At 65.4% G+C, this 892,696-nt stretch carries 834 protein-coding genes, 2 tRNA genes, 4 pseudogenes and 2 riboswitches (1 of these 842 running past the window's edge); of the genes and pseudogenes, 495 read left to right on the top strand and 345 right to left on the bottom strand.

Annotated elements, in window-relative coordinates; translation table 11 throughout:
- From ACZ48C_RS23550 to ACZ48C_RS23540, 3 genes are all read right to left on the bottom strand, one after another.
- Window positions 1-1,010, bottom strand: partial view of an RHE_PE00001 family protein gene (locus ACZ48C_RS23550; protein ID WP_464783171.1) — the 5' portion only. 118 nt of this gene lie to the left of the window's left edge; 1,010 of the gene's 1,128 nt are visible here — the first part of the coding sequence; it begins with the start codon at window positions 1,008-1,010; the stop codon falls past the left edge of the window.
- A gap of 446 nt (window positions 1,011-1,456) precedes the next feature.
- On the bottom strand, window positions 1,457-3,898 hold the full coding sequence (locus ACZ48C_RS23545; RefSeq protein ID WP_464783938.1) for a GcvT family protein: 2,442 nt from the start codon (window positions 3,896-3,898) through the stop codon (window positions 1,457-1,459).
- The gene (locus tag ACZ48C_RS23540) at window positions 3,895-4,803 is read right to left on the bottom strand and encodes a phosphotransferase (RefSeq protein ID WP_464783170.1); all 909 of its coding nucleotides are present in this window, start codon (window positions 4,801-4,803) and stop codon (window positions 3,895-3,897) included. The genes ACZ48C_RS23545 and ACZ48C_RS23540 overlap by 4 nt, the downstream gene beginning before the upstream one ends.
- Before the next feature lie 225 nt (window positions 4,804-5,028).
- On the opposite strand from ACZ48C_RS23540, the gene ACZ48C_RS23535 reads away from it, so the two are divergent.
- Complete coding sequence (locus ACZ48C_RS23535) at window positions 5,029-5,790, top strand: DeoR/GlpR family DNA-binding transcription regulator (RefSeq protein ID WP_119255416.1); 762 nt, start codon at window positions 5,029-5,031, stop codon at window positions 5,788-5,790.
- 42 nt (window positions 5,791-5,832) lie between these two features.
- Here ACZ48C_RS23535 and ACZ48C_RS23530 read toward each other — a convergent pair whose 3' ends face one another.
- Complete coding sequence (locus ACZ48C_RS23530; RefSeq protein ID WP_464783169.1) at window positions 5,833-6,333, bottom strand: heme-degrading domain-containing protein; 501 nt, start codon at window positions 6,331-6,333, stop codon at window positions 5,833-5,835.
- Between the two features lie 132 nt (window positions 6,334-6,465).
- On the opposite strand from ACZ48C_RS23530, the gene ACZ48C_RS23525 reads away from it, so the two are divergent.
- On the top strand, window positions 6,466-7,047 hold the full coding sequence (locus ACZ48C_RS23525) for a LysE family translocator (RefSeq protein ID WP_464783168.1): 582 nt from the start codon (window positions 6,466-6,468) through the stop codon (window positions 7,045-7,047).
- Here the strand turns inward: ACZ48C_RS23525 and ACZ48C_RS23520 are convergent, their stop codons facing one another.
- From ACZ48C_RS23520 to ACZ48C_RS23500, 5 genes are all read right to left on the bottom strand, one after another.
- Window positions 7,048-7,335, bottom strand: coding sequence for a DUF6074 family protein (locus ACZ48C_RS23520; protein WP_318913199.1), 288 nt, complete (start codon window positions 7,333-7,335; stop codon window positions 7,048-7,050). It lies immediately after the preceding gene.
- Between the two features lie 89 nt (window positions 7,336-7,424).
- Entirely contained in the window at window positions 7,425-8,747 is a 1,323-nt protein-coding gene (gene repC / locus ACZ48C_RS23515) for a plasmid replication protein RepC (protein ID WP_464783167.1), read from the bottom strand.
- A gap of 156 nt (window positions 8,748-8,903) precedes the next feature.
- Entirely contained in the window at window positions 8,904-9,929 is a 1,026-nt protein-coding gene (gene repB, locus ACZ48C_RS23510) for a plasmid partitioning protein RepB (RefSeq protein ID WP_464783166.1), read from the bottom strand.
- A gap of 2 nt (window positions 9,930-9,931) precedes the next feature.
- Window positions 9,932-11,134: a plasmid partitioning protein RepA gene (gene repA / locus ACZ48C_RS23505; protein ID WP_409529971.1), complete on the bottom strand. Its 1,203-nt coding sequence runs from the start codon at window positions 11,132-11,134 to the stop codon at window positions 9,932-9,934.
- Between the two features lie 263 nt (window positions 11,135-11,397).
- Entirely contained in the window at window positions 11,398-12,021 is a 624-nt protein-coding gene (locus tag ACZ48C_RS23500) for a hypothetical protein (RefSeq protein ID WP_464783937.1), read from the bottom strand.
- Window positions 12,022-12,184: 163 nt separating this feature from the next.
- On the opposite strand from ACZ48C_RS23500, the gene ACZ48C_RS23495 reads away from it, so the two are divergent.
- The 3 genes from ACZ48C_RS23495 (at window position 12,185) to ACZ48C_RS23485 (ending at window position 14,711) form a co-directional block, all read left to right on the top strand.
- A complete protein-coding gene (locus ACZ48C_RS23495; RefSeq protein WP_464783165.1) occupies window positions 12,185-12,574 on the top strand; it encodes a RidA family protein in 390 nt (129 codons plus the stop codon).
- Window positions 12,575-12,712: 138 nt separating this feature from the next.
- A complete protein-coding gene (locus ACZ48C_RS23490; RefSeq protein WP_318913193.1) occupies window positions 12,713-13,255 on the top strand; it encodes a flavin reductase family protein in 543 nt (180 codons plus the stop codon).
- A gap of 139 nt (window positions 13,256-13,394) precedes the next feature.
- Entirely contained in the window at window positions 13,395-14,711 is a 1,317-nt protein-coding gene (locus tag ACZ48C_RS23485; protein ID WP_464783164.1) for a replication-associated recombination protein A, read from the top strand.
- Between the two features lie 4 nt (window positions 14,712-14,715).
- Here ACZ48C_RS23485 and ACZ48C_RS23480 read toward each other — a convergent pair whose 3' ends face one another.
- Window positions 14,716-15,312, bottom strand: a complete 597-nt coding sequence (locus tag ACZ48C_RS23480) for a CDP-alcohol phosphatidyltransferase family protein (RefSeq protein WP_464783163.1) — start codon at window positions 15,310-15,312, stop codon at window positions 14,716-14,718.
- Window positions 15,313-15,434: 122 nt separating this feature from the next.
- On the opposite strand from ACZ48C_RS23480, the gene ACZ48C_RS23475 reads away from it, so the two are divergent.
- From ACZ48C_RS23475 to speB, 6 genes are all read left to right on the top strand, one after another.
- Window positions 15,435-17,171 carry a bifunctional alpha/beta hydrolase/class I SAM-dependent methyltransferase gene (locus ACZ48C_RS23475; protein ID WP_464783162.1) on the top strand — a complete coding sequence of 579 codons (1,737 nt, stop codon included), beginning with the start codon at window positions 15,435-15,437 and terminating at the stop codon, window positions 17,169-17,171.
- A gap of 7 nt (window positions 17,172-17,178) precedes the next feature.
- On the top strand, window positions 17,179-18,513 hold the full coding sequence (locus ACZ48C_RS23470) for a phosphatase PAP2/dual specificity phosphatase family protein (protein WP_464783161.1): 1,335 nt from the start codon (window positions 17,179-17,181) through the stop codon (window positions 18,511-18,513).
- A complete protein-coding gene (locus ACZ48C_RS23465) occupies window positions 18,510-18,941 on the top strand; it encodes a hypothetical protein (RefSeq protein WP_464783160.1) in 432 nt (143 codons plus the stop codon). Before ACZ48C_RS23470 ends, ACZ48C_RS23465 begins: the two co-directional genes overlap by 4 nt.
- Window positions 18,938-19,594, top strand: coding sequence for a lysophospholipid acyltransferase family protein (locus ACZ48C_RS23460; protein WP_464783159.1), 657 nt, complete (start codon window positions 18,938-18,940; stop codon window positions 19,592-19,594). Before ACZ48C_RS23465 ends, ACZ48C_RS23460 begins: the two co-directional genes overlap by 4 nt.
- The gene (locus tag ACZ48C_RS23455; RefSeq protein WP_119255402.1) at window positions 19,591-20,523 is read left to right on the top strand and encodes a phosphatidate cytidylyltransferase; all 933 of its coding nucleotides are present in this window, start codon (window positions 19,591-19,593) and stop codon (window positions 20,521-20,523) included. The genes ACZ48C_RS23460 and ACZ48C_RS23455 overlap by 4 nt, the downstream gene beginning before the upstream one ends.
- Window positions 20,524-20,700: 177 nt before the next feature.
- Window positions 20,701-21,654, top strand: a complete 954-nt coding sequence (speB, locus tag ACZ48C_RS23450; RefSeq protein ID WP_464783158.1) for an agmatinase — start codon at window positions 20,701-20,703, stop codon at window positions 21,652-21,654.
- A gap of 68 nt (window positions 21,655-21,722) precedes the next feature.
- Here the strand turns inward: speB and ACZ48C_RS23445 are convergent, their stop codons facing one another.
- The 10 genes from ACZ48C_RS23445 to ACZ48C_RS23400 all read right to left on the bottom strand — a co-directional run bounded on the left by ACZ48C_RS23445 (window position 21,723) and on the right by ACZ48C_RS23400 (window position 33,027).
- The gene (locus ACZ48C_RS23445) at window positions 21,723-22,487 is read right to left on the bottom strand and encodes an ABC transporter ATP-binding protein (protein WP_119255400.1); all 765 of its coding nucleotides are present in this window, start codon (window positions 22,485-22,487) and stop codon (window positions 21,723-21,725) included.
- Window positions 22,484-23,524, bottom strand: coding sequence for a FecCD family ABC transporter permease (locus tag ACZ48C_RS23440; RefSeq protein WP_464783157.1), 1,041 nt, complete (start codon window positions 23,522-23,524; stop codon window positions 22,484-22,486). The genes ACZ48C_RS23445 and ACZ48C_RS23440 overlap by 4 nt, the downstream gene beginning before the upstream one ends.
- Window positions 23,521-24,537 carry an ABC transporter substrate-binding protein gene (locus ACZ48C_RS23435; protein ID WP_464783156.1) on the bottom strand — a complete coding sequence of 339 codons (1,017 nt, stop codon included), beginning with the start codon at window positions 24,535-24,537 and terminating at the stop codon, window positions 23,521-23,523. Before ACZ48C_RS23435 ends, ACZ48C_RS23440 begins: the two co-directional genes overlap by 4 nt.
- Before the next feature lie 165 nt (window positions 24,538-24,702).
- Window positions 24,703-24,951: riboswitch (cobalamin riboswitch) on the bottom strand.
- Between the two features lie 51 nt (window positions 24,952-25,002).
- Window positions 25,003-26,796, bottom strand: a complete 1,794-nt coding sequence (locus ACZ48C_RS23430) for an ABC transporter ATP-binding protein (RefSeq protein WP_464783155.1) — start codon at window positions 26,794-26,796, stop codon at window positions 25,003-25,005.
- Window positions 26,797-26,848: 52 nt separating this feature from the next.
- Window positions 26,849-27,793 carry an acetamidase/formamidase family protein gene (locus ACZ48C_RS23425; RefSeq protein WP_464783980.1) on the bottom strand — a complete coding sequence of 315 codons (945 nt, stop codon included), beginning with the start codon at window positions 27,791-27,793 and terminating at the stop codon, window positions 26,849-26,851.
- Window positions 27,783-29,408 carry an ABC transporter substrate-binding protein gene (locus ACZ48C_RS23420; protein WP_464783154.1) on the bottom strand — a complete coding sequence of 542 codons (1,626 nt, stop codon included), beginning with the start codon at window positions 29,406-29,408 and terminating at the stop codon, window positions 27,783-27,785. Before ACZ48C_RS23420 ends, ACZ48C_RS23425 begins: the two co-directional genes overlap by 11 nt.
- A 29-nt stretch (window positions 29,409-29,437) precedes the next feature.
- Window positions 29,438-30,358 (bottom strand): ABC transporter permease, encoded by a 921-nt coding sequence (locus tag ACZ48C_RS23415; RefSeq protein ID WP_464783153.1) that lies wholly within the window; start codon window positions 30,356-30,358, stop codon window positions 29,438-29,440.
- Complete coding sequence (locus tag ACZ48C_RS23410; RefSeq protein WP_464783152.1) at window positions 30,358-31,251, bottom strand: ABC transporter permease; 894 nt, start codon at window positions 31,249-31,251, stop codon at window positions 30,358-30,360. Before ACZ48C_RS23410 ends, ACZ48C_RS23415 begins: the two co-directional genes overlap by 1 nt.
- Window positions 31,238-31,861, bottom strand: a complete 624-nt coding sequence (locus ACZ48C_RS23405) for an ANTAR domain-containing response regulator (RefSeq protein ID WP_119255395.1) — start codon at window positions 31,859-31,861, stop codon at window positions 31,238-31,240. Before ACZ48C_RS23405 ends, ACZ48C_RS23410 begins: the two co-directional genes overlap by 14 nt.
- Window positions 31,858-33,027: a transporter substrate-binding domain-containing protein gene (locus tag ACZ48C_RS23400; protein WP_464783151.1), complete on the bottom strand. Its 1,170-nt coding sequence runs from the start codon at window positions 33,025-33,027 to the stop codon at window positions 31,858-31,860. The genes ACZ48C_RS23405 and ACZ48C_RS23400 overlap by 4 nt, the downstream gene beginning before the upstream one ends.
- A gap of 294 nt (window positions 33,028-33,321) precedes the next feature.
- Between ACZ48C_RS23400 and ACZ48C_RS23395 the strand changes: the two genes are divergently transcribed.
- Together ACZ48C_RS23395 and ACZ48C_RS23390 are read left to right on the top strand one after the other, a co-directional pair.
- Window positions 33,322-34,536, top strand: coding sequence for a M24 family metallopeptidase (locus ACZ48C_RS23395; RefSeq protein ID WP_464783979.1), 1,215 nt, complete (start codon window positions 33,322-33,324; stop codon window positions 34,534-34,536).
- Between the two features lie 68 nt (window positions 34,537-34,604).
- A complete protein-coding gene (locus ACZ48C_RS23390) occupies window positions 34,605-35,480 on the top strand; it encodes a LysR family transcriptional regulator (protein WP_119255393.1) in 876 nt (291 codons plus the stop codon).
- A gap of 17 nt (window positions 35,481-35,497) precedes the next feature.
- Here the strand turns inward: ACZ48C_RS23390 and ACZ48C_RS23385 are convergent, their stop codons facing one another.
- From ACZ48C_RS23385 to ACZ48C_RS23370, 4 genes are read right to left on the bottom strand one after another with little or no spacing between them, the layout of a single operon-like run.
- Entirely contained in the window at window positions 35,498-36,307 is an 810-nt protein-coding gene (locus tag ACZ48C_RS23385; protein ID WP_415215352.1) for an ABC transporter permease, read from the bottom strand.
- A 5-nt stretch (window positions 36,308-36,312) separates the two neighbouring features.
- Window positions 36,313-37,560, bottom strand: coding sequence for an ABC transporter permease (locus tag ACZ48C_RS23380; protein WP_464783150.1), 1,248 nt, complete (start codon window positions 37,558-37,560; stop codon window positions 36,313-36,315).
- A 2-nt stretch (window positions 37,561-37,562) separates the two neighbouring features.
- Window positions 37,563-38,699 carry an ABC transporter ATP-binding protein gene (locus tag ACZ48C_RS23375; protein WP_464783149.1) on the bottom strand — a complete coding sequence of 379 codons (1,137 nt, stop codon included), beginning with the start codon at window positions 38,697-38,699 and terminating at the stop codon, window positions 37,563-37,565.
- Between the two features lie 11 nt (window positions 38,700-38,710).
- Window positions 38,711-39,754 carry an ABC transporter substrate-binding protein gene (locus tag ACZ48C_RS23370; protein WP_464783148.1) on the bottom strand — a complete coding sequence of 348 codons (1,044 nt, stop codon included), beginning with the start codon at window positions 39,752-39,754 and terminating at the stop codon, window positions 38,711-38,713.
- A gap of 221 nt (window positions 39,755-39,975) precedes the next feature.
- On the opposite strand from ACZ48C_RS23370, the gene ACZ48C_RS23365 reads away from it, so the two are divergent.
- From ACZ48C_RS23365 to ACZ48C_RS23355, 3 genes are all read left to right on the top strand, one after another.
- On the top strand, window positions 39,976-40,491 hold the full coding sequence (locus ACZ48C_RS23365) for an RNA polymerase sigma factor (protein ID WP_464783147.1): 516 nt from the start codon (window positions 39,976-39,978) through the stop codon (window positions 40,489-40,491).
- A 141-nt stretch (window positions 40,492-40,632) separates the two neighbouring features.
- Entirely contained in the window at window positions 40,633-41,652 is a 1,020-nt protein-coding gene (locus ACZ48C_RS23360) for a FecR family protein (protein WP_464783146.1), read from the top strand.
- Window positions 41,653-41,759: 107 nt separating this feature from the next.
- Window positions 41,760-45,035 carry a TonB-dependent receptor domain-containing protein gene (locus ACZ48C_RS23355; protein ID WP_464783145.1) on the top strand — a complete coding sequence of 1,092 codons (3,276 nt, stop codon included), beginning with the start codon at window positions 41,760-41,762 and terminating at the stop codon, window positions 45,033-45,035.
- Between the two features lie 34 nt (window positions 45,036-45,069).
- On the opposite strand, the gene ACZ48C_RS23350 is transcribed toward ACZ48C_RS23355, so the two are convergent.
- Window positions 45,070-45,225, bottom strand: coding sequence for a hypothetical protein (locus tag ACZ48C_RS23350; RefSeq protein ID WP_162911266.1), 156 nt, complete (start codon window positions 45,223-45,225; stop codon window positions 45,070-45,072).
- 98 nt (window positions 45,226-45,323) lie between these two features.
- Between ACZ48C_RS23350 and ACZ48C_RS23345 the strand changes: the two genes are divergently transcribed.
- The 6 genes from ACZ48C_RS23345 (at window position 45,324) to ACZ48C_RS23320 (ending at window position 50,923) form a co-directional block, all read left to right on the top strand.
- Window positions 45,324-45,884, top strand: a complete 561-nt coding sequence (locus tag ACZ48C_RS23345) for a cytochrome c oxidase subunit 3 (RefSeq protein ID WP_464783144.1) — start codon at window positions 45,324-45,326, stop codon at window positions 45,882-45,884.
- 10 nt (window positions 45,885-45,894) lie between these two features.
- Window positions 45,895-46,170 carry a cytochrome C oxidase subunit IV family protein gene (locus ACZ48C_RS23340; RefSeq protein WP_318913158.1) on the top strand — a complete coding sequence of 92 codons (276 nt, stop codon included), beginning with the start codon at window positions 45,895-45,897 and terminating at the stop codon, window positions 46,168-46,170.
- A gap of 155 nt (window positions 46,171-46,325) precedes the next feature.
- The gene (locus ACZ48C_RS23335) at window positions 46,326-46,778 is read left to right on the top strand and encodes a c-type cytochrome (RefSeq protein ID WP_119255383.1); all 453 of its coding nucleotides are present in this window, start codon (window positions 46,326-46,328) and stop codon (window positions 46,776-46,778) included.
- Between the two features lie 24 nt (window positions 46,779-46,802).
- The gene (locus ACZ48C_RS23330) at window positions 46,803-48,149 is read left to right on the top strand and encodes a cbb3-type cytochrome c oxidase subunit I (protein ID WP_464783143.1); all 1,347 of its coding nucleotides are present in this window, start codon (window positions 46,803-46,805) and stop codon (window positions 48,147-48,149) included.
- Between the two features lie 64 nt (window positions 48,150-48,213).
- A complete protein-coding gene (locus tag ACZ48C_RS23325) occupies window positions 48,214-49,017 on the top strand; it encodes an AAA family ATPase (RefSeq protein ID WP_464783142.1) in 804 nt (267 codons plus the stop codon).
- 7 nt (window positions 49,018-49,024) lie between these two features.
- Entirely contained in the window at window positions 49,025-50,923 is a 1,899-nt protein-coding gene (locus ACZ48C_RS23320) for a nitric oxide reductase activation protein NorD (protein ID WP_464783141.1), read from the top strand.
- A gap of 60 nt (window positions 50,924-50,983) precedes the next feature.
- Here the strand turns inward: ACZ48C_RS23320 and hemN are convergent, their stop codons facing one another.
- Entirely contained in the window at window positions 50,984-52,336 is a 1,353-nt protein-coding gene (gene hemN / locus ACZ48C_RS23315; protein WP_464783140.1) for an oxygen-independent coproporphyrinogen III oxidase, read from the bottom strand.
- A gap of 227 nt (window positions 52,337-52,563) precedes the next feature.
- On the opposite strand from hemN, the gene ACZ48C_RS23310 reads away from it, so the two are divergent.
- The 4 genes from ACZ48C_RS23310 to ACZ48C_RS23295 are packed head-to-tail and all read left to right on the top strand — an operon-like array spanning window position 52,564 to window position 55,054.
- Window positions 52,564-52,842 carry a DUF2249 domain-containing protein gene (locus ACZ48C_RS23310; RefSeq protein WP_119255378.1) on the top strand — a complete coding sequence of 93 codons (279 nt, stop codon included), beginning with the start codon at window positions 52,564-52,566 and terminating at the stop codon, window positions 52,840-52,842.
- A gap of 26 nt (window positions 52,843-52,868) precedes the next feature.
- On the top strand, window positions 52,869-54,221 hold the full coding sequence (locus ACZ48C_RS23305) for a hypothetical protein (protein WP_464783139.1): 1,353 nt from the start codon (window positions 52,869-52,871) through the stop codon (window positions 54,219-54,221).
- A gap of 3 nt (window positions 54,222-54,224) precedes the next feature.
- Complete coding sequence (locus ACZ48C_RS23300) at window positions 54,225-54,755, top strand: DUF2249 domain-containing protein (protein WP_464783138.1); 531 nt, start codon at window positions 54,225-54,227, stop codon at window positions 54,753-54,755.
- Window positions 54,756-54,760: 5 nt separating this feature from the next.
- On the top strand, window positions 54,761-55,054 hold the full coding sequence (locus ACZ48C_RS23295; protein ID WP_119255375.1) for a metal-sulfur cluster assembly factor: 294 nt from the start codon (window positions 54,761-54,763) through the stop codon (window positions 55,052-55,054).
- 39 nt (window positions 55,055-55,093) lie between these two features.
- Here the strand turns inward: ACZ48C_RS23295 and ACZ48C_RS23290 are convergent, their stop codons facing one another.
- A complete protein-coding gene (locus tag ACZ48C_RS23290) occupies window positions 55,094-56,308 on the bottom strand; it encodes an NnrS family protein (protein ID WP_464783137.1) in 1,215 nt (404 codons plus the stop codon).
- A 213-nt stretch (window positions 56,309-56,521) separates the two neighbouring features.
- Here ACZ48C_RS23290 and nirK point away from each other — a divergent pair, with 213 nt between their 5' ends.
- The 11 genes from nirK to ACZ48C_RS23235 all read left to right on the top strand — a co-directional run bounded on the left by nirK (window position 56,522) and on the right by ACZ48C_RS23235 (window position 65,899).
- Window positions 56,522-57,661, top strand: a complete 1,140-nt coding sequence (nirK, locus tag ACZ48C_RS23285) for a copper-containing nitrite reductase (RefSeq protein ID WP_318913144.1) — start codon at window positions 56,522-56,524, stop codon at window positions 57,659-57,661.
- 124 nt (window positions 57,662-57,785) lie between these two features.
- Window positions 57,786-58,694: an SUMF1/EgtB/PvdO family nonheme iron enzyme gene (locus ACZ48C_RS23280; protein WP_464783136.1), complete on the top strand. Its 909-nt coding sequence runs from the start codon at window positions 57,786-57,788 to the stop codon at window positions 58,692-58,694.
- A gap of 76 nt (window positions 58,695-58,770) precedes the next feature.
- The gene (locus ACZ48C_RS23275) at window positions 58,771-59,466 is read left to right on the top strand and encodes a Crp/Fnr family transcriptional regulator (RefSeq protein WP_119255371.1); all 696 of its coding nucleotides are present in this window, start codon (window positions 58,771-58,773) and stop codon (window positions 59,464-59,466) included.
- A 258-nt stretch (window positions 59,467-59,724) separates the two neighbouring features.
- Window positions 59,725-59,892 (top strand): periplasmic nitrate reductase, NapE protein, encoded by a 168-nt coding sequence (gene napE, locus ACZ48C_RS23270; RefSeq protein ID WP_413251205.1) that lies wholly within the window; start codon window positions 59,725-59,727, stop codon window positions 59,890-59,892.
- 11 nt (window positions 59,893-59,903) lie between these two features.
- Complete coding sequence (napF, locus tag ACZ48C_RS23265; RefSeq protein WP_464783135.1) at window positions 59,904-60,404, top strand: ferredoxin-type protein NapF; 501 nt, start codon at window positions 59,904-59,906, stop codon at window positions 60,402-60,404.
- The gene (locus ACZ48C_RS23260; RefSeq protein ID WP_464783134.1) at window positions 60,397-60,681 is read left to right on the top strand and encodes a chaperone NapD; all 285 of its coding nucleotides are present in this window, start codon (window positions 60,397-60,399) and stop codon (window positions 60,679-60,681) included. The genes napF and ACZ48C_RS23260 overlap by 8 nt, the downstream gene beginning before the upstream one ends.
- Window positions 60,656-63,160, top strand: a complete 2,505-nt coding sequence (napA, locus tag ACZ48C_RS23255) for a periplasmic nitrate reductase subunit alpha (RefSeq protein ID WP_464783133.1) — start codon at window positions 60,656-60,658, stop codon at window positions 63,158-63,160. Before ACZ48C_RS23260 ends, napA begins: the two co-directional genes overlap by 26 nt.
- Window positions 63,130-63,621: a nitrate reductase cytochrome c-type subunit gene (locus ACZ48C_RS23250; protein ID WP_119255367.1), complete on the top strand. Its 492-nt coding sequence runs from the start codon at window positions 63,130-63,132 to the stop codon at window positions 63,619-63,621. Before napA ends, ACZ48C_RS23250 begins: the two co-directional genes overlap by 31 nt.
- Before the next feature lie 2 nt (window positions 63,622-63,623).
- Window positions 63,624-64,328, top strand: coding sequence for a cytochrome c3 family protein (locus ACZ48C_RS23245; protein WP_119255366.1), 705 nt, complete (start codon window positions 63,624-63,626; stop codon window positions 64,326-64,328).
- 162 nt (window positions 64,329-64,490) lie between these two features.
- Window positions 64,491-65,435: an MYG1 family protein gene (locus ACZ48C_RS23240; protein ID WP_464783132.1), complete on the top strand. Its 945-nt coding sequence runs from the start codon at window positions 64,491-64,493 to the stop codon at window positions 65,433-65,435.
- Window positions 65,436-65,749: 314 nt separating this feature from the next.
- Window positions 65,750-65,899, top strand: coding sequence for a hypothetical protein (locus ACZ48C_RS23235; protein ID WP_162911265.1), 150 nt, complete (start codon window positions 65,750-65,752; stop codon window positions 65,897-65,899).
- 41 nt (window positions 65,900-65,940) lie between these two features.
- Here ACZ48C_RS23235 and ACZ48C_RS23230 read toward each other — a convergent pair whose 3' ends face one another.
- The 8 genes from ACZ48C_RS23230 to ACZ48C_RS23195 all read right to left on the bottom strand — a co-directional run bounded on the left by ACZ48C_RS23230 (window position 65,941) and on the right by ACZ48C_RS23195 (window position 73,746).
- A complete protein-coding gene (locus ACZ48C_RS23230; RefSeq protein ID WP_245424755.1) occupies window positions 65,941-66,228 on the bottom strand; it encodes a DUF6522 family protein in 288 nt (95 codons plus the stop codon).
- A gap of 31 nt (window positions 66,229-66,259) precedes the next feature.
- Window positions 66,260-66,706: an Rrf2 family transcriptional regulator gene (locus ACZ48C_RS23225; protein WP_464783131.1), complete on the bottom strand. Its 447-nt coding sequence runs from the start codon at window positions 66,704-66,706 to the stop codon at window positions 66,260-66,262.
- Between the two features lie 130 nt (window positions 66,707-66,836).
- The gene (locus ACZ48C_RS23220; RefSeq protein ID WP_464783130.1) at window positions 66,837-68,129 is read right to left on the bottom strand and encodes an amidohydrolase family protein; all 1,293 of its coding nucleotides are present in this window, start codon (window positions 68,127-68,129) and stop codon (window positions 66,837-66,839) included.
- On the bottom strand, window positions 68,126-69,067 hold the full coding sequence (locus tag ACZ48C_RS23215; RefSeq protein ID WP_415214781.1) for an ABC transporter permease: 942 nt from the start codon (window positions 69,065-69,067) through the stop codon (window positions 68,126-68,128). The genes ACZ48C_RS23220 and ACZ48C_RS23215 overlap by 4 nt, the downstream gene beginning before the upstream one ends.
- 1 nt (window position 69,068) lies before the next feature.
- Window positions 69,069-70,118 carry an ABC transporter permease gene (locus ACZ48C_RS23210; RefSeq protein ID WP_464783129.1) on the bottom strand — a complete coding sequence of 350 codons (1,050 nt, stop codon included), beginning with the start codon at window positions 70,116-70,118 and terminating at the stop codon, window positions 69,069-69,071.
- On the bottom strand, window positions 70,108-71,637 hold the full coding sequence (locus tag ACZ48C_RS23205; protein WP_464783128.1) for an ABC transporter ATP-binding protein: 1,530 nt from the start codon (window positions 71,635-71,637) through the stop codon (window positions 70,108-70,110). The genes ACZ48C_RS23210 and ACZ48C_RS23205 overlap by 11 nt, the downstream gene beginning before the upstream one ends.
- An 82-nt stretch (window positions 71,638-71,719) precedes the next feature.
- On the bottom strand, window positions 71,720-72,736 hold the full coding sequence (locus ACZ48C_RS23200) for a BMP family protein (protein WP_464783127.1): 1,017 nt from the start codon (window positions 72,734-72,736) through the stop codon (window positions 71,720-71,722).
- A gap of 131 nt (window positions 72,737-72,867) precedes the next feature.
- The gene (locus ACZ48C_RS23195; RefSeq protein WP_162911264.1) at window positions 72,868-73,746 is read right to left on the bottom strand and encodes a LysR family transcriptional regulator; all 879 of its coding nucleotides are present in this window, start codon (window positions 73,744-73,746) and stop codon (window positions 72,868-72,870) included.
- A gap of 130 nt (window positions 73,747-73,876) precedes the next feature.
- Between ACZ48C_RS23195 and ACZ48C_RS23190 the strand changes: the two genes are divergently transcribed.
- From ACZ48C_RS23190 to ACZ48C_RS23100, 19 genes are all read left to right on the top strand, one after another.
- A complete protein-coding gene (locus ACZ48C_RS23190; protein WP_464783126.1) occupies window positions 73,877-74,731 on the top strand; it encodes a branched-chain amino acid aminotransferase in 855 nt (284 codons plus the stop codon).
- Window positions 74,732-74,751: 20 nt separating this feature from the next.
- The gene (locus ACZ48C_RS23185) at window positions 74,752-75,162 is read left to right on the top strand and encodes a carboxymuconolactone decarboxylase family protein (protein WP_313191991.1); all 411 of its coding nucleotides are present in this window, start codon (window positions 74,752-74,754) and stop codon (window positions 75,160-75,162) included.
- Window positions 75,163-75,165: 3 nt separating this feature from the next.
- Entirely contained in the window at window positions 75,166-76,164 is a 999-nt protein-coding gene (locus ACZ48C_RS23180; RefSeq protein WP_464783125.1) for a quinone oxidoreductase family protein, read from the top strand.
- A gap of 193 nt (window positions 76,165-76,357) precedes the next feature.
- The gene (locus ACZ48C_RS23175) at window positions 76,358-77,287 is read left to right on the top strand and encodes an ABC transporter permease (protein ID WP_464783978.1); all 930 of its coding nucleotides are present in this window, start codon (window positions 76,358-76,360) and stop codon (window positions 77,285-77,287) included.
- Window positions 77,288-77,428: 141 nt separating this feature from the next.
- Window positions 77,429-78,457, top strand: coding sequence for a sugar ABC transporter substrate-binding protein (locus ACZ48C_RS23170; RefSeq protein ID WP_464783124.1), 1,029 nt, complete (start codon window positions 77,429-77,431; stop codon window positions 78,455-78,457).
- Between the two features lie 61 nt (window positions 78,458-78,518).
- Window positions 78,519-80,642, top strand: a complete 2,124-nt coding sequence (locus ACZ48C_RS23165; protein WP_464783123.1) for an ABC transporter permease — start codon at window positions 78,519-78,521, stop codon at window positions 80,640-80,642.
- On the top strand, window positions 80,639-81,706 hold the full coding sequence (locus ACZ48C_RS23160; protein WP_464783122.1) for an SMP-30/gluconolactonase/LRE family protein: 1,068 nt from the start codon (window positions 80,639-80,641) through the stop codon (window positions 81,704-81,706). The genes ACZ48C_RS23165 and ACZ48C_RS23160 overlap by 4 nt, the downstream gene beginning before the upstream one ends.
- Window positions 81,703-83,190 carry a sugar ABC transporter ATP-binding protein gene (locus ACZ48C_RS23155; protein WP_464783121.1) on the top strand — a complete coding sequence of 496 codons (1,488 nt, stop codon included), beginning with the start codon at window positions 81,703-81,705 and terminating at the stop codon, window positions 83,188-83,190. Before ACZ48C_RS23160 ends, ACZ48C_RS23155 begins: the two co-directional genes overlap by 4 nt.
- 161 nt (window positions 83,191-83,351) lie before the next feature.
- Window positions 83,352-84,347, top strand: a complete 996-nt coding sequence (locus tag ACZ48C_RS23150; RefSeq protein WP_464783120.1) for a LacI family DNA-binding transcriptional regulator — start codon at window positions 83,352-83,354, stop codon at window positions 84,345-84,347.
- Between the two features lie 283 nt (window positions 84,348-84,630).
- Window positions 84,631-85,620: a BMP family lipoprotein gene (locus ACZ48C_RS23145; protein WP_464783119.1), complete on the top strand. Its 990-nt coding sequence runs from the start codon at window positions 84,631-84,633 to the stop codon at window positions 85,618-85,620.
- A gap of 57 nt (window positions 85,621-85,677) precedes the next feature.
- Window positions 85,678-87,219, top strand: coding sequence for an ABC transporter ATP-binding protein (locus ACZ48C_RS23140; protein WP_464783118.1), 1,542 nt, complete (start codon window positions 85,678-85,680; stop codon window positions 87,217-87,219).
- Between the two features lie 55 nt (window positions 87,220-87,274).
- The gene (locus ACZ48C_RS23135; protein ID WP_464783977.1) at window positions 87,275-88,324 is read left to right on the top strand and encodes an ABC transporter permease; all 1,050 of its coding nucleotides are present in this window, start codon (window positions 87,275-87,277) and stop codon (window positions 88,322-88,324) included.
- Window positions 88,325-88,327: 3 nt separating this feature from the next.
- Window positions 88,328-89,302, top strand: a complete 975-nt coding sequence (locus ACZ48C_RS23130; protein WP_119255346.1) for an ABC transporter permease — start codon at window positions 88,328-88,330, stop codon at window positions 89,300-89,302.
- Window positions 89,303-90,229 carry a nucleoside hydrolase gene (locus ACZ48C_RS23125; protein WP_119255345.1) on the top strand — a complete coding sequence of 309 codons (927 nt, stop codon included), beginning with the start codon at window positions 89,303-89,305 and terminating at the stop codon, window positions 90,227-90,229. It abuts the gene before it with no gap.
- 200 nt (window positions 90,230-90,429) lie between these two features.
- Complete coding sequence (bcsN, locus tag ACZ48C_RS23120) at window positions 90,430-91,320, top strand: cellulose biosynthesis protein BcsN (protein WP_464783117.1); 891 nt, start codon at window positions 90,430-90,432, stop codon at window positions 91,318-91,320.
- Between the two features lie 84 nt (window positions 91,321-91,404).
- Window positions 91,405-93,570 carry a UDP-forming cellulose synthase catalytic subunit gene (bcsA, locus tag ACZ48C_RS23115; RefSeq protein ID WP_464783116.1) on the top strand — a complete coding sequence of 722 codons (2,166 nt, stop codon included), beginning with the start codon at window positions 91,405-91,407 and terminating at the stop codon, window positions 93,568-93,570.
- Window positions 93,570-95,957 carry a cellulose biosynthesis cyclic di-GMP-binding regulatory protein BcsB gene (locus ACZ48C_RS23110; protein ID WP_464783115.1) on the top strand — a complete coding sequence of 796 codons (2,388 nt, stop codon included), beginning with the start codon at window positions 93,570-93,572 and terminating at the stop codon, window positions 95,955-95,957. The genes bcsA and ACZ48C_RS23110 overlap by 1 nt, the downstream gene beginning before the upstream one ends.
- Window positions 95,958-96,114: 157 nt before the next feature.
- On the top strand, window positions 96,115-98,253 hold the full coding sequence (locus ACZ48C_RS23105; protein ID WP_464783114.1) for a cellulose synthase: 2,139 nt from the start codon (window positions 96,115-96,117) through the stop codon (window positions 98,251-98,253).
- A 221-nt stretch (window positions 98,254-98,474) separates the two neighbouring features.
- Entirely contained in the window at window positions 98,475-99,491 is a 1,017-nt protein-coding gene (locus ACZ48C_RS23100; RefSeq protein WP_464783113.1) for a glycoside hydrolase family 6 protein, read from the top strand.
- A gap of 9 nt (window positions 99,492-99,500) precedes the next feature.
- Here ACZ48C_RS23100 and ACZ48C_RS23095 read toward each other — a convergent pair whose 3' ends face one another.
- A complete protein-coding gene (locus ACZ48C_RS23095) occupies window positions 99,501-100,517 on the bottom strand; it encodes a helix-turn-helix domain-containing protein (protein ID WP_464783112.1) in 1,017 nt (338 codons plus the stop codon).
- Between the two features lie 139 nt (window positions 100,518-100,656).
- Here ACZ48C_RS23095 and ACZ48C_RS23090 point away from each other — a divergent pair, with 139 nt between their 5' ends.
- From ACZ48C_RS23090 to ACZ48C_RS23070, 5 genes are read left to right on the top strand one after another with little or no spacing between them, the layout of a single operon-like run.
- Window positions 100,657-101,517: a sugar phosphate isomerase/epimerase family protein gene (locus tag ACZ48C_RS23090; RefSeq protein ID WP_464783111.1), complete on the top strand. Its 861-nt coding sequence runs from the start codon at window positions 100,657-100,659 to the stop codon at window positions 101,515-101,517.
- Window positions 101,514-103,031, top strand: a complete 1,518-nt coding sequence (locus tag ACZ48C_RS23085; protein WP_464783110.1) for a sugar ABC transporter ATP-binding protein — start codon at window positions 101,514-101,516, stop codon at window positions 103,029-103,031. Before ACZ48C_RS23090 ends, ACZ48C_RS23085 begins: the two co-directional genes overlap by 4 nt.
- Window positions 103,028-104,005: an ABC transporter permease gene (locus ACZ48C_RS23080; protein WP_464783109.1), complete on the top strand. Its 978-nt coding sequence runs from the start codon at window positions 103,028-103,030 to the stop codon at window positions 104,003-104,005. The genes ACZ48C_RS23085 and ACZ48C_RS23080 overlap by 4 nt, the downstream gene beginning before the upstream one ends.
- Window positions 104,002-104,985: an ABC transporter permease gene (locus ACZ48C_RS23075; protein ID WP_464783108.1), complete on the top strand. Its 984-nt coding sequence runs from the start codon at window positions 104,002-104,004 to the stop codon at window positions 104,983-104,985. Before ACZ48C_RS23080 ends, ACZ48C_RS23075 begins: the two co-directional genes overlap by 4 nt.
- A gap of 51 nt (window positions 104,986-105,036) precedes the next feature.
- Window positions 105,037-106,167, top strand: coding sequence for a substrate-binding domain-containing protein (locus ACZ48C_RS23070; protein WP_464783107.1), 1,131 nt, complete (start codon window positions 105,037-105,039; stop codon window positions 106,165-106,167).
- 136 nt (window positions 106,168-106,303) lie between these two features.
- Here the strand turns inward: ACZ48C_RS23070 and ACZ48C_RS23065 are convergent, their stop codons facing one another.
- A complete protein-coding gene (locus tag ACZ48C_RS23065; protein WP_464783106.1) occupies window positions 106,304-107,248 on the bottom strand; it encodes a threonine ammonia-lyase in 945 nt (314 codons plus the stop codon).
- Window positions 107,249-107,304: 56 nt separating this feature from the next.
- Complete coding sequence (locus tag ACZ48C_RS23060; RefSeq protein ID WP_162911260.1) at window positions 107,305-108,060, bottom strand: IclR family transcriptional regulator; 756 nt, start codon at window positions 108,058-108,060, stop codon at window positions 107,305-107,307.
- Between the two features lie 188 nt (window positions 108,061-108,248).
- Between ACZ48C_RS23060 and ACZ48C_RS23055 the strand changes: the two genes are divergently transcribed.
- The 7 genes from ACZ48C_RS23055 to ACZ48C_RS23025 all read left to right on the top strand — a co-directional run bounded on the left by ACZ48C_RS23055 (window position 108,249) and on the right by ACZ48C_RS23025 (window position 113,494).
- Window positions 108,249-109,070 carry a transporter substrate-binding domain-containing protein gene (locus ACZ48C_RS23055; protein ID WP_119255332.1) on the top strand — a complete coding sequence of 274 codons (822 nt, stop codon included), beginning with the start codon at window positions 108,249-108,251 and terminating at the stop codon, window positions 109,068-109,070.
- A 58-nt stretch (window positions 109,071-109,128) separates the two neighbouring features.
- Window positions 109,129-109,791 (top strand): amino acid ABC transporter permease, encoded by a 663-nt coding sequence (locus ACZ48C_RS23050; RefSeq protein ID WP_119255331.1) that lies wholly within the window; start codon window positions 109,129-109,131, stop codon window positions 109,789-109,791.
- A gap of 4 nt (window positions 109,792-109,795) precedes the next feature.
- The gene (locus ACZ48C_RS23045) at window positions 109,796-110,449 is read left to right on the top strand and encodes an amino acid ABC transporter permease (protein ID WP_318913094.1); all 654 of its coding nucleotides are present in this window, start codon (window positions 109,796-109,798) and stop codon (window positions 110,447-110,449) included.
- Window positions 110,450-110,471: 22 nt separating this feature from the next.
- A complete protein-coding gene (locus ACZ48C_RS23040; protein ID WP_464783105.1) occupies window positions 110,472-111,227 on the top strand; it encodes an amino acid ABC transporter ATP-binding protein in 756 nt (251 codons plus the stop codon).
- A 14-nt stretch (window positions 111,228-111,241) separates the two neighbouring features.
- Entirely contained in the window at window positions 111,242-111,706 is a 465-nt protein-coding gene (locus ACZ48C_RS23035; RefSeq protein ID WP_119255328.1) for a RidA family protein, read from the top strand.
- 23 nt (window positions 111,707-111,729) lie between these two features.
- On the top strand, window positions 111,730-113,022 hold the full coding sequence (locus ACZ48C_RS23030; protein WP_464783104.1) for an amino acid deaminase: 1,293 nt from the start codon (window positions 111,730-111,732) through the stop codon (window positions 113,020-113,022).
- Between the two features lie 133 nt (window positions 113,023-113,155).
- Complete coding sequence (locus ACZ48C_RS23025) at window positions 113,156-113,494, top strand: RidA family protein (RefSeq protein WP_119255326.1); 339 nt, start codon at window positions 113,156-113,158, stop codon at window positions 113,492-113,494.
- Between the two features lie 59 nt (window positions 113,495-113,553).
- Here the strand turns inward: ACZ48C_RS23025 and nadE are convergent, their stop codons facing one another.
- The 5 genes from nadE to ACZ48C_RS23000 are packed head-to-tail and all read right to left on the bottom strand — an operon-like array spanning window position 113,554 to window position 119,388.
- A complete protein-coding gene (gene nadE, locus ACZ48C_RS23020) occupies window positions 113,554-114,534 on the bottom strand; it encodes an NAD(+) synthase (RefSeq protein ID WP_464783103.1) in 981 nt (326 codons plus the stop codon).
- Window positions 114,531-116,051 carry a class I adenylate-forming enzyme family protein gene (locus ACZ48C_RS23015; RefSeq protein WP_464783102.1) on the bottom strand — a complete coding sequence of 507 codons (1,521 nt, stop codon included), beginning with the start codon at window positions 116,049-116,051 and terminating at the stop codon, window positions 114,531-114,533. The genes nadE and ACZ48C_RS23015 overlap by 4 nt, the downstream gene beginning before the upstream one ends.
- A 15-nt stretch (window positions 116,052-116,066) precedes the next feature.
- Window positions 116,067-116,321 carry an acyl carrier protein gene (locus ACZ48C_RS23010; protein ID WP_464783101.1) on the bottom strand — a complete coding sequence of 85 codons (255 nt, stop codon included), beginning with the start codon at window positions 116,319-116,321 and terminating at the stop codon, window positions 116,067-116,069.
- A gap of 2 nt (window positions 116,322-116,323) precedes the next feature.
- Window positions 116,324-118,273 carry an asparagine synthase (glutamine-hydrolyzing) gene (asnB, locus tag ACZ48C_RS23005; protein WP_464783100.1) on the bottom strand — a complete coding sequence of 650 codons (1,950 nt, stop codon included), beginning with the start codon at window positions 118,271-118,273 and terminating at the stop codon, window positions 116,324-116,326.
- Window positions 118,274-118,278: 5 nt separating this feature from the next.
- Window positions 118,279-119,388, bottom strand: a complete 1,110-nt coding sequence (locus ACZ48C_RS23000; RefSeq protein WP_464783099.1) for a hypothetical protein — start codon at window positions 119,386-119,388, stop codon at window positions 118,279-118,281.
- 376 nt (window positions 119,389-119,764) lie between these two features.
- Between ACZ48C_RS23000 and ACZ48C_RS22995 the strand changes: the two genes are divergently transcribed.
- The gene (locus ACZ48C_RS22995) at window positions 119,765-120,163 is read left to right on the top strand and encodes a hypothetical protein (protein WP_245424754.1); all 399 of its coding nucleotides are present in this window, start codon (window positions 119,765-119,767) and stop codon (window positions 120,161-120,163) included.
- Window positions 120,164-120,182: 19 nt separating this feature from the next.
- Here ACZ48C_RS22995 and ACZ48C_RS22990 read toward each other — a convergent pair whose 3' ends face one another.
- From ACZ48C_RS22990 to ACZ48C_RS22965, 6 genes are all read right to left on the bottom strand, one after another.
- Entirely contained in the window at window positions 120,183-120,629 is a 447-nt protein-coding gene (locus tag ACZ48C_RS22990) for a VOC family protein (protein ID WP_454634648.1), read from the bottom strand.
- A gap of 220 nt (window positions 120,630-120,849) precedes the next feature.
- Window positions 120,850-122,370 carry a DegQ family serine endoprotease gene (locus ACZ48C_RS22985; RefSeq protein WP_464783098.1) on the bottom strand — a complete coding sequence of 507 codons (1,521 nt, stop codon included), beginning with the start codon at window positions 122,368-122,370 and terminating at the stop codon, window positions 120,850-120,852.
- Between the two features lie 215 nt (window positions 122,371-122,585).
- Window positions 122,586-122,987, bottom strand: coding sequence for a hypothetical protein (locus ACZ48C_RS22980; protein ID WP_318913081.1), 402 nt, complete (start codon window positions 122,985-122,987; stop codon window positions 122,586-122,588).
- A gap of 322 nt (window positions 122,988-123,309) precedes the next feature.
- A complete protein-coding gene (locus ACZ48C_RS22975) occupies window positions 123,310-124,677 on the bottom strand; it encodes an AcvB/VirJ family lysyl-phosphatidylglycerol hydrolase (RefSeq protein WP_464783097.1) in 1,368 nt (455 codons plus the stop codon).
- The gene (mprF, locus tag ACZ48C_RS22970; RefSeq protein WP_464783096.1) at window positions 124,674-127,271 is read right to left on the bottom strand and encodes a bifunctional lysylphosphatidylglycerol flippase/synthetase MprF; all 2,598 of its coding nucleotides are present in this window, start codon (window positions 127,269-127,271) and stop codon (window positions 124,674-124,676) included. The genes ACZ48C_RS22975 and mprF overlap by 4 nt, the downstream gene beginning before the upstream one ends.
- Window positions 127,272-127,427: 156 nt before the next feature.
- Window positions 127,428-128,174, bottom strand: a complete 747-nt coding sequence (locus ACZ48C_RS22965) for an SDR family NAD(P)-dependent oxidoreductase (protein ID WP_464783095.1) — start codon at window positions 128,172-128,174, stop codon at window positions 127,428-127,430.
- A 115-nt stretch (window positions 128,175-128,289) separates the two neighbouring features.
- Here ACZ48C_RS22965 and ACZ48C_RS22960 point away from each other — a divergent pair, with 115 nt between their 5' ends.
- Window positions 128,290-129,324, top strand: a complete 1,035-nt coding sequence (locus ACZ48C_RS22960; RefSeq protein ID WP_464783976.1) for an aldo/keto reductase — start codon at window positions 128,290-128,292, stop codon at window positions 129,322-129,324.
- 33 nt (window positions 129,325-129,357) lie between these two features.
- Here the strand turns inward: ACZ48C_RS22960 and ACZ48C_RS22955 are convergent, their stop codons facing one another.
- The 3 genes from ACZ48C_RS22955 to ACZ48C_RS22945 form a co-directional block, all read right to left on the bottom strand.
- A complete protein-coding gene (locus ACZ48C_RS22955) occupies window positions 129,358-130,869 on the bottom strand; it encodes a UxaA family hydrolase (RefSeq protein ID WP_464783094.1) in 1,512 nt (503 codons plus the stop codon).
- A 171-nt stretch (window positions 130,870-131,040) separates the two neighbouring features.
- Window positions 131,041-131,370 carry an L-rhamnose mutarotase gene (locus ACZ48C_RS22950; RefSeq protein WP_415214845.1) on the bottom strand — a complete coding sequence of 110 codons (330 nt, stop codon included), beginning with the start codon at window positions 131,368-131,370 and terminating at the stop codon, window positions 131,041-131,043.
- Between the two features lie 116 nt (window positions 131,371-131,486).
- Window positions 131,487-132,080 carry a GntR family transcriptional regulator gene (locus tag ACZ48C_RS22945; RefSeq protein WP_464783093.1) on the bottom strand — a complete coding sequence of 198 codons (594 nt, stop codon included), beginning with the start codon at window positions 132,078-132,080 and terminating at the stop codon, window positions 131,487-131,489.
- A gap of 226 nt (window positions 132,081-132,306) precedes the next feature.
- Between ACZ48C_RS22945 and ACZ48C_RS22940 the strand changes: the two genes are divergently transcribed.
- The 24 genes from ACZ48C_RS22940 (at window position 132,307) to ACZ48C_RS22825 (ending at window position 159,668) form a co-directional block, all read left to right on the top strand.
- Complete coding sequence (locus ACZ48C_RS22940) at window positions 132,307-133,137, top strand: amidohydrolase family protein (RefSeq protein ID WP_454634561.1); 831 nt, start codon at window positions 132,307-132,309, stop codon at window positions 133,135-133,137.
- Window positions 133,138-133,290: 153 nt separating this feature from the next.
- Window positions 133,291-134,808: a sugar ABC transporter ATP-binding protein gene (locus ACZ48C_RS22935; RefSeq protein ID WP_464783092.1), complete on the top strand. Its 1,518-nt coding sequence runs from the start codon at window positions 133,291-133,293 to the stop codon at window positions 134,806-134,808.
- Window positions 134,805-135,803 carry an ABC transporter permease gene (locus ACZ48C_RS22930; protein WP_464783091.1) on the top strand — a complete coding sequence of 333 codons (999 nt, stop codon included), beginning with the start codon at window positions 134,805-134,807 and terminating at the stop codon, window positions 135,801-135,803. The genes ACZ48C_RS22935 and ACZ48C_RS22930 overlap by 4 nt, the downstream gene beginning before the upstream one ends.
- Window positions 135,803-136,768, top strand: coding sequence for an ABC transporter permease (locus ACZ48C_RS22925; RefSeq protein ID WP_464783090.1), 966 nt, complete (start codon window positions 135,803-135,805; stop codon window positions 136,766-136,768). Before ACZ48C_RS22930 ends, ACZ48C_RS22925 begins: the two co-directional genes overlap by 1 nt.
- A 29-nt stretch (window positions 136,769-136,797) precedes the next feature.
- Window positions 136,798-137,736 (top strand): sugar ABC transporter substrate-binding protein, encoded by a 939-nt coding sequence (locus ACZ48C_RS22920; RefSeq protein WP_119255474.1) that lies wholly within the window; start codon window positions 136,798-136,800, stop codon window positions 137,734-137,736.
- Window positions 137,737-137,934: 198 nt separating this feature from the next.
- Entirely contained in the window at window positions 137,935-139,182 is a 1,248-nt protein-coding gene (locus ACZ48C_RS22915) for an ABC transporter substrate-binding protein (protein ID WP_119255309.1), read from the top strand.
- A 73-nt stretch (window positions 139,183-139,255) separates the two neighbouring features.
- Window positions 139,256-140,389: an iron-containing alcohol dehydrogenase gene (locus ACZ48C_RS22910; RefSeq protein ID WP_464783089.1), complete on the top strand. Its 1,134-nt coding sequence runs from the start codon at window positions 139,256-139,258 to the stop codon at window positions 140,387-140,389.
- Between the two features lie 289 nt (window positions 140,390-140,678).
- Complete coding sequence (locus ACZ48C_RS22905; RefSeq protein ID WP_119255307.1) at window positions 140,679-141,533, top strand: helix-turn-helix domain-containing protein; 855 nt, start codon at window positions 140,679-140,681, stop codon at window positions 141,531-141,533.
- Between the two features lie 194 nt (window positions 141,534-141,727).
- A complete protein-coding gene (locus ACZ48C_RS22900; protein ID WP_119255306.1) occupies window positions 141,728-142,741 on the top strand; it encodes a branched-chain amino acid ABC transporter permease in 1,014 nt (337 codons plus the stop codon).
- Window positions 142,741-143,826, top strand: coding sequence for a branched-chain amino acid ABC transporter permease (locus ACZ48C_RS22895; protein WP_464783088.1), 1,086 nt, complete (start codon window positions 142,741-142,743; stop codon window positions 143,824-143,826). Before ACZ48C_RS22900 ends, ACZ48C_RS22895 begins: the two co-directional genes overlap by 1 nt.
- Window positions 143,826-144,617 carry an ABC transporter ATP-binding protein gene (locus tag ACZ48C_RS22890; RefSeq protein ID WP_318913067.1) on the top strand — a complete coding sequence of 264 codons (792 nt, stop codon included), beginning with the start codon at window positions 143,826-143,828 and terminating at the stop codon, window positions 144,615-144,617. Before ACZ48C_RS22895 ends, ACZ48C_RS22890 begins: the two co-directional genes overlap by 1 nt.
- On the top strand, window positions 144,610-146,796 hold the full coding sequence (locus ACZ48C_RS22885) for a Tm-1-like ATP-binding domain-containing protein (RefSeq protein WP_464783087.1): 2,187 nt from the start codon (window positions 144,610-144,612) through the stop codon (window positions 146,794-146,796). The genes ACZ48C_RS22890 and ACZ48C_RS22885 overlap by 8 nt, the downstream gene beginning before the upstream one ends.
- A gap of 2 nt (window positions 146,797-146,798) precedes the next feature.
- Complete coding sequence (locus ACZ48C_RS22880; RefSeq protein ID WP_464783086.1) at window positions 146,799-147,629, top strand: phosphoenolpyruvate hydrolase family protein; 831 nt, start codon at window positions 146,799-146,801, stop codon at window positions 147,627-147,629.
- Between the two features lie 37 nt (window positions 147,630-147,666).
- On the top strand, window positions 147,667-150,297 hold the full coding sequence (locus ACZ48C_RS22875; RefSeq protein WP_464783085.1) for a flotillin family protein: 2,631 nt from the start codon (window positions 147,667-147,669) through the stop codon (window positions 150,295-150,297).
- 12 nt (window positions 150,298-150,309) lie between these two features.
- Window positions 150,310-150,750, top strand: a complete 441-nt coding sequence (locus ACZ48C_RS22870; RefSeq protein WP_464783084.1) for an SRPBCC family protein — start codon at window positions 150,310-150,312, stop codon at window positions 150,748-150,750.
- A gap of 3 nt (window positions 150,751-150,753) precedes the next feature.
- Entirely contained in the window at window positions 150,754-151,212 is a 459-nt protein-coding gene (locus tag ACZ48C_RS22865; RefSeq protein ID WP_318913062.1) for an SRPBCC family protein, read from the top strand.
- Between the two features lie 16 nt (window positions 151,213-151,228).
- The gene (locus ACZ48C_RS22860) at window positions 151,229-152,041 is read left to right on the top strand and encodes an FAD binding domain-containing protein (RefSeq protein ID WP_464783083.1); all 813 of its coding nucleotides are present in this window, start codon (window positions 151,229-151,231) and stop codon (window positions 152,039-152,041) included.
- A gap of 3 nt (window positions 152,042-152,044) precedes the next feature.
- Window positions 152,045-152,530, top strand: coding sequence for a (2Fe-2S)-binding protein (locus tag ACZ48C_RS22855; protein WP_119255297.1), 486 nt, complete (start codon window positions 152,045-152,047; stop codon window positions 152,528-152,530).
- Window positions 152,531-152,540: 10 nt separating this feature from the next.
- The gene (locus tag ACZ48C_RS22850; protein ID WP_464783082.1) at window positions 152,541-154,178 is read left to right on the top strand and encodes a xanthine dehydrogenase family protein molybdopterin-binding subunit; all 1,638 of its coding nucleotides are present in this window, start codon (window positions 152,541-152,543) and stop codon (window positions 154,176-154,178) included.
- A 1-nt stretch (window position 154,179) separates the two neighbouring features.
- Window positions 154,180-155,202 (top strand): xanthine dehydrogenase family protein molybdopterin-binding subunit, encoded by a 1,023-nt coding sequence (locus ACZ48C_RS22845; protein ID WP_119255295.1) that lies wholly within the window; start codon window positions 154,180-154,182, stop codon window positions 155,200-155,202.
- An 8-nt stretch (window positions 155,203-155,210) separates the two neighbouring features.
- Window positions 155,211-156,092: an AAA family ATPase gene (locus ACZ48C_RS22840; RefSeq protein ID WP_464783081.1), complete on the top strand. Its 882-nt coding sequence runs from the start codon at window positions 155,211-155,213 to the stop codon at window positions 156,090-156,092.
- Window positions 156,089-157,198, top strand: coding sequence for a vWA domain-containing protein (locus ACZ48C_RS22835; RefSeq protein WP_464783080.1), 1,110 nt, complete (start codon window positions 156,089-156,091; stop codon window positions 157,196-157,198). The genes ACZ48C_RS22840 and ACZ48C_RS22835 overlap by 4 nt, the downstream gene beginning before the upstream one ends.
- Window positions 157,195-158,079, top strand: coding sequence for an amidohydrolase family protein (locus ACZ48C_RS22830; RefSeq protein WP_464783079.1), 885 nt, complete (start codon window positions 157,195-157,197; stop codon window positions 158,077-158,079). Before ACZ48C_RS22835 ends, ACZ48C_RS22830 begins: the two co-directional genes overlap by 4 nt.
- Before the next feature lie 23 nt (window positions 158,080-158,102).
- The gene (locus ACZ48C_RS22825) at window positions 158,103-159,668 is read left to right on the top strand and encodes an isochorismatase family protein (RefSeq protein WP_464783078.1); all 1,566 of its coding nucleotides are present in this window, start codon (window positions 158,103-158,105) and stop codon (window positions 159,666-159,668) included.
- Here ACZ48C_RS22825 and ACZ48C_RS22820 read toward each other — a convergent pair.
- From ACZ48C_RS22820 to ACZ48C_RS22810, 3 genes are all read right to left on the bottom strand, one after another.
- Window positions 159,665-160,336, bottom strand: coding sequence for a hypothetical protein (locus tag ACZ48C_RS22820; protein WP_464783077.1), 672 nt, complete (start codon window positions 160,334-160,336; stop codon window positions 159,665-159,667). The two genes, ACZ48C_RS22825 and ACZ48C_RS22820, sit on opposite strands and share 4 nt — an antisense overlap.
- Before the next feature lie 350 nt (window positions 160,337-160,686).
- Window positions 160,687-161,061 carry a hypothetical protein gene (locus ACZ48C_RS22815; protein ID WP_119255289.1) on the bottom strand — a complete coding sequence of 125 codons (375 nt, stop codon included), beginning with the start codon at window positions 161,059-161,061 and terminating at the stop codon, window positions 160,687-160,689.
- Window positions 161,062-161,147: 86 nt separating this feature from the next.
- The gene (locus tag ACZ48C_RS22810) at window positions 161,148-161,735 is read right to left on the bottom strand and encodes an undecaprenyl-diphosphatase (protein ID WP_454634596.1); all 588 of its coding nucleotides are present in this window, start codon (window positions 161,733-161,735) and stop codon (window positions 161,148-161,150) included.
- A 203-nt stretch (window positions 161,736-161,938) separates the two neighbouring features.
- Here ACZ48C_RS22810 and ACZ48C_RS22805 point away from each other — a divergent pair, with 203 nt between their 5' ends.
- The 5 genes from ACZ48C_RS22805 (at window position 161,939) to ACZ48C_RS22785 (ending at window position 165,173) form a co-directional block, all read left to right on the top strand.
- A complete protein-coding gene (locus ACZ48C_RS22805) occupies window positions 161,939-162,991 on the top strand; it encodes a D-alanyl-D-alanine carboxypeptidase family protein (RefSeq protein ID WP_119255287.1) in 1,053 nt (350 codons plus the stop codon).
- Window positions 162,992-163,139: 148 nt separating this feature from the next.
- The gene (locus tag ACZ48C_RS22800) at window positions 163,140-163,616 is read left to right on the top strand and encodes a hypothetical protein (protein WP_464783076.1); all 477 of its coding nucleotides are present in this window, start codon (window positions 163,140-163,142) and stop codon (window positions 163,614-163,616) included.
- 148 nt (window positions 163,617-163,764) lie between these two features.
- Window positions 163,765-164,505 carry an AzlC family ABC transporter permease gene (locus tag ACZ48C_RS22795; protein ID WP_464783975.1) on the top strand — a complete coding sequence of 247 codons (741 nt, stop codon included), beginning with the start codon at window positions 163,765-163,767 and terminating at the stop codon, window positions 164,503-164,505.
- Window positions 164,502-164,816, top strand: coding sequence for an AzlD domain-containing protein (locus ACZ48C_RS22790; protein WP_119255284.1), 315 nt, complete (start codon window positions 164,502-164,504; stop codon window positions 164,814-164,816). Before ACZ48C_RS22795 ends, ACZ48C_RS22790 begins: the two co-directional genes overlap by 4 nt.
- Window positions 164,817-164,912: 96 nt before the next feature.
- Complete coding sequence (locus ACZ48C_RS22785) at window positions 164,913-165,173, top strand: DUF982 domain-containing protein (protein ID WP_318913049.1); 261 nt, start codon at window positions 164,913-164,915, stop codon at window positions 165,171-165,173.
- 18 nt (window positions 165,174-165,191) lie between these two features.
- Here the strand turns inward: ACZ48C_RS22785 and ACZ48C_RS22780 are convergent, their stop codons facing one another.
- Both ACZ48C_RS22780 and ACZ48C_RS22775 read right to left on the bottom strand, forming a co-directional pair.
- Window positions 165,192-165,422, bottom strand: a complete 231-nt coding sequence (locus tag ACZ48C_RS22780) for a hypothetical protein (RefSeq protein WP_318913048.1) — start codon at window positions 165,420-165,422, stop codon at window positions 165,192-165,194.
- A 100-nt stretch (window positions 165,423-165,522) separates the two neighbouring features.
- Window positions 165,523-165,738 (bottom strand): hypothetical protein, encoded by a 216-nt coding sequence (locus ACZ48C_RS22775; RefSeq protein ID WP_119255281.1) that lies wholly within the window; start codon window positions 165,736-165,738, stop codon window positions 165,523-165,525.
- Window positions 165,739-165,942: 204 nt separating this feature from the next.
- On the opposite strand from ACZ48C_RS22775, the gene ACZ48C_RS22770 reads away from it, so the two are divergent.
- A complete protein-coding gene (locus ACZ48C_RS22770) occupies window positions 165,943-166,266 on the top strand; it encodes a hypothetical protein (protein WP_424549284.1) in 324 nt (107 codons plus the stop codon).
- 21 nt (window positions 166,267-166,287) lie between these two features.
- On the opposite strand, the gene ACZ48C_RS22765 is transcribed toward ACZ48C_RS22770, so the two are convergent.
- The 3 genes from ACZ48C_RS22765 to ACZ48C_RS22755 form a co-directional block, all read right to left on the bottom strand.
- Complete coding sequence (locus ACZ48C_RS22765; protein WP_464783974.1) at window positions 166,288-168,015, bottom strand: chloride channel protein; 1,728 nt, start codon at window positions 168,013-168,015, stop codon at window positions 166,288-166,290.
- Between the two features lie 270 nt (window positions 168,016-168,285).
- Window positions 168,286-168,606: a 2Fe-2S iron-sulfur cluster-binding protein gene (locus ACZ48C_RS22760; RefSeq protein WP_119255279.1), complete on the bottom strand. Its 321-nt coding sequence runs from the start codon at window positions 168,604-168,606 to the stop codon at window positions 168,286-168,288.
- Window positions 168,607-168,632: 26 nt separating this feature from the next.
- Complete coding sequence (locus ACZ48C_RS22755; protein WP_464783075.1) at window positions 168,633-169,877, bottom strand: cytochrome P450; 1,245 nt, start codon at window positions 169,875-169,877, stop codon at window positions 168,633-168,635.
- Window positions 169,878-170,041: 164 nt separating this feature from the next.
- Between ACZ48C_RS22755 and ACZ48C_RS22750 the strand changes: the two genes are divergently transcribed.
- Window positions 170,042-170,935 carry a helix-turn-helix domain-containing protein gene (locus ACZ48C_RS22750; protein WP_464783074.1) on the top strand — a complete coding sequence of 298 codons (894 nt, stop codon included), beginning with the start codon at window positions 170,042-170,044 and terminating at the stop codon, window positions 170,933-170,935.
- Between the two features lie 40 nt (window positions 170,936-170,975).
- On the opposite strand, the gene ACZ48C_RS22745 is transcribed toward ACZ48C_RS22750, so the two are convergent.
- Both ACZ48C_RS22745 and ACZ48C_RS22740 read right to left on the bottom strand, forming a co-directional pair.
- Window positions 170,976-172,010, bottom strand: coding sequence for an ABC transporter ATP-binding protein (locus tag ACZ48C_RS22745; protein WP_119255276.1), 1,035 nt, complete (start codon window positions 172,008-172,010; stop codon window positions 170,976-170,978).
- Window positions 172,007-173,575: an ABC transporter permease gene (locus tag ACZ48C_RS22740; RefSeq protein WP_464783073.1), complete on the bottom strand. Its 1,569-nt coding sequence runs from the start codon at window positions 173,573-173,575 to the stop codon at window positions 172,007-172,009. Before ACZ48C_RS22740 ends, ACZ48C_RS22745 begins: the two co-directional genes overlap by 4 nt.
- Before the next feature lie 222 nt (window positions 173,576-173,797).
- Between ACZ48C_RS22740 and ACZ48C_RS22735 the strand changes: the two genes are divergently transcribed.
- Window positions 173,798-174,802 (top strand): iron ABC transporter substrate-binding protein, encoded by a 1,005-nt coding sequence (locus ACZ48C_RS22735; RefSeq protein WP_318913042.1) that lies wholly within the window; start codon window positions 173,798-173,800, stop codon window positions 174,800-174,802.
- A 182-nt stretch (window positions 174,803-174,984) separates the two neighbouring features.
- Complete coding sequence (locus ACZ48C_RS22730; RefSeq protein ID WP_464783072.1) at window positions 174,985-176,931, top strand: HAMP domain-containing methyl-accepting chemotaxis protein; 1,947 nt, start codon at window positions 174,985-174,987, stop codon at window positions 176,929-176,931.
- 86 nt (window positions 176,932-177,017) lie between these two features.
- On the opposite strand, the gene ACZ48C_RS22725 is transcribed toward ACZ48C_RS22730, so the two are convergent.
- Entirely contained in the window at window positions 177,018-178,040 is a 1,023-nt protein-coding gene (locus ACZ48C_RS22725) for an LLM class flavin-dependent oxidoreductase (protein ID WP_464783071.1), read from the bottom strand.
- A gap of 41 nt (window positions 178,041-178,081) precedes the next feature.
- Between ACZ48C_RS22725 and ACZ48C_RS22720 the strand changes: the two genes are divergently transcribed.
- Window positions 178,082-178,354 carry a hypothetical protein gene (locus ACZ48C_RS22720; RefSeq protein ID WP_464783070.1) on the top strand — a complete coding sequence of 91 codons (273 nt, stop codon included), beginning with the start codon at window positions 178,082-178,084 and terminating at the stop codon, window positions 178,352-178,354.
- On the opposite strand, the gene ACZ48C_RS22715 is transcribed toward ACZ48C_RS22720, so the two are convergent.
- Both ACZ48C_RS22715 and ACZ48C_RS22710 read right to left on the bottom strand, forming a co-directional pair.
- On the bottom strand, window positions 178,333-180,426 hold the full coding sequence (locus ACZ48C_RS22715; RefSeq protein WP_464783069.1) for an oxidoreductase: 2,094 nt from the start codon (window positions 180,424-180,426) through the stop codon (window positions 178,333-178,335). The two genes, ACZ48C_RS22720 and ACZ48C_RS22715, sit on opposite strands and share 22 nt — an antisense overlap.
- A 181-nt stretch (window positions 180,427-180,607) precedes the next feature.
- Complete coding sequence (locus tag ACZ48C_RS22710; protein ID WP_464783068.1) at window positions 180,608-181,504, bottom strand: bestrophin family protein; 897 nt, start codon at window positions 181,502-181,504, stop codon at window positions 180,608-180,610.
- A 202-nt stretch (window positions 181,505-181,706) separates the two neighbouring features.
- On the opposite strand from ACZ48C_RS22710, the gene ACZ48C_RS22705 reads away from it, so the two are divergent.
- The 3 genes from ACZ48C_RS22705 to ACZ48C_RS22695 all read left to right on the top strand — a co-directional run bounded on the left by ACZ48C_RS22705 (window position 181,707) and on the right by ACZ48C_RS22695 (window position 183,813).
- Window positions 181,707-182,609, top strand: a complete 903-nt coding sequence (locus tag ACZ48C_RS22705) for a J domain-containing protein (protein WP_318913037.1) — start codon at window positions 181,707-181,709, stop codon at window positions 182,607-182,609.
- A 2-nt stretch (window positions 182,610-182,611) separates the two neighbouring features.
- Window positions 182,612-182,893 (top strand): chaperone modulator CbpM, encoded by a 282-nt coding sequence (locus ACZ48C_RS22700; RefSeq protein WP_245424752.1) that lies wholly within the window; start codon window positions 182,612-182,614, stop codon window positions 182,891-182,893.
- Between the two features lie 65 nt (window positions 182,894-182,958).
- Window positions 182,959-183,813, top strand: a complete 855-nt coding sequence (locus tag ACZ48C_RS22695) for a LysR family transcriptional regulator (protein ID WP_464783067.1) — start codon at window positions 182,959-182,961, stop codon at window positions 183,811-183,813.
- On the opposite strand, the gene ACZ48C_RS22690 is transcribed toward ACZ48C_RS22695, so the two are convergent.
- Entirely contained in the window at window positions 183,810-185,156 is a 1,347-nt protein-coding gene (locus ACZ48C_RS22690; protein WP_464783066.1) for an amidase, read from the bottom strand. The two genes, ACZ48C_RS22695 and ACZ48C_RS22690, sit on opposite strands and share 4 nt — an antisense overlap.
- Window positions 185,157-185,315: 159 nt before the next feature.
- Between ACZ48C_RS22690 and ACZ48C_RS22685 the strand changes: the two are divergent.
- From ACZ48C_RS22685 to ACZ48C_RS22655, 7 genes and pseudogenes are all read left to right on the top strand, one after another.
- A pseudogene (locus tag ACZ48C_RS22685) lies at window positions 185,316-185,612 on the top strand (hypothetical protein); the annotation flags it as partial.
- Between the two features lie 639 nt (window positions 185,613-186,251).
- A complete protein-coding gene (locus ACZ48C_RS22680; RefSeq protein WP_464783065.1) occupies window positions 186,252-187,016 on the top strand; it encodes an amino acid ABC transporter ATP-binding protein in 765 nt (254 codons plus the stop codon).
- Window positions 187,013-187,657 (top strand): amino acid ABC transporter permease, encoded by a 645-nt coding sequence (locus ACZ48C_RS22675; protein WP_119255265.1) that lies wholly within the window; start codon window positions 187,013-187,015, stop codon window positions 187,655-187,657. The genes ACZ48C_RS22680 and ACZ48C_RS22675 overlap by 4 nt, the downstream gene beginning before the upstream one ends.
- The gene (locus tag ACZ48C_RS22670) at window positions 187,657-188,319 is read left to right on the top strand and encodes an amino acid ABC transporter permease (RefSeq protein ID WP_464783064.1); all 663 of its coding nucleotides are present in this window, start codon (window positions 187,657-187,659) and stop codon (window positions 188,317-188,319) included. The genes ACZ48C_RS22675 and ACZ48C_RS22670 overlap by 1 nt, the downstream gene beginning before the upstream one ends.
- Before the next feature lie 23 nt (window positions 188,320-188,342).
- Window positions 188,343-189,182, top strand: coding sequence for a substrate-binding periplasmic protein (locus ACZ48C_RS22665; protein WP_318913033.1), 840 nt, complete (start codon window positions 188,343-188,345; stop codon window positions 189,180-189,182).
- Between the two features lie 64 nt (window positions 189,183-189,246).
- A complete protein-coding gene (locus ACZ48C_RS22660; RefSeq protein WP_454634632.1) occupies window positions 189,247-189,981 on the top strand; it encodes an aspartate/glutamate racemase family protein in 735 nt (244 codons plus the stop codon).
- A 26-nt stretch (window positions 189,982-190,007) separates the two neighbouring features.
- Window positions 190,008-191,147: an aldo/keto reductase gene (locus tag ACZ48C_RS22655; RefSeq protein ID WP_464783063.1), complete on the top strand. Its 1,140-nt coding sequence runs from the start codon at window positions 190,008-190,010 to the stop codon at window positions 191,145-191,147.
- 3 nt (window positions 191,148-191,150) lie between these two features.
- On the opposite strand, the gene ACZ48C_RS22650 is transcribed toward ACZ48C_RS22655, so the two are convergent.
- On the bottom strand, window positions 191,151-192,074 hold the full coding sequence (locus ACZ48C_RS22650) for a LysR substrate-binding domain-containing protein (protein WP_454634636.1): 924 nt from the start codon (window positions 192,072-192,074) through the stop codon (window positions 191,151-191,153).
- A gap of 94 nt (window positions 192,075-192,168) precedes the next feature.
- On the opposite strand from ACZ48C_RS22650, the gene ACZ48C_RS22645 reads away from it, so the two are divergent.
- From ACZ48C_RS22645 to ACZ48C_RS22635, 3 genes are read left to right on the top strand one after another with little or no spacing between them, the layout of a single operon-like run.
- On the top strand, window positions 192,169-194,610 hold the full coding sequence (locus ACZ48C_RS22645; RefSeq protein WP_464783062.1) for a GcvT family protein: 2,442 nt from the start codon (window positions 192,169-192,171) through the stop codon (window positions 194,608-194,610).
- Between the two features lie 22 nt (window positions 194,611-194,632).
- On the top strand, window positions 194,633-195,382 hold the full coding sequence (locus ACZ48C_RS22640) for an electron transfer flavoprotein subunit beta/FixA family protein (RefSeq protein WP_464783061.1): 750 nt from the start codon (window positions 194,633-194,635) through the stop codon (window positions 195,380-195,382).
- A gap of 23 nt (window positions 195,383-195,405) precedes the next feature.
- Entirely contained in the window at window positions 195,406-196,335 is a 930-nt protein-coding gene (locus tag ACZ48C_RS22635) for an electron transfer flavoprotein subunit alpha/FixB family protein (protein WP_464783060.1), read from the top strand.
- Between the two features lie 208 nt (window positions 196,336-196,543).
- On the opposite strand, the gene ACZ48C_RS22630 is transcribed toward ACZ48C_RS22635, so the two are convergent.
- The gene (locus ACZ48C_RS22630; RefSeq protein WP_464783059.1) at window positions 196,544-197,002 is read right to left on the bottom strand and encodes an Lrp/AsnC family transcriptional regulator; all 459 of its coding nucleotides are present in this window, start codon (window positions 197,000-197,002) and stop codon (window positions 196,544-196,546) included.
- A gap of 121 nt (window positions 197,003-197,123) precedes the next feature.
- Between ACZ48C_RS22630 and ACZ48C_RS22625 the strand changes: the two genes are divergently transcribed.
- Entirely contained in the window at window positions 197,124-198,407 is a 1,284-nt protein-coding gene (locus tag ACZ48C_RS22625) for a cystathionine gamma-synthase family protein (RefSeq protein WP_464783058.1), read from the top strand.
- Between the two features lie 58 nt (window positions 198,408-198,465).
- On the opposite strand, the gene ACZ48C_RS22620 is transcribed toward ACZ48C_RS22625, so the two are convergent.
- Both ACZ48C_RS22620 and ACZ48C_RS22615 read right to left on the bottom strand, forming a co-directional pair.
- Window positions 198,466-199,506, bottom strand: coding sequence for a glutamine synthetase beta-grasp domain-containing protein (locus ACZ48C_RS22620; protein ID WP_464783057.1), 1,041 nt, complete (start codon window positions 199,504-199,506; stop codon window positions 198,466-198,468).
- 234 nt (window positions 199,507-199,740) lie between these two features.
- Entirely contained in the window at window positions 199,741-200,562 is an 822-nt protein-coding gene (locus tag ACZ48C_RS22615) for an AraC family ligand binding domain-containing protein (protein WP_464783056.1), read from the bottom strand.
- Window positions 200,563-200,627: 65 nt separating this feature from the next.
- Here ACZ48C_RS22615 and ACZ48C_RS22610 point away from each other — a divergent pair, with 65 nt between their 5' ends.
- Complete coding sequence (locus ACZ48C_RS22610; protein ID WP_464783055.1) at window positions 200,628-201,575, top strand: DMT family transporter; 948 nt, start codon at window positions 200,628-200,630, stop codon at window positions 201,573-201,575.
- A gap of 12 nt (window positions 201,576-201,587) precedes the next feature.
- Here ACZ48C_RS22610 and ACZ48C_RS22605 read toward each other — a convergent pair whose 3' ends face one another.
- Window positions 201,588-202,481 (bottom strand): phosphotransferase, encoded by an 894-nt coding sequence (locus ACZ48C_RS22605; RefSeq protein ID WP_464783054.1) that lies wholly within the window; start codon window positions 202,479-202,481, stop codon window positions 201,588-201,590.
- A gap of 8 nt (window positions 202,482-202,489) precedes the next feature.
- Window positions 202,490-203,476 (bottom strand): bile acid:sodium symporter family protein, encoded by a 987-nt coding sequence (locus ACZ48C_RS22600; protein WP_464783053.1) that lies wholly within the window; start codon window positions 203,474-203,476, stop codon window positions 202,490-202,492.
- A gap of 89 nt (window positions 203,477-203,565) precedes the next feature.
- Here ACZ48C_RS22600 and ACZ48C_RS22595 point away from each other — a divergent pair, with 89 nt between their 5' ends.
- From ACZ48C_RS22595 to ACZ48C_RS22575, 5 genes are all read left to right on the top strand, one after another.
- Window positions 203,566-204,459 carry a LysR family transcriptional regulator gene (locus ACZ48C_RS22595; RefSeq protein ID WP_464783052.1) on the top strand — a complete coding sequence of 298 codons (894 nt, stop codon included), beginning with the start codon at window positions 203,566-203,568 and terminating at the stop codon, window positions 204,457-204,459.
- A 201-nt stretch (window positions 204,460-204,660) separates the two neighbouring features.
- Window positions 204,661-205,770, top strand: a complete 1,110-nt coding sequence (locus tag ACZ48C_RS22590) for a phytanoyl-CoA dioxygenase family protein (protein ID WP_318913020.1) — start codon at window positions 204,661-204,663, stop codon at window positions 205,768-205,770.
- A gap of 85 nt (window positions 205,771-205,855) precedes the next feature.
- On the top strand, window positions 205,856-206,800 hold the full coding sequence (locus tag ACZ48C_RS22585; protein WP_119255253.1) for a sugar ABC transporter substrate-binding protein: 945 nt from the start codon (window positions 205,856-205,858) through the stop codon (window positions 206,798-206,800).
- Window positions 206,801-206,871: 71 nt separating this feature from the next.
- Entirely contained in the window at window positions 206,872-207,993 is a 1,122-nt protein-coding gene (locus tag ACZ48C_RS22580) for an ABC transporter permease (protein ID WP_318913019.1), read from the top strand.
- Window positions 207,993-208,769 (top strand): ATP-binding cassette domain-containing protein, encoded by a 777-nt coding sequence (locus ACZ48C_RS22575; RefSeq protein ID WP_464783051.1) that lies wholly within the window; start codon window positions 207,993-207,995, stop codon window positions 208,767-208,769. The genes ACZ48C_RS22580 and ACZ48C_RS22575 overlap by 1 nt, the downstream gene beginning before the upstream one ends.
- A 180-nt stretch (window positions 208,770-208,949) precedes the next feature.
- Here the strand turns inward: ACZ48C_RS22575 and iolE are convergent, their stop codons facing one another.
- Entirely contained in the window at window positions 208,950-209,849 is a 900-nt protein-coding gene (iolE, locus tag ACZ48C_RS22570) for a myo-inosose-2 dehydratase (RefSeq protein WP_464783050.1), read from the bottom strand.
- 152 nt (window positions 209,850-210,001) lie between these two features.
- Here iolE and ACZ48C_RS22565 point away from each other — a divergent pair, with 152 nt between their 5' ends.
- The 9 genes from ACZ48C_RS22565 (at window position 210,002) to ACZ48C_RS22525 (ending at window position 220,225) form a co-directional block, all read left to right on the top strand.
- Window positions 210,002-211,117, top strand: coding sequence for a Gfo/Idh/MocA family protein (locus ACZ48C_RS22565; protein WP_464783049.1), 1,116 nt, complete (start codon window positions 210,002-210,004; stop codon window positions 211,115-211,117).
- Window positions 211,118-211,134: 17 nt separating this feature from the next.
- On the top strand, window positions 211,135-212,109 hold the full coding sequence (locus ACZ48C_RS22560; protein ID WP_464783048.1) for a Gfo/Idh/MocA family protein: 975 nt from the start codon (window positions 211,135-211,137) through the stop codon (window positions 212,107-212,109).
- Window positions 212,110-212,237: 128 nt separating this feature from the next.
- A complete protein-coding gene (locus tag ACZ48C_RS22555) occupies window positions 212,238-213,674 on the top strand; it encodes an NAD-dependent succinate-semialdehyde dehydrogenase (protein WP_464783047.1) in 1,437 nt (478 codons plus the stop codon).
- An 11-nt stretch (window positions 213,675-213,685) separates the two neighbouring features.
- Window positions 213,686-214,501 carry an HpcH/HpaI aldolase family protein gene (locus ACZ48C_RS22550; protein WP_464783046.1) on the top strand — a complete coding sequence of 272 codons (816 nt, stop codon included), beginning with the start codon at window positions 213,686-213,688 and terminating at the stop codon, window positions 214,499-214,501.
- Window positions 214,502-215,491, top strand: coding sequence for a hydroxyacid dehydrogenase (locus ACZ48C_RS22545; protein ID WP_464783045.1), 990 nt, complete (start codon window positions 214,502-214,504; stop codon window positions 215,489-215,491). It begins immediately after the preceding gene.
- A gap of 2 nt (window positions 215,492-215,493) precedes the next feature.
- Complete coding sequence (locus tag ACZ48C_RS22540) at window positions 215,494-217,002, top strand: sugar ABC transporter ATP-binding protein (protein WP_464783044.1); 1,509 nt, start codon at window positions 215,494-215,496, stop codon at window positions 217,000-217,002.
- A 5-nt stretch (window positions 217,003-217,007) separates the two neighbouring features.
- Window positions 217,008-218,015, top strand: a complete 1,008-nt coding sequence (locus ACZ48C_RS22535; protein WP_318914371.1) for an ABC transporter permease — start codon at window positions 217,008-217,010, stop codon at window positions 218,013-218,015.
- A gap of 38 nt (window positions 218,016-218,053) precedes the next feature.
- Complete coding sequence (locus tag ACZ48C_RS22530) at window positions 218,054-219,001, top strand: substrate-binding domain-containing protein (RefSeq protein ID WP_318913009.1); 948 nt, start codon at window positions 218,054-218,056, stop codon at window positions 218,999-219,001.
- 312 nt (window positions 219,002-219,313) lie between these two features.
- Window positions 219,314-220,225: a MurR/RpiR family transcriptional regulator gene (locus ACZ48C_RS22525; RefSeq protein ID WP_119255241.1), complete on the top strand. Its 912-nt coding sequence runs from the start codon at window positions 219,314-219,316 to the stop codon at window positions 220,223-220,225.
- 9 nt (window positions 220,226-220,234) lie between these two features.
- Here the strand turns inward: ACZ48C_RS22525 and iolG are convergent, their stop codons facing one another.
- A complete protein-coding gene (gene iolG, locus ACZ48C_RS22520; protein WP_464783043.1) occupies window positions 220,235-221,236 on the bottom strand; it encodes an inositol 2-dehydrogenase in 1,002 nt (333 codons plus the stop codon).
- 99 nt (window positions 221,237-221,335) lie between these two features.
- Here iolG and ACZ48C_RS22515 point away from each other — a divergent pair, with 99 nt between their 5' ends.
- Window positions 221,336-222,526 (top strand): Gfo/Idh/MocA family protein, encoded by a 1,191-nt coding sequence (locus ACZ48C_RS22515; protein WP_464783042.1) that lies wholly within the window; start codon window positions 221,336-221,338, stop codon window positions 222,524-222,526.
- A gap of 90 nt (window positions 222,527-222,616) precedes the next feature.
- Window positions 222,617-224,458 carry a 3D-(3,5/4)-trihydroxycyclohexane-1,2-dione acylhydrolase (decyclizing) gene (gene iolD, locus ACZ48C_RS22510; RefSeq protein WP_464783041.1) on the top strand — a complete coding sequence of 614 codons (1,842 nt, stop codon included), beginning with the start codon at window positions 222,617-222,619 and terminating at the stop codon, window positions 224,456-224,458.
- Between the two features lie 33 nt (window positions 224,459-224,491).
- Here the strand turns inward: iolD and ACZ48C_RS22505 are convergent, their stop codons facing one another.
- The 7 genes from ACZ48C_RS22505 to ACZ48C_RS22475 are packed head-to-tail and all read right to left on the bottom strand — an operon-like array spanning window position 224,492 to window position 232,566.
- Complete coding sequence (locus ACZ48C_RS22505; RefSeq protein WP_464783040.1) at window positions 224,492-225,490, bottom strand: ABC transporter ATP-binding protein; 999 nt, start codon at window positions 225,488-225,490, stop codon at window positions 224,492-224,494.
- Complete coding sequence (locus ACZ48C_RS22500) at window positions 225,487-226,446, bottom strand: ABC transporter ATP-binding protein (RefSeq protein WP_464783039.1); 960 nt, start codon at window positions 226,444-226,446, stop codon at window positions 225,487-225,489. Before ACZ48C_RS22500 ends, ACZ48C_RS22505 begins: the two co-directional genes overlap by 4 nt.
- Complete coding sequence (locus ACZ48C_RS22495; RefSeq protein WP_119255236.1) at window positions 226,443-227,414, bottom strand: ABC transporter permease; 972 nt, start codon at window positions 227,412-227,414, stop codon at window positions 226,443-226,445. Before ACZ48C_RS22495 ends, ACZ48C_RS22500 begins: the two co-directional genes overlap by 4 nt.
- Entirely contained in the window at window positions 227,414-228,430 is a 1,017-nt protein-coding gene (locus tag ACZ48C_RS22490; protein ID WP_119255235.1) for an ABC transporter permease, read from the bottom strand. The genes ACZ48C_RS22495 and ACZ48C_RS22490 overlap by 1 nt, the downstream gene beginning before the upstream one ends.
- A 20-nt stretch (window positions 228,431-228,450) precedes the next feature.
- Window positions 228,451-230,112: an ABC transporter substrate-binding protein gene (locus tag ACZ48C_RS22485; protein ID WP_119255234.1), complete on the bottom strand. Its 1,662-nt coding sequence runs from the start codon at window positions 230,110-230,112 to the stop codon at window positions 228,451-228,453.
- A 14-nt stretch (window positions 230,113-230,126) separates the two neighbouring features.
- Window positions 230,127-231,032, bottom strand: a complete 906-nt coding sequence (locus tag ACZ48C_RS22480; RefSeq protein ID WP_464783038.1) for a proline iminopeptidase-family hydrolase — start codon at window positions 231,030-231,032, stop codon at window positions 230,127-230,129.
- 28 nt (window positions 231,033-231,060) lie between these two features.
- Window positions 231,061-232,566 (bottom strand): leucyl aminopeptidase, encoded by a 1,506-nt coding sequence (locus ACZ48C_RS22475; RefSeq protein WP_464783037.1) that lies wholly within the window; start codon window positions 232,564-232,566, stop codon window positions 231,061-231,063.
- Between the two features lie 272 nt (window positions 232,567-232,838).
- On the opposite strand from ACZ48C_RS22475, the gene ACZ48C_RS22470 reads away from it, so the two are divergent.
- Window positions 232,839-233,741: a LysR family transcriptional regulator gene (locus tag ACZ48C_RS22470; RefSeq protein WP_119255469.1), complete on the top strand. Its 903-nt coding sequence runs from the start codon at window positions 232,839-232,841 to the stop codon at window positions 233,739-233,741.
- Window positions 233,742-233,747: 6 nt separating this feature from the next.
- On the opposite strand, the gene ACZ48C_RS22465 is transcribed toward ACZ48C_RS22470, so the two are convergent.
- Window positions 233,748-234,953 (bottom strand): ROK family transcriptional regulator, encoded by a 1,206-nt coding sequence (locus ACZ48C_RS22465; RefSeq protein ID WP_464783036.1) that lies wholly within the window; start codon window positions 234,951-234,953, stop codon window positions 233,748-233,750.
- 141 nt (window positions 234,954-235,094) lie between these two features.
- Here ACZ48C_RS22465 and ACZ48C_RS22460 point away from each other — a divergent pair, with 141 nt between their 5' ends.
- The 6 genes from ACZ48C_RS22460 to ACZ48C_RS22435 all read left to right on the top strand — a co-directional run bounded on the left by ACZ48C_RS22460 (window position 235,095) and on the right by ACZ48C_RS22435 (window position 241,133).
- Window positions 235,095-236,333, top strand: coding sequence for an extracellular solute-binding protein (locus ACZ48C_RS22460; RefSeq protein ID WP_119255231.1), 1,239 nt, complete (start codon window positions 235,095-235,097; stop codon window positions 236,331-236,333).
- Between the two features lie 66 nt (window positions 236,334-236,399).
- A complete protein-coding gene (locus tag ACZ48C_RS22455) occupies window positions 236,400-237,284 on the top strand; it encodes a carbohydrate ABC transporter permease (RefSeq protein ID WP_119255230.1) in 885 nt (294 codons plus the stop codon).
- Entirely contained in the window at window positions 237,284-238,129 is an 846-nt protein-coding gene (locus tag ACZ48C_RS22450; RefSeq protein ID WP_119255229.1) for a carbohydrate ABC transporter permease, read from the top strand. Before ACZ48C_RS22455 ends, ACZ48C_RS22450 begins: the two co-directional genes overlap by 1 nt.
- A complete protein-coding gene (locus ACZ48C_RS22445; RefSeq protein ID WP_464783035.1) occupies window positions 238,126-239,148 on the top strand; it encodes an SIS domain-containing protein in 1,023 nt (340 codons plus the stop codon). The genes ACZ48C_RS22450 and ACZ48C_RS22445 overlap by 4 nt, the downstream gene beginning before the upstream one ends.
- A complete protein-coding gene (locus tag ACZ48C_RS22440; protein ID WP_464783034.1) occupies window positions 239,149-240,072 on the top strand; it encodes a PfkB family carbohydrate kinase in 924 nt (307 codons plus the stop codon). It begins immediately after the preceding gene.
- Entirely contained in the window at window positions 240,069-241,133 is a 1,065-nt protein-coding gene (locus ACZ48C_RS22435) for an ABC transporter ATP-binding protein (protein WP_464783033.1), read from the top strand. Before ACZ48C_RS22440 ends, ACZ48C_RS22435 begins: the two co-directional genes overlap by 4 nt.
- Before the next feature lie 11 nt (window positions 241,134-241,144).
- On the opposite strand, the gene ACZ48C_RS22430 is transcribed toward ACZ48C_RS22435, so the two are convergent.
- From ACZ48C_RS22430 to ACZ48C_RS22420, 3 genes are all read right to left on the bottom strand, one after another.
- Window positions 241,145-241,522, bottom strand: coding sequence for a hypothetical protein (locus ACZ48C_RS22430; RefSeq protein WP_318912996.1), 378 nt, complete (start codon window positions 241,520-241,522; stop codon window positions 241,145-241,147).
- A gap of 11 nt (window positions 241,523-241,533) precedes the next feature.
- A complete protein-coding gene (yghU, locus tag ACZ48C_RS22425; protein WP_464783032.1) occupies window positions 241,534-242,439 on the bottom strand; it encodes a glutathione-dependent disulfide-bond oxidoreductase in 906 nt (301 codons plus the stop codon).
- Between the two features lie 186 nt (window positions 242,440-242,625).
- Window positions 242,626-244,077, bottom strand: a complete 1,452-nt coding sequence (locus ACZ48C_RS22420; RefSeq protein WP_318912994.1) for an NCS1 family nucleobase:cation symporter-1 — start codon at window positions 244,075-244,077, stop codon at window positions 242,626-242,628.
- A gap of 536 nt (window positions 244,078-244,613) precedes the next feature.
- Between ACZ48C_RS22420 and ACZ48C_RS22415 the strand changes: the two genes are divergently transcribed.
- Both ACZ48C_RS22415 and ACZ48C_RS22410 read left to right on the top strand, forming a co-directional pair.
- On the top strand, window positions 244,614-244,961 hold the full coding sequence (locus ACZ48C_RS22415) for a YidB family protein (protein WP_119255223.1): 348 nt from the start codon (window positions 244,614-244,616) through the stop codon (window positions 244,959-244,961).
- Between the two features lie 46 nt (window positions 244,962-245,007).
- Window positions 245,008-245,463: a hypothetical protein gene (locus tag ACZ48C_RS22410; protein ID WP_464783031.1), complete on the top strand. Its 456-nt coding sequence runs from the start codon at window positions 245,008-245,010 to the stop codon at window positions 245,461-245,463.
- Between the two features lie 75 nt (window positions 245,464-245,538).
- On the opposite strand, the gene ACZ48C_RS22405 is transcribed toward ACZ48C_RS22410, so the two are convergent.
- The 5 genes from ACZ48C_RS22405 to ACZ48C_RS22385 form a co-directional block, all read right to left on the bottom strand.
- Window positions 245,539-246,078: a GNAT family N-acetyltransferase gene (locus ACZ48C_RS22405; RefSeq protein ID WP_464783030.1), complete on the bottom strand. Its 540-nt coding sequence runs from the start codon at window positions 246,076-246,078 to the stop codon at window positions 245,539-245,541.
- A 99-nt stretch (window positions 246,079-246,177) separates the two neighbouring features.
- Window positions 246,178-247,347, bottom strand: coding sequence for an FMNH2-dependent alkanesulfonate monooxygenase (ssuD, locus tag ACZ48C_RS22400; protein ID WP_464783029.1), 1,170 nt, complete (start codon window positions 247,345-247,347; stop codon window positions 246,178-246,180).
- Between the two features lie 97 nt (window positions 247,348-247,444).
- Window positions 247,445-248,545, bottom strand: a complete 1,101-nt coding sequence (locus ACZ48C_RS22395) for an amino acid ABC transporter permease (RefSeq protein ID WP_464783028.1) — start codon at window positions 248,543-248,545, stop codon at window positions 247,445-247,447.
- The gene (locus tag ACZ48C_RS22390; RefSeq protein ID WP_464783027.1) at window positions 248,542-249,726 is read right to left on the bottom strand and encodes an amino acid ABC transporter permease; all 1,185 of its coding nucleotides are present in this window, start codon (window positions 249,724-249,726) and stop codon (window positions 248,542-248,544) included. The genes ACZ48C_RS22395 and ACZ48C_RS22390 overlap by 4 nt, the downstream gene beginning before the upstream one ends.
- 113 nt (window positions 249,727-249,839) lie before the next feature.
- A complete protein-coding gene (locus ACZ48C_RS22385; RefSeq protein ID WP_464783026.1) occupies window positions 249,840-250,871 on the bottom strand; it encodes an amino acid ABC transporter substrate-binding protein in 1,032 nt (343 codons plus the stop codon).
- A gap of 350 nt (window positions 250,872-251,221) precedes the next feature.
- On the opposite strand from ACZ48C_RS22385, the gene ACZ48C_RS22380 reads away from it, so the two are divergent.
- From ACZ48C_RS22380 to ACZ48C_RS22345, 8 genes are all read left to right on the top strand, one after another.
- Window positions 251,222-251,887: a hypothetical protein gene (locus ACZ48C_RS22380; protein WP_464783025.1), complete on the top strand. Its 666-nt coding sequence runs from the start codon at window positions 251,222-251,224 to the stop codon at window positions 251,885-251,887.
- Window positions 251,888-252,089: 202 nt separating this feature from the next.
- Complete coding sequence (locus ACZ48C_RS22375; protein WP_464783024.1) at window positions 252,090-253,124, top strand: ABC transporter substrate-binding protein; 1,035 nt, start codon at window positions 252,090-252,092, stop codon at window positions 253,122-253,124.
- Window positions 253,125-253,129: 5 nt separating this feature from the next.
- Window positions 253,130-254,131 (top strand): ABC transporter permease, encoded by a 1,002-nt coding sequence (locus ACZ48C_RS22370; RefSeq protein ID WP_464783023.1) that lies wholly within the window; start codon window positions 253,130-253,132, stop codon window positions 254,129-254,131.
- Window positions 254,131-254,919: an ABC transporter ATP-binding protein gene (locus ACZ48C_RS22365; protein WP_464783022.1), complete on the top strand. Its 789-nt coding sequence runs from the start codon at window positions 254,131-254,133 to the stop codon at window positions 254,917-254,919. Before ACZ48C_RS22370 ends, ACZ48C_RS22365 begins: the two co-directional genes overlap by 1 nt.
- A complete protein-coding gene (locus ACZ48C_RS22360) occupies window positions 254,909-255,238 on the top strand; it encodes a hypothetical protein (protein WP_464783021.1) in 330 nt (109 codons plus the stop codon). The genes ACZ48C_RS22365 and ACZ48C_RS22360 overlap by 11 nt, the downstream gene beginning before the upstream one ends.
- Window positions 255,235-256,596 carry an O-acetylhomoserine aminocarboxypropyltransferase/cysteine synthase family protein gene (locus ACZ48C_RS22355; RefSeq protein ID WP_464783020.1) on the top strand — a complete coding sequence of 454 codons (1,362 nt, stop codon included), beginning with the start codon at window positions 255,235-255,237 and terminating at the stop codon, window positions 256,594-256,596. Before ACZ48C_RS22360 ends, ACZ48C_RS22355 begins: the two co-directional genes overlap by 4 nt.
- Before the next feature lie 253 nt (window positions 256,597-256,849).
- Window positions 256,850-257,890 carry an isopenicillin N synthase family dioxygenase gene (locus ACZ48C_RS22350; RefSeq protein WP_464783019.1) on the top strand — a complete coding sequence of 347 codons (1,041 nt, stop codon included), beginning with the start codon at window positions 256,850-256,852 and terminating at the stop codon, window positions 257,888-257,890.
- A gap of 25 nt (window positions 257,891-257,915) precedes the next feature.
- On the top strand, window positions 257,916-259,130 hold the full coding sequence (locus ACZ48C_RS22345) for an SfnB family sulfur acquisition oxidoreductase (RefSeq protein ID WP_464783018.1): 1,215 nt from the start codon (window positions 257,916-257,918) through the stop codon (window positions 259,128-259,130).
- Between the two features lie 195 nt (window positions 259,131-259,325).
- Here ACZ48C_RS22345 and ACZ48C_RS22340 read toward each other — a convergent pair whose 3' ends face one another.
- Entirely contained in the window at window positions 259,326-260,537 is a 1,212-nt protein-coding gene (locus tag ACZ48C_RS22340; RefSeq protein WP_464783017.1) for an acyl-CoA dehydrogenase family protein, read from the bottom strand.
- 239 nt (window positions 260,538-260,776) lie between these two features.
- Here ACZ48C_RS22340 and ACZ48C_RS22335 point away from each other — a divergent pair, with 239 nt between their 5' ends.
- Together ACZ48C_RS22335 and ACZ48C_RS22330 are read left to right on the top strand one after the other, a co-directional pair.
- On the top strand, window positions 260,777-262,192 hold the full coding sequence (locus tag ACZ48C_RS22335; protein WP_464783016.1) for an LLM class flavin-dependent oxidoreductase: 1,416 nt from the start codon (window positions 260,777-260,779) through the stop codon (window positions 262,190-262,192).
- Between the two features lies 1 nt (window position 262,193).
- Window positions 262,194-263,618, top strand: a complete 1,425-nt coding sequence (locus tag ACZ48C_RS22330; RefSeq protein ID WP_464783015.1) for an FAD/NAD(P)-binding protein — start codon at window positions 262,194-262,196, stop codon at window positions 263,616-263,618.
- 84 nt (window positions 263,619-263,702) lie between these two features.
- Here ACZ48C_RS22330 and ACZ48C_RS22325 read toward each other — a convergent pair whose 3' ends face one another.
- The 5 genes from ACZ48C_RS22325 to ACZ48C_RS22305 form a co-directional block, all read right to left on the bottom strand.
- Window positions 263,703-265,025: a D-serine ammonia-lyase gene (locus ACZ48C_RS22325; RefSeq protein WP_464783014.1), complete on the bottom strand. Its 1,323-nt coding sequence runs from the start codon at window positions 265,023-265,025 to the stop codon at window positions 263,703-263,705.
- 71 nt (window positions 265,026-265,096) lie between these two features.
- A complete protein-coding gene (locus ACZ48C_RS22320) occupies window positions 265,097-265,477 on the bottom strand; it encodes a RidA family protein (protein WP_464783013.1) in 381 nt (126 codons plus the stop codon).
- Between the two features lie 29 nt (window positions 265,478-265,506).
- A complete protein-coding gene (purU, locus tag ACZ48C_RS22315) occupies window positions 265,507-266,403 on the bottom strand; it encodes a formyltetrahydrofolate deformylase (protein WP_119255205.1) in 897 nt (298 codons plus the stop codon).
- A 20-nt stretch (window positions 266,404-266,423) separates the two neighbouring features.
- The gene (folD, locus tag ACZ48C_RS22310; protein ID WP_318912977.1) at window positions 266,424-267,317 is read right to left on the bottom strand and encodes a bifunctional methylenetetrahydrofolate dehydrogenase/methenyltetrahydrofolate cyclohydrolase FolD; all 894 of its coding nucleotides are present in this window, start codon (window positions 267,315-267,317) and stop codon (window positions 266,424-266,426) included.
- A 96-nt stretch (window positions 267,318-267,413) separates the two neighbouring features.
- Entirely contained in the window at window positions 267,414-268,691 is a 1,278-nt protein-coding gene (locus ACZ48C_RS22305) for a serine hydroxymethyltransferase (protein WP_119255203.1), read from the bottom strand.
- A gap of 132 nt (window positions 268,692-268,823) precedes the next feature.
- On the opposite strand from ACZ48C_RS22305, the gene ACZ48C_RS22300 reads away from it, so the two are divergent.
- The 5 genes from ACZ48C_RS22300 to ACZ48C_RS22280 all read left to right on the top strand — a co-directional run bounded on the left by ACZ48C_RS22300 (window position 268,824) and on the right by ACZ48C_RS22280 (window position 274,266).
- Window positions 268,824-269,792: a LysR family transcriptional regulator gene (locus tag ACZ48C_RS22300; RefSeq protein WP_119255202.1), complete on the top strand. Its 969-nt coding sequence runs from the start codon at window positions 268,824-268,826 to the stop codon at window positions 269,790-269,792.
- 253 nt (window positions 269,793-270,045) lie between these two features.
- Window positions 270,046-271,077: a transporter substrate-binding domain-containing protein gene (locus ACZ48C_RS22295; RefSeq protein ID WP_119255201.1), complete on the top strand. Its 1,032-nt coding sequence runs from the start codon at window positions 270,046-270,048 to the stop codon at window positions 271,075-271,077.
- A gap of 65 nt (window positions 271,078-271,142) precedes the next feature.
- Entirely contained in the window at window positions 271,143-272,351 is a 1,209-nt protein-coding gene (locus tag ACZ48C_RS22290) for an ABC transporter permease subunit (protein WP_464783012.1), read from the top strand.
- Window positions 272,348-273,478: an amino acid ABC transporter permease gene (locus tag ACZ48C_RS22285; protein ID WP_464783011.1), complete on the top strand. Its 1,131-nt coding sequence runs from the start codon at window positions 272,348-272,350 to the stop codon at window positions 273,476-273,478. Before ACZ48C_RS22290 ends, ACZ48C_RS22285 begins: the two co-directional genes overlap by 4 nt.
- Window positions 273,479-273,507: 29 nt before the next feature.
- Window positions 273,508-274,266, top strand: a complete 759-nt coding sequence (locus tag ACZ48C_RS22280; protein ID WP_119255464.1) for an amino acid ABC transporter ATP-binding protein — start codon at window positions 273,508-273,510, stop codon at window positions 274,264-274,266.
- 72 nt (window positions 274,267-274,338) lie between these two features.
- Here the strand turns inward: ACZ48C_RS22280 and ACZ48C_RS22275 are convergent, their stop codons facing one another.
- Genes ACZ48C_RS22275 through ACZ48C_RS22240 form a run of 8 tightly spaced genes read right to left on the bottom strand, consistent with a single transcriptional unit; the run spans window position 274,339 to window position 282,697 of the window.
- Window positions 274,339-275,121, bottom strand: coding sequence for an ABC transporter ATP-binding protein (locus ACZ48C_RS22275; RefSeq protein WP_464783010.1), 783 nt, complete (start codon window positions 275,119-275,121; stop codon window positions 274,339-274,341).
- Window positions 275,118-276,071 carry an ABC transporter ATP-binding protein gene (locus ACZ48C_RS22270; RefSeq protein WP_464783009.1) on the bottom strand — a complete coding sequence of 318 codons (954 nt, stop codon included), beginning with the start codon at window positions 276,069-276,071 and terminating at the stop codon, window positions 275,118-275,120. Before ACZ48C_RS22270 ends, ACZ48C_RS22275 begins: the two co-directional genes overlap by 4 nt.
- Window positions 276,058-276,897 (bottom strand): ABC transporter permease, encoded by an 840-nt coding sequence (locus ACZ48C_RS22265; RefSeq protein ID WP_464783008.1) that lies wholly within the window; start codon window positions 276,895-276,897, stop codon window positions 276,058-276,060. Before ACZ48C_RS22265 ends, ACZ48C_RS22270 begins: the two co-directional genes overlap by 14 nt.
- Window positions 276,894-277,916 carry an ABC transporter permease gene (locus ACZ48C_RS22260; RefSeq protein ID WP_464783007.1) on the bottom strand — a complete coding sequence of 341 codons (1,023 nt, stop codon included), beginning with the start codon at window positions 277,914-277,916 and terminating at the stop codon, window positions 276,894-276,896. Before ACZ48C_RS22260 ends, ACZ48C_RS22265 begins: the two co-directional genes overlap by 4 nt.
- A gap of 16 nt (window positions 277,917-277,932) precedes the next feature.
- Window positions 277,933-279,495, bottom strand: coding sequence for an ABC transporter substrate-binding protein (locus tag ACZ48C_RS22255; protein WP_464783006.1), 1,563 nt, complete (start codon window positions 279,493-279,495; stop codon window positions 277,933-277,935).
- A 32-nt stretch (window positions 279,496-279,527) separates the two neighbouring features.
- Window positions 279,528-280,649 carry a DUF917 domain-containing protein gene (locus tag ACZ48C_RS22250; protein ID WP_464783005.1) on the bottom strand — a complete coding sequence of 374 codons (1,122 nt, stop codon included), beginning with the start codon at window positions 280,647-280,649 and terminating at the stop codon, window positions 279,528-279,530.
- Window positions 280,646-282,190: a hydantoinase/oxoprolinase N-terminal domain-containing protein gene (locus ACZ48C_RS22245; protein ID WP_464783004.1), complete on the bottom strand. Its 1,545-nt coding sequence runs from the start codon at window positions 282,188-282,190 to the stop codon at window positions 280,646-280,648. The genes ACZ48C_RS22250 and ACZ48C_RS22245 overlap by 4 nt, the downstream gene beginning before the upstream one ends.
- A gap of 3 nt (window positions 282,191-282,193) precedes the next feature.
- Window positions 282,194-282,697, bottom strand: coding sequence for an Lrp/AsnC family transcriptional regulator (locus ACZ48C_RS22240; protein ID WP_162911254.1), 504 nt, complete (start codon window positions 282,695-282,697; stop codon window positions 282,194-282,196).
- Window positions 282,698-282,931: 234 nt separating this feature from the next.
- Between ACZ48C_RS22240 and ACZ48C_RS22235 the strand changes: the two genes are divergently transcribed.
- The 4 genes from ACZ48C_RS22235 to ACZ48C_RS22220 all read left to right on the top strand — a co-directional run bounded on the left by ACZ48C_RS22235 (window position 282,932) and on the right by ACZ48C_RS22220 (window position 287,342).
- Window positions 282,932-284,494 carry a D-aminopeptidase gene (locus ACZ48C_RS22235; protein WP_464783003.1) on the top strand — a complete coding sequence of 521 codons (1,563 nt, stop codon included), beginning with the start codon at window positions 282,932-282,934 and terminating at the stop codon, window positions 284,492-284,494.
- 135 nt (window positions 284,495-284,629) lie between these two features.
- Entirely contained in the window at window positions 284,630-285,481 is an 852-nt protein-coding gene (locus tag ACZ48C_RS22230; RefSeq protein WP_464783002.1) for a D-amino-acid transaminase, read from the top strand.
- 26 nt (window positions 285,482-285,507) lie between these two features.
- Entirely contained in the window at window positions 285,508-286,545 is a 1,038-nt protein-coding gene (locus tag ACZ48C_RS22225) for a DmpA family aminopeptidase (protein ID WP_464783001.1), read from the top strand.
- Complete coding sequence (locus tag ACZ48C_RS22220) at window positions 286,542-287,342, top strand: M55 family metallopeptidase (protein WP_464783000.1); 801 nt, start codon at window positions 286,542-286,544, stop codon at window positions 287,340-287,342. The genes ACZ48C_RS22225 and ACZ48C_RS22220 overlap by 4 nt, the downstream gene beginning before the upstream one ends.
- Here ACZ48C_RS22220 and ACZ48C_RS22215 read toward each other — a convergent pair whose 3' ends face one another.
- The gene (locus tag ACZ48C_RS22215) at window positions 287,343-288,278 is read right to left on the bottom strand and encodes a LysR family transcriptional regulator (protein WP_464783973.1); all 936 of its coding nucleotides are present in this window, start codon (window positions 288,276-288,278) and stop codon (window positions 287,343-287,345) included.
- 242 nt (window positions 288,279-288,520) lie between these two features.
- Between ACZ48C_RS22215 and ACZ48C_RS22210 the strand changes: the two genes are divergently transcribed.
- The 10 genes from ACZ48C_RS22210 (at window position 288,521) to yjfF (ending at window position 300,264) form a co-directional block, all read left to right on the top strand.
- Window positions 288,521-290,146, top strand: coding sequence for an amidohydrolase (locus ACZ48C_RS22210; RefSeq protein ID WP_464782999.1), 1,626 nt, complete (start codon window positions 288,521-288,523; stop codon window positions 290,144-290,146).
- Between the two features lie 56 nt (window positions 290,147-290,202).
- Window positions 290,203-291,795, top strand: a complete 1,593-nt coding sequence (locus tag ACZ48C_RS22205; RefSeq protein ID WP_464782998.1) for an ABC transporter substrate-binding protein — start codon at window positions 290,203-290,205, stop codon at window positions 291,793-291,795.
- A gap of 85 nt (window positions 291,796-291,880) precedes the next feature.
- Window positions 291,881-292,816, top strand: coding sequence for an ABC transporter permease (locus ACZ48C_RS22200; RefSeq protein ID WP_318912960.1), 936 nt, complete (start codon window positions 291,881-291,883; stop codon window positions 292,814-292,816).
- A 5-nt stretch (window positions 292,817-292,821) separates the two neighbouring features.
- Window positions 292,822-293,643: an ABC transporter permease gene (locus ACZ48C_RS22195; protein WP_313193876.1), complete on the top strand. Its 822-nt coding sequence runs from the start codon at window positions 292,822-292,824 to the stop codon at window positions 293,641-293,643.
- Complete coding sequence (locus tag ACZ48C_RS22190; RefSeq protein WP_464782997.1) at window positions 293,640-294,551, top strand: ABC transporter ATP-binding protein; 912 nt, start codon at window positions 293,640-293,642, stop codon at window positions 294,549-294,551. Before ACZ48C_RS22195 ends, ACZ48C_RS22190 begins: the two co-directional genes overlap by 4 nt.
- On the top strand, window positions 294,548-295,513 hold the full coding sequence (locus tag ACZ48C_RS22185) for an ATP-binding cassette domain-containing protein (RefSeq protein WP_464782996.1): 966 nt from the start codon (window positions 294,548-294,550) through the stop codon (window positions 295,511-295,513). Before ACZ48C_RS22190 ends, ACZ48C_RS22185 begins: the two co-directional genes overlap by 4 nt.
- 189 nt (window positions 295,514-295,702) lie before the next feature.
- Window positions 295,703-296,665, top strand: a complete 963-nt coding sequence (gene ytfQ / locus ACZ48C_RS22180; RefSeq protein ID WP_464782995.1) for a galactofuranose ABC transporter, galactofuranose-binding protein YtfQ — start codon at window positions 295,703-295,705, stop codon at window positions 296,663-296,665.
- A 94-nt stretch (window positions 296,666-296,759) separates the two neighbouring features.
- Window positions 296,760-298,277 (top strand): galactofuranose ABC transporter, ATP-binding protein YtfR, encoded by a 1,518-nt coding sequence (gene ytfR / locus ACZ48C_RS22175; protein ID WP_464782994.1) that lies wholly within the window; start codon window positions 296,760-296,762, stop codon window positions 298,275-298,277.
- Window positions 298,274-299,299, top strand: a complete 1,026-nt coding sequence (locus ACZ48C_RS22170) for an ABC transporter permease (RefSeq protein ID WP_464782993.1) — start codon at window positions 298,274-298,276, stop codon at window positions 299,297-299,299. The genes ytfR and ACZ48C_RS22170 overlap by 4 nt, the downstream gene beginning before the upstream one ends.
- On the top strand, window positions 299,296-300,264 hold the full coding sequence (gene yjfF, locus ACZ48C_RS22165) for a galactofuranose ABC transporter, permease protein YjfF (protein WP_464782992.1): 969 nt from the start codon (window positions 299,296-299,298) through the stop codon (window positions 300,262-300,264). Before ACZ48C_RS22170 ends, yjfF begins: the two co-directional genes overlap by 4 nt.
- A 10-nt stretch (window positions 300,265-300,274) precedes the next feature.
- Here yjfF and ACZ48C_RS22160 read toward each other — a convergent pair whose 3' ends face one another.
- Together ACZ48C_RS22160 and ACZ48C_RS22155 are read right to left on the bottom strand one after the other, a co-directional pair.
- A complete protein-coding gene (locus tag ACZ48C_RS22160) occupies window positions 300,275-301,591 on the bottom strand; it encodes an aspartate aminotransferase family protein (protein WP_464782991.1) in 1,317 nt (438 codons plus the stop codon).
- Window positions 301,592-301,595: 4 nt separating this feature from the next.
- Window positions 301,596-302,654: a phosphotransferase gene (locus tag ACZ48C_RS22155; protein WP_464782990.1), complete on the bottom strand. Its 1,059-nt coding sequence runs from the start codon at window positions 302,652-302,654 to the stop codon at window positions 301,596-301,598.
- A gap of 186 nt (window positions 302,655-302,840) precedes the next feature.
- On the opposite strand from ACZ48C_RS22155, the gene ACZ48C_RS22150 reads away from it, so the two are divergent.
- The 6 genes from ACZ48C_RS22150 (at window position 302,841) to ACZ48C_RS22125 (ending at window position 308,696) form a co-directional block, all read left to right on the top strand.
- Window positions 302,841-303,509, top strand: a complete 669-nt coding sequence (locus ACZ48C_RS22150) for a GntR family transcriptional regulator (RefSeq protein WP_460928027.1) — start codon at window positions 302,841-302,843, stop codon at window positions 303,507-303,509.
- Between the two features lie 79 nt (window positions 303,510-303,588).
- Window positions 303,589-304,329 carry an SDR family NAD(P)-dependent oxidoreductase gene (locus ACZ48C_RS22145; protein ID WP_162911252.1) on the top strand — a complete coding sequence of 247 codons (741 nt, stop codon included), beginning with the start codon at window positions 303,589-303,591 and terminating at the stop codon, window positions 304,327-304,329.
- A 216-nt stretch (window positions 304,330-304,545) separates the two neighbouring features.
- A complete protein-coding gene (locus tag ACZ48C_RS22140) occupies window positions 304,546-305,586 on the top strand; it encodes an ABC transporter substrate-binding protein (RefSeq protein WP_464783972.1) in 1,041 nt (346 codons plus the stop codon).
- Window positions 305,587-305,653: 67 nt separating this feature from the next.
- A complete protein-coding gene (locus ACZ48C_RS22135; RefSeq protein ID WP_119255175.1) occupies window positions 305,654-306,736 on the top strand; it encodes an ABC transporter ATP-binding protein in 1,083 nt (360 codons plus the stop codon).
- On the top strand, window positions 306,733-307,911 hold the full coding sequence (locus ACZ48C_RS22130; protein WP_464782989.1) for an ABC transporter permease: 1,179 nt from the start codon (window positions 306,733-306,735) through the stop codon (window positions 307,909-307,911). Before ACZ48C_RS22135 ends, ACZ48C_RS22130 begins: the two co-directional genes overlap by 4 nt.
- Window positions 307,912-307,913: 2 nt before the next feature.
- The gene (locus tag ACZ48C_RS22125) at window positions 307,914-308,696 is read left to right on the top strand and encodes an ABC transporter permease (protein ID WP_119255173.1); all 783 of its coding nucleotides are present in this window, start codon (window positions 307,914-307,916) and stop codon (window positions 308,694-308,696) included.
- A 10-nt stretch (window positions 308,697-308,706) separates the two neighbouring features.
- Here ACZ48C_RS22125 and ACZ48C_RS22120 read toward each other — a convergent pair whose 3' ends face one another.
- The 9 genes from ACZ48C_RS22120 to ACZ48C_RS22080 form a co-directional block, all read right to left on the bottom strand.
- On the bottom strand, window positions 308,707-311,049 hold the full coding sequence (locus ACZ48C_RS22120; protein WP_464782988.1) for a polysaccharide biosynthesis tyrosine autokinase: 2,343 nt from the start codon (window positions 311,047-311,049) through the stop codon (window positions 308,707-308,709).
- Window positions 311,050-311,134: 85 nt separating this feature from the next.
- Complete coding sequence (locus tag ACZ48C_RS22115) at window positions 311,135-312,040, bottom strand: UTP--glucose-1-phosphate uridylyltransferase (protein WP_454632867.1); 906 nt, start codon at window positions 312,038-312,040, stop codon at window positions 311,135-311,137.
- Window positions 312,041-312,044: 4 nt separating this feature from the next.
- Window positions 312,045-313,025 carry a glycosyltransferase family 2 protein gene (locus tag ACZ48C_RS22110; RefSeq protein WP_464782987.1) on the bottom strand — a complete coding sequence of 327 codons (981 nt, stop codon included), beginning with the start codon at window positions 313,023-313,025 and terminating at the stop codon, window positions 312,045-312,047.
- Window positions 313,022-313,945, bottom strand: a complete 924-nt coding sequence (locus ACZ48C_RS22105) for a glycosyltransferase family 2 protein (RefSeq protein WP_464782986.1) — start codon at window positions 313,943-313,945, stop codon at window positions 313,022-313,024. Before ACZ48C_RS22105 ends, ACZ48C_RS22110 begins: the two co-directional genes overlap by 4 nt.
- A complete protein-coding gene (locus ACZ48C_RS22100; protein WP_464782985.1) occupies window positions 313,942-314,940 on the bottom strand; it encodes a glycosyltransferase family 2 protein in 999 nt (332 codons plus the stop codon). Before ACZ48C_RS22100 ends, ACZ48C_RS22105 begins: the two co-directional genes overlap by 4 nt.
- Window positions 314,930-316,132 (bottom strand): glycosyltransferase family protein, encoded by a 1,203-nt coding sequence (locus ACZ48C_RS22095; RefSeq protein ID WP_464782984.1) that lies wholly within the window; start codon window positions 316,130-316,132, stop codon window positions 314,930-314,932. Before ACZ48C_RS22095 ends, ACZ48C_RS22100 begins: the two co-directional genes overlap by 11 nt.
- 13 nt (window positions 316,133-316,145) lie before the next feature.
- Complete coding sequence (exoK, locus tag ACZ48C_RS22090) at window positions 316,146-316,931, bottom strand: endo-1,3-1,4-beta-glycanase ExoK (protein WP_464782983.1); 786 nt, start codon at window positions 316,929-316,931, stop codon at window positions 316,146-316,148.
- Window positions 316,932-316,933: 2 nt separating this feature from the next.
- Window positions 316,934-318,064 (bottom strand): acyltransferase family protein, encoded by a 1,131-nt coding sequence (locus ACZ48C_RS22085; RefSeq protein ID WP_464782982.1) that lies wholly within the window; start codon window positions 318,062-318,064, stop codon window positions 316,934-316,936.
- A 361-nt stretch (window positions 318,065-318,425) separates the two neighbouring features.
- A complete protein-coding gene (locus tag ACZ48C_RS22080) occupies window positions 318,426-319,904 on the bottom strand; it encodes a lipopolysaccharide biosynthesis protein (RefSeq protein WP_464782981.1) in 1,479 nt (492 codons plus the stop codon).
- 122 nt (window positions 319,905-320,026) lie between these two features.
- Between ACZ48C_RS22080 and ACZ48C_RS22075 the strand changes: the two genes are divergently transcribed.
- Both ACZ48C_RS22075 and ACZ48C_RS22070 read left to right on the top strand, forming a co-directional pair.
- Complete coding sequence (locus tag ACZ48C_RS22075; RefSeq protein ID WP_464782980.1) at window positions 320,027-320,986, top strand: glycosyltransferase family 2 protein; 960 nt, start codon at window positions 320,027-320,029, stop codon at window positions 320,984-320,986.
- A gap of 17 nt (window positions 320,987-321,003) precedes the next feature.
- Window positions 321,004-321,930, top strand: coding sequence for a polysaccharide pyruvyl transferase family protein (locus ACZ48C_RS22070; RefSeq protein ID WP_464782979.1), 927 nt, complete (start codon window positions 321,004-321,006; stop codon window positions 321,928-321,930).
- Window positions 321,931-322,037: 107 nt separating this feature from the next.
- Here ACZ48C_RS22070 and ACZ48C_RS22065 read toward each other — a convergent pair whose 3' ends face one another.
- Both ACZ48C_RS22065 and ACZ48C_RS22060 read right to left on the bottom strand, forming a co-directional pair.
- The gene (locus ACZ48C_RS22065; protein WP_464782978.1) at window positions 322,038-323,024 is read right to left on the bottom strand and encodes a glycosyltransferase family 2 protein; all 987 of its coding nucleotides are present in this window, start codon (window positions 323,022-323,024) and stop codon (window positions 322,038-322,040) included.
- A gap of 82 nt (window positions 323,025-323,106) precedes the next feature.
- Window positions 323,107-323,400, bottom strand: a complete 294-nt coding sequence (locus ACZ48C_RS22060; protein WP_464782977.1) for an exopolysaccharide production repressor protein — start codon at window positions 323,398-323,400, stop codon at window positions 323,107-323,109.
- A gap of 699 nt (window positions 323,401-324,099) precedes the next feature.
- Between ACZ48C_RS22060 and ACZ48C_RS22055 the strand changes: the two genes are divergently transcribed.
- The 4 genes from ACZ48C_RS22055 to ACZ48C_RS22040 are packed head-to-tail and all read left to right on the top strand — an operon-like array spanning window position 324,100 to window position 328,324.
- Window positions 324,100-324,777, top strand: a complete 678-nt coding sequence (locus tag ACZ48C_RS22055) for a sugar transferase (RefSeq protein ID WP_464782976.1) — start codon at window positions 324,100-324,102, stop codon at window positions 324,775-324,777.
- Window positions 324,778-324,791: 14 nt separating this feature from the next.
- Window positions 324,792-326,024 (top strand): polysaccharide biosynthesis/export family protein, encoded by a 1,233-nt coding sequence (locus ACZ48C_RS22050; RefSeq protein WP_464782975.1) that lies wholly within the window; start codon window positions 324,792-324,794, stop codon window positions 326,022-326,024.
- Between the two features lie 15 nt (window positions 326,025-326,039).
- Complete coding sequence (locus ACZ48C_RS22045) at window positions 326,040-327,299, top strand: O-antigen ligase family protein (RefSeq protein WP_464782974.1); 1,260 nt, start codon at window positions 326,040-326,042, stop codon at window positions 327,297-327,299.
- Window positions 327,296-328,324, top strand: a complete 1,029-nt coding sequence (locus ACZ48C_RS22040) for an acyltransferase family protein (protein ID WP_464782973.1) — start codon at window positions 327,296-327,298, stop codon at window positions 328,322-328,324. The genes ACZ48C_RS22045 and ACZ48C_RS22040 overlap by 4 nt, the downstream gene beginning before the upstream one ends.
- Before the next feature lie 6 nt (window positions 328,325-328,330).
- Here ACZ48C_RS22040 and ACZ48C_RS22035 read toward each other — a convergent pair whose 3' ends face one another.
- The gene (locus ACZ48C_RS22035; RefSeq protein ID WP_313193845.1) at window positions 328,331-329,029 is read right to left on the bottom strand and encodes an LrgB family protein; all 699 of its coding nucleotides are present in this window, start codon (window positions 329,027-329,029) and stop codon (window positions 328,331-328,333) included.
- Window positions 329,022-329,396 (bottom strand): CidA/LrgA family protein, encoded by a 375-nt coding sequence (locus tag ACZ48C_RS22030; protein WP_464782972.1) that lies wholly within the window; start codon window positions 329,394-329,396, stop codon window positions 329,022-329,024. Before ACZ48C_RS22030 ends, ACZ48C_RS22035 begins: the two co-directional genes overlap by 8 nt.
- Before the next feature lie 164 nt (window positions 329,397-329,560).
- Between ACZ48C_RS22030 and ACZ48C_RS22025 the strand changes: the two genes are divergently transcribed.
- A complete protein-coding gene (locus tag ACZ48C_RS22025; RefSeq protein WP_464782971.1) occupies window positions 329,561-331,180 on the top strand; it encodes a dihydroxyacetone kinase subunit DhaK in 1,620 nt (539 codons plus the stop codon).
- A 9-nt stretch (window positions 331,181-331,189) separates the two neighbouring features.
- On the opposite strand, the gene ACZ48C_RS22020 is transcribed toward ACZ48C_RS22025, so the two are convergent.
- The 5 genes from ACZ48C_RS22020 to ACZ48C_RS22000 form a co-directional block, all read right to left on the bottom strand.
- Window positions 331,190-331,843: a glutathione S-transferase family protein gene (locus ACZ48C_RS22020; protein WP_464782970.1), complete on the bottom strand. Its 654-nt coding sequence runs from the start codon at window positions 331,841-331,843 to the stop codon at window positions 331,190-331,192.
- Between the two features lie 75 nt (window positions 331,844-331,918).
- A complete protein-coding gene (locus ACZ48C_RS22015) occupies window positions 331,919-333,037 on the bottom strand; it encodes an ABC transporter permease (RefSeq protein ID WP_464782969.1) in 1,119 nt (372 codons plus the stop codon).
- Window positions 333,037-334,182, bottom strand: a complete 1,146-nt coding sequence (locus tag ACZ48C_RS22010) for an ABC transporter permease (RefSeq protein ID WP_464782968.1) — start codon at window positions 334,180-334,182, stop codon at window positions 333,037-333,039. The genes ACZ48C_RS22015 and ACZ48C_RS22010 overlap by 1 nt, the downstream gene beginning before the upstream one ends.
- On the bottom strand, window positions 334,179-335,942 hold the full coding sequence (locus ACZ48C_RS22005) for an ATP-binding cassette domain-containing protein (RefSeq protein ID WP_464782967.1): 1,764 nt from the start codon (window positions 335,940-335,942) through the stop codon (window positions 334,179-334,181). Before ACZ48C_RS22005 ends, ACZ48C_RS22010 begins: the two co-directional genes overlap by 4 nt.
- A gap of 6 nt (window positions 335,943-335,948) precedes the next feature.
- Complete coding sequence (locus ACZ48C_RS22000) at window positions 335,949-336,929, bottom strand: HlyD family secretion protein (protein WP_464782966.1); 981 nt, start codon at window positions 336,927-336,929, stop codon at window positions 335,949-335,951.
- Window positions 336,930-337,044: 115 nt separating this feature from the next.
- Between ACZ48C_RS22000 and ACZ48C_RS21995 the strand changes: the two genes are divergently transcribed.
- Entirely contained in the window at window positions 337,045-337,722 is a 678-nt protein-coding gene (locus ACZ48C_RS21995; protein WP_464782965.1) for a CerR family C-terminal domain-containing protein, read from the top strand.
- Between the two features lie 86 nt (window positions 337,723-337,808).
- Window positions 337,809-339,107 carry an alpha/beta fold hydrolase gene (locus tag ACZ48C_RS21990; protein WP_464782964.1) on the top strand — a complete coding sequence of 433 codons (1,299 nt, stop codon included), beginning with the start codon at window positions 337,809-337,811 and terminating at the stop codon, window positions 339,105-339,107.
- 9 nt (window positions 339,108-339,116) lie between these two features.
- Here ACZ48C_RS21990 and ACZ48C_RS21985 read toward each other — a convergent pair whose 3' ends face one another.
- Together ACZ48C_RS21985 and ACZ48C_RS21980 are read right to left on the bottom strand one after the other, a co-directional pair.
- Window positions 339,117-339,647 carry a hypothetical protein gene (locus tag ACZ48C_RS21985; protein ID WP_464782963.1) on the bottom strand — a complete coding sequence of 177 codons (531 nt, stop codon included), beginning with the start codon at window positions 339,645-339,647 and terminating at the stop codon, window positions 339,117-339,119.
- A 316-nt stretch (window positions 339,648-339,963) separates the two neighbouring features.
- Entirely contained in the window at window positions 339,964-340,857 is an 894-nt protein-coding gene (locus ACZ48C_RS21980; RefSeq protein ID WP_464782962.1) for a DMT family transporter, read from the bottom strand.
- A gap of 243 nt (window positions 340,858-341,100) precedes the next feature.
- Between ACZ48C_RS21980 and ACZ48C_RS21975 the strand changes: the two genes are divergently transcribed.
- Window positions 341,101-342,633, top strand: a complete 1,533-nt coding sequence (locus tag ACZ48C_RS21975; RefSeq protein ID WP_464782961.1) for a phospholipase D-like domain-containing protein — start codon at window positions 341,101-341,103, stop codon at window positions 342,631-342,633.
- Here the strand turns inward: ACZ48C_RS21975 and ACZ48C_RS21970 are convergent.
- Window positions 342,531-343,463: a lysylphosphatidylglycerol synthase domain-containing protein gene (locus tag ACZ48C_RS21970; protein ID WP_464782960.1), complete on the bottom strand. Its 933-nt coding sequence runs from the start codon at window positions 343,461-343,463 to the stop codon at window positions 342,531-342,533. The genes ACZ48C_RS21975 and ACZ48C_RS21970 overlap by 103 nt on opposite strands.
- Before the next feature lie 81 nt (window positions 343,464-343,544).
- On the opposite strand from ACZ48C_RS21970, the gene ACZ48C_RS21965 reads away from it, so the two are divergent.
- Window positions 343,545-344,270: an endonuclease/exonuclease/phosphatase family protein gene (locus ACZ48C_RS21965; protein WP_464782959.1), complete on the top strand. Its 726-nt coding sequence runs from the start codon at window positions 343,545-343,547 to the stop codon at window positions 344,268-344,270.
- A gap of 11 nt (window positions 344,271-344,281) precedes the next feature.
- Here the strand turns inward: ACZ48C_RS21965 and ACZ48C_RS21960 are convergent, their stop codons facing one another.
- On the bottom strand, window positions 344,282-345,061 hold the full coding sequence (locus ACZ48C_RS21960; protein ID WP_245424761.1) for a helix-turn-helix transcriptional regulator: 780 nt from the start codon (window positions 345,059-345,061) through the stop codon (window positions 344,282-344,284).
- Window positions 345,062-345,393: 332 nt separating this feature from the next.
- Between ACZ48C_RS21960 and ACZ48C_RS21955 the strand changes: the two genes are divergently transcribed.
- The 6 genes from ACZ48C_RS21955 to ACZ48C_RS21930 are packed head-to-tail and all read left to right on the top strand — an operon-like array spanning window position 345,394 to window position 351,320.
- Window positions 345,394-347,367, top strand: a complete 1,974-nt coding sequence (locus ACZ48C_RS21955) for a TonB-dependent receptor domain-containing protein (protein ID WP_464782958.1) — start codon at window positions 345,394-345,396, stop codon at window positions 347,365-347,367.
- A gap of 57 nt (window positions 347,368-347,424) precedes the next feature.
- Window positions 347,425-347,721, top strand: coding sequence for a DUF2218 domain-containing protein (locus tag ACZ48C_RS21950; RefSeq protein ID WP_318912917.1), 297 nt, complete (start codon window positions 347,425-347,427; stop codon window positions 347,719-347,721).
- Window positions 347,722-347,754: 33 nt separating this feature from the next.
- A complete protein-coding gene (locus ACZ48C_RS21945; RefSeq protein ID WP_464782957.1) occupies window positions 347,755-348,657 on the top strand; it encodes a siderophore ABC transporter substrate-binding protein in 903 nt (300 codons plus the stop codon).
- Complete coding sequence (locus ACZ48C_RS21940; protein ID WP_464782956.1) at window positions 348,657-349,631, top strand: ABC transporter permease; 975 nt, start codon at window positions 348,657-348,659, stop codon at window positions 349,629-349,631. The genes ACZ48C_RS21945 and ACZ48C_RS21940 overlap by 1 nt, the downstream gene beginning before the upstream one ends.
- On the top strand, window positions 349,624-350,565 hold the full coding sequence (locus tag ACZ48C_RS21935) for an iron chelate uptake ABC transporter family permease subunit (RefSeq protein WP_464782955.1): 942 nt from the start codon (window positions 349,624-349,626) through the stop codon (window positions 350,563-350,565). Before ACZ48C_RS21940 ends, ACZ48C_RS21935 begins: the two co-directional genes overlap by 8 nt.
- Complete coding sequence (locus ACZ48C_RS21930; protein WP_464782954.1) at window positions 350,562-351,320, top strand: iron ABC transporter ATP-binding protein; 759 nt, start codon at window positions 350,562-350,564, stop codon at window positions 351,318-351,320. The genes ACZ48C_RS21935 and ACZ48C_RS21930 overlap by 4 nt, the downstream gene beginning before the upstream one ends.
- Window positions 351,321-351,344: 24 nt before the next feature.
- Here ACZ48C_RS21930 and ACZ48C_RS21925 read toward each other — a convergent pair whose 3' ends face one another.
- Complete coding sequence (locus ACZ48C_RS21925; protein WP_119255139.1) at window positions 351,345-352,133, bottom strand: IclR family transcriptional regulator; 789 nt, start codon at window positions 352,131-352,133, stop codon at window positions 351,345-351,347.
- 121 nt (window positions 352,134-352,254) lie between these two features.
- Between ACZ48C_RS21925 and ACZ48C_RS21920 the strand changes: the two genes are divergently transcribed.
- The 7 genes from ACZ48C_RS21920 to ACZ48C_RS21890 all read left to right on the top strand — a co-directional run bounded on the left by ACZ48C_RS21920 (window position 352,255) and on the right by ACZ48C_RS21890 (window position 359,960).
- A complete protein-coding gene (locus tag ACZ48C_RS21920; RefSeq protein WP_119255138.1) occupies window positions 352,255-352,992 on the top strand; it encodes an SDR family oxidoreductase in 738 nt (245 codons plus the stop codon).
- Between the two features lie 24 nt (window positions 352,993-353,016).
- Window positions 353,017-354,522: a sugar ABC transporter ATP-binding protein gene (locus ACZ48C_RS21915; RefSeq protein ID WP_119255137.1), complete on the top strand. Its 1,506-nt coding sequence runs from the start codon at window positions 353,017-353,019 to the stop codon at window positions 354,520-354,522.
- A gap of 16 nt (window positions 354,523-354,538) precedes the next feature.
- The gene (locus ACZ48C_RS21910; RefSeq protein WP_119255136.1) at window positions 354,539-355,516 is read left to right on the top strand and encodes an ABC transporter permease; all 978 of its coding nucleotides are present in this window, start codon (window positions 354,539-354,541) and stop codon (window positions 355,514-355,516) included.
- 66 nt (window positions 355,517-355,582) lie between these two features.
- Window positions 355,583-356,527 carry an ABC transporter substrate-binding protein gene (locus ACZ48C_RS21905; RefSeq protein ID WP_424549033.1) on the top strand — a complete coding sequence of 315 codons (945 nt, stop codon included), beginning with the start codon at window positions 355,583-355,585 and terminating at the stop codon, window positions 356,525-356,527.
- A 110-nt stretch (window positions 356,528-356,637) separates the two neighbouring features.
- Window positions 356,638-357,912, top strand: coding sequence for an L-fuconate dehydratase (locus ACZ48C_RS21900; RefSeq protein WP_464782953.1), 1,275 nt, complete (start codon window positions 356,638-356,640; stop codon window positions 357,910-357,912).
- Window positions 357,912-358,703: an L-fucose dehydrogenase gene (locus tag ACZ48C_RS21895; RefSeq protein ID WP_464782952.1), complete on the top strand. Its 792-nt coding sequence runs from the start codon at window positions 357,912-357,914 to the stop codon at window positions 358,701-358,703. The genes ACZ48C_RS21900 and ACZ48C_RS21895 overlap by 1 nt, the downstream gene beginning before the upstream one ends.
- A 108-nt stretch (window positions 358,704-358,811) precedes the next feature.
- Entirely contained in the window at window positions 358,812-359,960 is a 1,149-nt protein-coding gene (locus ACZ48C_RS21890; RefSeq protein ID WP_464782951.1) for an alpha-hydroxy acid oxidase, read from the top strand.
- 84 nt (window positions 359,961-360,044) lie between these two features.
- On the opposite strand, the gene ACZ48C_RS21885 is transcribed toward ACZ48C_RS21890, so the two are convergent.
- Both ACZ48C_RS21885 and rocF read right to left on the bottom strand, forming a co-directional pair.
- Window positions 360,045-361,106, bottom strand: coding sequence for an ornithine cyclodeaminase (locus ACZ48C_RS21885; protein ID WP_464782950.1), 1,062 nt, complete (start codon window positions 361,104-361,106; stop codon window positions 360,045-360,047).
- Between the two features lie 26 nt (window positions 361,107-361,132).
- Window positions 361,133-362,053, bottom strand: a complete 921-nt coding sequence (gene rocF, locus ACZ48C_RS21880) for an arginase (protein ID WP_464782949.1) — start codon at window positions 362,051-362,053, stop codon at window positions 361,133-361,135.
- 119 nt (window positions 362,054-362,172) lie between these two features.
- Here rocF and ACZ48C_RS21875 point away from each other — a divergent pair, with 119 nt between their 5' ends.
- The 4 genes from ACZ48C_RS21875 (at window position 362,173) to ACZ48C_RS21860 (ending at window position 365,097) form a co-directional block, all read left to right on the top strand.
- Window positions 362,173-362,610: an Lrp/AsnC family transcriptional regulator gene (locus tag ACZ48C_RS21875; protein WP_119255129.1), complete on the top strand. Its 438-nt coding sequence runs from the start codon at window positions 362,173-362,175 to the stop codon at window positions 362,608-362,610.
- 104 nt (window positions 362,611-362,714) lie between these two features.
- Window positions 362,715-362,882 (top strand): hypothetical protein, encoded by a 168-nt coding sequence (locus ACZ48C_RS21870; RefSeq protein ID WP_424549038.1) that lies wholly within the window; start codon window positions 362,715-362,717, stop codon window positions 362,880-362,882.
- 94 nt (window positions 362,883-362,976) lie between these two features.
- Window positions 362,977-364,212, top strand: a complete 1,236-nt coding sequence (locus tag ACZ48C_RS21865; RefSeq protein ID WP_464782948.1) for a cysteine desulfurase-like protein — start codon at window positions 362,977-362,979, stop codon at window positions 364,210-364,212.
- A gap of 63 nt (window positions 364,213-364,275) precedes the next feature.
- Window positions 364,276-365,097, top strand: a complete 822-nt coding sequence (locus ACZ48C_RS21860) for a helix-turn-helix transcriptional regulator (RefSeq protein ID WP_119255127.1) — start codon at window positions 364,276-364,278, stop codon at window positions 365,095-365,097.
- 64 nt (window positions 365,098-365,161) lie between these two features.
- Here ACZ48C_RS21860 and ACZ48C_RS21855 read toward each other — a convergent pair whose 3' ends face one another.
- Window positions 365,162-366,274, bottom strand: coding sequence for an aminotransferase class I/II-fold pyridoxal phosphate-dependent enzyme (locus ACZ48C_RS21855; RefSeq protein WP_464782947.1), 1,113 nt, complete (start codon window positions 366,272-366,274; stop codon window positions 365,162-365,164).
- Between the two features lie 188 nt (window positions 366,275-366,462).
- Here ACZ48C_RS21855 and ACZ48C_RS21850 point away from each other — a divergent pair, with 188 nt between their 5' ends.
- The 5 genes from ACZ48C_RS21850 to ACZ48C_RS21830 are packed head-to-tail and all read left to right on the top strand — an operon-like array spanning window position 366,463 to window position 370,247.
- Window positions 366,463-367,275 carry a transporter substrate-binding domain-containing protein gene (locus ACZ48C_RS21850; protein WP_464782946.1) on the top strand — a complete coding sequence of 271 codons (813 nt, stop codon included), beginning with the start codon at window positions 366,463-366,465 and terminating at the stop codon, window positions 367,273-367,275.
- Window positions 367,276-367,332: 57 nt separating this feature from the next.
- Window positions 367,333-368,028, top strand: a complete 696-nt coding sequence (locus tag ACZ48C_RS21845; RefSeq protein WP_119255124.1) for an ABC transporter permease — start codon at window positions 367,333-367,335, stop codon at window positions 368,026-368,028.
- Window positions 368,025-368,717, top strand: coding sequence for an ABC transporter permease (locus ACZ48C_RS21840; protein WP_424549042.1), 693 nt, complete (start codon window positions 368,025-368,027; stop codon window positions 368,715-368,717). Before ACZ48C_RS21845 ends, ACZ48C_RS21840 begins: the two co-directional genes overlap by 4 nt.
- 4 nt (window positions 368,718-368,721) lie before the next feature.
- Window positions 368,722-369,459: an amino acid ABC transporter ATP-binding protein gene (locus ACZ48C_RS21835; RefSeq protein WP_318912900.1), complete on the top strand. Its 738-nt coding sequence runs from the start codon at window positions 368,722-368,724 to the stop codon at window positions 369,457-369,459.
- Window positions 369,460-369,467: 8 nt separating this feature from the next.
- Window positions 369,468-370,247: an inositol monophosphatase family protein gene (locus tag ACZ48C_RS21830; protein WP_464782945.1), complete on the top strand. Its 780-nt coding sequence runs from the start codon at window positions 369,468-369,470 to the stop codon at window positions 370,245-370,247.
- 2 nt (window positions 370,248-370,249) lie between these two features.
- Here ACZ48C_RS21830 and ACZ48C_RS21825 read toward each other — a convergent pair whose 3' ends face one another.
- Window positions 370,250-371,110, bottom strand: coding sequence for a MurR/RpiR family transcriptional regulator (locus ACZ48C_RS21825; protein ID WP_464782944.1), 861 nt, complete (start codon window positions 371,108-371,110; stop codon window positions 370,250-370,252).
- Between the two features lie 347 nt (window positions 371,111-371,457).
- Between ACZ48C_RS21825 and ACZ48C_RS21820 the strand changes: the two genes are divergently transcribed.
- The 4 genes from ACZ48C_RS21820 to ACZ48C_RS21805 all read left to right on the top strand — a co-directional run bounded on the left by ACZ48C_RS21820 (window position 371,458) and on the right by ACZ48C_RS21805 (window position 375,731).
- A complete protein-coding gene (locus ACZ48C_RS21820; RefSeq protein WP_464782943.1) occupies window positions 371,458-372,807 on the top strand; it encodes an MFS transporter in 1,350 nt (449 codons plus the stop codon).
- Window positions 372,808-372,878: 71 nt separating this feature from the next.
- The gene (locus tag ACZ48C_RS21815; RefSeq protein WP_464782942.1) at window positions 372,879-373,919 is read left to right on the top strand and encodes a DUF6282 family protein; all 1,041 of its coding nucleotides are present in this window, start codon (window positions 372,879-372,881) and stop codon (window positions 373,917-373,919) included.
- An 87-nt stretch (window positions 373,920-374,006) separates the two neighbouring features.
- Window positions 374,007-374,675 carry an aspartate/glutamate racemase family protein gene (locus ACZ48C_RS21810; RefSeq protein WP_464782941.1) on the top strand — a complete coding sequence of 223 codons (669 nt, stop codon included), beginning with the start codon at window positions 374,007-374,009 and terminating at the stop codon, window positions 374,673-374,675.
- 156 nt (window positions 374,676-374,831) lie between these two features.
- Complete coding sequence (locus ACZ48C_RS21805; protein WP_464782940.1) at window positions 374,832-375,731, top strand: homocysteine S-methyltransferase family protein; 900 nt, start codon at window positions 374,832-374,834, stop codon at window positions 375,729-375,731.
- A gap of 20 nt (window positions 375,732-375,751) precedes the next feature.
- Here ACZ48C_RS21805 and ACZ48C_RS21800 read toward each other — a convergent pair whose 3' ends face one another.
- The 3 genes from ACZ48C_RS21800 to ACZ48C_RS21790 all read right to left on the bottom strand — a co-directional run bounded on the left by ACZ48C_RS21800 (window position 375,752) and on the right by ACZ48C_RS21790 (window position 377,375).
- Window positions 375,752-376,084 carry a cupredoxin domain-containing protein gene (locus ACZ48C_RS21800; protein WP_464782939.1) on the bottom strand — a complete coding sequence of 111 codons (333 nt, stop codon included), beginning with the start codon at window positions 376,082-376,084 and terminating at the stop codon, window positions 375,752-375,754.
- A complete protein-coding gene (locus tag ACZ48C_RS21795) occupies window positions 376,081-376,602 on the bottom strand; it encodes a DUF4142 domain-containing protein (RefSeq protein WP_464782938.1) in 522 nt (173 codons plus the stop codon). Before ACZ48C_RS21795 ends, ACZ48C_RS21800 begins: the two co-directional genes overlap by 4 nt.
- Before the next feature lie 83 nt (window positions 376,603-376,685).
- Complete coding sequence (locus tag ACZ48C_RS21790; RefSeq protein WP_464782937.1) at window positions 376,686-377,375, bottom strand: RNA polymerase sigma factor; 690 nt, start codon at window positions 377,373-377,375, stop codon at window positions 376,686-376,688.
- A gap of 213 nt (window positions 377,376-377,588) precedes the next feature.
- Between ACZ48C_RS21790 and ACZ48C_RS21785 the strand changes: the two genes are divergently transcribed.
- Window positions 377,589-377,879 (top strand): hypothetical protein, encoded by a 291-nt coding sequence (locus tag ACZ48C_RS21785; protein ID WP_245424742.1) that lies wholly within the window; start codon window positions 377,589-377,591, stop codon window positions 377,877-377,879.
- A gap of 37 nt (window positions 377,880-377,916) precedes the next feature.
- Here the strand turns inward: ACZ48C_RS21785 and ACZ48C_RS21780 are convergent, their stop codons facing one another.
- Window positions 377,917-379,734 carry a chloride channel protein gene (locus ACZ48C_RS21780; protein WP_464782936.1) on the bottom strand — a complete coding sequence of 606 codons (1,818 nt, stop codon included), beginning with the start codon at window positions 379,732-379,734 and terminating at the stop codon, window positions 377,917-377,919.
- A gap of 193 nt (window positions 379,735-379,927) precedes the next feature.
- Here ACZ48C_RS21780 and ACZ48C_RS21775 point away from each other — a divergent pair, with 193 nt between their 5' ends.
- Window positions 379,928-380,347: a MarR family winged helix-turn-helix transcriptional regulator gene (locus ACZ48C_RS21775; RefSeq protein WP_318912892.1), complete on the top strand. Its 420-nt coding sequence runs from the start codon at window positions 379,928-379,930 to the stop codon at window positions 380,345-380,347.
- Window positions 380,348-380,468: 121 nt separating this feature from the next.
- Here ACZ48C_RS21775 and ACZ48C_RS21770 read toward each other — a convergent pair whose 3' ends face one another.
- Entirely contained in the window at window positions 380,469-382,157 is a 1,689-nt protein-coding gene (locus tag ACZ48C_RS21770; RefSeq protein ID WP_464782935.1) for a sensor domain-containing diguanylate cyclase, read from the bottom strand.
- Between the two features lie 464 nt (window positions 382,158-382,621).
- Between ACZ48C_RS21770 and kdpF the strand changes: the two genes are divergently transcribed.
- Genes kdpF through ACZ48C_RS21735 form a run of 7 tightly spaced genes read left to right on the top strand, consistent with a single transcriptional unit; the run spans window position 382,622 to window position 390,705 of the window.
- A complete protein-coding gene (kdpF, locus tag ACZ48C_RS21765; RefSeq protein ID WP_119255110.1) occupies window positions 382,622-382,711 on the top strand; it encodes a K(+)-transporting ATPase subunit F in 90 nt (29 codons plus the stop codon).
- Window positions 382,712-382,747: 36 nt separating this feature from the next.
- Window positions 382,748-384,451 (top strand): potassium-transporting ATPase subunit KdpA, encoded by a 1,704-nt coding sequence (gene kdpA / locus ACZ48C_RS21760; protein WP_464782934.1) that lies wholly within the window; start codon window positions 382,748-382,750, stop codon window positions 384,449-384,451.
- Window positions 384,452-384,460: 9 nt separating this feature from the next.
- Entirely contained in the window at window positions 384,461-384,607 is a 147-nt protein-coding gene (locus ACZ48C_RS21755) for a hypothetical protein (RefSeq protein WP_162911249.1), read from the top strand.
- A gap of 29 nt (window positions 384,608-384,636) precedes the next feature.
- A complete protein-coding gene (gene kdpB / locus ACZ48C_RS21750) occupies window positions 384,637-386,685 on the top strand; it encodes a potassium-transporting ATPase subunit KdpB (protein WP_424549056.1) in 2,049 nt (682 codons plus the stop codon).
- 11 nt (window positions 386,686-386,696) lie between these two features.
- Window positions 386,697-387,263, top strand: a complete 567-nt coding sequence (gene kdpC, locus ACZ48C_RS21745; RefSeq protein ID WP_464782933.1) for a potassium-transporting ATPase subunit KdpC — start codon at window positions 386,697-386,699, stop codon at window positions 387,261-387,263.
- 47 nt (window positions 387,264-387,310) lie between these two features.
- Window positions 387,311-390,016, top strand: a complete 2,706-nt coding sequence (locus ACZ48C_RS21740; protein WP_464782932.1) for a DUF4118 domain-containing protein — start codon at window positions 387,311-387,313, stop codon at window positions 390,014-390,016.
- Entirely contained in the window at window positions 390,013-390,705 is a 693-nt protein-coding gene (locus tag ACZ48C_RS21735) for a response regulator transcription factor (protein WP_424549059.1), read from the top strand. Before ACZ48C_RS21740 ends, ACZ48C_RS21735 begins: the two co-directional genes overlap by 4 nt.
- Before the next feature lie 87 nt (window positions 390,706-390,792).
- Here the strand turns inward: ACZ48C_RS21735 and ACZ48C_RS21730 are convergent, their stop codons facing one another.
- Together ACZ48C_RS21730 and ACZ48C_RS21725 are read right to left on the bottom strand one after the other, a co-directional pair.
- Window positions 390,793-392,139 carry a sigma-54-dependent transcriptional regulator gene (locus ACZ48C_RS21730; protein ID WP_464782931.1) on the bottom strand — a complete coding sequence of 449 codons (1,347 nt, stop codon included), beginning with the start codon at window positions 392,137-392,139 and terminating at the stop codon, window positions 390,793-390,795.
- On the bottom strand, window positions 392,136-393,974 hold the full coding sequence (locus tag ACZ48C_RS21725) for a sensor histidine kinase (RefSeq protein ID WP_464782930.1): 1,839 nt from the start codon (window positions 393,972-393,974) through the stop codon (window positions 392,136-392,138). Before ACZ48C_RS21725 ends, ACZ48C_RS21730 begins: the two co-directional genes overlap by 4 nt.
- A gap of 223 nt (window positions 393,975-394,197) precedes the next feature.
- On the opposite strand from ACZ48C_RS21725, the gene ACZ48C_RS21720 reads away from it, so the two are divergent.
- From ACZ48C_RS21720 to ACZ48C_RS21705, 4 genes are all read left to right on the top strand, one after another.
- Complete coding sequence (locus tag ACZ48C_RS21720; protein ID WP_413251171.1) at window positions 394,198-395,529, top strand: dicarboxylate/amino acid:cation symporter; 1,332 nt, start codon at window positions 394,198-394,200, stop codon at window positions 395,527-395,529.
- Between the two features lie 285 nt (window positions 395,530-395,814).
- The gene (locus ACZ48C_RS21715) at window positions 395,815-397,113 is read left to right on the top strand and encodes a TadE/TadG family type IV pilus assembly protein (protein ID WP_119255103.1); all 1,299 of its coding nucleotides are present in this window, start codon (window positions 395,815-395,817) and stop codon (window positions 397,111-397,113) included.
- A gap of 233 nt (window positions 397,114-397,346) precedes the next feature.
- Window positions 397,347-398,594, top strand: coding sequence for a sensor domain-containing diguanylate cyclase (locus ACZ48C_RS21710; protein WP_464782929.1), 1,248 nt, complete (start codon window positions 397,347-397,349; stop codon window positions 398,592-398,594).
- 193 nt (window positions 398,595-398,787) lie between these two features.
- Window positions 398,788-399,579: a hypothetical protein gene (locus ACZ48C_RS21705; protein WP_464782928.1), complete on the top strand. Its 792-nt coding sequence runs from the start codon at window positions 398,788-398,790 to the stop codon at window positions 399,577-399,579.
- An 8-nt stretch (window positions 399,580-399,587) separates the two neighbouring features.
- Here the strand turns inward: ACZ48C_RS21705 and ACZ48C_RS21700 are convergent, their stop codons facing one another.
- A complete protein-coding gene (locus ACZ48C_RS21700; protein WP_464782927.1) occupies window positions 399,588-400,361 on the bottom strand; it encodes an AraC family transcriptional regulator in 774 nt (257 codons plus the stop codon).
- A gap of 305 nt (window positions 400,362-400,666) precedes the next feature.
- Here ACZ48C_RS21700 and leuA point away from each other — a divergent pair, with 305 nt between their 5' ends.
- The 8 genes from leuA to ACZ48C_RS21660 all read left to right on the top strand — a co-directional run bounded on the left by leuA (window position 400,667) and on the right by ACZ48C_RS21660 (window position 406,948).
- Window positions 400,667-402,349: a 2-isopropylmalate synthase gene (gene leuA, locus ACZ48C_RS21695; RefSeq protein ID WP_464782926.1), complete on the top strand. Its 1,683-nt coding sequence runs from the start codon at window positions 400,667-400,669 to the stop codon at window positions 402,347-402,349.
- 241 nt (window positions 402,350-402,590) lie between these two features.
- Complete coding sequence (locus ACZ48C_RS21690) at window positions 402,591-402,845, top strand: DUF2171 domain-containing protein (RefSeq protein ID WP_205536168.1); 255 nt, start codon at window positions 402,591-402,593, stop codon at window positions 402,843-402,845.
- Between the two features lie 59 nt (window positions 402,846-402,904).
- Window positions 402,905-403,099 carry a hypothetical protein gene (locus ACZ48C_RS21685; RefSeq protein WP_454632990.1) on the top strand — a complete coding sequence of 65 codons (195 nt, stop codon included), beginning with the start codon at window positions 402,905-402,907 and terminating at the stop codon, window positions 403,097-403,099.
- Between the two features lie 52 nt (window positions 403,100-403,151).
- Window positions 403,152-404,204 (top strand): Dyp-type peroxidase, encoded by a 1,053-nt coding sequence (locus ACZ48C_RS21680; protein ID WP_318912875.1) that lies wholly within the window; start codon window positions 403,152-403,154, stop codon window positions 404,202-404,204.
- A complete protein-coding gene (locus ACZ48C_RS21675) occupies window positions 404,197-404,997 on the top strand; it encodes a family 1 encapsulin nanocompartment shell protein (RefSeq protein WP_463619866.1) in 801 nt (266 codons plus the stop codon). The genes ACZ48C_RS21680 and ACZ48C_RS21675 overlap by 8 nt, the downstream gene beginning before the upstream one ends.
- A gap of 20 nt (window positions 404,998-405,017) precedes the next feature.
- Window positions 405,018-406,301, top strand: a complete 1,284-nt coding sequence (locus tag ACZ48C_RS21670) for an NAD(P)/FAD-dependent oxidoreductase (RefSeq protein ID WP_464782925.1) — start codon at window positions 405,018-405,020, stop codon at window positions 406,299-406,301.
- Complete coding sequence (locus ACZ48C_RS21665) at window positions 406,298-406,507, top strand: hypervirulence associated TUDOR domain-containing protein (RefSeq protein WP_464782924.1); 210 nt, start codon at window positions 406,298-406,300, stop codon at window positions 406,505-406,507. The genes ACZ48C_RS21670 and ACZ48C_RS21665 overlap by 4 nt, the downstream gene beginning before the upstream one ends.
- Window positions 406,508-406,546: 39 nt before the next feature.
- Entirely contained in the window at window positions 406,547-406,948 is a 402-nt protein-coding gene (locus ACZ48C_RS21660) for a GNAT family N-acetyltransferase (RefSeq protein WP_464782923.1), read from the top strand.
- A gap of 28 nt (window positions 406,949-406,976) precedes the next feature.
- Here the strand turns inward: ACZ48C_RS21660 and ACZ48C_RS21655 are convergent, their stop codons facing one another.
- Complete coding sequence (locus ACZ48C_RS21655; protein WP_119255091.1) at window positions 406,977-407,576, bottom strand: helix-turn-helix domain-containing protein; 600 nt, start codon at window positions 407,574-407,576, stop codon at window positions 406,977-406,979.
- A gap of 279 nt (window positions 407,577-407,855) precedes the next feature.
- On the opposite strand from ACZ48C_RS21655, the gene ACZ48C_RS21650 reads away from it, so the two are divergent.
- From ACZ48C_RS21650 to ACZ48C_RS21625, 6 genes are all read left to right on the top strand, one after another.
- Window positions 407,856-408,209: a cupin domain-containing protein gene (locus tag ACZ48C_RS21650; protein ID WP_464782922.1), complete on the top strand. Its 354-nt coding sequence runs from the start codon at window positions 407,856-407,858 to the stop codon at window positions 408,207-408,209.
- A gap of 35 nt (window positions 408,210-408,244) precedes the next feature.
- Window positions 408,245-410,203 carry an oxidoreductase gene (locus ACZ48C_RS21645; RefSeq protein WP_464782921.1) on the top strand — a complete coding sequence of 653 codons (1,959 nt, stop codon included), beginning with the start codon at window positions 408,245-408,247 and terminating at the stop codon, window positions 410,201-410,203.
- A 97-nt stretch (window positions 410,204-410,300) separates the two neighbouring features.
- Window positions 410,301-411,443: an ABC transporter substrate-binding protein gene (locus ACZ48C_RS21640; protein ID WP_464782920.1), complete on the top strand. Its 1,143-nt coding sequence runs from the start codon at window positions 410,301-410,303 to the stop codon at window positions 411,441-411,443.
- 62 nt (window positions 411,444-411,505) lie between these two features.
- Complete coding sequence (locus ACZ48C_RS21635; RefSeq protein WP_464782919.1) at window positions 411,506-412,549, top strand: ABC transporter ATP-binding protein; 1,044 nt, start codon at window positions 411,506-411,508, stop codon at window positions 412,547-412,549.
- A 53-nt stretch (window positions 412,550-412,602) separates the two neighbouring features.
- On the top strand, window positions 412,603-413,448 hold the full coding sequence (locus ACZ48C_RS21630; protein ID WP_464782918.1) for an ABC transporter permease: 846 nt from the start codon (window positions 412,603-412,605) through the stop codon (window positions 413,446-413,448).
- A 67-nt stretch (window positions 413,449-413,515) separates the two neighbouring features.
- Window positions 413,516-414,310, top strand: a complete 795-nt coding sequence (locus ACZ48C_RS21625; protein ID WP_464782917.1) for an ABC transporter permease — start codon at window positions 413,516-413,518, stop codon at window positions 414,308-414,310.
- Window positions 414,311-414,351: 41 nt separating this feature from the next.
- On the opposite strand, the gene ACZ48C_RS21620 is transcribed toward ACZ48C_RS21625, so the two are convergent.
- The 5 genes from ACZ48C_RS21620 to ACZ48C_RS21600 all read right to left on the bottom strand — a co-directional run bounded on the left by ACZ48C_RS21620 (window position 414,352) and on the right by ACZ48C_RS21600 (window position 416,525).
- Entirely contained in the window at window positions 414,352-414,735 is a 384-nt protein-coding gene (locus tag ACZ48C_RS21620) for a DUF6180 family protein (protein ID WP_318912866.1), read from the bottom strand.
- 43 nt (window positions 414,736-414,778) lie between these two features.
- A complete protein-coding gene (locus ACZ48C_RS21615) occupies window positions 414,779-415,006 on the bottom strand; it encodes a hypothetical protein (RefSeq protein WP_318912865.1) in 228 nt (75 codons plus the stop codon).
- 1 nt (window position 415,007) lies between these two features.
- Window positions 415,008-415,643: an OmpA family protein gene (locus tag ACZ48C_RS21610; RefSeq protein WP_464782916.1), complete on the bottom strand. Its 636-nt coding sequence runs from the start codon at window positions 415,641-415,643 to the stop codon at window positions 415,008-415,010.
- Window positions 415,640-416,089: a hypothetical protein gene (locus ACZ48C_RS21605; protein ID WP_464782915.1), complete on the bottom strand. Its 450-nt coding sequence runs from the start codon at window positions 416,087-416,089 to the stop codon at window positions 415,640-415,642. Before ACZ48C_RS21605 ends, ACZ48C_RS21610 begins: the two co-directional genes overlap by 4 nt.
- Before the next feature lie 184 nt (window positions 416,090-416,273).
- Window positions 416,274-416,525, bottom strand: a complete 252-nt coding sequence (locus tag ACZ48C_RS21600; RefSeq protein WP_464782914.1) for a DUF3176 domain-containing protein — start codon at window positions 416,523-416,525, stop codon at window positions 416,274-416,276.
- A 107-nt stretch (window positions 416,526-416,632) separates the two neighbouring features.
- Between ACZ48C_RS21600 and ACZ48C_RS21595 the strand changes: the two genes are divergently transcribed.
- Window positions 416,633-418,024, top strand: coding sequence for an allantoate amidohydrolase (locus ACZ48C_RS21595; protein WP_464782913.1), 1,392 nt, complete (start codon window positions 416,633-416,635; stop codon window positions 418,022-418,024).
- A 17-nt stretch (window positions 418,025-418,041) separates the two neighbouring features.
- Here the strand turns inward: ACZ48C_RS21595 and ACZ48C_RS21590 are convergent, their stop codons facing one another.
- The 17 genes from ACZ48C_RS21590 to ACZ48C_RS21510 all read right to left on the bottom strand — a co-directional run bounded on the left by ACZ48C_RS21590 (window position 418,042) and on the right by ACZ48C_RS21510 (window position 438,940).
- Window positions 418,042-418,677: a response regulator transcription factor gene (locus ACZ48C_RS21590; RefSeq protein WP_464782912.1), complete on the bottom strand. Its 636-nt coding sequence runs from the start codon at window positions 418,675-418,677 to the stop codon at window positions 418,042-418,044.
- Window positions 418,674-419,744, bottom strand: coding sequence for a sensor histidine kinase (locus ACZ48C_RS21585; protein ID WP_464782911.1), 1,071 nt, complete (start codon window positions 419,742-419,744; stop codon window positions 418,674-418,676). The genes ACZ48C_RS21590 and ACZ48C_RS21585 overlap by 4 nt, the downstream gene beginning before the upstream one ends.
- A 65-nt stretch (window positions 419,745-419,809) precedes the next feature.
- Window positions 419,810-420,526 carry an MgtC/SapB family protein gene (locus ACZ48C_RS21580; protein WP_119255076.1) on the bottom strand — a complete coding sequence of 239 codons (717 nt, stop codon included), beginning with the start codon at window positions 420,524-420,526 and terminating at the stop codon, window positions 419,810-419,812.
- A 393-nt stretch (window positions 420,527-420,919) separates the two neighbouring features.
- Entirely contained in the window at window positions 420,920-423,634 is a 2,715-nt protein-coding gene (mgtA, locus tag ACZ48C_RS21575) for a magnesium-translocating P-type ATPase (RefSeq protein WP_464783971.1), read from the bottom strand.
- Between the two features lie 175 nt (window positions 423,635-423,809).
- Entirely contained in the window at window positions 423,810-424,061 is a 252-nt protein-coding gene (locus ACZ48C_RS21570; protein ID WP_464782910.1) for a hypothetical protein, read from the bottom strand.
- A gap of 449 nt (window positions 424,062-424,510) precedes the next feature.
- Entirely contained in the window at window positions 424,511-425,545 is a 1,035-nt protein-coding gene (locus tag ACZ48C_RS21565; RefSeq protein ID WP_464782909.1) for a quaternary amine ABC transporter ATP-binding protein, read from the bottom strand.
- Window positions 425,538-427,520 carry an ABC transporter permease gene (locus ACZ48C_RS21560; RefSeq protein ID WP_464782908.1) on the bottom strand — a complete coding sequence of 661 codons (1,983 nt, stop codon included), beginning with the start codon at window positions 427,518-427,520 and terminating at the stop codon, window positions 425,538-425,540. Before ACZ48C_RS21560 ends, ACZ48C_RS21565 begins: the two co-directional genes overlap by 8 nt.
- 63 nt (window positions 427,521-427,583) lie before the next feature.
- Entirely contained in the window at window positions 427,584-428,540 is a 957-nt protein-coding gene (locus ACZ48C_RS21555; RefSeq protein WP_162911241.1) for an ABC transporter substrate-binding protein, read from the bottom strand.
- A 29-nt stretch (window positions 428,541-428,569) separates the two neighbouring features.
- On the bottom strand, window positions 428,570-429,376 hold the full coding sequence (locus ACZ48C_RS21550; RefSeq protein ID WP_119255070.1) for an SDR family NAD(P)-dependent oxidoreductase: 807 nt from the start codon (window positions 429,374-429,376) through the stop codon (window positions 428,570-428,572).
- A gap of 144 nt (window positions 429,377-429,520) precedes the next feature.
- Complete coding sequence (locus tag ACZ48C_RS21545; RefSeq protein ID WP_245424740.1) at window positions 429,521-430,225, bottom strand: FadR/GntR family transcriptional regulator; 705 nt, start codon at window positions 430,223-430,225, stop codon at window positions 429,521-429,523.
- A 3-nt stretch (window positions 430,226-430,228) separates the two neighbouring features.
- The gene (locus ACZ48C_RS21540; protein WP_119255069.1) at window positions 430,229-430,993 is read right to left on the bottom strand and encodes an SDR family NAD(P)-dependent oxidoreductase; all 765 of its coding nucleotides are present in this window, start codon (window positions 430,991-430,993) and stop codon (window positions 430,229-430,231) included.
- Window positions 430,994-431,059: 66 nt separating this feature from the next.
- On the bottom strand, window positions 431,060-431,830 hold the full coding sequence (locus tag ACZ48C_RS21535) for an SDR family oxidoreductase (RefSeq protein ID WP_464782907.1): 771 nt from the start codon (window positions 431,828-431,830) through the stop codon (window positions 431,060-431,062).
- A 66-nt stretch (window positions 431,831-431,896) separates the two neighbouring features.
- Entirely contained in the window at window positions 431,897-433,483 is a 1,587-nt protein-coding gene (locus tag ACZ48C_RS21530) for an ABC transporter substrate-binding protein (RefSeq protein ID WP_119255068.1), read from the bottom strand.
- Between the two features lie 250 nt (window positions 433,484-433,733).
- Window positions 433,734-434,795, bottom strand: a complete 1,062-nt coding sequence (locus tag ACZ48C_RS21525) for a GlxA family transcriptional regulator (protein WP_464782906.1) — start codon at window positions 434,793-434,795, stop codon at window positions 433,734-433,736.
- A gap of 14 nt (window positions 434,796-434,809) precedes the next feature.
- Window positions 434,810-436,843, bottom strand: a complete 2,034-nt coding sequence (locus ACZ48C_RS21520; RefSeq protein WP_464782905.1) for an ABC transporter permease — start codon at window positions 436,841-436,843, stop codon at window positions 434,810-434,812.
- A gap of 65 nt (window positions 436,844-436,908) precedes the next feature.
- On the bottom strand, window positions 436,909-437,967 hold the full coding sequence (locus tag ACZ48C_RS21515) for a quaternary amine ABC transporter ATP-binding protein (RefSeq protein ID WP_119255066.1): 1,059 nt from the start codon (window positions 437,965-437,967) through the stop codon (window positions 436,909-436,911).
- Between the two features lie 10 nt (window positions 437,968-437,977).
- Entirely contained in the window at window positions 437,978-438,940 is a 963-nt protein-coding gene (locus ACZ48C_RS21510; protein WP_205536158.1) for an ABC transporter substrate-binding protein, read from the bottom strand.
- A 104-nt stretch (window positions 438,941-439,044) separates the two neighbouring features.
- On the opposite strand from ACZ48C_RS21510, the gene ACZ48C_RS21505 reads away from it, so the two are divergent.
- The 13 genes from ACZ48C_RS21505 (at window position 439,045) to ACZ48C_RS21445 (ending at window position 451,270) form a co-directional block, all read left to right on the top strand.
- The gene (locus tag ACZ48C_RS21505) at window positions 439,045-440,055 is read left to right on the top strand and encodes a GlxA family transcriptional regulator (RefSeq protein WP_119255065.1); all 1,011 of its coding nucleotides are present in this window, start codon (window positions 439,045-439,047) and stop codon (window positions 440,053-440,055) included.
- Window positions 440,056-440,174: 119 nt separating this feature from the next.
- Window positions 440,175-441,314, top strand: a complete 1,140-nt coding sequence (locus tag ACZ48C_RS21500) for an aromatic ring-hydroxylating oxygenase subunit alpha (RefSeq protein WP_424549092.1) — start codon at window positions 440,175-440,177, stop codon at window positions 441,312-441,314.
- Window positions 441,315-441,340: 26 nt separating this feature from the next.
- Window positions 441,341-442,141, top strand: coding sequence for an SDR family NAD(P)-dependent oxidoreductase (locus ACZ48C_RS21495; protein ID WP_464782904.1), 801 nt, complete (start codon window positions 441,341-441,343; stop codon window positions 442,139-442,141).
- A 1-nt stretch (window position 442,142) separates the two neighbouring features.
- Window positions 442,143-443,075 (top strand): 3,5-dioxohexanoate:acetyl-CoA acetone transferase, encoded by a 933-nt coding sequence (kce, locus tag ACZ48C_RS21490; protein WP_119255063.1) that lies wholly within the window; start codon window positions 442,143-442,145, stop codon window positions 443,073-443,075.
- Complete coding sequence (locus ACZ48C_RS21485; RefSeq protein ID WP_464782903.1) at window positions 443,075-444,496, top strand: aminobutyraldehyde dehydrogenase; 1,422 nt, start codon at window positions 443,075-443,077, stop codon at window positions 444,494-444,496. The genes kce and ACZ48C_RS21485 overlap by 1 nt, the downstream gene beginning before the upstream one ends.
- Before the next feature lie 12 nt (window positions 444,497-444,508).
- Window positions 444,509-445,261, top strand: a complete 753-nt coding sequence (locus tag ACZ48C_RS21480) for an SDR family NAD(P)-dependent oxidoreductase (RefSeq protein WP_464782902.1) — start codon at window positions 444,509-444,511, stop codon at window positions 445,259-445,261.
- Window positions 445,261-446,196 (top strand): 3-hydroxyacyl-CoA dehydrogenase NAD-binding domain-containing protein, encoded by a 936-nt coding sequence (locus tag ACZ48C_RS21475; protein WP_464782901.1) that lies wholly within the window; start codon window positions 445,261-445,263, stop codon window positions 446,194-446,196. Before ACZ48C_RS21480 ends, ACZ48C_RS21475 begins: the two co-directional genes overlap by 1 nt.
- A gap of 18 nt (window positions 446,197-446,214) precedes the next feature.
- Window positions 446,215-447,450: an NAD(P)/FAD-dependent oxidoreductase gene (locus tag ACZ48C_RS21470; RefSeq protein ID WP_464782900.1), complete on the top strand. Its 1,236-nt coding sequence runs from the start codon at window positions 446,215-446,217 to the stop codon at window positions 447,448-447,450.
- Window positions 447,451-447,507: 57 nt separating this feature from the next.
- Entirely contained in the window at window positions 447,508-447,828 is a 321-nt protein-coding gene (locus ACZ48C_RS21465) for a 2Fe-2S iron-sulfur cluster-binding protein (RefSeq protein WP_454633049.1), read from the top strand.
- Between the two features lie 114 nt (window positions 447,829-447,942).
- Complete coding sequence (locus ACZ48C_RS21460) at window positions 447,943-448,623, top strand: response regulator (protein ID WP_464782899.1); 681 nt, start codon at window positions 447,943-447,945, stop codon at window positions 448,621-448,623.
- A complete protein-coding gene (locus ACZ48C_RS21455; protein WP_464782898.1) occupies window positions 448,592-450,001 on the top strand; it encodes a sensor histidine kinase in 1,410 nt (469 codons plus the stop codon). Before ACZ48C_RS21460 ends, ACZ48C_RS21455 begins: the two co-directional genes overlap by 32 nt.
- Window positions 450,002-450,087: 86 nt before the next feature.
- On the top strand, window positions 450,088-450,720 hold the full coding sequence (locus tag ACZ48C_RS21450) for a YfdX family protein (protein WP_454633055.1): 633 nt from the start codon (window positions 450,088-450,090) through the stop codon (window positions 450,718-450,720).
- Window positions 450,721-450,907: 187 nt separating this feature from the next.
- On the top strand, window positions 450,908-451,270 hold the full coding sequence (locus ACZ48C_RS21445) for a hypothetical protein (RefSeq protein ID WP_318912839.1): 363 nt from the start codon (window positions 450,908-450,910) through the stop codon (window positions 451,268-451,270).
- 137 nt (window positions 451,271-451,407) lie between these two features.
- Here ACZ48C_RS21445 and ACZ48C_RS21440 read toward each other — a convergent pair whose 3' ends face one another.
- Together ACZ48C_RS21440 and ACZ48C_RS21435 are read right to left on the bottom strand one after the other, a co-directional pair.
- The gene (locus ACZ48C_RS21440; RefSeq protein ID WP_464782897.1) at window positions 451,408-451,719 is read right to left on the bottom strand and encodes a hypothetical protein; all 312 of its coding nucleotides are present in this window, start codon (window positions 451,717-451,719) and stop codon (window positions 451,408-451,410) included.
- A gap of 34 nt (window positions 451,720-451,753) precedes the next feature.
- The gene (locus ACZ48C_RS21435) at window positions 451,754-452,599 is read right to left on the bottom strand and encodes a GntR family transcriptional regulator (protein ID WP_464782896.1); all 846 of its coding nucleotides are present in this window, start codon (window positions 452,597-452,599) and stop codon (window positions 451,754-451,756) included.
- Window positions 452,600-452,956: 357 nt separating this feature from the next.
- Here ACZ48C_RS21435 and ACZ48C_RS21430 point away from each other — a divergent pair, with 357 nt between their 5' ends.
- The 7 genes from ACZ48C_RS21430 to ACZ48C_RS21400 all read left to right on the top strand — a co-directional run bounded on the left by ACZ48C_RS21430 (window position 452,957) and on the right by ACZ48C_RS21400 (window position 459,736).
- Window positions 452,957-453,775, top strand: coding sequence for an ABC transporter substrate-binding protein (locus tag ACZ48C_RS21430; RefSeq protein ID WP_119255052.1), 819 nt, complete (start codon window positions 452,957-452,959; stop codon window positions 453,773-453,775).
- A 95-nt stretch (window positions 453,776-453,870) separates the two neighbouring features.
- Window positions 453,871-454,587, top strand: coding sequence for an amino acid ABC transporter permease (locus tag ACZ48C_RS21425; protein ID WP_119255051.1), 717 nt, complete (start codon window positions 453,871-453,873; stop codon window positions 454,585-454,587).
- A gap of 9 nt (window positions 454,588-454,596) precedes the next feature.
- Complete coding sequence (locus tag ACZ48C_RS21420; RefSeq protein ID WP_318912838.1) at window positions 454,597-455,337, top strand: amino acid ABC transporter ATP-binding protein; 741 nt, start codon at window positions 454,597-454,599, stop codon at window positions 455,335-455,337.
- Window positions 455,338-455,365: 28 nt separating this feature from the next.
- Complete coding sequence (locus tag ACZ48C_RS21415; protein ID WP_464782895.1) at window positions 455,366-456,523, top strand: M20 family metallopeptidase; 1,158 nt, start codon at window positions 455,366-455,368, stop codon at window positions 456,521-456,523.
- Between the two features lie 2 nt (window positions 456,524-456,525).
- Window positions 456,526-457,617: a mandelate racemase/muconate lactonizing enzyme family protein gene (locus ACZ48C_RS21410; protein WP_464782894.1), complete on the top strand. Its 1,092-nt coding sequence runs from the start codon at window positions 456,526-456,528 to the stop codon at window positions 457,615-457,617.
- A 1-nt stretch (window position 457,618) separates the two neighbouring features.
- On the top strand, window positions 457,619-458,791 hold the full coding sequence (locus ACZ48C_RS21405) for a M24 family metallopeptidase (protein ID WP_464782893.1): 1,173 nt from the start codon (window positions 457,619-457,621) through the stop codon (window positions 458,789-458,791).
- A gap of 21 nt (window positions 458,792-458,812) precedes the next feature.
- Window positions 458,813-459,736, top strand: coding sequence for a dihydrodipicolinate synthase family protein (locus ACZ48C_RS21400; protein WP_464782892.1), 924 nt, complete (start codon window positions 458,813-458,815; stop codon window positions 459,734-459,736).
- 60 nt (window positions 459,737-459,796) lie between these two features.
- Here ACZ48C_RS21400 and ACZ48C_RS21395 read toward each other — a convergent pair whose 3' ends face one another.
- A complete protein-coding gene (locus ACZ48C_RS21395; protein WP_464782891.1) occupies window positions 459,797-460,996 on the bottom strand; it encodes a pyridoxal phosphate-dependent aminotransferase in 1,200 nt (399 codons plus the stop codon).
- A gap of 165 nt (window positions 460,997-461,161) precedes the next feature.
- On the opposite strand from ACZ48C_RS21395, the gene ACZ48C_RS21390 reads away from it, so the two are divergent.
- The 6 genes from ACZ48C_RS21390 to ACZ48C_RS21365 all read left to right on the top strand — a co-directional run bounded on the left by ACZ48C_RS21390 (window position 461,162) and on the right by ACZ48C_RS21365 (window position 467,529).
- Window positions 461,162-462,316 carry a glutamine amidotransferase-related protein gene (locus ACZ48C_RS21390; protein ID WP_464782890.1) on the top strand — a complete coding sequence of 385 codons (1,155 nt, stop codon included), beginning with the start codon at window positions 461,162-461,164 and terminating at the stop codon, window positions 462,314-462,316.
- A gap of 12 nt (window positions 462,317-462,328) precedes the next feature.
- Entirely contained in the window at window positions 462,329-463,114 is a 786-nt protein-coding gene (locus tag ACZ48C_RS21385; RefSeq protein ID WP_464782889.1) for an SDR family oxidoreductase, read from the top strand.
- Window positions 463,115-463,125: 11 nt separating this feature from the next.
- Window positions 463,126-463,818, top strand: a complete 693-nt coding sequence (locus ACZ48C_RS21380) for a fumarylacetoacetate hydrolase family protein (RefSeq protein ID WP_464782888.1) — start codon at window positions 463,126-463,128, stop codon at window positions 463,816-463,818.
- Window positions 463,819-464,111: 293 nt separating this feature from the next.
- Complete coding sequence (locus ACZ48C_RS21375) at window positions 464,112-465,038, top strand: hypothetical protein (RefSeq protein ID WP_464782887.1); 927 nt, start codon at window positions 464,112-464,114, stop codon at window positions 465,036-465,038.
- 123 nt (window positions 465,039-465,161) lie between these two features.
- Window positions 465,162-466,295 (top strand): GGDEF domain-containing protein, encoded by a 1,134-nt coding sequence (locus ACZ48C_RS21370; protein WP_119255040.1) that lies wholly within the window; start codon window positions 465,162-465,164, stop codon window positions 466,293-466,295.
- A gap of 226 nt (window positions 466,296-466,521) precedes the next feature.
- Entirely contained in the window at window positions 466,522-467,529 is a 1,008-nt protein-coding gene (locus ACZ48C_RS21365) for an Ldh family oxidoreductase (protein ID WP_464782886.1), read from the top strand.
- A 188-nt stretch (window positions 467,530-467,717) separates the two neighbouring features.
- On the opposite strand, the gene ACZ48C_RS21360 is transcribed toward ACZ48C_RS21365, so the two are convergent.
- Entirely contained in the window at window positions 467,718-468,650 is a 933-nt protein-coding gene (locus ACZ48C_RS21360; protein WP_464782885.1) for an arginase family protein, read from the bottom strand.
- 107 nt (window positions 468,651-468,757) lie between these two features.
- Here ACZ48C_RS21360 and ACZ48C_RS21355 point away from each other — a divergent pair.
- The 4 genes and pseudogenes from ACZ48C_RS21355 (at window position 468,758) to ACZ48C_RS21340 (ending at window position 471,656) form a co-directional block, all read left to right on the top strand.
- Window positions 468,758-469,420 (top strand): annotated as a pseudogene (locus ACZ48C_RS21355) (FMN-binding negative transcriptional regulator).
- A gap of 31 nt (window positions 469,421-469,451) precedes the next feature.
- Complete coding sequence (locus ACZ48C_RS21350) at window positions 469,452-469,661, top strand: hypothetical protein (RefSeq protein ID WP_464782884.1); 210 nt, start codon at window positions 469,452-469,454, stop codon at window positions 469,659-469,661.
- A 322-nt stretch (window positions 469,662-469,983) separates the two neighbouring features.
- Window positions 469,984-470,454: a MarR family winged helix-turn-helix transcriptional regulator gene (locus ACZ48C_RS21345; RefSeq protein ID WP_464782883.1), complete on the top strand. Its 471-nt coding sequence runs from the start codon at window positions 469,984-469,986 to the stop codon at window positions 470,452-470,454.
- The gene (locus ACZ48C_RS21340; RefSeq protein WP_464782882.1) at window positions 470,451-471,656 is read left to right on the top strand and encodes a multidrug effflux MFS transporter; all 1,206 of its coding nucleotides are present in this window, start codon (window positions 470,451-470,453) and stop codon (window positions 471,654-471,656) included. Before ACZ48C_RS21345 ends, ACZ48C_RS21340 begins: the two co-directional genes overlap by 4 nt.
- Before the next feature lie 60 nt (window positions 471,657-471,716).
- Here ACZ48C_RS21340 and ACZ48C_RS21335 read toward each other — a convergent pair whose 3' ends face one another.
- From ACZ48C_RS21335 to ACZ48C_RS21325, 3 genes are read right to left on the bottom strand one after another with little or no spacing between them, the layout of a single operon-like run.
- A complete protein-coding gene (locus tag ACZ48C_RS21335; protein ID WP_464782881.1) occupies window positions 471,717-472,838 on the bottom strand; it encodes a tyramine oxidase subunit B in 1,122 nt (373 codons plus the stop codon).
- Window positions 472,839-472,860: 22 nt separating this feature from the next.
- Window positions 472,861-474,135 (bottom strand): phosphopyruvate hydratase, encoded by a 1,275-nt coding sequence (eno, locus tag ACZ48C_RS21330; RefSeq protein ID WP_464783970.1) that lies wholly within the window; start codon window positions 474,133-474,135, stop codon window positions 472,861-472,863.
- Window positions 474,136-474,137: 2 nt separating this feature from the next.
- Window positions 474,138-475,547 (bottom strand): glycerate kinase type-2 family protein, encoded by a 1,410-nt coding sequence (locus ACZ48C_RS21325; protein ID WP_464782880.1) that lies wholly within the window; start codon window positions 475,545-475,547, stop codon window positions 474,138-474,140.
- A gap of 314 nt (window positions 475,548-475,861) precedes the next feature.
- Between ACZ48C_RS21325 and ACZ48C_RS21320 the strand changes: the two genes are divergently transcribed.
- Both ACZ48C_RS21320 and ACZ48C_RS21315 read left to right on the top strand, forming a co-directional pair.
- Complete coding sequence (locus ACZ48C_RS21320; protein WP_318912815.1) at window positions 475,862-476,983, top strand: branched-chain amino acid ABC transporter substrate-binding protein; 1,122 nt, start codon at window positions 475,862-475,864, stop codon at window positions 476,981-476,983.
- 106 nt (window positions 476,984-477,089) lie between these two features.
- On the top strand, window positions 477,090-477,791 hold the full coding sequence (locus ACZ48C_RS21315) for a GntR family transcriptional regulator (protein WP_464782879.1): 702 nt from the start codon (window positions 477,090-477,092) through the stop codon (window positions 477,789-477,791).
- Window positions 477,792-477,900: 109 nt separating this feature from the next.
- Here ACZ48C_RS21315 and ACZ48C_RS21310 read toward each other — a convergent pair whose 3' ends face one another.
- Window positions 477,901-478,785, bottom strand: coding sequence for a sugar phosphate isomerase/epimerase family protein (locus tag ACZ48C_RS21310; protein ID WP_464782878.1), 885 nt, complete (start codon window positions 478,783-478,785; stop codon window positions 477,901-477,903).
- Between the two features lie 23 nt (window positions 478,786-478,808).
- Window positions 478,809-479,756 carry a Gfo/Idh/MocA family protein gene (locus tag ACZ48C_RS21305; protein WP_464782877.1) on the bottom strand — a complete coding sequence of 316 codons (948 nt, stop codon included), beginning with the start codon at window positions 479,754-479,756 and terminating at the stop codon, window positions 478,809-478,811.
- A gap of 163 nt (window positions 479,757-479,919) precedes the next feature.
- Here ACZ48C_RS21305 and ACZ48C_RS21300 point away from each other — a divergent pair, with 163 nt between their 5' ends.
- Window positions 479,920-480,747 (top strand): helix-turn-helix transcriptional regulator, encoded by an 828-nt coding sequence (locus ACZ48C_RS21300; protein WP_119255026.1) that lies wholly within the window; start codon window positions 479,920-479,922, stop codon window positions 480,745-480,747.
- Window positions 480,748-480,760: 13 nt separating this feature from the next.
- Here ACZ48C_RS21300 and ACZ48C_RS21295 read toward each other — a convergent pair whose 3' ends face one another.
- Complete coding sequence (locus tag ACZ48C_RS21295) at window positions 480,761-481,384, bottom strand: hypothetical protein (RefSeq protein ID WP_464782876.1); 624 nt, start codon at window positions 481,382-481,384, stop codon at window positions 480,761-480,763.
- Window positions 481,385-481,836: 452 nt separating this feature from the next.
- On the opposite strand from ACZ48C_RS21295, the gene ACZ48C_RS21290 reads away from it, so the two are divergent.
- The 11 genes from ACZ48C_RS21290 to ACZ48C_RS21240 all read left to right on the top strand — a co-directional run bounded on the left by ACZ48C_RS21290 (window position 481,837) and on the right by ACZ48C_RS21240 (window position 494,949).
- Window positions 481,837-483,639: a thiamine pyrophosphate-binding protein gene (locus tag ACZ48C_RS21290; protein WP_464782875.1), complete on the top strand. Its 1,803-nt coding sequence runs from the start codon at window positions 481,837-481,839 to the stop codon at window positions 483,637-483,639.
- Between the two features lie 95 nt (window positions 483,640-483,734).
- The gene (hisD, locus tag ACZ48C_RS21285; RefSeq protein ID WP_464782874.1) at window positions 483,735-485,048 is read left to right on the top strand and encodes a histidinol dehydrogenase; all 1,314 of its coding nucleotides are present in this window, start codon (window positions 483,735-483,737) and stop codon (window positions 485,046-485,048) included.
- 59 nt (window positions 485,049-485,107) lie between these two features.
- A complete protein-coding gene (locus ACZ48C_RS21280; RefSeq protein ID WP_464782873.1) occupies window positions 485,108-486,355 on the top strand; it encodes an ABC transporter substrate-binding protein in 1,248 nt (415 codons plus the stop codon).
- A 66-nt stretch (window positions 486,356-486,421) separates the two neighbouring features.
- On the top strand, window positions 486,422-487,315 hold the full coding sequence (locus ACZ48C_RS21275) for a carbohydrate ABC transporter permease (RefSeq protein WP_119255021.1): 894 nt from the start codon (window positions 486,422-486,424) through the stop codon (window positions 487,313-487,315).
- Window positions 487,308-488,183, top strand: coding sequence for a carbohydrate ABC transporter permease (locus ACZ48C_RS21270; RefSeq protein ID WP_318912807.1), 876 nt, complete (start codon window positions 487,308-487,310; stop codon window positions 488,181-488,183). The genes ACZ48C_RS21275 and ACZ48C_RS21270 overlap by 8 nt, the downstream gene beginning before the upstream one ends.
- A gap of 4 nt (window positions 488,184-488,187) precedes the next feature.
- On the top strand, window positions 488,188-489,285 hold the full coding sequence (locus tag ACZ48C_RS21265) for an ABC transporter ATP-binding protein (protein ID WP_464782872.1): 1,098 nt from the start codon (window positions 488,188-488,190) through the stop codon (window positions 489,283-489,285).
- A 9-nt stretch (window positions 489,286-489,294) separates the two neighbouring features.
- Complete coding sequence (locus ACZ48C_RS21260; protein ID WP_464782871.1) at window positions 489,295-490,797, top strand: GMC oxidoreductase; 1,503 nt, start codon at window positions 489,295-489,297, stop codon at window positions 490,795-490,797.
- Between the two features lie 66 nt (window positions 490,798-490,863).
- Window positions 490,864-492,444: a GMC family oxidoreductase gene (locus tag ACZ48C_RS21255; RefSeq protein WP_464783969.1), complete on the top strand. Its 1,581-nt coding sequence runs from the start codon at window positions 490,864-490,866 to the stop codon at window positions 492,442-492,444.
- A gap of 81 nt (window positions 492,445-492,525) precedes the next feature.
- A complete protein-coding gene (locus tag ACZ48C_RS21250; protein ID WP_464782870.1) occupies window positions 492,526-493,149 on the top strand; it encodes an HAD-IA family hydrolase in 624 nt (207 codons plus the stop codon).
- On the top strand, window positions 493,146-493,928 hold the full coding sequence (locus ACZ48C_RS21245) for a DeoR/GlpR family DNA-binding transcription regulator (protein ID WP_464782869.1): 783 nt from the start codon (window positions 493,146-493,148) through the stop codon (window positions 493,926-493,928). The genes ACZ48C_RS21250 and ACZ48C_RS21245 overlap by 4 nt, the downstream gene beginning before the upstream one ends.
- 16 nt (window positions 493,929-493,944) lie before the next feature.
- Window positions 493,945-494,949 (top strand): glycoside hydrolase family 3 N-terminal domain-containing protein, encoded by a 1,005-nt coding sequence (locus ACZ48C_RS21240; RefSeq protein ID WP_464782868.1) that lies wholly within the window; start codon window positions 493,945-493,947, stop codon window positions 494,947-494,949.
- A gap of 19 nt (window positions 494,950-494,968) precedes the next feature.
- On the opposite strand, the gene ACZ48C_RS21235 is transcribed toward ACZ48C_RS21240, so the two are convergent.
- From ACZ48C_RS21235 to ACZ48C_RS21195, 9 genes are all read right to left on the bottom strand, one after another.
- Window positions 494,969-495,388, bottom strand: coding sequence for a GlcG/HbpS family heme-binding protein (locus ACZ48C_RS21235; protein ID WP_119255014.1), 420 nt, complete (start codon window positions 495,386-495,388; stop codon window positions 494,969-494,971).
- Window positions 495,389-495,411: 23 nt separating this feature from the next.
- Window positions 495,412-495,726: an NIPSNAP family protein gene (locus ACZ48C_RS21230; RefSeq protein ID WP_119255013.1), complete on the bottom strand. Its 315-nt coding sequence runs from the start codon at window positions 495,724-495,726 to the stop codon at window positions 495,412-495,414.
- A 36-nt stretch (window positions 495,727-495,762) separates the two neighbouring features.
- Entirely contained in the window at window positions 495,763-496,515 is a 753-nt protein-coding gene (locus ACZ48C_RS21225; protein WP_318912802.1) for an SDR family oxidoreductase, read from the bottom strand.
- A gap of 9 nt (window positions 496,516-496,524) precedes the next feature.
- Window positions 496,525-497,325 carry an aspartate dehydrogenase gene (locus ACZ48C_RS21220; RefSeq protein WP_464782867.1) on the bottom strand — a complete coding sequence of 267 codons (801 nt, stop codon included), beginning with the start codon at window positions 497,323-497,325 and terminating at the stop codon, window positions 496,525-496,527.
- Entirely contained in the window at window positions 497,315-498,082 is a 768-nt protein-coding gene (locus ACZ48C_RS21215) for an alpha/beta fold hydrolase (protein ID WP_464782866.1), read from the bottom strand. Before ACZ48C_RS21215 ends, ACZ48C_RS21220 begins: the two co-directional genes overlap by 11 nt.
- A 48-nt stretch (window positions 498,083-498,130) precedes the next feature.
- Window positions 498,131-498,646, bottom strand: a complete 516-nt coding sequence (locus tag ACZ48C_RS21210; protein WP_464782865.1) for a cupin domain-containing protein — start codon at window positions 498,644-498,646, stop codon at window positions 498,131-498,133.
- A gap of 11 nt (window positions 498,647-498,657) precedes the next feature.
- Window positions 498,658-500,316 (bottom strand): choline dehydrogenase, encoded by a 1,659-nt coding sequence (locus ACZ48C_RS21205; protein ID WP_464783968.1) that lies wholly within the window; start codon window positions 500,314-500,316, stop codon window positions 498,658-498,660.
- Between the two features lie 96 nt (window positions 500,317-500,412).
- Window positions 500,413-501,447, bottom strand: a complete 1,035-nt coding sequence (locus ACZ48C_RS21200; RefSeq protein WP_464782864.1) for a proline racemase family protein — start codon at window positions 501,445-501,447, stop codon at window positions 500,413-500,415.
- Window positions 501,448-501,558: 111 nt separating this feature from the next.
- The gene (locus ACZ48C_RS21195) at window positions 501,559-502,605 is read right to left on the bottom strand and encodes a LacI family DNA-binding transcriptional regulator (RefSeq protein ID WP_162911237.1); all 1,047 of its coding nucleotides are present in this window, start codon (window positions 502,603-502,605) and stop codon (window positions 501,559-501,561) included.
- Window positions 502,606-502,799: 194 nt separating this feature from the next.
- Here ACZ48C_RS21195 and ACZ48C_RS21190 point away from each other — a divergent pair, with 194 nt between their 5' ends.
- From ACZ48C_RS21190 to ACZ48C_RS21135, 12 genes are all read left to right on the top strand, one after another.
- Window positions 502,800-504,101, top strand: coding sequence for an ABC transporter substrate-binding protein (locus tag ACZ48C_RS21190; protein WP_119255006.1), 1,302 nt, complete (start codon window positions 502,800-502,802; stop codon window positions 504,099-504,101).
- 60 nt (window positions 504,102-504,161) lie between these two features.
- Window positions 504,162-505,109 (top strand): carbohydrate ABC transporter permease, encoded by a 948-nt coding sequence (locus ACZ48C_RS21185; protein WP_464782863.1) that lies wholly within the window; start codon window positions 504,162-504,164, stop codon window positions 505,107-505,109.
- A gap of 11 nt (window positions 505,110-505,120) precedes the next feature.
- Window positions 505,121-505,960: a carbohydrate ABC transporter permease gene (locus ACZ48C_RS21180; RefSeq protein ID WP_119255004.1), complete on the top strand. Its 840-nt coding sequence runs from the start codon at window positions 505,121-505,123 to the stop codon at window positions 505,958-505,960.
- Window positions 505,961-505,972: 12 nt separating this feature from the next.
- Window positions 505,973-507,058, top strand: a complete 1,086-nt coding sequence (locus ACZ48C_RS21175) for an ABC transporter ATP-binding protein (RefSeq protein ID WP_464782862.1) — start codon at window positions 505,973-505,975, stop codon at window positions 507,056-507,058.
- A 35-nt stretch (window positions 507,059-507,093) separates the two neighbouring features.
- Entirely contained in the window at window positions 507,094-508,575 is a 1,482-nt protein-coding gene (locus tag ACZ48C_RS21170; protein WP_464782861.1) for an aldehyde dehydrogenase family protein, read from the top strand.
- 122 nt (window positions 508,576-508,697) lie between these two features.
- Window positions 508,698-510,143 carry an aspartate ammonia-lyase gene (locus tag ACZ48C_RS21165; protein ID WP_464782860.1) on the top strand — a complete coding sequence of 482 codons (1,446 nt, stop codon included), beginning with the start codon at window positions 508,698-508,700 and terminating at the stop codon, window positions 510,141-510,143.
- A gap of 2 nt (window positions 510,144-510,145) precedes the next feature.
- Window positions 510,146-510,805 (top strand): HAD family hydrolase, encoded by a 660-nt coding sequence (locus ACZ48C_RS21160; protein WP_464782859.1) that lies wholly within the window; start codon window positions 510,146-510,148, stop codon window positions 510,803-510,805.
- Between the two features lie 27 nt (window positions 510,806-510,832).
- Window positions 510,833-512,014 carry an MFS transporter gene (locus ACZ48C_RS21155; protein ID WP_464782858.1) on the top strand — a complete coding sequence of 394 codons (1,182 nt, stop codon included), beginning with the start codon at window positions 510,833-510,835 and terminating at the stop codon, window positions 512,012-512,014.
- Between the two features lie 149 nt (window positions 512,015-512,163).
- Window positions 512,164-513,771, top strand: a complete 1,608-nt coding sequence (locus tag ACZ48C_RS21150; protein WP_464782857.1) for a GMC family oxidoreductase — start codon at window positions 512,164-512,166, stop codon at window positions 513,769-513,771.
- A gap of 348 nt (window positions 513,772-514,119) precedes the next feature.
- Window positions 514,120-515,193, top strand: coding sequence for a sugar ABC transporter substrate-binding protein (locus ACZ48C_RS21145; RefSeq protein WP_464782856.1), 1,074 nt, complete (start codon window positions 514,120-514,122; stop codon window positions 515,191-515,193).
- Window positions 515,194-515,256: 63 nt separating this feature from the next.
- Entirely contained in the window at window positions 515,257-516,057 is an 801-nt protein-coding gene (locus ACZ48C_RS21140) for an ATP-binding cassette domain-containing protein (protein ID WP_464782855.1), read from the top strand.
- A gap of 55 nt (window positions 516,058-516,112) precedes the next feature.
- A complete protein-coding gene (locus ACZ48C_RS21135; protein WP_464782854.1) occupies window positions 516,113-517,273 on the top strand; it encodes a sugar ABC transporter permease in 1,161 nt (386 codons plus the stop codon).
- Window positions 517,274-517,391: 118 nt separating this feature from the next.
- Here the strand turns inward: ACZ48C_RS21135 and ACZ48C_RS21130 are convergent, their stop codons facing one another.
- Window positions 517,392-518,357, bottom strand: coding sequence for a LysR family transcriptional regulator (locus tag ACZ48C_RS21130; protein ID WP_424549149.1), 966 nt, complete (start codon window positions 518,355-518,357; stop codon window positions 517,392-517,394).
- Window positions 518,358-518,473: 116 nt separating this feature from the next.
- Here ACZ48C_RS21130 and ACZ48C_RS21125 point away from each other — a divergent pair, with 116 nt between their 5' ends.
- Together ACZ48C_RS21125 and ACZ48C_RS21120 are read left to right on the top strand one after the other, a co-directional pair.
- Window positions 518,474-519,460, top strand: coding sequence for an amidohydrolase family protein (locus ACZ48C_RS21125; RefSeq protein ID WP_464782853.1), 987 nt, complete (start codon window positions 518,474-518,476; stop codon window positions 519,458-519,460).
- An 8-nt stretch (window positions 519,461-519,468) separates the two neighbouring features.
- Window positions 519,469-520,692, top strand: coding sequence for a metal-dependent hydrolase family protein (locus ACZ48C_RS21120; protein ID WP_119254992.1), 1,224 nt, complete (start codon window positions 519,469-519,471; stop codon window positions 520,690-520,692).
- Between the two features lie 200 nt (window positions 520,693-520,892).
- Here the strand turns inward: ACZ48C_RS21120 and ACZ48C_RS21115 are convergent, their stop codons facing one another.
- The 5 genes from ACZ48C_RS21115 to hutC form a co-directional block, all read right to left on the bottom strand.
- Window positions 520,893-521,138: a MoaD/ThiS family protein gene (locus tag ACZ48C_RS21115; RefSeq protein WP_424549152.1), complete on the bottom strand. Its 246-nt coding sequence runs from the start codon at window positions 521,136-521,138 to the stop codon at window positions 520,893-520,895.
- A gap of 9 nt (window positions 521,139-521,147) precedes the next feature.
- Complete coding sequence (locus tag ACZ48C_RS21110; RefSeq protein ID WP_464783967.1) at window positions 521,148-523,400, bottom strand: xanthine dehydrogenase family protein molybdopterin-binding subunit; 2,253 nt, start codon at window positions 523,398-523,400, stop codon at window positions 521,148-521,150.
- A 2-nt stretch (window positions 523,401-523,402) separates the two neighbouring features.
- Window positions 523,403-523,879: a (2Fe-2S)-binding protein gene (locus tag ACZ48C_RS21105; RefSeq protein WP_119254990.1), complete on the bottom strand. Its 477-nt coding sequence runs from the start codon at window positions 523,877-523,879 to the stop codon at window positions 523,403-523,405.
- Window positions 523,879-524,739 (bottom strand): FAD binding domain-containing protein, encoded by an 861-nt coding sequence (locus ACZ48C_RS21100; protein ID WP_464782852.1) that lies wholly within the window; start codon window positions 524,737-524,739, stop codon window positions 523,879-523,881. The genes ACZ48C_RS21105 and ACZ48C_RS21100 overlap by 1 nt, the downstream gene beginning before the upstream one ends.
- A gap of 308 nt (window positions 524,740-525,047) precedes the next feature.
- On the bottom strand, window positions 525,048-525,803 hold the full coding sequence (hutC, locus tag ACZ48C_RS21095; protein ID WP_454636388.1) for a histidine utilization repressor: 756 nt from the start codon (window positions 525,801-525,803) through the stop codon (window positions 525,048-525,050).
- Window positions 525,804-525,977: 174 nt separating this feature from the next.
- Here hutC and ACZ48C_RS21090 point away from each other — a divergent pair, with 174 nt between their 5' ends.
- The 5 genes from ACZ48C_RS21090 to ACZ48C_RS21070 all read left to right on the top strand — a co-directional run bounded on the left by ACZ48C_RS21090 (window position 525,978) and on the right by ACZ48C_RS21070 (window position 530,619).
- Window positions 525,978-526,820 carry a transporter substrate-binding domain-containing protein gene (locus tag ACZ48C_RS21090; RefSeq protein ID WP_119254987.1) on the top strand — a complete coding sequence of 281 codons (843 nt, stop codon included), beginning with the start codon at window positions 525,978-525,980 and terminating at the stop codon, window positions 526,818-526,820.
- A 91-nt stretch (window positions 526,821-526,911) separates the two neighbouring features.
- A complete protein-coding gene (locus tag ACZ48C_RS21085) occupies window positions 526,912-527,637 on the top strand; it encodes an ABC transporter permease (RefSeq protein WP_119254986.1) in 726 nt (241 codons plus the stop codon).
- A complete protein-coding gene (locus ACZ48C_RS21080) occupies window positions 527,637-528,344 on the top strand; it encodes an ABC transporter permease (RefSeq protein WP_464782851.1) in 708 nt (235 codons plus the stop codon). Before ACZ48C_RS21085 ends, ACZ48C_RS21080 begins: the two co-directional genes overlap by 1 nt.
- A gap of 14 nt (window positions 528,345-528,358) precedes the next feature.
- The gene (locus tag ACZ48C_RS21075) at window positions 528,359-529,135 is read left to right on the top strand and encodes an ABC transporter ATP-binding protein (protein ID WP_119254984.1); all 777 of its coding nucleotides are present in this window, start codon (window positions 528,359-528,361) and stop codon (window positions 529,133-529,135) included.
- A complete protein-coding gene (locus ACZ48C_RS21070; RefSeq protein WP_464782850.1) occupies window positions 529,132-530,619 on the top strand; it encodes an HAL/PAL/TAL family ammonia-lyase in 1,488 nt (495 codons plus the stop codon). Before ACZ48C_RS21075 ends, ACZ48C_RS21070 begins: the two co-directional genes overlap by 4 nt.
- A gap of 159 nt (window positions 530,620-530,778) precedes the next feature.
- On the opposite strand, the gene ACZ48C_RS21065 is transcribed toward ACZ48C_RS21070, so the two are convergent.
- A complete protein-coding gene (locus ACZ48C_RS21065; protein ID WP_318914361.1) occupies window positions 530,779-531,651 on the bottom strand; it encodes a LysR family transcriptional regulator in 873 nt (290 codons plus the stop codon).
- A 122-nt stretch (window positions 531,652-531,773) separates the two neighbouring features.
- Here ACZ48C_RS21065 and ACZ48C_RS21060 point away from each other — a divergent pair, with 122 nt between their 5' ends.
- From ACZ48C_RS21060 to ACZ48C_RS21025, 8 genes are all read left to right on the top strand, one after another.
- A complete protein-coding gene (locus tag ACZ48C_RS21060) occupies window positions 531,774-532,547 on the top strand; it encodes a maleate cis-trans isomerase family protein (RefSeq protein WP_424549155.1) in 774 nt (257 codons plus the stop codon).
- Between the two features lie 34 nt (window positions 532,548-532,581).
- Complete coding sequence (locus ACZ48C_RS21055) at window positions 532,582-533,112, top strand: L-2-amino-thiazoline-4-carboxylic acid hydrolase (RefSeq protein ID WP_119254980.1); 531 nt, start codon at window positions 532,582-532,584, stop codon at window positions 533,110-533,112.
- Window positions 533,109-534,347: a M20 family metallo-hydrolase gene (locus tag ACZ48C_RS21050; protein ID WP_464782849.1), complete on the top strand. Its 1,239-nt coding sequence runs from the start codon at window positions 533,109-533,111 to the stop codon at window positions 534,345-534,347. The genes ACZ48C_RS21055 and ACZ48C_RS21050 overlap by 4 nt, the downstream gene beginning before the upstream one ends.
- A 2-nt stretch (window positions 534,348-534,349) precedes the next feature.
- Window positions 534,350-534,763 carry a Rid family detoxifying hydrolase gene (locus ACZ48C_RS21045; protein ID WP_464782848.1) on the top strand — a complete coding sequence of 138 codons (414 nt, stop codon included), beginning with the start codon at window positions 534,350-534,352 and terminating at the stop codon, window positions 534,761-534,763.
- A gap of 90 nt (window positions 534,764-534,853) precedes the next feature.
- Window positions 534,854-535,888: a PLP-dependent cysteine synthase family protein gene (locus ACZ48C_RS21040; protein ID WP_464783966.1), complete on the top strand. Its 1,035-nt coding sequence runs from the start codon at window positions 534,854-534,856 to the stop codon at window positions 535,886-535,888.
- Window positions 535,889-536,117: 229 nt separating this feature from the next.
- The gene (locus tag ACZ48C_RS21035) at window positions 536,118-537,092 is read left to right on the top strand and encodes an ABC transporter substrate-binding protein (protein ID WP_162911274.1); all 975 of its coding nucleotides are present in this window, start codon (window positions 536,118-536,120) and stop codon (window positions 537,090-537,092) included.
- 11 nt (window positions 537,093-537,103) lie between these two features.
- Window positions 537,104-537,970 (top strand): ABC transporter permease, encoded by an 867-nt coding sequence (locus tag ACZ48C_RS21030; protein WP_464782847.1) that lies wholly within the window; start codon window positions 537,104-537,106, stop codon window positions 537,968-537,970.
- Window positions 537,971-537,978: 8 nt separating this feature from the next.
- Complete coding sequence (locus tag ACZ48C_RS21025) at window positions 537,979-538,752, top strand: ABC transporter ATP-binding protein (protein ID WP_464782846.1); 774 nt, start codon at window positions 537,979-537,981, stop codon at window positions 538,750-538,752.
- A 190-nt stretch (window positions 538,753-538,942) separates the two neighbouring features.
- Here the strand turns inward: ACZ48C_RS21025 and ACZ48C_RS21020 are convergent, their stop codons facing one another.
- The 6 genes from ACZ48C_RS21020 to ACZ48C_RS20995 all read right to left on the bottom strand — a co-directional run bounded on the left by ACZ48C_RS21020 (window position 538,943) and on the right by ACZ48C_RS20995 (window position 547,131).
- Window positions 538,943-540,373, bottom strand: coding sequence for an aldehyde dehydrogenase family protein (locus ACZ48C_RS21020; RefSeq protein WP_464782845.1), 1,431 nt, complete (start codon window positions 540,371-540,373; stop codon window positions 538,943-538,945).
- Between the two features lie 22 nt (window positions 540,374-540,395).
- Window positions 540,396-541,355: an ornithine cyclodeaminase family protein gene (locus ACZ48C_RS21015; RefSeq protein ID WP_464782844.1), complete on the bottom strand. Its 960-nt coding sequence runs from the start codon at window positions 541,353-541,355 to the stop codon at window positions 540,396-540,398.
- On the bottom strand, window positions 541,346-542,881 hold the full coding sequence (locus tag ACZ48C_RS21010; protein WP_464782843.1) for an FAD-dependent oxidoreductase: 1,536 nt from the start codon (window positions 542,879-542,881) through the stop codon (window positions 541,346-541,348). The genes ACZ48C_RS21015 and ACZ48C_RS21010 overlap by 10 nt, the downstream gene beginning before the upstream one ends.
- Before the next feature lie 17 nt (window positions 542,882-542,898).
- Entirely contained in the window at window positions 542,899-544,962 is a 2,064-nt protein-coding gene (locus ACZ48C_RS21005; protein ID WP_464782842.1) for an oxidoreductase, read from the bottom strand.
- Between the two features lie 68 nt (window positions 544,963-545,030).
- On the bottom strand, window positions 545,031-546,431 hold the full coding sequence (locus ACZ48C_RS21000; RefSeq protein WP_464782841.1) for an aminotransferase: 1,401 nt from the start codon (window positions 546,429-546,431) through the stop codon (window positions 545,031-545,033).
- A gap of 91 nt (window positions 546,432-546,522) precedes the next feature.
- Entirely contained in the window at window positions 546,523-547,131 is a 609-nt protein-coding gene (locus ACZ48C_RS20995) for a TetR family transcriptional regulator C-terminal domain-containing protein (RefSeq protein ID WP_464782840.1), read from the bottom strand.
- 319 nt (window positions 547,132-547,450) lie between these two features.
- On the opposite strand from ACZ48C_RS20995, the gene ACZ48C_RS20990 reads away from it, so the two are divergent.
- The 5 genes from ACZ48C_RS20990 to ACZ48C_RS20970 all read left to right on the top strand — a co-directional run bounded on the left by ACZ48C_RS20990 (window position 547,451) and on the right by ACZ48C_RS20970 (window position 553,487).
- Entirely contained in the window at window positions 547,451-549,040 is a 1,590-nt protein-coding gene (locus ACZ48C_RS20990) for an ABC transporter substrate-binding protein (RefSeq protein ID WP_464782839.1), read from the top strand.
- 146 nt (window positions 549,041-549,186) lie between these two features.
- Complete coding sequence (locus ACZ48C_RS20985) at window positions 549,187-550,107, top strand: ABC transporter permease (protein WP_464782838.1); 921 nt, start codon at window positions 549,187-549,189, stop codon at window positions 550,105-550,107.
- 8 nt (window positions 550,108-550,115) lie between these two features.
- Window positions 550,116-551,009, top strand: coding sequence for an ABC transporter permease (locus ACZ48C_RS20980; RefSeq protein WP_318912767.1), 894 nt, complete (start codon window positions 550,116-550,118; stop codon window positions 551,007-551,009).
- On the top strand, window positions 550,999-552,642 hold the full coding sequence (locus ACZ48C_RS20975; protein ID WP_464782837.1) for an ABC transporter ATP-binding protein: 1,644 nt from the start codon (window positions 550,999-551,001) through the stop codon (window positions 552,640-552,642). Before ACZ48C_RS20980 ends, ACZ48C_RS20975 begins: the two co-directional genes overlap by 11 nt.
- 59 nt (window positions 552,643-552,701) lie before the next feature.
- Complete coding sequence (locus ACZ48C_RS20970; protein ID WP_464782836.1) at window positions 552,702-553,487, top strand: transporter substrate-binding domain-containing protein; 786 nt, start codon at window positions 552,702-552,704, stop codon at window positions 553,485-553,487.
- Window positions 553,488-553,564: 77 nt separating this feature from the next.
- On the opposite strand, the gene ACZ48C_RS20965 is transcribed toward ACZ48C_RS20970, so the two are convergent.
- The 5 genes from ACZ48C_RS20965 to ACZ48C_RS20945 are packed head-to-tail and all read right to left on the bottom strand — an operon-like array spanning window position 553,565 to window position 558,645.
- Window positions 553,565-554,875, bottom strand: a complete 1,311-nt coding sequence (locus ACZ48C_RS20965; protein ID WP_464782835.1) for an aspartate aminotransferase family protein — start codon at window positions 554,873-554,875, stop codon at window positions 553,565-553,567.
- Window positions 554,872-555,693 carry an N-formylglutamate amidohydrolase gene (locus tag ACZ48C_RS20960; protein WP_464782834.1) on the bottom strand — a complete coding sequence of 274 codons (822 nt, stop codon included), beginning with the start codon at window positions 555,691-555,693 and terminating at the stop codon, window positions 554,872-554,874. The genes ACZ48C_RS20965 and ACZ48C_RS20960 overlap by 4 nt, the downstream gene beginning before the upstream one ends.
- A gap of 14 nt (window positions 555,694-555,707) precedes the next feature.
- Complete coding sequence (locus ACZ48C_RS20955) at window positions 555,708-557,054, bottom strand: glutamine synthetase family protein (RefSeq protein ID WP_464782833.1); 1,347 nt, start codon at window positions 557,052-557,054, stop codon at window positions 555,708-555,710.
- Between the two features lie 22 nt (window positions 557,055-557,076).
- Window positions 557,077-557,739 carry a cysteine hydrolase family protein gene (locus ACZ48C_RS20950; protein WP_464782832.1) on the bottom strand — a complete coding sequence of 221 codons (663 nt, stop codon included), beginning with the start codon at window positions 557,737-557,739 and terminating at the stop codon, window positions 557,077-557,079.
- A gap of 24 nt (window positions 557,740-557,763) precedes the next feature.
- On the bottom strand, window positions 557,764-558,645 hold the full coding sequence (locus tag ACZ48C_RS20945) for a MurR/RpiR family transcriptional regulator (RefSeq protein WP_318912761.1): 882 nt from the start codon (window positions 558,643-558,645) through the stop codon (window positions 557,764-557,766).
- 168 nt (window positions 558,646-558,813) lie between these two features.
- Here ACZ48C_RS20945 and ACZ48C_RS20940 point away from each other — a divergent pair, with 168 nt between their 5' ends.
- From ACZ48C_RS20940 to ACZ48C_RS20925, 4 genes are all read left to right on the top strand, one after another.
- Window positions 558,814-560,685 carry a branched-chain amino acid ABC transporter ATP-binding protein/permease gene (locus ACZ48C_RS20940; RefSeq protein ID WP_464782831.1) on the top strand — a complete coding sequence of 624 codons (1,872 nt, stop codon included), beginning with the start codon at window positions 558,814-558,816 and terminating at the stop codon, window positions 560,683-560,685.
- Window positions 560,686-560,703: 18 nt separating this feature from the next.
- Window positions 560,704-561,858 (top strand): ABC transporter substrate-binding protein, encoded by a 1,155-nt coding sequence (locus tag ACZ48C_RS20935; protein WP_464782830.1) that lies wholly within the window; start codon window positions 560,704-560,706, stop codon window positions 561,856-561,858.
- A gap of 87 nt (window positions 561,859-561,945) precedes the next feature.
- On the top strand, window positions 561,946-562,680 hold the full coding sequence (locus ACZ48C_RS20930) for an ABC transporter ATP-binding protein (RefSeq protein ID WP_464782829.1): 735 nt from the start codon (window positions 561,946-561,948) through the stop codon (window positions 562,678-562,680).
- Window positions 562,681-562,702: 22 nt separating this feature from the next.
- Complete coding sequence (locus tag ACZ48C_RS20925) at window positions 562,703-563,590, top strand: branched-chain amino acid ABC transporter permease (protein WP_318912757.1); 888 nt, start codon at window positions 562,703-562,705, stop codon at window positions 563,588-563,590.
- A gap of 83 nt (window positions 563,591-563,673) precedes the next feature.
- Here the strand turns inward: ACZ48C_RS20925 and ACZ48C_RS20920 are convergent, their stop codons facing one another.
- Window positions 563,674-563,988: a twin-arginine translocation signal domain-containing protein gene (locus ACZ48C_RS20920; protein ID WP_119255507.1), complete on the bottom strand. Its 315-nt coding sequence runs from the start codon at window positions 563,986-563,988 to the stop codon at window positions 563,674-563,676.
- Between the two features lie 254 nt (window positions 563,989-564,242).
- Here ACZ48C_RS20920 and ACZ48C_RS20915 point away from each other — a divergent pair, with 254 nt between their 5' ends.
- Window positions 564,243-565,406 (top strand): MFS transporter, encoded by a 1,164-nt coding sequence (locus ACZ48C_RS20915; RefSeq protein WP_464782828.1) that lies wholly within the window; start codon window positions 564,243-564,245, stop codon window positions 565,404-565,406.
- A 99-nt stretch (window positions 565,407-565,505) separates the two neighbouring features.
- Here ACZ48C_RS20915 and ACZ48C_RS20910 read toward each other — a convergent pair whose 3' ends face one another.
- The 3 genes from ACZ48C_RS20910 to ACZ48C_RS20900 all read right to left on the bottom strand — a co-directional run bounded on the left by ACZ48C_RS20910 (window position 565,506) and on the right by ACZ48C_RS20900 (window position 570,843).
- Complete coding sequence (locus ACZ48C_RS20910) at window positions 565,506-568,691, bottom strand: efflux RND transporter permease subunit (protein ID WP_424548060.1); 3,186 nt, start codon at window positions 568,689-568,691, stop codon at window positions 565,506-565,508.
- A gap of 115 nt (window positions 568,692-568,806) precedes the next feature.
- Complete coding sequence (locus tag ACZ48C_RS20905; protein ID WP_119255510.1) at window positions 568,807-569,997, bottom strand: efflux RND transporter periplasmic adaptor subunit; 1,191 nt, start codon at window positions 569,995-569,997, stop codon at window positions 568,807-568,809.
- 51 nt (window positions 569,998-570,048) lie between these two features.
- Window positions 570,049-570,843: an alpha/beta hydrolase fold domain-containing protein gene (locus ACZ48C_RS20900; protein ID WP_119255511.1), complete on the bottom strand. Its 795-nt coding sequence runs from the start codon at window positions 570,841-570,843 to the stop codon at window positions 570,049-570,051.
- A 144-nt stretch (window positions 570,844-570,987) separates the two neighbouring features.
- On the opposite strand from ACZ48C_RS20900, the gene ACZ48C_RS20895 reads away from it, so the two are divergent.
- Both ACZ48C_RS20895 and ACZ48C_RS20890 read left to right on the top strand, forming a co-directional pair.
- Complete coding sequence (locus ACZ48C_RS20895) at window positions 570,988-571,911, top strand: LysR family transcriptional regulator (RefSeq protein ID WP_464782827.1); 924 nt, start codon at window positions 570,988-570,990, stop codon at window positions 571,909-571,911.
- A gap of 132 nt (window positions 571,912-572,043) precedes the next feature.
- Window positions 572,044-573,360: an MFS transporter gene (locus ACZ48C_RS20890; protein WP_464782826.1), complete on the top strand. Its 1,317-nt coding sequence runs from the start codon at window positions 572,044-572,046 to the stop codon at window positions 573,358-573,360.
- A gap of 93 nt (window positions 573,361-573,453) precedes the next feature.
- Here the strand turns inward: ACZ48C_RS20890 and ACZ48C_RS20885 are convergent, their stop codons facing one another.
- From ACZ48C_RS20885 to ACZ48C_RS20875, 3 genes are all read right to left on the bottom strand, one after another.
- The gene (locus tag ACZ48C_RS20885) at window positions 573,454-574,827 is read right to left on the bottom strand and encodes an aminotransferase (protein WP_464783936.1); all 1,374 of its coding nucleotides are present in this window, start codon (window positions 574,825-574,827) and stop codon (window positions 573,454-573,456) included.
- Window positions 574,828-574,838: 11 nt separating this feature from the next.
- Window positions 574,839-576,335, bottom strand: coding sequence for an NAD-dependent succinate-semialdehyde dehydrogenase (locus tag ACZ48C_RS20880; protein WP_464783935.1), 1,497 nt, complete (start codon window positions 576,333-576,335; stop codon window positions 574,839-574,841).
- Between the two features lie 117 nt (window positions 576,336-576,452).
- On the bottom strand, window positions 576,453-576,941 hold the full coding sequence (locus ACZ48C_RS20875) for an Lrp/AsnC family transcriptional regulator (RefSeq protein ID WP_119255516.1): 489 nt from the start codon (window positions 576,939-576,941) through the stop codon (window positions 576,453-576,455).
- 102 nt (window positions 576,942-577,043) lie between these two features.
- Here ACZ48C_RS20875 and ehuR (ACZ48C_RS20870) point away from each other — a divergent pair, with 102 nt between their 5' ends.
- The 21 genes and pseudogenes from ehuR (ACZ48C_RS20870) to ACZ48C_RS20770 form a co-directional block, all read left to right on the top strand.
- The gene (ehuR, locus tag ACZ48C_RS20870) at window positions 577,044-578,429 is read left to right on the top strand and encodes a MocR-like ectoine utilization transcription factor EhuR (RefSeq protein ID WP_464783934.1); all 1,386 of its coding nucleotides are present in this window, start codon (window positions 577,044-577,046) and stop codon (window positions 578,427-578,429) included.
- Window positions 578,430-578,551: 122 nt separating this feature from the next.
- The gene (gene ehuA, locus ACZ48C_RS20865; protein WP_454636223.1) at window positions 578,552-579,337 is read left to right on the top strand and encodes an ectoine/hydroxyectoine ABC transporter ATP-binding protein EhuA; all 786 of its coding nucleotides are present in this window, start codon (window positions 578,552-578,554) and stop codon (window positions 579,335-579,337) included.
- 67 nt (window positions 579,338-579,404) lie between these two features.
- The gene (ehuB, locus tag ACZ48C_RS20860; protein ID WP_454636221.1) at window positions 579,405-580,256 is read left to right on the top strand and encodes an ectoine/hydroxyectoine ABC transporter substrate-binding protein EhuB; all 852 of its coding nucleotides are present in this window, start codon (window positions 579,405-579,407) and stop codon (window positions 580,254-580,256) included.
- A 199-nt stretch (window positions 580,257-580,455) separates the two neighbouring features.
- Window positions 580,456-581,115, top strand: coding sequence for an ectoine/hydroxyectoine ABC transporter permease subunit EhuC (gene ehuC / locus ACZ48C_RS20855; RefSeq protein ID WP_464783933.1), 660 nt, complete (start codon window positions 580,456-580,458; stop codon window positions 581,113-581,115).
- Window positions 581,116-581,117: 2 nt separating this feature from the next.
- On the top strand, window positions 581,118-581,780 hold the full coding sequence (gene ehuD / locus ACZ48C_RS20850) for an ectoine/hydroxyectoine ABC transporter permease subunit EhuD (RefSeq protein WP_318912747.1): 663 nt from the start codon (window positions 581,118-581,120) through the stop codon (window positions 581,778-581,780).
- Complete coding sequence (gene eutA / locus ACZ48C_RS20845) at window positions 581,780-582,562, top strand: ectoine utilization protein EutA (protein ID WP_464783932.1); 783 nt, start codon at window positions 581,780-581,782, stop codon at window positions 582,560-582,562. Before ehuD ends, eutA (ACZ48C_RS20845) begins: the two co-directional genes overlap by 1 nt.
- Entirely contained in the window at window positions 582,559-583,560 is a 1,002-nt protein-coding gene (gene eutB / locus ACZ48C_RS20840) for a hydroxyectoine utilization dehydratase EutB (RefSeq protein ID WP_464783931.1), read from the top strand. The genes eutA (ACZ48C_RS20845) and eutB overlap by 4 nt, the downstream gene beginning before the upstream one ends.
- Window positions 583,557-584,549, top strand: a complete 993-nt coding sequence (gene eutC, locus ACZ48C_RS20835; protein WP_464783930.1) for an ectoine utilization protein EutC — start codon at window positions 583,557-583,559, stop codon at window positions 584,547-584,549. The genes eutB and eutC overlap by 4 nt, the downstream gene beginning before the upstream one ends.
- Before the next feature lie 34 nt (window positions 584,550-584,583).
- Window positions 584,584-585,765: an ectoine hydrolase DoeA gene (gene doeA, locus ACZ48C_RS20830; RefSeq protein WP_313192510.1), complete on the top strand. Its 1,182-nt coding sequence runs from the start codon at window positions 584,584-584,586 to the stop codon at window positions 585,763-585,765.
- A 3-nt stretch (window positions 585,766-585,768) separates the two neighbouring features.
- Window positions 585,769-586,773, top strand: a complete 1,005-nt coding sequence (doeB, locus tag ACZ48C_RS20825) for a N(2)-acetyl-L-2,4-diaminobutanoate deacetylase DoeB (protein WP_464783929.1) — start codon at window positions 585,769-585,771, stop codon at window positions 586,771-586,773.
- Between the two features lie 509 nt (window positions 586,774-587,282).
- Window positions 587,283-587,798 carry a sigma-70 family RNA polymerase sigma factor gene (locus ACZ48C_RS20820; protein ID WP_464783928.1) on the top strand — a complete coding sequence of 172 codons (516 nt, stop codon included), beginning with the start codon at window positions 587,283-587,285 and terminating at the stop codon, window positions 587,796-587,798.
- Window positions 587,799-587,874: 76 nt separating this feature from the next.
- Window positions 587,875-588,837 carry a FecR family protein gene (locus ACZ48C_RS20815; RefSeq protein WP_464783927.1) on the top strand — a complete coding sequence of 321 codons (963 nt, stop codon included), beginning with the start codon at window positions 587,875-587,877 and terminating at the stop codon, window positions 588,835-588,837.
- 145 nt (window positions 588,838-588,982) lie between these two features.
- A complete protein-coding gene (locus ACZ48C_RS20810; protein WP_464783926.1) occupies window positions 588,983-591,421 on the top strand; it encodes a TonB-dependent siderophore receptor in 2,439 nt (812 codons plus the stop codon).
- Window positions 591,422-591,505: 84 nt separating this feature from the next.
- Window positions 591,506-592,468 (top strand): iron-siderophore ABC transporter substrate-binding protein, encoded by a 963-nt coding sequence (locus ACZ48C_RS20805; RefSeq protein WP_464783925.1) that lies wholly within the window; start codon window positions 591,506-591,508, stop codon window positions 592,466-592,468.
- Between the two features lies 1 nt (window position 592,469).
- Window positions 592,470-593,183 (top strand): siderophore-interacting protein, encoded by a 714-nt coding sequence (locus ACZ48C_RS20800; RefSeq protein ID WP_464783924.1) that lies wholly within the window; start codon window positions 592,470-592,472, stop codon window positions 593,181-593,183.
- Entirely contained in the window at window positions 593,180-594,217 is a 1,038-nt protein-coding gene (locus tag ACZ48C_RS20795; protein ID WP_464783923.1) for a FecCD family ABC transporter permease, read from the top strand. Before ACZ48C_RS20800 ends, ACZ48C_RS20795 begins: the two co-directional genes overlap by 4 nt.
- On the top strand, window positions 594,214-595,257 hold the full coding sequence (locus ACZ48C_RS20790; RefSeq protein WP_464783922.1) for a FecCD family ABC transporter permease: 1,044 nt from the start codon (window positions 594,214-594,216) through the stop codon (window positions 595,255-595,257). The genes ACZ48C_RS20795 and ACZ48C_RS20790 overlap by 4 nt, the downstream gene beginning before the upstream one ends.
- Window positions 595,258-595,388: 131 nt before the next feature.
- Window positions 595,389-595,856, top strand: a pseudogene (locus tag ACZ48C_RS20785) (iron chelate uptake ABC transporter family permease subunit); the annotation flags it as partial.
- A complete protein-coding gene (locus ACZ48C_RS20780) occupies window positions 595,853-596,725 on the top strand; it encodes an ABC transporter ATP-binding protein (RefSeq protein ID WP_464783921.1) in 873 nt (290 codons plus the stop codon). The pseudogene ACZ48C_RS20785 and the gene ACZ48C_RS20780, both read left to right, overlap by 4 nt.
- Entirely contained in the window at window positions 596,722-598,449 is a 1,728-nt protein-coding gene (locus tag ACZ48C_RS20775) for an ABC transporter ATP-binding protein (RefSeq protein WP_464783920.1), read from the top strand. Before ACZ48C_RS20780 ends, ACZ48C_RS20775 begins: the two co-directional genes overlap by 4 nt.
- A gap of 24 nt (window positions 598,450-598,473) precedes the next feature.
- Window positions 598,474-598,587: pseudogene (locus ACZ48C_RS20770) on the top strand (type II toxin-antitoxin system RelB/DinJ family antitoxin); the annotation flags it as partial.
- Between the two features lie 122 nt (window positions 598,588-598,709).
- On the opposite strand, the gene ACZ48C_RS20765 reads toward ACZ48C_RS20770, so the two are convergent.
- Both ACZ48C_RS20765 and ACZ48C_RS20760 read right to left on the bottom strand, forming a co-directional pair.
- Complete coding sequence (locus tag ACZ48C_RS20765; protein WP_464783919.1) at window positions 598,710-599,645, bottom strand: LysR substrate-binding domain-containing protein; 936 nt, start codon at window positions 599,643-599,645, stop codon at window positions 598,710-598,712.
- Window positions 599,646-599,676: 31 nt separating this feature from the next.
- The gene (locus ACZ48C_RS20760) at window positions 599,677-600,585 is read right to left on the bottom strand and encodes a LysR substrate-binding domain-containing protein (protein ID WP_245424713.1); all 909 of its coding nucleotides are present in this window, start codon (window positions 600,583-600,585) and stop codon (window positions 599,677-599,679) included.
- Window positions 600,586-600,693: 108 nt separating this feature from the next.
- Here ACZ48C_RS20760 and ACZ48C_RS20755 point away from each other — a divergent pair, with 108 nt between their 5' ends.
- The 8 genes from ACZ48C_RS20755 to ACZ48C_RS20720 all read left to right on the top strand — a co-directional run bounded on the left by ACZ48C_RS20755 (window position 600,694) and on the right by ACZ48C_RS20720 (window position 607,452).
- Window positions 600,694-601,368, top strand: a complete 675-nt coding sequence (locus ACZ48C_RS20755; protein ID WP_464783918.1) for a cysteine hydrolase family protein — start codon at window positions 600,694-600,696, stop codon at window positions 601,366-601,368.
- Window positions 601,365-601,667, top strand: a complete 303-nt coding sequence (locus ACZ48C_RS20750; protein WP_464783917.1) for a GYD domain-containing protein — start codon at window positions 601,365-601,367, stop codon at window positions 601,665-601,667. Before ACZ48C_RS20755 ends, ACZ48C_RS20750 begins: the two co-directional genes overlap by 4 nt.
- Window positions 601,668-601,814: 147 nt before the next feature.
- Window positions 601,815-602,627 carry a transporter substrate-binding domain-containing protein gene (locus ACZ48C_RS20745; protein ID WP_464783916.1) on the top strand — a complete coding sequence of 271 codons (813 nt, stop codon included), beginning with the start codon at window positions 601,815-601,817 and terminating at the stop codon, window positions 602,625-602,627.
- A 16-nt stretch (window positions 602,628-602,643) separates the two neighbouring features.
- Entirely contained in the window at window positions 602,644-603,321 is a 678-nt protein-coding gene (locus ACZ48C_RS20740) for an amino acid ABC transporter permease (RefSeq protein WP_119254812.1), read from the top strand.
- 24 nt (window positions 603,322-603,345) lie between these two features.
- The gene (locus tag ACZ48C_RS20735) at window positions 603,346-604,086 is read left to right on the top strand and encodes an amino acid ABC transporter ATP-binding protein (protein ID WP_454633559.1); all 741 of its coding nucleotides are present in this window, start codon (window positions 603,346-603,348) and stop codon (window positions 604,084-604,086) included.
- 8 nt (window positions 604,087-604,094) lie between these two features.
- Complete coding sequence (locus tag ACZ48C_RS20730; protein ID WP_464783915.1) at window positions 604,095-604,820, top strand: MBL fold metallo-hydrolase; 726 nt, start codon at window positions 604,095-604,097, stop codon at window positions 604,818-604,820.
- 891 nt (window positions 604,821-605,711) lie between these two features.
- Complete coding sequence (locus ACZ48C_RS20725) at window positions 605,712-605,975, top strand: hypothetical protein (protein WP_464783914.1); 264 nt, start codon at window positions 605,712-605,714, stop codon at window positions 605,973-605,975.
- On the top strand, window positions 605,956-607,452 hold the full coding sequence (locus ACZ48C_RS20720; protein WP_464783913.1) for an AAA family ATPase: 1,497 nt from the start codon (window positions 605,956-605,958) through the stop codon (window positions 607,450-607,452). Before ACZ48C_RS20725 ends, ACZ48C_RS20720 begins: the two co-directional genes overlap by 20 nt.
- Before the next feature lie 260 nt (window positions 607,453-607,712).
- On the opposite strand, the gene ACZ48C_RS20715 is transcribed toward ACZ48C_RS20720, so the two are convergent.
- The 3 genes from ACZ48C_RS20715 to ACZ48C_RS20705 all read right to left on the bottom strand — a co-directional run bounded on the left by ACZ48C_RS20715 (window position 607,713) and on the right by ACZ48C_RS20705 (window position 609,478).
- Window positions 607,713-607,895, bottom strand: a complete 183-nt coding sequence (locus ACZ48C_RS20715; RefSeq protein ID WP_173988085.1) for a YegP family protein — start codon at window positions 607,893-607,895, stop codon at window positions 607,713-607,715.
- 205 nt (window positions 607,896-608,100) lie between these two features.
- Window positions 608,101-608,607 carry a TIR domain-containing protein gene (locus tag ACZ48C_RS20710; protein ID WP_464783912.1) on the bottom strand — a complete coding sequence of 169 codons (507 nt, stop codon included), beginning with the start codon at window positions 608,605-608,607 and terminating at the stop codon, window positions 608,101-608,103.
- 4 nt (window positions 608,608-608,611) lie between these two features.
- Entirely contained in the window at window positions 608,612-609,478 is an 867-nt protein-coding gene (locus ACZ48C_RS20705; protein ID WP_464783911.1) for a DUF4231 domain-containing protein, read from the bottom strand.
- A gap of 243 nt (window positions 609,479-609,721) precedes the next feature.
- Between ACZ48C_RS20705 and ACZ48C_RS20700 the strand changes: the two genes are divergently transcribed.
- The 12 genes from ACZ48C_RS20700 to ACZ48C_RS20645 all read left to right on the top strand — a co-directional run bounded on the left by ACZ48C_RS20700 (window position 609,722) and on the right by ACZ48C_RS20645 (window position 617,033).
- On the top strand, window positions 609,722-610,990 hold the full coding sequence (locus ACZ48C_RS20700; protein WP_464783910.1) for a hypothetical protein: 1,269 nt from the start codon (window positions 609,722-609,724) through the stop codon (window positions 610,988-610,990).
- A gap of 115 nt (window positions 610,991-611,105) precedes the next feature.
- Window positions 611,106-611,498, top strand: a complete 393-nt coding sequence (locus ACZ48C_RS20695; protein ID WP_464783909.1) for a MerR family transcriptional regulator — start codon at window positions 611,106-611,108, stop codon at window positions 611,496-611,498.
- Window positions 611,495-611,983: an ATP-dependent Clp protease proteolytic subunit gene (locus tag ACZ48C_RS20690; RefSeq protein WP_464783908.1), complete on the top strand. Its 489-nt coding sequence runs from the start codon at window positions 611,495-611,497 to the stop codon at window positions 611,981-611,983. Before ACZ48C_RS20695 ends, ACZ48C_RS20690 begins: the two co-directional genes overlap by 4 nt.
- Window positions 611,980-612,171: a hypothetical protein gene (locus ACZ48C_RS20685; RefSeq protein ID WP_464783907.1), complete on the top strand. Its 192-nt coding sequence runs from the start codon at window positions 611,980-611,982 to the stop codon at window positions 612,169-612,171. The genes ACZ48C_RS20690 and ACZ48C_RS20685 overlap by 4 nt, the downstream gene beginning before the upstream one ends.
- The gene (locus ACZ48C_RS20680; RefSeq protein WP_464783906.1) at window positions 612,168-612,452 is read left to right on the top strand and encodes a hypothetical protein; all 285 of its coding nucleotides are present in this window, start codon (window positions 612,168-612,170) and stop codon (window positions 612,450-612,452) included. Before ACZ48C_RS20685 ends, ACZ48C_RS20680 begins: the two co-directional genes overlap by 4 nt.
- Window positions 612,453-612,657: 205 nt before the next feature.
- A complete protein-coding gene (locus ACZ48C_RS20675) occupies window positions 612,658-612,942 on the top strand; it encodes an HNH endonuclease family protein (protein WP_464783905.1) in 285 nt (94 codons plus the stop codon).
- 144 nt (window positions 612,943-613,086) lie between these two features.
- On the top strand, window positions 613,087-613,422 hold the full coding sequence (locus tag ACZ48C_RS20670; RefSeq protein ID WP_464783904.1) for a P27 family phage terminase small subunit: 336 nt from the start codon (window positions 613,087-613,089) through the stop codon (window positions 613,420-613,422).
- Window positions 613,423-613,557: 135 nt separating this feature from the next.
- Entirely contained in the window at window positions 613,558-613,935 is a 378-nt protein-coding gene (locus ACZ48C_RS20665) for a hypothetical protein (RefSeq protein WP_464783903.1), read from the top strand.
- 60 nt (window positions 613,936-613,995) lie between these two features.
- On the top strand, window positions 613,996-615,309 hold the full coding sequence (locus ACZ48C_RS20660; protein ID WP_464783902.1) for a tape measure protein: 1,314 nt from the start codon (window positions 613,996-613,998) through the stop codon (window positions 615,307-615,309).
- A complete protein-coding gene (locus ACZ48C_RS20655) occupies window positions 615,310-615,978 on the top strand; it encodes a hypothetical protein (protein ID WP_464783901.1) in 669 nt (222 codons plus the stop codon). It abuts the gene before it with no gap.
- The gene (locus ACZ48C_RS20650) at window positions 615,975-616,193 is read left to right on the top strand and encodes a hypothetical protein (RefSeq protein WP_464783900.1); all 219 of its coding nucleotides are present in this window, start codon (window positions 615,975-615,977) and stop codon (window positions 616,191-616,193) included. Before ACZ48C_RS20655 ends, ACZ48C_RS20650 begins: the two co-directional genes overlap by 4 nt.
- Before the next feature lie 63 nt (window positions 616,194-616,256).
- A complete protein-coding gene (locus ACZ48C_RS20645; protein ID WP_160787624.1) occupies window positions 616,257-617,033 on the top strand; it encodes a phosphoribosyltransferase in 777 nt (258 codons plus the stop codon).
- A 257-nt stretch (window positions 617,034-617,290) separates the two neighbouring features.
- On the opposite strand, the gene ACZ48C_RS20640 is transcribed toward ACZ48C_RS20645, so the two are convergent.
- Window positions 617,291-617,455 carry a hypothetical protein gene (locus ACZ48C_RS20640; RefSeq protein WP_170299580.1) on the bottom strand — a complete coding sequence of 55 codons (165 nt, stop codon included), beginning with the start codon at window positions 617,453-617,455 and terminating at the stop codon, window positions 617,291-617,293.
- A gap of 138 nt (window positions 617,456-617,593) precedes the next feature.
- Here ACZ48C_RS20640 and ACZ48C_RS20635 point away from each other — a divergent pair, with 138 nt between their 5' ends.
- From ACZ48C_RS20635 to ACZ48C_RS20620, 4 genes are all read left to right on the top strand, one after another.
- Entirely contained in the window at window positions 617,594-617,893 is a 300-nt protein-coding gene (locus ACZ48C_RS20635) for a hypothetical protein (RefSeq protein ID WP_464783899.1), read from the top strand.
- Window positions 617,890-618,081, top strand: a complete 192-nt coding sequence (locus ACZ48C_RS20630) for a hypothetical protein (RefSeq protein WP_464783898.1) — start codon at window positions 617,890-617,892, stop codon at window positions 618,079-618,081. Before ACZ48C_RS20635 ends, ACZ48C_RS20630 begins: the two co-directional genes overlap by 4 nt.
- Window positions 618,078-618,353, top strand: coding sequence for a hypothetical protein (locus ACZ48C_RS20625; protein ID WP_464783897.1), 276 nt, complete (start codon window positions 618,078-618,080; stop codon window positions 618,351-618,353). Before ACZ48C_RS20630 ends, ACZ48C_RS20625 begins: the two co-directional genes overlap by 4 nt.
- A 6-nt stretch (window positions 618,354-618,359) precedes the next feature.
- Window positions 618,360-618,437: transfer RNA gene (locus tag ACZ48C_RS20620), tRNA-OTHER, on the top strand.
- Between the two features lie 92 nt (window positions 618,438-618,529).
- Here the strand turns inward: ACZ48C_RS20620 and ACZ48C_RS20615 are convergent.
- Entirely contained in the window at window positions 618,530-619,156 is a 627-nt protein-coding gene (locus tag ACZ48C_RS20615) for a hypothetical protein (protein WP_313194480.1), read from the bottom strand.
- A 190-nt stretch (window positions 619,157-619,346) separates the two neighbouring features.
- Between ACZ48C_RS20615 and ACZ48C_RS20610 the strand changes: the two genes are divergently transcribed.
- From ACZ48C_RS20610 to ACZ48C_RS20600, 3 genes are all read left to right on the top strand, one after another.
- Window positions 619,347-619,661 carry a hypothetical protein gene (locus ACZ48C_RS20610; RefSeq protein ID WP_464783896.1) on the top strand — a complete coding sequence of 105 codons (315 nt, stop codon included), beginning with the start codon at window positions 619,347-619,349 and terminating at the stop codon, window positions 619,659-619,661.
- Window positions 619,662-619,681: 20 nt separating this feature from the next.
- Window positions 619,682-619,933: a hypothetical protein gene (locus ACZ48C_RS20605; protein ID WP_464783895.1), complete on the top strand. Its 252-nt coding sequence runs from the start codon at window positions 619,682-619,684 to the stop codon at window positions 619,931-619,933.
- A 199-nt stretch (window positions 619,934-620,132) separates the two neighbouring features.
- The gene (locus ACZ48C_RS20600; RefSeq protein WP_464783894.1) at window positions 620,133-621,242 is read left to right on the top strand and encodes an integrase; all 1,110 of its coding nucleotides are present in this window, start codon (window positions 620,133-620,135) and stop codon (window positions 621,240-621,242) included.
- A gap of 85 nt (window positions 621,243-621,327) precedes the next feature.
- On the opposite strand, the gene ACZ48C_RS20595 is transcribed toward ACZ48C_RS20600, so the two are convergent.
- Window positions 621,328-621,404: transfer RNA gene (locus ACZ48C_RS20595), tRNA-Pro, on the bottom strand.
- A gap of 159 nt (window positions 621,405-621,563) precedes the next feature.
- On the opposite strand from ACZ48C_RS20595, the gene ACZ48C_RS20590 reads away from it, so the two are divergent.
- On the top strand, window positions 621,564-622,070 hold the full coding sequence (locus tag ACZ48C_RS20590) for an MgtC/SapB family protein (protein WP_454631649.1): 507 nt from the start codon (window positions 621,564-621,566) through the stop codon (window positions 622,068-622,070).
- Between the two features lie 312 nt (window positions 622,071-622,382).
- On the opposite strand, the gene cysN is transcribed toward ACZ48C_RS20590, so the two are convergent.
- The 9 genes from cysN to betI all read right to left on the bottom strand — a co-directional run bounded on the left by cysN (window position 622,383) and on the right by betI (window position 632,111).
- On the bottom strand, window positions 622,383-623,870 hold the full coding sequence (gene cysN, locus ACZ48C_RS20585; RefSeq protein WP_464783893.1) for a sulfate adenylyltransferase subunit CysN: 1,488 nt from the start codon (window positions 623,868-623,870) through the stop codon (window positions 622,383-622,385).
- A gap of 1 nt (window position 623,871) precedes the next feature.
- Window positions 623,872-624,825: a sulfate adenylyltransferase subunit CysD gene (cysD, locus tag ACZ48C_RS20580; RefSeq protein ID WP_318912719.1), complete on the bottom strand. Its 954-nt coding sequence runs from the start codon at window positions 624,823-624,825 to the stop codon at window positions 623,872-623,874.
- Between the two features lie 46 nt (window positions 624,826-624,871).
- Window positions 624,872-625,624, bottom strand: coding sequence for a phosphoadenylyl-sulfate reductase (locus ACZ48C_RS20575; RefSeq protein ID WP_464783892.1), 753 nt, complete (start codon window positions 625,622-625,624; stop codon window positions 624,872-624,874).
- A gap of 201 nt (window positions 625,625-625,825) precedes the next feature.
- A complete protein-coding gene (locus tag ACZ48C_RS20570; RefSeq protein WP_464783891.1) occupies window positions 625,826-626,185 on the bottom strand; it encodes an HVO_A0114 family putative DNA-binding protein in 360 nt (119 codons plus the stop codon).
- Window positions 626,160-626,414, bottom strand: coding sequence for a toxin-antitoxin system TumE family protein (locus ACZ48C_RS20565; protein WP_464783890.1), 255 nt, complete (start codon window positions 626,412-626,414; stop codon window positions 626,160-626,162). Before ACZ48C_RS20565 ends, ACZ48C_RS20570 begins: the two co-directional genes overlap by 26 nt.
- Window positions 626,415-626,583: 169 nt before the next feature.
- A complete protein-coding gene (betA, locus tag ACZ48C_RS20560) occupies window positions 626,584-628,236 on the bottom strand; it encodes a choline dehydrogenase (protein WP_464783889.1) in 1,653 nt (550 codons plus the stop codon).
- Window positions 628,237-628,442: 206 nt separating this feature from the next.
- A complete protein-coding gene (betB, locus tag ACZ48C_RS20555) occupies window positions 628,443-629,906 on the bottom strand; it encodes a betaine-aldehyde dehydrogenase (protein ID WP_464783888.1) in 1,464 nt (487 codons plus the stop codon).
- A gap of 1 nt (window position 629,907) precedes the next feature.
- Window positions 629,908-631,437, bottom strand: coding sequence for a choline-sulfatase (gene betC / locus ACZ48C_RS20550; RefSeq protein ID WP_464783887.1), 1,530 nt, complete (start codon window positions 631,435-631,437; stop codon window positions 629,908-629,910).
- Window positions 631,438-631,475: 38 nt separating this feature from the next.
- Window positions 631,476-632,111, bottom strand: a complete 636-nt coding sequence (gene betI / locus ACZ48C_RS20545; RefSeq protein WP_464783886.1) for a transcriptional regulator BetI — start codon at window positions 632,109-632,111, stop codon at window positions 631,476-631,478.
- Between the two features lie 151 nt (window positions 632,112-632,262).
- Here betI and ACZ48C_RS20540 point away from each other — a divergent pair, with 151 nt between their 5' ends.
- The 5 genes from ACZ48C_RS20540 (at window position 632,263) to ACZ48C_RS20520 (ending at window position 636,870) form a co-directional block, all read left to right on the top strand.
- The gene (locus ACZ48C_RS20540; RefSeq protein ID WP_119255537.1) at window positions 632,263-632,811 is read left to right on the top strand and encodes an HdeD family acid-resistance protein; all 549 of its coding nucleotides are present in this window, start codon (window positions 632,263-632,265) and stop codon (window positions 632,809-632,811) included.
- Between the two features lie 62 nt (window positions 632,812-632,873).
- Window positions 632,874-632,937, top strand: a riboswitch (Fluoride riboswitch).
- A 99-nt stretch (window positions 632,938-633,036) separates the two neighbouring features.
- Window positions 633,037-633,426, top strand: a complete 390-nt coding sequence (gene crcB, locus ACZ48C_RS20535) for a fluoride efflux transporter CrcB (RefSeq protein WP_318912711.1) — start codon at window positions 633,037-633,039, stop codon at window positions 633,424-633,426.
- Entirely contained in the window at window positions 633,423-633,860 is a 438-nt protein-coding gene (locus ACZ48C_RS20530) for an EamA family transporter (protein WP_464783885.1), read from the top strand. Before crcB ends, ACZ48C_RS20530 begins: the two co-directional genes overlap by 4 nt.
- A gap of 122 nt (window positions 633,861-633,982) precedes the next feature.
- Complete coding sequence (locus ACZ48C_RS20525; RefSeq protein ID WP_464783884.1) at window positions 633,983-635,773, top strand: EAL domain-containing protein; 1,791 nt, start codon at window positions 633,983-633,985, stop codon at window positions 635,771-635,773.
- Between the two features lie 95 nt (window positions 635,774-635,868).
- Window positions 635,869-636,870, top strand: coding sequence for an NAD(P)H-quinone oxidoreductase (locus ACZ48C_RS20520; RefSeq protein ID WP_464783883.1), 1,002 nt, complete (start codon window positions 635,869-635,871; stop codon window positions 636,868-636,870).
- 6 nt (window positions 636,871-636,876) lie between these two features.
- Here ACZ48C_RS20520 and ACZ48C_RS20515 read toward each other — a convergent pair whose 3' ends face one another.
- Entirely contained in the window at window positions 636,877-638,301 is a 1,425-nt protein-coding gene (locus ACZ48C_RS20515; RefSeq protein WP_464783882.1) for an MFS transporter, read from the bottom strand.
- Between the two features lie 106 nt (window positions 638,302-638,407).
- A complete protein-coding gene (locus tag ACZ48C_RS20510; protein WP_424548103.1) occupies window positions 638,408-638,866 on the bottom strand; it encodes a carboxymuconolactone decarboxylase family protein in 459 nt (152 codons plus the stop codon).
- Between the two features lie 108 nt (window positions 638,867-638,974).
- Between ACZ48C_RS20510 and ACZ48C_RS20505 the strand changes: the two genes are divergently transcribed.
- Window positions 638,975-639,838, top strand: a complete 864-nt coding sequence (locus ACZ48C_RS20505; protein WP_318912705.1) for a sigma-70 family RNA polymerase sigma factor — start codon at window positions 638,975-638,977, stop codon at window positions 639,836-639,838.
- An 18-nt stretch (window positions 639,839-639,856) separates the two neighbouring features.
- Here ACZ48C_RS20505 and ACZ48C_RS20500 read toward each other — a convergent pair whose 3' ends face one another.
- On the bottom strand, window positions 639,857-640,282 hold the full coding sequence (locus ACZ48C_RS20500) for a GFA family protein (RefSeq protein ID WP_464783881.1): 426 nt from the start codon (window positions 640,280-640,282) through the stop codon (window positions 639,857-639,859).
- A 74-nt stretch (window positions 640,283-640,356) separates the two neighbouring features.
- Complete coding sequence (locus tag ACZ48C_RS20495) at window positions 640,357-641,094, bottom strand: DUF3750 domain-containing protein (RefSeq protein ID WP_464783880.1); 738 nt, start codon at window positions 641,092-641,094, stop codon at window positions 640,357-640,359.
- Window positions 641,095-641,175: 81 nt separating this feature from the next.
- Between ACZ48C_RS20495 and ACZ48C_RS20490 the strand changes: the two genes are divergently transcribed.
- Window positions 641,176-642,183, top strand: coding sequence for an asparaginase (locus ACZ48C_RS20490; RefSeq protein ID WP_464783879.1), 1,008 nt, complete (start codon window positions 641,176-641,178; stop codon window positions 642,181-642,183).
- Here ACZ48C_RS20490 and ACZ48C_RS20485 read toward each other — a convergent pair whose 3' ends face one another.
- Entirely contained in the window at window positions 642,184-642,939 is a 756-nt protein-coding gene (locus ACZ48C_RS20485; protein ID WP_464783878.1) for a DeoR/GlpR family DNA-binding transcription regulator, read from the bottom strand.
- A 101-nt stretch (window positions 642,940-643,040) separates the two neighbouring features.
- On the opposite strand from ACZ48C_RS20485, the gene ACZ48C_RS20480 reads away from it, so the two are divergent.
- Together ACZ48C_RS20480 and ACZ48C_RS20475 are read left to right on the top strand one after the other, a co-directional pair.
- Window positions 643,041-643,406, top strand: coding sequence for a DUF4406 domain-containing protein (locus ACZ48C_RS20480; RefSeq protein WP_464783877.1), 366 nt, complete (start codon window positions 643,041-643,043; stop codon window positions 643,404-643,406).
- Between the two features lie 109 nt (window positions 643,407-643,515).
- Window positions 643,516-643,911, top strand: coding sequence for a VOC family protein (locus tag ACZ48C_RS20475; protein WP_464783876.1), 396 nt, complete (start codon window positions 643,516-643,518; stop codon window positions 643,909-643,911).
- Between the two features lie 12 nt (window positions 643,912-643,923).
- Here ACZ48C_RS20475 and ACZ48C_RS20470 read toward each other — a convergent pair whose 3' ends face one another.
- Together ACZ48C_RS20470 and ACZ48C_RS20465 are read right to left on the bottom strand one after the other, a co-directional pair.
- Window positions 643,924-644,268, bottom strand: coding sequence for an MmcQ/YjbR family DNA-binding protein (locus tag ACZ48C_RS20470; RefSeq protein ID WP_424548109.1), 345 nt, complete (start codon window positions 644,266-644,268; stop codon window positions 643,924-643,926).
- 53 nt (window positions 644,269-644,321) lie between these two features.
- A complete protein-coding gene (locus ACZ48C_RS20465; RefSeq protein ID WP_464783875.1) occupies window positions 644,322-644,519 on the bottom strand; it encodes a hypothetical protein in 198 nt (65 codons plus the stop codon).
- A 103-nt stretch (window positions 644,520-644,622) separates the two neighbouring features.
- Here ACZ48C_RS20465 and ACZ48C_RS20460 point away from each other — a divergent pair, with 103 nt between their 5' ends.
- On the top strand, window positions 644,623-645,564 hold the full coding sequence (locus ACZ48C_RS20460; RefSeq protein WP_464783874.1) for a LysR substrate-binding domain-containing protein: 942 nt from the start codon (window positions 644,623-644,625) through the stop codon (window positions 645,562-645,564).
- Here the strand turns inward: ACZ48C_RS20460 and ACZ48C_RS20455 are convergent.
- Complete coding sequence (locus ACZ48C_RS20455; protein WP_464783873.1) at window positions 645,524-646,183, bottom strand: glutathione S-transferase family protein; 660 nt, start codon at window positions 646,181-646,183, stop codon at window positions 645,524-645,526. The two genes, ACZ48C_RS20460 and ACZ48C_RS20455, sit on opposite strands and share 41 nt — an antisense overlap.
- A 216-nt stretch (window positions 646,184-646,399) precedes the next feature.
- Between ACZ48C_RS20455 and ACZ48C_RS20450 the strand changes: the two genes are divergently transcribed.
- Together ACZ48C_RS20450 and ACZ48C_RS20445 are read left to right on the top strand one after the other, a co-directional pair.
- Entirely contained in the window at window positions 646,400-646,771 is a 372-nt protein-coding gene (locus tag ACZ48C_RS20450; RefSeq protein WP_464783872.1) for a hypothetical protein, read from the top strand.
- A gap of 107 nt (window positions 646,772-646,878) precedes the next feature.
- Window positions 646,879-647,379, top strand: a complete 501-nt coding sequence (locus ACZ48C_RS20445) for a copper chaperone PCu(A)C (protein ID WP_464783871.1) — start codon at window positions 646,879-646,881, stop codon at window positions 647,377-647,379.
- Window positions 647,380-647,474: 95 nt separating this feature from the next.
- On the opposite strand, the gene ACZ48C_RS20440 is transcribed toward ACZ48C_RS20445, so the two are convergent.
- Window positions 647,475-648,845 carry a TIGR03808 family TAT-translocated repetitive protein gene (locus ACZ48C_RS20440; protein ID WP_464783870.1) on the bottom strand — a complete coding sequence of 457 codons (1,371 nt, stop codon included), beginning with the start codon at window positions 648,843-648,845 and terminating at the stop codon, window positions 647,475-647,477.
- Window positions 648,846-649,077: 232 nt separating this feature from the next.
- Between ACZ48C_RS20440 and ACZ48C_RS20435 the strand changes: the two genes are divergently transcribed.
- The 4 genes from ACZ48C_RS20435 to ACZ48C_RS20420 all read left to right on the top strand — a co-directional run bounded on the left by ACZ48C_RS20435 (window position 649,078) and on the right by ACZ48C_RS20420 (window position 654,762).
- Window positions 649,078-651,378 (top strand): putative bifunctional diguanylate cyclase/phosphodiesterase, encoded by a 2,301-nt coding sequence (locus ACZ48C_RS20435; RefSeq protein ID WP_464783869.1) that lies wholly within the window; start codon window positions 649,078-649,080, stop codon window positions 651,376-651,378.
- 63 nt (window positions 651,379-651,441) lie between these two features.
- Entirely contained in the window at window positions 651,442-651,888 is a 447-nt protein-coding gene (locus ACZ48C_RS20430) for a MarR family winged helix-turn-helix transcriptional regulator (protein ID WP_464783868.1), read from the top strand.
- A 50-nt stretch (window positions 651,889-651,938) separates the two neighbouring features.
- A complete protein-coding gene (locus tag ACZ48C_RS20425) occupies window positions 651,939-652,949 on the top strand; it encodes a ligase-associated DNA damage response exonuclease (protein ID WP_464783867.1) in 1,011 nt (336 codons plus the stop codon).
- Between the two features lie 187 nt (window positions 652,950-653,136).
- Window positions 653,137-654,762: a cisplatin damage response ATP-dependent DNA ligase gene (locus tag ACZ48C_RS20420; protein ID WP_464783866.1), complete on the top strand. Its 1,626-nt coding sequence runs from the start codon at window positions 653,137-653,139 to the stop codon at window positions 654,760-654,762.
- On the opposite strand, the gene ACZ48C_RS20415 is transcribed toward ACZ48C_RS20420, so the two are convergent.
- From ACZ48C_RS20415 to ACZ48C_RS20400, 4 genes are all read right to left on the bottom strand, one after another.
- The gene (locus ACZ48C_RS20415; protein WP_119255559.1) at window positions 654,759-655,133 is read right to left on the bottom strand and encodes a hypothetical protein; all 375 of its coding nucleotides are present in this window, start codon (window positions 655,131-655,133) and stop codon (window positions 654,759-654,761) included. The two genes, ACZ48C_RS20420 and ACZ48C_RS20415, sit on opposite strands and share 4 nt — an antisense overlap.
- Window position 655,134: 1 nt before the next feature.
- Entirely contained in the window at window positions 655,135-656,094 is a 960-nt protein-coding gene (locus tag ACZ48C_RS20410; protein WP_464783865.1) for a glutathione S-transferase family protein, read from the bottom strand.
- 321 nt (window positions 656,095-656,415) lie between these two features.
- On the bottom strand, window positions 656,416-658,545 hold the full coding sequence (scpA, locus tag ACZ48C_RS20405) for a methylmalonyl-CoA mutase (protein ID WP_464783864.1): 2,130 nt from the start codon (window positions 658,543-658,545) through the stop codon (window positions 656,416-656,418).
- A 205-nt stretch (window positions 658,546-658,750) separates the two neighbouring features.
- Entirely contained in the window at window positions 658,751-660,148 is a 1,398-nt protein-coding gene (locus ACZ48C_RS20400) for a methylmalonyl-CoA mutase family protein (RefSeq protein ID WP_464783863.1), read from the bottom strand.
- Window positions 660,149-660,382: 234 nt separating this feature from the next.
- Between ACZ48C_RS20400 and ACZ48C_RS20395 the strand changes: the two genes are divergently transcribed.
- Window positions 660,383-661,159, top strand: a complete 777-nt coding sequence (locus tag ACZ48C_RS20395) for a L,D-transpeptidase (RefSeq protein WP_119255564.1) — start codon at window positions 660,383-660,385, stop codon at window positions 661,157-661,159.
- Window positions 661,160-661,341: 182 nt separating this feature from the next.
- Here ACZ48C_RS20395 and purN read toward each other — a convergent pair whose 3' ends face one another.
- From purN to putA, 3 genes are all read right to left on the bottom strand, one after another.
- Complete coding sequence (gene purN / locus ACZ48C_RS20390) at window positions 661,342-662,007, bottom strand: phosphoribosylglycinamide formyltransferase (RefSeq protein WP_464783862.1); 666 nt, start codon at window positions 662,005-662,007, stop codon at window positions 661,342-661,344.
- Window positions 662,004-663,077, bottom strand: a complete 1,074-nt coding sequence (gene purM / locus ACZ48C_RS20385; RefSeq protein ID WP_464783861.1) for a phosphoribosylformylglycinamidine cyclo-ligase — start codon at window positions 663,075-663,077, stop codon at window positions 662,004-662,006. Before purM ends, purN begins: the two co-directional genes overlap by 4 nt.
- Before the next feature lie 391 nt (window positions 663,078-663,468).
- Complete coding sequence (gene putA / locus ACZ48C_RS20380) at window positions 663,469-667,131, bottom strand: trifunctional transcriptional regulator/proline dehydrogenase/L-glutamate gamma-semialdehyde dehydrogenase (RefSeq protein ID WP_464783860.1); 3,663 nt, start codon at window positions 667,129-667,131, stop codon at window positions 663,469-663,471.
- Between the two features lie 168 nt (window positions 667,132-667,299).
- Between putA and ACZ48C_RS20375 the strand changes: the two genes are divergently transcribed.
- Together ACZ48C_RS20375 and ACZ48C_RS20370 are read left to right on the top strand one after the other, a co-directional pair.
- Complete coding sequence (locus tag ACZ48C_RS20375) at window positions 667,300-667,740, top strand: Lrp/AsnC family transcriptional regulator (RefSeq protein WP_415212407.1); 441 nt, start codon at window positions 667,300-667,302, stop codon at window positions 667,738-667,740.
- A 222-nt stretch (window positions 667,741-667,962) separates the two neighbouring features.
- A complete protein-coding gene (locus ACZ48C_RS20370) occupies window positions 667,963-668,154 on the top strand; it encodes a DUF3008 family protein (RefSeq protein ID WP_119255569.1) in 192 nt (63 codons plus the stop codon).
- 98 nt (window positions 668,155-668,252) lie between these two features.
- Here ACZ48C_RS20370 and ACZ48C_RS20365 read toward each other — a convergent pair whose 3' ends face one another.
- Window positions 668,253-668,558 carry a hypothetical protein gene (locus ACZ48C_RS20365; protein ID WP_119255570.1) on the bottom strand — a complete coding sequence of 102 codons (306 nt, stop codon included), beginning with the start codon at window positions 668,556-668,558 and terminating at the stop codon, window positions 668,253-668,255.
- A 114-nt stretch (window positions 668,559-668,672) separates the two neighbouring features.
- Window positions 668,673-669,266, bottom strand: a complete 594-nt coding sequence (locus ACZ48C_RS20360; protein ID WP_464783859.1) for a dihydrofolate reductase family protein — start codon at window positions 669,264-669,266, stop codon at window positions 668,673-668,675.
- 370 nt (window positions 669,267-669,636) lie between these two features.
- Between ACZ48C_RS20360 and ACZ48C_RS20355 the strand changes: the two genes are divergently transcribed.
- The gene (locus ACZ48C_RS20355; RefSeq protein WP_464783858.1) at window positions 669,637-670,098 is read left to right on the top strand and encodes a DUF1810 domain-containing protein; all 462 of its coding nucleotides are present in this window, start codon (window positions 669,637-669,639) and stop codon (window positions 670,096-670,098) included.
- Window positions 670,098-670,658 carry a DUF488 domain-containing protein gene (locus tag ACZ48C_RS20350; RefSeq protein WP_464783857.1) on the top strand — a complete coding sequence of 187 codons (561 nt, stop codon included), beginning with the start codon at window positions 670,098-670,100 and terminating at the stop codon, window positions 670,656-670,658. Before ACZ48C_RS20355 ends, ACZ48C_RS20350 begins: the two co-directional genes overlap by 1 nt.
- Window positions 670,659-670,702: 44 nt before the next feature.
- Here the strand turns inward: ACZ48C_RS20350 and ACZ48C_RS20345 are convergent, their stop codons facing one another.
- Entirely contained in the window at window positions 670,703-671,161 is a 459-nt protein-coding gene (locus tag ACZ48C_RS20345) for a MarR family winged helix-turn-helix transcriptional regulator (RefSeq protein ID WP_464783856.1), read from the bottom strand.
- Window positions 671,162-671,242: 81 nt separating this feature from the next.
- Here ACZ48C_RS20345 and hmgA point away from each other — a divergent pair, with 81 nt between their 5' ends.
- Window positions 671,243-672,571 (top strand): homogentisate 1,2-dioxygenase, encoded by a 1,329-nt coding sequence (hmgA, locus tag ACZ48C_RS20340; protein WP_464783855.1) that lies wholly within the window; start codon window positions 671,243-671,245, stop codon window positions 672,569-672,571.
- Window positions 672,572-672,573: 2 nt separating this feature from the next.
- On the opposite strand, the gene ACZ48C_RS20335 is transcribed toward hmgA, so the two are convergent.
- Entirely contained in the window at window positions 672,574-673,134 is a 561-nt protein-coding gene (locus ACZ48C_RS20335; RefSeq protein ID WP_464783854.1) for a DUF2585 domain-containing protein, read from the bottom strand.
- Between the two features lie 113 nt (window positions 673,135-673,247).
- Between ACZ48C_RS20335 and ACZ48C_RS20330 the strand changes: the two genes are divergently transcribed.
- The 4 genes from ACZ48C_RS20330 to ACZ48C_RS20315 are packed head-to-tail and all read left to right on the top strand — an operon-like array spanning window position 673,248 to window position 675,609.
- Entirely contained in the window at window positions 673,248-674,264 is a 1,017-nt protein-coding gene (locus ACZ48C_RS20330) for a fumarylacetoacetate hydrolase family protein (protein WP_464783853.1), read from the top strand.
- A gap of 4 nt (window positions 674,265-674,268) precedes the next feature.
- Window positions 674,269-674,913: a maleylacetoacetate isomerase gene (maiA, locus tag ACZ48C_RS20325; RefSeq protein ID WP_464783852.1), complete on the top strand. Its 645-nt coding sequence runs from the start codon at window positions 674,269-674,271 to the stop codon at window positions 674,911-674,913.
- Window positions 674,914-674,970: 57 nt separating this feature from the next.
- Window positions 674,971-675,210 carry a type II toxin-antitoxin system VapB family antitoxin gene (locus ACZ48C_RS20320; RefSeq protein ID WP_119255579.1) on the top strand — a complete coding sequence of 80 codons (240 nt, stop codon included), beginning with the start codon at window positions 674,971-674,973 and terminating at the stop codon, window positions 675,208-675,210.
- A 3-nt stretch (window positions 675,211-675,213) separates the two neighbouring features.
- Window positions 675,214-675,609 (top strand): type II toxin-antitoxin system VapC family toxin, encoded by a 396-nt coding sequence (locus tag ACZ48C_RS20315; protein WP_464783851.1) that lies wholly within the window; start codon window positions 675,214-675,216, stop codon window positions 675,607-675,609.
- 35 nt (window positions 675,610-675,644) lie between these two features.
- Here ACZ48C_RS20315 and ACZ48C_RS20310 read toward each other — a convergent pair whose 3' ends face one another.
- Window positions 675,645-677,126: an NAD-dependent succinate-semialdehyde dehydrogenase gene (locus ACZ48C_RS20310; protein WP_464783850.1), complete on the bottom strand. Its 1,482-nt coding sequence runs from the start codon at window positions 677,124-677,126 to the stop codon at window positions 675,645-675,647.
- Window positions 677,127-677,222: 96 nt separating this feature from the next.
- Window positions 677,223-678,500 carry a 4-aminobutyrate--2-oxoglutarate transaminase gene (locus ACZ48C_RS20305; RefSeq protein WP_464783849.1) on the bottom strand — a complete coding sequence of 426 codons (1,278 nt, stop codon included), beginning with the start codon at window positions 678,498-678,500 and terminating at the stop codon, window positions 677,223-677,225.
- 202 nt (window positions 678,501-678,702) lie between these two features.
- Between ACZ48C_RS20305 and ACZ48C_RS20300 the strand changes: the two genes are divergently transcribed.
- The gene (locus tag ACZ48C_RS20300) at window positions 678,703-679,518 is read left to right on the top strand and encodes a MerR family transcriptional regulator (RefSeq protein WP_464783848.1); all 816 of its coding nucleotides are present in this window, start codon (window positions 678,703-678,705) and stop codon (window positions 679,516-679,518) included.
- Between the two features lie 3 nt (window positions 679,519-679,521).
- Here ACZ48C_RS20300 and ACZ48C_RS20295 read toward each other — a convergent pair whose 3' ends face one another.
- Window positions 679,522-679,830 (bottom strand): ribbon-helix-helix domain-containing protein, encoded by a 309-nt coding sequence (locus ACZ48C_RS20295; protein ID WP_119255584.1) that lies wholly within the window; start codon window positions 679,828-679,830, stop codon window positions 679,522-679,524.
- A 212-nt stretch (window positions 679,831-680,042) separates the two neighbouring features.
- Between ACZ48C_RS20295 and ACZ48C_RS20290 the strand changes: the two genes are divergently transcribed.
- The 3 genes from ACZ48C_RS20290 to ACZ48C_RS20280 all read left to right on the top strand — a co-directional run bounded on the left by ACZ48C_RS20290 (window position 680,043) and on the right by ACZ48C_RS20280 (window position 682,680).
- Window positions 680,043-680,438 (top strand): VOC family protein, encoded by a 396-nt coding sequence (locus ACZ48C_RS20290; RefSeq protein WP_119255585.1) that lies wholly within the window; start codon window positions 680,043-680,045, stop codon window positions 680,436-680,438.
- Window positions 680,439-680,494: 56 nt separating this feature from the next.
- Window positions 680,495-681,025, top strand: a complete 531-nt coding sequence (locus tag ACZ48C_RS20285; protein ID WP_464783847.1) for a gluconate 2-dehydrogenase subunit 3 family protein — start codon at window positions 680,495-680,497, stop codon at window positions 681,023-681,025.
- An 83-nt stretch (window positions 681,026-681,108) separates the two neighbouring features.
- Window positions 681,109-682,680 (top strand): GMC family oxidoreductase, encoded by a 1,572-nt coding sequence (locus tag ACZ48C_RS20280; protein WP_119255587.1) that lies wholly within the window; start codon window positions 681,109-681,111, stop codon window positions 682,678-682,680.
- A 112-nt stretch (window positions 682,681-682,792) separates the two neighbouring features.
- Here ACZ48C_RS20280 and ACZ48C_RS20275 read toward each other — a convergent pair whose 3' ends face one another.
- Window positions 682,793-683,695 carry a DMT family transporter gene (locus ACZ48C_RS20275; protein WP_119255588.1) on the bottom strand — a complete coding sequence of 301 codons (903 nt, stop codon included), beginning with the start codon at window positions 683,693-683,695 and terminating at the stop codon, window positions 682,793-682,795.
- A gap of 153 nt (window positions 683,696-683,848) precedes the next feature.
- Between ACZ48C_RS20275 and ACZ48C_RS20270 the strand changes: the two genes are divergently transcribed.
- Entirely contained in the window at window positions 683,849-685,630 is a 1,782-nt protein-coding gene (locus tag ACZ48C_RS20270) for an IlvD/Edd family dehydratase (protein WP_464783846.1), read from the top strand.
- Window positions 685,631-685,636: 6 nt separating this feature from the next.
- Here ACZ48C_RS20270 and ACZ48C_RS20265 read toward each other — a convergent pair whose 3' ends face one another.
- Window positions 685,637-686,515: a DMT family transporter gene (locus tag ACZ48C_RS20265; RefSeq protein ID WP_464783845.1), complete on the bottom strand. Its 879-nt coding sequence runs from the start codon at window positions 686,513-686,515 to the stop codon at window positions 685,637-685,639.
- Between the two features lie 247 nt (window positions 686,516-686,762).
- Between ACZ48C_RS20265 and ACZ48C_RS20260 the strand changes: the two genes are divergently transcribed.
- Complete coding sequence (locus tag ACZ48C_RS20260) at window positions 686,763-686,924, top strand: hypothetical protein (RefSeq protein ID WP_424548141.1); 162 nt, start codon at window positions 686,763-686,765, stop codon at window positions 686,922-686,924.
- Window positions 686,925-686,930: 6 nt separating this feature from the next.
- Here the strand turns inward: ACZ48C_RS20260 and ACZ48C_RS20255 are convergent, their stop codons facing one another.
- On the bottom strand, window positions 686,931-687,605 hold the full coding sequence (locus tag ACZ48C_RS20255) for an AprI/Inh family metalloprotease inhibitor (RefSeq protein ID WP_464783844.1): 675 nt from the start codon (window positions 687,603-687,605) through the stop codon (window positions 686,931-686,933).
- A gap of 158 nt (window positions 687,606-687,763) precedes the next feature.
- On the opposite strand from ACZ48C_RS20255, the gene ACZ48C_RS20250 reads away from it, so the two are divergent.
- Window positions 687,764-687,940, top strand: coding sequence for a hypothetical protein (locus ACZ48C_RS20250; protein ID WP_464783843.1), 177 nt, complete (start codon window positions 687,764-687,766; stop codon window positions 687,938-687,940).
- Window positions 687,941-687,992: 52 nt separating this feature from the next.
- On the opposite strand, the gene katG is transcribed toward ACZ48C_RS20250, so the two are convergent.
- On the bottom strand, window positions 687,993-690,167 hold the full coding sequence (gene katG / locus ACZ48C_RS20245; protein ID WP_464783842.1) for a catalase/peroxidase HPI: 2,175 nt from the start codon (window positions 690,165-690,167) through the stop codon (window positions 687,993-687,995).
- Window positions 690,168-690,332: 165 nt separating this feature from the next.
- Between katG and ACZ48C_RS20240 the strand changes: the two genes are divergently transcribed.
- Both ACZ48C_RS20240 and ACZ48C_RS20235 read left to right on the top strand, forming a co-directional pair.
- Complete coding sequence (locus ACZ48C_RS20240; RefSeq protein WP_464783841.1) at window positions 690,333-691,244, top strand: hydrogen peroxide-inducible genes activator; 912 nt, start codon at window positions 690,333-690,335, stop codon at window positions 691,242-691,244.
- A gap of 66 nt (window positions 691,245-691,310) precedes the next feature.
- Window positions 691,311-692,237, top strand: coding sequence for an aldose 1-epimerase (locus tag ACZ48C_RS20235; RefSeq protein ID WP_464783840.1), 927 nt, complete (start codon window positions 691,311-691,313; stop codon window positions 692,235-692,237).
- 44 nt (window positions 692,238-692,281) lie between these two features.
- Here the strand turns inward: ACZ48C_RS20235 and araH are convergent, their stop codons facing one another.
- The 3 genes from araH to ACZ48C_RS20220 form a co-directional block, all read right to left on the bottom strand.
- A complete protein-coding gene (gene araH, locus ACZ48C_RS20230) occupies window positions 692,282-693,232 on the bottom strand; it encodes an L-arabinose ABC transporter permease AraH (protein WP_464783839.1) in 951 nt (316 codons plus the stop codon).
- The gene (gene araG / locus ACZ48C_RS20225; protein ID WP_464783838.1) at window positions 693,229-694,761 is read right to left on the bottom strand and encodes an L-arabinose ABC transporter ATP-binding protein AraG; all 1,533 of its coding nucleotides are present in this window, start codon (window positions 694,759-694,761) and stop codon (window positions 693,229-693,231) included. The genes araH and araG overlap by 4 nt, the downstream gene beginning before the upstream one ends.
- A 62-nt stretch (window positions 694,762-694,823) precedes the next feature.
- Window positions 694,824-695,807 carry an arabinose ABC transporter substrate-binding protein gene (locus tag ACZ48C_RS20220; RefSeq protein WP_424548148.1) on the bottom strand — a complete coding sequence of 328 codons (984 nt, stop codon included), beginning with the start codon at window positions 695,805-695,807 and terminating at the stop codon, window positions 694,824-694,826.
- 220 nt (window positions 695,808-696,027) lie between these two features.
- On the opposite strand from ACZ48C_RS20220, the gene ACZ48C_RS20215 reads away from it, so the two are divergent.
- Together ACZ48C_RS20215 and ACZ48C_RS20210 are read left to right on the top strand one after the other, a co-directional pair.
- Complete coding sequence (locus tag ACZ48C_RS20215) at window positions 696,028-696,765, top strand: FadR/GntR family transcriptional regulator (RefSeq protein WP_413251204.1); 738 nt, start codon at window positions 696,028-696,030, stop codon at window positions 696,763-696,765.
- 11 nt (window positions 696,766-696,776) lie between these two features.
- Window positions 696,777-697,553, top strand: coding sequence for an SDR family oxidoreductase (locus ACZ48C_RS20210; RefSeq protein WP_464783837.1), 777 nt, complete (start codon window positions 696,777-696,779; stop codon window positions 697,551-697,553).
- Window positions 697,554-697,587: 34 nt separating this feature from the next.
- Here ACZ48C_RS20210 and ACZ48C_RS20205 read toward each other — a convergent pair whose 3' ends face one another.
- From ACZ48C_RS20205 to ACZ48C_RS20190, 4 genes are read right to left on the bottom strand one after another with little or no spacing between them, the layout of a single operon-like run.
- Complete coding sequence (locus ACZ48C_RS20205; protein WP_464783836.1) at window positions 697,588-697,848, bottom strand: hypothetical protein; 261 nt, start codon at window positions 697,846-697,848, stop codon at window positions 697,588-697,590.
- 5 nt (window positions 697,849-697,853) lie between these two features.
- Window positions 697,854-698,192, bottom strand: coding sequence for a hypothetical protein (locus ACZ48C_RS20200; RefSeq protein ID WP_464783835.1), 339 nt, complete (start codon window positions 698,190-698,192; stop codon window positions 697,854-697,856).
- A 31-nt stretch (window positions 698,193-698,223) separates the two neighbouring features.
- Window positions 698,224-698,718: a hypothetical protein gene (locus tag ACZ48C_RS20195; RefSeq protein WP_464783834.1), complete on the bottom strand. Its 495-nt coding sequence runs from the start codon at window positions 698,716-698,718 to the stop codon at window positions 698,224-698,226.
- 33 nt (window positions 698,719-698,751) lie between these two features.
- On the bottom strand, window positions 698,752-699,330 hold the full coding sequence (locus ACZ48C_RS20190; protein WP_464783965.1) for a LysE family translocator: 579 nt from the start codon (window positions 699,328-699,330) through the stop codon (window positions 698,752-698,754).
- A 143-nt stretch (window positions 699,331-699,473) separates the two neighbouring features.
- Between ACZ48C_RS20190 and ACZ48C_RS20185 the strand changes: the two genes are divergently transcribed.
- Window positions 699,474-700,355, top strand: a complete 882-nt coding sequence (locus ACZ48C_RS20185; RefSeq protein WP_464783833.1) for a LysR family transcriptional regulator — start codon at window positions 699,474-699,476, stop codon at window positions 700,353-700,355.
- A 65-nt stretch (window positions 700,356-700,420) separates the two neighbouring features.
- Window positions 700,421-702,289, top strand: a complete 1,869-nt coding sequence (locus tag ACZ48C_RS20180; RefSeq protein ID WP_464783832.1) for an FUSC family protein — start codon at window positions 700,421-700,423, stop codon at window positions 702,287-702,289.
- Window positions 702,290-702,299: 10 nt separating this feature from the next.
- Here ACZ48C_RS20180 and ACZ48C_RS20175 read toward each other — a convergent pair whose 3' ends face one another.
- The 5 genes from ACZ48C_RS20175 to lsrA form a co-directional block, all read right to left on the bottom strand.
- Window positions 702,300-703,553 carry a class II aldolase/adducin family protein gene (locus ACZ48C_RS20175; protein WP_464783831.1) on the bottom strand — a complete coding sequence of 418 codons (1,254 nt, stop codon included), beginning with the start codon at window positions 703,551-703,553 and terminating at the stop codon, window positions 702,300-702,302.
- A 65-nt stretch (window positions 703,554-703,618) separates the two neighbouring features.
- Window positions 703,619-704,593: an autoinducer 2 ABC transporter substrate-binding protein LsrB gene (gene lsrB, locus ACZ48C_RS20170; protein WP_464783964.1), complete on the bottom strand. Its 975-nt coding sequence runs from the start codon at window positions 704,591-704,593 to the stop codon at window positions 703,619-703,621.
- 59 nt (window positions 704,594-704,652) lie between these two features.
- Complete coding sequence (locus tag ACZ48C_RS20165; protein WP_464783830.1) at window positions 704,653-705,666, bottom strand: ABC transporter permease subunit; 1,014 nt, start codon at window positions 705,664-705,666, stop codon at window positions 704,653-704,655.
- Window positions 705,663-706,694, bottom strand: a complete 1,032-nt coding sequence (locus tag ACZ48C_RS20160; RefSeq protein ID WP_464783829.1) for an ABC transporter permease subunit — start codon at window positions 706,692-706,694, stop codon at window positions 705,663-705,665. Before ACZ48C_RS20160 ends, ACZ48C_RS20165 begins: the two co-directional genes overlap by 4 nt.
- On the bottom strand, window positions 706,687-708,189 hold the full coding sequence (gene lsrA / locus ACZ48C_RS20155) for an autoinducer 2 ABC transporter ATP-binding protein LsrA (RefSeq protein WP_464783828.1): 1,503 nt from the start codon (window positions 708,187-708,189) through the stop codon (window positions 706,687-706,689). Before lsrA ends, ACZ48C_RS20160 begins: the two co-directional genes overlap by 8 nt.
- Before the next feature lie 240 nt (window positions 708,190-708,429).
- Here lsrA and ACZ48C_RS20150 point away from each other — a divergent pair, with 240 nt between their 5' ends.
- From ACZ48C_RS20150 to ACZ48C_RS20140, 3 genes are read left to right on the top strand one after another with little or no spacing between them, the layout of a single operon-like run.
- Window positions 708,430-709,377, top strand: a complete 948-nt coding sequence (locus ACZ48C_RS20150) for a sugar-binding transcriptional regulator (RefSeq protein WP_306031906.1) — start codon at window positions 708,430-708,432, stop codon at window positions 709,375-709,377.
- 4 nt (window positions 709,378-709,381) lie between these two features.
- A complete protein-coding gene (gene lsrK, locus ACZ48C_RS20145; protein WP_464783827.1) occupies window positions 709,382-710,944 on the top strand; it encodes an autoinducer-2 kinase in 1,563 nt (520 codons plus the stop codon).
- A gap of 37 nt (window positions 710,945-710,981) precedes the next feature.
- Window positions 710,982-711,287 (top strand): antibiotic biosynthesis monooxygenase, encoded by a 306-nt coding sequence (locus tag ACZ48C_RS20140; protein WP_313194238.1) that lies wholly within the window; start codon window positions 710,982-710,984, stop codon window positions 711,285-711,287.
- A gap of 57 nt (window positions 711,288-711,344) precedes the next feature.
- On the opposite strand, the gene ACZ48C_RS20135 is transcribed toward ACZ48C_RS20140, so the two are convergent.
- The 3 genes from ACZ48C_RS20135 to ACZ48C_RS20125 all read right to left on the bottom strand — a co-directional run bounded on the left by ACZ48C_RS20135 (window position 711,345) and on the right by ACZ48C_RS20125 (window position 714,139).
- A complete protein-coding gene (locus ACZ48C_RS20135; RefSeq protein ID WP_119255613.1) occupies window positions 711,345-712,214 on the bottom strand; it encodes a DMT family transporter in 870 nt (289 codons plus the stop codon).
- 87 nt (window positions 712,215-712,301) lie between these two features.
- Complete coding sequence (locus ACZ48C_RS20130) at window positions 712,302-713,669, bottom strand: pyridoxamine 5'-phosphate oxidase family protein (protein WP_464783826.1); 1,368 nt, start codon at window positions 713,667-713,669, stop codon at window positions 712,302-712,304.
- The gene (locus ACZ48C_RS20125) at window positions 713,669-714,139 is read right to left on the bottom strand and encodes a pyridoxamine 5'-phosphate oxidase family protein (protein WP_454631505.1); all 471 of its coding nucleotides are present in this window, start codon (window positions 714,137-714,139) and stop codon (window positions 713,669-713,671) included. The genes ACZ48C_RS20130 and ACZ48C_RS20125 overlap by 1 nt, the downstream gene beginning before the upstream one ends.
- A gap of 278 nt (window positions 714,140-714,417) precedes the next feature.
- Between ACZ48C_RS20125 and ACZ48C_RS20120 the strand changes: the two genes are divergently transcribed.
- Genes ACZ48C_RS20120 through ACZ48C_RS20110 form a run of 3 tightly spaced genes read left to right on the top strand, consistent with a single transcriptional unit; the run spans window position 714,418 to window position 716,434 of the window.
- Complete coding sequence (locus tag ACZ48C_RS20120) at window positions 714,418-714,879, top strand: cupin domain-containing protein (protein ID WP_318912646.1); 462 nt, start codon at window positions 714,418-714,420, stop codon at window positions 714,877-714,879.
- Window positions 714,880-714,936: 57 nt separating this feature from the next.
- Window positions 714,937-715,782, top strand: a complete 846-nt coding sequence (locus ACZ48C_RS20115) for an arylamine N-acetyltransferase family protein (protein WP_464783825.1) — start codon at window positions 714,937-714,939, stop codon at window positions 715,780-715,782.
- A gap of 37 nt (window positions 715,783-715,819) precedes the next feature.
- Window positions 715,820-716,434: a YceI family protein gene (locus ACZ48C_RS20110; RefSeq protein WP_424548164.1), complete on the top strand. Its 615-nt coding sequence runs from the start codon at window positions 715,820-715,822 to the stop codon at window positions 716,432-716,434.
- 17 nt (window positions 716,435-716,451) lie between these two features.
- Here the strand turns inward: ACZ48C_RS20110 and ACZ48C_RS20105 are convergent, their stop codons facing one another.
- The 4 genes from ACZ48C_RS20105 to ACZ48C_RS20090 all read right to left on the bottom strand — a co-directional run bounded on the left by ACZ48C_RS20105 (window position 716,452) and on the right by ACZ48C_RS20090 (window position 725,282).
- A complete protein-coding gene (locus tag ACZ48C_RS20105; protein WP_464783824.1) occupies window positions 716,452-719,595 on the bottom strand; it encodes an efflux RND transporter permease subunit in 3,144 nt (1,047 codons plus the stop codon).
- Window positions 719,596-719,608: 13 nt separating this feature from the next.
- Entirely contained in the window at window positions 719,609-720,781 is a 1,173-nt protein-coding gene (locus tag ACZ48C_RS20100; RefSeq protein WP_464783823.1) for an efflux RND transporter periplasmic adaptor subunit, read from the bottom strand.
- Between the two features lie 349 nt (window positions 720,782-721,130).
- Window positions 721,131-722,141, bottom strand: coding sequence for an amino acid ABC transporter substrate-binding protein (locus ACZ48C_RS20095; protein ID WP_464783822.1), 1,011 nt, complete (start codon window positions 722,139-722,141; stop codon window positions 721,131-721,133).
- A gap of 90 nt (window positions 722,142-722,231) precedes the next feature.
- Window positions 722,232-725,282: an aminotransferase class III-fold pyridoxal phosphate-dependent enzyme gene (locus tag ACZ48C_RS20090; RefSeq protein WP_464783821.1), complete on the bottom strand. Its 3,051-nt coding sequence runs from the start codon at window positions 725,280-725,282 to the stop codon at window positions 722,232-722,234.
- 128 nt (window positions 725,283-725,410) lie between these two features.
- On the opposite strand from ACZ48C_RS20090, the gene ACZ48C_RS20085 reads away from it, so the two are divergent.
- Complete coding sequence (locus ACZ48C_RS20085) at window positions 725,411-725,845, top strand: Lrp/AsnC family transcriptional regulator (protein ID WP_119255621.1); 435 nt, start codon at window positions 725,411-725,413, stop codon at window positions 725,843-725,845.
- Window positions 725,846-725,909: 64 nt separating this feature from the next.
- Here the strand turns inward: ACZ48C_RS20085 and ACZ48C_RS20080 are convergent, their stop codons facing one another.
- The 6 genes from ACZ48C_RS20080 to proV form a co-directional block, all read right to left on the bottom strand.
- Entirely contained in the window at window positions 725,910-726,692 is a 783-nt protein-coding gene (locus ACZ48C_RS20080; protein ID WP_464783820.1) for a pyrroline-5-carboxylate reductase, read from the bottom strand.
- An 84-nt stretch (window positions 726,693-726,776) separates the two neighbouring features.
- Window positions 726,777-727,340 (bottom strand): cysteine hydrolase family protein, encoded by a 564-nt coding sequence (locus ACZ48C_RS20075; protein ID WP_464783963.1) that lies wholly within the window; start codon window positions 727,338-727,340, stop codon window positions 726,777-726,779.
- Between the two features lie 78 nt (window positions 727,341-727,418).
- A complete protein-coding gene (locus tag ACZ48C_RS20070) occupies window positions 727,419-728,081 on the bottom strand; it encodes a DUF6766 family protein (protein ID WP_464783819.1) in 663 nt (220 codons plus the stop codon).
- A gap of 149 nt (window positions 728,082-728,230) precedes the next feature.
- Window positions 728,231-729,106, bottom strand: coding sequence for a glycine betaine ABC transporter substrate-binding protein (locus ACZ48C_RS20065; RefSeq protein WP_119255624.1), 876 nt, complete (start codon window positions 729,104-729,106; stop codon window positions 728,231-728,233).
- Between the two features lie 52 nt (window positions 729,107-729,158).
- Entirely contained in the window at window positions 729,159-730,043 is an 885-nt protein-coding gene (locus tag ACZ48C_RS20060) for an ABC transporter permease (RefSeq protein ID WP_464783818.1), read from the bottom strand.
- A 24-nt stretch (window positions 730,044-730,067) separates the two neighbouring features.
- Complete coding sequence (gene proV, locus ACZ48C_RS20055) at window positions 730,068-731,300, bottom strand: glycine betaine/L-proline ABC transporter ATP-binding protein ProV (RefSeq protein ID WP_318912636.1); 1,233 nt, start codon at window positions 731,298-731,300, stop codon at window positions 730,068-730,070.
- A gap of 348 nt (window positions 731,301-731,648) precedes the next feature.
- Between proV and ACZ48C_RS20050 the strand changes: the two genes are divergently transcribed.
- Window positions 731,649-733,415 carry an ABC transporter ATP-binding protein/permease gene (locus tag ACZ48C_RS20050; protein ID WP_464783817.1) on the top strand — a complete coding sequence of 589 codons (1,767 nt, stop codon included), beginning with the start codon at window positions 731,649-731,651 and terminating at the stop codon, window positions 733,413-733,415.
- Window positions 733,416-733,423: 8 nt separating this feature from the next.
- Here ACZ48C_RS20050 and ACZ48C_RS20045 read toward each other — a convergent pair whose 3' ends face one another.
- Complete coding sequence (locus ACZ48C_RS20045; RefSeq protein WP_464783816.1) at window positions 733,424-734,929, bottom strand: mercuric reductase; 1,506 nt, start codon at window positions 734,927-734,929, stop codon at window positions 733,424-733,426.
- A 2-nt stretch (window positions 734,930-734,931) separates the two neighbouring features.
- Entirely contained in the window at window positions 734,932-736,218 is a 1,287-nt protein-coding gene (locus ACZ48C_RS20040) for a glucoamylase family protein (RefSeq protein WP_464783815.1), read from the bottom strand.
- A gap of 225 nt (window positions 736,219-736,443) precedes the next feature.
- On the opposite strand from ACZ48C_RS20040, the gene ACZ48C_RS20035 reads away from it, so the two are divergent.
- The gene (locus ACZ48C_RS20035) at window positions 736,444-737,046 is read left to right on the top strand and encodes a hypothetical protein (RefSeq protein ID WP_464783814.1); all 603 of its coding nucleotides are present in this window, start codon (window positions 736,444-736,446) and stop codon (window positions 737,044-737,046) included.
- A 20-nt stretch (window positions 737,047-737,066) separates the two neighbouring features.
- Here the strand turns inward: ACZ48C_RS20035 and ACZ48C_RS20030 are convergent, their stop codons facing one another.
- From ACZ48C_RS20030 to ACZ48C_RS20000, 7 genes are all read right to left on the bottom strand, one after another.
- Window positions 737,067-738,119, bottom strand: coding sequence for a diguanylate cyclase domain-containing protein (locus ACZ48C_RS20030; RefSeq protein WP_464783813.1), 1,053 nt, complete (start codon window positions 738,117-738,119; stop codon window positions 737,067-737,069).
- A 91-nt stretch (window positions 738,120-738,210) separates the two neighbouring features.
- Window positions 738,211-738,897, bottom strand: a complete 687-nt coding sequence (locus ACZ48C_RS20025) for an ABC transporter permease (RefSeq protein ID WP_464783812.1) — start codon at window positions 738,895-738,897, stop codon at window positions 738,211-738,213.
- 3 nt (window positions 738,898-738,900) lie between these two features.
- Entirely contained in the window at window positions 738,901-739,608 is a 708-nt protein-coding gene (locus ACZ48C_RS20020; protein WP_119255632.1) for an ABC transporter permease, read from the bottom strand.
- Window positions 739,609-739,682: 74 nt separating this feature from the next.
- Complete coding sequence (locus ACZ48C_RS20015; RefSeq protein WP_413251166.1) at window positions 739,683-740,486, bottom strand: transporter substrate-binding domain-containing protein; 804 nt, start codon at window positions 740,484-740,486, stop codon at window positions 739,683-739,685.
- Between the two features lie 43 nt (window positions 740,487-740,529).
- On the bottom strand, window positions 740,530-742,485 hold the full coding sequence (locus tag ACZ48C_RS20010) for a DUF2817 domain-containing protein (RefSeq protein WP_464783811.1): 1,956 nt from the start codon (window positions 742,483-742,485) through the stop codon (window positions 740,530-740,532).
- 158 nt (window positions 742,486-742,643) lie between these two features.
- A complete protein-coding gene (locus ACZ48C_RS20005) occupies window positions 742,644-743,750 on the bottom strand; it encodes a 2Fe-2S iron-sulfur cluster-binding protein (protein WP_464783810.1) in 1,107 nt (368 codons plus the stop codon).
- 13 nt (window positions 743,751-743,763) lie between these two features.
- Window positions 743,764-744,810, bottom strand: coding sequence for an aromatic ring-hydroxylating dioxygenase subunit alpha (locus tag ACZ48C_RS20000; RefSeq protein ID WP_464783809.1), 1,047 nt, complete (start codon window positions 744,808-744,810; stop codon window positions 743,764-743,766).
- A gap of 120 nt (window positions 744,811-744,930) precedes the next feature.
- On the opposite strand from ACZ48C_RS20000, the gene ACZ48C_RS19995 reads away from it, so the two are divergent.
- Entirely contained in the window at window positions 744,931-745,875 is a 945-nt protein-coding gene (locus ACZ48C_RS19995) for a LysR family transcriptional regulator (protein ID WP_318912627.1), read from the top strand.
- On the opposite strand, the gene ACZ48C_RS19990 is transcribed toward ACZ48C_RS19995, so the two are convergent.
- Window positions 745,868-746,944, bottom strand: coding sequence for an ABC transporter ATP-binding protein (locus ACZ48C_RS19990; RefSeq protein WP_464783808.1), 1,077 nt, complete (start codon window positions 746,942-746,944; stop codon window positions 745,868-745,870). The genes ACZ48C_RS19995 and ACZ48C_RS19990 overlap by 8 nt on opposite strands.
- Before the next feature lie 101 nt (window positions 746,945-747,045).
- Here ACZ48C_RS19990 and ACZ48C_RS19985 point away from each other — a divergent pair, with 101 nt between their 5' ends.
- The 8 genes from ACZ48C_RS19985 to ACZ48C_RS19950 all read left to right on the top strand — a co-directional run bounded on the left by ACZ48C_RS19985 (window position 747,046) and on the right by ACZ48C_RS19950 (window position 754,812).
- Window positions 747,046-747,732: a GntR family transcriptional regulator gene (locus ACZ48C_RS19985; RefSeq protein WP_464783807.1), complete on the top strand. Its 687-nt coding sequence runs from the start codon at window positions 747,046-747,048 to the stop codon at window positions 747,730-747,732.
- On the top strand, window positions 747,729-748,709 hold the full coding sequence (locus ACZ48C_RS19980) for an alpha/beta hydrolase (protein ID WP_464783806.1): 981 nt from the start codon (window positions 747,729-747,731) through the stop codon (window positions 748,707-748,709). Before ACZ48C_RS19985 ends, ACZ48C_RS19980 begins: the two co-directional genes overlap by 4 nt.
- Window positions 748,710-748,733: 24 nt before the next feature.
- Window positions 748,734-749,936: an ABC transporter substrate-binding protein gene (locus ACZ48C_RS19975; RefSeq protein WP_464783805.1), complete on the top strand. Its 1,203-nt coding sequence runs from the start codon at window positions 748,734-748,736 to the stop codon at window positions 749,934-749,936.
- Window positions 749,937-750,043: 107 nt separating this feature from the next.
- The gene (locus tag ACZ48C_RS19970; protein WP_119255641.1) at window positions 750,044-750,967 is read left to right on the top strand and encodes a carbohydrate ABC transporter permease; all 924 of its coding nucleotides are present in this window, start codon (window positions 750,044-750,046) and stop codon (window positions 750,965-750,967) included.
- Window positions 750,964-751,797, top strand: coding sequence for a carbohydrate ABC transporter permease (locus tag ACZ48C_RS19965; RefSeq protein ID WP_119255642.1), 834 nt, complete (start codon window positions 750,964-750,966; stop codon window positions 751,795-751,797). Before ACZ48C_RS19970 ends, ACZ48C_RS19965 begins: the two co-directional genes overlap by 4 nt.
- Window positions 751,798-751,820: 23 nt before the next feature.
- Window positions 751,821-752,702 (top strand): sugar phosphate isomerase/epimerase family protein, encoded by an 882-nt coding sequence (locus tag ACZ48C_RS19960; protein WP_464783804.1) that lies wholly within the window; start codon window positions 751,821-751,823, stop codon window positions 752,700-752,702.
- A complete protein-coding gene (locus tag ACZ48C_RS19955; RefSeq protein ID WP_464783803.1) occupies window positions 752,699-753,694 on the top strand; it encodes a Gfo/Idh/MocA family protein in 996 nt (331 codons plus the stop codon). Before ACZ48C_RS19960 ends, ACZ48C_RS19955 begins: the two co-directional genes overlap by 4 nt.
- A gap of 14 nt (window positions 753,695-753,708) precedes the next feature.
- Window positions 753,709-754,812, top strand: coding sequence for a mannitol dehydrogenase family protein (locus ACZ48C_RS19950; RefSeq protein ID WP_464783802.1), 1,104 nt, complete (start codon window positions 753,709-753,711; stop codon window positions 754,810-754,812).
- A 56-nt stretch (window positions 754,813-754,868) separates the two neighbouring features.
- Here ACZ48C_RS19950 and ACZ48C_RS19945 read toward each other — a convergent pair whose 3' ends face one another.
- Window positions 754,869-755,678: a class I SAM-dependent methyltransferase gene (locus ACZ48C_RS19945; RefSeq protein ID WP_464783801.1), complete on the bottom strand. Its 810-nt coding sequence runs from the start codon at window positions 755,676-755,678 to the stop codon at window positions 754,869-754,871.
- A 145-nt stretch (window positions 755,679-755,823) separates the two neighbouring features.
- On the opposite strand from ACZ48C_RS19945, the gene ACZ48C_RS19940 reads away from it, so the two are divergent.
- Complete coding sequence (locus ACZ48C_RS19940) at window positions 755,824-756,510, top strand: response regulator transcription factor (RefSeq protein ID WP_464783800.1); 687 nt, start codon at window positions 755,824-755,826, stop codon at window positions 756,508-756,510.
- Here the strand turns inward: ACZ48C_RS19940 and ACZ48C_RS19935 are convergent.
- Genes ACZ48C_RS19935 through ACZ48C_RS19920 form a run of 4 tightly spaced genes read right to left on the bottom strand, consistent with a single transcriptional unit; the run spans window position 756,489 to window position 762,559 of the window.
- Window positions 756,489-758,276, bottom strand: a complete 1,788-nt coding sequence (locus tag ACZ48C_RS19935; RefSeq protein ID WP_464783799.1) for a hypothetical protein — start codon at window positions 758,274-758,276, stop codon at window positions 756,489-756,491. The genes ACZ48C_RS19940 and ACZ48C_RS19935 overlap by 22 nt on opposite strands.
- Complete coding sequence (locus tag ACZ48C_RS19930) at window positions 758,273-760,738, bottom strand: phosphotransferase (RefSeq protein WP_464783798.1); 2,466 nt, start codon at window positions 760,736-760,738, stop codon at window positions 758,273-758,275. Before ACZ48C_RS19930 ends, ACZ48C_RS19935 begins: the two co-directional genes overlap by 4 nt.
- Entirely contained in the window at window positions 760,651-761,493 is an 843-nt protein-coding gene (locus ACZ48C_RS19925) for a glycoside hydrolase family 16 protein (protein ID WP_464783797.1), read from the bottom strand. Before ACZ48C_RS19925 ends, ACZ48C_RS19930 begins: the two co-directional genes overlap by 88 nt.
- Window positions 761,483-762,559, bottom strand: a complete 1,077-nt coding sequence (locus ACZ48C_RS19920; RefSeq protein WP_464783796.1) for a GNAT family N-acetyltransferase — start codon at window positions 762,557-762,559, stop codon at window positions 761,483-761,485. The genes ACZ48C_RS19925 and ACZ48C_RS19920 overlap by 11 nt, the downstream gene beginning before the upstream one ends.
- Window positions 762,560-762,711: 152 nt before the next feature.
- On the opposite strand from ACZ48C_RS19920, the gene ACZ48C_RS19915 reads away from it, so the two are divergent.
- Entirely contained in the window at window positions 762,712-763,719 is a 1,008-nt protein-coding gene (locus ACZ48C_RS19915; protein WP_464783795.1) for a POTRA domain-containing protein, read from the top strand.
- On the opposite strand, the gene ACZ48C_RS19910 is transcribed toward ACZ48C_RS19915, so the two are convergent.
- A complete protein-coding gene (locus ACZ48C_RS19910; RefSeq protein WP_464783794.1) occupies window positions 763,699-763,908 on the bottom strand; it encodes a hypothetical protein in 210 nt (69 codons plus the stop codon). The two genes, ACZ48C_RS19915 and ACZ48C_RS19910, sit on opposite strands and share 21 nt — an antisense overlap.
- 291 nt (window positions 763,909-764,199) lie before the next feature.
- Between ACZ48C_RS19910 and ACZ48C_RS19905 the strand changes: the two genes are divergently transcribed.
- From ACZ48C_RS19905 to ACZ48C_RS19880, 6 genes are all read left to right on the top strand, one after another.
- Entirely contained in the window at window positions 764,200-764,991 is a 792-nt protein-coding gene (locus tag ACZ48C_RS19905; RefSeq protein ID WP_119255654.1) for a glycosyltransferase family 2 protein, read from the top strand.
- A 6-nt stretch (window positions 764,992-764,997) separates the two neighbouring features.
- Window positions 764,998-765,948, top strand: a complete 951-nt coding sequence (locus ACZ48C_RS19900) for a glycosyltransferase family 2 protein (RefSeq protein WP_464783793.1) — start codon at window positions 764,998-765,000, stop codon at window positions 765,946-765,948.
- Window positions 765,945-767,159 carry a glycosyltransferase family 2 protein gene (locus tag ACZ48C_RS19895; protein WP_464783792.1) on the top strand — a complete coding sequence of 405 codons (1,215 nt, stop codon included), beginning with the start codon at window positions 765,945-765,947 and terminating at the stop codon, window positions 767,157-767,159. The genes ACZ48C_RS19900 and ACZ48C_RS19895 overlap by 4 nt, the downstream gene beginning before the upstream one ends.
- A 1-nt stretch (window position 767,160) precedes the next feature.
- Complete coding sequence (locus ACZ48C_RS19890) at window positions 767,161-767,988, top strand: polysaccharide deacetylase family protein (protein ID WP_464783791.1); 828 nt, start codon at window positions 767,161-767,163, stop codon at window positions 767,986-767,988.
- Window positions 767,988-772,298, top strand: coding sequence for a tetratricopeptide repeat protein (locus ACZ48C_RS19885; RefSeq protein ID WP_464783790.1), 4,311 nt, complete (start codon window positions 767,988-767,990; stop codon window positions 772,296-772,298). The genes ACZ48C_RS19890 and ACZ48C_RS19885 overlap by 1 nt, the downstream gene beginning before the upstream one ends.
- A gap of 253 nt (window positions 772,299-772,551) precedes the next feature.
- Window positions 772,552-773,268: a response regulator transcription factor gene (locus tag ACZ48C_RS19880; protein WP_454631435.1), complete on the top strand. Its 717-nt coding sequence runs from the start codon at window positions 772,552-772,554 to the stop codon at window positions 773,266-773,268.
- A gap of 462 nt (window positions 773,269-773,730) precedes the next feature.
- On the opposite strand, the gene ACZ48C_RS19875 is transcribed toward ACZ48C_RS19880, so the two are convergent.
- Window positions 773,731-774,687: a LysR family transcriptional regulator gene (locus ACZ48C_RS19875; protein WP_464783789.1), complete on the bottom strand. Its 957-nt coding sequence runs from the start codon at window positions 774,685-774,687 to the stop codon at window positions 773,731-773,733.
- Window positions 774,688-774,804: 117 nt separating this feature from the next.
- Between ACZ48C_RS19875 and ACZ48C_RS19870 the strand changes: the two genes are divergently transcribed.
- The 3 genes from ACZ48C_RS19870 to ade all read left to right on the top strand — a co-directional run bounded on the left by ACZ48C_RS19870 (window position 774,805) and on the right by ade (window position 779,907).
- Window positions 774,805-776,607, top strand: coding sequence for an adenine deaminase (locus ACZ48C_RS19870; RefSeq protein WP_464783788.1), 1,803 nt, complete (start codon window positions 774,805-774,807; stop codon window positions 776,605-776,607).
- A 48-nt stretch (window positions 776,608-776,655) separates the two neighbouring features.
- Window positions 776,656-778,053: an NCS2 family permease gene (locus ACZ48C_RS19865; RefSeq protein WP_318912605.1), complete on the top strand. Its 1,398-nt coding sequence runs from the start codon at window positions 776,656-776,658 to the stop codon at window positions 778,051-778,053.
- Between the two features lie 66 nt (window positions 778,054-778,119).
- On the top strand, window positions 778,120-779,907 hold the full coding sequence (ade, locus tag ACZ48C_RS19860) for an adenine deaminase (RefSeq protein WP_464783787.1): 1,788 nt from the start codon (window positions 778,120-778,122) through the stop codon (window positions 779,905-779,907).
- Between the two features lie 67 nt (window positions 779,908-779,974).
- Here ade and ACZ48C_RS19855 read toward each other — a convergent pair whose 3' ends face one another.
- A complete protein-coding gene (locus ACZ48C_RS19855; protein WP_464783786.1) occupies window positions 779,975-782,077 on the bottom strand; it encodes a methyl-accepting chemotaxis protein in 2,103 nt (700 codons plus the stop codon).
- A 303-nt stretch (window positions 782,078-782,380) separates the two neighbouring features.
- On the opposite strand from ACZ48C_RS19855, the gene ACZ48C_RS19850 reads away from it, so the two are divergent.
- Together ACZ48C_RS19850 and ACZ48C_RS19845 are read left to right on the top strand one after the other, a co-directional pair.
- Window positions 782,381-783,292 (top strand): agmatinase, encoded by a 912-nt coding sequence (locus ACZ48C_RS19850; RefSeq protein WP_464783785.1) that lies wholly within the window; start codon window positions 782,381-782,383, stop codon window positions 783,290-783,292.
- A 149-nt stretch (window positions 783,293-783,441) separates the two neighbouring features.
- Complete coding sequence (locus ACZ48C_RS19845; RefSeq protein WP_464783784.1) at window positions 783,442-784,539, top strand: branched-chain amino acid aminotransferase; 1,098 nt, start codon at window positions 783,442-783,444, stop codon at window positions 784,537-784,539.
- Window positions 784,540-784,622: 83 nt separating this feature from the next.
- Here ACZ48C_RS19845 and ACZ48C_RS19840 read toward each other — a convergent pair whose 3' ends face one another.
- The 4 genes from ACZ48C_RS19840 to ACZ48C_RS19825 all read right to left on the bottom strand — a co-directional run bounded on the left by ACZ48C_RS19840 (window position 784,623) and on the right by ACZ48C_RS19825 (window position 787,525).
- On the bottom strand, window positions 784,623-785,498 hold the full coding sequence (locus ACZ48C_RS19840) for a helix-turn-helix transcriptional regulator (protein WP_464783783.1): 876 nt from the start codon (window positions 785,496-785,498) through the stop codon (window positions 784,623-784,625).
- A gap of 36 nt (window positions 785,499-785,534) precedes the next feature.
- Window positions 785,535-786,290: an SDR family NAD(P)-dependent oxidoreductase gene (locus ACZ48C_RS19835; RefSeq protein WP_119255668.1), complete on the bottom strand. Its 756-nt coding sequence runs from the start codon at window positions 786,288-786,290 to the stop codon at window positions 785,535-785,537.
- Window positions 786,268-786,753: a 2,4'-dihydroxyacetophenone dioxygenase family protein gene (locus tag ACZ48C_RS19830; RefSeq protein WP_464783962.1), complete on the bottom strand. Its 486-nt coding sequence runs from the start codon at window positions 786,751-786,753 to the stop codon at window positions 786,268-786,270. The genes ACZ48C_RS19835 and ACZ48C_RS19830 overlap by 23 nt, the downstream gene beginning before the upstream one ends.
- A 64-nt stretch (window positions 786,754-786,817) precedes the next feature.
- Window positions 786,818-787,525 carry a FadR/GntR family transcriptional regulator gene (locus tag ACZ48C_RS19825; protein ID WP_454631419.1) on the bottom strand — a complete coding sequence of 236 codons (708 nt, stop codon included), beginning with the start codon at window positions 787,523-787,525 and terminating at the stop codon, window positions 786,818-786,820.
- A gap of 242 nt (window positions 787,526-787,767) precedes the next feature.
- On the opposite strand from ACZ48C_RS19825, the gene ACZ48C_RS19820 reads away from it, so the two are divergent.
- The 4 genes from ACZ48C_RS19820 to ACZ48C_RS19805 all read left to right on the top strand — a co-directional run bounded on the left by ACZ48C_RS19820 (window position 787,768) and on the right by ACZ48C_RS19805 (window position 791,298).
- On the top strand, window positions 787,768-788,547 hold the full coding sequence (locus ACZ48C_RS19820; protein WP_318912597.1) for an ABC transporter substrate-binding protein: 780 nt from the start codon (window positions 787,768-787,770) through the stop codon (window positions 788,545-788,547).
- Between the two features lie 70 nt (window positions 788,548-788,617).
- Window positions 788,618-789,286 (top strand): amino acid ABC transporter permease, encoded by a 669-nt coding sequence (locus ACZ48C_RS19815; protein ID WP_119255672.1) that lies wholly within the window; start codon window positions 788,618-788,620, stop codon window positions 789,284-789,286.
- A 35-nt stretch (window positions 789,287-789,321) separates the two neighbouring features.
- A complete protein-coding gene (locus ACZ48C_RS19810; protein WP_424548205.1) occupies window positions 789,322-790,095 on the top strand; it encodes an amino acid ABC transporter ATP-binding protein in 774 nt (257 codons plus the stop codon).
- 30 nt (window positions 790,096-790,125) lie between these two features.
- Window positions 790,126-791,298 (top strand): pyridoxal phosphate-dependent aminotransferase, encoded by a 1,173-nt coding sequence (locus ACZ48C_RS19805; protein WP_318912595.1) that lies wholly within the window; start codon window positions 790,126-790,128, stop codon window positions 791,296-791,298.
- 43 nt (window positions 791,299-791,341) lie between these two features.
- Here the strand turns inward: ACZ48C_RS19805 and ACZ48C_RS19800 are convergent, their stop codons facing one another.
- On the bottom strand, window positions 791,342-791,989 hold the full coding sequence (locus tag ACZ48C_RS19800; protein ID WP_464783782.1) for a class I SAM-dependent methyltransferase: 648 nt from the start codon (window positions 791,987-791,989) through the stop codon (window positions 791,342-791,344).
- Entirely contained in the window at window positions 791,986-793,260 is a 1,275-nt protein-coding gene (locus ACZ48C_RS19795) for a BtaA family protein (RefSeq protein WP_464783781.1), read from the bottom strand. The genes ACZ48C_RS19800 and ACZ48C_RS19795 overlap by 4 nt, the downstream gene beginning before the upstream one ends.
- Before the next feature lie 249 nt (window positions 793,261-793,509).
- On the opposite strand from ACZ48C_RS19795, the gene ACZ48C_RS19790 reads away from it, so the two are divergent.
- The gene (locus ACZ48C_RS19790) at window positions 793,510-794,007 is read left to right on the top strand and encodes a hypothetical protein (RefSeq protein WP_464783780.1); all 498 of its coding nucleotides are present in this window, start codon (window positions 793,510-793,512) and stop codon (window positions 794,005-794,007) included.
- 6 nt (window positions 794,008-794,013) lie between these two features.
- Here ACZ48C_RS19790 and ACZ48C_RS19785 read toward each other — a convergent pair whose 3' ends face one another.
- From ACZ48C_RS19785 to ACZ48C_RS19765, 5 genes are all read right to left on the bottom strand, one after another.
- Complete coding sequence (locus tag ACZ48C_RS19785) at window positions 794,014-794,976, bottom strand: GGDEF domain-containing protein (protein ID WP_464783779.1); 963 nt, start codon at window positions 794,974-794,976, stop codon at window positions 794,014-794,016.
- A gap of 193 nt (window positions 794,977-795,169) precedes the next feature.
- Complete coding sequence (derI, locus tag ACZ48C_RS19780; RefSeq protein WP_119255678.1) at window positions 795,170-795,628, bottom strand: D-erythrulose-4-phosphate isomerase; 459 nt, start codon at window positions 795,626-795,628, stop codon at window positions 795,170-795,172.
- Window positions 795,629-795,641: 13 nt separating this feature from the next.
- Window positions 795,642-796,412: a triose-phosphate isomerase gene (locus tag ACZ48C_RS19775; protein ID WP_464783778.1), complete on the bottom strand. Its 771-nt coding sequence runs from the start codon at window positions 796,410-796,412 to the stop codon at window positions 795,642-795,644.
- On the bottom strand, window positions 796,409-797,185 hold the full coding sequence (locus tag ACZ48C_RS19770) for a DeoR/GlpR family DNA-binding transcription regulator (protein WP_464783777.1): 777 nt from the start codon (window positions 797,183-797,185) through the stop codon (window positions 796,409-796,411). Before ACZ48C_RS19770 ends, ACZ48C_RS19775 begins: the two co-directional genes overlap by 4 nt.
- Before the next feature lie 77 nt (window positions 797,186-797,262).
- On the bottom strand, window positions 797,263-798,207 hold the full coding sequence (locus ACZ48C_RS19765; RefSeq protein ID WP_424548212.1) for a sugar-binding transcriptional regulator: 945 nt from the start codon (window positions 798,205-798,207) through the stop codon (window positions 797,263-797,265).
- Here ACZ48C_RS19765 and ACZ48C_RS19760 point away from each other — a divergent pair.
- Window positions 798,197-798,346: a hypothetical protein gene (locus tag ACZ48C_RS19760; protein WP_464783776.1), complete on the top strand. Its 150-nt coding sequence runs from the start codon at window positions 798,197-798,199 to the stop codon at window positions 798,344-798,346. The two genes, ACZ48C_RS19765 and ACZ48C_RS19760, sit on opposite strands and share 11 nt — an antisense overlap.
- A 15-nt stretch (window positions 798,347-798,361) precedes the next feature.
- Here the strand turns inward: ACZ48C_RS19760 and ACZ48C_RS19755 are convergent, their stop codons facing one another.
- The 3 genes from ACZ48C_RS19755 to ACZ48C_RS19745 are packed head-to-tail and all read right to left on the bottom strand — an operon-like array spanning window position 798,362 to window position 802,417.
- Complete coding sequence (locus ACZ48C_RS19755) at window positions 798,362-799,297, bottom strand: sugar phosphate isomerase/epimerase family protein (RefSeq protein WP_464783775.1); 936 nt, start codon at window positions 799,295-799,297, stop codon at window positions 798,362-798,364.
- Between the two features lie 8 nt (window positions 799,298-799,305).
- Window positions 799,306-800,817 (bottom strand): glycerol-3-phosphate dehydrogenase, encoded by a 1,512-nt coding sequence (locus ACZ48C_RS19750; protein ID WP_464783774.1) that lies wholly within the window; start codon window positions 800,815-800,817, stop codon window positions 799,306-799,308.
- Window positions 800,818-800,866: 49 nt separating this feature from the next.
- Window positions 800,867-802,417, bottom strand: a complete 1,551-nt coding sequence (locus tag ACZ48C_RS19745) for an FGGY family carbohydrate kinase (protein ID WP_464783773.1) — start codon at window positions 802,415-802,417, stop codon at window positions 800,867-800,869.
- 642 nt (window positions 802,418-803,059) lie between these two features.
- Between ACZ48C_RS19745 and ACZ48C_RS19740 the strand changes: the two genes are divergently transcribed.
- The 16 genes from ACZ48C_RS19740 (at window position 803,060) to apnL (ending at window position 821,944) form a co-directional block, all read left to right on the top strand.
- Window positions 803,060-803,197 (top strand): hypothetical protein, encoded by a 138-nt coding sequence (locus ACZ48C_RS19740; RefSeq protein ID WP_162911287.1) that lies wholly within the window; start codon window positions 803,060-803,062, stop codon window positions 803,195-803,197.
- Entirely contained in the window at window positions 803,190-803,840 is a 651-nt protein-coding gene (locus ACZ48C_RS19735; RefSeq protein ID WP_464783772.1) for a DUF2291 family protein, read from the top strand. Before ACZ48C_RS19740 ends, ACZ48C_RS19735 begins: the two co-directional genes overlap by 8 nt.
- Entirely contained in the window at window positions 803,837-805,378 is a 1,542-nt protein-coding gene (locus ACZ48C_RS19730; protein WP_464783771.1) for a sugar ABC transporter ATP-binding protein, read from the top strand. Before ACZ48C_RS19735 ends, ACZ48C_RS19730 begins: the two co-directional genes overlap by 4 nt.
- 13 nt (window positions 805,379-805,391) lie before the next feature.
- Complete coding sequence (locus ACZ48C_RS19725) at window positions 805,392-806,432, top strand: ABC transporter permease (RefSeq protein ID WP_318912583.1); 1,041 nt, start codon at window positions 805,392-805,394, stop codon at window positions 806,430-806,432.
- A 119-nt stretch (window positions 806,433-806,551) separates the two neighbouring features.
- Window positions 806,552-807,499 (top strand): D-ribose ABC transporter substrate-binding protein, encoded by a 948-nt coding sequence (locus tag ACZ48C_RS19720; RefSeq protein WP_424548219.1) that lies wholly within the window; start codon window positions 806,552-806,554, stop codon window positions 807,497-807,499.
- 118 nt (window positions 807,500-807,617) lie between these two features.
- Window positions 807,618-808,472: a DeoR/GlpR family DNA-binding transcription regulator gene (locus tag ACZ48C_RS19715; RefSeq protein ID WP_464783770.1), complete on the top strand. Its 855-nt coding sequence runs from the start codon at window positions 807,618-807,620 to the stop codon at window positions 808,470-808,472.
- Window positions 808,473-808,541: 69 nt separating this feature from the next.
- Entirely contained in the window at window positions 808,542-810,068 is a 1,527-nt protein-coding gene (locus ACZ48C_RS19710) for an FGGY-family carbohydrate kinase (protein ID WP_464783769.1), read from the top strand.
- Between the two features lie 11 nt (window positions 810,069-810,079).
- Window positions 810,080-811,753 (top strand): glycerol-3-phosphate dehydrogenase/oxidase, encoded by a 1,674-nt coding sequence (locus ACZ48C_RS19705; protein WP_464783768.1) that lies wholly within the window; start codon window positions 810,080-810,082, stop codon window positions 811,751-811,753.
- 87 nt (window positions 811,754-811,840) lie between these two features.
- A complete protein-coding gene (locus ACZ48C_RS19700; protein ID WP_464783767.1) occupies window positions 811,841-813,541 on the top strand; it encodes a dihydroxyacetone kinase family protein in 1,701 nt (566 codons plus the stop codon).
- Between the two features lie 306 nt (window positions 813,542-813,847).
- The gene (locus ACZ48C_RS19695; protein WP_318912578.1) at window positions 813,848-814,675 is read left to right on the top strand and encodes a phosphogluconate dehydrogenase C-terminal domain-containing protein; all 828 of its coding nucleotides are present in this window, start codon (window positions 813,848-813,850) and stop codon (window positions 814,673-814,675) included.
- Window positions 814,676-814,791: 116 nt separating this feature from the next.
- On the top strand, window positions 814,792-815,733 hold the full coding sequence (locus ACZ48C_RS19690) for a substrate-binding domain-containing protein (protein ID WP_464783766.1): 942 nt from the start codon (window positions 814,792-814,794) through the stop codon (window positions 815,731-815,733).
- Between the two features lie 66 nt (window positions 815,734-815,799).
- Complete coding sequence (locus ACZ48C_RS19685) at window positions 815,800-816,435, top strand: DUF2291 family protein (RefSeq protein ID WP_464783765.1); 636 nt, start codon at window positions 815,800-815,802, stop codon at window positions 816,433-816,435.
- A 1-nt stretch (window position 816,436) separates the two neighbouring features.
- Entirely contained in the window at window positions 816,437-817,981 is a 1,545-nt protein-coding gene (locus tag ACZ48C_RS19680) for a sugar ABC transporter ATP-binding protein (RefSeq protein WP_464783764.1), read from the top strand.
- Window positions 817,981-819,045 carry an ABC transporter permease gene (locus ACZ48C_RS19675; protein ID WP_119255697.1) on the top strand — a complete coding sequence of 355 codons (1,065 nt, stop codon included), beginning with the start codon at window positions 817,981-817,983 and terminating at the stop codon, window positions 819,043-819,045. Before ACZ48C_RS19680 ends, ACZ48C_RS19675 begins: the two co-directional genes overlap by 1 nt.
- 2 nt (window positions 819,046-819,047) lie before the next feature.
- Window positions 819,048-820,082: a Gfo/Idh/MocA family protein gene (locus ACZ48C_RS19670; protein WP_464783763.1), complete on the top strand. Its 1,035-nt coding sequence runs from the start codon at window positions 819,048-819,050 to the stop codon at window positions 820,080-820,082.
- Entirely contained in the window at window positions 820,079-821,944 is a 1,866-nt protein-coding gene (apnL, locus tag ACZ48C_RS19665) for a D-apionate lactonase (RefSeq protein WP_464783762.1), read from the top strand. Before ACZ48C_RS19670 ends, apnL begins: the two co-directional genes overlap by 4 nt.
- On the opposite strand, the gene ACZ48C_RS19660 is transcribed toward apnL, so the two are convergent.
- Window positions 821,941-822,657 carry a transcriptional regulator NanR gene (locus ACZ48C_RS19660; RefSeq protein ID WP_464783761.1) on the bottom strand — a complete coding sequence of 239 codons (717 nt, stop codon included), beginning with the start codon at window positions 822,655-822,657 and terminating at the stop codon, window positions 821,941-821,943. The genes apnL and ACZ48C_RS19660 overlap by 4 nt on opposite strands.
- Window positions 822,658-822,806: 149 nt before the next feature.
- Here ACZ48C_RS19660 and oiaX point away from each other — a divergent pair, with 149 nt between their 5' ends.
- The 3 genes from oiaX to ACZ48C_RS19645 all read left to right on the top strand — a co-directional run bounded on the left by oiaX (window position 822,807) and on the right by ACZ48C_RS19645 (window position 825,634).
- Window positions 822,807-824,063 (top strand): 3-oxo-isoapionate-4-phosphate decarboxylase OiaX, encoded by a 1,257-nt coding sequence (oiaX, locus tag ACZ48C_RS19655; RefSeq protein WP_464783760.1) that lies wholly within the window; start codon window positions 822,807-822,809, stop codon window positions 824,061-824,063.
- Between the two features lie 3 nt (window positions 824,064-824,066).
- Window positions 824,067-825,362, top strand: coding sequence for a four-carbon acid sugar kinase family protein (locus tag ACZ48C_RS19650; protein WP_464783759.1), 1,296 nt, complete (start codon window positions 824,067-824,069; stop codon window positions 825,360-825,362).
- A gap of 74 nt (window positions 825,363-825,436) precedes the next feature.
- Window positions 825,437-825,634: a hypothetical protein gene (locus tag ACZ48C_RS19645; RefSeq protein WP_464783758.1), complete on the top strand. Its 198-nt coding sequence runs from the start codon at window positions 825,437-825,439 to the stop codon at window positions 825,632-825,634.
- A gap of 57 nt (window positions 825,635-825,691) precedes the next feature.
- Here ACZ48C_RS19645 and ACZ48C_RS19640 read toward each other — a convergent pair whose 3' ends face one another.
- The 3 genes from ACZ48C_RS19640 to ACZ48C_RS19630 all read right to left on the bottom strand — a co-directional run bounded on the left by ACZ48C_RS19640 (window position 825,692) and on the right by ACZ48C_RS19630 (window position 828,076).
- Window positions 825,692-826,066, bottom strand: a complete 375-nt coding sequence (locus tag ACZ48C_RS19640; protein ID WP_464783757.1) for a GFA family protein — start codon at window positions 826,064-826,066, stop codon at window positions 825,692-825,694.
- A 93-nt stretch (window positions 826,067-826,159) separates the two neighbouring features.
- Window positions 826,160-826,738, bottom strand: coding sequence for an LOG family protein (locus tag ACZ48C_RS19635; RefSeq protein WP_464783756.1), 579 nt, complete (start codon window positions 826,736-826,738; stop codon window positions 826,160-826,162).
- A 24-nt stretch (window positions 826,739-826,762) separates the two neighbouring features.
- The gene (locus ACZ48C_RS19630) at window positions 826,763-828,076 is read right to left on the bottom strand and encodes an MFS transporter (protein ID WP_464783755.1); all 1,314 of its coding nucleotides are present in this window, start codon (window positions 828,074-828,076) and stop codon (window positions 826,763-826,765) included.
- A 339-nt stretch (window positions 828,077-828,415) separates the two neighbouring features.
- Between ACZ48C_RS19630 and ACZ48C_RS19625 the strand changes: the two genes are divergently transcribed.
- The 3 genes from ACZ48C_RS19625 to ACZ48C_RS19615 are packed head-to-tail and all read left to right on the top strand — an operon-like array spanning window position 828,416 to window position 831,627.
- Window positions 828,416-828,874: a MarR family winged helix-turn-helix transcriptional regulator gene (locus ACZ48C_RS19625; protein ID WP_318912564.1), complete on the top strand. Its 459-nt coding sequence runs from the start codon at window positions 828,416-828,418 to the stop codon at window positions 828,872-828,874.
- Complete coding sequence (locus tag ACZ48C_RS19620; protein ID WP_464783754.1) at window positions 828,867-830,090, top strand: HlyD family secretion protein; 1,224 nt, start codon at window positions 828,867-828,869, stop codon at window positions 830,088-830,090. The genes ACZ48C_RS19625 and ACZ48C_RS19620 overlap by 8 nt, the downstream gene beginning before the upstream one ends.
- On the top strand, window positions 830,083-831,627 hold the full coding sequence (locus ACZ48C_RS19615; protein WP_464783753.1) for a DHA2 family efflux MFS transporter permease subunit: 1,545 nt from the start codon (window positions 830,083-830,085) through the stop codon (window positions 831,625-831,627). Before ACZ48C_RS19620 ends, ACZ48C_RS19615 begins: the two co-directional genes overlap by 8 nt.
- Before the next feature lie 15 nt (window positions 831,628-831,642).
- Here the strand turns inward: ACZ48C_RS19615 and ACZ48C_RS19610 are convergent, their stop codons facing one another.
- The 8 genes from ACZ48C_RS19610 to ACZ48C_RS19575 all read right to left on the bottom strand — a co-directional run bounded on the left by ACZ48C_RS19610 (window position 831,643) and on the right by ACZ48C_RS19575 (window position 840,744).
- Complete coding sequence (locus ACZ48C_RS19610; RefSeq protein WP_464783752.1) at window positions 831,643-832,863, bottom strand: hydantoinase/carbamoylase family amidase; 1,221 nt, start codon at window positions 832,861-832,863, stop codon at window positions 831,643-831,645.
- A complete protein-coding gene (locus ACZ48C_RS19605; RefSeq protein WP_464783751.1) occupies window positions 832,860-834,071 on the bottom strand; it encodes a diaminopropionate ammonia-lyase in 1,212 nt (403 codons plus the stop codon). The genes ACZ48C_RS19610 and ACZ48C_RS19605 overlap by 4 nt, the downstream gene beginning before the upstream one ends.
- Window positions 834,072-834,210: 139 nt before the next feature.
- Window positions 834,211-834,699, bottom strand: coding sequence for an Lrp/AsnC family transcriptional regulator (locus tag ACZ48C_RS19600; protein ID WP_119255939.1), 489 nt, complete (start codon window positions 834,697-834,699; stop codon window positions 834,211-834,213).
- A gap of 112 nt (window positions 834,700-834,811) precedes the next feature.
- Window positions 834,812-836,008 (bottom strand): M20 metallopeptidase family protein, encoded by a 1,197-nt coding sequence (locus ACZ48C_RS19595; protein ID WP_464783750.1) that lies wholly within the window; start codon window positions 836,006-836,008, stop codon window positions 834,812-834,814.
- The gene (locus ACZ48C_RS19590) at window positions 835,995-837,173 is read right to left on the bottom strand and encodes a M24 family metallopeptidase (RefSeq protein WP_464783749.1); all 1,179 of its coding nucleotides are present in this window, start codon (window positions 837,171-837,173) and stop codon (window positions 835,995-835,997) included. The genes ACZ48C_RS19595 and ACZ48C_RS19590 overlap by 14 nt, the downstream gene beginning before the upstream one ends.
- A 26-nt stretch (window positions 837,174-837,199) precedes the next feature.
- Window positions 837,200-837,961 carry an ectoine utilization protein EutA gene (eutA, locus tag ACZ48C_RS19585; protein ID WP_464783748.1) on the bottom strand — a complete coding sequence of 254 codons (762 nt, stop codon included), beginning with the start codon at window positions 837,959-837,961 and terminating at the stop codon, window positions 837,200-837,202.
- 81 nt (window positions 837,962-838,042) lie between these two features.
- Entirely contained in the window at window positions 838,043-839,425 is a 1,383-nt protein-coding gene (gene ehuR / locus ACZ48C_RS19580; protein WP_464783747.1) for a MocR-like ectoine utilization transcription factor EhuR, read from the bottom strand.
- 38 nt (window positions 839,426-839,463) lie between these two features.
- Complete coding sequence (locus tag ACZ48C_RS19575; RefSeq protein ID WP_464783746.1) at window positions 839,464-840,744, bottom strand: ArgE/DapE family deacylase; 1,281 nt, start codon at window positions 840,742-840,744, stop codon at window positions 839,464-839,466.
- Between the two features lie 156 nt (window positions 840,745-840,900).
- On the opposite strand from ACZ48C_RS19575, the gene ACZ48C_RS19570 reads away from it, so the two are divergent.
- The gene (locus ACZ48C_RS19570; RefSeq protein ID WP_464783745.1) at window positions 840,901-841,410 is read left to right on the top strand and encodes an NUDIX hydrolase; all 510 of its coding nucleotides are present in this window, start codon (window positions 840,901-840,903) and stop codon (window positions 841,408-841,410) included.
- Window positions 841,411-841,447: 37 nt separating this feature from the next.
- Here ACZ48C_RS19570 and ACZ48C_RS19565 read toward each other — a convergent pair whose 3' ends face one another.
- The 3 genes from ACZ48C_RS19565 to ACZ48C_RS19555 are packed head-to-tail and all read right to left on the bottom strand — an operon-like array spanning window position 841,448 to window position 844,979.
- Window positions 841,448-842,032 (bottom strand): tyrosine phosphatase family protein, encoded by a 585-nt coding sequence (locus tag ACZ48C_RS19565; protein ID WP_464783744.1) that lies wholly within the window; start codon window positions 842,030-842,032, stop codon window positions 841,448-841,450.
- A 56-nt stretch (window positions 842,033-842,088) separates the two neighbouring features.
- A complete protein-coding gene (locus tag ACZ48C_RS19560) occupies window positions 842,089-844,221 on the bottom strand; it encodes an ATP-binding protein (RefSeq protein WP_464783743.1) in 2,133 nt (710 codons plus the stop codon).
- Window positions 844,218-844,979, bottom strand: coding sequence for a response regulator transcription factor (locus ACZ48C_RS19555; RefSeq protein WP_464783961.1), 762 nt, complete (start codon window positions 844,977-844,979; stop codon window positions 844,218-844,220). The genes ACZ48C_RS19560 and ACZ48C_RS19555 overlap by 4 nt, the downstream gene beginning before the upstream one ends.
- Window positions 844,980-845,176: 197 nt before the next feature.
- Here ACZ48C_RS19555 and ACZ48C_RS19550 point away from each other — a divergent pair, with 197 nt between their 5' ends.
- The 18 genes from ACZ48C_RS19550 to ACZ48C_RS19465 all read left to right on the top strand — a co-directional run bounded on the left by ACZ48C_RS19550 (window position 845,177) and on the right by ACZ48C_RS19465 (window position 866,489).
- Window positions 845,177-846,199, top strand: a complete 1,023-nt coding sequence (locus ACZ48C_RS19550; RefSeq protein ID WP_464783742.1) for an ABC transporter substrate-binding protein — start codon at window positions 845,177-845,179, stop codon at window positions 846,197-846,199.
- A gap of 119 nt (window positions 846,200-846,318) precedes the next feature.
- Window positions 846,319-847,347: an ABC transporter substrate-binding protein gene (locus tag ACZ48C_RS19545; RefSeq protein ID WP_119255722.1), complete on the top strand. Its 1,029-nt coding sequence runs from the start codon at window positions 846,319-846,321 to the stop codon at window positions 847,345-847,347.
- Between the two features lie 69 nt (window positions 847,348-847,416).
- Window positions 847,417-849,639 carry an ABC transporter permease gene (locus tag ACZ48C_RS19540; protein WP_464783741.1) on the top strand — a complete coding sequence of 741 codons (2,223 nt, stop codon included), beginning with the start codon at window positions 847,417-847,419 and terminating at the stop codon, window positions 849,637-849,639.
- Window positions 849,636-850,697 carry an ABC transporter ATP-binding protein gene (locus ACZ48C_RS19535; protein WP_424548248.1) on the top strand — a complete coding sequence of 354 codons (1,062 nt, stop codon included), beginning with the start codon at window positions 849,636-849,638 and terminating at the stop codon, window positions 850,695-850,697. Before ACZ48C_RS19540 ends, ACZ48C_RS19535 begins: the two co-directional genes overlap by 4 nt.
- A gap of 22 nt (window positions 850,698-850,719) precedes the next feature.
- Window positions 850,720-851,520, top strand: coding sequence for an inositol monophosphatase family protein (locus tag ACZ48C_RS19530; RefSeq protein ID WP_464783740.1), 801 nt, complete (start codon window positions 850,720-850,722; stop codon window positions 851,518-851,520).
- A gap of 32 nt (window positions 851,521-851,552) precedes the next feature.
- Window positions 851,553-853,205 carry a metallophosphoesterase family protein gene (locus ACZ48C_RS19525; protein WP_464783739.1) on the top strand — a complete coding sequence of 551 codons (1,653 nt, stop codon included), beginning with the start codon at window positions 851,553-851,555 and terminating at the stop codon, window positions 853,203-853,205.
- 197 nt (window positions 853,206-853,402) lie between these two features.
- Entirely contained in the window at window positions 853,403-854,017 is a 615-nt protein-coding gene (locus ACZ48C_RS19520) for a TerC family protein (RefSeq protein ID WP_318912545.1), read from the top strand.
- Between the two features lie 223 nt (window positions 854,018-854,240).
- Complete coding sequence (locus ACZ48C_RS19515; RefSeq protein ID WP_464783738.1) at window positions 854,241-855,890, top strand: ABC transporter substrate-binding protein; 1,650 nt, start codon at window positions 854,241-854,243, stop codon at window positions 855,888-855,890.
- 24 nt (window positions 855,891-855,914) lie between these two features.
- A complete protein-coding gene (locus ACZ48C_RS19510) occupies window positions 855,915-856,976 on the top strand; it encodes an ABC transporter permease (RefSeq protein ID WP_464783960.1) in 1,062 nt (353 codons plus the stop codon).
- The gene (nikC, locus tag ACZ48C_RS19505; RefSeq protein ID WP_464783737.1) at window positions 856,973-857,890 is read left to right on the top strand and encodes a nickel transporter permease; all 918 of its coding nucleotides are present in this window, start codon (window positions 856,973-856,975) and stop codon (window positions 857,888-857,890) included. The genes ACZ48C_RS19510 and nikC overlap by 4 nt, the downstream gene beginning before the upstream one ends.
- On the top strand, window positions 857,887-858,720 hold the full coding sequence (locus ACZ48C_RS19500; protein ID WP_464783736.1) for an ABC transporter ATP-binding protein: 834 nt from the start codon (window positions 857,887-857,889) through the stop codon (window positions 858,718-858,720). The genes nikC and ACZ48C_RS19500 overlap by 4 nt, the downstream gene beginning before the upstream one ends.
- The gene (locus ACZ48C_RS19495; RefSeq protein WP_464783735.1) at window positions 858,717-859,466 is read left to right on the top strand and encodes an ABC transporter ATP-binding protein; all 750 of its coding nucleotides are present in this window, start codon (window positions 858,717-858,719) and stop codon (window positions 859,464-859,466) included. Before ACZ48C_RS19500 ends, ACZ48C_RS19495 begins: the two co-directional genes overlap by 4 nt.
- Before the next feature lie 83 nt (window positions 859,467-859,549).
- Window positions 859,550-860,221 (top strand): TetR/AcrR family transcriptional regulator, encoded by a 672-nt coding sequence (locus ACZ48C_RS19490; RefSeq protein ID WP_464783734.1) that lies wholly within the window; start codon window positions 859,550-859,552, stop codon window positions 860,219-860,221.
- Between the two features lie 217 nt (window positions 860,222-860,438).
- Complete coding sequence (locus tag ACZ48C_RS19485) at window positions 860,439-861,692, top strand: sarcosine oxidase subunit beta family protein (protein WP_464783733.1); 1,254 nt, start codon at window positions 860,439-860,441, stop codon at window positions 861,690-861,692.
- A 9-nt stretch (window positions 861,693-861,701) separates the two neighbouring features.
- A complete protein-coding gene (locus ACZ48C_RS19480) occupies window positions 861,702-861,986 on the top strand; it encodes a sarcosine oxidase subunit delta (protein ID WP_464783732.1) in 285 nt (94 codons plus the stop codon).
- The gene (locus tag ACZ48C_RS19475) at window positions 861,967-864,774 is read left to right on the top strand and encodes a 2Fe-2S iron-sulfur cluster-binding protein (RefSeq protein ID WP_464783731.1); all 2,808 of its coding nucleotides are present in this window, start codon (window positions 861,967-861,969) and stop codon (window positions 864,772-864,774) included. The genes ACZ48C_RS19480 and ACZ48C_RS19475 overlap by 20 nt, the downstream gene beginning before the upstream one ends.
- Window positions 864,767-865,309 (top strand): hypothetical protein, encoded by a 543-nt coding sequence (locus tag ACZ48C_RS19470; RefSeq protein ID WP_464783730.1) that lies wholly within the window; start codon window positions 864,767-864,769, stop codon window positions 865,307-865,309. Before ACZ48C_RS19475 ends, ACZ48C_RS19470 begins: the two co-directional genes overlap by 8 nt.
- A 64-nt stretch (window positions 865,310-865,373) precedes the next feature.
- Complete coding sequence (locus ACZ48C_RS19465; protein ID WP_318912534.1) at window positions 865,374-866,489, top strand: branched-chain amino acid ABC transporter substrate-binding protein; 1,116 nt, start codon at window positions 865,374-865,376, stop codon at window positions 866,487-866,489.
- A 76-nt stretch (window positions 866,490-866,565) separates the two neighbouring features.
- Here the strand turns inward: ACZ48C_RS19465 and ACZ48C_RS19460 are convergent, their stop codons facing one another.
- On the bottom strand, window positions 866,566-867,816 hold the full coding sequence (locus tag ACZ48C_RS19460) for a D-amino acid dehydrogenase (RefSeq protein WP_119255737.1): 1,251 nt from the start codon (window positions 867,814-867,816) through the stop codon (window positions 866,566-866,568).
- A gap of 83 nt (window positions 867,817-867,899) precedes the next feature.
- Entirely contained in the window at window positions 867,900-869,033 is a 1,134-nt protein-coding gene (alr, locus tag ACZ48C_RS19455; protein WP_464783729.1) for an alanine racemase, read from the bottom strand.
- A 125-nt stretch (window positions 869,034-869,158) separates the two neighbouring features.
- Between alr and ACZ48C_RS19450 the strand changes: the two genes are divergently transcribed.
- On the top strand, window positions 869,159-869,632 hold the full coding sequence (locus ACZ48C_RS19450; protein WP_119255739.1) for an Lrp/AsnC family transcriptional regulator: 474 nt from the start codon (window positions 869,159-869,161) through the stop codon (window positions 869,630-869,632).
- 9 nt (window positions 869,633-869,641) lie between these two features.
- On the opposite strand, the gene ACZ48C_RS19445 is transcribed toward ACZ48C_RS19450, so the two are convergent.
- A complete protein-coding gene (locus ACZ48C_RS19445) occupies window positions 869,642-871,048 on the bottom strand; it encodes a pyridoxal phosphate-dependent decarboxylase family protein (protein WP_464783728.1) in 1,407 nt (468 codons plus the stop codon).
- A 170-nt stretch (window positions 871,049-871,218) separates the two neighbouring features.
- Here ACZ48C_RS19445 and ACZ48C_RS19440 point away from each other — a divergent pair, with 170 nt between their 5' ends.
- Window positions 871,219-871,809, top strand: a complete 591-nt coding sequence (locus ACZ48C_RS19440; protein WP_119255741.1) for a YqaA family protein — start codon at window positions 871,219-871,221, stop codon at window positions 871,807-871,809.
- Here the strand turns inward: ACZ48C_RS19440 and ACZ48C_RS19435 are convergent.
- From ACZ48C_RS19435 to ACZ48C_RS19355, 17 genes are all read right to left on the bottom strand, one after another.
- On the bottom strand, window positions 871,791-872,441 hold the full coding sequence (locus tag ACZ48C_RS19435; RefSeq protein ID WP_464783727.1) for a 4'-phosphopantetheinyl transferase family protein: 651 nt from the start codon (window positions 872,439-872,441) through the stop codon (window positions 871,791-871,793). The genes ACZ48C_RS19440 and ACZ48C_RS19435 overlap by 19 nt on opposite strands.
- A complete protein-coding gene (locus tag ACZ48C_RS19430) occupies window positions 872,438-876,433 on the bottom strand; it encodes a Pls/PosA family non-ribosomal peptide synthetase (protein ID WP_464783959.1) in 3,996 nt (1,331 codons plus the stop codon). The genes ACZ48C_RS19435 and ACZ48C_RS19430 overlap by 4 nt, the downstream gene beginning before the upstream one ends.
- A gap of 275 nt (window positions 876,434-876,708) precedes the next feature.
- Window positions 876,709-877,965, bottom strand: coding sequence for an ABC transporter permease (locus ACZ48C_RS19425; protein ID WP_464783726.1), 1,257 nt, complete (start codon window positions 877,963-877,965; stop codon window positions 876,709-876,711).
- Window positions 877,962-878,648, bottom strand: a complete 687-nt coding sequence (locus ACZ48C_RS19420) for an ABC transporter ATP-binding protein (protein ID WP_464783725.1) — start codon at window positions 878,646-878,648, stop codon at window positions 877,962-877,964. Before ACZ48C_RS19420 ends, ACZ48C_RS19425 begins: the two co-directional genes overlap by 4 nt.
- Window positions 878,649-878,651: 3 nt before the next feature.
- Window positions 878,652-879,116 (bottom strand): hypothetical protein, encoded by a 465-nt coding sequence (locus ACZ48C_RS19415; RefSeq protein ID WP_464783724.1) that lies wholly within the window; start codon window positions 879,114-879,116, stop codon window positions 878,652-878,654.
- 139 nt (window positions 879,117-879,255) lie between these two features.
- Window positions 879,256-881,010 (bottom strand): alkaline phosphatase, encoded by a 1,755-nt coding sequence (locus ACZ48C_RS19410; protein WP_464783723.1) that lies wholly within the window; start codon window positions 881,008-881,010, stop codon window positions 879,256-879,258.
- Between the two features lie 95 nt (window positions 881,011-881,105).
- Complete coding sequence (locus ACZ48C_RS19405) at window positions 881,106-881,927, bottom strand: carbohydrate ABC transporter permease (RefSeq protein WP_119255748.1); 822 nt, start codon at window positions 881,925-881,927, stop codon at window positions 881,106-881,108.
- Window positions 881,924-882,811 carry a carbohydrate ABC transporter permease gene (locus ACZ48C_RS19400; protein WP_464783722.1) on the bottom strand — a complete coding sequence of 296 codons (888 nt, stop codon included), beginning with the start codon at window positions 882,809-882,811 and terminating at the stop codon, window positions 881,924-881,926. Before ACZ48C_RS19400 ends, ACZ48C_RS19405 begins: the two co-directional genes overlap by 4 nt.
- Window positions 882,812-882,987: 176 nt before the next feature.
- On the bottom strand, window positions 882,988-884,316 hold the full coding sequence (locus ACZ48C_RS19395; RefSeq protein WP_464783721.1) for an extracellular solute-binding protein: 1,329 nt from the start codon (window positions 884,314-884,316) through the stop codon (window positions 882,988-882,990).
- Window positions 884,313-885,188 (bottom strand): ROK family protein, encoded by an 876-nt coding sequence (locus ACZ48C_RS19390; protein ID WP_464783720.1) that lies wholly within the window; start codon window positions 885,186-885,188, stop codon window positions 884,313-884,315. Before ACZ48C_RS19390 ends, ACZ48C_RS19395 begins: the two co-directional genes overlap by 4 nt.
- 3 nt (window positions 885,189-885,191) lie before the next feature.
- On the bottom strand, window positions 885,192-885,875 hold the full coding sequence (locus ACZ48C_RS19385; RefSeq protein WP_464783719.1) for an N-acetylmannosamine-6-phosphate 2-epimerase: 684 nt from the start codon (window positions 885,873-885,875) through the stop codon (window positions 885,192-885,194).
- 102 nt (window positions 885,876-885,977) lie between these two features.
- Window positions 885,978-886,724 carry a GntR family transcriptional regulator gene (locus ACZ48C_RS19380; RefSeq protein WP_454631297.1) on the bottom strand — a complete coding sequence of 249 codons (747 nt, stop codon included), beginning with the start codon at window positions 886,722-886,724 and terminating at the stop codon, window positions 885,978-885,980.
- Between the two features lie 146 nt (window positions 886,725-886,870).
- On the bottom strand, window positions 886,871-888,502 hold the full coding sequence (locus tag ACZ48C_RS19375; protein WP_464783718.1) for an FGGY-family carbohydrate kinase: 1,632 nt from the start codon (window positions 888,500-888,502) through the stop codon (window positions 886,871-886,873).
- A gap of 64 nt (window positions 888,503-888,566) precedes the next feature.
- Window positions 888,567-889,295: an SDR family oxidoreductase gene (locus tag ACZ48C_RS19370; RefSeq protein ID WP_464783717.1), complete on the bottom strand. Its 729-nt coding sequence runs from the start codon at window positions 889,293-889,295 to the stop codon at window positions 888,567-888,569.
- Window positions 889,296-889,320: 25 nt separating this feature from the next.
- Window positions 889,321-890,571, bottom strand: coding sequence for a sugar ABC transporter permease (locus ACZ48C_RS19365; protein ID WP_464783716.1), 1,251 nt, complete (start codon window positions 890,569-890,571; stop codon window positions 889,321-889,323).
- Window positions 890,568-891,389, bottom strand: coding sequence for an ATP-binding cassette domain-containing protein (locus tag ACZ48C_RS19360; protein WP_119255756.1), 822 nt, complete (start codon window positions 891,387-891,389; stop codon window positions 890,568-890,570). The genes ACZ48C_RS19365 and ACZ48C_RS19360 overlap by 4 nt, the downstream gene beginning before the upstream one ends.
- A gap of 73 nt (window positions 891,390-891,462) precedes the next feature.
- Window positions 891,463-892,509: an ABC transporter substrate-binding protein gene (locus ACZ48C_RS19355; RefSeq protein ID WP_464783715.1), complete on the bottom strand. Its 1,047-nt coding sequence runs from the start codon at window positions 892,507-892,509 to the stop codon at window positions 891,463-891,465.
- Window positions 892,510-892,696: the final 187 nt, after the last annotated feature.

Below are 892,696 nucleotides of genomic sequence, written 5' to 3'. Positions count from 1 at the left end.
GCCGAAACCATCGGCCGTGCCAGGACCAGATCGATGAGGCCGGGCAGGTTCGAAGACGTCCGCCGCCCGACGAGCTTGCGCTCCATCATGGTGCGCGCCAGCGTCAACCGGTCATGCTCCTTCAGCCCCAGTTCCGCGGCCGCGCCAAGGGCATGCAGCATGGCCGAGATCCTGATGTCACGATCGGCGTGCCGGCGCCGATCGACAGGAATGCTCTTCAGGCCGAGATTGAAGGCCGCGAGATGGGTGCCGGTGGTAAGTGCGGCCTGGCGCAATATGCTGCCGGCAAGCTGCCGGCCGAGCCAGGCCCCATGCTGCAGGACGCCGAGAACATTCCACGCATCGAGGGCGAGCACCGCCTGCAGCACTGGCGGCAAATTGCCGATCTCGGCCAGCACGGCACGCCATTCCTCCAGACGCGCATCCTCATCCCAATCCGCCTCGTAGACGAGCGCCTCCCGCTCGCGCACGCGACCGGAAGCCTTCGTCTCCGCCATCATCGCCTCCGACCGCGCCAGCAAGGCATCGATCGCCGCAAGCTCGCGGGCCAACGGATCCGACATATCCTCGCCGACATCGTCGCTCCCCTGCGCCACCGCCACAGCATCCGCCGCCCCTCCCCCGCCGTCACGGACTGACTGGCCGCCATCAACCCCACCCGCCCTGCAAAGGTTGTTCAGGCCTTGCGCCGACAAGGCCCAATCGGCTGGCTGCGCGGCGATACGGCGCCGGGTTCTGAGGACGTCGGACGCAATGGTCAATTCATGGGTGGGAGCGCGAACGTCATGCGCCGCATCATGCAGGACGAGATCCTCGAGATGGACGAGCTCACCATCGATCCAGAGCGATGCGCAGGCATCCGTGAAATGCATGCGCTCGATCCATCCCTGACCGACAGGGGAGCGGGCAACCCGCTCATCGAGGCGCGCCAGCGCCACTTCCGCGTAAGAAAGCGGCTGAAGCAGGCGTTGGATAGGCAATTTCGCAAGATCGTAACGCATTGAATTCATGGTAAACGATTTTCCAAACGAACGCTATGTGGGCGATAACGTTCACCACATGAGGTTTCGCTGAGAAGAGGACCAGGAATAATGAGAGGGGATACTCGGATCTCGGCGTGCAGTGGCCGTTCCCGTCGGTGAGACCGTGTAAATTCACACGCTCCGACTCACCTCGTTCCGCTAATGACACCATAGAGACGTTTACGAACGATTGATAGACTTCCGTCCATATAAGGGTTTGCGAGATCGTCGATATGCCCGGCCATCAGGCACCTCATGGAGCGCTATCGGTTCGCCACCAGAGGCAAAGCACTGAATAGTCCAGTTGCTTTCTATAGTAGCGAGCAAGGATGATCAGCGGTAGCGCTGCCGCCAACGGTGCCTGCCCTCCCCTGCTCGTCATCCCACCGGAAGGGCAGATCTGGTCGCCTGGAACAAACGGCCATTCATCATCCTCAACTTCTCACCCGCAGGCCCAGCGGATCGTACAGCGGCTCCAAGTGAATGGTCGCAGGTGTGCGCTCCATCGCGACGACGAGCTCGTAAACGCCGTCTTTCAGGAAGGCATCGTCCACGCCTTCCGAACGGCAGACATAGCCGTAGCCGATGCCCTTGCCGATCGTATCGCCATATCCCCCACTCGTGAGATATCCCACCGGCTCACCGTTTCGCAGGATCGTCTCGCGGCCGAGAAGGAGGATGTTCGGGTCGTCAACCGTAAAGCCGACGAAGGCCTTTCTTTGCGGTTGCCCCTTTGCGGCCTCAAGCGCAGAGCGGCCGAGAAAGTCTCCCTTCTCGCGCAACTTCACCGCCCAGCCGAGACCGGCCTCGAAGGGCGTATCGTTCGGCGTGATATCCGCTCCCCAAGCCCGATATCCTTTTTCGAGACGCAGCGATTCAAGCGCGCGATAGCCGACAGGCCGGATATCGGATGACATCCCCGTCTTCATCAGCACGTCGAAGACATCGCTCAAAGCGTCCATCGGCATGTGCAACTCCCATCCGAGTTCCCCGACATAGGTGATGCGCAATGCACGAACGGAATGACCGGCTATCGCAATCTCCCGCACATGGCCGAAGGGAAAACCGGCATTGGACACATCCGCATCCGTAACCGCCGCAAGCACCGTCCGCGCCTTCGGCCCCATCAGTGAGAGCACGCCATACTCTTCCGTCACATCATGGAGCGTGACATCTGAGCCTGCTGGAATATGGTCCGCTATCCAGCCAAGATCATGCGTGCGAAAGCCGGTGCCTGTCACAATATAGAACGCGTCTTCCGACAGTCGCGCAATTGTCAGGTCCGCGGCAATGCCGCCGCGGCTGTTGAGAAGCTGCGTATAGGTGATGCGGCCTGCCGGCCTTGAAATGTCATTGGCGCAAATCCAGTCGAGGGCCTTCACGGCATCCGGCCCCCTCATCTCATATTTGGCAAAGGACGACTGATCGAAAATACCGACCGCTTCGCGCACGTGCCGATGCTCCGAGTTTACGGCGGTAAACCAATTCTGCCGGCCCATGGAATAGACGTCTTTCGCCGCCATCCCCTTCGGCGCAAACCAGTTCGGCCGCTCCCAACCGAGCTTCGAGCCAAAGACTGCGCCCTGCCCTTTCAAGCGATCATAGAGCGGCGAGACGATACGCGGGCGGCCGCTCTCGTATTCCTCATGCGGATAGGCGATCGCATAGTGCTTCCCATAGGCTCCCAGCGTGCGGTCGAGCACCCATTGCCGATCCCTGTGCAGGTCGCTGAACCGGCGGATATCGACGGACCAGAGATCGAGCGGCGCCTCCCCGTCGACGATCCACTGGGCCAGCACCCACCCTGCCCCGCCGCCGGAGGCGATGCCGAAAGCGTTGAAACCCGCCCCGACGAACATGTTCCGGCATTCCGGCGCAGCCCCCAGAATGAAGTTGCCGTCGGGCGTGAAGCTCTCCGCGCCGTTGATCATCTGCCTGACGCCGACATTCCCCAGCGCCGGCACCCGGGCGATCGCCTCGACCATATGCTGTTCGAAATGATCGTAGTCGTCATCGAACAGCCGAAAGGCCCAATCGGCCGGCACGTCGCCGGTCGTCCAGGCCTGTGGGTTCGGCTCGTAGCCGCCCATGACCAGGCCGCCGACTTCCTCCTTGAAATAGGTACGCCGGTCCGGATCGCGCACCGTGGGCGCATCCACGGCGAGCCCCGGAAGCCGCTCGGTGATGATATATTGGTGCCTCACCGGTTGGAGAGGCACATTGACGCCCGCCATCGCCCCGACCTGCCGTGCCCATTGACCCGCGCAGTTGACCACCGTCTCGCAGGCAACATCCCCCATCGTCGTGCGCACCTTGTGGATTCGCCCATCCTGCAGATCGAAGCCGGTGACGCGCACGTGCTCGAAGAGCTTCGCGCCATGCATGCGGGCGCCCTTGGCAAGCGACTGCGTGATATCGGATGGGCTCGCCTGCCCATCCGTCGGCAGGAAGCTTGCGCCCACGAGGTCGCCGACCTCCATCAAAGGCCAGAGGGCTTTCACGTCTTCCGGCGACAGCAGATGCATGTCCATGCCGAAGCTTCCCGCCGTCGTGGCAAGGCGGCGGAACTCCGTCCAGCGATCCCGGTTCGTTGCGAGCCGAAGGCAGCCCGTCATCTTCCAGCCGGTCGCAACGCCGGTCTGGTGTTCGAGATCCTTGTAGAGATCGACCGAATATTTCAGCACACGGGTGATCGAAGCCGACGAGCGCAACTGGCCGACAAGACCGGCGGCATGCCAGGTGGAGCCGGAGGTCAGGGCCTCCTGCTCCAGAAGAATGACATCCGCCTTATGGTCGCGCGCGAGATGAAAGGCCGTCGAGCAGCCGATGATGCCGCCACCAATGATGACGATAGCGGCATGGGAAGGCAGGGTCATTTGAGGCGTTTCCCGTAGGTCGTTCGGTAGTGATCGAGCGCCTCTTCGAGGCGGACAAGATTGCTTGCCGCATGGCCGGCATAATCCGCACCGGGCACGGCAAGATGCAGTTCGGACACCATCGCCCACATGGATTCGCGCAGAAGCGAGGCGCATTGCATGGCAGCATGCGCACGCCGCATTTCGAAGGAAGGCCGAGAGCCGGAATAAACGGTCAGAAAATCCTCGGCGATGTCTGCGGGCAACTCGGCATTGGATGTGACGCCGGCAAGATCGAACATGGCCGTCGAGAAGCCGGCATATTCGAAATCGATCAGCCAAAGACGCTCCCCATCATCGAGGATATTGGCGGGAAGGAGGTCGTTGTGGCCGAAGACGATAGGCAGCGGAAGCTGTGCCGCCTCCAGTTCCTCGGCCAGTTCGAGATAGGCCGATACCTGCCGAAGCATACGGCTGCCGCCAATCCTCAGCGTTCGGGCATAGTCCCGCACCACATGAAAGGGCCAGAACAGGAAAGCCGCGCCCTCGACCTCCCTTGGCATGATGATATGAAAGCGGTGCAGGAGGTCAGCAATCCGGCGATAATCGCTGGCCACGTCACCGGCGCAGAGCGGTCGAGCGCCCAGATAGGCTGAGACCATAACGCCTTGTGCGGAATAGAGAATTTCCGGTCCGAATCCTGCGGCGTGCGCTGCCCGCGCCGTCATGAGCTCTCGGTCGCGATAGACATGATGGAACGGATAGTCCCGCCCGAACCGAACGACGTGCCGCCGTGCCTGATCAGCCACCAAATAGCTCTCATTGCTGATGCCGCCGGGAAGGCGCGAAATTTCTATGGATCCGCGCCAGCAGGGCAGGGCGCGAATTCGCTCCTCAACGACGCGGTCGAGCCCGTCGCCTTCCATCGATGCTCCTCCCGCGGATCGGCTGGTTGCGAGGCCCCTCTCACCGCGGCCGAAGTCCCTTGCCGGCTCTTTCGCCTTATTAGCGCAATGTCATGCTCTCCCTGGGTCGCTGTCAATCGGGCGCGTGTGGTTTTTTATGTTTTTATGACTGATTATGCGGCTTTTCTTGCAAGCAGGTCCGTAAAAGCTTATGAAAATAGGCGTACTCTGCGGAATCCCACGAATATGAACTACTCCAAGCGTCACAGTGACATTCTTCGCCTTCTCCAGCAGGACGGAACGGTGTCCATTTCCGACTTGGCAAGAAGGCTCGATGTCTCGCTGGAAACCGTTCGCCGCGATATCAAGCCGCTGACGAGCAGCGGAACGGTCGTGAAGATGCACGGCGCCGTGGCATTGCCCTCCATCCTCGGCGAGGCGCCGTTCGAAAAGCGCATGCGGGAGAACAGCGATGCAAAGAAGGCGATCGCCGTCGCCATGGCCGCGACGATCCGCGACGGCGACTCGATCATGCTCGATACGGGCACGACGACCAGTTACCTCGCCCGCGAACTGCTCGGCCACCGCCGCCTGACCGTCGTGACCAATTCCTCGGATATCGCGCGCACGCTGTCCACCATCAACGATAACCGCGTCTATATGGCGGGCGGCGAGCTGCGGAGCGACAACGGCGCGGCCTTCGGCGTCTCGGCAATCGAATTCATCAGCCACTTCACCGTGGGCCATGCGGTCATAACGACGGGCGCGATCGATGCGGAAATCGGCGTGATGGATTACGATCTGGAAGAGGCCGAGTTCGCCAGAGCCGTCGTTTCCCGCGGCAAGCGGGCCGTGGTCATTACCGATCATACCAAATTCGGCCGACAGGGCCTCGTCCGGGTCTGCGAATTCGGCGCGCTTACCGAGCTCTTCACCGATCGGATACCGCCACGCGATATCGGTTCGGCGCTCAAAACGGCCGGCGTCACCGTGGTTCTCGCGAGCTGAGTTTACCGCCGTAAACGACAGCGCCGGCGTTCTTCGCCGAGCCTATTCCGGAAGGCGGGCATCGCCCAGATCGATATTCAGGAAGGATGCCATGGCATCGGCGACGATCGCATGGTCGATGCGCTCCGGCACGCCTGAGACGGTCACCGATCCGACGCAGCCCAGCTCGGCAACGAAAAGCGGAACGCTGCCGCCGTGGGTGGCGAAATCGGCATAGGAGAGATTGCGCGCCTCGACCTGGTCCCGGCCGGAAAGCGCAAGGCGCCTGCCGACGAGATAGGAAGCGCTCCATAGGCGCAGTACCGTGTTGCGCTTGCGGCGGATCCATTCGGCATTGTCGGTCGTGGTGCCGGGCAGGGCCACATGAAAGAGCGTCCGGTCCCTGAGCGAGATGTCGATCGCCACGCCCGCGCCGCGGGCAAGCGCCACCTCGCGCACCCGGTTGCCGAGCGCCCATGCGTCCGCCGGGCCGAAGCTGGTAAAACGCAGCAGGCGTTCCTGTTCCTCCAGCCGCCGGATATCCTCTGCAATCGCTTCGGTCATGACCATCTCCTTCGAATACGCTGACGATTCCTATCGGGAGTTTCCCGCAAGAGGAAGAGGCATTGACGGAGATCAAGCTTGCCTTGCGCGGATACGATAGAGTAGGGGCTAAAGCATAGCCATGGAGCTTCCATGCCCGACGGTCTTTTCGTTCCCGCCATCCTCGCGCTGCTCTTCACGCCGGGGCCAACCAATACCCTGCTGACTGTCGGCGCCGCTGCGCGGGGCTGGCGCGCGAGCCTTCCTCTTCTTCTTGGCGAGCTCTGTGGTTATCTTGCTGTCGTCATCCCTTTGACGACTGTTGCCGCGCCTCTTTTCAATGAGCATCCACCGCTCGCCACGAGCCTTCGCGTTCTCGCTGCATGCTGGGTGCTGTTTCTGGCGATCCGGCTGTGGCGCGTTTCAGCGGCAAAAGCGACTGAAGGGCCAACGTCTGCGGTCACGGTTCGCCAGGTTTTCCTAACGACGATGCTCAATCCGAAAGCACCGATCATCGCACTCGCGATCATGCCGACCGGGAATCTCATGGAGATCGCGCCGGCACTCGGTCTCTTCAGCCTTCTCGTCCTTTGCGCGGGAGCAAGCTTCCTGGCATTGGGGAGTATCGCCGGGCGGGCACCGATCGTTTCGCCACGCCTCGTCTATCGCGTGGCGGCCATCTTCCTGGTCGTCTTTTCGGTCGGGCTTGCCGGCAGCGCGTCAGGCATGCTCTGATCAGACATCCTCGGCGTGATGCATGCGAAAGAGTTCCTGCTGCACCTCGTCCTGAAAGGCCAGGACGGCGGTGCGCGCCTGGTTTTCGCTCGAACCGAGCTTGCGCAGTTCTTCCGCCAGCTCCCGGCACACCCTTATCCAGTAGAGGCGCGCATCTTCTCCCTGAAGCCCGTCCAGCTCGCCGGCACAATGGCGGATCTGGGCTGTCCGGCGTTCGGCCGGAAACGGAACGACGGTATCGGTGGCGATGGAACGGCGGCGCGGCTGGACCGAGGCGAGTGGCGGCATTGATTCGGGCTTCCTTTTCGTCCACCCATGATTAGGAACCCTATGGTTAACATGCCGTTTCCAAAGTGGATTTGCCGCCTCACTCTGCATCAGCCCGCCTGTTTCGCCGGCACTCCGCCCGTTCGCAGAAGGGCCATCAGCATCGGTCCGAGGGAGAATTCCCGCCGTTCCGCCTTACGGGTGAGATCGCGGAGATAGCCGCCGGCCGAGTTGATATGGCCAGAGCGCTCGAGGATGCAGGCAATCACGGTCGCCGCATTTTCCGGCCCGAGCGCCTGGCAGGCCTCCTCATAGGCGGAAGGGCTGACCGCCAGCATCGAGCGCACCACGACGGCGGCCGTCATCAGATCGCGCCAGCTCGAAATGCTGCCGCCCGGTCCGAACGGCACGATTTCGGGGCAAGCCTGCAGAACGAGCCCAAGCGGGAAGGGCTTTGGAGGTTGCAACCGCGCAGAATCGCCTGGGAGTGGTGCACGCTGGCTGGTTGGCTGCATGCCTTCTCGGCTGGCTTCCCGCTCGCCGGCTCTTGCCGGCTCTTTCATGCTCGTCTGATGCGACAGCGACGGCTCCACGCCAAAATTGTCCTCCCGCTTCCTTCCAAAGCGATGTTCAGAATCAGAAATAGATTCGGATTGTGAATTCTGTTTGTGCCGCTCAATATGACCGGCATTGCCAGCCGTATTTTGCAAAATAATCTGCTGTTCCAGATATTTGAGGATTTCCGTCCGCAAGGTTTCGAGTGCGTCGAGGATCGGCTCCAGGATTTCCGTCGTGGCGACGCGTGGCAAGGCGTCCACTTGCCGGCGATATTCCGCTTCGTACTGCGTCCAGTCGCCGGCAAGGCCGTCTTCCAGCGCCGTGCCGATCAGCTTCGTGATGTCGCGGCGCACCAGTGTCACGCGCTCGCGCAGACGCTGAAGCAACAGACGCTCGGCGGTGACCTCGGCGGCCAGCGTTTCGATCTCTCTTGCCCGGGCAAGGAGGGGTGCGAGCGAGAAGCCGAATGCTTCGCCGATCATGCCATGCCGGTCGCGGCGGACGTAGCGTTTGCCGTTCGGGCTGTCCCTGCGGGAGAGGAGACCGGCTTCCACGAGCGCGGCAAGATGCCGGCGCAGCGTGGTTTCCGCCATGCCATGCGTGCGCAGCGAGAGCTGGGCATTCGATGGGAACACCACCAGCCCGTCGCTGCCGTTAAGATCGGTCTTCGGATAAAAGCTCATCAGCGCGTTCAGCACCGAAAGCGAACGGTCGCTGATGCCGAGCTTCGGCCGTGCCTCGCAAAGCGAGCGATATAGCTTCCATTTGTCGACGCTGGCTTCCGGCGCGATCTTTTTCGCGATCGCCTGGCTTGCCAACATGCCGAGCGTCATTGTCCGCCGCCCGAAAGGCGTCGTAATGCCGTCCATCTCCATGTCTCTTCACCTTTCAGCAGGCAAAAGAGACCCCATCACCGAAACCGGTGCCGAAAAGGCTTGACTGTGATTCGGGGAAGTGCGATTCTCAGGCTGCTAAACGATGAGAAGGGCTTCCGCGACGGTAACGTTGAGGGGGCCTTTTTCTTTTGCGGATCAATCTCCTGATTTCTGTTTGTTTTCCGTGCGATACGCCTCGTAGAGGCGATCCAGATTACGGGTGATGTAAGCGCCGAAGGCCGCGGCTTCCGCCGCCTTCAGGGCAATCGTGTATTGCCGGCCGTTCGTCTTGATCGAGGCTTCCACAGCGCCATCCTTGCGATGCCAGGTGGCCGGTGCCAGCTTTGCGGCGGCTGGCGTCTCATGGCGCGCGAGATGGCTGTTGAGAAGGTTGAAGCGTTCCTCCGGCGGGCGGGTCCGGATGCGTTCGCGCGCCAGGAACTCCACGGCCTTGTCTTCATTGGCAGGATCGTCGAAACGCGTCGCCAGCTCGTGCCAGCGGTCGCGGCCGATGGAAAGGGCAGGGCCGATGCCGGCGCGCACGCCTTTCGGAATGCGGTTCACGACCGAAAGCATCTTCGAAACGGTCGTCTTGTCGGCGCTGAGAGCCGACATGATCGTCTCGCGATCGAAGCCGCGCGTCTCCAGTTCCCCGGCAAAGGTCGCCCGCTCGAGGAAGGAAAGATCTGCGCGCGCGCTGTTCTCCTGGCCCTGGGCGATGACATGGTCGCGGTCGGTCAGCGACTTGACGATGGCACGCACCGGCCGGCCGAGCAGCCGGGCGGCTTTGGCGCGGCGGTGACCGAAGGCGATCTGGTAGGTGCCGTCCTTCGTGGGATGCGGGCGCACGAGGATCGGCGAATCCTGGCCGCGCACGCGCATCGCCTCGACGAGTTCCTGGAATTCCTGATCGGAATGAACCAGGCGGTCGGAAATGAAGGATTCCTCGATCTGGTCGGGCTCAAGCTCGATGACGACCTCGCCGGCGGCAAGCTTCGCCTCGATTTCCTTTGCCGCATCGGCCTTGGCCGCGAGTGCGTCGATGCTCCGCGTGACCGCCCCCAGCGCGCCGATGCCCTTGTAGGTGATCGGCGGGCGCGGTTCTTCCTGTCCCGGATTGGACGAATCCGCCGGCTCGGCCGACGGGTTCATCAGGTTGGACAGAACGTTCTTGCGCGCCATGATCAACGCCCCCATGCCTTGTGAATGAGATCGACGATCTCCGAATTGACCGCTTCCATGGATTCGAGAGCCCGGTCGTAGGTGGCCCGTGTGAACTGGCTGCGCTCGACCTCGTAGAGCGTCTGGTTGGTGAGCGCCGCATCGGCGATGGCGACGCTTCGCACCATCGTGCTGGTCAGCACATGCTGCTTGAAAAGCGAGCGCATGAAGGCGACCATCTGCGTCTGCGGGCCGTCGGCCGGATCGTAGCGGGTGACGAGATAGCGCAGCCAGTCGAGGTTCATGTTGCCGCCCGCGCTTTTCAGTGTGTTCAGCACCTCGCCCAGCATCTGCAGGAACTGGCACATGGACATGACGTCGAGCATCTGGGGATGCACGGTGATCAGCACCGCCGTCGCGCCGCAGATCGCGCTCATCGTCAGGAAGCCGAGCTGCGGGGGGCAGTCGATCACCACCACGTCGTAGTCGTCGGCGACCGAGGACAGCGCCTCGTCCAGCCGGGCGAAGAAGATGCGACCGTAATCGCCGCTGTTGCCCTGCGCGAGGATGCGCGGCGTGTCGTGCTCGAACTCCATCAGTTCGAGATTGCCCGGCACGATGTCGAGGCCGGGGAAGTTGGTCTTGCGGATGATCTCCTTCAGCGGCCGGCGCTGGTCGTCGTAGCGGATGGCGCCATAAAGGGTCTCGTTCTCGTCGACGTCGAATTCCGGCTGGAAGCCGTGGATGGCCGAAAGGCTCGCCTGCGGGTCGAGATCGACGGCAAGGACGCGGTGGCCGGTCAGGGCGAGATGCTGCGCCAGATGCGCGGTCGTCGTCGTCTTGCCGGAGCCGCCCTTGAAGTTCACCACGGCGATGACCTGCAGATGCTCGGCACCGCGCCGGCGCGGCACGTAGCGCTGGCCGCGGCTGTTCTGCTCGAGATATTCGCGCATCTCCTGCAGCTGCTGGGCCGTATAGGACCGGCGGCCGGAAGGGGTGACCTGCGGCAGGGGACCCTTGGATTCCAGCGACAGGTTGCGCAGGTAGCCGCTGGTGACGCCGAGGAAATGCGCAGCCTCGCTCAGCTGGAACTGGCGCAGGCCCTTTCGCGCGACGGGCGGGAACATTTCCAGCCGGTGCTGCTTCAGCTTGTCTGAAAGCTCATGGGCCTGTCCGATGATCAGCTGATCGACCTCGGAAATTGCCTGTCCAAACGTTGCGGCCATATTCATGTCACGGATCTCAAGGTGCGATTTCAAGCCCATATGAGGGATTAAACCGCATCTAGAACCGATTCTGATGTAAGAGCAAGGCATTATGTTCGGCGGGAAAGCGCGCCTCACGGGGCCACGAACCGCCTTCCACGTTGATCTTCCGCGGGATTCCCCACAAAGTTGCCTTATTTCCCGTCGTGGAATGGCGCGGCGTATAACGGGACTTTGTAACAGGTTATCGCCCTCTGCGGCCTGAAGACACCTGTTGGAAGGCTTTACCCACCGCTTGTTGTGCGAATCGCGGGATGGAACACGGGCCGATATCCGGCGCCAAGAACCCTGAGCGTGGAGGGTGGCGTCAGAAGCCAGTCGGCGCACTGAAGCTTGCGGGGCGGATCGTATCCCGCCTCCGTCCAGCGATGGGCAAGACCCGCGTGCAATGTAAAGGCATCCTCTCCGACGACGACCATCGCGCCATCCGGTAGGTCCGCGACAGGGGCGGGGATCGGATGCAGCCGCTTCCTGCGCCGCTCCAGACGTTCGCCGTGCAGCACGGCATCCATGTCGGCGGCCGTCGGGAGCGCCTGCCTGCCGGCCCATAGCTTCCGGAACCGCTCGGCGGCTTCCCTCCGGCAGAAGAAGCAGGGCCTGTGGCCGGCAGCGAGGGCCACGGCCTCGTCCAGGAAAAAGAGCTCGGTCCAGCTTCGCCCGCCCATCACCGTGCGGCGGCGGCCCTGGAATTCGCAGGCACAGATCAGCCAGGCCTTGCCGGCCCATCGCCGGCCGAGCAGCGTTCTCGTCGCAGGATCGTGGAGGATGCCGCGATTGCCCGTGAAGAGGCCCCGCTGGGCGATGGCGACGATATCTCCGAAGGGCGTGACGCGGTTTTGCAGCGGCATGGTTTCGCACTTGAGTTGGAGCGCAGGCATTCTCCTATAAGGGCAGGCTAGCCGTCGGCGGGTGCAAACGCCACCCGCTTCGAGGGGACCGAATGGTTTTCGGTTGACGGCAGGCGGCAAAGCCGGTGGTTCTCTGACGAAAGACAGTGAAGGAGAATCAGTCATGGCCCATGGCACTGCCCCTTTTTTCATCGAGGATACGGACGAGAGCGAGATTTCCTCGGACGTCGCCGGCCTCGGCAATCTCCTGATGACGACGCATATCCCGCTGCGGGCCGATGGCTCCATCGAGACGGGCGACATCCGGACGCAGAGCATCGCGACGCTGGAAAGCCTCAAGGCTTCGCTGCAGAAGGCGGGCAGCGCGCTCGCCGACGTGATCCACCTGACGATCTACCTCACGGACATGGCCGACCGCCCGGCCTTCAACGAGGTCTATTGCAGCTATTTCAAAAAACCCTATCCCGTCCGCTGCGCCGTCGGTGTCAGCGCCCTTGCCGATCCCGGCATGAAGGTTGAGGTGACGGCCATGGCCGCGCGGCGGACCGCCTAGAGATATCCGCACGCATCGGGAAAGGCATTCGGCTACATATTTTCTATAAAAATAGTAGATTTAGAAAAGCCATGCCTGCTGCGCTCCATGGCCCTCTGCTATCCCTTGCCGCATGAGGCCTCCAGCGGAGCGGGAAGCATGAATGCGCATATCGAAACCACGCTTTTCAACATCGGCGGTGCCGCTCCGTCCGGGCAGCCCGTCGATGCCGACAGCCTGAAGGCCGCCTTGCGCACGCTCGGCGGCGGCGTCAGCATCATCACGGCAGGGGAGGGGGAGAACCGCACGGGCGCCACCGTCACATCGGCGACGGCGCTCTCCGTCGAGCCGGCGCGCATGCTCGTCTCCCTCAACCGCACCTCTTCCACCTGGCCCATCGTCGAACGCCATGGCCATTTCGGCATCAACATCGTCGGCGCGGATCATGAGGAGCTTGCCAACCAGTTCGCCGGGCGCGGCGGCCTGCGCGGCCCCGATCGCTACCGCGGCGCAGAATGGACGACCGCCGTCAGCGGCGCACCGCTTCTCCTCGGCGCCGTTGCCGCCATCGACTGCACCGTCGAGGAAGCCATCGAGCGGCACAGCCACGTGATCGTCATCGGCAAGGTGCAGGGTATCCGCACCGGCACCGGCCATTCGCTGCTCTACCAGGATGGCCGCTATCACGCCGTTCCCCGCTAGGGATTGATGGCCGTAGGCACCGTGGCGCACGATTGGCTTTGACCCTGCCCGTTCCGACCGGTAGACGAACGTCTTCCGGTCGCATGCGGTTTCCCGCATACCCGGCCGGAAAGGACAGCGCCTTTCGACGGGGAGTTCCATGACCGATCTTTTCGATGCCGCACCGCGCACCGGTTCCATGCCGCTCGCCGCCGAACTGCGCCCGGCGACGCTGGACGACGTGATCGGCCAGGAGAAGGTCATCGGCCCCGGCACCATGCTGCGCCGGCGCATCGCTGCCGGACGGCTCGGCAGCATCATCCTTTACGGGCCGCCGGGGCTCGGCAAGACGTCGATCGCCCGCGCCATCGGCAACATGCTCGGCAAGAATTTTCGCCCGCTGCATGCCGCCCACAACAATGTCGCGGACATCCGCAAGATCGCCGACGAGGCGCGCATGCGCCCCACCCTGCTTTTCGCCGACGAGGTGCATCGCTTCAGCGCGACGCAGCAGGACCACCTGCTGGCGCTTTGCGAAGAGGGCGTCGCCGATTTCATCGGCGCGACCACGGGCAATCCCTATCATACGCTGACGCCCGCTCTCATTTCCCGCTCCACCATCCTGAAGCTCGAACCGCTCGCCATCGAGGAGATGGAAGACGTGGTCCGGCGCGGTCTCCATCACCTTGCCGCGCGCGGCATCGAGGTGACGCTGGAGCCGGCATTGCTGCGCCGCATCGCGGGTCGTTCCGGCGGCGACGCCCGCCGGGCGCTGACCGTTCTGGAAAGCCTTGCGGTCGGCCACGCGCCCGGCGAGCCTGTCGTGATCACGGAAGCCATGGTCGAGGAGGCCTATGCGGCCGCGCCCGTCAACCATGACCGCTCGGGCGATGCGCATTACGACGTGGTGTCGGCCTTCGTGAAATCGATGCGCGGCTCGGATCCCGATGCGACGCTCTACTGGCTCGCCCGGCTGATCCACGGCGGCGAGGATCCGCGCTATATCGCCCGGCGGATCATGATCCATGCCTCCGAGGATGTCGGACTTGCCGACAATACCGCGCTGCAGACCGCCGTCGCCGCGCTGCATGCCGTTGAAAAGATCGGTTATCCCGAGGCGCAGATCATCCTGGCCCACGCGGCGCTGCATGTCGCCCGCGCCCCCAAGTCCAACTCCGCCTGCCGCGGCATTTCGCTGGCGCTCGCCCATGTGGCGAGCGAGGCGCCGTCTGCCGTGCCGCTGCATCTGCGCGATGCGCATTACAAGGGCGCGGCGGCGCTCGGCCATGTCGGCTATGCTTTTCCCCATGACGACGGGCGCGGCTGGAGCGAGCAGGTCTATGCGCCGGACGTGCCGCGTGGCGCCTTCTACCAGAGCGATGCACGCGATGCCGCCACCTTCGAGCGGCGGGCGGACGAGCATTGGGAGCAGGTGATGGGGCGGTCGGCACCGCGCCGCTTCGGCGAAAAGCGCTGACGGCTCAGCTTCCGGCAAGGCCCGCGCGCACGCGGTTGACCACGGTCCAGACGAGCAGCACGCAGGCCATCGGCTGGATATGCCATGTCCAGGCCGGCAGCGTGCCGAAGGCGGCGACGAGGGCACCCAGCGCCCCGAAAAGCAGCGCGCGGTCGCTCTTGCCCATCGGCCCTTCGTAGTTGCGCCCGCTGCCATGGGCGACGCCGAGAACGCCGGCGAACTCCGTCAGGGTCGCGAGGAACACGATGGCCGCCATCCAGGGCAGCGAGAAGGGGGCGATCAGCGCGAAGGGCACATAGAGCGCGGCATCGGAAACGACATCGGCGATCTCGTTGAGATAGCCGCCGAGCGCGCTCTTCTGGCCGTGCTCGCGCGCCAGCATGCCGTCGATGGCGTTGAACGCCATGCGCAGGAACATCCAGACCGGCACGAGCGCGAAGAGCGCCGGTTCGGGCCGGGCAAGCAGCAGCGCGCCGATCCCCACCGAGACGACGGTGGCGACGAGCGTCACCTGATTGGCGGTGAGCCCCATGGCCGCCAGCCGTCCCACCAGTGGACGAAGCAGGCTCTGGAAGGATGATTTCAGTTTATAGATCGACATGAAAGCGAAAATCCGCTCGATTGCTTCGATTGAAAAGAAAGCGCAATCGACGAGAAATCAACTGCGAATATGGGACCTCATCCGTATAGGGGAGGACGATATCAGTGCAAGGGGATGACGGCATGATCGAAAAGGCGTTTGCGAGCCATGATGGCGTGGAGCTGTTCTATCGCGTCTGGCCCGCCCGCTCCGGCACCGCCAGGGGCGCGATCGTGCTTCTGCATCGCGGCCACGAACATGGCGGCCGGGTCGCGCATATCGCCGAAGAACTCGGCCTCGACGATTTCACTTTCTATGCCTGGGATGCGCGCGGGCATGGCCGCTCGCCCGGCGAGCGGGGCCATTCCCCGTCCTTCGCCCATTCGGTGCGAGACCTCGACTGCTTCGTGCGCCATGTAAGCGAGACGGACGGCTTTGCCATGGAGGATATCGCCGTCGTCGCCCAGAGCGTCGGCGCCGTCCTGGCCGCGACCTGGGTGCACGACTACGCGCCGGGTATCCGCGCGCTGGTGCTCGCTTCGCCCGCCTTTGACGTGAAGCTCTACGTGCCCTTCGCGAAGGAGGGCATCGCGCTCTGGCAGAAGCTGAAGGGCACGTTCTTCGTCAATTCCTATGTCAAGGCGCGCTTCCTGACGCACGATCCCGAGCGGATCGCCTCTTTCGAAGCCGATCCGCTGATAACCCGTCCCATCGCCTCCAACATCCTGCTGGAACTCTACGAGGCGGCGGACCGGGTGGTGGCCGATGCCCGCGCGATCACGGTGCCGACGCAGCTTCTCGTTTCGGGCAGCGATTTCGTCGTGCGCCACGCGCCGCAGCACCGCTTCTTCGAAAATCTCGGCTCGACGATCAAGGAACGCCACGTGCTGCCCGGCTTCTATCACGACACGCTCGGCGAGCGGGACCGGGCGAAGGCGCTGGAAAAGCTGCGCACCTTCATCCTCGCCCGCTTCGCCGCGCCGCCGGTCGTCGCGGATCTCCGGCAGGCCCATCTTTCCGGCCATACGCGCGACGAGGCGGATCGCCTGGCAACGCCGCTTTCGCCCTTCTCCCCGCGCGGCCTCTACTGGGCGATGACGCGCGCCTCGATCCGGCTGGGCGCCCTCTTTTCCAAGGGGATGGCGACCGGCGTTCGCACCGGCTTCGATTCCGGCTCCACGCTGGACTATGTCTATGAAAACGAACCGCGCGGCCTAGGCCCCGGCGGGCGGCTGGTCGACAGGCAATTCCTCGAGGCCATCGGCTGGCGGGGCATCCGGCAGCGGAAGATCCATCTGGAGGAACTGATCGCAAAGGCGCTTTCGCGCCTTGCGGCGGAAGGAAGGCCGCTGCGCGTCCTCGACATCGCCGCCGGTCACGGCCGCTACGTGCTGGATGCCGTCGCGGCCTCGGATGCGAAGCCGGAGAGCATCCGCCTGCAGGATTATTCGCCGATCAACGTGGAGAAAGGCTCGGTGCTGATCGCCGAACGGGGCCTTCAGGACATCGCCGCCTTCCACCGCGCCGACGCCTTCGACACGGAGGGGCTTGCCGCCATCGTGCCGAAGCCGACGCTCGCCATCGTCTCCGGCCTCTATGAACTCTTCCCGGACAATGCCCTGATCGAAGCCTCGCTTGCCGGCCTCGCGCGGGCGATGGAGCCGGGAGCGCTGCTCGTCTATACCGGCCAGCCCTGGCATCCGCAGCTCGAGATGATCGCCCGTGCGCTCACCTCGCATCGCGGCGGCGAGGCCTGGATCATGCGCCGGCGCACCCAGCAGGAGATGGACCAGCTCGTGGCCGCCGCCGGCTTCCGCAAGATCGAGCAGCGCATCGACAAGTGGGGCATCTTCACCGTGTCGCTCGCCGAGCGCATCTGAGGATCGCATGGGAGAGGGTATCGCATCCGTTCCATCGAGCGGCCGCCGCGCGGTTTTCCGGGCAGCGGCGCTCTGGCTCGCCGTCCTCGCGCCGTTCTTCTATCTCACCTACGGCACCGCCAACTGGCTTGCCTCGCTGAGGACGGATGTGCCGAATCTCGCCTTCGGCTGGGAAGGGCGCATTCCCTTCATCGCCTGGACCATCGTTCCCTACTGGTCGATCAATGCCTTCTATGCGCTCTCGCTCTTCGTCAACGACAGTCCGGAAGAGGTCGGGCGTCTCGCGCGCCGCTATCTCACCGCGCAGCTCGTCGCCGTCGCCTGCTTCGTCACCTTCCCGTTGCAGGCGATCTTCCAGCGGCCGGAAACGCATGGCCTGCCGGGCTTCATGTTCGATGTGCTCGGCAGTTTCGACAAACCGTTCAATCAGGCGCCTTCCCTGCATATCGCCCTGCTCGTCATCATCTGGGACCATTGGCGCACGCGGCTTGCCGGGGGTTGGCGTGCCGCATGGCATGTCTGGTGCTTCCTTATCGGTATCTCGGTGCTGACCACATGGCAGCACCATGTCATCGACATTCCGACAGGCGCGCTGCTCGGCTTCCTCGCGCTCTGGCTCTTCCCGGCCGGGCAATCCTCGCCGCTTGCCGGCTTCCGCCTGACGAAGGACGCCAAGGCCCGGCGGCTTGCGGTCTGCTACGGTTCGGGTGCGGCGATCCTGCTTGCCCTTACCGTTCCGGCAACGCGTGGTTCCGGCACCGGCCTCCTCCTTCTCTGGCCGGCGCTCGCGCTCGCTCTTGTCGCCGTCGGCTATGCCGGTGCCGGGGAACGGGTCTTCCAGAAGGGGGCCGATGGCGCGATCAGCCTTGCCGGCCGCTGGCTGTTGCTGCCCTACCGGCTCGGGGTGCGGCTGAATATCCGCTGGTGGACGCGGCATCTTGCACCCGCGGCTGAAATCGCCGACGGCGTCCTCCTCGGCCGCATGCCTGCGCGCGGCGAACTCGGGGCCTGTGCTACGGTCGTCGACATGACGGCGGAACTGCCGGGCCTGAAGGTGCCCGGCCTTGCCTGGCATGCCTTCCCCTCGCTCGACCTGTTGCCCGTTCCCGCCGCGCGCATCCGCGAGGCCGCGGTGGCGGTTGAAGCGGCGCGCCGGCACGGCCCCGTTCTCATCTGCTGCGCCCTCGGCTTCCAGCGCAGCGCCATGGTTGCCGCCTGCTGGCTGCTGCGGTCGGGGCATGCGGGAAGTGCCGCGGCCGCCGTGGCGCAGATCGAGGCATCCGGCCGGCCGGTCCGTCTGGACGTCGGGGCCTATGCGGCCATCGAGGAGGCAGCGCGATGACCGCGTGGAGCAGCATGGCGGAAGGCGCCAGCCGCCGGCTGCGGCGCAATGGCCTCACCGGCGGGCTCATCGCCTTGCTGGTCCTTGCGCTCGCGCCGCCGACCGCGGGGGCCGAGGGCTTTGCGGGGCCGCTCGCCTGGTGGCTGCTGCTGGCCTTCTGCCTCCTGCCGCTCGCCTTCTCGGTCCATCTTCTCTTCGATGCCGCGCTCTTCCGGCTCGCCGCCTCGCATGGCGAGGAGACGACGGGACTTGCCGCGGTGGATGACGTACTGGCGCGAATGGGGCTTCGCGCAAGGGACGGTGTGGTGCGCACCATGCCGGAACGCCTTGCCGGATGCCGCCGGCTTCTCTGGCTGCAACGCATTTCGCTCGCCATCGGCGTGACGCTCTATGCCGTTCTGCTGCTCGACTCTGTGGTGGGAACATGAGATACGGCAAGGCATCGCTGCTGCAGAAAGCGTCGAGCGCGGCGCTCGCGGGCCTTTCGCGCGCCGTCACCGGCGTCCGGCCGATCTGGGCGGGCGTGAAGCCGAACGGCCCGCAGCGCATCTATTTCGCCAATCACGCAAGCCACGGCGATTTCATCCTGGTTTCCACCTGCCTCAATCCCGCCGAGCGCTGCCGAACGGCCGCGGTCGCCGGCGCGGATTACTGGAAGGCGGATGCCGTCCGCCGCTTCATCGCGCAAAAGCTGCTGCGCACCGTGCTCGTCGAGCGCAACTGGGTGGAGCGCACGGCCGATCCCCTTGCCGTCATGCTCGCGGCGCTCGATGCGGGCGAATCCTTGATCTTCTTTCCCGAGGGCACGCGCAACATGACGGAGGAACCGCTGCTGCGCTTCCGCTCCGGCCTCTACAATCTCGCGGCCGCCCGGCCGGATGCCGAGCTCGTGCCCTGCTGGATCGAGAACATGTCGCGCGTCCTGCCGAAGGGCGCGCTGCTGCCGGTGCCGCTGCTCTGTCGCGTCGTCTTCGGCGAACCCGTCAGGCTGGAGGCGGGGGAGGACCGGAAGGTCTTCCTCGACCGCGCCCGCGCCGCCCTTCTTGCCCTTGCGCCCCGAAAGGATGGAAATCGCCCATGAGCGACGACACCACGCGCCTCTTCCTCGGCCTCGTCGCCGTCCTCACCACGGCAAGCCTCGTTGCCGGCGTCCTTTCCTGGCGCAGCACGCGGCCGCTGCCGGCAACGCTCGACAACCTCAACGCCCGCATCAAGGCCTGGTGGATCATGGTCGCAGGTATCAGCGCCGCCTTTCTGTTCGGCCCCGGCGGGGTGATCCTGCTCTTCGCCTTCGTCTCCTTCGCGGCGCTGCGCGAATATGTGACGCTCACCAACACCCGCCACGCCGACCGCTGGACGCTGCTCGGCATGTTCCTGATCGTCATCCCGGTCCAGTACTACCTGATCTGGATCGACTGGTACGGGCTCTACTCGATCTTCGTTCCCGTCTATTGCTTCCTCGCCATGCCGGCGCTGACGGCGATCCGCGGCGACACGTCCCGCTTCCTGGAGCGGGTCAGCGAGCAGCAATGGGGCATCATGCTCTCGGTCTATTGCATCAGCCACGTGCCGGCGCTGGTGACGCTGCCCATTCCCGGCAACGAGGGCAGGGGGCTTCTCCTGATCGCCTTCCTGATCGCGACGGTGCAGGGCAGCGACGTGCTGCAATATATCTTCGGCAAGCTCTTCGGCCGCCACAAGGTCGCGCCGAATATCTCGCCTTCCAAGACCTGGGAAGGCCTGATCGGCGGCATCGCCAGCGCGTCGCTCCTGGGGGCCGGGCTCTACTGGCTGACGCCCTTCTCGCCGCTGGAGGCGGGCGTGCTGGCCGGCCTTGCCTGCATCATGGGCTTCTTCGGCGGGCTTGTCGCCTCGGCGATCAAGCGCGACCGCGGCGTCAAGGACTGGGGCCACATGATCGAGGGGCACGGCGGCATGCTCGACCGCGCCGACAGCCTGGTCTTCGCCGCCCCGGTCTTCTTCCATATCGTGCGTTATGCCTGGACGTAGCGAGTATCCTGCATCGGATATGCGCAGAATGGTGCACAATGCGCCGGTGCCTGCCTGATTCTCTCCCGCCGGTGAATAATCGAAAAGGGGTATTCCGGGCGCCCGGGCAAGTTTCGTAAAGTGATGTTCAGGATGGGGCAAACGACAGAAACAGGCTGCCCCGCCGGAGGAAGATAGATGACGACCAAGACGTTCAACCAGCCGCTCGGCGGCAACGAGATGCCGCGCTTCGGCGGTCCCGCCACCATGATGCGCCTGCCGACGCAGCTGACGACGGAAGGGCTCGACGCCTGCTTCGTCGGCATCCCCATGGATATCGGCACCTCGAACCGGCCGGGCACGCGCTTCGGGCCGCGCCAGATCCGCACCGAGAGCTGCATGATCCGCCCCTACAACATGGCGACGCGCGCCGCGCCCTTCGACAGCCTGCAGGTCGCCGATATCGGCGATGTGGCGATCGACACGTTCAACCTGCCGAAATGCGTCGACATCATCACCGATGCCTACCGCGACATCATCAGGGACGGCTGCAAGCCGCTGACGCTCGGCGGCGACCATACGCTCTCCTATCCGATCCTGCGCGCCATGGCCGAGAAATACGGCCCCGTCGGCCTCATCCATGTCGATGCCCATGCCGATATCAACGAGCACATGTTCGGTGAACCCATCGCCCATGGCACGCCCTTCCGCCGCGCCGTCGAGGCCGGCGTGCTCGACACCAGCCGCTGCATCCAGATCGGCGTGCGCGGCACCGGCTATGCGGCGGACGATTTCGACTGGCCGCGCGAGCAGGGCTTCCGCGTCGTGCAGGTGGAGGAGTGCTGGCACAAGTCGCTCACCCCGCTGATGGAGGAGGTGCGCGCGCAGATGGGCGACCGTCCCGTCTATCTCTCCTTCGATATCGACAGCCTCGACCCTTCGATCGCGCCCGGCACCGGCACGCCGGAAATCGCCGGCCTCAACACGATCCAGGCGCTGGAGATCATCCGCGGCTGCTGGGGCCTCAACCTCGTCGGCTGCGACCTCGTCGAGGTCTCGCCGCCCTATGATCCGTCCGGCAACACGGCGATCACCGCGGCGAACCTGCTGTTCGAAATGCTCTGCGTCCTGCCGGGCGTGCAGAGGCGATAGCCCGTCCGTCGTCCGAATACCCGGAGTGCCGAACGATCGTCGGCACTCCGGAAGGGCGACGCCGTCCTTCAGTCCATCGCGTACTGGATATTGTACCGGCCATGGACCGCCGACCGTTCGATATGGGCCCGGACGCCGAAGACGCGCGCGATCAGCTCTTCCGTCAAAACCGCCTGCGGCGTTCCCGCAGCGACGATCCTGCCCTTGTCGAGCACGGCGAGGCTGTCGCAGAACATCGCTGCGAGATTGAGGTCGTGCATGGCGATGATGCAGGTGATGCCGAGCTTCGATACCAGGGAGAGGATGTCGAGCTGGTGCTGGATGTCGAGGTGGTTCGTCGGCTCGTCGAGCAGCAGCTCGCTCGGCGTCTGCGCAAGCGCCCTTGCGATGTGAACCCGCTGGCGCTCGCCGCCGGAAAGGGTTTGCCAGAGCTGGCCGGCCCGGTGGCTCATGTCGACCCGTTCGAGTGCAATGTCCACCGCCGCATCCCCTTCGGGCGTCCATGAGGACAGAAGGCCGCGATGGGGCGTGCGTCCGAGCTGGACGATGTCGCGCACCGTCAGCGGGATATCGGTCGTCGACTGCTGCTCCACGAAGGCGACGCGGCGGGCAAGGCCGGCGCGCGAGAGGGTGGAGACGTCGTCTCCGCCCAGCCGGATCACCCCGCTCTCGACGCGGCGCAAGCGGCAGATCAGGCGCAGAAGGCTGGATTTGCCCGAGCCGTTCGGCCCCAGCAGGCCGAGCACCTTGCCCTGCGTCACCGAGAGCGTGACCCCGTCGATGATCAGGGTGTTCCCGGCCGAATAGGATACGTCTTCGATGGAGATGCTCATGCGCTTTTCCGGACGCGATAGAGGATGACGGCGAAGGCCGGCGCGCCGAACAGCGCCGTGACCACCCCGATGGGCAGGATCTGCTGCGGGATGATGATGCGCGAGACGATGTCGGCTGCGACCACGAAGATCGCGCCGCCGAGCGCGGTCGCCGGAAGGAGGCGGCCATGCGAGGGCCCGACGAGGAAGCGGGCGGCATGCGGGATGACGAGCCCGACGAAACCGACCGAGCCGACCATGCTGACGACGGCCGCGGTCATGATCGCCGTGACGGCGAAGAGGACGATCTGGGTCCTGCGCACGGCAATCCCGAGCGATGCCGCGGCATCCGTCCCGAAAGCGAAGGCATCGAGGGCGCGGGCGTGGAACAGGCAGGCGGCAAACCCGGCAAGCGTGATCGGCACCGAGAGGTAGACATCGGGCCAGCGCACGCCGCTCATCGAGCCGAGAAGCCAGAACAGCACGCCGCGGGCCTGCTCCGCATTCGCCGACGTCGTGACGATGTAGGAGGTCAGCGCATTGAAGAGCTGCGAGCCGGCGACGCCGCACAGGATGATCCGCTCGCTCGACCCGCCCGTGCCCGAGGCAAGGATGCCTACCAGCAGGAAGGCGACCAGCGCGCCGGCGAAAGCGCCGCCGGAAAGCGAGAGGACGCCGTAGCCGAGGCCGAGGATCATCACGCAGACGGCGCCGGTCGACGCGCCGGCCGATATGCCGAGCACATAGGGCTCGGCCAGCGGGTTGCGAAGCAATGCCTGGAGGATGGCGCCGCACAGCGCGAGCGAGGCCCCCGCGCTGGCCGCCACCAGCGCCCGGCTGAGACGATAGTCCCAGATGACGCCCTCATGGATGCGATTGAGCTCGAACGCCGTTGCGAAAAGCCGGTTCGACACGGCCCTTGCGGTCGTGGAAACGGGAATCGCGATCTCGCCGATGGAGACCGCGAGGCCGATCATGAGGGCAAGGAGAAGGCTGGCGGCGATGGCGAGTGCCGCAAGCACCCACCACCGATACCGCCACGAAGCGGTAATCCTCACTGCGCGAGGCCGAAGGCCTTGATGCCGTTCGCCAGCGTCTCGATGCCGTCGATCGTGCGGATCGTCGGGTTCATCGACTGGGCGTCCATCATCACGAAGTGCTTGTTCCTGACGGCATCGAGTTCCCTGGTGACGGGATCGTTTTCGAGGAAGTCGATCTTCACCTTCGGATCGTCCGCGGCATAGCGGCGGCGGTCCATGGTCGCGAGCACGATGACGGCGGGATTTGCCTGCGCGATCGTCTCCCAGCCGACCAGCGGCCATTCCTCCTCGGTCGTCACGACATTCTTCGCGCCGATGGTCTTGAGGATATAGGCCGGCGCGCTGTTCTTGCCGGCGATGAAGGCATCGCCATTGACTTCCTTGCTGGAGAACCAGAACACGACGGGCAGGTTCTTGCCGGCCGCGCCGGCGATGGACGCCACGGCATCCGCCTCGCGCTTCTTCAACTCGGCGATCAGCGCGTCGCCCCGGTCCTTCACGTCGAAGATCTCGGAGAGTTCGGCGATTTCCCGATAGACAAGGTCCATGGTGAACAGCGTCTCGCGCACGCCGTCTCCGCCGTCCGTGTTGATCTTGGCGACGCAATCGGCCGGCGCGATATAGGTCGCGATGCCGAGATCGGCGAATTGCTCGCGCTTGCCGACGGAGCCCTGCGCGCCGACATGCCATTCGAATTCCGCGGCCACCAGATCGGGTTCCTGCCCGACCACGGCCTCGAAGCTCGGATCGTTGTCCGCCAGCCTTTTGATCCTGCTATTGGCCTCGGCATATTGCGGCAGCACCGGCCCGACCCAGACCGCCGTTCCCGCGACCTTGTCGGCAAGGCCGAGCGAGAAAAGCACCTCGGTCATGCCCTGGCCGATGGAGACGATCTTCTTCGGCGCTTTCTCGAAGGTGACCTGCCGGCCGCAATTTTCGAGCGTCAGCGGATATTGGGTGGCGGCGAAAGCCGCGCCGGCAAGGCCGGTAAGGCCGAGGGCGAAGGTGATGGTTGCGATTGTCTGGCGCATGGGAGCCTCGATCTCGGGGAGGGCGGCAATACGGCGCGGCGGTGCGCGACGGATTGCTCACGCCTCGTGGACGGGAAAAGCCCAATCGAGGCGGATGAAGGCCGTATATCGGCGAAGGCTCAGGTCAAACATGTCTGCTCCCTTCCAGGCATCCCCGCCCGGCTGATTGGATCGTGTTCGACGGCAGGTCTCCTGGCTCGCGGATATCTGTCGATCACCTGCCTTCCCGCGACATCCGCAGTGGCATGGCCCTTGGCCCGGAAAAGGCCTTGCCGGCCCTTCCCGTGATGATCGGCAATCCGCTTACAGTTGCGGGGGCAGCCACGGTCTTGGTCCCTGTTGGGTCGTCCGCACCGTGTTCCCTATTAATCCCGTCGGAGCCTTCCTCCGGGAACCGTCGGGCCCAATTAGGACGCCGGTCCGCACGGCGTCAAGTGGCGTCCTGCCCGATCTCTATCCCGGGTCTCAGGCGACCTTCGCCTCCTGCCAGACCACGTGCCCGTTCCCGACCTCCCTGCGGATGGAGAGGGGCGGGGCGTAGTCGAGCGGCTTGACGGGGCTGGGCAGCTCGCCCTCGTTCGGGATGAAAAGGCGGCGTTCGCGGTCGGCGTCGGCAATGGGCACCGCATCCATCAGCTTGCGCGTATAGTCGTGCTGCGGGTTCTCGAACACCTGGGCGCGCGTGCCCATCTCGACGAAGCGGCCGGCATACATCACGGCGACGCGATGGCTGATCTGTTCCACCACCGCCATGTCGTGGCTGATGAACAGGTAGGAGATGCCGGTCTCGTTCTGGATGTCCTGCAACAGGTCGAGCACCTGCGCCTGGATGGAGACGTCGAGCGCCGCGACGCTCTCGTCGGCGACGATCAGTTTCGGCGACAGCGACAGGGCGCGGGCGATGCAGATGCGCTGGCGCTGACCGCCGGAAAATTCGTGCGGATAGCGTCGCATCTGCTCGGCGGACAGGCCGACGCGGCGGAAGAGATATTCGACGCGGTCCTTCAACTCGCTTCCCGAGGCGACGCCGTGGATGACGAGCGGCTCGGCAACGAGGTCGCCCACCCGCATGCGCGGGTCGAGCGAAGCATAGGGATCCTGGAAGATCATCTGGATGTCGCGCAGCACCGGCCGCATGGCCGCGCGGCTGAGCCCCTGCGTGCTTTTCCCGCCGATGCGGATGCCGCCGCTCCACGGCACGAGGTTGAGCAGCGCCTTCCCGGTCGTGGATTTGCCGCAGCCGGATTCGCCGACGAGCGAAAGCGTCTCGCCGCGCCCGACGGTGAAGGACACGCCCTCCACCGCATGGACGCGCCGCACCGGCCGCTGCAGGATGCCGCCCTTGATGTCGAAGCGGACGACGAGGTTGTCGACTTCGAGCACGGGCGCTGCCTTCTCCGCCTCTTCCTCTGCCTTGGCCTGCGCGGGCGCGCGCTTGGGCCTGTCCGTCCCGGTCATCTCGCCGAGCCGCGGCACGGCGGCGAGCAGCTTGCGCGTATAGTCGTCCTTCGGATGGTGGAAGACTTCGCGCAGCGGGCCGTGCTCCACGTCCTTGCCCTTGTTCATGACGAGCACATGGTCGGCCATTTCCGCCACCACGCCCATGTCGTGGGTGATGAGGATCACGGAGACGCCGTTTTCGGCCTGGAGCTTGCGGATGAGAGCGAGGATCTGCGCCTGCACCGTCACGTCGAGCGCGGTGGTCGGCTCGTCCGCGATCAGGATTTCCGGCTTCTGCGCGAGCGCCATCGCGATCATCACGCGCTGGCGCATGCCGCCCGACAGTTCATGCGGATATTGCAGCAGGCGGCGCGCGGCATCGGAAATCTGCACCTCGTCGAGCAGTTCCTTGCAGCGCTGCGCCATCGCCGCGCCCGAAAGGCCCGACCTCGATCCGACGGCCTCGGCCAGTTGCCGCCCGATGGTCAGGACGGGATTGAGCGAGGTCATCGGCTCCTGGAAGATCATGCCGATATGGCGGCCGCGCACGCCGCGCATCTGTCCTTCGTCGAGTTTCAGGATATCGCGGCCGTTCATGATGGCCGAGCCGCCGGCCACCCGCGCGAGGTTCTTCGGCAGCAATTGCATCAGCGACAGCACGGTCATCGACTTGCCCGAGCCGCTTTCCCCCGCGATGCACAGCGTTTCTCCGCGTTTGAGGTCGAAGGACAGCCGGTCGACGACGGTGCGCGCACCGTCGGGTGTTGCGACCTGCGTCACCAGATCCCTGACCTGCAAGAGCGGAGAAGCCGTATTCATGTCCATGCTTTCTGGATTGTGGGAGGGGCGGCCGGAGCCGCCCCCCGCATGCCTATTCGAAGACCGAGCGCGGGAAGTAGAAGGATACGACCCAGTTCGGCTGGTCGACGATCTCGCTGATGCGCAGGTCGCCGCAGACCGAGCAGAGCATGTAGGCGTCCACCGGGTTGAGGTTCTGCGTCTGGCAGAGGAGGTCGATCATGTTGGAGAGGGCCGCCTTCGCGCCGTCCCACAGGTCCGGGCCGATGCCGGTGGTGACCTCGTATCCCTTGGCATCGAGATGACGGGTCACGGGGCCGGGCGTGGTGAAGCGCGGCATCTTCAGCGGCGTGTCCCGGATGAGGTCGAGCGTCAGCGCGACATTCATCTGGCTTTCGATCGCCGTGCCGCAGACCTCGCCGTCGCCCTGCGCGGCGTGTGTGTCGCCGATGGAGAACAGCGCGCCCTCCACCTCGACCGGCAGGTAGAGCGTGGTCCCGGCGGCAATGTCCCGGATGTCGAGATTGCCGCCGACGCGCCGCGGCGGCACGACGGAATGCAGGCCCTTCTCGGCCGGCGCGACGCCGATGGTGCCGGCAAACGGCTTCAGCGGCACGCGCGCATGCTGGCCGAACAGCGCCGGCTCCAGCGTGGAGGGATTGTAGTTCCACAGCGCCAGCGCCGGCTCCTTGAAATCGTCGGCGAGCAGGCCGAAGCCGGGAATGTTGGCCGTCCAGCCGAAGCCCGATGGCTCGAACTCATGGATGATGACCTTCAGCACGTCGCCGGGCCTGGCCCCATCCACGAAGATGGGGCCGCTGACCGGATTGACCCTGGAGAAATCCATCGTCGACACGTCCGCGACGGTGCTGCCGGGATGATAGTGCCCGGCGCCGCTGTCGAGGCATTCGAATTTCAGCGTCGAGCCCGGAGCCACCGTCTCTGCCGGCTGGAAAGAATTGTCCCAGCCGAAGTGATGGTGCCGGCCATGGATGGTGTACTGGCAGTTATTGCACATCTTTTGCATAGACCTCGTCGTAATTGACCGGGATGTGAACGGGATCGACGAAGATCGCATCCGGGCCGCCGAGGCGCTCGGAGCGCACGGAGAAGCGTTCCTCGTTGAAGATCGGCGCCCAGGGCGCGTCGTCCATGATCTTCAGGTAGATGTCGCGCCACAGCGCCTCGCGCTCCGCCTTTTTGGCGGGGTCGACCATCGCGTCGGCTTCCTGCGCCTTCTTGTCGAGCTCCTCGTTGCAGTACCACGACCAGTTCCAGCCGCCCTGGACCGCGCCGCCGCAGCCGAGGATCGGACCGTAGAAGTTGGACGGGTCCGGGAAGTCGGCGATCCAGCCCATGCCGCCGGACCAGACCATCGGTGCACCGTCCGGCTCGCCGCCGGCCGCGATGACGTTGGCCTGCGCCAGCGACTTGATCGACGCCTTGATGCCGATGGCGGCGAGGTCCTGCTGGATGGCCTGCGCGATGCGCGGCTGCGGATCGGTGTTGGCGACGAACAGCTCGGTCTCGAAGCCGTCCGGAACGCCGGCCTCGGCGAGCAGCGCCTTGGCCTTTTCCGGATCGTAGGGATAGCCCTTGTAGTCTTCCGCATAGCCCGGCATGGAGCGCGGCAGCGGCTGGTTGGCCGGCAGGGCGCGGCCGTTGATGATGCGGACGATGCGGTCCTTGTTGATGGCCATGTTGACGGCCTGGCGCACCTTCACATTGTCGAAGGGCTTGATCTTCACGTTCATGGTGACGTAGCCGGTATGCAGCTGGCCGCCCTGGATGATCAGCTCCTTGAGCTTCGGATCCTGCGTCGCCTCGATGAACTTGGCCGGCGGAATGCCGTCGCCGGGAATGTCGATCTCGCCGTTCTGCAGGCGCAGCAGCGCGACGACCGGCTCCTGGCCGACCTCGAAGTTGATCTGGTCGAGCTTGGGCAGTTCGGGATTGTAATAATCCTTGAAGCGCTCGAAGACGATGCGCTGGCCGAGCGTCCATTCGGCCATCTTGAAGGCGCCGGAGCCGACCGGATGCTTGCCGAAGTCGGCGCCGTATTTCTCGACCTCCTCCTTCGGGACCACATGGGCGAAGTTCAGCGCCAGCACATGCAGGAAGGTCGCGTCGGGACGGCTCAGCTCGAACTTGATCGTATAGGGATCGGTCACGGTGATGCCGGAAAGATGGTCGGCCTTGCCGGCGGATGCTTCCTCGAAGCCGGCGATGGAGCCGAAGAAGCCGGCGCCGGGGCTCTGCGTCGCCGGGTTCACCACGCGCTCGATGGAATACTTGACGTCGTCGGCGGTCAGTTCGCGGCCGTTGTGGAACTTCACGCCCTTGCGCAGGGTGAAGACGAAGGTCTTGCCGTCCTCGGAGATCGTGTAGTCCTCGGCGATTTCCTTGCGCAGGTTGGTGGTGCCCGGCTCGTAGTCCATGAGGCCGTCGAACAGCGACTTGATCATCGACCAGTTCTGCCAGTCGTAGCCGATGGCCGGGTCGAGCGTGGAGACGTCGTCCTTGTAGGTGACGATCATCGAACCGCCCTGCTTGACGGTTTCGGCCATTGCGCCGAGCGGGGCGGCAAGACCAAGCGCAAGCACGGATGCGGCTGCGAGAAGTGTTTTTTTCATGTCTGTCCCTTTCTCTCTGGAGTGTTTTTTCACCGCAGCTTGATGCGCGGGTCGATCAGCGGAGTGATGAGGTCCGCAAGAAGGTTGCCGAGAACGATGGCGAAGGCGGAAACGATGGTGACGCCCATGATGATGGGAATGTCGACGCGCTGGATGGCCTGCCAGGCGAGCTGGCCGATGCCCGGCCAGCCGAACACGCTTTCCACCACCACGATGCCCGACATGAACAGGCCGATATCGATGCCGATCATGGCGATGATCGGCAGGATGGCGTTGGGCATGGCGTGGCGGAAGAGGATCGTCCAGCGGGCGAGGCCCTTGGCGCGGGCAGTGCGGATATAGTCCTGGCGCAGCACGTCGAGGAGCGACGAGCGCATCATGCGCGAATACCAGCCCGCACCGAGCAGGCCGAGCGTCAGCGACGGCAGGACCATGTGCTGGAACGTGCCGTATCCGCCGATCGGGAACCAGCCGAGCTTCACCGCGAAGACGTAGAGCATCAGGATGCCGATGACGAATTGCGGCGCGGAGACGCCGACGAAGGAAAAGATCATCAGCGCGTTGTCCGTGCGGCTGCCGCGCCTTGTGGCGGCGACGACGCCCATGGTGAGGCCGATGACGAGCTCGCTGACGATCGCCCCGGCCATGAGCAGGAGGCTTGCCGGAAGGCGCGACCAGATGAGCGAGGCGACCTCCGTCTTCTGGAGATAGGAGCGCCCGAGATCGCCCTGCACGAGGCCCTTCAGATAGCGCAGATACTGCTCGTAGAAGGGCAGGTTCAGCCCGAGCTGCTCGCGGATGTTCTCCACGGTCTGCGTCGTGGCGCTGCGACCGGCGATCTGGCGCGCCGGATCGGCCGGCACCAGATAGAGCAGGATGAAGGTCACGAAGCTGATGCCGATCAGGATCATCAGCGTCTGGAGCAGCCGGCGGGCGATATAGGCGGGCATCAGTGGTGTCCCTGCTGGGTCGGGTCGAGCACGTCGCGCAGGGCATCGCCGACCAGGTTGAAGGCCAGCGCCAGCAGCAGGATCGCCGCGCCGGGAATGAAGACCAGCCAGGGCGCGCTGGTGAAATAGGTCTGGTTCTCGAAGATGATGTTGCCCCAGGAAGGGGTCGGCGGCTGCACGCCGATGCCGAGGAAGGACAGCGTCGCCTCCAGCAATACCGTGGTGGCGATGCCGAGCGTCGCCCAGACGATCATGGTCGAGAAGAGATGCGGCAGGATATGCTTGAGGATGATGCGCGGCGCGCCCGCACCCATCGCCCGTTCGGCCTCGATGAAGTCGCGCTCGGAGAGCGAGCGGGTCTCCGTGTAGAGCACGCGGGCGATCTGCACCCAGTTGACCATGGCGATCACCATGGCGACGATCCACAGGCTCGGCTTGAAGATGGCGGCCAGCACGATGGCGAGCAAGAGGGCCGGAAAGGCCATCATCAGGTCGGTGAAGCGCATCAGAACGGTCTCGACCCAGCCGCGGAAATAGCCGGCGCAGATGCCGACCGCCGAGCCGATCAGGACGGCGATGCCGTTCGCCACCACGCCGATGATCAGCGAGGTCTGCGCGCCGTAGATCAGGCGCGAGAACAGGTCGCGGCCGACGAGGTCGGTGCCGAACCAGAACTTGCCGTCGGGCGGCAGCGGCGCGCCTTCCAGCGTCAGCCCGTCGAAGAACTGCTCGTTCGGATCGAAGGGCACGATCCACGGCGCGAAGAGCGCCGCCACGACCGTCAGGACGATGACGAAGAGGCCGAATACCGCCAGCCGCCGGCGCAGGATGCGGGCGAACACGCCGCGCTCGGCCTTTTTCCGGTTGCCGGGAAGGGTATCAAGCGCGCTCACGGTCGGGTCCTGCCTGCTGTTCGTTCAGGAAGCGCCGCGCCATGGCCTCGACGCTGACGCGCTCGGTCATCGCGGCAAGGCGCAGCTTCTGGTAGGCCTGCCTGGGGGACATGTTTTCCGCCAGCATCAGGATCGCGGTCGCCTGCGCCACCGCCTCGCGCTGGTCGAGGCTGTCGCGCAGCGCGCCGATCTCCGTCGCCAGCGCATGCCGCCGATGGAAGTTATGCATGGCGATGACCAGCGCGCTGTAGACGCCGGCGCTGCCGATCGGCTTGATGAGCTGCGCATCCGCGCCTTGGCGCAGCGCCCAGTCGATGCGCCCGGGCGCTTCGGAACCGATCAGCGCCACGGTCGGCACCGGCGCCTGCTGCGGCTGCCAGGGGAATTGCCCATCATAGCCCATGTCGACATCGAAGAAGACGATGTTGAAGGGGGAGATGTCGGCATTCTCCGGCACGTCCGGCCAGCACTCCACCGCCTCGACGCCGATGCGCTGCAATTGCTGCGTGATGGCGTCCACATTGGCATGGCGTCGGTGGACGATCAGCGCCGTCCAGTTTTCGAAGGCGCCCCAGGAGGGGAAGGCGAGGGATCGGTCGGTCTTGGTCATTTGACGAGCCTCAGGAAGCCGGGCTGCTGGCCCTCGTTCATGCTGGACTTCAGATGGGTCCGGGCCATGAAGGGGTCCGGCTGGATGGCGCTTTCCGCCAGGTGCACGATATCGAACCCGCCGTCATTGCGCGCCCGCCCGATATGGGCCGGCAGGGCGATATGGTTGGTGCGGGCGTCGACGATGATATCGCCGAGCGGCGTGCTTGTCGCATGCGTCTTGCAGGAGGCAAGCACCGGCTCGATGGCGTCCGTGCCGGCGCGGGCGATCCCGTCCGCGATCAGCAGGATGCTGGAATAGCTCTGGGCGAAGAAGGCCGAGATCCCGCTGCCGGAGTCGTCGCCTTGCGCCTTTTCGAGAAAGGCCCGGTTCGCCTCCCCGGGAAGCGACCGGAAATAACAGCTCACGGTGAAGTTTCCTTCCGCGTCCCCGCCCACTCTTTCCAGCTCGCTTTCGTAGAAATTGCAGCTGAGCACCGGCCGCGCGGTGGCGCGGAAATCGGGGTCGCGCCGGCCGAGGTCGGCATAGGCCTTCAGGAAGGCATAGGAGGATTCGCCGATCAGGTTGTTGAGGATGAAATCCGGCCTCCTGACCTCGATCTCGCGGATGAGATGGCCGATATCCGTGTCGCCGATGGCGACGGCGCGCTCGCTGAGCACCTCGCCGTCCGCCGCATGCAGCATCTCGCGCGCGAGACGGTTGGTTTCCCAGCCCCAGATATAGTTCGAACCGAGCAGGATCGCCCGCTTGCCGAAGCGCGGCATGATGAAGTCGATCAGCGGAACCAGATGCTGGTTGGCGCAGGCCGCGATATAGACGACGCGATCGCTCGCCTCGAAGCCTTCGTAGACGCAAGGGTACCACAGCACCGCATCGCGCTTCTCGACGATCGGAATGACCTCCTTGCGGCTCCACGACGTCGTGCATCCGACGACATGGCGCACGCCATGGCCGGTGACGAGATCGTCGCACAGCGCCGCATAGCGGTCGATATTGCCGCCCGGGTCGGCGGCGACGGGCTTCAGCGCGAACGGCAGGTCCTGCGCATTGACGGCCTCTATCGCGGCGATCGCGCCGCGATAGCCCTCGTATCCCAGCCGCCCGTAGGGACCGGACTGGGAGAACAGCACTCCCACGGAGATGATCTTCTTGCCGCTCGCGACCATGCCTGGAAACCAAACAAAAAAGCCCCGCCGGAACGATCGGTTCCGGAGGGGCCCAAGTGCCAATTAGAATTTTCCGGAAATTACCGAGTTCGTGGCGGATTTGTCAACTTGTTTCCGCCGGCCGCCGCTTTGGGGAATTTCCTTGCGTGCGTGTCGCAGGCGCCGCGGCGCGTTCCTTATGAGGGCATTGGAACTTCTAATTTTCCAGAACCCGTGAAGGTTCCTACCCTGATCCCCGTCAAACAGCGCGTTGGCGCGGAGAAGGAGCTTCACATGAACATGTTTGCGCGGGGGATGCCCAACCAGCTTCTGCGGCTGCAGGAGATGCACAATGGCAGGAAGGTACAGCCGACCTTCTCGGCGGGCGAGATGGAGCGGCGGCAGAATGCGATGCGCCGCATTCTGGAGGAACTGAAGCTCGATGCGGCGATCCTGACCTCGTATCACAACATCTGCTACTTCTCCGATTTCCTTTATTGCTCCTTCGGCCGGCGCTACGCCTTCGTCATCACGCCGGAAAAGGCCACCTCCGTTTCCGCCGGCATCGATGCCGGCCAGCCCTGGCGCCGCACCTTCGGCGACAACATCACCTATACGGACTGGCAGCGCGAAAACTTCTTCCATGCCCTGCAGACGCTCCTGCCGAAGGCTTCGCGTATCGGCATCGAGTTCGACCAGGTCGATCTCGAGCTGCGCCGCCTGCTGGAAGAGGCCTTCCCGAATGTCGAATTCGTCGACATCGGTTCGCCGACCATGTGGCTGCGCACGATCAAGTCGGACGAGGAGATCGCCCTCATCAAGGAAGGCGCAAGGACCGCCGACATCGGCGGGGCCGCCGTCGCGAAGGCGGTGCGCGAGGGCGTGCCGGAATACGAGGTGGCGCTCGCCGGCACGCAGGCCATGGTCCGCCATATCGCGAGCCGCTTCCCCCATGCCGAGCTGATGGATACCTGGGTCTGGTTCCAGTCGGGCATCAACACCGACGGGGCGCACAATCCGGTGACCTCGCGCCGCGTCGAGAAGGGCGACATCCTGTCGCTCAACTGCTTCCCGATGATCGCCGGCTACTATACGGCGCTGGAGCGCACGCTGTTCCTCGACCATGCCAGCGACGAGCACCTGCGCATCTGGGAGATCAACTGCGCGGTGCACCGTCGGGGCCTCGAACTGCTCAAGCCCGGCGCGCGCTGCGGCGACGTGGCGGCCGAGCTCAACGAGATCTACCGCGACCACGGCCTGCTCGGCTACCGCTCCTTCGGCTACGGCCATTCCTTCGGCGTGCTCTCGCATTATTACGGCCGCGAGGCGGGCGTGGAGCTGCGCGAGGACATCAACACGGTGCTCCAGCCGGGCATGGTGGTCTCCATGGAGCCGATGCTGACCATTCCGGACGGCATGCCGGGGGCCGGCGGCTACCGCGAGCACGACATCCTGGTGATGACCGAAGCCGGCAGCGAGAACATCACGGGCTTCCCCTTCGGTCCGGAGCATAATATCCTCCCCGCCTGACCCGTCCGCGGGCAACTTGGAACGGGCCGTCCGATCGGCCCGTTTCCTTTTGGAAGCGGTGCCGCCCCGTGAGAAACATCCCGACCGACCTTCTTCGCACCTTCCTGGCGGTCATCGACCTGCGCAGCCACACGCGCGCCGCCGAACAGCTCGGCCGCACCCAGCCGGCCATCAGCCTGCAGATGAAGAAGCTGCAGGAACTGCTCAACGTTTCCCTCTTCGCCAAGGATGCCAGCGCCCAGCCGACCGAGGCGGGCGAGCTTGTCGCGAGCTATGCCCGGCAGATGCTGGCGCTCAACGACGAGATGGTGCTGCGCCTGTCGCGGCGCGACCAGCACGGCAAGATCCGCCTCGGCATTCCCAACGACTATGCCGATCATTTCCTGCCGAAGCTGATGCCGCGCCTTGCGCGCAGCGGCCACGACTTCCGCTTCGAGGTCGTCTGCGACCTCTCCCATGTCCTGCTGCAGGGCCTGCGCAACGGGCTCTACGACCTCGTCGTGGCGATGACGCCGGACGGGCCGGCGGAAGGCGCGTTCATGACCTGGAAGGAGCCGCTCGCCTGGGTCGGCGACAGCCCGACCTCGCTCGTCACCGACGGCGGCGGCAACCTGCGCATCGTCTGCTATCCGGAAGGCTGTCTCTACAGGCGGGCGATGCTGACGGCGCTGCAGCGCGACGGGCGCGGCTACGATCTCGTCTATACCAGCCCCAGCCTTTCCGGCCTCGAGGCGGCGGTCGGCTCCGGCTTCGGCAACACGGTCCTCGCCCGCCGCATCCTGCCGTCGAAGCTTGCAACGCTCGACGACGCCCTCGGCCTGCCAAGGCTCACGGACGTCGTCGTCGGTATCTATCTGAGCTCGGACCGCAAGCGCTCCGCGGTGGCGGAGAGTTTTGCGGCGCATTTCGCGGATGCGTTCCTCGCCGAGACGCGGGACGGCTGAGGGCAAACCCGCCGCGATCAGGCCCGCCGCACCCGGCGGATGAGGCTCAAGGCCAGGAACAGCGCGATGGAGACGGTGGTGAGCAGGCTCGCCGCCGCCATGATCGTCGGGTTGATCTGGTCGCGGATGCCCGAGAACATCTGCACCGGCAGGGTGCGCTGTTCGGCGCCCGTCAGGAAGAGGGCGACGATCACCTCGTCGAAGGAGACGGCGAAGGCGAGCAGCGCGCCGGAGACGATACCGGGCAGGATCAGCGGCAGCGTGACGGCGAAGAAGACGCTGACGGGTCCCGCGCCGAGGCTTGCGCCGGCCCGCGAGAGGTTGGCGTCATAGGTGGAAAGCGCCGACAGCACCGTGACGACGACGAAGGGAATCGAGAGCGCCGCATGGGCGAGCACCAGCCCGGTGCGCGTATTGGTAAGCCCCAGCGAGCCGAAGAACATGTAGGCCCCGACGGCGACGATGACGACGGGCATGATCATCGGCGAGATCATCAGCGCCATGACCGCCTTTCGCGCCGGAAAGCCCGGCCGGCTGATGCCAAGCGCTGCGAGCGTGCCGAGCAGCGTGGCGAGCGCCGTGCTGCAGGCGGCCGCGACGAGGCTGTTGAAGAGGCTCTGCGTCCAGCGCGCGTTCTCGAAGAAATCCGCATACCAGCGCCAGGAATAGTCCTGGATCGGGAAGGTGAAGAACGGGTCCTTCGAGACGGAAAGCGGGAAGACGACGAAGAGCGGCCCGATCAGGAAGACGAGCACGGCGAAGGCGAAGGCGACGACGGCGAGGCGGCAGAGCCGTTCGCCGCGGGTTGCGTAAGCGGGAAGCCACATTGTTCTCATCCAAGCTTGATGCGCTCCGCGCCGACGAGGCGCAGGAACAGGAGATAGATGGAAAGCGTCATGACGAGGAGCAGGCAGGCGAGCGCGGCGGCCATGCCCCAGTTCAGGTCGCGGTTGATGTAGGTGGCGATGAAGTTGGACATCATCTGGTCGCGCGGGCCGCCGACGAGGGCCGGCGTGATGTAGTAGCCGAGCGACAGGATGAAGGTCATCAGGCAGCCAGCGGCGACACCCGGCAGCGTCTGGGGCGCATAGACCCGCCAGAAGGCGAAGAAGGGCGGTGCGCCGAGCGAGCGCGCCGCCCGCATCTGACCCTCCGGAATGGACTTCATGACGCTGAGGATCGGCAGGATCGTGAAGGGAAGCTGGATATGCGTCATCGCCGTGACGGTGCCGAAGCGGGTCAGCATGAGCTGGAGCTTTTCCGTGGTGAGGCCGAGCGCCAGGAGGATCTGGTTGATCACCCCGTCCGTCTGCAGCAGCACGACCCAGGCGGTGGTGCGCACCAGAAGCGACGTCCAGAGCGGCAGCAGCACGAGGAGCAGCAGGAATCCGGCGATGCGCGACGGCGCCAGCGAGATGACATAGGCCGTGGGAAAGCCGAGGACGAGCGTCGCGGCGGTCACGAGGGCCGCGATCCAGAGCGTGCGCCCGAGAATGTCGAGGAACACCGCTTGGCTCGCCTCCACCCGCTCGATGCCGCCGGAGGCGTCCTGCGCGAGGTCGACGGATGTCAGCAGGTAATAGGGCGTGACGGCGCTGCCGTTGCGCTTGATGATCGCCCAGAGGTCGGGACTGGCCCAGACCGGATCGAGCGCCGCAAATTGCGGGGCGAGGGCGCCATCCTTGAGATTGCCGAGGTGGCGGACCACGGACATGATGCGGCTGCGCATGCCGGCGCTTTCGTAGTTCAGCCGCTTGCCGAGCGATGCGGCGGTGTTGTCCTCCTTCGCGCGGGCAAGGTCGGCGGCAAGCGCGGCGAAGGCCTCTTCGCCCGGCATGGCGCTCCCGTCCCAGCCGTCGAGCGCGGCGACGGTCTGCGGCAGGACGCTGCGGACCTCCGGGTTGCGCACGGCGGTGGTGAGGAAGAGGCCGATCGGCGCGGCGAAGGTGACGACGAGGAAGAGGAGCGCCGGCAGCGCGAGCGCGAATGCGCGAAGGCGGTTCGGCCGCTCGGCCCGGCGCAGGGCCGCGCCGAGGCTGCCCGACGTAGGCGGAATGGCAAGGGACATGGTCTCGGTCATGGCTACCTCGTCAGCGTTCGGCAATCGGCGGCGAAACAGGCCATGCCGATGCGGCTTCCCGGCAGGATCGCCGCGCCCTCGGCGGCCGGCACGGAAGCGACGAGCCGCTCGCTGCCGAAGGCCTCCAGTGTCAGCCGCACCCGATCTCCGAGGAAGGTCCTGTCGAGGACGCGGGCGGGGATACGGTTTTCGGCAGTTTTTCGGTCTGGACTGTCGAGGCCCAGCCGTTCGGGGCGGAGCGAGACCGTGAGGTCCGCGCGCGCCTGGCCGGACGGCCCGGTCGTGAAGAGCCGCGTTCCGTCCGGCATCCGCACGACGCCGAGACCGTTCTCCGTCCCGGCGAATTCGCAGGCAAGCGTGTTGTTGTCGCCGATGAAACCGGCGACGAAGCGGTTTTCCGGCCGGTCGTAGAGCGTCATCGGGTCGGAGAGCTGCTGGATGCGGCCTTCGTGGAAGACCGCGATGCGGTCCGACATGGTGAGCGCTTCCGACTGGTCGTGCGTCACATAGACCATGGTGATGCCGAGCTGCTGCTGGATCCGCCTGATCTCGACCTGCATATGCTCGCGCAATTGCTTGTCGAGCGCGCCGAGCGGCTCGTCCATCAGGATCAACTTCGGCTTGAACACCATGGCGCGGGCGAGCGCGACGCGCTGCTGCTGCCCGCCGGAAAGCTGCACCGGACGGCGTTCGCCAAGGCCGGTGAGCTTGACCATGGAAAGCGCTTCCTCGACCCGGCGCTTTGCCTCCGCTCCCCTGATGCCGCGATAGCGCAATGGAAAGCCGACATTCTCGGCCACCGTCATATGCGGGAAGAGCGCATAGTTCTGGAAGACGAAGCCGATGTCGCGGCGCTCCGGCGGCAGGCGTTCCACGGCCTGCCCTTCGAGCAGGATGCGCCCGCTGGTCGGCTGCTCGAAGCCGCCGAGCATCATCAGCGTCGTCGTCTTGCCGGAGCCGGAAGGACCGAGCATGGTGAGGAATTCGCCCCGCCGCACCGCAAGGTTCAGGTCCTCGACGACGAGCGTGCGCCCGTCATAGGTCTTCTGCACGCGCTCGAAAGCGACCATGGTCTCGCTGGCTGTCGTGATCGGCGGCGCCTCGTCGAGGCGCCCCCTTTCCATCGTCATCGTGTTCATCCGCGCGCTCCTCAGTTGGAAAGCCAGGTGGTGAAGCGCTTGCGGATCTCGTCGCCATGGTCCGCCCAGAAGGCGTTGTCGAGCGTCAGGGAGGTCGTCAGGTTCTGCGGGCTGGTCGGCAGGTTCCTGGCATCGTCGGAGGCCACCTCCGCGGCGGCCGTCGTGCGGACGGGGCCGTAGGGAATGTATTTCGCGATGCCGGCCAGCACCTTCGGCTCGACGGCGAAATGGATGAAGGCGAGCGAGCTCTCCATGTCCTTCGCGCCCTTCGGGATGACCCAGTAGTTGGAATCGAGGATCTGGTTGTCCCAGACGATGCCGAAATGGCGGCCTTCCTTGTTGGCGTTGAAGATGCGCCCGTTCCATGCCGTCGTCATGGTCACCTCGCCCGAGGCGAGGAGCTGCGGGGCCTGCGCGCCCGCTTCCCACCAGACGATCTCCTTCTTGATCGTGTCGAGCTTGGCGAAGGCGCGGTCGAGGCCCTCGGGCGTGGCGAGCGTCGCATAGACGTCCTGCGGGGCGACGCCGTCGGCCAGCAGCGCGAATTCCAGATTGGTCGCCGGGTTCTTCCACAGACCGCGCTTGCCGGGGAAATTTGCAAGATCGAAGAGATCGGCCAGCTTCGTCGGCGGCTTGGCCAGCTTGTCCTCGTCATAGGAAAGGATCGTCGCATAGACGATCGTGCCGACGCCGCAGTCCGACGTCGTGCCGGCGAGCCAGTCCGATTTCGGCCCGATCTTCTCCCAGTCGATCGTTTCGAAAATGCCCTCGTCGCAGCCCTGGAGCAGCGTCGGGGCGTCGACGTCGACGACGTCGATGGTCGTGTTGCCGCTGTCGATCATCGCCTTGATCTTGGCGATCTCGCCGCCGTATTCCTGCTCGGAGACGGGCCTTCCGGTCTCCTCGGCATAGGCGGTGAACACCGCCTTTCGCTGGGCTTCCTGATAGGCGCCGCCGAAACTCATGACGGAAAGCGGCTCGGCGGCCATCGTCGTGCCGAGCGCGAGGCCATAGGCAAGCGTCGTCGCTGCCAGGAACATGCGTGTTCTGAACATGGAAATTCCTCTCTGGAGACAGATCTGATGTACCCGTCACAGCGCCCGTCTTGTTTGCGGGCTATGGGGAAAGCCTATGTTGCGACATGCCGCGGCGCAAATAAGTTGCTGTCATGGGAACATGAGTGCCGCTTATCGGGGCGCGCGCATAAATATGAACTTGAAAGTCATGTTTTTGCTGTCTAGTAGTCGCCCACTTCCGGACTGGTAGCAGGCAGAGCGTGGCCGCTGATCTTGAAAGCATCTATCTCGGCATGCGCCGGTCGCTGATGGCGACGGCCCTCAGGGTCGTCCGCGATCCGCAGATCGCCGAGGACCTTGCCCAGGAAAGCTACCTGCGCGTGCGGCGTGCCATGGAAAAGGGGTCGGTTGAGCATGTGGAGGCGTTCCTCCATCGCACCGCCCACAACCTCGCCCTCGATTACCTGCGCAAGAACAGGACGCGTGGCCATGTCGAAACCATGGATGCCGCGGACCCCTCGGCGCTGGACGTGGCGGACGCCACGCCTTCGGCCGAGGAGCGGATGATCCAGGCCGACCGGCTCCGGCATGTCGAGGACCTGCTCACGCAACTGCCGGACCGGGCGCGGCGCGTCTGGCTCCTCAGCAGGGTGGAAGGATGGTCCTATCCCCGGATCGCTGAGCATCTCGGCGTGTCCCCGAACACCGTCTTCAATGACGTCAAGCTCGTCATGGGCAGTCTGCGGGACCTTTTCAGCCGCCTTGATCGAGGATGAGACCGTGTTGAAGCAAAGCCCCGGCACAGGAAGCCTGCCCGCGACGCACCCCGGACATCGTCTCTGTCCGAGGGTTCGTTGTGAGATCGTGCGGGCTGAAACGTCATCCTGTGGAAGGCCGTGCCAAACGAAGAAGAAGGGATGGGCGCTTTGAGCCTGGAGAAACCCGACCGGAACGTTCCGGGCATCGAGCCGGCAGATGCGGGGTCCGTCGCGGACCAGGCGCTGGACTGGTTCGTCCGCCTGCAGGGGGCCGAGGATCCGGCCGAGCTGGCGGCATTCGGCCGCTGGCGCGGCGAGAGCGCGCAGAACGAGCGGGCCTATGCCGAACTTCTGCGGATCTGGAACCTGCCGGAGGTCGCCGCCGCCTCGCAGAACCTCGCGCGGGCGCAGGGCACGCAGGGTCGCCGGCCCGCTCCCGCAAGCCGCCGGCCGGCACACCGGCCATGGATGAGGACCGTGGCGGCCATGGCCGCCTGTATCGCTCTCGTCGTCGGCGTGCTGGAATATCCCGCGCTCCTGATCCGCTGGCAGGCGGATTACCTGACGGCCGCCGGCGAGCAGAAGGATGTCACTCTGCCGGACGGCTCGCGGATGCTGCTGAACACGGCAAGCGCGGTCGCGCTCGACTTCGAAGACGGCCGGCGCGACGTGCGCGTGCTGGACGGCGAGGCGTGGTTCGACGTCAGGCACGACCCCGCCCACCCCTTCAGGGTCGCCGGGCGCTATGGCGAGGCCGAGGTGAAGGGAACGTCCTTCGCCGTCCGCTCCGGCGATGAAGGCGACCGCGTCGTTCTGGAGCGCGGACGGGTCGACGTCGCCCGCCTGCCGGATCGTGGGCAGGGCGTGGAACTCCGGCCCGGCGAGATGATCGAGGTGGAGGAGGATGCGCTTTCCCCCGTCCGTCCGGCCGACCCCGCGCGCGACCTTGCATGGCGCGAGGGTCGGGTGATCTTCTATTCCAAGCCGTTCGGCGCGGTGATCCGCGAGCTCTCCCGCTATTACGGCGGGCGGGTCATCACGCTGAACGATCGCGCTGTGAATGCGCTGGTCAGCGGCAACTATCGCCTGGACGAAGCCGAGAATGCGATCCGCAGCCTGGCGGAAGTCGTCGGGGCGAAATGGACCCGCCTTCCGGGTGGCGTCATAATCCTTCGATAAATTCTCAAGTTTTTTTGTGAGATCGCCCGGCGGCTTACGTCGAATGGGTATTGGCGGCGGCAGGGGATGCCGCCGCCGCATCCGACGACGTTTGAAGGGGCAGGGAAATGGCGAAAGCCGGCGGTATCGACAAGAGGCATGGCAGCAGGACGACCCGTTGGGCGCTTCTGGCGTCGACGGTATTGGCGAGCGTTGCGATGACGCCCGCCGAGGCGGTCGCCCAGCAGAAGACGAGCCGCGTCTCCATGGAGACCAGGGGCGTCGCCTTCTCCATCCCGGCCCAGCCCCTGCCCGATGCGCTCGATGCCTTCATTCGCGCGGCCGGCTGGCAGGTCGGCTATTCCGCAAGCGCGCTTGCCGGCAAGCGCTCGCAGGCGGTTTCGGGGCAGATGCCGCCCGCCGCGGCGCTGCGGCGGCTGATCGCCGGCAGCGGCCTCTCGGTGCGCATGACCGGTCCGACGACCGCGGCGCTGGTCGATCTTCAGGCGACGGGTACCATCGACGGAGCGGCGGCCGATGCGGACGGATCGACGGTGCTCGAGGCCATCACGATCGACGGCGCCCGCACCGGCAACGGTGCCGACGATCCCTATGTCGCATCGGATTCGAGCGCCTATATCACCGGCGACCAGATCGAGCGCTATCACGGGGCGAGCCCCGCCGATATCCTGAAGGGCGCGCCGGGCGTCTATTCGGGCCAGAGCCGCGCCAGCGGCGGCATCGACGCGAACATCCGCGGCCTGCAGGGCCAGGGCCGCGTTCCCGTCACCGTCGACGGCGCGCAGAATTCGACTGCGATGTACCGGGGCTATCAGGGCATTGCCAATTCGACCTTCATCGATCCCGATTTCATCGGCGGCGTCGCCGTCGAGAAGGGACCGAGCACCAGCGCGACCGGCGCCGGCGCCATCGGCGGCATGGTCAGCATGCGCACGCTGAACGCCGACGACATCATCCCGGAAGGCGAGAATTTCGGCGCGCGCATGAAGATCGAGGGCAGCAGCAACACGACCTCGCCCTGGACGTCCCTGTCGAAGCGCCACCTGGCGCTCTCCGGTGAACGGGACACAGCTGGCTATCTCTGGACGCTGCCGGGAAGCAAGGTGGACCGTCCCGGCCTCTTCGACATCAATTCGGGCTCGGCGAGCCTCGTCCTCGCCGGACGGAGCGAGAATGTCGATATCCTCGGCGGCTTTTCGCGCCGCGTTTCCGGCAATTACCACGCGGGCAGGAACGGCAGCGGCGCGCCGAGCCCGGCGGCATGCGATGATGCCGCCGGCCGCGATTGCGCGCTCGACTGGTACGAGAAGGGCCTGTCGATCTATCTTCCGGGCGAGGAGGTCCTGAACACCTCGCAGGACATCTATTCCGGCCTGCTGAAAGGAACGTTTCGCTTCGGCGACGACCATACGCTGGAACTCGGCTATTCGCTCTACGACAGCACCTTCGGCGAGCAATATGCCACGGAACTGGCGACCGACAGCGACTCGACCTACCAGCGCAATCCCTCCCATATCCGCGTCGATACCCTGACCAGCCGCTACCACTGGGACCCTGAAAGCGACCTCGTCGATCTCAAGTGGAACCTGTGGGGAAGCTGGCTCGACGAGGAGACGCAGGCGGTCGACGGCACGATCACCAAGGAATCGCAGATGCGGGGCACGGACCTGTCGAACACCTCGCGCTTCCAGACGTCCTTCGGCGACATCTCCCTGCAATACGGCCTGTCCTATCTCCACGAGGAGACGCGGCCGCTGGATGTCGGGGGAAATGTCGCGCCGCGGAACGGCGAGCGTTGGGAGGCCTCGGCCTTCACCAATGCGGGCTGGCAGGCGCTCGACTGGCTCAAGCTCGACGGCGGCCTGCGCTACCATCGCTTCGAATCCCGCAACAATGCTCCGGGAAACACCGACCCGGTCCAGACGGACGATGCGCTCGACTATTCGAGCACCCTGACCGTGACGCCGCTCGAAGGCTGGAACGTCTATGGCAGCTACAAGAACGCCGCGCGCCTGCCGTCCCTGTTCGAATCGGCCGGCGGCTTCGCCACGGTCGTCGATCCGAACCTGCGGCCCGAAACCTCGAAAACCTGGGAATTCGGCACGAATCTCACCCGGGAAGGCGTCTTCGACGGCGATGACAGCCTGCGGCTGAAGGTCGGCTATTTCGACAGCACGATCGACGACTACATCAACCGGACGCGGGTCAACAGCACGACCATGCGGATCCGCAATATCGAGCAGGCGAAGTTCTCGGGCGTCGATCTTTCCGCCCGCTACGAGCGCGGCGGCTTCACCGCCGAGCTGGGCGGCTCCTACTACACCAATGTCGAATATTGCGTGACCGTCGCGACTTGCGCGAATTCCTCGCTAGCGAGCGACTATGCCACGAACTACGTTCCGCCGGAATATCAGGTGAACCTGACGCTGACGCAGACCATGCTGGACGAGCGGCTTTCGCTGAGCAGCCGGTTTTCCCATATCGGGCCGCGCGCCGCCGGCGCCCAGGCTCCGGGGCAGGGCGGCGCCAGCCTCATCGCGCAGATTCCGTGGAAGCCCTATACCATCGTCGACGTATGGGCGTCCTACAAGCTGACCGACTATGCGACGCTCAGCCTTGCGGTCGAGAACCTCACGGACGTCTATTATGTCGAGCCGCTGAGCCTGACGCGGGTTCCCTCGCCGGGACGGACGATCCGCGTCAGCCTGACGACCGATCTTTCCGCATCCTCCCTCGAAGGCGCGCTCGGCCTCGACGATGCCGACACCTATGACTGGACCGGTTTCCATGCCGGTCTTCATGCCGGCACGGGGCTGACCAGCTTCCAGATGGCCGATTTCTCCCAGAACGGCATGAACCCGCAGAACTACAGCTTCGGGGACACGTCCGGTTACGCCGCCGGTTTCCAGATGGGCTACGACTACCAGCTCGCCAACAATGTCGTCCTCGGCATCGGCGGCGAGTTCTCCTGGTCGAACACCCACAAGGACATGGTCATCACCGGGATACAGGGCGGGGAGGTCGATACCAACTGGTTCGCCGGCGTGCACGGGCGCATCGGTTATGCCATCGGCGACATCCTGATCTTCGGCAAGGCGGGCTATGCCGTGGCGGACATGGACGGCAAATACAAGCGCGCCCGGCGCATCGCCGGCGAGCTCGTCTGGTCCGAGGCCTCCGACAGCAGCCGCTTCTCCGGCTGGACGGCGGGTGGCGGCATCGAATATGCGCTTTCCGACAAGGTCACCGTCACGGGCGAATACAGCTTCGCCAACCTGACGCATGGCAGCTTCGAGACGCCGGAGCTCAACGGCGTCGCCTATCGATGGAAGGGCAAGCCGCGCATGGACCAGATCAAGCTGGGCGTGAACTACCGGTTCTAGGCGCAGTGAGGCCGCAGCCTGGAAGCTGCGGCCCCTACTGGCCGAAGAACAGCACCGCCGCGATGACCACCGAGGCACCGACGGCCGAAAGCGTTCCTGCCCCCTGAAGCACGCCCATGCGGTAGAGCATGAGGGCAAAGCCGATAATCACCGGGGCCGCGACCATCAGGCCGAACTGCGCGTCGCTCATGAAACCATCCTTTTCTGCCGCCACCATGCCGCGTTCCGCCGGGTCCATCTTTGTGCCTGCGCAAAGAAGGCCGAGGCCCGGCTTGCTAGGGAAAGGCCATGACGGCAGCGAATGATCTCGGCACGGCGGCAACGAAGGTGGAGAGCGGGGAAGCGGATTCCCTGCTTTTATGGATTCTGGTCTGGAGCGAACTCGCCGTCTTCGGGGCGCTGCTCGTCGCCTTCATGGTGTTGACGGTGCTCGATCCGCAAGGGGCGGCGCTGTTTCGCGCCCATCTTCATCCCGGGCTTGCGGCCGCCAACACCATCATACTCGTGCTGAGCGGCTGGCAGGCGGCGCTGGCGGTTCGGCTCAGCGCCGGGGATAGGGCGGCCCGCCGTCCCCTCGTCCTGGCGGCGCTGCTCGGCTTCGCCTTCGCCGCGGTGAAGGCCTTCGAATATAGGCTCGAAGTGAAGGCGGGCGTCGGCGGTCTCGGCACGCTTGCCGAACTCTATTTCCTCGTCACCGGCTTCCACCTGCTGCATGTCGTCTTCGGCGCGGCGGTCCTGCTTCTCGTCGCCCGGCGGCCGTCGCGCGGCAATGTCGTGATGATCGCGACGCTCTGGCACGCGATCGATCTCGTCTGGCTGGTCATGTTCCCCATCATCTATCTGACCTGAGGATTTTCCGATGACCCGACAGGCTCGCGAACAGTTTATCGCCACCCTCGCCATGCTGCTGACGCTCGCCGCCGGCGGCGCCTTCGTCGGCGGGCTTTCGGGCGGGCTGCTGGTGCCGGTCGCGGCCGTGCTCGTCATGGCCTATGCGAAGGGCCGCCTCGTCATCCTCGATTTCATGGAACTGCGGGCAAACCGCGGCTTCATGCGCTCGGCGCTGCTCGCCTGGCCGGCGACGCTGCTGTCCCTCGCGCTCGTGCGCGCCCTCGCCATCAACCTGATCGGCTGACGAACCGCCCCGGTCTTTGCCTATTCGCAAAGAAGGCTTTTCTCCCGCGGCTAGAACCGGAGACGTCCCGCAGGCCGGCGAGGGGATCGCCGGCAACCGATCGGCGGGGTTTTGGCGCCGGGCCTCTCGGGTTCGGCAAGGGAAAGGACCAGGGGATGGCAGAGCGCCTAACCAAGACCGGGGCCCGCAACGTCTTCTATGGCGGGTCCATCTTCTTCTTCACGATCTTCGTGGGGCTTACGGCCCACTCGCACTATTACATGCGCACCACCTCCACGGACGAGGCGACGCTCTCCGACAGCGTCACCCGCGGCAAGCACGTGTGGGAAAAGAACGCCTGTATCAACTGCCACACATTGCTCGGCGAAGGCGCCTATTTCGCGCCCGAGCTCGGCAATGTGTGGAAGCGCTACGGCGGCGCGGAGGACCCGGAGGGTGCGCGCGAGGCCTTCAAGGCCTGGATGGCCGCCCAGCCGAGCGGCGCGGAGGGCCGGCGGCAGATGCCGCAGTTCAACCTCACCGAACAGGAACTCAACGATCTTGCCGACTTCCTCGAATGGACGAGCAGGATCAAGACCCAGAACTGGCCGCCGAACGATGCCGGCTGAGCGACAGGCCTGAGGAGAAAAGACATGAAATATCAAACGCAGAAGGTCGCCATGCTGTATTTCTACGGCGCGCTCGGCCTGTTCCTCGCCCAGGTGGCCTTCGGGGTCCTCGCCGGCACGATCTACGTGCTGCCGAACACGCTCTCCGAGCTCCTGCCCTTCAACATCGTGCGCATGATTCACACCAATGCGCTCGTCGTCTGGCTGCTCATGGGCTTCATGGGCGCGACCTATTACATGATCCCGGAGGAGACCGAGACGGAGCTGTTCAGCCCGAAGCTCGCCGTCCTCCAGTTCTGGCTGTTCTTCGTGGCGGCGGGGCTGACAGTTGTCGGCTACATGTTCCGCATCCATGAGGGGCGCGAATTCCTCGAGCAGACCTTCATCGCCAAGGTCGGCATCGTCGTCGTCGTACTGATGTTCCTCTTCAACATCACCATGACCGCGCTGAAGGGCCGCAAGACCACGGTCATCAACATCCTGCTCTTCGGCCTGTGGGGCCTTGCGCTCTTCTTCCTCTTCGCCTTCTACAACCCGGCGAACCTCGCGCTCGACAAGATGTACTGGTGGTACGTGATCCACCTGTGGGTCGAGGGCGTCTGGGAGCTGATCATGGCCTCCGTGCTCGCCTTCCTGATGATCAAGATCAACGGCATCGACCGCGAGGTCGTGGAAAAGTGGCTCTACGTCATCGTCGGCCTCGCCCTCTTCTCGGGCATCCTCGGCACCGGCCACCACTATTACTGGATCGGCGCGCCGGGCTACTGGCAGTGGATCGGCTCGCTGTTCTCGACGCTGGAAGTGGCGCCCTTCTTCACCATGGTCATCTTCACCTTCGTGATGACCTGGAAAGCCGGCCGCAACCATCCGAACAAGGCGGCGCTGCTCTGGTCGATCGGCTGCTCGGTCATGGCCTTCTTCGGCGCGGGCGTCTGGGGCTTCCTGCACACGCTGTCGTCGGTGAACTACTACAGCCACGGCACGCAGGTCACCGCCGCGCACGGGCACCTCGCCTTCTTCGGCGCCTATGTGATGCTGAATCTCGCCATGATGGCCTATGCCATCCCCGAGATCCGCGGCCGCCAGCCCTACAACCAGTGGCTCTCGATCGCCTCGTTCTGGATCATGTGCACGGCCATGTCGGTGATGACCTTCGCGCTCACCTTCGCGGGCGTCGTGCAGATCCACCTCCAGCGCGTGCTCGGCGAAAGCTTCATGGACGTGCAGGACCAGCTCTCGCTGTTCTACTGGGTCCGCCTCGGCTCGGGCGCCGTCGTCCTCGTCTCGGCGCTGATGTTCATCTGGGCGGTGCTGGTGCCCGGCCGCGAGCGTGCCGACAGCCTCACCCGGATGGTCCAGCCGGCCGAGTGAGCGCTGGCCGGCCCCGTCATCCCGCGGGGCCGGCACATTTTCCTCTATGAATCTGGAGACCGACATGAACGTGATGCTCAAGGCCGCGCGCGCCGACATCCCCGCCTACAGCCCCTCGGGCAACGAATGCGCCCTGTTCGAGACCGCCTGGACGCGCCAGCTTCCGCTGCTCCTGAAAGGCCCGACGGGCTGCGGCAAGACCCGCTTCGTCAGCCATATGGCTGCAAGGCTCGGCCTGCCGCTCTCCACCGTCTCCTGCCATGACGATCTTTCGGCTGCCGACCTCACCGGCCGCTATCTGCTCAAGGGCGGCGATACCGTCTGGGTCGACGGCCCGCTGACCCGCGCCGTGCGCGAGGGGGGCGTCTGCTATCTCGACGAGATCGTCGAGGCCCGCAAGGACGTCGCCGTCGTGCTCCATCCGCTCACCGACGACCGCCGCATCCTGCCGCTGGAGCGCACCGGCGAGGTACTGGATGCCCCCGCCGGCTTCATGCTCGTCGTCTCCTACAATCCCGGCTACCAGAACCTCCTGAAGGCGCTGAAGCCCTCCACGCGCCAGCGCTTTGTCGCCATCGAGTTCGACTTCCTGCCGAAGGCGGCCGAGATCGCCGTCGTCGCCACCGAAAGCGGGCTGGACGAGGCGCGCGTCGCCCCGCTCGTCGCGCTCGCCCACCGGCTGCGCGCCCTCAAGGGCCACGATCTGGAGGAGGGCGTCTCCACGCGCCTTCTCGTCTATTGCGCCTGCCTCATCGACAGCGGCATGACGATGCGCGAGGCGGTGCGCGCCGCGATGATCGAACCGCTCACCGACGAGCCGGACGTGCGGGCCGCACTTCTCGAAATCGCCGATGCGATGATCCGCTGAGGCCGCCATGCTGGATTTCCTGGAGCTGGAGGAAACCGTCGGCCGGGCCTGGCACAGGCTCGTCGGCAACACCGCCACATGGCAACGCCATCCGGACCATGCCGTCCGGCTGGAGGAGGTCCGGCCCGTGCTCGCCGTCTGCTTCCGCGGCTTCGGCGGGGAGGGCGCGGTGCAGATCGCGCCGGCGCGCGGGCGCACCTCGACGCACCGCCTGCGGCTGCGCCAGCGCGTGGGGCTCGGCGAGGAGAAGCTGGTGCAGCCCGGCCGCGACCACGCGACGCTGATGCTGCCCGGCGAGATCGCCCTCTTCGCCGACCGCGGCCTCAACCGCGGCCTCTATGTCTGGCTCGCCGCCGCCATGGCCGTCATGCCTCTGGACCAGGTGACGCATGCCGACCCGCTCCAGCGCGACCTTGCGATCCTGGCGCGGGCGGAGGCGACGGCGAAGGCGGTGCTTGCCGCCTTTCCGGGCCTTGCCCGGCGCTATTGCCGGCTTTGCGCCGCGACGCTTGCAGCGCGCCGAAGCCGGCCGCTGCCGTCCATCGAACGCCATGTCGAGAACCGCATCCTCGGCCTGCTGAAGAAGGGCGCGGGGCTTGCCGACGACACGCTGCCGGTCATCTTCCCCCACCGTGCCCCGCCCGGCTACCTGCCCATGCTGCCGGTGCCGCTCTGGCCGGATGCGCTCGCCCGCGAGGACGGCGAGGGAAGGGGAGAGGACGACCAGCCGGCAAGCGGCGGCGATCCACAGGCCGCCGAGACCGGCCGGCATGTGGCTGAGCGCGAGAAGGCGGAGAACCGCAAGAGCGAGCGCAGCCCCTTCATTCTCAACCGCTTCGAGAAGATCCTCGCCATGGCCGAGATGGTCAATGTCGACCGCCCCGGCGACGACAGCGACGACCATGACGCCTCGGCCGCCGACGAGCTGGACGACATGACGCTCGGCGAGCGCAAGGGAAGGCCCGCCGCCCGCTTCCACTTCGACCTCGACCTGCCGCCGGAGGCGCTCGACCGCACCCGGCTGACCGGCGAACATACCTATCCCGAATGGGACTACCGCACGGCGACCTACCTGCCGGACCATTGCCGCGTGCTCGCCTCGCCTGCGCCGGACACCGCCGCCGTGCCGGAGGCCGGTGCCGATACCAGGAGCCTCATCCGCCGCGTGCGCCGGCAGTTCGAGGTGCTGCGGCCGCGGCACGAGATGCTGCGCGCACAACTCGACGGGGCGGAACTCGACCTCGACGCCGTGGTCAGGGCGCGCAGCGACCTTGCCGCCGGCGGGCAGGGCAGCGACCGGATCCACCTGATGAGCCGGCCGCAGGCGCACGACCTCGCCGTCACCATCCTCGTCGACGTGTCGCTCTCCACCGACGCCTGGTTCGACAACCGGCGGGTGCTGGATGTCGAGAAGGAGGCGCTGACGGTGCTCGCCCACGGCCTTGCCGCCTGCGGCGACCGTCACTCGATCCTCACCTTCACCTCGCGCCGCCGCTCCTGGGTGCGCGTCGAGACGGTGAAGGATTTCGGCGAGCCGATGGGCCATGGCGTGGAGGCGCGCATCGCGGCGCTGAAGCCGGGCTTCTATACCCGCATCGGCCCGGCGATCCGCCATGCGGCGGCAAAGCTCCGCGAGCAACCGAACCGCCGGAAGCTCCTCCTCGTCCTCACTGACGGCAAGCCGAACGACGTGGACCACTACGAGGGCCGCTTCGCGCTGGAGGACAGCCGCCGCGCCGTCACGGAGGCGCGCCGTACCGGCGTCAGCGTGTTCGGGGTGACGGTCGACCGGGAGGCGCAGGCCTATGTGCCGGCCATGTTCGGCCGCAACGGCTATGCCATCGTCAGCAATATCGCCAGGCTGCCCGCGGCGCTGCCGGCGATCTATCGCGGTCTTGTGGGATAGAGGACGCAGGACCAGCGCGGAAAGGCCCGGCATGCCGCACCATGCCGGGCCTTTCTCGTTTCAGGCGGCCTTGCTGTGGGTGCGGGCGGACTGGTCGATATAGGCGTCGAAGGCCGCCGCGACGGCGCGGATGATGAAGCGATGGTCCTGCCGCACGGTGACCGTGCCGCCGCGGATGTCGACCGCCCCGTCCTGTTCGAGCGCCGCCAGCCGGCCATTTCCCTCGATAAGCGCCGCCGCATCGAAGCCGTGCCGGCCGGCGATGGTGCCGACATCGGCGCGGAAATCGCACATCAGCCGCTCGATGATCTCGGCGCGCAGCCGGTCCTCCGGCGTGATGCGGTAGCCCTTGACGGTCGCGAGCCGGCCGGAGGCGATGCGCTGGGCGTAGAGCCCCGGTGGCACCTCGTTCTGCACATAGCCTTCCGGCGTGCGGCCGATGGACGAGGCGCCGAAGCCGATCAGCGTCGTGCAGGCATCCGTCGTGTAGCCCTGGAAATTGCGATGCAGCCGGCCGCGCCTTGCCGCAAGCGCGAGGCTGTCGGCCGGCAGGGCGTAATGGTCGAGGCCGATGCGGACATAGCCGGCCGCGGCAAGCGTCTCGGCGATGGCCTCGGCCTGCTCGGCGCGCATCGCCGCATCCGGCAGGGCGCGCTCGTCGATCAGCCGCTGGTGCTTCTTGAAGGAGGGGATATGCGCGTAGCCGAAGACGGCGAAGCGCTCCGGCCGCATGGCGACCGCCGCCCGCGCCGTCTCGATGCAGGAGGCCACCGTCTGGTGCGGCAGGCCGTAGATGAGGTCGAAATTGATGCCGCCGATGCCGGCTTTGCGCAGCCGCTGAACGGCGTCCAGCGTCTGCGCCTCGCTCTGGATGCGGTTGATCGCCTTCTGCACGACGGGATCGAAGCTCTGCACGCCGAGGCTGGCGCGGGTGACGCCGGCTTCGCCGAGCGCATCGGCCATGTCGGGCGTCAGCGTGCGCGGGTCGATCTCCACGGCGATCTCCATGCCGGCCGTGAAGGCGAAGCGGGCACGCATCAGGCCGATCAGGTCGCGGAATTCCTCCGGCTGCATGATCGTCGGTGTGCCGCCGCCGAAATGGACGTGGCGAATCCTCGGCCGGTTGCCGACCCTGTCGGAGACGAGGCCGATCTCCTTTCGCAGCATGTCGATATAGTCGAGGATCGGCTCGTCGCGCTGGGTGATGGTGGTGTGACAGCCGCAGTACCAGCACATCGACCGGCAGAAGGGAATGTGCAGGTAGAGCGAGGCATCGGTGCCCGGCGCGATGCCGGAGAGCCAGTCGCCATAGGTGCCCGCGCCGACCGCCGGCGAGAAGGCGGGAGCCGTCGGATAGCTCGTATAGCGTGGCAGCCGCGCCTCGCCGTATTTTTCGATCAGGGCCTGTTGCATGGCGCTTTCCTTGTCCGGTTCATCGATTGACGAAAGCCTAGGAGCCGGCGCGCGGGGCTTCTTTGCGAAAAGCCAAGCAAGACGCCATCGCCCCGGCAAACCGGGAATTGTTTGCGCATGGTCAAAGTGGCGGGACGGGCGCGGCGCTAGCCTTGGCCGGTTCCGTTCGGGTCGGGCCGTGCCCTTGCGGAACGCAAACCGGAGCGGCCGGGACGGAACACCCGAACATGTCAGACCTTCAGGAAAAGCCCCTCATCGATGTCCGCACGGTCCCGCCGCGCGAGCGCCATCCGCGCATCTTCGGCATGCTCGGCGCGCTGCTTCCCGGCAAGTCGATGCTGATCACCAGCGACCACGATCCGCGCCCGCTGCATTACCAACTCGAGACGAATTTCCCCGGCCAGTTCGGCTGGGACTATCTGGAGCAGGGGCCGGAGGTCTGGCGCGTCGAGATCGACCGGCTGGAAGACGGCGGCTGCGACTGCTGCTGCGGCTCCGATCACTGAGCCTTCCGCGGCGAGGAGGAACCAAGATGCCGGGCGCCACGCTTTCCCGCTGGACCATGTCCTACTTCGCCGTCGCCTGCCTGATGCTCCTTGCGGGGCAGGGGCTGATGGCCTTGGGCTACGGCTATCCGGCCGCCGCCATCGGCGCGCCGGAAACGCTGGTCCTCGTCCATGTCCTCGCCATCGGCTGGCTGAGCCTGCTGATGGCGGGCGCGCTCCTGCAATTCGTGCCGGTGCTCATCGCCCGGCCGCTGGTCGGCGGCCGGTTCGCGGCCCCGGCGCTGGCGCTCGTCGCCGGCGGCCTCGGCCTGCTGGTCGCCGGCTTCGTCGCGCTTTCCGGCCTCGTCGACCTGCCGCTCCTTCTCCTGCCGGCCGGCGGCGGGCTGCTGCTCCTCGGTTTCGGCCTCGTCGTCGCCATCCTCGCGGCGACGCTCCACGCGGCGCGGCCCCTTCCGCTGCCCGCCCGCTTCGTCGCCCTGGGGCTCGCCGCGCTCACGGCGACGGTCCTCGTCGGCGCGGCCTTCACTCTCGCCCTTTCCGGCATCGTCGAGGCCGAGCCCGTCGCCCGGCTGGTCGCCGACGGCCTGGGGCTGCATGCGGCGCTCGGGCTCGGCGGCTGGCTCAGCATCACCGCCGTCGGCGTCAGCTATCGTCTCCTCGCCATGTTCCTGCTCGCGCCGGAAACCGAGCGGCGGACGAGCCATGCGGCCTGGTGGGCGACGGCACTGGCGACCGGCCTCATCGCGGCCTGCCTTCCGCTCGTGCTTCTCGCCCTTTCCGGCGCGGGCCTGCTCTTCGCCGCGGCGCTCCTCCTGTCGCTGGCAGCGGCGCTGCTCTATGGCGGCGATGTCCTGCATCTCTACCGCGCGCGCAGGCGCAAGCAGGCGGAGCTGAACATCCGCGCGACCTTTCCGGCCTTCGCCGCGCTCGCCGTCTGCGTCCTCCTCGTCAACATCCCCACCGTGCGGGAAGGGGACGGCGTCGCGGCGCTCGTCTATCTCTTCGTCTTCGGCTGGCTGACGGGGCTGGGGCTTGCCCAGCTCTACAAGATCGTCGCCTTCCTCACTTGGCTGGAAGCCTATGGGCCGGTTCTCGGCCGCGCGCCGGTGCCGCGGGTGCAGGATCTTGTCGAGGAGGGCCGCGCGCGTATTCTCTTCCTGATATACTACGGTGCGGTGGCCGCCGCCGCGCTGGCGCTTCTTATGGGTGCGGCGGGCGCCTTCCGCACCATCGTGTGCCTGCAGCTTCTCGCGACGCTGGCCCTGATGCGCGAATTCATCCGCACGCGCCGCCTCGCCATCGTGCCGGCGGCGCTGCGCGCGCCGGACGGCGCGGTGCGGCCGCACCTTTTCCTGCCCCTTTCCCTCTCAAGGAGATGACCGATGCCCGATGTTTTAACCGAGATCGCACCGAAAGTCCTCGACGTGCGGCCGATCCTCCAGAACGGCGGCGAGCCGTTCCAGGAGATCATGCAGGCGGTGCGGGAGCTCGCCCCGGGGCAGGGGCTGAAGCTCGTCGCCCCCTTCCGTCCGCAGCCGCTCTTCCGCGTCATGGAGGGCCGCGGCTTCGATCATGAGGCCCGCGAGATCGCGGACGGTCATTGGGAAGTGCTGTTCACGCCGCAGTCGGCCGCATCGGTCGAAACCTCGGCCGATGCCGGCAATCCCGAGACCTGGCCCGATCCCTCCCTCCATCTCGACCTCTCGGACCTCGATCCGCCGGAACCGATGGTGTGCCTCCTCGCTGCCGCGGAGAAGCTGGAGGCGGGCGAGGTGCTCTTCGCGCTGCTCTCGCGCGAGCCGGTGTTCCTGTTCCCCGAGCTCGTCAAGCGCGGCCACCAGTGGGCCGGCAATTTCGACGAGGCCGGCACCGCCTACCGCATCCTCGTGCGGGCCGGCCGGCCGAAGGGGTGAGCGCGATGGAAGACGAGGAAAAGGCCGCGCTCGCGGACGATATCCGCAATGCGCTGCGCATGATCATCGACCCGGAGATCGGCCGAAACATCGTCGATCTCGGCCTGATCTACGATGTCGCGGTGGAGGAGGGCGGCGTGGTCCGTATCACCATGACCACGACGACGCGTGGCTGCCCGGCGAGCGGTTATCTGAAGGAAGCGGTGGGCAATTGCGTCTGGCATGTGCCGGGCGTGGAATATGCCGAGGTGCATATGACCTACGAGCCGCCCTGGACGCCGGACATGATGGACGCATGAACGAGAGACGGCCCGGAGATATCCGGGCCGTTTTCGCCTTCAGAGCGGCGTGCGCCGCTTGCGCGCGAGGATCGGCGCAAATTCGAACGAGAAGAGGCCGAAGGCGATGATCCAGAGCAGGCCGGCGATGGCATAGATCGTGGCGCTCGCATCGGGCAGGATCTCGCCGAGCGGGCGCACCAGCGCGCAGAGGATCAAGGCCGCATAGGCGGCGATCGTCAGGCGCGAGGCCGTCAGCGCATGGCCGGTATGGCCGAGGCTCGCCCGCGTCATCACCGCCAGCATCATGCAGGCGACTCCGCCGACCGAAAGAAGATGCAACACCGATCGCTCCTCCAGGAGGCCGAGCGCGCTGACGCCGATGGCGGCAAGGCCGAGCGGGATGAAGGCATAGGCGGCGTGCAGCACGAGCAGCAGCTTTTCCGGCGCCACCGTCCATCCGCGCCAGCGGTAGAGGCGGACGGCATGCAGGAGGGCGGCGGCAGGGCCGAGCACCGCCGTGACGGGATGGTCCGGCGCGGCCGCCCAGGCGGCGAGCGCCGCCACGCCGGCGAGAATGGCGACGGTGTCGTAGCGGTTGTACGGCACGGGAAAATCCGTGCGGCCGAACTTGTTCAGCCAGTTGCGCGTGAAGCTCGGCACGATGCGGCCACCGACGATCATCACCAGCACGATATAGGCCGAAACGGCAAGGCGCAGCGCCATGTGGTCATGGCCGCCCGCGATCACCGCGACATGGAAGATGCCGTTGGCGAGCGACAGCGCCAGCAGGCCGCCCAGCACCTTCAGGTCCTTCCACTTGCGGCCCGCCACCACTTCGCGCGTGCAGATGGCGAGCAGCACGGGAAGGAACAGCCCGTCGATCACGGCGGCGGCCACCACGCCGATCCCGTCCGTGGCAAGCAGCGCGAGGCGTCCGGCGCACCAGAGGGCGAAGAGGCCGCCGAGCGGCCAGCCCGACACCGGCAGGCGCCCCGTCCAGTTCGGCACGGCCGTCAGCAGGAAGCCGGCGAGCACGGCGGAGGCAAAGCCGAAGAGCATTTCATGCGCATGCCAGTTGGCCGCGCCATAGCCGCCGGCAAGGTCGATCCGCCCGGAGATCGCCGCGATCCACAAGGCCATCGCCACGATGGCCCAGAGGCCGCCGCCGAGGAAGAAGGGCCGGAAACCGTAGGAAAACAGCACCGGCCCCGTGCGGGAAAGGCCGCGCGGGACGGCGCGGCTGACGCGCGCGGCGGGTTGGCTTGCAGTCATGATCGCTGCTCCTTTGCAAATGACCGGTCCCTTCTAGGGCAGGCGCGGTGCCGCTTCTTTGCGAGATGGCAAAGAGCAAATCGGCGCCTGCCAAAATGCCGCAGCAACCTGAAGGGGTAATTTGAGCCAACACAAAGAGGACGGCGCGAATGCTCCTAGAACAGAAGGGACAGGGCGATACACCGCCTCGTCCTTTGAAAAGGAGATAAGGCAATGACTGAGCAGCTTCAGATGACTCGCCGCACGATCCTGGGCGGAGCCGCCTTTGCGGGCGTCCTGACGCCGATCATTGCGGCCTCGATGGCGCATGCCGAGGGCGGCGCGGCGGAAGCCGGCAAGGCCGCACCGGCCGACATCGCCAGGCTGGAGCGGGTGAAGGTCGAGCTGGTCAAGCCGCCCTTCGTCCACGCCCATAGCCAGAAGGCCGAAGGCGGACCCAAGATCTACGAATTCACCATGACGATCGAGGAAAAGAAGATGATCCTCGACGACAAGGGCACGGAAGTCCATGCCATGACCTTCAACGGCTCGGTCCCCGGCCCGCTGATGGTGGTGCACCAGGGCGACTATGTCGAGCTGACGCTCATCAACCCAGAGACGAACGAGCTGCAGCACAATATCGACTTCCATTCGGCCACCGGCGCCCTCGGCGGCGGCGCGCTGACCGTGGTCAACCCGGGCGAGCGGACGGTGCTGCGCTTCAAGGCCACCAAGGCTGGCGTCTTCGTCTACCATTGCGCACCTCCCGGAATGGTGCCCTGGCACGTCACCTCGGGCATGAACGGCGCCATCATGGTGCTGCCGCGCGAGGGCCTGACGGACGGGCACGGCAAGGAGCTGACCTACGACCGCGTCTACTATGTCGGCGAGCAGGACTTCTACGTGCCCCGCGACGAAGCGGGGAACTACAAGAAGTACGACAGCGTCGGCGAGGCCTATGACGACACGCTGAAGGTCATGCGCACGCTGACCCCGAGCCACATCGTATTCAACGGCGCGGTCGGGGCCCTCACCGGCGAGAACGCCCTGAAGGCCGAAGTGGGCGAGAAGGTGCTGATCGTGCATTCGCAGGCCAACCGTGACACCCGTCCGCACCTTATCGGCGGCCATGGCGACTATGTCTGGTCGACCGGCAAGTTCCGCAACGTGCCGGATGTCGACCAGGAGACCTGGTTCATTCCGGGCGGCACGGCGGGCGCGGCCTTCTATACCTTCGAGCAGCCGGGCATCTACGCCTATGTCAACCACAACCTGATCGAAGCCTTCGAGCTCGGCGCGGCCGCGCATTTCACGGTCACGGGCGAGTGGAACGACGACCTGATGACCTCGGTCACGCCGCCGAACGGCGTCTGACGCTCCCCGGTGCGCCCGTCCTTCGGCGGGCGCATCCTTCCGGGCCGCCGCCGGCGGTCCGGTTCCCCATCGGCGCCGTCCCGGACGCCGAACGATCGTCCGGGCACGGTGCAAGGAGGCCATCATGGCTGCATTGACATCGGGCACATCCTGGACGTCGCTCACCCTTCCCGCCCTCTTGCTCGCTGCCCTCGCCGGGGCGCTCGCGGTCAAGACCGACCTCGTCGGCGGCGCGCCGGTTGGCCATGTGCTGGACGAGCCGCTGACGGTGGAGATCGCCCCGCGCAGCTTCACCTATCGCGAGAGCGGCGAGTTCTACCGCGCCGGCTATGCCGTCGACGGGCCGCAGAAGACCGTCACGGCAAGCCGTGCGCTCACCATCATGAAATACCAGGTCACGGCCGCCGATTACGGGCGCTGCGTGGCGGACGGCGCCTGCGCGGCGGCCGAGCCCGGCTTCGCCCCGAAGGACGCCGCCGACACGCCCGCGACCGGCGTCAGCTATGACGACGCGGCCGCCTATGCCGCCTGGCTCAGCGCGCGCACCGGCGAGATCTGGACGCTGCCGAGCGACCGGGACCTCGCCTTCGCCGCCGGGGAACGCTTCCCCGACGATGCGCTTGGCGTCGATATCGACAGCACCAATCCGGCGGACCGCTGGCTGGCGGACTATCGCCGCGAGACGGCGCGCAAGGCCTCGCGCGATCCCGTTCCCCAGCCGCTCGGCCGCTTCGGCGAGAACGAATACGGCCTTGCCGATTTCGCCGGCAATGTCTGGGAATGGACGGCGACCTGCAACCGCCGCGTCAATCTCGACAAAGCGGGCGAGGTGCTGAACGACACCTCCTCCTGCGGCATCTATGTCGCCAGCGGCAAGCACCGCGCGGCGATGAGTTCCTTCGTGCGCAATCCCAAGGGCGGCGGCTGCGCCGTCGGCGTGCCGCCGGACAATGTGGGGTTCCGGCTCGTCAAGGATACCCGCTGGTACGCGCCGCTCCTCGCCGCATTCCGGGCGCGCGGCATCCCGCTCTGAACTTCCGGCGGGCGGCAAGGCGTGATAGAAGCCGGTAACCTTCACGCCGATGACGGCACGCGAGAGGAACGCGACCTTGAAAATCGACCGGACCGTCGTCCGCTCGCTCGCCCTATTCGAGAGGATGAGCGACGAGGATCTCGACAGGCTTCTCGCCCATGCGACCGCGCGCCGCGTGGCGCAGGGCGATGCCGTCTTCGAGCAGGGCCAGCAGGCGGCGAGCTTCTTCCTCCTCCTGCATGGCCGGCTCAAGGTGACGCAGGTGACGGAGGACGGCCAGCAGATCATCGTGCGCGTCGTCCATCCCGGCGATCTCTTCGGCTTCGCCAAGGCCCTGCAGCGGGCGGACTATCCCGGCACCGCGCGGGCGGCGACGGAAAGCGTGATCCTCGGCTGGCCGACGGACCTCTGGCCGCATTTCGTCGAGCAGAATCCCCGCCTTGCCGTCACCGCCATGCAGACGATCGGCCAGCGGCTGGAAGAGGCCCATACCCGCATCCGCGAAATGTCGACGCAGGAGGTGGAGCGCCGCGTCGCCCATGCCGTGCTGCGGCTCTCGCAACAGGCCGGGAGGAAGGAAGCGGATGGCGTGCGCATCGATTTCCCGATCTCGCGGCAGGACATCGCCGAGATGACCGGCACGACGCTGCACACCGTTTCGCGCATCCTGAGCGCCTGGGAGTCCCGCGGCCTCGTCGAGGGCGGCCGGCAGAAATTGCTGATCCGTGATCTGCCCGGCCTTTCATCGCTTGCCGACGGCGCGCGCGACTGAATTGCCCCGATGCGGGTGTATCAAGCTTAAAATTATCGAAGCACATCCGGTTGTGATGCTCTTGCATGGCAATTTAGTAAATCTGTAAACATCAGATCGTTGTATTTTTGCAAATATATCGACAGTTGATATTTATCAATTATAGCAAGACGATGCCGTATAATTGATTATACTTCCTTTTCCGCCTGCGAGTGCTATACTTTACTCAGTGCTCTTGTCGCGGAGGAACGAGGCTTGTCCGAAGTCACGACAGAACATCTGTCGCCGGAGGCTGGAAAGCCGAGCCGGCGCCGTGAATTGATCACCTTCTTCATTCTTGCCTTCGGCATCTGGCCCATCGTCGCGGTGGGGGTGGTCGGCGGCTACGGCTTCCTCGTCTGGATGTTCCAGATCGTCTACGGGCCGCCCGGCCCGCCCGGGCACTGAGGAGCGTCGCGATGAAGCGGGAGGCCTTGTCGAGACGCGATTTCCTGAGCGGCGGGAAGCGGAGCGAAGCCGCCTGCATCCGGCCGCCCGGCATCGTGGAAGACGCGCTTGCTGCCTGCACCGGCTGCGGCCAATGCGTCGAGCATTGTCCGGCCAGCATTATCAGCCTGGCCGATGGCCTGCCGGCGCTCGATTTCACTCTCGGCGAATGCACCTTCTGCGGCGCCTGCGCGGAGCACTGTCCCGAGCCGGTCTTCACGACCGGCCATATTCACCGCTTCGACCACACCGTTTCCTTCGCCGCCACCTGCCTGTCGTTCCAGCGGATCGACTGTCAGGCCTGTCGCGACGTCTGTCCGACGGCGGCGATCCGCTTCCGCCCGGTGCGCGGCGGGCCTTTCGTGCCGGACCTTCTCGCGAGCGCCTGCACCGGCTGCGGCGCCTGCATTTCCGTCTGTCCCGTCGGTGCGGTCGCAGCCGTGCCGCTGAATGCGGAGGCCGTCCATGCCTGAGGCGCGGCGCCATCACATTTCGAGCGCGGTGATCGCCGCCAAGCCCGGCTGCCTCGACAGCGTCCTTGCGGCCCTTGCGGGCTTCGAGAATGTCGAGGTGCACGGCGCGGACAAGGGCAAGATCGTCGTGGTGATCGAAGGGCCGAGCACCGGCGTACTCGGCGATACGCTCATGCGCATCTCCCTCATCGACGGCGTGATCGCCGCCAACATGGTTTTCGAACAGATCTATACGGAAGAGGACGAGGCCGATGGGCAGCGAACTGACGCGGCGTGACATCCTGAAGGCGCAGGCGGCGGGTGTCGCGGCAGCAGCAGCCGGCATCGCGCTGCCCGCCGCCGCCCAGCCCGTGCCGGGCGGCGTGAGCGCGCTGGAGATCAAGTGGGACAAGGCGCCCTGCCGCTTCTGCGGCACGGGCTGCGGCGTCATGGTGGGCGTCAAGGAAGGCAAGGTCGTCGCCACGCATGGCGACATGCAGGCCGAGGTCAACCGTGGCCTCAATTGCATCAAGGGGTACTTCCTCTCCAAGATCATGTATGGCGCCGACCGCCTGACGACGCCGCTCCTGCGCAAGCGGAACGGCGCCTATGCCAAGGACGGCGAGTTCGAGCCCATCACCTGGGAAGAGGCCTTCGACGTGATGGCCGAACAGGCCAAGAAGGTGCTGAAGGAGAAGGGTCCGACCGCGCTCGGCATGTTCGGCTCCGGCCAGTGGACGATCTTCGAGGGCTATGCTGCGACCAAGCTGATGCGCGCCGGCTTCCGCTCGAACAATCTCGATCCGAACGCCCGCCATTGCATGGCCTCGGCCGCCTACGCCTTCATGCGCACCTTCGGCATGGACGAGCCGATGGGCTGCTATGACGATTTCGAGCATGCCGACGCCTTCGTGCTCTGGGGCTCGAACATGGCGGAGATGCACCCGATCCTCTGGACACGCATCGCCGACCGGCGGCTCGGCAACGAGCATGTGCGCGTGGCGGTGCTCTCCACCTTCACCCATCGCAGCATGGACCTTGCGGATATCCCCATGGTCTTCAAGCCGGGCACCGACCTCGTCATCCTCAACTACATCGCCAATCACATCATCCAGTCCGGCCGGGTGAACGAGGATTTCGTCAAGAACCACACGAAATTCGTGCGCGGCGTCACCGATATCGGCTACGGCCTCAGGCCCGACGATCCGAAGGAAACGAAGGCGGCGAATGCCGCCGATCCCGCCAGGACCGAAGCGATCGACTTCGAGGCCTTCAAGGCGCATGTCGCCGAATACACGCTGGAAAAGGCCGTTGAGATGACCGGCGTCGAGGCCGGCTTCCTCAAGCAGCTCGCCGAGCTCTATGCCGACCCGGACCGCAAGGTCATGTCGCTCTGGACCATGGGCTTCAACCAGCATGTGCGCGGCGTCTGGGCGAACCAGATGGTCTATAACCTGCATCTTCTGACAGGCAAGATTTCCGAGCCCGGCAACAGTCCGTTCTCGCTGACCGGCCAGCCGTCCGCCTGCGGCACGGCGCGCGAGGTCGGCACCTTCGCCCATCGCCTGCCGGCCGACATGACCGTGACGAACCCGGAGCATCGCAAGCATGCGGAGGAAATCTGGCGCATCCCGCATGGCATCATTCCGGAAAAACCGGGCTATCACGCGGTTGAGCAGGACCGGATGCTGAAGGACGGCAAGCTCAATTTCTACTGGGTGCAGGTCAACAACAACGTCCAGGCCGGGCCCAACACCGCGAACGAGACCTATCAGGGTTATCGCAACCCGGAGAATTTCATCGTCGTCTCGGATGCCTATCCGACGATCACGGCGATGAGCGCCGACCTCGTGCTGCCGGCGGCCATGTGGGTGGAGAAGGAAGGGGCCTATGGCAATGCCGAGCGGCGCACCCATGTCTGGCACCAGCTCGTGCAGGCGCCCGGCGAGGCGCGCTCCGATCTCTGGCAGCTCGTCGAGTTCTCCAAGCGCTTCACCACGGACGAGGTCTGGCCGGCGGAGATTCTCGCCGCCAATCCCCAATACAAGGGCAAGACGCTCTATCAGGTGCTCTATGCCGAAAGCGACGTCGCGAAATTCCCCATCGACGAGGTGAAGCCGGACCACGACAACAACGAGGCGCAGCATTTCGGCTTCTACATTCAGAAGGGTCTCTTCGAGGAATATGCCACCTTCGGCCGCGGCCATGGCCATGACCTTGCGCCCTATGACACCTATCACGAGGTCCGCGGCCTGCGCTGGCCCGTCGTCGACGGCAAGGAAACGCTGTGGCGCTACCGCGAGGGTTACGACCCCTATGTGAAACCTGGCGAAGGGGTGAAGTTCTACGGCAACAAGGACGGCAAGGCGGCGATCATCGCCGTGCCCTACGAACCGCCGGCCGAATCCCCGGATGACGAATACGACACCTGGCTCGTCACCGGCCGCGTGCTGGAGCATTGGCATTCCGGCTCGATGACCATGCGTGTGCCGGAGCTCTTCAAGGCCTTCCCCGGCGCGCGCTGCTTCATGAATGCGGACGATGCCCGCAAGCGCGGCCTCAACCAGGGCTCCGAGATACGCATCGTCTCGCGGCGTGGCGAGATCCGCTCGCGCGTCGAGACGCGCGGGCGCAACCGCATGCCGCCCGGCGTGATCTTCGTGCCGTGGTTCGATGCCAGCCAGCTCATCAACAAGGTCACGCTCGACGCCACCGATCCCATCTCGAAACAGACGGATTTCAAGAAATGCGCAGTCAAGATCGAACCCGTCGCCTGACCCCTTCCCCAGGGTGGGTTTTCGCTGCCATCGGCGCAGCCGTCATCGCCACGAGCGCCATGGCGCAGATGGTGCCGCAGCTGTCCGGCCCGGATGGCGACAAGATGCAGACCCTTCCGGCCGATCCGCTGCCGAAATGGGTCATCGACGATGTCCGGCGCATGCGCGCCTATCCCGAGCAGCCGCCGATCATCCCCCATTCGATTGACGGCTACCAGCTCTCGGTCAATGCCAACCGCTGTCTCTCCTGCCACAAGCGCGAGTTCTCGCAGGATGCCGGTGCGCCGATGATCAGCATCACCCATTACATGACCCGCGAGGGTCAGATGCTCGCCGACGTCTCGCCGCGCCGCTATTTCTGCACCGCCTGCCATGTGCCGCAGGCCGACCGCAAGCCGCTCGTCGGCAACACGTTCAAGGACATGAGCGAGCTGGGTGTCACGCAGGCGGGAAGTGAATGATGATGGCGCGCATCAAGGCAATCCTGCTCTGGGTATGGACCCTTTTGACGACGCCGGCGGCAACGCTCAGCCTCGCCTTCCTGACACTCGGCGGTTTCGTCGGCGGCGTCATGTTCTGGGGCGCATTCAACACGGCGTTGGAACTGACCAACACGGAAAAGTTCTGCACCTCCTGTCACGAGATGCGGGACAATGTCTATCAGGAGCTGACTAACACGGTGCACTTCACCAACCGCTCCGGGGTGCGCGCTTCCTGTCCGGATTGTCATGTGCCACACCAGTGGACCGATAAGATCGCCCGCAAGATGCAGGCGTCCAAGGAGGTCTGGGGCAAGATCTTCGGAACGATCAACACGCGCGAGAAATTCCTCGACAAGCGCCTGGAGCTTGCCAAGCACGAATGGGCGCGCCTCAAGGCGAATGACAGCCTTGAATGCCGCAACTGTCATTCCGCCGTCGCGATGGATTTCACCAAGCAGACCCAGCGCGCCGCCGACATCCACGCGAAATATCTGCTGACCGGCAAGGCGACCTGTATCGACTGCCACAAGGGGATCGCGCACGAGCTTCCCAACATGGAAGGGGTCGATCCCGGCTGGAAGATGCCGAAGGACCTCGAGGGCCGGGAACTGCCGGCCGCCTCGAACGATGCCATTGGCGATCTGCGCCGCGCCGTCGCCAGCGCGCATGGCATGATGACGTATTGAAGGTCGCCTCGGAGATGGCGGAACCTGCGCCCGGCAGGGCGAAGGCGTCGACGTGTTCGCGTAAGACCGTGATGCGGACGGCTCGCCCCCTTGAAACCGCGATGGCCAACGGGTATCCGACCCCTTGATCCGAAACGCAGAACCATCGACAGGTTGACCGGCATGGCCCCCGACTTTCTCGTAACCCATTCCGGCGGCTTTCATGCGGACGAGCTGCTGTCGAGCGTGATCCTGACGCGTCTGTTCCCCGCTGCCCGCCTCGTTCGCAGCCGGGCGCCCGAATGGATTACGCCGGGTCCGGACAGGGTCGTCTATGATGTCGGCGGCGCCTATGATTCGGATGCCGGGATTTTCGATCATCACCAGCGCGGCGCGCCGCTGCGCGACGATGGCCAGCCGTTCAGCTCGTTCGGGCTGATCTGGCGCCGGTTCGGCCGGGACTTCCTGAAGGACCTCGGCATTCCCGCGTCCGATATCGACGCCCTCCATGCGGGCTTCGACCTCGATTTCGTGCTGCCGGTCGACCTCATGGATAACGGCGCGCTCAGCCCCTCGGCGGCCGGCGCCCTGAGCAAGCTGACCCTGCCGGTCCTTCTGGAAACGCTCAAGCCGGTCTTCGACGACCGGGCGCCGGATGCGGACGACCGGGCTTTTCACGCCGCGCTTTCGATCGCGCGCAGCTTCGTCGAGGCGACCATAGGGCAGGCGGCCGCGAAACTGCGTGCCGAGGCCATCGTCCTCGGGGCGATCGCAGCGGCCGGCGATGGGCGCGTGCTTGAGCTGCCGATGGGAATGCCCTTCCGGCCTGCCATCGTGAAGGCGGGTGCCGACCATCTCCTCTTCGTCGTCCATCCGCGCGATACCGATTGGTGCCTGACGGGCATCCGGCGGTCGAGCGACGGCTTCGAGCTGCGGGCCGATCTTCCGGCGGCCTGGGCCGGCCTGACCGGCGAGGCCCTTGCCGCGGCTTGCGGCGTTGCCGGCGCAACCTTCTGCCACAACGGCCGTTTCATCGCCGCGGCGAAGACCCGGGAGGCTGCGCTTGAAATGGCGAGGATCGCGGTCGCAGCCGCGGTGCAGGAAGATGGGGTTCTCGCCGCGACGTAAGGGCGGCGCCCGTGACATTTGCCGCCCATCGTACCGAGCGGTGGCCGTGTGGGACGTGCATCCGGGTATTTCTACAAGGCTTGAAGCGTTTGCGGATGGAATGCCGCACGGACGCTGCTGAAGCCATGGCTTGCCGGTCACGGAGCCAGATGAGGCAAGCGTGACCGGCCTTCCGCACGCTCCGCTGGCCACCGTTCACCTCTATTCCCCATTCATCGTTCCCAGCGCGCATCGCGGCAGCGAACGGCGCTATTTTGTCGCGTCGCTGGCTGTGTTAAAGTGGTATATTATTTACCTCATTAATAGGAGCGGCCATGGATCAGAACGAAATCCGCAAGCCTCTGGTGTTCTCCGGCGAGAATGTCAGCGGCAGAGATGTCGAGGGAAGCAGCCTTGTGCCGATGCTTGTCGTCGGCCTGATCCTGATCGCGATCGGCTATGCGGCCGTGATGATCTTCGTCTAGGTCGTCAGCATGCGTGGTGCGCGGCTCCACGCAGAGGCCGGCTACCGCTGGGGCGCAGGGCCTGAAGTTGACAGGACGTCGAGGTGCTGTGCGCCGATCGTGCCGTCGGCTTCCACCACGGCCTGCCAGCGCCGGTTTCCGCAGCGCACCGAAAGCCGCCACCGGCCGGCATCCTCTCCCTCGCCGCGCTCGACGCGCGATACGACGAGACCCCGGCGCATGTAGTCGCGAAAAGTCTGCGTCGGCCAGCCGAACCGTTCGGCCAACATGTCCGCCGGTAGCAGGAACTGTCCATCTACATCTCGATTGAGAACGAACGGCGCGGTCATGGGCGCATCTCCACTGGTATCGTCGTTCCCATCATGCCGCCTGGATATCGATGCCGAGCAGCGGGCGAAGCAGGGCCCGGTCCAGCACGATGTCCGCCAGCGTGTATTTGTCGAGAACGGCCAGGAAGGCGCCGAGCGCCTCGTGCAGCATGCCCTTCAGCCGGCAGGCCGGCGAGATGACACAGCGACCGCCTCCGGCCTGCATGCATTCGGCGAGCGAGAATTCCTCCTCCGTCGCCCGCACCAATGCCCCGATGCCGATGTCTTCCGGCTTCTTGCCGAGACGAATGCCGCCGCTACGGCCACGCACGGTTTCGACAAGGTCGAGATCGCGCAGCGTCTGCGCCACTTTGAGGAGGTGGTTGCGCGACAACCCGTAGGCCTCCGCCACGTCGTTGACGGTGCAGACACCGTCCCGCCGGCTGGCGAGATAGATCAGCATGCGCAAGGCATAGTCGGTATGAAGCGTCATCCGCATCGGTATCGTCCGAAGCCGCGGCCGGCATTGAAGTATCTGTCACGCCACTTTTAACGCAACGGCTGCCCCGTTGAAAGAGCAATAGGGTCGCAGCACCGGACCGGTCCGGGTCCGGCGCGCTCCCGTCCCTTTACTGCGCCTGCGGCGGCACGACATGGCGGCGGTTGATGCTCGACGGGCGTCCCTTGATGGAAAGGGCGGTGTCGCGCTTTTCGCGTTCGGCCACGACCTTGCCCTTCGCGACGACACACAGGCGCTCGGCCCGCAGGCGCACCGCCTCGATGGGGTTGCCCGCGTCGAGCACCACGAGGCTCGCCGTCTTGCCGACCTCCAGCCCGAGATGATCGAGCCCCATGATGGCGGCATTGACCTTGGTGACCATGTCGAAGCAGGTGCGCATGTCGGCTGGCGAGGACATCTGCGCGACGTGCAGGCCCATGAAGGCGACGTCGAGCATGTCCGCGGTGCCGAGCGAATACCAGGGATCGAGCACGCAGTCCTGACCCCAGCCGACGCGGATGCCGTGTTTCAGCATTTCCGGCACGCGGGTCATGCCGCGGCGCTTGGGATAGGTATCGTGCCGGCCCTGCAGCATGATGTTGATCAGCGGGTTGGGGATGGCCGAAACCCCGGCCTCGGCGATCAGCGGCAGCAATTTGGAGACGTAGTAGTTGTCCATCGAATGCATGGACGTCAGGTGGGAGCCGGCCACGCGGCCCTGCAGGCCGAGCCGCTGGGTCTCGTAGGCGAGCTGCTCGATATGGCGGGACAGCGGGTCGTCCGTCTCGTCGCAATGCAGGTCGACCATCAGGCCGCGTTCGGCGGCGATCTCGCAAAGCTCGGTGACGGAACGCCTGCCATCGTCCATGGTGCGCTCGAAATGCGGAATGCCGCCGACGATGTCGACGCCGAGGTCGAGCGCGCGGATGGTGTTTTCGCGTGCGTTGGGAGAGCGGTAGAGGCCGTCCTGCGGGAAGGCGACGAGCTGGAGGTCGATATAGGGCGCGATCTCCTTCTTGACCTCGAGCAACGCCTCGACCGCGAGAAGCCGGTCGTCGCAGGTATCGACATGGGTGCGGATGGCGAGCAGGCCCATCGAGACGGCCCAGTCGCAATAGGCGAGCGCCCGCTCCTTGACGGCTTCATGGGTGAGGAGCGGCTTCAGCTCGCCCCAGAGCGCGATGCCTTCGAGCAGCGTGCCGGAGGCATTGATGCGCGGCAGGCCGTAGGACAGCGTCGCATCCATGTGGAAATGCGGGTCGATGAAGGGCTGGCTGACGAGGTTGCCGGTGGCATCGACCACGCGGCCGGCCGCCGCTTCGAGGCGTGGCTCGATGGCGGCGATCTTCTCGCCCTTGATGCCGATATCGGCGACGGTTCCATCGGGCAGCGTACCGCCCTTCACGATCAGGTCGAAACTCATCTTTCGCCTTTCTGGTAGGGGATCATCAAAGCTTTGGGATAGGTGGCGCGGCGCGCGACCAGGATCAGCGCCAGGATCGACAGCGCATAGGGCATCATCAGGAAGACCTGATAGGGCACGATGCCGCCGGATATCTGCTGCAGACGGACCTGGTAGGCATCGAAGGCGGCGAACAGGATGGCGCCGATCAGCGCCTTGCCCGGCCGCCAGGAGCCGAAGACGACGAGCGCGATGCAGATCCAGCCCCGGCCGTTGATCATCTGGAAGAAGAAGGAATTGAAGGCCGAGGTGGTGAGGAAGGCGCCGCCGAGCGCCATCAGCGCGCTGCCGGCGACGACCGCGCCCATGCGGATGCCGGTCACCGAAATGCCCTGTGCCTCGACGGCCGAAGGATTTTCGCCGGCCGCCCTGACGGCAAGGCCGACCGGCGTCCGGTAGAGGGTCCAGGCGACGACCGCGACCGAGAGGAAGGCGAGATAGGTCAGCGGCGTCTGCGTGAACAGCGCCTCGCCGATCACGGGGATCTTCGACAGGCCCGGGACGGGCCACGGCTGGAACGGCTCGATCTTCGGCGGCGACGTTACCTCCGGCAGGAGGAGGCGGTAGGTGAAATAGGTGAGGCTGGTGGCCAGCAGCGTCACGCCGATGCCGACGACATGCTGCGACAGGCCGAGCGGCACGGTGAGCGTGGCATGCAGCAGGCCGAACAGCGCGCCGACGAGGGCGGCGACCACAAGCCCCGTCCAGAGATCGCCGCCGGCATAGACGGTGAACCAGCCGGCGAAGGCACCCGCCGTCATGATGCCCTCGATGCCGAGATTGAGGACGCCCGCGCGTTCGCAGATCAATTCGCCCATGGTGGCGAAGATCAGCGGCGAGGCGATGCGGATGGCGGCGACCCAGAAGGAGGCGGAAAAGAGGATGTCCAGCGCGTCCATGTCACCTCCACCTGATCTTGAAGCGGGTCAGAAGGATCGCGACCACCATCGTCAGCAGCGATGTGGCGACCATCACGTCGGCGATGTAGCTCGGCACCTTGGCCGCGCGGCTCATGGCATCCGCGCCGACGAAGATGCCAGCGACGAAGATGGCGGAGGCGACGACGCCCAGGGGATTGAGCATGGCGAGCATCGCCACGACGATGCCGGTGTAGCCGTAGCCGGGCGAGAGGTCGAGCGTCAGGTTGCCCTTGAGTCCCGACACTTCCGAAAAGCCGGCAAGGGCCGCAAGGCCGCCCGAAAGCAGTGCCGTCTTCATCAGCACGCGGTTGACCGGGATGCCGACGAAGCGCGCGCCCTCGGCATTGTGCCCGACGGCGCGCATCTCGTAGCCGAGCAGGGTCTTCTTCGTGATCACCCAGACGACGGCCGCGGCCGCGATGGCGATGACGAAGCCGTAGTGCAGGCGCTTGCCCTGGATGAGGCGCGGCAACTGCGCCTCGGCGATGACCTTCTGCGATTGCGGCCAGCCGAGCCCCATCGGATCCTTCAGCACGCCGTCGAGCAGCATCGAGACGAAGAGGAGCACGATGAAATTGAGCAGCAGCGTCGTGACCACCTCGTCGACGCCGAACCGCGTCTTCAACACGGCCGGACCGAGCAGGATGAGGGCGCCGGCCGCCATGGCGGCAATCATCAGCACGGGGATCAGGATGAAGGAGGGCAGCGGCAACGCCCCGGTTCCGAGCGCCACGGTGACGATGCCGCCCATATAGAGCTGGGCCTCGGCGCCGATGTTCCACAGCCGCGCGCGAAAGGCGACGGCGATGGCAAGGCCGGTGAAGATCAGCGGCGTCGCGCGCGTCAGGGTCTCCATCAGCGCGAATTGCGAACCGGCGGCGCCCTTGGCGACGAGATAGAAGACCGACAGCGGCGACGCGCCGGCGGTGAGGACGAGGATCGACGTCAGCACCAGCGTCGTGACGATCGCCGCCAGCGGGAACAACAGGGTGACCGCCAAGGACGGCGCGGGTTTCGGCTCAAGCCGCATGATCGCTGTGCTCCCCGCTATGACCCGCCATCAGTTCCCCCAGTTCCCGGATGCTTCGTTCGCCGCGCGCGGACGGCGCGGAAAGACGCCCCGCCGACATGACGGTGATCCGGTCGGACAGCGCCAGGATTTCCTCGAGGTCCTCCGAGATCAGCAGGATCGCCGCGCCCCGGTCGCGCGCCGCCAGCAGCATGCGATGGACATAGGCGACGGCGCCGACATCGAGACCGCGGGTCGGCTGGCTGGCAAGGATGACCGCGGGATCGGGATCGAGCGCCCTGCCGAGAATGAGCTTCTGCATGTTGCCGCCCGAGAGCAGGCGGATGCGCGCCTCCGGCGACGGGCATTTGACGTCGTAGTCGGCGATGATCTTCTCGGCGAAGCGGCGGGCGGCTTTCCAGTCGAGGAAGCCCATGCGGCTGAAGCGCGGACTGTCATAGTGCTCGGCGATCACGTTTTCCGTGACGCTCATGTCGCCGATGGTGCCGACAGCATGGCGATCCTCGGGAATGCGGGCGATGCCGTGGGCAAGCGCGGTTCGCGGCGACCAGTCGGCGACCTCCCGGTCGGCGATGGAGATGCGGCCGCCGGTCGGGCGCCGGATGCCGGAGAGCAGGGCGGCAAGCGCCGCCTGGCCATTGCCCGATACGCCGGCAAGGCCGGTGATCTCGCCGGCCGTGAGGGTGAGCGACACGTCGGCAAGCCCGGCCCCGTTGTGCGGGGCGGTGGAGACGCGGTCGAGCGTGAGCAGCGGCGCGCCGAGTCTCACCGGGCTGACCTCCGCCGGCTTCACCTCCTGGCCGACCATCAGGGCGGCGAGTTCCCTGCGGTCGGTCGCGGCCGTCTCGCGCTCGCCGACCAGCTTGCCGGCGCGCAGCACCAGCACGCGGTCGCTGACCGCCATGACCTCCTGAAGCTTGTGCGAGATGAAGATGATCGACAGGCCCTTGGCGACGAGCAGCTTCAGCGTGCGGAACAGGGCCTCGGTCTCGGCGGGCGTCAGCACCGCCGTCGGTTCGTCGAGGATCAGGATCCGGGCATCGCGGTAGAGCGCCTTCAGGATTTCCACCCGCTGGCGCTCGCCGACCGAAAGGGTGGCGACGGTGGCGGCGGGATCGACGGCAAGGCCGAAGTCGGCGGACAGTTCCTCGATGCGCCGGCGCGCGGCGGACCTGTCGAGCCGCGGGCGCCACAGGCTTTGCGTGCCGAGCGCGATATTCTCCTGCACCGTCATGTTGTCGGCGAGCGTGAAGTGCTGGTGCACCATGCCGATGCCGGCATTAAGCGCTGCGCGCGGATCGCCCGGCGGCAGGGGCGTGCCGAAGGCCTCGACGGTTCCCTCGTCGGCGACATAGTGGCCGAAGAGGATGTTCATCAGCGTCGTCTTGCCGGCGCCGTTCTCGCCGAGAAGGGCAATGACCTCGCCGCGCTTCAGCTCGAAGGAGATCGCATCGTTGGCCCTCAGCGGACCGAAACGCTTGCTGATGCCGGAAAGGCGGAGGACAGGGGTACTGGACACGGCGATACGGACCGAAGAGAACGGTGGGAGGGAATCGCTCGCCCGGGAAGGGCCGCGGTGCGGCCGTCCCGGGCGAAGGCACTTAGCTGGATTTCGGCTCGCTGTCGTCGACCGCGACGGTGAAGGAACCGTCCTTGATCGCCTTTTCCTTCTCCGCGATCTTCGCCTTGATCTCGTCGGGAACCTTGCCTTCGAAGGTGCCGAGCGGCGCGAGCGAACAGCCGCCGTTCTTCATGAAGGAATAGACGCCGTAGTCGTCGGCCTTGAAGGTGCCGGCCTTCACTTCGGCGATCGCCTTGTCGAGGGTCGGCTCGAAGTGCCACAGCGCCGAGGCGGCGACGGTGTCGGGATAGTCGGCCTGCGTGTCGATGACGTTGCCGATGGCAAGCACCTTCTTCTCCTTGGCCGCGTCGGAAACGCCGAAGCGCTCGGCATAGAGCAGGTCGGCGCCGCCGTCGATCTGGGCGAAGGCGGTTTCCTTGGCCTTGGGCGGATCGAACCACGAGCCGATGAAGGCGACCTGGAACTTAGCGTCGGGCGCCACTTCCTTCACGCCCGCCATGAAGGCGTTCATCAGGCGGTTGACCTCCGGGATCGGGTAGCCGCCGACCATGCCGATGTTCTTCGACTTGGTCAGCGCGCCGGCGACGAGGCCGGAAAGATAGGAGGCGTCCTGGATATAGTTGTCGAAGACCGAGAAGTTCGGCAGGTCCGGATCGGGCTTGAAGCTCGAACCCATCAGGAAGGCGACGTCGGGATAGTCACGGGCGACGGCGCGCGCGGCATCCTCGACGCCGAAGACCTCGCCGAGGATGAGTTTGTGCCCGGCCTCGCAATATTCGCGCATGACGCGTTCATAATCGTTGTTGGCGGTGTTTTCCGAATAGACATATTCGATCTCGCCGCGGTCCTTGGCGGCATTCGCGGCCTTGTGGATGCGGCTTACCCATTGCTGCTCGACCGGAACGGTAAAGACCGCCGCGACCTTGATCGGCTCGGCCGCGAAGAGGCGGCTTGGCAAGCCCGCCGCCGCCACGAGCGCGGATGCGCCGGCGGCCTGGATCAGCCGGCGTCTGGAAATGCCGAAATTGCTTTGCATGAACGTCCCCTCTGGTTGATTGCGCGTTTTTGAAATGCGTCTTTTACCGTTTGGTCAATGTAGGGGAAATTCGAAATGGCAGCAATCGGTTGCAGCGGAAGTTCACAGCCGAGACAGCGCCGTCGTGGCGCTCAGGCGGAAGGCAGGAGCCGGTCGCGCAGATAGGCGATGAAGCGCTGGCCGTAGCCGGGGAGCGGCACCGAGGACGGCCAGATCGCCGACATCTCGAAGTCGAGCGGCTTGCCGCGGTGCAGGATGTCGTAGGCGACCAGCCCTTCCACGGGGCCGGTGCCGAGATGGGGCACGACCGCGACGCCGCCGCTGCTGCGGGCAATCGCCAGCAGCGTATGGGGCGAGGAGGATTCCAGCGTCGGCTGCGCGAGGCAGCTTTCCGCCTGGCAGGCGGTTTCGAGCAGCTCGCGGGTGAAATGCCTTCGATTGAGCAGCAGCAGCGGCTGGCGGCAGAGCTGCGCCAGCGTGATGGTCCGGGTCTCGCAGGCGAAGACCGAGGGGAGCGAGAAGGCGCGCACGCGCATCGCGCCGATATCGACGCGGCTGAAGCGGTCGGGCCGCGCGAAATGGCGGGCGTTGATCGCCAGATGCAGCTCGTTGTCGTCGAGCCGGCGGGCAAGCTCCGCGCCGCCGCCTTCCTCCAGCCTTATGTCGATATTGGGATTGTCCTGCTTCCAGGCGGGCAGCACCTCGCTCATATGGCGCTCGATCACCTGGGAGCAGGCGCCGACGCGCAGCAGGCCGCATTCGCCCTCGCGCATCTCGGCGACCGCGTCATGGAGGCGCTTGCTGGCGGCAAGGACGGCCTGCGCGTCGATCAGCAGCCGGTCGCCCTGCACCGAGAGGCGCAAGTTGCGGCCGCTGCGCTGGAAGAGCGTCAGCCCGAGCTCCTGCTCGAGCCGCTGGATCTGCCGCGACAGGGCGGGCTGAGTGAGGTTCAGCCGCTCGGCCGCCGAGGTGACGCTGCCGAGCTGGGCGGTCGTCACGAAACTTTTCAACAGCCGCTCGTCCACCGTCCGTCTCCCGCCAATTCATGCCGATCCTGCATGCATCGCCGAGGGATATTTGCATTGGACGCATGAAGCAAGCTGTGCGTAGGGTGCGGGACCATTAAAATCGAGGTTTCCGATGTCGCAAGCGCCTTCCGTCCGGACGTGGTACGAGAACCAATGGCACGCGGGCGACGTGCGTATTCTCGGCGCCGGCTCGCATGCGACATGGCTCGGCTCGCTGGTGTTCGACGGCGCGCGCCGCTTCGAGGGCGTGATCCCCGATCTCGACCTCCATGCGGAGCGGGTCAACGCATCCGCCCGCGCGCTCGGCCTCCTGCCAACGCTCACCGCCGCGCAGATCATGGAGCGCGTGCAGGAGGGGCTGGCGCATTTCCCGCCCGACGCCGCCGTCTATATCCGCCCCATGTACTGGGCGGAGGAGAGCGATGCGAGCGTCGTCGCGCCCGATCCCGCATCGACGGCCTTCGCCCTCTGCCTGGAGGAGCGGCCGATGGCCGTGCCCGGCGGCTTCACCATCACGACGACCCGTTTCCGTCGTCCGACGCTGGAGACCATGCCGGTCAACGCCAAGGCCGCCTGCCTCTATCCCAACAATGCCCGCATGCTGGCCGAGGCGCGCGCCAGGGGCTTCGGCAATGCGCTGGTCTGCGACACGCTCGGCAATGTGGCGGAGCTCGCGACCTCGAACGTGTTCATGGCCAAGGACGGCGAGGTGTTCACGCCGGTGCCGAACGGCACGTTCCTCGACGGCATCACCCGCCAGCGGGTGATCGGCCTGCTGCGCGCGGACGGCGTTGCGGTGCACGAGAAGACGCTGACGGTCGAGGATTTCCGGGCGGCCGACGAGATCTTCAGCACCGGCAATATTTCCAAGGTCATGCCGGTCCTCGGCTTCGACGACCGCACCTTCGATTATGGCCCGCTCGCCCGCCGGGCGCGGCAGCTTTACTGGGATTGGGCGCATAGCTGACGCCCGAAAGGAGACTTGCCATGAGTACCGTTCGCCTGTGGACCGACGCCGAAGCCGAAGCGAACCCGCGCGTCAAGGCGGTGTTCGACGACATCCGCGCCACCCGCAAGTCCGATTTCGTCAACAATGTCTGGCGGGCGCTCGCCAACCAGCCGGACACGCTGGAGCGCATCTGGTCCGGCCTGAAGGACGTCATGGTCAAGCCCGGCGCGCTCGATCCGGTGGTCAAGGAAATGCTCTATATTGCCGTGTCGGTCGCCAATGGCTGCAGCTATTGCGTCCATTCCCACACGGCGGCGGCCAAGGCCAAGGGCATGACCGAGGACCAGCACGCCGAGCTTCTGGCAGTGATCGGCATGGCCTCGCAGACCAATGCCCTGCTCAACGCGCTGCAACTGCCGATCGATCCGCAGTTCCTGGTCGAGAGCTGAGACATGGCCGCGATCAAGGCAGGCGCGGTCATCGCGCGCCAACCCGGTGGGCCGGACGTCCTGGAATGGACGGAGCTTGCGGTGGAAACGCCCGGCCCCGGCGAGGTGCTGATCCGCCAGGAAGCGGCGGGGCTCAACTTCATCGACACCTATTACCGCTCCGGGCTCTATCCCTGGCCGGGTGACGTGCTCGTGCCGGGCGCGGAGGCGGCGGGCACGGTGGTCGCGCTCGGCCCCGGCGTCGAGACGCTTTCGGTCGGCCAGCGCGTCGCCTATCTGGAGCGCACCGGCGCCTATCGCGAGATGCGCGTCATGCCTGCCGACAGGCTGGTCCCGCTGCCGGACGGGATCGACGCGGCGCTGGCCGCCTCGGTCCTGCTCAAGGGGCTGACGGCGCAGGTGCTGGTGTCCACCGCCGCGCCCGTTCAGGCGGGACAGACGGTTCTTGTCCACGCCGCCGCCGGCGGGGTCGGGCTGCTGCTCGGGCAATGGATCGCCGCCCTCGGCGCGCGCGCAATCGGCACGGCCGGCTCGCCGGAAAAGGCCGAGCTGGCTTTGGCGCACGGATATGACGCCGTGATCGAATACCGCCGCGAGGACTTTGCCGCCCGGGTGGCGGATCTCACCGACGGCGCCCTGTGCCACACGGTCTTCGACGCGGTGGGCAAGGATACCTGGCGCGGCTCGCTCGCCTGCCTGCGCCCGCACGGCCGTTTCGTGAGCTTCGGCCAGGCATCCGGGCCGATCGAAGGCTTCCGCATCTCCGATCTGGCGGCGGGGTCCAGGTCGGCCATCCGGCCCGTCGTCTTCGATTATCTGACGAGCGCCGAAGAGCGCCGCGAGCGCAGCGCCGCGTTGTTCTCGCGGCTTGTCTCGGGAAGCCTTCGCGCCGGTGCGGCGTCCAGCTTGCCGCTGCGTGCGGCGGCGGAAGCGCATCGCGCGCTCGAAGGGCGCGCGACGACCGGATCGACGATCTTGACGATGGATGGATTTTCCGCGTGACGCCCCGTTCCCGCAAAAACCTGTCCGATTCAGTATATAAAAGAAAATCTATAGATATTGTCGGTAGTTAGCTCCGGCAGTATCACCTTAATCCGCGGGCGTGCCCGATCCGAATGCTCTAGACGGAAATCATCAGGTGCCAGCTAGCCGACCCCTGTTCAGGATATTCACGCAGGAAACCATCGTTCTCCTGATGGCGGTGGTGCTGTTCGTCGGTTTTGCCGTGGCGCTTGACGGGTTCACCGCGCCGGCGAACCTCCTCAACATCGTGCGCAGCGTCTCCGTGCTGGGCATCCTCGCCGCCGGCATGGGCATCGTCGTCATCGGGCGCGGCATCGATCTGTCCATGGTCTCGATCATGGCGGTGACGGTCGCCATCCAGCTTCAGCTGTTGCAGGCGGGCTGGTCGCTCTGGTCGGCGAGCGCGCTCGTCGCGGCGATTACCGTCGGGCTCGGCGCGATGAACGGCTTCATGGTGGCCTATGCCGGCGTCTCGGCGCTGTTCGCCACGCTGGCGTCGAGCGCCTTCGTCTTCGGCTTCGTCCGCTCGCAGATCCTCTCGCAGGACGTCATCTACATTCCCGAGACGGCCGAAACGCTGCTCTGGCTCGGCAAGGCCCGCATCCTCGGCCTGCCGCTCGACGTCGTCGTCTTCCTCGCCGTCGTGGCGGTGGCGCTGGTGCTGCTGCGCTGGTCGCGGCCGGGCCGGTTCCTCTACCTGATGGGCGACAATTTCCAGGCCGCGCGCACCATGGGCATCCCCGTGCGCCCGCTGATCGTCGTCTCCTTCGTCGCAAGCGCGCTCCTTGCCTGGCTCGCCGGCATGGCAAGCGCCGTCAGCCTGCAAAGCATGAACACGCGGCTCGTCAATTCGGCCCTGCTCTACGACGTGGTGCTGGTCGTGGTGATCGGCGGCATCGGGCTTTCCGGCGGCAAGGGCGGCATGCGCAATGTGGTCGTGGGGGCGCTGCTGATCGGCATCCTGCTCAACGGCATGACCATCCTCAACCTGCCGAACATCCACCAGAATCTCATCAAGGCGCTGATCCTGCTCGGCGCGATCATCCTCGATGGGCAACTCAACCCCCGCGACGAGCAGACCAGTCAGCAGGGCGACATCTAGAGCATTTCCAGCAAAAGTGCGTAGCGGTTTTGCGTTCGGAAATGCGGAAGAACTCTGGGCGGAGGGCCGCGTGGCCCGATGCCCGTGAACAATGGCAACAATCGCGGCCCGGAGAGGGGCGCATCCTAGCGGAGGCATGACATGAGCAATCTGAGAAAGACACTCCGGCGCGTCGTCCTGGCGGGGGCCTGCCTTGCGGGCGCCGCCATCGGCGCACAGGCGCAGGAAACCAATCCCGGCCCCGAGGCCTATCGCTCGGCGCTGGAAGGCAAGCGCGTGGTGATGGTGCCCATGACCATGGGCTTCGACCTGGCGCAGGGCTGGAACCACTTCATCGGCGAGGAAGTCAAGCAGTTCGGCGGCATCTGGGAAACGCGCGATCCCAACTGGAGCGTCGATGCCGGCGCGCAGGCGATCACCGACCTGATCTCCTCGGCCGAAAAGCCCGACGTGCTGATCGTCCAGACGCCGGACCTCAACTCCTATTCGCGCCTCTTCAAGCGCGCGCAGGAAGCCGGCATCTTCGTCGTACAGCTCGACAACCCGTCGAACTACGCCTCCGACGTCTTCGCCGGCTCGGACTGGAAGCGTCTCGGCGAGCTGGAGACGCAGGCCGTCATCGACCATTGCGGCGAGAATTCCTCCAAGAAGATCGCCGTCATCCAGGGCGACCAGGTGAATTCGTCGAGCCTGGACCAGTGGGCCGGCGTGCAGGCCGTGCTGGAGCGCAATCCGGGCTGGACGGTCGCGGGCACCGCGGATTCCAACTGGGATGCGACGACGGCGCGCAATGCCGCCGCCACCATCCTCCAGCAGCATCCGGACGTCTGCGGCATCGTCGATTTCTGGGATGCGACGGCGCAGGGCACCGCCTCGGCGATCCGCGACGCCGGCCTCAAGGACAAGATTCTCCTCGCCACGACGGGCTCGGGCGAGGCGATCGATTGCAAGCTCATCGAGGACGGCACCTTCGGCGCCATCGTGACGAGCGAGCTGCCGCGCCAGTCGCAGGACGTCGTGGCCGCCATCAAGATCCTGCTCCAGAGCGGCATCAAGCCGGGCGACAGCAAGAACTATCTCTATACGCATGAGATCGCCCGTTCGAAGAAGGATCTGGCGCCGGATACGTGCTGGAGCCAGGCCGCCATCGAGGCCGCCGCCAAGAAGTAATGAAGACAGGGAGGAGGCCGGCCAGCGGCCCGCCTCCTCCGCCCCCATGGAACCGGCCCGAATGACGCTTCGTGAAAGACTGACCCGCCTGCGCTACAACAAGGTGCCCGATCACCTGCTGGGCGAAATCCTGTCAAAAAGCTGGGCCGACAATCTCGTGCCCTTCGCCTTCCTCGTCGTGGTGGTGGCCGCCTTCGGCATTCTCCTGCCGGGCTTCTTCGCGCCGTCGAGCCTTCTCGACACCACCCGCCAGCTCGGCGAATTCCTGATCGTCGTGCTCGGCCTCACGGTCGTCATCATCGGCGGCGGCATCGATCTTTCCGTCGGCTCCATCTTCGCGCTGGGCGCCTTCGCGACCCTCGCCGTCATCTATATCGCCGAGGGGCCGGTGTGGCTGGCCTTCCTCGCCGCGCTCGGGGCCGGCGCGTTGTTCGGCGCGCTCAACGGTTTTCTTGTCGGCTATCTGCGCCTGCGCGCCTTCCTGACCACGCTGGTCACGCTCATCATCGGCCGCTCGATCTACGACATCCTGATCACCACATGGGGTGCCCGCATCCAGAGCTCGCCGGTATTCAACGACACGTTCGACCATATCGGCATGGGCGCCGTCTGGGGCCAGCCGATCAGCGCGCTGATCGCGCTCGCCTTCGCGCTGATCGCCCATCTGGTGATGAGCCGGTCCCGCATCGGCTGGCACTTTACCGCCGTCGGCGGCGCGCGCCGTTCGGCCTTCAATGTCGGCATCAACGTGCGTCGCACGATCTTCCTCACCTATGTCATTTCGGGGGCCGCCTGCGGCCTCGCCGGCTTCCTCTTCGCCGCGCGCCTTTCGGGCGTCGGGCCGGGAACGGGGCTTGGGCTGGAGCTTGCCGCCCTCACCGCCGCCGTCGTCGGCGGCAACAGCCTTGGCGGCGGGCGCGGCTCCATCGCCAAGGGGCTGATGGGCGCCATCGTCGTGCTGCTCATCACCAACGGCCTCATCCGCATGGGCGCGGGCACCGGCACCAGCCAGCTCATCGTCGGGCTGCTGCTGGCGGCCGCCATCGTTCTCGATGTGCGCTGGCTGAAGAACCGCCACAAGGTGCTGTCGGAAGTCTATGTCGCCCCGCTGCACCATGCCATGCAGCCCGCCCAGTCGGCGCTGCCGGGTTCCGGCACCGCCTATGCTTTGAACGATGCGCTGGCCTCGGCCGAGCCCATCGCGCTCGGCACGGTGGAGGGGCCGGAGGACGTGATCCTCGACGCCGACGACAATCTCTATGCCGGCACGCGCCACGGCGAGATCGTGCGCTGGTTCGCGCCGGACTATACCCGCTCCGAGGTATTCGCCCATATCGGCGGCTTTCCGCTCGGCCTCGCCATGGCCCGCGACGGGCAGATCGTCTCCTGCGTCGGCGCCATGGGGCTCTACGGCGTGGCGAAGGACGGCGAGGTGCGCGAGCTCTCCACCGAAACGCGCCGCTCGCTGTTTTCCGTCGTCGACGATGCGCGCCTGCGCGATCCCAACGACTGCGACATCGGCCCGGACGGGCGCATCTGGTTCACCGATTCCACCACGCGCTACGATGCCCATGACTGGGCGCTGGATTCCATCGAGAGCCGGCCGACCGGCCGCCTCCTCGTCCACGACCCGAAGACCGGCAGGACGCGCACGGTGCTGAAGAACCTGCGCTATGCCAACGGCGTCTGCCTTTCCCATGACGGCCAGTCGCTGCTGATCGCCGAAAGCTGGGCCTGCTCGGTGCATCGCTACTGGATCGCCGGGCCGAAGGAAGGCCAGCTCGAAACGGTGATCCGCGACATGCCCGGCTATCCCGACAACATCAACCGCGCCTCGGACGGCACCTACTGGATGGCATGGCTCGGCATGCGCACGCCGAGCTTCGACCTGGCGCTCCGCCACCCCGCCATGCGCAAGCGCATGACGCGCAACCTGCCGCAGGACGACTGGCTCTTCCCGAACATCAACACCGGCGGCGTGGTGAAATTCGACGAGACGGGCGCCATCGTCGCCACCCTCGGCGATCTCGGCGGCGCGGCCCATCCGATGGTCACCTCCATGCGCGAGCACAAGGGCTGGCTCTATATCGGCGGCATCCTCAACAACCGCATCGGCCGCATCCGCCTGCCGGGTGCCGATCCGGACTGGACGAGCTGGAATTCCTACTGGGGAGACAGGGCATGACGCTTCTCGACCGCCTGCTCGACCCGTTCCGCGGCGAAGCCGTCACCATCCCGCCCTATGACGGCGCGTGGAAACCGAATACGCAACTGGAAACGGCGGCGCACGTTGCCGCTCTGCCGGAAGTCGACAATCTTGTTGAGGATAGCGAGGGAACGATCTGGCTGACCGGCGGCCCCGTGCTCTACCGGCTGGAGGACGGGAAGGCCAAACCGGCCGAGACCTTCGCCGCGCCCATCACCGCGCTTTCGGCCCTGCCGGGCGGCGGGCTCGTGGTGGCGCTGGCCGATGGCGGCCTGATCCTTCGCCGCGATGGCGCAAGCCGGGATCTGCGCCCGGCCTTTCCCGCCGCCGTCTCGGCGACGGCGCTGCTGGCGAACGATGATGGCACTTTGCTGGTCGCGCAGGGCTCGGCCAGCCACGCCGCCACGCAATGGGTGCCGGCGCTGATGCGCAAGCGCCGCGACGGCGCCGTCTGGCGGCTCGACCTTGCCGGCGGCACGGCGGAGCGGATCGCGGGCGGGCTCGCCTTCCCGACCGGGCTGGCGCGCGACGAGGCCGGCGCGCCGGTGGTAGCCGAGGCCTTCGCCCATCGGCTCGTCGCCCTCGGCGGCCGGCCGCGTACCGTCCTCGACCGCATCCCCGGCTATCCGGGCCGGCTTTCGCCGGCGCAGGGCGGCGGCTGGTGGCTGCCGGTCTTCGCCCCGCGCAACCGGCTGATCGAGCTCGTGCTGCGCGAGGATCGTTTCCGCGCCGACATGATCGCCACCGTGCCCCAGGATTACTGGATCGCCCCCGCTCTGCGCTCGGGCGAGAGCTTCCTGGAGCCTCTGCAGCGCGGCGGGGTGCGCACGATGGGTGTGCGCAAGCCCTGGGCGCCGGCGCGGTCCTATGGCCTCGTCGCCCGGCTGGACGCGGCGTTCCGCCCGCTCGCCAGCCTGCATTCGCGCGCCGACGGCCAGCGCCACGGCGCGGTCTCTGTGCTGGACCTGCCGCAGGCGCGGCTGGTCGCGCTGAAAGGGGCGGGCGAGATCGTCGATATCCCGAGCCGGGAGGCCCAGCCATGACAGCAATCCTCGAAGCGCGCGCGCTGACCAAGGCCTTCCACGGCAATGTCGCGGTGGATGCGGTGGATTTCACGCTCGAGGCGGGCGAGGTCCATGCGCTGCTCGGCGAGAACGGGGCGGGCAAGTCCACCTTCAGCAAGCTCCTGGCCGGCGTCTATCCGCCCGAGGGCGGCGAGATCCTCTATCAGGGGGAGCCGTTGCGGGCCGAAGGGCCGGCGGAGGCGTTGCGCCGCGGCATCGCCATGGTCTATCAGGAAACCAGCCTCGTGCCCTCGATGACCGTGGCGCAGAACCTGTTCCTTGGCCATGAAAAGGTGTTCAACCGCCTGCGCGGCATCACCATCGCGGCGCAGCAGTTCCTGCAATCGCTGAACTTCACCGTGGACCCGACGGCGCTGGTCTCCAGCCTCGGCGCGGCCAAGCGGCAGATGGTCGAGATCGCCCGCGCGGTGCGGCTGAATGCCAAGGTCATCATCTTCGACGAGCCGACGGCGACGCTGACGCCCGAGGAGCGGCGGCACTTCTTCTCGCTGATCGACCGCCTGCGCGCCCGGGGCGTCGCCATCATCTTCATCACCCACGCGCTGGAAGAGGCGCTGCAGATGTCCGACCGCATCACCGTCATGCGCGACGGCAGGAAGGTGCTGACGGAAAAGGCCGGCGACCTGACGCAGGCGCGCATCGTGCAGGCGATGGTCGGCCGCGAGCTCGCCACCGAGTTTGCGCCGCGCACCCGCACGCGGCCGGCCGGACAGCGTGTGCTTTCGGTCGAGGACGTCTCGATGGGCGCGCTCGTCCGCAACACGTCCTTCTCGGTCTTCGCCGGGCAGGTGACGGGCCTTTTCGGCCTCGTCGGCTCCGGCCGCACCGAGACGGCCAAGATCGTCGCCGGCGTCTTCAAGCGCGACTTCCTGCGCGGCGGCGCCATCGAGTACGAAGGCCGTCCCGTGCGCTATGCCACGCCCGGTCCGGCGGTCGCCGACGGCATCGTTTATGTGACCGAGGACCGCAAGCTCGAAGGCTTCTTCGAGAACATGTCGATCGCCGAAAACCTCTATGCCGGGCTGCTGGCGGCCGGGCAGAACCGCTTCCCCTTCGTCTCCATGGCGGAGATGAAGGCGCTGGCGGAGGAATGGACCGACAGGCTCGCCATCCGCTCCATCGGCGGGGAGGCGCGCGTTGTCGAGCTTTCCGGCGGCAACCAGCAGAAGGTGGTGATCGGCAAGGCGCTGATCCAGAAGCCGCGGCTCATCATCTTCGACGAGCCGACGCGGGGCGTGGATGTCGGCGCGGTCGCCGAGATCCACGCACTCATCCAGCGGCTGGCCGACGAAGGGCTGGCCGTGGTGGTGATTTCCTCCTACCTGCCGGAAATCCTCTCCCTCTCCGACCGTATCCTCGTCGCAAGGCAGGGCCGGGTGGTGGAGGAATTCTCGCCCATCGACGCGTCGAGCGAGAGCATCATGTACGCCGCGGTGCACTGAACGGCGCGACGCGCCGTCAGGGCACCGCGTCCTTCCCGCCATCTCGCCGCTGGCCCGGCCGCATGGCGAGCCTGCTATGGACATTCGTGTCGGCGGCAAGCTAGACGACACGAACCAATGCGCCGATAACAGGAGCATCGGGCAGGCAATGGTGGGGTTTCGTGGCGGTTACGATCAAGGATATTGCGAGACGGGCCGGGGTCTCGACCGCGACGGTGTCGAAGGTCCTGAACCGGAAGGATTCGGTGATCGGGGACGAGACGCGGCAGAAGGTTCTGTCGCTCGCCCGTGAACTGAACTACACGCCGAATTCGCTGGCGCGCTCGCTCGTCACGCGCAAGTCGCATGTCATCGGCATCATCGTTCCCGATATCCTCAATCCCTATTTCACGGAGCTGGTGCGCGCCTGCGACGACGCCGCGCGCCTGCGCGGCTACACGACCCTCGTCTGCAATTCCGAGGGCATAGCGGAGATCGAGACGGCGCACCTCACCTCCTTCGGGGGGCACCGCGTGGATGGCGTCCTGCTCGCCGCCAGCGACGTCATTCCCGACACGGAGCTTCTCGATGCCCTGCGCATCCCCGTCGTCTGCATGGACCGGGAGATCGGCCCGGTGGCGCAGCTCGTCGCGACGGTCGATACCGACTATCGCAGCGGCGCCTTCCAGGCGACGCGCCATCTGATCGAAAAGGGCCATACCCGCATCGCCTTCCTCAGCGGTGCGCCGCATCGCTCGAACACGCAGATCCGCCTTTCCGGATACAGGGACGCGCTCGCCGAAGCCGGCATTCCCTTCGATCCCGAGCTGGTGCGCTGCAAGGAATTCCAGCACAGGTTCGGCCATCAGGCCACGCTGGACCTCATCGACAGCACCGATTTCACGGCGATCTGCTGCATGAACGACATGCTGGCCATCGGCGCGATGGTCGCCCTGCGCGAGCGCGGCCGGCGCGTGCCGGAGGATTGCGCGGTGATCGGCTTCGACAACATTTACCTCTCTCCGCTGCTGGAGCATCCGCTCTCGACCGTGGACCGGCGCATCGCCCATTCCGGCCGCGTAGCGACGAATGCCCTCATCGATTTCCTCGAGGATCCTGACCGCAAGGGCGAGGCCATCACCATCATGCCCACGGTGGTCAGCCGCACCACGACCTGACGGAGCGGGATGCTTCCGATGGCGTTCAAGTGCCCGTGTCATGGCACCTATGAAATTGTCTCACATCCACATTCAGGCACCGTTATTTAGCCCGCGCTACGAGAGGCCTTGACGGGATGGCTTTCGCCAAAGTACACGTTTACCTTCGCTTAGGTACACGTTTAACTAACGCGGAAACGGTCGGTTTTCTGTTGACAGCGAACAGCCCGACCGTCATATGTATAGACATTAAGATCGGTCTCGCCGGCGCTGCATGCCCCGGCATCCAGGGAGGGGAATGACAATGCTGAAACATCTGATGGTGACGGTCGCCTTGGCGGCGATGACGGCGGGCGCGGCGGCGGCCGATTTCAACCCGGCGATCGTCTACGGAACGAGCGGCAAGTTCGACAAGTCGTTCAACGAGATGGCCTATACGGGCGCGGAAAAGTTCAAGGCGGACACCGGCTCCAGCTACCGCGATTTCGAGGCGCAGGCCGATTCCCAGGCGGAGCAGGGCATCCGCAACTTTGCCAGCCGCGGCTTCAGCCCGGTCATCGTCACGAATTTCGGCTACAAGGACCAGCTCGCCAAGGTCGCCAAGGAATTCCCCGACATCGACTTCGTGATGCTCGATGACGTGGTCGACCTTCCCAATGTCCGCTCCGTCACCTTCAAGGAAGAGCAGGGCTCCTACGTGGTCGGCCTCATCGCGGCGCTCTCCTCCAAGAGCAAGGCCGTCGGCTTCATCGGCGGCATGGATATCCCGATCATCCGCAAGTTCGGCTGTGGTTTTGCACAGGGCGCGGCGGCCGGCGGCGCGACCAACATCATCCGCAACATGACGGGCACGACGAACGCCGCCTTCAACGACCCGGTCAAGGGCGGCGAGATCGCGGCCTCCCAGATGGGCCAGGGCGCGGACGTCATCTTCGCCGCGGCCGGCGGCACGGGCATTGGCGTCCTCCAGAAGGTCGCGGATGCCGGCAAGTTCGCCATCGGCGTCGATTCCAACCAGAACTACATGCATCCGGGCGTCATGCTGACCTCGATGGTCAAGCGCGTCGACGTTGCGGTCTACAATGCGCTGAAGGATGCCAAGGAAGGCCACTTCACCGGCGGCGTGCAGTCGCTCGGCCTTGCCGAGAACGGCGTCGACTGGGCGCTGGACGAGCATAACCGCAGCCTGATCACCCCCGAGGTTGAGGCGGCCGCCAGGAAGGCGAAGGACGAGATCGCCGCCGGCACCCTTAAGGTCCATGACTACATGTCGGACGACAAGTGCCCCCTCTGAGGAACGGTGGGCAGGCGTTAAGGCGCCTGCCCTTCCAAGCATAGTCTGGAGGAGGCCATGGCAGCAGAAATCGGCTCCGCGCGGCATGTGCTGGAGCTTTCCGGCATCAACAAGGGCTTCGGCCCAGTCGTCGCCAACAAGGACGTGAACCTCTCGGTCAAGGCCGGCAGCATCCACGGCATCGTCGGCGAGAACGGCGCCGGCAAATCGACCCTGATGTCCATTCTCTATGGCTTCTATCAGGCCGATTCCGGCACGATCCGCATCGACGGAAGGGAGGTCGGGATTCCCGACAGCCGCGCGGCGATCGCCCATGGCATCGGCATGGTCCACCAGCACTTCAAGCTGGTCGAGAACTTCACCGTTCTGGAAAATATCATCCTCGGCGCGGAAGAGGGGGCGTTCCTCTCCTCCAGCCGGCGCAAGGCCCGTCTCGAGCTTCAGCGCCTTGCGAAGGAATACGAGCTGCAGGTCGATCTGGAGGCGGTCACGGAAGACCTGCCGGTCGGCGTCCAGCAGCGCGTGGAAATCCTCAAGGCGCTCTATCGCCAGGCGCGCATCCTCATCCTCGACGAGCCGACGGGCGTGCTGACGCCGAGCGAAGCCGATCACCTGTTCCGCATCCTCCGGCGCCTGCGCGACGAGGGCAAGAGCGTCATCCTCATCACGCACAAGCTGCGCGAGATCATGGACGCGACGGACACGGTGTCGGTCATGCGGCGCGGCGAACTGATCGCCACCGCCTCGACGGCGTCGATGACGAAGGAAAGCCTTGCCGAGCTCATGGTCGGCCGGCGGGTGCTGCTGCGCGTCGACAAGTCGCCCTCGCAACCGGGCGAAGTCGTCTTCGACGTGAAGGGGCTGAACGTGCGCGACCAGCGCGGCGTGCGCATGGTCAAGGACGTCTCACTGTCCGTTCGCGCCGGCGAGATCGTCGGCATCGCCGGGGTCGCCGGCAACGGCCAGACCGAGCTTCTCGAGGCGCTGGCGGGAAACCGCGTGCCGGACTCCGGCACGGTCCGCCTCAACGGCGAGGAGATCGCCGCCGACCCGTTCAGGCGCCGCGCGGCAGGGGTCGCCCATGTGCCGGAGGACCGGCACGCCATCGGTCTCATCCTGTCCTTCCCGCTGCGGGAAAATGCCAGCCTCGGCTATCACCGCCGGCCGGAATTCGGCACGAGCCCGATGCTGAAGCGCTCCCAGCTCCAGCACTATGCGCAGGACTATATTTCCGACTACGACATCCGCCCGCCCAATCCCGATCTGCGCACCTCGCTCTTTTCCGGCGGCAACCAGCAGAAGATCGTGCTGGCGCGCGAGATCGAGCACGATCCCGAAATGCTGCTGGTCGGCCAGCCGACGCGCGGCGTCGATATCGGCGCCATCGAATTCATCCATCGACGGCTGATCGAGTTGCGCGACCAGAACAAGGCGATCCTCCTCGTTTCGGTGGAGCTCGACGAGATCAGGGCGCTCTCCGACCGCATCCTCGTCATGTTCGACGGCGCGATCGTCGGGGAGGCGAGCCCGGATGCCTCGGAGCGGGAACTGGGCCTGCTCATGGCCGGCGTCACGCAAGAAGATCAGGGGAGAGGCTAAGGTGGCCAGCTTTCTCAACATAAGGCAGATCGTCGATTTCGCGATCCTGCCGCTCATGAATGTCGCCGTCGCGCTCCTGATCTCGGGGCTGGTGGTGCTCTTCGTCGGCCAGAACCCGCTGGAGGCGGTGGGCTATCTCGTCAGCGGCGCGCTGGGCTCGGGCGAGGGGATCGGCTTCACGCTCTACTTCGCCACCAGTTTCATGTTCACGGGGCTGGCGGTCGCGGTGGCGTCGCATGCCGGCCTCTTCACGATCGGTGCGGAAGGGCAGGCCTATCTCGGCGGCCTCGGCATCGCGCTCGTGTGCCTGGCGCTCGACAAGATCGTTCCCTGGTACGTGACGCTCGTACCCGCGGCGATGGCCGGCATGCTGTTCGGCGCGGCCTGGGCCTTCATTCCGGCCTATCTGCAGGCGAGGCGCGGCAGCCATCTCGTCATCACGACGATCATGTTCAACTTCATCGCCTCGTCGGTCATGATCTACGTGCTCGTCAACCTGATCAAGGAACCGGGCAGCATGGCGCCGCAGACGCGCCTCTTCGATGCCGGCGGCCTCGTGCCGAAGCTCGGCGAGATCCTGCCCGTCGATATCGGCACGGCGCCGCTCAATATCAGCCTGTTCATCGCCATCGCGGCCGCCGTCTTCGTCTGGGTCCTCATCTGGAAGACCAAGCTCGGCTTCGAGATCCGCGCGACGGGCGCCAATCCCGCGGCGGCGCGCAATGCCGGCATCGGCTACGTCAAGATCACCATCGTCTGCATGCTGATCTCGGGCGCGCTGGCGGGCCTTGCCGGCGTCAACATCTTGATGGGGGACCTCGGCAAGCTGCAGCTCGATTTCCCGGCCGGCATCGGCCTGGTCGGGGTGGCGGTCGCCCTCATGGGGCGCGGCCATCCGGTCGGCATCGCGGTCGCCTCGGTCCTCTTCGGCGTCCTCTACCAGGGCGGCGCGGAAATCTCCTTCTGGATGCCGAACATCACGCGGGAGCTGATCATGCTCATCCAGGGGCTGGTCATCCTCTTCGCCGGGGCGCTCAGCCTGATGTTCCGGAGCTCGGTTTATTCACTGGTCGATCTCTTCCGCTTCTCGAAACGGGAGGCCTGAGCGATGCAGGAATTTCTCACCACAGTCATCCTCCTGCTGAGCTCGACGCTCCGCCTGTCGGTGCCGCTCGTCCTGTGCGGGCTTGCCGGCCTCTTCTCCGAGCGCTCCGGCGTCTGGGATATCGGCCTCGAAGGCAAGATGCTGTTTGCGGCCTTCGCCGCGGCGGCGGCCGCCTACCAGTTCGATTCCGCCTGGGTCGGCCTCGTCTTCGCAATCCTCGTCGCCGTCCTTCTCAGCCTCATCCACGGCTTCGCCTCGGTGACGCATCAGGGCAACCAGATCATCTCCGGCGTGGCGATCAACTTCATCTCGTCGGGCCTGACGGTGCTCCTCGCGGTGGGCTGGTTCGCGCTCGGCGGCAGGACGCCGCAGCTCCAGCCGGAGGCGCGCTTTCCCACGGTGATTTTGCCCTTCGCCGAGGAGATGCGTTCGGTTCCGGTCCTCGGGGCGATCTATGCCGACCTCATTTCCGGTTACAACATCCTCGTCTACGTCGCCTTCGCCGCCGTGCCGGTAACGTGGTGGGTCTTCCACCACACGCGGTTCGGCCTCCGCCTTCGCGCCGTCGGCGAAAACCCCGCCGCGGTCGATACGGCCGGCATCTCCGTGGACTGGCTGCGCTACCGCGCGCTGCTCTGCGGGGCGATCCTCTGCGGCATCGCCGGGGCCTATCTCTCGATCGCCCAGTCGGCGGGCTTCGTGCGGGAAATGTCCGCCGGCAAGGGCTACATGGCGCTGGCGGCGCTGATCTTCGCCAAGTGGCGGCCGGTTCCCGTCCTCTTCGCCTGCCTTCTCTTCGGCTTCCTCGAAGCCCTGTCGATCCGCTTCCAGGCCTTCGATTTCGGGCTGGGGCCGGCGCTTTCCACCCAGATCGTCCAGTCTCTCCCCTATGTCCTCACGGTGGTTCTGCTGGCCGGCTTCATGGGCCGCGCCATTCCCCCGAAGGCCGGCGGCATACCCTATACGAAAGAGCGTTGAATGACCGAACGTATTATCATCGATTGTGATCCCGGCGTCGACGACGCCGCCGCCATCCTGCTCGCCTTCGGGTCGAGCGAGGTCGAGATCCTCGGCATCACCGCTGTCGCCGGCAATATCCCGCTCGAAAAGACGGAGGCGAATGCGCGGCTGATCTGCGAGCTCGCCAACCGGACGGATATTCCCGTCTTCCAGGGCTGCGGCCGTCCGCTGCTCTATCCCGAACGCGCCGGCGTCACCGTGCACGGTGAAGACGGGCTCGGCGATATCGGCCTGCCGAAGCCGGCCTCCGCGCCGGCCGAACGCTCTGCCGTCCAGTTCATCATCGACCAGGTGCGTGCCGCGCCAGGCGAGGTGACCCTTGCGGTGCTCGGCCCCATGACCAATATCGCGGTCGCCCTCTCGATCGATCCCGGCATCGCGCCGCTGATCCGGCGCATCGTCTTCATGGGCGGCGCGGCCTTCTGCCCGGGCAACATCAAGGAGCGGGCGGAGTTCAATTTCTATTTCGATCCCCATGCCGCCCAGGCGGTCGTGGCCTCCGGCGTTCCCATGGTGATGTTCGGCCTCGACGTCACCCACAAGGCGATCATCACGCAGGAGCGGACGGCGCGGCTGAAGCGCCTCGGCAGGGTCGGCGGCATCATCGCCGACATGCTGAACGCCTATGGTGCGGGCGATCCCTGCCTGCACGATCCCTGCGTCATCGCCTATCTGATCGAGCCGGAAATCTTCTCCGGCGTCGAAGGCTTCGTCGAGGTCGATTGCGTTTCGCCCCTCGCCATAGGCCAGAGCGTCGTCAGCGTCACCAAGCGGGAGCTGGCCGGCCGTGCGCCGAACTGCCTGGTCATGACCGATGTCGATCACGACCGGCTGTTCGCCCTCCTCGAAGAGCGCTACGCCCGCGTGGAGCTGGAAGCCGCATAGGCTGCGGTTCGAGGCCGAGCCGCCCTCCCGAAGCGGCCGGTCTGTTCCGTCTTGCCTGCAATTCGCCGGCCGGGTTGATCAATCGGCGCGCATATCGGGGGATTCCTATTTGCCGGCAGGCGAACTATGACTTTGCCATGGAAGATTCGGCGAAGATTCGTTTTTCACGTCGCGGCGGACCGCTCCTTGGCAAAGCCGCCGTGTTGGCGGTGGTCACGGTGATGGCGGCGGCGGGATGTACGACGCGCCCCGGCGTGGGTGTCGCCACGATGTCGGCAATCGTTCCGGCTTCGAGCGCACTGGTCCTGCCTGCACCGGGCACCTATTCCATCGTCAGCGTCGTCCAGCGGCAATATACCAATGCCGTCGAACAGCAGGTCGCCCTGTCGACATCCGCGACGACCTCCGGGCAGAATTTCCTGAGCATCCAGGCCTTCGGCCCGGCTCAGACGGTCGCGATGCCCGCTGGCACGCTCGCCTTCAAGCCCGTTCGGCATTCGGCGATCCGGGCGGAGATCCGCACCTATTTTCCCGGCCGCAGCCTTCCGATCTCCAGCAACTTCGTGCGCAACGGCTACGGGCCGTTCGGCTATGCCTACGGCCGTGGCGCGGGCGACGACGGGTGCCTCTACGGCTGGCAGCAGATCCGGTCGGACGTTGCCGACCGCGACAGGATGCGCGACCTCGGCATGATCCAGATTCGCCTGCGCGTCTGCCAGGCGGGGGCTTCGGAAAAGGATCTGGTCGAGATGATGTATGGCTACACCATCGTCGGCGGCTTTTCCGGCGCGACATGGAATCCCTACGGCACTCCCGCTTCCGTCGATAGTCAGGTCGGCGGCGGGGAGCCGCTGCGTGTTCCTTTCGAGGAGCGCAAGGTGCCTGTCGCGGCCCGCACGCAGCAGCGCGTGCCGGCGACCCATCGGGCCGAGGAGAGCACGCCCGTTCGCAAGGTTGAGGCGACCGATACCAGTAATGGCGTGATCGTTCCTTCTCCGACGGGTGGGACGGCGGCATCGGAAAGCGAGGCCGTCGTGGTGCCGTCGCCCGTCTGCGTGACCGGCGCTGCGGGTTCGGCGACCTGCAAGTGACGCAAGGCATTTGCGCCTAATTTTTCCTTAAGGATATGGCGGATAAGGTCTTCCCGTACGCGCTATGACGGCGAAGGACGGTGCATGAGATATACCGGTACGATCATGCTGTGGGCACTCGTGTCCGCGCTCGTGATCCTCGTAATCACACTACCCATCAATCTGCAGACGCAGCTTATCGCCAGCATTGCCGTGGTCACGTTCATGGCGGTGATCAAGGTGCTGCGCGCCGAGGGCATCTGGCGACTCATCGCGCTCGCCTTCGGCACCGCCGTGGTGCTGCGCTATGTCTACTGGCGCACGACGAGCACCCTGCCGCCGCTAAACCAGCTCGAGAACTTCATTCCCGGCTTCCTGCTCTACCTTGCGGAAATGTACAGCGTGCTGATGCTGGCGCTCAGCCTCTTCGTCGTCGCGATGCCGCTGCCGCCGCGCAAGAGCCGCATGGCCGATGAGGGCCGGCTCCCCTCCGTCGACGTCTTCGTGCCCAGCTACAACGAGGATGCCGCGCTCCTCGCCAACACGCTCGCCGCCGCCAAGGCGATGGACTATCCCGCCGACCGGTTCACGGTATGGCTGCTCGACGACGGCGGCACGGAGCAGAAGCGCAATGCCACGGCGGTCGTCGAGGGCCAGGGTGCGCAGGCCCGGCACCGCGAGTTGCAGGCGCTCTGCCAGGATCTCGGCGTCAACTATCTCACCCGCGCCCGCAACGAGCATGCGAAGGCCGGCAACCTCAACAACGGCATGCAGCATTCGACCGGCGAGCTCATCGCCGTCTTCGACGCGGACCACGCTCCGGCGCGCGATTTCCTGCGTGAAACGGTCGGCTATTTCGGCGACGATCCCAAGCTCTTCCTCGTCCAGACCCCGCACTTCTTCCTGAATCCCGACCCGCTGGAGCGGAACCTGCGCACCTTCGAGACGATGCCGAGCGAGAACGAGATGTTCTACGGCATCATCCAGCGCGGCCTCGACAAGTGGAATGCCGCCTTCTTCTGCGGCTCGGCGGCGGTGCTGCGGCGCACGGCGCTCAACGAGGCGGGCGGTTTCAGCGGCCTATCGATTACCGAGGACTGCGAGACGGCGCTGGCGCTCCACTCGCGGGGCTGGAACAGTGTCTATGTCGACAAGCCGCTGATCGCCGGCCTGCAGCCCGCCACCTTCGCCAGCTTCATCGGCCAGCGCAGCCGCTGGGCGCAGGGCATGATGCAGATCCTGCGCTTCCGCTTCCCGCTCTTCAAGAGCGGGCTCTCGGTGCCGCAGCGCCTCTGCTACATGTCCTCGACGCTGTTCTGGCTGTTCCCGTTCCCGCGCACGATCTTCCTCTTCGCGCCGCTCTTCTATCTCTTCTTCGACCTGGAGATATTCACCGCCTCCGGCGGCGAGTTCCTCGGCTATACGCTGGCCTACATGCTCGTGAACCTGATGATGCAGAACTATCTCTACGGCTCGTTCCGCTGGCCGTGGATATCCGAGCTCTACGAATATGTGCAGAGCGTGCATTTGCTGCCGGCCGTCGTCTCCGTGATGCTCAACCCGACCAGGCCGACATTCAAGGTCACGGCGAAAGACGAATCGATCAAGGTGGCGCGGCTATCGGAGATCAGCCGGCCGTTCTTCGTGATCTTCGCCGTGCTGTTCATCGCCTTCCTGATGAGCGTCTACCGCTTCTATTCGGAACCCTACAAGGCGGACGTCACCTTCGTCGTCGGCGGCTGGAACCTGCTCAACCTCGTCATCGCCGGGTGCGCGCTCGGCGTCGTGTCCGAGCGCAGTGAACGGGCGGCGAGCCGCCGCGTGACCATCAACCGCCGCTGCGTCTTCTCCTATGACGGACGGGAATATCCGGGGACGCTGGAGAACGTCTCGGCCAACGGCGCGCGCATGCAGGTCTTCGGGCTGGAGGAGGAGCTGGCTCCCGGTGCCCACGCGGCGCTCCGCTTCACGCCCTATGGGAGCGAGCATCAGGAAACGCTCCCCATCGACATCCGCAACACGGAGAACCTCGGCAGTGTCGTCGCCGTCGGCTGCCGCTTCATGCCGGAGGAGGCAAGGCACCATTCCCTCGTCGCCGACCTGATCTTCGCCAACTCGAACCAGTGGAGCGATTTCCAGGTCTCGCGCCGCTACAATCCCGGCCTCGTGCGCGGATCGCTCTGGTTCCTCGGCATCGCGCTCTACCAGACCAGCCGCGGCCTGATCTATCTCATGCGCAACTTCACGGGCGGCAGGAAGGAGGCGTCGTGATGGCTTATCGCAAAACCGCTGCTTCCTTCGGTCTTGCCCTCGTCCTTTCGGCTTCCGCGGCTTTCGCGCAGGAGCAGGCGACCCCTTTCGACATGTCCGGCGAGCGCGGCCCCGCTGTCGAAAAGCCCAGGGCGATAGAGGAGGAAAAGCCTGCCACGCAGACGCCTGCTACCGAGACGCCTCTTGCCGAGACGCCGGTGACGCAGACAGGCGAACCGGAAAAGAAGGCAGCGACGGCCGATCCCGCCGCGCGGCGCTACATCATTCCGGCGGAGACCCTGCTTCTGGAAGGGGAGATGGCAAGCCGCTCCTTTCCGGTCTTCCTGACCAAGGAGCAGGCCACCGGCGCGGATGCTATCAGCATCGGATATTCCAACGCGGTGGTGGTCGCGCCGGAAGCCTCGAAATTCACGGTCGTCATCAACGACGTGCCGGTGAAAGAAATGCCGGTCCAGTCGCCCGAGGGCACGACGGATATGCGTCTGGCGCTGCCGCCCGGCCTGCTGCGGCCGGGCGTCAACCGCGTGACCTTCAGCGTCGCGCAGCGTCACCGTACCGACTGCACGATCCAGTCGACCTATGACCTGTGGACGGCCGTCGATCCCGCGCGCACGTTCCTGACCCTGCCGGCGGACAAGGGCGGCGCCCTGCTGACGACCGACGACATCGCCGCCGTGGGCCTCGGACCGACGGGCCGGACGAAGTTCCGCATGGTCGTGCCGGAGATGGGCCAGCCCGCCGCCACGAACGCCCTGATGCGTCTCAGCCAGGGGCTGGCGCTGATGGCGAAGATGCCGAACCAGACCTTCGATATCGTCAACACCCTGCCCGAAAAGGCCGAGGCGGGCGAATTGACCGTGCTCGTCGGCACCGCCGGAGACCTCTCGCCGCTGCTGCCCGCCCTGCCGGCCTCGGCGCAGACGGCGGCGCTCGCGACCTTCGTCGATGCGCCCGGCGGGCGGAAGGTCTTCGTGCTGAGCGGGCCGAGCTGGCCTTCGATCGAGGGGGCGGTGGAGGGCGTCGTCTCGCCCGTCGACCGTCCGCTCGGCGTCACGCGCGAGGCGCTCAGCGTGCGCCAGCGCAATGCCGCGGAAATGCCGCTCGTCACGGGCGAGGCGGCGTTGACCTTCTCCTCGCTCGGCGTTCCCACCAGCGAGTTCAGCGGCCGGCGTTTCCGCACCGGTTTCGACATCGGCATACCGTCGGACTTCTATGCCGACGCCTATGGCGAGGCGACGCTGATGCTCGATGCCGCCTATTCCTCCGAGGTACTGCCGGGCAGCCATATCGACATCTATGTCAACGGCAATATCGCCTCCACCGTGCCGATCACCAACAGCGGCGGCGGAATCTTCCGGCATCTGCCGATCCGCGTGACCATGCGCCACTTCCGACCCGGCCCGAACCGCATCGACGTCGAGACGATCCTGCGGACGCAGGCGGATGCGGTCTGCGCGCCGGGGGCCAGCGCCCTGCCGGAGCCGCGCTTCGCGCTGTTCGACACGTCCGAGCTGCGCATGCCGCGCTTTGCCCGCATGGCGCAGCTTCCGAATCTCGATGCGCTTTCCGGCACCGGCTTCCCCTATAACGGTTTGACCGATCCGATTGCGCTCTATCTCGACCGGCTGGATGGCGATACGCTTTCGGCGGGCGCGACCTTCCTCGGCAAGGTGGCGGTCGCGAGCGGCCGGGTGCTGCAGATTCGGCCGGAAGCCTCGGCGCTCGCCATCGGGGAGCGCAACGCGATCCTCGTCGGCACGATTTCGCAGCTTCCCCCGCTCGTGCTCGCCCAGACACATATTGCCGGCGAGAGCGCATCGTCCTGGGGTGCGGCGGCCGGCGGCGGACAGCAGCGCGCGACGCAGGATGCTTTCAACGAATGGCAGTCGCGCGTGCGAACCGGCTCCTGGCGCGGGCAGATCACCGCCTTCGAGGAATGGCTGCACAGCACCTTCGACATATCCTTCTCCTCCCTGCGCCTCCTGCCGGGTCCCGAACAGGAGATTCTTCCCGATGCCAGCGCAGGCTTCCTTGTCGCGCAGGGCGACAGCCCGGAACAGACCGGCGCATGGACGGTGCTCGCGGCACCGACGGGAGACGCCCTGCGGACCGGAATGGATGCTCTCGCACAAGACACGCGCTGGCAGCAGCTCGGCGGCTATGCGAGCCTGGAAAGCAAAGACGGGAAGGAGCTGCTCGACGTTCGTCCGGTCAATCGCGCCCGTTTCGTCACCACGCAACCCTGGACATTTTCCAACATGCGTCTGGTGGCGGCCAACTGGCTTTCCTCAAACATCCTTGCCTATGCGGTGGCGTTCTGCGGTCTGTCGATCCTGCTCGGTATTGCCACATCGGCACTGCTCAACCGCTTCGGGCGCGGCTCGTGACCGTCCGTTTACCCATGGTTAACCATATCGCGGTTTTATCGCAGGTGGTTGGCTCATCTTGGGGGATACGGGTCCGTATTCCTGCGTTCAAGGCGCATGGTGTCGTCGCGGTCCAAGCCGGAGCCTGATGTCGAACGCGTACCGAAGGAAAATCGGGATGAAGTCGATCCTTATGGCGCTCGTCCTCGTCTCTGCCGGGGCTGCCAGCGTCGCCGGCCTCTCCTTCGGCGTGTCGGGCGACGCGGCCAAGGGTTTGCCCAATGCCGGCGGCACGGGAATGCTCCAGCCCGGCAAGCAGTCCCGCGTGGAAGTCGCGCAGGTCGGGCAGGGCGGTCAGACCCCGCAGCCGGCCGGCACCTCGGACGTTGCGGCAGACAAGCCTGCCGTCGACGAAAGCGCGCTTCGCTATTTTGCCGCGCGGGGCGATACAGCCCGCCTCAATGCCGAGATCGCGCGCCTTCGCACGCTCTATCCCACCTGGATCCCGCCGGAAAACCCGCTCGCGGTGCCGGTGAACGAGGACAGGCAGCTCGAGGAGATGTGGGCGCTCTACAGCCGCTCCCGTTATGCCGACGTCCGGGCCGCCATCGCCAAGCGGCAGAAGGAAGACCCGCAATGGGTTCCGCCGGCCGATCTCGTCGACCGGCTGGACGTCGCGGAAAAGCGCGCTGCGCTCGTCGCCGCCTCGAATGCCGGCAACAGTGAGGAGGTGGTGCGCCTCGGCGCCGAGACCCCGAGCCTTCTCACCTGCAGCGATGCCGACGTGCTCTGGCGCGTCGCGGACGCCTTCGCCAAGACCGGCCGGCCGCAGCGGGCGCGGGATGCCTATGGCTACATGCTCGATAATTGCGCGGACGCGGCCGTCCGACTCGCCACGGTGCAGAAGGCCTCCACCGTGCTCGGCTACGGCGACATGCAGGACCTGCTTGCCCGCGAGCGCAAGGGCGCCGACGGAACCATGGAATTCGATGCGCTGCGGCCGGATCTCGCCCGCCGCTTCGTGGGCGAGGGCGCCGAAGACCCGAAGATCGCCGTGGCGCCGGCCTATCTGAAGATCGTCGAGAAGCTCTCGACGGATCAGGGGCTTGCCTCGGACGCCCTGCTGCTCGGCTGGTATCACCTGCGCCGCGACGAGAATGCCGTGGCGGAGCCTTTCTTCCGCAAGGCGCGCACCATCGAGGATTCCGCCTCCGCCTCGCAGGGGCTCGCCCTCATCCTCCTCGCCCGCAAGATGCCGGCGGAGGCGGAGGAGGCGATGTATCCCTGGCGGACGACCTCCGATCAGGCGATGGAGACCTATCTCGCCGCCACCGCCAACCTCCTGGCGCTCGATCCGCCGCCGAAGCTGGACGGCAAGGTCCTTGGCCGCATCGCGGCCGTCACCATCGAGCAAAAGTACTCCGAGACGGGCGAGCAGTTCGGTTGGTATGCGCTCGCCATGAACCAGCCGAAAACGGCGGAGGAATGGTTCGCGCAGGTGCTGCAATGGAAGGCGGATTACGAGCCCGCCGCCTATGGCCTTGGCGTCGCCCGTTTGCGGCTCGAGGATCGCACGGGCCTCGAAGCCGTCAGGCAGGCCTGGGGCGCCCGGTCCGAGCGCATCGCGCGGCTTGGCGAACGGAATGCCGATGACGAGGTGGTCCGCAGGGGCGGGCGGAAGGCCGTGCCGGTCGAGCGTAAGGTGGTTTCGGACCGCATCGCCGAGGAGCGTGCGCAGCCGGTGGAGGAAGTCGCCCTGCGGCCGCAACGCGTAAAGCGCACCGCGCGCCGCGTGGCGGGCGTCGCCAATTGCCGCACCGCGAGCGATCCGGCCGGCCTGTCGCCAGCCGGCGCGCTCTCGCTCGGCTGGTGCCTGATGGAGATCAACCGGCCGCTGGAGGCGGCGCAGGCCTTCGAGGCCGCGCTGGCGGGCAGCGGGCAGGTGCGTGGCGACGCGGCCTATGGCCAGAGCCTTGCCTATCTTCGCGCGGGCCTGACGAGCGATGCCGCCGTTGCCGCTACAAGGGCGAAGCTCGATGGCCGCCGCGGCGCCGAGCTGCAGGCCGCGATCCTGTCCGACCGGGCCGTCAGCAGCTTCCGCGCGGCGCGCTATCGCGAAACCATCGTGTACCTCGACCAGCGCAAGCAGGTCGTGGCCGAGCCGGCGGACCTGATGGTGCTGCGCGCCTACGCCTACAAGAATCTCGGCCTGCGTGCCGATGCCCTGCGCCTCTTCGAGGCCCTCGGCGAGACCGGCCGGCAGGACGCCATCCGCGCGCTGGCCGAAATGCGCGACGAGCGAGACCGGCGCCCATGAGCCCGGTTGGCAGCGCCAGTTCGCGATGGAGAAGGATTGTCGCGGCGGTGCTTGCGGCGGCTTGCGTTGCCACGGCGGGAGTTTCCGCGGCCTTTTCGCAGGACGCGGAAAAACTCTTTGTCAACGACAGGAGCGGCGCTCGCGTTGCGGCCGGGACGCTGGAAGGGCAGGCGAAGGCGGATGCTCTCGCCCTGTTGCGTATCCCCTCCGCAACGTGGTTCATGGAGGGCTCCCCAAAGGAAACGAAGGCGGCTGTCGCCGATATCGTGAAGCGGGCTTCCGCCGAACAGGCGATCCCGGTTCTCGTCGCCTACAACATTCCTCACCGGGACTGCGCGCTCTATTCCGCGGGCGGCGCGAAGAACACGGCCGACTACATCCAGTGGATCAAGGCTTTCGCCGCGGGGATCGGCAGCCGCAAGGCGATTGTGATCCTTGAGCCGGACGGCCTCGGCGTCATCCCGTTCAACAGGAACGTCGCCGGTGACCTGGAGCCCTGCCAGCCGGAAAAGGCCGACCCCGCCCATGCGGCGGCGGAGCGCTTCGCGCAGTTGAGCCGGGCAGTGGAGATCCTCAAGGCCTTGCCGGGTACCCGGCTCTATCTCGACGGCACCGGCAGCAACTGGCTTTCGCCGGGCGACGCCGTCGACCGCCTGATCAGGGCGGATATCGGCAGGGCGGACGGGTTCTTCCTCAATGTCTCGAATTTCGAGAGCGACGAGCGGGTCACGAGGTTCGCGGCGTGGCTGAGCGACTGCCTCGCCCTCGTCACGGCAGGTAGCCTTGAAGCAAAAAACTGCCCCAGCCAGTTCCACCCCGCGACCTTCGACAACGTGACGACCTGGGCGGAAACGGACGAAGCCTATGACCGCGCCTTCGCGGAAGCCGGGCTGGCGCGCGACCCGGCCGGGCAGAAACATGCGATCATCGACACCAGCCGCAACGGCGCGGGTTCATGGAAAGCGCCCGACGGCAAATACGAGGATGCCGAAGCGTGGTGCAACCCGCCGGAACGGGGCCTCGGCCGGCGTCCGACGCTTAAGACGGGCGATCCCTATATCGACGGCTTCCTCTGGATAAAGGTCCCCGGCGAATCGGACGGCCCCTGCCATCGCGGCACATCCGGACCGGCCGATCCCGCTCGCGGGATCGTGGCGCCGGCGGCCGGCGGCTGGTTCCCCGAGCAGGCGCGCGAGCTCATCCGCTTCGCCAATCCGCCTTTCGACGCTGGCAAGTGAGCGGCTTGCCTACCTGTAGCTGCTCGGGGAGTGGCCGTAGCGCTTCTTGAAGGCGTTGGAGAAATACTGGCTCGAATTGAAGCCGCAGCTCAGCGCGATCTCGGTGACGCTGGTGTTGCGCGGCTCCTGCAGGAGGCGCGAGGCGTGCTCCAGCCGCAGGTGCTGGAGATACTGGCGCGGCGCCATGTTGGTGAGCTTCTTGCAATAGTCGGAAAAGCGGGTGCGAGAGAGCCCGCATTCCTCGGCCATGCCTTCCAGCGACCAGTCCTCCTCCAGCGCATGGGCGAGCCGCCGCAGGAAGATCGCGACGGTGTGCTGCGAGGTGGAAAGATCGGGGTCGAGCGTCGGCGCCTGCTCGCCCATCCGGTCGATCAGGCTCAGCATCATGGCGTTGATCGCCACTTTGAGGCGCGTCTCGCCGTCCTCCGGGCTGCGCTCGAGCAGGATGGAGGGAATGGCCTCGAAGGCGCGGCAGAGCTCGGCGCCGCCGTCCCAGACTGGCTGGTTGTTCTGCGTCAGGATATCGCCGAGCCGCGCCGCCTCGTCCCTGGAGAAGACGAGCCAGTCCGGCCAGTCGGGCGTCTCGCTCGGCCGGCGCAGGCCCGCATCGAGGATGATCCACAAGAGCCGGCTCGGGCCGACATTCGGATTGCCGATGGAGTGGAGCTGCCAGGGGCGGATGACGATGAACTGGCCCTGCTTCATCGCATAGCTCCGCTCGTCCACGACGAGGTCGAGACTGCCGCGGGCGAGATAGGCGATCTTGAAGCCCTCGTTGCAATGCCGGCCGAGCCCCCAGGACTGGCCGTGGCGCGCATCCCAGAAGCCGACGGTGCGGATGCCCGGCAGGCGCTCGCCGAGCGAGGTGCCGGGATAGCTGCCGCGCGTCCAGGCGTGAAGCTCGACCTCGCCGCGCCGGGCGGCGGCCTGCAATTCCTTGCAGTTGTCGGCATACATGACGGAGTCCGGTTGGCGGAAGACCGAGGGCCGGCAATCGGCCGGCGAAATCACCGCATGTCTGTTCACGTCGCGCCTCCCAACACAAAATGACTTAAGAAATTTACCACTGTTGTCGTCCGCAAGAATTGCCGAGTCAAGCCTGCCATTGTGGCCCATGTCGCGCAGGCCGATGGGAGAGGCCGGCGCGGCGAAGGGGAGGATATCAGTGAAAGTCGCATTCAACCTGCTCGTCATCGGCGCGGATATCGGCCTGCAGCACGCGCGCCAGCTCGAACGGCTGAAGGCGCTCGGCTACGACGCGGTGGAGGTTCCTGTCTTCTCCGGCAAGCAGGAGCACTATGCGGCGCTCGGCCGGCTCCTTGCCGATATCGGCCTGACGGCCGGCGCGGCCGCCGTCGCGACGCCCGAGGCCAATCCGGTCAGCCCCGATCCGGCGGTGCGCGCGAAAGCGCGCGACCACCATCGCTGGATCGTCGACTGCACGGCGGCGATGGGCGGCGAGATCGTCGCGGGGCCCCTCCATTCGCCCGTCGGCGTCTTCACCGGCTTCGGGCCGACGCCGGAGGAAACGGGGCGCTGCGTGGAGGCGATGCGCGCGATGGCGGAATATGCGGCGCCGGCGGGCGTGCGCATTTCGGCGGAAGCGGTCAACCGTTTCGAATGCTACATGATGTCGACCATCGCTCAGGCATCGGCCATTTACCGCGCCGTCAACCATCCCAATTACGGTTACATGTTCGACACGTTTCACGCCAATATCGAGGAAAAGGATCCGCCGGCGACCTTTGAGCGCTATCACGGCGAGATCAACCATTTCCATGTCTCGGAAAACGATCGCGGCGTTCCCGGCTCCGGCCATGTGCCCTTCGCGGCGCATTTCGACGCGCTGCGCCGCTGCAACTACGACGGCTGGCTGACCGTCGAATCCTTCGGCCGCGCCCTGCCGGAGCTTGCCGGCGCGACGCGGGTCTGGCGCGATCTCTTCGACGATCTCGACGGCCTCTTCTCCGAGAGCGTCGCCTTCATCCGCCGCGAATGGGCGGCGGCGGGAGAGCGGCTGGCATGACGGCTGTTCCCGCCCTCGGCATGTCCGGCATCAGCAAGGTCTTTCCGGGCGTACGCGCGCTCGACGGCGTCGATTTCCACTGCCTGCCCGGCGAGGTCCATGCGATCTGCGGCGAGAACGGCGCTGGCAAGTCGACGCTGATGAAGATACTCGGCGGCAGCTACCGGCCGGATGCCGGCGAGATCCGCCTCGACGGCAGGGCCGTGCAATTCACCCATCCCCGGCAGGCGGCGGAAGCGGGCATCTCGATCATCCATCAGGAGCTCAGCCTGCTGCCGCACCGCACGGTGGCGGAGAACATCTTCATGGGGCGCGAGATCGCCCGGCGCGGCATCCTCGACAAGGCGGCGATGCGGGAGAAGGCGGCGGCGCTCCTTCGCCGCATCGGCGCGAAGGTCGATCCGCAGGTACTTGTTTCCTCGCTCTCCATCGCCACGCAGCAGCTCGTGGAAATCGCCAAGGCGCTTCTCCTCGATGCGCGCATCCTCGTCATGGACGAGCCGACGGCGGCGCTGGACGAGCGCGACAGCCGCGCGCTGCTTGCGTTGGTGCAAACCCTCAAGGGCGAGGGCGTCTCGATCGTCTACATCTCCCACCGCATGCCGGAGGTCACGGCGATCGCCGACCGCATCACCGTCCTCAAGGACGGCAGGAAGATCTGGACGAGGCCGCGCGAGGCCGCCCCCATCGGCGAGATCGTGAGGGCGATGGTCGGCCGCGATCTCAAGGATTTCTATCCCGCGCCGCCGGTCTCCGCGCCGGGCGCCGTCCTCCTTGCCGTCGAGGGCGGGGCGAATGCGGCGCTGCGCGACATCGCCCTCAGCGTGCGGGCCGGTGAGATCGTCGGCGTCGCGGGCCTCGAAGATTCCGGCAAGGGTGCGCTGGCGCAGGCGCTGGTCGGCGACGCGCCGTTCTCCGGCGGCGCGGTCGCGCTGCGCGGCAGGCCGGTCGCCCTTCGCACGCCCCGGCAGGCGACGGCCGCCGGCATCGGCTACCTGCCGGGCGACCGCAAGCGCGAGGGGCTCGCGCTGCGCCAGTCCGTGCGCGACAATGCGCTCCTGACCCTGCGCTCCATGGCCGGCCTCTTCACGCGGCCCGAGCGCGGCGCCTTCGCGCCTTCCGCCATCGACGAACGGTTGCGCGGCATGGACGTGCGGGCCGGGGATTTCGGCCAGGAGGTCGGCACGCTCTCCGGCGGCAACCAGCAGAAGGCGATCATCGTGCGCTGGCTGGCGCAGGCATCCGACATCCTCGTCTTCGTCGAGCCGACCCGCGGCATCGACATCGCGGCCAAAGCGGCGATCTACGAGACGATGCGCGGCTTCGCCGATTCCGGCCGCGGCATCGTCGTCGTCTCCTCCGACATGCCCGAGCTGATCGGCATCGCCGACCGCATCCTCGTCATGCATCAGGGCCGCCTGTCCGGCGAACTGCCGAGGGGCGCGAGCGAGGAGGACGTCATGCATCTCGCCCTCGGCCTTGCGGATGGGCCGCAAGCGGAGGCACGCGCATGACGACGGATATCGTGAAACCGAAGCCGGCCGCCGCGGGCCTCTCCATTGCGGTACTGCTGGCCGGCCTCTCCATCGGCTTCTTCATCGTGGTCGCGCTTGCGACCGGCGAGACCGCGCAGCTCGGCGGGCAGGGCATCGTCGGCCTCCTCCAGCGCATGGTGGCCCTCGGGCTGGTCGCGGTCGGCCAGACCTTCGTGATCCTCGTCGGGTCGATCGATCTTTCGGTCGCCGCGCTCATCAGCGCCGTCGCCGTCCTCGCCTCGCATATCATGCAGGGCGATCCGGCGATGATCCTGCCGGCCATCGTGATCTGCCTCGGGCTCTGCCTCGTGGTCGGCCTCGTCAACGGTGCGCTCGTCGCCTATGGCGGCATCAATCCGCTGATCGCGACGCTTGGCACGGGGCTCGTCATCCAGGGCGTGCTTGCCGCCTCGTTCGGCATGCTGCAGGGCGCGGTGGCGCGGGAATTCCAGGTCGTCGCCTATGGCGGCGTGCTGGGCGTGCCCTATTCCATCCTGCTGCTCGCCGCCCTCTCGCTCGCCGCCGCCTTCGTGCTCGACCGCACGCTGTTCGGCGCGCGCATCTATGCCGTCGGCGGCAATCCGGACGGGGCGCGGCTCGCCGGCATCCGGACGGAGCGCGTCACGCTGTCCGCCCACGTGGTCGCCAGCCTGTTTGCCGGCGCATCCGGGCTTTACCTTGCCGCCCGGCTGCAATCCGGCACGCCCTGGATCGGCCGCGACGGCATCTACGACCTCGAATCCATCGCCGTGACGGTCATCGGCGGCACGATCCTTGCCGGCGGCAAGGGCGGCGTCGCCGGCACGCTGGCGGGCGTCCTGCTCTTCGCCAGCCTCGATGCGGGCTTCAACATGCTCGGCATCGACGCCTTCCTCAAGCAGGTGCTGCGCGGAGCCATCGTCGTTGCCGCCGTCGCCATCCACGCCGTCCGCTCGAAGGGGCATGTCGCATGAGCCCCGTCCCGCAGCCCCCTTCCTCCCTTCGCCGCCCGGCACGCATCGCGGTCAATGCCGGCCTCGTGATCTTTCTCGCGCTCTATGCGGGCATCGCCTTCCTCCAGCCGAACTATCTGGAGCCTGGCCTCTTCATGAATTTCCTGCGGCGCGCCGCGCCGCTCGTCATCCTTGCCTGCGGGCAGCTCTACGTCATCCTGACGGGCGGCTTCGATCTCTCCATGGGAGCGGTCGCGACGCTGGTCGTGCTCGCCGCCTCTATCCTGATCAACGGCGATCCGGAGACGACCTGGGCGGTCATCGGCGCGCTCTATGTCATGGGCATCGCCGTCGGCCTCGTGAACGGCCTCGTCGTCGCCTTCCTCAAGGTGCCCTCGATCATCGCGACGCTCGGCGCGATGCTCTCCGTCAACGGGCTGGCGCTCGCCTGGTCAGGCGGGGCGGCGCGCGGCGACCTGCCGGACAATTTCCGCAATCTCGGCCGTCTGGTCTGGCGCGACGTTCCCCTCGTAGGCTCGTTGCCGCTCGCGGCCATCGTCCTTGCCGGTTTTGTGGCGCTCGCCTGGTGGGGTCTCAATGGCACCGTCTACGGCAAGCGGGCGCTCGCCGTCGGCGACAATCCGCGGGCGGCGGAGCTGGCCGGAACGCCGGTCGCCGCAACGCGCATCCTCGCCTTCGTGGTCTCCGCGGTCTCGGCGGTGACGGCCGGCATCCTGATCGGCGGCTTTTCCGGCGTCTCCGTCAATGCCGGCGAGGGGCTGGAGCTGCAGGCCATCGCCGCCTGCGTCATCGGCGGCGCGCAGCTTCTCGGCGGGCGCGGCTCCATCTGGAGCGCGGTGTTCGGGGCGCTCAGCCTCTTCGCGCTCTTTACCCTGCTCAATCTCATCGGCCTGCCGCAGGCGCTGCGTGACAGCATCCAGGGCCTGATCCTGATCGCCGCGGTGGGCGCCAGCGTGTGGCGTGGCCGGCGGCGGACCTGACCGGACATAGCATCAACCGCCGGCGTGGCCGGCATTCTGGAGGAGGAAGACATGACACTGAGGACACTTCTGGCGACGACCGTCGCGCTCACATTCGCCGGTCAGGCGCTGGCGCAGGACTTCAACGACCCGGCCGAGTTCAAGAAGCAGCGCGAGCAGCTTTCGATGACGCCGCAGGGACCGGAAGGCCAGCCCTGGGCGCAGCATCTCGGCGATGGCATGGTCGACACGGCGAAATACAGGAAGGATGGCCAGGTCACGCTCTGCTTCTCCAATGCCGGCGTCTTCAACCCCTGGCGCGTCGTCGGCCTCAACAACCTCAATGCCGAGGCCGAGCTGCACAAGGACCGCCTCAAGGAGCTGATCGTCGTCGATGCCGAGGGCAAGGACGACAAGCAGATCTCCGATATCGAGGCCCTCGTCAGCGGCGGCAAGTGCGATGCGCTGATCGTCTCGCCGAACACGACGGCGGCGCTCACTCCGGCGGTGGAAGCGGCCTGCGGCAAGCTCCCGGTCGTCGTCTTCGACCGCGGCGTCAATACGAGCTGCCCGGTGACCTATATCCACCCCGTCGGCGGCTACGGCTTCGGCATCACCTCGGGCGAGTTCATCGCCAGCAAGCTGAAGAAGGGCGACAACGTGCTGGCGCTGCGCATCATGCCGGGCGTCGACGTGCTGGAGACCCGCTATTCGGCCGCCAAGAACATCTTCGACGAGGCCGGCATCAACGTGATCGGCTCGGAATTCACCGGCAGCGACCGGGCGAAGACCAAGTCCGTCGTCGAGGACTACATCAACCGCGGCGAGAAGATCGACGCGGTCTGGATGGATGCCGGCGATACCGCGACGGCGGCGCTCGAAGCCTTCGAGGATGCGGGCCTTCCCTATCCGGTCATCAGCGGCGAGGACCAGCAGGACTTCCTGCGCAAGTGGCAGTCGGAGAAGCTGACGGCGATCGGCCCGTCCTACCCGACCTACCAGTGGCGCACGGCCGTCATCGCGGCCCTCGACGTGCTGGACGGCAAGCAGGTTCCCGGCCCCGAATGGGTGCTGCCGCAGCCGGCGATCACCGAGGACGTTCTGGCGAACTATGTCGATGAGCGCATGCCGCCGCTGCACTACAGCCTCTGCGGCTGCCAGGAACTGCCGGGCTACCCGGAACGCTGGGGCGGCAAGAAGTAGGCAAGGCATGGACGGGAGGGCGAATCTCGCCCTCTCGTCGGACCTGACCTGAGGCGCGTTCTGATGCCGCCTCGCGATGCACCAGCCCCTCAAGCGGGGCTGGTGCCCGTGTTTCCATTCCTGCGTTGCGCGGATGTCAGGATGTCAGCGCGTCCGGGCCGGCGCCGCAGACGATCGCGCAAATCTTCTCGCCGGGCTTCACGGCGACACGTCCCTGCTGCAGGGCTGCGATGGCGGCGGCACCGCTGAGGTCGGCGGCAAGGCCCATTTCGAACCAGAGCCATTTTGCGGCGGCGGCCATCTCCGCGTCCTCCACGAGCACGATCCCGTCGACATTCTTGCGGACGATGTCGAAGATGCGGGGATCCGTATGCGAGCACGACATGGTCGCGACCGAGGTGGTTGCGCGGCCGATATCGATGTTGCGTCCGGCCTCCAGCGAGCGCAGCAGGGTGGGCGAGCCGGTGGCGGCGATGCCGATGATGCGGACATGCGGGGCGATGCTCTTGATGGCGGTCGACACGCCGCTGATCAGCCCGCCGCCGCCGATCGCGACGAGAACGGTGTCGACATCGGCGATCTGCTCCAGGATTTCGAGCCCCACCGTGCCCTGTCCGGCGACGACGAGGGGATCGGCGAAGGGGTGGAAATAAGCTGCACCCGTCCGCTCGCAGAAGGCGAGCGCCGCCTCGTTGGCTTCCTGCCATGCGGTGCCGACGATCACGGTGTCCGCGCCCCATTCGCGCAGCTTGGCGATCTTGGCGGGCGTCGCATTTTCCGGCAGGAAGATCGTGGTCTTGACGCCGGCCAGATGGCCGGCACGCGCGGTGGCGAGGCCGTGGTTGCCCCCGGAAGCGGCCACGATGCCGCCCGCCAGCTGCTCGCGCGGCGTGGTCCGCAGCCGGTTGGTCGCCCCGCGCGCCTTGAACGAACCCGTCACCTGGAGAAGTTCCAGCTTGAGCACGGGTTCGACACCGCCGGGAAGCGCGGTCTTCAACTGGTCCGCGCGGATGACGGGCGTCCGGCGAATGCCGTCCGCGATACGGTCCCTGGCGGCGCGGATATCGTCTAGTGCGATCATGGCTGTCTCCGGAAATCATGGGAGCGGGGACGGGCGGCCGGAACCGGCCGCGCGCCTCACGCGCTCGTTGCGAGAATGGAAGCGGGATACTGGCTGAGGCGGCGCTGGCTTTCGCGGAGCGCCGCGACCAGTGTCTCCTCACGCGCCGCGTCGATGGCGACCGGCACGACGAAGCAGAGGGTCGCGATATTCTGCCCGAAGGTCGAGCGGATCGGCACGGCGATGCATTTCGTGAACGTATCGAGGATGCCCGACGTCACGCAGAGGCCCTGCGCGTCGGCCGAGCGCACCTCGTCATAGAACACGTCGAGCGAAAGCTTGACGCCGTTCGGCAGATCGAAGTCCTCGGGCGGAACCAGCGCGCCGACTTCCTCGCGCGACATATGCGCGACAAGCAGCCTGCCGGATGCCGTCCACGGCACGGGCAGGGTGAAGCCGGGCTTCGTCTCCATGCGCAGCAGGCTGTTGCCCGGCATGGAATGGACGATGGCATAGCGGTTCTTGATGAGCGTGCAGAGTTCGGCCGTCTCGCCCGTGGCGCGGCCGAGCCGGTTCACCTCTTCCGCACCGAGGCCGATGATCGGATTCTGCCGGGCATAGGCGGCGCCGTAGAAATAGGACGCCAGTCCGAAGAAGACCTCGCCGGTGCCGGGGTTGACTTCGAGTATCCCGGCGCCGGCGAGGGACCCGATCACCTCATAGATCGACGAGCGCGGCGCGTTGAGCCGCGCGGCGATCTGCCCGACCTGCGTCGGCACGCCGATTTCCCGCAGGACTTCCAGAATCTCGACCACACGGTCGATTCCACGCATCCGCGAACCGGAGCTTTGCGCGGCCTTTGCCAAGTCGTCTTCCTCTTCTGCTGGCCGATTTGGGTTTCTTTAAACATGGTTCGGCGGGAGCGTAAAGGGCTTGTCAGTTGTCCGCAATTGCAATAACGATAACGGTATATGCAACATGTGTCTGAAATATCGGACACTCTATCACAAGGGAGGTCGTGATGGGCATTTTCTCTCAGCTTCGCCGCTTGGCTGGCTGCGCAGTTCTTTCATTGGGAGTGGTGGCAGGGCTTGCCGCGCCGGCAAGTGCGGAGTCGATCCTCGACCGCGTGGTGGCCGACAACAAGATCAAGGTCGGCGTCATGCTGAACGTCCCGCCTTTCGGCATGAAGTCGATCAGCGGCGAGCCTGAAGGTTTCGACGTCGATGTCGCAAAGCTCGTCGCCGAGAAGCTGGGCGTCGAGCTCGAGATCGTCGACACGACGTCGGTGGACCGCATCCCGAACCTTCGTTCGGGCAAGGTGGATCTCATCGTCGGAACGTTCACCGGCACGCCCGAGCGGGCCAAGGTGGTCTCGTTCAGCGATCCCTACGTCACCGCCTTGCTGGCCGCCTTTGCCGTGAAGGCCGACAGCGGGATCGAATCGGCCGCCGATCTCGGCTCCAAGCGCATCGCCGTGACCAAGGGCACAACGCAGGACCTGATGGTCGCGCCGGAATTCCCCGATGCCGAAATCATGCGGTTCGATACCGAGGCCGCCGCCCTCTTCGCGCTGGCGCAGGGCCAGGTCGATGCGTTCATCTGCGACGGCAATGTGCTGAACTACCAGGCGACCATCGACAAGAGCATGAAGGTCATCGTCGACGACAAGTTCAGCAAGCTGGTCGAATACCAGCGCCTCGGCGTGCCGCGCGGCGATCAGGAATGGCTCAACTGGGTCAACATGTTCGTCTTCGATCTCAATGCGACCGGCAAGAGCTACGAGCTCTACAGGAAGTGGTTCAACGCCGACATGCCGGCGCCGCTCAATCCCCGCTACTGACATTTGAGGCCGCTGCCCGCCATATCGCGGGCAGCGGCGATCGATCGAGAGGATTGCCATGGCGTTCCATTGGGCGGCCATCCCCCGCTTCATTCCCCAACTGCTGGCGGGTGCCCAGCTCACCTTGCTCATTACCCTGGTCGCCATGCTCATCGGCATCGTGATCGGCGTGGCTATGGCGGCCGGCCGCGTCAGCCGGTTCCGGCTTCTGCGGATGCTGGCCGGGCTCTATGTGGAATTCGTCCGCAATACGCCGGCGCTCCTGCAGATATTCATCCTGTTCTTCGGCATGCCGAGCCTCGGCTTGCGCATGTCCGCCACCACCGCCGGCAGCATAGCGCTCGGCCTCAATGCCGGCGCCTATCTTGCCGAGATCTTCCGCGCGGGCCTTGCCGGCGTGCCGCCGGGAAGCCGCGAGGCGGCAGTGGCTCTCGCCTTCAACAGGCTGCAGACCCTCGTCTACATCACCGCGCCGCTGGCCATGCGCGCGGCCTGGCCGGCCTTCTGCAATCTCTTCATTTCCATCCTGCTCGCATCCTCGCTTCTGTCGGCCATCTCGGTCTATGAGCTGACCGGCATTACGAACGACATCAGCACCAAGACGTTCCTGACATTCGAGGTCTACAGCGTGGCTGCCCTCTTCTATGTCGCGCTCAATGTCGGCGTGTCGCTGCTGCTCGCCCTTGCCGGCAGGCTGCTGTTCCCGCCGCAATCGAGGTGATGCGATGAATTTCTCTCTGGTCTGGGAAGCACGCTGGCTCATCCTCGACAGTTTCGTCGTCACGCTCTACCTGTCCGCCTCCGCGGTGGTCGGGGGGACGGTTGTCGGGATGATCGTCGCGCTGCTGCGGCAATTCGGTCTGCGCCCGCTGAACCTTCTGCTGCGCGCCTATGTCGAGCTGTTCCGCGGAACGCCGCTGCTGATGCAGCTCTTCTTCATCTATTTCGGCCTGCCGCTGGTCAACGTCTCGGTCGACCGCTTCTGGGCGGCCTTCATCGCCTTGACGTGCTTTACCAGCGCCTATGTCGCCGAGGTGTTCCGCTCCGGCATCGAGGCCATCCCGCGCGGACAGTCGGAAGCGGCGACGGCGCTCGGCATGGGCTTCTTCCACCGGTTCTTCTGGATCATCGCGCCCCAGGCATTGCGGGTGTCGCTGCCGCCCCTGATCGGGGTCTATGTCTCGGTGATCAAGGACACCTCGCTTGCGACGGTGGTCGGCTACAACGAACTGACGCGCCGGGCGATGGAGCTGATGCTGCGCTTCGGCCATCCCCTCGAATTCTTCATTACCGTGGCCCTGCTCTATTTCGCGATCTGCTACCCGATCTCGAAGCTCAGCGAGCGGCTCGAACGCAAGCTGACGCCGAGCGCCCGGTGAGCCGCAGGAAAGGATCTGTCCGATGATCGAAGTGAATGGCGTATCCAAGTCCTACGGCAGGCTCGAGGTCCTGAAGGACATCTCGTTGCAGGTCGAGGCGGGGCAGGTCGTGGCGATCGTCGGCCCCAGCGGCTCGGGCAAGAGCACGTTCCTGCGCATGCTCAATGGCCTCGAGAGCTTCAGCGGAGGCTCGGTCAAGATCGACGGGCACGACCTTTCCCTGCCGCGCGAGCTGCATCAGGTGCGCAAGGAGGTCGGCATGGTGTTCCAGCAGTTCAACCTCTTCCCGCATCTGACGGTGGGCCGCAACGTGACCATCGCGCAGCGGCTGGTCCTGAAGGAGAGCAAGGCCGCCGCCGAGGAGCGGGCACGCCGCCTTCTCGCACGCGTCGGCCTCCAGGAAAAATGGGCCTCCTATCCGAGCCAGCTTTCCGGCGGACAGCAGCAGCGGGTGGCGATCGCGCGGGCACTGGCGATGGAGCCGAAGGTCATGCTCTTCGACGAGGCGACCTCCGCGCTCGATCCGGAGCTTGTCGGCGAGGTGCTGGACGTCATGCGCTCGCTGGCGGCTGACGGCATGACCATGCTCGTCGTCACCCACGAGATGGGTTTCGCGCGCAACGTGGCCGACCGCGTCCTCTTCATGGATGCCGGCCGGATCGCCGCTGACGGGCCGCCCGCCCTTATTCTCGACAAACCAAAAGATGAGCGGCTGATCCAGTTTCTTCGCCGTATCGGAAATCACGAACGGCCGGATCACGCGGTGCAGCCGGTCTGAATGAAAGCAGGACGATGTCTTTGAAAAATGCACACCAGTCTTCCGGGGCGGACGAGGCGGCCCTGGTTCCCGTCAGCCCGGGCGGAACATACAGGACCGTTCGCCGCGCGGGCGGGACGGTCTATCTCTCGGGGCAGGGGCCCATGAAGAGCGACGGAACGTTCCACGCCGGCAAGGTCGGAACCGATATCGATATCCCGGAAGCCTACCAGCACGCGCGTCTGGTGGCCCGCCAGATGCTGGCGACGATGGAGGATGCCGGCTTCGATCTCGAGCGTATCGAGGTCGTCAAGGTTTTCGGCATGGTGAATGCCGCCCCCCGTTTTGAGGAGCACCCGGCGGTCATCAACGGCTGCTCCGACTATCTCGTCGAACGGCTGGGCGAGCGTGGCGAACATGCCCGCTCGGCCGTTGGGATGGGCTCGCTGCCGCACAACATGACGGTCGAGATCGAGGCGATCTTCCGCCTTCTCGATTGAACGCACGCATTGGAGGTCTCGCCATGAACCGCAATCACGCCCATCCCCTTCTCGATCATCGCACGAAGGGCATTCCAGGAGGGACCGAACCCTTTCCGCTGGAATCCATCGCGGACAAGAACTGGAATGTCTTGCGCGGCGACCTGCCCTTGCCGCTCGCCATCCTGCACGAGCCGGCCATCGCCAACAACGAGCGATGGATGCGGGAATTCTGCGAGAAGGCGAATGTCTCGCTCGCGCCGCACGGCAAGACGACGATGTGCCCGCAGCTTTTCCGCCGCCAGCTCGATGGCGGCGCCTGGGCGATAACCCTTTCGACCGCCCACCAGGTGCAGGTTGCCCGCGATTTCGGCGTCAATCGCATCCTCGTCGCCAACCAGATCGTCGATCCCCGCTTCCTCGATTTCGTCATGCGGGAGCTGGATGGCGATCCGGGCTTTGATTTTCTTTGCCTGATCGATTCCGAGGAAGGCGCCCATTTCGCCGGCCACCACATCCGGGGCCTCGGGTCCCGGCGCCGGCTGGGCGTCATGATCGAGATCGGCGCGATGGGCGGCCGCACGGGCGCGCGCGATCCGGCGCGCATACGGGCGATAGCGGACGTCATCGGGGGCTACGACAGGGAGCTGGAACTGCGCGGCATCGAATCCTTCGAAGGAATCTTCGGCGGGCGGCCGGACGATAATCTCGGAAAGGTCCGCGCCCTGATGGAGTTGACCACGGCCGCCGCGCGCGACCTCGATGCCCGCGGCGCATTCACAGGAGAAGAAATCGTCCTGTCCGCCGGCGGATCGGCCTATTACGACATCGTGGTGGAGCACCTTGGCGCGCTGAAGCTGTCACGGCCGACCCGGGTCGTGACCCGTTCCGGCTGCTATATCACGCACGACGCTCTGATGTACCGCGAGCATTTCGCTTCGCTGCAGGCGCGCTCGGAGCGCGTGCGCGCCGTCCCCGGCGAGCTGCGGCCCTCGCTCCAGGTCGTCACCCGGGTACAGTCCATGCCGGAAAAGGGGCTGGCGTTCCTGACGGGCGGCAAGCGCGATCTGTCCTTCGACGTGCACCTGCCGGCGCCCAGCCTCTGGTTCCGGCCCGGCGAGCATCAGGCGCCGGTCGGGCTCGGCGCGGGGCACGAGATTTTCACCCTGGCGGACCAGCATGCCTTCATGCGGGTGCCGGACGACACTCCGCTGCGGGTGGGCGACATGGTGTTCCTCGACATTTCCCATCCCTGCACGACCTTCGACAAATGGGACGTGCTCTACGGTGTCGACGGGAACCACGATGTGAAGACGGCCTACAAGACCTATTTCTGACCGGCTCGGCACGTTGCGCTCCGCCAGGGTTTCGGGCATTGATGCCGCGCTGCCCCGGATGGCGGACGAGAACGCATCGTTTCATCCGCCGGTCCTCGGCAAAACCGTTCTTTGACCAACAGGGAGAATTTCCATGATCAAGCGTATCAAGCCCGGCCAGCGCTTCTGCGGCGCCGTCGTCGTCAACGGCGTCGTCACCACGGCCGGCGTGACCGGCGCGGGCGCCGACACCGTCGCGCAGACCCGCGACATCCTGGCCCAGATCGACGCCCTGCTCGCCGAGGCCGGCACCTCCAAGGCCAAGCTGATCAGCGCCAGCATCTGGCTCCGCGACATCGCCCATTTTGGCCAGATGAACACGGTCTGGGACGAGTGGGTCGACAAGGACAACCTGCCGGTCCGCGCCACCGTGGAAGCCCGCCTTGCCGCGCCGGAACTGCTGGTCGAGATCCAGGTGACCGCGCTGGTCTGAGCCGGTTCACGGATAATGCAGGAAGGCCGGGACGCGTGAGGCGGTCCCGGCCTTTTTCGTCAGGAAATGATCAGCGGCTGGCTGTGCAGGTAGCGCGCGACCTTGCGCTTGGCCGCGATGTCGGCCCAGACCAGTTCGACGTCGCTCGCCTTGAGCCCCGTCGCCTCTGCGATCGCATCGGCGGGCACGGCATTTTCGAGACCGTAGAGGCAGATGTCCATCTTGTCGTAGGGCAGGGCGAAGTAGAATTCCTCCTGCGTCTGCGGCAGTGAATAGGTATCCGTGGTCGGCGGGCGGGAGAGGATTTCGGCCGGCACGCCGAGATGGGCGGCGAGCTGGTAGACCTGCGATTTGTAGAGATGGGCGATCGGCTTGATGTCGGCCGCTCCGTCGCCGTTCTTGACGAAGAAGCCCTGGTCGTATTCCAGCCGGTTCGGCGTGCCGAGCACGGCGAAGTTCAGCCTGTCGGCATGGTAGTATTCGAGCTGCTTGCGGGTGCGCTGCTTCATGTTCGTCGCCGCGACGATGCCGAGATAGGCGCCGGCGCCGAGGCGCACCTTGCGCGTCTCGCCCTGCGGCGAGCGGACGACCAGCGAGGAGATGTTGTAGCCGCCCGTCGTCATCGGATTGTCGAAGACGATCTTGGAGGCCCAGCCGGTTCCATATTCCGGCACCGCCTCGCGAATGAAGGCATCGCGCCGCTCGTAGCACCCCATCGCCGCGAGCGCCGGCCCGATATCCTCAACGACGCTGTCGATGCCGAAGGTTTCCGCCACGCTCCGCCCGAGCCGCAGGCTCTCCGGGTCGGAATCGTTTTCCGGCATGAAGAGCGCGAAGACGTTCTTCGCGCCGAGCGCCCGCACGGCCAGCGCCGCCGAGACAGAGGAATCGATGCCGCCCGAAAGGCCGAGCACGAGGCCGCGCTTGCGCAGGTCGAGGCGCAGCCGTTCGCGCATCCATCCCGTAATGCGCTCCACCTCCGCTTCGGGATCGAGCACCAGCGGGGCGAAGGCGGGTCTGTGGGATGTCTGTGCGGTCATGCGTTCGATCCTGTGATGGGGGCGGGTTCGGCGGCAAGCCTGCGGCTTGCCTTGCCGGAATCGGTTCTAGGCAGCGACTGCCGGAATTCGACGATCTTCGGGACCATGTGGTCCTCGAGGTTCTGCGCGCAGAAGCGCATGACGTCCCGTTCGGTGAGGGCCGTATCCGAGGCGACGACGAGTGCCTTGACGGCCTGCCCGAGAACGTCGTGGGGAACGCCGATGACGAGGGCTTCGGCAATGCCGGGCATGCGGTGCAGCACGTCTTCCACCGCCTTGGGCGCGACCTTCTCGCCGCGGGACTTGATGATGTCGTCAGTGCGCGAGACGAAGGTGAGGTAGCCGTCCGCATCCGCGGTGAAGAGGTCGCCGGTATGGAGGCGCATCGCGCCGGTCCGCGGATCCGGGCGCAACGCCTTGCTGGTCGCCGCCTCGTTCCGCCAGTAGCCGCGCATCACGTTCGCGCCGGTGACGACCAGTTCGCCGACGGTGCCGGGCGGAACGGCAACGCCTGCCTCGTCCACGACCTCGGTCCGCACGCCGGGAATGGCGATGCCGACCGAGCCGCGACGGGCCTCGATCTCCCCGGGCGGCAGATAGGCGATGCGGGTGCACTCGGTCTGGCCGTACATGCAGAAGACGCGGACATGCGGCAGGAAGGCGCGCAGCCAGTCGAGATGGGCCGGCGGCAGCGGCGCGGCGGCGCTGGTGATGTAGCGAAGGCCCGCAAAGAGCGAAGGATCGAGATCCCGCGCCTGCATCATCATCGCGGCCATGGCCGGCACCAGGGCGAACCCGGTGACGCGCTCGTCGCGGATCCTCTCGAAGACCGCCTGCGGAAAGGCGAAGGATTTCTCGATCACCAGCGTCGCGCCCGTCAGCATCGCGGTCACGAGCTGGTTGAGCCCGTAGCCGAAGGACATCGGCAGGACGACGAGGAGCGTGTCGGCGGCGGTGTTTTCGAGATAGAAGGCGATGGAGCGGGCCGCGGCATCCATGTTGTCATGGGCGAGCATCACGCCCTTCGGCACGCCGGTCGAGCCCGACGTATAGATCAATGTGGCAAGGTCGCTGTCCGGTAGGTCTTCCGCGGGCAATGGCGCGGCGTTCAGGCCGGCCTCGAAGCTGCCCGCCTCTCCCGTCGCGAGGCGCGGCGTATCGGCAAGCTCCGCGACACCTGCGACGAGCCGTTCGAGCCGCGCCTCGGTTATCACGAGGGCGGGTGTGCAGTCGGCGGCGATCTGCGAAAGGCGGGGGGCCTTCGTCGACGGATTGACCGGGCAGATGACGGCGCCCGCCAGCCAGGTGGCGAGGACGGCGACAGCGGCCTGCCAGCCATTGTCGAGCAGGATGAGGACACGGTCGCCGCGAGCGACACCGCCGGCCCGGAGCGTCGTTGCCATGCGGGCGGAAAGATCGAGGAAGCGGTGGTAGCTCAGCCGCAGGTCGCCCGCGACGATGGCGGTCTTCGCCCCGTCCCGTGCGGCCCTCTGCCGGAGATATTGCTCGATCCGCATGGCCCGTTTCCGCCGTCAGGCCGCTTGCTTGCGCGAGATGAAGCCGGCGATCCGCTCGATCGTGTCGAGATTGGCCGGCACGATGTCCGCGTCCGCGACCTTGATGGCGAAGCGCTCCTCGAGGAAGCCGACCAGTTCGAGGATGCCGGTGGAATCGATCAGGTCGTTGTCGATCAGCGACAGATCGGCCGGCAGCGGGTGGCTCTCGTCGCCGAACAGGAAGTTCTCGACGATGAAGGCGCGGATCGTGGCTTGGGTTTCTGCGGTCATTCTCAGCTTCTTCCGATGCTCGATAGGGGTTGTGACGATTGCGCGGCCGTGCCGTCGCGCAGGAGTTGGGTCGACAGGATGCCGATGAAGGCAGCGTTGTCGCGAAAGCCCGTGGCCTCGCCCTTGAGAACCTTTTCCTTCAGCTTGCCGACCGCCTGCCCATTGAACAGCCCGGCTTCAGTGAGCCGTTCCGGCGCGAGCACGGTGTCGAGGACCTTCGCCGCGCCGGCAAAGGCTTCTGCATCGGGCGCGCGGTAGGGCTGCTTGGCACGGTCGATGATCCGGGCCGGCACGAGGCCGCGGGCGACCTCCTTGAGGATGTGTTTTTCGCGAAGCCCGCGCAGCTTCGCATCGGGCGCAAGCCCGGCGGCGAAGGACACGACCCGCGGATCGAGGAAGGGGAAGCGCCCCTCGACGGCATTCGCCATCATCACCCGGTCGCCCTGGCTGGAGAGAAGATAGCCGGGCAGGAAGAAGGCGGTTTCCAGATATTGCGCCTGATGCAGTGGATGCCAGCGGGAGAAGTCGGGCGGCAGCTGCGCGGCAAGGTCCGCCGCCGCATCGTAGTCGCCGATGGCCTCCTTGAGGGCGGCGGAAAAGAACAGCTTCGCCGCGGCGGTGGAGCGGAAGCGCGGCCGGTGGGAATAAAGCGGATCGTCGAGCGCCTCGGAGCCGAAGGCGAAGAAGCGGGCGAGATAGTCCGGCGTCTGCTGCTTCAGGCCCGGCAGGTAGGGATAGAGCCGCTGGAAGAGGCGGGTGCGCCGGGCGGATTGCGGCATGCGGCCGCAAAAGCGCCGGACGCGGGCTTCCCGGAAAATGTCGTATCCGGCGAAGATCTCGTCCGCGCCTTCGCCGGTCAGCACGACCTTCATGCCACGCTCGCGCACGCGCGCCGAGAGCAGGTGGAGCGGGACGGGCGCCGTGCGCAGGATGGGGCAGCCGATATGCCGCATGGCATCGGGCATCCGTGCGGCGATTTCGGCGGAAGAGCATTCGACGCTGTCCGCCTCGGCGTCGAGCGTCGCGGCCATCTCCCGCTGCCAGTCGCGCTCGTCATGTTCGGCGCTGCGGAAGGTCAGCGAGAAGGTCCTGAGGCCGTGCGTCACCGTCCGCGCCGCGAGCGCGGCAACGAGGGAGGAGTCGAGGCCGCCGGAGAGATAGGCGCCCACGGGCACGTCGGCGCGCAGGCGGATGCGCGTGGCATCCTCCAGCAGCGCGCGCAGCTCCTCCGCCTGCTCCTCCATCCGGCGCGGCGGGGGCGTGTCGTTTCGGTCGGGATAGGAAAGCTGCCACCAGGGCCGGATCGTGCGCTCGCCGTCCTTCACGATCATCATGTGGCCGGGCGGGAGTTCCCATATGCCGCGATAGGCCGTGCGCGGCGGAATGGGGCACCAGAGCGTGAAGATCTGGTCGAGCGCCACCGGGTCGATCTCGGCCGTCATGCCCGGCAGGGCGAGGAGCGCGCCCGGCTCGGAGGCGAAGAATAGCGTGCCCTCATGTTCGGTATGGAACAGCGGCCGCACGCCCATGCGGTCGCGGGCGAGAACCAGCGTGCGGGTTGCGGCATCGTGCAGCGCGAAAGCGAAGTCGCCGTTGAAATCCGCAAGGCATTCGAGGCCCTTCTGCGCATAGGCGGCGAGCAGAACCTCCGTATCCGAGGCAGTGCGGAAACGATGGCCGCGCGCCTTCAGGTCCTCGCGCAGCTCCACATAGTTGAAGATCTCGCCGTTGAAGGAGACGGCGAGCCTGCCGTCCTCGCTGGTCATCGGCTGTGCGCCGTCCTGAAGGCCGACGATGGAAAGGCGGGTATGGGCAAGGCCCGTCTCGCCGCGCAGGAGCGTTCCCTCGGCGTCCGGCCCGCGGTGCCTGAGCGCCGCCACCATGCGGCCGAGGCATTCCGCCGCCCGGTCCGGGGCGATAGCATTGCCGTGATATCCCGCTATCCCGCACATCGCCGCTACTCGAAACGATCGCCGATGAGGCGCGTCCAGCCTTCTCCGACAAGGCCGTTGATGAAGGCCTTTCCGGCCGTCATGGCTTCGAGGAGCGCGGGGTCGCGGGTGTGGACGATCGTTGCGGCGCCGTGGACGAAGGCGCATTTCTTGCCGACCATCGCCGGCAGAAGGGGCGGCAGGGTACGGCCGCGGATGGCAACGAGGCCCCGCTCATAGGCATTGCGGATGAGGCAGTCGATCACCACGGATTCCTGCCCGGGCGCCGCGAGAAGCTGCACCGTGCGGCCGACGCCGCCGGCATTGCCGTAATAGAGATAGGCGCCGACCACGGCTCCCGAGCGGGCCTTGACCAGGTGCTGGACGCGTTCGCCATGGAACGCCTTGCGCCTGGCATGGCGCAGCATGGCTTCCAGCACCGGCGGCTCCCAGCGCGGGCGCAGGGCGAAGGCCTGGGCGAATTTCAGGAAAGCTGCGATGAACGCGTCGTCGCTCGCCGGGACAGCGACGAAGCTGTCCGCCTTGCCGGGAAGCGGTCTGTAGTGAAACCAGACAGGCTTCTCGCGGCGTCGGCACAGGACGGCATCGGCAAGCCGGGCAAGCGGCCTTGCCGCCCGCGCGAAGGGCAGACGTCCCGCCACCGCCTCCAGCGCGAATGCGGAGGGTTTCAGGATCCGCAGCCATTCCAGGCTGTAGGGACCGAGAACGCTCGCCCGCGCGCCGCGCCACATCTCCGTCGATATCTCGTTCGCGGTTTCGCTGAAGGAAAGGTCCTGCGGGCCGGAGAGAACCTCGCGCAGCAGGCGTGCGCCGGCAAAGGGATCGGGGTCCCTGTCGTCGCTGACGAAGGAGCCGCAATTGGCCGCCAGCAGGCGGCGCCCTTCGAATTCCATTTCCACCGGCAGGACGCCGAGGAAAGCCGCGACCGTGCCATCGTCGCGGACATGCACGCGTGAGGTCAGGCCGGTGCGAAGGCTTTCGTCATTGAGGAAAAGCGTGCCGAGATAGGATTTCAGGTCGGCGCTTGCCGGGGCGTCGGTCTTGCGCAGCAGGCGCTGGAAAAGGTCCGCGACCGTCCCGATGTCCCCCGCCTCAAATGATCGTACGCTCGACATTGCAATCCACCCGGAGGTCGTCCCGTCCGGTTCCCCGCAGACGGCAGACGCCACGAGCCTGCTTACGGGAGACGGATGAAGAAAAGGTCAAGGAACGACGGTGTCGGCCCGGCAAGGGCGGGTTCCGAGGCGTTGCGGGCGCTCGAAAGCTGTTTATCGTAAAGACTGTTCTAATGTCCGGGGAGCCGCAGGGCTATCGCATATGGAGTTCGACGCTGCCGTTCCTCCATTGAATTGGGGCAACGGCTTTCTTCATATCCGATTGCCGTCCGGGAAACGGGGAACCATGCGGCATGCCGCCACTTGCGCCTTGTTTTGGCGCGATTCCCCGCACAAAAGGCTGTTACTCTCACCCGAATGCTTTAGAACACGAGCGATGTTGACCCGCCTTATTCGTATCGGCGCCTGGCTTGGCCTTGCCGCCATCCTCTTCGTGACGGTCTCGCCGATCGGCTATCGGCCGCATGACGTGGTTTCCACCGATTTCGACCGGGCAGCCGCCTATGCGGTCCTGTCGGGACTGTTCGTCTTCGCCTATCCGCGCCACCGCCTTGCAGTCGCCGCGCTGGTGGTGCTGGTGGCGGTCGGGGCGGAGCTGTTCCAGTTCGTCTCACCGACACGGCACCCGCACCTTGCCGACGCGGCGGTGAAGGCCGCGGGCGGCATCGGCGGATTGTTCGCGGGCAGCCTGCTGCATTCCGGCATGGCGCAATTGTTTTCCGGTGCAAGCAAAAAGCCGATGGCTCCTGCAGAGGAGCGCCGCTCCGTCTCCTGACCGGCGCTTCCGGTTTCCCTCAACCCTGCGGCGGCCGCCAGTCAGCGGAGGGGATGGTGTTGATCATCCAGGGCACGCCGAACCGGTCGACCAGCGAACCGAAGCCGGGTGACCAGAATGTCTCGCCGAAGGGCATGGCGGGCCGGCCGCCCTCGCAGAGCTGATCGTACCAGCGCTTCGCCTCCGTCTTGTCTGTGGTGTGCAGCGTGACGTCGAAACCGTTCTTGGGCTTTTCGATGTTCGGCGCCCAGGCGGCATCCATGTCCGCGCCCATCAGCGCCTGATCGCCGACCTCCAGCCAGCAATGCATCAGCCAGTCCTTGTATTTCGGATCGCTGATCGGCATGCCGGGCGGTCCCTCGCCATAGGGAAAGGCGGCGGTGATCCTGCCGCCCAGAACTCTGGCATAGAACTCGAATGCCTCCCGGCACTGTCCCTGAAAACTCAGGCTGGTCACGATCTTCATGGTCGGCTCCTCCTTCTCCTCGTTGCCCGCATGCTGCTGCATGGGGTGGGTCCGCCAATGAATTGATATCAACGTAAATGGTGCGGCAAGTCAACCCGCGGCCGGTCTGTCTCTCATTTGCCGCAACGCCGGCGATGCGACGGGCGGATGCGGCCTCCGCCAAAACGCCGATGCCGCCCGATGATCACCGGGCGGCACCGCATGTGGTAAGAAGCGTCCGTCAGCCGGCGGCGAAGGGCACGGTGACGAAGGTCTGTGCATCCTGGCGCTGGACGAGCAGGAGCACGGCCTTGCGGCCGGCCTTGCCGGCCTGCGCGACGGCGGCCTTCGCTTCCCGGGCGGAATGGACGGACTTCTGGTTGACCGAGAGAATGACGTCGCCCGGCTGGAGGCCGGCATCGGCGGCCGGCTTGTCCGGGTTGACGCCTTCGACGATCGCGCCCGTCTCGCTTTCCGGCAGGCCGAGCGAATCGCGCACGTCCGGCGTCAGGTCGCCGAGCTGGACGCCGAGGGTCGGTACGCCCTGAGCGCCGGGAAGGCTGGGCTGGCTGCCGGTATCAGCGCTTGCCTGCTTGTCCGTATCGTCATTGTTGCCGACCGTGATCGACAGGTCCTTGTTGCCGCCGTCGCGCCAGACCGTCAGGCTTTCCTTCGCGCCGGGCGAAAGATCGGCCACCATGCGCGACAGTTCGTGCGGCGAGTTCACCGCCTTGCCGGCCAGCGCCGTAATGACGTCGCCCGACTTTATGCCGGCCTTGGCGGCGGGGGTGCCGTCATCGACCCGGGCCACGAGGGCGCCGACCGGCTTGGCAAGACCGATGGCATCGGCGATGTCGGAAGTCACGGGCTGGATCTGCACGCCGATGAAGCCATGCGCGATGGAGCCGTCCTTCATCAGCTTGGCCACGATGCCCTGAGCCTGGTCGGAAGGAATGGCGAAGCCGACGCCGACGCTGCCGCCGTTCGGCGAATAGATCGCGGTGTTGATGCCGACCACCTTGCCGTCAAGGCCGACGAGCGGGCCGCCGGAATTGCCGTGATTGATCGGCGCGTCGATCTGGATGAAGTCGTCATAGGGCCCGCTGTGCAGGTCGCGGCCGCGGGCCGAGACGATGCCGGCCGTCACCGTCGTACCGATGCCGAAGGGGTTGCCGATGGCGAGGATCGGGTCGCCCGCCCGCAGCTTGTCGGAATCGCCCCAGCCGATGGTGGCGAGCGGCTTGCCGCTGTCGATCTTGATCACAGCAAGGTCGGACTTCGAATCCGTGCCGACGAGCTTGGCCGGCAATTCCGTGCCGTCGTCGAGCGCCACCTTGATCGTGGTCGCCTTGTCGATGACGTGGTTGTTGGTGACGATATAGCCGTCGCTGGTCAGCACGAAGCCGGAGCCGAGTGCTGCGGCCCGTTCGGCCGGGCGCTGCTGCGGCAAGGGAATCTGGCGTTCGCCGAAGAAGTCGCGGAACTGCTGGTCGAAGGGTGAATCGCCGCCGAACGGCGAGGCCCCGTCCTGCGAGGACGTGTTCTCCACCTTCAGCGTCGTCATGATGGTGACGACGGCCGGCTTGTCGGCCGCCACGATCGGCGCGAAGGAGCCCTGGGTGAGGGCGGCATTGAAGGTTTCCGGCGGCGCTGCTGCATGGGCGGGCCTGGCGCCGGCAAGGCTGGAGGCTGCCACCGGCACCACCAGCAGGGCAACGCCGAGAAGCGCTGCGACACGATGCTTTTCAAGAATCCTGGTCATGGTCGTCTTCCTTTTGTCAGCGCCGCAATGCCCGTGGTGCCGGCATCTGGCGCGCGAAACCGACGGCAGCGAGGGCGGCCGGTTGCGTGTTCATGGGTTCGGGATTTTCAGAGGGGCGGAGCGCCAGCGTGACGCCCGGCCCGCTCCTTGGCCGCGGCCGAGAGGGGCGGCGGCCGGCTATCCGGCGGGCCGAATGTCGCCCGCCGGCAGAAGGGTCAGCTCATCCGGACGATATCGCGATCGAGTTTGTGGATATCCTGCTGCAGGTGCTGGTAGCTCGCCCGCGGGAGGCCGCCGCCGTGCATGTCGGCAACCGTCATCGCGCGGCTGCGAATGGCACCGACCTCGCCTTCCAGCCGGCGATAGGCGCTGGCCGAAAGCCTGTGCATGGCTTCATCCTGGCGGATGGACTGCTGCGCGGAGCCGAGTTCGCCCAGCACCCGATCGAGGCGGACATGGCGAACCATGAGGGGCATGCCGGGCCGGGTGTCGTTCATGCTCGGCGTTCCGGGATGATGACCCTCGTGGTGGGATGAAGGGTTTGCGGCAAGGGCGCCGCCGGCGGCGAGCGAAAGAACGAAGGTTGCGACTGTGATGGTTTTGAGTGTCGAGCGCATGATGCGTCTCCTGAATGGTGGGGAAAGACATGTCCTTCCCGCCGGCTGTCCGATGTCGTCGCGTCGTGGGTTCCATCTCCCACCGGCGGCATCCAGCCTGACATCATCTATAGGCCCGCCGGACCGCCAGGGTCATGTTACAATTAAATAAAGTTCCGATGGGCCGATTTGCCAAATTATTGCCCGGATCGGCGAGATCGCCTTGAGTGCCAGGTGATTTTTATTTTAATAAATCAGCGGCTTGAAAGAAATCGGCGGGATCGCGCAGTACCGCACGATCCCGCCGAACATGACAGGGCTGTAATTTTCGCGGCAACGCCACCTATTTCGCAAGACGCTGCTTGAGGCCGGCGATGATGCGTTCGGCCAGCGCGTCGTAGTCTCCGTCGAAATGGTGGCCGCCGTCGATGCTGATCGATTCCACGCCGGAGGCCTTCAGCGTCGGGCAGGGATCGTCGTCCTCGTCCGCGCCGTAGATGCACTGCACGCGCTTGGGATCGATCTTGGCGATGTCCTTGACCGGATCCCCGCCTGCTCCTTCGCCGGCGACGCCGAGCCAGCCGGACACGGAAATCTCGTAATCCACCTGATGCGACAGCGCCATGAGCGTGAGCTGCGGCACGCGCGCCTTGTCTTCCGGCGAAAGCAGGTTGTAGGTGGCGGGCAGGATGTCGGCGCCGAAGGAATAGCCGATGAGCAGGACGTGCTCCACGTTCCATTCGTTGCGGAAGGCCTCGATGATGCGCGCCAGATCGTCCGCCGTTTCCTGCGGCTTGCGCTCGGACCAGAAGTAGCGCAGCGAATCCACCCCGACGACCGGAATACCGCGCTGCTGCAGCGCGCCCGCCACCTGCTTGTCGATATCGCGCCAGCCGCCGTCGCCGGAATAGACCACGGCCATCGTGTCATAGGCGGGCTTGGCCTTGAGGATATCGAGCGGCAGGCCGAGCGGGGAATCCGTGTCGCCGGCCGCATCCATCCGGTCGGCGAGCGCCTGCGCCAGCGCATCCGCCGGCGCGCCGTCCGCATCGCGTATGTCGATATCGTCATGGGCGGCCTTGAGCGCCGCGACATGGTCGCGGCCGTCCTTCGGCGCCTTGTCGGTGAGAAGCACGGTGACGGCGGCGGGAAGCGGCCCGTCGGTCAGGCCGTAGATCGTGCGGCCGTTCGCCTTGGTCTTGGAGGCGGGCGTGCAGAGAACCTTGTCGAGCGGGATCCCGGCTTCGGGATCGACCACCACGGCCTCGTCGATGGTGGCCGCGGGGCTCTGCGCGATCATGGCGAGCGCCAGCGCGCCGCCCTCGCCGATGCCCGCAAGGACAGGCGGGTTGTAGCTCGTCGCGCCGCCCGCGCGCTGCACCTGGTGGGCGAGCGATTCGACGTCGGAGATCATGTAGACGCAGTCGCCGTCGTCGGCCGCGAGGGTCTTCATATAGGCGGGGAAATCGATGCCGACGACGGCCGCGCCCTTCTCCACAAGGGCGGCCGCCTGCTTCTCCTCGTCGTCGCCCCACCCGGCGGCGCCGGAAATCAGGAAGACGCTCGCGTCCGGTGCGCCATCCGGCATGAAGATGTGGCCGGGCGGGATCATGCCGGTCGTGAACGTGCGGGGTGCATCCTGCGCCGCAGCAGCCAGCGGCAGGAGGCTGGCGATGAGGCCGGCCGCTGCAAGAGAATGAAGTAGGCTCATTTGGCAATCACTCCTTTGACGCCGCCGCCGATGAGGAAGGTCACGTCCATCAGCGCCAAGGCCGCCCCCGTGCCGTTCGTCACCGCAAGATAGCGCGGTTCCCAGCGGGGATGGAACTTGGATTTGAAGGCGCGCAGGCCCTTGAAATTGTAGAAGCGCTCGCCGTGCTCGAAGAGCGTGCCGCCGACCCGGTCCCAGACGGGAGCGGCCTCGCGCCGCGCCATGCCGGAAAGCGGCGCCATGCCGAGGTTGAACTGCCGGTAGCCTTCGCCGCGCAGATAGTCGAGGATGCTGGCGAAAAGGAAATCCATCGTGCCCTTGGGCGCGTCGGGCGCAAAGCGCATGAGGTCGACGGTCGCTTCCGCCCTGGTGTCCGTCACCATCAGCGTGGCGAAGGCGACGATGCGATCCTCGATCCGCACGACGGCGACCGGCTGGGAAAGCACGTAGCCTTCCTCGAAGGCACCGAGGGAGAAGGTCTTCTCCTTGGCATTGTGGTGGGCGAGCCAGCTGTCGGAGACCGCCCGCAGCTCCGGCAGGACGGCGGCGACCTCGTCGGGCCGGGCGACGGAGAAGGCGAGCCCGTCGCGCGCGCCGCGGCTGTAGGACTGCCGCAGGTTGGCGAAACGGCTTCCCTTCATCTCGAAACTGGCAAGATCGATGATCGCAAGCTCGCCGAGCTTGAAGGCCCTGAGCCCCACATCGGCACAGGCTGCAAGCAGCGCGGGGGAGATCTGGTAGAAGGCAGCCCGCCCGCCGCCGGCCCGCGCCGCGCCGACGAACTGCCAGACCAGTTCGGCGAATTCGTCCTCGACCCCGACGGGGTCGGCGAACGCGATCCATGAGCGGCCATGGATGCCGTACATGATGAAGGACCGGCCGGACGCGGAAAAGAGCAGCCGCTTGTCGCCGGTGCGCACGAGATTGGCGTCGGCCATGTCCTGCGTCATCGTGATCGCGACCGCCTGTTCCAGCTCGGCGGCGGTGGCACCTTCCGTGCGGAAATGCGCCGGCCGCAGCAGGCTGAACAGGGCCAGCGCCGAGGCGGCGATGGCAAGGGCGAGGAGGGCGCGCAGGCCGCGCGGCGCTTCTTCCGAAAATTCGAACTGCCACCAGAGCTCGTGCGCATATTCCGTATCGCGGTAGACGAAGAGCAAGATGACGAAGGCGGTGGCGAGGATGACGCCGATCGCGGCCAGCCAGGAGGGGCCGAGGGCCTGGCGTAGCAGCGAGCTGTGCCGGTCGAAGGCGCGGGCATTGGCGATGAGCGCGACGATGAAAAGCGCAAGCAGCCCCGCCTCCACGACGGCGATGCCCTTGAGGAAGGCGAAGGCGAAGGCGACGCATGCGCCGCCGAGCGCCACCAGCCACGCCCCGTCCAGCCGCTGGCCGAGGCCGCGGGCGGCGACGATCAGCAGCAGGCCGAGCAGGCTCGACAGGAAATGCGCCCCTTCGACGATCGGGAGCGGCAGGTAGTTGGAGAGGAAATCGAGATTGGAATCGGGCGTCGGAACGACGCTCGAGAAGATCAGCATGGTGCCGAGCACCAGCGACAGGGTGGCGATCAGCGTGGGGGCGAGCTTGCCTGCGAGCTGTGCCGCTTCCGCGACGCCCGGCCTCAGCACGAAATGCCGCGTCTCGGTGATCAGCAGCAGGACGGTGGCGAGCAGCAATGGCAGGATATAGTAGATCAGCCGGTAGAGCACGAGGCTGCCGAGGAGCTGGTCGATGCCGATCGCGTTGGAAAGGCCCGCCATGATGACGGCCTCGAACACGCCGAGGCCGGCCGGGACATGGCTGAGCACGCCGAAGCCGATGGCCACCGCATAGACCGCAAGGAAGGTCGGCCAGCCGACATGGGTATCCGGCAGGAGGACATAAAGCACGGATGCGGCGGCGGCGATGTCGAGCGCCGAAACGAGGAACTGCCGCGACGTCGTGCGGCTGTCCGGCAGGCGCAGGGTCAGGCCCTTGAAGGAAAGGACATGGCCGTTGCGGCCGATATAGAAAACCGTGACGAGCGCGACGAGGATGACGACGGAAATGGCGCGCAGCCAGAGCGCGTCGATGCCGAGGATACCGGCGACGCGCGGGGCGACGGCAAGAGTCGCAAGCGCGCTGACCGAAAGAAGGCCGAGGCCGAAGGACAGCGTGACGAAGGCGATGATGCGCGCGATGTCGCCCGGCAGGAGGCCGAGGCGGGAATAGGCGCGGAAGCGGATCGCGCCGCCGCTGAGCGGCCCGAAGCCCACCGTGTTGCCGACGGCATAGGCCATGAAGGCCGTTACGGCGATGGCCGGAAACGGCTTCCTGCGGCCGATGTAATCCAGCGCGTTGGAATCGTAGAAGATCAGCGCGAGGAAGCTGAGCCCGGTGAAGAGCGCCGCAAGCGCGATGGCGCTCCACGACGTCGCGGAAAGCGCCGCCAGAACCTCGTCGTAACGCACCTCGGCCGTCAGCCGGTAGACCCCGACCGCCACCAGCGCGAAGACCAGGAGGCTCGCCAGGCCGAGAATGTAGAGCCTGTATGTCAGAAACGACCGGACGAGCCAGGATGCCCGATCCTCGGTGATCACGCTATTTTCGTCTGACATGAATGCGACCCGTGCTGCAGCAACGGGCGCATGTTATCCGCAGATGTGGCAAATATCGGACATATTTTGCGGAACGCAGAAGAAGAATGTGTACCGCCTTCCGGCGACGCGAGCGTGCGTCGCCGGAGCCTGTGATTTCAGACCCGGAGCGGGCGGTCAGTAGGTGGTTCGCCCGCCGGAAAGGTCGAAGGTCGCGGCGGTGGTGAAGCTGTTTTCCTTGGAAAGCAGCCAGGCGACCATGGAGGCAGCCTCGTCGACCTCGAGGAAGCGGCCGCGCGGGATGCGCGAGCGCATGTATTCGATGAATTCCGGGGTGAGCTGTTCGAGGATGCGCGTCTGCGCGGTCGCCGGGGTGATGCAGTTTACGGCGATGTCGTAGCCGGCGAGTTCCTTGCCGAGCGACTTGGTGAGCCCCATGACCGCGGCCTTGGAGGCCGAATAGGCGGCCGCGTTCGGATTGCCCTCCTTGCCGGCGACGGAGGCGATGTTGACGATGCGGCCGTAGTTGCGCTCCTTCATGCCGGGCACGAGGGCGCGGTTGACGTAGAAGGTGCCGTTGACGTTGATGTCGATGATCTTCTTCCACATGGCGATGTCGTAGGTGTCGAGCGGCGCGGCGGCGCCGGCGATCCCCGCCGAATTGACGAGCAGCGAGGCGGGAGCGGCAATCTCTTCGGTCCGCCGCCGGGCCGCGTCGACCTGCTCCCCGTCGGAAATGTCGACGACGGCGGTCGTTGCCGCGCCGCCGAGCGTCTCGCGCGCCGAGGCCAGCAGGCTTTCGTCGATATCCCAGAGCGTGACGGTGGCGCCGGAGGCGACGATGCGCTTGGCCATGGCGAAGCCAAGCCCCTGCGCCCCGCCCGTCACCACTGCGTGCTGGCCTGAAAGATCGATCTGGTTCATGGCTTCCTCCGGTTGCGTTCTCCTCCGGCGCGGTGCGCCGCTTGATCTGATCTATTATATTAGTGTAACAATCGCAACAAGGGTGGCGGCGATTTTCGCGCCGCCGCAGGAGGAGATTTGCATGCGGGCAAGCGAGACGAGGACGGTCGGGCGCACGGGACTGACGGTGACGGCCCTCGGCATGGGCACGGCGGCGATGGGCGGGCTTTACGCGCCGGTTTCTGCGGAGGCGTCGCTGGAGGCTCTCGAAGCGGCCTGGCAGGCGGGCATCCGCTATTTCGACAGCGCCCCGATGTATGGCCTCGGCCGGTCGGAGCATCTGCTCGGCCATTTCCTGCGCGAGAAGGCCGGTCCCGATGTTTCCTTCACGGTCAGCACGAAGGTCGGCCGGCTGATGGCGCGCGAGCGGCCGGGACGCGACCTGCCGCCGGCACCGCCGAAGAACGCGCTCGATTCCGGCTGGCACAACGGCCTGCCGTTCCGCGAGGTCTTCGACTATTCCTATGACGCCATCATGCGCAGCTTCGACGACAGCGGCCAGCGCACCGGCCTCGAACGGCTCGACCTTCTTTTCGTGCACGACATCGGCAGCGTCACCCATGGGGATGCGCAGGCGGCGCATTGGTCGGCGCTGACGAAGGGCGGTGGCTTCCGCGCGCTGGAGGAACTGAAGGCGGCGGGACTTATCGGCGGCTTCGGCCTCGGGGTGAACGAGGCGGCCGTCGTGCTCGATGCGATGAACGAAACCGCCCTCGACTGCACGCTGCTCGCCGGCCGCCATACGCTTCTGGAGCAGAATGCGCTCGACCTTTTGGAGAAGGCCCGGCAGGCGGGCATGGGCATCATGATCGGCGGCGTGTTCAATTCCGGCATCCTCGCCGCCGGCCCCGGCGGCCACCGCAGGTTCAATTATCAGGACGTGCCCGAGGCGGTCGCACGGCGGGTGGACGCGTTGACGGCGGCCTGCGCGCGCTTCGGCGTGCCGCTTTCGGCCGCCGCCATCCAGTATCCGCTGCGCCATCCCGCCGTGACCGCGGTGCTGATCGGCCCGCGCGATGCCGGGCAGGTCCGGCAGAACGTGCAATGGTTCGAGCAGGATGTGCCGGCGGAGCTCTGGCAGACGCTGGAGCGGGAAGGACTTGTCGCCTGAAGGCCGTGGCCCCGTTGCGGGGCCGCGCCGGTCCTACATCGTCGCGCCGATGTTCCAGGGCACGAATTCGAGGTCGCCATAGCCGAGTTCTTCGGATCGCGTGCGTTCGCCGGAGGCGGTCCGGAGGATGAGGTCGAAGATCTGCCGTCCCTTTTCCTCCAGCGAAACGCCGTTCAGGACGTCGCCGCAGTCGATGTCCATGTCCTCCCGCATCTGCTCGTAGATGTAGGAATTTGAGGCGAGCTTGATGGAGGGCGTCGGCTTGCAGCCGAAGGCGGAGCCCCGGCCGGTGGTGAAACAGAGGATATTGGCGCCGCCCGCGACCTGCCCGGTCGCAGACACCGGATCGTAGCCGGGCGTATCCATGAAGACGAGGCCCTTCGCATCGACCGTGTCGGCATATTCGAAGACGGCGCGCAGGTTCGTCGAGCCGCCCTTCGCGGCCGCGCCGAGCGATTTTTCCAGGATCGTCGTAAGGCCGCCGAGCTTGTTGCCGGGGGAGGGATTGTTGTTCATCTCCATATTGTGGCGGGCGGTGTAGTCCTCCCACCAGCGGATCCGCTCGATGAGCTTCTCGCCGACGGCGCGGCTTTCCGCGCGGCGGGTGAGAAGATGTTCGGCACCGTAGATTTCCGGCGTCTCCGACAGGATGGCCGTGCCGCCCTGCTCGACGAGGAGGTCGACGGCCGCGCCGAGCGCCGGATTGGCGGTGATGCCCGAATAGCCATCGGAACCGCCGCACTGGAGGGCGAGCATCAGCTCGGAGGCAGGCGCGGGCGTGCGTTTGTGGGCATTCACCACCGGCAGCATTTCCTGGATCGCCCGGACGCCGGCTTCCACCGTCTTGCGCGTGCCGCCCGTCTCCTGGATGGTCAGGGTGCGGAAGGTGATATTCTCCTCGACGCCATAGGTCTTCATCCAGCGGGGGATCTGGAAGACCTCGCAGCCGAGGCCGACCATCAGCACGCCGCCGACATTGGGATTGGTGGCAAAGCCCCATTGCGTCTTCTTGAGCAGGTCATGCGCCTCGCCGTTGACGTCGAGGCCGCATCCCGTGCCGTGCACCAGCGAGATGACCCCGTCGACATTCGGATAGTCCTTGAGGATGCCGGACTTGTTGATCTCCTCCGCGATGAAGCGGGCGGCGCTCGCCGAACAGTTTACCGATGTCAACACGGCGACGTAATTGCGCGTGCCGACCTTTCCATCGGCGCGGCGATAGCCGAGGAACGTCGCGCGCTCCGCCTCCGGTAGCACGTTTGTCTCCCTCAGCCCCTCGCCGAACATGTAGTTCCGCTCGAAGGTGTGGATATAGACATTGTGCTCGTGCACCCAGTCGCCGGGCGCGATGGACTCGCGGGCAAAGCCGATGACCTGGCCGTATTTGACGATCGGCTGGTCCTTGCCGATCGCCGTCATCGCCATCTTGTGACCGCGCGGGATGCGCGCGGTCGCGGAGATCGCGCCCGCAAGATCGCCCGGATTGAAGGGATCGGTCACGAGGACGATGTTGTCGGCGGCGGAAAGCTGGATGAAACGGGCCATGGCATGCTCGGGCGGGGTTCGCGCAGGGCGTTCCGCGGAAGGTTGTGATATTTGAATACTAATATAACAGTGGCCGTGCGGTCAAGCGCGCCCGCGCCCATCATCGTGCGGGCATGGATTGCCATGCGTTTCGGAAGGGCTGCCGGCGTGGCCGCCGGTCAGGCGCACCGGTCAATCGTGATGGAAGACTTCCACCATCTGCGCCCACCATTCGCCGTCCTTGCGGGTGGCGAGAGGCTGCTGCAGCGGATCGCAGATCTCCCACCATTTCTGCATGGCGGGCGAGCGGGCCATTTCGGCGGCGTCGGCCGCAAAATCGCTGCCGTGATATTCCCAATAGGCGAAGAGCAGGTTTTCCGGCTCGCGCAGGAAGATCGAGTAATTGCGGATATTGGCCGCGCTGATGACCGCGAGCACATCCGGCCAGACGGCCGCGTGCAGCGCCTTGTATTCGTCGATCACCTCGGGTTTCAGCCCGATGCAAAGGCCCATTCGCTGCATGTCAGTCTCCGTGGGATGGGGATAGCCGCTCAGCCGAAGGCATTGTTGGCGACGGCGACTTCCAGCGTGTTGCGCAGCGAGGTGTTGAGGTGCTCGCGCATGGCATTGGCCGCCGCCTAGCTGTCGTGGCGCTGCAGCGCCTTGAGGATCGCCTGGTGCTGCTGGATCGTCTGCTCGCCATAGCCCGGCTTGGGAATGGCGAGATAGCGGCCGCGGTCCATCTGCGCCTTGGATATGTCGACCGCCCGCCAGAGCATGTGGAAGCCGTTCACCTCGGCGATGGTGCGGTGGAAGGCGTCATCGAGCTGGATGGCGTCGCTGTAGCGGCCGCGGGCGATCGCCGTGCGATGCGCCGCGATATTGTCTTCCAGCGCCTCGGCCTGCGCCTGCGTCAGCTTTTCGGCGGCCCGCCGCGCGCTTTCCATCTCCAGCGCGTTGCGGATGACATAGGCCTCCTCGATGTCGCGGATGCTGATGCGCGCGACGAAGGTGCCCGTCTGGGCGAAGACGTTGACGAGGCCCTCGTCGCTGATGCGCTTGACGGCCTCGCGCACCGGCGTGCGGGAAACGCCGAGCGTCTGGGCGATGGCCATCTCGTTGATCGCCTCGCCCGGCTTCATCTGGCCGCTGACAATCAGGCTGCGAACCTTGTGATAGATCTGGTCGCGCAGCGGAAGGGATCGGTTGAGGTTGGATGCGTCGATGTCCATGGCCGCCGTTAATTTATAAAAGCCTGTTGAACCAAAGCACCTGGAATAACAGGATGTCAATGAAGGGGTGTCAGTGTCCGGTGGACGTACCCCGCGGTCTGATTTATTCCTGTCCCGGACGTGCCTGCGCGAGAATCCGCATTGCGGATACCGGCCGTATAATACTAGTGTTACGCATAAAAGCCAATATGGATACCCGAGGCAACCGGGTACGGGAGGAAGCCGGATGATCGTCGATGCGCATCACCACCTGTGGCAGGTCGGCCGCGGGGATTATCACTGGATGTCGCCGGACATGCCGGTGCTGGCGCGCGACTATCTTGCCGACGACCTGCGTCCCGTTCTCCGGCGGGCCGGCGTCGACCGCACCGTCGTCGTCCAGGCGGCGCAGACGGAAGCGGAGACCGATTTCCTGCTTTCGCTCGCGGCGGAAACGGATTTCATCGCCGGTGTCGTCGGCTGGCTGGATTTCGAGGATGCCGCCTTTCCCGCCAAGCTCGAAGCGCTGATGCGCCGGCCGAAATTCGTCGGGCTGCGGCCGATGCTGCAAGACCATGCGGACGACGGCTACGTCCTGCGCCCGGCCGTGCTCGACAATATCCGCCATCTCGCCGCGGCGGGCGCCGCCTTCGACATTCTCACCTTTCCGCGCCATCTGCCCATCATCCTGCGCATGCTCGATGCCGTGCCGGACGTGCGGGCAGTCGTCGACCATCTGTCGAAGCCGCCGGTGGCGAGCGGCAGGCTGGAGGGCTGGGCGGAGGACATGGCCCGGATCGCCGCCCATCCGGGCCTTCGTTGCAAGGTTTCCGGGCTCGTTACCGAGGCCGCTCATGAAGGCTGGGCGCCGGGCGATCTGACGCCCTATGTCCGGCATGTCTTCGATGTCTTCGGTGCCGACAGGCTGATGTTCGGCAGCGACTGGCCGGTCTGCCTGCTCGCCGCCTCCTATGCGGAAGTCCTGAACGCCGCCCGCGGCATTCTCGATCCCCTGCTCGACGCGGACGGCATGGCCCAAGTGTTCGGCGGCAATGCCGTGAGCTTCTACCGCCTCTGAGCCGCCCCGGCGATTGCCGCGCGCTCGACCCGAACCATGGCTCCATGGATATGCGGAACGACGCTTGCGAGGTCTGTTATATTAGTGTAATAGGACAACGCCGGTAAGGGGAGAGACATCGACAGCGATGCGCGCCGGCAAGGGGAGAGAGGAATGCCTTCGGCCGCGAGCGCACTGCACATGAGGGGGATCGGCAAGGTCTTTCCGGGTGTGAAGGCCCTGTCCGGCGTGGACCTCGCCGTCCGCTTCGGCACGGTGCATGCCATCGTCGGCGAGAACGGCGCCGGCAAGTCGACCCTGATGAAGATCCTCAGCGGCGCCTACGCCCCGACCACCGGCACCATCGAGGTCGCCGGCACGGAGGTGCGCATGAAGCGCCCGGCCGACGCCCAGAAGCTCGGCATCCGCATGGTGCACCAGGAACTGAACCTCGTTCCCGACCTCACGGTCGCCGAGAACATCTTCCTCGGCCGCATGCCGAAGCGGCTCGGCTTCTTCGACCGCGGCGGCATGGTGCGCCGCGCCGCCGCCATCCTCGCGGAGCTCGGCGCCGCCATCGACCCGCAGCAGCGCCTCGGCGACCTGTCGATCAGCCAGCAGCAGCTTGTGGAGATCGCGAAAGCCTATGCCGCCGAGCCGCGCATCATCGTGCTCGACGAGCCGACCTCCAGCCTCAGCGAGCACGAGACGGCGGCGCTCTTCCGCATCCTGCGCAAGATGCGCGATGCCGGCATCGCCATCATCTATATCAGCCATCGCCTCAAGGAGGTGCTGGACATTGCCGACGAGGTGACGGTGCTGCGCGACGGCGCGATGATCGAGACCCGGGCCGCCAGCGGCATCACCGCCGCCGAGATGATCCGCCTCATGGTCGGCCGCGAGGTGAGCAACGTCTTCCCGAAGACCCCATCCACCATCGGCAGGGAAGTGCTCCGGGTGCGCGGCATCGGGGACGGCGAGCGCTTCCACGCCATCAGCTTCGACGTGCGCGCCGGCGAGATCCTCGGCCTCACCGGCCTCGTCGGCGCCGGCCGCACTGAGGTCGCCCGCGCCATCTTCGGCCTTGCGCCGCTGACGGTTGGCACGGTCGAGATCGACGGCGCGCCGGTGATGATCGGCTCGCCCGCGGCGGCCGCCCGCGCCGGCATCGCCTATGTGCCCGAGGACCGCAAGGGCGACGGCATCATGCCCGCCATGACGGTGCGCGAGAATATCAGCCTGCCGGTGCTGCGCCGGCTCGCCAACCGTTTCGGCCGCGTGCGGCGCGGTGCCGAGCGCGAGCTTGCCGGCACCTATGTGCGCAAGTTCTCCATCGTGCCGCCGGATGGCGAGCGGCGCATCGGCCTACTCTCCGGCGGCAACCAGCAGAAGGCGGTGATCAGCCGCTGGCTTGCCACCGATCCGAAGGTGCTGATCCTCGACGAGCCGACGCGCGGCGTCGATGTCGGCGCCAAGGCGGAGATTCACGGCATCATCGGCCAGCTCGTCGCCAACGGCATGGCCGTGGTGATGATCTCCTCCGAGCTGCCGGAAATCATGGGCGTATGCGACCGCGTGGTCGTCATGCGCGACGGGCGCGCCTCGGTGCCGCTCGCCCGCGAGGGCCTGACGGAGGAGCGCATCATGGCGCTCGCCACGGGCGAGGAAAGTGCAGAAGGGGAGGCCGCATGACGGACATCGCCGCCATGGGACAGACAACGAAGGACGCCGCGCGCTTCAGCCAGGGCAGCCGCATGGTCGGCATGCTCTCGCGCGCGGGCCTCACGCTCGCCATCCTCGCCGTCATCCTCTACGGCTCGCTCGCCAATCCGGTCTTCTTCACGGCCGGCAATTTCGTGAACGTGCTGATGTCCATGTCCATCGTCGGCATCGTCGTCGTCGGCATGACCTTCGTGCTGGTCGTCGGCGGCATGGCGGACCTTTCTGTGCCGGCGACCATCGCCTGCGGCGCGATCCTGTCGCTTGCCCTCCAGCCCTATATCGGCCCGGTTCCGGCCTTTGCCGTCGCGGTGTTGCTGGCGGGGCTCACCGGCCTCGTCAACGGCGTGCTTGTCGGCTATGTCGGCATCAATCCCATCATCGCCACGCTCGGCATGGGCGCCATCGTGCTCGGCATCGTGCAGGCCGCCGTCGGCGGCGTCATCGTCTACGGCACGGATCCGAGCTCGGCGGATTTCGTCAAGAGCCGCATTCTCGGCGTGCCGATGATCGCCGTTATCTTCATCGCCATCGCAATCCTCGGCAATTTCGTGCTGTCGCGCACCTTCTGGGGCCGCTGGACCATCGCCACGGGCGGCAATTACAGCGCCGCGCAAGCGAGCGCCGTGCCGGTGCGGGCCGTCCGGGCCGGCGCCTTCGTCATCACCGCCTTCGCCGCGGGCTTCAGCGGCGGCCTGCTCGGCCTGACGCTGCAGAGCGCCCGCCCGCTCGTCGGCCAGGGCTACGAGTTCAGTGCCATCACGGCGGTCGTCGTCGGCGGGGTGTCGATCATGGGCGGCTTCGGCTCCATTCCGCGCGCCATGGCCGGCCTCGTCTTCGTGCAGCTCCTGACCAATGTCATGGTGCTTCAGGGCGTGCGCACGCCGATCCAGGGCTTCGTCCTCGGCCTCCTGATCGCCGGCGCCGTCGCGCTCGACATCGCGCTGCGCAAGCGGGGTGTCGCCTGATGCCCGCCTTCGTCGCCACGCTCCTGCGCTACCGCGTCGCCGTCATCCTCTGTCTGACGCTCGCCGCCGCCACGCTCATCGTTCCCGGCTTTGCCAGCCTTACCACGCTCAGCCTCGGCCTCGACCGCGGCTCGACCATCGGCCTCATCGCCATCGGCCTGACGGTCCTCCTCATCGCCGGCCAGATCGACCTTTCCGTCGGCTCGGTTTTCGCCGTTTCCGGCATCGTCGGGATCATGCTCCAGCCGGCGCTCGGCATGGGATGGGCGGCGCTCGCGGGCGTGCTGGCGGGCACCGCCGCCGGCGTGGTCAACGGCTTCCTCGTCGTGGCGCTGCGCATCAATTCGCTGGTGGCGACGCTCGCCACCATGCTGATCTTCCGCTCGGTCGCGCACTGGATGACGGCAAGCCAGCCGATCCCCGGCAACGACATCATGTTCTCGATCACGCTCAGCGAGATCTATCTCGAAGTCTTCACCGTCCGCAGCGGCCTGTTCCTGGTCTCGATCCTCGCCCTCCATGTCTGGCTGACGCGCACCGTCGCCGGCCGCAACCTCTTCGCCGTCGGCTCCAACGCGCTTTCGGCAGAGGCAAGCGGTATCTCGGCGGGCCGCATCATGTTCCTGTCCTTCGTCTTCGCAAGCACCCTTGCCGGTGTCGCGGGCGTCCTGCAGAGCCTTGCCACCAATACGGGCTCGCCGGTCTACGGCTCCGAGCTCACCGTCGCGGTCATCGCCGCCGTCGTCGTCGGCGGAACGCGGCTGGAGGGCGGGCGCGGCTCGGCGCTCGGCACGCTCGGCGGCGTCCTCACCATCGCCGCGCTGACGACGGCGATGGAGTTTCAGTCGGTCCCCGCCTACATGCAGCAGGTCGCCTCCGGGCTGATCCTCATCCTGCTCGTCGTCCTCGACCGAACCGTTCGCACCGGCCGGCGCAAGCCTGCCGCGGCCCCCGCCCATGCCTGAGAATTTTCCAATCGATGAAGGAGGAAAACATGATTGGTAAGACTGCACGCTTGCCCGCCGCCGTGGCGGCCATACTGCTCGCCTCGACGGCCTTCGCCAGCGCCAAGACGGTCTGTTACGTCACGGCCGCCGATTCCCACGCCTATGCGACGCCGGCCAATGTCGCGCTCAACGATCGCGCCAAGGAGCTCGGCATCGAGATCCTGAGCCTCAGCCAGAACTTCGACGTGCAGACCGGCACGGAGCAGGTCAGCACCTGCATCGCCCGCAAGGCCGACGGCATCATTCTCTGGCCGCTCGATCCGCAGGCCTATATCCCCGCGCTCGCCCGCGCCAAGCAGGCGAACATTCCGGCGATCCTCATCAACTCGCCGATGGCCGAGCAGGCGAACGACTTCATCAAGTCCTTCACCGGCCCGGACGTCTACGAGGAGGGCAAGCTTGCCGCCGATTCGCTGAGCGAGGCGATGAAGGGCGAGGGCGCCGTCGTCGTCATCGCCGGCCAGGCCGGCAACGGCACGACCATCGGCCGCGTCGGCGGCTTCGTCGACCGCCTGAAGGAGATCGGCAGCAAGATCGAGGTGCTGGAGACCGTCAATGCCGACTTCGACCAGCAGAAGGCGCTCGTCGCCAGCCGCGACCTGATCACCCGATTCGGCGATAAGATCACCGGCGTCTACGCAAACGACGACACCATGGCGCGCGGCTTCATCGACGCCTGGAAGGAAGCCAATTCCGGCAAGCCGACGCCGCCGATCGTCGGCATCAACGGCCAGCGCGACGCCTTCGATTCCATCCGCTCGGGCGAGATGTACTCGACCATCGTCCAGTCGCCGGTCGAAGACGGCAAGCTCGCCATCGAGACCATGGCGGAGATCCTCGACGGCAAGGAGGTCAAGGCCCGCCTGCCGATCCCGCTGACGGTCGTCACCAAGGCCAATGTCGAGACCGTCCAGCCGGCCTTCTGACGGCTGAAGAGCTTTCACGAGCCGCAGGGCGCCGCGCGCGCCTTGCGGCTTTTCCATGTCCGCAAGCCGGGCCGCGGGCCGAATATCAGACTGAAAGATATACGGACGCACTCAAGGAAATCAGGCTTTCCGCCGTCTCCCCTAGTCTGCCAGGGCTATCAACCCCGTCGAGGAGGACGGGACAGGGAGGAGTGGCCAATGAAAACGTACTTGCTGACGAGCGTGGCGCTCGGCGCCTTGCTCTTTGCAGGCTCGGCCGTCGCCGAGGACTTGAAGATCGGGGTTCTCGCGACTCTGGAAGGAACCTATACCGTCCTCGGCGAGGATGCCATGCGCGGCGTCGAGGTGGCGCTCAAGGAAATGCCGACCGTCGGCGGCAAGACGGTGAAGACCGTCGTCGCCTCGACCGACACGACGCCGGAAAGCGCCGTGCGCGCGGCCCGCAAGCTGGTGGACCAGGACGGCGTGACCGTCATCGTCGGCCCGCTTTCCGGATCCGAAGGCATCGCGCTGCGCGACTTTGCCAAGCAGAACCCGAACGTCACGGTCGTCAACGGCCTTTCCGGCGCGCAGGAAGCCACGATGGTCGATCCGGCCGCGAATTTCTACCGCTTCAACATGGACGGCGCCCAGTGGGGCGCGGGTCTCGGCAAGTATGTCTTCGAGACCAAGGGCTGGAAGAATGTCGCCTCGGTCGCGGAAGACTATTCCTTCGGCTACACCAACTTCATGGGCTTTGCCCTCGGCTTCTGCCAGGCTGGCGGCCAGATTTCGGAGCGCCAGTGGGTGCCGCTCGGCACCAAGGACTTCTCCTCGATCATCGCGGCGCTGCCCGATGACGTCGATGCCATCTATGTCGGCCTCGGCGGCGCCGATGCCGTCAACTTCCTGAACCAGTACCAGCAGGCCGGCGGCAGCGCCCACCTCATCGGCGGCACGATCATGGTGGACGGCACCGTGCTCAATGCCAAGGGCGATGCGAAGAAGGCGCTGATCGGCACGCCTTCCGGCGGTCCGCAGGCGGACGATTCCACCGATCCGAACTGGACGAAGTTCGTGAAGGCCTATCAGGACGCCTTCCCGGCCGACAAGCGTTTCCCATCGCCCTCGCTGTTCGCGACGGGCTACTACAATTCCACCATCGCGACGCTGAAGGCGCTCGATCAGGTCAAGGGCGACATTTCCGGCGACCAGGCGGCCTTCCGCGATGCGCTCGCCAAGATGGAACTGGATGCGCCGAACGGCCATTTCAAGCTCGACGCCAACCGCCAGGCGATCGGCACGAACTTCATCAGCGAGGTCACGGAAGGGCCGGACGGCAACCTGATGAACAAGCTGGTCATGACCGTGCCGGACGTCAACCAGACGCTCGGGCTTTCGGAAGAATCCTTCAAGAAGATCGGCCTGCCTTCGCGCGACGCGCCGGAGTGCAAGACGTCCTACTGATCGCTTTACGGAAGGCCGGGTTCGCGCCCGGCCTTTCCGCAATCGGCGCCTCGAAGCGGAAGGGGAGGCTGGCTTGTCGCTGATCACTTACCTCAACCGGGTGCATTTCGCCGATGACATTCTCGAGGAAGCGCTTGCCGTCGAAGCCCGCTCCCTTGCGATCCGTCGCCCCCTGATCGTCACCGACCGCGGCCTTGCCGCCAGCGGCCATCTCGACCGGCTGCTCGACGCCTTCGACACGGAAACCGCACCGGTGATATACGCCGAAACGCCGGCGAACCCGACGGAGGCCGCATGCCGGGCTGCGGCCGTGGCCTATCGAAACCACGATTGCGACAGCCTGATCGGCTTCGGCGGCGGCTCCTCCATCGACCTTGCCAAGGCGGTTGCCCTAGCCGTCAGCCATGACGGGCCGCTCATCAGCTATGCGGCGGTGGAGGGCGGCGTCTCGCGCATCCAGAACATCCTGCCGCCGGTCATAGCCATTCCGACCACCGCCGGGACCGGATCGGAAGTCGGCCGCGGCGCCCTCATTGTCTTCGATGACGGCCGCAAGCTCGGCCTCATCAGTCCCTACCTCATCCCGAAGGTGGCGATCTGCGATCCGACGCTGACGCTGACGCTTCCGCCGGAACTGACGGCGGCGACGGGCATGGATGCCATCACCCATTGCGTGGAGACCTATATCGCCACTGCCTATAATCCGCCCGCCGACGGCATCGCGCTCGACGGGTTGCGGCGCGCGGCGGCCAATATCGAGCGGGCAGTCGAGGAGGGGCGGGATCTTGATTCCCGCAGGGAGATGATGGCCGCGGCGCTCAACGGCGCGCTCGCCTTCCAGAAGGGGCTCGGCGGCGTCCATGCGATGAGCCACGCCCTCGGCGGGCTGAAACAGCCGAACCTGCACCACGGCACGCTCAACGCCGTGCTGCTGCCCCACGTGCTCGCCTTCAATGCGCCGGCGGCGGGGCATCGCTATCCGGCGCTCCGCGAGGCGATCGGCATTCCGGCCGGACGCGATCTCGCGGCGGCCTTTTCAAGGATCAGCAATGGCCTCGGCCTGCCCTCGCGGCTCGGTGAAATGGGCCTCGACCGTAGCGCTCTGGAGCTTGCCGCACCGCTTGCGGAGCGGGATCACACCAACGGAACGAACCCCCGGCGGGCGACCTCGCGGGACTATCTGGCGATGCTGACGGACGCTCTCTAGCGCGACCGGTCCCGAAGAGCCGCCGAAAGGTCCGATTCCATACCTTTTAGTCTCATTTTCCGGCTTGTGCGGCTTGCAAAACCAGCATTCTCGCGGATTTAATCGCTTCCGAGCCGGTCGCGTCCGACGACTTGTTCCGGGAGGAGACTGCATCGGGCGTTCATCCGGAACATCGCCGCAGACGCGATGGCCGACTGTCTGCTCATCGCATTCGGCCAGGCGGAAAACTGCCGGCCACACAGCTCTTGGAAGCCCCGGCTCTCGCAGAAAACAACTGCGGGGGGAGGAGATGAGTACTGCTCTAGCCGTCTATCACGGCCCGTTCGGCCGTGCGGCGCTGTATAATATCAATCGCCCCATGGCGACGCATGCGCATCGGGAAGGCCATCTCACGTTTCATGTCCAGGGCACGCCGTCCGTCGTGACGGCGTCCGGCCTCGAATGTCGCATCGACGCGGGCACCGGCGGAACGGTCAATCCCTGGCAGCCGCACAGCTTCAATCCGGGCGATCCGGAACACGGCACGTTGTTCCTCGTGCTCTATATCAAGCCGCTCTGGTTTCTCGAGGTCGGCCGCACGGCGCAGGGTGCGCTGCGCTTCGGGCGCGACCGCATCGCCATCACGCCGCAGATCCACCGGCTGGTAAAGCTGGTCTCGGCGCTTTTGCTCGAGGACATCCATTCCGATCTCTTCGACGGCTATCTCTATGAGCTGACGCGCCTTTGTTACGACCAGACCTGGCAATGGTCGCCGGACGTCTCGCCGCTGGAAGGCGAGACCGTTGTGCCCGTCCAGCAGCAATGGTCCGGCATCCGCGATTTCCGGGTGCGCAACTCCATGCGGCTGATGAGCGAACGGCTGAGCGACGAGGTCGTGCTCGATACGATCGCCCGCGATGCCGGGCTTTCCCGTCCGCATTTCTACAAGCTCTTCCGCGAGAATGCCGGCATCACGCCCAATGTCTATCTCAACACGCTGAAGATGGAGACGGCGATCGACAGCCTGACGCTCACCCAGAAGCCGATCACCACCATCGGCCTCGACCTCGGCTTCGCCTCGCAGGCGAGTTTCACGCGCTTCTTCACCGCCAATGTCGGCATCCCTCCGACGGACTACCGGCGCGCCGCCTTCGTCGGTCAGTGAAGATCGCGCGGAGCGGCGCGTTTTAGCCGATCATCCGCGATGGGAGCATACTCAAAGGTACGTGGTTTCGCGCACGCTCCGGCTAGTCTCGTGACATCAACGACGTCATGAAGCATGGGAGGATGCCGCTTGACTGCTCGGTTTGGCTGCATGCAGCGATGGCCGTTCGCCGCGCCCCCTGCCGGGGGGCGGAGATGATCGCCTATTACAATCGCCATCCGGTCTGGTCGCTCGTCGTCTTCCTCGTCGCTGCCTTCTTCGTCTGGGCTATCTTCGCCGCCTGGCCGCCGGGGCTGGAGGCTGTACTCGGCAAAAAGAAGGTCTTCCTCAACGCCATCTTCAACGGCATAACGCTGGGCGGGCTCTATTTCCTCGTCGCCAGCGGCTTCACGCTGATCTTCGGGCTGATGAAGAACGTCAATCTCGCCCATGGCTCACTCTACATGCTGGGTGGCTATATCGGCTACGGCGTCGCGCTTGCCACCGGCTTCTGGCTCCTGTCCTTCGTCGTCGCCTTCGTCGTCGTCGCGCTCGTCGGCATCGTCCTGCAATACGCCGTCTTCCGTCGCATGGAGGGCGAGGACCTGCGCCAGACGCTGGTGACGATCGGCATTTCCATCGTCCTTGCCGACCTCATGCTGTGGATCATGGGCGGCAACACGTTCCAGATCCTGGCGCCGGAATGGCTGGGCGGGCCGGTGCGCCTGCCGCTGGTCACCGCCGTAAAAAGTTCGGGCGAGCCGGTCTACATGACCTATCCAATCGTGCGCCTCGTCATCTTCCTCGCCTCGGTGGTGATCGGCGTGCTGATGTGGCTGGCGCTCAACCGCACGCGCATCGGCATGCTGGTGCGCGCCGGCGTCGACGACCGCGACATGCTGTCGGCGACCGGCGTGCGCATCCAGCGCGTCTTCGTGCTGGTCTTCGCCTTCGGCGCGGGCCTTGCGGGCATGGCGGGCGTCGTCGGCGGCACGTTCCAGTCGGTCGCGCCGGGGGAGGATACGCGCTTTCTGCTCGCGTCCCTCGTGGTCGTCATCGTCGGCGGCATGGGCTCCATTCCGGGCGCTGCGCTCGGTGCGCTGATCATCGGCCTCGCCGAGCAGGTCGGCTCCGTCTACTTCCCCACCTATTCGGTGGTGCTGACCTTCCTGATCATGGTCGTCGTGCTGGCCTTCCGGCCGCAAGGCCTTTTCGGGAGGACCCGCTGATGGCGCCCATCGACCAGTTCGTCAGCCGCACCGATGCGGCAGGCCGTCCCCACCGGCAACCGGCTTTGTCGGGGCCCGCCAACATTCCCTGGCGCTACTGGTGCGTCGGCTTCATCCTCGTCCTGATGCCGGTCGTCGCCAACAGCTTCGTGCTGTTCCAGATCTTCGGCTGGGCCTTCATCCTCGGCATGGTCGGGCTGTCGCTGATGTTCCTCGGCGGCTATGGCGGCATGGTCAGCCTGTCGCAGATGGCCGTCGCGGGGCTCGCCGCCTACATGGTGGCCGTGTTCGGCACGTCCGGCGTGCCGCAGGTGAGCCTCGGCTGGCCCTGGTGGCTGGCCGTGCCTGCCGCCCTCGTGATCGCCGTCGCCTTCGGTAGTATCGTCGGTGCGCTCGCCGTGCGGACGGAGGGCATCTACACGATCATGATCACGCTGGCGATCGCCACCGCCTTCTTCTACTTCGTCCGCCAGAACTACACGATCTTCAACGGCTTCAACGGTTTCAACCAGGTTCTGCCGCCGCAGTTCTTCGGCGTCGACTGGCGCCAGCCGGTGCCGATCTACTACCTGACGCTCGGCTTTGCGACGCTTGCCTTTTTCCTCGTCGTCTATGTGTCGCGCGCGCCGTTCGGCCTTGCCCTGCAGGGTGTGCGGGACAATCCGCGCCGCATGGCCGCGCTCGGCTACAATGTCACCGCCCACCGCATCGCGGCCTATGCCTTCGCCAGCTTCATCGCCGCCGTCGCCGGCATCCTGCTCGTCTGGCTGAACGCCCAGGTCTCGCCCGGAACGGTGGCGATCGGCCCGGCGATCGATATCCTCGTCATCGCGGTCATCGGCGGCATGCGCCATCCGGTCGGGCCGTTCATCGGCGCGCTCATCTTCGTGACGATCCGCACCTTCGCGCTGGACATTCTCGTCTCCCTGGGCATTCCCGGCGAGCGCTTCCAGCTCCTCGTCGGGCTGACGTTCCTCGCAATCGTCTTCTGGTCGCCGGATGGCATTCTCGGCCTCTGGCCGCGCTTCCGCCAATGGCTGACCTCGGCGTCATCGCTGACGGGCGACAGGGGAGGCAAGCCCTGATGGCCGCCAGCGTCGCAGAACGTCTCTCCGCGGCCGGCACGGCCAATGCGCTGGAACTGCGTGGCGTCACCCGCATGTTCGGCGCGCTCGCCGCGCTCACCGACATATCCCTGACAGTGCGGCCGGGCGAGCGGCGCGCCGTGCTCGGCTCCAACGGCGCGGGCAAGACGACGCTCTTCAACTGCATCACCGGCGATTTCCTGCCGACGTCCGGCACGATCCGGCTCTTCGGCGAGGACGTGACGGGTTTTCCCGCCTACGAGCGTATCCGCCGGGGCCTGCGCCGCACCTACCAGATCTCTCTGCTCTTCACCGGCCTCAGCGTGATCGACAACATCTATCTCGCCTGTGCCGGCGTCTCGCGCGGCCGCTTCTCGATGATCCGCCCGCGCCGCAGCGATGCACTGGTGCAATCGGCCGAGCAGCTCGCCGCCGCCGTCCACCTCTTCGATGTCCGGGAAACGAAGGTCGCCGAGCTCTCTTACGGCCAGCAGCGCCAGCTCGAAATCGCGCTGGCGCTTGCCGGCGCGCCGCGCTTCATCCTCTTCGACGAGCCGGCCGCCGGCCTCTCGCCGACCGAGCGGCAGGAACTGGTCGAGATACTGACCGGCCTGCCGTCCCATATCGGCTATATCGTCATCGAGCACGACATGGATGTGGCCCTCCGCGTCAGCGAGAGCGTGACGATGATGCACAACGGCCGCATCTTCAAGGAGGGCCGGCCGAGCGAGATCGAGAGCGATCCGGAAGTGCAGGCCCTCTATCTCGGCGGGGGTCTCGGCCATGGCTGACCGCAACCGCACCGCCGCCCCGACGCTCGATATCCGGGGGCTCAACGTCTATTACGGTTCTTCCCACGCCCTGCAGGGCGTCGACCTGACGCTGCCGGGCGGCGTGCTCTCGGTCGTCGGCCGCAACGGCATGGGCAAGACGACGCTCTGCAAGGCGATCATGGGCCTCGTGCCGTCCTCCGGCGGGTCCATCCGCTTCAACGGGCAGGAGCTGCGCGGCCGCAACCCCGCCGACATTGCCCGCCTCGGGATCGGCTACGTGCCGCAGGGCCGGCGGCTCTGGCGCTCGCTGACGGTCGACGAGCACCTGAAGCTGGTCGGCTCGAACAAGGGCGCCTGGACCGTCGAGCGCATCTATTCGACCTTCCCGCGCCTTGCCGAACGCAAGGGCAATGGTGGCGCCCAGCTTTCCGGCGGCGAGCAGCAGATGCTCGCCATCGCCCGCGCCTTGCTCCTCAATCCGAAGCTGCTCGTCATGGACGAGCCGACGGAGGGCCTTGCGCCGGTGATCGTCGCGCAGGTCGCCGAAATGCTGGTGCGCCTCGGCGAGGAAGGCGACATCGACGTGCTCGTCATCGAGCAGAATATCGGCGTTGCCACCCGCGTCGCGGAAAAGGTGGCGATCATGGTCAACGGCCGCATCAACCGCGTGGCGGATGCGGCGCAGCTCGTCGGCGACCGGGACCTCCAGCAACGCCTGCTCGGCGTTGGCCGCCACGGCCATGACGCCGAGCCCGCCGAAAGCCCGGCGTCGGAGGAAGCGGCGCCGCGCGCGCCCGCGAAGCAGCGCAAGCTCTACATGTCCAATCCGGTGACGCCGACGCGCTGGTCGCAGCCGGTGCCGGTGCGGGTCCTCGAACAGTCCGCCCGGCTCGTCAGCGACGGGCCGCTCGCGCCGGCGGACGCGGCGGAACTGCGGCCGCTGAGCCCGGCCGGCGAGCCGGTGGTGCTGGTGGCCGGCACGCTGGATACCAAGGGCGAGGAGCTGCGTTTCATCCGTGATCTCCTGAAGGCCGAGGGGCTGGCGGTGCGCCTTGCCGATCTTTCCACCTCCGGCCGTCATTCCGGCGCGGATATTCCCGCCCACCAGATCGCGGCCTTCCACCCGCGCGGCGCCAGCGGCGTCTTCACCGAGGATCGCGGCACCTCCGTCGCCGGCATGACGCTCGCCTTTGAGCGCTGGGTGAAGAGCCGGGGCGAGATCGTCGGCGTCATCAGCGCCGCCGGCTCCGGCGGAACGGCGATGGCTACGCCCGCCATGCGCGCGCTGCCGGTCGGCATTCCCAAGGTGATGATCTCGACGGTCGCCTCGAGCGACGTGCGCAAATATGTCGGCGCATCCGATATCGTCATGATGCATTCGGTGGCGGATGTGCAGGGCCTGAACTCGATCACGCGGACGATCCTCGCCAACGGCGCCCACGCGCTGGCCGGAATGGTGAAGCCGCGTCTTGCCGAGGCCCGCAAGCCGGTGCCGGCCGATGTACGGCCCGCGATCGGGCTCACCATGTTCGGCGTCACCACGCCGGCCGTCCAGCAGATCACGGCGCAGTTGAAGGACGACTACGATTGCCTCGTCTTCCATGCCACGGGCATCGGCGGGCAATCGATGGAAAGCCTCGTCGACAGCGGGCTGATCGCCGGCGTCCTCGACATCACGACGACGGAGATCTGCGACATGGTCGCCGGCGGCATCTTCCCGGCAGGCCCGGACCGCTTCGGCGCGATGATCCGCAGGCGCATGCCTTATATCGGCTCGGTCGGCGCGCTCGACATGGTCAATTTTGGCCCGCCCGAGACGGTGCCGGAAAAGTACCGCGGGCGGCTTTTCTACAAGCACAATCCGCAGGTCACGCTCATGCGCACCAGCGTCGCCGAGAATGTCGAGATGGCGCGCTTCATCGGCGCGCGGCTCAACGAGATGGAAGCACCGGTGCGCTTCTACCTGCCGGAGGGCGGCGTTTCCGCGCTCGACAGGCTGGGCCAGCCCTTCCACGACAAAGCGGCGGACGAGGCGCTGTTCCGCACGCTGGAGGAGACGGTGCGGCAGACGGCGAACCGCCAGCTCATCCGCATGCCCTACAACATCAACGACGCGGCCTTCGCCGACGAGATCGTGCGCGCCTTCCGCGCCCTTCACGGCACGAGCCGACCGCGTGCCAGCAAGACGAGGAGATGACCATGGCCATCGCGCGCAGCGCCATCCTTGAGAAGTTCCGCGGCATGATCGACCGTGGCGAGCCGATCATCGGCGGCGGCGCGGGCACCGGCCTTTCGGCGAAATGCGAGGAGGCCGGCGGCATCGACCTCATCGTCATCTACAATTCCGGCCGCTACCGCATGGCTGGCCGCGGTTCGCTCGCCGGGCTTCTCGCCTATGGCGACGCCAACGGCATCGTTATGGACATGGCCTCCGAAGTCCTGCCGGTGGTCAGCCGCACGCCCGTCCTTGCCGGCGTCAATGGCACGGATCCGTTCCGGCTGATGGACGTCTTCCTGCCGGAGCTGAAGCGCATCGGCTTTTCCGGCGTGCAGAACTTTCCGACGGTCGGGCTGATCGACGGTACCTTCCGCGCCAATCTGGAAGAAACGGGCATGTCCTACGGGCTGGAGGTCGACATGATCGCCAAGGCCCGCGAGCTCGACATGCTGACGACGCCCTATGTTTTCAACGAGGACGAAGCGGCAGCCATGGCGGCGGCGGGGGCCGACATCGTCGTCTGCCATATGGGGCTGACGACGGGCGGCTCCATCGGCGCGGAGACGGCGCTCAGGCTTTCCGAATGTCCGGCACTGGTCAACCGCTGGGCCGAGGCGGCGCTGAAGGTCAACAGCGACGTGATGATCCTCGTCCATGGCGGGCCGGTGGCAACGCCCGAGGACGCCGAATTCATCCTGAAGAACACGGACAATTGCCACGGCTTCTACGGCGCCTCCTCCATGGAGCGGCTGCCGGTAGAGGTGGCGCTTACCGAACAGACCCGCGCATTCAAGAAGATAAGGGGACGCTGAGCATGGTTTCGGCGCTGCGTTTCATGGGAGGACAGTCATGACTGGGCAAATGATCGGCCAGCTCATCCTTTGGCTCATTCTGGCGGTCATCGTCATCGCCATCGTCTATGTGGTGATGAACTGGCTCTACCGCCGCTCCACCAAGGAAATCGCCTTCGTCAGGACGGGTTTTCTCGGCGAGAAGGTGGTGATCGACGGCGGCGCTTTCGTCTGGCCGATCATCCACGACATCACGCCGGTCAACATGAACACGCTGCCGCTGGAGATCGCCCGCAACAGGGACAGCGCGCTGATCACCAAGGACCGGATGCGGGTCGATGTGGAGGCGGAATTCTATGTCCGCGTCCGGCCCTCCAGGGACGCCGTGTCGATCGCCGCCTCCACGCTCGGCCGCCGCACGCTGGAAGCGGAGAACCTGCATTCGCTCCTCTCGGGCAAGTTCGAATCCGCCCTTCGCGCCGTCTCGGCCGAGATGGCCATGGACGAAATCCACGAGCAGCGCGCCGAATTCGTGCGCCGCGTGAACGAACTGGCGCAGGAGGGGCTTTCCAAGAACGGCCTCGAGCTCGAATCCGTCGCCATCAAGGATATCGACCAGACGGAGCTGCAATATTTCAACCCGTCCAACCGCTTCGATGCGGAGGGTCTCACCTCGCTCATCCAGGTCATCGAGACGCGCCGCAAGCTGCGCAACGATATCGAGCAGGATTCGATCATCCAGATCCGGGCCCGCAATCTGGAAGCCGAAAAGCAGTCGCTGGAGATCGAACGGGCGAGCGAGGAGGCCCGGCTGGAGCAGGAGCGCGACGTCGAGTTCCGCCGCGCCCAGCAGCGCGCGCAGCTCACCCGCGAGCGCGCCGAGCGCGAGACGGAGGCCGAGAGCGCCCAGATTCAGGCCCGCGAGGCCATCGAGAAGAATCGCATCGCCAATGAGCATTCCATCGCCGAGGCGCGCATCGCCGCCGAGCGCGAAATCCGCCAGCGCGAGATCGAGCGCCAGCGCAGTGTCGAGACGGCGGAGATTGTGCTGCGCGAGGAAATCGAGAAGGCGCGTATCCTTCAGGAGCGCTCCGTCGCCGAGGCGCGCATCGCCAACGAGGGCGACACGCAGGCACGGGAAATCGAACGGCAGGCCGCCATCCAGCGCGCCGAGATCTCCGCGCGCGAAGCGACCGAGCGTGCCCGCATCGAGCAGGAGCGCAAGGTCGCCGAGGCCCGCATCCGCAAGGACGAGGAGACCAAGGCGCAGGAGATTTCCAGCCAGCGCGCCATCGAGGAGGCGGAGATCGCCGCCGCCCAGGCGACGGAAGCCGCCCGTATCGCACAGGAAAAGCAGATCGCCAGCGAGCGCATCGCCTCCGACGAGGATGTGCGCCAGCGGGAAATCCTGCGCACCAGGACGGTGTCTGCCGCCGAGATCGTCGCGAACGAGGAGGTCGAGAAGGCCCGCATCGAGCAGCAGGCGCGGCTGGAGGCCGGGCGCATCGCGTCCGACCAGGACGTGCGCAACCGCCAGATCGAGCGCGACAAGGCGCTGGAAGAGGCCGAGATCAAGCGCCGCGAGGCCATCGAGCGCGAGCGGATCGTGACGGAACTGGCGCTGGAGAAGGAGCGCATCGCTTCGGCCGCCGCCCGTGAGGTCTCCGATATCGTGCGCAAGCGCGAGATCGAGGAGGCGGAGGAGACCCGTGTCATCAAGCTCGCCGTGCGCAAGTCCGAGCGCGCCGATGCCGACGCCAGGGTCCGTCAGGCCGAGATCAGCGCCAAGCTGGAGGTCGAGACCGCCGAGATCGCCCGCGACCGGGCCATCGAAGCGGCGCGCCTCGAGCGCCGCCGCGCCATAGAACAACTGGAAATCGCCCGCACGCAGGCCCTGCAGGAAGCGGAGATCGCGTCGCGCGAAGAGGTCGAGCGCAGCCGAATCGCCTCCGAGCGCGGCCTCGACGAGGCCCGCATCGGCCAGGAGCGCGATCGCCGCAAGCTGGAGGTCGAGCGCGAGCGCGAGATCGAGAACGCCCTGATGGAAAAGGCCATCGCGATCTACAAGAAGTCGCTCGACGAATCCGCCGCCCGCGCGGAAGCGGACCTCGCCCGTGCCCGCGCCGCCGAAGCGGAGGAGCAGATCCGCACCACCCGCGAGACCGAAGAGGCCAAGCGCCGCAAGAATGTCGACCTCGTCATGGCCGAGAAGCTGGCGCAGGAAAAGCGCATCGCCGCCGAAGCCGAAAAGGTGCGCCGCGCCGTCGAGGCCGAGGCGCAGAAGCTGCTCAACGAGGCGGAGAATGTGCTCTCCGACGAGGCCCGCTACTCGATCTTCCGGCAGAAGCTGCTGGAACATGCCGAGGGCATCGTGGCGGCCTCCGTCAAGCCACTGGAGAAGATCAACGACATCCGCATCATGTCGCTCGGCGGCATGGGCGGGGCGAACGGCGATGCCGGCACGCTGCGCAGCCCCACCGACGAGGTGATCGAATCGGCCCTGCGCTACCGCGTGCAGGCGCCGCTGATCGACAATCTCCTCTCCGACATCGGCATCGAGGGCGGCTCGCTCGCCAAGATGGGCGGGCTCATCCGGGAGGCCTCCGACATGCAGCGTATCGCCAAGGATACGGCGCCCAAGGCGGGCGGCGGCAAGCCGGCCGGCCCGGCCTCCGACGGCAAGAAGTAAGGGGCGCCCGACATGGCAAGAGTGTTCGTTTCCAGCGTCATCGACGCCCCGGCCGCCAAGGTCTGGGAGCGCGTGCGCGACTTCAACGGCCTGCCGCGCTGGCACCCGCGCATCCGCGACAGCCGCATCGAGAACGGTGAGCCTTCCGACAGGATCGGCTGCGTGCGCGACTTTCATCTGCAGAACGGCGACCGCATCCGCGAGAAGCTGCTCGGGCTTTCCGACTACGACATGTTCTGCACTTACGCGATCCTCGAAAGCCCGATGCCGCTGACGAACTATGTCGCCAATCTCCGGCTGACGCCGGTGACGGACGGCGAGCGGACATTCGCCGAATGGACCGCCGAATTCGACTGCGAGCCGGAGGTGGCGGAAGACCTCGTCAACGGCATTGGCACCAATGTCTTCCTGGGCGGCTTCGATGCGCTGAAGCGTCATTTCGGGAGCCGCTGAGCGATGGTGAAGATCGTCAAGAGCACCGTTCTGGAGGCGCCCGTCGAGGCGGTCTGGGAGGTCCTGCGCGATTTCAATGGCCATGACCGCTGGCACCCGGCCGTCGCCGACAGCCAGATCGAGCGCGGGCAGCCGTTCGACCGTGTCGGCTGCGTCCGCCGCTTCCATCTGGCGGACGGTTCCGAGCTGCGTGAACAGCTCCTGACGCTCTCCGACATGGACATGGCCTTCAGCTATTGCCTGCTGGATACGCCGGTGCCGCTGCTCAACTACGTCGCCCATGTGCGGCTGACGCCGGTGACGGATGGCGACCTGACCTTCTGGGAATGGCAATCGCGCTTCGACACGCCGGCGGGCGAGGAGGCAGCGCTTGCCGCGATGGTCGGCGAAGGCATTTACGAAACGGGTTTCGCAGCGGTGCGCCGGCACATGGGCCTCGCCGCCCGCGCGGCGGATGCATGACGGGAGGAGCGGACAGATGCCGGTCAGTGTGAGGACATTCCAGGGCGCCGAGGAGGCCGAGCGCGCGCTCGCCGCCAGCCGGACGGCGCGCTATTTCGGCGGCGGCACGCTCGTCATGCGGGCGGTCAATGCCGGCGACCAGGCCTTCGATACGATCGTGCGCGCCACCGATCCGCGCCTCAGGCAGATCCAGATGCAGGGCGACAGCGTGGTGATCGGCGCCGGCGTGACGATGGCCCAGATCATCGCCAGCCGCGACGCGGCCTTCCTCGCGCCCGTCGCGAAGGTCATCGGCGGGCCGGCCATTCGTACCGTCGCGACGGTCGGCGGCAATCTCTTTGCCGCCTCCCCCTATGGCGACTTCGCCGCCGCGCTGCTGGCGCTCGACGCCAAAGTGGTGCCGGTGGGCGGTACGCCCGTGCCGATAGGCGATTTCCTCGATGCGCGCGACCGCGAGCCGCGCCGCCTCGTGCTCTCGGTGATCGTGCCGCGCCCGCGCGATTCGCGCGCTTTCCGCTTCGTCAAGGTGAGCCGCGTGAAGCCGAAGGGTGTCGCGGTCCTGTCCATCGCCGCGCTGCTTCCGACGAATGGCGGGCGGGTTTCCGGCGCGCGCGTCGCCTATGGCGCCATGGGCGGTCGTCCGGTGCGGGCGCTGGCCGTCGAGCAGGCACTCGAAGGCCGCACGCTCGACGAGCAGGGCATCGCGCCCGCGCTTTCCGCCGCCACCGACGGCATCAATCCGCAGACCGATGCGCTCGCCTCGGAATGGTACCGCCGCCAGGTGGCGCCGGTTCATCTGAAGCGGCTTCTGCTCGACCAGAGGAGGTAAGTCATGACCAGGAAACCCCTCCAGTTCCAGCTCAACGGTTCCGGAAAGGCGATCTTCGTCGAGGAGGGCCAGAACCTGCTCGAGGCGCTGCGGCGCGGCGTCGGCGATCTGTCGCCGAAATATGGCTGCGGGCAGGGCACCTGCGGCACCTGCACGGTGCTCATCGACGGCGAGCCGCACCTTTCCTGCCTGACGCTCGCCGAAACCGTCGAGAACCGCGCGATAGAGACGACCGCAGGCCTCGCCATGGGGCCGCAGCTTCATCCGCTGCAGCAGGCCTTCATGGATGGCTTCGCCGCCCAGTGCGGCTATTGCACGCCCGGCATGCTGATGGCCGCCAAGGCGCTGCTCGACCGCAATCCGTCTCCCACGCGGGAGGAGGTCGTCGAGGCTATCTCGGGAAACATCTGCCGCTGCACCGGCTACGAGCCGATCATCGCGGCCATCCTGGCCGCCGCCGCATCCGGCGGCGGGCGGCGCTACGCGTGAGGGGCCGGCCATGATCGAATTTCGCAAGGAATATTTCGCCGACGAGCGCGACGATACGCTCAACGAGATCGGCAAGTCGACGCAGCGCCAGGACATGCTCGGCCATGTGACCGGCCGATCCCCCTTCTTCGACGATCACCTGTTCGACGGGCTGCTGCACCTGAAATGCCTGCGCTCGCCGCACCATCATGCGCGCATCCGCTCGGTCGACACGTCCGAGGCCGAACGCATGCCGGGCGTCAGGCGCATCATCCGCGCCCGGGACGTGCCGCACAACCTCAACACCCTGCTCAGCCTCATGGGCTTCGGCCTCGACGACGAGCCGATGCTGGCCGACAAGAAGGTCGCCTATGTCGGCGAGCCGGTCGTCGCCGTGGTGGCGGAAAGCGAGCGGCAGGCCTATGACGCCATCGCGAAGATCCGCGTCGATTACGACGTGCTGCCCCATGTGCTCGATGTCGAGGAGGCGCTGAAACCGGGCGCGCCTTCGGTCAATCCGACCTATCCCGCCAATACCTTCACCTATCACGAGAAATACGATCACCAGAAGCTGCGTTTCGGCGACGTGGAGGCGGCGCTCCGGCAGGCGGACCATGTCGTCGAAGGCCGCTACCAGATGTCGCCCATCGAGCAGGCGCCGACGGAGACCTGCGGCGCCATCGCCGCGCCCGAGACCAACAACCGCTATGTCGTCTATACCTCGACGCAGGCGCTGTTCTTCTCGCTCGGCACGGCGGCGAAGATCCTGAAGCTCTCGTCAAACCGCATGCATTTCATCGGCGGCACCGTGGGCGGCGGTTTCGGCGGCAAGGTGGATTCCATCCATGAGCCGATGGCCATCCTCGGCTGCATGCTGACGGGACGGCCGGTCAAGTTCATCTGGAATCGCGAGGAGGAGATGCAGGTCGGTGCCCCGCGCGGGGCGGAGCGCTGGTACATCACCGACGGGGTGATGAACGACGGCCGCATCGTCGCCCGCAAGTTCACCGGCTATTTCGACAGCGGCGCCTATACGCGCCTTTCGAGCTACGCGATCATCAAGAGCGTCGGCCACCTGCCGGGGCCCTATACGATCCCGAATGTCTCGGCGGATGTCTACTGCGTCTTCACCAACCGCACGCCGGCCACCGCCATGCGCGGCTTCGGCATCACGGGCGTGGATTTCGCCATCGAGACCCACATGGACAAGGTCGCCCACCGGGTGAAGATGAACCCGATCGAGCTGCGACTGAAGAACGCCTATCTCGACGGGGACATGAAGGCCCACCGGCGGCTCGCCAAGAACACCGCCCTCGTCGAATGCTGCCAGGTCGTGGCGGAAAAGGCGAAATGGTCGATCGGCCCGGAATATCGCGCCATGTCCTCGCTGAAGGGCGGTGGTGGCGAGCGGGCAGCGATCCCGCACACGATCATCGACAATCGCGGCCTTGCCAGACCGGCCTCCGGCCTCGGCAGCTACCAGCCGCCGCCGGCGCCGGGCTACACACCCGCGCTGGCCTATACGCCGCCGTCCCACAACCCGGAGCCGCAACCCGTCCGGCCCTACGAGCCGGCACAGGCCGCCCCGCCGCCCGCTGCTCCGTCGCCAACGACGACCCGGCCGGCCGGCAACCGCTTCTCGTCCATTTCCGGCCTCAGGAGGCGCTGACATGACGATCCATCGCGGACGCGGCTTTGCCGCCATCAATTACCCGATCGGCATGAATCTCGGCGGCGACCCGTCGCAGGCGCTCGTCCATTCCAACCCGGACGGCAAGTTCATGGTCGCGCTCTCCTCCATCGATCTCGGGCAGGGCATGAAGTCGGTGACGCGCCAGATCGCCGCCGAAACGCTCGGCATTCCCGTGGAGGACGTCTATGTCGATACGGCCGATTCCGATACCGGCCCGCATTGCATGGGGTCTTTCGCCTCGCGCGGCACGCACCGCGTCGGCAATGCGGTGATCGCCGCGGCCACCGAGGCGCGCGCCGTGATGATGGAGGCGGCGGCCGAGGAACTGGAGGTCAATGCCGAGGATCTCGTGACCGACGGCAAGGGCAATATCCATGTGAAGGGCGCCCCGTCGAAGTCGATCACCACGGCGGCCGCCTGCAATGCCGCCCAGTTCAAGCAGGGCAAGACCGTGTCCGGCCGCGGCATCTTCCTCGTACCGCTGTCGGATGTCGATCCGGAAACGGGCGAGATGACGCCGGTCACCTGCTTTGCCCATGCCGCGATGATCGTCGATATCGATGTCGACGACGAGACGGGCGAGGTGAATGTCGTGGAGATGAACAGTTGCTACGAGGTCGGCCGGGCGCTCAATCCGCGGCTGGTGGAGCAGCAGCTCGTCGGCGGCGCCTGGATGGGCATGAGCCACACGCTCTGGGAGACCACGGAGCCCTATTATCCCGACCGCAGCCATGGCCCGGTGGACTTCAACGACTATGTCATGCCCGGCCCCGGCGATATCGCGCCGCACCACATATCCGTGCTGGAGCGGCCGGCGCCCGATGGCCCGTTCGGCGGCAAGGGACCGGGGGAAATGTGCGCCAATCCCGTGCTGCCGGCCGTCACCAACGCCGTCTTCAACGCCGTCGGCGTGCGCATCGACGATCTTCCGATCACGCCGGAAAAGATCCTGCGGGCGCTCGCCGCGCAGGGCGGCGCGCGCCCGCAGCCGAAATGGTGAGGTAGGCCGTGCCCGTCACCCGCTCCATCGTCGGCATCGACAGCCCGGAAAAGCTCGCCTCCGCCCTGACGGCGGCGCAGTACCTTGCCGACGACGGTCTTTCGACGGCGGGGTATCTGGCGCTGGCGCTCGGCAAGCCCCTGCTGCTCGAAGGCGCGCCGGGCGTCGGCAAGACGGAGGCGGCCAAGGCTATCGCCTCGGTGCTCGGCCGCAGCCTCATCCGCCTGCAATGCTACGAGGGCATCGATTCCGCCGCGGCGCTCTACGAATGGAACTATCCCCGCCAGATGCTGGCGATCCGTCAGGCCGGCGACACCTATGTCAACATCTATTCGGATGAGTTCCTCATCAACCGGCCCATGCTGGAGGCGCTGACGAGCCCGCGCGACGCCGTGCTGCTCATCGATGAAATCGACCGCTCGGACCATGAATTCGAGGCTTTCCTGCTGGAATTCCTCTCCGATTTCTCCATCTCCATTCCCGAGCGCGGCACGGTGCGCGCCGAACACCGCCCCGTCGTCATCCTTACTTCCAACCGCACGCGGGATCTGCACGAGGCGCTGCGCCGCCGCTGCGTCTATCACTGGATCGGCTATCCGGATGCGGTCCGCGAGGCGGAGATCGTGATGATGCGGGCCAGCGCCGTCGCGCGCAGCACCGCCGAAGCGGTCGTCGCCGCGGTCGGGCGGCTGCGGCAGGAGCCGCTCGCCAAGCCTCCGGGCGTCGCCGAGACCGTGGAATGGGCGGAAGCCGCCACGCTGCTCCATTCGCAGGGCGCGCCCTGGCCCGCCGCCTTCAGGCGGGCGATCGGTGTCGCCCTCAAGGATCAGGACGATCTCGCCTTCACCGCGCCGCGGCTCGACACGCTGATTTCGGGAGCGGCGGCATGAGCGGCGGGGACCTGCCGCGCGCCGCGCGTCCCTTCGTCGAGTTCTCGACGCTCCTGCGCGAGAATGCCTTCATGGTGGCGCCGGAGCAGACGGAAATGTTCATCGCCGCCGTCGGCCTGCTCGGCCCCCGGCAGATGGGCGACATCCACAAGGCGGGGCTTGCCACGCTCGCCCCGCCACCGGAGCGACGGGAGGATTTCGACGCGCTCTTCCGTCTGCATTTCCTCGGCCAGTCGATCGCGGCCGGCGAGAAGGCGGAGGACGACGAGGAGCTGCAGGCCTTCGACGAGCGCGAGGGCGAGATGGAGCCGCCGGAGGCCGACGAGATCAACGAGGCCGGCGAGCAGGCGACGGGCAGCGAGGTGCTGACGCTCCGGCAGTTCGCCGACCTTGCGGAGAACGAAGCGTTGCGGCGCTTTCGCAAGCAGGCGGCAAGCCGCCTGCCGCGGCGCCTGACGCAGCGCCGCGCGCCGGCAAAATCGGGCGATCGCTGGAACATGCGCAAGCTCATGCGCGACGCCGTCAAGCGCGACGGCGAGGTGATGCGCCTTCCACAGATGGCGCGCAAGACGCGCCAGCGCCGCATCCTGCTCCTCATCGATGTTTCCGGCTCGATGAAGCAGCAGACGGAAGCCCATATGCGCTTCGCCCATGCGCTCGCCGCCGTCTCGGATCATGTGGAAATCTTCACTCTCGGCACGCGGCTCACCCGCGTGACCCGTGCGCTGGGGCTCAGGCGGCAGGAGCAGGCGCTCGCGAACGCTGCGACGCTCGTTGCCGACTGGGACGGCGGCACGCGGCTCGGCGATGCGCTCGCCGCCTTTCTCTCGGTGCCGCGCTTTGCGGGCTTTTCGCGCGGCGCGCTGGTCATCGTTCTTTCCGACGGGCTTGAGCGCGGCGATCCGGAGCGGCTGGTGGAGGCGGTGCGGGCGCTTTCCCGCCGCGCCTGGAAGCTCGCATGGCTGACGCCGCTTGCCGGCGACAGCGGATATGTTCCGCAGACCGCCGCGATCTCGGCCATCGCGCCGATCCTCGACCGGCTGGGCAACGGCTCCGGCACTGCCGCGATCTGCGAGGAAATCCTGACGATAGCGAGGGCAGCATGATGAAGATCGTCGACGCACATCACCATATCTGGCGCCAGCGCGACCTGCCCTGGTTGATGGGTCCGATGCAGCCGCGCATTTTCGGGCCCTACGAGGCGATCCGGCGCGACTATCCCATCGAGGAATTCCTCGCAGATATCGAAGGCCGGGGTGTTACGAAATCCGTCTATGTGCAGGCCAACTGGGCGAGGGACCGCTTCGAGGACGAAGTCGCCTGGGTGCAGGGCGAGGGGGAGCGCACCGGCTGGCCGCACGCCATCGTCGGCTATTGCGACATGACGGTGGAGGACGCCCGCCCCGCGCTCGACCGGCTGGCGAAATATTCCCGCATGCGCGGCATCCGCCAGCAGTTCCACTGGCATCGCAATCCGCTCTACCGCTTCGCTTCCGGCCCGGATCTCTGCCGCGATGCCAATGTCCGGCGCAATGTCGCGCGGCTTGCCGATTACGGCTGGAGTTTCGACCTGCAGGTCTTCGCCCCGCAGATGAAGGGAGCGGCGGAGCTTGCCCGCGCCTGCCCGAACGTGACCTTCGTGCTGCAGCATTCCGGCATGCCCGAGGACATGGGCACGGAAGGCTATGCCACCTGGAAATCCGAATTGCAGGCGCTTGCCCGCGAGCAGAACGTCGTCAGCAAGCTTTCGGCCTATGGCACCTTCATTCACCGCAACGATACGGGGCACATCGCCCGCATCCTCGCCGACACGGTCGGCATTTTCGGCGCCAGTCGCTGCCTCTTCGGCTCCAACTTCCCCATCGAGAAGCTCTGGACGGACTACGGCGCGCTGCTCGGCGCTTTCCAGATCGCGGCATCTAGCCTCGACGAGACCGCGCGGCAGGCGGTTTTCCACGACACGGCAAGCCGTGTCTACAAGCTCTGATCGAGCCTCGGGGAGGGCGCGCGATGGTTCATGAAGCACTCGATCCCGCCTTCGAGCGGCTGATCGATCCGCAGGCGGCGTTTACGCGCGCCGGTACCGGCTTCATCTTCACCGAAGGTCCGGTCTGGCATCCGCTGGACCATTACCTGCTCTTTTCCGACATGCCCGGCGACGTGCGGCGTCGGCTCGACCGCTCCGGCGTGCGCGAGGTGGCGCGGCCCTCCAACAAGGGCAACGGCATGACCTACGATGCCGCGCTCAATCTCGTCGTCTGCGAACACGCGACCTCCAGCGTCGCGCGGATCGGCCCGGACGGGCGCCGGGAGGTACTGGCCTCGCATTTCGAGGGGCGGGAACTGAATTCGCCCAACGATCTCTGCATCCGCTCGGATGGTTCGATCTATTTCACCGATCCGTGGTACGGCCGCATGGCGGGCTTCGGCGTCGAGCGCCCGCGCGAGCTCGGCTGGCAGGGCGTGTTCCGCATTCCGCCGGGCGCGACAAGCCGCGAGCCGCAGCTCGTCACCAGCCGCTATCTTTTCTCCCAGCCCAACGGCCTCTGCTTCTCGCCGGATGAGTGCCTTCTCTATATCAACGACACCGAGCAGGCGAATATCCGTGTCTTCGACGTGCGGCCGGACGGCTCGCTTTCGGAAGGGCGGATGTTCGCGACCGGCATTCGCGATCCCGGCAGGCCGGGTCTCCCGGATGGGATGAAATGCGATGCCGAGGGTAATGTCTGGGTGACGGCGCCCGGCGGGCTCTGGATCTATAATCCGGGCGGCAGGCTTGTCGGCAAGGTCGCGATCCCGGAGGAGGCCGCCAACATGCACTGGGGCGGGCCGGACTGGCGCACGCTCCATGTCTGCGCCACCACCTCCGTCTACACGATCGAAACGCGGGTCGGGCCGCGCAGGGAGCCGTTCATGGCCGCAACAGCAGCAAGCATGCGCACCGATGCGGGATCAGGGGCGGCCTCTTCCGGCGCGGTACTCGATCCGGCGCGCTGCGCGCTGATCATCCAGGATATGCAGAACGACGTGGTGATCGAGGGCGGGGCCTTTGCCGGTTCCGGCGCGCCGCAGCATTGCCGCGAGCAGAACGCCATCGGCAACATCGCGCGGCTGGCGGACCATTGCCGCGCGCTCGGCGTGCCGGTCATCCATGTCTGGTTCGTCGTGGAACCGGGGGCGGCGGGCCTGACGCTCAATGCGCCGCTCTTCGAGGGGGTCGTGGAGAGCAACGCGCTGGTGCGCGGCAGCTGGGGCGTGGCGCCGGTCGACGGGCTCGAGGCGAAACCGGGCGATCATGTCGTGGAGAAGATGCGGATGAGCGCCTGGGAGGGCACGCGCCTCGAGACGATCCTGAAGGCGCAGCAGCGCGACATGGTCATCGTCACCGGGGCATGGACCAACATGTCCATCGAGCACACCGCCCGCACCGGTGCGGATAAGGGCTATATCATGATCGTGCCGGAGGATTGCTGCTCGACGATGAATGCCGACTGGCACAACGCCGCGATCAACTACGCCCTCCAGAACGTATCGGCTGTCACCCGGTCGGCCGACGTGATCGATGCCCTGCGCTAGCCTGTACGTTCAAGGCTCGCCTTCCAGCATCTCCATGATGTCCGCCCCGGCGCCGGCCGCCGTCGCGTCGGCCTTGCCGGCGGCATCGAGGAATTCCTGCTGCGAGGCGACCGTATAGTTGCAGCCGACGAACATCGTCTTCGGGGTCCCCGTTTCCGCGGGTGCCCCAGCATCATGGCGAGCGCGTTGTCCGTCGGGGCGAAGGCGCCGAGCATCGGGCCGCTTTCGGGGTCGGCGAAGCGGTAATATTGCTCGGTCATTTTTATCGGCGCGCGCTTCATGCCCTTTGCCTCGATCAGCGTCCGCGCCGCGTCATAGGTGTCCTCGATCACCACCCATTCCTGCAGGAAGGAGATGCGGGTGACGGGCTTGCCGAACACCGCGACGGGCTCGGCAAGCTCGAAGGTTTCCAGACCCAGCATTCCCTCATGGCCGTTGTCGGGGACCGGCTTCAGCCATGCCGGCAGGTTCCCGCTCATGAAGAGCACCATTCCGGTTTCGCCCAGCGCCTCGCGCGGCGCCCTGCATTCGGCAAGGGCCGATAATGTCTCGGGCGTCAGCTCGAATGCGGCGGCATCCGGCTGCGCCTCCTCGGCGTAGGCGGGTACTTGTCCCGCCATCTGGCACAGGATGGCAAGGGCGGCGCATAGCGGGAGCGTGGATTTCATGGCATTCACGATCGTTGTTTCCTTCCGCGCCCGACGGCGATGGAGCCGCGGCAGGCATGCGCGCGCTATATTTCAGAAAAATGCGTGCGGTTCCAGCTGATCGATGGGACAGGCGGAGGATATGTCTCGTGGGTTCGGGCGAGGGCGCAAAAAAATGGGCCGTCGGAAACCGCGGCCCATGAGATGTGGAGATCTGAACCTCCAGAGGGGAACAGCTGCTGCGGCGGTACTGGGAGGAGAAAAGGCCGCCATATGCATCAGCTGTCCTGAATATGTTTGAATTCCGGTGACATGACAAGCATTGGTTGTGCATTTCACCTATGCAAGGATTGCAATGCAACGGGCCGGGTTCACGGTGATTTCTGCGCACGTTTCAGGAGGATCTGCAATTCATCGAAGCGCCGCTTGCGGTCGCCGTCGTCCTCTTGGGCGGAATAGCAGGTCCGCGAGACGCAGAAGCGGCGCAACGTATAGGGGTGTTCCGCCTTGTCGAATTCGCATTCGAACTCGTCGGTCATTTCCGATTTCTGCTGGTCGGCCCGCTGGGAATAGGTGAAGCGCACGCCGGGCGGCTTCAGTTCAGGGAAGGACTGCACCACGCCGATATTGAGCGTGTCCGTCATGAAGAAGTTCTTGGCGATGTCGGTGCATGTCGCCTGAAGCTCCGGGCTCTGGGCATAGGCTGGCGAGGCGAAGACGAGAGCAGCACCGACAATCCACTTCATTCTTTCCTCCCTTGCACGGCGACCGAGCGAACCGGACTATCGCGAAATTCCACACGGGCGGATTTGTTCCGCGAAGAGTGCCGGCCTCAGGGCCGCATCCTTCTGGCAAGGGGGCGGAGCGCAAGCGCCTGCAGGTGCTCCAGCACGGAAAGGATCGCCTTGCCGTGCCGGTCCATGATCCAGAGCGAGGCCATGGCGAGGGGAACGGCGAGGATCGCCGCGCCGAGCATGTCGAGCGGATAGTGCACGCCGATATAGATGCGCGACCATGCTACCAGGAGGCCGAGCCCCGCCGCCCACCAGGCCGCGCTGCGCCGCCGTATCATGAACAGCAGCGCCGCGGAGACCGCGAAGGCAAGACCGTGATTGCTCGGGAAGGAGCCGTTCGGCCGGTGCTCGACCAGCGCATGTCCGACGCCGGCCATGAAGGGGCGCGGCCGGAAGGCGACGAGCCCGATGAGATAGCTCAGCACGATCGCCAGCAGGAAGGCGAGAACGAGGGCGACGGCCGTCAGCCGGTTGCGCCGGCCGCCCGCGATCCACAGCCAGGCGAGATAAAGCGGAATGACCAGAATGACGAACTTCGCGATGAAGATCGCGAGCCACGCGACAACCGTATTCGGCGTTGTGCCGGCATTCAGGAGCAGAAACAGATCGGTATCGAAATCGAGCATGAAGGGCCTGTCAGATGCATGTCACTCCGCGCCTTGGGCCCGGATCGTGGCGGCATCATGCCGCCCGGAGGAAAAGGCTGTGGAGAACGCGGAGGCGAACGTGAGCGGGTAGCCCGGGGCACCCGCGACATCTTTACCGACCTAAATGCTTGTCTTCCGGCCGCGCCTCGTGGCATTAGGGGCCTTCCTCCGGAGACTGGCGCATGATCAAGACCCCGACGGCCGGACGGCCATGGACACGACTGGCGTTCATCGCATCCCTTCTGCTCGCGGCCCCGGCGCATGCCACGCCCGTGCTCGTGGTGGATGCCGGGAACCATCAGGTGCTCTATCAGGAAGAGGCGGGCGCGCCCTGGTATCCCGCCTCGACGACCAAGCTCATGACCGCCTTCGTGGTGTTCGAGGCCATCCGGGCCGGCGAGGTGAATCTTGCCACCCCCGTCACCATGACCCGCAATGCGACGAAGCAGGCGTTCCTGGAATCCGGCCTCACCCTCGGGCGGACCATGACGTTGGAAGACGCGCTCTTCGCCATGCTGACCGCCTCGGCCAACGACGTCGCCGTGGCGCTTGCCGAAGCGGTGGTGCCCGACGAGAAGGCCTTCGTCCAGCGCATGAACGATGCGGCCGCGCGCCTCGGCATGACCGGCACGCATTTTTCCAACCCGAACGGGCTTTTCGACAAGACCAACTATACGACCGCGCGCGACCTCGCGCTGCTGGGACTGGAAGTGGACCGGGCCTTTCCCGAATATAGCCGCTTCTTCCAGGCGGCTGCGGTGACGATCGACGGCAAGGAGATCAAGTCGAACAACCTGCTGCTGACGCGTTTCAGCGGCACGATCGGCATGAAGACCGGCTTTCTCTGTGCCTCCGGCCGGAATTATGTCGGACTCGCCACGCGCAACGGAAAGCGCGTCATGGTCGTCATGATGGGGGCGACGACCGAGCGCGAGCGCAACGAACGTTCGGCGCAATATCTGACGCAGGCCTTCGACGGGCGCCTTGCGAGCGGCGCGGGGCGCCTTGAGGACCTGAAGAACCGGGGCGATCTGCAGCCGGAGGACATGCGCATCCGCCTGTGCACCGACAAGAGCGCGGCCTATGAGGCAAGCCGGGATGCGCTTTACCCCATGGGCCTGCCGGGCCACGAGAGCTATCTGAAGGACGAGATTCCCGGTGAGGTCCGTGCGATCAGGACCTGGGCCAACGACAATCTCAAGGATGTGCCGGTTCCCGCCCGGCGTCCGTCTTAGGGCGTTTCCGCTTTCCAAGTCGCGAAAACGCTCTAACTCTTTGTTCTACCGCATCTGCGAACGCAAAACCGCTTCGCGCTTTTGCTGGAAATACTCTAGGCGCGGTTTGCCGGCCCGCCATGCCCGGCCGCGAAAGAGGAGGATCGCCATGATCAGATACCTTTCGGTTGCCGCCGTCGTTCTTGCTGCTGCCCATGCCGTAGCCGCCGACCCCGCCTACCGTGACGACCGCTCCGATGCGGCTTCGCTCGTCAGGTCGCTCTACAACGCCATCGACCGGAAGGAATATGCCCGGGCCTGGGACTATTTCGGCGACCGCAAGCCGGCGGCGGACTTTGCGGCCTTCGCTGAAGGCTATGCCGGCACCGAGGCCGTCGACGTGGCGCTCGGCGCTGTCAGCGAGGAGGGCGCTGCCGGCAGCGTCTATTTTCAGGTTCCCCTCGCCATCCGCGCCCATCGCGCGGACGGCAAGGAAGAGGTCTTCGCGGGTTGCTACGTGGTGCGACAGGTGAATCCCGCGATCCAGGAGCCGCCCTTCCGTCCGCTGCAGATCGAGAAGGGCAGCCTGAAGCCGGCCGCCGCGGGCAGCCTCGACGAGGCCGTGCCGGCGGAATGCCGGGAGTAGCTTTCATGTGAAGAGCCGGTGGTTGGTGGAACGGGTCGTCAGCCCGTGACACCCTTCCCTCGGATCGCTATATCTGCGCTCCGGTCGTGCAGGCCGAAATTCCCGCCCCGCCGCAACAGGCGGGTCAACGAACAGACACTTGAGTGACATGCCAGAACAGAACATCACGGCAGCCGGTGCGCGCTCCGCATTCATCGAGGGCGTCATCGCCTGCGGGCCGACGATCCTCGGCTATTGGAGCATCGGCTTCGCCTCCGGCGCCATCGGCGCGATCTCGGGTTTCAGCACGGGCGAGATCCTGCTGCTTTCCGCCCTGCTCTATGCGGGCTCCGCGCAGTTCCTCTTCTATTCCCTCTGGACGGCGGGGGCGGGGCCGTCGGCGGTCGTGCTGGCGGTGCTGCTCGTCAATATCCGCTACCTGCTGATGAGTTCCTATCTCGCGCGCTTCTTCTCGGGCGCCTCGACCATGCAGAAATTCGTCAGCGGCGTGCTGCTGACCGACGAGACCTTCGGCGTCGCCACGCAGTTCGCGACGGGACGCGGGGCGCTGCCCTATCGCTGGATGCTCGGGCTCAACGTGGCGGCCTATGTAAACTGGATCGTCGCCAATTTCATGGGTGCCCTGTTCGCGGCGGTCATCCCCGCCGGCATCTCGCATGGCCTCGGTTTCAGCCTGACGGCCATGTTCATCGGGCTGCTGGCGCTCAACTATTTCGGCAGCGCCCGGAAGCGGCTGGAGATCGTGGCGATGGTCACGTCGGCCGCCGCCGTGCTGGCGACGATGCGCGTCCTCGACGTCAATGTCTCCGTCCTGGTCGCGACGGCCCTGGCCGCGACGATCTGCGCGACCGCGCTGCAAATCCACGAACGCCGGGGGATGCCGTCATGACAGGCTCCTTCCTGCTGACCGTCGCGATCTGCGCGGCGATCACCATCTGCATCCGCGCCCTGCCCATCGTCTTCCTGGCCGGCGCAAGACTGCCGGCCTTCGCCATGGCCTGGCTCGGCTTCATCCCCTCCAGCATCATGATCGCGATCGTGACGCTGGAACTGGTGAAATATGCCGGCGAGGATGGCGGAACGGCCGCGACGGTGGCGGCTGCCGTGGGCTGCACGGTGGTGGCGTTCCTGACGCGCAGCCTCTTTGCGACCGTGCTCGTCGGCGTGATCCTCTATCTCGGCGTGATGCTGATACCCTGAGCGGGCCTCGATCCCGGCCCATCATATGCCCGATAGCGCGGAATTTTCTGGAACCTAAAGTAGCATCCCTGCATTGATAGCGCAGGAGGCAAGACCATGGATACGTCCTTGCTCATAGACTGGCCGGCCGGCGTCGCGATCAACCTGGAAGCCCTGGGTGGACCCTTCATGGTGGGGTCGACGCGGGAAGCCGCTATCCTCCTGACGGACTGCTGGCCCATCGATCATGGCCGCGCCTTCATTCATGCGCTGGAAGTCTGTGCGGACGCCCTGGAAGAGGAGGCGCAGGATGAAGACGTCCGCCGCGCCTTCGTGGAGGCGGCGGAAGAAGCGCATATCCTCATGCACTTGCAGTAGGGGGAAAGGGCTGCCGTCTCAGGAGGCCTCGCGGGAGTAGAACATCCGCGCGGACGCCTCGATGATGGAGCGGTGCTTGCGCGCGTCGAAGGAGACGGCCGGAAAGGTCTCGAACAGATATTTCGCAAATTCCACCTTGGTCTCGTCCGTCTGGTCGAACCATGGCTGCGAGGTCACTTCGGTGAATATCTGCTGCAATGCACCCAGTTCATCCGGTTCAAACGTGCCTTTTGAATAAATATCACCCATAACGTCCACCCGTCGTCGTGTCCGCTGATCTGGGCATCGGACCGCCGGTGTTCAAGGTGCAGGCACCGCCGGTCCTTTCAAAAAATCGAGAGAGGGGCGGCTACCATTCGCTGTCGGGATCGGCGAGGAAGGAGGGGATTTTTGCATCCTCGCCCGCTGCTGCATAGAGCAGCTCGATGCAGCGCCGGCGCTCCTCCTCGATGCCTTCGACGATCATCTGCACCGGGTCCTTCTGCCCGCGGGCAAGATGGCGTGCCGCGATGCTCCATGCCGCGCGCTCGGTGCTGGATGTGAAGATGCCCGATTTGTCGTACACGCATTTCTCCTGCCATTTCATTGGCCGCGGAAGATGCGCCAGCGTCCTTGCGCGAACGTTGCGGCGCTCCGGCGTCTCTCTCCCGGCTTCATGAAAAATTCGCGGCAAGCGGGTAAAGGTGTCTTGTTTTTGTTCATATAAGCGCTAACTTTTATAAACGATGAACCGGTTGCGCCGCGTATTTTCGCGCATCCGAGGTGCCCCATGAAAAGCATTCCGGACGTCATTGCCGAATTGAGCCGCGCTGCGGCCGAAGTTCCCACGCTCTCGGAGGGAGAAAAGCTCCGCCTCCTGGGACGCGCCTATATCACGATCCATGAAGGCTGGGAGGCGCTCGGCCAGTCCGACTACCTCCAGGAATCGGCCGAGGCCGTCGATCTCATCCAGGCGGGAAGGGTGCCGTTGCATCTTTACGACGACGAGATGCAGGCGATCCTGCTGGAAGCCGTCAAGGTGATCCGGCAGATCGAGGCCGCGCTGGAGGCAAGGGACGCGACGCGGCCCGAGCATGCTCTTGCCGATCGCTAGGCCGAGGCGTTTTCTCTTCCCTCACAGCTCGCCGGAGATTTCGCGGCGGTTGCGGTCGAGTTCCTCGCTGTAGCGACGCAGCGTATGGCTTTCCGTGAGAAGGCCGATCACGCGCTGGCCGATCATGTCGCTGACCACCGCGAGCGCTTCGCTCTCGGTCTGGTCGAAGAGGGCGACGGCCTGCCGGGCGTTCATGGTGGGAAGGAGCACGTCGCTGCGGTGGCGCGCGACGTCCCGCACCAGCACGCCGCCATCCTTGGCCTCCACCAGATCGGCATGGACTTCCGGCACAAGCACCAGCCCTGCATATTTCCCGGCCTCGTCGACGAGGATGACGCGCTGCGTCGAGCCGATGGGGAAGCGCGCGCGGAACTCCTCGAGCGGCATGGCGGCGTCTGCGGTGCGCACGTCGGCGCGCATCAGCTTGTCGACCGTGAGGTTGCGGATCCAGCCGACATCGTGCGCGCTGCGGATCGTCTCGCCGCGCAGGTGGAATCGCCAGGTGGCGAAGGAGTAGCCGAACAGCGTGCGCACGATGAAGGACGAGGTGATGACGGCGGCCAGCACCAGCGCGGTCATCGGAAAGTCGCCCGTCACCTCCAGTGCCAGGAAGGTCATGGTCAGCGGCCCGCCGATGACGGCGACCGCAAGCGCGCTCATGCCGACCACGGCGTAGCTTGCCGGCGCCAGCGAGGCATGGCCGAGATAGGGCGCGGCGAAGGCGAAGAGCTTGCCGATCAGCGCGCCCATGAAGAGCGAGGCGAAGAACAGGCCGCCGCGAAAGCCCGAGCCGATCGAGACGGCCGATGCCACCGCCTTGAGGAGGAACAGGCCGAGAAGGCCGAGGATCGTCACGTTCGTCTCGAGATTGAGGTGGAGCGCGCCGTGGCCGCCGGAAAGCACCTGCGGGCTGATCATGGCCAGCAGGCCGACGATGATCCCGCCGATCGCCGGGCGCACATAGCCGGGAATGGCGCTCTTGCGGGCGGTCTCCTCGACCAGCGCGACGCCCTGCATGAGCAGGATGCCGACGCCGCCGCAGATGGCGCCGAGCAGGAGGGCCGGCACATAGTCCGCCGGCAGCACCGAGCCGACGCTGCCGACATCGATGCCGGCATCGCTCGGCGAAAGCAGGCGGGCGACGAGATTGGCGACGAGCGCGGAAACGACCACCGGTGTCAGCGAGAGGATGGTATAGGCGCCGATGATCAGCTCGAAGGCATAGAAGGCGCCGGTCAGCGGGGCGTTGAAGGCGGCGGCGATGGCGCCCGCCGCGCCGCACCCGACGAGGATGCGCATGTCCGAGCGGCGCAGTTTCAGTTTGCTGCCGAATTTCGAGGCGAAGCCGGCGGCGACCTGCGTATAGCCGGCTTCCAGGCCCACCGAGGCGCCGAAGCCGTTGGAAATGAGGTTCTGCACCGCGACGACGAGACTGTCGGTCAGCGACAGCCGGCCGCCATGCAGGGCATTGGCCTCGATCGGGTCGACCAGCGGCCGCTTGCGCCAGCGGGCGAGCAGCAGCAGGAGAATGCCGAGCAGGATGCCGCCGGCAATGGGCGCGACGAGCAGCAGGATGGGATTTTCGACGGCCGCGCCGCTGAGGCGCTGGTCAGGGGCAAGGCCGAAGATCGTCGAATGCATCGTTCGCGCGATAAGGGTCATGGCGGCGACGGAAAGACCGGCGGCGATGCCGACCAGCACACCGGCGATGACGAGGCCGAATTCGCTTCGCCGCGGCAGCGTGCGCATCAGTTCCAGGCTGAGGAACCGGTAGAGCACCGAGGGGCGCAACTGCCGCAGCCGCTTGCGCAGGCCGAAATGGCGAATCGTATGCTGTTTCATCGTCCTTCCGGCCGAGCGTGCGACGGTCCTTGTTCCCGTGGTGCGGGATGATCGGTAAGGGGATTTAATCCCGCCTGCCCGTCTGTCAAAGGCAAATTTGGTCGCAACCCGCCGAATATCGCCAATTCGGCGGCAGGAAGGGATGGGAGGCGGGCAGGGCGGGCCTGCCCGACCGGGTCAATACTGCGAGGGCGGCAGGCGCACGACGAGGCCGTCCAGCGCCGCGGACATCTTCACCTGACAGCTCAGGCGGCTCTGCGGCGTCGGGTTGGAGACGCATTCCAGCATTGCCTCCTCGAAGTCGTCGGGCGGCGAAAGCCGGTCCAGCCAATCCTCGTCGATGTAGCAATGACAGGTGCCGCAGGCGCAGGCTCCGCCGCATTCGGCGGCGATGGCATCGACGCCGTTGCTGACGGCCGCCGACATGACGCTCTGGCCATCCTCGACGCTCGCCTCGATGGTGCTGCCGTCATTGCCGATGAAACTGATCTTGAGCATGGGATTTCCGTGATTTTGGGAATGGGTCAGGCAGGCTTGAAGGCGATCTTCAGCGCCCCGGGGCCGCGGACCGAAAGGCCGGTCTTGTATTGCGGCTCGACTTCGGCGAGCGAGATTGTCTCCAGGCGCTTGAGCAGGGTGGTGAAGATCACCTCCATGTCGAGCCGCGCCAGATGGTTGCCGAGACAGAAATGCGCGCCGCCGCCGAAGGCAAGGTGCCTGTTGGGATTGCGGGCGATGTTGAAAGTATCGGCGTCCGCGCCGAAGGCGTCCGGATCGCGGTTCGCCGCGCCGTAGAGCAGGCCGAACTTCGTGCCGCGGGCAAACGGCCGGCCACCGATCTGACAGTCCGCCGTCGCATAGCGATGGAAGAAGGGCAGCGGCGATTCGAAGCGGAACATTTCCTGAATCGCGGTCTGGATGACGCCCGGCTCCTGGCGAAGGCGCTGCATCTGGTCGGGATAGCGCAGCAATGCGTGCATGCCCGAGCCCAGCACATCGATGGTCGAGCCGTGGCCGGCCATGAGGATCAGCATGCAGGTGGAGACCAGCTCGTCCTCGTTGAGGTGCCCGGCATCCTGCGCCGCCATCAGGCGGGTGATCATGTCGTCCTCAGGGGCGGCCCGGCGGGCGGCCATCAGCTTCAGGAGATAGTGGTAGAATTCGGTGGTCGCCTTTTCGGCGGCGGCCTTGCGCGCGTCGGAACGGTCGATGTCGAAGAAACGCACGACGTTTTCCGACCAGACGCGCAGCTGCGGACAGTCCTCGTCCGGCACGCCGAGCACGCGGCCGATGATATGGCCGGGCACATGCGCGGCGAGGTCCTCGACGAAATCGATCTCGCCGCGGTCGATCAGGCCGTCGACGAGCCGGTCGACGAAGTCCTGGATCATGCCGCGCTGGCGGGCGATGAAGGCGGGCGTGAACTCGCGGAAGACCTGCTTGCGCAGGCGATCGTGCACCGCACCGTCGCTGTCGAGCATGGAGAACTGCACGAAGCGGGAATGGTGCGGCATGTCATGCCAGTTCTGCGCCCGCTGCTGTTCCTCGATCTCTTCCGGCGACATGAAGAATTCCGCCGAGCGCACCATGGCATTGTCGCGGGCGATGGCCGCGACGTCGTCGAAGCGGGTGACCAGCCAGATGTCGAAATCGGCGAAGTAGACCGGTTCGCCGCGGGCGCGCAGCGCCGCATAGGCCGGGTAGGGATTCTGGGCGAAGGCGGTGGAAAGCGGCTGAAAATCCATGTCAGCCTGGAGCGGCGCGGTCATGTCCATCAAGTCTCCGAAAACATCGCCTGCCGGCGGAAGCACGCCAAACTAGAGGATTTAGCCGGCGAGGGAATGCATCGCAGGCGCAGGATGATGGATAAAACTCGCATGGACGGTCGCGGCGTGATAGTCCGCTTTCCGAGCGACATGCGAAGGCGACAGAGATGCCCGACAAGGACCCCGACAACAGGGACAATGCCATCTTCTTCCAGACGCCGGGGCGGCACGCGGCCGCCTATCCCTATCGGATCCTCGTCGGCGGCCACACCTATTTCACGCCGGCCGACCCGCCGGTCGCCCGCCGCTTCCATCACCAGACCCTGATCTGCACGCTTTCCGGCCTCGGGGAGATCCGGGTCGGCGGCGCGGTGAGCATGGCGGCGCCCGGCAGCGTCGCCTGGCTGGATACGGCTCTCGCCTACCGCCACGGCTGCCACCCGCAGGCGCGGCACTGGCACTATGTTTGGCTCGGCTGCGAGGGTGCGGCCCTGGAGCGCGTCTTCCATCTGCTGCAGGTCGGCAGGGCGCCGCTTTTCGAACCGGGTGGGACCGCCGGTGCCCGCCCGCTCTTCGAGGCGGCGGTCGAGGCGCTACGCACCCGGCCTGCGGCGGCGGAAGCGGTGTCGAACGCGTTCGTGGCGCAGATCGTCGCGCTGCTGGCGGCGCAGCGCGGGGAGGAGGGGGAGGACGACGGCGACCGTATCGGCCTTGCCATCCAGGCCATGCGGGGGGACCTTGCCCGCGGCTGGAGCGTCGAGGCGCTCGCTTCCATCGCGGACCTCAGCCCGTCGCAGCTTCACCGCCGCTTCCGCCGCCTGACCGGCACGACGCCGATGGACTGGCTGCGGCACGAGCGGATGAACCACGCCAAGGGGCTGCTGACCCGCACGGCGGAGAAGGTCGCCGCCGTCGCGCTCGCCTGCGGCTATGCCGATCCATACCATTTCAGCCGTGACTTCTCCCGCACCGTCGGCATTGCTCCCAGCGCCTTTCGCGAAGGCCACGGCCTGCCGGTGCCCGCAAAGCCGGCGGCGGGAAATGCAATAGGGCGGCGATAGTGGTAGCCGGCTGGCCCGGTTGCCTGCGCGGCAGTGCCCGTCAGGCGAAGACGTGCGCCTTGCCGGCGACGTCGAGGCGCACGAGGTTTCCGGGCGAGGGCAGGGCGACGCTGGAGGTTTTCAGCACGATGGGCGGCAGGGCGGTGTCGGCGAGCGCCACCGATATGGTGCAGACCGCGCCGCCGAATTGCACGTCCACCACGCGTCCGCCGTTCTGCGGCGTTGCGCCGTCCACGGCGACGCGGATCTGTTCCGGCCGCAGCATGATTTCCGCCTTGCCGGCATGGTCGCCGTCGACCGCCACGCGTCCGAGCGCGCAATCGGCAAATCCGTTCTTGATGATGGCCGGCAACAGCACGGCGTCGCCGAGGAAGAGCGCCGTCTCGCGGTCGCGCGGCTGGTGATAGATTGCCTGCGGGGGGCCGGCCTGAACCAGCCGCCCTTCGCGCAGCACCGCCACCTGGTCGGCGAAGGACAGCGCCTCGGTCTGGTCGTGGGTGACGAGGATGGCGGTGATGCCGGCGGCCTGCAGCACGCGCGCCACGGCCTTGCGCATGTTCTCGCGCAGGCTGGTGTCGAGGGCGGAGAAGGGCTCGTCCAGCAGCATCAGCTTCGGCCGGCGGCCGAGCGCACGGGCGAGCGCCACGCGCTGCTGCTGCCCCCCGGAAAGCTGGTGCGGACGGCGGGTCGCCATCGCGGCTTCAAGTTCCACCATCTCCAGCAGGCTTTCCACCCGCTTCTCCCGGTCGGGCGCGCCGCGCTCGAAGCCGAAGGCGATGTTGTCGGCGACGCTGAGATGGGGGAACAGCGCGCCGTCCTGCGAGACGATGCCGATGCCGCGCTTGTGCGCCGGCACGCCCGCCGGCCCGTCGGCCAGCAGCGCGCCGTCGAAGCGCACCCGGCCCGTATCGGGAAGCTCGAAGCCGGCGATGATGCGCAGCAGCGTCGTCTTGCCCGAGCCGGAGGGGCCGACCACCGCCGTACGGCTGCCGGTGGCCACCGAAAGGTTCACCCCGTCCAGCGCCCGCACCGGCCCGTAGCGCCGGCTGATGTTTTCCAGATCGAGCAGCGTCATTGGCCGGCCGTCCTTTTCGACTGGGCATGGAGGAGAAGGGTGAGCGGCAGGGAAAGCACGACCATCATCACGGCATAGGGCGCGGCCGCGACATAATCGATCTCGCTCGTCAGCGACCAGAAGCGGGTGGCGAGCGTCTCGACGCCGATGGGCGAAAGCATGAGCGTCGCCGTCAGCTCGTTGACGATGCCGAGCGCGACGAGCGCGATGCCGGCAGCGGCCCCCGGCGCGGCAAGCCGCAGCGTGATCTGCCGCACCGCCTGTCCCGGCGTGCGCCCGAGCGCCATGGCCGCGCGTTCCAGCTCCACCGGAGCCTGCGCGATGCTGGCCCTGAGGCCCACCATGGCACGCGGCAGGAAGAGCAGGATATAGCCGGCGAGCAGCATGGCGAAGGTCTGGTAGAGCGGCAACAGGTAGCGCACGGTGAGGGAGGCGAGCGCCAGCGCCACGACGACGCCGGGCAGCGAGCCGACATAGTAGTGGCAGGCCTCCAGCACCCGTTGCAGCCGGCCGGGCGCGCGCACCGAAAGCCAGGCCATGGGAAAGGCGGCGACGGTGGCGAGGACGCCGCCGGCGAGCGCCAGCACGATGGTCTGGAGCACGGCCTGCGCCACGCCGCCGGTCCAGATGCCGAGCCCGCCGACCCAGAGCCAGCGGCAGAGCGTTGCGAGCGGCACGCCGAGCGTGAGCACGGCAAGGCCCAGCGGCAGGAGCATGACGGGCAGCCGCAGCCGGCCGAGGCGGCGCCGATCGTTCGGCCGCGCCGTGCCGGCGCCGACGCGCGCATAGCGCTCGTTGCCGCGCAGCAGCACTTCGAGGCCGAGCAGCAGCAGGCAGCACGTCACCAGAACGCCGCCGATCATGTTGGCGGCGGGGCTGTTATAGGAGGACTGGAACTGATCGACGATGGCCGTGGCGAGCGTATCGAAGCGGATCATGGCGAAGAGGCCGTATTCCGACAGCAGATGCAGCGCGATCAGCAGCGAGCCGCCGCAGATGGGGATGCGAAGCTGCGGCAGCACCACGCGGAAGAAGACAGCGGTCGGGGCGAGCCCCAAAGAGGCCGCGGCATCTTCCACGGCCGGGTCGAGCCGCCGCAGCGCGGCGGCGACCGGCAGGTAGAGAAAGGGGAAATAGGCAATGACGGCGACGAAGACGCCGCTTGCCAGCCCCCGCATGCCCGGCACGAGGCTGACCCAGGCGTAGCTGTGCACGAAGGCCGGCACCGCGAGCGGCGTCACGGCGAGCCAGGCCCACAGGCGCGGGAAGGGAATATCGGTGCGCTCCGTCAGCCAGGCCATGCCGACGGCAACCGCGATCGATAGCGGAATGGTGAGAAGCTCCAGATAGACCGTGCTGAGCACCAGCTCGCCGACGCGCGGTCGGAAGACCAGCGTCTTCACCGTCTCCCAGCCGACATCGTAGGTAACGAGCGCGATGAAACCGAGCGGCACGAGGCTGACCAGCGCGACCAGCATGGCGAGCACCACGACAGGAGCATAGGGAATGCGGGCCGTCCGCCGCCTTGTGGGCACCGGCCAGGCGCTATCGAGGGTTTCTGCCATATTCTGCTGCAACAAGGCCGTGCCTTCATGCCATCACGAGGAGCCGGTCCCCATTGCGCGGCAATGGCGGCCTGCCCCTGCCCTAAGGATTTCTTGAGTAAAACGCAATGGTTTCTGGTGCCGCAGGCCGCATTCGGCTATTGGAAGGGCGCAATTGCCGGCGCCGGAGTTGCAGACCCGCCTCCGCCGCCCGCGCAGCCACGATCCACGAAGGAGACTGTCATGAACCAATCGATCCGGGTAACATTCGCGGCGCTATCGCTTGCAACGGCGATGCTGGCGTCGGGCGCCCGCGCGCAGGAAGCCGATGAACTCGTCGTCTACAATGCCCAGCACGAAGCGCTCGGCAATGCCTGGATCGAGGCGTTCACCAAGGAGACCGGCATCAAGGTCGTCGTGCGCAAGGGCAGCGACATGCAGCTCGCCAACCTGATCCTGGAAGAGGGCGACCTGTCGCCGGCCGACATCTTCCTGACGGAGAATTCTCCGGCGATGGTGCTGCTCGACGAATCCGGCCGCTTCGCGCCGGTCGACAAGGAAACGCTCGATCAGGTGCCCGCGGAATACCGCCCGGCGGACGGCATGTGGACGGGTATCGCCGCCCGCTCGACGGTCTTCGCCTATGACAAGACCAAGCTGGCCGAGGACAAGCTGCCGAAATCCATGATGGACCTCGCCGATCCCGCCTGGAAGGGCCGCTGGGGCGCTTCTCCGGCCGGCGCGGACTTCCAGGCGATCGTCGGCGCGCTCCTGCAGTTGAAGGGCGAGGAGGCGACGGCCGGCTGGCTCAAGGCCATGAAGGAAAACGCCACGCCCTACAAGGGCAACAGCGTCGCCATGAAGGCCGTCAATGCCGGCGAGATCGAGGGCGCGGTCATCTATCACTATTACTGGTTCGGCGATCAGGCGAAGACCGGCGAGAACAGCAATAATGTCGCGCTGCATTACTTCAAGAACCAGGATCCGGGCGCCTTCGTCAGCATTTCGGGCGGTGGCGTGCTGAAGTCCGGCAAGCACCAGAAGGAAGCACAGGCCTTCCTCAAGTGGATCACCGGCAAGGGCGGTCAGGCCATCCTGCGTGACGGCACGTCCTATGAATATGCGATCGCCGGCGAGTCCAATCCCAAGCTGGTGCCGCTGAAGGACCTCGACGCCCCCAAGGTCGAGGCCTCGACGCTCGACAACAAGAAGGTCGTCGAACTGATGACCGCCGCCGGCCTGTTTTGAGCGGCCGTGCTGCGCGCTCCAAGGCGGGCGCGCAGCACAACCTGCGGCTTGCCCTGCCAAGGCGGGGAGGCTGCATTGGCGGTTGATTGAAAGTTTGCTGAAAAACAATCGCCGATTTAATTACTTTTTTAGGAACTACCCGGAAAAAGAGTGGTACGTGCCACTCTACTACGAGCAGTTCCATGAAAAATATCCCGATCATTGGCAAATTCATCGTCATCATGGCGATTTTCGGCGCCTTTTCGCTCGCCGTCGCCATTTATGGCAGTCTCCAGGTCAAGCATATCGACGACGCGAATACCGCTCTGCTCGACAATGAATCCAAGGCGGCGCTGATGATGGCGCGCGCCAACCGCGCGTTGCAGGCTGCACGCGGCTCCATTGGCGACCTGATGATCGCCCGCAATCCGGAACGCAACGCCGCCGCCCTCGCCGAATTGCAGGGCGACAAGGCCAAATTCGAGGAATTCATGGGCAAGGCGATGGCCGCCATGCCCGGAAATGCCGCGCTGGGCCGCCTCAGGGACGAAGGCACACGCCTCCTCAACGATATCTGCGGCCCCGCCATCGCGCTTGCCGGCGCAGCGACCGTCAGCGCGGATATAGTCAAGTCGCAGGACGTCTTCACGGCGGATTGCCAGCCGCAGTTCGGGGCCCTGGCGGATCGCTTCACGGAGGAAACCAACCTCGTCGTCGATGAGGCGGACCGCAAGAGCCTCGACCTCGAAATCATGACCGCCTCGACGGTGAAGACCATGCTCGCCTCGGTCTTCATCGGCCTCTTCGCCGTCATCGGCCTCGGCTATGTCGCGATCCGCGGCTGGCTGGTGCTGCCGATCCGCAAGTTGGAAGCCACGATGACGGTTCTGGCCGGCGGCGATCTCACGGTTGCCATCGAAGGCAGCGACCGCGGGGACGAGGTCGGCGCCATGGCCAAGGCCGTCCAGGTCTTCAAGGACGAGGGGCTGCGGGCGCGCCAGCTTTCCCGCGATGCGGATGCCGCCCGCGAGGCGCGCGAGGCCGACCGCCTGCGCACCGCCGAGATCGACCGCCAGCGTGCCGAGGCCATGGCGGCGGCGACCGCGGGTCTTGCCTCCGGCCTGACACGTCTCTCGTCCGGCGACCTGACGGTGGCGCTCGCCAATCCCTTCGCCGAGGAATTCGAAGGTCTTCGCCGCGATTTCAACGCGGCCGTCACGCAGCTTCGCGAGACGCTCGGTGCCGTTGCCGCGGCGACCGCCGCCATCGATTCCGGCTCGCGCGAACTTTCCGGCAGCGCCGACGACCTTTCCAAGCGCACCGAGCAGCAGGCCGCCTCGCTGGAGGAGACCGCCGCCGCGCTCGACCAGATCACCGTCAACGTCTCCAGCTCCTCCAGCCGCACGGAGGAAGCCCGCGCCATGGCGGTGGCCGCGAACGAATCCGCCCGCCAGTCGGCAGGGGTGATGACCAAGGCGGTCGACGCCATGCAGCGGATCGAGGAATCCTCCTCGCAGATTTCCAACATCATCGGCGTCATCGACGATATCGCCTTCCAGACCAATCTTCTCGCCCTCAACGCGGGCGTCGAGGCGGCGCGTGCCGGGGAAGCCGGAAAGGGCTTTGCCGTCGTCGCGCAGGAGGTGCGCGAGCTGGCGCAGCGCTCGGCCAAGGCGGCGAAGGAGATCAAGGACCTCATCCGGCATTCGGAGGAAGAGGTGCAGAGCGGCGTGCGGCTCGTCAGCGCCACGGGCGAGGCGCTTGCCGGTATCGAGGAGCGTGTCGCCGCCATCAACAGCCAGCTTGACGCCATCGCCACCTCCGCCAGGGAGCAGTCGGTCGGCCTCTCGCAGGTCAATGTGGCGGTCAACCAGATGGACCAGGTCACGCAGCAGAACGCGGCCATGGTGGAGGAAGCCAATGCCGCCAGCAGCTCGCTGGCGACGGAAGCCGACCGCCTTCGCCACCTGATCGCCCGCTTCCAGCTCGGCGACACACGGGACGCCGCGCCGTTGGCCGCCCGTCCCGTGCCGGTGGCCGCTTCCACGCGTCCCGCGCCCTCGCCGGCCCGGCGCATGGTGAACAAGCTGATGTCCACCTTCGGCGGACAGGCGACGGCCAACAGGCAGGACGACTGGGAAGAGTTCTGAGGCCGGCTGGGAATAGAACGCGCTGAACGCTGAATTACCGAGGCATCGCCCCTTCAAGGGGGCGATGCCATTTCGTCTGCGCCGGTTTAACGCCAGCCGAGGGCCGGGGCGACGTGCTTCAGGATGGCCTCGATGACATGCGCGTTGTATTCGACGCCGAGCTGGTTCGGCACGGTGAGGAGCAGCGTATCGGCCTCGCTGATCGCCTCGTCGGCGGCAAGCTGCTCGATCAGCCGGTCCGGCTCGTCGGCATAGGAACGGCCGAAGATCGCCCGCGTCTTGTCGTCGATGAAGCCGACGGAATCCTGCTCCTTGCCGCCGCGGCCGAAATAGGCCCGGTCCCGGTCGTTGACGAGGGCGAAGATGCTGCGGCTGACCGAAACGCGCGGGCTGCGCGCATGGCCGGCTTCCTTCCAGGCCTCGCGATAAGCGCGGATCTGCGCGGCCTGCTGGACGTGGAAGGGCTCGCCCGTCTCGTCGTCCTTCAGCGTGGAGCTTTGCAGGTTCATGCCGAGCTTGGCGGCCCAGGCGGCGGTGGCGTTGGAGCCGGCGCCCCACCAGATGCGCTCGCGCAGCCCCTCGGAATGCGGCTCGAGGCGCAGGAGCCCGGGCGGGTTGGGAAACATCGGCCGCGGGTTAGGCTGGGCAAAGCCTTCGCCCTTCAGCACGTCGAGGAAGACTTCCGCATGGCGGCGACCCATGTCGGCATCGCTCATGCCTTCCTGCGGCTCGTAGCCGAAGTAGCGCCAGCCGTCGATGACCTGTTCAGGCGAGCCGCGGCTGATGCCGAGCTGCAGGCGGCCCTGCGAGATGAGATCGGCCGCGCCGGCGTCCTCGGCCATGTAGAGCGGGTTCTCATAGCGCATGTCGATGACGGCCGTGCCGATCTCGATCTTCTTCGTGCGCGCGCCGACGGCTGCGAGCAGCGGGAAGGGCGAGGCGAGCTGGCGCGCGAAATGATGCACCCGGAAATAGGCGCCGTCCGCGCCGAGCTCCTCGGCCGCCACGGCAAGGTCGATCGACTGCAGCAGCGTATCGCCGGCCGAGCGGGTTTCGGACTGGGGGGAGGGAGTCCAGTGACCGAAGGAAAGGAAACCGATTTTCTTCATGGATATCTGCCTCGACGCGAAGCGTCCGTTGGGAGGAAACGTTGTCCCGCAAGATGGGTGATCGTGCCACGGTTGAAAAGAGCGATGGAGAGAACGGTGCGTTCACGGTTTGCGACCGCATCTGCCGACGCGAAAATGGCCCGCCGCGCCTGCATGTTCGCGTGCTGCGGCCCCTTGCCGGGGTAGAGCCATGGGATTTGAAGGGAAGCCGTTTTCCCACCGCCTTCTCCCCGAGGGGAGAAGGCAAGAGCGGCGACGTCGAAGCCGCACACCCGCGGATTTCGCCGAACGCCTACGATGCGTGGCGTTCGTAGAGCCGTGCGATGTCCTCGCGCCGGAACGGGACCGCATCGCGGTCGGGCTCCGTCTGGTAGCTGCGGGCATATTGGTGGCCGGAATAGACGGCGGCGGCGATGAGGCCGGGGGCGAGGCAGTCGCCGAGGCGGGTGATGCTGCGGATGCCGGCATCGGCCCATTCGGCCTCGCGGGCCTTCAATTCCAGCCAGAGCGTTTCGTCCGGCAGGCGGGCGGTGACGGGCACGAGCGTCGCGCAGTCGATGGTCTCGATCCGGTCGCTGTAAATGCAGGCAAGGTCCAGCCGGTCCTTCGTGCGGCCGGCGAGCGCCTTTGCCGTGACGATGCGAACGCCCACCTCGATGAGGCGCTTCTGTACCCGGCCCTGTTCCAGCGTGTGCTGGCTCCAGGGGGAGACCTGGGATTCGGGCGTGACGAACGTCACCCCGCGTCCGGCCCTGGCGAGCAGTTCCGCCAGCACGCTGCCCATGTAGAAACAGTCGTCGTCGAAGACCACCACGGGGCCATCGGCGGATACGGCCTCAGCGCCCGCCGAGAGAATGGCGTCGGGCGAGACGACGGCGCCTTCCGCAAGGAAGGCGAGCGGCCGGCGATGGGTGCGGCCCGCGCCGTCCGTGCGCCAGCGCGCGCCGGTGGCGATGGCGACATGGGGGATGCCGTATTGCAGCACGTCCTCGGCGGAAAGCGGGCTGTGCAGATAGAGTTCGGCATTGGGGCGGACGCTCAGCTGGCCGACGCGCCAGTCGCGCACGCGGCCCCAGGTGGCAAGGCCCGGCAGGCGGCATTCGCGCCCCACCCGGCCGCCCCATTCGCCGCCGCCTTCGGCCAGCAGCACATCGACGCCGCGCTGGGCGAGCGCCCGCGCCGCCTCCAGCCCCGCCGGCCCGCCGCCGATGACGAGGGCGGGCTCGGGCGTTGCCGCCGCCGGGATGATCTCCGGGTGCCAGCCCTTGCGCCATTCCTCGCCGATGGTCGGGTTCTGCGTGCAGCGCATCGGCACGTTGGTATTGTCGCCGGAGGTGCAGATGTTGCAGCCGATGCATTCGCGGATGTCGTCGATGCGCCCCTCCTCGATCTTCCTGGGCAGGTAGGGATCGGCGATGGAGGGGCGGGCGGCGCCGATGAAATCGAGGATGCCCTGGCGGATCGCCCGTACCATGCTGTCCGGCGAGGTATAGCGCCCGACGCCGACCACCGGCTTGGTGGTGACGGACTTGACGAAGCGGATATAGGGCTCCTGGAAACCTTCCTCGGAGAAGCGGGCCGTCTGGCTGTCGTTCGACCAGCCGGAGAGGTTGACGTCCCAGAGGTCGGGAAGCTCGGCAAGCGCGGTGACGATATCCCTGCCCTCGCCCTCGCAGGTGATGCCCGAGGGGCCGAGCAGTTCGTCGACGGCAAGGCGGATGGCGAGCGCGCAGCTGTCGCCGACGGCCTCGCGCGTGTCGTCGATGATTTCGCGGAAGAGCCGGAGCCGGTTCTCGAAGGAGCCGCCATATTCGTCCGTGCGGTCGTTGTGGCGGCGCGAGAGGAAGTGCTGTAGCACGCTCATGTCGTGGCCGGCATAAAGATAGACGATGTCGAAGCCGGCCTTTTTCGCGCGCAGGGCCGCGTTGCGGTACCAGCGGCGCATGTCGGCGATGTCGGTCTTGTCCATGGCGCGCGCCTGCACGGGATCGAGACAGTCGCTGATGACATGGGAGGGGGCGAGCGGGATCATCCGGCTGAAGCGGTTGGCGACATGCAGGCCGTTGTGCACGAGCTGGATGGCGGCAAGGCTGCCATGGGCGTGGATGCTGTCGGTGACGGCGGCAAGGGCCGGCAGGTCGCCCTCGTCCCACAGCCGTGCCTCGTTGGCCGGCGTCAGGTCGGAGGTCGGGTGGATCTCCGCCTCCTGCGTGGAGACGACCGCCCAGCCACCCTCGGCCTTCATGCCGCGCAACTCGGCTTCCGCATTGGGATAGCGGTAGCCCATGCCGGAACAGTGCGGCACCTGGTAGAAACGGTTGCGCGCCGTGACCGGGCCGATCCTGACGGGTTCGAAGAGAATATCGAAGCGGGGGTCTCGCGACATGTCATGCCATCCTGAAGCGATTTGCTCCGCGCGCCACGCGGATGAGGCCACCATATCGGGAATGCCGGGACAGGCAAGAGAATTGTTATACGGATGTATAATACAGGCGCGTAGTCAGGCGGCTCGTTGCAGGAGTGCCGCCCCTCCGGGTTAAGCGACTGGGATTTTACGCTTTTCCGGCTCAGTCCAGCACATGGTTCCGCGGCTGGACGGGCTCGGGCAGCTCCGCTTCACCGAGCAGGGAAAGCATGTCGCGCTCCACCGTGCGCAGCATGGCACCGAGCGGCAGGGCGTTCGGCTCGAGGCCGAACGGGTCCTCGAGTTGGTGGCCGAGCGCTTCGAGGCCGAAGAAGGTATAGGCGACGAGCAGCACGGGCAGCAGCGTCCACCAGTCCAGCGAACCGGCCAGCGCGAAGGGCAGGGTGATGCAGAAGATCAGCGCCGTGCGGTGCAGCAGCAGCGAATAGGCGAAGGGCACCGGCGTCATCGCGATCCGCTCGCAGCCGCCCTGCACCCGGGCGAGCGCCGAAAGCTGGGTTTCCAGCACCGAATAGTGGATCGCGTCGATGCGGTGCGTCTGCATCAGCGTGATGCAGTGCCGGCCGATGCGGTCGAGCACCTCGTTCGTCGGATTGGGGCTGTTGTCGCGCGGGGCCGTGTCGGACCAGCGGGCGATCGCGGCGGCTTCGTCCTCGCTGCGCAGCCGGGCGGCAAGGCCGGCGGCGAAGGCGCAGACATGGGTGAGCAGGAAACGCCGGTCGTCCTCGCCCAGAAGCGCGGTCTGCCGGGCGAAGGAACGGGCGGCGATAATCAGGTCGCCCCAGAGCATGCGGCCTTCCCACCAGCGGGCATAGCAGGCATTGTTGCGGAAGCTCATGAAGACGGAGAGCGCGATGCCCGTCAGCGTGAAGGGAATGGCGCTGATCTTGACGAAGATGCCGGGATGGTGCTGGGCGGCGAAGACGGCGACGATGCTCAGCACCGCGACGGCAACGAGATGCCAGGCGATCCGCGGCAGGATCGAGCCGTTGATGGTGAAGAGAATGTCTTTGAAGCTCGGCTTCGAGCGCAGGATCATGGGCTTCTCTGCTGCGGCGGGCGATGCGGACCGATCCGGCTCGCCGGCCTTTTCTTTCACCTTGCCTGGCGGGTGGCAAGCCTTCGGGCAATGGTTGCGGCCGAGGTAGTGAGAAAAAGACCAGGAGGCGGGCGCGATGCGTTGCCGAGCGCGCATTGCGGCCCAATATAGAGAGCAAGTTCAATCCATTCCGGAGCCCGTCGTGAGAAATCCCTATGAGGTTCTCGGCGTGCCGTCCACGGCGACGGCGGCCGAGATACAGAGCGCCTATCGCAAGCTCGCCAAGAAGCTGCACCCGGACCTCAATCCGGGCGACAAGGCGGCGGAGGAGAAGTTCAAGGAGGTCGCCGCTGCCTATGACCTGCTGGGCGACGCCGACAAGCGCAAGCGCTTCGACGCCGGCGAGATCGACGCGTCCGGCGCCGAGCGCCCGCCGCGCCAGGACTATTACCGCAACTATGCCGGCGGGCAGGCGGAGCATCCCTATGCGGATGCCTCGGGCTTTGCCGACTTCATGGACGGCGACGACATCTTCGCCGATCTCCTGCGCCGCGGCCAGAAGGCGCGGGCGAACCGTCGCGGCGAGGATCGGCATTACCATCTGGAGATCGGCTTTGCCGATTCCATCGCCGGTGCCACGAGACGCATCACCCTGCCGGACGGCGGCACGCTGGACGTGAAGATCCCGCCGGGCCTCGTCAGCGGCCAGACGATCCGCCTCAAGGGCAAGGGGGCGCCGGGTCTCGGCACGGGCGGGCCGGGCGATGCCTTGATCGAGGTGGAGGTGCTGGCCGATCCGCGCTTTTCCCGCGAGGGCGACGACATTACCATCGAACTGCCCGTTTCCCTGAGCGAGGCGGTGCTCGGCGGGCGTGTCCATGTTCCCACGGCGACCGGCGCGGTGACGATGACGGTGCCGAAGGGCTCCAACACCGGCACGACGCTGCGGCTGAAGGGCAAGGGCGCGCCGAAGCGCGGCGGCGGCTTCGGCGACCAGTTCGTCAAGCTGAAGGTGGTGCTGCCGAGCCCGCCCGATGCCGAGCTCGAGGCCTTCGTGGCCGGCTGGGCAAAGGGGCAGGCGTTCAATCCGCGTGAGGAGGCCTGATCATGGCGATGAGCAAGGACGAGTTCCTCAAGACCTCCGGCCTGAAGGTGACGGTGCTGGAACTGTGGATCGAGCAGGAATGGCTTCTGCCGGAAAGGACGCCGTCGGGCCTGAGCTTTTCGGAAATCGATGTCGCCCGGGCGCGGCTGATCGGCGAGCTGCAATCCGGCATCGGGGCGAACGAGGCCGGCATCGACGTCATCCTTCATCTGATGGACCAGCTGCACGGCATGCGCCGGGCGCTTGCCGAACTGCGGCGCGAAATGCAGCGACCGAAGGATTAAAGGGCAAGCCCTGCCGCGCCGAATGCGCTATAGCTGCAAGAAAATTGCATCGAGCGGGGCTTTCCATGGATATCGATCGGGCGCGCACCTTTCTTGAGATCGTCCATACGGGCAGTTTCCTCAAGGCCTCGGAGCGGCTGCACATCACCCAGACCACGGTGAGCGCACGCATCCGCACGCTGGAGGAGGCGCTCGGGCGCAAGCTCTTCGTCCGGACCCGCAACGGCGCGGCGCTGACGGCGGCGGGGCGGGAATTCGAACGCTTCGCGCAGTCCTTCGTGCAGGTGTGGGAGCGGGCGCGCCAGCAGCTCACTGTTCCGCCGGGCCGCACGTCCGTCGTCGCGGTCGGCGGCGAGGTCAGCCTGTGGAACCCGTTGCTGCTCGACTGGCTGGTCTGGATGAAGGGGAACTGTCCCGAGATCGCCATTCACGCGGCGGTCGGCGTTCCCGACCAGCTTCTGGAGCAGTTACGTACCGGCGTGCTCGACATCGCCGTGCTCTATGCGCCCAAGCTGATGCCGGGCTTCAAGGTGGAGCTGATCGAGGAAGAGGAACTTGTCCTCGTGCGCAAGGCTGGCGAGGCCGGCGAGCCGGACTATGTGCATGTCGACTGGGGATCGCAGTTCGCCGGGCAGGGTGGCTATGGGCTTGCCGGCTTTGCCGAGCCGGCGTTGCAGGTGGGCTTCGGGCCGCTCGCCCTTCATTACATCCTGCGCGCCGGCGGCATGGGCTATTTCCGCAAGGGAACGGTGGCGCGCCATCTTGCGTCCGGCGAGCTCGAACGCGTCGAGGGCGCGCCCGAATTCACCTATCCCGCCTATGCCGTCTATCCCGAAGCGGCGGCGGGGCGGCGGGACGTGGAGGATGCGCTGCGCGGCCTCAAGCAGATCGCGCATCAGGGGGATGGGCCGCGGCTCTAGCGCCGCAATGCCGCCTCCACCGCCCGCGCATTGGCAAGGAGCGTGGCGTCCTTGCCGCCGGCGGCGGCGAGCATGAGGCCGACGGGGGCCTCTCCCTCGGCATGGACCGGCAGCGAGATGGCGCAGCCGTCCAGCATGTTGATCAGCGCCGGGTTGCGCAGCAGTGTGAGGTTGGTCTTCACGAAGAGATCGTTGTCGGCTTCCAGCGCGCCGATGGCCGGGGCGACCATCGGCACGGTCGGCATGGCGAGGACGTCATAGGCCGAGATCGCGCGGTTCGTCGCCTCGATATAGGCGCGGCGCAGGTGCAGCATATCGATATAGTCCGCCGCCGTCTGTTCGCGGGCGCGCAGGATGCGGGCCCGCACGCGCTGGTCGTAGGCCTCGCCGTGTTCCTCGAGGAGGTCGCGGTGCCAGGCGAGCGCCTCCGGGGCCGGAAAGCCGCCCCTGGCGTTGATCTGGCCGACCATCTCGAATTCCTTCAGCGCGATCTCGCTCACCACCGCACCGGCATCGGCAAGGCGCTTGAGGGCCGCCTCGAAGGTTCTCGCCACATGCGGCTCGATGCCGTCGAAGACGACGGATTGCGGCACGGTGATGCGCAGGCCAGCGACGCTCCGCTGGCTTTCCTGATCAAGCGAGGTGCCGCTCAGGATCTCGTGGAGGCTTGCGCAGCAATCGACGCTGTTTGCCAGCGGGCCGATGGAATCGAGCGTGAAGGAGAGCGGAAGCGCGCCGGCAAGCGGCACCGTGCTGGCGGTCGGCTTGTAGCCGACGATGCCGCAGAGCGCGGCGGGGATGCGGCAGGAGCCGCCGGTATCCGAGCCGATGGCGGCCGCCGCCATGCCGTCCGCCACGCTGACGGCGGCGCCGGAGGAGGAGCCGCCTGGAATGCGGCCGGTCGCCCGGTCGTAGGGATTGGCCGGCGTGCCGTAATGCGGGTTGATGCCGACGCCGGAAAAGGCGAATTCGGTCATGTTGTTGCGGCCGACGACGATGAAGCCGGCGGCCTTGAGGCGGGCGATGGCGGGCGCATCGCTCGTCGCAGGCGCGGCATCGGCCAGCACCGTGGAACCTGCCGGAGTCGGCTCGCCGGCAAGGTCGAACAGGTCCTTCACGGCGATGGGAATGCCGGCGAAGCGCGAGGGGGCGAGGCCGGCCCTGCGCAGTTCGTCGGCGGCCTTCGCCGCGATGCGGGCCTTTTCGGCATGGACCTTCACGAAGGCGCGTGCGCCTTCTCCCGCCGGCTCGGCGATGCGCGCCAGCGACTCCTCGATGAGCTGCGCGGCGGTGACCTTGCCCGCCGCAAGGTCCCTCGCAAGGTCGTTCAGTGTTGCGCGCATTGCTTTTCTCCCGCCATGGCCGAATCAGACCGGATCAAAATAGTGGATTTCACGCGGCGCGCAGCCCTTCTTGACGCGAAAGAGTCATCCATGCGCCGCCTCTTGCAATCGGTCTTGAAGGCGGCAAAGTATCCGGGCGAAACCCGGAGGGAGTTCTCCATGCACAAGCCGATTCTTACTGCCGTTCTCGTGGCCGCGGGAGCGTTGTTCGCCTCTGCCGCGGAGGCAAAGGTTCCTTTCTTCAACGCCGCGTGTCCGGGCCGGGTGAGCGTGCATGCCGATGAAGGAGGGCCGGTCTTCATCAATGGCCGGGAGGCCCGGCTGAAGCGCTTCAACAACAATTACTACGAGGCCCGCCTCGGCCGGCTGACCATTTCCGTCTCCGTCAATCGCGACGGCAGCCCCGATGTCTCCTATACGGGGCCGGGCGGGGCGAACGGCGTGTGCCGCGTCAAGGGCGACCGCGCCGCGCAGATGCAGGACGAGGACGGCGGCGGCTATGGGGAAAGCCGGCCACGCCGGCGCTCCGATGGCGTCGCGCTCGGTATGATGCCGGCCTATTGCCGCGGCGAAGTCTCCGCGCAGTTCCGCGTCCGGCCATCGCGCATCACGACGAACCGGCCCTTCATGAGCGGCCGGGGCTATGTCGTGCAGGGCAATTATCCTGACGGCAAGGGCACGGCTTTCTTCAATTGCTGGTTCGACAAGGGCGGCAATTTCGTCTCGATCAACTGAGACCTGCCATTCGCGGTGCCGGAGGCCGGAGGCTTCCGGCAATCCGCCGCCTGACGCCGTGCTTTGCCGGCGCCATTCCCCATGATCAACGGCATAACTTCAGGTTTGGCGGGTGTGCAATTTTTTCTGCCTGCTCAGCATGTGTCAGAGTGTTAACATCCGTTGAAATAACAAGGGAACACGGCCGAAACGGATCATCCGGCGGCCATTTGCACGAAAGAGCGGTTCGGAGGCGACCAGCCCGTCAGGCTGGCGCGCGGAGGCCGCTTTATGGGGGGACATGATGGTCTGCTTGAAGCCATCCTTTATCTTCGAAGCGAAGGTCGGCCGCGTTGCGGACGGAGCGGGGCATAACCTGAAATGATGCCAGCCTCCGACAACGTGCTCATTCGCCTCAAATCCCTCAGCAAGCATTACGGCAGCCATACGGTTCTCGACGGCATCGATCTGGAGGTGCGCTCCGGCGAGGTGCTCGCCATCATCGGGCCGAGCGGCTCGGGCAAGAGCACGCTCCTGCGCTGCATCAACTATCTCGAACCGCCGGACGGCGGCACCATCTCCATCGGCTCCATGACGATCGACGCTGCGCGGCCGGTGGGGCGGCCGGAGCTGTCGGGCCTGCGCCGCCGAGTCGGCATGGTGTTCCAGTCCTTCAACCTCTTCCCGCACATGTCGGTGCTGCGCAACGTCAGCCTCGCGCAGGAGCGAACGCTCGGCCGCAGCCGGGCAGAGGCCGACGAGCGCTCCATGCAGCTCCTCAAGCGTGTCGGCCTTGCCGACAAGGCAGGGCAGTTTCCCGTGCGGTGTTCCGGCGGCCAGCAGCAGCGCATCGCCATCGCCCGTGCGCTCGCCCTCGATCCGGAGATCATGCTGTTCGACGAACCGACCTCGGCGCTCGACCCGGAGCTTGGCCTGGAAGTCCTCGCCGTCATGCGGGAGCTTGCCGAAAGCGGCATGACGATGATCGTCGTCACCCACGAGATGGGCTTTGCCGAGAACGTCTCCGACACGGTCATGATCATGGCCGACGGCAACATCATCGAGAAGGGGCCGTCCAAGGACGTCATGCGCAATCCGCGGGAGGAGCGCACGAAGCGCTTCCTGCGCGCGGTGCACGACCGATGAACGCGGCGGACTTCGTGCCGCTGCTGCGGGGCCTCGTCTGGACCGTCGCGCTCACCGGCGGGGCGTTCCTCATCGGCGCCGTGCTCGGCGTTCCCCTGCTCGCCGCGCGGCAGAGCCGGCTCTGGCCGGTCCGCTTCCTCGCCATGACCGTCATCCAGATCGTGCGCGCCATCCCGCCGATCCTCTGGCTCTTCATCATCTTCTTCGGTCTCGGCATGAGCGTCATGCCGATCAATCCCTTCAATGCCGCGCTGATGGGCCTCGGGCTGATTGCGGCGGCGAACATGGCGGAAATCTACCGCGGCGCCGTCGCCTCCATCCATCACGGCCAGTGGGAAGCCTCCGCCGCGCTCGATCTCGGCCGCTGGTCGACCTTCCGCGACATCGTCGCGCCGCAGGCCTTCCGCGTCGCGCTGCCGTCGGCCGCAAGCTATCTCATCGGCCTCATGAAGGAGACCGCGGTTGCCTCGACCATCGGCGTGGCCGAGCTTGCCTATCAGGGCAACCAGCTCTCGCAGCTCACCTTCCGGGGGCTGGAGGTCTTCGCGCTGGTCGGCCTGTTCTACGTGCTGCTGAGCCTGCCCATCGCCTGGCTCTCGCGCGTTGCCGATGGTTATCTCCGGGCAAAGGTGGCACGCTGATGTTTCCGACCCAAGACGAAATCGCCGCCTGGCTGCCCGACCTTCTGGGCGGCCTTTCCATCAGCCTTCAGGTGACGGCCCTCAGCCTGCTGATCGGCATTCCCTTCGGCCTTCTCCTGGCGCTCGGCGTTCTGGCAAAGAGCCGCCTCCTGAAGGGGCTCAGCCTCTTCCTGGTCGAGGTCGGCCGCGGCGCGCCGGCGCTGGTGCTGCTGCAGTTCATCTATTTCGGCCTGCCGACGACCGGGCTGACGCTCGGCTCCTTCTCGGCCGCGGTGATCGCGCTTGCCTGGAACACCGGCGCCTATACCAGCGAGATCATCCGCGCCAGCCTGCAATCGGTCGCCCACGGCCAGCGGGAGGCGGCCGAAGCGCTCGGCCTCAACCGGTTCGACGAGCTGCGCTACGTGCTGCTGCCGCAGGGCCTGCGGGTCGCGCTGCCGGCGCTGCTCGGCTTCTCGATCCTGATCTTCCAGGGCACGTCGCTCTGCTTCACCATCGCACTGCCGGAACTGGTGAGCCGGGCCTATGAGATCGGCTCGACCACCTTCCGCTACTTCCCGGCGCTTCTCGCCGCGGGTGTGCTCTATGCCGCCATTTCCATTCCCGCCGCGCTTCTCGTCAATCACGTCGAAAGGCGCGCCGGCCTCTACGCGCAACGTTGAAACCAAGCTGAAAGGACACCTGCATGCCGAAAATCACGACCACCACGCAGTTCCTCCTTGCCGGCATCGCCGGTCTGGCCCTTTCGGCCGGGATCGCCTCTGCCGAGGATTGCACGCCGAAGCACCAGTTCTCCACCATCGAGGCCGGCACGCTGACGGTCGCCGTCACCACCTTCGTTCCCCATTCCTTCGTCGACGACAGCGGTAACATGAAGGGCATCGATGGCGATATCGCCGCCGAATTCGCCAAGCGCGAATGCCTGAAGGTCAAGGCCATCGCGGTCGATCCGGCCGCGGCGATCCAGTATGTGCTCTCCGGTCAGGCCGACATCACCACCGGCGACTGGTACCGCACGGCCGAGCGCGCCAAGGTCATGAGCCTTTCCGCCCCGCTCTATACCGACCAGATGGGCATCTATTCGAAGGAAGGCTTCAAGAACGTCTCCGACCTCGAAGGCAAGCAGGTCGGCACGGTGCAGGGTTATCTCTGGGTCGCCGACCTCAAGGCCATGCTGGGCGGCTCGCTGAAGCTCTACCCGAACTCGGTCAACATGCAGCAGGACCTGTCCTCCGGCCGCATCGATGTGGCGGTGGACGGCTATTCGACCGGCGTCGTCGCGGCGCAGAAGGGCGCGCTGGGTGACGTCAAGGTCAATGTCGCCGCGCCGGACGACCGCGTGAAGGCGACCAAGGAAGCCGCGCAGGCGGCCTTCCCCTATGCGCTGAGCGCCAAGGAATTCGGTGTCGCCCTCGACGCCGCGATCACCGACATGCATGCGGACGGCACGATCGTGACCATCCTCAAGTCCTACGGCCTTGACGGCACTGCCGCCGAGACCGGCGCGCCACGCCTCGTCGAGTAGGCTATAAAGCGGGGGAGCGCGGCTCCCCCGTCCTTCCTGAAATGATTATCTGGAGACACCAACGATGACTGTCTACACGGTCACGCGGCGGACGCAGTCGTGGTACGGCGAGCAGATCGGCATCCTCATCCTCGACGCGGCCTATCCTTGCGTGCCGGGAAATGTCGGCAATGCGACCACCTATGATTATCCGGTGCGGTTCCAGGAGGTGCGCGGCGCCTCGATCGACCGGCTGCTGAACCAGCGCGACCCGGCCCTCAAGGAGGTCTTCGTGGAGGCGGCGGTCGAATTGCAGAACCGCGGCGTCAAGGCGATCACCGGGGCCTGTGGCTTCATGGCCTATTTCCAGGAGGAAGTGGCGGCGGCCGTCGACATTCCCGTCTTCCTCTCCAGCCTCATGCAGATCCCCTTCATGCATGCGCTCTGCGGCGGGCGCGTCGGCGTCATCACCGCCAATGCCTCCCGGCTGACCCGCCGACACTTTTCCGCCTGCAATGTCGGGGATCACGTGCCGCTCGCCATTGCCGGCATGGAGGAGCAGACGGAGTTCCGCGAGGCGATCCTCGAAGAGCGCGGCACGCTGGATTCGGCGGCCATCGAGCGCGAGGTGACGGAGGTCGCCCGCCGTCTCGTCGAGGAGAATCCCGATGTCCGGTCGATCCTGCTCGAATGCAGCGACCTGCCGCCCTATGCCCATGCGGTCCAGGCGGCGACCGGCCGGCCGGTCTTCGACTTCATCACCATGATCAATTATGTGCAGCAGAGCACGGCGCGCCGCCCCTATATGGGCAGCATGTAGCTTCACGTAAGACGATAGGACCGACAATGTCGCTCGACCATTATTATCTCCTCGGCCGTTCCGGATTGCGGGTCAGCCGCCTCGCGCTCGGCACCATGACCTTCGGCAATGCCGGCATCCGCGGCATCGGCGGCTCCTGGGGCAGCGACGAGGCGAGCGCCCGCGCCATCTTCAACCGCTATGTCGAAGCCGGCGGCAATTTCATCGATACGGCCGATTCCTATGCGGGCGGCATGAGCGAGAGCCTTGTCGGCAGCTTCGTCGCCGAGGCGGGCCTGCGCGACCATGTCGTCATCGCCACCAAGTTTTCCAACAACCTTGCGCCCGGCAACCCGAATGCCGGCGGCAACGGGCGCAAGAACATCATGCGCGCCGTCGATGCCTCGCTGAAGCGGCTGAAGACGGACTATATCGACCTCTATCTGCTGCACACCTGGGACCGCATGACCCCGGTGGAGGAGGTGATGCGCACGCTCGACGATCTCGTGCGGGCGGGCAAGATCCGCCACGCGGGCCTCTCCGACGTGCCCGGCTGGTATGCGGCGCGGGCACAGACCTGGGCGGAGGCCCATGCGCTCTCCCAACCCATCAGCCTGCAGCTTCCCTATTCGCTGGTGGAACGCAGCATCGAACATGAATTCGTGCCGCTGGCCGAAACGCTCGGCCTTGGCATCACCGCCTGGAGCCCGCTCGCCATGGGCCTGCTTTCGGGGAAATACCGCTCGGGCGCGAAGGAGGGACGGCTCGCGCTCGATTCCTCCGGCAGCGGCCTCGGCCTCTTCACCGAGCGCAATGTGCGCATCGTCGCGGCTCTGGAGGCGGTGGCCGCCGAGGCGGAGCGCAGCATGGCGCAGGTCGCGCTCAACTGGGTGGTGAACCGTCCGGGTGTTGCCGCCGCCATCGTCGGCGCAAGCAGGCTCGAGCAGCTTGACGACAATCTCGCCGCGCTCGATTTCGACCTGACCGCCAGCCAGCGCGCCGCGCTCGATGCGGCCAGCGCCATCGAGGCACCCTATCCCTACAGCCTCTTTGCCGACGACTATCAGGCCGGCATCCTCAACACCGGCAGCGCGGTCGGCGAGAAGCCGCGGAGCTATCGCTCCGACACGTTCCTGCCGAAGGTGACGGACTATGTGTTCGGCCAGCCGAAGGATCGCAAGGCCTGAATTTCAGACCGGCACGTCCGCGTCGGCATCCTGCTCGATCAGCCAGTCACGGAAGAGTTCCGTTCCCCGCTTCGGCGGGCGCTGGGCGGGCATGACGATGTGGATCGCGTGTCCTGAGCGATAGGATTCCCTCAGCGGGAAGACCAACCGCCCGGCCTCTATGTGATCGCGCACCAGATGCTTCCAGCCGAGCGCGATGCCCTGGCCGAGCACCGCCGCCTCGATGGAGCCGAGCGCGTCGGTGAAGACGAAATCCTGCTTCAGCCGCGCCACGGGAACCGCATGCCGTTCCAGCCATTCGCGCCAGGCGAGGCGGGTGCGGTGCCGCTCCTCGAAATTCAGCAGCGTATGCTGAAGGAGGTCGGCGGGCTCGCGGATCGGCGCGTGCTCCTTCAGGTAATCCGGGCTGCACACCGGCAGAACCTCTTCCGTCACGAAGCGCCAGGAATGGATGCCCGGCCACTTGCCGTTGCCGAGGCGGGCGGAAAGGTCGATATCCTCTTCCACAAGGTCCTGGTCGTCGCGGCTGCTTTCCTCGATGCGCAGCGATACGTCCGGGTGCTTGGCCTTGAAGTCCTTCAGCCGGGGCAGCAGCCATAGCTGCACGAAGGAGGCGGAGAAGGACACGCGCACCACGTCGTTGGAATGCTTCTGCTGCAGCGAGGAAATGACCATGTGCAGATGGTCGAAGGCCTCCTGCGTTTCCTTGTAGAGCCGCTGGCCCTCCGCCGTCAGTTCCAGCCGCGTGTGGTCGCGTCGGAAGAGCTTCAGCCCGGTCGCTTCCTCCAGCAGGCGGATCGTCTTGCTGACGGCCGGCTGGCTGACATTCAGCTCCTGCGCGGCCGCGGTGAAGCTGCGCCTGCGGGCGGCGGCCTCGAAGCAGAAGAGGTAGTTGGCGGACGGGACGAGGGAGCGGAGTCTGTGCATAATCTGAGGTTATGCCCCCTGGCAATTTTTAGCAAGATTACAGTGCGAAGGGGCGTTTGTAGGTTGGTGAAAACCAATTCGAGGGAACCTCTCCATGCAAACTCATGCTCGCGCCGTCGTCATCGGCGGCGGTTGCGTCGGCGCCGCCATACTCTACGGTCTCACCAAGCGCGGCTGGACGGATGTCGCGCTTCTGGAGCGCACGCAGCTCACCGCCGGTTCCACCTGGCACGCCGCCGGCCTCATTCCGTCCTATGCCCGCAGCATCAATATCGGCCGCATGATCGCCAAGACCATCGAGATCTACGAGGGTCTCGAGGCCGAGACCGGCCAGCATGTCGGCTGGCACAAATGCGGGCAGCTGCGCATCGCCAATACGCGCGACCGCCTTGACGAATACAAGAGCTACATGAGCGTCGCCGCCGTGCAGGGCATCCGTGCCGAACTCGTGACGCCGAAGGAGGCGCGCGAACTCTGGCCGCTCCTCGAGAACAACAAGGACATGCTGGCCGCCCTCTACCATCCCGATGACGGCCATATCGCACCCGCCGACGTCACCCAGGCCATGGCCAAGGGCGCGCGCGACCGCGGCGCGAAGATCTACCTCAACACCGAGGTGAAGGGCTTCGAGCGCCTTGCCGGCGGCGAATGGAAGATCATCACCAACAATGGCGAGATCATCTGCGAGCACATCATCTCGGCGACCGGCAACTATGCCCGCCAGACGGGCGCAATGCTCGGCCTCGAGATCCCGGCCATCCCGATCCTGCACCAGTACTGGATCACCGATGCCGTTCCCGAGATCATCGAGCGCAAGCGTCAGGGCCTGCCGGAAATGCCGATCCTGCGTGACGAGGGCTTCGAAGGCTACCTTCGCGAAGAGGGCGACGGGCTGATGTTCGGCCCCTACGAGAAGACCGAGCACCTGAAGCTCTTCGCCGAGAACGGCGTGCCGGAGTGGTTCGGCGCCGATCTCGTGGAAGAGGATTTCGACGCGGTGGCCTGGAACTGGGAAGCCGCGATGGAAATGGTTCCGGCGCTCGGCCGCGTCGGCATCAAGGCCAATGTCCGCGGCCCCTTCCAGATGACCGCCGACGAGCTGCCGCTGGTCGGCCCCGCCTGGGGACTGGAGAATGTGTGGATCGCCGAGGGCGTGCCGGGCGGCATCCTGTGGGGCGGCGCCATCGGCTACTATCTCTCCGAGCGCATCGTCGAGGGTGCCAACAGCCTCGATACGTCCGAGCTCGACCCGCGCCGCTTCGGCGACTACGCCAACAAGGAGTGGACGCGCCAGAAGGTGCGCGAAAGCTGGGGCACCCATGCCGAGTTGCATTTCCCCGGCCAGGACATGCCCGCCGCCCGCCCGCAGAAGACCGCTCCGTCCTACGATATCCTGTCGCAGCGCGGCGCCGTCTGGGGCGTCCTCAACGGCTGGGAAGTGCCGAACTGGTTCGCGCCTGATGGCGTCGAGGCCAAGGATCAGTATAGCTGGCGCTGGACGCAGAAGGGCCATTACGTCGCCGAGGAGGTGAAGGCGGTGCGCAATGCCGTCGGCCTCGTCGAGATGACCCCGATGACCAAGTACGAGGTTTCCGGCCCCGGTGCCGAAGCCTGGCTCGACGGCATCCTCGCCAACCGCCTGCCGAAGGCGGGCCGCGTCAATCTCAGCCATCACCTGACGAAGAACGGCGGCGTGCAGGCAGAGTATGTGGTGGCTCACCTTGAAGATGGCAGCTTCTACCTGATCTCGACGCCGCGTGCCGAGCGCTGGAATTTCGACGATCTGTCGAAGCAGCTGCCGAAGGATGGCAGCGTGCAGCTTCGCAACGTCACCAACGAGCGCGGCTGCTTCACCGTCGTCGGCCCGAAGGCCCGCGAGGTGCTGCAGGGCCTCACCGAGATGGACCTTTCCAACGAGGCCTTCCCGTGGTTCGGCGTGAAGTCCGGCACGGTCGGCCTTGCGAGCGATGTGCGCATGCTGCGCGTCAACTACGAAGGCGAACTCGGCTGGGAGCTTTACCATCCGCTGCCTTACCAGCGGCAGCTTCTGCAGGCGATCCTCGCTGCAGGCGAGCCGCACGGCCTGCGCCTCGTCGGCTATCACGCGCTGGAATCGCTACGCCTCGAAAAGTCGTACCGTGCCATGTATCGTGACATGAACCCGGAACTGACGGCCTGGGAAAGCAGCCTCGACCGCTTCATTCGCCTCGACAAGGGCGATTTCATCGGCAAGGCGGCGCTGGTGCGCCAGCAGCAGGAAGGCGTGAAGCAGCGCTCGGTGACGATCGCCATCGACACGGAGGATGCAAGCTCCCTGATCCACGAGGGCGTCTATCACGAAGGCAAGCTCGTCGGGCGCATCACGTCAGGCAGCTATGCCTATACGGTCGGCCACGACATCGCCTTCGCGCTGCTGCCGGTCGAGCTCGGAACGCCCGGAACGGAGCTGGAAGTGCCGATCCTCGGCGAGCGGCGCAAGGCCCGCGTGATCGCGGAATCGCCCTACGACCCGGAAGCCCTGCGCGGCCGCATGTAACGAACCGAGGAAGAATTGCACCATGAAGATCCTGGTCCCAGTCAAGCGTGTTGTTGACTACAACGTAAAGATCCGTGTGAAGTCGGATGGCTCGGGTGTCGAGCTTGCCAATGTGAAGATGTCGATGAACCCGTTCGACGAGATCTCGGTCGAGGAGGCCCTGCGCCTGAAGGAAGCGGGCAAGGCGGAGGAAGTGGTGGTCGTGTCGATCGGTCCTGCGAAGGCCGAAGAGACGCTGCGCACCGCGCTCGCCATGGGCGCCGACCGCGCCGTGCTGGTCGAGACGGAAGACGCCGTCGAGCCGCTGGCGGTTGCCAAGATCCTCAAGGGCGTTGCCGAGGCCGAACAGCCGGGCCTGATCATCGTCGGCAAGCAGGCGATCGACGACGATTCGAACCAGACCGGCCAGATGCTCTCGGCCCTGCTCGGCTGGGCACAGGCGACGTTCGCCTCCAAGGTCGAGATCGGTTCCGGCTCGGCGCAGGTGACACGCGAAGTCGACGGCGGTCTGCAGACAATCGAGGTCAAGCTTCCGGCGGTGGTCACCACCGACCTTCGCCTCAACGAGCCGCGTTATGCCTCGCTGCCGAATATCATGAAGGCGAAGAAGAAGCCGCTCGACAAGAAGTCGCCGGCCGATTTCGGCGTCGATACGAGCCCGCGCCTGAAGGTGCTGAAGACCGAGGAACCGTCGGGCCGCAAGGCGGGCGTCAAGGTCAAGACGGTCGCCGAGCTGGTCGAAAAGCTCAAGACCGAAGCCGGCGTGCTCTAAAGCAGGAAAGGGAGAACTAAACCATGGCCATTCTTCTTCTGGCAGACCACGACAGCGCTCACCTTTCCGACCAGACCGCCAAGGCGCTGACGGCAGCCTCCAGGATCGGCTCGGACGTGCATGTGCTCGTCGCCGGCAGCAATGCCAAGGCCGCGGCCGATGCGGCTGCAAAGCTCTCGGGCGTCTCCAAGGTCCTGCTTGCCGACGATGCCAGCCTCGGCAACAATCTTGCCGAACCGCTGGCCGCGCTCATCGTGTCGCTCGCCGGCAACTATGACGCCATCGTCTCGGCTGCCACCTCGGTCGGCAAGAACGTGCTGCCGCGCGTTGCCGCCCTGCTCGATGTCGCGCAGGTCTCGGAGATCGTCGAGGTCGTCTCGGCCGACACGTTCAAGCGTCCGATCTATGCGGGCAATGCCATCCAGACGGTTCAGTCCACCGATGCGAAGAAAGTGATCACCGTTCGCACGGCGTCCTTCGCCGCAGCCGGTGAAGGCGGAAGCGCAGCCATCGAGACCATCTCGGCTGCAGCGAACCCGGGCCTGTCCACCCATGTCAAGGATGCGCTGTCGTCGTCCGACCGCCCGGAGCTGACGTCCGCCAGGATCATCATCTCGGGCGGTCGTGCACTGGGCTCGTCTGAAAAATTCCAGGAAGTGATCCTGCCTGTCGCCGACAAGCTCGGTGCTGCCGTCGGTGCGTCCCGCGCGGCCGTCGATGCGGGTTATGCGCCGAACGACTGGCAGGTCGGGCAGACGGGCAAGGTGGTCGCGCCGCAGCTCTACATCGCCTGCGGCATCTCCGGCGCCATCCAGCATCTCGCCGGCATGAAGGACAGCAAGGTCATCGTCGCGATCAACAAGGACGAGGAGGCGCCGATCTTCCAGGTCGCAGACTACGGCCTCGTCGGCGATCTCTTCGAAATCCTCCCGGAGCTTGAGAAGGCGATGTAGTGGCAAGGGGCGCTCCAACGCGCCCCCAGCTTTTTTGACAAACCTTGCTTCGCCACCGTCATCATCCTCGGCCTTGGGCCGGGGATCTGTTCTCTTCAAGGTTTATGGATGTCCGTGCCAAGCCCGGGCATGACGAAGGAGAGGCTTTTGGACTGTGCCACGAGACCTCTCGTTCTCCTTCGAATCGAATATCTGCCGTCGGCCTTGCCTAGAACCGCCGCGCCTTGATCGTGTTCATCACGAAGCTGCTCTCGATGGTGTCGACGCATTTCAGCTTGGCGATCTTGTCCTTGATGAAGCGCTCGTAATGGTCGAGGCCGGCGCTCATGACGGTGAGCACGTAATCCCGCGCGCCGGTGACGAGCTGGCACTCGATCACCTCGTCCCAGCCCTTCACGGCCTTCTCGAACATGCGGATCTCGTCCTCGTGCTGGCGGCTGAGGCGGATCGAGGCGATGGCGGTCATCGTCCAGCCTTCGACCGCCGGGTCGATGATGGCGGCATAGCCGCGGATGATGCCGGTCTCCTCCAGCCGCCGCAGCCGGCGCAGGCAGGCCGAGGCGGAAAGGCCGACCCGCTCGGCCAGCTCGTTGTTGGCGATGCGGGCGTCGGCCGCCAACTCCTTCAGAATGCGGCGGTCGATGCCGTCGGCAATTTTCTGCGCCATTTTCCAGAAATCTCCGCAGGATATTGCTTTCAGAAACAGCAAGGCGCTGGAAATAGCAAGAATGCGCCACGGGATTTGATATAATTTGCCGTCAAGACCTTCACCGCCAAGGGAGAGCTCCATGACCGCGCCGCATCCGCCCCGAACCCATATCGGCAACCACGCCCTGCATCCCGAGACGCAGATGCTGAACTACGGCTACGATCCCGAACTCTCCGAGGGCGCGGTCAAGCCGCCGGTCTTCCTGACCTCCACCTTCGTCTTCCGCACGGCCGAGGACGGGCGCGATTTCTTCGATTACGTTTCCGGCCGCAAGGAGCCGCCGGAGGGCAGGGGCGCAGGCCTCGTCTATTCCCGCTTCAACCATCCCAACAGCGAGATCGTCGAGGACCGCCTTGCCGTCTACGAGCGCACGGAAAGCTGCGCGCTGTTCTCCTCCGGCATGTCGGCCATCGCCACGACGCTGCTCGCCTTCGTGCGGCCGGGCGATGCGGTGCTGCATTCGCAGCCGCTCTATGGCGGCAGCGAGACGCTGCTCGGCCGGACCTTCCGCGATCTCGGCGTTACGGCGGTGGGCTTTGCCGACGGCGTCAGCGAGGCGTCGGTGACGGCCGCCGCCGAGGCGGCCATGCAGAAGGGCCGCGTTTCCGTCATCCTCGTCGAGACGCCGGCCAACCCCACCAACAGTCTCGTCGACATCCCGATGATCCGGCGCATCGCCGAGACGATCGGCGAGCGGCAGGGCCACCGGCCCGTCGTCGCCTGCGACAACACGCTGCTCGGCCCGGTCTACCAGCGGCCCATCGAGCATGGCGCGGATATCTCGCTCTATTCGCTGACGAAATATGTCGGCGGTCATTCTGACCTCATCGCCGGCGCGGCGCTCGGGGGCAAGGCGGTCATGAAGCCGGTCAAGGCACTGCGCGGGGCCATCGGCACGCAGCTCGACCCGCATTCCTGCTGGATGCTCGGGCGCTCGCTGGAAACGCTGCAGATCCGCATGGAGCGGGCGAACGGCAATGCGGCCGCCGTCGCGGAGTTCCTGCGTAGCCATCCGAAGGTCGAGGGCATCCATTACCTGCCCTTCAGCGATCCGGGCTCGGCGACGGCCCGCGTCTTCGCCGCCCAGTGCAGCGGCGCTGGCTCGACCTTTTCCTTCGACATCAAAGGCGGCCAGCCGGCCTCGTTCCGCTTCCTCAACGCGCTGAAGATCTTCAAACTCGCCGTCAGCCTCGGCGGAACGGAATCGCTGGCCTCCCATCCCGCGACGATGACCCATTCGGGCATTCCCGCCGACGTGCGCGAGCGCATCGGCGTGCTCGAATCGACCATTCGCCTGTCCATCGGCATCGAGCATCCCGACGACCTGATCGCCGACCTGACCCTGGCCCTGGATCAGGCCTGATAAAAAAGGCCGCCACGTCCGGAGACGGGGCGGCCACGGGAAGCGCAAGCCGGAAGGATCAGGCCGCTTCGCGGCTTTCCACGTCCGTCGGGACGGTGGAGATGGTCTTCAGGATCTGCGAGGCGATCTGGTAGGGGTCGCCCTGCGAGTTCGGGCGGCGGTCTTCCAGATAGCCGCGATAGCCGTTGTTGACGAAGCTGTGCGGCACGCGGATCGAGGCGCCGCGGTCGGCAACGCCGTAGCTGAACTGGTGGATCGAGGCCGTCTCGTGCTTGCCGGTCAGGCGCATATGGTTGTCCGGGCCGTAGACGGCGATATGGTCGGCGCGCGCTTCGGCGAAGGCCGCCATCAGGTCCTCGAAATAGGCCTTGCCGCCGATCTCGCGCATGTAGCTGGTGGAGAAGTTGGCGTGCATGCCCGAGCCGTTCCAGTCGGTGTCGCCGAGCGGCTTGCAGTGGTATTCAACGTCGATGCCGTATTTCTCCGTCAGGCGCTGGAGCAGGTAGCGGGCGAGCCAGATCTCGTCGGCGGCCTTGCGGGAGCCCTTGCCGAAGACCTGGAATTCCCACTGGCCCTTGGCGACTTCGGCATTGATGCCTTCATGGTTGATGCCGGCGGCAAGGCAGATGTCGAGATGCTCCTCGACGATCTTGCGGGCGATGTCGCCGACATTGCTGTAGCCGACGCCGGTATAATAGGGGCCTTGCGGCGCTGGGAAGCCGGCATCCGGGAAGCCGAGCGGGCGACCGTTCTTGAAGAAGAAATATTCCTGCTCGAAACCGAACCAGGCGCTTTCGTCGTCGAGGATCGGCGCGCGGGTGTTGGACGGATGCGGCGTCTTGCCGTCCGGCATCATGACTTCGCAGAGAACGAGCACGCCATTCTTGCGCTCCGGATCGGGATAGACGGCGACGGGCTTGAGCACGCAATCGGAGCTGTTGCCTTCGGCCTGCATCGTCGAGGAACCGTCGAAGCCCCAGAGCGGAAGCTCTTCCAGCGTCGGGAAGGCGTCGAACGCCTTGACGAGGGTCTTGCCGCGCAGGTTCGGCGTGGGCTTGTAGCCATCGAGCCAGATATATTCGAGCTTGTACTTGGTCATTTCGTTCTCTCACGTCACGCTGGTTTGCCGGGACGCCGGGCCTTGGGATCGGCCCGGCAGCCGATGCCAATGAGAAAGCAGGAAGCGTGCCAGTTCGAAATTTGGTGACGGAAGGCCCGGAAAAAGCGCTTCTTTCCGCCCACGCGAAGCCGCAACGGCGCGAGGACGCGCATGGAAGAAGCGGTTTGCACAAAAAACAGGCGGTTCGTGACGGGCTTTGAGGCAGGCGGCCGTTCAGCGGGCAGAGGCCCGGTAATCGTCCGGCGTCATCCCCGTCATCCGCTTGAACATGGCGATGAAGGAGGAGGCGTTGCTGTAGCCCAGCGCCGCTGAGATGCGCTCCACCGTCTCGCCCGCCTCCAGCATCGGCATGGCCTTGACGACGCGCAGCCGCTGCTTCCATTCGGCAAACGGCATGCCGAGGTCGCGCAGGCAGCGGCGGATCAGCGTCCGCTCGGCAGCGCCGGCCAGCCGTGCATGTTCGGCGAGGGAACGGTTGTCGGCCGGGTCCTTCTGGAGATGGGCGAGTACCCGCTCGAGGACCGGGTCGATGGACCAGGGCAGATAGGTGCCGACCTTCGGCGCGGCAGCCACCAGGTCGACGACCACTTCCAGGAAGCGCAGATGCGCGGGAGAACCATGGTCCGCATCGCCCTCTTCGCGCAGGTGTTCCAGCATCGCCCGCAGCAGGGGGCTGACCTCCAGTGCCGTGGTTTCCCGCGGCAGGGCGGCGCAGAGGGCCGGTGCGACATAGAGCGAGCAATGCACGGCAGCGTGCCGGTTGAGGCCGCGATGCTCGACATCGGGCGGCAGCCACACGGCATATTGCGGCGGGGCGAGGTAATGCGCGTCGTTGAGGCTCACCTCCATCATGCCGCTATAGGAATAGACGAACTCGCCCCAGGGATGGCTGTGCCGGGGATAGGTGGCGTTGTCCGGCATCTGCGCCGAACGGAAGTAGAGCGGATGGGGAAGCGCATCGCGGAAGGGCACGTCGCGGAAATGCGCGATGCCGTCCGGCTTGCCGCCTGTCAGGATTCCGATACCGACTGTCATGAGATCATTATATCATTCATTCCTGCCAGATGCTATTGCGGCCGCGGACAATCGGAGCGACGATCTTGGACAGCCGCAAATCCATCGACATCACGGCCGTCGGCCTCATGGTCGGCATCTGCCTCATCTGGGCCCTGCAGCCGATCGGCCTGAAATCGACCGCCGTCTTCGCCGCGCCCGTGCTGCAGATCGGCCTTCGCTCCGGCATCGCGGCCCTGTGCGTCCTCGCCATCGTGAAGCTCAAGGGGCAGAGGATGGAGTTCTTCGGCGGGACGGCGGGGCTCGGGGCGCTCGCAGGGCTGCTGTTCGCCATGGAGTTCTTCATGGTCGGCGAGGCCCTGAAGCATACTTCCGCCTCCCATGTCGTCGTCTTCCTCTATACGGCCCCGATCTTCGCGGCCCTCGGCCTGCACTGGAAGCTGCCGTCCGAGCGGCTTGCGGCGGTGCAATGGGTTGGCATCGCGGTTGCGGCGGCGGGCATCGCCTTCGCCTTCCTCGCGCCGCAGGGCGGCGGGGAAGCGGCCGGCGGCCTTGGCGCCATGCTGTGGGGCGACGGGCTGGCGCTTCTGGGCGGCGCGGCCTGGGGCCTGACGACAGTCCTCATCCGCACGACGCGGCTGAGCGCGATCCCCGCGACCCATGTGTTGTTCTACCAGCTCGCGACCGCCTTCGTCATCCTGACGGGCGCGGCGGTGGCCGGCGGGGAGGCGGCCTTCGTTCCCGCGCGGCCGCTGCTGCTCAACATCGCCTTCCAGGCGCTTGCGGTGTCCTTCCTCAGCTTTCTGACCTGGTTCTGGTTGCTGACGAAATACCGCGCCTCGCAGCTCGGCGTCTTTTCCTTCATGACGCCGGTCTTCGGCGTCGTCCTCGGCATCCTTTTGCTCGGCGAGCCGCTGACGCCGGAATTTTCCATCGGCACGGCGGGCGTGCTCGTCGGCATCATGATCGTCAGCGCCTATCCGTGGATCGGCCAGCGCCGTGCCGGCCGCAGCGCGCAAGCCGGATCGTCCTGACCCTGAAAAGCCTCAGAGGTCGGCGTCGTCGAGCAGGCGGGCAAGCGTGCTCCGGCCGAGCGCGGCCATCGCCGGATGGCTGAGGCGGTAATACCACACCAGCCCCATGGCCTGCTGGAAGGCCCAGGCCGCACCGCGCTTCCATTCGACGTCGCCGCAGCGGAGGCGGGCGCGGATCAGCCCGCGACGCTCCCGGTCGAAGAGATGCCAGGCCGCGACGAGGTCGAGCGCGGGATCGGCCGGCCCGAAGCCGCCGGTGTCGAGCACGCCGGCAAGAGCCTCGCCGCGCACCAGGAGGTTGGTGGGAATGAGGTCGCCATGCGTCATGCAGTCAGGGCCTGCGGCGGGCAGGAGGCGCAGCCGGTGCCACAGGGCGCGAAGGCGCGGCACGTCGAGGAGGCCCTCGCTTTTCTCGAAGCACGTTTCCATCCAGCCGTCGTGGTCGGGCAGATGGCCGCCGCGCCCCGGGCCGGCAAAGCGCCGGCCTTGCGTGCCCACGCGGCGAAGGCGTGCGATCAGGGTGGCGATGTCTCCGGCGAAGGCGGCGGAGGCGGCAAGCCCGTCGGGCGTCGCGACCTCGCCCTCCAGCCAGCTCTGCAGCGACCAGGGCAACGGGTAGTGCGGCCCCGGCGCGCCGATGCCGAGCGGGCGCGGCGCGGGGAATGGCGAATGCGCGGCGAAGGCGGCCATGGCTTCCGCCTCGCGGCGCAGCATCGCCTCGCAGGCCGCCGGCTCGGCGGCGCGCAACGGGAACCGCGCAGCCGCATGCGCCCCGATCCGGAAGATGGCGTTCACCGTGCCGGCGGCGGCGAGCGGGACCACCGGCGCGTCGCGGTAGCGCGGGAACTGTGCCCGGATCATCGCGCCTGCGACCGTGGCGTCTATCTGAAGCTGGTCGTCATGCATCGCTTCGGTCAGGCCGCGGCCGCGCCGGCCTCGGCGGCCTTGCGCCGGTCGGCATAGAGGCGGGCGAGCCAGGCGCAGACCATGAGCTGGATCTGGTGGAACAGCATCAGCGGCAGGACGATGGCGCCGATGGACTGGCCGGCGAAGATGACGCTCGCCATCGGCACGCCGCTGGCAAGGCTCTTCTTGGAGCCGCAGAAGACGGCGGTGATGCCATCCTCGCGGCGGAAGCCGAGCAGCTTCCCGCCGATGCTGGTGATGACGAGCACGGCGGCGAGCAGCAGGCAGTCGACGAGGATGAGGAGCGCGAGGTCCTGCGCCGCCAGCCGGTGCCAGATGCCCTCCGTCACCGCCTCGGAGAAGGCGAGATAGACGACCATCAGGATCGAGCCGCGGTCGAAGGGGGTGAGCAGCGACTTCTTCGAGCGCACCCAGTTGCCGATGAAGGGCTGCAGAAGCTGGCCGGCGACGAAGGGCAGGAAGAGCTGCAGCATGATCTTCCAGACCATGTCGAAGGAGACGCCGACATGCCCGCCGGCCGAAAAGAGCAGGGCGACGAGGGCCGGCGTCAGGAAGATGCCGAGGATGTTGGAGGTCGAGGCGGCGCAGATAGCGGCCGGCACGTTGCCGCCGGCAATCGAGGTGAAGGCGATGGAGGACTGCACCGTCGAGGGCAGCACGCACAGGAAGAGGATGCCGAGATAGATCGGCTCGTCGATCAGCCAGGGCGAGAACAGCCCGAGCCCGAGCCCGAGCAGCGGGAAGACCGCGAAGGTCATGACGAGGATGAAGAGCTGTAGGCGCCAGTGCAGGAAGCCGGCGATCACCACATCCGTCGACAGGCGCGCGCCGTGCAGGAAGAACAGGAGCGCGATCGCCACATTGGTGGCGACGGAGAACCATTGCGCCGGCACGCCGGAGATCGGCAGCAGCGAAGCGAGGGCGACGGCCCCGATCAGGAGCCAGGTGAACGTATCGGGAAGAAGGCGCTTCATGTCTTTCGGCAATGTTGGTCTCGACAGGCCTTGCAGTTTAGCTATCCTGATTTGCGATGCAATCGATAACGCTTATCGAGGTTCGTGATATGCTTGATCTCGTGCAGCTCCGCAGCTTCGTCATGGTGGCCCAGACGCGCAGTTTCACCCTCTCCGCCGAGCGGCTGGGCCTCGGCCAGTCGACGGTCAGCCAGCACCTGCAGCGGCTGGAGCGCGGGCTCGGCCGGCGGCTGATCGACCGCGATACCCACGCCGTCCGTCTCACCGCCGACGGCGAAGCCCTGCTTCCCCATGCCCGCCAGCTTCTGGCGCTGGAGCGCCAGGCATCCGTGCAGTTCGACACGTTCGCGCCGCGCGGCCCCTTTCGCCTTGGCATCTCGGAAGATCTCGTGAGCGGGCAGTTGCCGGGGCTTCTGGAGGATTTCATCGCGGACTATCCGTCGGTGGACCTCCAGCTTTCCGTCGCGCTCTCCAAGACGCTCGCCGAGATGCAGGATCGCGGTGAACTCGACCTTGTCATGGCCAAGCGGCGGATCGGCGAACGGCGGGGCGATGCGATCCTGCGCGAGCCGCTGGTATGGCTTGCCGGCGATCCCGAGGCGATGCTCGCCAAGCCGGCGCTTCCGCTGATCGTCTTCCCGCCGCCGAGCCTCACGCGCCTCTTGCTGATGGAGGCGCTGGAGCGCAGCGGAATGCCCTGGCGGATCGTCTGCTCCTGCCAGAGCCTCAGCGGTCTGACGGCGGCGGCGCGCGCCGGGATGGGCGTGCTGGTCCAGCCGCGCAGCCTCGCGCCGGCAGGCCTTCGCGAGATTGCGCCACCGCTTCTGCCGGCGCTGGAGGATGTGGAATTCGTGCTGGTTACAGCACGCTCGGCCGACCACGCCACCGTCTCGGCCTTTTCCCGCAAGGTGCGCGAGCGTTTCGGCAAGGGGTTCGCCGGTCTCGCACCGGCGGAAGCGGGGCGGGGGGACGAGATTTTCTGACGTCGCCGTCGCTGGCGCGGAAACCTGCGCCGGTCATGCCTTATGTGTTGACACCGGCAAAATTTCACAATTAATATTGCAGACAGTTGATGGCTGCAATTTTTGATCTGTGCATGCGGCCCGCGCGGCCTTGGAGGGGCGGTGCGGGACCGATGGATGCTGCCGTCGGACGATCTTCGGACATCGGACAGGAGGATTTCGATGAATGATATTGCAACGGTTGTCGACCTTGCGCAATTCCGGCGCCAGGTGGAAACCGAGACGACGATGGCGATGTGCCCGACGGCGATCGCCATCGAGAAGAACATCCCCATCTATGACGGCGCTGCCGTCAACGACGGCATCGCCGCGGAATGGGCCTCGGTCATCGGCGAGGGGCCGGGCGTCTTCGTCGTCAAGCGTGCCTTCACCGATCCCGGCGCCATCGACGCGGCGAGCGAGGTATTCCGCGCAATCATCGCCGACGAGCGGGCGGCCGGCACGGCGGCGGGCGACCACTTCGCCAAGGCCGGCGCCAACGACCGCATCTGGAACAGCCTGCAGAAGCTGTGCCTGCGCGATCCCGCCGTCTATGCCCGCTACATGGCCAATCCGGTGATCGACATCGCCTGCCGCGCCTGGCTCGGCCCGGGCTACCAGATCGCCACCCAGGTCAATCAGGTGCGCCCCGGCGGCAAGGCGCAGGCCCCGCACCGCGACTATCATCTCGGCTTCATGAAGCCCGAGCAGATGGCGGAATATCCCGCCCATATCCACGCGACCGGCCCGACGCTGATCCTGCAGGGGGGCGTCGCCCATTGCGACATGCCGGTGGAGAGCGGCACGACGAAGCTGCTGCCGCATTCGCAGCGCTACCTGCCGGGCTATATCGCCGCCACGCGCCCGGAATTCCGTGACTATTTCGAGGAGCACTGCGTCCAGCTTCCGCTGGAAAAGGGCGATGCCATCTTCTTCAGCCCGGCGCTCTTCCACGCCGCCGGCGAGAACCGCACGAGCGACGTCGTGCGCATGGTCAACCTCATCCAGACGGCTTCTGCTTTCGCGCGCCACATGGAAAGCCTTGACCGCACGGCGATGGCGCGCGCAGTCTATCCGCACCTGGCGGCCCTTTCTCCGGCGGGGCGGCGGGCGGTGATCGCGGCGACGGCGGACGGTTATCCGTTCCCGACCAATCTCGACACCGACCCGCCGCTGGGCGGCCTTGCGCCGGAAAGCCAGCAGGATCTGCTCGCCCGCGCCGTCGCGGAGGGCTGGGACCAGGCGCGGCTCGATGCCGCTCTCGATGCACAGGGCGCCAAGCGCGCGGCCTGAGCGGACTTAATAAGAAACAGAGGGTTACCCGCAAAGGCTTCGGGCGGGGAGCGAACAGGAAGCCAACTTCGGGAGGAAGTCACATATGAAGAAGATTCTGCAATCGCTGGCGCTCGGCGCGCTTCTGGCCACGACCGCGCTTGCCGGCGCGGCCCATGCCGATGGCGAGAAGTTTGTCTGGATCAGCCATGGACCGGACAGCGACAGCTGGTTCAACGTCATCAAGAACGCCATCAAGGTCACGAACGAGCAGATGCATGTCGAGACCGAATACCGCAACCCGCCGACGGGCGACCTTGCCGACATGGCGCGCATCGTCCAGCAGAGCTCGGCGGCCGGCGTCGACGGCATTATCGTCACCATCGCCGACTACAACGTGCTCGAAGGGCCGATCAAGGACGCCGTCGCCAAGGGCATCCCGGTCGTCACCGTCAATTCCGGCACGGTCGAGGAAAGCCAGAAGCTCGGCGCGCTGCTGCATGTCGGCCAGCCGGAATACGAGGCGGGGCTCGGTGCCGGCAAGCGTGCCAAGGAAGCGGGCGTCAAGAGCTTCGTGTGCGTGAACCACTACATCACCAACCCGGCCTCCGTGGAGCGCTGCCGCGGCTTTGCCGACGGCATCGGCGTCGAACTCGGCAACCAGATGATCGATTCCGGCATCGACCCGTCGGAAGTGCAGAACAAGGTGAAAGCCTATCTGACGGCCAACAAGGACACCGGCGCGATCCTCACGCTCGGCCCGAACTCGGCCGAGCCCTCGATCCGCGCGGTCAAGGAGATGGGCCTCGACGGCGACATCTATTTCGGCACCTTCGACCTCTCCTCCGAGATCTCGGCGGCGATCAAGGACGGCACGATCAACTTCGCCATCGACCAGCAGCCCTTCCTCCAGGGCTCGATCCCGATCCAGGTGCTGACGAACTACGTCCGCTACGGCGTCGCCCCGGCCAACTCGATCTTCACGGGTCCGGGCTTCGTGACCAAGGACAACATCGCGCTCGTCGAGTCGCTGGCGGGCCAGTACCGCTGACCTGACGGTCCGTCGGGGCGCGCCGGTCGACGGCGCGCCCCGAACGATTTTCGAGGGAGGAGAATGCATTCATGACGGACGTCATTAACGGCGCGTCGAAGGACGAGCGCATCAAGCCCGTCTCGCCGCTTCGGCGCGCGCTGATCCGGCCCGAGCTCGGCGGCATCTGCGGCACCATCCTGGTCTTCCTGCTGTTCGCCATCGTCGCCGGCGACAGCGGCATGTTCGCCGCCGAGGGGGTGATGAACTGGACCGTGGTCTCGGCACAGTTCATGGTCATCGCGGTCGGCGCCTGCCTTCTGATGATCGCGGGCGAGTTCGACCTTTCCACCGGCTCGATGATCGGCTTTTCCGGTGTGATGATGGCGATCCTCTCCGTCCATCTCGGCGTGCCGCTGTGGCTTTCCATCATTGCCACCTTCGTCTTCTGCGTCTTCATCGGCGCGGTGAACGGCTGGCTGGTCATCCGCACGGGGCTGCCGTCCTTCATCGTCACGCTCGCCTTCCTCTATATCCTGCGCGGCCTGACGATCTGGGGCTCGGTCTACTTCACCCGCCAGACGATCATCGGCGGCGTCGGCGAAAAAGCGGCCGGCGACTGGCTGGCGCCGCTCTTCGGCGGCAAGATCCTGACCGGCCTCTTTTCCTGGATGGGCGAGGCGGGCTGGATCGCCACCTTCACCCGCGGCAACCGCGCCGGCCAGCCCGTCATCGACGGCGTCCCGATGCTCGTCGTCTGGGCCATCGTGCTCGTCGTCTTCGGCCACTGGCTGCTCACCCGCACCAAGTTCGGTAACTGGATCTTCGCCTCGGGCGGCGACCCGCTCGCCGCGCGCTATGTCGGCGTGCCGGTCAACCGGGTGAAGATCCTGATGTTCATGTTCTCGGCCTTCTGCGCCTGCGTCTTCGCCACCTGCCAGGTGATGGAGTTCGGCTCGGCGGCGGCCGACCGCGGCCTCCTCAAGGAGTTCGAGGCGATCATCTGCGTGGTCATCGGCGGGGCGCTCCTGACGGGCGGCTACGGCTCCGTCATCGGCGCGGCACTCGGGGCCATCATCTTCGGCGTGGTGCAGCAGGGCCTGTTCTTCGCCAATGCCGAAAGCTCGCTGTTCCGCGTCTTTCTCGGCGTCATCCTGCTCACGGCGGTGATCATGAACACCTATATCCGCCGCATCATCACGGGAGAACGCTGATGACCGCCATCGTGGAGATGAGGAACATCCAGAAGCACTTCGGCCATGTCATCGCGCTGGCCGGCGTCTCCTTCGACATCCGGCCGGGTGAGTGCCATTGCCTGCTCGGCGACAACGGGGCCGGCAAGTCGACCTTCATCAAGATCATGTCCGGCGTCTACAAGCCGAGCGACGGCGAAGTGCTGGTGGAGGGCACGCCGACGCCCTTCCACAGCCCGCGCGACGCCATGGCCGCGGGTATCGCCACGGTCTATCAGGACCTCGCCATGATCCCGCTGATGAGCGTCAGCCGCAATTTCTGGATGGGGCGCGAGCCGGAGCGGGGCATCTGGCCGTTCAAGACCTTCGATACGTCGAAGGCCGACGAGATCACCGTGACGGAGATGCGCAAGATGGGCATCAACCTGCGCGGGCCGGACCAGGCCGTCGGCACGCTCTCGGGCGGCGAGCGGCAGACCGTCGCCATCGCGCGGGCGGTCTATTTCGGCGCCAAGGTGCTGATCCTCGACGAGCCCACCTCGGCGCTCGGCGTGCGCCAGACGGCCAATGTCCTCAGCACCATCGACCGCGTGCGCAAGCAGGGCATCGGCGTCGTCTTCATCACGCACAACGTCCGCCACGCGCTCGCCGTCGGCGACCGCTTCACCGTGCTCAACCGGGGCCAGACGCTGGGCACGGCCGAGCGCAGCACGGTGGACGCCGCCGCCCTGCAGGACATGATGGCGGGCGGGCAGGAGCTCGCCTTGCTGGAAAGCTCGCTCGGCGGCACGATCTGAAACGAGGAAAGGCGTGGCGGACGATTTGCCCGGCACGCCTTGTCGAATGTTCGGGGGCTGCGGCCCCTCCCCGTTCTCCCACGTCATCCCGGACCTGAGCCGGGATCCACGCGACACCTCCCGGCGTGGATGGCCGGCCCTCAGGTCAAACCGAGGGCCGGCCGTGACGGCGGAGGGAGCTTAGCGGACCACCTCGTAACCGGCGGCCGCCATGACGCGCAGGAGTTCCTTATGGCCGATCTTCGCCATGTCGAGCGGCGGGTTGTGGGCGGGGTCCTGCTCGGCCTCGACGACGAACCAGCCCTCGTAGCCGTGGGAGGCGAGGCGCTTGACGATGGCCTCGAAGTCGAGGCTGCCGTCGCCGGGGACGGTGAAGGCGCCCTTGATCACCGCGTCGAGGAAGCTCTCCTTCGTGCGGTCGAGCGCCGCGATGACGGGCAGGCGGACGTCCTTGGTGTGGACATGGCTGATACGCTTGTGGTGTCTGTCGATGACGCGCAGCACGTCGCCGCCGGCAAAGGCCATGTGGCCGGCGTCGAAGAGCAGCGGCAGGCCCTCGCCGGAATGCTTCATCAGGAGATCGAGCTCTTCCTCGGTCTCGATGGGCGCGGCCATGTGGTGGTGGTAGGAGATCGGCATGCCCTGATCGGCGCACCATTCGCCGAAGGCGGTCATCTTGCGACCATAGGCGCGGATCTCGTCCTCGGAGAGCCGGCGCTTGGTGGAGAGCGGCGCGTTGCGGTCGCCCTGGATGGTACCGGCCGTCTCGCCATAGACGATGCAGGGCGCGCCGACCGCCTTGAACAGCGCCATCTGCGCGGCGATCCGGTCCTTCTCCGCCTCGATGTCGCCGTCGAGCAGGAGGCCGGAGAACCAGCCGCCGCAGACCTGGATGCCATGTTTTTCGAGGATGGGGCGCAGCACGGCCGCGTCCATCGGAAAGCGCCGGCCGGTCTCCATGCCGGTGAAGCCGGCCTCTGCGGCTTCGGCAAGGCAGCCTTCCAGCGAGATGTCGCTGCTGATTTCCGGCAGGTCGTCGTTCCACCATGCAATGGGGGCAATGCCAAGTCTGGCTTTCATGTTCGGGCTCCGGGCTCGCGGAAAACGGGAATGCCGGCCGCCTCCCGGCCCGACAGGACGGTCATACAAAACAAATATTGACATTTCAATCTTATTGCAAAGATAATTGCATTTACCGGCCGGAGGAGGCCGCATATCCGAGGATCAGCAGAATGAAGAAGACGCTCCGCCTTGGCCTCATCGGGTCGGGTTTCATGGGCAAGACGCATGTGTTCGGCTTTGCCGCCGCCGCGCGGGTGTTCGACCTGCCTTACGAGGTGGAACTGACGGCCATCGCCGACGTGACGATGGCGCAGGCCGAGGCCGCCCGCGCCGCGCTCGGCTTCCGGCGCGCCACCGACGACTGGCGCAGCCTCGTCGCCGACCCGGAGATCAACCTCATCGACATCACCGCGCCGAACGCGCTGCACAAGGAGATGGCGCTTGCCGCCATCGCCGCTGGCAAGCACGTCTATTGCGAAAAGCCGCTCGCACCGCTTTCCACTGACGCGCGCGAGATGGCGGAGGCGGCGGAGAAAGCAGGCATCAAGACGCAGGTCGGCTTCAACTATCTGTGCAATCCCATGCTCGCCCTTGCGAAGGAGATGATCGCCGGCGGCGAGCTCGGCGAGATCCGCGGCTATCGCGGCCTCCATGCCGAGGACTACATGGCCGATGCCGGCGCGCCCTTCACCTTCCGGCACGATCCGGCGGGCGGCGGGGCGCTCGCCGATATCGGCAGCCATGCGCTGGCGACCGCCGAATATCTGCTCGGCCCGATCACCCGCGTCATGGGCGATTGCGTGACGATGATCCCGCAGCGGCCGGACGGCAGGGGCGGCACGCGCACGGTCGAGACCGACGATGTCGGCCGCGCCTTCCTGCGCTTCGCGAATGGCGCCAGCGGCTCCGTCGAGGGCAACTGGATCGCCACCGGCCGCAAGATGCAGCACGATTTCGAGGTCTACGGCACGAAGGGCGCGCTCGCCTTCTCGCAGGAGCGTTTCAACGAGCTGCATTTCTATTCGACGGCGGATGCCAGGGGCCGCCAGGGCTTCCGCCGCATCGAGGCGGGGCCGGACCATGTGCCCTATGGCCGCTTCTGCGTGGCGCCCGGCCACCAGCTCGGCTTCAATGACCTGAAGGCCATCGAGGTTGCAGGCTATCTGGAGGCGATCGCCGGCCTCAGGCCCGAGCCGTTCAATTTCCGCGCGGGCCTGCGCATCCAGACATTGGTCGAGACGATCCAGAAATCCGCCCGCGCCGGAAGCTGGCTGGTGGTGGACTGAGCGAGGGAGGAAGAACCATGAGAAGCATCGGTATCGGCGTCATCGGGGCGGGCGTGATGGGCGCGGAACATGCGCGCATCATCGCCCGCGAGGTCTCCGGCGCGCATCTTGCCGCTGTCGCCGATGCGGACCCGGGAAGGGCCGAGGCGGCGGCGCATGGTGGCCGGGCGATGACGGACCCCGAGGCCCTCATCGCCGATCCTTCGGTCGCGGCCGTGCTGATCGCCTCGCCCGATGCCACGCACCAGCGGCTGGTGCTGGCGGCGATCGCTGCGGGCAAGCCGGTGCTCTGCGAAAAACCGCTCGCCGCCAGCACGCAGGAGTGCCTGGAGATCGTCGCGGCCGAGGCGCGCGCCGGCCGCCCGCTGGTGCAGACCGGCTTCATGCGCCGCTTCGATCCCGCCTATCGCGAGATGAAGGCGGCCATCGACGGCGGTGCGCTCGGGGGCGTGCAGATCCTCCATTGCCAGCACCGCAATCTCGCCGCGCCCGCCTGGTTCACCGGCGCGATGGCCGTCACCAATTCGCTGGTGCACGAGATCGACGTCTGCCGCTGGCTGCTGTCGACGGAATACAGCGCCGTCACCGTCATTCCGTCTCCCGAGGGCGATCCCGCGCTCTTCGTCTTCGAGACGGAGGCCGGCGGCCTCGTTTCCGTCGAGGTCTTCATGAACGCCGCCTATGGCTACCATGTCCATGCGGAGGCCGTCTGCGCGAAGGGCACGGTCGGCCTGGCGCATCCCGCACCGATCCGTACCCGCCGCGACGGCGCGGAGGAGGGGGCTTTCCCGGAAAACTGGATTCCGCGCTTCCGCGATGCCTATCGCATCCAGGACCAGGCCTGGGTCGACGGCATCCACGCCGGCACGCCGCCCGCGGACGGCTCGACCGCCTGGGACGGTCTCGTTGCCACCTGCCTTGCCGACCAGATCGTCGCGGCGATGGAAACGCGCCGGCGCACCCCGCTCACGCTGCCCGAAAAGCCGCACTGAACGGGCCGCCCGGCGCATGATGTGTTGCGGATTGCTCTTGACTTGCAATAATAATTGCTATTCTTCTGATCATGGAAATATGAGTGCGGATGCGGCCTTGGGGCCGTGACCCGCATGGAGGAGATGACATGTACGGCTCATACGGTTTGTTCATTGACGGCGCCTGGTCGGGGCCGGCAAAGGGGGCTTCCACCGAGATCACCGATCCCGGCAACGGCGCGGTGCTGGGCACGGTGCCCGCCGCGAGCGTCGAGGATACGGAGCGCGCCATATCGGTCGCGAACCGCGCCTTCCGGAGCTGGAAGGCGACACCTGCCTGGACGCGCGCCGACCTCCTGCACAAGGCCGCCGATGTCATGGCTGCCCGGGCGGCGGAAGCGGCCCGCCAGATCACGCTGGAGACCGGCAAGCCGCTCGCCCAGTCGGGCCGCGAATGGAGCCTCGCCGTTGACCAGTTCCGCTGGTACGCCGAGGAAGCCCGCCGCATCTACGGCCGTATCGTCGAGAGCCGCGCGCCGGGCGGCCGGCTGGAAGTCTCGCACGAGCCGGTCGGCGTTGTTGCCGCCTTCACGGCCTGGAACTTTCCTGCCGCGCTGATCGCCCGCAAGGTCGCGCCCGCCCTTGCCGCCGGCTGCTCGGTTATCGTGCGGCCCTCCGTCGAGGTGCCGGGCGTGGCGATGATCCTGTTCGACTGCCTGCGCGAGGCGGGCCTTCCGCCCGGCGTTGCCAATCTCCTCACCGGCCCGACCGCCAATACCTACAAGCCGATCATGGCCTCGCCCCTGGTGCGCAAGGTCTCGCTGACCGGCTCCACCCGCGTCGGCCAGCAGATGATCCGCGACAGCGCCGAGACGGTGAAGCGCGTCAGCATGGAACTCGGCGGCAATGCGCCGATGATCGTCTTCGACGATGCCGATCTCGACAGGGCGCTCGATCTCGCCGTGCCGACGAAATACGCCAATGCCGGCCAGGTCTGCGTCACGCCGGACCGCTTCTACGTGCACGAGGCGCTGCACGACCGTTTCGCCGAGGGCTTTGCCGCCCGCGCCCGGGCGCTGAAGCTCGGCCATGGCCTCGACGAGGCGACGCAGATGGGCCCGCTCATCAACGAGCGCCGCATCGCCGCCATCGAGGAGATCGTCGCCGATGCGCGCGACCGGGGCGGAAAGATCCTCGCCGGCGGTCGCCGCCCGGCGGAGATGAATGCCGGCTTCTACTTCGAGCCGACCGTCATCACCGGCCTTCCCGACGACGCCAAGGCCATCGCCGAGGAGAATTTCGGCCCCATCGCCGCGATAACGCCCTTCTCGAAGGTGGACGAGGTCTTCGAGCGCGCCAATGCCTCGGAAATGGGCCTGTCGGCCTATGTCTTCACCCGCGATGCGGGCCGCGCCCGCGAGGCGGCGGCGCGGCTGGAGGCCGGCATGGTCGGCGTGAACAGTTTTGCGCTGGCGGCGGCCGAGGCGCCCTTCGGCGGCATCAAGGCCAGCGGCATGGGCCGCGAGGGCGGCACCGAGGGCATCCTCGACTATTCCAACGTCAAGCTCGCGCAGATGACGGTCTGAGGGAGGCATCCATGATCAGGAACGGTGTCAAGCAGCGCTGGGCGGAAGGCAGGCCGGTGCTCAACGGCTGGCTCTCCATCGCCAATTCCTTCAGCGCGGAGATCATGGCCGCGCAGGGCTACGACAGCGTCACCATCGACATGCAGCACGGCATCGTCGGTTATGACGGTGCGGTGCCGATGCTGCAAGCGATGCGGGCGAGCGGCGTGACGCCGCTGGTGCGCGTGCCCTGGCTCGACCCCGCCGACATCATGAAGGCGCTGGACGCCGGGGCCTACGGCGTCATCTGCCCGATGATCAACACCCGCGCCGAGGCCGAGCGGCTGGTCTCCTATGTGCGCTATCCGCCCGCCGGCGTGCGCAGCTTCGGCCCGAGCCGGGCGCTCTTTTCCGCCGGCCCCGGCTATGCGGCGGAAGCCGACGACGAGATCATCTGCCTCGCCATGATCGAGACGGCGCAGGCCTATGAGAACCTTGAGGATATCCTCGCGACCCCAGGCCTCGACGGCGTCTATATCGGCCCCGCCGACCTGACGCTCGGGTTGCAGGGCAAGAAATATGCGCCGGGCTTCGACCGCCGCGAGCCCGAGATAATCGAGGCGATCAAGACCATCCTCCACGCCGCCCACAAGACGGGCAAGCGCGCCGCGCTGCATAACGGCACGCCAGACTATGCCGCCGAGGCGGTGAGCTGGGGCTTCGATTTCGTGACCGTTTCCAACGACGTGCGCCTGCTTGCCGGCGCAGCCGAATCCAGCGTTCGAAAGTTTCGCGAGCTGACGCAGGAAGTCGTTCCGGCAAACAAGATCGACACGGGAGGATACTGAATGCCGAGGGTTCTCGTCGCGGGCAAGATCCACGCCGACGGCCTCGCCGTCCTTCATGCCGCGCCCGGGGTGACGGTGGATTATGTCGAGGAGGTCTCGGCGGCGAGCTACGAGCCGTTCCTGCCGGCCGCCGATGCGCTGCTCATCCGCACCCAGCCGCTGCCGGCCGCGTTCGTCGAGAAGGCGCCCCGGCTCGGCATCGTCTCCCGCCACGGCGTCGGCTACGATTCCGTCGATGTCGCGGCGCTGAATGCCCGGGGCATTCCGCTCGCCGTCGTCGGCGACGTCAATTCGCGCGCCGTCGCCGAGCATGCCGTTATGCTGATGCTGGCCGCCGCGCGGCGCACCGTGCTTTTCGACCGCAAGATGCGCGCCGGCGACTGGAACTACCGCAACAGCCTCGACGCGGACGAGCTCGACGGGCGCACGCTCCTCATCGTCGGCTTCGGGCGCATCGGCCGGCGGCTGGCGCAGATCGCGGCGGCGCTCGGCATGGCGGTCATCGCCTATGACAGGTTCCAGGACGCCGCCGAGATCGCGGCGGCGGGCGTCACCCCGGTCGGCGACCTCATGGACGGGCTGAAGCGCGCCGACGTCGTCTCGCTGCATGTGCCAAAATCCGGCGCCGAACCGCTGATCGGCGCGGCGGAGCTTGCCGCCATGAAACGCTCGGCCGTCCTCGTCAACACGGCGCGCGGCGGGCTGATCGACGAGGCGGCGCTGCTTGCCGCGCTGAACGAGGGCCGCCTTGCCGCCGCCGGCCTCGACGTGTTCGACGTCGAGCCGCCGGCTGCGGGCGACCCGATGCTCGCCTGCGAGCGCGTCGTGCTCTCGCCGCACAATGCGGGCCTGACGGAAGCCTGCGCGCGCCGCATGGCGATTTCGGCGGCGACGAACATCGTCGACTATTTCAAGGGCACGCTCGATCCGGCGCTGGTCGTCAACCGCTCCGAGATCGCCGCGCAGCGCCTTTCGGCCGTCGGAGCCTGACCATGGCGCTCCTGACCTTCCGCCAGATCGAGAAATCCTACGGCGTCGTGCCGGTCCTCAAGGGCCTCGAGCTTGCCGTCGAGCCGGGCGAGGTTCTCGCCCTCGTCGGGGAGAATGGCGCCGGCAAGTCGACGCTCATGCGCATCGCCGCCGGCCTTGCCGCCCCTTCGGCCGGCACCATGCTGCTCGACGGCGCGCCTGCGCCTACGACGCTGCACGAGGCCGAGCGCGCCGGCATCGTCATGGTGCACCAGGAGTTCTGCCTCGCCCCGCACCTGACGGTGGCGGAGAACGTCTTCCTCGGCCGCGAGCTGACGCGCGGCCTCTTCACCGACCGTAAGGCGATGGAGGTGAAGGCGCGTGCGCTTCTCGCCGAACTCGGCTCGACCGCTCCCGTGCGGGCACGGCTTCGCGACCTGCCGGTCTCCGACTGGCAGATGATCGAGCTTGCGAAAGCCTTCGCCCGCCAGCCGAAGCTCATCCTGATGGACGAGCCGACCGCCGTCCTCTCCGCCACCGAGGCCGGCAATCTCTTTACCCGCATCCGCGCCTTCCGCAGGAGCGGCGGCTCGGTGATCTTCACCTCGCACCGCCTCGACGAGGTCAAGGCCATCGCCGATCGCGTCGCGGTGCTGCGCGACGGACAGATCGTGCGGGTGGAGAAGACGAGCGCCATTTCCGAGAACGAGATGGCCGAGGCCATGGTCGGCCGGCCGCTGGCGGAGATCTATCCGTCCCGTCGTGGCGCGGCGCCGCGCAAGGCGTTCCTCAGCGTTACCGGCCTGTCCGCGCCGGGCGCCGTCGAGGATGCCTCGCTCGATATCCGCGAGGGCGAGGTGCTCGGCATTTCCGGCCTCGTCGGTTCGGGCCGCACGGAGCTCTTCGAGGCGCTGCTCGGCCTTCGCCCGGCGAAATGCCGCTCCTTCGTGCTGCGCGGCAGGGAACGCCGGCTGCCGGCGGCGCGCGAGGCCTGGGCGCTGAAGCTCGCCTATCTGACGGAAGACCGCAAGGGCAAGGGCCTGCTGCTGGCCAAGCCGCTCGACCAGAACGTCGCGCTGACAAGGGGCGCCATCGCTGGGGCCGCATGGATCGACCGGCGGGCCGAGCGGCGCGATCTGGAGGCGGCGGTCGAGCGCTACGACATCCGCGCCGGCCGGCTGGACGTGACGGCGGGGGCGCTCAGCGGCGGCAACCAGCAGAAGGTGCTGATCGCCAAGACGCTCGGCGTCGAGCCGGACCTCGTCGTCTTCGACGAACCGACGCGCGGCGTCGATATCGGCGCCAAGCAGCAGATCTACGAGATCATCGCGGGGCTCGCCGCCGAGGGCAAGGCCATCGTCGTCATCTCCTCGGAGATGCAGGAGATCGTCGGCCTTTCCGACCGGGTACTCGTCATGCGCCGCGGGCGCATCGCCGGCGAGCTCTCCGGCGACGCCATCACCGAGAACGACATCATCCGATTTGCCATGGGCCTTGAAGAGGCAAGTCCACAGGAGGAGGCAAGCCATTGACTGACATGACCGCAACGACCGCGGGCGTCGCCGCTGCGTCGCCCGGGCGCTCCCTCGTGCGCCTTCTGGAGGCCGCCGGCCCGCTTCTCGCCCTCATCCTCTTGATGATCGTCGGCTCGCTGATGAGCGACAGCTTCCTCGGCGCGGAGAACCTTTCCAACGTCTTCACCCGCAGCGCCATCATCGGCATCATCGCGGTCGGGGCGACCTTCGTCATCACGGCGGGCGGGCTCGACCTTTCCGTCGGCTCGCTCTCGGCGCTCGTCGCGGGCATGACGATCATGTTCATGAACGCGGCCGCCGCCACGCTCGGCGACGGCTGGCTGCTCGTTGCCGCCGGCATCGCCTTCTCGCTCGCCATCGGCGCCTTCGCGGGCTTCATCAACGGTTTCATGATCGTCAAGGGCCGGGTGGAGGCCTTCATCGTCACGCTCGGTGCCATGGGCATCTTCCGCTCGGTCATCACCTGGCTTGCGGACGGCGGCTCGATCTCGCTCGACTTCTCGCTGCGCGATGCGGCCCGGCCGATCTATTACGGTCAGGTCCTCGGCATCGCCGTGCCGATCATCGTGCTCGCGGTCATCGCCGTCATCGGCGAGCTGACGCTGCGGCGCATGCGCTTCGGCCGGCATGTCGCGGCCATCGGCTCGAACCGGCACGTCGCCTTCTATTCGGCGATCCCCGTCAGCCGCGTGCGCATCCTCACCTATGTCATCCAGGGCCTCTGCGTATCCGTCGCCACGGTCATCTACGTGCCGCGCCTCGGCGCGGCCACGCCCTCGACGGGCCTCATGTGGGAGCTGGAGGCGATCGCCGCGGTCATCATCGGCGGCACGGCGCTTTCCGGCGGCTTCGGGCGCATCTGGGGCACCATCGTCGGCGTGCTGATCCTCGGTTTCATCAGCAATATCCTCAACCTCACGGGCTTCATCAGCCCCTATCTCAACGGCGCATTCCAGGGCGCGATCATCATCATCGCCGTCCTCCTGCAGCGCGACCGCGCGCAGGGCTGACGCCACGACCTTTTTCACTTCAACAGGGAGACGAGTGAATGTTCAACAGACTGAAAACCTTCATCGCCGCGGGTGCGGTCGCCGTCGCGGGCCTTGCCTCGCCGGCGCTTGCCGCCGATGCCGTGATCGGCATTTCCATTCCGGCCGCCACGCACGGCTGGACGGGCGGCCTCAACTACCACACCAAGCGCACCATCGACCGGATGAAAGAGGCCTTCCCGAACATCGATTTCGTGCTGGCGACATCGTCGAGCGCCACCCAGCAGGTCAACGACATCGAGGACCTGATGGCGCGCAACATCAACGCGCTCGTCGTGCTGCCCTTCGAATCCGACCCGCTGACCGAGCCGGTCAAGGCCGCCAAGGCCAAGGGCGTCTTCATCGCCACCGTCGACCGCGGCCTTGCGGAAGAGGGCATCGAGGACCTCTATGTCGGCGGCGACAACCCGCAATACGGCAAGGCGGCGGCCGAATACTTCAAGAAGAAGTTCCCCGACGGCGGCAAGATCGTCGTGATGCGCGGCATCCCGACAGCCATCGACAATATCCGCATCGAGGCCTTCAACGAGGCGCTGAAGGGCACCAAGATCGAGGTGCTCGACATGCAATACGCCAACTGGAACCCGGACAAGGGCTTCGAGGTGATGCAGGATTATCTCCAGCGCTTCCCGCAGATCGACGGCGTCTGGGCCGGCGATGACGACGCGGCGCTCGGCGCCATCGAGGCGATCAAGCAGGCCGACCGCAAGAATGTCGCCGTGCTCGGCGGCTCGGGCATGAACAAGGTCATCAAGCTGGTGCAGGACGGCCACGACATGGTCGATGCCGACATCTTCTACCCGCCGACGCTGATCATCCCGGCCATCGAGCTCGTCACGATGAAATATGCGACCCAGGCCCCGATCAACGGCCGCTACGTGCTCGGCAGCCCGCTGATCACCAAGGACAACGCCGCGGAATACTACTTCCCCGACGCGCCTTACTGACCGGTGTGGGGCGTCGCCCCTCATCCGGCCTGCCGGCCACCTTCTCCCCGCAAGCGGGGAGAAGGAGATGTGCCGGACCGTTTTCCCCATCAATGACCGTTGGTGGGGCAAGTCCCCTCTCCCCGCTTGCGGGGAGAGGGTTAGGGTGAGGGGCAACCGCGCATGAACGGCCGCCCTCTTCGAGCCGGTAGGCCGAAGCACGCCCGCACCGTCCGCAGACCGAACGTTGCAGACTTTGCTTTTATGCAATACTGCACATGAAACCGGCGCCGGAGCCTTCCGGCCGGCAAGAGGATATTCGGGAGTAGGCGCATGCCGAGGGTAAAGCAGTCCGACCAGCCGCCGCCGAAGACGGCGAATTACGAGACCTTCGTCAACCTCGTCACGCAAGCCTATCCGAACCTTTCCGACCGCTTCCAGCAGGTCGCCCGCTTCGTCACGCAGAATCCGAACATCGTCGCCATGCAGTCGATCAATGCGATTGCCGAACAGTGCGGCGCCCATCCCTCCATCCTCGTGCGCTTCGCGCAGCATTTCGGCTTTTCCGGCTTCAAGCAGCTCCAGTCGGTGTTCCAGAGCCGGCTTTCGACGGCGGCGCCCGGCTATCGCGAGCGCATCAGCGCGCTCGACGTCGACCTCGAGAAGACCAAGCGCAAGGGCAATCTCGGCTTCCTGCACGATCTCGTGGTGCGTGACATCGCGACCCTGCAGGAGCTTCTCAACACCACGACGGAAGAGAACCTGACGCGGACGGCCCGCACGCTGAAGAACGCCGACACGATCTTCATCGCCGGCCAGCTCCGCTCCGAGCCCATCGCCAAGTTCCTGCGCTACGTGCTTTCCATGCTGCAATGCCGCGTCATCCTGCTCGATCCGGCCGGCGGGCTCGCCTCCGAGATGGCGAAGGTCATGGGCAAGAAGGACGTGCTCGTCGCCATCGCTTTCCGGCACTATGCGAAGGAGGTGGTGACCATCGCCGATGTCGCGGCGGAGAACGGCACGCCGATCGTGGCGATCACCGACAGCCAGCTCTCGCCGCTCGCCAAGAATGCCACGGTGCTCTTCACCATCCCCGAGGACGAATATTCCTTCTCGCGCTCGCTCGCCGCGCCCATGTGCCTGACGCAGGCCATCGCCGTCGCGCTCGCCGCGCTGCTGCAGGAGGACAAGAAGGGCTCGCCCGAGATCCCGACGGTCACGGGCAAGCAGCGGCGCAAGGGCTGAGGGGACGCCTCAGCCTGTGATCTCCGCGACGTTGACGAAGCGCCCCTCGGCGCGCGAGCGGATGGCGGCCTCGGCGAGAACCAGCGCCTTCTCGCCGTCGTCGAAGGTGACGTCCGGCGTGCGGTTCTCCGCGACGCAGCGCAGGAAGGATTGCAGGCCGAGCTCGAAGGCCTCGACATAGCGCTCGATGAAGAAGTCGAGATAGGGTTCGCCCGCGCCGGTCGAGGATGCATTGAAGCGCTCGACCTGATGGGCGCGGCGGTTGCCGGAGATCAGCATGCCCTTCGAGCCGAACAGCTCGACGCGCTGGTCGTAGCCATAGGCGGCCGCGCGGGAATTGTTGATGTGGCAGAGCCTGCCGCTCGCGGTGCGCATGACGATCATCGTGGAATCGACGTCGTTCAGTTCCGCGAGCGTCGGATCGACCAGCGCGCTGCCGGTGGCGAAGACCTCGACCGGCTCCTCGCCGAGCATGAAGCGGGCAAGGTCGAAGTCGTGGATCGTCATGTCGCGGAAGATGCCGCCGGAGACCTTGAGATAGTCGCGCGGGGCAAGGCCGGGATCGCGCGAGGTGATGATGACCTGCTGGAGGTCGCCGATCTCTCCTGCCCGGGCCGCATCCCGGGCGGCGCGGTGGCCGGGATCGAAGCGGCGGTTGAAGCCGATCTGCACGGGGCGCGTAAAGCCGGCGAGCGCCTTGCGGCAGGCGACGACGCGGGCGAGCGAGAGGTCGATGGGCTTTTCGCAGAACACCGCCTTGCCGGCCCTGGCGGAGGCCTCGATGAGGTCGGCATGGGTCGGCGTCGAGGTGGCGATCAGCACGGCGTCGGCAAGCGCGATGGCTTCCTCCGCGCTTGCGGCGACGGTGCAGCCGTGGCGGCGGCCCGTCTCCTCGGCGGCGGCGGTCACGGGGTCGAAGACCGCGGCCAGTTCCGCGCCTTCGGCGCGCACGATGGTTGCCGCATGCATCTTGCCGATGCGTCCGCAGCCGAGCAGTGCAATCCTCGTCATCGGTTCTCCTCCGTTTGCAAAATTCGTTGCGTTTTTGATATTCTCTCAATATTAATTCTGCAAGCCCGTTTTCGGGCAGAGGAGACGAGGGAGGCGATCATGGCAGGCAATTCGGACAAGGCGGCGTTTCCGCAGGCGGAGCGGCGCTTGCGGCTGGGTGTCGTCGGCGGCGGGCAGGGCAGTTTCATCGGCAAGGTGCATGCGCGTGGCGCGCGGCTTTCCAACCGCTGGGACGTGGTGGCGGGGGCGCTGTCGTCGCGCCCGCAGGTCGCGAAGGAATCGGGCCGCGAATGGCTGTTCGACGAGGACCGCGCCTATACCGACTACCGCGTGATGGCCGAGCGCGAGGCGGCGCGGCCGGACGGCATCGACGCCGTCGCCATCGCCACGCCGAACAATTCGCACCACGCCATTGCCGTCGCCTTCATGGAAAAGGGCATCGACGTCATCAGCGACAAGCCGCTGACGACGACGCTTGGCGACGCGCTCGACCTCGTGCGCCGGCAGAAGGAGACGGGCCTCGTCTTCGCCGTCACCTATGCCTATGCCTCCTCCGCCATGGTGCGGCAGGCGCGGCAGATGATCCGCGAGGGCGCGCTCGGGACGCTCAAGCAGGTCCATGTCGAATATTTCCAGGAATGGGCGCTGACGCCGCCGAAGGATGGCGGGGCGGGCGCGCAATGGCGCGTCGATCCCGCCATCGTCGGCCCCACCTTCACGACGGGCGATATCGGCACCCATTGCCACCATCTCGGCGCCTTCGTCTGCGGCCGGCCGGTGACGTCGGTGCGGGCGGAGTTCCACACGCTCGGCCCGGAAAAGCCGCTGGAGGACACCGCCTTCATGCATGTGCGCTACGAGGGCGACATTCCCGGCACGATCATGATCTCGCAGGTGGCGCCCGGCGCCCATTGCGGCCTGCGCATCCGCGCCTTCGGCGACAAGGCGAGTCTCGAATGGAACCAGGAGGAGCCGGAAGTGCTGCATTTCCGCCGCTTCGGCGAGCCGGCCCGCCTGCTGACGCGCGGCGAGGGCGCGGGCATCGGCATCCATGCCGCCCGCTTCGTGCACATGCCGCGGGGTCATCCCGAGGCGCTGAGCGACGCCTGGGGCAACCTCTATGAGGAATTCGCCATCGCCGTCGAGGCGCGCCGACTTGGCCGGACGCTGCCCGAGGGGCTGCTGGACTATCCGACGGTGACGGACGGCGCGCTCGGCGTTAAGTTCATCGAGGCCGCGCTGGCGTCCAGCCGGTCGGGCGACTGGGCGGATTGCCGGCTCCCGGCGTGAATTGCAACGAGTATTGCAAAATAAATTAGTATGAAATAAAAGTTTCTCGATAGGAGCCGGCGCCGGAAGGCCGGCTCAGGGAGGTTTACCATGTCCACCATCCGCCTGACCATGGCGCAAGCCCTGGTGCGTTATCTCTGCAACCAGTTCACCGAGATCGACGGCAAGCGCGAGCCGCTGTTTCCCGGCGTCTTCGCCATTTTCGGCCACGGCAACGTTACCTGCCTTTCCGAGGCGCTGGAAGCGGTGAAGGATACGCTGCCGACCTGGCGCGGCCAGAACGAGCAGTCCATGGCGCTCGCCGCCATCGGCTTCGCCAAGGCGACGCGCCGCCGCCAGATCATGGTGGCGACCAGCTCCATCGGCCCCGGCGCGCTGAACATGGTGACGGCGGCGGGCGTGGCGCATACCAATCGCCTGCCGGTGCTGCTTCTGGCCGGCGACAGCTTCGTCAACCGCCGGCCCGACCCGGTCATGCAGCAGGTCGAGCATTTCGGCAATCCGACGATCACCGTCAACGACGCCTTCAAGGTCGTGACGCGCTACTGGGACCGCATCACCCATCCCGAGCAGATCATCGCCTCGCTGCCGCAGGCGCTCGCCGTCATGCTGGACCCGGCCGATTGCGGCCCGGCCTTCATCGGCCTGCCGCAGGACGTGCAGGAGATCGCCTGGGACTATCCGGAAAGCTTCTTTGCGCCGACCGTCCACAAGGCCCCGCGCTCGCGGCCGGACCGCGACAGCCTCGCCGAGGCCGTTCGCGTGCTGAAGGCCGCCAAGCGTCCGCTGATCATCTCCGGCGGCGGCGTGCGCTATTCCGGCGCCGAGGCGGCGCTCGCGGCCTTCGCGGAAAAGCACGGCATCCCGCTCTGCGAGACCATCGCCGGCAAGGGCACCGTCACCCATGACCATCCGGCTCATGTCGGCCCCATCGGCATCGTCGGCTCGACCTCGGCCAATGCGCTGGCCGGCGAGGCCGATGTGGTGCTGGCCGTCGGCACGCGCCTCATGGACTTCACCACCGGCTCGTGGACGGCGTTTTCGCCGGATGCCCGCTTCGTCTCGATCAATGCGGCGCGCTGGGATGCGAACAAGCACCGCGCCGTTGCCGTCGTCGGTGATGCGCTGGAGACGGTGAGCGAGCTCGAAGCCGCCATCGGCGAGTACAGGGCGGATAGCGGCTGGACGGAAAAGGGCCGGCAGGAATTCGCCAAATGGAATGCCGCGCTCGACGGCTACCAGAAGCCGACCAACGCGCCGGTGCCGACCTATGCCCAGGTCGTCGGCATCGTCAATTCCAAAGCGAGGGAGCGCGACCTCCTCATCACCGCCGCCGGCGGCCTGCCGGGCGAGGTGATGAAGAACTGGCGCGTCAAGGCGCCGAACACCTTCGACTGCGAGTTCGGCTTCTCCTGCATGGGCTACGAGATCGCCGCCGGCTGGGGCGCGGCCATGGCCGACCCGACCCGCACGCCCATCGTCATGATCGGCGACGGCACCTACATGATGATGAACTCGGACATCTACTCGACCGTGCTTTCCGGCCACAAGATGATCCTCATCGTCTGCGACAATGGCGGCTATGCTGTCATCAACCGCCTGCAGAACGCCAAGGGCACGCCGGGCTTCAACAACCTGATCAAGGATTGCCGCGTCAAGGAGCCCTTCGCCGTCGACTTCGCCAAGCATGCCGAGGCGATGGGCGCGCTGACGCGCCATGTCGAGAGCCTTGCCGATCTCGGCGATGCGGTCGAATGGGCGCAGACCACGGATCGCACCACGGTCATCACCATCGTTTCCGATGCCTTCACCTGGACGCCGGGCGATGCCTGGTGGGATGTCGGCGTGCCGCAGGTGAGCGCACGGTCCGAAGTCAACGCCGCCGCCGCCGACCAGCAGGCCGGCCGCAAGAAGCAGCGCGTCGGCGTCTGACGCCGAGACGGCCGCCGGCGAAGGCCGGCGGCCTCAGATCGTCGGGAAGTGGCAGGCGACCTTGCGACCGCCCTCATAGGCCGTCGGCTCGGGCCGCTCCGTGCGGCAGCGGTCCTGCGCGATCGGGCAGCGCGGGTGGAAGCGGCAGCCGGAGGGCGGGTTGAGCGGGCTCGGCACGTCGCCGGTCAGGAGAATGCGCCGGCGCGATCCGCCGGGCGTCGTCTCCACCACCGGTACGGCCGAGATCAGCGCTTGGCTATAGGGATGGGCGGGTGCGGAGAACACCGCTTCCGCCGGACCTTCCTCGACGACCGATCCCAGATACATCACCGCGATGCGCGTCGAGACCTGACGCACCACGGACAGGTCGTGGGCGATGAAGATATAGGTGAGGTTCAGCTTCTCCTGCAGGTCGGCGAGCAGGTTGACGATCTGCGCCTGCACCGACACGTCGAGCGCCGAGACGGGCTCGTCCAGCACCACGAGGTCCGGATTGAGCGCGATGGCCCGCGCGATGCCGACGCGCTGGCGCTGGCCGCCGGAAAATTCGTGCGGATAGCGCGTGACATGGTCCGGCAGGAGGCCGACGATGTCGAAGAGTTCGGCGACGCGCCGGTTGATCTCGGCGGCCGAGAGCTTCGTGTGGATGCGCAGCGGCTCGGCGACGAGGTCGCCGACGCGGCGGCGTGGATTGAGCGAGGCGGACGGGTCCTGGAACACCATCTGCAGGCGGCGGCGCATCGGCCGCAGCGCGTTCAGCGACCTGCCCGTGATGTCCTCGCCCTCGAAGAACAGCTTGCCGTCGGTGATGTCGTAGAGCCGCACGAGACAGCGCGCGAGCGTTGACTTGCCGCATCCCGATTCGCCGACGAGACCCAGCGTCTCGCCGCGCCGCACCGTCAGCGAGACATTGTCGACGGCATGGACGGTGCGCCGGCCTTCCGCCGAAAAGCGGCTGCCGATCGAAAAGCGCTTCATCAGCGCGCGGGTTTCGAGGATGGGGCCTTCGGTTTTCGTCATCGTGTCGCTCATGCTTGCGCCTCGCGGAGGCAGGCGGCGGCGTGGGGGCCGCTTCCAAGGGCCGGCTTTTCCGCCGTGCAGGCCGCAAAGCGCACCGGACAGCGCGGCCCGAAGGCACAGCCCTGCGGCAGGCGCAGCAGCGAGGGCGGCGAGCCCGGAATGGCCGGCAGGCGATGGGGCTTGTCGCCGGTCAGCGGCGGGATCGAGCCGAGCAGCGCGCGGGTATAGGGATGGCGCGGATCGGAGAACAGCGCCGCGCGGCTGCCGCGTTCCACCACCCGGCCCGCATACATGACCATCACCCGGTCGGCGAGCTCGGAGACCACGCCCATGTCGTGCGTGATGAAGACGACCGCCGAATTGTGCGTGGACCGCAGCTTGCGCACGAGGTCGAGGATGCCGGCCTGCACGGTGACGTCGAGCGCCGTCGTCGGCTCGTCCGCCACCAGCAGCGCCGGATTGCAGGAGAGCGCCATGGCGATGACCGCCCGCTGGCGCATGCCGCCGGAAAGCTGGTGCGGATAGCGCGACATGGCCTCGCGCGGATTGGGGAAGTTCACTTCCGCCAGCAGTTCCTCCACCTGGGTGAGCGCCTTGGCCTTGCTGATGTTCCGGTGGGCGCGGATCTGCTCGGCGATCTGCCAGCCGATCGTGTAGACGGGCGTCAGCGCCGTCATCGGATCCTGGAAGATCATGGCGATCTCGTTGCCGCGCAGGCGCCGGAGCTCGCGGGCCGGAAGGCCGATCAGCTCGCGGCCCTTGTAGCGGATCGAGCCTTCGATCGTGGCGTTGGGATCGGTGATGAGGCCCATCACCGCCAGGAGCGAGACGGTCTTGCCGGAGCCGGATTCGCCGACGACGCCGAGGATCTCGCCCTCGTCGAGGTCGAAGGAGACGCCGTCGATGGCCCGCACCAGGCCGTCTTCGGTGCGGAACGATACCCTGAGGTCGCGCACGGAGAGCATCATGACGTCCTCACACGGGGATCGAGAAGGATATAGACGAAGTCGACCACCGCATTGGCAATGACGACGAACATCGAGGCATACATCACCGTCGCCATGATCATCGGCAGGTCGAGGTTCTGCATCGCGTCATAGGTGAGCTTGCCGATGCCGTTGAGGCCGAAGACCACCTCGGTCAGCAGCGCCGAGCCGCCGACGAGCGCGCCGAAATCGAGGCCGAACAGGGTGACGAAGGCGATCAGCGAGGTGCGCAGGGCATGGCGCAGCAGGATGCGCGTCTCCGACAGGCCCTTGGCCCGCGCGGTGCGAATGAAGTCCTCCTGCATGGATTCGATGATCGCGGCGCGCAGCACGCGACCGTAGATGCCGATATAGAGCACGGCAAGCGTGATCCATGGGATGACCAGCGTCAGGAACCAGCCCTTCGGGTCGCTCATCAGCGGCTTGTAGCCGAGCGGCGGCACCCAGGAGAACAGCCAGGTATCGTGATAGCGGCTCTGGGTGATGAGGTTCATCACCTCGCCGAGCCAGTAGACGGGCATGGAGATGCCGATGAGGCCGAGCGCCATCAGGAGCTTGTCCAGCCAGCTGTCGCGCGTGGCGGCCGCCACGATGCCGATGATGACGGAGATCACCACCCACAGGATCGCCGCGCCGAAGACCAGCGACAGCGTGACGGGGATGGCGTCGAGCACGGCCGGCACGACCTTCCAGCCGCGGTTGACGAAGGAGGTGAGGTCGCCGGTGACGAAGATCTTCTGCATCATCAGCCCGTACTGGACATAGAGCGGGCGGTCGAAGCCGAAGGAGTGGCGCACGGCCTCCAGCACCTCGGGCGAGGCGTTGCGGCCCGCGATGCGCGCGGCGGGATCGGAGCCGGGCGTTGCGAAGAAGATCAGGAAGACGATCACGGAAATGCCGAACATGACGAACAGCATCTGACCGAAGCGGCGCAGGATGGCGTAGATCATCAGGTGCGCCCCAGCTGGACCTTCGAGCGCGGGTCGAGCGCATCGCGCAGACCGTCGCCGAAGACGTTGAGGACCATGACGGACAGCGCGATGGCGATGCCGGGCGCGAGCGCCACGAGCGGGCGCGTATAGAGCAGCGCCTGTCCGTCCTGGATGATCGTGCCCCAGCTTGCCGCCGGCGGCTGCACGCCGATGGACAGGAAGGACAGCGCCGATTCCGTCAGCATGTTCAGCGCCATCATCAGCGGCACGAAGACGATGAGGGTCGTCGTGATGTTCGGCTGGATGTCGCGCAGGAGAATGCGCCAGCCCGGAACGCCGAGATTGATGGCGGCGAGCACGAATTCGCTGTTGCGCAGCGAGAGCACCTGGCCGCGGATGGGCCGGGCCACATAGGGCACATAGACGATGCCGATGATGATGACCGGCAGCCAGAGACTGCCGGATTCGATGAGGATCGGGCCGATGGAAATGCCCTGCGCGATCGTCACGATGGAGAGCGAGATTGCGAGCAGGTAGATCGGAAACGCCCAGAGGACGTCGAGCAGGCGCGACAGCACCGTGTCGGTGAGCCCGCCGAAATAGCCGGCCGTCAGGCCCGCCGCCGTGCCGATGATCAGCGTGAAGATGGTAGCGGCCCCCGCGATCATCAGGGAGTTGAGCCCGCCGTAGAGCAGGCGGGCCATGACGTCGCGGCCCTGGTTGTCCGAGCCGAGGAAGTAGTTGCCGAGTTCCCAGGTCGGGCCGATCGGCGTGTAGCCGAGCCCGAGGCCTTCCGTCGAAGGCTCCATCACCGGAACCTCCACGCCGTCGACGTGGATGACCGCGTCGAGCGTCGACGTGAACGGATCGACACCCGCCCAGCGCGCATAGAGCGGCGCGCTGAGACAGGCGAGGACGATGATGAGGAAGACGCTAAGGGACGCCATCGCGGCCCTGTTGCGCCTCAGCCGCGCGAAAGCGAGGGCCCATGGCCCCCGCGTCCGGCGCTGCACGGCAACGGCTTCATTCGACACGCAAACCCCTCCGCCGGGTCTTACTGTACCCAGGACTGGGTGATCATCCAGTTGAACTGGGGGTTGAACTGGAAGTTGCCGAGGCGCTTGCTGACGAAGTCGAGGCGCTTGGGCGTGAAGAGGCCGACGGCCGGCGCCTGGTCGGTGACTTCATGGTCGATCTCGGCCCAGAGCGCGTCTGCCGCGGCCTGGTCGGTCACGCCGAGGTCGAGCGCCTTCTGCATCTTGGCATCGATCGCCTCGTCGCAGAAGCCTGCAATGTTGATCGAGGCGTCCGAACCTTCGCGGAACGAGGCGCAGCCGAACAGGATGTGCAGGAAGTCGGAAGCGGCCGGATAGTCCTTGTACCACTGGGTCACCGACATCTGCACCTTGTTGTTGGTGTTCTGGATATAGGTGAACTGGATGTTGGCGGAGATCGGCTTCACGTCGGCGACATAGCCGATGCTCGTCAGGACGCTCTGCAGGTAGACGCCGATCGAACGCGAGACCGCGGTATCCTCGACGATGATCGTGACCTTCTGGCCCTTGGTGCCGGATTCCTCGACAAGCTGCTTGGCCTTTTCGAGATCGGGAGCCGACCACTTGGCGCCCGGGTCCTTCGTATAGGGGCAATAGTCGACATGGCCGGGGAAGTCCGGCGGCAGGACCTGGCAGACCGGGGAGGCGAGAACCTTGCCGCCGAAGAGCTTGACCAGCGTGTTGCGGTCGATTGCGAAGGCCACCGCCTGGCGGGCCTTGATGTTGTCAAAGGGCGCAAGGCGCGTGTTGAGCGGCGCATACCACCAGGCCGAAAGCGGCGCGATGTGGAGCTGGTCCTTGTACTTGGTGCCGAGTTCGCCAAGGCGGTCGCTCGGCAGCGCGTCGAACATCCAGTCCGCCTCGCCGTTCTGGATCGCCGTCACGGCGGCTTCTTCCGAAAGGCCGAAGTCGTACTGCACCACGTCCGGATAGCCGTCGGGCTGGGCTTCCTCGCTCCACTGCTTGAAGTGCGGGTTGCGCGAGACGGTCATGCCCTTGTTGGGGTCGAAGGCCGAGATCATGTAGGGGCCGGTGCTCGGGATCGGCACGGAGCCGGCATCCTCGGCGGGCGTGTCGGCCGGCAGCGTCACGGCGTGGGGAAGGGCGAGCTTGTAGAGGAATTCGGCATCCGGCTTGACGATGTTGATCGTCACGGTGCCGGCGGCCTCGTCACCCACGACGCCGCCTTCCAGCGTGCAGGTCTTCGTCTCGGCAAGGCACTTGTCCGCGCCGACGATGCCGGCATAGAAGGTGCCCGAGGTCGGGCCGGAAATCTTGAAGATACGCTGGAACGAGGCGACCACGTCCTTCACGCCGACCTCCTGGCCGGTGGAGAACTTGATGCCCTTGCGCAGTTTGAAGGTGAAGGTCTTGCCGTCGTTGGTGACCTCCGGCAGCGCTTCGGCGAGGTCCGGGACGATGGTGAAGCCGTCCGTGCCCTCGGCCTTGCGGAAGGCGACGAGGCCGTCATAGATCGGCTGGTACATCTGCCAGCCCTGGTCGGTGTAGTTGATATGCGGGTCGAGCGTGCCGGCCGCCGAGCGGGCGAGAAGGCGCATCGTGCCGCCGCGGTGGTCCTGCTGGTATTCGGCCTGCGCCGGAGCCAGCCATCCGCCGGCCAGAAGTGCGACGGTCGAGGCCGTCAAAAGCAGTTTCTTCATGTCTGTCCCCTTTTCTATCGATCGTGCTGATTGAGGAAGTCCCCGACCACCCGCATGCAGTTTTCCTGTTCCTCGACATGCGGCATGTGGCTGGAATGCTCGAATATTTCCCAGCGCGCGCCTTTGATGCCGTCCTTGAAGGGCTGCACCGTGGCGGGCGTGGCTTCGTCGTATCGTCCGGAAATGATGAGCGTCGGCACGTCGACGGCCGGAAGGCGGTCGATGACGCTCCAGGTCTTCAGCGTGCCGATGACGTGGAATTCGTTCGGCCCGTTCATCAGCGTGTAGACGGTGGGATTGCGCGCCGCCTGCTCGAAGCTCGCCGTCACCTCCGGCGGGAAGGGCACGACGCGGCAGACATGCCGCTCGTAGAAGACGTTCGTCGCCTGCTGGTAATCCGCATGGTCCGTCGTGCCGGCCGTCTCGTGCCGCGTCAGCGTGTCCTGCACGTCCTGTGGCAGGTCGGCGCGCAGCCGGTTGGCTTCCTCGACCCAGAGCTTCATGGAGGCGGGCGAATTGGCGATGGTCAGCGAGACGAGGCCTTCGGGCTGCAGCACGGCATATTCGGCGCCCAGCATGCCGCCCCAGCTCTGGCCGAGCACATGGAAGCCGCCGCGGATGCCGAGGTGATCGACGAGGCTTTCCAGCTCGTCGATGAAAAGCTGCGGCGTCCAGAAGTCTGCGCCCTTTTCCGGCAGCAGGGTGGAGTTGCCGCAGCCAAGCTGATCGTAATGGATGACCGTCCGGCCGTCGCGGGCCAGCAGCTTGTAGGCGTCGACATAGTTGTGCGCGACGCCCGGTCCGCCATGCAGGATGACCACCGGCAGCTTGCCGCTGCGAAGGTCGCCGCTGACGCGATACCAGGTCTCGTAGCCCCGGAACGGTGCCCGTCCTTCCGTGCTGTTGATCCGATCCGGCATGTTTCCCCCTCCCAAGGTCGAAGTCGCGTCAAGCGCTCTTTCTATTCATCTGCACCCATTCCTCCAGCATCTGAACGCCGAAGGCCGTGGCGCCTTCCCGGCCGAGCGGGCGATCCTCGCCAGCCAGCTCCTTGCCGGCGATGTCGAGATGCACCCAGGGACGGTCTTCCGTGAAATGGCGGAGGAAGGCGGCGGCATAGGGCGCATCGCCGTCTTCCATGTCCTTGGCATGGTGGCGCAGGTCCGCCAGCGGCGATTTCAACCCTTCGTCATAGGCGCGGTCAAGCGGCAGCTGCCAGAAGCGCTCCCCGACCGTCTCGCCGGCCGCGATCATCTGCGCGGCGATCGCGTCGTCCGTGCTGAAGAGGCCGGCGAAGATCGAGCCGAGGCCGCGCATCACGGAATAGGTGAGCGTCGCAAGGTCGACGATGGCGGAGGGTTCGAAGCGTGTCGCCGTATAGTAGAGGCAATCGGCAAGGATGAGGCGGCCTTCCGCGTCGGTATCGAAGACCTCGACGGTCTGGCCCGACCCGGTGGTGATGATCTCGCGGGGCTTCAGCGCCGTGCCGGAGGGCAGGTTCTCGGCAATGCCGAGAACGCCGACGGCATGAACCGGGCTCTTCTGCCGGGCGAGCGACAGGAGGAGACCGACGACGGCGGCAGCGCCGGCCATGTCGGCTTTCATGTCGAACATCTGCTCACCGCCCTTGATGCACAGGCCCCCGGAATCGAAGCAGACGCCCTTGCCGACGAAGGCGAGCGGCTGCTCGCCCGATCCTTCGCCGCGATAGCGCAGCACGGCGATCTTCGGCGCGCGCACCGAGCCCGCGCCGACCGCGAGGATCGCGTTCATGCCGAGCTCCTTCAGGTGGCCGGCGTCCAGCACCTCGACCTCGATGCCGGCTGCGCGCAGCGGCTCGAGATGGCTCGGGAAACTCTCGGGATGAAGGTGGTTGGGCGGCAGGTTGACCAGTGTGCGGGCATATTCGACACCCTCAGCGACGGCATTGGTGCGGGTAAGCGCAGCCTCCAGTGCATTCTTGTCCGCGCCGACCAGTTGCAGGCGCCAGACCTTGTCGACCGCGGCGACGGGCCGCTTGTTGCGCAGGTCGAAACGGTAGCGTCGCAGCCTGAGGCCGAGCGCCACGCGCGCCAGGATTTCTGCGCCGGAAAGCGAGACGCCGGCAATGGGATCGAGAACGAGGGTCGCCTCGTCCTCGCCCTTGTCCTCCAGATGGGCGGCAAGGCTGCCGCCGGCCTTGGCCAGCGAAAGCGCGCTGACGGTCTCGGCCTTGCCGAGCGACAGGACGATCAGGCGGCGGGCTGCAACGCCCTGCGGCGGAACGAGATCGATGCAGGTGCCGGCTTCGGCCGCGGTGGAACAGGCGCGCGAAAGGATGCCGCCGGCAGCCTCGTCGAGCGCCGCGGCGCGCGGGCCGAGGGCTTGCCCGTCGGCCTTCAGGATCACGATGACGGAGGCATCGGCAGCGATGGCGTCAGCCGCTTCGAAGACCGGGACGGGCGATTGGGGCATAGGCCTGCTTCCTGTTACGGCAACGCGGAGGCTGGCTGCGAGGCCCGTCCCATTCCCGGAAGGCGGCACTGGGCGCCTGTCCGCAAGAGATGGCCGTGCCGAAACCAACCATCAGCGGTGGCAAGATGGGAGCCATGGGCGGAATAACCGTTTTCCCGTGGCGACTTAGGGGCTCGGTCCAAATCGGTACCGCCGAAGGGGACGGCCATTCAAGCGTCAATTTCGTCCATATCGATTGACAAAAACTCAAGTGATAATCCATGGTCGCCGCCATGGTTCTACCTTCCCTCAACGGCATGCGCGCTTTCGAAGCCGCCGCGCGCCTCGGCAGCATCAAGGACGCGGCGGAAGAGCTGCACCTGACGCCGTCGGCGGTCAGCCGGCATATCCGCACGCTCGAAAAGACGCTCGGCCAGGAGCTGTTCGAGCGCGGCTTCCGGCAGGTGACGCCGACGATGCGCGGCTCCTATTATGCCCGCACGCTTTCGGAAGCCTTCGAGACGATCTGGCGCGCGACGGAGGATGTCAGCCTGCGCGAGGGGCCGCGCAGCCAGAAGGCGCAGCGCGTCAAGCTGATGTGCGAGCCGACCTTCCTCAACCTGTGGCTTGCCGACCGCCTGCCGGACTTCCGCCGCCTGCATCCGAATGTCGACCTCGAAATCTCCACCTCGGGCAAGCGCACCAATGTCGATCTCGCGATCGTCGACGAATTCGTCTACAAGGCCGGGCCGGCTCTGACGATGATGATCCCGCTGCTGCTGACGCCGGTCTGCGCGCCGTCGCTGCTGGAGGGGCCGGTGCCGCTGCGCTCACCCGCCGATCTCTTCCACCATCACCTCATTCACGAATGCGAGACGACACGCTGGAAGCAGTGGCTGGAGCAGGAGGGCATTTCCGAAGGTGCCGTGCCGGCCGGCTCCACGTTGCACGACTGTACCCTGATCATGCGCGAGGCCATGAACGGCGCGGGCATCGCGCTTGCCGACACGATCATGGCGGAGGATCTCCTGCGGCAGGGCAAGCTCGTCGCGCCCTTCGCCGCCCGCCATGCCTATCCGGCGGGCTATTATCTCCAGCAGCGCCGTAGCATCGGCAACAAGGCGGGGACCAGCGTCTTCCAGGACTGGCTGCTGGCGGAGGTCGCCGGGCACAAGCGGGCGATGAACATCGCCTAAGGCCCCTCAGGAGGCTTCCTTCAGGATCGCCGCGAAAAGCGGATCGAAGGTCCGGCGGATCGGCTCGGCGGCAGCGCCGAGCGCGACGGCCCAGGGATCCATCGTGCCGAGCTGGAGGCGGGGCAGGGCCCGGCCCGGCCGCTCGGCATTGGAAGGCAGCAGGGGAAAGATCGCCTCGAACAGCCGGAGCGCCAGCGGCTGCGGCGCGCTGCCGGTGAGGATGACGGTCTGCGGATCGAAAAGGGTCTCGACCATGTGCACCGCCTGGCGGAAATCCGCCGCCGCCCCGGCGAGCCAGGTGCGGATGCGCGGATCGTCTTGCGCCGCCAGCCGCTCGACCGCGTCATAGGCGTCGGTCGTCGCGGAATCGAGGCCGAGGCTCTGAAAGAGCGAGGCGAGCGAGGCGCGGTGCTCGAGCGGCTGCACGCTGCCGCCGCGGGAGAACAGCACCATGCCCAGCTCGCCGGCATTGCGGTTGCTGCCGCTGTAGAGTTCGCCGCCGAGGATGAGGCCGGCGCCGATGCCATAGCCGAGATAGAGGCAGACCACATGGTCGAGGCCGTCGGCGGCCCCGCCCATCCGCTCGGCGGTGGCGCAGGCGGAGGCGTCGTTCTGCAGGCTGGTTTCGAGCCCCGTGCCGGCGGCGAGCGTTTCGAGAAGCGGGAAGGTCTGCCACTTGCCCATCATCCAGCGGTCGTCGTCCGGCGGCTCCAGGCCGAAAGGGCCGGGCATGGCGACGCCGAGGCCGGTGAGGCGGTGGATAGAGGCGGGAATGCGCGCGGCGAGCTCGCCCCGCACCGTGTCGACGAGGTCGAGGATCACGCGGCTGCCGCCGGCAGGATCGCCGGGCGGCAGGTTGGCCACCGCGCGGGCACTTTCCCGCCCGAGAAGATCGACCGCGACGACCCGGGCAAGCTCCCGGTCGATCTGCACGCCGAGGGCGAAGGCGCCTTCGGGAACGAGGCCGTAGGGCGTCGAGGGCTGTCCGCGCGCCCCGCGCACCACGGCCTGCGAGGCGACGAGCCCGTCGGCCTCCAGGCTTTCGATAAGGTTGGACACCGTCTGTTTGGTCAGGCGCGTGGCGCGGGCGAGGTCGGCGCGCGACAGGGGGCCGTTGAGGCGGATGGCTTCGATGAGGACGCGCCGGTTGTGGGCGCTCGTGCCTTCCTGGTTGGTGCCGCTCTTGGCGCGGATCTTCCTGAGTTCGTTCATCGGCATCCCCTCTTGACACCATTTGAAGAATACAGAACACTTAAGTCAATAGTTTTGACTTAATAAGGAACCGAAGCGTTCCGGGAACAGGGCAGGGCGCCGCGGGCGCCTTGCTTACAACCGAGCAAACTGGAGGACGGCATGTTGAAATCGATTACGAAGACCCTTCTCGGCGCGGCATTCATCGTGGGCGCAGCGGCCCCGCACGCCTTTGCCGAAACCACGCTCAACGCGCTCTTCATGGCGCAGGCCGCCTATAGCGAGGCGGATGTGCGCGCCATGACGGATGCCTTCACCAAGGCGAACCCGGATATCAAGGTGAACCTGGAATTCGTGCCCTATGAGGGCCTGCACGACAAGACCGTGCTGGCGCAGGGCTCCGGCGGCGGTTACGACGTCGTGCTCTTCGACGTGATCTGGCCGGCCGAATATGCCACGAACAACGTGCTGGCCGACGTCACCCCGCGCATCACCGACGACATGAAGAAGGGTGTGCTGCCCGGCGCCTGGACCACCGTCGACTATGACGGCAAGTCCTACGGCATGCCCTGGATCCTAGACACCAAATACCTGTTCTATAACAAGGAGATCCTTGAAAAGGCCGGCATCAAGGCGCCGCCGAAGACCTGGGCCGAACTGAACGAGCAGGCCAAGACCATCAAGGACAAGGGCATTCTCGCCACGCCGATCGCCTGGAGCTGGTCGCAGGCGGAAGCGGCGATCTGCGATTACACCACCCTCGTCAGCGCCTATGGCGGCGCATTCCTGAAGGACGGCAAGCCGGCCTTCACCGAAGGCGGCGGGCTCGACGCGCTGAAATACATGGTCGACAGCTACACGTCGGGCGTTACCAACCCGAACTCGAAGGAATTCCTCGAGGAGGATGTGCGCAACGTCTTCCAGAACGGCGAGGCGGCCTTCGCGCTCAACTGGACCTACATGTACAACATGGCCAATGCCGGCAAGGACAGCAAGGTTGCCGGCAAGGTCGGCGTCGTGCCGGCGCCGGGCGTGGAAGGCAAGAGCGAGGTTTCGGCCGTCAACGGCTCGATGGGCCTCGGCATCACCTCCACGAGCAAGCACCAGGACGAAGCCTGGAAATACATCGTCCACATGACCTCGCAGGAAACGCAGAACGCCTATGCGAAGCTGAGCCTGCCGATCTGGGCCTCCTCCTATGACGATCCGGCCGTCACCGCCGGCCAGGAGGAGATGATCGCGGCCGCCAAGCTCAGCCTTGCCGCCATGTATCCGCGCCCGACCACGCCGAAGTATCAGGAACTGTCGACGGCGCTGCAGCAGGCCATCCAGGAAGCACTACTCGGCCAGGCGACGCCCGAGGACGCGCTGAAGTCCGCTGCGGAAAACAGCGGCCTTTGATGGAATGCCTCGCGGGCGGCCCCGGCCGCCCGCGCACGCTCTGATCGAAATGGACGAGAGGACGCTATGTCCAGCACCTGGATGACGACCCGGGCATGGCTTCTCATGCTGCCGCTTCTGGCGATCATGCTGGCCGTCATCGGCTGGCCGATGGTCGACACGGTGCGGCTTTCCTTCACCGATGCCAAGCTGGTGGGCCTCGGCGGCAGTTTCGTCGGCTTCGACAACTACGCGAAGATGCTGACGAGCAGCAATTTCCTTCGGGCGCTTTCTGCGACCACATGGTTCGCCGTCGTCTCGGTGACGGCGGAAATGGTGCTCGGCGTACTCGCCGCCCTGCTTCTCAACCAGCAATTCTATGGCCGCACGGTACTGCGCGCCCTGCTCATCCTGCCCTGGGCGCTGCCGACGGTCGTCAACGCGACGCTCTGGCGGCTGATCTACAATCCGGAATACGGCGCGCTGAACGCCGCGCTGACGCAGGTCGGCATCCTCGATGCCTACCGGTCCTGGCTCGGCGAGCCCGCCACCGCGATGACGGCGCTGATCCTTGCCGACTGCTGGAAGAACTTCCCGCTGGTCGCCCTCATCGCGCTCGCCGCGCTGCAGGCGGTGCCGCGCGACATCACCTCCGCCTCGCTGGTCGATGGCGCCGGGCCCTTCGCCCGTTTCCGCTTCGTCATCCTGCCCTATCTTGCCGGGCCGCTGATGGTGGCGCTGGTGCTGCGCACCATCGAGGCCTTCAAGGTGTTCGATATCATCTGGGTCATGACGCGCGGCGGGCCGGCCAATTCCACGCGCACCCTGTCGATCCTCGTCTACCAGGAAGCCTTCTCCTTCCAGCGCGCCGGCTCCGGGGCCTCGCTCGCCCTCGTCGTCACGCTGATCGTGACGGTGCTGGCGATCGGCTACGGCATGCTGGTGCGCCGCGCTGCGGGGAGTGCCGCCTGATGGAACGCCGCAGCCTCCTCGCCTCGATCCTCATCCATGGTGCCGCGCTTCTTCTGGCGGCCGTCATCCTCGCGCCGATCCTGTGGCTCTTCGTCATGAGCATTTCGCCGGCCGCCGACCTGATGGCGCGGCCGCTGCGCTGGTGGCCGGGCACGGTGGATTTCTCGCGCTACGCCAACCTCCTGTCCACCGTGCCGAACAGCGCCGGCGCCTCCTTCGTCGCGTCGCTCGTCAACAGCATCCTCGTTGCCGGCATGGCGACGATCGCCGCCATCGCGCTCGCCATTCCGGCCGGCTGGGCCGTTTCGCGCACGCCGTCGGTCGGCTGGTCGCTGTCGCTCGTCATCGCCACCTACATGCTGCCGCCGGTCGCGCTCGCCGTGCCGCTCTACATGGCGCTCGCCGCGCTCGGGCTGCTCAATTCCGTCTTCGGCCTTGCGCTCGTCTATCTCAGCATCCTCGCGCCCTTCACCACCTGGCTGATGAAATCCGGCTTCGACGGAATCCCGCGCGAGATCGAGCAGGCGGCGATGATGGACGGGGCGAGCCTCTTTGCCACCCTGCGCATCGTCACCCTGCCGCTCGCCATGCCCATAGTCGCGACGTCGGCGCTCTTCGCCTTCCTGCTCGGTTGGGATGAGTTCTTCTATGCGCTGCTCTTCACCTCCGACCAGCGCGCACGCACGCTGACGGTCGCAATCGCCGACCTCGCGGGTGGGCGCGTCTCCGATTACGGGTTGATCGCGACCGCCGGCGTGCTTGCCGCATTGCCGCCGGTGCTGGTCGGACTTCTCATGCAACGGGCCCTGATTTCCGGCCTCACCAGCGGCGGTGTGAAAGGATGACGATGACGACGAATGCGACACGGCCGGAAGGGCTCCGAGCCATCGACCGGGAAATGGCACGCCAGCACGCCGATGCGCTGGCCTCCTTCCACGCCAACGGCGCCATGGCGGCACGGGCCGCCGAAAGCCTCAAGCGGACCGGCAGGCTCCTTCTTCTCGGCATGGGCGGCTCGCATGCCGTCGGCCGCGCGGTCGAGCCGCTTTACCGCCGCCTCGGCATCGACGCCATTGCGCTGCCGCTCTCCGAACAGCTCTGCGCGCCGCTCGTTCTCGACGGTCGAACCGTCTTCATCACCTCGCAGTCGGGCGAGAGCGCCGAGGTCCTGCGCTGGTTCGGCGAGACGGGCGGCAATGCGGAAACCTTCGGCTTCACGCTGGAGGGTGGCTCGTTCCTCGCCCGCACCGCGCCCTGTCTTGTCGGCGCGGGTGGCACGGAGCGGGCCTTCGCCGCCACACGCAGCCTGATGGTGAGCTTCGCGCTGCATCTTGCCATCCTCGGCGCGCTTGGCGAGGAGATGGGGCCGGCCATCGCCGCGCTGGAGAACCCGGCGGAACCCGCCATCGAGGAGGCGCTTGCCGCCCTTTCGGGCGTTCGCTCCGTCGTGACGTCGGGCCGGCATCTGCAGGGCCTTGCCGAAGCCATCGCGCTCGGCTTCACGGAGCTGTCGCGGGTGCCGTGCTTCTCGCTGGAAGGCGGCCAGTTGCGGCATGGGCCGATGGAGATGCTGTCGCCGGAAATGGGCGTCGTGCTCTTCCGCGGCAACGATGCGACCGCCGACCTGGTGACGGCCATGGCGGTCTCCGTGGCCGAGGCCGGCGCGAAGCTCGTCGTCTTCGACGCTTCCGGCCGTCCGGCGGTGGCGGGGGCCGCGACGATCGCCTTCCCGCCCTCGGCGGGGCTTGCCGCCATCTTCTCCATGCTGCCGACGGCGCAACGCCTGATGATCGCCTTTGCCGCCGCCCGTGTCGCCGATGCCGGAACGCCGGTGCGCTCCAGCAAGATTACCCGGAGTGAATGAGTGAGACCGCTTGCCGTCGTCGGAAACGTCAATGTCGACCTGATCATGGGGCCGGCCGCGCCCTGGCCGCAGCCGGGCACGGAGATCATCGTCGACCATGACGAGCTGCGTGTCGGCGGCTCCGCCGGCAATGCGGCGCTTGCCTGGATGGCGCTCGGCACACCCTTCGAGATCGCGGCCAGCATCGGCAGCGACCGCTTCGGTGCCTGGCTTGCGGAAGGCTTCGGCGCGCGGGCGCGGAACTGGCCGGTGCATGGCGACAGCACGACGCTTTCCGTCGGCATCACACACCCGGACGGCGAGCGCACCTTCTTCACGACGCGGGGGCACCTGCCGCTCTTCAGCCTGGAGGATGTCTTCGCGGTGCTCGACGGTTCGCGCCTTGCCGGTGGCATCGCGCTTCTGTGCGGCTCCTTCCTCACCGACCGGCTGGTGGAGGACTACGACCGCTTCTTCGACTGGGCGGACCGCCACGGCATCGCCGTCGCGCTCGATACCGGCTGGCCGCTGCACGGCTGGACGGAAAGCAACCGGGTGGCGGCGAAAGGCTGGCTGTCGCGCTGCCGCATCGCCCTCTTCAACGAGGTGGAGACGACGAGCCTTGCCGGCGTCGCCGATCCGGTGGAGGCCGGCCGCATCCTGCAGCGCGGCATGCCGAAGGACGCCATCGTCGTCGTGAAATGCGGGCCGAATGGCGCCATCGCCGTCGATGCGGATGGCGGGCTCTTGCGGGCCGAGGCCCCGCGGGTTGCGGTGGTCGACACGATCGGCGCCGGCGACGTCTTCAATGCGGCGTTCCTTGCCGCCTATGCCGGGGGCAGGGGGCTGGAAGCGAGCCTTGCGGCCGGTACGACCGTCGCCTCCACGGCGATTTCCACCCATCCGAGGCGGTATGTCCCGACCGCCGAGAAAGGACCGGCATGAGCACGCTGACCATCGAGGCCATCCGCAAGAACTACGGCGCCGTCGAGACGCTGAAGGGCATCGACATCGCGCTGGAAAGCGGCGAGTTCCTCGTGCTGCTCGGGGCGTCGGGCTGCGGCAAGTCCACGCTGCTCAACATCATCGCCGGCCTCGCCGAGCCGACGAGCGGCGATATCCGCATCGACGGCCGCTCCATCGTCGGCATGCATCCGAAGGACCGGGACATCGCCATGGTGTTCCAGTCCTATGCGCTCTATCCCAATCTCACTGTGCACCGGAACATCGGCTTCGGCCTGGAAATGCGCAAGGTGGCCAAGGCCGAGCGCGACCGGGCGGTGGTGGAAACGGCAAGGCTCCTCCAGATCGAGAATCTTCTCGAGCGCAAGCCCGGCCAGCTTTCCGGCGGCCAGCGCCAGCGCGTCGCCATCGGCCGCGCACTGGTGCGCAACCCGAAGATCTTCCTCTTCGACGAGCCGCTCTCCAACCTCGATGCCAAGCTGCGCATGGAGATGCGCACGGAGCTGAAGCGGCTGCACCAGATGACGAGGACGACCGTCGTCTATGTCACCCACGACCAGATCGAGGCGATGACGCTGGCGACGCGCATCGCCGTGATGCGGAACGGCCGCATCGAACAGCTCGACACGCCGGAAGCGATCTACGATCGGCCGGCGACGCTCTATGTCGCGACCTTCGTCGGCGCGCCGCCGATGAACCTCCTTGCCGCCACCGCCGGGCCGGACGGGGTGAAGGTCGAAGGGACGGATATCGTGCTTGCGGTTCCGGGGGTGGAAAAGCTCGCGCCGGGGCGCAAGCTGGTGCTCGGCCTGCGCCCCGAGGCCGTGAGAACCGGCGGCGAGGGGCTGCGTCTTGCCGCGCGCTGCGAGGTCGCCGAACTGACAGGGCCGGAGCGCATCGTCACCGTCACGGTTGGCGGCCAGCGCCTCGTCGCGGCGCTCCCCGCCTCCGCCCGCATCGAGGCCGGTGAGGATGTGTTCCTCACCGTCGATCCCGCCGCCCTCCACGTCTTCGACGCGGAAACGGAGCAGCGGCTCAACTGAGCCGCCGCGCGTCAGACCTCGAACACGTCCTCGAAGGATTCCGGGAAGCTCTGGCGGGCGACCCGCTCGTCGATCATCAGCATGGCCTCGTAGGAGAGCGGATCGAAATCCTTCTCCGCCGGCACGACCTCGCGGCCGAAGAGCAGGCTGAGGCGCGCGGCGTCGAGATTGCCCCGCTCGAAGGGCTCGTCGCCGAAATGATGCCAGAGGGCATGCAGGAACGCCGCGTCGATGCGGTGTTCCGCCGTGCCCGGCCGGGCGCGCCGGGGCAGCGCCTTGATGGGCGTCACGCCGCGCGGATTGGCGCGGCGGATGGTGAACTGCACGCCGGTCCCCGGCATGCCGGAGGGAAAGCCGCGGTGCTTGGTCATGTCGGGCAGGTTTGCCATGTCGATTCTTCCTACGCTCTGCCGCGCTTGTCCTCGGTCTGCGTGTCGAAGTCGGAGGCGTCGTGCCGCTCGTGCAGCTGCTCCGATGGGTCGCCGGTGAGGCGGTTGACCATGCGGCCGCGCTGCACCGCCGGGCGGGCGGCGATCTCCGCCGTCCAGCGCTGGACGTTCCTGTAGCTCTCGACTTCGAGGAACGTGCCGGCATTGCCGTACTGCTTGTTCTGCGCAAGGCTGCCGTACCAGGGCCAGATCGCCATGTCGGCGATGGTGTAGTCGGCGCCGGCCATGAAGCGGTTGTCGGCGAGATGGCGGTCCAGCACGTCGAGCTGGCGCTTGACCTCCATGGCATAGCGGTCGATCGCATATTTGATGCGGATCGGCGCATAGGCATAGAAATGGCCGAAGCCGCCGCCGAGGAAGGGGGCGGAGCCCATCTGCCAGAACAGCCAGTTGATCGCCTCGGTGCGGGCGCGCGGCTCGGCCGGCAGGAAGGCGCCGAACTTCTCGGCGAGATAGAGCAGGATCGAGGCGGATTCGAAGACGCGCAGCGGCTTGCCGCCGTCCTTCGGCGCATGGTCCATCAGCGCCGGGATCTTCGAGTTCGGATTGACGTCGACGAAGCCGGAGCCGAACTGGTCGCCATCGCCGATGCGGATGGGCCAGGCGTCGTATTCGGCGCCCGCATGCCCGGCGGCCAGAAGCTCCTCCAGCATGATCGTCACCTTCACGCCATTGGGCGTGGCGAGCGAATAGAGCTGCAGCGGGTGCTTGCCGACGGGCAGCGCCTTGTCATGCGTCGGGCCGGCGACGGGGCGGTTGATATTGGCGAAAGTGCCGCCGTTTCCCTTGTCCCAGGTCCACACTTCGGCCGGCTCGTAGCCGGCGGGGAAATTGTCGTTCGGAGATTTCTCGGTCATGCAATCCATCCTTCTGGTCGGCGGAAGCATAGCCAGTTTCGCGGCGCAAAGTCACTATGGACGGGAAAGATACGCGGGCTCTATCCCCGGCGGCGGGCCGGGACGCGAAAGGGATCGGGAGCGTGACACCCCCGATCCGGAGGCGGGGACGGTGCGGCAGGCCGCCCGTCCCGCGGGGAAGTCCCGTCAGGCCGGCAGCGGCTTGCCGGCGCGTGCCGAGCGCAGGGCGTAATAGATCACGCCCGCGATGGCGACGCCGAAGAACCAGCCGTAGACGCCCCACCAGGACGGCATGATGGAGGTCAGGCCCGGCAGGATCGACGAGAAGACGATGCCGATGCCGGCGGCGATCAGCGCGTTGACGTGCCAGCCGTTCTCGAAGCGGAACTCGCCGTCCTCGCGGTAGAGCGCCTCGACATTCACCCGGCCTTTGCGGATGAGGTAGTAGTCGACCATCATCACGCCGAAGATCGGGCCCATCGTGTTGCCGACCATGTTGACGAAATGGGCGGCCCCGCCTTCCCAGGGCGCGAACGGATAGAGCACCAGCGCGATCAGCGCCGCGATATAGCCGCCCCGCTTGAAGTCGATATGCTTCGGAAAGACGTTGGCGAAGTCGAAGGCCGGCGAAACGAAGTTGGCGACGACGTTGATGCCGAGCGTCGCCACCGCGAAGGTGAGCGCGGCGAGCAGCGCCAGGAAGATGCTGTCGAACTTGGCCGAGATCTGGTCGGGATAGAGCAGCACCTCGCCATAGACGTTATAGGCGGCGATGGTGGTGACGCCGGCGACGAGCGAGAAGAGGATCAGGTTGACCGGCAGGCCCCAGAGATTGCCGACCGTCAGCGAGCGTTCGCTCGGGCAATAGCGCGAGAAATCGCAGAAGTTGAGATAGAGCGCCGAGAAATAGGTCACCCAGATCGCGGCGACCGCCGTCAGCGCGGCGAAGGATCCCGGCGTGCCGGGCACGCCCGCATCCTTGGTCTTCTCGAGCAGCACGTCCATCGGGATCGTGTGGTTGAAGGAGAAGCCGCCGGATTTGACGACGAGATAGACGGCGAGCAGCAGCATCATGATCCAGACGGCCGGGCCGGCCCAGTCCTGGAACTTGCGCACCGTTTCCATGCCGTTCTGGATGATGAGGAGCTGCAGGCCCCAGACGATGACGTAGCAGATCAGCTCCAGCGTCGAATGGCCGAGCATGTGGCTCGACTGGTGGAACTGCAGGATGCTCTCGTTGCGGATGAGCAGTGCGACGATGGCGCCCGAGGCCGCCGCGGTCTGCGCGCCGTACCAGAAGCAGGCGACGATGGCGCGCACCAGCGCCGGGAAATTCGCGCCCCAGATGCCGAAGGAGGCACGGGCGAGAACCGGGAAGGGCACGCCCGTGCGCACGCCGGCAAGGCCGACCATGTGCATGAGCACGAAGATGACCAGCGAGCCGATGCCGATCGCGAGCAGGAAGTTGACGAAGCTGCCGCAGAAGAGAAAGAGGCTGGCGGCGAGATAGTAGCCCCAGAGGCTGTGCACGTCCGATGTCCAGACGTTGAAGATCGAGAAGGCGCCCCAGTTGCGCTTTTCGGCGGGCGCGAGGTCCTCGTTGTACAATTGCGGAGATGCACCGGGTGGTATCGTCATTGTTGTCCCCTCTTGACGTAATGAACCCTGTGCCTATGGAAAGTGATCCTACAGTCATGCCTGTGTCAATGCCGAACCGAACCGTTCGGTACTGCGGCCTTGTCCGGGCGCCTTGCGGAGATAATCCCGCAAGGGCGATAATGCAGAAATGTCAAATGCTTGGCGGCGCATTGCTCGCTTTCCTGCATGGTGTCTTCACGGAAAGCGCACAAGACTTTCAACCTTCGGTTCAAGATGAGGCGGCGAAATGCCCCGTCGTTTCATGGCGCGTTGCCTGCTGGCGCGCGCGAGTCGGTCCCTTGCCGTGGGGCTTTACCGTAGAGGAGATCGACGCTGCCGGGGTGCTGCCATGAACTCTCCATAAATTTGTCCGAATTTTCGCCGCATGGTTGTTTGGAGGGACGATGCGGGCGGACGGGAAAATTCCGGCGCCCGCGCGTGACGGGCAGGTTTCGCCTGCCGTATTTGCGCGTTTGCGGACGGGTTTTGCCGGTGCTAGGAATAGCTGTCCGCAGCAATGGAAGGAGACATCCGCAATGGGATTGTTCGATGGGCTGGGATCGGTGCTGACCGATGTATTGCAGGGCAAGGACGTGAATCTCGGGGCGGTCGCCACGCAGATGTTCGAGAACGCGGGCGGTCTCGACGGGGTTCTCGCGCAGCTGCATTCGGCGGGCCTCAGCGAACAGGTCACATCCTGGGTCGGGACCGGTGAGAATCTTCCGGTTTCTGCCGAGCAGATCCAGCAAGCCCTCTCTTCAACGCAACTTCAGAACCTGGCCAAGACATTCGGGGTCGATCTGAGCGAGGTGCCGACGCTTCTCGCGCAATATCTCCCCAAGGCGGTCGATGCCGCCACGCCGAATGGAACGCTGCCCTCCTGAGCCGGGCGGCCTTCGCAGACATCACGATTCAATCGAGGCTAAATCCATGTTCGAACGTGTCACGCTTATGGCTGCGGGAGCACTCCTGGCTTCCATGGCTTTCGTCAGCCCTGCTTCCGCTCTCACGATGAAGGAATGCAGCACCAAATATCAGGCCGCCAAGGCCGACGGCTCCGCCAAGGACGTCAAGTGGAACGATTTCCGCGCGAAGTTCTGCGGCGCGGATGCCGCCAAGGAAGACGACGCCGATAACAAGGCCGTTGCGGCGACGACCGAGAAGGAACCGGCCAAGGCGAAGATGAAGGCGCCGAAGGGCGTCAGCTTCCCGAAGGCCGTCGACAAGAAATATGCCGGTGAGACCCCGGCGAAGGGGCGTCTGAAGACCTGCGTGGACTCCTATCACGTCAACAAGGATGCCGGCACGCTCAACGACCTGAAATGGATCCAGAAGGGCGGCGGCTACTGGAGCCTTTGCAGCGCGGCCCTGAAGGCCGGCGGCTGATCGCGGTCAAGGTATCCTATCGCATGACGAAGGCCCGCCCTCCCGGCGGGCCTTTATCGTTCGGGGCGTCGAGGCTCAAGCCGCGTTCGGCCCGTCGAGGCGACGGAGCACCGCGATCTCGCTATCCTGGTACAGGGTACGCGCGAATTCCGCAAAGCCGTGCCTATGGGCAAGCCGCATCGAGGGCGCGTTCTCGGGGGCGATGATGCAGGTGACGGGTTTGCCGCGATGGGCCGCGTCGGCCCAGGCGAGCATGGCGTCCAGCGCCTCGCTGGCATAGCCGCGCCCGTGCCAGGCGGGCATCAGGCCCCAGCCGGCCTCCATCGTGCCCGCGATGCTGGGGTCCATGGCGCGGTGCATCTCATGGAAGCCGCCTTCGCCGATCAGCGCGCCCGTTGCCCGCTCCGTGATCGCCCAGAAGCCGAAGCCCATGACGGTCCACATGCCGATCTGCCGGAGAAGGCGGATCCAGCATTGCTCGCGCGTCTGCGGAACGCCGCCGATATAGCGCACGACCTCGGGCATCGCCCACATGGCGGCCATGGCGTCGAGATCGTCGGGCCGGAAGCCGCGCAGCAGCAGGCGTTCTGTTTCTACTACCGGAATGGTCGTCATTGTCCTGGAGCCGGGCGGGAGGGCGGTCGAGCGAAGGGTGCGGACCGCCTTATATCGCCCGGCCGGGCGCGCGCCAAGACTGGCGCCTTGCCTCATCGTTCAGGAGGCCGATGTCAGCCTGACATTGCCGGCATGTCCGCCGCCGCCGAAGACCTGCCGGTCGCCGAAGGAGGCGCGGAGCTGGCCATGGGGGCCGGGCAGGCCGAGTTCGGGGAAGAGCAGCTCGGAGACGCGGTAGGCCTCCTCGACATGCGGGTAGCCGGAGGCGATGACCGTGTCGATGCCGAGCGCCTGGTATTCGCGCAGGCGCGCGGCCACCGTCTTCGGCGAGCCGACGAGGGCGGTGCCCGCGCCCGAGCGCACGAGGCCGATGCCGGCCCACAGGTTGGGCGAAACCTCCAGCCTGTCGCGCCGGCCGTTGTGCAGCGCCACCATGCGCGCCTGGCCGACGGAATCGGAGTTCTTCGTCAGCGTCTCCTGCGCGGCGGCGATGGCGTCGTCGGAAAGCTTGGAGATCAGTCGGTCGGCGGCCTCCCACGCCTCCTCGTCCGTCTCGCGGACGATGAAATGCAGGCGGATGCCGAAGGAGGCTTCCCGGCCTTTCGCGGCGGCGGCCTTGCGGGCATGGGCGATCTTCCCGGCCACCTGCGCCGGCGGTTCGCCCCAGGTGAGATACTTGTCGACGAGGCCGCCGGCGAAATCGATCGCCGCATCGGAGGAGCCGCCGAAATAGATCGGCGGACGGGGCTGCTGCACCGGCGGCAGGCCGAGCTTCGCATCGATCGCCTTGATGTACTTGCCGTCGAGCGTGGAACGGCCCGTCTCGATCAGCTCGTTGAAGACCTGGAAGAATTCGGCGGCATGGTCGTAGCGCTCGTCATGCGGCAGGAAGATGCCGTCGCCGGCCAGTTCCTGCGCGCTGCCGCCCACCACGATGTTGAGGAGGAGACGGCCGTTCGACACGCGGTCGAGCGTTGCGGCAAGGCGGGCGTAATAGGCCGGCGTCGCGGTGCCGGGGCGGATCGCCACGAGGAACTTCAGCCTTTCCGTGCGGGCGGCAAGATCGGCGGCGAGCACGAAGGATTCCTCGCAGGCCGCCCCGACGGGAATGAGCACGCCGGAATAGCCGAGCCGGTCGGCGGCAACGGCGATCTCGCGCAGATAGCCCGGATCCGGCGGACGGGCGAGCTCGTCGGAACCGAGATAGGCGCCATCGCCGGAACTGGGGATGAACCAGAGGAAATCGAGGGGCTGGTCGGACTTGCTCATGCGCTGTCTTCCGGGTTGGGGAATGAGAATGCCGGTACGATAATAAATTCTATAGTTTGAGTAAGGAATTATATTCTCTTGTAGCGCCCCGGCGGGATTATTCCTTGCGCAGGGCGGGCGATGGGGCGCCTGCGGGCGGGGAGGCGGAGCCTTCCTTGCCACCCGCAAGGCGCCGCTCCAGCCAGCGGCTGTAGCGCGAGGCGCCGAAGCAGATCACGAAATAGAGGACGGCCACGACGATATAGGCCTCGTTGTAGAAGCCGAGCCATTGCGGATCGGCGGCCGAGGCGCGGGCGGCGTTGAGAAGGTCGAAGATGCCGATGACGGCGAGCAGCGAGGTCGCGAGCAGGAAGCCGATGGCAAGGTTCACCATGCCGGGGATGACGATTCGCAGCGCCTGCGGCAGAATCACCAGGCGCTGGGTGCGCCAGTAGCCGAGGCCGAGCGCCGTCGCCGCTTCGGTCTGGCCGCTGGGGATGGCCTGAAGGCCGGCGCGGATGACCTCGGCGATATAGGCGGCCCAGAACAGCGTGACCATGAGGATGGCGCGCAGCATCTTGTCGAAGGAAAGGCCGTCCGGCAGCGCCATCGGCAGGATCAGCATGGCGACATAGAGGATGGCGACCATCGGCGTGCCGCGCATCAGCTCGATATAGAGGACGGAAAAGGTGCGCAGGCCCCCGAGCATCGAGCGGCGGGCAAGCGCCAGAAGCACGGCGATGGGCGTCGCCGCGGCGAAGCACACCGCCCAGACGAAGAGCGTCACCGGCAGGCCGCCCCACTGGTTGGACGGAATGGGCGTTGTGGTGAAGGCGCCCTGCATCAGGAGCCAGCAGGCAAGGATGGTCAGCGGCCAGGCGACGAGCAGCGGCCGCCCCCAGAAGCGCGGCAGCGCGCTTGCCGAAAGGATCGCGCCGAGGAGCACGATGACCAGCGACGGCCGCCATTGCAGCTCCGGCGGATAGAAGGCGAAGAGGATGAAGCGCAGCTTCGCCGTGACGAAGGCCCAGCAGGCGCCCTCGCGGCTGCAGGCCTCCGCATTGCCGGAAAAGGTGGCGTCGAGCACCGCCCAGCGCAGGAACGGCGGCACGACCTGCGAGAGGACGAGAAGCGTCGCAAGGGTGATGAGCGTGTTGGTGCGCGTTCCGAAAAGGCCGGTGCGCAGCGCCGGCAGCAGGCGGGAGGCGGTGGCGGTCATCGTCTCGTTCCCCTCAGCGCGACGCGGCTGTTGTAGAGGTTCATCAGCGCCGAGAGGGCGAGATTGATGGTGAGGAAGGCGCCTATCAGGATGATCAGCGCCTCGAGGGACTGGCCCGTCGTGTTTGCCGTCGTGTTGACGATACTGACGAGGTCGGGAAAGCCGATGGCGACCGCAAGGCTGGAATCCTTGGTGAGGTCGAGATAGCTCGACGTCGTCAGCGGCGTGATGACGCGCAGCGCCTGCGGCAGCACGACGAGGCGGATGATCTGGCCGTCATGCAGCCCGAGCGCCCGCGCGGCCTCCCACTGGCCGGTGCCGACTGACTGGATGCCCGCCCGCACGATCTCCGCGATCAGCGCGGCGAATTTCACGACGAGGCCGGTGAGCAGCGCGGCGAATTCCGGCGAGAGATTGAGCCCGCCCCGGATGTTGAAGCCGGAGAGCGCCGGCATCTCGGCTTCCGGCCGGGCGCCGGAAAGAAGGAGGAAGGCGAGGGGCGCCGCGACGGCGAGCGCGAGTGCGGCCGATCCGGTCCGGCGCGTGAGGCGGCGGGCGGCGCGCAGGAGGAGAAGGAGCACGACGGCGGCAAGGCCGGCGATGCCGAGCGCTACGGCCAGTCCGAACGGCCCGCCCTCCAGCGAGATCGCGGGAATGTAGACGCCGCGATTGGTGAGGAAGACGGAGCCGAAGAGGGCGGCGGCCTGGCGCGGCGCCGGCAGCGCCTTGGCAAGCGCCATCCAGAAGAAGAGCTGCAGCAGGAGCGGCATGTTGCGGGTGATCTCGATGAACCAGCGCACGAGGCCGGAAAGCAGCAGGTTGCGCGAAAGCCCCGCGACGCCGACGGCGACACCGAGGATGGTCGCAAGGACGCAGCCGAGCAGCGAGACCTTCAGCGTGTTGACGAGGCCCGCGAGGATCGCGCGCAGATAGGTATCGCCGGCGCGGAAGGCGATGGGGCTTTCGCCGATCTCGAAATTGGCGGAGCTGGAAAGGAAGCCGAAGCCCGGCAGGATGCCGATGCGCGCCATCGTTTCCAGCACATTGCCGACGAAGAGCGCGCCGAGCGCGGCGATCGCGAGGAGGAAGGCGAGCTGGCCGAGCGGCCAGCCGCCCCACCAGGCGCGGATCTTCCCGAGGATGCCGGGCCGCGGAGGGCCCGGCAGGACGGTGCGGAACACGCGTGGGTCAGGGATCGGCGCATTTCCGCTCTTGCTCGAAGCACGAAAATGCTCCCTCTCCCCGTTCTTACGCAATTCCAGGCGCAACACCGCTGTTCTCTTTGCCGTATCGCTCAGCGGAACGGCGGCGAATAGAGCAGGCCGCCATCGGTCCACAGGCTGTTGTAGCCACGCTCCCAGCCGAGCGGCTTGAGGTTGCGCTCGAAGATCTCGCCGTAGTTCCCGACCGTCTTGACGATGTTGTAGGCCCATTTCGGATCGAGCCCGATCTCGTTGGCGAAGGACGGGTCGACGCCGAGGAAGCGCTGGATGGCCGGGTCTTCCGACTTCAGGAATTCATCGACATTGGCCGAGGTGATGCCCCATTCCTCGGCCTGGATCGTGGCGTTCACCGTCCAGTTGACGAGTTCCAGCCAGCGGTCGTCGCCACCGGCGATCGCCGGCGCCAGCGGCTCCTTGGAGAGGCGCTCGGGCAGCAGCACGTAATCGTCGGGCTTCTTGAGCTGGGTACGTTTGCCGACGAGGTCGGAGGAGTCCTGCGTGATCGCGTCGACGCGGCCGGATTCGAGCGCGTCGATGAACTGCCCGGTATCCTCGATGGTGACCGGCGTGAAGGACTTGCCCGTCTTGCGGAAGAAGTCGGCGACGTTCAATTCGCCCGTCGTGCCGCTCTGCGCGCCGATGGTCGCGCCGTCGAGATCGGCGGCCTTCGTCACGCCGAGGTCCTTACGAACCAGGATGCCCTGGCCGTCATAAAAGACCGTCGGGCCGAAGTGGAAGCCGAGCTTGAAGGCGCGGGTGGTCGTCACCGTCACGCCGGAAAGCAGGATGTCGAATTCGCCGCTCTGGAGGGCGGGAAGGCGCTGCTGCGGCGAGGAATTGGTGAATTCCACCTTGTCCGGGTCGCCGAAGACGGCAATGGAAAGGGCACGGCCGAAATCGACGAAGAAGCCCTGCCACTTACCGTTGCCGTCGGGGGCGAAGAAGCCGGGCGTCGTGCCGACGCCGACCTTGATCGTGCCGCGCTGGTTGATCTTGTCCAGCGTCGGGCCGGCATGGGCAAGTCCCGAAAGCATGGTGGTGGCGAGGAAAGCCGCGGCCGCTGCCGCCTGGATCGCCCGCCGGAAGGTCTTCTGCACTGTCATGTCGAAATGTCCCCATTTTCAAAAGAACCGAGCTTCTGCTCCACGAAGTTTCGCGGATGCGGAAGATATTTTCATATTATCTATAAAATTACTGTATTTAAGAAATGCCCATCCCAAATTGGAATGCCGGGGTGGAAATTGCTTCTCTAGAAAGCAGGCCGGGCGGCCGGTTTTTGACCAAGGCGGAAGAATGGCGCCGGCAGAAGGTTCTTGCGAATTTCATCAACGCCGCGGGGAATTAGCGGTTTGCTAACCATGATTTGCCACGCTGTCCCGCCTTCACCCTCCTGATGATGCCCATGCGCCCGCGATATCTGCTTCTGGCCACCGCCGTTTCCGCGGCTTTCCCTATGACGGCGCTGGCCGGAGAGGGTGATTTCTTCGTCGGGCTGGATGTGCTCGGCGGCTTTGCCCTCGGCGCCTCCAGCACCACCAACGGCGGGGCCGGCTTCGGCACGGTGGACGAGGTGCGGTTCGGCGGTGCGATAGGCGGCGGTGCCCATATCGGCTATCGGCTCGATCCGGACCTCTCGGTCTCCCTCGGCTATCAGCATATTCGCAGCAATATCAGATGGAGCGCGGATTTCCTGGTGAACCCGCCCTTCTCGGCCGGCACCTCGGATTTCAAAGGCATGGCGAGTAGCGACGTCATCCTGGGCAGCGTCGCATATGACATGCCCCTCTCCGAGGCCACCACGCTCAGGGGCACGGCCGGGCTGGGACTGACGTTCAACACCCTTTCCGGCGTGACGGAGACGGACAGGGGAACGGGGAGTTTCGTGTCCGATGTCGCGGACCATACGAAGATCGGCCCCGTCGCGCAGGTCGGCGCCGGTGTCCGGCACAGGATCGCACCCAATGCCGTGCTGGGCCTCGATGCCCTGGTTTCCTATGCGGGTGGGTTCGAGACCGGCAATACCCGTTTCGGTAATTTGGGTACGACACCCATCAATCCCTATGAGATCGATCGTGTGCTGCGCGTGAATCTCGGCGCTTCCATCCGCTTCGCGTTCTGAGGGGAGGGCCCTTCCGCTTTCCCTGAAGGGCTGTCGCAGACTTTCGCTTGCCCCGCCAGCTATCGCCGCCGCATGCCAAATCCATCGCGCCGGCCCTCGATGAAAGAATATTTCCCTTTCCGACGCCATAATAATCTATAAAATCTATAAACAAAATTAGTTGTTGCTAGGATGGTCCCATCGTCATTCGAGGGGACATCCGATGAGCCAGCAGTCCGAAACCATCCTTTCCAAGGGGCTGTCGCGCCGCGGCCTGATCAAGGCCGCCGGCGTCACGGCTGTTGCCGCCACCGCCGGCGTGATCGGCGCGCGCTCGACGCGCTATGCCATTGCCGGCAACCTCATTCCGATCAAGCTGGAATGGACCGAGGTCGCCGCCTGCCATTCTCCCGTTGGTTTCGGCCTTGCCAAGGGCATCTATGCCAGGCACGGCCTCGATGTGGAATTGTTCTACCAGGGTTCGAGCGGCCAGACGCTCATCCAGGCGCTCGCCACCCGCAAGGCCGAGGCCGGCCCCGGCCTTCTCTACGACTGGCTGAAGCCGATCGAGCAGGGCTTCGACGTGCGGCTTTTCGCCGGCTCGCATGGCGGCTGCCAGAGCATCCTCGTCAAGCCGGACTCCGATATCAAAACGCTGACCGACCTCAAGGGCAAGACCATCGGCACCTTCGACGTCATGTCGCCCTCGCGCGTCGCCTTCTCGGTCGCGCTCGCCAAGGCCGGGCTCAACCCGGAAACCGACGTCACCTGGAAGGTCTTCCCCTTCGATCTCGTCGCCGAGGGCGTGCTGAGGGGCGAGGCGGATGCCGTCGCGCATATGGATCCCTGGGCCTATTCCTACGAGAAGCAGCACGGCTTCCGCCGCGTCGCGGACACGCAGACCGGCAGCTTCAAGGATCGCGTCTGCTGCGTGCTCGGCGTCAACGGCGACTACTACGAGGCCAACAAGGACGCCATCAAGCGCGTCGCGGCGGCCAATCTCGAAATCCACCAGTACACGGCCAGGCACCCCGGCGAGGTGGCCAAGTGGTACTTCGACACGCTGAAGCCGGGCCTCTCTCTGGAGGACCTGACGGAAGTCCTCGCCGCCTTCACCTATCACGACCACTGGTTCGGCAAGGACCTCCTGAAGGAGGTGCAGATCGGCTACGAGGACCTGAAACTGACGGGCGTCATCGACGCCTCGACCGACCCCGCGGAAATCGCCGGCCGCGTCACCATCGACATCTTCGCGTGATCCCGATGAGCGCGGCGATAGAGGAAACATTCGGCGGGGCAGGGCGGGGGGCCTTCTCCCTGCCTTCCGGCAGGATCTGGCGAAACGGCCTTTACGCTGCCGGCACGTGGCTTCTCGCCGCGGCCGTCACCTATGGCCTGCCGGATGTCATCACCTGGGGTGCGACGGCGCTTTTCGCCGCGGTCACCCTTGCCGGCGCGGGGCTCTTTCTCGCGCTGTCGTTCACCGTGCACAGGCTCGGCCGCTTCGGCCGCACGCTGGTGCATTACGGGCCGTGGCTCATCGTCCTCGGCCTCTGGCTTGCGGGCTGGGAGGTGCTGACGGCCAAGCTCGGCTGGCTGCCGAAGCCGTTCTTCTCGCCGCCGCAGGGCCTGCTGCATGTCTATGTGACGGACTGGGAGCGCCTGCTCGTCTGCGTCGCCTATACCGGGCGGCTCTGGGGGCTCGGCTTCTTCTCGGGCATCCTCGCCGGCTTTGCCGGGGGCGTGGCGCTCGGCTGGTCCAAGCGCTTCGCCTATTGGGGCATGCCGCTCCTGAAACTCATCGGCCCGGTGCCGGCGAGCGCGTGGATCCCCTGCACCTTCTTCCTTTTCCCGACGACGTTCCACGCCTCGATCTTCCTCGTGGCGCTTGCCTCGGGCATTCCCGTCGCGATCCTCACGGCGGCCGGCGTCGCGCAGGTCAATCGCGCCTATTACGACGTCGCCCGCACCCTCGGCGCGGACAACCGCTTCCTCATCTTCAAGGTCGCGATCCCCGCCGCGCTGCCGAACGTCTTCGTCGGCGTCTTCATGGGGCTCTACTATTCCTTCGCCGTGCTGGTCGTCGCCGAGATGCTCGGGGCGAAGTTCGGCCTCGGCTGGTACCTCCAGTTCAACACCGCCTATTCGGCCTATGCCAATGTCTATGCCGCGCTGATCGTCATGGCGCTGATCTGCGCCGGGCTCGTGCGCCTGCTCTTCATCCTGCGCGACCAGCTCCTCGGCTGGCAGAAGGGGATCCTCTGATGTCGCTCGCTCTTGCCGAAGCCACGCCCGCAAGCAGCATCGCGCTCGATATCGAGGGCGTGACCCATCGCTACGACCTCGACGGCAGAGGCCTTGCGGTCCTCGACGATGTCAGCCTTTCCCTCGCGCCGGGCGAATTCGTCGCTCTTCTCGGCCCCTCCGGTTGCGGCAAGTCCACGCTGCTGCGCCTTGCCGCCGGGCTGGAGACGCCGACGACGGGCAGGGTGCTGGAGGACGGCCGGCCGATCGCCGCGCCGGACCCGGACCGCATCCTCGTCTTCCAGGACGCCACACTGTTTCCCTGGCGCACCGTGCGCGCCAACATCGCGACGGGCCTGGAGGCGCGCGGCCTCATCCGCGAGCGGGAATACCGCATCGACGAGGTGCTGAAGCTGGTGAAGCTGGAAGGCTTTGCCGATTTCTACCCGCACCAACTTTCCGGCGGCATGGCGCAGCGCGCCGCGCTTGCCCGGGCGCTGGTCAACGATCCGAAGCTGCTGCTGCTCGACGAGCCCTTCGGCAAGCTCGACTCGCTGACGCGGCTGAGGATGCAGAACGAGCTTCTCGATCTCTGGAAGAACGCCGGCTTCACCGCGCTCCTCGTTACGCACGACGTCGAGGAGGCGCTGCTTCTGGCCGACCGGGTGATCGTTCTGTCCGACCGGCCCGCCGCCATCGTCGCGGAGGTGCGCGTCGGCCAGCCGCATCCGCGCCGCCGGGACGATCCGGACCTCGTCGCGCTTCGCCGGTCATTGCTGGAAAAGCTGGGGATCTCCCATGACGTCTAGCACGCGCCTTTCCTACCATGCCGTCGCGCTCGCCGGCGGCGTCCTCGCGCTCCTTTCCGTCGGCTGGTGGTGGCTGATCTTCGGCAAGGTGGTCGGGAACGACTATCTCACCGTCCGGCAGGCCGTCACCTGCCTTGCGGGCACAAGTGACCTCTGCACGCTCGCCCAGGCGCTCTGCACCGAGGATCACCTCTACGGCATCCGGTGGTACGCGCCGGAAGCCTTCTGGGCCGCAGCGGCCATTCTCGTCGCGGGCGCCCTTCTGTCCATCCGTCCCTCGCGCGCCCGAGGGCGCCTCACCAAAGGAGAAGTGTCATGACGATCCATCAATCCCCCGAGGTCGCCGAACAGGATATCGTCGAGGTCCTGGCCGGAACCGCGACCTTCAAGAGCCGGCATCCCGAAACCATCGCGCTCCACGGCGGCAGCTTCCGCTTCGATCCGTCAAGCGGCGCGGTGGCCGTGCCGATCTACCAGACGAGTTCCTTCCAGCTGCCCGGCACGGACGGCGCCGACAAGCTCTTCGCGCTGGAAGCGCCCGGCCATCTCTATACCCGCGTGTCCAACCCGACGCAGGACGCCTTCGAGCAGCGCCTTGCCGAGCTTGAGGGCGGGGCGGCGGCGCTGGCGGTCTCTTCCGGCCAGGCCGCCTCGGCCTTCGCCATCCTCAATCTGGCGCGGGCCGGCGACAATATCGTCAGCGCCGCCGGCCTCTATGGCGGCACCTGGGCGCTCTTCGCCGCGACGCTGAAGAGCTTCGGCATCGAGACGCGCTTCGTCGACGCGGCGGATCCGGAAGCCTTCGAGAAGGCGACCGACGCGCGCACCCGCGCCTACTATGCCGAATCCCTGCCGAACCCGAAGCTGGAGGTCTTCCCGATCGCCGAAGTCGCGGCCATCGGCCGCCGCCACGGCATTCCTCTGATTATCGACAACACGGCCGCGCCCCTCATCATCCGGCCGCTGGAGCATGGCGCGGCGGTCGTCGTCTACTCGACCACCAAATATATTGGCGGCCACGGCACCTCCATCGGCGGCGCCATCGTCGACGGTGGCAATTTCCCCTGGGCTGACCATGCCGCGCGCCAGCCGAACCTCAACGAGCCGGATGCGAGCTATCAGGGCAGGACGTGGATCGAGAAGGCGGCGGCGATCGCCTTCCATCCCTATATCCTGCGCGCCCGCGCCGTGCTGCTGCGCGATCTCGGCGCGGCGATCAGCCCGCAGAACGCCTTCCAGTTCATCCAGGGCCTCGAAACGCTGCCGCTGCGCCTTCGCCAGCACAACGAGAACGCCGTGAAAGTGGCCGAATACCTGAAGGCCCACCCGAAGGTGGAGCGGGTGATCTTCCCGAAGTTCCAGGAGGGCGCCGCCAGGGCGCGGGCGGAGAAATACTTCAAGACCGGGCATTTCGGCGCGCTTGTCGGTTTCGAGCTGAAGGGCGGGCGGGAGGCGGGGCGCCGCTTCATCGACAGCCTCCAGCTTTTCTACCACCTCGCCAATATCGGCGATGCGCGGTCGCTGGCGATCCATCCGTCGACCACGACCCATTCGCAGCTCTCGCTGGAAGACCAGCTCGCGACGGGCGTCACGCCCGGCTATGTGCGGCTTTCCATCGGCCTCGAACATGCCGACGACCTGATCGCCGATCTTGAAAGAGCCATAGCGCTGGCCTGAAGCCGGCCGCCTGATCGGCGTGCGACCCCGGCGCTCCCTCCTCGCGCCGGGGTTTCCTCCGGCCGGTTCTTCAGAAAGAAACATCATTCCTCCTTGAAGTGCATAAAAATGATAGATTTTCTGTATTCGGCCCGCATGGCCGCTACTCTCTCCCCCAGTTCCAGGCGTGGCCGCGCGAACGGGCCGATGCAACCGGCCGCAACGGCGCGGTAATGACGCAAGGTCCAACCATTTTCTCGGGGAGAGAGCAGACATGACCATCCACACCAAGCCCGTCCACCTGCCGACGATCGATTTTTCCCGCTTCTACGGCAGCGCGGACGAGCGCGCGGCTTTCATCAAGGAGCTGACGCGCGTCCTGCACGACCACGGCTTCTTCTATCTCACCGGTCACGGCGTGCCGCAGAGCCTGATCGACGACGTGCTCGCCGCCTCCAAACGCTTCTTCGCGCTGCCGGAAGCCGACAAGCTGTCGATCGAGATGGTCAGGTCGCCGCATTTCCGCGGCTATAACCGCGCCGGCTACGAGCGCACCCGCGGCGAGCAGGACTGGCGCGAGCAGCTCGACGTCAACACCGAGGGCGAGCCGGTGGCGGACAGCGCCGAGGCGCCCTGGAACCGCCTCTATGGCCCGAACCAGTGGCCGCAGGCCCTGCCGGAGCTGAAGCCGCTGCTTCTGCGGTACCAGGCGGAAGTCACCCGCATCGGCATCGACGTGCTGAAGGCCATCGCGCTTTCCCTCGGCCAGCCGGAAAATGCCTTTGCCGACATCTACGAGCCGTCGCCGTCGCAGCTCCTGAAGATCATCCGCTATCCGGGCCGCGAGGCGGCAGGCAGCGACCAGGGCGTCGGCGCGCACAAGGACGGCGGCTTCGTCACCGTGCTACTTCAGGATACGACGCCGGGCCTGCGCATCCGCACGGAGGATGGCGTCTGGATCGATGCGCCGCCGGTGCCGGGCACCTTCGTCATCAACAGTGGCGAGCTCCTTGAGCTGGCGACGAACGGCTTCGTGCGCGCCGACGTGCATGACGTCGTCACCCCGCCGGCCGGCACGGAGCGCTTCTCGGTCGCCTTCTTCCTCGGCGCCCGCTACGACGCGACCATCCCGGTCATTCCGCTGCCGGAGGAGCTGAAGCGCGGCGAGCGCGGCGTCACCGTCGACCCGCTCAACCCGATCTTCCGGGAGGTCGGCATCAACCACCTGAAGAGCCGCCTGCGCTCGCATCCCGACGTCGCGGCGAAGCACCATCCCGACCTGCTTCACCTTCTCGAAAAACCGGCCAGGGCCTGATCCCGCCCGCGCGAAAGGAACGACCATGAGCAGCGTCACCCGGCTCGCCGAACGGCAGGAGACCGCCCACCGCATCGCCAGTGAGGACGAGGCGCTTGCCGTCGCCCGCTCGCTTGCCGCCGAATTCGAGGGCGGCGCGAGCCGGCGCGACTACGAGCGCGCGCTTCCCTTCGCCGAGCTGGACCGGCTTTCGGCCTCCGGCCTCCTCGCCATAACGGTGCCGGCGGACTATGGCGGCATCGACGTGTCGAATGCCGTCCTGGCCGAGGTGACGGCGATCCTGTCGGAGGCCGACAGCTCCATCGGCCAGATCCCGCAGAACCACTTCTACATCCTGGAAGCCCTGCGCCATGACGGCAGCGAGGCGCAGAAGCGCTTCTATTTCGGCCGCGCGCTTGCCGGCGACCGCTTCGGCAACGCGCTTTCCGAGGTCGGCACGAAGACCGTCGGCGACTACAACACACGCATTAACCCCGACGGTGCCGGCTTCCGCATCAACGGTCGGAAATTCTATTCGACCGGCGTGCTCTTTGCCCATTGGGTGGCGATCTTCGCGCTGGATGGGGAAGACCGCCTCACCATGTCCTTCGTGCCGCGCGAGACGGAAGGCATCGAGATCGTCGACGACTGGGACGGCTTCGGCCAGCGCACGACGGGCAGCGGCACGACGATCCTGCGCGACGTCTACGTGCCGGCCGATGCCGTCGTGCCGCACCAGAAGGGTTTTGAGCGACCCGGCACCATCGGCTCGGTCGGCCAGATCATCCATGCCGCCATCGATCTCGGCATCGCGCGCGCGGCGCTAAAGGAGACCATCGGCTATGTCCGCGACAAGGCGCGGCCGTGGACCGACAGCGGCGTCGAGCGCGCGGCGGACGATCCCCTGACCATCGCCCGCATCGGCGAGCTCGCCATCCGCGTCGAGGCGGCTGAGGCGACGCTGGAGCGGGCCGGGCGGAAGGTCGACCTGGCGCAGGTGAACCTCACTGCGGAAAGTGCCGTCGCGGCAACCCTCGCCGTCGCCGCCGCCAAGGTGCTGACGACGGAACTCGCCATCGATGCGGCCAACGTGCTCTTCGAACTGGCCGGCACCTCCGCCACCAAACGCGGCCTCAACCTCGAGCGCTATTGGCGCAACGCCCGCACCCACACGCTGCACGATCCGGTGCGCTGGAAATACCACGTCGTCGGCAACTATCACCTCAACGGCGTCACGCCGCCGAGAAACGGCGCGCTCTGAAATCAACCCTCGTGGTGGGGGTGGTCGCCTGGCCGCAATCCTTCGGGATTGCGGCCTTTTTTGCGTGAACGAAGGAAGAGCATGAGAAGCCTTTTGCCGGCGAGGTTGCCCCGCCCGCTGCCGTCATCCTCGGCCTTGAGCAGAGGATCCATCCGCCGGGCATGCCGGCGGATGGTGGGCTTGGGAGTGTCTAGCCTAGCTATAAAGGCTCGGCTCCGGCACGCGGCCGTTGAGCACGAAGTCGCCGACCTCGCGGGCCTTGTAGAATACCGGGTCGTGCAGCGTGTGGGTGCGCACGTTCCGCCAATAGCGGTCGAAGCGGTAATGCGAGGCCGTCGAGCGGGCACCGGTCAGTTCGAAGACGCGGGCGGTGATGTCGAGCGCGACATGGGTGGCGTTGACCTTGGCCTCATAGGCCTCGATCGCCGCCTCGCCGCGTTCGCGCGCGGTGACGGCCCGGCCGCGCGCAAGCGCTGACTGAACGGCGGTTGCGGCGGCATCGGCAAGCGCCGCTGAGGCCTTCAAGGCCGCACGGAATTCGCCGATCCGCTCGAGGATATACGGATCCTCGCTCGCCTTCTCGACGCCGGAGGTGATCCAGGGGCGCGTCGTCGTCCGCACATAGTCTGCGGCGGCTGCCAGCGCGCCCTCCGCCGTGCCGAGATAGAAGTTGACGAAGACGAGCTGGATCAGCGGCGTGTTGAACGTCGCAAGCACCGGCGGCGCGGCATCCTTGGCGGCGAGCGGCAGGAGGAAGTCGCTCTCGTAGACCGGGAAGTCGCGGAAATCGACGCTGCCGCTGTCGGAGAGCCGCTGGCCGATATTGTCCCAGTCGTCATTGGCGATGTAGCCGGGCCGGTCGGTCGGCAGGACGAGACTGGCGACCGCCTCGCCGAAGGCGGCGCTGGCATTGATGCGGTCGGAGACACGCGCGCCGGTGGAGAAGGTCTTGCGGCCGTTGAGGAGGTAATGGTCGCCGCTGCGGGTCAGCGTCAGGCCCGGATCGCGCGGATTGACGGCGGCGCCCCAGTAGAGCCGTTTTTCGACGGTCTCGGCGCCGAGGGTCCAGGCCCTGTCCGGATCGTCGGCGGCCCAGTAGACATACTGGCTGTTGACGAAGTGATAGCCGAGCAACTGGCCGATCGAGCTTTCGCCGCGCGCCAGGATGCGCACCAGCCGCAGCCCGTCCACCCAGTCGAGTCCGCCGCCGCCGATCCCGGCCGGATGCAGCGCGGTCAACAGGCCTTCCCGCTTCAGCCGGTCGATCTCCTCCAGCGGCGGCTTGCCCTCGGCATCGAGCTGCGCGCCTCGGCGGGCGAGATCGGCGGAAATCTCCTCGGCTTTCGCGAAGAGGCGGGCCCGGTCGGCTTGCGGATCGGGCTCCTTGACGAGGTGTAGGGCGGTCATGGCGGGTCTCCTGCTGTCGGTTTCCTTCCGGGCAGGCGCCACGGCAAGGAGGGGTGAAGGTTGGCGGACGGGCGTCCCGCCGCGCCGGACATATTCCCAGAGGGGCAGGACGGCCGCGAGAAAAGGCATTCCCGAAATTATTCTATATAAAAGATAGAATTTCTGTATTTAAGGAAAGCCCGCGCTATCCTCGCCTGCGAACGATGCCGTCCGGCATCCTCGCTATTCTGGAGAGACCCATGGCCCGTCCTATCCGCTTCAACGCCTTCGACATGAACTGCGTCGGCCACCAGTCGCCCGGCCTCTGGGCGCATCCGCGCGACAAGTCGTGGAAATACAAGGACCTCGACTATTGGCAGGATCTCGCGCGCACGCTGGAGCGCGGCGTCTTCGACGGCATCTTCATCGCCGACGTCATCGGTTATTATGATGTCTACAAGGGCTCCAACTATCACGCCATCCACCAGGCCGCGCAGCTCCCGGTGAACGATCCGCTGCAGCTCGCCGCCCCCATCGCGCTCGCCACCGAGCATCTCGGCATCGGCATCACGGCGTCCACCTCCTTCGAGCACCCCTATACCTTCGCCCGCCGCCTCGCGACGGCCGACCATCATTCCAAGGGCCGCGTCGGCTGGAACATCGTCACCTCCTATCTTGAGAGCGGGGCGAGGAATGTCGGGCAGGGCGGCCTGCGCCGGCACGACGATCGCTACGAGGTCGCTGCGGAATATGTCGAAGTGCTGTATAAGCTTCTGGAAGGTTCCTGGGAGGAGGGAGCGGTGGTCCGCGACGGCAAGAAGCGCATCTTTACCCATCCGGAAAAGGTTCACGAGATCGGCCACAAGGGCAGGTATTTCGAAGTGCCGGGCTATGGCCTGACGGAGCCCTCGCCGCAGCGCACGCCGGTTCTCTACCAGGCCGGCGCGTCCGGTCCCGGCAAGGCCTTCGCCGCCGCCCATGCGGAGTGCATCTTCGTCGCCGCGCCGACGAAAGCGGTGCTGAAGGCCTATGTCTCCGACATCCGCCAGCGCATCGCCGCCGCCGGCCGCGATCCGAAGAAGGTCTATATCTACACGCTCGTCACCGTCATCACCGACGAGACGGAGGAGAAGGCGCACAAGAAATTCGAGGAATACAGGAGCTATGTCTCCTATGACGGCTCGCTCACCTTCATGTCCGGCTGGAGCGGCATCGACTTCGGGCAATATGCGCCGGCGGACGTGGTGGAGAAGATCGAGACCAACGCCATCCATTCCTTCGTCGAGCACATTGCCGGCGGCGACAAGTCGTGGACCATCGAGGAGCTGGCGCAGTTCGGCGGCATCGGCGGCATGGGGCCGGTCTTCGTCGGCTCGCCGGAGCGCATCGCCGACATCCTGCAGGAGTGGGTCGAGGATACGGATGTCGACGGCTTCAACCTCGCCTATGCGGTGACGCCCGACAGCTTCGAGGACATCGTCGCCCATATCGTGCCGGAATTGCAGAGGCGCGGCGCCTATCCGACGGCCTACAGGCCGGGGACGCTTCGCGAAAAGCTCTTCGGCGAAGGGCCGTACCTGCCGAAGACCCACCCCGCCGACGGCTACCGCGACATCGAGGCGGTGAAGCGCCGCGAGGCCGAAGCGGTTCCCGCCCTCAAATCCGTCGGCGCCTGAGATGATCGTCGGCGCGATATCCGTCCCGGTCGTCGCGATCGTCGGAGGCGGCTTCACCGGCGCGGCCGTCGCCTATCATCTCGCCCGGCTGCTGCCCGAAGGCACGGCGCGGATCGTCGTCTACGAGCCGCGCGCCATGCTCGGCGGCGGTCTTGCCTATGACACGGACGAGCCGGTCCACCGCATCAACGTGCCGGCCGCGCGCATGACGCTCCTTCCCGGCGACGATACGCATTTCGAGCGCTGGCTGCTCGAAACGGGCGCCCTTGCCGATGACGGCGAGGCGGTGACGAGGGACGGCCGCATCTTCGCGCGCCGCTCGGCCTTCGGGCATTATGTCGATGCCACGCTCCGGCCGCTCGTCGCCGCGGGGCGGATCGAGCACCGCCGCAGCCGCGTTCGCGCCGTGACGGCCACGGCCGGCGGATGGCGGGTCGCGGCGGCGGATGGCTCCGTCCTGAAGGCGGACTGCGTTGTGGTGGCGGCGACCCATCCAAGCCCGCAGGCGCCCGCCGTCCTCGACCGGGCGCTTGCCGGCCACCCGGCCTATATTCCCGATGCCACGGTGCCGGGCGCGCTTGCCGGTATTTCCCGCAAGGATCGCGTGCTCATCGTCGGCACGGGGCTGACCGCGGCCGACGTGATCGCCGTGCTCGATGCGGCAGGGCATGAAGGACCGATCACCGCCGTCTCGCGCCGGGGCCTGCGCTCGCGCGGGCACACCCTCCTTTCGCAGGAGCCGTTTGGCGACTTCACGACCTCTCCCGCCCGTTCGGCGCGCGAGCTTCTCCGCCGCGTCCGCCGCACGCTCGAACAGGCGGCGGGGGAGGGCATCACCTGGCATGCCGTCTTCGACAGGCTGCGCGGCGAGGGGGGCGCGATCTGGCGCGCGCTGCCCGTCGCCGAGCGCCGCCGCCTCGTCCGCTTCCTCCGGCCCTATTGGGATGTGCATCGCTTCCGCATCGCGCCGCAGGTGGAGGCCGTCATCGACCGGCGTCTTGCGGCCGGCTCGTTGCATATCCATGCGGCTTCCCTCGCCGATGCCGCGCTTCGGGCGGACGGCACGATCGCGGTGACGTTCCGGCCGCGCCGGGGCGGACGGCCGTTCGTGGAGCATTACGATACCGTGGTGGTGACGACGGGGCCGGGCCATCGCGCGATCCTGTCGAGCCAGCCGTTTCTCGAGGCGCTGGCGGCATCGGGTGCGCTGCAGCTCGATACGGTCGGCCTCGGCCTTGCGGTCGACGACGACAGCCGCGCCATCGGCACGAATGGAGAGGCCGCCGAAACGCTTTTCATCGCCGGCCCGCTGGCGCGCGGGACCTTCGGCGAGCTGATGGGATTGCCGCAGGTGACGGAGCACGCCCTCCTTGTGGCGGAGAAGGTCGCGCACCGGATGGCGGGCGCGCGCACGCCGCGCTTTTAGAGCATTTCCGAACGCAAAACCGCTTCGCACTTTTGCTGGAAATGCTCCAGACGGACGACGGCGCGGGGCGGAGCTTGCGTGGCGTTACCGGTTCTCGGCCGCCGTCTTCAGGAAGGCTTCGAACTGCTCCTGCGGCACGAAGGAGCCGCCGGTGGTCCAGACGATGTGGGTCGCCCGGTCAAGGTGGCTCTCGATCCGCTGCGCCTTGCAGAATGCCCGGCCCTGCGGATGCTTCACGATGAAGTCCGGCCCGGCGAAGCCTGCCGTCGCGGAGGGCTCGAGGCGGATATCCTGCGTTTCGTGGGCCAGCAGGAGCCAGCGGAAGAGCGAAGCGTCGTCGACCGTGAAGACGCCGGCGAGCATATCGCGCATCACCGTCGCCACGAAGGCGGACATGCGGGCGACCGCCATGCCGTCGGCTTCCGTGACATTGGTGAGGCCGACGTCGTAGACGGAAACGAGGTCCTTCGCGCCGCTCATCATGTGGACGAGCGCGCAGGGCGACTGCACCGGCTCGACGAAGAAGCAATGGACGTTGTCGCCGAAGATACGCTTGGCGCCATAGGCAACGCCCCCCGGTGCGCCGCCGATGCCGCAGGGCAAGTAGAGGAAGAGCGGATGCTCCGCATCGACCGTTACGTCCGCATCGGCAAGCTGCGCGGCGAGCTCCGAGGCGGCGGCGCTATAGCCAAGGAAGAGGCGGCGGGACTGCTCGTCGTCGACGAAATAGATGGTCGGGTCGCTCTCGGCGACGTCGCGGGCCTTTTCAACCGCCGTCGTATAATCCGCCTCGTGCTGGACGACCTCGACGCCGAGTTTCCTCAGGCGCTCGACCTTCCAGGCTTTCGCGTCGGAAGACATGTGGACCGTCGCCTTGAAGCCGAGGGCACGGGCGGCGATGCCGACGCTGAGGCCGAGATTGCCGGTGCTGCCGACGGCGATGGTGTAGCGGGAGAAGAAGGCTTTCGCATCCGGCCCGGCAAGCGTGCGGATGTCGTCACCGTCCTTCAGCAGCCCCTCGCGCTTCGCCAGTTCCTCGGCATAGACGAAGACCTCGTAGACGCCGCCGCGGGCCTTGATGGATCCGGCGACCGGCAGGGCATTGTCCGCCTTGACGAAGACCCGGCCGAACTCCGGGTCGCCATAGCCGAGGCCGTCCCGCAGCGCCTTCAGCTCGATCAGCTCGGAGCGGATCGCGCCGGAGGCCGCCGCCAGTTCGGGAAAGCAGGTCTCAAGCAGCGGCGCGAGGCGCTTCCAGTTCGCTTCCGCCGCATCCACGTCACTGGGGTCGAGCGGCAGCGACGCGTCGGCGATCGCATTGTCTCGGTAGCGCGGATTGGTCCAGAGCGTCGGGCGGGCGGCAAGCACGTCCGCGCGGGCGGGATCGTTCGGCAGTTCAATCGTCATGTCGGCTTCCTGTCTGAAGCGGCCGCTTCGGCAACAAAGAGGGCGTGTCCGGTTTCCCGCACCTTGCGCCGTCACGCAAGGGCGATGACGGCCTCGATCTCGACCTTCGCGCCTTTCGGAAGGGCGCTCACTTCATAGCAGGCGCGCGCCGGATAGGGTTTCGAGAAGAAGCCGGCATAGACGGCGTTGATGTCGGCGAACTTGCCGAGGTCGGTCAGGAGCACGGTGGTCTTGACGGTATTGGCAAGGCTGGTGCCGGCGGCGGCCGCGATGGCAGCGAGGTTCTTCAGGCACTGCTCGGCCTGGGCAATTGCATCGTCCGAATTGAACTCGCCCGTCGCCGGGTCGATCGGCAGCTGGCCGGAGACGAAGAGCAGGTCGCCGACCTTGATCGCCTGCGAGAACGGGCCGACGGCGCCCGGGGCGTCGGTGGTGTGAATTTCCTGGATCATGGCATGTTCTCCAATGTCGGATGCGGGCCTCAGCCCATGCGCTCGGAGGCGTAGGAGCCGGGCGAGGGCGGGAAGACGATGGTCCTGTTGCCGTTCATGAAGACGCGGCCGTGGATATGGGCGTGGATGGCTCGGGCGAGCACCTGGCTCTCCACGTCGCGGCCGAGGCTGACATAGTCGTCGGCGCTCTGGGCATGCGTCACGCGCACGGTGTCCTGCTCGATGATCGGGCCTTCGTCGAGGTCGGCGGTGACATAGTGCGATGTCGCGCCGATCAGCTTCACGCCGCGCTCGAAGGCCTGCTTGTAGGGGTTCGCACCCTTGAAGGAGGGCAGGAACGAGTGATGGATGTTGATGATCCGGCCCGACATCTTCCTGCACATCTCGTCGGAGAGCACCTGCATGTAGCGGGCGAGCACGATCAGCTCGGCGCCCGTCTCCTCGACGATGCGCATCTGCTCGGCCTCGGCCTCCGGCTTGTTTTCCTTCGTCACCTTGATGTGGTGGAAGGGGATATCGTGGTTCACCACGACCTTCTGGTAATCGAAATGGTTCGAGATGACGCCGACGATGTCGATGGGCAGCGCCCCGATGCGCCAGCGGTAGAGCAGGTCGTTGAGGCAATGGCCGAAGCGCGACACCATGAGGATGACCTTGCGCTTGGTCGTCTCGTCGAAGAATTCGGCGTCGGCCTCATAGGTCGCGGCTATCTCGGCAAAGCCTTCGCGCAACTCCTCCAGCGTGCGGCCTTCCTCGGACTGGAAGCTGACGCGCATGAAATAGCGGCCCGTGCTCTTGTCGTCGAACTGGGCGCTGTCGGAGATGTTGCAGCCGTTGGCGGAGAGATAGGTCGCGATGGCGGCGGTCACGCCCCGGATGGAGGGGCAGGCGACGCGCAGGGCATAGCGGTTGGAAAGAGCGGACATTGGCGATCCTTTCGGGTCGATCAGTCGATGGTGACGGAATGCTGGCGGCGGAAGGCCGTGAGCGTATTGGAGAGGAGGCACGCGATGGTCATCGGGCCGACGCCGCCCGGAACCGGCGTGATCGCGCCGGCATGGCGGGCTTCCTCGAAGGCGACGTCGCCGACGATGCGCGACTTGCCGTCGATCTCCACGCGGTTGATGCCGACGTCGATGACCACGGCCCCCGGCTTGATCCAGTCGCCGCGCACGAGGCCCGGACGGCCGACGGCGACGACGAGGATATCGGCGGCGCGGCAGAGTTCCGGCGTGTTCTTCGTGCGCGAATGGGCGATGGTCACCGTGCAGTTTTCCGAAAGCAGGAGCTGCGCCATCGGCTTGCCGACGATGTTGGACTTGCCGATCACCACGGCATGAAGGCCGGAGAGGTTGCCGCCGAGGCGGTCCTTCAACAGCATCAGGCAGCCGAGCGGCGTGCAGGGCACCAGCGCCGGCTGGCCGGTGGAAAGCCGGCCGGCATTGGAAATGTGGAAACCGTCGACATCCTTGTCGGGATTGATGCCCTGGATGACGGCGTTCGCATCGAGATGGGCGGGCAGCGGAAGCTGCACGAGGATGCCGTGCACGGCGGGATCGACGTTCAGCCGGCCGATCAGCGCCATCAGCTCGTCCTGCGTCGTATCGGCCGCAAGCTCGTGCTTGAAGGAATTCATGCCGGCGGCGACCGTCTGGCGGTGCTTCGAGCCGACATAGACGGCGCTTGCGGGATCGGAGCCGACGAGGACCACGGCAAGGCCGGGGACGGCGCCGGTCGTTTCCTTCAGCTTGGCGACCTTCGCCGCCACGTCTTCCAAGAGGCCGGCCGCGAAGGCCTTGCCGTCGATGATCGCACCGGCGGCAATTCTATCCATTCCCATGACGTTCCCTTTCGCATCTTCCAAGGCCCGGTCATGGGCCGGCAAGAGCGCCGCGCTTGCGGCGCGGCACTCCACTGCGGTTGTGAGAAGCCGCGCCTAGTGAGCGTAGACCGGGAAGGCGGCGGTGAGTTCCGCGACCTTGGCCTTGGCACCCGGAACGACGTCGTCGGCCTTGCCGGCGGCTTCCGCCTCGATGAGGTCGGCGATGATGTTGCCGAGCGTGCGGAACTCGTCTTCCTTCATGCCGCGGGTGGTGGCCGCCGAAACGCCGAGGCGCATGCCGACCCATTCCGGCGGACGCGGGCTGTCGTTCGGGATCGGGTTCTTGTTGGCGGTGATGTTGGCGCGGGCGAGGAGGTCTTCCGCCTGCTTGCCGATCAGGCCCTTGCTCGACAGGTCGACCAGCACGATGTGGGTGTCCGTGCCGCCGGAGACGATGCGCACGCCGCGGGCGATCAGGGTTTCGGCGAGCGCGCGGGCGTTTGCCTTGACCTGTGCGGCGTAGACCTTGAAGTCGTCGCGCAGCGCTTCGCCGAGGCAGACGGCCTTGGCGGCGAGCACGTTGCTGTGCAGCGAACCCTGGACGCCCGGGAAGACGGCGGCCTGCAGCTTCTTGAACCAGGCTTCGTTGTTGGTGAGGATCAGGCCGCCGCGCGGGCCGCGCAGCGTCTTGGTGGTCGTGCAGGTGACGATGTCGGCATGCGGGAAGGGCGAGGGATGCTGGCCGCCCGCCACGAGGCCGGCGATATGCGCCATGTCGACGAGGAACCAGGCGCCGACCTTCTTGGCGATCTTGCCCATGCGCTCGAAATCGAGCTCGCGCGGATAGGCCGAGCCGCCGGTGATCAGCAGCGTCGGGCGGACCTCCTCGGCGATGCGCTCCAGCTCGTCATAGTCGATGACTTCGGTTTCCGGATTCACATTGTAATTGTGCGATTCGAACCAGCGGCCCGAAAGGTTGCCCTTCATGCCGTGCGAAAGATGGCCGCCGGCGGCGAGGTCGAGCGAGAGAACCTTGTCGCCCGGCTTCAGCAGCAGGAAGAAGACGGCGAGGTTCGCCTGCGTACCCGAATGGGGCTGCACGTTGGCATAGGCGCAGCCGAAGAGTTCCTTGGCGCGGTCGATGGCCGCCTGCTCGACGACGTCGACGAACTGGCCGCCGCCGTGGAAGCGGTTGCCCGGATAGCCTTCCAGCGTCTTGTTGGTCATCTCGTGGCCGAGGGCGTCGAGCACGGCGCGGCTGACGATGTTCTCGGACGCGATGAGCTCGATCTGGTCCTGCTGGCGCTTGCGTTCGTTGTCGAGCGCCTGTGCGACGAGCGGGTCGCGCTCGTGGACGGGCGTGTTGAAATAGGCTTTCGTCTGTTCGGTCATGACCTGTCTCCGCGGAAGGGTATGAGGGCTTGGAGAAAGGCTAGCGATGGCTTCGATCCAGAAAAAGTTAATAATATTTGCACATGCGTTCTGATCTGCTAATCATTTCCGTAACGATTGGAGGAGGAGAGAATGGACCTTGCCCGCCTGCGCGCGCTGCGCGAACTGTCGATCCGCAAGACCATGGCGGCCGTGGCCGAGGCGCTCTACGTCTCGCCGTCCGCCGTCTCGCAGCAGATCGCGCTTCTGGAACAGGAGGTGGGGATCGACCTCATCGAGCGGCGCGGTCGCGGCGTCGAGCTGACGCCGGCCGGCAAGCAGCTCGTCGAGCGGGCGGAGCGCATCCTCATCGAGCTCGAATCGGCCCGCGCCGACATCGCGGAACTGAAGAAGGTGATTGCCGGCGAGCTGCGGGTGGCGGCCTTTCCCTCCGTCGCCGCGGCGGTGGTGGCGGGCGCCATCCATGAGCTGCACCGCCTCCACCCGCATCTGACGGTGCAGTTCGACGAGATGGAGCCGGCCGAAAGCCTCGCGGCGCTTCGAAGCTGGCAGACGGATATCGCCATCATCGACGACCTCAATGTCCCCGCCGGCGCGCTCGATCCCAATATCGAGACGATCCCGCTGATGGAGGACGTCTTCAACGTCATGGTCTCGCAGACCCATCCGCTCGCCGAGCAGCCGACGGTGATGCTGCACCAGCTTCGCGACGAGCGCTGGGCGCTCGATACAGCCTCCTCCGCCTATAATCGCATGATCACCGACGCCTGCCAGGATGCCGGCTTCACGCCCAATATCATCGCCCGCTGCAAGGGCTTCGAGGTGACGATCGCGCTGATCCGCGAGGGCTACGGCATCTCGATCCTGCCGGGCCTTCGCGCGAGCTACGACCTGGAGGATGTCTGGGTGTGCAAGGTGGAGCCGGAGATCCGCCGCAAGATCTCGCTCGCCTTCCGCAAGGGGGAAAAGCGCAGCCCCGCCGTGCAGGCCTTCATCGCCGAGGTGAATGCCCGGATCGATTCCCGCCGCCGCCTGCCGACCGGCAAGGGCGAGCCGAAGATCGGCCTTGGCGCAACGCCCGTGGAGGCCGCCGGCGGCTGAGTTCGATCAATTTTGCTAAAGAGTACGTAAAGCAGAATTAAGTAGACCTGAATAAACCCTGTTCATATCGTTCATTTGTCGATTGATATGGGTTCGTAATCTGGATACCAGACGGCGGACTTAGGCCAATGGCGGGAACAATCGCTGCAGAACGGCAAGAGCCGCTGTTGCCTATCGCCCAAATCAGATCTCGGCAAGAGAACAGGGCTGCGCACCGGGGTGCGAGCCGTCGCGATATTCACAGGGGAATGCAATGAAACTGATGAAGCTCCTCACGGCCGGCGTGTTTGCCGGTCTTGCCTTTACCGCAGGTCAGGCGTCGGCCTCCGTCCTCGATACCGTCAAGCAGCGCGGCACGCTGAACTGCGGCACCGACAACACGGCTCCCGGTTTCGGCTACCTGAACACCACGACCGGCCAGCTGGAAGGCCTCGACGTGGACTTCTGCCGCGCCGTCGCGGCCGCCGTTCTCGGCGATGCCTCGAAGGTCAAGTTCGTCACCGTCACGGACAAGAGCCGCTTCGACGCGGTGCTGACCAACCAGGTCGACGTCGTCTTCGCCCACACCACCATCAAGCCGGCGCGCGAATCCTCGATCGCCATCGACTTCCTGCCGATCAACTTCTACGACGGCACGGGCATCATGGTGAAGACGGATTCCGGCGTTAAGGAGTTCGCCGATCTCGACGGCGCCACCTTCTGCACGACACAGGGCTCGGTGACCGAGACGGTCCTCACCAGCGCCTTCAAGGCGCGCGGCTGGGAAGGCTCCAAGGTTCTCACCTACGAAAACCTCGAAAAGCTGTTCGCCGCCCTCAATTCCGGCCGCTGCAACGCGATGAGCACGGACAAGTCCGCACTCGCCGCCTGGGCCGGCAACTCGCCGAAGCCGGCCGATTACCTGATCCTGCCCGACACGCTCGACAAGTCGCCCTTCGGCGGTTTCGTCGCGGCGAACGATTCCAAGTGGCGCAACGCGCTGCGCTGGGTCACCTACGGCCTGTTCCAGGCTGAGGAGTCCGAGATCACCCAGGCCAATCTCGAAGAGAAGCTGAAGAGCGAAGATCCCTTCGTCCAGAAGTTCCTCGGCGTCGGCGGCGGTTACGGCAAGGACTTCGGCCTGTCCGACGACTTCGTCATGCAGGCGATCAAGGCCGTCGGCAATTACGGCGAGATCTACGACCGCAACCTCGGCCCGAACACCAAGATGTTCCTCGACCGCAAGGGCACGCCGAACGCCCAGTGGTCGCAGGGCGGCTCGATCTACTCGCCCCTCTGGAACTGATCCTTTCATGACCGGACCGGGGCGGCATTCCGCCCCGGTCCCTCCTTCGGCTCTGGTATCTCGATATGACTGTGCACCAAGCGAACGCGGCCGGAGTTCCGGCCGACGACGATCTTCTGGCCCGCCGCCGGCGCAACCGGATCCGGTATGACGCCATCCAGTTCGCCGTCATCGCGGCTGCTGTCGTCCTGGTGGTTCTCTTCGGCTATGCCGTGAAGGAAGGGCTTGCCCGCCACGGCATCAAGTTCAGCTTCTCGTTCCTGTGGGACGCCGCCGGCTTCGACATCAGCGAAGGCAAGACCTTCGTCTTCGACGGCAGCTTCTGGCCGGGCCTGACGGACTTCACGTCGGATCGCCTGATCGCGCAGGCCTTCATTACGGGCATCTTCAATACGATCAAGGTGGGGATACTCGCCATCATCCTCAGCACCGTGCTCGGCACGCTGCTCGGCGTCGGCCGGCTCTCGACCAACTGGGTGGTGCGCAACCTCTCCTTCTGGTGCGTGGAGTTCGTGCGCAACACGCCGCTGCTGATCCAGCTCGTCTTCTGGTATTTCGCCGTCGTCCTGCATTTCCCGCCGATTGCCGCGGCCGCCAAGTTCTACGGCGTCGTCATCAGCCAGCAGGGCCTCTATTTCCCCGCGCCCGCGTGGCAGGGCGGCTCCTCGCCGCTCGCCCTCGGCGCAGCCATCCTCTTCTGGGCGGCCGTGCTCGGCCTGATCTTCATCCGGCAGAAGAAGGCGCGCTGGATGTGCGCCGGCGCGGCCGTCGTTCTTGCCGGCGTCATGTTCGCGACCGGCGTGCTGGGCCTCGACGTTCCCGTCACCTCGAAGTTCCAGGCGCGCGGTGGCACCAGCATGAGCCCGGAAATGGCCGCGCTGCTGCTCGCCATCGTCTTCAACAGCGCCTCCTACATCGCGGAGATCGTGCGCGGCGCCATCGACGCTCTGCCGAAAGGCCAGTGGGAGGCAGCCGCCTCGCTCAGCCTTACCCGCCGCGATACGGTCAACGATATCATCCTGCCGCAGGTCTTCCGCGTCGTGCTGCCGTCCTTCGGCAACCAGTATATCAGCCTGACGAAGAACACGGCGCTCGGTATCGCCATCGGCTATCCCGAACTCTTCAATATCTACGGCACCATCGCCAACCAGACCGGCCACAGCCTCGAGGGCATCGTGATCGTCATGGTGTCCTACCTGATCCTGAGCTGGGCCATCAGCGCCGCCGTCGACTTTGCCGACCGCCGCATGAGCAAACGCGGAGCCTCGCGATGATCGCAAAATCTCTCAAATGGTCGCGGCACAACCTGTTCGGCAAGCCGTTCGACGCCCTCCTGTCCCTGACGGTCATTCCCGGCGTCCTCTGGCTCCTCTGGCAGATCGCCAGCTGGGCGCTGACGGTGGCGCGGTGGGATATCATTCCGCAGAGCCTGCGCGTCCTGATGATCGGCATCTTCCCGGCCGATCAGATCTGGCGCACCTGGGTGGCGGTGATGATCATCGCCGTCCTTCTGGGCGCGGCGCTCGGCTGCGTCTTCGCCTTCCGCATGCGCCATGCCGGCGGCCTTCTCGCCGTCATTGCGGCTTCGCTCGTCCTCACCGGGACGGAGAACCCCGCCAACGTTGCGCTGGTCGCAGCGACCGTCGCGCTCTTTGCCCTCGGCTGGGCGGCGAGCTCCGGTCTTCCGGCCGTCCGCAGGGTCCTGGTGCCGGCCAGCTTCGTCGGCCTGATCGCGATCTTCGCCGTCATGGCGCCGCCCGGCGCCGGCCTCTGGGGCGGCCTGCTGCTCAGCATCCTTCTGACGCTCGTCACCTCGATCGTCACGCTGCCGCTCGGCATCCTGCTCGCCTTCGGCCGCCGCAGCCGCTTTTCCAGCGTCCGCTGGATCTCGACCGCCTATATCGAGGTCATGCGCTCCGTGCCGCTCATCATGGTCGTCTACTGGATCTGGATCCTGATGCCCGTGCTGACGCCGCAGCTCAACCTTGCCGACGTGGTGCGCGGCATGATCGGCTTCACGCTGTTCTATTCCGCCTATGTCGCCGAATATGTGCGCAGCGGCCTGCAGGCCGTGCCGCGCGGCCAGACGGAAGCCGCCCGTTCGCTCGGCATGAGCGAGTTCGACATCAACCGCTCGATCGTCCTGCCGCAGGCCCTTCGCGTTGTGGTGCCGCCGCTCGTCGGCAACGTGCTCGACATCTTCAACACCGCGCCGCTGGTCTTCATCATCGGCCTTACCGATTTCCTGCGCGCCGGCCAGATGATCCTCGCCAATCCGCAATATGGCGACCGCACCTATGAAGTCTATTCGTTCCTGTTCCTGACCTATTTCCTCGTCGGATCCCTGATCACCTTCGTCGCCCGGAAGCTCGAAAAGCACCTTGCGCGAGGCACCCGATGAGCGAAACGAACAATGCCGGAGGCCGCTCCATGAGCACCATCGTCGAAATGAAGAACCTCAACAAGTTCTACGGTAGCCACCACGTCCTCAAGGGCATCGACCTTGCCGTCACGCGCGGCGAGGTGGTGGTGGTGATCGGCGCCAGCGGCTCGGGCAAGTCCACGCTGATCCGCTGCGTCAACGGCCTCGAAATGTACCAGAACGGCAGCCTCGTCGTCGACGGCTACCATGTGCCGGTCGAGGAAGACCGCCTGCTCGGCGGCGAGCGCGAGCTTGCGGCCATCCGCAAGGGCGTCGGCATGGTGTTCCAGCAGTTCAACCTCTTCCCGCACAAGACGGTGGTGGAGAACATCACCATCGCGCCGATGCGCGTGCATAAGAAGTCGAAGGCCGAGGCCGAGGCGACCGCCCTCAAGCTGCTCGACCGCGTCGGCCTCAAGGCCCATGCGCACAAATATCCCGGCCAGCTCTCCGGCGGCCAGCAGCAGCGCGTGGCGATTGCCCGCTCGCTGGCGATGGAGCCGCACCTGATGCTGTTCGATGAGCCGACCTCGGCGCTCGACCCGGAAATGATCGGCGAAGTGCTCGACGTCATGCGTGAGCTTGCCGCCGACGGCATGACGATGATGATCGTGACGCACGAAATGGGCTTCGCCCGCGAAGTCGCCGACCGTATCGTCTATATCGACCAGGGCTCGATCCTGGAGATCGGCAAGCCGGACGAGTTCTTCGACAACCCGCAGAATGAGCGCGCGCGCTCCTTCCTCGCCCGCGTGCTCAAGCACTAAAGGGCATTTAGCCCGACATGTTGCGCCGATCCCGGGAAGCCCCGGGGTCGGCGTCGTCGTTTGGGGGAATGATCAGCCGATGGCCGGGTTGCGGCCGAAGGACAGGAGCTCGCGCGTATAGGCCTCGGCGGGCGCGTGGATCACGTCCTCGGTCCGGCCGAACTCGACGACGTCGCCGCGCCGCATGACGAGGAGCGTATCGGAGATATGCGCGACGACCTTCAGGTTGTGCGTGACGAAGAGCATGGAAAGGCCACGGCTTTCCTTGAGGTCCGAGAGCAGGTTGAGGATCTGCGCCTGCACGGAGACGTCGAGCGCCGAGGTCGGCTCGTCGAGGATGAGGAGGCCGGGCTCCAGCGCCAGCGCGCGGGCGATGGCGACGCGCTGCGCCTGTCCGCCGGAAAGCTCGCGGGCACGCCTTGCGAGGAAGTCGGCCGGAAGGCCGCAGTCGGAGAGGAGGCTTGCGATCTTCTCGCGCATGGCCGCGCCCTGCCGCCGGCCGGCCGCCAGCATGGGTTCGGCGAGGATTTCCTCGATGGTGAGCCGCGGGCTCAGCGACAGGAAGGGGTTCTGCGAGACGACGCCGATCTTCTGGCGCGCCTTTCGAAGCGCGTCGCCTTTCAGCGCCAGCCAGTCCTGCCCGTCGAGCCGGATCGCGCCGCTTTCGACCGGCAGAAGCCGCAGGATGGCGCGCAGCAGGCTCGTCTTGCCGGAGCCGCTTTCCCCGACGATACCGAGCGTCGCGCCCCTTTCGAGGCGAAAGCTCGCGCCGTTGACGGCGGGCTTCGGCCGCGCGGCGAAGAGACCGGCGCGGTAGCGGATGACGAGCGTTTCGACGTCGAGCATCGGGGTCATGCTGCGTCCTCCGGCAGGTGGCACAGCCAGCGATGGGCATAGCGGCGGCGCTCGGGCGGCGGCTCGGCGCTGCAGACGGGCATGGCCTGCGGACAGCGCGGCGCGAAGGCGCAGCCGGTGATGGCCGAGCGTGGCGGCGGGATCGAGCCCTCGATGGCGGCGAGGCGCGCGCCGTGCGGTCCCGCATCGGGAAGGGCGGCGAGGAGCGCGCGGGTATAGGGATGCCCGGGACTTTGCAGCACGGCGGCGACCGGCCCGGTCTCGACTGAGCGGCCGGCATAGAGCACGGTCGCCCGGTCGCAGGCCTCTGCGATCACGTCCATGTCGTGGGTGATCATCAATACGGTCAGGCCGCGCTCGGCGACGAGCTTGCGCAGGAGCGCCAGCACCTGCGCGCCGACCGAGACGTCGAGCGCCGTCGTCGGCTCGTCGGCGATCAGGAAGTCCGCGCCGGTGGCGAGCGCCTGTGCGATGACGACGCGCTGCTGCATGCCGCCCGAGAGCTGGTGCGGATAGCTCTTCAGCACTCTTTCCGGGTCGGGAAGGCCGGTCGCGGCCAGAAGCGATAGGGCTTCCGCGCGGCGGGCCTGCCGGGACATGTCGCGATGGGCGCGGATCACGTCGTCGAGCTGGCGGGCGATGGAGAGCACCGGATTGAGCGCGGCGGCGGGGTCCTGCGAGATGAGGCCGATGCGCCGGCCGCGCAGGCGCGCCGCATTTTCGCGAAGGTCCTCGCCGTCGAAATGGAAGCGCTCGGCGGTAATGCGCGCGCCCTTCGGCACGAGGCCGAGCGCCGCCATGCCGGTCATGGTCTTGCCGCAGCCGGATTCGCCGATGACGCCGTGGATTTCGCCGCGCTCGATCTCAAGGCTGACGGAGCGCACGGCATGGACGTCGCCGTCCGGCGTCGGGATGCTGACGGAAAGGTCGCGGACATCAAGCAGAGGCACGGGCGGCACCTCCCTTGCGCTCGCGCAGCGCGTCGCCGAGCACGCTGAAGGCGAGCGCCACGATGAAGATCGTCATGCCGGGCATGGCCGAATACCACCAGCGCGCGGGGAAGAACTTGCGCCCGGCATCGACCATCTGGCCCCAGTCGGCGGTCGGCGGCAGGACGCCGAGGCCGAGGAAGGAGAGGGCGGCGGCCGTCAGCAGCGCCGGGCCGACGTCGAGCGCGGCCTGGACGGTCAGCGGCCGGCCCGTCGCGGGCAGGATGTGCCTTATGATGATGCGCGGATGCGAGACGCCGGCAAGGCGCGCGGCCTCGACATAGGGCTGGTCGCGCAGCACCAGCACTTCCGCGCGGGCAAGGCGGGCATACCAGGGCCACCAGGTGACGGCGACGGCGATGATGCTGTTGAGGAAGCCCGGCCCGAGCGCAGCGGCCATCAGGACGGCGAGAAGCAGGGCGGGGAAGGCGAGGAAGACATCCGTACCGCGCATCAACGCCTCGTCGATCCAGCCGCCGAAATAGCCGGCGGCTAGCCCGACCGGCAGGCCGATGAGCAGCGAGAAGGCGACGATCAGCACGCCGTTGGTCAGCGAGACGCGGGTGCCGTAGATGATGCGGCTGAGGATGTCGCGGCCGAGATGGTCCGTGCCGAGCCAGTATTCCGCCGAGGGCGGGCGCAGCTTGGCGATGACGTTCGGCGCGCCGGCGCCCTGCGCCGGATAGGGCGCGATCCACGGTGCGAGGATCGCGGCGGCGACGAAGAGGAGGACGATTGCGAGGGCGATGGTGCCCGGCCAGCCGAGGCGTTGAACGAAACGTGTCATGAGAGCGCCACCCGTGGGTCGACCAGGGCCTGGGCGATGTCGATAAGGAGGTTCATCACGACATAGCAGATCGTCACCACCATGGTGACGGCGGCGATGACCGGGAAGTCCTTGGCGAGGATCGCTTCGGAGACATAGCGGCCGAGGCCCGGCCAGGCGAAGATGATCTCGACCAGCACCGCCCCGGTCAGCGCATAGGCGAAGGAGAGGCCGATCACCGTCAGCGCCGGCCCCATGGCGTTCGGCAGCGCGTGGCCGAAGAGGATGCGCGGCTCGGAAAGGCCGAGCGCGCGGGCGGCGACGACGTGGCGGCGCTCCAGGATCTCGATCATCGCCGAGCGCGTCAGCCGCATGGCGACGCCGGCGGGATAGGAAGCGAGCGTCAGGGCCGGGAGGATCAGGTGGGCCAGCGCATTGCCGAAGACGTCGGCGCGCCCGGCGAGGATCGCATCGATGAGGTTGAAGCCGGTCACCATCTGCAACGGCGCGGCAATGGCGATCTCGCGGGACAGGCGTCCGGAGAGCGGCAGGATGCCGAGCCATTGCGCGAAGACAAGCTGCAGCAGCATCGCCAGGAAGAAGGTCGGCATGGCGACGGCCGCGATCGAGCCGAGGCTGCCGAGCCGATCCGGCCACCGGCCCTGCCGCGCGGCGGCGGCGACACCGAGCGGAATGCCGATGAGAAGGGCAAGGCCGGTGGAGAAGACCGCGAGCTCCAGCGTCGCCGGAAGATAGGCCCGAAGGTCTTCCGCGATCAGCCGGCGCGACTTGTAGGAGACGCCGAAATCGCCGGAGGCCATGGCCGAGGCGAAGGTCGCGAAACGGGCGGGAAGCGGCGCGTCGAGATTGAGTTCCTGACGCGCCTTCTCGATCTGCTCGGCCGTCGGGCGGGGGCCGGCATAGAGCGCTGCGGGGTCCGAGGGAACCACCTGCGCCACGATGAAGACCAGAAAGGTCACCCCCACCACCACGAAGGCGGAGAGGATCATGCGGCGCAGGATGTAGCGGAGAAGTTCCATCGGACCGCCGTAAGCCTTACCGGCTCAGTTTGTTGACGAAGTTGACGTGCCCGTAGGCCGGGTTGTCGACATAACCCTTCACGTCCGCGCGGATGACGTGGATGTTGGGCTGGTCCAGCATGAACACGGCCGCAGCGTCCTCGATGATCTTGCGCTGCGCCTCGATGAACAGGGCTTCCGCGCGGGCGCGGTCGGTGCCGGAAAGTTTCGCCGCTTCGTCGATCTTCGCATCCACATCGGCGTTTGAGTAGTAGCCGAGGTTGAAGTTGGGCTTCTCCTCGCTGTGGAACAGATTGAAGAGGAAGTCGTAGGGCGTGACGAAGGTCGGCCACCAGAACATGACGAAGATGTCCTGCGCGGCTTCCGGGTTCGACTTGCCGAGCTGCCACTGGGCCTCCCAGGCCATCGGCTGCAGCGTCAGCGTGATGCCGAGGGTTTCGAGATTGGCCTTCCAGAGTTCACCGGCGACGGCTTCGAGCGCCTGTGAGGTGGAATAGGTCATGGTAAGTTCGAGGCCCGGCTCGATGCCTTCCTCGGCCAGCAGCGCCTTGGCGGCCTCGAGGTCGGTCTTCGGAACCGGCGCGTCCGCGTCGTGGCCCCAGATGCCGGCCGGAACGACGCCCTTGGCGCGCGTGGCGAAGCCGCTGGTCCCTGCGGCGATGATATCGTCATAGGGGAAGGCGAGCGACAGGGCCTGGCGCACCTTCAGCTTGTCGAGCGGCGCGCGCTTGACGTTGTAGAGGCCGAACAGCGTCTCGAAGGACGGGTTGACGACGACGTTGAGGTCCGGATTGGACTTCAGCGCTTCGAGGTTCTCGTAGGGCAGGCTGTAGGTCCAGTCGGCCTGGCCGCTCTCGATCATGTTCTGGGCGAGCGTCGCATCCTCGACGATCTCGAAGGAGACCGTCTGGAAGGCGCCTTCGGGCACTTCGCCCCAATAGCCTTCCGCGCGCTCGAGCACCGCGCGCTGGCCGGGCTCGTAGCGCGAGATCCGGAACGGGCCGGTGCCGGCGTCGTTGCCGGCGTTGAACCAGGCATTGTCCTTGTCGAAGGACGACGGCGCATAGATCCAGGCGGCAAAGCCGGCCGAGGCGATGAGGTCGAGCGGCTGCGGCTCGGAGAGCTTGAAGACGACCTTCAGCGGCTCAGGCGTTTCGATGGCCGTCACCGGTCCCCAGATGAAGGAGGCACCGCCGGCGATCTTCTTCGTGCGTTCGATGGAGCCCTTGACGGCCTCGGAGGTGAGCGGGCTGCCGTCGTGGAACGTCACGCCGTCGCGCAGGGTGAAGGTCCAGGTCTTGCCGTCTTCGCTGACCTCCCAGCCGGTGGCGAGCAGCGGCTCGATCTTCGCAGCGGTCGTGTCGGTCGCCGGAATGTAGCGGGCAAGGCTCTCATAGACATTGGCGAGCACCGCGCCGTCATTGGAGAACGAGGTCGCAGGGTCGAGGTCGGGGAAGCTCGTCGGGCAGGCGAGGGTGAAGATGCTGCCCGTGCCCTGCGCCATCGCGAGGTTCCAGCGGGTGCCGGCGGCGGCAAGGGCGGCAAGAGCGGTCGTCTTCAGGAAATTACGGCGATTCATGTCGGTCTCCCGGGAGGTTGGTGGGCGGACGGTCAGGCGTCTTCTTCATATTGCGGAACGGCGGGCGCATCGGCGGATATGCCGACGGGCACGAAGTCGAAATCATAGCCGAAGGCCCGCGGGCCGACGGATTCCAGCGCGATCTCGCTGCGCAGCAGCACCGGCGCGGGCATGGAGAGCACGTCGATGCGCAGGCCGTAGCGCAGCTCTTCCGTGCCGATGGCGCGGCCGGTTTCCGAATCCACGATGCAGATCAGATCCGGCACCATTGTGATGATCGTCTCGCCCTCGCGGGCGATGAGGTATTCGTTCTGGATCTCGATGGCGATCGAGCGCCCCGCATCCTCGTCGAGTCCCGCGACGGTCAGCATGCCGCGGTTGAAGCCGGCGCTGACGCGGCGGGCGATGTCGGTGACCTTGCCGCGCATCAGGCGCATGCCGCCGGATTGCCTGAGGATTGCCTCGACCGGATCCTCCTTGGCGGCGCGGGCGTTCAGCACCGCATTGCCGAGGCTCCAGGCCTGGCTCGTCGTGTGCGGCACGCCGAAGCGGCGCACGAAGTCGCCGGACATCGGCGCGGTCGTCATCAGCGCCGTGCAGCCCATGGCGATGGTGCTGGCGCGCAGCAGCTTTTCCAGCATCTTCGGCGTGGTCGCCTCGGTGACGATCAGCACGTTGCCGTCGGCATCGGCAAGTGCCGCCGGCTGTACCGGCTGGCCGTGGATGAAGAAGGTCGTCATCTGCACTTCGGGGAAGGCGCGCCCCATGCCGTCGGCATCCACCACCGGCAGGTCGACCATGGCCGCCGTCAGCATCGGCGCGATGCCGTTGCCGCCGCCCACCTCGTCGCCGAGCAGCGCATCGACCTTGCGGCCCATATGCCGTTCGAGTGCGTGCATCAGGCGCACGCCCTCGCCGCCCTCGGCGATCTTCTCGATGCCGACGGTCGGCGCGCCGATGCCGCCGATCCCGATGATCTGTGCGTCCGGCGCCATGTCGGCCGGGCGCACCATGCGGATGCGCTTGCCCTCGCGCAGCAGCGCCTTGGCGCGCAGAGAGCCGTGATAGGTGCTGCCGCCGCCGCCGGTGCCGAGAATGCCGCAGCCGACCGCGATCCGGTCGATATCCGCCTCGGTGAGCGTCCAGTACTTCATGCCCTGAGTTCTCCAATGACTTTCGCCGCGATGCGCACGGCATTGCCGGGCAGGTAGGCCAGCGGCGTCTCCTCGATTTCGGCGAGCGTCACCGTCTCGGCCGCAGCGCCCGCCTCGACCGCACGGGCGCGCGCCTCGGCCACCACGCTTTCAAGCGCCTTCTCACGCGTCGTGCCTTCCAGCGAGACCACGCTGTCGACCTCGCCGGAGACCTGCGCGATGGCCGCGCCGATGGCATTGGCCGAGCCGAAGTGATCCGGCTTCAGCGAGACGGAGGTGCCCTCCAGCAGCCCGTCGACGAGCACCGAGCCGCCGCCGACGAGGATGGCCGGGATCGGCTCCGCGCTCGGCTTCATGCGGTCGAGCACCGTCTCGATGCTCTCCTTCATCTGCGCCAGCATCCGGCGGGCGAAATCGGGCGTGATCTGCGAAAGGCGGTCGCGGTCACCGAGATCGACGAGGCCGGCGGCCACCGCGATGTCGGTCGCCGTCAGGGTATCGCCGCCGAAGCAAAGAGCCTTTTCCGGCAGGCGGAAGCCGACCGAGTCCGGGCCGACCGTCGGCGCGTCGCCGGGCCGCACGATGCTGCCGCCGCCGAGGCCGAAGGAATAGACGTCGGGCACGCGGAAATTGGTCGGCACGCCGCCGATCATCGCGCCCTCGCTGCGGGTGCGCGGGAAGCCGGCGACCAGCATGCCGATATCGGTGGTGGTGCCGCCGATGTCGATGACCGCGGCGTCGGAAAGCCCGGTGAGGAAGGCCGCGCCCCGCATGGAATTGGTCGGGCCGGAGGCGATGGTGAAGACCGGATAACGCTCGGCGAAGTCCGCCGTCATCAGCGTTCCGTCGTTCTGCGTCAGATAGAGCGGGCAGTTAAGGCCGAGCGCTGAAAACGCCGCGCGGAAGGCGCCGACCGTCTCGCGGCCGAGCGTGTGGAGGCTGGCATTGAGGATTGTGGCGCTCTCGCGCGGCAAAAGGCCCGTGCGGCCGACGCGGTGCGACAGGCTGATCGCCGCGTCCGGCATTTCCTCGGCGACGATCTCGGCCGCCTCGTTTTCCATGCGCGGATCGACCAGCGCGAAGACGGAGCAGATGGCGACGGCGCCGATGCCGCGGGCGCGCCAGTCACGGCAGGCCTCACGGATCGCCGGACCGTCGAGCGGGGCGATCTCCGAGCCGTCATAGTTGACGCCGCCGCCGACCAGCGCGGCGCCGCCGTCGACGACGGGGCGAAGCGTGTCCGGCCAGTCGATCATCGGCGGCAGGGACCGGGTGGAGGCGCCGCAAAGGCGCAGTACGCCGACCTTTTCCAGATGCCGGCCTTCGACGACGGCATTGAGGAAGTGCGTGGTGCCGATCATGACGGCATCGACCGAGCCGGCGGCGACGCCCGCCTCGGCGAGCACCGTGCGGATGGCCGCGCTCACGCCCGAGGTCACGTCCGCCGTGGTCGAGGACTTCACCGTCGCCAGAACCTCGGTGCCGCGCAGCAGTGCCGCATCCGTGTTGGTTCCGCCCACATCCACCCCAATGCGCAGCATGGGTTATCCTTTCTTCTTGCCGCCGAGGTCCGAGCCGCGGCTGATCGCGGTCGTCCTCGTGCCGAATACCTTGTAGAGCCGCAGGACGACCGAGCTCGTCACACGCTTGACGCCGGGCAGCTTGCCCAGCTCCTGGTCGATGAATTCGAGAAGCGCTGCATGGTCGGCGACGAAGAGCGAGGCGCTGAGATTGGCCGTGCCGCTGGTCGCCGCGAGGTAGCCGATCTCGTCATATTCGGCGAGCTGGATGGCGACCTCTTCCTGCCGACCCGCCTCGACCTCGATGAGCAATTCCACCTGAACATCGCGCCCAAGGGCGACAGGATCGGGAATGGCGCCGATGACGATCATCTTCGCCTGCAGCAGGGTGGCGATGCGGTTGCGGATCGTGCGCTCGGAGACGCTGCCGATCCGGCCGGCGATTTCCGCCGCCGAAAGACGGCCGTCCTCGGAGAGATAGCGGATGATCTCACGGTCCAGATCGTCGACGATGTAGCGCTGGCTCATTTCCGGTTCCATTTCGGCCTGAATGGGGAGAGTAAATTTCCGAAACGGAATTATGTCAAGAATATTTCAGCCGTGACCGGGAAACATTGCCGGAAATATCCCGCTTCGGAAGATTTGGTTGGAAAAATTGCCGAACCGGCAATGCCGGTATCTTCCGGCGTTGGCGAATTTGAGGAGTTGCCTCGCCTGCTGGCGCTGACCAATATCCGGCCGGAAGAATCGAGGGAGACGCGCATGGGCATGATCGACGGCGGGCGGATCGAGGCGGAGCTGGACGGGTTTGCGGCGCGCTTTTCCGGTCCGGGCGGTGTTGTCGGGGTGGTGAGCGAGGGGCATGTGATCGCCCGGCAGGCCTTCGGCTTTGCCGATCTCGATACGCACCGGGCGATGACCGCGGCAACGCGGCTGCCGATCTGCTCGGTCTCCAAGCAGTTCACATGCGCGGCGATGCTTGCCGCCTGCGGCGCGCCGGAAGCGCTGGATGCGCGGCTCGCCGCGCGCCTGCCGAATTTCGAGGGCCCCCTGCCGACGGTGCGCGACCTGTGCAACAACCAGTCGGGCCTGCGCGACTACTGGGCGCTGACCGTGCTGCACGGCGCGAAGGCCGAGCAGGAATTTTCGCGCGGGGATGCGGCGAAGGTCTTCGCCCGCACCCGCACCGGGCATTTCGCGCCGGGCACGCGCTATTCCTACAGCAACGGCAATTTCCGGCTCGTCGCCGAGCTCGTCGAGGAGGCTTCGGGAGAGACGCTGGAGGCGCTCTATGCGCGCCACATCTGGCAGCCGGCCGGCATGGCGGGCGCGGTGCTGACGGCCGATACGCGCCGGCCGGAAGACGGCGTCATCGGCTATGAGGGCAATGATGCGACGGGCTACATGCCGGCGGAAAACGGCATCTACTGGCGGGGCGATGCCGGCATTTCCGCCTCGCTCGACGACATGCTGGCCTATGAATGCTGGATCGACGCGACGCGCGGGGACCCGGAAAGCCTCTACCGGCGCATCGCCGTGCCGCAGACCTTCCGGGACGGTACCCCGGCGGCCTATGGTTTCGGCCTGCAGCATGCGCGCGTCGGCGATTTCGCCTTCACTGGCCACAGCGGCGCCCTGCGCGGCTTCCGCGCCTACCGCATCGCCTCGACCGAGGCGCGGCTTTCGGTCGTCGTCATGTTCAACCATCACGGCGATGCCTATGGTGCGGCCCACCGGATCCTGCGCGCGGCGCTCGGCCTGCCGCATCCCGTCGCCCAGCCCCTCAAGGAGCGCTGGACGGGCCGGTGGATCAGCCGCGAGACCGGGCTGCTGGCGCGGCTGGAATCGGGATACGACGCGGCGACCCTGCGTTTCGCCACCTCGCCGGAAACACTGTGGGAAGCGCCGGAGGGTGGCCTTGCCTCCTCCTCCGTCACGATCAGCCGCGATGGCGAGGATATCATGATGCGGCGCCCCTCGGAAAACCATGCCGAGCGACTGGTGCCGGTAGCCGCCGCGCCGCCGGTCGGCTCGACGGAGATCGCCGGGCGTTACCATTCCGCGGAACTGGACGCCGGCATCGTCATCGAATGCCGGGACGGCGGCACCTATCTCTGGGCCAAGGGTTTTCTCGGGACAGGCCGTCCGGAGATCGTCCTGCCGGCCGGGCCGGACCTCTGGATCGTCGCGACGCGGCGCTCGATGGATGCGCCGGCGCCCGGCGACTGGACGCTGCAGGCCCATCGCGACGAGGCCGGACGCCTTGCCGGCCTGACGCTCGGCTGTTGGCTGGCGCGCGGCATCAACTATGAAAAATGCAGCTAAGTTTCTGAAAGATAATAGCCTAGGCAGAATTTGCATAAGGTCCTGCCCAAATTGAATTGGTCAGCCGATGCCGGTCGTTCCTATGGTCCGCGCGAAAGCGGGGCGGTCCCGCGCAGCCGGAGCCAAGAGGAAGAGATGGGCAGGATCGTCTATATCCACGGTCAATTCGTGCCGGAGGAGGAGGCCCGCATCGGGCTTTTCGACCGCGGCTTCCTGTTCGGCGATGCCATCTACGAGGTGACGGCCGTCATCGACGGCCGGATGATCGACAACGACCTTCATCTTGCGCGCCTCGAACGCTCGGTGGGGGAGCTCGCCATTCCGCTGCCGCTGCCGCTGGAGGAGATCGCCGCGGTGCAGACGGAGCTGATGGCCCGCAACGGCCTGCGGGACGGCACGATCTACCTGCATGTCTCGCGCGGCGAGGCGGACCGCGACTTCCTCTATTCGGACGGGCTCGCGCCGCGGCTCGTCGGCTTCACGCAGGCAAAGGTGCTGACCGGCACCAGGGGCCAGCGGGAGGGCATTTCCGTCGATCTGGCGGAGGACCCGCGCTGGCAGCGGCGGGATATCAAGACCGCCATGCTGCTCGGCCAGGTCATGGCCAAGCAGGCCGCGCGCGCCCGCGGCTTCGACGACGTATGGCTGGTGGAGGGCGGGCTGGTGACGGAGGGCGCCTCCGCGACCGCCCATGTCATCACCGCCGACGGGCGCATCCTCACCCGCGCCGCCTCGCAGGCGACGCTGCCCGGCTGCACGCAGCGCGCCCTTGCCCGGCTCTGCGCCGCCGAGGGCCTCACCATCGAGGAGCGCGCCTTTTCGCCGGAAGAGGCGCAGGGCGCTGCGGAAGCCTTCCAGACCTCTGCTTCCAGTCTCGTCATGCCCGTCGTGCGCATCGGCGAGCGCACGGTCGGCGATGGCAGGCCAGGCCCGATGACGCGAAAACTCCAGGCGCTCTATCTGGAAGCGGCCGGCGTTCCGGTCTAGGAACGACAGGAATTGGGAGGGGCGGCATGAGGACGGCACGGGAATGGGGCTTGATGCCCGGCGGCAGGCTGGAGCCGGGGCTGGGCAATGCCATCACGGACGTCGCCGGCATTGCCGTCGGCCATCGCTCGCTGCGCGGCGACGGGCGTTTCACCGGCGTCACGGCCATCGTTCCCCATGCCGGCGATCCGTTCCGCCTGAAGCCGCGGGCGGCGGTCGAGGTCATCAACGGCTTCGGCAAGTCGGCCGGCCTGATGCAGGTGGCCGAGCTCGGCACCATCGAGACGCCGATCCTGCTTACCAACACCTTCGGCGTCGCGGCCTGCACCGAGGCACTCATCCGCCGCGCCATCGCCGCCAATCCCGCCATCGGCCGCAAGACCTCGACGGTCAATGCGCTGGTCTGCGAGTGCAACGACGGCAGCATCAACGATATCCAGGCGCTGGCGGTCACGCCCGCCGATGCCGATGCGGCATTGAACGCGGCGGCGTCCGGCCCGGTGGAGCAGGGCGCGGTCGGGGCCGGTTCCGGCATGACCGCCTTCGGCTTCAAGGCCGGCATCGGCACGGCCTCGCGGCTGATGCGCATCGGCAAGCGCGATTTCACGCTCGGCACGCTGGTGCTCGCCAATTTCGGCGCGGCGGGCGATCTCGTCCTGCCGGACGGCCGCCGGCCCGATCCACGCGCAGCGGCCAGCCCCGAGCGCGGCTCGATCATCGTTGTGATGGCGACGGACCTTCCGCTCGGCGATCGCCAGTTGCAGCGCGTCGCGCGGCGCGGTGGGGCGGGGCTTGCCCGGCTCGGGGCGTTCTGGGGGCATGGCAGCGGCGACGTCGTCCTCTGCTTCACCACCGCCGATCCGGTGGAGCACGATCCGGCCAAGGCCTTTTCCATGCAGGAGCGGCTTGCCGACGACCATATCGACATCGCTTTCCGCGCCGCCGCCGAGACCACGCAGGAGGCCGTGCTGAACGCGCTCTGCCTGGCGCCCGCCACGCCCGCCCGCAACGGCCGCCTCTATCCCTCGCTCGCTGACTGGCTCAAGGAGAACCCGCTGCCATGAAAGTCTTCATCTCCGCAGATATCGAAGGCACCGCCGGTATCGCTCACTGGAACGAGGCCGACCGCACGCACCCCGACTGGGCCGAGTTCCGTGCGCTGATGACCGCCGAGGTGGTCGCCGCCTGCGAGGGTGCGCGGGCCGCGGGCGCGACGGAAGTGGTGATCAAGGACGCCCATGACAGCGGCCGCAACCTCATCCTCGACCGCCTGCCGGATTATGCCCGCATCGTGCGCGGCTGGTCCGGCCATCCCGACGAGATGATGTTCGGCATCGACGAGACCTTCGCGGCGGCGCTCTATACCGGCTACCATTCCAAGGCGGGGACGGAGGTCAATCCGCTCGCCCATACCTCGAACCTGCGCATCTCGCGGCTGCTGCTCAACGGCGAGGTCGCCTCGGAATTCACCTTCAATGCGCTTTGCGCCGCCGGATACGGCGTGCCCTCCGTCTTCCTTTCAGGCGATGTCGGCATGTGCGCGGAGGCGCAGGCCATGGTGCCCGGCCTTGCCGCGGTCGAGACGCTGGACGGCAGGGGCAAGGCCTCCACGTCGATTTCGCCCGCCTGGTCGCGCCGCCTGATCCGCGAAGGCGTGGCGGCGGCGCTCTCGGGCGATTTCGCGCAGGCGCTTCCGGCAAGGGCCGATCACTACGAAGTGGTGATCGAGTTCGCCACGCCGACGGAGGCCTATCGCGCCGGCTGGTATCCGGGCGCCAAGGCGCACGGCCCCCGCGCCGTCGCCTTCGAGCACAGGGATTTTTCCGAGATCCTGCGCGCGCTGCTCTTCCTGAAAGTCTGATCAGGCGCGTTCAAGCGCCTGCTGCGCCGTGCGCCACAGGTCCTCGACCTTGCGGTTGCGCGGCGCGGCGTGCCGATAGAGGCGGATGTCGAGGTCGAGGTTCCAGCCATCGTCGGAGGAGGCGGGCACGAGGCGGCCGGCCTCGATTTCCTCGCGCGCAAGGCTCTCCGGCAGCCAGCACACGCCGGCCCCCGTCACGGCCATGTTCATCAGGCCGGCGCTGATCGTGTTCTCATGCGTCGTGCGGCGGCGGAAGGGTGGGCGGCGTAGCATGAGGCGCGAGAGCGCGACACCGAAGAACGAATTGAAGCCGTAGCTGAGATAGGGAACGGCAAGCCGCGGCTGCGCGACGGCCCGGTCGAGGATGTTGCGCCCCGGCTGCGGCGTGCCGGACAGCACGATCTCCGTCGCCACGAGCGGGACCAGCCGGTCCTGCGCGACGGTCAGCGAGGCGAACTGCCCGCGATCGAGGTGGAACGGCACTTCGGGATGGGCATAGGTCAAGAAGAAATCCGCCTCGTCGCCGATGAGCGCGTCGAGATTGGCCTCGATGCCGCCGCGGTCGGGAATGAGCGAGGTGCTGAAAGCGCCGCCGGCCTTCTCCAGCGCCTGCAGCCAGCGCGGAAAGAAGGTGACGGTCAACGTGTGCAGCGCGGCGAAGCGGATGAGGCCGGGTTCGTTCGACGGGCGAAGCGCTTCGCGCGCCGCATAGAAGGTGCGGATCGCCTCCTGTGCGACGGGCAGGAAGTTGCGCCCGGCCGGGGTCAGTTCCGCGGGCATGGTGGCGCGGCTGATCAGCGTGGCGCCGAGCCAGCCCTCGAGCTGCTTGATGCGCCGGCTGAAGGCGGGCTGCGTGACATTGCGCAATTGAGCCGCGCGCGAAAAGCTCGACGTGTCGGCAAGCGTCACGAAATCCTCAAGCCACTTGATCTCCATCGCCGGCTCCATCGCCTCCCGCGTGCCCCAAAATGCGATCATAAGTCATTCAATAGAAATCACTATGCCGATTTCGCATAGAGTGGTGCCAAAAGCGAATTGGCCAAGGCCGGCTTAACCTCTCACCTTGCCTATGGAGGAAATAGGTGCTGGCTGGAGCCGTCTTGCCGCAGGAGCGTTCAACGCTGTTGCGTGTGTGATCGCGTTTCCGCGCTCCGCCGGTGCCGACAGGGGGACTGTGAATGGCATTCGGAATTGAAGCTGATCTTATCCTGGTGAATGGCCGCATCTGGCGCGGCCGTGCGGAGGGCATCAGCGAAGCCCTTGCCGTCTGGCAGGGAAAGGTTCTCGCAACCGGCAGCAATGCCGATATCCTGGGCCTCAAGGGCCCCTCGACCGAGGTCATCGATCTCGAAGGCCGCTTTGCGAGCCCCGGCCTCATCGACAATCACCTGCATCTCATCGCCACCGGCATCGCCATGGGCCATGTGGATGCGACGCCCGCCGCCGCGCCGACGCTCGCCGATCTCATGGCGCGGATTTCCGAGCGCGCGGCGGCGACGCCGAAGGGGGCCTGGGTGCGCGGCCGCGGCTACGACCAGGTCAAGCTCGATACCGGCCGGCACCCGACGCGCGAGGATCTCGACCGCGCCGCGCCGGATCATCCGGTCCTGCTGACGCGGGCCTGCGGCCATGTCTCCATCGCCAATTCCCGCGCGCTGGAACTGGCCGGCATCACCGAGGCGACGCCGGTGCCGGACGGCGGCGTGATCGGTCTCACCGGCGGCAGGCTGAACGGCTTGCTTGCGGAAAACGCCCAGAACCTCGTCAAGGCCGTAATGCCCGAGGCGACGACCGAGGAGCTGATCGACGGCATCGAGCGCGGCGGCAGGCATCTTCTTTCCTTCGGCATCACGAGCTGCATGGACGCGGCCGTCGGCCATGTCGCCGGCTTCGCCGAGATCCAGGCCTATGAGATGGCCAAGCTCGCCGGCCGCCTGCCGGTGCGCGTCTGGCTGACGCTGCTCGGCGATCCCGGCGTCTCCATCGTCGAGGATTGCTGGCGCGCCGGGCTGCTTTCGGGCAAGGGCGACGACATGCTGCGCGTCGGCGGCGTCAAGGTCTTCCTCGACGGCTCGGCCGGCGGGCGCACGGCCTGGATGACCAAGCCCTACGAGGGCGAGCCGGACAATATCGGCGTGCAGATGCTGCCCGACGACGTGGTTTATGCCGCCGTCAAGGACTATCACGACCGGGGCTACCAGATGGTCTGCCACGCCATCGGCGACGGGGCGATCGAGCAGCTCATCACCGCCTACGAGAAGGCGCTGGCCGGCAATCCCGACCCGGATCGCCGCCACCGCATCGAGCATTGCGGCTTTTCCACGCCTGAGCAGCATGAGCGCATGAAGGCGGCGGGCATCCTGCCGGCGCCGCAGATGGCCTTCATCCACGATTTCGGCGACAGCTATATCGCGGTGCTCGGCGAGGAGCGCGGCCTTCCGTCCTACCCGATCGGCACCTGGATGCGCCTCGGTCTCCAGCCCTCGACGGGCTCGGATTCGCCGGTCTGCTCGCCCGATCCCTTCCCGAACCTCCACGCCATGATCACGCGCCAGACCGGCAAGGGCACCGTGATGGAGGCATCCGAGACGCTGAGCCGCGAGGAGGCCCTGCAGGCCTATACCGAATACGGCGCCTATTCGCAGAAGGCGGAGGGCGTGAAGGGCCGGCTCGTGCCCGGCCAGTGGGCGGACATCGCCGTCTTCGACAACGATCTTCTGGAGGCCCCGACAGACACCATTCTCTCAGGCACGCGCTGCCTGCTGACCCTGCTTGCAGGCCGCGTCGTGCACGATGCGCGCTGACGGCCTGCCGGACTGAAACGAAACGATGCCGAAAACGGCACGAGAGGGAGAACGACATGCTGAAAAGACTGACATTGGCCGCAATGCTCGGCCTCGGGGTGGCTACCGGGGCGCTGGCAGCGGGTGAACGTTCCGGCGGAACGCTCGTCTTCACAGCGCCCTACGGCTCGAGCTTCGCGACGCTCGACGTACAGGCAAGCCCGAACACGCAGGAAGAATTCATCACCCAGGCCATCCACCGCGCGCTCTACAGCTGGGACTCGATCCAGAACAAGCCGGTGCTGGAACTCGCCGATTCCGAAGAAGTTTCCGAGGACGGCACGACCCACACCTATCACCTGCGCAAGAACGCCGTCTTCCACAACGGCAAGCCGCTGACGGCCGACGACATCGTCTATAGCTACAAGCGCATCGCCAATCCGAAGAACGCCTTCCCGGGCGCGAGCTTCATCGCCAATATCAAGGGTGCGGACGATTATATCGCCGGCAAGGCCGAGGAGATTTCCGGCCTGAAGAAGATCGACGACAACACGCTGGAGATCACCTATACCGGCCCGATCAATCCGGGCTTCCCGCTGATGCAGAACACGACGGTCATCTATCCGTCGAATGTCGAGGACGAATCCTCCTTCGGCAAGAACCCCGTCGGCCTCGGCGCCTTCGTCTTCAAGGAGCATGTGCCGGGCTCGCAGGTCGTCGTCGAGAAGTTCGACAAGTACTACGAGGAAGGCAAACCCTATCTCGACCGCATCAACATCGTGCTGATGGCCGAGGACGCCGCGCGCGACGTCGCCTTCCGCAACAAGGAAATCGACGTCTCGATCCTCGGTCCGACGCAGTACCAGGCCTATCAGGGCGAGGAGGGGCTGAAGGATCATCTCCTCGAGGTCGCCGAGGTCTATACCCGCAACATCGGCTTCAACCCGGCCTTCGAGCCCTTCAAGGACAAGCGGGTCCGCCAGGCGATCAACTATGCGATCAATTCGCCGCTGATCATCGAGCGCCTCGTCAAGAACAAGGCCTATCCGGCCTCCGGCTGGCTGCCGATCTCCTCGCCGGCCTTCGACAAGGACAAGGCGCCCTATGCCTTCGATCCGGAAAAGGCCAAGGCCCTTTTGGCGGAAGCCGGCTATGCCGACGGCTTCGAGTTCGAAGTGACCGCAAGCCCGAACGAAAGCTGGGGCGTGCCGATCGTCGAGGCGATCCTGCCGATGCTGAAGAAGGTCGGCATCACCGTGAAGCCGAAGCCGGTGGAAAGCTCCGCGCTCGGCGAGGCGGTGACGACGAACAACTTCCAGGCCTTCATCTGGTCGAACCTGTCCGGTCCCGACCCGCTGAACGCGCTGCGCTGCTACCATTCCAGGACGGCGCAATCGGCCTGCAATTATACGAGCTATGCGAGCCCCGAATTCGACAAGCTCTACGACGCAGCCCAGCAGGAGCGTGACCCGGCCAAGCAGAACGATCTCCTGCGCCAGGCCAACAACATCGTGCAGGACGATGCGCCGGTCTGGTTCTTCAACTACAACAAGGCCGTCATGGCCTACCAGCCGTGGATCCACGGCCTCGTTCCGAATGCGAACGAGCTGGCGGTCCAGCCCTATGACGAGATCTGGATCGACGAGACAGCGCCGGACTCGCGCAAATAAGCCTTGAGGGGTTCGGGGGCGGCACCTCCACGCCGCCCCCGCATCGATTGTCGCGCCCGCAAGGGCGCCCAACACGGAACCGCTCATGCTACGCTTCACCCTGCGCCGCATCCTGCAGGTCATCCCCACGGTCGTCGTGGTGGCGCTGCTCATCTTCGTCATCTTCTCCGTGGTACCCGGCACCTTCGCGGCGAGCCTCTTCGCCGATGGCAAGCGCGCCGCCGACCCGCAGATGATCGCCCGCCTCAACGAGGAGTTCGGGCTGAACAAGCCGCTCGTCGAGCGCTTCGTGACCTATGTCACCGACCTTGCGCGTTTCGACCTCGGCACCTCCTTCCGCACCCGCCAGCCGGTGATCGACCTCATCAACGACCGCATGTGGGCCTCGCTGCAACTGGCGATCGCCGCCATGGTGTTCGCCCTCGTCGTCGGCGTGCCGCTCGGCTTTCTCGCGGCGCTCCGGCCGGGCTCGGTGCTCGATACGGTGACGATGGTCGGGGCGGTCTCGGGGCTTTCCATGCCGCAGTTCTGGCTGGGCCTGCTGCTGATGTACCTCTTCGCCCTGCAACTGAACTGGCTGCCGAGTTTCGGCTATGGCGACGGATCGTTCCGAAACCTCATCCTGCCCGCCGTCACGCTCGGGGTGACGCCGCTGGCGCTTCTCGCGCGCACCACGCGGGCAGGCGTGCTCGACGTGCTGAATGCCGACTTCATCCGCACCGCCCATTCCAAGGGCATGAGCGAGGTCAAGGTGGTGCGCTGGCATGTGGCGCGCAATGCGCTGGTGCTGATCGTCACCACGGTCGGCCTGCAATTCGGCTCGCTGATCGGCCAGGCCGTCGTCATCGAGAAGCTCTTCGCCTGGCCGGGCATCGGCTCGCTGCTGGTCGACAGCGTGGCGATCCGCGACATTCCCGTGGTGCAGGGCACGATCCTCGTCATCGTGCTGTGGTTCCTCGTCATCAACACCGCCGTCGATCTGATCTATGCCGCGATCGATCCGCGCATCAAGCAGGAGTGAGCGGAATGCGCCTCGGCTTCAACTTCTGGCTCGGCGCGGGGCTGACGGTGCTGGTTATCCTCGCCGGCGTCCTCGCGCCGTGGATCGCGCCCTTCGATCCGGTGCTCGACGCGGACCTGATGAATTCCGAACTGCCGCCGGATGCCACCTTCTGGTTCGGCACGGACGGGCAGGGACGGGACGTCTATACCCGCATCCTCTACGGTGCGCAGATCTCGCTGACGGTCGGCATCGTCTCGCAGGTGATCAATTCGATCATCGGCGTCACGCTCGGCATGACCGCCGGCTACTGGGGCGGCTGGTGGGACGACCTCGTCAACGGCTTGACCAATGTCATGCTCGCCATTCCCTCGCTGATCTTCGCGCTCGCGGTGATGGCGGTGCTCGGCCCGGGCCTGCCCTCGCTCCTCGTCGCGCTCGGCCTCACCAACTGGAGTTGGACCTGCCGCATCGCCCGCTCCTCGACGCTGTCGCTGAAATCGCAGGGCTATGTGCAGGCGGCGCAGACGCTCGGCTACGGGGACCTGCGCATCATGTTCACGCAGATCCTGCCCAACATGATGGGGCCGATCCTCGTCATGGCGACGCTCGGCATGGGCTCGGCGGTGCTGTCGGAAGCGGCGCTCTCCTTCCTCGGCCTCGGCATCCAGCCGCCGTTCCCGAGCTGGGGCTCGATGCTGACGGATGCGCGCCAGCTCATCCAGCTCGCGCCCTGGGTGGCGCTCTTCCCCGGCCTTGCCATCTTCCTTTCGGTGCTCGGCTTCAACCTTCTCGGCGACGGCCTGCGCGACAGCCTCGACCCGCATATGAGGACGCGCAGGCCATGACTCAGCCGCTGCTCGACATCAGGGACCTGCAGCTCGGCGTCGCGTTCGGCCGCTCGGTTTCCCATCCGCTCCTCAAGGGCGTCTCCTTCCAGATCATGCCGGGCGAGGCCTACGGGCTCGTCGGCGAATCCGGCTCCGGCAAGTCGGTGACGTCGCTCGCCGTCATGGGGCTCCTGAAGAAGCCGCTCGCCGTTTCCGGCGGCGAGATTCTGTTCAAGGGACAGAACCTCCTTGCCCTCTCGAAACGCGAGATGCGGCGCCTGCGCGGCAACCGCATCGCCATGATCTTCCAGGAGCCGATGACGGCGCTGAACCCGCTCTCCACCGTCGGCCGGCAGATCGCGGAAATGTTCGTGCTGCATCAGGGCAAGGGCTGGGACGAGGCGCAGAAGCTGGCGGTCGAGGCGCTCGCCAGCGTGCGCGTGCCCAATCCCGACCGGCGGGCAAGGAACTATCCGCACCAGATGTCGGGTGGCCTTCGCCAGCGCGTGATGATCGCCATGGCGCTCGCCTGCAATCCGGACCTCCTGATCGCCGACGAGCCGACCACCGCGCTCGACGTCACCGTCCAGGCCGAGGTGCTGCGCCTCATCAAGGAGCTCTGCGCCGAGCGCGGCACGGCCGTGCTCTTCATCAGCCACGACCTCGGCGTCATCGCCAGCATCTGCCAGCGCGTCGGCGTCATGTATTCGGGGTGCCTCGTGGAGGAGAACGAGACGCGGGCGCTCTTCGAAAACCCCCGGCACGAATATACCCGCGGCCTTCTCGGCGCCCTGCCGCGCCTCGGCAGCCGCAGCCAGCACGGCCGCCAGCGGTTGGTCGATATCGACAGCATCATCGTCGACCGTTCCAGGCTGACCGAGACCCGCTTCATCGCGCCGCGCGGCGCGGAAGGGGGCCAGCCATGACCACCCCGCTGCTTCAGGTGGACGACCTGCATGTGCGCTTCCCGATTTCCGGCGGAGGGCTTTTCGGCGCCGGCAAGCGCATGCTGCACGCCGTCAATGGCATCAGCTTCGCGCTGGCCAAGGGCGAGTGCCTGTCCATCGTCGGCGAATCCGGCTGCGGCAAGTCGACGACAGCGCTTTCCATCCTCGGCCTGCAGGAGCCGACCGAAGGGGCGATCCGCTATCGCGGCCAGCCGCTCGCCGGTGCCGGCGCCCCGGGCCGCATGCAGCGCGCCAAAGCGGTGCAGATGGTCTTCCAGGACCCCTATGCCTCGCTCAATCCGCGCCAGTCCGTGCGCACCTCGCTCGCCGCGCCGCTGAAGCTGCACGGCATCACGGCCTCGTCGGAAATCGAGGGCCGCATCGAGGCCATGATGAAGAATGTCGGCCTGACACCCGAACAGGCGCGCCGCTACCCGCATGAATTCTCCGGCGGCCAGCGCCAGCGCATCGGCATCGCCCGCGCGCTCATCCTCGAACCGGAGATCGTCGTGCTGGACGAGCCGGTCTCGGCGCTGGACGTGTCGATCCGCGCGCAGATCATCAACCTCCTGCTGGATCTCCAGGAAAAGCTCGGCCTCTCCTACCTCATGATCAGCCACGACCTCAGCGTGGTCGAGCATATGAGCGACCGCGTGCTGGTGATGTATTTCGGGCAGATCGTGGAGGAGGGCGGCTGGCGGGAGATCTTCGAGAACCCGACGCATCCCTATACCCGCCGCCTGATCGCCGCCATCCCCGACCCGGATGCCGCCCTGAACCTCGATACGGGGCCGGGCAATATTCCCGACCCGCCGCTGATCGAGGGCCGCGGTTTCGTCATCGATGGCAGCACCGCGCCGGATGTCTTCTCCGCGCCGCTCCCGTCCGAGCTGGTCGAGATCGCCCCGCGGCACCGCGTCCGGCTCGCCGCCGCCGGCTGACGTCCTTCACAGAAACGGTTCCCGTAGACGGCGGCGTTCCGCGACCGCCCGGATATCCGGGCGGTCCGGCTGCGCCTGCGCGTTCACATGGCGAAACGTGCTGAAGCGCAATTTTTGGGTTTACAATAGTAATACAATATGATGTTTTTAATCACGCTGCTGAGGAGCAGCATTCTTTGGGAGGACATCATGAAATTCACAACTGCACTCGCGAGTGCCACGATCCTTGCCGCCTCCATGTTCGGTGTCGCGTCCGCGGCCGACATGACCGTGGGCTTTTCGCAGATCGGCTCGGAATCCGGCTGGCGCGCGGCAGAGACGACGCTCACCAAGCAGCAGGCCGAGCAGCGCGGCATCGACCTGAAATTCGCCGATGCGCAGCAGAAGCAGGAAAACCAGATCAAGGCCCTGCGCTCCTTCATCGCGCAGGGGGTCGACGCCATCCTCGTCGCGCCGGTCGTCGCGACGGGCTGGGACGAGGTGCTGCAGGAAGCCAAGGACGCGGAAATCCCGGTCATCCTGCTCGACCGCAAGGTCGATGCGTCGGACGACCTCTACATGACCGCCGTGACCTCCGACACCGTCCATGAGGGCAATGTCGCCGGCAAGTGGCTGGTGGACACGGTTGCCGGCAAGCCCTGCAACGTCGTCGAGCTCCAGGGCACGACCGGCTCCTCGCCGGCCATCGACCGCAAGAAGGGCTTCGAGGAGGCCATCGCCGGCCATGACAACCTGAAGATCGTCCGCAGCCAGACCGGCGACTTCACCCGCACCAAGGGCAAGGAAGTCATGGAAAGCTTCCTGAAGGCGGAAGACGGCGGCAAGAACATCTGTGCGCTCTACGCCCATAACGACGACATGGCCGTTGGCGCCATCCAGGCGATCAAGGAAGCCGGCCTGAAGCCGGGCACGGATATCCTCGTCGTCTCCATCGACGCCGTTCCGGATATCTTCCAGGCCATGGCGGCCGGCGAGGCGAACGCCACCGTGGAACTGACGCCGAACATGGCCGGCCCAGCCTTCGACGCGCTCGACGCCTTCCGCAAGGACGGCACGGCCCCGGCGAAGTGGATCCAGACGGAATCCAAGCTCTATACACAGGCCGACGATCCGGCCAAGGTATATGAGGAGAAGAAGGGTCTCGGCTACTGATCTCTCCCGATATCCCGCATCGCGGGATATCGACCTGACCCGCCTGTCGTCTCCTGCGGGATGGCAGGCGGTCCTTTCATACGGATCAGGGATCATGCAGCCTGACAATTCCCATGTTCTCTCGGCGACGGGGATCGACAAGATCTTTCCGGGCGCCAGGGCGTTGAACCGCGTCGATTTCTCCCTCCGGCGCGGCGAAGTGCATGCGCTGCTCGGCGAGAACGGCGCAGGCAAGTCGACGCTCGTCAAATGCCTGACCGGCGCCTATCGCCGCGACGGCGGACGCATCCTCATCGACGGCGTGGACGCCGATCCGCAGAGCACGCTGGAGGCGCAGAACCTCGGCATCGGCACGGTCTACCAGGAGGTGAATCTCCTGCCGAACCTCACCGTCGCCGAAAACCTCTTCCTCGGCCGCCAGCCGAAGCACTTCGGCCTCGTCAACGCCCGCGAGATGAACCGCCGCGCCAGGGCGCTGCTGGCCGAATACGAACTCGACATCGATGTCGCCGCCGAGCTTGCCGCTTATTCCGTGGCGGTGCAGCAGGTGGTCGCCATCGCCCGGGCTGTCGACCTCTCCGGCAAGGTGCTGATCCTCGATGAGCCGACTGCCAGCCTCGACGCCCACGAGGTTGCGATGCTGTTCCGCATCGTGCGCCGCCTGAAGGAACGGGGCCTCGGCATCATCTTCATCACCCACTTCCTCGAACAGGTCTACGAGATTTCCGACCGCATCACCGTGCTGCGCAACGGCCAGCTCGTCGGCACGCGCGAGACGGCGGAGCTTTCGCGCCGCGAGCTGATCGCCATGATGCTCGGCCGCGAGCTGGTGCAGGAAGTCGCCGCCGAGCACGGCGCGAAGAGCGAGGCTGGGGAGGTGCGCTTCCGCTTCCGCGGCTTCGGCCGCAAGGGCCATATCCAGCCCTTCGACCTCGATGTGCGCGCCGGCGAGGTCGTCGGCATCGCCGGCCTGCTCGGCTCGGGTCGCACGGAGACGGCGGAAATCCTCTTCGGCGCCGAGCGCGCCGACAGCGGCACGGCGGAGGCGGACGGGCGCGCGCTCGACCTCACCTCGCCGCGCGCCGCCATCCGCGAAAAATTCGGCTTCTGTCCGGAAGACCGCAAGGTCGACGGCATTATCGGCGACCTCTCGGTGCGCGAGAACATCGCGCTGGCGCTCCAGGCGCGGCGGGGCTGGGCGCGGCCGATCAGCCGCAGCGAGCAGGACCGGCTCGCCGACGACTATATCAAGGCGCTCGACATCCGCACCAGCGACCGGGAAAAGCCGATCAAGCTGCTCTCCGGCGGCAACCAGCAGAAGGCGATCCTCGCCCGCTGGCTCGCCACCAACCCGGATTTCCTGATCCTCGACGAGCCGACGCGCGGCATCGACGTCGGCGCCCATGCGGAGATCATCCGTCTCATCGAATCCCTCTGCGAGAAAGGCATGTCGCTGATCGTGATCTCCTCCGAACTCGAAGAGCTCGTCGCCTATTCGAGCCGCGTCATCGTGCTGCGCGACCGGGCGCATGTGGCCGAACTGACCGGCGAGAAGGTTACGACTGAGGGCATCGTCGAAGCCATCGCAGCCGGCGGGAGGGCGGACGCATGACCTCGACGCTGAAAGCCTATGCCCTGCGCCTCTTTCCGCAGGTCGCCGCGCTCGCCGTGATCCTGCTCATGGTCTCCATCGCCTTTCCCGGTTTCTTCCGACTCGAAATGCAGAACGGCCGGCTTTACGGCAGCCTGATCGATATCCTCAACCGCGGCGCGCCCGTGGCGCTGCTCGCCATCGGCATGACGGTCGTCATCGCCACCAAGGGCATCGACCTTTCGGTCGGCGCAGTCATGGCGATCTGCGGGGCGGTCGCCGCCGCCTGCATCACCTCGGGCTACGGGCTCGTGGCGACGCTGCTCGTCACGCTCGGCACCGGTATTCTCTGCGGCCTGTGGAACGGCATCCTCGTCGCCGTGCTCGATATCCAGCCGATCATCGCGACGCTGGTGCTGATGGTCGCCGGACGCGGCATCGCGCAGCTCATCACCGAGGGGGCGATCCTCACCTTCAACGATCCGGGGCTGATCTTCATCGGCGGCGGTTCGTTCCTCGGCCTGCCGATGCCCGTCGTCATCTGGATCGCCTTCGGCATCGTCGTGGCGCTGCTGGTCCGCCGCACGGCGCTCGGCATGCTGATCGAGGCGCTCGGCGTCAACCGCCGCGCCTCCATGCTCTCGGGCGTCTCGACCGGCGTGCTCTTGATCGCCGCCTATGTGCTGTCGGGCCTGTGCGCCGCCATCGCCGGCATCATCGCGGCGGCGGACATTCGCGGGGCGGATGCCAACAATGCCGGTCTATGGCTGGAGCTGGATGCGATCCTCGCGGTCGTCGTCGGCGGCACGTCGCTGCTCGGCGGGCGCTTCTCCATCGCCGCCTCGCTGCTCGGCGCGCTGATCATCCAGTCGATCAACACGGGCATCCTGCTCTCTGGGTTCCCGCCCGAATTCAACCTCATCATCAAGGCGGCGATCATCGTGCTGATCCTGGTCATCCAGTCGCCGCGCGCCCAGACGGCCTTCGCCTTCCTCTCCCGCCCGGGGGCCGGAGAGAAGAAGACGGAACAGGAGGCGAAATGAACCCGCGCTACCTTCCGCTCACCGCCACGGTCGCGATCTTCCTCATCGCCTATGCCGTCTGCATCGCGCAGTATCCCAACATGCTGTCGACGCGGGTGATCGGCAACCTCCTGACCGACAATGCCTTCCTCGGCATCGCCGCCGTCGGCATGACCTTCGTGATCCTGTCGGGCGGCATCGACCTGTCCATCGGCGCGGTCATCGCCTTCACCGGCGTCTTCCTCGCCGTGCTGCTGCAGGCGACGTCCATCCACCCGCTTGTCGCCTTCGCATTGGCGCTGATCATAACCACGGCCTTCGGCGCGCTGATGGGGGCGATCATCCATCACCTCGAAATGCCGCCCTTCATCGTCACGCTGGCCGGCATGTTCCTGGCGCGCGGCATGGCCTTCGTGCTGTCCATCGATTCCATCCCGATCAAGCACCCCTTCTACGGGACCCTGAAGGGCCTCTACTACAAGCTGCCCGGCGGCGGGCGCATCACGCTGATCGGCGGGCTGATGCTCGTCGTCTTCGCGGCCGGCATCCTTATCGCGCACCGCACCCGCTTCGGCGCCAATGTCTATGCGCTCGGCGGCGGCACGGCGACGGCGCGGCTGATGGGCGTGCCGATCGCGGGCACGACGATCGGCATCTATGCGCTCTCGGGCTTCCTTGCGGGCCTGTCGGGCATCGTCTTCTCGCTCTACACCTCGGCCGGCTATTCGCTGGCGACGGTGGGCGTCGAGCTCGACGCCATCGCGGCCGTCGTCATCGGCGGCACGCTGCTGACGGGCGGCTCCGGCTTCGTCGCGGGCACGCTGGTCGGCATCCTCATCCAGGGCCTGATCCAGACCTACATCACCTTCGACGGCTCGCTGTCGAGCTGGTGGACGAAGATCCTCATCGGCCTGCTGCTCTTCGCCTTCATCCTGCTGCAGAAGGGGCTGATCCACTTCACGGGCCGGCGCAGGCGCTACGCCTGACGCCGTCCGCTCAGGCGGTTTTCAGCACGTCCTCCAGCGCCTCCAGCAGCATGTCGGCATTCTCGCGCGAGAAGACGAGCGGCGGGCGGATCTTCAGTACATTGGCGCGCGGGCCGGAGGCGCTGATCAGCACGCGGCGGCGGCGAAGGCCGTTGACGATGCGCGTCGTCAGCGCCGCATCTGCCTGCTTCGTTGCCGGATCGGACACGATCTCGACGCCGACGAAGAGGCCGGAGCCGCGCACGTCGCCGATGGCGGGATGGCTGCGGGCGAGGGTCCTGAGGCCCTCCATCAGGTGGTTGCCGACCTCCAGCGCGTTCTGCTGCAGGTCCTCGATGCGGATCGTGTCGAGCACCGCCTTGCCGGCGGCCGCGGCGACGGGATTGCCGCCGAAGGTGTTGAAGTAGCGGGCGCGGGGGCCGAACTCGGCGATCACCTCGGGGCGCAGCACGATGCCGGCCATCGGATAGCCGTTGCCCATCGGCTTGCCGATCGTCACCATGTCGGGCGCAACGCCGTGCCGCTCGAAGCCCCACATCGCTTCGCCAGTGCGGCCGAAGCCCGGCTGAACCTCGTCGGCGACGAAGAGGCCGCCGGCGGCATGGATCGCATCGACCGCCGGCTTCAGGAAGCCTTTCGGTCCGGCGAAGATGCCGTCGCTGGAGAAGATCGTGTCGGTGATCAGCATGGCCGGCCTGATGCCGTGGCGCTTGAGATCGGCGATGGCGGCTTCGACCTCGCGGCCGAACTTCTCCATCATCTCCCCGGGCGAATGGCGGTAGCTGTCCGGCGCCGGCACGGTGCGCACATGCGGGCCGAGCGTCACGGATTCGCCGAGCGAGGGTGAGAATTCCGCCACCGCGCTCGTCAGGCCGTGATAGGCAAGCTCCGTCGCGATGATACCGGTGCCGCCGGTGACGAAGCGGGCGATGCGCACGGCAAGGTCGTTCGCCTCGCTGCCGGTGCAGGTGAACATCGCCTGGCTGAGCGCGTCCGGGAAGGTCGCCGTCAGTGTCTCGGCATAGTCGACGATGCCTTCGTGCAGGTAGCGGGTGTGGGTGTTGAGCACGGCGGTCTGCGCCGTGATCGCCTCCACCACGCGCGGATGGCAATGACCGACCGAGGCGACATTGTTGTAGGCGTCGAGATATTTCTCGCCCGATGCGTCATGGAGAAAGACGCCTTCGCCGCGCACCAGATGCAGCGGCTCCTCGTAGAACAGGCGATAGGCGGGGCCGAGCACCTTTTCGCGCCGCGCGATCAGCGCCTTGTCCGCCTCGCCCAGTCGTTCGAAATCCTCACGCGAGAACGCGTTCACCATCGACATGATTTCAAGCCTCCACAAGATGGGGCGCCAGCCGCTTGAGCCCGGCCGGCGTCAGGTCCGATATGTTGTGCAGCCCCGCCCAGGCGGCGGCGTGGTTGCGCATGATGTAGCTGCTGTTCTCGGGAAAGCGCGCCGAGCGCCATTCCGCGATGATGATCGACATGGCGAGCCGGGCGCGGATCAGCGTCGGCAGGAGCGCGGCCTCCGCCGGCTGGAGCGGCCGGGCGGAAAGGTAGCCTTCGAGGAAGGCGCCCGCACGCTCGGCCCAGTCGGGTGTGAAGAGATGGTAGGAGATCGCCACCGCGAGATCGTTGACGAGCGGCGCCTCGACCATGTCGCCGAAATCGATGATGCCCGCGACGCGCTCGGGTGCGGCCGGATCGACCAGGATATTGTGCGGGTTGAAGTCGTTATGGATGATCTGCCGGCGCTCCAGCGCGGAGAAGGCCGGCAGCATGCGCAGGAATTCCTCCAGCACCGCCTCGACCCGCGCCTGCCGCTCGGGCGCGACGGAATCCACCACCGCGGCAAGGTCGAGCGTGTGCGAGATGTCCCACATCAGCTTGCCCGCCGGCGGGCGGCCGGCATAGCCGGAAAGACCGAGGCCGAGCGCGCCGAGCGCACGGCCGATATGCCGGCTCTGGTTCGTCGAGGGCGGCGTGCGGTACTGCAATTCACCGGGCAGGAAGGTCAGGAGGCGCACGATGCGCGGCCCCTCGTGGGTGGCGATCCGGTGGCTCGTTCCGCCCGAGCGGGTCGGCACCAGCCGCGGCACGGGAACGGCGGGGGCGTGGCGGGCAAGATGCAGCAGCGCGCCGTCCTGGAAGGCGAGCGCCGCCGGGTCCTCGGCGGGGTTGGCGATCTTCAGCGTGTAGCGCGTGCCGTCCGTCGCGGTGAAGAGGAAGGTCTCGTCGCGCTCGCTGGAAAGCCGCCCGACCGTGCCGGCGATGCCGTAGATATCGCCGGTGAGCGCGGCGGCATCCGAAAGTTCGGTCTTGCTGAAGGCGGCGGACATCGCATCGCCGCCGTTTGCCGGGGCCGGGAAGGGCGTTTCCTGCGTCATCGTGGTTCCCCGGAACAGGCCTGCTTTCCCACTGCGAAACGCTCCGTCTTCTGGCTCGAATGTTAATCCGGGCGCGGGCATCGCGCACTTTACCGGAATTGCCCATGTTTGACCCGATGCGACGGTTGAAACAAGCGGAAAAAGATGCATCAAGTATCGTATCATTGATTTTTGTCAGAGCCGGCGATGCCCGAATTCGAAACGCTCGATCATTCCAACCTGAACAGCACGATCTACGGCGCGTTGTGCGATGCGTTGATCCAGGGCCGTTTCCAGCCCGGCGACCGGCTGAAGATCCGCGATCTCGCCGAGCAGTTCGGCACCAGCGTCACGCCCATCCGCGACGCGATCCTGAAGCTCGCCAACGACGAGGCGATCACCTTCCGCTCGCCGCGCGACATCCGCATCCCCGCCATGAGCGAAGCGCGCTACCGCGAGATCCGGTCGATCCGCGTGCGGCTGGAGGGGCTGGCGGCCGAGACGGCCGCGCAGGTCGCCACCTCCGCCGACATCGCCGCGCTGGAGGCGATCCTGCGCGAGAACGAGGCCGCTCTTGCCTGCGGCGACGGACTGAAAGGGGCCGAGCTCAACCAGATGTTCCACTTCATGCTGCCGAAGATCGCCGGCCTTCCGGTGCTCAACGGCATCCTGCGCCGGCTCTGGCTCCAGATGGGGCCGCTGATCTCGGATGCCTATCTGCCGGGCGGGCGGGCGATGATCGACCATCACTATCCCGTCGTCGAAGCATTGAAACGTCACGACCCGGCCGCCGCCTCCATGGCCATCGTCGACGACATCCTCCTCGGCGGGAAACCGTTGCTGGAGCGCATCGAGAAGGGGGCGCGGAAGGCCTGATCGCCTCCACCTTTCGTCGAGGCTTGCATTTCGCCCGCCGCGCATTACGATGTATCAAGCATCAACGGAGAAGTCCCGCATGACCGAAGAACGCCCCACCATGCTGCTGACGGGGGCAAGCCGCGGGATCGGACATGCGACGGTCAAGCTCTTCCAGTCGAAGGGCTGGCGCATCCTCACCGTGTCGCGCCAGGCTTTCTCCGAGGAATGCGCCTGGCCCTCCGCCCGCGAGAGCCATATCCAGGCCGACCTCGCCGACCTTTCCCAGATCGACCGCCTCGCCGCCACGGTGCGCGAGCGCCTGCCCTCCGGCAGGCTGCACGCGCTGGTCAACAATGCCGGCATCTCGCCGAAGGGACCGGACAGGAGCAGGCTCGGCGTCGCCGACACGACGGCGGATGTCTGGACCCATGTGCTCAACGTCAACCTCGTCTCGACCGCGCTGATCGCCCGCGCGCTGCTGCCGGAACTGGAGGCCGCCAAGGGCTCGATCGTCAACGTCACCTCCATCGCCGGCTCGCGCGTCCACCCCTTCGCTGGTGTCGCCTATGCCGCTTCCAAGGCCGCGCTCGCGGCGCTGACGCGGGAAATGGCGCACGAATTCGGCAAGCGCGGCGTGCGCGCCAACGCCATCGCCCCCGGCGAGATCGAGACCTCGATCCTCTCGCCCGGCACGGACGAGCTGGTCGCCGCCGAAGTGCCGATGGGCCGGCTCGGCGAGCCGCGCGAGGTCGCCGAGACCATCTATTTCCTGTGCACCGGCCAGTCGTCCTACATCAACGGCGCCGAGATCCATATCAACGGAGGCCAGCACGTCTGACGGCGCAAGAAAGCCATTGACCGGGACGGGCGGGAATGCCTGAATTGGCTCGATAGAAAATCAAAGGGAACGAGGCGCCTGCCGCGGTGCGAACATCGCGCGAAGGCCTCCGGCCCGGGAGGGGCTGCCGTCTTCGACGGACCGTTCGGGACCGGTGATCGGGCCGGTCCGAAAAAACGAAAAAAGGGGAGTACGATGAGCATGAAGACCAAGAGCATGAGGAAGGGCATTCTGACGGCGGCCGTGCTGGCGCTTTCGGCGGGGCTTGCCACGCCGGCATTCGCGCGCGACCTCACCGTCGTCTCCTGGGGCGGCAACTACCAGGACGGCCAGCGCGAAATCTACTTCAAGCCCTTCGCGGAAAAGACCGGCAAGCCGGTGCTGGACGAGGCGTGGGACGGCGGCATCGGCGTGCTGCAATCCAAGGTGAAGGCCGGTGCGCCGAACTGGGACGCCGTGCAGGTCGAGGCGGAAGAGCTGGCGCTCGGCTGTGCCGACGGCCTTTACGAGAAGATCGACTGGGACAAGATGGGCGGCAAGGACAGGTTCCTCGATTCGGCCGTCAACGATTGCGGCGTCGGCGCCATCGTCTGGTCCACCGCAATCGCCTATGACGGCGACAAGCTGAAGGAAGGCCCGACCTCCTGGGCCGACTTCTGGAACGTCGAGAAATTCCCCGGCAAGCGCTCGCTGCGCAAGGGGCCGAAATACACGCTCGAATTCGCCCTTCTGGCCGACGGCGTGTCGAAGGACGAGGTCTACGACGTGCTGGCGACCGACGAGGGCGTCGACCGTGCGTTCAAGAAGCTCGACGAATTGAAGCCGAACATCGTCTGGTGGGAATCGGGCGCGCAGCCGCTCCAGTTCCTCGCCTCCGGCGAAGTCGCCATGACCTCGGCCTATAACGGTCGCATCACCGGCATCAACCGCACCGAGGGCAAGAACTTCAAGGTCGTCTGGCCGGGCAGCATCTATGCCGTCGACAGCTGGGTCGTGCTGAAGGACGCCGAGAACAAGGATGCCGCGCAGGACTTCATCGCCTTCGCCAGCGAGCCGGACAACCAGGCCAAGCTCCCGCAATATGTCGCCTACGGCCTTCCCGTGAAGGAAGCCGCCGCCAAGGTGCCGCCGGAGCTTGCCAAGGACCTGCCGACCGAGCCGGCGAACATGACCGACGCGCTCTCGCTCGACATCGATTTCTGGATCGACAATTCCGAGGCGCTGACCCAGCGGTTCAACGCCTGGCTCGCCCAGTAAGTCTGCTGCAATTCCGGGGGGGCGGCTTTCCGTGCCCCCGGACGCCGCACGCGCGAGGGAGCACCCGTTGGCCGAATTCATCCGCTTCGACCGCATAACGAAATTCTACGGCGCGCTCTGCGTCGTCGAGAATCTCGACCTTTCCATTGCCAAGGGCGAGTTCGTCAGCCTGCTGGGCCCTTCCGGCTCGGGCAAGACGACGCTTTTGATGATGCTCGCCGGCTTCGAACAGCCGACATCCGGCGCGATCCTCGTTGACGGCCAGGCCGTCAATGACGTGCCGACCCATCGGCGCGACATGGGCGTCGTCTTCCAGAGCTATGCGCTCTTCCCGCACATGACCGTCGGCGAGAACATCGCCTTTCCGTTGCAGATGCGCGGGCTGGGCAAGGCCGAGATCGCCGAGCGTGTGACCCGCGCCCTCGACATGGTGCAGCTTTCCACCATGCGCGAGCGCCGGCCGAGCCAGCTTTCCGGCGGCCAGCAGCAGCGCGTGGCGCTTGCCCGCGCCCTCGTCTTCGAGCCGCGCGTCGTGCTGATGGACGAGCCGCTCGGCGCGCTCGACAAGCAGTTGCGCGAGCAGATGCAGCTCGACATCCGCGACCTGCACCGCCGCCTCGGGCTCACCATCGTCTTCGTCACCCATGACCAGTCCGAGGCGCTGACCATGTCGGACCGGGTCGCCGTCTTCAACAAGGGCAGGATCGAGCAGATCGGCACGCCGCGGCAGGTCTATGACGAGCCGGCCACCCGCTTCGTCGCCGAGTTCATCGGCGAAACTAATCTTCTGGAGGGCGTCGTCGCGCGCGTTGCGGGAGGCGAGGCCGCCGTGCGGCTCGGTTCCGGCGCGGAAATCCTTGCCGCGGCCCCGGCGGAGGTTTCCGCCGGCCAGCCCGTCTTCCTCTCCGTCCGTCCCGAGCGGATCGACCTTGCCGAAACGGCGAACGGGGCGAACAATTGCCTGGAGACCGAGGTCGCTGATTCCGTCTACCAGGGCGATCACCTGCGCGTGCAGCTTGCCGCCGGCAGCCATCCGCTGATCGCCAAACTCGGCCGCCGCTCGCGCGAATTCACGCCCGGCACCAAGGTCTTCGCCGCCTTCTCGGCCGGCGATTGCCGCGTCATCCTGCCGCCGGGGCAGGCGTCATGAGCGCCGGGCGCGCCCGCGCGGGGCGTTCGTTCCTGCTGATCGCGCCGCTCGTCGCCTTTCTCGTCGCCTTCTTCGTCTGGCCGCTGTTCAGCATGATGTCGCAGTCGGTTTCCGATACGGCGGTGCTGCGCCTCCTGCCGCAGAGCGCCGAGGTGCTGGCCGGCTGGGACCGCAAGTCGCCGCCGACGCCGGAAATGCAGGCGGCGCTGATCGCCGACCTCAAGGCGGTGGACGACCAGCAGGCGCTCGGCGACATGGTGCGCCGCCTCAACAGCGCCCGTTCGGGCTTCCGCACGCTGATGTCGAAGACGACGGCGGCGCTCGCCGATCCCGCCGGCCCGCCGGCCGATCTCGTCTCGGTCGACAAGCGCTGGGGCAAGCCCGAATTCTGGCTCGCCATCGCCGATGCGCTCTCGCCGCTCACCGACCGCAACCTTCTGGCCGCCGTCGATCTCGGCCGCAATGCCGACGGCCATATCGAGCAGCTTCCGCCGGACCAGTCGGTCAACAGGGTGATCCTGGTTCGCACCTTCTGGATATCGGCGCTCGTCACCTTCGCCTGCATGTGCATCGGCTATCCCTATGCCATCATCGCCGCCTCGCTGACCGGCTGGAAGCGCGACCTGATGCTCGCCGCCGTGCTGCTGCCGCTGTGGACCTCGCTTCTGGTGCGCACCGCCGCCTGGTTCATCCTCCTGCAGGAAAAGGGCCTCATCAACGACCTCCTGCAATGGCTCGGGCTCACGAGCGCGCCGCTGCCGCTGATCTTCAACCGCACCGGCGTCATCATCGCCATGACCCATGTGCTGCTGCCCTTCATGGTGCTGCCGATCTATTCGGTGCTGATCACCATTCCGAAGAACCTGATGCCGGCGGCCGCCTCGCTCGGCGCGCCGCCGCTGCGCGCCTTCCTGCGCGTGCTCCTGCCGCTCAGCCTGCGCGGCGTCGCCTCCGGCGGCCTCCTCGTCTTCATCTCGGCCATCGGTTACTACATCACGCCCGCGCTGATCGGCGGGCCGGGCGACCAGATGATCTCCTCGATCATCGCCTTCTACGCCACGGGCTCGGCCAACTGGGGCATGGCCGGCGCGCTCGGCGTCGTGCTGCTCATCGCGACGCTCGCGCTCTATACCGTCTATGCCCGGCTTTCGGCCGACGAGCCGGGGAGGCGCTGACGATGCCGATGCGCCTTGCCCGTCTCACCTTCGCGACGCTCGCCATCCTCTTCCTGGTGGCCCCGCTCGTCGCCATCCTGCCGCTCGCCTTCACCTCGAGCGTCATCCTTACCTATCCGGTGCCCGCCTGGTCGATGCGCTGGTTCACGGAGCTCTTCACCGCCGATGCCTGGCAGCGGGCGATCGTCAACAGCCTGATCGTCGGCACGGGCACGACGCTGCTCGCCACGACGCTCGGCACGGCGGCCTCGCTCGGCCTGCGCAACCGGACGCTCTTCATGCGCGGCACCTTCCGCACGCTCTTCCTCTTGCCGATGGTCGTGCCGGCCGTGGTGCTCGGCGTCGGCATGCAGGTGCTGCTCGCCCGCTTCGGCCTCACCAACAGCTATGCCGGGGTCATCATCGCGCATACCGTCGTCGCCGTGCCCTTCGTGGTGGTCAGCGTCACCGGGGCGCTTGCCGGCATCGACGGGCGGGTGGAGCTTGCGGCGGAAAGCCTCGGCGCATCGCCGGTCACGGTCTTCCGCCGGGTGACGCTGCCGCTCGCCATGCCGGGCGTGCTGTCGGGCGCGGTGCTCGCCTTCGCCACCTCGCTCGACGAGGTGGTGCTGACGCTCTTCGTCGCCGGCCCCAATCAGCGCACGCTCGCCCGGCAGATGTTCTCCAGCATCCGCGAGAATATCAGCCCGGCCATCGCCGCGGCGGCCTTCCTCTTCATCGCCGCGACGATCCTCATCGGCCTTGCCGTGGTGCTGTCCCGCTCCATGCTGGCGCGGCGCAGGTGAAACCGCCGCCCTATCTGCGGGCGGCGGCCTCCATGTTGTCGGTATAGTACTGGTCGTAGAGGTCGCGGTACTTTTCCGCCGCGCCCGCGTCGCTGTAGCGGGCAAGGGCGGCCATGTCCGTCTTGTTGAGCACGACGCCGAGCGTCTTCGCCTCGATGCGGTGCTCGGCGGCAAGCAGGTCGCGCACGAGGTTCGACGGCGTCTTGCCCCATTCCACGACGAAGAGAAAGCCGTCCGCCAGCGGCTCGAAGGCCTTGGCGTCGACGACTGGGCCGACGGGGGCGAGGTCGACGATCACGTAGTCGAACGCCTGCCGCGCCTCGTCCAGCAATTGCTTCATGGCTGGCGAGCTGATCAGCTCGTTGCCGTCGTGGCGGCGGGCTGCGTCCTTGCCGAGCGCGATGGGCAGGATGGTGAGCTGCGAGCGCCGGTCGGTCTTGACCGCCTGCGTCCAGGGGATTTCGCCGCTCACCGCCTCGATGAGGCCGATCTGCGGGGCGGGTTTCATCATGGCGCTGAGGCCCGGCCGGCGCACGTCGGCATCGATCAGCAGCGTGCGCTTGCCGCTGATGGCGAGAAGCGCGGCGAAATTGGTGGCGACCGTCGACTTGCCCTCGCCGGGCAGCGCCGAGGTGACGCCAATCACCCGGCTTTCGCGGCCGGTCAGCATGGTCTCGCTGGTCAGCTTGGCGTTGCGCAGGGTTTCGGCGAAGGCCGAGCGTGGCGCGTCGAGCACGATGCGCGTCATGCGTTCCAGCGGTATATCCTCTTCCGCCTCGCCGGGGGCGGGCTCGGCCTTCACCGCCTTCGCGCCGATCATGGCGGGCTTGCGCTTCTTCTGCCCGCCGACGAGCGGCAGGTAGCCGAGCGGCTTCAGGCCGAGGATCGTGCGCACGTCGTTCTCCAGCCGGAAGGCGCGCTCGCGCAGCTCCTGCACGAAGGTCAGCGCCCCGCCGGCCATGAGGCCGAGCACCAGCGACAGGCCGAGCACCAGCGTCTTCTTCGGGCTCGACGGCGCGGTCGGCACGCCGGCATCGGAGATCACCCGCGCCTTGGCGATGGGGAAGGACTGTTTCTGCGAGGCCTGCTCGAAGCGGCTGAGATAGGATTCGGAAAGCGCCTTGAGGGCCGTCGCCTTCTGCTCCAGCTCGCGCAGGCGCACGGAAGAGCGGTTGGCCACGGCATTGCTGCCGGCGACCTTGTCGATGTTCTCGCGCAGCGACGTTTCCCGCGAGCGGGCGACCTCGTATTCGTTGCGGTAGCTGGCGGTGAGCTGCTGGAGCTCGCGGTAGATCTGCCCGGCAAGGTCTTCCTTCTCGGCCCTGAGGGCTGCCGCCTGCGGATGGTCCGCGCCGAAATTCTGCGTGATGTCCTGCGCGCGCTTGACGACGGAATTGTAGCGCTCGCGCAGCTCCTGAAGCACCGAGCCGCCCGCCTGCTGTGTCGGGATCGAGGCGTTGTCGACGGCCTTGTCCGGTCCCTGCTCGACGATGGCCTTGAACTGGGCATAGCGCGCCGAGGCGCTTGCGGCATCCGCCTGCGCCAGGATGAGCTGGCTGTTGAGGTCGGCGAGCTGCTGCTCGGACATCAGTTCGCCGCGCGCCGTGGTGAGGCCATTTTCGCTGCGGTAGCGCTCGACTTCCAGCGCGGCGTCCTGCGCGCGGGCCTGGATATCGGTGAGGCGCTCCTGCAGCCATGTCGAGGCCTGCTCCGTCGCGGTGAAATTGGCGCTGAGCTGGTCTTCGAAGAAGGCTTCGGCATAGCGTTTGGTGATCGCGGCGGCGAGCTGCGGGTCGGTCGAGCGGAAGGAGACGGCGAGCACGGCGCTGCGGCCGGCGCGCTCCACCGTCAGGGATTGCTGCAACGTGGCGGCGGCCTTCTCGCGCCGCCCGTTCGCCAGCGCCTCTTCCGGGACGTCCGGGCCGGAGGATGTCAGCGCCTTCGCCCAGCCCTTGACCATGGCGACGGGCGATTGCGGCGGGTTGAGAATGGTCTCGTTGTCGGAAAGCTTCAGGTCATCGACGACGCGCAGCGCCAGCCGGCCGGATTTCAGGATCTCGGCGGCGCTCGATATGCGCATGTCGATCTGCTGGCTGCTCTGCGGCGAGGGCTCGCTCTCCTCGGCATAGCGCGACAGGTCCTCGTCGAGCAGGATCTGCGTCTGCGAGGTATAGACGGGCGTCGCGAACAGGAGATAGGCGACGCCGAGCGCGACGGCGAGCGCCACCGAAAGCCCGATCAGCCGGGCCCGGCGGACGAGGATCGCCAGCAGGCGGTTGAGGTCGATGAAGGAATCGGAAGGGTCCGGTTCCCGTCGCAGGATGCTGCTGTGCGGTACGGTGCGTTGATGCATGGGGCTCCGTTCTGCCTTTCGGCGCAATGAAAAGCTTTCCTCCCCGGATGCGGCCCCGGACCGGAACCGGCCCGGAGCCACGGGATTATGCCGCGCGAATCCGGCCCTCGTGCGACAAGACCATGTCGCGCAGGGATTCGTAGACGGCCGCGCCGATATCCGGGCGGGCGAGCGCGAAGGCGACATTGGCCTCGATGAAGCCGTGCTTCGAGCCGCAATCGTAGGTCCGTCCCTCATAGGGATGGGCGTGGAAGGGCTGCGTCTCGGAGAGCTTCAGCATGCTGTCGGTGAGCTGGATCTCGTTGCCCGCGCCGCGCTTCTGGCGGGCGAGATGGCCGAAGACTTCCGGCTGGAGGATGTAGCGGCCGTTGAGGAAAAGGTTGGACGGGGCTTCGCCCGCCTTCGGCTTCTCCACCATATGGGTGACGGCAAAGCCGTGGCGCACGGCCGCGCCCTTGCCGACGATGCCGTATTGCGACGCCTCCTCCGGCGCGCATTGCTCGACGCCGACGACATTGCCGCCGACTTCATCATAGAGCTCCATCAGGCCCGCCATGCAGCCGCGCGTGCCGAAGGAGATCATGTCCGGCAGGAGCAGCGCGAAGGGCTCGTCGCCGATGAGGTCGCGGGCGCACCAGACGGCATGGCCGAGGCCGAGCGGCGCCTGCTGGCGCGTGAAGCTTACCGAGCCGGCAGCCGGGAGCAACTCGCTGAGTTCGCTCACCTTGTCGTCCTTGCCGGATTTCTCCAGCGAGGCGACGAGTTCCGGCGTATCGTCGAAATGGTCCTCGATGACCTGCTTGTTGCGGCTGGTGACGAAGACGACATGCTCGATGCCGGCCTCGCGCGCCTCGTCGAGGGCATATTGCACGACGGGCCGGTCGACGATGGTCAGCATTTCCTTGGGCATGGCCTTGGTGGCGGGCAGGAAGCGGGTTCCGTTGCCGGCGACGGGGATGACGGCCTTGCGGACGGTCTTGGTTCGCACCATGGAATTATCCTTTGTTCTTGAGCGGCTGGCCGGATGCGGCCGCCGCATGGGAAGCCGGGGACGCCGTCAGGCGGCGCCACCGGGCGGCGATCGGCATGGAAAGATGCCGGAGCGCGACGGGATCGCCGAGCGCCACCTTGAGGGCGGGCCCGAGCGAGCGGTTCTTGAGATGGCGGACGAGGGAGAGGAAGGCGCGGGCCTCTTCAAGGCTGCGCGTGCGGCGGCGCTGCGCCGCCATGGCCTCGCCCTGCAGCGGGAAGCGGGCGAGGAACCGCCGGTCGCCCGCAAGCATCGCCTCGACATGGTGGAGATGCAGCACGCGGGAGATCGAGGTCTCGCGGATATGGTAGAGATAGCCCGCCTCGGGCACGACCGCGCAACGCCCGCCGGCGGCGAGCACGGCGGCGAGCAGCAGGTAGTCCTCGCCGATCCTCAGCGCCTCGTCATAGGCGAGATGGTTGCCTTCGAGGAAGGCGCGATGGAAGACCGGCTTCATGTAGCCGAAATTGTGTGTGGCGCGGAAAATCCGGTTGGAATCGATGAAGGCCGGCAGCGTCAGGAGTGGCGATGCGGCGAGAAGGTCGTGAGGGAACATGCGCGTGATCCGGCCGTCGCCATGCAGCACGTCGAGATTGTCAACCGCCGCGACGGCGTCCTGCCTTTCGGCCGCGTCGATCATGCGGCGAAGGCGGTCGGGCCGCATCGTGTCGTCGGAATCGAGCACGGCGATCCAGCGGCCGCGGGCGGCGGCAAAGCCGGCATTGCGCGCGCCGCCGGGGCCCTTGTTGCTGTCGAGCGCAACGAGCCGCACGGCCGGCGCGCCGAGCGCGGCGACGGCCTCGCGCGTCGTGTCGGCCGAGCAATCGTCGGCGACGATCACCTCCACCGTCACGCCCTCCTGCGCCAGCGCGCTGCGGGTGGCGCGCTGGATGGTGTCGGCCGCGTTGTAGGCGGCGATGACGATGCTGACGTCGGGTTCCGTCATGGCGCCGTCTCCAGCTTGCCATAGGGCTCGATGGCGCGGGTGCCGAAAAGCCCGCCGACCGCGCCGGCATGGAGAAGGCCGCGCAGCAGGAAGCGGTTGCGGCGCACGGGCGAGAGGGCGAAGGCCGTGGCGCCGGCAAGGCAGGCCGTGCATTTCGCGGCGGCAAGGCCGGCAGCGCTCAACCGGGCGGCGCCCTCATGCCGCGCGGCGAGCAGCCGTCCATGGGTCTGGCCCATGCGCAGCCGGCGCCGGGCGAGCCAGGAGAAGCGGGCGCGGGCGGCGGGAACCGGCTCCTCCACCCAGGCATCCTCGGCAAAGGCGATGCGGCCGCCGGCCGCGTGGACGGCGGTGAAGAATTCGGTGTCCTCGCCGCCGCTCCGCCCGAGCGCGAGGTCGAAGCGGCGGCCGGCGATGGAGGGGGCGGCAAGGCGCATCAGCACGTTGCAGGTATAGCCGGTGCGGATTTCGCCGTTCACCCAGACGGGACGCGTGGCGTGGAAGTCGCCGCTGCGCATCCAGCCGGGTGTATCCGGCCCGTACAGCGCGCGCACCGGGCCGAGCACCACGTCGGCGCGGCTTCTTTCCGCCGCCGCGAGCAGCCGGTCGAGCCAGAGCGGGTCCACTGTCTCGTCGTCGTCGACGAAGGCGATGAAATCGGCGTCCGTATGGTCGAGGCAGGCATTGCGGGCGATGGAGATGTTGCCGGCCGGGCAATGCACATAGACGATATCCGTCGGCAGCAGCGGCACGGCGGCCTCGACGCGGGGACGGGCGCTCGGCTCCATGTCGTTGTCGGCGACGATGACGCCGAGGCGCACGCCGGCCGGAACGATCAGCTTCGAGAGCGAGGCGAGCGTCTCGCTCAGCGCCGGGCGGCGGAAGGTGCAGACCGCGATGTCGATGCGAAGCGGGGCCGTCATGCGAAGGCCCTCCGCTGGCGGATATCGAGCAGCTCGCGCCAGAAGCCGGCCGACCAGGCGAAATGCATGATCATGGCGGAGACCGCGGCAAGCGGGCCGTAGGGATTGCGCTCGCCGAGCGCCATCCACGCGCCGTAGCCCATGCAGGCTGCGGCCCAGAGCACGAAGGGCACGGCGGCGACCCAGGTGATCGCCGCTAGGAAGGCACCGGCGGCGACCGGGGCGACCATCAGCGGCAGGAGCTGGCGCAGGCCGGGGCGTGCGCGGTGCTTGAGGAGGTTGCGCGCCCGGCCGCGGCCATAGCCGAAATATTGCCGGAAGAGCGGCAGGGCGCTTGAGCGCGGGTAATAGACCATGCTGGTGCGCGCGGTCATCCAGACGCGATAGCCGGCCTGGTGGAGCCGGTAGTCGTATTCGGCGTCCTCGTTGGCGGTGAAGGTCTCGTCATAGCCGCCGACGGCGCGGAAGGCGGATATGCGCATCAGCGCATGGTGGCCGTGGTCCGCCCAGTGGCTTTCCGCGCCCGCCCGATGCTTGGCCCCGCCATTGCCGAGCACGGAATTCTGCGCGAAGGCGGTCGCCTTCTGGAAGGCGCCGAAGCCGACGGTCTGCATGGCGACGACGACGGAATCCGCCCTGGTCTCCAGCGCATCCTCCACCAGCACGCGGCAATAGTCGTGCGGATAGGTGCCATGCGCGTCGATGCGGATGAGATAGTCGTGCTCGACGCCGAAGGTGGCGACGGCGAGATTGATCGCGGCGCTCTGGATGCGCTTCGGATTGTCGAGCACATGCAGGTTCGGCACGGTGGCGGCGAGGCGGCGGGCGATGTCGCGCGTGCCGTCCGTGCTGCCGCCGTCGACGACGACGAGCGTCGCGTTGAGGTCGCAGAGCGTGGGTTCGAGATGGCGGACCAGCGGCTCCAGGTAACGCGCCTCGTTGAGGCAGGGAATCACGATCAGGCAACGCACGGATGCGGCGGCGTCAGCGGTCATGGCAATCCACCTTGTTTGCGGCGAGGGAGGGAAGGGGGCTGAACGCCGCCGCCTGCCCGGCCGGCCGGCGAAGGGCGGCAAGGCGCTGGACGAAGGCGGCGCAGTCGGCGCGGTCGAGCAGCCAGGGGCGCGCGCCGAGCCTGGCGAGATCGGCGTGCAGCGCCTCGTAAGTGGCGGCGTCGAAGCCGGCGAAGCGGCCGGCGAGGGTTTCGGGACGGTCGTCGGAAAGCGAAATGCCGATGCCGCGCTCGCGGGCGAGGCGCGCCGTCTCGGTTCCGTCGAGGACGATGGGCAGCGCCCCGTGCCGGCAGCCTTCATAGAGGCGGTTCGGCAGCAGCCACAGCGAGTTCCGGCCTTCCTCGAAGAAGTCGATGGCCCAGGTGAAATCGACCGCGCCATAGATGGCGGGCAGGTCTTCCGGGTTGCGGTAGGGGCCTTCGAAGCGGATGAAGGGCTCGCGGGCGACGCGGCCGTCGAAATCGTCGAATTCGGAATGGGCGGGCCGCCCGCGCAGCACCACTTCGAAGCGGCCCTCCATCCGCCGGGTGAAGGCGGAGAGGAGATCGAGCGACTTGCGGCAGCGGAGCGCGCCGAACCAGCCGATGCGCCAGGGTTCTCCCGCGGGGCGCGTGCGGACCGGAAGGCCGGCCTCGCCCTCGAGCTCCAGCACCTTGTTCTCCAGCAGGTGGAAGGGGGCGCGGATGCCGGAAAGCGGCTTGAAATAGTGCTCGATAAAGGCCGGCGAACTGGTGACGACAAGGCCCGCCTCGCGGCTGAAATGGCGCTCCGCCCCCCGCAAGGCCCGCCCGACCATGCCGTCGTGCAAAAGCAGGCGGTGAATGTCGAGGCATTCATAGGCGATGGGAGCGGCACCGAACAGGGCCGAGGCGCGGCCCGCCAGCGCCAGCATTTCGAGGTTGCGGGCGAGGATGATGTCCGGCTTCGGGATGCCGGCGAGCTTGCGGGAAAGCGTCGCCGCCGCGCCGGCGACCGCCAGGAGGCGCTGGCCGAAGCGGCCATCCTTCGTCGCGCCCAGCTGTACGGGCGTGACGCCCTCGACCTCGGCAAGCCGGTTCTCGCCGCGGTGGAAGCCGGCCAGCGTCACCGAAGCGCCGCCCGCCTGCAGCATCAGCACCCGCCGGCGCACGGCGGGATCGGAAAGATCGTGGACGAGATAGAGGACCTGAAGCATCGGCGCCGTCCGCTCAGTTCACGAGGCAGGCGATGGAGCCGTCGAACTGGCAGGGCTCGCCCTCGGCGGTGAAGGCGATGCGCTCCACCTCCATCGTCGTCGGCCCTGCGAAAGCGAAGCGGCCCATCCAGCCGGACAGCGTGTCGGTGCCCCAGAGCGACAGGAAGATTTTCTGCGCATGGGTGGGCAGCTTCGCAGCGTCCGTCACCTCCTGCACCAGCGTGCCGTTCACATAGTAGGCAAGGCGATGCTGCTGCCAGACGAAGGCATAGTCGTTGAAGCCGCCGTCGGCCCCGCCCGGAACGGGGACCAGCTTCTCGTTGCCGCCCTTGCCGGCGATATACTGGTTGACCTGCACGCGGGACGTATCCTTGCCGAGGACCTCGAAGTCGATCTCGTCATGCGGTTTCTTGTCGGTCGGGCCGATATAGCTGAAGAAGGCCGAGTTGAGGCCGGAACCCGTCGCCGACTTCATGCGCACCTCATAGGCGCCGTAGCCGTAGCGTTTCAGGGTCTGAATCTCGCCGCAGGTATATTGGCGCTCGCCGGCGGGCCTGGCGTCGAAGGAGAGCGCGAGCTTGCCGCCCTCCACCTTCACGGAATCCTTCGACCACGTGCAGTTCTGGTGCGCGCCGTTGTTCCAGCCGTCGGAGACGTACCAGCGGGACGTGTCGAGCTGGTCGAATTCCTCGACGAAGGACGTGCCGTTCGCACCGTCCTGGGCGGACAGGGGGCTTGCGGCGGCAAGCGCTACGAGAAGGGCAGGTGCCGTGAGGGTGATCTTCGGGGAAACGGTCATGGTCACCTCCTTTGGGCGATGGAACCGGCTGGCTCCATCTCCGGATGCGGGTGTCGTCCGGCCGCGGGCGGCTTGCGCTGGCCCGTGCGGCGGCCGGTGAGGATGGCGTGCAGCGCCGGCGCAAAGCGCCGCGTGGCCGCGTGGGTGGAAACGAGGATGGCAAGCGCAAGGGCCGGGCTTGCCGCATAGAACAGCGGGTAGTGGGCGATGCCGAGCCGGTTCCAGACCATCCAGAACAGGACGAGCAGCGGATAATGGCCGCAGAAGATCCAGAAGCTGAGCCCGCCGAGCCGCGCCAGCGCCTTTCCGGCGCGCGTGCGGATGAGCAGCGCCGAGAAGGCCCATGCGCCGAAGATGCCGGCGATGGCCGCAAGGCCGCGCAGCATGTCGAGCCAGGCCGGGAAATCCGGGCCATGGGCATAGAGCGCGGCCGACAGCCCCAGCGCCATCGCCAGCACGGCGAGCGTCACCGGCAGGGCGAAGCGGTCCATGCGGCGGATATCGATGCGGTGGAGGGCCATTGCGACGCCGAAGCTGAAGCCGAAGAGGATGGATTTCTTCAGGAAGATGCCGTTCGGCAGCGGCAGCACCGCATAGGCCAGCATCAGGGCGAGCGCGATGCGCGGATAGCGCAGGACCGCGAGCGCGATCAGCGGCGACAGGACGAGGCAGAGCAGCAGGTCACGCAGGAAATAGAGCGGGATGTCGATCGGCCAGCTCTCGACGGCGAGGCCGAGATTCATCAGCTCGCGCGGCGTGGCGTTGACGACATCGGGCAGGTAGCCGAAGCCGATGCCGCGCGACTGCGCGATATAGACGAGGGCGAGGAAGGCCGTGTTCCAGAGGAGGAAGGGCAGGAGGATGGTCGATGCCTTGGTGCGCAGCGTCCGGCGGTAATCGAAGGCCTCGATGCCGCGATGGAAGAGCAGGTAGCCGGAGATGGCGGAAAGGCACGGCACGCCGATGCGGAAGAGGCTGTCGGCGAGGAACACCCGTAGCCAGTCGAGCCCGCCGAACGTACCCGTATAGGGGCTCGTCGCCGGATCGTAGGGAACATGCACGAAGATGATCCCGGTGATCAGCACGATGCGCATCATGTTGATGCGTGCCGAAACGGTCGCGTCGATCTGCACGGTTCCGTCACCCCTCTGTTGGGCCGCCGGCGGGCGGCTTTCAAGCGAATGAGGCGTGAGCCCCGTGAAGAGGAGTTTGGGTGACGGGGCGGCGGAAAATATGGCGACGCAGCAAATTCATCCGCATGGCCGGTTGCATTGCAGCATATCGCGCGGAATTGCATGCCGGTGGAAATACACGCTCACATATGCGTGAGGGAAATGTGAAGACCTGCGCTTCAATACTTTGAAGCCTATTCGAAACTACTTATTTAATCGCAATTTATGGGTGAAGGTGTCGCCGAATTTTTTTGCCTTTGCCATGCCGATTCTCTGCGAGACTGCGGCAATTCCGGCCGGCGGGCCCCGAAATGGGGCAGGCTCAAGGCAGGCTGGCGACGGCGGAGGCGCGGGGACGGCGCACCATGTCGAGGAGCTTTCGCAGCAGCGGCCGCTCGGTGAGAAGGGTGAGGACCGCATAGATCACGCCGCCGAGTGCGATGCCGATGGCGACCTGCAGGACGGGATGGAAATGCGGCGCGAGATAGTGGTCGAGCGCGTAGCGCACGGCGAGCGCCATCAGCGCGGCGGTGAGCATGGGGCGGATCGAGCGATAGAAGCCGGACAGGAACGGCGTCCCGTCCGCCCGGAACACCACCTGCGAATAGCCGACGAGCACGACGGCATTGACGAGGCAGAGGGCGACCATCGCCTCGATGAGCGTGCCGCCATAGGCACCGTAAGCAACGGCGGCGGTGGTCGCCACCGCGCGGCCGACCGCCCACCAGAAGAGCGCCCCGCCATGGCCCGAGCCCTTGAGATAGGGGATGAAGGTGCTGCACGGCGTCAGCAGCCCCTTGGAGAGCGCCAGGAGGCCGAGCACCGGCCAGGCGGCCGCCCATTGCGGGCCGAAGAGCAGCAGCATCGAGGGTTCGGCCAGCGCCCAGAGGCCGAACATCATCGGCGCGAGCAGGAGCGTCGTCACCTGCGTGCTGAGCATCAGCGCCTGCGAGCGGCGCTCGCGGTCGTGCATCATCGCGCTGAAGGCGGGAAAGAGCACGCCCATGACGCCGGACAGCACCACCTGGTTGGGAATGCTGGAAAAGCGGTTGGCGGCGGAATAGGCGCCGGCATCGGCAAGGCCGAGGAAGCGCGAGATTACCACCATGGGCGACTGGAAGGTGACGAAATTGGCGACCTCCGAGCCCATCAGGCCGAGGCTGAAGCGCGTCAGCCGCACGACGCTCGTCGCATGGAAGTGAAAGCGCGGCAGGTAGCGTGAGACGAAGAAGAGACCGGCAAGCCGGATGACCCCGGCGACGAAGAGTTGGGCGACCAGCGCGAAGACGCCGAAGCCGGCGATGGCGAGGATGACCGCCGCAATGGCGGCGAGCGATTCGGAGATCATGCTCCACAGCGCGTCGCGGCTGAACTGCATGCGCCGGGCGACCAGCGCATAGGCGACGTCGCCGGCAAGCTGGAGCGGAATGAGCAGGCACATGATCCGGAGCAGCCAGGCCGCATCCGCCGCGCCGAACCAGCCGGCGAGCGGTTCGGCGAAGACATAGAGCCCCGCCGCCATCAGGCAGGCGAAGCCGAGATTGGCCCAGAAAACCGAGTGGATCGTCTCCCGTTCCTCCCTCGGTTCGAGGATGAGGGCGGAGGCGAGACCCGCCCCGCCGATCATGGCGAGGAACTGCACGACGGCGAGCGCGACGGCCACCGCGCCGAACTCTTCGGGCGTCAGGAGCCGGGCGAGAATGGGCACGGTGACAAATTTAAGCCCGAATGTGCTTGTCTTGGATAGGACGCTCCAGCCGACGTTTCGCGTTACCGACTTCGCGTTGACGGACTGGGACATGGGTGGATTCCGCTTCACAAAAGGAGCCTAGACGAGACGAAAAGCCTGCGCCGGAAACGGCCGCGCCCCGGTGGGAGGAGACCAGACGAACCTCTTTCTAGAGAAACCACAGGGACGAAAAGATGGCGAAGCTGACAGTTATCATCCCCTTCTACCAGAAGGAGCCGGGCATCCTGAGGCGTGCGCTCACGTCCGTTTTTGCTCAGGGATTCAACGACTTCGACGTCATTGTCGTCGACGACGAATCCCCCTATCCGCCCGATGGCGATCTGATCGACTTTTGCGAGGCGGAGCAGGCGCGCGTGCGCGTCATACGCCAGGAGAATGCCGGGCCGGGCGGCGCGCGCAACACCGGGCTGGACCACGTTCCGGCGGCGAGCGACTTCGTCGCCTTCCTCGATTCGGACGATACCTGGGCGCCCGATCACCTCGCCGTCGCCCATGCCGCGATGACGCATTTTTCCGCCGATTGCTATTTCGCCTCGATCACCGGGGGCGACGCCTTCTACTATCATTTCGGCGTCGAGGATCTCGAAAAGACGGAGGCGACGGTACGTCTCAACGACGATCCGCTGCTGATCGAGATTCCCGACCTCACGCAGGTCATGCTGAAGAACTGGAGCTTCCTGCACCTGTCCGCCATGGTCATCGCCCGGCCGGTCTTCGAGCGGGTGCGCTTCGACGCGGCGCTGAGGCTTGCGGCCGAGGACGTGCTGTTCTTCTGCGACTGCGTGCTCGCCGCGCGGCGGGTAGTGTTGAGCGGGTCGGCGGGCGCGGTGCGCGGGGAGGGGATCAACATCTTCCACGGCGTCGACAACGATTCGCCGCAGTTCCTGCGCCAGCAATTCAATACCTGGGTGGCGCTCGACCGGCTGGAGAGCCGCTTCGCCGAGCGACCGGCCGAGGTCGCCTCGCTGCGCTCCTACAAGCAGACGGCGCGCCAGCAGGCGCTCTGGAGCCAGGCGCGGCGCGTCAGGCACCGCAAGCTGCCGCAATTCGACATGCTGGCCCGCTGGGCGATGCGCGATCCGCGCATCCTCGCCAGCGTCCTCGGGCTTGCCGTCGGCAAGTTCTCCCGCTGAACTGACAGGAGGTTTGGATGAAGCCCTATTACTGGGAATCGCAGCACGGCAATTTCGGTGACGATCTCAATCTCTGGCTCTGGGATTTCCTTTTGCCGGGTTTCCGCGAGGCGCATGAGGACGTGCTGCTCGTCGGCGTCGGCACGGTGCTGAACAGCGCGCTCCTGCCGAAGGAGGGCCGCAAGCTCGTGCTCGGCAGCGGCTTCGGCTACGGCACGCTGCCGGATATGCGCGACCGGGATGTCTGGGACGTGCGCTGCGTGCGCGGCCCGCTGACCGCCGGAAAGGTCGGCGTGCCGGAGGAGCTTGGCATCGTCGATCCGGCGGTGCTGGTCGCCGACATGCCGGAATTCGCGAACCAGCCGAAGCGGCATAAATGCGCTTTCGTGCCCCATTGGGAATCGGCGGTGGCCGGGCTGTGGCCGGTCGTCTGCGCGACGGCGGGCATTCACTATATCGACCCGCGCGGCGAGGCGAAGGACGTGATCGGCGAGATCGCCGCCTGCGAGCTGATCATCGCCGAATCCATGCACGGCGCGATCCTCGCCGATGCCTTCCGCGTGCCCTGGGTGGCAGTCAGCACCTCGGCCAATATCAACGGCTTCAAGTGGCGCGACTGGGCCACGACGGTCGGCGTCGACCCGACCGCCCGGCGCATCCCGATCTCCACCCGCGCCGAGGCCATCATCAAGGGCGCCCGCTTCTGGGGCGTCGATTACGAGGGTGCGGAGCAGGCCGCAGGCCGCGGTGCAGTCGCCGTCGCGCAGGCCGCGCCCCGCTCCGGCCTGCGCAGCGCCGCCAAGCAGGTCCTCGCCGCGCCCTCGACGCTGGCTCTGTGGCAGGCGAGCCGGGCGGAGCCGCAGCTCAGCACGGATGCGCGTCTTTCGGAACGGAAGGCGCGGCTTTATGCGGTGCTGGAAGGCGTGCGGCGGGACTATCTCTGAGGAATAAGACGGGGCCCTTGAGGCACGACCTCGCCCCATCTCCTTCTCCCCGCTTGCGGGGAGAAGGAGGCAGAACGGCGCGGGTTTCCTTCATAGAGCAGGGCGGATTACCGCCCTGCGGGCAGCAGATAGCGCAATCCCTCCTGTGGCGCCGGTTCCGTGCGCATCCGCCTCCGCGCCGCGTCCAGCTTGTCGCGCAGGATGCCGCCGGCGATGGCGGGTAGGGCGGTGGGGTTCGCGGCGGCATAGGCCAGCGCCGCGCCTGCGCCGCCCTCGCGCTTGCGGTCTAGGAAATGGCGCAGCGCGTGGCGCTGGCCGACCTGGCGGCAGTGGCGGCGCATGGCTTCGGCTGCTTCCGAGGGCACGTTGCCGGCCGCGAGGATCGTGCGCTCGGCCTCGTGCAGCGCGGCGAGGTCCTTCGTCCGGTGCTGCCCGCTCAGTGAATCGGCGCGCACCACCGCGCCGTAGCCGCAGCTTTCGATGACGGTATAGCGCGCGCCGGCAAGGAGCGCCCGCACATAGAGCTCGTAATCCTCGCCGAGCCGCATGTCCTCGCGGTAGCGCAGGTCGTGGGCGTCGAGGAAGGCGCGGCGCATGACGGGTTTCAGGAAGCCGAGCTCGCCGCGCGGGGCGCCGCGGCGCGAGATGTTGCCGAGGATGAAGTCCCTCAGATCGAGCCGGCGCGGATGCGGCGGAAAGTCCTCCGGCTGCGGGGCCGTGTCGGCCTCCTGCATGAAGGCGATGTTGTCGGCGATGAAGTCCCAGTCCGGGCAGGCGAGCATGCGCCGGAAGCGGCCGGGGAAGAAGAAGTCGTCCGCGTCGAGGATGGCGATCAGCGGCGCGCGGGAAACGGCGATGGCGTGGTTGCGCGCGGCGGACGGTCCGCGATTGGCGCGGAAGCGGATGATGTCGAGCCGCCGGGTCGTGTCGTCGGCGGCGGCCGCGGCCGCCATGGTGCGGTCGTCCGAGCCGTCGTCCACCACCACGACCTCGTCGACTTCGGGCTCAGAGAGCGCCGAGCGCACGGCCCGGCCGATCGTCTTTTCCGCATTCTTGGCGGCGATGATGACGCAGACCTTCTCATCCTGGATCACGGCATACCTCTTTCATGCGTTTGCGCTGCAATGCAGCATGAAAGGTAAAGGGGGCACAAAAACGGCCTGCCGGATACGGCGGTCAGGGCTTGGAGTGGCCGGGCTCGTTCATCGAGACGGAGACCTTGGGTTTGGCCTTGTCGATATCCGCCTGGCGGGCCCGCGCGGCGCGGCGCACCAGAAAGAGCGTGGCGAGGAAATAGCCGACCTGGATGAGAACGCCGCAGACCACGGTGCGCAGCGCGGTGGTGGCGATGGAGCCCGTGCTGGCATAGCTGATCACGGCGAAGACGACGAGCGCGATCGCCATGCTCAGGAAGAAACGCGGCGCGTAGGCCGGGCTCTCCCGCCATTTCGTTTCGGGCGCAGGTTTCATCGGTGGGTCGCCTTCTCCTTCAGGCTCGCTCAGGACTATAGGGTGCGGCACGGGGCCGTGCAATCATCAGGATTAACCAGTGCGCCGCAGGGCTGTTCCGGTCCTTGTCCATTTGTGTTGCGCTTCCGTTAAGCCGGTTGTGGCCGCCGGGAGAATCGCGTCGGCCTCCTTCTTGCCGCGATTTCGTCACCGATGTCTGAAAATGCGCCGTATGGGCGAGTGCGCCTTTCGCGGCCGCAGCCGATGGGTTGCGGCTCCAGAATGGCCCGATCACACTTTGTTACAATATGAGCGATCCTGCATGGAAAAAATGTGCAGCGCAAGATAATATTGCACTGCAAAATAATGCCCTGTTTTCAGGTATCCATGCCTATCCCGGCCGCGCGTTGGCGGCGGGGTCCCGTATAGATACGTAAATCGGGTCATGGCTTGCCGTTCAAAAGAAGTGATCGGCGAGCGGCCAAACACAAAACCGCCGGCGGTTCAGGGGATTTCTTTTCGAAAGGCGCGATCCGTTACTTGGCGGATACTTTCATCCGAGAGATTTCCGGATATTAAGAATTTCTTAAATGCCAGGGATGGGCAAACAATTCAGCCGATCACGCTTCGAAAAACAAACTGTGACCATACACTCGGCATTGGATGTCGGAACGCGTCCGAGGGACCCGACCATATCGCAAATCCAATGGAGCCATCTCTATGAAGTCCGCGAGCAGATCGGCCAGTTCGCCGTTTTTCAGTTCGATCGCAACCGGCGCGCCGCCGGTAGGGGGGATATCGAAACGCAGTTTTGACATTCTGGTGGCGCTCGCCGCCCTTGTCCTGCTCAGCCCGATCTTCGTGCTGATCATGGCGCTTGTGAAATATTCCGACGGCGGCAGGGTCTTCTACGGCCATCGCCGCATCGGCTACAACGGATCGACCTTCCGTTGCCTGAAGTTCCGTACCATGGCGGAGAACGGCGATGCCCTTCTCCAGCGCTATCTGGACGAGAACCCGCAGGCGCAGGAGGAGTGGCGCGAGACGCGCAAGCTCCAGGACGATCCGCGCGTCACCGTGGTCGGCTCGGTGCTGCGCAAGCTCAGCCTCGACGAACTGCCGCAGCTCATCAACATCCTCAGGGGCGAGATGAGCATCGTCGGCCCGCGCCCGGTGGTGGAGGACGAGTTGGAGCTCTACGAGGCATCCGCCGTCTACTATCTGCGCAGCCGCCCCGGCCTCACCGGCCTCTGGCAGGTCAGCGGCCGCAACGACGTCTCCTATGCCGCCCGTGTCGCCTTCGACACGCACTATGTCCGCAACTGGTCGCTCACCTCCGACCTCGTCATCGTCGCGCGCACCATTCCGGCCGTGTGCCTGTCGCGCGGCAGCTATTGAAGAGAGGGGTCTTCATGAAGACGATCACCAAGACGGTATCGGCCGCCTTCACTGTCGCACTGCTGCTCGCCTCCGCCGCCTCGGCGGAGGAATACCGGCTCGGCGTGATGGACAAGCTGCGCATCCGCGTCGCCGAATGGCAGACCGCTGAGGGCGCGATCCGCGACTGGAGCGCCGTAAGCGGCGACTACAGCATCGGCGCGGACGGTGCGCTGTCCCTGCCCTTCATCGGGCAATTGCAGGCGGACGGGCGCACCGCCGCCGAGCTTTCCGTCGAGATCGGCAAGAAGATGCAGGTGCTCTTCGGCCTCAAGGACCTGCCCTCCGCCTCCGTGGAGATCGCCGAATACCGGCCGGTCTATCTCTCCGGCGAGGTGCAGACGCCGGGGGCCTATCCCTATGCGCCGGGGCTGACGGTGCTCAAGGCCGTCAGCTTCGGCGGCGGATTGCGCCGGGCCGATCCCGGCCAGCGTTTTGCCCGCGATTTCCTGCGCTCGGAAGGCGAGGCCGCCGTCTACGTCGCCGAACGCAATCGCCTGCTCATCCGCCGGGCGCGCATCGTCGCCGAGATGAGCGGGGCCAAGGACATCGAGATGCCGAAGGAACTCGAGAAATCCGAGGAGGCGCGCCCGATCATGGAGAGCGAGAAGGCGTTGATGACCTCGCGGGAAAAACGGCTGCGCCTGCAACTCACCGCGCTCGCCGACCTCAAGTCGCTGCTCGACAATGAGATCGGCTCGCTCGGCAAGAAATCCGAGACCCAGACCCGCCAGCTCGAGCTCGTCCACGGCGACCTTTCCAAGATGGATGCGCTGGCCGAGAAGGGCCTTGCCATCAGTTCCCGCCGCCTTGCGCTCGAACAGCGCACGGCCGATCTCCAGGCGGCTCTGCTCGACATCGACACGGCCACACTGAAGGCGCGGCAGGATATCAACAAGGCCGGGCAGGACGAGACGAACCTCCAGAACGACTGGGACGCCCAGCTGGCGCAGGAGCTGCAGAACACCGAGCAGGAACTCGACACGCTGGCGCTGAAGCTCGGCACCAGCCGCGACCTCATGTCCGAGGCGCTGATGCAGTCCTCCGATGCGGCTTCCTTGAAGGGCGGGCTTTCGGCCGCCAACATCGGCTATTCGATCCTGCGCACGGTCAAGGGCAAGGCCGAAGATATCCGCGCCACCGAGACGACGCCGGTCCTGCCGGGCGACGTCGTCAAGGTGGACGTCAACCTCCCCGCGACCCAGTAAAAGGGGGAGGCTTCGATGCGGATCGCCAAGGCGCGGCTGATCGGACCTGCCGGCAACGAGGCCTATGGCGTCGTCGCCGTGGCGCTCTCCTTCTTCGTCTTCGCCTATTCCTTCCGCTTCGGCCAGGCCTCGATCCTTGCCTATTACGCCCTGTGGCTGCCGCTCGTCGCGGTGGACTACAGGCGCGTGCTCGGCAATTACCGGCATTATCTCTGGATCTTCGCCTTCGCGCTCTTCGCCTGCCTGTCGGTCTTCTGGTCGCAGGCGCCGGGCGTCACCGCCCGCGCGGCGGTGCAGTACCTTTCCCATGTGATCTGCGCGCTGATCGCCATGCGCGTCGTCGATACGCGCATCCTGGTGCGCGGCGGGCTGGTCGGCACCGGGCTGGTGCTCGTCTTCTCGCTTCTCTTCGGCGTCTACCATCTCGATCCGCTCGACGGCACCTACAGCTTCGTCGGCGCCTTCGCCTCCAAGAATCAGCTCGGCTTCTACGCCTCGCTCGCCGTGCTCTTCGCCTTTGCCGCGCTCTTCCTCGGGGTGGAGCGCGGCGTCTGGAAGCTTGTCGCTGTCGGCGCCGTGCTCATCGCGCTCTATTGCCTGAAGGCCTCGCAATCGGCGACCTCCGTGCTGACGACCGCCGCCGTCGCCGGCCTCTGCCTCTCGCTCAGGGCGCTCGAAATGCTGGCGCCCTTCCACCGCAAGATGCTGTTCACGGCGCTCGCCGTCCTTATCGTACTCACCGGCCTTGCCGCCATCTATGGCGGCGGCTATGCGATGATCCTCGGCGCCTTCGGCAAGGATGCGACGCTGACGGGGCGAACCTATCTCTGGCAGCAGGGCATCGTGGCGGCGGGCGGCGCGCCCTTCGCCGGTATCGGCTACCAGGCGTTCTGGGTGCAGGGCTTCGCCGAGGCGGAGCGGCTGTGGGCGGACTTCTTCATCTCCACCCGCAGCGGCTTCCATTTCCACAACACCTTCATCGCCGCCACGGTGGAAACGGGCCTGATCGGCTGCTGCCTCCTGACCATGGTGCTCGTCATCACGCTTGCCGGCCATCTCGGCCGGCTCCTCTCGGCGGCGCGGGACGGCGAGGCATTGGTGCTCTTCACCGTCGCCGCGCTGCTCGCGGTGCGCACCTTCGTGGAGATCGACGTCCTCAATCCGTACCACGTCGGCTCCTTCCTCCTCTATTTCTCGGCCGGCAAGCTGGCCGACGGCCGGTGGAGAAGGGCGGCCTGGCCGCTGGCGCCCCGCCACCATGCGGTGCCCGCATGAGCGCCGGGCCGGCCAAGGGCCGGGGAATGCTCTACGGCATCCAGTATCTTCGCGCCCTCGCGGCGCTCGCCGTCGTCCTCTTCCATGCCGCCGAGCGCAGCGGCCATGCCTTCGCCATCGGCGCGGCGGGGGTGGATGTCTTCTTCGTCATCAGCGGCTTCATCATGTGGGTGATCGTCGAGCGGCGGCCGGTGACGGCGGGCCGCTTCCTCGCCGACCGCATCCGGCGGATCGTGCCGGTCTACTGGCTGGCGACGGGCGTCATGGTGGCCGGCGCGCTGGCCGGGCTCTTTCCCAATCTGGTGCTGACGGCCGGGCATGTCGCCGCATCGCTGTTCTTCGTGCCGGCCCGCTCGCCGAGCAGCGGCGAGATCTGGCCGGTGCTCGTGCAGGGCTGGACGCTCAATTACGAGATGTTCTTCTACGCCGCCTTCGCCGCCTGCCTCCTCCTGCCGGCGCGGCTGCGGCTTCCCGTCATGGCGACGGGCTTCTGCCTGCTGGTGGCGCTTGGCCTCGCGGTCGATAGCGACGCGCCGTTCTTCGTCACCTATACGCGGCCCATCATCCTGGAATTCGTGGCCGGCATGCTGATCGGGCGGCTGTGGCTTGCCGGGCGCGTGCCGGGCCGAACCGCGGCGCTTGGGCTGATCGGCCTCGGCCTTGCGGGTTTCGCAGTCATCGGCCTCTTCCGGCTGCCCTTCGACGAATGGACCTGCGGTCCGCTCGCCTGCATGCTGGTCTGCGGCACGGCGGCGCTCGACAGGCATGGCGGCATAGCGCGGTTCACCGTCCCCGCCATGCTCGGCGATGCGTCCTATTCGATCTATCTCTGGCACACCTTCGCGATCTCGGTCGTCGCGAAGATCGGGGCGAAGGCCGCCCTCCCGCCATCGTTCGTCCTCCTTCTGTCGGCTTGCGCCGGCGTCGCCGCCGGCATCTGCGCCTACCGTCTGGTCGAGCGGCCGCTCCTGCGGGCGAAGCCTGCGCCCCGGCCCGTGCCCGCATCCCTCGAAACGCCGTCGTGACGCGTTTCAGAGGAACAGGTGGACGATCAGCGAGGTCAGCACGGCGTTGAGCCCCATGGCGATCCCCGAGAACAGTCCCGCCACCGGGTCCACCGAATAGGCCCGCGCGGTGCCGATGCCGTGCGAGGTGAGCCCCACGGCAAAGCCGCGCGCGCTGTAGTCCCTGATGCGCATGGCGTTCATCATCGGCGTCACGATGATGGCGCCGCAGATGCCGGTGAGCACGACGACGGCAGCCGTCAGCGCCGGATCGCCCTTGAGGCCGGAGGAGATCGCCATGGCGACGGCAGCGGTGGTGGATTTCGGTGCGAGCGAGGCGACGACGGCCGGCGTGAAGCCGAAGAGATGGCTGAGGAAGACCGTCGAGCCCACCGCCGTCAGGCTGCCCATGAAGAGGGCGGCGAGCAGCGGCACGAGGTTGCTCTTGACCAGCGAAAGCTTCTCGTAGAGCGGGATGCCGAGCGCGACCGTCGCCGGCCCCATGAGGAAGTGGATGAACTGCGCCCCTTCGAAATAGGTGCCGTAGTCGATCCCGGCGACCAGCAGCACGATGGCGATGACGGCGATGGACAGCATGATCGGGTTCAGCAGCGGGTTGCCCGGGCTGAGGCCGGCAATGCCGTTCGCGGCCAGCCAGACGACCAGCGTGCCGGCGAGCCAGAGCAGCGGCGATGTAGCGAGATAGACCCAGAGCCCCTCAGTCATGGCCGTATCCTCCGACCAGCCGCTTGACGAGGATGAAGACCCAGACCGTCACCGCCAGCGTGATCACGGTGGACAGCAGCACGATGGCGAGCAGGGCGAAGCCCCGGTCGCGGATGAGGTCGAGATGCTGGATGATGCCGACGCCGGCCGGCACGAAGAGGATGCCGAGATTGGCGAGGATCGCCTTGGACGTGTCGACGGTCTGCCGGTGGGCGGGTTCCAGGAACGTCATGCCGCCGGTCAGCGTCAGCACCACGGCGACCATCGCCATGCCGATGACGGGTCCGGGCACGAAGCCGCCGAGGAAATAGGCGGATATTTCGCCAATCAACTGAAAAACAAGCAGGATCGTAATTCCGACGAGCATGGGCGCAACTCCGGAGCCCGCGCTTGACACGGGCGTTCAAACCATTTGTCCTCGTTCCAGGCGAACCGCGACGGTGCGCCTGCGGAGAGGATTAAATGGGTTCGGCCGTTAAATCCATGGCCGCATCGGGCCTTGCGGCCCGCGTTTCATTTCGGGAGTTCGCCATGTCGCAGTTCATCAACCGGCGCGAGGACGTCGTTACCGAGGCCATCGACGGGGCGCTCGCGCTTTCCGGCGGCACGCTTGCACGCCTCGACGGCTATCCGCATATCCGCGTGGTGCTGCGCAGTGATTGGGACAGGTCGAAGGTAGCGGTCGTCTCCGGCGGCGGCTCGGGCCACGAGCCGGCCCATGCCGGCTTCGTCGGGCGCGGTATGCTGACGGCCGCTGTCTGCGGCGACGTCTTCGCCTCGCCGAGCGTCGATGCGGTGCTCGCCGGCATCCTTGCCGTGACGGGACCGGCCGGCTGCCTGCTGATCGTCAAGAACTATACCGGCGACCGCCTGAACTTCGGCCTCGCCGCCGAGCGGGCGCGGGCGCAGGGGCTCGACGTCGCCATGGTCATCGTCGATGACGACATCGCCCTGCCGGACCTGCCGCAGGCGCGCGGCGTCGCCGGCACGCTCTTCGTCCACAAGATCGCCGGGGCGCTCGCCGAACGCGGGGCCGACCTCGAAAGCGTGGCGGCGGCGGCAAGGCGGGTTGCCGCGGCAACGCGCACGATCGGCCTGTCGCTCGGCACCTGCCGGGTGCCGGGTTCGCCGCGCGAGGAGCGCATTCCCGAAGCCAAGGCGGAGCTCGGCCTCGGCATCCATGGTGAGCCGGGCGTGGAGCAGATCGATTTTGCCGGCGCGCGGGGCGCCGTCGCGGTCATGGCGGAGCGCCTTGCCGCGGCGATGGGCGAGGGGCCGCATGTGGCGCTGATCAACAATCTCGGCGGCACCTCCGTCCTCGAAATGTCGGTGCTGGCGCATGACCTTCTCGCTTCCCCGCTCGGCGCGCGCATCGCGCATGTGGTCGGTCCCGCGCCGCTGATGACCTCGCTCGACATGCAGGGTTTCTCCCTCTCCGTCTTCCCGGCGGATGCGGCCGAGCTGGAGCTCCTGAAGGCGCCGGTCGCGATGCCGGCCTGGCCGGGCCTTTGCGAGGTGCACCCTGTCGCCGTGTCGCCCCTGCCGGCGGGCCTTGCACCGGTTGCCCCGGCGCCGTCCGAGGATGCGGCCACACGGGCCTTCCTCGTCGGCTGCTGCAACGCGCTGATCGCCGCCGAGCAAGACCTCAATGCGCTCGACGCCAAGTCCGGCGACGGTGACACGGGATCGACGCTGGCGGGCGCGGCCCGTGCACTGATAGCGTCGGTGGATCGCCTGCCGCTTGCCGACGAAAGCCGGCTTCTGCGCGCCATCGGGCAGGAACTCGGCCAGACGATGGGCGGATCCTCCGGCGTGCTGCTGGCGATCTTCTTCGCTGCAGCCGGCGATGCGGCTTCGGGCGGCGCCTCGCTGCATGGTGCGCTTCGCGCCGGGCTTTCGCGCATGCAGGAAGTCGGTGGCGCACGAATCGGCGACCGCACGATGGTGGATGCGCTTTCCCCGGCGCTGGACGCGCTGGACGCCGGCCTGCCTGCCGCTGCGGCCGCGGCGCGCAAGGGGGCGGATTTCACCGCGACGCTGACGCGGGCGAAAGCCGGCCGTGCGACCTATGTCAACGCCCGGCAGCTTGAAGGCCATGTCGATCCCGGCGCGGAAGCCGTCGCCCGGCTCTTCGCGCATCTTGCCGGCTGACCTGTCGTTTCAGTCTTCCGCCGAGGTGGCGGCGAAAACGGCGCGCTGGGCCTCGAAGGCGCGCCGGTAGGCCGGGCGCGCCTGGCCCCGGGCGAGATAGGCGGCAAGGTTCGGATGGTCGTCCAGAATGTCCGACCATGCGAGCCGCATCAGCACCGAGACCATCAGGAGATCCCCGGCGCTGAAGGCGCCTTCGAGCCATTCCGCCGCGCCGAGGCGTACGGAAAGCTGGCCGAGCCGGGTGCGCACGCGTCCTTCGAGAACGGCGCGGTGTTCCGGGTGCCATGTCTTGCCGCGCTCCTCGCGCACGGCGGTCTCCAGTTCGACGATCGGCGGCTCCATCGTGTTCAGCGCGGCGAATATCCAGGTGATGGCGCGCGCCCGGGCCTTCGCCTCGCGGGGCAGCAGGCCGGCATGGCGTTCGGCGATATGGAAGACGATCGAACCGGTTTCGAAGAGCGAAAGCCCCTCCTCCTCGTAGGTCGGGATCTGCCCGAAGGGATGAAGGGCGAGATGGCCGGGCTGCTTCATCGCCTCGAAGGAAAGAAGGCGGACATCGTAAGGCTGGCCGACCTCCTCCAGCGCCCAGCGGACGCGCATGTCGCGGGCGAGCCCCCTGCCGCGGTCGGGGGATCGTTCGAAGGCTGTGATGGTGATCGTCATCGGTGTTCTCCCTGGCTTGTGCATGGAAGACGGATGGCGGGGCGGGATTCCGACAGGCCGCCCGCGAAATCCGAACTAGTTCAGCCTGTGGCGGAACATCCACGCGGCGATCGGCATGGTGACGGCGGCGATGGCGACGAGGGCGAGCATGTCGGGCAGGAGGTCCGTGAAGCGGCCGCCTTCGAGATAGACGGCGCGGGTGATGCGGATCGCGTAGGTCAGCGGGTTGATGACGGTCACGTATTGCAGGACCGCGGGCATGTTCTCGGTCGGCGACATCAGGCCCGAGAGCAGCATGAAGGGCATCAGGAAGACGAAGGCGAGGATCATCGCCTGTTGCATGTTGCCGGCAAGCGAAGAGAGGAAGAGGCCGAAGCCGATGGCGGCGGCAAGGAACAGCGCAAGGCCCGCATAGAGCGTGAGGAAGGACCCCGCGAAGGGAATGCGGAACCAGAAGAGCGCGACGAGCAGGATCACCGAGGCCTGCGTGATGCCGACGAGCATGGAGGGCACGGCCTTGCCGATCATGATCTCGGTCGGCGTGAAGGGCGCCACCAGAAGCTGGTCGAAGGTGCCTTCCTCGCGTTCGCGGGCGACCGACATGGCGGTCAGCATCATCGTCATCATCATGGTGATCGTGCCGATCAGCGAGGGGATCATGCTCCAGCGGGTTTCCAGTTGCGGATTGAACCAGGCGCGCGTCGAGACCTTCACCCCGGCGGGCGCGATGCCTTTCTCCGAAAGCCAGGCGGCGGCGAAATCGCCGACGATGGCATTGGCATAGCCCTCGGCGATGCCGCTGGTGTTGGAGTTGCGGCCGTCCGCGATCACCTGGACGGGGGCCGGCGCGCCGACCTCGAGATCCCGCTCGAAGCCGTTGCCGATGACGACGACGACCAGCGCGCGCCGCGCGTCGAGAAGGGGGACGGCCTGATCGATCTGCGCGAACGTGCCCTGGCGCTGGAAGATGCCGGAGCCCTCCAGCTTCGCGACGAGCGCCACCGAGGCGGCGCTGCGGTCCTGGTCGACGAGGACATAGGGCACGCTGTTGAGGTCGTAGGTCGCGGCATAGCCGAAGATCAGGCATTGCAGGATCGGCGGCAGGAAGAGGCTCGCCCGGCTCTTCGGGTCCTTCAGGATGACGAGCAGTTCCTTGCGGATGAGCGTCAGGATGCGCAGGAGGGACATCGGCATCAGGCGATCCTCTTGCGGGTGAGGCGCACCGAAAGCGTCAGCAGCGCTGCCGCCATGCCGGCGAGCACGGCGGCGTTGGGCAGGATGACGCTCCAGTTGTTGCCGGAAAGGAAAAGGGTCTGCAGCAGGGTCACGAAGTAGCGGGCCGGAAAGATGTAGGTGATCATCTGGACGATCCAGGGCATGCTGCGCGGATCGTACATGAAGCCGGAGAGCATCATGGCCGGCAGGAAGGTGAGCAGCACCGTCACCTGGCTGGCGACGAACTGGCTCCTGGTCGCCGAGGAGATGACGAGGCCGAGCCCCAGCGCGACGAGCAGGTAGAGCATCGACACGATCGTGAGGATGACGAGCGAGCCGCGCAGCGGCACGCCGAACAGCAGCTTGCTGCCGACGACGCAGAGCGCAAGGCCGATCAGCCCTAGGGCGAAATAGGGTACGGTCTTGCCGAGCAGGATCTCGGCCGGGCGCACCGGCGTCACGAACAGCGCCTCGAAGGTGCCACGCTCCCATTCGCGGGCCATCACCAGCGCGGTGAGGAGGGCGCCGATCAGCGTCATCACCAGCACGATCAGCCCGGGCACGAGGAAGTAGCTGCTGTCGTTGGCCTCGTTGAACCAGAGGCGGGGCTCGACCGTGACGCCGCCCGCCGCCGTGCCGTTGCGCCCGGCCTCCTTGGCCGCCCAGACGGCGACCGCGCCCTGCGCGTAGCCGAGCGAGATGCGCGCCGTGTTGGCATCTGCGCCGTTGATGATGACCTGCACCTCGGCGGTGCCGAGATCGATGCTGCGGGCGAAATCGGCGGGGATGCGCACGATGGCCCGCACCTCGGCGCTCATCAGCATCTTCTCGGCCTCGTTCATCGTGCGTACGCTGCGGGTGGAGAAATAGGGCGAAAGCTCGAAGGCCGCGGCAACGCCCCGCGCCGGGGCGGAGCTTTCCTCCATGAGGAGCGCGACGGGCACGTTGCGGACATCGAGGTTGATGCCGTAGCCGAACAGGATAAGCAGCGTGACGGGCATGACGATGCCGATCGCGATGCTGCTGAAATCGCGCAGGAGCTGGCGTGTTTCCTTGCGGATCAGGGCCCGCGTCCGCCGCAGCAGGCCCGCAAGGCCGCCTGCCATGGAGCGGGGGGCGCTCATGCGGCCTTCTCCGTGCGCTTGCGGCGTTCCCGCTCGACGATGGCGATGAAGGCATCCTCCATGCTGGGCGCGGCGCCGGCTGTGGTGCCGGCCTGCTCGCGGATGTCGACCGGCGTTCCCTCCGCAAGGTTGCGGCCGGCATCGAGGATGATCACCCGGTCGCAGTATTCCGCCTCCTCCATGAAATGCGTGGTGACGATGACGGTCACGCCCTGTTCGGAAAGCGCGGTGATCCGGCCCCAGAACTGGCGGCGGGCGAGCGGATCGGCTCCGCTCGTCGCCTCGTCGAGAAAGAGGATGTCGGGTTCGTGCAGGAGCGCGGCGGCGAGCGCAAGGCGCTGCTTGAAGCCGCCGGGGAGCTGCCCGCTCGGCAAGTCGCGGAAGCGGTCGAGATCGAAGGCCGCCTTCAGCGTGGCGATCCTTTCTTTCTTGTGGCCGCCCCGCAGCCCGTAGGCGCTGGCGAAGAATTCGAGGTTCTCGTCCACCGTCAGCTGGCCGTAGAGCGAGAATTTCTGGGCGACGTAGCCGAGGCGTTCGCGCGCCTTCGCTCCGGCCTTGAGGAGATCGGCGCCGGCGACCTGCAACGCCCCGGAGGTGGCGGGCAGGAGGCCGCAGAGCATGCGGAAGGTCGTGCTCTTGCCCGCGCCGTTCGGCCCGAGAAGGCCGTAGACCTCGCCGCGCCGCACGCTGAAGCTGACATGGTCGACGGCGGTGAAATCGCCGAACATCCGCACGAGATCGCGCACCTCGACGACCTTTTCGCCGACCGGCTGCCCGGAGCCCGCCGCGAGCGCCGCCTGGTCCACATGTTCCCGTTCCCCCGCGACGCGGTCGAACAGCATCATGAAGGCATCCTCGAAGCGGGCTTCAGTCGGCTCCGTTTCGAGGGGCAGCCCTTCGAGCGCCAGCGGTTCCTCCATCTGCTCGCGCCGGCGCACCACGCGGACGCGGCCCGCTTCCGGCACGGCATCGACGACGCCGGGAAGCGCGAAGAGGCGCGCCTGCAACGAGCGGGCCGGCACGCCGTCCGGCCCCCGGACGAGAAAGCAGCAGCCCTCCGCCTTCGCCGTGATTTCGGCCGGCGGGCCTTCGTCGAGAATCTTCCCCGCATGCATCAGCACGGCATGCTCGCAGCGCTCCGCCTCGTCGAGATAGGAGGTGGCGACGACGACGGAGAGGCCATCCTCCCGGATCAGCTTGAACACGATCTCCCAGAGCTCACGCCGCGACAAAGGGTCGACGCCGACCGTCGGCTCGTCCAGCAGCAGCAGTTCGGGCGCGCGCACCAGCGTGCAGGCAAGGCCGAGCTTCTGCTTCATGCCGCCGGAAAGCTTGCCGGCCGGCCGCGCCTTGAACGGGCCGAGCTGCGTCATCTCGAAGAGGCGGGGATAGACCGTCCGGCGTTCCGCATGGGAAACGCCGTGCAGGTCGGCATAGAGATCGAGGTTTTCCTGCACGCTCAGGTCTTCGTAAAGGCCGAAGCGCTGCGGCATGTAGCCGATCCTGTCCTGCACGGCCTGCGGGGCGGCGGTCACGTCGAGGCCGACGACCTCGAGGCTTCCGCCGTCCGGGGCGATCAGCCCGCTTGCCAGCCTCAGAAGCGTGGTCTTGCCCGCGCCGTCGGGGCCGACAAGCGCCGTCAGCGTGCCCTTGCGGATCGCGAGAGAGATGCCGTCAAGCGCCTCCACGGTCTCCTTCGTTTCCCGCTGGAAGCGCTTGCGGAGGTCATGCGCGGCGAGACAGAGCGGACGGTCCTCCATGGCGGCTCATCCTTCCTGCCCTGGCCGGACGGTGGCGGGCATGCCGAGGCGCAGCACGTTGTCGGGGTCATCGACGAAGACGCGCACCTCATAGACGAGGCTAGTGCGCAGTTCCTCGGTCTGCACGGTCTTGGGCGTGAATTCCGCCACCGAGGAGATGAAGCCGATCCAGCCCGGGATCGTTCGGCCGGGCAGGGAATCGACCAGGACTTCCGCCTTCATGCCGGGCTTGATCCGGCCTAGCTGCATGTCCGAGACATAGGCGCGCACCCATTTCGGGCTGTTGGTGGCCAGCGAGAAGGCGGCGCGCGTCGGCGAGGCCATTTCGCCCGGCTCGATCAGCCGGGAGCGCACGGTCGCATCGGCCGGAGCCTTGAGGTCGGCATCGTCGAGCTCCGCCCTTAGGAACGCGACCTGCGCCTCGGCGGCCCGCAACTGGGCGGCGGCCTGCTGGATGTCCTCGGCGCGCGTGCCGGCGACGAGGAGGTCGAGCGCCTTGCGGCTGGCATCCACCTTCGCCTCCGCCACCGCCGCGGCGGAGCGGGCATTGTCGAGCGCCTGCTGGCTGACGGCGGCGCGGGGAACGAGCGCGCTCTGGCGCTCCAGTTGCAGGCGGGCATTGGCCGCTTCCGCCTCGGCGGCGGCGAGATTGGCGCGCGCCTGCGCGATCTCCTCCGGCCGGTTGCCGTTCTTCAGGCGGGTCAGGTTCGCCTGCTGGGCCTCGACTTGCGCCACGGCCTGGTCGATCTGCGGACGGATCCTGCCGGTGTCGAGCCGGGCGATGACCTCGCCCTTCTTCACGGCCGCGCCTTCCTCGACGAGCACCTCGGCGACCGGCCCGTTGCCGTTGAAGGCGAGCGTCACCTGGCGGAAATCGACATTGCCGTAAAGGACGAGTTCGGTCGGGCCGCTGTCGCGGTGCCGGTACCACCAGGCGCCGGCGGCAAGGGCGGCGAGAAGGAGGACGATGAGGAGGATGCGCTTCATGCCGGTTCGACTCCGCGGGTGCTCCTGGGGCGAGCCCTTCCAGCTAAGGACGATCGGAAGGGATTGTCAAATCCAAATTTGAAATCTAGATTTGAATTCTGAAAGGGAGACCGACATGGCGCGAGGCGCAAGACGATCGTCTGTCTCCGGCCCGCGGCCGGATGGCGCCGCCACGCGCGCCAGCCTGCTGGAGGCTGCCGGACCGGTCTTCGCCGAGCACGGTTTCGACCGGGCGACCGCCAAGGAGATCGCGCTCCGCGCCGGGGCGAATGCGGCGGCGGTCAACTATCATTTCGGCGGCATCGCGCCGCTCTATGCCGAAGTGCTCGCCGAGGCGCATCGCCGCCTCGTCAACTATCAGGCGCTGGCGCGCGCCGCGTCGGTCGATATGGACCCGAAGGACAGGCTGCGGCGCCTGATCGGCCTCCTCGTGCGCGTGGTGCGCTCGCAGGGCGATGCCTCCTGGCCGGCGAAGCTGATCGCGCGCGAGCTCGTCTCCCCGACGCCGCATTTCGAAAGGCTGCGGCGCGAGGAGCTGGAGCCGAAAAAGGCGCTGGTCTTCGGCGTCATTGCCGAGATCATGGGCGTTTCCACCGATCATCCCCTCGTCGCCCAGGCCGCCCTTTCCATCATGGCGCCCTGCTTCATGCTACTGATCGCTGAAAGGCGCCTCTCGGAAGTGATGCCCCCGCTCGGCCGCGGCCATGTGAGCAACGAACGGCTCGCCGCCCGCCTGGCGGCCTTCGCGCTCGGCGGCATCGCGCAGCTTGCGTCGGGCGAGGGCGAAGCTTGAGGGCATTGCCAACACGGTGGCCGACCTGCTTTAGGTGCTGCTCGATTCCGGTGCGTTAGCGCCGTGCACTGAAGGAGGACTTCTCCATGATCGTTTCCGAATACACCATTCCCGGCCTCCATGTGCGCGACCATGTCGTGAGGGTGCCGCTCGACTGGTCGAAGCCCGAGGGCGAGACCATCGAGCTCTTCGCCCGCGAGGTGGTCGATCCCGCCCGCAAGGACGAGATGCTGCCGCTCCTCTGCTTCCTGCAGGGCGGGCCGGGCGGCAAGTCGCCGCGCCCGACGAAGGGCAGCCCCTCCTGGCTCGCCAGGGCGCTGAAGACGCATCGCATCATCCTGCCGGACCAGCGCGGCACCGGCCGGTCCACCCCGGTCGACGCGGCGACCATCGCCCGCTTCGACGGCGAGGCCGGCGCCGACTATCTCGCCTGCTTCCGCGCCGATTCCATCGTCGACGACCTCGAACATCTCAGGAAGGCCGCCTTCGGCGGCGTGCGCTGGCAGACGCTCGGCCAGAGCTATGGCGGCTTCCTGACACTGACCTATCTCAGCCGTGCGCCGGAAGGCCTTTCGGCCTGCTATGTCGCCGGCGGCATTCCGAGCCTCGACCCCTCCGCCGAGGCGGTCTATCGTCACACCTATCCGCGCGTGCGCGCCAAGAACGATTTGTTCTACAAGCGCTATCCGGACGATCGGGCACTCGTTTCGCGCATCGCCGATTTCATCGAGGCCAATCCGGTGATGCTGCCCGATGGCGACCGGCTCACCGTGCGCCGCTTCCAGAGCCTCGGCCTCGACCTCGGCATGGGGCCGGGCCATGAGAACATCCACTGGCTGCTCGACGAGGCCTTCGCGGCGCCGGATCGCCTCTCCGACCAGTTCCTCGGCTCGGTGATGCATCAGACCGCCTATAGCGGCAATCCGCTTTTCGCCGCGATCCACGAGGCGATCTACGGACAGGGCGAGGGGGCGACCGGCTGGGCGGCCGAGCGGCTGCTCGGCGAATTCCTGGAATTCGACGCCAGGGCGCGGCCGCTCCTCTTCACCGGCGAGATGATCTATCCGTGGATGTTCGAGGAGATCGCGCTGCTGAAGCCCTTCCGCGCTGCCGCCGAGGCGCTTGCCCGGCGCCCGCGCTACAGTCGCCTCTACGACAGGGCCCGCCTGGCCGAGAACGCCGTGCCTGTCTCGGCGGTCGTCTATCATGACGACATGTATGTCGATGCCGGCCTCTCGCTGGAGACGGCCCGTACTGTCGGCAACGTGGATGTCTGGATCACCAACGAATTCGAACATGACGGCATCCGCCAGTCGGCTTCCGTCTTCGAACGGCTCGTCACGATGGTGGCGGAAAAGGGCGGTCCGCTGAAGGCGGGCCGTTAACCGGTCCGATCAGAGGAAGGGTGAAAGCGCGGCCGGGATGCCGAGAACGATGACGAGGCTGAGAAGGACGGCGGTCGCAAGCTTCAGGCGATTGCGTTTGCGCGTCGTTTCACCGGTCCAGTCATAGGCCATGGTCGTCCCCTCATAGGCATGCGATCCGCACGTGAATCTGCGGAAACGCAAATCTGCCTCGCTCGCCGGCACAAGGCAAGTCTCCTGTCCTTCGACAAGGGAATGGTGAGGACCCGGGAGCGCCTCGTATCGCTCGACCGGGTCCCTGCGTGACCGATGCGGCTTGGGCATCACATCGGGCCGCGCAGCTTGTAGGAAAGGAACGGACGGCGCCCGGCTTTCCACGCGTTCGCGGCAGCGGGCATGGGCTTCCTTGAGGATGAGGCGGGCGCGATAGGCGCTGAGCGGCGCGGGCTCGTCGGCAAGCCGGTGTGCCTCGATCTGCCGGTCGATATCGCGTATCGCGCGGGCGAGACGGTCGGCGGGCGCGTGGTCCCGGAAGGGGCGACGGAGGCGCTGGTGGGGCATGGTCATTCCTCGAATCGGGCTCCATCATGGAGCGGCGCCAAGGTACCGCCTCGTCCGGTCGATCCCACCTACCGGCGATTGCGAGCGGCGCATTGGTATGCGGCCCGTAAACCGGCAGGGAAGGATTTTAATCGAATTTTCATCATCTGCGTTGTGCCGGAAAAGCGCGGGCGAGAAAGACGCATGGCCTGTCCCGTAGACGGACAGCATGCCTCCTCCGCCCCCCGAACGGGATTGGCCCGCCCCATGTTCCCCGGCAGGTGTGCTGCAATTCTTTGGTGCCGGTCGCGGGCTTGCGGAAAGCCGACGGCGGCTGTCAGCGAGTGAAGATGAGCGCCATGCCGATGACGACGAGGGCCGCGCCCGCCCAGGCGCCGCCGGCGGGCCGTTCGCCGGTGCGCAGCCACAGCATCGGCAGGATCATGACGGGCGAGGTGGCCGAGAGGGTCGAGACGATGCCGACCTTTCCGCCGGAAAGCGCAAAGAGCAGCAGCGTCATGCCCATCGCCAGCGCGAGAATGCCGGTCAGCGCGGTGAGGACCGCGATCTTCAGCGTCAGCGGCCCCTTCGGCTTGACGGAGGGGATGGGGAGCTGGATCAGGATGCTGAGGCAGAAGGCCGCCACGCCGACGCGCATGAGCGAGGCGAGGAAGGGATCGATGCCCGTCTCCATGACGGGACGGGCGATGATGGAGCCGATCGCCTGGCCCGTCGCCGCGCCGATCCCCAGCAGCACGCCGATCCAGAGCGGCCCCTTGACCGTTTCCCACTGGTGGATCTGCGCTCGCCGCTTGCCGAAGAGAATGGCGAGGAACACGCCGGCCGCCGTCAGCGCGATGCCGGCGATCGCAAGCGGCGGCAGGGATTCGCCGAGCACCAGCCAGCCGAGCAGGGCGGCGATCGGTGCGTTGAGCGCGAAGAGGATGCCGGAGCGGCGTGGGCCGACGCGGTTGAGCGTCGCAAAGAGCAGCGTATCGCCGATGAAGATGCCGATGAGGCCGGAAAGCAGCAGGGGGCCCGCATTGGCCATGTCGAGCTGATGCCACGCCCCGCTGGCGAGCACATAGAGCGCCAGAAGCCCCGTGACGAAAATCTGGCGGGCGCGGTTGAAGGCGAGCGCCCCGAGATGGCCGGCGGGCCCCGCCGAGATCAATCCGGTGAAGGCCCAGCAGGTCGCGGCGCCGAGGGCGGCAAGTTCGTGGATCGGCATCTGGTTCCGCCCGGTGAGGTGCTTTGCGGCGAAGATGCCGTCCATCCCGTTAAAGCGCGATCGGGCGGCTCCCGTCCAGAGCCGTTTCCGGCAATCAACAGCGGCTTCGTGCGGCACCCGTCGGCCGGGTGCGGAACCAAACGCTCTTCCGGGGATTTTGATCGCGCGAACCAGTGACGTCAGCAAACAAGGCGGCAGAGAGTGCAAAGCGAAGGGTTTCCGTTGACCGGGGCAGCAACCAGCATGCCTTCCTCCATCATCCAGCCCGGCCGCAACGCCTGGCGTGTTGCGAGCGCAGACAGGCTGAGCGTGCTCGTCGACGGCGAGGCCTATTTCGAAACGCTGGAAAGCGCGCTGGAACAGGCGCGGCAGGAAGTCTGGGTCGTCGGCTGGGATTTCAATCCCGACATCCGCCTGCGGCCCGGCGATCCGCAATCCCCGACGCTCGGCGCCTTTCTGCTGCGGCTCGTCGAAGAGCGGCCGGCGCTGACGATCCGCGTGCTGGTCTGGGCGATGGGGCCGGTCTATTCCGGCAAGTCGCTGAAGATGTTCCGCAAGCGCCGCTGGTCGTCCCACCCGCGCATCATGCTGGCTTTCGACAGTCGTCACCCGCTGCGGGGATCGCACCACCAGAAGCTCGTCGTCGTGGACGACCAGGTCGCCTTTGTCGGCGGCATCGACCTGACGGCCAAGCGCTGGGACACGAGCGCCCACCGCGCCGACGATCTCCGCCGCACGATGCCTTCGGGCAAGCGCTACGAGCCGGTGCACGACATGCAGGTGGGGCTGGAAGGCGAGGCGGCCCGGCTTGCCGGCGACACGGCGCGCCATCGCTGGCTTCTCGCCACGGACGAGGCCGTCCCGGCGCTGAAAATCCCGGCCGATATCCGTCTCGACGGGCAGGTCGCCGACATGACGGCGGTCGGCGTCGCCTTCGCCCGCACGGAGCCGGCGATCCGCGGGCGTGAGGGCATCGCCGAGGCGGTGGAGCTCACCATCGCGGCCCTCAAGGCCGCCCGCCGCCAGATCTATATCGAAAGCCAGTATTTCGCCTCGGTGCGGGTTTGCGACGTGCTGTGCGAAAGGCTTGCCGAGCCGGACGGGCCCGAGGTCGTCATCGTCTCGACCCTGAGTTCCCACGGCATGATCGAGCGTCTGGTGCTCGGGGCCAACCGCGACCGCTTCATCCGTCGCCTTGCGCAGTGCGACCGGCAGGGGCGGATGCGCGCCTTCTATCCCGTCGTGCCGAAGGCCGACGGTTCGGAGCAGGAGATCATCATCCATTCCAAGTTGGTCATCGTCGACGATGCCTTCCTGCGCATCGGCTCCTCCAATCTCAACCAGCGCAGCGAGGGACTGGATACCGAGCTGGATATCGCTGTTGAGGCGCAGACAGATGCGGCGCGGCGCAGCATCGTCACGTTGCGCGACCGGCTGCTGGCCGAGCATCTCGATGCGGATGCCGGGACATTCGGCGCTGCCGTGCGCGCGGAAGGGCGTCTCGGCACGGTGATCGATGCTTTCAATGGCAAGGCGCGGGGGCTGCGGCCGTTCCGCGACGCGAAGGGTGGCCGGGCGACGGCGCCCGTTCCGGGCACCGCGCTCGTCGATCCGGTGGCGCCCTGGTGGCCGCTGTCCGGCTGGTTTGCCGGCTGGCGGGCGCTGCCTGGCCGTCAGCCGGGATTCTTGCGCAGGGCTTCCTCGCCGTTGGCATCCAGCAAGGCTTCGCTGGCGAGCAGGCAGACCACCCCGAGCGGAAGCGGGATGAAGAAATAGGCCGCCCGGAACGCGATCAGCGCGCCGATCGAGGCCGAGCTCCCGAGAAGAAAGACGATCGCGGCCTCCATGACGCCGAGCCCGCCGGGCACGTGGCTGACGAGGGCCGTGAGGTTGCCCACCACATAGGCCGCCGTCGTTTCCATATAGCCGACGTCACCGTTCAGGAGTTGGTGAAGGCACGCCGCGACGAAGGCGAAATTCGCCGTGCCGACCGCCAGTTGCAAGGCAGCCAGCCCCGGCGAAGGCAGCGCGAAGCGCCAGTGCCGGACACGCACCTCGCCGCGCAGAAAAGCGGAAAGCGCAAGATAGGCGGCGCCGACTGCAAGGCAGGCAAGGCCGAGCGCCAGCGAGGCGGTCCTGCCGAGACCCGCCACCTTGCCGGCGGTGCCGGGAAGCAGGATGAGGCAGACGCCCGCGAGCACGATCAGCCCGAGGCCGACCGTCACCCCGCAGAAGACGATCAGCTTGGCGATCTCCTCCGTATCGAGGCCCCAGCGCCTGTAGAAGCGGTAGCGCACCGCGCCGCTGCTGAGCGCCGCGATGCCGACATTGTGGCCGATCGAAAGGCTGGTGAAGGAAGCGAGCGCCGCCTGCCGGTAGAGGAGCGGCTTGCCGACATAGCGCAATGCCAGGAAATCGAAGAAGGTCAGGCAGACATAGGAGCCGGCCGAGAAGGCGAGCGCCAGGGCGAAATTCATCTTCGGGATCGCGGAAACGGAGTTGCGGATATCCTCCCAGGAATATTGGCTCAGCGTCCGGTAGATCAGCCAGCCGGCGACGAGAACGGCGCTGGTGACGGCGGCGTGGAGGATATGGGTGCGTTTCATGCGTCTTCCTTCAGTTCGAGGGAGCGGAACGAAAACAACGCCTTCCGTGTTCCAATGGCGTCCGGGGCTTGAGAGGAAGGCATGGGAAGGCGACTGCGACTGGTGACCTACAACGTGCATAGCTGCTTCGGCACGGACCGGCGGCTCGATCCCGGCCGCATCGCCGAGGTGATCGCCGAATGCGAGGCGGATATCGTCGCGTTGCAGGAGGTGGATGTCGCGCGGGCGCGCAGCGGCGGCATCGACCAGGCCGAAAGCATCGCGAAGCATCTGAGCATGGTCTCGCATTTCCACCCCGCGCTCCATCTCGAGGAGGAGCGCTATGGCGATGCCCTGCTGACGGCGCTGCCGACGCGGCTCGTCAAGGCCGGGGGGCTGCCGTCCCGCGGGGAGCCGCGCGGCGTGCTCTGGGTGGAAGTGCCGGCAGGCGAGGCGAGGCTTCAGATCTTCGTCACCCATCTCGGCCTTCTCGGCGCCGAGCGCGTGCGCCAGACCGAGGCGCTGATCGGGCCGGACTGGCTCGGCGCGCCGATGCCGGGGGATGCGCGCATCCTCTTTGCCGGCGACCTCAACGCGGTGACGCGCTCGGCCTCCTACAAACTTCTCGTACGGCGGTTGAAGGATGCGCAGGTCGAGGCCGGCGGCCGGATCCGGCCGACCTTCCCATCGCGCTTCCCGCTCCTGCGCCTCGACCACATCTTCGTCGGCGAGGGGGTCAGGGTCCGCCGCACGGCGGTGCATGACACCCCTCTCGCCCGCCGCGCCTCCGACCACCTGCCGCTATGGGCCGATCTGGAGATCGAATAGCCTTCGGTGCTTTACGGCTGCCTGCTGTTGCGGACCTGCTTAGGCGTCAGCCCGTAGGCCTTGCGGAACGCGGTGCTGAAGCTGGAGACGTGGTTATAGCCGGCGAGATAGGCGGCAGTGCCGACCGGAACGCGCTCGTTGGCAAGCGCCGCCCGCGCCGTCTCCAGCCGCTGTTCGCGCACGAAGTCGAAGACCGTCACGCCGAAATGCTCCTTGAATCGACGCTGCACGGTGGAGGGGCTGGCGCCGACCTCGCTGGCGATCAGGTCTATGGTGAGGTCCTTGCCGAGATTGCCCAGGATATAATCGCGGGCGCGTTCGCAGGCCCTGAGGCTGAGGAAAGAGGGAGCCGGCGGGCTCTCCATCTCCTCCGCCATCATCGCCAGGCAGGATTGCCACATGATGTCGAGCCCCTGCGCCCTCAGATAAAGGGAGCCGAGCTCGCCTTCCAGCAGCGGCGGGGGATGCACGATCTTTTCCGCGAGCTGCAGGATGTGCTGCCCCGGCTCGAAGGAGAAATGCGCCAGGTGCCGGGCGAAGAAATCGTGCAGCGGCTTCGTCGGCACGCGGTCCTCCGTCTCCATCAGGCGACTCAGCCATGGCCGGGGCGCGGCGATCATGACCTTGCGCAGCGGCGCGCCGCTATTGGTGATGAAGCGCAGCGTGCTGTGCTGCGCGACGTTCAGCATGAAGACCAGCGGCATGCGCCTTTTGCCGGTGCCGGCCTCCAGCCGGAAGGGGACGTCGTCGATGACGAACTGCTGCTGCCCCTCCAGCACGATCATCAGCATGAATTTTGGCCAGATCGTCTGCTCGCCCGTATAGGGCGTGCAATTCGGCACATTCTCGACGGAACCGACGAAAAGTTCTTCCGGCGTATACAGCATGGGGTGGCCCTGAAGTCAGAATTCGATTGGTTCGGGTGCTGCGCGGCTATGCCGTTTCTGCGTAAATTTTTGACATTTCGGACAAAACCTTTCGCGTCGACAGAGGGGCGGGTGCTCCCTAATACATGAGTTCAGAAATCATGTTTATGCCCTTCCCTCGCGGGTGACAAGTCCGCCGCCCGAAGCGAAGGCAGGGGGCTTTCCCGCCCCTTCGATCGACCGGCTGGAGTACCGAGATGAAATTCACCCGCTTGATGCCGCTTGCCGGCGTTTCCCTGCTCGCTTTGTCTTCCGCCCTTCACGCCGAGGAGAAGAAACAGGAGGAGGTGACCGTGCTCGATACGATCACCGTCATCAACCAGGGCCGCGACAACGTGGTCGCCACGGGCGGCACGGTCGTATCCGAGGACGAGCTGGAGAAGCTGAAGCCGGCCAATGTATCCGAGCTGTTCTCGCGCCAGTCCTCCATCACCGTATCGGGCGGCGGCGGGCCGTCCAAGCGCATCCACGTCTTCGGCATGGAGCAGTCCAACCTTGCAGTGACTGTCGACGGCGTGCCGCAGACGGCGACGAGCTGGCACCACACGGGCTCCAGCGTCATCGATCCCGCCTTCCTCAAGCGCGTCGAGGTGGAAGCGGGCGCGGCCGCGGCCGATTCCGGCTTTGCCGCGGCGGCCGGCGCGGTGCGCTACGAGACGGTCGGCGCGAAGGACCTGCTGGAGGACGGCAAGGATTTCGGCGCGCGGATCGGCACTTCGGTCGGCACCAATGGCAGCGGCGTTTCCGGCAGTGCGGCGGCCTATGGCCGCGTCGGCGACTTCGACTGGTTCGTCATGACTCACGGCCAGAAGGGTAAGGACTACAAGGACGGCCATGGCGACGTCGTGAAGGGCACGGAACCGGCCGCCCGCAACATCCTCGCCAAGCTCGGCTACGAGATCGAGGACAACCGCTTCGAGCTCGGCTACGAGCGCAGCCGCGACAAGGCGGATCGCCTGATCAAGATGAACATGGGCTTGGCCGGCGATGAGCTGCACCCGCTGGAGGTCGCCCGCGACACCGTCAAGCTGACCTACAGCTCGACCGCCCCGACGGATCTCTGGGATCCCGAATTCATGCTGTATTACAGCCAGAACGATTACTGGCGGACCAACTACCAGAACCGCACGAACGGCAACATGGTCCTCAATGAGGACCTTTACGGCGGCAAGATCCAGAACACCTTCACGATCGATTCCGGCAAGATCACCGCCGGCCTCGATTTCGGCCAGCACGATTACCACACCGACAATTACGGCAACAACAATCGCCGCTACCGCGACTTCGACACCACGCAGGTCGGCGTCTTCACGCAGGGCCGCTTCGAATTCGACAACGGCTTCAACGTCTCGACCGGCGCGCGCTACGACACGCACCGCTTTAACGACTGGGACGACAAGCGCTTCTCCGACAGCGGCGCGAGCGTGAACGCGACGGTCGCCTACAAGTTCACCGAGAGCTTCGAGGTCTTCGCCGGCGCCTCGCGCACCTGGCTCGGCTACGTCATCGGCGATTACGGCTATGTCCATGCGCGCGACAACGCGTTCTACACCGACCCGTCCTTCGACACGGGCTCGGCGAAGAACTTCAAGGTCGGTGCGAATTTCGGCGGCGAGGACTGGAATGCCGGGGTGACGCTGTTCGACACGCGCATCAACGGCCTGCCGAACTACGACGCGCCCTCGCTCAATAACGATCCGAACGAATACCGCAGCCGCGGCGTCACGCTCAATGCGAGCTATACATGGGAGGAGACCACCTTCGGCGCGACCTTCACCCATGCCAGGGTGACGGCGGGCGGCAAGTCGGCCCTGCCGAACAGCGGAACCTTCATGCCGGTCGGCGACATGGCGACCTTCTACATCGACCACGCCATCCCCGACTACAACATGAAGGTCGGCACGACGGTGGCCTGGGCCGGCAAGATCTCCGACGCGCTGGCGACGGCGAGCGGCTTCTACGACCAGCCGTCCTATACCGTGGTCAACATTTATACCGAGTGGACGCCGCCGTCCTATGAGAACGTCACCCTGCGTCTCAGCGTCGATAACCTGTTTGACAGGAAGTATTTCGAGCGGTCGAGCTATGCCACGAGTTCGAACCGCGGTGGCATCGATCCGGTCTACGCGGCGGGCCGCACGATCACGCTGCATGCGGGCGTGAAGTTCTGATCTCCCGATCCCTGCCGCTTCGGCGGCAGGGGTTCTCGTGTTCTGAAAGGATAGTCCGTGCAGGAATCCGTCGCCTATCTCGAAACCGCAAGCGGCCGGAAATATCTGGTGCAGCTTTGCAAGCATTTTGCCCACAAGATCGCCGTCACCTATACGGAGAGCCGTGGGGACTGTCGCTTTCCCCGCGGCGAAGCCGTTCTCGAGGCAGACGAGAGCGGCCTCAGCATGGCCGTGAGCGCGGCGGACGAGGAGGGGCTCGCCCAGACGCAGGCAATCATCGAATCCCATCTGCTGCGCTTCGCCTTCCGCGAGAAACTGGAGGCGCTCGACTGGCGGCAGGCAAGGGCCGCCTGACCTTTTCAGGACGATCAGCATGACAGGTGAACCATGAAATTTTCCCGTTTCCTCCCCGCCTTCGCCGCACTTGCCCTCTCCGCGCTTTCGGCAAGCGCCATGGATGTCTCGACGGCGCGCGGCACGGTCTCGGTCGAAGGCGTGCCGAAGACGATCGCCGTCTATGACGCGGCGGCCATCGACACGCTGAACCGGCTCGGCATCCATCCGGCCGGGGTTCCCGACAAGCTTTACGTGCCGGAGCTGGAAGCGGCGAAGGGAAATGCGACGGCGGTCGGCACGCTGTTCGAGCCGGATCTCGAGGCGTTGAGCGCACTCGCGCCCGATCTCGTCATCGTCGGGTCCCGGTCGGCGGCCAAGGCGGAGGTAACGGCCAGGGTCGCGCCGACGCTCGACATGACCATCGACGGCGACAACCTCTTCGCTGACGCCAAGGCGCGGCTTGCCACCTATGGCGACCTGTTCGGCAAGGCAGAGGAGGCGAAGGTCGCCGCAGAGGAGCTGGACGCCAAACTCGCCGCGGCAAAGGCGGCCGTCGCCGGCAAGGGCAAGGCGCTGATCGTCATGACCAATGGTCCAAAGGTCTCCGCCTACGGGCCGGGCTCGCGCTTCGGCTGGGTGCATGGCGTGCTCGGCCTGCTGCCGGCGATGGAGGATATACAGTCCGCGACGCATGGCGAGGCGGTGTCCTTCGAATTCATCCGCGAGGCGAACCCGGACTGGCTGCTGGTGCTCGACCGCGCTGTCGCCGTCGCCTCCAGCGAACAGGCCGCCAAGGTCACGCTCGACAACGAGCTGGTGGCCGGGACGACCGCTTGGAAGAAGGGACAGGTCGTCTACCTGCCCGCCGCGGAATTCTACATCGCCGACGGCGGCGTGCAGTCCCTCGGCCGCGTGCTGGCGGCAATAACCGACGGCTTCTCCGCCGCGAAATGATGATCGCGGCATCTCCGTCAGCCCTGCGGACCGGCGTGGTCGCGAGCCTGGGGCTCGCGATCCTCTGCGTGCTGAGCCTCTTCGTCGGCGTCAGCCCGTTGTCGCCGGGCCGGGTGCTGTCCGATACGGAAGCCCTGCAGCTCCTCCTCGTCAGCCGGCTGCCGCGCACGCTCGCGGCCCTGCTTGCCGGTGCGGGGCTGGCGATCGCCGGGCTCATCATGCAGACGCTGTCGCGCAACCGCTTCGTCGAGCCGGCGACGGCCGGCACGGCCCAGAGCGCCGAACTCGGCATCCTTGTGGTGACGCTTCTCCTGCCCGGCGCGGCCCTCTGGGCGAAGACGCTGGTCGCGGGCATCGCAGCCCTTGCCGGCACCTCCGTCTTCCTCTTCACGGCCCACCGCCTGCCGCCGACGCAGCCCTTCCTCGTGCCGCTCTTCGGCATCGTCTATGGCGGCGTGGTCGGGGCGGCGGCGACCTTCATCGCCTGGCAGGCCGATCTCCTGCAATTCCTCTCGATCTGGACCAATGGCGACTTTTCCGGCGTACTGCGCGGGCGCTACGAGCTCCTGTGGATCACCGCGCTGATGGTCGCCGTCGCCTGGTTCGTCGCCGACCGCCTCACCATCATGGCGCTCGGCCGCGAGGCCAGCATCGGCCTCGGCATCGACTATGCGCGCATGATGCGGATCGGCCTCGTGCTGGTCTCCCTCATCACCGCGCTCTCGGTGGTCGTCGTCGGCATGATCCCCTTCGTCGGGCTTGCCGTGCCGAATATCGTCTCGCGCCTGAAGGGCGACAATGTGCGCGGCACGCTCGGCTGGGTGGCGGCCGGCGGGGCGGGGCTGGTGCTCTCCTGCGACATCGTCGGGCGGCTCATCCGCTACCCTTACGAAATCCCGGTGGGCACCGTGATGGGCGTCGTCGGCGCTGCGCTCTTCCTCTGGCTTCTCTTCCGGCGCGGCAGCCATGGTTGACCGCCGCCTGCTCGCCCTCGGTGCCGCGGCGCTTGTCGCCGCCGTCGCCTTCCTTTCGATCGGCCTCAAGGGCAATATCGCCTTCGTGCTGGAGCTGCGCCTCCTGAAACTCGCCGCGCTCGTACAGGTGGGGGTCGCCGTCGCCGTCTCCACGGTGATCTTCCAGACGGTCACCGGAAACCGTATCCTGACCCCGTCCATCATGGGGCTCGATGCGCTCTATCTCTTCGGCCAGATGGCGATGATCTTCCTGCTCGGCGGCGTCGGCTATGCGACACTCGACCCGCAGGTCAAGTTCGGTGCGGAAATCCTGCTGCTCATGACGCTTGCCTCGGCACTGCTGCTGCCGATGCTGAAGCGTCGTCTCGACATGGGGCTGATGCTGCTGGCCGGCGTGGTGCTCGGCGTGCTGTTCCGCAGCCTGCAGTCCCTGCTTGCCCGTCTCATAAGCCCCAACGATTTCGCTGTGGCGCAAGTCATGAGCTATGCCAATTTCAACGCGGTGCGGACCGATCTCCTCGCCTTTGCCGCGATCCTCACGCTTGCCGGTGTGGTCGCTGCCTGGCGCGCGCGCCATATGCTTGATGTGATTTCGCTCGGGCCGGACACCGCAACGGGGCTCGGCGTGAACTGGATGGCGACGGTGGCCGGCCTGCTGCTGCTCGTCTCCGGGCTGATCGCCGTTTCGACCGCGCTCGTCGGGCCGATGGCCCTGTTCGGCCTGCTGGTGGCGACACTTGCCGAGCGCATCGTCGGCACCCGCCGCCATGGAATGCTGTTGCCGGCCGCCGCGCTCACCGGCATCGTCACGCTTGTCGGCGGGCAGACGCTGTTCCAGCATGCGCTCGGCAATGCCACGGCGCTGGGCATCGTCATCGAATTCGTCGGCGGGCTTGTCTTCCTCCTGCTGCTGATCCTCGGGAGCCGCGCATGATCCGTATCGAGAACGTTTCCTTCAGGCACCGGACGACGCCGATCCTCAGCGACATCACGCTGACGATCCCGAAGGGCGGCGTCGTGGCGCTGATCGGCCCGAACGGCGCGGGGAAATCCACGCTGCTCTCCCTGATGGCGCGCCTGCAGCCGCTCCAGGCGGGGGCGATCGAGATCGACGGCCTGCCGGTGTATGAGACCTCTGGTCGGGAACTCGCCAGGGTCGTTGCGATCCTGCGGCAGGACACGACGGTCGCAAGCCGCCTCACCGTGCGCGAACTCGTCGGCTTCGGCCGTTTTCCGCATGGGCGCGGCCGGCTCACCGGGACTGACCGGGCCGTTATCGAGGCTGCGCTCGCCCGCTTCGACCTCACCGATCTTGCCGACCGCTTCATCGAAACGCTGTCCGGCGGCCAGCGCCAGCGCGCGCTCGTCGCCATGGCGTTCGCGCAGGACACCGGCTACCTGCTGCTCGACGAGCCGCTGAACAATCTCGACATGTATTATGCCCGCGAGCTGATGCGCGCGCTGCGCGCCATCGCCGACCGGGATGGCAAGACGATCGTCGTCGTTCTGCACGATATCAACCATGCCAGCGCCCATGCCGACCGTATCGTCGCCATGAAGGAGGGCCGCGTCGTCGCCGACGGTACGCCCGCCGAAACCCTGACGCCCGACATCCTCGAAGCCGTCTTCGGCTTCCGCATGCGGGTGGAGATGAAGGACGGCAAGCCTTTGGTGCTGCATCAACTCTGACAGGCGAAGCCTGCAGGCCGCGTTTCAGGGAAGCCTGAGCGTGTCCGTGAGGGCCAGCAGGCGCGCCAGCGCGTCGTCCAGCTTCTGCGCTCTGGTGTCGTCGACATGCTGGATGAAGGCGCAGGTCAGGACGGCGGTCGCGTCGCCGTCGGGGCCGAAGATGGGCGCGCTGATATCGGTGACGCCGACGAACTGGCCGGAAGCGCCGAGACGATAGCCCTGCCGGCGGGCCGCATCGATCTGGTCCTGGATGCCGGCGAGCGCGGCGGCGGAGGCGACGCCCCACTGGCGAAGCGTTTCCTCCACGCGCTCGGGCGCCTGGAAGGCGACCAGGGCTATTCCCGAACCCGTCGTGAAGAGGTCGAGCTGGCTGCCGACCCGGGCGCGAAATTCCCAATGGGAGACGGGGCTCGCCTGGGCGATGATGAGGCCCGCTCCGAATTCCGGGATGACGAGATGGCAGGACTGGTCCGTCTGGCGCGCGAAGTCGTCCATCAAGGGCTGCGCGCTGGCCGCCAGCCGCCGGTAGGGAGGATAGTGATTGGCAAGGACGAACATCTTCATCGACAGCGAGTACCGGTCGCCGCCTTCCGACCGGGCGACATAGCCTCGCGCGACCAGGCGCTCCAGCATGCGGAAAATCTGCGAGGGGCTGAGCCCCATCTCGCGCACGATCTCCGTCCGGGTCATGCCGCCGCTCTGCCGCGCCAGGATCTCGAGGATGTCCAGCCCCTTGTCGAGCGCCGGCGCGCGGTACTTGTCGTCCGCAGTGAGGTCTTCCCCGGATTCCGTCTTCAGCGTCTTCCTTGCCATTATGCCCTCCGATCCAGCACTCATACCGACCCTGTTGAAAAAAGACATAGGAGGCGACCTTGTCAAAGCGATTTGTATGTGAAACATTGTTTTATATACAAACGGGAGCGGGGAGGAAACCATGCGCCTGCAAAACAAGACCGTTCTTGTGACGGCAGCCGGCCAAGGCATCGGCAGGGCGAGCGCCCTTGCGTGCCGGGACGAGGGTGCCCGCGTGATCGCGACGGATATCAACGGGACGTTGCTGGAAGGGCTGGAAGGCGTGGAGACGGCTGTGCTCGACGTGACCCGGCCCGACGCCGTCGAGGCCATCGCGGCCCGGGTCGGCCCGCTCGACGGCCTCTTCAACTGCGCTGGCGTGGTGCACAACGGCACGCTTCTCGATATCAGGGACGAGGACTGGGCCTTCGCCTTCGACCTCAACGTCACGGCGATGATGCGCCTGACACGCGCCTGCCTGCCCGGCATGCTCGACCGCGCCGCCAAAACGGGAACCGCCTCGATCCTCAACATGGCCTCGATGGCGTCCTCCATAAAAGGCTTTGCCAACCGCACGGCCTATGGCGCCAGCAAGGCGGCCGTCATCGGCCTGACGAAGGCAATCGCCGCCGATTTCGTCAAGCAGGGCATCCGCTGCAATGCGCTGTGCCCCGGCACGGTGGATACGCCTTCGTTGCGCGGGCGCATTGCGGCCTCGGCCGATCCGGTGCAGGCTGAGAAGGATTTCATCGCGCGCCAGCCGATGGGGCGTCTTGCGACGGTCGACGATATCGTTCCGATGGTGGTTTTCCTTTTGTCCGACGAGAGTAGATTTGTCTCGGGACAGGCCATGCTGGTGGATGGCGGCGTCACCATCTGAGAGCCTGACGGGGAGGAGCGCGTCATGAGCGAACTGGTGCGAATGGAGGGGATCGACAAGAGCTTTCCCGGCGTGCATGCGCTGAAAGCCGTCGATTTCGATCTGCAGACCGGCGAGGTGCATGCGCTGATGGGCGAGAACGGCGCCGGCAAGTCGACGCTGATGAAGGTGCTGTCCGGCGTCTACCGGCCCGATGGCGGCCGCATCCTCGTCGATGGTCAGGAGGTGTCGATCCCCACGCCGAGGGCGGCGCAGGACCTTGGTATCGGCATCATCCACCAGGAACTCGCCCTGATGCGCGATCTCACCGTCGCGCAGAACATCTGGATCGGCCGCGAGCCGCGCCTTTCCTTCGGCCGGCTCGACGAGGCGAAGCTGAACGCGGACACCGCCGCCATCTTCGCAAGCATGAATATCCACATGGATCCCCGCACGCCCGTCGCCGGCCTCACCATCGCCCGCCAGCAGATGGTGGAGATCGCCAAGGCGCTGAGCTACCGCTCGCGCGTGCTGATCATGGACGAGCCGACGGCCGCGCTCAACGACGCGGAGATCGCCGAGCTCTTCACCATCATCCGTCGCCTCAAGGCCGAGGGTGTCGGCATTATCTACATCAGCCACAAGATGGATGAGATCAAGCGCATCTCCGACCGGGTGACGGTCATGCGCGACGGCGCCTATGTCGGGACGGTCGCGGCGGAGGAGACGCCGATCTCCAGGATCATCTCCATGATGGTCGGCCGCGAACTGACCGACGAGGCGGTGACGATCCCCGATCTTTCCGGGGCCGATACGGCGCTGGAGGTGATCAATGTCAGCCGCGGGCACGAGCTGAAGGAGATCAGCTTCAGCCTCAGGAAAGGCGAGATCCTCGGCTTTGCCGGCCTGATGGGTGCGGGACGCACCGAGCTTGCCCGCGCCATCTTCGGCGCCGAGCCGATAGACAGCGGCGAGATCCGCGTCCACGGAAAGCCCCTGCGCATCACGAGCCCGGCCGAGGCCGTGCGCGCGGGGATTGGCTATCTGTCCGAGGACCGCAAGCATTATGGCCTTGCGCTCGGCATGGATGTGCGCGCCAACATCGCCATGGCGAGCCTTCGACGTCATTCCGATGCCATCGGCAGGATCGACGAGGCCGCGCTGGCCCTTGTGGCGAAGGACTATATCCGGAAGCTCGCCATCCGCACGCCGGGCGACCGGCAGGAGGTGCGGCTGCTCTCGGGCGGCAACCAGCAGAAGGTGGTCATCGCGAAATGGCTGCTGCGTGACTGCGACATCCTGATCTTCGACGAGCCGACGCGCGGCATCGACGTCGGCGCCAAGGCGGAGATCTACCGGCTGCTCAACGAACTGGCCGCCGCCGGCAAGGCGATCATCGTCATTTCCAGCGAGCTGCCCGAGGTGTTGCGGCTCTCCCATCGCATCGCCGTCATGTGCGAGGGGCGCCTGACCGGCATCCTGCCCGGCGGGGCGGAGCAGGAGAGGATCATGGAACTGGCAACGCAACGCAACGGCAAGACTGCTGCCTGAGGGGGACACGGGAACTATGAGTGAAAAGGCAAGCCTGCGCGGCAGCGCGCAGCAGAAAATCCTGGCCTTTGCCAGCCTCATCGTGCTGCTGATCGGCTTCTCGCTGGCCAGCCCGAACTTCTTCCAGGTCTCCAACATCATGGCGATCCTGCAGGCCACCTCGGTCAACGGGGTCCTCGCCGTGGGCGTGACGATGATCATCATCACCGGCGGCATCGACCTGTCCATCGGCACGCTGATGACCTTCTGCGCGGTGATGACGGGCGTGGTGCTGACCTGGGCGGGCATGCCGCTGCCCTTCGGCGTGCTGGCGGCAATCGGCACGGGCGCCTTCTGCGGCTTCGTTTCCGGCGGTCTGGTCGCCCGCATGAAGATACCGCCCTTCATCGCCACCCTCGGCATGATGCTGGTGCTCAAGGGCCTGTCGCTGATCGTCACGGGCACCAAGCCGATCTATTTCAACGACACGCCCGGCTTCACCCTGATCGCGCAGGGCTCGCTGATCGGCCAGCTCGTTCCGGCCTTTCCCGTGCCGAACGGGGTGCTGGTGCTCTTCATCGTCGCGGGCATCACCTCGTGGATCCTCAGCCGCACGGTGCTCGGCCGCTACACCTTCGCGCTCGGCTCCAACGAGGAAGCGGTGCGCCTTTCGGGCGTCAACACGAATTTCTGGAAGATCGCCATCTACACGCTGTCCGGCGCGATCTGCGGCATCGGCGGCCTTCTCATCGCCAGCCGGCTGAACTCCGCCCAGCCCGCGCTCGGCCTCGGCTACGAGCTGGAGGCGATCGCGGCCGTGGTCATCGGCGGCACCAGCCTTGCCGGCGGGCGCGGCACCATTCTCGGCACGCTGATCGGCGCGCTGATCATGTCGGTGCTGACCAATGGCCTGCGCGTGCTTTCCGTCGCGCCGGAATGGCAGACGGTCGTCACCGGCGCCATCATCATCATCGCGGTCTATGCCGACCAGATGCGCCGGCGCGAGGCGAAATAACCGGAGGGAGGCCGAGGCCTCCGGACGGTCGATAAGTTCATGCAGTGTGAACACAAGGAGGAAAACATGTTCACGAGACGGACTCTACTTGGTGCGGTCGCAGCAATCTCGCTGCTCGGTGCGGCGACGGGAGCGGGCGCACAGGACAAGCTCTACGTGCCGCTCATTTCGAAGGGCTTCCAGCATCAGTTCTGGCAGGCCGTGAAGGCCGGCGCCGACAAGGCCGGTGCGGAACTCGGCGTCGAGGTGACGTTCGAGGGGCCGGATAACGAAAGCCAGGTCGACAAGCAGATCGACATGCTGGCCGCAGCCCTCGCCAAGAAGCCGGCCGCCATCGGCTTTGCCGCGCTCGACAGCCAGGCGGCCATTCCGCTTCTCAAGCAAGCTCAGGACGCCAAGATCCCGGTCATCGCCTTCGACTCCGGCGTCGATAGCGACATCCCGGTCGCGACGGCCTCGACGGACAACATCGCGGCGGCCGCGCTTGCCGCCGACAAGCTCGCCGAGCTGATCGGCGATGCCGGCAAGGTTGCCGTGGTCGCCCACGACCAGACCTCGCGCACCGGCGTCGACCGCCGCGACGGCTTCGTCAACCGGATGAAGGAGAGCCATCCGAATGTCGAGATCGTCACCATCGAATACGGTGGCGGCGACCATCTGAAGTCGACGGAGATCACCAAGGCGATCCTGACCGCCAATCCCGACATCAAGGGCATCTTCGGCACCAACGAAGGCTCGGCCATCGGCGTCGTCAACGGCGTGAAGGAAGCTGGCGCCAAGGTGGTGGTCGTCGGTTACGACTCCGGCAAGGCCCAGAAGGACGCGATCCGTGACGGCTCCATGGCCGGCGCGATCACGCAGAACCCGGTCGGCATCGGCTACGAGACGGTCAAGGCCGCCGTTGCCGCCGCCAAGGGCGAGAAGGTCGAGAAGAACATCGATACCGGCTTCTACTGGTACGACAAGACCAATATCGACTCGCCGGAAATCTCCGCCGTTCTCTACGATTGATCTAAAATCCGGCCCGGGGACCGAGGTCTCCGGGCCCTTTCCGAGACGCGGCGTACGATCCGGCTCGGCACCGAAGCACTCCGCGAAAAAATGCAGAAGGTTATGAAGGCATGAAGATTACCGGTCTTCGCACTATGGACGTGCGCTTCCCGACAAGCCAGCATCTGGATGGATCCGACGCGATGAATCCGGATCCGGATTATTCGGCGGCCTATGTGATCCTGGAGTCCGACAGCCCGCACGAAGGCCACGGTCTGACCTTCACCATCGGCCGCGGCAACGAGATCTGCGTGGCGGCCATCGAGGCGCTGCGCCCGCTCGTCGTCGGTCTCGACATGGCGTGGGTGGCGCAGGACATGGGACGCTTCTGGCGGCATATCACCTCCGACAGCCAGTTGCGCTGGGTCGGTCCGGACAAGGGCGTCATCCACCTCGCCACCGGCGCGGTGGTCAATGCGGTCTGGGACCTCTGGGCCAAGATCGAGGGCAAGCCGGTCTGGCAGCTCGTCGCCGAGATGTCGCCCGAGGACCTCGTGCGCTGCATCGACTTCCGCTACTTGACAGACTGCATCACGCCCGAATGGGCACTCGAATTCCTGACGGAGCAGGCCAAGGGCAAGCAGGAACGCATCGCGACGCTGAAGGCCGAGGGTTACCCCTGCTACACGACCTCCGCCGGCTGGCTCGGCTATGACGACGCCAAGCTGCGCCGCCTTTGCCGCGAAGCCGTCGATGCGGGCTTCAAGCACATCAAGATGAAGGTCGGCCGCGACCTCGACGACGATATCCGCCGCCTCACCATCGCCCGGGACGAAGTCGGCCCCGACGTCAACCTGATGATCGACGCCAACCAGGTCTGGGAAGTCGACCAGGCGATCGACTGGGTGAAAAAACTCGCCTTCGTCAAGCCGTGGTTCATCGAGGAACCGACGAGCCCCGACGACGTGGAAGGTCACCGCAAGATCCGCGAGGCCGTCGCGCCCGTCCAGGTCGCGACCGGCGAGATGTGCCAGAACCGCATCATGTTCAAGCAGTTCATCATGCGCGGCGCCATCGATGTCGTGCAGATCGACAGTTGCCGGCTGGGCGGGCTCAACGAGGTTCTCGCCGTGATGCTGATGGCCGCGAAATACGGGCTGAAGGTCTGCCCCCATGCGGGCGGCGTCGGCCTGTGCGAGTATGTCCAGCACATGTCGATGATCGACTATCTCTGCATCGCCGGGACGCGGGAAGGGCGGGTCATCGAGTTCGTCGATCACCTCCACGAGCATTTCGTCGATCCCTGCATCATCCGCGACGCGGCCTATATGCCGCCGCAGGCGCCGGGCTTCTCCATCGAGATGAAGCGGGACAGCCTCGAAACCTACCGTTTCCGGGGGGCATGATGGACCTCGGGCTTCAAGGCAAGGTCGTCGTGGTGACCGGCGGCGGCTCGGGCATCGGCGCCGGCATCACGGAAGTGCTGTCGGAGGAGGGCGCCCGGCCCGTCATCATCGCCCGACGGGCGCCCGACGCGGACTGGCTGCGCCGCACCGGCGCCGAGTTCGTGCAGGCGGAACTTTCCGACGATACGGCCTGCCGGCGCGCGATCGAGACCGTCCGGTCGCGGTGCGGCGCCGTTCACGGCCTCGTCAACAATGCGGGCGCCAATGACGGCGTCGGCATCGGCAAGGGGCCGGACGCCTTTCGCGACAGCCTCAACCAGAACCTCGTCCACTATTACACGATGGTCCATCTGTTGCAGGACGACCTGCGGGCGGCGCGCGGCGCCATCGTCAACATCAGCTCCAAGACGGCGCTGACCGGGCAGGGCGGCACCTCGGCCTATGTCGCAGCCAAGGCCGCGCAACTCGGGCTCACGCGCGAATGGGCGGTCGAGTTCCTGGCCGACGGCGTGCGCGTCAATGCCATCGTCGTCGCCGAGGTGATGACGCCGCTCTACCGGCGCTGGCTGGATACCCTGCCGGATGGCGAGGCGGCCCTCGAGGAGATCGTCCGGCGCATTCCGCTCGGCCAGCGCATGACGACCGCGCGCGAGATCGGCGACACCTGCGCCTTCCTGCTGTCGGGCCGCGCCAGTCACATGACGGGACAGTGGCTTTTCCCGGATGGCGGCTATACGCATCTCGACAGGGCAATTCGCGGGCATGCGGGGGAAAATCCCGCAGCCGATTGAGGATTTTCTTTGCCGCCCGCTTGTCCACAAGGCCGCGGGAGGCCTAGTTGGACACACGGCGCGCTGCTATGACGTGCTTTTGATGACGAGAGATGATCAAGGTCGGCCATGCGGGTTTCTGATTGCTACAATTTCCACGATTTCCGCCGCCTGGCCAAAAAGCGTCTTCCCGGCCCGATCTTCAACTATATCGACGGCGCGGCGGATGACGAGGTCACCTACAGGCGCAACACGGCGGCTTTCGAAGCCTGCGATCTCCTGCCGAGCGTCCTCAACGGGGTCAGCGACGTCGACATGTCGGTGACGGTGATGGGGCAGAAACTGGCCATGCCGGTCTATTGCTCGCCCACCGCGCTCCAGCGCCTGTTTCATCACGAGGGCGAGCGGGCGGTCGCCCATGCGGCGAACAGGTTCGGCACGATGTTCGGCGTTTCCTCGCTCGGCACGATCAGCCTGGAGGAGGCGCGGCGCATCAGCAGCGCGCCGCAGGTCTATCAATTCTACTTCCACAAGGATCGCGGTCTCAACCGGGACATGATGGCGCGCGCGAAGCAGGCCGGCGTCGAGGTCATGATGCTGACCGTCGACAGCATCACCGGCGGAAACCGCGAGCGGGACCAGCGGACCGGCTTTGCGATCCCGTTCCGGCTGAATCTCGCCGGGATGGCGCAGTTCGCGGTCAAGCCGGGCTGGGCGCTCAACTATTTCACGCATGAGAAATTCCGCCTGCCGCAACTGGAAAGCCATGTCGACATGGGCAGCGGAACGATGTCGATCAGCCGCTACTTCACGGAGATGCTCGACCCGGCGATGAACTGGGACGATGTCGCCGAGATGGTGAAGGAGTGGGGCGGCCATTTCTGCCTCAAGGGGATCATGACGGTGGAGGATGCGAGGCGTGCCGTCGATATCGGCTGCACCGGCATCGTCCTGTCGAACCATGGCGGGCGGCAGCTCGACGGTTCGCGCAGCGGGTTCGACCAGCTCGCGGAAATCGTCGAGGCGGTCGGCGACCGCATCGATGTCATGATGGACGGCGGCGTCCAGCGCGGCACGCATGTCCTGAAGGCCCTGTCGCTGGGGGCGAAGGCCGTCGGCGTGGGGCGCTACTATCTTTTCCCGCTGGCTGCTGCCGGCCGGGCCGGCGTCGAGCGGTCGCTGTCGCTGATGAAAACGGAAATCGAGCGCGGCATGAAGCTCATGGGCTGCGCCACCGTCGATCGCCTTTCGACCAGCAACCTGCGGTTCCGCACGTAACGCATCCGCTCCACGTATTGAACGCAGTTCCGCCCGGCCTGCCTTTCGGCAAGCCGGGCGGTCGCATTTTCACCGGCGTTCTTCTCAGGCGGCGTTGAGCTTCTTCTCGCAGCGCAGCAGCATGCCGTAGAGGTCGCGCGGCTCGTCGGGATCGGCGAGGAGGTCGAGTTCCGTGAACATGTCGTGTTCGGCGATCTTCTCCCGCACGTAGCGAAGGGCCGAGAAGTCCTCGGTGGCGAAGCCGACGCTGTCGAAGAGCGTGATCTGGTCCGCGCTCCTGCGGCCTTGCGTTGCGCCGGTCATGACCTCCCAGAGTTCGATGACGGGATGATCGGCCGCAAGCTGCTGGATCTCGCCCTCGATGCGGGTCTGCGGCGGATATTCGACGAAGATGTCCGAGCGCAGCAGGATGTCCTTGCTGAGTTCGGTCTTGCCCGGGCAGTCGCCGCCGACCGCGTTGATGTGCACGCCGGGGCCGACATGGTTGTCGGAGAGGATCGTCGCATATTGCTTGTCGGCCGTGACGGTGGTGATGATGTCCGCACCCTCGACGGCCTCCTCGACCGAGCCGCATTCGACGATGGTGAAGCCGAGGCCCGCAAGGTTGCGCGCGCATTTCTTCGTCGCCGAGGCGTCTATGTCATAAAGGCGCAGCTTGTCGATGCCGAGCAGCGACTTGAAGGCGCGGGCCTGGAATTCGCTCTGCGCGCCGTTGCCGATGATCGCCATGGTGCGGGCGTTCGGCCGGGCGAGGTACTTTGCCGCGACGGCCGAGGTCGCCGCGGTGCGCAGCGCCGTCAGGATCGTCATCTCAGTCAGCAACATCGGATAGCCGTTGCCGACATCCGAGAGCACGCCGAAGGCCGTCACGGTCTGGCGGCCGTCGCGGGTGTTCTTCGGGTGGCCGTTGACATATTTGAAGCCGTAGAGCGTGCCGTCGCTGGTCGGCATCAGCTCGATGACGCCCTCCTGCGAATGCGAGGCGACGCGTGGCGTCTTGTCGAAGACCGGCCAGCGGCGGAAATCCTCCTCGATGGTGGCCGCCAGCTCCGTCAGGAACCGGTCGATGCCGACCTTCAGCACCAGCTTCATCATGTGGTCCACGCTGACGAACGGGACGACGTTCAATTTCGGATCCGTGTTCATTTTCCCTCCAACCAGAACAACGATATTCAGCCCGCGAGCGTCGGGCGATCCATCACCCGCTTGCCCATCAGGCTGGAAATGAGATCGACGAGCAGCTTGGCGGTCTTGCCGCGCTCGTCGAGGAACGGGTTCAATTCGACGATGTCGAGGCTCGTCACGAGGTCGCTGTCATGGAGCATTTCCATGATCAGGTGCGCCTCGCGGAACGTCGCGCCGCCCGGCACGGTGGTGCCGACGGCCGGCGCGATGTCCGGCTCCAGGAAATCGACGTCGAAGCTGACATGCAGCAGGCCGTTTGCGGCCCGGACGCGCTCGATGAAGCTGCGCACGAGGACGGCGACGCCGTGCTCGTCGATCACGCGCATGTCGTGCACGGTGATGCCGGTCCTGCGGATCGCCGCCCGCTCGGCGGGATCGACGCTGCGGATACCGATCATGCAGACGTTTTCGGTCGGAACCGCATGGGCGAGCTCCGGGAAGTAGCTGCCGAAGCCGGCCTGGCCGGTATAATAGGCGACCGGTGTGCCGTGCAGATTGCCGCTGGTGGTCGTCTCGAGGCTGTGGAAGTCTGTATGCGCGTCGAGCCAGAGCACGAAGAGCGGCCGGCCGAGTTCGGCGGCGCGGCGCGCAAGGCCCGGCACGGTGCCGGCGGAGATCGCATGGTCGCCGCCAAGGAAGATGGGCATGCCGCCCCTGCTGTGCTCGTAGGCCGCCGCCGAAAGCGCCTCGACCCAGGCGACCGTCTCGCCGAGGTGGTGCACGGCCTTGTTCGGATGCGGCATTTCGGCGAAGGGGCGGGGGCTGACATTGCCGATGTCCTTCACGGTGTGGCCGAGTTCCTCCAGCGCGGTGCGAAGGCCGGCGATGCGCAGGGCGCTCGGCCCCATCTCGCAGCCAAGCTGCCCCGCACCGATTTGCAAGGGGGCGCCGATCAGCGTGCAGTCCATGGTGTACTCCCGTTCCGTTTTCCCCATTGTAGAAAGCGTAACTGGCAGACTGAATATTGAATTTTGGCATATCGGAATGGCATATTGGTCAGATTGGAAAGCCAGGAGACCAGATTGACATGGATGACCTCGACCGGAAGATCGTCACGCTCCTGCGCGGCAACGGCCGCCGCTCCGTCTCGGACCTTGCTCTCGAAACCGGCGCCTCGCGGGCGACCGTGCGCGGCCGCATCGAGCGCATGGAGGAGGACGGCACCATTCTTGGCTATACGGTGATGCTGCGCGCCGATGCGCTGGAGGACGTCGTGCGCGGCGTCATGATGATCGAGATCGAGGGCCACGTGACCGACCGCGTGATCCGCACGCTCGGCGGCTTCCCGGAAATCTCGCAGATCCACACGACGAACGGCCGCTGGGATCTGCTGGTCGAGCTCAGCGCCGCGAGCCTTGCCGATTTCGACGCCGTCCTGCGCAAGATCCGCCTCGTGCCCGGCATTACCGGCAGCGAAACCAGCCTTCTCCTGTCGACGCCGCGCTCGACAAGGGCAAAGCTCTAGGCTGACTGCATCGGCGGGTGACTTGGAGGCGGATATCGGCGTAAGCTGCCGGGGAAGGCCACCCTCACCAAGCCGGACGCCACGCCATGCCTGCACACCGGAAAATGGACGATGCCGTGTTCTACCTGTCGCTGACAGCCATTCTGCTGGCCGCGGTCGTTTCCGCCATGGCGCTGCGGAACGTAAGAGGGGAAATGGCGGCAAAGCCGGTCATCTCGCATGGTAGCGCCTTTTCCTCGGCAACGCCGGTTGCGGTCGCGGGACGGACCTGAGGCGGCCTTGCCCTCATCTTCTAGGAGGATGGCGGCGCCCGGCGGAAAGCGGCACACAGGAGGCAGATACAGTATTCTGCAAAGGGTGCCGACCATGACCGCCTATCCCATCGACCTGATCCGCGCTTCCTTCCCGGCCCTCGACGGCTCCCGCACCGCTTATCTCGACAATCCCGCCGGAACGCTCGTTCCCCGGCCTGTCATCGCGGCCGTGGCCGATGCGATGGCGACGGCATCCGCCAATCTCGGCGGCCGGTTCGCCGCCTCGCAGCGCGCGGACGCCATCTGGCGGACGGCGCACGATGCGGCGGCGGAATTCGTCAACGCGGCCTCCTGGCAGGAGATGATCATCGGCCCGAACATGACGACGCTCGCCTTCCAGATGGGGCGCGTCATCGGCAGGACGTTTTCGCCCGGCGACGAGATCATCGTCACGCGGATGGACCATGAAGGAAACGTCTCGCCCTGGCTGGCGATGGCCGAAGCCTACGGGCTGGTGGTGAAGTGGCTTCCCTTCAACACGGAAAGCTGGCGTATCGAGCCGGAGGACCTTGCGGCCCTTCTCACGCCGCGCACGAAGTTCCTCGCGCTCAACTATGCGTCCAACATGACCGGCAGCATCAACGACGTCGCCGCGCTGACGGCGCTGGCCAAGGCGGCGGGCGCGCTCGTCTGGATCGACGCGGTGCAGCTCGCGCCGCATCGCCTGCCGGATGTGCAGGCGATTGGCTGCGATTTCCTCGTCTGCTCCTCCTACAAGTTCTTCGGCCCGCATCTCGGCGTGCTGTGGGGACGGGAGGAGTTGCTGCGCGCGCTGCCGCCCCATCGCGTGCGCTGCCAGAGCGACGATATTCCGGACCGCTTCTGCACGGGGACGCCGCAGACGGAGCTTCTCGCCGGCCTCACCGCGACGATCGACTATCTCGCCTGGGCGGGCGAGGCGAATGGTCATGCCGGCACGCGGCGCGAGCGCATGGCAGGCGCCTACCAGTCCTTCGATTCCTACGAAGCGGCCCTGACGCGCCGGCTGATCAGCGGGCTGATGGCCCTTCCGGGCGTCCGGCTGGTCGGCATCGCCAATCCCAACCTCTTCGCCCACCGCGTGCCGACGATCTCCTTTACCCACGAGCGCGTCTCGACGCATCGCTTCGCCGAGGCGCTGGCGGCGGAGGACATCAATATCTGGTCCGGCCACAATTACGCGCTGGAGCCCGCCCGCCATCTCGGCCTGCCGGAAGACGAGGGCGTCGTCCGCATCGGCATCGCCCACTACAATACCGCCGAGGAGATCGAGCGCACGCTCACGGCGATCGAAAGGCTTGTCGCCTAGCGACAGCCTGTCGTAAAGGAGCGTAAGTAATCGTTTTCCTTCGGGAGTTTAGCAGATGGACCCATGCCAGAATCGCCCGCCGCCAACTGGGTAGCGCCCTTCGCCCATGCGCTCGACCGCTATGACCAGCCCGACGGTGCGCCGGCGCTTCTGGCAGCCATCGGGGCGGTCGCGCCCTTCCAGCTTGCCCTTTCGGTGGTGCATCGGCGCGAGGGCGGCCCGAGCTACGTCTTCGATACGTTCTCGGGCCCACGGGCCAAGCGTGCGGTCCAGTTTTTCATCGCCGGCACCTACCTGCTCAATCCCTTCTATAACGCCTATCTCGCCGGCCTGCCGGCCGGCGTCTATCTGATGCGGGATCTCGCCCCCGACAATTATCTCGATTCCGGTCTTTATCACGGTCTGGAAATCCGCCGTCACGAGGACGAGGAACTGGGCTACCGCACCCATGGATGGCCGGAAGGCATGGAGGAATTGCTCATCGCCATGGACCTGCCGGGCGGTGACATGGCGGAGATCAGCCTGTCGCGCATCCGCAGCGAAGGCGGCTTCGACGAGGCATCCGTGGCGCGGCTGCGGGAGGCGCATCCGCTGATCACGGCGGTCTTCCGGCGGCTGTGGGCACATCTCGGCCGCAGTGGCAATCACCAGCAGCCCCGCGCCATCGACCATCTCTTCAGCGATTTCGGCCATGGTCTGCTGAGCCCGCGCGAGCGGGAGGTGGCGCTTCTCATCCTGAAGGGGCATTCCAGCGAATCGATCAGCTATCACCTCGGCATCTCGATCGCGACGGTGAAGACGCACCGGCAGAAGCTCTACGCCAAGCTCAACCTGTCGACCCAGCAGGAACTGTTCTCCGCCTTCCTGCGCAGCCTCAATCTTTAGAGGAATTCGCGGCAGAGGAATTCGCGGCGGGTAGGGGCGCGGCGACCGCGCCCCTTCGCGTCGTTCAGCCCTTGAGGCTCTCGCGGATGGCCGCGGAGATCGCGGCCAGGCCCTTGCGCAGCTCGTCTTCCGTCGGCCAGGCATAGCCGATGCGGAAGTGCCGGTCGTCCTGCTCGAACCAGCGGCCGCGGCCGACATAGGCCTGATGGCGGCTGTAGAGGCTTTCGTGGAAGGCGGCGAGGTCGACATTCGCCGAGGGCACGATGCGCGGGAAGCAGACGCAGCCGCCGGAGGGCTCGATCCACTCGACGAGCGGTTCGGCGGCGATCCATTCCTTGACGATGGCGAAGGCGCTGGCGATGCGGGCATTGTTGAAGGCCAGCCATTCGCCGCGCTGGCGAAGCGCGACATAGGCGATGTACTCGTCCACGGTGCTGCCGGAAATGCCGATCTGCTCGCGGGCGGCGAGGAACGTATCCATCAGCGCGGCATCGCGCGTGATCAGCCAGCCGATGCGGATGCCCGGAATGCCGTAGGTCTTGGAGAGCGAGGAAACGCTGATCACCCGATCCGAGAGGCTGGCGGCCACCGGCAGCATCGTGCCGAAGGTCATCTCGCGATAGGTCTCGTCGAAGAGCAGGCGAATGCCCTTGCGTTCGACGAGGGCGACGAGCGCCTTCAGTTCCCCCTCGCTGATCATCACGCCCGTCGGATTGTGCGGATAGGTGACGGAGAGATATTTCGTCTCCGGCCGGATCGCCGCTTCGAGCGCCGCAAGGTCGAGCCGGTAGCCGGTCTCGAAGGTGAGGTCGACGATGCTCATGTCGCAGCCGATGGCCCGCGGCGTCTCGAGGTTGGTGGCATAGTTCGGCCGCACCACGACGATGTGGTCGCCGGCCTGCAGCATCGAGGTCGAGATGATGAAGAGCGCGCCCGCCGCGCCCGCGGTCACCAGCACGTCGTCCGGCGAGAGGCCGGTGCCCGTGCCGGCGATCATGCGGCGCAGGTCCGGCGCGCCGCGATGGTCGCCGTAACACAGCAGGATATCGTCCAGCTTGAGATTCAGCTCGCCGAGCCTGCGGTCGGCGACCGAGCTTTCCGAGAGGTTGTAGCGGATCGTGTCGTAGCCGAGCTGTTCCGGCGATTCCAGCTCGATGGGCATGCGTGCATATTTCATGATGGCTCTCCCTTTGCCTTCTGAAGACAAGGGCTAGATCAAGCGCGCGACACAATCCATCCACCCTGAGGGTGATGCCGGCCATCATCCTTTGGGTGGATTTCATCCCCCATTGTGCAGGCGCATCGTTCCCCACCGGCGGAAGAGGACCGCCGTAAGGCCCGAGCCAACAAGAAAAGGGGAATGCCATGAAATTCATGATCGGTCTGATGTCCGCCGCAATTGTCGGCTTGGCGGGCGCGATGCCTGCCCATGCGGAAACCCTGCGCGTCGGCATGGAATGCACCTATGCCCCGTTCAACTATCGCACGCCCGAGGGGGAGATGGCCGGCTACGACGTCGACGTCGCCAAGGGCATCGCCGAGCGCATCGGCGTGGATCTCGAATATGTCTGCCAGGAATGGGACGGCATGCTGCCGGCGCTTCTCGCCAGCAAGTTCGACCTCATCGTCGCCTCCATGTCGATCACCGAGGAGCGCAAGCAGAAGATCGACTTCTCCATTCCCTACCGCGTCTCGCTCGGCCGTATCCTGGGGGCGAAGGATGCCGGGCTGAAGCTCTTCGACGATGCCGGCAAGCCGAACCCGGAGGCTTTCAACGGCCTGCGCTTCGGCGTCGAGCGCGCCTCGACCTATGCCAAGTGGGTGGAAGCCAAACTGCCGGGCGCCGAGATCGTGCTCTATGACGGCGCCCAGCCGATGCTGCTCGACCTGCAGAACGGCCGTATCGACATCGCCATCACCAACCCCATGAAGGCCTATCTCGATTTCCTCAGCAAGGAGAACGGCGCAGGCTTCGAGTTCGTCTCGCCGCCGATCGACGAAGTCGAATATTTCGGTCCGGGCGTCGGCGTCGGCCTGCGTAAGGGCAATGACGAATTGCTCGCCAAGATCGACAAGGCGCTGGAAGACATGATCAAGGACGGATCGCTCGAAAAGTACAGCAGCAAATACTTCCCCTTCTCCATCCAGCCGTCGGGCTGGAAGGGCGTCGGCGAGTAAACGAACGCGCGGGCGCCGCGCCGTGCGGCGCCCGGCTTGCTCTAGGGAGGTATCGCCATGTCGCTACTCGACGGCTGGTGGGACGATTTCTTCTTCGGCCTGCTGACGGTGCTGCAGGTCTTCTGCATCGCGCTCGTCATTGCGGTGGTGTGCGGGCTGCTCGGCGCTTCGGCCAAGCTTTCGAACAGCCGCGTCCTGCGCGGCATCGCCCAGGCCTACACCATCGTTTTTCGCGGCGCGCCGGAGCTTCTGGTGCTGCTGCTCTTCTATTTCGGCATGGCCATCACGCTGACCTGGTTCGTGCAGGTCTTCGATCCGTCGGTGAAGTTCATCGACCTGCCGCCGTTCTGGGCGGGCTCCATCGCGATCGGCCTCATCGTCGGCGCCTATATGACGGAGACCTTCCGCGGCGCCTTCCTTGGCGTCGACCGCGGTCAGGTCGAGGCGGCGCGGGCGCTCAGCCTCAAGCGCCACCAGATCTTCCGCTATGTACGCTTTCCGCAGATGTGGCGGCTGGCGCTGCCGAATTTCGGCAACCACATGCTGTCCATCATGAAGGATACGGCCCTCGTCTCGATCATCGGCCTCGAGGAAATCCTCTTCGTCGCCAAGATGGCGAATTCCATCATCCACCGGCCCTTCCTGCTCTACATGACGGTGGCCCTGATCTACCTCGCCGTGACGACCGTCATCACCTCTATCGTCGCCTGGCTCGAACTGCGCGCCAACCGCCATCTGAGAGGTGCACGATGAATTTCGACGTCTCGCTGATCGCCACCAGCCTGCCGAAGATCCTGCACGGTCTCGGGCTGACGCTCAACCTCCTCGTCGTCTCGACCCTGATCGGGCTGGTACTCGCCGTCGGCATCCTGCTGATGCGGCTTTCCAAACGGGCCTGGCTGGTCTGGCCGGCCAAGGCCTATATCTACTTCTTCCGCGGCACGCCGCTGCTCGTGCAGCTCTTCGTGATCTATCACGGCCTGCCGCAGTTCGGCTTCATCCGCCACAGCATCCTCTGGCCGATCCTGCGCGAGCCCTACTGGTGCTCGGTCATCGCGCTTTCGCTGAACACGGCCGCCTATGTCTCGGAAATCCTGCGCGGCGGGGTGCTGGGCGTCGACAAGGGCTTCGTCGAGGCGGGCAAGGCGCTCGGCCTCAGCAAATTCCAGCGGGCAAGCCGCATCACGGCGCCGCTCGCCGTGCGGCTGGCGCTTCCGGCCTACAGCAACGAGATCGTGTCGATGCTGAAATCGACCGCGCTCGCCTCCACCGTCACGCTGATGGAGATGACGGGCGTCGCCCGCACCATCGTCGCCGACACCTTCGCCCCCTACGAGATCTTCATCGCCGCGACGATCATCTACCTCGTGCTCGTCTGGATCATCCAGACCGGCTTTTCGATGATCGAAACCTATGCGAACCGCCATGCAAGAAGGACCTGACGCCATGACGGATATCATCGTCCTGGAAAAGATGAACAAGTTCTACGGCACCTACCACGCCCTGAAGGACGTGGACCTCACGATCGCCAAGGGGGAGAAGGTCGTCGTCTGCGGGCCGTCCGGCTCGGGAAAATCGACCATGATCCGCTGCATCAACCGGCTGGAGGAGCACAATAGCGGTCGCATCCTCGTCGGCGGCGAGGAGCTGACGGACGACGAGAAGAAGATCGACCTCGTGCGGCGCGAGGTGGGCATGGTGTTCCAGAGCTTCAACCTCTTCCCGCACATGACGGTGCTCGAAAACCTGACGCTCGCGCCGCGGCTGGTGCGCCGGATGCCGACGCCGGAGGCCGAGGCCATCGCGATGAAGTACCTCAACCGCGTGCGCATTCCCGACCAGGCGCACAAATATCCCTCCCAGCTTTCCGGCGGTCAGCAGCAGCGCGTGGCGATTGCCCGCGCGCTCTGCATGAACCCGGAGGTCATGCTGTTCGACGAGCCGACCTCCGCGCTCGACCCGGAGATGATCTCGGAGGTGCTGGACGTCATGACCGACCTTGCCCGCGAGGGCATGACGATGGTCTGCGTGACGCACGAGATGGGCTTTGCCCGCTCGGTGGCTGACCGCATCGTCTTCATGGACCGTGGCGAGATCGTCGAGGTCTCCACACCGGCCGAATTCTTCGCAGCCCCCAAATCCGAGCGCGCCCGCACGTTCCTCGGACAGATTCTTGCCCATTGAGATCCGACATGACCGATATTGCCGAAACCTTCCTCGCCTTCGCCGAAAAGATCGCCGACAGCTCCCGCGCCCTGCTTCTCGCCGCCGCGCAGGAGGCGCCCCGTGTCGACCTCAAGCAGGATGCGAGTTTCGTGACCGCCACCGATCGCGCCGTCGAGGCACGGCTGCGCGAGGAAATCCACGCGGCCTTCCCCGACCACGGCATCATGGGCGAGGAATATGGCGGCGAACGGCTCGACGCCGAATTCGTGTGGGTGCTCGATCCGATCGACGGCACGGCGGCCTGGGTCGCGGGCATTCCCGTCTACGGCACGCTGATTTCGCTGGCGCGCGGCGGCAAGCCGCTGCTCGGCGTCATCGATCTTCCGGCCACCGGCGAACGGCTCACGGGTATTTCCGGCCGGGGCGCATGGCATAACGGCAAGGCGATCCGCTGCCGCAAGGGCACCTCCCTTGCCGACGCCTATATGACATCTTCCAATCCGCGCTTCATTCCGGAAGCGGACCGCGCGCCCTTCGCACGTCTCGACGATGCCGTGCAGTTCACCCAGTACGGCGGAAGCTGCTACAGTTATGCCTGCCTTGCCCGCGGCCGCACCGACCTTGCCGTCGATGCGGGCTTCGACGCCTACGACCTCTTCGCGCCGACCGCCATCATCGAGGGCGCCGGCGGCATCGTGACGGACTGGCGGGGCGGCCCGCTCGACCTTGCCTGGCGCGGCTGCGTCGTGGCGGCGGGGGACGAGGCGCTGCACGCGAAGGCGCTGGACCTGCTGGGGGCCGGCTGAGCCTAGATTTCCTCGATCGCGTCGTGGAGCGTCTCGATGGCCGAGAGGCGGCCGCGGCGCTTGGCGCCGGCAAGCTCCATCACGCGGGTCGCGAGCAGGTCCGTCAGGGCCATGACGGCGACGTGGCTGTAGAGCGGCCCCGCCGCCGCCGTCTGGCAGCGGAAATGCCATGTCACCTCGCCAAGGCGCTCACAGTCGTCATCCGTCACGACCATCGTCTTCGCGCCGGTCTTGACGATCTGCGAGAGGATGAGCGGGAAGGCGCGGACCTGCCGGCGCAGTCCGTAGGCGATGACGCAATCCTCCCTTCCGATGCTGGCGATATGCTCGGCCATCGTCTGGCCGGCATGGGGAAGCGACACCGTGTTCTCGATGATCTGCTGGACCTGCCATTGCAGGTAGGTGGCGAAGGACTGGCTGGTGCGGAAGCCGATGATCCAGACGCGGCGGGCCGACAGCATCGCCTGCGCGACATCGTCGATCTCCTGCAGGGTGATGGCCGCGAAGGAGCGGTCGATATTGGCGTGAATCTGCTGGAGATGGGCATGCAGCGTCTGGTCCGGCGGGTCGGCGGGCGACACGACGCGGTAGAGCGCGGCGCCCGACATCTGCTCGGACCGCACATGCCGGCGCGCTTCCTCGTAGTTCGTATAGCCGAGCCGTTGCACGAAGCGCGAGACGGTGGCGTTGGAGACATTCGCCAGCCGCGCCAGCTCTGATGCGGTATAGCTTGCAAGCTCCCCCGGAAAGCTGAGCACGAAATCCGCCAGCCGCCGCTCCGCCGGATGCATCTGGCGCAACTCGTTTCTGATGCGCTGGAGAAATGACTGCTTGGGAACGGGTTGCTGCATCCGGGCGCCCATGAAAATCTTCTTTCGTGAACTCTAGCCGTTGCCGGCCGGGAAGGGAACTGCCTTTTCGCCGAGGCTGATAGAAATAGCCGTGATAACAAGGGGTTCAAGGCGTTTTTCGTAGGCCGGAAGGGCATACCTGAAAATAGTTTTTCCATGAATGTATTTTTTTGTAGACGCCTTATGTGAAAAAGTGTTTTCATGAAGTCGTGGCCGGCGGAGGTTTCCGGCTGCTCTTCGAAAGAGACGACCGCCTGCCGGCCGGCGGTTGGAAAACGGGACGGATGCCGGCGCAACCATCAGATAAGCAGGCTCGCCTTCCGGCTGGGCATGCGACACAGTCCTATGGGAGGATAGCTGTGGAAACGAAACCGAAAACGACGGTCTCGACCCTTGAGGAGAGGGACCGGACATTCAAGCGCATCGCCTGGCGAATTCTGCCCTTCGCCACGCTGGTCTATATCTTCGCATGGCTCGACCGGGTGAATGTCGGCTTTGCCAAACTCACCATGCTCGACGACCTCGGTTGGAGCGACGCCGTCTACGGCGCGGGCGCGGGCATCTTCTTCTTCGGCTATTTCCTGTTCGAAGTGCCGAGCAACCTGCTCCTGCAGAAGATCGGCGCGCCGAAGACCATCCTGCGCATCGCGCTCGGCTGGGGCGTCGTGTCCGTGCTGATGGCGCTGTGCACGCAGCCCTGGCATTTCTACGTGCTGCGCTTCCTGCAGGGCGCCTTCGAGGCCGGTCTTCATCCGGGTCTCATCCTCTATCTCACCTATTGGCTGCCGGCGCACCGGCGTTCGCGCGCCATCGCCATCTTCATGTCCGCCTCGCCCATTGCCCTGCTTCTGGGCAGTCCGCTCGCCGCCTATATCATGACGAGCACCGACGGCCTGATGGGCTTCAGGGACTGGCAATGGCTCTTCATCATCGAAGGCGTCCCGTCGATCATCCTCGGCCTGCTCGCCGTCTTCGTGATGACCGCAAAGCCGAGCGAAGCAAAGTGGCTGAGCCAGGCCGAGCGCGACCAGGTGGCCTATGAGCTCGACCAGGAGGCGGCGCAGATGCAGGGCCGCGAGCACAAGTTCGGCGCTGCGCTGCGCAGCCGGGACGTCTGGGTCCTCATCCTCACCCTCTTCTGCATCATCACCGGCAATGCGACGCTCTCCTTCTACGGGCCGAGCCTCATCACCGCCGCCGGCTTTACGGATATCACGGTGGTCGGCTGGATCATGTCGGGCATCTTCCTGTTCGGCTGGATGGGTATGATGACCAATGGCTGGCTTTCCGACCGCAGCCACGAATCCCGCTGGCACACGGCTGTCGCTGCCGCGCTCGGCGCCACGGGCCTCGTGCTGGCGGCGTTCGCCCAGGAAGCCGGCAGCGCGCCGGGTGTCATCGCGGCGCTTGCCCTTTCGGCAGCGGGTACAATGGGCTCCATCCCGGTGTTCTGGAGCCTGCCGCCGCGCTTCATGTCGGGAACGGCGCTTGCCGCCGGCGTCGCGCTCATCAATTCCATCGCGAACCTTGCCGGCTATTTCGCCCCGCAGTTCCTCGGCGCCATCAAGACCGCCACCGGCGTTTATTCGCCGGGCCTCTTCATCATCGCCGGGGTGGAGTTCATCGCCGTGCTGCTGATCCTCCTCTTCATCCGCAAGGAGCCGGCCGAGACCACCGTCCTGCCGGCCGGAAAAGCTGCAGCTTCGTGATCCGGCGCGCCGCCCGCATGCCGAAAGCCTGCGGGCGGCGGCCACTATAACAGCATACAAGGAGAACCGACGTGACCGACGCCCCCGAGACCGCAAAGCCGCTGCCGCGCGAAACCTTCTACAATCGTTCCATGAGCCTGCCGGATGAGCTGATGGTCGGCACCACCGACATCCATGTCCATAGCGGCCCCTGGCTGAAATCCTGCCCCGGCCGGCTGACGCCCTTCGAGATCGCCGAGCAGGCAAAGGCGGCAGGCATGAAGGCGCTCGTCTTCTATGACCACACGCTCGGCGTCAGCAACGGCACGTCCCAACTGGTCAACTGGCAGGTGCCGGGCATCGATATCTTCGGCGGCATCATCCTCACCTCCAACTTCGGCGGCCTCAATCCGCGCGCCGTCAAGACGGCGCTCTATTACGGCGCCGGCGCCCGCTTCGTGCATTTCGGCGCTCATTGCACCCATTACATGGCGAGCCACGAAGGCTCCTTCGTCGACGGCAAGCCGGTCTACTTCAAGGACCAGTATCCGAAATTCGCGAAAGACGAATTGTCCCGCGCGGTCCGCATCCCGCTGGAAGGGCCGATTTCGGACGAGCTTGCCGAGATACTCCAGCTCATCGCCGATCATCCCCATGTCCATCTCAATACCGGGCACATCTCCGCCGAAGAGGCGATCCGGCTCGTGGACCTTGCCATCGAGTTCGGCATCAGGAAGATCGTCGTCGCCCATCCCTGCCGCGTCCGCCTGTCGACGCAGCAGCAGAAGGACCTCGCGAAGAAGGGCGTGCTGCTCGAAGGCTGCGTGTCGGACTGGATGTTCCATCGCGGCCTGCCGCGCACGAACTATTATGTCGAGCGCGAATGGGCGGACCAGATCGCCGGCATCGCCAGCTCGCCGGATGCCTTCAGCGGCATCGTGCCCTGGGCACGCCAGATCCGCGAAATCGGCATCGAGCATTTCGTGGTCGGCACCGATTACGGCATCCGCTCCGGCCCGACGCCCGTCGAGGGCATGCGTGTCCTGATCAGCTCGCTTCTCGATCTGGAGTTCACACCGGAAGAAATCCACACCATGGTCAAGACCAATCCCGAAAACCTGCTGGACCTCTAGGAAGAGTGCCGGGCGGAAACGCCCGGCGAACCCATCGGCGAAGGTAGACGGGCATGCCCGGCTGCCTTCGCACACAAGGAATAGGCCATGAAGCCCCTGCTTCTCATCAATCCCAACACCAATGCCGCCACGACCGAGGAAATGGTGGCGATCGCGCGCAACACCGCGCCTGCCGGTCAGGCGGTGGAGGGCGCGACGGTCCGGCGCGGCGCGCCGCTCATCTATGACGACGCGCTGCTGTCGGTCGGAGCCTCCGCCGTTGTGGAACTGGCCAGAACGCTCGATCTTGCCCGCTATTCCGGCATCATCGTCGCGGCCTTCGGCGACCCGGGCATCGATGCGCTGCGGCGGTTCTCGCCGGTGCCGGTCACCGGCATCGCCGAGGCCGGCATCATCGAGGCGGCCGGTGCCGGACGGCGCTTCTCTATCGTCACCACGACGCCCGACCTCGTCGAAGCGATCGAAAAGCGGGTGGAAGCTTATGGCTTTTCCGCATTCTTCACCGGCGTCCGCCTCACGGAGGGCGACGTCGCCAGCGTGATGAGCGACCCGGTGCGGCTGGAGGGAAGCCTCATGGAGGCCTGCGGCCTTGCGATCTCCGAGGATCGTGCGGAGGCGGTCATCATCGGCGGCGGGCCGCTCGCCGTTCACGCGGTCGCGCTGGGCGCCCGTTTCGAGGTTCCCATCATCGAGCCCGTCCCGGCGGCCATTCGCCTGGCGCTTGCAAGGACCGCCATGGCGGACGCGACGGCCTGAGCCGTGAGGCTTATGGCCGCCCGCCTGACCTTTCCCTACCCGCGGTCGACCAGCACCCGTGTTTCGGGCGAGCGCTGTGGACCATGCCGGCGACTTCTGGCAGGACAGGTATAAACGGATGTTCGCCGCTCCGGCGGACAATGGGAGGCGGATTTCATGACGGGCATCACAATTCTGGACGGCGGCATGAGCCGTGAGCTGGTCCGCCTCGGGGCCGAGCTGCGGCAGCCCGAATGGTCGGCGGTGGCGCTGATGGAAAGCCCGGATATCGTCCGGCAGGTGCATGCGGAATTCATTACCGCCGGGGCGGATGTCGTCACGACGAACAGCTATGCGCTGGTGCCCTTCCATATCGGCGAGGCGCGGTTTCGCGCGGAGGGACGCCGGCTGATCGCGCTGGCCGGCCGGCTGGCGCGGGAAGCGGCGGACGCAGCCGGGGAGCGAAAGGTCAAGGTCGCAGGTTCCTTGCCGCCGATCTTCGGATCCTACGAGCCGCAGCTTTTCCAGCCGGAGCGCGTGCAGGACTATCTCGGCGTCCTGGTCGAGGAGCTCGATCCCTACGTCGATGTCTTCCTCGGCGAGACGCTGAGCCTGATCGCGGAGGCGCAAGCCGTGGAGCGGGCGGTGGCGTCCAGTGGAAAGCCTTTCTGGATCTCCTTCACGCTGCAGGACGAGCCGGGCGCCGAAACGCAGCCGCCCGCGCTGCGCTCCGGCGAGAGCGTGGCGGACGCGGCTCGCTGGATCGCGGCCTCTACGGCTTCGGCGATGCTGTTCAATTGCAGCCGGCCCGAGGTGATGCGGCAGGCGGTCGATGTCGCGGCCGCCATCCTCGCGGAAAGCGGCCGCCCGGTCGAGATCGGCGTCTATGCCAATGCCTTCACCACGGAGGACGAGGGCGCGGCGAACGAGGCGCTGCACGCCATCCGCGACGACCTTTCGGCAGATCGTTACGCCGCCTTCGCCTGCGACTGGGCGGAAAGCGGCGCGACGATGATCGGCGGCTGCTGCGGGGTCGGTGCGTCGCATATCCATAACCTGCGCCGGCGGCTCGGCTGACCGCCGCCGATGAAGGCCGGCTACTCGACGACCTTGATCCGCCCCTTCATGTTGGGGTGGAACCGGCAATAGTAGTCGACGGTGTCTCCGGCGGTTACGACATGCGTCGCTTTCTTGCCGGGCGGGATGGTGACCTCCCAGCCGCCCTTGACGGTGGCGGTGTGGGCGAAGGGATCGTCGTTCGTCCATTCGATGGTCTCGCCCGCCCTGACCTCGATCTCGGCCGGCTGGAACGCGAGATTCCTGATCGCGACATGCACCGTGCCGTCATGAGCGCGGGCGAGCGTGCTGCCGGCAAGCATCGCCGCGCCCGTGGCAAGCACCTGCCTCCGGGTGAGAAGGAAGGTCGTCATTTCAGATTCGCCGCGACATGTTCGGCATGCTGCTCATGGCCCTGGAACAGCTTGAGGCCGGTCTCCAGCAGGCTCTTCAGCTCCGCATTCTGCGCCGAGGGGATGAGCAGCGTCTCCAGCGCGCCGTTCACCTGCTTGTGGTAGGCGACCTCGTTTTCGATATAGGCCTTGTCGAAGGCCTTGCCTTCGAGCTTGCCGAGTTCGGCGCGCTTCTCGTCGGCCGCCTTGACGAGCGCCTTGCTGGTCGCGTTGTCCTCCGGCGTGACCTTGAGCTTCTTGACGAGCGCCAGCGCCATCTCGTTGACGGCCTCGTGGTCCTTCTTCATGGATTCGGCAAAGGCCTTGACCTCGGCGTTCTTGGTCTTCTGGAGGGCAAGCTTGGCGGCCTCGACATCGATGACGCCGGCGCTGTAGGCGATATGGGCGATCTGCGGGTCGGTCGGCTTGTCGGCGGCCAGCGCGAAAGAGGCGGTCAGGGCCATGCAGGTCGCGGCGAGAGTGGAAATCAGGGTTTTCATCGGGCTCTCCTTGGCGCCGCCGGGTGGCCGGCGCCGGTTTTGTTGACGCGGCATTGGATGCCGGCCCCGCTGAGAGGTTCCCGCTATTCCGCAAGCCCGAGTTTCGAGAGAACGGCCTGCGTCAGCCGCTCGCAGCGCACTCCCGCGAAGGGAAAGGCCTCGATGAGGACTGGGCCGATCCGCTCCTCGAGTTGGGTGCGGATGAGCTTGCGAGCGCGGTGCAGGCGGGTCTTGACCGTTGCCGGGGCAAGCTCCAGCAGCGCTGCCGTTTCCTCCACGCTGAGGCCCTCGATGACGCGGGCGACGAAGACGAGGCGGAAGGTCTCGGGAAGCGCGTCGGTTGCCTCCTCGACGAGGTGAAGAAGCTGTCGCTGCGCCATGACGCGCTCCGGATCGGCAATGGAAGAGGCAAGGGGGAAGGGGATGATCTCGGCTTTCGCCAGTTCCGGCGCAGGCGCGACCCGCTTCATCCGCTTCTGCGCGCGAAGCCGCATCAGCGCGGCATTGAGCGCGATGCGCGACAGCCAGGTCGATAGCGAGGCCTCGCCCTGGAAGCGGCCGAGATTGGCGAAGGCGTGAAGATAGGCCTCCTGCAGCACGTCCTCCGCATCGGCATTGTTCCGCAGCACGGCGCGCACGAGCCGGTAGAGCCGCTGGTTATGGGTCCTGATGATGGCACGGACAGCCTGCGCCTCGCCCGCCGTAGCACGCCGGACGAGATCGGCTTCCCCTTCCACGGGGACGGCTATGGGAATGGTCGGCATGGCTGGCATCGGCACGCTCCTTCGAAACGGACATTGGATGCCAGATTTCCGGCGAGGTTCCCGCGGGATGTGATTTTCTGCGGAAAGGTCCTTTGCCCGCCGGTAACCACCCGTATTTTGCGCCGCTGCCGGAAGGATGTCGACGGCCCTTCCTCCGGCACGGGCCTTGAAAATATATCGTATCACGATATAATTATTTTGCATCGAACGGAGGACCATCCGATGGCGACGGATCTGGCAGCATTGAAGAGCGAGCTTCTCGAACTGGATCGGCAGCTTCAGAAGGCGGCGCACCATCCGGCGCATGGCGCCGAGGCGGAGGCCCTGCAATCCGGGCAGCTCGCCGCTCTCAGGCAGCGGCTCGACCAGCGTCTCGCCACGCTGGACGGCAGCGCCTGGCAGGTCCTCCTCCTGGAATGGCGCTACGACTTCGCGCTTCTCTTCGACCAGATCCGCCTCTGGATGGCGCAGGTCGACGCCAGCTTCGACACCGGGCCCGTCCTGAAGAAATGATCTTGAGGGGCAGCCCGGTGCCGAGGTGGCCTTTTCGCTAGCCGGCTTTTCCGGGCGCCGTCTTTCTCGGCCCGAGATAGGGTTTGCGCTCGTTCTCCAGCGTGTTGGCGGCATGGCGCAGCCGCAGCAGATCCTTGCGCGCCACCAACCCCACGAGCCGGCCGCTCTGCGGATCGACCACCGGAATGCGGCCGACATCGGTCGCAAGCATCAGGTCGGCGACATAGCCGATCGTATCCTCCGGATGGGCGACGGGCACCGACGTATCGGAAACCCGCTCGTCGAGGCTCTGGTCGGCGAGTGCCGGGTTCTGCTGCCAGCGCAGCGCATCGCCGCGCGAGACGACGCCCTTCAGCAGGCCGTCCGCGTCGATCACCGGATAGATCCGGTGCGTCTTCTCCGTGGTGGCGAAGAAAGCGGAGGCCTCGCCCACGCGCATCTGCGCGGGAAGCGTATCGACCGCCTCGATCATGATGTCGCGGGCGCGGGCATATTCGAAGGGATCGATGCCGTATTCACGGGTTATATGCTGGCCCCGCCGGGCGATCTTCTCGGTCAGGATGGAACGGCGCAGGAGAAGCACGGTGACGGCATAGGCGGAGATCGTCGCGGCGAGCAGCGGCAGCAGGCTGGAGACGTCGCCGGTGAGTTCGACCGCGAAGAAGGTGCCGGTCAGCGGCGCGCGCATCGTGCCGCCCATCATCGCCGCCATGCCGAGCAGCGCCCAGAAGCCGGGATCGCCGGGAAACACCAGCCCGACCAGCCAGCCGAGCGCCCCGCCGAGAATGAGAAGCGGCGCGAGCACCCCGCCCGACGTGCCCGACGATAGCGAGACCAGCCAGACCGCGGCCTTGACCAGCAGGATCGTCAGCACGGCCTGCGGCAGCATGCGGCTGTTGAGGAGGCCGTCGATGATGTCGTAGCCGACGCCGAGCGCTCGCGGCTCGATCAGGCCGCCGAGGCCGACGGCAAGGCCGCCGATCGCCGGGCACCACATCCAGTGGACCGGCAGTGCCTCGAAGGCGTCCTCGATCCGGTAGAGCAGCATCGTCAGGAGGCCGGACTGCAGGCCGGCGATGAGGCCGGCGACGGCGCAAAGGCCGATGCCCCACCACGGAAGGTCCATGTGGAACTGCCGGGGAAAGAGAGCCCCCGTCTCGAAGAGGAACGGACGCCAGCAGGCCGAGACGCAGGCGGCGATCGCGACGGGAATGAAGCTGCGTGGCTTCCATTCGAAGAGCAGAAGCTCGACGGCGAGCGTCACCGCGGCGATCGGCGAGCCGAAGATGGCGGTCATGCCGGCGGCGGCGCCCGCCACCAGCAGCGTCTTGCGCTCGGCCGCGCTCATGTGGAAGCACTGGGCGAAGAGCGATCCGATCGCCCCGCCCGTCATGATGATCGGCCCCTCGGCGCCGAACGGGCCGCCCGTGCCGATGGAGATCGCCGAGGAGAGCGGCTTCAGGATCGCGACCTTCGGCGACATGCGGCTGCCGCCGATGAGGATCGCCTCGATGGCTTCGGGAATGCCGTGGCCGCGGATCTTCTCCGAGCCGAAGCGGGCCATCAGGCCGATGACGAGGCCGCCGATGGCGGGCGTCAGGACCATCCAGAGCGAGCGCGGGGCCTGTGCTGGAGAGGTCGCCGCAAGGCTGAACTGCCCGAACCAGGCGAGATTGGTGACGAGCGCGATCAGGCTCACCAGGAGCTTGGCGGCGAGCGCGCCGCCGCTGCCGACGATGAGCGCCATGCCTATCAGGGCGAGCACGCGCCGGTCCGTCGTGAAATCGCCGGCCTCGCGCCGGGCTAGGCCGCCCGTGAAGTCGTGCGGGCGGTGATGGGGCTTCGTTTGGGGCATGGCTTTCCCGTCGCTGAAATGGTGAAGGCGGCCGCAGATACATCGTAATACGATATAAATCAACAGGGATTGCCGGCTGGCGAGAAGGTCATTTGGCGCACTAGCCCGCCGGCCCAACCTGCGGTAAGCCGGTGGAGGGATGTTGTTGTGGAAAATGCCGGCGGCGGCCGGAATGCGGAAGCGGGAGCGGAGAATGGCGAAGGACAGGCTGAGCGATGCCGATTACGAAGCGCTCTCGAACCTGCGCTACACGCTGCGCCGCTTCATGGATTTCAGCACCTCGGCGGCGCATCACGAAGGGCTTCCCGCCCAGCAGCATCAGGCGCTCCTGACGATAAGGGGGCACCGCGATGAAGAGCCGATGACCGTCGGCCGGCTTGCCGAGCGGCTGCTGATCGCGCCCCATTCCGCGACGGAACTCGTCGGCCGGCTCGTCGCCGCCGGCTATGTGACGCGGCATTCCGACCCCGCCGACCGCCGCCGCCAGACCCTCGCGTTGACGGACAAGGCCGATGCCATCCTGGAAAGGCTGACCGCCATCCATCTCACGGAAATCCGCGAAATGGCGCCGCGGCTGATCGACATTCTCCGCACGCTCGATGTCGGACGTTAGGGATCGGCCTCATCAAATCCCGGCGATGATTGTCGAAACGATGGGGACGGCAGCAAGTTAATCTGATGCGGGATCGTCGTGATGGGCCGGGCCGGAATGAAGCGGCAAGCGGCGCGCCGGCCTAGGCGATCATCGCCTGGTCGTTTGGAAATGACACCAGCACCGGCGTCGCCTTGATCGCGCTGCGGGTTCGGTTGCGCCCCGCGCTCTTGGCTTCGTAAAGCAGCTTGTCGGCGCGTTCGTAAAGTGCGGCGAAACCTTCGCTGCCAAAGATGTTCGTCACGCCCATGCTGGCAGTCACGGGGCGCCCGAGCCCCGAAACGGCATGAGCGACAATTGCGGGAATTGCCTGGCGGCGAATCTCGGCCTGGGCTTCGGCATCGTCTCCGCGCAAGAGAAGCATGAATTCCTCGCCGCCGAGGCGATAGGCGCGAACGTCGGGACTTGCCTGGAGCGCACTGCCCACAGCCTTGAGCACCTCGTCTCCGACGCCGTGCCCGTTCACATCATTGATCGCCTTGAAATGGTCGAGGTCGATGACAGCCAGCGCGGCGAAGCCTTCGCCTCGAAGCTGCTCGAACTGGCGCTCGATGGCCCGCCGGTTGAACAATCCCGTCAACGCATCCGTTTCGGACAGCCGTTCGAGCAGTTCGGCTTCGTTGCGTGCGCGGTCCCGCTCGCGCTTCATGGTGACGAAGCGTTCCGCCACGCCAAGCGTCGTGAAAAGGACTTCACACGCGCAACCCACATAGAACAGGAACATGGCGTCAGTGCTGTGCAGCCAGGGAACAACACCCGTCACCAAACGGACCAGCCCGACCACGATTATTGGTGTGTAGCCTATCGCCTGATACCTCGCGGCGCGGCTTCCGCGACGCAGAGAATCGATCATGGACAATATGAAGATACCGAGGATCGGCGCAAACGCCGCCGTGTAGGCGCTCGCCTGCATGGGGCGCGCAACGAAGGGAAACGCCGCATGAAACACGCTCAGGAATATCGCCCACACCGCGCAATAGGGTAGGAGACGCCGCAGGAGCGGATGCATCAATCCGGGCTCGATGAAGCTGTGGGTGAACATCGCTCCCGACCCGACCGTCATCCCGAAGATCAATGTCGTCATCCAGCTCAACGTCATCGCCGGAGGATCGAAAAGCACGACTGACAGGCCGGATGAAACCAGAACGGTCATCAGCAGCGAAAGCGTGAGGGCCGAGTGCCAGAGAACGAAAGATTCACGCAGGGCCCGGTAGAACGCTGCATTGAAGATAAGGGGCATGACGAGCATGCCCGCAAGCCCTGCCAGGACCAGCAGGAACCGCATGTCACCCGTGCCGCTGGCCGGATCTGTCGGGGCAAGATAAGCCCCCTCCAGCGTCATCCGATGGCTCGGCAGGTCGATCGCGACGACGACATGCGCGGTCTCGCGCGTCACCTCCGGCAGGAAAGCCTTGAAGTACCCGCCAGCCAGCGAACTGGGCAGGGCGGCGGCGGGAACGGAAGTTTGCCGGACCGCGCCCTCCCGATCGATCGCCAGAAGATGCACCGTCTCAAGTGCACTTCGCCTTGAGAGGAGATATCGGGGAAGGGCATTGTCGGGTGTGATGTCGAAGCGGAGCAGCACGCGCTCGGCATCGATGGAGAATTCCCGGGTGCCGCAGGACCACCGGCTTTCCTGCCGTGCTATCGCGACCACGCCCTCCGACAGATCGCCGGATGCCCAGCAGGAACTGCGAATCTCGGAAGAATCCGCTGCGCTTGCCAATGCAGTGCTGAAATATGTCAGCATCACTAGAAGCAGGAAGGCCACCGGACGTCTGTTTCGAAACCCACTCGAAGTCATGCATCTCCGTTAGGGCAAAAAGCTTTTGATGCCGTTAATCGCTGCGGCCCGGCATGAGGCCGATCTTCCGCTGTCGCGCTGGAGCGATAGCGGCGCGGGTTCGGAAAATCGCCATCTGGCGGTCTTCGGACGCAGGCCGGCAGGCCGGAGGCGCACCGGCTGAAATTCCTATGGAATTCCTATTTTTTCACCTTCCGGTCGCTCTCGAATGCCTATCCGGTTCGGCTGCATATTGAAGCGCGGGAGATCGAAGGATCCCTGCGCCAGGTGACTTCGCGGTGCGCTTTCGAAGAGCGTCCGCGGCTTGTCTGGCCCCCGATAACGGAGTCCAGAGTGATGATGGATGTTCTCCTGACAGGCGCGGTGCTCGCCTTCTTCGCATTCTGTGTTGTCTACACGCGCGCCTGCGAACGGTTGTGAGGGAGGGTGCGATGTCGTTCGATTATGCGTTCGGCGGCGCCGTTGCCGTCTTCCTGACCATTTACCTCGCCTACGCCCTCATTCGCCCGGAACGCTTCTGAACGGAAGCAATGCTGCCGGTAACGAAAGTTTTGCCCATGACCTTCATCGGATGGCTACAGATCCTTCTTTTCTGCGGGATCGTCCTTGCCCTCGTCAAACCGCTCGGCGCCTATATGACGCGCGTCTTTGCCGGGGAGCGTACTTTCCTTTCCCCCGTGCTCGTTCCTGTCGAGCGGGGCCTTTATGCGCTGGCCGGCACCAGCGAGCGCGAGGAGCAGCGCTGGACGGCCTATGCCGTCGCCATGCTGGCCTTCAACCTTGCCGGGCTGCTGCTGCTTTACGCATTGCAGCGCCTGCAGGGCGCGTTGCCGCTCAATCCCGCCGGCATGCCCGACGTCGCGCCGGAGCTCGCTTTCAACACCGCCGTCAGTTTCGTCACCAATACCAACTGGCAGAATTACGGCGGCGAGAGCACCATGTCCTATCTCACCCAGATGGCGGGATTGACGGTGCAGAACTTCGTTTCCGCAGCCACCGGCATGGCGATCGCCGTCGCGCTCATCCGCGCCTTCGCGGGCGCATCCGGCAAGACGATCGGTAATTTCTGGGTCGATATGACCCGCGCCACGCTCTACGTGCTGCTGCCGGTCTGCGTCGTGCTGGCGCTTGCCTATGTGGCGCTCGGCGTGCCGCAGACCTTCGGCCCCTCTGTGGAGGCGACGACGCTGGAAGGCGCAAGGCAGACCATCGCGCTCGGCCCGGTCGCCTCGCAGCTTGCCATCAAGATGCTCGGCACCAACGGGGGCGGCTTCTTCAACGCCAATTCCGCCCATCCCTTCGAGAACCCCGACGTCCTCTCGAACATGCTTCAGATGGTCTCGATCTTCGCGATCGGCGCGGCCTTCACCAACGTATTCGGCCGCATGGTCGGCAACCAGCGCCAGGGCTGGGCGATCCTTGCGGCCATGGGCGTTCTGTTCCTCGCCGGCGTCACGGTTACCTACTGGGCGGAAGCCTCCGGCAACTCGCTCATGCACGCCTTCGGCCTCCAGGGCGGCAATATGGAGGGCAAGGAAGCCCGCTTCGGCATCGCTCTTTCCTCGCTCTTCGCGGTCGTCACCACGGCGGCCTCCTGCGGTGCGGTCAATGCCATGCATGGCAGTTTCACGGCGCTCGGGGGGCTCATTCCGCTCATCAACATGCAGCTCGGCGAGGTTATCGTCGGGGGCGTCGGCGCGGGCTTCTACGGCATCGTCCTCTTCATCGTCGTGGCCGTCTTCGTGGCGGGCCTGATGGTCGGCCGCACGCCGGAATATCTCGGCAAGAAGATCGAGGCGAAGGAGATGAAGATGGCGGTGCTCGCGATCCTCTGCCTGCCGCTTGCCATGCTCGTCTTCACGGCCATCGCCAGCGTGCTGCCCACGGCGGTCGCCTCCGTCGGCACGGCCGGCCCGCACGGCTTCTCCGAGATCCTCTATGCCTATACCTCGGCGGCCGCCAACAACGGCTCGGCCTTCGGCGGCCTGACCGGCAACACGCCCTGGTACAATGTCACGCTGGGCTTCGGCATGCTGATGGGGCGCTTTCTGGTCATCATTCCGGCGCTGGCCATCGCCGGCTCGCTCATCGCCAAGAAGACCGTCCCGGCTTCCGCCGGCACGTTCCCGACGGATGGCCCGCTCTTCGTCGGCCTGCTTGTCGGCACGATCCTTATCGTCGGCGGGCTCACCTTCTTCCCGGCGCTCGCGCTCGGCCCGGTGGTCGAACACCTCGCGATGCTGGCCGGACAGACCTTCTGAGGATTGGCCATGACGCTTCGCACGACAGGTTCCTCTCCTTCGTCCCCCGTTCGCAGGGGGGCGATGCCAGCCCGATGGTGTGCTTCCAACCTCATCCTGGTGATGCTGGTCGCGATGATCGCCATCGTTTCGATCATCGAATTTCTGCGCGGGTGACCGCGTCCGTTTCAACGCTGGAGTCTCGTATGAGCCAGGCAAAATCCGCGAGCATCCTCGATTCTCGCATTCTCGTTCCGGCAATCGGTGCAGCATTCACCAAGCTGAACCCGCGCACGCTCGCCCGCAATCCCGTCATGTTCGTCGTGGCGACCGTCTCGCTGTTGACGTCGCTGCTTTTCCTGCGCGATCTGGCATCCGGTGGCGGCGGCCTCGCCTTTTCCTTCCAGGTCAATCTCTGGCTCTGGTTTACCGTGCTCTTCGCCAATTTCGCCGAAGCGGTCGCCGAAGGCCGGGGCAAGGCACAGGCGGATTCGCTGCGCCGCGCCCGCAGCGAGACCCAGGCCAAGCTGCTCGCGGCAAACGGCTCCGCCGAGTACAGGCTGGTGCCCGGCACCAGTCTCAAGGTCGGCGATATGGTGCTCGTCGAGGCCGGGGATATCATCCCCTCGGACGGCGAAGTCGTCGAGGGGGTCGCCTCGGTGAACGAGGCGGCGATCACGGGCGAATCCGCTCCCGTCATCCGGGAATCGGGCGGAGACCGCTCGGCCGTGACGGGCGGCACGCAGGTCCTCTCCGACTGGATCCGCGTGCGCATCACCGCTGCCGCCGGCTCGACCTTCCTCGATCGCATGATCGCGCTGGTCGAAGGGGCGGAGCGCCAGAAGACGCCGAACGAGATCGCACTCAACATACTGCTTGCCGGCATGACGCTGATCTTCGTTCTGGCGACCGTCACCATCCCGAGCTTCGCCGCCTATGCCGGCGGTTCGATCCCGATCATCGTGCTCGTCGCCCTGTTCGTCACGCTCATTCCGACGACTATCGGCGCGCTGCTTTCCGCCATCGGCATTGCCGGCATGGACCGCCTCGTCCGTTTCAACGTGCTTGCCATGTCGGGCCGGGCGGTGGAGGCGGCGGGCGACGTCGATACGCTGCTGCTCGACAAGACCGGTACCATCACGCTCGGCAATCGTCAGGCGACGGCCTTCAGGCCGGTGCGCGGCGTCACCGAACAGGAGCTTGCCGATGCCGCCCAGCTTGCCTCGCTTGCCGACGAGACGCCGGAGGGCCGCTCCATCGTCGTTCTTGCCAAGGAGAAATACGATATCCGCGGCCGGGACATGGCCGGCCTCAAGGCGAGCTTCGTGCCCTTTACCGCCCAGACCCGCATGAGCGGCGTCGACCTCGAAGGGGCACAGATTCGCAAGGGCGCGGTCGATGCGGTGCTGTCCCATGTCGGCGCCGGCGCATCTTCCGATGCGGTGCGCGAGCTTCAGGCCATCGCCGAGGAGATCGCAAAGGCCGGGGGCACGCCGCTGGCGGTGGCGAGGGAGGACAGGCTGCTCGGCGTCGTCCAGCTCAAGGACATCGTCAAGGGCGGCATTCGCGAGCGTTTCGCGGAATTGCGCCGCATGGGCATCCGCACGGTGATGATCACCGGCGACAACCCGATGACGGCGGCGGCCATTGCGGCGGAAGCCGGCGTCGACGATTTCCTCGCCCAGGCCACGCCGGAGAACAAGCTCCAGCTCATCCGCGAGGAGCAGGCCAGAGGAAAGCTCGTCGCCATGTGCGGCGACGGCACCAACGATGCGCCGGCCCTTGCCCAGGCCGATGTGGGCGTTGCCATGAACACCGGCACGGTCGCCGCCCGCGAGGCCGGCAACATGGTCGATCTCGACAGCGACCCGACAAAGCTCATCGAGATCGTCGAGATCGGCAAGCAATTGCTGATGACCCGCGGCGCGCTGACGACATTCTCCATCGCCAACGACATCGCGAAATATTTCGCGATCATCCCGGCCATGTTCCTCGCCTTCTATCCGCAGCTCGGCGTCTTGAACGTCATGGGCCTGTCGAGCCCGCAATCGGCCATCCTCTCGGCGATCGTCTTCAACGCGCTCATCATCGTCGCGCTGATCCCGCTTTCGCTGAGGGGCGTGAAGTACCGCGCCGTCGGTGCCGGTGCGCTCCTTTCCCGCAACCTGCTGATCTACGGCCTCGGCGGTATCGTCGTGCCCTTCATCGGCATCAAGGCGATCGATGTCGCCATCACCGCCCTCGGCCTTGCCTAAGGAAATCGACCATGTTCAAGCAACTGCGCCCGGCAATCGTCATGATCCTTGCCACCACTGCCATCACCGGCCTTCTCTATCCCGCCGCCATGACCGGCATCGCAAAGGCTGTCTTCCCGCGGCAGGCAAATGGCAGCCTGATCGAGAAGGACGGCCGGGTGATCGGCTCGGCGCTCATCGGACAGGCCTTCACGAGCGACCGGTATTTCCATGGCCGTCCTTCGGCTGCGGGTAATGGCTACGACGCCGCCAGCTCCTCCGGCTCCAATCTCGGCCCGACCAGCGGGAAGCTGATCGACCGGGTGAAGGCCGACTACGATGCGGCCAAAGCCACCGATCCGACAGCGGAGGTGCCGATCGATCTCGTCACCGCCTCGGGCAGCGGTCTCGATCCGCACATCTCGCCGCAAGCCGCTTATTTCCAGGTGGCGCGCGTGGCCAGGGCGAGGGGGCTGGACGAGGCTGCCGTCCGCGCGCTGGTCGACCGGCAGGTCGAGGGTCGCAAGCTCGGCTTTCTGGGGGAACCCGTCGTGAATGTGCTGCGTCTCAACATGGCGCTTGACGGCGCGCCCTCGTAAACTGAAATGAGCTTTCCCGGGCGGCCGGGAACAGTGGATGGATGCTCATGCCGGACGACAATCGCGAGATCGACAGCAGGCCATCGCCGGACGCCCTCCTGGACCGCGCGGAGCGGGAAACGCGCGGGCGGCTCAAGATATTCCTCGGTGCCGCGCCGGGCGTCGGCAAGACCTACGAGATGCTGATGTCCGGCCGGGCGCGGCAGGCAGACGGCGTCGATGTCGTCATCGGCGTCGTCGAGACGCACGGCCGCGCGGAAACGGCTGCACTCGTCGAGGGCTTCGAGGTCGTCGCCCGGCGGAAGATCGAATATCGCGGGCAGCAGCTCGAGGAGATGGACCTCGACGCGATCCTTGAGCGCCGGCCGGCGCTCGTCCTCGTCGACGAGCTTGCGCATACCAATGTCGCCGGCGCCCGCCATCCCAAGCGCTACCTCGACGTCGAGGAAATCCTCTCGCGCGGCATCGACGTCTATTCGACGCTCAACATCCAGCATGTGGAGAGCCTCAACGACGTGGTGGCGCAGATCACGCGCATCAGGGTGCGTGAGACCGTGCCCGATTCCATCATCGACCGTGCCGACGACATCGAGATCATCGACATAACGCCCGACGACCTGATCAAGCGGCTGGCGGACGGCAAGGTCTATGTGCCGAAGACGGCGAAGCGGGCCATCGAGAACTATTTCTCGCCCGGCAACCTGACGGCGCTGCGGGAACTCGCATTGCGGCGCACCGCGCAGCGGGTCGACGACCAGTTGCTCAACCACATGCAGGCGCATGCCATTTCCGGCCCGTGGGCAGCCGGAGAACGCCTGCTGGTCTGCATAGACCATGGTTCGAAAGGCGCCAGTCTCGTGCGTTACGCGCGGCGCCAGGCCGATCGGCTGCGGGCGCCCTGGGCAGCGCTGCACCTCGAAACACCGCAGTCGGCAGGCCTTTCGGAAGAGGACAAGGACAGGCTCGCCGCCAATATGCGCCTTGCCGAGCAGCTGGGCGCCGAGACGGTGACGCTCCCGGCGCTCGCCCCCTCGCGCGAGATCATCGCCTATGCGAATGCCAACAACTTCACCCACATCGTCGTCGGCCGCCCGGAGCGGTCCGGCTGGCGACGGTTCTGGCAGGGCAACGTCACCTACGACCTGATCCGTCATGCCGGCGATATCAGCGTGCACGTCATCTCCGGTGATGCGAGGGCGGAAGAACCGCGGCGGGGCGTGAAGAGCGCCGAGGCGCTGCAGCCGTTCCGTATCAGGCCGTACCTGCTCAGCGTGGTCTTCGTGGCGCTGGCGATCCTCGCCGGGGTCGCGCTCAGCCAGACGCTCGACGTCCAGAACCTGGCGCTGGTCTTCCTGATGGCGGTGCTCGCGGCCTCCGTGCGCGGCGGCCTCGGCGCCGGCCTGTTCGCCTCGATACTCGGCGCGCTCGCCTTCAATTTCTTCTTCCTGGAGCCGCGATATACCTTCACGGTCCGCGATCCCGAAAGCCTCGTCGCGCTGTTCTTCTATTTCGGTGTCGCGCTCGTCGCTTCCAATCTCACCGCGGCCGTCCACCGGCAGGCGGCCGCTGCCCGCCAGCGGGCGCGCATGACGGAAGACCTCTACCTCTTCTCCAGGAAGCTCGCCGGCACCGGCACGCTGGACGATGTGCTGTGGGCGACCGCCTTCCAGATAGCGTCCATGCTCAAGGTAAGGGTCGTCATCCTGCTGCCGGAGGCGGGAGTGGTCGCCGTCAAGGCCGGCTATCCGCCCGACGACACGCTTGTCGATGCCGATATCGCCGCGGCCAAATGGGCCTGGGAGCACAATCGTCCGGCCGGCCGCGGTGCCGACACGCTGCCGGGCGCGCGGCGGCTTTACCTTCCCATGCGCACCGGCCGCGAGGCGGTCGGCGTCATCGGTCTCGACGACGACCGGCAGGGGCCGCTCCTGGCGCCCGAGCAACGCCGTCTTTTCGATGCGCTTTCGGATCAGGCGGCGCTCGCCATCGAGCGCGTGCAGCTGGTCTCCGATGTCGACGGCGCCCGGCTTGCCGCGGAGACGGACAAGCTCCGCGCGGCGCTGCTGACCTCCATCTCCCACGACCTGAAGACGCCGCTTGCCGCCATCATGGGTTCGGCCGACATGTTGAAGGATCTCGGCGCCCGGCTTGACGAGGAGACGCGGCGCGAGCTGTTGTCCACCGTCATCGACGAATCCGAGCGGCTGAACCGCTTCATCGCCAACCTGCTCGACATGACGCGCATCGGCGCAGGCGCGATGGAGCCGAACTATGCATGGCACTTCGCGGGCGATATCGTCGGCTCGGCGCTCGCACGGGCGGCGAAGATCGTTTCGCATCACAGGGTCGAGGTGCATATTCCCGAGACCTTGCCGATGCTGAGGGTGGATCCGGTGCTTTTCGAGCAGGTGCTGTTCAATCTCATCGACAACGCCGCCAAATACGCGCCGGACGGCACATCGATCGAAATCGACGGCCGACAGGACGGGAATACGATCATGCTGAGCATCAAGGATGAAGGTCCCGGCATTCCTTCCGGCGATATCGAGCGCGTCTTCGATAGCTTCTACCGGGTGCGCAAGGCAGATCAGGTGCGCGCCGGCACGGGGCTCGGGCTCTCCATCTGCCGCGGCTTCGTGGAGGCGATGGGCGGCACGATCACCGCGGCGAACCGCACCGATCGCTCCGGCGCGGTCTTCACGATCCGCATGCCGGCCATGGCCGGGATGTCCATGCCGGGAGAAGACGAATGACCGGCGCGGGTGTCCGAATCCTGGTCGTCGACGACGAGCCGCCCATCCGCAAGCTACTGCGCGTCGGGCTTTCCGCGCAGGGCTATGTCGTGGTCGAGGCGATGAATGCCAGGGTGGCGACGGAACTGGTTAAGTCGGAAAGGCCCGATTTCATCGTGCTCGATCTCGGCCTGCCCGACATGCCGGGGCATGACCTTCTGGCCAGATGGCGCGGCGAGGGGGTGGACCTGCCGATCATCATCCTGTCGAGCCGCACCGACGAGGCCGGCATCGTGAAGGCGCTGGAACTCGGCGCGGACGACTATGTCGCCAAGCCCTTCGGCATGAACGAGCTGGTTGCGCGAATTCGCGTCGCTCTGCGCCATCGGCTGCAAAGCCACGGGGAAAAGCCGGTCTTCCAGGTCGGCGATCTCTCGGTCGATCTCGTCAAGCGCATCGTCAAGGTGGCCGGGGAGGAGATAAAGCTTTCGCCGAAGGAATACGACATCCTGCGCATCCTCGTGCAGCATGCCGGCAAGGTGCTGACCCATCGCTTCCTGCTCGAACAGGTCTGGGACGGCCAGACCGACGTACAGTATCTGCGCGTCTATGTCCGCCAGATCCGGCAGAAGATCGAGCGCATGCCGGATCAGCCGCGATATATCCTCACGGAAACCGGCGTCGGCTACAGGCTTGCCGACGAGGGCTGACGCATCCTGCGCTGTTCAGGGAAGTATCCCCCGTCCTCACGATTTTCGCATCCGGGGATGTCGCCGTGCCCGTGAGGCGCGCAGGCTTCATTCCCTGGCGACAAACTCCCGCCGCACGATGCCGTGGCGCTGGAGCTTGTCGTAGAAGGTCTTGCGGGGAATGCCGAGCGCCACGAGCGTCTGCTGCACGTTGCCGCCGTGAGCGGAAAGCGCATCGCGGATAATCTCGGCTTCCAGCCTGTCCAGTTGCTCGGGAAGCGAGCCAGCGCCCGTTGCTTGCGAGGCGGCGGCGGCCGTGGCCACAGGCGACACCATGCCGAGGACGGCGCGTTCGGCGAAATGCGAGAGTTCGCGCACATTGCCCGGCCAGTCATGCTCGCGCAGGTGCCGCAGGATATCGCCGGAAAGGGCCGGTGCCGCGCGCTGGAACCGTTGCGCCGCGCGCTCGGCGAAGTAGCTGAAGAGAAGCGGGATGTCTTCCCGCCTCTCGCGCAGCGGCGGGATCAGGATCGAGACGACGTTCAGGCGATAATAGAGGTCTTCCCGGAATGCCTTGCGCTGCCCGGGATCGGAAAGATCGACCTTGGCGGCTGCGACGATGCGGATATCGACGGGGCGCACCTCGTTGGTGCCCAGCGGCGTTACCTCCCGCATTTCCAGTACGCGCAGCATCTGGATCTGGGTGGAGAGCGGCATGCTCTCCAGTTCGTCGAGGAAGAGCGTGCCGCCGCTTGAATGCTCGATGCGGCCGATGCGCTTTTTCTGCGCGCCGGTGAAGGCGCCGGGTTCGTGGCCGAAGAGTTCGCTCTCGATGACCTGCTCGGGCAAGGCGCCGCAATTGAGCGCCACGAAATTGCCCTTCGCACGCCGGCTCCAGCCGTGCAGCAGGCGCGCCACGACTTCCTTGCCGCTGCCGGTCTCGCCCGTCACCAGCACGTCGACGTCGGTATCGGCGATCTGGCGAAGTGTCTGGCGCAGGCGCTCCATGACGGGCGTCTGGCCGATCAGCGGGATGTCGTCCTCCGCCTGCCGCGCCGCCTCGCGAAGGCGGCGGTTTTCGAGGATGAGGCTGCGTCTTTCCACGGCGCGGCGCACGCACTGGATAAGGCGCTCCGCCGGAAAGGGCTTGGCGATGAAATCGTAGACGCCGTCCTGGATGGCCTTGACGGCGGTGGGGATGTCGCCGTGGCCGGTGATGAGGATGACGGGGATCTCCGCGTCGAGGGCGCGGATGCGCTCGTAAAGCTGGAGGCCGTCCATGCCTGGCATGCGGATATCCGAGACGACGATGCCCGCGAAATTCAGGTCGAGCTGTGGCAGTGCTTCTGCGGCGGATGCAAAGGGCGTGACGGAGAAGTCGGCAAGCTCCAGCGTCTGCGCGGTGGCGCGCAGCAATTGCCGGTCGTCATCGATGAGGAGGACGGGCGCGTTCATGTTCCAGCCTTTCTGAGATGGACGCGGAACGTGGCGCCGGACGCATTCGTCTCGACCTCGATCCGTCCGCCATAGTCCGAGACGATATCCTTGGCGATGACGAGACCCAATCCGAGCCCCTTTTCCTTCGATGTGTTGAAGGGCTCGAACAGTTGGGCGAGGATCGCCTCCGGAAGGCCGGGACCATTGTCGGAGACATCGAGGACGATGTCGCGTTCGCTTACGGCGACGGTGACATCGACCCGGCCGTCGTCCTGCGCCTCGACGGCCTCCAGCGCGTTCTGGAAGAGGTTGATCAGCACCTGCTCGAGCCGGAGCCGGTTGCCGCGAACCGTAAGGTTCGCCGGCAGCGGCGCGATCCTCAGCCGCTCCAGCCTGCCGGTGAAGCGGCTGCGCAGCAGCAGGACCGCGCCATCGATGACACCCCGCAAGGCGACGGGTTCCTCGGCGGTGCGGCCCTTGCGGGCGAGCGCCTTGAGGTCTTCCGTAATGGTGGCGATCCGCTCCGTCAGGCCGGCGATATGGTCCAGGTTTTCCAGTACGGGTTCGGACCTGCCACGGCCGAGAAACACCTTGGCATTGTCGGCATAGGCGCGGATGGTGGCGAGCGGCTGGTTGATTTCATGGGCGACGCCCGCCGCGACCTGCCCGAGAATGGCAAGGCGGTTCGCCTGCACCAGATCCTGCTGGGTGGCCTGCAGTTTCGTCTCGGTCATGCGATGGTCGGCGATCTCGGCTTCGAGATGGTCGCGCGCGCGGCTGAGATCGCTGGTGCGTTCGATTACGCGACGCTCCAGCTCTTCACGCGCTGCCTGTTCGCGTGCGGCATTGGCGCGTGCGACCTGCCGCCGGCGCAGCCAGAGGGCGGCGAGAAAAGCACCCGCCCCGAGAAGCAGGAGGGTCAGGAGCCGGGCTTCACGCATGCCGGCCGCAACCGCCCGGCCCGCCGGCACGAGATATTCGAATTGCCATGGCGTCGAAGCGACAGGCGCCGTGATACGCAGGTAGGTCTCCGCGCCGCCGCCCGGCAGGAGGGCGCGTACCAGATTGCCCTCCGCCCGCCTCTCGAAGGGAAGGGGCAGAAGCGGGGCCGCGCCGAACTGCAGGCTTTCCCGGATGGCGGCAAGGCTCTCGGCCGGCAGCGGCTCCGTGCTCATGAAGCGCCAGGACGGGATGCTGGTAATCAGTACGATATGATGGGCGTCGACGACATAGGAGGGACGCTGTGTCTCGCGCCAGTCCTTTTCGAGCTGGTCGAACTCCATCTTGACCACGACGACGCCGAGCGGAGCGTCGACCGGGCCGATGCGATGCGAGATGTAAAGGCCCGGCCTCTTGCTGACCGAGCCGAGCGCGAAATGTTCGGCCGTGCCCTGCTGCATGGCGCGGGAGAAATAGGCGCGGAACGTGTAGTCGTTTCCCACGAAACTCGTCGGTTCCCGCCAGTTGCTCGCGGAGATCGCGATGCCGCTGGTGTCGATGACGTAGATCACCGCCGCACTCGTGCCGGCGACGAGTTCCTCCAGCTTCCGGTCGAGAAACCGGCGCTTGGCCTGTGCGTTATCCGTCAAGGCGTCGGTGACGTCCCGGTCACGCGACAGCAGGAAGGGCAGGGCGCGCGGGCGTTCCAGCACGGCGCGCAGCAAGGCGACCTTGAGGTTGGCTTCCGTCCTTCCCTGTTCCTCCAGCATGGAAAGGGCGGAGGACCGTCCGTAGACGCCGGCCGCATGGAGCGCCCCGAGCGAGAGGGCGAGGAGCAGCACGGTGAAGACAAGCCACTGCCGCCGCGTCGAGCGGGAAAGATCGGCGGCGGTGCGGTTGGCCGTGACATCCATCGTCAAATTTGAGCATGAAATCGCACGACATTCAATCGAGCCTGTGCGGATAGTCGCACAAATACGTCTCGGTCCTCTCGGTGCAAAAGAAATAGATCAATAATAATCGCCGCTTAGTCGCTTTCACGCGACTTGGCACACACCTTGCTGATCTAGCCGGCAGTTACAGCAAGCCACCCCGGGAAGAGCCGTTTCATCGGTGGGGGTGCGAAAGGAGGAAGCCGTGCATATCTCGTCTGCCGTCACCGAAACGCGTGACCCCAAACCGTTCTACACCCATCTGTATTTCCAGGTGATCGTCGCCATCATCGCGGGCATGCTCGTCGGCCATTTCTATCCCGATTTCGGCGCCGGCCTGAAGCCGCTCGGAGATGCCTTCATCAAGCTGGTCAAGATGATCATCGCGCCGGTGATCTTCCTGACTGTCGCCACCGGCATTGCCGGTATGTCGGACCTTAAGAAGGTCGGCCGTGTCGCCGGCAAGGCGATGATCTACTTCCTGACCTTCTCGACCCTGGCGCTTGCCGTCGGCATGGTCGTCGCCAATGTCGTGCAGCCGGGCGCCGGCATGCATATCGCGCCGGCCTCGCTCGATGCCAATGCGGTCGCGACCTATGCCACCAAGGCGCATGAATCGACCATTACCGGTTTCCTGATGAACATCATCCCGCAGACCATCGTCGGCGCCTTTTCCGATGGGGATATCCTGCAGGTGCTGTTCTTCTCGGTTCTGTTCGGTATCGCGCTCGGCATGGTCGGCGAACAGGGCAAGCCCGTCGTCGATTTCCTGCAGTCCCTGACCTCGCCGATCTTCCGCCTTGTCGCCCTCCTGATGAAGGCCGCGCCCATCGGCGCCTTCGGCGCCATGGCCTTCACCATCGGCAAGTACGGCATCGGCTCGGTTGCCAACCTCGCCTTCCTGATCGCCACCTTCTACATCACCGCGTTCCTCTTCGTTTTCGTGGTGCTGGGAGCGGTCGCCAGGTACAACGGCTTCTCCATCCTGGCGCTCATCCGCTACATCAAGGAAGAGCTGCTGCTCGTTCTCGGCACCTCGTCGTCGGAAGCGGCGCTGCCGGGCCTGATGCAGAAGATGGAAAAGGCCGGCTGCAAGCGCTCGGTCGTCGGCCTTGTCATTCCGACGGGGTATTCGTTCAATCTCGACGGCACCAACATCTACATGACGCTTGCCGCGCTCTTCATCGCCCAGGCCATGGATATCTCGCTGCCGATCGGCGACCAGATCCTCCTCCTGCTCGTGGCCATGTTGAGCTCGAAGGGGGCTGCGGGCATCACGGGCGCAGGCTTCATCACGTTGGCCGCGACGCTTTCGGTCGTGCCCTCCGTGCCGGTCGCCGGCATGGCGCTGATCCTCGGCATCGACCGCTTCATGTCCGAATGCCGCGCGCTGACCAACTTCGTCGGCAATGCCGTCGCGACGATCGTCGTCGCGCGCTGGGAAAACGAGCTGGATGTCGAAAAGCTCAATGCGGCGCTGGAGGGCGGCGCCACCGGAACGCTGGCCGAAGTGCCCGCCCTGTCGCCGGCGCAATAAGGCTGGAAGCAGGATTATCCCGAAATTATGCAGATATACGGGCATCCGGTGAAGGCTGGATGCCCGTACCGTTTTCAGGCGCCGTCGAAACGGTGTTGGCCCATGGCCATGTGCTGGTTCGAGTGATCCGCATGTCAGATCGGAATTGAATAACCTGGAGTTTACTCACCGGAACAGATGGGTAGTTCGAGAAAACCGCATGCTTTTGAACATATTTTTCTAACTTCTTAATTGCCCGTTATCGCTTTGGCCCGATGTTGTTTCGATCTGGACCGAGGGGGCAACATGCGTTGGTTCTCAGCGTTTGCACGCAGCAAATCTGGCAATTTCGGGATGCTTGCAGCCTTGGTCAGCGTGCCGTTTTTCGGCGCCGCCGGCGCTGCGATCGACTTCAGCCAGGCCGTCTTCATTCGGTCGCAACTTTTCGATGCTGCCGACGCCGCCGCCCTGGCGGCGATTACTGAAAAATCGCAAGGGGTTGCCGAAGCGGTCAAGATGGGTGCCGATGGCGAGGTCAAGATCGCTGCGGAGGATGGCCGTCTGTTCTTCCTGGCGCAGCGCCCCAATGCGTTGACGGACGTGACCCTGTCCGTCGACATGTCGGTCTTCAAGAAGGGCAGCAACCTGAACTCCCGCGTCGACTTCACGGCGGAGATTCCAACGACCTTCATGCGGATCCTGGGGAAAAATTCGATCACCGTCTCGGGAACAGCGACGGCCACCTACCAGACGGACAGCTTTATCGACTTCTTCATGCTGCTCGACAACACGCCCTCCATGGGAGTGGGCGCAACTCCGGCAGACGTGACCAAGCTCGTCAACGCCACCTCGGACAAATGCGCCTTCGCCTGCCATATCGTCAACAACGGCGTCAGCGATAAAAACAGCTATTACAATCTTGCGCGCAAGATCGGCGCGACGATACGCATCGACGTCGTCGCGAAGGCGACCGCCGCCCTGATGGACGAGGCTGTCAGTACGCAGAAATATTCCGGCCAGTTCCGCATTGCCGCCTATACGTTCGGTGAAGCGGCGACGGACGTGAAGCTTTACACGGTCTCGAAACTGACTGCGGATCTTTCCGCGATCAAGAAGGCGGCCGAGAACATCAAGCTGATGAGCATACCTTATCAGGGCTACGACAACGACCAGCAGACGAGCTTCGATGACGCCCTGACCAAGATCAATGCCGAGATCGACCAGCCTGGCGACGGCACCACCATGACGAATCGTGAGAAGATCGTCTTCTTCGTCGCAGACGGCGTGGGCGATAGCAACAAACCGAAGGGCTGCACGAAGAAGCTCACCGGCAATCGCTGTCAGGAGCCTATCGATGTCAAGTATTGCAAGGCCTTGAAGGATCGCGGCATCCGGGTGGCTGTCCTCTATACGACCTATCTCCCCCTGCCGACGAACGATTGGTACAATTCCTGGATCAAGCCCTTCCAGAGCGAGATCGGCGGCAAGATGAAGGAATGCGCAAGCGACGACCTTTATTTTGAAGTCAGCCCCACGGAGGGCATCGAGGCAGCCATGAAAGCCCTTTTCATCAAGGCTGTGAAAAGCCCTCGCGTCACGAGTTGATGAGGACGGCGGATTTCCCGCAGCCGCTTACTCGCCAAACCCGATGGATCGCGTCCGGTGAATCTCCCTGGCCAGGCGCCTTGCGCAAACGCTCCATGATCATGCCCAAACGGCAAAAACGGGCGTTTCCGTTTTCGTCGATTGCCTGAACGACATCGTCATGTTCAAAGGAACCACCTGATTTGTCCAATTCGCTTTTGTCGAGGCGAATGGGAATGGGGGAGTTTCGAGTGATGGCCAGGGTATTCGGTAAGTCGTCGGCGGAAGCTGTTCAACGTGAGAAGGGGCGTCTGGCTGCGCTTGAGCAACTCGACCTTTTCAATGGTCCGCGTGACAGTGGCTTCGACCGGATCGTTCGGCTGATCCGGCAGATATTCGATGTCGAAATCGGCCTTGTTTCGTTCATCGACGGGCATCGGCAATGGTATCAGGCCTGTTCGGGCCTTTCTGCCGATGAGGTGCCTCTTGAAGACACCTTCTGCCGCTATGTCGCCGCCGACGAGCAACCGATGATCGTGCAGGATGCGATGAAGGATCCGCGATTTGTCGCGCATCCGGCCGTCACGGGCCCTGAGCATATCCGCTTCTATGCCGGCGTGCCGCTGAAGACGAAAGCCGGGATCACGATCGGTACGGTCTGCGCGATCGACCGGGCGCCTCGCTCCTTTGGCCGCAGGGATCTCTGCGTTCTCGAGGAACTGGCGGGAGTGGCGATGGACAGGATCGAATTGATGCAGACCGCCTCCACCGACAGCCTGACCGAGGCACTGACCCGCCGCGCCTTCAAGCGGGAGGCAGAGCAGCTTATCGCCGCCGCACTGCGCCACAAGCACGATCTCGCCTGTATCTTGCTCGATGTCGACCGTTTCAAGCTGGTCAACGATACGCATGGCCATGCAGCGGGCGACGAGGTGCTGAAAGCCGTTGCCGCGACCTGCCGCGCCAACCTTCGCGCCAGCGACCTGTTCGGGCGGCTGGGCGGAGAGGAGTTCGCGATCCTGCTCCCCCATATTGGGGCGGAAGACGCGATGGCCGCGGCCGAAAAGCTGCGGGCGGAAGTTTGCGCCCGGCCGATCTGCGGGGACTTCGGCACGCTCGCCGTGACCGCCAGCTTCGGGGTCTCGGCATTGTCCATCGTCGGACGGGATGTCGATACCCTGCTGGCCCAGGCGGATGCCGCAATGTACCGGGCAAAGGGCAGTGGCCGTAATCGCTGCGTTTCCTGGTCCTCGATGCAGGCCGCCAACGGGATGGGCGCGCGCCGCCGCGTGTTGAAGGCGGGAAGTGTCATCTTCAACGATCGCCGCTCGACGGTCGACTGCACCGTGAAAAGCCTCGGCGTGGATGGTGCGGGCATTACGGTCACCAACACGGCCGGCATCCCGTCGGAATTCCGGCTCGCGATAAAAGCGGAGGGATTTGAGACGGCCTGCTCCGTCATCTCAGGCGACAGGCAGAACCTCGAGGTCGCCTTCCGCTGATCGTGCAAGCGTCAAGCGATTCATCGGCTTCGCGTCTCGTTCCGGGGCGTCATGAGACAGGACCGAAATCACCGGGCGCTGCACATTTGTTGTCCTCGCTTGCGTCGCAAGGGGTTCTTTCTGTTACTGAAATCGGGCACGTGACGGTATAGGAAGAATGTCCGCGAATCGGATTGTTTGGAGTGGTATTGCAATGACATTGCTTGCGCGCGCCGGATTGCTGGCACTGGTCCTCATCGTCCCGGCGCTGGCCGCGGCGCAGGAAACGCAGAGCTTCGAAGCGGATGACGGATCGTACAGCTTCCAGTACCCGGTGGACTTCACGCTAAGCCATATGTTCCCTGACGGGACCGGTGACGTGACGGGTGTTACGGCCTCGACGATGAGCAACGGCGACGTGCTTATCACTTTCCTCGGGCCGCGTGACCCTGGAAGCATCTCGCAAGTAAGCGAGCAAACGCGCGATGTCATCGTTGATGAATTCACGAAGGCGATCGCCGTTCTGCCCTCGATCAGACTCAAGTCTACCGCAATGACCACCCTGCTCGGCCAGCCTGCCATCGACATGGTGTTCACCAATGCGAGGTTCAGCAACGTCGCCATCAACCGGTACATATTCACGGTGGTCGACGGGAAAGCCTATAATTTCGAATGCATCTATCCCGAAGATAAATCCGACCGCTTCTCACCCGCCTGTGACCTTGCCGTCTCGACCGTTCGCCTGGGGACAGCCGATCCTGCTGCCGCCAACGAGGCCGGCAGCGCGCCTGCTTCCGCAAGCTGCTCCGAGCTGGAGCTCAACATGCGCTCCGTAAACGTGTCGACCCTCGCTTCCGAGATCATGATGAAGGATCAGTCGCCTGACACCATCGCACGGATGAAGGCAGCCATTGAGGCGACCGCGGCAATCAACGAACGGGCTGGCAGCGCGCCTTCGGACCAGGATTGCGGGGATGTCGATGCGATTGTCGAGACTCTCAGATAAGGACGGAGTCACCCCGCGGTGTTTTTCGCATTGTTGTTGAAGTAGTCCGATGGCCTTCGTCCAAGGCTGCGCTTGAACGTTGCCGCGAAAGCGCTGGCGCTTTGATAGCCGCAGTCCAGCGCGACCGATAGAACCGGTTGCCCGCCCGCCAGTGCGGGCAGGGCGGCCAGCAGTCTCGCCTGCTGGCGCCAGCGGCCGTAGGTCATGCCCGTCTCGTGTTCGAAATGACGCATGAAGCTGCGCCGGCTCATGCCGGTGCGCGATGCTGCATCGACAAGGGCAAGCTCCATGCCGGGATCGGATTGCAATGTCTGGCAGAGATCCCGAAGCCGTCTGTCGGATGGCATCGGCAGGTTGAGCGGTTCTGCGGGCAGGAATGTCAGTTCTTCCAGCAACAGCTCGCACACGCGCCGGCTGAAATCCGTAATGTCCCGTCCCTGCAGTTCGACCAGCCGCAGGATGAGTTCCCTGAGCAGGGGCGACACCTCCACCACCCCGCAGGCGCCGGGCAGCGATCCCGCGGCATCGGGGCGAACGAAGATCGCGCGGAACTCTACCGGGCCGTGGCTGCGTGTCGCATGTTCCACCATGGGCGGGACCCAGACCGCCCGATTGGGCGGCACGATCCAGGTGCCGCTTTCGGTCGAGACCGACACGACACCGGATCGCGCATAGATCAGCTGTGCATCCTGGTGGCGATGCGGCGGGCCGGCGAAGGAAACATCGTCCTGCGCGATGGCGGTTACGGCGAGCGCAGACGGTACGGGATAATTGAGCGACATGGGTTGACCCTTTTGCGCTTTAAGATGGCCTTTGCGCGCAGGAATGCCAATCCCCGCCCGCATATCATCGGTCGCAGAAGCATTTTTTCGGAAAGCTATAGAGTGTCCGCCTGCGCCCGCCCCATCCTGTCCTTTTCGCCGGTGTCCGATGCGCCGTCGAACGGCGCGCGCCCGGCCCTGCTCCTTCTTCCCCTTCGACTTATCGGCGACCGCTGGGCCTGATGGCGACCCGGCGGTCGTAGTCCGCCGTCAGCACCCTTTCGTTGTCGAAGTCGCTGCTCCAAGAGCAGAAGGAAGTCATAGCCATGATACAGAACCCCGATATCAAATACCGTCCCTTCATTTCTCCTATCGCGTTGCCGGACCGCCAATGGCCCGACCGGCGATTGACGCAGGCGCCGCGCTGGGTCTCGACCGACCTGCGCGACGGCAATCAGGCGCTTGCCGATCCGATGGACGGCGAGAAGAAGATGCGTTTCTACCGAATGCTGCTGGACATCGGATTCAAGGAAATCGAGGTCGCCTTCCCCTCGGCATCGCAGACCGAATTCGACTTCGTCCGCAAGCTCATCGAAGACGATCTTGTGCCCGAGGACGTGACGATCCAGGTGCTGACCCAATCGCGCGCCGACCTGATTTCTCGCACCTTCGAGTCCCTGCGCGGCGCGCACCAGGCCATCGTGCATCTCTACAACGCGACGGCGCCGCTTTTTCGTCGCGTCGTGTTCAGGATGGAAAGGCACGAGATCGTCGATCTGGCGATCAGCGGCGTGACCGCCATGCTGGAAGAAAGCATGAAACAGCCGGAAACCCGCTGGACCTTCGAATATTCGCCCGAGACATTCTGTTTTACGGAGCCGGATTTCGCCCTCGAAATCTGCGAGCGGGTTCTCGATGTCTGGCAACCGACGCCCGAAAACAAGGCGATCCTCAACCTGCCCGCCACGGTGGAAGTCGCCATGCCGAATGTCTATGCGGACCAGATCGAGTGGTTCTGCCGCAATCTTTCACGGCGTGACAGCGTGATCATAAGCGTGCATCCGCATAATGACCGGGGCACGGCGGTCGCAGCGACGGAGCAGGCCCTGCTGGCCGGCGCCGACCGGGTGGAGGGGTGTCTCTTCGGCAATGGCGAGCGCACGGGCAATGTCGATCTCGTGACGCTGGCGTTGAATCTCTATACGCAGGGCATCGATCCGAAGCTTTATTTTCCCGAGATGCGTTCGGTGGTGCGCACCGTCGAGCATTGCAATGCCCTGCCGGTCCATCCGCGTCATCCCTATGCCGGCGAACTGGTCCACACGGCTTTTTCCGGCTCGCATCAGGATGCCATCCGCAAGGGCTTTTCCGCACATGAAAGCCGCAACGACGGCATATGGGAAATGCCCTATCTGCCGATCGATCCCAAGGATATCGGCGAGACCTATGAGGCGGTCATCCGCGTCAACAGCCAGTCCGGCAAAGGTGGCATCGCCTGGGTGCTGGAGCAGGACCGCGGCTTGAAGCTGCCGCGCCCGTTGCAGATCGACTTCAGCCGCCGCGTCCAGGCCTTCGCCGACGATACGGGCAAGGAAATCACCGCCGAGACGATCTGGGCATTGTTTTGCGATGTCTACCATCTGGACGGCAATGCCGATTTCGAGCTTCTGGGCTACAAGGACGGCAGAGCGGCGCGCAACGGCGAGGCGCGGGTCTTTGCCGGCCGCATCCGCCATCGCGGCAGGGAGCTTGCGATCACAGGTCGCGGCAACGGGTTGATCTCGAGCGCTTTGTCGGCACTGCAGACCGGCTGCGGCATCGATCTGGACGTCGTCGACTACCACGAGCATTCGTTGAAGCGGGGTACCTTTGCACAGGCCGCCGCCTATATCGAATGCCGCACCCGCGATGGTCGAAAGGTATTCGGTGTCGGGATCGATACCGACATCGCGACCGCGTCGGTGCGGGCCGTCCTCAGCGCTGCGGCCAATTGCTCCGACAGCGCATAGCCGTGTTCCTGTTGCCGAGCGCGACAGCTCGCAACGCTTTCGGTCGGGCGCCTATCCCGCCTATGAGGCTCCGCCCTTTGAAACGGGCGATCCAGCGCTATGTACAGGATTCGCTGGCGGAAATGATCCATGCCCACAGTGTGCGGCGGAGCGGGTGTTCGCGCCCCGCCGCCGGCAGGGAGACATTCCCTTCAACGGCAGGAAATCCGAACGGTCTGAACATCCGAAAGGGAGAAATGGCATGAGCGACAAGGTCAGGGAAAACATGGAAGTGATCGGCGCCGACGGCGTGCATGTCGGCACGGTCGACCGCGTGGAAGGCAACCGCATCAAGCTGAAGAAGAGCGACAGCTTCGGCCATCACGAAGGTCATCACCACTATATCGAGATGGGCTTCGTGGCCGACGTCGAGGGCGACAAGGTGCGTCTGTCGGCCAATGCCGACATCGCCGTGACGCTGGAAGAGGAAAAGTCCGGCCGTCCGGTCAAGCTCTGACCAGCTCTGGGGCGGCTTTCCCCCGGCCGCCCCGTTTTCTCAAGCGCAGGGTGCCTCCAATGGAAAACTACGATCTCTATCTCAACCCGCAGAAGCCGGCGATCGGCCTTTACGTGCGTGCCGGCGCGGGCCTTCCCGATATCGCCGATGCGAAGGACTGGATTTTCGATGGCACGGTGGAAAAAGACTCGCTACCTTCCGAGGTGGTGAAAGCCCTGGAGGCGAACGGACACGCCTTCCGCGACATGGATTGAGCCGGCATCCTGCCGGCTTGCCGCCTTCCAGCCCTTGCCGAATGGATCATGCATGGATGCAGTTCTTCCTTCCGTCGTCCCGCAGCCGGTCGCGGCGCGGCTGACACGCGCGGCCATCTTTCTCGTCGTGACACTGGAGCCCGGCAACGCGGCCGAAACCGCCGTGCGAAAGCTCTGCGCCGATCTTTCCGGCCTCCTGCGGGCCGTCGGCTTCCGCGATCTTGAAGGCGGGCTTTCCTGCGTGCTCGGCGTCGGCTCGGATGCCTGGGACCGGCTCTTCGGCGCACCGCGCCCGAAGGACCTGCATCCCTTCCGCGAAATCCGCGGCAAGCATCATGCGGTGGCCACGCCCGGCGACCTGCTCTTCCATATCCGCGCCACGCGCATGGACCTCTGCTTCGAGCTTGCAACCCACATCATGAGCCGGCTGGCGGGTTTCGTCGCTACCGAGGACGAGGTGCACGGCTTCAGCTATTTCGACGACCGGGACCTCATCGGCTTCGTCGACGGCACGGAAAACCCCGTCGACGGCGCGGCCGTCGCGGCGACGATCATCGGTGAAGAGGACGCGGATTTTGCCGGCGGCAGCTATGTCATCGTGCAGAAATACCTGCATGACCTACCCGGCTGGAACCGCGTCCCGGTTGCCGAGCAGGAGCGGATCATCGGCCGCGAAAAGCTTTCCGACATCGAACTCGACGACGCCGCCAAGCCGAGCTATGCCCACAATGTCCTCACCTCCATCGAGGAGAACGGCGAGCCGCTGGAGATCCTGCGCGACAACATGCCTTTCGGCGATGTCGGCAAGGGGGAGTTCGGCACCTATTTCATCGGCTATGCCCGCTCGCCGCACCGTATCGAGCGCATGCTGGAGAACATGTTCATCGGCCTGCCACCGGGCAATTACGACCGTCTGCTGGATTTCAGCCGCGCCGTCACCGGCTCCCTGTTCTTCATTCCCTCCGCTTCGTTCCTCGACGCGGTGACGCCGGATGCAGCGCCGGCCGCCCCCGCGGCCGCGACGCCCGCGGCGACGGATCCGCCCCCGCGCCGCGACGGCTCGCTCGGCATAGGCTCTCTGAAAGAAGGGGTTTCCCATGAATAACCTGCACCGCGAACTTGCACCCATTTCCGAAGCCGCCTGGGCCGAGATCGAGGAAGAGGCGGCGCGCACGCTGAAGCGTCACCTCGCCGGCCGGCGTGTCGTCGACATGGTCGGCCCGTCGGGGCTCGGGCTTTCGGCGGTGGGTACGGGTCATGTCCTGCCCATCGCGCCGCCGGACGAAGGCATCCAGTCCCTCCGGCGCGAGGTGAAGGCCCTGGTCGAGCTTCGCGTGCCCTTCCAGCTTTCGCGCAGCGCCATCGACGATGTGGAGCGCGGCGCGCTCGACAGCGACTGGTCGCCCGTCAAGGAGGCCATGCGCAAGATCGCGTTTGCCGAGGACCGCGCGGTGTTCGACGGCTACGCCGCCGCCAATATCGAGGGGATCCGCGCGGCCGCGAGCAATCCGGCCGTGCCGCTGCCGCCGGGCGTGAAGCGCTATTCGGATGCCGTGGCGCGGGCGGTCGGCGAACTCCGGCTTGCCGGCGTGGAAGGCCCCTATGCGCTGGTGCTCGGCGCGGATGCCTATATGGCGGCAAGCGGCGGCAGCGACGACGGTTACCCGGTCTTCCACCATATCGAGCGGGTGGTGGACGGCGGCATCATCTGGGCGCCGGCCATCGAGGGCGGCCTCGTTCTGTCGCTGCGCGGCGGCGATTTCGAGCTGACCGTCGGCGAGGATTTCTCCATCGGCTACCTCGCCCATTCCGCCACGACCGTCGATCTCTATGTGCAGGAAAGCTTCACCTTCCGCACGCTGACGACAGAAGCGGCCGTGGCGCTTTCCGCGGAGTAGGAAAACGGCTGGAGGCCGGCATGACGGATAAGGGCGAGCATCACGTCGTCATCGTCGGCGGTGGGTTCGGCGGACTGGAGGCGGCGCGGCATCTGGCGGCCGGCCCGTTCCGCATCACGGTGCTCGACCGGCGCAACCATCACCTGTTCCAGCCCTTGCTCTACCAGGCCGCGACGGCCTCGCTCGCGCTTTCGGAGATCGCCTGGCCGATCCGCTCGCTCCTCAGCCGTCACCGGAGTGCGACGACGCTGCTCGGCGCGGTCGGCGGCGTGGATGCGGCGGGAAAATCCGTGCTGCTGGAGGACGGGCGGCGGGTCGCCTATGACACGCTTATCCTCGCCACCGGCGCGCGCCATGCCTATTTCGGCCATGACGAATGGGAGCCCCATGCGCCGGGGCTGAAGACGCTGGAGGATGCGACGACGATCCGCCGGCGCATCCTCTCCGCCTTCGAGCGGGCGGAATGGCTGACGGATGCCGACGAGCGCCGCCGCCTCCTGACCTTCGCGATCATCGGCGCGGGGCCGACCGGCGTGGAGCTTGCCGGCACCATCGCGGAACTTGCCCATGAGACGCTGCGCCGCGATTTCCGCAATATCGACACGCGCGAGGCGCGGGTGGTGCTGGTCGAGGCGGGTCCTCGCATCCTTGCGGCCTTCACCGAGGATCTTTCGACCTATGCCGAGCGGGCGCTCGCCCGGCTCGGCGTCGAGGTGCGCACCGGCCACGCGGTCTCGCAATGCAGCGCCGAGGGCATCGAACTCGGCGGCGAATTCCTGCCCGCCGGAACGATCCTCTGGGCGGCGGGCGTCGCCGCCTCGCCGGCGGCCGAGTGGCTGGGCGTGCCGGCCGACCGGGCAGGGCGGGTCGTCGTGGCGCCCGATCTTTCCGTGCCGGGCTTTGCGGATATCTTCGCGATCGGCGATACCGCGCATGTCTCCATGGGAGAGGGAAGGACGGTGCCGGGCATCGCGCCCGCCGCCAAGCAGGAGGGGCGCTATGTCGCCGGCGTGATCCGCGCCCGCATCGAAGGAAAGCCCTCGCCGAGCCCCTTTGCCTATCGCAATGACGGTAATCTCGCGACCATCGGCAAGCGGGCCGCCATCGTCGATCTCGGCTGGATCAAGCTCAAGGGCCGGCTTGCCTGGTGGACCTGGGGTATCGCCCATGTCTATTTCCTGATCGGCCTGCGCAATCGGCTCGCCGTCGCGCTGAGCTGGCTGTGGATCTATTCGACCGGCCAGCGCAGCGCCCGCCTGATCACCGGCGCGAATGCCGAAAATCCGGAAAGGAGATCGCAATGAGCAAGCGCTTTGCCGTCGGCGATCACGTTGCCTGGAACTCGGAGGCCGGCCGCGTGTCGGGCACCATCGTCGCCGTCCACACCAGCGACTTCGACTACAAGGGCCATACCCACCGCGCGTCGCCCGACGATCCGCAATACGAGATCAAGAGCGATAAGACCGACCACATCGCCGCCCACAAGGGCAGCGCGCTCGACCACGCGTGACCGCACGTGAAAGGAAAGGGCGTGCATATACGATTGGCGATGTCGGAGGACAGCGAGGCGCTTTGCGCTGTCGATACGGTCGCTGCGACGGACGACGGGCGGTGTCGCCAAGTACGCGCCTGGATCGGATCAGAATGTTGCTATGTTGTCGAGGCAAACGGCCGGATCTGCGGTTACGGGGTGCTGACGGGCCATTTTTTCGGCCATGCCTTTATCGAGATGGTGATGATCGGCCGAGAATTTCGCCGCCAGGGATTGGGAGAGTTCGCCATCGTTCATTTTCGGCGGATGACGGCAGGCTCGAAGCTGTTCAGCTCCACCAATATGTCCAACAGGCCAATGCAGATGCTGTTTGCAAAATGCGGTTTCAAGCCGAGCGGATACATCGACAATCTCGATGATGGCGATCCCGAGATCGTTTTCGTTTCACCCGCCGCTTAGCAAAGAGCAGGGCCGACGAGGCCGTATTTCAAAAACTGGGAGGGCTGATCGCCCAGATCACGACGGCTTCGCGCTCGCTGGAATTCTTGTAGCGATGCGGCTCGCCTGAGGAATAGGAGCAGCTGTCGCCTTCATAAAGGTGGAAATGGCGCTCGCCAACCCACATGTCGAGCTCGCCCGAGAGGACGAAACCCACGCCGTCGGCAGCGTTCACGTAGCTTTCGGCGCTTTCCGTTCCCGGCGGCAGCCGGGTATAGATCATTTCCACCTGCAGGCTCATCTTCGGCGTGACCAGTTCGTCGATGATGCCGTGTTCGTATTGGATTTTCAGGCGGTTGCCGCTTCGCACGACATAGCCGTGCTCTTCCTGCGCTACCGGGGAGGCCCCTGCGAAGAACCATTGCACGGTTACCCCCAGGCTCCTGGCGATCTTCACCAGTGCGGGGATCGAGGGATAGGCGAGATTTCGCTCGATCTGGCTAAGATAGCCGGTCGAGAGTTCGCAGCTCTCGGCCAACTGCGAAAGCGTCATCTTGCGCCTTTTGCGCAAACCCCGGATCCGTTCGCCGAGGACCGGATCCTCGATTGCGGTTTCCGCTTCCGTTCCAAGACCGCCCCCAGACGACATGCTCGCTCCGCGTAGGAATTTCCCGTCTCGCGACGGCATCCGATTGGGCCAAAGGTGCCCTGCTCTTGTTGCCGATCGATGGTCGGGCCGCAAGATGCGAAGCCGAATTTCCACTTCGGGGTGAAGCGCGTTCGACTTTTCGGCCGGCAGAACCTTGAAAGGCGGGTGTATAGTTAAATTTCATCGATCTTTTTGTCGATAGTAAAAAAATCGCTCGATTTTTTACAAATAACAAAATATGCAGGCTTCAGTTTGCTGATTTTGGGTGGGGAGGCCCGAATGACCGGCGTCGCGCATTTCAAGAGCTCCGAGCGGAGCTTCGAGCCCTACGGTGACGATTCCGGCCGCGCGACAATTTCGCGTCTGGTCGGGCCCGAATCGAGCAAGACCATGGGCGCCGGCATAGCCCGCTTCGACGATTGCTCCATTGCCTGGACCGTTCTTTACGACGAGCTGATCGTCACGCTCGAGGGCAAGTTCCGCCTGCGCGTCGGCGATGAGGTGTTCGACACCGTACCGGGTGACGTTCTCTGGGTGCCGAAGGGGACCGCGCTCGCCTATGAGGGGGAGCGCGCGACGGTGTTCTACGCGCTCGCCCCCGTCGACTGGCGCACGCGTGACATCAGGGCCTGACCGTGCAATCCGCAACCGAACGGCGTTTCCAATCCATGACGACCTCCGCATTTCCACACCTGTTCCAGCCCTTGCAGATCCGCGGCGTGCGCCTCAAGAACCGTATCATGTCGACGGGGCATGACACGACGCTGCCCACCGATGGTCTCGTCAACGAGGCGCTTCTCGCCTATCACGAGGCGCGGGCGCGTGGCGGCGCGGGCCTGATCGTCTGTCAGGTGGCGGGCGTTCATGAGACTGCGCGCTACACCTCGCATATGCTGATGGCGACGGAAGACGCGTGTATCGAAGGCTACCGCAAGCTGGCCGAGATCTGTCACGCGCATGATTGCCGGATTGTCTCGCAGCTATTCCATCCCGGCCGGGAAATCATGGAGGGCGGCGACGGGCTGCTGACGGTTGCCTATGCGCCGTCCGTGTCGCCCAACGAGCGCTTTCGCGTCATGCCGCGCCAGCTCGACAAGCGCATGATCGACGAGATCGTCACCGGCTATGGCGAAGCGGCGCGGCGGATGCATGAAGCGGGGCTCGACGGCGTGGAGTTCGTCGCCAGCCATGGTTATCTTCCGGCGCAATTCTTCAATCCGCGTGTCAATCGCCGCACCGACGCCTATGGCGGGTCGCTGGAGAACCGGCTTCGTTTCGCCGTCGAAGCCTTGACCGCGATGCGGGCGGCGACATCGGACGATTTCGTCATCGGCATGCGCATCAGTGGCGGCGAGCGCGACGAGCATGGCCTTGCCATGGACGAGGTGCTCGAAAGCTGTCGGTTGCTGGAGCCCCTGCTCGATTACGTCAGCGTCACGGCCGGCACGTCGGCCTCGCAGGGCGGCGCGGTGCATATCGTCCCACCCATGGCCTATCGCAACGCCTATCTCGCGAGCGATGCCGCCCGCTTTCGCAAGGCATTGGGCATACCCGTTTTCGTCGCCGGACGCATCAACCAGCCGCATGAGGCCGAAGCGGTGCTGGCGCAGGGCTCCGCCGATGTCTGCGGCATGACCCGTGCCCTGATCTGCGATCCCGAAATGCCGGTAAAGGCGGAACAGGGCCGCACGGACGATATCCGCGCCTGCATCGCCTGCAACCAGGCCTGCATCGGCCATTTCCATCGCGGCGTGCCGATCTCCTGCATCCAGCATCCGGAAACCGGTCGCGAGCTCAAATTCGGCACTCTGGTGCCTGCAACGAGCCCCAAAAAGGTGATGGTGGTCGGCGGCGGTCCGGCCGGCATGAAAGCCGCGGCGATCGCGGCGGCGCGCGGCCATCAGGTCGTGCTCTACGAAGCATCCGGCCAATTGGGCGGGCAAGCGCTGCTGGCGCAGCAATTGCCGCGCCGCGCGGAGTTCGGCGGCATCGTCACCAACCTTTCGCGCGAACTGGAACTGGCGCAGGTCCGCGTCGTCAAGGGTGTGCGGGTGGATCGGGCGTCGGTCGCGGCCGAAAGGCCGGACGCCGTCGTTCTGGCCACCGGCGCCAAGCCCTATCTGCCCGAAATCGCCGATGACGGCAGCGTGCAGGTCGTCGATGCATGGCAGCTTCTGAGGAACCAGGTGAAGACCGGCAGCCGCGTGGTGGTCGCCGACTGGCGCTGCGACTGGATCGGCCCCGGCATTGCCGAACGGCTGGTCAACGAAGGCTGCAGCGTCGATCTCGCCGTCAACGGCACCCATCCGGGGGAATTGCTGCCGCTTTACGTTCGCGACAATGTCGCGGCCGAGCTGCACAAGATCGGCGTGCGTGTCACCCCCTATGCGCGCCTTTACGGCTGCGATGGCGGCACCGTCTACATGCAGCATTCCGTCAGCGAGCAGCCGATCCTTTTCGAGAGTGTCGATACGCTGGTGCTCTGTCTCGGCCACGAGCCGGTGGATGAACTGAGCGCCATGCTGGCCGACAGCGTGGAGGAGTTGCACATCATTGGCGACAGCCTTGCGCCACGCACCGCGGAGGAGGCGGTCTACGAGGGATTGAAGGTCGGGACCGCACTCTAGGCGAAGCGCGTGCCGGCCGGATAGGGATTAAACGGGTGAACGGGGCTCGATCGGCAGAAAGCCGGCAGTCCCGGATGAGCAAACGGGAGGGAATTTCATGGCTTTCGAAGGAATCCAAAACGGTATCGGCCGCCGCGGCGTGATGAAGCTCGCGCTTGGCGCGGCGGCGGCGGTGATCGGTGCGCCTGCCATTCTGGGGCGCGCAAGCGTCGCCTCCGCACAGACGTCTTTCGCCGGCGAAGGGCTGATCGTCGTTTCCTGGTCGGGCAATCACGAGCTCAGCTTCCGTGAAACGGTGGTCAAGTCCTTCAACGAAAAGTACGGCACGCAGGTCGAGACCGTCGGCGGCTGGGACCAGATGATCGCCCAGATCGTGGCGGCGCCGGCCGACAATCCGCCCTTCGACATCACCATCGCCGACGAATACACGACCACGACCGGCATGGCGCAGAATGTCTTCGCCAAGGTCGACCGGTCGAAGATTCCCGGCAACGCCAATGTCTATCCGTGGTTCGACGAGAACCGCGGCCCGGCCAGGGATTACGGCGTGCCCTTCGGCACGGGCTCGCTCTGGATGCTGACCGCCAATTCGAGCGGCCTGAAGCCGGTGAGCTGGAAGGGATTCTGGGACGACAAGGCGAAGGGCAAGGCGACGCTGGACGCTTCCGCATTCTATTGGGATCTGTGCATCCCCGCGCTGCTCTCGTCGGCCAAGCCCGGTATCGACGAAGTGTTCGGCACGCCCGCCGACGTCGAATTGCTCTTCCAGGAACTCGACAAGCTGAAGGTCGCCAAGTGGTACAAGGACGGCGCAGAGCTCACCAACCTGATGACCCAGGAAGAAGCGGCGGTGGCGATGATGTATTCCGCCGACGCCTATGGCTTCATCAAGGAATACGGCGACGACTTCGAAGCCGCGATCCCCGAGGAAGGCACGGCCTCCTACACGAACTGGTTCATGAAGGTGCGCGGGACCCGGCATTCGGAACTGAGCGATCTCTTCATGAGCTATCTTCTCGAGAAGGAGACCCAGCAGAATTTCCTCAATGCCTCGACGGATTTCATGTCCCTGCAGGGCCTTGAGGCGCCGCCGCACTGGCAGAGCTATCCGCGCGACGAGGCAGGCTTGCGCAAGACCTACAAGCTGTTCGGTATCGACGGCTGGGACAAGTTCGGTCCGAACTGGGATGCCTACAGCGTCCGCATGAAGGAAACCATCACCAGGACGACCGAAGGCTGACCAGCCCTTCCGCGAAGCGTCCGCAGCGGCGCTTCGCGTATTTCGATGCGGAGTTGATTGTTTTGGCAGACACCAATGCACTGGAGCTCGACGGCCTTCGCCGCGCCTTTGGCGGCGTCGTCGCGGTCGACAATGTCTCGGTCGACGTGCGGCGCGGCGAATTCGTCACCCTGCTCGGCCCCTCGGGCTCGGGCAAGACTTCGACGCTCAGGCTGATCGGCGGGTTCGAAAGGCCGGATGCCGGTGCGATCCGCATCAATGGCAGCCGCGTCGATCACCTGCCGGCCTACCAGCGGGATACTACGACGATCTTCCAGACGGGCGCGCTTTTTCCGCACAAGACGGTGGCTGAAAATGTGGCTTACGGCTTGCGCATGCGCGGTGTCGCCAAAGCGGAGATTGCGCCGCGCGTGAGGCAGGCGCTCGAGGTCGTCCGCCTTTCCGGCTACGAGGAGCGCTATCCGGCCCAGCTCTCCGGCGGGCAGAAGCAGCGCGTCGCGCTTGCCCGTTCGATGGTGGTGCGCCCGACGATCCTGCTGTTCGATGAGCCGCTCTCGGCGCTCGATCTGTCGCTGCGGCTGCAGCTTCGCGCGGAGATCAGGCGGCTGCATGACGAGATCGGTTTCAGCGCCATCTATGTGACCCACGACCAGGGGGAAGCGATGGCGATGTCGAGCCGCGTCGCCGTCATGCGCAGCGGCAGGATCGAGCAGATCGACCGGCCGGAAAAGGTCTTTGCCGAGCCGGCCAGCGAATTCGTCTATACCTTCATCGGCGAGAGCTGCTGCCTCAGGGCGCAGATTTCCGCCGGCGCCGCCGCCGACAGCGCCGGCGCGCCGCTGGAGCTGCGTCTCGCCCAGCCGCTCGGCGAGGGCGCGTGGCGTATCTACATCAGGCCGAGCCGGCTGCATCTTGGCCGTACCGACATGCCGAACGGCCTCAAGGCACGGCTCGATTTCACCGAATTCCTGGGCGATGTCCATCGCTACCATTTCAAGGCCGGCAAACTGGAACTGTTCGTCGACCACCCCGGCGCCGTCGTCCACAAGCCGGGCGACGCCGTCGATATCGGCTGGCAGACGGCCGACATGGTGGCCTATCAATGAGCGCGGGCGCTTCGGATATGGCGCCTTCCGGCCCGCGAGGCCCCGGCTGGCGCATGCGTTTGACGCCCTGGCTGTTGATGTCGCCGGCGCTGCTTATCGCCATCGCCTTCTTCGGCCTGCCGATCGCCTTCATGGGGCGCATGAGCTTCAACGAACATGTCGACCAGCGCTTCTATGTGCCGGGCTTCACCTTCGACAACTACGCGGCCATGCTCACGGATCCGACCTTCAGCGCGGCGCTCTGGATGACGATGCGGCTGGCGCTGATCTCGTCCATCGTGACGGTCGCTATCGGATATGTCTTCGCGATGCTGGTCTGGCTGAAGCCGAAACGCTGGCGGCTGGCCTTCATCGCGCTTGCGCTCTGCCCGCTGCTGATCTCGGAAATCTCCATCATCTTCGGCTGGTGGATGTTCTTCCCGAAGAACGGCCTGCTCAGCTATGCGCTCGTCTCCTCCGGCCTGATCACGGACAAGATCAGCCTGATGTATACAGAATTCGCAGCCTTTGTCGGCCTCACCTATGTCACCCTGCCATTCTGCTTCTTCATCCTGCTGTCGATCTTCGACGGCATCGACAAGAAGGTGCTGGAGGCGAGCGCGGACCTCGGGGGCTCGCCCGTGCGCACTTTCTATGAGGTGCTCCTGCCGCTCACCAAGGGCGGGATTGCCGCATCCTTCGCGCAGTCCTTCATCTGGGCGGTCGGCACCTATGCGACGCCGTCCGCGCTCGGGCCCGATACGCTCTGGACGATCGGCTACCTGATTCAGGAACAGATGCTGGGCAAGCACAACTGGCCCCGTGCCGCCGCCTTCTCGATCGTGCTGACGAGTGGAGTTGCCGTTGTGATGATGATCATCCGCATGCTGACCTCGAAACGGACGGCGCTCAATGGCTGATACGTCCATGTCCCCGACGCGTGATATCGCTGTTGCCCCGGTCGCGAGACGGCGAATGGACGCCGTGATGCTGCGAGTCCTGGCGCTGGCCTTCACCGTCTTTATCATCGCCTATATCGCGATCCCGGTGATCGTGACGCTCGTCATGTCCTTCAATGACGCGTCGGTGATCCGCTTTCCGATCAAGGCGTGGTCGCTGCGATGGTACGGCGACTTCTTCGGCAGCCCCCAATGGATCGACGCGCTGAAGAGCAGCGTAATTATCGCGCTCGGCACGACGGTCATTTCCACCGTATCCGGTGTTCTTGCCGCCTGGGCCTTCGAGCGCTTCACCTTCGCCTTCAAGCCGGTTGTCTACCTCCTGATCATGCTGCCGCTCTTCATGCCGGGGGTGGTGCTGGGCCTTGGCGTTGCGATGGCGTTCGGCGATGTGTCGCTGTTCGGCGTCAATATCTACGGGTCGCGCGTATTGGTCATGCTTGCCCATTCTCTCTGGGCGATGCCGCTGGTTTTCATGCTGATGGAGGCGACCTTCCGGACCGTCGATCACCGCATCGTCGAGGCGTCCTACGATCTCGGCGGCCGGCCGGTGCAGACCTTCTTCGAAATCGTCCTGCCCTCCGTCTCCACCGGGATCATCTCGTCGGCGCTCTTTGCCTTCGTGATATCGCTCAACGAATTCGTCATGGCCCTGTTCCTGACGACGCGCGATACGCAGACGCTTCCCGTCCTGATGTGGCTGAGCCTGCGCTCGGCCGGCACGCCGCGGCTTGCGGTGGCGTCCGTCATCCTCGCGGCCGCCGTCTTCGTCAGCCTGTCGCTGATCATGGTCTGGTACATCAGGCAACTGAGGAAGACGTGACCAGCCAAGGGGTTATGTGCCTGTCAGCGCCATCCAGGCATCTACTTCCCCGCGGCGTCGAGCAGTGCTCGATGGACACGGTCGGCGAAATCACCGACCGGTCCCTTGGTGGATTTGTAGTCCAGGCCCTGGATCACGCTGACGGTCTTGTCGTCGACGGATATGCAGTGCGAGATGAAGGATCCGCCCGCGGCGGGGCCGCCGCTGATGACGCCGAGCTGGCCTTCGAAGCGGTTGACGATAACGCGGTAGCCCGCCCCTTGCGCCTGTTGCTCGATCAGGTCCGTACAGGCATCGAGGCTCAGCGCATCCGATGCGGTTCTCTCGACGTGATAGGTGATCATGAACGGATCATCGGCCGCTGCCGCCGGCAAGGCCGCAAGGATGGTAGCCGCCACCGGCATCGCGCAAAACATCTTCATCATGCAAAACCGCCTGTCTTTCCGTTTGTATCCCGGCAATGCCGCTTTATTTCAGGATCAGGGCGATCATGATCGCCGCGAAGGCGAGGAACATGACGCTGCCGAGAAGAATGCTGGTGACTGCCTTGGCCGAAATATAGGTGCCCGCCACGCCGCCGAGGACGGACGGCCACGGATTGCCGTCCTTCTGTCCAAGCGGATACCCGCAGGCAGGGCATGAAAATGCCTTGTCGGATACGTTGCCAGTGCATTCAGGGCATGCGACGAGCGCCATTTCAGCCCCCTCCGATGATGAATTCCACGCGCCGGTTCTGCTGCCGGCCTGCGGGGTTGTCGGACCCGTCCGCATTTTCGTTCGGCGCGACGGGCGTGCTCTCGCCCTTGCCGAACGTCGTCATCCGGGCGTTGACGCCGCTGTCGGAAAGCCAGTGCCGCACGGCGGCGGCGCGGCGCTCCGACAGACGTAGGTTATAGGCGTCCGACCCCTTCGCATCCGTATGGCCGATGATCGCGACCGGGGTATCCGCCAGCGCCTGAAGTGCCTCTGCGAGGCGGGCGAGAACGGGGCGCGCGTCGGTGCGGATGTCCGACTTGTCGAAATCGAACAATACATCGCTCGGCAGGTTCACGATGATGCGCTCGCCCTCCTGCCGTGCGCCAAGTTCGGAAAGCGCAGTTTCCGTCCGCGTCCGCGTCTGCGCATCCATGTTCTTCAATCCGAAGGTGGAAGTTCCGGAGGAAACGGATGCGCCGCTCTGCTCCTTGCGCTCGGCAAAGCGGGACGAAGGCAGTGTGAATTCGGCAAATGTCGATGCCCGCTCGCCCACTGCGCCGGCGCCCGTCGTTACCGTATAGGCGGATGCCGTCGCAGGAAGGAAAAGAGAAAGCGCGAGAAGGGCGCCCTTTCTCATTGAGCCAGTTCCAGAGGGATGGTCACGCCCGGCGCGCTGCTGTCGTTTCCGTCATGCGCAGGATTGAAGACGAGGGTCACTTTCGTCACGCCGGCCGGTATGACGCCGGGAAAGATCAGGTCGCCCTCCATCGTCTGCCCGTTGCCGATCCGCATCCAGCGGTTATCGGCGATCTGGCGCAGATGCAGCCGTTTCTGCTCGCCTTCTCCCCATGCGAGATAGGCATTTTCGTCGTCGTTCATGTTGACGCTGTTGGTAACGTGGCTGTCGAAGCTCGCCAGCAACCGGACGGTTGTCGCATCCTCGCCGACAGTAACGGTCTTGACCTGTACCGTCAGGCCGACAGGAACACTGGCCTGACCACCGGTAATCGTGAAGTTGTGCTCCTCGGCATAGGCGGCGGCGGGCAACAGAAGCGTGGCGACAACCATGAATTTCTTCAGCAAGAACGACTCCCCAGAACAGATAGATCGTTCGCCACAAAACAGATGCATTATGACGGAGCTGTGACCGTTTCCCGGAAAAATTGCTGCGCGCTCCCTCTGCGCCGCAGGTGCTCATCGACGATCCTTGCTTTCCCTGAAAATAGCCTTGTCCTCCGCGCAAAGCGGCGCGTGCGACAGTAGCGTCTTATGGGAGGCAGCGATTGCTCCGATAGTCCCAGGTCTGGCCACTCTCGATGCAGACGCGAAGGGCATTGCGGTCGGGAATGATGCCGGATTTGCCGTAGCTGAGCAGCATTCCGGCGCCTCCCGCAAACGCCCAGATCAACGCGAACAGGCGGAGCCTTCGGGGCACCGGTTGAAACCAGAGCCACACCAAAAGGGCGGTGCCGGAGGTGAATGCCAGCGCCATCACGACAAACAGGGCTTCGAACGTCACTGTGCGCCTTACTATATTCCCGGATCGATTCGCCGGTCTCCAATGAACTGCTCAACCATTCACATCGAGGCAATGAGATCAATCCCGTCGAAGCTTCCGGGAAAACGTTGAGGAAATTCCCTTGGCGACATGATGTCCTTGAATTCGCATGCGAAAACAAGCAGACCTATGCATCGTTCCGGCATGGTCAGCCGGCTTCGCCGCCAATATGGTTCCCGTCTTGCCGTCCGGGTTTTCAGGATATTGATATGACACGTTTTTCCGATCCGCAGCGTCTTGAACGACTGATCGAGGGGCTGGACCGGTTCAACGCCACCCCGGGCAAGGGCACGACCCGGCTGACCTACACGCCGGAGTTCCGCCAGGCCAGCGACTATCTGCGCGGGCAGATGGAGGCCGCCGGGCTCACGGTCCGCGAGGACGCGATCGGCAATCTCGTCGGGTGCCTCGTCGGACATAATCCTGCTCTTGCTCCGGTCATGATCGGCTCTCACTTCGATTCCGTGCCGAACGGCGGCAAGTTCGACGGCCCGGCCGGCGTCATTGCCGGTATCGAGATCGCCTTCCTGTTGAAGGAGCGGGGCCTTGTCCCGGAGCGTTCCATCGAATTCGTCGCCATGATCGAGGAAGAAGGCACGCGCTTCGGCGGCGGACTGCTGGCCTCGCGCGTCATGACCGGCAAAGTGGATATGGACGAGTTCCTCGCCTTTGCCGACGATGCGGGGGTCACGGTCGCGGATGCGATGCAGGCTTACGGCCTGGATCCGGCACAGGCGCCTCTGGCTGTGCGCGAGGCCGGTTCCGTATATGCCTTCCTTGAATTGCATATCGAGCAGGGCCCCGTGCTGGAAGCCCATGCCGACGATGTTGCGATCGTCGACCGTATCGTGGGCCTCGGCCAGATCAGGGCGACGTTCAGAGGTCAGGCGGGCCATGCCGGTACGACGCCGATGAACGTGCGCCGTGACGCGCTTGTCGGCGCGGTGGCGGCGCTGTCGCAATTGCCGGACCTTGCGCGCGCCATCGGTCAGGATGCGGTGCTGACCGTCGGCAAGATGGATGTGCGTCCGGGCGGGGCCAATGTGATCCCCGATCTCGTATCCTTCACCGTCGATATCCGCGCGCCCGGGGAAGAGGTTGTCCGCACGCTGATCGACCAGGCTCGTTCGGTAATCGAACGGGTGGGCGGCAACGGACTGGGGGTTGATGTCGAGGAGCAGATATTCCTTCCCCCGGTTCCGCTTTCGGCGGAATTGCATGAAGCCCTGTCGCGTCACGCGGATACGCTCGGCCTGAAACGTCGCACCATGGTCAGCGGTGCGGGGCATGATGCTATGATCATGGCCGATTTCGCTCCTACCGGGCTGGTCTTCGTGCCGAGCCGCAACGGCATCTCGCATGCGCCGGAAGAGTGGACCGGCTACGACCAGCTCGCCAGGGGAGTGGACGTGCTCTTCTTGGCGCTTTGCGAGCTTGCCGGCGCCACGCCGCAGTCATAGACCTCAATCAAAAGCGGTCATGTCGGCTGAATGCGGTCCAGCAAGCGGATGAGGTCGGCCAGCGTGCGCGTATTCATCTTGCGCATCAGGTGACCGCGGCGCACCTTCACGGTGATTTCGCTGACACCGAGATCCGCGGCAATCTGCTTGTTGAGGAGGCCCGTCGCGACCAGCCGCGCCACGTCTTTCTCGCCGCTGGAAAGCGAGGCCCAGCGTCGTGCGACATCGGCATTCGCCGCCTCCCGCAGACGTCTTGTGCGGTCGGCCTCGATCCCGCGATGGACAGCGTCGAGCAGGTCCTGATCGCGGAACGGTTTGGTCAGGAATTCGATTGCCCCGTCTTTCATCGCCTTGACGCCCATGGCGATATCCCCGTGGCCGGTGATCATCACGGTGGGAAGGTACAGCCCGTATTCGGTCATGTGTTCCAGAAAGTCCATGCCGCTCTGGCCCGGCATGCGCACGTCGAGGACGAGGCAGGCGGGTGCGCCGGGCAAATCGAAAGCGAGGAAGTCCTGGACGGATGCGAACGATTTGGCGCGCAGCGAGACCGAGGCGAGGAGATCTTCCAGCGCCTCGCGGACGGAGCGGTCGTCGTCGATGATGTAGACGGTGGGGTCTGCCGTCTTTCCCGTGGGCGGCTGCGGCTTCATTCGATTGCTCCGATCCCCGCCGGCAGGCTGAACCGGGCGATCGCCCCGCCGTCCCTGCCGGTCTCCGCCCAGATGCGGCCGCCATTGGCCTCGATGATCGAGCGGCTGATGGTCAGGCCGAGGCCAACGCCGTCCTTCTTGGTGGTCCAGAAGGCATCGAAGAGGTGCTCGAGCTCGCCCTGGCGAAAACCCGCGCCGCTGTCGATGACGGAAAAGCGGATGCGATTGCCGTCTTCCGTCTCCGAGACGATTTCCAGCGTCTTCGCGCCGCCTGTTTTCGCCTCGATCGCCTCGACGGCGTTCAACAGGAGATTGCCGACGACCTGCCCGACCTGAACCCGGTCGGCGAGGATCGCCGGCAGGTCGTGCTGAAGGGAGAGGCGGACCGTTATGCCGCTCCGCTCAGCGCGCTCGCCGGCAAGCGCTACGACCTCGCGGACCAGGGCGTTGAAATCGAACCGCTCCCTGTGGGGCGCCTTGCCGCTGGCAAGGCCGCGCACCCGCGCGATCACCGCGCTGGCGCGGTTCGCATCCTCTACGATCCTGTCCGCTGCGCGCTGCGCATTCGCGATGGCTGGAGGCTCCTGGGCCAGCCATCGCCGGCACGCGCCGGCACTGGTGGCGATCGCTGCGAGCGGCTGGTTCACCTCGTGGGCGATCGATGCCGTCAATTCGCCGAGGCTGGTGATGCGCGCCATGCGCAGCAATCGTTCCCGGCTTTCATGGGCGGCTGCCTCGGCGGCCACGAGTTTCAGGGAAAGATAGGTGGTCACGCCGATTGCCACGATGCTGATGCCGGTATTGACGATGCCCACCTCGTAGGCACCGGAATGGGTGAGGGCGAAGCTCAGCAATGTCAGCGCCACGCAGGCAAAGGCGAGAGCCACGACGGTGCCCGCCGGAAGCAGGCGTGTCGCGACGAGGATGACGGGCGTATAGAAGACGGCAGCCGCAATCGCATAGTCGGTTACGGTATCGCCCACGAAGATGACGACCATGGCGACAGGCAACAGGACGATGGTGAGCACCAGCCTGCGTTCGAGCTTGAATTTTCCGCTGTTTGTCATCGAGGCCGGCCGTCCAGTTGTGCTCGTTTCGGGGATACCATAGCGCGCGCCGCTTGTATCGGACCTCAATCCCTGGTGCTTCCGTCCCAGGAGGCGTCGGAGACCGGCGCCTGCCTTTCCAGAAAGGCGGTGACAGCCTCGATTTCACGCGGATCGACCGCGGTGGAAACGAGTGTTGCCACGATCTCGACCGTATCGTCTCCCCGATCGGCGACTTCGACATCGCTGACCGGATAGTTCGCCTGTTCCAGCCGCTCCACCAGCAGGTCGCGCATTTCGGGCATGGCCTCGCGGCTCGAAATCACGCTGACCTCGTAGGTGGCTTCCGTCGTGCGGTCGTCGATGGGAATGCGGTTGATCATGTTGACGAGCGGACGGAGCAGCGTGTTCCCGGCAAGCACGAAGACGGTCAGCAGCACGGCCTCGGCAAGCATGTCGGTGCCGGCGCAGGCGCCGACCGCCGCCGAACACCACAGCGTCGCGGCTGTGTTCAGCCCGCGCACGTTCATGCCTTCCTTCATGATAACGCCCGCGCCCAGAAAGCCGATGCCGGAGACGACATAGGAAATCACCCGGACCGCTTCCGTCGTGCCGGCGATCCGCTGGGCGAGATCGACGAAGGCGGCGGCTCCCACCGCAACGAGGACGTTCGTGCGCAGCCCCGCCGTGCGCTGCCGATACTGGCGCTCCGCACCGATCAGTGTGCCGAGAAGGAAGGCGGCGGTGAAGGCCGCCGCCGTGTCGAGAAAGGGTAGAAGATCGAATGTCTGCAGGAATTTCATGTCGGGTGGTCCTTTGGGAAAGGGGCCTCTACCATCGGCCTTGCCGCAGCAGCCGTATGGCAACGCGGTGGAGATGGGTCGACCAGCGGACCAGCCGCAGCGTTTGCCGCCGGTTCAGAAGGCCGTGACGGGAAAGGCGAACGGCAGACCTGAACAGCACCGCGCCCGCGGCAGCGAAGGCCCAGCAGAGCCAGCGGTCGACAGCCTCCGCCTGCCACGCGGGCCCGCGAGATGACGGATGTGGCGCGGACCGGCCTTTCTTGCCGCATGAAGGAACGGATGACGGGCGTGGCATGAAACGATCGACGGGCATATCGGATCTCCCCTCGGCATTGCGGAATGGAGGTTGCGATCGGGCGGCTTCGGCCGCCCGATCGGGGCTGCGGGCCGCGTTCAGAACCATTGGCCGAAGCGGCGGATGTAGATGGTCTTCATCGTCTGGGCGACGACGCAGTAGGAGAAGAGGGTCGCGGCCAGCCAGGGGAAATAGGCCCACGGCAGCGGCTGCAGGCCGACCATCGCGCCGAGCGGCGAGAAGGGGATATAGATGCCGAGCGCGCAGACGAGCCCCGTCATCAGCATGACGGGTAGTGCCGCCGTGCTCTGGATGAAGGGAATCTTTCGGGTGCGCAGCATGTGCACGACCAGCGTCTGCGACAGCAGGCCCTCGATGAACCAGCCGGACTGGAACAGCGACTGGTGTTCCGGCGCGTTGGCGGAAAAGACGTACCACATGAGCGCGAAGGTGGTGATGTCGAAGATCGACGAGGTCGGGCCGATCCAGAGCATGAAACGGCCGATGTTGCGGGCGTCCCATTTGCGCGGTGTCTTCAGGAATTCCCTGTCCATGCGGTCCCAGGGCAGGGAAAGCTGGGATATGTCGTACATCAGGTTCTGGATCAGCAGATGGATCGCCAGCATCGGCAGGAAGGGGATGAAGGCGCTGGCCACCAGCACGGAGAACACGTTGCCGAAGTTGGAGCTCGCGGTCATGTTGAGATATTTCATGATGTTGCCGAAGGTTTCGCGCCCCTTGACGACACCTTCCTCAAGCACCATCAGGCTTTTCTCCAGCAGGATGATGTCGGCGGATTCCTTGGCGATGTCGGTGCCGCTGTCGACGGAAATCCCGACATCGGCGTCACGCAAGGCCGGCGCGTCGTTGATGCCGTCGCCGAGAAAACCGACGGTGTGGCCGTTCGCCTGAAGCGCCTTCAGCACGCGCGATTTCTGCAGGGGCGTGAGCTTGGCGAAGATCGTGCGCTCCTCGACAAGCTGCCGCAAGGCCATGTCGTCGAGAGCCTCCATGTCGCGCCCGATGACGGGCTGGCCGGGTTCGAGGCCGACCTCGCGGCAGATTTTCGCGGTGACGACCTCGTTGTCGCCGGTCAGAACCTTTACCGCCACGCCGTGCTCGGCAAGGGCGGCGATCGCCGGGCCCGCGGTCTCTTTCGGAGGATCGAGGAAGGTGAGGAAGCCCTGGACGACGAGGCCGCATTCGTCCGCAATGTCGTAGCGCGTTCTGGCTTCGGTGCCGGGTATCACGCGCGTGGCGACGACCAGAACGCGGAACCCGTCGGCATTGTAAGCGCGGGCGAGCGCGGTCAGCCGCTTGCGCTCGGCCTCGTCCAGATCGCGCAACACGCCCTGTTCCTCCACATGCGCCGAGATTGCCAGCATCTCCTCGACGGCGCCCTTGCAGACGAGCAGATGCTCGCCCCGCTCTCCCTCGACCACGACCGACAGCCGGCGGCGCACGAAGTCGAACGGCAGTTCGTCCACCTTGCGATAGTGCGGAAGCAGGGGTTCTCCTGCCGGTCCGGCGAAACGCAGGACGGCCTGGTCCATCAGGTTTCTCACGCCGCTCTGGTGCCGGCTGTTCAGCCAGGCGAGTTGCAGGACGCCGTCGTTGCGCTCGCCGTGGATGTCGACATGATGCTCGAGGATGATCCTGTCCTGGGTCAGCGTGCCGGTCTTGTCGGTGCACAGCACGTCCATCGCGCCGAAATTCTGGATGGCGTTGAGCCGCTTGACGACGACCTTGCGCCGCGCCATCGCCACGGCTCCCTTGGCGAGGTTGGACGAGACGATCATCGGCAGCATTTCCGGGGTGAGGCCGACGGCGACGGCGAGCGCGAACAGGAAGGCATCCATCCAGTCGCCCTTGGTGAGGCCGTTGATGACGAAGACGACCGGGACCATGACCAGCATGAAGCGGATGAGCAGCCAGCTCACGCTGTTGACGCCGCGGTCGAAGGCGGTCTCCGCCCGGGAGCCGGCGATGACCCGGGCGAGCGAGCCGAAATAGGTGCGCGGGCCGGTGGCGACGACGATGGCCGTCGCCGTGCCGCTGACGACATTGGTGCCCATGAAGCAGATATTGGGCAGGTCCAGAAGATCCGCCTGGTGTGCGGCGACGGCATCCGCGTCGGCGGTTTTCCCGGCAACGGCGCCGAGCGCGTCGTATTTCTCGACGGGCAGGGCCTCGCCCGTCAGGGCGGCCTGGCTGACGAACAGGTCGCGCGATTCGATGAGACGGATATCGGCCGGCACCATGTCTCCGGCCGAGAGCCGCACGATGTCGCCGGCCACGATTCCCGCCATAGGCGCTTCGCACATTTCGGGCGTGGCCTCCGCTGTCGGCCGGCGCAGCACCGTGGCCGTGGTGCGAACCATGGCCCTCAGCGCTTCCGCCGCCCTGCTCGAACGGTATTCCTGCCAGAAGCGCAGCAACGCGCTGAGAAAGACCATGATGACGACGATCGCCACGCCGACATAATCGGCGTCCTCGCCGGCGCGCAGCGGCAGGATGATATCCGTGACCGTACTGATCGCGGCGAGGACGGCCAGAACGGCGATGAACGGATTGCCGAACGCCAGCAGGAACTGCACGACTGCGTGCGGCGGCTTGTCATGTGCGACCTCGTTCGGGCCGTCCGACGCAAGCCGCTCTGCTGCCTCCGCGTCGGTCAGGCCGTCGAGGCGGCCCCTGAAATTGGCGAGCGTGGTCTGGATGTCGTTGCGGGCTTCAAGGACCGCCTGCATCGAAAGCGCCCTGTGTTCCTTGCGCGGCGCGGCAGCGGCCTTGCCTTTCATCATCATGTTCATCGTCTTGCTCCTCGTATCGCTCGCCTGCATGTGGACGAGCGGGGTCGTGCCGTGGGGTGCGATCACGGCCGGTTTCTGCGAAGTCGGTTGGGGAGAGCGTCCGCCGCGCCTGCCTGTCAGGGGGCGGCGGACGGGCCTCGTCGCGGCGGGCGCGGGTAAACGGGGATAGGACCGGTCACGGGAACTGGTCCTGCATATGGCGGATGGCCGCGCGTTTGGCGAACGGATCGCGGCAAGGCGTGGACACGTCCGCGATGATCCAGCGGCATTCCAGCCGGCCGGATACCGGGTTCGTCCGCCAGCGTGCGGTCGGGCCGCGCCGAGGCGCGGACGGGTGGGAGGTCCGTGTCCGCGGCTGTGCCGGAACGCCGGGCAGCAGGCGCGCCAGGATATGGGCCCAGCAGTGGAAGGGGTTCTTGATCTTCATGTCTCACCTCGGGGGGGCCGTCGCGGCGCCCAGGGTGAGGCTGAACATGTCAGGCTCGACCGGCCGGCCGCAACGGCGTGCTTTCTCGACTACTGTCGCTTGGCATGGTTCGGTCTTTCTCCAATGTTCCGGCCGGGGAGGACCCGTCCGGCTGACGACTGCTGGCTTACGCCTGTCCGCAGGCTCGCGCCAGCATCCATGGGGATTGAACGCTATACGTTCGCTTCTCTGGGATATACCAAGGTATATGCTTGCGGCCGGGAGAGCGCCGCCGCGCAAGATTCACAGCCGTCATGGGATGACGCTGGAGTCAGGGCGGAGCTGGGCTGCCTCGCCTCCGAATGGGGAAGGTCCGGAGCGGGGGCCGTGGCACGGGGACGACGCGATGGGGCCTCAGGAAACGAGACCTCCTCCGGATGGCAGGCTCGAAGCCGTTCCCGCCGATCCGCCTAGACCTGTGCGGCCAGCGTTTTGAGCGCGGCCGAGCGGTCGAGCCAACCGATCTGGCGGCCGCCTTCGACGACGGGGAGGGGACCGTCTGCGGCCACGAGGTTGGGGGCGATCTCGGCGATCGTGGCAGCGGCGTTCACGCCGGATGTCGATGGGCCGGTGTCGGGGGTCATGATCGATGCCACCTTGACGACCCGCGCGGGCGGTACCTTGGCGACGAAGCGGCGGACATAGTCGGTGGCGGGCTCGGTCACCAGTTCTTCCGGCGTGCCGATCTGGATGATGCGGCCGGCTTCCATGATCGCGATGCGGTCGGCGAGGCGGATGGCCTCGTCGAGGTCGTGGGTGACGAAGACGACGGTGCGGGTCTGGGTTTTCTGGAGCCGCAGCACTTCGGCCTGGAGGTCGGCGCGGATCAGCGGGTCGAGGGCCGAAAAGGGTTCGTCGAGGAACCAGAATTCGGGATTGGTGGTGAGCGAGCGGGCGATGCCGACGCGTTGCTGCTGGCCGCCCGAGAGCTGCGCCGGGAAACGCGCTTCCCGGCCCTTCAGCCCGACGGTCTCGATCAGCTCCATGGCGCGGGCCTCGGCTTTCTGGCGCGGCATTCCCTGCACTTCGAGCGGGAAGGCGACATTCCCGACGACGGTCCGGTTGGGCAGGAGCGCGAAATGCTGGAACACCATGCCCATGCGCTGGCGACGCAGCTCGACCAGTTCCTTGTCGCCGAGTTTCAGGACATCGCGGCCGTTGAAGGCGATTTCGCCGGCAGTCGGCTCGATGAGGCGGGTCAGACAGCGCAGCAACGTGGATTTTCCCGAGCCCGATAGGCCCATGATGGCGAAAACCTCGCCGCGGCCGATCTGGAAGGTGGCGTCCTGTACCGCGCCGACAAGGCCCGCGGCGGCGAGCGCTTCCGGCGTGCGCGCCTCTGCCGGCAGGCGACGGAACGCGCCGGCATCGCGGCCGAAGACTTTCCAGATGCCCTTCGCGTCGATTGCGGCCGGTGCATTCCGATCGGGTGCGGCGTCAGGCATGGGCCTCTCCTTCGTGTCTTGCAGCGCGCATCGCGCCGGATTTCAGCAATGCATCGGCGACGAGCGCGATGGCCGCGACGCAGAGGCCGGCAACGATGCCCGGCCCCGTCTCGCCGCGGGAAAGCGAGGTGTAGACTTCCTGCCCCAATTCGCGCGTGCCGACGAGGGCGGCGATGACCAGCATCGAGAGCGCCATCATCACCGTCTGGTTGACGCCGAGAATGAGCGTCGGCAGGGCGGCGGGCAGGCGCACGAAGCGGAAGGACTGCCAGGGCGTGCATCCGGACATGAGCGCGGCCTCGATGCGTTCGGAGGGCACATGCGCCATGCCGGCCATGCCGTAGCGCACGGCCGGCGCCACCGCATAGGAGACGATGGCGATCAGCGCGGAAAAGTCGCCATTGCGGAAGAGCATGACGGCTGGCAGCAGATAGACGAGGGTCGGCAGGGTTTGCAGCGTGTCGAGCGCCAGTTGCACCGGATGGTGCAGCCGGGGATGGCCCGAGACCCAGATGCCGAAGGGCAGGCCGATGGCGAGCGCCAGCGCGACCGAGAGCACCGTGAGATAGATCGAGGACATGGCGGCCTGCCAATAGCCGGTGACCAGCACGAAGAGCAGCAGCAGGAAGACGGTGAGCGCGGTGCGCATGCCGCCCAGTGCATAGCCCGCCAGCGCCAGCGCGGCGAGGACCAAGCTCCAGGGCGCGGACTGAAGTAGATTGCGGAAGGGGTTCATCACGCCGAGCAGCATGCCGGTGCGGATCGCCTCCAGCGGCTCGTAGAAATTCTGGTTGATCAGGCTGACGGCGCCATTCCAGAAGGGAGCGGTCGTCAGCGTCCAGGCGCCGGGCCAGGCCGAAAGCGCGGGCAGTGCGAGGCTGGCAACGGTCGGCACGATGAGCAAGAGCGCGGCGATCAGCGTGTCGCGCCGGCTCCACAGGCCCTGCCGTCCCGTCGACTGGTTGTGCGCGGCGGCCTGCGTCAGGCGGTCGAGCACCACGGCGAGCGCGACGATGCCCATGCCGGCCTCGAAGCCGGCGCCGAAATCGAGGCGGCGCAGTGCCCTCAGCACGTCGTAGCCGAGGCCGCCCGCGCCGATCATCGAGGCGATGATCACCATGTTGAGCGTCATCATCACCACCTGGTTGAGGCCGATGGCAAGGCGCGGCGCGGCCACCGGCAGCTCGACCTTCCACAACGTCTGCGCCCGGCTGCAGCCGGTCATGCGGGCCAGTTCCAGCGTTTCGGACGGCACCGAACGCAGCGCCAGCACCGTGGCATGCACCATGGGCGGCAAGGCATAGACGACGGTGGCGAAAAGGGCGGCGCTCGGGCCGTAGCCGAAGAGCAGCAGCGTCGGCAGCAGGTAGGAGAAAATCGGCACGGTCTGCATGACGTTCATGATCGCCCGCAGCCAGATCTCCGCATGGGCGGAGCGATAGGCCCAGATGCCCATGGCAAGGCCGAGAACGAGGGCGGCGACGACGCAGATGGCGACCGAGGCGAGGGTCGTCATGGCCGAAGCCCAGAGGCCGAAGAAGACGAGATAGGCGCCGGCGAGAAGCGTGAGGACGGCAAGGCCGCGGCCGGAAAGGCGAAGGCCGAGCAGCGCGGCGGTCAGGATCACGCCGAGCCAGCTCAGCGGCGGCGCGAGATGGACCTTGTTGAAGCCCGCACCCTTCACCCAGCCGTCGGCCAGCATGAATTTCAGCCAGTCGATCGGCATCTGCGCCGCGGCGGCCAGCGCGCGGGTGAGATCGGCGATCTTGACGCCGAAGATCGCCGCATCGCGGGCAAACCAGTTCATGCCGGTGCCGACCCAGTCGGAAACCGGCAGGAGTGCCTGATCGGAAAGATGCGTGAAGGATGCCGGCATCAGCAGACTGGCAGCGACGACGACCAGCGTCAGCGCAAGGCCAATCCAAAGGCCGTGCCCGCCTGTCGCATCCTTCGGCCTTGCCAGGACATCCGCCATGTCATGCTCCTCCCAGAGTGGACGTTTTGGCCGGGGCCGGATCGGCCAGCCCCGGCCATCCGGTTATTTTTCAGCGCAGGCCGCCCAGGAGCGCCATTTGGCTTCGTTGGTCTTCGCCCATTCCATGGCGACCTCGTTGACGGCGCGGCCCTTCACATCGACCTCGTAGACGAGATCGCCGAGCTCCTTGCCGTCGAGGGTGAACTTGCGCACGATATCATAGGCGCAGGGCCAGACCTTCTCGCCGCCGGCCCAGGCCATCTTCTTGATCCAGCCTTCCGGCTTGCCGCAGTCATGGGTCGCCGTCTTGTTTTCGCCCCAGGACGGATCCGTGTAGCAGGCTTCCTCATACGGGGGGAACTTGACGAAGGAGCCGGAGAAGACCGACGGCACCCAATGCGGCTGGTAGACCCAAAGGATGATCGGCGCCTTGCGCTCGTAGGCGGACTGGAGTTCGGCGAACATGGCCGCTTCCGTGCCGGCATGAACGACCTCGAAAGGCAGGTCGAGCGCCTTCACGCGCTCCTCGTCGAAGCCGCCCCAGCTGACGGGCGCGCCGAGATAGCGGCCCTTGGGCGCGGTTTCCGGCGAGGAAAAGGCTTCGGCGCAGTTCTTCAGCGCCTTCCAATCCGGCAGGCCGGGGCACTTTTCCTCCATGTAGGAGGGGTACCACCATTCTTCCTTGGCGTGCGGGCCGAGTTCGCCCATGTCGAGAACGTTGCCGGTCGCAAGCGACTTGGTGAAGGGCTTGTCCTGCGTCGTCTGCCAGGTTTCCAGCGCGATGGTCAGGTCGCCGGTCTCGAAGCCGGGATAGCGGGCGCTGTCGTCGGCGACGACCGTCTCCACGCTGTAGCCGTAGGTCGACAGGATGATGTTGAGGATCTCGGTGTCGATCAGCATCGAGGACCAGTCAGCCACCATCAGCTTGATCGTATCGGTGGATTCCGGCTCGAAGGCCGAGGCCGGTGCCGCGGCCCCGAGGCTGAGCGCCAGCATTGCGGATGCTATCAGTCGTTTCATGGTCATACCCCTCTTGTTTATGGTGATGTTCAGCCCTTGGCGTACCAGCCGTTGTCGACATAGAGCGCCTGCCCGTTGACGAAGCTGGCATCGTCGGAGGCCAGCCACAGGGCGGCGGCGGCCACCTCTTCCGGCTCGCAGAGCCGTCCCTGCACGGCGTTGAGATCGGCCTCGTTCCAGTTCTGGCCGAGGCCGTCGAGCTCGACGATCTCGCGCAGGCCGTGCGCCGTCTTGACGAAGCCGGGGCAGACGGCGTTGGCGCGGATGCCGCGGTCGCGATATTCGATGGCAATGGAGCGGGCGAGCTGGAGAACCGCGCCCTTGGTCATGCAGTAGAGGCTTTCCAGCGCAAAGCCCTTCTCCCCGCCGATCGAGGAGGTGATGACGATCGAGCCGCCACCGTTTTCCAGCATGTGCGACACGGCCTCGCGGCAGACGACGAAGGCCGAGCGGACATTGATGTCCATCAACCGGTCGTAATCCGCATCCGTGCTTTCGTGCAGCGGTTTGACGATGATCGTGCCGGCATGGCTGAACAGCGTGTCGACGCGCCCCCACTTGGCCGTAACGGCGGCGAACGAGGCGCGCACGGCCGCCGTGTCCGTCACGTCGGTTTTCAGGAAGACGGCCTCGCCGCCCGCGGCCTCGATTTCGGCGGCGGCTTCCTCGCCGGCAGCGGCCTGGATGTCGAAGATGGCCACCCGCGCTCCGGCTTCCGCGAACATCAGGGCCGCTGCGCGGCCCATTCCGTTGGCGCCGCCGGTGATGATCGCCGTCCTCCCCTCGAGCCGCCCTGTTGCGGTCGTTCGTCCGACGACCTTCGACGCGATGTTCATGGCGTTCCTCCCGAATGGATCATTGGTATGGACTTAATACCAATGAATCGGAGCGCAGTTGTCAAGCGTCTATTTAGGCAGCCGTGAAATTTAGGATTTTCCCAATCGGGAAAGCGGCTTGCCGCATTGTTCTGCCGGAATGTCTCAGGCTGCGGACCGGGTCATGCGGCGGATCGCGGCCCAGAGCATGCCGTGCAGGTCGGCCATTGCGGCTTCGGCCGCTTCGGCGTCTTCGCCCTGCAGAGCGTGCAACAGGCCTTCGAAGGATCGCACCGCCTCGGAGGCGGAGCTGTCGGGCAATGCGCCTTCGAAGGGCAAAAACAGTTCGGCGAGGCCATCCTCGATAGCGCGGGCCAGCAGCGGGTTCTGCGAGGCGTCGCCAAGCGCGAGCAGGAACAGCGCCTCGGCCTGTTTGCGCTGTGGCGCGGTCCCGGCGGCATGCATCATGTCCGTCGCCTGGCGCAGGCGCTTGAGGTCGGCCATGCCGCGCCGGGCGGCGGCCAGGCGCGCGGCGGCGAGCTGGTTGACGGTCAGGAATTCCACCACGCGCATGGCGGCCGCCGGTGCGCGCGACATCCGGCGGCGCGCAAGCTGGGTCAGGCGATCCTCATCTGTGACGAAGGCCCCGCCCTGGGCGCCGCGGCGCACGGTGATGTACTGGTTGGTTTCAAGCACGCGCAAGGCTTCGCGCAGCGTCACGCGGCTGATGCCGAACCTGTCGGAGAGCTGGCGCTCGGCCGGCAGCCGCTCGGCGGGCAGCAGGAGGCCTGAATGGATCTGCCGGCGCAGCAGATCGACGGCGAGCCCGTGCGCCGCCTGCGGCTCGACAGGTCTCAGGCCCCAGAGCACGGGTCACACCGCTGTGAATGTATTGTCGACGAAGATTTCCGCGCCGTTGACGAAGCTCGAGGCATCCGAGGCGAGAAACAGGGCGACTTCCGCGACCTCCTCGGGCTCGCAGATGCGGCCCTGCATGGCGTTGACGTCGTTTTCCGACGCGAAAATCCCGTAGCCGCGCAACTGTTCGATCTCATGTTCACCATGCTGGGTGCGAACGAAACTCGGGCAGATCAGGTTGGACCGGATCCCCTGATCTCGATACTCGACGGCCAATGCCCGCGCAAGTTGATGCATGGCGGATTTCGAGGCGCAATAGAGCGCCTCGAGATGGGTCGCCGCGCGCACGCCGGTGGTCGAGGTGAAGACCAGCACGCCCTTGCCCCGCTCCAGCATTTCGGGAAGCACGAGCCTCGTCATCAGGAAGGCCGACTTGGCATTGTTGTCCATCAGCTCGTCCCATTCCTCCAGCGTGCATTCGAGGAACGGTTTCACGATGATGATGCCGGCATGGTTGAACAGGACGTCGACTTGGCCGAAGGCGTCCTTTGCCGCCTGATAGGCGATCTCCGCTTCCTCCGGGCGCGACACGTCGGCATGGACGAAGGCGACGTCGAGACCGCGGGCGCAAAGCGTTTCGACCAGATGCCGGGCGGCTTCCGCATCCCGGTCCGCGATCATCACGCGCGCGCCTTCTTCGGCAAACAGCTTCGCGCTCGCCGCCCCGGCGCCCTTCGCGCCGCCGGTGATCAGGATCGACTTCTTCAGGAGACGTTTCATGGTATGAGAAATAGACCAATAAGGGCGGCAAGTCCAGATGGACAGAAGCCGCCCGGGAAGCTGGTCCTAGATGTGATACGTTTCCGTATGTCCGTCGACCGCGATGGCCTGCCCGCTGATCATGCCGGCGGCCGGCGATGCGAGGAACTGGCAGAGGTCGGCGATCTCCTTCGGTTCGGTAAAGCGCTTGATGGATTGGCCGCTGGTATATTCACGCCGGATTTCGTCCGGCGACGTCGAGCGCAGGTTGGCCTCGGCGGCGATGACGCGGTCCATTCGGTCGCCGGAGACCGAACCGGGGCAGATCGCGTTGACGCGGATGTCCCAGTCGCCGAGCTCGATGGCCATGGACTTCGTGAGGCCGATGACCGCCCATTTCGCCGCCGCATAGGGCGTCCGCAATCCGTAGCCGAACAGGCCGGCGGTGGACGACAGGTTGATGATGCTGCCGCCGCGCTTCTCCTTCATGAGGGGGATCGCGCATCGGCTCGTCAGGAACTGGCTGTTCAGGCACACGTCGATACATTTGTACCAGCCGTCGATGGCGATGTCTTCCAGCCGCCCGGTCGGGCCGGCAATGCCGGCATTGTTGATGAGGACGTCGAGGCCGCCTGCCTCGTCCTTCACCGTGGCAAACCATGCCTCGATTTCCTCCGGCGAGGTGACATCGACCCGGCTTGCCCTGATGGCGGGATTTTCCGCCGACATGGTTTCGACCGCCGAGGCATCGGCGTCGGAAACGAAGACACGGTGGCCGGCGGCCGCGAACGCTTCGGCGACCGTGCGGCCGATCCCCGAGGCGGCGGCGGTAATCATGACGGTGAGAGGCGCGGACATTATGCTGCTATCTCCAGAAAGAGGACGATGCGGGCGGCATCGCCGCCGCCCGCATTTTGGGCCGTCTTATACGTTCGTCAGCCAGCATTTGACCGGCGCGAGCGCGTTCATCAGCGGCGCGTTCGGATCGTCGGTCCACCCGCCGACATTCTGGCCGACGGCGTCGATGAAGTTGCTGAACATCGGCACGATGGTACCGCCCTCGTCGCGGATCGTGAGAGCGAGCTTGCGGTAGAGATCGACACGCTTGCCGGCATCGAGTTCGCCGCGGGCGAGGACGACGGTCTTGTCGAACTCCTCGTTCGAGAAGGCGGATTCGTTCCAGGCGGCGCCCGTCGTGTAGATCGTGGAATAGACCATGTCCTGCGTCGGCCGGCCGTTCCAGTACGAGGCGCAGAAGGGCCGCTTGTTCCACACGTCCGACCAGTAGCCGTCGCCGGGGATGCGCTTGATTTCCAGCGGAATGTTCGCCGCGGCGGCACTCTGCTGGAAGATCTGACACGCATCGACCGCGCCGGGGAACGCCACTTCGGAAGTCTCGATCAGGACTGGGCCCTCGTGGCCGGACTTCTTGAAATGGAAGCTCGCCTTGTCCGGATCATAGGCGCGCTGCTCAAGATCGTCGGCGAAGAACGGGTAGAACTTGTTGATCGGCACGTCGTTGCCGAGCGTGCCGTGGCCGAGCAGCACCCGGTCGAGAAGGGACTGACGGTCGATCGCGTATTTCAGGGCGAGGCGCAGGTCGTTGTTGTCGAAGGGCTTGGCGTTCGTGCGCATGACGAGGACATAATGGCCCCGGCTCGGAACCGACTTGACCGCGACGGTCTTCAGGTTCGCCACGAGTTCGGCCACCTTCGGCGCGACACGGTTGATCATGTCAACCTGCCCGGACTGCACGGCGGCGATGCGGGCGGTGTCGTCGTTGATGATCGTCACGTCGAGCGTATTGGCATGGCCACGGCTGTCATCCCAGTAGTCGGCATATTTCTCGAAGACGTAACGCACGCCGGGCTGCTGGCTGACGACCTTGTAGGGGCCGGCGGCGATGCCGTCCGCCGGGTTGGCGCGACCGCCGTCGGGCTGGATGAGAAGGTGATAGTCCGCCATGATATAGGGGAAGTCGGCATTCGGATCGGCGAGCTCCGCGATGAATTCGTTGCCGGAGGCCGTCATCTTCGTGATGCCCGCCATCAGGCCGAGCGCGGCGGAATTGCTCGAGCTGTCGGCATGACGCTTCATCGTCTCGACGACGTCGTTCGCGGTCACGGACTTGCCGTTGTGGAAGGTCACGCCCTCGCGGATCTTGAAGGTCCAGGTCTTGGCATCCTTGGAGGAGCCGAATTCCGTCGCCAGGCGCGGAACGATCTCGCCCTTGGCATCGACTTCGAGCAGCTTCTCCCCGAACTGCGCCATCAATGTATTGGGGCCCTCGCTCGCCGCCAAAGCGGGATCGAGCGTATCCGTCGTCTGGCCGCCGCCAAGGCCGACGCGCATCGTGCCGCCCTTTACCGGCCCTTCGGCGCGCGCGGCACTGGTCAGAAGACCGGAGGCGAGCGCCGAGGCGCCCAGCATTGCGGCGCGGCCCAGAAACGACCGGCGGTCCATCTTTCCGCGGGCGACCAGATTGGCCAGATACTTCAATTCGTCAGACATCGGTTCCTCCTCCCAAGCTGGCCTCCCGGCGTCGGCAGCCCCTTTTCCATCCGGGACGCCGCGGCAGTTTCAGCGCCGGGCCAGCACTGGAGGCTCGCATGTCTGCCGGGCGCGACATGACTATTCTGGACATGATTTTGAGGAATCCGGACATGGCTCGATTCCGGGCCGAGCGGCGGACCCCGGCCAGATCGCGGTGTGCGACCGGTCGGCGAGCAGGGGGCGCCCGCGCAATCAGCGGGATAGGTTATCAAGCCGCGAGAGGGGAATGGGGCGTGACCTGTCCCACAGACGGCAAGGGCTTCGGCGGGATGGGCGCCGGATCCAGCCATTGCTTCCTGAGCGCCCGGCTCTCATGCGGCGACATGCCTTCGAAACTTCGGTACATCTTCGAGAAATGGGAGGCGGAAACGAAGCCGCAGGCGACGGCGATCTCGACGACCGGCATCGTCGTCTGCCGCAGAAGGGACCGTGCGCGCTCGATCCTGAGGCGCATGTAATATTTGCCCGGGCTGCAATCGAATGTGCCGCGGAAATAGCGCTCCATCTGCCGCCGTGAAATCCCGGCCCTGATCGCGACGAGGCTCAGCGCGATCGGATCGGCGATGTTCTCCTCCATGATCCCGACGAGCGTTCGAAGGTTCGGATTGTCGACGCCGAGGGGCAGCATGTAGGGCAGCCGTTGCCGTTCGGAACCGTCGCGGAGGCTGGCGACGATGGCGAGCTGGCAGATCGCGGCCGCCGTGCCCCTGCCTTCCTCGCGTCCGATGATCTCCAGCATCATTTCGAGCGAGGAGGTGCCGCCGGCGCAGGTGTAAATTCCGTCATCGACCGCAAGGATCTGGGCGCTCGGCTGGACGTCGGCAAAGCGCTCGGAAAACGCGGCGAGGTTTTCCCAGTGGATCGTGCATCGGCGCCTGTCGAGCAGGCCGGCCTGGGCGAGCAGGTGCGCGCCGGTGCAGACGGCGCCGAGCGTGATGCGCGCCTTCCGGCATTCGCGCAGCCAGCTCGCAAGGCTCCGGCTGGCGTATCGCTCGACGTTCTGACCGGAGCATATGACGACCATTCGTGCGGCGGCGGCCCGCGTCTGGCCCTTGGCTTCATCGAGCGACAGGTCGGCGCCGAGCTGGAGACCGCAACTTGCCCGCACGGGCCCGCCGTCGGACGAGACGATCCTCCACGCGTATTTCTCGCGGCCGAGGACCTGATTGGCGAGACGGAGCGTTTCGAGCGCCGTGGTGAAGGCGAGCATGGTGAATTCGGGCGTGATGTAGAAGTAGAAGACGCTCTTCGGCCCGGGAGCGGCGTTCATGGGGCTCTTCCTCCTCAGAGCCCGAGGGCGTGGCGCTGTCGCGCCGCGAAGCCCTGGATCAGGCGGTCGGCCACCAGCGCGAGGATCGCCATCGCGGCGCCCGCCGCGACCCCCAGCCCGACATCACCCTGGCCGAGCGCGAGATAGATCTGCTGGCCGAGGTCGGTGGTGCCGATCAGCGCGGCGATCACCAGCATCGAGAAGGCGTAGAGGATCGTCTGGTTGAGACCGAGCAGGATCGTCGGCGCGGAATAGGGAATCCTGACCTCGCGCATGACCTGCCATTCGTCCGCCCCGGAGGCGACGGCGGCCTCGATCAGCTCCTCCGGCGTGGAGGTGAGGCCATGCTGCGTGTAGCGGATCATCGGGACGATGGCGTAGGCGCAGATGGCGAGGAAGGCGGAAAATTCGCCGATCTGGAAGAACATCAGCACGGGAATGAGGAAGACGAAGAGCGGGATGGTCTGGAGGAAGTCGCAGACCGGGCGCATGACCCGCCAGGCGTTCTCGCTGACGGCGCACAGCAATCCCAGTCCGCCGCCGGCGACCACGCAGACGAGGACCGAGGCCGCGCAGAGATAGAGCGAGAGGAGAGCGGGCTCCCAAAGTCCCATCAGGAGGACGGCCCCCACCATCAGCACGGCGAAGGCGGAGAGCTTCGGCCCGCCGGCAAGCCAGCCGAGGCCGCCGAGTGCGACGAGCACGAAGGGCCAGGGCAGGTTGGCGATCCCGGTGACGAGGATGCCGGTGGCAACCAGCAGCGACAGGCCGGCAAGCGCACGATTGCGCAAGCCCAGCACGACCGCGGCGGCGGCAGCCACGCTGAAGACGGCAATGCTGATGCCGGTGGTCCACTGGAACCCCCAGGTGAAGGGGAGCACGGCCTCGTCGAGGCCGATGCGCAGCGGCAGGAGGACGAAGAACATCGTGGTGTTTTTCAGGCCCTCGAGAACGGCGCCGTTCGCGGCGGTGAAGGCGCCGAGATAGCGGTCGATGACGGCCGTCGTGCCCTTGAACGCCGCAAAGTCGTTCGCGGCGGGAAGCAGCGAGCCCTGAAGGGCGGCAATGACGATGCCGAGCAGGAGGATCGCAGCCGTGACCTTCCACGAGTGCCGCTTGCGATCCCGCGCAAGGGCGCTGCTCATGCGATCGGCGAGGACGGCGAAAATCACGATGACGACGCCGGCGATCAGGCTCTGGCCGAAGGCGGCCTTGCGCATCGTCAGCAGCACTTCCCAGCCGATATCGTTGAAGCCGCCGATGACAGCGGCGATGATGACCATCGACAGCGCGGCCATGATGGTCTGGTTCACGCCCACCATGATCTGCTGGGCGGCCGAGGGGATCTCGACGAGGATGAGTTGCTGGGCGCGCGTCGCGCCGTTCATGATGGCGGCTTCGCGGATATCGGGCTCGACGCGCTGCAAGCCGAGAAGGACGTTGCGCGCCATCGGCGGGGCGGCGTAGATCACCGACGCGATGAGGCCGACCACGGGGCCGAAGCCGAACAGCAGCAGAAGCGGCGTGAGATAGGCGAAGGTTGGGACCGTCTGCATGATGTCGAGCATGGTTTCGACCGCGCGCCGGACCGCGCGGAACTCATAGGCGAACACGCCGATCAGACCGCCGACGATGAGCGCGAGGGGCACCGAGACGAAGACCAGCGCCAGCGTGTTCATGCTGGCGACCCAGTACCCGCTGGCAAGGACGAAGCCGAGGCCGGCCAGCACGAGCGCGACCATGCGTTTGCCGCCGATGTGCCAGCCGAGCGCAGCGAGGACGCCGATCGTCAGGGCATAGGGCGATCCGACGAGAAGCCGGTTCGCGCCGACCATCGGATATTCCAGCAGCTTGGCGACGAAGCGTGCGGCCGGTTTCAGGAACTCGAAGGCTGTCGTCAGGCCGCTGCCGATCCACGCCGTCGCGGGAAGCGTCAGCGCCTGCGGCCAGGTCCTGATCCAGGCCTGACTGGGGGCGAGTAGAAGACAGGCCGCGCCGACGAGCACGCAGAGGAACGCGACGCGCACGCCGGGCGTCAATCCGTTCATGCGCGTCTTCTCGATCTCAATTCTGTTGCTGGCCAAACCCACGGTCCCACTTGCGCTGATCTCGATCATGTCCGTTCCGCCTGCAGCGCGCCGGCCAATTGGCTCGGATGGACGATGCCGGCCATCTTGCCGTCACGGCCCCAGACCGGGACGGGCTGGTAGAGCGCCATGCAGGAGGCGAGCGCGTCATCGATGGTCATGTCCTCCTCGATCTTCGGATCGTCGGGCATCTTTGGCAGCGTTTCGGGCATGTTCATCATCGCGCTGACATGGGAATAGCGGCCCTTCGGCACGTCGCGCGTGAACTCGCGGACATAGTCGTCGGCCGGATTGACGATGATCTCGTCCGGCGTGCCGATCTGGACCACCACGCCATCGCGCATGATGGCGATGCGGTCGGCGAGCTTCAGCGCTTCCGTGATGTCGTGCGTAATGAAGACGGAGGTCTTCTGGAGACCCGCCTGGAGCTTCAGGAATTCGTCCTGGAGCTGCCGACGGATAAGCGGGTCGAGGGCGGAATAGGGTTCGTCCAGGAAGAGCAGGTCGGGATTGACGGCGAGCGCCCGGGCGATGCCGACGCGCTGGCGCTGGCCGCCCGAAAGCTCGCGCGGAAAGGCGTCCTCGCGGCCGGCAAGGCCGACAAGCTCCAGCATCTCCAGCGCGCGCTTGCGCCGGTCCGGCCGGTTGAGGCCCTGCATCTTCAGCGGAAAGCCGACATTCTCCGCCACGGTCATGTGCGGGAAGAGGCCGAAATGCTGGAAGACCATGCCGAGCTTGTTCCGCCTGAGCTCGATCAGCCGCTGCTTGCCGGCCGTCAGGATGTCCTCTCCATGGATGAGGATCGAGCCGGCGGTTCCCTCGGCAAGGCGGGAGATCGTGCGGATCAGCGTGGACTTGCCCGAACCGGACAAGCCCATGATGACGAAGACCTCGCCTTCGCGGACGTCGAAGGTGACGTCCTGCACGGCGGGCACGAGACCGCGTTCGCGCAGCAATGCGGCCGCTGCCCGCGCGTCGTTCCCGGTTTCCGCAAGCGCCCGTTTCAGTTGCTGGCGCGCATCCGCGCCATAGACCTGCCAGACCCCCTTGCAGGAGATGGCGGCATGGGGTGAGGGCTGGGACATGGACGCCTCCTCACTTCGTCGCGGCGTCGACGATCGGCTTCCATGTATCGGTATTGGCGCTCAGCCACTCGGCAGTGACGGCTTCGGTCGGCTTGCCGTCTACATCGACCGCGCCCATCAGCGGCTGCTGCTGCTCGGTGGTGAGGGTGAAGTTCTTGATGATCTCGTAGGCGGCCGGCCACTTGTCCTTCAGGCCCGGCCAGGCGGCCTTGAAGACGCGCGTCGGGATGAAGTCGCAGTCGCCGGTCACGTCCTTGTTCGGACCGTAGGCCGGATCGTCGTAGCATTCCTGCGTGCCCTTCGGCAGTTCGACGAATTTCAGGTCGAAGGCCGCGATTGCCCAGTGCGGCTGCCAGAACACGGCGATGAGCGGCGTCTTGCGCTCGACCGAGGCGCGGAACTCGGCGACCAACGCGCCTTCCGAGCCGGCGGGAAGCGCCTTGAAGGGGAGGCCGAGCGTCTTGATGCGGTCGGCGCCGGGCGTGCCCCATTCGCCGGGATAATCGACGAGGCGTCCGTTCGGCAGGGTTTCGGCGGTGGCGAAGGCGGCCGCGCAATCCTTCAGCGCCTCCCAGGCCGGCAGGCCGGGACAAAGCTCGGCGACATGCGGCGGATAGACGAAGCCTTCGCGCGCGACGAGGCCGAGCTCGCCGAGATCCTCGACCTTGCCCGCCTTGTTGAGCTGGCGATACTGGTCGGTGACGTTGGAGCCCCACACTTCCATCGCGGCATCGAGCTGGCCCTCGGAAACGGCCTGCCACATGTTCTGGTATCCGGCGGTCACATATTCGACCTTGTAGCCTGCCGTTTCCAACATGTGGCCGGCGATGCGGGTGGTGATCTGCTGGCCCGTCCATTCGTTGATGGCGAGCTTGATCGGCTCGTCCTTGGCGCCGAGTTCGGCGGCATGGAGCACGGTTGCGGATAGTGCCGCGAGGCAGGTCGAGATGCCGAGCTTGTAGATATTTCGCATTGTCACTCTCCCGGTTTTTTAGTTCCCGATGAAAGTGTTGCACAAAGCGAAGGCGTGTTTTAACTAATTACGCCATCGATTTTACATATTTGGACGGCCTGCCGATGGACCAACCTGCGATCCAGATCCACATCCTCGTCACGCCGAATTTCAATCTGGCAGCGACGACGGCTTTCATCGATCCGTTCCGCGCCGCGAACTATCTCGAAGGCGTCACCCGCTTCCGCTGGATGCTGGCGTCCGCGCCGGGCGGTCCCTGCCAGGCGAGCAACGGTCTCGTGGTGGAAACGCACAAGCTCGCCAATATCCAGAACGACCCGTCCGACATCGTCGTGATGTCGGCAAGCTGGACGCCGGAGACCGGCAAGACGCCCCAGCTTCTCGCGGCGCTCCGCAAATGGGCCCGCGCGGGCAGCATCGTCGGCGCGCTCGATACCGGTGCCTTCATCGTGGCCGATGCCGGGCTGCTGCGCGGCCATCGGGCGACCGTGCATTACGAGCATATCGACGCGTTCAAGGAACTGCATGGCGATGTCGATGTCTCCGAGGATATCTTCGTCCGCGACGAGAAGCGTTTCACCTGTTCGGGCGGTATCGCCTCTTCGGATATCGCGCTGCACATCATCCGGGCGATTTCCGGCGATGCGCTCGCCAATGCCTCGGCCCGCTATATCTTCCATCCGTCCCTGCGCCCGGCGGGAACGTCGCAGAACCCGGCGAGCTCGGAGCCGCTCGGCACGCATGTGCCCAACACGATCCGGCAGGCGATCATCGTCATGGAGCAGCATCTCGAAAATGCGCTCTCGATCCCGGAGATCGCGGACGAGGTGGAAATATCCCATCGCCAGCTCAACCGGCTGTTCATGCGCTATGTCGGGAAATCGCCGGCCATCTACTATCGCGACATCCGGCTGGATCGCGCCCGCGGCCTCGTCACCCAGACGGACATGCCCATGTCGGAGATCGCGATCGCGTCGGGATTTGCGAGCCAGGTGCATTTCAGCCGCGCCTACCGGGAGCGTTTCGGCCTGTCGCCGCGCACGGACCGGGTCGACGGCCGCATTCCCTTCGAGTTCCGCGCATGGCCCATGCATCGTAAATCCGGCAGCAATTGATGGCGGCGAAAAAAGCTAAATCGATGGCGTACCGCGCATAGAAAGGGGTTCTGGTTGGCGGGAAGCTAGGTCATCGTGAAGGGCAACAGCACGTTGCCCCGGACCTGGGAGACGCCGCCATGACATTGCTTCCGTCGAAGGACGAGTTCGCTGCCATCCAGAAGGGCTATTCGCCGAACGCCTCGCGTTCGCTGTCGTTGAACGCCGCCGCCTATACCGATCCGCGCTGGTACTCGGTCGATCTGCAGGAGATCATCGCCAGGACGTGGCAGTGGGTCTGTCATGTCGAGAAGGTTCGTGAGCCCGGCTCCTACGTGACCGTCGAGATCGCAGGCCAGCCGATCGCCGTGGTTCGCGACCGTGAAGGCGTGCTGCGGGCCTTCTACAATGTGTGCAAGCACCGCGCCCATGCGCTTCTCGAGGGCGAAGGCCGGTCCACCCGCATCATGTGTCCGTATCATGCCTGGGTCTATCGCCTGGACGGCCAGCTCGTGCGCGCCCCGCATACGGAGACGCTGGAGGAGTTCGATACCAAGGACATCTGTCTCGACCAGGTGCAGGTCGAGGAGTTCTGCGGCTTCATCTATGTCAATCTCGATCCGAACGCGTCGTCGCTGAAGTCGCAGACCGGCGATCTCGAAACCGAGATTCGTCACTGGGCGCCCGATATCGACAAGCTCACCTTCGCGCGGCGCCTGACCTATGACATCAAGTCGAACTGGAAGAACGTCGTCGACAACTTCCTCGAATGCTACCATTGCCCGACGGCGCACAAGGATTTCTGCACGCTCGTCGACATGGACACCTACAAGGTGACGACGCACGGCATCTATTCCAGCCATATGGCGGATGCCGGCAAGAATGCCAACAGCGCCTATGACGTCTCGAACGCCACCGTCACCACCCATGCCGTCTGGTGGCTGTGGCCGAATACCTGCATCATGCGCTACCCCGGCCGTTCCTCGATGATCATCCTCAACATCATCCCGGCCGGCCCCAACCGCACGCTCGAGACCTACGACTTCTTCCTTGAGGACACCGAGCCGAACGAGATGGAACTCCAGACCATCAAGTATCTCGACGAGGTGCTGCAGGTCGAGGACATCAAGATCGTCGAGAGTGTCCAGAAGGGCATGAGCACGCCCGCCTTCACGCAGGGCCGCATCGTCAACGATCCCGATGGATCGGGCCAGTCCGAACATGCCGTGCATCACTTCCACGGCCTCGTCCTCGACGCCTATGCGAAAACCGCGGCGTAAGCCGGACGATGATGGAGGACATGACGATGGGTGGACGTCTTGAAGGAAAGGTCGCGTTCGTGACGGGCGGGCGCGGCGGCATAGGCCGGGCGATATGCGCCCGGTTCGTCCGGGAGGGTGCGACGGTCTACGCCGCGGACCTTTCCGATGCCGGCAGCATGGGCGCGGCGCTCGCCAATAACGGCAGTTTCGTCCGGCTCGACGTAACGTCCGAGGAGGAGGCCATCGCCGCGATGGCGGAAGTGGAGCGGACGTCCGGCAAGCTCGATATTCTCGTCAACGCGGCCGGGATCGAGCTTGAGAAGACGATCGAGCACACGACCCTCGAAGAGTGGAACCGCAGCTTCGCCGTCAATGTGACGGGCACCTTCCTCGCCTCCAAACATGCCCTTCGCCTGCTGCGCAAGGCCGCGGCCGGCGGAACCACCGCGTCGATCATCAATTTCGGCAGCTATGACGGTTTCATCGCCGATCCGGGCCTTGCGGCCTACTGCGCCACCAAGGGCGCCGTGCATGCGCTGACCCGCGCCATGGCCGTCGACCATGGGCCGGAGGGCATCCGCGTCAACGCGATCTGCCCCGGCTATGTCGACACGCCCATGCTGCAAAGCTTCTTCTCCGGCGCCGGCTCGGGCGGCGGGGGAGGGACGATCGACAGCCTCAAGGAGGCGGTCCGCAACGTCCACCCGATCCGCAACTACGGCACGCCCGACGATATCGCCAATCTCGTGAACTGGCTGGCGAGCGACGAGGCCCGCTACGCGACCGGACAACTATGGGTGCTGGACGGCGGTCTTTCCGCTCAGGTCCAGCAAATGAGGCTCTGACATGTCGAAATCCGTCATCATCACCTGCGCGCCGACCGGCGGCATCCACACGCCCACCATGTCCGAATATCTGCCGATCACGCCGGCCGAGATCGCGACGGCCAGCATCGAGGCGGCGGAAGCCGGGGCATCGATCATCCATCTCCATGCCCGCGATCCCGAGACCGGCAAGCCAGATCCGCGCCCGGAAACCTTCCAGAAGTTCCTGCCCGTCATCAAGCAGTCCACGGACGCGGTGATCAACATCTCGACCGGCGGCGGCCTCGGCATGACGATGGACCAGCGCCTTCTCGCCGCCACCTCGGCCAGCCCGGAAATGGCGAGCCTCAACATGGGGTCGATGAATTTCGGCATCTTCCCGCTGCTCGGCAAGTACAAGGAATGGAAGCACGACTGGGAGCCGAAATTCCTGGAGATGACGCGGGACTTCATCTTCCCGAACACCTTCGCGACCATCGAATATGCGCTGAAGAATCTCGGCGAAGCGCATGGCACGAAGTTCGAGTTCGAATGCTACGACCTGAGCCATCTCTACAACATCAAATGGTTCATCGATCAGGGCCTGATCAAGCCGCCCTTCTTCGTGCAGATGGTGTTCGGCATCCTCGGCGGCGTCGGGGCGGACCTCGAAAACCTCGTCCACATGCACAAGATCGCCGACCGGCTCTTCGGCCCGGAAAACTACGAATGGTCCGTGCTGGCGGCCGGCCGCCACCAGATGCCTTTCGCCACGCAGAGCGCATTGCTCGGCGGCAACCTGCGTGTCGGTCTCGAGGATAGCCTGTTCATCGGCAAGGGCGAGCTTGCGACCTCGAATGCCCAGCAGGTCCGCCGTATCCGTGAGATCGTCGAAAGGCTCGGCCTGACCGTTGCCACGCCCGCCGAAGCGCGCGAGCGGCTCGGCCTCAAGGGCGGCGACAAGGTGGGGTTCTGATGCAGACGAACCTCTTCATCAACGGCGCCTTTGTCCCCGGCGGCGGCGAGGCGCTTCCCGTTCTCGATCCCGCGACGGGCAGCGAGATTGTCGCCGTCAACGAGGCGACGCCCGGGCAGGTGGATGCCGCGGTGGCCGCCGCATCCGCCGCCTTCGACAGGTTTTCCCGCACGACGCCTGGCGAGCGCGCGAGCCTCCTCCTGAAGATGGCCGACATTCTCGAACGGAACAGCCTTGAACTGGCCGAAATCGAAAGCCTCGATGTCGGCAAGCCGTGGCCGTCAGCCCATGATGACGAGATGCCGCTGACCATCGACACGTTTCGCTTCTTCGCCGGCGCTGCCCGGACGATGACGGGGCCGGTCGCCGGAGAATATGTCTCCGGCCATACCAGCATGATCCGCCGCGAGGCTGTCGGCCCCGTGGCCGCCATCACCCCCTGGAACTATCCGCTGATGATGGCGGCCTGGAAGATCGCCGCGGCCATCGCCGCCGGCTGCACCATCGTCCTCAAGCCTTCGGAAATCACCCCGCTCTCCACGCTGAAAGTGGCGGAACTCTTTGCCGACATCCTTCCAAAGGGGGTCTTCAACGTCGTGCATGGCCGCGGCGCGACCATCGGCGACAGGCTGATGAATGCGCCGCAGATCGAGGCGATCGCCGTGACCGGCTCGCCCGCGACCGGCATGGCGGCAATGCGGGCGGCCTCGCAGCAGATCCGCCACGTCCATCTGGAACTCGGCGGCAAGGCGCCGGTCATCGTGTTCGACGACGCTGACGTGGAGGCGGTTGCGAAGACGATCCGCTATGGCAGCTTCTTCAACGCCGGCCAGGATTGCGCCCAGCCGTGCCGGATCATGGTGCAGGACGGCGTCTACGACGCGCTCGTGGCAGCAACCGCGCGGGAGGTCGGGGAGATACGCATCGGCGCGCAGAAGGCCGAGGGCACGCAGATGGGGCCTGTCGTCTCGGCGATCCAGGCGGACCGCGTCGCCGGCTTCGTCGAGCGCGCCCGCAGGAGCTGCGAGGTCGTCACCGGCGGCGAGCGCGGCGAGGGCCAGGGCTTCTTCTACAAGCCGACCGTGATCGCCAATGTCGACAACGATGCGGAAATCGCCACGAACGAGGTCTTCGGTCCGGTCGTCACGATCTCGCGTTTCTCGGATGCCGACGAGGCGCTCTCCATCGCCAATGCCGGCCGCTATGGACTTGCCTCGTCCGTATGGACCCGCGATGTCGGCCGGGCGATGGATATGACGAGCCGTCTTCGCTACGGCTTCACCTGGGTGAACACCCATGGCGTCGCCACGCCGGAAATGCCCTGGTCCGCCATGAAGGGTTCGGGCACGGGCTGCGACATGTCCATTCATGCGCTGGATGCCTATACGTCGGTCCGCCACGTCATGGTCTCTCACGGGTAGCGGGGCGGGACGATGGCAGAAGCAAACAAGATCGCGATCGTCACGGGTGGAGGCCGGGGCATCGGCCGCGCCATCGTCGAGCGCCTGCGGCGGGACGGAGCAAACGTCGTCACCTGCGGGCGCGGCGAGCGCCCGGCGGATCTTCCGGCGGATATCATCTGGGTGACAGGCGATGTCTCCCGCCCGGAAGATGCAAGTCGCATCGCTGCCACGGCCGCGCAGCACGGCGATATTACCGTGCTCGTGAACAATGCCGGCATCCAGATCGAAAAGACGGTGCCCGAGACGACCGATGCCGAGTGGGACCAACTCGTCGGCATCAATTGCCGGGGCGTCTTCAACATGTGCCGCGCGGTCATCCCGCTGATGGCGGAAGGCGGCGGGGATATCGTCAATCTCGGCTCGATCTCCGGCATGGTCGCCGATCCGTCCATGGCGATCTACAATGCCTCGAAGGGCTTCGTTCACAGCCTCACGCGGTCCATTGCCGTCGATCATGGCCCCAGGGTGCGGTGCAATGCCGTCAGCCCCGGCTGGATCATGACAGAAATGGCGGAAAGCGGTTTCGCCTTGGCAAGCGACCCGGAAAAGGCGCGGGCGGATTCCATCGCCCGCCATCCGGCCCGCCGCTTCGGCAAGCCGGAGGATGTCGCCAATGTCGTCGCCTGGCTGGTTTCCACCGAAAGCGCCTTCGTCACCGGCCACTGCATCACCATCGACGGCGGGCTGACCGCCGCATCACCCCTTCAACCAGGATTATTCTGATGACCGAATTCAAGCAAACCGCAGTACTGGGCGCCGGTGTAATCGGTGCGAGCTGGACGGCACTTTTCCTCGCCTCCGGCCGCGATGTCGCGGTCTACGATAATTCGCCGACCGTCGAGAAGACTGTCCGGGACTATGTCGCCCGCGCCTGGCCGACCCTTGAAGGCCTCGGCCTCGTCAAGGGCGGCAGCCAGGATCGTGTCCGCTTCTGCAAGTCAGCCGCCGAGGCCGTCGAGGGCGCTTCCTTCGTCCAGGAGAACGTGCCCGAGCGCATCGAGATCAAGCACGCTCTCTACCGGGAAATCGAAGCTTCGCTCGGTGCCGATGCCGTGGTCGCGACCTCCGCCTCCGGCCTCACGCTCAGCGAAATGCAGGAGGGCTGGAAGGAGCCCGGCCGCTTCGTCCTCGGCCATCCCTTCAATCCGCCGCACCTCATCCCGCTGGTCGAGATCATGGGTAACGAGCGGACGGCGGAGGGTGTCGTCGAGGCGGCGGAGCGCTTCTACGGGGCGGTGGGCAAGGTTACCATCCGCGTCAACCGCGAGGTCCCCGGCCACGTGGCGAACCGCCTTCAGGCGGCTGTCTGGCGCGAGGCCATCCATCTCGTCAAATCCGGTGTCGCCAGCGTCGAGGATGTCGACAAGGCGATGTGGGCAGGGCCGGGCCTGCGCTGGGCGGCCATGGGGCCGACCATGCTCTTCCATCTCGGCGCCGGGGAGGGTGGCCTTGCCGCCTTCTGTGAACGCTACACCGACAGCTTTAATCGCTGGTGGGACGATCTCGGCGTCCTTCATCTCGACCCCGCGATCGCCGAGACGCTGGTCGCCGGCGTCACCGAGGAAGCCAATGGCCAGACGCCGGCGGATCTCTCCGCCCGACGCGACGCCTTGATCGCCAGCATCCAGAAGGCGATGGCGCCGCTTCGCGCGAACTAAAACAGAAAGAGGTGCCCCATGCGTGACGAGCCGATCGATCCTTGCGCCCGCATCGTGGTGATCGGGGCGGGGCAGGCGGGCTTTACCGCCTGCGCCAAGCTGTGCGACCTGGGGCATCAGGGGCCGATCACCCTGATCGGCGAGGAAGCGCATCCGCCTTATCAGCGGCCGCCCTTGTCGAAGGGCTACCTCCTTGGCGAGATCACCGAGGACCGCCTCTATTTCCGCCCGCCGAGCTTCTATGAGGAACGGTCCATCGACCTCCGGCTCTCGGCAACGGCCTCGGCCATCGACCGCGACCGGAAAGTCGTTGCGCTCGCCGATGGCGCCACCGTCCCTTACGACCGCCTCATCCTGACCACCGGTGCGCGCCCGAGGACGTTGCCAGCGGAGATCGGGGGCGATCTCGATGGCGTCTTCTGCGTCCGCAATCTCGCCGACATCAACGCCATGGCGGAGCATTTCCGTCAGGACCAGCGTGTGCTTATCGTCGGGGGCGGTTATATCGGTCTCGAAGCGGCGGCCGTCTCCGCCAAGCTGGGCTTGAAGGTGACGGTGATCGAAGCTGCACCGCGCATCCTCCAGCGCGTCGCGTGTCCGGAAACCGCAGCCTATTTTCGAGACCTGCACGACCGGAAAGGCGTCACGCTGCTGGAGGGCGCGGCGCTCGAGACGCTGCAGGGCGAGGAGGGGCATGTCCGCTCCGCACGGCTTGCCGACGGCTCGGTCATCCCGGTCGATTTCGTCATTGCCGGCGTGGGCGTGGTCCCGAATGTCGAACTGGCCCACGCCGCTGGCCTTTCCATCGACAACGGCATTGCCGTGGACGAGAACTGCCGGACCTCCGACCCGCAGATCTACGCGGCCGGCGATTGCGCTTCGTTCCCCTGGCGGTCCGGCCGGATTCGTCTGGAAAGTGTCGGCAACGCCATCGAGCAGGCGGAGGCCGTGGCGCGGTCCCTGACGGGAACGCCCAGCCGGTATGATGCAAAGCCGTGGTTCTGGTCCGACCAGTATGAGGTGAAGCTGCAGATCGCGGGGCTTTCGGCCGGCTACGATACCGTGACGACGCGCGCCGGTGCGGCGGGCGGCGTGTCCTATTGGTATTATCGCGGCGAGGAGTTGCTTGCGGTCGATGCGATGAACGATCCGCGGGTCTACATGGTCGCCAAGAGGTTGATCGAAGCCGGCAAGTCGCCTTCCGCCGATATCGTCGGCGACCCCGCGACCGACCTCAAGGCTTTGCTTCAATAGTCCCGTGGCCTGCGGCCACTCACGTCAGTAGTCGGCAACCAATCTTCGAGTGTTTCCATGCCCAGAATATCGATCGTCGCAAAGGATGGCACCGTATTCGAAATCCAGGCCGAGTCCCGAACGAGTGTCATGGAGAATGCCGTGCGCAACTCCGTGCCGGGTATCGAGGCCGAATGCGGTGGGGCATGCGCCTGCGCGACCTGTCACGTCTATGTCGATGACGCCTGGCAGGAAAAGGTCGGTCCGCCCGGTCCTATGGAGGCGGACATGCTCGACTTCGCCTATGACGTCCGCCCGAGCTCGCGGCTCTCCTGCCAGATCAGGATCGCCGACGCACTCGACGGTTTGGTCGTCTACGTGCCGGAGCGCCAGTCCTGACGATGGCGCCGCCGGAGCGGCCTGTCGCGCGAGACCCAAGATGACAAAGATTTAAGCTGTGCCGCCGCCGGTCCTATGGCAAAAAGGACGACTAGGGATTGCCGGTAGCCGCCCATGAAGATCATTCTCGCAGAAGACGACAGCAAGACCTCCGATTTCCTGCGCAAGGGGCTGTCACAGGCAGGATATTCCGTTGAATGCTACGCGGACGGCCGCGACGCCCTGAGCCATTGTCTCTATAACGAGGTCGATCTCGTTGTCATGGACCGCATGATGCCCGGCATGGACGGCATGGCGGTGCTGAAGGCGTTGCGCGCGGCCGGCAAGACGATGCCGGTCCTGTTCCTGACCTCCATGTTCGATGTCGGCGACAAGGTGGAGGGCCTGATGTCCGGCGCGGATGACTACCTCACCAAGCCGTTCCACTTTTCGGAACTTCTCGCGCGCATCGTGGTCCTTGCCCGCCGTCCGACGGCGGCGGCGGGGGCGGCGCTTGTGCTGACGGTTCATGATCTCGAACTCGACCTTCTCTCGCGCACGGCCCGGCGCGGCGATACGAGCATTGACCTGCAGCCGAAGGAGTTTGCTCTTCTGGAGGCGCTCATGCGCAATGCCGGCCGCATGATCACCAAGACCATGCTGCTCGAGAAGGTCTGGGATTTCAGCTTCGACCCGCAGACCTCCGTGGTGGAGACGCATATGAGCAGGTTGCGCGCCAAGATCGACAAGCCCTTCGCGGTCGCCCTGATCCACACGATGCGCAATGTCGGCTATTGCATCCATGCGCCGCGGTAACATCCTCTCGGGCGGCGCCTTCACGGCCGCCTTGCTCTCGCTCGGCGCCTTCATGGCCGTGCTGCTGGCGCTCGGTGCTATCCTCTATATCGTGCTCAGCGGCGCCATGGAGCGCGACGTGGACAACCAGCTCTTGGAGGAGGAGCAGCTCTTCCTGCAGATATATGACCGATACGGCCAGCAGGCGCTTGTCGACGCCATTGGCCAGATGGAGACGCCCGCGGTGGCCGGTCGCCGGGTGGCTGGACTGTTCGATGCAGACGGGCGGCGGCTCGCCGGCAATCTCGATACCCTGCCCCTTTCCGAAGGCTGGATGACGCTCGAATTCAACCAGCTCCTGCCGCGCCCGAACGGGCTCTATCGTCTTCATGCCAGCAGTACCACTCCGCTTGACGGGGCGGCGACACTCGTCGTCGGATACAATATCCGGGTACTGCAACGGACGGAGTGGCAACTGCTCTATTCGCTGCTGCTCGCCGGCGCCGCAGTGACGATTGCATCGATAGCGGCGGGCTATGCGGTAAGCCGACGGATGTTCGGCAAGCTGGAGGCGATGTCGGAGACGCTTGAAGCCGTGTCGCGCGGGGATATGGCGGTACGTATCCCCGTGTCGTCCTTGAATGACCAGATCGACAGGATCGCGCAGCGCATCAACGCGCATATCGATCGGCTTGCGGTGTTGTCCGACATTACCAGGAACACGGTCAACACGATCGCCCACGACCTGCGCTCGCCGCTCGGCCGGATCTCCCTGGAGGTGCAGCAGGCCATGGCCGAGACGACCGGCGATGCCGGGCTGCAGGAGAGAATGGAGAGCGTCCTTGCGGAACTGGAGGGCGTCACGGGCGCGTTCGATGCGATCATGCGCATTTCCCGCATTCGGGCTTCGGCGGGTGAGGCGGACTTTTCGGTGGTGTTCGTCGCGGAACTGCTGGCCGAGATGCAGGAGACCTTCACGCCGCTGCTGGAGGACATGGAGCAGAAGCTGGTCTGCGATCCCGACGTTTTCCGGGGGCTTGCCGTTTTCGGCGATGCCCCCATGCTGCGGCAGGCTCTCGCCAATCTCGTCCAGAATGCCGGCCGGCATTGCCCGCCGGGCACCACCGTCACCCTGGATGCGGCGGAGGACGGGGAGGGGGCGGTGGTGCTGCGGGTCTGCGACGACGGGCCGGGCATTCCCGCCGACCGGCGCAGCGACGTGCTCCTGCCCTTCCACCGGGTCGAAGGCGGCCAGCCGGTGCCGGGATCCGGGCTCGGGCTTGCGCTCGTCAGCGCTGTCGCCGTCCGGCATGACGCGTCACTCGTCCTTTCGGACAATGGTCCCGGCCTTGCGGTTTCGATCCGGTTCCCGCCCCGGGCGAAAATCAATATTCTGTAAGCTTCGCGCCAGCCCCACGCGAACATGCGGGTCTATTCTGCCTCATGCCGGCGCCGCCCGGAAAGCGGCCGGAGAAAGAGTGCGCCATGCCCCTTCATCTCCATACCGCGATCACCGCGCTTTCGATCGTCCTTCTCAGCGTGGATGCGCTCGCGCCTGCGCATGCCGCCCCGGTTCGAGCCGCTGCCAGGGACAGCGCCGGCCTGATCCGGCCCATCGATGAAGCCTACCGGGCCGTGCGGGAAATCCGCGAAGCGCGTCAGGCCATCTTCGATGGCGCGCCCGATAAGGCGATAGCCCTCGTCAGCGAAGCGAAGACCGACATGCAGGTCGTGCAGCGCCACGCGACGGATCTCGCCGTGCCGGTCGGAAAGCGGGCGAAAGAAGGAGACGCCTACATCCCCCTCGATGTTCTGCTCGTATTGTCGAAAGGCTTCAAGCCGACGGACGAGACGCGGGCGTCGGTCGATAAGGCCAATGTGTATATTGCAAAAGGTGAATACAGACTGGCGATCACGGTTCTGAAAGCTGCGGATATCGGCATTACGGTCTCGGCGACGCTTGTCCCGGCAAATGCCAGCCTGCGGTCTGTCGAGGCAGCTGCGCGGCTGCTCGATGTGCGGAAGTACTACGAGGCTAGCCAGGCGCTGAAAGCCGTGGAAGATTCCGTCGTCGTCGAGGCCTATGACACCGACGGGATTCCGGTCCGCGAACAATAGGCCGGACACAATCAAGATCGCATGGCGACGGCCGGGAACGGAATTCCCGGCCGTTGGCGTTAGCGGGCGGGACTTGGGGCGGCAGAAACTTACACGGATGTAAAGTTCGCGCAGAGCTCATGCAAATTCGGCGCCGCATGATCTACTCACGGTCACGATGAAGATTCATACCGGATCTGGAGACCGCATGGAGATCACTATGAACCGCTTTGCATCCGCAGTTGGCATTTCGCTCATCGCTCTCTCATCCCTGGCCGGCGTCGCTCGTGCTGAAATGTGGCCCGGCGCGGATATCCAGCAGTCGCATCTCGACAGTGCCGTCAAGGCGCTGAAGGGAAAGAACTTCACCGTCGTTGACATCAGCACCCTCGACAACGGCGACCCGATGGCCAATCCGGACAGCTATGCAGCCAATACCAAGTCGCTGCAGAAGGCTATCGCCGGCAACAAGGCGCTCACGGAGGCGCTGAAGGCACAGGATGTCGAGTTGCGCAACGTGGTTGCTGTCGATGAAGCGGCCGATGGCGGCTTTACATTCTACGTCCGTTAGACGGGCGACCAACCCTGCACGTTAGGACATCGAAGGGGAGGCGGCCCGACCGGCTCCCCATCCGCTTCTGCGGCGGCCTGCGATCAGCGCCGATACATCGACCGCTCAGTTGTCCATCTCCGAGCAGGCAGATGACATCATGGAGCAATGTCACCTTCAGTCAGCTCTCCCGGCAGGCAAGCGCGTTGGAAGCTGCGGGCGGTATCGTCTTCGGCATCCGCCCGGAGCATGTGGAAATCGATCCCGCCGGCATTCCGGCCCATGTCCTTCTCGTAGCTGACGGGGTCGGAAACGGTATTGTCGCGGGAGATCGCCGAGGATCGTATCCTCGCCAGCATGCGCGAGCGAACGAATGCCGATATCGGATCGACAGTTCGTGTCTCCTTCCGGAAGGCGGCGTGGCATGTCTTCGATGCGAGCGGGATGCGGCTTGGATAGGGTGTCGGCACGCGTTCCCTATCCTTTGCGATTCCGCGAATCCGGTCAGGCGCCTTCGCGCTTCGTCCGCTCGGCGCTGGCCTTCGCTCTTTCGAGATGGCCTTTCATCAGATCGGCCGCGCGCGCGCGGTCACCCTCCTGGAGCGCGGTGATGATGCGCAGGTGCTCCTGGCACCATTCACGCACGCGCCGCCCATTGGTGTAGCTGGCGAATTCCAGCAGGCGGCGAAGGCGGTTCTGGTGCTGGATGGACTGGAGCAGGAACGTGTTGCCGGAACATTCCGCGATGGTCTCGTGGAAGCTGGCGTCGAGCTCGAAGAGCTGGCGCGCCGGCAGGCTGTTGAAATCCGGCCGGGCGAGGAGGTTCAAATGCTCCAGGCGGATATGTTCGAGCGCGGCCGGATGGGCCCGGAAACTCTCCATCAATATGCCTGACGGCTCGATGACGCAGCGGAATTCATAGCTGGCGTCCAGCGCGAATTTGTTGTCGAGGGTCGGCTGGAAGGTCCAGTTGCGCCCCGGGCCGCGCGTGATCAGCCCGTCGGCCATCAGGGCCGAGAGCGTCTTCTGCAGGACATTGCGCTCGACCCCGTAGCGGCGGGAGATTTCCGCCTGTCCTACCGTCTCGCCAAGCTGGTGCGTCAGCCTGTCCTCGACGATGCGGGCATAGAGATCCTGTTGCGGCGAACTGGGGACCTCCACCTCCGTCCGGCCGAGCGCCTCGGCGCCGATCTTCATGAAGAAGCCCTTGTTCTTGCGGGCTTCCACCACGCCTCTTTCCGCCAGTAGCATCAATGCCGCGCGGATCGGCGTGCGGGAGACCTGCAGCACGTCGGCAAGCTGCTGCTCGCGCAGGTGATAATCCACCTGAAAACGCGAGGCGCGCGCCAATTCGACGATGCGATTTGCGAGGAGGTAGCGGTTTTGACGGGGATTTTTGTCCATAGCCCGAAAGAAAATTGTACTGTTACTTGCCTATCATACAGGCAGCTTGTGTGTTTTTCAAACTTCTCGTTGCGGCTTCTGCACGATTTTGCACCGTAAAATAGGTGCGGAACCGCGGATATTGAGGAAATTGCGCTTCGCAAACACGCCTTGTCGGCAAATTTCGCGAGTGCTCTCCATCGCAATATGGGTTGACGGGGTGCCGGTCAAATTGTACAAGTTGATAAATTAAAAACAATAAGGCTCCATCAAGGAGCACGGTCTGCAAATTCGAATTCTGCAAACACGAATGGGGAACTCCGCATGAACCGTCTTCTTCGCATTCTTCTTCTCGCAGCAGCGCCGCTTGCCGTTTGCGGCGCTGCTGCCGCCGCCCAGTCCCTCGACGGCGTCAAGCTCGTCGAAGCGGGCAAGCTGACCTATGGCGTGGCGGCCAGCTTCGCGCCGTTCGAATATGTCAGCGAGGGCAAGCTCACCGGCTTCGATATCGATTTCCTTCAGGCGCTCGCCGAAAAGCTCAAGGTCGAGCCGGCGGCGATGAACATGGAGTTCAAGGGCCTTATCCCGGCGCTTCAGGGCGGGCGCATCGATATCATCAACTCCGCCATGTACATCAATCCGACCCGCGCCGAGCAGGTCGATTTCGTGCCCTACCTCGAGATCGGCAACAACGTCATGGTCCAGACCGGTAATCCCAAGGGGATCACCGGGCGGGACGACACGATCTGCGGCAAGACCGTCGCCGTGACGCTCGGCGGCATTTCGGAAAGCCAGGCGCGTGCCGATAACGAGCGCTGCCAGGCCAAGGGTCTCGGCGAGGTGAAGGTGCTGACGCTGCCCACCGCGCAGGACAGTGCGCTTTCCCTGAGCCAGGGCCGGGCCGACGCGAACTACGAGAGCACGCCGGGCGCGGTGATGGCGCTGGAGAAGATGCCGGGCGTCTTCGAGATCGCCGGCGAGCCCTTCGAGATGGATACCCAGATCGGCATCGCGACGCCGAAGGGCGCGACCGAGCTGCAGGCCGCGCTTGCGGCGGCCATCAAGGCCATGGCCGAGGACGGCTCCTATGACAAGCTGATCGCCAAGTGGAAGCTGCCGCCTTCGGTTTCGCTGTTCGACTGAGCCTCGCTGACCGGAGGCGCCAGGCGCCTCCGGTCCCCTCGCGCCGATACTCCATGCGGTCTCCGCTCCGCTTTAAAAACAGGGAAAGCTGACTGATGTCACTTGATCTGGTCTTCCAGTATCTACTCTCGCCCACCTTCTTCCACGGTGCGGCCATGACCCTGCTGATCACGGTCAGCTCTCTCGTCTTCGGCCTGCTGGCCGGCTTTGTGCTCGCGCTCGTCAATCAGGTGAAGTTCCTGCCTGTCCGGCTGATCGCGGTGTTCTATCTCTGGCTGTTTCGCGGCACGCCGGTCCTCTTCCAGATCATCTTCATCTACAATGTCCTGCCGACCTTCGGCATCCGCCTGACCGCTTTCGCTTCCGGTGTCATCGCGCTGTCGCTCAACGAAGGCGCCTACATGGCCGAGATCATCCGTTCGGGCCTTCAGGCGATCAAGAGCGGGCAGCGCACGGCAGGCATGGCGCTCGGCATGACCAAGCTGATGGTGATGCGCTATGTCGTCCTGCCCCAGGCCGCGCGCATCATGCTGCCGCCGATCGGCAACCAGACCATCGGCATGCTCAAGACATCGGCCCTCGTCTCGGTCATCGCCGTGGAGGAGCTGCTGCTGGTGGCCAACCAGACCGCATCGGCAACCTTCCGCTACTTCGAGGCGCTGAGCGCGGCCGGCATCTACTATCTCGCACTGACGACCATCTTCATGGCCGGCCAGTACTGGATGGAACGCTCGCTCGAACCCAAGCGCAGCCGCGCGCCGAAGCGCTCCGTCCTTTCCATCCTGCTGCAGCCTGCTGCCGAGAATAATTGAGGCCATCCGATGACCGGTTCCGCTTTCCTCGAAGTCAACGGCGTCAACAAGTATTTCGGCTCCCTGCATGTCCTGAAGGACTGCTCCTTTTCCGTGACCAAGGGCCAGACCGTGGTCCTGATCGGCCCCTCCGGCTCAGGCAAGTCCACGCTGCTGCGCTGCCTCAACCTCCTGGAGCCGCCGAGCGCAGGATCGATCGCCTTCGAAGGCCGGGAGATCACCGGCGACCTGCGCAACGCCCACAAGCTGCGCGCGCAGATCGGCATGGTGTTCCAGAACTTCGAGCTGTTCCAGCACCTCAACGCGGTGGAGAACATCATGCTGGCACCGATGAAGGTGCTCGGCTACTCGCGCCTCGACGCCCATGACCTGGCGGTCGACCTGCTGCACAAGGTCCACATTCCCGACCGCGCCGATCACCTGCCGGACGAATTGTCCGGTGGCCAGCAGCAGCGCGTGGCCATCGCCCGCGCGCTGGCGATGAAACCCAAGCTGATGCTCTATGACGAGCCCACCTCGGCGCTCGATCCGGAAATGATCCGCGAGGTGCTCGACGTCATGACCGAGCTTTCCGCCGATGGGATGACCTCGGTCTGCGTCACGCACGAAATGGGCTTCGCGCGCCGTGCGGCCGACCGGATCATCTTCATGGAGCGGGGCTCGATCATCGAGAACGCCACGAGCGAGGTGTTCTTCAGCGGTGAGGCCAGCGACCGCGCCAAGCAGTTCCTCAACCAGATCCTGCACTGAACTCCGTGCCTTTTCAGGGAAGTCCGATATGAACATCCGCCCCGATGCCGCTCGCATGAAGCGCGAGCTGGGTGAACTCGTCGCCATCAACTCCGAAAACCCGCCGGGCGGGGAGGGCGCGGTGGCGCAGTGGGCCCGCGAACGGCTCGCATCGCTCGGCTTCGAGGTGAAGCTGATCGAATATGCCCCCGCGCGCTTCAATGTCGAGGCGCGGCTGGTCAACGGGCCGGGCCCCGTCTTCGCGTTCAACACCCATATGGATACGGTGCCGGCGGGCGACGGCTGGACCTCCGATGCCTTCACCCTCACCGAGCGCGACGGCCGGCTTTACGGCCGGGGAAGCTGCGATTGCAAGGGGCCGCTGGCCGCCATGATCGAGGCGGCGCGCATGCTGGTCGCCGAGCGGCAGGCATGGTCCGGCACGCTGATGGTGGTCTTCACCGGCGACGAGGAGGTGGCGAGCGCCGGCGCACGCCACTATGCGGCGTCGCGGCCGGAGATCGATGCCGTCGTGGTCGGGGAGCCGACCGGCAATGCGTGCTTTTCTGCGCACAAGGGGTCCTTCCGGCCCGTCGTGCGGATAACCGGCAAGGCGGCGCATTCCGGCAGCCCGCATCTTGGCGACAACGCCATCTTCCGCGCCGGCCAGCTCATGCCGCTGCTGGCCGCGTTCCATGACGATGTCCTGGCGCAGCGCAGCCATCCGCTCGTCGGCAATCCGAGCCTGACGGTGACGCGCATCAAGGGCGGGCATGCCGACAACGTCATCCCGGCCGAATGCGAGCTGCTGCTCGACCGCCGCCTGATCCCCGGCGAGACGGATGCGAGCGCCGAGGCGGAAATCCGCGCGCTGCTGGCGGATGCGGAAAGGACGCACGGCATCCGCGCCGAGATCGTCGGCTATCACGCGACCACGGGCGGGGCGACCGACACGCCGGAAACCGCGCCCGTCGTGCAGGCCGCCGTCGCCGCCTGCCGGGCGGCGGGCGTTGCCGAAGCCGGCCCGTTCGGCTTCCAGGGGGCATGCGACCTCGTGCATTTCATCGAGGCGGGCGCCGAGGGCGTGGTGATCGGCGCCGGCGACATTCGCGTTGCCCATCGTCCCGATGAATTCGTGCCGGCGGACGAGTTCGTCGCGAGCGCCGCGATCTATGCCGACATCGCGCGGCGCATCCTGGCGGCGTGACGATGCGGATCCATCTCTACCGTTCGCTGCTGACCTATGCGGGCCTGACGGTGCACACCGCCAGTTCCGGGCCTGTGCCCGGTCTCGACACGCTTTACCTCGAACTCGATGACGGGCGGCATTGCGGGATCGGCGAGGTGCGCATCAACTGCACCTATCTGAATGGCTACGAGCCGGAGGATCTGCTGCGGCGCACCCGCGCGGCAATTGGCGGCTTCGATTGGCAGGCACCGCCGGATGCGGTTCGTGCCGCCGTTGCCGCAAGCCCGTTACCGGCGCCGGTGCGCATGCTGTTCGACATCGCGCTCTGGGACCTCGATGCCCGGCGCGCCGGACTGCCGCTCGCGCATCTTCTGGCCGGCGAGGCACGGACGCTTTCGCATGCCACGAACCAGACGCTCTTTTTATCGACCGACGAGGCGTTCGATCGGCAGGTGGCGCTTTACCTCTCGCGCGGTTTTCGCGACCTGAAGCTGCGGGTCGGCCAGGATATCGAGGCCGATTGCGCCCGCCACGCGCGCATCCGCGCCGCCCATGGCGAAACGGTCAAGCTTGCCGCCGACGCGAATGGCGCATGGACGGCGGCGGAGGCGCCGGAGCGGCTTGCGGCGCTTTCGCGCTTCGGGCTCGCCTATGTCGAGCAGCCGATCGCGGCCGGCGACTGGGATGCGATGACGCGGCTTGCCGCCGGTGCGCCCATGCCGGTGATGCTGGACGAGAGCCTTGCCTCCAGCGCTGATGTCGAGACGCTGGTGGCGCGCGCGCCGTCGGCGGCCGGCCGGCTTCAGGGGCACCTCAAGCTGATCAAGCTCGGCGGGCTGACGCCCGCGCTTGCCGCCGCGCGGTCCCTGGCCGCGGCGGGCATTCCCTTCATGATCGGCCAGATGAACGAGGGCGGGATCGCCACGGCGGCCGCGCTTCACCTCGCCGTAGCGACGCGGCCCCTCCATGCCGAGCTCTACGGCGCGGATGGGCTGGTCAACGATCCGGCCGAAGGCCTGACCTATGCGGACGGCAAGGTCGCTGTCCGCCATGAGCCCGGCCTCGGGCTGAATTTCCGGGCGCCTTCCGCGCCCCTATCCCTGGGAGAATGAGATGGATAGCGCAGGTGTCGTGCTGGGCCAGGAGTCGGCCTTTCCAAGAGACGAATACGAGAAGAGGCAGGCGCGTGCGCGGGCCGGCCTTGCCAAGGCCGGGCTCGATGCCCTGGTCATCACGGGACCGGAGAACATCTTCTATCTGACGGGGCAGCAGACGCCGGGCTATTATACCTTCCAGGCGCTGGTGCTGCCGGCCGAGGGCGATCCTGTCTTCGTCATCCGCCAGCTCGAATATTTCAACTTCATCGCCAACACGTTCATCTCCGACGCCGAGGTCTACCAGGACAGCGAGGATCCGATCGGCTTCCTGATGAAGGTGATCACGCGCAAGGGCCTTTCCGGCAAGCGCGTCGCCATCGACAAGCGCGGCTGGTTCCTGCCGATCGCCGTCTACGAGACCCTCCAGTCGGCCCTCGGCACGGTTCACGACGGCGCCGGCATCGTCGAGGCGCTGCGCGCCGTCAAGTCGCCGCTCGAAGTGGAGAAGCTGGAAAAGGCGGCGTCCTATGTGGATGCCGGCATGCGGGCCGGCCTTGCCGCCGTCCGGGCGGGCGCCTCCGACAACGACCTGGTCGCGTCCATGATGGAGGCCGCCATCCGGGCGGGCTCGGAATATATGGGCATGGAACCGCTCGTCTCGACCGGCCGGCGCACGGGCGTGCCGCACGGGACATGGCGGCGAACGGCCCTTTCGGCGAACGATCCCGCCTTCCTCGAAATGGCCGCGGTGCACGACCGCTACCACGCCGCGCTGATGCGCTCGGCCTGGGTCGGCCCGGTGCCGCAGGAGGCCGAGGACATGATGAAGGTCTGCCAGGACGCGCTCGCCGCGGCGCTGGACGAGATCAGGCCCGGCGTTGCCTGCGAGGTGCCGCACATCGCCTGCCAGAAGGTCATCGATGCCGCCGGCTACACGGACAACTTCCGCAAGCGCCTCGGCTATTCGGTCGGCATTTCGTTCGCGCCGGACTGGGGCGAGGGGGCGATCCTCTCGCTGAATGCCGGCGTCAAGACCGCGCTCCAGCCGGGCATGACATTCCACCTGCCGCCCGCCCTCCGTATCTACGGACGTTTCACCGTGGGGGTCTCGGAAACCATCGTCGTCACGGAAACGGGCTGGCGCCAGCTCGGCACCGTGCCGCGCGCTCTCACCCGCATCGACGCGTAACCAATTGCAAGGAGAATACGAATGAAGGACCGTCAGGAGGCGCAGGCGCGCCTGAAAGGCATCTTCAACATCACCATGACGCCCTTCAACAGGGAGGGTGCGCTCGACAAGGCGGGGCTCGCCCGCAACGTCGAGCGCGTCATCGCCCTCGGCTATGACGGCGTGCTCATCGGCGGCACCTATGGCGAGTTTCCCACCATGACCGTGGCGGAGCGCGCCGAGGTCTTCACGCATGTCATGGACGTGATCGGCGATCGCATTCCGGCAATGCTCTGCTCGGCCGGCTCCGACCCGCGCGACGTCTACGAGCTGACGAAGCTTGCCGGCGATCTCGGCGGCGTGCCGATGGTGACGGCGCCCTACGTCTCGGAGATTACCGACGACCAGATCGTCGACTTCTTCCGCGACGTGGCGCCGCTCTCCAAGACGGGGATCATCATCTACAACGCGCCGGGCATCGGCATCACGCTTTCGCCGGCCCTGATCAGCCGCCTGGCCGACATCGACGGCATGGTCGGCCTGAAGCAGGGCGACCTCAACCCGACGGCGATCGACCGCATCGCGAACGACCTGCGCGGCCGCGTGCGCACCTTCTGCGCCTCGGACCTCGCCTTCCTCGGCCCCGTCATGGCCGGTTTCGACGGCTTTTCGACGACCAACAGCGGCGCGCTGCCGGAACTGATCCTGGCGACCTACCGCGCGCTGGAAGCCGGCGACGCATCGACGGCACGCGACCTGCACGCGCTCTGGTACGACTATCGTGCGCTCGCCCGCGCGCATGGCCAGCCGCAGCTTGTGAAGGCGGCGATGAACCTGCGCGGCTTCGACGGCGGGTCCGTTCGCCTGCCGCTACGCGATATCCCGGCCGCCGTGCAGCCGAAGCTGCGTGCCGTGATGGAAAAGCTCGCCGCGGATTCGCGCACGGGCCTCAAGCTCGCCGCCTGAGATCGCGTCTCGAAAAAAGCCCCCGCCGCGGTCGCGGCGGGGGCTTTCGCATGCCGGTGGTCAGGCAAGCCTGCCGAGGGCTGCGGCCACGCGCGACAGCGCTTCGGCGAGCCTTCCGTCATCGATGGCATAGGCGATGCGCAGGTGCCCGGGCATGCCGAATGCCGAGCCGTGCACCATGCCGACATGAGCCTCCTCCAGAAGATAGCCGGCGACATCGAGGTCCGAAGCCAGGACGGTGCCTGCCGGTGTCCGCCTGCCGAAGAGGCCGGTGCAGTCGGCGAAGACGTAGAAGGCGCCCGGCGTGGGCAGCGCGGAGAGGCCGGATATCGCCGCGATGGCGGAGAGTACCTGTTCACGGCGCGCCAGCAGCGTCCGTTTCCAGCCGTCCAGGAAGGAGAGGTCGCCGTCGAGCGCGGCGATGGTCGCGGCCTGCGAGATGGTCGAGGGATTGGACGTGCTCTGCGACTGAAGGACGTCCATGGCGCGGATCAGCCATTCCGGCCCGCCGGCATAGCCGAGCCGCCATCCCGTCATCGAATAGCCCTTCGAGACGCCGTTGATCGTCAGCACGCGCCCGGCCAGCCGCGGCATCGCGGCCGCAGGCGCCACGAAGCTGCCATCGTGGACGATATGCTCGTAGATGTCGTCCGCCATGACGAGGGCGTCATGTCCTGCCAGCACCTCTTCCAGCGCCGAGAGTTCGAAACGGCCATAGACCGCGCCCGTCGGATTGTTCGGCGAGTTCAGGATGACCCAGCGGGTGCGCGGGGTCAGCGCGGCCGCCAGCGCCTCGGGCGTCAGCTTCCAGCCGTCCCGCGCGTGGCACGGCACGATGACGGGCTTTGCGCCTGCCAGCCGGATCATGTCCGGATAGCTCACCCAATAGGGCGCGGGCACGATCACCTCGTCGCCTTCGCCGAGGGTCGCCAGGAAGGCGTTGAAGATCAGTTGCTTGGCGCCCGTCCCGGCAATGATCTCGGAGGGGGCGTAGCGAAGGCCGTTTTCCCGTTCGAACTTGCGCGCGATGGCCGCCTTGAGCGCGGCGGTGCCGGAGACGGCCGTATATTTGGTGTCTCCGTCGCGAATGGCCTGGATGCCGGCCTCGCAGACATGGGGAGGGGTCGCGAAGTCCAGTTCCCCTTCGCCCAGGTTGATGACGTCGGCGCCACGGGCGGCCAGCGCCCGCAGCTTGTTCGATATTTCCGCGGTCGGCGACGCGCCGACGACGGCCATGCGGGGCGAGAGTCTGGAATTCATGGATGCTACCTCCGTTACGATCCCCGCATTGTCTATAATGATAAAAAAAATACAATATTGGGATTGAAACTTTTCCGATAAGGAGGATAAGTATGGGAAAAATAGCGCAGTAAGATTGTACGTTTCCATTCAACAAGTGCATGTGATGGATTCTCGGGAGAGGTCATGGGGCGCATCATCCTCGTTCGGCACGAAACGGATCATCCCGCGCTCTACGGTGCGGCGGCGGCGCTCGTCGCGGCTGCCGAAGGCGGGCGGCTGTTCTGGCCGGCGGCGCAATTCGACTTTGATCGCCATCCCGATGCCGAGCAGCATGTCGCCGATGAAGGCGCGCTCATCCCGAGCGGCCTGATCTGGGCGGATCGCCTCGCCGGGCGAAGCGCCCGCCCTCTCGCCGAGCTTTCGGACGAAGCGGTGGCCGTCGTGCCCGTTCATGCGGCTTTCCTTGCCGACGGCGATGCCGTGTCGCAGCTTGCCGCAGCGGGCGCGGAAGACAGGCCCGTCCGTCTGGAGGAGAACCGCTTCCTTGACGCCGACGGCCGCGTGATCGGCTGGCGGGACCGGTTCGGCCGGGTGCTTCCCGCCGAGCCGGCCACCGTCGCGCCGTCCGGCCTCGTCCTCGCCCTTGCGGGGCCGGCGGAACAGTTTCTTGAAACCTGCCCGGCGCCGCTTGTCGCGCTGGCGGATGCCATCGATGCCGAGGCGCCGAGAGCCGAGCTGCGTTTCCTCGATCCGCGCGACCTGCCGGCCGATCCGCTTGCCGGTGTCGACGGCGTGCTGCTTCCCGGCGGATCGCAGATGTCGGCGGTGGCGGGGCAGATCGCGCTCGCCCGCGCCGCGCGGGCAGGCGGGACCCCGATCGCGGGCCTCTGCCTCGGCATGCAGAGCATGTCGACAGCGGTCGCCCGCGAGCTTTCCGGCTGGGAGGATACGGACATGGCGGAGGCGGCTCCCGCCGCCGCCCGTCACAGTTTCATCCGCATCGAGACAGGCGAATACAGGCTCGGCCGGCGCATCACCCGGTCCGTGCCGGGCAGCCGTCTCCGGCAGCTTCTCGGGGCCGAGAGCGAAATCGCTTGCAATCACCGCTACAGGCTGGCCCCCGCCCTGCATGAGGGGCTGGCCAGCCGGGGCGTGCTGGTAAGCGCGCTCGGGGGCGAGCCGGGCCAGGATATCGCCGACGCGATCGAGGCGACGGACGGCTTCTACATGGGCATGCAGGGGCATCCCGAGCTTTCGTCCCGCCCGGCGCATCCGCACCCGCTTCTTCGCGCCTTTGTGGCCGAAGCCGCAAGAACCGCCCGCGCCCGTCGGGCCTGACAGGAGAGAACCATGGATCTTGAACTCAGCCGCCGCACCGCCCTCGTGCTCGGTGCTTCGGGCGGCCTTGGCCGGGCCATCGCGGAAAGCCTCGCCGCCGAAGGCGCCAATGTCATTCTCGGCGGCCGTTCCGCCGAACGGCTGGAGCCGGTGCGCTCGGCCATTGCGGCGTCCGCGTCGGGCCGCATCTCCACGCTCGTTACGGACCTTGCCGATCCGGTGGCCGTGGAGCAGGCGATCGCCGAGCTGCAGGCCGGCGACAGGCCGGACATCCTCGTGCTCAACGGTGGCGGCCCCGCGCCGGGCGCTATGGCCGCGCTGGATGCGGACAGCCTCGTCCCGCAGTTCCGCGCCATGGTCGAGGCGCCGATCCGCATCGCCACGGCCCTTCTGCCGCATATGCGCGAGCAGCGCTTCGGCCGCATTCTCGTGCTCCTGTCTTCCGGCGTCGTGCAGCCGATCCCCAATCTCGGCCTGTCGAACACGCTGCGCCTTTCCCTCGTCGGCTGGGCGAAGACGCTCGCCGCCGAAGTGGCCGCCGACGGCGTGACGGTCAACGGCCTCATCCCCGGCCGCATCCACACCGACCGCGTCGACCAACTGGATGCCGCCGCCGCCAAGCGGACCGGCAAGACGGCGGAGGAGGTCGCCGCGGCTTCCCGCGCGACGATCCCGATGGGACGTTACGGCGCGCCGCGCGAGTTCGCCGATGCGGCGTGCTTCCTCTGCTCGGGGCGTGCGGGCTACATCACCGGCACGAGCCTGCGCGTCGACGGCGGCATGCTGCGCAACATCTGAGGCAGAAAACCATGAGCGACTATGTCATCGACCCGCCCCCGGTGGTGAGCCTGCCCGTTGCCGGCTCCACGGCGCGCTTTCCCGTGCGGCGCATCTTCTGCGTCGGGCGCAACTATGCCGACCATGCCCGCGAAATGGGCCACGACCCGGACCGCGAGCCGCCCTTCTTCTTCGACAAGCCGGCGGACGCCCTGATCGTGGGAGAAGCGGACATCCCCTATCCGAGCTGCACCGGGCAGTTGGAGCACGAAGCGGAGCTGGTGGCAGCGCTCGGCAGCGGCGGCCGCAATATCGATGCGGCCGCCGCGCTGGACCGCGTGTGGGGTTATGCGATCGGCAACGACCTCACCCGGCGCGACATCCAGGCCGAGGCCAAGAAGCTCGGTCGCCCCTGGACGATGGCCAAGGGGTTCGACGGCTCCGCCGTTTGCGGCCCTATCCACCCTGTTGCGCGCATCGGTCATCCGGCGAGCGGAGACATCCGTCTGCACGTCAATGGAACGCTGCGCCAGTCCGGCGATATTTTACAGATGATCTGGGCCCTGCCGGAGATCATCGCCGCGCTTTCCCGCCTGGTCGAACTGAAGGCCGGCGATCTCGTCTATACGGGAACGCCATCCGGAGTGGGGCGCCTCGTTCCGGGAGACGTCGTGGAAATCGCGATCGCGGGGCTCGGCGGGCTGCGCAATCGGGTTGTAGCGTGACACGGCCGAGCAGCGCGTGAAGGCGTTGGGCCATTGATAGGCCCACATCGTTTCGACCGTCTCGCGCTTCGCCAGCGCTGGCTTGGTGTTCATGGTCGTCCAACTCTCCTCGATACCCGTCCCCTGCAGGTGTCTCCCTGTAACGGTGCCCCTCATCCAAGGCGCGGGCGGCGCAATTTCCGATCAGGGGAGCAATCCAGCAAAAATCAGGAGCTCATCTTTCGTCGCGGCACATCCGTCGGGTAAAATCGGTCCCGCACCCTTATGGAGATGATTTTTTGAGGCCTGATAAAATGCGTTCCGTTCTTTCTTCCGCTCTTATTTGTATCGCCGCCACTTCGGCATTTGCCCAGGCACCGGAACCTGTTTCGGACGATATGCCGCTCAATCGGTGCGAGGAGTTCCTGAAGGGAATCGATATTCTCAAGCCCGGTGAAGGCTTCGCCGTAAGGGAAATACCGGATGGCTGCATCGTTTCGAACAGCGTCTATCAGGCCATGAGCATGATGGGTTGGAAGACGGACCGGCTCGTCATCGAACTCGACCGATTGCAGGACTATTTATCCGACGCGCCCGACCTGAGCGGCAGTCCGCCGCAATGGGGACGCATCGTGGTCGATGGCGCTCGCCTGGCGCTGCAAACCAGCAGCAAGATGTCGAACTATATCAGTTCCGTCCAGCAATGGCCGCTGGATTTCGCTGCGTCCTATCGCTTCAATGCACAGACTGGCTACCTACACATACAGAATGCGGAGATCAGCAGCACCAAACTCGGCAAGGCTTCCTTCTCGGCTGAAATCAATGTGCCGGTCGGCTCGTCGGTTGCCACGCTCGCAGCCAATCCTACGGCAACGCTCACGCATCTGCGCTTGCGCCTGGATAATCAGGGCCTGTGGGAAAGTGTGGCCCTGCCAACCCTCGCCAATTATGCAGCACAACCGTCTGAAACCGGCGAGAGCGATCCGGAAGTCGATATCGCGCGTCTGCGCGATATCGCGGGAAAAGCCGTGGAGGCGCTGCCGGACAGCCAGATCGATGCCGGCTCCAGGAAAGCGCTGCTTCGTTTCGTGCAGGATATGCCAAACCCGACCGGCTTCTTCACGATGGATGTCCATTTCGACACGCCGCTGCCTCTTGAGTTTGGCGATCTGGAGCCGCAGAGGCTTGCGCAGCGTGCGCTTGCCGGCACGACAATGAGCGTCAGCTATACCGCCCGCTGATCGACACGCGGTGAAGCAAAAAATGTGGTTGAGAAGGCGCTCACCGGCGGTTTACCAAATCCCTGCAGTATGACCTTGTTTTGAAGCGGGGAGTGGGGAATTGGCTGCTCTGGTCGTCCAGATATGAGCTACGAAAGCGTTATCGCACTTCTGAATCCGGCAATGTCTGCAATATACTGCATGTCATTGCTCGTGCTGTGGCGGCGTCAGCGCCAGCTCGACTACATCGCCATTTTTGCTCTTGCATATGCGGTGAGGGTTTTGTGCTTTGGCGCACTCTATTTCGCCTTTTCCGAGCAGGCACCAGTTTTGCGGCAGGTTGCGAATGCGCTGATCCTGTTGTCGATGATGCTGCTGTCCATCGCGCTTTCCCGGCGTTATGCGCAAACGCCCTGGTACGGCGCGTTGACTCTCATCGGGGCGGTGACGCTTGCCGTGCTGTACTTCTTCCTGTTCGTAGAGCCGAACCTGCAGGCCAGGGCTGTCATTCTCAATTGGGGAGCAGCGGCGATTTGCCTTTTGATGCTGGTCGATGTTGCCAGGCGGCCTGCGCGGACGCCGGTCGAGCAGCTGCTTTTTGGCCTCGTTTCTGTTTCCTGCCTGATTTTTCTTTCACGGCCTTTTGCGTTCCAGATTCCCGGCATTGCGAGCCTGGAGGTTGAGAGCACATACTGGCTGATCGTGTCGATTTCGGATGCACTCATTTGCTCCACGTTGGGGGTCGCGATTTTCGCGATCATCGCTGTCGACGTCATGGATGGAATTCGGGCTGAGGCGGAGACCGATGCGTTGTCCGGGCTGTTCAATCGTCGAGGTTTTGAACTTCGCGCGCGTGATGCGCTTGCGCGGCAAACGACCCAGACGAAGGTCGCGCTGATCCTCGGCGATCTGGACCATTTTAAGGTCATCAACGACCGGTTCGGGCATGGAAGTGGCGATCGGGTTATCCAGTCCTTCGCCAAGACCCTCAAAGCGAAAGCTCCCGAGGGAGCGATCATCGGGCGCCATGGCGGCGAGGAGTTCGTGATACTGCTCCCGTCGGTGCAAGCCGCCGCCGCGCATGATTTCGCCGAGACCGTTCGGTCCAGTTTCAAGGACGGGGCGCTTGACATGCTCCCGGACGGGCATGGCGCGACGTCGAGTTTCGGAGTTGCCATTGCGGCAACTGGCGAGGATCTGGTCGATCTATTGAACCGCGCCGATCGAGCGCTGTACCGAGCGAAGGCGGAAGGACGGGACTGCGTCCGGCTCGCTTGAAGGTGACCGCGCGCCGGACGGCTTCGACCTCTATCTGCATGGCTTCGTCGTCATCGATGAAGGCCAGGAAGGACGGTCCCCCGGATCACGCCGGGGACCGAAAAAGCCGTGATCGGCGTGGAGGCGAGGATTTCGGTGCTGGAGATTGTCCGCCTCGGCGAGTACACCGACGAAACCCCGCTCGACCTGTTGTCGAATGGACCGTCTCGAATGCAGGAAACGACAGATGCCACCCGACATCAGGCTACCGGAAAACGCCCTGGCTGCTTTGGCGACGGACTTTCTACTCTCCCATGGCCTCAATGCGCCACAGGCCCATTGTCTGGCGGGGATTCTCGTGGCCGCCCAGCGCGATGGCAGCTTGTCTCACGGCCTGCAGCGCTTGCCGGGAACGCTGGACACGATGATGCATCCGCGTTTCAACAAGCATGCCGATCCCGCCCCGGAGAGCGTTTCTCCGGCGGTCGTTCGGATCGATGCTCAATTCGGCTTTTCGTGCCTGGCTGCCGAAAGAGGGATCGAGGCCTTGATCGAAAAGGCTGGCAAGATCGGGCTTGGTTTGCTTGCCGTCACGAACGGATTCCATTCGACAGCCTTGTGGCCGCTGGTCGAGCGGGTCGCCGAGGCCGGTCTCGTCGGCCTCTCGATGAACCCCACCCACGCCTGGGTCGCGCCGGCAGGCGGAACGAAAGGGCTGTTGGGCACCAATCCGCTAGCCTTCGCCTGGCCGCGAAAGGGCAGGCCGCCTTATGTTTTCGATTTCGCGACCTCTGCCGCGTCCCGTGCCGATATTGCCATGCACCGCAACGCCGGCAAGGAGATTCCCGATAGCTGGGGTGTGAACGTACAGGGTGAGCCCACGACCGATCCGGCCGAGGTTCTGGCGGGGGCGATGCTTCCCTTCGGCGGTCACAAGGGATCGGCAATCGCGACCATGATTGAGCTGATGGCCGGTCCCCTGATCGGTGATCGCACGAGCCGCCAATCGCAGCATTTCGATCAGGGTGCCAATGCCGCGCCGTGTCATGGTGAGCTGCTGCTGGCCTTTTCGCCGGATATCATCGGCGGCGCTGCCGCTGATGAAGGCGCGGAATCCCTGTTTTCCGGCTTTTCCGACCAGAATGCGCACCTGCCGGGCGATCGGCGTTATCGCATGCGAGAGGCGAGCGACCGGGAAGGCATCGCGGTTTCCGCGGTCCTTCTTGAACGTATCCGCGACTTGATCGAGAAGTGAACGATCGCGGTTGGTGCATCGTATCGAATGACAGCCCCCGTTCGCAGCAGGATGCGCGATCTTGTGCCGACTTTGATGCAAGGCGTGCCAGCCATGGAAGCCGATATCGAACGCAGGATCGAAATGGTATTCGACAGCCGCACCGAAACGGGGACGGTGCAGGCGGTTCGCTGATTGATCGATGAGGATCAGCCGAACAGCGTGGCAACAGTTGCCATGGCTGTGTGGATGGCTCGCTCCGCCGCAACGGGATCGTCCGGCAGCTCCAGTTCCGCCAACTCGATTCCCGCGATTTGCGATGCCGGGATCGTGGCGAGAATGGCCTGCAACTCGTCGGGCAAAAAGCCGCCTTCAATTCGATAGGCTGCAGGAACAAAGCCGGGTTCAAGGACATCCCAGTCGATGTGGATCCAGATCGGATCGCTCCCGATCCGTCGGGCGATATCCGCGCCGATGGCCTCGGTGGGCGAAACGACCTGTATCCCCGCCGTTTGAAGCAGGGTGGCCTCCGAAGGATCGATATCGCGCGCTCCGATCAGGAGCGTGCGTTCGGGCGTCACACCGCCACCATGCCCGGTGTTCCAGATGCCGCTCGCCCCTGAGAGAGCCATTCCACCGAGATAGCCGGATGCCGTCGTTTCAGGGGTGTTGAAATCGCCATGCGCGTCGATCCAGAGCACCGCAAGGTTATCGAGCTGGCGCGTCGCGGCCGGCAGCGTCGCCAGGCTCGCCGAGCACGTGTTCGCAATAACGAGCGGCAGCCGCTTGGCCGACAGGCTCTGCTCGACGGCATGAGCAAGCTCATGCAGCGTCTGTTCTGCCCCTTCAAGGGCCCGGTCCCAATTGTCGATGCACGGCGGCGCCGGGTTGCCGAGCGTCGTCATCGGCAATGCGTGTCTATGGGAGAGAGCATGGGCAAGCGCCGCCGCGCCCGGTATCGCCCCGCTGGTGCGGTCGCCGATCCTGCCTTGGGAGAGTATGATTTCGATAGGTCGAAGCATTACCGTCGCTATATTTTGAAGAATATAATGAATCATCGACGCGGCGATTTGCCCCGGCTTGTCAATCGGAAAATGCCTCTTTCCCTTCACTCTTCGACAGGCAGCCGAGCTGGCATGCATGATTTCGCCGATACCTGTCGTTTTCTCACGGCACCCCTAACCCGCGTCGGTGTGCTTGGAGCCATGTGAAGGCTTGAAATCGACGGCAGGACATTACGGGCGAGGGGATGACGATGCATTATCAGGAGTTCAGGCTGTGCGATCCGGCGGTAATCGCGTGCATCATTGGGCGTTGGCCATTTGCTGCGACCATAGTCAACGGTTCTGAACGGCCGGTTGTCCTCCCTGCGCCGCTTACCCTGCCTAAGGTTCCTGAAGATGATAAGGGGTTCGGCTCCGTAGAATTCCATCTCGCCAAGGCCAATCCCGTTATGACAAGCATCGGTGACAGCGTGCCGGGCACGTTCGATGTGCAGGAACCTTCAGCGCATATTTCTCTGGCCTGATACAAGGGACGGTTTCCGGCCGAGGATTCCGACCGGAGCCGGACGGCCCCGACAGGGGACTACCTCACCCTGACGATGCGTGGACATCTCGTCGTCCTCTCAGACGTGGAACTTGCCGCACATCTTTCCGATCTCGTCGGTGTGACCGAAGGGGTGGCAGGTTGGCAGATTGCGGAGATCGATCGCGGGTTCTTCGCCGGTTTGCGAGACCATATCGTCGGATTCCGGATGCATATCGAAAGCTTCGATTGCATTGCAAAATTCAGCCAGGACAAGGGTGAGGCCGATATCGCTGGCGTTATTGCCGGCTTGCGGGCGCTGAACCGCGGACAGGACCGTGCGGTCGCCGACCTTATCGGAGATCCCGCAGCGATCGCCGGGTGAGGGCGCACACGCCCACCTCCTGCCCGTCGCGATGATCCTCGGCGCGCTCCTTTTGGCGATGGCCGACATCGTCGGACGCAGCCTGATCACCTCTAGCGAACTCCCAGACGGCCTCGTCGTCGCCCCGCTCGTCACGCTCCTCCTGCGGCCGCGATCAGCGCGCGGGCATCAAACAGGTGAGCTTTGCGGACCGGGAGCCTGGATGCACCGCGTTCAGGCGTTGTGCCGCGGCCTCAGATGAGAGCGTGCGCGCAGAGCTGGTATCTTGATCATCAGGCTCATGGCGGTCACTCCTTGTTTCGGGCTGATGAGCGAGCCTATTGTTGCGGCCACGCCGCGAACTCCGATCCTTGCCCTCAAATCGCAATGGACTGCGCAAAAGCAGATTGGTCTCTGCATCTTCATCGAAACCGCATGCCGAGCCGAGGCAAGGATAGGCGACGATGCTTTGCGCCGAACTGAAATGGACCTGGGCAGGCATCCATCCTCACGACACGCGGGGTCTTGCAATTGGTTTGTATGTCATCTATTTAGTTTGTATGCAAACTAAATAGGCCGATGCGATGTCATCGAACCCGATGCTTCCCCTTTCCAGCCGCCGCCTCGGCACGCTCGTCAGTCTGGTCTCGCGCCAATGGCGCAAAGCCGTCGATGCGCGGCTTCAGGCGTTCGGCCTTTCGGAGGCGACATGGCTGCCGCTGTTGCGGCTGGCGCAGGCAGGCAGACCCATGCGACAGAAGGATCTGGCCGCCGTGCTGACGCTCGATACGTCCTCGGTCGTCCGCATCCTCGCCAATCTGGATGCGGCCGGCCTGATCGAGCAGCATCCCGATGAGGAGGACCGGCGGGCCAAGGCGATCGCCATCACCACGGCGGGCAGGGCGCTGGTGCGGCAGGTGGAAAGCGTGTCGCAAGGCATCGAGGACGAGGTCCTTGCCGGTATCACGCAGACCGATCTGGCGATCTCCCGCCACGTTCTCGAACAGGTCTGCGGACAGCTGCTGACCATGAACGAAAGCGATAGAAAATCATGACGATCCTGTCCGGCCGGTCGGAGGCCGTGGCGCCTGCCGCGCCCGTTCGCACGCCTTTATGGCTGCTGGCGCTGATCACGCTCAGCGGCACGCTTGCCATGCATATCTTCGTGCCGGCGCTTCCATTGGCGGCCAGGTCCCTGGGCGCGACGACCCATGCCACGCAGTTGACGCTCAGCACCTATATTGCCGGCCTTGCCGTCGGGCAGCTTGTCTATGGGCCGGTATCAGACCGCTATGGCCGCCGGCCGGTGCTGGTCGCCGGCATGCTGGTCTATACGGCGGCGAGCCTTGCGGCCTTCTTTGCGCCAACCGTCGAGGTGCTGATCGTCGCGCGCCTGTTCCAGGCGCTCGGGGGTTGTTCGGGCCTCGTGCTCGGTCGGGCGCTCGTGCGTGACGGTGCGTCCGGTGCCGAGGCCGCCCGCAAACTCTCGCTGATGAACCTGATGACGATGGCCGGCCCCGGGCTTTCGCCGCTGATCGGAAGCGCGCTTGCCGAGACGGCGGGCTGGCGGTCGATCTTCGTCGCGCTCACCTTGCTGGGCCTCGCCAATCTCGCGCTCATCCACGCGCTGCTTCGCGATCGCCCGACGGCCGGCGGAAAGGACGTGCGGCAGGTCATGCGCAATTATCTGGCGCTGCTGCGTTCGCGGGCCTTTCTCGGCTATACGATCGGCGGAGGCTGCGCCACCACCGCGCTTTATGCCTATATCGGCGCGGCGCCCTTCATCTTCGTCAACCAGCTTCACCGGCCGACCTACGAGGTCGGCGTCTATCTGGCGATCAATGTCGCCGGCATATGGTTCGGAAGCCTTGCTGCAAGCCGCGCCGTCTCACGCATGCCGACCGCGCGCCTGATGATCCTCGGCAATCTGATAAGCTGCATCGCCGCGACCCTGTTTCTCGCCGCCGCCCTTTCGGGCTGGCTGAATGTAGCGCTCGCGGTGGTGCCCATGCTGGTCTTCAGCTTCGGCGCGGGGCTCGCGTCCCCGGCGGCGTTGACGGAGGCGCTCGGCGTCAACCCGCAGGCCGCCGGATCCGCTTCGGGACTTTACGGCTCCGCGCAGATGGCGATCGGTGCCGCCTGCACGGCGCTTGGCGGCGTTGGCGGCAATCCGATGCTTGCTGCCGGCTCGGTCCTGTTCGGCGCGGGCATCGTCGCGCAGATCTCTTTCTGGCTCGCCAATCGGGCACGCGCCTGACGGGCGGGCCGCCACGAAAAGACCTGCGCCCCACGGCGTGGGACGCATGCCCTTCGAGGATCATCCCTGACTGGGTTTTTCCCAGAGGTTGAGGCTCTGGCCGATCCCCTTGGCCTTGGCGTTCTGGAGCAGATCGAAGCCCCAGCTGATATCGAAGACGGCCATGCCGCAGGCGATGAAGATCACGCGTTCCCTGCTGTTCTCCCGACCGGGCTTCTCGCCGTTGACGACATCGCCGAGGCCCGTCGAATCCTTCAGCGTCGGCAACTTGCCGGCATCGATGAGGCGGAAGAACGGGCCGCCGATGACGCCGCCGTAATAGGCATCCTTGTTGCCGGAGGCGATGGCGTCCTCGACATAGGCTTCCTGCAGGGATGTATGGTCGTAGACGATCCTGGCGCTGGTCAGGAAGGATTCGTCCGTGTTGAACGGGCCGGAGACGAGGATCGTCGCGCCTTCCTTGATCCACTCGTCCTTGAAGAACAGGGGTTTCAGGCGGGAGGCTGCGACGGTGATCACGTCCGCGCCGCGGAAGCCGGCCTCGGTATCGTCGACGCCGACGGCTTCGACCCCGTATTCCGCCGCCGCCCAGTTCGCGAACTCCTTCGCCTTGTCGAGGAAGAGGTCGAAACAGACGACCTTCCTGACCGCGCCGAGCTGGGTCATGATCGCGGTGAAGCAGGCCTTGTTGATGGGGCCGCAGCCGACGACCGAGACAACCTCGGCGTCCTTGTTGGCGAGATGCTTTGCGGCGACGCCCGGCACGCCACCGGTGCGCGCTGCGCTCAAGAGGTTGGCCGACATCAGGGCCAGCGGCGCGCCGGTGTCCTTGTCGTTGAGCATCATGGTCAGGATCGAGCGCGGCAGGCCCTTTTCCATGTTGGCGTGGTTCGAGCCGTACCACTTGTTGCCGCAGACGTCGAAGCGACCGCCGAGATAGCCGGGCATGGCGGCAAAGCGCCGGTCGGGACCGGCGACCGGCATGTTCGGGAACGTCGTCTCCTTCGGAAAGACGATGTTGAGGCCGTGGCTGTTGTGGTTGGCGCCGCCCATCAGGTAGTCGCCCTTGCCGAGCAGGCTGAAGGTCTCCTCGCACACCTCGACGCAGCGCCCGGCGTCCAGCACGCCGGCGGCGATCATGTCGGGTTCCGAGAGATAGGTGAAATCGATCCTGGGATACATGGAAACAACCTTTTCTTGAGATTTAGAACCGGAGGAGGGGCTTGATGTCGTAGAGGCGGCAGCCGGGGCTTGCGGCATTGGCGCGCATCAGGAAGTTCAGCTTCTCTATGCGCTCGCCCGAGCGCGGTGCGCCGTTCTTCTGGAAGGGCACTTCGAGGCCGACGGAAAAATCCATCACCACATCGTCGACCATGCCGCCGGAACGGCCGGAGGGGACGGAGAACATGCCGTGCTCGCTGGCGAAACGGTGGGCGTCCATCGCCTCGGTGATCGTGCCGACCTGGTTGGGCTTGAGGATGAAGCCGTCGACGGCCCGCGACTCATGGGCGCGTTTCAGGAGAGCAGGGCTGGTGACGGTGAGGTCGTCGCCGAGAACGATGGTGCGGGTCAGCTCCCGAACCGCCTTGCTATAGCCGTCCCAGTCGTTCTCATCGAGGAGATCCTCGATGAAGACCATATTGAACTTTTCCGTCAGGCCCTTGGCATAGGCGATCAGCTCGTCGCTGGTGACCTGCTTGCCTTTCAGCAGATAGGTGCGGGCCTCCTTGTCGTACATCTCGCTCGAGGCGCAATCGAGCGCGAAGGCGATGCGGCCGGTATAGCCGCAGGCGTCGATGGCCTCCTGCATCAGGGCAAGAATGACCTCCGGGTCGTCTGAGGGCGCGGCATAGCCGTAGGAGCTCGCGACCTGCGGCTTGTGGCCGAGATGTTTCGTCAGGACTTCGGCGAGTTTCTGGAACACCGTCACGGCCATCTCGACGGCGAAGTCGATGCTGTCGGTGCCGTAGGGGACGATCAGGAATTCGTTGAAGGCCTGCGTCAGCGTCTCGTAGCGTCCGCCGTTGACGATGTTGAAACAGGGCACCGGAACAGTGCGGATGTCGCGGCCGGCAATGTGCCTGTAGAGCGGCATGCGGCGCGAGTCGGCCGCCGCGCGGAAGGCGGCGATGGAGGCGGAATAGATGGTGTTGCCGCCGAGATTGTGCTTGTCCGGCGTGCCGTCGAGCGTGATCATCCTCATATCGATGGCGCGCTGGTCGAAGACGTTCATGCCGACGAGGGCTGGGCCGATGATATCGATGGCATATTCGACCGCCTTGTGGACGCTGAGGCCGTTGTAGCTGGACCGGTCTCCGTCGCGCAGGATGAAGGCCTCGTGCATGCCGACCGAGGTGCCGGTGGGGGCAGCCCCGCGCCCGACGGCGCCGCTCTCCGTACGAATCTCGACCTCTACGGCCGGGCGGCACTTGCAGTCGATGATCTGCTGGGCACGGACGGATGTAATCTTGTCTTCCATGGTCATTTGCCCTTCTCGAGCGCCGGGACGTAGAGGATGTTGAGGTCGCAGAGGTTGGTGCCGGTATTGCCGGTGAAGACCGCGGAGCCGATGGCGTCGAGCGCCTCGAAGCAGCTGTGCTCGCGCAGCGCCTGGTAGAGGCTGATGCCCTTGCCGGTTGCCGCCTTGAGGCTGGTGGAATCGGTGATGCCGCCGGCGACCTTCGCCGTGCCGTCGGTGCCTTCGCTGTCGATGGAGAGCAGGCACGCACCTTTCGTCTTGGCGGCCGTGATGGCGAAGCTGACCGTCATCTCCTGGCCGGGGCCGCCATGGCCCTTGATGGTGGAATTGTCGAGAATCTGCGTCGTGACCTCGCCCGAGCTGAGCAGCACGCAGGGCGCCTTGACCGGATTGCCGTAGGTCTGGATCTCGCGCGCCATCGAGGCGAGGAAGGTGCCCGCATCGCGGCTTTCGCCTTCGAGGAAGGAGGTGAGGATGACGGCGGGAATGCCCATCTCCGCGCAGGCTTCCTTGGCGTAGACGCAGGAATCCGGCAGCGTGTTGAGCAGGAAATAGGTGTTGTCCGGAAAGGCCTTCGGCGTTTCCTTGTCCGGCCCCGCATTCATCAGGTAGTCGACCACGCTTTTCGGCAGGCGATCGGCGACGTCGTAATTGACGATGGTCGCCCGCGCGTCGTCCAGCGTCGTGGCGTCGGGGCCGATGGGCGTGCTCTTGTAGGCGGCATAGGGGACGGCGATATCGCCCGTCGCCGGCGAGCCGACCGCATCGGAAATGCCGAAGCCGATCAGCTCCGCGCCAACGTCCTGAATGCGTTTGGCGAGCATGCCGCCGTTCAGCGCCGAAATGTGCCGGCGCACGGCGTTGATCTCGACGATGCCGGCGCCGGACTTCAGCAGCACGTCCGTCGTGTCGATCTCGTCCTGGAGGGAAATGCCGTCGATGGGGCAGGACATCAGTGCCGAGCTGCCGCCGCTGATGACGGCGATGAAAAGATCGTCCGGCCCCGCCTGATCGACGATCTCGATCATCTTCCTCGAAGCCCGGAAACCCTCTTCGTTCGGCAGCGGATGGCCGCCGACATGGACTTCCGTCTTGTTGAAACGGTCGGTCTCCTCGTGGATCTTCACGATGGCGATGCCGCGTGTCAGGCGGTCGCCGAGAACGTGATCCACCGCCATTGCCATGTGGTTGCAGGCCTTGCCGGCGCCGAACAGGTAGATGTTCCGCTTCTTCGACAGATCCCAGGATCGCGTGCCGATGGTGAGTATATCGCCGTCCATCCGCATGATGGAGCGGATGCGGTGGTAGCTGTCGAGCCGCTCCAGCGTGCGATCCGCGATTTCGAGCACGATCCGCCGTGACTGGACGTCACCCTGTGCGAGCAATGCTTCTGAGTTCCTGATTTTGTTCATCTTTTACACTCGGCGATGCGTATTCCGGGAGGGGCGGGACGGCGGTCGCTCATCTGCCTGCGCATAGCCAATGGCCGAAAAACAATTGATTGTCAAACAATCAATTGACAGTAGGTTTAACCATCGATAATCGATTGCCGTGTGAATGGAGCGCTTCTCCATTCGATGGAAGGGCCGTGTGCCAGGAGCCGAAGGGAACGAACGAAGAGGGTTTCCGGCCGGCAGTCGCGGCCCGATCGCTATGAACGCCGCGTGCGCATGCGGGCGCCGTGCGCGGCAAACAGATCAATTGCCCGTATCCTCAGGAGGGTGAAATGAAAGCATATATTCGACTGGCCGCTGGCGTCCTGCTTTCGTGCGGGCTCGCGCATGCAGCGCGCGCGGATATCCTGGTCGGCGTGGCAGGACCCATCACCGGCCCGAACGCCGTGTTCGGCCTTCAATTGCAGAAGGGCGCCGAGCAGGCTGCCGCGGACATCAACGCGGCGGGCGGCATCGATGGCGAGCAGATCAAGATCGTACTCGGCGATGATGCCTCGGATGCCAAGCAGGGCGTTTCCGTCGCCAACAAGTTCGTCGCCGACGGCGTGCAATACGTCATCGGGCACTACAATTCCGGCGTCTCGATCCCCGCATCGGAGGTCTATGCGGAAAACGGCATGCTGAACATCACGCCGGCCTCCACCAACCCGGTCTATACCGAGCGCGGCCTGTGGAACACCTTCCGCGCCAACGGTCGCGACGACCAGCAGGGCGAGATCGCGGCGAAGTATATCCTGGAGAACTTCAAGGACGGCAAGATCGCAATCGTCCATGACAAGCAGCCCTATGGCCAGGGCCTTGCCGAGGAAACCAAGAAGGCGCTGAACGCGGCCGGCATCACGGAAGTGCTCCTTGAGGGCATCACGCCCGGCGAGAAGGATTATTCGGCGCTCATCTCGAAGATGAAGGCGGCCGGAACCACGTTCATCTACTATGGCGGCTATCACACCGAAGCCGGCCTGATCAAAAGGCAGATGAAGGATCTCGGCCTCGACGCGAAGATGATGGCGGGCGACGGCGTCAATTCGAACGAACTGGCCTCTATCGCCGGCGACGCCGTCGACGGCATCCTCATGACCTTCGCGTCCGATCCGCGCAAGAATCCCGCCGGCAAGGAGATCGTCGACAAGTTCCGCGCGGCGGGCTTCGAGCCGGAAGGCTATACCCTCTATTCCTACGCCTCCCTGCAGGTCATCGCGCAGGCCATCGGGAAGAGCAAGTCGAAGGACTCGGCCACGCTCGCCGAATTCATCAAGGCGAACGGGCCGTTCTCCACCGTCATCGGCGATCTCGGCTTCGACGCCAAGGGCGATCTCACCCGGCCGGAATTCGTCATCTACGAATGGAAGAAGGGAGACGACGGCAACTACGCCCCGGTCGAAATCGGCGGCTGATCTTCCGGCGGCTCCCTTCGGGGAGCCGTTCCTCTCCCGTCAGGGCCTTGAATCCAAAATTGTTTCTTGTTCGACAATCTGGTCCCGATTTGGTATTGCATCGGTCATGGATACGAGCTCGATTTTCACCGTCAAGAAGGTGCAGAAGCGCACCACCGAGGCCCAGGCGGCTGACAGGCTGCGCGATGCGATCCTGTCTGGAGACATCCCGCTGGGCGCCCGGCTTACCGAGATCCAGATGGCCGAGCAGGTGGGCGTTTCGCGCGGAACGATCAGGACCGCCTTCCATCAGCTCGTTCAGGAGGGCCTGCTTGTCCAGGTGCCCTATACCGGATGGACGGTCATGACATTGAGCGCCCATGACGCTTGGGAGCTTTATACGCTTCGGGCAAGCCTCGAGGCGCTGGCGAGCCGTCTGGTCGCGCAGCGGGTGAGGAATGAGCCCGCGGCGGATGGACCTTCCACCGCGATCACCTCCGCGTTCGCGCGTTTGAAGGCAGCCTGTTCGAAGGGGAACAAGAGGATCATCGCGCAGGAAGACATGAACCTGCACAAGGCCATCGTGACCCTGTCCAACCACCGGCGCCTGATCGAGCAATATTCGCTGATCGAGCATCAGGTGCGTATCTATATCCAGTCCAGCGACGCTCTGGTGCTCGACCCGGACGAGATCGTCGGCCAGCACGATCCCATCGTCCGGGCGCTTCTGCAAGGCGAAGAGGATGCCGCCGTCGCATTTGCTGCCCGTCACAACGAGCTGGAAGGTGCGATCCTCGTGGAGCACCTGCAGAAGCTCGATCAGGCATGAGCCCGGCCGCCTGAAGTCTCCGCGCAAACCATCGGTACCTCGCGCGGCGGACGGCCGGCAAGCTTCACGAGCGGGAGCCGTTCATGAAGCGACGATGGCGATCGCCTTATCACTCGGCGATAAGGCTCTCCATGAGACTCTTGAGATCCGCTGCTACAGCGAAGCTGTTGTCTTGGTGTTGGCGTTTGCAGAAGAGTTCGCAGCTCCACCAGCCCGTATAGCCCGTCGATTTCACCGCATCGACCCACTCCTGCAGGTTGAGAACGCCTTGGCCGGTCGGCACATCGCGAAGCACCGGCTCGTCAGGAATGCCGCCGGTGAAAGGCAGGGAGTCGCAAAGATGCACGCCATAGATCAGTTCCTTGTCCAGCCGCGAAATATGCTCCGGTGTGTCGCCGGACGTGTAGGAATGCCAGAAGTCGATGACGAGCCGCACATTGTCCCGCTTGCAGCGATCTAGAATCCGGAGCTGCGCTTCAAAGTTGTTAAGAGGTGTCCAGGAGAGCGCTTCGAGGTAGACGAGCAGCCCATGGGCGGCAGCGATATCCGCGACCGCCCGGAGATTGGCCGCCGTCAATTCAGTCTGTTCCGCCGTCGGCAGGTCGATGAGGCCGCGATAGAGGCCCGGATAGCGCTCCGCAGCCCCCGCCTCGAAAACCCTGATGTCGAGTGGGCCGGTGATGGCTTCAATGCCCTTCGCGCCGGCGGCGCAGGCGAGGGCGCAGAGTGCTTCCGCCTCGTGCAGCATCTGCGTTCGACCTTCGCCCTGTCGCTCGAGATCGGTCAGAAAACCGATGCCGGGGAGGGCGAGGCCGCCAAGCCGCTCCTTCAGTTCCTCTTTGCTGAAGCCGGCGTCGAGGAATGCTGCGATTTTCGCGCCAGAGGTTTCGAGACCGTCGAAACCCCGGCTCTTGGCGATTTCGATGTCGATGGCGAGCGTGTTCGGCTTGGAGGCCATCGAATGGTAGATGAGCTGGTTTTGGGTGCGGGGCATGATTTGACCTCCTCGGACTGATGTCATGTGCCGGCTATGAGAGCCGGGTGTCTGTTTTGGGCGGTGCGCACGGCTTCGGCGGCGCGAAGGGCAATCACGTTGTCTTCTCCGAGCGCCATCCATGTCGCCGGTTTCTGGGGAAGGGTGAGAAAAGCCTCAACCGTGGTGAGGTGCTGGTCGCGGTCGCGCACCGGGATGAGTTCGCTCCGGCCGTTCAGCCGTCGCACGAGCGTGCCGGATCCTCGTCCGCTGAGCGTTCCGTTGGCGATGAGCGTGCCGCGATCACCGGCAAGCATCACGACGCTCTCGAATTCGGCCGTGGTGAAACTCTCGTAGGACTGGAAGATCGCACCGCCGGAGAGGCGCATCGCATAGGCCCGCTGGTCGCAGGCGGCGAGTGCCGAGACAGTGGCGGGCTCCTGGCCGGTGAGGAAGCGCGCGAGATCGATGCTGTCTATGGTGTGGTCGAAAAGCGCTTCCTTCCGGTCCACCGTCTCCTCGGCATGGCGGTTGGGCGGTGGCTGGAAAGGTGCGCCGCGGACGATGAGGACGGATTGCAGCGCGCCGATTTCGCCTTCCTGTGCCAACCGGCGCATTGTCTGGTGGGGTGAGAGGGCGCGCAGCGGCTGATTGAGCGCGAGTATGATGCCCGCCTTCCGGCACGCATCGGCGAGTTGATCGGCGATGCGGCAGTTTCTGGCGATCGGCCCGTCGCAAAGCACATGCCGGCCTGCGTTCGCCGCGGCGAGGATGTAATGCTTTCGGCGTTCCCGGGCGGCGCTGACATAGGCAAAGCCGACGCACGGATCCTCCAGCGCTCGCCGTGCATCGACGGCGATGCCGGGGATTTCCATGTCGTTTGAAAAGTGCGCGGCATATTGCCGGTTGCGGCTGACGACCCACAGCGGCTGATGGCCGGCGGCGCGGATCGCCGCAACCATGTGCTCGGTTGCGATCGTGCCGGTGCCCATGACCGACCACCCAAATTCCTGCCTGGAATGCACCCCGGCTCCTCCTCGTCCTTCATCTGAAGATTGATCGCGCAGGCCGCGCGCCACAACTTCGCAGATGATTGAAGTCATTAGCGATGTGAAGTAAGGATAGCGTCATAATGCGTCAGGTATCGGGGCTTTAATGGAACATCTTGGTCGGGACGGTGCCGCCTTGGCGGCCAACCTCAGAACGCTCTGCGAGCAGCATGGATCGGTCGCGGCGGTGTGCCGCAAGATCAACGTCAACCGGCAGCAGTTCAACAAGTACCTGTCCGGCGCCCATGTACCGTCGACCGCGAATCTTCGGATCATCGCGAATTACTTCGGCCTCAGCGTGCCGATGCTTTTCACCGATCCGGAGGAGTTCCGCACGCTCGTCGAAGGCAACTTCTTCCACGCGATGGCGACGGCCCGCCAGTTGCCGGAATTCTCCCGCTTCGTCTCGGACATGATCGTCGAGAACAACAGCGTCGATCACGATGACATCGTCGGTGTCTATGATCGCTACCAGTTCTCCTCGATCTACAAGGGCTTCGTGCTGCGTTCCGCTTTCTGCATCTACCGCAACAAGGAATTCCTCCAGCACTATTACGTCGAGCGCTTCCCGAGCTTCGACAATCCGAAGAAGACGGAATATGTCTTCAAATACTATGGCTTCTGCTTCCCTGTTGCAGATCGTCTCTTCACGGCGGATTTCGAGGGCATCCAATCGAACGAACTGACTTTCGGCGTCTATGCGCAGGTCAAGCGCAATGCCAAGAAGTTCATGTTCGGCATTTCCAGCGGTATTGCCGCGACGGTCTTTCGCCAGCCTTATTCGACGAAGGTGGCGCTGCACTATCGCGGCCCCGGGCTCCTGCGGCGCGATCACCTGAAAGACCTCACGGTTCTCGACCGCAACGACCCCGCAATCCCGCGCGAGGCGCTACAATACCTTGGAGACGGCTCGGACATGATCCAGATGAGCTGACGGCCCCTCCGCGTCAGGGATGCAGTTCGACGGCGAGCCATACGCTGTCGGTATCCGCATAGTAGCGGTGCCAGGGATAGGTCCACTGGTTCTCGCCCGTCACCCGGCAGAAGGGATCGTGCGAATAGCCGATCGGCATCACGACGTCTTCATAAAGCGTCGCGGCGTCACGCGTCTTGAACTTCTGCATGCGCCCAAGCCCGTGGATCTGGGTGTGCGTTTCCAGGAACGGGTGCTCGTTGTGGATGAAGCAGTCGGTATCGCCCGGCGACCACCAGAGATTGAGCTTCAGCGTGAAAACCTGCGGCGTTTCCGCTCTTGCGCGCTCGTTGGTAAAGACGCGCGGGTCGAGGGTCACCGTGCCGATCTCGTCCTGCGCCGAGATGTAGAGGGGCGTATCGCGCGGAAAGCTGCGGATGCGGTTGCCGAGCCAGTCCCAGCCGCGGAACATGCAGCCGCCGAGATTGGTGGGGTTGACGACCTTGATGATCGCCGCCCGCTCGGCCGAGCGGATGCGGCCCCCCTTCAGCCAGGTGGATTTCCAGGCCGGCACGATGGCAGGATGCTCGTCGCCCGTCACCATCGGGGAGGGGCTGATATTGACCACGACGGCGTCCGCCACGTCGTAGTCGGCCACGTTCTCAACCAGCGTTGCGGAAATGAAATCGTCCGCGAAGGCCAAATCTCTGCTTAGGTTCTGCACGGCGGCGTCCCTGTTGTATGAAAGTGCTCCGAGCAAGCCATAGCGCGCGCTTCGGAAAAAGTGCGCGCCGCAATTAATTTGTTCGCGTGATGACGCGATACCAGCTTCACTTTGCGAATGATGCTTCTCTCAGGGCCGTTTTCCGTTCGCCGTTCCGCCGTGGCGCGGAGTGCCGAAAATCGGCCGCCGCGACCGTGATGTCGCCGGCACAAACACGATCCATGAAGCAGAGCTGCTTTGGAAGTGCGTCATCTCGCGTCAGTGTTTCGATGGCTGCGAACTTGCGGGCGCACCTCGCTCCGCCGAAGAATAGGCCCATCGCTGGAAACCGTACCTGGAGACGGTCTTCTGCTTACCACAGAACAAGATTTCAGAGGGTCGATCACATGAAACTGACAGGTGGCCAAGTCGTCGCGAAAGCGTTGAAGGAATACGGCGTCGAATATGTGGCGGGCGTGCCGGGCCATGGCATCTGGTCGCTGTTCGACGCCTTCCTGCAGGAAGGCTCGGAAATCCCGTTCATCCAGGTGATGCACGAGCAGAGCGCGGTTCATATGGCCGACGGTTATTACCGCGCCTCCGGCAAGCCCATGGCCTGCTCGACCTCGGTCGGTCCGGGCGCTGCCAACACCATCATCGGCCTTGCGACGGCCTATTGCGACTCCACCTCGCTCTTCTACGTCTCCGGCTCGCCCCAGACCTACATGCATGGCCACGGCACCATGCAGGAGCTGGAGCGCCAGCAGGACAACGCCTTCCCGCGCATCACCGAGCAGGTGACCAAGCGCGCCTGGCAGGCCAATTCGGTGCAGGTCCTCCCAAGCATCATGCATCGCGCCTTCAGCGAACTGCTGACGGGCCGCCCGGGTCCGGTTCATGTCGAGGTCCCGATGGACGTCCAGGTCGAGGCAGCGGATGTCACGATCCATCCGCTCGGCAAGCGCCTGCCGGTCGGCGTCGCCTATCCGGATCCGAAGGCCGTCGAAGCGGCGCTGAAGGTTCTTCTTGCCGCCGAGCGCCCGGTCATTGTCGCCGGCGGCGGCGCGATCACGGCGAACGCCTCGGCTGAACTGACGCGCCTTGCCGAAAAGCTTGGCGCCGCCGTTTCGATCACCTGGAACGGCAAGGGCGCCGTTTCGGAAGATCATGCGCTGTTCATCGGCGCCGTCGGCCAGACCGGTACGACCTGCGGCAACAAGATCACCGCCTCGGCCGATGTCGTCGTCTCGGTCGGCTGCCGCTTCACCGACTGGTCGGCCTCGTCCTATGCCAAGGGTGTCTCCTTCTCGATCCCCTCGGCCAAGCTGATCCATATCGACCTCGATCCGCGCGAGATCGGCAAGAACTACGAGACCGAGGTCGGCATCGTCGCCGATGCCAAGGTGACGCTGGAGGCGCTGCTCTCGCTGATCTCGGATACGGACTCGCAGAAGATGCTCGCCCGCCGCGAACCGTTCCTCGCCGATGTGCAGAAGGCCAAGGCCGATTGGCGCGCCCAGGTCGAGCCGCGCGAGAACAGCCGCGAGACGCCCTTCACCTCGCAGCGTCCGCTGGTGGCGCTGCGCAAGGTGCTCGATCGCGACGGCATCGTCGTCGTCGGTTCCGGCAACACGCAGGGCTCGGTCAAGCAGAGCTTCCCGGTCTACGAGCCGCGCACGCACCTGACCTCCGGTTCCTATTCGCCGATGGGCTGGGCGGTGCCGGCGGCTATGGGCGCCAAGCTCGCCTGCCCGGACCGGCAGGTCGTGGCCATCGTCGGCGACGGCGACTTCATGATGTCGCTGCCCGAGATGGGTACGGCGGTCATGAATGGCATCAATGTCGTCTTCCTGGTGCTGAACAACCAGGGCTACATGTCGATCCGTGGCGGCATGCGCAAGTTCATGGGCCGCCATATCGCCTCCGAGTTCAATCATCACGCCGGCAACGGTGCGCCCTATTCGGCCGATATCGCCGCTTCCGCCAAGGCCTTCGGGCTTCAGGCCTGGAAGGTCGAGAAGGACGAGGATCTCGAGAGCACCCTGAAGGCGGCACTCGAATGCGGCGGCCCGGCCCTCGTCGAGGTCATTGTCTCGCGTGACGCCGCCGGCCCGTTCGCCACCGGCTGGTGGGACTTCCCGTCGCCGGCTTACTACGAGAAGGAGCAGGCGGCCTACGCCGAGATGCGCGCCCGCGAACAGCACCTCTGATCGAAACCTCGGGGGAGGCGCTGCCTCCCTCGTTTCCCTCCCAAGACCATGGATGACGCGGCGCCACCGGCGACCGTGAACGAAGAGACTTTGTCATGATCCGGCACATCAAAACAGCCAAGGCCATCACCCAGGACGGCGGCGCCGACAGTGCGGTCACCACGGCGGTCGAGGCGCTTCTCGCCAAAGTCAGGGACGGCGGGGATAAGGCGGTTCGCGAACTCTCCGTCCGCTTCGACGGGTTCGACCGCGACTCCTATCGCCTGACCAGAGAGGAGATCGCCGCCTGCATCGATGCCTTGACGGTACAGGAACGCGCCGACCTCGACTTCGCGCAGGACCAGATCCGCCGCTTCGCCGAAGCCCAGAGGGCGGCGCTGAAGGACATCGAGGTCGAGACCCTGCCGGGCGTGATCCTCGGCCACCGGAATGTTCCGGTCCAGAATGTCGGCTGCTACGTGCCCGGCGGCAAATATCCGCTGCTCGCCTCCGCTCATATGACCGTGCTGACGGCGCGCGTTGCCGGCTGCGAGCGCGTCATCACCTGCGCCCCGCCCTTCCAGGGGAAGATCGCTCAGAAGATCGTCGCGGCTCAGGCCCTTGCCGGTGCGGACGAGATCTATTGCCTCGGCGGCGTGCAGGCGATCGCCGCCATGGCCTACGGCACCGAGACGATCGCGCCGGTCGACATGCTTGCCGGGCCCGGCAACGCCTATGTGGCGGAAGCCAAGCGCCTTCTTTTCGGCCGCGTCGGTATCGACCTCTTCGCCGGCCCGACGGAAACGCTGGTCATCGCGGACGACAGCGTCGACGGCGAGCTTGTCGCGACGGACCTCCTCGGCCAGGCCGAGCACGGCGTCAACTCGCCGGCCGTCCTCATCACCAATTCCGAAAAGCTGGCGCGCGATACGCTCGCCGAGATCGAGCGCCTCCTGAAGATCCTGCCGACGGCAGCCGTCGCCGGCAAGGCCTGGGAGGATTGCGGCGAGATCATCCTGTGCGACACGATCGAGGAGATGCTGGCCGAGGCCGACCGCGTCGCCTCCGAGCACGTCCAGGTGATGACCCGCGATCCGGACTACTTCCTCGACAACATGAGAAACTACGGCGCGCTGTTCCTCGGCGCGCGCACCAATGTCGCCTTCGGCGACAAGGTGATCGGCACCAACCACACCCTGCCGACCAACAAGGCGGCCCGCTACACCGGGGGCCTGTGGGTCGGCAAGTTCCTCAAGACCTGCACCTACCAGAAGATCCTGACCGACGAAGCCTCCGCCATGATCGGCGCCTACAGCTCGCGGCTCTGCCTGATGGAAGGTTTTTCCGGCCATGCCGAGCAAGCCAACATCCGCGTACGCCGCTACGGCGGGAAGAACGTCGGATACGCCATGCCGGTCGAGCCCAATTAACCGACACGCACAAGAGCCCGCCAGGGGCCGCGATCAAACCAACCAGAGAGGATGAAACCATGTCCAAGTTTATCGCCACAGCGCTTGCGGCGACCATGCTCATGCCCGTCGCCGCAAAGGCGGAAGGCCAGATCGAAGTTCTGCACCACTGGGTTTCGCAGAGCGAGGTGGAGGCGCTCAACGTCATCCGCAAGGATCTCGAGGCCAAGGGCTTCCAGTGGAAGGATTCGGCGGTCGGCGGCATGAGCGGCGCCAATGCGCAGCAGGCGCTGCGTGCGCGCCTGACGGCGGGCGACCCGCCGGGCGCCATGCAGTTCCTCGGCTGGGAAGGCGTGCAATGGGCCGAGCAGGGCGTGGTGCGCGACCTCAACGACCTCGCCACCGCAGGCGGCTGGCGCGCGGCGCTCGCCCCGCAGCTCCTGCCTTTCGTGACCTCGGGCGATGCTTTCATCGCCGCGCCCATCAACATGCACCGCCAGAACTGGGTCTGGGCCAACAAGAAGCTCTTCGACGATGCGGGCGTTGCCGTGCCGAAGAGCTGGAGCGAGCTGATCGAGACCGGCAAGAAGCTGAAAGAGAAGGGCATCGTCCCGATCGCAATGGGTGACGAGCCGTGGCAGATCGGCATCATCTTCGACGCGCTGCTGTCCGACATCAACGGGCCGGAATTCTACCAGAAGACGGCGATCGACCTCGATCCCGAAGCGCTCGGAAGCCCGGAGATGGTCAAGGTGTTCGATGCGCTGCGCGAGGTCCGCGGCCTCGTGGACGACAATTTCGTCGGCCGCGACTGGGCCGTGGCCACCGGCATGGTCATCAACGGCGAGGCGGCCATGCAGTTCATGGGCGACTGGGCCAAGGGCGAATTCCTCGCCAAGGGCCTGAAGCCCAATCAGGACTTCTACTGCTTCGCGACGCCCGGCAAGGTGACTTCCTTCCAGTATCTCATCGACAGCTTCGGCATGTTCATCGTGAAGGACGAGGCCGTACAGCAGGCGCAGGCCGCGCTTGCCGAGACCATCATGGACCCCAAGGTTCAGAAGGACTTCAATCTCATCAAGGGCTCGATCCCGGCGCGCAGCGACGTTTCGGTCGACGATTTCGACGATTGCGCCAAGCTCGGCTTCAAGGAGCGCGCGGAAGCCGTCGAGAAGGGCAGCATGCAGGGCGCGATGACGCATGGCTTTGCCGCCAAGCCGGAATTCGCTTCCGTCTTCAGCGATGTCGCCGCCCAGTTCTTCGTCGGCAAGATGAGCTCGGAGGACGCGGTGAAAATGCTGGTCTCCGGCATCGACAACGCCCGCTGATCCCACCGCCGTCAGGAGGGGCCGGCTCGCCGGCTCCTCCACAATACCCGCCATCGGAGCTGACCCATGAGCGCCTCTACGCGCATGTCCTCGCGATTGGCAGGCTGGCTACCGCGCCTCGTCGTCGCTCCCAGCCTGCTCGTCGTCATCGTCACGGTCTACCTGTTCATCCTGTGGACGGGCGTGATTTCCGTGACCTCGTCGAAATTCGTGCCGACCTATGATTTCGTGGGCCTCGAGCAATATGTCCGCCTCTGGGCGACGCCCCGCTGGCACACCGCCGTCGCCAACCTCTTCATCTTCTCGGCGCTCTTCCTGGCGCTCTCCACCGGCCTCGGACTGCTGATGGCGATCCTTCTCGACCAGAATATCCGGGCCGAGGGTGCGCTGCGCGCGATCTATCTCTATCCGATGGCGCTCTCCTTCATCGTGACGGGAACGGCGTGGAAATGGATCATGAATCCCGGCCTCGGCATCCAGAAGGTCGTCAACGATCTCGGCTGGACGGATTTCCGCTTCGACTGGATCACCAATCCCGACATGGCGATCTATACCGTCGTGGTGGCCGGCGTCTGGCAGTCCTCGGGCTTCGCCATGGCGATCTTCCTTGCGGGCCTGCGCGGTATCGACAATTCCGTCATCAAGGCGGCGCAGATCGAGGGCGCCTCGCTGCCGCTGATCTACCGGCAGATCATCATCCCCATGCTGCGCCCCGCCATGCTGAGCGTCGTCGTCCTCCTCAGCTACATCGCCATCAAGAGCTTCGACCTGGTGCTGGCTCTGACCAATGGCGGGCCGGGCACGGCGACCGAGCTGCCCTCGACCTTCATGTTCTCCGCGACCTTCCGGCGCAACCAGATGGGCGTCGGCGCGGCGAGCGCCGTCATGATGCTCATGACCGTCGCGGCCATCATCGTTCCCTATCTCTATTCCGAACTGAGGAGCGAGAACAATGACTGACGTCCTCTCCCGCTCCGGCAAGGTCCGGCTCGGCCGCCTCGTCGTCTACGGCTGCCTGTTCGTCGTCGCGCTCGTCTACCTGATGCCGCTCTGGGTCATGGTCGTGACGTCGCTGAAGCCGCTCGACGAGATCTATGGCGGCTCCTTCATCGGCCTGCCGAAGGCCATCACGCTCGATGCCTGGCGGGCGGCATGGTCCGAAGCCTGCATCGGCACCGAGTGCACGGGTCTGAAACCCTATTTCGTCAACTCGCTGCTGATGGTGATCCCGGCGGTGGCGCTGTCGACCGGCGTCGGGGCGATCAATGGTTATATCCTGACGAAGTGGAAGTTCCCCGGCGCGAACTTCGTCTTCGGCCTGCTGCTGTTCGGCTGCTTCCTGCCTTACCAGGCGATCCTCATTCCCATGGCCCGCACGCTCGGCCTTCTGGGGCTCGCGGGCTCCATCCCCGGCCTCGTCGCCGTGCATGCCTCCTACGGCATCTGCTTCACGACGCTGTTCTTCCGCAATTACTTCGTGTCGCTGCCGGACGAGCTGACCAAGGCGGCGATGGTCGACGGCGCGGGCTTCTTCCGCATCTTCTGGAGCGTCATCCTGCCGACCTCGATCCCGATCATCGTCGTGTCCTGCATCTGGCAGTTCACGCAGATCTGGAACGATTTCCTCTTCGGTGTCTCGTTCACGTCGGGCTCCAGCAGCCCCATCACGGTGGCGCTCAACAACATCGTCAACGTCACCACCGGTCGCAAGCAATACAACGTCGACATGGCCGCCGCCATGATCGCCGCCATCCCAACCCTGGTCGTCTATATCGTCGCGGGCCGCTATTTCGTCCGCGGGCTGACGGCCGGCGCCGTGAAAGGCTGAGCTCATGTCCACTCTTGAAATCGATCGCGTCCGCAAGGCCTATGGCCAGCTCGAGGTTCTGAAGGAGGTGTCGATCTCCATCGGAACCGGCGATTTCCTCGTGCTGCTCGGCCCCTCCGGCTGCGGCAAGTCCACGCTGCTCAACATGATCGCCGGGTTGGAGACGATCACCGGCGGCGAGATCCGCATCGCCGGAAAGACCGTCAACGACCTGTCGCCGAAGGACCGCGACATCGCCATGGTGTTCCAGTCCTACGCCCTCTATCCGACGATGACCGTGCGGCAGAACATCGAGTTCGGCATGAAGATCCGCCGGATCGCCCAGGCGGACCGCGACAAGGCCGTGAAGACGGCGTCGGACCTCCTGCAGATCACCCACCTCCTCGACCGCAAGCCCTCGCAGCTCTCGGGCGGCCAGCGCCAGCGCGTCGCGATGGGGCGGGCCATCGTGCGGGAGCCGAAGCTGTTCCTCTTCGACGAACCCCTGTCGAATCTCGACGCCAAGCTGCGCGTCGACATGCGCACCGAGATCAAGCGCCTTCACGCCCGCCTCGGCACGACGATCGTCTATGTCACGCACGACCAGATCGAGGCGATGACGCTCGCCACGCGCGTCGCCGTCATGAAGGACGGCGTGGTGCAGCAGCTCGACGAGCCGCAGGCCGTCTACGACCGGCCGGCCAATGTCTATGTCGCCCGCTTCGTCGGTTCCCCGGCAATGAACATCGTGCCGGCAGTGCTTGAGGCCGAGGGTACGATGGCGACGGTGGTGATCGACATCGCGCGGCGGCCGGCGGCGCGCATCGGCGGCATTTCCCTTTCCCCGGAGGCTCTGCGCCGCCATGCCGGCAGGAAGGTGCTGGTCGGTATCCGCCCGGAGAATTTCTCGATTGCGACAGAGGGCACCCCGGCTCTGACCGTCGATTTCGACGTCGTAGAGCCGACGGGCCCCGACACGCTTGCCGTCTTCCAGCTCGGCGGCGTCGAGGTGACGGCCCGGCTTCCGCCCCGGCAGGCCCATGCGGGCAAGGAGGCGGGGCTGGCGGTCGATACGTCCAAGATCGTGCTCTTCGACAGCGAAACCGAAACCCGTATCGACTGAGAAACTTCCATGACCGGGACGGCAGACATCGTCATCATCGGCTCCGGCATCGGCGGAGCTTCCCTGGCGCACAGCCTCGCGCCTTCGGGCCTCAAGATCGTCATCCTCGAACGGGGAGCGCATCTGACGGACACGCCCGATGCGCGCGACGATGTCGCCATCTTCCAGAAGGGGGTCTATCGCTCTTCCGAGGAATGGCTGGGTACCGACGGGAAAAGTTTCCTGCCGGGCAACTACTACTATGTCGGCGGCAATTCGAAGTTCTTCGGCGCGGTCATGTACCGTTATCGCCGCGAGGATTTCGCCGCGCGCCGCCACATGGACGGCGCGTCGCCCGGCTGGCCCCTGTCCTATGAGGAGCTTTCGCCCTGGTACGATGCGGCCGAGGAGATTTTCCGGGTGCGTGGCTCCGTCGCGGGCGATCCGACGGAACCGCCGCACGAAAAGCCCTATGGCTATCCGCCGGTCCCGGACGAACCGGCGATGGCCGCCGTCCGCCGCCGATTGGAAAAGGCCGGCGTCCATCCCGCCTCCCTGCCGCTGTCGATCGATATCGAGGCCTGGCTGAAGCGGGCTGCGACGGGATGGGATGCTTTCCCGAACACGGGGAAGGGCAAGATCGACGCGGAAGTGGGGCCGCTTGCCAGCGCCCTTGCCCATCCGAATGTCAGCCTGGTGACCGGGGCCGACGTCGTCCGTCTTGAGACCGACGCGGCGGGGCGGCGTGTCATCGCCGCCGTCTACCGGAAGGATGCGACCGAGCATCGCATCTCGGCGGATCGCTTCGCCGTTGCTGCGGGCGCGGTTCAGTCCGCCACCCTGCTCCTGCGGTCGGCGAGCAAGGCGCATCCGGCCGGTCTCGGCAACAGTTCGGATCAGCTCGGCCGCAACTTCATGAACCACAACACGACGGCGATGCTGGCGATCGATCCCTTCGCCGCCAACAGCTGCGTCTACCAGAAGACCATCGCGTTCAACGATTTCTACAACGCCGACAATGAATACGGCTTCCCGCTCGGTAACGTCCAGCTCCTCGGGCACATCACCGGCAACATCCTGAAGGCCAATCTGCCGATGCCCGCGCCGGCGTGGTTCGCAAGGCTCATGGCGCGCTACGCTTACGGCTGGTTCCTGACGAGCGAGGACCTCCCCAACCCGGAAAGCCGGGTGATGGTGCGCGACGGCCGCATCGTCATGCACTGGATACGTTCGAACATGCGCGCGCACGAGGCGCTGATCGGGAAAACCCGGGCCGTCATGCGCAAGGCCGGCTTCCCGATCGTGCTGACGCATACCTTCGGCCGCAAGACGACGTCGCATCAGTGCGGCACCGCGCGCCTCGGCGCCGATCCGCAGACCTCGGTGGTCGATCTCAACTGCCGCAGCCACGATGTCGAGAACCTCTACGTCACGGACGCATCCGTGCTGCCGACATCGGCCGCAGTCAACCCGGCGCTGACCATCGCCGCGCTCGCCATCAAGGCCGGCACCGCCATAACAAGGGGGCATTGAATGAACGTTCGGGACATGGGATCGGCGCGCCACGGCATTTTCCCGCGCGCCTCGGCCGGGATCGATATGTTCGACTATATCGTCGTCGGCGGCGGCTCGACCGGCTGCGTCGTCGCTTCGCGCCTTTCGGAGGACCCCGCCGTCCGCGTTCTCCTGATCGAGGAGGGGCCGCGCGACCTCAGCCCCTACATCCACATTCCCGGTGCCTACTACAAGACCGCGCAGGGCGATCTCCTGAAACGCATTCCCTGGGAGCCGATGCCCGAGCAGGAGCGTGAAGAGACGCCGACCATGGTGCAGGCACGGGTGCTCGGCGGCGGCAGCTCCGTCAACGCGATGATCTATATCCGCGGCGTGCCCGCCGACTACGAGCGATGGGTCGACCTCGGCGCGAAAGGCTGGGGTTACGGCGATGTGCTGCCCTTCTTCAAGCGTGCGGAGGACAACAACCGCTTCTGCAACGAAGCCCATGGCGTCGGTGGGCCACTCGGGGTTTCGGATATCGACTATATCCACCCGTTGACCCGCGCCTGGCTGCAGGCCTGCCAGCAGGCGGGCCTGCCCTACAATCCGGACTTCAACTCGGGTGATCCCGCCGGGTGCGGCCTTTATCAGATCACGGCGCGCAACGGTCGCCGCAACTCCGCCGCCGTCGCCTATCTCAACCCGGCGCGAGGGCGGCCCAACCTGCGCGTCGAGACCGGCACCGCGGTCACCCGCGTGTTGATCGAAAAGGGGCGGGCAGTCGGTGTCGAGTGTGTCAAAGGCAAGCGCAAGGTCGTCTACCGCGCCGACCGGGAGGTGATCGTCTCCACCGGTGCGATTGCTACGCCAAAGCTCCTTATGCTCTCGGGCATCGGTCCGGCGGAACCCATGCGGCGGCACGGGATCGAGGTCCATGCCGACCTGCCGGGTGTCGGACAGAACCTGCAGGACCATATCGAGATTTCGCTGGTCTACCAGCTCAACGGCCCGCACAGCTACGACAAGTACAAGAAGCTGCACTGGAAGGCTGCCGCGGGTCTCAACTACGCGCTCTTCCGCAATGGCCCCGCCTCGTCCAATCTCATCGAGGGCGGCGCCTTCTGGTGGGGCGACAGGAACGAAGCGACCCCCGATATCCAGTATTTCATGGTCGTTGGCGCGGGCATCGAGGAGGGCGTCGATGCGGTGCCCGGCGGCAATGGCTGCACGGTCAATCTCGGGCAGATCCGGCCGCGTTCGAGAGGCGAGGTCACGCTTCTCAGCGCGGACCCCGCCGCGAACCCGCGCGTGGCGCCCCGCTATTTTTCCGACCCTTACGATCTCGACGCGATAACGGACGGTACGATGGCGGCGTTCGACATCATGGCGCAGCCGGCCATCGCGAAATTCGTGGAGGCGCGCCACACGCCGGGGCCGTCGCTTCGCACGCGCGAAGAAATCCGCGCCTTCTGCGTCAAGGATGCCCATGCCGCCCTCCATCCCGCCGGAACGTGCCGGATGGGCCGCGACGACATGGCCGTGGTGGACCCGGAGCTGCGCGTGCATGGCATCGAGGGACTTCGCGTTGCAGACGCCTCGGTCATGCCGACGCTGATTTCGGGCAATCCGAATTCCGTCTGCATCATGATCGGTGAACGCGCTGCGGATTTCCTGCGCGGTTGATGCTTTTTGACTTGCGCATTATTGCGTTTTTATGCGTGTTCATGCATTAATTCTGCAGGTTCGTGCGTGAAGGGCAAAAAGATGAATCCAACTATCGTGGTCTTCGATATCGGCGGCGTGCTGATCGACTGGAATCCCGCCTATCTTTACCGCCAGCTCATGGCGGACGAGGCGGCGGTTTCGGCCTTCCTGGCGGAGGTCTGCACCCCGGCATGGAACGAACAGTTCGATGCCGGCCACCCTTTTGCCGCGGGCGTGGCGGAACTCGTGGCGAAACATCCCGAAAAGGCTGACCTGATCGAAGCCTATTGGCTGCGCTGGCATGAAATGCTGGGTGGTGAGGTCGCGGGGACCGCAGGGCTTCTCGGCCGGTTGAAGGCCGGCGGCGTTCCCGTCCATGCGATCTCCAACTGGTCGGCGGAGACTTATCCGAGAGCGCAGGAGATTTTCCCCTTCCTCGGGTCGTTCGACGTCCTCATCGTCTCCGGCCGCGAAAAACTCATCAAGCCGCATGCGCCGATCTTCGAGCGCTTCCTTGAGCGCGCAGGCGTCCGCGCCGAGGATTGCCTCTTCATCGACGATAATGCCGCGAACGTTGCGGCTGCTGCGGCGCTTGGCTTTCACACCGAGCATTTCCGCAATTCCGAAGCGCTGGAAGCCCGCTTGATCGCGCTCGGGCTCCTTGCCGCCGAGGCCGTGGAATGACCGGCGGCAAGAGGGAACTCGCGGCTCTGTCCCCGGAGGAGCGCCAGGCGGTCATCCTTGAAAAGACCAATGCCAGCGGACGTGTGCTTGCCGCCGAACTTGCCCAGGAATTCGGCGTTTCCGAGGATTCGATCCGCCGCGACCTGCGCGATCTCTCCGATGCGGGCCTGGTGCAGCGGTTTCACGGCGGCGCGGCGCGGCTGGTGACGCCGGCACTGGATTTCCAGCGCCGCGAAACGCTTCACATGGAAGAGAAACATTCGATTGGCCGGGCTGCGGCGGCTGTCATTCCCGACGGCGCTACGCTGCTGGTCGATACGAGCACGACGGTCGTCCGTTTCGTGCGCGCCCTTCCGGCGACGCTGTCCGTACGTATCATCACGGCGGCTGTCGATGTCGCGGCGGCGGCGCTCGACCATCCGAATGCTGAAGTGGTCATGCTCGGTGGCCGCCTTGGCAGGCTGACGCGTAGCGCGACCGGCATCGCTGCCATCGGCGCCGTCCGTGCACTGCGTGTCGATTACTGCGTCCTTGGCACCTGCGGCGTCGCCCAGGACCTGACGCTGCGTGCCGACGACTACGAGGACGCACTTCTGAAGGCGGCGATGATCCGTGCCGCCAACAAGACCTTGCTTCTGGCGACTGCCGACAAACTCGGACAGGCCGCGACCTATGAAGTCGCGCCGGTATCCGCTGTGTCGACGCTTTTCACCGGCACCAAGGATACCGCCATTCTCGATGCCGTTCGCGAGGCCGGCGTCGATGTCGAAATAGTCTGAAACTGCGGAGACGACGATGAGTGCCTCAATCGATCGGGATGCAAGGGCGGTTCTTCTGCCGGCTTTCGATACGCTCGATGTCTTGGATATTATGGTGCCCTTTCTGAAGGAGGGAGGATGCTCCGTCCTGATCGGCGAGACTCGTGCGGAGTATGTTGCCCGGGCGATGTCGACAGAAAGGCTGGCCTGCGAAACGCCGGACGGATTTCGCGCATCGATCGCGGCGCTTCAGGCCGTAACGCCTCACCTGATCGTCGCGGTCGATCAGGAGCTCGGCGGTATCCAGCGGCTCGCTGGCTTGGTTCCACCGCTTCCGACGCTCGACGAGGCACATACACTCTCTCCGGATACACTTGCAGAACGCTGCCGGATCACCGCCCAGGGCGCTCGCGCACTCGGTGTGTCGATGTTCCTTGCGCCCATCGCCGACATCATCGACGGCCAAAACGTTTGGCTGCGAGCACGCACGATGGGCTCTTATCCGCAAGCTGTGGCCCGGCTGGTTTCAGCCTTTGTAACGGGTGTCCAGGCCGCCGGCATCACAGCGGTGACGAAACATTTTCCAGGTTTCAACGATCTGGCAGAAGACCCCGCATTGACAGATGTTTGCCTGGGGACGCCGCTCGACCGCATTCTCCACAACATGCTGCCGTTCAAGGCCGCTATCGAGGCTGGGACAAAGGCGATCATGACAGGGCCGGCACCTGTCGCCGCGATAGACGGAAACAATTCAGCGAGCACCTCGCCGGCCGTTATGGCTATGCTGCGGTCTCAATTGGGATTCAACGGTCTAGTCGTCAGCGACGATCTGGACGCACCAGCCACCCTGCGCGGCCAATCACTCCTTGAAACGGCGATAGCTTCGCTGAATGCGGGTGCTGATCTGCTGCTCGTCGCGGGTGGGCCTCATCTAGGCGCGCTATCCGAAGGAATAGCGGCCGCCGCACTGCGCGGCGACATCAAGCGGCAGCGACTTGCCGACGCTGCCGCTCGTGTCAGACAAATTGCCGGAGGTGGCTAGCTCTCATCTGATTTTTTGATCAGACAGCGTCCGCACCGATGGCGACCAAAGCTGCGCGGCCGACCGCGAAGTCCTGCTCCCCTGTCCCGGAGCCCACGCCGATCGCGCCGGCAAGTTTCCCGCCGAAGCGGATAGGCAGGCCACCGGGCAATGGCGTTACGCCGCCTTGCGATGCGACCCCGGCAGATGTGCCGAATTCGAATGCCATGGAGCCCGTCGGCGCGTTGATCGATGCGGCGGTGCGTGCCTTGGCGCGTGCCGTGTGCATGCTCAGATACTTCGCTCCGTCCATCCGGATGCTTGCGATGGTTTCGCCGCTGCAATCAACGATGAAGATGCATTGGGGAACGGACAATTCCTCCGCCGCCTTAACGGCGGCTGACAGGGCCTCGATCGCGCCGGAGTGGGTGAGGACCAGGGTTTCTTTCGTGTACTTCATGGTTTTCGCTTTTCTTCGGTCGTTCAGGACAGGGGAGAGAAGGACGTCGGGGTCAGGATCCGGATCGCTTGGGTGTCGATCAGGCCCTTGATGCTGGCGAGATAGGGACCCCAGCCGGGATCGGCCAGCATGTGCGCCCTCTTCATCGTCCGTTCCGCGAGGTCTGTCCAGCGCCACATGGAGATGAAGTGATTCAATTCTCCGATTTCGGACGTGAAGAAACCAATCGGCTCACCAAGATGCGCGCGCTGAATCGGCAAGCCGAGTTTCATATAGTTTTCCATGAATTCGCCGAGGAAGCCTGCGCGAATCCGGTAATCCCGTTCTTCGAGAAGCATGGTCTTTTCCGTGAGTACGTTGGTATCGCCGTCGGCTCACCAGGCCGAGGCGCCGCCGTCGACAGTCATCATCGAGCCGGTCGCGAATTTGGATTCATCGCTTGCCAGATAGAGGATGGCCAAGGCGATGTCGTCCGGCTGACCGAGTTCGGCCATCGGAGAGCGCGCCTTGAGGCCGGCCACGAAGGCGTCCGGATCGGGGACTTCCTTCAGCATCTTGTCGTAATAGTTCGACCAGATGACGCCGGGGGCGACGGAGTTGACGCGGATTTTGTCCACGGCATGGTCGAGCGCCATCGCACGGGTGAGGGCAGCGACGCCACCTTTCGCGGCGACATAGGCGGCGCGATCCTTGATGCCGAAGGTGACGATGTTGGAAGCGGTATTGACGATGCTGCCGCCCCCGCGGGCCCGGAGGGCCGGAACCGCGTATTTCGAGCAGAGATAGACGCCCTTGAGATTGACGGCAACGATGTCGTCCCAGTCGTCTTCAGCCGTCGTCTCGACGGTGCCGATCATGCCGCGCCCGGCATTGTTGACGATGATGTCGAGGCCGCCGAACGTCGAGACGGCGAGCTCCACCATCGCCTTCACTTCGCCGCTGTCACGGACGTCGACCTTGATGCTGACTGCGCTCTCGCCGATCTTGCCGGCGACGGACCTGGCGGCATCGCCGTTGAAGTCGGCGACGACGACCTTCGCGCCTTCACGGGCGAAGGCTTCTGCGGTGGCCGCGCCGATACCAGCGCCTGCGCCGGTGACGATTGCGATTTTGTTTTCAAGACGCATGGTGTGACCTCACAGTTCTATTCTTTGAAAATGACGATGCAGTGCCTGCTCGACGCTCAGAGCCGCGAGCCAGGACGTTTTGGGATTGTCGGGAAGCGGCTTGTTTTCGAGCGAAATCTCGAATCTGCCGAAGGCGCCGGCGGCATTGACCTTATGGGTGTTGCCACTTGCATGCGGATCGGCGACCAGCGTTACCTTGGTGTCGGTAAAGCCGATCCCGGCAAGGGCGACCGCAGCCGTGACATTCGCGTTTTTTGGATACTGCAGCGAGGCTTCCGCCGCATTGCCCTCGAAAATGACGGTCCTCTGGCGGAGGCTGGCGAGGTCGACGCTCTGTTCCGCCGGCGTTCCCTTCCAGGCGGACGGCGGTTTGGTGCCCGTATAGATGACGCTTTCCAGACCTGCGATCTTCGCCGAGCGCAGCACATCGAGGCCGCCGATCGCGCCGGAGGCGACGGTCAGGCGGCTCCCTCCTTCCTCGGCAGCTTTTTCCAGCGCATGAAGCAACTCGGTATCGCTCAGGCTGCCGATCGAGACGACGATAACGTCGATGCCCGCGCGAAGGAGGGGTGGGACGGAATTCTTGACCGCTTGGTGGCTGGCACATTCCACGACCACCGAGGGCCCCCATTCAATGAGGGCGGCGACATCGTGGAAGACCTCTACGCCGTCGTGATCGACGGTCAGGTCGTGGGGAACGAGCGTGGCGGAAACTTCGATGCCGCTTCCGGAGGCGCGCAAGGAATGGTCGAGACTTTGCGCCATCGCGCCAAAGCCGATGACAGCGACTTTCTTGATGTCATTGTTCATCTGTTTCCTCCAGAAATTCTCGAAGGGTTTTGGCGTATCGCTCGGGATGAACCCGAGGAAAGAAGTGCGCCCCATCGATCACGGCGAGCCGTGCGCCGGGTATCACGGCGGCGAGCGTTCGGCTGTGGGCAAAGGGAATGAGGGCGTCGTCGGTGGCGCCGATGACGAGAGTGCGAGCGGTGATCCGCTGAAGGTCGCCGCTACGTTCGTCTGCAAGAAGCATCTCGATCCGCGCGGCGGCGACTTCCGGAGGCGAGAGCGCGTCCGTAGCGTTATCGATAGCCCGGTCGAGACTTTCAGTGTTCGCTTCGAGGAAGCTTGAAGGAAAGCCGATCGCATGGGTTAGTTTCTGGTACGCGATCGGCCCCGCGGTCCTCAATACGGCCAGGCGGGCTTCGAACATGGCGACGAAGCGAGCGTCCGGCTTCTCCCAACTGCCACTGATGACCAGCGATCTGACGAGAGCCGGTGCGTCGAGAGCGATGAACTGCGCCACTAGGCCGCCCGTCGAATGGCCGACGATATGGGCTGCGTCCACATTTTCCGCGCGGAGAATTTCCACGGCGTCCTCAGCAATCCTCGATACCGAATATTTGCCATGAGGCCTGTCGCTTCGCCCGGTTCCCCGATGATCGAACGAGATGACCTTGTAGCGATCGACAAGAAGCGGAACGATGTCGTTCCAGAAGCTTGCCGCTCCGCCGAGACCGGGAATGAGCAGCAAAGCTTCGCCTTCGCCGGAGACGTCATACGTCACCCGGCATCCATCGGACGCCAATAATGTGGGCATTTTCGTTCTCTGGGTTTAGAGTTTGTTGGCTGCGACGAACGCCGTGCGCTGCTCGATCTCCAGTACGTTTTCAGGCCGTGCGAACGGCTCCGGCGCCGCCTCGCCCGGCTGCATCGGGCGGCCGATCTCCTCGAAGAAATGTTCGAGGCCGTTCGGCTGGATGAACCAGAGCCAATGCAGTTCCTGGTCCTCGGACGTGTTGATGAACATGTGTTTCCGGTTGCGGCCGACGAAGATCGTCACGCCGGGTTCCGCGGGGTATTCGACGCCCTCGACGACAGCCTTGCCACGGCCGGAGATGAAATGCAGAACTTCATCGTGTACCGGATGCGCGTGCTCACGCACGTAGCCCTGCGGCGGCAAGGTTTGCGTCCCGAGGCTGAACGGCGTCTCCACACCGAGGAAGTCGGGAGAAATCCTGACGGAGATGTGGCCGTTGGCGGGAACCGGCTGCCAGAAGTTCTTGCCCTCTTCGGGCTTGAGGATCAGCAAGTCACCCTTGGCCGGGGTCTCTTCCGCTTTGTTTTCCATGGAATGTCTCCTTATGCGACTTCCGGCTGGTAATAATCGGCGGCTTCCTGCGGCAGCTTCTTGCCGAGGATGTCGTCCGCGAGTTTTTCAGCCATCATGATGACGGGGGCGTTCAGATTGCCGCTGACGATGGCGGGCATGATCGACGCGTCGATGACGCGGAGATTCTCGAAGCCGTGGACCTTGGCATGGGTATCCACCACAGACATGTCGTCGGTGCCCATGCGGCAGCTGCAGCACGGATGGTAGTTGGTGCCGGCTTCCTTCCTGAGGAATTCGAGCAGTTCTTCATCCGACTGGACCTGCTTGCCCGGCGTGACTTCTTCGCCGCGAATATCGTCCCAGGCGGGCTGGGCGACGATGCGGCGGATTTCCCTGATGGCCGCGATCGCCTGCTTCTGGTCTTCCTCGTCCTGGAGGAAGTTGAAGACGAATTTCGGTGCGATATTCGGATCGGCGCTCGCAAGCCAGACGCGGCCTTCGCTCTTGGGTCGCATCAGGCTCATGAAATACTGGAAGCCATTCTCCAGATTGACCGAACCGTGCTGCATCTCGCCGATGAGCGGAACGAATTCCAGCTGCACGTTCGGAACCGTGAATTTCGGATCGGTACGGAAGAAGCCGCCGACCTCGAAGAAGTTTGTAGCGCCCAGGCCCGTCTTGGCCAGAAGCCACTGCAAACCGAGCTTGAGCTTGCCGAAAGTGGTAAGCTGGCCGACGACCGAGACCGGCTTGGTCGCGCGATATTGGACGGGGGCGGCGACGTGATCCTTCAGGCCACGCCCGACGCCCGGCAGATCCTTGACGACGGGGATGGACAGCTTGCGCAGTTCCCCGGCGTCGCCGATACCGCTCAGCATCAGGAGCTGTGGAGAGTTGAGGGCGCCGGCGGCGAGAAGAACTTCCCTGTCCACATTGATTGAATATGCCTTGCCGGAAATGGTCGCCTTGACGGCGACGGCGCGGTTGCCGTTGAACTCGATCTTGGTGACTTTCGCGCTGACGACGACGTCGAGATTGTCCCGCTTCGGCTGTGCGTGAATGTAGGCCTGCGACGTGCTCCAGCGGATACCGTGGCCGACATTGCGCTGGGTGATATGGACACCTTCCTGACGTAGCGCGTTGTGGTCCTCGATATAGGGATGTCCCGCCTGTTCGCCGGCCTTCAAGAACGCCCTGTACAAGGGGCTGTTGGCCTTGCAGGTCTCGATGATCATCGGGCCTTTGCCGCCGCGATACTTGTTGGAGCCCTTGTCCGACGTTTCCGCTTTACGGAAGTAGGGAAGGACATCCTTGTAGCTCCAGCCCGTGAGGCCGAGCGCTTCCCAGTTGTCGTAATCCCAGGGATTGCCGCGAACCCAGTTCATGCCGTTGATCGAGGACGAGCCGCCGAGTACGCGGCCTCGCGCTTCAAGGACGGTCCTGTTGTTGAGATACGGTTCAGGCTCGGAGGTGTAGAACCAGTTGAAGCGGTCATTGGCCAGCGGCAGCGGCAGCGCAGCGGGCATGCGGATGTGGATGTGCTGGTCCGAGGGGCCTGCTTCGAGCAGGAGCACCCGGTGCTTGCCGTCTTCGGACAGCCGGCCTGCCAGAACGCTGCCGGCGGAGCCGGAGCCGATGATGATGTAGTCGTAGGTGCCTCTGGAGGGCGTTTTTGAAATCTTGCTCATGCCGGATGCCGTCGTGGTCTTGGGGTTGCCTGAGCGTATCTGTCGTAGTTCGACGGTCGCCCGCGTGAGTTCCTGTGAGAATGGCATTCGCTATCCTCAGGTTGGTGTCTTCCAGGTGTCGCCCAGCTTGTAACCGGTCGGGAACGGGTCGCGCGGATCCAGAACGTACTGGTGGAAAGCGGTGATCCAGGCCGAGCCCGTGATCGCCGGCCGCACGGCGGTCCGCCCCGCCACGGTCGTCGTTCCGAGAATTTCGCCGATGAACTCGGTGCCGATGATGGATTCGTGCACGAACTTTTCGCCGACGCCGATCTGCCCCTTCGCGTGCATCACGGCAAGCCGCGCGCTCGTACCTGTTCCGCAGGGCGACCGGTCATGCCTGCCGGGGGAAACGATCACTGTATTCTTCGCCCGCTTCACGCCGTTCTCGCTGCGGAGCGGGCCGGCGAACAGCGTCTGGTTGATGGTGTGGATTTCCGGGTTTTCCGGGTGGACGGCGGGTATCTGCTCGGCCGCCGCCAGCTTGATCTTCTCGCCGACATCGACCAGTTCGGCGGCCTCGTCCTGGGTGATGCCGTAGCCCAACTTCTGGGCATCGACGAGGACGTAGATCATGCCGCCATAGGCGACATCGACGACCATCGAGCCGAGGCCCGGAACCTCGATCGTCCTGTCCAGCGCCATGGTGAAGGCGGGCACGTTGTCGAACGTAATGCTTTCACATTTGCCGTCACGGCATTGCGCCGTTACGCGCACCAGACCCGCCGGCGCCTCGAGCGTGAGCGTCGTCACGGGCTCGATCATCGGCACCATGCCCGTTTCGAGAAGAACGGTAGCCGTGCAGATGGTGTTCGTGCCGGACATGGGGACGTAATATTCCGACTCCATGATGATGAAGCCTGCGTCGGCATCCGGATGGGTGGCCGGCAGCACAAGGTTCACGCACTGCGAGACCTTGCCACGCGGCTCATGGAGGAGAAACTGACGAAGCTCGTCACCGTTCCTCTCCAGATACTGCATCTTCTCGAAAATAGTCTTGCCGGGGACCGGAAGAACGCCGCCCGTTATGACTTCATTCAGCTCGCCTGCCGCGTGGGCGCCGACGACATTGACCATTTTGCTGAAGCGCATTCCTCGCCATCCCCATGATGCATGTCGAACTGAGGCAGGCCAGTTCGATATTCATGAGGCTGACTTGTAAACGTTTTCTGGGGGGCGGTCAATAAACGTTTTCTCGTTGCGTCATGCCGCGCGGTCGGACGCCTTCGGGGGTACGGTGATGGAATTGCGCAAGATCAGGCTGGTCTCGAACTGCATGGAGGTCAGGCTTTCGCCTTGCTCAAGGCTTGCGATCATTGCGCGTGCAGCGTAGCGCCCCATGTCTCCGACGGGGACCGAGAGGGTCGTCAGCGGTTGGTAAAGAAGGGGTGCGAAGCTCATGTCTTCAAAGCCGCTCACGGACATCTGGCGGGGAACGTCGATCCCGAGTTTCCGGCACTCGGAGAGGACCCCGCAGGCCAAAAGGCCAGTATTGCACATTACGGCCGTAACCTTTGGATTTTGCTCGATAATCCTGCGAAACGCCAACCCGCCGTCATTGATGGTGTATCCGGGCTGAACGACCTGCATGACCGTATTCAGGTCGTGGTCCCGCATCATCTGCTCATATGCATTCAGTCGGGATTGCTGCCTGTCGTTGCCTTGCGTTGGGCCGGAGATCAGCGCGATGTCCTTGTGTCCGAACTGGAGCATGAGCTCCGCGATTTTCTGCGTGCATTTTGCATTATCGATTCCGACGGAGGGTAGAGGGTGCCCCTCCAGGTAGGAATATACCTGTAGCACCGGAATCGGGTTTTTCTCGATGAATTCCAGCAAGCGTTTGTCGTCTACCCGTCCAAATACAAGTAATCCTTCAGCTCCGCGGTTGAACAGCCTGAATGCGGCGTCGAAAATCGTTGTATTGTCGTAGCCCGATGTCTGAAGAAAACCCGCATAGTCTTGCGCGAAGAGCGTTTCCTGGATGCCGTGCGCCAGTTCGGAAAAGATCGGGTCGTCGAGACGTGGCAGGAGCGTGCCGATCGTGCGGGTGCGCGCCAGGCGCAGGGCCTTGCCGGCGGAATTTGTCGTGTATCCAAGCTGTGCCGCGGCCTTAAGCACCCGCTCAGACATTTCCTTGTTCACATTCTCCGGCTTGTTGAGCACGCGAGAGACCGTGGCGATGGATACGTTTGCCAACTTCGCCACATCGTGAACCGTTACCCCGCGCCCGGTCTGACGTTTGTTTTTCATGGATTTTCTACTGCTCCTGCGGGGCCTAAGTCCTTGTCTGCTGCTCGTGCATAATGGATGTATTTCTTCAGATTTCAATCACCCCGCCAGAATCCGGATTGACAACGGATATTCCTGGTGCATTCTGGTAAACGTTTACTAGCTCGCACATAGGCGGCTGCGTCGCGCAATCAATAAATTGGGGAGCCCAAACGATGCATGGACATTTCACACCTGAACTCAAGCGCCGAACTCTGCTCAAGATGCTGGCCATCGGGGCGGCGGCGACAACGCTGTCTCCAGCGACCCGCGCATGGGCCGCGAGCACGTTGAACATCCTGAACAGCAACACCGCCTGGGCCGGCGCTCTTACCGGCGGCGTCGCGAAGGCATATACCGGCGCGCAGATCACGGGCGAAGGCAATCCTTATGAAGCCCATTACGAGAAGCTGCTGATCGAACTCAGCCAGGGTTCCAGCACCTTCGACATCTTCACCACCGACAATCTCTGGATCCGGCAGCCGCTGCGCAACGGCTGGGCAAGCGCGTTCGAGGATATCCGCGCGGAAGACGCCTCGCTGCCGGAAATCAGCGTGGGCAAACTTGCGCCTGCCTCCACGACCTATACGGAGTACGACGGCAAGCGCTGGGGCCTGCCGCTCGTCATGACGACCCCGGTCTTCGTCTATCGCAAGGATCTGTTCGAAAAGGCCGGCATCACGAAGGTGCCGACGAACTGGGACGAATATCGCGACGCGGCCGAGAAGCTGCATTCGGATGACGTCGCGGGCAACGTCCTGCTGCTCGGCGGTCAGGACGCGCATATGAGCGGCGACTGGGGCAGCCGCCTGATGGGCATGACCAAGATCGCCCCGAACGACGACGGCGTGCTCGACGAGAACAACAAGGTGGTGTTCAATTCCGAGGGCCAGGGCGCCCGCGCGATCGAGCGCCTGCGCGAGGTGCTGCCCTTCACGCCGAAGGGCGTCGAAGGCTTCGACTATGCGGAAGGCTCCTCCATCATGCAGCAGGGCAAGGCTGCAATGATGATCACCTGGTCGGACGTCATCGTCGGCATCGAGGACGGTCCGTTCAAGGGCAAGTTCGGTTACACTGTCTCGCCGACGGAGAAGTTCGAACAGCAGATGGTCGGCGGCTGGTCGATCCTCATCAATGCCGCGTCGGAAAACAAGGCGGAGGCCTACAAGTTCCTCAAGTGGATGAGTGAAGGACAGGCCTACGAGCTGTTCCGCGAGAACGGCGAGTCGTCGCTTTGCCTCCAGGCGGACATCGACAATCCTGAAATCGTCGCCAAGGTGCCGATGCTGCAGGCTTTCCGGGACTTCCCGGCACGCGGTACGACCCCGGTTTCGATCCCGCCGTACCGCCTGACCAATGCGGTCGAAGTGCAGCGGGTGCTCTACGAAAACATCCTTGCGGGCGTGAACGGTCGCAAGACACCTCAACAGGCGATGGAAGACGCCGAGGCCGCGCTGGCTTCCGTCATCCGCACCTGACCGAAAGCGTGTCGCGGGCATGGCTGCTGGCCATGCCCGTTTCTATTGGGGAACTTGAAAATGGCCAAAAGTGGCACCATCAACGCGCCGGCTTTGCCGCTGGGTGCGACGAAGGCAGTCCGCGCGGGCGAGAAGAGCGTTCCTACGCTCCTGCTTGCGCCGACGATGATCATCATGACGATCGTCGGCCTCTATCCGCTGCTGCATTCGCTCTACATATCGCTGACCAATTACAACCCGACATTCGGCACGTCCTACTCGTTTATCGGGTTCGCAAACTACGCCCGCGCCTTCGGCGATGGCCAGTTCTGGTACTCCGTCGGCCTGACCCTCGCCTTCACGGCAATCAGCGTCGCGCTTTCCTTGACGTTGGCCGTGCTTCTGGCGCTGCTGTTCAATCAGTACCGTTTCGGCTTCGTGGTCCTGCGCACCTTCCTGCTCATTCCGATGCTGATCACGCCGATCGCCGTCGGCATCACATGGCGCACGATGATGATGCCCGATCTCGGCGTCCTGAACTATTTGCTCTCGCTGATCGGTGTGAGCCATCTGTCCTGGGCCAGTTCACCCTCGAGCGCGCTCGCCTCGGTGATCCTCGTCGACGTCTGGCAGTGGACGCCGTTCATGTTCATCATCATCTTCGCAGGGCTCCGCTCTCTCCCCAAGAGCCCGTTCGAAGCCGCCGCGATCGATGGGGCAGGGCACCTTGCCACGTTCATGAACGTGACCCTGCCGATGCTGAAGCCGGTGATCGTCATTGCGACCCTTCTTCGCATCGTCGACGCCTTCCGCACCTATGACACCGTCTACATCATCACCCGCGGCGGCCCGGACTTCGCGACGGACCTCCTCAGCGTCTATCTCCAGCGGGTGAATTTCCGCATCTTCGATCTGGGTTACGGCTCGGCGCTCTCGTGGATCGCCCTTGTCATCGTGCTCGTCGTCGTCCTCGTCTTCGTGAATCTCACCGGGTTCCTGAAGCTGGTCGCCGACAAAGAAAACCGCTGAGGAGATCGCTCATGTCGAACAGCCGAATTCTCAAGAGCGGCGCCGGCGCGCTGGCTGCATATGGCTTGGCGATCGCCGCCGCGCTCTTCTTCGCGTTTCCGATTTTCTGGATGGTGACTTCCTCCTTCAAGAGCGAAGTCGACATTTCGGCCTATCCCCCTGTCTGGAGCTTCTCGCCGACCCTGGCGAACTATACACAGCTCTTCACCGAGCTGAACGCATGGCAGGCCCTGTTGAACAGCGCGCTGATCGTCGGCCTCGCCACTTGCATCGCGATGGCGGCGGGAACGATGGCGGCCTACGCGCTCGCCCGCTTCGACGTCAAGGGCAAGGAATTCCTCGCTTTCGAGATCCTTTCGATCCGCATGCTGCCGCCGATCGTGAGCGTCATTCCGATGTTCATCATCGCCCGCCAGCTGGGGATTTTCGATACGCCCTGGCTGCTGATCGCGGCTTACGCCCTCTCCGGCCTGCCCTTCGTCGTCTGGGTCATGCGCGTCTTCATCCAGGATATTCCGCAGTCCATCGAGGAGGCGGCGATGATCGACGGCTGCAGCCGCTTCGAAACCTTCTGGCGCGTCACGCTTCCGCTTCTGTTGCCGGGCCTCGCCGCGACGATGGTCATCGTCTTCATGTTCGCCTGGAACGAGTTCCTGCTCGCCAGCATGCTGACCTCGCAGGAGGCCAAGACGCTTCCCGTCATCGCCGCCAACGCGATCAAGCCAAAGGCCATCGCCTGGGGCCTCGCCTCCGCAGCCGGCGTGATGATGTCGCTTCCCGTCGTCGTCCTCGTTCTTCTGATGCAACGCTACCTCGTCCGCGGCCTCACGCTCGGCGCGGTCAAAGGGTAAGGAATTCTCGAAATGGCAATCAATATCGATACCGTCTACAAGCAGTTCGGCGCGCTGAAGGTCGTCAACGGCGTTTCCGTCGATATCAAGGATGGCGAGTTCTTCGTGATGCTCGGCCCCTCGGGCTGCGGAAAGACCACGACCCTGCGCATGGTCGCCGGCCTGGAGCTGCCTACAGCCGGCCGCATCAGCATCGACGGCGCCGACATGACCTACGCCGAGCCCCGTCACCGCGATATCGCCATGGCGTTCCAGGACTACGGTCTCTACCCGAACATGACGGTCTTCAAGAACATCGAGTTTCCCCTGAAGATCCGCAAGCTCGACATTCGCGAGCGTGCACGCAAGGTGGAGGACACCGCTGAAAAGCTCGGGCTTGGCGAACTGCTCCAGCGCAAGCCGTCGCAGCTTTCGGGAGGCCAGCGTCAGCGTGTTTCGCTCGCGCGGGCGCTCGTTCGCAACCCCAAGGTATTCCTCATGGACGAGCCGTTGTCCAATCTTGACGCAAAGCTGCGCGCCGTCATGCGCACGGAAATCAAGAAGCTCGTCACGAACCTCGGCATCACCACGATCTACGTCACGCACGACCAGATCGAAGCGATGGCGATGGCGGACCGCATCGCGGTCATGAGCAGGGGCAACATGGTCCAGGTGGCCTCGCCGCTCGAAATCTATGACCGGCCCAAGACGCGCTTCGTCGCGGAGTTCATCGGGTCGCCGCCGATGAACCTGTTCCCCGCGCAGCTCAAGGCCGGTGGCACCGTTACCTGCATCCTTCCGAACTTTGCCCATTCGCTTTGCGACGACGAGCGCGCGTTCGCAGCACAGATCGTTGACGGCAACGGCGGCCTGCTCCTGGGCATCCGGCCGGAGCATCTGATCGTCGCGAAAGCCGGCGCACAGGGCGCGACGGACGCGCTTGTCGAGCTGGTCGAGCCGCTCGGGCAGACCACGAACATCTATGTCAGCGTGGGTGACGTCCGCTTCGTCATCGTCACCGACAGGACCACGGTGAAGGCGGGAGACACGATCGGAGTTGTCGCTCCGTCCGAATTGCTGCGTGTCGTGGCCAACGATGACGCCGTGGTGCGCCACTGACCACCGTCGCCGCAGAAAATTGAAAGGAAATACCGATGACCGTTAGAGAATATGGATTGTGGATCAACGGCGGGTGGCTCAAGACAGCCAGGACGATTGAACGGACTTCGCCCGCTCACGGTGCGCCGCTCGCCCGTTTCGCGGAAGGTGGCGAAGAGGAAGTCGGTGCGGCCGTCGCGGCAGCTCGGGCAGCCTTCGACAACCGGTCGATCTGGTCCGGCATTCCCGGTTCGGAGCGCGCCAAGGCTATCACCCGCTGGCTTGAACTGATCGTGCGCGACACCGACAGGCTCGCGATGATCGAGGCCGAGGAAGTCGGCAAGCCCATTCGCTTCGCGAAGGGCGAAACGGAATGGGCCATCGAGCTCGGGCGCTACGCTGCCGCTCTCGCCTACCAGATTCCGGGCGACCTCGTGAACAATATCGGGGATGCGAACCTCGGTCTGGTGAGCCGCGAGCCCCGCGGCGTCATCGGCATGATCACGCCCTGGAATTTCCCGCTCGTCACGCTCTTCCAGAAGCTTCCCTTCGCGCTGGCAGCTGGCTGCACGGTCGTCATCAAGCCGTCGGAGCTGACCGCGGGCACGACGCTGGAAGTCGCTGCGCTCGCCAGGGAAGCTGGCATTCCGGACGGCGTGATCAACGTCGTGACAGGCTCCGGCCGTACCGTTGGCGAGGCGCTCACGGGTCACCCCGGTGTCGACATGATTTCCTTCACGGGTTCGACCGTAGTCGGCAAGCGGATCGCGCAGCGTTGTGCAGAGCAGATGAAGCGCGTCGGCCTGGAGCTCGGTGGCAAGGCGGCGAACATCGTCTTCGCCGATGCCGATATCGACTCGGCCATCGACGGCATCGCATTCGGCTATATTCTCAACCAGGGTGAGGAATGCGTTCAAGGGACCCGCCTGCTGATAGAGGAGTCCATTGCCGACGATTTCATCAGGCAGCTTGTCGAACGCTCGAGGAAAATCCGTATCGGCCTTCCGGACGACGAACAGGCTGACGTCGGTGCGCTGATCCATGAGCAGCACATGGAAAAGGTACTCGGCTACATCAGGACGGGTGTCGAGCAAGGTGCAAAACTGGAGATCGGCGGCGAACGCCTGACCGATAATGGTCTCGGCAAGGGCTATTTCGTTGCTCCGACCATCTTCTCCGGCGTTACGCCGGAAATGACGATCTTCCGCGAAGAGATTTTCGGACCGGTTCTTGCCGTCACCACCTTCAAGACCGCGGAGGAAGCAATCAGGCTTGCGAACGACACCAATTACGGACTCGGCAACGGCGTCTGGACGAAGGACATCGACAAGGCGATCCAGGTCTCCCGTGAACTCAAGAGCGGGACGGTCTACGTCAATACGTTCCTCGAAACCGCGGTTCAGATGCCTTTCGGCGGCTTCAAGGAAAGCGGTCTCGGCCGCGAGAACGGCATCGATGGCCTTCTTGAGTTCACCGAGGTGAAGTCGACATTCATCAAACTGGGCAAGCGCGGCTACGCATTGCCTCACACGGTCTAATAACCATGCGGCGAATGGCTGTCTAAAGCGTTTCTCCTCCCGAGGCAGCCTTGGGCTGGTGGTGGCTCCGATCCGCCGCCGGCCCATTTTTCTTCCGGCAGGTTCGTAGAAGGTTCCTAGAAATGACTGACATGCTGCCCCTTACCGTCGCCAAGCGGCGTGAGCACGACTCTCTTGGCGAAGTCGACGTCGATGCCGACGCCTATTACGCTGCTCAAACGGCAAGGGCTTTCGCCAACTTCCAGATTTCGGGCATCCCGATCGGGCATTATGCGGTCTTCATCCGGGCGTTGGCCTTCGTGAAGAAGGCGGCGGCGCTGGCGAATCTGGAACTCGGCGACCTCGACAGGAAGAAGGCGGACGCGATCGTCGCCGCCTGTGACGACATCGCCGGCGGCAAGCTCGCGGACCAGTTCGTCCTCGACGTTTTCCAGGGGGGAGCCGGGACATCGACGAACATGAATGTGAACGAGGTGGTGGCGAACCTTGCCCTGGAACATCTTGGACTTCCCAAGGGGAGCTTCGACGTCATCCACCCGAACAACGACGTCAATCTCTCGCAGTCCACAAACGACGTCTATCCCACGGCGATCCGTCTGGCGCTCCTTCTCAGCTACGAAAGCCTGTCGAACGAACTGGCGGATATCGCGGATGCTTTCGAAGCGAAAGCAGCGGAGTTCGCGGACATCCTCAAGCTCGGGCGCACGCAACTGCAGGATGCCGTGCCGATGACGCTAGGGCAGGAATTTATGGCCTTCGCGGTAACGTTGAGAGAGGACATCCTTCGGCTCGAGGAGGCGGCCAGGCTTCTCAAGGAAATCAATCTCGGCGGTACGGCGATCGGAACGGGCATTACCGCCGATCCTCGCTACGCGGCTCTTGCCATCAAGAAGCTCGCGGAAGTGTCGTCGGTCGACCTCGTTCCCGCATCGGACTTTGTCGAAGCTTGCTGGGATACGGGAGCGTTTGTCCTCTTCTCCGGCACCATCAAGCGGACGGCGGTGAAGCTTTCCAAGATTTCGAACGATCTCAGGCTGCTTTCGAGCGGACCGCGTGGGGGCTTCGGCGAAATCAACCTGCCGCCGATGCAGCCCGGCTCGTCGATCATGCCCGGCAAGGTAAATCCGGTCATTCCCGAAGTGGTCAATCAGGTGGCTTTCCAGGTCATCGGAGCCGACCTCGTCGTGACCCTGGCGGCAGAAGCCGGGCAGCTCCAGCTCAACGCTTTCGAACCCGTCATCGTGTTCAACTTGCTGCAGTCCATCACGTTGCTGGCCAATGCAGTGAGAACCCTCAGGGAAAAGTGTATTGCCGGGATCACGGCAAACGAGGAGCGCTGCAAGGAGCATCTCGAAGCGGGTACGGCGCTCGCGACTGCGTTGACGTCGCTCATCGGATACGAGAAGGCTGCCGAGATGGCGAAGGAAATTCTCCGGAGCGGCCGCACCATGAGGGCGTTGCTGGACGAGAGCAATACCTTGTCAGCCGATCTCCTGGAACAGGTTCTCGACACGAAGGCTTTGACGCGCCCCTCGCGCTTCCGCAATCAGCCGGCAAATGGAAAATAGGCATGCCTTATCTCGACCGCTTCAAGACCATCATCTTCGACTTCGACGGTGTCATTCTTGATTCCGCACGCTTGAAGACCGCGGCCTTTGCGCAGGTATACAGCTGCGAAGACCCGGAAAAGGTCGCTGAAGTCGTCGAGTACCAGGAACATCACGGCGGAATTGGCCGACGTCAAAAGTTCGAGTATTTCGAGCGCGAGGTGTTCGGCCGACCCGGCGATGAAGCGACAGTTGAAAATCTCTGTGACCGTTTCGCGGAAATCATCGATGAGGGCATGCTCAATTGCGCGTTTATCCCCGGCGCCGAGGCTCTTCTCGCTCGTCTTGAAAACGAAATTCCGATGCACGTCGTTTCAGGAATGCCGGAGGATGATCTCAGGCTGGTAATCGAACGGCGCGGGTTGTCGCGGTATTTCCGGACCGTATCGGGTTCGCCCAAGTCGAAATATGCCGAGTTTCGGAATGTGATGCGGCTGGAGAGCGCCGAAGCCATGGAGTGTCTGGCTGTCGGGGATTCACCCACCGAGTTTCACGCGGCCCGTAAGATCGGCATCCCGTTTCTGGCGATCGTCGCGCCCGATGTGGTTGACCTTTTCCCCGCCGATGTGCAGAAGGCCCCCGATCTCACCGGGTTCGAACGCGCCGCTCGACTGGCGCGGTGACGAGCTTCAGCAAAGAAGTCCATCTCCATGATCGCAGCTCACCAAAGGCCATATCTGGCGTTTTTCCTGCTTGCTATTGCGACCGGCGCGTTCATGGCGCGAATTCCGGATCTGCAGACCAGGCTCGCGGTCAACAAGGCCGAACTGGGCATGACCTTGATCGGGCTTGCCATAGGCTCGCTGATTTCTCTTTCGGCCTCTGCTCCCATCATTGCCCGCCTCGGCAGCAAGCGGACATTTTCAATCGCGATCCCCGCGATCGGCCTCCTGCTCGCGTTGACACCGGTGTTGCCAGGCGCAGGTGCCGTGTTTGGCTGCCTCTTCCTGACCGGTCTCTTTACGGGAACGCTTGAGCTTGCGCTGAACATCGAGATTGGGCGGATCGAGGCTCAGAAGGGTGTCAGCATCATGAACCGGTCGCACGGCTTCTGGAGTGTCGGTTTCTTCGTCACCGCTGTCACGGCCTCCTTCATCCGGCAGGCTGAAATACCGATGACAACGCACATGATCGTCATGGCGACGATCGTCGTTTTGTTGTCCCTCGTCGTTGTCAAAGGGATGGAAAACGCGACCATCCCAAAGGTTGTCGAGGAGCAGAAAGCGCCCTTGGTCGCCTTTCCCACGCTTTCGCTTATGCCGTTGTGCATCATCGGCATCTCGGCATGTCTCGTGGAGGGCGCGGGCCTGGACTGGTCGGCGATCTATATGCGGGACGTTTTCAAATCTGAACCGTTTATTGGCGGATCTGGCTTGACGCTGTTCGCATTTTTCATGGCGCTGGCCCGCGTTACGATCGATCCCGTGGTGGATCGATTTGGAGCACGCGTCGTCGCACAAACCCTCCTCACGATCGCAGCGATCGGCCTGGCAATCGTTTGGCTGTCCCCGCATGAATACGCCGCCTTGGCCGGCTTCGCGATGATGGGCGGCGGATGCAGCGCAGTCTATCCGATGGCGCTCTCTGCGGCGGCGCAAAGGACTGACAGGGCGTCGGCGGTTAACGTGGCCGCGGTCGGGCAGATGGCTTTCGTCGTGTTTTTCCTTGCGCCGCCTCTGCTCGGGTTCGTCGCCGAGGCTTGGGGCATGAGAATGTTATACGCCATATGCCTGCCCCTCATTCTCGTGGCCATTTTCGCCAGCGGTGCGCTGAACGTCCGGCGGGCGGCTAAGCCGGCGATCAGCGCGGTCAGTCACGAAACGGCTCTCTAGGGTGAATGCCCGCGGCAAGCCTCCTTTCGATATGCAGCGCTACGAGCGCCATATGACTCAAAGTCATGGAGAAACGAGTGTGCATGGCTTGATGCGAGAACCGGTTTCGGCAAGGTAGTCGCAAAACCGGGAACGCGGAGTTAGTCGTCTTGAACAGTGATAGTTTCGATTTTGTAGTCGTCGGCGGCGGGTCGGCCGGGAGCGTACTAGCCAGCCGGCTCAGCGCACGAGGCGATCGTGTCCTGCTTCTCGAGGCAGGGGGGCCGGGCCGCGAAATCTCGTATGATCTGCCGTTTCTCGCTGCGAAGCTGTTCTCGTTCAAGCGTAATAATTGGTCGTACAATTGCGTAACCCAGAAGAACATGAATGGACGAACCCAGTACTTTCCTCGAGGGAAGATGCTCGGCGGTTCCTTCATTTTCAACGGGGCGCAGTACATTCGGGGTAATCCTGCCGACTTCGACACCTGGCGGCAGCTTGGAAATCCCGGTTGGTCTTTTGAAGATGTCCTCCCGTATTTCCGGAAATCGGAGAAATATTTCGGAGGCGACAACGCGTTCCACAGCACGCGCGGTCCGATGCCCGTCACCAAGCCGCCGATGGTCAGTGAATTGACCACGGCCTATCTGGAGGCTTGCCAGCAGGCCGGTTACCCGTTGAACAACGATTTCAACGGCGCTTCCCAGGAGGGGTTCGGAGTCTACGACTTCAACATTGCCGAAGGACGTCGCCAGACGACGGCGAAGACATTTCTTCGCCCGGCGATGAGCCGCCCGAACCTCAAGGTGGAGGTGAATGCGAACGTCCACAAGGTGATTGTCGAAAACGGCGAGGCCGTAGCCATCGAATATGAGAAGGGCGGAACGGTCCATCGCGTGCGGGCAAATCGCGAGATCGTTCTGGCTGCCGGGTCATTCAATTCCCCCAAAATTCTCATGCTTTCGGGGGTCGGTGATCAGGAGGCGCTCGGCAAGCTCGGCATCTCTCCGGTGAGACACCTTCCGGGCGTCGGCGCCAACCTGCAGGACCATGTGAACGTCTCGGTGGCGCACAGTTCGAAGAAGCCTGTTTCCATGGCATCTTCCCTGCGCATCCACTCGCTGACCTTCGCGATGATGAATAGCCTGCTTTTCAGGAAAGGTCAGGTATCGCAGAGCCCGCTTGAAGCCGGTGGCTTCTTCAACACGCAGCCCGGTGTCGAGGCTCCCGAATGCCAGGCGGTGTTCATCCCGTATTATCCAGGGCAGGGCCTCAAAATCTGGATGCCTTGGGCGGACGAACTCGAAGGGCATTCCTACGTTGTGCATGTTTGGCCGAACCGGCCCGAAAGCCGCGGGAAAATGTGGCTGAAGTCCGCCGATCCCAAGGAGGCTCCAGTCTTCGACCCGAACTTCCTCTCATCTGAATACGACATGGCGGTCACTCGTGAGGCTATCCGTGTAACCCGCAAAATCTTCGCACAGGAAGCCTTCGAGCCTTACCGCGGACCGGAGCTTACCCCGGGTGCCGATATCAGGTCGGATGCGGAGCTTGACGCCTATATCCGCAGCACCTCGGGGATCGGTCACCATACATGCGGCACGGCCAAGATGGGCCAGGATGCGATGGCCGTCGTGGATGAGAAGCTGAGGGTTCATGGCATCGCGAAGCTGCGCGTCGCCGATGCATCGATCATGCCGACAATGGTTAGCGGCAACACCAACGCCGCGACGATAATGATCGCAGAGAAAGCGGCCGACATGATGTTGGCATATTAGCCAAATCGCGAACTTCATCTTTCGGGTGCTGAAGGGAGGCCCCGGTGGCGCTCGTAATGTTTTATCGACGCTGCGATCCGTCGCCGCCCGGACTCCCACGAAGGTCGCGGCCGATCCGCTGCGGCGTTTTCTTTTCGCCAATGAACGGCATGAGAAAAAGTCATGATGAAATGACGCGGGTTATCTTGAGCGGCTATACGGGCCGCACTAGCCTGCAATCACCTGAACGACCGGAAGAGATGCGGCGTTATTCGGGACCATGTCACCGGCAGGCAATAAGAACAATCAGCGCACTTGTATCGACAACCGGCGAGAGACTTGCCGTGATTGAAGAAGGGGAATGAACCGATGAAATCTATAATCCTTGCAGCGCTACTCTCTGCAACCGCACTTTTCAGCGCTGCGACGGTGCGAGCCGCTGAGCCATCAGGAACCGTCTATCTTCTCGTGCCAAACGTGACGACGAACCGCTGGGCAAAGTTCGACATTCCGAACATCACGGCGGCGATGAAGAAATACGCCCCCGGTGTCGAGATCAAGGTCCTCAACGCCAACGACGATATGCAGCAGCAGGTCTCGCAGGCGGAGTCCGCCCTCGCCAGCGGGGCGCTCGGCATCATCCTCGCCTCCGTCGATCCGCCCCGGTCCGCGAGTATCCTCGCGAAAGCCGACGCCGACGGCGTTCCCGTCGTGACCTACGCGCATGATCCGGGTCCGGGCCCGGTCGCCTACCATGTTTCCGTCCCATTCAGCGACATCGGCGAGGCGCAGGGGAAGTATCTCTCCGAACATCTCCCGGAACATCGTCCTGTCCGGCTCGCCTATATGCTGGGCGATCCCAAGTTCGCTTTCTATCCCGAGCAGATGAAGGGTTTCGACAAATACCTCAAGCCGCTCATCGAGAATGGCACCGTCGAAATCGCCTGCCAGGCCGATGCCCTCCTGTATCTGGCCGCGAACGCACAGAAGAACATGGAACAGTGCCTCACGAAGACCAACAACGAGGTCGACGGTGTCGTCGTCATGAACGACGACACGGGCGGCGGGGCCATCGCTGCGCTGAGCGCGCAGGATCTCGTCGGCAAGGTGAAGGTCTATGGCGGCTATGATGCGACCCTCGAGGGGATCCAGCGCGTGCTCCTTGGCTGGCAGGCCGCCGACATGGCGCCGCCCTACAAGCAAATGGCCGATGCGGCCGTTCAGCTGATCGTTTCGAAAGTCAAGGGCGAGGAGGCTCCGGCCGGCATCGTCAACGGGACCTGGCCCAACAATTTCACCGAGGGCGGTGTCCCGGCGCGGCTTGAGCCGAATGTGTTCATCACCCCGGACAACGTGCAGGAAACCGTGATCGATGCCGGGCTTTTCACGAAGGAAGAGCTGTGCGGCGGCATCGGGAAGGATGCGGACTTCTGCAAGAACTGAACCGGACGGAAAAGGGGCCGTCGATAAGGCGGCTCCTCAAAAACGCATAATGGGGTCCTAGTCATGAATAAGAACGAACCTCCGATCCTGGAGGTCCGAAACGCTTCGAGACGTTTCGGAGGAGTCGCTGCCCTCACCAGGGTATCACTCAGCATATGGCCGGGTGAAGTCGTCGCTCTGGTCGGCGACAACGGCGCGGGCAAGAGTACGCTGGTCAAGACGATCTCCGGCATCCAGTCTCCCGACGAAGGCGAAATCCTCGTCTCTGGAATACCGCTTTCGCTGAAAAGCCCGCATGACGCGAACGCGGCGGGTATCCAGACGGTCTACCAGGATCTCGCCATCTGCGACAATCTCGATACGGTGCAGAACCTCTTCCTTGGGCGTGAATACTATCACCCCTGGTACAAGGGGCGGCGGCTTGACCGCGCACGCATGGAAGCGCGCGCGAAAGAGGTGCTGGCAAACCTCGACGTGAAGATCCGCGACATCAACGTGCCTGCGAACGCCCTGTCGGGAGGGCAGCGCCAATCCGTGGCGATCTGCCGTTCGATCCTGACCGACCCCCGTGTCGTGCTCCTCGACGAGCCCACGGCCGCGCTCGGCGTCGCGCAGCGCAAGCAGGTTCTGAACCTGATCGAGCGCCTCCGCGCGCAGGGGCGGGCGGTCATCGTGATCAGCCATGACCTGGGCGATGTCCAGCAGGTCGCCGATCGCGTCGTGGTCCTGCGACTTGGCAGCAAGGTGGCGGAAGTCAGCCGTGGGAACTACACCCGCGAAGAGTTGGTCGGCGCCATCACCGGGATGATCAGCAACGAGGAAATGGCTGCGCTTTCGCGTCGGGAGGAGGTGCACCATGTCTAAGCAGTTATCCGCCTTGACCACTTTCGCCAATTCCGCTCCTCAGGAAACACCGAAAATGAAGCTTGACGCTGTCTTGGGAGCACTGGCGACGCGGTATCGCATGCTGCCCGTTCTTCTTGCGCTCGTCCTCATCTGGGCCTACTTCGCGTGGGCGAACCCGCTATTCCTCAGTCCGAGGAACTTGTCGAACCTTTCGCTGCAGATCGTGACGACCGGCATCGTGGCGCTCGGCCTCATGTTCGTGCTGGTCATCGGCGAGATCGACCTGTCCGTCGCCGCGACCGGCGCGGTATCGGCCGCGATTACGGCTGGAATGGCCGTCAACCAAGGGTTCGATACCGTGACGGCCGTCGCGGTCGGTCTCTTGATCGGTGCGGCGATCGGCTGTGTGCAAGGGCTGGTGATCACCTATTTTCGAGCGCCTGCCTTCATCGTGACGCTCGGTACGTCGCTCATCCTCCAGGGGCTTCTCCTCGATCTCCTGCCCGCCAGCTCGAACCTGATTTCACTGGTCGGCCAGCCGCTTGGGAAGGTCGCGACGGTTTATCTTCCCGTTCCCGTCAGCGTGGCTCTGCTCGCCGTCGTCATAGCGCTTGGGCTCATCTTCAGCCTGCAATCTTACGCCGCCAAGAAGCGCAACGCGCTTCCTGCATCGTTCCTGTGGTCCGTCGTCGCTCCGGCCGTCGCGCTCGCAATCGTCGGCACCGTCGTCATTGCCGTCTTCAGTTCGTACAGAGGCGTTCCGCTTCTCGTCGCGTTCCTGCTCGGATTGCTCGGTTTCTTCGCCTATGTGACGACCCAGACCCGCTTCGGCGTCTACCTGTACGCCATCGGGGCGAACGCGGAAGCCGCTCGCCGCGCGGGTATCTCGGTCAAGTTCCTGCGGGTGACGGCGTTTACGCTGACCGGGATTTTTGCGGCGCTCGGCGGCATGATCGCGGCGGGGCGGGTTCTCGGCGTATCGCCCGATTCCGCCGACACGACGCTCCTTCTCGAGGCGATCGCTGCGGCGGTCATCGGTGGCGTCAGCCTCTTCGGGGGCAGGGGATCGGTCTGGGCCGCCCTGACGGGCGCGCTGGTGATCGGCAGCGTCTCGAACGGCATGCTCCTCATCAACGCTTCGACCCAGACACGCCTTGAGGTGCAGGGTGCGATCCTGACCCTGGCCGTCATCCTGGACGCCTACCTGTCCCGGAAAGCCAACAGCGGGCGCTGATTTTCATGGATGCGGCGCGCTCCCCAAGCCGCATCTTGACGCTGGGGTCGCCACACGCCTGAAAACGGGTGCAAAAGGCGGCCCCTTTTTGTCGGGAAGCGGTGTCCGGCGCGTCCTCCTAACGCATCAATTGTAGAGTTTGCTCGGCTGTTCGCTTGGCTTCGGCTCTGAGGAAGGTGCGGAATTTCTGCACACCGGGCTTACTGCGCTTTCCCTTTGGATAGACGAGGTAGTAGCGCCAGGGCGTGGGCACCGGGACGCTGTGAAGCAGGACAAGGCGTCCGGATGTGAGCTCGTCGATGACCATGAAAGGCGGCATAAGGATCGCGCCGAGGCCCGAGATCGCCGCCTCGATACCCATCTGGTATTGTTCGAAGCGCGGCCCCTGGTTCGGCTGGGGATGGTCGATGCCGACATCCTTGAACCATTCGCGCCAGGCGGTCGGCCTGTGCGTGTGCTGGATCAACGTGAGTTCGAACAGGAGCCGGGCATTTGGCACCACGCCCTTTCTGATCAGAGAGGGCGCGCACATCGGCACAAGGACCTCGTCCATGATCAGCTCCGACAGGCTGCCCGGCCACGCCTCGCTGCCGTAATGGATTGCCGCGTCGATGTTGCTTCCCTCGAATTCGAAATGACCGATCCTGCCCGTCACCGAGATGTCGACGGTCGGGTTCTGCTTGAGGAACCGTATCAGGCGAGGGGCCAGCCAGCGGCTCCCCAGGCTGGGGAGCGTCGCGATATTCAGGGATTCGTGAGCGCTCTTGTAGGTCGCAAGCCTTAGAGTCGCGGCGCCGAGTTCGCTGAGGAGAGTGGAAACCTCCTCGAAATACGCCGCGCCGGATTCGGTAAGCACCAGCCCGTGACCGGTCCGCTCGAACAGCGGTGTACCCGTGATTTCCTCGATGGAGCGCACGGCGCGGCTGACACCGCTTTGCGTGATGTTGAGCTCTTCCGCCGCCCGGGAAAAGCTTTTGTATTGCGCCGCCAGGATGAATGCCCTGAGTCCTGTCAGCGACGGCAGGTTGCCCTCGCGCTCGATGGCATCGATCGGTGTGGAACTGTCCGTTCCTGCACGCTTCATCGTCTTTCCGCCTCATGACTTTTCGTCATGGAGACACGACTTCGTTCGTATTGTCAATCAAGTCCGCCAAAGCAAAATGGCTCGCGAACAGGCAGTTTCGCGGTTGGACGAGTGCGATGGATATGAGAAACGAAAAAGCGAGGGCGCACGGCCTTCCCGCGGAAAACGCGGATGAGGCCAAGTCATATCGCCTCAAGATTTTCGATCCGCATCATCATCTCTGGGACCTGACGCAGTATCGATACCCGTGGATGGATCCGGGCACTCCATCGATCGTCGGCGATCCGGCGCCGATCCGGAAAAACTATCTGGCGAAGGACTACCTCGCCGACACCCGGGAATTCGACTTGATCGGCACGGTGCATCTCGACGGTGGATTTGATCCGTGGAATCCGGTCGGCGAGACGCGGTTCGTCCAGCAAATTCACGAGAAGAGCGGCTTCCCCAACGCCATCGTCGGCCAGGTGGCGCTCGACAATCCGGCGGCCGTGGAAATGATCGACGCCCACATGGCCGCGTCGCCGTTGCTCAGGGGCATCCGCCACATCGTGGCGTGGCACCCCGACCGCCGGATCACCTACGTCGATAGAAGCGACTACCTCCGGGACGAGAGATGGCTGCGTAACTTCAGCAAGCTCGCCGACTACGGCCTGTCCTTCGACACCCAGGTCTATCCGCATCAGATGGAGGACCTTGCGTCGATCGCCAGGGTCCACGCCGGGACCCGGATCATCGTCAACCAGGCGGGTATGCCGGACGGGTTGATCACCGGCGACTTCTCAGCCTGGAAGGCGGGAATGCGAACTCTCTCGGCCTGTCACAACGTTTCCGTCAAGATTTCCGGCTTCGGCATGTTGAAGCCGAAATGGACAGTGAAGGATGTCAGGCCTTTGATCGCCGAGCTTGTCGATCTTTTCGGTTCGTCCCGCCTGATGTTCGCGAGTAATTTTCCCGTCGACAAGCTCTTCCGTTCTTTCAAGGACATTTACCACGACTACGCGGAATGCGTGCATTCGCTTTCCGAGCCGGAGCGAGAGGCAATGTTCTGCGGCACGGCCATCGAATCCTATCGACCAGTTTTCCCAGGTGTCATCAGAAAGTGAATGCGACAATGAGCCGGACCCTTTTCAAGAACGCGTCGATCCTTGATGTGGACGCAGGAACGTTGCTGGAAGAGCGCGACGTCCTTGTCGATGAAGGGAGAATTTCCGAAATCGGCGAACCCAGACTGACCGCCTCGGATGCTAACGTGATCGACGTAAAAGGAAAGGTCCTGATGCCGGGCCTTTGTGACGCCCACGTCCATGTGATCGTGCCGATCAACAGCTTCCTGCAACTCACCAAGTGGTCGCCATTCTACACCGCACTCAGAGCCATGCCCATTCTGGAGGGCATGTTGATGCGCGGCTTCACCACCGTCCGCGACGCAGGCGGCGCGGATTTCGGCCTTGCCCGCGCGGTCGAGGAAAAACTCATTCCGAGTCCGCGCATTCTCTACAGCGGCAAGGCGATCTCGCAGACCGGCGGTCACGGCGACATGCGCGGCGTCGGCGAAACGGAATTCGACAGCCATTATTATGTCCCGAGCCTCGGTCGGGTTGCCGACGGCGTGGATGCGGTGCGCCTTGCCGCTCGCGACGAAATTCGCCGGGGCGCCAGTCAGGTGAAGCTGATGGTGGGCGGTGGAATCGCTTCCTATACCGACCCGATTCACTTCGTTCAGTTTTCGGGCGAAGAGATCCGCGCCGCCGTGGAGGAAGCGGAAAATGCGGGCAAATACGTCATGGCTCACGCCTATACCGCGCGCTGCATCCAGCACGCCGTCAGGAACGGCGTCCGCTCGATCGAGCATGGCAACTTCCTTGATGACGAGACGGCCATGTTGATGAAGGAGCGGAACGCCATCCTGGTGCCGACGCTCGTCGCATATACGACGATGTGGGAGGAGGGCCTGGAGATCGGGATGCCGCCCGAATTGCACGCGAAGATCAAGTATGTTCTGGATATCGGGTCGAACCAGTTGGAGGTCGCCCGGCGCCACGGCGTGAAGATGGTTTATGGCACTGACCTTATCGGGCCGATCCACCGTCACCAATCCATGGAGTTCAAGATCCGCGGTGAAGTGCTTCCGGCGATCGAGGTCATCCGGTCGGCGACCAGCTACGCAGCGGAACTCTTCAAGATGGAAGATCAGATCGGCAGGGTTCGCGCTGGTTTGCGCGCCGATCTTCTTGTCGTCGACGGCAATCCTTTGGAGGATTTGGGCCTTCTCCAGGATCCCTCCAAGCTGTCGATGATCATGAAAGATGGAGATATCTACCGGAACGTCATGTAGGGCGTCCGGGATTCCCGCCCCTTTCCCTCTCCTTGCCTAAGCCAATAGGGAAACTGCCGGCATGCGATCCCGGTGTCTCCGTTAGAATCTGACGAGTTGGCAGAAAGGCAATGATGAACGCGCACGCGGTGCGTATATCTGGGAAGTCGCGCTGGGTCCCATGCGTTCAAACGCCCCTGCGACGCGACCGGTTGTCTGCATTACCCGCCAGCCAGCCTCGGCAGAAGATAGATTTCCGCTCCCGCTGGCAGTTCCTTCGACCATGTGTCGCGATAGATCGTCCCGTCTATCGCGACTGCGATCCCGCGATCCATCAGCGGCGCGAGCCCAGGGAACCGTTCGCTTAACCTCTTGAACAGTTCCCTGATGTTTCTCGCCTCGATCTCGATCTTGCTGGTGCCCCCGGCCGCTGCGGCGAGCGCACCCCAGAGCGTCACCTCGACCATCGGGCCTCCTTACGTCTCAAGCGCCGCCAGAATCCGCGGCGGCGACATGGGAATATGCTGCATCCGCACACCCACTGCATTGGACACCGCATTGGCCACCGCCGCAAGCGGGGGGACGATGGAGGTTTCCCCGACGCCGCGCACCCCATAGGGGTGATTGGGGTTGGGGATCTCGAGGATCTGCGTGTCTATCATGGGCAGATCCGAACATACGGGTATGCGGTAGTCGAGAAAGCCCGCATTCTGCAGCCGGCCGTCCTTGCCGTAGATATATTCTTCGTTGAGCGCCCAGCCGATGCCTTGCGCGGCGCCGCCTTGGTATTGTCCCTCGACATAGGTTGGATGCACGGCTTTGCCGGCGTCTTGCACCACGGTGTAGCGCAGGACCCTGGTGGCCCCCGTTTCGGGATCGACCTCGATATCGCAGATATGGGTCGCGAAGGACACGCCAGCGCCATCCGCCACGATTTCGCTATGACCGGCAATCGGGCCGCCGGTGGTGCCCGATGCAGCCGCAATCTCCTTCAAGGACAGATTCGGAAGGTTTCCATGCGTTTCGCCCCTGGCGACGGCATGGCCCTTTTCCCAGGCCACGTCCTCGACCGGGATGTCCCACATCTGCGCCGCACGCGCGCGAAGGACTTTGATCGCGTTGCGAGCGGCAGAGATGGTGGCCATCGAGGACGAGAAGGTGCCGCGGCTGCCGTCCGTCATGTCGTTGTAGCCGAGGCTCGACGTATCGGCGATCACCGCTCTGACTTGCGCATAGTCGATCCCGAGTTCCTCTGCCGCCACCAGCGAGAGCGATGCGCGCGAACCACCGACATCCACCGTGCCGACCGCAAGCGAGACGGTGCCGTCCATTCCGATATTCAGGTCGGTACATGTCTGGCCGCCGAAGTTGAACCAGAAGCCGCACGCCATGCCGCGTCCCTGGTTCTTGCCGAGGGGCGCCTTCATGTGCGGATGGTTCTTTACAGCTTCCAGTGTCGGGCCGATGCCAATCGGGCCGTAGACCGGACCATAGGATGCCTTGGTCCCTTCCTGCGCCGCGTTCTTGATGCGAAAGTCCACGGCATCCATGCCGACCTTCCCGGCAAGCTCGTCTATGGCGCTTTCCACCGCAAACGCCGCCATCGGCGCGGAGGGCGCACGATACGCCGCCGTCTTCGGCCGGTTTACCAGCACCTCGTAGCCGACGGTCCTGACATTCTCGAGCTTGTAGCAGGCAAATGCGGTCATGGCGCCGACCTCGGCCCAGGATCCCGCATAGGGACCGCACGAATAGCGAAGGGTAGCATCGGCTGCGACGATCGTTCCGTCCTTCATCGCGCCGATTTTCACGTCGATCGACGTGGCGCTGGTCGGGCCGGTCGCGCGAAATACCTCGTCGCGCGTCATGACCAGCTTGACCGGCCTGCCGGCCTTGCGCGACAGCGCGAGCGCGACGGGTTCAGCCCAGACATGCGTCTTGCCGCCGAAGCCGCCGCCGATTTCCGACGACGTTACGCGCAGCTTGGAGGCATCCATGCCGAGCAGTTGTGCGCAATGCTGGCGATAGACGAAGTGGCCCTGCGTGCAAACCCACAGATCCGCCGTACCGTCCGGGCTGACATTGGCCACGCAGGCATGAGGCTCGATATAGCCCTGATGGGTCTGTTCGGTCTTGAACGTCCGCTCGACCACGAAATCCGCCTTTGCCATGCCGGCATCGACGTCACCATGTCCGAACTGGCTGCGCATCGAAACATTCGAAGCGCGATCCGGCTTCGGATCGACGCCCGTCGTGATGATCGTGTCGTTGATAAGCGGAGCATCCGCGGCAAATGCCTGGTCGACGTCGGTGACGTGCGGCAGGAGTTCATACTCGACTTCGATGAGCTTGAGCGCCTGTCTGGCGGTGCGTGCATCGATCGCCGCCACGGCGGCCACGGCGTGCCCGTCGTAGAGCGCCTTCCTGCGCGCCATGCAGTTATCGAGAATGTCATACATGGCGGCATCGCCGCTCGTGAGGTCGGGCAGGTCCGCCGCCGTCACCACGGCCTTGACGCCGGGAAGTTGCTCGGCCTTGGACGTGTCGATCCTGCGAATGACGGCGTGGGCGTGCGGGCTGCGCAAGATCCGTCCGACCAGCTGGCCGGGCATATTGAAATCGGCACCATAGCGCGCGCGGCCCGTCACCTTGTCGATGCCGTCGGGCCGGATCGGCCGCGTGCCGACGGAGGAGAAGCTGCGCGTCGCGTGGCGGGAATCGAAATTCATGGTCATGCTCCTCTCATAACGCTGGCCGCGTCCTGAACCGCACGCACTATTTTGTCATAGCCGGTGCAACGACAGAGATTTCCGGCAAGGCCGAAGCGTATTTCCTCTTCGGTGGGATCCGGATTCTTGGCCAGCAGATCCTGGGCGGCGATGAGAAAGCCGGGTGTGCAGATGCCGCACTGCAAAGCGGCATGCTCGAGGAACTTCTGTTGCAGCGGGTGAAGCCTGTCGCCCTGCGCCATGCCCTCTACTGTGGCGATCCGGCGGCCTTCCGCCTCGGCCCCGAGCACCAGACAGGAGCAAACCAGCCGGTCGTCGAGGACGATGCTGCAGGCGCCGCAGTCGCCCGTGCCACAACCCTCCTTTACGCCCATCAGCCCCAGGCGTTCGCGCAGCACTTCAAGCAGCGTCTCGTCGGGATGACAGAGGAACTCGGCATGATCGCCATTGATTGTCGTCGAAACTGCTATGCCTGCCATCACTTTTGTCCTGCACGTTGATAGGCGGTCAGCGCGACCCGCTTGGCCAGCACGCCCGCGACTTTCTTTCGGAATTCCACAGTGCCTCGCTTGTCGTCTATCGGGCGACAGGCGCTGGAACAGGCCTCGGCGAGACGGTCCAGCGTGCTGATGTCGACACGGGAACCGATCAGGATATCGGCCGCCTCTTTGACCACGAGCACCGTCGGCGCCGCGGCGCCCAGCGCGACGCGCGCTTCCTCGACGACGCCCTGATCATCGAGGGTGAGATTTACCGCGGCGCTGACGACGGCGATGTCCATCTCCGTTCGCGGTGTGAACCGTTGGTAGGCGTCGCCCGAATGCGGCCGGCGCTTGTCGAGCAGAATGGCTTCGATGATCTCGCCGGGCGCAAGCGATGTCCTGCCGGGCCCGACCGGTATCATTTCGACAGCGATCGTACGGGAACCGGTTGGCCCTCTGATCAGGGCCTTGGCGCCAGCGGCCACGAGGGCGGGCACGCTGTCAGCCGCGGGGGACGCATTGCAGAGGTTCCCGACGATCGTACAGCGCCCCTGTACCTGTTTGGAACCGATCAGGGTCGCTCCCTCGACAACGCCCGGCCATGCGCGCCCGAGCGCTGCATTCTCGCCCAGAACGGCGCAAGGCACTGCGGAGCCTATGACGAAACCTTCGTCGTTTTCGCTCACGCGTCTCAGGGCATCCACGCCTTTGATATCGATGATAAGGTCAGGCTCGATGAACCCTCCTTTCATTCTCACCAGCAAATCGCTCCCGCCGGCCAATATCGCGGCTTTGCCTGACGCTTCAGCCAGCAGGTCAATGGCATCCTCCAACGAATCTGGGCGAACATAGCGCAAAGGGCTTCTCCTCGTGATGAAGTCGGGTCGGGATGGGAGCTTGCAATCTGTTGCAAACGCCGCTGCGACGATACGGCTCTTGCCGTCGCTCGACAACGCTATGGGATGCGCTGGTTCGATACAAGTCGGGTCCGACATTCAGGGAAGCGGCTAGCGCAAGTCCGGTCAAAATACGGCCGTGGTTGTCGCGGTTCCAGGGTGCCGACGATTTCGATACGGCCTACATGCGGTCCCTCTTCGGCCATGGCTATGCGCGGGCGCGGCCGGGATATCTCCGGATGCGCGACCGGAAGTGGTTCCATATACAATTAAGGGGTAGGCTTGGTGCCGCTGCGGCTTTCAAGGCGATATCGTTGCCCTGGATAGATAATGCGCGTGATGGAGACGATGCTGCGATCCGACCAGGTCAGTCGCCGGATCATCAGGCAGGGCTCGGTTTTCAGGATCATCAGCAGCTTGCATTCCCAAGGCTGCGGAATCGTCGCCTCGACGACATGTTCGGAGCCTCTGAGGGGGGCGATGGCCGACAGGTAGGCATTCGGCGTGGTGACCGAGAAGTCCTGGCCGAGATAGTCGGGCGCTACGCCGGGATGCACATAGCGGTCCTCTATCTGCACCGGCACGCCTTCCTCGCTGTGCACGATGAGAGAATGGAAGACGGGTGCCCCGATTTCCAGGCCCAGGGCATCGGCAACATCCGGGGGCGCGGAAGCTTCCGCCAGCGCGACCACTCTCGCTTCGTGGGTGTGGCCCCGTTCCGCAATCTCGTCGGCGATGTTGCGAACCTCGAACAGGGTCGATACGCCCTTGGGCTCGGCGACGAAGGAGCCGACGCCCTGGATTCGAACGAGTTCGCCTTCGCTTGCGAGTTCGCGCAGGGCGCGGTTGGCTGTCATCTTGCTGACGCCGAGTTCGGCCACGAGCTCGTTCTCCGAAGGAACGCGATGCTTCGGCGGCCATTCCCCGCTGCGAATCCTGTCGAGAATGATCTGCTTGACGCCGACATAGAGAGGCGTCGTATCATTTGCCGCCAGCTCGTCCCGCATTTCATGGCTACGTTTCATCGTTGAATTCCCTGGCGTCGAACTCGATTGTCAAAAAAACAAATATGCATCTTGCATAACACAGATTTTCTCCTATGGTACCATATACAACCTCCCCGGAGCGAATGCGATGGTGGCAAGCCGGCGAAGAATCGGCAAGCAATAATGCTCAACGAACCTCAGAGGAGCCCTCAAATGGAACTGCGGAAAGTCTTTCTTGCCGGCGTGGCCGCTTTTGCCGCGCTTTCTGCTCCCGTCCTCGCCAAGGACTGGAAGTCAGCCACTATCACGCTCGAAGGTGCCTATGCGCCCTGGAACCTTACCAATGCGGACGGCACGCTCGGCGGCTTCGAGCCCGAGCTTGCAAAGGTGCTTTGCGAACGCGCCAAGATCGAGTGCACGCTCGTCGCGTCCGACTGGGATGGCATGATTCCGGCACTGAATGCCGGCAAGTTCGACGTGATCATGGATGCGCTGTCGATAACCGAAGAGCGCAAGAAGGTCATCGATTTCACCATCCCCTATGCCGCAACGCCGGCGGCTTTCGCGACGGCGGCGGACAGCCCCGTGGCAAACGCGACCGGAACGGGCGCGATCATCAAGATGACGTCCGGCCAGACCGGCGTGAAGGAGATCGAGGCTCTGAAGGAAGCTTTCGCGGGCAAGACCATCGGTATCCAGGCCGCGACCGTCTACGCGAAGTTCATCTACGACAATTTCGGCGCGACGTCTGAAGTCCGGGAGTACAAGACCGGCGCCGAGCGCGATCTGGACCTCCAGAACGGCCGCATCGACCTCGGCTTCGACGATGCCGTCTATTTCGGCAACGCCTTTGCCGCCGCCAACGGCGCGCTCGCCTTCACAGGCCCGGAAATCGTCGGCCCGATCTGGGGCGAGGGCGAAGGTCTCGGCATCCGCAAGGCGGATACGGATCTGCGCGACAAGTTCAACGAGGCCATCAAGTCGGCGCTTGCCGATGGAACTGTGAAGGAGCTGTCGATGAAGTGGTTCAAGGTGGACGTCAGCCCGCAGGAATAGGCGGGATACGTCGTCGCGATCCGGGTTTCCGGCAGGCCGCTGGAAGCCCGGGGCGCATTTGTCTTGATGCCGCAATCGACGGGACACGGACATGACAACCTTGGAACTCCTTGGCTTCGGCCAGAACGGGTGGGGCGCGCTGCTTCTGGTCGCCACGCTGATGACGCTCGCAGTGACGGCAACGGCGCTCTTGATCGGGGCCGTGCTCGGCACCGTGGTGGCCATTGCCAAACTGTCGGGCAACCTGCTGCTGGTCAGCCTCGGCAATATCTATACGACCGTTTTTCGCGGCGTGCCGGAACTGCTGATCATCTATCTCATCTATTTCGGCGGCTCTTCGGCCGTCACGGCCGTCGGTCAGTGGATGGGGTATGAAGGGTTCCTCGGATTGCCGTCCTTTGCCGCCGGCGCGCTCGCCGTCGGCATCATCTCCGGCTCCTACCAGGCAGAAGTCTATCGCGGCGCCTATCTCGCCATCGCCAAGGGCGAACTCGAGGCGGCCTCGGCGATCGGCATGAACCGCATGCTGCGCCTGCGCCGTGTCGTCATGCCCCAGGTGCTGCGCTTCGCCATTCCCGGTCTCGGCAATGTCTGGCAGCTCACCCTCAAGGATTCCGCGCTGATCTCCGTCACCGGCCTTGCCGAACTGATGCGCACCAGCCAGGTGGCGGCGGGTTCGACCCGGCAGTATTTCCTTTTCTACATCGTCGGCGGCATTCTCTACCTGGTGCTTACGAGCCTTTCTGACCGGCTGTTCAACCGTGCCGAACGGCGCGCAAACCGCAGCATGCCGGCCGCAGCCATGGGGCAGGCCTGATGGATATCGCCTTTCTTTCCGCCGCGATGGCCACGCTGCTTGCAGCCGTGCCCACGACGCTCCTGCTGTTCTCACTCTCGGTGTTCTTCGGCGGCCTGCTGGCGCTGGTGATCGTCACGATGCGTGTTTCCGGCAACCGCTTTCTCTCCGGCTTCGCCAAGGGCTACATCTTCGTCTTCCGCGGCTCGCCGCTGCTGATCCAGATGTTCCTCGTCTTCTATGGGCTCGGCCAGTTCGGCGTCATCCGCTATTCCTTCCTCTGGCCGTTCCTGCGCGAGCCGGTGGTCTGCGCCGTGCTGTCGCTGGCGCTCTGCACGGCGGGGTACTCCGCGGAAATCTTCCGCAGCGGCATCCGCGCCGTCTCGCCGAAGGAGATCGAGGCGGCCCGCGCGATCGGCATGTCGGGCTTCCTTCTCGTTCGCCGCATCATCGCGCCGATCGCCTTCCGTCATGCCCTGCCGGCCTATTCGACGGAAATCGTGCTGATGATGAAGTCGACCGCGCTCGCCAGCCTCGTCACCGTCTGGGAGGTCACCGGCGTCGCACAGCGCCTGATTTCGCAGACCTACCGGACGATGGAGGTCTTCCTCTGCGCCGCGCTCATCTATCTCGTTCTGAATTTCCTGATCCTGCAGGCCATGGCGCTGCTGGAACGTTCGCTCTCGAAACATCGCCGCGCGGCCCCGCCGTCGGCAGTCAAAGCCTGAGGGAGGCCCGACCGATGCCTGGTGTGACCCGCCTTTCCGTCCGCGACATTCACAAGCGCTTCGGCAATCATGAAGTGCTGCGCGGCATTTCGCTCGATGCCGAGGACGGCGACGTGATTTCGCTGCTCGGCGCCTCCGGCTCCGGCAAATCGACTTTCCTGCGCTGCATCAACCTCCTGGAAACGGCGACCTCCGGCGAGATATTCGTCGACGGCGAGCAGATCCGCATGGTGCAGAAGAACGGCCAGAGCCGCCCGGCAAGCCAGAGGCAGGTCGATCATATCCGCTCCGAACTCGGCATGGTGTTCCAGAGCTTCAATCTCTGGTCCCATATGACGATCCTGCAGAACATCATCGAGGGACCCGTCCATGTGCTGAAGCGCCCCAAGGCCGAATGCATCGCCGAGGCCGAAGCGCTGCTGGAAAAGGTCGGCATCGCCGACAAGCGCCATGCCTATCCGGCCCATCTGTCGGGCGGCCAGCAGCAGCGCGCGGCCATCGCCCGCGCGCTCGCCATGAAGCCGAAGGTCATGCTGTTCGACGAGCCGACCTCGGCGCTCGATCCGGAACTCGTCGGTGAAGTGCTGCGCGTCATGCGCGCGCTGGCCGAGGAGGGCATGACGATGCTGGTCGTCACGCATGAAATGAGCTTTGCGCGCAACGTGTCCAATCGCGTCGTCTTCATGCGCCAGGGCCTCGTCGACAGCAGCGGCACGCCCGACGAGATGTTCGGCGGCGGCGCATCGCCGGCCTTCCGGCAGTTCATCGGCCATTTCGGCAGCGGTCAATGAGCGTCGTTCTCGACAACGGGCTTTCCTGGCGGGAGGTCGCGCGGATCGGCGAGGGGGAAACGTTGGTCCTCTCCGAGCGGGCGACCGCCCGTCTCGCACGGGCAAGAGAGATCGTCGACGCCATCGTGACTGCCGGCATCCGTGCCTATGGCGTCAATACGGGCGTCGGCGCGCTTTCCGATACGGTTGTCGATATCGCATCGCAGAGCCGGCTTTCGCGCAACATCGTGCTTAGCCATGCCTGCGGTGTCGGCCCGCTGCTGGCGCCGCGCGAGGTACGCGCGATCATCGCCGCGCAGATCGCCAATTTCTGCCACGGCCATTCCGGCGTGCGTCCGGCGGTCGTCAGCCATCTCGCAGCCTTTCTTTCGAAGGATTGCATTCCCGATGTGCCCTCCAAGGGGTCGGCGGGCTACCTTACCCACAATGCCCACACCGCGCTCGTCCTGATCGGCGAGGGGCATGCCGCCGTGCGAGGTGAACGCATGACCGGCTGCGAGGCGCTCGCGACCATCGGCCTTTCGCCGCTGGTGCTGGAGGCCAAGGAGGGCTTGAGCCTGGTCAACGGCACGGCCTGCGCGACCGGTCTGGCCTCGCTTGCCTTGTCGCGCGCCGAACGGCTGCTCGAATGGGCCGATGTGATCGCCGCGCTGACGCTTGAGGCGGCTGGATGCCAGATGGCGGCTTTCGATGAGGCGGTTCTCGCCCTGCGGCCGTCCGCGGGCATTGCCAAGGTCGGCGCGACGTTGCGCGCGCGCCTCGCCGGAAGCGGCCTGGTCGCCGCGGCCGTCGGAAGGCGCACGCAGGATGCCCTCAGCCTGCGTGCGGTTCCCCATGCGCATGGCGCGGCGTGGGACGTCTTCGAGCAGAGCGGCGCCATCGTCGATCGCGAACTGGCGTCCGTTACCGACAATCCCGCCGTTTCCGGTACGCCCGAACAGCCGGTCGTGTCCTCGCAGGCCCATGCCGTCGCGCCGGCACTGGGGCAGGCCGCCGACAGCCTCGCGGTCGCAATCGCCCAGATCGCGGCGATGAGCGAACGGCGGATGGACCGTCTGGTCAACCCGCTGGTCAGCGGCCTGCCGTCTTTCCTGGCCAGTGACGCCGGCAGCCATTCCGGTTTCATGATCGCGCAATATACGGCAACGGCGCTCAGCACGGAAAACCGCCGACTGGCGTCGCCCGCCGCGATGGATGGCGGCATCACTTCAGGCCTGCAGGAAGATTTTCTCGCGCATCCGACGGCGGCGGCCAACAAGCTGCTGGCCATCCTCGACAATGCGGAACATATCCTGGCGATCGAGCTGATGGCGGCGGCACAGGCGCATGATTTCCTGACGGGAATGGGTGAGCGTGCCGCCGGCACGCAGGCCGTGTATTCCATGGTCCGTGAAAACGTCGCGCATTACGAGGACGACCGGCCGCTCGGCGCCGATATCGAAGCGCTGCGGACGTTGATCGCCGGAGAAGATCCGGCAACCTAGCCCGAGAAGAATCGTACCGGCGGGCCAAAGGACTCTGGCCGGATCGAACCCGTTGCACTTGAGGGATACTTCGGTTCGGATCCGTTCAATAGCGTTGGTCATGCTGGTTCCGGTGCCGGACGGCGAGTTCATTCTTCCGCCGAATCTGGCTTCCTCCTTTCACGGCTGTGGCGCAGCCTCACGGGCCATCTGCGTGAGGACGTCACCCATCGTGCGGGCAAGGGCGCGGGCGGCGAGGGTGGGTTGCTTGTCGGCATAGCGGATGGTGAGCGACGAACCGGGAAGGGGAGGCAGGAAGCTGCCGGCCGGAGAAGCCTTGACGCCGCTGCCGATGTCGCCTTCCGTAACGACGGCCACGGCAAGCCCGGCGCGCACCACGGCGAAGACGCCTTGCAGGCTGGTGCAGGTCACGATGCATTTCCAGCGCATGCCGTTCTGCTCCAGTGCGGCAAGCGCCGCGCCGCGATAGGCGCAGGGGCCGCGCACCAGCGCCAGCGGCACCACGCCGTCGCTCGGCGGCACCCAGTTCGGCGCGGTGATCCACACGAGGTTCTCGGTGCACAGCACGTCGCTGTCCTGCACGGCGGGAACGTCCCGGATGACGGCAAGGTCGATGTTGCGCTGGCGCAGGTCCCGCGTCAGGTCGCTCGACAGCCCGCCGCGAATCTCGACGCCGACGCGCGGCTTCTCCAGCATGAAATTCTTGAGCGCCACCGTGAGCGGCACGAAGAGGTAATGGTCGTCCGGCACGCCGACCACCAGCGTGCCTGTCAGAAGATCGGGCTTGAAGCTCTGCTCCATCTCCTCGACGGAGCGGACCACGCGCGTTGCATATTCGATCAGCTCGCGTCCATCGGAGGTCAGCGTGCAGGTGCGCGTCGTGCGCTCGAAGAGCTGCTTGCCGAGATGGGTCTCCAGCCGGGCGATCTTATGGCTGACGGTGGATTGCGTGATGTTCAGCCTTTCGGCGGCCTCCGAAAAGCTCTGCGTATCCGCCAGGGTGAGAAAGCATTTCAGCAGCGAGGTATCCATGGCGCGCGAGAATATATGAAGTTTATCGTTCAATCCATGGTCAAATATCGCTTCTATCGATTAGCCCCGCGCGCCATCCTTCGATGGGTCAAGATCATGGACCATATCGAGGGAGGACGCGAATGTTGGAAATGGGCAGGGATAGCCGCGGCTGGGTGCCGCTCGATTGCATTCTCGATGGCGGGCCGGCGGCTCGCGCGGCGATCGGCCTCGTCGTGCTGGCGAACGATACGGTCATCGAGCCCGAGGTCCGTCGCTTCCTGCCATTGCCCGGCGTCGAGGTCTATTCCAGCCGCATTCCGATGGCGCGGGACGTGTCGCCGGAAAGCCTTGCGGCGATGGCAGACGCGCTGCCGCGGGCGGTCGAGCTGCTTTTGCCGGAAGACCGCCTCGACGTCGTGGCCTTCGGCTGCACCTCCGGCTCCATGGTCATCGGGCCGGAGCGGATCGCCGATATCGTCGAGACGGTGCGGCCCGGCGTGAAGGTGTGCAATCCCGTTTCCGCCAGTCTCGCCGCCTTCGGGGCGCTCGGCGTCAGCCGGATCGGCCTCGTCACGCCCTACAGCACTGAGGTCAACAAGCGCGTCGAGCGCTTCTTTGCCGCCAACGGGCTCGATATCGCGGCCCGCGCCAGCTTCCACCAGGACAGCGACGTCTCCATCGCCCGCATTCGCGAGGAAGACATATTGCGGTCCGCCGTCGAGATCGGCAGGCTGGATGTGGAGGCGGTGTTCCTGTCCTGCACGGCGCTGCGTTGCTCCGGCATCATCGATGCCGTGGAAGCGGCGATCGGCAAGCCGGTGGTGACGAGCAACCAGGCGCTCGCCTGGGATGCCTTGCGGAAGGCCGGTGAGAAAGAGACCGTGCCCGGCGCCGGGCGCCTGTGGATGCAGTAGCGGCGGCCACACCGCCGGGAACAGGAGAACGATCATGACGGATACGCAGAACGAACGCCCCGATTCCCGGGCGGCCATGGATGGCGAGATCGGCATCCTCGCCCGCCGCAGGATCGAGGCGGGTATCATCGCGCCGATCTACGAGGAGATGCGCCGGCAGGTCGGCGAGGAGACGGCCCAGTCCATCCTCGACACCGCCATCCGCAAGGCGGCGATCAAGGCCGGCAAGGACTTCGCGGCCAAGACGCCCGGCGGCACGACGTTGCGCACCTTCCAGGAACTGCAGGACCTGTGGACGCAGGACGACGCCCTCGTCATCGAGGTCACCAGGGCGACGGACGAGGAATTCCACTACAACGTCAAGCGATGTCGCTACGCCGAGACCTATCGCGAGATGGGCCTCGGCCATATCGGTCACCTCCTGTCCTGCAACCGCGACGGCGTGTTCTGCACCGGCTACGATCCGCGCATCACCCTGGAGCGCACGCAGACGGTGATGGAGGGCGCCTCGCATTGCGACTTCAAGTACCGCTTCCACGAGACCCCGCAGGAGACCGGTGAATGACGGCAGTCCCGTCTGCGCTCGCCATCGATGGCGGGCGACTGTGGTCCGATATCCTGTCGACTGCCCGCATCGGCGCTCATGGCGAGACCGGCATGAACCGGCTCGCACTCAGCGCCAGCGACGGCGAGGTGCGCGGCTGGTTCGCCGCGGAATGCCGGGCGCTCGGCTGCACCATCGAGGTCGATGGCGTTGGCAACATGTTCGCCACCTTGCCCGGCACGGAGCCCGGCCTTGCGGCCATCGCCGTGGGCAGTCATCTCGATACCCAGCCGGCCGGCGGGCGTTTCGACGGCATCCTCGGCGTGCTGGCCGGGGTGGAGATATTGCGGGTGCTCCATGCCGCCGGGCGGCGGCTGCGCCATCCGTTCACGGTCATCAACTGGACCAACGAAGAGGGCTCCCGCTTCTCACCCGCCATGATGGGATCCGGCGTCTTCTGCGGTGTGCACGATCTCGACACGATCCTTGCCCGCAAGGACAAGGACGGGGTGACGGTGGGCGAGGCGCTGTCGGCGATCGGTTATCGCGGCGAGCATGCGCCGGGGCACCTGCCGCTTGCGGCCTATCTGGAACTGCATATCGAACAGGGTCCGGTGCTGGAGGCTGATGGCAGCGCCGTCGGCGTCGTCAGCGGCGTGCAGGGGCTTTGTTGGCTGGATGTCCGCATCCGCGGCACGGAGGCCCATGCGGGCGCCTTCCCGATGAACCTGCGCGCGGACGCGCTGGTTTCGGCGGCGAAGGTCGTGCTTGCCGCCGAGGCCGTCGCGCTGAAACATCCGCCGGGCGTTGCCACTGTGGGCCATATCCATACGATGCCGAATTCACGCAATGTCGTGCCGGGCGAGGTTCGCCTCGAAATCGACATGCGTCATCCCGAGGCGGTAGGGCTTGCGGCGATGGAGGCGGCGCTGACCGCCGATATCGAGCGGCTCGTGCCGGGGGCGGAGGTCTCCGTCGTCTGGCGCAAGGCGCCGGTCGTCTTCGATGCGGCATTGCGCGGGGTGATCCGTCAGGAGGCGCTTGGTCTTTCCGCCATCGACATGGTCTCGGGCGCCGGCCACGATGCGGCCCATGTCGCCGGCAGGGTGCCGGCGGCGATGATCTTCATTCCCTCGCGCGAGGGCCTGTCGCACAACGAACGCGAATTCTCCTCGCCGCAGCAATGCGCCGAGGGTGCTGACCTATTGCTGCGAAGCGTGCTTCGCGCCGACGAACTCCATCCAGAACGGAGCTGACGATGGTTTCCACTTCCGACCCCAAGGCGGGCCTCAGCGCCGTGACCGCCGCCGATGCGCCGGCGGCCATCGGGCCCTATTCGCAGGCGATCGCCGTGAACGGCCTGCTCTTCGTCTCCGGCCAGCTGCCGATCGATCCCGCCACGGGCGCCTTCGCCTCCGACGATCCGGTCGAGCAGGCGCGGCGATGCCTGCGCAACATCGCCGCCATCGCCCGCGCCGCCGGCACGGATATCGCCCGCACCGTCAAGACCACCGTGCTCGTGCGCGACCTTTCGCGCTTTGCCGAGATCAACGCGGCCTATGGCGAGTTCTTCTCCGCCCCCTATCCCGCCCGCGCCACCTTCGAAGTCTCCGGCCTGCCGAAGGACGCGCAGGTGGAGATCGAGGCCGTCATCGCGCTCAAGGGGGAGTGAGGCATGAACAGTGCCGCAACTTCGCCTGGCCCGGAACCGGTCTCCTCGCTCGATTGCGCCGACCGCGCCTGGGCGCGCGCGGCCATCGGCATGCTGGAGGGCGATGCCCGCCGCTCGGCCGATACCCACCTCGTCAATCCGGTCTTCAAGGGGCTGAAGGGCATCTCGGTCTATCTCAAGGACGAGAGCACCCATCCGACCGGCAGCCTGAAGCATAGGCTGGCCCGCTCGCTCTTCCTCTACGGCATCTGCAACGGCCGCATCTGCAAGGGCACCACGCTGGTCGAGGCCTCGTCGGGCTCGACGGCGGTTTCCGAGGCCTATTTCGCCAACCTGCTCGGCCTGCCCTTCATCGCCGTCATGCCGCGCAGCACCAGCCGCACGAAGATCGACGTCATCGAGCGCTTCGGCGGACGCTGCGCCTTCGTCGACAGGCCGGGCGAGGTCTACGAGACGGCGGCGCGCATCGCGGCGGAGACGAAGGGCCATTATCTCGACCAGTTCACCAATGCCGAGCGCGCCACCGACTGGCGCGGCAACAACAACATCGCCGAGAGCATCTTCGGCCAGATGGAGCGGGAAGCCCATCCGGTGCCGGCCTGGGTGATCATGGGGGCGGGCACGGGCGGCACCTCGGCGACCATCGGGCGCTATATCCGCTACCGCAACCTCGCCACGCGGCTTTGCGTGACCGATGTCGAGAACTCGGTGTTCTACGACGCCTGGAAGAGCGGCGACATGGAGACGACCTGCACGACGCCGTCGCGCATCGAGGGGGTCGGCCGGCCTCGCGTCGAGCCGTCCTTCATCCCGACGGTCATCGACCATATGATCAAGGTGCCGGACGCTGCCTCCATCGCCGCCGCGCATGTGCTCTCCGACCGGCTGTTCCGCCGGGTGGGCGCCTCGACGGGCACGAACTTCTTCGGCCTCATCTCGATTGCCGACAGCATGATGAAGGACGGTCGCGAGGGCTCGCTCGTTACGCTGATCTGCGACAGCGGCGACCGCTATTCCGGGACGTATTTCAACGCGGACTGGCTGGCGCAGAACGGCATCGACATCGCCCCCTGGTGCAGGGCCATCGAGACGTTCCTCGATACCGGGGTTCTCCAAGCGCCCTGAAGGGGGCAGGCCATTCCAGACAATCCGAAGCGGCTGCCCGGTTTCCGGGCGGCCGTTTCGCATTCATGCCGAATGTCGAAGAAGAGCGGCGTTGCGCGGCGGATTAAACGACATCGTGCATAAGTCGATGACGAACATTCGCTTAAAGTTCGCGCCGGGCTGTGGTCCGATCCTCGTGCTGAAACACAGCTTTCCAACCAGAAGCAAAAGCTCGCCAAGGGGATCACGAATGCGCACGCTCATCGCAAGCACGATGCTGGTATTTTCATGTCTGACGGCGTCGATGGCGTCGGCCGAGACCAAGCCGCTCAATGTCGGCATGACGACCTGGGTGGGCTATGGCCTGCTCCATCTTGCGGACCAGAAGGGATTCTTCAAGGAGAACGGCGTCGACGTCTCGCTGCTGACCGTCCAGGACAAGCCTTCGACGGCGGCGGCCATCGCAACCGGCCGCCTCGACGGCTGGGCGACGACGGTCGATACGTTCATCTTCTACAATGCGGACAAGCTCGGCATCAAACAGGTGCTGGCGGTCGATTTCTCGAAGGGCGGGGAGGGCATCGTCGCGGCCGGCGACGTGAAGACCGTCGCGGACCTCAAGGGGCGCAAGCTCGGCGCGGAGGAGGGGTCCAGCACCTATTTCTTCATGCTCAACATGCTGGCCGACAACGGCATGACGACGAAGGACGTCAACCTCCAGTCCATGCGCGCGGGGGATGCCGGCGCGGCCTTCGCGGCCGGCCGGCTGGATGCCGCCGCCACCTGGGATCCGTGGCTGTCGAAGGCCAAGGAACGAGGCGGCCATATTCTCGCCAGCACGGCCGACAAGCCGGGCCTGATCGTCGATACCGTGGCCTTCCGTTCGGATGTGATCAAGGAGCGGCCGGACGACATCAAGAACTTCATCAAGGCTTATTTCGAAGCCTACGACTACTGGAAGTCGTCGCCCGACGAGGCGAATGCCGTGATGGCGAAGGCGCTCGGCATTGGCGCCGATGAATTCAACGCCTCGCTGGCCGGGCTCGAATTCGTCTCCCGGGAGAAGAACCGGGACTATATCGGTTCTGCGGCCAAGGCGGGGCAGGTGGTCGACGTCACCGAGCGCGGCATCGCCTTCTACAAGCAGGCCGGCCTCCTGAAGGACGATTTCGCCGCAAGCGGCGTCGTCGACGTCGGCCCGCTCGACGCGGCGCTCGGGCAGTGAGGCGCAAGGGCATGAACGCGCTCAACGACACCGCACCGGCGGCCGGGCTCGCAGCAGCCCGGACCGCCGCCGCCCGGCCGAAGCGGCAGAGATATTTCGCCATCCGCAAACCGCTTGCGGCCCGGACGACGACAAGCCTCTCCGTCGCCTTCTTTCTCCTGATCCTGGCGGCATGGGCGCTCATATCCGGCACGGGGTTGGTGAGCGATTTCTTCCTGCCGCAGCCGATGCAGGTCCTTGCGACCGCATGGGCGATGTATGTCCACAACGGCTTCCTTTGGGACATCGCCGTCAGCATATACCGCGTGCTCGTCGGCTTTTGCCTTGCCGCCGCCATCGCGGTTCCGCTCGGCCTGCTGATGGGCTCGGTGCAGTTCTTCCGTTCGCTGCTGGAGCCGTGCCTGGCGTTCACGCGCTACATGCCCGCCACGGCCTTCATTCCGCTCCTCGTGCTCTGGCTTGGGATCGACGATACGCAGAAGTTCTCGGTAATCTTCGTCGGCACCTTCTTCACCCTGTGCCTGATGGTCATGGTCAGCACGCTGTCGGTTCCCATCGCGCTCATCGAGGCGGCGATCATGCTCGGCGCGAAGCCCGGCCAGCTCATCTTCAAGGTGATCCTGCCGGCCGCTAAGCCATCGATCTTCAACGATCTCAGGATCGTGCTCGGCTGGGCCTGGACCTATATCGTGATCGCGGAAATCGTCGCGGCCTCCAGCGGCGTCGGCTATGTCATCCTCAATGCCTCCCGCTTCATGGATACCGCCACGATCTTCGTCGGTATCCTGTCGATCGGCTGCATCGGCCTGATCAGCGACCTGCTGTTCAATCTGAGCGCCCGCTATCTCTTCCCCTATCTCCAGCGCGCAAGAAGCTGAGGTCCGACATGCCGAATGCCATCGACATCCATCAGGTCACCAAGACCTTCGGGGAGGGCGCGACCATGGTCACCGCCCTCGAAAAGGTCTCCCTGACGATTCGGGACGGCGAATTCGTCGTCTTCCTCGGCCCTTCCGGCTGCGGCAAGTCCACGCTCCTGCGCATGATCGCCGGCCTCAGCGCGGTGAGCGAAGGGGGCATCAGTGTCGGCGGGCGGCCGGTGGAGGGACGCGATCCGTCCGTGGGCATGGTGTTCCAGTCCTATACGTCCTTTCCCTGGCTGAGCGTCGCGGAGAATATCGGCTTCGGCCTCGATCTTGCGAAGGCGGGCAAGGCGCGGCGGGACGAGAAGGTGGCGACGATGCTCGAGAAGGTATCGCTCGGCAAGTTCGCCGGGTCCTATCCCTCGCAACTGTCGGGCGGCATGCAGCAGCGTGTCGCGATCGCAAGGGCCCTTGCGGTCGATCCGCGCATCCTCCTGATGGATGAGCCCTTCGGGGCGCTCGACGCCCTGACGCGGGTGGAGATGCAGACGCTGCTTCTCAACCTGTGCGCCGAGGACAGGAAGACCGTGGTCTTCGTGACGCACGATATCGACGAGGCGATGCTGCTTGCCGACCGCATTGTCGTCTTCTCGCCGCATCCGGGACGGATCGCGGAGATCATCGACGTGGATATTCCGCATCCGCGCAGCATCGAGCAGACCGAGCGCGAGGATTTCACGCATCTGCGCCATCGGTTGCGAAAATTGCTGTTTGCGATGGCGAAGCGGGCAGCTTGATCGTTGGTTGTCCCTGCCCTTGACCATCTTTGCCATTGGGGCGTGATCCACCCGCATTTTCAAACGAGTGATGTATCACCCGAGCGCCACGCTTCGGCGGGTCACGCTCAAATAGGTAAGCGGGCGATACCCTTCGCCCGCAGCCTTCAAGATAGGTGATCGCAATCGATTCACTGATTCCGGACGGGCGCTAGCCGCTGATCGCCTTGACCTCCAGGAAGTCCTCCAGCCCCCATTTGCCGCCTTCCCGGCCATTGCCGGACTGCTTGAAGCCGCCGAAGGGGCTTCCGGCGGGGCGGCTCCGGCCGTTGATCTGCACCATGCCGGCGCGGATGCGGCGGGCGACGCGCCGGGCCTTTTCCGGGTCGCCGGTCTGGACGTAGCCGGACAGGCCATAGGGCGTGTCGTTGGCGATGCCGATGGCCTCGTCCTCGCTGTCGAAGGGGATCATGACCAGCACCGGCCCGAAGATCTCCTCCTGGGCGATCGTCATTCCGTTATGAACATCGGCGAAGACGGTCGGGCGGACGAAATAGCCGCGCTCCAGCCCCTCCGGCCGGCCGAGTCCGCCAGCCACGAGCCTCGCGCCCTCGGCGATGCCGGCCTCGATCAGCGTCTGCACCTTGTGGAACTGCGCCTCGGAGACGAGCGGGCCGATATGGCTGCCGTCCTTCGCGGGATCGTCGACGGCATAGCCTTCGGCGATCCCGGCCGCGAGCCTCACCGCCTCGTCATAGACCGGGCGCTCCACGAGCATGCGCGTCGGCGCGTTGCAGGACTGGCCGGTGTTCTGGAAGCAATGGGCAAGGCCGCGGCCGATGGCGTCCTTAAGGTCGGCATCGGCGAAGACGAGGTTGGGCGACTTGCCGCCGAGCTCCAGCGAGACCCGCTTGATGTTCGCCGCCGCCGCCCGCGACACGGCCATGCCGGCACGCGTCGAGCCGGTGAACGACATCATGTCCACGCCGGGATGGGCGGAAAGCGCCTCGCCGACGACATGGCCCTCGCCATTCACGAGGTTGAAGACGCCGGCCGGCAGCCCCGCCTCGTCGACGATCTGCGCGAACAGCATGGCCGACATCGGGGCGATCTCGGACGGCTTCAGGATGACGGTGCAGCCGGCGGCAATCGCCGGGATCACCTTCAGGGCGATCTGGTTCATCGGCCAGTTCCAGGGCGTGATCAGTCCGCAGACGCCGATGGGCTCGTAGACGATCCTTTCCTGCGGGTTCGCCTCGTCGAGCGGATGCTCGAAGGCGAAGGACCGTAGCGTCCTGACGAATGCCTCCATATGGAAGAGGCCGGCCGCCGCCTGCGCATCGCGCGCCAGCCGGATCGGAGCGCCCATCTCCTTCGAGATGGTCTCGGCCATTTCCTCGCTGCGTGCCCGGTAGATCGAGACGATCCTCTCGATCGCGGCAAGGCGCTCCTCCCGCGTCGTGCGGCTCCAGGTCTCGAAGGCCCCGCGGGCCGCCGCGACCGCCTTGTCGATATCGGCGGCGGAGCCGGCCGAGATCGTGGCATAGGCTTCCTCCGTCGCGGGGTTGATCACCGGCAGCGGCCTTGCCGCCTCGGGCGCGACCCATTTGCCGTCGATGTAGAAATCCGTCCTGTCGATCATGGCCTTCGTCCTTCGTGTGGCATCAATATTCGGGTTCCGACCGCACCCTACGCAGGAGTTCCTGCGCGGTGAAGAGGTCGAGATGGGCACCGCCCGCATTCTTGAACAGCGTGATCTCGTCGGCGGACCGCCTCCCCTCGTGCGAGCCGCGGCACAGGTCGAACAGGTCCGCTCGGATGCTCGCCCAGGTCATCAGGCCCTTTTCGACCGGCTGGAGGAAGTCGCCGCAATCGCGGCAGAGATCGCGCGTATCGGCAAAGAGCGAGGCGCGGCGAATGACGTCGTCGTCGGATTCGCGCATGTCGGGCCGCCAGCCGCCGATGAGATCGACATGGCATCCCTCCTTCAGGAACGCGCCCTTGACGAGCGGCGTCGTCGCCATGGTGGCGCTCGAGACGATGTCGGCCAGCGGCAGGACGGCATCGGGATCGTCTACGGCCTCTATCCGCACGCCGTCCATGCGCATGCCGGCCGCGACCTGCCGGGCCTTGTCGGCGGTGCGGTTCCAGATCCAGACGTGCCGGATCGCCGGGCGCATGCTGACGATGGCTTCGACGACATGGGGAACGAGCGCGCCCGCGCCGAAGACGAGCAGCGTGGCGGCGTCCGGCCTTGCGAGGAGGTCCACCCCGAGGGCGGAATCGGCGGCGGTCTTGCGCAGCGTCAGCGCGGTTCCGTCGGCGACCAGGGCCGGCGCGCCGGTCACGCCGTCGAAGGCGACATAGAGGCCCTGATTGGCGGGATGCGGCGGCGTCGCCTGCGGATTGTCCGGGAAGATGCTGACGAGCTTGGCCCCCAGCATTTCCCCGCGGCTCCAGGCCAGCAGCATTATGAGCCCGCGTCCGCCGTCGGGCGCGCCGGGCTCGCCCATGTAGAGCTCGCCGGCATCGGGCATGGCGCCGCGATGGGCCTTGCGAAGCGCCGCGACGAGCGACGGATAATCGAGAAGGCGATGAACGTCGTGACCGTCGACTAGGCGCATGGCTCCCTCATTCCAAAATCATGCGCGACCTGCGCGCGGTAGCGCCGGACCTGCGCGCCGACTTCTGCGGACGACCAGCCCATGACGTCGCTGACGCCCTCGGCCACCGCCTCGGCAACATCGAGCCCCATGCCCTCGGACCAGCCGATGGGAAAGCGGCGGAATATCAGGTCGTCGAGATTGACGACCTGTTCGTGCGCGGCGGAGAACCGCAGGTGATCCAGCGGGATCGCCTCTCCGCCTGTGGAGACGCCGTCGCCGGCCGCCTGCGGGAACTGCCGGGCGGCATGGGAGATCGCCCGCGCGGGGCCGCTCGGCGCCATCCGGCCGGAAAGCGCCTTCGCGATGCTCGCGCCGGCATGGCGGTGCGTCATGATGAGCCCGCCGGTATAGACGAAATAGCCGGACGCGCCGTGCTGCGCCATGTCGTGCAGCAGCACCGCCTCGCAGCCGTCCGGGTGGCCGGCGCGGGCCGTGCGCGGGCGCACCCCGGCCCAGCTGTAGAGCACGTCCTTGCGGCTCAGCGCGATGTCCGGGAAGACCGAGTTGAAATCGTCGAGGAGCCCCCGGATGGTTGCCTCGCCGGCCCTGAAGCCGGCGGATTCGGGCTCGTGCGGCTCGTCGCGCGGGCCGAAATAGTGGAGGTCCCGCCAGGGAATGACATAGAAAGGATCGCCGTTCGGCAATGCCGTCTCGATGGCGATGCCGCGGAATTCCGGCGGCAGGCGGACCACGACATTCGTTCCCTTGAGGCCCTGGTTGATTTTCGGCACCGGCAGGCCAGAGGCCGCGGCGATGCCATCGACCCAGGCCCCGGCGGCGTTGACGACGGCGCGCGCCTCCAGCGTCTCGCGGGCCTGCGTGCGCCTGTCCAGAAGCTCCAGCCGCCAGCGGCCATCCGGCTGGCGGCGAACGGACGTGACCTCGGTATAGTTGCGGGTGACGGCGCCGAGGTCGCGGGCATTCAGCACGGTATCGACACATATGCGCTCGGGCCAGTCGAACTGGTATTCGGTGAAACGGATGACGCCGGAAAGGTCCTTCCGGTCGCGCAGATGCGACAGGGCCGGCATCGCCGCAATCTCCCGCACCGACATCGGCTTGAAATCGAGCGGCACCCCGCCGGGATCGAGCGCGCGCAGCAGGGCAAAGCCGAGACGGGCCTTCCAGAGGGGAATGCCCTCGCGCCGGTAGAGCGGCATGTAGAAGCCGATCGCCCTCGCCCGCGCGGGCGTCGCCCTGACGAAGCCGGAGCGGTCGCGCATCGCGCGCCGCGCCAGCTCCATATGCTCGATGGCCATGCGGGGGTTTCGCAGGAAATTCCAGATCGACCGTCCCGGCGAGAAATAGGTCAGCCCGCAATGCTGGAGCCGGCTGGAACGGCTCGACGTTCCCCCGGCGAAATCCGCGCGTTCGAGCAGGACCGTGGAGAAGCCCGCGGCGGCGAGATGGTTCGCGGCGCTCGCCCCGGTGATGCCGCCGCCGATGACCGCGACGTCGAACGGCACGGTTTGCGGCCCGCCCATCACAGCACCATGCCCCATCACAGCACCATGCAGAGACGCATCGCGTCGTAGATCGAGGCATGGACGTTCCGGCTGGCGACGGCGTCGCCGATCCGGTGCAGCTCGAAGACGCCATCGCCGCCCTGCCGCGGCTGCGGCGTGCCGGCGAGCAACGCTTCGAGGTCCGTCACGCCTTCGTTGACCGCTCCTTCCTTAAGGTCGTGGAACACCTCGTCGAGCGGCATGGTGCCCCGCTCGACGACCACCTGCGAGGCGGTCATGTCGAGAAGATCGCCCGTCAGTTCGTGGCGGAAGGTGGCGGTCAGCGCATTGGCGCCGTTGCGGCTCACCCTGACGAGGTGATGATCCATCGTCGCGGTGATACCGCTCTCGTGGAACTGCTTGCGATAGACGGCGCGCGTCGAATATTCGACCTCCTGCGCCAGGCTGTCGTCGATGGTCACGAGATGCACGTTGCAGCCCTGTTCCTTCAGGTGCAGCGTCGTGGAAATGCCCTCGTGCCGGCCGGTTCCGTCATAGACGATGATGTCGCCAGAGCGCTCGGTCGTCGCGCTGAGGACGTCCCAGACGGTCTGGCAATGCTCCGCGCCGTCGAGCCAGTCGACATCCGGCAGGCCGCCCGTCGCGACGATGACGACGTCCGGGTTTTCGGCGAGCACGTCGTCCGCGGTCGCATAGGTGTCGCAGCGCATCTCCACGCCGAGCCGGGCGAGTTCGGCGGTCCGCCAGTCGATGATGCCGATGAGGTCGCGGCGCTGGCGGGCGCGGCAGGCGAGGAGCAATTGCCCGCCCGGCTGGCTTCCGGCCTCGAACAGCAGGACCTCGTGGCCGCGCTCGGCCGAGACGCGCGCCGCCTCCAGCCCCGCCGGCCCGCCGCCGACGACCACCACCCGGCGCTTTCGCGCGGCGGGAGCGATGATCTGCGGCATCGTGGTCTCCCGCCCGGAGGCGGGGTTGTGGATGCAGTTCACCTTCTTGTGCATGCAATAGGACGCGCCGACGCAGGGCCTTATCCGGTCCTCCTCGCCGCGCATGATCTTGTTGACGATCTGGGGATCGGCCATGTGTGCGCGGGTCATCGCCACCATGTCGAGCAGGCCGTCGCGGATCGCGTGGCGCGCGGTGGCGATATCCGTGATGCGCGCGGCGTGGAAAACCGGCAGTTTCGTATGCCGGCGGAAGGCGCCGACCCGTGACAGGAACGGCGCCAGCGGCTGGGACATGCCCGGCATGTTGTGCTCGGCGAGCGCGATGACGGTATCCATCCGGCCGAAGATGCAGTTGAAGACGTCCACCAGCCCCTCGCGCTCGAAGATCGCCGCGATCTCCAGACAGTCTTCGAAGCTGAGGCCGTCCTCGCTGGCCTCGTCTATGACGAAGCGCATGCTGACGATCATCTCGTCGCCGAGCCGGCGCCGGATCTCCTCGTGGACCATGAGGCCGAAGCGCACGCGGTTCTCCACCGAGCCGCCGAAGCGGTCGGAGCGGAAATTGGTGCGCGGGGAAAAGAACTGGCCGATGAGGTGGCCGCCCGTCAGCGTCTCGACGCCGTCGAGGCCGCCCTCGCGGCATCGCTCGGCGGCCGCGCCATAGGCCTTGACGATCCGCCGGATGTCGTGCTCGTCCATCTCGCGCGAGAATGCCCGGTGCTGCGTTTCGCGCGAGCGGGAGGGGGCAAGCGCCGGCAGCCAGTTGAGGGTGGTGGCGTCCGCCCGGCGGCCGAGATGCGAGATCTGGCACATCAGCGCGGCGCCATGCGCGTGGATGCGCTGCGAGAACGCCTGCAGGTGGGGGATCACCGCATCCGTCGCGAGGTTGAGCTGGCCGCCATTGCCCCAGCTCGAATCCACGTCCACCATCGAGGAGCCGCCGAAGCTGGTCAGCGCAAGGCCGCCCTTGGCCTTTTCCTCATGATAGCGCTGGTAGCGCTCCATCGGCATTCCGCCGTCGTCGAGGAAGGACGCGTGGCTGGTGCTCATGATGCGGTTGCGCAGGGTGAGCCCCTTGATGCGCAGCGGCTGGAGCAGCGGGTCCTTGCTGGCGGTAGCGGCGGCGGCGGGCGAGGCGTGGGTTGCGGCCATCGGAATATCCCCGAGAAGGAACGAGGGCGCCGGGCGGGCGCCCGGCGCGACTGCATGCGGCGGGCGCCCTACCAGCGCCCTTCCGCCTTGAGCTCGTCCTGCACGCGGACGATGCTGCCGCGCAGGATGGCCATCATGTCGTCGATCTGCTCGCGCGTGATGATCAGCGCCGGCGACAGGACGCACATGCTGCCGATGGGCCGGACGATGAGGCCGCCTTCGTAGCAGTAGCGGTCGACGCGCAGCGCCACCTCCTTGTCGAAGTCCGTCGCCTCCTCCGCATCGGGGTCAGTGACGCATTCGACGCAGGCGACGAGGCCCGTGCCGCGGGCATCGCCGATCAGGGGAAGCTCGCCGAGCTTGCGGATCTCTTCCTGGAAATAGGGCGCGATCTCGCGGACATGGGCGAGAAGGCCCTTCTCCTCGATGATGTCGATATTGGCCAGCGCCGCCGCGCAGCTCACCGGATGACCGCTATAGGTATAGCCGTTGGTGTAGAAGCTGCCCCTGGCGTTCTCGCCGCTGACGCGGGCGAGCACGGCGTCGGAGATAACGAAGCCGCCGAGCGGGACATAGCCCGAGGTGACGCCCTTCGCGAAGGTGATGATATCGGGCACGATGTCGAACACCTCCTCGGAGGCGAACCAGTGGCCGCAGCGGCCGAAGCCCGTCACCACCTCGTCCGAGATGTAGAGGATGTCGTGCCTGCGGCAGATCTCGAGGATGCGGCGGTGGTAGCCCTTCGGCGGGACGAGGATGCCGCCGGAGGCCAGCAGCGGTTCGGCCAGGAACGCGCCGACATTTTCCGGGCCGAGCGTCTCGATCCGCTCCTCGAATTCCGCCACCAGCATGTCGAGGAAGGCCTCTTCGCTCATGCCGCGCGGACGGCGGAAGACGTTGGGCGCGGAGATGAAGGAGACGTTGTCGAGCGCCAGGTCGAAGTTCGGCCGGTTGCCGGCCCGGCCGGAGCAGGCCGCCGTCAGGTGCGTGCTGCCGTGATAGCCGTCGATGCGGCAGATGATGACCTTCTTGTCCGGGCGGCCGAGCACGTTGTTGTAGAACTGCATGAAGCGCAGGGCCGAATCCACCGCAGACGAGCCGCCGGTGGTGAAGAACACATGGTCGAGATCGCCCGGCGCGAAGGCGGCGATCCGCCGCGCGAGCTCAGATGCCGGGCCGTTGATCGAATACCAGGGGGAATTGTAGCAGATGCGCAGGGCCTGGGCGGCGATCGCGTCGGCGATCGGCTGGCTGTTGTAGCCGACCTGCGTGCACCACATGCCGCCGGGGCCGTCGATCAGCGTGCGGCCGTGGCTGTCGCGGATATAGATGCCGTCGGCCGAGGTAAAGAGCGGCCGGCCGCCGGAGGTGCCCAGCTTCGACATCTCCTCGGCGGGACTGATCAGATGACGATGCGCCGCATCTTCGAGTTCGGCGACGTTCCACTGCGATCCGGTCTCGGCATACATGATGTTTTCCTATTCGATAGTTCGGGCCGGCATGATGGTGCGCGGCCGCTGGCTTCGTCTTTGCTTGTCGTCGTGCCCTGGCGCGGCGCGCCTAGGCCGGAACGGCCTGCCCGGCCTCGGCGAAGTCGGACGGGAAGAACGCGGAAAGGAAGGTGAGGCAGACCTGCCGCGAGCGCTCGCGCATCTGCGGGCTGTTCTCGCCGGTCACGTGGCTGAAGATCCAGCAACCGTCCGTAATGGCATAGAGCCCACGGGCGATCGCCATGGCATCGACCGTGACCGCGCGCTCGGCGGCAAGCTCGGTGACCAGGGTCACCATCGTGTCGAGCGAGCGGTATTTCAGCTCGCTGCACCGCTTCTTGTAGGCGGGCACGCGGGGCGCCTCCGCCCAGAACGCCATCCAGACGGCAAGATGCTTGGTCTTGGCGACGCGCGGATCGAAATCTACATCGATGAGGAGCCGCAGCCTTTCGGCCGGCGAGGCCGCCGCGGAGGCCATCGCGTCGAGCCAGATCTTCTCGTAGTTGCTGGCCAGCAGATCCAGCACGGCAAGGAGAAGGCGCTCCTTCGTCTTGAAGTGAAACGCGATCACCCCGTAGCTGCATCCGGCCTCGTCGGCGATGTCGTTGACCGTGATGCCCGAGAGCCCCCGGCGCGCCACGACACTGAGCGCCGCATTCAGAAGCTGCTGGCGTCGCACCGAACTTTGACTTGATATCTCTTTTATTTTTTTCGACATACATTTTTTCTTAATCGCCTAACCAACTGTCGTCAAATGGTTTTTTGAATCATAAAATTGATTGAGCGATCAAAATCTTATTGACCAATCAATCTAGTGCAATAATAGTAGCCCCGGATGGAGCGGTCAGCCGGCGTTTCCTTCGCAAGGGAGTGCGGAGATTGGCGGCATCGGCAGCTTGCCCGGCTCAGGCCGAAAAATATCGACGCCCGATGCCTGGCATCGAGGTCGTCCGCCGCATTGCCGCATCAGGCTTATCGTCAGAAAAAAGGGGAACGAGATGCAGGACAAGAAAGACCTTCCGCAGCAGGCCGGCTTTCCGTCGGCCACGCGCCGTCAATTCATCGGCGGGGTCGGCGCCCTCGTCCTCGGCGCGTCATTGTTGCCGGTGGGCATGCGCGCCGCCCATGCCGCGCCGAAGCAGGGCGGATCGGTGCGCTTCGCCATCAACGACGGCGCGCAGACGGACTCGCTCGATCCTGCCACCTGGCAGAACTCGTTCACGCAGGTCGTCTTCGGCGGCACGCTTTGCAACGCGCTGACCGAGCTCGCCGCCGACGGAACGGCGACGCCCGACCTCGCGGAGAGCTTCTCGGCATCCGACGACCTCAAGGTCTGGACCTTCAAGCTGCGGCAGAACCTGCAGTTCCACGACGGCAAGCCGGTCACGGCGAACGACGTGATCCAATCCTTCCGCCATCACATGGGGGCGTCGTCGAGCTCGGCGGCGAAGGCGCTCGTCGAGGGGATCGCGGACATCAAGGACGGCGGCGACAATACGATCGTCTTCACCCTCACCGGCGGGAATGCGGATTTCCCCTACCTCGTCTCCGACTGCCACCTCGTCGTGCTGCCGGCCAAGGACGGCGGCGGGCTGGACTGGGCGCGCGGCGTCGCGACGGGGCCCTACATCATCGAGGATTCCCAGCCGGGCGTCAGCGTCCGGATGAAGCGCAACCCGAACTATCACAAGCCCGGCCAGCCCTATTTCGACACCGTCGAATTCGTCAACATCATCGATGTCGCGGCGCGCACCAATGCCCTCCTGACGGGCGAGATCGACTACATGGTCGATGCCGACATCAAGACGCTGAAGCTTCTGGAGCGCAACGCGGAGATCGAGATCTCGAAGGTCAGCGGCCTCAGGCACTTCAGCTTCAGCATGAACACCTCGGTCGCCCCCTTCGACAATCCCGACGTGCGGATGGCGATCAAATACGCGATCGACCGCGAGGACATTATCAACAAGGCCTTCCTCGGCAATGCCAAGGTGGCGAACGACAATCCCGTCGCCCCGCAGATCGCCTTCGCCGTCAATCCGGAACCGGTGCACAGCTACGATATCGAGAAGGCGAAGGAGCATCTGGCGAAGGCCGGTCTGACCAGCCTCACGCTCGACCTCTCCGTCGCCGAGACGGCGTTCCCCAATGCCATCGACGCCGCCCTCCTGTTCAAGGAGCATGCGGCCAAGGCCGGCATCGAGATCAACGTCATCCGCGAGGCCGACGACGGCTACTGGGACAATGTCTGGCAGCACAAGCCCTTCGTCGGCGTGGACTGGCTGGGCAAGCCGACCTGCGATTCCCTCTTCACGACCACCTATGCCAGCAACGCGCCGTGGAACGACACGGCCTGGAAGAACGCGCGCTTCGACGAGCTTCTGGTGCTCGGACGGGCCGAGCCGGACACGGCCAAGCGCCAGGCGATCTATGCCGAGATGCAGCAATTGCTGCACGACGACGGCGGTGCGCTCGTCATCGCCTATGCGCTGTTCATCGACGCCATGTCGAAGAAGATCGGCCACGGGCCGATCGGCAACATGCTGCAATGCGACAACTTCCGGATGGCCGAAAGGTGGTGGCTGGCCTGAGGCCATCCGGCATGCCCTGACCATCGTCGGTCGCCGCCCCTTCGGGGGCGGTGACGCGCAGCTTCACCGGAAGGTCTCCATTGCATCCAGGCATCCTGTCAAACCCGCTGTTCAGAACGATTCTCGCCCGCCTGGGCTCGGGTTTCGTGACGCTGTTCGTCGTGTCGCTCATCATTTTCGCCGCCATCGCCGTCCTGCCCGGCGATTTCGCGAAGACGACGCTCGGGCGCGCGGCGACACCGGAAACGGTCGCGAATTTCCAGAAGGCGCTGGGGCTCGACCAGCCGGCCATCCAGCGCTACGCGACCTGGATCGGTGGGGCGGTCACCGGCGATCTCGGCCTGTCGTTCTCCTCGGGAAGCGGAACGCCGCGCACCGTGACGGGCATTATCGGCCCGCGCCTGGAAAACACCCTGTTCCTCGCCGGCATCACCGCGCTCTTCGCTGTGCCCATCGCGCTGACGCTCGGCATCGTCGCGGCCATCCGGCGCAACAGCTGGCTGGACAAGGCGCTCAACGCGGCGACGCTCGCCAGCATCTCCTTTCCGGAATTCTTCGTCGCCTATGTCCTGATGCTGCTTCTCGCCGTCAAGATTCCCGTCTTCTATTCGCTCGCCCGCATCACGCCCGACATGGGCGCGGTCGAGATATTCCAGCGCATCGCGCTGCCGGTCCTCACGCTCAGCTTCGGCATCATCGCCCATATGATGCGCATGACGCGGGCCGCCATCATCGGCCTGCTCGCCCATCCCTATATCGAGATGGCGAAGCTCAAGGGCGTTCCGCCGTGGCGCATCGTCCTGCGGCACGCGCTGCCCAACGCCTGGGCGCCGATCGCGGCGGTCGTGGCGTTCAACCTCGCCTATCTCATCGTCGGCGTCGTCGTGGTCGAGGTCGTCTTCGTCTATCCCGGCATAGGCCAGGCGATGGTCGATGCCGTGCGCACGCGCGACATCCCCGTGGTGCAGGGCTGCGCCCTGATCTTCGCGGCCTCCTACATCCTGCTCAACCTCCTGGCCGACATCATCGCGATCGCGACCAATCCCCGGCTGGCCCATCCGCGATGAGGGACCCGATGCAGACAAGCCAAACGTCCCCGCCCGTCCGCATCGTCCGCTACCGGCGCTCCCGCATGGAATGGCTGCGCGCCGGGCTGAGGAAGGCGTCCTGGACCACCTGGCTCGGCCTTGCCGTCATCCTGCTCTATGCCGTCCTTGCGATCTTCGCGCCGCTGCTTGCGCCCTATGGCGAGGCGGACGTCGTGTCGAACGAGCCTTTTTCGGCCTGGAGCCTGGCGTTTCCGCTCGGCACCGACCAGCTCGGCCGCGACGTGCTGAGCCGCCTCATCTACGGCGCGCGCAACTCCGTCGGCATCGCCTTCGTCACCACCGCCATCGCCTTCCTGCTCGGCGGGACGCTCGGCATCCTGTCCGCCATATCGCCGGCCTGGCTCGATCATCTCCTGTCCGGCCTTGCCGATACGCTGATGGCCATTCCGCAGCTCATCTTCGCGCTCATCCTGCTGGCGCTGTTCGGCTCGTCCATCCCGAGCATCATCCTGATCATCGCCGTCCTGAACGCCACGCAGATATTCCGCCTCGCGCGCTCCTCGGCCCGCAACGTCGCGGCCATGGAGTTCATCGAGGTCGCCAGCCTTCGCGGCGAGGGGACGGCCTGGGTCATCGTCCGCGAAATCCTGCCGAACATCCTTCCCATGCTGATCGCCGAATTCGGGCTTCGCTTCTGCTTCGTCTTCCTCACCATCTCGGCGCTTTCCTTCCTTGGCCTGGGCATCCAGCCGCCCTCGGCCGACTGGGGCACGATGGTCCGGGAAAGCGCGACCTTCATCAGCTACGGCGACATCACGCCGCTCCTGCCGGCCGCGGCCATCGCCCTCCTGACGATCAGCATCAATTTCGTCGTCGACTGGTTCCTCGACATTGCAAGCGGACTGCGCAATGACCAATAGCCCCGCCGCCGACGGCCGCCGCAGCGGCGAGACCCTGCTGGATATCCGCAACCTCACCATAGAGGCCGAGCGCGACGGGGCATGGCAGCCGATCGTCCGCGACATCAGCCTCACCCTCAAGCGCGGCGAGGTTCTCGGCATCATCGGGGAATCGGGCGCCGGGAAATCGACGCTCGGGCTCTCCGCCCTCGGCTTCGCGCGGGCCGGCTGCCGCTTTTCTGCCGGCAGCGTCGTCTTCGACGGGCGCGACCTCCTCAAGGAGAGCGAGGAATACCGCCGGCAACTTCGCGGCAACCGGATCGCCTATGTGGCGCAAAGCGCGGCCGCCTCCTTCAACCCGGCGCACAGGCTGATCGACCAGACGATCGAATGCGCGATGCGGGAGGGGCTGACCTCGCGCGCCGCCGCCATCGGCAATGCGAAGGACCTCTATGCGCAGATGCAGCTTCCGGACCCGGACAGCATCGGCGCGCGCTTCCCGCACCAGGTTTCCGGCGGCCAGCTGCAGCGCGCGATGACGGCCATGGCGATGACCTGTCGGCCGGACCTCATCGTCTTCGACGAGCCGACGACGGCGCTCGACGTGACGACGCAGGTGGAGGTCCTCGCCTCGATCCGCCGGATCGTCGAGGAGCACCACACGGCCGCCCTCTACATCACCCACGACCTTGCCGTCGTGGCCCAGATGGCGCACCGGATCATGGTGCTTCGCCATGGCGAACTGGTGGAAGAGGCGGATACGCAAACCATGCTCTCGGCGCCGAAGCAGCCCTATACGCGCTCGCTCTGGGCCGTGCGCACCATGGAGAAGCAGGCGGAGCCGCCCGCCGCGCCGATGCTCGAGATATCCGGCATCGAGGCCCATTACGGCGCGTTCAAGGTGCTCGACGACATCTCCGTCACGCTGCCGGCCGGCCGGACCGTCGCCGTCGTCGGGGAATCGGGCTCGGGGAAATCGACGCTCGCCCGCGTCATCGCGGGCCTGCTTCCGCAGACCGCGGGCAGCGTGAGCCTGAACGGAACCGCGCTTGCGCCTTCCCTCAAGCAGCGCAGCCGCGACCAGTTGCGCCGCATCCAGATGATCTACCAGTCGGCCGATACCTCGCTCAATCCGCGGCAGACCGTGCTCGACCTCGTCGGCCGGCCGCTGGCGTTCCATCTCGGCCTGCGCGGGCGTGCCCGGGACCTTCGCGTCGCCGAACTGCTCGATATGGTCGAATTGTCCGACCGCCATATCGTCAGCTTTCCCTCCGAGCTTTCGGGCGGACAGAAGCAGCGCGTCTCGATCGCCCGGGCGATCGCGGCCGATCCCGACGTGTTCATCTGCGACGAGATCACCTCGGCGCTCGACCAATTGGTGCAGGAGCAGATCCTCAAGCTGATCCTCAAGCTCCAGAAGGAGATGAACAAGTCCTACCTCTTCATCACCCACGACATCGCCACCGTGAACGCCATCGCGGACCATGTCGTGGTGATGCACCGGGGCCGGATCGTGCAGCAGGGGCCGAAGGCCTCGGTCATGTCCGCTCCCGATCATCCCTATACGCGCCAGCTTTTCTCCGCGGTGCCGCAGATGGATGCGGGATGGCTCGACGCGGCCATCGCCGGCAGCCGGGCGGCGAACGGCCGCTAGCGACGGCACGGGCAGGAGCGAGGCGCGCCTCGAAAGAAATCCACAGTGAAAAAAGGGGAATGAAAATGAAGACCGTCACTGCCGCCCTCGTTTGCGCCGCGCTGGCCATCGGCCTTCAGGCCGCCGGGCCGGCCGCCGCGCAGGATTCCGACTGGAAGGAAATCCACATCGCGACGGAAGGCGCCTATCCGCCCTTCAACTTCGTCGATGCCGCCGGCAAGCTCCAGGGCCTCGACGTCGATATCGCCAATGCGCTCTGCGCCGAGATGAAGGCGACATGCACCATCGTCGCGCAGGACTGGGACGGCATCATTCCCGGGCTTAAGGCGAGGAAATTCGACGCCATCGTCGCCTCCATGTCGATCACGCAGGAGCGGCTGAAGGAAATCGACTTCTCCAAAAAATACTACAGCTCCAAGCTTTCCGTCATGACGAAGGCCGACAGCGGCATAGAGGACATCAGGCCGGAAAGCTTCGAGGGCAAGACGATCGGCGCCCAGTCCTCCACCCCGCAGGCCGAGCAGGCCGAGGCGCTGTTCGGCAAGCACGGCGCCACGGTGAAGCTCTACCCGTCGCAGGACGAGGCCGACATGGACCTCGTGAACGGCCGGCTGGATGGGATCGTCGCCGACAAGTTCTACCTCGCCGCCTGGATGAAAACCAACGGCGACGGCTGCTGCAAGCTCGTCGGCGACCTTGCCGAGGGCCGGACCGAGATCGGCGTCGGCCTGCGCAAGGAGGACAAGGCGTTGAAGCAGAAATTCGACGCCGCGATGGACGCCATCGTCGCGAACGGCACCTACAAGACCATCGTCGCGAAATATTTCGATTTCGACATCTACTGAGCGGGCAGGGCATCCCGGATATCGGGCCGCCACCTTGCTCGTGGCGGCTGCCCGTGGCTACTCCGTGTTGGAACGTTTTACCAACCAGCGAACTGCGCGATTTCTTCGTTCGAGACGGCAGAAAGTTCACTGAAAGCCCTGTCCAGGAGGTCAAGGGCCTTGTGGATGTCGGTTTCCGTTATCGTCAGGGGCGGTGTGAACTCCAGCACATTGCCGTTCATGCCGACATAATAGACGACGAGACCGAGCTGGTAGGCGCGGTAGATGAGCTTTGCCGTCTCGGCTCTTGCCGGTTCGCGGCTCTGCCGGTCGCATACGAGCTCCATGCCGCAGGCAAGTCCGCGGCCGCGGATGTCGCCGATCAGCGGATGCCGTTTTGCGAGTTCCGACAGACCATCACGCAGGAGCCTGCCCTTCCGCTCGGCCACAGCGGGGAGATCGTCCCGGTCGATCGTTTCCAGAACGGCAAGGCCGGCAGCGGCGGAGATCGGGTTGCCGTGCAGGGTCTGCATGGCAAATGCGCTCGCGCAGTCGAGGATCTCGGCCGGTGCGATGACCGCCGAGAGCGGTAGCCCGCCGCCAAGCCCTTTGCCCAGCACCAGGATATCGGGAACGAAGCCCTCATGCTCGAAGCAGTGCAGGCGGCCGCTGCGGGCAAGGCCCACCTTCACCTCGTCGCAGACGACGAGAATGCCATGGGCGCGGCAGATATCGGCGAACCTGCGCAGAAAGCCGTCAGGCGGAACGATCAGCCCGCCGTCCGACTGGATCGGTTCGATAAAGGCCGCACCGATCGAGCCGGCCGGAACCGCAGCCAGCTTTTCCTTGAGAAGCGTGAGGATGGCATCGCCCGTCGGATCGTTCCGATAGGGGCGATAGGGATCGGGGTAGGGCAGAAGGATCAGCCCGTCCGCTTTGGCCGCGTCGGCCTGAACGCTGTGGCCGGAAAAGGCCATCGAACCGACCGTGCAGCCGTGATAGGCGCCGGCGAAGGCGATGACGCCGCCGCGGCCGGTTGCCTTCACGATCGCCCGATAGGCGGCTTCGTTGGCATCCGAGCCGGAATGGCCGAACCAGACCTTGTGCGTTCCTTCGCCGGGAAAGCTGGCCAGCAGCCTTTCGGCCAGGGTCACGGCCGGTGCGTTGGACGCCGAAAGGATGCTTGCGCCCGCCGGATTGGCGGCAGCGGCGGAAACCGCGGCGACGATGGCCGGGTGGCCGTAGCCGAGGCTCGCCGCGCCCCAGGCGCCGGAAAGATCGATCAGCTCGCGTCCGTTCTCTTCGATCAGGCGGGCGCCTCGGCCACCCGAGATGGCAAGCGGGAAAAAGCGCAGCTTCTGCAGGTTGCCGATGGCCGCACCGTCGCGATCGTAAAGCGCCTTCGTCATCCAGCGTGCTCCTTCAGTGCTCCGGCAAGGCAGCGGGTGAGGCGTTCGCCCCATTCCTGGACACCGGCGAGCGTGTCGATCAGGTCGTGCCGCACCTCTATGAGCGCGCCGGCAAGACCGCGGGCGTCCGCATGGACGGGCACCGTGTAGTCCTCATCGGGATGGATGTTGTAGGGCTCGTTGTCGCCGATGGTCAGTGCGGCATCCGTCTGCAAGCCGTCGATCAGCGTCCGTCCGAAGTCCGTCGCCTTGCCGTAGAGGATGCCGGAATGCCACGGCCGCTGCCTGCCGAAAAAGACCGGCGTGAAGGAATGGATGCCGATGACGATCGGGCGCTTGCCCTCTTCCTGCAGGCGGTCGAGCCGGCGCGCGACGGCCTCGGCGTAGGGGGTGAACAGCGTGTCGATGCGCTGCTGCCTCTCGGCATCCGTCAGGTCGCGGTTGCCGGGGATCTCCGTCGTCTCGCTCACTTCGGGGATCGCCGAGGGCACATGGAGCGGTCGGTTGCAGTCGATGACGAGGCGGGAGTAGTTGGTCATGAACAGCGGCGCGTCCAGCGTGCGGCTGAGATGCTGCGACAATGCGCTGACGCCGATATCCCAGGCGATATGGCGCCGCCGCTCGGCCTCGGGCAGGCCGAGGTCGCCGAGCGCCCGCGGGATGCGGTTGGACGCGTGCTCGCAGAGCAGGAGATAGGGCGAGGTCCCGTCCGGATTGAGCACGGCATAGGGCGGCGGCTCGTCGATGGCGAGCAGCGGCAGGGCGGGATCGTGCCGCAATCGGCTCTCCTGCCGGGGGATGACCTTGGTCGATGTCATGATCTTTCCACCGCTCAATAGACGGCCGCGTAGCGCGCGCAGAGCGCTTCGGGCGAAAGCCCCTCGACGATCTCGATCTCCTTGCGCTTCATGGCGAAGTAGCAGTCGAGGAAATCCTTCGGGAACCAGCCGGTCACCACCTTGTCGGCGGCGAGCGTGTCGAGCGCTTCGGCAAGGCTCGACGGCAGGCGGCGGATGCCGAGCCTTTCCTGTTCCTCCGGCGGGAAGTCGGACGGGTCCGAATTGATCAGCGGCGGCTGCTCGAGCCCCTGCCGGATGCCCTCGAGGCCGGCGCGCAGCATGACGGCGAGCGACAGATGCGGGCTCGCGCAGGCGTCGGCGGCGCGGTATTCCATGTTGAACTGCTTTGCCGGGTTGCTGCCGGGCAGGTCCAGCGTCGGGCAGATGCGCAGCGTCGCCTCGCGGTTCTTCTCGCCAAGGCAGGTATAGGCCGCGCTCCAGTGATGCGGCACGAGGCGCATGTAGGACAGAACCGAGGGTGCGGTGAAGGCGACGAGCGCCGGCAGGTGCTTGATGACGCCGGCCGCGAAAGAGCCGGCAACCTTGGAAAGCCGGCCGGGGCGCGCGGCGTCGAAGGTCACGGGGTTGCCGTCGAGGTCGGTGAAGCTGACATGCAGGTGCACGCCGTTGCCGACCCCGTCGGCCTCCGTCTTCGGCGCGAAGCTGGCATGCCAGCCGAAGAGGGCGGCGACTTCCCTTGTGACGGCGCGGATCGTCGCGCCGCGGTCGGCGGCGACGAGCGCCGGGGCAGGGCGGCAGGTCACCTCGAACTGGTCCTTGCCGTATTCCGGCAGGAACATTTCCGGCTCCGCGCCGGCTTCCTTGAGCGCCGTCATCAGCAGCGAGCCGAAGGGCTCGGCGCGGCGCTGGGCGCGAAGGCCGAAGGAGGGGGCGGCGGGCCAGTCGGCGCCTATGATCTGGAATTCCTGCTCGACGGCGCTGACGACCCTGAGCCCGGCCTCCTTCTCGAAATCGGCGAGTGTCTTCTTCAGGAAGCCGCGCACGCAGCACTCCCACGGATCGCCCTTCAGGTCGGTGATGTCGGCATGGTAGAAATGCAGCGGCGTCTCGTCCGGCAGGCAAGTGACGCGCGCCTTGCTGGCGGGGTCCGCCATGAGGCGAAGGTCCCCGGCCGAACCCCAGGGGTTCGGGTCGGCGATGAGGTCGAAGGGCGTCAGCGCCAGGTTCGCCGGCACCCAGCCGACGCCCTTGCGCAGATAGTCTTCGATCTCGGCGGCGGCGAAGCTGCGCCCGCGCGTGATGCCGGCAATGTCCGTGGTGACGAAGGTCGCCAGTTCCGTGAGGCCGGAGAGCGCCTTGCCGTTGCTGCTGTCGTTCATGCTGTTCCCCTTCTTGAAGCGGTCAGGCTCGGCCGAGCCCTTCGAGGCGGCTGACGACGGTGGCGGTGTCGGTGATCCAGCAATAGCCGGAATAGGCGCGCAGCGCGGCTTCGTGGCGCTCCTGGCTGTAGGTGGCGCAGGCGTCATCCACCACGGTCACCAGATAACCGCGGTCGGCGGCATCGCGCACGGCCATGTCGACGCACTGGTCGGTGATGACGCCGGCGATGATCAGGTAGCGCGTGTTGAGGTTGCGCAGCACGTAGTCGATGTTGGTCGAATTGAAGACGCCGGAGGAGGTCTTCGGCAGCACGATCTCGTTGTCGACGGGCGCGAGCGCCGGGATCACCTGGCCTTCGGGCGAACCCTTCGGCACATGCATGCCGGAAAGCTTGTGGTCGAGCGAGCGGTCGCGGCCGTCCAGCGTCAGGCTTTCGATGATGGTGTGCAGCACGTTGCAGCCGGCCTTGCGGCCCGCTTCGAGAATGCGAACCTGGTTCGGGATGACCATCTCGCGCAGGCGCCGGTGGTAGTAGCTGTCAGCGTCCTGCGGATGGGTCGGGTCGAGGTTCGGCTCGCACCAGATGCGCTGCATGTCGACATAGAGCAGGGCTGTCATGCCGGGCTCGTAGGCGCTGTCGCGCCGCAGCAGGTCTTTGCCGTATTGCACTTCAATCGCAGTCATGTCTGTCCTCCAATTCGTAATCGTTCAGGCGCCGCCCTCGACGGGCGTGCCATAGGCGTCCTCTGTGATGCCGTAGCTGCGGCGCAGTTCCTCCATCCGCTCGATGCGGCCGCGCGACTGGGTGGCGAGGCGCGCGGTGAGGCCGGCAACCAGTGCCTCTGTCTGCGCGATAGCGGGCACCATCGTGTCGTAGGGCGACACCGTGTCGACCGGCGCCATCAGCGTGACGGCGGCGAATTCGGCGATGGGCGAGACCCAGCGGTCGGTGAAAAGCACGATCTTCGCGCCCTGCTTGGCGGCCTGCCGGGCGAAGCGGATCGTATCGATCTGGTAGCGGCGATAATCGTAGACGAAGAGCACGTCGCGCTTGCCGAGATCGACGAGCTGGTCGACCTGGTCGGCCTGCGTGCCGTTGATCCAGCGCGTTTCGGCGCGAAGCTGCTTCATATGCGCCCAGAGCAGCCCGGCGAGGAAACCGCTGAACCGGCCGCCAAGGCAGTGGACGCGCAGATTGAGATCCGCGGCCGCGTCGATGGCCGCCTCGAAATCGTCGGGCGGCAGCATCTGCATCGAGGATTCCAGCGCATGGATGCTGGCGCGCAGGAAGTATTGGTAGAAGTTCTCCTGCTCCAGCGAGGGCTTGCGCGTGTCGAGCATGGAGAGCGGCGAGCTCATGCGCTCCTGCACCTCGCCGAGCAGGGCGGCCTGGAATTCCGGATAGCCCTCGTAGCCGAGCTTGCTTGCGAAGCGCACGACCGTCGGGTTGCTGACGCCGGCGGCGGCGGCGAGATGCGCGACCGTGGCGAGGCCGGCCGCCGGATAGTTCGACAGGAGCTGGCGCACGATCTTCAGCTCCGCCCGCGTGAAGGCGATCTCCCCGTCCGTCAGACGATCTCGAATGGCCATTGTCCTGCCTCCCCCTCGTGATCGGCGTCGTGGCTCGATTTTAATTTTGTTACATTCTTGCTAGCAGACAATAAAAAATGAAACAAGATTGACATATGCGTTTTCTCGATTAACGTTTGTTGCGGGAACGGGTCCGGCAAACGGAGCCCATAAATCGGGAGAATGCTGATGGGGCGCATAAGGCGCGGGACCGTCGTCGGTATCGTTGCGACGGCGCTTCCCCTGGTGGTCGCCGCCGTTGTGGCGGCTGGCCTCTTTCCGGGGGCGGGGCAGCGGCTGGTGACGCTGTTCCTGATCAATGTCGTCGCCGTCGTCGGCATCGGCGTCTACAGCGGCAATTCCGGCATCATCTCCTTCGGCAATGTCGGCTTCATGGCGATCGGCGCCTATGCCTCGGGCCTCCTGACCATCAATCCCATCGTACAGAAGACGGCGCTGCCGCACCTGCCGGAATGGCTGATGGGCTGGGGCGCGCCGTTCCTGCCTGCGCTGCTCGTTGCGCTCGTCGTCGTGGCGCTGGTGGCGGTCGTCATCGGCATTCCGGTGGCAAGGCTCGGCGGCTCGTCAGCCTCGATCTGCACGCTCGGTTTCCTCGTCATCGTCCATGTCGTGCTTGTCGCCTCCAGCGATTTCACCCGCGGCAGCCAGACCTTCTTCGGTATTCCGCGCGCGGTGAACCTCTGGGTCGCGCTGCCCTTCGCGATCCTTGCCGTCGCCATCGCCCGCATCTATCGCGACAGCGCGGCCGGCATGAAGTTGCGCGCCTCGCGCGAGGACGAGATCGCCTCCATCGCGGTCGGTGTCGACGTGCGGCTCCACCGCTTCCTCGCCTGGGTGCTGGGCGCGATCCTTTCCGGCGCGGCGGGCGTGCTCTACGCCCATTTCATCGGCGCCTTCTCGCCAAAGGACTTCTATTTCAACCTCACCTTCATGCTGCTCGCCATGCTGATCCTCGGCGGCATCACCACCGTTTCGGGCGCGGTCGTCGGCACGGCGGTGATCATGGTCATCGTGGAACTGCTGCGAAAGCTCGAAGGCGGTGTCGATCTCGGCTTCCTCTCGCTGCCGACGGTCTTCGGTCTCACCGATATCGGCATCGGCCTTGCCATCCTCCTCGTCATGTACCGCCTGCAGGACGGTCTTCTCGGCGTGCGCGAACTCGACGAGCAGGTTCCGTTCCTCAAGCGCCTTGCCGCCGGCGGCGCGAAGCCCGTGGCGGTGACGGTGGCCGCGCCCGTCTCCGAAGCCGGCACGCTGCGCGTCGAAAAGGTCGGTAAGCGCTTCTCCGGCCTCGTCGCGCTGGAAAATGCCGATTTCGACATTCGCCCCGGCCTCGTCACCGGCCTGATCGGCCCGAACGGCGCGGGCAAGTCCACCCTCATCAACAGCGTTTCCGGCGTCGTGCCGCCCTCGACCGGGCGGGTGATGATCGACGGGGCGGACGTCGCCTCGCTCCCCGTCCATCGGGTGCCGGTCGCGGGCCTTGCCCGCACCTTCCAGAACATCCGCCTTTTCAAGAACCTTACCGTGCTGGAAAACGTCACCGTCGCAGCAAGCGCGGTGGCGAAGGATCGCGATCCGGTGGATCTTGCCCGCGAGGCGCTCACCGAGGTCGGTCTCGGCGACGTCGCCGGCCAGCTTGCCGGCACGCTCTCCTACGGCGCGCAGCGGCGCTTGGAGATTGCCCGCGCGCTGGCGCTGAAACCACGCTACCTGCTGCTCGACGAGCCTGCCGCCGGCATGAACCCGGCCGAGACGCAGGAACTGATGACGGTGCTCGACCGCATCCGCACCAAGCACCGCCTCGGCCTTCTGGTGGTGGAGCACGACCTCAAGCTCATCATGCGGCTCTGCGACATCGTCGTCGTGCTCAACAAGGGCCAGCAGATCGCCATCGGCACGCCGGCCGAGATCCAGGCGAACCCGGCCGTCATCGAAGCCTATATCGGCCGCCGCCGCTCGGCCGCGCCGCGCACGCAGTCCGTCATCGAAGCCGACGTGCCGGGTTTCGATCCGCATGCCGCCGGCAAGCCCGCATAACCACCAGAGGAGCATAGAATGAAAGCGACATTGAAGGTTCTTTTCCTGTCCACCGCGCTCGGCGCGCTCGCCCTTCCGGCACTTGCCGAAGACCTCGTGGTCGGGCTCGCCACCGCGCAGACCGGCGGTCTTGCGCCCTATGACCAGCCCTCGCTGAAGGGCCTCCAGATGGCGGTCGACGAGATCAACGCGGCCGGCGGCATCGCCGGCAAGTTCCCGATCAAGCTCGTCGCCAAGGATACCCGCTCGGATGCCGCCCAGACCGCGCTCGTCGCGCAGGAACTGGTCGATGAGGGCATCAAGATCCTCGTCACGCCCTGTGATGCCGACCCGTCGATCGCCGCTGGCCAGATCACGCAGGCCGCGCAGATCCCGGCCTTCTCCTTCTGCGCCACGACGCCGACCATGCCGCTCGCCGTTGGCGACTACATGTTCGGCAATTATCCGGCCGACAACGTGCAGGCGGCGGTGCTGGCGAACTACGCCAAGGAGAAGGGCTTCAAGACGGCCTATGTACTGAAGTCGCCGGACACCGCCTATACGCTGAAGCTGCCGGAATATTTCGCCACCAGCTTCAAGGGCAAGGGCGGCGAAGTGGTCGGCGAGGGCACCTACGGCATGGGCCAGCAGGATTTCAGCGCCGAGGTCACCAAGATCAAGGCGCTGAACCCGGCGCCCGACGTCATCATGACGGCTGCCTACGAGCCTGATTTCCCGGCCTTCATCCGCCAGCTTCGCGGCGCGGGCGTCACGACGCCGATCCTCGGCAGCGACGGCATCGATTCCCCGACGACCTTCGGCCTCGGCCCGCTGGTCGACGGCGTCGTCTTCACCACGGCGGGCTTCGCCGTCGAGGGTAGCCCGCTCGCTGCCTTCAACGAGAAGTACAAGGCCAAGTTCGGCCAGGACCCGGACACCGTCTACATCGCCAACGGCTACGATCTCGGCAAGGTCATCGAGGCGGCCGTCACCAAGGCCGACAGCGTCGAGCCGACGGCGATCCGCGAGGCCATCGCCGGGCTGGAGAATGTCGAGGGCGTTACCGGCAAGATCAGCTATGCCGGCACGCAGGGCATGCCGCTGCGTTCCGTCTCTCTGGTGCGCATCGAGGGCGGCAACCGCTCGCTGGTCAGCCAGGGCGTCCCGGCCGCCGAGGACGTTCCGGCGCCGTAATCTGCAAGCGACGCCCTCCGGCGCGGCCGGGGGGCGTTCCTACCTGCTGTGTGGCCGGGGCTAAGTGCCGCGGCGAGGATTTGCCCGATGACGCATGACAAGCACGATGAGACCCCCCTGCTGGAGGTCAGCGGCCTCAAGGTCGCCTATGGACCGGTCGAGGCGCTGAAGGGCGTGGACCTCACGGTCCGCCGCGGCCAGATCGTCACCCTTCTCGGCGCGAACGGCGCGGGCAAGAGCTCGACGCTCAATTCGCTCGTCGGCCTCGCCACCAAGAAGGCCGGCCGGGTGACCTTTGCCGGCCGGGACATCTCCGCGCTGCCGCCGGAAATGATCGTGCGCATGGGTATGACGCTGACGCCGGAAGGTCGCCGTATCTTTCCGACGCTGACGGTCGACGAGCATCTCCTCCTCGGCGGTGCAATGCACAAGCGCCGCGGCGAGATCGACGCGGTGCGCGAGGACATGCTTTCGCGTTTCCCCATCCTCAAGGAGCGCCTGCACCAGAAAGCGGGCTCGCTCTCCGGCGGTGAGCAGCAGATGCTGGCCATCGCCCGCTCCATGATGTCTTCGCCCGAGCTTCTGCTCCTCGACGAGCCGTCGCTCGGCCTTGCGCCGCAGATCGTCGACCAGATATTCGAGCTGATCGCGGGCCTGCGCGAGCGGGGCCTGACGATCCTCCTCGTCGAGCAGAACGTCGCGCTCTCGCTGGAGATCGCCGATGCCGGCTATGTCATGGCGAACGGCCGCATCGTGCTGTCCGGCCCGGCGGCCGAGCTGCGCAACTCCACCGAAATCCAGGGCGCCTATCTGGGCGCGTGACCGGCGAGAAGGAAAACCATCCATGGACATGTTCCTGCAACAGCTCGTCAACGCGCTCAGCCTCGGCGGCACCTATGCGCTGCTGGCGCTTGGCCTTGCCGTCGTCTTCTCGATCATGGGCCTCATCAACTTCGCGCATGGGGAACTGATGACGGCGGCCGGCTACGGCCTCTGCTTCGCGCTGATCTTCGGCCTGCCTTTCGGCCTCGCGATCATCGTCGCGCTGGCGGTCGCCATCGCCCTCGTGCTCCTGATGGAACGCGTCGCCTTCCGGCCGGTGCGCGGGGCGAGCGGCACGACACTGCTTCTGACGAGCTTTGCCGTCAGCGCCATCCTGCGGGTGCTGTTCCAGAATTTCATCTCGGCCAGGCCCAAGCCCGTGCCGATGCCGATGAGCCTTTCCGGCACGATCGAGATCGGCGGCCTCCATATCGGCATCATCCAGGCGATCTCCATCCTCGTGACGGTGATCATGCTGGTCGGGCTCAACCTCTTCCTGCGCACGACCGTGCTCGGCCGCGCCATGCGCGCCGCCTCCGAGGATTTCGCCATCGTGCGCCTGATGGGCATCCGCGCCAATGCGGTCGTCGCCACGGCCTTCGCTATTTCCGGCCTCCTGGCGGGCGTCGCCGGCATCCTGTGGGTCGCCCAGCGCGGCAGCGTCGATCCGCTGATGGGTTTCCTGCCGGTGCTGAAAGCCTTCATCGCCGCCATCATCGGCGGTCTCGGCAGCCTGTCGGGCGCCGTCGCCGGCGGTTTCCTGCTCGGTTTCATCGAGGTCTTCCTGCAGGCCTACCTGCCGGAAAGCCTGCTGAGCTACCGCGATGCCTTCACCATTCTTCTCGTCATCGCGGTTCTGCTGTTCGCACCGCAAGGCTTGTTGGCCCGCAAGACGATCGTAAAGCTCTGAGCACAGTCGGAGACAGAAAGAGGCTCCGGTCATACCGGAGCCTCTCGGAAGGATATCGAATGCTCTGGTCCGAACCTCTGGGTTCAGATCCAGACGCGCTCCCGCCAGCAACGACGGTGCCAGCGGCCGTGATGACGTACGCGGCGGCACACGCGGCGCCATACTCTCCGGCGATGGTGGCGATGCGGGCGATGGTGCCGAGGCCAATGCCCCCGCCGATGGCTGACATCGACCACATCCGGCTCTGAGGTTTCCAGCTCATCCAGAATGCCGCTTCCGGAGCCGATGTCGCCGGGGTTGATGATGCCGGCCTGCACACTTTCCGGTTTGACCACCGAAGCCAGGGCCGCAGCGCCGGCCAATCCGAGCAATCCAGTTAGAAATGATCGTCGATCCATGCTTTCCTCCTATTTGCGCGACGTCGAGGATTGAACAGGCGCGAGCCTGAATGGTTCCTGAATGGCGCTGACATCGGTTCGGCGCTCACGGCAACGAAGACCGGTTCAATCCGGCTTCAAGTTGCCCTGACGGCGTGCTAGTCACATATCGAGGGATAACCGAAGCTTTGCCGCGAAACCCGACAGGTTTGTCCATGTCGGGGTGGTCGTTCGTCCGCACCTGCATGGATCATCATGCCAGGAGGATGACGCGCATGAATCCGATCATCGTTTTGCTCGCTTTCGCGACTTTTGCCACGGGGACAGCCGAGAACATCATTGTCGGCATCCTCCTTGAGGTCGCCGACGGCCTTGATGTCTCGCCGGCGCTCGCCGGGCAGCTGACCGCCGTCTTCTCCGTCGTCTTTGCCGTGACGGCACCGCTTGCGCTCGTCCTGACGACCCGGATCGAGCGCAGGCGCCTGTTTCTTTGCGCTCTGGGCCTCTTCGTCGTCAGCAACCTTGCCGCGGCAGCAAGCCCGAATTTCACCGTCATGCTCGTGGCACGCGTCGGGATGGCCATGGCGAGCGCCACCGTCTGCTTGCTGGCAACGATGCTGGCGACGGAACTCGCCGATGAAACGATGCGGGGACGGGCGATCGGCATCATCTTCATGGGGATCAGCGGATCGCTGGTGTTCGGCGTGCCGGCGGGCATGGTGGTTTCGGATCTGGTGGGGTGGAGAGGCGTCTTCGTTGCACTCGCCACGCTCGCGGCCGCAGTATGGCTGGTGAGTTACCGGTGCGTTCCGGCCTCGGGGCTGCGCAGGACGGCCCTGCCCAAATATAGGGCACATCTTCGCGAAGCCCCTCTCGCCGCCGGCCAGCTCGTCTCCATCCTGATGATTGGCGGACACTTCGTTCTCTTCGCCTTCCTCGCCCCCTACTTTGTGCAGGTCGCCGGATTCGCAGAGAGGAATGTCGCTCTCGCATTCGCCGCTCTCGGGGTTGCGGGCGTGAGCGGAGGATATGTCGGGGGCTGGCTTTCAGACAGGCTTTCTCCGCGCGCCGCACTCCTGTTGACGCCATCGGCCTATCTGGTGGCGCTCGCAGCGATCCCGCTGCTGGAAAGCAATCCATGGCCGATGTTCGCCGTCATGATGGTCTGGGCGTGTATCAGCTGGATGATTTCCCCCGTCGTGCAAAATTTCCTGATCTGGTCGGGGCCGAAGACGGCCGAGGCGGGGATCAGCCTGAATTTCTCGGCAATGCATATAGGTGTCGGGCTTGGAACCGCGGTGGGCGGCATAACCCTCGAAGAGTTTTCGATCCGTGCGCTGCCTTGGACCGGCGCGTTCATAGCCCTGCTTGCCGTATTTGCGAGTTGCTACGCAATATGGGCGTTGAATATCCGAAAGTCCCGTATGGCAACGACATAGGGATGGAGCCGGCAAGGGACGTCGGCGTTCCGTTGCAAGTGTTTCGCCAACCGGCGACAAGACGGCGTGACCGGGGCAGTGCCCCGGTCATCCTTTTTGTCAGTGCTGCGGTGCCGGCTCGCCCGCCATCGTCGAGCGACCGTGCTGGACGAGCGGACGGTTGCCGGCCAGCCAGCGGAGCAGGACGTAGAACACCGGCGTCATGAAGATGCCGAAGAAGGTGACGCCGAGCATGCCGGAGAAGACGGCAAGGCCCATGGCGGCGCGCATTTCGGCACCTGCCCCGGTCGACAGCACCAGCGGCACGACACCCATGATGAAGGCCATGGAGGTCATGAGGATCGGGCGCAGGCGAAGGCGGCTTGCCTCGATCGCGGCCTTCACGGGCGTCCTCCCCTCGAATTCCAGCTCGCGCGCGAACTCGACGATGAGGATCGCATTCTTCGCCGACAGGCCCACCAGCACGACGAGGCCGATCTGGGTGAAGATGTTGTTGTCTCCGCCCGTGTACCAGACCCCGGCCAGCGCCGCGAGCACGCCCATCGGCACGATCATGACGATCGCGATGGGCAGCGTCAGGCTCTCATATTGCGCGGCGAGCACGAGATAGACGAGCAGCAGCGCGAGCGGAAAGACGACGATGCTCGAATTGCCGGCGAGGATCTGCTGGTAGGTCAGGTCCGTCCATTCGAAGTCGATGCCTGCCGGCAGGGTCTCCGCGGCGATCTTCTCGATGGCCTCTTGCGCCTGTCCCGAGGAGAAGCCCGGCGCCGGCCCGCCGTTGATGTCGGCGGCAAGGAAGCCGTTGTAGCGCGTGGTGCGCTCCGGCCCGGTCGTGGCATCCACCTTGAGGAGGGCGGCGAGCGGGATCATCTCGCCGGACTGCGAGCGCACCTTCAGGTGGCCGATATCCTCCGGCTCCGCGCGGAAGGCGGAATCGGCCTGCACGCGCACGCTGTAGGTCCGCCCGAAAGCGTTGAAGTCGTTGACGTAGAGCGAGCCGAGATAGATCTGCAGCGTCTCGAACACGTCCGTCACCCGAACGCCGAGCTGCTGGGCCTTGGCCCGATCGAGGTCGGCGTAGAGTTGCGGCACGTTGATCTGGAAGCTGGAGAACAGTCCCGCCAGTTCCGGCGTCTGGTAGGCCTTCGCAAGGAAGGCTTTCGTCGCCTCGTCGAGCGCCTGGTAGCCGAGGCCCGCGCGGTCCTCGATCTGCAGCTTGAAGCCGCCCGTCGAGCCGAGGCCGTTGACCGGCGGCGGCGGGAAGATGGCGATGAAGGCATCCTGGATGCTCGCGAATTTCTGGTTGAGCTGCATGGCGATCGCCCCGCCGGAAAGCTCCGGCGTCGTGCGCTTGTCGAAATCGTCCAGCGTGGCGAAGACGATGCCCGAATTGGAGCCGATGGTGAAGCCGTTGATCGACAGGCCCGGGAAGGCGATGGCGTGGGAGACGCCCGGCTGTTCCAGCGCGATCTTGCTCATCTTCTTGATCACCTCCTCCGTGCGGTCGAGCGTGGCGCCGTCCGGAAGCTGGGCAAAGCCGATGAGGTACTGCTTGTCCTGCGCCGGCACGAAGCCGCCGGGCACGGCGTTGAACACCGCATAGGTCGCCCCGACCAGCACCAGATAGAGCGCCATGACCGCCGACTTGCGCGAGACGAGCCCGCCGACGCTGCGCCCGTAGCCGTTCGAGGCCGCGCCGAAGACCCGGTTGAAGCCGCGGAAGAACCAGCCGAACAGGCGGTCCATGGCGCGGGTCAGCCAGTCCTTCGGGGCGTGGTGGTCCTTCAGGAGAAGGGCGGCCAGCGCCGGCGAGAGCGTCAGCGAGTTGATCGCGGAAATCACCGTCGAGATGGCGATGGTCAGCGCGAACTGCCGGTAGAACTGGCCGGACAGGCCGCTGATGAAGGCGAGCGGGACGAAGACGGCGACGAGCACGAGCGCGATGGCGACGATCGGCCCCGAGACCTCGCGCATCGCCCGGTAGGTCGCCTCGCGCGGGGAAAGGCCGTTCTCGATATTGCGCTCGACGTTCTCGACGACGACGATCGCGTCGTCCACCACGATGCCGATGGCGAGCACGAGGCCGAAGAGCGTCAGCGCGTTCACCGAGAAGCCGAAGGCATACATCACCGCGAAGGTGCCGATGATGGAGACCGGGACGGCGAGCAGCGGGATGATCGAAGCGCGCCAGGTCTGCAGGAACAGGATGACGACGAGCACGACGAGCGCCACCGCCTCCAGCAGCGTATCGACGACCTTGTCGATGGAGGCGCGGACGAACTCCGTCGTATCGTAGACGATCTCGTATTTCACGCCGTCCGGCATCGCGAGCTGGAGCTGGTCCATGGTCGCGCGCACATTGTCGGCGATCTCGATGGCGTTGGAGCCAGGCGCCTGGAGCACGGCGATGGCGACGGCCGGCTGGCCGTCGAGAAGGGAGCGCAGCGTATAGTCGGCCGCGCCCATCTCGATGCGGGCGACGTCCCGGAGGCGGGTGATCTGCCCTTCCGCGCCGGCCTTGACGATGATGTTGCCGAATTCCTCCGGCGTGCGCAGGCGGCCCTGCGCGTTGACGTTGAGCTGGAGGTTCACGTCGGAAGGCGTCGGCGAGGCGCCGATGATGCCGGCGGCGGCCTGCACGTTCTGCTCGCGGATCGCGTTGGTGATGTCGCTTGCGGCAAGCGCATGCTCGGCCGCCTTCTGCGGGTCGATCCACACGCGCATCGCATAGTCGCCCGCCCCGAAGACCTGCACCTGCCCGACACCTTCGATGCGGGCGAGGCGGTCCTTGATGTTCAGCGTCGCGTAGTTGCGCAGATAGGTGACGTCGTAGCGGTCCGTCGTCGAGACGAGGTTGACCACCATGATAAAGTCGGGCGAGCTCTTGACGGTGGTGACGCCGAGCGCGCGCACCTCCGCCGGCAGGCGGGGCTCGGCCTGCGCCACGCGGTTCTGCACGAGCTGCTGCGCCTTGTCCGGATCCGTGCCGAGCTTGAAGGTGACGGTCAGCGTCAGGACGCCGTCGGACGTCGCCTGGCTGTTCATGTAGAGCATGTCCTCCACGCCGTTGATCTGCTCTTCGAGCGGCGTGGCGACGGTTTCGGAAATGACGACGGGGTTTGCGCCGGGATAGACGGCGCGCACCACGATGGATGGCGGCACGACCTCCGGATATTCGGAAATTGGCAGGGCGCGCATGCCGATGAGGCCTGCCACCACGATGAGGATCGACAGCACACCGGCAAAGACCGGGCGATCCACGAAGAAACGCGAAATATTCATGTCAAGAACCCCTCTCCAGGGACGAACGGACCCGTCCGGCGGGCAAGGCTCCGCCGGCAGGCATGGGATTTCTGTGGTTGGAGGCAGGGCGCGGCGTGCGCCCTGCCGGCCCCCGTTACTTCACGGAGGCGACGTTTTCCTGCACCTGCGGGTCGACGACGGCGCCGGGGCGGATGCGCTGCAGGCCGTTGACGACGACCTTGTCGCCGGCTGCAAGGCCGCTTTCGACCACGCGCTCGCCGTCGGAAAGGCTGCCGAGAACGATGGGCCGGTAGGCCACCTTGTTGTCCTTGTCGACGACGAAGACGAACTTCTTGTCCTGGTCGGTGCCGACCGCCTTCTCGCTGACGAGGATCTTGCTTTCGGCCCGCGGCTCGCCCATGCGGATGCGCACGAACTGGCCGGGGATCAGCCTGCCGCCCGGATTGTCGAAGACGGCGCGCACGGCGATGGTGCCGCTTGCCGCATCCACCTCGTTACCGATGAGCTGGAGCTTGCCGCGGATCGGCGTGCCCTCGTCGGCAAGCGTGCCGACCTCGACCGGGATCTGCTCGATCGGCCGGAGCGCGCTGTCGGAGGCGGGCAGGGCTGCGAGCGCCTTCGCGACCGTTTCCTCGCTGACATTGAAGCCCGCATAGATCGGGTCGACGGAAACGAGCGTCGTCAGCGCCGGCGAGGCGGAGCCCGCTGCAACGAGGTTGCCCACTGTGATTTCCACCTTGCCGGCGCGGCCGGAAACGGGGGCGCGGACATTGGTGTAGTCGAGTTCGAGCTGGGCGGCGTGCAGGGCCGCTTGCGCGGTCTTGAGGGCGGCGTTGGCCTCGGCCAGCGCGTTCTGGCGCTGGTCGACCTCGCTCTGCGAGACGCTGTTGCTTTGGGCGAGGCGCTCGCCGCGCTCAAGCTGGATCTTCGCCAGCGTCACCCGCGCCTCCGCCGAGGCGAGCTGGCCTTCGGCCTGCGTCACCGCCGTCCTGTAGGGCTCGGGATCGATGGTGAAGAGAAGGTCGCCCGCCTTCACGAGCGCGCCTTCGCGGAAGTCGACCGACTGGATGGCGCCGGCGACGCGCGAGCGGACCTGCACGCGGTCGATCGCCTCCAGCCGGCCGGAAAACTCCTGCCATGTCACGACGTCGCGGTTCTCGACCACGGCGATTGTCACCGGTACGGCGGGCACTTCGGCTGCCGCGACGGCCTCGGCCTGGGCGGCAGTGCCCGGCAGTTGAAACATCAGGGCCGCGGCAGAAACGGACACGGCCAGACCCAGGCCGGCGCCCGTGAGGGCCCAGCGCTTGCGCTTCGACATCATTGTTTTCTCCTTGTGGCCTCAGGCCACGCTATGCGTTGTTTTCATATAAAATCAGTGAATGCTAATATCGTGAACGAAGCCGCAGAACTGGTCGGAGAGGGTATCCGCCCAGGGCCCGGCCCCGTTGAGTGTCCCGCCGTAAATTCCCGGCCAGCCTGTTCCCGCGGGAAGGACATGCTGGCGAACCGTAACGCCTGCTTCGGTGAGGCGGGCGGCATAGCCGAGCGTCTCGTCGAGCAGCGGATCGTCTGCCGATGAAAGAACCAGTGCCGGTGCAAGGCTCGCAAGGCGCGAGCAGAGCGAAGGCGCGGCATAGGGGTGGCAGACGCCGGCGCTGAGATAGTGACTCCAGCCGTCCGACCAGCGCTCGCGCATGCCGATGCCATCGGCCTTGCTGAAGGATTGCGTCGCCATGAACGGGTCGAGCAGCGGCGAGAGCAGCACCTGGCCGTCCAGTTCGTCGGCGAAGTGGTCGCGCGCCTTGAGCGCGACGCCGGCCGCGATATTGCCGCCGGCTTCCTCGCCGCCGACGAGCAGCGGCGACTTGCGGTCGCCGAGGCCTGCGCGCTTCTTGGCGAGATAGGAGAAGATCGAGAAGCCCACCTCGAGCGGTTCGGGGAAGGCGCTTCCCGATGCGTTGTAGTCCGGTACGGCGACGATGGCGCCGGTGCCGGCGATGCATTCGGCAAGCGGGCAATGCCTGAGCCCGGTCTCCCGGAAGGCTCCGCCGTGGAAATAGAGCAGGACGGGCGCGCCCTTGGCATATTCGGCGCCCTGATAGACGCGCACCGACACGGGGCCGGAGGCCACCTTGTCGAATGTCATGTCCTTGATCTCTACGGGCATCGATTTTGTCCTGCGGCCCGTCTGGAAATAAGCTGGGCCCTCACCATTTATATCGTTCGTCATTTTGCCCCAGATAAGTGTTGTAAAACCGATTTCACTGTCCAATATTTCGAACAATCATACCTTCCTGCGTGGGAATGTTCCATGGATCAGCTTTCCGCGATGCGCGCCTTCCTCCGTGTGGTGGAGATGGGCAATTTCACGCGGGCGTCTGCGGCGCTCGGCATGCCCAAGGCGACCGTCAGCAACCTCATCCAGAATCTCGAGACCCATCTCCAGACCAAGCTCCTCAACCGCACCACGCGCCGGGTCATGGTGACGACCGACGGGGCACTCTACTACGAAAGGGCGAACCAGATCGTCAGCGAGCTCGACGAGCTGGATGGCAGCCTCACCCATTCGCGCACCAATCCGAGCGGGCGCCTGCGCGTGGAGATGTCAGGCGTCTTCGCCGATCTCCTCGTCATCCCCGAGCTCAACGATTTCCATGAACGCTATCCCGATATCCATATCGACCTCGGCGTGGGGGACCGGACGGTGGACTATCTTGCCGAGAATGTGGACTGCGCGCTGCGCGCCGGTTCTCCGGGCAATGTATCGCTGATCGCCCGCCGCGTCGGGGAGATGGACATGGTCGTCTGCGCCGCGCCGCGCTATCTCGAAACCTTCGGCGCGCCGGGTCATCCGTCGGAGCTGGAAGCGGCGCATCATTGCGTGAACTATTTTCTCGCGCAGACCAACCGGGTCACTCCCTTCGAATTCGAGCGGGAAGGCGAGACGGTCGAGATCACCGGCCGCTATATTCTCTCGGTCAACGATGCCCGCAGCTACCTTGCCGCGGCGCTCGCCGGCCTCGGCGTCGCGCCGATGCCGTGCTTCATGGCGCACGACGCCCTTTCCAGCGGCCAGCTCGTTCCCATCCTGCCGGGCTGGCGCGCCGGGCCGATTCCCCTCTATGTCGTCTATCCGCCGAACCGTCACCTCAGCAACAAGGTGCGTGTCTTCGTCGATTGGCTCGTGCCTCTGCTTGCGCGCACGCAATTGGCAGCCCGCGTGACGAAGGCCTGAGGCTGTTCAGGCGTCAGCCCGCGCATCTGATCGAGGAAGAGTGTGGAATTTTCGCGTTCACTGATTTCGCCCGTGCCGGCATGCGGATAAGGTGCCGCGCATTGCGCAAGATGACGGAGCGGAGGCGGCTGGATGGCGACGACAATCACGGTGGACGATGTGCTGGACCGGGCAGGGGCGGGGACCTATCAGCGGCGGCTTCTCGCGATCTTCGGCCTGGTGTGGACCGCCGATGCGATGCAGGTGCTTGCCGTCGGCTTCACGGCCGCGTCGATCGCTGCGACGTTCGATCTCACCGTCCCGCAGGCCCTGCAGACGGGGACGCTCTTCTTCCTCGGCATGCTGGTGGGCGCGGCGGGCTTCGGCCGGCTTGCGGACCGGATCGGCCGGCGGCGGGTGCTCATCGTCACGGTCGCGTGCGACGCCGTTTTCGGGACGCTTTCCGTCTTCGCGCCGGACTTCACGATCCTGCTCGTCCTGAGATTCCTCACCGGCATGGCCGTGGGCGGCACGCTGCCGGTCGACTATGCGATGATGGCCGAATTCCTGCCGGCCCGGAATCGCGGCCGCTGGCTCGTCATGCTCGAAGGGTTCTGGGCGGTTGGCACGCTCGTCGTCGCGCTCGCCGCCTGGGCCATCAGCCTCGCCGGCCTCGCCGACGGCTGGCGCTACATCTTCGCGGTGACGGCTGTCCCGGCGCTTCTCGGCGTCGGCCTGCGCTTCCTGGTGCCGGAATCGCCGCTCTATCTGCTGCGTCTCGGAAAGACGGAAGAGGCCAAGGCCGTCCTCGGCCGGATCCTCGCCGTCAACGGCAAGGCGGCGCTCGCAACGGACGTGTCGCTGGCGGTGCCGGCAGCTTCCGGCGCGGCCGGCATCTTTTCCGCGCCGCTTCGCCAGCGCAGCCTGATGATCCTCCTGATCTGGTTTCTCGTTTCGGTCTCCTATTACGGCGTCTTCACCTGGCTGCCGCCGAAGCTTGCGGGCGACGGCTTCGGCTTTGTGCGGGGCTACGGCTTCCTCGTTTTCCTGGCGCTCGCCCAGATCCCCGGCTATGCGCTCGCCGCCTACGGCGTGGAGAAATGGGGGCGGCGTCCGACGCTCATCGGCTTCTGCCTGCTGTCGGGGCTCGGCTGCCTGCTGTTCGTCGTCGCGGGAACGACGACGCTGATCGGCACCTCGCTGCTGCTCATGAGCTTCGCGCTGCTCGGCACCTGGGGCGCGCTCTATGCCTTCACGCCCGAACTCTACCCGACCGCATCCCGCGCGACGGGCATGGGCATGGCGGGGGCCGTCGCCCGGCTCGGCGGCCTTCTTGCGCCCTCGCTGATGGCGCTCGTGGTGGAGCGCGGCTTCGGCCTCGCCATCGGCATCTTCGCCGGCCTTCTCGCCGTCGCCGCCGTCGCGGCCTTCCTGATCGATGCGGAGACGCGGCAGGCATCGCTCGCTTAACGCACAACCCTGCCGCAGTGCGGGCAGGCGGTCGCCGGCGTTTCAGGCATGATGCGGCGGGGCAGCATCTTGGCTGCCCCGCCATTTCATATCTCAGCCGAGAACGGCCTTCACCGCGTCGGCCGTCGCCTTCACGACGATATCGGCCTCCTCGCGGGTGAGGCACAGCGGCGGGGCGAAGCCGAGGATGTCGCCTTGCGGCATGGCGCGGCCGATGACGCCGCGTTCGAGGAGGGCGCTCGCCACCTGCGGGCCGATCTTCCGCGAAGGATCGAAGAAGGTGCGATCGTCCCGGTCCTCGACGAACTCCACGGCAGCCATCAGGCCATCGCCGCGCACTTCGCCGACATTCCTGTGGTCGCCAACGGCTTTGGCGAGCTCGCTGCGGAAATAGGCGCCCGTCGCGCCGGCATTTTCCACAAGGCCGAGTTCGTCGATCAGCTCCAGATTGGCGACGCCCGCGGCGGCGCAGATCGGATGGGCGGAATAGGTCCAGCCATGGCCGATGGCGCCGAGTTCGTCGGACCCCTTGATCAGCACCTCCCAGACCTTGTCGGAGACGATGGTGCCGGAGAGCGGCGCATAGGCGGAGGTGAGGCCCTTGGCGATGGTGATGAGCGCCGGCTTCATGCCGTAGTGATCCGAGCCGAACATCGTGCCGAGGCGGCCGAAGCCGGTGACGACCTCGTCGGCGACGAGCAGGATGTCGTATTTGTCGAGCACGGCCTGGATCTTCTGCCAGTAACCCTTCGGCGGCGGCACGATGCCGCCGGTGCCGAGGATCGGTTCCCCGATGAACGCGGCGACCGTCTCCGGGCCCTCGGCGAGGATCATTTCCTCCAGCTTGTCGGCGCAATATTGCGAGAACTGCTCCTCGTCCATCGAGCGGTCCGGCCGGCGGAAGAAATAGGGTGCTTCCGTGTGCAGGATCGGCGCGCGCGGCAGGTCGAAGGCGTTGTGGAAGAGGTGGAGGCCGGTCAGCGAGCCGGTCATGACGCCGGAGCCGTGATAACCGCGCCAGCGCGAGATGATCTTCTTCTTCTCTGGCCGGCCGAGAATGTTGTTGTAGTACCAGATGAGCTTGATGTTGGTCTCGTTGGCATCCGAGCCCGAGAGGCCGAAATAGACCCGGCTCATGCCCTCGGGTGCGCGGTCGATGATCATCTTGGACAGCGTGATCGAGGCTTCCGTGCCGTGGCCGACATAGGCGTGGTAGTAGGCGAGGTTCTTGGCCTGCTCCGCGATGGCGTCGGCGATCTTCTGGCGGCCGTAGCCGACATTGACGCAATAGAGGCCGGCAAAGGCGTCGAGGCTGGTCTTGCCGCCGGTATCGGTGATGTAGACGCCTTCGCCGCCGCCGATGACGCGCGTCGGCGTCTCGCCGCGGGCATGCATGCCCATATGGGTGGAGGGATGGAAGAAGTGGTCGCGGTCCCAGGCGGTGAGTTCGTTGCGTCTGTCGGCCATGGTCTTTCCTTTCAGGCAGCGGTGTCGATGCAGAGATATTTGAGTTCGGTGAAGGCCTCCATGCCGTGGCGCGAGCCCTCGCGGCCGAGGCCGGATTGCTTCCAGCCGCCGAAGGGGATCGGGCCGCCGGTGATCTTCACGCGGTTGACCGCCACCATGCCGTATTCCAGCGCGCGGGCAAGGCGCATCTGGCGCGCGCCGTTTTCCGTGACGACATAGGCGACGAGGCCGTATTCGGTGTCGTTGGCCCGCGCGATCACCTCCGCCTCGCTGTCGAAGGCGGTGACGGCGGCCACCGGCCCGAAGGTCTCCTCGCGCATGATCACGGCGTCGTCGGGCACGTCGGTCAGCAGCGTCGGCTGGAAGAACAGCGGTCCGGCCTTGTGACGCTTGCCGCCGGTGAGAAGCCTTGCGCCGCGTTTGACCGCATCGGCCACTTGCTCCTCCACCTTGGCGATGGCGCGTTCATGCATCAGCGGGCCGATCTCGGCGCCCGGTTCCAATCCGCCGGCGACCTTCAGCGCCTCGATGCGCGCCTTGAAAGCTCTGGTGAAGGCGGCGAGCACGGGGCGCTCGACATAGATGCGGTTGGCGGCAAGGCAATCCTGGCCGGAGGTCGCGAACTTGGCGTTGACGGCGATGTCGGCGGCCTTGTCGATATCGGCATCGGCGAAGACGATCAGTGGCGCATGGCCGCCCAGTTCCATGACGAGCCGCTTCATGGTGGATGCGCACTGGCCGGCGATCAGCCTGCCGATCTCCGTCGAGCCGGTGAAGCTCATGGCGCGGATGCGGGGATCGGCATTCATGCGGCCGACGATGGTGGCGGCATCCCCGGTCACGACATTGAAGACACCGGCGGGAAGGCCCGCCCGCTCGCCAAGTTCGGCAAGGGCGAGGGCCGAGAGCGGCGTTTCGCTGGAGGGATGGGCGACGACCGTGCAGCCGGCGGCGAGGGCCGCGGCGGCCTTGCGGGTGATCATCGCGGAGGGGAAGTTCCACGGTGTCACGATGCCGACGACGCCGAGCGCTTCACGGCGCACGATCATCTCCGCGCCGGGCAGGTGGCTGGTGACGCTCTCGGCGTTGAGGCGCTTTCCCTCCTCGGCATACCATTCGACGAAGGATGCCGCATAGTCGATCTCGCCGCGGGATTCGGCCAGCGGTTTGCCCTGTTCCAGCGTCATCAGCAAGGCAAGATCCTCGCGATGCTGGAGCATCAGCTCGCCCCATTGGCGTAGAATTTTGCCGCGCTGCTGCGGCAGCAGGTCCCGCCAGGCGGGGAAGGCGTCGCTGGCGGCGGAAATCGCCTCCGTGGTCTGCCCGGCGTCGAGTTCCGCAACCCAGGCCAGCGTGGCGTTCGATGCGGGATCCGTCACCTTGAAGCTCGCGCCGTCCCGGCCGGCAGTCCAGCGGCCGCCGGCATAGGAGAGCTCGCGCAGCAGATGCGGATCGGCGAGGCGGGCAAGCGCATCGTGAAATGTCGTGCGGGCAAATACGGCGGTCATGGCGGCCTCCTCGGGTTGTCGGGAGGAGTCTGCCCGAGGCGGAACGACAGATTGTCTATTGCCGGGGTCGGAGGCAGAGACTTTGACCAAAGATATCCGCCGCCATAGACAATCTCTCTATTCGGGGCCCTGAACGGGCAGCAGCGTTGCCAGCGGCAGCACCGTTTCCTCCTTCACCGTCTTGGTGACGATGTAGGTGAAGTAGCGGTCGATGCCCAATTCGCGGTCGAGCAGGCCGTCGACGAGGCGCTGGTAGGCGTCGATATCGGCGGCCATGATCTTCAGGATGTAATCGACGCCGCCGCCGACCGACCAGCAGGCGACGATCTCCGGCGTTGCCGCCACCGCGCGCTCGAATCGCTCGAAATCCGCCTGGCGGTGGTTGGCGAGCGTCACCTCCATCATGACGCTGGCGACCGGGGCGACGCGGCGCACGGCGACACGGGCATGATAGCCCGAAACGATACCGGCCTTCTCCAGCTTTCGAAGGCGCAGCCAGCAGGGCGTGGGGGAGAGGCCTGCCTTCTCCGCCAGCGCCAGCTTGGTGATGCGCCCGTTCTCCTGGATGGCCTCCAGGATACGCAGGTCGATGGCGTCGAGTTTCATCGGGGCGCCCTCCGGGCGGGGATCATGTCAAAGCGGAGAAAAACACAATGGAAAGGCATTTTGACATTGTCAATTGAACTGAATTTGAGCACTGTTGAAATCATGACAAATTGGCGACCCGATATATCCCAATTGCGCCGGCCGGCCTATCTTTCCCTTGCTGAACAGATCGCCCGCGCCATCCAGGAAGGATTGCTGCCGAACGGTACACGCCTTCTGCCGCATCGCAAGCTCGCCGACGACCTCAAACTCTCCGTGCAGACCGTCAGTCGCGCCTATGACGAGCTGATCCGCCGCGGCCTCATCTCGGGCGAGATCGGGCGCGGCTCCTTCGTGCAGACCCGGCCGAAGGAGCCGGAGCCGCCCTATCTGCCGGAACGTCTCGGCGAGTTGGTCGACCTCTCCATCCTCAAGCCGGTCTGCGAGCAGCTTCATCTGGAGCGCATGCGCGAAGCCTTCGGCTGGCTGGCGGAAAACCTGCCGTCGAGCTCGGCGCTTTCCTTCCGGCCCAACATGGTGTTCCCGCGCCATCGGGTCGTTGCCGCCGAATGGCTGGCGGGCTGCGGGCTCGACATTTCGCCGCTGAACATCAGCATCACCAATGGCGCGACCTCGGGCATGACGGTGGCGCTGATGAGCGTGGCGCCGCCCGGCGCGACCGTTGCGACGGAGGCGATCAGCCATCATACGCTGGTGCCGCTGTCCTCCTATCTCGGCCTGCATCTCGAAGGCCTGCCGATCGACCATGACGGCATGATCCCGGCGGCGCTGGACGAGGCCTGCCGCAAGGGCGTGATCCGCGCCGTCTTCCTGCAGCCTTCGGTCATCAATCCGACGGCGACGCTGATGAGCGCGGAGCGCCGGCAGGCGCTGGCGGAAGTCGCGCGGCGGCACGACATCGCCATCATCGAGAACGATATCCTTGGACCGCTGGTCGAAGGCCGGCCGGCGCCGATTGCCGCCTATGCACCGGAGCGCACGCTCTACGTCACGAGCTTCACCAAGATCACGGTGCCGGGCCTGCGCATCGGCTATCTCGCCGCGCCCGACCGCTATGTCGCCGCCGTCGCCAACCGGCATCTCGTCTCCAACTGGATGGCGACGCCGTCGATTGCCGAGATTGCCACGCGCTGGGTAAGCGACGGCACAGCGATGGATCTCGTCAACTGGCAGCGTGGTGCGCTGGCGGTGCGCCATGCCATCGCGGAGGAGGTGTTCGCCGGCCTGCCCTACCATGCCCATCCGCAAAGCCTGCATGTCTGGCTACCGCTGCCGGAAGGGCATGCGGAGGAGGGGTTCGTCTCCCAGGCCCGCCTGCGCGGCGTCGCCATAGCGCCCGGCTCCTCCTTCCGCACATGCGACCAGCACTGGCATCCGGCGGTGCGCATCTCGCTCGGTTCCACCACCGAGCGGGAACTTCGCTCCGGCCTCGGCATTCTGGCCTCGTTGGCCAGTGGAAACCCCGAGGCGCTGTTGCTCGCGATTTGAGGATAATGCCCGCCAATTAGGCGGTTCAAGAATAATTGTACTGATATTATTATTCGGATTGACATGATTTCGATCGCTGCGCATCGTTAGGCCATCACTTGTCTCAACAGGGAGAGACATGCATGGCCGCACCTATCATCCGCATCGACAACATCACGAAGCGCTACGGTCCCTTGACCGTGCTCGACGGATTGTCGATGGAGGTGCTGCCGGGCGAGAAGCTCGCCCTTATCGGTCCGTCCGGCTCCGGCAAGACGACGATCCTGCGCATCCTGATGACGCTGGAGAGCATCAGCGGCGGCCATATCGAGGTCGACGGCGACCAGCTTTACCACATGCCGAAGAACGGCAGCCTCGTGCCGGCCGACGACCGGCACCTGCACAGGATGCGCGAGAAGATCGGCATGGTCTTCCAGCACTTCAATCTCTTCCCGCACAAATGCGTGCTCGACAATGTCACGCTTGCCCCGATGCTGACGAAGGGTGTGGCAAAGGCGGCGGCGGAAAAGCGGGCGATGGAGCTTCTCGACATGGTGGGCCTTGCCGACAAGGCGAAGAACATGCCCGCCCAACTGTCCGGCGGACAGAAGCAGCGCGTCGCCATCGCCCGCGCCCTGGCGCTTTCCCCCAAGATCATGCTGTTCGACGAGGTGACCTCGGCGCTTGACCCGGAGCTCGTCGAGGAGGTGCTGAACGTCATGCGCAAGCTTGCCGCCGAGACGGACATGACCATGCTGCTCGTCACCCACGAAATGGGCTTTGCCCACGATTTCGCCGACCGCGTCCTCTTCTTCGACCGCGGAAAGATCGTCGAGGAAGGCAAGCCGGCCGAGATTTTCCGCAATCCCAGGCAGGAGCGCACGCAGACTTTCCTGCGCAAGATCATCGCGGCCGGGCACCGCGTCTGAGTGGCCGTCGCCGCTTGGGAACAAGGCCTCAAACAACAACCAGAGACATCCAGAGGAGTTCGCAACAATGAGCATGAGGACGTTTTTGAAAATGGCTGCCGGCGCGAGCGCGCTGATGGCGCTTGTGGCTGCCGCGCCGGCTTCCGCCGATGACAGCAAGCTGGAACAGCTCAAGGCGCAGGGCTTTGCCCGCGTCGCCATCGCCAACGAGCCGCCGTTCACGGCGGTCGCCGCCGACGGCAAGGTTTCGGGGGCGGCTCCGGATGTGGCGCGGGAGGTCTTCAAGCGCCTCGGGGTCGCCGATATCGTCGCCTCCATTTCCGAATACGGCGCGATGATCCCCGGCCTGCAGGCCGGCCGCCACGATGTCATCACCGCTGGCCTATTCATGAAGCCGGAGCGCTGTGCCGCCGTCGCCTATTCCGAACCGGTCCTGTGCGATGCCGAGGCCTTCGCGCTGAAGAAGGGCAATCCGCTCGGCCTGAAAAGCTACAAGGACATCGCCGACAATCCGGATGCGAAGATCGGCGCACCGGGCGGCGGCACGGAAGAGAAGCTGGCGCTCGAAGCCGGCGTGCCGCGTGACCGCGTCATCGTCGTGCCGGATGGCCAGAGCGGCCTGAAGATGCTGCAGGACGGCCGTATCGATGCCTATTCGCTGCCGGTCCTGTCCATCAACGATCTCGTCGCCAAGGCGAACGATCCCGGGATCGAAGTGGTCGCCCCTGTGGAGGGCGCTCCGGTCTATTGCGACGGCGCGGCGTTCAGGAAGGGTGACGAGGCCCTGCGCGATGCCTTCGACGTGGAGCTCGCCAAGCTGAAGGAAAGCGGCGAATTCGCCAAGATCATCGAGCCCTACGGCTTCTCCGCCAAGGCCGCGATGTCGACGACGCGCGAGAAGCTTTGCGCGGCGAAGTGATGGAGGCAGGTTCGCCCCTCATCCCGCTGCCGCGACCTTCTCCCCGTGAACGGGGAGAAGGGATTTGCGGCTCCGTTTTCCCATCGTCGTTGACGATCTGGAAAACGATGCCGGTTCGCCCTTCGCCCCGCTTGCGGGGAGAAGGTGCCGGCAGGCGGATGAGGGGCTTTGCCCGGTTGAAGCTAACTTGGAACACACCATGACCGACTGGTCCGGCTATATAGGGCTGATCCTGCAAGGCGCGCTCGTGACGCTCGAGCTTACCGTCATGGGCTCGGTGCTTGCCGTCATCATGGCATTTCTCGCGGGCCTCGGCCGCGTCAGCCGTTTCATGGCGGTGAGGGCGTTCGCCACGACCTATATCGAGTTCTTCCGCGGCACCTCGATCTTCGTGCAGCTCTTCTGGGTCTATTTCGTGCTGCCCTTCGCGGGCGTCACGCTCTCGCCGCTGCAGGCCGGCGTTCTGGCGCTCGGCCTGAATGTCGGCGCCTATGGGGCGGAGGTGGTGCGCGGCGCCGTCAAGGCGATCGGCCGCGAGCAGCGGGAGGCCTGCATCGCGCTCAACCTTTCGCGGGGCCAGGCGATGCGCCACGTCATCCTGCCGCAGGCGCTGCCCCTGATGCTGCCGACCTTCGGCAACAATGCCATCGAGCTCCTGAAGGGCACGGCCGTCGTCTCGCTGATCTCGCTCACCGACATGACCTTCCAGGCGCAGGTGGTGCGCGCGCAGACGGGCAGCACGCTGATCCCCTTCGCCACCATCCTCGTGCTCTATTTCCTGATGGCGCTCGCCATCTCCTACGGCATGCGCTGGCTGGAGCGCCGGGTCACCCGCGGCCTCGATGGTGTGAGGACCTGACGATGGAGTGGGACTGGAATTTCGTCTGGCAGATCATGCCGACCCTCCTGGAGGGCCTGAAGATCACGATCCTTGCGACCGTGCTCGGGGCCGCCGTCGCCGCCGTGGTCGGCCTCATCTTCGCCATCCTGCGCATGACCGCGCCGAAGCCGGTCGCAAGAACGACAGGCTTCATCGTGGAGTTCATCCGCGGCACGCCGCTGCTCGTGCAACTCTACTTCATCTTCTATGTGCTGCCGGATATCGGCATCCGTCTGCCGGCGCTGCTGGCCGGCGTCATCGGGCTCGGCCTGCACTACGGCACCTATGCGGCGGAGGTCTACCGCGCCGGCATCGAGAACGTGCCGCGCGGCCAGTGGGAGGCGGCGAAGGCGACGAACCTCACTGAGCGCCAGACCTGGATCCACGTCATCCTGCCGCAGGCGATCCCGCCGATGATCCCCGCGCTCGCCAATTATCTCATCGCCATGTTCAAGGAGACGCCGCTGCTCTCGGCCATCACCGTGCTGGAGCTGATGAACCAGGCGAAAAGCGTCGCCAACAGCAGCTACCGCTATATCGAGCCGATGACGCTGGTCGGCGTGTTCTTCCTGATCATGAGCCTTATCTCCGTCGTCTTCCTGCGCTGGCTGGAAGAACGTTACGCCCGGCTGGAGGAACGCTGATGCGGACGCCCGACCTCACCCTCGCCTCGCGCGCACCAGGGCTCGACGACCGGCCGCTGGCCAAGCGCGTCGGCCTGATCATCCTTGCGACCGACCACACGACGGAAGTGGATTTCCAGCGCATGGTGGCAAGCGAGCGGATCGGCGTCTACGCGACGCGCATCCCCTATGCCAATCCGGTGACGCCGGAAAACCTGCGTGCCATGCAGCCCTCGCTGACGGCGGGCGCCGCGCTCATCCTGCCGGACGAGCCGCTGGATGTCGTCATGTATTCCTGCACCTCCGCCTCCGTCGTCATCGGCGATGCAGAGGTGGAGGCCGCCGTGCGGGCCGCAAAACCCGGCGCGGCCGTCGTCACGCCCACGGCCGCTGCGGTTTCCGGCCTCAAGGCGCTCGATGCGAGGCGCATTTCCGTGCTGACGCCCTACACGCTCGAAACCAGCCGGCCGATGGCTGATTATTTCCTGGGGCTCGGCTTCGATATCGCCCGTTTCACCTGCCTCGGCCTGACCGACGACCGCGAGATGGCGCGTATTTCCCCGGCGGAGATCGTCGCCTTCGCCAAGGAGGCGATGGCGACGGACAGCGATGCGCTGTTCATTTCCTGCACGGCTGTGCGGGCGGCAGGCGTCGCGGCGGAAATCGAAACGGTCATCGGCAAGCCGGTCGTCACCAGCAACCTGGCGACGGCCTGGGCATGCCTGCGCCTCTGCGGCGATGCGGCGGCGCGGCCGGAGCTCGGCCGGCTGATGACGCTCGCCTATTCGGGACGCGGAGCATGACGGTTCTTCCCGTGACCCTGGCGGATATAGAACAGGCGGCCCGGCGCATCGAAGGCCGGATCCGGCGCACGCCGTTCGCGCTCTCCGCTTCGCTCTCCGAGCTTTGCGGCGTGCCCGTCGGCCTCAAGCTCGAACATCACCAGACGACCGGCAGCTTCAAGCTGCGCGGCGCGACGAATGCGGTGCTGTCGCTCTCGCCGGACGAGCGGGCGCGGGGCGTCGTCGCCGCCTCGACGGGCAATCACGGCCGCGCGCTCGCCCATGCCGCCAAGGCGGAAGGATCGGTCGCGACGATCTGCATGTCGCGGCTCGTGCCCGACAACAAGGTCACGGAAATCCGTCGGCTCTGCGCGAATGTCCGCATCGTCGGCCGCTCGCAGGACGAGGCGCAGTTGGAGGTCGACCGGCTGGTCGCCGAAGACGGCCTCGTCATGGTGCCGCCCTTCGACGATGCGGCCGTGGTGGCGGGGCAGGGCACGCTCGGGCTGGAAATCGTCGAGGCCATGCCCGACGTGGCGACGGTGCTGGTGCCGCTTTCGGGCGGCGGACTGGCGGCAGGCGTCGCCGCGGCGGTGAAGGGGCGTTCACCCGGGACCCGTGTCATCGGCCTCACCATGGAACGGGGCGCCGCGATGAAGGCGAGCCTCGATGCGGGGCGGCCGGTACAGGTCGAGGAAGTCGCGAGCCTTGCGGATTCGCTGGGCGGCGGCATCGGGCTCGACAACGCCGTGACGTTCGCGATGTGCCGTGCGTTGCTGGATGACGTGATCCTCCTCTCCGAAACCGAGATCGCCGCCGGCATGCGACATGCCTATGGGGAAGAGCGCGAGGTGATCGAAGGAGCCGGCGCCGTCGGCATCGCGGCGCTGCTCACCGGCCGGCTTGGCCGGCTGGAGGGGCCGGTGGCGGTCATTCTCTCCGGCCGCAACGTGGACATGGGCCAGCATCTGCGGGTCCTCAATGGGAAGACCGGATTGTTGCGGGAGGACGCGGCGTGACGACGATGAAAATACTCACCGAGGCGGAGCTGCGGCGCATCGTTCCGCTCGATCTCGAAGCCATCGCCTGCGTGGAGGACGCCTTCCATGCGCTTGCCACCAAGGCCGTCGTCATGCCGCCGATCCTGCGGCTCGACATGCCCGAGCAGAACGGCGAGGTGGATGTGAAGACGGCGTATGTGCCCGGCCTTGATGGTTTCGCGATCAAGATCAGCCCCGGCTTCTTCGACAATCCGAAGATCGGCCTGCCCAGCACCAACGGGCTGATGGTGCTGTTCTCCACCAAGACCGGCCTCGTGCAGGCCGTGCTGCTCGACAACGGCTACCTGACGGATGTGCGCACCGCCGCGGCCGGCGCCGTCGCGGCCCGCCATCTTTCACGCCCGGACGCCTCGGTCGCCGCCATTTTCGGTGCCGGCATGCAGGCGAAATTGCAGCTCGAAGCCTTGAGCCTCGTCCGGCCGATCCGCGAGGCGCGCATCTGGGCGCGCGATGCGGCGAAGGCCGAAACGGCGGCGCTGGAGCTGACGGCGAAACTCGGCTTTCCAGTCCGCGCCGTGGCGGATGGTCGGGCGGCGGTCGACGGGGCGGATATCGTTGTCACTACCACGCCCTCGGAAAGGCCCGTCCTCAAGGCCGAATGGCTCCAGCCCGGCCAGCATGTCACCGCGATGGGCTCGGATGCCGAGCACAAGAACGAGATCGAGCCGGCCGTGATTGCCGGCGCAGGCCTTTATGTCGCCGACAGCCTCACGCAGACGCGCCGGCTCGGCGAGCTGCACCATGCCATCGAAGCGGGCCTCGTGACGGAGGGCGCGCTTTTCCCCGAACTCGGCGAGATCATCGCCGGGCGCAAGCCGGGCCGCAGCGGCCCCGACGAGATCACCGTGGCGGACCTGACCGGCACGGGCATTCAGGACACGGCCATCGCAACCCTTGCCGCCGCCCGTGCGGCAGGGGCGGGCGTCGGCACGGTCTTCGAGAGTTGAGACCGGCTTTTCGCCGGGTATAGAGGAAAAACCGATGAAACAAGCGAACCTGAAGTTCACGCTTCCGGAGTATGAAGCGCGTCTGCAAAAAACGCGCAAGGCCATGGAAGCCAAGGGCATCGACGTGCTGATCTGCAGCGATCCGTCGAACATGAACTGGCTGACGGGCTATGACGGCTGGTCCTTCTACGTGCACCAGTGCGTCGTCGTACCGCCGACGGGCGAGCCGATCTGGTACGGCCGCGGGCAGGACGCCAACGGCGCGAAGCTCACCGCCTATCTGAAGCACGAGAACATCATCGGCTATCCGGACCATTACGTGCAGTCCACCGAGCGCCACCCGATGGACTATCTGTCGGCGAAACTCGCCGAGCGCGGCCTCGACAAGCTGACCATCGGCGTGGAGATGGACAATTACTGGTTCTCGGCGGCGGCCTTCGCCTCGCTGCAGAAGCACCTGCCGAATGCCCGCTTCGTCGACGCCACGGCGCTCGTCAACTGGCAGCGCGCCGTCAAGAGCGAGACGGAAATCCGCTACATGCGCAATGCCGCGCGGATCGTCGAGAAGATGCATGAGCGCATCTTCGACAAGATCGAGGTCGGCATGCGCAAATGCGATCTCGTGGCGGAAATCTACGATGCCGGCACGCGTGGCGTCGATGGCATCGGCGGCGACTATCCGGCCATCGTGCCGCTCTTGCCCTCCGGTGTCGAGGCTTCCGCGCCGCATCTCACCTGGGACGACCGGCCGATGCAGTCGGGCGAGGGTACCTTCTTCGAGATCGCCGGCTGCTATCATCGCTATCACGTGCCGCTCTCGCGCACCGTCTTCCTCGGCAAGCCGACACAGGCCTTCCTCGATGCGGAAAAGGCCACTCTGGAAGGCATGGAAGCGGGGCTCGAGAAGGCGCGGCCCGGCAATACCTGCGAGGACATCGCCAATGCCTTCTTCGCCGTGCTCAAGAAATACGGCATCGTGAAGGACAATCGCACGGGCTACGGCATCGGCGTTTCCTATCCGCCGGACTGGGGCGAGCGCACGATGAGCCTGCGCCCCGGCGACCGCAGTGAACTGAAGCCGGGCATGACGTTCCACTTCATGACGGGGCTCTGGCTCGAAGACATGGGCTTCGAGACGACGGAAAGCATCCTGATCACCGAAACCGGTGTCGAGTGCCTGGCCAACGTGCCGCGCAAGCTTCTCGTGAAGGATTGAGCCATGCGCGCATCTCCCATCATCCCCACGGTCGATTTTTCGGCCGGGGGCGTGCAGCACGGCTTCCTGCGCCTTCCCTATAGCCGGGACGATTCCGCCTGGGGTTCGGTAATGATCCCGATAACGGTGGTGAAGAACGGGGAGGGCCCGACCGCCCTTCTGACCGGCGGCAACCATGGCGACGAATATGAGGGGCCGATCGCGCTCTTCGATCTCGCCCGGTCCTTGAAGGCGGAGGAAGTCGCCGGCACGATCATCATCGTGCCCGCGATGAATTACCCGGCCTTCCTGGCCGGCACGCGCACCTCGCCGATCGACAGGGGCAACATGAACCGCAGCTTTCCGGGCGCGCCCGACGGTACGGTGACCCAGAAGATCGCCGACTATTTCCAGCGCACACTGCTGCCGCTCGCCGATATCGTGCTGGACTTCCATTCGGGTGGCAAGACTTTGGATTTCCTGCCCTTCTGCGCCGCTCATATCCTGCCGGACAAGGCGCAGGAGGCAAAAGCCTTCGAGCTGGTCAGCGCCTTCGGCGCGCCCTGGTCGATGAAGATGCTGGAGATCGACGCGGTCGGCATGTACGATACGGCGGCGGAGGAGATGGGGAAGATCTTCATCACCACCGAGCTCGGCGGCGGCGGCACGGCGACGGCGAAAAGCGCCGGCATCGCCAAACGGGGCATCCGGAACCTGCTGAAGGCGGCGGGCATCCTGAAGGGGACGGCGGACGCCTCCGAGACCACCTGGCTCGACATGCCCGACGGCAACTGCTTCTCCTTCGCGGAGGACGGTGGCCTTATCGAACCGCTCTTCGACCTAGGCGAAGCGGTAAAAAACGGCGACGTCGTCGCCCGGATCTATCCCGTCGGCCGCACCGGCGTGCAGCCGCTGGAAGTCAGGGCGAAAATGGACGGCATCCTCGCCGCCCGCCATTTCCCCGGCCTCGTCAAATCCGGCGACTGCGTCAGCGTGCTTGCCGGTGTAATCAGCGGGATTACCGAATAACCCGTCGTCACGACGATATACAACGGACCGTGATGGCCAAGGGCCGCTTCAACCCTTCTGCCTTGCCGTAGCGAAGCAATGGGTTTGACGGGTTGCACACGGGGCATCGATTGTCATCGACCATTGGTTTGGTGCCTTGGCAATCCGCTTGCAAAAGCCGCCGCCCGGTTTAGCCGTGCCTGTTTCCCACCAAAGGAAGGGCATCTTCATGCGGCCATCTGCGCAACCGGGGGACGATACGCCGTAGGGGCAACGGTGCTCTCCCGCCGAACGGGTTGTAGATGGTTTGCGAGGTCATCTGCTCTAATTGGATAGACCAAGCTGACCGGCAAAATTCCGTCACCGATACCTCGACCCACCTTCGATCGAATATTCGCCACGTCGTGGCACTGTCATATAAGTTGACTTATTTTATCTTGTTTTTATCTTTCGAGCGGTTATGACAGGCGCAGCTGTGTCCACGGCGGGAATTTCACGCGTGGCAACCACGGAATGAACTGCCGGAAACGATGGCAATCAACCGCAACGCATTACTTTATCAGCTGTTCAAGCTCTACCATCGCGAGGCGGTCCGGTTCGCCACGCGGCTTGTCGGCAATCGCGACAGCGGCGAGGAAGTGGTTCAGGACGCCTATCTGAAGCTCGTTGCGCGACGGTCGACCACGCCGATCGACCATCCGAAAAGCTATCTCTATACCGCAACCCGCCATGCCGCGATCGATTTCACCGATCGCCAGAACCGTGAATGGCAGCGCCGTGTGGACCTCGACAGCCTCGACGAGGCCCATCTTGCCGATGACGGCGCTGTGCGCATGGAGATGCAGCGCGAACTGGCCAAGCTCGCCGTCTACCTCAACGCCCTGCCGCCGCCATGCCGGCAAGCCTTCGTGATGAACAAGCTGCAGGGATACACTCATCTGGAGATCGCTGCGCATCTCGGCATATCCACCAGCATGGTCGAAAAACATATCGTCCGCGCCCTGCTTCATTGCCGATCCCTCCTGTTGGCCGATGGGGACCTGTAATGTGCGAGCCTATTGTGGATTTATGCGACGTGACCCGTCTTAACCGGCAGAGGGGCAAACGAACCTGGATATATCGATGAATGAACTTGCCGATACGCAAGCCGATCCGGTCGAAGAGGCGCTGCATTGGATCGTTCGCCTGAATTCGGGTGCGGCAACGTCTGAAGATGCTGCCGCCTATGCGGCCTGGCGTGCCGAAAACGCCCGGCATGCACAGGCGGCCGACGAGGCCGAGCGGCTCTGGGCGGCCATGGGCAACCTGCATTTCGACCGCAGGAGCGGGCGCGTGCTGGCCGCACCGAAGCAGGGCCTGACGCGCCGCGGCGCACTCTCGCTGTTCCTGTGTCTCGGCGCCAGCGGCGTTGCCGGTGGCGCACTCTGGTCCTCCGGCCTGCTCAATCGCCTTTCGGCGGACTACGCCACCGATACGGCCAGCCTTGAGGTGATCGACCTTCCGGACGGATCACGCGTCTCGCTCAACGCCCGCTCGGCGATTGACGTTGATTTCTCCGATGGCATGCGGCGCGTTCATCTGAGGGCGGGCCAGGCTTACTTCGAGATTGCGGCCAATCCGGCGCGCCCGTTCGAGGTCATGGTGGACGAATTGTCCTTCCGGGCCATGGGCACGGCCTTCGACATCGTGCGCGATCTGCCGGAGGCACGCGCGGAGCTTGCCGTGACCGAGCATAGCGTGCGGATCAGCACTGTCTCCGGCGACACGCTGGATGTCGGCGAAGGGGAAGTCGCCCGTATCGACCGTCAGGGACGGATCGGGGCGGCCGTCAAAACGGACGTGTCCGCAGTGACGGGATGGCGCGACGGCCAATATGTCGCCGAAGGCCGGTCACTGGAGGAGGTCGTGTCGGCACTGAGCGCCTGGCATCATGGCGTCATCGTCATCATGGACAGGCAAATCAAGAAGCTCCGGGTCAATGCAGTGCTCGATCTGCGCGACGCCAACGGCTCGCTGGATGTGCTGCAAGGCGGCCTGCCGATCAAGGTTCGCCACATCTCAAATTATTTGACAATTATTTCATAGACTTAATGAGAGTGTTAATTTTTCCTTCTGTGAAGCTTGAGGTTTTTTCTCATCTTTCCGGTCTTACCCCATGACGGACCAGACAGGGGTCTGTCGCCGATTTGCGTCAAGGGGTTCAGAGTTGAGATTTTCGGGAAAAAATAGGTTGCTGGCAACGGCACTCGTCGCGCTTGCCGCTTCGGTTCACACGGTGCCTGGCCAGCAGGCATGGGCACAACAGGCCACGACGGGCCGGCTCCAGCCGGGAACCTACAATATTCCGTCGCAGCCGCTGAGCAGCGCGCTTGCCAGTTTCGCACGCGTCAGCGGTCTGAAGATTGCCTATCCGGCGACACTGACGGAAGGCAAGACATCCAGTGCTGCCGTCGGCCCCTACACGCGCCCCGGCGCCCTGCAGCAGATCCTCTCCGGCAGCGGCCTCTCCTACAGCTTCACGGGCGACAATGCGGTGACCGTCTTTGATCCGCGCCAGTCCAATACGGATGCCGGCAATGCCGCAGGCGCCACCGCTCTCGAAACCATCGTGGTCGCGGGCGATGGTGTCATGACGGAGAACACCGGTTCCTACACCACGAAGTCGATGTCGACGGCGACGGGCCTTGCACTCTCCATCCGGGAAACGCCGCAATCGGTGTCCGTCGTCTCGCGCCAGCGGATCGAGGACCAGAATCTGAGCAATGTCGAGGAAGTCGTGGCCAACAGCCCCGGCATCATCTTCAAGAAGAAGGGCATTGCCGACGACAACGACAAGGGCCTGTTCGCGCGCGGCCTCGAGATCGAGAATTTTCAGGTCGATGGCGTCAATGTCAGCAAGAACCTCAATTCGCTGAGCCTTGACACCGAGATCTACGACCGCATCGAAATCGTCCGGGGCGCCTCTGGCCTGCTGAACGGCGCGGGAAGCCCGTCTGCGACCATCGACCTGGTGCGCAAGCGCCCGACAGACACCTTCCAGGCTTCGGTCGAAGGAACGACCGGCTCGTGGAACACCCATCGCGGCAGCTTCGACGTCGGAGGCCCGCTTTCGGAGGACGGTGGCCTCAGGGGCCGTGCCGTCGGCGTGCTGCAGGACGGCGAATCCTACATCGACCGGCTGACGCAGAAATCGCAGGCGCTTTATGGAATCCTGGAAGCGGACATCGGCGACAGTTCGATGCTAACTATCGGTGCCGAATATCAGAACAAGGAATGCCGGGCTTGCGGCTATTTCGGCGCGCCCGCCTACTTCTCGGATGGCACGCCGGCCACGTTCGACCGTTCGTTCAATTCGGCGGCGAACTGGAGCCGCCAGGACCGCACCCGCTACAACGGCTTCATCTCGTTCGACCACGAATTCGAGAACGACTGGAAGTTCAACGCCACCGCGTCGTACACCTACGAGGACAATGACCGCACCTATGGCTGGTTCAGCCGCAATGGCTATGCGGACAAGGACACCGGCGCGGGATCGAGCCTGTGGGTTGCCAAGTGGCCGATCGTGACGAAGCAGGCGAGCCTGGACGCCAAGATCAGCGGCCCCATGGAATTGCTCGGTCGTGAGCACGATCTGATGTTCGGTGTGAATGCGTCCCGCACTCGCGCGGACTATGACATGTACCCACTCTGGACCGTCCCCGGCTTCGACGCGACCATCCCGAACATCTTCGACTGGACCGGCGCCTTCCCCGAGCCGGAATGGGAAACGACGGGCGTCCGTGAATATACCCTGACCCAATACTCGGCCTATGGCGCGGCGCGCCTCAAGCCGACGGACGATCTTTCGGTGATCCTGGGCTCGCGCTTCACCTGGTATGACCAGGATTCGACCTACAACTACATCGCCTGGGGTCCCTATCCCGACTCCATCAAGGAAAATGGCGTGTGGGTCCCCTATACGGGCGTGGTCTATGACTTGACCGACACACTTTCGGCCTATGCAAGCTACACCAGCATCTTCCTGCCCCAGTCGGTCATGGACGTTGCCGGCCATACCCTGGCACCGGTTACGGGCGACACCTACGAAGTCGGCGTCAAGGCAGCCTTCTTCGACGAACGGTTGAATGCAAGCGTCGCCCTGTTCCACACGAAGCAGGACAATTTCGCCGTCAGCGACGGCAACCTGACGCCGACGGGCGACGATGCCTATGTGGCCGCCGACGGCGCCGTCATTCGCGGCATCGAGCTGGAACTGTCCGGCGAGATCCTGCCCGACTGGCAGATGCAGGCAAGCTTCACCCATACCAGCACCGAGCTTCCGCCCGGCTTCAACATGAGCGTCGGCATTCCGCGGAACACGCTGAAGCTTTTCACCTCCTACCGCCTGCCGGGAGAATGGGACAAGCTGACGATCGGCGGCGGCGCGCGCTTCGAAAGCTCGAGCAGCTATACCCAGAAAAACGGCACTTTCCCTGCTGGCGTCACCACCAAGCAGGATGCCTTCTGGGTGGTCGACCTGATGGCCAAGTACGACTTCAACGAGAATGTGAGCGCGAAACTCAACATCCGCAATCTTTTCGACAAGAAGTATTACGCCAGCACCAACATCTACAGTAACGTCTGGGGCGATCCCTTCAACGCGTCCCTCTCGCTGAGCTACAAATTCTGAGAAAGGAGCCGGCCGGCGTGCGACGCCGCCGGCTGGCTTTTGCCATCCATGAACACAGCAGATCATGCAAACAGGCGGCAATTCATGGGCGTTCTCGTCGGCGCCGCGGGACTGCTTGCCGCAAGCCGCGTCAAGGCCGCTTTCGACACCGCGCCGGACCGCTTCCCCGTCGAAATCCGTCACGCGCTGGGAACCACCCGTATCGAAGCGGAGCCGCAGCGCATCGTCACCCTCGGCTGGAACGGCGAGGATGCGGTGCTCGCGCTCGGGCGCATCCCGGTCGGCATGCATCGCTACGGCCTGTTCGGCAGCGGCATCCTCCCCTGGAACGAGCCCTATCTGCGGACGCAGACGCCCACACTGCTGCAATCCGGCGAACTCGACTATGAGGCGATTGCCGCGCTCGAACCGGACCTGATCCTGGCCATCAAGACCGGCATCAACGAAATCGAATGGCAACGCCTGTCGAGCATCGCGCCGACCGTTGCTTACAGTTCGGCGCCGTGGCGAGCCGACTGGCGCGAGCAGATGGCACTGACCGGACAAGCGCTCGGCGAGCCCGGAAAGGCCCGCGACCTCGTAGAAGCGACGGAGAAGCAGTTGCGCGGCCTTGCCGACGCTCATCCCGTCCTCAAGGACAAGACCTTTATTTTCGGCAGCTATTTTCCGGGCGAAGGGTCGCTCGGGGTCTATTTCGCAAGCGACCCGCGGGTGCGCGAGTTGATGGCGATGGGGCTTCGCCTCGCCCCCGGCATCGAAGCCCTGATGGCGGCCGACCCCGACGTCAATGGAACCGGCGTCAGCCTGGAGGACCTCGATCGCCTCGATGCCGACGTCCTGATCGTCTGGTACGGGCCGGGCGCCCGCGCCGATGCGGAAAGCCAGCCGCTGCTTCAGGCCTTCGGCCCGATGCGCCGCGGCGCCTATGTCCCGCTCGACGATCCGGTCTCCGTCTGGGCGACCTCCGCCGTCAGCGTCCTGTCCATTCCCTATGCATTCCCCGGTTTCGTCGACCGCATTGCGGCCGCGGCCGCGAAGGGGCGCTAACATGGTCGAGGAAAGGGATTTTCACGCCGCGACCGTACTCTCCAGCGCGCGGATGACACCATCGATGATCCGGGTCGTCATCGGGGGCGACGGACTGCGCGATTTTGCGAGCTGCGGCGGGCTGGACGAGTTCATCTGGCTTAGCTTTCCCGACGGGAACGTGCCGCTGGCCGACGCACCCGGACGGTACTACACCATCCGGCGCTGGGACGGGGCGCTTGGCGAGATGACGATCGATTTCGTCTCGCATGAAGGCGGCGTCGCCTCCACCTGGGCGCGCGCCGCCCGGCCGGGTGATCGGTTGGGCATCTTCAAGCCGCGGTTCCGCTACGTCCCACCGGCCGACAGTACATGGATCCTGCTGATTGCCGACGCGACAGGGCTGCCGGCCGTCGGCCGGATCATCGAAGAGCGGCCGGCGGGTCTGCCGGTCATTGCCCATGTCGAGATCATGACAGCCGGCGACCGACAGAACTTCGCCACCGCGGACTGCACCGTCCACTGGCATGAGAGCATGCATCACGGCGAGCGCCCAAGCCGGCTTTCGGACATTGCACGCTCGATCACCCTTCCGGATGGTCCCGGCTATGTCTGGGTTGCCGGTGAAGCCAGCGAGATCGCCGCCTGCCGGAAGCATTTCCGCGACACGCTCGGGCTGCCGCGCGAACAGCTGACCACCGTCGGCTACTGGATCCACGGGCAGGCACGCTCGTGAGCGATCAGCTGGTGTCAGGCAGGCCTGCCGGGCGGACGCGTGCGCGTTCCGTGCCGCTGGCCCTTGCCATCCTCGGCCTCCTGCTTGTCGCCCTTTCGATCACCAGCCTGATGCTGGGCGCGCGGCCCATTTCGGTTTCCACCGTGCGTGATGCCTTCCTGCACTACGATCCCGGCATGACCGACCACATCGTCGTGCGTCAATACCGCTTGCCCAGAACCATACTGTGTCTTCTCTGCGGCGCGGCCTTCGGCACGGCCGGGGCGCTGATCCAGGCCTCCACGCGAAACCCTCTGGCCGATCCCGGCATTCTCGGCGTCAATGCCGGCGCGGCCTTTGCCGTCATTCTGGCCGTCGGCGTGTTTTCCTTCGCGTCGATCACCGCCTATGTCTGGTTCGCCCTCGCCGGCGCGGCCATGGCCGGCCTGCTCGTCTACACGATCGGCGCAAGCGCCGGCGGCGCGACGCCCGTGAGGCTGCTTCTGTCCGGCGTCGCGATTTCGGCCGTTCTCGGCGGTATCGGCTCATCCGTGACGCTGCTCGACCCCCAGGCCTTCGACAGCCTGCGTCACTGGCAGGTGGGCACGGTCGCCGGGCGCAACCTCGCCGTCGCCGCGACCGTGGCGCCGTTCATCGTTGCCGGCTTGCTGCTTGCCCTGATCGCCGCGCCCGCGCTGAACGCTGCGGCGCTGGGCGATGACACGGCGCGGGCGCTCGGATTGAACCTGTCCCGACTGCGCATCACCGTCATCCTCTCGGTGACGCTGCTGGCCGGCTCGGCCACCGCCGCAACCGGGCCGATCAGCTTCATCGGCCTGATGATGCCCTATGCCGCCCGCTGGATCGTCGGATCGGATCAACGGCGGATCATCCCGCTGACGATGCTCTGCTCGGTCAATCTTCTTCTGGCTGCCGATATCGCCGGCAGGCTGCTCATCTATCCGGACGAGCTCGATGCCGGCATCGTCGTGGCATTTCTCGGCGCGCCGGTTCTCATCATGCTGGCTCGCAGTGCAAGGACGAAGACCCTTTGAAAGCGCTGATCCATCGTTTCCCGCCGCTCGGCCGCAATGCCGGCCAGCAGGTCTCCTTCCGTATCCGGACGCGGACGCTGGCCGTGTGCCTCGCACTCACAGCGCTGCTTCTCCTGCTTGCATTTTTCTCGTTGACGGCGGGGCGCTTCAATACCGGCACGGCGGATGTCTTCAACGCGCTGTCCGGGCAGGCCACCGGCAAGACCAGGATGATCATTCTCGAATGGCGCCTGCCCCGCATGCTGCTCGCGATGCTTCTCGGCGCGGCCCTCGGCCTTGGCGGCGCGATCTTTCAATCGCTGACACGCAATCCCCTGGGGTCGCCTGATATTATCGGTTTCGCCGCGGGTTCGCATACCGGCGCGCTGGTGGTGCTTCTGCTTTTTTCAGGCGGATATTACGCGACGGCATTCGGTGCCCTCGGCGGCGGCATCGTCACGGCAATACTGGTCTATGTGCTCGCCGGCACGACCGGCCAGCAGGGTTTCCGTCTGATCGTCGTGGGGATTGGCACATCCGCCATGCTGTCGGCCTTCAATGCCTGGCTGATCCAGAAGGCGGATCTGGAAATGGCGATGGGCGCGGCATTCTGGGCTGCCGGATCGCTGAACGGACTGGGTTTCGAGCAGCTACGCCCCTCCGCCGTGCTGTTCTGCCTGCTTTGCCTTCCCCTCGCGGCCCTCGCCCGCCCGCTGCGCCAGATGGAACTGGGGGATGATGTCGCCCTCGCGTCCGGTGTCACCGTTCGCCGCACGCGCGGCCTGCTAATGCTGCTCGGCGTGGCGCTGACGGCGCTTGCCACCGCAACGGCCGGGCCGATCTCCTTCATTGCGCTATGCGCCCCGCAGATTGCGCGGCGTCTCGTCGGTGCTTCCAGCGTCGGGCTTCTTGCCCCGGGACTTGTCGGCGCGGTCCTGCTGGTTTTAGCCGACGCAGCGGCACAGCACGCCTTCGGCCGCCAGCTCCCCGTCGGCATCATGACGATCAGCGTTGGCGGGCTCTATCTCCTATGGCTCCTTATCCGCGAGGGTCGGCGATGATGAATGAACAGCAACCGCAGCTCGAAGCGCAATCGGTGACGCCGGGCTATGGCGTCATCGCCACCGTCGCACCGTTCATCGCGCTGGGGCTTGTCATTTCATTTGCCGCCGCGGGCCCGCTCAATGCCGTGGCGCTCGGCGCCGCCGTCTGGGGCGCGGGCTCGTTGAATGGCCTTGGGACAAAGCAACTCGTCCCTGTCATTTTCGTTCTGTATCTTATCGTACCGCCAACGCTGTTTCTCGCGCGGCCAATGCGTCAACTCGAGGTGGGTGACGACACGGCCACGGCCTCCGGCGTGCATGCCAACCGGGTTGGACGTTGCCTGACGGTGCTCGGCTCCGCGCTTACGGCCACCGTCACGGCCGCTACCGGCCCCATTGTCTTCATCGCCCTTGCCGCTCCGCAGATCGCAAGTCGGCTGACACGGTCGGCGGGCGTGGTGCTTCTGCCTTCGGCGCTGATGGGTGGAATCTTGCTGTTCGCCGCCGACTGGGCCGCCCAGCATCTCTTTTCCACCCGCTTGCCCGTCGGTGTCGTTACCGTCAGCATTGGCGGCCTCTATTTCCTCTGGCTCATCATCCGGGAGGGCCGCACATGAAGACCGACCGTCTCCACGCCCGAGACCTCACGCTCCGCTATGAGGAGCGCACCATCTCGCGGAACCTTTCCGTTACCATTCCCGACGGGTCCTTCACCGTCATCGTCGGGCCGAACGCCTGCGGCAAGTCAACCTTGCTGCGCGCCCTGTCGCGTTTGCTTCTTCCCGCGCATGGCAGCGTTATCCTCGATGGCAAAGCCATAAGCGCGCGGTCGTCAAAGGATGTTGCACGTCGGCTCGGTCTCCTGCCGCAAAGCGCCATCGCGCCTGAGGGCATCACGGTTGCCGATCTCGTGGCGCGGGGACGTTACCCGCACCAGTCCTTCCTCCGGCAATGGTCGCTTGAAGACGAGGCCGCTGTCACCGCGGCGATGGCGGCGACACATGTAACCGACCTCTCGGACCGTCTTGTCGATGAACTCTCCGGCGGCCAGCGTCAGCGTGTGTGGATCGCGATGGTGCTCGCTCAGGAAACACCGCTCCTGTTGCTCGACGAACCAACGACCTTCCTCGACATCGCTCACCAGATCGAAATGCTCGACCTGCTGGCTGACCTCAATGCCGGAGACCGAACCATAGTCGCCGTCCTGCACGACCTCAATCACGCCTGTCGCTACGCCTCCCATCTCATTGCCATGAAGGACGGTGGCATCGTTGCCAAAGGTCCGCCACAGGACGTCGTTACACAACAGCTCGTGCAGGCTGTCTTCGGACTGGCTTCCATTGTTATTGACGATCCAGTCTCCGGAACGCCCATGGTCGTGCCGAAGGGGCGGCGGAACAGCGCAAGCCGACCGGGGAATGAAACAGGTATGGGAGAAACGGAGCGCTTTGCTATCCCAGCTGATATCGGGATGACACTCCGATGATGTGCGTCCTGAAACGTTTTGCGTCCTACTACCGTCCGCATCGTGGCCTGTTCGTGCTGGATTTCTCCTCCGCCGTGGTGGCGGGGCTTCTGGAATTGGCCTTCCCGGTCGCGGTGACGCTGTTCATCGACCGCCTGCTGCCGACCGGACGGCTCGATCTCATCGCGCTCGCCGCCGTCGGCCTCCTTCTCATCTACCTCATCAATGCGGGCCTGCAGGTCATCGTCACCTATTGGGGGCACATGCTCGGCATCCGCATCGAGACGGAGATGCGGCGCAAGGCCTTCGACCACCTGCAAAAGCTCTCCTTCGGCTACTTCGACAACCAGAAGACCGGCCATCTCGTGGCGCGGCTCACCAAGGATCTCGAGGAGATCGGCGAGGTCGCCCATCACGGCCCGGAAGACCTGTTCATCGCCATCATGACGCTGATCGGCGCCTTCATCCTCATGCTGTGGGTGCATGTGCCGCTGGCGTTGATCACCGCGGTCATCGTGCCGCTGACCGCCTTCGTGACGACGCATTACGGATCGCGCATGACCACCACCTGGCGCGCACTCTACGGCCGAGTCGCCGATTTCAACGCCCGCATCGAGGAGAATGTCGGCGGCATCCGCGTCGTGCAGGCCTTCGGCAATGAGGACCACGAGCGCCGGCTCTTCGCCGAAAGCAACCACAACTATCTCGTCACCAAGCTCGAAGCCTACAAGGTGATGGCGGCTTCCGCCTCGCTCTCCTATCTCTCCATGCGTTTCGTACAGGTGGTGGTGATGCTGGCGGGGGCGTGGTTCGTCACGCGCGGCGCGCTTTCGGCGGGCGGTTTCGTCGGCTTCCTGCTGCTCGTCAACGTGTTCTTCCGGCCCATCGACAAGATCAACTCGATCATCGAGACCTATCCGAAGGGCATAGCCGGCTTCACGCGCTACACGCAGTTCCTCGACACAGAACCCGACATCATGGACCGGGCCGACGCGGTGGATGTCAGCCGTCTTCGCGGCGATATCGACTATCGCGACGTCGCCTTCGGCTACAGCGCCGACAAGACCGTGTTCGAAGGGCTGAACGTCTCGATCAAGGCCGGCGAGACCATCGCTTTCGTCGGGCCCTCCGGTGCGGGCAAGACGACGATCTGCTCGCTCCTGCCGCGCTTCTACGAGATCACCTCAGGCGCCATCGCCGTCGACAACGTCGATATCAGGAACATGACGCTGCGGTCGCTGCGCTCGAACATCGGCATCGTGCAGCAGGACGTGTTCCTCTTTGCCGGCACGGTGCGCGAGAACATCGCCTATGGCCGGCTCGGTGCGACGGAAGCGGAGATTCTGGATGCGGCGCGGCGCGCCCGTCTCGATGACGTTATCGCCAATCTCGCCGACGGCCTTGATACCGTCATCGGCGAGCGAGGCGTGAAGCTTTCGGGCGGACAGAAGCAGCGGCTGGCGATCGCGCGCATCTTCCTGAAGAACCCGCCGATCCTGATCCTCGACGAGGCGACCTCGGCACTCGATACGGAGACGGAGCGGGCGATTCAGCAGTCGCTGGCCGAGCTTTCGGCCGGACGCACGACGCTGGTCATTGCGCACCGCCTGGCGACCATCGCCAATGCCGACCGCATCCTCGTCGTCGATGATGGCCGCATCGTCGAGAGCGGCAATCATGCCGAGCTCATCGCACGAAAGAATGGTCGGTATCGGAGCTTCCATTTGGCTCATGCGGCCGGTTAAGCCAGGTTGCTTGCTGAGAGGTTGATCAGATCGTCAAACGCACTTGTCCAAACACGCATTGATTCTGAAGTCCGCGATCGTGCCTCCGCCGTGCTTGAGAGCATGGGGCTTACGGTATCTGATGCGGTGCGTGTCCTGCGTATGCCGTTACCGAAACGACATACGTATTCTTCGCGTCCTACATGGCGCGCAGGAATGGCCAGACTCATTGCCAACCGGGTGATTCGACGCCAGTCAGTCGGGTGGTAGTTCGTGTCCCTTCAAGAGCTTTGGTTAGCTGTATTTTCTGTTTCGTCCCGCGGCCCCAACGGCGAGGCCGCTTCCTCGATGAGCCAGTCGATGAAGGAACTGACCTCGGCGGTTTCGCGCTTCGCGTCGGGGCAGATGCAATAGTAGTTGTGAAGAGCTGGCACGATCAGGCGGAGCGGCTGCACGAGCCGGCCTTCGTCGAGATCGCGTGCCGACACGACTTCATCGCTAAGCGCTACGCCAAAGCCATCTCTAGCTGCCTGGAGTACAATGCCGAAATCGTCGAAATGCACGTCGGACTCGCCGGCATAGGGAATGCCTGCTTCGGCTTGCCAGCGTCGCCACTGCGAGCCGTCGTCCTCATGCAGTAACCGATGAAAGGCGAGGTCCGAGGGCTGGCGGATGGCGTTCGGCCCGCGCAGGAGTTGCGGGCTGCAAACCGGCGTCATGTGGATGCCGTGCAGCAGGCGCCACCAGAAGCCCGGCCATGGCGGCATGCCGTAGATGATCGCGACATCGGTCTTGCGCCAGTCGACGCCGTGGAAATGGCTGGAGGTCAAAACCTTCAGCTGGAAATTCGGGCTTTCAGCCATGAAGGTGAAAAGCCTGGTGGCAAGCCAGGCAACGCCGTGTACCTGCGGGATGGAGATGGTCAGGGCCCGCTTTGGCGCTCCGCCATATTTATGCGCCGACAGCTGACGCACGCCGGTGTGGATGGCCTCCATGGCGCTGGCCACGGAGCGCTGGAGTTGGCTCCCGCTCGGCGTCAAAGCCAGTTGCCGGCCGCGTTTTTGAAAGAGATCGACGCCGAGCGTCACCTGGAGCGCGCGGATCTGCTGGCTGATGGCGCCCGGCGTCACATGCAGCTCGGCCGCCGCCGCGCTGACATTGCCAAGCCGCGCGACGCTTTCGAAAACGCGAAGTGCATGAAGGGGTGGCAGCGCCATCAGTCTCTTCCCTCAATTGATGTTCAACGGATCAGGCATTCTGGTCACGGCCCGGCCGTAGTTGCTCGACCACGCGGTCGGCCAGGGCGCGCAGCACGGGGTCGTTTGCGCGATCGACCGGGCAGACGATGTAATATTCCCGCGCCGCATTGATCGTGGTGGAAAACGGCTGGATAAGCCGCCCTTCGCTCAGATAGCTTCGCGTCAGGACATCCGAGACCAGCGCCACGCCGCGGCCCTGAACGGCGGAAGCGATCGCCTGCGCCACTGAGTTCACCCGGACACGGGTATTGCCCTCAAGGGCGATCCGTGCGGCGACGGACCATTTTGCCCATTCCCCACCGTCGTCTTCATGCAGCAGAGCGACGGAACTCAGCTTTCTGTCGCGATTGCGCAGGTCGAGCCGCGGAAACAGGGTCGGCGAGCACACGGCACAGAGCCGGACTTCGCTGAGCAAGCGCCAGTATTTCCCGGTGAACGGTGGATTGTCGTAGACAACAGCCAGATCGTTCTCTGCCCAATCCACCTCCGCAGCGGTGATCGCCTCGTTGATGGTGAGGTTGGAAATACCATGCGACTGCGCGAAATCGACGACGGTTGCCGTCAGCCAAGCAATCCCGAGCGCGGTCGGTACGGAAACCGATAGCGCTGCGGGCTGGTCGCCGGCGGTTATTTTTCGCGATGCCCGTGTCGCCGTATCAAGTTGCCCCAGGGATATGGCTACGGTCTGCGAAAAATCCCTGCCCGCCTGGGTGAGGGCAACATTCCGGCCCGACTTTCGGAACAGAATGATGCCCGTCGCATCGCTCAGCTTCTTGAGCTGCAACGAAATGGCGCTCGGGCTGAGGTTCAGTTCCTCCGCCGCCTGGCGCACGCCGCCGAGGCGTGCAGTCGCTTCGAAAGCGGGCAGATATTGCAGGTAGGGCGGGAGGCGGCTCATCTGGATATCCGACTGTTCGTTTAGCATTATAGAACGGTATCGGTGATTTTAAATTGATTTTTTCAAACTATTAGGGGTGCTATCCCATCGACAAAGAGGAGCGTGGTCATGATCTCGGCAAAACCATTCGACTATCCCTATGACGGCAATCTCGATGTCCGCAAAACGGCGCTTATCGTCATCGACCTGCAGGAGGATTTCCTTTCCACCACGGGCTATTTCGCAAAGCAGGGATATGATCCCGCACCGCTGCGCGCGATCCTTCCCGCGGTAAACCAGCTCATCGCTGCCTGCCGCGAGGCGGGCATCCTGATCATCCACACGCGACAGGGTTATCGCGAAGACCTTGCGGACATGACCCCTTACGAAAAATGGCGCCGGCAGCGGTCGGGTCTTGAGGGCACGACGGCGTTGCTGCGGTCGAGCCCCGGTTTCCAGATCGTTCCCGAACTCGATGTGCGACCGGAAGACATCATCGTCGACAAGACCTGCAACAGCGCCTTCACCTATACCGATTTCGAGCATGTCTTGCGTGCGCAGGGCATTACACATCTGTTGTTTTCCGGCTGCACCACCGACGTCTGCGTTCACACGACGCTGCGCGAAGCCTGCGACCGGAATTTCCAGTGCCTGACGATCTCGGACGCCTGCGCCAGCGGCGATCAATATGCCCATGAGGCTGCCCTGCACATGGTCACCGTCGAAAACGGTATTTTCGGCGCGCTGACCGATACGGCCGCGGTGCTTGAAGGCCTGAAAAAGCTGGGAAACTCCAGGGCATGAGTGAGATCCGGAAATACGTTTCGCTGATGCGCCTGACGCAGAAGGGGCTTGACGAACTGACCGATAGCGCGAAGCGCCGGAAGGTCAGTGAGGAGCGCGTCGCTGCGCTCGGCGGGCGGTCGATCGCCTTTTACGCCCTGCTTGGGAACTATGATTTCATGCAGGTTTTCGAAATGCCGAGCAATGAAGCGATGATGCAATACGTGCTTACGGCGCGCCGGGACGGTCATGTCGAGCCGCTCATCCTCCCCGCATTCGACACCGAGACATACGGCCAGATTCTCAACGCCGTAGGCTGATCAAACACTTTAGTTTTCCTGCGATTTTTTGAGGAAAATATTTAGCTTGTTTGCGAAAGGCACTCGTATACGACTTCACAAAACACCGATGCAAGGCATCAAAAATAAGGGAACACGACCATGATGAAAGCAACACTGGGAATGAAAATGCCGCTTCTGGCAGGCACCATATTTGCCGCCATGTCCAGCGCCGGTACCGCTCTCTCCGCCGATCAGAAACCCGATTTCGTATCGGGTGGCGTCTTGAAGATCTGCACCAGCGGCGAGTTCCCGCCGATGGAATATTATGAAAATCCGGGCGACAAGGACCTTGTCGGCTTCGAGATCGATGTCATGGATGCCATCGCCAAACGGTGGGGTGCGAAGGCCGAGTATGTCGTCGGCGACTTCAAGGGGCTGCTTCCGTCGCTCGATTCCAAGCGCTGCGACCTCGTCGCAAGCGGCATCATGATCACGCCGGCTCGCCTCGAAAAATACGACGGCATCCCGTATTTCGGCTCTCACGTCGTGCTGGTCACCGCGGCGAGCGACACGGAGACGAAAGTCCCGGCCGATGTCAGCGGCAAGATCATGGCGATCGAAGCCGGCACGACCTACGAAAAGACGGTCGCCGATCTTAATGCCGAACTGGAAGCAGCCGGCAAGGACCCGATCCAGGCACAGACCTACCCGTCCGCATCAGGCGTCATCGAGCAGATCCTGGTCGGCCGCGCGACCGCGACAATCACGCAAGACACGACCGCTGCCTATCGCATGCTGCAGGTGCCGGGTCGGCTGGCCATTCCCTATACCTATGAGGAAAGCGAGAACTACGGCATCTACCTGCGCAAAAGCGATGGCGACCGGCAGATGCTGAAAGAGGCGATCGAGGCCCTGCAGGCGAGCGGCGAGATGAAGGCGTTTCTCAAGAAGTGGAACCTGCCGGAAACCTCGACCGACGTTTCGCACGACGTGAACTGACGATAGGCGGTTTCCGTTGTTTGAGCTCGACCTCTTCCTGCAGGCGATCTTCAGCGCCCCCCTTTTCAAGGGGGCGCTCCTGACGATTGGCCTCTCCCTCTGCGTCATGGCCGTGTCCCTCGTGCTCGGCATGGGGCTTGGCTCCATGGCAGGCTCGCCGCGCCGCTCCGCCCGTTGGCTGGCGACGCTCTATGTCTGGCTGTTCCGCGGCGCACCGGCATTGCTCGTGCTGCTGTTCGTGTGGAACGGCCTGCCGCAGATCTCCGAAATCTTTCGGGCCGGCTGGTTCACGCCGTTCTTTGCGGCCTTCCTGGCGCTGTCCCTGATCCAGATCGCCTATCTGGCGGAGATCCTGCGAAGTGCCTTTGCCGCCGTCGGACATGGGCAGCGAGAGGGTGCGGCGGCGCTCGGCATGCACCGCTGGCAGATTTTCCTCGTCATCACCATGCCGCAGGCGCTTCGCATCGCGGTCCCCTCGCTGATGAACGAGTTCATCTCGCTGTTGAAGACCACGTCGCTTGCGACCGTGATCTCGCTCAAGGAACTGATGACTGTCTCGCAGTTTGCGATCGCCACCAGCTTCCGCTTCCTGGAGTGGTACGGCGCGGCCCTTGTCTACTATCTCGTCATCGTCTCGGTGCTGACGCTCGCCCAGAACCGCATCGAATATGTGCTGTCGCGCGGCTATCGCTGATCGCTGCAAACCCACGGGTTGGATATGAACACGCAAACCGCAATTCAGGTTGCCGGCGTCAACAAATGGTATGGCGCCTTCCAGGTCCTCAAGGACATTGATCTGACTGTGAACAAGGGCGAACGCATTGTCATCTGCGGTCCGTCGGGCTCGGGAAAATCGACGCTGATCCGTTGCATGAACCGGCTGGAGGTGCATCAGGAAGGTTCGATTACTGTCAACGGGGTCGAGCTGACCAGTCAGCTCAAGCGCATCGACCGCGTGCGAAGCGACGTCGGCATGGTCTTCCAGCACTTCAACCTGTTCCCGCACCTGACGGTTCTTGAAAACTGCACGGTCGCCCAGCGCTGGGTGCGCAAGCTGCCGAAAAAGCAGGCGACCGAGATCGCCATGAAGTACCTTGAACGCGTGCACATTCCGGAAAAGGCCGACAAGTATCCCGGCCAGCTTTCCGGCGGACAGCAGCAGCGCGTCGCCATCGCGCGCGCCCTTTGCATGAACCCCAGCATCATGCTGTTCGACGAGCCGACTTCGGCGCTCGATCCCGAAATGGTCAAGGAAGTGCTGGACACGATGATCTCTCTTGCCGCCGATGGCATGACGATGATCTGCGTCACCCACGAGATGAACTTCGCGCGCGAGGTCGCCAGCGAAGTCGTCTTCATGGATGGCGGCCAGATCATCGAACGCAACAAGCCCGACATCCTGTTTTCAGCGCCGACACATGAGCGCACAAGGCGCTTCCTCGGCAAGCTGCTGCATTGAGCCAGGCCATGTTGAGCAATACGAACTGGTTTTCAACGCACGCGATCTCGGACCGGCTCACCCGCGTCTGGGAGCCGCATGTTCATGGTTTTTTCCGGGCCAATATATTCCACGTCGTCGGCAGGGATGCCGACCTCGTCATTGATTTCGGCATGGGCCTAGCCGATCTCCAAAGCGCGCTCCGCATCCCTTCAGGGAAACCCGTGCTGGCTGTAGCGACCCATGTGCATGTCGATCATGTCGGCTCGTTTCACGAATTTGAGACGCGGCTGGGCCACGCGGCCGAAGCCGAGGCCTTCGCACGCATGCCGGATGCGGACACGCTCGCCGACTATTTTCGCAAGCAGCCGGACGCCCTGACCGCAGCAGCACCCACCGGCATTACGCCGGAAGCCTACAAAATTTCGCCGGCTCCGCTCACCAAGGCCCTGGCAGAGAACGACATCATCGACATCGGCGATGCCAGCTACACGGTTCTGCATCTTCCCGGCCACTCTCCCGGTTCCATCGGCCTGCTCGACCAGAGGACGGGGGAGTTTTTCAGCGGGGACGCCATATATGAGGGTGGCCTCGTCGATGATTTGCCGGGATGCGATATCGAAGCCTACAAAATTACCATGAATCGCCTATCAGACCTCGACGTCGATGTCGTTCACGGCGGTCATGGACTGATGTTTGGCAGAGATCGGCTGTGGGAAATCGCAATGAGCTATCTGGCTTCGAAGGAAGGGTGAAGAAGGCAAACGATCCAGGCGATCAATCCGGAGCGATGCTTCATTTTTAGGCACGGACGTAACGTTCGCCAAAGTCGCCGGTTCATCTCCTTTCAAGGGACCGCTCTTACCCTATCGAGAGTTGATGCTTCCATGCGCTGGCACTGCTGCCGAGGCACTTCGCAAACCCTCCCGGGATGAGGTCGGGGGCAACGTGACAAATCACGACTGCCGACACCGATATCGCTCTAAGCCCCTCAATGTCTTTTCGATAAGCCATGCTGCCTTCGCACCCCTCAGTTAACGGGGCACATGACACGCGTTGATTGAGGTGACAAGGACTTTAACGCGAGTTGTAACGATCAGGTCGCCTAGGCTCTGCACGGCATTCGCTTCCGAGCGGCGTGCGGTTGGGCGGGAAACATGGCTTCGCCGGACCGTCGTCAAGTACCTCACACCGTGCGAATTGCGCCGGAGCGGAGGCAGGGCTGCGGATAGCTATCGAGAGGAAAATCTGCTGCCAACCGAACTTGCGCGCCGCGCCATTCGATTTTGCGCGCTACAACCACCACGCACCCCGCGAGGGGTTTCTGTCAGAGTTTCTGTCATTTTTTTTCGGAAGATTTCTGTCAGCCCTCGGGATGGCTGTAAATCCTTGTTTTAAAAGGATTTTCACTGGTCGGAGTGGAGTGATTCGAACACTCGACCCCCACGTCCCGAACAACAAGAATTCACCTGAATAGCCTGAGAAACCGGCATTCCTTGCGTTCGTTTGTGGTGCGAAAACGCGCCTGAAAACGTCCATTCGTTGCCAATCATTGCCGTGGATACGAACAGGCGACCCCTACATTAAATCAACACCCTGCCGACCCCCAGTCGGCGGTCGCGCCTTCGTGCGCAGAAAGGACACCCATGCAGATCCTAGAACTTCAACCGATCGACGAGCCAGGAGGCGGCCACAGAGCCATCGCAGTGTTCGACCTGCAGCTTACCCCCGACGTCAGGCTTTACGGCCTGCGCCTCTTGCGCATGCGGGACGGTCGTCTGCTCACCTTCGCGCCGCAGTCAGGCTATCGGCGCGTGGCCACCTTCGCGACTCCGCTGGCCGCCGAGATCACTCAACTTGCAACCGACGAACTGAGGGCAGTGACCGCCGATGACCGCAACGCAGCTTGAAATCGAAGACGAACGCGACGCGGCATTTCGAATTGTGTGCGGTCTGGCCGAGCAATTGTGCGGCGACGTCGTGCTTATACCCTTCAATGACGACAGACCCGACTGGGACGCCACGACCCGCGACACACTGACGAAGATCGCACATTGGTCCGACTTTGATGCCGGTGAGATAGATCGCCTCGCAGTGCTCACCGACAGTTTCGGCCGCTGGTTGCGCGACGCTGACGGCGTGTCCGTAGTGACTTGGTACGGCGGCGGCACGCCTGTGGTGAAACAGATCGATGGCGTGCCGCGAGAAGCGGCAGTCGAGCTCGTCATGGACGCCCTTATTGATCAAGAGCCTATCAGATCTCCACGCCTCCCTACGCCTGCCATCGCCGCTGAGCCTCCAGCCGCCGCTAATGACAACAAGCCTGGCACGCTCCGTCTGCTTAACCCTGCCGACTGGCATGACCAGCCAGTACCTACACGCCAATGGTACGCGGAAGACCTGATACCCTTCCGCCAGGTCACAATCATCAACGGCGACGGCGGCCTCGGCAAGACACTGCTTGCCCTCCAGATTGCCGCAGCCGGCGCTATGGCCATCGATACGCTTGGCATATCTCCTGCTGCCGGTCGGGCGCTTTACGTCGGTGCAGAGGATGAGGCGGACGAATTCTGGCGACGGCTGGATGACATTACAAGGGAGCACGGCAAGTCGCTGCGGGACCTCTCCGACTTTCGGCTCCTGCCGCTAGCCGACATGGACGCGCTACTGATGGTGCCTGACAGGGCGGGGAACATGCATCCCACGCCGCTCATGGGAAAACTCATTGAGGCAGCGGTGGATTTCCAGCCTCGCCTGATTGTGCTCGACACGGCTGCTGACCTTTTCGGCGGCGACGAAATCAAGCGTGGTCAGGTTCGCCAATTCATTGGCGGTCTTCGTCAGATAGCTATCGGCCTGGATTGCGCAATCGTGTTGCTGGCGCACCCGTCCTTGCAGGGAATGCAGTCGGGTAGCGGCTCATCAGGTTCCACCGCATGGAACAACAGCGTGCGTAGCCGCCTGTATCTAACCCGTCCTGATGGCAAGGACGGAGACCCTGACTTGCGCAGCCTCAAGACAATGAAGGCGAACTATGGTGCCACTGGAGGCGAGTTAAAGCTACGCTGGAGGGACGGCGTCTTTGTGCTTGATGACGGGCGACCAGCACCTGGAGCGAGCCTGTTAGCCGCCAGGGCTGAGCGCGTCTTCATGAAAACACTGGAAAAGCTCTTCGGGCAGGGGCAGAAGCTCAGCCCGAGTCCGTCAGCGACATATGCGCCGAAGATTATTGCAGGCCACTCCGACGCATCCGGTATCTCCAGAAAGGAACTGGCAGCTGCACAGCAGCGGCTTCTCGACGCGGGGCAGGTCAGAATTGTTGAAGAGGGGTCACCATCACGCCGAACCAAGTACATCGTCGTGGTGAAAAATCATCCTTCAGACTGACCTTCATACTGGGGTACAGACGCCTTCAGACCCCTTCACACTGGGGGTGCTCACACACCCCCCATACCCCCCTGAGAGTGTGAAGGGGTTCACACCCGCCCTTCGGGGGCGGGCTACCCTTCACACTCACTAGGTTACGGCCAGTACAAGCTGGCCGGAAGATAGCGCCCCTATGTACCCCCCTCACTCTCCTCACTCTTAACTCTTGGTTTTCTCAAGAGTGAGGAGAGATAGGAGAGTGAGGGGGGGTATGTACCCGATTAAACGGGATTGCAGGTCATGCCGTTTCTTCTCGCGTTGTCAACGCAATCAGATCGGTTCGAGTAGCCTTGAGATGCCGCACCAACGATTCTTCCGTTGCTCGCGGTTCTCCTCCAGCGCCAGCCGTCGCTCGCCTGATAGATTTCCCAAGTGTCGCCGTTGTTATCCTTGCAGCTTGCCATACATACCTCCATTGCTAGCTAGCGTTGCAAACGCTACCGCTCAAGAGTTGAGTGGGCAATCGGAATTTTAGAAGTGAATGTCATTCGTCAATTCAGAGGCGAAGAAGCATGCCTAGCCAATCCTCAACCCCGGTGGCCTCCGCATGACCAAGATCCCAGTTTTGATTATTCATAAAATAAAGGAAACGCCGAGGGCTATAAGTGCCTACAGTCCCATAGCTCGATATTTGTCGTCGGTGTAGTACCGCGGACCTGACCGATTTACGATAGCTGTCCTACGATACTCATCTGGCCAGTTGTCGAGTGCGAATTTAATTGCACGCATCTTAAAGGGTACATGAACAACAAACCTGTCGCGAATAATTGGAGGGCATCGATCATCTTGCGTTCGGCTCTCATTCAAATTCGCGGCAATTATTGGGATATCGAGGGAAAGTGCCAGTTCTAGCTCCCATCTTACAAAACGGTACAAATTTTTCGTACTCTCGCCGATGAGAACGATCGCGGCGGCCGATTTTTGCATTCGCGCCCGCAGGTTACGCTTTACGTAGTCCTCCCCCTGAGCACGGCTCGTCATGTTGTCGAGATCGTGGGCATTGGAAAACTTGAAATCCATGCGCTCGTTCGAGTTCCACCCCATCATGTAAGCATACGCCCACTTGTCCTTGTCTCCGTCGAATATGATGTAAGACGGATCTGTATGGGAGGTCATGATGTTAAGCTCCTTGATGCTGACGGGCGGACCATTGAGTATGCTCGCGGGAGAACACTAGTTCTGCTTCGTTCACTGCCGCGGAAAACGCACCGTTTGTCTGCGCATCGCGAATTGGAATTTCCGCTAACCCGATTTCTTGGGCAGTCAGACTGTAGGCGGCAGCGAGTTCATTGAATTTCTTTATCTGAGTCCATCCAACTATCGATGCGGCGATGATCAAAAAAGGCTCTGTTGGCCAGCCCATCACGGCGGGGTCAAATACGCGCACCAAAATGAAGAAAAAACCGACGACATAGGCCGCGATAGACGCGGTGAACCACAGTTTAGCAGCCCGACGATTCGACTCACTTTTGTCGTGATACCATTTACGCTGCTCTTCAACGCGCTCATCCAGATAGATTCTCTTTCTATCAGCGAGACTAAACTCCCTTGTCGTCTGGACCTCATTGGGAAGCTGCTCCGCATTGGAGTTGCTTCGGTCAAAGACGGACGCAACCTCTTTGTTCGTCTCCAGTACCCCTTGCAAAAGCGTGCGAAAATCAGCCCGCGCGTCAGCACTTTTGGCATCGTCAAATGGGACAGCCCGCATAGCAAATCGCCAAGTCATCGTTTTCACCGATTCCGCGAGGGCACGCGAGCGATACCATGTTTGTTCCGGCTTCTGCATGGAGCGCAGTATCATAGCTCCCATAGATGCAAGGAAAGCAAGCGTATAAGCCAGGTAATATCCTCGATGATCGCTCAGTCCGAGCGCAAAGACTCCGCAGACAAAGAGGAGAAAATACTCGAACCGAACAAGTCGCAGGAAGTGACGCTGCGCCCTGTTTGATGCGTCATCGGCACTATGAAACAGCCCTGGATACTTCATCGTCTGCTCGCACCATGATTGCGCCCTCACCCCAGTAGAGCTTATAGGCGCGCGCACAACAAGCGGTTGGTGATATTACGCACAAGCAAGAAAGCGTCACCTCGTGAATGCACACATCGATAGTTATGTCAAGCGACATATTGACAAATTTGTAAAAATGTTCTAAGGTACATAATGGTCGCCATAAGAGCGACACAACAAAGAGCCGCAAGGCGGCCTGCCTTCCAATAATTCGGGGAATTCATGACATTTAACCGCAAGAATGCGGTGCCGCGCGGGCACCGTTTGTACACCTCCGTCGCCACTGTCCTGGAATGGGGGCGGCACGGCCCTCGCTTCACCGCACACGAAACATACGATTCTCGCGGATGGTTGGTGCCGACGAAGCCAGCTCATATCGAGTGGAAGGACTATGCCCCGAAACGCATCCGACCATTCCGCTCGCCGCCGCGCATAGGGTCGACCGCGTGGATAGGTTCGCGCATCGTTGTGCGCCGGCCTGGCGCGACCTTCCGACTCCCCAATGACGGCCCTTCCTGCGCCTGGCTCGCCGAACGCAATGCCGCCGGGACGGCCGACAAGCACGGTCAGCACGCAACCCGCATTGAGCGTCTGCTTGTTGCAGAACAATCGCCGCTCATCGTTCCGCTTCGACTGGTGAAGGAACTCATGCGACCGCCAGTGACGGCCGCCAATGACAACCGACCAGTCGGCGGAGAAGACGCAGAGGCGAGCAGCGGCAACGGGACCGAGAGGGTGCACAACCAGGGCTCAATAACGCCGTCCGTGCCAATGCTGATGGCGGCGTATCGGGACGGCATGGACAACGGGGGGATTTCATTTGTGGAAGGGAACGTGCTGCTTGGCTCCACAAACTGGCGGGGAAAGCTGACAGGTCTCATTTTCCGAGATGGAGAGCTTATTGCTTACGGTGACTACAAGGGGAAGAAGCGTCGCCCCGCCTATACTGCAGACCCGCTTGGCCTCGTCTATGACGAAAAGTCGGAAACCGAGAAGCACGTCGAAGCACAGCCAGCAGAGGACAAGTCGTACACGCGGCTGAAGTCGGCCAGCACCTATGTCTCGGCGCAATCTCCCTACGCGCCCCGGTCTCTCGCACCGCCACCCAAAACGGTCCGCGCCGCGGCAAATGACGACGTCCTAGCCAGCGCCATCGCAAACACGAAGTGCATGCCGCCCGTCAAGCGGCTGCCCGATGGCGTTGCTTTTGACTACGGCCGCCTTGCCGGCGTCTCGGCGATGAAGGGCGTTAGCAACGGCGGGTCGAGCGCAGGAATGCATGAGGTGCTGACCGAAATGGAACGCGCCGAGAATATGGCTGCAGCCGGTATCGACGAAGTTGACCTGGAGGTGCTTGATGCCATTCTTGACGACGCCAGTTTTCGGTCCATCGGATTGAGTTTTGAGCACCCTGAATCATCAGCGTCTCATGAAGGTCGAAAGATAGTGGAGCGGACGCTCAAAAAAATTTCAGAAAAAATCGCCGCATAGTACCACTTCGACAGTTTTTCAGACCCCTTAGATATAGGGCATTCCCCGAGCCCAATACCTCGCCCGGCCTCGCGCCGGGCTTTTTTTGCCACCTCACCTAATCGGAAAACGAAAAATGAACCACGACTTCACGGTCGGCGATGCCGCACGCCTGATCGGCGTCGAGCCCAGCCGAATTCGCAATTGGCAACAACATAGATTCATTGATTTCGGCACCCGCGGCACGAGCGGTCGGTATCGGTTCACGATGCGCGACGTGCGGTGCCTCGCCTTGATGGCGCGCCTCGTCGATCACGGCCTCGAGCCAGGCCGAGCCGCCGTCCAGTCTGCATCCATCGTCGACCGCATGGCCGCATGGCGCGGCCCACCGCTGGTGGCGATCTTCTCGCGCGATCCGAGCGTCTCGCCGGTAATCGTTCCCCAAGACAGTATGCCCGATACAGACGTCCTGATTATCATCGCTCTGGCACCGCTTTTCGCAGATCTCGATACAAGGGCGGCCCGTTGAAAACAACAATCGAAATCTGCGGTGAAATCAACCAGTCTACCCTCGCTTATGTCTTCACCGCTCTCGAAAATCCGTCTGACGAGATCGACATTTTCGTCGACTCCGATGGCGGTATTATCGGTCCAGCGCTCGATATGTACGTGGCCATCCTGGCGCACCCTGCGAGGAAGACGGCGTATATTCGCAACGCTTCCAGCGCAGCGCTTTTTCCGGCCCTAGCCGCTGATCGTCGCATCGCGCTACCTGGCGCCCGGATACTTCTTCATCGGTCTGCATATGTGCCGCCGGCATCCGAACGTTGGACCGCAGACCGCCACGCTGAAGTCGCCGCACAGCTGCGCGAGCGCGACGGTGAGATGGCAGCCGTACTCGCCTACCGGACCGACCGACCCGCCGCGACATTCATCGCAGAGATGGAATCCGAAACCGACGCACCGCTCGATTGGTGCATCGAGCACAACATCATCACAGGAATTAGCACATGACCATAGACACCAAGCGCCTCGCCGACACTCTCGTTGACGGTGCGAAGACATACATCGACAAGACGATGGCCGAGCGCTTTCGCTCTGTTGAAGACCGCCTCCTTGTCCTCGAGACGCTGCTGGCCGACGGTGCCATGAAAACCGCAAAGCCCGTTATCCGGGTAAAGGCAATAAAGGAATCGAAATGACTATTGATACCCAAAAACTGCGCGCGACTATTCTGGCGGACGCCAACGATCTTGGCGTCAGTGACCAGCAGTCAGTCACTATCTTGGCAATCGGCCGCATCGCTCAAGCAACTCTGGTAGGAGAGCTAGAGCGCATGGCTGCGGATGGCGTTCCTCACCTGCAGATCGACGCTTATCGCGAACAACGCGGAGAGCAACTAGGAAACTGGATGAAGATAGAGTGCGAGCGCGCCCGCATGCGGACAGTCGTGCGGGAGGAAGTCGCGAGGTGCCTGGGATGAGGATCCAGATCGAACCGACTGGCGGCGTCTGGTTCGCCCTTACAGTCGCAGGCGCCACCCTCCAGCGGTGCCGGCTCCATCGCGGCCCTGCTGGCTTGCCAGACCTGCGGTTGCCTCACGGCGTGACCTTCTCGCCGGAACTCTTCGCTGCCGCTCGGCGCAAGGCCGTAGATGTCATGGGCGATAACGCGACTGGGGATTGCTGATGCCATCGGCGACTCTCTCCAAATTATATAAGACCGCCCGCTGGCAGCGTCTCCGCGAAGCGCAACTCTCCGCCCAGCCTCTCTGTGAGATATGCCTGGAGGCGGATGAGGTCACGGTCGCAAACACCGTCCATCACAAGGAAGGTGGCCACAAGGGCGACGTTGAGAAGTTCTGGTCGGGGCCTTTTCAAAGCCTCTGCCCCTCCTGTCATTCACGACACGGGAAGCTGGAAGACCACGGCAAGGTCGCCATCCGCTTCGGTGCAGACGGCTACCCCATTTGACCCTCCGGGGGGGGGGGCCTTCGAGTGTTGCGGGAGGTGTCCAGGCTCGGACCGTGAGGGCCCCGCAACGCATATGCGCGTTGCCCCGGTTCAAATGGTTGCGCCCGACGGTCGCCTAAACCCCTAAATTTCAAGGATAAATTCGTGAAACACAAAGTTCCAGGCCATCTGCGGCCTGAGACGCGCAAATGGATTCGCCAGATAGTCGACGATTTCGACCTCGAATCCCACCATTTCCGCGTCCTGGTGCGCACTGCCGAAGCGTGGGACCGTGGCGAGGAAGCCCGCGAGGCGATTGCCAAGGACGGCATCACAATTGCAGACAGGTACGGGGTGCCAAAGGCACATCCCGCCGTAGGCATCGAGCGAGACGCGCGGATTCACTTCTTCCGCGGTATCCGCGAGCTGGCCCTGGATGGCGTCGACGCTCCCGAAACTCCTCGGATGCCTCGCACGTCGGATTACGGGAGTCGCGCCTGATGCCTGTTCGTCGTCGCACTAATCGTCGCACTAATCGGCTCGACTTCCCAGTATCACACGAGCTCGCCGCCGCCTTCCAGGCGTACATTGATAGCGACCCTCCCGGTGGCTGGTGGACAGAGCATTGGCGGCTTCATGACCTTCTCGACGAGGTTGGAGCGCTCGAGATGCCCCTTTGCCCGCCGTGCTGCTATCACCCTCGCGATACCGCGACCCGGTGGGAATACTCGCCTGGGGCTGTCGCTGTTTACCGGAGGCTGGCCAGTGCCCGTCCGTCGAAAAACTAACCGTCGCCGCGCCGACATTGTCGCAGCTCTGTCGGAGCTCTTCGCCACAGGTATCGACTGGGACCAAGAAGCCCGCGCCATAGGTGTTGTAACCGGTCCCTATGACTTCCCGGACGACCTGGATCATGTCCGCGTTCTCTGGCGCCAGCACGGCGAGGCTTTCCTTGCCGGGTACAGAGACCCCTACCTGGAACCTTGGGCGCTCACCGAGTTCGGCGAGCCGTAAAAAAGGACATCATCATGACCAATCACACCGCCGCGCTCGCGGCGAACGAGGACGCGCGCCATGGCCACTGAGGTCGAAAAGCTCGTCGTCCAACTCTCTGCTGACGTCAAAAAGTATGAGAACGCCCTGAGCAAAGCCATGGGCGTAACGAACCAGAGAACGAAAGCAATCGAGAACCGCTTTGCCAAGATGAATAAAGGCATTGCGGCCAGTTTCACCTCGATGTCGGCCGGCTTCGCTGGCGCCTTTGCCGTTGCTGCGTCGGTGCGTGGCGTGACGCAACTGACGGACGCGGCGACCAAAATCGAGAACGCGCTAAAAGTGACCGGCTTGCAAGGCGCCGCCCTTGATGGCGTCTTCTCCCAGCTTTTCGAGTCGGCACAGCGAAATGCCGCGCCGATCGAATCCCTGACGACGCTGTACTCCCGGCTGGCGTTGACCCAAAAAGAGCTTGGGGTAAATCAGCAGGAGTTGGTGAATTTCACCGACAAAGTCAGCCTGGCGTTGCGCGTTGGCGGCACAGATGCCGTTCAGGCCAGTGGCGCGCTTCTACAGCTTTCTCAGGCTCTTGGCGGCGGCATTGTCCGCGCGGAGGAATTTACTTCCGTCTTGGAAGGGGCTCCGACAATCGCTCAGGCTGCCGCCGCCGGTCTGAAAGAAGCCGGCGGCTCGGTGGCGCAGCTACGCAAACTTGTTGTCGATGGCAAGGTTAGCAGCGAGGCGTTCTTCAGGGCCTTTGAAGCCGGCGCGGTTACGCTGGAAAGCAAGGTGGCCGGAGCGGAACTGACGGTAAGTCAGCAGTTCGTGCGGCTGCAAAACGTCATGATCGCCACCGCCGGAAAGATCGATGGAGTTACCGGCGCGTCGCAAACGCTTGGGAAAGCCATCGAAACGGTTGCAAAGACGATTGAGGCTTTCGGAAAGCGTGTCGATCAGGCGTCACAGTCCGACCTGGCGGGCCTACTCGGTTGGTTCGCCGACGCCATCGACAAGGCCAGCCAGTTTCGGGATGTCATGGGTGGCGTGCTCGGAATTCTCGACAAAATGGGCTCGATTAATTCCGACATCCTAAACGGCCGCGACGTGGGTTCGACGCTTCGGGAGTCCAACATCCAGAACCGGATTGACGCAGCGTTTGAGGGCACGGGCGCTACCCCAAAAACCGGACGTCTGCCTGCGAATCCGAAGGTTGAGGAGGTTAGTCTCAGTCACTTCAAGCTCCCACCTGGATCCGACAAGAAGGGCCGAAAAGCTCGCGCCGACGAATACGAACGCGAAATTCAGCAGATCCGCGAACGCACCGCAGCGCTTCAGGCCGCAGTGGCCGCCCAGGCGGGCATTGCTGGCGACCTATTCACATTGGAAGGAATTTGAATGACAGGCTTCATGATCAAACCCCGCCACGACCGCGTAGAAATCGCAACTGATGGCGCAGTTTACGACGGCGACGGTGTCCTGCTCGACACGACCTATAAGGTACGCGTGGCCGATAACCTCCCGCTCGCCGTTGTGGGCAGCGGCACCGTGGCGCACATTGACCTTGTCGCCGACGCCATCCTTGCCGCTACCGCCGCTGCTGGCTCGGTGGACGCCACCATCGAAATCCTGGCGGTCTCGCTGCAGGCCATTGCCGCGGACGCCGCCTTTGACAGCCCCGTGCGCATCGTCATCGCTGCTATCTCCGAAAGCCACGGGCCGACATGCTGGGTCTTTGATACTTTCGAGGAAGACGGCCCGGCGTTCGAGCTTCGCGAGGCGCCATTCGGCATCGGCCAAGGTGAGCTTCCCCCCGCGAAGGACATGCTCGAGCGCGGTATTGAGACCGGCGACAGCCTCGAGAAGCATGCTGTGTGGTTCTTCGACTTCATGCGCAGCCGGAAGCGGGTCAGCCCGGTCTCACCCGAGAAGGGGCCGATTTACAATATCGGCGGCCATGTGGATTTCACTGTTCTGCGGGCGGACGGCGTCGAGACGAAGCGGCTCCACACGTGGGACGACGATGTGGTGGGGCAGAAGATCGAGCCGGAGCGAGCGGCGGCATGATCGCGCTTTCGAACTTGAACCGCATGGGTGGCCGAGTAGCGGCCACTTTCACCGCAACCGTCGGCGACCTTGCTTTGCCAGGCTGCGCGCTCATTCGACGCGCCGAGGGCTATAGCTTGTCTATTCCGCGGATCGGCACGCCGTCGCGGCCGGCGCCGTTGAGTGTGGTGGAATTGGTGGAGCTGGAGAGGGTGGCGGTGGAGATGGTGGGATAGGCTCTTGAGAACGCGGAACGCCGGATGCTATATCCGGCAAGTTGTAATTATGCGATTCGATCCATGGCAAGAGCACCATGGGAGGGTGACTTCCCAGACGTTTTCGTAAACTGTAAATGGAAGTCGCCAGATGCGAAAATCATCTGTCTTGCGGATCATGGTCTGTATGATGCTGCCAAGGGCCAGCGCGATATGGACGCTGCACTTGGCCTACTTGATGACATCGTCCTAGAGAAGACAGTTTCTAAGCTCCGAGGGCTTGAACGCCAGTATGGCGTCAAACCAAAGCTTATCGCTCCGGCGGCTCAGGTAAGCGAATCCAACAATGCACTAGCGATTGGCTATGCAAACTGGCTGGGTCATGAACTTGGTTGGCCTGTGGACGAGAACATCTTCCAAATGAAAGATTTCTCGAAGGACAAGTTGAACGGCTGGGTACGCATTGCGCATCGCTCGACGTTCTATGGCGAAATTGACAAGAAGACCCCATATGTCATAGTGGATGACGTCATCACCCTGGGTGGAACATTGGCCGACCTACGGTCGTTCATTCTCGGGAAAGGTGGGCGTGTTATTGGTATGAGCACAATCGCCTCGAGAGATGGTAATGATGTTCGGATCCGACTCGACACTGATACCCAAGCAAAGCTGGAGAAATCATATGGGAGCGATCTTGCAAAATTTTGCCACGAGCTTCTCGGCTTTGATCATAGGGGCTTCACCGACCCCGAAGCAGACCGGGTACTCAGTTGTTCGGGTTATGTCGACCTCAGAAAGAAAATCGTGCGAGGCCGTAACGAGGGCGATGCATCGCGAAGCAAGAAACAAGCTGCGCGATAGGCCGAAAAAATTTGGATAGTCGACGATACAAATCAAAAGGACAAGGCGCCATTCTGGCGCCTTTTTATTTGATGTCCCAATAGGTTTTCAAACACAGGGCGTCCATTTCGACGCCCTTGTCCAGCGACGTGCCGGCTATGCGGTGGATGTCAGGACCGAGTTCTTTCCCGCGCTGCGCCGCTCTTTCGCCCATGTCACGCGAAAACCGCCCGCCCCGTTGTTAGGGCGAGCGGCTTTGCGCCTTCTGCGGCGGCTTTCTATTGTGATGCGCCACTAGGCAACATCCCTTTTTTCTCCAGGTCATCGGCTATCAGCTTCTCAATGTACGAAGCAACAGATCGCCTATCCGCCTTTGCGGCGGCATCGATTGCTTCTTTCATCTTCGGTTCGATTCTGATGCCGATGGCAGCGGTCTTAGCCATCGGGTCTCCTCTACATGGTAGTGCCGGTCGGTGGGCGGCGTTTGCATGATACTAACATTTTTCGCGAAACGCTAGTTGACAGCTTGTTTGCGTTATGAAATACATATACTAACAAATGCAAACACACCGGAGCGACCCATGCCGAAGCAAAACGTATTAAGCGAAGTCCTAACGGCTAGAGCCGACGCCTTCATGGATATGGAAGACGACCTCAATGTCACCTTCCGCCAATCACGGCTGGCCATGATCACCTTGGAACACGCCCTGGGCGAGGTTCGTGCGCTTCATGGGACTGCGAAGCGCCTCGGCGATGTATGTATGGAATACCACCTCCGGCAGATCGCCCGCAGCCTCTCCGCTGTGTTCGATGCGGTGATGGAAGCGGACGCCGCATCCGGCCGTCTGGAGCACCGCTATTATTTGGGGGAAGCGGCATGACACCGACCCAACGCCACCGCATCGAGCGCACAATTGAAGCGCTCATCTCCATCCTGGATGTCGCTGACGGCGATCCTCACCTTGAGGACGACGAGCGTGAAGACGACCCCGCTGAGAGGGGGATCGCCGACTACGACGGGCTGATCGAGCAAGGCTTCGGCAATCTCTGGGGAGACACAGTGCAATGACCCCGACCCCGATGACGTATCTCGACCTCTATGAACCGGGCACGATCGTCCGCCTCAAGAACGGCACGGTGTTCACCGCCGGCAAGTTCTGGCCTGAGCTTCCCGCCGTCGATCTGATGGCCGATGGCAGGCGTCTTTTGACGGTGAGCGAACGCTGGTTGAGGGACAACGTCGAGAGCATCCGCTTTCCGGCGGAGCAGCCGAAGCGCTCGGCGCCTGCCGAGCAGCGCCATAAGTCTCGTCCCGTTCGATACATAGACGGGAGCTTCTGATCTTTCGCCCCTGTACCGGCGCGGGACTTCTAGCCCGTGAGCCGTAATTGGATGATGCCCGTTCGAGTCGGGCCAGGGGCTCCACCGTTTACCAGAGCCTCGAGCGCGATCACCACCGGCCCTACACGTCCGGCGCGCTCGGCGACTTTTTCAGACATGTCAGAAGAATATTGAGTCTAGGTACGGAGAAGATTTGCTATCTCAATCAATGTAATATGCGTAAACACCGCTTGAAAAATATAGTCGATCTTCTTTTCTGCTGGATCTCCATAGTAGTGAGCCTCTGAATTAAATTTTGTAGGCCTGCTTTCATCCTCAATTATCAGAATATTCGACGATGCTGAAACTATGGGGCCGGAAAGATAAAATCTCATCTCCGGCTTTCCCAAATCAGATCGCACAACCGTAAACGGATTATGCTCGTCGGCCCAAGCTCCTGTAGAAAATGAAACTAATGCCGCCTCAATAACGTCAATGATGCTGTGATCGTCCGGCAAAATATTGAGTTCTATGCACGGTAGGAACCCTAGTGCCCACCTCTTTCTGTGGCCGCGCCAGTCCGTCACGCGGCATGATTGATACTGATGGACGCATTCGACGCTTTTTTTGACCGACGTGGTGACTGCTGCCGCTACTAGAAGATGCGCCGCATCTCGCGCGGTCATTGATCCTGCACCACGGCCAGCCTTCTCCTTGCTCATCAGACCATGATCGCGGAGCTCGCGGGCCTGCTGACGAACAGTTGCCACTTCGAGCCTAAAACGCCGCGCAATCAATTCCGCCAGTTCGCCCGGTTTCGCCAAGTCTCTGTCTCCGCTGCTGGTCGTATCCCGACCCCTTTAGCGGCATCACGGAAACGTGTCAATTTATCGATAGTGAAAGTATCGATATTTTTAGTTTCGATATCTTGACTATCGATTTAATCGAGACTAACACTGTCGATACGCATTCAATCCAACGACGGGCGCGTCGCTAGTTAAGAGGAGAATGACCATGAAATATTTTACGGTTGAGATCGCAGGCAAAGCCGTTGCAGCATTCCGGACGGATGACAGGGAGGACGCCGAGCAGATCCTAGAGGCGGCCTACTTCCGGGAAGACCTTACGGTACTGACCGACCAGGAAGGTAATCCGCTCTGGGACGGCCAGCAGGAACTGCTACTGCGCAAGGCATCGAAAGAGGAGGCCGCTAGCGTTGAGAAGGTGTGGGAGCAGGACGACGACCGCATGAAGACCATGGACGACGAGTATATCGCCTTCCTTGTTCCGGTGAGCGACCCGACCGACTCGGAAGTGGAAGACGCCTGAATCCACAGGGGAGAGTCGTTATGGAACGCCTGTGCACCGCAACCCTGACCCGATCGACACGTATTGGCGTCGCCGGAACCTACACCGTTCGCGCCGGTGACGGGGAGATCATCCCCGGAAACTTCACAAAGGATGAAGCGGATTTGATTGTCGCAACGCTGAACGGCGGGGGCGACATCGCCCGCCTTGAAGAGTGGGCAGAAACGAAGGGCAGTATGCTCAAGTATGTGCTCGGAGAGCATATCAAGCGTTTGCGCATCAAGGCTACCTGATGCGCCCCGTTCCCGCCAATGACAACATCCAGCCAGACGCGCCGGTCAGGCTGGCTGACATCCTCCCTGTCGCGTTCCCGCACGGCGGAATGACCGTAAGCGGCCTCCGAAAGGAGGCCGCGCGCGGTCGGCTCTTGCTCATGCGGATCGCAGGGAAGGACTTCACGACGATGCGATCGATAGAGGAGATGAAGGAGCAATGTCGCGTGCACGCAAACCAGCCAGGCTTTGGCTCCGACCGGCCGATAAGGACCGAGAGGCGGTCTGGCTCATCCTCGACGGAGGGAAGCAGTTCCGCACAGGCTGCGGTCAGCGTGATCGTGCAGGAGCTGAGAAGGCGCTAGCGGAGCATATCGGAAGGCAGTTCCTTGCTCATGCTCCCAAGCGAAACCGGGCAGCGTCCGAAGTGGCGATCGCCGAGGTACTGGCTCACTATCTCTCCTTGAAGAAGGACACGGCGACCCGGCCGAAAGAACTTGCGGCGCGTGCCGAGAACCTTATGGCGTTCTGGGGTGACAAAACCCTCGACGACATTACGAGCGGCACCTGTGCCGAGTACGTGCGCCGCCGCGGGAATCAAAATGGTTCCCGGCGTGAACTGGAGGATCTGCGCGCCGCGTGCCGCCAGGCCATCGCCGATAATGTCACGCGCCAATCTGTAACCGTTACCCTGCCGCCAAAGGCCAAAGGGAGGGTCAAGCATCTAGACCGCCCGACCCTCGCCAAGCTTATCTGGGCCGCCTACCGCAAACGTGGTAGATTCCGCGGTGCCCCAAACAAGCGGAAGCCTACAGTCCACATCGCGCGGTTTGCTTTGGCTGCGGTGTACACCGGCAGTCGCTCATCGCGGATATGGCAGGCGTCGTTTGTGAAGGAGCCGGGGCGCCCGTACATCGATCTGGAGGCCGGCGTATTCTATCGCGCGTGGGAGGGTGAGATGGTGGCCTCGAATAAGCGTGCGCCGCCGATCCGCCTTCCTGCTCGTCTGCTCGCCCATATGAGGCGGTGGCATGCTAAGGGCGCCAAGTATGTCGTCGAGTACAACGGCAAGCCTGCGGACCCCAAGCGAGCTTTCCGCAACTTGGTCGACGAGGTGTTGGGTGAGGGCGCCGACGGCGTCGTCCGACACACCTTGCGGCACACCGCGGCCACATGGCTCATGCAGGCAGCCACCGACAAGTGGGAGGCATCCGGCTATCTGGGGATGACCCTGGAGACGCTAGAGAAAACATACGGCCATCACCACCCGGATCATCAGGCGGGTGTCGGTCAAGCATTTACAACAGGGAGGGCGGGGCGAATGAAGTAGCCATTCATTGCCGTATTCATTGCCGTGATTTTTGGGTGTTGTTTCGGGAAAGGTCTGAACCGCCTCATTCTTCAGGGGTTCAAGCTGGTCGGAGTGGAGTGATTCGAACACTCGACCCCCACGTCCCGAACGTGGTGCGCTACCAGACTGCGCTACACTCCGTGACCAGTGGCGCTCCTATAGAACAGGCTTTCGGTTTCGACAAGCGCAAAATATCAAAAAAATCCGCGATGTTGGGGAAAGTGCCGGAACGCCGGGGAAAACTTTTTGAAACGCTCGAAATGTCGGGAACCGGAGGCGGGGTGTGACGTTTGCCGAGCCATGGAACAGATCGTTGCAGACCTTTTTCCGAACACGCAGGTGCCCTATCCGGTCATCCTTGCCCGGATGGTGGGGGCGATTCTTTTCGGTGCGGTCATCGGTGCGGAGCGGGAATACCGTGATCATGCGGCGGGTCTTCGCACCCATATCCTCGTTGCGCTCGCGGCCTGCGTCTTTGCTCTTCTCGCGCTCGAAAGCGTGCATATGGCGAGCTTTTCCGATGAACAGGTCCGTATCGATCCGCTCCGGGTCGTCGAGGCCGTCACGGCGGGTGTCGCCTTCCTTGCCGCCGGCATGATCGTCTTCTCGCGCGGCGAGGTGAGAGGGCTGACGACCGGAGCGGGCATGTGGCTTGCCGGTGCCGTCGGCCTTTCCGTCGGTCTCGGCTATTGGTTCATCGGGTTCTTCGCGACGCTTGCTTGCTTCATCGTACTGTTCATCCTTGGAAAATTCGAGACACGCCTCGGTGTGGGAAGCTCGAAGGAAGAGGAGGATAAGCAGAGCTGAGTGATGCCTTCCGTTTCTCTGTCGCGATGTGCCGATGGAACAATATGATGGACGCGACGTTATCGGTTCGACACAATGATGGAAAGGAAAATACCGATGGCTCGGGCATTGATTCTCTGGTTGATGGGCGTTCCGCTCTTCATTGTTCTCCTGCTTTGGTATTTCTTCTTCTGATCTGTCGAAGACGAAGTGGAATACCCTGAAATGGGCACTCTTTGCTTCCGGCAAAGGGTGCCTTTCCTTTGGCGGTAGTTCAAACGAAAAGCGGCGCCGCAAGGGCGCCGCTTTCCAATAAGCTTCAGGAAGACAGACTTATTCGTCCAGATCGGCAAGCACTTCCGCGGCGCGTCCTGCGCTGGTGTGGCGCACGTCGACGTCGTGGCGGCGATCCGCGAAAAGCTCGGTCGCCATGATCTTCTCCGCAAGGTCGGCGGGCAGCGAGAGCAGCACGCGCTGGTCGTCCTTGTGGATGCCGCCGAGTTCCGAGCGGCGGCCCGTGATCATGCCGCCGGCCACCGTGTTGTTGGTGTCGGGGTCGATCAGGATGAAGGCGCCGGTCGTGCGGTTCTGCTCGTAGGTATCGAAAATCGCCTGTTCGTCGAAGGTGAGGTGCACCTTGCCGATGGCATTCATGCCCAGATTGTCCGCCGCGTTCCATTTGGAAGACTTCAGGTCGAGCTGGCTCACCGGCTCGACGGTGACGCGCTGGCGGCGCGAGCCGCTCTTCAGCCAGTAGCGCTTGCCCGGCTCGATGCCGTCCGGCTGGAGGGCGACGATCTGCGCGTCGAAGCCGCGGCCGGTCATCGGCTGGCTGTCGATGGCGACGATCATGTCACCGCGCGCCACATCCACCTGGCGGTCGAGGACGAGGGTGATCGCGTCCCCGGCGACGGCCGCGTTGCGCACGAGGTCGAAGGTGACGATCTTGGTGACGTTCGCGACCATGCCGGAGGGCAGGACGACGACCGAATCGCCCGGCTTCACCGAGCCGCCGGCAACGGTACCCTGATAGCCGCGGAAACTTTCGCCCGGGCGCGAGACGCGCTGTACCGGCAGGCGGAAGCCGACCGTCTGGTTGGAGCGGGTGGTGGCCTTTTCCAGCGTCTCGACCAGTGTCGGGCCGTCATACCAGGGCATGGAGGCGCGGCCGTCATAGACGACGTTCTCGCCCTTCAGCGCCGAGATCGGGATGGCGGTGATCTGCTTGACGCCGAGCGTCAACGCGAACTCCTTGAAGTCGTGCACGATCTCGATGAAGCGGGCGCGGTCGTAGTTCGTCAGGTCGATCTTGTTGACCGCGAGAACGAACTGGCGGATGCCCATCAGCGAGGCGATGGTGGCGTGGCGGCGCGTCTGTTCCAGGATGCCGGCGCGGGCATCGACCAGCAGCACGGCAAGGTCCGCCGTCGAAGCGCCGGTCGCCATGTTGCGGGTATATTGCTCATGGCCGGGCGTATCGGCGACGATGAAGGAGCGGCGGTCCGTCGAGAAATAGCGATAGGCGACGTCGATGGTGATGCCCTGCTCGCGCTCGGCCTGCAGGCCGTCGAGCAGCAGCGCGAAATCGGGCAGGCCGAGATCGTTCTGCTTGCCGCTGTCGCGGTGGAGCGTGGCGGCCTGGTCTTCCTTGACGGCCTTGGTATCCCAGAGCAGGCGGCCGATCAGCGTCGACTTGCCGTCGTCGACCGAGCCGCAGGTGATGAGGCGAAGCGGGCGGGAATCGCGGATCGCGCGGGCCTGACCAAGGGCGGATTCTTCGAGCGGAAGAACCTCGGCGGTTGCAGTGGCGGAAACGGTCATCTCAGAAATACCCTTCGCGTTTCTTCTTTTCCATGGAGCCGGACTGGTCGCGGTCGATCGCGCGGCCCTGGCGTTCGGAGACGGTGGCGGTCTCCAGCTCGGCGATGATGTCGTCGAGCGTTTCGGCATTGGAGCGGATGGCGCCGGTCAGCGGGAAGCAGCCGAGCGTGCGGAAGCGGATGACGCCTTCCTGCTTCACCTCGCCGGGAAGCAGTTCCAGGCGCGGATCCTCGGCCATGATCATCATGCCGTCGCGCTCCACATAGGGGCGCTTCTTCGCGAAGTAGAGCGGCACGATCGGGATATCCTCGGCCTGGATGTAGCGCCAGATGTCGACCTCGGTCCAGTTGGAGAGCGGGAAAGCGCGCACGCTCTCGCCCTGGCGGATCATGCCGTTATAGACGTTCCACAGTTCCGGGCGCTGGTTGCGCGGGTCCCAGCGATGATCCGGCGTGCGGAAGGAGTAGATGCGCTCCTTGGCGCGCGAGGCCTCCTCGTCGCGCCGCGCGCCGCCGAAGGCCGCGTCATACTTGCCGGCGTCGAGCGCTTGGCGCAGCGATTCCGTCTTCATGATGTCGGTGTAGAGCGCCGAGCCGTGCGAGAACGGCGTGACATTCTCCGCCGCGCCGCGCGGGTTGACGTGCTCGATGAGGTCGAGATCGTATTCCTTGACGATATTGTCGCGGAATTCGATCATCTCGGCGAATTTCCAGCCCGTGTTGACATGCAGCAGCGGGAAGGGGACGCGGCCCGGATAGAAGGCTTTTCGCGCGAGATGCAGCAGGACGGAACTATCCTTGCCGATCGAATAGAGCATGACGGGACGCTCGAATTCGGCGGCGACTTCGCGGAAGATGTGGATCGCTTCGTTTTCCAGCGCCTTCAGATGCGGGTCGAGCGGCGGCTTCGACGTGGCGTTCGGCTTGGCTTCCGCCTCGTTACGGATATCGGACATTAAACTCTTCACTCCGGATAGGGATGCCTTGGGAGGGCTGTTCGGGTCAGGCCGCGCTGGGGGCCGGGATGGTGGAGGCGGCGGCCTCGGTGACGTGCAGGCCGCATTCGCGCTTCTCGTCGTTCTCCCACCACCAGCGGCCGGCGCGCTCGGGCTCGCCCGGCTTGATGGCGCGCGTACACGGCTCGCAGCCGATGGAGGGGTAGCCGCGACCGTGCATCGGGTTCACCGGCACGGCATTGTCGGCCACATAGGCCTTGATGCGGTCGATGTCCCAGTCGGCCAGCGGATTGATCTTGATGAGGTTGCGCTCGGCGTCATGTTCGGCAAAGGGCGTATCCGCCCGGTTGCCGGACTGGCCGCGGCGAAGGCCGGTGATCCAGAAGGATGCCCCTTCGAGCGCGCGCGCAAGCGGCTTCAGCTTGCGCACGCTGCAACAGGCATGCCGCGCCTCGATGCTCTCGTAGAAGCCGTTGAGGCCGTACTGCGCCGCATAGGCGTCGATATCGTCCTGCACGGGCACGTAGCGGGCGATGGTGATGCCGTACTGTCCCTCGGTCTCGTCGATGAGATCGACGGTCTCCTTGAAGAGCCGGCCCGTCTCCAGCGTCACGACGTCGATGGCAAGCCGTTCGGTGCCGATGGCGGCGGTGATCACCTGATCCTCGATGCCGAGGCTGGTGGTGAAGACGGCACGCCCGCCAAGTTCGGCCACGAGCGCCAGGCGCCCGGCAAGGTCGAGACCGGCGAGTTTGTCGTTCAGGGTTTCCGCGATCCCGTTTCCGGTAAGAGCAGTCATTCCGTTTCCAAGCCTTTGCGAGAATTTGCCGGATTATCGCAGGCTTGGGGGAGGGCAGACAGCAAAACGGATTTCCAAAGCGTGAGGACGAAGAGCAAATATCTCTCCATCTCAGCCCCAAGGCAGAAATCCTGCCGCCGGGGAAAGCTTTGATATTATTCTATAAATTTAGTAGATAATAGGGTGGTTGTAGATAGGCGCTCAGGCGGCCGCCTCCATGTCGAACTCGAAGTGAATCCGGTCGTAGGGGAAGGAGAAGCCGTTTTCGGTCTTGTCGATCACACCGCTCTTCGCCAGCATGTCGAGATCCCCGTGGACGTTCTTGATGTCGCGGTTCACCAGCTTCGCCACTTCGCGCACGGTGAGCGAACCCCGGCCGGCCATCGCCATGACGATCTCCGTCCGCTTGGGCGCCAGCGTCCGGTGCATTGCTTCCCACGAGTCGAACGACAGGACGGATCGAGCCTCGACGACTTCGCCAGCCTCTGCCCGCTTCGAGGCATCGACCGCGGAGGCGATCACGTCCTTCATGCTTTCAATCTTCACGGTCAGCGTTTCCATCGATCCATCCTTTCATGTCCGCATCAAAGTCCAGCAGCAGTTTCTCGATAGACTGAAAGGCATACGGCTGCTCCTCGGCGCCGATATGCTTGTGGTCCCCTTTGCCGGCTTCGTTGTCGTAGCGCATCACGCAGATGCCATCGGCCACGAAAGCCAGACGATACTTGAAGGGGTGAGGGCTGCCGCGCAGTGGCTCGGGCACCCGCCATATCACGAGGTCGGCGAACATGGCCTCGCCGATATGTCGCCTTGTCTTGAGGATCAGCCTCGCCTGCATGTTGGTGTTTATACCATCAAGCGATCTTGTTGGCAATTGCACCAACGGATGGTGGAGGAATGTCGAGGTGAGGCAGCACCGGGAACACTGAAGTGATCCCGGTGCTTTGATGGCAATAGGACTACCGATCACTCACCGCCGCCCGCGGGTTCACCCATGGCTCCTGGTTGGAGCGCGCCAGCGGCTGCTTGCCGAGAATGTGGTCGGCCGCTTTCTCCCCAGTCATGATCGACGGCGCGTTGAGGTTGCCGTAGGTCACATGCGGGAAGATGGAGCTATCCGCCACGCGCAGCCCGTCGACGCCGATCACGCGGGTCTGCGGGTCGACCACCGCCATCGGATCGTCCGCCGCGCCCATGCGGCAGGTGCCGCAGGGATGGTAGGCGCTTTCCAGATGCTCGCGCAGGAAGACGTCGATCTCCTCGTCCGTCTGCACCTTGTCGCCGGGCTGGATTTCCGGGCCGCGGAACTCGTCGAAGGCCTTCTGGCCGAAGATTTCACGGGTGAGGCGCACGCAATGGCGGAACTTGATCCAGTCCTCCTCGTGGCTCATGTAGTTGAAGCGGATCACCGGATCGGCCATCGGGTCGGCCGAGCGCAGGGTCACGTTGCCGCGCGACTTCGACAGGTTGTAGCCGACATGCGCCTGGAAGCCGTGGCTCTTGGCCGCCGCCTTGCCGTCATAGGAAATGGCGACGGGCAGGAAGTGGTACTGGATATCCGGCTGCTTCAGCCCCGGCGCTGAGCGCAGGAACGCGCAGGCCTCGAACTGGTTGGAGGCCCCGAGGCCGCCCTTGGAAAGCAACCATTGTGCGCCCGCCACGCCCTGCCAGAACCACGGCAGCCAGGAATAGAGCGAGACCGGCTTGGTGGAGACCTGCTGGAAATAGAACTCCATATGGTCCTGCAGGTTTGCGCCGACGCCCGGCCGGTCCACCTTCACCTCGATGCCCATGTCCTTCAGATGCTGCGCCGGGCCGATGCCCGAGAGCATCAGGAGCTTCGGCGAGTTGAAGGAGGAAGCCGAGACGACGACTTCCCGGTTCGCCTTCACCACTTCGATCTTGCCGTTGCGCTCGATCTCGACGCCGACCGCCCGGCCATTTTCGATGACGATTTTCCGGGCGAAGCAGCGCACGAGGGAAACGTTCTGCCGCTTCATCGCCGGGCGCAGATAGGCGTTCGCCGCTGACCAGCGCCGGCCGTTGTAGATCGTCTGCTCCATCAGGCCGAAACCTTCCTGCTTGGAGCCGTTGTAGTCTTCTGTCGTCTCGAAGCCGGCGTCCCGGCCGGCCTGGATGAAGGCGTGGAAGAGCGGGTTCGTCACCGGCCCGCGCCGGACATGCAGCGGCCCGTTGGTGCCGCGCCAGCCCGCCTCGCCGCCGAGCGAGGTCTCCAGCCGCTTGTAATAGGGCAGCACGTCCGCATAGGCCCAGCCCTGCGCGCCGAGCTCTTCCCAGCGGTTGAAATCCTCCGCATGGCCGCGCACATAGACGAGACCATTGATCGAGGACGAGCCGCCGAGCACCTTTCCGCGCGGCGCTGTAATGCGCCGGTTGTTGAGGTGCGGTTCCGGCTCGGAGAGATAGCCCCAGTTATAGCGCTTCATGCTCATCGGCCAGGCAAGCGCGGCCGGCATCTGGATGAACGGCCCGATATCCGAGCCACCATATTCCAGCACCATGACCGTATGCTTGCCGTCCTCCGAAAGCCGGTAGGCGAGCGCCGAGCCGGCCGAGCCGGAGCCGATAATGATGTAGTCTGCGTTTTGCATGGCGGTGTTCTCTTTCGTGTGACGCTTGGCCCCTCATCCGCCTGCCGGCACCTTCTCCCCGTAAACGGGGCGAAGGGGGATGTGGCATGCGCTCGATCCGGTCCTCACCGCCTCCGATTTGAAAGAAAAAGGAAGCGATTGTCGTCCTTCTCCCCGTTTACGGGGAGAAGGTGCCGGCAGGCGGATGAGGGGCATTCACCATCAAATCAATACGGCGCCTCGACCTTGCCCATCGACACATAGACCGTCTTCAGCTCGCTGTAGTGTTCCAGCGCGGCGAGGGAATTCTCGCGTCCGAAGCCCGACTGCTTGGAGCCGCCGAAGGGGATTTCCACGGGGGCGAGGTTGTAGGTGTTGATCCAGAGCGTGCCGGCTTCCAGCTGGTCGACGACCCGGTGCGCGCGGGTGATGTCGGTGGTGAAGACGCCGCCGGAAAGGCCGAATTCCGTGGCGTTGCCGCGTTCGATGACCTCTTCCTCATTGTCGAAGTCGAGCACGCACATGACCGGGCCGAAGATCTCTTCTCGCGCGATGGTCATGCCATCGGTGACATCGGCGAAGACAGTCGGCTGGATGTAGTAGCCTTCACCCGAAACGGCGTTGGGAATGCCCCCGCCGGTGAGCAGTGTCGCGCCCTCGGCCTTGCCCTTTTCGATATAGTCGAGAACCTTGTCGCGCTGCGCCTTCGAGACCATCGGCCCAAGCTGCGTCGCCTCGTCCATCGGATCGCCGATCAGGATTTTCTCCGTGCGTTCCTTCAGGCGGGCGAGGAACTTCTGCTTGATGCCCTTCTGCACGAAGACGCGCGTGCCGTTCGAGCAGACCTGCCCGGTCGAATAGAAGTTGCCGAGCATCGCCCCGCCGATGGCGCTTTCGAGGTCGGCGTCATCGAAGACGATGAGCGGCGACTTGCCGCCGAGTTCCATCGTCACATGCTTGAGGTCGGAAGCGGCGGCGCCCGCCACCTTCTTGCCCGTCGGCACGGAGCCGGTCAGCGAGACCTTGGCGACATCGGGGTGGTTGACGAGCAGCGGCCCCGTCGAGCGATCCCCCTGGATGACATTGTAGAGACCCTTCGGCAGGCCGGCCTCGACGAGGATTTCCGCGATCTTCAGCGCGCCGAGCGGCGTGTTCTCCGAGGGCTTGAAGACCATGGCATTGCCGCAGACGAGCGCCGGCGCGCCCTTCCAGCAGGCGATCTGCTGCGGATAGTTCCATGCGCCGATGCCGACGCAGACGCCGAGCGGCACGCGCTTGGTGAAGGCGAAGTCCTGCCCGAGCGGGATATAGTCGCCATTGAGACCCGCCGCTGCGATACCGCCGAAGAACTCGAAGGCGTCCGCGCCTGATGTCGGGTCGGCGATGATGGTCTCCTGGATCGGCTTGCCGGTATCGAGCGTTTCCAATTCGGAAAGCTCGCGGTTGCGCTCGCGCATGATCTCGGCCGCGCGCTTGAGGATGCGGCCGCGCGCGGTGGGGCTCATGCCCGCCCATTCCTTCTGCGCGCGCTTGGCCGAGGCAATGGCCTTTTCCACGATGGCCGGCGTTGCCGCGTGCAGGCGCGCGATCACCTCGCCGGTGGCGGGATAGACGCTCTCGAAGGGCGTGCCGGCAACGTCTTCCACATACTCGCCGTCGATGAAATGCGAGGCTTTCGGTTGGGCTTTCATGTCATTCTCCTCGCGGATAGCGTTTGGATTCCTCGAGATTGTCGAGGTTCATGTGGTTGCGCATGTAGCGTTCGGATGCCTTCTGCAGCGGCTGGTGATCCCATGGATAATAGGCGCCGTTGCGCAGCGCCTCGTAGACCACCCAGCGCCGCGCCTGGCTCTCGCGCACGGCAGAATCGAAGGCCGCCATGTCCCAGCGCGCTTCGCGCATCTGGCGGAAGGCGTCCAACGTCGCCCGGATCACCGGATTGTCGGAGGTCGCAAGATTGGTCAGCTCGTGCGGATCGGCTTCGAGGTCGTAAAGCTGTTCCGGGTCGAGTTCGCAGTGGATGTATTTCCACTTGCCCTCGCGGATACCGACGAGCGGTGCATAGGAAGCCTCCGCCGCATATTCCATCAGCACCGGCGTCGTGCGCTCCGCGCCGTTGATCACGGGAAGCAGGCTTTCCCCGTCCGTCCAGGGCATCACCTCGTCCATGGAGATGCCGGCGAGGTCGCACAGCGTCGGCGTCACGTCGAGATTGGAGGTGGGGGCAAGGTGCAGGCCGGGCGTCACGCCGGGACCTGATATCATGAGCGGCACGCGGGCCGAACCCTCGAAGAAGTTCATCTTGAACCACAGGCCGCGCTCGCCGAGCATGTCGCCATGGTCGGAGCAGAACAGGATCAGCGTCTCGTCCAGCATGCGCGTGCGCGTCAGCGTGTCGACAAGCTCGCCGACCTTCTCGTCGAGATAGGAGATATTGGCGAAATAGGCCTGCCGCGAGCGGCGCACGTCCTCGCCGCTGATCGCGAATTTGGCGTAGTCGCAGGAATGCAGGATGCGGGCGGAATGCGGGTCCGGTTCCTCCAGCATGTCCACCGCAGGCATCAGGTGCGCGCAGTCCTCGTAGAGGTCCCAGAACTTCCGCCGCGCCACATAGGGGTCGTGCGGATGGGTGAAGGAGACGGTGAGGCACCAGGGCCGGCGGTACTGGTCGTCGTTCTCGCGAGAGAGCTGGTAGAGCTTCTGGTTCGCGAGGAAGGCGACTTCGTCGTCATATTCCATCTGGTTGGTGATCTCGGCGACGCCTGCGCCCGTCACCGAACCCATATTGTGATACCACCAGTCGATGCGCTCGCCCGGCTTGCGGTAATCAGGCGTCCAGCCGAAATCGGCCGGGTAGATGTCCGTCGTCAGCCGCTCCTCGAAGCCGTGAAGCTGGTCCGGCCCGACGAAATGCATTTTCCCCGACAGCGCCGTGTAGTAGCCGGCGCGGCGCAGGTGATGCGCGAAGGTGGGGATGGAGGAGATATACTCCGCCGCATTGTCGTAGACCTGCGTGCGGCTCGGCAGCTGGCCGGCCATGAAGGAGGCGCGGGCAGGGGCGCAGAGCGGTGAGGAGGTGTAGTTGTTGCGGAACCGCGCCGAGCGCGCGGCGAGCGCCTTCATGTGCGGCGCATGCAGCCAGTCCGCCGGCCCGTCCGGGAAGAAGGTCCCGTTGAGCTGGTCGACCATGACGATCAGGATGTTCGGCTTGCTGGCGGTCACGGGCTGGTCCTTAAATGAATGAGCAATATCCGGAATCTCTAGCGCGCCTGTGTGACGGATGGTCGTCGGCCAGCGCCGGTGGAAGCGGGGTCTGCGACAGCGGCAAGCTGGGCATTGAGATAGCCCTCCGTCAGCGCGATGGAGGACTCGATGCTGACTGGCGCCGATTTCAGCCCCTGCCGCAGGTAGAGCCCGTCGATCATCGCCGCCGCCCCGTCCGCGATCTCGCCGGCGCGCCCGTCCGGGCAAAGCTGCCGGAGGCTGGCAAGCAGGTTGGAATTCAGCCGCCGCGCATAAACGACGAGCAGCCGCCGGACCGCTTCCGAACGCTGCGCCTCCGAATAGAAGGCAAGCCACGCGGCCACCGTCTCCGGCGCGAACTGGTGCGCCTGGAAGTTGACGCGGATGACTGCCGAAAGCCGCTCGCGCGGCGTCGAGGCCTCCCGCAAGGCCGAAACCGTATCCGCCCGCAACGTGCGCAGGAGGCTGCGGATCGTCTCGATGACGAGCTGTTCCTTGGAGCCGAAATAGTGATGTGCAAGGGCAGGCGAAACGCCGGCATGGCGGGCGATTTCAGACATGGTCACGGTCAGCGAGCCATGGTCCCCGACCGCCCGCAGCGTCGCGTCCACCAGCGCCTTGCGCCGCACCGGCTCCATCCCAACCTTCGGCATGTCGTCCCCCTGATTTATATCAAGGATATTTTTAATTGAGTGATCAATCAATAAAAATCTAACGCCGCGAAGGCGTCGCAATCGCCTGTCGCAAAAGCAATTCGTTCTGTGCTAGGCTGACTTTGTTTTCATTCATTTTTCGAGGTGCATCATGGTCCTCTCCCCCGGAATGAACCCTCTCTCCGAAGTGCGTGCGAAATGGGGCTGGTTCGTCGCTCTCGGCGTCGTCCTGCTCGTCTTTGGCGGCATTGCCGCCGCCAATCTGTTCATGGCGACGGTCGCCTCGGTCTATTATGTCGGCATGCTGATGATCGTCGGCGGTGCGGTGCATCTCGCTCATGCCTTTCAGGTCAAGGCCTGGCGGGAGACGATCTCCTGGGCGCTGAGCGCGCTCCTCTACCTCGCGGCCGGCGTGCTGGCCTTCGTCAATCCGGTGTTGACCTCGGCCGTGCTGACCCTTCTGATGGCGGCCGCGCTCCTGGTTGCCGGCGTCTTCCGCATCTTCGCGGCCTGGCGCGTGCGGCCGGAAAGCGGCTGGGGCTGGCTGATGGCGGGCGGCGTGGTCACCACGCTCGCCGGCATCGTCTTCATCCTCGGCTGGCCGGTCAACAGCCTCTGGCTGCTCGGCCTCTTCCTCGCCTTCGACCTTGCCATGCAGGGCTGGGCGCTCATCGCCTTCGGCCTCGCGCTGCGCAAGTAGGCATCCCGCCCTTCAGCTGGCGGAGCGGTTTGACAGCCGCCCCGCCAGCGCCTAGAAATTTCGTGTGGGATGGGGATGGAGCTCCCCGACAACTGCCGTTCACCGGCTGATAGCTCCTGCCAGACCGGCCAGCGATGGCCGTCGACGGCGGGAGCGTTTCTGGCGACCGCCCGAGGGCGGTTTTTTGTTGTCCGCAAACCGAACGCAGACTTTGAGGCAACGGGCATGAACTATCTGATCGTCTTTCTCGGCGCGGGCATCGGCGGGGCCGGGCGGCATGGGGTGAACGTGCTTGCGGCGCGACTGGTCGGGACGGCCTTTCCGGCAGGCACGCTGGTCATCAATGTGCTGGGCTGCCTGCTGATGGGGCTGATCGCCGGCTTCTTCGCCTTTCGCGGCCACCTGCCGCAGGAGGCGCGGCTGTTCCTGACGACGGGTGTCCTCGGCGGCTTCACCACCTTTTCCGCCTTTTCGCTGGATGCGGCGCTGCTCTGGGAGCGCGGCGAGGCGGGGCTGGCGGCGATTTATGTCGGGGCTTCCGTAATTTTTTCGCTCATCGCCGTGGCGGCCGGACTTGCACTGGCGCGCGCGATGCTCGCAGGAGGTGCAGTGTGAGAGGGCTTCTGACGTCCTGGCAGGTCTGGGCGCTCGGCTCCGCCGTCTTCGCGGCGCTCACCGCCATCTTCGCCAAGATCGGCATCGCCGAGGTCAATTCCGACTTCGCGACCTTCATCCGCACGGTCGTCATCCTCCTTGCCATCACGCTCATGCTGACGCTCGCCGGCAACTGGCAGGCGCCCGGCTCGGTGCCGATGAAGAGCTGGATTTTCCTCATTCTCTCGGGTTTGGCGACCGGCGCATCGTGGCTCTGCTATTTCCGGGCGCTGCAAATCGGCAAGGCTGCGCAGGTCGCGCCGGTCGACAAGCTGAGCGTCGTGCTCGTCGCCGTCTTCGCCGTTCTCTTCCTCGGCGAGCAGCTTTCGACCGCCCACTGGATCGCGGTCGTGATGATCGGCGGCGGGGCCTTGCTGCTGGCGCTTCCAATATGAGCGTGTTCTTTTTCAACTCCTTGTAGTTATTGAACTTTCATGAAATTGTCATACTGAGGAAACGGATTCTTCAGGGATACGGGCGGAGACTTCGCGGCATCGTTCACGCCCCGGAGCCACGCATGTCCGCCGCCGAATTGCTAGCCCTTCGACGCTTCGGCGATGGCGAGATCGTCACGCTCGCCAAGCTGGTGATCGAGACTGCATTCCAGCCCATCGTGGAAACGGCCACCGGTGCGGTCTTCGGCTACGAGTCGCTGATGCGCGGCTTCGACCGCCTCGGCTTCCGCTCCCCGCTCGACCTGATCGACCGGGCGTATGAGGCGGGCCAGCTCATGGCGCTCGAGCACATGGTCAACAGCCGCGCCATTGCCGCCTTCGCCGCCCTGCCGGATTTCCGCTCGCGCACGCTCTTCATCAATCTCGATTCCCGCCTCGTGCCTGAGGGCGCCGATCTCGTCGAGCGCCTCGTCGGGCACCTCAACCGCGCCGGCATTCCGGCCTCCTCGATCTGCTTCGAGATTTCCGAGCGTTTCGACAACGATACGCTGCCCGATTTCGCCATCCTCGTGCGCAAGCTGCGCCTTGCCGGCTTCAAGCTGGCCATCGATGATTTCGGCGTCGGCCATAACGGCCTGAAACTGCTCTGCGATCACCCGGTCGACTATCTCAAGATCGACCGCCATTTCATCTCCGGCATGGAGGCGGATGCGCGCAAGCGCCATCTGGTGCGCAACACCGTCAACGCCGCCCATGTTCTCGGCATCCGCGTCATCGCGGAGGGCGTGGAGACCGAGGCGGAGTTCGTCGCCTGCCGCGAGGCGGGCTGCGATCTCGTTCAGGGTTGGTTCGTCTCGCGTCCGGTCACGGATTTCTCGGCGCTGAGCCCCGTCTATGCGCAGGTTACCCGCGCCGGCGGCACGCGCCGCAATTCCCGCACGCTCGACAGCATCCTCATCCGCCGTGAGATCGAGCATGTCGCGGTGCTGCGCGAGAACGAGAGCCTGGAATCGGTCTTCGAGTTCTTCCGCCGCGACCCCAAGCGCACCTTCTTCCCGGTGCTGAACGCCAATGACGAGCCGCGTGGCATCCTGCACGAATATCACGTCAAGGAACTGAGCTATCACCCGTTCGGCCGCGATCTCCTGAAGAACAGGCTCTACCAGAAGAGCCTGTCGCACTTCGTCACCGCCGCGCCCATCGCCGATCTCGATACGCCAGCCGAGCAGCTGCTCGACGTCTTCACGGGCATGGGCGGCAACGAATGCGTGATCCTGACGGAGAACATGCGCTATGCCGGCATCCTTTCGGCCTCGTCGCTCCTGAAGATCATCAACGAGAAGCGGCTGAAGACGGCGGAAGACCAGAATCCGTTGACCGGCCTTCCCGGCAACCGCTCGATCCGCGACTATCTGCAGGACAAGGCGCTCGACGGCGACCAGCTCCGGTGCCTGTGCTATTTCGACTTCGACAATTTCAAGCCGTTCAACGATCACTACGGCTTCCACAAGGGTGACCTTGCGATCTCGCTCTTCGCCTCGCTGCTGCGCCGCGAATTCGTCGGCGAGGATGTCTTCGTCGGCCATGTCGGCGGCGACGATTTCTTCGCCGGCATCTGCGGCCGGCCGGTCGAGGCTGTGCGGGAAACGTTGGAGCGGTTGCTTGCCGATTTCGCCCGCGAGGTGCGCTCGCTCTATTCGCCGGAGGATCGGCTCATCGGTGAGATCCGCGGCCACGACCGGGCGGGCAATGCCACAAGCTTTCCATTGATGCGCTGCTCGGCCGTAGTGCTCGTCGTGCCGCTCGGCGACATGATCGGCGAGGCGGCGCAGATCAGCAGCCGCATCGCCGCGCTCAAGGCCGCCGCCAAGGGCAGCGATGCCGGCCTCATCCTCTCCTCCACGCTGGAGTGACGATTCAACTTTCCTCCGGAACCGATTCAAAAGAAACACGCTTTGGGCTAGAACCGTCGAATTGAAGTTCTACGTGAAGCGCGGGAAGGAAAGCCATGTCAGTTCCATCGACCATGTCCTATGTCGGGCTCAGCGAGCATGGCGGCCCTGACAATCTGGCGGTGACGGAGGGCAGGACCCCTGAGCCGCGCGCCGGTGAAATCCTCGTGCGCGTCGAGGCGGCTGGCATCAACCGGCCGGACGTCCTCCAGCGCAAGGGCGAATATCCGCCGCCGCCCGATGCCAGCCCCATCCTCGGCCTCGAGATTGCCGGTGAGGTGGTCGCGCTCGGCGAGGGCGTCACCGGCCATGCGCTCGGCGACAGGGTCTGCGCGCTCGCCAATGGCGGCGGCTATGCGCAATATTGCGCGGTGCCGGCTTCACAGGCGCTGCCCTTCCCGAAGGGGTTCGACGCCGTGAAGGCGGCGGCGCTGCCCGAGACTTTCTTCACCGTCTGGGCGAACCTCTTCATGATGGCGGAGCTGAAGGCCGGCGAAAGCGTGCTCATCCACGGCGGCTCCAGCGGCATTGGCACGACGGCGATCCAGCTTGCTGCCGCCCTCGGCGCGCGCGTCTTCGCGACGGCGGGCTCTGAGGAGAAGTGCAAGGCCTGCCTCGACCTCGGCGCGAGCCGCGCCATCAACTACCGCAGCGAGGACTTCGCCGCCGTCATCGCTGAGGAGACGGGCAAGGCCGGCGTCGATGTCGTCCTCGACATGATCGGCGCGGCCTATTTCGAGCGGAATCTGAAGTCGCTCGGCCGCGACGGGCGCCTGTCGATCATCGCCTTCCTCGGCGGGGCGGTGGTGGAGCGGGTGAACCTCGCCCCCATCATGCTCAAGCGCCTGCGGGTGATGGGCTCGGCCATGCGCCCGCGCACGGCGGCGGAAAAGCGGGCGATCCGCGACGAACTGCTGGAAAAGGTCTGGCCGCTGCTGGAGGAGGGGCGCGTTGCCCCGGTCATCCATGCCGTCATGCCCTATGGCGAGGCCGCCGCCGCCCATCGCATGATGGAAGAGGGCGACCATATCGGCAAGATCGTGCTGACCTTCGGCTGAGCCGGATCAGCCGCCCTCATGCGGCAGGCGGAGGGCGAAGAGGATCGCGACGGCTGCGGGAAGCGCCAGCAGCCCGTAGAGCCAGTGCGCCGCCGTCAGCGCGCCCGCAACGCCGCCCGGATGAAGCAGACCCGTCGAATTGACGATGATGCCGGCAAGGGCCGCGCCGAAGGCGGCGCCCAGCGCCTGCATGGTGGTGATCGCCGCCGAGGCCTTGTCCGTCTCGCCGGCCGGCGCAAGATGCAGGACGTGGGTCACGAGATGCGCCCAGCCCATGCCGATGCCGAAACCCATGAGGAAGATGAAGAGGGTGGCGGTCGCCAGCACCAGGAACTCGCTTTCGGGATTGTGCCGGGCGAGCGCGAAGATCAGCATGGCCGTCGCCAACGCCTCCACCGCCGCGCCCGCGACGATCACCCGGTTGGCGCTCCGGCCCTTGAGCCGCGCGGTGGTGAAGGCCGCCGTCGTCCAGCCGAGCGCCAGGAGCGCTACGAGATAGCCCGAGACGATGGGCGTGACGCCGTGCAGCACCTGCAGGAAATAGGGAATGTAGATATCCGAGCAGATCGTCACCAGCAGCATCAGCATGATGAGGTAGACGCGGGCGAGCGGCGAGGCGAGGCGGATCGTGCCGGCGGGCAGCAGCCGCGCCTCCGCCCGCCGCTCGATGGCGACGGTGGCGACGACGCCGGCAACCGCGGCGACCGCGAGGAGGGCGCGCAGCGCTTCGCCGGTCACTGAGCTTGCGAGCGAAAGCACGAGCACGGCCGCCACCAGCAGGAGGATCTGCGCGAAGGGCGTTTTCGTCGTCACCCGCTCGCCTTCGCCAGACGGCAGCAGCTTCGGCGCGGCGAGCGCCATCACGATCGACAGCGGCACGAGCAGCGCGAAGGCCTCGCGCCAGGCGCTGCCGGCGGCAAAGATGCCGCCGATGGTGGGACCGAGGAAGGTCGCGATGCCCCAGACGGCGGCATAGAGCGTCGAGGCGCTGCTCCACAGCGGCTCGGGATAGACGAAGCGGATGAAGGCATAGCCGAGCGCGACGAGGAAGCCCGCGCCGAGCCCCTGGACGGCGCGCCCGACGAGCACCGTCTCCATGGTCGGCGCGATGGCGCAGACGAGGCTGCCGATGCCGAACAGCACTGCGCCTGCGACATAGCAGCGGTTCAGCGTCACGCGTTCCGGCCGGACGGCGACGAAGGTGGAGCCGAGCACCGACGCCGCGACATAGATCGTCGTCGCCCAGGCGAAGAGCGAAAGGCCGCCGATGTCGCGCACGATGGAGGGCATCAGCGTCGCGGTGATGTAGGTTTCCACCGCATGCAGCATGATGCCGCCGCCGAGCATCAATGTCCCGAACAGGCTGGCGCGGCGGAAGAGGCTGGAAAGCCGCGGCGCGGCTTCCTTCGGGGTGACGACGCTATCGGACATGGAATGCGGCCTTGCGATGCAAAAAGAGGTTGAGGCAGAGGTGGCACGGCCCAAACTGTAGTTCAAGCCGTGACTTTTCACTGAAACGGGGTGGCGAAAGGCGCTCTTACGGGTTCCATTCACCGGCGATCTGTCGCGTCGCGACATTGAAGCGGTTCCACACATTGATCGCGGCGATCTCCACGACGAGGGCGGCGAGGGCCTTTTCGTCATAGTGGCGGGCGGCCTCGTTCCAGATCGCGTCCGGAACCGGCTCCTCGCGATCGGCGATGCGCGTCAGCGCCTCGGTCAGCGCCAGCGCGGCGCGTTCCGCATCCGTATAGAACGGAGCTTCGCGCCAGGCGGCGACGGAAAGGATGCGCCGGTCCGTCTCGCCGGCCTTCTTCATCATGCGCGGGTGAAGATCGACGCAGAAGCCGCAGCCGTTGATCTGGCTGGCGCGCAGATGGACGAGATGGGCGGTCTTTTCCGGCAGGCCGGATGTCTGTGCGGCACCCTGCAGCGCCTGCATGGCGGTCATGACATCGGGGAGAACGGTAACGATGTTGTTCATACGGGATTGCATTTTGTTGCTCCTTGCAATGATTTTCGCGTCGACGGTTGCGAGCCCTGTCACACCGGTGCGGCTTCGTTCGTCATGGCCATGACGCCGCTGGACGAAGGAGTGTGACCGATGAGCGAGAAAAAATTCTGGGCCGAGCGTTTCGAGGCCGAACGGGGGCGTCTCGGCGCCGTCGCCTACCGCATGCTGGGCTCGCGCGCGGAGGCCGAGGATGCGGTGCAGGAGGCCTGGCTGCGCCTGCAGCGCGCGGGCGAGGGCATCGATAATCCGTCCGGCTGGCTGACCACGGTCGTCGGCCGCATCTGCCTCGACATGCTGCGCGCCCGCGGCAGGCGCCGCGAAGATCCGATCGATGGCGACGAGGGAGAGATGCAGCATGCCGATCCGGCCGCGAGCGCCGATGAGCAGGCGGCGCTGGCCGATAGCGTCGGCCTTGCCCTTCTCGTTGTGCTGGAGCGCCTGACACCTGCCGAGCGCCTCGCCTTCGTGCTGCACGACATGTTCGATGTGCCCTTCGAGGAGATCGGCCGCATCGTGGATCGTTCGCCCGTCGCCACCCGCCAGCTCGCAAGCCGCGCCCGTCGCCGCGTGCAGGGCCTGCCGGAAACGCCGTCGGCCGATTACGAGCGCCGCAAGGGCGTCGTCGCCGCCTTCCTCGCCGCCTCGCGCGACGGCGATTTCTCGGGCCTGCTCGCGGTGCTCGACCCGGAAGTCGTCTTCCATGCGGATGCCGATGCGGTGCGGCTCGGTTCGCTGGCCGAGATCACCGGCGCGCAGGCCGTCGCCACCACCTTCAAGGGCAAGGCGACCGCCGCGAGGCTCGCGCTCATCGACGGCGCTCTCGGCCTTGCCGTCATTCTCGGTGGCCAGCTCAAGGTGGTCGTGCTCATGGAAGTGGAGGGCGACCGGATCGTCGAGATCGAATCGATCGCGGACCCGGCGCGGATCGCCGCCATGGAGGTGGCGTATCTTTGATGCCGCAAGCCGGCGGCGTCAGGCCGCCGGCTCGAACCGGAGGATTCCGGCGACCCGCGGGCCGGCGCCGGAATCCGAAGGATGGGAAACGCCGTCCATCACCTCCACAGCCGCGAAGTCGAAAGGGCTGATGCCTTCGATGCAGGCGACGTTGATGCCGAACTGGTTCGGGTTGGAGCGGCGCTGGTGGTGGGTGTAGATGCCGCAGGTCCTGCAGAAGTAGTGTTTCGCCGTTCCGGTGTTGAACTGGTAGAGCGTCAGGTTGTCTTCGCCCTGCTCGAATTCGATATCCGCGAGCGCTGCGGAGGCGGCAATCGCGCCGCGCATGCGACAGTAGGAACAGGAGCAGCGGCGGACCGTGTTGAATTCGTCCGTCAGCCGCACGCGGAACCGGACGGTGCCGCAGTGACAGGCCGCCGTGTGCTGTTTTCTCTCGTCGCTCATGGCTGCCTTTCGCTCCTGCCTCAACCGTGTTGCGGCTTACAATCGGTTGATGACGCCGGCATGTCCAGCGCCCGCTAGATCCCGATCCGCCCGATCGCCGGTATCTTGATCGCCGGCCGCGCCAGATCGACACCGGCGACGAGGCCCATGATATGCAGCTCCAGCCCCGAGCGAACGCCGGCCGAGATGCCGAGGAGGCCGTAGAGCGTCGCATGCACGTCCCGGCCGTCGGCATCGATGGCGAAGAGCCTGCCTTCCGGCAGGTAATCGCGCCCCACGGCATCGGGCGGCAGGACGACGCCCAGTTCCGGCACGGAGCGCAGCACATGGGCGACGAAGGTGTTGGAGTTCGGTCCCGGCCAGATGCGGTAGGCGCCGGGCTTCGAATAGGGATAGGCGGTAATTGCCTTTTCGATCTTCGGGATCAGCCGGGCCGCTTCCTCGCCGCTGACGCTGACCACCACGCGTGGCGTGTTGGAGTACCAGTAGGCATCGGGCACATAGGCGTTCTTGCGCACCGGCGTGCCCCAGCCCACCTTGTCGTAGCGGTTGTAGGCCAGGGCGTTCGCTTCCTTGGTGACGATCCAGGCGTGGCTCGCCACCGCTCCCTTCATGCCGCCCGTCGCGGCGGAGAAGATGTGGATGGTCGCCTGCGGAGCGTCCCTCGGCTTCGGCAGGATGCCGGCGGAGGACCAGTCCGCCTCCCGCCAGTTCGCCGGCCGGTCCTTGATGTACCAGTAGCCCGCCGCGCCGAGCGCCGGCATGAGATAGATCACGAGAAAGAGGACAAGGACGTTCCTCAGCAATTTCATGGGCGGCTCCGAAACCGAGTGGGCAGGATCGTGAATTTCGGATAATACCGCAGCGGAAATCGGAAATTTGAGGGCACGATCATGGCAAACCCCGTCCTTGTCGAAGTCACGCGCGGCGATCTCGTCGAAAGCCGCCATCGCGGCATGGTCGTCGTCGTGGACGGCGATGGCAAGGTGGTGTTCTCGCAGGGCGATATCGATGCCGGCGTCTTCCCGCGCTCGTCCTGCAAGGCCATGCAGGCTTTGCCGCTGATCGAGAGCGGCGCGGCGGACGCCCATGTCTTCGGCAACAGGGAACTGGCGCTGGCCTGTTCCTCGCATAGCGGCGAGCCGGCGCATGTGCGCCTTGCCGGTACCATGCTCGCCGCCGCGGGCGTGGATGAAAGCGTGCTCGAATGCGGCTCGCACTGGTCCTTCGAGCAGCCGGTCCTCATCAATCAGGCGCGCCTTCTCGATCATCCGACGGCGCTGCACAACAATTGCTCCGGCAAGCATGCCGGCTTCGTCTGCGCCGCCTGCCACACCGGCAAGGACCTCGAAGGCTATGTCCGCTACGAGCATCCCGTGCAGGCCGAGATCCGCGGCGTCATGGAGAGCCTGACAGGCGCGGCGCTCGCGGTTGATAATTGCGGCACCGACGGCTGCTCGATCCCGACCTATGCCGTGCCGCTGAAGAGCCTCGCCCACGGCTTCGCGAAGATGGCGACCGGCGTCGGCCTCGCCCCTGTGCGCGCGAAGGCCTCGCGCCGCCTGATCGATGCCTGCATGGCCGAACCCTTCTACGTCGCCGGCACGCGCAGGGCCTGCACCCGCCTGATGGAGGCCGCGCCCGGGCGCATCTTCGCCAAGACCGGCGCCGAGGGCGTCTTCTGCGCCGCCATCCCGGAAAAGGGCATCGCCATCGCCCTCAAATGCGACGACGGCACGACGCGTGCCGCGGAGAGCATGGTCGCGGCCACGCTCGCCCGCTTCTTCACCGAAGAGCCGACCGTCCATACGGCGCTGATGGCCATGGCCAACCGCTCCATGTCCAACTGGAACGGCATCCACGTCGGCGACATCCGCGTGACGGACGCGTTCGCAGCCTGATCAGGCCTCGGTGATATCCAGCCCCAGCTCCCGGTAGGGCGCCAACGTCTCCGGCTCTATGCCGCTAGGCATGATGAGGCCGGTGGCGGCGGTGAGGGGCATGATCTTCCAGGGCGAGGCGCTGCCGATTTTCTCCCGCGTCAGCAATATCCAGGTCGCGGCGGCGTTTTCGGCGATGGCGCGCTTGGTAGCGGCTTCCTCCATGTCGCCGGTGGTGAGGCCGTGCGTGGGATGGGCGGCCGTGACGCCCATGAAGTAGAGATCCGCCTTCAATCCCCTGATCGCATCGAGCGCCATGGCGCCGGTCGTAACCATGGAATGCTTGTAGAGCCGGCCGCCGACGAGCACGACCTCGGCGGTCGGGTGGCGTTCCAGTTCGCAGGCGATCGTCGGGCTGTGCGTGACGACCGTGAAGGCGAAGGTGCGGGGCAGCGCCCGGGCGAGCGCCGCGGTCGTCGTGCCGCCGTCGAGGAAGATCACCTGTCCCGGCTCCACCATCGCCGCCGCCCGTGCCCCGAGGGCTGCCTTCTCGTCCGTCGCGACCGATTGGCGCGCAGCGAAATCCGGCAGCAGCGGGGAGAGCGGCAGCGCCCCGCCATGCACCCGTTTCAGCAGGCCTTCCGCCGCCATTTCCCGCAGGTCCCGCCGGATCGTGTCTTCCGAAAGACCCAGCTCAGCCGCCAGCGTTTTGGCGACGATCTCCCCATCCTGCATGAGGCGCCGGGTGATCAGGGCCTTTCTCTGGCTTGTCAGCATAATGCACGCTCCGTCTTGACTCTGCGCGAAAGTACACGAATTTTCGGAAAATATCCAGAATATTCCGGATATTTCGTGCATCCATTGTAAGGAGTCAAACGATGCTGATCCTGATTGCCGGTCCCTATCGCTCGGGCACCGGAGACGATCCCGTAAAGATGGCGGAGAACCTGAAGCGGCTTGAAGCGCCGTCCCATGCGCTGTTCAAGGCCGGCCATGTGCCGATGATCGGCGAATGGGTGGCGCTGCCCGTATGGAATGCCGCGGGCGGAAAGGCCGTGGGCGATGCCCTCTACGAGGAGATTTTCCATCCCGTGGCCCATCGCCTGCTGGCGCTGTGCGAGGGCGTGCTGCGCCTGCCGGGTGATTCCAAGGGGGCGGATAATGACGTGCGCATCGCCCGGGAACGGGGCATTCCGGTCTGGTATCGGCTGGAGGATGTGCCGGGCTGCGTGGCGGCCGCATAATTTTTTGCAAGTCCCTTGTCGGGATGAGGCGGCCCGTTACGTCCTTGTGGCATGACGGGTCGATCCGCCGCCGGCGGGCCCCGCATCCAACAAACTCTGGAGGACTTCCATGCGCATGATTTTCGTCAACCTGCCGGTCAAGGACCTGCCGGCAACCCGCCGCTTCTTCAACGCGCTGGGCTTCACCTTCAACGAGCAGTTCAGCGACGACACGGCGGCCTGCATGGTGGTGGACGAGAATGTCTTCGTCATGCACCTGACGGAGGAGAAGTTCGCGCAGTTCGTGACCGGCAAGGTCGGCGATCCGGAGCAACAGACGCAGGTGCTGACCTGCTTTTCCGCCGTCAGCCGCCAGGAAGTCGATGACTTCAAGGCCAAGGCGCTCGCCGCCGGCGGGCGCGAATGGAAGCCGAATATCGAATTCGGCCCGATGTACGGCTGCTCCTTCCAGGACATCAACGGCAATGTCTGGGAGTTCATGCATATGGACCAGTCGGGCGGCTGATCGACGGCGCCTTCAGTCGCGCATCTTGCGCAGCTTCGCCGGGGCCTTGAAATGCCAGGCCTCGGCAAGCCGGCGGCGCAGGTCCTCATCGTCGATCGCCGCGGCGCGAATGAGAAGGGCCGGCCAGCCTCTATAGTGATCGGTTTCGTAATAGGTGCCGGGCGCCATCTCGATCAGGCGCTCCTTCTCGTCCATCGGCGCCATCAGCACCAGCGTTCCGGCGTCCTTGACGCGCACGAAGAGCTTGCCGCCCGCCTTGAGCGCGGGCGTGCCGTAGGATGTGCCGGCCTCGACGCCCGGCAGGTCTTCGCAGAGCCGTTGAAGACGGGCGAACAGCAGATCCTTTTCATCCGGCATGAAAATCCTCCCCGACCAGCATAGACCGGGGAGGGCGGATGTTCGAGGGAGGATCAGGCGGGGCGACCGCGGCGGCAGGGGCCGGCCTCGGCCGGCATGCGGAACAGGCCGAACGGCAGGTCGCCGAGCCGGCGCGAATCCATGGCCTCGATTTCGGGATGGGCGAGCGGATCGCGCATCCAGACCGGTGCCTCCGTCGCGTCGATCTTCGCCAGAAGGGCGCCGGTAAGCCTGGAGAAAATCTTGAACATTGCCTTCTCCTCGCGGTTCGTTACGATTGAGTATGATTGATAATCGCGCTTTCGTTCTGGTTCCGCAATCGAGTAGTTCAAGAGAAGGATATAGGAAATCTATATGAAGAACCTCAACCGCGTGCACCTCAACGGCCTGCGGGCGCTGGAGGCGGTCGGCCGGCTCGGCTCGCTACAGGCGGCGGCGGAAGAGCTGGGCGTCACCGTCGGGGCGGTCAGCCAGCAGGTCATCAAGGCGGAGGAGCAGCTTGGCCGCACGATCTTCGAGCGCACCGCCCGGGGCATGCGCGAGACGGATTTCGGCGGGCCTTTCCTCGCGCGGCTTTCGGCCGGCTTCCGCCAGCTCTCCGAGGCCGTCGCCACCACGCGGCGGCGCGACGACGATATCCTGACGATCTCGGTGGCGCCGATCTTCGCCTCGCGCTGGCTCATCCACCGCATCGACCGTTTCAGCGCCGTCCATCCGGATATCGGCCTGCGCATCGAGGCGACGACGAATCTCGTCGACCTGGCGCGTTCGGATGTCGATCTCGGCATCCGCGTCGGGCCGGGCAACTGGCCGGACGTGACGGCGGAGTTCCTGATGCCGCAGGTGATGTTCCCGGTCTGCGCGCCGGCGCTGGCTGAGAGCCTGCGCGCGCCGCAGGACCTTGCCGAGCAGCCGGCCGTCATTGACGGGCACGACCCTTTCACCTGGGAGCGATGGCTGGAGGCGGCGGGGCTCGACGTGCCGCCGCCGCGGGCGCGGCACGTCTTTTCCGATGCCTCGCTCTGCCTCGATGCGGCCCTATCGGGGCAGGGGGTGCTACTTGCCTATCCGGTGCTCGCCTCCTGGGCGTTGAAGGAGGGCCGGCTCGTCGCGCCGTTCCCGATCCGGGTGGAAACCGGCATGGGCTATTACTTCGTCGCGGCCCCGGGGGTGCCGGAGCCGCGCAAGGTCTCGGCCTTCAAGCGCTGGCTGCGCGCGGCGATGGCGGAGGATGCGGACGGCTTTGCCGGCTCGATCATTCCGGCTCGGCCAGCCGCGCGGCCATCATCGCCTTGAAGGCCGGGCGCGCTTGGCAGGCCGCTAGCCACGCCTTGACATGCGGCGCCTCGTCGAAGAGCTGCGGCTGGCTCATCGCGTAGCGGAACACTTCGGCAAGGTTGAGGTCGGCCACGGTGAAGCGGCCGCCGACGACATGGCCGCTGGCGGCAAGATGCTGGTCGAGCCGCCGGAAGCTCTTCTTCAGCGCCTTGACGGCGCCGCGGATCGCAAGGCGGCCCTGCTCGCTCTCGGCCGCCTTGGCATCCATCGTCAGAACGATCTTCACCGCATGGGGCTCGACCTCGGTCGCCGCCCACATCGTCCATTGCAGCATCTCCGCCTCTTCCGTCAGCGTCTGACCGGAAAGCGGGCCGCCGTGCTTGCGGGCGAGGTAGAGGTTGATCGCCAGCGACTCGGTCATCACGAAGCCGCCGTCGTCCACGCAGGGAATAAGGCCGGTCGGGTTCACCGAGAGGAAATCCGGCGATTGCGTGTTGAGCGGGGCATCCGCCGCCGTGGGGTCGTCGATGCGCCGGGCCTGGATCACCGGCACGGAGGCGAAGGAAAGGCCGAGCTCGCCCGCCATCCAGTAGTTGCGCGAGGCGCGGGAGCGGTAGACGCCATAGATCGTCAGCATGAAATCCTCCTGAGCGGCCGTCCGGCTTTGCTGGAACGAGACGGGCGATGTCGTCACCTTAGGCGGCGGCCGGACCGAAAGGTAGGGCACGCGCCTGATCGATCCATGAATTGTGGTGATGGCGGGGGCTTCTTGCCGCATTGACCTTCCGGGGGCAGGGGGCTAATGGCGAAATATCCGCATTGACGCGGTTGGGGGTGCACGATGGCACGAGGCATGACAGGCCGGGTTCTTTGCCTGCGCATTCTGTGCGCGGTCGCCCTGCTGTTCGTCGGCTTTGCGCACCAGCCGGTCTCTGCCGCGGGACCGAACGTCTTCGAGCTTTCCCGATACGTCCTGCCGGACGGCACGATCGGCGACATCTGCCTCAATGACCATGTCGACGGCAAGGTCAGGCATCATCTGTCGACCAAATGCGAGGCCTGCCGCATCGGCGGCAGCCTCCTGATGCCCACGCCGTCCGATGCCGTCGGTGCCGCGCTCGCCTTCCGCCGCGTCTCAGCCCTTCCGCTCGGGGAGGAGGCGCTTCATCCCCGCCGCGAGCGCCCTGGCGCTCCGCCCCGCGCTCCGCCCTTCCTGTCCGCCTGATCGACCGCCCGCGCGACGGCTTGCCGCCTTGCGCTGGAAATCCGGCTCGGCGGACCTCGTGTGTCCGTCGCGCCTCTTCCGATACAGACGTCACAAAGGACATGTCCATGAAACGCATTCTCGCAACCCTCGCCGCGCTCGCGCTTTCCGCTTCCGCCGTCTTCGCCCATGAGTTCATGGTCGGAAACCTGCTGGTCGATCATCCGGCCTCCAGGGCGACCCTTCCCGGCCAGCCCGTCGGCGGCGGTTTCCTGACCATCACCAACAAGGGTACTGAAGCCGACCGCCTCGTTTCCATCGCCGCGCCGGACGTTTCCGACGACGTGCAGCTCCATGAAATGGCCATGGAGAACGACGTGATGAAGATGCGCCATCTGCCTGAAGGCATCGAAATCCCCGCCGGCGCCACCGTCGAGCTGAAGGCCGGCGGCCTCCACGTCATGTTCATGAAGATCAAGCATCCCTTCAAGGAGGGCGAGACCTTCAAGGCGACGCTGAACTTCGAAAAGGCCGGCAAGCTCGACGTGGACTTCAAGATCGAGGCCGCAAAGCCCGCCGCTAAGCGGGGCGGGGACGCATCAGGCGGCCACGAAGCCCACGGCGGCTGACAAAGCGGATGAGGGAGCGTGCGGAAGGATGCCCCCTCATCCACCATGGCGCCTCTCCGTTCGGGCAAGAAGGAGGGGCGCATTACGGGACGGGCTCAGCCCGTCCGGTTCCGTTCGATCGTCAGATGCCCTTGCGGTGACCCGTCCTTTGCAAGGTCGCCGGTGACGCGCTCGTTCCAGCGGAAGCCGGCGATGGCCGCCTCTGGCGTTTCCTCGAAGACATTGCCGGAGATCAGCGCCGAGCCGGCTTGCTCCACCACCGTCACGCCGCAGCCGACAGGGCTCTTGCGCACGAGATTGCCGCTGACGACGAGGCCGCGCATATAGGCCCCCCAGCCGAGCATCAGCCCCCATTTCGCCGCGTTCTCGACGGTGTTTCCCGAGACGGCGGTGTCGGCCTCCACGGCGATGCCGAAACCGAAGCCGGCCCCGTCATGCACATAGGGCCCTTCGAGCCTGAGATTGCGCACGACATTGCCGGTGATGCTCGCAAGCCGCCCGCCCTCGTTGAAGTTGACGACGGCGATGCCGTTGGCCGCGCCGTCGACGAGGTTGCCGGTGACGACGGCGCCTTCGAAGCCGAATTCCGAATAGATGGCCGTCTCGCCGCTGTCGAGGCAGGTATTACCGCCGATCTGCACGTTGGAGCCGGCATTGGAGCGGATGGCCGAGAAGGCGCAGCCGGAGATATGGTTGCCCGAGATCATCACGTCGTCTGCGCGGAAGACGTTGATGCCGTTGCCGTACTGGCCGGTGCCGCCGCGCGTCGCGGAAATGCGCGCGATCCGGTTGCCGGAAACGATGGTGCCGTCGCGGCCCTTCTGCCAGCGATGGATCAGGATGCCGCCATTGCCGCAGTCGAAGGCATGGTTGCCCGCGACGGAGAGGTCATGGCTCTCCACGGCAAGGAGCGCATGGTCGGCGGCGCCCGAAAGGCGGTTGCGCTCGATGCGCCCGCCCGAGCGCTCGAGATAGACCGCCGTCTTCGACGCTCCCCTGATCTCGCAGTTCTCGATGGTGACGGTCGCCGCGTTGCTCAGATGCACGAGGCCCTGCACCGTGTCGTCCAGCCAGCGGTTGGCCCCGTCGATAACGAGGTTGGCAAGCTCGATCCGCCCGACGCCGTCGGCGGCGAAGAGGTGACCATCGCCGCCATAGACGATGCGGGTCGCGCCCGGCACGCCGGTGATCCGCGTATTGTCCGGCAGCGCGATGTTCGAGATCACGTAGTCGCCGGGCGGCAGGAAGACCGGCGTGTTCTTCGCGGCGGCCTCGCGCAGCAGCTTGGCGAAGGCCTTGCTCTTGCGGTCGCCGGCGCCGGGGCGGATGCCGTGCGTCGCCGCGTCGATGCTGCCGCGCAGGTCGACGTCGATCACCGGCAGCCGCTGCGCCTCGCCCGCGGCCGTCGTGGCGATGCCCGCCGCGCCGAGACCGAGACTCGAAAGAAATAACCGTCTGGTAACCATGCAAGCTCCTTGCTGCCGGAGGAGCAGGAACCGTGCCAGCCGGATCTGTGCAGGAATGGCACGCTTTTCGACTTGCCCGCCTGGGTTGTTTTTGTCCCGCAAGAATGCCGGATCACTCGCATTTCGCCGGTTTCCTTTAAGGTTGGATAACGACTTCGGGTGTAGCTTCAGGTGTCCGGAGAGAGATTGCGACCCGCCGTGTCGATCCTTGCGTTGGGGAATTGCAGCATCCATGTCGATGAAACTGTCCCACCTTGGCAATGAGGACGCCGACGAGACGGCGCGCCTGATGTCCGCGAGCCAGCGCCTCATCGACGAGGCAGCGCGTCTCTTCCCCTTGGCGGTGGCGCAGAACGACCGGACCCTCTGGCTCGAGGCCATGATCGACGAGGTTCCGGACTATCTCTATTTCAAGGACCGCAACAGCCGGTTCGTCGTGGCCAACCGCGCCATCGTGAGCGACAACCTCCGGGAAGGGATCGACAGCCTGGAGGGGCTTTCCGATTTCGACATCCATCCCGAGCATGTCGCCCGCGGCTTCTTCAACACCGAGCAGGAGATCATCCGCACCGGCAAGGCCATGCTCGACATGGAGGAGCTGGTCCGCGATTCTTCCGGCACGCTCAAATGGCTGCTCACCTCCAAGCTGCCGGTGCACAATGCCAGCGGCGACGTGATCGGCATCGTCGGCATCGCCCGCGACATCACCGAGCGCAAGCGCTCGGAAAGCCTGCATCTCGGTCAGGCGCACCTTTTGAAGATGATTGCGCTCGGGGCGCCGCTGGTCGAGGTTTTCTCCTCTCTTATCCTGCTCATCGAAGCCCATGTGCCCGATGTCACCGGCTCGATCCTCATGCTGGCGCCCGATGGCAGGCATATCGTCAATGGCGCAGCGCCGAACCTCGACCCGGCCTTCTGCCAGCTGATCGAGGGCGCGGAGATCGGCCCGGCCACGGGTTCCTGCGGCACGGCCATGTGGCGGGGCGAGCCCGTCATCGTCAGCGATATCGCGACCGATCCGCTCTGGGCGAATTTCAAGGCGCTGGTCCTGCCCTACGGCTTCCGTGCCTGCTGGTCTTCGCCGATCCGCTCCTATCAGGGCAAGGTGCTGGGCAGCTTCGCGCTTTATTCCCGAACGCCGGGCGAGCCTTCCGCCGAATGCACCAAGCTCGTCGGCATGGCGACGCATATCGCCGGCATCGCCATCGAGCGCAAGGAGGCGGAAGACAGCATCCAGTTCATGGCCCACCACGACACGCTGACGGGCCTGCCGAACCGCAGCATGCTCGACGAGCGCGTCGCCTCCGCCATCGAGGCGGCGGACGAGTGCGGCGGCACCATGACGCTCGCCTTCCTCGACCTCGACAATTTCAAGCTGGTCAATGACAGCCTCGGCCACCATGCCGGCGACGAGCTTTTGAAGATCGTCGCGACGCGCATGATGAATTGCGTGCGGGCGAGTGACAGCATCGTGCGCCTCGGCGGTGACGAGTTCGTGGTGCTGATCAGCGGTGCGATGCGCCGGGGCGAGACGGTGGAAGATCGCCTGCATGCCGTGCGCAATGCCGTAGCCGAGCCGGTGGAGATCGAGGGCCGCGCCTTCCAGGTCACCTGCAGCATGGGTGTCGCCGCCTATCCCGAGCACGGCCGCAACGCCACCGAGCTCCTGGCAAGGGCAGATGCCGCCATGTACCGCGCCAAGGAGATTGGCCGCGATGCCGTGCAGGTCTTCACCGCCGAGCTCGCCAACCGCGCTCATGAGAAGCTGGTGCAGCAGGAGGAACTGCGCCGCGCGCTCGCCCGATCCGAACTCTTCCTGCAATACCAGCCGCAGATGGACCTTGCCACCGGCCGCATCTTCGCCGTCGAGGCGCTGATCCGCTGGCGCCATCCCGAGCGCGGCCTCGTCGCGCCCGGCGATTTCATTCCGCTTGCCGAGGAGACCGGCCTTATCGGCCCGATCGGCGACTGGACGTTGCGCGAGGCCTGTCGGCAGAACAAGGCATGGCAGGATGCCGGCCTGCCGTCCATCGTCGTCAGCGTCAATGTCTCGGCCCGGCAGTTCCAGGAGAAGGACTGGGTGGAGCGCGTTGCCGCCGCCCTTTCGGAAAGCGGGCTGGAGGCGCGTTATCTCGAGCTGGAGCTGACCGAGAGCATGATCATGGAGGACGTGCAGCAGGCGGTAGGGACCATGCACCGGCTGGAGCAGCTTGGCGTGCATCTCGCCATCGACGATTTCGGTACGGGCTATTCCAGCCTCGCCTCGCTGAAGCGCTTTCCCGTCGGCCGCCTGAAGATCGATCGTTCCTTCGTGCAGGATCTGCCGGATGACGGCGACGACGCCGCCATCGCCCGCGCCGTCATCTCGCTCGCCCATTCGCTGCAGCTTCGCGTCATCGCCGAAGGGGTGGAGACGCGCGAGCAGATCGACTTTCTGCGCGAGGCGGGCTGCGACGAGATCCAGGGTTTCTACCTTAGCCGTCCCGTCGATCCCCGCGCGCTCCAGGCGCTCCTCTGCATTCCCAGTCTCTGATATTCTTCGCGCTTTCCGCGCGTGCCTCTTGACTTTGTTATGTTGATATCAACAGTAAGAATCATGTCCGATGATGTCATGATTCCCTTCGAGACCACGCTTTTCGTCCGTGATCATTGCCTGTGCCTGCATGCCCAGCGCGCGGCGCGGGCGCTTGCCCGCCGTTTCGACGATGCGCTGCGCCCGCTCGGCCTGACCAACGGCCAGTTTTCCCTGCTGATGGCGCTGAACCGCCCCGAGCCGCCGCCCATGGGGCCGGTCGCCGCTGTGCTCGCCATGGACCGCACCACCCTGACGGCCGCCCTCAAGCCCCTCGAACGCCGCGGCCTCGTCACCGTCGAACCCGACCCGCGCGACCGCCGCGGCCGTCTGCTGCGCCTGACACCGGACGGTCGCGGTCTGCTTACACAGGCCTTTCCCATCTGGAAGGAAACGCATGAGAAGGTCGACGCCCAGCTTTCCGCCGTCGACATGAAGGCACTGCGGGCGGGGATGCTGGCGATCGCATAGAAGCCGGCCTCCCACTGGCAGACGGCGCGAAAACGCCTATCTTTCCCGTCATGAAGCCCGACCAGCTCCTTCGTCCGGCGCCCGCCGGCCTCTATTGCCCCGCAGGCGATTTCTACATCGATCCGATCCGCCCCGTCGGACGGGCGCTGATCACCCACGGCCATTCCGACCATGCCCGCGCCGGCCACGGCGCGGTGCTGGCGACGCGGGAAACGCTGGACATCATGGCGATCCGCTACGGCGGGGATTTCTGCGGTTCCATGCAGGCGGCCGCTTTCGGCGAGCGCATCGACCTTGCCGGCGTCACCGTCTCCTTCCATCCGGCGGGCCATGTGCTGGGCTCGGCGCAGATCGCCGTCGAAAAGGACGGAATGCGGATCGTCGCCTCGGGCGACTACAAGCGTGGCGCCGACCCGACCTGCACGCCCTACGAGCCGGTGCCCTGCGATATCTTCATCACCGAGGCGACCTTCGGCCTGCCGGTCTTCCACCACCCCGAGCCGAAGGCCGAGATGGGCAAGCTCCTGACCTCGCTCCGGCAATTTCCCGAGCGCAGCCATCTTCTCGGCGCCTATTCGCTCGGCAAGGCGCAGCGCGTCATCCGCCTGCTGCGCGATTGCGGCTACGATGCGCCGGTCTATATCCATGGCTCGCTCGCCCATCTGTGCGACTACTATGTCAGCCGCGGCATCGATCTCGGCGACCTGCGCCCCGCGACGATCGAGAAGAGCAGCCCCGCCGATTTCCGCGGCGCCGTCATCGTCGGCCCGCCCTCGGCCTTCGCCGACCGCTGGGCGCGGCGCTTCAACGAACCGCTCGTCGCCTTCGCCTCCGGCTGGATGATGGTGCGCCAGCGCGCCAAGCAGGGCGGCGTCGAGCTGCCGCTCGTCATCTCCGACCATTGCGACTGGCCGGAACTGACCGAGACGATCCGCGAGCTTGCGCCGCAGGAGGTCTGGGTGACGCATGGCCGCGAGGAGGCGCTGGTGCGCTGGTGCGAGCTCGCCGGCGTTCCGGCGCGCCCGCTGCATCTGGTGGGCTATGAGGACGAGGGGGATTGATGGTGTTTGGCATTCGGCGTCAACCTTGCGGCACACCCCCCTCTGCCCTGCCGGGCATCTCCCCCACAAGGGGGGAGATCGGTTGGGGGCAAGGCGCTGCCACATCTCAATCTCCCCCCTTGTGGGGGAGATGCCCGGCAGGGCAGAGGGGGGTATACCCGCGCCGACCTCCCGAAAGCTCCCGCCCATGAGAGCCTTCGCCACCCTTCTCGACCGCCTCGTCCTCACCCCCTCGCGCAACGGCAAGCTGAAGCTGCTCGCCGATTATTTCCGCGATACGCCCGATCCCGACCGCGGCTACGGCCTTGCCGCCATCGCCGGCACGCTGGATCTGAAGAGCGTCAAGCCGGCGCTGCTGCGCGAACTGGTGCTGGAGCGCATGGACGAGGAGCTGTTTCGCTACTCCTACGACTATGTCGGCGACCTTGCCGAGACCATCGCGCTCGTCTGGGACCAAGAGCGCAAGGAGCGCGTGGCCGACGACGACCAGCCGCGGCTCGGCGCGGTCGTCGCCCGCATGAACGCGCTCGGCCGTACCGAGGTGCGCGGCGCGGTGCGGGACCTGCTCGACCGGCTCGATCCCTCCGCCCGCTTCGCCTTCCTGAAGCTTGCGACCGGCGGCCTGCGCATCGGTGTTTCCGCCCGGCTCGCCAAGCAGGCGCTCGCCGATTTCTCCGGCCGGGACGTCACCGAGATCGAAACCCTCTGGCACGGCCTCCAGCCGCCCTATGAACCGCTCTTCGCCTGGCTGGAGGGCAGGGCGGAACGCCCGGTGCTGGCGACGCCCGCGATCTTCCATTCCGTCATGCTCGCCAATCCGGTGGCCGAGGGCGATCTCGACGCTCTCGATCCCGGCGATTTCGCCGCCGAATGGAAATGGGACGGCATCCGCGTGCAGCTCTCGTCATCCGGCACGACGCGCCGGCTCTATTCCCGCTCCGGCGACGACATTTCCGGCGCCTTCCCGGACGTGCTGGAGGCGATCGATTTCGAAGGCGTGGTGGACGGCGAGCTTCTGGTGGGCGGCACGGCGCGCATGAACAGCCCGACGCGCACCTTCTCCGACCTCCAGCAGCGCCTCAACCGCAAGACGGTCAATGCGCGGATGCTGGAGGAATACCCCGCCTTCGTGCGCGCCTACGACATGCTCTTCGACGGTGAGGCCGACATCCGCCCGGCGCCGTTCCTCGAGCGCCGCGCCCGCCTTGCGGATGTCATCGGCAAGGCCCCGCACGACCGGTTCGACCTTTCCCCGCTCGTTCCCTTCGAAAGCTGGGAGGCGCTGGACGACCTGCGCCGCGCGCCGCCCGACCCCGTCATCGAGGGCGTGATGATCAAGCGCCGCGACAGCGCCTACCAGGCCGGCCGCATGAAGGGGCCGTGGTTCAAGTGGAAGCGCGATCCCTACAATATCGACGCGGTGATGATGTACGCCCAGCGCGGTCACGGCAAGCGCTCCAGCTACTATTCCGACTTCACCTTCGGCGTCTGGACGGAAGGCCCGGACGGCGACGTGCTGGTGCCCGTCGGCAAGGCCTATTTCGGCTTCACCGATGCCGAGCTCGAAGTGCTCGACCGCTATGTGCGCAACAACACGACAGAGCGCTTCGGTCCGGTGCGGGCCGTCCGCGCCGAGCCCGGCTACGGCTTCGTCTTGGAAGTCGCCTTCGAGGGCATCAACCGCTCCACCCGCCACAAGTCCGGCGTCGCCATGCGCTTCCCCCGCATCGCCCGCCTCCGGCAGGACAAGCTGCCGGCCGATGCCGACCGGCTGGAAACGCTGATGGCGATGGTGGAGGCGAAGGAAAGCTAGCCGTAGGCCGCCGCGCTGGTGCCGTAGGCGAAAAGCATGGAAATCCAGAGGACGGAAGTGCAAGCCAGAACCACCCCACCTGTGAAAATTCCGGCCGAAGCGTTAAATTTCCGTCCCAGCATGACCGCTAACGCTACGGGTGCCACGACGATCAGCAGGAAATGATAGACGTGGAAAAAGACGGGAAGGCGCGGGCTGCCGAAATTGTAGTTGTTCACCGTTACGCAGAAGAGCCAGGTCGCGATGGTCCCTGCAAGAAGCAACCAGACCACGGAGGCCAGCAGCAGCCCGTATTTACGATGGATCCGCCGGGCCTCGGTAAAGGTTGCGACAAGACCAAGGGCTAGCCCCGCCCACGCCACCACCGGCATGTCAGAGACCCAGCGCCGAAAGGTCCGGCCCGAGCGGTACGATGCGGTTCGGATTGAGCGACTTTATCGAGTAGTAGCCGTGCTTGATATGGTCGATGTTGACCGTGTCTCGCACGCCGGGGAGGTCGAGCACGCGCTTTGTGTAGGCCGAGAGCGCCGCATAGTCGGCAAGGCGCTGGCGGTTGCACTTGAAGAGGCCGTAATAGGCGGCGTCGAAGCGGATGAGCGTGACGAAGAGGCGGATGTCGGCTTCGGTGAAAGTTTTGCCCGTCAGGAACGGCCGGCCGTCGGCAAGGCGCGCTTCCAGCTCGTCCAGCATGGCGAAGACGCCCTGATAGGCTTCCTCGTAGGCGACCTGCGTTGTGGCGAAGCCGGCGCGGTAGACGCCGTTGTTGAGCGCGGGATAGATGCGCTCGTTGAGGGCGTCGATCTCGTTGCGCAGGTCCTCGGGATAGAGGTCGACGCTCTCGTCCGCCAGCGCCCCGAAGCCGGTGTTGAGCATCCGCACGATATCGGCGGACTCGTTGTTGACGATTGTCTTCTTCTGCTTGTCCCACAGGACGGGCACGGTGGCGCGGCCGGTGAAAGTTGGCTCGGCGCGGGAATAGAGCTCGTGGAGATAGGTCGCGCCGTTGAGGTCGTCGCGGTTCGAACCCGGAAAATCGCCGAAGCGCCAGCCCTGGTCGGAGAGCGAGGGCTCGACGACGGAGACGGATATGACGTCATCGAGCTTCTTCAGCTTGCGGGCGATCAGCGTGCGCGAGGCCCAGGGGCAGATGAGCGCGACATAGAGATGGTAGCGGCCGCGTTCGGCGGCAAAGCCGCCTTCGCCCGTCGGGCCGGCGCTGCCGTCCGGCGTCACCCAGTTGCGGAAGCTCGATACCTGCCGCACGAAGCCGCCCTTGGCGTCCGTCGCCTGAACTGGCTGCCAGTCTTCCGTCCATTTGCCGTTGACGAGCATCGCGTCACCTCTTTTCGGTTGTGTAGGACTGGCGTACCCCTCGCGCGCGTAAACCGCAATTGCCCGATGGATTGACACAGCGTTCACAAAGGCCGGTATTCGGCGGATGGTCGCCTTATGCCTTGAGAGAGTCGGATGCTCTGCCCCTCATCCGGCCTGCCGGCCACCTTCTCCCCGCAAGCGGGGCGAAGGAGATCTGCCGCACCGTTTTCCCCGTTCAACAACCGCGCGTGAGCCACATCCCCTCTCCCCGCTTGCGGGGAGAGGGTTAGGGTGAGGGGCAAACTCCGAATGCGCCGGCCAGCCGCAAGCGGCTACCACTTACGCCATCAGCCGGTCGATCAGCGCCGAGGCGGCGTCCGCGATGACGGTTCCCGGCGGGAAGATCGCATCGGCCCCGGCCTTTTCCAGCGCGGGAAAGTCCTGCGGCGGGATGACGCCGCCGACGGCGATCAGCATGTCGCGCGCGCCGCGCTTGACGAGGGCGGCCTTCAGCTCGGGCACCAGCGTCAGGTGCCCGGCGGCGAGCGAGGAGGCGCCGACGATATGCGCGCCCTCGCGGATCGCCAGCTCCGCCACTTCTTCCGGCGTCTGGAACATCGCCCCGACGACCACATGGAAGCCGAGGTCGGCGAAGGCGCTGGCGATGACCTTCTGGCCGCGGTCGTGCCCGTCCTGCCCCATCTTGGCGACAAGGATGGTCGGCTTCTCGTGCCTGAGCTTCTCGAAGGCGGCGATCTTGTCGGCGGCGGTGTTGAAGGCCCGGTCGTCCGCGCCCATCTCCTTGCGGTAGACGCCGGAGATCGTGCGGATCTCCGCGACATGCCGGCCGAAGGCCCTTTCCAGCGCGAAGGCGATCTCGCCGACGGTCGCCCGCGCCCGCGCCGCTTTCACCGCGAATTCCAGGAGGTTGCCGTCGCCGCTGCGGGCGACTTCTGTCAGCCTGTCGAGCGCGCTTTCGGCCGCCGCGGTGTCGCGCGTGCCCTTGAGCTGCTGGAGCTTTGCGAGCTGGCGGGCGCGCACCTCGGAATTGTCGACCTTCAGCACGTCCACCTCGATGTCGCGCTCGGGCCGCGAGAAATTGACACCGACGACGGTCTGGTGGCCCGAATCGATGCGTGCCTGCGTGCGGGCGGCGGCCTCCTCGATGCGCAGCTTGGGAATGCCCTTCTCGATGGCCTTCGCCATGCCGCCGAGCGCCTCCACCTCCTCGATATGGGAGAGCGCGCGGGCGGCAAGGTCATGCGTCAGCCGCTCGACATAGGCCGAGCCCCCCCAGGGATCGATGATGCGCGTCGTGCCGCTTTCCTTCTGGAGAAGGATCTGCGTGTTGCGGGCGATGCGGGCGGAATGGTCGGTGGGCAGCGCCAGCGCCTCGTCGAAGGAATTGGTGTGCAGCGACTGGGTATGGCCCTGCGTCGCCGCCATCGCCTCCACCATGGTGCGCATGACGTTGTTCATCGGGTCCTGCGCCGTCAGCGACCAGCCGGAGGTCTGGCAATGGGTGCGCAGTGCCAGCGACCGGGCGTCCTTCGGCGAAAAGTTCCGCTTCATCAGCGCGGCCCAGATGAGGCGCGCCGCGCGCATCTTGGCCACTTCCATGAAGAAGTTCATGCCGATCGCCCAGAAGAAGGAAAGGCGCGGCGCGAAGGTGTCGATGTCGAGCCCGGCGGCGACCCCGGCGCGGGCATATTCGATGCCGTCGGCGATGGTATAGGCGAGCTCAAGGTCCGCCGTCGCCCCGGCCTCCTGCATGTGATAGCCGGAAATCGAGATGGAGTTGAACTTTGGCATCCTCTGGCTGGTATAGCTGAAGATGTCGGAGATGATCCGCATCGAGGGCTGCGGCGGGTAGATATAGGTGTTGCGGACCATGAACTCCTTGAGGATGTCGTTCTGGATGGTCCCGGACAGCTTGTCCTCGGAAACGCCCTGTTCCTCGGCCGCCACGATGAAGAGCGCCATGATCGGCAGCACCGCGCCGTTCATGGTCATGGACACGCTCATCTGGTCGAGCGGGATGCCGTCGAAGAGCTGCCGCATGTCGAGGATGGAATCGATCGCCACGCCTGCCATGCCGACGTCGCCCGCAACGCGCGGATGGTCGCTGTCATAGCCGCGGTGGGTGGCAAGGTCGAAGGCGACGGACAGGCCCTTCTGCCCGGCCGCCAGATTGCGCCGGTAGAAGGCGTTCGATTCCTCCGCCGTCGAGAAGCCGGCATATTGCCGGATCGTCCAGGGTTGCTGGACATACATGGTCGGGTAGGGGCCGCGCAGATAGGGCGCCGCGCCCGGCCATGTGTCGAGATAGGAAAGGCCTGCAAGGTCCGCCTCGCCATAGGCGCCGGCGACGGCGATGTCCTCCGGCGTTGCCCAGGCGGCCTCGCTGGTTGCGGCCGGCCCCGCCGGCTTCGACCAGGGGATGGAGGAGAAGTCGGGAATCCGGCTCATGCGGCGGCTCCTTTGATACGGTACTGCGCAGCGGCTTCACCCCCCTCTGCCCTGCCGGGCATCTGTCCCACACGGGAGGAGATTGGATGAAGCGTCGTCTCGCCCATCTCCAGCGTCGCTGATTGAGCAAGGTTTTCGCGTCTTGCCGATCTCCCCCCTTGTGGGGGAGATGCCCGGCAGGGCAGAGGGGGGTAGGCCGCGCCCATCACGCCGCCTCCACGCAATCAACCAGCAGCACCGGCCGCAGCCCGTCCGCCGGCGCGGCCTCGTCGAGCGGCCCGAGCACCGTCACCGGCCGCTCGTCCTTCAGCGGGAACAGCGTCGTGCCGACGATGGGCCCTGCCTTCCGTGCGCCGCGCGCCGCCTCGACCATGGCCTGCACCGCGCCCGAGGCGATGGCGGCGGAAAGCCCGCCCGTCTTCTCGATCCCGGTGAAGATCTCCCACGCCTTTTCCGCCAGCCCCTCCGTCAGCGCCTCGATGCCGCCCGCGCCGGCGGCGGGGTCGGCGACATGGGCGAGGTTGCTTTCGGTGATCAGCACGACCTGCGTGTTGCGGGCGATGCGGCGGGCGAGGGGATCGGGCAGGCCGAGCGCCAGCGTGTGCGGCAGCACAGTGATCTCGTCCGCTCCGCCGGTGCCGGCGGAAAAGACGGCGATGGTGTTGCGCAGGATGTTGGTTTCCGGGTCGCGCCGCGTCAGCATGCGCCAGCTCGTCTCGGCGTGGATATGCGCCGGCTTCGGCTCGGAAATGCCGCAGGCCGCCTGCATGCGGGCATGGATCAGCCGCGCCGCACGCATCTTCGCCGTGGTGAGGAACTGATCCTGGTCGGCGGCAAGCGACAGCGAGGTCGCCGTGAAGGCGCCCTCCGGCGCAACGCCCGCCGCATCGAGCAGGCGCAGGCTTTCCGCCAGCGCCGCCGCGATAATGGCAAGCTCCAGCGCCTCGCTCGCCCCTGCATTATGCGCCAGCCGCCCGTCGGCATTCAGTACCGAGCCGGAAAAGCCGAAGCCGATCAGCTCCTTGGCGAGGCTGGTTAGTGCGCCACTTTCGCCATAACTGCCGGCAAGCGCCGCGGTGAAGGGATCGAGACCGAAATGCACCGGCGCCGTCTGCGCGCTGGCCTCGGCAAGCGCATGGGCGAGCGTCGTCGCGAGCACCCGGTCGGCAAAGCCGGCTTCGAGCCGCAGCGAGAAGGGAGCGGCAGCGCGCGCGGCGGCGGTCTTGCGGAAGGCGGTCTCGCTGCCGGCTGCGATGCCCGTGCCATGCGCCGCGGCGCTGCCACGGAAGACGAGGGAAATGCCGGTCGCGCCGTTTTCGAGGTCGTCGGCCATCTGCGCGCGGGCGCGGGCAAGGTCTGCATCGTCGCGGCGCTGGTTGACGGTCCATGCGCCGCCCGCGTGCGGCGTATCGGCATGGCCGTGGGCGAGGGGTGCTGCGCCTTCGCGGCGGCTGTAGATCGGCTGGATGGCAAGGCCGTCGTCGCTGTGCGAGACGAGCGTCGCCTCGAAATCCGCGCCTTTCAGCGCCTTTTCGGCCAGTTTGCGCCAATCCGCCTCGTCGAGCGGCGCAAAACCCGCATCCGTCAATATGCTCGCGTCCATCCCGTCGCGTTCTCCGTTTCCCGGAATTTCTTCCATCCGGGATACAGCGTAAAGGGCCACTTTGGTAGAGTGACCTTCAGGCGACAGCGGGTGAAAATTCCGGCGCGCAAGCCTCGGGCCAGTCGCGGCTGCCACAATTAGGGCAGGATTGCGGACCCAATTCGCCTTTTGTTAGTTGGTGATTCAGCCTCTTCGTTCATCCTGTCTTTCCGATAAACGGGTGCCCACGCTTTCATGACCGATACCGCGCTTTCCCGCCGCCGCTTCCTCCAGTTTTCCGGCCTCGCCATGGCAAGCGGCCTTGCCGGCTGCACCTCGTCCATGAACACGGACCAGTTCCGCTACGAGACGCGGCCCTATTTCCGCAATCCCGCGCTGGAAGGTCGGCCGGAATATATCGACAACCGGCAGCCCATCGGCCTCTACGGCCAGACGCCGCCCTCGGGCCTGCTGCCCGAATCCTCGCGCTATGCCTCGATCTATGGCCCTTTGAACGACGGCGGCTTCCAGGTGCCGGCCGTGCCCTACCAGCAGATCGACGCGCGCTTCTACCGGCAGGAGGTCGAAAGCCCCTTCGCCGAAAAGCCGGGCACGATCATCGTCGATACGGGCAATCGCTTCCTCTATCTCATCCTGCCGTCGGGCCGCGCCATGCGCTACGGCGTCGGCATCGGCCGGCAGGGTTTTGCCTGGTCGGGCCGCGGTGTCATCCAGTGGAAGCAGGCGTGGCCGAAATGGACGCCGCCGGACGAGATGGTCAAGCGCCAGCCGGAACTCGTCAAATATTCCGGCGCAAACGGCGGCATGGCCGGTGGGCTCAACAACCCGCTCGGCGCCCGCGCGCTCTATATCTTCCAGAACGGGCAGGATACGCTCTACCGCCTGCACGGCTCGCCGGAATGGAAGTCCATCGGCAAGGCCGTCTCGTCGGGCTGCGTGCGCATGCTCAACCAGGATGTGATCGACCTCTATGATCGCGTGAAGGGCAAGGCGCCGATCCTGGTGATCTGAGGGGCGTGCCTGTGGCATACCCCCCTCTGCCCTGCCGGGCATCTCCCCCACAAGGGGGGAGATCGGCAAGAGGCGGGAACCGTGCTTCAGCAGCAATGTCAGAGATGGGCGAAACAGTCCCCCAATCCAATCTCCCCCCCTTGTGGGGGAGATGCCCGGCAGGGCAGAGGGGGGGCGCCGCCCTAAAGCACCGCCGGCGAAATCAAATACGCGCCGTCCGCCTGCGGCAGGTCGCCGGAAGCAACGGCCTTGCCGCCCTCCATCCGCACCTTGCCTTCCGCGACGAGCCGCAGTGCCAGCGGATAGCTGCGATGCTCCACGGTGAGCACCCGCGCGGCCAGCGTCTCCGCCGTATCGGCCGGCAGCACCGGCACGGCGGCCTGCACGATCACCGGACCTTCATCCATGCCTTCCGTCACGAAATGCACCGTACAGCCGGCAAGGCGCATGCCGGTGTCGATGGCGCGCTGGTGCGTGTGGAGGCCGGGGAAGAGCGGCAGCAGGGAGGGGTGGATGTTGAGGATGCGGCCTTCATGGCGGTTGATGAAGGTGCCGGAGAGCAGGCGCATGTAGCCGGCGAGACAGATGATGTCGGGCGAGAGCGCGTCGAGCGCATTGAGGATCGCGGCTTCGTGGGCTTCCTTGCTGGCGAAGTCCCGGCGCAGGAAGGTGCGGGTCGAAATACCGAGCGCCTCGGCCTTCGCAAGCCCGCCCGCCTCCGCCTTGTCGGAGAAGACCGCGACGATCTCGGCCGGAAAATCCGGTGCCTCGGCCGCCTTCGCCAGCGCCAGCATGTTGGAGCCGCCGCCGGAGATGAAGGCGACGACGCGCTTGCGGGGCGATGTCATAGGGCGAGCGTGCCCTTGTAGATCGTGCCGGCCGCCCCCTCTTCGCGGGCGACCATGCGGCCGAGGCGGAAGACGTTTTCCCCTTCGGCGACAAGCGCGGCCGAGACCGCATCAGCCTTGTCGGCGGGAACGACGGCGATCATGCCGACGCCGCAGTTGAAGGTGCGCAGCATTTCCTTCGCTTCCACGCCGCCGGCCCTGGCGAGCCAGGAGAAAACGGCGGGGGCCTTGACGGCGTCGAGGTCGATCTCGGCGGCAAGGTGTTTCGGAAGCACGCGCGGAATATTCTCCGGGAAGCCGCCGCCGGTAATATGCGCCAGCGCCTTGATCGCGCCCGTCTCGCGGATTGCCTTGAGGAGCGGTTTCACATAGATTTTCGTCGGCGCCAGCAGCGCTTCGCCAAGGCTCTTCGCGCTGTCGAACGGGGCAGGCGCATCCCAGGCAAGGCCCGAGAGCGTGACGATCTTGCGCACCAGCGAATAGCCGTTGGAGTGAACGCCCGAGGAGGCGAGGCCGAGGATGACGTCGCCTTCGCCGATGTCGCCCGCCGGCAGGAGTTGGCCGCGCTCGGCCGCACCCACGGCGAAGCCTGCAAGGTCATAGTCGCCATGCGAATACATGCCGGGCATTTCGGCGGTCTCGCCGCCGATCAGCGCGCAGCCCGCCTGCCGGCAGCCCTCGGCGATGCCTTCGACGATGGCCGCGCCCTGTTCGGGATCGAGCTTGCCGGTGGCGAAATAGTCGAGGAAGAAGAGGGGTTCTGCGCCCTGCACCACGAGGTCGTTGACGCACATGGCGACGAGGTCGATGCCGACCGTGTCGTGGCGGTCCGCGTCGATGGCGATCTTCAGCTTGGTGCCGACGCCGTCGTTTGCCGCGACGAGCACCGGATCCTTGAAGCCGGCCGCCTTGAGGTCGAAGAGGCCGCCGAAGCCGCCGATCTCGCCGTCCGCGCCCGGGCGGCGCGTGGAGCGCACCGCCGGCTTGATCTTCTCGACCATCAGGTTGCCCGCGTCGATGTCGACGCCCGCATCGCTATAGGTCAGACCATTCTTTTCCGACTGGCTCATGCTCTCGTCTCCGGCGCTGGAGCATTCTGCAGGCAGGCGCTTCCGCCTGCCGTCGCACAAATGCGGCAAAACAAATGGACAGAGCAGATAAGCGAATGAAAGCGGGCCCGGCTGCTCTGAGCTGTTCGCGCCCGATTGGCATGACGGGGCCGCAAGTGCAAGAAGAATGCCGGGAAAGCGGGGATTTTTTCACCGAATTGCTGGCCGGGCGTGACGATTGTTCCTCACCCACAAGAGGCGAGGGATGCATCCGTGTGCGATGCGGGAAAGGGAAACCAGCGCGGCATATCCCCTTCTCCCGCTCGCGGGGGAGAGGGGGGCCGGCAGGCCGGATGAGGGGCATCATGCCCACGGGAAGGAGTGTCGCGGCGAAATCCGCCGCGACTATCTGTCAGCCGATCGCCATCAGGCTGGCATTGCCGCCCGCGGCAGCGGTGTTGATGGAGGTGGAGACCTCCTCCAGCAGCCAGTTGAGGCAGTAGGCTTCGGGATCGCTCGAAAGTTCCGCCGTCGTCGCTGCCTGCACCAGCACCAGCGGACCGGGAAGGCCGGCGATCTTGCGGTTGACGCGTTCGACGTCCGCCGCCTCGCCCTCGACGAGCGCGCCGGCGAACGGGCTATCCTTTGCCCAGTCGGCCGTCCATGTCAGGCGGGCGGCGACGGAGGCGGGGAGATCGGCGAGGGCGGGTTTCAGGGCCTCGACGCTGTCGATGGCGATCTGGTTGCCCGTCGCCAGCGCCGCCGCGACCTGACGCAGGAGGCCGGCTTCCGTCTTCGGCACGAGGAGGATGCGGCCGCGCGGATGGAGCGCGTAGATGTTGCGCTCGCCGACCGGACCTGGCAGTTCCCGCTCGAGACCGAGCGCAGAGCGGTTTGCGAAGCCGCGCGCCGTCTCGCCTTCAGCGGTCTTGCCCTTGCGGTCGAGCCAGGTGATGAAGTCGCGCAGCGCCGGGTCGGTATGCACCGAATCCTGCTGCGGCGGGACCGGGGCCTTCTGCACGAGGCGGCCGATATAGAGCGGGCCGCCGGCCTTGGGACCCGTGCCGGAAAGGCCGCGCCCGCCGAAGGGCTGCACGCCGACGACCGCGCCGATGATGTTGCGGTTGACGTAGATGTTGCCGACCTTGATGCGGCTCGTGACATGCGCGATCGTCTCGTCGAGGCGCGTGTGCAGGCCGAAGGTGAGGCCGTAGCCGGAGGCGTTGATATCGTCGATCAGCCGGTCGAGATCGGCGCGGCGGAAGCGGATGACGTGCAGGACGGGGCCGAAGACCTCGCGCTTGAGGTCGGAAAGCGTCTTCAGCTCGATGATCGTCGGCGGAACGAAGGTGCCGTTCTCCGTACCGGCCGACAGCGGAAGCTGCTCGACCTTGTTGCCGAGTTCGCGCATGTGCTCGATGTGCTTGACGATGCCGTCGCGGGCCTCGGCCGTGATGACCGGGCCGATATCGACATTGAGGCTGTCCGTGCGGCCGAGCGTCAGTTCCTTGAGCGCTCCCTTCAGCATGGTCAGCGTGCGATCCGCGACGTCGTCCTGCAGGCAGAGCACGCGCAGCGCCGAGCAGCGCTGGCCGGCGCTGTCGAAGGCCGAGGCGATGACGTCGCCGACGACCTGTTCGGCGAGCGCCGAGGAATCGACGATCATGCCGTTCTGGCCGCCCGTTTCCGCGATCAGCGGGATCGGCTTGCCGGTTTCCGAAAGGCGCTCGGCAAGCTGGGCCTGGATGAGGCGGGCGACTTCCGTCGAGCCGGTGAACATGACGCCGGCCGTCTTGGAGGCGCCGACAAGCGCCGCGCCGACGCGGCCCGCGCCGGGCACGAATTGCAGTGCCCCGGCCGGAACGCCGGCCTCATGCAGGATCTTCACGCTTTCATGCGCGATGATCGGCGTCTCCTCGGCGGGCTTCGCCAGCACGGCATTGCCGGCGACGAGGGCGGCGGCGACCTGGCCGGTGAAGATGGCGAGCGGGAAGTTCCACGGGCTGATGCAGACGATCGGGCCGAGCGGCAGGTGGGACGGGCCGAGCGTGCGGCGCGCCTGTTCGGCATAGTAGCGCAGGAAATCGACGGCCTCGCGCACTTCGCCGATGGCGTTGGCCGCCGACTTGCCGGCCTCGCGCATGATGATACCCATCAGCGGCTCGATGCGGGCTTCCATGAGGTCTGCCGCGCGGTCGAGGCAGGCGGCGCGCTCGGCGGGGGCGGTCGCGGCCCAGGCGGCGACGCTGTCCGCCGCCATGCCGACGATGCGCTCGGCGTCTTCCGCCCTGATCTCGGTGACGCGGCCGACGACGTCGCGGTGGTCAGCCGGGTTCAGCACGTCGCTGGTCTCGCCGGCCGTGGAGCCGTCCGCCAGAAGCGGGGCGGCGTGCCACTGTTTCGCGGCGGTGCCGGCAAGCTCACCGGCAAGCTCAGCAAGCGTCGTCTCGTTGGAGAGGTCGAGGCCCCTGGAGTTCTCGCGGCTCTTGCCGAAGAGATTGTCCGGCAGGGCGATCTGGTCGTGCTGCGCGCCGATGATGGGCATGGCGGCGACGATATCGACCGGATCGGCGATCAGCGATTCCACCGAGACCTTCGGGTCGGAGATGCGGTTGACGAAGGAGGAGTTCGCGCCGTTTTCGAGAAGACGGCGGACGAGATAGGCGAGCAGCGTCTCATGTGTGCCGACGGGAGCGTAGATGCGGCAGGGCCGATCCAGCTTGTCCTTGCCGACGACCTCGTCGTAAAGCGGCTCGCCCATGCCGTGCAGGCACTGGAACTCGTATTTGCCGACGGCGAAATCCGGGCCGGCGAGCTGGTAGATGGTGGCAAGGCTCTGCGCATTGTGCGTGGCGAACTGCGGGAAGACGGCATCCGGCGCGGAGAGCAGCTTGCGGGCGCAGGCGACATAGGCGACGTCGGTGTAGATCTTACGGGTATAGACCGGGAAGCCTTCGAGGCCGTCGAGCTGGGCGCGCTTGATCTCGGCATCCCAATAGGCGCCCTTGACGAGGCGCACCATGACGCGCCGGCCGGAGCGCCGGGCGAGGTCGATGATGAAATCGAGCACGAAGGGGCAGCGCTTGCCATAGGCCTGCACCACGAAGCCGAGGCCGTTCCAGCCCTTGAGGTTCTCGTCGAAGCAGAGGCCTTCGAGCAGGTCCAGCGAAAGCTCCAGCCGGTCGGCTTCCTCGGCGTCGATGTTGAGGCCGATATCGTAGCTCTTGGCGATGGCGGCGAGCGCCTTCACCTTCGGCAGCAGTTCGCCCATGACGCGTTCGGCCTGCGCGCGGACATAACGCGGATGCAGCGCCGAAAGCTTGATGGAGATGCCGGGGCCGTCATAGATGCCGCGGCCGTCCGAGGCCTTGCCGATGGCGTGGATCGCCTTCTCGTAGTCGCGGTAATAGCGCTCGGCGTCTGCGGCGGTGGTCGCGGCCTCGCCCAGCATGTCGTAGGAATAGCGGAAACCGCGGGCTTCGAGCGGCTTGGAGCGCTTCAGCGCCTCCTCGATGGTCTCGCCGGTGACGAACTGCTCGCCCATCATGCGCATCGCCATGTCGACGCCGCGGCGAATGACCGGCTCGCCGGCCCGCGCGATGAGGCGCGTCAGCGCGGCGGAAAGGCCGCGGTCGTTGACGGTCGAAGTGAGCTTGCCGGTGACGACGAGGCCCCAGGTGGCGGCGTTGACGAACATCGACTTGCCGCCGCCGATATGGGAAGTCCAGTCGCCTTCGGCGATCTTGTCGCGGATCAGCGCGTCACGCGTGTCGGTGTCGGGAATGCGCAGCAGCGCCTCGGCAAGGCACATCAGCGCCACGCCTTCCTGGCTCGACAGCGAATATTCCTGCACCAGACCCTCGACGCCCGTGCCCTTGTGCTTGGCGCGCAGCGCCTCGATCAGCGTGCGGGCGGTGCTGCGGATATCGTAGCGCTGCGTGTCGGTGACGCGTGCGGCCGCGACGAGCGGCGGCAGGCACTCGGTCTCGGGGCGGCGATAGGCGGCGGTGATCGCCTGGCGCAGCGCGCTCTGGGGACGGATCGGCGGGGCGAAATTGGCGAAGGGTTTCTGCATGGCGGGACCTATGAGAAGCGGTTTGCATGATATCCGGGAAACTGGCGCGGACAATATCACGGCGCTAAAAAACAAATGGACTTCAAATCGCCTTCGATTAGGCTGATCGCATCTATTTTCTGAAGATTGGAGGGTGATTTGCCCGATATTTCCCATGCTGATGGGTCGTTGGATGCCTTCGACCGAAAAATTCTCGAGGAACTCACGGAAAATGGCCGCATTCCCGTCGCGGAGCTGGCCGAGAAGGTGGGTCTTTCCAAGACGCCCTGCCAGAACCGCTTCAAGCGGCTGATCGCCGAAGGCTTCATCCAGGGCTTCAAGGCGATCCTCAATCCCTCGAAGATGAACCTCGACCATATCGCCTTCGCCGAGGTGAAGCTGACCAACACGCAGGAAGAGGCGCTGACCAGTTTCAACGCGGCAGTGAAGAAGATCAAGGAGGTCGAGGAGTGCCACATGATCGCCGGCCGCTTCGACTATCTCCTGAAGATCCGCACCCGCGACATCAAGAAATACCGGCTGGTGCTCGGCGAGAGGATTTCGAACCTGCCCTATGTCGCCAATACCTCGACCAATGTGGCGATGGAGACGGTGAAGGAGCGGGGGTGACGGTATCGCCTGTGGCCTGCCCCTCACCCTGGCCCTCTCCCCGCAAGCGGGGGAGAGGGGACGTTTCCCATGCGCAGTTGTTGGTCGGGGAAGCCGGTGCGGCATATCCCCTTCTCCCCGCTTGCGGGGAGAAGGTCCCGGCAGGGGGATGAGGGGCCAAGCATGCCCCGGAACATCGCACGGCCGCCCGCGTTTGCGCTCCTATCGACAAAGGAGGCTGTCATGCCGGCAAAATCGAAAGCGCAGCAGAAGGCCGCCGGTGCGGCCCTTGCCGCAAAGCGCGGCGACATGAAGAAGAGCGAACTCAAGGGCGCCTCGAAGGGCATGGAGAAATCCATGTCGGAAAAGGAGCTGGAGGAAATGGCCTCCACCAAGCGCAAGGGCAAGCCGGAGCACAAGTCGAAATCCGACTGATGCTCTTCCGCCAGTCCGAACTTCAGTCCCGGCGACGGCTGCCTAACCGCGCGTTTTGTGCAGCCGAGACTGCGTTACCCCTCAAACATGGGTTCGGCCTAGATTCCCGACCCGTCGAGTTGTTGGGCATCGTCGCCCTGCCATGGAGAGGGCGCGGCGGCGCGGCCGAAATTGGCCGAGGGCATCGGCATCCAACACTTCAGCTCCGGCTCGGCATATTCGATGATGCAGCCGGGCGCGGAATCGGAGGCGCGCCAGCCTTCGCCGCTGAAGCGGTCGCCATGCGACCAGTAGGCGACATCGACTTCCGCCGGGCCCTGCTCGGAGGAACGCACAGTGACGAGGATCCGGCTACCGTCCTTCGGGGCGCTCGCCATCTGGCGCCAGCGTTCTGGTTCGTCCATCGTCTGTCCTCCCGTCTTGCCGTGAAGCGAAGTTTCACCTCGCCGGCAACACGGGTCAACTCAAACTTTGAGAAGCCCCACCTCTTTTGCGCGGGGGCGGACCTGCGCGACGGCTCATGCGGCCCGATAGACCTGCGCGACCGCACCTCCCGGAAATGCCCTTGAGCTCAGGAGCTTCAGGCGCTTTGGTGCTGCAAGGCCGGAGAACAGCGGCAGCCCCTTGCCCAGCGCGACGGGAGCCACCAATAGGATGAACTGGTCTACCAGGCCCTCCGCCACGAGACTGCGGGCGAAGCCGACGCCGCCATGGGCGATGATCGGCTTGCCGTCCCGGGCCTTCAGATCGGCGATTTCCTCCGCCAGGCTGCCACTGGCAACGTAGGTCTCCGCCCAGCTTTCTGCACCGGGCTGCATTTGCCCGTTTGCCGCATTGCCGTCGTTCGTCAGGATTGCCGGTCCCTGCCGCGAAAAGACGGCCTTGGGAATCCGGTTCATCGGCGGTGCGAACATGTCGGTGGAGGTCGGCCAATAGGCAGCCATGTCCCGGAAGGTGCGGCTGCCCATGATGTGCAGGCCGGTGCTCCACAGGGTCTCGACAGACCAGGCCTTCGCCTCCTGATCGGTGCCGAACATCCACCCATTCCGGCCATCCGGATCGCTCACGAAACCGTCGATCGATATGGACATCTTCAAGATGAGGTCTCTCATGGCTTTCTCCTCCTTGCGGTTTTCCCTCCAAGGACGGGGCAGAGCGGCGGAATCCGACAATGCGCGCGCGCTACCGAAGTCCTGAAATGACGAAGGGCGCTCAACCCTTTCGGGGAGCGCCCTTCGAGCCCGGACAACTACGAACGCGCGACAGGGGGCCGTCGCTGCAGGCAGTCGTCGAATACGGGCAGTGAGCGAGAGATGGGGAGAGGGTGGCGGGAATTCAAGAGCGCCGATGGTGCGTCTTCGAAGAACCGTGGCAAACGATCGAGAAGGGCGAAACAACACGAGGCGCTCGGTCGTTGGGCGGATACGCCATCGGCCGATGGCCGCTGTGATAGGATACGTCCGGATATCAGGAGAGGATGCGATGGCGGAGGATGACCGGTTCGAGCTTTCCCGCTTCGTCGCGGCACAGGACCATGTCTTCGACACGGTTCTCGCGGAACTGCGGGCCGGGCGCAAGGAAAGCCATTGGATGTGGTTCGTTTTCCCGCAATTGCGTGCGCTCGGACGATCCCCCACCGCGAAATTCTACGGCATCGGGTCTCTGGACGAGGCGAGGGCCTATCTCGAACATCCCGTCCTTGCCGGGAGGCTGGCCGACGCGGTGGATGCGGTGCTCGCCGTGGAGGGGCGTTCCGTCCATGACATCTTCGGATCGCCCGACGATCTGAAATTCCGCTCCTCGATGACCCTGTTCGATAAAGCGGCGGGCGGCAGGGAGAAAAGGTTCCGGCTTGCGCTTGAGCGCTTCTTTGCCGGCGAGCCCGACCGGAATACGCTGGACCTCATCCATGACGGTGGCGCCCACGATCCTGCGAGACGATGATGACGCTGCCATTCTTCACCATCGGCCATTCCAACCGCAGCCTAGCGGAGTTCATCGCCCTGCTGCGCTCCGCGCGCATCGAACGGGTCGTCGATATTCGCAAGATGCTGATGTCGCGCGCCAATCCGCAGTTCAACCACGATGAGCTGTCCGCCGCGCTGGCCGAGATGCAGATAGGTTATGAGCATGTCGCGGCGCTCGGCGGACTTCGCGGCCGCAGGCCGGCCTTGCCGCCTGAGATCAATGGCTTCTGGCAAAACAGGAGCTTCCACAACTACGCCGACTATGCGCTGTCCGATGCCTTCCATGCGAGCCTTGAACATCTTCGCGCAGAAGGACACCGGAAGCGCTGCGCGATGATGTGCGCGGAGGCGGTCTGGTGGCGCTGCCACCGCCGCATCGTTTCCGACTACCTGATCGCGCAGGGCGAAACCGTCTTCCACATCATGGGCGAAGGCCGGTTCGAGGAAGCGCATCTCACGCCCGGCGCCGAGCCCCAGCCGGACGGAACGGTGATCTATCCCGCTGCAGGCGAGCCGGTTGATAAGACCGGCTCATAGCGATGACCCGCTCGTCTATCATGCCGGCGAAAGTCTGTGACCAGTCATTCGCGGGACGACCGCACAGGCATCGTGCCCGGCAGCTTCGCCTCGATTGCCGCAAGGCCGGCCTCCAGTTGATCAAGGGCGCCGGCGCCGAGGAGCTGCGCCATTTCCCGCTCGTAGCCATGCGCGAGTTCGATCATCTCGGTGAAGATGCGCCGGCCGGCCGGGGTCAGTTCCAGATGCTCGAAGCGGCGGTCGTCGGCGTCTTCGCTGCGCTTCAGCCAGCGCTTTTCCTCCAGCGCCCGGACGGCGCGGGAAACCTTCGTCTTGTGCATGCTGGAATTGGCGCCGATCTCCGTCGCCGTCATGCGGCCGTAGGAGCCGAGCGCGGCGAGCGCCCGCCATTCCGGCCGGGTCATCCGGTAGCGGCTGCGGTATTGCGCGGCGAAGCGCTGGCTCACCCGCTCGGCCGCCTGGTTCAATCGGTAGGGCAGGAAGGTTTCGAGCTTGAAGTCCATGGCCGGCCGCCTTGATGGTTACAAAATGGACAGTTACGCTTGTAACTATCTGATAAGGAGCCTTGCAGAGGAGGGCAAGCCATGCCTGACAGCACCAACAGCCTGAAATACATGCCGGGCTTCGGCAACGATTTCGAGACGGAATCCCTGCCCGGCGCCCTGCCGCAGGGCCAGAACAGCCCGCAGAAGTGCAATTACGGCCTCTATGCCGAGCAGCTTTCCGGTTCGCCCTTCACCGCTCCGCGCGGCACCAACGAGCGCTCCTGGCTCTACCGCATCCGCCCGAGCGTGCGCCACACCCGCCGCTTCTCCAATGCGAGCTACCCGCACTGGAAGACCGCGCCCTGCCTCGACGATCATTCCCTGCCGCTCGGCCAGCTCCGCTGGAACCCGCTGCCCGCGCCGAAGGAAACGCTGAACTTCCTCGAAGGCATCCGCACCATGACGACGGCCGGCGACGTGCTGACCCAGGTGGGCATGGCGGCGCATGCCTATACGTTCAACGCCGACATGGTGGATGACTACTTCTTCGATGCCGATGGCGAACTGCTGGTCGTGCCGCAACTGGGCGCGATCCGTGTCTTCACCGAGATGGGCATCATGGATGTCGAACCGCTGGAGATCTGCCTCATTCCGCGCGGCATGATGTTCAAGGTCTCGCGCATCGGCGAGGGCGATGTGTGGCGCGGCTATGTCTGCGAGAACTACGGCGCGAAATTCACCCTGCCGGATCGCGGGCCGATCGGCGCGAACTGCCTCGCCAATCCGCGCGACTTCAAGACCCCCGTCGCCGCCTATGAGGACAAGGAGACGCCCTGCCGTGTCCATGTCAAATGGTGCGGCAAGTTCTACGTCACCGAGATCGGCCATTCGCCGCTCGACGTCGTCGCGTGGCACGGCAACTACGCGCCGTTCAAATACGACCTTCGCACCTATTCGCCCGTCGGCGCGATCCTCTTCGACCATCCCGACCCGTCGATCTTCACGGTGCTGACGGCCCCGACCGAAGAGGCCGGCACGGCGAATATCGACTTCGTCATCTTCCCGCCGCGCTGGCTGGTCGCCGAGCACACCTTCCGCCCGCCCTGGTATCACCGCAACATCATGAGCGAGTTCATGGGCCTCATCCATGGCCAGTACGATGCCAAGGAGGAGGGCTTCGTGCCCGGCGGCATGAGCCTGCACAACATGATGCTGCCGCATGGACCCGACGCCACCGGCTTCGAGAAGGCCTCCAACAGCGAGCTGAAGCCCGTCAAGCTCGACCACACCATGGCCTTCATGTTCGAGACGCGTTTCCCGCAGCAGCTCACGAAATTCGCGGCCGAACTGGAAACGCTGCAGGACAACTATCTCGACTGCTGGGACGGGCTGGAGCGCCGGTTCGACGGTACGCCGGGCGTGAAATGAATTCAGCCGCCCTGCCAGGCTTTTACCGCTTCGATGGGCCAGACGAGCATCAGGATGTTCAGCGCCAGCCCGTCGCGGATGAGGTAGGTGGTCGTCGCCTCGAAGATCACGATGAGCGCGATGCTTGCCCAGACGGGCAGGCGCGAGGCGAGGAAGAAGCCGACGACCATGGCGAGGATATCCGTGCTGGAATTGATCACGCTGTCGCCGAAATAATCGAGCGAGACCGTCGATTCGCGGTAGCGGTTGATCACCATGTCGGTGTTTTCGAGGATTTCCCAGGCGCATTCCACGACGAGCGCGAGGGCGAGACGCACATTTATGCCCGCCTTTTTCAGGATCAGCGTGAAGAAGCCGAAGAACAGGATGCCGTGAATGATGTGGCTCGGCGTGTACCAGTCGGAAAGGTGCTGCGAATTTTCGGAGGAAACCACCACGCCATGCCACAGTTTCACATATCCGCACTTGCAGATGAGCGGCTGACCCATCGTATAAAGGATAGCGGCCGTCACGGCGATAAAGCCGGCGGCGATCAGCAGGGAATTTCGGACCGTGCGGTTCAAGCGGGATTTCCTTGGAGAGGCGATGCGGCGCGGATGCGGCGCATGCGGGTGGAGACAGGTGGCCGGAAGATGACACGATCCGCCGGCCGGAAACAAGATCGGGAGCGACACGCATGAAACTTGCGACACTGAAGGATTCCACCCGCGACGGCCGTCTGGTCGTCGTCTCGCGCGACCTGACGCGCTGCTCGGAAGTGGGCCATATCGCCCGCAGCCTGCAGGCGGCGCTCGACGACTGGGCGCATGTCGCGCCGCGGCTGGAGCGGGTTGCCGAAGGGCTGGAGACCGGCTCGCAGCCGACCACCCGCTTCCACGAGCACGACGCGACCTCTCCCTTGCCGCGCGCCTACCAGTGGGCGGACGGTTCGGCCTATGTCAACCACGTCGAACTCGTCCGCAAGGCCCGCAATGCCGAGATGCCTGACAGCTTCTGGACCGATCCGCTGATGTACCAGGGCGGCTCCGACAGCTTCCTCGGCCCGCGCGACCCGATCCTGGCGTCCGACGAGGCCTGGGGCATCGACATGGAGGGCGAGATCGCCGTCGTGGTCGACGACGTGCCGATGGGCGCGAGCGTGGAAGAGGCGCGCGATGCGATCCGCCTCGTCATGCTCGTCAACGACGTCTCGCTGCGCGGCCTCATCCCCGGTGAACTCGCCAAGGGGTTCGGCTTCTTCCAGTCCAAACCCTCGTCCGCCTTCTCCCCCGTTGCCGTCACGCCGGATGAGCTGGGCGATGCCTGGGACGGCGGCAAGCTGCACCTGCCGCTTCTCGTCTCGCTCAACGGCAAAACCTTCGGCAAGGCCGATGCCGGCGTCGACATGACTTTCGATTTCGGCCAGCTCGTCGCCCATGCGGCAAAGACCCGACCGCTCGTCGCCGGCTCGATCATCGGTTCCGGCACGGTCTCCAACAAGCTCGACGGCGGCCCCGGCAAGCCGGTTTCCGAAGGCGGTGCGGGTTATTCCTGCATCGCCGAAGTCCGCACCATCGAGACGATCGCCACCGGCGCCCCGAAGACCCCCTTCATGAAGTTCGGCGACATCGTGCGCATCGAGATGAAGGACAAGGCCGGCCACTCCATCTTCGGCGCCATCGAGCAGACCGTGACGCGCTACGAAAAGGACTGACCCGATGAGCGAGGAGATCGTGCTCTACGACTACTGGCGTTCCTCCGCCAGCTACCGCGTGCGCATCGCGCTCGAAAGCCTCGGTCTCGCCTACCGGCGGGTCTCCGTGGACCTTCTGGCCGGTGAGCAGCGCGCGCCCGAACACCGCGCCCGCAACCCGCAGGGTCTCGTCCCGGCGCTAGTGATCGACGGCCAGACGTTGACGCAGTCCCTCGCGATCATCGAATACCTCTCGGAAACGCGCCCCGGGGCGCGTTTCCTCCCCGCCGACCCGCTCGGCCGGCAGCGTGTGCGCACGCTCTCCTACGCCATCGCCATGGAAATCCACGCCGTCTGCAACACAGGCATCGTCGGCCATGTCATGGAGATCACCGGCGGCGGAGACGAAGTTCGTTCCAACTGGATGAAGAAGTTCATCGGCGAAGGCCTCGCCGCCGTCGAAATCCTGCTCGAAAATCCCGCCACCGGCACCTTCTGCCACGGCGACACCCCAACCATGGCCGACTTCTGCCTCGTCCCGCAGGTCTACAACGCCAACCGCTGGGGTGTGGACATATCCGGCCTGGAGCGGGTGCGCCGCATCGCCGAAACCTGCTTGGAATTGCCGGCCTTCAAGGCGGCGCATCCGGAGGTGGCGAAGGCGGCTTAGGCTTTGAAAGCCGCGTGCTGCATGCTATATATACTTCCTCGCAGAGAAGGATATACCATGCCGCTTTACGTCAAGGATCAGGAAGTCGACAGGCTTGCCGATCGACTGTCCACGTTGCGCAAGGTCAGCAAGACCGAGGCAGTGCGGCAGGCGCTGGCGCATGAGTTGGAGCGGGCGGAAAGCGAGCCGACTTTGGTGGACAGGGCGAAGGCCTTCATCCGCGATATCGACGCGAAATATCCGAAGGTCGGGCCGGCCGCCGACAAGGCCTTCATCGATAGCCTCTATGAGGAATGATTGATGTTTGTCGATGCATCGGCATTCGTCGCGATTCTGGCTTCCGAAGATGACGCGGATGCCCTTCTGACAAAACTTCAGCAGACTGAAAAACGCTATACGTCGCCTATGGCCATCTGGGAAACATCGCTTGCCCTGGGGCGCCAGCGGCGGATAGCGCCGATGGACGCGCTCGCCCTTGTCACTGACTTTTTGAAGCTGCTCCCGGTCAAGGTCGACCCCATCGAAAACGCCACCACTGAGCTGGCCGTCGATGCCTATCAACGCTTCGGCAAGGGGCGTCATCCCGCAGGCCTCAACTTCGGCGATTGCTTCGCCTATGCCTGCGCCCGACATCTCAACATGCCGCTACTCTACAAAGGCGACGACTTCTCCAAAACGGATATCGAAGCTGCATAGAAACCGCCCCGCCGAAGCGGGGCGATCCGGGATCGTCAGGCCACATCTCCCATGCAGACATATTTCAGCTCCAGATAATCCTCCGCGCCGTGGGCCGAGCCCTCGCGGCCGAGGCCGGACTGCTTGATGCCGCCGAAGGGGGCGGCTTCGGAGGAGATGAGGCCGGTATTGACGCCGACCATGCCGTATTCCAGCGCTTCGGCCACCTTCCAGACCTTCTTGAGGTCGCCGGCGAAGAAGTAGGCGGCGAGGCCGAATTCGGTATCGTTGGCCTGTTCGATCACGTCCTCGACCGTGTCGAAGCGGAAGAGCGGGGCGACGGGGCCGAAGGTCTCTTCCTTCGCCACCGTCATGCCGCGCACGACGCCCTTCAGCACCGTCGGCTCGAAGAAGGTGCCCTTGCCCTCGATGCGCTTGCCGCCGGCGATCACCGTGGCACCCTTGGAAACGGCGTCGGCGATATGGGCCTCGACCTTGTCGATGGCGGCTTCCTCGATCAGCGGGCCGATGGTCGTGCCCTTGTCGAAGCCGTTGCCGACGGAGAGCTCAGCGACCTTCTTCGCCAGCTTTTCCGCAAAGGCGTCATAGACGTTCGACTGGACGTAGAGCCGGTTTGCGCACACGCAGGTCTGGCCGGCATTGCGGTATTTCGAGGCCATCGCACCCTCGACGGCGGCGTCGAGATTGGCATCATCGAAGACGATGAAGGGCGCGTTGCCGCCGAGTTCCAGGCTCACCTTCTTGATCTGGTCGGAGCACTGGCGCATCAGGATGCGGCCGACCTCCGTGGAACCGGTGAAGGAGATCTTCCGCACCTTCGGATTGAAGCAGAGCTCCTTGCCGATGGCGGGGCCATCGGTGCCGAGGATGACGTTGAAGACGCCGGCCGGAATGCCGGCCTTTTCCGCCAGCACCGCAAGGGCGATGGCCGAAAGCGGCGTCTGCTCGGCCGGCTTGGAGACCACCGTGCAGCCGACGGCGAGTGCCGGGGCGACCTTGCGCGCGATCATCGCGGCGGGGAAGTTCCACGGCGTGATCGCGCCGACGACGCCGACCGGCTGCTTGATGACGAGCATGCGCCTGTCCGGCGAGGGGGCCGGGATCGTCTCGCCGTTGATGCGCTTGGCCTCTTCCGCGTACCACTCGACATAGGAGGCGGCATAGAGGATTTCGCCGCGCGCTTCCGGCAGGGGCTTGCCCATTTCGGCGGTGAGGATGGCGGCCAGCTCGTCGGCATTGGCGACGATCAGGTCGTTCCACTTGCGCAGCAGGGTGCTGCGGTCCTTGGCGGGTCGGGCGGCCCATGGGCCTTGCGCCTTGTAGGCGGCATCGATGGCGGCGGCGGTCTCGCTCGCGCCCATTTCCGGCAGCGTCGCCAGTTTTTCGCCCGTCGCGGGATTGAGGACATCGAAGGTCGCGGCGCCGTTGCCGCCGATCCAGTTACCGTTGACATAGCCGGCGTCGCGCAGGAATTCGGTCGATTTCAGGTGCCTGGTCAGAGCGTCGTAAAAGGCCATGATTGCATTCCTTTCGGGCAGAAAAGGCCATTCACCCGGAGCCTATGCCCCGGGTGTTGCCTTGAAATAAAGTCGTTCGGTCTTTTGCGCCGCCGGTCAGGCGGCGCGGGCTTCGACCATCGCCGCTTCGAGAATGTCGAGCGCTTCGGCGAAGACCTCGTCCTGGATGGTGATCGGCGCGAGGAAACGGATGACGTTGCCGTGCACGCCGCAGGTGAGCAGGATCAGGCCCTTTTCGAGGGCTTTCAGGCGCACCTTGTTGGCGAAGTCGGCGCTCGGCTGCTTCGTGGCGACGTCGTTGAACTCGACGGCGTTCATGAAGCCCGGGCCGCGGATGTCGACGATTTCCGGCACCTTGTCCTGCAGCGAGGCCAGGCGCTGCTTGAGGCGTGCACCGAGATTTTCGGCGCGGTTGCACAGGTCCTCGTCCTTGATGACGTCGAGCACGGCATGGGCCGCCGCAACGCCGAGCGGGTTGCCGGCATAGGTGCCGCCGAGGCCGCCCGGGCCGGGGGCGTCCATGATTTCCGCGCGGCCGGTGACGGCCGCGATCGGGAAGCCGCCGCCGAGGCCCTTGGCCATGGTCATCAGGTCAGCCGCGATGCCGTAGTGCTCCATGGCGAAGAGCTTGCCGGTACGGGCAAAGCCGGTCTGCACCTCGTCGGCGATGAGCAGGATGCCGTGCTGGTCGCAGATCTCGCGCAGCGCCTTCATGAAATTGACCGGGACGGGATAGAAGCCGCCTTCGCCCTGCACGGGCTCGACGATGATCGCGGCGACGCGGTTCGGATCGACGTCGGCGGCGAAGAGCTTCTTCAGGACGCCCAGCGACTGCTCGACGCTCGTGCCGTGCATCTCGACGGGGAAGGGCGCGTGGAAGACGTCGCCCGGCATGGCGCCGAAGCCGACTTTGTAGGGTACGACCTTGCCGGTCAGCGCCATGCCCATGAAGGTGCGGCCGTGGAAGCCGCCCGAAAAGGCGATGACGGCCTGGCGGCCGGTGGCGGCGCGGGCGATCTTCACGGCGTTCTCGACGGCTTCCGCGCCGGTCGTGACAAAGATCGTCTTCTTGGCGAAGTTACCGGGGGTGATGGCGTTCAGGCGCTCGGCGAGCTCGACATAGTTCTCGTAAGGAACGACCTGGTGGCAGGTATGCGTGAAGCGGTCGAGCTGCTTCTTGACGGCCTCGATGACGCGCGGATGGCGGTGGCCGGTATTGACCACGGCGATGCCGGCGGCGAAATCGATGTAGCGGTTGCCTTCCTTGTCCCAGATCTCGGCGTTTTCCGCGCGGTCGGCGTAGATCTGCGTGGTCATGCCGACGCCGCGGGAAATGGCGGCGTTCTTGCGGTCTGTCAGAGGCGTGGCGGTCATGGCGCTGTTCCTGGATCTGGAGGCTTCGTTTCGCTGGGCTTGCATTAACTTACATTTTTTCTGCAAGTCTCATGTGGAATTCCTACATTTTTTCTGCAAGAATGCAACGGCATTCTACGCGCGCAATGCGACGGATTTTCCAACCGGCCGGCGCGCCCGGAATGCTATACGAAGGATAATAAAGAATCAGGGATTTGGCGCGATGGGTTCCGACGAACCGGTGCATTACAAGGTGGCGGAAGCCGCGCGGCTTGCCGGCGTTTCGGCCTCCACGCTGCGCCTGTGGGAAACGCAGGGGCTCGTCGTGCCCGGCCGCTCGGAAACGGGGCACCGGCAATATAGCGCCGAGGACGTGACCCGGCTGAAGCGCATCGCCTGGTACCGCACGGAACGTGGCCTCAACCCCGCCGCCATCCGCGAGGCATTGGAGGCCGAGGAGCCCGCCGCCGATACGGGAGCCCCGGAGGGCGATGCGCCTCGGGGCGTCGGGCGCAAGCTGCGGAGCCTGCGCCATGCCGCTGGCAAGACGCTCGAACAGGTCGCAGGCGATATCGGCATCGCGACCTCGATGCTCTCCACCTTCGAGCGCACTTCGTTAGGCGTGACCTTCCGCGTGCTGCATGACCTTGCCGATTACTACGGCACGACCGTCTCGAAACTCTCCGGCGAGGAGGAAGAGGACAACCGTTCCGTCGTCAGGGCGGGGGAGTGGAAATTCTGGCCCGAGACGTCTCCGGGCGTCACCGTGCAGGTGCTGGCGGACGGGCGCAACATGATGGACTGCCACCGCTTCGTGCTGGCGCCCGGCGCGTCGAGCGACGGCGCCTACACGCATGACGGCGAGGAGTTCGTGCACGTGCTTTCCGGGCGGGTCGAGATCGTGCTCGACGGCCACGAATTTCACGACCTCGGCCCCGGCGACAGCCTCTATTTCTCAAGCTGCCGCCGCCACGCCTGGCGCAATCGCCACGATGGCGAGACCGTGCTGATCTGGATCAACACGCCCCCGACATTCTAGGCTTCATTCCGCCGCGACGATGTGGAACTCCCGCGGCTGGTCGCCCTTGGCCGCCCCGCCAATAATGTAGATGAGACAGCTCGTCCGCAGCAGCGAAGCGAAGTTCGGCACCGAACCGTTGATCTCCAGCGCCTCGTCATAGAGCGTCGAGAGGAAGCGGGAGGTCGACATTCCCTGGCTTGCCGACATCTCGTCGATCAGGTCCCAGAAGGCTGCCTCGATCTGGATGCTTGTCGAATGCCCCCCGATTCGCACCGAACGGTTGACGGGCCGGTAGCGTTGCGGATCCTGGCCCGCAAAGACCTCACACATGGCATATCCTCCAGTCGTGTTTTTATGATGCGATTATGCGGTGGGGGCCGGCTTTGGTCAAATCATCCCGTAGCGGCGAAAAGCACGCAAAATCCTTCGTTTAAAACTCCGGAAATGAAAATCAGCGTGCGGTAGCGGGCTGCTACCCGCCCCTGCCGATCCGGGCGCAAACTTCCTCCTACAAGTCGAACTGCAAGCAGAGGAAGGCCAGCGTGGCAAAGACCATTCATTCCATGATCCGTGTCCTCGACGAGGGGCGTTCCGTGGATTTTTACGGCAAGGCATTCGGCCTCGCCATCGCCGACCGGCTCGATTTCGAGACCTTCACGCTCGTCTACATGAGCAATGCGGAAAGCGAATTCGAGCTTGAGTTGACGATCAACAAGGGCAGGACCGAACCCTACGACCTCGGGGACGGCTATGGCCATCTCGCCGTCTCGGTGGCCGATCTCGACGGCGAGCACGCGCGCCTTGCGGCCCTCGGCTACACGCTGGGCAAGATCGTCGAGTTCAATCGCGACGGCGGCCTTCTCGCCCGCTTCTTCTTCGTCACCGATCCGGATGGCTACAAGATCGAGGTCCTGCAACGGCACGGCCGCTTCAAATGAACGGGGCGGCGGCCGGAGGAGGCCGCCGCTCTCAGATGCAATGGGAGGAACGTGACATGACGACCATCTACGAGCAGCGCCCCGGGCTTTCCCGGCGCGAGCTTCTCAAGCGCGGCACGCTCGGCGCGGCGCTCATCATCACCGGCAATGCGGTGATCAGCCCCGACCGGGCCTGGGGCATGGAGACGGCGGCCCTCAAGCCCGAGACCATGGCGACCCTCATCAAGCTTGCCCGCGACATCTACCCGCACGACGCGGTCCCCGACCGCTTCTACGCCATCGCGGTCAAGGGGCATGAGACCAAGGCCGGCACGGATGCCAAGCACAAGGATCTGATCGAGGCGGGCATCGCCGATCTCGACAAGCGGGCGGGCGGGAGCGGCTATCGCGGCCTCGGCTGGGAAGACGACCGGGTGAAGATCCTGCGCGATATCGAGACGACGCCCTTCTTCCAGGCGGTGCGCGGCGATCTCGTCGTTTCCTTCTATAACCAGAAGGAACTCTGGCCGCATTTCGGCTACGAGGGCGAATCCTATTCCAAGGGCGGCTATATCGCCCGCGGCTTCAACGACATCGAATGGCTTTGACGGCGGTCTGACGGCCCCGCGCCGGAGGAGGCGCGGCCGCAGGGCGTCCACGACGCCGACCGCACATGTTTCGGGAGGAAACCATGGCAGCTCCTTATGATCTCAACGACGACGGCGTGGTCGTCATCATCGGCTCGGGTGCCGGCGGCGGCACGCTGGGCAACGAACTGGCGCAGAAGGGGATCGACGTCGTCATCCTGGAAGCCGGTTCACGGATCGAGCACGAGGACTTCATCAACGACGAATGGGACAGCTTCGCCCAGCTCGCCTGGCTCGACCATCGCACGACGGGCGGCGGCTGGCGGGTCGCGAAGGACTTTCCCAACCTGCCGGCCTGGATCGTCAAGGCCGTCGGCGGCACCACGACGCACTGGGCCGGCGCGTCCCTGCGCTTCCAGGAGCATGAGTTCAAGACGCTGACCCATTATGGCAAGGTCGAGGGCGCCAACCTGCTCGACTGGCCGCTGACGCTCGCCGAGCTGGAGCCGTATTACGCCAAGGCCGAGGACAAGATGGGCGTGACGCGCACCAACGGCATCGAGGGCCTGCCCGGCAACAACAACTTCAAGATCCTGAAGGCCGGCGCGGACAAGCTCGGCTACAAGGAATGTCACACCGGCAACATGGCGATCAATTCGGCCGATCGCGACGACCGGATGAGCTGTCAGCAGACCGGCTTCTGCTTCCAGGGGTGCAAGTGGGGCGCCAAGTGGTCGACACTCTACACGGAAATTCCGAAGGGCGAGGCGACCGGCAAGCTGGAGATCCGTCCCAACTCGCATGTCGTGAAGATCGAGCACGACGACAGCGGCAAGGTGACGAACGTCGTCTATGCCGACAAGGACGGCAAGCTGCACAGCCAGAAGGCCCGCATCGTCTGCGTCGCCGGCAATTCCATCGAAAGCCCGCGCCTGCTGCTCAATTCCGCATCCGGCAAATATCCGGACGGGCTTGCCAATTCCTCGGGCCAGGTCGGCAAGAACTACATGCGCCACACGACCGGCTCGGTCTATGCCGTCTTCGAGAAGCCGGTGCACATGTATCGCGGCACCACCATGGCCGGCATCATTCGCGACGAGGCGCGGCACGATCCGTCCCGCGGCTTCGTCGGCGGCTACGAGCTGGAGACGCTCTCGCTCGGCGTGCCCTTCATGGCCGCCTTCCTCGATCCGGGCGGCTGGGGCCGTTCTTTCGCCTCCGCCATGGACAGCTATGCCAACATGGCCGGCCTCTGGATCGTTGGCGAGGACCTGGCGCAGGAGCAGAACGCGGTGAAGCTGCATGGTGAGCTGAAGGACCAGTACGGCATGCCGATCCCGGATGTCTGGTTCACCGACCATCCGAACGACGTCGCCATGCGCGACCATGCCTACAAGCAGGGTCAGGCACTTTATGAGGCCGTCGGCGCGACCCGCAGCTTCCCGACGCCGCCCTATCCCTCCACGCACAATCTCGGCACCAACCGCATGAGCGAGAAGGCCGAGGATGGCGTCGTCAACAAATGGGGCCAGACCCACGACATCAAGAACCTCTTCGTCTCGGACGGCAGCCAGTTCACCAGCGGCGCGGCGGAAAACCCGACGCTGACCATCGTCACGCTCGCCATCCGCCAGGCCGACCATATCGCCAAGGAAATGGCCGCCGGCACGATCTGAGGTCCATCGCAATCCTCCCCGGCCGCTCCGGCGGCCGGTGACCGCGCGCGGCCGGTCGAGCCGCGACAACTGGGGCCGGCCCTGGCCGGCCACCTTTTCGCGCAGATACGTTTCAGCCGGCGCGGCGCTTCAACTGCTGTTCGCGGAAGAAGATGAAGAGGCCGGACGCCACGATGAAGCCGGCGCCGACCAGCATGGCGGTCCGGGGCGCATCGCCGAAGAAGATCCAGCCGAAGACCACTGCCCAGAGCAGCATCGTATATTGCAGCGGCACCACGGTCGCCGCGTCGGCGAGCTTCAGCGAGCGGTTCACCAGCATGTGCGCGCTCATCGCCACGATGCCGAGAAGGCTGAGCAGGCCGAAATCGAGCGGCTTGACGGGCGTCCAGCCGGCCGGATCGGCAAGGCACCAGATGCCGGCGAGGATGGCCGCGCCGGCGACCTGCCAGAACACCAGCGTCGTGTCGGGCGTCGTCCGCAGCGAGCGGCCGAGCACCATGGCGAGGCCGAAGGCCATGCTGCCGGCAAGCGCGATCAGCGCGGGCAGGGTGAACGTGTCCTTCGACGGCGACAGCGCGATGAGGACCCCGACGAAGCCGACGATGATGGCCGTCCAGCGCCGCCAGCCGACCTTCTCGCCCAGCATGAGCGGTGAGAGCGCGGCGACGTAGATCGGCGCGGCGAGCCAGTAGGTCATGGTATCGGCGAGCGGCATATAGGCGACGGCGAAGTAGAAGCCGGACGCCTCGATGGCGAAGAGAGTGGTGCGCAGGATATGCAGCTTCGGCCGATCGACGTCGATCAGCCGCCGCCAGCCCATGCGCCAGAAGAAGGGCATCAGCACGACGAGCGCGGCAAGGCTGCGGATCAGCATGAGCTGGCCGACGGAATAGGTGGAGACCAGCCATTTGCCGAGCACGTCGTTCAGCGAGAACATGACCATGCCGAGCAGCATGAGCATGACACCGAGACGAGCGGAGCCGGAATGGGGGGAGGAAGCGGCGATGTCGGTCATGGCGGGCGCTCGATGTCTTGGGACCCGAGGGCTGTGACATATTCCGGCAGGCCGATCCAGTCAGCAATTTTGATAGCTGCATAAACCGCGCGCCGGTTGATCCGGGCGGAGAGGGGTGGAAGACTGTGCCCGATATCTGCAAGGGTTCTTTCGATGACGAATGAGAAGACAGGACGCCGGCTGCGCTCGCAGGACTGGTTCGACAACCGCGACCATATCGACATGGCGGCGATCTATCTGGAGCGCTTCATGAACTACGGCATCACGCCGGAGGAACTGCGCTCCGGCAAGCCGGTGATCGGCATTGCGCAGAGCGGCAGCGACCTGACGCCCTGCAACCGCCATCACATGGAGCTCGCAAAGCGCGTGCGCGACGGCATCCGCGATGCGGGCGGCATTCCCATCGAGTTCCCCACCCATCCGATCTTCGAGAACTGCAAGCGCCCGACTGCTGCGCTCGACCGGAACCTTGCCTATCTCGGCCTCGTCGAGATCCTCTACGGCTATCCGCTCGACGGCGTCGTGCTGACGACGGGCTGCGACAAGACCACGCCTTCCGCGCTGATGGCGGCCTCGACGGTCGACATCCCGGCCATCGTGCTGTCCGGCGGGCCGATGCTCGACGGCTGGCACGAGGGCGATCTCGTCGGCTCCGGCACGGTCATCTGGCGCTCGCGCCGCAAGCTGGCGGCGGGCACCATCGACGAGGACGACTTCCTCGCTGCCGCGATGGATTCGGCGCCCTCCATCGGCCATTGCAATACGATGGGCACGGCCTCGACCATGAATGCGCTGGCCGAGGCGCTCGGCATGTCGCTGACGGGCTGCGCCGCCATTCCCGCCGCCTATCGCGAACGCGGGCAGATGGCCTACCGCACCGGCAGGCGGGCGGTGGAGCTGGTGCTGGAGGATGTGCGCCCCTCGCATATCCTGACGCGCGTGGCGTTCCTCAACGCCATCCGCGTCAACTCGGCCATCGGCGGGTCGACCAATGCGCAGCCGCACCTGATGGCGATGGCCAGGCACGCCGGCGTGGCGCTGGAGCCGGAGGACTGGCAGGCTTACGGCTACGATATCCCGCTGCTCGCGGACGTGCAGCCCGCCGGCCGCTTCCTCGGCGAGCGGTTCCACCGGGCCGGCGGGGTGCCGGCGATCATGCGCGAACTGCTCGATGCCGGAAAGCTCGACGGGACCTGTCCCACCGTCACGGGCCGTACCGTCGCGCAGAACCTCGAAGGGCGTGGGGCGACGGACCGTGAGGTCATCCGCCCCTATGGCGCGCCGCTCAAGGAGCGGGCCGGCTTCCTCGTGCTCAAGGGCAACCTCTTCGACTTCGCGATCATGAAGACCTCGGTGATCTCCGACGAGTTCCGCAAGCGCTATCTCAGCGAGCCGGGGCGCGAAGGCGTCTTCGAGGGACGGGCCGTCGTCTTCGACGGTTCGGAGGATTATCACCGGCGCATCAACGATCCGGCGCTCGGCATCGACGAGCGGACGATCCTCGTCATAAGGGGCGCGGGGCCGCTCGGCTGGCCGGGCTCGGCGGAGGTCGTCAACATGCAGCCACCGGATCATCTTCTCAAACGCGGCATCACCAGCCTGCCGACCATCGGCGACGGGCGCCAGTCGGGCACGGCGGACAGCCCGTCGATCCTCAACGCCCCGCCGGAAAGCGCCGCGGGCGGTGGGCTCGCCTGGCTGCGCACCGGCGATGTGATCCGCATCGATCTTGCAGTGGGCCGCTGCGACATGCTGGTGGAGGAAGCGGAGATCGAGCGGCGCAGGGCGGACGGCATTCCGCCGGTGCCGGCGGATGCGACGCCGTGGCAACGCATCTACCGCAAGACCGTCACCCAGCTTTCGGACGGCGCCGTCATCGACGGCGCGGCGGATTTCCGCAAGATCGCGGAGACGCCGCCCCGGCACAACCATTGACGGGCGTCACCCCCGGCGGGCGACGAGGATGCCGGCCAGCACGATCGCCCCGCCGACCGCCTGAAGGATGCTGACCGGTTCGGCCAGCAGGATCCAGGCGAGGATGGCGGCGACCACCGGCTGGAGGAGCAGCGTCAGAGAGGAAAAGGCCGTCGGCAGGTAGGCGAGGGCATAGGTGACGAGGCCCTGCCCGCCGACATGGCTGATGAAGGCAAGGCCGATCAACATCGCCCAGCCGAAGGCCACCGTCGGCAGCATGGCATCTTCGAAGACAAGCGCGACGGGCAGCATGCAGACGGCGGCCGAAAGCGTCGTCCATACCATGATGCGCAGTGTGGAGAAGCGCGAGCGCACGTGGCCGAGCGCCAGCATGTAGCAGGCATAGAAGAAGGCGGCGACGATGGCCGTCGCATCGCCCGCAAGCTGCCCGCCGCCGATGGCCGCCGGCCCGCCTTTCAGCACGATGACGCCGACCAGAGCGATCGCCAGCCCGGCGAGGAAGACGGGCGTGATGCGCGTGCGGAAGAACAGCCAGGAGCCGAGCGTGACGAAGACGGGGGCGAGGTTGGTCAGCAGCGTCGCATTGGCGACGGAGGTCATGTGCAGCGAGAGATGCCAGGCGGCAAGGTCCGCCGCGAGGAAGAGGCCCGGCAGCAAGAGGATGAGATAATCGCGCAGGCCGGCCGGCGTTTCGCCGCCTTCCTTCGCCACCTTCGACATGACGTAGAACGGCAGGAGGGCCAGCGACACGCGCCAGAACGCGGTGGCCATCGGCCCCACTTCGGAAAGCCGCACGAAGATCGGCGATCCGCCGATGGCGACGCCTCCGGCGAGGAGGGCGATGAGGGCGAGGCGGGCATGACGGGAGGCGGCAATGGGGGACACGGCAACAGTCCGGCTATCGGGATCGCCGGCTGAGCTATCAGACCGCGACCGCCAGAGCCAGATGGGCGCACGGGTTTCGATGAAAAACTTTCCGCTGCGGTTTCTTTGTCCTCGGAAAGGCAAGGCGTGGCTCTTCGCGATCCGTGCTTGAAGGGGTGGCGGGGATGGAGGATATTTCCAATGTCCCCGCTTGTCGGCCCGGCTCCAAACCCCTAAACCGGCGGCGGGCTTTGCGACGGAGGGCGCCTTGGACGACAACAATGTTCTGAAGTTCGAACGCCGGAAGCCGAAGCCGGAGAACAAGCCCGCATCGCCCGGCCCGAAGAAGGGGCTGATCTGGCTCGCCGTCGTCGTGGTGATCGTCCTCGTCTGGGCCTATTACCAGTTTCTTGCGCCGCAGGGCCTCTGACGGCATCTATTCGCCCTGAATGGCTCCCGGGCCGAAATAGATCGATCCGGCGTCTTCCTCCGCGGTGAAGGTAAAGCCGTCCGCCGGGACCAGGGTCAGGATGACCTTGTCCTTCTTCGTCAGAAGGGCGAGCTTGCCGGCGGCGAACCGCCATTTCGCCCATCCCTTGCCCTTCCAGCGATCCGGGCATGCGCCGGCCTGTTCGAGCGTCCCGCCGGTCGACGAGCGGGCGCTGACGGCAAAGCCGCAGGCTTCGGCATCATTCGCGCCGCTGAGGGTGAAGGTCCCGTCCAGCAGTTCTTTCAGCGATTGCGGTTCCTGCGGCGCGCCGCGGTCGAGCGAGACCTGACGGCCGTCGTCGAGCGTTGTGCCATAGGACCCATCCCCGCTTTTGGACAGCGCGATGACCGTCTTGCGCAGCGGGTCGATGAAGGCGATCCCGTCGTCGCGAAGGGTCCAGGCGGCGACCTCCCCGAGCGGGAAGTTGCGCAGGCAGGTCGCGGAGATGTCGACGCCCGCGCCGCCGATCGCCCCTTCGGTCCCGAGCGTCACGCGGCAATAGGGATCGCCCTCGGAAACGCCGGAAAAGGTCCAGTCGCCGGCGAGCGGCTTTGCCCAGTCGGCCGCATCGTCCGCCAGCGCCGGCCCGCAAAGGCCGGCGGCGAGCACGACGGGCAGCATTCTCCTGCGAAACTTCCTGGAACGCCCCATTCGACCGAACCCCGCATGATCGCTCTTCGCGCATAAGGTGCAGGCGATTTCCGGCATTGGCAAGCGGGACATGGGAACAGGACTTCGGCCGGCACGTTAAGCCCGCGACCTTGAAAGGAGGCAGGCAGATGGAAAGACAGGCTGAAGCAGCGAAGGGCAAGGAAAAGGGCGGCCGGGACGAGACGAAATCCGGTACCATCGTCGCGGGGCCGGAGGCCCATGCGCGGGAAAAGGGCGGTCAGGACCCCTCGGCTCCCAAGCCCGGATCGGCGAAGGATACGGCTAAGAAGCCGGACCGGTCCTGAAATGGAACTGCCTTCCCCCGCAGGCGGGGGAAGGCGTTTTCGGATGGGTTGGTTATGCCGCCAGATCGAAGCGATCGGCGTTCATGACCTTGGTCCAGGCGGCGACGAAGTCCTTGACGAACTTCTCCTTGCTGTCGTCCTGGGCATAGACTTCCGCATAGGCGCGCAGCACCGAGTTCGAACCGAAGACGAGATCGACGCGGGTTGCCGTGTACTTTGCCACGCCGGTCTTGCGGTCGCGGATTTCGTACAGGTTGGCGCCCGTCGGAATCCACGAGTAGTTCATGTCGGTGAGCGTCGTGAAGAAGTCCGTCGTCAGCGCGCCGACCCGGTTCGTGAAGACGCCGTGGGCGGTGCCGGCATGGTTCGTGCCGATGACGCGCAGGCCGCCGATGAGCGCCGTCATTTCCGGTGCCGTCAGGCCCATGAGCTGGGCGCGGTCGAGCAGCAGCTCTTCCGGGCTCACCACATAGTCCTTCTTCTGCCAGTTGCGGAAACCGTCGGCGAGCGGCTCGAGCGGCGCGAAGCTGTCCGCGTCGGTCTGCTCGGCGGTGGCATCGCCCCGGCCCGGTGCGAAAGGCACGGTGACGTCGAAGCCGGCGGCCTTCGCGGCGTGCTCGACGCCCCAGTTGCCGGCCAGCACGATAACGTCGGCAAGGCTTGCGCCCGAGGCCGCCGCGATCGGCTCGAGGACGGACAGAACGCGGGCGAGGCGCGCCGGTTCGTTGCCTTCCCAGTCCTTCTGCGGGGCGAGGCGGATGCGCGCGCCGTTCGCGCCGCCGCGGTAGTCGGAGCCGCGATAGGTGCGGGCACTGTCCCAGGCCGTGGCGACGAGGTCGGCCGGCGAAAGGCCGGACGCGGCGATCTTCGCCTTGACGGCCGAGACGTCATAGCCGGTGCTACCGGCCGGGATCGGATCCTGCCAGACGAGCTCCTCTGCCGGAACGTCCGGGCCGACATAGCGGGACTTCGGACCCATGTCGCGGTGGGTCAGCTTGAACCAGGCGCGGGCGAAGGCATCCGAGAAGGCGGCGAAATCGTTCATGAAGCGCAGCGAAATCTCGCGGTAGATCGGGTCCACCTTCAGCGCCATGTCGGCATCGGTCATCATCGGGATGGTGCGGATCGAGGGGTCCTCGACGTCGACCGGCTTGTCCTGCTCGGCGATGGTGATCGGCGCCCACTGCGATGCGCCGGCGGGGCTGTGCGTCAGCGTCCACTCATGCTTGAAGAGCATTTCGAAGAAGCCGTTGTCCCACTTGGTCGGCTCGGAGGTCCAGGCGCCTTCGATGCCCGAGACGACCGTGTCGCGGCCGATGCCGCGGCCGTGGGTGTTCATCCAGCCGAGGCCCTGGAATTCGGGGCCGGCGGCTTCCGGATCGGGGCTGAGATTGCTCGCCTTGCCGTTGCCGTGCGACTTGCCGATGGTGTGGCCGCCGGCCGTCAGCGCGACGGTTTCCTCGTCGTCCATGCCCATGCGGGCAAAGGTCTCGCGCATCTGCGCGGCCGTCGCCATCGGGTCGGACTTGCCGTTGACGCCTTCCGGGTTGACGTAGATGAGGCCCATCTGCACGGCGGCAAGCGGGTTTTCCAGCGTCGCGGGATTGGCGACGTTGCCGTAGCGGCCGTCGCTCGGGGCGAGCCACTCTTTCTCGTTGCCCCAGTAGACATCCTTTTCCGGCGCCCAGATGTCCTCGCGGCCGAAGGCGAAGCCGAAGGTCTTCAGGCCCGCGACGTCATAGGCGATGGTGCCTGCAAGCGCGATGAGGTCGGCCCAGGAGATCTTGTTGCCGTATTTCTTCTTGATCGGCCAGAGCAGGCGGCGGCCCTTGTCGGTGTTGACGTTGTCCGGCCAGGAATTGAGCGGGGCGAAGCGCTGGTTGCCCGTGCCCGCGCCGCCGCGGCCGTCCGCCGCGCGATAGGAGCCGGCGGCGTGCCAAGAGACGCGCGCCATCATGCCGACATAGCTGCCCCAGTCGGCCGGCCACCAGTCCTGGCTGTCGGTCATCAGGGCGCGCAGGTCCGCCTTCAGCGCTTCCACGTCCAGCTTCTTCAGCTCTTCGCGATAGTTGAAGTTCTTGCCCAGCGGGTTGGTCTTGGTGTCGTGCTGGTGCAGGATGTCGAGGTTCAGCGCGTTGGGCCACCATTCCATGACGGAGTTGCCGAGAGCGGTGGCGCCACCGTGCATGACCGGACACTTTCCGGTCGTCGTCGTCTTCGTATCCATTTGGTCCTCCAACGGATTTTCTTCGAGCTATGGACACTGGAAGGGCTTTGCGGGCACGCCCCTTGGGTCGGCGGCGCCGAAAACGTCTTCCGAGTGGCCCAGAACTAGCAAACCTCTTCCATAAATTCCAATTGTAAAACCTAAAGGCTGCGATATGCTCAGGTTATGATTGGCCTCACCATGAAACACCTGCGCTATTTCGATGCGCTCGCCCGGCTCGGCCATTTCGGCCGAGCGGCGGAAAGCTGCGCCATTTCCCAGCCTGCACTCTCCGTGCAGATTCGCGAGCTCGAGGAGCTGGTCGGCGCGCCGCTGGTGGAAAGGGGCGGGCGCCGCATCCGCCTGACGGGGCTCGGCGAGGAATTCGCCGGCCGGACGCGGGCGATCCTGCGCGCCGTCGACGAACTCGGGGATCTCGGCCGCGCCTCGCACGGGCCGTTCTCCGGCCGTCTTCGGCTCGGCGTCATCCCCACCATTGCGCCCTATCTCCTGCCGGGGGTCATCAAGGCGCTGACGCTGCAATATCCCGAGCTCGATCCGCGGCCGCGCGAGGCGATCACGCACCGGCTGATCGAGGACCTTGCCGAAGCCAAGCTCGACGCGGCCATCGTGGCCCTGCCGGTATCCGAACCTGCCCTTGAGGAAGTACCGCTCTTCGAGGAGGAATTCGTGCTGGTGCGGCCGCCGGAGGACGCGGGCAAGCCCGTACCGAGTTCCGACAGGTTGCACGAGATGCGGCTGCTGCTGCTCGAGGAGGGGCATTGCTTCCGCGAGCAGGCGCTCTCGCTTTGCAACATCACGCCGTCCTCGACGCGGGAACTGATGGAGGGAAGTTCGCTGTCGACCCTTGTCCAGATGGTCGGCGCGGGCATCGGGGTGACGCTCATCCCGCAGATGGCCGTCGAGACGGAGACGCGCTCCGCCTCGGTCTGTATCTCGCGCCTCGCCGAGCCACGCCCGACGCGAAGGATCGGCATGGTCTGGCGCAAGACCAATCCGCTTTCCGCCCAGTTCACCCGCATCGCCGAAATCGTCCGGCAAACCGGGCTGGAGAAACAGGTTCGCGCCCAGTTATGAAAGGCAGGTGCGAAGCGCGATGCCAATTCGGCCACCTGTTCATTCAACGACGAATGGTCACATAAAATGACGCAGCATACAAAGAGAACCGTCACGGGCGCGTCGGATGCGGCGGTCTCGCTTTCCAACGGCAGGGCGCGCATCACCATGCGCCCCGACCTCGGCGCCGGGCTGACGGCGTTTGACGTGCGGCATGATGACGGTTGGCAGCCGATCCTCCGGACAGTCGATCCCGGGACGACGCATCCTTTCGCCCTGTCCAATATCCTGCTCGTACCCTTTTCCGGGCGCGTTTCCGGTGGCGGCTTCTCGTTCGACGATGTCTTCCATGCATTGCCTCGCAACATGGAGAGCGAGGCCTATCCGCTCCACGGCAGCGGCTTTTCAGCTGCGTGGCATGTCGCTTCGGAAGGGGCGGATTTCATTTGCCTTGCGCTCTCGGCGGAAGGGCCGGGGCCATTCCGTTTCGACGCGGCAGTGACGTATCGCCTCGACGGTGCCGGGCTCGTCATGACGCTCGACGTCACCAACCGCGCCGCCATCCGGCTGCCTTATGGCCTTGGTTTCCATCCCTGGTTCGTGCGCGATGCGGATACGACGCTCGCCGCCCCCGCCACGGATATCTGGCTGGAGCAGGCCGATCATCTCCCGAAGGGCCGCGAGCTCATCGCCATGCATCCGGACATGGATTTCAACCGATCCCGGCTTCTTCCTGCCTGTTGGGTCAACAACTGGTTCGACGGTTGGGACGGCAGGGCGCGGATCGCCTGGCCGGGAAGAGGCCTCGCGGCGGATATCGAAGCGAGTGGGGCGCTGAACCGCTATGTGATCTTTTCACCGGCAGCGGATGCGGACTTCGTCTGTTTCGAGCCGGTGACGCATCCCGTCGACGCCTTCAACCTGCCCGGCGAGCCGCAGGACCATGGGCTCAAGGTGCTGGAACCGGGCGAATGCCTCGGCGTCTCCATGCGCATCACGATCCATCCCGTATGATGAGAATGCAAGGGCGGAAGCCCTTGCAAGATGGGTGAGGCCTGTCAGGTCCGCCGGCCGGCGGCTGCCGAGCGGAGGTTATCGAGCAGCACGGCGAGCAGCAGGATGAGGCCGCGCACGACATATTGGTAGAATGCCTGGATGTTGAGGAGATTCATGACGTTCTCCGCAATGCCCATGATGAGCACACCGACGATGACGCCCGTCATGGCCGCCCGGCCGCCGGCAAGCGAGACGCCGCCGAGCACGCAGGCTGAGATGACCGAGAGTTCGAGGCCCGTGGCGGCATTCGGCTGGCCCGAGGTGATGCGCGAGGCGAGGAGCACGCCGGCGACGGCGCAGACGAAGCCCTGCAGCGCGAAAATCCAGATGCGCATGTTGGAGACATTGACGCCGGCAAGCCGCGAGGCCTCGGGATTGCCGCCGATCGCCAGCGTGTTCTTGCCGAAGACCGTGCGGTTCAGCACGAAGCCGAAGATGACGAAGAAGATGGCCATGACCCAGATCGGCGTCGGGATGCCGAGGAACTTCGACAGGGCAAGCTGGTAGAAGCCGGGATCGTTGATGCCGACGGCGCGGCCGTCCGAGGCGATCAGCGCGAAGCCGCGCACGATCTGCATGGTGGCGAGCGTCGTGATGAGCGCGTTGATGCGGAAGCGGGCGATGACCACGCCATTGATGAGGCCGACCGCCCCGCCGCACAGAAGCGCGGCGATGAGGCCGACGACGATCGAGCCCGAGGCATTGGAGGCCATGACGGCGATCATGCCGGAAAAGGCGACGGTGGAGCCGACCGACAGATCGAAGTCGCGCGAGGCGAGGCAGAACATCATCGTACAGGCGACGATGCCGATGGTGACCACCGATTGCAGCAGGCCCAGCATGTTGCGCTCGGTCAGGAAGTTCGGAACCGTGAGCGCCACGATGGCGAAGGCGATGGCGAAGATGACGACGAGGCCCTGCTCGCCGAGGAGGAGTTTTTTCAAGGACGTCATCGCGACTGGACCTGCTGTGTTGGAAGTTCGCTGGCATTGGCCACATCGGGAAGAGCGGCGGCGAGGATGCGGCGCTCGTCGAAATCGGCACGCTCGATATCGGCGGCCACCCGGCCCTGGCACATGACCATGATGCGGTCGGTTATGCCCATCACCTCGGGCAATTCGCTCGATATGACGACGATCGCCATGCCCTGGCCGGCAAGCTCGTAGAGGATTTCGTAGATTTCCGACTTGGCGCCGACATCGATCCCGCGCGTCGGCTCGTCGATGATGAGGACCTTCACGCCCTGTTCGGAAAGCCAGCGGCCGAGGATGACCTTCTGCTGGTTGCCGCCCGAGAGGTTGACGATGTCCTGCTTGCGCGAGGGCGTGCGCACGCGCAGCTTGGCGATGAAGCGCTCGGCCAGTTCCGCTTCCTTCTTCGGTTGGAGAATGCCGAAGGGGGAGAAATGGCGGCGCGAGGAGATCGCCATGTTCTCCTCGATATTGCGGCCCTGCACGATGCCGTCGAACTTGCGGTCTTCCGGGCAGAGCACGATGCCGGCGCGGATGGCGTGCGGCGGACTGTCGGGCGTGACGGCCCGGCCGTCGACGCTGACGGTGCCCTGCAGGCGGCTGTCGGCACCGTAGACGAGGCGCGCCATCTCGCTGCGGCCCGCGCCGATAAGGCCGAAGAAGCCGAGAATCTCGCCCTGGCGCACGGAGAAACCGATCGGGTTGCGCAGCTTGCGGCCCGAAAGATCCTTGACCTCCAGCCGCACGGCGCCCCGCTCGCGCGGGCGAAAACCCCAGATGTTGGAAATCTCGCGGCCGACCATTTCGGCGATGATCTGCTCGCGCGTGATATCGGCAATCGCGGGATGATGGGCGGCAAGCTTGCCGTCGCGCAGCACCGTGAGGCTGTCGCACAGGCGGAAGATCTCGTCGAGGCGGTGCGAGACGTAGAGGATGACCTTGCCCTGCGCGCGCAGGCGGTCGATCAGCGCAAAGAGGATTTCGCTTTCGCGCGAGGAGAGCGAGGAGGTGGGCTCGTCCAGCGCGATGACGCGCGCATCGGCCATCACGGCCTTGGCGATCTCCACCATCTGGCGCTCGCCGATCGAGAGCGAGGCGACCTTGGCGGCGGGATCGATGTCGATGCCGATCTCCGCAAGCTTCTCCTTGACCACGCCGACGAGGCGCGAGCGGTCGATGACGCCGGCCCTGCCGGGAAAGCGGCCGAGCCAGAGATTTTCGGCCACCGTCAGCTCGGGCACGAGCTGAAGTTCCTGGTGGATGACGATGACGCCGGCCTCGAAGGCATCCCGCACGGAGCGGTAATGCTGCGCCTTGCCGTCGATGAGGATCTCGCCGGCATCGGCGGACTGATCGCCGGAGAGCACGCGGATGAGGGTGGATTTGCCTGCGCCGTTTTCGCCCATCAGGCCATGCACGGCGCCCTTCTTCACGCAGAAGGAAACGTCGGCGAGCGCCTGCACGCCGGGATATCCCTTGGATATCGCCCTGAATTCGAGAAAGTCCGTCATGTCAGCACCCCGAAAGAGGCCCGGCGGCCGTGCCGCCGGGCTGGGTCATCCTCAGAGGATGATTATTCGATGCCGAGGTCCTTGCGAACCGTTTCGTAATTGTCGCGCAGCGCGATCTGGCCGGCGGTCAGGATCAGCTTTTCCGGTTCCTTGCCGTTGGCGACCCAGTCGTACATGTTGAGCGCGGTCTCGTAGCCGTGGCGCTTCGGCGAAATGATCACGGTGCCGAAGAAGCCGGTGGCCGCGGGCTTCTTGAACTCGTTGATCGCCGAATCCGCCCCGCCGATGCCTACGCCGATCATGCTGTCGGCGGCAATGCCGACGCTTTCGGTGGCGCGCACCGCACCGAGGACGGCTTCGTCATTGAGGCCCACGGCGACCCAGTGCTTGATGCCGGCATTCTTGTTGAGAACGACGGTCGCGGCATTGAGGGCGGCTTCCGTATCGGTCTTGGCCTGGGGCGCGTCGAAGATGTTGGCTTCCGGGAATCCGGCGGCCTTCAGCACGGAGAGCGCGCCTTCGACACGGTCGACGGCCGTCGGGAGCTGGTCGTAGGAGACGCGGATCGCGCCGACATCCTTCATGTCCCAACCGCGCTTCTTGATCTCGTCGACGATCGTCTGGCCGACGGCCTCGCCGATCTTGGTGGCGGAAATGCCCATATGCGGCACGTCCTCGATGGGGCTGCCGTCGGCGTTCACGAGGCGGTCGTCCACGGTCATCAGCTTGAGATCGTTGGCGGCGGCCTTGGCGACGATGCCGGGGCCGAGCTTGACGTCCGGCGTGCAGATGATGAAGCCCTGGGCGCCCTGCGCGCCGAGATTGTCGATGGCCGACTGAACCTTCTCGCCGTCTTCCGCGCCGATCTTGACGAGGGTGAAACCCTTCTCCTTGGCGGCGACGTCGGCGAATTTCCATTCGTCCTGGAACCACGGCTCTTCCGGCTGCTTCACGATGAAGCCGATCTTGACGTCGGCGGCGAAGGCGGAGGTTGCGGCGAATACGGCGACGGTGCCAGCCAGGATGGCTGCCTTGATAAAGCCCATTGTCTCTCTCCCAAAACAACTGCGTTTGCAGTGCTCTTGGTGTAGGGTTTTTCATCATATCCGTCAATTGTCTTTGTATGATGAATTGAATATCGATGTATGATAGAAATGTCGGATCGACGCGAAACCGGCCGTCGCCAGCGCGGCTGAAACCGGTTAATGCATCGCAGGCTGAGTGGGATGGAGAATGGTCGTGCAGCAACAGAGTGAGCGCCCGGATATGTCCGAAGGCGAGGGGAGCGTGCGCCGGCCCCGGGTGCAGAAGAACGTGACGCGGACGATCGCGACCGATATCTGCGCGGATGTCTTCCCGGTCGGCGCTTTCCTGCCGACGGAGAACGAGCTGTGCCTGCGCTACGGCGTCAGCCGCACGGTCATCCGGGAATCGCTGAAGATCCTGGAATCCAAGGGGCTTGTGCGCGGGCGCTCGCGCGTCGGCACGGTCGTCTGCCCGAAGGAGGAGTGGAACATCCTCGACCAGCAGGTGCTGGAATGGATCGGTCCGCGCATCTTCGAACTCGATCTCCTCAACTGCGTGCTGGACGCCCGCCGCGCCATCGAGCCCTTCGCCGCGGAATTCGCCGCCGAGCGGGCGACGCTGCAGGAGGTCGCCGAGATCGAGCGCGCCTGGGAGGAGATGCGCGATGCGGAGGGGGATCTCGAAGCCTTCACCAAGGCCGACGTCGCCTTTCATGCGGGGCTCCTGAAGGCGAGCCACAACCAGGTCTTCATGCAGCTCGCCAGCATCATCCGGGCGGCGCTGGAATTTTCCCTGCATACCTCCAACGAGGCGGCGGATGCGCGCGGCGAGGCGGTGGAAATCCACAGGCAGCTCGTCGAGGCGCTGCGCCTTCGCGACAGGCAAGCCGCCCGCGAATGCTCGCGCCGCATGCTCGACATCGCCGCGCGCGACATCGCGATCGCCGTCCGCAATCATCCGTCGTCGAACGGCCGCTGAGGAGAACCGACATGGCAGGACGTCTCGAAGGCAAGCGGATCGTCGTCACCGGCGCGGCGCAGGGCATCGGCCTTGCCATGGCCGAGGCCTTTCTTGCGGAAGGGGCGAGCCTCTTCCTGATCGACCGCGACGGCGGCCTGCTTTCCGCCGAGACGGAGCGCCTGCGCGCGGCCGGCGGGCGGATCGGTCATGCGGCCGTCGATATCACCGACGCGGCGGCCATCGAGAGTGCCGTGGCGGCTGCGGCGCTGGAGATCGGCCGGCCGAACGCGCTCGTCAACAATGCCGGCGTCAATGTCTTCTCCGAGCCGCTGAAGCTTTCCGATGCCGACTGGCAGCGCTGCCTCGACATCAATCTCAAGGGCGCCTGGAATTGCAGCCGCGCGGTGCTGCCGGGCCTGCTCGAGGAAGGCGGCGGCGTCATCCTCAACATCGCCTCCACCCATGCCTTCACCATCGTTCCCCACAGCTTTCCCTATCCGGTTGCCAAGCATGCCCTGCTCGGCATGACCAAGGCCCTCGGCCTGGAATATGCCGGGCGGGGCGTGCGCGTAAACGCGCTGGCACCGGGCTACGTGCGCACGCAGAAGGTCGTGGACTACTGGAACAGCTTCCCCGATCCCCTGGCCGCCGAGGCGGAGACCCTGAAGCTCCATCCCGGCGGGCGCATCGCGACGCCGGAGGAAATCGCCAAGGCGGCGCTCTTCATGATCTCGGACGAATGCCCGTTCATGAATGCCACCTGCCTGACGGTCGATGGCGGGATGACGGTGCTGCACCATCCCTGAGCGGCGCGCCCGGAAACGGGCCCTTCGTCCGGGATTACGCCCGGCTCCTGCGGATCGCCCTGACCAGCCGAAACACGGCGAAGGCAGCGCAAAGGACATACAGGCCTCCGCCGATGAACATGATGCCGTAAATGCCGGCAAAGAGTTCGCGGTCCTCCCGGTAGACATCCGTTGCGGGCGGGGCGGGCGGATAGACAAGGGCGGAGATCACCTCGCCGATCCCGTATCCGGCAAAGAGGCAGACCGGCACGAGGAGGATAAGGCTGGCGACGAAGATAGCGATCGGTTTCAGCATCGCGTCTATCTCCCAAAATCGTCGAGCGTATCGAAGGTGAATCGCTCGGAATCTGTCCCGCACCGATGCCAGCGCATCTCGGCATTCGCCTCGCTGCGACGTCCGTAGCACCAGTTCCTCTCGTTGAGCGCGACGCCGTAGATCGTCATCGCCTTGCAGGCGACGGCGATCCGGACGTCTCCGCTGGGATTGTGCAGGCAGATGTCTCCTGCATCGTCGTAGAGTTTCTTGAGCTGGTCGTCGCTTTCGGTGGCCCGCGGAAACAGCTTTTCCGCAGCGGTGGCTGGAACTGCGGTGTACAGTCCGGCAACGAAGAGGGGCATTGCAAGCAACAGCCGGTTCATATCTTCCTCCTTGGCGTCGTAAGTGGGACCGTTACCCGGCGGGCCGGAAGCATGTGGCCAGTCTGGCGACCACGGCCTCGTAGGTCTTCGCCTCGTCCAACGGATATGTCAGGCGGAAGACGTGAAGGCTGTCGATGTCATCTTGCCCATTCGGTCTCAGCAGGGCCTTGGCATAGAAGACCCTGCCGTTCTCGCGGCCGGAGATGACGGCCCAGTTTTCGTTTGCTCGGTGATAGCTGACAACGGCATCCGGGCTGTCGAGGTCCGAGACGATAGCGTCGGCGGTCTGCTCCATCACGTTGTAGCCACCCCAGACCCGCAATTCGGCGCCCGATTCCGCGGAGAACACGCGGCCATCGCCGTTATCGGCCTCCTGCTGGGCAGCAAGGAGATCGGCCGGATAGCAGATGCTGTAGCCGAAGCGGACATTGGTATAGGTCTTCCATTGGTGATCCGCCGCCATGACGGACATGCTCGTCGGCAGGACGGCGAGGGCCGCGGCGAAGGCGTGTGTCGAGATGTTCATCCGTTTCCTCCCATGTTCATGGCCGGGCCTGCCTCACAGGATACGCAACATGATGGCAAGGCTGAGCCCGACGAGGATGCCGCCACTGATCCGCGAGACCCAAAGGCCGGAGCCGGGCGTGGAAACGAGCGGTGCGGCGAGGGACGCGATACCCACCGAGGCGAGGTCGCCCAGCGAGAAAGCGCCGTTGACGATGACCCCCAGCAGCAGGAACTGGAGCCAGTCCGGCGTCGCCGCAGCGGGATCGACGAACTGCGGCAGGAAGGTCAGGAAGAAGAGCGCGGTCTTCGGATTGAGGACCTCGACCACGATACTGTCGTGCAGGACCTTCCTTTGCCTCGGACGCGTTTCGGTTTCCGCCCGCGCTCCGGGCGGAACGATCATCCGGCCGCCCAGCCAGAGCATATAGAGCGCGCCGGCCGTCCTGACGGCTGTATAGAGCGCGGGCGCATGATGGAGGAGGGCGGCAAGGCCGACGGAGGCCCCGGCTATGTGGACATAGCAGCCGAGATGGATGCCGAGGGCGGCCATCAGCCCGGCCCGGTGGCCGTGGGCAAGGGTCTGCGCCGACATGTAGAGAATGGCCGGCCCGGGCATGCAGGCGAAGGCCATGGTGGCGAAGGCGAAGGGTATCCAGCTTTCCAGTGACACGGCGTTTGACCTCCCGTTTTGCCGGCGGGGCAAGTCAATCAGCCTTTATTGATCATGAGAAACGATTTATCATCATGTCATTGATAACGGAACGAGGTGGATCGATGTTCGACATCGTGCTGCTGCGGACATTCGAAACGGTCGCCTGCCTGTCGAGCTTCACGAAGGCGGGGCAGCAGTTGAACCTGACGCAATCCGCCGTCAGCGCCCATATCCGGCGGCTGGAGGAACAGGCGGGCACCGCCCTTTTCGAGCGTAGCACCCGCACGGTCGCCCTGACGCCGCAGGGACAGGCGCTGCTCGGCCATGCGCGGGCGATCCTGCGCCTGAGCGAGGAAGCCCGGACCCTGATGCGGGGAAGCAGCAACGCGCTTCACCTGCGTATCGGCGCATCCGATGACCTGACGAGCACATGGCTGCCCGCGGTGCTGCGGAAATTCCAGGATTCCCGCACGGCAAGGACGCTGGAAGTCCATATTTCCAACATGGCGGTGCTGCTCGACAGCATGGACAAGGGCGAACTCGACCTGGTCGTCGGCTGCCGCTGCCGGGGCGACCAGCCCGGTATGCATCTGTGGAACGAGCCGCTCCGATGGGTGCTCGGAAGGACCCCGCTCGATGCCGAGACGCCCATTCCCATTGCCGTGTTTCCCGAACCGTGCCCCTACAGGGACGCCGCCCTTGCCGCGCTCGCCGCGCAGAACTGCACGTGGAGGATCACCAGCGTCAGCCCCAGCCTCGGCAGCCTGACGGCTATGGCCGCTGCAGGGCTTGCGGTCACCCCGCTGAATGCCAGTTCGATCCCGGCGAGCCTGCAATCGTCACCAGGCAATGCGCAATTGCCGCCTTTGCCCGATGTCGAATTCGTGGCCCATGTGCGGCCCGGCCTGCCGGAAGAAACCATGCTCCTGACGCGTGCCGTCATCGAATGGATTACCGCCAACAGGCCGCAGGTCGCCGCGCCGCGTCACCTCCGGAAAACCTGAACCATGCGATTGTTAATCCGCAAGAGGCGAACTAGTTTCGGCCTGCCGAACCAGCCGGAATTTTCATGCCCGATCCGATTGCAAAACCCGATCTTCCATCGCCAGCGGCGCGCGCGCTCCAGCTACGCTCGCTGTTCTCCCTGAACAAGCCGGGTGCCCGGCGCTGGCCGTTTGCGCTCCGCGCAGCCCTTGCCATGGGCGTGCCTGCTGCGATCGGCTGGGCGGCAGGGGATCTGCCGGCGGGACTGATGGCGACGATCGGCGGCTTCACCGCCGTCTACGGCAACGACCGGCCGTTCCTGAACCGCGCCTTTCATCTTGGCGCGATCGCGGTGTCGTTCGCGCTTGCCGTGATGATCGGCGTGGTGGCGGGCGGCACGGAGTGGCTGACCGTTCCGGTGGTGACGTTGCTCGCGACCGCTGCCGCCTTCCTGTGCAGCGCGCTGAAGGTTTCCCCGCCGGGGGCCTATCTCTTCACGCTTGCGGTCGCGGCCGGCACGGCGATGGGGGCGGAGCACCTGTCCTGGTGGCATGTGGGTACGCTCGTCCTTGCCGGCGGGGCCTTCGCCTGGGTGCTGCATATGGCGGGGGCGATCCTTGCCCCGCGTGGGCCCGAGGTTCTGGCCCTGAAGGCGGCGGCCCGTGCGGTCGGCGATTTTCTCGCCGCGGCGACGACGCCGGGCGGCGATGTGGCGCGGCATCAGGCGGCCATCGCGCTGCATCTTGCATGGACGGTGCTGGTCAGCCAGCAGCCCGTGCAGCCTCGCCCGAATGGAACCCTGTCGCGGCTGCGCGCCGAGGGCCGGGAACTGCACATGATCTTCGCCGAGGCGATCAATGCGGTGGGAGCGGGCGAACCGATCCCGCAGGCGAATATCGAGCGCGTGCGGGCAATTGCCCGGCAGGGGGCGATGCCGGTCGACGTCACCAATCCCGGCCATATCCCACTCGGCCGCGTCAGCGGCTGGCAGCTCCTGAAGGAGGGGGCGCGCCCGGGCGCGCAGGCATTCGAGATCGGCCTGCGGGTGGCGGTGGCCTCGGCGGTGAGCGGGCTCTTCGGCTGGTTGACGAATATCGAGCATGCCTACTGGATCACCGCCGCCGCCGTGCTGATGCTCTACCAGGGCCTCGACCGGGCGACGATGCTGCAACGGGGAATCCAGCGGGTCGGCGGCACCCTGATCGGCACTGTCCTTGCCGGCGTCGTCCTGTATCTTCACCCTGAAGGGCTGTGGTTCGCAGCCACGATCGCCCTCCTACAGTTCATCATCGAATTGCTGGTGCTGCGCAATTACGGGCTCGCGGTCGTCTTCATCACGGCGATTGCCCTCACCATCGCCTCCGGCGGTCATCCGGTGGCCGATATTCCCCATCAGGTCTGGGTTCGCGCGGAGGATACCTTTCTCGGCTGTGCCATTGGTGTCGCGGCGTTCCTGCTTCTGGCGAAACGGGGAACGACCCGGGCGATCTCGCAGGAACTGTTCCGGACCTGGGGGGCGATCGATCTGGTCGCCCAGCATCTTGCGACCGGCGATGCCGATACGGCGGGCGTGCGCGGCGCCCGGCGCAACCTGCAGCATCACATAATCCTGCTGCTGCAAAGCTACGATGCGGCGGCCGGAAGCGGTGCGGAAAGCCGGGCCACGGCGGAACCCCTCTGGCCCGCCGTCGTCGCCACCCAGCGCCTCGCCTACCGCCTGCTCGCCGCCGGCTGGCGGATCGAGGCCGCATCGCCGACAGGGGAAAATGTGGCCCTGGCGGAGGAACTGTTCGGCAAGGAAGGCGCGGCGCAGTTGCACGCCTGCCTCGCCGGGATCGTCAATGCATTCCACAATGGCACCGCACCGCCGCCCGATCCCGAGGTTCCGGCCTTTCTCGAAGCGGAAATCCGCTTGCTGGGCAGCTCGATCGTCTTCCCGTCCAGCCGGGCGTGACGGAAAGACGCTATTGAGCGGCGACCTTCAGCTTTGCCTGTTCCAGTGACCAGTATTCCATGTCAAACAGGTCCGCCTCGCCGATGGGCGTGAAGCGGCCGTAGGCTTCGGCGGCGTTGATGGCGCGGGTCGCCTGCTCGCAAAGGTCGCCGCCGATCCCGGCTGCCTTCGCACTGGCACCGAGGGCGTAGATGCCCTTGCCGCGGACCAGAACGAGGCGCGGATAGACGTCCAGCATCTGCTTCGGCTCGTTGGTGCGGGTGGCGTTGCGCGCGAAATAGGCGCGGTAGCGATCGGCATAGGCTGCAAGCGCTGCGTCGATCGCCGCCTCGTCCGCACTGGCCTCGATGATCATCGGCCAGGGCTTGATGCGGATGACGTGATCCGGCGTGACGGTGCCGCGCAGGCCGATCGCCTCGACGTTTTCCTTTCCGGCATGTTCGCGGATCGCGGCGGTGGAACGATAGTCGAGGAAGACGCCCCTGGCGAAAGGCGAGCCGTCGCGGGTGAGTGCGGCCTCAAGCCGCGCCGTCAGCGCCGCGTCCTCCTCGCCGTCGCTCGGCTGCGGGCCGGAAAGCGTGACGCCCTTACGCGCCAGCTCCTCTTCCGCCATGGTGACGAATTCGATCATCAGCTCGTAGGAGACACGGGCATCGTCGGCGAAGGTGAAGAGGCCGTGGTTCTCCAGCCAAAGGCCTTCGCAGCCCGGACGGTCGCGATAGATGCGGTCGGCGACGATGGAAAGGTCGAAGCCGGGCATGACATAGGGCACGTAGGCGAGGCGCTCGCCATAGACACGGCTGACCGTCTCGCGCATGTCGGGCTGGTCGGCGAGCGCCAGGATCGCTGTCGCATGCGTGTGGTCCACGAAGGCAAACGGCAGGAAGGCGTGCAGTAGGGCTTCGACGGAGGGGTTCGGCGCGTCCGCCTCGATGAGGCTGGCGCGCAGCAGGGCGACCATGTCGGGGTCGGAGAGCTTGGGGCCGTTGCGGGCTTCGAGCAGCGGGGCGAGACGGACTGCCGGCAGGCCCGGCGCCTCGATCGTGTCGAGGTCCCAGCCGCTGCCCTTGATATGCATGAGGGCTTCGCCGTCGGCCGAGGTCACCTTAACGGAGGTGTTGCCGCCGCCGTGCAGCACGAGGTCCGGATCGCCGCCGATGATGCGGGAGGTATAGATGCGAAGGCCGAGGGCTTCGCTCTGTCCGGCCCCGCGGGCGGCCTCCACGTAACGGGCTGCGTCCTCGTCGTTCCAGCGGCTTTTCATGCGGATTGTCCTGTCCTTGAAATGAGTGCGGCGGGCAGCCGGAGCCGCCCGCCGTCTATGCGTTATCAGAAGTCGAAGTTGGCGATGTTGTCCTTGGTGAAGACGGTGCGCTCCGGCAGCAGGATGATGCCGTTGCCGTCGGCTTCGTAGTCGTAGCCCTGTACCTTGTTGGCCGAGACCTCGACCGTGCCGACGCCGGGGATTTCCAGCTTGTCGCCGACCTTCATCGGGCCGTTCTTCAGGACGTGATCGGCGACGTAGACCGAGATCTTGCCCTGCTGCGTGACGTCCCACAGGCCGAAGCGCTGGATCGTGCCGCGTTCGATATAGGGGCGCATGACGTTCGGCGTGGAGAAGCCGACGATGGTGACGCCTTCGGCGCGCTTCAGGTTTTCCGCTGCCTGTGCTGCGGCCGGCAGGGCGTTGGCGTCGGGCGCGATGATCGCGTCGAGGTCCGGATAGGTCTGGAGGATGCTTTCAGCCGTCTGCAGCGACTTCTGCGCGTCGTTGTAGCCGTACTGGGTGGTGACGATCTCCCAGCCCGGATGCTCCTTGGCGATCTTCGCCTTGGCGGCTTCCGCCCAGGCGTTCTGGTCGGTCACGGTCGGGCTGGAATAGAAGAAGGCGACCTTGGCCTTTTCCTTCGTCACGCCTTCCGCCGCCATGTCGACCAGGAGGCCGCCGAGCTGCTCGGGCGTGCCCTGGTTGATGTAGTAGCTGCGGCAATCCGGGTTGACGTCGCTGTCCCAGGTCATGACGAGCACGCCGCGATCCATCGCGCGCTTCAGCGCCGGGCACAGGCCGTCCGGCGAGACGGAGGAGACGATGAGGGCGTTATAGCCCTGGTTGACGAAGTTGTTGATGAACTGCACCTGGCCGGAAACGCTGGGCTCCGTCGGGCCGTCATAGGTGACCTTGACGCCGAGCTCCTCGCCGGCCTTCGTCGCGCCGGCGCCGCCGGAGGTGAAGAAGCCGACGCCCACCAGCTTGGGGATGAAGGCGATCTGGTTTTCGGCATGGGCCGTGCCCGAGGCGAGCATGGTGCCGGCAAGAAGCGCCGCGGCGACGGCGCCGGATTTCATGATGTTCTTGATCATTCTCATTCTCCTCCTGAAGTGACTGCCGCCCGGGTCTGTCTTCTTTGCCGGGCGACGGCGATGAAATCGGCCAGCATTGCGCTTCCGTGGCGCAATGCGACCGCGATAACCAGCAACCCTCCCGAAAGTGCGCTGGAAATCTGGCTGGGGACGCCGGCCGCCTGCAGGCCCTGCTGCAGGTAGCCGATGACGAAGGTGGCGATCAGGGTGCCGAGGATGGAGCCCTGGCCGCCATAGATGGAGGCGCCGCCGAGCACGGCCGCGGTGACGGCCGGCAGCAGCGTCGCCGAGCCGAGGTCGACGCGCGCCGAGCCGAAATAGGCCGACATGACGAGCCCGGCGATGGCGGCCGAGACGCCGGTGATGACATAGGTGATCGTCTGCACGCGGCCGACCGCGATGCCGGCGAAGCGCGCCGCGCTTTCCGACTGGCCGGAGAGGAACACGGCGCGGCCGAAGCGGGTGAAATGCAGCAGCACGACCAGCACGAGGGCGAGCGCGAGGAACAGCGCGAGCGGGGCCGGCAGGCCGAGGACTTCCGCATAGCCGAAGGCGTTGAAGGCGTCCGGGAAATTGCCGATGCCCTCATAGCCGCCCGCGCCGACGAGGCCGGAGGCGACCGTCGCGGTGCCCTGGAAGAGATAGAGGCTGCCGAGCGTGACGACGAGCGGCTGGATCTTCGACAGGTGGATGACGGTGGCATTCAAAAGCCCGCAGAGCGCGCCGGAGACGAGCGCCAGCGTAATCGAAAGCGGCAGCGGCACACCGTAGAAGGTGGCGACGCCGAAGACGATGGCGGCAAGGCCGATCACCGAGGCGAAGGAGACGTCGATGCCGCCGGCGATGATGACGAGGGTCAGCGGAAGGGCGACGATGCCGATCTGCACGAAGTCCGAGGTGCCGTAGATCAGGTTCGCGACATTGAGGAAGCGCGGATTGACGATGCCGAAGATGGCAAGCTCGGCGACGAGCATGGCAAGGAGGGCGGTCTCCCAGCGGAAGATGAGCTTCTTCATCGGCCGGCCTCCACGGTGCGCGCCGTCGTCGTTTCAGCGGATTGGGTGGGGCCGCGCTCGTGCACGGCATAGCGGCGGGCGCGGATGCGACGGTCGATGATCTGGCGGATGCGCCCGTCGAGCAGCAGCACCGAGAGCAAGATCGCGCCGGCGATGAAGTCGTTCCAGTAGGCGGGGATCTTCAGGAAGACGAGCGCGCTGTCGATGGAGGTGATGAAGATGACGGCGGAAAAGATGCCCGCGACCGAGCCGGTGCCGCCGAGCAGGCTCACCCCGCCGAGCACATTGACGGCGATGGCCTTCAACTCTATGCCGTTGCCGGCCTGGTTGGGGATAAAGCCGATCTGCGCGGCGAAGACGAGGCCGGCGAGCGCGGCGCAGATACCGGTCGCGACGAAGGCGGTGAACTGCACGCGCTTCACCGGCACGCCGAGATGGTGCGCGGCGGCGCGGTTGTCGCCGACGGCGTAGAAATAGCGGCCGAAGCGCGTTTTGCGCAGCACGAGCCATGCAAGCACGACGAGAACGAGCACGACGACGGTGAGCGCGGAGAAGCCGGGGCCGAGATTGCCGGCCAGCGCCTTGAGGTTCTGCGGCAGGTCCTCGATCCAGCGCCCGCCGGTCAAGACGAGCATGATGCCGCGATAAAGGCCGAGCGTGCCGAGCGTGGCGACGATGGAGGGAATGCCGAGATAGGCGACCATCAGCCCGTTGAAGGCGCCGGCGCCGGCGCCCGTCATCAGGCAGAAGGCGATGGCGAGCGGCAGGCCGAGGCCGGCATTGAGCGAGAGGCCGAGCACGGCGGCGCTGAGGCCGAGCACCGAGCCGCTGGAAACGTCGATGTTGCGTGTCAGGATGACGATCATCGTGCCGAGCGAGATCAGCATCAAGACGAGGCTGTTGGAGACGACGACCGAGGCCGTCGCGCCGGAGAGATAGCCGGGCGCGGCCGCGCCGATGGCGGCATAGGCGACGACCAGAACGGCGATGAGCGTTGCGACGCGGTTGCGCGCGAAAAGGTCAAGCATGGCGGGCCTCCGAGGCGCCGAAGGCAAGGCGGGCGATGGCGTCCACCGAGATGTCGTCCGTCAACTCCCCGCCGGACTGGCCGAAGGCCATGACCTCGACGCGGTCGGCGAGCTGTTCGATCTCGTCGAAATCCGAGGAGATGAGGACGATGGCGACGCCCTCGGCGGCGAGCTTGCGGATGAGGTCGTAGATGTCGTTGCGGGCCGCGACGTCGACGCCGCGCGTCGGCTCGTCGAGGATCAGCACCTTCGGCCGGGCCGACAGGCATTTGGCCAGCAGCACCTTCTGCTGGTTGCCGCCCGAAAGGCCGCGCGCCTCCTGGCCGGGACCGGTGCACTTGATGCCCATGCTGGAGCGGAACTCGTCGAAGGCCTTCCGTTCCGCGCCGGGGCGCAGGAAGAAGGGCAGGCGATGCACGAGATAGGACGAGACGTTCCAGAAGAGCGGCGCTTCGAGGAAGAGGCCGTGCTGCTGGCGGTCTTCCGGCAGGTAGACGAGGCCGCGGTCGATGCAGATGCGCGGCGAGCGCTTCTTCAGTTCCGCGCCGTCGAAGACGACGCTGCCTGCCGTCTGGGGGCGCAGGCCGAAGAGCGTTTCGGCGAATTCCGTGCGTCCCGCGCCGACGACGCCTGCAAGGCCGAGAATCTCGCCGGCCCGGACGTCGAGGCTGATATTGCGGAAACCCTCGCCGCTGAGGCCGCGCACGCTGAGGCGCGGCTGGCCGATCTGCGAGACCTTGCGGCCGGTGCGGTCTTTGCCCGAGGCCTCCGTGATCTGCACGCGGCTCATCGCGTCGATGATCTCGGCGTCGCTGTAGCTGTCGAGCGGGCCGGAGAGCACGATCACGCCGTCGCGCAGCACGCTGATCGTGCCGCAGATCTCGCGGATTTCGCGCAGCTTGTGCGAGATGAAGAAGATGCCGACGCCTTGCGCCTGCAATTTGCGCACGCGCTGGAAGAGCGCGCTTGTCTCGAAGGGAGTGAGTGCGGAGGTCGGCTCGTCGAGGATCAGCACGCGCGCATCGCGCACGAGGCCGCGCAGAATCTCGACGATCTGCCGCTCGGCGATTTCGAGGGCGGCGGCCTGGGCGTCGAGGTCGAGCGAGACGGAGAGCTCGGCGACGAGCTGCTCGACGCGCGGGCGCAGTGCCTTGGGCGAGGCGGCGAGGCCGAGGCAGATGTTTTCGAGGACGCTCTGGTTGGGCAGGATATGCGCTTCCTGCGGAACCAGATAGAGGCCGAGGTCCTGCGCATGGGCCGGTGAGGCATGGGCGAGCGGCCGGCCATTGATCTCGATCGCACCGGAATTGGCCGGGATGACGCCCGACATGATCTTCATGAGGCTCGATTTGCCGGCGCCGTTGCCGCCGAGAAGCGCGTGCACTTCCCCGGCCTGCAAGGCGAGCGAGACACCCTTCAGCACCGGAACGGCACCGTAGGACTTCCAGATGTCCGTCAGCGTCGCGACCCTCCCGGCCGCCGGGCTACCCGTCATTCTGCACCTGTTCATATGTAATCTATGTCAATCATGTGATCATAGTGATTGGTGGCCGTCAATATGCTCAAAGCGCCGGTCGGCATCGAGAAAGTGGAATATTGCGCTGCAAAATATGATTTATCCGCAAAAATCAACGGATTGCGGCCGTGAAGAATTTTTCGCCATGCAGATGCGTTGACGTATCAAAAGTTTTTTTGTTATTCAAATGATCAGAAATCGACCGAGGGAGCCGCTTGCATGGCGTCGGACAACGGGGAATGGAGCTACGCCGATACGGATGAGGAGATCCTCACCCGTATCGCCTGGTACTACTACAACGACGGGCTGACGCAGAACGAGATCGGCGAAAAGCTCAACATGTCGCGCATCAAGGTCTCGCGCCTGCTCGAAAGCGGCCGCCGCTCGGGCATCATCCAAGTGCGCATCAATTCGCGCTATCAGGGCTGCCTTGCGCTGGAGCGGCAGATCAAGGAGCGCTACGGGCTGCTCGAGGCCTATGTCGTGCCGCAGCTTCCCGATCAGGACCCGAGCGACCGGCTGGGGCAGGCCGCCGCGCAGTTCCTCATGCAGCGCTTGCAGACGGATGACCTCCTGGCGGTCGGCTGGGGCGCTACCGTATCCAACACCATCCAGCGGCTCGGCCATCTCGCCAACGAGCGCAACATCGGCCTCGTCAGCCTTACCGGCGGCGTCGGTACCTATGTCGACGGCATGCGCACGGCCAATTGGGGCAGCGGCGTGCATCTGGTGCCCGCGCCGCTCGTCGTGCGCGACCCGGACGTGGCGCGCAATCTCTCCTCGGAGCCTGCCGTCGCGAACCTGCTCGACATGGCGCTCAACGCCACCTACCAGCTCGTCGGCATCGGCGAGCTTTCCGCCGCCTCCACCGTCGTGCGCTCGGGCTATGTCAGCCCCGACGAGGTGGAGCCGCTGCGCCGCAAGGGGGCGGTCGGCGATATCCTCTGCCAGTTCTACAACGAGCGCGGCGAACCGCTCGACCTGCCGCTGCACGACCGGGTGATCGGCGTGAAGCTCGCGGCGCTGTCGCGCGCCGAAAAGGTCGTGGCGGCGGCGGGCGGCATTCACAAGGTCGGGGCCATCCACGCGGCGCTGCGCGGAAAATTCGTCGGCATCCTCATCACCGACGAAACGACGGCCGCCGGCCTCATCGAGATCAAGGACTGACCCCATGACGACTTCATACCTGCTGGCCGTCGACGCCGGCACCGGCAGCGGCCGCGCCGTCATCTTCGACGAGAACGGCAACCAGATCGCCAGCGCCCAGCACGAATGGTGGCACAAGGCCGATCCGCGCTTTCCCGGCTCCATGGATTTCGACGTGGAAGGCAACTGGTCGCTGCTGTCGCGCGCCATCCGGCAGGCGATATCCGAGGCCGGCATCGCGGCCGCCGATATCCGCGCCGTCAGCGCCACTAGCATGCGCGAGGCCATCGTCGCCTATGACCGCAGCGGACGGGAGATCTGGGCCTGCGCCAATGTCGACAGCCGCGCCGTCAGCGAAGTGCGCGACCTGAAACGCGAATTCCCCGGCCTCGAACGCGACCTCTATGCCGAGACCGGCCAGACCTTCGCGCTCGGCGCCCTGCCGCGCCTTCTCTGGCTGAAGCGCAACCTGCCGGACGTCTATGCCCGCATCGACCGGATCAGCATGCTCTCCGACTGGGTCCTGGCGCGCCTTTCCGGCGTCATTGCCAGCGATCCCTCCAATGCCGGCACCACCGGCCTCTACAGCCTGCTGAAACGCGACTGGCTGCCGGAGGCCATGGCGAAGGCCGGCATGCGCGGCGATATCTTCCCCGAAAGCGTCGAGCCGGGCACGGTCATCGGCCGCATCACCGAAAAGGCGGCGGACGAGACCGGCCTTGCCGCCGGCACGCCCGTCGTCATGGGCGGCGGCGATTGCCAGAGCGGCGCGGCGGCCATCGGGGTCGTCAACGAGGGCGACTGCGCGGTGCTCGGCGGCACCTTCTGGCAGCAGGTGGTCAATGTCGGCCCCGCCGTCTCCGACCCGTCGATGGACTTGCGCATCAACCCGCATGTCGTGAGCGGCCTCAACCAGGCCGAGGCGATCAGCTTCTTCGTCGGCATCGTCATGCGCTGGTTCCGCGACAGTTTTGGCGCGGAGGAAGTGGCCGCGGCCGGGCCGGGCGGCGATGCCTACCGGCTGCTGGAGGAGAAGGCGGCGGGCGTGCCCGTCGGCGCCTATGGCATCATCCCGGTCTTCTCCGACGTCATGCATTACGGCAACTGGTATCATGCGGCCCCGTCGCTGCTGAATCTGTCCATCGACCCGGAAAAGTCCGGTAAGGCCGCGATCTTCCGCGCCTTGCAGGAAAACGCCGCCATCGTCGCGGCCCGCAACCTTTCGGCCATCTTCAAGCTCTCCGGCAAGACGCCGGACAAGATCGTCTTCGCCGCCGGCGCGTCGAAATCCGCCCACTGGTCGCAGATCCTTTCCGATGCGACGGGCCTTCCGGTCGTCACTCCCGTCGTCAAGGAGGCGACGGCGCTCGGCTGCGCGGCCGCCGCGGCCATCGGCATCGGCCTTCGCCGCGATTTCGTCGAGGCGGCCGAGGGCTGGGTGCGCTGGGACAGGCGCTTCGAACCGAACTTCGATCACAAGACCGTCTACGACGAGGCCGGCGAGCGCTGGGCGCGGGCCTATGCGCTGCAACGCCAGCTCGTCGACGAGGGCGTCACCACGGCCATGTGGAAAGCGCCGGGCCTTTGACCTTTCATCATTGATACAACGCAACAAGGATTACGACATGCTCATCCAGATGGTCAGCATCAATGTCAAACCGGGCCACGCCGATGAATTTCTGGAGGCCTTCCGCATCAATTACGAGGGCACACGGCTCGAGCCGGGCAACCTGCGCTTCGATGTGCTGCGCAATCCCGAGGACGAGCACAGCTTCGTCATCTACGAGGTGTTCAGGTCGCCCGAAGCGCTCGACGAGCATCGCAAGACGCCGCACTATCAGGAATGCGTACGCCGGATCGACCCCATTCTGGCCGGTCCGCGGACGAAGACCTTCTACAAGGTCGAGATGGCGGACTTCCTGGCCGCATGATGCCGGTCTAACTCTCGACACGCCCGATCTGGTTTCGGCGCCCCACAGAGTCTTGAGCTACGACCGCTTTGCCAGTTGGTGTTCGCGCCAGATGGTGAAGAGGCCGGCGCCGACGACGATGAGGGCGCCGATGACCATGTTCAGCGTGACGTTCTCGCCGAAGAGGCTGACGGCGACGATGACGTTGAGAACGAGCTGGAAATAGGTCACCGGCTGGACTTCGGCGGCCGGCAGGAGCCCGTAGGCGCGGATGAGGAAATAGTGGCTGAGGGTGCCGCAGACGCAGAGCGCGGCGAGGGCGAACCAGTCGGAAGGCTTTACCGTGCTCCAGTAGAACGGCCCGATCAGCGAGATCGCCACGGCGCCGGCGACGCCGGCATAGAAGAGGCTCGTCACCGCCGTATCCTCGCGGCTCACCGCGCGCGTCGCGATGCTGTAGAGCGCGAACAGCACCGATGCGGCCAGCGGCAGGAGCAGCGACATGTCGAAATGGATGTCGACGGGATTGATGATCACCAGCACCCCGAGAAGGCCGATCAGCACCGCCGTACCGCGGCGCCAGCCGACGGCTTCCCCGAGAAGGGGGATGGACAGGACGGTGATGATGAGCGGCGTCGCCTGGAAGATCGACTGGCTCATGGCCAGCCCGGCATGCACATAGGAAAAGACGATGATGACGATCTCCGCGACGAGCAGGAGCCCGCGGACGATCTGCAGCCAGGGCCGCCGCGTGCGGATGGCCGCCCTTACGCCGCCCGGCGAGGTGGCGGCAAAGCCGAACACGAAGAGCGCGAACGCCCAGAACCGTATCATGGTGATGAAGAGCGCCGGATAGCGATCGCCAAGATACTTGGTGATCGCATCCTGGCCGGCAAAGATGCAGATCGCCAGGAAGGCAAAAAGATAGCCGCGGGTCTTGGGGCTCATGGGACAATCTACTGAAGAATCGTTTCCTCCAGATAGCACAGGCCTTTCGCCGGGGCGCGGACAAACATGCCCGCCCGCGGTTCTATTTCACATTGCGGCGCCGCCGTGTGGCTGATCGCCCGCGGCGGCGTCGAGGACGAGCGGTCCTTCCGCCTCCAGCCGGACGCGGCCCCTGCCGACGCGAACGAGGCGGACGGGCGCCTGCTTTTCCTCGAGCCGGCGCCTGAGCAGGAGGAGGCGGGTTTCGAGATTGTCCTTGATTTCCGGCATACGGGCGCCGGCGGCGAGCCGCATTTCCCGGTTCGTGAATTCGCTGCGCCCCTCGTTCAGGTGCCATTCCAGCATGAGGCGCAGCAGCATGCCGGCAACGCCCTTCACGATATAGGTGCCGTCGATGAAGACGCTATCGTCGAAACGGTGATGGGCGACGCGAATTTCCCGGCCGGCCACCGGTCGGGGCAGGGGGAGCACTTGCCCCGGTTCGGTAGCGGCCGCTTCCCGCTCGCTGGCCCTCAGAGCGCTCGCTGCCTGTCCCGCCAGGATTTCGAGAGCCGCCTCGTCTTCCTCGCGGAAGGCCAGCCGTTGCTCGCTTTCGACGAAAAGCACGCCCGTCACGGCGCCGCGGGCAAGCATCGGAACGGCGATCTGGCTCATGACGGTCGGCAGGTGCGGGAAGGCGATGCTGCGTGTCGCCTCTTCCTCTTTCTCCGCGTCGAGGCCGATGGCTTCGCCGAACCGGCGCACACGGCTCATGTCGCTGACCTTGACCGTCTGGCCGCTCGTCGCCGCGGCACCGATCATGCCTTCGCTGCCGGCGATCTCCGAGCCGAGCCCCGAGCGCGGATAGCCGATGCTGCCGGTGGTGATCAGGCAGCCGCGGTGGCCGTCGTGGATCAGCACGAGCGCATTGCCGTATCCGAGAACGCGTTCGACGCCGCACAGCAGGCTGTCGATGATCTCGTCCGCCTCGGCCTGTCGCTCGATGGCCTTGATCGCCGCCGAAAGGGCGGGAAGGCTCACGGGAGGCCGGCCTCCCATCGCCGGCATGGTCTCCACCGGCGATGGGACCTTCTCGATGCCGTGCACGCGAAAGATATCGGCGCTTTTCAGCCGCATGACGTCCGACATGCCGACCTGCGCGCTGCTTGCTTTCAACTGGCGGGCGATCTTGTCGAAGAGCGGTCCGGCATCGACGGAGCGCACGAAGCCGATGTCGAGCAGGAACTGGTCGCCGGTGAAGCCGTCGACGAGGATCAGCGTGACCTTGGGATTGGCGCGCACATTCGCCGCCGTCTTGGCGAAGAACTGATTGGAGAGCGCGACGTGCTCCTCATCCATCCGCACCACATGGGAAAGATAGGAAATGTTCGGCATGCCATCGGCCGAGGCGGTGGCGATGATGGAGGGGATGACACCCTCGAAGCAGGCGGAAAGGTCGGAAAGACGCAAGCTCATCAGGACCTCGCGCCTGCCAGCATGCCGGCGAGGGGGCCGGGGGTCTGTACATAGATTTCGCTGATCGCAAGCCGGGCGACCCGCGCCTCCCGCGCGGTCAGCCATGGCGCGATGAGATGGCCGGAGACGCCGAGCGACTCGAGTTCGTTCGTCGCCGCCACGATGAACCGGCCGGCATGTTCGAGGTCACGTGGCTCTGTGTTCCGCATCGTGGCAGAGCCCTTGAGCTGGAAGCTGACATAGTCCGATGGGCTGACGAAGGTGGCGGCAAGCCGCTCCGTCTGCTGGATGCAGGTTTCGAGCCGCGGCCATTGCCAGGCGGAAAACATGACGTCGATCGTCTCGCGGTCTTCGAGGAGCCGGAAACCGATGCCGCGCCCGGCCGATGGCCGGCGCGCCGCGTCGGCTGCCGCGACGATGCACATCAGTGGCCGATTGAAAAAGTCGATAAGCCTGTCGTCGAGCCGCACTGCCGTCCCCTGCTGCGTGTCCCCGCCATTCTTAGCAAACTTTTAGGATATTAGGCACGGCTTGCACATTCATTTAGGAACGCCGTTTTCCAGGCCGCGCTATAGGGAAAGCGTACCGGCTGGACGGCCTGGATAACCATCATCTGCCCGTCATCGGCGGCTCGTGCCGCCTGCGAGAAAGACGTCGAACCACGCTCCGGACGCCGGAGCGGGGACGCGATTTCTGTATCCGGCCGCAAGAGAGGCTGCATCGGTGCGGCCCGAACCTGGAGAACGAGATGAAAAACTTCACCCACGCGGCGATATCGCCTTCTGGGCACGGGACGCCGGCCATGGCATTCGGCAGGCATGTCATCCGCATGATGGCGGCCAATACGGGCGGTTCGCTCGGCATGTTCGAGGCATTCGTGCCGGCCGGCGAAGGTCCGCCGCTGCATGCGCACGAGCGTGAAGACGAGTTCTTCCGCGTCCTTGCCGGCCGCTTCGGCTTCTGGTGCGCCGGCGACTATGTCGAATTGACGGAAGGCGGCTGCATCGCCCTGCCGCGCGGCGTGCCGCACCGCTTCTGCAATGTCGGGCAGACGGAGGGGCGTCTGATGGTCGTCGTCACGCCGGGCGGCTTCGAAAGCTTCTTTCCGATCGTCGAACTCTGCAAGCCCGGGACGCCCGAAGAGATCGCATCCCTTGCGAAGGATTTCGGCCTGACCTTCCCGCCTGACGACGACCGCAAGGTCGCCTGAACCCTCTCAAACCAACATCGGACCCCGGATAACGGTCCATCGAAAGGAGACCGAAGGATGACGCACGTGCCTTCGAACGAAAACGCAATGACCCTGACTGCCGCGCAGCTCGACGCCTATCTCGCCCGCATCGGAATGGAGCGGCCGGCCCGCCTCGATATCGCAAGCCTGTCGCAGCTGCACCGCGCCCATCTGATGACCTTCACCTGGGAGGCGCTGGACGCCTTCATGGGCTGGTCGTCCTCTGTCGCCCCGGCCGCGGCCTTCGCGAAGATGGTCGAGGGGCGACGCGGCGGGTGGTGCTACGAGATGAACGGCCTCTTCGGTGCGGCGCTCGCCGCCCTCGGTTTCCGCGTGACCCGTCTTTGCGGCGGCGTCGACCGGGAAAAGCTCGGCGATATCGCCATCGGCAACCACCTGACGCTGCGGGTCGATCTCGACCGTCCCTATCTCGCCGAGGTCGGCATCGCGGATGCCATCGTCGAGCCGGTTCCGCTTGCCGCCGGACCGATCAGCCAGCGCGGCTTCGACTTCTCGATCGTGCCGGCCGACGGCGGCTGGCTGCGCTTCAACAACCATGTGCGCGGCATCGCGAAGAGCTTCGACTTCCGGCCCGACCATAGCGACGAGGCCGCGATGGCCGCCACGCAGGGCTGGCTGATGCAGGATCCCGGCTCGCCGTTCACCAATGCGCTCGCGATCCTGCGACACACGGCGGACGGCTATGTCGCCCTGCAGAACGACTGTCTGCGTCGGGTGACGGCGGCAAGCCTCACCGAGCAGCGCATTACCAGCGCCGACCAGCTCGCCGATACGTTCGGGATCGTGTTCGATCTCGACGTTCCAAATCCGGCCTGTGTCTTCGAGCGCCTTCAGGCCATCGGCCGCGACAAGGCCGCCTGAACCCGCCTCGTATCACCCTGCAGCCAAGGAAACATCCATGCTTCGCATCACCGCATTCGCCTTCGCATTTGGCCTGAGCACCGCCGTATTTGCCGCCCCCACCGACCCGGCGCCGGGCGGGGCCTACAAGACCGACCCATCGCATTCGAGCTTCAACTGGTCGTTCAACCATTCCGGTCTGTCGCACTATACGGCGCGCTTCACCAGGGTCGATGCGCGCCTCGACTGGAAGCCGGAAAGGCCTGAGGCCTCGACGCTCTCGGTCACCATCGATCCCCTCTCGGTCCGCACCGACTATCCCTGGCCGGAGAAGGTGGACTTCGACAGGGAAATCGGCGGCGAGGAGACGTTCCTGGCGGACAAGCCCATCACCTTCGTCTCGAAAAGCGTTCATGTGACGGGCGAGAAGACGGGCACCGTCGAGGGTCTCTTGACCTTCCGGGGCGAGACGCATCCGGCGAAACTCGACGTCACCTTCAACGGCTCGATGGCCGAGCACCCGATGATGGGTGTGCCGAAGATCGGCTTCTCGGCGACCGGCAGCATCAAGCGCAGCGAATGGGGTCTGGACTTCGCCATTCCCGAACTCGGCGACGAGGTCACCTTCGCCATCGAGACGCAGATGGTTCCCGCCGACTACGCCTTCGAGTGAAGGACGAGCCGGCCACTTCAGGACTCGGACGACACCCTGACGGAAAGCGCATCGGCGGGTGCGCTCTTCCTCGTGCCGCCGAAGAGCCTGCGGACCGCGTCCTTGAGCCCCTCCATGTAGAGGTAGATCACCGGCGTTACGAAGAGCGTTAGGGTCTGCGAGACGATCAGGCCGCCGACCACGGCCACGCCGAGGGGCTGGCGGAGCTCGGAACTGGCGCCGCTGCCGAGCGCGATGGGCAGCGTGCCCATGATCGCCGCCAGCGTCGTCATCATGATCGGGCGGAAGCGCAGCAGGCAGGCCTTGTGGATGGCGTCGCGCGCGGCAAGGCCCTGCCGCTGCAGCGTCAGCGCGACGTCGATCATCATGATGGCGTTCTTCTTGACGATGCCGATGAGCATCAGGAGGCCGATCACCGCGATGACCGAGAGGTCGAAGCCCGAGACACCGATGGCGAGGAGCGCGCCCGATACGGCCGATGGCAGGCCCGAGAGGATGGTCAGCGGATGGATGAAGCTCTCGTAGAGGATGCCGAGCACGATGTAGATGGTCAGGACTGCCGCAAGGATCAGCAGCCCCTGGTTGGCGACGGAATCCTGGAAGGTCTTCGCCGTGCCGTAATATTGCGTGGAGACGTCCGCGGGCAGGCCGATATCGGCTTTCAAGCGGGCGATCTCGGCCATGCTGGCGTCGAGCGGCACCCCGGCGGGCAGGTTGTAGGAAAGGGTGACGGCCGGAAGCTGGCCGAGCTGGTTGACGGTGAGAAGACCCGCCGTCATCTCCATATGTGCGAAGGCGCCGATCGGCACGAGCTTGCCGCCGCCGGCGGGCACCTCCATCTGCTCCAGCCGCTCCGGCGACCAGTGGATGGCGGGATCGAGTTCCATGATCACGTCATAGCTGTCGGATGCCGAGAAGATTGTGCTGATCTGCTGGGAGCCGAAGCCGCCGTAAAGCGCGCTGCGCAAGGTGCCCGTGTCGACGCCGAGCGCGGCCGCCTTGTCCTTGTCGACAACGAGGCGTGCCTGCGGCGCACTGTTCTGCAGGTCGGAATTGACATCGAGGAAGAAAGCCGGCTCGGCGCGCATCGCGTCGACGAGCTTGCCCGACCACTCGTTCATCTTGTCCTGGTCGAGGCTCTGGACCACGAGCTGGTACTGGCTCGCCGAACCGCGCGCGCCGATGGAGAGGTTTTGCGCCGGCGACATGAAGGTCTGGACGCCGGCGATGGTGGAGAGCTGCCGGCGCAGGTCCCGCAGCACGGTTGCAAGCGCGGGGCGCTCGGTCTTCGGCTTGAGTTCCACGAAAAGTCGGCCGGAATTCAGCAGCGAGGATTGACCGGAGGCGCCGACCGAGCTTCCGACATTGGCGACATAGGGCGATTTGCGGAAGACGTCCTCGACCTTGGCCTGCAGGGCGGACATGGCGTCGAAGGAAATGTCGGGCCGTGCCTGCGTGGTGACCTGGAGCTGGCCGATATCCTCCTGCGGGAAGAACCCCTTCGGGATCGTCGAGACCTGATAGACCGTGACGGCGATCGTGGCGAAGAAGACGAGAAGGACCGCGAAGCGGAAGCGCAGGCAAAACGCAAGGCCCCGGTCGTAGCCGGAAAGGACCTTGGCGAAGCCTTTCTCCAGCCAGCCGCCGATGCCGCGCTCCTGCACGCCTTCGGTGGGCATCGCCCCCTTGGGGAGGCGGGCGGCGAGCATGGGCGTCAGGGTCAGCGAGACGAAGGCCGAGGCGAGGATCGCGACCGTGACCACTACCGCGAATTCGTTGAAGATCTTGCCGACGACGCCGCCCATCAGGAGGATCGGCAGGAAGACCGCGACGAGGGAGAGGGAGATCGCGATGATGGTGAAGCCGATCTCCGACGCCCCGTCGAGCGCCGCCTGGAAGGCGCCCTTGCCCTCTTCCTCCATGTGCCGGACGATATTCTCCAGCATCACGATGGCGTCGTCGACCACGAGGCCGACGGAAATGGTGAGCGCCATCAGCGATATGTTGTCGATGGAAAGGCCGAGCAGATACATCACCGCGAAGGTGGCGATGATGGAGACGGGAACGGCGACGGCCGGGATCAGCGTCGCCCGCAGGCGCCGGATGAACAGGAAGATCACCATCACGACGAGGCCGATCGTCAGCATCAGCGTGAACTGCACGTCGCTGACGGCCGCGCGGATGGAGCGGGAGCGGTCGTTCAGCGTCTCCAGGCTCGCGCCGGCGGGCAATTGCTGGCGAAAGGTCTCCAGCATGGTCTGCACGCGGTCCACCACGGCGACGGTGTTGGCATCCGGCTGGCGCTGCACGGCGAGGATGATGGCGCGCGAACCGTCGTACCAGCTCGCCACCTGCGTATTGGCGACGGAATCGACAACCTTCGTCACGTCGCCAAGCCGCACGGGGCCGCCCGCGCCGTTGCTGACGATGATCTTCGAGAAGGCGGCCGCATTCTCGAGACCGCCGTCGGTGACGATGGTCAGTTGCCGCCCCTCGGACCGGAGCGTGCCGAGGGGCGTGTCGCTGTTGGCGTCGGTGATCGCCTGCTGAAGCGCGGGAACCGAGATGCCGCGGGCGGCGAGCGCATCCGGGTCGATCTGGATGCGCACCGCATATTGCTGGCTGCCGAGAACCGAGACCTGCGCCACGCCGTCAAGCGTCGACAGCGTCGGGGAGATGACGTCCTCGGCGAAGGCGTCGAGGCGCGTCAGCGGAACGGTGTCGCTTCTGAGGGCCAGCAGCAGGATCGGCGCATCGGCGGGATTGACCTTGCGGTAGCTCGGCGGATTGGTCATTTCCGGCGGAAGCTGGCGCTGCGTGCGGGTGATCGCAGCCTGCACGTCGGCGGCCGCGGCGTCTATGTCGCGGTTCAGCTCGAACTGGATGGCGATTGAGGTGCTGCCGAGCGCATTCGTGGTGGAGATGCTGTCGATGCCGGCGATGGTCGAGAACTGCTTGATGAGGGGCGTGGCCACCGACTGCGCCATTGTCTCGGCCGAGGCGCCGGGCAGCGAGGCCGAGACGTTGATGACCGGGAAATCGGCGCGCGGCAGCGCTGCGACGGGAAGGTTCACATAGGCGAAGAGGCCCGCGACGACCATGGCGATCGACAGGAGCAGCGTGGCGACGGGGCGGCGGATGCAGAATTGCGAGAGCGACATGGCCCGTCCATCCTCATGAATCGGCCGATGGCGCGTCGGCCGTCGTGACCGCCTGGCCGGGGCGCAGGTTCAACTGGCCCTCGACGACCACCTTTTCCCCCGCGGCAAGCCCCTTGTCGACGGCGGCGGACACGTCGTCGGAGGCGGCGACCGTCACAGGCCGGCGCTCGATCGTGTCGTCCGGCTTGACGACGAAGACGAAGGCGGAATCCTGCCCGGGCTGGATGGCGACGGCCGGCACGGTGATCGCCGAGGCCAGCACGCTCTTCTCGACGACGACGGTCACCGACTGGCCGGGCCACAGGGCCTGGCTGCCGTTTTCGAAGGTCGCGTGCATGGCAATGGTGCCGGACGTGTTGTCGACGGCGGAATCGATGAAATCGAGAGGCCCCTTGGCCAGCGTCTCCCCGCTGTCCGGGCGCAGCACCGTGACCGTCGGCGGCCGGCCGGCGTCGAGCGCCGCCTTGATGGCGGGGAGCTCCCGCTCGGGCAGGCGGAAGGAGACCTCCACGGGGTCGATGGCGGTGAGGGTCGCAAGGCTGGTGGTCGCGCCTGTGCCGCCCACCATGTCGCCTACGCTGACGCCGACCGTGCCGAGCCTGCCGTCGAAGGGCGCGGTGATGCGGGTATAGCTTATCTGGACATTATCGGCATCGATCGTCGCCCTGTCGGCGCCGATGGTCGCCTGCGCGGCCTTGGCGGCGGCCTGCGCGGTTTCCAGCGTCTGTTGCGAGATGCTGGAGCCGAGGAGGGATTTTGCCCGGTCAAGCTCGGCCATGGCGCTGGCAAGCCCCGCCTCGTCCTTGGCGAGGGTCGCCTGATCGCGCGCCAGTTGCGCCTGCAGCGCACGGTCGTCCAGCACGAAGAGGAGGTCGCCGGCCTTGACGATCTGACCGTCCTTCACATGGATTTCGGTGATCTGGCTGGAGACGCGGGCGCTGATCGCCGTGGTGGCCGGCGCCTGCACCGTGGCGAAGGTCTGCACCTTCAAGGGGAAATCCCGGGCGACGGCGGCCGCGACGACGACCGCGGGCTTGCCGATGTTGCGACGGACAGCGGAGGCGGGGGCGGCGTTCTCGGCATGCGTGGCGCCCGAGAGCGAGCCGCTGCTCCAGTTCGCCCCCAGAAAGACGCCGGCCGCCATGCACAGCACGCCCGCAACGACCGCCTTTGCCCATCGCGCCATGACCCGTGCTCCTTGCCGGCCTTGCCGGGCAAATGTTGAACCGGTCAGAATGTGCCGTCAGACTCTAGGCATAATTGTGGTGACAATTTTGGGTGAAGGTTACCCTTCAAGAAAGACGTAATATGTATAAACTTCAATTTGTTACATATAACAAGTTTGTCTATTTGTTTAGGAATATGGCGGCTTCCGGATTGTGAAATCTTGTCCACCTAATTCCATTCAGGCGTGTATCGTCGAAAATGGGGCCACCAGACATAAACCGGATGGCGGCGGGAGGCGCCATCCCGCCGCCAAAAAGCGCTTCGCCGCAGCGTTGAGCCACGGCGAAGGTTTTCCCGATTCTTGGTCGTCAGCGGGCCGGCGGCGCGTACATCAGTCCGCCGTCGCTCCAGAGGCGGTTGAGACCGCGATCGATCTTGAGCGGGCTCTCCTTGCCGAGATGGCGCTCGAAGATCTCGCCGTAATTGCCGACGGCGGCAACGGCGTTATAGGCCCACTTGGGATCGAGGCCGAGCGTCTTGCCGGCTTCGCTCTCGATGCCGAGGAAGCGCTTCTGGGCGACCGTGCCGCTTTCGAGAAGCGAGGCGGCATTCTCCCGGGTGATGCCCATCTCCTCCGCCTCGATCAGCGAAAAGAGCGTCCAGCGCACGATCTTGAACCATTGGTCGTCGCCCTGGCGCACGGCCGGGCCGAGCGGCTCCTTGGAGATGACTTCGGGCAGGACCACGAAGCGGTCCGGGTCGTTGAGCGTCAGGCGCTGGGCGTAGAGCGCGGAGGCATCGGTGGAATAGACGTCGCAGCGGCCCGTATTGAAGGCCTGCACGGTCTGGTCCGGCTTCTCGAAGGCGATGACCTGATATTCGATCTTGTTGGCGCTGAAATAGTCGGCCATGTTCTGCTCGGTCGTCGTGCCGGTTTCCGTGCAGACGGAGGCGCCCGAGATTTCCTTGACGCTCTTCACGCCGAGGTCCTTGTTGATCATGAAGGCCTGGCCGTCATAGTAGGCGACGCCGACGAAGCTCATGCCAAGATCGGTGTCGCGCGAGAGCGTCCACGTCGTCTGGCGCGAGAGAAGATCGACCTCGCCCGATTGCAGCGCGGTGAAGCGGTCCTTGGTGGAAAGCGGCACATAGGCCACCTTGTCCGGGTTGCCGAGCGTCACGGCGGCGACGGCGCGGCAGAAGTCGACGTCGAAGCCGCCCCATTTCCCGTCCTTGTCCGGCACCGAAAAGCCGAGCACGCCTTGGCTGACGCCGCAGCGCACCTCGCCCCGCTCCTTGATGATGTCGAACGTGCCGGCTTGTGCGGCCGTGCCGGCGGCAAGCGCCGCTGCGGCCATGGTCAGGACTTTGAGTTTCATGGGTTCCTCCTCCGTTGTCTGGGCATGCTTCATCCCGACCGGGAAAGGGCTTTCCCGGCTCAGGGTATTCGTTTGTCGGTGTGGCTTGCCTTAGCCGAGCGTCCTTGCGACGTCGGCGAAGGTGTCCTCGAGAACGGCGATCAGGTGGTCCGCATCGCGTTTCGAGAAGATCATCGGCGGGCGCATCTTCAACACGTTGTCGTGCGGGCCTTCCGTGCCCATCAGCACGCCGCGCCGGCGGGCGCCGTTGGAGACGGCGCGGGCGAATTCGGTCGCGGGCGACTTGCTCCTGCGGTCGGTCACCAGCTCGATGCCGAGGAAGAGGCCGAGGCCGCGCACGTCGCCGATCACCTCGTGGCGCTTCTGCATGTCGCGGAAGGCGTCCATCAGGTAGTTGCCCATCGCAAGCGCATTGCCGCGCAGATCCTGGCTTTCGATGACGTCGAGCACGGCAAGCCCGATGGCGCAGGAGACCGGGTTGCCGCCGAAGGTGTTGAAATATTCCATGCCGTTGTTGAAGCTGTCGGTGACCTCGCGGGTCGTCACCACGGCGGCCATCGGATGGCCGTCACCGATCGGCTTGCCCATGGTCACGATATCGGGAACGACGCCCTGCGTCTCGAAGGCCCACCAATGGCTGCCGACGCGGCCGAAGCCGACCTGGACCTCGTCCGCGATGCAGACGCCGCCCGCCTCGCGCACCAGCCGGTAGACCTCCTTCAGGTAGCCTTCCGGCAGGAAGACCTGGCCGGCGACGCTCGGGATGGATTCGGCGATGAAGAAGCCGGGGCCTTCGCCCTTCGCCTGCATGGCGGCGATCAGCTCCGCGACGCTTTCGGCAAAGCGTTTGCCGTGCTCCTCAGGCGGCCAGTCCGCCGGCGCGCGATAGCTGTCGGGGACGGCCGCGATATGGACATGCGGCTTCGGCCCCTTGCCGCCCTTGCGGCGGAACTTGTAGGGGCTGATGTCGATCAGCTCCTGCGTCGTGCCGTGATAGGACCAGTCGAGCGTGATGGCGTTCTCGCGGCCGGTATGGGCGCGCATCATGCGCAGCGCGAGGCTGTTGGCCTCCGAGCCGCTGTTGACGAAGCCGGCGACCGTCAGTTCCTTCGGCAACGTTCCCGTCAGGCGCTCGGCATAGGCGACGATATTGTCGTGCAGGTAGCGGGTATTGGTGTTGAGCGTTCCGGCCTGCTTGGCCATGGCCTCCACCACGGCCGGATGGGCATGGCCGATGTGGCAGACATTGTTGAAGCAGTCGAGATAGGCCCGCCCGCCGTCGTCGATCAGCCAGACGCCTTCGCCGCGCACGAACTTGATCGGTTTTTCGTAGGAGATGGAGAGGTTCGGCAGAAGCAGCTCCCGCCGCATCTTGACGATCTCCTCATGCGAGCGGCCCTCCCGCTCGTAGAATTCCCGCGCGATGCCGCCGAAGGTGCGGGCGTCGGGGAAGAGTTCGGCCCAGACGTCGAGATAGCGCGGCTCGCCGACGCCAAGAATCTCGGTGGCCGAAAGGTTCGTATCGGTGGAAAGCTGGAGGTGGAGGTGCGGCGCCCAGCCGCCGTTTTCCGAAGGGGCGCCCATTTCGCCGACCAGCGCGCCGGCCTGCAGCCGGTCGCCGGCCTTGAGGCGGCTCATGGCCTCATGGGCGAGATGGCCCCAGAGGGAGATGAAGGGCGGGCAGCCCTCGGGTTCGTGCCGCAGCGCGATCAGGCAGCCATAGCCGAGCGGATCCTTCTCGATCTCGACGCTGACGACGGTGGCGGCAAGCGGCGTGAAGACTTTGGTGCCTGCCGCCATGAAGAGGTCGAGGCCGAGATGGTGCGTGCGGCGCGTTCCCTCGATGAAGCGCGAGACGAACATCTCGCCGGCATAGACGGTGCGCTCCTCGCCCCACGGGCCGATGCCGAGCGCGATGCCGTTTTCGTGGCAATAGGCGTCCCAGATGGCCTGTGCCGCATCCGGCTGCTCGGCGGCGGACTTGACCGTCATCGGATGGGCCGGGTCGCCATAGGGTACCAGCGCGGCCGGATAGGTCGCCGCCGGGCGTTCGAGCAGCGGTGCCAGGGTCTTGCGGTTGGCGGCAAGCCAGTCGATGACGGTGCGCGCACCGGGCGCGGCCTCGAAGCCGCAGGCCTTGCGCAGGATGGCGGTGGCGAAGCGCGGGTTCATCCGGTCGAGCTTGCGCAGCAGCGTCCAGGCAGGCCGTTCGCTGATCGCGAGATACGGATTGTCGTCGGTATGGGCGCGGCGCGAGGCGGATATCGTGACCGAGGTGACGAGGCGGATGGCGATGAGGTCGTAGAGAAGATCGACCTCCTCTTCCAGAAGCGGATATTCCGCATGGAAGCCGCGGGCGATGGCGGCGGCCGCGCCGATCGGATCGGCATGGTCGAGGCCGGCATAGGCGGCGGCGATGGCGACTTCCGCGATCAGCGGTGCATGGAGCGCATCGCCGAAATCGATGAGGCCAGAAACGCGATCCGGGTCGGCCGCGTCGACCAGCACGTTCCAGTCATTGGCATCGTTATGGATGACGGCGGCGCGCAGGGTCGCAAGGCGCGGCTCGATCGCGGAAAAGCGGGCGAGGAACCGTTCGAGCAGCGCACGGTCCTCGGAAGCCGTGACATGGTGCAGCCGGTCGGCCGAGCGGTCGGCCTTGCGGATATCCCAGTCGAGGTCGCGCAGCGCGCCCGGATGCATGAAGCCCTTCAGCGCGGCATCGAACCGGCCGAGCATCCGCCCGAGGGAGACGAGCGCGGCATCGCTGCGCTGCGTCTCGGCAAGGGGCTGCCCGTGCACCCAGCTGACGAGGCGGACGCGGTGGCTGGCGCCGCCCGGGCTGGTGACGCGGGCAAGGCTGGCACCGGCAAGCGTCGGGCGGATGTGCGGCACCGGCAGATCGCCGGCATGGGCACCGACATGGGCGAGCAGCGCGGTCTGGAAATCGCTCTCGACCTCCGGCTCGGCAGCGTTGACGAGCTTCAGGATGAAGATCCCCTCGGGCGTTTCCACCTTGAAATTCTGGTCGCGTTCGCTGGCGAGCGGCGAAAGCGTGCCGGTCAGGCCGTAATGCTCGCGAAGGAGGGCGGCGGCGGCCTCGATGGAAAAGTCCGGGGTGGTCGTCAGCATGTCGTTCATGGCAATCCTCGTTTCGCCGTGGAGATTTGCACGGACGCCGGATCGCCGCATCCGGCATTATGCCGGTTGTGCCTGCACTTTGTTTATAATAACCGTCATCTTGTCGGTGTCATTTCAGGGAGAGAGCGGTGCAGGATACGGACGCCATAGACCGGACGATCCTCAGCATTCTTTCGCGCGAGGCCCGCATTCCCATGAAGACGCTCGCCGGGCGGGTCGGCCTTTCGCGCAGCGCGACGACGGAGCGGGTGACGCGGCTCGAAAAGGCCGGCATCATCCGCGGCTACCGGGCCGATATCGGCCAGCTGGACGACGGGCAGATCCAGGCTTTCCTGCTCGTGACGCTGAAGCGCACGCCGTCGATCGGCGTGCTCGACCGGCTTGCCGGCTTCGCCTCGGTCCGCAAGGTCTCCTCCGTCAGCGGCCAGCTCGACCTCGTGGTGGAAGTCGAGGTGGGATCGATCAACGCGCTGAACGAACTGCGCAACGAGGTCTCGACCTTGGAAAACGTCGAAGACCTCACCACCTCCATCGTGCTCCGGCGCGATATCGAGCGGAGCTGAACAACGCCTAAGCATTGCCGTATTTCCGAACGCAAAACCGCTTCGCACTTTTGCTGGAAATACTCTAGCGGCTGATCCGCTCGAGCACCCGGTCCAGCGCCTTCGTGAGCGCGCTGGTGCCGCCTTTGTGGTCGAAATCGTGGAAGACCTGCTCGTTGAGACCGCCCTTGGTGGCGTATTCGCGGCTCATCTCCATGAAATCGACATGCCGGCCGCCATGAAGCGCGGTTTCGGAGAGGCCCGCGAAGAGCGGCGCGAGATAGGCGCGGCCCTTTTCCTCCGGCAGGCCCTTTTCCGCGAGCCATTCCGTCGTGCGGTGCATGATGCCGAAATAGGTGGCCATCAGGGCACTGGCCGCGGCGAGAAGATCGTATTCCGCCTTCGTCTCGCATTCGACGGCATTGCCGAGCACGTTGAAGATGGCCGCCGCGCCCGCATCTGGCGGGTAGACGGCGGTGACGCCCTTGCGCCGGGCGACGAAGGGCAGGGGAACCGCCTGGGTGAGGTCGACATCCGCGTCGATCCAGTCGAGGAGCGTCTCCCTGCTGGTCGCCGCCACGACGCTGATTACCTTCTGCCCGTCGCGGAAGCGTAGGGGTCGGACGACCTCTTCGGCGATCTGCGGGCGGATCGCCAGAACGACCGTATCGCAGCCGTCGACGATAGCCTGGTTGTCGTCCGAAACCAGAACCTCGGCGAAATCGGCGGCGAGCCTTGCCGAGACATCCGCGCTGCGGAACGAGACCATGACATGAGGCACGGCGGCGGGGTGGGCGAGAACCCCGCGCACCATCGCGTCGGTGATGGCGCCTGTTCCGATGAAGCCGATTTTCCGGGGTAGGGACATGAGATGTTCCGTCACGCTGAAGGCTGAACGATCATTCGCGTGGAAGCATTGCCATGCCCTGTGCCGAAAGGAAACCTGCGGGGTTCAGTAAAGCGGCGCGGATCGGGCGCAGCCTTCCAGGAAATCAGCCGTCGGGACCAGATCGAGCTGTACGGAAAACCGCTCTCCCAGCACGGTCAGCGAGGCGTCGTGGGTTTCATCCGCGCTGCCGCAGATCGCGTCTTCCAGGAGGACGGTGCGGTATCCGAGATCGATGGCGCCCAGCACCGTCGCCAGCACGCAGACATCGGTTTCGCCGCCGGAAATCGCAAGCGCCGTCACGCCGTCCCTGCGCAGCGCCGCGTGCAAGCGGCCGTCCAGCCAAGGCGAATAGCCCTGTTTGTCGAACTGCCTTGCCGGCGGGGTGAAGCGCCGGAGCTCGGGCAGGATGTCGAGAAGCTGCGGGGGAAGCGCACTCCGCGTCATCATCGGCCACTTCCTGTAATAGTCGCGCCAGGCGCCGCATGCGTCTTCGGCCGTCTCCGGCGGCATGAAGCGGGTGAAGATCGTTCGCTCGCTGTGCCGCCCGGAGACTTCGACGACCTCATCCTTCACCTTCTCCATCCATGGGACGTGCCACGGCGTGTCCTCGGCGAACATACGCTGCATGTCGACGCAGAGGTGCCGCCAGTTGGTGCGGCAGAAACGGGCTGCATCCCAGGCGGTCAATGGAGCCTCCTCAGACGGCTAGTCGCCCGTCTGCGAATGCGGGGCGGCGACGGGCTTCGATTCCGGCGACCCGCGATAGCGCAGGAAGATCGACAGGATGACGATGGCGGCGGTCGACAGGAACTCGGACTGCCAGTTCTGGAAGGATTCGAACCAGAACTGCGCGCTGCCGAGATGCTGGAGAAGGCCGGGCGCCGGCTGCCCGTGCAGCGCCGCCTCGGCCGCCTGCGCGGCTGCGCTGTACCGCATGTGCAGGACGAAGCTGAACAGGAAGAGCCCGAAGAGGGTGATGCCGAGCGAATAGGAATAGAGCGTGCGCGCAATGCCGCCGAGCCGAACAGGCAGCGGCGCGTTCCGGTCGCCGCGGTGGCATGTGGGCTCCTCGCCCTGCGGCTCCGTCTTCCCATCCGGATCGCGCGATTCCGCCGAGCCGCGCTGGAAGAGAAAGGCGGTCAGCACGACATAGGCCGACATCTGCAGGAATTCGCTTTCCCAGTTCTCGAAGACGGCGGACAGGAAATGCCCGCTGACGAGATAGGCGGCAATCCCGACCGCTGGCCGCTGATGCTGCGCCAGTTCCTCGTTATAGACGGAGAGCCCGGTGAACAGCATGCCCACCAATGTCGCCACGGTGGCCACGGCCAGGACGACGGTCAGGCTATTGTCTCTCAACCACTTCACGCTGCACTCCGCCGGCTCTTGCAAATTTCTCCGGTAGAACCGGCAGCAGGGAACAATGTTCCTTCGCAAGGCGGCCGCTCAAAAAGCAGGAAGGCCCCGGAACGATAGCTCCGGGGCCTTCCGTCATGCTTGGCAGGCGGAGAGAGGGCTTAGCCGTCTTCCTTGGCGAGCCAGGCCTTGATCTGATCGGGATGGCCGGCGATATACTTGTCGACAGCCTTCTCATAGGAGGTTTCCTGGGCGTCGAACATTGCGGCTTCCAGATCGCCGATCGGCAGCTTCATGCGCGAGAGGAAGGCCGCGACCTCGGGATTGTCCTTCTGGAAATCCTTGCGGGCGAGGATATCGACATGCTCGGCCTTGCCGAGCGCGCCCTTCGGATCGTCGATATAGCGCAGCTCGTATTTGCCGAACATCCAGTGCGGGCTCCAGGAGGTGGCGACGAACCACTCCTCTTTGCGGAACGCCCGGTCGACCGTCGTCAGCATGCCGGCCTCGCTGGAGATCTGCAGTTTGTAGCCGTCGAGTCCGTAATCCTTGACGGCCTGTTCGGAGAGGCGCGTGAGACCCGCGCCCGGATCGATGCCCTCGACGCGGCCCTTGAGCTTGTCCTTCACGTCGTCCTTCTTCAGGTCCTCGATGGAGGCGATGGCGTCCTCGGGGATGTATTTGGGCACGACCCAGCCGAGCTTCGCCCCGTCATAGACGGTGCCGAGCGTCGTCACCTTGTCCTTCACCCTGGCGAAGTAGTCGGCATGGGTTTCCGGCAGCCAGGCCATCATCATGGCATCGAGGTCGCCACGCGCGACGCCCTGGTAGAGCGGGGCGACATCGGTCTGCACGAGTTCGACCTCCTGGCCGAGCTCGTCCTTGATGAGCTTGGCGGCGAGCTTGGTCACGAATTCGGCGTCGGACCAGGCGGCCCAGCCGATCTTGACCGGCGCCTTGTCCGCGGCCAGCGCGGTGCCGAAGGTGGCGACGGCGATACCGGCCGCAAGGCTCATGGTTGCGAGTGTCTTGAACATGGTTGCTCCTTTTTTGAAGGTTCGCATTCGGCGGCGCATGAGGCCGCCATCTTCAGGCGGTCGCGGTGGTGCCCACCGGCTGCTGCGCCTGACGACGGAAGAGGGCGCGCCAGAGGCCGGCGCGTTCCTTTCCGAGGCTTTGGGTGATCCGGTCGAGGATCACCGCGAGGATGACGACGGCGATGCCGCCCTCGAAGCCGGTGCCGACATCGAGGCGCTGGATGCCCGTCAGCACCGTGTTGCCGATGCCGCCCGCGCCGATCATCGAGGCGATCACCACCATGGAAAGCGACAGCATGATCGTCTGGTTGATGCCGGCCATGATGGAGGGCAGGGCATTGGGAAGCTGCACCTTGAAGAGCAGCTGCGCGGCGGTGCAGCCGAAGGCGTTGCCGGCCTCGATGAATTCCACATGCACCTGGCGGATGCCGAGATTGGTGAGGCGCACGACCGGTGGCATCGAGAAGATGACCGTCGCGATGGTGCCGGGCACGGCGCCGAGGCCGAAGAACATCGCCGCCGGAATGAGATAGACGAAGGCGGGCATGGTCTGCATGAGGTCGAGCACGGGGCGCACGACGGCGGCGGTCCGGTCGCTGCGCGCCATGGCGATGCCGAGCGGCAGGCCGATCAGCATGGCGACGAGCGTCGAGGCGATAACGAGCGACAGCGTCTCCATCATGGCGGACCACAGGCCCATATGGTCGACCAGCCAGAGCGAAAGGGCGGTGAAGACGGCAAAGCCGACGCCGACGCGCCAGAGCGACAGCAGCACGAAGACGGCAAGGCCGATGAGCATGGGCGTCGCCATGAGCGTCGTCTGGATGCTGTTGGTCACCGCGCCGATGGCGGCGGCGATGAGGTCGAGCAGCGGGGCGAAATTGTCGAGGATGTAGTTGACGGCGCTGTCGACGCCGTCACCGATATCGAAAGTCATGGGATAATCTCCGAAGGGGCTGGATCAGGCGGTGCGATCGAGCGTTTCGAGAAGCGCGGATTTGCTGATGGAGCCGAGATAGCGGTTCGCCTCGTCGACGACCGGCACGGGGAAGGCGCTGGCGGCCACCTTGCCGAGGACGTTGGAGAGGCTCTCGGACGCCGGGATCGGCTCGATATCCGGCAGGAAGGCGCGGCGGTAGGGGTCGCTCGCGCCGTCGCGGGCGGTCTCGATCAGCGAATTGCGGCTGACCATGCCGTGATAGGTCTTGTCGCGGCCGAGGATGATGGCGACGTCCCGGTCGTAGTGCTCCATGCGCTCCAGCGCCGCGGCGGCGGAGACGCCCTGGCGCTCGATGATCGTCACCTGCGTCTTGCGGGCGACGTCGCCGGCGCGGAAGACCTGCGAGACGTCGACATTGCGGAAGAAGGAGCGCACGTAGTCGTTGGCGGGCTTCAGCACGATCTCGTCCGGCGTGCCGACCTGCACCACCTCGCCGTTCTGCATGATGCAGATGCGGTCGCCGATGCGCATGGCCTCGTCGAGGTCGTGGCTGACGAAGACGATGGTGCGGCTGTGCTCGGCCTGGAGGCGCACCAGCTCGTCCTGCATTTCCGTGCGGATGAGCGGATCGAGCGCGGAAAAGGCCTCGTCCATCAGGAGCACGGTGGGCTCTGCGGCGAGCGCGCGGGCAAGGCCAACGCGCTGTTTCATGCCGCCGGAAAGCTGGTCGGGGCGGCTGTCGTCGTAACCGTCGAGGCCGACGGCGTGCAGCGCGGCGCGGGCGCGCTGCTTGCGCTCGGCCTCGCCGACGCCGGCAACTTCCAGCCCGAAGGCGGCATTGTCGATGACGGTGCGGTTGGGCAGGAGCGCGAAGGACTGGAAGACCATGCTGATGTCGCGGCGGCGCAGCGCGATCAGTTCGCCGCGCGGCATGCGGGCGACATCGCGGCCCTCGATCTCGATCGATCCGGATGTGGGCTCGATCAGCCGGTTGATGAGGCGCAGCATGGTGGATTTGCCGGAGCCCGAAAGCCCCATGATGACGAAGATCTCACCGGCGCGGATGTCGAAGGTCGCGTTGTTGACGCCGATGGTGCAGCCGGTCGCCGCATGGATCTCGGCCTTGGACCTGCCGGCCTCTAGAAGCTCGAGCGCCTTTTCCGGCCGTTCGCCGAAAACCTTGAAAACATTCCTGATGCTGATCTTCACCGGCCGGTCGTTCGCCGCAAGATCGCTCTCAGTTATAAAAGCCATATTGTACTGGGCCCGGCTCCGGAAGCAGGGCGCTCTCCTTTGTCTGTTGTGAGCTGATGACGCTATCAGCGGGATGGAAGGACGCGCAGGCCGAAGGGCTTCGCAAAAGCGATATAGCGTCGCAATTTGGACATCTTATGACACATCGATGCCGTAATGTCCACAGTTGAAGAAAAAAATTCCATTTCAATCTCTCGTTTCTGCTGAAAATGGAATGGTTTCGCGGCTGCTCCGCAGCGGCTCCATTCGCGCGGTTATTCCTCGCAATCCGACATGTCACGCCCGATTGAATGGACGGCGCCCGAGGACGCGGTGTAGTCTCGCGCCATTCTCTTCGAAGGGCTCGGCATGACCAGAGACAGCGGCGGCATCGCGGTTAAGGCAGGGTCCGGCCGGATGCGTGACGGTGTGGAGGAACGGCCGCTGCGGCAATATCTCGCCACCATGGCCGACGCCTTTCGCGGCTCGCCGCTCAGGCGGACACTGGTCCTGCTCGCCGCGAGCATCTTCGCGGTCATTCTTGCCACGGCCTATGGCCAGATCGTTCTCAACGGCTGGAACAGGCCGTTCTACGACGCGCTGCAGCAGCGCAACATGCAGGCCTTCCTCGCGCAACTCCTTGTCTTCTTCGAGATCGCGGGCGCGCTGCTCATCCTCAATGTCGTGCAGCAATGGCTCAACCAGATGCTGCATCTGCGGCTCAGGGAGGCGCTGACCCGTGACATGATCGACGAATGGCTCCGGCCGGGCCGTGCGTTCTGCGTCGCCCGAAGGGGGCAGATCGGTATCAATCCGGATCAGCGGCTGCACGAGGATGCCCATCGCTTGTGCGATCTTTCCGTCGATCTCGGCGTCGGGCTGCTGCAGGCCGGCGTCCTGCTTGCAAGCTTCGTCGGCGTGCTGTGGGCGCTCTCCTCGGGCTTCGTCTTCCATCTGTGGGGCGCCGCCTTTCAGGTTCCCGGCTACATGGTCTGGGCGGCGGTCGTCTATTCGGGAACGGCATCCTGGCTCAGCTGGATGGTCGGCCGCCCGCTGATCGCGCTGAACGGCGACCGCTATGCGCGCGAGGCGGACCTGCGCTATTCCCTCGTGCGGGTCAACGAGCAGATCGAGGCGATATCGGTCGCATCCGGCGAGGCGGACGAGGCGCGGCGGCTGCAGCGTGATCTCGGAGCGGTCATCCTCGCCACCCGCCGCATCGTTTCCGCGACGATCCGGCTCGGCTGGGTCACCTCGGGCTATGGCTGGGTAACGATCGTCGCGCCCATCATCATCGCCGCGCCGGTCTATTTCGGCGGCGACATGACATTCGGCGGGCTGATGATGGCCGTCGGCGCGTTCAACCAGTTCCATGCCTCGCTGCGGTGGTTCGTCGACAATATCGGCTCCATCGCCGACTGGCGCGCAACGCTGCGGCGTGTCGCGGCATTCCGGCTTGCCCTCCTCGAAGCCGACACGGCCGACGGGGCGGACGACCGCATCGCCTTCACCCGCTCGCCGGAGCCCGCCATCGTCATCGACGGGCTGGAAATGGACGTGCCGGACGGAAAGATTCGGCTCTCGGAGCCGCATGTAACGGTCCGCCCCGGCGACCGCCTGCTCGTCACCGGGACGCTGGGCGCCGGCAAGACGCTGCTGACGCACACGCTTGCCGGCCTCTGGCTCTGGGGCAGGGGCAGCATCCAGCTGCCGCGCGATGCCGGCCTCGCCGTGGTGGTGCGCGATCCGTACATGCCGCTCGGCACGCTCCGGGCGGCGCTGTGCTATCCGCGCGACGTCGATGCCTGCCGGAATGAGGATATCCTCAAGGCGCTGGAACGGGCCGGGCTGGAACGCCTTTCATCCCTGCTCGATCGCAATGCGCGCTGGGAGCATGAACTCGGAAACGACGAGCGGCGGATGCTGAGTGTCGTCCAGCTCATGCTCCACCGCCCGGACTGGATCGTCATCGACGATATCGGCGACCTTGCCGCCGATGGCAACGGCGAGAGGATCGCCGCCATATTCCGGGAGGAACTGGCGGGATCGGCGATCATCGCGATGGGCGCGGAGGAGATGAAGGGCGACCTCTTCGCACACACCATCCGCCTCATGCCCGCCCGCGATCACGCCTGAGGGGCGCTTCAGGCCGGCTCGCCTCCGGCGGAACTCCGGGCCACCCTGTCGATGTCGCGCCGATAGGCCTGCGCCGCCAGCATTATCGCCCCGGACTGGGCGGGATAGGTGTGGACCACCTTGGCAAGCGCCTCCATGCCGATGCCGGTGCTCATGATGACGGCCATCTCGTTGATCAGTTCGCTGGCCCTCGAGGCGACGATGGTCGCGCCGAGAATGCGGTCGCTGCCTTCCGCGATGTGGATCTTGACGAAGCCGGTCTCCTGCCCGTCCGTGATGGCGCGGTCCACGTCGCTCAGCATCACCGTATAGCTCTTGATCGGGATGGACTGCGTGCGGGCTTCCCAGACCTGCAGGCCGATATGGGCGATCTCCGGATCGCAGAAGGTGCACCAGGGAATGACCGAATTGTCATGCTGCAGCCGGCCCTGCGCCAGCGCGTTTTCCACCGCCATCCGCGCCGAGGATTGCGCCGCATTGGTGAATTTCAGCGACAGGCAGACATCGCCGGCGGCATAGATGTCGGGGTTGCTGCTGCGCAGGAATTCATCGACCTTGATGCCACGCAAAGGGCTGAATGCCACGCCGGCGGCATCGAGATCGAGCTCGTCGACATTGGGCAGCCGGCCGGTGCAGACGAGGATCTCGTCGGCGGCGATCTCGCCCTTCATCTCGTTGTTGAGCGTTTCCAGCACCTTGACGTCGCCATCGCGCCGCGCGCCGACGACGGCGGTGTTCAGGCGGATCTCCATGCCGTCGCGCGCCATGGACCAGGAGAGGATCTCCGCCGCGTCACGCTCCTCGCGCGGCAGGAATTTCGGATCGTTCTGCACGATGGTCACATGCGCCCCCAACCGGCAGAAGGCCTGCGCCAGTTCGCAGCCGAGCGGCCCCCCGCCGACGACCGCAAGACGCTGCGGCAGCGCCGTCATGTCGAAGATCGTCGAGCTCGTGCGATAGCCGGTCTCGCCAAGGCCGGGAATATCAGGGATTCGCGGGTGCGCGCCCGTGGCGACAAGCGCCTTGCGGAAGCGCAGGCGCGTATCGTCGACGAGCAGCGTGTCGGCGCTCGTGAACCGGGCGGCGCCGAAGAAGATGTCGATGCCGAGGGCGGTGAGGTCATGGGCGGAATGATAGACCGCGACGCGCGTGCGAATACTGCGCATGCGCGCCATCGCATCGCCGAAGTCGAGGGCGGATTCGACCGGCATGGGCGCGCCGAATTCGTCGGCATCGTGCATGGTGCCGTATACCTGCGCGGTACGGATGATCGCCTTGGACGGCACGGACCCCGCATTGAGCGAATTGCCGCCGAGATGCGCGCGCTCGACAAGCGCGACCGAGAAACCGCGCCGTGCGGCCCATTCGGCCGCCGAAAGCCCCGCCGGTCCCGCGCCGACGACCACGAGATCGTAGATGCCTTTCGGCTCCGGATTGCGCCAGTCCTGCGGCCGCACCCGCCGAAGATAGGGGGTCTCGTCTGGGGGCCTTGCCCGTGGTGCCGTGCGCTGCATGTCTATAACCACCCGCCTTCGAAGCCCGCATGCGCAAGTCCGTCGCGCATATATCCGCAGCCCCGGAAAATCTCCCAGATCAGGCCGCTGCGGTGATTTTCGATCATCATGGCAAGAAGGCCCTGGTCGAGCCCGTACCAGCCCTCGGAAAGCCAGCCGCCCGAAGCGGGCAGCAGCGTCGGGTTGAAGCCGCTGGAGAACCGGTCGCCGGGGCAGACCTGCGGATAGTTATCGAGGAGATGGCGCGTGCCCGAAAGCGCCGCCTCGGGCGTGAAGGGCAGCGTTGCGAGCATCGCCCAGGGGGAAATCGTGCCGTCGTCCGGGCCATAGGGCACGCCGCGCGACATGTAGCCGAAGAACCGGCGGTCCCGGCCTTTCCGGCGTATCGCCGCAACCGAGGGGCCGTCGCCCGCCGTCACGCCCCAGAAATCGCGGCAATAGCCTTCGAACTCGTAGGGGTTGCGCTCCCCGTATTCGCGGTGGATGGCGATCGCGCTTTTCGTGTTCTCGAAATAGTCGCTGTTCTTCTCGCGCATGAAGGCATCGCGAATGCCGCGGAAGTCGATCCATGCATGCGAGAACAGATGCGTGAAGAGGGGCCCGGAATAGAGGACGTCATGACCGAGGAGGTTTTCCCACTGATAGGTGAGGCTCCAGGTATCGTAGCAGCTTGCCGTCAGCGGGAAGGTGGGCGATCCGAGGCCGAGGACGTAAAGGATCGTCGCCTCGTTGTAGCCTTCCCAGCCATAGTGGAGGAAGCCGCATTCGGGCTTCCAGCCCTGCGACAGGCCCGAGGTTCCATTCTGCGCCCAGTGCCAGTCCACGCGGCGGTAGAGCACGTCGGCATGGTCGCGGATGTCGCTTTCCTCGCCGCCCCCGTCGAAGTAGCAGCCCGCCACGAGGATGCCGGCCATCAGGAGGGCAGTGTCGATCAGCGACAGCTCGCATTGCCAGACGCGCCTGCCCGTCTTCATGTCGAGGAAATGATAGTAGAAGCCCCGGTAGCCCGTGGCGTCGGCCGCCTTGCTTTGGGGGCTGGCGAGGAAGAATTTCAGCACCTTCAGCGTGCGCCGCGCGGCCTCGGTGCGCGACAGCCAGCCGTTCCTGACGGCGATCGGATAGCAGGAGAGGGCGAAGCCGACGACGGCGATGCTGCAGGGCGATCCCGGGCGGGACGTATCGGCCACGAGCCCGGTTTCTTCGTCGGTATGGTCGATCAGGTAGGAAAAGGCCGCATGCTGAAGCCGGGCAACCAGTGCCTCATCCGAAAGTCGCCTCAAGCCGCTCATGGAGCCTGTCCTGCAAATGGATAGACGCAGCCGACCGGGCGGCTGTGCCATTCGCCCACCATAGCAACCGGCCCCTCGAACGCAACCGCCGGGGTCGCCGTTTCCATTCCCATTGATGTGATCGCGGGACAGGAGCCAATGTGCTACAGCGCCTAAATTCACAAACGTCCGCGTGGTACACTTCGTCAGGAAGCCGCCGCTCGCAACAGGATCTCGACGTCACCCATGGAAGCATTTCTCGGCCTTATCGCTGCGATCATCGCCAACACGATGGCGATCCAGCCGAATCTCGCGCCCTTCGGCGTTGCCCAGGATGCGCGGCCCTCGGCGCTCGGCTGCGAGCCGCTGGCGGAGGGGCCGGCGGATGCCACGGGGCAATATGTATGCCGGAAGCTGCCTGGGGCGGATCCTCTTTACGAGGAATATATCCTCGCTTTCGTCGATGGCGTCGGCGTCTGCAACCTGACCGCCGTCACGCCCTATCGTGCCGACGACGATGAAGGCCATCTCACTCGCCGGATATTCGCCGACGTCACGGCGCGGATGACGAAGGAGCTCGGAGAGCCGGACGAGAAGGTCGACGTGGCCCATACGCCGGCCGCCGGCAGCGACCTTCTCCTCAAGCATACGATCACCGCCGAGGAGCGGCAGATCTTCAACCAGTGGAACCACCTGCAACGGCGCTTCCAGAACCTGCAGTCGGCCAGCGTGGTTCTTGCGGGCGACGAGGGGTACGGCCTTGCCGTCTACAGCACCTACCGTTTCGCCGGGAACGACGAGTGCATGCGCCGCATGGAGCAGACGACCGGTCTTTCGCCCGATCAGTAGACGGCCGGCCTGCTCAGGTTCTACTTCAGGAATTCGCGATAAGTATCGCCGCCGTCTGCCTTTGCGGCATAGAGGGCAAGGTCCGCCTTGGTGAAGAGGCTGGTCGGGGTTTCCGCTTCGGCAAAGGCGAAGCCGATGGAGGCGCTGACGCTGAAGACATGCCCGGAACAGCTCATCGGCAGCTTGCCGGCATCGACTACCTGCCGCGCGGTGCGCTCGATCGCCTCCCGGCTGCTGGAAGGGCCGAAGAGGATCGCGAACTCGTCGCCGCCGATGCGGGCGACCAGTTCGGCGCCCGTGCAGGTCGCGCGGAGCCGGCGGGTGAATTCGATGATGCACTCGTCGCCGAGGGCGTGGCCGAGCGTGTCGTTGATTTCCTTGAAGCCGTCCAGGTCGACGAGCATCAGTACGCCGCCCGATCCGTCCGGTCCGCACATGTCGGCGAGCCGCATCTGGAAGCGGGTGCGATTGGCAAGGCCGGTCATCACGTCGTGCTCGGCGAGATGGCGCATGTGATCGAGCATGGTCTTTTCGGCGGTAATATCCTGCTTGATGCCGAAAAGCCGGACCGGATCGCCGTCGCGGCGTTCGACCGTCGCGGAAATCCGTATCCAGCGCCGGCCGAATTCCGGGCTTTCGATCTCGGCGTCCAGTCCGAAGCCGTCCCCGTCGCGGATCGCCTCGCCGCGGATTCTCTGCAGCCGCGCGAGCGAATCCTCGCTGTAGCTCCTCAGGATATCGCCGCGCACCAGGCCGCAATTCTGCGGCACGCCGAAGAGGTGATAGGTGCCGCTGCTCCAGGTCAGTCGCTCGCTGGGCAGTTCGCATTGCCAGGTGCCCATCCCCGCGGCCATGGAGGCGCGTTCGAAGATGTCGGCGCCGGCAAGCGCCGCCTCGATCCGGCGGGTGAGGGCCGACTGACGCTCGATCTGCCGGCGCAATTCCAGGATCGTCCGGCGGTCGAAGGGGCCGGCAAGGGTGCGCCGCAGCCGTTCCAGCAGGCCATAGAGCGCCGATTGCGGCGTGGCTTGAGTGTCGGCACTCGGTTGCGCGCTCGTTGCTGGATTTTCCATCTTCGTCACCGGCTGGTAGCAAGGCCCCTTACAACAAGTCCTAATATGAAAACATTAATCCGAAGTGAGGGCTGCCTTCCCCTTATGCCGGTCAGCGCGGCAGGTAGCGCGTGAGGCTTGCCTCCAGAAGGCGGATGAGCGTGATGAGGATCAGGTTGATCAGGAGATAGAGCATGCCGGCAATGGCGAAGATCTCCAGGATCGCATAGGTCTGGCTCATCAGCCGCTTGGCGTGGCCGGTGATCTCCAGCACGGTGATCGTCGAGGCGAGGCTCGTTCCCTTCACCACCAGCACCAGCTCGTTGCCATAGGCCGGCAGCGCCTGGCGGATGGCGAGCGGGAAGGCGATGCGGCGGAAGCACAGGAACCGCGACATGCCGCAGGCCTGCGCCGCCTCCATCAGGCCGCCGGGAATGGACATGAGGCCGCCGCGCAGGATTTCCGACGTATAGGCCGCCGTGTTGAGCGCGAGCGCCAGCACGGCACAGCGCACGCCGTCGCCGACGATCCACCAGAGCACCGGATTGTCGCGCACGAAGGCAAGCTGGCCGAGCCCGTAATAGAAAAGGAAGAGCTGCACGAGCAGCGGGGTGCCGCGGAAGACCGTGCTGTAGCCCTTGGCGAAGCCGCTCAGCAGCCGGTTCTTCGACAGCCGCATGACCGCGAGCGCCAGCCCGAGATTGAAGCCGATGGCGACGGAGGCGAGGGTCAGCATGGCCGTCAGCCACACGCCCTTGGCAAGCGTCGGCACGGCAAGGCGAACGAGTTCGAGATCCATGGCCTAGCTCCTGTTCTTCGGCTGGAGCAGGCGCTCGATCCGGTCGAAGCCGCCCTGGCTCACCAGCGTGATCGCGAGGTAGACGACGGCGGCGATGAAATAGAAGATGAAGGGATGGCGGGTGGAGCCCGCGCCGACGAAGGCCGCGCGCATCAGCTCCTGCAAGCCCACCACCGAGACGAGCGCGGTATCCTTGATCGTCGTCTGCCAGACATTGTTCATGCCGGGCACGGCGATCCGCAGCATCTGCGGCGCGATGATGCGGCGGAAGATGCGGCGTCCCGGAATGCCGAGCGCCCGCGCCGCCTCGATATGGCCTGCCGGGATGGCGGCGAGGGCGCCGCGCACCACCTCGGTCGAATAGGCGCCCGAAATGGAGGCGATGGCGATGACGGCGATGACGAAGGCATAGCCGTTGCCGGCAAGCCCCGCATAGCCGAAGGCCGCCGCCACGCGCGCCACGAATTCCACCGAGGAGAAGAACAGGAGATAGATGATCAGGAGCTCGGGCACGCCGCGCACGATCGACGTATAAAAGTCGACGACCAGCGTCAGCGGGAAGATCCGCCCCCACTTGATGAGCCCGCAGGCGACGCCGATGACGATGCCGAAGACCATGCTCGCTATGCCGAGGGCGACCGTGACCGCCGCCCCGCGCAGGATCGCGGCGATCCAGCCGCCCTCCCATACCTGCCAGATTCCCAGTTCCATCGTTCCCGCCCGAACCCTTCATGCCTTCTGGATGCGGCGTTCCCCGGCGCCTGCTGCCGGGGAACGCGCTGTTGCTACTGCTGACAGGGCCGGGAGATGTCCGACTTGAACCAGGTCTGGCTGGCCTTGCCGATGGAGCCGTCGGCGACCAGTTCACAGAGCGCCTTGTCGATACGGGCCTTCAGCTCGGTATTGTCCTTGGCGATGCCGACGCCGATGCCTTCGCCGAGGGTCGGATCGGAAGAGCTGGCGATCTTGACGTCGACAAGCTGGAAATCCTTGCCATCGGGCTTGGCGAGAAAGTCTTCCAGCGCCGATACGTCGGAAAACGCGGTGTCGACGCGGCCGCTGGCCAGATCGATCTGCATCTGGTCGAGCGTGTCGTAGGTCTTCAGGTCGGCGTTCGGCACGTTCTTCTCGAGATAGTGCGCGTGGGTGGTACCAGCCTGCACGCCGACCTTCTTGCCGTCGAGCGCCTTGACCAGGCTGTCGAGGTCCTTGATGCCGGCAAGGTCGGAGCTCTTCGGTGCGACGAACATGTTGGCAAGCTCGGCATAGCCGATGGAGAAGTCGATCTCCTTCTTGCGGTCGTCGGTGATCGACATGCCCGAGATGATGACGTCGAAGCGCTTGGCCTTCAGCGCTGGGATGAGGCCGTCGAAGGCCTGCACGACGAACTGGCACTTCACCTCCAGCTTCGCGCAGAGCAGGTTGCCGACATCGGCGTCGAAGCCGGTGACGTTGCCGGCGGCGTCCGCCATGCTCCATGGCGGATAGGCGCCTTCCGTTCCGATCGACAATTCGCCTTCGGCCGCCCAGGCGGCGGTGGTGCCGGCGGCGAAGCACGCGGCGAGCAGCAGGCTTTTCATCAGCTTCATGTTCTGGTTCCCCATGTTGAACGTTGTTGTCGGCCGGCGGGCGTCAGAGCGTACGGGCCAGGAACTGGCGCATGCGTTCGGAGCGCGGATTGGTGAAGACGTCCGCCGGTGCACCCTCTTCCTCCACTTTTCCCTGGTGGAGGAAGAGGATCTTGTGCGAGACCTCGCGCGCGAACTGCATTTCGTGCGTCACGAGAATCATCGTGTTTCCTTCTTCGGCCAGCTGCCGGATCACGCGCAGCACCTCGCCGACAAGCTCGGGATCGAGCGCGGAGGTCGGCTCGTCGAGCAGGATGAGTTTTGGGCGCATGGCGAGCGTGCGAGCGATGGCCGCGCGCTGCTGCTGGCCGCCGGAGAGCTGGCCGGGATATTGGGCGTGCTTTTCGGAAAGGCCGACCTTCTTCAGGAGCGCATGCGCGTGATCGACGGCGGCCTGCCGCTCTTCCTTCAGCACATGCAGCGGCGCCTCGATGATGTTCTCCAGCACCGTCATGTGCGGCCAGAGATTGAAGTTCTGAAACACCATGCCGACCCGCGAACGGATGCGCTCGACCTGCCGCATGTCGGCCGGAACGGCATTGCCGTCCGGTGTCTTCTTCATGCGGATTTCCTCGCCGTCGATGACGACGCGCCCGTCATGCGGCTGTTCGAGCAGGTTGATGCAGCGCAGGAACGTGCTCTTGCCGGAGCCCGAGGAGCCGATCATCGAGACCACTTCGCCGGGCTGGGCCGTAAGGCTGACACCGTTCAGCACCGAAAGCTGCCCGAAGCGCTTGTGAAGGTCGTGCACTTCCAGCGCCGGACGCTCGCCGGCGCCCGGATGCACCGTCTCCGCATGGGCGACGACGGCAACCGGCGCGGCGGCGGGGACGGGCTTTTCGGCACCCGCGCCGCCGACGGCCTTGAGATCGGCAAAGGCGCGATCGAAATGGCGCAGCGCCGTGGCGAGGCACGTGTTCCGCCAGTCCTCGTCCTCGGGAATGAAGGCGGCGCGCAGCGCCTTCTTGATGCGCTCGCCGAGCGGCGTGTCCACCTTGCCGTAGAGATGCAGCCAGTTGTCCGCCTGGACGGCCTCGATGACCGTTTCGCCGTTGAGCGTGCCGCATTCCACCACCAGCGGCAGGACGCGCGCCTTCGGCAGGGCCTTGCGCACGGCGGCCGAGACATAGCCGGTGGCGGTCGCGGCGATGCCCGTGTCGGTTGTCGCGTCCGTGCCGGTGAGAACGACGGAAAGGGCGGGGCCGAAGATATGCCGCCCCCAGTCGAGCCCGGCATGCTCGCCCTCGGCCACCGAGAGGAGGGCCGGATAGCCATAGGGACCGGCGCCTGTATGCAGGTCGAAGACGACGACCTCGGACGCCTGCCGGGCGAATGTCGAAAAGATCTCGACGAGCGTGCGGTTGGACCAGACGGGGCCGTCGCCGCCATAGTAGAGACCGTCCGAAAAGGCATATTGACCGGCCTCGATCATGGGAGCGAGGCCGGCATAGCCGCCGAAGCGCCGCTTCGCCGCCTCATAGGCCTCGGCCGCCCGCTCGCGCTCCGGGCCTTCCCAGGTGCGCCAGACGACGGCGTCGTGCAGCGTGGCATAGCGTTCGTTGCGCGGCGGCCCCTTCTGCCAGTCGATGAAGTTGCGGTTCAGGTCGACATTGTCCTCGTTCACCCTGCGGCTCCAGGCGGTGCCCCAGGGATTGATCAGGTGGATGGCGAGGACGGCGGTGTCGTCGGGAAGCTGCCAGGGCGTGTTCTGCGAGAGCCAGGCCGTCTGGCAGGCGGAGCCGAAGGAGCCTTCGACGCCATGCGTGCCGGAGATCAGCACCAGCAGCTTTGCGGCGTCGGGGCGTCCGAGATAGGCGATGTCGGTCGAAAGCTGCTCGCCGTTCGGCCCGTGCAGGGGATGGGGGTAGGCGACGAGGCTGGCGCCCGCCTGGCTTGCCGCAGCGAGAAACCGGCTGCGCAGGTCCGAAAAATCGCCGGAAAAGAGGGCGGAAGGGGACATGCGACAGTGCTCCCGGTTGTCTGTGTGCAGAACTGCTTTGGCGTTCATTCTCATTCCCCTGTGAGGCCGTTGGCCGGCCTGTCTTGGTCTGGTTTCAAGGAAGGCGGCTTGCGCCTTCCTTGCAGGCAATGGGCCCTTTCCCGCAGGTCTCTCCGGCGTCAGAGATCGAGCACGATGGAGGATTTCGGGCGGGTGCAGCACAGGAGTACCCGGTCTGCCGGCATTTCGTCGAGCGGTTCCTCGAAGTAATCCACCTCTCCCGAGACGAGGCCCTGCTCGCAGGTTCCGCAGACGCCCGCCCGGCAGGAGAAGGCGGGCTCGATCCCCTTCGCCTCCAGGAAGGCGAGGATGGATTCGCTCTTGCCGTCCCATGCGAGGCTGCGCCCCGATTTCTGCAGGACGATGCGCAGCCCGTCGCCGTCCGTATCCGCGACCGGCGCGACGGCCGGCGGCGTTTCCGGCTGCACCGACGGTGCACCGCTCTCCGACAGGAGGCTTGCCGGGCCGAAGAATTCGTAGGCAATGCGTTCCTTGCCGATGCCGAGCCCGGTGAGGATGCCGTAGAGAGCCTGCATGAAGGGCGGCGGCCCGCACATATAGACCTCGTAGTCGTCGAGCGGCAGCAGGCTCTGGAGCGTCGCGCGGGAGACGAAGCCGGTGGAATGGCAGCGGCCCGCATCGAGGTCGCCGTCTTCGGCGAAGCGGTAGCAGAAATGTACCGAAACGCCCGGCCGCAGCGCCGCAAGGCGCTCCACCTCGTCGCGCAAGGCATGGACGGCCGCGCCGTCGCAGGCATGGATGAACCAGACCGGGCGATCGCTTTCCCTCGCCAGCACGTCCAGCATCGAGACCGTCGGCGTGAGCCCGACGCCGCCGGACAGGAGCAGGACGGGCCGGCGGCTTGCGGCATCGAGCCGGAAGGCGCCGCGCGGCGGATCGATCTCCAGCACGGCGCCTGGCTCGATCTCGTCATGCAGCCAGCAGGAGCTCAGCCCTTCCGGCACGTCCTTCGAGGGCGCTGCCTCGCGCTTCACCGTGATGCGGTAGCTGCCTTCCTCGCGCGGCGAGGAGGAGACGGTGTAGTTGCGCAGGACATGCCCGCCCTTGCGGTCGGGAACGCGCATGGTGAGGAACTGTCCCGCCTCGAACGGCCGCCAGTGCTGCCGTTCGAGGGGGGCAAGGCGGAAAGACGTGATGGTGGCGCTTTCGCGCACCTTCGAAACGACCTCGAAGGGGCGGAAGCGCGAAGCCGCGGCATCGGGCATCCGGTGTCTATCCTTACTCTGCGGCGTCCGCGACGGTGGCGGCCTGCGTCTCGGCGGCGATCATCTGGGCGAGCTTGCGGCGGAAGCGCATCGGCCCGACATCGATCTTCAGGTCGAGATTGGGCGTCTGCATGTTGGCCATGCCGTGATGAACCGCTTCCAGCACCACGCGGTCCTCCTCGAAGGCGCCGCGCACGGACTTTGCGAAGCTCGCGGAGACCTTGGCGTCGTCGGGCGCGAAATTGCGCATCTGGAACCAGTAATATTTGGTACGGTTCTCATCGACCGGGGTCATGAAGTTGTAGCTGTCCATGAGGAAGGTGTTGTCCGGCAGGTCGCGGCCTTCCCCGCCCGTATGGGCTGGCGCGAAGATCGCCTTGATGATGGCGTTGCTCGGATAGCGCACCTCGTAGTGCTGCTTGCGGTCGGTATTGCCGTCGAACTGCAGGAAGGGCGCGTAGAAGGGGGCGGGCTCGGAATCGATCATCCAGCGCCAGACGGTCACGCCGTCTTCCTTGACGGTCGTCTCCAGCGGCGTCTCCTCGCAGGCCGAGCTGGCGAAGGACGACTGGTGCACCCAGGCGACATGGGAAGGATCGAGCAGGTTGTCCGTCATGTAGAGATAGTTGCAGTGGAGCATCATGGATTCGCCGCGGTTGATGCCCCAGGCGGGATCGTCGAAGTGCTCGACCTCGAAGATGTCCTTCGGGTCCGCCTTGGCGGCATCCCCCATCCAGATCCACAGCAGGCCGTAGCGCTCGTGAACCGGATAGGATCGTACCTTGGCGACGTGCGGGATGCGCTCGGCGCCGGGAACGCGGGTACAGGTGCCCGAACAGTCGAAGGTCAGACCATGATAGCCGCATTCCACGTCGTCGCCCTTGATGCGGCCCATGGAGAGCGGCAGCTTGCGATGGGGACAGGCATCTTCCAGCGCGGCGGGCGTGCCGTCCTGAAGGCGGTAGAGGACGATGTTCTCGCCCAGGATGGTCACGGGTTTCAGTTCGCGGTCGACCTCGTTGTCCCAGGCCGCAACATACCAGGCGTTCTTGAGAAACATCTCGCTCTCCTTGCGTTTTGCCAAGCGAATGTTCGTTGATTTTTTCGTGCCAACAAGTTGCCAGCGGCTGCGTTCTTTTTTAGAAATTCTAAACTGCGTCGCTTCCGGAGGAGCTTCACCATGCCGAACCCGTCCCTGCGCGGCCTGCAAGCCTTCGAGGCGATCGGACGGTGCGGCTCGGTCAGCGCGGCAGCCGAGGACCTCGGCGTTTCGCCCGGCGCGGTGAGCCAGCTGGTTCGCAATCTGGAGCAATGTCTGGGGCTGACGCTGCTGGAGCGGCGGGGCCGGCGGGTTGAACTGTCGTCATGGGGGCGGGTGTATTACCGGGAAGTGGCGAAGGGTTTCCAGCAGCTTTCCCACGCTGCCAGCGTGCTGACGCGCGCCCGCAACGAGACGGGGATCGTGCTGAGCGCGCTGACATCCGTCGCCAACAAGTGGGTCAGCCGCAAGATCTTCGACTGGCAGTCCCTCTGTCCGGAATCGAGCGTGCGCATTCTCGGCGAGGAGCAGGAGCCGCGCATCGGCATCGAGCATGTGGATTTCCGCATCACCTACGGCCGGCGCGCGAATGTGCACGAGCATGTCGCGAACCTCTTCACCGACTGGGTGGTGCCGGCCTGCTCGCCGGCGCTGCTTGCCAACCGGGTTCTCGACTGTCCGCAGGATATCCTCAAATTCCCGCTCCTCAATGTCGAGTGGGAATCCGACTACAAGGCGTCGCCGCAATGGCGGGACTGGGCACGGCTGATCGACGCCGATGGCAGCCAGACGTTCTCCGGCCTTTCCTTCACCCTGTCGAGCAGCGCCATCGATGCCGCCGCCAATGGCAGGGGCTTCGTTCTTGCGCAGATCTCCATGGTGCGGGACGAGGTCGCCGCCGGCAGCCTGGTGGTTCCCTTCGATATCCGCATGAAGCTGCCGGAAAGCTACTACCTTGCCTGGGACCGGGCGGCCCTCGAAAGACCCGTCGGCCAGCGGTTCCACAAATGGCTGCTGACCATTGGCAGGCAGCAGGACCTGGCCTCCGCGCCGGGCGCCGGTCTGCTCGCGCCCCCGCTCAGTTGATGCGGAGGCCCGAGGCTGTGTCGAAGAGGTGGATCGCTTGCATGTTCGGGCGAACGTGGATTCGGTCGCCGACACGGATCGGCGTGTCGCGCGGGAATTCGACGGTCAGCATGCGCGGCTGGCCGATCTCCACATAGCCGTAGGTCTGGCTGCCGAGCCGTTCGGCGACGGCGAGCTCGCCGCTGAACCAGGCTTCCTCCTGCGGACAGGCGATCAGGTCCTCGGGACGGATGCCGAAGGTTGCGGCGCCGGGCGGAGGAGGGGTGTCGAGACCGGCAAGCGGCAGGGTGCGGTCGCTCAGGCGGATCGCGCTGCCATTGTCCGTCGCGACGATCGCCGCCGGCATGGTGTTCATGGTCGGGCTGCCGATGAAGCGCGCGACGAAGAGGCTTGCGGGGCGGTGGTAGAGATCGAGCGGCGGGCCGATCTGCTCGATCTTGCCGGCATTGAGCACGACGATGCGGTCGGCGAGCGTCATGGCCTCGACCTGGTCATGCGTGACATAGACGGTCGTCGCCTTCATGCGATTGTGCAGCTTGGCGATCTCCAGCCGCATCTCGACGCGCAGGGCGGCGTCGAGATTGGAAAGCGGCTCGTCGAACAGGAAGGCCGAGGGTTCCCGCACGATGGCGCGGCCCATGGCGACGCGCTGGCGCTGGCCGCCCGAAAGCTGCGCCGGCCGGCGTTCGAGGAAGGGTTCGATCTTCAGGATGTCGGCGGCCTGCGACACGCGGCCGTCGATGGTCGCCGTCTCCGTGCCGCGCATCTTCAGGCCGAAGGCCATGTTCTCACGTACGCTCATATGCGGATAGAGCGCGTAGTCCTGGAAGACCATGGCGATGTCGCGGTCGGAGGGCGGCAGCGCGTTGACGATCTTTCCGCCGATATCGAGGGTTCCGCCGGAAATCTCCTCCAGCCCGGCGATCATGCGCAGGAGGGTGGACTTGCCGCAGCCGGACGGGCCGACGAGGACCAGGAATTCGCCGCTGGCGATATCGATGTCGACGTCATGGATGACCTCCAGGGACCCATAGGTCTTGCGGATCTGCCTCAAGGCGATTGCTGTCACGGCTTTCTCCTCCGAAAGGTCAACTCTGCCCTTGACCTTCATTATCGATATCAATATCAATAATGATACAAGACGTGATTGGCAACCATGCGAGCCGGCCGATGACCTATTTTTCTGCACCGTCGAATGCGCGAGGCGCGGCAAGGCCGGCAAAATCGGCGGCCGCCTTCAATGCGCTCAAGCGCGACATCATGCTGGGAGTCCTGCCGGCCGGCGCGGCGCTGACGGAACTGGATCTCGCCGCGCATTTTTCCTGCAGCCAGGGCACGGTGCGCGAGGCGCTGCTCCAGTTGCAGGAAGAGGGGCTGGTGCGCCGGCAGGGGCATCGCGGCACGCAGGTCTCCGAATGTACGGAGGCCGAGGCGGTCGAGATGTTCCGCGTGCGCCAGCAGATCGAATGCAGCGGCATCCTGCGCGCGCTGCAGATGCCGAGCCGCACGCTCGTTTCCGACCTCAAGGCGCTCTTTGCCGAAATGCTCGATACGGCCGCCGCCGGCGACGAGCTCGAGCTTGCCTCCCTCGACCGGGACTTCCACCGCCGCATCTTCCAGGATGCGCAGCTTCCCGCGCTCGATCCGATCCTGCACCGCTGCCTCGTGCACAATCACCGCTTCAAGATTTCGCGCAGCACCACGCCGCGCGATCTGGCGGCGACTGCCCAGCGCCACGGTGCGATCATCGAGGCGATAGAGAACAGGGATGTCGCGCAGGCGAGCGCGGCGCTTCGCCACCACATCGCAACCATCGTCGACCTCGGTCCCGACGTCTTTCCCGAGGCGACGCAATGAGCATCGTGCCCGACATTACCCGGCTTTCGCCGGAAATGGCCGCGCTGCTTGCCCGCGTGGCCGCCGAGACCGGGCCGCAGCCCGATCCGACGATGCTGTCGCCGGCCGAGGGCAGGGCGCTCTCGGAGGAAAGCAACCGGCGCTGGAATGTCGACCTGCCCGAGATGGCGGCCGTCGGCGAAGCGTGGATCGACGCGGATGTGGGCCTCGGCTCGGCGCGGGTGCGCCTCAAGGTCCTCGTGCCGCCGGGGCATGGCGCCGGCGCGGTCGTCTTCGTGCATGGCGGCGGCTTTGCCTTCTGCAGCCCGGAAACGCATGAGCGCTGCGCGCGCGTCCTCGCGCTGGAATGCGGCCTGCCGGTGCTGCTGCCCGATTACCGCCTCTCGCCGGAACATCCCTATCCCGCGGGGCTCATGGATGTCGTCGCGACGATCCGCTTCGCCTTCGCCGCGTCCGCGCCGCTCGGCGTGACCGCCGGTCCGCTCATCCTTTCCGGCGATTCCGCCGGGGCCAACCTCGCGCTCGCCGTCATGCTGCACGAGCAGGCCGAAGGGCGCCCGCCCGTCGCCGGCGCGCTGCTCTTCTACGGAACCTATGCGGGCGATTTCCGCACCGATTCCTATCGCGATTTCGAGAACGGGCCGGGTCTGACGACCGCCAAGATGCAGCGCTACTGGCACTGGTATGTCGGCGGCCGCGATGTTTCGGCCGATCCGCTGGCCTGTCCGCTGCTCGCATCGGATGAGGCGCTGATGGCCTTGCCGCCGCTGCATCTGATGGCGGCAGGCGTCGATCCGCTGCTGTCCGACAGCATCGTGCTGCACGAGCGCCTGAAGGGCCTCGGCCGCGACGAGACCCTGACGGTCGTGCCGGGCGTCACGCACGGCTTCCTGCAGAACACGCTCGATCTTGCCGCCGCGCGCGAGGCGCTGGCGGCAGCGGGCGCCGATGCCCGGCGGATGACCGGTACAAACTGAATTCGATTTTCAAAGGAGGAGACAATGAAAATCTGGAGGAAACTTGCGGTCGGGGCCGCGCTTGCGACGGCGCTGCTTGCCAGCACCGCATCGGCGGAAACCGTTCGCTTCTGGTATCACTTCGACAATCCGGAAAACCCGATGGGCGATCTCGTCGCCAAGTTCGAGGCGGCCAATCCGGGCATCAAGGTGGAAGCGGAGAACGTTCCGTGGAACAGCTACTACGATAACCTCTATACCGCGCTGGTCGGCGGCAATGCGCCGGATGCGGCGATGGTGAAGCTCTTCGCCCAGCCGCGCCTCGTGGAAATGGGTGCTCTGGAGCCGCTTGCCGAGCGCATCGACGCCTGGCCGGGCAAGGCGGACCTGCTCGACAACCTGCTGGAGCTCAACAAGGGGCCGGAAGGCCAGCAATACTACCTGCCGATCCAGTACGTCGTGCTCTATCTCTACTATCGCGCCGACCTCTTCGCCGAAGCCGGCCTGAAGCCGCCGACGACCTGCGATGAGTTCCGCGACGCCGCGATCAAGCTTACCAAGGCGCCGGCGACCTACGGCTTCGGCCTTCGCGGCGGCAAGGGCGGCTGGGACCAGTGGGGCGCCTTCGTGCTCTCGCAGGGCGCCAAGCTGGAGCCGGGCGGCCTGACGACGCCGCAGGCGATCGCCGCCAACCAGTGGCTCATCGATCTGTTCCAGAAGGACAAGGTCATTCCGGCCTCCGCGCCGAACGACGGCTTCCAGGAAATCACCGCCGCCTTCAAGAACGGCACCACGGCCATGACGATCCATCACATCGGCTCGTCGAACGACATGGTCAAGGCGCTCGGCGACAAGGTCTCGGCCGTGCCGGTGCCCGAATGCGGCGGCGGCCGCTGGACGTCCTACGGCGACGAGTCCCTTGCGATCTTCTCCAATTCGGAAGTGAAGGACGCGGCGTGGAAGTGGATCTCCTTCCTCGCCGAGGGCGAGAACAATGTCGAGTTCAACAAGGCGACCGGCCAGATGACCGTCACCAAGAGCGGCTCGGCAAACTGGACGCAGCATGAGCGCCGCTTCGTCGACGCCACCGTTCAGTCGCTGCCCTTCGCCCATGTGTTGCCGCAGAACACGGCGACCTCGGAATTCGTCAACACGGCCTGGCAGACCGCGATGCAGCAGGCGCTGACTGGCCAGATCACCTCCGAGCAGATGATGCAGCAGCTCGAGGCGCTCTTCGCGCAGCAGTGACCTCCCCGGAGCGGACGGTCCTGCGTCCGCTCCACCCTTCCCATCCGCCCCGCCCGAACATCTGGGCGGATGGGATCTTTCGAATGCCAACGGCCGGGAACGACCGCATGACCGCGACCACCGCCTCACCATCGACTGCCGTGATCATCCCGACGCCCTGGAGCGTCCGGCTGATGCCCTACATGCTGCTGGCGCCCGCGGTGCTCGTCACCCTGTTCATCGTCTTCTTCCCGATGGTGCAGGCGCTGATCACCAGCTTCTACGACCTCATCCTCTGGAAGCCGAATGCCAGCCGCTTCGTCGGCTTCGGCAATTACGTCAAGCTCTTCGCCGACCCCGTCTTCTGGACGGCGCTCGGCAATACCGCGATCTGGATCGGCCTGACCGTACCGCTGCAGATGGGCCTCGGCCTCGTGACGGCGCTGCTGCTCAACCGGGAATTTCCCTGGCGCGGCCTCGCGCGCGCCCTCATCATCATTCCCTGGGCCTTGCCGAGCGTGGTGATCGCGCTGATGTGGCGCTGGATCTACGATCCCAATACGGGTGTCCTGAACGACATCCTGCTCTATCTCTCTGTCGTGCAGTCCGCCGTGCCGTGGCTCGCCGATCCGAAGCTCGCGCTCTATGCGATCATCGCGACGCTGACCTGGCAGGGCTTCCCGTTCTTCGCGGTGATGATCCTCGCCGGCCTCCAGGGCATTCCGCGCAGCCACTACGAGGCCGCTTCCATCGATGGCGCCTCGGCCTGGCGGCAGTTCGTGCACATCACGCTGCCCGGCATCGCGCCGGTGCTGGCGACGGCGGGGCTGCTGCGCGTCATCTGGGTCGCCAATTCCATGGACGTCATTTTCGTGATGACCGGCGGCGGGCCGGGCTATGCGACCCATACGCTGCCGCTCTACGCCTTCGTGCGCGCCCGCCAGAACCTCGATTTCGGCTATGGCACGACCATCGCCGTGACCTTCACCATCCTTCTCGGCGCGATCGTCGCCGTCTATCTCGCCCGGACCATGCGGGAGGTCGAACGATGAACAAGCCCTCCACCCTCCGCCGCATCCTCACCACCGACCTGCCGGTGCTGGTGATCGTGCTCTTCGCCATGGGGCCCTTCGCCTGGATGGTGCTGACCTCGCTGACGCCGACCGCGACGCTGAACGCCACGGGCGTCTCCGTCTCGCCCGCCGGCTGGAGCCTCGACAACTATGTGCGGCTGCTGCGCCAGACCTCGTTCCTCGGCAACATGCTCGACAGCCTCATCATCGCCTGCGGCACGGTGGTGCTCGGCCTTGCCGTCGCGGTTACGGCGGCCTACGCCTTCTCGCGCTTCCGCTTTGCCGGCCGCAAGGTGCTGATGCTGCAATTCCTGCTCATCAACATGTTCCCGATCGTGCTGCTCATCCTGCCGCTCTTCGTGCTGATGCGCAAAGCGGGCATCCTCGACACGCATTTCGGCCTCATCCTCGCCAATGCGACGGTCGCCATTCCCTTCGCGGTGTGGATGCTGACGAGTTATGTCGGCGCGATCCCGAAGAGCCTCGACGAGGCGGCGATGATCGACGGCTGCTCGCGGCTGACGGCGCTGCGCCGCGTCGTGCTGCCGCTGACGATGCCCGGCATCATCTCCACCGGCATCTACATCTTCATCACCGCCTGGAACGAATATCTCTACGCGCTGACCCTCGGCGGCAAGAACGTGCGGCCCGTCACGGTCGCGATCCAGACGCTGATCGGCGAATACCAGATCGAATGGGGCCTGCTTGCCGCGGGCGCCGTCGTGGGCGCCATGCCCGCCACCATCCTTTTCCTTCTCGTGCAGCGCCGCCTGATCGGCGGGCTGACCCAGGGCGCGGTGAAGGGCTGAATGCGAATGAAAGAGGACAGACAATGAACCCCGTCGGGTTGATCTCCATGCAATATGCGCGGCCTTTCACGGCCGAGCACTTCCCGCTCTTCACCGAAATGCGAAGGCTCGGCTACGACTTCGTCGAGCTTCTCGTGCCGGAACCCGGCGAGCTCGACCTTGCCGAGACGCGCCGCGCGCTGGAGGCTGCCGGCCTCGGCGTCGTGCTCGCCGCCCGCGTCAACCTGCAGCGCAACCTCTCCTCGGACGATCCGGCCGCCCACCGCGCCGGCATCGACTATCTGAAATATGCGGCCGACTGCGCCGCCGCGCTCGGGGCGACCATTGTCGGCGGCCCGCTCACCGGCAATCCACTGGTCTTCGCCGGCCGGCCCCCGCAGCCGGTCGCCGAGGAGGAGCGCCTTGCCCGCAAGGCCCGCTGCGTGGCGGGCCTCAAGGAAGCCGGCGACCATGCCGCAGGCCTTGGCGTCATGCTCGCTGTAGAACCGCTCAACCGCTTCGAGAGCGATGTCCTGTGCACCACGCAGCAGGCGATCGAGCTGCTGGACGCGGTCGACCACCCAGCCGTGCAGCTCATGCTCGATACATTCCACATGCATATGGAAGAGGCTTCCATCGCGGAGGCCATCCGGCTCGGCGGCAGGCGCGTCGTGCATTTCCAGGCGAACGAGAACCATCGCGGTTTCCCCGGCACGGGCGCGACCGACTGGGTCGAGGTGTTCCGGGCGCTGCACGAGATCGGCTACGAAGGTCCCGTCTCGCTCGAACCCTTCCGCCGCAACGACGACCGCTTCGGCATTCCCTTCGCCCAGTGGCGCGCGCCGCACGAGGACGAGAGCGAACGCCTCGCCGAAAGCGCAAAATTCATCAAGTCCCACATCCTGCTCACGGAATATCGTCGATGACACTCAAGATCGGTTGGATCGGCTGCGGCGTCCACGCCACCCAGATGCTGCTTCCGCAGCTCGTTCGCCATGACGTGCAGATCGTCGCTCTCTGCGACATCGACGGCAACCGGCTGGCCTCGGCCGGCCGGCAGTTCGGCGTGACGAACCTGACGAGCGATGCGGAGGAACTGATCCGCCGCGCCGACATCGACGCGGTCGGCATGGCTGTCGGGCCGGACCAGCATCTGCGCTTCGGCAAGATGGCATTGGAGCGCGGGCTTCCCGTCTTCATGGAAAAGCCGCCATCGGGCAGCGCCGCCGGCGCGCGCGAATTGCTCGCGGCCTCGGAGAAGTCGGGCAAGCCGCTCCTCGTTGGTTTCATGAAGCGCTATTCCGCCGGCAACAAGATCGCGGCGAACATCCTGCGCTCCGGCCGCTTCGGCGACATCTACGGCATCACCGGCTACTACATGACGGCGCCCGGTTATTTCGCCGGCAATGTCGATTATACCGGCTTCTTCCTGCACCATTGCGTGCACTACATGGACCTCGTCTCCTTCCTCGTCTCGCCGGTCACCAGGCTGACGGCCCGCAAGGTGGAGAAGGCGCCCGGCAAGGTGCTCTTCCATGTGAATTTCGATTTCGAATGCGGCGCTATCGGCACCATCGCCATGGGCACGGCGCAGTCGCGCGGCACGCCCGTCGAGCGCATCGAGATCATGGGCGACCACCAGCGCATCGAGGTCGACAATGTCATCGAAGTGCGCTGGAACCGCAATCCGCCCTTCAAGGTGGACGACCCGGCGGCGACCCTTTCTGACGCCGTCGACACGCTGACCTGGAAGCCGAACTTCACCGCCGCCGCCAACGAGGACCCGAAGGGCTACCATTCGCTGCTCGCCGATGTCGTTCCGGCGCTCGCCGGAACGGAAACGCCCGCACCGACGATCCGCGACGGCGTCGTCGCTATGGAACGGCTCGAAACGCTCCGGCGCGAACTCGCGCTCTGACGTCGGAGATCACGGTGAAGACGCCCGTCATCCAGTTCGGCACCAGCCGGTTCCTGCAGGCCCATGCGGACCTGTTCCTCTCCGAGGGAGATCCGGCGCGGGCGATCACCGTCGTCCAGACCTCCGGCGATACGGCGCGCAGCAGAAGGCTTGCCGCGCTCGCCGCGCCCGAGGGCTACCCGGTCCGCATCCGCGGGCTTGCCGGCGGGCGGGCCGTGGACGAGACGCGGACCGTTACCTCCGTGAGGCGCTGCCTTTCGGCGGCGACCGATTGGCCGGAGGTGGTGCGGGTCTTCGTTGAGGAGGCGGAATTCGTGCTCTCCAACACGGGCGATGCCGGCTACCAGCCGCGGCCGGAAGACGGGGAGCGGGCCTATCATCCGGCGATGAGCTATCCGGCAAAGCTCTACCACCTGCTCGCCGCCCGCCATGCAGCGGGCGCAAGACCGCTCGTCGTGATGCCGATGGAGCTCGTGGTCGACAACGGCAAGGTGCTGAAGGAGGCCGTCCTTGCGGCTGCGTCCGCGCAGGCGTGCAGTCCGGACCTCCTCTCCTATATCGAGAAGGATGTGGTCTGGGCCTGTAGCCTCGTCGACCGCATCGTCTCGGAACCGCTGGAACCTGCCGGCGCCGTCGCGGAACCCTATGCGCTCTGGGCGATCCAGAAGGGCGCCGGGGTCGTTGCCCCTTCCACCCATCCGGCCATCGAGCTGGTCGACGATCTCAAGGAGATCGAGCGGCTGAAGCTGCATATCCTCAACCTCGGCCACACCGTCCTCGTCGACATCTGGCGGCGGCAGGGCGGAGAGGGCGATCCGATCGTGCGCGAATTCATCGCGCGTCCGGCGGTGCATGCGGAATTGGCGGCGATCTACCGGGAGGAAGTGCTGCCCGTCTTCGCCGCTCTCGGACAGCGCGAGGCGGCGGAGCGATACATGGCCGTCACGCTGGAGCGCTTCGCCAATCCCTATCTCGATCACCGGCTCGCCGACATCGCCCAGAACCACGCGCAAAAGATCGAGCGCCGCATCGGCGCCTTCCTCGCTCTTGCGCATGAAGCCGGTGAGGAAGGGCGACGAGGGCGTCTCGGAGAGATCGTCGCCTCGGTCGCGGGATAGCCATTGCCGGAAATCCGGGCTAGGATGTACGACGGCCGGGGCGCATGTCGCAGAGGCTAGGCCCTTGCCACGATGACATGGGCCTGAATCTTCGCGACGACTTCGCCATTGCCGTGCCGGCTGGCGATTGTCGATGCGGCGCGATCGGTCGCGGCCTCCAGCATTCCGGGCGCCCGGGCTTCTATTTCGCTGCGAAGCACGGTTCCCTGGCAATAGGCGACGGCGGGGAGGCGAGGTGAGGGCGCGCGGCTTTGTTCCGCGCGGGTATCGATCCCGATGTCGATAAAACCGGCCTCCTCCAGATCGCGACGAATCCGGTCCCTGTCGTGATAGCCGTGCGGCGTGCGTGCCAGGAAGCGCGGCGGATCGTCCGGGAACATCCCCGCCAGCGCATTCGTCACGTCGTCGGCAAAGACGTTCTCCTCGATCCGATCCCAGACGCTCAGTAGAAACCGTCCTTCAGGCTTGAGAACCCGCCTTGCCTCGCGATAGGCCGCCGGGCGGTCGGGAAAGAACATTGCGCCGAACTGACAGCAGACGAGGTCGAAGCTTCCGTCGGAAAACGGTAGCGCCATCGCATCTGCCTGCCGCCACTCGAGGTGTCCGCCGGGTTGCCGCGACGCGGCATAGTCGAGCATCGGCTGGTTGAGGTCGGTCACGACATAGCGCGCGTCAGCCGCCAGCTTCGGCGCCAGTGCGCGTGTAACGGCGCCCGTTCCTGCCGCGATCTCCAGGACGCTGCCCGGAAAGAAGGCGGCAGCGCGTCGAGCCATGTCCTCCGCATAGGGTTCGAAAATCAGCGGCACCATGTACCGATCGTAGTTCTCCGGGACCGAGCCGGTGAAAGCGTTGTCGGACTCCGGCATGGGGCGACCTCGCGTGCATTCATGACATCGCGAGAATAGCACATCGCCACCTGGCTCCGCATGGGTCTTCCAAATATGCGTAAAAAAAATTTTAGATAATGCGAATAATTCGCCATCTGAAACGTCTTGGTCTGCGGAGGTGGCCATGTTCGTTTCCGAAACAGCGCTATTGGATCCCGTATGTCCGGCCGATCGCGGCGATGATCCGGGGCGGATCGTCATTGTCGCACGGCCGGATTGCCTTGTGGAATGTCTGGCGGAAGCGCTTCGCCGGCGGTTCCAGGATCACGAAGTGGTTGTCGACGATCATCGGGATACGGGGGACGGGGGTGCCAACCTCATCTTGTACTATCGCCGCGACCCGGTCGAAATCGCCCGAATCGAGCGTGCGAGGCACCCAGCCTTCCGGGTTTCCGTTGCCGTCATCGTAGATGATGCGTCCGGGATTCATCCTTTGCTGGAGGGAATGGCGCGAGAGCGTCAAATCGACGGTATTCTGCAGTTGAACATGCATCTTGGTGTTTTGCTGACCAGCGTGGATCTCCTTCTGAAGGGAGGCGAGTATTTTCCGTCGGCGTTGCTGCATCGCCGTGAGTGCAAGCATGAGGAGCGGGCAGCGGGCAGTGAAATCATGATGGATTGTTCCCAACTGACAGCCCGGGAGACCGATATTCTCCAGTTACTGTGCAAGGGAACGCAGAACAAACTGATAGCCCATCGGCTTCATCTCTCCGAAAATACCGTAAAAACCCATATTCGCAGCATCTACAGGAAGCTGCATGTCACCAACAGGACGGCGGCGGTCATGTCCTATCGCCGCGAGGGCAGATAACCGCCCGCCCGCGGCCGGTCGGCCTGCAGCCTGAAAATCCTTGCATTGGGGGAAGCGCGCACGAGATGGAAGCGCGGCGAGGCCAGCAGGATGTTCTCCATGCGGTCGAAATCACCCGGCGGCATGCCCGACGCTTGCAGATAGGCCTTCTGGCTTCGGGTCAGGATCAGGAACGCGTCGTTCCAGCGCGGGTCAGTCATCCAGCGGTAAAACACACCGGCCGGGTCGGTGACGATCTCCCGCCTTGCCGCGTGATCTTCCTCGGAGATCGGCAGATAGGTGAAATTCTCGTAATTCGCGAATTGCGAGGGGTAGCTTCGCGCGCCTTCGACGAGCAGCGTTCCCGGAGGGGCTATCGTGTAGAGCCATTTGGCCGTCGCGACTTCATCCCTGGTGAAGCGATACTCGCGGTCCTTGCCATTGTTGGCGAAAAGGAAGCCTGTCGCTGAAAACAGGCAGAGCAGGAAGAGCAGTGGAAAGCTGAGGATCGTCCTGCCGGCGGCGGGCGACGGGAAGAAGAGCGCGGCCGCGAAGAAGGCGAGAAACGGGGACGCGAACATATAGACGCGGAACACCGCCTCTCCACCATAGGCGACCAGCAGGAGGGGCGCCGGTGCAAGAAGCAGCGCGACGGCGGTATAATCGAAGAATCCGTTCCATAGGCGGCGGAGGCCGCCGGCAACGGCGAAGAGCGCGATGGCAGCGGTCAGCGCCCGGCCGATCATGATGGCCTGGCCCCGCTCGGCGCTGACGGTCCCGACATTGGCCATTTTACTGGTCGCTTCCGACAACGTGCCTATGGCGGCAAGCTCGTCATGAATCCGCTCGATAACGAAGGGGGCCGCGCCCCAGAGCAGCCAGAGCAGCTGGGCGATCAGCGCGAAGAAAAGATAGACCGGCGAGAGCCGGCGCCCCACCGTCAGCACGCCGATGGAAAGAATGACCAGCAGGGGCGTCAACTGATGCGTTACGACGACGGCGACGATGAGCACCATGGCGACGGCACTGGCAAGCACTCCGGAAAATCCGCCGGACGGCGAAGGGGCAGTCGTCCGGCGCAAGGGGCCGAGGAACAGACCGAGAAGAATGATGTAGAAGAGGAAGGAAAAGCCCTGTGGCGAAAAATAGTCCTGGCCGATCCAGTTGGCTGTAATGAAGAGCCATGCGGCTGTCAGGGGAAGGCGAGGGTCATCCGTCAACCGGCGTATCAGTTGCAGATAGGCTGCACAGATCGCGAGGTCGAGGGCGGGGGGCGTAAAGCGCAGGATGGGCGCCAGGTCGACGGCCCTCACCCCGAACCGGTCGGCGATCCAGGCCGTGACCGCGAAGAGGCCGGGCCAGTTGTGATAGGCCGCAAGAAATGGCGCAGTGCGGTCCACGCTGCCGTGACGCTGGATGTAATCCACGATGCCGAGATGCTTCCAGGCCCACGAATAGCGCAGCGTGCCGTAAACGATCGGCGGCGTTGCCGCGAGAACGAGGATGAGAGCGGCGAGGTAAAGAAGCGGTAGCGGGCCGCTCGTGCGTCCCTGGATCATCAACCAGGAAAAACCTGCTGCAAGCAGGGCGATGGAGAGGTGAAAGATAGACGGAACGATCGAAACAAGCCCGAGATCGGTCATCCGGTCCGGGTCGCTCATGCCAAGGGAGCGCGTCCACAGGAAGAGCGCCCCGGCGAGCATGATGGTAAGGATGATCGTGCCGAGCCGGGCTGGCGCGACCGTTCCGGAGGTCGTCGGGAGGTCCATCTCTGCTGTCCGGCTCATCTTTCCACCCCTTGCGATCTGATGAACGTGGAGAGGACAAGGTCGATATTGACCGCCATCCAAAGTGGATTTTCTGCAAAGCGCGGGGACTTTTGGAGGTTGGCCGCAACGTGCCGCCACCAGGCGAGGCCGCATAGGGCATGGATGACCTTCGGATCGGTGAAGGCGCCATAGGCGTTGTCCAGCGCGCTGCGGGAGCTTTCCATTGTCTTCTGTTCTTCGGACGACAGGCGAGGTTCCGACAGCAAGCCTCGCATGGCAAACCCGAATTCCTCCCCGCTTCGCTGCGCCCGCGCCGTCAGAAGCAGGAATATCTCATCCAGCCCAGGGGGGGCATCGGGGCAGGCCGCCTCCCAGTCTATGATGGCGCTGAGCGTTACCTCGGCCTCGCCCGGCCCGACGAGGAAAAGCAGGTTTCCGGGTGCGAAATCCCCGTGGCCAAGCCCGAGCGGCATATGCCGACCCGCCCAGAACCTGTGCTGTGCGTCCCGGAAGACCGAAAGCCCGCCGGCACGATCCACGAGGAGAGAACGGGAAGGCGCAACCCGTGCGACGTCATCGTCGACCCAGCGGCTCATCCAGCCGTCGTCGAGGTGCTGGATTCGCGCCGTGCTTCGATGGATCTTGCCGATGGCCTGAATGGCAAGGGCGAGGGCTGGAAAATGCCGGGCCGGGGTTGCCAGCGTCACCCGTCCGTCTTCGCCGGGAAAAGCGCGTTCAACGAGGCTGCAGGACGAGGACGAACGGCTGGCGACGATGCGGCTCGTCGAAAGCCCGATGCCCGCGTTTTGGGCCAGGGCCTCGCTTTGCAAGATATGGCGGGAAAGGGCCGCTGCTCCTTCCAGCGATGTCGCCTGCTTGAAGATGAAGCATTCGGCTGTGGACGTTTGGAAAGCGGCGGTCCGCACATCGCTTTCGCGGCGAAATTCCCGGATGCTGCCGGGATCGGGAGTGGCAATACCCTCCTCGGCGCAGAACCGGGCAATGTCGGGAAGGAGAGATGGCCCGGACCGCGCCGCAGGCAGAAGATGGCCGCGCATCCGAGCCAGCGCGGACAACAGGCGCAGCACAAGCTCCACGCGGCCGGAGGGGCCGAGGCGGCGGAAGAGATCGATCAGCAGGCCGGCCAGGGTAAGGCAATGGGCAGCGAGCCAGGCGGTTGCCATTCCCGCCGCGCCGTAAGTCGCTGCAAGAGGCGTGCCGACACCCAGAACAACGGCCAGCGTGACGATCTGCGCAGCAGCGACGGCCTGGGTGCGACCGTTGGCGCGCGCCAGGGCGAGCATCAGCGTCACCACGCTCCAGGGCAGGCAGGAGAGAACGAGAAGCCGCAGCATGAGGGAACTCTCGCCGGCATATTGCGTGCCGAGAAGGTGCAGCAGGAGCGGTGCGCCGAGGAAGATGGCGGCGACGGCGACGGCCAGCGGCATCAGCGTGTAGAACAGTGCGTTGATGGCGAGAAGGTGGAATTTCGTGCGGTCGAAGGCGATTTCGGCAAGGAGTGAGATGCCCATGGAACGGCTGATCAGATAGACGCCGTAAGCGATTTCCCACGAGATGTAATAGACGGCGAGCTCTTTCGAGCCGCCATGGTGCAGCACGATCAGCGGCGCCACGCCCATCGCGGTCATGGAGGCGAGCGTTCCGGCATAATCCCAGCCGAAATAACGGGCGAGGGAGCGCCTGTCGGGACGTTCGGCGCCGGTCATGCGATGGCGAGGCAGGAAGCGGAAAAAGATCAGCCAGTTGACGAGCAGCAACAGCAAGGGCAACGGCAGGACCCAGGCGGCATAGAGCCCCGAGCCGGGAAGCGCCACGCCGGCAAAAACCACCAGAAGAAGAAGCTTCGCAAGCGAGAACAGGGCATTTTCGATCGGGGCTATGGTAGCCCGGCGCAGTCCTGCCAATACGCTGTCCTGGAGCGCGAAGAGCGTCCAGACGATGGTGGCGATCACGAATCCGGCCCCGGCCAGCGGCTGATCGTGGAGGAAGGCAAGTTCCGGAACGAAATTCGGGACGACCACGACGGCCAGTCCTGACAGCAGGCCGGCCGCTACCGCGGCCAGCCCGTAGGACACCTGCACCAGCCTGCGCGCTCCGATGCCGGCGGCGGGCAGATAGCGGTTCAGGAGATTGCCGAGGTTGAGCTGGGAAATATTGCCGAGCGTCAGCATGGTGGAGATCATGGCCGCCCCGATACCGACCTGCTCCGGCGTATAAAGCCTGGCGGCGAGCCCCCAGAAGACGAGGCCCAGCAGCGAGGTCAGCCCGGCGCTGGCAACGAGTGCATAGCCATTGCGCAGGAGCGGGGAGGCGACGAGAGCCTGCAGCAGCGGCGGGTAGCTCGCAAGGCGGCGGAATGTGGCAACGGTCATCATTTCTCGCTCCGTTGCCAGATGCGGACGTAGTCGATGAGGTAGCTGGAGGGGAATTTCGTCCGCTTGCCCGGCGGGCTGGGCCACTCGCCGCCCACGGCGAGATTGAGCAGCAGGTACATGTCCTCGCTGGCGATCGAAGCCGCGTCGGTCCAGCGCCATACCTCCTTGCCGTCGAGGTACCAGACGAGCTTGTCCTTGTCCCAGGTCAGGCCGTAGACGTGCCAGTCCCGCGTGAGGTTCGCCACGCTGGCCGTTTTGCCGGGGTCCTGTTCCTTCCCTTTGTCGTCGGTATAGTGATAGTGCATCCGCAGCGAGGTGCCGGAATCGCCGAGCACCTCCATGAGGTCGATCTCCGGCCGGGATTCACGCGTTTCCGGAAGCAGCCAGATCGCGGACCAGAAGCCCTTTCCCGCCGGCGCCTTGGCCCGAACCTCGACATGCCCGTAGCGAAAGCGCATGCGGGAAGGACGGGGCAATTCCGCGTAGTCGCGCCCCGTCGTTACCATGCCGGACGTATATCTGAACTTGCGGCCCTCGATGCCCGTTGCCTTCTTACGTCGCGCCGTAAGATGGAGCATCCCATCGGAAAGCGAAACGTTTTCAGGCCTGTACCACTGCAATTCCCTGTTGCCGAGATTGGTGCAGCCATCCTTGTTCCACCAATAGCAGGTCGTCCATTTTCCGCCGTCGAGGGTCTCCGCCTCGAACTCGTCCTGAAAGATCAGGCGCCACTGTCCATCCGCGGAAAGCGGAGCGGGATCGGCGGCGAAAGTAGGGTACGAGAGAAAGAAAAGCGGTACGGCAAATCCCAGAAACGCAGCTACTCGGTCAGGGTGCATCGCGGAACCCCAGAATGCGCTTGACGGTCCGGCGGGCAAGGCCATCCAGTCGGGCCAGTGGAAGTGTTTCGTAGCGGTATTCGCAATAGGGAACGGCAACGGCGCCGAACCGGGATTTGAACTGGGCCAGCGAGGCGGAATTGCCGGTTTCACCCATGTGATAATGGGTGCAGCCGAACCGGCAGGCATCTTCGATTGCCGTTGCCTGAAGCAGATAGGCGGCCCTGCTTTCGCCGGCCAGCGCTTCGTCCACCGCTCCGCGCGTATAATGGGCCTGCCGCCCCATGAGAACGAGGATGGCGGCAACGGCCCGCCCATTGAGCCGCGCGACATAGAGGCGGAAACGATCACCCATTTGCGAGGCCATGGTGATGAATTTTGCCTTCGGATCGCGGCGTAACCCACGCATGCGCGCCAGCACCGCCGGCTCGTGTTGCTTGCGCGCCCAGCGCACCAGAGACAGTTGAAGCAGGCGATGGAACTCGTCGATAAGGCCCTCGTGGTTGCCCACCTCGATTTCCACGCCGCTTTTCTGGGCGCGACGGATATAGGTGCCCGCGTTCGGACGAAAACGGGCCCGCACGGCCAAAAAGCCGCCCGCCAGATCGATCACATGGGCGCAACGGTCTATGGCGCTCCAGCCGGGCCGGGCCGCCTGGGCCCAGAGTCCCGCAGTCAGGGGATTGGGTCTGATCTTGAAGCCGAGGGATGGCAGCGTTTCCAGGTGTTCCAGCACGATGGAGAGCTTGGCTGGCGTCATTTCTCCATCGCTCAGGACCCCGCCGAAGCCCCAGGCGGGCGGCGGCGACCAGGCGTAGCGCAGCCGGCCTGCTCCCTTGACGAAAAGCGGAAGCACTGCCCGGCTGCCGTCATCGAACTTGAAGAACTGCGGAAGGGCGCGGAAACCGCCTGCACCAGCTACGGCTCTTGCCCATTCCGGCGATTGGCTCGGCAGAGCCGTCCCGTCGCGGCAGAAGAGATCCCGCCAGATCGGCTCGCTGGAGTCCGAGATGGGAGCGGGTTCGACGGTGTAACCTGAGCACGGCACTGTTGTGATGGGGATCATGCAACTTCTCCAACAATCTGGTTGGGTCAGGCACGATGAGCGGCGCGATCATAAGACGAACCAAGAATAAAAGAAATGGGCTAACCCGTTCCCGGGGTGCATTTCTCTGAATTTATGTTTTACTGGCTGTGAGTTGGTCCCGGAGGCCGGAAATGTCCGATCCTTTCGTGAAATCCAAAGCTTTGATGGTGGCCGTTACTTTCTGGGCAGTGTCTAGCCTGCCGGCGGCAGGCGCATCCGCGCGGCTGGAAACCGAGGGGCTAACGGCGCCCGGTGTCGCCACGGCGCTCCATCTCGCTTTTCAGTTGCCGACCGTTCTCGAGGGCGTGGCCTCGCCCGCCGAGGAAGACGAGGCCGTGCGGCTCGAAATGGCGCGGCTGCGGAGACTCATGGTGAATCTCGGCTATCTCGACGCGGATATCAACGCCGCACATGAGGACGGACAGGTGGTCCTCAAGCCCCTTCCCGGAAGACTCTATTCGGTCGGCTCCATCGAACTGAAGGGCGTGCGCCGATCGGATTTCGGCCCCGAGATCGTCAGCGATCTGGCGGAAACGGTGCGGGATTTCGTCGGGCGTGCGGCGACGGCGGAAGCGTCCGAAACTCTCATCCGACGCATCATCGAGCGGGTTGGCCGACAGGATTTTCCTTTGGTTCGCCAGCGGGAACTGACCTGGACACGGGGCGCGGATGGAGTGGCTGCCGCGACCCTCGATCTGGATACGGGACCGCGACTTCACTTCGGCGAGGTGGTTTTCAGGGGGCTGCGCAGGCTGAACGATGCGGATATTCGCCGCGCCGTGCCGTTCCGTCCCGGCGATCGCTATGAGCGGGCACTTTTCGAAAAGCTGCGTCTCAATCTTTCGGCGTTGAAGACCGTGTCGGATTTTTCGATCGACCTCAAGGACGATGGCGATGGCGGGCTCGGCATGGATGTCCGGGTGCACGAGGCGCCTCCCGATCTCTCGGTGCTGGCGAATACGGGATGGCCGGCGCTGGTCAGTGGCCTTGCCGCCCTTGCCGCATTGGCCGCAACGCAATTGGCCGGGCAGGCAGGCGTTTCCCGTAAACGCCTGCGGCCGCTGGTCTGGGTGGCAGGGGCCTGCGTTCTGACATTCGCGGTCACCGTCGTTCCGCGGCTAGTCGATTTCCTCTCCTGAGGACGGGGTGAACGTTCCCATGACGATGGGCCCCTTTACGGGGCGACGCTCTTGGGCGGCTCTCCCGAGAAAGGCATCGATCCGCTCCTTCAGCGTCTGCATGCGGGCGAGGACGGCCGCTTCGGCGCGGCCGATCTTCACCGTTCGCGCGGCTTCCAGCTCCCTGGAAAGCGCGTCCCATTCTGCCATCAGGCTCATCCACGTCTTCACCTGCTCATCGGCGGACGGGCGCTTTGCGGTGCGGTGTTTCGGCTGCAAGCGAACCTCGCGGATATCCGGAAAGGGAACCCATACTGGCTCTCTTTCCCATCGGAAGATACGCCCCTTTCATGCGCAAGAAAGGAATAGTTTACAATATGTGAATTCTGTAATAAAAGCGTCATACAGCGGAAAATTCAAACCATTCACTTCCAGTGTCGAGCTAGGCGATGGAAAGGTGCGCCCTTCCTTTGTCCGGTTCGGATAGGAGCTTGGAGTCCCATGAGTGATCCGGTCCATTCCGCTTTGAGAAGATCAGTGCGCCCGGCAAAGCCGCTCGGCGCCATATCAGTGCCTCGCGTCAGCGTTATCGTGCCGACCGTCAACGAGGCCAAAAACCTCCCCCATGTCCTTCCCCGCATCCCGGGATGGGTCGATGAAGTCATTCTTGTCGACGGCAATTCCGCCGACGGCACCATCGACGTGGCGCTCGGCCTGATGCCGGGCATCGTCGTGATCGAGCAACCCCGCCTGGGCAAGGGCGCGGCGCTGGCCGCCGGCTTCGCAGCGGCACGGGGAGACATCCTCATCACACTCGACGCCGATGGCTCGGCCGATCCCGCCGAAATGGCGGGCTTTGTCGGCGCGCTTCTCGCGGGGGCGGATTTCGTCAAGGGATCGCGCTTCCTGCAAGGGGGCGACACCCGCGACATGGAGTGGTATCGCCGGATCGGCAACTGGGGCCTCCTGCAACTGGTACGCCTTCGCTTCGGCGGCCGGTTCAGCGATCTTTGCTACGGCTACAACGCATTCTGGCGTGATGTGTTGCCCCATCTGCGTGTGGAAGGCGCCACCGGTTTCGAGATCGAGACGCACATGAACATTCGCGCGCTTCAGGCGGGGCTGGCCGTTGCCGAGCTGCCCAGCCGCGAATATCCGCGCGTCCACGGGGTCAGCAATCTGCGCACCTTCCCCGATGGCTGGCGGGTGCTCAAGACCATTGCCCGCCTGGGATTGGCCCGCCCTGCGCCGGTGGCCGTCCCTCTCCGGAACCGGTCTTCTCTCACGGGATGACCGGCCATGGGCTCGATCGCTGTCGTCATTTGCGCCTATGCCGACGAGCGCTGTGTGCAGCTCGCCGGCGCCATCCGCTCCGTCCTCAGTCAGACGCGACGACCGGACCGGATGATCGTGGTCATCGACCACAATGATAGGCTGCTGGAAGAAACCCGGGCCGCCTTCCCGGCGACCGAGGTCATTGCCAATGCCGCGGCGCGAGGGCTTTCGGGCGCCCGCAACACCGGCATTCGGGCCGCAGCAGGCCAGGGCATCATCGCCTTTCTCGACGATGATGCCCTGGCGGAGCCCGATTGGCTCGGCCGCATGGAGCGCCATTACGACGATCCGGCGGTGCTCGGTGTCGGCGGAAAGGTCGTCCCGCTTTGGGAAGAAGGGCGCCCCCGCTGGTTCCCCGAAGAATTTCAATGGGTCGTGGGGTGCAGTTATCGGGGGCTGCCCGAGGGGCTGCATCCCATCCGGAACCCGATCGGCTGTAACATGTCCTTCCGCCGGATGGTTTTCGATACCGTTGGCGGATTTCGCGAAGGCATCGGCCGCACCGGGCAGGATGCTGCCGGCTGCGAGGAGACGGAACTCAGCATCCGCGCACGGCAGACGTTCCCCGATGGCGTGATCCTTTACGATCCCGAGGCGATCGTGCGTCATCAGGTGGCTGGCGTTCGGGCTCGCTGGGGCTACTTTCGCCGGCGATGCCTTGCCGAGGGCCGCTCGAAGAGGGCCGTGGCGGCGAGTGTCGGCGCGCGAGACGGCCTTGCGGCGGAAGGCGCCTATGTGACCCGCACCCTGCCGGGCGGCTTTGCGCGCGGCCTTGCCGATACGGTGGTCCGGCGCGATCCGTCCGGCCTCTTGCGGGCAGCCGGCATCGTGGCAGGGCTGGGTTTCACGGCGGCCGGCTACCTTTCGGCGCGGTTTTCCTTGGCCGGTCTTTTCCCGGCGGGAGGACGGATATGAAAGCCGATATGTACCATCCGGTAAAGATCGTCAGCGTCGATGTTGAGCGTCCGCTTCCGGCAATCGACCTCAGGCGTCCGGGAAACGTCCCCTATGGCGGGATATTCTGCCTCTTGCGCTGCGGCGTGCGGCCGCTCGCAATTCTCGAAATGGAACATCCGGGGCCGGTGATCGAGGCGTCGGATCTGCTGGAAGCGATGGGTTCCGTGCATCCCTTGCCGAGCGCCGGGGAGCCCTCGCAAGGCCCGAGGGAGCGGGTCTCGGTGGTGATTGCGACCCGCGAACGCGCGGAGAGCCTCGAACGGTGTCTCGTGTCGCTTTTCGACCAGACGCGGGTGCCGGACGAGGTGATTGTCGTCGACAATGCGCCGGTTTCCGCCGCCACCGCCCGAATGCTTGCGGCACGCTGGAGCGACCGGGTCCGCTACGTGCTCGAGCCCGTGGCAGGGCTTGGCCGTGCCCACAATGCCGGCATGCGGCATGTCACGGCGGATATCGTGCTTTTCACGGACGATGACGTGGTCCTCGACCGGCACTGGTTGGCCGCCATGGCGGCGCCGATGGAGGAAGACGAGGCGGTCGGCTGCGTGACGGGCCTCATTCTGCCGGCCGAACTGGAGACCCGCGCACAGTTCTGGACCGAGCGCCACGGCGGTTTCGGTAAAGGGTTGCAGCGCCGTGTCTACGATCTCGATGCGAACCGGCCCGACGGCGTGCTCTTTCCCTTCACCGCCGGCCAGTTCGGTTCGGGCGCGAACATGGGTTTCCGCGTGAATGCGCTGCGGGCTATCGGCGGTTTCGACGATGCGCTCGGGGCCGGCACGCTGGCGCGCGGCGGCGACGATCTTGCCGCCTTCTTCTCTGTCGTCAGCGCCGGTTTTCGTCTTGTCTACCAGCCCCAGGGTATCGTCTGGCATTATCATCGCCGCGGCGAGGAGGGCATGCGCCGACAGGCCTATTGCTACGGCATGGGGCTGGGCGCCTATCTCACGAAAATCGTCCTGGACGAACCGCGCCGGGCGCTGCGATTGATGGCTGCCTTCCCTGCCGGGCTACGCCATATGGTCGGGCCGACCTCGGAAAAGACGAGCCGCCTGCCGCCCGATTATCCCCGCCGGCTCGTCTGGATGGAGCGGCTCGGCATCCTTGCCGGCGTGCCGGGTTATCTGCGGGCGCTTGCAAGCGGCCGGGCGGTGGAGAGGAAGGCGTGACATGCGACCGGTTCCCATATTGGTCTATCATAGCGTCGCGACGGACTGCGCACCGGCCTATCGCCGCTGGCTGGTGACCCCGCGCGAATTCGACGGCCAGCTTCGGGCTCTCTCTGCGAGGGGTTATCGTCCGATGACGGTGCAGGAACTCGCGATGAGACGGCGTGGCGGTCTTTCCCTGCCGCAGCGGAGTTGTGTCATCACCTTCGATGACGGCCTTGCGGATTTTGCCGAAGGCGCCATGCCTGTTCTCACGGCGCGCGGCTTTCCCGCGACCCTCTTCGTCGTCTCCGGTCTCGTTGGGGCGACCGCTCGCTGGCTTGCGCCGCTGGGCGAGGGCGCCCGGCCCATGCTGGACTGGAGGGCGCTCCGTGACCTTCACGAGGCGGGCGTCGAAATCGGTGCGCATACGGTCAGCCATCCGGAACTGGATACGTTAAGCCGTGCCCGCGCGCGCCGCGAGATGGCGGACAGCAAGCATGCCCTCGAGGACGGGCTCGGCCGGGCAGTGAAGAGCTTCGCCTATCCGCACGGCTACGCCGCGCCGGTGACGCGGCGGCTTGCGGAGGAAATCGGCTATCTTGCCGCTTGCCGCGTACGTCATGCGCTGAGCAGCGGTACGGAAAATCTCTTTGCGCTCTCCCGCATCATCGTGACGAGCGATCTGACACCGGAAAGGCTTATCGACCTGATCGAGGGTGGCGAGCTCCCCGTCTCGCCGCCTTCCGACAGGCTTGTCGCGACCGGCTGGCGGGCGGCGCGGCGCATACGGGCCTGGGGCCGCACGCTCCTGCCGGATGGGCTGCATGAGCGTTCGGGGAGGCCGTGATGGGAAAGGGGCTGCGCTTGGGGTTTGCCGCCGCCCTTTTCTGGGCCGTGGCGAGATTTGCCTTCGCGGCGGAAACGGCTGAACCGGCTTTTCAGCCGGCACTCGGACGCACGCTGCTGCAGCTTGCGGATCTCTATGCCGCACGTCAGGTCGATACGGCCGGCGTCGAGAAGCTTTTGGGCGACTACGACCGCATGCTGGACAGCGCAGGCCCGGATGCGATCCTCGCCGTTTCCGAGCCTCGCCCCGAGCCGGTCGCGACAGACGAAAAACCGGATGGCGATCTTGTGCGCCGGCTCTATGAACGGGCCGCCGCCTATGGAGAGCATGGCGCCCTTGTCGGGCTCGGCAATCTCTACAGGCGTGGGCAAATAGTGGAGCGGGACGAAGCGAAGGCCTTTGCCGCTTATCAGGCCGCGGCGCGCAACGGCGATCCCGAAGGCCAGTTGCGCGCCGCCGAAATGACGATCCGCGGCGAGGGAACCGAACGCAATCTCGCTGCCGGGCTGTCCGCCTTGCGCGCTTTGGTGGCGACCAGCGACCTGCGCACACTCGATGCCCTCGCTGAACTCTGCCTCAGCGGCCGGGTGCCGGTACAGGCGGACATCGCCCTCGCGGCCCTGGAAAAAGCCGCCCGTTCCGGATCGCGCGATGCGGAGCTGCAACTGGGCGATTTCTATTCGTCCGGTCTGGCGGTGGCGGCGGATTATGCGAAGGCAATCGGCCACTACCGTCGCGCCGTCAAGCAGGGCAGCGCCGTTGCCCGCGTGCAGCTTGCGGAAATGCAGGTGCGTGGGCGCGGAATGGTTCGTGACGCCGAAAGCGCGCTGAAGGCGTTGAGAGAGTTGTCGGCCGAAGGAGAGGCAACCGCCTCCCTCCTGCTTGGCGATTATTATCGGGACGGGCGGGTTGTCGCGTCCGACCCGGCGCTCTCCCTGAGATATTATCAGGACGCCGCAAGGCAGGGCAGCACGACGGCGCTCGTGCGGCTGGGGGAAGCACATGCTTCCGAGCCCATTCTGGCGGCAGGCTTCTATCGTCGGGCGGCGGATCAGGACAATGTGGCCGCGAAGGTGCGGCTGGCAGAAATGAAAGCGGCCGGCCAGGGCATGGCCCGGGATGGCCCGGCCGCCTTCGCCGAGTTGGAGGCTCTTGCTGCGGATGGCGAAAGCGGTGCCTCGCTTGCGTTGGGCGACATTTATGCGGCCGGTGAGGGAGCGCCTGTCGAGCCGGCGCGTGCGCTGGACCGCTACCGACAGGCCGCCGAAGAAGGAAGCACCACGGCGCTCACGCGTCTTGGGGACTTCTATTCCGACGGTCGCCTGGTTCCGGCCGACTATGGCCGAGCGATCGGCTACTACCGCGATGGCGCGCGGATGGGAAACGCTTCCGCGAAGATTCGGCTTGCCGAGATGACGGCGCGCGGACAGGGAACCGCGCGTGACGCAGGCGCCGCAAAGGCCACTCTCAATGTACTGGCAGGCATCGAGAAAAACGCATCGGCTGCGACGGCTCTCGCCGGCCTTTACGCGGAAGGCGCGCTCGGGGGTGCCAATCCGGAGATGGCCTTTGCCTATTACGATCGCGCGGCATCCCTCGGCGACATTGCGGGCAAGGTGCGGCGGGCCGAGTTGCGAATGCTCGGGCAGGGCGTATCAAGGGACGTCGATGCGGGGCGGAGCGAGTTGGAGACACTTTCCGCTGCAGGCTCGGGCGATGCGGCGCTGGCGCTGGCAGATTTCTATGCGAAGGGCGATGCGGGAAGTGCAGACCCGGAACGGGCGCGGACCTATTACTGGCAGGCGGCGGCGACCGGAAGCATGACGGCCCTCGTACGGCTCGGAGACCTCTATTCTGACGGCAGGCTCGTGCCGACCGATTATGCACATGCGGTGGAATATTACCGTGCGGCCGCGGACAAGGGCAGTCCTGCCGCCAAAATCCGACTTGCCGAGATGACGGTACGAGGGCAGGGGACAGCGCGCGATGCGGATGCCGGGAAGGCCGCGTTGGACGAGCTGGCTGGAGCGGGAGGCGATGCCCATGCCGCCATGATGCTCGGTGATCTCTACATCGAAGGTGCGTTCGGCTCGCCCGATCCGGAATTGGCGTTTGCCGCCTATGGCCGCGCGGCAGTGCTCGGCGAGGGGGCGGCAAAGGTGCGGCGGGCCGAAATGAAAGCGCTCGGGCAAGGCGTATCCCAGGACGCGAACGCTGCGCGTGTCGAGCTGGAAGCGCTGGCGGCGCAGGGAAGAACGGATGCCGCGTTGACGCTGGCGGACGTCTACGCAAAGGGAGAAGGGCTTGGCATCGATCCCGAACTCGCCCGACGCTATTATCGGCAGGCCGCAACGGGAGGCAGTGTGACCGCGCTTTCGCGGCTGGGCGATTTCTACTCCGACGGCCGCCTTGTGCCGGTCGATTATCCCAAGGCGGCAGGCTACTATCGGGAAGCGGCGCAGGACGGCAATGCGACTGCAAAAATCCGTCTTGCGGAAATGACGGCGCGAGGCCAGGGGATCGTTCGCGACGAGGACGCGGCAAAGGCCGCGCTGATGGCGCTGGCAGGTTCCGGAGGCGATGCCCGCGCCGCGATGTCTCTTGGCGATCTTTATACGCAGGGGGCTCTGGGCCCCGGCAATGAAACCCAGGCCTTTACCGCCTATGCGCGGGCCGCAACGCTCGGCAATGCTGCCGCAAAGGTGCGGCAGGCAGAAATGAAAGTGGCCGGACAAGGCGTCGCGCAGGATGTGAAAGCGGGGCTTGCCGAACTTTCGGCCCTGGCAGGGCAGGGCGCCGCCGACGCGTCCCTTGCGCTTGGAGATATCTACGCGAAGGGCGAGGGAGTGCCGGTCGATATCGCCAGCGCCCGCAGCCACTATCAGCAGGCAGCGGCCGATGGAAGCATTACGGCACTGCTGCGGCTCGGAGACAGCTACAGGCCGCAGAAGCCGGAGGAAGCTTTCGCCTCCTATCGCGCCGCCGCAGAGGCCGGCAATCTTCAGGCGCGCCTTCGTGTCGCCGAAATGACGATCCGGGGCGAGGGCACGCAGCGCGATCCGCAGGCCGGTTTTGCCGCCCTTCGGACGCTTGCCAAGGCCGACAATCCTGCTGTTCTCGAGGAACTCGCCGGTGTTGGCCTTTCCGGTCGCATTCCCCTGCAGACCACCCTCGCGCTTTCGGCGCTGGATCGGGCAAGCGCGCTCGGCTCGGTCGATGCCCATGTGCAACTCGGCAATCTCTATGCGGACGGCATGGCGGTGAAAGCCGATCCCGCTCTGGCCCTAACGCACTACCGTGAGGCCGCCGGGCGAGGTAGCGAAGAGGCACAGATCCGTCTGGCGCAAATGATGGCGGCGGGGCAGGGAACACCGCGCAATCTAATCAAGGCACAGGCCGCGTTGAAGGCGCTCGGAAGCGCCGATGCCCTGCTGGCGCTTGGAGATATGTTCGGCCGGATCGAGGCCGCGCCGCTCGATCCGGCGCTGGCGCTTAAATATTACCGTGCGGCTGCCGCCGATGGCAGCGTTTCGGCCAGGCTGCGTCTCGCGCAGGGCTATGCCGACGGACGCTTCGGCCGTCGCAATTTCAAGGAGGCGGAAGCGCATTATCGTGCCGCCGTCGAGACGGGGAACCGCGGTGCCATGCTGGCCCTTGGCCGTTTCCAGGCTTCGCGCCCCTCTGCCCGGGCCACATCGGCGGGTTTTGCCCGGTTGCGCGATGCGATGGAGGCGAGGGTCGCCGGCGCGCCTTCGGTTCTTGCCGAGGCCCTGTTCTACGGCCGGGGTCGCCAACAGAGCAGCAAGTCCGCGATGAGCGTCCTTCGCCAGGCCATGGCAGATCGCGATGCTGCCGCGACGCTCGACCTGATTGCCGCCTATCGGGATGGCAAACGGGACGGTCGAACCTTGCTGGTCCGCAAGGACATCGCCAAGGCGAAGGCGATTTTGCTGGCATCGCAGGATATGCTGTCCGAACCGGAGAAAGACATCGAGGGCTTCCTCATCGACGCGGCAACAGCCAGGCATTCCGCTTTTGCAAAACTCAATGCACGCTTCAACGCCCTGACCCAGCCGGAAAAGCGGCAAATCGTCAGCGCGTTACCCAAGACGAACGGCAACCTGTTCATCTACATCGTGAAAGCCCGGCTTCGTGAAAAAGGGATTCGGGTTCGACAGTTCGATGGCAGGCTCGATAGGCAGACACAGGCCGCGCTCATGCGCGAATGCCGGGCCTTCCTACCTGCCAGGCAGTGCCGCAGAGGGCCGTTCTTCCCATCGGTCGTAGAGGCGGTAGCGCAGATGTTTTAGCTCGCTTCGCAACTATTTGGGGAATTCCCTGCCGAAATAGTATTGCTTTGATTGCATTTGCGGCCGAAAGACCCGTTTTCCGATATATTTACGCCGAGCGAACGATAAGATTTTTGCCGCGGGCATCGCCCGAAGTGATTATTTGACGAAAAATTGATTAATACTGTATCATCGAAGAATTAAAAAGCTGGCAGGCGAGAAAGAAATTCCTGCCATTTGCTTCTCATCTGTATTGCGTTGGTGGGGAAGGGCTGTGGGTGAAGCTGTGAGACCGGGGCAGCCGCGACAGCGGCGCGAGGGCAGCGAACGGCGTCTGATCGTTATAGTGGCGGAGCCGGATTTTCTGATCGAGTGCTTGTCGGAGGCGCTGAAACGCCGCTTTTCCGATCATGAAATCTTGGTCGATCGGGAGGCGGAAGGTCTGCTGCGGACGCATCGGGCGCGCATGGACCTCATGCTGTTTCATGGCAAGGATGCAACCGATATTGCCCGGATTCTGACGGATATGGAGGCGGAGACCGCGTCGATTTCCATCGGCATTCTGATTGGGGATTCCGTCGCGCTGGATCCCATTGTGGGCCTTTTGGCCGAGGACAGGCATATCGATGGGATTTTACCGCTCGATGTGCGCCTGGACGTGTTCCTGACCGGGGTGGAGCTGCTCATAAAGGGCGGAGAGCATTTTCCCTCCACGTTGCTGCGTCGGCTGAAATCTCCGGAAAAGGCGGGCATGCCGGTTTCTCCTTCAGCCTCCCCGCTTCCGGCGATGCATGAAGCGCATCTGACGGTGCGCGAGGTCGAGATACTCGATCTTCTGTGCAAGGGCACGCAAAACAAGCTTATCGCTCACAGTCTGAAGCTCTCGGAAAACACCATCAAGGCGCATGTTCGAAGCATATATAAGAAACTTCGCGTAAAAAACAGGACAGAAGCAGCACTATCTTCTTTCGGAATGGTCAATATAGATTAATGGGCTAATCCTTTTTTACGACTATCTGTTATCAAAAGTTGTGATTAGTCTATGAAGATCCGGAAGCAAAGTAATTTACGCAGCCGGGTTTCGTCATCTCAAATAACTATTTCAAGGAGAACCTGATTCCGGTGGAAGGAGGCGCTTTGTCCGCTGTAAACCGTCTTCTTCGTGCAAAAACTGCCGTGCATTGGACGTGCATTTGGAGCTGACGTTTCCGGGGAGCGCATCCGGGTCCCATATTCGATGAGCAGGGACCTCCATGCGCTCTTCCGGTAACGCCAGTCGAATGAAGAGTGCGCAAGCGGTTGTCATTGAAGACCCAGACGGTCCGCATGCTGCCGACTTCGTTGCGACGATGGATATGCGTATGAGCGCTCACCTATCGCTGACAGGTACAAAGGGATGTTTGCATCCTTCTTGAGTGTTGGCATTGCAACATACTGTTTTTATGCGGAATTTTTATTTTTCATTCTGGCCGCGCATGATCTTCTCGACGAAGTAGCGCGGGATCTGGTCGCGCTCGCGGCGGCGGTAGAACTCCATGCAGAAGGTCACGAAGGCCTTGAATCGGCGCGAGACGTGGCGGCGGCGGGAATAGATGAGGTTGATCGCCGTCTCCCGCGAGCGCCATTCGGGCAGGACCGGCAACAACAGGTCGCTCTGGCATTCGGTTTCCACGAAGAAGCCCGGTAGGTAAGTGATGCCCTGTCCGGCGACGGCGAAATATTTCAGGGTCCAGTAGTCGTTGGCAATCAAGCTGGAAGGCACGAGAATCTCGGTCTCCTCGACGCCCTGGCGGGAGAGATACCAGGGCTGCAGCCGCGTTGTGTTGCGGAAGAGAAGACTCCGGTGTCCGGCGAGATCGTCCGTCGTGGCCGGATGGCCGTGCTGCGCCAGATAGTCCGGGCTGGCATAGAGCCCGTAGGAGGCGGTCGCCAGCCGGCGGCTGACATAATCGACATCGGACGGCTCGCCCCAATGGAAGATGCCGTCGAGCGCCATGTCGGACACGTCGGTGAAGGGCTGGCGGGCCGACAGGAAGATCACGTCGAGAATGACCTGCGGATAGGTCTTCTGGAAGGCATAGAGCAGTTCCGACGTGATGGTGGTGCCGAATTCGCCGGTCGAGCCAACGCGCAGGGTCCCGGCGACCTCCTGATGCATCTCGGCCATCGCGGTCGCGGCATCGTCGCAGCTCGCCTGGATTTTTCGCGCATGGCGCAGGAGCTCCGAGCCCGCATCCGTCAGATGCAGTTGATGACCCTCGCGCACGAAGAGTTCGACGCCGAATTCGTCCTCGAGCTGGCGTATGCGGTGGCTGAGGGTCGATTTCGGCAGGCGGTGCAACCGCGAGGCGGCCGAAATCGAGCGGGCATCCGCCACCTTCACGAAGCATTCCATCACCGAGAGGTCCATTCTCCTGCCTGCCTTTCGTTCAAGAAATTGGACGATACGTTCGATAATAGCCTGAATTCGGCCAGTTGTTCAAACGGTGCGAGGCTGAAATAGTCGGGCCGAAACAGGGAGGTCTGCATGTCCGACATTCGAGAATTCATTCGCGCCGCATCCGGCGGGGAATCCAAGGCAACCGTTGCCGTGCGGGGCGGCCGGCTGGTCAACGTCGTGTCCGAGGAAATCTACCAGGCGGATATCGCGATCTACCGCGACCGCATCATCGCCGTCGGCGACATCAGAGAATATATCGGGCCGCAGACCGAGATCATCGACGCGACCGGCAAGTATCTCGCCCCGGGCATGATCGACGGCCACCTCCATGTCGAATGCTCTAAGCTCTCGCTCACCAGCTTCGCCAAGGCCGTCGTGCCGCTCGGCACGACCTCGATCGTGACGGGCCTCGACCAGATCATCGTCGTCGGCGGGCCGGATGCGGCGCGCGAATTCCTCGACGAGGTCAAGGAGACGCCGCTCAAGGTGTTCTGGGGCGCGCCCTGCAAGACGCCCTACACCATGCCGCGCTCCACCGTCGGCCATTACTTCAGCCCGAAGGACCACCGCGACACCCATCACTGGCCGGAATGCGTCGGCATCTGGGAAACGGTGCGCGAATTCATCCAGGAAGAGGACGAGGACGTCCTGCAGGCCATTGAGATCGGCGCGGCAAGCCGCCTGCCGGTGCTGGGCTGCTGCCCGATGACCCGCGGCGCACGCCTCAACGGCTACATGCAGTCGGGCGTCCGGGCCGACCACGAAAGCTACACGCCCGAAGAGATGCTGGAAAAGCTGCGCGCCGGCATGCACGTCGTCGTGCGTGAATCCTCCATCTCCCACTTTCTCTCCGACAATCTGCGCATCGTCACCGAGATGGGCGTAAAGGCGCTGCGCCGCATCAGCTTCTGCACCGACGACGTGGTGGCGAGCGATATCCTGTCGCGCGGCCATCTCGACAACATGGTCCGCATGGCCATCGCCATGGGCATCTCGCCGATGGCCGCCATCCAGATGGCGACGATCAACGGCGCCGAAGCGCTGCGCATCGACCACAAGGTCGGCTCGATCTCGCCGGGCCGCACGGCCGACATCCTGATCGTCAACGACCTGCGCGACTTCCAGATCGAGGCCGTGGTGGCGAACGGCAAGCTCGCCGCCCGCGACGGGCGGATGGCGATCGAACTCGTTCCGCCGAAGCGCAGCGCCGGCCTGCTGCAATCGGTCAAGGCGAAGCCCGTCACCGCCGCCGACATCGCCGTGCCCTTCGACGGCACGTCGTCTTCCGCCAAGGTGCTTGCAATCGCGCTGACGCCGGAGAAGATCTTCGTGCGCACGCGGCGCGACGTCACCCTGCCGGTCGTCGACGGCAAGGTCCTTGCCGATGTCAGCCAGAACGTGCAGTACGTGACGGTCGTCGAGCGCTACGGCAAGACGCAGAACCGCCCCGTCGCCTTCGTCTCGGGCTTCAACCTGAAATCCGGCGCCATCGCCAGCTCCACGGCGCCCGACGACAACAACATCATCTGCATCGGCGCCGATCCGGAAGACATGGCGATCGCCATCAACCACCTCATCGCCAACAATGGCGGCCAGGTGGTGGTCGATAAAGGTAAGGTGGTGGAGTTCCTGCACCTGCCCATCGGCGGCATCGTCTCCGATATCGATCCCGCGGAAATGGCGGCGCTGGAAATACGGCTCGACGATGCGGCGCGCGGCCTCGGCTGCGATCTGCCCTGGCCGTTCATGTACATGTTCGTGCTGCAGATCACCGCGATCCCCGACTATGCCATTACCGATCTCGGCGTCGTCGATTGCGTCAATCTGCAGATCATTTCGCCGCTCGATCCGGACGGGTCCGCTGCTGCGAAAACGCTTGCGGCGGAGTAGGAGAACCGTCAAGGCGGCATCGATGGTGTTCAATAGGGGAGGAACGACATGAACTATCAATCGAAAGTCGCGGAAGATCCCGCGAGCCGGTCACAGTCCCGGCTCGCCGGCACCATCGACCGCCTGTTTGAGGTTACCCGCGGCGGATCGACGATCCGCACGGAAATCATCGCCGCCCTGACCACGTTCCTGGCGGCGTCCTATGTCATCGTGGTCAATCCGGCGATCCTGCAGAATGCCGGCATTCCCTTTTCGGCGGGCGTGACGGCGACGGTGCTCGTCAGCCTCGTCGGCAGCTGCGCGATGGGTCTTTACGCGCGCAGCCCCATTCTGGTCGCGCCCGGCATGGGCATCAACGCGCTCTTTGCCTATACGATGGTGATGGGCGCCAACGTGCCGCTGGAGATCGCGCTCGGCTGCGTCTTCTGGGCGGGCGTGCTCTTCACCATCCTCGCCATGCTGAACCTTCGCACGGCTGTCATCGACGCGATCCCGAAGGACCTGCGTTACGGCATTGCCTGCGGCATCGGCCTCTTCATCGCGCTGATCGGCTTCGAGAACGCCAAGTTCATCGTGGCGAGCCCCGACACCATCGTCGCGCTCACCCAGTTCACGCCCGTCACGCTCACCTTCATCGCCGGCTTCATCATTACCGCCGCGCTGGTGATCCGCCGGGTGCCGGGGGCCATGATGGCGGGCATGATCGTCACCACCGTGCTGGCGATCCCGATCGGCCGCTGGTGGGGCGACGGTAGCGCCTTTGCCGGCACGCCCGACGTGCACACGCTCGTCAACTGGAGCGGGCTTCTCGCGGCCCCGGACTTCAGCTTCGTCGGCCGGATCGACCTGATCGGCGCGCTGCAGATCGCCTATGTGCCCTTCGTCTTCGTCTTCCTCTTCACCAACTTCGTGGAAGCGCTCTCGACCTTCCTCGGCCTTGCGGAAGCGGCCAACCTGAAGGACGAGAACGGCATGCCGCGCAACGTGAAGGAATCGATGCATGTCGATGCCGTCGCGGCCCTCATCTCCGCGCCGCTCGGCACGAGCCCGGCGACCGTCTACCTGGAATCGGGCGCGGGCATCGCGCAGGGCGGGCGCACCGGCCTCGTCGCCTTCATCGCGGGGCTCTGCTTCCTGCCGTTCCTGTTCCTGTCGCCGCTGCTGTCGCTTGTACCGGCAATCGCCACGGCGCCGGTCCTCATCCTGACCGGCCTCTTCATGTCGGAGCCGATGGGGCGGATCAACTGGGGCGACATGGAGGATGCCATTCCGGCCTTCCTCGCCATCGTGCTCATCCCGCTGACCTTCTCCATCACGCTCGGCCTGTCGCTCGCCATCATCGGCTTCGTCGTCATGAAGCTGGTGCTCGGCAAGGCGAGGGAGGTGCGGCCGGTCATGTGGTTCGTCGCGGTGCTCGCCGCCATGCTGGTGATGCAGGTTCAATGATTATTTGCGGCGGCGCGATGACGTGCCGCCGCATGCATAAACCGGGTTAGGAAGGAACAGGCGGAAATGCTGCAATCATGGTCTGAAACCGCGCCGCTTCTGGTGGATGTCGCAATGGGACGCAAGCCCGCGGACCTCGTCATCCGCAACGGCCGATGGGTGAACGTCTATTCGGGCGAAATCGTCCCGAACACCGACATCGCGGTTGCCGCCGGGCGCTTCGCCTATGTCGGCCCCGATGCAGGCCATACGATCGGCGAGGGGACCCAGGTCGTGGATGCCGGCGGACGTTATCTCGTTCCCGGCCTTTGCGATGCGCATATGCATGTGGAAAGCGGCCTCGTGACGGTGACGGAATTCGCCCGCGCGGTCGCCCCGCACGGCACGACCACCATGTTCATCGATCCGCACGAGATCGCCAACGTGCTCGGCATGGCGGGCGTGAAGCTGATGAACGACGAGGCGCAGAGCCTGCCCCTCAACATCTTCGTACAGGTGCCGAGCTGCGTTCCGAGCGCGCCCGGCCTGGAAAATGCCGGCGCGACGCTGAACGCCGAGGACGTGCGCGAGGCCCTCGCATGGCCGAACATCATCGGCCTCGGCGAGATGATGAATTTCCCGGGCGTTGCAGCGAACGACCCCAAGATGGTCGCGGAAATCGCCGCGACGCAGAACGCCCGCCTGACGGTCGGCGGTCACTATGCCTCCCCGGACCTCGGCCGGGCCTTCCATGCCTATGCGGCGGGCGGCCCGGCCGACGACCACGAGGGAACCACCGTAGACGACGCCATCGCGCGCGTCCGCCAGGGCATGCGCGCCATGTTGCGCCTCGGGTCCGCCTGGTTCGACGTGGCGGCGCAGGTCAAGGCCATCACCGAACGCGGCGTCGATCCGCGGAACTTCGTGCTCTGCACGGACGACAGCCATTCCGGCACGCTGGTCAATGACGGCCACATGAACCGGGTGGTACGTCACGCCATTGCACAAGGTTTGCGGCCGATCACCGCGATCCAGATGGCGACGCTCAACACGGCGCAGCATTTCGGCGTCGAACGCGAACTGGGCTCGATTGCCCCCGGTCGCCGCGCCGATCTGATTGTGACCTCCGACCTTGCCGCCCTGCCGGTCGAGATGGTCTTCGCCCGCGGGCGGCTGCTGGCGGAAGATGGGGCGCTCGTTGCCGACATTCCGGCCTACGACTACCCGGCCAGCGCGAAGAATACGGTCAAGCTCGGCAAGATGCTGACCGCCGCGGACTTCGACATCGCCGCCGCCGGCGCCGCGCAGGTGGACGTGCGGGTGATCGGCGTCGTCGAGAACCAGGCGCCGACAAAGGCCTTGCAGCGCAGCCTGCCGGTCAGGGACGGCGTGGTCGCGATGGACCGGCCGGGCGATGTCTGCCAGATCGCGCTGGTGGAACGCCATCGCGGCACGGGCGGCGTGGTGAACGCCTTCGTCTCCGGCTTCGGCTACGATACCGACTGCGCCATGGCCTCGACGGTCGCCCATGACAGCCATCACATGATCGTCGTCGGCACCAACAAGGCCGACATGGCGCAGGCCGCCAATCGCCTTCAGGAAGTGGGCGGCGGCATCGTGCTGATTGCCGGCGGCAAGGAACTTGCGCTGGTCGAACTTCCCGTCGCCGGCCTGATGTCGGACGAGCGGGCGGAAGTCGTTGCGGAAAAGGCCAATCGTCTGGTGGAAGGCATGCGCGCCTGCGGCTGCACGCTCAACAACGCCTATATGCAACACTCGCTGCTGGCGCTGGTGGTGATCCCGGAACTGCGCATTTCCGATGTCGGCCTGATCGACGTCACCCGCTTCGAAAAGACGGACGTCATCATTCGCTAGAATACGCCATTCATGAAAAAGCCCGCCACGACATGGTCGCGGCGGGCTTTTTCGTTTCAGGAACCGGTCAGGCGGCGTATGCCATACCGGCTCGCGCGGCCTTCGGCGCTACCGTATTGCCGAGCCTGAACTGGGCGAGCAGTGCGTTGAGCTCGGCGGCCTCGGTCGCAAGGCCGTGGCTGGCGGCGGTCTGTTCCTCCACCATGGCGGCGTTCTGCTGCGTGCCCTGGTCCATCGTGTTGACGGCGGTGTTGATCTCGTTGAGGCCCGTCGACTGCTCGCGGGCGGCGAGAACGATGGCATCCACGTGGCTGTTGATCTCCTGCACTTCGCGGACGATGGCTTCCAGCGCCGCGCCCGTCTCGCCGACGAGGGTCACGCCGGAGCGCACCTGATCGCCGGAGGTGGTGATGAGCGCCTTGATCTCCTTGGCGGCATTGGCCGAACGCTGGGCGAGTTCGCGCACTTCCTGTGCCACGACCGCAAAGCCCTTGCCGGCTTCGCCCGCCCGCGCCGCCTCGACGCCGGCATTCAGCGCGAGAAGGTTGGTCTGGAAGGCGATATCGTCGATGACGCCGATGATGCTGGAGATTTCGCCGGAGGACTGCTCGATGCCCTCCATGGCCGTGACGGCGCGGCGCACGATCTCGCCGGACTTTTCCGCACCCGTGCGGGCGCGGGCGACGAGAGAGCCCACTTCTTCCGCCCGGCGGGTGGAATCCTTGACGGTCGTGGTGATCTCTTCCAGCGCCGCTGCGGTTTCCTCGACGGAGGCCGCCTGCTGCTCGGTGCGGCGGGCGAGCTGGTCGGCGGAAGCGCGGATCTCGCTGGCGCCGCCGTCGATGGCCATGGCCTTCTCGCCGACCGTCGACATGGCCTTGTGCAGCCTTGCGACGGAATGGTTGAAGTCGTTGCGCAGCCGGTCGAGATCGCCTGCGAAGGGCGTGTCGATCCGCGAGGCGAGGTCGCCCTCGGCAAGACGGCCGAGCGCATCTGCGACGGTTCCGATCGCGAAATTGACGTTTTTCGCTTCCTCGGCCTTGATTGCTTCGCGCTGCTGGCGCTCCTTCTCGGTGAGCGACTGGTTCTCCTCCGCCTCGCGGGCGAGGCGGCCGCGCTCGATGATGTTCTCGCGGAACACGGCGACGGCGGCGGCCATCTGGCCGATCTCATCCGTGCGGTCGGCATCCGGGATCTGTTCGGAAACGTCGCCGCGGGCGAGCTTGCTCATCATGCCCGTCATGCGCAGCACCGGCTTGACCACCAGTGCGGACAGAAGCAGCGCGAGAACGCCGACCATGGCGATGACGCCGACCGCCGTGCCAATGGAGGCGGCGATGCGGAATTCACCGATGCTGGCATAGGCGATGTCGCGGTCGACGATCAGGCAGAGATACCAGTTGCCGACCGGCAGGCCCTTGATCGGCATGAAGCTGACGAGGACGGACTTGTCGCCGAGCCGGGATTCCATCAGGCCCTTGCCATCGATGGCGGGCGTCTGGTCCGGAAACACGTCGGTGAGGGACTTGGAGACCAGTGCCACGTCGGGATGCACCAGGACCGTGCCGGCGCTGTTGACGAGGAAGGCCGAGCCCATGCCGCCGAGCGTGACTTCGTCGACCACGCCGATCAGGCCCTTCAGCGAGAAGTCCGTGCCGGCGACGCCGAGCAGCTTGCCGTCACGCTTGACGGGGATGGCGGCGCTGATCACCAGCTGGTTGCTGGCGGCGTCGTTATAGGGATCGGTCAGGAGCGGCGCGTCGAGTGCGACGGCATCCTTGTACCAGCCGCGCTGGCGCGGATCGTAGCCCTTCGGCATCTCGGCGGGCGGCATGCGGGTGAAGCTGCCGTCGGCCTGGTCGCCGAAATAGATCATGTCGAATTCGTGCGTCATCAGCGGGCTGTCGAAACGCTGGAGGAGCTCTTCCTTGCTGGCGGTCCTCGCGGAAGCTTCCGCCGCGGTCTCGGTCAGCATGACGCGGGCGTTCAGCCAGTTGGCGATGCCCGTCGCGGCCAGCTGGCCGGAGGACTGGATCTGCGATTCCACCCCGCGGGAAATGGCATTGCGCTGGAGATTGTCGATGTAGACCGAGAAACCGCAGAAGGCGGCGATGACGGCAAGCGATGCCGCCAGCAGTATCTTGGTCATAAGGTTGAGACGCTTGCTCAAGGAATTCCCCCGTACTCCACCATCGGCCCGCGCGCCATTCAAGGCTCGCGAGGTCTGGCATGTCGAAAAATGCTGAAAAATCATGCCTTCATGGCGGTGTCGAAGCGAATGCTCCCAGAGCGGGACAGTGAAGGGATATCGTTAAAACTCACCTAAAAGGCGAGGTGATAGTTTTCGCCTAATGCCTCGGGGCGGATGGCGCGCTTTGTCCGGCGGGCGCCTCACACCGGTTGACATTCGCGCCGGCTTCCACCTTCCTCGGCGAACGATTTTCACGTCAAATGCATTTGCAGGATCGCCATCATGACCGCCTCGCCCCTCTTCCTCGGTTTGCCCGCCAGCCTTGCCGATGGCCGCAATCCCCGCGCAGTGATCTTCGGGGCCAGCCATGGCAGCACCTATCCCGGCAAGGACAGCACCGGCTATGCCACGGCCGCCGACGCCATCCGTGGGGCGAGCCAGACGGATGCCGGCCTTGTGGAGCATTGGGATTTCGATCTCGGCGGCCCGCTGTTCGACGGCCGGCCGATCTGCTGCGTCGATAGTGGCGACGTACCGACCGTCATGCACGACAATGCGGGGAACCGTGCGAAGATCGAGGCGAAGACCCGCGAGATTCTTGCAGTGGGGGCCGTGCCGATCCTGCTTGGCGGCGACGATTCCGTGCCTATTCCCTTCCTTGCTGGATTTGCCGATCAGGGGCCGATCTGGATCGTGCAGATCGACGCGCATATGGACTGGCGCGACGAGTTGCATGGCGAACGCCACGGCTATTCGAACCCGATGCGGCGGGCGAGCGAAATGGCACATGTCGCCGGCATGGTACAGGTCGGCATGCGCGGCGTCGGCAGCGCGCGCCCCGTCGAGATCGAGGCGGCCCGCCAGTACGGCAGCCGCATCGTGACTGCCCGCGAGGTGCATGCCGAGGGCGTCGAGGCCGCCCTCAGGCATGTGCCCGAAGGCGCCCGGATCGTGATCACCCTCGATTGCGACGGTCTCGATCCCGCCGTCATGCCGGGCGTCGCGGCGCGCACACCCGGCGGCCTCACCTATATGCAGGTGGTCGACCTGATCGCCGGCCTCGGCAAGCGGGGAAGGATCGCCGGGTTCGATCTTGTCGAGCTCTATCCCCCGGCCGATATCGAGGGCCTGTCGGCACTGACTGCCGCGCGTCTCCTCGTCAATGTCATCGGCGCCATCGTCCGTCAGGCGTGAGAGGGCCGGAAGGGCGGAAAATCCTTTCGATGCGGCGGACCCGCCGCAACAGAATTGCCGCCACGACATTTTTCGCATGGCAACGTTGAGAAACAGGGCGTAAGAGAGCATTTTCGCCATCTTCCGAGAACTGCTGAAAGATCATCTCCATGCAAGCCAACCGTCTTTCCTTCGACGTCAAGCCGAACGCCCATCCCATGGACGAGGCAAGCCGTCTCAAGGCCTTCGAAAACCTGGGCTTCGGAACGCTGTTTTCCGACCATATGGCCGTCGTGCGGTGGAGCGCGGACAAGGGCTGGCATGGCGCCGAAATCACGGCGCGCGCGCCGTTCCCGATCGATCCGGCCAGCAGCGTCCTGCACTATGCGCAGGAAATCTTCGAAGGCATGAAGGCATATCGCACGGCGGATGGCCGCGCGGTCCTGTTCCGCCCGGAGGAGAACGCGCGCCGCTTCAACGACTCTGCCCGCCGCATGGCGATGCCGGAACTGCCGGAGGCGGACTTCCTCGCCGCCGTCGAGGCGCTGGTGCGGATCGATGCAAAGTGGATTCCTGAAGGCGAGGGGAGCCTTTACCTGCGTCCCTTCATGTTCGCCAGCGAGACCTTCCTCGGCGTTCGCCCGTCGAAGGAATATATCTTCTGCGTCATCGCCTCGCCGGTCGGCCCCTATTTCAAGGGCGGCGCCAAGCCGGTGAAGATCTGGGTTTCCGAGACCTATACCCGCGCGGCCGCCGGCGGCACGGGCGCCGCCAAATGCGGCGGCAACTATGCCGCAAGCCTCGTCGCGCAGTCGGAAGCGGCGGCGCAGGGCTGCGACCAGGTCGTCTTCCTCGATGCCGCCGAGCATCGCTGGATCGAGGAACTGGGCGGCATGAACGTCTTCTTCGTCATGCAGGACGGTTCGATCACGACGCCGCCGCTCGGCGGCACCATCCTTCCCGGCATCACGCGCAAGTCCCTCGTCGCGCTCGCGCGCGAGGAAGGCTTCACCGTCAACGAGGAGCGCTATTCCTTCGACCAGTGGAAGGCGGACGTCGAGAGCGGCAAGGTGACGGAAGCCTTCGCCTGCGGCACGGCCGCGGTCGTCGCCGGCATCGGCACGGTCAAGCATTCCGGCGGCGAATTCCGGATCGGCAACGGCGAGACCGGCCCGGTCACCGGCAAGCTGCGCGAGGCGCTGGTCGGCATCCAGCGCGGCACCCGTGAAGACAGGCACCATTGGGTCCACGCCATCGAAGGCGCGTAAGCCGCCCGCGCGAGTGGCTGCCTAGAGTCTGAACCGGCCCGCCCTCATCGAGCTTCGAAGGGGGCGGGCCGTTCGATTCCGGCTCAGATGCGCTGCGACCTGTCGAGGCCGAGCAGCCGTGCCATGAGCTCGATGCGCGAGGAGACGTCCAGCTTCTGGTAGGCGCGCTTGCGGTGCGTCTTGACGGTCTCGGCGCTGACGTCCAGTTCCTCGGCGATTTCCTTTTCCGAAAGGCCGGCGATCAGGGAGCGCATGATCTGCAGCTCCCGCGCGGAAAGCTCCGCCGAGCCGAGCCGCCGCAGCCCGCTGCGGATCGGATCGTCGTCGGTTTCGAGGTGCTTTACGCGCTTGTCCCAATGCTGTTTGCAGACGGCCAGCATGGAGGCGTAGATGGGCTCGACGGAAGCGAGGTCGGCCTGGCTGAAGCCGCGGTTGCCGCTGCGATAGAGGGCGACCTGCACCGTGTACTGGTCCGAGAGGCGAAGGGCGAGGTCCATCTCCTTCAGGCGCTTGGGCCAGCCGGCCGTGAGATAACCGATCTCCTCGCCGTCGTCGATCTCCAGCATTTCCGCGGCCGAGGAGGGTTTGCGAAGCTGCGGCGTGCGCGCCAGCTTCTCCATCAGGTAGAAACCGCTCTTCATCTTGCGGCGATGCATCTGGAAGAACGGACTGTGCGTGAAGGTGTGCTTCAGGTACGAGCCGAGCACGTCTTCGTGAATTCGTTCGGGCGCCGAGCGACTGCTGACTTCCACCAGCGTATTGTCCCGGTAGAGCGAGATCATCGCGAGGTCGAAGGAGATCAGCTCCTGCAGGGTCTCCGTCAGATGCCGGTCGAATTCGGGCCGCTCTGAAGCCTGGATGAGGCGCGCCAGCGCGTCGTCCGACCGGCGCGTCGTCGGAGGGCGGACACGCTCGGGGATCGCCAAGCGTGTCGCAGGGGCGTTATCGGACAAGGACATGCACGTCTCCTTATCTCGAACGTCGGTTCGCTCGGATCAGCTGATCGAGTAACCGCCGTCCACGGGAATAACGCTTCCGGTAATGAACCCGGCATGGGGGCCGGCAAGGAAGAGCGCGATGCCGCGCAGATCCTCGGGACGCCCCCAGCGGGCCATCGGTGTGCGGGAAAGGATCGGCCCGGCGCGTGACGGGTCGTTCTGCAGGGCGACGGTCAACGGGGTTGCGATCCAGCCCGGCGCGATGGCGTTCACCCGGATGCCCTTGGGGGCATAGGCGATTGCGAGGGACTTCGTCAACTGCGCAATGCCGCCCTTGGAGGAGGAATAGCCCGGAACCAGCCCGCCGCCGAAGAAGCTGAGCATCGAGGCGATGTTGATGATCGACCCGCCGGACCTTTCGAGAAGCGGCGCAGCCGCCTCGCACACGCGCATCGAGCCGTTGAGGTTGATGTCGACGACCTTCTCGAAGACCTCCGCGTCCAGCTCCTCGCCCCGGCGGATGATGCCGGCGCAATTGACCACGACGTCGAGGGCCTCGAAGGCGGAGACGAAGCCGCGCACCGCCTCGGTGCTGCGCACGTCGAGGAGACGGTGGACGATGCCGGACGCGCTTTCCCGCGCGTCGGCTTCCGCGATTTCACGCTCCGTCGCACCGGTGGCGACGACATGGGCGCCGGCATCGCGGAAGGCTTCCGCGAGCGCCCCGCCAATGCCGCCCGTGCCGCCGGTCACCAGGACCGTGCGGCCCTCGAGCCAGCCCGCGGCCCAATCAGCGGATGAACTGGTCGACATAATCCGCTCCGAGCCCGACTTTCTCATAATGCGCGCGACACATGTCGATCTTGGTGAAGACGTCCTCGTAGCCGATCTGCTTGTTCTCCTCGTTGAGGTAGACCATGCAGCCCGAGATGTTGAAGAAGGTGATCATCTCGTCGCAGTCTTTCGGAACGTTGAGCGTGTGGATCTCGCCCGGCGGCTCGTAGACGAAGGACCCTTCCTCGGCGACCCAGTCGTGCTCGAAATAGTGCCACTTGCCCTTCAGCACCATGCCGAAGACCGGGGCAGGGTGCAGGTGGCGCGACAGGATGCCCGAGCGCGTGACCTTGAGCAGGTTGCACCACTGGCCGGTCAGCGTGTTGAGGAACATCGGGCGGAAGAAGACGTTCGGCGCCTGGGGAACCCAGACGCGATCGTCGTCGGGTATGGCCTTGAGGGCGATTTCGCTCGGGGCGAGGACGTGGGTCGACCCCTTCATGTTTGTATACACGCGCTTACTCCTTGGTTGGTTCGGTGAGGCCGCATGGGCTCGGGACTTGGGATCAGCCGACGAGGCCTGCCTCCTTCATGCGGCGGGTGGTGAAGGTGATGGTAGCGGTCATGGCCGCACGGGCCGCCTCGGGATCGCGCTGGCGGATCGCCTCGATGATGGCGAGGTGGTTGGAAAGGTTGGCCCGGTAGTTTTCCATGTGGTTGGCCGCTACCGAGAACAGGATGCCGAGAATCCCATCGATGGCGGAATCGAAGGCTTCGAGAATGGGATTGCCGGTCGCGCTCAGGATGGCGAGGTGGAAGGCCCGGTCAGCCGTGATGGCCGCCGTGGTGTCGCCGGTCGCCGCCGCCGCCTCCATGCGCGCGAAGGCGGTCTCGATGGCGATGATCTGCATCCGGTCCGCCCGCTCGGCAACGAGGGCCGCGGCGGCGGGCTCGAAGACGAGGCGGGCCTCGTTGATCGCCGACATGAGATCGGCCGCATGGCCGCGGCTCGCCATCACCCAGCGCAGCACATCGCGGTTGAGGACGTTCCAGCGCGCGCGCTCCGTCACCACGGTCCCGCGGCGCAAGGCCGTCTCCACGACCCCGAGGCTGCCGAGCACGCGGATCGCCTCGCGCACGGTCGAGCGGCCGACATCGCAAAGCTCCATCAGTTCCGGCTCGGTCGGGATCGTCTGGCCGACGGGATAGTCGCCGCGGGCGATCGCCGTTCCCAGCCAGTCCAACACTTCGTCCGCGCGCTTTTCCCGGGCCATTCGCCGTTCCTGTGAATAATATGATGGCTTCCAGTTATCATCAGATGATAAAATCGACAAGTCTGATTGAACGGCTGTCTTCCTCTTTCCGCGTTTCAGGCGTAAGGGGCCGGTCCATGGCAATCATGCGCCGCAACGCTGCCGCCGGCTCACGGGCTTTCGCCCGGCTTGTCCCCCCGCGAGAGGATATTTGGGCATGCCGGCATCTGGTAGACAGCGGACGTCAATCTCGGGAGGACCCCATGAAACTCAAGTCTCTGCTCGCATCGGCCTTCTTCGTCGTCGGTGCAACTGTCGCCCATGCCGACAACATCAATGTCGCGACCAACATCGCCAACCCGCCCTTCGAATTCCAGGACGGCGCCGGCACCCTGATGGGCTTCGAAGTCGACCTCCTGAACCTCGTCGGCGAAAAGCTCGGCAAGACGGTCGAATTCCAGGAAATGCCGTTCCAGAGCCTGTTCGCGGCCGTTCAGTCGAGCCGCTCGGATATCGCCATCGGCTCCATCACCATCACGCCGAAGCGTCTCGAAGCCGTTTCGTTCACGCAGCCCTTCTACGATGCCAACCAGTGCCTGACGGTCGCTTCGGCCAGCGGCATCAAGGGCGTCGAGGGCCTCGAAGGCAAGGCGCTCGCCGTCATCACCGGCACGACCGGCGAGATGTGGGCCAATGAGAACGAAGGCAAGCTGAAGATCGGCTCGGTCAACCGCTACGACGGCAATCAGGACCCGATGCTGGACATCGCGACGGGCCGTATCGACGGCCTCGTGCACGATTGCCCGATCGATGCCTACTACATCAAGGACAAGCCGCAGTTCGCCATCGTCGCGACCATCCCGACGCAGGAACAGTTCGGCCTGATGCTGCCGAAGGACAGCCCGCTTCTGGAGCAGGTCGACGGCATCATCACCGACCTGAAGAAGGACGGCAAGCTGGCGGAACTGCACAAGAAGTGGTTCGGCATCGATGCCGCCGCCGATTCGAGCACCATTACGGTTCAGCCGATTCCGGGGCGCTAAGCCTCCCGTCCACTCCCAATCAACGTTCGGCTTGGATGCGTCCGGGCCGAACACTCCATCGAGGGATCGCATGGATCTGTTCACGACATTCTTCAACATCGACGTGCTGATCCAGGCGGCGCCGCTGTTGCTCAAGGGCTTCTGGCTGACGGTTCAGCTCGGCGCGGTGAGCCTTGTGATTTCTCTGGCGCTCGGCCTTCTGCTGGTTCTGGTTCGTCTTTACGCGCCGACCCCGCTGCGCTGGCTGTCCATCTGTTACATCGACCTGTTCCGCGCGGTTCCGCTGCTGGTGCTGTTGATCCTCGTCTATTATGCCCTGCCGTTCGTCGGCATCCGCCTGTCCTCCTTCTGGGCGGCGGCGGCGGCGCTTTCGGCGGTTGCCTCGGCCTATATGGCCGAAACCTTCCGCGCCGGCATCGAGGCCGTGCCGAAGGGGCAGTTCGAGGCCGCGCAGTCGCTCGGTTTCGGCTGGCCGCGCATGATGTCCGACATCATCCTGCCGCAGGCGATGCGCCTCGTCGTACCGCCGACCACGGGCGTGTCCATCGGCCTGATCAAGGATACCGCGCTCGGCTCGGTCGTCGCCATGCCCGACCTTCTCAAGCAGGCAACGCAGACGCAGGCCTTCTACGCCAATCCGTCGCCCCTCGTCGGCGCCGCGCTGCTGTACCTGATCCTTCTCCTGCCGCTGGTGCGCCTGGTCAGCTTCCTGGAAGCCCGCAAGAAGCCCTCGCGCTGATGGGTGCGCCCGCAGCCCTTTTCGGAGCAACCGACATGAGCCAGAATACGCCTGCGCCTTCGAGCGCCGACCCGATCATTGCGATGCGCAATGTCGAAAAGCACTACGGCACCTTCCACGCGCTGCAAGGCGTCAACCTCGAAGTCAAGCGCGGCGAGGTGGTCGCCATCATCGGGCCGTCGGGCTCGGGCAAGTCGACGCTGATCCGCTGCATCAACCGTCTCGAGACCATCTCCTCCGGCGAGATCGTCGTCGATGGCGTGAAGGTGGAGCAGGGCAAGAACCTTGCGCTGGTGCGCGCCGAAGTCGGCATGGTCTTCCAGCAGTTCAACCTCTTCCCGCACATGACGGCGCTACGCAACGTCGCCATCGCGCCGATCCGCGTGCGCGGCATCGCCAAGGCGGAAGCCGAAAAGCGCGCCCGCCAGCTTCTGGAGCGCGTCGGTCTCGGCGCGCATATGGAAAAATTCCCCGACCAGCTTTCGGGCGGCCAGCAGCAGCGCGTGGCGATTGCCCGCGCGCTCGCCATGGAACCGGCGGTCCTGCTTTTCGACGAGCCGACCTCGGCGCTCGATCCAGAAATGGTCGGCGAGGTGCTCGACGTCATGCAGAGCCTTGCGGCAACGGGCGTCACCATGCTCGTCGTGACGCACGAAATGGGCTTTGCCCGCCGCGTCGCGCACCGCGTCGTCTTCATGGAAAGCGGCCAGATCATCGAGCAGAACGCGCCCGACGCACTGTTCGACACGCCGCAGACCGAGCGCGCCAAGGCCTTCCTCAGCTCCATCATGCATGGCGCTGCCGGCTGATTCAAAACGTACAAACGAAAGTCACGCACGATGATTGACACCGCTGTCGAAGCGCGGCCTGCTGTCCGCGCGCTCTCCAGTTCGCTCATCCGCGAGGTCGCGAATGCCGCGATGGGGGCATCCAATGTCCTGCCATTCTGGTTCGGCGAATCCGACACGCCCACGCCGCAGTTCATCCGCGATGCGGCGGCGGACTCTCTTCTGAAGGGTGAGACGTTCTATTCCCAGAATCTCGGCCGACCCTATCTGCGCGAGGCCATCGCGGCCTACCAGAGTGCGCTTCTCGGCTGCAGCATTTCCGCCGACCGGGTGATCGCCGTCGGCTCGGGCATGAGCGGCCTGCAGATCGCCCTGCAGCTCGTCCTGTCGCCGGGCGACCGCGTGGTGGCGGTGACGCCGCTCTGGCCGAATATCAGCGAGGCGCCGCTCATCCTCGGCGCGAATGTCGAGCGCGTCGCGCTCTCGGTCGATGACGGCCGCTGGTCGCTCGACGTGGACAAGCTGCTCGCCGCGCTGACGCCCGACACGCGCATGGTCATCATCAATTCGCCCAACAACCCGACGGGTTGGACGATCGATGACGAGAGCATCCGCGCCATCCTCGCCCATTGCCGCAAGCACGGCATCTGGATCCTTGCCGACGAGGTCTACCAGCGTCTGGTCTACGATGCCGCGCAGTCCTTCGCCCCGTCCTTCCTGCGGCACTATCAGGAAGGCGACCGGATTCTCGCGGTCAACAGCTTCTCCAAGGCCTGGTCGATGACCGGCTGGCGCGTCGGCTGGATGGTCGTTCCGCACGCGCTGATCGCAGATGCGACCAAACTGGTCGAGTACAATTTCTCCTGCATCTTCGAGCCGACCCAGCGGGCTGCGACCATCGCGATCCGTGAAGGGGAGGCGGAGGTCCAGCGCCTGCGCGCCCATCTCGCCAGGACCCGCGCGCTCCTCGTCGAGGGTTTGCGCGGCATGAACCGCGTAAGCGTGCCGGAAGCCGGCGGAGCCATGTACGCCTTCCTTCGCATCGAAGGCTACGAGAATTCGCTGGAACTGGCGCAGCGGCTGGTGCGGGAAGTGGGCCTCGGCCTTGCGCCGGGCGCCGCCTTCGGCGCAGAGGGCGAGGGCTGGCTGCGCTGGTGCCATGCCGTCTCGGAAGAAAAGCTCGTCGACGGCCTCGAGCGCCTCAAGGACTTCCTGCGCAAGTAGGACAATACCGCTCCCGGTCCGACGGTATCGGGAGCGTCCGCCTTCAGTCCTTCCGGATGACGGCGATCCACGAAAAGCCGCGGTGAATCCGCTTCTCCACGCTGTGTCCGCCCTGCTCGGCGGCGACGGTGAAAAGATCGGCGCGCGGCGTCACGTGATGCCAGCGGAGCCAGCGGATCATGGCGCGGCCGAACCAGCGCGGCAGGCCTCGCATATCGCCGAAATCCGCTATGTGCAGCTCGCCGCCCGGGGCAAGGCGCGTCATCGCCTCCGCCACGACCTGCCGCCATTGCGGGATCATCGAGACGGCGTAGGAAATGAAGATTCGGTCGTAACCCTTCTCACCGAAGGCCGATTGCGGATCGAAGGCGGCGGCATCGGCCCGCGCCAGCCGGACCCTGTCGCCAAGGCTGGCACCCTCGATCGCCTTTTCCGCAGCCGCGAGCATTTCCTGCGAAATGTCGATGCCGTGGAAGCGGGCTTCGGGGTAGAGCATCGCGGCCTTCACCAGATTGCGCCCCGTGCCGCAGCCGATTTCCAGCACCGCGCCGCCGGGCTTTGGGCGGAGGCCGGCAAGCATCGGGTCGCGGCCGAGCAGGTAATATTTGCGCGTTGCGTCATAGATGCCGAACCGCCGCTGCCAGCGGTAGATGCGGTCCATCAGCAGGGCTTGGTCGGAGACCGCGCTCATGCCGCCTGGTCCTTCAGCACGTAAAGATGGAAGCCGCCATAGATCGACGAGCGGTCCTTCTCGTGCAGGGCGCGCGATTCCGCCTCGTGATAGGCCCATCGGTCGAGAAGCGCGTTGTCGAGCCGTCCAGGCAGCAGGCTTTCGGCCGGCGCCGTGCGGAAGATGACGCGCGCGCCGGGGGCCGCGCTCCGCGTGATCTCGGCCCACAGGGCGTTGAGCTGTCCGTCCGTCATCCAGTCCTGCGCATCGAGCAGGATGAAACGGTCGACGGAACCGGCGGGCTTGGCGGCGAGGAATTCCGTCAGCGACGTGTTGGTGATGGAAATGCGGGAGGCGCGCTCCCGGATGATCTCATGGTTCTGCCGGGCGAGGTAGGGCGGCAAGGGCGCCCTGTCGCCGGGGCCATAGCCGCGGCCGAAGGCCTGCCAGGCGAAGTAGTTCTCTGACAGCGGGAAGCCGCAGGCGAGCTTTTCGACCCGCTGGCGCAGGATCGTCGCCATGTCGCTGCCCGCGCCCGAAAGCGCTTCATATTGCTGCGGCGGAATGCCGAGGCCGAAGAGCGAGCTCTTGCGCCCCGTCGCCCAGCGAATGAGCCGCTTGTCGAACAGCGGCGCGAGCGTCTCGTCGAAGAAGCGCCGCTGGTCTTCCATGGTCCGGGCATCGAGCAATCCGCGCGGGTCGGCGCCGTAGAGCCGGGCCATCTTGTGGCCGAGCCCGATGAAGCCGCCGAGAAGCCCGTGGCGATAGAGGCGGCGATGGAAGATGGAGATGCGGCGGCGGCCGGTCACCGTGCGGCCTTCCCAATAGGCGCGGGTCTCCGCGTCGAGATGGGGTTGCAGATAGGTGCGATAGGCCGCGATGTTCCGCCGGTCGTCGCCGCTGCCATAGAAGCGGTAGAAGGTTTCGTAATCCGGCAGGCGGGCCGCCGCCGCGAGTTTCAGGCGGTTGAAGGCCACATGCGCGGGATTGAGGTCGACCGCCTCGATACGGGCCGGATCGGCGACGAGGTAGGAAAGCGCGTTGCACCCGCCCGAGGCGATGGTGACGATGCTGTTGCCCGGCGCGATCTGCAGCGCCGCCATGTCCACCTCGGGATCTTCCCAGATCTGCGCATAGACGAGGCTTCGGAACAGCCGCGAAAAGACATATTCCGACATTCCGGAAGGCGTCAGCAGCGGATTGCGGCGCACGGCGCGATGGAGGCGCTTGGCCGCCCCGTCCGTGCGCGCTGCTGCAGGAGAAGGGATGGCGGAGGTGGCCGTTTCGATCATCGGGGTACGTTTCCCAGGCTGGAACATCTCTCTGGCCGCGGCCGGGAGCGATGCATAAGCCTTGCGTGAGGCTTCGCCCGATCGCCCCGATTGCCGAACGACATGGGGCTCGTTTCAGCAGATCGCGATGACACCCGCATGACATCCGCGCTCCGGACCTGGGGATGACGTTGCGTGGAGACGGTGTCGCCCGGCATGCGCCTGTGATATGCCCGCCCCGACTCGACCGACAACAGACGGACGCACCCGATGAACGTTGCCTTCTATGCCGATTACATTGCCGACCTGCGGACGCTGTTTACGGATCTCGACAGCCGCCCCGAAGGATTCCAGACCTTCGACGTGCGGCTGGAACTGGCCGTGGCCGGCGGCCTCGTCGTCTATGAGACGAAGCGGCGCAAGGGGCTGACGGACAGTCTCTTCTACGGCCGGCCGGCGGCCGCCAGCGCCAACCAGCAGATGTCCCAGGCGGCGGCCTTTGCCGCCATCGACCGGTTCCTTGCCCTCGGGCAGTTCGTCGCCCTGACGGATGCTGCCTCCGAGACGCTGGATGCGCGCTATCCGCACTGCGCCGTCAACTTCTCCTATCGCAAGAAGGGCCAGCCGGTCGCCCGCTCCATGTTGATGGTCTTCGCCGGGTTCAACGACGACGGCGATGCCCTGCAATTCGTTTCGAATGCGACGGATCAGGCCGCTTTCGTCGCGGAACGCCCGTACCGCGCGCAGAAGACCTACGAGTGGAAATGACGCCGGCTATCCTTGTTCCGCCCTTGCCTCTCCGAGATGCCGCCGGGGCTGGATCTCGATGCTGAGCTGGTCGCGGCCGCGCATCTTGGCGGCGTAGAGGGCAAGATCGGCCCTGCGGTAGATGTCGCTCGGCTCCTCGCCGCTTTCCGCCCAGGCAAGCCCGGCGGAGAAAGTGTAGCGGAAGCTCGCCTGGTCCGGCACGGGGCGGGAATGGCGAACCGCCGCCAGCATGCGCTCGAGGATGGCTTCGGCATCTTCCATCACCGTGTTCGGCAGGATGAGAAGGAATTCCTCGCCGCCGACCCGGCCGAGGATATCGGTCTTGCGCAGATGGCGCTGCAGGGTGATGGCGAAGTCCTTCAGGACGGCGTCGCCGACGCTGTGGCCGAAACGGTCGTTGATATATTTGAAATTGTCGATGTCGAGGACGGCAAGGCACCCGGCATCGCGGGCCTCGCCGCCGGATGCGCCGACGAGTTCCGCAAGCCGCGCCATCGCGAAGCGGCGGCTGGGAAGGCCGGTCAGGTCATCCGTGAAGGAGGCCCTGATGGCGAAGTCGCGATCCTGCCGCAGCGTGCGCTCGTCGGTGCGGATGAAGCTGATGTCGCTCGCGACGCTGAGCATCCAGCCGTTCGGCTGCATCGTCTCCGTCATCCAGAGCCAGCGCCCGTCGTGAAGGTCGGTCTCGAAGGCGCGAAAACCCGTCTTGCCGCGCCGTGCCAGCGTGGAGCGCAGCCATGTCTCGAAATCCTGCGTCACGACGACGGTGCCACGCCGGGCATGGAAGTTCCGCCGCATGAGGTCGGGCCAGAGGGGCTGTTCATGGTCTTCGATGAACCAGGCGGCGCGAAAGGCCTGGTTTGCAAAGCGCAGGCGGTCCTCCGGGTCGAAGACCGCAACGAGGGATCCGGCATTCTCCACGAGCTGCGCCAATTGCAGCATGGCTTCCGTGTCGACCAAGGGCTTCATGTCCTCAGGATGGCTGTTATCGGAAATCTAGATGCTACTCTTAAACAAAGCGTTAGACGCATTTGTTGAAAGCGACGCTTCCGTAGGGAGAAGAGCGCCCCGACTTGCTTTTCATCAAAAGGAGGGAGGAAATTGTGCAAAAACCCATGGAGGGAAGCGCCGCACCGGTGAAGGCGCGGCGCTGGGTGCCGGCTTACTTTCCGGCGTTGTATTTCGCATCGACCTCGTCGATCGCCTTGACGTTGCCGGCCGAGCGGCCGTTTTCGTCGAAGGTCTGGGCGAGATAGGCGTCGGCGATGGCCTTTGCGAGTTCCGAGCCGATGACGCGGGCGCCCATCGTGATGATCTGGGCATTGTTGGAAAGGGCGGCGCGTTCGGCCGAATAGGTGTCGTGCGTCAGCGCGGCGCGGATGCCGGGCACCTTGTTGGCCGAGATGCAGACGCCGATGCCGGTACCGCAGACGAGGATCGCGCGGTCGTATTCCCCGGCGATGACGGCCGAGGCGACGCGGTCGGAGAGATTGGCGTAGAAGGCGTCCGGGCCGGCATCGGTGCGCGAGATCTCGTGCACCTCGTGGCGGTCCTTCAGGTGGTCGGCGAGGACCTTGGCGAGGCCTTCGCCCGCGCTGTCACCGGCAATGGCAAGTTTCATGGGAGATCTCCTTTCAGATCGTTGCGGCGCAGCGCGCCAGGATGTCGAGATAGCCTTCAACCTTCCAGGCCGAGCGGCCGATGAAGAGCCCGTCGATATTCGGGCAGGCAATCAGTTCCTCGCAATTCTGCGGGTTGACCGATCCACCGTAGAGGCAGGGGATGCGACGGCCGAGGATGTCTTCCGCCACCTGGGCGATCTCGGCATGGCGCGCATCCGCATAGTCGGCGGTCGCGGGGATACCCTTCTCGCCGATGGCCCAGACGGGTTCGTAGGCAAGCAGGATTTCGGCCTGCTTCTGCGCACCATCGAGCTTGCCGAGGGCGCCGCGCACCTGCCGCGCCAGAACCTCTGCCGCCCGGCCGCTCTCGCGGTCGGCGAGCGTTTCGCCGATGCAGATCAGCGGCACGAGGCCGTGGCGCACGGCCGCTTCCGTCTTGAGGCCGACCGCCTCGTCCGTCTCGCCGAAATGCTCGCGGCGCTCGGAATGGCCGAGTTCGACGAGGTCGAGGTCGCAGTCCTTCAGCATCACGGGCGAGACCTCGCCCGTCCAGGCGCCTTCGTCGGCCCAATGCATGTTCTGCGCGCCAACCTTGACGGAGGTGTCAGCGAGCAGCGCCTTGACCTCGCGCACGGCGGTGAAGGGCGGAATGACGAAGCGCTGGATGCGGGCGTTCCGCTCGCCGTCGGCGGCCTTGAGGCCTTCCGCAAAGGCTTCCGCCTCGGCGAGCGTCTTGTTCATCTTCCAGCTCGTGCCGACCCAGAAGTTCCGGCCTTGGCTCATGTCGTTGTCTCCTTGTGGGCGATGCGCACCACGGTCTTGCGGTCGGCAAGCTCGGCCGTCGTATCGTGGGGCAGGGGGTTGTCGGATATCACCGTGTCGAATTCGGCAAGGTCGGCGAGCACGTGCAGCGCCGTGTGGCCGAAGCGCCGGCTGTTGACGAGAAGGCATGCCTGGCGGCTCGAGGCCATCATCGCGCGCTTGGCGCGCACCACCGCCTCGTCCATATGATAGGCAAGGCGCCCGGAGGCGGCCGGCGCCGAGATGAAGGCGATGTCGGCGCGCAGGCGCGACAGCGCTTCTTCCGTGACGATGCCGAGATAGGCATTGAACTTGGCCGAATAGGTGCCACCGAGCGCGACCAGCGTGACACCGGAAATGCCCTTCGCCCGCTCCATGATCGCGGCATTGTTGGTGATGATGGTGATCGGCTTCTTCGAGCACAGCACGTCGCCGAGCACCGAGGCCATCGAGCCGTCATTGATCATGACCGTCATGCCCGGCTCGACCAGTTCGGCGGCGGTTTGGGCAAGGGTCAGCTTCACATCCGCTTCCTGCCGTTCGCGGAAACGGAAGTCGCTTTCGAACTGCGTGCCCGCATCGATCGTCGCACCGCCCCGGACCTTGCGCAGCACGCCGGCCCGCTCGAGATCGTCGAGATCGCGGTGGATGGTCATTTTGGAAACGCCGAAGCGCGCGGCGACCTCGTCGAGCTCGACGGCGCGGCTCTCGACCAGAAGATTGATGATCTCCTGCCTTCGCTCTTCCCGTTTCACCCGCTTCCTCCGTGTGTCCGCAGCTCTATAACATGAATCTCACAAATCATAACATTGAATTTGTGATTTTGTGATTTTCATGCGGAGCTTTGCAGCAGTAGCCGCGCTGTCGCCTCGTCCGTGATCAGGCCGTGGAGCTTGTGGCTGTGCAGCACGGCGCGGATGGCCTCCGTCTTGGAGGAGCCGCCGGCGATGGCGACGAGGCGGTCGTCGCCGGTTTCCGAGAAGGAGGCGGCGAGGGTGCGCGCCGTCACCGATGTTTCCAGAATGCGACCCTTGCTGTCGAAGAAGTGCCCGAGCAGCTCGCCGACGCCGCCGAGGGCCCGGATCTCCTCCAGCTCGTTCGCCTGCAGCATGCCCGACGTGACGAGATGGGCCTGGTTGTCGACCGTGCCGATGCCGACGAGCTTCAGGTCGGCGTTGCGCGCGAGGTCGAAGACCTCGCTGACGCCGCGCTGCGACAGCAGCACCTCGCGGTCCTCCTCCGTATTGGCGAAGAAGGGCACGGGCATCACATAGGCCTGCGTGCCCGTCTTGGCGGCGATGCGATGCATGACGTCGTATGGATTGGCCGCATAGTTGCGGGTGAGGCCGCCGAGCAGCGAGACGAAGCGCGTGCCGCTGGCGCTGATGCGTGGCAGGTGATGGACGGCGGCCGAGAGCGTTCGCCCATGGCCGAGGCCGATGACGGCGACTTCGCCGCGCTCGATCTCGCGCCGCAGGAAATCCGCGCCGACATGGCCGAGCGTTGTCAACGCCAGCGCGTCGTCATCGACATCGGGCGCCACCTCGCAGTAACCGAGCCCGTAGCGCTCGGAAAGCGCCACTTCGAGATTGACGCATTCGGCGATATCGCCGTCGATGCTGACCTTGACCACGCCCTCGGCGACCGCCCGCGCGATCAGCCGGTGCGCCTTGACCGAGGGAATGCCGAGGCGCTTGGCCACGGCGGACTGGGTGAAGCCCCCGATATAGTGCAGCCAGGCGGCGCGGACGGCGAGGGAGTCTTCATTGTCGGTCATCGGCGATGTCCTGTCCTGCTGTGCAAAAAAACACCCCGTCTTGGCGCATTTCCGGTTCGCCGGAAATGCGCCGGCTTTTGTTTTTACCGCATTATCCGACGCCGAAGCGATGCCGCTTCGGCTGGAAATGCTCTGGTAAGCGGCCCGGACGCGGTCAGCCCAGCTTGAGGTCGGATGCACCGGTATCGATATGCGGCGCCCAGAAGGCGATGCTTTCGGCGATCTGGGGAATGACCTGCCGGTCGTTCGGCTCGCGTTCCTTGAAGGAGAGTTCCAGGCAGATCTCGTTGTCGACCGCGCCGCCCTCGGCAAAGGCCTTCAGCAGCGGTTCCGGCTGGATGCGGCCCCTGGCGTTGAACTCGGTGGTGAAGGGACGGTGCCCGCCCTTGTCCATCAGGCTCTGCTTGATGTGGATGATCGGCGAGACCTTCGGCACGGCGCGCGCCCAGGCATAGGGATCGAAATCGTCGGGGTTGCTGGAGGTGACGTCGCCATGGTCGATATCGGCCATCATCCACATGGGAACGGCCATGTTCGCCGCGGTGAGCCGGTCCTGAAGCCTGACGCATTCGGCGATGGTCTCGCCGAATTCGCGGCCGATGCTCATCGGCTCCCAGAAGACATAGGAGAGGCCGGCGTCCTTCGCATGCTCCGCCACCTCCGCCCAGCAGTCGATGGCGATGCGGATCAGCTCTTCCCGGCGGGCCGGGTCGTCATAGTCCTTGTAGGTAAAGATGGCGAACTGCGTTCCGACGGAGGTGCCGCCGAGATCGCCGATGATGTCGGCGAAGGTCTTGAACCAGTCGACATAGTAGCGGCGCACATCCGCATCCGGATGGCCGAAATGGTTGAGGCGGCCATAGGGGCCGGTCATGCCCGAGGTGACGCGCACGCCGGTGCGCTGGAGCGCGCGGTCCATCCGGCGCGTCAGCCGGCGGATCGTCGCGGCGTTCCAGCTCGGATTGATGAATTCGTGCGTCAACTGGAGGTCGCGCAGGCGAAGGTCCCGTGCGACGGTCTCGACCAGGTCGTCGGGATCGGCGAAGCGGTTGACCAGCGGGTTGGTGTTGAGCGAAAGCGTCAGCGGCATGGTCGTCCTCAGGCGGCGGCAGGGCGGGCGGCGTCGAACCAGTCGGCAAAGGCCGCGCGCTCGGCTTCCGTCAGGTGCAGGTAGTGCTTGGTGCGGCGGTAGAGGATGTCCTCGGCCGTCTGCGCCCATTCGGTAGTGACGAGATAGCGGGCTTCCGCCTCGTAGAACTGGCCGCCGAAATGCCGGCCGAGCCCCTCGATACCGGTCGCGCCGCCGACGACGAGCCCGGTGCGCGTGCCGTAGAGGCGGCCGTAATGGTGCACCAGCTTGCGCGGCATCCAGGGATAGGTGTCGCGCAGGCCGTTGGCGAAGGTCTCGTAGTCGGCGTTCGGCATGTCGCCGCCGGGAAGCGGGGCCTTCTCCGTCCAGTCGCCGCCCATGTTGGGGAAGATGTGCCCGAGGCGGTGCATGCCGCGCTCGGCAAGCTCGCGGAAGGTGGTGATCTTGCCGCCGAAGACGTTGAGCAGCGGCGCGCCGCCCGTCTCGTCGAGGTCGAAGACATAGTCGCGGGTGACGGCGGAGGGATTGCCCTTGCCGTCGTCGAAGAGCGGGCGCACGCCGGAGAAGGAATGCAGCACGTCCTGCCGGCGCAGCTTCTCCTTGAAGTAGCGGTTCACCGCCTTCAACAGGTAGTCGATTTCCGTCTCGTCGGCCGAAACGTCCTCGGCGCGGCCCTCATAGGCGATGTCGGTGGTGCCGATCAGCGCCTTGTCGCCTTCGTAGGGATTGATGAAGATGACGCGCTTGTCGTGGTTCTGCACCAGATAGGCGTTGGAGCCCGCCCAGAACTTCGGCACGATGATGTGGCTGCCCTTGACGAGGCGGACGTTGCGCGTGGAATTGGAGCCGGCGACGCGGTTGATGACGTCGGACACCCACGGGCCGGCGCAGTTGACGACGCATTTCGCGCGGAAGGCGCGGGCCTCGCCCGTCACGCGGTTCTTCGTCTCCACGATCCAGACGCCGTTTTCGCGGCGGGCGGAAACGGCCGGCGAACGGGTCAGTACCACGGCGCCCTTTTCCGCGGCGCCGAGCGCGTTGAGGGTCACGAGGCGAGCGTCGTCCACCCAGCAGTCGGAATATTCGAAGCCGCGGGTGTACTGGTCGAGGATCGGCGTGCCCTCGGGATCGCGCGCAAGGTCCAGCGTGCGCGTGCCGGGCAGTTTCCTGCGGCCGCCGAGGTGGTCGTAGAGGAAGAGGCCGAGCCGGACGAGCCAGGCGGGACGGTCCTGAGGGCTGTGCGGCAGCACGAAGCGCATCGGCCAGATGATGTGCGGGGCGGCGTTGAGCAGCACTTCGCGCTCGATCAGCGCCTCGCGCACCAGGCGGAATTCGTAATATTCGAGATAGCGCAGGCCGCCATGCACCAGCTTGCCGGAACGGGAGGAGGTGCCCTCGGCCAGATCGTCCTTCTCGCAGAGCACGACCTTCAGTCCGCGGCCCGCCGCATCGCGGGCGATGCCGGCGCCGTTGATGCCGCCGCCGATCACGAAGAGGTCAATAAGCTCGGGCTCGTTCATTTGGGTCTCCTTCAGCGCCGGCCGCAGAGGGGGCGCACTCGTCGTTTCGTCAGCGCGCGGCCAGGATGTCCCAGGCTGGCGCGATGCCCCGGCGCACGGTGGAATAGGCGGCAAAGAGGCGGTTCATGCGTTCGGTGTCTTCGGCTTTCGGCTGCTCGGCCGCGCCGAGCTCGGGCGTCACCCAGTCGGCGATGCAATCGTCCATCGTGCGGTAGGCACCGATAGCGACGGCCGCCATCATCGAGGCGCCGGCGGCGCCCGCCTCCTCACGCGTGCTGACGCGCACCGGCGCGCCGAGCGCCGCGCCCAGCGTGCCGCGCAGCGAAGCGGACCGGGCAGCGCCGCCGCTGACGCGCAGCTCCGAGGGCAGGGCCCCCATGGCGGCGTAGCAATCGCGCGTCGCCATGCCGAGGCCTTCCACGACGGCGCGCACGAGATCCGGATAGCGGTGGCGGCTGGCAAGTCCGGTGAAATTGGCGCGGGCGCGGGCGTTCACGAAGGGGCCGCGCTCGCCGGCCTCGGAAATATAGGGGTGGTAGAGGATGTTGCCGGGCTTGCTGGCGGCGATCCACTGGTCGACGCGGCCGATCATGTCGTTGAGGCCGACGGTGACGCCGAATTCGCCGAGAAGGTTAACGCCGAGCTGGAGCAGCCAGTCGAGATTGATCGTCGCGCCCATATTGGTCTGCACCTGGGTGACGATGCCGGGGATGGGGAGCGCGATGACGTAGCCGGTGCGCTCGGCATTGAGGACGACGTCGGAAACGGCCTTCGCCTGGAGATGCACGCCCGTCGAGCCGATAGCGGAACAGGCGGCATTGCGGCCTTCGCTGCGCACGCCGGCACCCAGCGCCGTCATGCACATGTCGACATAGCCGAGGCAGACCGGCGTGCCCGCCCTGAGGCCCGCGGCAGCGGCGGCTTCCGCCGTCAGCGGATGCGTGGTCTCGGTGCCGTCGATCACCTCGGGCAGCAGGTTGCGGCGGTGCGTCAGGCCGAGGGCGGCGAGCACGTCGTCGTCATAGCGGCGCGTGCGGAAATTGCCGAAGGTGAAGCTCACTTCCGACGGATCGGTGGCGCGCACCCCGGTGAGGTTCAGGTAGAGCCAATCCTTGCAGTGCATGGTGACTTGCGCGCCGGAGAGCAGTTCCGGGAAATGGCGGTCCATATGGGCAAGCTGCGTGCCCTGCTGGCAGGTGTTGAGGCCGGTGCCGGTCGCCTCGAAGCGCTGGCGGTCGGCGTCGCTCGCGGCAAGCCGCTCAACGGTGGGAGCCGCGCGCGCGTCGAGCCACAGCCAGGCATCGCCGACGGGACGGTTGCCGGCGCCGACGAGCCAGGTGCCGTCGCCCTGCGCGGTGACGGCGATGGCGGCGGTGCGGGCGGAAAGGTTCTCCACCTCCTCACCGAGCCCGCGCAGGGCGCGCGCGCAGTCGAGCCAGGTCTGGTCGAGGGATTGCGTGACGGAGCCGTCATCGCCGGTGCTGTAGCTGTTGCGCACGGAGGCGCTGGCAATCTGGCGGCCGGCGAGCGTGAAGGCGACGGCCTTCATGACGGAGGTTCCGGCGTCGATGCCGATGATCAGGTCGGCGGCCTCAGCCATGGCGTGCACCTGCCGATGCCGCGACAGCGCGCGCCGTCTCGCCTGACGTGAAACAAAGCATTCGATCCTCCCGATCGTCCTTCGCGAAAGCGCGCGTGGCTGCCCCGCCAGATTGGGTCAAGGGAGCGCCACGGGATAGCCCGGACTTCGCGAAGGAACATATCATAAAGTTACCATATGTCTCGTAAAATTTTTCGCACAACGAATTATTTTTCAGTTATGCTGGAGGGTAACGGAGGGCTTCCTTGGGCTGTGTGCGGAGGGCCGTTCTTGCTGGTCGTCCTCAATCAAGGTCGCTCGATAAAACATGCCGACCCTTGGGCAAAAGACTCAAGAATCATAGATTGTCATTTAATATCAGTGTGTTGATGCTTGAATGTCGTTCGCTCTCCTGTCGGGGAGAGCCTAGCTTCCGCAGGCACCTCTCCGGTATGCTTATGCGCTCAGCGCAACGGATGGCCGGAGAAAACGAGCTGATCAGTTCCGGTATCCTGCAAAAAGGCCGATTGACAGCTCGCGTTAATTTAACATATATACTGCGACATATCACACACATATATCGCAACTGCGAAAAAGTGTGCACTGCAGCGCAAGGCGGAAGAGGAGATCCGGCCGGCGCGTTCATGGGGAGGGCATCATGACATGTTCCGTTTCGAAGGCATCGGCACGCGGCCCTGGCGCCATGGTCGTGTCTTCCGGCCCGTCGATGTCCCCGGCATCGTGCCGGCGTGCCCGCTGACGCTTTCACCGTTCAACCGCAAGGCCATCCGACATGACTGACGCCACGCTCTCGAAATCGCCCCGGCCCGCCCGCAGCTACCGCTGGATCGGCATCGCCGCCGTCGTCGTGCTGTTGGGAGCCATGGCCTTCGACACGAAAATCGTGCAGATCGGCTCCGAGGCCGACGTCCAGGTCCAGAAATTCTCGCCCGTGGCCTTCGGTGCCGAGCAGTTCCCGATCATCAAGCAGAGCGTCGAGACGCGCGCTGTCGACGCGGTCGAGCTGTCGCAGGCCATCGCCGCCGACAAGAAGGCCGCCAGCGAGAAATACGGCGTCAACACTTCCACCGGCCCGGTCTTCCCGGTCAAGTTCACCGGCGTGGTCGGCGAGCGCAAGGCGAACTACAACGTCGTCGCCGTCGAAGGCCTGCCGCCCGAGCTGACGGTGCGGGTCCAGACCGGCCCTGCGCTCAACGGCACGGACCTGCGCGATGCGACCGGGCAGATCGAGTTCGGCCAGTTCAAGAACCAGATCGAATACCAGGATGCCGGTTCCGCCATCAACAACGAGGTCAAGAAGGTCGTTCTCGACGGCCTCGATCCGGCGGCCCTTTCCGGCAAGACCGTTTCCGTCATCGGCGTCTTCAAGCTCGTCAATCCGAAGAGCTGGATCGTCACGCCCGTGAGGTTCGACGTCCAATGAGCGCGATCCCCGAAACCGGACAGAAGGGCGAAGTCGTTCTTGCCGCGCGCAACGTGGCGAAATCCTACGGCAGCGTCCATGCCCTCAAGGGCGTCAATTTCGATATCCATCGCGGGCAGGTGACGACCCTGTTCGGCGAAAACGGCGCCGGCAAGTCGACGCTGATGAAGATCCTCTCCGGTGTGGTCAGGCCGACATCGGGCGAAATCATTCTCGATGGGGAACCGGTCGTCTTCGCGTCATCCTCCCAAGCACGTGACCGCGGCATCTCCATCATCCATCAGGAGCTCAGCCTCGCCCCGAACATGAACGTTCGCGACAACATCTTCATGGGGCGCGAGATCATGACCTCTACGGGCGTGGATTTCGCCGAGGAAGAGCGCCAGACGCGCCTCCTGATGGAAGAACTCGAAGAGGATATCGATCCTCTGACGCTCGTCGAGGACCTGCGGCTCGGCCAGCAGCAGATCGTTGAGATCGCGCGCGCCCTTTCGGTCAACTCGCGCATCCTGATCATGGACGAGCCGACATCGGCCCTGTCGGCCTCGGAGGTCGAGGTGCTGTTCAAGGTCATCCGCGACCTGACCGGCCGCGGCGTCTCCATCGTCTATATCTCGCACCATCTCGAGGAAGCCTTGCAGATCACCCACCATGCGGTGGTGCTGCGCGACGGCACGATGACGGCCTATGCCGAGCGCAAGGACATCGACCTCGAATGGATCGTCCGCCACATGGTGGGCGATAATTTCGACCTCGGCTCGCCGCCGGCCGGCTACCAGATGGGCGATGTCTCGCTCTCCATCGAGGGCCTGACCGTTCCCGATCCGGGCGGCGCCGGCTATTCGGTCGTCGACGGCATGTCGCTGTCGGTGCGCGCGGGCGAGATCGTCTGCATCTACGGCCTGATGGGCGCCGGGCGTACGGAACTTCTCGAAACCGTTGCGGGCCGCCTGAAATCCACCGCCGGCAAGGTCGTGCTGAAGGGCAGGGACGTCACCGGCCAGTCGATCGCCGAATGCATCCGCGACGGCCTCGTGCTGGTGCCGGAAGACCGCCAGCGCGACGGGCTGGTGCAGACCATGAGCGTCGGCCGCAACCTCTCGCTCGCCAGCCTCGGTGCCTTCACGCGCGGCCTCTTCACCTCGACGTCACGCGAAGGTGGGCTCGTCGATAGCGCGATCCGCAAGGTGCATATCAAGACGGACGGTGGCGCGGCCGCCATCGGCTCGCTGTCGGGCGGCAACCAGCAGAAGGTCGTCATCGGCAAGATGCTGGCGACCGATCCCGAGGTCATCCTGCTCGACGAGCCGAGCCGCGGCATCGACATCGGCGCCAAGGCGGAGGTCTTCAAGCTGCTCGCCGAGCGCGCGAGGCAGGGGCTTGCCGTGGTCTACACGACCTCGGAAGTCGGCGAATGCCTGAGCATCGCCCATCGCATCATCGTCATGCGGCGCGGCCGCATCTCCGCCGAATTCGGTCCCGACGCGACCAAAGAACAGATCATGGCCGCCTCCGGCGAAGCCGTGCATGCCCATTAGGAGCGCTGAACCCATGTCAGTCACACCTGCAATCCAGACGAAGGCAGCGGCAAGCGGCGGCAAGCGCAAGAAGAGCCTGATCGAGCTTCTGTTCGAGGGCCGCGCCTTCTTCGCGCTGATCGCCATCGTCGTCGTCTTCTCGCTGATGTCGCCGAACTATTTCACGGTCAGCAACTTCCTGATCATGGCCTCGCATGTCGCCATCTTCGGCCTGCTCGCCATCGGCATGCTGCTGGTCATCCTGAACGGCGGCATCGACCTTTCGGTCGGCTCGACGCTCGGCCTTGCCGGCGTCGTCGCCGGTTTCCTCATGCAGGGCGTGACGCTGCCGCAACTCGGCATCATCCTCTATCCCTCGGTCTGGGTCGTCGTGGTGCTGACCTGCCTGCTTGGCGCGGTCGTCGGCGCGGTGAATGGCGTGCTCATCGCCTATCTCAAGGTGCCGGCCTTCGTCGCGACGCTCGGCGTGCTCTATGTCGCCCGCGGCGTCGCGCTGCTGATGACCAACGGCCTTACCTACAACAATCTCGGCGGCCGTCCCGAACTCGGCAATACCGGTTTCGACTGGCTCGGCTTCAACCGCCTTGCGGGCGTTCCGATCGGCGTCCTCGTGCTCCTCGTCTTCGCCATCGCCTGCCATGTCCTGCTTGCCCGCACGGCCTTCGGCCGCTGGCTCTATTCCTCGGGCGGCAACGAGCGTGCGGCGGAACTGTCGGGCGTGCCGGTCAAGCGCGTGAAGATCACGGTCTATGTGCTCTCGGGCATCTGCGCCGCCGTCGCCGGTCTCGTCCTCTCCTCGCAGCTCACCTCGGCAGGCCCGACGGCCGGCACCACCTACGAACTGACGGCGATCGCCGCCGTCGTCATCGGCGGCGCGGCGCTGACGGGCGGCCGCGGCACGGTCATCGGCACCATGCTCGGCGCCTTCGTGATCGGCTTCCTCTCCGACGGCCTCGTGATCATCGGCGTCTCGGCCTACTGGCAGACGGTCTTCACCGGCGCCGTCATCGTTACCGCTGTTCTCCTGAACAGCGTCAAATACGGCCGCCGCTGACCCCAGCGGCGACCGGCACAGACTGACTGCTGCCGGGAGAGGCGGACCATCGAGTGGCCCGGCAGCGGAAAGTATTGCCGACAATCGGCACAACCGGACTCAACAAAGGGAGTGAGACCATGTTCAAAAAAGGTATGCGTGTACTCTTCGCGGCAACGGCCGTCATGCCGCTGCTGTTCAGCTCTGCCTGGGCGGACGGCCTGATCACCGTCATCGTCAACGATCCGTCGAACCCCTACTGGTTCACGGAAGGCGAAGTCGCCAAGAAGACCGCCGAAGGCCTCGGCTACACGGCCAATGTCGGCGCCCACAAGGGTGACACCAACACCGAGAGCAACCTGATCGACACGGCGATCACCAACAAGTCGGTCGCCATCATCCTCGACCCGGCGAATGCCGACGGTTCCGTGGGCGCGGTCAAGAAGGCCGTCGCCGCCGGCATCCCGGTCATCCTCGTCAATGCCGAGATCAACCAGGAAGGCCTTGCCAAGGCGCAGCTCGTCTCGAACAACGCCCAGGGCGCCGCTCTTGGCGCGCAGCAGTGGGTTGAGGCGGTCGGCGACAAGGGCAAGTATGTCGAACTCTTCGGCGCTCCCTCCGACAACAACGCCGCGACGCGTTCGAACGGTTACGAAACCGTCCTGACGCAGTACCCCGACCTCGAGAAGGTCGCCAAGGAAGTGGCTGACTGGGACCGCACCAAGGGCCATGACAAGATGCAGTCCATGCTCCAGGCGAACCCCGACATCATCGGCGTGATCAGCGGCAACGACGAAATGGCCCTCGGCGCCATCGCCGCGCTCAAGGAAGCCGGCAAGCTTGACCAGGTCAAGGTCGGCGGCTTCGACGGTTCGCCGGATGCGGTTGCCGCCATCAAGGCCGGTGAATTGCAGTACACCGTCCTCCAGCCGGTCGCCGTGTTCTCGGAAGCGGCCGTCAAGCAGGCCGACAACGTGATCAAGAACGGCTCGACCGGTGTCGACACCGAAAAGCAGCTCTTCGATTGCCTCCTGATCACCAAGGACAATGTCGACAAGTACACCGCTCCCTTCGTCCTGAGCGAGTAATTCATCCCGGGAGCGCCCGTCCGCGGGCGCTCTCATTTCGCATTCCCGGGCTTTTCCGGGCCAGCTTGGCATTTTCCTTGCCGCCCGATACGAGATACGAAACCTCTATCCTCGAAGCATGGCAGGGCCTCCGGTGAACAAGAAAGTCGACGTCAAGGATTTGCTTTCGGAAGAATTGCCGAGCGACAGCCGTCATGCGCGCCAGCTCGTGCGGCGCCAGATGATCGCCGAGACGGTGATCGCCGAAGGCTCGATCCGCATCGAGGACCTGACCGAGCGCTTCGGCATCAGCCTCATGACGGCGCACCGCGACGTCGACGATCTCGTCAGCCGCGGCCTCTTCCGCAAGACGCGCGGCATCGTCTCCGCCGCGCCGACCAGCCTCATAGAATCCTCCGACGCCTACCGTGCCACCCGGCAGGCGAAGGAGAAGAAGGCGGTCGCGAAGGCCGCCATGCAGTTCGTCGAGCCGGGGCAGGCGATCTTCATGGACGACGCCACGACCGTGCACGAGATGACGCGGTTCCTGCCGGCCAAGGTGCCGCTGACGGTCATCACCAATTCGCTCGTCCTCATCAACGAGCTGAAGGAGGTGAGCGATCTCAACCTCGTCTGTCTCGGGGGGCAGTTCTACAATTGGTGCAATGCCTTCATGGGGCACATCACCACCAACGAGATTCGCCGGCTGCGCGCCGACACCGTGTTCATGTCGCTGTCGGCCATCGTCGACGACGTGGTCTATCACCAGTCGCCCGAGACGGTGGAGACCAAGCGGGCGATGTTCGAAAGCGCGGCAAGGCGCGTGCTTCTGGCGGACCACACCAAATTCGAGCGGCGCGCGCTGCATCACTTCGCGACGCTCAAGGAATTCGACGCCGTGATCGTCGACGAGGATATTCCGATCTCCCACCTGTCGCGCATGCGCTCGAAGGGGATCAACGTGATTGTGGCGGACGGGGAACGGTCCGGCTGAGGGGACCGCTGCCGCGGCTGCCCCGATACCCGGTTCCGTTCCGCCGTTCGCCTGAGAATGGAGGCATGGATGCCCTGCATCATGGGTATAGACAGCGGCCTGACGGTGACCAAGGCCGTCATTTTCGACGCGGACGGCACGGTGCTCGCCATCGCCCGCCGGCGCGTTCCCCAGCTCATCCCCGCGCCGCAGCATGTCGAGCGCGACATGGACGGCCTGTGGACCGCGACGGCCGACGCCATCCGCGAGGCTATCTCCGCATCAGGCCGCCCGGCCTCCGATATCGTGGCGATCGCCGCGACCGCTCACGGCGACGGCATCTACCTCCTCGATGAAGACAAAAGGCCGCTCGGCCCCGCCATCGTCTCGCTCGATACGCGCGCCGGGGCGATCGCCGACGCCTGGAACGAGGGCGAGGTGGGCGCCCGCGCGCTGGAGCTGACCGGCCAGCACCCGCATGCATCGGCGCCCTCCGCCATCCTGCGCTGGATCCTCGATCACCAGCCGGAGCGCTATACCCGCATCGCCCATTTCATCGCCGCCAAGGACTGGCTGCGCTTCTGCCTCTGCGGCACCATCGGTACGGATCGCACGGAGGCGAGCACTTCCTTCACGGATGTGACGACGCAGGACTATGCCGAGGACGCCTTCCGCCTCTTCGGGCTGGACCGCCTCGCCGGACGGCAGCCGACGATGGCGGCTTCCACCGAGGTCGTCGGCGGCGTGACGGCGGAGACCGCGCGACTGACCGGGCTGGTGGAGGGCACGCCCGTCATGGCGGGCCTGCACGACGTCACCGCCTCCGCGCTCGGCATGGGCGGCTATGGCGAAGGCGTGGTGGCCGTCATCGCCGGCACCTATTCGATCAACGAGACCGTCTCGCCCGCACCGAAGGTCGATGGCCGCTGGTTCTGCCGCAACGGCATCCTGCCCGGCGAATGGAACAACATGTCCATCTCGCCCGCCTCGACCGCCAATTACGACTGGTTCATCGAGCAGTTCTGCGCCGCCGATGCCCGGCAGGCGGAGGCGACCGGCGAGAGCATCCACGCGATCCTCGGCAGGGAATTCGAGGCGGCGCGCGAGCGGCCTTCGAGCACCTTCTTCCATCCCTACCTCTTCGGCTCGCCCTTCGGCGGTGCGTCGAGCGCCGGTTTCTACGGCCTCAATGCCTGGCACGACCGTGGCGACCTCGTCCGCGCGGTTCTGGAAGGCATCGCCTTCAATCACCGCGTCCATGTCGATGCGCTGCGCGACGGCTTTGCCCCCACCGCCGCGCGCCTGACGGGCGGCGTCTCGCGCAATCCCGCCATGGCCGGCCTCTTCGCCGATATCCTCGGCATGCCCGTCACCGCGACGCGCACCGAGGAGGCGGCGGCCTGGGGCGCGGCGCTCTGCGCGGGTGCCGGCGCCGGCCTCTACGCCTCGCCCACCGACGATCCGCGCGACCCCGCGTCGATCGAGACGACCTATCAGCCGGACCCCGACCGGCAGCGTGCCTATGACGAGAAATACCGGGTCTTCCTCGATCTCGCCGAGGCGATGAAACCGCTCTGGCCGACGCTGCGGCGTCTCGGCGGGGCGGCGCAAGTTTAGGAATGCCGATCATGACAGAAACGACAGCCGGAACCGTCGAGGCCTTCGACGTCATCGTCCTTGGCGCGGGCATCAACGGGGCAGGGCTCTTCCGCGATCTCTGCCTGCAGGGGCTGAAATGCCTGATCGTCGACAAGGCTGACTTCGGCTCCGGCACCAGCGCTGCGCCTTCGCGCCTCATCCATGGCGGCATCAAGTATCTGGAGACCGGCGAGCTCGGCCTCGTCGCGCAGTCGACGCTGGAGCGCAATCTCCTCCTGCGCAACGCGCCGCATTGCGTGGAGGCGCTGCCGACCTTCATTCCCTCCTTCTCGCTGACGAAGGGCGCCTTTGCGGCGCTGCGCACGCTGCTCGGCTCCACCACCGCCCCGCGCAGCCGCGGCGCGCTCCTCATCAAGATCGGCCTTGCGCTCTACGATCTCTATGGCGCGCGCCACCGCGTCATGCCGAAGCACCAGTTCTTCTTCCGCCGCAAGGCGCTTCAGGAGATGCCGGCGATCACGCCGCGCATCGTCGCGGGCGGCATCTATTACGACGCCAAGATCAGCCGGCCCGAACGGCTCGTCTGGGAACTGGTGCGCGACGGCCTCGACGCCAGCCCGGCCTCCCGCGCCATGAACGACACGACGCTGCTCGGGCAAGAAGCCGGCGTGCTGCGGCTGCGGGATCCGCGCGGTGGCGAACGGTTTGCCCGCGCTGGCATCGTCGTCAACGGGGCGGGGCCGTGGATCGATCATGTCAACGACACGCTCGGCGTTCCCGGCAGGCTGATCGGCGGCACCAAGGGTTCGCATATCCTCCTGAGGCACCCGGAACTGGTGGAAAGCCTCAAGGGCCGCATGATCTATTTCGAGGCGGACGACGGCCGCATCTGCCTCGTCTACGATTTCCTCGGCCTCGCGCTCGTCGGCTCGACGGATATCAAGGCGGACAATCCCGATACGGTGCGCTGCGAGGAGGACGAGATCGATTATTTCCTCGCCAGCCTCCGCTCGCTCCTGCCGGCCCTGCATTTCGGCCGCGAGCAGATCGTCTACACCTATAGCGGCATCCGTCCGCTGCCGGCCTCCGATGCCAGCCAGCCGGGCCTGATCAGCCGCGACCATTCGGCGCCCGTGGCGGAGCCGGCGGAAGGCCGGCCGTTCTCGGTCATCTCCCTCGTAGGTGGCAAGTGGACGACGTTCCGCGGCTTTGCCGAGGAGGTGGCCGACACGATCCTCTCCCGCCTCGACCGGAACCGGGCGGTGAGCACGCAGATGCTGCCGATCGGCGGCGGGCGCGGCTTTCCGATGGAGGCGGCCGAGCGGCGCGCGTGGATTTCCGGGCGTGCCGCGAAGAGCGGCCTGCCCGAAGCGCGCGTCGAGGCGCTTCTTGCCCGCTACGGAACGACCGCCGATGCCGTCTTGGCCCACATCAAGGAGACGGGAGACGTACCGCTCGCCCATGTCGAAGGCTACGGCCGCGGCGAGATCGACTGGATCGCCCGCAACGAAATGGTCGAACATCTCGCCGACATCGTCATGCGCCGGACGACGCTCGCCATCGAAGGCAGGCTGACGGCCGAAGGGCTCGACGAGATCGCGGCGATCGCGGCCGCCACACTGGGCTGGGACGAAGGCCGGCGGGAGGACGAGCTTGCGCAGGTCACACGACACCTGACGGCATTCAACCGCGTAAACCTTTGAGCGCATTCAGCCGAAGGCATCTTTGCTCTTTTCCCGGTCTGGATCCTGTTGCATCTTCGCGGCTTGATTGCTTGCAGGAGGCCCCCCATGACGAAGATCGTCGATGATCCGGAAACCTTTGCCGCCTCGGCGCTGGCGGGGTTTTCCCGCGTCTATGGGCGCTACGTCCGGCTGGTGAAGGGGGGCGTTGTTCGCTCGACGGCGGTGCCTCCGGGCAAGGTTTCGGTGATCGTCGGCGGCGGGTCGGGGCATTATCCGGCCTTTGCCGGCTATGTCGGGCCGGGCATGGCGGACGCGGCGGTCGCCGGTGAGATCTTCGCCTCGCCCTCGACGGCGGCGGTCGCCCGTGTCTGCCGCAATGCGGACCATGGCGGGGGCATCATTCTCGGCTTCGGCAATTATGCCGGCGACGTACTCAATTTCGGCGTGGCGGCGGAGCGGCTGCGGGCGGAAGGCATCGATGTGCGCATCGTCACGGTGACGGACGATGTCGCGAGCGCGCCCGCCGACCGGCACCTGCAGCGCCGCGGCATCGCCGGCGATTTCGTGGTCTTCAAGGTGGCGGGCGCGGCCGCAGAGGCGGGGCTTGCGATCGACGAGGTCGAGCGCGTGACACGACTTGCCAACAGCCGCACCTTTTCGTTCGGCGTCGCTTTCGGCGGCTGCACGCTGCCGGGCGCGAAGGAGCCGCTCTTCACCGTACCGAAGGGCATGATGGCGCTCGGCCTCGGCATCCACGGCGAGCCCGGCATCCGCGACACGGACATCGTTCCGGCACGCGATCTGGCAAAGCTCCTGGTCGAGACCGTCCTGGCGGAGCGCCCGGCCGGCGCGCGCCGCGCCGCCGTGCTGCTGAACGGCCTCGGCGCGACCAAATACGAGGAGCTCTTCGTGCTCTGGGGCGCGGTCGAAGGCTACCTGCAGGCGGCGGGTGTCGATCCGGTCGCGCCCGAGGTCGGCGAATATGTCACCAGCCTCGACATGCAGGGCTGCTCCCTGACGGTCATGTGGCTCGACGAGGAACTGGAACGCTACTGGCTGGCGCCTTGCGACACGCCCGTCTTCCGTCGCGGCGAAACCTTCCGCACACAACCCGCGGCCGTGCGGGATCGCGCGGAGGACGAAGCGCCGACCTTCGGCCCCGCGACGCCCGCCTCGCAGGAAGGTGCCCGGTGCCTTGCGGGTATCCTCGACGCCATGGTGTCGGCCCTCGGCGAGGCGGAAGCCGAACTCGGCCGGATCGATGCCTTTGCCGGCGACGGCGACCACGGCCAGGGCATGCGGCGCGGCGCGACGGCGGCGCGTGAAGCGACCCAGCAGGCCGTTGCCGGCGGCGCGGGTGCGAGGAGCGCGCTGGCGGTGGCAGGCGATGCCTGGGCGGATCGCGCGGGCGGTACGTCGGGCGCGATCTGGGGTCTATTGCTCCGCTCCTGGAGCGGGGCATTCACCGACGACGCGGCCCCGACAGGGGCGGATGTGGTCCGCGGCGCGCGTCTTGCCCTCGACGATGTGATGCGCCTCGGCGGGGCGAAGCCGGGCGACAAGACGCTCGTCGATGCGTTCGTGCCTTTCGTCGCCGCGCTGGAGGCGGCGAGTGCGGAGGGCGCACCGCTGAAAGAGGCCTGGGCCAAGGCAAGCGCTACCTGCGAAGAGGCGGCGCAGGCGACGGCGCCGCTTTCCCCACGGCTTGGCCGCGCCCGCCCGCTCGCCGAGCGCAGTATCGGCCATCCCGATGCCGGTGCGGTCTCGCTGGCGCTGATCGCAAGGACGATTTCGGCCCGATTGTGAGCGGCTGCCCTTGCCTGAACGCAACATGTTCAGTGTGACATTGAGCCGGGCGTTGCGTGACGTCCGGCTCTTTTTCTTTGTGCTGTATGAGGCATTATACGCGCTGTTTCAATCGCTTGAGTGCCTTCAGCGAAACTGAATTATCAAATAGTGGAAATGAGTATCACCACGCGATATCACATATTCAGAGAGATAGTTATTGACATGTTATACCAGTTGAGAAATATAGCCTCACGCCGGGTGCCCGGTGGAGGAAATTCCGGCTGACCATCACCGTCCGGCCGCATGCATTCAGGGAGGTCTTCGATGACATCGATCGCGCTATTCGGTGCCGGTGGCAAAATGGGGTATCGGCTCGCCAAGAACCTCAAGGGTTCGCGCTTCGACGTCCGCCATATCGAGGTGAGCGATGCCGGCAAGGCGCGCCTTGCCGACGATCTCGGCCTATCCTGCGTTTCCGCCGATGAAGGTCTCGCCGGCGCCGATGTCGTCATCCTCGCGGTTCCCGACACGGCGATCGGCAAGGTTGCCACCGGCATCGTCGACAAGCTGGCGCCCGGCACCATGATCGTCGTGCTCGATGCGGCTGCGCCCTTCGCCGGCCATCTGCCGGAGCGGGCGGATATCACCTATTTCGTCACGCATCCCTGCCATCCGCCGATCTTCAACGACGAGACGGATCCGGCCGCCAAGCGCGACTTCTTCGGCGGCATCGCCGCCAAGCAGCATATCGTTTCCGCCCTGATGCAGGGCCCGGAAGAGGCCTATGCGCTGGGCGAGGAAGTCGCGAAGGTCATCTGGGCGCCGGTCATGCGCTCGCACCGCGTGACGGTCGAGCAGATGGCGCTGCTGGAGCCGGGCCTGTCCGAAACCGTCTGCGCCTCGCTCCTCGTCGTCATGCGCGAAGCCATGGACGAATGCGTGCGCCGCGGCGTCGCAAAGGAAGCCGCCCGCGACTTCCTGCTCGGCCACATGAACGTCCTCGGCGCCGTGATTTTCGAGGAGACGCCCGGCGTCTTCTCCGATGCCTGCAACAAGGCGATCGAGTTCGGCAAGCCGGTCCTGATGAAGGATGACTGGAAGCGCGTCTTCGAACCTGAAGAAATCGCCGCAAGTATCCAGCGCATCACATGAATACCGGCGGGCTTCGGCCCGCCGCGGGGCGCAATGCCCCATGAAAGATCGCACCGGATCGGCCGATTTCAATGGAGGGATGGCCGTGGAGGCCGGTGCTTAACCGGGAGGAAAACATGAAGGTTACCCGTAGACTGATCACCGTCGGCTTTGCTGCCGTCATGGCTGCAAGCGTTGCCGTGCCGGCCTTCGCCGCCGACCTCATCGCCATCATCACGCCGAGCCACGACAATCCCTTCTTCAAGGCCGAGGCCGTCGGCGCGGAAGCCAAGGCCAAGGAACTCGGCTACGAGGCGCTGGTGCTGGTGCATGACGACGACGCCAACAAGCAGTCGCAGCTCATCGACACGGCCATCGGCCGCGGCGCGAAGGCGATCATCCTCGACAATGCCGGCGCCGACGCCACGGTCGCCGCCGTTCAGAAGGCCAAGGATGCCGGCATCCCGTCGTTCCTGATCGACCGTGAGATCAACGCCGCCGGCGTCGCCGTCTCGCAGATCGTCTCGAACAACTATCAGGGCGCGCAGCTCGGCGCCGAGGAATTCGTCCGGCTGATGGGCGAGAAGGGCAACTATGTCGAGTTCGTCGGCAAGGAATCCGACACCAATGCCGGCATCCGCTCCAAGGGCTATCATGACGTCATCGATGAATATCCGGACATGAAGATGGTCGCGCAGCAGTCGGCCAACTGGAGCCAGACGGAAGCCTATTCGAAGATGGAGACCATCCTCCAGGCCAACCCGGACATCCAGGGCGTCATCGCCGGCAACGACACGATGGCCATGGGTGCCATCGCCGCCCTGCAGGCGGCCGGCAAGAAGGACGTCATCGTCACCGGCTTCGACGGCTCGAACGACGTTCGCGACTCCATCAAGGCGGGCGGCATCAAGGCCACCGTGCTGCAGCCGGCCTATGCCCAGGCACAGCTCGCCGTCCAGCAGGCGCATGACCTCATCACCGGCGGCAAGAAGCCGGCCGAGGAAAAGCAGCTCATGGACTGCGTGCTGATCAACGCCGACAATGCCGACAAGCTCGAGACCTTCGCACTGAAGGACTGATCTTCGAGGGAGCGGGCGCGGGATGATCGTCATCCCGCGCCTCGCCATATGCCGGAGTACCCATCCATGCGCTTCAAGGCCGCCGCCGTCATCGTGTTCGCATCAGCCCTCGGGCTCGCGGGCTGCAAGTTCGTCAAGACCGCCGACAAGGACAAGGAGGATCAGGCCGGCGCCTTCGATCCCGACAAGCTTGTCGCCGAGATATGGGATGGCAAGGTCGTGCCCTATCTCGAAAAGCGTGCCGCGCCACTGCCGGAGGTCCTTTCGGCGACGGCGGCCAATGCCGACGAGGCGGGGCAGAAATACGGTTACAAGGCCAAGCAGGGCAACGCGCCCTGGACCTTCATCGCCAGAGTCGATGGGACGATCGTCGCGGAAGAGACGAAATCGCGCGCCGGCTATGTCGACGTGGACGTCGACGGCGACGCCAAGGCGGATGTGCGCGTTTCGATCGGCCCGGCCATTCGCGGCACGGCGCTGCGCGACAGCCTGGATTTCGTGGACTTCAATTCCTTCAAGAACCAGATCGAATGGGCGCAGTTCGGCAAGTCGTTCAACACTTATGTGAACCGCACGCTTCTCGAAAAGCTGCCGCGCGAGGGACTGACGGGCAAGACGATCAAGGCGACGGGCGCCTATCCGCTGCCGGCCGCCGGCCAGTTGCCGCAGCTCGTTCCCGCCACCATCACCATCGGAGGCTGACATGAGCGGCATCGACGATGGCGACGTCATTCTCGAACTGAAGGACATCACGAAGGCCTATTCCGGCATCGTGGCGCTGAAGAAGGCGAACCTGAAGCTGCGGCGCGGCGCGGTGAATGTGCTGGTGGGCGAGAACGGCGCGGGCAAATCCACCATGATGCGCATCATTGCAGGCGTCGAGCGGCCAACGCTCGGCGAGATATGGATGGAGGGCGAGCGCATCACCCTCGACAGTCCTGCCGATGCGGTGCGCCACGGCATCGGCATCGTCTTCCAGGAGTTGAACCTCTTCGGCAATCTTTCGGTCGCGGAGAACATCTTCGCCACCCGCGAGATCACCCGCGGCATCCGGGGCATCGATCACAAGGCGCAGGTCGAGAAGGCGAACGAATTCCTGAACCGCCTCGAAGCCGGCATCTCGGCCGATACGCTGGCCGAGGACCTGCCGATCGGCCAGCAGCAGCTCGTCGAGATCGCTCGGGCGGTATCGCTCGATACCCGCATCCTCATCATGGACGAGCCGACCTCCGCGCTCAGCGCGGCGGAAGTCGATGTGCTCTTCCGGGTCATCGCCGACCTCAAGGCGCGGGGCGTCGCCATCGTCTATATCTCGCACCGGCTGGAAGAGCTGATGCGCATCGGCGACTACATCACGGTGCTGAAGGACGGCCAGATCACCGGCCATGCCATGGTCAAGGATATCGACACGCGCTGGATCGTGCGCTCGATGATCGGTTCCGACGCCAAGGATTTCGCCAAGCAGGTCGACCATGCGCCGGGCGCGGACGTCTTCCGCACGCAGGATATCTGCCTGCCACGCGCACAGGGCGGCTATGCGGTCGATCACGTTTCCATCGGCGTCCGCGCGGGTGAGATTCTCGGCATCTACGGCTTGATGGGCGCGGGGCGCTCCGAGCTTTTCGAATGCATCATGGGCCGGCACGAGCATGCGACCGGCAAGGTCTTCGTCGATGGCAAGGAGTTGAAGGGCCGCGACACGACCCGGCGCATCCGCGAGGGTCTGGCGCTGATCCCGGAGGACCGGCAGCGCGAAGGCCTCGTCCAGTCCATGTCGATTGCCGACAACCTGTCGATGGCAAGCCTCGGCCAGTTCGTGAGAGGCGGCTTCCATATCGATCTCAAGCTGGAGAAGAAGGCCATCCTCGATGCGATCCGCAATCTCTCCATCAAGGCGAAGAACCCGGAACTGGACGTCACCTCCATGTCGGGCGGCAACCAGCAGAAGGTGGTGATCGGCAAGGCGCTGATGACCGGGCCGAAGGTGCTGCTGATGGACGAGCCGAGCCGCGGCATCGATGTCGGCGCCAAGGCGGATGTCTTCCGCACCATGCGCCGGCTGGCGGGCGAGGGGCTCGCCATCCTCTTCTCCACCTCCGACCTCGAGGAGGTCATGGCGCTCTCCGACCGCATCGCCGTCATGAGCAACGGCCGCCTGGTGACGGTGGTGGATCGCAAGGATGCCACCGAGGAGATGATCGTCTCGGCCTCCGCGGAGGGACATAAAACCAAAAGGATGCATGCGTGATGACGACAGGAACGCAAACGGCCGCCGAAAACGGCCTCTCCACCGGATCGGCCCTGCTCACGCTGATGAAGCTGAGGACATTCATCGCGCTCTTTGCGGTGATCATCTTCTTCTCGATCTTCGCGCCGAACTTCCTGTCGACCGCGAACATGATCCTGATGTCGAAGCACGCGACGCAGAACGCCTTCCTCGCCATCGGCATGACCTTCGTCATCATCACCGGCGGCATCGACCTTTCGGTCGGCTCCATCGTCGGCCTCTGCGGCATGATCGCCGGCGGGCTCATCATGTACGGCGTCGCCGTGCCCTTCGGCTACACGGTCTATTTCAACATCGTCGAGGTGGCGGTCATCGTCATGGCGGTCGGCGTCCTGATCGGCGCGGTCAACGGCCTGCTGATCACCCGCCTCAATGTCGCGCCCTTCATCGCCACGCTCGGCACGCTCTATGTAGCGCGCGGCATGGCGCTGCTCTATTCCGACGGCCAGACGCTTCCCAATCTCACGGGCCGGGAAGACCTCGGCAACCAGGGCTTTTCCTATCTCGGCTCGGGCACCATCCTCGGCCTGCCGGTCTCCGTCTGGATCCTCATCGTCGTCGCGCTGGGCGCGGCCTATTTCGCCCGCTTCGTGCCGCTCGGCCGGCACATCTTCGCCGTCGGCGGCAATGAGCGTGCCTCGCGCATGTCCGGCATCCGCGTCAACCGCGTGAAGATGTTCGTCTACATGTTCTCCGGCTTCTGCGCGGCCATCGTCGGCCTCGTCATCTCCTCGGAGCTGATGGCCTCGCATCCGGCGACCGGCACGAACCTCGAACTGAACGCCATTGCGGCGGCCGTTCTTGGTGGTACATCCATGTCGGGCGGGCGCGGCACCATCGGCGGCACGATCATCGGCGCCTTCGTGATCGGCATCCTCTCCGACGGGCTGGTGATGATGGGCGTCAGCTCGTTCTGGCAGATGGTGATCAAGGGCCTCGTGATCATCGTGGCCGTGGTGGTCGACCAGGCGCAGCGCCGCCTCCAGCAGCGCGTGACCCTGATGCAGATGGCAAAGGCAGGCTGAGCATGGCGAAATTCAAGGGTGCGCTGATCGGCTGCGGCTTCTTCGCCGTCAACCAGATGCATGGCTGGCAGGACCTGCCGGACGTGGAGATCGTGGCGATCTGCGACCGCGATCCCGATCGGCTCAACATCGTCGGAGACCAGTTCGGCGTGGCGAGGCGCTATCGGTCAGCAGAGGAGATGTTCGCCGATGGCGGCTTCGATTTCGTCGATGTCGCGACGACGGTGGGCAGCCACCGCGCGCTGGTCGAGCTTGCCGCGCGACACAAGGTGCCGGTGATCTGCCAGAAGCCCTTCGCGCCGACGCTGGCGGATGCGAAGGCCATGGTCGCCGCTGCCGAGGCGGCCGGCATTCCGCTGATGATCCACGAGAACTTCCGCTGGCAGACGCCGATCCTCGCGGTCAAGGCGGTGCTGGAGAGCGGCGCGATCGGCACGCCCTTCTGGGGCCGCGTCTCGTTCCGTTCGGGCTTCGACGTCTTCTCCGGCCAGCCCTATCTCGCCAAGGGCAAGCGCTTCATCATCGAGGATCTCGGCATCCACTCGCTCGATATCGCCCGCTTCCTGTTCGGCGATGCCGGCCGCATGACGGCCCGTACCAAGCGCATCAACCCGGGGATCGCCGGCGAGGACGTGGCGACCATGCTGCTCGACCACGACAACGGCATCACCTCCGTCGTCGATGTCAGCTATGCCACGAAGCTGCCGGAGGAGCCCTTCCCGGAAACCTTCGTCGAGATTGATGCAAGCGAGGGCACGCTCCGCCTCGGCAAGGACTACACGCTCACCGTCCATGGCCAGAACGGCACGACACGAAGCGTCGTTGCGCCGAACCTGCTGCCCTGGGCCTCGCGCCCCTGGCACAATATCCAGGAAAGCGTCGCGCTCATCCAGAAGCACTGGATCGAGCGGCTTGCGGCGGGCGCGGAACCGGACACGTCCGGCCGCGACAACCTGAAGACCTTCGCCCTCGTCGAGGCCGCCTATCTCAGCGCCGAGCGCGGCGAGACCATCGCGCTGGAGGAGCTTCTCGGATGAGCGAGGACCTGCTCCGGCTCTATGGAACGCGTGAGCGGGAACCCGAAAGCCGTACGCTGATCGTTGGTGACCTCAGCGTCGCGCTGCAGGATGGCAATCTGCGCACGCTTCGCTATCGCGGCCACGAGGTGCTGCGCGCCGTCTCCTTCCTCGTCCGGGACAAGGACTGGGGGACCTGCAATGCAGCCATCACCGATCTTTTTGCCGAAGAGACCGGGCAGGGCTTCTCCGTCACCTACAAGGCGCGCTTCACAGCCCCGTCGGGTGCCCATCTCGACTGCGCGATTGCGATCTCCGGTACGCCGGAAAGGGTGGCCTTTTCCGCCGATTGCGTCAGCGACGGAGATTTCGAGACCGCCCGCGCCGGCTTCGTCGTGCTGCATCCGGTGGTCGGCGTCGCCGGTGAGCCGGTCGAGGTACGCCATGGCGACGGAAGCGTCGAACATGCGCACTGGCCGGACCGGATCGAGCCATGGCAGCCGTTCAAGGATATCGCCGCTATCACCCACCGGGTCGTGCCGGGTATCTCGGCGACGACGGAGTTCCATGGCGACGTCTTCGAGATGGAAGACCAGCGCAACTGGACCGATGGCTCCTACAAGACCTATGTGCGCCCGCTGGCGCTGCCCTGGCCCTATCTGGTGCCGAAGGACGAGCCGTTCAGCCAGCACGTGATCGTGGCAATCCAAGCACAGGCGGATGCGCCCGCCGTCGATGCGTCCGCGGCCGTTTCGCTGAAGCTTTCACCGACCGGTCTTCCCTTTCCCGAAATCGGCGTCGGGCTCCGGCCGGAGTGCCTTGCCGACGAGCGGACCGCCCTCGGCCTGCTACGGATGGTCGGCGCGCGCCACCTGATCGCGCATTTCGATCCCGTCGCGGGCCATGGTCTTTCGGCGCTGAAAGGCTATGCGGAGATCGCCGCCCGGTCCGGCCTCAAGGTGACGCTCGAACTGGCCGTGCCGTGCCGGCGTCCGCTGGACGTGGAGATGAGCGAATTCGCCGCGCTGGTGCGGGAGGCGGGATTGCCGCTCGACACGCTCTTCGTCTGCCCCTCGGTGGATCGGCAGTCGACCCCGCCCGGCAGCGAGTGGCCGGAATGCCCGCCGCTGGAAGATGTCTATGCGGCCGCCCGAGCTGCCTTCCCCGGCACGCGGCTCGGCGGGGGTATGATGAGCTACTTCACCGAGCTCAACCGCAAGCGGGTGCCCGGCGCGCTCGTGGACTATGTCAGCCATTGCACCAACCCGATCGTGCACGCGGCCGATGACCTTTCCGTCATGCAGACTTTCGAGGCACTGCATCACGTCGTGCGTTCGGCGCGCGCCATCCATGGCGACAAGCCCTACCGCATCGGCCCCTCGACCATCGCCATGCGCCAGAACCCCTATGGCAGCGCAACGAAGGACAACCCGTCCGGATCGCGCATCCCCATGGCCAATGTCGATCCCCGGCACAATGGCGCCTTTGGCGCCGCCTGGACGCTGGCCTATGCCGCGACCGTGGCGTCCGCCGGCCTCGAAATGCTGACGCTCTCCACGCTGGCCGGGCCGTTCGGGCTTGTCGCGGGCGAGAGGGAGGCGACCGCGAAAGGCGAAATGCGGCCGCTTGCGCATGTCCTGTCGCGGCTCGGCGCCCTTGCCGGGCAGGCGGTCGTTGCCGTGGAGACGTCGCGGCCCGATGCGGTGCTGGGGCTCGCTACGAAGGAGCGCATCCTCCTCGCCAACATCACGCCCGAGACGCAGGCCGTCACCCTTGGCGCAACGCCGCGCCGGGTTGCGCTGATTGCGGCCAACGGAGCGGAATTGCCGGCGGGCGGACAGATCACGCTGCCGCCCTATGCCTGTATCGAGGTGCTGCTCTAGTTCGGGGCTCTAAGGGCATAGAGGGCGCGGGAGCGTTCGAGGTGCTTGATCATCGCCTTTTCGGCAAGGTCCGCATTGCCGTTCTCGATGGCGCGGATGATTTCCTCGTGCTCGGCGAGCGTGAAATTCTCTCGGCCCGTCCAGATGAGCATTTCCGTATGGTAGGATTTCAGCCACCCGAGCATCGCGCCGCTGACGGCCACGAAGATCGGATTGCCGGAAATCCGGGCGATGCACTGGTGGAACTCCATGTCCGCGTCGATGAAGGCATCCGCGTCGCCGAGGCTCTGTTTCTGTTTTTCGAGAAGGGCGCGAAGCTCGGCGATCTGTTCCGCCGTCGCCCGGGTCGCCGCCTCGCGGATCATGCCGCGCTCAAAGAAGATACGGGCGCTTTTCAGGTGCTCCAGCGTGTCGGAGGAGCCGGAGAGCATCATCTTCGCCGGCAGGTCCACCTGGCGGATGATCGTCTCGGCGGTGATGCGCAGCACCTTGGCGCGCTCGCCCTGCGAGATCTCGACAAGGCCCTTGCCGGCGAGCGCCTGCATGGCTTCGCGGATGGCGGGACGACCGACGCCGTAGCGCTCCATGAGCTCCCGCTCGGAGGGCATCTCGTCACCGGCCTTGAGTTCGCCGGTCTCGATCATGTGCTTGAGCCGCGCGAAGACTTCGTCGGAGAGTTTCTTGCGGACGATCGGTTCGGAAACGACGTTCATGAGTCACCTGGTTTCGACAGGTTGGAATATGCACCAAGTCCCGCTGCTGCAACAGCCTTCGCAATGTCGACTTGCAATAACATAAATACTCATTATACCAGCTGAAGAGGTTTCACAAGCGGCCCGCCGTGCGCCGCGGAGGAGAAGACGTGATCCGCCTGACCTATCGGATAGAGACGCCCGGCTCGGTGGAGGCCATGGCGACGAAAATCGCCAGCGACCAGTCGACCGGCACCTTCGTGGCCCTGCCGGGCGAGACGGAGGAGTTGAAGGCACGGGTGGCGGCCCGTGTCGTCGCCATCCGCCTTTTGCCGCCGGCCGACCGTGCGTCCTTCCCCGACGAGGGCGGCGGCGCCGGGCCTTTCAACCGCGCCGATGTCGATGTCGATTTCCCGATGGATGCCGTCGGGACCGACCTTGCCGCCCTGATGACCATCGCGATCGGCGGCGTCTTCTCGATCAAGGGCATGACGGGCATCCGCATCGTCGACATGAAGCTGCCGCGGGAATTCGCCGCCGCCCATCCCGGCCCGCAATTCGGCATTCCGGGCAGCTTCGCACTGACGGGCGTGAAGGACCGGCCGATCATCGGCTCCATCGTCAAGCCGGCGCTGGGCCTTCGCCCGCACGAGACGGCGGAGATGGTGGGCGAGCTCATCGAGGCAGGCGTCGACTTCATCAAGGACGACGAGAAGCTGATGAGCCCGGCCTATTCGCCGCTTGAGGAACGCGTCGCCGCGATCATGCCGAAGATCCTCGATCACGAACAGAAGACCGGTAAGAAGGTCATGTATGCTTTCGGCATCAGCCATGCCGACCCGGACGAGATGATGCGCAACCACGACATGGTGCTGCAGGCCGGCGGCAATTGCGCGGTGGTCAACATCAACTCCGTCGGCTTCGGCGGCCTTGCCTTCCTGCGCAAGCGTTCGGGGCTGGTGCTGCACGCGCACCGCAACGGCTGGGACATTCTCACGCGTCATGCCGGGCTCGGCTTCGAGTTCTCCGTCTGGCAGCAGTTCTGGCGCCTGCTCGGCGTCGACCAGTTCCAGATCAATGGCATCCGCGTGAAATATTGGGAGCCGGACGAGAGCTTCGTGCGCTCCTACAAGGCGGTGACGGCCCCGCTGTTTTCCGAGAAGGACGTCGCCCTGCCGGTCATCGGCTCCGGCCAGTGGGGCGGGCAGGCGCCGGATACGATTGCCGCGACGGGCGGCTCGACGGACCTGCTCTATCTGTGCGGCGGTGGCATCGTCAGCCATCCGGGCGGGCCGGGCGCCGGGGTGAAGGCGGTGAGGCAGGCGTGGGAGGCCGCGGTCGCCGGCATCCCGCTGGAGGCCTATGCCCGCGAGCATCCAGAGCTTGCCCGATCCATCGAGAAATTTTCCGGCGGCAAGGGGGCCTGAACCATGGCGCGGCCATTGATCAGCTATTACGGCGACGATTTTACCGGCTCGACCGACGTCATGGAGGCGCTTGCCTCCAACGGGGTCGACACCGTGCTGTTCCTCAGGGTGCCGGATGCGACGCTCCTGTCCCGCTTTGCTGGCGCCCGCGCCTTCGGCCTTGCCGGCACGAGCCGCAGCGAAACGCCGGACTGGATGGATATCCATCTGCGCGAGGCCTTCGACTGGCTGAAGACGCTTGATGCCGAGCTCTGCCACTACAAGGTCTGCTCGACCTTCGATTCGGCGCCGCATGTCGGCAATATCGGTCGGGCGATCGAGATCGGCCGGCAGGTTTTCGAGACGACGACCGTGCCGCTCATCGTCGGCGCGCCGCAGATCCGGCGTTACACGGCCTTCGGCGAGCTCTTCGCCGCCTATCAGGGCCGCAACTATCGCATCGATCGCCATCCGGTCATGTCCCGCCATCCCGTCACGCCCATGGACGAGGCCAACCTGCTTCTCCATCTCGCCCGCCAGACCGCGCTGACGACCGCGCATATCGACAATGTGGCCCTCCTTGCCGATCCCGCGCTCGAGGCGGCCGATATCCTCCTTCTCGACGTGCTGGACCATGCGACGCAGGCGGCGGCCGGCAAGATGCTGTGGGAGCGGCTGCGCGCCGGAAACCGGTTCGTCTGCGGCTCCTCGGGCGTGGAATACGCCCTTATTTCCGCATGGCACGAGGTAGGGCTGGTCGGCGAAAAGCCGGACTTTCCGGCGGCCGAGCCCGTCGACCGGATCGCGGTGGTCTCCGGCAGCGTCTCGCCCACCACCGAACGCCAGATCCGCCATGCCCTTGCGAACGGTTTCGAGGGCATTGCCATCGATCCGCTGGCGCTGTCCGGCGCTGCCGCGGAGACGGCCATCGCCGAAGCGGTCGAGGCAGGGCTGCGTGTCCTTGAGACCGGGCGCAGCGTCGTGCTCTATACCGCGCTCGGCCCGGCGGCGGATCGGGGCGGGGAACTAGGTTCCGGCGACCGCCACCGGCTTGGCCGGGCGCTCGGGCGCATCCAGTCGGAGCTCGTCGCCCGGGCGGGGCTGACCCGTGCTGTCGTGGCGGGCGGCGATACGTCCAGCCATGCCCTCGGAGAAATGGGCATTTCCGCGCTGACCCTGAAGATGCCGCTGCCCCAGACGCCGGGATCGCCTCTCTGCACCGTGCACGGCGGCGCGAGCGACGGGCTGCAACTGGCGCTCAAGGGCGGGCAGGTCGGCGGAGACGACTACTTCTCGATGATCCGGGCGGGCAGGGTCTAGCCGCCCGGCGCCCGCGCGGGCGGGAACAAAACCGGCCTCTCGTCTGTTCCATGGCGAACAGAAGGAGACAGGTCTTGAACAGCCATCATTCTTCCCCCGCAGTCGAATCCCTCAAGCAGGAGCAGCGCAAGCGCCGTACGAAAAACGATCTCGACGAGGGCCTGAAGGAGACGTTCCCGGGCTCCGATCCCGTCTCCGTAACGACCACCTCCATTCCAGCGGGCCGGACCGATAAGGAAGAGGCGTCCAAGGTGCGCGACAGCGACGAATAGGTTCTCGAAATTTCCTGCGCCCCGACGGACGAATTTCCGCCGGGGCGTGGGCAAGACTCAGGTCCGGTCTTCCTCGTATTGCGCGGCGCCCTCGATGGACCGGAGCCAGGGCTCGCGGCGCTTGACCCAGAGCTCGTAGCTCGGCGTGAAAGGCGTCGGTGCCTCGGGCAGGGTGCCGAGCTTGACTTCGGCCTCCCGCTCGTCGAGCGAAAACAGCCGGCCGCCGCAATGCGGGCAATAGCAGCGGCCCTGGAAGTCCGCGACGTCGCCGGAATACTCGAACTGACCGGCCGGCCAGATACCGTAGAAGGTGAAGGCGGATCCGCTTTCCTGCCGGCAGTCTGTGCAGTGGCAGATACCGACACGCAGCGGTTCTCCCCGCACGGAAAGCCGCACCTGCCCGCAGAGGCATTGTCCCGATAGCGTCGTCATGTGATCTCCCTTCGGCCTTGTCGCGCTTGTGAGAACGGGCGTGCCGCCCTGCGGTTCCAGGCTATCGATCTTCCGAAGGGTTGGCGAGGACCGTCAGAGCCACTTGGGCGCGTTCGTCCGTTCATGCGCGCGCAGCTTTTCGATGAGGCTTGCCGGATCGCTGTCGACGGCGATGCTTGCGCGATGCGCGGGAGGCAGGAACTTCGTCTCGACCATCCTGTCGAGAAAGGCGAGGAAGGGCGAGAAGAAGTCCGCCACGTTCAGCAGGCCGGCGGGCTTGTCCATTTCGCCGAGCTGGTTCATGGACCAGACGACCATCAGCTCCTCGACCGTTCCGATCCCGCCCGGCAGCGCGACAAAGGCGTCGGCCAGCTCGATCATGCGCGCCTTGCGGATGCCGAGGGTCGGCACGATCTCGTGGCGGGTGAGGCCGGGATGGGAGTGCCCGCGTGCATGGAGGCTTTCGGTGATGACGCCATGGACCGTGCCGCCGCCGGCAAGGACGGCGTCCGCCACGACGGTCATCAGCCCCTTGGTCGTGCCGCCATAGACGAGGGCGATGCCGGCTTCCGCGAGCGCCGCGCCGAGCGCCCTTGCGCCGTCCACATAGGCATTGCCTTCGCCGGTGTTCGATCCGCAGAATACGGCAATCGTCGTGAGCGTCTTCGTCATGGCCTGTTCCTTCTGGTCCGGCGATCAATCCCCGTGCCCGCTGTAGCGCAACAGTGCGGGAACGCGAAGCGCCAGGAGGGCGAGGAAGGTCGCGAGCAGCGTTCCGCTGATCAATGCCACATGGGTGATGCCGATGACCTCGGCCGCCGCGCCGAGCATGATGCTGGCAAGCGGCATGACGCCAATGGTCAATTCCTGGATGCCCATGACGCGGCCCTGCACATGCGGCTCCGTCATCATCAGCATCAGCGTCGTCTGCAGGATGCCGAAGGGCGCCGCGGCAAGGCCGATGAGAACCATCAGGGCGAAGGAAAGGGGCACGGAGGAACAGAGGGCGAAGACTGCCCAGAGCGCGCCCCAGAGCGCCGTGCCCAGCACGAAGAGGCCGCCCTTGAAGCGGAAGTCGCCGAGCGCCGCGACGATCACCGAACCGGCGAGGCCACCCATCCCGGCGCAGGCCAGCAGCCAGCCGAGGCCGCTCGGCGAAAGCCCCAGATGCTCCTTGGCGATGACGGGCATGAAACCCTGATAGATCGGCCAGAGCAGGATATTGGCGGCAAAGGTGACGAGCAGCACGGAACCGAGAAGGCGGTTCGAGAGGACCGTGCTGAAACCGGCCGAAAGCAGAATCCGGAGTTTCTGGGGACCGATGGCCTCATGGCTGTTCTTCACCTGCCGGAGCGGCCAGAGCGCGAGGAAGGCAACGAGATACCAGAGCGCCGAGATCGCCAGCGCCGCAGCCGCCCCGAAGGCGGCGATCATCGCGCCGCCGAGCGCCGGGCCGATCACCTGCGTCATGCTCAGGACGATGGAGTTGAGCGCATTGGCATTGCTGAGGCTCCTTCGCCCGACAAGCTCGCTGACGAGCGTGAAGCGTGCCGGCTGCGAGGGGGATTGCGCAAGGCCGATGCAGAACCCAGCCGCCACGAGACCCAGGAAGGATATGCTGTCCAGCGCCACGAGAAGGGCGACGACGGTCAGGACGCAGAACGCCCAGCCCGACGCAACGAGCAGCAGCCGCGGCCGGTTGAAGCGGTCGGAGATCACGCCGGCGAGGGGCCCGAGCATCAGCGGCGAAAGCCGCGCCGCGGTGAAGATGGCGACGGAGAATTCCGAGCCCGTCATCTCGAAGACCAGCCAGCCGAGCACGAGGGTCTGCGTCCAAACGCCGGCAAAGAAGAAGAGGTTGGAAACCCACAGCAGCCGATAGCGGGGATAAAGGATGAGCGAAGAGGCGACCCGCCCGAGGAGGCCGGCGGGCACGGCACGGGGCATCGGCAATTCCAGCGCCGCGCTGGTGGCATCCTCGGCAAGAGCGGTGGTCTCGGATCGCGGCATGTTCGGCTTCCTGCACTGCGGCCAAGCGCCCACCGGCGCGGAGGGCGGGTACGGCATGTCCGTATCGATGTGTTCGGCGTGACGACGTCCCTGCGGGTGGCGACGGGACGGAAGGGGAGGCCGGTTCGATATCCGGCCGCCTGTTTATAGGCGCGCGCATCCGGTTTCCGAAATTAAATCTCCCGATGCCTTTCATTGAATTGCTGAATGACGCCCCGGCGCGGGCAGCGGCGATCATTCTTTGGTGAGGACCGGCGAAATCCCGCAGGGAGGCGTTGTCTTCGCCCTATCCGCATGGTATGCATCTCTATCATTAGCCCCCTAATAGTAGCTTCCTCTATGAGTGCCCACTCTCTCGCTCTGCTGGCCGACATCGCGCGCCTCGTGCGCAAGCGATTCGAACAGCGGGCGCAAAGCCTCGGCCTGACCCGTTCGCAGTGGCGCACGCTCGCCTATCTGTCGAAGAACGAAGGCATTCATCAGGGCGGATTGGCCGAGCTTCTGGAAATCGAGCCGATCGCGCTGGTGCGCGTTCTCGACAAGCTTGCCGAGCGCGGATTGATCGAGCGCCGGCGCCATCCCTCCGACCGGCGCATCTGGCTCCTCTACCTGCGCGACGAGGTGCGTCCGCTGCTGGCCGAAATCCACGAACTGGCCGATGCGACGCGCGCCGAGGCGCTGCTCGGCATCGCGCCGGAGCGGCTCGAAGAAACATTCACTGTGCTTTCCGAAATAAAGGCGAACCTCGTCCTGGCCTGCGAGGCGCCGACTGGCGAAAAAGAGCAAGAGCATGACTGACAAGCCCACCTTCCGCGTCATCACCGACGCCGATGCCGAAAATGCCGCCGACAGAGGCGAGACCCTGGAGGCACAGGGTACGGTCGCCGAAGCGCCGTCCCCCGTTTCCGGCGCGACTGCCGAGACAGTGCCCGCACCCGAGCTGCCGCGCCGCCGGCGCTCGCTCACCCGGCCGATCCTCTTCGCCCTGCTCCCGGTCGCCCTCGTGGTGGGCGGCTATTATTACGTCACCGGCGGGCAGGTCATGGCGACCGACAATGCCTATATCCAGGCCGACATGGTGGGCATCGCGACCGACGTCTCGGGCATCGTCGAGCGCATCGACGTACATGAGAACGAGGCCGTGAAGGCCGGCCAGCCGCTCTTCACCCTGCGGCCCGATGCCTTCCGCATCACGCTCGAAGGTGCCAAGGCGCAGCTCGGTGTCCAGCGGAACCAGATCGAGAACCTCAAGGCGAGCTATCGCCAGTCGCTGGCGGAGATCACGCAGGCGGAAGCGGACCTGCCCTATTTCCAGGCGCAGTTCGACCGCCAGCAGAGCCTGCTGAACGGCGGAAGCGCCAGCCGCTCGGCCTATGACGAAGCCAAGCACAACCTCGATACCGCGCGCCAGAAGGTTTCCGTGAGCAAGGCCGAGGCCGCCGTCACGCTCGCCCAGCTCGGCGGCGACGCCGACCGGCCGGCCGAGGAATACCCGCTCTATCTCCAGGCGAAATCCAGCGTGGACAACGCCCAGCGCGAACTCGACCATACCGTCGTGCGCGCGCCCTTCGACGGCGTCGTCACCAATGTCAACGCGCTTCAGGTCGGCTCCTACCTTCAGGCATCGCAGCAGGCGTTCTCGCTGGTCTCGACCGACCGCCTGTGGATCGCGGCCAATCCCAAGGAGACCGAGCTGACCTATGTGAAGCCCGGCCAGGAGGCCACGATCTATGTCGATACCTATCCGGGCGTTTCCTGGAAGGGCAAGGTCGAGAGCATCAGCCCGGCCTCCGGCTCGTCCTTCTCGCTCCTGCCGGCGCAGAACACCTCCGGCAACTGGGTCAAGGTCGTGCAGCGCATTCCCATGCGCGTGAGCATCGAGGATGCCGAAGGCAAGCCGCCGCTGCGCGTGGGCATGAGCACCGTCGTCGATATCGACACCGGCCATGCCCGCGGCCTGCCGGATTCCATCCAGGGCATGCTGGACAGCATCAGCGGCAAGAAACATGGCTAGTTCCACGGACGCACCGACCGTCATCGTGGCCAATCGCGGCGCGATCACGGCCTGCGTCATCCTTGCCGTCATCATGCAGGCGCTGGACACGACCATCGCCAATGTCGCGCTGCCCTTCATCCAGGGCAGCGTGTCGGCGTCGGTCGACCAGATCAACTGGGTGCTGACCTCCTATATCGTGGCGGCCGCCATCATGACGCCGCCCTCGGGTTTCCTTGCGGCCAAGTTCGGCCGCAAGCGGGTGCTGCTGACGGCCATTGCCGGCTTCGTCTTCGCCTCGGTCCTGTGCGGCCTTGCGCAGTCGCTCAACCAGATCGTCGCCTTCCGCCTGTTGCAGGGCCTGTTCGGCGCGGCGCTGGTGCCGCTGTCGCAGGGCATCCTGCTCGATATCTACACGGTCGAGGAACGCGGCTCGGCCATGGCGCTCTTCGGCGTCTCGGTGATGGTCGGGCCAGTGCTCGGGCCGGTCATCGGCGGCTGGCTCACCGACAATATCAGCTGGCGCTGGGTGTTCTACATCAATGTGCCGATCGGCGCGCTCGCCTTTGCCGGCATCGTCGTCTTCGTGAACGAGACCCTGCGGGACGCGCTTGCCAAGCTCGACTGGTTCGGCTTCGGCATGATGAGCCTCTTCATCGGCGCGCTACAGCTCTTCCTCGACCGTGGCGAGCAGCTCGACTGGTTCTCGTCCGGCGAAATCCTCGTCGAGGCCATCATCTGCGCGGCGGCCTTCTATCTTCTCGTCGTGCATACGCTGACGTCCGAGAAATCCTTCGTCAATCCGCGGCTCTTCCTCGACCAGAACTTCGCCGTCAGCATGATCTTCATCTTCGTGATCGGCATCACCTATCTGGCGTCGCTCGCGCTGATGACGCCCTATCTCCAGACGCTGATGGGCTATCCCGTCATCACCGCCGGCATCGTCATGGGGCCGCGCGGCCTCGGCACCATGCTGTGCATGTTCCTGATCGGGCGACTGATCGGCAAGGTGGATACGCGAATCCTGCTTTCCGCCGGCCTAGGGCTGACGGCCTGGGCGATGTACGACATGACCGCCTGGACGCCGGACGTCTCGCAATGGACCATCGTTTCCGTCGGCTTCGTGCAGGGCGCCGGCCTCGGCTTCCTCTTCGTGCCGTTGACGACCATGGCCTTCTCGACCCTGCCGCCGGAGATGCGCGGAGACGGCACGGGCCTCTACAACCTTTCGCGAAACATCGGCTCGTCCGTCGGCATCTCGCTGGTGACGGCGCTGATCACCGAGAACGTGCAGAGCAATCACGAAAGCATCGCCGCCTACGTGACGCCGTTCAACCACGCCTTCAACAATCCGGCCGTGCAGCAGCATCTCAACCCGCTGACGGAGGCCGGGCGCGCCGCGCTCGACAGCACCATCACCCTGCAGGCGACGATCATCGCCTATATGGACGATTTCAAGCTGCTGATGCTGCTCTCGCTTGCCGTCATGCCGCTCGTCCTGCTGCTCAAGAAGCCGCAAGCGGCCCCGGCGCTCGATCACAGCGCGGTGGTGGACTAGCCGGGCAGCGGCCCGTCACCGGCTGAGCTTCGTAGCGACGTCGAGGAGCACGTTGGCGCCGGCGACGAGATCGGCCTCGTCGGTATGTTCGGCCGGATTGTGGCTGATGCCGCCCTTCGACGGCACGAAAATCATCGCCGAAGGCGCGATGCGGGCGATCATCTGCGCATCATGCCCCGCGCCCGATGTCATGCGCCGGCAGCTCAGCTGGCGTTCCGCCGCCGAAGCCTCGATAGCCGTCACGATTTCCGGCGCGAAGGCAACGGGCTGGAAGCGCGCCAGACGCTCCGTCGATATCTCGAAGCCTTCGCCCTGCAGTTTCTTCAGGAAAGTATCGAGCGCGGTTTCCTGTCCCTTGAGCCTTTCTTCATCGGGATTGCGCAGATCGACCGTGAAGATCGCCGCCGAGGGAATGACGTTGATCGCATTGGGCTCGAAGCGGATCGTACCGACCGTCGCGACCGCACCCGGCGTTTCGCGGGCAAGCCGGTCGAGGAAGGCGAGCGTGCGGCCGGCGGCAACGCCGGCGTCGCGGCGCATCGCCATGGGCGTCGTGCCGGCGTGGTTGGCCATGCCGCCGATGGTGATCCTCTGCCAGGAAATGCCCTGCAGGTTCTCGACCGCCCCGATCGGAGTTCCTTCCGCCTCGAGGATCGGTCCCTGTTCGATATGGAGTTCGATATAGGCATGCGGCCTGAGGAAGCCCGGTTCCCGCGTCCCGGCATAGCCGATGCGCGCCAGCTCCATCCCGAGCGTCGTGCCGTCGCTGCCGATGGTGGCGAGCGCCTCGTCCGCACCGAGCCCTCCGGCCGCGACCAGGCTGCCCATCATGTCGGGCGCATAGCGCACGCCTTCCTCGTTGGTATAGGCGACGACGGCAAGAGGCCGCGAGGGGCGAAAACCTGCCTGCTGCATCGCCTCGATCACGGCAAGGCCCGACAGGACGCCGTAGCAGCCGTCATAGATACCCGCGTCGATCACCGTATCGATATGGGAGCCCATGACGACCGGGTCGCCGGAGGCGCCCTCCGGCTCCCATAGGCCATGGATGTTGCCGATGCGGTCGATTTCGATGCGGAGGCCGGCTTCCCCGAGCCACGCGCACAGAAGATCCCGTCCCGCCCGGTCGGCATCGGTCGCGGCAAGGCGGCAGAGCCGGCCGGCCTCGTCCCGCCCCGTATCGCCAAGCGCCTTCAGGCGGGCAATCAGACGGGCGGCGTCGATGGCGGGGATCATGCAGCGCCTCCGTTGCGGACGGCTTCGGGGCTGCGGCCGACGATCCTCTCGTAGAGGGCTGGGTCGGTCGCGCCTTCCGTGTTGACGACGAGCACGCGCGCCTTGCTGTCGAGACCGATCCGGGCGGCAAGCGCGGGATCGCGAAGCGCCGTCAGAAGACCCGCCAGCCCGGCGCTTCCGCTTTCGCCGGCAACGATGGCGGGGTCCTCGCCGACGGGATTGGCGAGGCGGCGCATTGCCTCCGGCGCGGCATCCTCCTCGACCGCCATGAAGCCATCCGCGACCCGCTCGAGGACACGGAAGGCGACCAGCGACGGCTCATAGCATTCCAGCATCGCCATGATGGTCGGTTCTCCCTCTTCCACCTTGACCACATGGCCCGCGCGGGCGCTCTCATAAATGCTGGCGGCGCGCGCCGGATCGACCACCGTGACATGCGGACGATTATCGCCGAGCGCCATCGCCATATGCCCGCTGATCGCAGCGGCAAAGCCGCCGACGCCGGCCTGGAGAAAGACATGGGTCGGGGGTTCGGCAAGCGAGGCGAGGGCTTCGCGAACCAGTGCGGTATAGCCCTGCGACACGAGGCCGGGAACGTATTCATAGCCGGGCCATGAGGTGTCGGAGAGGATCGTCCAGCCCTCTTCGGTTGCCACGCGCGCGGCTTCGGCGACGGAGACGTCGTAATTCCCATCGACGCGCACCATTTTCGCACCGAAGCGGGCGATGGCCTCGATGCGGGCATCGCTGACGCCGGAATGGACGAAGATCACCGCGCGGGCGCCCATCAGCGCCGCGCCCTGCGCAACCGACCGGCCGTGATTGCCATCGGTCGCGCAGGCAAAGGTCATGGTCGCGGCGATGGCGCGGACCTCGTCCGACATGAGTTCGGCAATGGGGACGGGGCGGCCAAGGTGGCGCTCGGCCTCTTCCTTCACCAGGATCATCAGCGCATAGGCGCCGCCCAGTGCCTTGAAGGAGCCGAGGCCGAGGCGAAAGCCCTCGTCCTTGACATATAGGGCCCCGAGGCCGAGTTCGGCGGCAAGGCCGGGCAGCGCGTGGAGCGGCGTCGCATCGTTGTTCTCGCGAAGGGCGAGGACCTGCGTCACCCGCCCGGCCGCCGCGATGCCCAGCGTTTCGGCGTCCCGTGCGTCCAGCGGCTGTCGATAAGCGGGCAGGGTGTTCGTCAGATAAGGCAGGGTGGGCATCGGTGTCTCCTCGGGCAGATATCGGATGAAGGATATTTCAACGGAGGAGAGAAAGGCGCTGTGTTTTGCGGCCTTCGATGCATTTCTGTTTCGTTCAGGCCGGGGCAGGCTGACTTTTGTTCCGCGCGGCGCAGGAACGTCACTCCAGCGGAATGCTCAATCCCACCTTGACGCGCTCCATGGAAACGAACGTCCGGAAGCGTTTCACATTGTTGTTGCCGAAAAAGAGCCTTCGCGTCAGCGCCTCGTAATCCGACATGGCGCGCACGATAACGATCAGGATGAAATCCGCCTCTCCCGTCACATAATAGCATTGCTGCACCTCCGGCGCGGCGGCGAAGGAGCGTTTGGCGGCGTCGTAAAGCTCTGCGCGCTCGCTTTCCATCTCCACTTCGACGAAAAGCGTGATCGACCGGTCGACCCTCGCCGGATCGACGAGCGCGACATTGGCCCTGATGACCCCGATCTCCTCCATGCGCCGGATGCGGCGCTGGACGGCCGGCGCGGAGAGGTGGATCATCTCCGCGATGGTTCGCTGCGGCGTCTTGTTGTCCCGCTGCAGGATGTCGAGGATCTTCAGGTCCAGCCGGTCGAGCTCGGCGGAACCGCGTGTCGGCTTCTCGCTCATCTTCAGCACCTTTCGCAACGAAATTGCGTGGCTGCGCCGGATTTCCGGCGCAGCTTTCACATGGTGCCGAGCATTATTTCATCTGCCGCTGCAAGTCATCCTGCGCGCGAGGCTATTCCAGTTGCCGGAGGAACCTGAGCGCAGCCGCAGACAGGGTCATCGCACCCTTGGGAAGGGCGGTTTCATCCACGCGGAACTTCGGGTGATGCAGCGGATAGATTGCCTCCATCGCCTCGTTGCGGATGCCGAGGCGGAAATAGACCGACGGGCATTTCTCGCTGTAGAAAGCGAAGTCGTCCGCCGCGGTCCAGCCGGGCGCGTTGAGCACGTTGTCCCGCCCAATAACCTCGGCTCCCGCCTGCTGGACGATGGCGACCATTTCGGGCGCGTTGACGACCGGCGGCTCGCCGCGCTGGATCGTCACCGCGACGCTTGCATCATGAGTGGTGGCAAGGCCTTCGAGGATCTGCCGCAACCGGCGCCAGGCCTTCTGCCGTGTCTCCTCGTGGCCGCTGCGGATCGTGCCCTTCAGGCGCACCTCGGGGGCGATCACGTTATACGCGCCGCCGCCCTCGATGCCGGTGACGGAAACCACCAGCGGGTCGTAGGGATCGATCTCGCGCGAGACGATCTTCTGCAATTCCGTCACCATGGAACAGGCGACCGCGATCGCATCCACCCCGTCGGAGGGCTTGGCGGCATGGGCGGAATTGCCGGTGACGACGACGTCGAAGATATCGCAGGCGAGCGTATAGGGACCGGCGCCGACGGCAATCTGCCCGGCGGGCGTATAGGGATCGACGTGGATGCCGATTGCGGCGTCCACGTCATCGAGAAGGCCCTCCTCGATCACCCGCCGGCCGCCGAGCGGCTCGGCTTCCTCGGCGGGCTGGAAGATCAGGCGCACCGTGCCGCTGAACGACGACCTCTGCCGGTCGAGCAGGACCGCGGCGGCGTAGCCCATCGCGGCATGCGCGTCGTGCCCGCAGGCATGCATCACGCCCGGTCGCCCGGAGGCGAAGGGCACGCCCGATGCCTCGGTGATCGGCAGCGCATCGATATCGGCCCGGATCACCACCTTGCGGTTCGAAGGCCCGGCCGTTCCGGCGATATCCACGGCAAGGCCGAAGCCCGCGACGGGCCGGACATTCTCCAGCCCCGCTGCCTCGAGCGCCTGTTTCAGATAGGCCTGCGTCTCGCGCTCCTCGTTCGACAGTTCCGGATTGCGATGGAGGTGGCGCCGGATGTCGATCATCCCGCGTTCCAGCGACGGCTCCATCACGGCGGTGTCGGGGTCAGGCCTTGACATGGATATCCCGCGGGAAGTTGGTCAGCGTCTCGCAGCCGCGTTCGGTCACGAGGATCGTCTCGCTGACCTCGATCCCCCAGCCGTCCATCCACATGCCGAGAATGGAGTGCAGCACGTTGCCGGGCTTGAGGATGGTCCTGTCGCCCGGGCGCAGGCTGATCGTGTGCTCGCCCCAGTCCGGCGGATAGGCGACGCCGATGGAATAGCCGATGCGCGATTCCTTCTTCAGGCCGTAGCGCTGGATGACCTGCCGCCAGGCGGCCTCGACCTCCTCAGCCGTGATGCCCGGCTTGATGGCGGCGAGCACGGCGTCCATGCCTTCGAGCACCGCCTTGCCGGTGTCGCCGACCTTGGCCGGCATCCGGCCGAGTTGCATGGTGCGGGCGAGGCCGGCCGTATAGCGGCGGACGACGCCGGCAAGCTCCAGCGCGACCGTCTCGTTCTCGCCGAAGCGCCGGTCGCTCCACATGACATGGGGGGCAGATGCGTTCTCGCCGGCAAGGATGGTCGGGGGAAGGGCGGTGATGTCCCCGGCGAAGTCGGGTGAGCCGGCAACTTGCGCGGCCTGGATCCGCGCGATGGCATCGCATTCGCGCACGCCGGGCGCAATGACGTCATAGGCGGCGGTCACGGCGGCTTCGGCAAGGCGCGAGGCCTTGCGCAGATAATCGATCTCGGCGGCGGACTTGACGCTGCGGATCCAGTTCACCAAGAGGTCCGCGTCGTGGAAGGCCGCATTGGGCAGGCCGGCGGTAAGGCGCGCATGCGCCTTCGGCGAGTAGTAATAGGCCTCCAACTCGATGCCGATATTGCCGCGATCCCAGCCCTTGCGAGTGATCCAGCCGGCGATCCAGTCCATCGGGTGGCGGTCGGCGCGCTGGACATGGTCCTCCGGGAAGCCGACGACGTTTTCCGGCTTCATCCATGCGGTCAGAAGGCCGCCGGCCGCATCCATGGCGCGGCCGATCCAGACGGGCTCCTCGTCCGCGAGGGGAACGAGCACGACCTGCGGCGTGTAGAAGGACCAGCCGTCATAGCCGGTGATGTAGTGCTGGTTGGCGACGTCGTTGACGACCAGCAGGTCGAGATTGCGGCGCGCCATCTCCGCACGGATGGCCTGGAGGCGGGCCTTGTATTCGGAAAGCGCGAAGGGAAGTTCGATCATGATGGACGCATCCTGTCGGGTGGCGGTTATCGGGTATCGGTAAGGTTGAGCAGGCGGCAGGCCGCCGCCGGGTCGGGCGCTATCCCGCATTGGCGGAGGCAGGCCCAGGCAGCCGCAAGGTTGCTGGTGACGACCGGCAGGCCGGTTCGCCGCTCGATCTCGGGCGCGCATTGCGCGGCACGGAGAGCCGTGCAGGCGAGGAACAGCGCCTCGGCGCCGGGCGTGACCGTCTCGACGGCCAGCCGCACGATCTCCTCGAGCGGCAGGCGCGCCATCTCCCGGTCGTCCTCCATGCCGAGGCAGACGAGGCGGTCGACGTCAAAGCCCTTTGCGGCGAAGAATGCCTGCATCGGCTCCGCCGTCCGCCGGACATAAGGCGTCAGGATAGCGATGCGCCGTGCCCGCAGGGCGCGAAGCGCCCGGACGGCCGCGCCTGCGGGCGTGATGACCGGCGTTCCCGGCCTGCCCGCTTCGAGGGCCGCGGCCACCGCATCCTCGCCGATGACGACCGAGGCGGAAGTGCAGCCGTAGACGATGGCGTCGAGCGCCTCGCCCGGCAGGATGAGCCCGGCGGCGGCGGCAAGGTGCGGATGCATCGCGCGCAGGTTTTCCGGCGTGGTCGGATTGGCGTAGTGGACGCGGGCCACATGGACCGCGACGGCATCGCTCGCGACGAGACGCCGGAAATCCGCCTCGACGGTGTGGTCGGTCGCGAGTGCGATCAGGCCGATGCGCCTGGGCGCAGGGCGATCGTCCAGTGCCTGCCGTGGCTGAATTTCCTCGATCATGCGCGCTCCGCAGTTCTCGACCTGTATTGAGCCGCGCAGAAAGAACCGCGTCAATCTTCGAAAAAGACACGTGTCAATTTATCAGATCGAGAGAATGCTCCGATCGGGCGCCGCGCGCAGGAGCGAGGCGAGGATATCGAGGCCCGCGCGCAACTCCTCCGCTTCCGTCGCGCCGACCGAAAGCCGGACGGCGCCGGCGGGAAGGCCGGAGAGGCTGAAGGGCGTGCTCGGGGCGACGGCGACGCCCCGAGCACGCGCCTGGGAGACGAAGGCGAGCTCGTCGTGATCGGGCGGAAGGGGCAGCCAGACGTGCAGGCCTTCGGGATGCGCGCGGCAGGACGCCTCGCCTAGGGATTCCGCCACGATGCGATGGCGGGCGCGCAGCATCTCGCGCTGCCAGCCGACCAGGGCTTCCATGGTGCCGTCGCCAAGCCATAGCGTGGCGATCTCGGCCATGATGGGCGTCGCCATCCAGTTCGCCATCAGCTGCCGGTTGGCGATCGTCGCGGCGAAATGGTCGGGCGCGGCCATATAGCCGATCCTCAGACCTGGCACTGCGACCTTGGTGAATCCGGTGATGTAGATCGTGCGTTCCGGCGCAAGGACCGCGAGCGGCTGCGGCCGATCGGACAGGAGCGGTCCGAAGACATCGGTCTCGATGATCGTCATGTCATGTTTGCGCGCGACCTCGGCTATCGCCCGCCGCCGGTCTTCGGGCATCAGGACCGAGGTGGGATTGGCAAGGTTCGGCTGGAGCGTCAGCACCCGCACCTCCTCGCGAAGGCTGGCCTCCTCCAGCGCCTCCGGCAGCATTCCATCCGCGTCGGCGGCAATTGCCCGCACCCTGATGCCGAGATAGTCGGCGAGGGGGCGGATGACGTGGTAGCAGATCTCTTCCGCCGCGAGGATCGCGCCCGGGCCGGCCGCCGACATGAGCGCGACGGTGAAGGCGGAGGATGCGCCGTTCGTCAGCAGCACGTTCTGCGGCGCCGCCTCCACGCCGAGGCCGGAAAGCCAGGAGACGGCCGCCTCGTTGTGCCGGGCGAAGATGGTATTGGGCCGGAAGGACAGCACGGCGGCCGGCGGGATCGTGTCGCCGAGCCGGTGCAGCGCCGCCTTCATCCGGTCGAGCTGCATGGTGGTGCAGACGGGCGTCACGATGGAGAGGTCGATGACATTCGCCAGCCGCTCGGCGATATAGGGCGACTGCAGCGCCGGGCCGCCCGGCTTCACATAGGTTCCGCGCCCCACCTCGCCGGACACGAGGCCCCGGCGGGCCAGGATGTCATAGGCCTTGCTGACCGTCTGGATGGACACCTTCAGGTCATAGGCAAGGTCGCGATGGGCCGGAAGTTTGCCGCCCGCAGCAAGCCGGCCGCTCTTGATCGCGGCCGTGAACTGGTCGGCGAGGGAAATGTAGACGGGACGTCGCAGGAGGGCGGGATCGGGTTGCCATTTTGTCATGCATTTTTCTGGCGCAAATGCATGACAATTTCAATGGTTCAGCTTTCCACTATGCCGCACCAGTCCGCCGCGAAGAGGGCGAGCGTCTTGGTGACGCGCTTCAGCGAGGAAAGGCTGACGCGCTCGTCGATGCCGTGGATGTTTTCGGCCACCGGGCCATAGACGAGCGCTGGGATGTTGCCGTGCACGGAGAAGACGGCGGCGTCGAGATAGCAGGCCATGACATAGGAGGAGAGGTCGCTTCCCGCATGCGTCAGGGCGTGGGCGGCGCGAAGGCTGGCTTCGGCCGGCGTTCCTTCCGCAAGCTCGTAGCCGGCATGCATCACGCCGACCCAGGTGAGGTCGACCAGACGCTCGCCTGCAAAGGCCGGATCTTCCGTCTGGATGCGCGCGAGGAAGGCTTCGAATTCCGCGGCGCGCACCTGCGGATCTTCGCCCGGATAGAAGCCAATGCGGCCCTCCGCGACGCAATCGCTGGGAATGGAGGCGATCCAGTCGCCGCCGCTGATCGTGCCGATGGTCAATGCCACGGGGTTGGCGAGATCGCGGAACCAGCGCCTGTCCTGCCGTTCATCGATCCACTTGCGCTCCAGCGCCCGGAGATGGCCGATCAGGCGGATCATGAGATCGATGGCGCTCTGGCCGGATTCCGGCTCGCGGGGATGGGCGGGGCGACCCTTGGTTTCCAGCCGGAACTTGATGACGCCGGCATTGGCGCGCACGAGCTGCTCGTCCGTCGGTTCGGGGCTGATGATCGCATCGGCGACGAAGCCGCGTTCGAAGAGCGTCGCGGCGCCATTGCCGGTGATCTCCTCCTCCACGACGGACTGGACCTGGACATCGCCCCGCAGGGAAAGGCCGGCCGCCGCGATGGCGTCGAGCGCGAAGATGGAGGCGACGAGGCCGGCCTTCATGTCGCCGGCGCCGCGCCCGTAAAGCCAGTCGCCTTTGCGGACCGGCTGGAAGGGGGCGGAGGCCCAGCGGTGGCTGCTCCCCGCCGGAACGATGTCGACATGGGAATTGAAGGCGAGCGAGCGGCCGCCCGCGCCGCCTGCCGGCTTCAGGCCGACGACATTCCAGCTTTCCGCATAGTCGACGGTGGCCGGCGAGAAGGCCGGGTGCTGCCCGATCTTCGAGGCATCGGTGCGCAGGCGCTCCACCGCAAAGCCTCGCTGCCGCAACTCCGCTTGAATGAAATCCTGCGCCTCAGCCTCCTCGTTGCGGAGGGAACGGAAGGCGACCAGCTTTTCCAGAAACTGGACCTCACTCTCAAAAGACTGGTCTACGGCATTGAGAATACGGGCATTTGCAGATGTCATGGCGGGCCGGGTCCGAAGTTGAATGCGGGTGCGGGGCAGCGTAGCCGTTGCTCCGCCCATTTCAAGCCGGATCGGCCGGAAGCCCGACTTCCGCTTTGACACGGGCGGCGAACTCCATCATTCAGAGACGGATTAAAAGCGTCGGCGATAGAGACCGTGAAGACAGGCAAGAAGGACAAGAGGGCGGGGGAGCGCAAGCCGAAGACGCTCCTGCAGAAGCTCGCGGCTTCGCCCGAGAAGCTGTTCTCGGGTGCCTTCCGCCAGCAATATGCCGCCCTTTGCTTTCGCCCCGCGTCGACGGGCGAGGGGATCGAGATCCTTGTCGTGACGTCGCGCGACAGCGGGCGGTGGATCATCCCCAAGGGCTGGCCGATGAAGGGCAGGAAACCCTATGAAGCGGCGGCCATCGAGGCGTTGCAGGAGGCCGGCGTCAAGGGAACCGTCCGCAAGAAGCCGGTCGGCAGCTATACCTATCTGAAGCTGCTCGACGACGGCGATGTCGCGCCCTGCGTCGTCGACGTCTTCCAGATCCAGGTCACGGGCGTCGCGGAAAAGTTCAAGGAAAAGGGTGAGCGCATCCTCGCCTGGGTCAGCCCGGACGAGGCCGCCCGGCGCGTCCGCGAGATCGAGCTCAAGTCCATGCTGGTCGAGTTCGTTCCCCGCTGAAGCTCCGGCGGCTTTACGCCGCCGGAATTCTGATCCTTCAGTCGAGGATGGCCATCTGCAGTTCGGCATGGCGGCCGAGGGTCTTCATCCACTCGCCATATTGCGGCTGATTGCGGATCTGCCGGCCGTAGTGGCGGCCGAGCGCGGCCATCAGCTCGCCCTTGCGGCCGAGTTGCTCGTCGGCAAAGCCGATCATCTGCGAGTTCGGCCAGGCCTGCGGCCGGATCGTGACGAGGCGGGTGAAGAGGTTCTCGGCCGTTTCATCCGGGTTGGCCTGCGCCATCAGGGTCAGCATGGCGGCGGTCGAGCGGGAAACGCCCATATGGCAATGCACAAGCAGGTGGCTCGACGCCTGCGCGTTCTGCTGGGCCTGGAAGTCCGAGCCGAATTTCAGGATGGCCTCGACATGGTCGGGACGCGGCATCACCCGGTCCGGCGCGGCGACGATGATGTCGTGGAAGCGCAGCGTCGTGCGGTGGTGCTGGCCATAGGTCGCGAAGGTCTCGATCTCGGGAAGCTCCGGGTCGAGCAGGGACAGGACATGGGTCACCTTGCGCTCGCGCTGCGCCGGCAGCTCCTCGATGCCGCAAATCGTCAGTTCCGGGGTAAAGATCACATCCATGGTCTGTCCTTTCAGTCTTCGATGCAAATGATTGATGTCATTTTCCGTGCCCTACGCTACGGAAATGGCGGTGTTATGATGGGTCTTTCCCCGGCGCGGGCCGGGAACCACAGTTCGACGGTCGTGCCCTTGCCGGGGATGGAATGAATGCGCGCGTCGCCGCCGCTCTGCCGCACGAAGCCGTAGACCACGGCAAGGCCGAGGCCGGCGCCGCCCTGTTCGTTGCGGGTGGTGAAATAGGGCTCGAACGCCTTGTCCGCCGCCTCCGGCGACATGCCGACACCCTCGTCGCTCACCGCCACGACGACGCCCGTCTCGCTGCGGAAGGAACGCACGAGGATCGTTCCGCCTTCGGGCATCGCCGCGGCGGCGTTGAGGCAGAGATTGAGCACGGATTGCTCGAAGAGGGCCGGATCGAGCAGCACGGCCGGAAGGCCCTCCGCGATGTCAAAGGCGAGGCGGCATTTCTCGCCTATGGCGATCTCCAGCACGTCCGCCATGCCGCGCAGCAGCGCGCCGATCTCCACCGCGCCCGGATGGATCGGCTGCTGGCTGCCGATGGAAAGCATGCTGCCGGCGAGCGAACGCCCCCGGTCGGCGGCCTTGCGGATGCGGGAGAGATGCCGCTTCTGCCGGTCGTTGAAGCCGGTCTCCCGCTCCAGCAGGCCGAGGCTTCCCGTAATGATGCCGATCATGTTGCCGACCTCGTGGCTCACCTGATGGGTCATGCGCATGATGCCGTCGAGGCGATGCGCCTTGGCCGCCTCCGCCTCCTGCCGGTCCATGTCCGTGACGTCGCGGGCAAGCAGCACGATGCCGCCGTCCGGCTGGCGGGAGAGCGAGACCTCCGTGACGCGCCCGGCCTTCGAGCGGTGGCGCAGGACGGCGCGGTCCTCCAGCGCGCCCCGGTCTTCGTCCGCGGGCAGGAGAGCGGGCTCTATCTCGGGAATGGGTTCCACGAATTTCCGCGCCAGCAGCTTTCGCGCCGAACCGGACCAGCCGACGAGCTCGATGACGCGCCGGTTCATGGTGATCGGCCGGCCGCGTGGATCGAACAGCGCGATCCCTTCATTCATGTTGCGGAAGGTCGAGCGGATGGTCCGGGCGGCCGCCTCGGCGGTGCGCCGGAGACGCGAGACGCGCTCTACGCTCTCGCGGAAGGCGCGGAAGGCCTCCAGGAGCCGCACAAGCTCCGTTTCCGATCCCTCGTAGCTCGGCGCCTCGACATCCTTGCGGCCTTCCGCGAGCGCGTTCATGCCGCTCGAAAGCGAGACAATGCCGCGCGAGACGCGCATGACCGAGCGGATGGAAAGGACCGCCATGGCAAGCACCAGGAGCGCGGCGAAGGCGACGATGACGAGCAGCCGGCTCAGCACGTCGGAAGTGGTGAGCAGGTCGTCGTTAAGGCCACGGGCGACGGCTTCGCTCTGCGTTTCCGTGGCATGCGACAGGTCGCGCGAGACGACATGCAGCCGCGCGACGGCTGCGCGGATCGAGAACATTTCGAGCAAGTACTGGGTCTGCGCCTCGAAGACCCGCTCATAGGGGGCGAGCTCGGCGGCGGAAACGCGGACATCCGGCGCCGCCCGCTCGAGGCGCGGCGTGGTTTCCGCCACATAGCGGCGGCGCAGCTCGCCGAGCTGGAAGAGGCTGTCGGAATTGGAAGCCGACTGCACGATGCCATTCAGCCGGCGGCGGAAATCCGCATCGGCGATGCCGCGCCCGGTCGCGATCTCGCCTAGCGCCGCGGCGGCTTCCGCCTTGTGCTGCTGGGCGGAATCGGCATCGGCGGCAAGCGTCGTCGTCTGGTTGCGGATGGTCTCCAGCAGTTCGACGATCCGCGCGCTGGCAAAGCCCTTGACCGCCTTCTCGCCGCTTTCCGGCTGCATGGCGCGCAGCAGCACGTCGACCTGCCCGACCACCGAGCGGCTTTCGCTGGAGACGCGGTAGGGCGACGTCGCATTCATCAAGAACGGGGCGCTCGACACGAGGTCCGAGACCTGGCGGGAGACGAGAGAGGCCTTGGCGAGGCTGGAAAAGGCCTGAAGCCCGTAGGCGGCCATCTCTTCCCGCGCCCGCTGCAGGCCGTAGACGGCGACGGTCGCGAGGCTGAAGACCAGCACGCAGATGAAGACGATCGCAAACGGCAGGCGGAAGGCGATCGACGAAAGGAAGGGGCGGCTGATCACGGGGCGGGCTCGCCGTCGTCCGTGTCGAGAACGTATCCCTTGCCGCGCCGCGTCTTGATATGGCGCGGCAGGTCCGGGTTGCGCTCGATCTTGCGCCGCAGCCGAAGCACGAGGACATCGACATTGCGGTCGATATAGCGGTCACTCTCCGCGCCGAGCCGGTCAAGGATATGCGCGCGGCTGACCGGCATGTTCGGCGTCTCGGCAAGGATTTCGAGAAGGGTGAATTCGGCGCTGGTAAGCGATTTGCCCGGATCGGAGAGGCAGACGGCGCGGCGATTCTTCAGGTCCACCGACCAATCGCCGAGCTTGAGCGAAGCGGGCTCCGGCTCGCGCTCGCCGTCGCGCTCCGGCTTCAGCGACGGTATCGTGCGGCGCAGCACCGCCTTGATGCGGGCGGTGAGCTCGATCGGTTCGAAGGGCTTGACGACATAGTCGTCCGCCGCCGTTTCCAGCCCCAGCACGCGATCCGCCGCGCTGCCGGCGGCCGTCACCATGACGATGCCGATATTGGTCTGCGCACGCAGGCGCTGGGCGAAGGTGCGCCCGGAGGTGCCGGGAAGGTTATGGTCGACGAGCACGAGATGCACGGTCTCATGCGCGAGCACGGCCGCGGCCTCTTCGGCCGACGGGGCGATAAGCGGCGTCCAGCCTTCCGCCTCCACGAGGTCGGAAACAAGCTCCGCCATGTCCGGATCGTCCTCGACGATCAGAATCCGAATCCGCTCGATCAGCACTGCACGTCCTCCCGCCCGCATCATAGGCGGCGCTTGTCGAATGTTCAAAGCAGCTCGTGTTATGCGGATTTATCACATTTGTAATCTTTGTAATTTTTGCCATGTGGCGGCCGCCCCGGGCTGTAAGAACGGTAACCATTCTTCGATTGCGGCAGGCGGGGAATGTGACATCCTGACTGCGGAGATTGGGACGGCGACGTTCCAAATGGGAGGAAATCGTGAAAGGCATCACCGCTTTCGGCGCGGGCGTGGCCCTGTGGCTATGCAGCGTCACGACCGGCATGACAGCCCCGGCGCTCACCGTTCTGTGCGGTGTCGACGAGGACTGGTGCGCGGCGATGAAGAAGGCGTACGAGGCGAAGTCCGGCCTCGAAATCTCGATGACCCGCAAGAGCACCGGCGACATCCTCAACCAGATCCGCGCCGAGAAGGCCGCCCCGACGGTCGACGTCTGGTGGGGCGGCACGGGTGACACGCATCTCCAGGGCGGGTCGGAAGACCTTCTCGAACCCTATCGCCCGGCGCATGAACGCGACATGCTGCCCTGGGCGCAGAATTTCTTCGCCATGTCGGGCGGGCGCTCGGCGGGCATCTATGCCGGAGCGCTCGGCTTTGCCTACAATGCCGACCTCCTGCGCCAGCTGAAACTGCCCGCGCCGGCCTGCTGGAAGGACCTTGCCGACATTTCCTATCGCGGGCGCATCGAAAGCGGCAATCCGAACTCCTCCGGCACGGCCTTCACGACGCTTGCAACGCTCGTGCAACTCTTCGGTGAGGACGAGGCCTTCCGCTTCATGGCGGCGCTCAACCGCAATATCGGGCGCTATACGAGCGCCGGCTCCGCGCCGGTCAAGGCGGCGGCGCGCGGCGAGACGTTGATCGGCATCTCCTTCATGCATGACGCCGTCACCCAGAAACAGGCGGGCTATCCGCTGGTGATCGTCGCGCCCTGCGAGGGCACCGGCTACGAGATCGGCGCGGTCAGCATCGTCAAGGGCGCGCGGCACCCGGATGAGGCGAAGCGCTTCGTCGACTTTGCGCTCAGCCCGGAAGGGCAGGGCACCGGCGCGGCATCCGGCCAGAACCAGGTGCCGTCCAATGCGAAATCGACCCTGCCGCTGGCAGCGCCCGATATCTCGATGATCAAGATGGTGGATTACGACTTCGCGACCTTCGGCTCGCCGGAAGAGCGAAGTCGGCTGCTCGAAAGGTTCGACGCGGAGATCGCCGCGACGAACTGAGCGAGCTTTCACGAAAGACTTAAGAAAACCGCGGACGCGCCGCCCTCGCGGGCAGGCCGATGGCCCCCTCGTGCGCCGTTCGCAGCCGAATTCATGACCAGGCAACAGGAGGATGCCCAATGAAAATGAAGACCCTTTCCCTCATGCTCTTCGCCGGAACGGCCCTTGCCGCCCTGCCGGCAAAGGCCGCCGGCGAGCTCAACCTCATCTGCTCGGCCGACGTCGTCATCTGCGAGCAGATGAAGGGCGATTTCGAGAAGGCGCACAGCGACATCAAGGTGAACATGGTTCGCCTGTCCTCCGGCGAGACCTATGCGAAGGTCCGCGCGGAAGCCCGCAACCCGAAGACCGACATCTGGTGGGCCGGCACGGGCGACCCGCACCTGCAGGCGGCCTCCGAAGGCCTGACGCTGGAATACAAGTCGCCCAAGCTCGACGAGCTCAACGACTGGGCCAAGAGCCAGGCGGAAAGCTCGGGCTACCGTACGGTCGGCGTCTATGCCGGCGCGCTCGGCTGGGGCTACAACAACGACATCTTCAAGTCGAAGGGCTTCAAGGAGCCGAAGTGCTGGGCCGACCTCCTGGCGCCCGAACTGAAGGGCGAGATCCAGATCGCCAACCCGAACTCCTCGGGCACGGCCTATACGGCTCTCGCCTCGCTCGTGCAGATCATGGGCGAGGACCAGGCCTTCGACTACCTGAAGAAGCTGAACGAGAACATTTCGCAATACACCAAGTCCGGCTCCGCGCCGGTCAAGGCGGCGGCGCGCGGCGAAACGGCGCTCGGCATCGTCTTCGTGCACGACGCCGTGGCACAGATTGCCGAAGGCTTCCCGGTCACCTCGGTCACGCCCTGCGAAGGCACCGGCTACGAGATCGGCTCCATGTCGATCATCAAGGGCGCGCGCAACCTCGACAATGCGAAGATCTGGTACGACTGGGCGCTGACCCCGGAAGTCCAGTCGCGCATGAAGGATGCCAAGTCCTTCCAGCTTCCCTCCAACAAGAATGCGGAGATTCCGAAGGAAGCGCCGAAGTTCGAGGACATCAAGCTGATCAACTACGACTTCAAGACTTACGGCGACCCGGCAAAGCGCAAGGAACTGCTGGAACGTTGGGACCGCGAAGTCGGCGCTGCCGCCAACTGATGTCCTGAGTGGCGGCGCCCGTCTCCTCCGGGCGCCGTCTTCCCATAATCAAAGACAGCGAGGTCGGCCATGACGAATGGCAATCGCAGGCTGGACATCGTCCTGATCCTGGGCGCGGTCGCATTGACCCTTCTGCCCTGGTATCGCATCGAGAACGGCTTCTTCGGGTTCGGCTGGCTGGCCGGTTTCCCGCTTTCCACCGAGGCCGCACCCGGTCTCGTCCAGATCGCGGCGCATGGCCGCCTGTGGCTCGCGGCCGTCGTGCTGCTCCTTCTCATCGCCGGTGCGGCGCGCGGCATGGCGGACCCGATGCGCCGCGGCGCCGTGCTGGCCTGGGTGGGGGCGATCGGCGTCCTGTTCCTCGCGCTCCAGGGGCTGGCCATCGGCTTTTCCGGCTGGACATGGGCGATCAGCGAAAGCCTGTTCGGCCCGCTTGCCGACGGCCAGTCCTCGATGGGGGCGGGCGCGGTGCTCTCCGCCATCACCTTCGTCCTGATGTTCTCCTTCGGCCTTGCCGAGCGGGGCGTCATGAAGGGCGATGCCTTCGTCGTCAGCTCGATCTCGCTGCTCGTCTTCCTGGTCGCGGTCTTCGTCTTCTATCCGATCGGCAGCATGTTCATCGGCTCGGTGCAGGATTTCGACGGCTCGTTCAATCCCGACAATTTCATCCGCAACCTGCAGGATCCGAGCATCTGGAGCCTCAATTGCGTCATCGGCGCGGGCCGATGCGGCGTCGCCTGGCGCACGCTCTGGCTCGCCATCATGACGGGCCTCGGCTCCACGCTGCTCGGCCTAGCCTTCGCGCTGGTCGCCACCCGCACGCAGTTTCCCTTCAAGAAGGGCCTGCGCCTGCTGACGATCCTGCCGATCATCACGCCGCCCTTCGTCATCGGCCTTGCGCTGACGCTGCTCTTCGGCCGCGCCGGCGTGGTCACGCAGGGGCTTTCGAGCCTCCTCGGCATCGAGCCCGGCCGCTGGCTCTACGGGCTCACCGGCATCTGGATCGCGCAGGTCCTTTCCTTCACGCCGATCTCCTTCCTCGTCCTGATCGGTGTCGTCGAGGGCGTCAGCCCGTCGATGGAGGAGGCATCGACCACGTTGCGCGCCAACCGCTGGCGCACCTTCTACCGCGTCTCGCTGCCGCTGATGAAGCCGGGCCTCGCCAATGCCTTCCTCATCGGCTTCATCGAGAGCATGGCCGACTTCGGCAACCCGCTGGTGCTCGGCGGCAGCCATGGCGTGCTCTCGACGGAAATCTTCTTTGCCGTCGTCGGCTCGCAGAACGATCCGTCCCGCGCCGCCGTGCTCGCCATGGTGCTGCTCTTCTTCACGCTCTCGGCCTTCCTGGCCCAGCGCGTCTGGCTCTCCGGCAAGAATTTCGCCACCGTCACCGGCAAGGGCGACAGCGGGGCGCATATCGCCCTGCCGAAGGGGCTTTCCATCGCCGTCCATTCGGTGGTCATTCCGTGGGGCCTGTTTACGCTGGTCATCTACGGCATGATCCTCGTCGGCGGTTTCGTGAAGACCTGGGGCCTCGACAATTCGCTGACGCTCGACCACTACATCAAGGCCTTCTCGATTACCTTCGACGGCGGCATCGCCTGGACGGGCGTCGCCTGGAACTCGTTCTGGACGACCATGGAGATCGCGCTTCTTTCCGCCCCGCTCACCGCCGCGGTCGGCCTGCTGACGGCCTATATCATCGTGCGCCAGAAGTTCGCCGGGCGGAACGTCTTCGAATTCGCGCTGATGATGAGCTTCGCCATTCCCGGCACGGTCATCGGCGTCAGCTACATCATGGCCTTCAACCTGCCGCCGCTGGAAATGACGGGCTCGGCGCTGATCCTCATCGCCTGCTTCGTCTTCCGCAACATGCCGGTCGGCGTGCGCGGCGGCATCGCGGCGATGAGCCAGCTCGACAAGAGCCTCGACGAGGCCTCGCTGACGCTGCGCGCCGGCAGCTTCCGCACGATCCGCAAGGTCATCCTGCCGCTGCTGCGCCCGGCCATCACCGCTGCGCTCGTCTATTCCTTCGTGCGCGCCATCACCTCCATCAGCGCAGTCATCTTCCTCGTCAGCGCCGAATACAACATGGCGACGTCCTACATCGTCGGCCTCGTCGAGAACGGCGAATACGGCGTGGCGATCGCCTATTCCTCCATGCTGATCGTCGTGATGATCGCGGTCATCGCCGTCTTCCAGCTTCTCGTCGGTGAACGGCGGCTCAGGCGCGAGAACCGCGTCGCCGGCCTCACCCCGTCCTCTTCCTCCCGTCAGGAGAAAATCGCATGATCAATCCCAAAGCCGGTTCCGTCACCTTCGAGAATGTGAAGAAGACCTTCGGCGCCTTCACCGCGATCCCGGACCTGTCGCTCACCATCGAGCCCGGCACGCTCGTCACCCTGCTCGGCCCCTCCGGCTGCGGCAAGACGACGACGCTCAGGATGCTCGCCGGCCTGGAGCACCCGACCGCCGGGCGCATCCTCATCGGTGGCAAGGACGTCACCATGCTGCCGGCCAACGAGCGCGACGTCTCGATGGTTTTCCAGTCCTATGCGCTCTTCCCGCACATGAGCTCGCTCGACAATGTCGCCTATGGCCTCGAATCCTCCGGCCTCTCGCGCAGAGAAGCGCGGGAAAGGGCGGAGGAGGGGCTGGCGCTCGTAGGCCTCGCCGGCATGGGCCACCGCCTGCCGGCCGAGCTTTCCGGCGGCCAGCAGCAGCGCGTCGCCGTCGCCCGCGCGCTGGTGCTGGAGCCGCAGGTGCTGCTGCTCGACGAGCCCCTGTCGAACCTCGATGCGCGCCTGCGCCGCAAGGTGCGCACGGATATCCGCGAGCTCCAGCAGCGCCTCGGCTTCACCGCCGTCTATGTCACGCACGACCAGGACGAGGCGCTCGCCGTCTCCGACCGCATCATCGTCATGAAGGACGGCGAGATCGCCCAGTCAGGCGCCCCGCGTGAACTTTACGAGGCGCCCGCCTCCTCCTTCATCGCCGATTTCATGGGCGAGGCCAATGTGATCGCCTGCGAGGTGATCGGCATCGAGAACGATGAGGCGAAGGTCCGCGTCGGCGGGTTCGAGCATCGCGTGCCGGCCGGGCGGGCAAAGCCCGGCGCGGCGAACCTTGCCGTGCGGCCGGGCTCGGTGACGCTCACCGAAGGGCGCGGGGAGGGGCTTTCCGGCCGCATCCTGCATTCGGCCTATCTCGGCGACCATGTCGAATACGAAGTCGAGACCGATGTCGGCACGCTCTTCATCGTTGACCACGCCGTCGACCGCATCCTGCCCGCCGCGGCGGATGCCACGCTGCAGTTCAAGAACCGCGGCATCGCCCTCATCAATACCTGACACCATTGCAAGGAATAAACGCATGACGTCGCAAGAGACGGCCCTCGACAAACGCTTCGCCCTCGCCAAGCTTCTCGCGCAGGAGGGCGGGGCGATGGCGCTCGACTACTTCAACCGGCGCGATTCCCTTGTCATCGAGACCAAGCGCGACCTTCAGGACGTGGTCTCCATCGCCGACCGCAACGTGGAGAAACTGATCCGCGACCGGGTCGAGGCCTTGTTCCCGGAAGATGGCTTCCTCGGGGAGGAGTTCGGCCTGACGGCGGGCACGTCGGGCTATACATGGGTCGTCGACCCCATCGACGGCACGGCGCCTTTCGTCAATGGCATGCCGAACTGGTGCGTCTCGGTCGCCGTGCTGCACGAGGGCGTGCCGGTCGTCGGCGTCATCGGCGCGCCTTGCCATGGCGAGCTCTATGCCGCCGCCGCCGGTAGGGGGGCGAAGCTCAACGGCAAGGTCCTGACGCTCGATCCTTCCCGTACCATCGAGAACGCCCTGACCGGCATCGGCGCCAACAGCCATGTCACGCCCGAGGTCGTCGCCGACATCGTCAGCCGCCTGCTGCAGGCGGGCGGCAACTTCATTCGAAACGGTTCCGGCGCGCTGATGCTGGCCTATGTCGCCGCCGGCCGGCTCGTCGGCTATTACGAGCCCTACATGCATGCCTGGGATTGCCTTGCCGGCTATTGCCTCGTCAAGGAGGCAGGCGGCTGGTATCACCCCTTCCCGACGGAAGGCGAGCGGCTGACGAAGGGGTCCCCCGTCGTCGCCGCAGGGCCGGGCGCGCGCGCCGCGCTCGCGAAGCTGGCGCAACTAGGCTGAAAACTGCCTACCCGGCCCGGAGAGGAACGATAATGCATCAACGGTTCGCCATCATCGCGGATCCGCATCTGCACAATGTGCGCGGCAACTATCGCGGGGGCCGCATCGCGGCCGACCGCCTGCCCGGCGGGATGGAACTGCGCACGCTCGCCGACACGGTCCAGTCGACGCGCCTCTTCAACGAAAGCGAGGCGGGCTTTCGCGCGGTGCTCGACGACATCGCCGCGCGCGGCATTCGCCATGTCATCGTCGTCGGCGACTATTCCGACGACGGGCAGGACGAAAGCGTCGCGGCCTCGCTTGCGCTGATGCAGTCCTATGCCGACCGTTTCGGCATGCGGTTCTTCTCCACCGTCGGCAACCATGACGTCTACGGCTATTCCGGCCGTAGCCTCGACCGGAGCTTCCTGCTCGATGACGGCGGCTCCTTCCTGGTCTCCGGGTCGCGGCCGGATGGCGAAGGCGTGCTGTTCAATCCCGCCATGCGCTGCCGCTCCTATGCGGAGAGCCTGCCGCGCGGGCTCGGCTTCTTCCGCGACGGGACGGAACTCCACTGGGAAACGCCATTCGGCGCGTCCGACGATCTTGCGGACAGGCAATACACCCTGTCCTCGCCGGACAGCCGCCACGAGCACCGTTTCATCGATGCGTCCTATCTGGTCGAACCGGTCGAGGGCGTCTGGCTGCTTTCCATCGACGGCAATGTCTTCGTGCCGCGCGACGGCGATTTCGACCTTGCGGAGGAGGCCTTCGATGACAGCACGGATGCCGGCTACAACGCGCTGGTGGCGCACCGGCCCTATCTGTTGGCCTGGATCGCCGATGTCTCCCGGCGGGCCGAGCGGCTGGGCAAGCGGCTGATTTCCTTTGCCCATTATCCCGCCGTCGACCCGTTCGACGCGACCCTGGAAGATGAGCAGCGGCTGTTCGGGCGGACGATCTTCGTGCGCCGCACGCCCTCGAAAGACACCGCCGCGCTGCTCGCGAAAGCGGGCCTCCGGCTGCATTTCAGCGGGCATCTGCATATCGACAACGTTTCGCGGCAGGATGGCATCGTCAATGTCGCCGTGCCTTCCACCGCCGGCTATCCCGGCGGCTACCGCCTGCTGACGCTTCACGACGACGGAGCCGAGCTCGAAACCATACGCGTTACGGGCCTTGCCCTCGATCCGGCAATCCTCTCGGCCTATCGCCGGGAGGCGGAACAAAGCGGCCTCGATGTCGGCGACCTGCTGGATGCCGGCGATTTCGGCGCCTTCGCCATCCGGCACCTGCGCGAGATCGTCCATCACCGCTTCTTCGCGAAGGAATGGACGCCGGAAGCCCGGGCCGCCATAAAGCGCATGACGCTGGCGGACATCGCGCGTGAAGGAGCGGGCGTTGCACTTTCCCCGGAGCAGGGCGCGCGGTTCGCGGCCATCCCCGCCATGCGGCTGGTCGAGGCGATCTATATCGCCCGCCACAACGCCGCCTGGCGCCTGGAGATGCCGGAGGACGAGCGCGCGACCCTCGACGCGCTGCTGGATATCTGCGGCATGCCGGCCGGCGAGGGCCTCGCCGCCAGCCTCCTGCGGATATTCCGCCGGCACTTCCGGAAGGACGATTTCCGTCGCCTCACTTTCTCACACGACTGGGAGATCGTGACCGGATCACCGGAAACCGACGCCATCAGGATTGCCCGTTAGGCCGGCAGTCAGGAACAACAAGCTGATGGAAGAGGGGAAACATCGCGCTCGCCCGGCGAAATCCGCGGCTGCGCCCGCGTCGTGGCCTGATCTTCTTTCGCCGGTCTTGCAAAGCGCAAATCCGAAAGGGTACTGATCGATATCGGCGGGCAGGGGGATGGCCTCCACCCAACGTGCAGATCCGAAGGTGGCAAAGCATGGAAATTCTGACGGCGGCCGGCCTCACGGCGCTCTTGCAGGTCATTGCGATCGATCTCGTGCTGGCGGGCGACAATGCGGTGGTCATCGGCCTGGCTGCGGCCGGCCTGGAGCCCACCCAGCGCAAGAAGGCGATTCTCGTCGGCATTCTTGCAGCGACGGTCCTCCGCATCATCTTCGCCACGGTCGCCGTGCATTTGCTGGCGATCATCGGGCTGCTGCTCGCCGGCGGCCTGCTCCTGCTCTGGGTCTGCTGGAAGATGTGGCGCGAACTGCGCGGCGGGCACGAGGAAGGCGAGGACGGCGCCACGTCCGAGGGCGCCCCGCGAAAAACCTTCTTCCAGGCCGCGACGCAGATCGTCGTCGCCGACGTCTCCATGTCGCTCGACAACGTCCTTGCCGTCGCCGGCGCGGCACGCGAGCATCCGGGCGTCCTCGTCGTCGGCCTTGCGCTCTCCATCGCGCTGATGGGCATCGCGGCCAACTTCATCGCCCGCCTGCTCAACAAGCATCGCTGGATCGCCTATATCGGCCTTGCGATCATCCTCTATGTCGCGCTCGACATGATCTATCGCGGCGCGCTCGAAGTGATGCCCTACCTTCCGGCGACCTGACCCTTCCGCCGTGGCCGGCATGGCCGCGGACACGATGTCCGGTTTCTGCGGCCTGCGCGCGGGATGCTTTCGGCCGGCTTTCGGTTGCCGCGCGAAGCGAACCGGGACAGTCGCCGAAGGGGGATTGTTTTCCCCATCAGTATTATGATTGTATTGCGGAAATGGCATCGGCGCATCGATCCCGTGCCGGGGCCTTCAAGCACAATCAAAATGGGGAACCGAAATGAACAGGGAAAAGATCAATTCGCGTATTCGCCCGCTGCTCGCCGGCGCGGCCTTCACGCTGCTGCTGGCCACCGGCGGCACGGCGCCCGCCTTTGCCGAGACGCCGGCCGATACGCTCGTCCAGGCCTGGGCCATCGACGACACGATCACGCTCGATCCGGCCGAATCCTTCGAGCTGACGCCGGCCGAGTTCATCGGCAATGCCTATGACATGCTCGTGCGCCTCGACATTGCCGACACGACCAAGGTGAAGGGCGGCGTCGCCGAAAGCTGGACCGTCTCCGACGACGGCCTCACCTATACGTTCAAGCTGAAGCCGGGCATCAAGTTCGCCTCCGGCAATCCGCTCACCGCAGAGGACGTCGCCTGGTCCTTCGAGCGCGTCGTCAAGCTCGACAAGAGCCCCGCCTTCATCCTCACCCAGTTCGGCCTGACCGGCGACAACGTCGCGGAAAAGGCGAAGGCCGTGGACGAGGGCACCTTCGTCTTCACCGTCGACAAGCCCTATGCGCCGAGCTTCGTGCTGAACTGCCTCACCGCGACCGTCGGCGCCGTGCTCGACAAGAAACTGGTGATGGAGCACGCCGAATCCACCAAGCCGAGCGACGACTACAAGTATGATACCGATTTCGGCTATGCTTGGATGAAGACCAACTATGCCGGCTCCGGTCCCTTCAAGATCCGCGACTGGCGCGCCAACGAGATCGTCGTGCTGGAGCGCAACGACAACTACTATGGCGAAAAGCCCGCGCTCACCCGCGTCATCTACCGCCATGTCAAGGAAAGCGCGACCCAGCGCCTGATGCTGGAAGCCGGCGACGTCGACGTCGCCCGCAACCTGGAGCCGGGCGACCTCGACGCCGTTTCCAAGAATGCGGACCTGACGACAGCCAGTGCCCCCAAGGGCACGGTCTATTACATCAGCCTCAACCAGAAGAACGAGAAGCTGGCGAAGCCCGAGGTGCGCGAGGCCCTCAAGTATCTCGTCGACTACGACGCGATCGGCGCGACGCTCATCAAGGGCATCGGCGAGATCCGCCAGACCTACCAGGCCAAGGGCGTGCTCGGCGCGCTCGATGCGAGCCCCTACAAGCTCGATGTCGCGAAGGCCAAGGAACTGCTCGAGAAGGCCGGCCTGAAGGACGGCTTCTCCGTCACCTTCGACGTGCGCAACACGCAGCCGGTGACGGGCATTGCCGAGTCCTTCCAGCAGACCGCCGGCCAGGCCGGCGTCAAGGTCGAGATCATTCCCGGCGACGGCAAGCAGACCCTGACCAAGTACCGCGCCCGCAATCACGACATGTATATCGGTCAGTGGGGCATGGACTATTGGGATCCGAATTCCAACGCGGAAGCCTTCACCTCGAACCCGGACAATGGCGACGACGCCTCCGTCAAGACGCTCGCCTGGCGCAATGCCTGGGACATTCCGGAGCTGACGGAGCAGAGCAAGGCCGCCCTTCTGGAGCGCGATTCCGACAAGCGCGCCGAGATGTACAAGAAGCTCCAGCAGGAGGCGCTGGACACCAGCCCCTTCGTGATGATCTTCCAGCAGATCGAGGTCGCCGGCGTTCGCGGCAAGGTCAAGGGCTACACGCTCGGCCCGAGCTTCGACTCCAACCCGCTGGCCCCCGTCAGCAAGGAATAGGCCAAAAGGACGATTTCCTTGAGCATGTCTGACACGGTAAAGCCGGCAGGGCGCGCCAAACGGCGCGCCTATGCGAGGCTCAAATCGATTGCCGGCTTCCTCTTGGTCGTCGCCACGACCTATCTCGGCCTGCTCGCCGTCACCTTCTTCATCGGCCGCGTCGTGCCGATCGATCCGGTGCTGGCGATCGTCGGCGACCGCGCGCCGGCCCGCGTGGTCGAGCGCGTGCGGCAGGAGATGGGGCTGGACCTGCCCTATTACCAGCAGTTCTGGCTCTATATCAAAGGCGTCTTCCAGGGCGACTTCGGCACCTCCGTGCTGACCACCAATCCCGTGATGACGGACATCCGCCGCGTCTTCCCGGCGACGATGGAGCTTGCCTCCGTCGGCACCGTCATCGGCGCGGTCATCGGCATTCCGCTCGGCGTGCTGGCCGCCGTCCGGCGCGGCAGCATCGCCGACCAGGTGGTGCGCATCGTCGGCCTCATCGGCTATTCCGTGCCGATCTTCTGGCTCGGGCTTCTCGCGCTCCTCGTCTTCTATGCCCGCCTCGGCTGGGTTTCCGGCCCCGGCCGCATCGACGTCGTGTTCGAATATACGTTCACGCCCGTCACCGGCTTCTTCCTGATCGACGCGATCCTCAACCGCGACTGGGCCGCCTTCCGCGACATCGTCTCGCACATCATCCTGCCGGCCTCGCTGCTCGGCTATTTCTCCATGGCCTATATCAGCCGCATGACGCGCTCCTTCATGCTGAACGAGCTGGGGCAGGAATATATCGTTGCCGCCCGGGCGAAGGGCCTATCGGAAAGCCGCATCATCTGGGGCCATGCGCTGCGCAACGCGGCCGTGCCGCTCGTCACCGTCATCGCGCTTTCCTATGCCGGCCTTCTCGAAGGCTCGGTGCTGACGGAGACGGTCTTCGCCTGGCCGGGCCTCGGCCTCTACATCACCAATTCGCTGCAAAACGCCGACATGAACGCGGTGCTCGGCGGCACCATCGTCATCGGTTCCGTCTTCATCGCCATCAACCTTCTCTCCGACGTGCTCTACCGCATGCTCGACCCCCGAACGAGGACCCGATGAGCGAGGCCGCCATGACCCGCCGCGAATGGCTCCTGACCGACCGGCCGCAATCGCGCCTTCAGGCAAGGCTCGGCCGCGCCTATGTCGCCTGGCGGCGCTTCACCGCCAATCGGCTTGCCGTGCTCGGCCTGCTGATCATCCTCGGCCTCGTCTTCCTCGCGGTCTTCGCGCCGCTCATCGCGCCCCATTCGCCCTATGTCGGCGATCTCGCCAATGCGCGCCTGCTGACGCCGGGGCCGGGCCACTGGCTCGGAACGGATGATCAGGGCCGCGACATCCTCTCGCGCCTCATTTACGGTTCGCGCCTCACCTTGCAGGTCGTGCTGCTGGTGGCGGTCATCGCCGCGCCGCTCGGGCTTCTGGTCGGCACGGTCGCCGGCTATGCGGGCGGCTGGGTTGATGCGGTGCTGATGCGCATCACCGATATCTTCCTCGCCTTCCCGAAGCTCGTCCTGGCACTCGCCTTCGTGGCGGCGCTCGGGCCCGGCATCGGCAACGCCATCATCGCCATCGCCATCACCTCCTGGCCGCCCTATGCGCGCATCGCGCGGGCCGAGACGCTGACGGTGCGCAACTCGGATTACATCCTCGCCGTGCAGCTCATGGGCGCTTCCCCCTGGCGCATCGTGCTGCGCCATATCATGCCGCTCTGCATCTCCTCGCTCATCGTGCGCGTGACGCTCGACATGGCAGGCATCATCCTCACCGCCGCCGGCCTCGGCTTCCTCGGCCTCGGCGCACAGCCGCCGCTGCCCGAATGGGGCGCGATGATCGCCTCCGGCCGCCGCTTCATCCTCGACCAGTGGTGGGTCGCCGCCATGCCGGGCTTCGCCATCCTCATCGTCAGCCTCGGCTTCAACCTGCTCGGCGACGGCCTGCGCGATGCGCTCGACCCGCGGGGGAGCGGCCAGTGAGCGCGCTTCTGACCGTCGAGGACCTTCACGTCTCTTTCCCGACGCGCACCGGCGTCATCGAGGCGGTGCGCGGCGTCTCCTTCACGCTCGGCCGCGAGCGGCTGGGCATCGTCGGCGAGAGCGGTTCCGGCAAGTCGCAGACCGGCCGCGCCATCATGGGCCTGACCGCCGAGCACGGCGTCATCGACGCAAAACGCCTCGAATTCAACGGCATCGATCTCCTCAAGGCCTCGAAGGCCGAGCGGCGGGCGCTGCGCGGCAAGCGCATCGCCATGATCCTGCAGGACCCGAAATATTCGCTGAACCCGGTCATGACCATCGGCCGCCAGATCGTCGAGACGCTGCGCGCGCACGAGCCGGTCGGCCGGGCGGAGGCGAAAAGGCGCGCGCTCGACATGCTTGCCGCCGTGCAGATCCGCGATCCAGAGCGCGTCTTCGACCTCTATCCGCACGAGGTCTCCGGCGGCATGGGCCAGCGCGCGATGATCGCTATGATGCTCGTCGCCGGCCCGGAACTGCTGATCGCCGACGAGCCGACCTCGGCGCTGGACGTGACGGTGCAGCTCGACGTGCTCGCCATCCTCAACCGGCTGGTTGCCGAGCGCGGCATGGGGCTGATCTTCATCTCGCATGACCTGCGGCTCGTATCGTCCTTCTGCGACCGCGTCATCGTCATGTATGCCGGCCGCATCGTCGAGGAGCTGCCGGCCGAGAAGCTCTCGGAGGCGCAGCACCCCTATACGCGCGGTCTCTTGAATTGCATGCCGCAGATCGGCGCCGACCGGCACCCGCTGCCGGTACTCGATCGCAAACCGGAGTGGCGGACATGACGCCGGCCCTTGCCATAAACGGCCTCGGCGTCGTCTACGACGACTTCGTGGCGCTCGACGATGTCAGCCTCTCGGTCGCGCCGGGTGAGTCCTACGGGCTCGTCGGCGAATCCGGCTCCGGCAAGTCGACGCTGCTGCGCGCCGTGGCCGGCCTTGCGCCGGTCTCCCAAGGCACGATCACCGTGGATGGCGCGCCGCTCGGCAACAAGCGCGATAAGGCCTTCTATCGCAAGGTCCAGATGGTCTTTCAGGATCCCTACGGTTCGCTGCATCCGCGCCAGACCGTCGACCGCCTGCTCCTCGAACCGCTCGCCATCCACGGTTTCACCGATACCGAAAACCGCATCGTTCGGGCACTCGACGAGGTGGGCCTCGGCTCCGCCTTCCGCTTCCGCTATTCGCACCAGCTTTCCGGCGGCCAGCGCCAGCGCGTGGCGATCGCCCGCGCGCTGATCCTCGAACCCTCGATCCTGCTGCTCGACGAGCCGACCTCGGCGCTCGACGCCTCGGTGCAGGCCGAGGTGCTGAACCTGCTCGAACAGCTCCGCGCTGCCCGCAAGCTCACCTTCGTCATGGTCAGCCACGACCTCGCCGTCGTCACCCATATGTGCGACCGGCTGATGGTGATGCGGAACGGCCGTGCCGTGGAAGAGCTGACCGCCGCCGACCTTGCGGCCCGCAGGGTGACGCAGGACTATACGCGCGGCCTGCTTGCCGCCAGCGAAGGCTTCCGGCGCACCGGCTGAGTCACGGAACGCAAGCGATCCCGCTATTTGCTGTTGACGTCCGCCCGCCTTGCCATCGGCCGGGCTTTGCGCAAGATGGCGCCGTGGAACGAAGCAGAGGGGACGAGGTGAGCGCAGGAAAACCCTCGGGGACGAAGCAGGCCGCCGGACGCATGACGCGCGAAGCCTGGATCGAGGCTGGCGTCGAGGCACTGGTCGAAGAGAGCATCGGGCACGTCAAGATCCAGGTCCTGGCGAAGAAGCTCGGCGTGTCGCGCTCCAGCTTCTACTGGTTCTTCACGGATCTGCAGGCGCTGCAGCGCGCACTGCTGGACCATTGGCTGCGCAAGAATACCGGCCCGATCATCGAGCGCGCCCTGCGCCCGGCTGCATCAGCCAATGAAGGCGTCTGCCATATCTTCGAGTGCTGGGTCGATCCCGCGCTTTTCGATCCTCCGCTGGATGCCGCCGTTCGCGCCTGGGGGCGCATCGACGCCACGGTGCGCGCGGTCGTCGAGCAGGCGGACGATCAGCGGATCGACGCCATAAAGCGGATGTTCCTGCGCTACGACTATCCGGAGGAAGAGGCCTTCACCCGGGCGCGCGTCCTCTATTTCACGCAGGTCGGCCATTTCACGCTCGGCATCGGCGATAGTCGCGACGAGCGCCTCAGCCACCTCCGCTCCTATCTCCTGACCTTCACCGGCCGCCCGGCCACGGAAGGCGAGGTGGAGGATTTCACTGCCGTGATGCGCCGGCTGCTGCCCGACGGCTGATTTCCGTTCACCTCTGTACAGACGATTTCCCCAGCCCTTTGCACTCGCGTGGAAGGAGCGCGGATGTTTTCCGAGCCCCAATGGACATTTATGTACAGAGAGGATAAGAAATTCATCCAACGACAGGCGCGGGCCTGTCGGGAGGGGGATTCATGAGGAAAAATCCGACCGTCGCTTTCTCGGCGAAGCGGCTCCATCCTGCAAAGGATGGAGTGCGATGACGCGGCATTACTCGGCACTCTCGCTCTTCAAGGAAGGGCTTGCCGGCCAGAAAGGCTGGCAGCAGGCGTGGCGCTCGCCGCAGTCGAAGCCGCGCTACGACATCCTCATCATCGGCGGCGGCGGGCATGGGCTGGCGACGGCCTATTATCTCGCCAAGGTCCACAATATCCGCAATGTCGCGATCATCGAGAAGGGCTGGCTCGGCGGCGGCAATACGGGGCGCAACACGACGGTCGTGCGCTCCAACTACTTCTTCCCCGAGAGCACGGCGCTCTATGAAATGGCCCTGAAGCTCTATGAAGGGCTCGGCCGCGACCTCAACTACAATATCATGCTTTCCCAGCGCGGCATCATCACGCTCGCCCACAGCGAGGCGGAGATGGAGATGGCGGCGCGCACCGTCAATGCCATGCAGATCAACGGCACGGATGCCGAGCTCTTCGGCATCGAGGACGTGCGCCGCGTGCTGCCGCTGCTCGACATGTCGCCCGATGCGCGCTACCCGGTCTTCGGCGGCGTCTGGCAGGGCAGGGCCGGCACGGCGCGGCACGATGCGGTCGCCTGGGGCTATGCGCGCGCCGCCGACCGGCTGGGCGTCGATATCATCCAGTCCTGCGAGGTCGAGGAGTTCCTCATCGAGGGAGGGCGATGCCGCGGCGTGAAGACGAGCCGCGGCGAGATCCGCGCCGAGCGGGTCGGCATGGTCGTCGCCGGCCATACGTCCCACCTTGCGGCCAAGGCCGGCTTCCGCCTGCCGATCACCTCCTATGCCTTGCAGGCCTGCGTTTCCGAGCCGATCAAGCCGGCGCTCGACACGGTCGTCCTGTCGCCGGCCACCGGCACCTATGCCAGCCAGTCGGACAAGGGCGAACTCGTCATCGGCGGCGGGCTCGACCGCGTTCCCTCCTACGGCCAGCGCGGCAACCTGCCGATGCTGGAAACGGTGATCTCGGGGCTGCTGGAAATGTTCCCGAGCTTCCGGCAATTGCGGTTGATGCGGCAATGGGCCGGCATCGTCGACGTCACGCCGGACTCCTCGCCGATCCTCGGCGAAAGCCCGCTGCCCGGCCTCTTCCTTAATTGCGGCTGGGGGACGGGCGGCTTCAAGGCGATCCCCGCGGGCGGCACGCTGCTCGCGCATCTCCTCGCCACCGGCAAACACCACGACGTCAGCCGCCCCTTCGATCTCGACCGCTTCGCCTGCGGACGGCTGATCGATGAGGCTGCCGGCTCCGGCATCGCGCATTAGGAGGACCGGATGCAGCTTTTCCCATGCCCCTTCTGCGGGCCGCGTTCCGAGACGGAATTCCACTTCGGCGGCGACGCCGGCAACCACCGCCCGGAAGGCTTCCGCACCGTCACGGACGGTGAATGGACCGCCTATCTCTACGAGCGGAACAACCTGCGCGGCGCGGCAAACGAGATCTGGATGCACATGACCTGCGGCGAAGTGTTCCGCATGGAACGCGACACGGTGCACCACGGCATTGCACGGTCCTTCGCGCTGACGGAAGGAGGCGGCGATGACGGCTTGGCGCACTGAAGGCGGGACGGCCATCGACAGGACGCGGCCGTTGCGTTTCACCTTCGACGGCAAGATGGTGGAGGGTTTTGCGGGCGATACCGTCGCCTCCGCGCTGCTGGCGGGCGGCGTTTCCGTCCTCGGCCGCAGCTTCAAGTATCACCGCCCGCGCGGTCTCTGGGGCGCCGGCGTCGAGGAGCCGAACGCGCTGGTCGATATCGCCGGTGCCATGCCGAACACGCGGGCGACGCAGGTTCCGGCTGCCGATGGCCTTGCCGTGCGCAGCGTCAATGCCGATCCGAGCGCCGAGAAGGATCGCCACGCCTTCCTCGATGCCTTCTCGCGCTTCATCCCGGCAGCCTTCTACTACAAGACCTTCATGTTCCCCGACTGGCACCTGTTCGAGCCGCGTATCCGGCAGATGGCCGGCCTCGGGACGCTGGACGCCGGCTTGCGCGAGCCGTCCTTCGCCGAACAGGTCAACCATCATTGCGACGTGCTGGTCGTCGGCGCCGGGGCCTCGGGCTTGCTCGCGGCGCGCAAGGCTCTGCGGGCCGGCCGGCGGGTCGTGCTTTGCGACGACGGGCGACAGGTGGGGGGCAGCCTTCTTCATCGCGCGGCGACCATCGAGGGCAAGCCGGGAGTGGAATGGGCTGCGGATGTCGCGGCGGAACTCGTGGAGGCAGGCGCGCTGGTGCTAACGGGCACCACGGCTTTCGGCATCTACGACCACCGTCTCGTCGGCCTCAGCCAGAAGGGCGCGGATGGTGCGCCGGACCGGCTCTGGCGGGTCCGCGCCGGGTCCATCGTGCTCGCCACCGGCGCCATCGAACGGCCGCTGCCCTTCGGCAACAATGATCTGCCGGGCATCATGTCGGCGGAGGCCGCGCTCGTCTATCTCCGCCGCTTCGGCGTCGTCGCCGGGCGGAAGATCGTCGTCGCCACCAATAACGGCCTTGCCTATGAGGTAGCGGAAGCGCTGGCGGACGCCGGCGCCGAGGTCACCGTCGTCGACTATCGCCCCGATGCCCCGACGTCCGCTGGGCTGCGGGTGCTGAAGGGGCTCACCGTCGTCTCGGCGAGCGGTCGCGGCACCGTCAGCGCCGTCCGGCTTTCCGACGGCAGCCTACTGGAGGCGGATGCGGTACTCGTTTCCGGCGGTTTCACACCGACGGTGCATCTCTATTGCCAGGCTCAGGGCAAGCTCGACTGGCGCGACGACATTCTCGCCTTCGTGCCCGGCCGGCCGGTGGAGGGCGTCGAGGTGGTCGGGGCCGCGGCTGGCGATTTCGGTCTTCCGGCAGAGCTTGCGAAGGGGGCGGCCTGCGATTTCGGCATCGTCGCCGCATGGCCGAAGCCGGGTGCCAAGGAGCGGGTCTGGATCGACCTCCAGAACGACGTCACCGCCAAGGACGTGGAATTGGCCGTCCGGGAAAACTTCGTCTCCGTCGAGCACCTGAAACGCTATACCACGCTCGGCATGGCGACCGACCAGGGCAAGACCTCGAATGTCAACGGCCTCGCGCTGATGGCCGAGATCACCGGCCGCCGTATTCCCGAAGTCGGCACGACGACCTATCGCCCGCCCTTCACCCCGGTTCCGCTCGCCTCCTTCGCGGGCGCCCGGTCCGGCACGCTCATGAACCCGCTGCGCCGCCTGCCGCTCGAAAGGGAGCACCGGGCGGATGGCGCCGTCTTCCGCGAATATGGCGGCTGGCTGCGGCCGGCCTATTATGGCGAAGGCCCCGCAGAAGTCCGCATCCAGGCCGAGGCCATGGCTGCACGCAATGGCATTGCGCTCTTCGACGGCTCGCCCCTTGGCAAGATCGAGGTCCTCGGTCCGGATGCCGCGACATTCCTCGACTTCATCTATTACAACACCGTCTCGACGCTTTCGCCCGGCCGTTGCCGCTACGGCTTCATCCTCAGCGAGGCCGGCAATATCTATGACGACGGCGTGCTGGTGCGCCTCGACGAGAACCGCTTCGTCGTCTCCTGCTCCTCCTCCCATGTCGCTGGCGTGCATGCCCTTCTGGAGGAATGGCGGCAGGACCGTTTCGACCGCAGCCGCATCTTCATCCACAATGCGACGGCGGAAATGGCGACGCTGACGGTATCCGGCCGCGAGGCGCCGGCGCTGATCGCCGCGCTCGGCCTGGACGCGGCGCTCGACGATGCGGCCCTGCCGCATATGGGTGTCGTCTCCGGCGCCTTCGATGGTGTTCCGGTGCGGATCGCCCGCGTCAGTTTCACCGGCGAACGGTCCTACGAGATCTCCGTTCCGGCCGACCATGCCGCCGCGCTCTGGTCGCGGCTGCGGCGCGAGGGCGAGGCTTACGGCGCGACGCTGCTCGGCCTCGAAGCGCTCATGATCCTGCGCGCGGAAAAGGGCTATGTCGTCATCGGCAAGGACACGGACGGAACGAGCCGGCCGATGGATTTCGGCCTTGCCGCGCCGCTGGAAAGAAAGAAGGTCGAGTTCATCGGCCGCCGTTCGCTGATCACCGAGGATGCCGCGCGGGCCGATCGCCGGCAGTTCGTCGGGCTCGAGGCAGTAGACGGAAAAGGTGCACTGCCGACCGGCGCGCACGGTATCGAGCGGGCGTCGAGCAGCCTGCGCAGCACGGGCTATGTCACGTCGAGCTATTTCAGCCCCGCGCTCCAGCGGCCGATCGCGCTCGGCCTCATCGAGCGCGGCCTTTCGCGCATGGGCGACGTCATCGAATTGCAGCATCTGAAGGAGGTGCGGCACGCCCGCATCGTCGCGCCCTGCGCCTTCGATCCGGAAGGAGGCCGCCTCCATGCTTGACAATTCCCGCAAATGGCGGCCGGAACCCGACTGGGCGGAAGCGCTGCTCGCCGCGCCGTCGCTCCGCATCCGCGCCGTCACCGGCCTGCCGCAGCATCTCGTCAGCGGCAATATCGAGCGCTTTCTCGCCCGGCACGGCCTTGGCACCGACATCGGCGCCTTCGGGCTTGCCTCCGGCGGGCGGTATGCGGTGCGCGTTGCCCGCGACCGACTGCTCGCCGTGGGCGTTCCGGCCTCCGAATGCCCGGCCGGATGGCACGATGAGGGCTATGCCGTGACGGCGGTCGGCTCGGCGCTGCGCGTCCTCGAAGCGCGCGGGCAGGGTGTCCGTGACCTCATCGCCCGCGCGACGGCTGTCGATCCCGATAATGGCGCCCCCTGTGCGGCCTTGCAGTTTTGCGGCCTGACATGCAGTGTCTATTTCCACGGGGATATGCAGACATTGCGCATCCACGTGGACCGGGGACTTGCCGCTTATCTATGGGAATGGATGGAACGCCAGCCGCTGCTTTCGAGCAGGGCCGGCGGGGGCTGAGGAGAACCCGGTTTCGAACAAGAACGACCCGCAATGGTGCGGGCGCAAAGGGGAGTTGAACTATATGAAAAGCATTCTGATCCTCGGCACGGCCCTCGGCCTCGTCATGGCAACGGCCGCGCGGGCGGATGACCTGACCATCGCCGTGGCCGGTCCCATGACCGGGCCGCTCGCCACGATCGGCGACCAGTTCAAGCAGGGCGCGCAGGCTGCTGCCGACGCCATCAACGGCAAGGGCGGCGTGCTCGGACGCCAGATCAAGCTGCAGTTCGAGGACGACCAGTGCGACCCGAAACAGGCGGTCTCCGTGGCCAACCGCATCACGGCCGCCGGCATCGGCTTCGTCGACGGCCACGCCTGCTCGGGCTCGAGCATTCCGGCCTCCGCCGTCTATGCCGAAAACGGCACGCTGATGATGAGCCCCGCTTCCTCCAACCCGGTCATGACGGACGATGCCGCCGCCAAGGGCTGGGCCAACATCATGCGTCTCTACACCCGCGACGATGCTCAGGGCGCCTTCATCGGCCCGTGGATCGCCCAGCAATATGCCGGCAAGAATGTCGCTGTCCTGCATGACAAGACGGCCTACGGCCAGGGCGTCGCCGACGCCGTGCGCGCCACCATGAACGAGAAGGGCCTCAAGGAAGTTCTCGCCGAAGGCATCAATCCGGGCGAGAAGGACTACAATGCGCTGGTGACGAAGCTGAAGGACGCCAAGGTCGATGTCGTCTATTTCGGCGGCTATCACCCGGAAGCCGGCCTCATGCTGCGCCAAGCGGCCGAGCAGAACTACAAGTTCCAGCTCATCATGCCCGATTCCATCGCTTCGCCGGAATTCTGGCAGGTCGCAGGCCCGGCCGGCGAAGGCACGCTCTTCGTCTTCCCGTCCGATCCGCAGGCCAAGCCCGAGGCGAAGGAAGCCGTCGAGAAGATCAAGTCCGGCGGCTTCAAGCCGGAAGGCTTCACGCTCTTCTCCTACGCCGTCATCCAGGCCTTTGCGCAGGGCATCGAGCGCGCCGGTTCTGACGATCCGACGAAGGTTGCCGAGGCGCTGAAGAACGGCCAGTCGATCGACACCGTCGTCGGCACCGTCACCTTCGACGAGAAAGGCGACCTGAAGAACGCCAGCTACGACATCAACCGCTGGAGCAACGGCGCCTACGCCCCGATCGCCCAGTAAGCCTACAAACAGAAAGGGCGGGAACTCCGGTTCCCGCCCTTTTCACATGGAGCGGCCGAAAGGCCGCTTTTTCATTTCAGGCGTAGCGGGCGATCGCGAGGTCCGTCGCGTCGATGTCCGGCTTCTTGCCCGAGACGAGGTCGGCGATGACGCGGGCGGAGCCGGAGCTCATCGTCCAGCCGAGCGTGCCGTGGCCGGTATTGAGGAAGAGGCCGGCGATCTTCGTCGGACCGATGACCGGCGTTCCGTCCGGCGTCATCGGGCGCAGGCCGGACCAGAAGCTGGCCTTGGAAATGTCGCCGCCGGGGAAGAGATCGGTGACGGAGTGCTGCAGCGTGAGGCGACGCGGCTCGCCGAGATCGTTGGTGTAGCCGGAGATTTCCGCCATGCCGCCGACGCGGATGCGGTCGCCGAGGCGGGTGATGGCGATCTTGAAGGTCTCGTCCATGACGGTCGATTCCGGCGCGCGCGAGGCATCGACGATCGGGATCGTCAGCGAGTAGCCCTTGACCGGATAGACCGGCAGGTGGATGTCGTGCGGCTTGACGAGGAGCGGCGAGAAGCTGCCGAGCGCCACGACGACGGCGTCGGCCTCCAGCCTGCCATGCGCGGTGATGACGCCGCGCACACGGCCGCCCTCCACATCGAGCCCGCGGATGATGCTGCCATAGTTGAAGCGCACGCCGAGCGCCTCGGCCTTCGCGGCCAGCGCATTGGAGAACTTGAAGCAGTCGCCGGTCTCGTCCTTGGGTGTCAGCAGGCCGCCCACGATCTTCTCGCGCACGTGCCTCAGCGCCGGCTCGACGCGGATGCAGCCCTCGGGATCGAGCACTTCATAGGGAATGCCGTCGGCGGCGAGCGCCTTGACGTCCTTGGCCGAGGCGTCGAGCTGCGCCTGGGTACGGAAGAGCTGCAAGGTGCCCTGCATGCGCTCGTCATAGGCGATGCCCGTTTCCTCGCGCAGCGCGGCGATGGAGATGCGGCTGTAGTCGGCAAGGCGCAGCATGCGGCTCTTGTTGATGGCGTAGCGGCCGGAGGTGCAGTTGCGGAGCATCTTCACCATCCAGGACAGCATGGCGCCATCGACCTTCGGGCGAAGAATCAGCGGTGCGTGTTCCATGAACAGCCATTTCAGCGCCTTCATCGGAATGCCGGGCGCGGCCCAGGGCGAGCAATAGCCGAAGGAGACCTCGCCGGCATTGGCGAAACTGGTCTCCAGCGCCGGGCCGGGCTGGCGGTCGACGACCGTGACCTCATGCCCCGCCTTGGCAAGCTGGTAGGCCGACGTGACGCCGACGATGCCGGCGCCGAGAACGATGACTTTCATGGTATCCTCATTGGAAAGAAAAGGCTTTGTCTTTTGTTTTCAAGGCAGTCGCGGGAACGGCGGATGTTTTCCACGAACCTGCCCTAGCGGTATTGCCGCTCGTATCGGTGGCCGAGACTGGTCAGGATCTCGTAGGCAATGGTGCCGGCATCGCGCGCCACGTCCTCCAGCGTCTGGTGCGGGCCCAGCACTTCCACGAGGCTGCCGAGCTTGAGGCGGCCCTCCGGCAGGGCGGAGACGTCGATGGTGATGCTGTCCATCGAGACGCGGCCGACGATGGGCAGGCGCACGCCATCGCAGAAGACGGCGCCGCGGTCCGAAAGGCTGCGCAGCACGCCGTCGGCATAGCCGGCCGCGATGGTGGCAAGGCGGGTGGGGCCAGTCGTGACATGCGTGCCGCTGTAGCCGACGCGCGTGCCGGCGGGCACGGTGCGCGTCTGCACCACGGCGATGTCGAGACGCACGACGGGCTCCATCGGATTGGCGCGTCCTGCCGTCGGCGCACCGCCGTAAAGCGCGATGCCGGGACGGGCGAGAACGCCGTGATAGGTCTTGCCGAGGAAGACGCCGCCGGAATTGGCAAAGCAGACGGGAAATTGTGGGAAGCCCGCCGCAACGCGCTCCATCTCGGCAAGCTGGTCGCCGTTCTGGTCGCTGTCCGCATCGTCGGCGGAGGCAAGGTGGCTCATGACGAAGAGGGTGTCGATTCCGCCTTCAGACTTCACCAGTTCGGCAAGCGCGGCCCGCTCTTCCGGCGGCACACCGAGACGCGACATGCCGGTGTCGAATTGCAGGACCGCCGGCAGCCTGCGGGCGAGCATCCGGGCGGCATCCGCCCATTGCCGCCACTGCTCCAGCGAGTTGATGACCGGCACGATGCCGTCCCGCGCGGCGGGGAATTCATTGCCGGGCTGGAGGCCGTTCAGCACGAAGACCGTCGCATCGGCGGGAAGCTGCGGGCGGAGGGCAAGGGCCTCGACGAATTGCGCGACGAAGAAATCGCGGCAGCCATGGGCATAGAGCCTTTCGGCGACCCGGGCGGCGCCGAGCCCATAGGCATCGGCCTTGACGACGGCGGCGGCACGTGCCGGCGCGACCTCGGCACAGAGCCGTTCATAGTTGCGGGCAAGGGCCGCCAGATCGATGGTCAGGTAGCCCGATGCGCCACCTGCGCCGGCCGCTTCGCTCTGCCTGTCTGTTCTCGTCACGCCGTCCATGTCCAGCCTCCCGCATTACGCGCAGCCTAGTGAAACGATCGTGAAATTGCCGACGAAACAGCGCTTGATTGTTGTGTGCGGCTATGATTTTTGAAAGAAACGACGACAGTTTGGAATGATATGCAATGACCGCTCTCGACGCCATAGACCGCAACATCCTGCGCCTTCTGCGCCTTGATGCACGCATGAGCAATGCGCGGCTGGCGGCCGAGGTGGGCCTGTCTCCCTCGGCCTGTCTCAGGCGCATCAAGCTGATGGAACAGGCGGGCGTCATCCGCGGCTATACCGCGCTGGTGGATGCCTCGAATGCGGAATCGACCATCGCGGTCATCATCAACATCACGCTGGAACGCCAGACGGAGGACCACCTCGACCGTTTCGAGGCGGCCGTGCGAAAACACCCGGAAATCCGCGAATGCTTCCTGATGACGGGCGGCTCGGATTACCTGCTGCGCGTCGAGGTCGCCAATGCCGGCGAATTCGAGCGCATCCACAAGGAAATCCTCTCGGCGATGCCCGGCGTCTCGCGGATCCATTCGAGCTTCGCGATCCGCAACGTGCTGGCGACGAAGCCGAGGGGACGGACGAAGCGCGCCTGACGCTATCGCCTACGGCAATGCGCGTGCGACCTCGGTTATCACCTTGAAGGCCGTATCGGCGTCATCGCGCGTCATCTCGAACTGGCCCGCCTGAAAGCGGATGGCGATGCGCCCGTCGACGCGGGTCTGCGTGAGATAGATGCGGCCGTCGTCGTTGATGGCGTTGACGAGGGCGATGTTGTGCCGGTCGGCATCTCCCGCGCCCTTGTGGCGGAAGGAGAAGAGCGACAGGACCGGCTGGCTGACGATCTCGAAATCGGCCTCGGCGGCAAGCCGCGCCGCGAGCTCCGCCGACCATTCGACATGGTTGCGGATCATCGCGCGCAGCCCTTCCAGCCCGTGATAGCGCATCAGGAACCAGAGCTTCAGCGCGCGAAAGCGGCGGCCGAGCGGCACGGACCATTCGGAATAGTTGACGATGCCGTCGTGGCCGTGGGTTTTCAGATATTCCGGCTGGATGGCCAGGGTGCGCACCTGATCCTCGGGGCTGCGGATGAACTGCACCGAGCAGTCGAAATTGGCGCCGAGCCATTTATGCGGGTTGAAGACAATGGAATCGGCAGCCTCTATACCCTCCCAGAGGCTGCGGAATTCCGGGCAGATCATGGCCGAGCCCGCCCAAGCGGCATCGACATGGAGGTAGAGGCCATGCGCCTTCACCACCGCCGCCACCTCGGCGATGGGATCGCAGGCGCCGATGGAGGTGCCCCCGGTACAGGCGATGACGCCGGCGGGAATGTGGCCGGCCGCAAGGTCCACCCTGATCGCGGCGTCCAGCGCTTGCGGGTCCATGCCGTTCAGCGCTCCCTTGGTGGGAATGCGCACGAGGTTCGCTTCCCCGATGCCGGCAATCCAGATCGCCCGGTCGATGGAGGTATGCACCTGCCCGGAGGCATAGACGCGAACGGCACCGTGCGCCGCCAGCCCCTCGCTGTTGCCCTTCCAGCCGAGCGCCTTTTCCCGCATCACCAGCACGGCGGCGAGCGTCGCGGTGGAGGCGGAATCCTGAATGACGCCGGAAAAGCCGTCCGGCAGGCCGAGCGCCTTGCGCAGCCAGTCGACGACGCGCGTTTCCAGCTCCGTCGCCGCCGGCGAAGTCTGCCAGAGCATGCACTGCGCGGCGACGGCGGTGACGAGGTAATCGGCGATCACCGAGACCGGCGCGGCATTGGCCGGGAAATAGGCGAAGAAGCGCGGATGCTGCCAATGGGTGATGCCATCGGGGATGATGCGCTCGAAATCGGCGAAGATGGTCTCCATCGTCTCGCCGGTTTCCGGGGCGGCATCGGAAATCTGCCGGATGATGTCGCCGGGCCTCGTCTGCGCCCGCACGGGCCGGTCGCGCAGCCCTGCACGGTAGTCGGCGCCCCAGTCGGCGGCGGTTCGCGACCATTGGCGGAATTCTTCGCTATCCATGTCCTCTCCCTTTATGCCTATCGTTCTTCTCGGCGCTCGGGCGATGATTTGCAATGCCTGCGGCGGCGATGCGGGCAGGGGCGCGGGTTGAGTTCACGGGGCGAAGCATGTACCAAGCCGGAGGCTGCATCCCGGCCATTCCCCATCCCGTTCGGCAGACACGAAATCCCATGTTACGAAAACTCTACGCCTGGACCCTCTCGCTTGCCGGACGCAAGGCCGCGGAAGCCTGGCTTGCGCTTATCGCCTTCGTCGAAAGCTCGGTCTTCCTGGTGCCGGCGGATGTCCTTTTCCTGCCCATGGCACTCGCCCGGCCGGAGCGGGCCTACCGCTATGCCTTCGTCGCCACGGCGGCATCGGTGGCCGGCGGCATTGCCGGCTGGATGCTCGGCTATTATGCCTATGAGGCGGTCGCCAAGCCCGTGCTCGAATTCTACGGCAAGCTGGAGGCCTTCGAGCAGCTGAAATCCCATGTCACCGAGGGGCAGCTCAACCTTCTCCTCGTCACGTCGGGCCTTGCGCACCTGCCGCCGATCAAGATCGTGACGATCCTTGCAGGCGTCGCGCATATCAAGCTCTGGCATTTCGTGCTGTCGGCGATCGTCGCGCGCGGTTTTCGCTTCTATCTCCTCGCCTTCCTGCTGCGCCGCTACGGCGAACCGATCCAGGCCTTCGTGGAAAAGCGCCTCGGGCTCATCCTCGGCGCCGTGGCCGTCGGCCTCATCGTGCTCTACGTCGCCTATCACCTGCTGGCCGGCTGATCCTCCGCGACGGCAAGGACGACGAGGCGGGGCAGGAGGCAGAAGGAGAGCCGCATCCTGCGGCCGCGCGCTGTCATGGCCTCGCGGCGCGCAAGATCGACGCCGATGTGCTCATAACCGAGGATTTCCTCGTCCAGCGGATAGGTGGCCTTATAGACCGCCTCCTTCGCGCTGAAGAGAAGGCGTGCTGCAAGGCGGGGATCGACGCCTTCGAGGACATCGCCGGGCGTTACCGCCAGCGCGGCGATCTCGTCCGGCAGCGGCTCGGCCGGCTCGACATCGATGCCGAGCAAGGCAATATCGGCCTTGCGGGCGACGGCCGCGACGGCCATCTCGTCGTCATGGGCGAGCGAGCCGGCGAAGCCCGCCGGCCAGAGCGGGTCACCCGCAGGACCGCGTCCGATCGCAACGGAAGTCATGCCTTCCGCCGCCAGCAGACCCCTCGCAAGCGCGCGGGCCGCACCGCTTGCACGCCGGGCGACAAGCCGGCGCGCTGGAAGGACGGTGGCTTCCTCCGGCAGGAGCAGGGCCTCGTCGCCCGCCCGGATAAGCCGGCAGCCGAGCCGCACCGCCGGCGGGGCCAGCCGCTCCATCTGCGCCAGCAGCGCGGTCTCGGCCGCGCTGTCGCTCATTCGGCCGGGACCGGTCTGGCGAAGGCGTGGAGCTTGGCCGGGTTGCCGCGCCAGATCGAGTGCGGTTCGAGGATTTCGCCCTTCATCACGAAGCAGTCGACATCGGCGATCGAGCCTTCGCCCATCGTCACGCCGTAATGCACGAAGGCGGAGGGGCTGAGCGTGCAGCCGTTGCCGATGCGGATATAATCCGACTTGAAGGCGCCTTCCTCCAGCGAATGGGCCTGGATGACGCAGCCTTCGTTGAGCGTGGCGTCGTCGCCGATCTCCACCAGCGAGCGTTCCGTCAGGTTGGCGCCGCCGTCATAGACGCGCCTGCCGACCTTGACGCCCAACGCCCGCAGGATCATCGGGCGGAACGGCGTGCCGGCGAAGAGCCGCACGATGGGCGAATCCGACAGCTTCCAGTGTCGCTCGTGGCGCCAGAAGTCGACGTCGTAGATGGTGGTCATCTGCGGCCGGAGCCTGCGGAAGCGAAGGCTCGCCCATTCCATCAGGATATAGAAGGGAATGGTGACGGCCGCCGTCAGGACGACGGCGACGAAAAGCGCCACCTGTGCCCATTCCGTATAGTAGTTGAGCGCCCGGTCCCAGATCGCCAGCGTCACGAACAGCATCGTCCACTGCACGGCGATGAACATCAGCGCGGTTACGAGGTTGTGCCGGTTCTTGTGCGGCAGGCGGGCGCGGCGGTCCTCGTCGCTGACGCCCTGGATCAGCTCCTTGTCGCGCTTGACCATGCGCGGGATCTCGAACGGCGGGGAGCCGAGAAGGCCGACATTCTCGCGCAGCGGCCCGTCGATGGGCACCATCACCTTGGTGCCGAGAAGGACGTTCTCCCCTGTCCGCCCGTCGGGCGGATAGAAGATGTTGTTGCCGAAATAGTTGCGCTCGCCGACCTTCGTGTGCTCCAGCCGGAAGGCGGAGGCCGACTTGTGCACGTTGATCATGTAGAGGCCGTCGGAGACCATGGTGCCGGTCCCGATCTCGCAGAACAGCGGATTGTCCTGCTGCTGGTTGCTGCCGAAATTCGAGCCGGTCTGCACCACCTTGTTGAGGTTCCAGCCGAGCGCCCGGATATAGTGGACGACGGCGGAGCTGTCGCCGAAGATCAGGTTGAGCAGGCGTGCATTGGTGCCGGCCTCGACGATGGACTGGAGCCAGAAATGGAAGCCGTACATCCGATAGGTGCGGCCGGGCTTCAAAACGAGGCTGAACAGCCGCGGCAGCACCAGGGCGACGAAAGCGAGGGCTGCAATAAGGGCGATGAGCGTGACCGTCGTGCCGATGGCGACGATGCCGATCGATTCCTGGTAGTCGTCGCTGACATTCTGCCAGTAGCTGTGGAACCACAGCGGGAATGGCGTGACGACGGCAAAGAGCGTGACGAGCTGCACGGCCTCGTAGAGGATGCGCCGCGTCTTGGAGAGCGTGACGACCGGCACCTTGCAATAATCCGCATTTGTCGGGACGGCGGGCGAGCCGTGCCAGTGCGCGTCATCGGGAACATGCTGCCCGCGCTGGAGCGAGGAGGCATGGCCGAGCTGGGCGCGGTCGCCGATGGACGTGTCGATGTCGATCGCGCAGCCGACGCCGACGAAGGCGTCGCGGCCGATGGAGATGGGCCCCGTATGGATGTAGCCGGCCTGCGCCCGGTAGCCGAGAATCATCGATTCCTTGCGCAGGATCGAACTCTCGCCGATAGAGATGAGATCGGTGCAGACGGGGATCGTGCGACATTCGATGGTGGTGCTGCGCCCGAGCCGCGCGCCGAGCAGGCGCAGATAGAGGCTATAGAGCGGACTGCCGCGGAAGAGGACGACCGGCGCGGTGCGGATCAGCGTCTTGACCACCCAGAAGCGATAGTAGCGAAGCCCCCAGATCGGGAAGCTTTCGGCCTTCCAACGACCGACCAGCAGCCACTTCATGGCGACGGCAAAGCCGGACATACCGAAGAACACGGCGGCCGACAGGATGGCGCAGCGCAGATAGAGCCGAACCGGATCGTCGAGCATGTCGTAGACCCAGTTGAGGCCGTAGTTCAGCATCCACAGGCCGAAATAGCTGTAGAGGCCGTAGAAGGCGAGCTGTGCCGCGCCGCTCGTCCAGTAGGCAAGGTTCGAAGCGCGGTGGGTTAGGCACGGCTCCTCGACGGCCGCGACCTCTTCCTCGGGGCCGCGCAGGTGCCGTGCGAGGCCGGCCACCGTCGGATGCATGTAGATGTCGCGCATCGAGGTGGTCGCCCACTCCTTGCGCGTGCGCAGCTTCGCGCAGAAGCGGGCCATCAGCAGCGAGTTGGCACCGAGATCGTCGAAGAAATGATCCTCGGCGTAGATGTCGTCCATCTTCAGCACGTCGCGCAGCGCTTCCGTGAGGAAGCGCTCGTCGTCGGTGGACGGCAAGATTTCCTTGCGCTCGGTCCCGAGGCGAAGGCTCATGGGCTTCGGCAGCTTGCGCGTATCGACCTTGTCGGACACGGTCATCGGCAGGGCCGGAAGCTCCTCCAGGAAGGAGGGCACCATGTAGTCGGGCAGGCGGCGGCGCAGTTCCCTGCCGAGGTCCGCGCGGGCAAGCGTGTCCGTGCCGGATTTCAGCGCATAGTAGCCGACCAGCTCGACGCGGCCGGGTTCGATCTCCCAGGTGGTGACGGCCGCCTGCGCGATGCCGGGTTGGTCGAGCAGTACGGCCTCGATCTCGCCCAGCTCGATGCGGTAGCCGCGGATCTTCACCTGCGTGTCGATGCGGCCGTGATATTCGATCTCGCCATCCGCATTGATGCGGCCGAGGTCGCCGGTGCGGTAGATGCGCTGCGAGGGATTGTTCGGCAGGCCGATGAAATCAGGGATGAACTTCTGCGCCGTAAGGTCCGGCCGGTTGAGATATCCGACCGCGACGCCGATGCCGGCGATGCCGATTTCGCCGAGCTCGCCCGGCGCTGTCAGTTGCGGCGCCTCGGCATCGAGGATGACGATGGAATAGGTCGGCAGCGGCGCGCCGATCGTCACGGGGCGTTCGGGCGTGAGATAGCCCATGGTCGCCGTCACGGTCGCCTCGGTCGGGCCGTAGGTGTTGAGGATCTGCCGGCCCGGCTTCGACCAGCGCGTGACGAGGTTGTGCGGGCAGGCCTCGCCGCCGACGAGGATGGCGCGCAGGCTCGGCACGTCGCTTTCGATGGAGGAAAGCAGCGTCGGCGAGCAGGCCATGCAGGTGATGTCGTTGGCGCGCAGGAAATCCGCAAGTTCCTCGCCGACCAGCGTCATGCGGCCCGGCGCGGGGACGACGGTCGCGCCGGCGGCGAACGGCACCCAGATCTCCTCGGTGGAGAAGTCGAAGGCGATGGTCATGCCCTGGTAGACGCGGTCGCCCGGGCGGTAGCCATAGGCATCGGCCGCGACGCGGACGAAGTTGCAGATGCTCTGGTGGCGCACCGCCACGCCCTTCGGTCGGCCGGTCGTGCCGGACGTATAGAGGATGTAGCAGATTTCGTCTTCGGAGAAGCCGACTTCGAGCGGCGTATCCGGGTGCCGGGCGGCCTCCGGGCAATCGGCCGCGATCACCACATGGGGGACGGAAAGCCCGGCGGCGCGCGCGGCATAGCCGGCAATGGTGACGACGAGGCTGACGCCCGCATCCTCGACGATGAGCGACATGCGCTCCTCGGGGAAGGCCGGGGCGAGCGGCACGAAGGCCGCGCCCGCCTTCATGACGGCGAGGATGGCGATATAGGTCTCGGCGGAGCGGTCGAGCAGCAGGGCCACCCGGTCGCCGGGCTTGACGCCGCGCCCGGCGAGCAGGCGCGCGAAGCGGTTCGCGGCGGCGTCCATCTCGCGATAGGTCCAGACGCGGCCGGAATCGAGCACGGCCGGCGCGTCCCCAAAGGTTTCGGCAAGTCCCTCGAAGACGCGGGAAAGCCGCTCTTCCGGCTGGCCGGCGCGCGGCGAATCGGGGCCGCACAGGATCTGCGGCATCGGGCCGCTCTCGGTCGTGTCCATCACGCCCTGGCTAAGGCCGCGCAAATGGGTGCCTGCGTCGTTCATATTCGAAATCCTGCTTGTGCCATGTCCGGCGAGGTGACGTTCGGCAGTGGCGCGCCCTTACCGGCGCGGGACCGCTCGGATCGTCCGGCGGGGCCGTTGGCAGCCGCCGTCGTCATCGTCGTCTTATTCGCGCCCTTACGCGCGCTTTTGCTAAAAGAAAAGCGGAATTTTGAGGCAGGCAGGCACGAAACGATATCAAATTCTCGTGCTGTGCTTCCTTTGCATGGCAATCAGGCCCTGAGGGCCCGCGCCGGGCTGAGGCGGAGGGCGGAAACGGCCGGCACGAGCGAGACCAGCACCGCCAGGAACAGGAACCAGAGGGCGAGGGGAACGTCCTCGCGCGCGAACTCCACGGGCATGCGAACGGCGGTCGTCGCGGCCAGCGAGGCGGAGATCGCCTCGGCGGCGGCATAGCCGACGGCAATGCCGAGCGCGAAGCCGGCAAGGAAGAGCACGAACAGCTCGCCCCAGACGATGGCCAGAACCGAACGCCGCGGCGCGCCGAAGGCCCGCAGCGCCCCGATCTGCCGCTGGCGCGCCCCGACATGCATGACAGTGACGAGCAGGATTGCCGCGATGACGATCACCTGCGTGCCGATGGCGATGGCGAGGAGGAGGCTGCGTGCATCGCCGAGCGTCGCATAAAGCCGCGTCAGCACTTCGGCCGGAAAGACGGCGAGCGTCGTCTCGCCGCGATATTCCTGCCGCAGGCGATAGGCGTCGGCGACCGTTTTCGGCTTGACGAGAACGGCTGGAATTCCCGGTGTTGCGGCATCGAAATGCTCATCAAGGCCCGCATTCGCATCGACATGAGCTTCGTGGTCGTGATCATGATCCTCGTGGGCATCTCCCTCGTGATCGTGATCCTCATGGCCGGCCTTTTCCTCCATGCCATGCAACTGCCAGACCGCACGGATCGGCACGAGGATCGCCCGGTCCCAGGCGGTGCCCGTCGGCGCCATCCGGCCGGTCACGGTATAGGCGATTTCCGTATGGGTATGGCCGCCTTCGTCGGCGGCGCCGTGCATCGGCTTGATCTCCGCGCCAAGCCGCTTGGGCACGTCCGCACCGACCACGGCCTCGCCGAGGCGGGTGAAAAGTGCGCCCTCGGCAAGCGCGGGCGAAAGAGCGGAGACGAGCATCGTCGTCGTGCCGACGACCGGATAGCCATCCGCCGAATCGCCGAAGCCGACCGGCGCGGCAAAATCGACGCGCGGATCGTCTGATAGCTTGGCGAGCACGCCGCCCGACATCAGCGGCAGGGGCGAGGGCTGGAGGAAGACGGCCGAAAGGGCAAGCTGGGTCTCGCTGCCGGCCGCCCCGACGAGAAGGTCGAACTTTTCCGCCGCCCGCGCGCTGCCGAGCCGCACGGCGCGCTCCTGCAGCGTGACGGTGACGCTGAGCGCGACGGAAAGCGCGATCAGCACCACGACGGCGAGCGCGCCCGCCTTGAAGCGGCGAAGGTCGGCGAGGATGAAACGGATCATGCTGCAAGCGCCTTCGCGCTGTCCTCGACGATCCGGCCGCCCGCAAGGCCGATGCGCCGGTCAAGCCGCTCCGTCAGAGCAGGATCGTGGGTGACGGCGATCAGCGTCGCCCCTTCCGCCCCGGCAAGCTCGACGAGGAGGTCCGCGACGGCCTCACCCGTGCGCCCGTCGAGACTGGCGGTCGGTTCGTCGGCGACGATGACGCCGGGTCTTGCCAAGAGCGCCCGCGCCACGGCGACGCGCTGCATCTCGCCGCGCGACAGGGTCTCTATGGCCTGCTGCGGACGCGCGATACCGACCGTGTCGAGGAGCCGGAGCGCCCGTTCGCGCTCGGTCGGCTCCAGCCGCCGCGAAAGGCGGATCGGCAGCACGACGTTCTCCAGCGCCGAAAGGCCGGGAAAGAGATGGAAATCCTGCATGACGAGTCCGATATGCGCCGCGCGGAACGCATCGCGCCGGCCCGTCGGAAGACGCGTGATGTCCGTTCCGCCCCAGGAGACCGTTCCGCCGGTCACGCGCTCGAGGCCGGTGATCGCATTCACCAGCGTGCTCTTGCCCGAGCCGGACGCCCCGGTGACCGCAAGCTGCCCGCCGGCTGGAACGTGGAGGCGGCCGATGGCGAGGACCGGCGCTTCGAGGCCGGAAAAGCGCATGGTGAGATCGGCAATATCGAGCGAAAGCATGGGTCAGACCGTGTCGAAGGCGGCTTCGCGCAGGCGAAGCTGGCTGACGAAGCCGGTTTCCGGGTCAATCCAGGCGCCGTATTCCAGCACGCCATGGGCCTCGATCGGGGCATTGTACTGCACGAAGGTCTGCCTGCGCGCGAGATAGACGACAAGGATGTTGTCCGGCCAGTCCGCATCGGAAGAGCAGAAGGGGCAGAGCGACATCGGAATTTCGGTGAGGACGAAGAAGTTCGCTTCCGCCTTCAGCGGCGGCGCCATGAAGCCCTTCACGGTGACGTCCGAGCCGTTCAGTCGCTTCACCTTGTCGGAGAATTCGAGGCCGAGCACGCCGAAGCTCTTGTAGAGCTCGCCGAAGCCAAGCTTTTCCGCCGCGCGCGCCGGACGGGCGAGGGGAAGGGCGGAAAAGGCCGCAAGCGCTCCCAGAACCTGCCGCCGCTTGAACATCTGTCGCATGGTCGTCTCCATGGTCGGCCCCTCGTCCGCCTGCCGGGACCTTCTCCCCGCGGGCGGGGAGAAGGAAGGGGTGAAACCGCTTTGCCGCCACCCCGCTCCTTGCGGAAAGGGGTGGCAACGGGACGGGGAATTTTCCCCCGATACGGCCTGACTACTTCTTTGCCACGCCGAGCGCGAAGGCGTCGGCCAGCACGCGGTAGACATCGCTCTGTTCCATGTAGCCACGGAACCCTTCGGCACCCGGGCCGGCGGCCTGGAGCACGATATCGTCGACGGCGTGGACGCCGGTGTCCTCGTCCTTCGGGATATTGCCCTGAACGAAGACCGCGCCGGGCACATCCTTGTAGGCCTCGTTGGCGACATATTCCTTGTTCTCGTTCTGGATCGCCGGAACGAAGGGGCCATCGAGCTTCGGACGGAAGGTCTCGTAGTGGTCCGGGCCGTTGTTGGCAGCCATGAACAGGCGGCGCGAGACGTCGACGCGGTCCGGATAGCCGTCGCCGTCCTTGTCCTCGTAGTTCGGGAAGCCGGCATTGTCGTAGGTGCCGACCTTCTCGCGCATTTCCGTACCGGGCTTGTCGTCGTCGACCGTGCCGATGATGGCGACGCCATGCGTATGGTCGCCGGTGACGACGATCAGGGTATCGGGATTCTTGTCGGCGAATTCCCGGGCGACCGCCACGGCCTTGTCGAACTCGATGGTCTCGACGAGAGCGCGATCCCAGTCGAGCGGATGGCTCATCTTGTCGACCGAGGCGCCTTCCACCATCAGGAAGAAGCCTTCCGGGTTCTTCGAGAGCTTGTCGAGCGCGGCCCGGGTCATGTCGACGAGGCCCGGCTGGTTCGGGAACTTGTCGACGGTGCCCTTCTTGAGGAATTCACGGTCGAGCGTCACGTCCATGTTGCTGGTGTGGAAGAGGCCGAGCAGCCTGTCCTGGTTCGAGCCGGCGGCAGCGGCAAGCTCGGTCTTGTCGGTCGCCAGCGCATAGCCGGCATTCTTGAACTCGGCGATGTAATCCTTGTCGTCCTTGCGCTTGGAGCCCGGCACGTCCTTGGAAAGGAAGTAGGCCGAGCCGCCGCCGAGGATGACGTCCGGCTGGACGTCAAGCATCATGCCGACGATCTCCGCCTTGTCGGCGCGCTTGCGGGTATGGGCGACCACTGCTGCCGGCGTCGCATCCTCCAGCTCGGCCGTCGAGACGATGCCGATGGACTTCTTCGTGGTGCGGCGCAGGGCTTCGGCAATGGTCTCGACCTTCGGATCGTCGAGGCTTGCGGGCGTGCGGTCGGCATAGACGCCGAGCGCGTTGACGCGCGCCTTGTGGCCGGTCATGTAGGCCGACATGGTGTTGGCGCTGTCGGTGGCGATCGAATGGGTCGAGGAGGTGCCGATGAAGGCGACCGGCGGGATGTCGTCCATGGCGAGGCGGCCGTTCGCCTTGCCCTCGGTCATGCCCTTGGACATGATTCGCGCGCCCGTGCGGTGGGCGACGGAAAGGCCGTCGGCGACGAGGAAGATGATGTTCTTCGCCTTCGGCTGGGCGGCGGTCTCGTAGACGTCCCAGTTCACCGATTTGGTCTCGTCGCCGGCGGAAACTTCCACCTTGTAGGCGCCGGCCGCCGCGACGGAAAGGTCGCGCAGGATGAGCGCGGAGCCGAGGACCTTGTCGTCCTTGTCCTTCTCTTCAGCAACGAATTCGGCCTTCTTGCCGAAGACGGTTTCGTAGTCCTGGCCGTTGACGGTGATCTTGACGTCTTCCGGCTTCACGACGGCATCGAACTCGACCTTGAAGTCGAAGGGGGAGCCGGCGAGGATGGTCGCGCGGTCGAGCGGGTAGACGGTCGCGGCATTCGCGGCGCCTGCGAGCATCGTTGCCGATGCGAGAGCGAGGAGGAGTTTACGCATGGGAGGGCCTCTCTTGAGCGGTGCGTTACCCCTTGCGCATAAGAAGCCTACATGACGTGCGTATTACAGTTGGCCGTCCGCTGTGGACAACCGGCCTATCCCTTTACCGCGCCCGCCGTCATCGAGCCGCTGATCTGGCGGTACATGACGAGGCCGAGCAGGAGCGGGGGCAGGGCGCCGACGATCATCACCGCGGAGGCGACGCCCCATTGCACCCCGCCGCCGCTCGCGGCGAAGAAGAAGGAGGCGCCGACGGTGATCGGCACGGCCTTGGAGGTCGTCAGCATCAGGCCGAAGAGGAATTCGTTCCAGGCGGTGATGAAGCCGAAGATGAGACTCGTCACGATGGCCGGGCGGCAGACGGGCGCGAGAATCGTCACGAGGATCTGGAAGCGGCTTGCCCCGTCCACCAGCGCCGCCTCGTCCAGCTCCTCCGGCACGTCGTTGATGGCGTTGACGAGGATGACCAGCACCAGCGGCAGGTTGACGATGGTGAGGATGAGGCCGAGGCCGATGAGCGTATCGAGCAGCGCCAGCCACTGGAACATCATGTAGAGCGGAATGGCGAAGATGATCAGCGGCACGGCGCGCAGGTTGACGATCAGCGGCAGGAGCGTGCGCTCGCCGAGCTTGCCGCGGGCGATGGCATAGGCGGCCGGCAGCGCCAGCACGACCGCAAGCCCGGTCCCGATCAGCGAGACGGCGAGGCTGTTGAAGAGATAGAGGAAGATGTTGAGCCGGTCGCTGACGGTGAAGACCGTTGCATAGTTCTCCAGCGTCGGCGCCTTGATCCAGAGGCCGGGATTGGCGGAAAGCTCCCGCGCGCTCTTGAACGAGGTGACGAGCGTCACGAGGATCGGGAAATTGAGGGCGAAGGCGGCAAGGGCGAACACCGCCCAGCGGAGCGCTCGGATCATCGGCCTTTTCCTTTGCGGCGGGCGGCATAGGCATTGAGGCCGTAGAGCACCACGAAGGACGCGGCGAAGAGGATCACCGAAGCGGCGACCGCCTTGCCGATCGCGCCCTGCTTGAAGAAGGCCTCGTAGATATAGATCGACAGCGAGGCGGTCGCTCCGCCCGGTCCGCTGCCGGTCAGCACATAGACGTTGTCGAAGACGCGGAAGCCGTCGATGAAGCGGATGAGGAGCGCAACGGCGATGGTCGGCATCATCAGCGGCAGTTCGATATCGCGCAGGCGCTGGAAGGGGCTGGCGCCGTCGAGCGTCGCCGCCTCGGTCACCTCCACGGGGATCGCCTGATAGGCCATGTAGAAGAGCAGGAGCGCGAAGGGCGTCCATTGCAGCGTCTCGATGGCGACGAGCGTCCAGAATGCCGAATCGACGCCGAGGAAGGAGATGCTGGCCCCGAAATAGGCCCAGAGATAATAGGGCACCGGGCCGACGAATTCGTGCAGCACGAGCCGGTACATGAGGCCGACGAGGGCAGGGGCCACCATCAGCGGCATCATCAGGATCGCCAGCAGCCAGCTTCGCTTCTCGATGAGCGGGGAAAGGAAGATGGCGAGGAACAGGCCGAGCGCGCATTCCAGCAAAGCGGTGAGCAGGCCGAAGCGCAGGGAGAACCACGTCGCCCGCCAGAAGGCCCCGTCCGTGGCGACCGCGACGAAATTGCCGAAGCCGGAAAGCGTCGGCTGGCGCAGCGTCTCGAAGGTGACGTCGGAGACGGAATAGATCAGGTTGACGACGGCCGGGAAGCCGAGGAACAGGAGGAGAAAGGCGACGAGCGGCGTCGCCAGCATCCGGAAGGCAGGAGCCTCGATCTGTCTTCTCGTCGTCGCCATCGTGTCCTCTTCGCGATAGTCGGGCCAAGACCCCCTCTGCCTGCCGGCCACCTTCTCCCCGCAGGCGGAGAGAAGGGATATGCCGCGCCGGTTTGCCCAAGCAATAACGGTTCGTGGGCCACGTCCCCTCTCCCCGCTTGCGGGGAGAGGGTTAGGGTGAGGGGCCAATCTGTGGCCTACTGCTTCAGCAATTCCCCCATGCCCTTCTCGGTATTGGCAAGGGCATCGTCGAGCGACTGCTGGCCGGACCAGTAGCCGGTGAACTCCTTGGCCTGGAGCTCATAGACCGAGAGCGCCTTGGCAGAGGTGCCGCCGGTCATGACGTAACCGTACTTGCCGGCGAATTCGCCGAGCTTGACGAGGTCGGGCCGCTCCTTGGCGACCTCGGCCACCACTTCGGGCGTCAGGGCCGGTGCGCCGTTGTTCCGGGCGTAGACCAGCGCGGCTTCCTTGGAGGAGAGCCACTTCAGGAACTTCACTGCACCGTCCTTGTGCTCGGCATTCTTGTTGAGGCCGAAGCCGAGGCCGTGGATATGGGTGAAGCGGCCGGCCGGGCCGGACGGCGGGGCGACGGTGTCGGTGACTTCCGCGACGGTCGGCGACTTCTCCTTGCTGGTGAGGTCGCTTGCCGCGGCGTTCCATTGCAGCATCGCCGCCACCTGGCCGGAGGCGAAGGCGGCATTGGCTTCCGCGAATTCGTAGGAGAGCGAATCGCGCGGCGTCGCGCCGTTGTCGTAGAGCAGCTTGTAGATTTCGAGGCCCTTGCGGTAGGCGTCGGAATTGACCGTGATCTTGCCGCTCTCGTCCATCCAGTCGCCGCCATAGGCGCGCGGCACGGACTGCCAGACCATGATGTTGAAGAGGAGGTTCTTCAGCTGGAGCACGGTGCCGTAGCGCGTCGGGCTATCCGGATTGACCGCCTGGGTGAAATAGAGCGCAGTCGCGGCATAGTCGTCCCAGGTCCATTCGTCCGGCATCTTCGGCTCGAGCTTCTTGCCGAGCAGTTTTTCGGAGATCTCGCCGTATTTCGCCCTGGCCGCATCGTCCTTCATCAGCGCGTCGATGAGGTCCGTGCGGTAGTACATGAAATGCGCGGAAAGGTCGGTCGGGACGCCGTACTGCTGGTTCTGGTACTGCATGGTGGCGAGAACCGCGTCGCCATAGACGGCTTTCGCGTCGTCGGAAAGCTGGATCGGCTCCATGAAGGGCGCATAGCGGCCGATGGAATAGGTCGCGAGCAGGTTGACGTCGAAGGCCTTCGAGCCGGCGGCAAGGTCGGCCTGCAGCTTGTCCCAGAAGCCGTCGCGGTTGAAGAACAGCAGCTCGACCTTGTCGGCATCCGCCGTGTCGGACTTGGCGTTGTAGGCATCGGCGGCGGCGCGCAGCGCCACTTCCTCCGGGCCGCCCGGCCAGCCGAGCACCGTGACCTCGGCCATAGCGGGGCCTGCCAGCAGGCCGAGCGCGCAGGCGGCATAAAGTGCCTGTTTCATCTTCGCATAGATCATTGTCCGTTCTCCCTCATGGTTGCCGGGCGACGTTGCGCCAGGTCTGCGATGCCGATGACTCCCGCATTTTCCGCAAGAGCGGCGGTATGAAGCGAAGGCTTGAGGCGCGACGGCACGCTGTCGAGCGCCCGCTCCATCGCCGAAAGATAGCCTTCCGCAAGCCCGATGCTGCCGCCGATGACGATGCGGCGTGGATCGAGCGCGAGCTGCACGTTGCGGCAGAGATTGGCCGCCTGCCGGGCCGAGGCCTCGACGATGCCCTTCGCCCAGCCTTCTCCCGCATGCGCGGCGGCGAAGACCTCGCGGGCCGTGGCATCCGGCGCGTGCGTGGCCGCCTGCGCGGCGATCCAGCGGCCGGAGACGCGATCCTCCAGCGTCTCGCCCGGATGGTCGAGGTCGCGGAACTGGCCGAAATGGCCGCCGAGCCCGCCGAGAAGCCGCCCGCCGGTGACGATGCCGCCGCCGATGCCGGTGGAGATGGTGAGGAACACCATGTCCTCACGCCCGCCAGCGCCGAAGGCATATTCGCCCCAGGCAGCGGCCTGCGCATCGTTGGCGGCGAAGACCGGCGCATCCGTGAAGCGGGCGATGGTCGCGACCAGAGGAAATCCGTCGGGAATATTAAGCGTCTTGCGGTTCAGCGCCGACCAGTGGCCATCGTCGACAATGCCGGTGACGGCAACGCCGACCGCATCATAACGGCCCCGCCAGCCTTCGATCGCGGCAAAGAGCGCGGCGAACCAGTGGACCGGATCGCCATCGGCCGGCGTCGGCAGGCGCAGGGTGTCGAGAACGCTTGTGCCGCGCACCAGCGCCGCCAGCATCTTCGTGCCGCCGACATCGATTGCGAGGATGGCGTCCGGCGCGGCCATGGTTCAGGCCCCGCTCGCCTGCGCATCGTCGAGCGCGCTGCGGAACCAGGAGGTGACATGTTCCGGCCGGGTGATGGCCGAGCCGACGACCACGGCATAGGCACCGGCCGCATGGGCCTTCACCGCATGGTCGGTCGTGCGCACGCAGCCTTCGGCGATGACATAGGGCGTCAGCGCCCGCATGCCGCGCATCAATGCGAAGTCCGGCTCCGTGGGTTCGACCAGGCCAGTATAGCCGGCAAGCGTCGAGCCGACGATCTCCGCGCCCTCGGAAAGCGCCCGCTCGGCATCGGCAAGGATGGAGCAGTCGGCCATGGCGACCTTGCCGGCCGCGTGGATGCGCTCAATCAGCGCGCGGGTGGAGACGGGGCGCACCCGGTCGGTGGCGTCATAGGCGATGATATCCGCGCCGGCAGAAGCCAGCGCCTCGACATCCTCGATGAAGGGGGTGATTCGGACGGGCGAATCGTCGAGGTCACGCTTGACGAGGCCGATGATCGGCCGGTCCGTCGCGGCGCGGACGGCCCGCACATAGTTGGCGGATTCGATGCGCAATGCGATGGCGCCGCCATCAAGCGCGGCGAGCGCGAAGCCCACCACCATGGCCGCATTGTCCATGGCGCCGCCCTTGACCGGCTGGCAGGAGACGATCAGGCCGTTTTCGAGCTGACTGAAATCGAATGGCACCCGCATCCTCCCGGCTTCGCCGCACGTTCGCCCTGTCCTTGCGATCAGGACGGGTCGACGGTAGCAGGATGAAACCGGAATGCAACAGGAATTAAACTGGTATTATCGCGTCAGTTCGATGACGAAGTCGTAGACGTCGCCGCGATACTTCGTCTGGGTGAACTCGACGATCTGGTCGTCGGCGAGGAAGCAGCGGCGTTCCATGGTCAGAAGGCTGGTGCCTTCGGGCGTTACGAGCAGCCGGCGTTCCTCCTCCGTCGCCGGCTTTGCCTGCATGCGCTGCATGGCGCGCACGGGCATGGCGCCATGGGCGGCGAGATATTCGTAGAGCGAGGCGCCGATGGCGTCCGGGTCGGGAACGAAGCGGGCGGGCAGCGTCGCGGTCTCGATGGCGATCGGCATGGTATCGGCCGTGCGCAGGCGCCTGAGCCGCACGACCTTCTCATGGCCGGGAATGCCGAGCGCCATCATCTCGGCGGGCGAGGGGCGGCTGATCTCCCGGGAAATCCAGACGCAGCCGGGTTCCAGCCCGCGCGAGCGCATGTCCTCCGAAAAGCTCGTCATCGTCGCGAGCGACTTTTCGAGGCGGGAGGAAACGACGGTCTTCGCCCCTTGCCGACGGTCGAGCAGGCCGTCGGAAACGAGGTTGTCGATGGCCTTGCGCACCGTGACGCGCGAAAGGCCGAGGCCGGTGCTGAGGTCCCGCTCGCTGGGGATCACCGCGCCGCGCTTCAGCACGGATTCATCGATGGCGGTCTTCAGCGCACGCCCGAGCTGGCGATAGAGCGGCTCGCCGCTCGCAAGGGAAACGAGCCCGGCCAGAAATTGAAGGGTCGCCTGATCGCTCATGAGGGCACCTGTCGTGACGGGCTTCCCTTATGCAATATTTTTCGCCGGTGTTGAACTGGTATTATTCCGACCTCATCCAGCGTTTTCACTATTGACGGAAGAAGCCTACCGCATCTCTTCGACGAAGGGGCAGGCGGCTCGCCTGATCAGCGGATTTCGCGTGCCAATGCCTGCAGGCGCTTGAAGGCATCGTAGCGCTTGGCGTGAAGGGCCTCGGTTTCTCCTGTCGCCGGCAGGTAGCTGCGGTCGGTGGCCGAAAGGGCCGCCATCGCCGAGCGCACGTCGGGGAATGCCGCGCCGGCGACGCTGCCGAGAATGGCCGCGCCGAGCAGCACGGGCTCCTCCGACCGCGTGGCGAGCAGCGGCTTGCCGGTCGCATCGGCCAGAAGCTGGCGCACGAGATCGAGCTGGCCCGCGCCCCCGCTGATGACGATCTTCTCGACCGGCGCTCCGGCCGCGGCCTGGGCGTCGATGATCTGGCGCAAGCCGTAGCCGATGCCGCAGAGACCGGCGACATAGAGCGCGACGAGATTGTCGATACCGCGCTCCATCCCGAGGCCGACGATGGCGGCGCGGGCATGGGGATCGGCGAAGGGCGCGCGATTGCCGAGGAATTCCGGAACCACATGCAGCCCATCCGCCAGACCGGCGACGCCGGAAAGCGTTTCCGCCTTCTCGGCGGCAAGCTCCGCCAGCAGGACAGGCAGGGAGAGGCCACGTGTCTTGGCGAGCGCAGACGCTTCGCCCGCCGCCGGGTGGAAGGACAGAAGCTGCTCGATGGCAGCGCCCGCCGCGGACTGTCCGCCCTCGTTGAGCCACATGCCCGGCACCATGGCCGAGAAATAGGGCCCCCAGACGCCCGGCACGAAGACCGGCTCGTGGGTGGAGGTCATGGTGCAGGAGGAAGTGCCGAAGACATAGCCGAGGCTGTTTTCCGGCGGGCCGTCGACGCCCACCGTGCCGATGCCGCCCGCATGGGCATCGATCATGCCCGCGCCGACCGGCGTGCCGGCGGCAAGGCCGAGTTCCGCCGCCGCGCGTTCGGTGAGCCCCGCGCCGACCGGCGTGCCGGGCTCGACGACGGTCCGGCCGATACGGGCGAAATCCTCCTCGGCGAGCACGCCGAGGCCGATGGCGTGGAAATAGCTCGGGTCCCAGCGCTTCTCATGCGCCAGATACGTCCATTTGCAGGTGACCGTGCAGGTGGAACGGGCAAGATCGCCCGTCGCGCGCCAGGTCAGGAAATCCGCAAGGTCGAAGAACTGCCAGGCCGCATCGAAGACGTGGGGGCGGTTTTCCTTGAGCCAGAGCAGCTTCGGCGTCTCCATCTCGGGCGAGATGCGCCCGCCGACATAGCGCAGAACCGCGTGACCCGTCGCATTGATGCGCTCGACCTGCTCGACCGCGCGGTGGTCCATCCACACGATGATGTCGCGTTCCGGATCCTCCGACGGGCCGACGGGCAGGGGCGTGCCGTCCTTGCCGAGAACGACCAGCGAGCATGTCGCATCGAAGCCGATGCCGGCGCAGTCTTCCGGCGAAACGCCGGCCTTGACAACCGCCTCGCGCACCGATGCGCAGACGGCGGCCCAGATCTCGGTGCTCGACTGCTCGACCATCGCGCCCGGCTCCCGGAAGAGCGAGATGTCGCGCTTGCCGGAGGCCAGCATGCGGCCGGAAAGGTCGAAGAGGCCGGCCCTGGCGCTGCCCGTTCCGACATCGACGCCGACGAGGTAGCGTGCGCCGCCTGCGGGGCGTGCGAGGGAAGTGTTGCTCATGGGGTCTACCGCCTGCATTCGGGAATATGTCCGGCGAGCGGCCTCGTGCCGCCCGCCGTTTTCGTCAAAGGTCCACGCTGTTCGGCAGGATCACGAGGTCGCGGATCGTGACGTTGCGCGGGCGCGTCAGCATGAAGAGCACGGCGTCGGCCACTTCCTTCGGCTGCATCAGGCTGCCGTTGGCGAGCGCCTCGTCCATCTTCTCCTTCGGCCAGTCGTCGAGAAGGGCCGTGACCACAGGGCCGGGCAGGACCGCGCCGACGCGCACGCCATGCTGCGCCACCTGCCGGCGGGTCGAATGCACGAAGGCCTGCACGGCGAATTTCGAGGCCGTATAGATCGGCTCCCAGACGACGGGCACGACGCCGGCGATCGATGAGGTGAAGAGGATGTCGCCCGTCTTCTTTTCGATCATGTAGGGCAGCACCGCGTGGACCGAGCGGAAGGCGGCGTTGATGTTGAGGTTCAGCATGCGATCCCAGGCATCCGGGTCGCCCTCGGCCACCGGGCCGCCGATATAGGCGCCGGCATTGGCGTGGAAGACGTCGAGGCCTCCCGCGATGTCCAGGATGCGCGGAAGCATCCCGGAGACGTCGGACGGCTTCAAGAGGTCGACGACGAGGGGCAGGGCGTTCGGGCCGAGCTCCCTGCAGAGTTGTTCCAGCTTGTCTTGCGCGCGGTCGACGAGCACCACCTTCGCGCCTTCGGCGATCAGGGTGCGGGCGCATTCGAGGCCGATGCCGGAAGCGGCACCCGTGATGGCGGCGATCTTGCCCTTCATGAGGTCAGCCATTTCTGAAAACTCCATTCCGATAATGTTATGCGCGGCCGTGGCTGACGCGGGAGCGACGGGCGAGCGAGTCGACGATGACCGCGATGGCCAGGACCCCGCCCGTGATCATGTAGCGCAGCGAGGACGAAAGGTTGAGCAGCGTCAGGCCGTTCGAGATCGCCTGGATGACGATGATGCCGAGAAGGGCCGAATAGGCGCTGCCGCGGCCGCCGAAGAGGCTGGTGCCGCCGATGACCGCCGCTGCGATGGCGTTGAGGTTGACGTCGCCGGTACCGGCCTGCTGGCTGGAGGAGGCGAGGCGCGAGGCAGAAAGGATGCCGCCCAGCGCCGCCAACGTCGAGCAGAGCACGAAGGCGCTCATGTAGATGCGGCGCACATTGATGCCCGAGCGGCGCGCGGCTTCCTTGTTGCCGCCGACGGCGAACATGGAGCGGCCCCATTTGGTGCGTGTCAGTGCATAGTTGAGGACGATGGCGAGCGCGACGAAGAGGGCGAACATCCACGGAATGCCGCGGCCGAGGTTAAGGTAGAAGACGGCTGCTTCCAGAAGGACCGTCAGCAGGACGGCCTTGAGGATCAGGGCGCGCATCGGCTGGGCGGAAAGGTTCGCGGCCAGACGCTGGGTGCGGGTCCGAAGGCCCCGGGCGATCATGACGAGGCCGGGCGCGAGCGCCAGCGTGTAGGACAGCCAGTCGGGCATGATCAGGATCTGGCCGAAGCGCACCAGCGAGGAGGCATAGGGCAGGTTGATCGAGCCGGTCGGGCCGAGGATGTAGAGCTGCATGCCGAGCAGCGCGAGAAGGCCGGCGAGCGTGGCGACGAAGCTCGGCATGCCGAGGCGGTTGTAGAGCGTCGCATAGAGAAGGCCGACGCCCGCGCCGACGACGAGGGCCGCGAGGATCGCCCCGACGATGGGCCAGCCCTGGTTGACCCAGAGGACGCCGACCATGGCGGAGGCAAGCCCGCTCATCGAGCCGACCGAAAGGTCGATCTCGCCGAGCACCAAGACGCAGACGATGCCGAGCGAGATGACGCCGACCGTGGCGCAGTCGAACAGCAGGTTCACCAGATTGTTCGGCGCAAGGAAGATCGGGTTGAGCGCCGAGAAGACGGCGGAGATGACCACGAGGCCGACGGCGACCGGCAGCATGCCGAGGTCGCCGGAACGGACCCGGTCGATGAAGCCTTTCGCCATGGCGGCGAGACTGTCGTCGTGGCGCACGCGCTCGTCACTGCGGTCGAGCAGCGGCTGGGCATTGGAAGGGTTCTGGCTCATGCGGCGCCCCCATGGGTTTCCTGGACGTGTCCGGCCTTGCGATCGGCGCGGCGCGAAACGGAATTGTCGGTCGCGCCGGTGATGGCGGAAACGAGTTCCTGATTGGAGGAATCGGGCGTAAAGACCCCGTTGTTGCGCCCGAGGCGCAGCACGACGATGCGGTCGGCGACGGCGCGCACGTCCTCCATGTTGTGGCTGATGATGATGACGCCAAGGCCGCGGTCGCGCACGCGCTCGATGAGGTTCAGCACCTCGGCCGTCTGCGCCACACCGAGGGCGGCCGTCGGCTCGTCGAGCATGATGAGCTTGGGATTGAGCAGCAGCGAGCGGGCGATGGCTACGGTCTGCCGCTGGCCGCCGGAAAGCGAGGCGATGGGCTCGCGGACGGATGGGATGCGTGCGGCAAGCTCGCGCAGCAGCGTCCAGGCGCGAACTTCCATTGCCACTTCGTCGAGCGCCCAGGGCGACATCTCGTGGCCGAGGAAAAGGTTCGCGACGACGTCGAGGTTCTCGCAGAGGGCAAGATCCTGGAACACGGTGGCGATTCCCATGTCGAGGGCCTTGGCGGGACTGTCGAGCGTCACCTGCTGGCCGCAGAACTCGACCGTGCCGGAGGAGGGCTGGTGCACGCCGGCGAGCACCTTGACCAGCGTCGACTTGCCGGCGCCGTTGTCGCCGACGAGTGCGACGACTTCGCCGGCCTGCACGTCGAGCTCGATATCCGTGAGTGCGGACACGGCCCCGAAATTCTTGGAAACGCCGCGAAGGCGAAGCACCGGCTCTCCCTTGGCGGGAGCATCTTGTAGCGTGGCTGTCATGGCCGCAGGAACCTTTGATCTCTTGACCGTCGACGTGCCCGGCCGGCAAGGCGGCCGGGCACGATCAATGCCGTTAGTTGATGATGCCGAGTTTGCGGCAACCTTCAACATATTCGCCGGTGCAGACTTCGTCCGGCTTGTTGATCCCCTTGTCGAAGATCTCGGCCTTGATGTTCTCGGCCGTCACCACGGCCGGAACGAAGAGCTGCGAAGGCGTTTCGTAGAGCTTGTGGGTGGCTTCCGGCATCTCGCCCTTGAGGAGCTTGACGGCGACGTTGGCCGCGGCGGCAGCGACGATCTCCGATGGCTTGGAGATCGTGTTGTACTGGTCGCCCGAGATGATGAGCTGGAGCGCGGCGATCGTCGCGTCGTTGCCCGTCACCGGCGGCATTTCCTTGACGCCGGCGGCCTTCAGCGCCGCGATGGCGCCGCCGCCCGTACCGTCGTTTGCCGCGACGATGCCCTTGATCTCATCGCCGAAGCGGGTGATCTGGCCGGCTGCCCATTCCTGCGCCTTCGGCGGCGCCCATTCCGGCGTGTCGAATTCGGCAAGCGTCTTGTAGGGCGAGGCGGAGAGCGCCTCATGGATGCCGTCGCGGATGAGGCCGGCGGCCGCGTCCGTCGGCGAGCCGTTGATTTCGAGCACGCCGGCGCCGTCCGGAACGCCCTTGGCCTTCAGGTGGTCGACCAGCGACTGGGCGATGGCCTTGCCGATGCCCTGGTTGTCGAAGGAAACATAGTAGTCGGCCGGCTTGTCCGGGATCGGACGGTCATAGGCGATGACCTTGACGTCCTGCGACTGGGCGATCTCGACGAGGGCGGCGGCAGCGGCGGAATCGACCGGGTCGAGAACGATGACCTTGGCGCCCTGGGCGATGACCGAGTTGAACTGCTGCTGCTGGAGCGCGACGTCGGCATTGGCGTTCTGGTAGATCACCGTGCAGCTCGCGCACAGCTTCTCCATCTCCGCCTTGAAGCCCGGATAGTCATGCTGTTCATAGCGGGTCGAGGCCTGGTCGGGCATCAGGAAGGCGACGGTGGCGTTTGCCTGGGCAAGGGCGGCGCTGCCGAGCGACAGGGCAAGGCCGGTCGAGGCGAGCAGATAGGTAAGCGTCTTCATTGGGTTCCTCCACGGTTGATTTTTCGCAGTCGTATGCGCCGGCGACCTCAAGCCGCCAAGGGCGACAGCGCCCGACCGCCCCACGCACCATAAGCGCGCAAGTCATCGTTCGCTGCGGCGATGCCGCAGCGTCCGGCTGGTCGATGCTCCGTCTGACTCCTCCCTTGGGTCAGCCTTGCTGTTCAGG

Source organism: Shinella sp. 1A1 (genome assembly GCF_055379515.1).
Note: the sequence above shows the minus strand (reverse complement) of the source record. Positions and strands in the feature narration are given on the sequence as shown.

Excerpts from the sequence above, each read along its gene's own strand:
- ACZ48C_RS23545 (WP_464783938.1), bottom strand. The coding sequence starts at position 3,898 with ATGACCCTGCCTTCCCATGCCGCTATCGTCATCATTGGTGGCGGCATC.
- ACZ48C_RS23540 (WP_464783170.1), bottom strand. The coding sequence starts at position 4,803 with ATGGAAGGCGACGGGCTCGACCGCGTCGTTGAGGAGCGAATTCGCGCC.
- ACZ48C_RS23535 (WP_119255416.1), top strand. The coding sequence starts at position 5,029 with ATGAACTACTCCAAGCGTCACAGTGACATTCTTCGCCTTCTCCAGCAG.
- ACZ48C_RS23530 (WP_464783169.1), bottom strand. The coding sequence starts at position 6,333 with ATGACCGAAGCGATTGCAGAGGATATCCGGCGGCTGGAGGAACAGGAA.
- ACZ48C_RS23525 (WP_464783168.1), top strand. The coding sequence starts at position 6,466 with ATGCCCGACGGTCTTTTCGTTCCCGCCATCCTCGCGCTGCTCTTCACG.
- ACZ48C_RS23520 (WP_318913199.1), bottom strand. The coding sequence starts at position 7,335 with ATGCCGCCACTCGCCTCGGTCCAGCCGCGCCGCCGTTCCATCGCCACC.
- repC (WP_464783167.1), bottom strand. The coding sequence starts at position 8,747 with ATGGAGATGGACGGCATTACGACGCCTTTCGGGCGGCGGACAATGACG.
- repB (WP_464783166.1), bottom strand. The coding sequence starts at position 9,929 with ATGGCGCGCAAGAACGTTCTGTCCAACCTGATGAACCCGTCGGCCGAG.
- repA (WP_409529971.1), bottom strand. The coding sequence starts at position 11,134 with ATGGCCGCAACGTTTGGACAGGCAATTTCCGAGGTCGATCAGCTGATC.
- ACZ48C_RS23500 (WP_464783937.1), bottom strand. The coding sequence starts at position 12,021 with ATGCCGCTGCAAAACCGCGTCACGCCCTTCGGAGATATCGTCGCCATC.
- ACZ48C_RS23495 (WP_464783165.1), top strand. The coding sequence starts at position 12,185 with ATGGCCCATGGCACTGCCCCTTTTTTCATCGAGGATACGGACGAGAGC.
- ACZ48C_RS23490 (WP_318913193.1), top strand. The coding sequence starts at position 12,713 with ATGAATGCGCATATCGAAACCACGCTTTTCAACATCGGCGGTGCCGCT.
- ACZ48C_RS23485 (WP_464783164.1), top strand. The coding sequence starts at position 13,395 with ATGACCGATCTTTTCGATGCCGCACCGCGCACCGGTTCCATGCCGCTC.
- ACZ48C_RS23480 (WP_464783163.1), bottom strand. The coding sequence starts at position 15,312 with ATGTCGATCTATAAACTGAAATCATCCTTCCAGAGCCTGCTTCGTCCA.
- ACZ48C_RS23475 (WP_464783162.1), top strand. The coding sequence starts at position 15,435 with ATGATCGAAAAGGCGTTTGCGAGCCATGATGGCGTGGAGCTGTTCTAT.
- ACZ48C_RS23470 (WP_464783161.1), top strand. The coding sequence starts at position 17,179 with ATGGGAGAGGGTATCGCATCCGTTCCATCGAGCGGCCGCCGCGCGGTT.
- ACZ48C_RS23465 (WP_464783160.1), top strand. The coding sequence starts at position 18,510 with ATGACCGCGTGGAGCAGCATGGCGGAAGGCGCCAGCCGCCGGCTGCGG.
- ACZ48C_RS23460 (WP_464783159.1), top strand. The coding sequence starts at position 18,938 with ATGAGATACGGCAAGGCATCGCTGCTGCAGAAAGCGTCGAGCGCGGCG.
- ACZ48C_RS23455 (WP_119255402.1), top strand. The coding sequence starts at position 19,591 with ATGAGCGACGACACCACGCGCCTCTTCCTCGGCCTCGTCGCCGTCCTC.
- speB (WP_464783158.1), top strand. The coding sequence starts at position 20,701 with ATGACGACCAAGACGTTCAACCAGCCGCTCGGCGGCAACGAGATGCCG.
- ACZ48C_RS23445 (WP_119255400.1), bottom strand. The coding sequence starts at position 22,487 with ATGAGCATCTCCATCGAAGACGTATCCTATTCGGCCGGGAACACCCTG.
- ACZ48C_RS23435 (WP_464783156.1), bottom strand. The coding sequence starts at position 24,537 with ATGCGCCAGACAATCGCAACCATCACCTTCGCCCTCGGCCTTACCGGC.
- ACZ48C_RS23430 (WP_464783155.1), bottom strand. The coding sequence starts at position 26,796 with ATGAATACGGCTTCTCCGCTCTTGCAGGTCAGGGATCTGGTGACGCAG.
- ACZ48C_RS23425 (WP_464783980.1), bottom strand. The coding sequence starts at position 27,793 with ATGTGCAATAACTGCCAGTACACCATCCATGGCCGGCACCATCACTTC.
- ACZ48C_RS23420 (WP_464783154.1), bottom strand. The coding sequence starts at position 29,408 with ATGAAAAAAACACTTCTCGCAGCCGCATCCGTGCTTGCGCTTGGTCTT.
- ACZ48C_RS23415 (WP_464783153.1), bottom strand. The coding sequence starts at position 30,358 with ATGCCCGCCTATATCGCCCGCCGGCTGCTCCAGACGCTGATGATCCTG.
- ACZ48C_RS23405 (WP_119255395.1), bottom strand. The coding sequence starts at position 31,861 with ATGACCAAGACCGACCGATCCCTCGCCTTCCCCTCCTGGGGCGCCTTC.
- ACZ48C_RS23400 (WP_464783151.1), bottom strand. The coding sequence starts at position 33,027 with ATGGTCGCGAGCGGCAAGAAGATCATCTCCGTGGGAGTGCTGTTCTCC.
- ACZ48C_RS23395 (WP_464783979.1), top strand. The coding sequence starts at position 33,322 with ATGCCCAACCAGCTTCTGCGGCTGCAGGAGATGCACAATGGCAGGAAG.
- ACZ48C_RS23385 (WP_415215352.1), bottom strand. The coding sequence starts at position 36,307 with ATGTGGCTTCCCGCTTACGCAACCCGCGGCGAACGGCTCTGCCGCCTC.
- ACZ48C_RS23380 (WP_464783150.1), bottom strand. The coding sequence starts at position 37,560 with ATGACCGAGACCATGTCCCTTGCCATTCCGCCTACGTCGGGCAGCCTC.
- ACZ48C_RS23375 (WP_464783149.1), bottom strand. The coding sequence starts at position 38,699 with ATGAACACGATGACGATGGAAAGGGGGCGCCTCGACGAGGCGCCGCCG.
- ACZ48C_RS23370 (WP_464783148.1), bottom strand. The coding sequence starts at position 39,754 with ATGTTCAGAACACGCATGTTCCTGGCAGCGACGACGCTTGCCTATGGC.
- ACZ48C_RS23360 (WP_464783146.1), top strand. The coding sequence starts at position 40,633 with ATGGGCGCTTTGAGCCTGGAGAAACCCGACCGGAACGTTCCGGGCATC.
- ACZ48C_RS23355 (WP_464783145.1), top strand. The coding sequence starts at position 41,760 with ATGGCGAAAGCCGGCGGTATCGACAAGAGGCATGGCAGCAGGACGACC.
- ACZ48C_RS23350 (WP_162911266.1), bottom strand. The coding sequence starts at position 45,225 with ATGAGCGACGCGCAGTTCGGCCTGATGGTCGCGGCCCCGGTGATTATC.
- ACZ48C_RS23345 (WP_464783144.1), top strand. The coding sequence starts at position 45,324 with ATGACGGCAGCGAATGATCTCGGCACGGCGGCAACGAAGGTGGAGAGC.
- ACZ48C_RS23340 (WP_318913158.1), top strand. The coding sequence starts at position 45,895 with ATGACCCGACAGGCTCGCGAACAGTTTATCGCCACCCTCGCCATGCTG.
- ACZ48C_RS23335 (WP_119255383.1), top strand. The coding sequence starts at position 46,326 with ATGGCAGAGCGCCTAACCAAGACCGGGGCCCGCAACGTCTTCTATGGC.
- ACZ48C_RS23330 (WP_464783143.1), top strand. The coding sequence starts at position 46,803 with ATGAAATATCAAACGCAGAAGGTCGCCATGCTGTATTTCTACGGCGCG.
- ACZ48C_RS23325 (WP_464783142.1), top strand. The coding sequence starts at position 48,214 with ATGAACGTGATGCTCAAGGCCGCGCGCGCCGACATCCCCGCCTACAGC.
- ACZ48C_RS23320 (WP_464783141.1), top strand. The coding sequence starts at position 49,025 with ATGCTGGATTTCCTGGAGCTGGAGGAAACCGTCGGCCGGGCCTGGCAC.
- hemN (WP_464783140.1), bottom strand. The coding sequence starts at position 52,336 with ATGCAACAGGCCCTGATCGAAAAATACGGCGAGGCGCGGCTGCCACGC.
- ACZ48C_RS23310 (WP_119255378.1), top strand. The coding sequence starts at position 52,564 with ATGTCAGACCTTCAGGAAAAGCCCCTCATCGATGTCCGCACGGTCCCG.
- ACZ48C_RS23305 (WP_464783139.1), top strand. The coding sequence starts at position 52,869 with ATGCCGGGCGCCACGCTTTCCCGCTGGACCATGTCCTACTTCGCCGTC.
- ACZ48C_RS23300 (WP_464783138.1), top strand. The coding sequence starts at position 54,225 with ATGCCCGATGTTTTAACCGAGATCGCACCGAAAGTCCTCGACGTGCGG.
- ACZ48C_RS23295 (WP_119255375.1), top strand. The coding sequence starts at position 54,761 with ATGGAAGACGAGGAAAAGGCCGCGCTCGCGGACGATATCCGCAATGCG.
- ACZ48C_RS23290 (WP_464783137.1), bottom strand. The coding sequence starts at position 56,308 with ATGACTGCAAGCCAACCCGCCGCGCGCGTCAGCCGCGCCGTCCCGCGC.
- nirK (WP_318913144.1), top strand. The coding sequence starts at position 56,522 with ATGACTGAGCAGCTTCAGATGACTCGCCGCACGATCCTGGGCGGAGCC.
- ACZ48C_RS23280 (WP_464783136.1), top strand. The coding sequence starts at position 57,786 with ATGGCTGCATTGACATCGGGCACATCCTGGACGTCGCTCACCCTTCCC.
- napF (WP_464783135.1), top strand. The coding sequence starts at position 59,904 with ATGAAGCGGGAGGCCTTGTCGAGACGCGATTTCCTGAGCGGCGGGAAG.
- ACZ48C_RS23260 (WP_464783134.1), top strand. The coding sequence starts at position 60,397 with ATGCCTGAGGCGCGGCGCCATCACATTTCGAGCGCGGTGATCGCCGCC.
- napA (WP_464783133.1), top strand. The coding sequence starts at position 60,656 with ATGGGCAGCGAACTGACGCGGCGTGACATCCTGAAGGCGCAGGCGGCG.
- ACZ48C_RS23250 (WP_119255367.1), top strand. The coding sequence starts at position 63,130 with ATGCGCAGTCAAGATCGAACCCGTCGCCTGACCCCTTCCCCAGGGTGG.
- ACZ48C_RS23245 (WP_119255366.1), top strand. The coding sequence starts at position 63,624 with ATGGCGCGCATCAAGGCAATCCTGCTCTGGGTATGGACCCTTTTGACG.
- ACZ48C_RS23240 (WP_464783132.1), top strand. The coding sequence starts at position 64,491 with ATGGCCCCCGACTTTCTCGTAACCCATTCCGGCGGCTTTCATGCGGAC.
- ACZ48C_RS23235 (WP_162911265.1), top strand. The coding sequence starts at position 65,750 with ATGGATCAGAACGAAATCCGCAAGCCTCTGGTGTTCTCCGGCGAGAAT.
- ACZ48C_RS23230 (WP_245424755.1), bottom strand. The coding sequence starts at position 66,228 with ATGACCGCGCCGTTCGTTCTCAATCGAGATGTAGATGGACAGTTCCTG.
- ACZ48C_RS23225 (WP_464783131.1), bottom strand. The coding sequence starts at position 66,706 with ATGCGGATGACGCTTCATACCGACTATGCCTTGCGCATGCTGATCTAT.
- ACZ48C_RS23220 (WP_464783130.1), bottom strand. The coding sequence starts at position 68,129 with ATGAGTTTCGACCTGATCGTGAAGGGCGGTACGCTGCCCGATGGAACC.
- ACZ48C_RS23215 (WP_415214781.1), bottom strand. The coding sequence starts at position 69,067 with ATGGACGCGCTGGACATCCTCTTTTCCGCCTCCTTCTGGGTCGCCGCC.
- ACZ48C_RS23210 (WP_464783129.1), bottom strand. The coding sequence starts at position 70,118 with ATGCGGCTTGAGCCGAAACCCGCGCCGTCCTTGGCGGTCACCCTGTTG.
- ACZ48C_RS23200 (WP_464783127.1), bottom strand. The coding sequence starts at position 72,736 with ATGCAAAGCAATTTCGGCATTTCCAGACGCCGGCTGATCCAGGCCGCC.
- ACZ48C_RS23190 (WP_464783126.1), top strand. The coding sequence starts at position 73,877 with ATGTCGCAAGCGCCTTCCGTCCGGACGTGGTACGAGAACCAATGGCAC.
- ACZ48C_RS23185 (WP_313191991.1), top strand. The coding sequence starts at position 74,752 with ATGAGTACCGTTCGCCTGTGGACCGACGCCGAAGCCGAAGCGAACCCG.
- ACZ48C_RS23180 (WP_464783125.1), top strand. The coding sequence starts at position 75,166 with ATGGCCGCGATCAAGGCAGGCGCGGTCATCGCGCGCCAACCCGGTGGG.
- ACZ48C_RS23175 (WP_464783978.1), top strand. The coding sequence starts at position 76,358 with ATGGCGGTGGTGCTGTTCGTCGGTTTTGCCGTGGCGCTTGACGGGTTC.
- ACZ48C_RS23170 (WP_464783124.1), top strand. The coding sequence starts at position 77,429 with ATGAGCAATCTGAGAAAGACACTCCGGCGCGTCGTCCTGGCGGGGGCC.
- ACZ48C_RS23165 (WP_464783123.1), top strand. The coding sequence starts at position 78,519 with ATGACGCTTCGTGAAAGACTGACCCGCCTGCGCTACAACAAGGTGCCC.
- ACZ48C_RS23160 (WP_464783122.1), top strand. The coding sequence starts at position 80,639 with ATGACGCTTCTCGACCGCCTGCTCGACCCGTTCCGCGGCGAAGCCGTC.
- ACZ48C_RS23155 (WP_464783121.1), top strand. The coding sequence starts at position 81,703 with ATGACAGCAATCCTCGAAGCGCGCGCGCTGACCAAGGCCTTCCACGGC.
- ACZ48C_RS23145 (WP_464783119.1), top strand. The coding sequence starts at position 84,631 with ATGCTGAAACATCTGATGGTGACGGTCGCCTTGGCGGCGATGACGGCG.
- ACZ48C_RS23140 (WP_464783118.1), top strand. The coding sequence starts at position 85,678 with ATGGCAGCAGAAATCGGCTCCGCGCGGCATGTGCTGGAGCTTTCCGGC.
- ACZ48C_RS23135 (WP_464783977.1), top strand. The coding sequence starts at position 87,275 with ATGAATGTCGCCGTCGCGCTCCTGATCTCGGGGCTGGTGGTGCTCTTC.
- ACZ48C_RS23130 (WP_119255346.1), top strand. The coding sequence starts at position 88,328 with ATGCAGGAATTTCTCACCACAGTCATCCTCCTGCTGAGCTCGACGCTC.
- ACZ48C_RS23125 (WP_119255345.1), top strand. The coding sequence starts at position 89,303 with ATGACCGAACGTATTATCATCGATTGTGATCCCGGCGTCGACGACGCC.
- bcsA (WP_464783116.1), top strand. The coding sequence starts at position 91,405 with ATGAGATATACCGGTACGATCATGCTGTGGGCACTCGTGTCCGCGCTC.
- ACZ48C_RS23110 (WP_464783115.1), top strand. The coding sequence starts at position 93,570 with ATGGCTTATCGCAAAACCGCTGCTTCCTTCGGTCTTGCCCTCGTCCTT.
- ACZ48C_RS23105 (WP_464783114.1), top strand. The coding sequence starts at position 96,115 with ATGAAGTCGATCCTTATGGCGCTCGTCCTCGTCTCTGCCGGGGCTGCC.
- ACZ48C_RS23100 (WP_464783113.1), top strand. The coding sequence starts at position 98,475 with ATGGAGGGCTCCCCAAAGGAAACGAAGGCGGCTGTCGCCGATATCGTG.
- ACZ48C_RS23085 (WP_464783110.1), top strand. The coding sequence starts at position 101,514 with ATGACGGCTGTTCCCGCCCTCGGCATGTCCGGCATCAGCAAGGTCTTT.
- ACZ48C_RS23080 (WP_464783109.1), top strand. The coding sequence starts at position 103,028 with ATGACGACGGATATCGTGAAACCGAAGCCGGCCGCCGCGGGCCTCTCC.
- ACZ48C_RS23075 (WP_464783108.1), top strand. The coding sequence starts at position 104,002 with ATGAGCCCCGTCCCGCAGCCCCCTTCCTCCCTTCGCCGCCCGGCACGC.
- ACZ48C_RS23070 (WP_464783107.1), top strand. The coding sequence starts at position 105,037 with ATGACACTGAGGACACTTCTGGCGACGACCGTCGCGCTCACATTCGCC.
- ACZ48C_RS23065 (WP_464783106.1), bottom strand. The coding sequence starts at position 107,248 with ATGATCGCACTAGACGATATCCGCGCCGCCAGGGACCGTATCGCGGAC.
- ACZ48C_RS23060 (WP_162911260.1), bottom strand. The coding sequence starts at position 108,060 with ATGCGTGGAATCGACCGTGTGGTCGAGATTCTGGAAGTCCTGCGGGAA.
- ACZ48C_RS23055 (WP_119255332.1), top strand. The coding sequence starts at position 108,249 with ATGGGCATTTTCTCTCAGCTTCGCCGCTTGGCTGGCTGCGCAGTTCTT.
- ACZ48C_RS23050 (WP_119255331.1), top strand. The coding sequence starts at position 109,129 with ATGGCGTTCCATTGGGCGGCCATCCCCCGCTTCATTCCCCAACTGCTG.
- ACZ48C_RS23045 (WP_318913094.1), top strand. The coding sequence starts at position 109,796 with ATGAATTTCTCTCTGGTCTGGGAAGCACGCTGGCTCATCCTCGACAGT.
- ACZ48C_RS23040 (WP_464783105.1), top strand. The coding sequence starts at position 110,472 with ATGATCGAAGTGAATGGCGTATCCAAGTCCTACGGCAGGCTCGAGGTC.
- ACZ48C_RS23035 (WP_119255328.1), top strand. The coding sequence starts at position 111,242 with ATGTCTTTGAAAAATGCACACCAGTCTTCCGGGGCGGACGAGGCGGCC.
- ACZ48C_RS23030 (WP_464783104.1), top strand. The coding sequence starts at position 111,730 with ATGAACCGCAATCACGCCCATCCCCTTCTCGATCATCGCACGAAGGGC.
- ACZ48C_RS23025 (WP_119255326.1), top strand. The coding sequence starts at position 113,156 with ATGATCAAGCGTATCAAGCCCGGCCAGCGCTTCTGCGGCGCCGTCGTC.
- nadE (WP_464783103.1), bottom strand. The coding sequence starts at position 114,534 with ATGACCGCACAGACATCCCACAGACCCGCCTTCGCCCCGCTGGTGCTC.
- ACZ48C_RS23015 (WP_464783102.1), bottom strand. The coding sequence starts at position 116,051 with ATGCGGATCGAGCAATATCTCCGGCAGAGGGCCGCACGGGACGGGGCG.
- ACZ48C_RS23010 (WP_464783101.1), bottom strand. The coding sequence starts at position 116,321 with ATGACCGCAGAAACCCAAGCCACGATCCGCGCCTTCATCGTCGAGAAC.
- asnB (WP_464783100.1), bottom strand. The coding sequence starts at position 118,273 with ATGTGCGGGATAGCGGGATATCACGGCAATGCTATCGCCCCGGACCGG.
- ACZ48C_RS23000 (WP_464783099.1), bottom strand. The coding sequence starts at position 119,388 with ATGTCGAGCGTACGATCATTTGAGGCGGGGGACATCGGGACGGTCGCG.
- ACZ48C_RS22995 (WP_245424754.1), top strand. The coding sequence starts at position 119,765 with ATGTTGACCCGCCTTATTCGTATCGGCGCCTGGCTTGGCCTTGCCGCC.
- ACZ48C_RS22990 (WP_454634648.1), bottom strand. The coding sequence starts at position 120,629 with ATGAAGATCGTGACCAGCCTGAGTTTTCAGGGACAGTGCCGGGAGGCA.
- ACZ48C_RS22985 (WP_464783098.1), bottom strand. The coding sequence starts at position 122,370 with ATGACCAGGATTCTTGAAAAGCATCGTGTCGCAGCGCTTCTCGGCGTT.
- ACZ48C_RS22980 (WP_318913081.1), bottom strand. The coding sequence starts at position 122,987 with ATGCGCTCGACACTCAAAACCATCACAGTCGCAACCTTCGTTCTTTCG.
- ACZ48C_RS22975 (WP_464783097.1), bottom strand. The coding sequence starts at position 124,677 with ATGAGCCTACTTCATTCTCTTGCAGCGGCCGGCCTCATCGCCAGCCTC.
- mprF (WP_464783096.1), bottom strand. The coding sequence starts at position 127,271 with ATGTCAGACGAAAATAGCGTGATCACCGAGGATCGGGCATCCTGGCTC.
- ACZ48C_RS22965 (WP_464783095.1), bottom strand. The coding sequence starts at position 128,174 with ATGAACCAGATCGATCTTTCAGGCCAGCACGCAGTGGTGACGGGCGGG.
- ACZ48C_RS22955 (WP_464783094.1), bottom strand. The coding sequence starts at position 130,869 with ATGGCCCGTTTCATCCAGCTTTCCGCCGCCGACAACATCGTCCTCGTG.
- ACZ48C_RS22950 (WP_415214845.1), bottom strand. The coding sequence starts at position 131,370 with ATGCAGCGAATGGGCCTTTGCATCGGGCTGAAACCCGAGGTGATCGAC.
- ACZ48C_RS22945 (WP_464783093.1), bottom strand. The coding sequence starts at position 132,080 with ATGGACATCGACGCATCCAACCTCAACCGATCCCTTCCGCTGCGCGAC.
- ACZ48C_RS22940 (WP_454634561.1), top strand. The coding sequence starts at position 132,307 with ATGATCGTCGATGCGCATCACCACCTGTGGCAGGTCGGCCGCGGGGAT.
- ACZ48C_RS22935 (WP_464783092.1), top strand. The coding sequence starts at position 133,291 with ATGCCTTCGGCCGCGAGCGCACTGCACATGAGGGGGATCGGCAAGGTC.
- ACZ48C_RS22930 (WP_464783091.1), top strand. The coding sequence starts at position 134,805 with ATGACGGACATCGCCGCCATGGGACAGACAACGAAGGACGCCGCGCGC.
- ACZ48C_RS22925 (WP_464783090.1), top strand. The coding sequence starts at position 135,803 with ATGCCCGCCTTCGTCGCCACGCTCCTGCGCTACCGCGTCGCCGTCATC.
- ACZ48C_RS22920 (WP_119255474.1), top strand. The coding sequence starts at position 136,798 with ATGATTGGTAAGACTGCACGCTTGCCCGCCGCCGTGGCGGCCATACTG.
- ACZ48C_RS22915 (WP_119255309.1), top strand. The coding sequence starts at position 137,935 with ATGAAAACGTACTTGCTGACGAGCGTGGCGCTCGGCGCCTTGCTCTTT.
- ACZ48C_RS22905 (WP_119255307.1), top strand. The coding sequence starts at position 140,679 with ATGAGTACTGCTCTAGCCGTCTATCACGGCCCGTTCGGCCGTGCGGCG.
- ACZ48C_RS22900 (WP_119255306.1), top strand. The coding sequence starts at position 141,728 with ATGATCGCCTATTACAATCGCCATCCGGTCTGGTCGCTCGTCGTCTTC.
- ACZ48C_RS22895 (WP_464783088.1), top strand. The coding sequence starts at position 142,741 with ATGGCGCCCATCGACCAGTTCGTCAGCCGCACCGATGCGGCAGGCCGT.
- ACZ48C_RS22890 (WP_318913067.1), top strand. The coding sequence starts at position 143,826 with ATGGCCGCCAGCGTCGCAGAACGTCTCTCCGCGGCCGGCACGGCCAAT.
- ACZ48C_RS22885 (WP_464783087.1), top strand. The coding sequence starts at position 144,610 with ATGGCTGACCGCAACCGCACCGCCGCCCCGACGCTCGATATCCGGGGG.
- ACZ48C_RS22880 (WP_464783086.1), top strand. The coding sequence starts at position 146,799 with ATGGCCATCGCGCGCAGCGCCATCCTTGAGAAGTTCCGCGGCATGATC.
- ACZ48C_RS22875 (WP_464783085.1), top strand. The coding sequence starts at position 147,667 with ATGACTGGGCAAATGATCGGCCAGCTCATCCTTTGGCTCATTCTGGCG.
- ACZ48C_RS22870 (WP_464783084.1), top strand. The coding sequence starts at position 150,310 with ATGGCAAGAGTGTTCGTTTCCAGCGTCATCGACGCCCCGGCCGCCAAG.
- ACZ48C_RS22865 (WP_318913062.1), top strand. The coding sequence starts at position 150,754 with ATGGTGAAGATCGTCAAGAGCACCGTTCTGGAGGCGCCCGTCGAGGCG.
- ACZ48C_RS22860 (WP_464783083.1), top strand. The coding sequence starts at position 151,229 with ATGCCGGTCAGTGTGAGGACATTCCAGGGCGCCGAGGAGGCCGAGCGC.
- ACZ48C_RS22855 (WP_119255297.1), top strand. The coding sequence starts at position 152,045 with ATGACCAGGAAACCCCTCCAGTTCCAGCTCAACGGTTCCGGAAAGGCG.
- ACZ48C_RS22850 (WP_464783082.1), top strand. The coding sequence starts at position 152,541 with ATGATCGAATTTCGCAAGGAATATTTCGCCGACGAGCGCGACGATACG.
- ACZ48C_RS22845 (WP_119255295.1), top strand. The coding sequence starts at position 154,180 with ATGACGATCCATCGCGGACGCGGCTTTGCCGCCATCAATTACCCGATC.
- ACZ48C_RS22835 (WP_464783080.1), top strand. The coding sequence starts at position 156,089 with ATGAGCGGCGGGGACCTGCCGCGCGCCGCGCGTCCCTTCGTCGAGTTC.
- ACZ48C_RS22830 (WP_464783079.1), top strand. The coding sequence starts at position 157,195 with ATGATGAAGATCGTCGACGCACATCACCATATCTGGCGCCAGCGCGAC.
- ACZ48C_RS22825 (WP_464783078.1), top strand. The coding sequence starts at position 158,103 with ATGGTTCATGAAGCACTCGATCCCGCCTTCGAGCGGCTGATCGATCCG.
- ACZ48C_RS22820 (WP_464783077.1), bottom strand. The coding sequence starts at position 160,336 with ATGAAATCCACGCTCCCGCTATGCGCCGCCCTTGCCATCCTGTGCCAG.
- ACZ48C_RS22815 (WP_119255289.1), bottom strand. The coding sequence starts at position 161,061 with ATGAAGTGGATTGTCGGTGCTGCTCTCGTCTTCGCCTCGCCAGCCTAT.
- ACZ48C_RS22810 (WP_454634596.1), bottom strand. The coding sequence starts at position 161,735 with ATGCTCGATTTCGATACCGATCTGTTTCTGCTCCTGAATGCCGGCACA.
- ACZ48C_RS22805 (WP_119255287.1), top strand. The coding sequence starts at position 161,939 with ATGATCAAGACCCCGACGGCCGGACGGCCATGGACACGACTGGCGTTC.
- ACZ48C_RS22800 (WP_464783076.1), top strand. The coding sequence starts at position 163,140 with ATGATCAGATACCTTTCGGTTGCCGCCGTCGTTCTTGCTGCTGCCCAT.
- ACZ48C_RS22795 (WP_464783975.1), top strand. The coding sequence starts at position 163,765 with ATGCCAGAACAGAACATCACGGCAGCCGGTGCGCGCTCCGCATTCATC.
- ACZ48C_RS22790 (WP_119255284.1), top strand. The coding sequence starts at position 164,502 with ATGACAGGCTCCTTCCTGCTGACCGTCGCGATCTGCGCGGCGATCACC.
- ACZ48C_RS22785 (WP_318913049.1), top strand. The coding sequence starts at position 164,913 with ATGGATACGTCCTTGCTCATAGACTGGCCGGCCGGCGTCGCGATCAAC.
- ACZ48C_RS22780 (WP_318913048.1), bottom strand. The coding sequence starts at position 165,422 with ATGGGTGATATTTATTCAAAAGGCACGTTTGAACCGGATGAACTGGGT.
- ACZ48C_RS22770 (WP_424549284.1), top strand. The coding sequence starts at position 165,943 with ATGAAAAGCATTCCGGACGTCATTGCCGAATTGAGCCGCGCTGCGGCC.
- ACZ48C_RS22765 (WP_464783974.1), bottom strand. The coding sequence starts at position 168,015 with ATGCGCACGCTGCCGCGGCGAAGCGAATTCGGCCTCGTCATCGCCGGT.
- ACZ48C_RS22760 (WP_119255279.1), bottom strand. The coding sequence starts at position 168,606 with ATGCTCAAGATCAGTTTCATCGGCAATGACGGCAGCACCATCGAGGCG.
- ACZ48C_RS22755 (WP_464783075.1), bottom strand. The coding sequence starts at position 169,877 with ATGACCGCGCCGCTCCAGGCTGACATGGATTTTCAGCCGCTTTCCACC.
- ACZ48C_RS22750 (WP_464783074.1), top strand. The coding sequence starts at position 170,042 with ATGCCCGACAAGGACCCCGACAACAGGGACAATGCCATCTTCTTCCAG.
- ACZ48C_RS22745 (WP_119255276.1), bottom strand. The coding sequence starts at position 172,010 with ATGACGCTGCTCGATCTGGAAAACATCAGCCGGCGCTACGGGCCGGTG.
- ACZ48C_RS22740 (WP_464783073.1), bottom strand. The coding sequence starts at position 173,575 with ATGGCAGAAACCCTCGATAGCGCCTGGCCGGTGCCCACAAGGCGGCGG.
- ACZ48C_RS22735 (WP_318913042.1), top strand. The coding sequence starts at position 173,798 with ATGAACCAATCGATCCGGGTAACATTCGCGGCGCTATCGCTTGCAACG.
- ACZ48C_RS22730 (WP_464783072.1), top strand. The coding sequence starts at position 174,985 with ATGAAAAATATCCCGATCATTGGCAAATTCATCGTCATCATGGCGATT.
- ACZ48C_RS22725 (WP_464783071.1), bottom strand. The coding sequence starts at position 178,040 with ATGAAGAAAATCGGTTTCCTTTCCTTCGGTCACTGGACTCCCTCCCCC.
- ACZ48C_RS22715 (WP_464783069.1), bottom strand. The coding sequence starts at position 180,426 with ATGTCGCGAGACCCCCGCTTCGATATTCTCTTCGAACCCGTCAGGATC.
- ACZ48C_RS22710 (WP_464783068.1), bottom strand. The coding sequence starts at position 181,504 with ATGATCCTGCGCTCGAAGCCGAGCTTCAAAGACATTCTCTTCACCATC.
- ACZ48C_RS22700 (WP_245424752.1), top strand. The coding sequence starts at position 182,612 with ATGGCGATGAGCAAGGACGAGTTCCTCAAGACCTCCGGCCTGAAGGTG.
- ACZ48C_RS22695 (WP_464783067.1), top strand. The coding sequence starts at position 182,959 with ATGGATATCGATCGGGCGCGCACCTTTCTTGAGATCGTCCATACGGGC.
- ACZ48C_RS22690 (WP_464783066.1), bottom strand. The coding sequence starts at position 185,156 with ATGCGCGCAACACTGAACGACCTTGCGAGGGACCTTGCGGCGGGCAAG.
- ACZ48C_RS22680 (WP_464783065.1), top strand. The coding sequence starts at position 186,252 with ATGATGCCAGCCTCCGACAACGTGCTCATTCGCCTCAAATCCCTCAGC.
- ACZ48C_RS22675 (WP_119255265.1), top strand. The coding sequence starts at position 187,013 with ATGAACGCGGCGGACTTCGTGCCGCTGCTGCGGGGCCTCGTCTGGACC.
- ACZ48C_RS22670 (WP_464783064.1), top strand. The coding sequence starts at position 187,657 with ATGTTTCCGACCCAAGACGAAATCGCCGCCTGGCTGCCCGACCTTCTG.
- ACZ48C_RS22665 (WP_318913033.1), top strand. The coding sequence starts at position 188,343 with ATGCCGAAAATCACGACCACCACGCAGTTCCTCCTTGCCGGCATCGCC.
- ACZ48C_RS22660 (WP_454634632.1), top strand. The coding sequence starts at position 189,247 with ATGACTGTCTACACGGTCACGCGGCGGACGCAGTCGTGGTACGGCGAG.
- ACZ48C_RS22655 (WP_464783063.1), top strand. The coding sequence starts at position 190,008 with ATGTCGCTCGACCATTATTATCTCCTCGGCCGTTCCGGATTGCGGGTC.
- ACZ48C_RS22650 (WP_454634636.1), bottom strand. The coding sequence starts at position 192,074 with ATGCACAGACTCCGCTCCCTCGTCCCGTCCGCCAACTACCTCTTCTGC.
- ACZ48C_RS22645 (WP_464783062.1), top strand. The coding sequence starts at position 192,169 with ATGCAAACTCATGCTCGCGCCGTCGTCATCGGCGGCGGTTGCGTCGGC.
- ACZ48C_RS22640 (WP_464783061.1), top strand. The coding sequence starts at position 194,633 with ATGAAGATCCTGGTCCCAGTCAAGCGTGTTGTTGACTACAACGTAAAG.
- ACZ48C_RS22635 (WP_464783060.1), top strand. The coding sequence starts at position 195,406 with ATGGCCATTCTTCTTCTGGCAGACCACGACAGCGCTCACCTTTCCGAC.
- ACZ48C_RS22630 (WP_464783059.1), bottom strand. The coding sequence starts at position 197,002 with ATGGCGCAGAAAATTGCCGACGGCATCGACCGCCGCATTCTGAAGGAG.
- ACZ48C_RS22625 (WP_464783058.1), top strand. The coding sequence starts at position 197,124 with ATGACCGCGCCGCATCCGCCCCGAACCCATATCGGCAACCACGCCCTG.
- ACZ48C_RS22620 (WP_464783057.1), bottom strand. The coding sequence starts at position 199,506 with ATGACCAAGTACAAGCTCGAATATATCTGGCTCGATGGCTACAAGCCC.
- ACZ48C_RS22615 (WP_464783056.1), bottom strand. The coding sequence starts at position 200,562 with ATGACAGTCGGTATCGGAATCCTGACAGGCGGCAAGCCGGACGGCATC.
- ACZ48C_RS22605 (WP_464783054.1), bottom strand. The coding sequence starts at position 202,481 with ATGCATGACGACCAGCTTCAGATAGACGCCACGGTCGCAGGCGCGATG.
- ACZ48C_RS22600 (WP_464783053.1), bottom strand. The coding sequence starts at position 203,476 with ATGAAGCGCCTTCTTCCCGATACGTTCACCTGGCTCCTGATCGGGGCC.
- ACZ48C_RS22595 (WP_464783052.1), top strand. The coding sequence starts at position 203,566 with ATGCTTGATCTCGTGCAGCTCCGCAGCTTCGTCATGGTGGCCCAGACG.
- ACZ48C_RS22590 (WP_318913020.1), top strand. The coding sequence starts at position 204,661 with ATGAATGATATTGCAACGGTTGTCGACCTTGCGCAATTCCGGCGCCAG.
- ACZ48C_RS22585 (WP_119255253.1), top strand. The coding sequence starts at position 205,856 with ATGAAGAAGATTCTGCAATCGCTGGCGCTCGGCGCGCTTCTGGCCACG.
- ACZ48C_RS22580 (WP_318913019.1), top strand. The coding sequence starts at position 206,872 with ATGACGGACGTCATTAACGGCGCGTCGAAGGACGAGCGCATCAAGCCC.
- ACZ48C_RS22575 (WP_464783051.1), top strand. The coding sequence starts at position 207,993 with ATGACCGCCATCGTGGAGATGAGGAACATCCAGAAGCACTTCGGCCAT.
- iolE (WP_464783050.1), bottom strand. The coding sequence starts at position 209,849 with ATGAAAGCCAGACTTGGCATTGCCCCCATTGCATGGTGGAACGACGAC.
- ACZ48C_RS22565 (WP_464783049.1), top strand. The coding sequence starts at position 210,002 with ATGAAGAAGACGCTCCGCCTTGGCCTCATCGGGTCGGGTTTCATGGGC.
- ACZ48C_RS22560 (WP_464783048.1), top strand. The coding sequence starts at position 211,135 with ATGAGAAGCATCGGTATCGGCGTCATCGGGGCGGGCGTGATGGGCGCG.
- ACZ48C_RS22555 (WP_464783047.1), top strand. The coding sequence starts at position 212,238 with ATGTACGGCTCATACGGTTTGTTCATTGACGGCGCCTGGTCGGGGCCG.
- ACZ48C_RS22550 (WP_464783046.1), top strand. The coding sequence starts at position 213,686 with ATGATCAGGAACGGTGTCAAGCAGCGCTGGGCGGAAGGCAGGCCGGTG.
- ACZ48C_RS22545 (WP_464783045.1), top strand. The coding sequence starts at position 214,502 with ATGCCGAGGGTTCTCGTCGCGGGCAAGATCCACGCCGACGGCCTCGCC.
- ACZ48C_RS22540 (WP_464783044.1), top strand. The coding sequence starts at position 215,494 with ATGGCGCTCCTGACCTTCCGCCAGATCGAGAAATCCTACGGCGTCGTG.
- ACZ48C_RS22535 (WP_318914371.1), top strand. The coding sequence starts at position 217,008 with ATGACCGCAACGACCGCGGGCGTCGCCGCTGCGTCGCCCGGGCGCTCC.
- ACZ48C_RS22530 (WP_318913009.1), top strand. The coding sequence starts at position 218,054 with ATGTTCAACAGACTGAAAACCTTCATCGCCGCGGGTGCGGTCGCCGTC.
- ACZ48C_RS22525 (WP_119255241.1), top strand. The coding sequence starts at position 219,314 with ATGCCGAGGGTAAAGCAGTCCGACCAGCCGCCGCCGAAGACGGCGAAT.
- iolG (WP_464783043.1), bottom strand. The coding sequence starts at position 221,236 with ATGACGAGGATTGCACTGCTCGGCTGCGGACGCATCGGCAAGATGCAT.
- ACZ48C_RS22515 (WP_464783042.1), top strand. The coding sequence starts at position 221,336 with ATGGCAGGCAATTCGGACAAGGCGGCGTTTCCGCAGGCGGAGCGGCGC.
- iolD (WP_464783041.1), top strand. The coding sequence starts at position 222,617 with ATGTCCACCATCCGCCTGACCATGGCGCAAGCCCTGGTGCGTTATCTC.
- ACZ48C_RS22505 (WP_464783040.1), bottom strand. The coding sequence starts at position 225,490 with ATGAGCGACACGATGACGAAAACCGAAGGCCCCATCCTCGAAACCCGC.
- ACZ48C_RS22500 (WP_464783039.1), bottom strand. The coding sequence starts at position 226,446 with ATGATGCTCTCCGTGCGCGACCTCAGGGTATCGTTCCGCACCGAAGAC.
- ACZ48C_RS22495 (WP_119255236.1), bottom strand. The coding sequence starts at position 227,414 with ATGATCTACGCCATCCTGCGCCGCTTCGGTCAGATGCTGTTCGTCATG.
- ACZ48C_RS22485 (WP_119255234.1), bottom strand. The coding sequence starts at position 230,112 with ATGAAGAAACTGCTTTTGACGGCCTCGACCGTCGCACTTCTGGCCGGC.
- ACZ48C_RS22480 (WP_464783038.1), bottom strand. The coding sequence starts at position 231,032 with ATGCCGGATCGGATCAACAGCACGGAAGGACGGGCACCGTTCCGGGGC.
- ACZ48C_RS22475 (WP_464783037.1), bottom strand. The coding sequence starts at position 232,566 with ATGCCCCAATCGCCCGTCCCGGTCTTCGAAGCGGCTGACGCCATCGCT.
- ACZ48C_RS22470 (WP_119255469.1), top strand. The coding sequence starts at position 232,839 with ATGGTTCTACCTTCCCTCAACGGCATGCGCGCTTTCGAAGCCGCCGCG.
- ACZ48C_RS22465 (WP_464783036.1), bottom strand. The coding sequence starts at position 234,953 with ATGAACGAACTCAGGAAGATCCGCGCCAAGAGCGGCACCAACCAGGAA.
- ACZ48C_RS22460 (WP_119255231.1), top strand. The coding sequence starts at position 235,095 with ATGTTGAAATCGATTACGAAGACCCTTCTCGGCGCGGCATTCATCGTG.
- ACZ48C_RS22455 (WP_119255230.1), top strand. The coding sequence starts at position 236,400 with ATGTCCAGCACCTGGATGACGACCCGGGCATGGCTTCTCATGCTGCCG.
- ACZ48C_RS22450 (WP_119255229.1), top strand. The coding sequence starts at position 237,284 with ATGGAACGCCGCAGCCTCCTCGCCTCGATCCTCATCCATGGTGCCGCG.
- ACZ48C_RS22445 (WP_464783035.1), top strand. The coding sequence starts at position 238,126 with ATGACGATGACGACGAATGCGACACGGCCGGAAGGGCTCCGAGCCATC.
- ACZ48C_RS22435 (WP_464783033.1), top strand. The coding sequence starts at position 240,069 with ATGAGCACGCTGACCATCGAGGCCATCCGCAAGAACTACGGCGCCGTC.
- ACZ48C_RS22430 (WP_318912996.1), bottom strand. The coding sequence starts at position 241,522 with ATGGCAAACCTGCCCGACATGACCAAGCACCGCGGCTTTCCCTCCGGC.
- yghU (WP_464783032.1), bottom strand. The coding sequence starts at position 242,439 with ATGACCGAGAAATCTCCGAACGACAATTTCCCCGCCGGCTACGAGCCG.
- ACZ48C_RS22420 (WP_318912994.1), bottom strand. The coding sequence starts at position 244,077 with ATGACGATACCACCCGGTGCATCTCCGCAATTGTACAACGAGGACCTC.
- ACZ48C_RS22415 (WP_119255223.1), top strand. The coding sequence starts at position 244,614 with ATGGGATTGTTCGATGGGCTGGGATCGGTGCTGACCGATGTATTGCAG.
- ACZ48C_RS22410 (WP_464783031.1), top strand. The coding sequence starts at position 245,008 with ATGTTCGAACGTGTCACGCTTATGGCTGCGGGAGCACTCCTGGCTTCC.
- ACZ48C_RS22405 (WP_464783030.1), bottom strand. The coding sequence starts at position 246,078 with ATGACGACCATTCCGGTAGTAGAAACAGAACGCCTGCTGCTGCGCGGC.
- ssuD (WP_464783029.1), bottom strand. The coding sequence starts at position 247,347 with ATGAGCAAGTCCGACCAGCCCCTCGATTTCCTCTGGTTCATCCCCAGT.
- ACZ48C_RS22395 (WP_464783028.1), bottom strand. The coding sequence starts at position 248,545 with ATGACCGCCACCGCCTCCCGCCTGCTGCCGGCGCTGCGCACCGGCCTT.
- ACZ48C_RS22385 (WP_464783026.1), bottom strand. The coding sequence starts at position 250,871 with ATGACAGTGCAGAAGACCTTCCGGCGGGCGATCCAGGCGGCAGCGGCC.
- ACZ48C_RS22380 (WP_464783025.1), top strand. The coding sequence starts at position 251,222 with ATGACGGCGCTGGCCGGAGAGGGTGATTTCTTCGTCGGGCTGGATGTG.
- ACZ48C_RS22375 (WP_464783024.1), top strand. The coding sequence starts at position 252,090 with ATGAGCCAGCAGTCCGAAACCATCCTTTCCAAGGGGCTGTCGCGCCGC.
- ACZ48C_RS22370 (WP_464783023.1), top strand. The coding sequence starts at position 253,130 with ATGAGCGCGGCGATAGAGGAAACATTCGGCGGGGCAGGGCGGGGGGCC.
- ACZ48C_RS22365 (WP_464783022.1), top strand. The coding sequence starts at position 254,131 with ATGTCGCTCGCTCTTGCCGAAGCCACGCCCGCAAGCAGCATCGCGCTC.
- ACZ48C_RS22360 (WP_464783021.1), top strand. The coding sequence starts at position 254,909 with ATGACGTCTAGCACGCGCCTTTCCTACCATGCCGTCGCGCTCGCCGGC.
- ACZ48C_RS22355 (WP_464783020.1), top strand. The coding sequence starts at position 255,235 with ATGACGATCCATCAATCCCCCGAGGTCGCCGAACAGGATATCGTCGAG.
- ACZ48C_RS22350 (WP_464783019.1), top strand. The coding sequence starts at position 256,850 with ATGACCATCCACACCAAGCCCGTCCACCTGCCGACGATCGATTTTTCC.
- ACZ48C_RS22345 (WP_464783018.1), top strand. The coding sequence starts at position 257,916 with ATGAGCAGCGTCACCCGGCTCGCCGAACGGCAGGAGACCGCCCACCGC.
- ACZ48C_RS22340 (WP_464783017.1), bottom strand. The coding sequence starts at position 260,537 with ATGACCGCCCTACACCTCGTCAAGGAGCCCGATCCGCAAGCCGACCGG.
- ACZ48C_RS22335 (WP_464783016.1), top strand. The coding sequence starts at position 260,777 with ATGGCCCGTCCTATCCGCTTCAACGCCTTCGACATGAACTGCGTCGGC.
- ACZ48C_RS22330 (WP_464783015.1), top strand. The coding sequence starts at position 262,194 with ATGATCGTCGGCGCGATATCCGTCCCGGTCGTCGCGATCGTCGGAGGC.
- ACZ48C_RS22325 (WP_464783014.1), bottom strand. The coding sequence starts at position 265,025 with ATGACGATTGAACTGCCGAACGATCCCGCCCGCGCGGACGTGCTTGCC.
- ACZ48C_RS22320 (WP_464783013.1), bottom strand. The coding sequence starts at position 265,477 with ATGATCCAGGAAATTCACACCACCGACGCCCCGGGCGCCGTCGGCCCG.
- purU (WP_119255205.1), bottom strand. The coding sequence starts at position 266,403 with ATGTCCGCTCTTTCCAACCGCTATGCCCTGCGCGTCGCCTGCCCCTCC.
- folD (WP_318912977.1), bottom strand. The coding sequence starts at position 267,317 with ATGGGAATGGATAGAATTGCCGCCGGTGCGATCATCGACGGCAAGGCC.
- ACZ48C_RS22305 (WP_119255203.1), bottom strand. The coding sequence starts at position 268,691 with ATGACCGAACAGACGAAAGCCTATTTCAACACGCCCGTCCACGAGCGC.
- ACZ48C_RS22300 (WP_119255202.1), top strand. The coding sequence starts at position 268,824 with ATGGACCTTGCCCGCCTGCGCGCGCTGCGCGAACTGTCGATCCGCAAG.
- ACZ48C_RS22295 (WP_119255201.1), top strand. The coding sequence starts at position 270,046 with ATGAAACTGATGAAGCTCCTCACGGCCGGCGTGTTTGCCGGTCTTGCC.
- ACZ48C_RS22290 (WP_464783012.1), top strand. The coding sequence starts at position 271,143 with ATGACTGTGCACCAAGCGAACGCGGCCGGAGTTCCGGCCGACGACGAT.
- ACZ48C_RS22285 (WP_464783011.1), top strand. The coding sequence starts at position 272,348 with ATGATCGCAAAATCTCTCAAATGGTCGCGGCACAACCTGTTCGGCAAG.
- ACZ48C_RS22280 (WP_119255464.1), top strand. The coding sequence starts at position 273,508 with ATGAGCACCATCGTCGAAATGAAGAACCTCAACAAGTTCTACGGTAGC.
- ACZ48C_RS22275 (WP_464783010.1), bottom strand. The coding sequence starts at position 275,121 with ATGACCCCGATGCTCGACGTCGAAACGCTCGTCATCCGCTACCGCGCC.
- ACZ48C_RS22265 (WP_464783008.1), bottom strand. The coding sequence starts at position 276,897 with ATGACACGTTTCGTTCAACGCCTCGGCTGGCCGGGCACCATCGCCCTC.
- ACZ48C_RS22260 (WP_464783007.1), bottom strand. The coding sequence starts at position 277,916 with ATGGAACTTCTCCGCTACATCCTGCGCCGCATGATCCTCTCCGCCTTC.
- ACZ48C_RS22255 (WP_464783006.1), bottom strand. The coding sequence starts at position 279,495 with ATGAATCGCCGTAATTTCCTGAAGACGACCGCTCTTGCCGCCCTTGCC.
- ACZ48C_RS22250 (WP_464783005.1), bottom strand. The coding sequence starts at position 280,649 with ATGAAGTACTGGACGCTCACCGAGGCGGATATCGACCGGATCGCGGTC.
- ACZ48C_RS22245 (WP_464783004.1), bottom strand. The coding sequence starts at position 282,190 with ATGCTGCGCATTGGGGTGGATGTGGGCGGAACCAACACGGATGCGGCA.
- ACZ48C_RS22240 (WP_162911254.1), bottom strand. The coding sequence starts at position 282,697 with ATGAGCCAGCGCTACATCGTCGACGATCTGGACCGTGAGATCATCCGC.
- ACZ48C_RS22235 (WP_464783003.1), top strand. The coding sequence starts at position 282,932 with ATGGGCATGATCGACGGCGGGCGGATCGAGGCGGAGCTGGACGGGTTT.
- ACZ48C_RS22230 (WP_464783002.1), top strand. The coding sequence starts at position 284,630 with ATGGGCAGGATCGTCTATATCCACGGTCAATTCGTGCCGGAGGAGGAG.
- ACZ48C_RS22225 (WP_464783001.1), top strand. The coding sequence starts at position 285,508 with ATGAGGACGGCACGGGAATGGGGCTTGATGCCCGGCGGCAGGCTGGAG.
- ACZ48C_RS22220 (WP_464783000.1), top strand. The coding sequence starts at position 286,542 with ATGAAAGTCTTCATCTCCGCAGATATCGAAGGCACCGCCGGTATCGCT.
- ACZ48C_RS22215 (WP_464783973.1), bottom strand. The coding sequence starts at position 288,278 with ATGGAGATCAAGTGGCTTGAGGATTTCGTGACGCTTGCCGACACGTCG.
- ACZ48C_RS22210 (WP_464782999.1), top strand. The coding sequence starts at position 288,521 with ATGGCATTCGGAATTGAAGCTGATCTTATCCTGGTGAATGGCCGCATC.
- ACZ48C_RS22205 (WP_464782998.1), top strand. The coding sequence starts at position 290,203 with ATGCTGAAAAGACTGACATTGGCCGCAATGCTCGGCCTCGGGGTGGCT.
- ACZ48C_RS22200 (WP_318912960.1), top strand. The coding sequence starts at position 291,881 with ATGCTACGCTTCACCCTGCGCCGCATCCTGCAGGTCATCCCCACGGTC.
- ACZ48C_RS22195 (WP_313193876.1), top strand. The coding sequence starts at position 292,822 with ATGCGCCTCGGCTTCAACTTCTGGCTCGGCGCGGGGCTGACGGTGCTG.
- ACZ48C_RS22190 (WP_464782997.1), top strand. The coding sequence starts at position 293,640 with ATGACTCAGCCGCTGCTCGACATCAGGGACCTGCAGCTCGGCGTCGCG.
- ACZ48C_RS22185 (WP_464782996.1), top strand. The coding sequence starts at position 294,548 with ATGACCACCCCGCTGCTTCAGGTGGACGACCTGCATGTGCGCTTCCCG.
- ytfQ (WP_464782995.1), top strand. The coding sequence starts at position 295,703 with ATGAAATTCACAACTGCACTCGCGAGTGCCACGATCCTTGCCGCCTCC.
- ytfR (WP_464782994.1), top strand. The coding sequence starts at position 296,760 with ATGCAGCCTGACAATTCCCATGTTCTCTCGGCGACGGGGATCGACAAG.
- ACZ48C_RS22170 (WP_464782993.1), top strand. The coding sequence starts at position 298,274 with ATGACCTCGACGCTGAAAGCCTATGCCCTGCGCCTCTTTCCGCAGGTC.
- yjfF (WP_464782992.1), top strand. The coding sequence starts at position 299,296 with ATGAACCCGCGCTACCTTCCGCTCACCGCCACGGTCGCGATCTTCCTC.
- ACZ48C_RS22160 (WP_464782991.1), bottom strand. The coding sequence starts at position 301,591 with ATGTCGATGGTGAACGCGTTCTCGCGTGAGGATTTCGAACGACTGGGC.
- ACZ48C_RS22155 (WP_464782990.1), bottom strand. The coding sequence starts at position 302,654 with ATGACGCAGGAAACGCCCTTCCCGGCCCCGGCAAACGGCGGCGATGCG.
- ACZ48C_RS22150 (WP_460928027.1), top strand. The coding sequence starts at position 302,841 with ATGCCCGAATTCGAAACGCTCGATCATTCCAACCTGAACAGCACGATC.
- ACZ48C_RS22145 (WP_162911252.1), top strand. The coding sequence starts at position 303,589 with ATGACCGAAGAACGCCCCACCATGCTGCTGACGGGGGCAAGCCGCGGG.
- ACZ48C_RS22140 (WP_464783972.1), top strand. The coding sequence starts at position 304,546 with ATGAGGAAGGGCATTCTGACGGCGGCCGTGCTGGCGCTTTCGGCGGGG.
- ACZ48C_RS22130 (WP_464782989.1), top strand. The coding sequence starts at position 306,733 with ATGAGCGCCGGGCGCGCCCGCGCGGGGCGTTCGTTCCTGCTGATCGCG.
- ACZ48C_RS22125 (WP_119255173.1), top strand. The coding sequence starts at position 307,914 with ATGCCGATGCGCCTTGCCCGTCTCACCTTCGCGACGCTCGCCATCCTC.
- ACZ48C_RS22120 (WP_464782988.1), bottom strand. The coding sequence starts at position 311,049 with ATGCATCAACGCACCGTACCGCACAGCAGCATCCTGCGACGGGAACCG.
- ACZ48C_RS22115 (WP_454632867.1), bottom strand. The coding sequence starts at position 312,040 with ATGGTGCGAACCAAGACCGTCCGCAAGGCCGTCATCCCCGTCGCCGGC.
- ACZ48C_RS22110 (WP_464782987.1), bottom strand. The coding sequence starts at position 313,025 with ATGACGGAACCCGACGTCAGCATCGTCATCGCCGCCTACAACGCGGCC.
- ACZ48C_RS22105 (WP_464782986.1), bottom strand. The coding sequence starts at position 313,945 with ATGACGGCCCCGCTTCGCATCGACATCGCGGTCTGCACCTTCCGCCGC.
- ACZ48C_RS22100 (WP_464782985.1), bottom strand. The coding sequence starts at position 314,940 with ATGACCGCTGACGCCGCCGCATCCGTGCGTTGCCTGATCGTGATTCCC.
- ACZ48C_RS22095 (WP_464782984.1), bottom strand. The coding sequence starts at position 316,132 with ATGCTTCAGGTCCTCTATCTCGTCCACGATCTTTCCGATCCCGCCGTG.
- exoK (WP_464782983.1), bottom strand. The coding sequence starts at position 316,931 with ATGACCGTTTCCCCGAAGATCACCCTCACGGCACCTGCCCTTCTCGTA.
- ACZ48C_RS22080 (WP_464782981.1), bottom strand. The coding sequence starts at position 319,904 with ATGTCCCAGTCCGTCAACGCGAAGTCGGTAACGCGAAACGTCGGCTGG.
- ACZ48C_RS22075 (WP_464782980.1), top strand. The coding sequence starts at position 320,027 with ATGGCGAAGCTGACAGTTATCATCCCCTTCTACCAGAAGGAGCCGGGC.
- ACZ48C_RS22070 (WP_464782979.1), top strand. The coding sequence starts at position 321,004 with ATGAAGCCCTATTACTGGGAATCGCAGCACGGCAATTTCGGTGACGAT.
- ACZ48C_RS22060 (WP_464782977.1), bottom strand. The coding sequence starts at position 323,400 with ATGAAACCTGCGCCCGAAACGAAATGGCGGGAGAGCCCGGCCTACGCG.
- ACZ48C_RS22055 (WP_464782976.1), top strand. The coding sequence starts at position 324,100 with ATGAAGTCCGCGAGCAGATCGGCCAGTTCGCCGTTTTTCAGTTCGATC.
- ACZ48C_RS22050 (WP_464782975.1), top strand. The coding sequence starts at position 324,792 with ATGAAGACGATCACCAAGACGGTATCGGCCGCCTTCACTGTCGCACTG.
- ACZ48C_RS22045 (WP_464782974.1), top strand. The coding sequence starts at position 326,040 with ATGCGGATCGCCAAGGCGCGGCTGATCGGACCTGCCGGCAACGAGGCC.
- ACZ48C_RS22040 (WP_464782973.1), top strand. The coding sequence starts at position 327,296 with ATGAGCGCCGGGCCGGCCAAGGGCCGGGGAATGCTCTACGGCATCCAG.
- ACZ48C_RS22035 (WP_313193845.1), bottom strand. The coding sequence starts at position 329,029 with ATGACTGAGGGGCTCTGGGTCTATCTCGCTACATCGCCGCTGCTCTGG.
- ACZ48C_RS22030 (WP_464782972.1), bottom strand. The coding sequence starts at position 329,396 with ATGCTCGTCGGAATTACGATCCTGCTTGTTTTTCAGTTGATTGGCGAA.
- ACZ48C_RS22025 (WP_464782971.1), top strand. The coding sequence starts at position 329,561 with ATGTCGCAGTTCATCAACCGGCGCGAGGACGTCGTTACCGAGGCCATC.
- ACZ48C_RS22020 (WP_464782970.1), bottom strand. The coding sequence starts at position 331,843 with ATGACGATCACCATCACAGCCTTCGAACGATCCCCCGACCGCGGCAGG.
- ACZ48C_RS22015 (WP_464782969.1), bottom strand. The coding sequence starts at position 333,037 with ATGCCGATGTCCCTCCTGCGCATCCTGACGCTCATCCGCAAGGAACTG.
- ACZ48C_RS22010 (WP_464782968.1), bottom strand. The coding sequence starts at position 334,182 with ATGAGCGCCCCCCGCTCCATGGCAGGCGGCCTTGCGGGCCTGCTGCGG.
- ACZ48C_RS22005 (WP_464782967.1), bottom strand. The coding sequence starts at position 335,942 with ATGGAGGACCGTCCGCTCTGTCTCGCCGCGCATGACCTCCGCAAGCGC.
- ACZ48C_RS22000 (WP_464782966.1), bottom strand. The coding sequence starts at position 336,929 with ATGAAGCGCATCCTCCTCATCGTCCTCCTTCTCGCCGCCCTTGCCGCC.
- ACZ48C_RS21995 (WP_464782965.1), top strand. The coding sequence starts at position 337,045 with ATGGCGCGAGGCGCAAGACGATCGTCTGTCTCCGGCCCGCGGCCGGAT.
- ACZ48C_RS21990 (WP_464782964.1), top strand. The coding sequence starts at position 337,809 with ATGATCGTTTCCGAATACACCATTCCCGGCCTCCATGTGCGCGACCAT.
- ACZ48C_RS21985 (WP_464782963.1), bottom strand. The coding sequence starts at position 339,647 with ATGCCCCACCAGCGCCTCCGTCGCCCCTTCCGGGACCACGCGCCCGCC.
- ACZ48C_RS21980 (WP_464782962.1), bottom strand. The coding sequence starts at position 340,857 with ATGCCGATCCACGAACTTGCCGCCCTCGGCGCCGCGACCTGCTGGGCC.
- ACZ48C_RS21975 (WP_464782961.1), top strand. The coding sequence starts at position 341,101 with ATGCCTTCCTCCATCATCCAGCCCGGCCGCAACGCCTGGCGTGTTGCG.
- ACZ48C_RS21970 (WP_464782960.1), bottom strand. The coding sequence starts at position 343,463 with ATGAAACGCACCCATATCCTCCACGCCGCCGTCACCAGCGCCGTTCTC.
- ACZ48C_RS21965 (WP_464782959.1), top strand. The coding sequence starts at position 343,545 with ATGGGAAGGCGACTGCGACTGGTGACCTACAACGTGCATAGCTGCTTC.
- ACZ48C_RS21960 (WP_245424761.1), bottom strand. The coding sequence starts at position 345,061 with ATGCTGATGATCGTGCTGGAGGGGCAGCAGCAGTTCGTCATCGACGAC.
- ACZ48C_RS21955 (WP_464782958.1), top strand. The coding sequence starts at position 345,394 with ATGAAATTCACCCGCTTGATGCCGCTTGCCGGCGTTTCCCTGCTCGCT.
- ACZ48C_RS21945 (WP_464782957.1), top strand. The coding sequence starts at position 347,755 with ATGAAATTTTCCCGTTTCCTCCCCGCCTTCGCCGCACTTGCCCTCTCC.
- ACZ48C_RS21940 (WP_464782956.1), top strand. The coding sequence starts at position 348,657 with ATGATCGCGGCATCTCCGTCAGCCCTGCGGACCGGCGTGGTCGCGAGC.
- ACZ48C_RS21935 (WP_464782955.1), top strand. The coding sequence starts at position 349,624 with ATGGTTGACCGCCGCCTGCTCGCCCTCGGTGCCGCGGCGCTTGTCGCC.
- ACZ48C_RS21930 (WP_464782954.1), top strand. The coding sequence starts at position 350,562 with ATGATCCGTATCGAGAACGTTTCCTTCAGGCACCGGACGACGCCGATC.
- ACZ48C_RS21925 (WP_119255139.1), bottom strand. The coding sequence starts at position 352,133 with ATGGCAAGGAAGACGCTGAAGACGGAATCCGGGGAAGACCTCACTGCG.
- ACZ48C_RS21920 (WP_119255138.1), top strand. The coding sequence starts at position 352,255 with ATGCGCCTGCAAAACAAGACCGTTCTTGTGACGGCAGCCGGCCAAGGC.
- ACZ48C_RS21915 (WP_119255137.1), top strand. The coding sequence starts at position 353,017 with ATGAGCGAACTGGTGCGAATGGAGGGGATCGACAAGAGCTTTCCCGGC.
- ACZ48C_RS21910 (WP_119255136.1), top strand. The coding sequence starts at position 354,539 with ATGAGTGAAAAGGCAAGCCTGCGCGGCAGCGCGCAGCAGAAAATCCTG.
- ACZ48C_RS21905 (WP_424549033.1), top strand. The coding sequence starts at position 355,583 with ATGTTCACGAGACGGACTCTACTTGGTGCGGTCGCAGCAATCTCGCTG.
- ACZ48C_RS21900 (WP_464782953.1), top strand. The coding sequence starts at position 356,638 with ATGAAGATTACCGGTCTTCGCACTATGGACGTGCGCTTCCCGACAAGC.
- ACZ48C_RS21895 (WP_464782952.1), top strand. The coding sequence starts at position 357,912 with ATGGACCTCGGGCTTCAAGGCAAGGTCGTCGTGGTGACCGGCGGCGGC.
- ACZ48C_RS21890 (WP_464782951.1), top strand. The coding sequence starts at position 358,812 with ATGCGGGTTTCTGATTGCTACAATTTCCACGATTTCCGCCGCCTGGCC.
- ACZ48C_RS21885 (WP_464782950.1), bottom strand. The coding sequence starts at position 361,106 with ATGAACACGGATCCGAAATTGAACGTCGTCCCGTTCGTCAGCGTGGAC.
- rocF (WP_464782949.1), bottom strand. The coding sequence starts at position 362,053 with ATGGACTGCACGCTGATCGGCGCCCCCTTGCAAATCGGTGCGGGGCAG.
- ACZ48C_RS21875 (WP_119255129.1), top strand. The coding sequence starts at position 362,173 with ATGGATGACCTCGACCGGAAGATCGTCACGCTCCTGCGCGGCAACGGC.
- ACZ48C_RS21870 (WP_424549038.1), top strand. The coding sequence starts at position 362,715 with ATGGACGATGCCGTGTTCTACCTGTCGCTGACAGCCATTCTGCTGGCC.
- ACZ48C_RS21865 (WP_464782948.1), top strand. The coding sequence starts at position 362,977 with ATGACCGCCTATCCCATCGACCTGATCCGCGCTTCCTTCCCGGCCCTC.
- ACZ48C_RS21860 (WP_119255127.1), top strand. The coding sequence starts at position 364,276 with ATGCCAGAATCGCCCGCCGCCAACTGGGTAGCGCCCTTCGCCCATGCG.
- ACZ48C_RS21855 (WP_464782947.1), bottom strand. The coding sequence starts at position 366,274 with ATGAAATATGCACGCATGCCCATCGAGCTGGAATCGCCGGAACAGCTC.
- ACZ48C_RS21850 (WP_464782946.1), top strand. The coding sequence starts at position 366,463 with ATGAAATTCATGATCGGTCTGATGTCCGCCGCAATTGTCGGCTTGGCG.
- ACZ48C_RS21845 (WP_119255124.1), top strand. The coding sequence starts at position 367,333 with ATGTCGCTACTCGACGGCTGGTGGGACGATTTCTTCTTCGGCCTGCTG.
- ACZ48C_RS21840 (WP_424549042.1), top strand. The coding sequence starts at position 368,025 with ATGAATTTCGACGTCTCGCTGATCGCCACCAGCCTGCCGAAGATCCTG.
- ACZ48C_RS21835 (WP_318912900.1), top strand. The coding sequence starts at position 368,722 with ATGACGGATATCATCGTCCTGGAAAAGATGAACAAGTTCTACGGCACC.
- ACZ48C_RS21830 (WP_464782945.1), top strand. The coding sequence starts at position 369,468 with ATGACCGATATTGCCGAAACCTTCCTCGCCTTCGCCGAAAAGATCGCC.
- ACZ48C_RS21825 (WP_464782944.1), bottom strand. The coding sequence starts at position 371,110 with ATGGGCGCCCGGATGCAGCAACCCGTTCCCAAGCAGTCATTTCTCCAG.
- ACZ48C_RS21810 (WP_464782941.1), top strand. The coding sequence starts at position 374,007 with ATGAAGCCCCTGCTTCTCATCAATCCCAACACCAATGCCGCCACGACC.
- ACZ48C_RS21805 (WP_464782940.1), top strand. The coding sequence starts at position 374,832 with ATGACGGGCATCACAATTCTGGACGGCGGCATGAGCCGTGAGCTGGTC.
- ACZ48C_RS21800 (WP_464782939.1), bottom strand. The coding sequence starts at position 376,084 with ATGACGACCTTCCTTCTCACCCGGAGGCAGGTGCTTGCCACGGGCGCG.
- ACZ48C_RS21795 (WP_464782938.1), bottom strand. The coding sequence starts at position 376,602 with ATGAAAACCCTGATTTCCACTCTCGCCGCGACCTGCATGGCCCTGACC.
- ACZ48C_RS21790 (WP_464782937.1), bottom strand. The coding sequence starts at position 377,375 with ATGCCAGCCATGCCGACCATTCCCATAGCCGTCCCCGTGGAAGGGGAA.
- ACZ48C_RS21785 (WP_245424742.1), top strand. The coding sequence starts at position 377,589 with ATGGCGACGGATCTGGCAGCATTGAAGAGCGAGCTTCTCGAACTGGAT.
- ACZ48C_RS21780 (WP_464782936.1), bottom strand. The coding sequence starts at position 379,734 with ATGCCCCAAACGAAGCCCCATCACCGCCCGCACGACTTCACGGGCGGC.
- ACZ48C_RS21775 (WP_318912892.1), top strand. The coding sequence starts at position 379,928 with ATGGCGAAGGACAGGCTGAGCGATGCCGATTACGAAGCGCTCTCGAAC.
- kdpF (WP_119255110.1), top strand. The coding sequence starts at position 382,622 with ATGTCGTTCGATTATGCGTTCGGCGGCGCCGTTGCCGTCTTCCTGACC.
- kdpA (WP_464782934.1), top strand. The coding sequence starts at position 382,748 with ATGACCTTCATCGGATGGCTACAGATCCTTCTTTTCTGCGGGATCGTC.
- ACZ48C_RS21755 (WP_162911249.1), top strand. The coding sequence starts at position 384,461 with ATGACGCTTCGCACGACAGGTTCCTCTCCTTCGTCCCCCGTTCGCAGG.
- kdpB (WP_424549056.1), top strand. The coding sequence starts at position 384,637 with ATGAGCCAGGCAAAATCCGCGAGCATCCTCGATTCTCGCATTCTCGTT.
- kdpC (WP_464782933.1), top strand. The coding sequence starts at position 386,697 with ATGTTCAAGCAACTGCGCCCGGCAATCGTCATGATCCTTGCCACCACT.
- ACZ48C_RS21740 (WP_464782932.1), top strand. The coding sequence starts at position 387,311 with ATGCCGGACGACAATCGCGAGATCGACAGCAGGCCATCGCCGGACGCC.
- ACZ48C_RS21735 (WP_424549059.1), top strand. The coding sequence starts at position 390,013 with ATGACCGGCGCGGGTGTCCGAATCCTGGTCGTCGACGACGAGCCGCCC.
- ACZ48C_RS21730 (WP_464782931.1), bottom strand. The coding sequence starts at position 392,139 with ATGAACGCGCCCGTCCTCCTCATCGATGACGACCGGCAATTGCTGCGC.
- ACZ48C_RS21725 (WP_464782930.1), bottom strand. The coding sequence starts at position 393,974 with ATGGATGTCACGGCCAACCGCACCGCCGCCGATCTTTCCCGCTCGACG.
- ACZ48C_RS21715 (WP_119255103.1), top strand. The coding sequence starts at position 395,815 with ATGCGTTGGTTCTCAGCGTTTGCACGCAGCAAATCTGGCAATTTCGGG.
- ACZ48C_RS21710 (WP_464782929.1), top strand. The coding sequence starts at position 397,347 with ATGGCCAGGGTATTCGGTAAGTCGTCGGCGGAAGCTGTTCAACGTGAG.
- ACZ48C_RS21705 (WP_464782928.1), top strand. The coding sequence starts at position 398,788 with ATGACATTGCTTGCGCGCGCCGGATTGCTGGCACTGGTCCTCATCGTC.
- ACZ48C_RS21700 (WP_464782927.1), bottom strand. The coding sequence starts at position 400,361 with ATGTCGCTCAATTATCCCGTACCGTCTGCGCTCGCCGTAACCGCCATC.
- leuA (WP_464782926.1), top strand. The coding sequence starts at position 400,667 with ATGATACAGAACCCCGATATCAAATACCGTCCCTTCATTTCTCCTATC.
- ACZ48C_RS21690 (WP_205536168.1), top strand. The coding sequence starts at position 402,591 with ATGAGCGACAAGGTCAGGGAAAACATGGAAGTGATCGGCGCCGACGGC.
- ACZ48C_RS21685 (WP_454632990.1), top strand. The coding sequence starts at position 402,905 with ATGGAAAACTACGATCTCTATCTCAACCCGCAGAAGCCGGCGATCGGC.
- ACZ48C_RS21680 (WP_318912875.1), top strand. The coding sequence starts at position 403,152 with ATGGATGCAGTTCTTCCTTCCGTCGTCCCGCAGCCGGTCGCGGCGCGG.
- ACZ48C_RS21675 (WP_463619866.1), top strand. The coding sequence starts at position 404,197 with ATGAATAACCTGCACCGCGAACTTGCACCCATTTCCGAAGCCGCCTGG.
- ACZ48C_RS21670 (WP_464782925.1), top strand. The coding sequence starts at position 405,018 with ATGACGGATAAGGGCGAGCATCACGTCGTCATCGTCGGCGGTGGGTTC.
- ACZ48C_RS21665 (WP_464782924.1), top strand. The coding sequence starts at position 406,298 with ATGAGCAAGCGCTTTGCCGTCGGCGATCACGTTGCCTGGAACTCGGAG.
- ACZ48C_RS21660 (WP_464782923.1), top strand. The coding sequence starts at position 406,547 with ATGTCGGAGGACAGCGAGGCGCTTTGCGCTGTCGATACGGTCGCTGCG.
- ACZ48C_RS21655 (WP_119255091.1), bottom strand. The coding sequence starts at position 407,576 with ATGTCGTCTGGGGGCGGTCTTGGAACGGAAGCGGAAACCGCAATCGAG.
- ACZ48C_RS21650 (WP_464782922.1), top strand. The coding sequence starts at position 407,856 with ATGACCGGCGTCGCGCATTTCAAGAGCTCCGAGCGGAGCTTCGAGCCC.
- ACZ48C_RS21645 (WP_464782921.1), top strand. The coding sequence starts at position 408,245 with ATGACGACCTCCGCATTTCCACACCTGTTCCAGCCCTTGCAGATCCGC.
- ACZ48C_RS21640 (WP_464782920.1), top strand. The coding sequence starts at position 410,301 with ATGGCTTTCGAAGGAATCCAAAACGGTATCGGCCGCCGCGGCGTGATG.
- ACZ48C_RS21630 (WP_464782918.1), top strand. The coding sequence starts at position 412,603 with ATGCGTTTGACGCCCTGGCTGTTGATGTCGCCGGCGCTGCTTATCGCC.
- ACZ48C_RS21625 (WP_464782917.1), top strand. The coding sequence starts at position 413,516 with ATGCTGCGAGTCCTGGCGCTGGCCTTCACCGTCTTTATCATCGCCTAT.
- ACZ48C_RS21620 (WP_318912866.1), bottom strand. The coding sequence starts at position 414,735 with ATGATGAAGATGTTTTGCGCGATGCCGGTGGCGGCTACCATCCTTGCG.
- ACZ48C_RS21615 (WP_318912865.1), bottom strand. The coding sequence starts at position 415,006 with ATGGCGCTCGTCGCATGCCCTGAATGCACTGGCAACGTATCCGACAAG.
- ACZ48C_RS21610 (WP_464782916.1), bottom strand. The coding sequence starts at position 415,643 with ATGAGAAAGGGCGCCCTTCTCGCGCTTTCTCTTTTCCTTCCTGCGACG.
- ACZ48C_RS21590 (WP_464782912.1), bottom strand. The coding sequence starts at position 418,677 with ATGAAGCCGCAGCCGCCCACGGGAAAGACGGCAGACCCCACCGTCTAC.
- ACZ48C_RS21585 (WP_464782911.1), bottom strand. The coding sequence starts at position 419,744 with ATGACAAACAGCGGAAAATTCAAGCTCGAACGCAGGCTGGTGCTCACC.
- ACZ48C_RS21580 (WP_119255076.1), bottom strand. The coding sequence starts at position 420,526 with ATGAAATTCCTGCAGACATTCGATCTTCTACCCTTTCTCGACACGGCG.
- mgtA (WP_464783971.1), bottom strand. The coding sequence starts at position 423,634 with ATGAACATGATGATGAAAGGCAAGGCCGCTGCCGCGCCGCGCAAGGAA.
- ACZ48C_RS21570 (WP_464782910.1), bottom strand. The coding sequence starts at position 424,061 with ATGAAGATCAAGAACCCCTTCCACTGCTGGGCCCATATCCTGGCGCGC.
- ACZ48C_RS21565 (WP_464782909.1), bottom strand. The coding sequence starts at position 425,545 with ATGCCTGACGCCGCACCCGATCGGAATGCACCGGCCGCAATCGACGCG.
- ACZ48C_RS21560 (WP_464782908.1), bottom strand. The coding sequence starts at position 427,520 with ATGGCGGATGTCCTGGCAAGGCCGAAGGATGCGACAGGCGGGCACGGC.
- ACZ48C_RS21555 (WP_162911241.1), bottom strand. The coding sequence starts at position 428,540 with ATGAAACGACTGATAGCATCCGCAATGCTGGCGCTCAGCCTCGGGGCC.
- ACZ48C_RS21550 (WP_119255070.1), bottom strand. The coding sequence starts at position 429,376 with ATGAACATCGCGTCGAAGGTCGTCGGACGAACGACCGCAACAGGGCGG.
- ACZ48C_RS21540 (WP_119255069.1), bottom strand. The coding sequence starts at position 430,993 with ATGAAACGTCTCCTGAAGAAGTCGATCCTGATCACCGGCGGCGCGAAG.
- ACZ48C_RS21535 (WP_464782907.1), bottom strand. The coding sequence starts at position 431,830 with ATGTCCGCGCCTCTCACCGTCATGATTACCGCCGCCGCCTCGGGGATC.
- ACZ48C_RS21530 (WP_119255068.1), bottom strand. The coding sequence starts at position 433,483 with ATGTCTGACGAATTGAAGTATCTGGCCAATCTGGTCGCCCGCGGAAAG.
- ACZ48C_RS21525 (WP_464782906.1), bottom strand. The coding sequence starts at position 434,795 with ATGAACGCCGCTCCCGGGCCGAAGAGCGTCTTCTACTTCTACATCACG.
- ACZ48C_RS21520 (WP_464782905.1), bottom strand. The coding sequence starts at position 436,843 with ATGAACGGATTGACGCCCGGCGTGCGCGTCGCGTTCCTCTGCGTGCTC.
- ACZ48C_RS21515 (WP_119255066.1), bottom strand. The coding sequence starts at position 437,967 with ATGTCCCAGCCCTCACCCCATGCCGCCATCTCCTGCAAGGGGGTCTGG.
- ACZ48C_RS21510 (WP_205536158.1), bottom strand. The coding sequence starts at position 438,940 with ATGCGAAATATCTACAAGCTCGGCATCTCGACCTGCCTCGCGGCACTA.
- ACZ48C_RS21505 (WP_119255065.1), top strand. The coding sequence starts at position 439,045 with ATGGACCAACCTGCGATCCAGATCCACATCCTCGTCACGCCGAATTTC.
- ACZ48C_RS21500 (WP_424549092.1), top strand. The coding sequence starts at position 440,175 with ATGACATTGCTTCCGTCGAAGGACGAGTTCGCTGCCATCCAGAAGGGC.
- ACZ48C_RS21495 (WP_464782904.1), top strand. The coding sequence starts at position 441,341 with ATGGGTGGACGTCTTGAAGGAAAGGTCGCGTTCGTGACGGGCGGGCGC.
- kce (WP_119255063.1), top strand. The coding sequence starts at position 442,143 with ATGTCGAAATCCGTCATCATCACCTGCGCGCCGACCGGCGGCATCCAC.
- ACZ48C_RS21485 (WP_464782903.1), top strand. The coding sequence starts at position 443,075 with ATGCAGACGAACCTCTTCATCAACGGCGCCTTTGTCCCCGGCGGCGGC.
- ACZ48C_RS21480 (WP_464782902.1), top strand. The coding sequence starts at position 444,509 with ATGGCAGAAGCAAACAAGATCGCGATCGTCACGGGTGGAGGCCGGGGC.
- ACZ48C_RS21475 (WP_464782901.1), top strand. The coding sequence starts at position 445,261 with ATGACCGAATTCAAGCAAACCGCAGTACTGGGCGCCGGTGTAATCGGT.
- ACZ48C_RS21470 (WP_464782900.1), top strand. The coding sequence starts at position 446,215 with ATGCGTGACGAGCCGATCGATCCTTGCGCCCGCATCGTGGTGATCGGG.
- ACZ48C_RS21465 (WP_454633049.1), top strand. The coding sequence starts at position 447,508 with ATGCCCAGAATATCGATCGTCGCAAAGGATGGCACCGTATTCGAAATC.
- ACZ48C_RS21460 (WP_464782899.1), top strand. The coding sequence starts at position 447,943 with ATGAAGATCATTCTCGCAGAAGACGACAGCAAGACCTCCGATTTCCTG.
- ACZ48C_RS21455 (WP_464782898.1), top strand. The coding sequence starts at position 448,592 with ATGTCGGCTATTGCATCCATGCGCCGCGGTAACATCCTCTCGGGCGGC.
- ACZ48C_RS21450 (WP_454633055.1), top strand. The coding sequence starts at position 450,088 with ATGCCCCTTCATCTCCATACCGCGATCACCGCGCTTTCGATCGTCCTT.
- ACZ48C_RS21445 (WP_318912839.1), top strand. The coding sequence starts at position 450,908 with ATGGAGATCACTATGAACCGCTTTGCATCCGCAGTTGGCATTTCGCTC.
- ACZ48C_RS21430 (WP_119255052.1), top strand. The coding sequence starts at position 452,957 with ATGAACCGTCTTCTTCGCATTCTTCTTCTCGCAGCAGCGCCGCTTGCC.
- ACZ48C_RS21425 (WP_119255051.1), top strand. The coding sequence starts at position 453,871 with ATGTCACTTGATCTGGTCTTCCAGTATCTACTCTCGCCCACCTTCTTC.
- ACZ48C_RS21420 (WP_318912838.1), top strand. The coding sequence starts at position 454,597 with ATGACCGGTTCCGCTTTCCTCGAAGTCAACGGCGTCAACAAGTATTTC.
- ACZ48C_RS21415 (WP_464782895.1), top strand. The coding sequence starts at position 455,366 with ATGAACATCCGCCCCGATGCCGCTCGCATGAAGCGCGAGCTGGGTGAA.
- ACZ48C_RS21410 (WP_464782894.1), top strand. The coding sequence starts at position 456,526 with ATGCGGATCCATCTCTACCGTTCGCTGCTGACCTATGCGGGCCTGACG.
- ACZ48C_RS21405 (WP_464782893.1), top strand. The coding sequence starts at position 457,619 with ATGGATAGCGCAGGTGTCGTGCTGGGCCAGGAGTCGGCCTTTCCAAGA.
- ACZ48C_RS21400 (WP_464782892.1), top strand. The coding sequence starts at position 458,813 with ATGAAGGACCGTCAGGAGGCGCAGGCGCGCCTGAAAGGCATCTTCAAC.
- ACZ48C_RS21395 (WP_464782891.1), bottom strand. The coding sequence starts at position 460,996 with ATGAATTCCAGACTCTCGCCCCGCATGGCCGTCGTCGGCGCGTCGCCG.
- ACZ48C_RS21390 (WP_464782890.1), top strand. The coding sequence starts at position 461,162 with ATGGGGCGCATCATCCTCGTTCGGCACGAAACGGATCATCCCGCGCTC.
- ACZ48C_RS21385 (WP_464782889.1), top strand. The coding sequence starts at position 462,329 with ATGGATCTTGAACTCAGCCGCCGCACCGCCCTCGTGCTCGGTGCTTCG.
- ACZ48C_RS21380 (WP_464782888.1), top strand. The coding sequence starts at position 463,126 with ATGAGCGACTATGTCATCGACCCGCCCCCGGTGGTGAGCCTGCCCGTT.
- ACZ48C_RS21375 (WP_464782887.1), top strand. The coding sequence starts at position 464,112 with ATGCGTTCCGTTCTTTCTTCCGCTCTTATTTGTATCGCCGCCACTTCG.
- ACZ48C_RS21370 (WP_119255040.1), top strand. The coding sequence starts at position 465,162 with ATGAGCTACGAAAGCGTTATCGCACTTCTGAATCCGGCAATGTCTGCA.
- ACZ48C_RS21365 (WP_464782886.1), top strand. The coding sequence starts at position 466,522 with ATGCCACCCGACATCAGGCTACCGGAAAACGCCCTGGCTGCTTTGGCG.
- ACZ48C_RS21360 (WP_464782885.1), bottom strand. The coding sequence starts at position 468,650 with ATGCATGCCAGCTCGGCTGCCTGTCGAAGAGTGAAGGGAAAGAGGCAT.
- ACZ48C_RS21350 (WP_464782884.1), top strand. The coding sequence starts at position 469,452 with ATGATCCTCGGCGCGCTCCTTTTGGCGATGGCCGACATCGTCGGACGC.
- ACZ48C_RS21345 (WP_464782883.1), top strand. The coding sequence starts at position 469,984 with ATGTCATCGAACCCGATGCTTCCCCTTTCCAGCCGCCGCCTCGGCACG.
- ACZ48C_RS21340 (WP_464782882.1), top strand. The coding sequence starts at position 470,451 with ATGACGATCCTGTCCGGCCGGTCGGAGGCCGTGGCGCCTGCCGCGCCC.
- ACZ48C_RS21335 (WP_464782881.1), bottom strand. The coding sequence starts at position 472,838 with ATGTATCCCAGGATCGATTTCACCTATCTCTCGGAACCCGACATGATC.
- eno (WP_464783970.1), bottom strand. The coding sequence starts at position 474,135 with ATGGAAGACAAGATTACATCCGTCCGTGCCCAGCAGATCATCGACTGC.
- ACZ48C_RS21325 (WP_464782880.1), bottom strand. The coding sequence starts at position 475,547 with ATGAACAAAATCAGGAACTCAGAAGCATTGCTCGCACAGGGTGACGTC.
- ACZ48C_RS21320 (WP_318912815.1), top strand. The coding sequence starts at position 475,862 with ATGAAAGCATATATTCGACTGGCCGCTGGCGTCCTGCTTTCGTGCGGG.
- ACZ48C_RS21315 (WP_464782879.1), top strand. The coding sequence starts at position 477,090 with ATGGATACGAGCTCGATTTTCACCGTCAAGAAGGTGCAGAAGCGCACC.
- ACZ48C_RS21310 (WP_464782878.1), bottom strand. The coding sequence starts at position 478,785 with ATGCCCCGCACCCAAAACCAGCTCATCTACCATTCGATGGCCTCCAAG.
- ACZ48C_RS21305 (WP_464782877.1), bottom strand. The coding sequence starts at position 479,756 with ATGGGCACCGGCACGATCGCAACCGAGCACATGGTTGCGGCGATCCGC.
- ACZ48C_RS21300 (WP_119255026.1), top strand. The coding sequence starts at position 479,920 with ATGGAACATCTTGGTCGGGACGGTGCCGCCTTGGCGGCCAACCTCAGA.
- ACZ48C_RS21290 (WP_464782875.1), top strand. The coding sequence starts at position 481,837 with ATGAAACTGACAGGTGGCCAAGTCGTCGCGAAAGCGTTGAAGGAATAC.
- hisD (WP_464782874.1), top strand. The coding sequence starts at position 483,735 with ATGATCCGGCACATCAAAACAGCCAAGGCCATCACCCAGGACGGCGGC.
- ACZ48C_RS21280 (WP_464782873.1), top strand. The coding sequence starts at position 485,108 with ATGTCCAAGTTTATCGCCACAGCGCTTGCGGCGACCATGCTCATGCCC.
- ACZ48C_RS21275 (WP_119255021.1), top strand. The coding sequence starts at position 486,422 with ATGAGCGCCTCTACGCGCATGTCCTCGCGATTGGCAGGCTGGCTACCG.
- ACZ48C_RS21270 (WP_318912807.1), top strand. The coding sequence starts at position 487,308 with ATGACTGACGTCCTCTCCCGCTCCGGCAAGGTCCGGCTCGGCCGCCTC.
- ACZ48C_RS21265 (WP_464782872.1), top strand. The coding sequence starts at position 488,188 with ATGTCCACTCTTGAAATCGATCGCGTCCGCAAGGCCTATGGCCAGCTC.
- ACZ48C_RS21260 (WP_464782871.1), top strand. The coding sequence starts at position 489,295 with ATGACCGGGACGGCAGACATCGTCATCATCGGCTCCGGCATCGGCGGA.
- ACZ48C_RS21255 (WP_464783969.1), top strand. The coding sequence starts at position 490,864 with ATGTTCGACTATATCGTCGTCGGCGGCGGCTCGACCGGCTGCGTCGTC.
- ACZ48C_RS21250 (WP_464782870.1), top strand. The coding sequence starts at position 492,526 with ATGAATCCAACTATCGTGGTCTTCGATATCGGCGGCGTGCTGATCGAC.
- ACZ48C_RS21245 (WP_464782869.1), top strand. The coding sequence starts at position 493,146 with ATGACCGGCGGCAAGAGGGAACTCGCGGCTCTGTCCCCGGAGGAGCGC.
- ACZ48C_RS21240 (WP_464782868.1), top strand. The coding sequence starts at position 493,945 with ATGAGTGCCTCAATCGATCGGGATGCAAGGGCGGTTCTTCTGCCGGCT.
- ACZ48C_RS21235 (WP_119255014.1), bottom strand. The coding sequence starts at position 495,388 with ATGAAGTACACGAAAGAAACCCTGGTCCTCACCCACTCCGGCGCGATC.
- ACZ48C_RS21230 (WP_119255013.1), bottom strand. The coding sequence starts at position 495,726 with ATGCTTCTCGAAGAACGGGATTACCGGATTCGCGCAGGCTTCCTCGGC.
- ACZ48C_RS21225 (WP_318912802.1), bottom strand. The coding sequence starts at position 496,515 with ATGCGTCTTGAAAACAAAATCGCAATCGTCACCGGCGCAGGCGCTGGT.
- ACZ48C_RS21220 (WP_464782867.1), bottom strand. The coding sequence starts at position 497,325 with ATGAACAATGACATCAAGAAAGTCGCTGTCATCGGCTTTGGCGCGATG.
- ACZ48C_RS21210 (WP_464782865.1), bottom strand. The coding sequence starts at position 498,646 with ATGGAAAACAAAGCGGAAGAGACCCCGGCCAAGGGTGACTTGCTGATC.
- ACZ48C_RS21205 (WP_464783968.1), bottom strand. The coding sequence starts at position 500,316 with ATGAGCAAGATTTCAAAAACGCCCTCCAGAGGCACCTACGACTACATC.
- ACZ48C_RS21200 (WP_464782864.1), bottom strand. The coding sequence starts at position 501,447 with ATGCGCTTCAGCAAAATGGTCAATGTCGTCGGCGCCCACGCGGCAGGC.
- ACZ48C_RS21195 (WP_162911237.1), bottom strand. The coding sequence starts at position 502,605 with ATGAAAAACAAACGTCAGACCGGGCGCGGGGTAACGGTTCACGATGTG.
- ACZ48C_RS21190 (WP_119255006.1), top strand. The coding sequence starts at position 502,800 with ATGCATGGACATTTCACACCTGAACTCAAGCGCCGAACTCTGCTCAAG.
- ACZ48C_RS21185 (WP_464782863.1), top strand. The coding sequence starts at position 504,162 with ATGGCCAAAAGTGGCACCATCAACGCGCCGGCTTTGCCGCTGGGTGCG.
- ACZ48C_RS21180 (WP_119255004.1), top strand. The coding sequence starts at position 505,121 with ATGTCGAACAGCCGAATTCTCAAGAGCGGCGCCGGCGCGCTGGCTGCA.
- ACZ48C_RS21175 (WP_464782862.1), top strand. The coding sequence starts at position 505,973 with ATGGCAATCAATATCGATACCGTCTACAAGCAGTTCGGCGCGCTGAAG.
- ACZ48C_RS21170 (WP_464782861.1), top strand. The coding sequence starts at position 507,094 with ATGACCGTTAGAGAATATGGATTGTGGATCAACGGCGGGTGGCTCAAG.
- ACZ48C_RS21165 (WP_464782860.1), top strand. The coding sequence starts at position 508,698 with ATGACTGACATGCTGCCCCTTACCGTCGCCAAGCGGCGTGAGCACGAC.
- ACZ48C_RS21160 (WP_464782859.1), top strand. The coding sequence starts at position 510,146 with ATGCCTTATCTCGACCGCTTCAAGACCATCATCTTCGACTTCGACGGT.
- ACZ48C_RS21155 (WP_464782858.1), top strand. The coding sequence starts at position 510,833 with ATGATCGCAGCTCACCAAAGGCCATATCTGGCGTTTTTCCTGCTTGCT.
- ACZ48C_RS21145 (WP_464782856.1), top strand. The coding sequence starts at position 514,120 with ATGAAATCTATAATCCTTGCAGCGCTACTCTCTGCAACCGCACTTTTC.
- ACZ48C_RS21140 (WP_464782855.1), top strand. The coding sequence starts at position 515,257 with ATGAATAAGAACGAACCTCCGATCCTGGAGGTCCGAAACGCTTCGAGA.
- ACZ48C_RS21135 (WP_464782854.1), top strand. The coding sequence starts at position 516,113 with ATGAAGCTTGACGCTGTCTTGGGAGCACTGGCGACGCGGTATCGCATG.
- ACZ48C_RS21130 (WP_424549149.1), bottom strand. The coding sequence starts at position 518,357 with ATGAAGCGTGCAGGAACGGACAGTTCCACACCGATCGATGCCATCGAG.
- ACZ48C_RS21125 (WP_464782853.1), top strand. The coding sequence starts at position 518,474 with ATGGATATGAGAAACGAAAAAGCGAGGGCGCACGGCCTTCCCGCGGAA.
- ACZ48C_RS21120 (WP_119254992.1), top strand. The coding sequence starts at position 519,469 with ATGAGCCGGACCCTTTTCAAGAACGCGTCGATCCTTGATGTGGACGCA.
- ACZ48C_RS21115 (WP_424549152.1), bottom strand. The coding sequence starts at position 521,138 with ATGGTCGAGGTGACGCTCTGGGGTGCGCTCGCCGCAGCGGCCGGGGGC.
- ACZ48C_RS21110 (WP_464783967.1), bottom strand. The coding sequence starts at position 523,400 with ATGAATTTCGATTCCCGCCACGCGACGCGCAGCTTCTCCTCCGTCGGC.
- ACZ48C_RS21105 (WP_119254990.1), bottom strand. The coding sequence starts at position 523,879 with ATGGCAGGCATAGCAGTTTCGACGACAATCAATGGCGATCATGCCGAG.
- hutC (WP_454636388.1), bottom strand. The coding sequence starts at position 525,803 with ATGAAACGTAGCCATGAAATGCGGGACGAGCTGGCGGCAAATGATACG.
- ACZ48C_RS21090 (WP_119254987.1), top strand. The coding sequence starts at position 525,978 with ATGGAACTGCGGAAAGTCTTTCTTGCCGGCGTGGCCGCTTTTGCCGCG.
- ACZ48C_RS21085 (WP_119254986.1), top strand. The coding sequence starts at position 526,912 with ATGACAACCTTGGAACTCCTTGGCTTCGGCCAGAACGGGTGGGGCGCG.
- ACZ48C_RS21080 (WP_464782851.1), top strand. The coding sequence starts at position 527,637 with ATGGATATCGCCTTTCTTTCCGCCGCGATGGCCACGCTGCTTGCAGCC.
- ACZ48C_RS21075 (WP_119254984.1), top strand. The coding sequence starts at position 528,359 with ATGCCTGGTGTGACCCGCCTTTCCGTCCGCGACATTCACAAGCGCTTC.
- ACZ48C_RS21070 (WP_464782850.1), top strand. The coding sequence starts at position 529,132 with ATGAGCGTCGTTCTCGACAACGGGCTTTCCTGGCGGGAGGTCGCGCGG.
- ACZ48C_RS21065 (WP_318914361.1), bottom strand. The coding sequence starts at position 531,651 with ATGGATACCTCGCTGCTGAAATGCTTTCTCACCCTGGCGGATACGCAG.
- ACZ48C_RS21060 (WP_424549155.1), top strand. The coding sequence starts at position 531,774 with ATGTTGGAAATGGGCAGGGATAGCCGCGGCTGGGTGCCGCTCGATTGC.
- ACZ48C_RS21055 (WP_119254980.1), top strand. The coding sequence starts at position 532,582 with ATGACGGATACGCAGAACGAACGCCCCGATTCCCGGGCGGCCATGGAT.
- ACZ48C_RS21050 (WP_464782849.1), top strand. The coding sequence starts at position 533,109 with ATGACGGCAGTCCCGTCTGCGCTCGCCATCGATGGCGGGCGACTGTGG.
- ACZ48C_RS21045 (WP_464782848.1), top strand. The coding sequence starts at position 534,350 with ATGGTTTCCACTTCCGACCCCAAGGCGGGCCTCAGCGCCGTGACCGCC.
- ACZ48C_RS21040 (WP_464783966.1), top strand. The coding sequence starts at position 534,854 with ATGCTGGAGGGCGATGCCCGCCGCTCGGCCGATACCCACCTCGTCAAT.
- ACZ48C_RS21035 (WP_162911274.1), top strand. The coding sequence starts at position 536,118 with ATGCGCACGCTCATCGCAAGCACGATGCTGGTATTTTCATGTCTGACG.
- ACZ48C_RS21030 (WP_464782847.1), top strand. The coding sequence starts at position 537,104 with ATGAACGCGCTCAACGACACCGCACCGGCGGCCGGGCTCGCAGCAGCC.
- ACZ48C_RS21025 (WP_464782846.1), top strand. The coding sequence starts at position 537,979 with ATGCCGAATGCCATCGACATCCATCAGGTCACCAAGACCTTCGGGGAG.
- ACZ48C_RS21020 (WP_464782845.1), bottom strand. The coding sequence starts at position 540,373 with ATGATCGACAGGACGGATTTCTACATCGACGGCAAATGGGTCGCGCCC.
- ACZ48C_RS21015 (WP_464782844.1), bottom strand. The coding sequence starts at position 541,355 with ATGCGCCTAGTCGACGGTCACGACGTTCATCGCCTTCTCGATTATCCG.
- ACZ48C_RS21010 (WP_464782843.1), bottom strand. The coding sequence starts at position 542,881 with ATGGGCGGGCCGCAAACCGTGCCGTTCGACGTCGCGGTCATCGGCGGC.
- ACZ48C_RS21005 (WP_464782842.1), bottom strand. The coding sequence starts at position 544,962 with ATGGCCGCAACCCACGCCTCGCCCGCCGCCGCCGCTACCGCCAGCAAG.
- ACZ48C_RS21000 (WP_464782841.1), bottom strand. The coding sequence starts at position 546,431 with ATGTATGCCGAGACCGGATCGCAGTGGAACGTCGCCGAACTCGAAGAT.
- ACZ48C_RS20990 (WP_464782839.1), top strand. The coding sequence starts at position 547,451 with ATGCAGGACAAGAAAGACCTTCCGCAGCAGGCCGGCTTTCCGTCGGCC.
- ACZ48C_RS20980 (WP_318912767.1), top strand. The coding sequence starts at position 550,116 with ATGCAGACAAGCCAAACGTCCCCGCCCGTCCGCATCGTCCGCTACCGG.
- ACZ48C_RS20975 (WP_464782837.1), top strand. The coding sequence starts at position 550,999 with ATGACCAATAGCCCCGCCGCCGACGGCCGCCGCAGCGGCGAGACCCTG.
- ACZ48C_RS20970 (WP_464782836.1), top strand. The coding sequence starts at position 552,702 with ATGAAAATGAAGACCGTCACTGCCGCCCTCGTTTGCGCCGCGCTGGCC.
- ACZ48C_RS20965 (WP_464782835.1), bottom strand. The coding sequence starts at position 554,875 with ATGACGAAGGCGCTTTACGATCGCGACGGTGCGGCCATCGGCAACCTG.
- ACZ48C_RS20960 (WP_464782834.1), bottom strand. The coding sequence starts at position 555,693 with ATGACATCGACCAAGGTCATCCCCCGGCAGGAGAGCCGATTGCGGCAC.
- ACZ48C_RS20955 (WP_464782833.1), bottom strand. The coding sequence starts at position 557,054 with ATGAACGACAGCAGCAACGGCAAGGCGCTCTCCGGCCTCACGGAACTG.
- ACZ48C_RS20950 (WP_464782832.1), bottom strand. The coding sequence starts at position 557,739 with ATGACTGCGATTGAAGTGCAATACGGCAAAGACCTGCTGCGGCGCGAC.
- ACZ48C_RS20945 (WP_318912761.1), bottom strand. The coding sequence starts at position 558,645 with ATGGCCATTCGAGATCGTCTGACGGACGGGGAGATCGCCTTCACGCGG.
- ACZ48C_RS20940 (WP_464782831.1), top strand. The coding sequence starts at position 558,814 with ATGGGGCGCATAAGGCGCGGGACCGTCGTCGGTATCGTTGCGACGGCG.
- ACZ48C_RS20935 (WP_464782830.1), top strand. The coding sequence starts at position 560,704 with ATGAAAGCGACATTGAAGGTTCTTTTCCTGTCCACCGCGCTCGGCGCG.
- ACZ48C_RS20930 (WP_464782829.1), top strand. The coding sequence starts at position 561,946 with ATGACGCATGACAAGCACGATGAGACCCCCCTGCTGGAGGTCAGCGGC.
- ACZ48C_RS20925 (WP_318912757.1), top strand. The coding sequence starts at position 562,703 with ATGGACATGTTCCTGCAACAGCTCGTCAACGCGCTCAGCCTCGGCGGC.
- ACZ48C_RS20920 (WP_119255507.1), bottom strand. The coding sequence starts at position 563,988 with ATGGATCGACGATCATTTCTAACTGGATTGCTCGGATTGGCCGGCGCT.
- ACZ48C_RS20915 (WP_464782828.1), top strand. The coding sequence starts at position 564,243 with ATGAATCCGATCATCGTTTTGCTCGCTTTCGCGACTTTTGCCACGGGG.
- ACZ48C_RS20910 (WP_424548060.1), bottom strand. The coding sequence starts at position 568,691 with ATGAATATTTCGCGTTTCTTCGTGGATCGCCCGGTCTTTGCCGGTGTG.
- ACZ48C_RS20905 (WP_119255510.1), bottom strand. The coding sequence starts at position 569,997 with ATGATGTCGAAGCGCAAGCGCTGGGCCCTCACGGGCGCCGGCCTGGGT.
- ACZ48C_RS20900 (WP_119255511.1), bottom strand. The coding sequence starts at position 570,843 with ATGCCCGTAGAGATCAAGGACATGACATTCGACAAGGTGGCCTCCGGC.
- ACZ48C_RS20895 (WP_464782827.1), top strand. The coding sequence starts at position 570,988 with ATGGATCAGCTTTCCGCGATGCGCGCCTTCCTCCGTGTGGTGGAGATG.
- ACZ48C_RS20890 (WP_464782826.1), top strand. The coding sequence starts at position 572,044 with ATGGCGACGACAATCACGGTGGACGATGTGCTGGACCGGGCAGGGGCG.
- ACZ48C_RS20885 (WP_464783936.1), bottom strand. The coding sequence starts at position 574,827 with ATGGCCGACAGACGCAACGAACTCACCGCCTGGGACCGCGACCACTTC.
- ACZ48C_RS20880 (WP_464783935.1), bottom strand. The coding sequence starts at position 576,335 with ATGACCGCCGTATTTGCCCGCACGACATTTCACGATGCGCTTGCCCGC.
- ACZ48C_RS20875 (WP_119255516.1), bottom strand. The coding sequence starts at position 576,941 with ATGAAACTCGACGCCATCGACCTGCGTATCCTGGAGGCCATCCAGGAG.
- ehuR (WP_464783934.1), top strand. The coding sequence starts at position 577,044 with ATGACAAATTGGCGACCCGATATATCCCAATTGCGCCGGCCGGCCTAT.
- ehuA (WP_454636223.1), top strand. The coding sequence starts at position 578,552 with ATGGCCGCACCTATCATCCGCATCGACAACATCACGAAGCGCTACGGT.
- ehuB (WP_454636221.1), top strand. The coding sequence starts at position 579,405 with ATGAGCATGAGGACGTTTTTGAAAATGGCTGCCGGCGCGAGCGCGCTG.
- ehuC (WP_464783933.1), top strand. The coding sequence starts at position 580,456 with ATGACCGACTGGTCCGGCTATATAGGGCTGATCCTGCAAGGCGCGCTC.
- ehuD (WP_318912747.1), top strand. The coding sequence starts at position 581,118 with ATGGAGTGGGACTGGAATTTCGTCTGGCAGATCATGCCGACCCTCCTG.
- eutA (WP_464783932.1), top strand. The coding sequence starts at position 581,780 with ATGCGGACGCCCGACCTCACCCTCGCCTCGCGCGCACCAGGGCTCGAC.
- eutB (WP_464783931.1), top strand. The coding sequence starts at position 582,559 with ATGACGGTTCTTCCCGTGACCCTGGCGGATATAGAACAGGCGGCCCGG.
- doeA (WP_313192510.1), top strand. The coding sequence starts at position 584,584 with ATGAAACAAGCGAACCTGAAGTTCACGCTTCCGGAGTATGAAGCGCGT.
- doeB (WP_464783929.1), top strand. The coding sequence starts at position 585,769 with ATGCGCGCATCTCCCATCATCCCCACGGTCGATTTTTCGGCCGGGGGC.
- ACZ48C_RS20820 (WP_464783928.1), top strand. The coding sequence starts at position 587,283 with ATGGCAATCAACCGCAACGCATTACTTTATCAGCTGTTCAAGCTCTAC.
- ACZ48C_RS20815 (WP_464783927.1), top strand. The coding sequence starts at position 587,875 with ATGAATGAACTTGCCGATACGCAAGCCGATCCGGTCGAAGAGGCGCTG.
- ACZ48C_RS20805 (WP_464783925.1), top strand. The coding sequence starts at position 591,506 with ATGGGCGTTCTCGTCGGCGCCGCGGGACTGCTTGCCGCAAGCCGCGTC.
- ACZ48C_RS20800 (WP_464783924.1), top strand. The coding sequence starts at position 592,470 with ATGGTCGAGGAAAGGGATTTTCACGCCGCGACCGTACTCTCCAGCGCG.
- ACZ48C_RS20780 (WP_464783921.1), top strand. The coding sequence starts at position 595,853 with ATGAAGACCGACCGTCTCCACGCCCGAGACCTCACGCTCCGCTATGAG.
- ACZ48C_RS20775 (WP_464783920.1), top strand. The coding sequence starts at position 596,722 with ATGATGTGCGTCCTGAAACGTTTTGCGTCCTACTACCGTCCGCATCGT.
- ACZ48C_RS20765 (WP_464783919.1), bottom strand. The coding sequence starts at position 599,645 with ATGGCGCTGCCACCCCTTCATGCACTTCGCGTTTTCGAAAGCGTCGCG.
- ACZ48C_RS20760 (WP_245424713.1), bottom strand. The coding sequence starts at position 600,585 with ATGAGCCGCCTCCCGCCCTACCTGCAATATCTGCCCGCTTTCGAAGCG.
- ACZ48C_RS20755 (WP_464783918.1), top strand. The coding sequence starts at position 600,694 with ATGATCTCGGCAAAACCATTCGACTATCCCTATGACGGCAATCTCGAT.
- ACZ48C_RS20750 (WP_464783917.1), top strand. The coding sequence starts at position 601,365 with ATGAGTGAGATCCGGAAATACGTTTCGCTGATGCGCCTGACGCAGAAG.
- ACZ48C_RS20745 (WP_464783916.1), top strand. The coding sequence starts at position 601,815 with ATGCCGCTTCTGGCAGGCACCATATTTGCCGCCATGTCCAGCGCCGGT.
- ACZ48C_RS20735 (WP_454633559.1), top strand. The coding sequence starts at position 603,346 with ATGAACACGCAAACCGCAATTCAGGTTGCCGGCGTCAACAAATGGTAT.
- ACZ48C_RS20730 (WP_464783915.1), top strand. The coding sequence starts at position 604,095 with ATGTTGAGCAATACGAACTGGTTTTCAACGCACGCGATCTCGGACCGG.
- ACZ48C_RS20725 (WP_464783914.1), top strand. The coding sequence starts at position 605,712 with ATGCAGATCCTAGAACTTCAACCGATCGACGAGCCAGGAGGCGGCCAC.
- ACZ48C_RS20720 (WP_464783913.1), top strand. The coding sequence starts at position 605,956 with ATGACCGCAACGCAGCTTGAAATCGAAGACGAACGCGACGCGGCATTT.
- ACZ48C_RS20715 (WP_173988085.1), bottom strand. The coding sequence starts at position 607,895 with ATGGCAAGCTGCAAGGATAACAACGGCGACACTTGGGAAATCTATCAG.
- ACZ48C_RS20710 (WP_464783912.1), bottom strand. The coding sequence starts at position 608,607 with ATGACCTCCCATACAGATCCGTCTTACATCATATTCGACGGAGACAAG.
- ACZ48C_RS20705 (WP_464783911.1), bottom strand. The coding sequence starts at position 609,478 with ATGAAGTATCCAGGGCTGTTTCATAGTGCCGATGACGCATCAAACAGG.
- ACZ48C_RS20700 (WP_464783910.1), top strand. The coding sequence starts at position 609,722 with ATGACATTTAACCGCAAGAATGCGGTGCCGCGCGGGCACCGTTTGTAC.
- ACZ48C_RS20695 (WP_464783909.1), top strand. The coding sequence starts at position 611,106 with ATGAACCACGACTTCACGGTCGGCGATGCCGCACGCCTGATCGGCGTC.
- ACZ48C_RS20685 (WP_464783907.1), top strand. The coding sequence starts at position 611,980 with ATGACCATAGACACCAAGCGCCTCGCCGACACTCTCGTTGACGGTGCG.
- ACZ48C_RS20680 (WP_464783906.1), top strand. The coding sequence starts at position 612,168 with ATGACTATTGATACCCAAAAACTGCGCGCGACTATTCTGGCGGACGCC.
- ACZ48C_RS20675 (WP_464783905.1), top strand. The coding sequence starts at position 612,658 with ATGCCATCGGCGACTCTCTCCAAATTATATAAGACCGCCCGCTGGCAG.
- ACZ48C_RS20665 (WP_464783903.1), top strand. The coding sequence starts at position 613,558 with ATGACCTTCTCGACGAGGTTGGAGCGCTCGAGATGCCCCTTTGCCCGC.
- ACZ48C_RS20660 (WP_464783902.1), top strand. The coding sequence starts at position 613,996 with ATGGCCACTGAGGTCGAAAAGCTCGTCGTCCAACTCTCTGCTGACGTC.
- ACZ48C_RS20655 (WP_464783901.1), top strand. The coding sequence starts at position 615,310 with ATGACAGGCTTCATGATCAAACCCCGCCACGACCGCGTAGAAATCGCA.
- ACZ48C_RS20650 (WP_464783900.1), top strand. The coding sequence starts at position 615,975 with ATGATCGCGCTTTCGAACTTGAACCGCATGGGTGGCCGAGTAGCGGCC.
- ACZ48C_RS20645 (WP_160787624.1), top strand. The coding sequence starts at position 616,257 with ATGGCAAGAGCACCATGGGAGGGTGACTTCCCAGACGTTTTCGTAAAC.
- ACZ48C_RS20640 (WP_170299580.1), bottom strand. The coding sequence starts at position 617,455 with ATGGCTAAGACCGCTGCCATCGGCATCAGAATCGAACCGAAGATGAAA.
- ACZ48C_RS20635 (WP_464783899.1), top strand. The coding sequence starts at position 617,594 with ATGCCGAAGCAAAACGTATTAAGCGAAGTCCTAACGGCTAGAGCCGAC.
- ACZ48C_RS20630 (WP_464783898.1), top strand. The coding sequence starts at position 617,890 with ATGACACCGACCCAACGCCACCGCATCGAGCGCACAATTGAAGCGCTC.
- ACZ48C_RS20625 (WP_464783897.1), top strand. The coding sequence starts at position 618,078 with ATGACCCCGACCCCGATGACGTATCTCGACCTCTATGAACCGGGCACG.
- ACZ48C_RS20610 (WP_464783896.1), top strand. The coding sequence starts at position 619,347 with ATGAAATATTTTACGGTTGAGATCGCAGGCAAAGCCGTTGCAGCATTC.
- ACZ48C_RS20605 (WP_464783895.1), top strand. The coding sequence starts at position 619,682 with ATGGAACGCCTGTGCACCGCAACCCTGACCCGATCGACACGTATTGGC.
- ACZ48C_RS20600 (WP_464783894.1), top strand. The coding sequence starts at position 620,133 with ATGTCGCGTGCACGCAAACCAGCCAGGCTTTGGCTCCGACCGGCCGAT.
- ACZ48C_RS20590 (WP_454631649.1), top strand. The coding sequence starts at position 621,564 with ATGGAACAGATCGTTGCAGACCTTTTTCCGAACACGCAGGTGCCCTAT.
- cysN (WP_464783893.1), bottom strand. The coding sequence starts at position 623,870 with ATGACCGTTTCCGCCACTGCAACCGCCGAGGTTCTTCCGCTCGAAGAA.
- cysD (WP_318912719.1), bottom strand. The coding sequence starts at position 624,825 with ATGTCCGATATCCGTAACGAGGCGGAAGCCAAGCCGAACGCCACGTCG.
- ACZ48C_RS20575 (WP_464783892.1), bottom strand. The coding sequence starts at position 625,624 with ATGACTGCTCTTACCGGAAACGGGATCGCGGAAACCCTGAACGACAAA.
- ACZ48C_RS20570 (WP_464783891.1), bottom strand. The coding sequence starts at position 626,185 with ATGGAAACGCTGACCGTGAAGATTGAAAGCATGAAGGACGTGATCGCC.
- ACZ48C_RS20565 (WP_464783890.1), bottom strand. The coding sequence starts at position 626,414 with ATGTTCGCCGACCTCGTGATATGGCGGGTGCCCGAGCCACTGCGCGGC.
- betA (WP_464783889.1), bottom strand. The coding sequence starts at position 628,236 with ATGCAAAACGCAGACTACATCATTATCGGCTCCGGCTCGGCCGGCTCG.
- betB (WP_464783888.1), bottom strand. The coding sequence starts at position 629,906 with ATGAAAGCCCAACCGAAAGCCTCGCATTTCATCGACGGCGAGTATGTG.
- betI (WP_464783886.1), bottom strand. The coding sequence starts at position 632,111 with ATGCCGAAGGTTGGGATGGAGCCGGTGCGGCGCAAGGCGCTGGTGGAC.
- ACZ48C_RS20540 (WP_119255537.1), top strand. The coding sequence starts at position 632,263 with ATGGTCCTCTCCCCCGGAATGAACCCTCTCTCCGAAGTGCGTGCGAAA.
- crcB (WP_318912711.1), top strand. The coding sequence starts at position 633,037 with ATGAACTATCTGATCGTCTTTCTCGGCGCGGGCATCGGCGGGGCCGGG.
- ACZ48C_RS20525 (WP_464783884.1), top strand. The coding sequence starts at position 633,983 with ATGTCCGCCGCCGAATTGCTAGCCCTTCGACGCTTCGGCGATGGCGAG.
- ACZ48C_RS20520 (WP_464783883.1), top strand. The coding sequence starts at position 635,869 with ATGTCAGTTCCATCGACCATGTCCTATGTCGGGCTCAGCGAGCATGGC.
- ACZ48C_RS20515 (WP_464783882.1), bottom strand. The coding sequence starts at position 638,301 with ATGTCCGATAGCGTCGTCACCCCGAAGGAAGCCGCGCCGCGGCTTTCC.
- ACZ48C_RS20510 (WP_424548103.1), bottom strand. The coding sequence starts at position 638,866 with ATGCAATCCCGTATGAACAACATCGTTACCGTTCTCCCCGATGTCATG.
- ACZ48C_RS20505 (WP_318912705.1), top strand. The coding sequence starts at position 638,975 with ATGAGCGAGAAAAAATTCTGGGCCGAGCGTTTCGAGGCCGAACGGGGG.
- ACZ48C_RS20500 (WP_464783881.1), bottom strand. The coding sequence starts at position 640,282 with ATGAGCGACGAGAGAAAACAGCACACGGCGGCCTGTCACTGCGGCACC.
- ACZ48C_RS20495 (WP_464783880.1), bottom strand. The coding sequence starts at position 641,094 with ATGAAATTGCTGAGGAACGTCCTTGTCCTCTTTCTCGTGATCTATCTC.
- ACZ48C_RS20490 (WP_464783879.1), top strand. The coding sequence starts at position 641,176 with ATGGCAAACCCCGTCCTTGTCGAAGTCACGCGCGGCGATCTCGTCGAA.
- ACZ48C_RS20485 (WP_464783878.1), bottom strand. The coding sequence starts at position 642,939 with ATGCTGACAAGCCAGAGAAAGGCCCTGATCACCCGGCGCCTCATGCAG.
- ACZ48C_RS20480 (WP_464783877.1), top strand. The coding sequence starts at position 643,041 with ATGCTGATCCTGATTGCCGGTCCCTATCGCTCGGGCACCGGAGACGAT.
- ACZ48C_RS20475 (WP_464783876.1), top strand. The coding sequence starts at position 643,516 with ATGCGCATGATTTTCGTCAACCTGCCGGTCAAGGACCTGCCGGCAACC.
- ACZ48C_RS20470 (WP_424548109.1), bottom strand. The coding sequence starts at position 644,268 with ATGCCGGATGAAAAGGATCTGCTGTTCGCCCGTCTTCAACGGCTCTGC.
- ACZ48C_RS20465 (WP_464783875.1), bottom strand. The coding sequence starts at position 644,519 with ATGTTCAAGATTTTCTCCAGGCTTACCGGCGCCCTTCTGGCGAAGATC.
- ACZ48C_RS20460 (WP_464783874.1), top strand. The coding sequence starts at position 644,623 with ATGAAGAACCTCAACCGCGTGCACCTCAACGGCCTGCGGGCGCTGGAG.
- ACZ48C_RS20455 (WP_464783873.1), bottom strand. The coding sequence starts at position 646,183 with ATGCTGACGATCTATGGCGTCTACCGCTCCCGCGCCTCGCGCAACTAC.
- ACZ48C_RS20450 (WP_464783872.1), top strand. The coding sequence starts at position 646,400 with ATGACAGGCCGGGTTCTTTGCCTGCGCATTCTGTGCGCGGTCGCCCTG.
- ACZ48C_RS20445 (WP_464783871.1), top strand. The coding sequence starts at position 646,879 with ATGAAACGCATTCTCGCAACCCTCGCCGCGCTCGCGCTTTCCGCTTCC.
- ACZ48C_RS20440 (WP_464783870.1), bottom strand. The coding sequence starts at position 648,845 with ATGGTTACCAGACGGTTATTTCTTTCGAGTCTCGGTCTCGGCGCGGCG.
- ACZ48C_RS20435 (WP_464783869.1), top strand. The coding sequence starts at position 649,078 with ATGTCGATGAAACTGTCCCACCTTGGCAATGAGGACGCCGACGAGACG.
- ACZ48C_RS20430 (WP_464783868.1), top strand. The coding sequence starts at position 651,442 with ATGTCCGATGATGTCATGATTCCCTTCGAGACCACGCTTTTCGTCCGT.
- ACZ48C_RS20425 (WP_464783867.1), top strand. The coding sequence starts at position 651,939 with ATGAAGCCCGACCAGCTCCTTCGTCCGGCGCCCGCCGGCCTCTATTGC.
- ACZ48C_RS20420 (WP_464783866.1), top strand. The coding sequence starts at position 653,137 with ATGAGAGCCTTCGCCACCCTTCTCGACCGCCTCGTCCTCACCCCCTCG.
- ACZ48C_RS20415 (WP_119255559.1), bottom strand. The coding sequence starts at position 655,133 with ATGCCGGTGGTGGCGTGGGCGGGGCTAGCCCTTGGTCTTGTCGCAACC.
- ACZ48C_RS20410 (WP_464783865.1), bottom strand. The coding sequence starts at position 656,094 with ATGCTCGTCAACGGCAAATGGACGGAAGACTGGCAGCCAGTTCAGGCG.
- scpA (WP_464783864.1), bottom strand. The coding sequence starts at position 658,545 with ATGAGCCGGATTCCCGACTTCTCCTCCATCCCCTGGTCGAAGCCGGCG.
- ACZ48C_RS20400 (WP_464783863.1), bottom strand. The coding sequence starts at position 660,148 with ATGGACGCGAGCATATTGACGGATGCGGGTTTTGCGCCGCTCGACGAG.
- ACZ48C_RS20395 (WP_119255564.1), top strand. The coding sequence starts at position 660,383 with ATGACCGATACCGCGCTTTCCCGCCGCCGCTTCCTCCAGTTTTCCGGC.
- purN (WP_464783862.1), bottom strand. The coding sequence starts at position 662,007 with ATGACATCGCCCCGCAAGCGCGTCGTCGCCTTCATCTCCGGCGGCGGC.
- purM (WP_464783861.1), bottom strand. The coding sequence starts at position 663,077 with ATGAGCCAGTCGGAAAAGAATGGTCTGACCTATAGCGATGCGGGCGTC.
- putA (WP_464783860.1), bottom strand. The coding sequence starts at position 667,131 with ATGCAGAAACCCTTCGCCAATTTCGCCCCGCCGATCCGTCCCCAGAGC.
- ACZ48C_RS20370 (WP_119255569.1), top strand. The coding sequence starts at position 667,963 with ATGCCGGCAAAATCGAAAGCGCAGCAGAAGGCCGCCGGTGCGGCCCTT.
- ACZ48C_RS20365 (WP_119255570.1), bottom strand. The coding sequence starts at position 668,558 with ATGGACGAACCAGAACGCTGGCGCCAGATGGCGAGCGCCCCGAAGGAC.
- ACZ48C_RS20360 (WP_464783859.1), bottom strand. The coding sequence starts at position 669,266 with ATGAGAGACCTCATCTTGAAGATGTCCATATCGATCGACGGTTTCGTG.
- ACZ48C_RS20355 (WP_464783858.1), top strand. The coding sequence starts at position 669,637 with ATGGCGGAGGATGACCGGTTCGAGCTTTCCCGCTTCGTCGCGGCACAG.
- ACZ48C_RS20350 (WP_464783857.1), top strand. The coding sequence starts at position 670,098 with ATGACGCTGCCATTCTTCACCATCGGCCATTCCAACCGCAGCCTAGCG.
- ACZ48C_RS20345 (WP_464783856.1), bottom strand. The coding sequence starts at position 671,161 with ATGGACTTCAAGCTCGAAACCTTCCTGCCCTACCGATTGAACCAGGCG.
- hmgA (WP_464783855.1), top strand. The coding sequence starts at position 671,243 with ATGCCTGACAGCACCAACAGCCTGAAATACATGCCGGGCTTCGGCAAC.
- ACZ48C_RS20330 (WP_464783853.1), top strand. The coding sequence starts at position 673,248 with ATGAAACTTGCGACACTGAAGGATTCCACCCGCGACGGCCGTCTGGTC.
- maiA (WP_464783852.1), top strand. The coding sequence starts at position 674,269 with ATGAGCGAGGAGATCGTGCTCTACGACTACTGGCGTTCCTCCGCCAGC.
- ACZ48C_RS20320 (WP_119255579.1), top strand. The coding sequence starts at position 674,971 with ATGCCGCTTTACGTCAAGGATCAGGAAGTCGACAGGCTTGCCGATCGA.
- ACZ48C_RS20315 (WP_464783851.1), top strand. The coding sequence starts at position 675,214 with ATGTTTGTCGATGCATCGGCATTCGTCGCGATTCTGGCTTCCGAAGAT.
- ACZ48C_RS20310 (WP_464783850.1), bottom strand. The coding sequence starts at position 677,126 with ATGGCCTTTTACGACGCTCTGACCAGGCACCTGAAATCGACCGAATTC.
- ACZ48C_RS20305 (WP_464783849.1), bottom strand. The coding sequence starts at position 678,500 with ATGACCGCCACGCCTCTGACAGACCGCAAGAACGCCGCCATTTCCCGC.
- ACZ48C_RS20300 (WP_464783848.1), top strand. The coding sequence starts at position 678,703 with ATGGGTTCCGACGAACCGGTGCATTACAAGGTGGCGGAAGCCGCGCGG.
- ACZ48C_RS20295 (WP_119255584.1), bottom strand. The coding sequence starts at position 679,830 with ATGTGTGAGGTCTTTGCGGGCCAGGATCCGCAACGCTACCGGCCCGTC.
- ACZ48C_RS20285 (WP_464783847.1), top strand. The coding sequence starts at position 680,495 with ATGACGACCATCTACGAGCAGCGCCCCGGGCTTTCCCGGCGCGAGCTT.
- ACZ48C_RS20280 (WP_119255587.1), top strand. The coding sequence starts at position 681,109 with ATGGCAGCTCCTTATGATCTCAACGACGACGGCGTGGTCGTCATCATC.
- ACZ48C_RS20275 (WP_119255588.1), bottom strand. The coding sequence starts at position 683,695 with ATGACCGACATCGCCGCTTCCTCCCCCCATTCCGGCTCCGCTCGTCTC.
- ACZ48C_RS20270 (WP_464783846.1), top strand. The coding sequence starts at position 683,849 with ATGACGAATGAGAAGACAGGACGCCGGCTGCGCTCGCAGGACTGGTTC.
- ACZ48C_RS20255 (WP_464783844.1), bottom strand. The coding sequence starts at position 687,605 with ATGCTGCCCGTCGTGCTCGCCGCCGGCCTTTGCGGGCCGGCGCTGGCG.
- ACZ48C_RS20250 (WP_464783843.1), top strand. The coding sequence starts at position 687,764 with ATGGAAAGACAGGCTGAAGCAGCGAAGGGCAAGGAAAAGGGCGGCCGG.
- katG (WP_464783842.1), bottom strand. The coding sequence starts at position 690,167 with ATGGATACGAAGACGACGACGACCGGAAAGTGTCCGGTCATGCACGGT.
- ACZ48C_RS20240 (WP_464783841.1), top strand. The coding sequence starts at position 690,333 with ATGATTGGCCTCACCATGAAACACCTGCGCTATTTCGATGCGCTCGCC.
- ACZ48C_RS20235 (WP_464783840.1), top strand. The coding sequence starts at position 691,311 with ATGACGCAGCATACAAAGAGAACCGTCACGGGCGCGTCGGATGCGGCG.
- araH (WP_464783839.1), bottom strand. The coding sequence starts at position 693,232 with ATGACGTCCTTGAAAAAACTCCTCCTCGGCGAGCAGGGCCTCGTCGTC.
- araG (WP_464783838.1), bottom strand. The coding sequence starts at position 694,761 with ATGACGGACTTTCTCGAATTCAGGGCGATATCCAAGGGATATCCCGGC.
- ACZ48C_RS20220 (WP_424548148.1), bottom strand. The coding sequence starts at position 695,807 with ATGGGCTTTATCAAGGCAGCCATCCTGGCTGGCACCGTCGCCGTATTC.
- ACZ48C_RS20215 (WP_413251204.1), top strand. The coding sequence starts at position 696,028 with ATGTCCGAAGGCGAGGGGAGCGTGCGCCGGCCCCGGGTGCAGAAGAAC.
- ACZ48C_RS20210 (WP_464783837.1), top strand. The coding sequence starts at position 696,777 with ATGGCAGGACGTCTCGAAGGCAAGCGGATCGTCGTCACCGGCGCGGCG.
- ACZ48C_RS20205 (WP_464783836.1), bottom strand. The coding sequence starts at position 697,848 with ATGCTGAAACCGATCGCTATCTTCGTCGCCAGCCTTATCCTCCTCGTG.
- ACZ48C_RS20200 (WP_464783835.1), bottom strand. The coding sequence starts at position 698,192 with ATGAACCGGCTGTTGCTTGCAATGCCCCTCTTCGTTGCCGGACTGTAC.
- ACZ48C_RS20195 (WP_464783834.1), bottom strand. The coding sequence starts at position 698,718 with ATGAACATCTCGACACACGCCTTCGCCGCGGCCCTCGCCGTCCTGCCG.
- ACZ48C_RS20190 (WP_464783965.1), bottom strand. The coding sequence starts at position 699,330 with ATGGCCTTCGCCTGCATGCCCGGGCCGGCCATTCTCTACATGTCGGCG.
- ACZ48C_RS20185 (WP_464783833.1), top strand. The coding sequence starts at position 699,474 with ATGTTCGACATCGTGCTGCTGCGGACATTCGAAACGGTCGCCTGCCTG.
- ACZ48C_RS20180 (WP_464783832.1), top strand. The coding sequence starts at position 700,421 with ATGCCCGATCCGATTGCAAAACCCGATCTTCCATCGCCAGCGGCGCGC.
- ACZ48C_RS20175 (WP_464783831.1), bottom strand. The coding sequence starts at position 703,553 with ATGAAAAGCCGCTGGAACGACGAGGACGCAGCCCGTTACGTGGAGGCC.
- lsrB (WP_464783964.1), bottom strand. The coding sequence starts at position 704,593 with ATGCTCGCCTCGGGCACGGCCCATGCCGAAAACCAGATCGCCTTCATC.
- ACZ48C_RS20165 (WP_464783830.1), bottom strand. The coding sequence starts at position 705,666 with ATGAAGAAGCTCATCTTCCGCTGGGAGACCGCCCTCCTTGCCATGCTC.
- ACZ48C_RS20160 (WP_464783829.1), bottom strand. The coding sequence starts at position 706,694 with ATGCTTGACCTTTTCGCGCGCAACCGCGTCGCAACGCTCATCGCCGTT.
- lsrA (WP_464783828.1), bottom strand. The coding sequence starts at position 708,189 with ATGACGGGTAGCCCGGCGGCCGGGAGGGTCGCGACGCTGACGGACATC.
- ACZ48C_RS20150 (WP_306031906.1), top strand. The coding sequence starts at position 708,430 with ATGGCGTCGGACAACGGGGAATGGAGCTACGCCGATACGGATGAGGAG.
- lsrK (WP_464783827.1), top strand. The coding sequence starts at position 709,382 with ATGACGACTTCATACCTGCTGGCCGTCGACGCCGGCACCGGCAGCGGC.
- ACZ48C_RS20140 (WP_313194238.1), top strand. The coding sequence starts at position 710,982 with ATGCTCATCCAGATGGTCAGCATCAATGTCAAACCGGGCCACGCCGAT.
- ACZ48C_RS20135 (WP_119255613.1), bottom strand. The coding sequence starts at position 712,214 with ATGAGCCCCAAGACCCGCGGCTATCTTTTTGCCTTCCTGGCGATCTGC.
- ACZ48C_RS20130 (WP_464783826.1), bottom strand. The coding sequence starts at position 713,669 with ATGAGCTTGCGTCTTTCCGACCTTTCCGCCTGCTTCGAGGGTGTCATC.
- ACZ48C_RS20120 (WP_318912646.1), top strand. The coding sequence starts at position 714,418 with ATGAAAAACTTCACCCACGCGGCGATATCGCCTTCTGGGCACGGGACG.
- ACZ48C_RS20115 (WP_464783825.1), top strand. The coding sequence starts at position 714,937 with ATGACGCACGTGCCTTCGAACGAAAACGCAATGACCCTGACTGCCGCG.
- ACZ48C_RS20110 (WP_424548164.1), top strand. The coding sequence starts at position 715,820 with ATGCTTCGCATCACCGCATTCGCCTTCGCATTTGGCCTGAGCACCGCC.
- ACZ48C_RS20105 (WP_464783824.1), bottom strand. The coding sequence starts at position 719,595 with ATGTCGCTCTCGCAATTCTGCATCCGCCGCCCCGTCGCCACGCTGCTC.
- ACZ48C_RS20100 (WP_464783823.1), bottom strand. The coding sequence starts at position 720,781 with ATGGCGCGATGGGCAAAGGCGGTCGTTGCGGGCGTGCTGTGCATGGCG.
- ACZ48C_RS20095 (WP_464783822.1), bottom strand. The coding sequence starts at position 722,141 with ATGAAACTCAAAGTCCTGACCATGGCCGCAGCGGCGCTTGCCGCCGGC.
- ACZ48C_RS20090 (WP_464783821.1), bottom strand. The coding sequence starts at position 725,282 with ATGAACGACATGCTGACGACCACCCCGGACTTTTCCATCGAGGCCGCC.
- ACZ48C_RS20080 (WP_464783820.1), bottom strand. The coding sequence starts at position 726,692 with ATGTCCCTACCCCGGAAAATCGGCTTCATCGGAACAGGCGCCATCACC.
- ACZ48C_RS20075 (WP_464783963.1), bottom strand. The coding sequence starts at position 727,340 with ATGCAGCGTATGTTCGCCGAGGACACGCCGTGGCACGTCCCATGGATG.
- ACZ48C_RS20065 (WP_119255624.1), bottom strand. The coding sequence starts at position 729,106 with ATGTTCAAGACACTCGCAACCATGAGCCTTGCGGCCGGTATCGCCGTC.
- ACZ48C_RS20060 (WP_464783818.1), bottom strand. The coding sequence starts at position 730,043 with ATGACTTTCGATATCGGTGACGGCGTCGACAGCGCCGTCAACTACATC.
- proV (WP_318912636.1), bottom strand. The coding sequence starts at position 731,300 with ATGGCTTTTATAACTGAGAGCGATCTTGCGGCGAACGACCGGCCGGTG.
- ACZ48C_RS20050 (WP_464783817.1), top strand. The coding sequence starts at position 731,649 with ATGACCAGAGACAGCGGCGGCATCGCGGTTAAGGCAGGGTCCGGCCGG.
- ACZ48C_RS20045 (WP_464783816.1), bottom strand. The coding sequence starts at position 734,929 with ATGCAGCGCACGGCACCACGGGCAAGGCCCCCAGACGAGACCCCCTAT.
- ACZ48C_RS20040 (WP_464783815.1), bottom strand. The coding sequence starts at position 736,218 with ATGAGCGGCTTGAGGCGACTTTCGGATGAGGCACTGGTTGCCCGGCTT.
- ACZ48C_RS20035 (WP_464783814.1), top strand. The coding sequence starts at position 736,444 with ATGGAAGCATTTCTCGGCCTTATCGCTGCGATCATCGCCAACACGATG.
- ACZ48C_RS20030 (WP_464783813.1), bottom strand. The coding sequence starts at position 738,119 with ATGGAAAATCCAGCAACGAGCGCGCAACCGAGTGCCGACACTCAAGCC.
- ACZ48C_RS20025 (WP_464783812.1), bottom strand. The coding sequence starts at position 738,897 with ATGGATCTCGAACTCGTTCGCCTTGCCGTGCCGACGCTTGCCAAGGGC.
- ACZ48C_RS20020 (WP_119255632.1), bottom strand. The coding sequence starts at position 739,608 with ATGGAACTGGGAATCTGGCAGGTATGGGAGGGCGGCTGGATCGCCGCG.
- ACZ48C_RS20015 (WP_413251166.1), bottom strand. The coding sequence starts at position 740,486 with ATGAAGCTGATGAAAAGCCTGCTGCTCGCCGCGTGCTTCGCCGCCGGC.
- ACZ48C_RS20010 (WP_464783811.1), bottom strand. The coding sequence starts at position 742,485 with ATGTCCCCTTCCGCCCTCTTTTCCGGCGATTTTTCGGACCTGCGCAGC.
- ACZ48C_RS20005 (WP_464783810.1), bottom strand. The coding sequence starts at position 743,750 with ATGCCCGATGCCGCGGCTTCGCGCTTCCGCCCCTTCGAGGTCGTTTCG.
- ACZ48C_RS20000 (WP_464783809.1), bottom strand. The coding sequence starts at position 744,810 with ATGTTTCTCAAGAACGCCTGGTATGTTGCGGCCTGGGACAACGAGGTC.
- ACZ48C_RS19995 (WP_318912627.1), top strand. The coding sequence starts at position 744,931 with ATGCCGAACCCGTCCCTGCGCGGCCTGCAAGCCTTCGAGGCGATCGGA.
- ACZ48C_RS19985 (WP_464783807.1), top strand. The coding sequence starts at position 747,046 with ATGACCTATTTTTCTGCACCGTCGAATGCGCGAGGCGCGGCAAGGCCG.
- ACZ48C_RS19980 (WP_464783806.1), top strand. The coding sequence starts at position 747,729 with ATGAGCATCGTGCCCGACATTACCCGGCTTTCGCCGGAAATGGCCGCG.
- ACZ48C_RS19975 (WP_464783805.1), top strand. The coding sequence starts at position 748,734 with ATGAAAATCTGGAGGAAACTTGCGGTCGGGGCCGCGCTTGCGACGGCG.
- ACZ48C_RS19970 (WP_119255641.1), top strand. The coding sequence starts at position 750,044 with ATGACCGCGACCACCGCCTCACCATCGACTGCCGTGATCATCCCGACG.
- ACZ48C_RS19965 (WP_119255642.1), top strand. The coding sequence starts at position 750,964 with ATGAACAAGCCCTCCACCCTCCGCCGCATCCTCACCACCGACCTGCCG.
- ACZ48C_RS19960 (WP_464783804.1), top strand. The coding sequence starts at position 751,821 with ATGAACCCCGTCGGGTTGATCTCCATGCAATATGCGCGGCCTTTCACG.
- ACZ48C_RS19955 (WP_464783803.1), top strand. The coding sequence starts at position 752,699 with ATGACACTCAAGATCGGTTGGATCGGCTGCGGCGTCCACGCCACCCAG.
- ACZ48C_RS19945 (WP_464783801.1), bottom strand. The coding sequence starts at position 755,678 with ATGCCGGAGTCCGACAACGCTTTCACCGGCTCGGTCCCGGAGAACTAC.
- ACZ48C_RS19940 (WP_464783800.1), top strand. The coding sequence starts at position 755,824 with ATGTTCGTTTCCGAAACAGCGCTATTGGATCCCGTATGTCCGGCCGAT.
- ACZ48C_RS19935 (WP_464783799.1), bottom strand. The coding sequence starts at position 758,276 with ATGAGCCGGACAGCAGAGATGGACCTCCCGACGACCTCCGGAACGGTC.
- ACZ48C_RS19925 (WP_464783797.1), bottom strand. The coding sequence starts at position 761,493 with ATGCACCCTGACCGAGTAGCTGCGTTTCTGGGATTTGCCGTACCGCTT.
- ACZ48C_RS19920 (WP_464783796.1), bottom strand. The coding sequence starts at position 762,559 with ATGATCCCCATCACAACAGTGCCGTGCTCAGGTTACACCGTCGAACCC.
- ACZ48C_RS19915 (WP_464783795.1), top strand. The coding sequence starts at position 762,712 with ATGTCCGATCCTTTCGTGAAATCCAAAGCTTTGATGGTGGCCGTTACT.
- ACZ48C_RS19910 (WP_464783794.1), bottom strand. The coding sequence starts at position 763,908 with ATGGCAGAATGGGACGCGCTTTCCAGGGAGCTGGAAGCCGCGCGAACG.
- ACZ48C_RS19905 (WP_119255654.1), top strand. The coding sequence starts at position 764,200 with ATGAGTGATCCGGTCCATTCCGCTTTGAGAAGATCAGTGCGCCCGGCA.
- ACZ48C_RS19900 (WP_464783793.1), top strand. The coding sequence starts at position 764,998 with ATGGGCTCGATCGCTGTCGTCATTTGCGCCTATGCCGACGAGCGCTGT.
- ACZ48C_RS19895 (WP_464783792.1), top strand. The coding sequence starts at position 765,945 with ATGAAAGCCGATATGTACCATCCGGTAAAGATCGTCAGCGTCGATGTT.
- ACZ48C_RS19890 (WP_464783791.1), top strand. The coding sequence starts at position 767,161 with ATGCGACCGGTTCCCATATTGGTCTATCATAGCGTCGCGACGGACTGC.
- ACZ48C_RS19885 (WP_464783790.1), top strand. The coding sequence starts at position 767,988 with ATGGGAAAGGGGCTGCGCTTGGGGTTTGCCGCCGCCCTTTTCTGGGCC.
- ACZ48C_RS19875 (WP_464783789.1), bottom strand. The coding sequence starts at position 774,687 with ATGGACCTCTCGGTGATGGAATGCTTCGTGAAGGTGGCGGATGCCCGC.
- ACZ48C_RS19870 (WP_464783788.1), top strand. The coding sequence starts at position 774,805 with ATGTCCGACATTCGAGAATTCATTCGCGCCGCATCCGGCGGGGAATCC.
- ACZ48C_RS19865 (WP_318912605.1), top strand. The coding sequence starts at position 776,656 with ATGAACTATCAATCGAAAGTCGCGGAAGATCCCGCGAGCCGGTCACAG.
- ade (WP_464783787.1), top strand. The coding sequence starts at position 778,120 with ATGCTGCAATCATGGTCTGAAACCGCGCCGCTTCTGGTGGATGTCGCA.
- ACZ48C_RS19850 (WP_464783785.1), top strand. The coding sequence starts at position 782,381 with ATGACCGCCTCGCCCCTCTTCCTCGGTTTGCCCGCCAGCCTTGCCGAT.
- ACZ48C_RS19845 (WP_464783784.1), top strand. The coding sequence starts at position 783,442 with ATGCAAGCCAACCGTCTTTCCTTCGACGTCAAGCCGAACGCCCATCCC.
- ACZ48C_RS19840 (WP_464783783.1), bottom strand. The coding sequence starts at position 785,498 with ATGTCCTTGTCCGATAACGCCCCTGCGACACGCTTGGCGATCCCCGAG.
- ACZ48C_RS19835 (WP_119255668.1), bottom strand. The coding sequence starts at position 786,290 with ATGTCGACCAGTTCATCCGCTGATTGGGCCGCGGGCTGGCTCGAGGGC.
- ACZ48C_RS19830 (WP_464783962.1), bottom strand. The coding sequence starts at position 786,753 with ATGAAGGGGTCGACCCACGTCCTCGCCCCGAGCGAAATCGCCCTCAAG.
- ACZ48C_RS19825 (WP_454631419.1), bottom strand. The coding sequence starts at position 787,525 with ATGGCCCGGGAAAAGCGCGCGGACGAAGTGTTGGACTGGCTGGGAACG.
- ACZ48C_RS19820 (WP_318912597.1), top strand. The coding sequence starts at position 787,768 with ATGAAACTCAAGTCTCTGCTCGCATCGGCCTTCTTCGTCGTCGGTGCA.
- ACZ48C_RS19815 (WP_119255672.1), top strand. The coding sequence starts at position 788,618 with ATGGATCTGTTCACGACATTCTTCAACATCGACGTGCTGATCCAGGCG.
- ACZ48C_RS19810 (WP_424548205.1), top strand. The coding sequence starts at position 789,322 with ATGAGCCAGAATACGCCTGCGCCTTCGAGCGCCGACCCGATCATTGCG.
- ACZ48C_RS19805 (WP_318912595.1), top strand. The coding sequence starts at position 790,126 with ATGATTGACACCGCTGTCGAAGCGCGGCCTGCTGTCCGCGCGCTCTCC.
- ACZ48C_RS19800 (WP_464783782.1), bottom strand. The coding sequence starts at position 791,989 with ATGAGCGCGGTCTCCGACCAAGCCCTGCTGATGGACCGCATCTACCGC.
- ACZ48C_RS19795 (WP_464783781.1), bottom strand. The coding sequence starts at position 793,260 with ATGATCGAAACGGCCACCTCCGCCATCCCTTCTCCTGCAGCAGCGCGC.
- ACZ48C_RS19790 (WP_464783780.1), top strand. The coding sequence starts at position 793,510 with ATGAACGTTGCCTTCTATGCCGATTACATTGCCGACCTGCGGACGCTG.
- ACZ48C_RS19785 (WP_464783779.1), bottom strand. The coding sequence starts at position 794,976 with ATGAAGCCCTTGGTCGACACGGAAGCCATGCTGCAATTGGCGCAGCTC.
- derI (WP_119255678.1), bottom strand. The coding sequence starts at position 795,628 with ATGAAACTTGCCATTGCCGGTGACAGCGCGGGCGAAGGCCTCGCCAAG.
- ACZ48C_RS19775 (WP_464783778.1), bottom strand. The coding sequence starts at position 796,412 with ATGAGCCAAGGCCGGAACTTCTGGGTCGGCACGAGCTGGAAGATGAAC.
- ACZ48C_RS19765 (WP_424548212.1), bottom strand. The coding sequence starts at position 798,207 with ATGACCGACAATGAAGACTCCCTCGCCGTCCGCGCCGCCTGGCTGCAC.
- ACZ48C_RS19755 (WP_464783775.1), bottom strand. The coding sequence starts at position 799,297 with ATGCCGCTGACGCTTTCGCTCAACACCAACCCGCTGGTCAACCGCTTC.
- ACZ48C_RS19750 (WP_464783774.1), bottom strand. The coding sequence starts at position 800,817 with ATGAACGAGCCCGAGCTTATTGACCTCTTCGTGATCGGCGGCGGCATC.
- ACZ48C_RS19745 (WP_464783773.1), bottom strand. The coding sequence starts at position 802,417 with ATGGCTGAGGCCGCCGACCTGATCATCGGCATCGACGCCGGAACCTCC.
- ACZ48C_RS19740 (WP_162911287.1), top strand. The coding sequence starts at position 803,060 with ATGTTCCGTTTCGAAGGCATCGGCACGCGGCCCTGGCGCCATGGTCGT.
- ACZ48C_RS19735 (WP_464783772.1), top strand. The coding sequence starts at position 803,190 with ATGACTGACGCCACGCTCTCGAAATCGCCCCGGCCCGCCCGCAGCTAC.
- ACZ48C_RS19730 (WP_464783771.1), top strand. The coding sequence starts at position 803,837 with ATGAGCGCGATCCCCGAAACCGGACAGAAGGGCGAAGTCGTTCTTGCC.
- ACZ48C_RS19725 (WP_318912583.1), top strand. The coding sequence starts at position 805,392 with ATGTCAGTCACACCTGCAATCCAGACGAAGGCAGCGGCAAGCGGCGGC.
- ACZ48C_RS19720 (WP_424548219.1), top strand. The coding sequence starts at position 806,552 with ATGTTCAAAAAAGGTATGCGTGTACTCTTCGCGGCAACGGCCGTCATG.
- ACZ48C_RS19715 (WP_464783770.1), top strand. The coding sequence starts at position 807,618 with ATGGCAGGGCCTCCGGTGAACAAGAAAGTCGACGTCAAGGATTTGCTT.
- ACZ48C_RS19710 (WP_464783769.1), top strand. The coding sequence starts at position 808,542 with ATGCCCTGCATCATGGGTATAGACAGCGGCCTGACGGTGACCAAGGCC.
- ACZ48C_RS19705 (WP_464783768.1), top strand. The coding sequence starts at position 810,080 with ATGACAGAAACGACAGCCGGAACCGTCGAGGCCTTCGACGTCATCGTC.
- ACZ48C_RS19700 (WP_464783767.1), top strand. The coding sequence starts at position 811,841 with ATGACGAAGATCGTCGATGATCCGGAAACCTTTGCCGCCTCGGCGCTG.
- ACZ48C_RS19695 (WP_318912578.1), top strand. The coding sequence starts at position 813,848 with ATGACATCGATCGCGCTATTCGGTGCCGGTGGCAAAATGGGGTATCGG.
- ACZ48C_RS19690 (WP_464783766.1), top strand. The coding sequence starts at position 814,792 with ATGAAGGTTACCCGTAGACTGATCACCGTCGGCTTTGCTGCCGTCATG.
- ACZ48C_RS19685 (WP_464783765.1), top strand. The coding sequence starts at position 815,800 with ATGCGCTTCAAGGCCGCCGCCGTCATCGTGTTCGCATCAGCCCTCGGG.
- ACZ48C_RS19680 (WP_464783764.1), top strand. The coding sequence starts at position 816,437 with ATGAGCGGCATCGACGATGGCGACGTCATTCTCGAACTGAAGGACATC.
- ACZ48C_RS19675 (WP_119255697.1), top strand. The coding sequence starts at position 817,981 with ATGACGACAGGAACGCAAACGGCCGCCGAAAACGGCCTCTCCACCGGA.
- ACZ48C_RS19670 (WP_464783763.1), top strand. The coding sequence starts at position 819,048 with ATGGCGAAATTCAAGGGTGCGCTGATCGGCTGCGGCTTCTTCGCCGTC.
- apnL (WP_464783762.1), top strand. The coding sequence starts at position 820,079 with ATGAGCGAGGACCTGCTCCGGCTCTATGGAACGCGTGAGCGGGAACCC.
- ACZ48C_RS19660 (WP_464783761.1), bottom strand. The coding sequence starts at position 822,657 with ATGAACGTCGTTTCCGAACCGATCGTCCGCAAGAAACTCTCCGACGAA.
- ACZ48C_RS19650 (WP_464783759.1), top strand. The coding sequence starts at position 824,067 with ATGGCGCGGCCATTGATCAGCTATTACGGCGACGATTTTACCGGCTCG.
- ACZ48C_RS19640 (WP_464783757.1), bottom strand. The coding sequence starts at position 826,066 with ATGACGACGCTATCGGGACAATGCCTCTGCGGGCAGGTGCGGCTTTCC.
- ACZ48C_RS19635 (WP_464783756.1), bottom strand. The coding sequence starts at position 826,738 with ATGACGAAGACGCTCACGACGATTGCCGTATTCTGCGGATCGAACACC.
- ACZ48C_RS19630 (WP_464783755.1), bottom strand. The coding sequence starts at position 828,076 with ATGCCGCGATCCGAGACCACCGCTCTTGCCGAGGATGCCACCAGCGCG.
- ACZ48C_RS19625 (WP_318912564.1), top strand. The coding sequence starts at position 828,416 with ATGAGTGCCCACTCTCTCGCTCTGCTGGCCGACATCGCGCGCCTCGTG.
- ACZ48C_RS19620 (WP_464783754.1), top strand. The coding sequence starts at position 828,867 with ATGACTGACAAGCCCACCTTCCGCGTCATCACCGACGCCGATGCCGAA.
- ACZ48C_RS19615 (WP_464783753.1), top strand. The coding sequence starts at position 830,083 with ATGGCTAGTTCCACGGACGCACCGACCGTCATCGTGGCCAATCGCGGC.
- ACZ48C_RS19610 (WP_464783752.1), bottom strand. The coding sequence starts at position 832,863 with ATGATCCCCGCCATCGACGCCGCCCGTCTGATTGCCCGCCTGAAGGCG.
- ACZ48C_RS19605 (WP_464783751.1), bottom strand. The coding sequence starts at position 834,071 with ATGCCCACCCTGCCTTATCTGACGAACACCCTGCCCGCTTATCGACAG.
- ACZ48C_RS19600 (WP_119255939.1), bottom strand. The coding sequence starts at position 834,699 with ATGAGCGAGAAGCCGACACGCGGTTCCGCCGAGCTCGACCGGCTGGAC.
- ACZ48C_RS19595 (WP_464783750.1), bottom strand. The coding sequence starts at position 836,008 with ATGTCAAGGCCTGACCCCGACACCGCCGTGATGGAGCCGTCGCTGGAA.
- ACZ48C_RS19590 (WP_464783749.1), bottom strand. The coding sequence starts at position 837,173 with ATGATCGAACTTCCCTTCGCGCTTTCCGAATACAAGGCCCGCCTCCAG.
- eutA (WP_464783748.1), bottom strand. The coding sequence starts at position 837,961 with ATGATCGAGGAAATTCAGCCACGGCAGGCACTGGACGATCGCCCTGCG.
- ehuR (WP_464783747.1), bottom strand. The coding sequence starts at position 839,425 with ATGACAAAATGGCAACCCGATCCCGCCCTCCTGCGACGTCCCGTCTAC.
- ACZ48C_RS19575 (WP_464783746.1), bottom strand. The coding sequence starts at position 840,744 with ATGACATCTGCAAATGCCCGTATTCTCAATGCCGTAGACCAGTCTTTT.
- ACZ48C_RS19565 (WP_464783744.1), bottom strand. The coding sequence starts at position 842,032 with ATGGATGTGATCTTTACCCCGGAACTGACGATTTGCGGCATCGAGGAG.
- ACZ48C_RS19555 (WP_464783961.1), bottom strand. The coding sequence starts at position 844,979 with ATGCGGGCGGGAGGACGTGCAGTGCTGATCGAGCGGATTCGGATTCTG.
- ACZ48C_RS19545 (WP_119255722.1), top strand. The coding sequence starts at position 846,319 with ATGAAAATGAAGACCCTTTCCCTCATGCTCTTCGCCGGAACGGCCCTT.
- ACZ48C_RS19540 (WP_464783741.1), top strand. The coding sequence starts at position 847,417 with ATGACGAATGGCAATCGCAGGCTGGACATCGTCCTGATCCTGGGCGCG.
- ACZ48C_RS19535 (WP_424548248.1), top strand. The coding sequence starts at position 849,636 with ATGATCAATCCCAAAGCCGGTTCCGTCACCTTCGAGAATGTGAAGAAG.
- ACZ48C_RS19530 (WP_464783740.1), top strand. The coding sequence starts at position 850,720 with ATGACGTCGCAAGAGACGGCCCTCGACAAACGCTTCGCCCTCGCCAAG.
- ACZ48C_RS19525 (WP_464783739.1), top strand. The coding sequence starts at position 851,553 with ATGCATCAACGGTTCGCCATCATCGCGGATCCGCATCTGCACAATGTG.
- ACZ48C_RS19520 (WP_318912545.1), top strand. The coding sequence starts at position 853,403 with ATGGAAATTCTGACGGCGGCCGGCCTCACGGCGCTCTTGCAGGTCATT.
- ACZ48C_RS19515 (WP_464783738.1), top strand. The coding sequence starts at position 854,241 with ATGAACAGGGAAAAGATCAATTCGCGTATTCGCCCGCTGCTCGCCGGC.
- ACZ48C_RS19510 (WP_464783960.1), top strand. The coding sequence starts at position 855,915 with ATGTCTGACACGGTAAAGCCGGCAGGGCGCGCCAAACGGCGCGCCTAT.
- nikC (WP_464783737.1), top strand. The coding sequence starts at position 856,973 with ATGAGCGAGGCCGCCATGACCCGCCGCGAATGGCTCCTGACCGACCGG.
- ACZ48C_RS19495 (WP_464783735.1), top strand. The coding sequence starts at position 858,717 with ATGACGCCGGCCCTTGCCATAAACGGCCTCGGCGTCGTCTACGACGAC.
- ACZ48C_RS19485 (WP_464783733.1), top strand. The coding sequence starts at position 860,439 with ATGACGCGGCATTACTCGGCACTCTCGCTCTTCAAGGAAGGGCTTGCC.
- ACZ48C_RS19480 (WP_464783732.1), top strand. The coding sequence starts at position 861,702 with ATGCAGCTTTTCCCATGCCCCTTCTGCGGGCCGCGTTCCGAGACGGAA.
- ACZ48C_RS19475 (WP_464783731.1), top strand. The coding sequence starts at position 861,967 with ATGACGGCTTGGCGCACTGAAGGCGGGACGGCCATCGACAGGACGCGG.
- ACZ48C_RS19470 (WP_464783730.1), top strand. The coding sequence starts at position 864,767 with ATGCTTGACAATTCCCGCAAATGGCGGCCGGAACCCGACTGGGCGGAA.
- ACZ48C_RS19465 (WP_318912534.1), top strand. The coding sequence starts at position 865,374 with ATGAAAAGCATTCTGATCCTCGGCACGGCCCTCGGCCTCGTCATGGCA.
- ACZ48C_RS19460 (WP_119255737.1), bottom strand. The coding sequence starts at position 867,816 with ATGAAAGTCATCGTTCTCGGCGCCGGCATCGTCGGCGTCACGTCGGCC.
- alr (WP_464783729.1), bottom strand. The coding sequence starts at position 869,033 with ATGGACGGCGTGACGAGAACAGACAGGCAGAGCGAAGCGGCCGGCGCA.
- ACZ48C_RS19450 (WP_119255739.1), top strand. The coding sequence starts at position 869,159 with ATGACCGCTCTCGACGCCATAGACCGCAACATCCTGCGCCTTCTGCGC.
- ACZ48C_RS19445 (WP_464783728.1), bottom strand. The coding sequence starts at position 871,048 with ATGGATAGCGAAGAATTCCGCCAATGGTCGCGAACCGCCGCCGACTGG.
- ACZ48C_RS19440 (WP_119255741.1), top strand. The coding sequence starts at position 871,219 with ATGTTACGAAAACTCTACGCCTGGACCCTCTCGCTTGCCGGACGCAAG.
- ACZ48C_RS19435 (WP_464783727.1), bottom strand. The coding sequence starts at position 872,441 with ATGAGCGACAGCGCGGCCGAGACCGCGCTGCTGGCGCAGATGGAGCGG.
- ACZ48C_RS19430 (WP_464783959.1), bottom strand. The coding sequence starts at position 876,433 with ATGGACACGACCGAGAGCGGCCCGATGCCGCAGATCCTGTGCGGCCCC.
- ACZ48C_RS19425 (WP_464783726.1), bottom strand. The coding sequence starts at position 877,965 with ATGATCCGTTTCATCCTCGCCGACCTTCGCCGCTTCAAGGCGGGCGCG.
- ACZ48C_RS19420 (WP_464783725.1), bottom strand. The coding sequence starts at position 878,648 with ATGCTTTCGCTCGATATTGCCGATCTCACCATGCGCTTTTCCGGCCTC.
- ACZ48C_RS19415 (WP_464783724.1), bottom strand. The coding sequence starts at position 879,116 with ATGGAGACGACCATGCGACAGATGTTCAAGCGGCGGCAGGTTCTGGGA.
- ACZ48C_RS19410 (WP_464783723.1), bottom strand. The coding sequence starts at position 881,010 with ATGCGTAAACTCCTCCTCGCTCTCGCATCGGCAACGATGCTCGCAGGC.
- ACZ48C_RS19405 (WP_119255748.1), bottom strand. The coding sequence starts at position 881,927 with ATGATCCGAGCGCTCCGCTGGGCGGTGTTCGCCCTTGCCGCCTTCGCC.
- ACZ48C_RS19400 (WP_464783722.1), bottom strand. The coding sequence starts at position 882,811 with ATGGCGACGACGAGAAGACAGATCGAGGCTCCTGCCTTCCGGATGCTG.
- ACZ48C_RS19395 (WP_464783721.1), bottom strand. The coding sequence starts at position 884,316 with ATGATCTATGCGAAGATGAAACAGGCACTTTATGCCGCCTGCGCGCTC.
- ACZ48C_RS19390 (WP_464783720.1), bottom strand. The coding sequence starts at position 885,188 with ATGGCCGCGCCGGACGCCATCCTCGCAATCGATGTCGGCGGCACGAAG.
- ACZ48C_RS19380 (WP_454631297.1), bottom strand. The coding sequence starts at position 886,724 with ATGAGCGATCAGGCGACCCTTCAATTTCTGGCCGGGCTCGTTTCCCTT.
- ACZ48C_RS19375 (WP_464783718.1), bottom strand. The coding sequence starts at position 888,502 with ATGAGCAACACTTCCCTCGCACGCCCCGCAGGCGGCGCACGCTACCTC.
- ACZ48C_RS19370 (WP_464783717.1), bottom strand. The coding sequence starts at position 889,295 with ATGGCTGACCTCATGAAGGGCAAGATCGCCGCCATCACGGGTGCCGCT.
- ACZ48C_RS19365 (WP_464783716.1), bottom strand. The coding sequence starts at position 890,571 with ATGAGCCAGAACCCTTCCAATGCCCAGCCGCTGCTCGACCGCAGTGAC.
- ACZ48C_RS19360 (WP_119255756.1), bottom strand. The coding sequence starts at position 891,389 with ATGACAGCCACGCTACAAGATGCTCCCGCCAAGGGAGAGCCGGTGCTT.
- ACZ48C_RS19355 (WP_464783715.1), bottom strand. The coding sequence starts at position 892,509 with ATGAAGACGCTTACCTATCTGCTCGCCTCGACCGGCCTTGCCCTGTCG.